The organism is Pseudomonas sp. NPDC090755, assembly GCF_044769005.1.
Lineage (GTDB): Bacteria > Pseudomonadota > Gammaproteobacteria > Pseudomonadales > Pseudomonadaceae > Aquipseudomonas.
This window is the reverse complement of the sequence record NZ_JBIVXC010000001.1, coordinates 1-684,932: the sequence shown is the minus strand read 5'-3', so window position 1 is coordinate 684,932 and position 684,932 is coordinate 1. Positions and strand designations below refer to the sequence as shown.

Sequence of the window (684,932 nt, the reverse complement as noted above, 5' to 3'; positions counted from 1 at the left end):
CCCCACCCCCCCCCCCACGGCCCCACGACTGAACACACCCCGTAGACCACCTACCGCCCAAAGACCCGCCACCCCCACCCCCCCTCCCACAGGGTTCTTGTGGGAGCCGGCATCGCCGGCGATGGGCTGCATGGCAGCCCCCGAAGCGTTTACTTCAAGGTAACAGTGCCTTTCATCATCGAGATGTGGCCCGGGAACGAGCAGAAGAAGCCGTACTTCTCACCGGCAGCCAGCTTGGCCACGTCGAAGGTGACCGAGTCTTTCTCGCCTGCGCCAATCACTTTGGTGTGAGCGATCACACGTGCGTCGCCTTCCTTCAGGTAATCCTTGTCGATGCCAGCGCTCAGGCCATCAGTGGCGATCGGCTGCATGTCCGCTTCCTTGCTGATCACCAGGTTGTGGCCCATGACGTTCTTCGGCAGGCTGCCGGAGTGAGTCAGCTCGACGGTGAAGGTCTTGCAGCTCTTGTCGATTTCAATGGCCTTGGTGTTGAAGGACATCTGGTCGGTGGAATCGACCGTGACCTTGCACTCGGCAGCGAAAACCTGGGTGCTGGCGAGGGTCAGCAAGGATACTGCGACAACTTTGGCAAACATCGTGAATCTCCTTGGCAGGGGTATTATCAGTTCGCATCTTGCCTGAATCCGCCCGGCGCCTCCCTGATATGCATCAAGGGGGATGGCCCGCGGCCAGACAGTTAAATTGTTCTATGGATTGTATACATACAATCAAAGTGCACATCATGCGCTATTCCGGAACGATGAGACAACCTCTCATTTAGGAGCAACGAACATGTCCCTTGGTAGCCTGCTGAACAGTGTACTGGCCGCCTATGCCTGCGGCAGCACCGGTGCCAACTGCGAATTCTTGCGTCCGGAATGAATCCGGCCTTGGAAGTAGCTGGCCTGCACCTTACCCTGTCCGCGCTTGTAACCGGAGAGAAGCAATGCCAGTACGTTCCGTTTGTGTATTCTGTGGCGCCAGCACCGGCGTCAACCCGGCCTACCGCGAAGCGGCCATCGCCCTCGGCCAGGCCCTCGCCCACCGTGGCCTGACCCTGGTTTATGGCGGCGGCGCGGTCGGCCTGATGGGCATCGTCGCCGATGCGGCCATGGCCGCAGGGGGTGAAGTGATCGGCATTATTCCCCAGGCGCTGATGGACGCCGAGGTTGGCCACACAGGCCTGAGCCGCCTGGAGGTGGTCGACGGCATGCACGCCCGCAAGGCGCGCATGGCTGAACTGAGCGATGCGTTCGTCGCCCTGCCTGGCGGCCTGGGCACCCTGGAAGAGTTGTTTGAAGTCTGGACCTGGGGCCAACTGGGCTACCACGCCAAGCCACTGGGCCTGCTCGACGTCAACGGCTTCTACAGCAAGCTGGGCAGCTTTCTTGACCATGTGGTGGAAGAAGGCTTCGTGCGCCCGCAGCACCGCGCCATGCTGAAGCTGGCCGATGCACCTGATGCGCTGCTCGATGCCATGGACAGCTTCCAGGCACCGGTATTGCCCAAGTGGGTCGATAAAAAACCCGACTGAAGCGCCCGCACAATGCAAAACGCCAGCCCGAAGGCTGGCGTTTTTATTTAGCGCGGCAGCACCGGCTGGCGTGCTGGCTTCTTCTTGCCCTTGCCGCCCTTGGCTGCATCCTTGCGCGCCTTGGCCACTTCCTGGTTGCGGGCAAAGGCAGCCGCCTTGGCCTGTTCGCGCTTGTCCCACGGCTTGGCGCCGTCGCTGGCACGTGGTGGCAAACCGGTGTGCTGGGTGAGGATCTTCTGATCCTTGCCCACCTTGTGGCTGCCGGACGGCGTCGAGTTCTTGCGCCGGGCGCTCTGGTAGCTGTCGGTCGCCGGCTGGTGCAGCGGGATCAGCTGGTGCTTGCCCGGACCGATCAGGTCGGCACGGCCCATGCGCTCCAGGGCTTCACGCAGCATCGGCCAGCCCTTCGGATCGTGGTAGCGCAGGAAGGCCTTGTGCAGGCGACGCTGCTGCTCGCTCTTGACGATGGTCACCCCTTCGCTCTTGTAGGTGACCTTGCGCAGCGGGTTCTTGCCCGAATGGTACATGGCCGTGGCCGAAGCCATTGGCGACGGATAGAACGCCTGCACCTGGTCGGCGCGGAAGCCATTGGCCTTGAGCCACAGCGCCAGGTTCATCATGTCTTCGTCGGTGGTGCCCGGGTGGGCGGCGATGAAGTACGGGATCAGGTACTGCTCCTTGCCCGCCTCTTTCGAGAACTTCTCGAACATGCGCTTGAAGCGGTCGTAGGTGCCGATGCCCGGCTTCATCATCTGGTTGAGCGGACCTTCCTCGGTATGTTCCGGGGCGATCTTCAGGTAACCACCGACGTGGTGGGTCACCAGCTCGCGCACATACTCCGGCGACTCGACCGCCAGGTCGTAGCGCAGGCCCGAGGCGATCAGGATCTTCTTCACGCCCGGCAAGGCACGGGCACTGCGGTACAGCTTGATCAGCGAGGAGTGGTCGGTGTTCAGGTTCGGGCAGATGCCCGGGAACACGCACGACGGCTTGCGGCAGTGGGTCTCGATCTCCGGGCTCTTGCAGGCGATGCGGTACATGTTCGCCGTAGGGCCGCCGAGGTCGGAAATAACGCCGGTAAAACCGGGAACCTTGTCGCGAATTTCCTCGATTTCACGAATGATCGAGTCGTGGGAGCGGTTCTGGATGATGCGTCCCTCATGCTCGGTGATCGAGCAGAAGGTGCAGCCGCCGAAACAGCCGCGCATGATGTTCACCGAGAAACGGATCATGTCGTAGGCCGGGATTTTCTCCTTGCCGTACGCCGGGTGCGGAATGCGCGCATAGGGCATGCCGAACACGTAGTCCATTTCTTCGGTGGTCATCGGAATGGGTGGTGGGTTGAACCAGACATCCACCTCACCGTGCTTCTGCACCAGGGCACGGGCGTTACCCGGGTTGGTCTCCAGGTGCAGCACGCGGTTGGCGTGGGCATAGAGCACCGGGTCGTTACGGACCTTCTCGAACGAGGGCAGGCGGATGACCGTCTTGTCCCGGGTCATGCGCGGGCTGTCGAGGATCTGCACCACCTTGGCTTCGTTCGGGTCTTCGACCTCGCCCTTCTCCTGCTCGATGGCGCAGGCCTGGGTGTCCTGGGTGTTGACGTAGGGGTTGATGATCTTGTCGACCTTGCCCGGCCGGTCGATACGGGTGGAATCGACTTCATACCAGCCCTGCGGGGTGTCGCGGCGGATAAAGGCCGAGCCGCGGATATCGGTGATGTCTTCGATCTTCTCGCCGGCGGCCAGGCGCTGGGCGACATCGACGATGGCCCGCTCGGCGTTGCCGTACAGCAGGATATCGGCGCAGGCGTCGATCAGGATCGAATGACGGACCTTGTCCTGCCAGTAGTCATAGTGGGCGATGCGGCGCAGCGACGCCTCGATGCCGCCAAGGACGATCGGTACGTGCTTGTAGGCTTCCTTGCAGCGCTGGCTGTAGACCAGGCTGGCGCGGTCCGGACGCTTGCCGGCCAGGCCGCCCGGCGTGTAGGCGTCGTCCGAGCGGATTTTCTTGTCGGCGGTGTAGCGGTTGATCATCGAGTCCATGTTGCCGGCCGCGACGCCGAAGAACAGGTTCGGCTCGCCGAGCTTCATGAAGTCGTCCTTGGACTGCCAGTTGGGCTGGGCAATGATGCCCACCCGGAAGCCCTGGGCTTCCAGCAGCCGGCCGATGATCGCCATGCCGAACGACGGATGGTCGACGTAGGCATCACCGGTCACGATGATGATGTCGCAGGAGTCCCAGCCGAGCTGATCCATCTCCTCCCTGCTCATCGGCAGGAACGGTGCTGGCCCGAAGCATTCGGCCCAGTACTTGGGATAGTCGAAAAGTGGTTTGGCTGCTTGCATGTCAGTGACCGGTGGCTAATCGATGAAAAATCGCGGGCGCGGAATATAGCACAAATTTTGACCAAGTCCGACGGTAATGGTCGGATTCCCCAGACATATCTATCACCTGCCTGCATCGCTGCTGCGTTCTGATCGGCTCTCACCTTCAATGAGACACCGACACCATGTCAGATATACACAGCAACGACTCCTCCGCCCGTAGCGAAGACTTCATTCAGTCCGGCGAAGCCAGCCAGGACAGCAAGACGCTGCAATGGATAATCGAGCAAACCCAGAATGCCTTGAAAGCCCTGCCCCCGGCCGACAAGAAACGCTTCGCCCAGCTCTGCGTCGAGTTGCCCACGCAAGAAGCCCAGTTGAGCCGGGGTTTACAGGCATTCACCGAGGCCGTCGAGGCCGATGGCAAGCAGCGCCTGACCGATGCGCTCGCGGCTCATTTGGGCCGTCCGGTGGATATCTTGCAGACTCGTTTGACCACCCGTTACTCGTCACGGCCACGACGCGAGGCCCAAGTAACCGAAACCGAAATCACCGACAACCTGTGGAGCGTTGCCCGCACCAACTTCGGTTTCCATCTAGGGCACCGCTGGCGCCTGGCGGCTGGCCAGAAATTTCACGACGCCAGCCGGATCATCGAACCTGGTGCCCCCGAAGACGGCAGGCCGTTGACCAGCGAAGACCTGGTCGAAGTCGCACGCGCCCTGGACCTGGGCAAGCACTTTCAACATTACTTCGACCAGCACTACAACTCCCGGATCAAACCCCTGCTGACCGCCTGCATGACCGTAAAACTTGAGCTGGCGCTACTCGAAGCGCTGCGCCAGGGTGAAATCAACCTGCAGGAAAAAAACACGCTGCAAGCGACCTTGAACGACCGCAGGCACGACTGGACGGTCTACGCCTTGAGCTTTGCCGACACCCGTGCGGCCATGGGGTTGTTCATCCGTCGGTTCGAGACGCTGCCCTCCACACCGACCTTCAGCTATTTTCCCGGGCGTCCGCAAGGGGAGCTGTTGCGTCACGTCTCACTCGAGGGTGCGCTGATCTCGATTCGCCAGGCCTTGCGCCAAGCCGCGCAAAGCAGCACCACGCCCTGGTTCCTGGATCATTTGAGCATCACCGACCAGCTCAAACTGCACCAGCATCTCACCACCCCGCCCACCAACCCCAGCGAGCTGAACTGGCTGGCCAGCCAGCTGTATGCCTGGTTCGGGGAGGATTCCGCGCCGAGCCAGCGCCTGCAACTGGAACCCGCCGGCCAGGGCGATGCACTGCTGACAGGTCTGTGCAATCGCCAGTCGCTCAAATTCCACGGCGACTTGATCAAGGACTACCGGACCGTCACCGATATCGACCATCAAACCTGGCTTGATGGCCTCAAGTTCATCATCAGTGAGACCGTGGAGTTGCTGACCATCGCGGTACCCGGCGGAGTGCTGGGGGTCAACCGGCTGATGTTGCTGGCGTCCTTCGGCACACTGGGCTACCAGAGCATCAGTGCTGTCCAGGCGCTTCGGCAAGGGGAGCGAACCGAGTTCATCCAGGCGATGGCCGATATTATCGACCTGGCAGTCAGTGCCGCCTTGCAGGGCACAGGCGCGCGCTTGTCGGCACGGCGCAAACGCGACCTGATCCGGGGCTTGCGCAACCCCACGCAGTACACCACCCAAAACCAAGGCACAGCGCTGCGCTGGGCAACGGATGGCGCACCACAAAATACCCCGTCAGTGGCCGACCTCAGCGATACGCAATTGCTGAACAAGATGTTGTCGCCCGAGCTCCCGGCGTTCAGCGATGCTGCTTTGGGCCGCGTGCTGCAACACAGCGCAACCCAACGCGGTACCCTGGAGGCCATCTGGGCAGGTGCCCGTGACACGACCTGGGCCCTGCGCGACATACTCGATGGATTCCAGTTGCGCCAACGCCTCGATGGCTTGGCCATTGCCTTGGCGAGCACGGTCGAGAACCTGCCGAGCATCGCCGATCGGGTGCTTCCTCGCCTGTTGGCACACAGGGCCAAAGCCAGGGTGCGACTTTATGATACCGACAAAAAATCGCTACTCGGCCAGTACGAACCGACAACGCCGCTAGCTGAACGTACTCCCGACCTGGTGCTGATCCGAAACAGCACCAATCGCTATGCCCCTTACTTTCACCCCACCGAAGCGGGAGTGTCCCTGGTGTCGGCCGCGTTGAAGGAACATGAACGTCTGAACCCTGGCAGCACGCTGGGAAAACGCAACGACCATGCGCTTGACAGTCATTTCCAGCACCGCCTGGATCATTTGCGCAGCCAACTGCTCGACGACTTCAAGGATCAGCAAGAGGCGATTTATGCGGTGATCCAGGACGACCGTCCACGCACCGAACTGGACATCGGGCAAACCGGCTACTCCCTGGCCCGTACCGCCCCACCCACCAGTGCAGCCAGGGAGCCCCTGAATGAACTGCTGCAACGTTTCCCCGACCTCTCGGAAACCGCGGCAACGCAGCTCCTCCATGAATTCCCGAGGCAACCGGTCCGTCCTGGCATTAGCCTGCCCGCAGCCCAGTCATCGAGAATCAATGACATCCGCACCCAGAGCCGTATGTACCGTGCCTTCGCCGCCCTGGAAGACCCCTCGGGTCGCGACCTGAACAGAGACGCCGAGTCGCTGTTCGGCCATCTGCTCACCTGTTTTCCCGACTGGCCAGAGACACTCGGGATACGCATTTACGAAGGCGTCAGTATCAATAACGAGCTGGGCAAAGGGGATCATCTGCTAGCCCAGTACGGCGACGACACCGCCCCCCAGTTCATTACCCTGGTCCGGCACAACGGACGTTACACGGGCTACAAACCCTCCGATGGCACGCTGTTCACCGCCTTCCCTGGCCAGAACAACCTGGTTTCGGCATTTTTGCGCACCCTCGACGATGACCAGCGCAAGGCGCTGGAATTCGGACTTCACGACAGCTCGGGCCTGGCCAGGAGCATTGTCGACAGCGCACTTGCACACCCCGACACCTGGGTCGATCTGCTGACCGAAGAGCCGACCTACAGCTTGACCAGCACCCGGCTGGCCGCCTTTGCTACCACCGTGGAGCTCAGCCCCAACAGCCTGGCAGTCGACGGTGTCTACAAGCGTGATGGAAAACGCTACATCCGCCATGCCGGACAGACCTACCAGGTGCTCAAGGACGAGGATGCCTCATCACCAACCCGTGCAGTGTGGCGCATCGTGCGCCCACAAGACCCCGTCGCGCAGGACAGCGCCAATCGCTATGTGGCCACCCGGATCGGACGCAGCGAGCCGGTTACCCGCGACAGCCAGGGAACCTGGCGCGGCATCGCCACGGGAGGCCGCGGGGGCGGCAAACTCGCAGAGGCCAAGGCGGCACATAAGGCCGACTCGCTGCTCAAGAAAATGCAGAAAAATGATAAAGCCCTGGAAGACGGCCTGAAAAAGATCGATGTCTTGGCCGAGCAATTGGATAAGAGCCCAGCTGAGCGCCACGACTTCCGCCGATTACTGCACGATCGCTATACCTCCGAGAGTGACCGGGTAATCGCCTTGTTGCATGAGAATCTGAAAAACTTCAATAAACACGAGAAAGCACTGAGTCAGATCCAGGACAAACGGGTCAAGCTGTTCAGCCGCTGGGCAGACGAACTGATCATCCTGGCTGAACTTCATGCCAAGACCATCGGTGTCCACGGCTTTCTCCTGAATGCTCAGGTCAAGCCGCTCGGCCCCATCGACCCCATCGGGAACTCGGAGAACTTCATTGCCCTCAACCATGCCCACCTCAAGACGCTCCAGAAGCAGTTGCCCCACTGCATAAAGGTCGAGCAAGCCATTGCCGAGTTTTCCAAGGTACTGGCAAAACTTGAACAGTACCAGCACGAGGAAGGGGGGCAAACGGCACTGGCGACTACCCGCGGCCTGTACGCGAAACAACAGCGCCATACCCCCCCATCATCGCATAACATAAGAATTGGTCTGATTTACTTCCACTGCAATTTGCTCAGCGTCGGGGACAATCTGGAGGCGCTTGCACCCTTGGAGTTTCGCCCCGCGTTCGCCGAGATGGCCTCCCAAGCCAGGATACTCGTGACTATGCTGGACGACGTTCGACAAGTACCCACCCGACTTCAATTGAGTGTTCTGGAGAACATTCAGATGCGACTCGCAGCCTGTCGGCAACAGGCCCAGGCGCTAAACGAAAGCCTTACCGCTGTGCTCGACATCGAACATGGACAAACGGTCATCGAGCACCTCGACTACTTTCTGCGAACCGTCGACGAACAAGCACATGCGGGCTTTACCGCCTCGACCGCGAACGACCGCCCCGAGCGGGACGGCGACTTTATCGACTTCGATTTCATTCCACCTCAAGCCCCGAGCACCAGCACGGCCCCATCCCCAAAACGCAAGAAGATCATTCGCGCCCACGGCCGTTTCGGTGACACCTTCATTACGGGGGAAGTGGACGCACAAAACGACAACACGGTGCATGTGATTTCTGAGACGACTCAACAAACTATCGCCACTTACGAAAAAGTGAACAATCGCTGGACCCGTAAAAAAACGGCGCTTAAAGCGCAGGCCGACTACGACAAACTGGAAACTGAAGCCCAGGCGCTTCTAGACCATGTTCAGACCAGGCTGGATCAAGCCAACGCACGCGCCGCGAGCAAGGACCATCCGGCTAATATCAGCGAGTTTCTCGAACGCGAGGCCGATACGCTCAAGGAGAGCGCGCAGTACCTGCAGCACGAGCCCAGTGGCCGTTACAAGGATCTCGTCGCCTTGCTTGAGCAGCAGGCGGGGTCATTGCTGGACCACGGCAAAGCCCTGATGATCAAGGCCTACAAAGACAAACAGCACCTGAGCATTCCCCGCCTGAGTTACTTGATCGAGCAGGGCGAAGTCATGGTCAAGCAAACCCAGACACGGGTAAAACTCAAAGACCACTATCTGGATGCCTACCATATCCATGACCGGCACGGTGCAGGGGAGGCGCTCTGGGCTGCGCATTTCCACTACCCTGCCGCCGACACTGCGGCCCTTGGCTTCGAGGTCAAGGCCGGGCACCTCAAGCGTCTGGACCAGGAGATGTTCGGGCAATCCGCCCAGGCCAGCCAGGAGCATACAGGTGAAGCCATCACGCCGATCTGGCGCGTGGCCATTGACTTGAAAACCGCTGCCAAACTGTTCGCGCTTTCCAGCTGACTTCACCCCCCTCAGGTTTCGGCGGCCAGCGCCACTGGCCGTCGCGACTGAGCTACATATCTATCACACGTACGCACCCACTCTGCGCTTTGATCAGGCGCTCACCCCAACAAGGACGCCTGATCCATGAACTCTCCCGAAAACACCCCCAGCGTCGCCAGCAATGGCCAACAGCGCTGGACCGATCGCCTGACCCTGGAGCTGATCGAAGCGCAGTTCGACAGCACCTTCGAACAACTGGACCAAGCCGAACGCGAGCAGTACCTGGCACTGTCACGTCAGGTTCCGCAACACCGGCTCGCCCTGGCCCAGGCCCTGGCGAGCTGGCGCCAGGACTTCGAGCAGCAGGCAATCAGCGACCTGCGTGCACGCCTTGCGCTGCGCACCGGCCAGGCGATAGACCCGCTCACCACCTATTTGCACACCTACTCCCTGGAAGTCGGGCGCGAATGGCCGCACAGGGAAGTGGAGCACCTGCAGACCCGCACCTTGTGGCAGGCCGCCCTGGACAACGTTGGCTTCAACATCAGTTGGCAGACAGGTTCCGGGGAGGACTTCCTCAACGCAAGCAGCATCAACACCCAGGCTGGCGGAGGTCGGCATAACCTCCTGGCGGTGAGCACCTTCGTCGATATCGTGCGCGACCTCGACCTGGGTGCGCGCCTTCAGCAACAACTGCGCGAGACCCTGCCGAAACAATTGAGCGCAGTTTCCCGCGATTACCACCGCTCGCTGTTGCGGCTTGCGCTGCTGGATGCCTATCGACAAACAGACGACCATCAATTCAATCGTGAACAGCTGCAACAACTGGCCCAGACCCTGGAGCATCCAGGTGCAGTGCAATGGAAGTACTTCAACCTGAAGCTACCCGACGGCCTGGTTGAGCGCGCTCTGCGATTGCTCCCTGATTCAGGTGTTCTCAGCCAACTTCATCGACAGCTTGCCAACTTGCCCTTCGACCGCCTGAATCGAACCTTGCTGGACAATCAACTGCCCCTGCCTTTCTATGTGATAAAGCTCAATGAAGCCATTTTCAGCTACTTCCCCGAACGTCCGGGCGGCGCCTGGCGTCCCCATGTATCGGTGAGCGAAGCCAGAACATCGTTGCTCGAACAATTGCATCGAGCCCAAAGCAGCCAGCAACTCGACTGGCTACAACGTTGGCTGGCAGTGGCCCTGCAACAGAAACTTGGCGTATTTCTACAACCCACCGACGTTGATCGCGAACAATTGAACTGGCTGGCCCGCTGGCTCTACGACAGCTTCGCCAGTGCGTCGTCCACCTCGCAGCTGGGGCTAATTGAAAGCCCGGACAGCCCCTGGCGCCAGCTATCGCTATTGGACATTCTGCAGCGTGAGCAGCAACTGACGATTGCTGCGGACCTATCGCTGATGGCCAGCACCAATAACAGCGTCGACTTCGACACCTTCAGCCGCGGCTTTCTTTACGTCGTCAGTGAAGTGTTGCAACTGCTCACCCTGCCCGCCCCGGGCGGTGTAACAGGCCTGTCCCGGGTGATGCTGGCCGCCACCTTGGGTAGCCTGGGCCTGCAGAGTGTTTCGGCGCTCCAGGCGCTATCGACCGGGCACAGCGAGCAAGCCGTGCAAGCGCTGGCGGATATCGCCGACCTGCTGATCGGAGCAAAGATACAAGGCATTGGCGTACGGCTTTCAGCCCAGCGCAGCCGGCAACTGGTCGCCGCGCTGGGCCGGTCGCCCACCCTGCAGCAGCGTGTGGCAGCACAACTGCAAACCGCGACCTGGAGCGATACCAGGTTGCTGGAACACCTGCTGCCCTGGGACCGCGAGATGTCCACCCGGGAAATCGATCAGATCACCCGTCTGGCGGGTGCATCACGCCAGCAATTGGACAGCGCCTGGCGCGAAGGCAGTGAGCTGCCCTGGCAAGTGCAAACGCTGCTGGCCTGGCAACGTGACCAGGCCGAGCCGCCGCTGACCGGCGAGCTGGCCCGGCGCTTCCCCGGCCTCGCACCTGCGCCGGCGCGCCAGCTTGTCGAGCGCTATCCACAGCTGCGCGACCTGCACGCTGACACGCTGATCGATCCGCAACCTGTTGCAGCGTTGCTCGATCACCAGGCACAAAGCCGTGTCCTGCGCACGCTCTGGCTGCTCGATAGCGATAACGACGCGGCAACCCCGGACACCCAGGCCATCATCTGCCACCTGATCACCTGCCTGGACAGCTGGCCAGAAGGCCTGGGCATCCGCATCGAGGAAAACCTGACGGCCCCAGCCGACGATGGGTTTTACCCGGCCAATGCATCAGCGTACTTTGGCCCCCAAGACAATAGCGCGACACTCGTGCTGACCCGCACCGGCCACACCTACCACGGCCCGAATGGTTCGAAACCCACAACCCTGATTGACTGCCTTCGCGACCAGGTGCCGAAGGTCGCCGGGGACTTCACCAACAATGCACAGCTGAGCGAGCACTTGCTGAACATGGCACTGCGCGAGCGGGATATCCTTGATGACCTGCTGGCCTCGCCGCCCTTGCAAGCAGTTTCAGCCCAACGTCTGTCGTTGCCTGCCCGCCCCGTTCCCGCAGCCCAACAGGTTGTCGATGGGCAGTTGCTTATCGACGGCCAGGCTCATGCCCTCATCCAGGGAGCGGCCTATCCCATCAGCCTCGATCCACACGCCTCAACACCTCAGCAAAGCGTGTGGCACCTGATCGACCGGCGGCATCCGCACAGTCCTGGCGCCGCCATACTCTGCTACCGCGACAAGTGGTATTACGCGCCGCTGCCGGGCGCTGCAGGCATGCCCCGTGGGCGGCTGGACGCCCTTCGCCGCAAGAACCAGGAGGCAGCCAGCGCAGCGGCACAACTCGAACACACCCAGCGACAGGAACAACAGCGTCGTCTGGAAGGCATCAATCATCGCATGAACGCGGCAGCAGAGCAGATGGGCGATGCCCAGAATCGGGTCACCGCTGCCGAGGAAGGTAGTGAGCAACAGCAAGTAGCGGTGGAGCAACTGGTGACCCTCTACTGGAAAATCATCTCGCTGACCTCGGAAAAGATCAGTTTGTTCGAAACCCAAAGGGCCGACCAGGTGCGTGAACAACTGATACAAATGCATCTGTATCGCCTGCAATGCCTGGAAAAAATCATCCTCAGCCGGGACTTGGGCATCAATCAGATCCCGGCAGACGTACTGCTCGATCCTTACCAAGGCGAACAGGCGCGTTACCGATCTGAGCACCTGAGGCTGATCAAACAACTCGAAGACAAGCGCCCCTTCCTCGACAGACATGAACGCTTCATCGAGGAGTTTCACAACAAGCTACCCGGCACTGACAGTGAGACCGCCGTCAGCCAACACCGCGAGCAGTTTCCCAACACCCCGGGCCTGCTGAACAGCGCTGTGGTCATGTTCAAACTGGAGCTGTTGGCGATCGGCGATCCGGTCGACGCCACGGCACCGGTAGTTCTCAACACCGACATCGCTGACTGCCAGACTAACCTTCACGATATTTTCGTGGCCCTGAACGAAGCCGATAGCGTTCCGGCTGCCTACCGCATGGCGTTGCTCGCTGACCTGCACCGTCAACTGGAACGCCAACATGGCACCCTGGCACCTTTACTTGAAGACCTTCCACCGCGAGAAAAAGCGCACTTGAAGGATGCGCTGGAGCTGTTGGACAAGTTCGAGCAACAGCTGCAGGAAGACATCGGCAAGCTGTATCAGTCGTTACCCGCCAATGACCAACTTAGCCTTGATCCACACGCACCGGACTACGACTTTCTGCCCCCCCAGCCAGGCGCAAGGCCGCAGCCCCAGTACAAACGCCTGATCAGGGTCAGGCAATCCGGCACATCCGTGCTCAAGCTCGGCGCGACTCGGGTGGACGACAGCGGTCAGGTGCTGGTCGATATCGCCGCCGCCAACGACAGCGCCCGGATACAGACCTATAGCAAAAGCGGCGGCAGCTGGCAGCGCGTCAGCGTACGACCGCGTCCGGTACAAGCCGACGTCGGTGAGCAGGCACGCAGGCTTCTGGCCGGTGTCGACGAACATCTCGACAAGGCCCGGCGCGACACTGAGCGCAAAGACAACCCGACCAGCATCATCGAACGGCTGGAGCGGCGGGCGGAGGAGCTGGATGAGCTGGTCGGGCACCTCGACCGGCGCAATGCCACCCTGCTCGAACAGGTGCGCGAGGCGGTACAGCGCCTGCGCCAGCAGGGCGAAACCCTGCGCATCGAGCAATACAAGGACAAGGACAATCTGGACATCAATCGCCTGCTATACCTGCTGGAACACCATCAGGTGAAGGTCCACAAGACCCTCTCCCGCGCACCGCGGGGCAAGGGCCAGAACAAACACTTTCTCGACGTGTATAAAATCAGGGATGCCCAGGGCCAACACTCACCCTTGTGGGAAGCGCACTTTCATTACGATACCAAGACGACCCAGGACGACCAATTCAAGACCAGAGGGGGACACTTGAAGACCCTGGCGCAAAGCCACCTAGGGGCGCAGAGCCAGGCACAGGCCGAACGTGAAGGCCTTGCGCACAAACCGATCTGGCGGGCCGCCTTCAGCCCGCAAGCCGCCCGCCTGCTCTTCGCGGCGGTGCAGCCAGACTGACGCTACAACGCCGGTCGTTAATGGCCGGCGTTTACTCGTCGTCGTCGAAGTTGTAGCTGCCCGGGGCGAGGTTCTCGAAGCGCGTGTACTTGCCGATGAAAGCCAGGCGGATAAAGCCGATCGGGCCGTTCCGCTGCTTGCCGATGATGATTTCGGCGATGCCCTTGTGCTCGGTCTCCGGGTGATACACCTCGTCGCGGTAGACGAACATGATCACGTCGGCGTCCTGCTCGATCGCACCCGATTCACGCAAGTCGGAGTTCACCGGACGCTTGTTCGGGCGCTGCTCGAGGGAGCGGTTGAGCTGCGACAGGGCCACCACCGGGCAGTTGAACTCTTTGGCCAGGGCCTTGAGCGAGCGGGAGATCTCGGAGATCTCGTTGGTGCGGTTGTCGCCGCTGGAGCCGGGGATCTGCATCAGCTGCAGGTAGTCGATCATGATCAGGCCGATGTCGCCGTGCTCGCGCACCAGGCGCCGGGTACGCGCACGCATCTCCGACGGGCTGATGCCGGCGGTATCGTCGATGAACAGCTTGCGATCATTGAGCAAGTTGACCGCCGAGGTCAGGCGTGGCCAGTCATCGTCTTCCAGTTGGCCGGAACGCACCTTGGTCTGGTCGATACGGCCAAGCGAGGACAGCATACGCATGATCAACGATTCGCCTGGCATCTCCAGGGAGTACACCAGCACCGCCTTGTCGCTGCGCAGTACGGCGTTTTCCACCAGGTTCATGGCAAAGGTGGTCTTACCCATGGACGGACGGCCGGCGACGATGATCAGGTCGGCCGGTTGCAGGCCGCTGGTCTTCTCGTCGAGGTCGGTGTAGCCAGTGGACAGGCCGGTGATCGCGTCGGCGGTGTTGAACAGGGTGTCGATGCGATCGATGGCCTTGGTCAACAGCTCGTTGACGCCCACCGGGCCGCCGGTCTTGGGCCGGGCCTCGGCGATCTGGAAGATCTGCCGTTCGGCCTCGTCGAGGATCTCTTCGGCGTTGCGGCCCTGGGGGTTGAAGGCGCTGTCGGCGATCTCGTTGCTGATGCTGATCAGCTGGCGCAGGGTCGCCCGCTCGCGGATGATCGCGGCGTACGCCTTGATGTTGGCCACCGACGGGGTGTTCTTGGCCAGTTCGCCCAGGTAGCCCAGACCGCCGACCTGGGAACTGAGACCTTCCTTGTCCAGCTGCTCGTGCAGGGTCACCACGTCGAACGGGGCCATCTGGTCGGCAAGCTTGTGGATGGCGCGGAAGATCAGGCGGTGGTCATGGCGGTAGAAGTCGCCGTCGGAGACTTGATCAAGCACCCGCTCCCAGGCGTTGTTGTCCAGCATCAAGCCACCGAGCACGGCCTGTTCGGCCTCGATGGAATGTGGCGGCACCTTCAGGGCAGCGGTTTGCAGATCATATTGCTCGGGGGCGGTTATCTCGTTCATGGCCACGCAGGAATCAGGGTGATGAAAAAGACAAAGGGCACGACCTGCAAAGCAGGATCGTGCCCGATGTTAACCGGCTGGCACTCAAGGTGCCAACCGATCGGTACAGCTTAGGCTGCGACAACAACCACGCGAACGGTGGCTTCAACGTCGCTGTGCAGGTGCACGGCAACGTCGTATTCGCCGACGTTACGGATGGTGCCGTTCGGCAGACGAACTTCAGCTTTAGCCACTTCAACGCCGGAGGCGGTCAGGGCGTCAGCGATGTCGTGGGTGCCGATCGAACCGAACAGCTTGCCTTCGTCACCGGCGGTGGCAGTGATGGTCACTTCCAGCTCAGCCAGTTGGGCAGCGCGAGTTTCAGCCGAAGCTTTTTTCTCTGCGGCGATTTTTTCCAGCTCAGCGCGACGCTCTTCGAACGCAGCCAGGTTGGCAGCGGTAGCAGCGGTGGCTTTGCCGAATGGCAGCAGGAAGTTACGGCCGTAACCAGCCTTAACATTTACCTTGTCGCCCAGGTTGCCCAGGTTGGCGACTTTTTCCAGCAGGATCAGTTCCATTTGGTAATAACCTCTTAACTTTTAACCTTCACCGTTCGCGGAATCGTTATCGGCACCTTTCGGGGGTGCCTTGCGACCGCGAAAATCAATCAGGCTGTCGACAATGGCCAGAACCACGAGCAACGGATAAGTCAGCTGCATGAACAGCAGCAGTGTCACGTACATCCCGACCAGCCAGAATTTGCCCAGTCGTCCTTGCGCCACCAGCCCATGCATCAGGGCAAGCCCTGCGAACATCAGCGGAACGCTGCACAGCGGCGTCAACATCGCCAGTTCAGGACCGAAATTCGGCCCCACCAGCATGAGCACCACCAGTACCAGCGTCGGCACCAGGGGGAGCCTGACCGCTTGAAACTCGCGACCAAAACCTCCCGGGTTATACAACACTGCCTGCCAGTAACGACCCAACATCAGGGCCAGCACACTGACGGCTTGCAACAAGGCCGCTATCAGGCCGTTGAGCACCGGTGCGATCAGGCCGCCCAGGCGGGCCCGCTCCTCTACCGACAACTGCTGGTAGAGACCGTCGAGCATCTGCGGCAGGGCTTTTTCAAGCGCTCCAGCCAGAGCTTCGATCGGTTCGCGGAACACCGAACCCAGGACCACGCCATACACCAGGCCCATGGCGATGCTGAACAACAGCACCCGGTTCCAGGACTGCCCGGCGCGCAACAGCGCAGCCAGCCCCAGCGTACCCAGCAGCACCAACAAGGTGCGCGGCTCGCCGAAGAACCACCAGGCCAACGCCGGCAACAATGCCCAGGCGAGGACTCCGGAGGCGTCCTTGAAACCACGCCGCAGGAACACCAGGCTCCCGGCGGCGGCACTCAACCAGAACAACAGCGGCAACGCCGCACAACCCACCACCACGAGGGTGGCCTGCACGCGACCGCGCATGATGAAATCAGCCAAGGCGCGCATGCATTCTATCCTTTGCTACTTGTCGAGAACCCGGTCTCAGCGGCCGTGGCTGTCGGTGTAGGGCAGCAGGGCCAGGAAGCGGGCGCGCTTGATAGCGGTAGCCAGCTGACGCTGATAACGAGCTTTGGTACCAGTGATACGGCTCGGAACGATCTTGCCGGTTTCGGATACGTAAGCTTTCAGGGTGTTGAGATCTTTGAAATCGATCTCTTTCACGTCTTCAGCAGTGAAGCGGCAGAATTTACGACGACGGAAGAAACGTGCCATGTAATAGGCTCCTCAAAAGGTCCGTGGATTACTCGTCAGCGTTATCGCTGTTGTCGCTGTCATTGCTGTCGTCGCCTTCGGCGCTGTCAGCATGCTCAGGACGGTCGCGACGCTCACGGCGCTCGCTGCGGTTCTCTTCGGCCTTGAGCATCTCGGACTGACCGGTGACGGCTTCGTCGCGACGGATGACCAGGTTACGGATCACGGCATCGTTGTAGCGGAAGTTGTCTTCCAGCTCGGCCAGGGCCTTGCCGGAGCACTCAACGTTCAGCATCACGTAGTGAGCCTTGTGAACATTGTTGATTGCGTAGGCCAGTTGACGACGGCCCCAGTCTTCCAGACGGTGGATCTTGCCGCCGTCTTCTTCGATCAGCTTGGTGTAACGCTCGACCATGCCGCCGACTTGCTCGCTCTGGTCAGGGTGGACCAGAAAAATGATTTCGTAATGACGCATGAATGCTCCTTACGGGTTGTAGTCTGCCACCAGAGTGGTCAGACAAGGAGTGAATGACACTTATAGGTCTTGCCCTGGGAAAAGGCGCGTGAGCGCCTGCCAACACGGCAAGGGGCGCAATTGTAGAGAAGCGCCAGGGGACAAGCAAGGGAATTGGTGAATAATTGAACAACAGCGCATTGAAGCTATCGCCGGCGCTGCCGGCTCCCACACGGTCAGGCTTGAACAACACCCGTGGGAGCCGGCAACGCCGGCGATGGGCCGCAAAGCGGCCCTACAGACCTCAGCCCTTGGCTTTGGCCTGCCGCTGACGAACGGCCTCGAACAGGCAGATACCGGTCGCCACCGACACGTTCAGGCTGCTCACGCTACCGGCCATCGGCAGCTTGACCAGGAAATCGCAGTGCTCGCGAGTCAGACGACGCATGCCCTTGCCTTCGGCACCCATGATCAGGATGGTCGGCCCGGTCAGGTCCTGCTGGTACAGCTCCTGCTCGGCCTCGCCGGCGGTGCCGACAATCCACAGGCCGCGCTGCTGGAGCTTCTCCAGGGTGCGCGCGAGATTAGTCACGGCTACCAGCGGGATCACTTCGGCAGCGCCGCAGGCCACCTTGCGCACGGCAGGGGTCAGGGTCGCCGACTTGTCCTTGGGTACGACCACCGCCAGGGCACCGGCAGCATCGGCGGTGCGCAGGCAAGCGCCAAGGTTGTGCGGGTCGGTGACGCCGTCGAGCACCAGAATCAGCGGCGTGACTTCGGTGCGATCGAGCAGCTCTTCGAGCATTGCCTCGCCCCAGACCTGGCTCGGACTGACCTCGGCCACCACGCCCTGGTGAACGCCTTCGACCCAGGCATCCAGCTCGCGACGCTCGGCTTGGCCGACGGCCACCCGGTTCTGTGCGGCCAGTTCCAGCAGCGCCTGGAGCCGAGGCTCGCTACGCCCCTCGGACAACCAGATCTGCTTGACCCGCTTGGGGTGATGACGCAACAGCGCTTCCACGGCGTGGACACCGTAGATCTTTTCCAACTGACTCATGACTTGGCCTTGGGTTTACGTGATCCGGAGCCCGCTTTCGGCGGCCCCTTGCGATGCTTGCTCGGTTTTTCCGACGACTTGCCGCCCTTGGAGGACGACTTGCCGCTGGCATGCTTGGCATCGGCCATCAGCGCCTTCTTCATCTCCCGGCTTTTACGCACTTCGGCGTTCTTGGCCGCCGCGTGCGAAGGGAAATAAGCTTCGGCGGTTTCGTTCTTCTTGCTCCGGCGCGCAGGCTCTGCCTTGATCGCCTCAGCCTTGTCGAGGATCGGCACAGCCTTGCCGTCTTGCGGACGCACGCCTTCGGAACGCGGCTTGCGGCCAATCGGCGCCTTCAGGGTGTTCTCGGCCATCTCGAAGTCGATCTTGCGCTGCTCGAGGTCGACGCGCATCACCCGCACTTCAACGGTGTCGCCCAGGCGGAAGCTGCGACCGGTACGTTCACCAGCCAGGCGATGGTGCACCGGGTCGAAGTGGTAGTAGTCGCCCGGCAAGGCACTGACGTGAACCATGCCTTCGACGTAGATGTCGGTCAGCTCAACGAACAGGCCAAAGCCGGTCACCGCGGTGATCACACCCGGGAAGCTCTCGCCCACGCGGTCTTTCATGTACTCGCACTTGAGCCAGTTGACCACGTCGCGGGTGGCCTCGTCGGCACGTCGCTCGCTCATCGAGCACTGCTCGCCGAGCTGCTCCAGGGTCGGCTCGTCGTACGGATAGATGCGCGCCTTGGGAATGCTCATGGCGCCGGCACGCTTGACGTGCGGGGTTTCCTGGCGCGAACGGATCACGCTGCGGATAGCCCGGTGGGTCAGCAGGTCCGGATAGCGACGGATCGGCGAGGTGAAATGGGTGTAGGCCTCGTAGTTCAGGCCGAAGTGGCCATTGTTGTCGGCGCTGTACACCGCCTGGCTCAACGAGCGCAGCATCACGGTCTGGATCAGGTGGAAGTCCGGACGATCGGCGATGTTCGCCAGCAACGCCTGGTAATCCTTGGGCGACGGACCGTCCTTGCCCTTGTGCAGGGACAGACCCAGCTCACCGAGGAAGGCACGCAGCTTTTCCAGACGCTCCGGCGGCGGACCGTCGTGCACCCGGTACAGGGCTGGAATCTCATGCTTCTTGAGGAACTCGGCAGTGGCGACGTTGGCCGCCAGCATGCATTCTTCGATCAGCTTGTGCGCGTCGTTGCGCACGGTCGGCCGGATTTCGGCGATCTTGCGCTCGGCACCGAAGATGATCCGGGTTTCCTGGGTCTCGAAGTCGATCGCGCCACGGGTGTGACGGGCCGCCAGCAGCACCTTGTACAGTGCATAGAGCTGCTTGAGGTGCGGCACCACCTCGCTGTATTCCTCACGCAGGGCCTTGCCTTCGCGGGTACGGGCGTGCTCGAGCATGCTGCTGACCTTGTTGTAGGTCAGGCGTGCATGGGAATGGATCACCGCTTCGTAGAACTGGTAATCGACCATCTGCCCGGACTTGTTGATGGTCATTTCACAGACCATCGCCAAGCGGTCGACGTGCGGGTTCAGCGAACACAGGCCATTGGACAGCTCTTCAGGCAGCATCGGCACCACCCGCTCAGGGAAGTAGACCGAGTTACCGCGCACCTGGGCTTCGGTATCCAGGGCCGAGCCCAGGCGCACGTAGCTGGAGACGTCGGCGATGGCCACATACAGGCGCCAGCCGCCGGAGAACAAGCGTAGCTTGCCCAGGCTCTCGCAGTAGACCGCATCGTCGAAGTCGCGCGCATCTTCACCGTCGATGGTGACGAACGGCAGATGCCGCAGGTCGACACGGTGTTCCTTGTCCTTCTCCTCGACCTCCGGCTTGAGCTTGCGCGCTTCCTTGATCACGGCTTCCGGCCAGACATGGGGAATGTCGTAGCTGCGCAGCGCCACGTCGATTTCCATACCCGGCGCCATGTAGTTGCCGATCACCTCAGTGATGTCGCCTTGGGGCTGGAAGCGCGGGGTCGGCCAGTGGGTGATCTTCACCTCGACGAACTGACCGATCCTGGCACCGCCATTGCGCCCCGGGGTGACCAGCACTTCCTGCTGGACCTTGGGGTTGTCCGGGGTGACGAAGCCGATACCGCCTTCTTCGAAATAACGACCAACGATGCTTTCGTGGGCGCGGGAAATCACTTCGACGATCACGCCTTCGCGACGACCGCGGCGGTCGAGGCCGGAGACCCGGGCCAGGGCACGGTCACCGTCGAACACCAGGCGCATCTGCGCCGGGCTCAGGAACAGGTCATCGCTGCCATCGTCAGGCACCAGAAAACCGAAACCGTCACGGTGGCCGGAAATGCGGCCCAGGATCAGGTCCAGCTTGTCTACCGGGGCATAGGTGCCGCGCCGGGTATAGATCAGCTGACCGTCACGCTCCATGGCACGCAGGCGGCGGCGCAGGGCTTCGATCTGGTCTTCGGTGGTCAGGCCGAATTCTTCTACCAACTGCTCGCGCGCCGCTGGCGAGCCACGCTCGTCAAGGCGCTGCAGGATCAGTTCACGGCTAGGAATAGGGTTTTCGTATTTTTCCGCTTCACGAGCGGCCTCGGGATCGAGGGACTGCCAATCGGCCATTAGGAGGGGTTCACCTTGTCTATATAAGGGTTAGTTTGGCATAGGCGTATTGAAACCGGAAATTTCAGGCTTGGACAGCCCCGCCACAGCCTCCGTGAAGCAGCAATTACGCCCACAGAATCAACAAGTTGAATTTTTTGAAATTTTTTTTGATCCGGGGCTTTACAGCCCTCGAGGTCATCCGTATAGTGCGCACCACAACGACGGACAGCCGGCGTTGAGTTGAGACAAATCACGCTACCAAGCATATGTGACCTCAACGAATGTGTGCCCAGGTGGCGGAATTGGTAGACGCGCTGGTTTCAGGTATCAGTGACTTAACGGTCGTGGAAGTTCGAGTCTTCTCCTGGGCACCAAGTATTCTAGAGCGATAGATAGCAAATTTGTCTGTCACTCAGCAACACGATTCATGCTGTAGATGTAAAAGCTTTGCCCAGGTGGCGGAATTGGTAGACGCGCTGGTTTCAGGTATCAGTGACTTAACGGTCGTGGAAGTTCGAGTCTTCTCCTGGGCACCATTCAAGATTAAACCCGCGAAAGCGGGTTTTTTCGTTTCTGGCGTTTGAGTTTTCCACGCCAGCCAATCCAAGAAGCGACTGATCTCGACCAGGTCCGCCTCGCTCAGCGTGCCAACCGCCGCTTTTTTGAAGTGCTGACCGCTCGATAGCCGGAAAAGACCCGACTATTTCAGACCTTCCTTAAATCACAGGCTCAGAACGCCTCCAGCACTTCACTCGCTCGAGGCGACTGGCGTTTTCCTGCTCAAGCAAATCAGCTCATTGGAAAAGCACAGTCCGACGATGATCAGTGCCGCCCCCGCGTACAGGCTTTCTGGCGGCACTTCATTGAGCACCATGAATGCCAGCAACGCGGCGAACAATGGCTCGGTCAGCTCCAACGCCTGCACCTGAGATGGCTTGAGATACTCGATTGCCTTCGTAGTGCAAAAGAAGCCGAGGATGGTCGGCAGCGCTGCCAGTGCCAATAGCGCAGCAATTGCCATCAGCGACAGCTCACCAATCACGAAACCATCGGCCGCTGCCGGCATCAGCAAATATAGGCTTCCGAAGAACAGTAGCTGGCGGGTGAAGTGTAGCCCCCCGGACACCCCCATCCGCTTCATCGCGACTGAAAATGCCCCGTAGCCGCATCCGGCAATGGAAGCGAGCGTAGCGCCTTGCAGGGTGAACCCCTGCTGCAAATCTGCGCCGAAGATCACCGCAATCCCGGCAATGGCCAGTGCCGCACCCACGGTTGCATTCGCGGTGATGGCATCCTTAAGGAATATTCGCCCAAGCAGGATTGACGAGATGGCAGCACTGGCCATCAGCACCACCACTACACCCGCAGCCGCATAATGCCGATAGGCTGAGGTCTCGAAATGGAACAATACAAAAATGCCGAGGAACGCGCAGATCGCCGCCTGGGTCCATTTGGCCGCCGTCGCTTGACGCTTGAGAAACAGCAACAAGACCGAAAGTAGCAGGCAACCCAGGATAGTCTTGATAACGGCAACACTACTGGCTGTAAATCCATTGCTCATGAGTACCTTACTGAGCACACCGATTGTTGCGTTCAGCGCAGCAGCAGAGAGTGCAAAGAGGATTCCTTTCCTGAAGTTAGCTTGCATTTATAACGCCCCCCCGTCGCTGCTTTGTCGTTCGATAAATCCCAGCCCACATCGACGGTACAAAATTCGAGGATACAAAAATTCCGCCAAATCCCGCATTCGCTGCAACATAGGCTGTATCGTTCAACAGGATCCAGTGGGCTTTCTTGAGGTTCCAATACGGAATGGCAGGAAATAGATGGTGAATCAGGTGAAAGTTCTCTCCATGCATGGCTGTGAAGAAGTGCTCAAGCGGATGACTGAAGCGGTTGCGGGTGGCCTGTAGATCGGTCTTGGCCTTCGCGATCATCGGATAATGCTCTGCAAGCTCGATAAACCAAGTTAAAGCTTGGAAGGTGGTGAGGTACGGCAACAGCCAATAGACGAAGTAACCTTTTACCCCTAACACTAGCGTCAAGCACAACGCGAGCAGGCCCTGACAAACCAGCACTGAAAGTAACTCTCCTTTGTTGGGGCTGAGCATCAATCGGTTAACCAACAGATACCTCAGGCTCTCCGGTGCGGTCAAGAAAAACATCGGCTTTATCAGGTATGCGAGCATGAATCTGAGTGTCGAACGCGCCTCGAATACCCCAGACTGTCGATAGTACCGGTAGTCAGGATCGCGATCTTGGTCACCCAACTTGTGGTGGTGATCCACAGTATGTGAGCGCTTGTAGCTAACCCAACTCTGGAAGATAAGGTAGCCGGAGCACCAAGTGCCGAGAAACTTTCCAAATCGTTTATTCCGACACAGAGCCCCATGTGCCGCCTCATGTAGCAACGTGGCCAACGCCCGCTGCCGTGAACCGATCAGCAGGATGGCCAGAGGCATTAGCCAGGGACTGGCCTCTCCAAGATAAATTGCCAGACTGATCCAGAACAAGTTCTGCAGCAAAGCGAGCGGGCCATGGTAGTTATCATACAGGTACAGTTTCTTGATTTGATCCTTGATTTCTTTTGAAAACGGGTGCCTTAGCAACATAGATACTCCTTTTAATGCATCATTCCATGGAAGTTTTGGCCCTACGAATACCTACCCCACAGACTCCGAGCAGACGCAAAAAAATGATGAGTTATAGCGACTACAACAGTTCCCTCCGAAAATTACCAGCACTAGAACACCTGACCCAAGAGACAGACCATCATTACTTGTAAAGTCGACATGGCGCCATCCAGGCTATTTCTACCTTATCGAAAACAAAGAAAATAGAAACAATATAGAAACACTGCCACAGAGACTCTCAGCGCACTATCCAACAAGATGAAATTTTGACAGGACAACTTCGCCTTGCAATTAAATACCCCTCGCCCCGCTCCATCCCGAGACAACTACCAGCGTCGTACCGAAACCACAGAATAAATAGGCTCAGACACCAACACATATAAACGCCGCGCACCTTGATCAATATCCGCCCGCAATAAAACTCCTGACTGCAAAGGCTATTCTGAACACCAAGTAAGGCTGTTACTCGATGGTAGAACTCTGAAGATGGCGCAACAATCCCGATCGCGCTGACAACGTGGTGGGGTAGTTCTGAGGACGCATAAGGACTTTTCGTAAGACCGACTACTTTGCCTCGCCCCACGCCAAATTCTTGATAGGGATACACAGCGTAGTGGATCACCTGCAACGACCTACCGACCAACCTATTTTTGCTCAACAAGCGCAATATTCCTGTCGGTATCGAATAGCACCGTTCGATGTTTTAGCAGCATCTCCTCTCTTTGTACGCTCAGCTCGGAGCGTTCACGATTTAGGCTGTTTCAGCATGTTGAATTAGCCGGTGCTGGCCCTTGATCGAGAGGTGTCCGCTTCAACCTTCTCCAGCCGGGCAATTGAAAGGCTGTCGCCTCTGAAGAGCCAGCCATTAGAACGAGCCTCCTGTAGAGGACAAAAAGATAGCCTGCTCATTAATTTTTGGGCGCAAGCGCATTTGAGAAACGACATCGTTTATCATTGTTTCCAGATATGTAGCCGCAAGCGAGGAAGTACCCGCATGACGTTCCGCAATAACCCCCTGTTGCGCGGCCTGGCCGTCTCTGTTTTTGCCATGCTGCTGGGCACCCCAGCCGCCATGGCCGCCGACGCCGTCGCGCTGACCCTGTACAACGGCCAGCACAAGGAAATCGGCGAAGCCATCGCCAAGGCCTACGAGGCCAAGACCGGCATCCATATCAATATCCGCAAGGGCAGCAGCAACCAGCTGGCCAGCCAGGTCATCGAAGAAGGCGAGCGCTCGCCTGCCGATGTCATCTATACCGAAGAATCGCCGCCGCTGAACAACCTCGGCGAGTTGGGCCTGCTGGCAAAAATCGACGACTCGACCCTGCAAATGCTGCCCAAGGAGTTCGTCGCCAGTAATGGCTCCTGGATGGGCGTAACGGCTCGCACCCGGGTGGTTGCCTTCAATCCCAAGGTGATCGACGAGAAGGAACTGCCACCCTCGGTCATGGACTTCGCCAACCCGGAGTGGGAAGGCAAGGTCGGCTTCGTGCCCACCAGCGGCGCCTTCCAGGAGCAGGCCGTGGCCATCCTCAAACTGCATGGTCGCGAGGCAGCCGAAGAATGGCTGACCGGCCTTAAAGCATTCGGCAAGACCTACACCAATAACATGGTTGCGCTCAAGGCGGTGGAAAACGGCGAAGTCGCCGCTGTGCTGGTAAACAACTACTACTGGTATGCCCTGAAAAAAGAGCGCGGCCAGCTCGACTCCAAGCTCTATTACCTGGCCGATGGCGACGTCGGCGGCCTGATGACCATCTCTGGCGCGGCCGCCGTCAAGGCCAGCAAGCATCCCAAGGAAGCCCAGGCCCTGCTGGCCTGGATGGCCAGCGAAGAAGGCCAGCGGGTGATCACCCAGACCACCGCCGAGTACCCGCTGCACAAAGGCATGGTCTCGGACCAGGGGCTCAAGCCATTCGAGGACCTGCGTCCGCCGAAGATCACCCCGGCCGACCTGGGTAACGCCGAAGAAGCCCTGGAGCTTGAACGCGAAGTCGGCCTGCTCTGATGAGTGCCGCACTGCCTGAACAGGCACTGACCGGTTTCGTGCCACGCCGCAAACGTCCTTCGATCTGGGTGGTATTGCCCGTACTGCTGTTGGTGGGCCTGAGCCTGCTGCCCCTGCTGTATGTCGGCCTCAAGGCCTGGCAGGCCGGCTGGCACGAAGCGTTGCGCCTGCTCTGGCGCCCGTTCGTCTGGGGCCTGATGCGCAACACCCTGATGCTGATGGTCGGGGTGACGGTGGCGTGCGCCGTTCTCGGCCTGGCCCTGGCCTGGCTGCTGGAGCGCAGCGACCTGCCGGGACGGCGCCTGTGGGGCGTGATCCTGTGCCTGCCGTTTGCCGTGCCGGCCTTTGTCAGCGGCTTTACCTGGGTATCGTTGAGCCCGCGCTTCGAAGGCCTGGGCGGGGCGATCCTGGTGATGAGCCTGTCCAAGTACCCGCTGGTGTTCTTGCCAGTGGCCGCCACCTTGCGCAATCTCGACACGTCCCTGGAGGAGTCGGCCCGCACCCTGGGGCAAAACCGCTGGGGCGTGTTCTTCAGGATCACCCTGCCGCTGCTCTGGCCCTCGATCCTCGGCGGCAGCCTGCTGATCGCCCTGCACATGCTGGTGGAGTTCGGCGCCCTGTCGATCCTCGGCCTGCAAACCTTCACCACGGCCATCTACCAGCAGTTCGAACTGGAATTCAGCAACGCCAACGCTGCCATGCTGTCTGCAGTGCTGCTGCTCATGTGCCTGTTGATGCTCTGGCTGGAGCTTCGGGTGCGCGGCAAGGCGCGGCATGTGCGTATCGGCCAGGGCGTAGCCCGGCGTGGCGCCCCCATTCGCCTGCGTGGCTGGATGCCACTGGGCCAGCTGTTCTGCCTGGTACTGGCGCTGCTGGGTAGCGGCATTCCGCTGGGAATGCTCGGCTACTGGTTGAGCGTCGGCTCGTCTGCCGCCTTCCCGGTTGCCGACATCAGCCGCGCGCTGTTCTCGTCGCTGTCGCTGTCACTGGGCGGCGCCGGCCTGAGCCTGCTGCTGGCCTTGCCGGTGAGCTTCCTGGTGGTGCGCTACAAGGGCCGCCTTGCCATCTGGGCCGAGCGCCTGCCGTACCTGCTGCACGCCCTGCCGGGCCTGGTGATTGCCCTGACACTGGTGTATTTCGCCTTGCACTACGTACCAGCGCTCTACCAGACCACGGGGTTGCTGCTGCTGGCCTACGCCCTGCTCTTCCTGCCCCTGGCCCAGGCGCCGGTGCGCACGGCGCTGAACAAGGCCGCCCCGCAGCTCGAAGAGGCCGCACGCACCCTTGGCGCCACACCGTTCAAGGCGTTTTGCCGGGTGACCCTGCCCATTATCTTCCCGGCCCTGGCAGCGGCCTTTGCCCTGGTGTTTCTCGATGCCATGAAGGAGCTGACGGCCACCTTGCTGCTCAGCCCGACCGGCATGACCACGCTGGCCACCGAGGTCTGGGCACACACCGCCAACGTCGAGTTCGCGGCGGCGGCGCCCTATGCGGCGTTGTTGATTGTGGTGTCCGGCTTGCCGGTGTATCTGCTGACGACGCGGATGTACCTCAACCGCGCTTGAGGCGTTGACAGTATCGCGGGGCAAGCCCGCTCCCACAGTGCAGTGTGGGAGCGGGCTTGCCCCGCGATTGTCCTCAGGCCCTGAACTGCCCGAGGCTTGCCTTGAGCTGCGCCGCCAGGTCGTCCAGCACCTTGCTGCTGGCCGTGGTTTGCATCACCACCTCGGCAGCGCGCTCGGCCTGGGCATGGATGGTTTGCACCCGGCCACGCACAGCCTGAGCCCCATGGGCCTGCTGCTCAGCCGCACGGGTAGCCAGGCCGATGGCTGCATGTACCTGCTCCACCGATGCCTGTACCGACTGCTGCACCCGCGCGTTGTCACGCAACACCAGCAAGCCCTCGCTGGCTTGGCGCCCGGCCAGGCTGATCGCCGCCACCGCCTCCTTCGCCCCTTGCTGCAGGGCACCGATATGCGCCTGGATATCGCCGGTCGAGCTTTGGGTCTTGCTGGCCAGCGCCCGCACCTCATCGGCGACCACAGCAAAGCCACGCCCGGTTTCACCTGCCCGCGCCGCTTCGATTGCGGCATTGAGCGCCAGCAGGTTGGTCTGCTCGGCAATGCCGTGGATAACCGTCAGCACCACCTCGATCTGCTCGCTCTGCCGGGCCAGGCGCTCGATGACTTGCGAACCGGTTTCCACCTGGCCGGCCAGTTCCTCGATCAGCTTGGCCACCTGGGTCGAAGTACGGCTGTTCTCGTCGGTGGCCTGGCGAATATCCACCACCTGTTGCAAGGCCGACTGCATGGCCTGGCTTTCCGCCTGAGCCTCGTCGGCCATGGTCGACAGGTCACGCAGGCTTGCCGCCACTTCATCACGCTGCAGTTCGGCGGCGGCATCGGCGCCAGCGTTGCGCTTGGCCATGGCACCGATTTCGATGCCGGTGCGCTGGGCCACCTCGCCGGCTTCACGCACGATGGGCTGGAGCTTGTCGACGAACTGGTTGACGGCGGCGGCCATGTCGCCGATCTCGTCACGACTGTCGATCGCCACGCGCTTGGTCAGGTCCCCCTCACCGGCCGCCAGGTCATTCAAGGCGGCAATCAGCAGGCGCAGCTTGCTGACCACCCGCCGCCCCAGCACCACGGCCACTACCAGCAGCACGCCAAGGCCCACCAGGGCCAGACCCACGCCGATGTTCCAGCGCAAGGTCGCGGCGGCGTCCTGAACGCTGCGAGAAGTATTGGCCTGCATGCCGGCCGCACTGGCCTGCGCCGCCTCAAGACGCGCACGCAAGGCCTTGTTGCTGTCAGCGGCAGCGCCTACCAGACTCTCGCCGACCAGTTGATCACCGCTGGCGATCAACGCCGAGAAGCGCTGGTCGAGGGCCTTGAGCTCTGCATCCACCGCTGCCGTGGAAACCCCCATCAGCACCTTGCCGATTTCCACGCCATTGGGGTTGATCGAGGCTTCGACGAAGTACACCGAAGGGTCGTTGCGCGCAGCATCCAGCACCTTGTCCAGGGCCCGCTCGCCCTGGCCTTTTTCCAGCAGGGTCTGGTTCACCGGGTGCTGGCGGTTCAGGTAACGGGTCAGGTGCTGGCCCTGGGCATCGTCATACACCACAAACAGCACGTTGGGGTTGCGCTGGGCGCGGCGCGAGAACTCGGAGAGGGTCGGCACGTCGTTGTCCCACATGGCCCGTGGCGCCACCGAGGCCAGCAGTTCGGCCATGTCGTTGGCCGAGTCCTTGAGGTTTTTCTCCAGGGTCGCGCGCAACTGGGTCTGCTCACCCTGCAGGCGAGTCGACAGGCCGGCGGTCAACCGCTGGCGGGTGCTGGCAGACAGACTGTCGAGGCCCGAGCTGACTTCCCGCCCGGCTTGCTCAAGCTCTGTGGATAACGTCTGGCTGTCGGCCGACAGCCGCTTGCCCAGGTCCGCCTCAAGGGTGGTGACGGTGCTCCGGGTCAGCGCGACCGCGACCAGCACCTGCACCAGAAGAGCGATACCAAGAGCAACAAAGACAGGCCGCAACAGGCGGCTTCGTAACAGTGAGAGAACGGCTGACACGAAAGAACCCTCTACGACTGGGGCCATTAAAGTGATGGCAACCCTGGAGCGATTCTTACAGCAAAGGTTGTGCCGAACAGCAGGCAGAAACGACAAAGGCCCCTATGAAGGGGCCTTTGTCTTTACATCGATCGCCGATCAGGCAAACGGATGACGCAGCACGATGGTCTCGTTGCGGTCCGGGCCGGTGGAGACGATGTCGATCGGCGCGCCGATCAGCTCTTCAACGCGCTTGATGTAAGCACGCGCATTGGCTGGCAGCTCTTCCAGGGTTTTGGCACCCACAGTCGACTCGGTCCAACCCGGCACTTCTTCGTACACAGGCTGCAGTCCGACGTAGCTGTCAGCGTCAGTCGGGGCAACGTCCTTACCTTCTGCATCTTTGTAGCCGACGCAGATGTTGATGGTTTCCAGACCGTCGAGTACGTCCAGCTTGGTCAGGCAGATGCCCGAGATGCTGTTCACATCGATAGCGCGACGCAGGATAACGGCGTCGAACCAGCCACAACGACGAGCACGACCGGTAGTCGCGCCAAACTCGTGACCTTGTTTAGCCAGGTGCGCACCTACTTCGTCGAACAGTTCAGTCGGGAATGGACCCGAACCTACTCGCGTGGTGTAAGCCTTGGTGATGCCCAGGATGTAGTCCAGGAACATAGGACCAACACCCGAACCGGTAGCAACGCCGCCAGCGGTGGTGTTGGAACTGGTCACGTAGGGGTAGGTACCGTGGTCGATGTCCAGCAGCGAACCTTGGGCGCCTTCGAACATGATGTCCTTGCCAGCGCGACGCAGGTCGTGCAGCTCGGCGGTCACGTCCAGCATGAGCGGCTTGAGCAGCTCAGCGTATTCTTTGCATTCGGCCAGGGTCTTGTCGAAATCGATGGCTGGCTCTTTGTAGTAACCAACCAGCATGAAGTTGTGGTACTCCACCAGTTCACGCAGCTTGTCTTCAAAGCGCGGCATGTTGAGCAGGTCGCCAACACGCAGACCACGACGCGCGACCTTGTCTTCGTAGGCTGGGCCAATGCCGCGGCCGGTGGTGCCGATCTTCAGCTCGCCACGGGCCTTTTCACGGGCCTGGTCCAGCGCAACGTGGAAGGACAGGATCAGCGGGCAGGACGGGCTGATGCGCAGGCGCTCGCGCACCGGTACGCCCTTCTCTTCCAGCTTGGTGATCTCACGCAGCAGGGCGTCCGGTGCAACCACCACGCCGTTGCCGATCAGGCACTGTACGCCTTCGCGCAGCACGCCCGACGGAATCAGGTGCAGCACGGTCTTCTCACCGTCGATCACCAGGGTGTGGCCAGCGTTGTGACCGCCCTGGTAGCGCACTACGGCGGCAGCATGTTCGGTCAGCAGATCGACGATCTTGCCTTTGCCCTCATCACCCCACTGGGTGCCCAGGACTACGACATTCTTACCCATAACACTTGTCCTCATTCGCGCAAACTTGGCGCCGGCTCATACCGGCGGGAAAACTCAAATGGCCAGCGGCAGAACCTGCCAAAGCCCGTTTTGCTGAATCAATTGCCGATCGCAATCCGCCTCGAGGGCGGCAGTCAGTGGCTGCCCAGGCAAGGCCTGGACCACCCGCTGACCGTCACTGCGCAATTGGCAGACCATCTGCCAAAGTGCCGCATCGCTGCTGTCGGGCATCCAGATCCCGCCAGACGGCAACACCACCTCGGCTCGCCCCAGTGTGACCAGGGTCTTCAAATCCGTGGAGAAACCGGTAGCCGGGCGTGCCCGGCCGAAGTCCGCTCCGATGTCGTCGTAACGACCGCCCTGGGCGATCGACTGACCGACACCTGGGACGAAAGCGGCAAACACCACACCGGTGTGGTAGTGGTAGCCGCGCAGCTCGCCCAGGTCGAAATACAGGGGCAGCTGTGGATAACGTGCCGCCAGCCGCTCGGCGATGGCCAGCAGGTCGTCCAGGGCCGCCAGCACCGCGGCCGGCGCACGGCCCAGGCGCACACGCGCCTCGGTCAGCACTTCACGGCCACCGCACAGTTCGGTGAGCGAGCGCAGCATGCCAGCAAGATCCGCCGGCAGGTTGGCGGTCAGCTCGATCACTTCGTCGATCGCCTTGCGCTGCAGGGCATCGAACAGCTGTTGCTCGACCGCGCCCGACAGGCCGGCCGCACGGGCCAGGCCGCGGTAGATACCGACATGACCGAGGTCCATGTGCACATCCGGCACATCGGCCAGTTGCAGCATGGCCAGCATCAGGCTGATCACCTCGACATCGCTGACCGGGCTGGCATCGCCGTACAGCTCGGCGCCGAGCTGGATCGGGCTGCGCGAGTTCGACAGTGCCCGTGGCTGGGCATGCAGCACGCTGCCGGCATAGCACAGGCGGCTCGGCCCTTCACGACGCAGGGTGTGCGCATCGATGCGCGCTACCTGCGGGGTGATGTCGGCACGAAAGCCCATCTGCCGTCCCGATTGTGGATCGATGACCTTGAAGGTGCGCAGATCCAGGTCCTGGCCGGCACCGGTAAGCAGCGATTCCAGGTACTCGATATGCGGGGTCACGACGAACTCGTAACCCCAGCTCTGGAACAGATCCAACACCTGGCGACGCGCGATCTCGATGCGCGTCGCCTCAGGTGGCAGTACTTCTTCGATGCCATCTGGCAGCAGCCAGCGGTCTACCGTTGCCATTACGCCATTTCCCCTATGGTCCGGGCGGCCTGCCCACGGGCGAAGCCTTGAGTGAAGCAGGTATCGACAAACAACGCGCGCAGCACTGATTCCAGCGCGACCGCCGTGCCAATACCCTCGAATACCTTGGGCTGCTCTGTAGACCGGAGCCAGGTTACGGCCGTTCGATCTTGCAGACGCAAAAAAGCCGGGAATTTCCCGGCTGCCGCATCATACACCCGTTTTCTCGCAGGATCACCCCGCCAGGCGTTTTAACCGCCCGGCGGGTGCAACCTTGCTTACGGCTTGGTCTTGTCCATGAAGCGGAAGAACTCGTTGCTCGGGTCGAGCACCAGTACGTCGCTCTTGTTGGCAAAGCTTTCGCGGTAGGCCTTGAGGCTACGGTAGAAGGCGTAGAACTCCTGGTCCTGGCCGTAGGCCTTGGCATAGATTGCCGCCGCCTGGGCATCGCCGTCACCGCGGGTCTCTTCCGATTCGCGATAGGCTTCAGCCAGCAGGACACGGCGCTGACGGTCGGCGTCGGCACGAATACCTTCGGCCAGCTCGTTACCCTTGGCGCGGTGTTCGCGGGCTTCACGCTCACGCTCGGTGCTCATGCGCTCGAACACGCTGCGGTTCACTTCCTTGGGCAGGTCGATGGCCTTGACGCGAACGTCGACCACTTCGATACCCAGTTCCTTGCTGGCCATGCGGTTCAGCGAGGCCGTGATGTCAGCCATCAGCGCGTCGCGCTCACCGGAGACCACTTCGTGCAGGGTACGCTTACCGAACTGGTCACGCAGGCCGCTTTCCAGACGACGCGACAGACGCTCATCGGCAATCTGCTTGAGGCCCGAGGTCGCGGTGTAGAAGCGCTCGGCATCCTTGACCCGCCACTTGGCGTAGGCATCGACCATCACCGCTTTCTTTTCCAGGGTCAGGAAGCGCTGGGTCGGGGCATCCAGGGTCATCAGGCGGGCGTCGAACTTGCGCACCTGGTTGACGTAGGGAACCTTCACATGCAGGCCAGGCTGGACATCGGCCTGGACCACGCGACCGAATTGCAGCAATACCGCGCGTTCGGTCTGGGCCACGATGTAGAAGCTGTTCCAGGCCACGATCGCCAGCACGACGCCAACGATCAGGGCGATCAGCGATTTATTGCTCATCAGCGGCTCTCCCTAGAACGCAACTGCTGTTGCTGCTGTTGCAGGTCCGCCGCCGCGCGATTGGCCGCATCGTTGACCGAGGCCGGCACGCTGCTGACCGGGGCGCTGCTGGTGCGGCTGCCTTCGACCATCTTGTCCAGCGGCAGGTAAAGCAGATTGCTCTGGCCATCCTTGCCGGAAACCAGGACCTTGCTGGTGTTGCTGTAGACTTCCTGCATGGTGTCCAGGTACAGGCGCTGACGGGTAACTTCAGGCGCCTTGCGGTACTCGGCGACCAGCTTGGTGAAGCGGTCGGCCTCACCCTTGGCACGGGAGACGACCTCGTCGCGGTAACCGTTGGCGTCCTCGATGATCCGCTGGGCCTGACCACGGGCTTCCGGCACCACGCCATTGGCGTAGGACTCGGCCTGGTTGCGGGCGCGCTGCTCGTCTTCGCGGGCACGGATCACGTCGTCGAAGGCTTCCTGCACTTCACGCGGGGCTGCCGCGCTCTGTACGTTGACCTGGGTGACGGTGATACCGGTACGGTAGGTATCGAGGAAACGCTGCAGGCGCTCCTTGATTTCCACGGCCATCTGTTCACGGCCTTCGGTCAGCACCTTGTCCATGGCGGTAGAACCCACCACGTGGCGCAGGGCACTGTCGGTCGCGTGCTGCAGGCTGACTTCAGGCTGATCGACGTTCAGCACGAAATCCTGCAGGTTGGTGATCTTGTACTGCACGGTCAGCGGTACCTCGACGATGTTTTCGTCTTCGGTGAGCATCTGCCCCTGCTTGGTGTAGGCACGCTCGCGCGTGACGTTTTCCATGTACTTGCGATCGATCGGCGGGAAGTAGATGTTCAGGCCCGGCCCTACGGTTTCGTAGTATTTGCCAAAGCGCAGCACCACTGCCTGCTCCTGTTCGTCGACCACATACACGGCGCTGTACAGCCAGATAGCTGCCAGCACGGCCAGCCCGACGCCGAGCAGGCCGAAGCCACCGCCCTTGCCGATGCTGTCTCCACCGCGTTTCTTGCCACTACCGAACATGCCGTTCAGGCTGTCCTGCAGCTTGCGGAAGGCCTCGTCGAGATCCGGTGGCCCTTTCTTGTCGCCACCACGGCGCCCGCCCCAGGGATCTTGATTGTTCGAGTTGCCACCCGGCTCATTCCAAGCCATAGCGCTCTCCATCTGATAAAGCAAAGACGCACCCACGGCGCGCCGTCCAATGCTACAGAATGCCTGTCACGGCTGCCCGGCCGCGTCGCCGGGCTTTTATTGCAAAGTGTGTTGCTCGATGAATTCCAGTGGCTTCAGACCTTCGCGACTGACCAGGCGATTGAACTCGACCCGGGACAAGCGCACGGCCAGAAGACTGCCGCCTTCATCGTCATGCTCTTCGCCCTGCACCGCACCTGCGGCAAAGAACTGCGCGCGCAAACGTGCGAAACGCTGTCCAAGGCGCAAGGTTCCAATAAACAGGTCATCCCCCAGCAACTCGGCGATCGCCTGCCCCACCAGCTCCAGGCCACGCCCATCACGCGCCGAGACCCAGACCCGCTGCGGCTTGCCGTCGGCATCGCGCTGGATCTGCGGCTCGACACCTTCGAGCAGGTCGAGTTTGTTATAGACCTCGAGGATCGGCAAGCCTTCTGCACCAATCTCCCCCAGCACCGCCATGACCTGCTCGATCTGCTCCATGCGATCGGGCTCATGGGCATCGATCACGTGCAACAGCAGGTCGGAGTTGCTCGACTCTTCGAGCGTAGCTCGAAACGCCTCCACCAGCTTGTGCGGCAGATGACGAATGAAGCCCACCGTGTCGGCCAGGACGATCGGCCCGACATCGTCGAGCTCGAGCCGGCGCAAGGTCGGGTCGAGGGTGGCGAACAGCTGGTCGGCGGCGTAGACCTCCGATTCGGTCAGGGCGTTGAACAGCGTCGATTTGCCGGCGTTGGTGTAGCCCACCAGGGACACCGACGGGATGTCCGCCCGCTTGCGGCCCCGACGGGCCTGCTCACGCTGGCTGCGTACCTTCTCCAGCCGCGACTTGATCTGGCGCAGGCGTACCCGCAGCAGGCGCCGGTCGGTTTCCAGCTGGGTTTCACCCGGGCCGCGCAGGCCGATACCGCCTTTCTGCCGCTCAAGGTGCGTCCAACCGCGGACCAGCCGCGTGCTCATGTATTCGAGCTGGGCCAGTTCGACCTGCAGCTTGCCTTCATGGGTACGCGCCCGCTGGGCGAAGATGTCGAGGATCAGACCGGTGCGGTCAAGCACGCGACACTCGAAGACTCGCTCGAGGTTACGTTCCTGACTGGGTGTGAGGGTGTGATTGAAAATCACCAAATCAACCTGCTCGGCGTTGACCAGGTCGCGCAATTCCTCGACCTTGCCGCTGCCAATCAGGTATTTGGCGGTGGGCTGATGTCGCGCCACATTGGCGAACGCGACAATATCGGCCCCAGCCGACAGTGCCAGCTCCTGAAACTCCTGCGGATCTTCGCGCGCCTCAGGGTTCTGACCTTCCAAGTGAACGAGGACCGCCCGTTCACCACCACCGTGGCGCTCAAAGAACAAAGCAGACTCCTATCAGGCGTTACCTGGCTCAGCGTCGCCATGCTCGGATTCGGATGCGCTTGGCAGACGGATCGGACGCACTGGAACAACGGTCGAGATGGCGTGCTTGTAAACCATCTGGCTGACGGTGTTTTTCAGCAGGATCACGAACTGGTCGAAAGATTCGATCGTGCCTTGCAGCTTGATGCCGTTGACCAGATAGATCGAAACCCCAACTTTTTCTTTTCTCAAAGTATTCAAGTAAGGGTCTTGTAGCGAATGCCCTTTTGACATATGCCGCACTCCTGTAAGGATCAATAGTAAAAAAAATTCAAAGAAAAACTGATGGCTCAAGCCGCCCCACCCCCAAGGATAGACGGCAATTACAAGGACTCAGCCCAATATGGAGACCGATCCGAGGTATTTCAAGGTGCGAGACAGATTGTCGCAAGCCAGGCTGTCCAACCAGTGCAGGTCAGCCCAACTACGCAACCAGGTGAATTGCCGTTTCGCCAATTGGCGAGTGGCAATAATGCCGCGCTCCTGCATCTCCACCGATGTTAACTTGCCATCAAGGTGATCCCAGACCTGGCGATAACCAACCGCCCGTATAGACGGCAGTCCCGCGTGCAAGTCACTTCTGGCTCGCAGCAATCGGACCTCGTCAACGAAGCCCTGTTCCAGCATTTGCCCAAATCGTAGCGCAATCCGCTCATGCAGTACGTGACGATCGTTTGGCGCTATGGCCAGGCTGGCGACAGTATAGGGCAAATGAGAGGCTCCCGAAGCGCCTGCGGCGCTACTTTCAGCCGATTGACGCTGGCGATGTGCCGTCATGCTCATGCCGCTGACCCGATAAACCTCCAGCGCACGAATCAGGCGCTGGGGGTCATTGGGATGAATACGCGCCGCCGATTCCGGGTCAACCGCCGCCAATTGCTGGTGCAGCGCCTGCAAGCCGAGGCGCGCAGCCTCCTCCTCCAGCTGGGCGCGCACCTGCGCATCAGCGGCGGGCATGTCGGCCAGGCCTTCAAGCAACGCCTTGTAATACAACATGGTGCCACCGACCAGCAGCGGAATATTGCCGCGGGCGGTGATGTCGGCCATCGCTTCCAGGGCATCACGGCGAAATTCGGCGGCCGAATAGCTCTGGGCCGGATCGAGGATGTCGATCAGGCGGTGCGGATGGGTGGCCAGCACTTCTTTCGAAGGCTTGGCGGTGCCGATATCCATGCCCCGGTAGACCAGCGCCGAATCGACGCTGATCAGTTCGCACGGCAGCACCTTGGTCAGTTCGATGGCCAGGTCGGTCTTGCCCGCCGCGGTCGGGCCCATCAGGAATATCGCGGGAGGCTTGCCACTCATCTTATCGACCGCGCAGGAACAGTTTGTCCAGATCGTCCAGACCCAGTTGGGTCCAGGTCGGCCGGCCATGGTTGCATTGACCGCTGCGCTCGGTGTTTTCCATGTCGCGCAGCAGGCCGTTCATTTCTGCCAGCGCCAGGCGCCGGTTGGCGCGAACGGCCCCGTGGCAGGCCATGGTGCCGAGCAGTTCGTTCAGGTGCGCCTGGATGCGGTCGCTGGTGCCGTACTCCATCAGGTCGGCCAGCACGTCCTGGACCAGGCGATTGGCCTCGGCCTGCTTGAGCAATGCCGGGATCTGGCGGATCGCCAGGCTTTCCGGGCCCAGGCGCTGCAATTCGAAGCCCAGGCGCTGGAACCACTCGGCGTGTTCTTCGGCGCAGTCGGCCTCGCGCTGGCTCAGGGCCAGGGACTCGGGCACCAGCAGTGGCTGGCCGCTGAGACCTTCGCTGGCCATGGCCACTTTCAGGCGCTCGTACATGATGCGCTCGTGAGCCGCATGCATGTCTACCAGCACCAGACCCACGGCATTCTCGGCGAGGATATAGATGCCCTTGAGCTGCGCGAGGGCGTAACCCAGCGGCGGGATGTCGCCCTGGCTGTCGGGCAGCGCGGCAGGCGCGGTGTCGTTCAACGGCGCGAAGAACTCGCGATAGACGCTCTGCGCCTCGGCGGCCGGCACCGGCTGCGCCGGGCGCGGGGTGTACTGGTATTGATAGCTGCCACCCCCTCCACCGCCATTGCTGCCGGCCATAGGCCGGCCCCCCGGCTCGGCCACAGGCTGCTCGAGCACGTTGGCGGCCAGGCGCATTTCGCCCTGGGGCCCGAATTCGCCCGCCTGCAGGCCGCTGGGACGGACAATCTCGCTGCTGGCTGCCGGTGCGGCCAGCTGATCTTCAGGACGGACATCGGCCAGCGCCCGGTGCAGGGTGCCATACAGGAAGTCATGGACCATGCGCCCGTCGCGAAAGCGTACTTCATGCTTGGTCGGGTGAACGTTGACGTCGACACCGGTAGGGTCGACCTCGAAGAACAGCACGAAGGTCGGGTGCCGACCATTGAACAGCACGTCGCGATAGGCCTGGCGTACGGCATGGGCGACCAGCTTGTCACGCACCGCCCGGCCATTGACGAAGAAGTACTGCAGGTCGGCCTGGCTGCGCGAGAACGTCGGCAGGCCGACCCAGCCCCACAGGTGCAGGCCGTTGCGCTCGACCTCGATCGGCAGCGCCTGCTCGAGAAATCCGGGGCCGCAAATCGCCGCCACACGGCGGGCGCGGGCGGTATCGTCATGGGCTTCGTGCAGGCTGAGCACGCTCTTGCCGTTGTGGCGCAGGTGAAAGCCCACATCGAAGCGTGCCAGCGCCAGGCGCCGGATGACTTCCTGCAGGTGATCGAATTCGGTTTTCTCGGTCTTGAGGAACTTGCGTCGGGCCGGGGTGTTGAAGAACAGGTCGCGCACTTCCACCGAGGTACCGACCGGATGCGCCGCCGGCTGTACCCGTGGCGCCATGTCGCGTCCTTCGGTTTCCACCTGCCAGGCCTGGTCGGCGTCGCGGGTGCGGGACGTCAGGGTCAGGCGCGCCACCGAGCTGATCGATGCCAGGGCCTCACCGCGGAAACCCAGGCTCATGACCCGTTCCAGATCTTCAAGATCGCGGATCTTGCTAGTGGCGTGACGGGCCAGGGCCAGGGGCAGGTCGTCGGCGGAGATACCACCGCCATCGTCGCGCACCCGCAGCAGCTTGACGCCCCCCTGCTCGACCTCCACGTCGATGCGCCGGGCACCGGAGTCCAGGCTGTTTTCCAACAGTTCCTTGATCACCGATGCCGGGCGCTCGACCACCTCGCCGGCGGCGATCTGGTTCGCCAGCCGCGGGCTGAGCAGCTCGATCCGTGCGCTACCGGTCATTGCTGGGCCGCCAGGGCAGTGCCGGGGATGCTCAGGCTCTGGCCGACCTTCAACTCATCGGTCTTGAGGTTGTTGGCCGAGCGCAGGTTGGCAATGTTGACCTGGTAGCGCACCGCGATCATGGCCAGGGTCTCACCCGGACGCACGCTGTGCTCGCGAGGCCCCTGGGCGATCTTGCCGCTGTCACGCAGGAAGGCGATGTAGGTGCCCGGCGGCGGGTTCTGCTGGAAGAACTGGCGCACGCCACTGTGAATCGAGCGCGCCAGGGACTGCTGGTGGCTCGGGGTGGCCAGCTTGGCCGCCTCGTTGGCATTGGAAATAAAGCCTGTTTCCACCAGGATCGACGGAATATCCGGGGATTTCAGCACCATGAAGCCCGCCTGTTCGACCCGGCGCTTGTGCAGCGGCGTGACCCGGCCCATGTTGCCCAGGACCTTCTGCCCGACGTTCAGGCTCGAACTCAGCGATGCAGTCATCGACAGGTCGAGCAACACCCCTGCGAGCATACGGTCCTTGTCATCGAGGCTGACGTTGCCGGCACCACCGATCAGGTCCGAACGGTTTTCGCTGTCGGCCAGCCAGCGTGCGGTCTCGGACGTTGCGCCGCGATCGGACAGGGCGAACACCGAGGCGCCGAAGGCGGCCTTGGACGGCGCCGCGTCGGCGTGGATCGAGATGAACAGGTCGGCGCCCTTCTTGCGGGCAATCTCGGTACGTTTGCGCAGCGGAATGAAGTAGTCGCCGGTACGCGTCAGCTCGGCGCGGAAACCTTTCTCGCTGTTGATCTGGCGCTGCAGTTCCTTGGCGATCGACAGCACGATGTCTTTCTCATGCTGGCCCTTGGAGCCGGACGCGCCCGGGTCCTCGCCGCCATGGCCGGCGTCGATGGCGATGACGATGTCACGCTTGCCGCTGGGCACCGGGGTCAGTTTGATCGCAGGCTGCGTCGGGGTCACCGGCACGGCTGGTGCGGTGGCGACCGGCGGGGTCGGTGGCGGCGGCGCGGCATCGGCGGCCTGGTCATACAGGTCGACCACCAGGCGGTTGCCGTACTGGGCGTTCGGCGCCAGGGTAAAGCTCTTGGGGGTGACCGACTTGGTCAGGTCAACCACCACGCGCAGGTCGGTAGGCGTGCGCTGGGCCGAGCGCACGCTGGTAATCGGGGTGTTGGAGGTCGATACCGTCAACGGGGCGGCCAGGGTCGCGCCATTGATGTCGATGACCAGGCGATCCGGGGCGCTTAGGGTAAACACGCTGTGCTGCACCGGCCCCGAGAGGTCGAACACCAGCCGTGTGTTATCCGGCGCTCGCCACAAACGCATGCTTTTGACTTGCGTGACGGCGGCCAGAGCATCAACAGTTACCGCCGTAAGCAGCAATCCTACGACCGCAACCACTGCGCGAATGCGCATACCTATCCCCATTTTCTATTTGAATTCCAAGGCCAGAGCGGCACACCAGGCTTCGCCGCGAGCCCCCTGCGGCGACAGGTTCAGCGAACGACCGCTCGCCTGGGGGCTTATGGTAATGGTCAGGTCGGGCTTTGGCAAAACACCCGCCCCTTTTTGGGGCCATTCGAACAGGCACAGGGCGTCGCCCTCGAAATAGTCGCGGATCCCGAGATACTCCAGCTCCTCCGGATCGACCAGACGGTAGAGGTCGAAGTGGAAGGCACGGATGTCGCCGATCTCGTAAGGCTCCACCACGGTGAAGGTCGGGCTCTTGACCGCGCCGGTGTGCCCCAGGCCCCGGATGATGCCGCGTGACAGGGTGGTCTTGCCCGCCCCCAGGTCGCCTTCAAGAAAAATCACGCCGTGGCCGTTGGTCACTTTGGCGATACGCTTGCCGAAGTCGACTGTGGCCTCCTCGTCGGCCAAAAACAGGGTTACACCTGACACGCTGAATGCTCCTCCAATAAATGACGAATGACCGGCACCAGATCACTGGCCGCCAGTCCACGACCCTGCTCACCCAGGCGCTCACCGGCGCAGGCGTGCAGCCAGACACCCAGGCAGGCTGCATCCCAGCTCGACATCCCCTGGGCCAACAAGGCCCCGAGCACGCCACTGAGCACATCCCCAAGGCCGGCCCCGGCCATGGCCGGATGCCCGCGCTCGCACAACGCCAGTTGCCCGCTCGGATCGGCCACCAGGGTACCTGCCCCCTTGAGCACACAGACCACCGCGTACTTGCGCGCCAGTTTACGCGCCGCGCCCGGTCGATCCGCCTGCACCGCCTCGGTGGAAATGCCCAGCAGCCGCGCGGCTTCGCCCGGGTGCGGGGTGATCATGCTGGCAGCGTGCAACGGCAAGGGTGCGCGCGCCAGCAGGTTGAGGGCGTCGGCGTCCCACACCTGGGGTATCTGCACACCGGCCGCCGCCGACAGCAGGCTGCGCCCCCAGGCCGCCTGCCCGAGCCCGGGCCCGACCACCAGCACTGACGCACGCTCCAGCGGCGTTACCAACTGATTGGCCGAGTGCACACCCAGGCTCATCACCTCGGGCAAGCGCGCCAGGGCCGCGGGCACATGTTCGCTACGGGTGGCCAGCGACACCAGGCCGGCACCACAGCGCAACGCCGCCTCTGCACCGAGCAGAACCGCGCCGCCGGTGCCGCGGTCGCCACCGATCACCAGCACATGGCCGAAGTCGCCTTTCTGCGCCGCTTGATGGCGCGGCGCGAGAGGGACCAGGGCAATACGGGTAAGGATCTTCGGCTGATTGGCCGGGTGTTTGGTCTGAGGCATGGGTCAAAGGCTCCGATGTCTGGCAGAATTATACGCACCTGAGTCTGTGTTGCCTTATTTCCCATGCCTGTTGCTCCCGATCTTCCCGCACTTGCCCTCGCCATCAAGCAATGGGGCAAAGAACTCGGCTTTGCCCACGTCGGCATCGCCGGGGTGGACCTGGCCGAGCACGAGCAGCACCTGGAGCGCTGGCTGGCAGCGGGTTATCACGGTGAAATGGACTACATGGGCGCCCACGGCAGCAAGCGTTCGCACCCGGATGAACTGGTGCCGGGCACCCTGCGCGTGGTCTCCCTGCGCATGGACTACCTGCCCGGCGACACCCGCATGGCCCAGCAACTGGCCCATCCGGAGAAAGCCTACATCTCCCGCTACGCCCTGGGTCGCGACTACCACAAGCTGATCCGCAAACGCGTGCAACACCTGGCCGAGCGCATCCAGAAGGAAATCGGCCCGTTCGGCTTTCGCGCCTTCGTCGACAGCGCACCGGTACTGGAAAAAGCCATCGCCGAGCAGGCGGGCCTGGGCTGGATCGGCAAGAATACCCTGCTGCTCAACCGCAAGGCCGGCAGTTACTTCTTTCTTGCCGAACTGTTCGTCGACCTGCCGCTACCGGTCGACCCTCCCCAGGCCAGCGAACATTGCGGCCGCTGCAGCGCCTGCCTGGACATCTGCCCGACCGGCGCCTTTGTCGGCCCGTACGTGCTGGATGCGCGGCGCTGCATCTCCTACCTGACCATCGAGCTGAAAAACGCCATTCCAGAAGAATTGCGCGCCTTGATCGGCAACCGGGTATTCGGCTGCGACGACTGCCAGATCGTCTGCCCGTGGAACCGTTTCGCCAGGCCCACCGGCGAGAGCGACTTTCAACCCCGGCACAACCTGGACAGCGCAGACCTTGCGCAGTTGTTTCTCTGGGATGAGGACACCTTCCTCGGCAACACCGAAGGCTCGCCGTTGCGGCGGGCCGGCTACGAGCGCTGGCTGCGCAACCTGGCGGTGGGGCTGGGCAACGCGCCTTCGACCATCCCGGTGCTGGAGGCGCTCAAAGCGCGGCAGGACTATCCGTCGGAACTGGTGCGCGAGCATGTGGAGTGGGCGCTGAAGCAACATGCCGAGCGTCAGTCTTCGCTGGCTGCGCCAGCTCCCACAGGGTCATCGCAGGCCGGTTGAAATTCTTGTGGGAGCCGGCATAGCCGGCGATGGGGTCAGAGCGCCGGTCAATGCTCGTCGTTGTAATGAAACTTCGGCATTTCCCAGTGAAAACGAATGGCCAACAAGCGCAGCAGGAAGCCGCCGAACAGGGTCAGCAGGATCGCCTGTTCACCGGGCACCTTGAAGTAGACACAGCCCAGGTAGAACCAGGCCGCAGCAAAGGACACGCTGGCATACAGCTCCCGGCGGAAGATCAGTGGAATATCGTTGCAGAAGATATCCCGCAGGATCCCGCCAAAGACCCCGGTGATCACCCCGCTGATGGACGCCACCAGCATCCCCTGGCCCATCTCCAGCGCAGTCATGCAGCCGATCAGGGTAAAGGCCACCAGCCCAAGCGCATCAAGCACCAGGAACAATGAGCGCAAGTGGCGCATCAACGGCGCGATGAAAATGGTCATCAAGGCGGCAAAGCTGGTCAGCACCAGGTATTCCGGGTGCTTGACCCAGGTCAGCGGGTAATGCCCCAGCAACACGTCGCGCACCGAACCGCCCCCCAGGGCAGTGATGCAGGCGATCAGCACCACGCCAAACCAGTCCATGCCGCGGCGCCCGGCAGACAACGCGCCAGTCATGGCTTCGGCGGTGATGGCAATGAGGTAGAGCATCAACAACATGGCGCAGATCCGTGCAAAAGGGCGCGCAGTCTAACCAGTTGCCTCAAGCACCAAAAGAGGGCGCCGCGTGGATTGTGCAGACAACCCCGCGGCGTCTGTATCAAGGCTTGGCGAAAGGCTTGATGAAGTGCTCGCGATAATGGCGAAGCTCGGCGATCGACTCGCGGATGTCATCCAGCGCCAGGTGGGTGTTGCCCTTCTTGAAGCTGTCGCGAACCTCGGGGGCCCAGCGTGCAGCCAGCTCCTTGAGGGTCGACACGTCAAGGTTGCGGTAGTGGAAATAGGTTTCCAGGCCGCGCATGTGACGGTACAGGAAACGGCGGTCCTGGCAGATGCTGTTGCCGCAGATCGGCGACTTGCCCTTGGGCACCCATTGCTCGAGGAAGGCGATGGTCTGCGCTTGCGCTTCGGCCATGCTCACCTTGCTGTCACGCACACGCTGGGTCAGGCCCGAAGCGCCATGGGTGCGGGTGTTCCACTCATCCATGCGCGCCAGCACTTCGTCGCTGTGGTGAATGGCAATCACCGGGCCTTCGGCCAGGGTGTTCAGGTCACTGTCGGTGACAATGGTGGCCATCTCGATGATGACGTCGTGGTCCGGATCCAGACCGGTCATTTCCAGGTCGATCCAGATCAGGTTCTGTGGATTCTGCATGATTCTGCTCCTCGGTAGGAGCGCAGTTTAGCCTAGTGGAGCGTGCTAAACTCTTCGCCGTTTAATAATGCTTGTCGAACACGGAACCTTCATGGCCAAACGCCAGCTCAATCGCCGCCAGAACTGGCGGATCGAAAAAATCCAGGGTGAACGCGCTGCCCGCGCCGCCAAACGCGAACAACAGGCCCTGAAGGAGCTCGAAGGCGGTGACCTCGGGCCGGAACAGCTTGGTCTGGTCATCGCTCACTTTGGCGTGCAGGTCGAGGTCGAAGCCCAGGACGGCGAAGCGGCTGGCCAGGTATTTCGCTGCCACTTGCGCGCCAACCTGCCAGCGCTGGTAACCGGCGACCGGGTGGTCTGGCGCGCCGGCAACCAGGGCATTGGCGTGATCGTCGCGCAAATGCCACGCAGCACCGAACTGTGCCGCCCCGACAGCCGAGGCCAGCTCAAGCCGGTGGCGGCCAACGTCGACCTGATCGTGATCGTCTTCGCCCCGGCGCCGGAGCCCCACGCCAACCTGATCGATCGCTACCTCGTTGCTGCCGAGCATGCCGGCATCCGCCCCTTGCTGCTACTCAACAAGGCCGACCTGATCGACGAACAGAACGCCCCGGCGCTCAACGCGCTGCTGGCGGTGTACCGGCAACTGGGTTATCCCGTGCTGGAGGTCTCCGCCCACCACGGCGATGGCATGCAGCAACTGCAGGCGCAACTGGATGGTCACATCAGCGTGTTCGTCGGCCAGTCCGGCGTCGGCAAGTCATCGTTGGTCAACAGCCTGCTGCCGGACGTGCAGACGCGGGTGGGCGACCTTTCCGAATGGTCCGGCCAGGGCACGCACACCACCACCACCGCCCGTCTTTATCACTTCCCGGGTGGCGGTGAGCTGATCGACTCGCCGGGGATTCGCGAGTTCGGCCTGGTCCACGTCAGCCGCGCCGATGTCGAGGCCGGCTTCATCGAGTTCAGCGACCTGCTCGGCACCTGCCGCTTCCGTGACTGCAAGCACGACCGCGAGCCGGGTTGCGCCCTGCTCAAGGCCCTGGAAGACGGTCGCGTCCAGCAGCAACGGATGAACAGCTACCGCTCGATCATCGCCAGCCTGCCTCAGGACACTTATTGAAGTAATCCCGGGAGGCTCGCAACGAGCCTCTTCGCGCCTGCCTGTAGGACGCATCCGCAGGACAAGTTACCGGCAATGGTAGGACCACTCCTGATTGCGGGTGGTCCCTTGCTGCCATCAATGCTTTCACTGATTGTCGCCTTTCAGGTTCGCCAGCACGAAGCGAACCATCACCCTGCCTTGTGCAAAGGAATCAACAATGACAATCACATCCTTGCCCATCACCCGCCTGGTCTATGCAGCAGGAGGTCACGCCTGATGCCTGTCTTTATCAGTTATCGACACCAGGAACGGCTCGATGCCTTCATCATCAACGAGCGCCTGAAGCTTGAAGGCATCCAGACACACCTGGACCTCTTCGACAGTGACGCCCAGCAGACCAACGACGATATCAGCGGTCAGGTCAGCCGCAACCTGGACAGCAGCACGCATTTGATCGCCGTGCTTTCACGGGACAACGCCGACATCTGGTGGGTGCCCTTTCAACTGGGCGCTGCCACCCAGGTCAATCGCCGGGTCACCCTGTTCCAATCTGCGGAGCACGCCTTGCCCGGCTACCTGGAAAAGTGGCCGATCATGAGCATGCGTGAGCACATCGACCTGTTCGTACGTGCCTATCACGACGAACAGACCTTCAAGCGCGCGATCGCCGAGGACGGCATCGAGGCCCACGCCACCAACCGGGCCAATGCCGACTTCTTCCATGCGGACCTGAAAGCCAAGATCCGCCGCGGCTTCTGACCACCCTGAAAGCACAACGCCCGTGAACATCACTGTTCACGGGCGTTGTCGTCCAGGCGCGGGATTATTCCTTGTTTTCATCCATCTTCAGCACACCATCCTCGAAGATGTTCAGCTTCTGGCGCAGTTCCCGTGGCTGCATCGGCTCAGGCTCGCTCGTTGCCGCGGTTGCCGGGGCTTGCGTGGCGCCCGGTGCCGGCGCACTGGCACCGGGCGGGCTGCCTGCCGGCGCCGCCGGCGGAGTCTGCTCGCCCTCGATACTACGCTGGGCCTTCTTGGTCAGGACGATGATATCGATGCGACGGTTGACCGGATTGAGCGGGTTGGCCCGGTCGAACAACGACGACGAGGCATAACCGACCACCCGGGCGACCTGGGCGTCCGGGTAGCCCCCGGCGACCAGCGCACGCCGTGCAGCATTGGCGCGGTTGGCCGACAGCTCCCAGTTGCCGAATTCACCGGTACCGGCGTACGGCTTGGCATCGGTGTGGCCGCTGATGCTGATCTTGTTCGGCACCGCCTTGATGGTGTCGGCCATGGCCAGCAGGATGTCTTCGAAGTACGGCTGCAAACGGGCGCTGCCCAGGTCGAACATCGGCCGGTTCTCGGCGTCCATGATCTGGATGCGCAGGCCGTCCTGGGTGATTTCAAAGAGGATCTGGTCCTTGAACTTTTGCAGCTGGGGATTTTCTTCCACCTTGTTCTGCAGCTCCTGCAGCAGCAGCTCCAGGCGCTCACGCTCGACCTGCTCGGCCATGGTCTCGACCTTGTCCTTGTCCAGCTGCAGGCTATTGTCGGGGGTCGGCTCGGATTTCACTTCCGGGTTGATGGTCTTTTCCGGCGCAAGCTGGGGTGAGCCGCCCAGGTCGATGACGTAGGGCGTGCCGCTTTCGGAGAAGCCGATCGGATCCTTGAAGTAGCCGGCAATGGCGATCTTCTGTTCCGGCGTGGCCGTGGACAGCAGCCAGAGCACCAGGAAGAACGCCATCATCGCCGTGGCGAAGTCGGCGAAGGCGATCTTCCAGGCACCACCGTGGTGGCCGTCGCCAAAGCGCTTGACGCGTTTGACGATAATGGGCTGATTGTTCTCCATGACTCAGCGTCCGCGGACTGCTTGTTCCAGCTCGGCGAAGCTCGGACGGTGGGCCGGGAACAGCACCTTGCGACCGAATTCCACTGCCAGCGACGGCGGCATGCCGGACGCCGAGGCGACCAGGGAAGCCTTGATGGCTTCATAGACGTTGAGCTCTTCCCGGGCGTCCTGGCGCAGGGCCGTGGCCAGCGGACCGAAGAAACCATAGGCGGCGAGAATACCGAAGAACGTACCTACCAGTGCCGCACCGACGTGCAGGCCGATGGATTTCTGGTCGCCGTCGCCCAGCGACGCCATGGTCACCACGATCCCCAGTACCGCGGCGACGATACCGAAGCCTGGCATGCCGTCGGCGATACCGGTCACGGCATGGGAGGGATGCTCGAGCTCTTCCTTCATGCTCAAAAGCTCCATGTCGAACAGGCCTTCGAGCTCATGAGGCGCCATGTTGCCGGTGGACATGATGCGCAAGTAATCGCAGATATACGCCGTCATGCGTTCATCGCCCAGCACGGCGGGGTATTTGGCAAAAATCGGACTGGCAGCAGCGTCTTCGATATCGGCTTCGATCGCCATCATGCCTTCACGCCGGCTCTTGTTGAGAATCTCGTAGACCAGCCCCAATACCTCGATATAGAAAGTATGGGTAAAGCGCGTACCGAACATCTTCAGCGACTTCTTGATGACATGCATCGTCATGTGACCAGGGTTCGCCTGCAGGAACGCACCGAAGGCCGCGCCGCCGATGATCAGCACTTCGAAAGGCTGGATGAGGGCGGCAATCTTGCCGTGGGAAAGCACATATCCGCCGAGCACACTCGCGAATACGACGATGATGCCGATAATTTTAGCCATAGATAGAAAGCACTTACTGTCGTGGTCAGGGTCGTGAGCGGAAGCTGATAAAACTCTTCTTCTACTTATCGGCAGAACTGCGCCAGACTATAGTCACTCAAGGCGAAAAACCAGTTCGGCCTCCTTCCAGCATGCCTATTGAAACCATCGTGCCACGTCAAACACCAAAAACACTCGATGCCTGGGTCAAGCTGCTCGATAGCGTTCGCCTCCCGGTTCCCCTGGTCAATTACGAGCGGGTCAAGGCGGCGATTGCCGACAGTCGCCGTTCGCTGCGCGACATCGCCGAATTGATGCAGGGCAGCCCGGCCCTGGTGCTCAGCGTGATGCGCGAAGCCAACCAGCACACCCAGGCCAGCATGGGCGAGCCCGCCGAAAGCCTGGAGATCGCCATCAATCGCCTGGGGTTGACCCGCACCGCCCAATTGCTGGAGCGCCTGCCGGCCCTGCCTGAAGGCGAAATCGCACCGACCTTGCGCCAACTGCAACTGATCAGCCAGCACGCCAGCCAGCAGGCCAATGGCCTGTTCGCCAGCCGCCTGGCGCGACTCTGGCAAGAGATCCACTGGGGCAGCCTGCTGTTTCTCTCACCGCTGTGGCCCCTGGCCCTGACCCACCCCAAGTTGCTCGATGACTGGGAGCTGCGGGTGGTGCACAAGGGTGAATCGGCCGCCCGGGTCGAGCTCGAGCTGTTCGGTGTCCGGGTGCTCAGCCTGTGCAAGGCCCTGGCCGAGCACTGGCGCCTGCCGGACTGGGTCACCCGCGGCTATCACTTGCTGCAGGAAGACCGTCGCCTGCTGGCCGAGGCCCTGCTCATCGCTCGCGAAGAGAACACCCTGCGCCAGCAGCAGCGCCTGGACGACCGACCGGCCGTGCGCCGCTGGTTCAATCAACCGGCCAACACCGTATTGCTGGCCAACGGCATGGCACTGGCGGCACAGGTGGGCTGGACCAATGCCCATGTACAGCGCTGGCAACTGCTGAGCAGCCTGTATCTGCAAACCCCGCTGGACGAAGTGCAACAACTGGTGCACCAGCAGGCTGCGATCAGCGCCCGCCATCATGCCGGCGACGATCTCTTCCATCCGGCGCAAGCGCTGATCTGGCCATGGCACCAGGTACGCCAGCATCCGGGCCTGATTGCCCCACCTCCGCCCACCGCGCAGGCCCTGGGCACCTGGCGCAAGCTGTGTGGCGAACTGCTGACCGAACCCAGCCCGTTCACCAACGCCCTGCACCTGAGCGGCCGGGCCCGCGATGCCCTGGTGGCCTGCGGCATGCAGCGGGTGATGCTGCTGATGACCGACAAGAGCCAGGGTCTGCTGCGCGCGCACCAGATCGCCGGACTGCCGACAGAGGCCACCAGCCTGGTGCTACCAGTGGAACAGAGCAAATTGCTGCAACGCCTGTTGAGCAAACCGGCACAGTTGCGCCTGACTCCGGAAAACCATGCCCAGTTCTCGCCCCTGCTGCCGCCCGGCCTGCGCGCCCTGTTTCGCAGTGACCAGCTGTTGCTGCGTTCGCTTGGGTGCAACGAGCGGGTGGTGATGCTGCTGGTCGCCGACCAAGGCGGCAAGCCCCTGGCCGACATCAGCCTGCAAGCCTTTGCCAGGACCGCGCAATGCATTGAACGCGCACTGGCCGCCTTCAGCCACCGCAGCGCCTGAGCCTTGCGCTACAATCGCCCCCTCTGTCCTGATCTGGAGATTCTGGATGACTGACTTTTCTGGCCTGCCCCTGGTGATCGAGCCAGCTGACCTGCTAGCGCGGCTTGATGTGCCGGAGTTGATCCTGGTCGACCTGACCAGCGCCAACCGTTATAGCAGCGGCCATATTCCCGGGGCACGCTTCATTGACCCCAAGCGCACCCAGTTGGGTCAACCACCGGCACCGGGTCTGCTGCCGGCCAAGGCCGACCTGGAAAAACTCTTCGGTGAGCTCGGGCACAATGCCAATGCCGTCTACGTGGTCTATGACGACGAAGGGGGCGGCTGGGCCGGTCGCTTCATCTGGCTGCTCGATGTGATCGGCCATGACAAGTACCACTACCTCAACGGTGGCATCCAGGCCTGGCCCGCCAGCAAGCTCAGCACCGAGGTCCCGGCACAGGTCAGCGGTACGGCCGCCCTGAGGCTGCACGCAGAACCCACCGCAACCCGCGAATACTTGCAAAGCCGTCTGGGCGCCGCTGATCTGGCGATCTGGGATGCCCGCAGCCCGGCCGAATACCGGGGCGAGAAAGTCCTCGCGGCGAAAGGTGGACATATCCCCGGCGCGGTCAACTTCGAGTGGACCGCCGGCATGGACATGAACGACCACCTGCGCATCCGCAAGGATATGCGCGAAATCCTCGAACAGCTGGGCATCAGCAAAGACAAGGAAGTGGTCACCCACTGCCAGACCCATCACCGTTCCGGCTTTACCTACCTGGTGGCCAAGGCCCTGGGGTACCCACGGGTCAAGGCCTACGCCGGCTCCTGGGGCGAATGGGGCAACCATCCGGACACGCCTGTAGAAGTTTGAAGAATCAAGGAAACCCAATGAAATCCCGCTTGTTTATCATCAGCCAGTACCTGCTGCCGCATCACCTGCTGTCGCGCCTGGCCGGCTGCATCGCCGAGTGCCGCGTGCGCTGGTTCAAGAACGCCTTCACCAGCTGGTTCGCCAAGCGCTACCAGGTCGACATGTCCCAGGCGCTGGTTGAAGACGTCACGGCCTACGAGCATTTCAACGCCTTCTTCACCCGCGCCCTCAAGCCGGGCGCACGCCCCCTGGACGAAACCCCGGGTGCCATCCTGTGCCCAGCCGACGGCGCCGTCAGCCAGCTCGGCCCGATCGAGCACGGTCGTATCTTCCAGGCCAAGGGTCACAGCTTCAGCGCCCTGGAGTTGCTCGGTGGCGATCCGGCCAATGCCGCGCCGTTCATGGGCGGCGAGTTCGCCACCATCTACCTGTCGCCCAAGGACTACCACCGCGTGCACATGCCGCTGGCCGGCACCCTGCGCGAGATGATCTACGTGCCGGGCCGGCTGTTCTCGGTCAACCAGACCACCGCCGAAAACGTTCCGGAGCTGTTCGCCCGTAACGAACGCGTGGTCTGCCTGTTCGATACCGAGCGCGGGCCGATGGCGGTTGTGCTGGTCGGTGCCATGATCGTGGCGTCGATCGAAACCGTCTGGGCCGGCCTGGTGACGCCGCCCAAGCGCGAGCTGAAGACTTTCCGCTACGACGAAGCCAGCCGTGCGCCGATCCACCTGGAAAAGGGCGCGGAACTGGGTCGCTTCAAGCTCGGCTCCACCGCCGTGGTGCTGTTCGGACCCGAGCAGGTCAAATGGGCCGAAGAACTCGGTGCAGGCTCTGCAGTGAGCATGGGGCAGCGCCTGGCAGCGCCCGCCCAGGCCTGAACATGAAAAAGCCCGCAGCGATGCGGGCTTTTTTGTGCCTGGCCTTCATGAGCGTGCCAGCCCCCGTGGGAGCTGGCGCAGCCGGCGATGGGCCGCACAGCGGCCCTGGCATTCAGTTGCGACCTTCGCGATCCCGGAAGCCCAGCAAGTACAGCACACCATCCAGCCCCAGGGTCGAAATCGCCTGCTTGGCCGACTGCTTGACCAGAGGCTTGGCGCGGAAAGCCACGCCCAGGCCCGCGATCGCCAGCATCGGCAGGTCATTGGCGCCGTCACCGACAGCAATGGTCTGCTCCATCTGCAAGCCTTCCTTACGCGCCAGCTCACCGAGCAGGTCAGCCTTGCGCTGAGCGTCGACAATCGGCTCGACCGCAACGCCGGTCACCTTGCCATCGACCACTTCCAACTCGTTGGCAAAGACATAGTCGATGCCCAGCTTGGCCTGCAACTGCTTGGCAAAGTAGGTGAAGCCACCGGACAGGATCGCGGTCTTGTAACCCAGGCGCTTGAGCTCGGCAAACAACACTTCGGCCCCTTCGGTCAGGCGCAGCGAAGCACCGATCTCGTCGAGCACGCCAACATCCAGGCCCTTGAGCAAGGCCAGGCGTTCCTTGAAGCTGGCACGGAAATCCAGCTCGCCGCGCATGGCCCGCTCGGTGATTTCCGACACCTGCTCACCGACGCCGGCAGCCTTGGCCAGCTCATCGATCACTTCGGCCTCGATCAGGGTAGAGTCCATGTCGAACACCGCCAGGCGACGATTACGGCGGAACAGCGAATCCTGCTGGAAAGCGATATCGACATTCAGCTCCTGGGCCACGCTGAGGAACTCGGCGCGCAGGGCCTGCGGATCGGCTGGCTCGCCGCGCACGGAAAACTCGATGCAGCCCTTGCCTTGCTCGACCGGGGTATCGAGCGCCACGCGACCGGACAGGCGATCGATGTGGTCGATGTTCAGCCCGTACTTGGCGGTGATCGAACTGACCCGCTGCAACTGCTCGGCGGTGACCTTGCGGGTCAGCAGGGTAACGATATGACGGGCCTTGCCCTGGCCTTCTACCCAGCTCTGGTAATCGGCTTCGGAAACCGGGGTGAAGCGGACCTGCTGATCGAGTTCGTAGCCCGCAAACAGAATATTCTTGAGCACCGAGGAGGCTTTCTCGGTGTCCGGGATTTCCACCAGGATGCCGAAGGACAGGGTGTCATGGATCACCGCCTGACCGATGTCGAGGATGTTCACACCACCCTGGGCCAGAACGCCGGTGATGGCCGCAGTGAGACCCGGGCGGTCTTCACCGGTGATGTTAATCAGAACGATTTCGCGCAAGACGGGCTCCGACTCGTAGAAAAAAAGCGCATTCTACCGATTTTCGCGGACCATCGGGCGCAGTCGATACTTTGCCGGTCCATGAGCGCTCGCTATACTGCGCAGCAACTTCTCCGACATAAAGAGCCGCGCTCTGTGAACCGGCCCACGCCCGTTAAAACCGACAACTTCTTCCTGCTGATTTTCCGTGCCCTGCGCCATCGTCGTGTGCCGCTTGCGCTGCGTATCGCCTGCCATAACGTGTTCCTCGTGGCACTGGCCCTGGTGATCTACGCCGGCGTAATGGGTTTGCAGTTCAAGGAAGCCATGCATGAGCAGGCCGACGCCCTGGGGCAGAGCCTGACCACCCAGACCGCTACCTCGGCCACCGAGCTGCTGGTGTCCAACGACATCCTCAGTCTCAACGTGCTGCTGGGCAACCTGGTGAAGAACCCGCTGGTAGCCCATGCGGCGATCTACAGCGTCGACAACCGGATTCTCGCCGAAGCCGGCCAGCGTCCGAAAAACGGCCTGCTGGGCGAAGCCGAAGGCCTGTACCAGACCAAGATCACCTTCCAGGACGTGACCGCCGGACAGCTGCGCATCAGCCTGGACATGAGCCAGTTCCAGCAGCCGCTGACCATCAGCCTGCAGAGCATGGGCATCCTCGCCGGCATCCTGCTGGCCCTGGCCCTCGCCATGAGCCTGCGTCTGGGACGCTTCATCTCCACCCCCTTGCTGCAATTGCGGGTCTGGCTGCGCGACATCAACGAATTCACCCCGGCCACCGAACGCCAGGATGAGATCGGCGACCTCGCCCGCCAACTGCACACGCGCTTCGCCCCTCCTCCGCGGCCAGTCGAGCCCGAAGCAGAGGTTGAAGAGCCGCTTGAAGAGGACGAGCCGCAGTTCCAGGTCCGCAACCTGCGCGACCCGAGCTTCGACGAAGCCCCGGCAGTCGCCAAACCAGTCAAACCCGCTGTCGACGCTGACGACCATGACGAGGCCTTTGCCGACCTGATCGACGACGAAAGCAACAGCAGCCCGCGCCCTACCCCTCAGCCAGTCAATCGCCAGCCCCAGGCCTGCGCCGTGCTGGCCGTGCAACTGGGCTCCCAGGAGCAACTGCGGCGCCTGCCCCGCACCCGCCTGACCGAACTGCTGGATCGCTACCGCGACTGCCTCGAACAGGCTGCCTCGCTGTATGAAAGCGAAGTGCACACCCTCAACGACGGCAGCACCCTGCTGCTGTTCAACAGCGAAGACAGTGGCGAGGACTACCTCACCAACGCCATCTGCTGTGGCGAGTTGTTGCGCGCCCTGGGGCATGCGCTGCAGATCGAGGTGGCCGACAGTGGCATCACCCTGCAACTGCAGCTGGGCCTGGCCCTGGGCGAAGACTTGCACGGCCTGAGCCAGATCGACCTGCTGTTGACCGAAAAGGCCCAGGACGCCCTGGCCCTGTCTCAGCACAGCCGCAACCTGCTGCTGGTGGAGCGCAAGATCAGCGACGATGCCCTGATCCGCCAGCGCGCCCGCATCCGCCCGATCGCCAGCCCCGAGGGCGCCTGCTGCGTCGAGCGGCTGATGGAGCCCTACCCGTCGATGCTGGAACGCCAGCTGGCGCGGATGCATGAGCGTCGGGTCAAGAACTGATTGGCCCATGAGCTGCGACGGTTTCACGGTCGATCGCAGGCTTCGCCAGCCCCCACAGAAGCAGCATAATGCCAAGGACTGTGGGAGCCGGCGTAGCCGGCGATGAGGCCCGCACCCAAAGACGCCAGCCACAAAAAAGCCCGCATCGCTGCGGGCTTTTTTGTGGATGATCGCTTAGAAGCGGAACACTTCCATATCGGTTCGGATCGGCGTAGCCAGGGGAATCTTGGGTTTCTCCGGCTCTTTGCGCACCTGCACCGGCGCAGCTTTCTTCGGTGTTTCCTCGACAACCGGCGGCTGGTTGGCCAACGGCTTGACTGCCACGCTCAGCTGTTCGGCGAGCTTCTGCAGCAACTGTCCCTGGGCCTGGACCTGGGCCGCTTCGCTACCCAGATGCTGTTGCTCGAGGTGGACGATACGGTTGTCGCGCACCTGGCCGCGGCGATCCAGCAGGCGCCATTGGGCGTCCAGGACCGCTGGCTGGTGGGTACCGGAGTCCAGCCGGGTAATCGACAGCAGGATCTGTACATCCGGCGCGAAACCGGCCGTGGCCGGTGCCAGGACCACACGCTGGCTGTCCAGGCGCCAGGCCAGCTGACGAACCAGCAACTGGTCGATATCGCCCGACAGGCTACCGGCCCAACGACCATCGGTCGCTGCGGTCAGGCTGCCATCGGGTTGGCGCTGCAGCAGGGTCTCACGCTGCAGGTAGTCGGCGACCGACACCGGACCGAGCACCACGGCCATGCCCGTACTTTGCTTGGGTTGGCCAGGCTCGCCGCTGTCGAGCTGATACAGGGAAACCGGCTGCTGCATGCTGCAGCCAGCCAGTCCGAGTACGCCAGTCATCAGCAGAACAAATGGAAGGCGCAGAAATTTCATCATCCCATCCAGGCAGTCGCCACAAGGCAAACCGCAGTGATACTCATGTAGATTCATTCGGGCACACAGCCACGCTGGTACCGCAAGGGGCCTATCATCCGCGAAATAGCGGCACGACTCCAGTGTTTAAGCCTCGAACGGGCGCTAATTTACCCATTCGAGGCTACTGCACGGCTCAGTCGAGGCTTTCCACCATCAAGGCGTCGACCCGTTGGAAGCCACGTGGCAGCTTGTTGCCGCGACGACCACGCTCGCCCTTGTAATGCTCGAGGTCATCGGCCTTCAGAGACAGCGTACGCTTGCCAGCCTGCAATACAAGGGTCGCGCCGTCGGCAATGACCGCAAGATCGGTGACATATTCTTCACGGTTGGCCACCCGATCACCGGGGATACCGATGATCTTGTTGCCCTTGCCTTTGCCCAGCTGTGGCAGGTCGCTGATCTTGAAGATCAGCAGGCGACCTTCTGTCGTGACCGCCGCCAGCCAGTTCTGCTCACGGTCAGCCACCGGGCGCGGGGCCAGGACCTTGGCACCGTTGGGCAGGCTGAGCAAGGCCTTGCCGGCCTTGTTCTTGGCCTGCAGGTCTTCACCCTTGACCACGAAGCCGTAGCCGGCGTCGGACGCAATCACATAGAGCGCCTCGTCTTCGGGCAGCAGCACGCATTCGAAGGCCGCGCCCGGCGGCGGCGTCAGACGCCCGGTCAGCGGCTCGCCCTGGCCACGGGCCGAAGGCAAGGTATGGGCGGCTACCGAGTAGCTGCGTCCGGTGGAGTCGATGAACACCGCAAACTGGTTGGAACGCCCGGCAGCAGCGGTCTTGAAGCCATCACCCGCCTTGTAAGAGAGGCCGGTGGCATCGATGTCATGGCCCTTGGCGCAACGCACCCAGCCCTTTTCCGACAATACGACGGTTACAGGCTCGGTCGGCATCAGCTCGTTTTCCGACAGGGCCTTGGCTTCGGCACGCTCGATGATCGGCGAACGACGGTCGTCGCCGTAGGTTTCGGCATCCTTGATCAGCTCGGCACGTACCAGCTTGCGCAGCTTGCTTTCGCTGCCGAGCAGGGCGATCAGCTTGGCTTGTTCCTTGGCCAGTTCGTCCTGTTCGTTGCGGATCTTCATCTCTTCCAGCCGTGCCAGTTGGCGCAGGCGGGTCTCGAGGATGTACTCGGCCTGGGTTTCGGTCAGGTCGAAGCGGGCAATCAGGGCGGCCTTGGGCTGATCCTCGGTGCGGATGATGTGAATCACTTCATCCAGGTTGAGGAAGGCCACCAGCAAGCCTTCGAGCAGGTGCAGGCGACGCTCGACCTTGTCCAGGCGGAAACGCAGGCGACGGCGTACCGTCTGTACGCGGAACTCCAGCCACTCGACCAGCAGCGCCCGCAGGTTCTTCAACTGCGGGCGGCCATCGAGGCCGATGATGTTGACGTTGACCCGGTAGCTGGACTCAAGGTCGGTGGTGGCGAACAGGTGCTGCATCAGTTCGTCGAGGTCGACCCGGTTGGAACGGGCGATGATCACGATCCGGCACGGGTTCTCGTGGTCGGACTCGTCACGCAGGTCGGCCACCATCGGCAGCTTCTTGGCCTGCATCTGCGCGGCGATCTGCTCCAGCACCTTGGCCCCGGAAACCTGGTGAGGCAATGCGGTGACGATGATATCGCCGTCTTCGATGCGGTACACCGCACGCATGCGCACCGAGCCACGGCCGCTTTCGTAGATCTTCAACAGTTCTGCGCGCGGCGTGATGATCTCCGCCTCGGTCGGGTAGTCCGGGCCCTGGATGTGCTCGCACAGCTGCTCGACCGTGGCCTTGGGCTCGTCCAGCAGGCGCACGCAGGCGCTGGCGACTTCGCGCAGGTTATGCGGCGGCACGTCGGTAGCCATGCCCACGGCGATACCGGTGGTGCCGTTGAGCAGGATGTTCGGCAGGCGCGCCGGCAGCACCGCGGGCTCGTCCAGGGTACCGTCGAAGTTCGGCACCCAGTCGGCGGTGCCCTGGCCCAGCTCGCTGAGCAGCACTTCGGAATAACGCGACAGGCGTGCCTCGGTGTAACGCATGGCCGCGAACGACTTCGGATCGTCCGGCGCACCCCAGTTGCCCTGGCCGTCGACCAGGGTGTAGCGGTAGCTGAACGGCTGGGCCATCAGCACCATGGCTTCATAACAGGCCGAATCGCCATGGGGGTGGAACTTGCCGAGCACGTCACCGACGGTACGCGCCGACTTCTTGTGCTTGGCGTCGGCGTCCAGCCCCAGCTCGCTCATGGCGTAGACGATGCGTCGCTGCACCGGTTTGAGACCATCACCGATGTGCGGCAGGGCACGGTCCATGATCACGTACATGGAGTAGTTGAGGTAGGCCTGTTCGGTGAAGTCAGCCAGTGACCGGCGCTCTACGCCATCGAGGCTGAGATCAAGGGAGTCGCTCATGCGGGCCTCATCATTTCAGGTTCTGGCGCAACAGCAAGGTGCCGCCACGCTGGGTAAATTCGAGTTGTTTGAGGGCGCTCATGCCCAGTAGTACCTGTTCGCCATCCAGCCCTGGCACCACCAGGGCGCGTACATCGCGCAACTGGATGTCGCCCAGTTGCAGCGCATCCAGGCGCGTGCGGTAGCCCTGAGTGCGGCCATTGGCGGTACTGAGCATCACCGGGGCGCCGCGGACAAGGTCGAGCTTGCCGGCCAGCACCTCGGGAATGGCCACGTCGGTGGCACCGGTATCGAGCAGAAAATGTACCGCCTGGCCGTTGATCCGGCCATCGGCGACGAAATGCCCCTGGCCGTTGCCCGCCAGCTGCACCTCGATAAAGCCATCGCCATGCGTCGAGCGGACCTGGGCATTGGGATTGGCCTGGTGCTGCTCCCACTCGCCAAAGAAACGCGTGGCCAGGAACAGCCCGGCCGCCCAGGCCAGGATCAACATGACCCGGCCGGCACGCTTGCCCGGTGGCTGGCTCACGGCTTGGCACTCCAGCCACCCTCAGGGGCGGCAAAACGCCAGATCATCGGACGGATTTCGCCATCCTTGCGGGTGGCACCGTTGTTGTCGACGCCAATCCATGCGCCCTTGGCATCGATCACCAGAGCCTCGGCCAGGCCGAACGGTTGAGTGTACTGGCGCGGCTCGGCCAAGGCGTCGGCGGCGTACGACCAGCAACGCTCGACCTGTGCGCTAGCCGCGTCACGACGGCAGATCCGGTGGGCGTTGCGCTCCAGGGTGAACAGTTTGTTGTTGAACAGCGCCAGATCGGAAAAATCCCGCGGCAGCGCCCGTGCGCCGGGCATCTGTGGCGGTTGCATCTCGACTCCGGCCTCGCGGAGCAACACACAGCCTCCGGCACAGTTCCACACGGTCTGCTGGCGATTGATCAACAACAGGCCACGGCGCTCTCGCTCGGCCGCCAGCCAGATGCGATCACCGGCGGGGTTGACCGCCAGGCCTTCGAACAGGGCGTTGAAATGCAGCAGCATGCCGCTGGCCCGCGCCTGGCGAACCAGGCTCGGGTCAATCTTCAGCCAGTTGGGCTCACCCTTGACCGGCACCTGCAGCACAGCGGCATGGGCTTCGCTGACCAGGTAGCGGTTGCCGGCACCGTCACAGCTCAGGCCCTCGAAGTCCAGGTCGCCACCGCGCACAAGACCTGCCGCCCAGGTACGCGAGCGGATGCCCCAGGGCAAACCGCTCTCCGGCACCTGCGGCACGGCCATGGGCACGGCGACGGCCTGCCAGGTCGCGGCGGCGGTATCGAGTCGGTACAGCAGGTCATCGTCACGGTCGGACAATGCCCACAGCTCGTCCTTGCACAACGCCAGGCCCGACAGGTTGCCACCGCGCATGCCCTCGACCGGGTGCTCGCTGACCATCTTCAGCTCCGGCCAGGGTGCGGCCTGGGAGGACAGGGCAAACAGACCAACGACTGCAGCCAGCAGCAGACGAATCAAGCCAGGACCTCGGCCAGGTTGCCTTTGGACTCCAGCCAGTTCTTGCGATCGCCTGCGCGTTTCTTGGCCAGCAACATGTCCATGATCTCGCGGGTACCGTCCAGGTCGTCCAGGGTCAGTTGCACCAGGCGACGGGTGTTCGGGTCCATGGTGGTTTCACGCAGCTGTGGCGGGTTCATCTCACCCAGGCCCTTGAAGCGGGTGACCTGCGGTTTGCCGCGTTTCTTCTCGGCCACCAGGCGATCGAGAATGCCATCGCGCTCGGCTTCGTCCAGGGCGTAGTAGATTTCCTTGCCCAGGTCGATGCGGTACAGCGGCGGCATGGCCACGTAGACGTGTCCGGCCTCGACCAGCGGGCGGAAATGCTGGACGAACAGGGCGCAGAGCAAGGTGGCGATGTGCAGGCCGTCGGAGTCGGCGTCGGCGAGGATGCAGATCTTGCCGTAGCGCAGCTGGCTCATGTCCGCCGCCCCCGGGTCGACACCGATCGCCACGGCGATGTTGTGCACTTCCTGGCTGGCCAGGACTTCGCCGCCATCGACCTCCCAGGTGTTGAGGATCTTGCCGCGCAGGGGCAGGATCGCCTGGTATTCCTTGTCCCGCGCCTGCTTGGCCGAACCACCGGCCGAGTCACCCTCGACCAGGAACAGCTCGGCGCGCATCGGGTCCTGCCCGGCGCAGTCGGCCAATTTACCTGGCAGCGCCGGCCCTTGGGTCACGCGCTTGCGCTCGACCTTCTTGCTGGCCTTCAGGCGCCGCCCGGCGTTACTGATGGCCAGTTCCGCCAGTTGCATGCCCGTTTCCGGGTGGGCGTTGAGCCACAGGCTGAACGCGTCCTTGACCACACCGGAGACAAAGGCCGCCGCCTCGCGGGACGACAGGCGCTCCTTGGTCTGCCCGGAGAACTGCGGCTCCTGCATTTTCATCGACAGGACGAAGGTAATGCGCTCCCAGACGTCTTCCGGGGCCAGCTTGACCCCGCGCGGCAGCAGGTTGCGGAACTCGCAGAACTCGCGCATGGCATCGAGCAGGCCCTGGCGCAGGCCGTTGACGTGGGTGCCGCCCTGGGCCGTGGGGATCAGGTTGACGTAGCTTTCCTGGACGCTGTCGCCGCCTTCGGGCAGCCACAGCAGGGCCCAGTCGACAGCCTCCTTGTTACCGGCCAGGCTGCCGCAGAACGGTTCGTCCGGCAGACGCTGGAACTCGTTGACCGAGTCGACCAGGTAGGAGCGCAGGCCATCCTCGTAGTGCCACTCGACCTTCTCGCCGCTGGCCTTGTCCTCGAAGCTGACCAGCAGGCCCGGGCACAGTACCGCCTTGGCCTTGAGTACGTGCTTGAGGCGGCTGATGGAGAATTTCGGTGAATCGAAATACTTCGGGTCCGGCGAGAAATAAACGCTGGTACCGGTGTTGCGCTTGCCAACGCTCCCGATCACTTCCAGCTCGCTGGCCTTGTAGCCATCGGCGAAGGTCATCTGGTACTCGTTGCCGTCACGCTTGACCTTGACCCGCACCTGGCTGGACAAGGCGTTGACCACGGAAATACCGACCCCGTGCAGGCCACCGGAGAACTGGTAGTTCTTGTTGGAGAACTTGCCGCCGGCGTGCAGCTTGGTCAGGATCAGCTCGACCCCGGATACGCCCTCTTCAGGGTGGATATCCACAGGCATGCCGCGACCGTCGTCGGACACTTCCAGGGAGTGGTCGGCGTGAAGGATCACCTGCACCGATTTGGCATGCCCGGCCAGGGCTTCGTCGACACTGTTGTCGATCACTTCCTGGGCCAGGTGGTTCGGCCGGCTGGTGTCGGTGTACATGCCCGGGCGCTTGCGCACCGGGTCAAGGCCCGAGAGGACTTCGATGGCGTCTGCGTTATAGGCACTAGCGCTGGGAATGGCCATGGGTTCTCGTCGTCAGTCGTGGGTAAAAATAAGTCATCAAAATACAGAAAAATCGAGCATTTGATACTGCTGGGGGGCAATGCCGGCAAAGCTCAGCAGGGCCGGCAGGCGCTCGGCAAAGCCCTGGAAACTGTGGTCGCCACCGGCCTGGATGCGCAGGGCGCAGGCCCGGTAGAACTGCTCGGCCTGGCGGTAGTCCAGGGTCTCGTCGGCGGTTTGCAGCCAGACCTGGTAGCGCCCGGCATCGCTGGGCGGTGCAACCTCGAGCTCGGCCAGGGCCTGCACGTGATCCAGGGTCAGCTCCCAGGACTCACCGGTGTAGTGGTTCTGCTGGGTACCGAGATAGCCATCGAACAGGCGGTGCGGATTGACCGCCGGGTTGATCAGCAGCGCCTTGAGCCCGTGGCGTTCGGCCAGATGGGTGGCATAGTAGCCGCCGAGCGAGCTGCCGACCAGTAATGGCGATCCGAGCTCGGCGATGGCACTTTCCAGCTGGACCATGGCCTGGCGTGGGTGGTGATGCAGGGCCGGCACCCGCAGGCGCTCGCCCAGGCCAATCTGCTGCATCACCTCGACCAGCTGGCAGGCCTTTTTTGAAGACGGTGCGCTGTTGAACCCGTGAATATAGAGAATCGAACCCGACATGCCACCCTCGCTACACCTGACTCGCCCGGAACCCCAGGCAGGAAAGCGCGCATTTTAGCCTGTTCGGCGGTTCATTGAACGGTTTCAGCAATTTGGCAACACTTAATACCCGTCCGCATAGTCGATTTCGAAAGTAAAGTCGCTCACTCGCGAAACCCCGGTATCAATGCCGCCATCGGGTTGCAGGCGCAGCCAGCGGTAGCCGGGCGCCTGTTCACCGACCTTGAAGTCTGCGCTGCCCGGCTCGAACTGGATGCAGGTGGAAGGCGAAGCCAGCAACCGCACACCGTCGCGTACCTGGTCCCATTCCTGATGAATATGCCCCCAGAGCAAGGCGCGCACCTGTGGATAACCCTTGAGCCGGTCGAACAACTCGTCGGCATTGCGCAGGCCGATCGGCGCCATCCAGGCGCAGTCGATGGCGACGGGCTGGTGGTGGAAGCAGATCAGGTGATGACGCTCGGGCGCCTCGGTCAATGAATGCTCGAGCAGCTCGAACTGCCCCTGGTCGAGCACCCCGGGAACGGCGCCTGGCACCGCCGAATTGAGCATCAGGATACGCCAGTTGCCGATATCCACCTGCGGCGCCAGCAGGTCGGTGCCTTGCGCCGCACGCTCCATCGGTTGCGGCTCATCGTGATTGCCGGCAAGCCACCGGGCCGGCGCCCCGAGGCTGGCAGTCAGTTCACGAAAGCATTCATAGGATTGCTGGGTGCCATCCTGGGACAGGTCACCGGTGGCCAGCAGCAGGTCGATACGCGGCTGTTCTTCACGCACCCGCTCGATGACCCGCTGCAGGCTGTCGCGGGTGTTCATGCCCAGCAGCGTACGGTGCGACTCGGCAAACAGGTGGCTGTCGGTCAGTTGCACCAGGTAAACCGGTGCGTCGGCGGAATGGATCGATGGTTGCGGCAAGGGCCGACTCCTTGAACGGATTCAGCGCGATTATGGCGGCAAGCCTGGTTTGAGCAAATACGCGAAAACGACCGGCGTCACATTTCAGCGAACCACGGCCAACTCATGGCCACAAGCCAGGCAATGGCTCAGCCATTCGCCCAGGAACAGGTTGAGCTGGGCTTTTTCGTCCGGCTGGTGCATGGCCGCGTTCGGGTAGGGGTAGACACTGCGAAAACGCCGGGCATGCTCGGCGCTGACCACCTCGGCCATGCGCGCGTCGTGGTACACCTGCACTTCCAGTTGCGGCACCGGCAGCCAGGGCAGGCTGTGCTCCTGGCGCACGCGCAGGGTGGTGGTGTAGGGGCAGGCGAGCACCACGTCCAGCACCAGCACGCCCAGCATCTGGTCACCCTGGGTCATGCCGATCCGGCGCGAGCTCTTGGCCGTGCGCATGTCCGGCAGCAAGCGCATCAGACGCGCATAGTTGGCCTCGCAGGCAGCCTGCAACCCGACCAGATCGACCCGGTAGCGCTCGCGCAAGAGATTCACGACCATAGCCCCCTGACTTCATCCCGGTTCAAGGCCAGCCACTGCAAGGCAATGATGGTTGCCGCATTGGCGATCAGCCCGTCGCGTACGGCCTGTAGCGCGTCCTCGAACGCCCAGACCTTGACGCGTATATCTTCACCCTCTTCCTCCAGGCCATGCAGACCGCCCGCCCCAGCGCTGTCACAACGTCCCAGATAGAGGTGCACATATTCATCGCTGCCGCCGGGGGACGGGAAATACCGCGTCATGGGCCACAGCGTATGGATCTCCAGACCAGCTTCCTCCTGCGCCTCGCGGTGCGCAACTTCTTCCGGCGCTTCATCCTTGTCGATCAGACCGGCGACCAGCTCGATCATCCAGGGGTTGGCCACCTTGCCCAGGGCACCGACGCGAAACTGCTCGATCAGCACCACCTCGTCGCGCAGGGCATCGTAAGGCAGCACACAGACGGCATCGTGGCGCACGAACAGCTCGCGGCTGATCTCCCGGCCCATGCCACCGGCGAACAGCTCGTGGCGCAGGCGCACCCGGTCGAGCTTGTAAAAGCCCTGGAAACAGTTCAACCGCTCGACAATCTCGACATCCTTGGGCACAGCGTTCAGCACATCCGACATGGCAATCCTCACAACCTCATCTACTGCATCGCGCCATCCTAACCTGCGCATCGGCGCGTTTCACCCCTTTCAAGATACCGGCCGGGCTGCGAGGATAGACAGCCTGCTGTTATTGAGCTTAGTGGCGAACTGAAGGCCCTGCCGACGGTCCAAGCCCGATCAACTCTGCCTGACAAGGATCATCATGACGCTTGTGAAACTGACTTCCGTGGCTGTGCTGGCCCTGGCCCTGGGCGCCTGCCAAAGCCTGTTCCAGCCCAACATGCGCACGCCCCTGGAGGTCCAGCGCGACCGCTGGGAGCACATCAAGCCCGGTTGCACCACGGCCGATTGCCCGCTGGTGAACATCGACACCATTCATTTCCCGGCCAACCCGAAACTGGATGCAATCGTCGAGAAACGCCTGTTGCAGATGACCCAGGACAACGAGCGCAGTGCCCTGCCCGCCTCGCTCAAGGCCTACGAAGACCAGTTCATGGCCTCGGCCGAAAGCCGCCACAGCAGCTACCTGCAAGCCAAGGTACGCGAGCAGCATGACGGACTGGTGATCATCGAACTGTCCAGCTACCTGGACACCGGCGGCGCCCATGGCATGCCCGGACGCGGCTTCATCAACTACTCGCGCCAGCAGGACAAGGTGCTGACCCTGCAGGACATGCTGGTGCCGGGCCAGGAGGCGACCTTCTGGAAGACCGCCGAGGAAGCCCACAAGGGCTGGCTGATCAGCACCGGCATGGACAAGGACGCCGAGTTCGTCAAGACCTGGCCGTTCCGCCAGACCCCACACATCGCCCTGACCTACGGCGCGGTAGTGCTCAAGTACGAAGTGTATGCCATCGCCCCGTATTCCATGGGCCACATCGAACTGAAGATCCCCTACCCGCGCCTGAACGGCGTGATCAAGCCGGAGTTGTTTCCCGGTCGCGGCTGACCGACGGCGCTGCCGCCCAGTACACACACCCTGCCAGCAGCAAGGCCGGCAGGGTCGAGCCGACATCCGCCGCGTAATGGGCCAGCAGGTGATAGGTGGCCACACCGCAGGCCCAGGCCAGCAGCGCACGACCGTGCAGACTGTGGATGGGGCTGGCATCGCTGCGACGGCGACGCACGATGAAGTGATCGACCAGCACCACGCCGAACAGCGGGGCGAACACCGAGCCGATCAGCAGCAGGAAATTCTGGTACTGCGCCAGCGGCGCAAAGCAGGCGATCAGGGTGCACAGCACACCGATGGCCAGGGCCAGGTGCTCGACCTTCAGGCGCACCAGCAGGCCGGTGGATACCGCCGCCGAGTGAATGTCGGCAAAGGCCTTTTCCGACTCGTCGAGCAGGATCAGCAGCAGTGGGATACCCAGGCCGGCACCGGCCAGCGCCAACAGCAGGGTATTGACCTCGCCCGCCGGAGCGAAGGCCAAGGTATAGGCCACGCCCAGGCTCATCATCCACACGTTGCCGACGAAGTAGCCCAGTGCGGTGCCAATGAACACCCGGCTGGCGCGGCGGCTGAAGCGTGAGTAATCGGCGATCAGTGGCAGCCACGACAGCGGCATGGCAATGGCAATGTCGATCCCCACGGCCAGGGACATCGAGCCATCCCCGGCACGGGCCCACAGGGCGGCGAGATCCGCCTTGGCGAACAGGTTCCAGGTCAGCCACAGGCAGGCACCGAGCAACAGCCAGATGCCCCACTTGCGCAGGATCTTGCGCACGAAGGTCAACGGCCCGCTGACTGCCAGCAACGTGGCCAGGGCGCCGAAGCACAAGGTCCACAGCAGCGGATTGGTCAGCGCGCTGCCCTCGCCGAAGGCACGCGCGCCCAGCAGGCTCGCAGCATCGCGCATGACGATGATTTCGAACGAGCCCCAGCCGATCAGTTGCAGCAGGTTGAGCAGCGCCGGCAAACGTGCCCCGTCGCGGCCGAGGCTGCGACGCAGGGCGGCCATGGACGACAGCCCGGTGTCGCTGCCGATGACCCCCACCGCCGCCAGCAGCAGGACGCCCACGCTGGTGCCGACAATGATCGCCAGCACGGCATTGGCCAGGCCCAGGCCGGGGCCGAGCAAGGCGCCGGTCTGTAGCACCATCAGGCCGATGCCGAGGGAAAACCACAGGGAACAGAGGTCGCGGCCACTGAGGACGCGCTGCTGGGCGGTGACGGGGTGATCGGGGGAGAACTGGCTGGGTGTGCTCACAAGGGGTGGTCTCGACAGGGAGAAAATTGTTGTTCTTAAAGGCCCAATCGCGGGGCAAGTCGTCGCACCGACTTGCCCCGCGATATGTTCTTACACCTTTTTGTACAGCTGGCTGCCTTCCTGGCGGAACCGCTCGGCCTGCTCGCGCATGCCGTCCTCGACCGCCACGTCCACCGCGTCGATGCGCTGGTTGGCGGCGTACTCGCGCACTTCCTGGGTGATCTTCATGGAGCAGAACTTCGGCCCGCACATGGAGCAGAAGTGGGCGACCTTGGCCGAATCCTTGGGCAGGGTCTCATCATGGAACGAACGCGCGGTGTCCGGATCCAGGCCGAGGTTGAACTGGTCTTCCCAACGGAACTCGAAGCGCGCCTTGGACAAGGCGTTGTCACGAATCTGCGCGCCCGGGTGGCCCTTGGCAAGGTCCGCGGCATGGGCGGCGATCTTGTAGGTGATGATGCCGGTCTTGACGTCATCCTTGTTCGGCAGGCCCAGGTGCTCCTTGGGAGTCACGTAGCAGAGCATGGCGCAACCGAACCAGCCGATCATCGCCGCACCGATGCCGGAGGTGATGTGGTCGTAACCCGGGGCGATGTCGGTGGTCAGCGGGCCGAGGGTGTAGAACGGCGCTTCGTCGCAGCACTCGAGCTGCTTGTCCATGTTCTCCTTGATAAGCTGCATCGGCACGTGGCCCGGGCCTTCGATCATGCACTGGACATCGTGCTTCCAGGCGATCTTGGTCAGCTCGCCCAGGGTTTCCAGCTCACCGAACTGTGCTTCGTCGTTGGCATCGGCAATCGAGCCCGGACGCAGGCCGTCGCCCAGCGAGAAGCTGACGTCGTAGGCCTTCATGATTTCGCAGATTTCGTCGAAGTGGGTGTAGAGGAAGTTCTCTTTGTGGTGCGCCAGGCACCACTTGGCCATGATCGAACCACCACGGCTGACGATGCCGGTAACGCGCTTGGCGGTCAGCGGCACATAGCGCAGCAAGACGCCTGCGTGGATGGTGAAGTAGTCCACGCCCTGCTCGGCCTGTTCGATCAGGGTGTCGCGGAACAGCTCCCAGGTCAGGTCTTCGGCCACGCCATTGACCTTTTCCAGTGCCTGGTAGATCGGCACGGTACCGATCGGCACCGGCGAGTTGCGGATGATCCACTCGCGGGTTTCGTGGATGTGCTTGCCGGTGGACAGGTCCATGACCGTGTCCGAACCCCAGCGGATACCCCAGGTCAGCTTGGCCACTTCTTCTTCGATGGACGAGCCCAGGGCGCTGTTGCCGATGTTGCCGTTGATCTTCACCAGGAAGTTGCGGCCGATGATCATCGGCTCCAGCTCCACGTGGTTGATGTTGGCCGGGATGATCGCGCGGCCGCGGGCGATTTCCTCACGCACGAATTCGGCGGTGATTTCCTTCGGAATGCTGGCGCCGAAGCTGTGACCGGCGTGCTGCTGATCGAGCAGGCCGGCGGCGCGGGCTTCCTGCAGCTTCATGTTCTCGCGGATGGCGACGTATTCCATCTCGGCGGTGATGATGCCTTGGCGCGCGTAGTGCATCTGGCTGACGTTGGCGCCGGCCTTGGCCCGGCGCGGGTTGCGCACGTGGGCGAAGCGCAGCTTGGTCAGCTCGGCATCAGCCAGGCGCTGCTGGCCGAAGTCCGACGACAGGCCGGCCAGGCGCTCGGTGTCGCCACGGGCGTCGATCCAGGCCGAACGCACATCGCCCAGGCCCTTGCGCACATCGATGACGACATTGGGGTCGGTGTAGGGGCCTGAGGTGTCGTAGACCAGTACCGGTGCATTGGGCTCGCCGCCAAAATCGGTGGGGGTATCGTCCAGGCTGATTTCACGCATCGGCACGCGGATATCGGGGCGCGAGCCTTCGACATAGATTTTGCGCGAGCGGGTGAACGGCTGTACGGACTGTTGATCGACCTGGGCCGACTCACTCAGATTGGTATATTTTTCTTGTTTACTCATCACAGGCTCTCCAGACGGCTTCCGGCAGTGGAATGTCGGGGGAGAACCTGAAAGGCACGGACGCACCATGAGTGGTGCTGTGCCGGATACGCGGTGATGCCTGCAGCTGCAATGGCTGGCTCGACATTCCCGGACCTGGCACAAGAGACTCGCCGGGAAAGCGAGAAATCTTGTTCCCTACGCAGGCGCTAACCTGATCAGGTTCAACGGGATCCGGATTATCCGATCTCAGCCTCAACGCAAGGCACCCCGACAAGAACGTGCCCAGTCTAGACTGGACTTGCTCGCAAAGCCAACAGTACAAACACGGGCACGATAAATGGCGTAAATGGCAGATTGTTGCCAAGGGGCCGTCCATCTACACTCACCCGCTCAGAGACACTCAATTTGTTCAAGGATCGCCCTATGCTGCGCAAACTTTCACTGGCCATTGCCGTGTCTTGTGCTACCAACGGAATGGCCTGGGCAGCGGACGTGCCCATCTCGGCGAAGAACGACCTGGTCAGCGTCTACCAGGAGGCCGTGAACAACAACGCCGACCTGGCCGCGGCCCAAGCCAACTATGGCGCCCAGAAGGAAGTGGTACCCCAGGCCCGTGCCGGCCTGCTGCCGAACCTGTCCGGCGGCGGCACCATGCAGAACACCCGCACCAAGCTCGACAGCCCGTCGATTACCTCCAACCGCAGCGGCAACTCCTGGCAGGCCACCCTGGCCCAGCCGGTGTTCCGTGCCGATCGCTGGTTCCAGTTGCAGGCCGCCGAAGCCTTCAACGAACAGGCCGCCCTGGAACTGTCGGCCACCGAGCAGAACCTGATCCTGCAGTCGGCGGAGAACTACTTCGCGGTCCTGCGCGCCGAGGACACCCTGGCCTCGACCAAGGCCGAGGAAGCGGCTTTCAAGCGCCAGCTCGACCAGTCCGAAGAGCGCTTCGACGTGGGCCTGTCGGACAAGACCGACGTGCTGCAGTCCCAGGCCAGCTACGACACCGCGCGGGCCAACCGGATCGTCGCCCAGCGCCAGGTCGACGACGCCTACGAGGCCTTGATCACCTTCACCAACCGCTACTACAAATCGGTCCAGGGCATCGTCCATACCCTGCCGATCCAGGTGCCGGTGCCCAACGATGCCAAGCTGTGGGTCGAAACTGCCGGCAAACAGAACCTCAACCTGCTAGCGACCAACTTTGCCGTCAGCGCCGCCGAGGAAACCCTGCGCCAGCGCAAGGCCGGCCATGCGCCGACACTGGATGCCGTGGCGCAGTACCAGAAAGGCGACAACGACAACCTGGGCTTCTCCAACCCCAACCTCGGTGGGCCCATCAGCGGCGACGTCGAGCAGACCAGCGTCGGCCTGCAGTTGAACATCCCGATCTACAGTGGCGGCCTGATCAGTTCGCAAGTGCGCGAGGCGTACCAGCGCCTGAACCAGACCGAGCAGCAGCGTGAAAGCCTGCGCCGCCAGGTGGTGGAAAACACTCGCAACCTGCACCGGGCAGTGAACACCGATGTGGAGCAGGTACAGGCGCGCAAGCAGTCGATCATCTCCAACCAGAGTGCACTGGAAGCGACCGAGATCGGCTACCAGGTCGGTACCCGCAACATCGTCGACGTGCTCGATGCCCAGCGCCAGCTGTACACCTCGGTGCGCGACTACAACAACACCCGTTACGACTACATCCTCGACAACCTGCGCCTGAAGCAGGCCGCCGGCACGCTGAGCCCGCAGGACCTGACCGACCTGAGCCGCTACCTGAAACCGGACTACAACCCGGACAAGGACTTCCTGCCGCCAGACCTGGCAGCAGCGGCCAAGGCCAACTTCGACGCCCGCCCCTGAAAAGCATCGCGGGGCAAGCCCGCTCCTACACGCCTCTGTAGGAGCGAGCTTGCCCCGCGATCACGTCAAAACAGCCGCCCCAGCCCGTCGAGCAACCGCTGCAGCGCCCCCTGGTTGGCCTTCATCACTGCCCTGCCCGCCTCCCCCATGCGCCGCGCATCCTGCGGCAACTCGATCAGACGCCGGACCGCAACCGCCAGCCCCTGGGCATCATCCACTTCCTGCAAGGCACCGGCCTCGCGCAACATCGCCGCGATTTCCAGGAAGTTGAACAGGTGGGGGCCACTGAGCACTGGCAATGACAACGCCGCCGGTTCCAGCAGGTTATGCCCGCCGTTGGGCACCAGACTGCCGCCAACAAAGGCTATGTCGGCCAAGGCATAGAGAAACAGCAACTCGCCCATGGTGTCGCCAAGCAGCACCGAGGTCCCGGCAGCCACCGGTTCGGCACTGGAGCGGCGAATGGTCGGGAACTGCTGACAGCACAGGTCGAACACGCTGTTGAACCGTTCCGGATGTCGCGGCACCAGAATCAGCAAGGCATCGGCATGATGTTCGAGCAATTGGCGGTGTGCCGCCAGAATCACTTCATCCTCGCCTTCGTGGGTGCTGGCCGCGATCCACACCGGACGCTGGCCCGCCTGCCACTGCTCGCGCAAGGTGCGGGCCTTCGGCAGAAGCTGCTCGTCGATGCGCAGGTCGAATTTGATCGAGCCGGTCACCTGCACGCACGCCGGGTGCGCACCCAACTGGCGGAAGCGTTCGGCTTCGGTTTCGGTCTGCACCGCGATCAGGCTCATCTCGGCCAGCATCGGCCGGGTCAGGCCGGCGAAACGGGCATAGCCACGGGCCGAGCGCTCGGACAACCGGGCATTGGCCAGGGCCACCGGAATGCCGCGCCGGGCACACTGATGGATGTGGTTGGGCCACAGCTCGGTCTCCATGATCACCGCCAGCCGGGGCTTCACATGATCGAGGAAGCGCCCGGCGGCCCAAGGCAGGTCATAGGGCAGGTAGCAGTGCTGAATGCGCGGCTCGTCTGCAAACATCGCCCGTACCCGCTCGGAACCGGTCGGGGTCATGCAGGTGATGGTGATCGGCAGCTGTGGATAAGTCTTGAGCAAGGCACGGATCATCGGCGCGGCGGCAATGCTCTCGCCCACCGACACGGCATGCACCCAGATGCCGCCCGTGTGCATGGCCGGCAGCTTCATGGCAAAGCGCTCGCCGATGCGTTGGCCGTAGGCCGGGGCCTTGCGCGAGCGCAGGAACAGGCGCAGCGCAACCAGCGGCAGGCCCAGGTGAAACAGCAAGGTATAAAGGGTTCTGTTCATGGCGCCGAAGTGTACTAGCCAATGGCGCGCAAGTGCACTGCGAAGCGCTCGGCCAACCACTGGGCCGCCGGCCCCAGCGGCTCGTCACGCCGCCACACCAGCTCCACCACCAGCGCCGGCGGCGTCCATTCGCTGCTCAGTTCGACCATCTGCGCATGATAGGTCGGGTACTGCACCACGTGCCGGGGCAGCCAGGCCCAGCCCAGGCCGCGCATCAACAGTTCGGCCATGGCGTAGAAGCTGTCAGCTCGCCAGATCTGCGGGCTGATCGGCTCGCCGCCGGGGTAGCCGCTTTCCTGGGGCGCGATAAGCAGTTGTCGATGCCTGGCCAGTTGCTGGCGGTTGACCCGGGTCAACTGCGCCAGCGGGTGATTGACGGCGCAGACGGTGACCATCTCCACCCGCCCCAGGGCGCGACGCTCCAGTGACGCAGGCATGCGCTCGTGGTGGAAGAGGAGGCCAAGATCGGCGCGCCGCTCCACCAGCTTGCGCGCCACATCGCCCTGGGCGCCGCTGGCCAGTTGCACCTCCAGCAAGGGAAACTGCCGGGCCAGCTCATCGAGGCTGTCGATCACCGGCTGATAGGGCATGGCCTCGTCCTGCGCCACCCGCAGTTGCGCCTCCTGGCCGCGCATCAGTGCCAGTGCCCGACCGTCCAGGCGCTCGCACTGGCGCAACAGCTCGCGAGCGTCCTCGAGCAATGCCGTTCCGGCTTCGGTCAGGCGCGGCTGACGACCGCTGCTGCGCTCGAACAGGGTGACGCCAAGGTCGGCCTCAAGCAGTGCAATGGCACTGCTCACCGCCGACTGGGCCTTGCGCTGGGCACGGGCAACCGCAGAGAACGAGCGTTGCTCAGCCACCCGCACAAACAGGCGCAGTTGCTCCAGGTTCCACTGTTCGGCCATTCAACCTATCTCCATTAAAGATAGGTAATGACTTTACCCCATCCAGACATGCTCTAGAATGCCCAGCCAGAACAGAGGACCACCACCATGAACGCCTACACCTATCTGGCCATTGCCATCTGCGCCGAAGTCATTGCCACCGCCTCGATGAAGGCCGTGAAGGGCCTGAGCACGCCCCTGCCCTTGCTGCTGATGGTTTGTGGCTACGCCGTGGCGTTCTGGATGCTGACCCTGGTGGTACGCAGCATTCCGGTGGGTATCGCCTATGCCATCTGGTCGGGCCTGGGTATCGTCCTGATCAGTGTCGCGGCCCTGGTGATCTATGGGCAGAAACTGGATATCCCGGCCATGCTCGGCATGGCCATGATCGTCGGTGGCGTGGTGGTGATTCAGCTCTTCTCGAAAACCGTCGGGCATTGATTCTGCTCACAGGCTGTATACTGGGCGTCTGTCCAAGCTTGTGAGGTGTATGCATGCCATCCGTTATTTCCACCGACGTACTGATCGTCGGCGCAGGGGTCGCAGGCCTCTGGCTCAACGCCCGCCTGCGCCGCCTGGGTTATTCGACGGTGGTGGTGGAACGTGCCAGTCTCGGTGGCGAGCAGACCCTCAAATCCCAGGGCATCATCCACGGCGGTACCAAGTACGCCCTGCACGGCGCCCTGACCGGCGCCTCGGAAGCCATTGCCGACATGCCGCGGCGCTGGCGCGAGGCCCTGGCCGGCAACGGCGAGCTGGACCTGTCTGGCGTGCGCCTGCTGTCCGAAGCCCACTACCTGTGGTCGCCCGGTACCCTGACCGGCAACCTGACCAGCTTTTTCGCCAGCAAGGCGGTGCGAGGCCGGGTCGATCAGGTCAAGGGCGATCAACTGCCGCCCGCCCTGCAAGATCGCGCCTTCAAAGGTAAGGTCTACCGCCTGGCCGAACTGGTCGTCGACGTACCGAGCCTGCTGGGCCGACTCGCAGAACTGGCGGGCGACAGCCTGCTGGCCGGCGAGCGGATCGAGCCGCTGCATGAAGCCGGTGAACTGGCCGGCCTGCGCGTCGATGACCGCGAAATCCGCGCCCGGCGCATCGTTCTCAGCGCCGGTGCCGGCAATGCCGGCCTGCTCGAAACCCTGGGCCTGAGCCAACCGGCCATGCAGCGTCGACCGCTGCACATGGTCATGGCCAAGGGCGCCAGCCTCAAGCCGCTGTACGCCCACTGCCTGGGCGGCGGTCCCAAGCCTCGGATCACCGTCACCAGCCACCCGGCCAGCAACGGCCAGTGGGTCTGGTACCTGGGCGGCGACCTGGCCGAAGCCGACGGCGTGGCCCGCGAACCCGATGCGCAGATTGCCGCGGCGAAGAAAGAAGTCGCCAGCCTGCTACCCTGGATCGACCTGAGCCAGGTGCGCTGGGCCACCGTACGCATCGACCGCGCGGAACCGGCGCAATCGGGCCTGGTGCGCCCGGACAACGCCTTCCTCGCCGAACAGCAGCGCCTGCTGGTGGGCTGGCCGACCAAGCTGGCCCTGGCGCCGGACTTCGCCGACCGCGTGCTGGCCAACCTCGAACGCGATGGCATCCAGCCGAGCGGACAAGCCGCCCTGCCCGACCTGCCCAAACCGCCGCTGGCCGTGCCGGTCTGGGAGCAACTGTTGCCATGAGCCTGCCGAGCCTTCACCACCTGCACCGCCCCCTGGGCAGCACCGGCCTGCGCGTATCGCCCCTGGGCCTGGGCACGGTCAAGCTGGGCCGCGACCAGGGGGTCAAATACCCCAATGGCTTCACCATTCCCGATGACGACCAGGCCCGCGAACTGCTGGCCCAGGCCCGCGAGCTGGGCATCAACCTGATCGACACGGCACCGGCCTACGGTCGCAGCGAAGAACGCCTGGGCCCGCTGCTGCGCGGACAGCGCGAGGACTGGGTGATCGTCAGCAAGGTGGGTGAAGAGTTCGACAATGGCCAGTCACACTTCGACTTCAGCGCCGCACACACTCGCTTTTCCATCGAACGCAGCCTCAAACGCCTGGAAACCGAGCATATCGACCTGGTACTGGTGCATTCCGACGGCAACGACCTGCACATTCTTGAGCATGAGGAGGTCTACCAGACCCTCGAAGCCCTGAAACGCGAAGGCAAGATCGGCGGCTTCGGCTTGTCCGGCAAGACAGTGGCAGGTGGATTGAAGGCACTGGAACGCGGCGATTGCGCCATGGTCACCTACAATCTGAACGAACAGGCTGAACGCCCTGTGCTCGACTATGCCGCCGAGCATGGCAAGGCGATCCTGGTGAAAAAGGCCCTGGCCAGCGGACATGCCTGCCTGAACCCGGACGTTGACCCGGTGCGCGCCAGCTTCGAGCTGCTGTTCGCTCACCCTGGGGTCAGCAGTGCTATTGTCGGTACCATCAACCCCGTACACCTGGCCCAAAACGTGGCCACTGTAGCCGCCGTACTGGGTAGCTGACGCCCATGCCGCCGTTGCGGCCGCCCCCAACGCAAGTAGGAGCCGACATGCCGCGAACGCTGATCCGCAAGAATCCGAGCACCTTCAAGACCCTGCCCCTGCATGTCGAAGCCAGCCCCGAGGGGCTGTGCTACCAGAGCATCGGCATGCCGCAGAACTTCGCCCAGACCCAGCAGCGGCGCAAGCAGATCCACCTGAACGACAGCCAGCGCTTCGCCGTGGAGTTGGCGAACCTGGGCGTCTCGGTGCGCCTGACCCTGCACTGGCAGAATCGCGACTACTGGGTGCTGGTGCGCCAGCGCCGCCAGGACCGTGGCGACGTGGTGCTGAAACTGATTTCCGGTTATGTCCCCGCCCAGGAGCTCAACCTGCCGCTGCACACCGCCATCCAGGAAGTCGCCGAGGAGTGCCTGCTGGAGACGCCGGAAGGCTGGCTTGGGGGACGCTTCAATGACACCTGGCTACCGGCGCCCTACGCCGATGCCCTGCACTACCGCGAAGCCATGCCCTTCGTCCTGACCCCGCAGTCCGGCGCGGCAAGGCCGGTGCGCTGCGCCAACCTGCACCTGCTGGAACGGCCACGGGCCTATGTGCATTTGCCGACCGCCTCGCTGCAACTGATCTACGACCTGCGCCTGCACGTACCACGCGAAGCCAGGTCCCTGAGCCTGTTCCATGTCGATGAGCGACTGGAAGGCAATCAATTGGTGGCCCGCCTCAACCGTAGCCGTCCTGACCTCTACCTGATGCCGCTGGAGGACGGTCAGCCACGGGCTGAACTCTATACCTTGAAGAAAGGCCAGCTGCTGCCCGCCAGCACTCGTGGTCTGTACCTGGCCGAAAGCTTTGCCCGGCAAGAGGGCTGGCTGGTCAGGGATGAGCGGATTCGCTGGAAGGACTGGGTCCGCCAGCAGGGGCTGGCAGCGCCGAGGGCGGATTCGGGGTTGCAGCGGCTGACGGGCAAGGCACGGGAGTTGTTGCAAATGGCGCGGGGTGGGCTACGCAAGTAGGGGCGGCAGTACGATGGCGCGCCTTGCCCCGCGATTGGGATGTATCTGTTGCACCGCAATCGAGGGACAAGCCCGCTCCCACATCAGCGCTTGCGGATCTTCTCGACAATCGCCGTGGTCGAGCTGTTCTCCACCAGCCCCAGCACCTTCACGGTACCGCCGTAGGCCCTGACGATGTCCGCACCCACTACCTGGTCGATGCCATAGTCGCCGCCCTTGACCAGCACGTCCGGCTTGACCTGGCTGAGCAGGTTCTCCGGCGTACCTTCAGGGAAACTGATGACCCAGTCCACCGCACCCAGGCCGGCGAGCACCGCCATGCGCCGGTCGACGCTGTTGATCGGCCGACCCGGGCCTTTAAGGCGGCTGACCGAGGCATCGTCGTTGACCGCGACGATCAGGCGATCGCCCTGGGCCCGCGCCTGCTCCAGGTAGGTCACGTGACCTGCATGAAGGATGTCGAAGCACCCGTTGGTGAAGACGATCTTCTCGTTGTGGGCACGGGCGTCGTCGATCGCCAGCAGCAGCTGTTCCAGGCTCAGTACGCCACGTTCCGACCCTTCCTCGCGCTGGATGGCACGACGCAGTTCCGGCGCACTGATGGCCGCCGTACCGAGCTTGCCGACCACGATGCCGGCCGCGAGGTTGGCCAGGCCCACGGCGTGGGGCAGTTCTTCACCGGCGGCAATGGCCGCGGCCAGGGTCGAAATCACCGTGTCACCGGCACCGGTGACGTCGAAGACTTCGCGGGCCCGGGCCGGCAGGTGCAGGGCCGGGTGATCCGGACGCAGCAAGGTCATGCCGTGCTCGCCACGGGTCACCAGCAAGGCGCCCAGCTCCAGCTCGTTCATCAGCTGGCCGCCCTTGGCCACCAGCTCGGCTTCGTCGGCGCAACGACCGACAATGGTTTCGAACTCGCTGAGGTTCGGCGTGATCAGGCTGGCACCGCGGTAGATCGAGAAGTCCTTGCCCTTGGGGTCGGCAAGCACCGGAATGCCTTTTGCGCGCGCCGCCTGGATCAGGCTCTGGTGATTCTTCAGTGCGCCTTTGCCATAGTCCGACAGCACCAGCACCTTGACCCCTTCGAGCAGGGTGTCGACTTCAGCGCCCAGGGACAGCGGATCGGTGGCGAAGGGTTCTTCGAAATCAATACGCAGCAGTTGCTGGTGACGGCTCATGACCCGCAGCTTGACGATGGTCGGCTGATGGGCGATACGCTGGAAGATCGAGCGCACACCGGCGGCCTGCAGGCTGTTGGCCAGGCTGTCGGCGGCCTCGTCCTGGCCGGTGACCCCGACCAGTGCAGCCGAGGCCCCCAGGGCAGCGATGTTCAAGGCGACGTTGGCCGCACCGCCGGGACGGTCCTCGATCTGGTCGACCTTGACCACCGGCACCGGGGCTTCAGGCGAGATCCGTGAGGTACCGCCATGCCAGTAGCGGTCGAGCATGACATCGCCCACCACCAGTACCGGGGCTTGATCGAAACGCGGCATGGACAACTTCATGGGCAACCCATTTATACAAAATTAACAGGGGCAGGATATTAGCACAGGCCAGGCGAAGGCTTGGTTACCGCCTTGCCGGCAAGCGATTCAGAATGCAACCGGAGCCCTGGACGGGCCCCGGTGACAGGCTCAGGTGATGTCGGCCTTGGCCGGCTCGTCCAGGCCCATGGCGTGCAACCTGGCGTAGTAGCCATTGGCGGCCAGCAGCTCGGCATGGGTGCCGCGCTCGACCAGCTTGCCCTGGTCCATGACCAGGATCATGTCGGCCTTCTCGATGGTCGACAGGCGATGCGCGATCACCAGCGTGGTCCGACCCTTCATGACATGGTCGAGGGCCGCCTGGATATGCCGTTCGGACTCGGTGTCCAGGGCCGAGGTGGCCTCGTCGAGAATCAGCAGCGGCGCATTCTTGAGCAGGGCCCGGGCAATCGCCAGGCGCTGGCGCTGGCCGCCAGACAACAGCACGCCGTTTTCACCGACCTGGGTGTCGAAGCCCTGGGGCAACTGCTCGACGAAGTCCTTGGCATAGGCATCGGCAGCGGCGGCCTCGATTTCGGCACGCGGCGCGCCGGCCAGATCGCCATAGGCGATGTTGTTGGCCACGGTGTCATTGAACAAGGTGACGTGCTGAGTCACCTGGGACACATGGCGACGCAGGTTGCGCAGGCGATAGTTCTCGATCTCCACGCCATCGAGCAGGATTTGCCCCTGGTCATGGTGATAGAAACGCGGAATCAGGGCAGCCAGGGTCGACTTGCCACTGCCCGAACGGCCTACCAGGGCAATCATCTGCCCAGGCTCGGCGGTGAAGGAGATATCCGACAGCACCTGGCGCTCGGTTCCGGGGTAGGTGAAGCTCAGGTTGCGCACTTCCAGGCGCCCTTCCACACGGTCCAGCTCCACGGTGCCGGCGTCCACTTCCGGCGCTTCGTCCAGTTGATCGAAGATGCTCTCGGCACCGGCCAGGCCTTTCTGGATGGTCGAGCTGACTTCCGACAGCTGGCGGATGGGCTTGGGCAGCAAGCCTGCAGCGGTGATATAGGCCACCAGGTCACCGGCGGTGGCATCGCCGCGCAGGAACAGCACCAGGAACATCAGTGCCGCCATGGCGGTGTAGATCACCAATTGCAGCATCGGCGTGTACACCGCGCCGGTCTTGGTCATGCGCAGTTGCTTGTCAGTGTTGCTCTGGCTGGCGTTGGCGAAACGCTGCTGCTCGTAGTTTTCGCCACCGAAGCTGCGCACCACCCGGTAGCCCTGGATGGTTTCCGAGGCCACGTGGGTCACATCGCCCATCGCCACCTGGATCTTCTTGCTCTGCTTGCGGAATTTCTTGCTGGCACTGCCGACCATCACGGCGATGATCGGCAGGATCGCCAGCATGACCAGGGTCAGCTTCCAGTTCATCCACAGCAGGTAGACGAACAGGAACACCACCGTCAGGCCTTCACGGATCACCACCTTGATGGCATCGGTGGCGGCACCGGTGACCATGGTGACGTTGAAGGTGATCCGCGAGATCAGGTGACCGGAGTTGTGGTTGTCGAAGTAGCGGTTGGGCAGCACCAGCAGCTTGTTGAACAACTCAACGCGCAGGTCATGGACCAGCCCGAGGGAAACCTTGGCCAGGAAATAGTTACCCAGGAACGACCCCAGGCCTTGCCATGCCGCGATCAGCACGATCAGCAATGGCACCGCCTGCAACAGTTGCAGGTCGCGCAGGTAAGGGACATTGGGGAACAACACCGCCTGGGGATTGCTCAGGCCATCGACGAAATACTTGAGGATTCCGGCCAGCATGGGCTGGGTCGAGGCAAAGATCACGAAACCGACGATACTCAGCACGAAAATGCCGATGTACGGTTTCACATAGCTCAGTAGCCGGAAGTAGATTTTCAGGCTGGAGCTGCTCTGCTGCTCCGCCTTTAGCGGTGTTTCGGCCATGTCGAGCTCGCTGTTCAGATTGAACCGGAAATTTTATCACAGCCCGGTCGACGGGCATGCACACAGACCAACGCCAGGGCCAGGCCGATCGGCAACCAGCTGATGAACCACTCCGCCCGCGGGGTGCCGGTCAGGCTCGCGGCATCGAACTGCATGGCCAGGGTGGAAAACAGCCACAACCCCATCAGGCCTTGGCCCAGGGCCGTTGAACGGACGCGCCAGATTTCACGCAACACGCACAGCCAGACACTCAGCCAGAGCAACATGCCGGGGATGCCCAGCTCGATGGCGATGTGGGTGAACATGTTGTGGGTGTGGTCGAACAACTGCCCGGCCGCCGATATCTGGTAGAACGAGCCCAGGCCAAGGCCTGTCCAGGGGTGCAGTGCAATCATCTGCACGGCAGACTCGAAAATTTCAGGTCGGTAGGACGAACCACGGGAAATGACCAATGCATACATCGAGAGCATCCCGACCAACGCAGTAATGATTGCAGCGCCGGCGATAAGACGACTTCTGCGATCACGGCACCAGATGGGCATGGCGACCATGGAAATCAGCACGGCCAGGGCCGCCCCGCGGCTTTGGCAAAGCACCAGGAACGCGCCAAGGCATAACAGCGACAACGCCCACAGCAACTGCAACCAACGCTGTTGAGGCGGCCAGTGCAGCATCCAGACCATGGCAGCACCGATCACATAGGCACCCAGGATCGGGTGGGATATCTCGCCAATGCCACTGAGCCTGATCTCCAGTGGCACCCCCAGCACGCCATAGAAGTGAATGATCGAATACAGCGCCGCAACCCCCAGGCCAACGCCTCCGGCCTGCAGGAGCTGGATCAGGCGTTGCCCGCCGGCCCCGGCGAGCACCGGGAAAAACAGCAGGAACACGGTGATATACAACAGCCGCTTGAGCTCGCGCCCGGGCTCCTCGACCGCAGCCCAGACAAGACTCAGGGCCGACCAGGCGAGTAAAAGCAGCAAGGAAACGCACAAGGCCCGCTGGGAGCGCCAGGCATCGGCCAGTGCCGTACGCGCTGACCAGATCAGAACCAGGGTAGGCAACCAGAGAAACGCCACCAGCCCCTGCTGATAGACCTTGTTGCTCGGTGCCAGGGCGATCGCCACCAGAAACCACAAAAAGCCCACTGCCAGCCAGGTCTGCGCCCAACTCCTTGTGTACATCATGCGTATCCCCATCGATTGAACAACTCCGGCATGGTGCATCTGTAAACTTTTCGGCATTATGGCCGGTCCTTTCGCTTGCCCGTTGACAAGGCCCTCATCCATGCAATGTTCCAGGCTTTCCCAGGTCGACCTCAACCAGCTCATCCTTGGCGCCAGAATTCTGGAGGCCGACAGCTATGGCGCTAAAGTGTACCTGCTAAAGGATGGCAACATCCTCAAGCTCTTCAGGCGCAAGCGCTTAATTTCATCTGCGCTGCTGCGACCTTACTCGCAACGCTTCATCGATAACGTGGCGCAGCTGGAAAAAAAAGGAATTCCCACGCTTAAAGTCTTGAAGCACTACAAACTGGAAGCGCCCGGAATGACTGCAGTGTTGTATCGGCCACTGCCCGGCGAAACGTTGAGCCAATTGTCACGCAAGGAAGGCTTCAGCTGGCAGGAGCGACTGCCACAGCTTGTGGCACTGGTGCGCAGGCTGCATGGAGCGGGGATCTACTTTCGCTCGTTACATCTGGGCAACATTGTCGTCACCCCGGAACAGGAGATGGGCCTGATTGACGTGGCCGACATGCGTTTCATGCGCGCACCGCTTTCCCGGCGCATGGTTCGTCGCAACGTGCAGCACTTTGCCCGCTACATTGCTCGTGAGCGGCTCGAAGACCAGTTCCCGCTTGCCGAACTGGAACGCGCCTTGTTGACTTGAAACCCTCAGCGGCCGCTCAACAGGTCGCTCGAGGCCTGGCTGAAGCGCTGCCAGACCCGTTCTGGCGCCAGCGCCTGGTACTGCGCCCTGGCCACTTGGCTGGCGTCGCTGCCGACGCTGTCGACAATCGCCTGCCCCCAGGCCGCGACATCGCCTAAGGCGGCGTAGCGGCCCGCCTCGCCCAACTGCTCCTGAAACACCGACAGGTCACTGCACAAGACCGGCACATCGGCCATGACCGCTTCCTGCAGCACCAGGCCCAGCCCCTCCGACAGTGAAGGGATCAGTACCCAGTCGAATGCCCGGTAGAGTTGGGCCAGGCCATTGCAATGGCCTTGCAGGGAAACGACCTCTTCCAGCCCCAACGCGCTGATGCGGGACTCCAGCACAGTGCGCTGATTGCCTTCTCCCAGTATCACCAGACGCAGGTCCGGTCGTTGCTGACGCGCAACGGCAAAGGCATCGAGCAGGTAGTCGAATCCCTTGCTATCGACAAGGCGCCCCATGGCCCCCAGCACAGGCCCGCCCTGCAACGGCAAGCCGAGCGCTTGCCGAGCCTGGTCACGCTCCAGCAATGTCCGGCGGAAGCTTTCCGGCTCCAACGCCGAACGCAGCACCTGCACCGGCATGCCGAGATCTTGCTCCAGCGCCGCGGCCAGGGTCTGGGAGACCGCCACGAGCGTCACCTGCGAAGACTGGAAACCGCGCAACAGGGCAATGTCACCGCGGTGCAGGCGTGTCTTGCCATGAAAAACGATGGCCGCCCGCACATCCGGCAACTGCCGCAACACCGGCAGCACCAGCCGCGATACCCCCATGCCGTCGAGCAACACCATCTGGGTACCGGACTGCTTCAGCGCCTGCCGAAAGCGACCGCGCATCCACGGATGCAGGAGCTTCCATATATGCCGACCCTTGAGCAGGCGCTGGGACAGTTGCCATTCGCGGGTCGCTCCGTCGCTGCAACAGGAACCCTGACCTTGCAGCAGCCAACTGCTGATCGAGGTGCCAGGTTCAGCCTGGGAAAGGATCTGCTGGTGCACCTTGTGCACCGACACATACGGCGCACCACCCGCCCACATGATGTTGACGATGTTCACGGGGTAGCACCCCCTGTATCGAGCCGAATGAACAGCAAACAGGCCAAATCAATGCGCAAAGAAACCAACACCCGCCCCCAATACGACCCCGATCACCATAATCACAGCCAGCTTGACCCGATCGCGTTGACGGCGTCGAGCTTTGCGTTGTCGCTCTTCGGGCAAGCTTACATGTGAACCGAAGCCGGTGTGCAGCACCGCATCACCCTCGAGGGTGACCGCGGTGAGGTTCAACTCGGCATAGCGTTTTGACAGTGCCTTTTCACCAGCATAGGCGGCAAACGGGGCACATCGCTGATAATCGCTCAGCCGACGCAATCCCGGATTCAACGAAAAGCTCTGCCACTCCGGCTTGGCCGAAAGCAATGGATAACAAGGGACACCTGCGATGACCTGACGTTCCCCCAGATAGATGTAGGGGCTGTGGATCTTCAGGTCATGGGCATAACTGCGCAGCCAGACCTGGAGCAGATGCGGACTGACGTCGAGAATATTTCGGGAGTCCTCGACGAATCCTGGTCGATAGAACTCCCAGTCATCTTCGCAGTGGAAAACATAGGGCGTTTTCACCTGGCCATAGGCAAGGTCGATGGACGCCAGCTGCCCCAGCTTGGGACGATTGACGAACACCGTGCAATGCGGCTTCCAGTGCTCGGGGACGGCCTGATGGACGGCGTCATCCCCGGAATCCTCGGTAATGAACACCTCACGGATCGGCGCAGTATTGAAACGATCGAAACTCTCGAGCGTCAGCTTGAGCAGATCGAAACGTCCGCAACTGGTAACCACCAGGGTTACATCACTGTCATCACTGAATCGCACCGGATTCCCTCCCCATCTTCTGTATTCGGTTGTTCGAGACCACATCCCTTGTGGGACAGCCGGCTCATATGCCCAGTCTCAAACGCAAACGCTGCCAGCCGGTCAAGGCGGGACGGGGACGCAGAGGTGGCTGCATTTTTTCTACGATGCTACGACCTACCTGGGCAAAGCTGAATTGCGAGACCGCCAGGTCCCGTCCATTGCTGCCGATACGCTCAACCAGCGCAGGGTCGGCACGCAGCACCTTCAGCTTCTCTTGCAAGCGGGCAATGCTGTCATACAGCACGACGTTATGCATGTCTTTCAGACCCAGGGCGCGATTCTCCGCCTCGCCCTGGTCAAAAGCCAGCAATACGCAGCCACAGGCCATCGCCTCGAAATTCTTGATCATGTATTCGCCCATACCGACGTCGGCACTGACAAAGAAGCGAATACGGTTGAGCGTGTCACAGTATTCTTCACCGGACTTGGTCCGGGTCACCAGCAGGTTTTCCACCTGCGCCAGCTCATCGAGCAAGGCCTTGCGCCCACTGTAGGCAACGCTGTTGGTGCTGCCGACAAAGGCCAGCTCGATATCCCGCTCCCGGCCCTGGTCAGCCAACAACTGCTGGTCGTAGCCCTTGGGCACGAACTCGGCGTCGAAACCTTCCTGGCGCAACCGCTCGCTGACCATGTAGCCGGAGCTGATCACCCGCGCCCAGGGCAGCTGGCGATAATGCGCACTGAACTTGCCGGTGTACTTGCACGGGATGTAGTTCTGGTAGGCGTCGTGTTCGAGAATGACCAGGTTGGGCACTGTACGAATGAAGCCAACCTGGCGGATCTCTTGTTTGAAGCGCAGGAAAAACACGATCCGGTCGTACTTTTCGACGTCGACCTCGCGGCGGAAATAGCTGCGCAGGTTGCGCTGGTCGGCGCTGCTCAGCCAGCGCAGATCGCACTCGCAATGGGCGGCAACGCCGTCATAGAGACGATCGAGGATGGCCCGTTGTTCTTTCTGCACCAGAAATAGAACTTTCATTGTTTTCCTTGCGGCGCTTGCCTGGCCGCTTACAGTCTCGGCGCGGATCAGAGATCCCGGCGCCAGAACAATTCATGTCGACGCACAGCCTTGCGGAAGAACTCGTTCTCGCCATAGGGCGAAGCGCGCCGTCCGGCCAGCCAGCGTTGCAGCAGGCGGCGCACGCGCCGCTTGAACGGCGCCGGCGGCTGCAGGTCATGCATCATGCCCAGGGCCATGGCCTTGTCGCGCTGAGTCGGCAGGTCCAGCGTCAGGCTGTAGGGCGCCCAGCCCTGCCCGGCTTCCATCTGCGGCGGCAAGGCAACACCGGTGCCGCTATCGCCCATCGGCCAGCGGTCGTTGTCGTGCAGGTGATTGGCATACCCCAGCAAGGTCTGTGGCTGCCACTCCAGCCCCTGCAAGGCCTCGAGCACAGCGGCCTGGGCGCAGATATGGTCCGGGTGCGGATCGAGTGTCGGGTGAGGCATCACCAGCACCTGGGGACGCGCCTTGAGCAGCAATTCACGCAGGTCGGCCAGCAGGTTGCTCCAGGTCGGTGCGCCATCGGCATCGCCCGGCAGGCCGAACGGGTTGAACTGGCGGAACACGCGGGTATCGGCCATGTCGGCCTCCCGGGAGCCGATCGCTTGATCCGGCGCGGCCTGCATGGCCGGCAACTGCAGGCAGAAATAGCCCAGTTGCACACAATGGACTTCTGGAACACCGGCCCAGCGTGGCACGGCAATACTGTCCCAGGCGCGCAGACGCCCCTTGAGACGAGCAGCCTCGGCTTTTTCCAGCCCCATTCGATGGTAGTGCTCGGCCTCGATTTCGCCGGCGGTCAGGGTAACCACCCAGGTTTCCCTGGCCTGGCTGTAGAGCCCGAAGGCGGCCAGCTCGGCATCGTCGGCATGGGGAGCAATCACCATCACCCGCTGCTGGCGCAGGTCGCTGCCAGGCACGACCCAGAGCTGCCCGTCACCGGCCAGGCGGCAGAAACGACCCCGCAGGCGCAGACGCCCGGCAGCGAGCGCTTGCGCCTGGCCTGTCAGGTTCAGATAGCGCACGCCTGCCACACCGCGCTCAAAGGTCTGGCAATCGTCGCCCAGCAGCACCGCTGGGTCGAGAAAGCGCCCCAGCCAGCCGCTTTTCAGGCGAAGTTGCAGGAGCAGGGTTTCGTCGCCGGCAAGCTGCAAGGGCGCCTGCACCTGCACCACACCATCGACCAGCTTTACCGGCTGCGCCTGGCAGTCGGCGGGAAAGCGGTACTGATAGTCTTCGCCAGGCGAATAGAACAGATGGTCGGCAAACCAGGCTTCATGGGCCACCCACAGCAGCGGCACGAGCACCAGCGGCAGCCACCACTGGACGAAAATACCCAGCCCCAGCAGCACGCCCAGGCCGAACAGCAGCCCCAGCCGCTTGTTGCGCCGGTGCCGCTTGAGCAACTGCTGCTTGCGGCTCACACCTGAAACACCGGCACAGGGTTGCACCACCGATCCTTGTACTCGCGATCGGCGCGACCGAAGGAGAAGCGCAGCGGCTTGTCCAGCGCCCGGGCATCCTCCCAGGCCGCCTGGGTATTGAGGAAGCTCAACACGCTACCGGGACTGAATGCCTTGGTTTGCGGATCGACGCCCCCATTGATGTACTCGACGCTGATCCACTGCGGGGCCTCGACCCGATACACCAGTTGAATGGCGATCGGCGCATCCTCGAGAAACAGCACCGAACCGATCAGCAGACTGCGCAGTCGCTCGAGCACTTCACCCATGCGTTCGGCACCAGTAGCCGGAAATTCCCAGCGGCGCTTGAACAGGTCACAGTAGATCGCCGCCAGTTCACCACTGGTGAAATCCGTAACTGGCCGCACCTGACCGCCTGCCTCTTCGAGCAGGCGCAGTTCACGGCGCTGGTTGTAGCGAAACTTCTTCGACAGGTCCTCAGGCGTGCGTGCCATGGCCAACGACTCTGTCTGCAGCTTGAGGTTGGCAAAGCGCCCCTGGTTAAGCTCCGACAGATAGCGACCTGCATGGCGCAACGGGGCCTGGGCATCGGCAGCGGCCGGCAGAATGAACTCGGCATTGCCCAGGTCATACAGGCCCTTCTTGCCCTGGCGCTTGAGCACTTCCTTGGACAGCGCCAGGTAGCGCCCCCAGGTCGGTATCGCGGCCTTGAGCTCACCGTTGTGCTCCCAGCCCAGGTAACGCACCGGGATCTGCGCCAGATCGGCCAGCTGTTCAATCACCAGGGGGTGTGTGGCGACACTGCCACCGAAACGCTGCCAGGCCTGGGCATAGGTAGCGGCATCGATCACAGTCCAGCCGCGCTCGCGCCAGCCTTGAAGATGATTGAGCATCAGGCCTCCGCTGTCAGGGCGCGAACGTGCGGCAGTTGCCAGAAGGCCTCGCGCACCGCGACATCGGAAAAACGCTCGTGCAGGCGCACGAGCATGCGCTCGGCACAGACCTCGCGTTGCCCCAGGTCCAGTGCGGCCAGGTGTTGCAGCCCCTGGCCCAGACGTTCGGCATCGCCCAGCGGGAACAGGATGCCAACACCCTCGACCACCTCGATGGCGCCGCCACAGGCCGTGGCCACCAGCGGTACGCCAGCAACCATGGCTTCGAGCAGGACCATGCCGAACGGCTCGTGATCGGAACTCAAGGCGAAGGCATCGAAGGCGCGAAAGTAGCGGCGGGCATCCGGCACCTGGCCGAGGAAATCCACCTGCCCGGCAATCCCGAGTTCGGTGGCCTGGGCCTTGAGCGTCTGCTCCAGGCGCCCCTTGCCGAGGATCGCCAGGCGGGCACCGGCCGGCAAATGCGGCAGCGCCTTGGCAAAGCCGCGCAGCAGGGTGGCCTGATCCTTGTCCGGGTGCAGGCGACCGACGTTGCCGACGATCCAGGCCTGCGGATCCAGACCCAGGGCTTGGCGCGCCTGGGCGGCGGGCACCTGGATGGCCTGCAGGGCCTCGATGTCGATACGGTTGTAGAGGGTCTGGATGCGCTCGGCCGGCCATTTGACCAGGCACTTGCGCATGTCGTCCCGCACCGCGTCGGACACGCCGAGCAGGCTCAGGCGCTGGCGAAACAGATTGGCGAACAGCTGACGGCTGCCGCGCTGGTAGTCACCGAAGGCATGATGCACACCAATCACCGGCAGGCGACTGCCGAGCAAGGCGATATAGATCGGCTTGAAGCGGTGAGCGATGCAGAAGCTGAAATTGCGCGTGGCGACGATCCGCCGCAACGCACGGATCGCCCCCAGCTTGAGACCACGAATGGCCTTGGAGCTGAATTCCAGGAACAGCACTTCATCAGAGGCGCAGCCCGCTGCCACCTGCGGGTCGGCAGCGCCGGTCAGGAACACCGTGGTGACCTTGTAGCCGCTGCCACTGAACAGGCTGGCGTACTGTCGCGCACAGTCCAGGAACGGACCGTCATAGCCGTGACAGAACTGCAGGACGCGTTTTTCAGCCCTGGACGTCATAGGTGTCCGCGCCATCCTTGACCACCAGGATGTCTTCCATGATCAGGTACTGCAGGTCCGAACCGAAGAACATGTTCAAGGCGTCGGTCGGCGAGCAGATCATCGGCTCACCACGACGGTTGAGCGAGGTGTTGAGCGACACACCGTTGCCGGTCAGCTCTTCCAGCGCCTTCATCATGTCGTAGTAACGCGGGTTGTACTCGCGCTTGAGCACCTGGGCCCGGGACGTACCGTCTTCGTGGACGACTTCCGGCACGCGGGTCTTCCACTCCTCGGCCACTTCGAAGGTGAAGGTCATGAACGGCGCCGGGTGATCGATCTTGATCATCTGCGGGGCGACGGTGTCGAGCATCGACGGGCAGAAAGGCCTCCAGCGCTCGCGGAACTTGATCTGGTGGTTGATGCGGTCGGCAACGCCTTCCACGCTCGGGCAACCGATGATCGAACGACCGCCCAGGGCGCGCGGACCGAACTCCATGCGCCCCTGGAACCAAGCCACCGGGTTGCCGTCGACCATGATCTTGGCGATCTGCTGCGGCATGTTCTCGAGCTTGCGCCATTTCGGCTGGCTCGGGTGACGGGCACAGGCGGCGATCACGTCTTCGTTGGAGTACGAAGGGCCAAGGTAGACATGTTCCATCTTCTCGACCGGCACGCCACGGGCGTGGGAGACATAGGCTGCTGCACCGACCGCGGTACCGGCGTCGCCGGAGGCCGGCTGGACGAACAGCTCCTTGAGGTCAGGGCGAGCGATGATCTTCTGGTTGAGCTTGACGTTCAGCGCACAACCGCCGGCGAAGGCCAGCTTGCCGGTTTCCTTGAGGACGTCGCCCAGATAGTGGTCGATCATCTGCAGGGCGATCTTCTCGAACAGCGCCTGCATGCTGGCGGCGTAGTGGATGTAAGGCTCGTCGGCGATATCGCCTTCGCGCTTGGGACCCAGCCACTCGATCAGCTTCGGCGAGAAGTAGAAACCCTTGCCCTTTTCCTTGTAGCGGCGCAGGCCGATGACGTTGGCGTATTCGGTGTTGATCACCAGCTCGCCGTTTTCGAAACTGGCCAGGCGCGAGAAGTCATATTTGCTGGCATCGCCGTAAGGCGCCATGCCCATGACCTTGAACTCGCCGTCGAGCATCTCGAAGCCGAGGAACTCGGTGATCGCGCCGTACAGGCCACCGAGGGAGTCCGGATCGAAGAATTCCTTGATCTTGTGGATCTTGCCGTTTTCGCCGTAGCCGAAGAAGGTCGTGGCGTACTCGCCCTTGCCATCGATGCCGAGGATCGCGGTTTTTTCCTTGAAGCCCGAGCAGTGATAGGCGCTGGACGCGTGGGCCAGGTGGTGCTCGACCGGTTCGATCTTGACCTTTTTCGGGTCGAAGCCCAGTTGCTCCAGGCACCAGACGATCTTCTTGCGGTAGCGCTTGTAGCGACGGTTGCCCATCAGGATCGCGTCGAGGGCGCGGTCCGGGGCGTACCAGTAGCGCTTGGCGTAGTGCCAGCGCGCCTTGCCGAACAGGCTGATCGGGGCGAACGGAATAGCCACCACGTCTACGTCGGACGGCTTGATGCCAGCCTGTTCCAGGCAGAACTTCGCCGATTCGTAGGGCATGCGGTTCTTTGCATGTTTATCGCGCACGAAACGCTCTTCTTCAGCGGCGGCAATCAGCTTGCCGTCGATGTACAGGGCTGCGGAAGGATCATGGCTAAGGGCGCCGGACAGGCCAAGAATCGTCAATGCCAAGGGTCTAGCCTCTTCAAACTGTAAATATGCGCCCTGGCCCCTTGGGGGCGAGCGATAAAGAAAGAGCGGGATTATAACGTAAAGTGTGGGAGCGGGCTTGCCCTGCGATTGGGCTATCGCGGGGCAAGCCCGCTCTCACTGACAATTGCGCACACCTTGTTACTCGGCGATCAGCCAGTCCATCCGCCAGCTGCCCTGAGTCTGCGCCAGCACCTGGGACAGCCACGGCAACAACTCACGCAGTTCTTCTTCCAATCCCCATGGTGGGTTGGCGATGGCCAGGCCCGAGCCATTGAGACCCTGCGGACTGTCCTGGGGATGCACATACAACTCCACCCGCAGCAATTTCGGCGCGCCGGTGCTGGTCAGGTCCTGGTAGAAACGCACCAGTTGGCGCTGATCCTTGATCGGGTACCAGATCGCCGCGACCGTCTGGCGCATGCGACCGATGGCCTCTTTCATTGCCAGGCTGCAGCGCTTGAGCTCATCGGCCTGTTCGAAGGGCGGGTCGATCAGCATCACCGCACGCTTCTCCTGCACCGGCAGCAGCGCCCGCGGCACGTGCCAGCCTTCGCCCAAGTGCACGGCGACCCGAGGATCCTTCTTCATGTTGTCCTTGAGCAGGCGACCGTCTTCGGGGTGCTTCTCGTTCAACAGCACGCGATCCTGCTGGCGAGCCAGGCGGCGCGCCAGTTCCGGTGAACCCGGGTAGTAGCGCAGCTCGCCATCGGGGTTCATCTTGCGCAGGATGCGCAGGTAGTCAGCGGTAACCTCTGGCAGGTCATCGCGCCCCCAGAGCCGCCCGACCCCTTCAAGCCATTCCCCGGTACGGGTTGCCTGGTCGCCCTGCAAATCGTACAGGCCGAGGCCGGCATGGGTATCGAGGTAGGCGAATGGCTGCTCCTTGCGCGACATCAGCGCAATGAGACGGGTCAACACGAGGTGTTTGAAGACGTCGGCGTGGTTGCCGGCGTGGAAGGCGTGACGATAGTTCATGGCAACTCCTGCAAGACCGTGCAGTTTACCTTGTCACACTCTTGCCGTCAGGAGCAGGCGACTGAAACGACAACGGCCCGACCTCTTGGGGAGGCCGGGCCGCTGTCAGGCGCTACGGAGCAGTCGATCAATGACCGGTTTTGAACGCCAGGTCTGCAGCTTCGAAGCGCGAAACCATTGCGCTCGACGGGCTGCCCGCCTTACTGACGAAGTAGATGGCCAGGGCACCGAGGAGGAAGCCCGGGATGATCTCGTACAGACCCCAGATGGCGAAGTGCTTCCACACCACCACGGTGATAGCACCGACCAGGATACCGGCCAGCGCGCCGTTGCGGGTCATGCCTTTCCACAGCACCGAAATCAGTACCACCGGACCGAAGGCGGCGCCGAAGCCGGCCCAGGCATAGCTGACCAGGCCCAGCACACGGTTTTCCGGATTGGAAGCGATCAGGATCGCGACCACGGCAACCAACAGCACCATGGCACGACCGACCCACACCAGCTCCAACTGCGAAGCACCTTTACGCAGGAAGGTCTTGTAGAAGTCTTCGGTCAGGGCGCTGGAGCACACCAGCAGCTGACAGCTCAGGGTACTCATGACGGCTGCCAGGATGGCGGACAGCAGGACACCGGCGATCCATGGGTTGAACAGGATCTTGGCCAGCTCGATGAACACACGCTCGTGGTTCTCGGTGACAGGGCCTGCGACATCAGGATGCGCCGAGAAGTAGGCGATGCCGAAGAAGCCGACGGCGCAGGTACCGACCAGGCACAGGATCATCCAGGTCATGGAGATGCGACGGGCGTTGGCGATCGACTTGACCGAGTCGGCAGCCATGAAGCGCGCCAGGATGTGCGGCTGGCCGAAGTAGCCCAGGCCCCAGCCCATCAGCGAGATGATGCCGATGAAGGTGGTGCCCTTGAGCATGTCGAAGTTGCCCGCATCCTTCAGCTCGATGGCGGCGAAGGTGGTATCGAAGCCACCCGTGGCGATCAGCACGATCACCGGCGTCAGGATCAGGGCGAAGATCATCAGGGTAGCCTGGACGGTATCGGTCCAGCTGACGGCCAGGAAGCCACCGACGAAGGTGTAGGCGATGGTCGCGGCCGCACCGGCCCACAGCGCCGTCTCATAGGACATGCCGAAGGTGCTTTCGAACAGGCGGGCCCCGGCGACGATGCCGGAGGCGCAATAGATGGTGAAGAACACCAGGATGACCACGGCGGAGATGATTCGCAGCAGACCGCTCTTGTCTTCGAAGCGGCTGGAGAAGTAGTCCGGCAGGGTCAAGGCATCGCCGTTGTGCTCGGTCTGCACGCGCAGACGGCCAGCGACGAACAGCCAGTTCAGGTAGGCACCGACGATCAGGCCGATGGCGATCCAGCTTTCCGACAGACCCGACATATAGATGGCGCCCGGCAGGCCCATCAGCAGCCAGCCGCTCATGTCCGAGGCACCGGCCGACAATGCGGTCACAACGCTGCCCAGGCTGCGGCCACCGAGGATGTAATCGGAAAGGTTGTTGGTGGAGCGATAGGCCATGAAGCCGATCAACACCATTGCCGCGATATAGATCACGAACGTGATCAAGGTTGGATTGCTTACACTCATTGTTGCGCCCTGGCGTTTGTTTTTATGTAGCGACAGCCTCAGAGGAGGTTGCACCCAGGCCGCGAATGCTATGCAACAACGCAAACTAGGTGCAACCTGTTTTTGCATTCAAGTTGCACCTCGTCGGTTTTTTTGCGTAACAGCCGGTTTTTGCTCCCTTTTGGAGCAAGAACCCCTGTTTTCAGAAGAAAACGCACCGTAAACAGCCATTTTTGCTGTGGGGTTCTACCCACCGGACGAGTTGCACTTTTTTCCTACATTTTTTGGGTTGCACTAGGTTGCACCCGAATTCGCGCACGGCTAATCTTGGCGCCAGCTTAAGCCACAGCCTGTGGCAATAATGAGGATAAGAAATGGCGACGACCACCCTTGGGGTCAAACTTGACGACCCGACCCGCGAGCGACTCAAGGCAGCTGCGCAGTCCATCGACCGCACGCCGCACTGGCTGATCAAGCAGGCAATCTTCAATTACCTGGAAAAGCTCGAGGGTGGTGCCACCCTGACCGAACTCAACGGTCAGCCTTTCATCAATGGCGACGAAGCCGGCGAAGTCCTGGGCGACCATGCCCACCAGTGCTTCCTCGAGTTCGCCGAAAGCATCCTGCCCCAGTCGGTCCTGCGCTCGGCGATCACTGCCGCCTACCGCCGTCCTGAGCAGGAAGTGGTGCCGATGCTGCTGGAGCAGGCCCGCCTGCCGGTCGCCATGGCCGAAGCCACCAACAAGCTGGCCGCCGGCATCGCCGAAAAACTGCGTAACCAGAAGAGTGCAGGCGGCCGCGCCGGCATTGTCCAGGGCCTGCTGCAAGAGTTCTCCCTGTCGTCCCAGGAAGGCGTGGCCCTGATGTGCCTGGCCGAAGCCCTGCTGCGTATTCCCGACAAGGGCACCCGCGATGCCCTGATCCGCGACAAGATCAGCACCGGCAATTGGCAGCCACACCTGGGCAACAGCCCGTCGCTGTTCGTCAACGCCGCGACCTGGGGCCTGCTGCTGACCGGCAAGCTGGTCTCGACCCACAACGAATCCGGCCTGACCTCCTCGCTCAGCCGCATCATCGGCAAGAGTGGCGAGCCGATGATCCGCAAGGGCGTCGACATGGCCATGCGCCTGATGGGCGAGCAGTTCGTTACCGGTGAGACCATTGCCGAAGCCCTGGCCAACGCCAGCAAGTTCGAAGCCAAGGGCTTCCGCTACTCCTATGACATGCTCGGCGAAGCCGCACTGACCGAGCACGACGCACAGAAATACCTGGCCTCCTACGAGCAGGCGATCCACTCGATCGGCAAGGCCTCCCACGGCCGCGGCATCTATGAAGGCCCGGGCATCTCGATCAAGCTGTCGGCCCTGCACCCACGCTACAGCCGCGCCCAGTACGAGCGCGTGATGACCGAGCTGTACCCGCGCCTGCTGTCGCTGACCCTGCTGGCCAAGCAATACGACATCGGCCTGAACATCGACGCCGAGGAAGCCGACCGTCTGGAGCTGTCGCTGGACCTGCTCGAGCGCCTGTGCTTCGAGCCACAGCTGACCGGCTGGAACGGCATCGGCTTCGTTATCCAGGCCTACCAGAAGCGCTGCCCGTACGTCATCGACTACGTCATCGACCTGGCCCGCCGCAGCCGCCATCGCCTGATGATCCGCCTGGTAAAAGGCGCCTACTGGGACAGCGAAATCAAGCGCGCCCAGGTCGAAGGCCTGGAAGGCTACCCGGTCTACACCCGCAAGGTGTACACCGACGTGTCCTACATCGCCTGCGCCCGCAAGCTGCTGTCGGTACCGGAAGTCATCTACCCGCAGTTCGCCACCCACAACGCCCACACCCTGTCGGCCATTTACCATATCGCCGGTCAGAACTACTACCCGGGCCAGTACGAGTTCCAGTGCCTGCACGGCATGGGCGAGCCGCTGTACGAGCAAGTGGTAGGCAAGGTTGCCGATGGCAAGCTGAACCGCCCGTGCCGCGTCTACGCCCCGGTCGGCACCCATGAAACCCTGCTGGCCTACCTGGTTCGCCGCCTGCTGGAAAACGGCGCCAACACCTCGTTCGTCAACCGCATCGCCGACCAGTCGATCTCGATCCAGGAACTGGTGGCCGACCCGGTCGCAACCATCGAGCGCATGGCCACCCAGGAAGGTAGCTGCGGCCTGCCGCATCCGCGCATTCCAATGCCACGCGACCTCTACGGTAGCGAACGCGCCAACTCGGCGGGCATCGACATGGCCAACGAACATCGCCTGGCGTCGCTGTCCTGCGCCCTGCTGGCCACCGCGCACAACGACTGGAAAGCCGCACCGATGCTCGGCTGCGCCTCCAGCAACGAAGCGGCCGCGCAGGTTCTGAACCCGGCCGATCACCGTGACGTGGTCGGTCACGTCCAGGAAGCCACCGTTGCCGACGTCGACAACGCCATCCAGTGCGCCCTGAAAGCCGCGCCGATCTGGCAGGCCACCCCGCCCGCCGAACGCGCCGCGATCCTGGAGCGTGCCGCCGACCTGATGGAAGCCGAGATCCAGCCGTTGATGGGCCTGCTGGCCCGCGAAGCCGGCAAGACCTACGCCAACGCCATCGCCGAAGTCCGCGAAGCGGTCGACTTCCTGCGCTACTACGCGGTGCAGGCGCGCAACGACTTCAGCAACGACGCCCACCGCCCACTGGGCCCGGTGGTTTGCATCAGCCCGTGGAACTTCCCGCTGGCGATCTTCAGCGGCCAGGTTGCCGCCGCCCTGGCCGCCGGCAACCCGGTACTGGCCAAGCCTGCCGAACAAACCCCACTGGTCGCGGCCCAGGCCGTACGCCTGCTGCTCGAAGCCGGTATCCCGGAAGGCGTGGTGCAACTGCTGCCAGGCCGCGGTGAAACCGTCGGTGCCCGCCTGGTCGGCGACGACCGGGTCAAAGGCGTGATGTTCACCGGCTCCACCGAAGTGGCGCGCCTGCTGCAACGCAACATCGCCGGTCGCCTGGACGCCCAGGGCCGTCCGATCCCGCTGATCGCCGAAACCGGCGGCCAGAACGCAATGATCGTCGACTCCTCGGCATTGACCGAACAAGTGGTCATCGACGTGGTGTCCTCGGCCTTCGACAGCGCCGGCCAGCGCTGCTCCGCCCTGCGCGTACTGTGCCTGCAGGAAGACTCCGCCGACCGCGTGATCGAAATGCTCAAGGGGGCCATGGCTGAAAGTCGCCTGGGTAACCCGGAGCGCCTGGCCGTGGACATCGGCCCGGTGATCGACGCCGAAGCCAAGGCCGGCATCGACAAGCACATCCAGGGCATGCGCGACAAAGGCCGCACCGTGTACCAGGTGGCTATCGCCGACGGCGAGGAGATCAAGCGTGGCACCTTCGTCATGCCGACCCTGATCGAACTGGAAAGCTTCGACGAGCTGCAACGCGAAATCTTCGGCCCGGTACTGCACGTCGTGCGCTACAACCGCAAGAACCTCGACCAGCTGATCGAGCAGATCAACGCCTCCGGCTATGGCCTGACCCTGGGTGTGCACACCCGGATCGACGAGACCATCGCCAAGGTCATCGACAGCGTCAACGCCGGTAACGTCTACGTCAACCGCAACATCGTCGGTGCTGTGGTCGGCGTCCAGCCGTTCGGTGGCGAAGGCCTGTCCGGCACTGGCCCGAAAGCCGGTGGCCCGCTGTACCTGTACCGCCTGCTGTCGACCCGCCCGGCCGATGCCATCGAGCAATCGTTCCAGCGTACCGACGGCGACAACGCACCGGACACCCGCCTGCGTGACAGCCTGACCAAGCCACTGCAAACCCTCAAGTCCTGGGCGGCGAGCAACCAGCTCAATGAGCTTGGCAGCCTGTGCGACCAGTTCGCCCGTCAGTCGCAGAGTGGTATCAGCCGCCAGCTGGCCGGCCCGACCGGCGAGCGCAACAGCTACACCATCCTGCCGCGCGAGCATGTGCTGTGCCTTGCCGAGGTCGAGTCTGACCTGCTGACCCAACTGGCTGCGGCCCTGGCCGTAGGCAGCACGGCGGTATGGCCGGAAGGCGAACTGACCCGCACCCTGCGCAGCCGCCTGCCAAAGGACGTGCAAGCGCGCATCCAGCTGGTGGCCGACTGGACCAAGGACGAGGTGGTCTTCGATGCAGTGCTGCATCACGGCCACTCCGACCAACTGCGCGCCGTGTGCGAGCAGGTGGCCAAGCGTGCAGGCGCCATCGTTGGCGTGCACGGCCTGTCCTCGGGCGACACCTCCATTGCCCTGGAGCGCCTGGTGATCGAGCGTGCGTTGAGCGTTAACACTGCTGCGGCAGGTGGTAACGCGAGCTTGATGACGATCGGCTAACGTCACTAGCGAATAAAAAAGGAGAGCCTAGGCTCTCCTTTTTTTATCCTGCGATTGATCCACCGACAAATTACCGATCAAGGCCACGAAGCACTTGTTCCACTCCTCTTGCGGCCCTTATCTTGGAATAACCACCACAAGCTCCAGCCTTTCACTATTTCTGAGCCGACTACCAACATGAACCAAGGGATAAGGTCTGCAATCAACTTGGGCAAAATCAATAGCGTGGAAATTGAAGGTATCAAAAATAGAACACGAAATGGAATCTGCACCATCGCCAAGTAGTAGCCCACTCTCCAGCCAGCAGCGAACAAAATACAAGTCACGATGACGGAGAAATGCGCGACCAAGCCCATTAACCCCATGACCATGGCAAAGTCGCTGTGGCTATACCCCAGCAAAACAATATTATCTATATCAGTGAGATACGGCACATTACCTCGCCGAAGGCTACCTTGCAGATAATACAAAATATAAAAACAATCCATGCCGGCCCAGCATAGTTGAAGTTGACGTTGCGGGCTCTTCTCTCTCCACCTCAAGGATGAACTTCCTTGTACTCGTACGCTACATTTGCGACCACAGGCCGCCAGTGCCAGGACTGCCCACTAATCTGCCAATTGTCATCCGCTTCTACGTAGATCTGCCTTATCTTACGTTGTTCACCGTATCCTTTAGTCACCGACTGACGGGCAACACCTCGCTCATGCTCACCTAAAGCTACCCACTGCTGGGGAGATAAGCGTTCCATTCGCAGTCCTTTTGGCTAAAGGAACTTGATTAATCTTTCACCCCGCTGCGAACAAGGCTAACTCTCCTGGATGTCTGCGTGAAATTTCCCAATGGCATGACATCCAAAGCCTCGACCTGTCCCTCGCTATCACCTGCATCAATCTTGCTGGTCACCTCGACATACCGTTCCTACACTCGACCGATCCCAACGACAGGACCGCCGCCATGCCCGAGACCCTGCTCAGCGCCCGCAACCTGGCCTTCGAACTCTACGAAGTGCTCGACGCCGAGGCCCTCACCCAACGCCCGCGCTTTGCCGAACACACTCGCGAGACCTTCGACGCGGCGCTCGGCACTGCCCGGACCATTGCTGAAAAGTACTTCGCGCCCCACAACCGCAAGAACGACGAACACGAGCCGCGTTATGAGAACGGCATGGCGATCCTGATCCCCGAGGTAAAGCCCGCCGTCGATGCCTTCCTCGAAGCCGGTTTTCTCAACGCCACTCGCGACTTCGACGTCGGCGGCATGCAATTGCCTACTCTGCTCTCCCAGGCCTGCTTCGCCCACTTCCAGGCCGCCAACGCCGGCACCACGGCCTATCCGTTCCTGACCATGGGCGCCGCCAACCTGATCGAGAGCTTCGGCAGCGACGAGCAAAAGCGCCTGTTCCTGCAGCCGATGATCGACGGCCGCTACTTCGGCACCATGGCCCTGACCGAGCCGCACGCCGGCTCGTCGCTGGCCGACATCCGCACCCGCGCGGAACCTGCGGGCGACGGCAGCTACCGCCTGCGCGGCAACAAGATTTTCATTTCCGGCGGCGACCACGAACTGTCGGAGAACATCGTGCACATGGTCCTGGCCAAGCTGCCGGACGCACCACCGGGGGTGAAGGGCATTTCGCTGTTCATCGTGCCCAAGTACCTGGTCAACGACGATGGCAGCCTCGGTCCGCGCAACGACGTGCTGTTGGCCGGCCTGTTCCACAAGATGGGCTGGCGTGGCACCACCTCGACCGCGCTGAACTTCGGCGACAACGGCCAGTGCGTCGGTTACCTGGTGGGCAAGCCGCACCAGGGCCTGGCCTGCATGTTCCAGATGATGAACGAGGCGCGTATCGGCGTCGGCATGGGCGCGGTGATGCTTGGCTACGCCGGCTACCTGTACTCGCTGGAGTACGCGCGGCAACGCCCGCAGGGACGCCTGCCGGACAACAAGGACCCGGCCACCGCCGCCGTGCCGATCATCAACCATAGCGATGTGAAGCGCATGCTGCTGGCGCAGAAAGCCTATGTCGAAGGCGCCTTCGACCTGGGCCTGTATGCGGCACGCCTGTTCGACGACACCCAGAGCGGCGAAACCGAGGCCCAGCGCCAGCAGGCCCACGAGCTGCTCGACCTGCTCACCCCGATCGTCAAGTCCTGGCCTTCGGAGTTCTGCCTCAAGGCCAATGAACTGGCGATCCAGATCCTCGGCGGCCACGGCTACACCCGCGAGTACCCGGTCGAGCAGTACTACCGCGACAACCGCCTGAATCCTATCCATGAAGGCACCCACGGCATCCAGTCACTCGACCTGCTCGGTCGCAAGCTGGCGCAGAATGGTGGTGCCGGGCTCAAGCAGCTGGTACGCCTGATCGCCGGCGCCTGCGAGCGCGCCTGCCAGTTCAGCAGCCTGGCCCCCCTGCGCATGCCGCTGGAGCAGTTGCAGGTTCGCCTGCAAAGCGTGACCCTGGAGCTGCTCGGTGACCTGGCCCAGGGCCGGGTCAACAGCGCCCTGGCCAACTCGGCGTTGTACCTCAAGGCCTTCGGTCATTGCGTGATCGGTTGGCGCTGGCTGGAACAGGCGATCCGCGCCGAGCAGGGCCTGGCCCGCGGCAATCCGGCGGACCAGGCCTTCTACCAGGGCAAGCTGCAGGCCGCGCGTTATTTCCTGACCTGGGAAGTGCCGGGCTGCCATAATGAGCTGGCATTGCTCGAGGCCCGCGACGACACCTGCCTGGGCATGCACGACGAGTGGTTCTGAGGGGGAACCACCGTACTCACGGAGGTTCCTGCATGTTCGAGTTGACCGCCTTGCTGCGCCAGCGCTTCGCCGCCCTGCGCAGCAATGCCGAATTCTATTCCCTGCGTCATGTGCAGCAGTCCCAGCAGCACCTGTCGGTACGCAAGAACGTCGCCGAGCCGCCGTTCTTCCAGCGTGACGAAGGTGTGATGCTGACGGTCCGGCTCAAGGGCGTTGAAGCCTATGCGGCCACCGCCGACCTGTCCCAGGCCGGCCTGCAGCGCGCACTGGAACACGCCGAGGCTCTGGCCCGGCAAATTGCCAGCTGCGCCCTGCTCGACCTGCGCGAACAGCCGGTGGCCAGCGGACGCATGGATTACTGCTCACCAAACCTCGAACACCCCGTGGCCTCCCTGGCCGACTGCTTCGACCTGCTGGCCCGCGAATCGGCCAGCGTGCCCACCGACAGCCGCCTGGTGAACTGGCAGGCAAGCCTGGGCATCAGCAATGTCGAGCAGATCTACCTGAACACCGCCGGCGCCGAACTGCGCCAGGCCCAGCGCTTCATCTACCCCGGTTTCACGGCCACGGCCTTCGATGGCCAGGACAGCCAGAGCCGCAGCCTGGGCCGGGAGAACTTCGGCCAGCAAGGCGGCATGGATGTAATCGAGCGCTGCGGCCTGGTGAACGCCGGGGCCAGGGTCGCCGACCAGGCCCTGCAACTGCTGCTGGCGCCCAACACCCCGAGCGGGGTTCGCGACCTGCTGCTGATGCCCGACCAAATGATGCTGCAGATCCACGAGTCCATCGGCCATCCGCTGGAAATGGACCGCATCCTCGGTGACGAGCGCAACTACGCCGGTACCAGCTTCGTCAAGGCCAACGATTTCGGCACCTTGCAGTACGGCTCGAAGCTGCTCAATGTCACCTTCGACCCGACCCTGCGCGAAGAGCTGGCCAGCTACAGCCACGACGACGACGGCACCCAGGCCGACAAGCAGTTTTTGATCCGTGACGGCTTGCTGCTGCGCCCGCTGGGAGGCGCCCTGTCGCAGTTCCGTTCGGGCCTGGACGGCGTCGCCAACAGCCGCGCCTGCGGCTGGAACCGGGCGCCCATCGATCGCATGGCCAACCTCAACATCGAGCCGGGCGACCAGAGCCTGGAGCAACTGATCGGTGGCATCGAGCACGGCATCCTGATGCGCACCAACCGTTCCTGGTCCATCGACGACGCACGCAACAAATTCCAGTTCGGCTGCGAATGGGGCCAACTGATCGAAAACGGCGAACTCAAGGGCGTGGTCAAGAACCCCAACTACCGGGGCATTTCGGCACACTTCTGGGACAAGCTCAGCGCCGTCGGCGACGCCAGCACCTTCCAGGTCCTGGGCACGCCCAACTGCGGCAAGGGCGAACCCAACCAGGTGGTGCGGGTCGGCCATGCCTCGCCTGCCTGCGTATTCAGCCAGATCGACGTATTCGGAGGAGACGCCTGATGGCTGCCACCCCTTTGCACAGCTTCCAGCGCCTGGTCGCCTGCCTGCAGGACCAGGTCCGCGCTCCGGAGCACTTCACCCTGGGCTACAGCGCCGAGGACTCGCACTTCATTCGCTTCAACCATGCCAAGGTGCGCCAGGCCGGCGAGGTGCAACAAGCCAGTTGCGTCCTCAAGCTGGTCAGGGATGGCCGCCAGGCCGAGCTGCAGTTCACCCTGGGCAATGACCCCGAGGTCGATCGGCTGCGCCTGACCCAGGCGCTCGAACAATTGCGCCAGACCCTGCCGCTGCTGGAAGCCGATCCCTACCTGCACCTGAACGACAGCGCCTGGCAGAGCCACAGCGTGCAGGACCAGCCGCTGCCCGCGGTCGATCAGGTGCTGACGCAGATCGAGCAGGGTGCCGGGCAGCTCGACCTGGTCGGCATCTACGCTGCCGGGCCAATCTGCCGTGGCTTTGCCAGCTCGTTCGGCGCCTTCGGCTGGCACCAGGCCAACAGCTTCAACTTCGACTGGAGCCTGTTTCACAGCAACGGCCAGGCGGTGAAGGCCAACTATGCCGGACAGAACTGGGACAGCGACGCCCTGGCCCTGCGTCTGCGCCAGGCACGGGAACAGCTGGAATACCTCGGTCGCCCGCTCAAGACCCTGGCACCAGGCGAGTACCGCGCGTACCTGGCCCCGGCAGCGATGGATGAAATCATGGGCATGCTCTGCTGGGGTGGCTTTTCTGCCCAGGCCCTGGCGACCAAGAACAGCCCGTTGCAACGCCTGTATGCCGGCGATGCGACCCTTCACCCCGGCGTCAGCATCGCCGAACAGGTCAGTGGCTCGCTGAGCCCGGCCTTCTCCGATGAAGGCACCCCACGCAGCGACCTGCGCCTGATCGAACAGGGCCGCGGCCTCGACCGCCTGGTCTGTGCCCGCAGCGCCGCCGAGTTCGAACTTGCCGCCAACGGCGCCGATGCCCATGAGTCGCCTTGCGCCCTGAGCATGGCGGCGGGCGAGTTGCAGCAGGCTGACATCCTCGCGCGCCTGGGCACGGGCCTCTACATCAGCAACCTCTGGTACCTGAACTTCTCCGACCTGCCGGCTGCACGTATGACCGGCCTGACCCGCTTCGCCACCTTCTGGGTCGAGGACGGGCAGATCCAGGCGCCGGTCAGCACCATGCGCTTCGATGACAGCGTCTACAGTCTGCTGGGCTCGCAATTGGAGGCCCTGACCCGGGAACGGGAGCTGATTCTGTCGACCAGCACCTACGGTCAGCGCCAAACCAGTTCGAGTCATTTACCAGGAGCCCTGGTCAAGCGCCTGACCCTGACATTGTGATAACCCTCATCGCGGGGCAAGCCCGCTCCTACAGTGGACTGCGTAGGAGCGGGCTTGCCCCGCGATGAGGCCCTCAAGGATATTTCACAAACCATGCCCATCCGCGCCCCGCTGGACCCCGTCACCGCCCGCTGGATCCCCTGGGTGGTGGCCATTGCCTTCTTCATGCAGTCCCTGGACGGCACCATCCTCAACACCGCCCTGCCCGCCATGGCCCGCGACCTGGCCGAAGACCCGCTGCGCATGCAATCGGTGATCATCGCCTACATGCTCACCGTGGCATTGTTGATCCCGGCCTCCGGGTGGATCGCCGACCGCTTCGGCACCAAGCGGATCTTCTTTGGCGCGATCCTGCTGTTCAGCCTCGGCTCGTTGCTGTGCGCCCTGGCCAGCAGCCTCGGCATGCTGGTGGCGGCGCGGGTGGTCCAGGGCCTGGGCGGTGCGTTGATGCTGCCGGTCGGTCGCCTGGTGGTGCTGCGTGCCTACCCGCGCTCGGAACTGGTCCGGATCATGAGCTTCATCACCATCCCAGGCCTGCTCGGCCCCCTGCTCGGCCCGACCATGGGCGGCTGGCTGGTGGAGATCCTCAGCTGGCACTGGATCTTTCTGCTCAACCTGCCGGTCGGCGTGGTCGGCTGCTATGCGGTGTGGCGCTTCATTCCGGACCTGCGCGGCAGCGAACGCACACGCTTCGACGGGGTGGGCTTTGTCCTGTTCGGTGCGGCGATGGTGTTGATCACCATCGCCATGGAAGGGCTGGGCGAACTGCACTTGCCGCACCTGCGGGTGATGTTGCTGCTGTTCGCCGGCATGGCGTGCCTGGCGGCCTACTGGCTGCGGGCGGGCAGCGTCGACAATCCACTGTTCTCGCCCCGGCTGTTCCGCACCCGGACCTTTTCGGTGGGCATCCTCGGCAACCTGTTCGCCCGCCTGGGTAGCGGCGCCTTGCCGTTCCTGGTGCCCTTGCTGCTGCAGGTAGCACTGGGCTATTCGCCCGCCGAGGCGGGCATGAGCATGATTCCCCTGGCGGCGGCGGCGATGCTCGCCAAGTCCATCGCCCGGCCGCTGATCGAGCGCTTCGGCTACCGCACCATCCTCACCGGCAACACCCTGCTGCTCGGCCTGCTGCTGGCCAGCCTGGGGCTGGTGGACGAGCACACGCCCTACGCCCTGCTGCTGTTCCAGCTCGGCCTGCTGGGCGCCGTAAACTCCATGCAGTTCACGGCAATGAACACCGTCACCCTGATCGACCTCGACGATGCCAATGCCAGCAGCGGCAACAGTCTGCTGTCGGTGGTGGCGCAACTGTCGCTGAGCCTTGGGGTGGCCTGCGCCGGCGCCCTGCTCGGCGGCTTCAGCGCCGCCGGCAGTGCCGAAGGGGTGGAGAGTACCCTGGGCGCCTTCCAGCTGACCTTCCTGACCATCGGCCTGATGGCGATGCTGGCAGCGGCGATCTTCATGCAGCTGTCCAGTACGGACGGAAGGCGTGCCCCTCGTCCGGAACCGGAGATCGAGCCTTAGGGCTAATGGCCACGAGACTGGTACACTGCGCGACATTTTGTTTTGCAGGCCCGTCTCGTGACCACCATTGCCACCGCCTTCGCCACCTTGCCGCTGTCCACCGCCATGCTGGCCAACCTGGAAGCCCTGGGCTACGCCCAGATGACCCCGATCCAGGCCCAGAGCCTGCCGGTCATTCTCAAGGGCATGGACCTGATCGCCCAGGCCAAGACCGGTAGCGGCAAGACGGCCGCCTTCGGCATCGGCCTGCTCAACCCGATCAACCCGCGTTACTTCGGCTGCCAGGCCCTGGTGCTGTGCCCGACCCGCGAGCTGGCCGACCAGGTGGCCAAGGAACTGCGCCGCCTGGCCCGCGCCGAAGACAACATCAAGATCCTGACCCTGTGCGGCGGCGTGTCCCTCGGCCCGCAGATCGCCTCGCTGGAGCACGGCGCGCACATCATCGTCGGCACCCCCGGCCGCGTGCAGCAGCACCTGAGCAAAGGCACCCTGGTGCTCGACGGGCTCAACACCCTGGTGCTCGACGAAGCCGACCGCATGCTCGACATGGGCTTCTACGACGCCATCGCCGACATCATCGGACAAACCCCGAAACGTCGTCAGACCCTGCTGTTCTCGGCCACCTACCCGGCCGGCATCAAGCAACTGGCCGCGGCCTTCATGCGTGACCCGCAGACCGTGAAGGTCGAGACCCTGCACGCCGACAGCCAGATCGAACAGCGCTTCTTCGAAATCGCCCCCGAGCAGCGCATGGACGCCGTGAGCAAGGTGCTTGGCCATTTCCGGCCACAGTCCTGCGTGGCGTTCTGCTTCACCAAGCAACAGTGCCAGGAACTGGTCGATCACCTACAGGCCAAGGGCATCGCCGCCCAGGCGCTGCATGGCGACCTGGAGCAGCGCGACCGTGACCAGGTCCTGACCCTGTTCGCCAATCGCAGCCTCTCGGTGCTGGTGGCCACCGACGTCGCGGCCCGCGGCCTGGATATCGATGCCCTGGACATGGTCATCAACGTCGAACTGGCCCGCGATGCCGAGATTCACGTACACCGCGTCGGCCGCACCGGCCGTGCCGGCGAGAAGGGCCTGGCGGTCAGCCTGGTGGCACCGGCCGAAGGCCACCGCGCCCAGGCTATCGAAGACATTCAGAAAGCCGCGCTGCGTTGGGAACAGCTGGACAGCCTCAAAGCGCAGAACGGTGCGCCCCTGCTGCCGACCATGAGCACCCTGTGCATTGCTGCCGGGCGCAAGGACAAACTGCGCCCGGGCGACATCCTCGGCGCCTTGACCGGCGACGCCGGGTTGCCGGGCACCCAGGTGGGCAAGATCGCCATTTTCGACTTCCAGGCGTTTGTTGCCGTGGAGCGCGCGGTCGCCAAACAGGCGCTGCAGCGGCTCAACAGCGGCAAGATCAAAGGACGCTCGTTGCGCGTGCGGATCGTCTGATTCCCTGTTGTTTTTGCCGGCCTCATCGCCGGCGCTGCCAGCTCCCACACGTACCCTGTGGGAGCTGGCAGCGCCAGCGATAGCCTCACCACCGTTCCAGAGGATTTTGCAGTGCGTTCCACCGAAGTGATCATCATTGGCGCCGGCGCCGCCGGTCTGATGTGTGCCCTGACCGCCGCCGGGCGCGGCCGTCAGGTGCTGCTGCTCGACCACGCCAACAAGCCGGGAAAGAAGATCCTGATGTCCGGCGGTGGCCGCTGCAACTTCACCAACATGTACACCGAGCCTGGCAACTTCCTCTCGCAGAACCCGCACTTCTGCAAATCGGCCCTGGCCCGCTACACCCAGTGGGACTTCATCGAGATGGTCGGCAAGCACGCCGTGCCCTATCACGAGAAGAAACTTGGCCAGCTGTTCTGCGATAACAAGTCCAGCGACATCCTCGGCATGCTGCTGGACGAATGCGACAGCGCCGGCGCCGAGTTGCGCATGGACACCCGCATCGACCAGATCGAAAAGGTCGAAGGCGGCTACCTGCTGGAAACCAGCGCCGGCCAGTTCCAGTGCCAGTCGCTGGTGATCGCTACCGGCGGCCTGTCGATCCCGACCCTGGGCGCCACCGGCTTCGGCTACCAGGTTGCCCGCCAGTTCGGTCACACCCTGCTGCCGACCCGTGCGGGGCTGGTCCCCTTCACCATCACCGACCCGCAGCTCAAAGCCATTTGCACCGAGCTGTCCGGCACCTCGGTGGACTGCATCGCCAGCTGCAACGGCACCAGCTTTCGCGAAAACCTGCTGTTCACCCACCGCGGCCTGAGCGGCCCGGCGATCCTGCAGATTTCTTCGTTCTGGGACGCCGGCGACACGGTCGAGATCAACCTGCTGCCCGAACACGACGCCCTGGGCTGGCTGCAACAGCAGCAAGCCGAGCGCCCCAACAGCGAACTGAAGACCCTGCTCGGCGAGCTGTTCACCAAGAAGATGGCCAACCTGCTGGCCGAACACTGGTTCGTCTCCAAGCCGATGAAGCAGTACACCCCGGCCGAACTGCTCCAGGTCAGCGACAAGCTCGGCGCCTGGCAGGTCGTACCGGCCGGCACCGAGGGCTATCGCACCGCCGAAGTGACCCTGGGCGGCGTCGATACCCGCGAAGTGTCTTCCAAGACCATGGAATCGCTGAAAAGCCCCGGCCTGTACTTCGTCGGTGAGGTGCTCGACGTCAGCGGCCACCTGGGCGGCTTCAACTTCCAGTGGGCCTGGGCCTCGGCGTACGCGGCCGCACAGTTCGTCTAACCTTCGCGGTAGAATCAGCGCATCAAGGAACAAATTTTGCTGGTCAGAGGCTGCAGTAACACTGCTGTCATCTGACTGGCTCAATTTCGATCATCGCCCAAGGTCTGCCGAACCCCCATGTCTTCTTCCTCGTTCAGCCAATCGCTCCGTCGTCTCTGGGCCCTGGACAAGTTCAGCTATGCCATCCGCGTACTCATCGCCCTGACCGGCAGCATGTTGCTGTGCTGGTACCAGGATGAGATGAGCCTGCTGATCCCGCTGTTCCTCGGCATCATCGCCAGCGCCCTGGCCGAGACCGACGACAGCTGGCAAGGGCGCCTCAACGCCCTGGCCGTGACCCTGGTGTGCTTTACCGTCGCCGCGCTGTCGGTGGAGTTGCTGTTCCCCTACCCGGTCATCTTCGTCATCGCCCTGGCCCTGGCCAGCTTCGCCCTGACCATGCTCGGCGCCCTGGGTGAGCGCTATGGCGCCATTGCCTCGGCCACGCTGATTCTCTCGGTCTACACCATGATCGGCGTCGACCAGCGTGGCGGCGAGGTCACCGACTTCTGGCACGAGCCCCTGCTGCTGGTGGCCGGCGCGACCTGGTACGGCCTGCTCTCGGTGCTCTGGCAGGCACTGTTTTCCAACCAGCCGGTGCAGCAGAGCCTGGCGCGGCTGTTCCGCGAACTGGGGCGCTACCTGAAACTCAAGGCCACCTTGTTCGAGCCGGTGCGCCAGCTGGACGTCGAGGCCCGCCGCCTGGAGCTGGCCCAGCAGAACGGCCGGGTGGTGGCCGCCCTCAATGCCGCCAAGGAAATCATCCTGCACCGGGTCGGCAACGGCCGCCCAGGCTCGAAAGTCAGCCGCTACCTCAAACTGTACTTCCTGGCCCAGGACATCCACGAACGCGCCAGTTCCTCGCACTACCCCTACAACGCCCTGACCGAGGCCTTTTTCCATAGCGACGTGCTGTTCCGCTGCCAACGCCTGCTGCGCCAGCAAGGCGTGGCCTGCCAGCAACTGTCCGAGTCGATCCAGCTACGCCAGCCGTTCATCTACGACACCGGTTTCGCCCAGGCCCAGGCAGACCTCAACGCCTCCCTGGAACACCTGCGCCTGCAGAGCAATCCGGCCTGGCGTGGGTTGCTGCGCTCACTGCGCGCCCTGGCGGCCAACCTGGCGACCCTCGACCGCCTGCTCAGCGATGCGAGCAACCCGGACAACCTGGCCGATGCCAGCGACAGCAGCCTGCTCGACCGCTCGCCGCGTAACCTGGCCGATGTCTGGAATCGCCTGCGCCAGCAACTGACGCCCACCTCACTGCTGTTTCGCCACGCCCTGCGCCTGCCCCTGGCGTTGTCGATCGGCTACGGCATGGTGCACCTGATCCACCCGACCCAGGGTTACTGGATCATCCTCACCACCCTGTTCGTCTGCCAGCCCAACTACGGGGCGACGCGGCGCAAACTGGTGCAACGGATCATCGGTACCGGCATTGGCCTGACCGTGGGCTGGGCGTTGTTCGACCTGTTCCCCAGCCCGATCATCCAGTCGCTGTTCGCCGTGGCCGCCGGGGTGGTGTTCTTCGTCAACCGCACCACCCGCTACACCCTGGCCACCGCCGCCATCACCCTGATGGTGCTGTTCTGCTTCAACCAGATCGGCGACGGCTACGGCCTGTTCCTGCCGCGTCTGTTCGATACCCTGGTGGGCAGCCTGATCGCCATTGTTGCGGTGTTCCTGTTCCTGCCGGACTGGCAGGGTCGCCGACTGAACAAGGTGCTGGCCAATACCCTGAGCTGCAACAGCATCTACCTGCGCCAGATCATGCAGCAGTATGCCCAGGGCAAGCGCGACGACCTGGCCTACCGGCTGGCCCGGCGCAATGCCCACAACGCCGATGCAGCGCTGTCGACGACCCTGGCCAACATGCTCATGGAGCCCGGGCATTTTCGTAAGGAGGCGGATGTGGGCTTTCGTTTCCTGGTGCTCTCCCACACCCTGCTCAGCTACCTGTCAGGCCTGGGGGCGCACCGTGAAACCACGCTGCCTGCCGATGTCCACGAGCAATTGATCGACGGCGCCGGGGCGAGCCTGGCCAACAGCCTGGACGAGATTGCCGAGGGCCTGGCCAGCAAGCTGCCGGTGGCCATTCACAGTGATGCCGAGGAAGCCCTGGCCAATGCCCTTGAACAAATGCCCGAGGAGCTGGAGGAAAACCAGCGTCTGGTGCAGACCCAACTGGCCCTGATCTGTCGCCAGCTCGGCCCCTTGCGCACCCTGGCCGCCCACCTGATCAAGGACGCCCCGGCCTGATCAGAGGCCGTGGTGGCGCAGCAGACGGGCATAGCTGCCATCGGCCTTCATTTCGGCGATGGCGCGGTCGAAGCCGGCGACGATCTGCTGGTGCCGCGGGTTTTTCAGGCTTACCAGGATATGCAGAGGGTTCTCGCTGAGCGGCTGGTCGATGAACTCGACCTTTTCGCGCACCGAGCGCGACTCGCGCTGCAGGAAAAAACGCGCGACGTACTCGTCTTCCAGGGTCAGGCCCACCCGGCCGGCGGCCAGCATGCGCACCGCCACCGGAAAGCTGCGCACCGGGATCTTCTGCAACTGCGGGTCGGCATCGAACTCGGGCGAGTAAGCATAGTCACGGACAATGGCGATGGGATACGGGTACAGGTCGCTCAGGGCCTTGAACCTGAGCGCATCGCCCTTGCGCTTGAGCAGGCGGATACGGTTGGTCATGTAGCTGGTGGAGAACTGGCCGATCTGGGCGCGGCTGTCGGTGTACCAGGCATTGATCAGCACATCGTAGCGCCCTTCCCCCACCCCCAGCAGCGCCCGCGCCCAGGGCACCTGCTCGAACTCGCTGTCAAAGCCCGCACGCTGCAGCGCTGTGGTGACGAGGATGGTGGACAGGCCACCTCCGGGCATGTTGGCATCGGCGAACGGCGGCCAGCTGTCGGCGACCAGGCGCAGCTTTTCAGCCTGCGCGGTATTGAGCGCCAGCAACAATCCAAGCAAACCCAAGACTCGAAGCAATGCAGACATGCTCAGATCCTTCAGTAGATGCGCCGTTGCGGGTCATTGGTTTCATTTGCTCGAGTAACACGCAGCGCCATGGCAGAGACAATGATATCAAATAGCCTCTATCCTGAACGCTGTCACATCCTGTACTGACGTGCGGCATATTCGCGCTCGTTCTCGCGTGTAGCTTCTGCCATGATCAAGGTCATCCATTGCCAGAGAGCCTTCCAATGTCCATCGAATGGATCTGCAAACATCACAGTGACCTTGGCAAAGAACAACTCTATGCCATTCTGCAGCTGCGCACCGAAGTCTTCGTGGTCGAACAGAAATGTGCCTACCAGGATGTCGATGGCCAGGACCTGGACAGCGACACCTGTCACCTGATGGCCTGGCAGGACGACACACTGCAGGCCTACCTGCGCCTGCTCGACCCGGAGTCCCAGGGCGGCGATGTGGTGATCGGGCGCGTGGTCACCGCGCCCGCGGCCCGGGGTCAGGGACTGGGGCATGATTTGATGGAAAAGGCCCTGGAGCAGGCAGAAAAACGCTGGCCGGGCGTGCCGGTCTACCTGTCGGCGCAGGCACACCTGCAGGGTTACTACGGGCGCTATGGCTTCGTGGCCGTGGGTGAGCAATACCTGGAGGACGACATTCCACACATCGGGATGCGTCGGGGCTAACAAAAACGCGGGTGTAGGTGCGGGCTTGCCCCGCGATAGACCCTCAGTCCTCAGGGATACCCCAGTACCTCACGAATTCGCCGCAGGTGCTGGATGATCCACTCCTTGTCGATCGCCCCCCAGTCACGAATCCGGTAGTGCCCGGCGTGATTGCGCGCGCCCTCCTGCTGCTCGAACTCACAGACGATATCCAGGTCCGCCAACGCGGCAATGGTGTCCTGGGCCGTGCGCCGGGGCATGCCGGTGGCTTCCATCAGGGCTGGCACGCTGCTGGCGGTCTGGCTGTCGATCAGCCAGGCCACGTACAGGCGGCGGTAGAAACTGGTCTTGGTCTTGCTCACATCCATCGGCAGGTCCTTGTGGCTCACCCGTTGCCAGGCAGCTCGCGGTAGGTCAGGTAAACGCGCAGGTCGAACTCCAGTTGATGGTAGCCCGGCTGCATGTATTCACAGAGTTGGTAGAAGGCCTTGTTGTGCTCGGCTTCCTTCAGGTGCGCCAGCTCATGCACCACGATCATCTTCAAAAACTGCGGCGCCGCCTCCTTGAACAGCGAAGCGATGCGGATTTCCTTCTTGGCCTTGAGCTTGCCACCTTGTACCCGCGACACTGCGGTATGCAGGCCCAACGCCCGATGGGTCAGGTCCAGACGGTTGTCGAACAGCACCTTGTCCAGGTTCGGGGCGTTACGCAGGTACTCCTGCTTCAGGCCCTGGGCATAGCTGTACAGCGCCTTGTCGCTCTGCACCGCATGCCGCTCCGGATAGCGCTGCTGTAGGTAGTCGCCCAGGCGATTGCTGGCAATCAACTGGCGAACCTGGTCTTGCAGGGCGGGCGGATAGGCTTGCAGGTATTTGAGCGTGTTCATGGGGCAAACGCAGGCGGATAAAGCCCAAGTGTACCCAACTACGGCTGCTGCCAGGCAAAAAAGCCCGGAAACTCACTGGCGTCGTCCGCCGTCATGGGATGCGCCACCAGAAAGCCCTGCAGGTGATCGCAACCATTGGCCTGCAGCCAGTGCGCCTGCTCATGGTTTTCCACACCTTCGGCGATGACGCTGATTTCGTACTGCCGGCACAACTCGATCACGCAGCGAACCATGGCAGCATCGGCGGCCGAGCCAGGCAGTCGAGCCACCAGGTGCCGGTCGAGCTTGAGGGTATCGATCGGCAGGTCGCGCAACATGCGCAGCGAACAGTCACCGACACCAAAATCATCCAGGGCGATGCGCACGCCCAGTTCGCGCAACCTGTGCAACTGCTTCAAGGCTTCGTCGCTGTTATACATCAACGAGGCCTCGGTGATCTCGACCTCCAGCTGCGCCGGTTGCAGCCCCTGCCCGGCAATCACCCGGCCCAGTTCCTCGACCAGGTTGGGCATGGCGAACTGCACCCGGCTCAGACTGATGCTCAGCACCAGCCCGGCGTCGTAGCGTTCGTTCCAGGTGCTGCGCTGCGCTGCGCCTTTCTGGTAGATCCAGCTGGCCAGGCGGGTAATCAGCCGGGCTTCTTCGAGCAAGGGCAGGAACAGGCCTGGCGGCACATCCCCGACACTGGGATGACACCAGCGCAGCAGCGCTTCGAAGCCGCGCAGACGCCCATCGGTAAAAGCCACCTGGGGCTGGTAGACCAGACTGAACTCGTTGTGTTCGATTGCCCCCCGCACGCTGTCCTCCAGCATCAACCGCGAGCGCGCCCGACCATTCAGGTCCTGGTCGTAGTATCGGTATTGCTGGCGTCCGGACTGTTTGGCCGCATACATTGCGGCATCTGCGGCGCGCAGTAGGCTATCGAGGCTGGTTCCGCATTCAGGGTAGGTGGCAATGCCGATGCTGACCCCCAGGGTCACTTCCAGGCCATCGATTTCCTGATAGATCGACATCCGCTCGATCAGCCGCTCGGCGAAACGCGCGGCCTGTTCAGGGTATTCGAGAGAATCGAGCAAGGCGGTGAACTCGTCACCCCCCATGCGCGCGAGTATTGCGCAGTTGCCCATGCATTCCTTGAGCTGCTCGGCCACCCAGAACAGCACGCGGTCACCGGCCTCATGGCCGTGGGAGTCGTTGATGCGCTTGAACCCGTCCAGGTCCAGGAACAGCAAGGCCTGGGGCTTGTCCGAGCGCTCGTGGCGCACCAGCGCACTTTCGGCCGCCTGATAGAAGCCGCGCCGGTTGAGCAGGCCGGTCAACGGATCGGTGACAGCCTGGAATTCAAGCTGCTGATGCAGGCTACGCACCACCGACATGTCCAGCAGCGTGACTACCATCGCCGGCGGTTCCCCCGGCAACGGGGCACAGGACAGCGCCACCGGTACCGGATGCCCTCCCGCCGTACGCAGGATGGCGTCATGCACACGGAAAATCTCCCGGTCCAGGTAGGCCTGGTAGAACGCCGACTCGGGCCATGTGGCCGCGCCGGGCGACTGCACGAACTCCAGCAACCCAGTGCCCTGCAAACGTTCAACCGGCGCATCGAGCAATCTGCAGATGGCCGGGTTGGCGAAGCTGATCGTGCCGTCATCAGCCACCACCAGGATGCCTTCGGCGGCATTGTCGAGCACAGAGGCATTGAAGGCCCGTGCGGCTTCAAGGTCGCGAGTCAGGCGCTGTAACGCACGGCGGTTGCGCTGCTGCTCAAGCAAGGCCTGGACCTTGGGCTTGAGGATCTGCGGGTCGAACGGCTTGAACAGGTAATCCACCGCGCCACTGGCATAGCCCTTGAGCACCGCGTCCTGTGACTGTTCGTTGGCAGTGAGGAAAATGATCGGCGTCAGCCGTGTGCGCTGGCTGCCGCGCATCAGGCGGGCGACTTCGAAACCATCCATGCCCGGCATCTGCACATCCAGCAGGACCAGGTCCACGTCGTGTTCGAGCAACGCGCTCAGGGCTTCCACCCCGGAGCTTGCGGTAATCACTTGCCAGTCCTGACGGGCCAGCAGGGCACGCATGCTGATCAGGTTTTCCGGGTAATCATCAACGACCAGGAGTACCGAGCCGCTATCGTGAGACGTAGGTTGCGCGCAATCCATGCTGCTTCTCTTGTGGCACCGACATCGAAATTCGGTTGAGATCCGAGCGTAACTCTAGACCCACCTGCCATAAACCTGAAGTGTACAGATTGCCACTATTGCAATAAATGATCGCTCGCCGACTAACGGTCTATCGCGTCAAAGCTCCTGGCAGTGACCACACTGTCAGCGACGAAAAACGGCTACGCGGTGAACCTCTCGATCAGTTGCGCCCCCTGCCCAGGAGGCACACGAAACACCAGGCGATCGCCCTTGCTTATCTTCAACGTGCTGCCATTGCTCATCCTCAACTGACTGTCGAAGGTTGCGTCACTGCGGATAACCTGGATAGAGGTACTCGTTGAGCTATTTACCGCAAATGAGAGTGTCGCGCTCCAATTGCCATTGGCCATCGCGTATATCCCGTAAGAACGGGTCGGCACTACTGACCCTGACCTGTTTGGGCTGGAGACATTAACATGAGCACCACGCTGCTCGGCACGAACACCATTGCCATAAATAATGTTGTCTATCAGTCGCTGACGCAACGACCAGTCAGTGTTAATGATGTAATGCTTTTGAATCGGATGACTATCGTTTCCTGCCGCAAACCATTTCATCACATCACCGGAAAGATCCTTTGGCACGAAAAAAGGCAGCGAATAGTAAGCAGCCTGAACGGACCTCAACATACCAAATGGCTTCGACTCATTTCCGACTTTCCGGATAAACTCCTCCATCTTATTCTTGCTAGGGGTATTGGAGCCAATCCATCTCTGATTTACACCCGGCCAGTAGGGTTCGCTCGTTCCAGTGTTATAAGAAATTATCGTGTTTCTGCCCAATTCCCAGAATTGACTGACTGCAACCTCCATGCACGACCTGGGTATCAGTGAACGGCCCAGCTTTCGATTGATGAGAGCGGCCAACTCACGATGTGCAGCGGGATTAAAGTCACGAAATTCATGGAAATTCAAGATCACTATTTCTCGACTTGCCCCTGCATCACGACGGTAGCGGAGCAACGCATCGAGCACATCGACCTCCACCGTGCGGCCGTTGGTTGTACTGTGAAAGATTGAGAACCGTCTTGAACCAGAACTATTTGAGTAAAAGTGTACCCTCAGGTCGAGCACCCGGATGCCCGCCATCAGTTGTTTATATATAGAAACATCCTGGCAGGTCTGTGATGAAGGGGTATAACCTGCTTCCTTATCAAAGCCAGAATTATGGCTACCCGGTAAAATAGCCCCACCAATGGGCAGCGAAGAAATCGAACGATTACCTCGATAACTGTACATCCATGTTTTGCGCTCGGCATTATTGAAGGGCATGCATATCCCGCCCGAGAGGCGTCCACCAGGGCACCCGCTGTTGATTCCGGCACTTTCAGCTTCTGGTAGGTGTTCTTCAGGCAGCTGCGTTTCTGCAGCAACAGTAGCCGACAAGTCCTGTTCTACAATTACTTCATCATCCATTGAGCTTTCCTCTGGTAGTGGGTCCTCGATACTGACCCGCTGGCCTTCGCATTGGCACAGAGAAATAGCCCCTCCCTTATTGGTACATGGCTTATAAATTCCAGGCATAAAAAAACCCGCATCGCTGCGGGTTTTTCTGCAGGGAAGGTCTTAGTTGACCTTGGCCGCCAGCTCGCCCTTGGCGTAGCGCTGGAACATGCCTTCCAGGGAGATCGGCTTGATCTTCGAGGCATTGCCGGCAGTGCCGAAGGCTTCGTAACGGGCGATGCACACGTCACGCATGGCCTTGACGGTTTCAGCGAAGAACTTGCGCGGGTCGAACTCGCTCGGATTGGTGGCCATCATGCGACGCATGGCACCGGTGGACGCCAGGCGCAGGTCGGTGTCGATGTTGACCTTGCGCACGCCGTGCTTGATGCCTTCGACGATTTCTTCAACCGGTACGCCGTAGGTTTCCTTGATGTCGCCGCCGTACTGGTTGATGATCGCCAGCCACTCTTGCGGTACCGACGAGGAACCGTGCATCACCAGGTGGGTGTTGGGGATGCGCTTGTGGATTTCCTTGATGCGGTCGATCGCCAGCACGTCGCCGGTAGGCGGCTTGGTGAACTTGTAGGCACCGTGGCTGGTACCGATGGCGATGGCCAGGGCGTCGACCTGGGTCTTCTTGACGAAGTCGGCGGCTTCTTCCGGATCGGTCAGCATCTGGCTGTGATCCAGCACGCCTTCGGCGCCGATGCCGTCTTCTTCACCGGCCATGCCGGTTTCCAGCGAGCCCAGGCAGCCCAGCTCACCTTCAACCGAAACACCGCAGGCGTGCGCCATGGCCACGGTCTGCTGGGTCACGCGAACGTTGTACTCGTAGTCGGTCGGGGTCTTGCCGTCTTCGCCCAGCGAGCCGTCCATCATCACCGAGCTGAAGCCCAGCTGGATCGAACGCTGGCAGACGTCAGGGCTGGTGCCGTGGTCCTGGTGCATGCACACCGGGATGTGCGGGAACTCTTCGATGGCCGCCAGGATCAGGTGGCGCAGGAACGGGGCACCGGCGTATTTGCGAGCACCGGCCGAGGCCTGGACAATCACCGGAGAGTCGGTCTTGTCGGCAGCTTCCATGATGGCGCGCATCTGCTCGAGGTTGTTGACGTTGAAAGCCGGAACGCCGTAGCCGAATTCGGCGGCGTGGTCCAGCATCTGGCGCATGCTAATGAGTGCCATTGTGTATCTCTCTCCCGACAAGCGTCGTTTTTCGTGCAAGCCTGCCGCAGTGGCGGCTGCTATTCAAGTAGTGTGGGCCGCCTTCAAGCGGCCCGGCCAGTCACGGCGCCTTGCAGCTCCGCCCTATCAAATCGTTGGTGGCGGCCCAGTACACCAGGCCTTCATCACCCTTGCTGTGGAAGGCCAGCACGCCATCGCTGTACAGCGTACCTGACGCACCCGGCTCGGCCTTGAGGCGGTAGACCTGGTCACCGCCCCCCAACCGCACATCCACACGGTCCTGATTGTTGTCGACAAAACGCCAGAGCACTTCGACCTGGCTGTCACAGACCCAGCGGGTCCAGTTGTCCGATGGCGCCGGTGCCGACGCAGGCATCATACTTGCGCATCCACCGAGTACGGCCAGGGCCATCAGGGCCACAACAGCTTTCATCCAATATCCTCTAGCAGACCACAAACACACCGGTAGGTTGCCAGCAGCCGATCAAGGGCAGCCCTGAGCCCGGCGCTGGTGTTCGTCGTCGTATTTTTCCAGCCCATCCGGGCCGAGCCTTTTGTTGATCACCGGCACGGTTTCAGCCTGCCACTCGGACTGATAGCAGCCGCCTTTCGGCGCGCCCGGCTTATCGACCTCAGGCTCCGGAGTGCTGGAGCAGGCGCCCAGCATTCCGACCAGGACAAACACAGGCAATCGCTTGACCATCAGGTCACTCCCTTTGCCAGGCGCTGAAAATCAGGCCTTGGCCCGTTGTTCCAGTACTTCGACCGCTGGCAGGACCTTGCCCTCGACGAACTCGAGGAATGCACCGCCACCGGTAGAAATGTAGGAGATCTGCTCGGCAACGCCATATTTGTCGATGGCCGCCAGAGTGTCGCCACCACCGGCGATGGAGAACGCAGCGCTGTCAGCGATGGCCTGGGCCAGCACCTTGGTGCCGTTGCCGAACTGGTCGAATTCGAACACACCGACCGGACCGTTCCACAGGATGGTCTTCGACGACTTCAGCAGCTCGGCGAAGTTGGCCGCGGTTTGCGGGCCGATATCCAGGATCATGTCATCGTCGGCGACATCGGCGACCAGCTTGACGGTGGCCGCAGCGCTTTCAGCGAATTCCTTGGCGACCACGACGTCCACTGGCAGCGGTACGTTGACCTTGGCGGCGATGGCCTTGGCGGTGTCGATCAGGTCGGCTTCGTACAGCGACTTGCCTACCTTGTGCCCGGCCGCAGCCAGGAAGGTGTTGGCGATACCGCCGCCGACGATCAGCAAGTCGCAGATCTGGCTCAGGCTGTTGAGCACGTCCAGCTTGGTCGACACCTTGGAGCCGGCAACGATGGCTGCCATCGGTTTGGCCGGGGCTTTCAGGGCCTTGCCCAGGGCGTCCAGCTCGGCAGCCAGCAGTGGGCCTGCGGCGGCAACCTTGGCAAACTTGGCCACGCCATGGGTGGAGCCTTCGGCGCGGTGGGCAGTACCGAACGCGTCCATCACGAAGACGTCGCACAGGGCGGCGTATTTCTGCGCCAGCTCGTCGGCGTTTTTCTTCTCGCCCTTGTTGAAGCGCACGTTCTCGAACAACACGATGTCGCCGGCCTTGACCTCGACTCCATCCAGGTAGTCGGCAACCAGCGGTACGTCACGGCCCAGGGCCTTGCTCAGGTAGTCGGCAACCGGCTTGAGGCTGTTTTCGGCAGAAAACTCACCTTCGGTCGGGCGTCCCAGGTGCGAGCAGACCATCACGGCCGCGCCCTTTTCCAGGGCCAGCTTGATGGTCGGCAGCGAAGCGAGGATACGCGCATCGCTGGCAACCACACCGTCCTTCACAGGGACGTTGAGGTCTTCGCGGATCAGTACGCGCTTACCTTGCAGATCGAGGTCGGTCATCTTCAACACGGTCATGAATGCAGTCCTTCAGGGCTGTTTACAAGTGGAGCGGGTTTGATTGACGACGTGCAGATAGTGATCGGCAACGTCGAGCATACGGTTGGCAAACCCCCATTCGTTGTCGAACCAGGCCAGCAGGTTGACCAGCCGGGGGCCGGAAACGCGGGTCTGGTTGGCATCGACAATGGCCGAATGCGGGTCATGGTTGAAATCACAACTGGCGTGCGGCAGCTCGGTATAGGCCAGCAGCCCCTTGAGCGGTCCGCTCAGGGCCGCGTCACGCAACACCTGGTTGACCTCGGCCGCCGTGGTGTCACGGGCGGTCTGCAGGGTGATGTCCAGGCACGATACGTTCACCGTCGGCACGCGTACCGCTTTGGCCTGGATTCGCCCGGCAAGTTCCGGCAACAGGCGTTCGATACCACGGGCAAGCCCGGTGGACACCGGAATCACCGACTGGAACGCCGAACGGGTACGGCGCAGGTCTTCGTGATGATAGGCGTCGATGACCGGTTGATCGTTCATCGCCGAGTGGATCGTGGTGATCGACACGTACTCAAGGCCGAACGCCTGGTCCAGCACCCGCAACAACGGCACGCCGCAGTTGGTGGTGCAGGACGCGTTGGAGACCAGGCGCTCGCTACCGTCCAGGCAGTCCTGGTTGATGCCGTAGACGACCGTCGCATCGACGTCCGCCTCGCTGGCCATGGGCTGGGAAAACAGCACACGTGGTGCGCCGGCTTCGAGAAAGCGCTGGCCATCGGCACGGGTGTGGTAGGCGCCGGAGCATTCGAGCACCAGGTCGACATCGAGTGCCGCCCAGTCGATCCCTTCCGGGGTGGCACTGCGCAGTACCTTCACGCAGTCGCCATTAATATGCAGACAGTCGCCATCGACCTTCACCTCACCGGGAAAACGCCCGTGGGTGGAGTCGAAGCGTGTCAGGTATTCGATACTGGCCTGGTCGGCCAGGTCGTTCAGTGCGACGATCTCGAAACCCGCTTTCGCCCCCCGTTCAAAGAGTGCGCGCAAGACGCAACGACCGATACGGCCGTAGCCGTTGAGTGCAACTTTGTAAGGACGCGGTTGGGGCATGGGATGCTCACGGAACAGAATGTTATCTGTGACCTGTGGGAACCGGGTCGCCGCCATCGCTGGCTGCGCCAGCTCCCACAGGGATCACCACCCGACCCTGTGGGAGCTGGCGTAGCCAGCGATGAAGCCGACGCAGCCCCCACAGGACAGCAGGATCAGTCTTCCAGCAGCTCTTCAGCAGTACCCAGGATGTTGTCCAGGGTGAAGCCGAATGCCTCGAACAAGGCAGCCGCAGGGGCCGACTCGCCGTAGGTGGTCATGCCAATGACACGACCTTCCAGACCGACGTACTTGTACCAGAAGTCGGCATGGGCCGCTTCGATGGCGATACGCGCGCCGACTTCCAGTGGCAGTACGGACTGCTTGTAGCCTGCATCCTGGGCATCGAACACGCTGGTCGATGGCATGGATACCACGCGCACCTTGCGACCCTGCTCGGTCAGCTTGTCGAACGCCTGAACGGCCAGGCCCACTTCGGAACCGGTGGCGATCAGGATCAGCTCAGGCTCGCCTGCGCAGTCCTTGAGCACGTAGCCGCCGCGGCTGATGTTGGCGATCTGGCCGGCATCGCGATCCTGGTGCTGCAGGTTCTGGCGCGAGAAGATCAGCGCCGACGGGCCGTCCTTGCGCTCCAGGGCGTACTTCCACGACACCGCCGACTCGACGGCATCGGCCGGACGCCAGGTGTCCAGGTTCGGCGTGCTGCGCAGGGCAGTCAGCTGCTCGATCGGCTGGTGGGTCGGGCCGTCTTCGCCCAGACCGATGGAGTCGTGGGTGTAGACGTGGATGACGCGCTGCTTCATCAGTGCCGACATGCGCACGGCGTTGCGAGCGTATTCCATGAACATCAGGAAGGTAGCGCCGTAAGGCACCAGACCACCGTGCAGGGCGACGCCGTTCATGATGGCGGTCATGCCGAACTCGCGCACGCCGTAGTACATGTAGTTGCCGCTGGCGTCTTCAGCGCTGACACCTTTGCAACCTTTCCAAAGGGTCAGGTTGGAGCCGGCGAGGTCGGCCGAACCGCCGAGGAACTCCGGCAGCAGCGGGCCGAAGGCGTTGAGGGTGTTCTGGCTGGCTTTACGGCTGGCGATGGTTTCGCCCTTGGCCGCGACTTCCGCGATGTAGGCATCGGCCTTGGCGGAGAAGTCAGCTGGCAGCTCGCCGTTCAGGCGACGCTTGAGCTCGCTGGCCAGCTCCGGGAAGGCAGCGGCGTAGGCAGCGAAACGCTGGTCCCACTCGGCTTCGACGGCCTTGCCGGCTTCCTTGGCGTCCCACTCGGCGTAGATGTCGGCCGGGACTTCGAACGGACCGTGGTTCCAGTTCAGTTCCTTGCGCGCCAGGGCGATTTCGTCGTTGCCCAGTGGAGCGCCGTGGCAATCTTCCTTGCCCTGCTTGTTCGGCGAGCCGAAACCGATGATGGTCTTGCAGCAGATCAGGGTCGGACGGTCGCTCTTGCGCGCGGTCTCGATGGCGGTGCGGATCTCGTCGGCGTCATGGCCGTTGACGTTGCGGATCACCAGCCAGTTGTAGGACTCGAAACGCTTCGGCGTGTCGTCGGTGAACCAGCCTTCGACTTCACCGTCGATGGAAATGCCATTGTCGTCGTAGAAGGCGACCAGCTTGTTCAGACCCAGGGTGCCGGCCAGGGAGGCGACTTCGTGGGAAATACCTTCCATCATGCAACCATCGCCGAGGAACACATAGGTGTTGTGGTCGACGATGTTGTGGCCCTCACGGTTGAACTGGGCGGCCAGCACTTTTTCCGCCAAAGCAAAGCCTACGGCGTTGGCCAGGCCCTGGCCCAGGGGACCGGTGGTGGTCTCGACGCCCGGGGTGTAGCCGAACTCGGGGTGACCCGGGGTGCGGCTGTGCAGCTGGCGGAAGGCCTTCAGGTCGTCGATGGTCACATCGTAGCCAGTCAGGTGCAGCAGCGAGTAGATCAACATCGAGCCGTGACCGTTGGACAGCACGAAGCGGTCGCGGTCAGCGAAATTCGGGTTGCTCGGGCTGTGCTTCAGATAGTCGCGCCAAAGAACCTCGGCGATATCCGCCATGCCCATCGGGGCACCGGGGTGACCGCTGTTGGCCTTCTGCACGGCATCCATGCTGAGTGCTCGAATGGCGTTGGCACGTTCACGACGGCTCGGCATCGCTTATCTCCTGGGGGGTTGAATAAATTACGAAACGAAAAAAGGCGGCTATTTTCGCCCAGGCACATGCCCGGGGGCAATGACGGATGGTCGACGCGGCATTATTTTCCCGTGAATGGAGGCAGAATCAGGCGATAGCCCGGTCAAACAGCAGAATCGGTCGACGCTTCAGCGAAGTTCCGCTCCGCTCATCGCGCAATATCAAAACTTTTTGATATTGCTATTGCGATGCAGGGTCACCCTGACTAGACTGCCGACCCATGAATCAACGCGCGTCCTCAATCCGCCCCGAGCAAAGCGACGAGCTGGCTGCCCTGTGCAAGGCCAGTGGCGATCCGCTGCGCCTGAAGGTATTGCGGGCGCTGGCCAGCGACTCGTTCGGCGTGCTGGAACTGGCGCAGATCTTCGCCACCGGCCAGTCGGGCATGAGCCACCACCTCAAGGTGCTGGCCCAGGCTGACCTGGTGGCTACCCGCCGGGAAGGCAACGCGATCTTCTATCGCCGCGCCCTGCCCGATGCTCTGCGCCTGGGCGGAAAGCTGCACGCGGCGCTGCTCGAAGAAGTCGACGAGTTGAGCCTGCCAGACGACGTCCAGACACGCATCGGCCAGGTCCAGCAACGGCGTGCCGCCACCAGCCAGGATTTTTTCCTGCGGGTGGAAGAGAAGTTTCGCGCCCAGCAGGACCTGATTGCCGGCCTACCCCAGTACCGCGAAAGCTTGCTGGCACTGCTCGACAAGCTCAACTTCGAACCGGACGCCGGCGCCCTTGAAGTGGGTCCGGGCGATGGCGAATTTCTTCCGGACCTGGCCCGGCGCTTCACCCGGGTCACCGCCCTGGACAACAGCCCGACCATGCTCGAACTGGCCCGTCAGGTCTGTGAACGAGAAGGCCTGGCCAACGTCAACCTGCAGCTGGCCGACGCACTCCGCGCAACGGATGTGAGCGCCGACTGCGTTGTGCTGAACATGGTCCTGCACCACTTCAGCGCCCCGGCTGAAGCCTTGCGGCAGTTGGCCGACCACGTGAAACCAGGCGGCAGCCTGTTGGTAACTGAGTTGTGCAGCCACGACCAGAGCTGGGCCAGGGAGGCTTGCGGCGACATCTGGCTGGGCTTTGAGCAGGATGATCTGTCCCGTTGGGCCAGCGCTGCGGGACTGGCTCCCGGGGACAGCCTTTATGTGGGCTTACGTAATGGTTTCCAGATCCAGGTCCGCCATTTTCAGCGGCCGGCTGGCGACACTCACCATCGGTAAATTTTAGGAACCCGTCGAGATGAGCGAATACTCCCTTTTCACCTCCGAGTCCGTATCTGAAGGGCATCCGGACAAAATCGCCGACCAGATTTCGGATGCAGTGCTGGACGCAATCATCGCCGAAGACAAGTATGCACGCGTTGCCTGCGAAACCCTGGTGAAAACCGGCGTGGCGATCATTGCTGGCGAAGTCACCACCTCGGCCTGGGTCGACCTGGAAGAAATCGTTCGTAAAGTCATCGTCGACATCGGCTACAACAGCTCCGACGTAGGTTTCGACGGCGCCACCTGCGCCGTGATGAACATCATCGGCAAGCAGTCGGTGGACATCGCCCAGGGCGTTGACCGCAGCAAGCCTGAAGACCAGGGTGCCGGCGACCAGGGCCTGATGTTCGGCTACGCCAGCAACGAAACCGACGTCCTGATGCCTGCCCCGATCTGCTTCTCGCACCGTCTGGTCGAGCGCCAGGCCGAAGCGCGCAAGTCCGGCCTGCTGCCGTGGCTGCGCCCGGACGCCAAGTCCCAGGTCACCTGCCGTTATGAAAATGGCAAGGTCGTGGGTATCGATGCCGTGGTCCTGTCGACCCAGCACAACCCTGAAGTGTCGCAGAAAGACCTCCAGGAAGCGGTCATGGAGCTGATCGTCAAGCACACCCTGCCCAAGGAACTGCTGCACAAGGACACCCAGTTCCACATCAACCCGACCGGCCAGTTCATCATCGGCGGCCCGGTGGGTGACTGCGGCCTGACCGGCCGCAAGATCATCGTCGACAGCTATGGCGGCATGGCCCGTCACGGCGGCGGCGCATTCTCCGGCAAGGATCCGTCCAAGGTCGACCGTTCGGCTGCCTACGCCGGTCGCTACGTGGCCAAGAACATCGTGGCCGCGGGCCTCGCCGAACGCTGCGAGATCCAGGTTTCCTACGCCATCGGCGTCGCGCAGCCTACCTCCATCTCGCTGAACACCTTCGGCACCGGCAAGATCTCCGACGACAAGATCGTCAAGCTGGTGCGTGAGTGCTTCGACCTGCGTCCGTACGCGATCACCACCATGCTCGACCTGCTGCACCCGATGTACCAGGAAACTGCAGCCTACGGTCACTTCGGCCGTACACCTGCGCAGAAGACCGTCGGTGATGACACCTTCACGACCTTCACCTGGGAACGTACCGACCGCGTAGATGCACTGCGCGCGGCTGCCGGGCTGTAAAACCTGAAGCCATAAGCTGCAGGTACAAGCCCCTGTCGAGTGATCGGCAGGGGCTTTTTTGTAGCTGGAGACATATGGGCTGACAACTTTGCCCGGCAACTTTTCCCGGTTTTTTCTAGGCTGGGGATTCTTCATTGCCGAGCAAGGATGCTGGCCATGCCATACCGAGTGTTCACGTTTCTGCTGTCCATCTTCAGCGCCGGTCAGGCGCTGGCCGACACCTGCCCGCCGTGGTCGCCAGCGGTTGCCCGGCAAGAGATCCGGCAGTTGCAAGACACCCTCTCCGACTGGGACGATCGCTACCACCGCCAGGGCGTGTCCGCTGTAGCTGACGAACTCTACGACCAGAGCCGAAGTCGCCTTGCACAGTGGCGCGCCTGCTTTGCAGACACTCCGACAGCCAGCGACAACCCGCTGAAAACCGCTGGCGGCCCCGTGCCCCACCCGTTCGCCCATACCGGTCTGGTCAAGCTGGCAGACGAGCAGGCGGTGCAAGCCTGGATGCACGGCAAGGACGACCTGTGGGTTCAGCCCAAGATCGATGGCGTCGCGGTGTCCCTGGTGTACAAGGCGGGTGAACTGGTCGCACTGACCAGCCGCGGAGATGGTCGCAGCGGGCATGACTGGAGTCGGCACATTCCCGCCCTGAGCGCCATCCGGCGGCAGTTGCCCCGGCCTGTGGACCTGGTGCTCCAGGGCGAGCTGTACTGGCGGCTCGAGGCCCATGTGCAAGCTGACGCCGGCAGCCTCAATGCCCGTGGCAATGTCGCCGGCATGCTCGCACGCAAGCAGCTCGACGCACAGCAAGGGGCCGCGATCGGCCTGTTCGTCTGGGCATGGCCGCAAGGGCCGGCAAGCCAGCAGGAGCGCCTGGCCGGCCTGAGCGCACTGGGCTTTCCCGAGACAGAACGCTACAGCGAGCCGGTCAACAGCTTCACCGAGGTAAGCCAGTGGCGGCAGCACTGGTACCGCTCACCCCTGCCGTTCGCCAGCGACGGCGTGGTCCTGCGCCAGGGCCAGCGTCCGGACGGCGCCCGCTGGCAGGCCCGCGCGCCTTATTGGATCGCCGCCTGGAAATACCCCTTTGCCCAGGCCCTGGCCGAAGTTCGTGACGTGCAATTCTCCATCGGTCGAACCGGCCGCATCACACCTGTGCTTCGGATCGAGCCGGTGCAACTCGATGATCGGTTGATCCGCCAGGTCAGCGTCGGCTCGTTCCAGCGCTGGCAGCAACTGGACATCCGCCCCGGCGACCAGGTAGCCCTGAGCCTGGCCGGCCTGACCATTCCCCGCCTGGACGAGGTCGTGCATCGCCGCGTACAACGCCCGGACCTGGACGTACCAGACCCTGCCCGTCATCACCCGCTCAGTTGCTGGCAGCCCAGCGACGGTTGTCGCGCTCAGTTTCTCGCTCGCCTTGATTGGCTCAGTGGCAAGCAGGGCCTGGCACTGCCCGGGATCGGGCCCGGCATCTGGGCCAGGCTGGTCGACAACGGGCTGGTCACCCGCCTGGCCGACTGGTTGGACTTGCAGGAGCAGGACCTGCAAAGCATTCCCGGATTAGCCGAGGGGCGCCGGCAGCAACTGCTGCTGGCCTTCGAACAAGCCCGGGCTCAACCGTTCACCCGCTGGCTTCGGGGCCTGGGTGTACCGGCCCCGCCCGCCTTGGATCTCAAGGGAAACTGGGCAGACCTGACCCAACGCGATGCCCAGGCATGGCTGGCAGAGCCCGGCGTCGGACGCGGGCGGGCGGCACAATTGCTGGCTTTTTTTCGTTCACCGGATGTCCTGATGGTTGCCGGGCAATTGCGTGAACATGCAATCGAGGGTTTCTAAATCCTCCGGTTCAAGGCAGCATCATGGGTTCTGCTGTCCAGCCCCAAACGGAGCCTCTATGAAACTACTGTCACCTCTCGCCCTGTTCACCGCCTGCGCGCTGCTCGCTTCGCCGCTGCTGGCCGCTGAAGAACAGCCAGGGTTGACCGGTTGCGCAGCCAAGCGACAGACCATCAGCGAACAGATCGAACAAGCGCGTGCCCAGGGCAACAGCGACCAGCAAGCCGGCCTGGAAAAAGCCTTGAGCGAAGTGACCGAGCATTGCACCGACGCCGGCCTGCGCAAGGAGCGCGAGCAGAAAGTGCTCGACGCCCGCCACGAAGTGACTCAGCGCACCAAGGACCTGGACAAGGCCATGAAAAAAGGTGACGCCGAGAAGATCAACAAGCGCAAGGACAAGCTGGCCGAGTCCAAGAAGGAACTGGAACAGGCACTCGATGAGCTGGAAAAGTAACCGGTAGGAGCAGCGGCGTGACGGCCCCTACGCTGGTTGCTGCGACTCAGTGATTGCGAAACTCGGTGTGACAAGCCTTGCACGCTGCCTCGACCTTGTCGGTCGGGGCCTGCAACGCTGCGGCCTTCAACGGCTGAGTACGGGTGACGGCGACCAGTTCGCCCGTCGCCACCTCAAGCTGCCGGGCCAGGTCCTGGAAACGCGCCTGCTTTTCCCACACCTCGGCGCGGGCGCTGGTTTCGTCGTCTTCACGAGCCTGTGGAAAATGCTTCCACGGCTCATGGGACAAGGCATCGAGCTTGAGCGCGCCGTCGGCGAACTTCTGCCCGTCGAAGGCCAGGCGTCCACGCAGCATGCCACCCAGGTCTTCACTGGTTTTGAGCATCTGTTTGAAAATGGTCTTGCGCTGGCCCAGCGGCGAGTTGGGATCGACGCCGCCACAGGCGGTGAGCGTCAGACAGGCCAGCAGTGCAACAGTAAATCGCTTGAGCATGATGATCTCGGCTCACGGAAAAAGGCGGCCAGTATCCTCGCCCCGCCAGCAAAGACCAATACCCTTATTAAAACTACGGCTTGTTCCCCGGAACGAACCGGCAAGGAAAACCTGTTTATGAAACGTCCCCTGCGCCACCTGGCATGGACCCTCCCGGCACTGGCGCTGCTCGCCGGCTGCAACGGCGGCGCTCCGGAAAAGCCCAAGCCGCACGCCGTCGCCACCTATGTCAGCAGCACCTGGAAAGACCTGCCGCAGGTCAGCGACAGCGATCTGCTGGCCGGCTTCGAGGCCTGGCGAAGTGCCTGCGAGCGCCTCAAACGCGATGCCATCTGGGCCACTACCTGCGCCGCCGCTGCCGGTGTCCCGGCCGACGGCGCACAAGTGCGCACCTTCCTCCAGGCCCAGCTGGATGTCTACAGCATGCGTTCAGGCGAAAACAGCGCCAACGGCCTGATCACCGGTTACTACGAGCCGGTCTACCCGGGCAGCCTGACCAGAACCGAGTCGGCCCATGTGCCTGTCTACGGCGTACCCGACGACATGATCGTGGTGGCGCTGGACAGCGTTTACCCCGAACTCAAGGGCAAGCGCCTGCGCGGTCGCCTTGAAGGCCGCACCCTCAAGCCCTACGACACCGCCGAAGTGATCAACCAGAAAGGCGTGCCGGCACCGGTGCTGGCCTGGCTCACCGACCCGATGGACCTGCAGTTCCTGCAGATCCAGGGCTCCGGACGCATCCAGCTCGACAGCGGTCGTCAGCTGCGCATCGGCTATGCCGACCAGAATGGCCACCCTTATCGCCCCATAGGGCGCTGGCTGGTCGAGCAGGGTCAGTTGAAGAAAGAAGACGTGACCATGGGCAGCATTCACACCTGGGCCCAGGCCAACCCGGCACGGGTACCGGAGCTGCTGGCCAGCAACCCCAGCTACGTATTCTTCAGCACCCGCCCGGACAGCAATGAAGGCCCGCGCGGTTCGCTCAACGTACCGCTGACCGCCGGCTACAGCGTGGCCATCGACCGCAAGGTGATCCCCCTGGGCAGCCTGCTCTGGCTCTCCACCACCCGTCCTGACGGCGCGCCAGTGGTTCGCCCGGTCGCCGCCCAGGACACCGGCGGTGCAATCACCGGCGAAGTGCGCGCCGACCTGTTCTGGGGCACCGGCAGCGAAGCCGGCAAACTGGCCGGCGACATGAAGCAACAAGGTCAGATCTGGTTGCTCTGGCCCAAGGGCGCGGCCCTGCCAGATGTGCCCAAGGTGCCTTGAGTGCCGCTCAGAGCGAGATGAAGAAGAACGAGGCGACCAGACCCAGGCCGACGAACCAGACCAGCGAACGCAGGGCTGCCCAGTCGGCCAGGTAACAGATGATGTAGAGCAGGCGGCTGGTGATGTAGAGCACCGCCAGCACGTCCTGGGTCACCTGCTCGGCATTGCCGACGATGTCGGCAATGATCACCGCCGCGGCAAAGGCCGGGAACGCTTCGAAGCTGTTCAATTGGGCCGCGTGGGCACGTCGGGGAAAGCCTTCAAGCGTGTCGAGGAAAGCGCGTGGATCGTGATTATCGCGCAGCTTGAAGCGTCCACTGCCCAGCTTGGCAATGAGGGTGCACAGGACCGGCAGGAACAACGCAATCAATACACACCAGAAGGCAACGGTCATGATAAGTCCTTGTCGTTTGGATGATCAGAGTTTCATGATCAGCATGCCGATCAGCACCAGGGCACAGGCTAAGAGCCTGGGCCCGCCAAAAGGTTCTTTGAGGTAGCGCATGCCGAACAGCACCACCAGTATCACGCTGACTTCCCGCAGCGCCGCGGCTTCAGCCACCGAACCCAGCTGCATGGCCCAGAGCACCAGGGCATAACTGAACAGCACGCAGAAACCCACTGCCAGGCCCAGGCGCCACTGCAAGCGCCAGAACAGCACGAAAGGCGCGCGACGGGCGACGCCGGCCAGCAGCGGAAAGGGCCAGGCACTGAGCAGCGTCAACCAGACAAGATAGTCCAGAGGTTGCGACCAGAGCCGGATGGCCTGGCCGTCGAACCAGGTGTAACAGCCGATGCACAGGCCGATCAGGGCCACCACCGGCAGCATCGACCAGGGCAGCCGGTCGCCGCCTCCGCCCTGCCAGAGCAGGCAGGCCATGCCACAGGGAATCAGCAGGATGCCGATGATCTGCTGGCTGCTCAACGTCTCGCCGGCGAAGGTCAGGGTCAGCGCTAGCACCACCAGCGGTGACAGGCCGCGCATCAAGGGGTAGACCAGCCCCAGGTCACCGACCCGATAGGCCTGGATCAACAGGAAGCGGTACAGCTGTTCGAACAGCGCCGAGGCCAGCAACCAGGGCCACACCTGCGCGGGTGGAAACTCCACGAAACCGACCATTGCCACCGCGAACACCAGCGCCACCAGGTCCATGCTGGCAATCACCAGCAGGCGCTCGCCGCTGAATTTGATCATGGTATTCCAGGTGGCATGCAGCAGGGCGGCAACCAGAACAAGAGAAGTGGCTAACACGCGAAGGTCCTTGGCAGTGCAGTTCAAGTCAGCTGTGGCTGGCGGCTATCTAAGCATTTCCCCAGGCGCCACGTCGCGCACAATCGAGGAACCGGGAAACGAAATCCACACGACGTGGTCAACGCATGCAGCCAAAAAACTGTGCCCCCGAACCCTCGGCCGTTCATCAAAGTCCTGCCCGATGGAATCGGGTGCCCAATCGCAAACTCCTACAGGACCTGGAATGCTTGAGCTCGTTGCCGCGTTTATCTGTCTGACGACACTCCTCACTTACCTGAACTACCGCTTCATCGGCCTGCCGCCCACCATCGGCGTCATGGTCACCGCACTGCTGTTCTCCCTGTTGCTGCAAGGCCTGAGCGTCATTGGCTACCCGGGACTGGAAGAGCGCGTGCAAGGCCTGATGAGCCAGATCGACTTCAATGACCTGCTGATGCACTGGATGCTGTCGTTCCTGCTGTTCGCCGGCGCCCTGCACGTCAACCTCGCTGACCTGCGCAGCTACCGCTGGCCGATCGGCCTGCTGGCCACCGTCGGCGTGCTGATCGCCACCGTGGTCATCGGCTTTCTGGCGCACTGGATCTTCGCCCTGTTCGGCTGGCACATCAGCCTGCTCTACTGCCTGCTGTTCGGCGCCCTGATTTCGCCGACCGATCCCATTGCGGTGCTCGGTGCCCTGCGTACCGCCAATGCCTCCAAGCCGCTGAAAACCACTATCGTCGGCGAGTCGCTGTTCAACGACGGTACGGCGGTGGTGGTGTTCACCGTGCTGCTGGGCATCGCGCAACTGGGCGAGACCCCGAGCGTTGGCGAAACCGTGATCCTGTTCGCCCGCGAAGCCATTGGCGGCGCCCTGTTCGGCGGCCTGATCGGCTACGTCACCTACCGCATGATCAAAAGCATCGAGCAATACCAGGTCGAGGTCATGCTGACCCTGGCTCTGGTCATCGGTGGTTCGGCCATGGCCTACGAGCTGCATGTGTCGGCACCGATCGCCATGGTGGTGGCCGGCCTGATCATCGGCAACCTTGGCCGCAACCTGGCGATGAACGAAATGACCCGGCGCTACCTGGACGGCTTCTGGGAGCTGATCGATGACATGCTCAACGCCCTGCTGTTTGCCCTGATCGGCCTTGAGCTGTTGCTGCTGCCGTTCTCCTGGATGCACCTGGCGGCGGCCGGCGTGTTGGCCGTAGCGATCCTGCTGTCGCGCTTGCTGACCGTGGCCCCGGCCATCGTCCTGCTGCGCCGCTGGCGCACGGTGCCGCGCGGGACCGTGCGGGTCCTGACCTGGGGCGGCTTGCGCGGCGGGGTGTCGGTGGCACTGGCACTGTCGCTGCCCATCGGCACCGAGCGCGACCTGTTGCTGAGCATCACCTACATCGTGGTGCTGTCGTCGATCCTGTTGCAGGGACTGACGATCGGACGGGTGGTTCGCGGGGTGACCGAACAGCCTTGAGGCCCTCATCGCGGGTCAAGCCCGCTCCCACTGTAGGAGCGGGCTTGACCCGCGATGCTTTGGTTACTCCACTGCGGTATCGAACTGATCCTTGATGTACTTGATCTCGGTGCGCCCGTGCGCCGCCGGCAAACCATCTTCACCGAGGTTGACGAAGACCATGCGGTCGACGGTCAGGATGCTCTTGCGGGTGATCTTGTTGCGCACTTCGCACTTGAGGGTGATGGAGGTGCGGCCGAACTCGGTGGCGGTGATGCCCAGTTCGATGATGTCGCCCTGGCGCGAGGCGCTGACGAAGTTGATCTCCGAGATGTACTTGGTGACCACGCGCTGGTTGCCCAGCTGGACGATCGCGTAGATCGCCGCCTCTTCGTCGATCCAGCGCAGCAGGCTGCCGCCGAACAGGGTGCCGTTGGGGTTGAGGTCTTCGGGCTTGACCCATTTGCGGGTGTGGAAATTCATGTCTACTCCTGACCGTCTTGCCAATCGATGCCAGTAATGATGGCAGAGCCCGCCCCGACCCTCCATTGAACATCGACTATGGTCTCGATTAATCGACAGAAAACCTTGGGCAGTTGCACGCACGCGGCTATAATCGCCCTCGCTTCAAAACGGTCATCTGCACCTGAGACCGTTCCCGCCACCTGTCCGAGGGGCGCTGCAGCAGGTTCAACCTGTCAGGCTCGGATGGGGCGTTGTCTGGCCAGGTCTGCCTGGCGACACTAAACGCACAACGGCGCCCATTCGCACACTACGAATGGAGGCTCTTCATGAGCGCTGCAAACACGCCTGCTGGTTTTACCGATTACAAAGTCGCCGACATCTCCCTGGCCGCCTGGGGCCGTCGCGAAACCATCATCGCCGAATCGGAAATGCCTGCACTGATGGGCCTGCGCCGCAAGTACCTGCAAGAGCAACCGCTCAAGGGTGCCAAGATCCTCGGCTGCATCCACATGACCATTCAGACTGCCGTGCTGATCGAAACCCTGGTTGCCCTGGGTGCCGAAGTACGCTGGTCGTCCTGCAACATTTTCTCGACCCAGGACCAGGCCGCTGCCTCTATCGCCGCTGCCGGCATCCCGGTCTTCGCCTGGAAGGGTGAGACCGAAGAAGAGTACGAGTGGTGCCTGGAGCAAACCATCCTCAAGGATGGCCAGCCATGGGACGCCAACATGATCCTCGACGACGGCGGCGACCTGACCGAACTGCTGCACAAGAAATACCCGGCCGTTCTCGACCGCGTTCACGGCGTCACCGAAGAAACCACCACCGGCGTTCACCGCCTGCTGGACATGCTGGCCAAGGGCGAGCTGAAAATCCCGGCGATCAACGTCAACGACTCGGTCACCAAGAGCAAGAACGACAACAAGTACGGCTGCCGTCACAGCCTGAACGATGCCATCAAGCGTGGTACCGACCACCTGCTGTCCGGCAAGCAGGCACTGGTGATTGGCTACGGTGACGTGGGCAAGGGCTCGGCCCAGTCGCTGCGTCAGGAAGGCATGATCGTCAAGGTCTCCGAAGTCGACCCGATCTGCGCCATGCAGGCCTGCATGGACGGCTTCGAGCTGGTTTCGCCGTTCATCGACGGTATCAACAACGGTACCGAAGCGAGCATCGACAAGGCCCTGCTGGGCAAGATCGACCTGATCGTGACCACCACCGGTAACGTCAACGTTTGCGATGCCAACATGCTCAAGGCCCTGAAGAAGCGCGCCGTGGTCTGCAACATCGGTCACTTCGACAACGAAATCGACACCGCTTTCATGCGCAAGAACTGGGCATGGGAAGAGGTGAAGCCACAGGTACACAAGATCCACCGTACCGGTGCCGGCGCGTTCGACCCGCAGAACGACGACTACCTGATCCTGCTGGCCGAAGGCCGCCTGGTGAACCTGGGCAACGCCACCGGCCACCCAAGCCGCATCATGGACGGCTCGTTCGCCAACCAAGTACTGGCGCAGATCTTCCTGTTCGGCCAGAAGTATGCCGACCTGCCAGCCGCTCAGAAAGCCGAGCGCCTGACCGTTGAAGTACTGCCGAAGAAACTCGACGAAGAAGTGGCCCTGGAAATGGTCCGCGGCTTCGGCGGCGTGGTGACCCAACTGACGCCTCAACAGGCCGAGTACATCGGCGTTACCGTCGAAGGGCCATTCAAGCCACACGCCTACCGCTACTGATGGGCCAAAGCCGGTGTCGCTGCAAAGCGTCACCGGCTTTTTTCTGTAAGCCAGCCTTGGAGCTGGCCTGCTCGATCGGTTTACCAGGATTTCGCCATGTCTCAGGAACGCCGTTACAGCTTCGAGTTCTTCCCGACCAAGACCGATGCTGGACATGAAAAACTGATTGCCACTGCCCGTCAGCTGGCCACCTACAACCCGGATTTCTTCTCCTGCACCTACGGTGCCGGTGGCTCGACCCGCGACCGCACGCTCAACACCGTGCTGCAGTTGGAGAGCGAAGTGAAGATCCCTGCCGCCCCGCACCTGTCGTGTGTCGGTGACAGCAAGGACGATCTGCGTACCCTGCTGACCCAGTACAAGGCAGCCGGCATCCAGCGCATCGTCGCCCTGCGCGGCGACCTGCCTTCGGGCATGGGCATGGCCAGCGGCGAGCTGCGCTACGCCAATGAACTGGTCGAGTTCATCCGCCAGGAAAGCGGCGATCACTTCCACATCGAAATCGCCGCCTACCCGGAGATGCACCCCCAGGCGCGCAACTTCGAAGATGACCTGAAGAACTTCGTGCGCAAGGCCAACGCCGGTGCCAACAGCGCCATCACCCAGTACTTCTTCAACGCCGACAGCTACTTCTACTTCGTCGAGCGCGTGCAGCAACTGGGCGTGGACATGCCTGTGGTGCCGGGGATCATGCCGATCACCAACTACAGCAAGCTCGCGCGCTTCTCCGATGCCTGCGGCGCCGAGATCCCTCGCTGGATCCGCAAGCAGCTGGAAGCCTATGGCGACGATACCAGAAGCATCCAGGCCTTCGGCGAAGAGGTCATCACCCGCATGTGCGAACAGCTGCTGCAAGGCGGCGCGCCAGGCCTGCACTTCTACACCCTGAACCAGGCCGACCCGAGCCTGGCGATCTGGAACAACCTCAAGTTGCCCCGCTGATCGGCTTATTACACCCTCAGTAACAATTGCTGCAGAATATTGTAAAGGTCTTGGCTTACGCTAAGACCTTTCTGCATTCTTGAACTGACGGATTTTCCTGCTTCCATGCCTCAAGGCCATACCTCCACCCGCCCGCAACTCGTTTACCTGGTCTTCGGGCCCGACACCTATCATCAGGAAGCACAGTTCAGCATCGTCAGTGCCCTGGCCAACCTGCGCAAGACGCCAGGCGAGACCCTGGACATCCAGGTCTACAGCGACAAGGCAGAACCCTACCGGCACCTCCCGGTCACCGTCCACCTGCTCGATGCTGCCACCCGCGAAGCCTGGAACCAGCCCCACGGCTACCATTTCCGCAGCAAGCATGTGGTCCTGCGCCAGGTACTGGCCAAGGCGCCAATGGCTGTACTCATCGACACCGACACCTTTTTCCACCAGTCGCCCGTGGAGCTGTTCCGCCGGATCGCTGCGGGCACGCTGCTCTGCAATGCCATTGGCGCCACTTATGGCGCTGACAAGCAGTGCCCGCTGTTCCAGAGCCTCTCGCCCCTGCTGGAGGCCCGTGGTTTGGCCGACCGGCAGATGCCCCTGCTCAACTCCGGGGTGATCGGCCTGATGCAGGAGGATGCGGCACTGCTCGACCAGTCCATTGCCCTGATGGACGAGTACTACCCTCATGCCAGGGGTGCCTATACCCTGGAAGAATTCTGCCTGGCCGTGGCCGCCTACCGGCGCATGCACGTCAACCAGTGCACCGACCTGATCCATCACTACTGGAGCCGCAAGCAGCTGTTCCGGGCCAAGGTCCAGGCCTGGCTGGCCAAGCACCAGCACGCCCCGCTGAGCTGCCAGGCGCTGGAAGACGTGGTCCGGGTCAACGCCCAGCTGCCCAAGCCACCCGCCCTGCAGCGCCTGGGTTACAAGGCACTGAGCCTGACCCTGCCTGCCGAACAGCGCCAGTTCCTGCGCGAATTGATGTACGGCTGTTACAACTACCCCAACGAGTTCGACCGCGCCTGTGCTTCGGCCTGGTGGGACAAGGCGCTGGACAATGCCAACGCCCGCCATTCACGTCCGTTGTGCAATGACAAGCTGCAGCAATGGTTCGAGCGGACCGGCATGCGCCTGAGCCTGGGCCGCAAGCACCGGCTGGTACGAGATTCGCTGTTAAAGCGATCACAACACTGAATACCTGGCCAGAGCAATGCGCATGTCTACTAGCCATAGCCGTGCGCACGACGTAATCTCCAGCCATGCCCGACTTCACCCGCCTGATCACCGCGCTGATTCTCACTTGCCTGAGTGCCCTGGCCCATGGCGAGAAGCTGCGTATCGTCACCGAACCCTGGGCACCCTACGTGTACCTGGAAGACGGTCAGGCCAAGGGCATCGACTACGAGGTCACCGCCGAAGTCTTCAAACGCCTGGGTGTCGAGGTGGAGTGGCAGTTCCTGCCCTGGAAGCGCTGCCTGGCCATGATCGACCAGGGCCTGGCCGATGGCGTGCTGGATATCTTCCAGACCGAACAGCGCGACAGCCAGCTCTACTACCCCAGCGAACCCCTGTCGGTCGTCGAATTCGTGCTGTTCTACGCAAACGCCAGGCCCCATGCGGCAAACAGCCTGGAAGACCTGCGCGGCCTTACGGTCGGCACCTCCCCTGGCTACACCTATGGCGCGGCATTCAGCGAGTCGCCCCTGTTCACCCGCGAGCCTGCCCCGACTCACGAAGCCAACTTCGGGAAGCTGCAGCGCGGGCGTATCGACCTGCTGATCACCGACCGCCGCGTCGGCCGCTACATGATCAAGAGCCTGGGCCTTGAGCAGCAGATCAGCGAGTTACCCCTGGTGATCAGCCGCCAGAGCCAGTACCTGGCGGTTCGCCGCAATGTCGGCATGGACCTGCTGTCGCAACGTTTTGCCGCAGAGCTGCGCCGTTTCAAGCGTGAACCCGCTTATGCCGCCCTCAATGCCCGTTACATGGGCAACGACGAGCACTTTCGGACCGCCGTTGAGCAGCAGGAACACAGCACGCCCTGATTGCTCTGTTATACTCGGGCCTTCCCGCCAGGCTTACGCCCGGACGCTCGGCCTTGCAAAAGGCATCCCGACCGGCAGGACAGCGCGGCCAAGCGCCCGCCCGCCACACTCGGATGTGCATTGAAGACCCTGCTGGACCGGACGCGATAGCATCACTCGATGCCCGTCGCGCCAGGCAAGATCATCCCATCGGGCTTAGCCCCCACTAAGAACAGGATTGCTCATGTCCTTTGCTTCCCTCGGTCTCTCCGAGGCTCTAGTCAGCGCCATCGAGGCAGCCGGCTATACCCAGCCCACTCCGGTGCAACAGCGGGCCATTCCCGCCGTGTTGCAAGGTCGCGACCTGATGGTCGCCGCCCAGACAGGTACTGGTAAAACCGGCGGCTTCGCCCTGCCGATCCTCGAACGCCTGTTCCCCGGTGGTCACCCGGACAAATCCCAGCGTCATGGCCCTCGCCAGCCGCGGGTACTGGTGCTGACCCCGACGCGCGAATTGGCCGCCCAGGTGCATGACAGCTTCAAGGTCTATGCCCGCGACCTGAAATTCGTCAGCGCCTGCATCTTCGGCGGCGTCGGCATGAACCCACAGGTCCAGGCCATGGCCCGCGGCGTCGATGTGCTGGTGGCCTGCCCCGGTCGCCTGCTCGACCTGGCCGGCCAGGGCAGCGTCGATCTGGCCCACGTCGAGACCCTGGTACTGGACGAAGCCGACCGCATGCTCGACATGGGCTTCATCCACGATGTGAAGAAGGTCCTCGCCCGCCTGCCGGCCAAGCGTCAGAACCTGCTGTTCTCGGCGACCTTCTCCAAGGACATCACCGACCTTGCCGACAAGTTGCTGCACAACCCCGAGCGCATCGAGGTCACGCCGCCCAACACCACGGTCGAACGCATCGAGCAGCGCGTCTATCGCCTGCCGGCCAGCCACAAGCGCGCGCTGTTGGCCCACTTGATCACCATGGGTGCCTGGGAACAGGTCCTGGTATTCACCCGCACCAAGCACGGCGCCAACCGCCTGGCCGAGTACCTGGAGAAGCATGGCCTGACCGCCGCCGCGATCCACGGCAACAAGAGCCAGAATGCCCGCACCAAGGCCCTGGCCGACTTCAAGGCCGGCACCGTGCGCATCCTCGTCGCCACCGACATTGCCGCCCGCGGCCTGGACATCGACCAGCTGCCCCATGTGGTCAACTTCGAGCTGCCCAACGTCGAGGAAGACTACGTTCACCGTATCGGCCGTACTGGCCGTGCCGGTCGCTCGGGCGAGGCCATCTCGCTGGTTGCCCCGGATGAAGAGAAGCTGCTCAAGAGCATCGAGCGCGTCACCCGCCAGAAGATTCCGGATGGCGACCTGATGGGCTTCGATGCCTCCAAGGTAGAAGCCGAGAAGCCCGAAACCCGCGAACGTCCACAGAACAACCCTCGCGGTGGCCGTGGCCAGCGTGCCGATGGCAGCAATGCCAACAACGGCGGTCGCAAGGACAAGGGCAAGGATCAGGGCAAGGAAAAAGGTCGCGACAAGGACAAGGAAAAAACCGCGGAGAAATCCGCCGGTGGCCGCCAGGAGCGCAAGCCTCGCGACAAGAAGCCACGCCAGCCCCAATCGGCGCAGTCCGGCATCCCGCAAGCTCCAGCCGATCGTGACCCGGAAGAGTTCCTGGACGACGACGTGGATAACTTCGGCAACCGTGCCGACTATGTCAGCCCCTATCAGAACAAGGGCAACCAGGGCCGCAACCGCCGTCCGGGCGCGCCTGCGCAGGCAGGTTCTGGCACGGGCGGCCAGCGCAGCGGCGGTGGCCAGGGTCGCAACAACGGTCAGCGCAACAGCGCCGGCGGTTCGGCCAATGGCGAAAAACGCGGTGGTTCGCGCAGCGGCGGTGGTGGCCAGCAACGTCGTGATGGCGGCGCCCGCAACGGCCGTCCGCCCCGCGATGAGCGCTCCAGCGAGCCGGCCGTACGCAACCCGCGCGAAGGCCAGCCACAGCCGCGGATCATGCACAAGGAATCGAAGATCGACCGTTTCCCGACGGCCGAACAGCTTGAGCAACTGCCAAGCCGCCCACGTGGCGAGAAGCCTGCACTGCTGACCCGCAATCGCTGATCCGCCACTGCATAAACAAGAACGCCGCCCCATGGGGCGGCGTTTTTGTTGGTGCGCCAGCGATTACTTCTGCTTGATACCTTCGATCGAGATATCCAGGTCCAGGGTCTGCGAAGTAGCGCCCGGGCCTTTGATGCCGAAATCGTTCAGGTTCAGGGTGGTGGTCGCGTTGAAACCAGCGCGCTCGCCGCCCCACGGGTCCTTGCCTTCGCCGTTGAAGGTCGCCTTGAAGGTGACAGGCTTGGTCACGCCGTGCATGGTCAGGTCGCCGGTCACGTCGGCAGTTTTCTCACCGGTTGGCTTGACGCTGGTGGAAACGAACTTGGCCGTTGGGTACTTCTTCACATCGAGGAAGTCTTTGCTGGCGATGTGCTTGTCACGCTCGGCGTGGTTGGACCACAGGCTGGCGGTCTTCAGGTCGACAGCAATCTTGCTGGCTTCAGGCTTGGCAGCGTCCCAGCTGAAGTTACCATCGAAATCCTTGAAGGTTCCGTGGATGAAGCTGTAGCCCAGGTGGCTGATTTTCCAGTCAACGAAGGCGTGCTGGCCTTCCTTGTCGATCTTGTAGTCTGCCGCCATGGCCTGGCCAGCCGAGAGCATTGCAGTACCGAGCGCCAGAGCGGCAAGAGTCTTTTTCAACATGCGTCTATATCCCTTTGGAGTTGAGGTTGAACATCAAGCATTGCGGCCCAGCATGCGCTTGAGGGTCGCGTCACGGTCGATAAAGTGGTGTTTCAGGGCTGCCAGGGCGTGAAGACCGGCAAAGATCACCAGGCCCCAGGCCAGATAGAAATGGATTTCACCGGCAACATCCGCCTGGTCGGGCAGGTTGCTCACCAACGCCGGCACTTCGAAAAGACCGAACACCGGGATACCCACGCCATCAGCCGTGGAAATCAGGTAGCCGGCGATCATCACCGCGAAAAGTCCGAGATACAGGGCGCCGTGGCCGGCCTTGGAGGCCATGCGGGTCAGCTTGCCGTGGTTGGGTAGCGCCGGTGGTGGCGGGCTGATGAAGCGCCAGAACACCCGCACCAGCATCACGGCCAGCAGCACCAGGCCAATGCTCTTGTGCAGCTCAGGTGCTTCCTTGCGCCATGGGCTGTAGTAGTCCAGCTCCATCATCCACAAGCCCAACCCGAACAGCCCGAAGACTGCCAGGGCCACGCCCCAGTGCATGACGATACTGACCAGGCCATAACGCGAAGTTGAATTGCGCAGCTGCATTGCCGTGTTTCCCTGTAAGAACTGTGCTCAAGACTAACGACTTAACTATCGAATTAAAGCGGAAAATTTTGCTTTGAAATATCGAGAAAAACGATTGTTAGTGTGGAACGACGCTATTAAGGAAACATTAACTGCGGGGGAAGGTATGGAAATATCGCGGGGCAATCCCGCTCCCGTAAGAGGGGATTGCCCCGCGATAGCGTCAACGCATCACTGCGCCTTGGCTTGAATGTTGGCTACCGGCTTCTTGGCTGGCTCCGCCTTGGCGGCCGTTTTCTTGGTCTGTTCGGTCTTGGCCACCGGTTTCTTCGCCGGTGCAGGCTTGGCCGCAGTGCTCTTGGTTGGCGCGGCCTTGGCCGGAGCAGGCTTGACCGGCTCCTGCTTGGCCACCGGCGCTACAGGCGCAGCGGGGGCTGGTGCAGGTGCTGGCGCAGCAGCGGACTCGACCGGCTTGGCCGCAGGCGCGGCAGCGGGCTTGTCGTCACTGCCGAACAGGCGCTTGAAGAAGCCCGGCTTGTTTTCTTCCTGCTTCACCGGCTCTGCCGCCTTGGCCGGCTTGTCGGACGAGCCGCCAAACAGGTTGGTGAAGAAGTTGCCCTTGCTCGCCACGGCCGCAGTAGCCGCCGCAGCAGCAACCGGCGCCGCCTTGACCGGATCGAAGGACTTGCCCGCTGCCAGGTCCTGAACCTGGCTGGCCGCGCGCTGGCCGCTGCGCAGGGCGCCTTCCAGGGTGCCTGGGTAAAGGGCGTCGGTGTGTTCGCCAGCAAAGGCGATACGTTGCACCGGACGCTCCCACAGGCGCCAGAACTTGCTGATCTGGCCCGGGCCATAGGCCAGGTAGGCGCCGCCCATGCCGGCGTCGGTACTGTAGCGACGCACTTCATAACCGGTGAAGGCACCACGGGCTTGTGGGTAGAACGAATGCAGGCGGATCAGCACCTGATCGACCATCTGCTTGTCGCCGAAGGCCTGCAGCAGGCGAGCGTTGTCACCCGACAGGTTGATCACCACGTTGGCCCCGCCCTTGAGCGCAGGCTCGATCCACAGCATGCCCAGGCCGGTGTTGCTGAAGATTTCGCCGGACATGCGCGCACGCGGCTCCCACACCGGGTTCTTGAACTTCAGCATCAGCTGGTCGCGCCAGCCGTAGTTGGTGCCCTTGAGCGCTGCCAGGTGCTGGTTGTCCAGGCCCGGGATCATCTGGATTTTCGCCAGGGCGCGCAGCGGTACGGCCAGGACCACGTAGTCGGCCTGGTAGCCAACGCTACCGACCTTGACGGTGACGCCGTCCTTGTCCTGGGTGATGGCACTGACCGGCGAGCTGGTCTTGATGGTTTTCAGTTGCTTGACGAAGGCCTGGGCCAGCACCGGGCTACCGCCTGGCAGGCGCGCGGCACGCAGGTCACGATCGCTGACGCCCCGGTAGACGCGGGTCTGCTGGGCGAAATAAAGCAGCGACAGGCGCGAAGGCTCGTCATAACGGGTACGGATCTGCTGGTTGATCAGCTGTCGCGCGGTGGTCGGCAACTGCAGCTTGTCCAGCCAGATGGACACGTTCATCTGGTCGAGGGCGAACAGGGTGCTGTTGGCGTGCGGGTTCAGCGGATCGTCGATCGAGCGCGCCAGGTCGTCGAGGGTCTTCTCGTAACGCTTGAGTGCCTCGGCGGTGGCCGGCTGCTTGGTGGCCAGGTCGGCGGCGCTGTAATACTCGCCATCGATCAGGTAGCCCGGGGTGCGGACGTACTCCGGCGCCGGCTGGGTGCTGATCTTGAAGGTATCCAGATACTGGTTGAGCACCGGCTGGGCCTTGCTGTTGCCGATCCACTCGCTGGTCGCCAGACCCGAGCGCCCGCCCATGCCCGGTTTTGCTTCGAGCAGGGTGACCTGCCAGCCTTTGCCCTGCAATTCATACGCGGCTGTCAGGCCGGCCAGACCGCCACCAACGACGATTACGGTCTTGTCCTTGGCCAGCGCAGTAGCGCTGAACAGTCCTATCATTACCAGCGCACACGCGCGTAGCCACCCAGCAGACATTTTGGCGAACTCCGGATCAAAGCAGATTTTTGGGGGGATCCCCCGGAAAGAATAGCCGAAGGATACGCCACGCCAAGCGCCCCCGCCAGCGACGCCAGCGGTCTGATTGCAAGTCACGGGTTGTCCTTGTCCTGCGCATTGCATAGGCTTGCGCCGCATGTCCGCGCTGTCGTCGCCAGGAGAATCGAAATGGGCCTCAACCAACAGTGGATGCAACGTGACCTGAAGGTCCTGTGGCACCCCTGCACCCAGATGAAAGACCACGAACACCTGCCCCTGATCCCGATCAAGCGCGGCGAAGGCGTATGGCTGGAAGACTTCGAAGGTAAACGCTACCTCGATGCCGTCAGCTCCTGGTGGGTGAATGTCTTCGGTCACGCCAACCCGCGCATCAACCAGCGCATCAAGGACCAGGTCGATCAGCTCGAGCATGTGATCCTCGCCGGTTTCAGCCACCAGCCGGTGATCGAGTTGTCCGAGCGCCTGGTGCAGCTGACCCCGGAAGGCCTGGATCGATGCTTCTACGCCGATAACGGTTCGTCCTGCATCGAAGTGGCGCTGAAAATGAGCTTTCACTACTGGCTCAACAAAGGCCAGCCGGAGAAGAAGCGCTTCATCACCCTGAGCAACAGCTACCACGGCGAGACCATCGCCGCGATGTCGGTGGGCGACGTGCCGCTGTTCACCGAAACCTACAAGGCCCTGTTGCTCGATACCCTCAAGGTGCCAAGTCCGGACTGCTACCTGCGGCCCGAGGGCGTGAGCTGGGAGGAACACTCGCGCACGATGTTCGCCGCCATGGAGCAGGCCCTGGCCGAACACCATGCCAGTGTCGCCGCGGTCATCGTCGAGCCGCTGATCCAGGGTGCCGGCGGCATGCGCATGTACCACCCGGTGTACCTCAAGCTGCTGCGCGAGGCCTGCGACCGCTATGGCGTGCACCTGATCCATGACGAGATCGCCGTGGGCTTCGGCCGTACCGGGACGATGTTCGCCTGCGAACAGGCCGGTATCCGCCCGGACTTCCTCTGCCTGTCCAAGGCCCTGACCGGCGGCTACCTGCCCCTGGCCGCCTGCCTGACCACCAATGAGGTGTACAGCGCGTTCTACGACGACTATCCGACCCTGCGCGCCTTCCTGCACTCGCACAGCTATACCGGCAACCCGCTGGCGTGTGCCGCTGCCCTGGCGACCCTGGATATCTTCGAGCAGGACAACGTCATCGAACAGAACAAGGCCTTGTCGGCGCGCATGGCCGCCGCCACCGCCCACCTGGTCGACCATCCCCACGTCGCCGAAGTCCGCCAGACCGGCATGGCCCTGGCCATCGAGATGGTCCAGGACAAGGCCACCAAAACCGCCTACCCCTGGCAGGAGCGTCGCGGCCTGAAGGTGTTCGAGCACGCCCTGACCCGTGGCGCCCTGCTGCGGCCGCTGGGCAGCGTGGTGTATTTCCTGCCGCCTTATGTCATTACCCCCGAGCAGATCGACTTCCTTGCCGAAGTTGCCAGCGAGGGCATCGACATCGCCACCCGCAGCAGCGTCAGCGTGGCGGTGCCGGCTGACTTCCACCCCGACTTCCGCGATCCGGGCTAACAGAATCGCGGGGCAAGCCCGCGATAGCGCCCGCACAGCCAACACATCTTCAGAGTTAGAGCATGAGACTGTCCCGCTTCTTCATTGACGCCCCCCTGAGCCTCGGCGAGCACGACTTGCCCGAAGCCCAGGCCCACTACATCGGCCGGGTGCTGCGCATGGCCGTCGGCGACGCCGTGCAGCTGTTCGACGGCAGCGGCCAGGAATTCCTCGGCCAATTGCTCGAAGTCGGCAAGAAAACCGTGCGCGTCAGCCTGCACGAGGCCTTCGCCGGCCAGGCCGACGCCAGCCTCAAGGTTCACCTGGGCCAGGGCCTGTCGCGCGGAGAGCGGATGGACTGGGCGATCCAGAAGGCCACCGAACTGGGTGCCAACGTCATCACCCCGATCGTCAGCGAGCGCTGTGAAGTGCGCCTCAAGGACGAGCGCGCCGACAAGCGCCTGGCCCACTGGCGCCAGGTGGCGATCAGCGCCTGCGAGCAATGTGGCCGCTCCAGCGTGCCGCAGATCAACCCGCCAATGCTGCTGGCCGACTGGCTCAAGGCCTGCGACGAACAGCTCAAGCTGGTGCTTCACCCGGTGGCCGAACCCCTGGTCAGCCACCAGAAGCCCGAGAGCCTGGCGTTTCTGATCGGTCCGGAAGGCGGCTTGAGCGATGCGGAGGTCGACCAGGCCAAGGCCGCCGGTTTCCATGCCGCCCGCCTCGGTCCACGGGTATTGCGCACCGAAACCGCCCCCGTGGTGGCCCTGGCCGTTGCCCAGCAGTTGTGGGGCGATTTCTAGAGCACGTAGAAAAACACGGCGATGAAGTGCATCAGGCTGCCGGCAATGACGAACAAGTGCCAGATGCCATGCCAGTGGCGAAAGCGGCTGTCGTAGGCGAAGAAGATGATGCCGATGGTGTAGAACGCACCACCGGCCGCCAGCCAGGCGAAGCCCGCCGCGCCCAGGCTGGCCAGCAGTGGCTTGACCGCCACCAGCACGATCCAGCCCATCACCGCATAGATAATGATCGACAGCACCCGGGCTTCGGAGCGTGGCTTGATCTCCTGGAGCATGCCGATCAGCGCCAGCCCCCAGACCACCCCGAACAGACTCCAGCCCCAGGGGCCACGCAGGCTGACCAGGCAAAACGGGGTGTAGCTACCGGCGATCAGCAGGTAGATCGACAGGTGGTCGAGCTTGCGCATCACCACCTTGGCCTTGCCGCGCACGCTGTGGTAGAGGGTGGAAATGCTGTAGAGCAACAGCAGGGTAAAGCCGTAGATGGCCAGGCTGACGATCTTCCAGGGATCGCCCTGCAAGCCGGCCACCACCAGCAACCAGACGGCGCCGACACAGGCCAGCACCGCGCCGACCAAGTGCGTCCAGGCGTTGAAACGTTCACCGTGATACATGCAGCAGGGTCCTCCTGAAAACGGACTGGCATCCCATCCTACACAGGCAAATGTTTCAAACCAGCCCTGCGTCCTCCAGCAAGCGCTCCAGCGCCGGCAGGTCCGGCACCCGGGCAACCTGCTCACCCACCTGGACCGCCGCCAGCTCCAGCGGCGCCAGCGGCACATCCACATAATTGAGCTGGCTGTCGAGCTTGCAGGAACGTGGAATGCCCTGCACCAGTATGGCCACGAAGCGCAGGCGACTGCCGCCCAGGGCATTGAGCACGACGATCCGTGCCCGTTCACCGACCTTCACCGGGGCCCCGCACGCCGCCTCGAAACTGAGCAGGGGCACGCGCTGGTTGCGCCAGTCGATCCAGCCGAGCAGCCATGGCGGTGAGTGCTCGGCCGGCGCACCCGCCTGATAACCGATCAGCTCGGCCACGGCGACATTGGGCAGCACCAGGCAACGGTCGCCCAGGGCCAGCAACAGGCCGGTCAGGCTGGTGCGCCGGCCGTTACGTACGGATTGTTCAAACATCGCGGGCACTCCAGCGGGCGATACTTTGCAGCAGCACCGACTCCTGATAGGGCTTGCCCAGGTAATCGTTGACGCCGATGGACATGGCCCGGTCGCGGTGCTTCTGCCCGGTTCGCGAGGTGATCATGATGATCGGCAAATCCTTGAGCTGCGGGTCCTGGCGGACCTGGGTGGCCACTTCGAAGCCGTCCATGCGCGGCATCTCGATGTCGAGCAAGAGAATGTCGGGCCGATGCTCCTGCAGCAGCACCATGGCATCCACCCCGTCCTTGGCGGTCAACACGTTCATGCCATGGCGTTCCAGCAGACGCCCGGTGACCTTGCGTACGGTCACCGAGTCATCGACCACCATCACCAGCAATGGCCGCTGCGGTGCACGCTCGATCTGCTGGCGGCGCAGGCTGGCATTACTTCCCGCCTGCTGGGCGTGACGTTGCTGCAAACCGCGCAGCTGTCCCAGCAGGTCCAGGATCAGCACCACCCGGCCATCGCCCAGCAAGGTCGCTCCGGACAAGCCCTGGACCCCGGCGAACTGCGGCCCGAGGCTCTTGACCACGATTTCACGGCTGGCCGCCAGGCTGTCGACCTGTATCGCGAACTGCTGCTCATGGGAGTGCACCAGCAGCACCGGCAGCGGCAGGCTCTGCCCCAGCAGCCGCGGTTGCACGGCGCCCTGCAGCAACTCACCGAGAAAATGCAGTGCATAGCGATGACCGGCGTATTCGTAGCTGGGCGGATCGAGCTGGTAGCAGGCCTCAAGCTCCGCCGGCGGCACCCGTACGATGCCTTCGATTGTGTTGAGTGGGACGGCGTATTGCTCTTCACCGTAGTGCACCATCAGCGCCCGGTTGACCGACACGGTAAACGGCAGGCGAATCAAAAAGCGCGCGCCCTTGCCCGGGTTGGACTCGATGACCATCGAGCCGCCCAGTTGCTTGACCTCTTCATGGACCACGTCCATGCCCAGGCCACGCCCGGAAATCTGGGTGATCTTCTCGGCCGTGGAGAAGCCCGGCTGGAGAATGAACTGCATGATCTCGTGGTCGCTGAGTTCGGCGGCGGGGTCAAGCAGACCGCGCTTGATCGCCTTGCGCCGCACCGCATCCAGAGGCACGCCGGCCCCGTCATCGGACATTTCGATGACGATATCGGCCCCTTCGTGCAACAGGTTCAGGCTGATCAGCCCCTGCTCCGGCTTGCCCGCCGCCAGGCGCACCTCGCGGGGTTCCAGGCCATGGTCGACGGCGTTGCGCAGCATGTGCTCCAGCGGCGCCACCATGCGTTCCAGTACGCTGCGGTCCATCTCGCCTTCGGCATTGCCGACGACCAGTTCGACCTGCTTGCCCAGCTCGCTGGCTACCTGCCGAACGACCCGCTGCAGCCGCGGCACCAGGCGCTCGAACGGCACCATGCGGGTGCGCATCAGGCCTTCCTGCAGTTCGCTGTTGACCCGTGCCTGCTGTTGCAACAGGCTCTGCGCCTCCTGGGCGCGAACGGCCAGGGTTTCCTTGAGGTCGAGCAAGTCGGAGGCCGACTCGAACAAGGCCCGCGACAGCTGTTGCAACTGCGAGTGGCGGTCCATTTCCAGCGGGTCGAAGTCGTCGTAGGCGTGGTTGTCGCCATCGGCCTGCTGGCGACTGAGGATGCGTCCCTGGGTCTCGGTGTCCAGGCGGCGCAACTGATCGCGCATGCGCTCCAGGGTGGTCTCCATCTCGTTCAGGGCCACCTGGGCATCGTTGACCTGCTGCTCGACTCGCCCGCGAATGATCGAGTGCTCACCCGCCAGGTTGCCCAGGTCGTCGAGCAGCTCCGAGGTCACCTTGACCATGTCCGCCGGCCCGCGCTCAGGGGTGGCCGCCGGGGCGTCCACAGGCGCGGTGTCGGGGTGGGACTGGTGGGCGGCGGTATCGGCCAGGGCGGCACTGCTGAAGTTGCGGATGTAGTCGATCAGTGCCGTGGCCGCATGCAGCGGCTGCTGCAGGCGAACGGCATCGAGCATGTGGGCCAGTCGGTCGTGGCAGTTCTGCAACAGACTGAACAGCGCCGTACTCGGTTGCAGTTGCCCGGCCGCCAGCAGCTCGTAGAGGAATTCCAGTTCGTGGGCCAGGTCGCCGATCGGCGCGATCTCGACCATGCGCGCGCCACCTTTGAGGGTGTGCAGGTCACGCAGCAGGTTCTCCACCTCGACGCTGTTGCGCGGCTCGGCCTGCCAGCGCAACAGGGCGGCGCCGGAGCTTTCGACGATATCGGAGCTTTCTTCGAGGAAGATTTCCAGCAACTCCTTGTCGCCGGCCTCCTGCACCGGGTCGGCGGGCTTGTCCGCCGCCACGGCTGGCGGTGCGCCATGGCGCAACTCACGCAGCGCGGCCAGCAACTCGACCCCGGACGCAGGCGCCTGCCCCTGGCGCAACTGCTCGAGCGCCCGGGCCAGCGCGACGTGGCCGCGTTTGAGCAACGTTGCCAGTTCAGTGCTCGGGCTGAAGCGACGATCGACCAGGCCTTCGTACACCAGCTCCAGCTCCCGGGACAGCACCTCGACCGCACCGATGGCCGCCATCTGCGCCCCGCCCTTGAGGGTCTGCAGGTCGCCTTGCAGCGACGACAGTGCCGAGGCGTTGTCCGGATCGGCCAGCCAGCGGGCCAGGGCCTGGTCGGCGCCCTCCAGCACATCGCCGGCCTCTTCCAGGAACAGCTCGACCAGCATCGGCTCGGCCGCCAGGGCTGCTGTCGCCTCGCCCAGCTCGGCAACCTGTGCGCGGCCATCACGCACACTGACCAGGCCCGTGGCTTCCGGGGCCAGGGCCTGATCGAGCAGACCACGCAATGCCGCCAGGCGCTCGGGACGCGGGTCCACTTCCTGGCCGGCGGCGATCTGGTCGAGCATGTCGATCAACGCTTCATGGGCGTGCTGGGCCTCTTCGAAGAAACGCGCACTGACCGCCAGGCTGCTCTCTTCCACGGCGCCATAGAGGTCCAGCAACGCTTCGCAGAGCTCGTCCACCTGCCAGAGGTCGGCCAGGTGAGCACTCTGGCCCAGGGTGGTCAGCTCGTCGAGCAGCGCGGTGAGCTCCTGGCGCTCACCCGGGTGCTCCTGCCAGCGCAGCAACAACGACTCGGCATCGAGCAGGATGTCCATGCCCTGGGCCAGGAAGCTGGCGATCAGTTGCGGATCACGCTTGATCCGCCCGGCCTCGCTGGGTGCCTGCAACAGGGCCTGCAAGCGCGCCTCGACCACCTGGTGGATGTCTTCGATCAGCACTGCGGCGCCGGTGATAGGGGCCAGCGGCGTGCTGGCCAATTGTTCAAGCCCGCGCCGCAGCAGTGGCTCGGCACTTTCCAGCAGGTAGATTTCATCTAGGTCGAAGGCCAGCTGATGGGCCTTGAATTCCCGCGCCAACAGGTCGAGCGCGCCAGCCAGTTCGGCGATCGGGGCAACCCCGGCCATGGCGGCACTGCCCTTGAGGGTATGCAAGGCGCGCTGCAGGCTGTCGCTGACCGGCAGCGGCAATTGCTGATCGCTGGCCTGCAGGAAGCTGTCGAGGCTCGCCAGGTGGCCCTCGGCCTCGTTGCGGAAGATCTCCAGCAACTGTGGGTCAATGGCTTCGCTGGCAGCCGTAGCAGAGCTGGCGTCGTTCATCGCCAGCGCATGCAGGTGCAGCGCCAGCTCCTCGACTGCCTTGCCGCCCTGCACCTGGCCGTCGGCAAAGGACACCAGCAACCCCGGGATCAGCCCAAGGGCCTGCTGCAGGCTTGCAACGTCAAGCGTCACCCGACCTTCAAGCACCCGGTTGAGCAGGTGCTCGGCCGCCCAGGCCAGCTCCGCCAGCCCCTGGGCCCGGACCATCCGCCCGCTGCCCTTGAGGGTATGCAGGCCGCGACGTAATTCAATCAGCGCCTCGCGGTCGTGCCCATCGGCCTGCCAGCGCGACCAGTGCTCGCTCATCTGCGGCAGCAGCTCATTGGCCTCTTCCAGGAACACCTCGCGCAGTTCGTCATCGACTGGCGGCTCTTCGTCCACCGGTGCCGGCACCTCGACCACTGCCGACTCGGGCTCGGGCTCGGGCTCGGGCTCGGGCGCGTAGCCCAACGCGACCAGGCTGCGCTGGGCGGCATCGAGAAAGTGCCAGGGACTGGCCTGTGGATCGGCGATCAGCCACTGCAGGTAACATTCACAGGCTGTCAGGGCATCCGCCAGGTCCGCCAGGGGCTGGGCATCCGGTTGCGCATCGACCAGCAAATGGGCCTGGGCATAATCACCGCAGCGTCCGATCAGGGCGGATGCCCGTGGCAGCATGAGCATCGCCAGGGCCCCACGAATCTGTTGCAGCAAGCCGGGTACCGGTTGCAGGCGCTGGGGCTGCCAGCCGGCATCAAGGCAGTCGCCGATCAGGTCCTTGACCTGCTGCAATACCGAGTGCGCCTCGGCCAGCACCAACTGGCGTATCTCGGCCAGGTCGGTTCCCGGCAATGCACTCTGGCTGGGCAGGTGCTCCAGCGGGCCGACCATGCCAGCCAGGGTCGCCTCGACATAAAGCAGCGCCCCGGCGATATCCATCAGTACCGCATCGTCCGGCGCACGCTGGCCCTGGGCCAGGCTCTGCAACACCAGCACCTGATCGATGATCACCCGCCTCGGCTGGCCAAAGCCCAATACCGCCAGGGTGTCGGCAATCTGGCGCAGCGGCGACAGCAAGGGCTGCAGGTCGTCCAGGCGCTGGCGGTCGCTGCGCACGAACAGGTCCAGGCGTTCCTTGACCCGCATCAGATCTTCGCACAGCGCGGCTACCACCGAACGCAAGGCGTCCCGGTCCGAGCCGGCCTGCAGGCGCTCACGCAGCGAGCCCAGGGACAGATCGAGATTGGCCAGCTCATCGGCTGCCGCAGGTGTCGAACTCAACAGGCTGCCTTGCCCCAGCGACTCGGCACCGCGCTCGGCACGCAGCTGGTTGAGCACGGGCAACACCACCAGCGGCAGGTCGCGCCGCGCACTGCGCAGTCGCTCCAGGTACAAGGGCAGCTGTTCAAGACCGCGGAACAAGGCCCCCAGGGCCTCACCACGCTGGCCGACACGACGTTCGCGCAAGGCCTGGCCCAACAGCTCCAGCTCCTCGGCCAGTAATGCTGCGCCACTGAGCTCCAGCATCACCAGGCAGCCGCGGACCTGATGCAGGTTGTCGACGAAACCGGCCAGTACCGCCTCATCGGTCGGCTCGGCGCTGAACTGCTCCAGCGCCAGGCGTGCCAGAGCCAGGCAATCGCCGATGGCGGCCTTGACCCAGGTCAGGGCCACCGTTTCATGCCGCTCAGCCATATCTGCTCCCATTGCCATGCTCACGTGCCCGCACTCATCGTGGTGGGGTCGGTGGCAAGGTGAATCCGGACACCGAGCGACGCATTTCACTGGCCATCTGCGCCAGGTTGCCGATGCTCTCGGCGGTCGCGCTGGAGCCGGCGGAGGTCTGCGAGGTGATCTGCTGGATCACCGCCATGGTATGCGAGATCTGCCCGGCCGAAGAGGTCTGCAGCTGGGCGGCGTCGGAGATGCTGTGGATCAGCTCGGCGAGGGTCTGCGATACCCCTTCGATCTCCGCCAGGGCCACCCCGGCATCCTGGGCCAGGCGCGCGCCGCGTACCACCTCGGCGGTGGTCTGTTCCATGGAGATCACCGCTTCGTTGGTGTCGGCCTGGATGGTGCGTACCAGCGCTTCGATCTGGCGGGTGGCCGAAGACGAGCGCTCGGCCAGACGCTGCACTTCGTCGGCGACCACGGCAAAGCCTCGCCCGGCCTCACCGGCCAGCGACGCCTGGATCGCCGCGTTGAGGGCGAGAATGTTGGTCTGGTCGGCAATGTCGTCGATCAGGCTGACGATATCGCCGATTTCCTGGGAAGACTCGCCCAGGCGCTTGATCCGCTTGGCGGTGTCCTGGATCTGCTCGCGAATGTTGTCCATGCCATGGATGGTGTTGTGCACCACCTCGTTGCCCTTGTTGGCAATCAGTACCGAGCGCTCGGCCACCTTGGCCGATTCGTAGGCATGGGTGGATACCCGGTCGATGGACTCGGCCATGTCGCCCACCGCCACCGAGGCCTCGCTGATCTGTTCGGCCTGGTGCTCCGAGGCCTTGGCCAGCTGGTGGGCAGTGTTCTGGGTGTCCTGCACGGCACTGGCCACGGACTCGGCACTGAGGTTGATGGTGGCCACCAGGTCGCGCAACTGGTCGATGGAATAGTTGATCGAGTCGGCAATGGCGCCGGTGAAGTCTTCGGTGACCGAAACCGTCACGGTCAGGTCGCCATCGGCCAGGTCTTCGATTTCGTCGAGCAGGCGCATGATCGCCTGCTGGTTGCGCTCGTTCTTCTCGGCCGTTTCACGCAGTTGCCGGTGGGTCTCACGGACCATCACCAGGCCGATCAGGATGATCGAAGCCAGCGCCAGCAGTCCCAGCACGTAGCCGCCGACGGTATCCAGGGTGCGCCCGTTGGCCAGGTTCTCGAAACCGTTGGCCAGGCGCGAGGCCTCGTCGAGCAGGGTTTGCGACTGGTTGAAAATGCTTCCGGCCGCTTCACGCACCCGGAACAGCTCAGGCGAAGTCTCGAGGATTTCATCCACGGAGCCGGCGACGAACTGGAACAGTTCGGAGATTTCCGCCAGCCGCGCCCGGGCATCGGGGTCCTGGACACGGGTGACCTGGATGGTCGGATTGCCCCCCAGCATGGCATCGAGCACCTGGCCGAAACGGCTGGCGTCGCGGCCGAAGGCATCGGCCGCCTGCACCGAGGTATCGTCACCGGCCAGGACGGTGTTGACCGAGCCAAGGATGCGTTCGGCCAGCAACGACTGGCGCTGGGCAACCGCCACCTGGTTGGCGGGCGCACCGCTCTGCAGCAGGATCTCGACGACCTTTTCGTATTCAACCTGCAACTGCGGCACGGTCTCGGCCAGGGTGGCCGCCACCTGATGCAGCGACAGCACGGTCTGTTCGCTGGCCAAAATGGTATCGGTGTTCTTGCGCAGGCCTTCCCAGTCGCGCAGCACCGCATCCATTTCATTGCGCACCGTCACAGGCGCGGCCGGCAGGCCCGTGGCCGCGTCCCCCTTCTTCAGGTAGCCCCAGCGCTGCTCGAAGTCGTTGCGGGCCTCGCTGAGCAGGCGGAACGCCCGCGCCTTGCCCGCCGCCGCCTCGGTGGCGTTCTTGGCAATGCGCTGGGACAGCACCCGCAGCTCCCCGGCGTGGCCGATGTACTGCTTGTCGTAGTTGGCCTGGGTGTTGAGGTAGGCGAAGTTGGCGAACAGCAGGATGATCGACAGGATCAGCACGACGAACAACGCCGCGATCCGGGCGCTGCTGCGCGAGCCTTGGGGCGAAGTAGTCGTCTTGGTCTTGGTCACGAATCCGGCATTCCTTTACAACGCCACGTCGAGAAAACCCGGCGCCTGGGCCAGGGCCAGCGGGCTGAAGATCGCCCAGCAGCGTTGCCGCTGGAAGTGCCCCTGGACGAAGGGCGCCGCACCGCTGAGCAAGGGCGTGGGCGGCGACAGCTCCAGGCTGTGCAACGGGAAATGCTGCAAACCCAGCACTTCGTCCACCAGCAGCCCGGCAAACAGTTCTTCATGGTCGAGCACCAGCACCCGGCGCTGTTTGTGCGGGGCCGACACGCCCAGGCCGAGGAAGCCGCGCAGGTCCATCACCGGCAGCAGCCGGCCCCGCAGGTTGGCCACCCCGCTGACCCAGGGCTTGACCCCGGGAATCCGGCTCAACCGTGGCTCGTGCAGGACTTCGGCGATCTCGCCCATGGGCGCGACGAACCACTGCTCTGCAATGCGAAAGCCGATGCCGCTCCAGCTCTGCAGTCGGGCCTCCTGCAGCGGCAGGTCGGCCGCCAGCAAGCGGCAGCGCTGGTCGATGTCCAGCAGCAGTTCGAAGGCCGTCAGCGACTCGCCCATGGGCCGGGTGGTCAACCTTTGAGGACGCCGTTGAGCACTTTGACCAGTGTTTCTTCATCCACCGGCTTGGTCAGGTAGTCCTTGGCACCCTGGCGCTGCCCCCAGACCTTGTCGGTTTCCTGATCCTTGGTGGTGACGATGATCACCGGGATGTTCGCGGTTTCCGGCTCCTTGCTCAGTTGCCGGGTGGCCTGGAAACCGTTCATGCCGGGCATGACGATGTCCATCAGCACTGCGTCAGGCTTCTCCTGACGCGCCAGGGCCACGCCATCGGCGCCGTTCTCGGCCTTGAGCACCTGGTGCCCGTGCTTCTCGAGCATTCCGGTCAGTTTGTACATTTCGGTCGGCGAATCATCGACGATCAGAACTCGGGCCATGCTGTTCCCCATCAATACAATGGACGCCGCGCCACAGGGGGCGGTGTCAGGGTGCGGGTTGTTCTTCTGCGGCGAACCCGGGCACATGGGCCCTGATCGCATCCAGCAGTTCTTCCTTGCTGAAAGGCTTGGTCAAAAATTGGTCGGAGCCGACGACCCGGCCCCTGGCCTTGTCGAACAGGCCGTCACGGGACGACAGGAGAATCACTGGCGTATCCTTGAAGGCGCTGTTGTGTTTGATCAGGGCGCAGGTCTGGTAGCCGTCCAGACGCGGCATCAACACGTCGACGAAGATGATCTGCGGTCGCAGGTCGATGATCTTGGCCAGGGCATCGAACCCGTCGGTGGCCGTGATGACTTCGCAACCTGCTTCGCTGAGCAACATCTGGGCGGTACGGCGAATCGTCTTGGAGTCATCGATCACCATTACCTTCAGTGCCGCGCCGGGCTGTTCCATAATTGCTCTACCCTTGCTGCTCAAGCGTCGCCTGGAAAGGCCGTGCAGGCCACGTGCCAGGCCTTTTTAGCACACTCTGGGGGTGCATTCCATCGGGCCCGCGCCATGGCCCGGCGTGATGCCACCGCGCATGCGTTTGCCCCTTGACCGCCAGCGCCGCGAGCGCCACCCTGACGCCACTTTTTTTGAGCCAACGCGGCACCGCGCCGCTTCAGAGGATATAGCCCATGAGCGTTCGTCTCGGGATTGTCATGGACCCCATCGCGCGCATTTCCTACAAGAAGGACAGCTCGCTGGCCATGCTGCTCGCCGCCCAGGAGCGCGGCTGGTCGCTGTTCTACATGGAACAGCAAGACCTGTACCAGGGCGCCGGGGTTGCCCGGGCGCGGATGCGCCCGCTGAAGGTGTTCGCCGACCCTGAGCACTGGTTCGAGCTCGACACCGAGCAGGACAACGCCCTGAGCGACCTGGACGTGATCCTGATGCGCAAGGATCCGCCCTTTGACATGGAGTTCGTCTACAGCACTTACCTGCTGGAGCAGGCCGAGGCCGCCGGCGTGCTGGTGGTCAACCGTCCGCAGAGCCTGCGCGACTGCAACGAGAAGCTGTTCGCCACCCTGTTCCCGCAGTGCACGCCAGCGACCCTGGTCAGCCGCCGCGCCGATATCCTGCGTGATTTCGCCGCCCAGCATGGCGATGTGATCCTCAAGCCGCTGGACGGCATGGGCGGCGCTTCGATTTTCCGCCACCGCCCGGGCGACCCGAACCTCTCGGTGATCCTCGAGACCCTGACCGGCCACGGTACCCAGCAGATCATGGCGCAGGCCTACCTGCCGGCGATCAAGGACGGCGACAAGCGCATTCTGATGATCGACGGGGAGCCTGTGCCCTATTGCCTGGCGCGCATCCCGGCCAGCGGCGAGACCCGCGGCAACCTGGCCGCCGGCGGCCGTGGCGAAGCGCGCCCCCTGACCGACCGTGACCGCTGGATCGCCGAACAGGTCGGCCCGACCCTGCGCGAAAAAGGCCTGCTGTTCGTCGGCCTGGACGTGATCGGCGAGCACCTGACCGAAATCAACGTCACCAGCCCGACCTGCATCCGCGAAATCGACAACGCCTTCGGCACCCGCATCGGCGTGCAGTTGATGGATGCCATTGATCGCAAGCTCAAGGCGCGCTGACAGTCGACGCGAAGCAACTGCGCAGAGTGGGGTATCATGCCGGTCGATTTCGACCACAAGCGCCCTGCTCTGCCGGTTTGTTCCGGTCCTGCGGCTGCTGGATACCTGATGACGCTGCCTGCCGACATTCCCGCCGACTTTGTCCCTCCGCGCATCCGCCCGGCGGACAGGCTCGGTTTTACCCTGTTTCTGGCTGCCCTGGTGCACCTGGCGCTGATCCTCGGCGTGGGTTTCACCATCGCCAAGCCGGAAGAAATCCGCCGCACCATGGAAATCACCCTGGCCACCTTCAAGAGCGAGAAAGCCCCGCAGAAGGCTGACTTCCTGGCGCAGGACAACCAGCAGGGCAGCGGTACCCTGGACAAGAAGGCGGTGCCGAAAACCACCGAAGTGGCGCCGTTCCAGGACAGCAAGATCAACAAGGTGACCCCGCCACCGGCCGCCAAGCCGGATGTCCCGCCACCACCGGCCAAGCCCAAGGCCGTGGTCACCACCCAGGCGCCCAAGGCACAAAAAGTCGAAACCCGCCCCAAGGAAGTCAAGCCGCAGCCCAAACCCAAGGCCGCGACCCCGGATTTCGACAGCTCGCAGCTGTCCAGCCAGATCGCCAGCCTCGAGGCCGAGCTGTCCCACGAGCAACAGCTGTACGCCAAGCGCCCGCGCATCCACCGCCTCAACGCCGCCTCGACCATGCGCGACAAAGGCGCCTGGTACAAGGATGAATGGCGCAAGAAGGTCGAACGCATCGGCAACCTCAACTACCCCGACGAAGCCCGGCGCCAGCAGATCTACGGCAGCCTGCGGCTGATGGTGTCGATCAACCGCGATGGTTCGTTGTATGAGGTGCTGGTGCTGGAGTCCTCCGGCCAGCCGTTGCTGGACCAGGCCGCCCAGCGCATCGTGCGCCTGGCAGCGCCCTTTGCGCCGTTCACCGGCGATCTGGCGGACATCGACCGGTTGGAGATCATCCGCACCTGGCGCTTCGCCCGCGGCGACCGCCTGTCGAGCAATTGACCCGTAGGAGCGGGCTTGCCCCGCGACGCGGCGTGTCATTCGAAGCACAATCGCGGGGCAAGCCCGCTCCCACCCATACCAAACAGCTGCAACTGCACAGAAACCAGGCTTGTCAGTACGGCGCCCCAACGCCACACTAACAACCATGAAAAACCTCAGCCCGAGTTACCTCAAGCATCAGTTCCTGATCGCCATGCCGCACATGGCTGACCCGAACTTCGCGCACTCCTTGACCTACATCGTCGAGCACAACGCCAATGGGGCGATGGGGCTGGTGGTCAACCGACCCCAGGACCTGAACCTGGCCGATATCCTCGAACAGTTGCGCCCCAACGTCGTACCGCCGGCCAGTTGCACCCAGGTACCGATCTACATGGGCGGCCCGGTGCAGACCGACCGTGGCTTCGTCCTGCACAGCAACGACAAGAGTTTCCAGGCCACCGTCGAGTTGGAGGGCCTGTCGCTGTCCACCTCGCAGGATGTGCTGTTCGCCATCGCCGACGGCCTGGGGCCCAGGCAGAGCCTGATCACCCTCGGCTACGCCGGCTGGGAAGCCGGGCAACTGGAGGCGGAGTTGGCTGACAACGCCTGGCTGAACTGCCCGTTCGACCCCGAGATCATCTTCGGCATGGACTGCGAGCAGCGCCTTGCCGCCGCCGCGAAGAGCCTGGGCATCAACCTGAGCCTGCTCACCAGCCAGGCGGGGCACGCCTGATGGCCGAACTGCGCCTGCTGCTGGGCTTTGACTACGGCAGCAAACAGATCGGTGTCGCGGTCGGCCAGGTGATTACCGGCCAGGCCCGCGAACTGTGTACCCTCAAGGCCCAGAACGGTGTACCGGACTGGACCCAGGTGGAAAAACTGATCAAGGAATGGCAACCCGATGCCATTGTCGTCGGCCTGCCGTTGAACATGGACGGCACGCCCAGCGAAATGAGCGCGCGCGCCGAGAAGTTCGCCCGGCGCCTGAACGGCCGTTTCAACCTCCCTGTGCATACCCACGACGAACGCCTGACCACCTTCGAAGCCAAGGGCGAGCGCATGGCCCGCGGCGGTCAGCGCGGCAGTTACCGCGACAACCCGGTGGACGCCATTGCCGCTGCCCTGCTGCTGCAGGGCTGGCTGGAGGCCAATACCGGGCAGTCCTGATCCCGATCATCGGATTCAAGCCGGGTCAGCGCCACGCCCCCGGCCTCTTGAGGAGCAAGCATGAGCCTACCCAATCCCGCCGAACTGATCCGGCAGATGGCCGTCGACCTTCGTGCCCATCTGGCCCGGCGCAACATTGCCGAGCCGCGCTTCATCGGCATCCGCACCGGAGGTGTCTGGGTCGCCCAGGCCCTGCTCGAGGAACTGGGCAACGACAGCGCCCTGGGCACCCTCGATGTTTCTTTCTACCGTGACGACTTCAGCCAGAACGGCCTGCACCCGCAGGTACGTCCCTCGGCGCTGCCGTTCGAAATCGAAGGCCAGCACCTGGTACTGGTGGACGACGTGCTGATGAGCGGTCGGACCATCCGCGCCGCCCTCAACGAACTGTTCGATTATGGCCGCCCTGCCAGTGTCACCCTGGTCTGCCTGCTGGACCTGGATGCTGGCGAATTGCCGATCCGCCCGAATGTGGTCGGTGCAACCCTGTCGCTGGCCGCCCATGAACGGGTAAAATTGACCGGACCCGCCCCGCTCGCCCTCGAGCGCCAGGACCTCGCTTCCGCCCTTTAAGAGTCCCTCGCGATGACGCCAATCGACGCCAAGCGCCCGCTGCAGCTCAATGATCAGGGCCAGCTGCGCCATTTTCTCTCGCTCGACGGTTTGCCCCGCGAACTGCTGACCGAAATCCTCGACACCGCCGATTCCTTCCTTGAAGTCGGCGCCCGGGCCGTGAAGAAAGTCCCGTTGCTGCGCGGCAAGACCGTGTGCAACGTGTTCTTCGAGAACTCCACCCGTACTCGTACCACCTTCGAGCTGGCCGCCCAGCGGCTGTCGGCCGACGTGATCACCCTGAACGTGTCGACCTCCTCGACCAGCAAGGGCGAAACCCTGTTCGACACCCTGCGCAACCTCGAAGCCATGGCCGCCGACATGTTCGTCGTGCGTCATGCCGACTCCGGTGCCGCGCACTTCATCGCCGAGCACGTCTGCCCGGAGGTGGCGATCATCAACGGCGGCGACGGCCGTCACGCCCACCCGACCCAGGGCATGCTCGACATGCTCACCATCCGCCGGCACAAGGGCGGCTTCGAAAACCTCTCGGTGGCCATCGTCGGTGACATCCTGCACTCGCGGGTGGCACGCTCGAACATGCTCGCCCTGAAAACCCTGGGTTGCCCGGACATCCGCGTGATCGGCCCGAAAACCCTGCTGCCGATCGGTATCGAGCAGTACGGCGTGAAGGTCTACACCGACCTGGAACAGGGACTGAAGGACGTCGACGTGGTGATCATGCTGCGCCTGCAGCGTGAGCGCATGGCCGGCGGCCTGCTGCCCAGCGAAGGCGAGTTCTACCGCCTGTTCGGCCTGACCACCGCACGCCTGGCCGGGGCCAAGCCCGATGCCATCGTCATGCACCCGGGCCCGATCAACCGCGGCGTGGAGATCGAATCGGCAGTGGCCGACGGCGCCCACTCGGTGATCCTCAACCAGGTCACCTACGGCATCGCGGTGCGCATGGCGGTGCTGTCCATGGCCATGAGCGGCCAGACCGCCCAACGTCAATTCGAGCAGGAGAACGCCCAGTGACCCTCAGTATTCTTGGCGCCCGGGTCATTGATCCTAAGAGCGGCCTGGACCAGACCGCCGACCTGCACATCGATGCCGGTAAAATCGTCGCCATCGGTGCAGCGCCCGCCGGTTTCACCCCGGCGCGCAGCATCGACGCCCAGGGCCTGATCGCCGCCCCCGGCCTGGTCGACCTCAACGTCGCCCTGCGTGAGCCCGGCTACAGCCGCAAGGGCAGCATCGCCAGCGAAACCCGCGCCGCCGCGGCCGGTGGCGTCACCAGCCTGTGCTGCCCACCGCAGACCAAGCCGGTGCTGGACACCTCGGCGGTGGCCGAGCTGATCCTCGACCGCGCCCGCGAGGCCGGGCACAGCAAGGTGTTCCCGATCGGCGCCCTGAGCAAGGGCCTGGAAGGCGAGCAACTGGCCGAGCTGATCGCCCTGCGCGATGCCGGCTGCGTGGCCTTCGGCAACGGCCTGAGCAGCTTCGGCAACAACCGCACCCTGGCCCGCGCCCTGGAGTATGCGGCCACCTTCGACCTGACCGTGGTGTTCCACTCCCAGGACCGCGACCTGGCCCAGGGCGGCCTGGCCCACGAAGGCGCCATGGCCAGCTTCCTCGGCCTGCCGGGCATTCCGGAAACCGCCGAGACCGTGGCCCTGGCGCGCAATTTGCTGCTGGTCGAACAGACCGGCGTGCGTGCGCACTTCAGCCAGCTGACCAGCGCCCGCGGCGCCCGCCTGATCGCCCAGGCCCAGGAACTGGGCCTGCCGGTCACCGCCGACGTGGCCCTGTACCAGCTGATCCTCACCGACGAGGCCCTGCGCGATTTCTCCAGCCTGTACCACGTACAACCGCCACTGCGCACCCGCGCCGACCGTGACGGCCTGCGCGAGGCGGTGAAATCCGGGGTGATCCAGGCGATCTCCAGCCACCACCAGCCTCACGAGCGTGACGCCAAGCTGGCACCGTTCGGCGCCACCGAACCGGGTATCAGCAGTGTCGAACTGCTGCTGCCGCTGGCCATGACCCTGGTCGAGGACGGCCTGCTCGACCTGCCGACTTTGTTGCAACGTTTGTCTGCAGGACCTGCAGCGGCGCTGCGCCTTCCGGCCGGCGAGCTGAAGGTCGGTGGTGCAGCGGACCTGGTGCTGTTCGACGCCAAGGCCTCGACCGTGGCCGGCGAAACCTGGCGCTCCAAGGGCGACAACTGCCCGTTCATCGGCCATTGCCTGCCAGGGGCGGTGCGTTACACCCTGGTAGACGGGCATATCAGCCACGAAGGCTGATGCGTTCGAGGCCCATCGCCGGCTACGCCGGCTCCCACAAGAGCCGGTGTACAGCCTGTGGGAGCCGGCGTAGCCGGCGATGGGGCCATGAACACCTACCACTCATCCTGCAAGGTTGAAATCCTTCCCTCCACCCCCATATGAGTCTGCATCAGGCACTTTCGCCCCGCTGCGTGGAGACTCTCCCCTTGACCACCATCGTTTCAGTTCGCCGCCACGGCAAAGTCGTCATGGGCGGCGACGGCCAGGTTTCCCTGGGCAACACCGTGATGAAAGGCAACGCCAAGAAGGTCCGCCGCCTGTACCACGGCCAGGTCATCGCCGGCTTCGCCGGTGCCACCGCCGACGCATTCACCCTGTTCGAACGCTTTGAAGGCCAGCTGGAAAAACACCAGGGCCATCTGATCCGTGCCGCCGTCGAGCTGGCCAAGGAATGGCGTACCGACCGCTCCCTGAGCCGCCTGGAAGCCATGCTGGCCGTGGCCAACAAGGACGCCTCGCTGATCATCACCGGCAACGGTGACGTGGTCGAACCCGAAGACGGCCTGATCGCCATGGGTTCCGGTGGCGCCTACGCCCAGGCCGCCGCACGCGCCCTGCTGCAGAAGACCGACCTCTCGGCCCGCGAAATCGCCGAGACCGCCCTGAATATCGCCGGTGACATCTGCGTGTTCACCAACCACCACCTGACCATCGAGGAGCAGGACCTGGCCGAGTAATTCAGCTGTTCTGGCGCCCGGCCCCGGTGGCCGGGCTTTTCCACGCTGACTTATCGAGCCCAAGGACCATCATTACCATGCCCATGACCCCCCGCGAGATCGTCCACGAACTCAACCGCCACATCATCGGCCAGGACGACGCCAAGCGCGCCGTCGCCATCGCCCTGCGCAACCGCTGGCGGCGCATGCAGCTGCCTGCCGAGCTGCGCGTTGAGGTCACGCCCAAGAACATCCTGATGATCGGCCCCACCGGCGTCGGCAAGACCGAAATCGCCCGGCGCCTGGCCAAGCTGGCCAACGCCCCGTTCATCAAGGTCGAAGCGACCAAGTTCACCGAAGTCGGCTATGTCGGCCGTGACGTCGAGTCGATCATCCGCGACCTGGCCGATGCCGCGATCAAGATGCTGCGCGAGCAGGAAATCATCCGTGTTCGCCACCGTGCCGAAGACGCCGCCGAAGACCGCATCCTCGATGCCCTGCTGCCGCCAGCGCGTACCGGTTTCAACGAAGACCAGACCAACAGCCAGGACTCCAACACCCGTCAGCTGTTCCGCAAGCGCCTGCGCGAAGGCCAGCTGGACGACAAGGACATCGAGATCGAAGTGGCCGAGACCATGGGCGTGGACATCTCTGCCCCACCGGGCATGGAAGAGATGACCAACCAGCTGCAGAACCTGTTCGCCAACATGGGCAAGGGCAAGCGCAAGAGCCGCAAGCTCAAGGTCAAGGAAGCGCTCAAGCTGGTGCGTGACGAAGAAGCCAGCCGCCTGGTCAACGACGAAGAGCTCAAGGCCAAGGCCCTGGAAGCCGTCGAACAGCACGGCATCGTGTTCATTGACGAAATCGACAAGGTGGCCAAGCGTGGCAACGTCGGCGGCGCCGATGTCTCCCGCGAAGGTGTCCAGCGCGACCTGCTGCCGCTGATCGAAGGCTGCACGGTGAACACCAAGCTGGGCATGGTCAAGACCGACCACATCCTGTTCATCGCCTCCGGTGCATTCCACCTGAGCAAGCCGAGCGACCTGGTGCCCGAGCTGCAAGGACGCCTGCCGATCCGTGTCGAACTCAAGGCCCTGAGCCCGGAAGACTTCGAGCGTATCCTCAGCGAGCCGCACGCCTCGCTCACCGAACAGTACCGCGAGCTGCTCAAGACCGAAGGCCTGAACATCGAGTTCGCCGCCGAAGGTATCAAGCGCCTGGCCGAGATCGCCTGGCAGGTCAACGAGAAGACCGAGAACATCGGTGCACGTCGCCTGCACACCCTGCTCGAGCGCCTGCTCGAAGAGGTGTCGTTCAGCGCAGGCGACCTGGCCAGCGCCCACGACGAAGCGCCGATCCGCATCGATGCCGATTACGTCAACAGCCACCTGGGCGAATTGGCGCAGAACGAAGACCTTTCTCGTTATATTCTGTAAGCCTCACATTCTTACAGGCAGGGCCGCTTGCGGCCCTGAACCACATGGCCAGACTCCCCACCGGCATCAACCTGCACAAAGCCTCCAAGACCCTGACGCTGACCTACGGGCCCGACGAGGTGTATCACTTGCCCGCAGAATTCCTGCGCGTGCACTCCCCCTCCGCCGAGGTCCAGGGCCACGGCAACCCCATCCTGCAGTACGGCAAGCTCGGCGTCGGCCTGAGCGGGCTGGAACCTGCCGGTCAGTACGCACTGAAACTGACCTTCGACGACGGCCACGACAGCGGCCTGTTCACCTGGGAATACCTCGAGCAACTGTGCCTGCGCCAGGAGCAACTCTGGGCCGAGTACCTCGACGATCTGGCCAAGGCCGGAAAATCCCGCGACCCCAACGAATCCGTGGTCAAGCTGATGCTCTAGTCCGGGCCTTCCAGGGTTTAGAGCGCATTTTCTAATTCTATTTGCTTGAATGCCTGCATCACGGCCAATGATTGGCCGTCTTGCGCATCACCCAAAAGTCGGGTAACCAATGGATCTGGCAAGTTCCCTGCATCGAATTACCCGCAGGGTCAGGCCGGTATGTAGAGGTCGCGAGCGAAAGCAGGCTGTCTTCACACGCAGAAAAACCCGCATGGCTCATCGTCGTTTGCATCCGGCCGCAGGACCGCAGTTCGTTATTACTGGTCACCCGAGCAGCAGTACCGTGCACTCGCCTGTGTAACGCCCACGGCAGGCCGGTACTCGTCTCAGGACAACGGAGCGTCGTAGATGAGTAACAAGAACAACGATGACCTGCAGCGCCAAGCCTCGGAACACACCCTGGGTCTGAACCCGGTCATTGGCTTGCGTCGCAAGGATTTGCTGGCTTCTGCTCGAATGGTGCTGGGTCAGGCCATTCGGCAACCGTTACACAGCGTCAAGCATGTCGCCCATTTCGGCATGGAACTCAAGGATGTGATCTTCGGCAAGTCGGGCCTGCAACCGCAAGGCGACGACCGCCGTTTCAACGACCCGGCCTGGAGCCAGAACCCGCTCTATCGCCGCTACCTGCAAACCTACCTGGCCTGGCGCAAGGAACTGCACGACTGGATCGACACCAGCAACCTGTCGGACCAGGACATCAGTCGCGGTCACTTCGTGATCAACCTGATGACCGAGGCCATGGCGCCCACCAACGGCGCGGCCAACCCGGCGGCGGTCAAACGTTTCTTCGAGACTGGCGGCAAGAGCCTGCTCGATGGCCTGTCCAACCTGGCCAAGGACCTGGTCCACAACGGCGGCATGCCCAGCCAGGTGAACATGGACGCTTTCGAGGTCGGCAAGAACCTGGCCACCAGCGAAGGGGCCGTGGTGTTTCGCAACGACGTGCTCGAACTGATCCAGTACCAGCCGATCACCGAACAGGTACTCGCCCGCCCGCTGCTGGTGGTGCCACCGCAGATCAACAAGTTCTATGTCTTCGACCTGAGCCCGGAGAAAAGCCTGGCGCGCTTCTGCCTGCGCTCCAACGTACAGACCTTCATCGTCAGCTGGCGCAACCCGACCAAGGCCCAGCGCGAGTGGGGCCTGTCCACCTACATCGATGCGCTCAAGGAAGCCATCGACGTGATCCTGGCCATCACCGGCAGCAAGGACTTGAACATGCTCGGTGCCTGCTCCGGCGGCATCACCTGCACCGCCCTGCTCGGCCACTACGCCGCCCTGGGCGAGACCAAGGTCAACGCCCTGACCTTGCTGGTCAGCGTGCTCGACACCACCCTCGATACCCAGGTCGCCCTGTTCGTCGACGAGCAGACCCTGGAGTCCGCCAAGCGCCACTCCTACCAAGCCGGCGTGCTCGAAGGCCGCGACATGGCCAAAGTGTTCGCCTGGATGCGGCCCAACGACCTGATCTGGAACTACTGGGTCAACAACTACCTGCTGGGCAACGAGCCGCCGGTGTTCGACATCCTGTTCTGGAACAACGACACCACCCGCCTGCCGGCTGCCTTCCACGGCGACCTGATCGAACTGTTCAAAAGCAACCCGCTGACCCGCGCCGATGCACTGGAAGTGTGCGGCACGCCGATCGACCTGAAGAAAGTCACCAGCGATATCTTCAGCGTCGCCGGCACCACCGACCACATCACACCGTGGCAGGCCTGCTACCGCTCGGCCCAGCTGTTCGGGGGCAACATCGAGTTCGTGCTGTCCAACAGCGGGCATATCCAGAGCATCCTCAACCCACCGGGCAACCCCAAGGCACGCTACATGACCAGCAACGAGCTGGCGCCGGAGGCCACCGAGTGGCAGGAAAACGCCCACAAGCACACCGATTCCTGGTGGCTGCACTGGCAAGCCTGGCTGAGCGAGCGCTCGGGCGAGCTGAAGAAGGCGCCGACGCGCCTGGGCAACAGGGCCTACCCGGCCGCCGAGGCTGCGCCGGGAACCTACGTCCACGAACGTTGATGCTCAGGCTGCCGTGGCTGCTGCCAGGCCACGGCAATTCAATCACCACAGGGCTTCGCGCATGCCGCAACCGTATCTGTTCAGAACTGTCGACCTGGATGGCCAGAGCATCCGTACCGCGGTTCGCCCCGGCAAGCCGCACTTGACGCCCTTGCTGATCTTCAACGGCATCGGCGCCAACCTGGAGCTGGTGTTCCCGTTCATCCAGGCCCTGGACCCGGACCTGGAGGTGATCGCCTTCGATGTGCCCGGTGTCGGCGGCTCCTCCACGCCCCGGCACCCCTACCGTTTTCCCGGGCTGGCCAAGCTCACCGCACGCATGCTCGATTACCTGGACTATGGCCAGGTCAATGCCATCGGCGTGTCCTGGGGCGGCGCATTGGCCCAGCAGTTCGCCCATGACTACCCCGAGCGCTGCAAGAAACTGGTGCTGGCCGCCACGGCCGCCGGCACTGTCATGGTGCCGGGCAAGCCCAAGGTGCTGATGCTGATGGCCAGCCCCCGGCGTTACATCCAACCGTCCCATGTCATTCGCATTGCCCCGCAGATCTATGGCGGGGCCTTTCGCCGCGACCCCGACCTTGCCACCGCCCACGCCGCCAAGGTGCGCTCCTCGGGCAAACTTGGCTATTACTGGCAGCTGTTCGCCGGTTTTGGCTGGACCAGCATCCACTGGCTGCACAAGATCCAGCAGCCGACCCTGGTGCTGGCCGGCGACGATGACCCGCTGATTCCGCTGATCAATATGCGCCTGCTGGCCTGGCGTATTCCCAATGCCCAGCTACACATAATCGACGACGGTCATTTGTTCCTGATCACCCGGGCCGAAGCCGTTGCTCCAATCATCATGAAGTTTCTCCAGCAAGAGCGCCAACGCGCCGTCATGCACCCTCGGCCCGCCCCCAGCTGATGCGAACGCCCAGGCAGGACGCCAGGCGGCCTGGTGTATGGCATGAGGTTGGTGTCGCTTTTGCATTGATCTGTTTGTTGATGGCCTGACGAGGGAGTGTTGCCTGATGAAAGACAAGCCCGGGAAGGGATCGGCTCCGGTCCCCGCCAGCTATATGAATGTGCGCAGTGCGATCACCGGCCTGCGTGGTCGCGACCTGATCTCGACCCTGCGCAATGTCAGCCGCCATGGCCTGCGCCATCCGCTGCATACGGCAAAGCACATGCTCGCCCTGGGCAATCAGCTGGGCCGCGTGCTGCTCGGTGACACCCCGCACCAGCCACACCCGCGCGACAATCGCTTCAACGACCCGGCCTGGAGCCATAACCCCTTCTACAGCCGCGGACTGCAGGCCTACCTGGCCTGGCAGAAGCAGACCTGCCAGTGGATCGACGAGAGCCAGCTGGACACCGACGACCGCGCTCGCGCGCACTTTCTCTTCACCCTGCTCAACGATGCGATGTCGCCGAGCAACTCTCTGCTCAACCCGGCAGCGGTCAAGGAGCTGTTCAACACCGGCGGGCTGAGTCTGGTGCGCGGCCTCAATCACTTGCTCGACGACCTGCGCCACAACGATGGCCTGCCACGCCAGGTCAATCCGCAGGCGTTCGAGGTCGGCAGGAACCTGGCCACTACCGCCGGCGCAGTGGTGTTTCGCAACGAGCTGCTGGAGCTGATCCAGTACAAGCCGATGAGCGAAACACAGTACGCCCGCCCCATGCTGGTGGTGCCGCCGCAGATCAACAAGTTCTACATCTTCGACTTGAGCCCGGCCAACAGCTTCGTCCAGTACATGCTCAAGAACGGCCTGCAGACCTTCATGGTCAGCTGGCGCAACCCCGACCCACGACACCGCGAATGGGGCCTGTCGAGCTATGTCGAGGCGCTGGAAGAGGCGATGAACGTCTGTCGCGCGATCACCGGCAGCCGCGACGTCAACCTCATGGGTGCCTGCGCCGGCGGCCTGACCATGGCCGCCCTGCAGGGTCACCTGCAGGCCAAGCGGCAATTGCGGCGGGTCAACAGCGCCACCTACCTGGTCAGCCTGCTCGACAGTGAAATCGACAGCCCGGCCAGCCTGTTCGCCGACGAGCAGACCCTGGAAGCCGCCAAGCGCCGCTCCTACCAGCAAGGCGTGCTCGATGGCCGCGAGATTGCCAGGGTCTTCGCCTGGATGCGCCCCAACGACCTGATCTGGAACTACTTCGTCAACAACTACCTGCTGGGCAAGGCGCCGCCGGCCTTCGACATCCTCTACTGGAACAACGACAACACCCGCCTGCCGGCCGCCCTGCACGGCGACCTGCTGGATTTCTTCAAGCACAACCCGCTGACCCATGCCGCAGGCCTCGAGGTATGCGGCACGCCGATCGACCTGCAGAAGGTCACCGTCGACAGCTTCAGCGTGGCCGGCAACAACGACCACATCACCCCTTGGGATGCGGTGTACCGCTCGACCTTGCTGCTGGGCGGCAACAAACGCTTCATCCTCGCCAACAGCGGCCATGTGCAGAGCATCCTCAATCCACCCGGCAACCCCAAGGCTCATTTCCTGGACAACCCGCGCCTGAGTAGTGACCCGCGCGCCTGGTTCTACGACGCCAAACAGATCGATGGCAGCTGGTGGCCGCAGTGGCTGGAGTGGATTCAGGCGCGCGCCGGCGTGCAACGCGAAACCCTGATGGCCCTGGGCAACCAGGACTACCCTCCCATGGACCCCGCACCCGGCACCTACGTGCAGGCGCGTTGAACAAGTAGAACGGATGAAAACCCGCGACCGTATCCTCGAGTGTGCCCTGCAGCTGTTCAACCAGCAGGGTGAACCCAATGTCTCGACCCTGGAGATCGCCAATGAAATGGGGATCAGCCCGGGCAACCTGTACTATCACTTCCACGGCAAGGAGCCGCTGGTACTGGGCTTGTTCGAACGCTTCGAGGAAGAACTGACACCGCTGCTCGACCCACCCCTCGAGGTCCGCCTGGAAGCCGAGGACTACTGGCTGTTCCTGCACCTGATCGTCGAACGCATGGCCCAGTACCGCTTCCTGTTCCAGGACCTGTCGAACCTGACCGGGCGCCTGCCCAAGCTGGCCCGTGGCATGCGCACCCTGCTCAATGCCCTCAAGCGCACCCTCGCCGCCCTGCTTGCCAGCCTCAAGGCCCAGGGCCAGGTCATCAGCGATACCCGGGCGCTGGGGCAACTGGTGGAGCAGATCACCCTGACCTTGCTGTTCTCCCTCGATTACCAGCGGGTGCTGGCCCGTGAAGGCGAGGTCGGCGTGGTGGTGTACCAGGTGATGATGCTGGTGGCGCCACACCTGGAAAACGGATCCCGGCATGCAGCCGAGCAGTTGGCCTTGCGCTACCTGGAAGGCTGAAAAACATCGCGGGGCAAGCCCGCTCCTACAAGGCCCGGTAGGAGCGGGCTTGCCCCGCGATAAGGCCTCAATGAAAACGCCCGGCACAAAGGCCGGGCGTTGACTGACAACCGCCTGGAATCAGGACGGATTCAGCGGGCTCACCGAAGCCGACGCCACCGGTGCGGTCGGTGCTGCCGGTGCCGGAGTGGCCACTGGCGCTACGCTTGGCGCAGGTGCGGCGCTGGCAGCGGGTGCTGCCGGTTTGGTCGCTGCCGGCTTGGCCGGAGCCTTCTTCACCGCCGGCTTTTTCGCCGCGGCAGGCTTGGCTGCTGCGGTTTTGGCTACAGGTTTGGCCGCCGCTGGCTTGGCTGCTGCCGGTTTGGCCGCTGTCGTTTTCGCCGCAGGCTTGGCCGCCGCTTTCGGTGCCGCTTTGGCCAGTGGCTTGGCCGCAGCCTTGCTCGCTGCCGGCTTGCTGGAGACCGACTTGACCGAAGCACCGGTCAGTTTCTCGATCTGCTTGGTCAGGGTGTCGACCTGCTGGTGCAGGGCCTTGACTTCATTGCGGCTCGGCACGCCCAGACGCGAGATGGCGCTGTTCAGGCGCTTGTCGAAAGCCTCTTCGAGTTCGCTCCATTTGCCCAGTGCGCGGTCTTTCACGTCACCGACACGAGAGGTAGCCGACTTGGCCGATGCCTTGGCCGAGTCAACAGAGCTCTTGGCTTGCTTTTCAGCTTTCTCACCATCCTTGACCAGGGAGTCGAACAGCTTGCTGCCGTCCTGGTCGATCTTGGAGTAGATACCCAATCCAGCCAGCCAGATCTTGCGGGAATATTTTTCGATCCCCCCGACCCAGGAGCTGCCTTCTTTCTCACTGTTCTTCTTGCCAGCCATCCCGCTCTCCTTATTGTTTACGCGCGACACTTTCGAGCAATTCAGTCAGCTCATCGAGCTTGACCGACAGTGCCTCCACGTCATGTTTAGACGGAATGCCGATGCGATTCAAGGCGCTGGCGACCCGCGTGTCGAAAGCCTTTTCGATTTTGTCGAGTTGAACTTCGACCTTGCCCTTGACGCTGGTGATCTCGCCCTTGACCGAATCGATCTGGTTGTTGGCTGCGTCGAGTTCATGGTCGATGCGCTTCTTGCCGCGCTTTTCCACCGCCTCGCCAGCCTTGACCAGCTCCTTCAGGTAATCGGCGCCTTCCTGGCCGACCCGCGCATACGCGCCCAGGCCCGCCAGCCAGATCTTGCGCGCGTAGCCGCGCACTTCACCCAGGGAGTTCTGGGCGTCGTCTTTTTTCTTCAATGTCACTTTAGCCATGCTCGATACCTCACACTCGAAAGGATAGGGAGGAACTGCCCATGGTTGTTGGGCTTGAGCATAAGGTAGGGAGAAAAATTAGAATCCTCACCCTAAGGCGGGAAATAGCAGCAAACCCATCGCCGGCTATGCCGGCTCCCACAGGGTGGTAATGGCTGTGGGAGCCGGCATAGCCGGCGATGGCCGCGACGCGGACTCAGGCCAGCGCTTTATCCAGCGCCCGCTCGATCTCGCTCTTGATCGTCGCGCTCATCATCGACAGCATCATGCCCAGCTTGAGCTCGACCCGGATGGTGTCGTCACCGATCTGCACGCTGCCATTGGCGCCGCTGCGCTTGACCTCGACCCGGTCGCCGACCCAACGGGCGCTCAGATCGTACTCGCGGGCCAGCTTGTCGACCAATGCCTGGGCCTTTTCCCGCGCAGCTTCGCGGCCAAGGCTGTGTTTGCGTTCAACGCTGATCTGGGTCATTCATTCAATCCTGGATTCAGAGGCATACTTCTATTATGCCCGCACCCCACCTGCGACACACCCCGCCAAGACAAATCCGGTCGTACGCCCTAGAATGGCCGGTAATTTTTTTCGGTGAAGCGATATGAACGATCAGCGCAAAGGCGACCACGCCGAACCCACCACCCATTTCGGCTACCAGAACGTACCGGAAAGCCAGAAGGCCGAGAAAGTGGCCGAGGTGTTCCACTCGGTGGCCGCCAAGTACGACCTGATGAACGATGTGCTCTCCGGTGGCATGCACCGCCTGTGGAAGCGCTTCACCATCGAGCTCTCCGGTGTGCGCAGCGGCAACCGGGTGCTGGATATCGCCGGTGGTACCGGTGACCTGGCAGCCAAGTTCTCGCAACTGGTTGGCCCCACCGGCCAGGTGGTGCTGGCCGACATCAACGCGTCGATGCTCAAGGTCGGTCGCGACCGCCTGCTCGACCGTGGCGTGGCCGGCAACATCGAGTTCGTCCAGGCCGACGCGGAAAAGCTGCCGTTCCCGGACAACCACTTCGACTGCGTGACCATCGCCTTCGGCCTGCGCAACGTCACCCACAAGGAAGACGCCATCCGCTCGATGCTGCGGGTGCTCAAGCCGGGCGGCCGCCTGCTGGTGCTGGAGTTCTCCAAGCCGACCAACAAGCTGATGTCCAAGGTCTACGACGCCTACTCGTTCGCCTTCATGCCCCTGGCCGGCAAGCTGATCACCAACGACTCGGAAAGCTACCGTTACCTGGCCGAGTCGATCCGCATGCACCCTGACCAGGAAACCCTCAAGGCAATGATGGTCGAGGCCGGTTTCGACCGCGTCACCTACCACAACATGACCAGCGGCATCGTCGCCCTGCACCGGGGTATCAAGCCCTGATGCTCCTGGCCGGCCTTCTCGCCAGCGTCGAACACGGCCTGAACCGTGTCCTGCGCCTGGACAGCACGGCGCTGCCGCGCCTGGGTGCGCTCAATGGCAAGGTGATTGCCATCGACTGCCGCCAGCCGGCGTTGCAACTGTTCATCCTGCCCGGTGACGATGGCCTGATGCTCGCCGCCCATTGGGCCGTGGAGGCCGACTGCACCCTGCGTGCCCCGGCCAGCAGCCTGGTGCGCCTGGCCCTGAGCCAGGACAAACCCGCCGTACTGCACAGCCCGCAGGTGGAGCTTGAAGGCGACAGCGCGGTGCTGCTGGACCTGGTCGCGGTACTCCAGGACCTGGAGCTGGACTGGGAGTACGAAGTCTCGCGCTGGCTCGGGCCGGTCGCCACGCAATTGCTCAGCGGCCACCTGCGCAGCCGCGCCAGCTGGACCCGCCAGGGCCTGGCCAGCCTCAACCAGAACCTCTCCGAGTACCTGGCCGAAGAAGCCCGCACCCTGGTCGGCGAGCGTGAAGCCGAAGCCCGCTTCAGCGAGCTCGACACGCTCAAAGTCGACATAGAACGCCTCGAGGCGCGCGTCGAGCGCCTCGCCCGATCCCTTGATACCAGCGATAACGCATGAAGCTGCTTGCCGTCCGCCGTCTGTTGCGCATCCAGAGTGTAGTGATCCGCTACCGCCTCGATGACCTGCTGTTCGACCTGCCGCTGCCCTGGTGGCTGATGGCCTTGCGGCACCTGATGCCCTGGCGCTGGCTGCCGCGCAAGCCCCTGGACCTGAGCCGTGGCGCCCGCCTGCGCCAGGCCCTGCAGGACCTGGGACCGATCTTCATCAAGTTCGGCCAGTTGCTGTCGACCCGCCGCGACCTGTTGCCCGAAGACATCGCCGACGAACTGATGCTGTTGCAGGACCGGGTGCCGCCGTTCGACCCGCAAAAAGCCGTGGCCCTGATCGAAGAGCAGCTCGGCGCGAAGATCAGCGAAGTGTTCAGCCGCTTCGACGTCGAACCCCTGGCCTCGGCCTCGGTGGCCCAGGTGCACTCGGCCAAGCTCAAGAGCGGCGAAGAGGTGGTGGTCAAGGTGGTGCGTCCAGGCCTCAAGCCGGTCATCGCCCAGGACCTGGCCTGGCTGTTCCTGATCGCCCGTGGCGCCGAGCGGGTGTCGGCCGATGCCCGCCTGCTGCACCCGGTGGAAGTAGTCAGCGATTACGAAAAGACCATCTACGACGAGCTCGACCTGCTGCGCGAGGCGGCCAACGCCAGCCAGCTCAAGCGCAACTTCGAAGGCTCGGAGATGATGTACGTGCCCCAGGTCTACTGGGACTGGTGCCGCCCCAAGGTGCTGGTGATGGAGCGCATCTACGGCATCCAGGTCACCGACCTGGCCACCCTGGCCGACCAGCGCACCGACATGAAAATGCTCGCCGAGCGCGGCGTGGAGATCTTCTTCACCCAGGTTTTTCGTGACAGTTTCTTTCACGCCGACATGCACCCGGGCAACATCTTCGTCAGCACGGTCAAGCCGTGGAGCCCGCAGTACATCGCTATCGACTGCGGCATCGTCGGCAGCCTGACCCCCGAAGACCAGGACTACCTGGCGCGCAACCTGTTCGCCTTCTTCAAGCGTGACTACCGCCGCGTCGCCCAGCTGCACATCGATTCGGGCTGGGTGCCGGCGCACACCAAGCTCAACGAGTTCGAAGCGGCGATCCGTACCGTGTGCGAACCGATCTTCGAAAAACCGCTGAAAGACATCTCCTTCGGCCAGGTGCTGATGCGCCTGTTCCAGACCGCCCGACGCTTCAACATGGAAGTCCAGCCGCAGCTGGTGTTGCTGCAGAAAACCCTGCTCAACATCGAGGGCCTGGGCCGCCAGCTGTACCCGGAGCTGGACCTGTGGAGCACCGCCCAGCCGTTCCTCGAACGCTGGATGCGCGACCGGGTCAGCCCCAAGTCCGTGCTGCAGAACCTGCACAACCAGGTCGAGCAGATCCCGCACCTGGCCGGCATGACCCGCGACCTGCTCGAGCGCATGTCACAGCCGCACCTGGCCGAGCCACCCGCTGCCTGGCAACAGAAGGGCGACGGCTGGGCCTTGCGCCTGCTCGGCGCCGGCCTGCTGGGCGGTGGCGCGACACTCGCCGCCGGTGCCGCCAGCCTCAGCGCCCCGGCCGCCTGGCCCGCCTGGCTGATGCTGGCCGCCGGCCTCTACCTGATTGTGCGTCGATAGCCAGCCGGGCCTGCGGCTGGCACACTAACGCCAGGGTTCGGCAGTGAATCGAACCACGAGTTTTGGAGTCGAAGATGAAAGACTGGCTGGACGAGATCAACTGGAACAGCGACGGCCTGGTACCGGCCATCGCCCAGGATCACAAGACCGGGCGCGTGCTGATGATGGCCTGGATGAACCGCGAGGCCCTGAGCCTGACCGCCACCGAGCAGCGCGCCATCTACTGGTCGCGTTCCCGTGGCAAACTGTGGCGCAAGGGCGAAGAATCCGGCCATGTGCAGAAGCTGCACGAAATGCGCCTGGACTGCGACGCCGACGTGATCATCCTGATGGTCGAGCAACTGGGGCATATCGCCTGCCATACCGGTCGCGAAAGCTGCTTCTACCGCGTGTATGAAAACGCCGAGTGGAAAACTGTCGACCCGGTCCTCAAGGATCCCCATGCCATCTACAGCGCAGGACACTGACATGAGCGACACCCTGACCCGCCTGGCCGAAGTGCTCGAATCACGCAAAGGCGCCGAGCCCGACAGTTCCTACGTGGCCAGCCTGTACCACAAGGGCTTGAACAAGATCCTGGAAAAGCTCGGCGAAGAGTCGATCGAAACCATCATCGCTGCCAAGGATGCCGCCCACAGCGCAGATTACAGCGATGTCATCTACGAGACCGCCGATCTGTGGTTCCATAGTCTGGTGATGCTCGCCGCACTGGGCCAGCACCCGCAGGCGGTACTGGATGAACTGGACCGCCGTTTCGGCCTGTCCGGGCACGCCGAGAAAGCCGCGCGCCAGCCATCGGCCTAAACAGAACTATTTCGAGGGATTGCACCATGGGTATTTTTGACTGGAAACACTGGGTTGTCCTGCTGGTCGTGGTGGTACTGGTGTTCGGCACCAAGAAACTGAAGAACTTCGGCAGCGACCTGGGCGAGTCGATCAAGGGCTTTCGCAAGGCCATGAACGAGGAAGAGTCCAAGCCCGCCGAGCCGACCCCGCCGCCGGTACAGCCTGTGCAGCCCCAGGCCACTTCGCCGCTGAACCAGCCGCAGACCATCGACGGCCAGGCGCACAAGGTCGAAGAGCCCATCAGGAAAGATTGATCAATGTTCGGGATCAGCTTCAGCGAACTGTTGCTCGTGGCCCTGGTGGCCCTGCTGGTGCTCGGCCCCGAGCGCTTGCCGGGTGCCGCGCGTACCGCCGGCCTGTGGATCGGCCGCCTCAAGCGCAGCTTCAATGCGATCAAGCACGAAGTGGAGCGCGAGATCGGCGCCGACGAAATCCGTCGCCAACTGCACAATGAGCACATCCTCTCCATGGAGCAGGAAGCGCGCAAGATCCTCAACCCCACCAGCGTGACGCCCGAACCGCCTGCCGCGCCCGTCGCCGGCAGCGAGCCGACGCCACCGGTCGCCAGCCCGACCGCCGAACAGACCCAGCCGCCGCGAGCCCCATGAGCGATATTCCGGAAAACGACCAGCCGATGCCGCTGGTTTCGCACCTCACCGAGCTGCGTACACGCCTGCTGCGCTGCGTCGCGGCCATCTTCCTGATCTTCGCCGGGTTGTTCTCCTTCGCGCAGCAGATCTACACCCTGGTCTCGGCGCCGTTGCGCGCCCACTTGCCGGCCAATGCGACGATGATCGCCACCGACGTGGCCTCGCCGTTCCTGACGCCGTTCAAGCTGACCATGATCGTCTCGCTGTTCCTGGCCATTCCGTTGATCCTCCAGCAGATCTGGGGCTTCATCGCCCCCGGCCTGTATCGCCACGAAAAACGCATCGCCATTCCGCTGCTGGTCTCCAGCATCATCCTGTTCTACGCCGGCATGGCCTTCGCCTATTTCCTGGTGTTCCCGCTGATCTTCGGCTTCTTCGCCAGCGCCACCCCGGAAGGGGTGTCGATGATGACGGACATTTCCAGCTACCTGGACTTCGTCATGACCCTGTTCTTCGCCTTCGGCGTTGCCTTCGAGATCCCGGTAGCCGTGGTGCTGCTGGTGTGGATCGGCGTGGTCGACGTGAAGTACCTGAAGAAGATCCGTCCGTACGTGATCATCGGCTGCTTCGTGGTCGGCATGGTCCTGACCCCACCGGACATCTTCTCCCAGACCCTGCTGGCGGTGCCCATGTGGCTGCTGTTCGAGGTCGGCGTACTGGCCGGCGGGCTGATCCGCAAGCGTAGCGAGCATCACGAAGAAGCCGGCGACGACCACAACGACCAGCCGCCAGCGAACCAACCGTGAACCTGCTGCTCCTTGAAGAAGCCGATTTCATTGCGGCCGATCGCGTAGTGCTGGCTGACCGGCGCTTTACCCACATGCAGGAAATCCACGGGGTCGCCGTAGGCGACACTTTGCGCGTGGGCCGTATCGGCGGCTTGATGGGCGAAGCCCGGGTGCTGCGCCTGGAAGGCCACGAAGCCGAACTGTCGGTCAGCTTCGACCGCCCGCCGCCCGCCAAGCTGCCGCTGACCCTGGTGCTGGCCCTGCCACGGCCGAAGATGCTGCGCCGTGTGTTCCAGACCGTCGCCACCATGGGCGTACCGAAGCTGATTCTGGTCAACAGCTACCGGGTCGAGAAGAGTTTCTGGCAAACCCCGTTCCTCGAGCCTGAAGCAATTCGCGAGCAACTGGTCCTGGGTCTTGAACAGACCCGTGACACTATCCTCCCGGAAGTGATCATCGAAAAGCGCTTCAAGCCCTTCGTCGAAGACCGCCTGCCCGCCATCGCCCAAGGCACCCTCGGCCTGGTCGGCCACCCCGGTCCCTTCCCGCCCTGCCCGCGCGGCCTGGACGAGCCGGTGACCCTGGCCATCGGCCCGGAAGGCGGCTGGATCCCCTACGAGATCGATCTGCTGGGCAAGGCCGGGCTCGCCCCGGTACAGCTGGGCGAACGCATCCTGCGCGTGGAGACGGCGGTCACCGCCCTGCTCGCTCGTCTGTTCTGACTTCAGTTTTGCGGCGCCAGGCCGATGCAGGGGCACGAGAACAAAAATCGCCCCTGCCAATCGCAATGGAGTCCCACCATGTACCGTTGGTTAGCCCTGCACCTGGGCAACGTGAGCGTCAATCGCAAGCTCGGCATCGGCTTCGGCCTGGTCCTGCTGCTGACCCTGAGCATTACCCTGACCGGCTGGCAGGGTATCAGCGGCATCACCAACCGTGGCGATACCCTCGGCGGCATCTCCCAGGTGCTGCAAGCCACCCTCGAACTGCGCGTTGCCCGCCAGGGCTACCAGCTCAGGGGTGACGAAGCCTCGGCGCAGCAGCTCAGCAACGCCCTGGCCAACCTGGAGCGCCAGCTGCAGCAGGTCGACCAACGCATCACCCGCCCCCAGGACCAGCAGCGTGTCGAGCAGCAGAGCCAGGCCGTGCGCCTGTACCGTCAGGCCCTGGACAGTGCCGAAAAGGCCGCCCGCCAGCGTGAGGCCAGCCGCGAAGTGCTTGGCAGCAGCGCCGACCAGGCCGCCTCGCTGATTGCCGAAGTCGAGCAACAGTTGCTCGGTGGCAGCGACCTGAACCTGTTCAACAGTGTCGTGGGCGCCAGCAAGCTGCTGCAGCAGGCGCGCTTCCAGGTGCGGGGCTACACCTACAGCGGCAAGGCTGAGTTCCAGAAGACCGCCCTCGACGCCATCGACCAGGCAACCGCCCAACTGCGGACCCTGGCTGAAGTGCTGCCGGCCAGCTATACCAGCACCTTCCAGCAAGCGGCACGGGCGCTGGAGCATTACCGTGGCGCCGTGGTGGAGTTCGGCAGCGCCCAGGCCGCGACCGAACAAGCGACCCAGCAGATGACCGCCCAAGGCCAGATTCTGATCGACCAGAGCCAGCAATTGACCACGGACCTGACCCAGCTGCGCGACGAGGAGGCAGAACACGCCAGGTTCATGCTCGGCCTGGCCACGGCCCTGGCCCTGCTGTTTGGTGTCCTCGCCGCCTGGGCGATCACCCGCCAGATCATCATCCCCCTGCGCCAGACCCTCAGCGCCGCCGACCGGGTTGCCAGTGGCGACCTGCGTCAGGACCTGCACACCGAGCGGCGCGACGAACTGGGCCAGCTGCAACGCAGCATGCAGCGCATGACCGTCGGCCTGCGCGAGCTGATTGGCGGCATCGGCGATGGCGTGACGCAGATTGCCAGCGCCGCCGAAGAGCTGTCGGCGGTCACTGAACAGACCAGTGCCGGGGTCAACAATCAAAAGGTCGAGACCGACCAGGTGGCCACTGCCATGAACGAGATGGCCGCCACCGTCCAGGAAGTGGCCCGTAACGCCGAAGAAGCCTCGGAAGCGGCGCTGATGGCCGACCAGCAGGCCCGCGAGGGTGACCGGGTGGTGGGCGAAGCCATCGCCCAGATCGAGCGCCTGGCCAGCGGCATGAACCACTCCAGCGAAGCCATGGGCCAACTCAAGAGCGAAAGCGACAAGATCGGCAGCGTGCTCGACGTGATCAAGTCGGTGGCCCAGCAAACCAACCTGCTGGCCCTTAACGCCGCTATCGAAGCGGCCCGTGCCGGTGAGGCCGGGCGTGGGTTCGCCGTGGTTGCCGACGAAGTCCGCAGCCTGGCCCAGCGCACCCAGCATTCGACCGAAGAGATCGAAACCCTGATCGCCGGCCTGCAGAGCGGCACGCAACAGGTCGCCAGCACCCTGGACGCCAGCCGCAGCCTGACCGACAGCAGCGTCGAGCTGACCCGACTTGCCGGCACCTCGCTGAACACCATCACCCGTACCGTGTCGTCGATCCAGGCGATGAACCAGCAGATCGCAGCCGCCGCCGAACAGCAGAGCGCCGTAGCTGAAGAGATCAACCGTAGTGTGATGAATGTGCGGGATGTGTCGGACCAGACCTCGGCGGCCAGCGAAGAAACGGCCGCCTCGAGTGTGGAACTGGCGCGCCTGGGGACGCATTTGCAGACGCTGGTGGGCAGGTTCCAGCTTTAAAAGCATCGCGGGGCAAGCCCGCTCCTACAAGGTTCAGTAGGAGCGGGCTTGCCCCGCGATGAGACCTACAGCACCTGACGCAGGAACGCCTGGGCGCGCAGGTCCTTGGGCGAGGTGAAGAACGCCTCGGGCGGCGAGTCTTCCAGCAGCTTGCCATGATCGAAGAACAGCACCCGGTCCGCCACTTCCCGGGCAAAGCCCATTTCGTGGGTCACGCAGACCATGGTCATGCCTTCCAGGGCCAGGGTCTTCATGACATCCAGCACTTCACCGACCATCTCCGGGTCCAGCGCCGAGGTCGGCTCGTCGAACAGCATCACCTTCGGGTCCATGGCCAGGGCCCGGGCGATAGCCACCCGCTGCTGCTGGCCGCCGGACAACCGCGACGGGTACTCGTTGGCCTTCTGGCCGATGCCGACTTTGTCCAGCAACGCCCGGGCCTTGGCCTCGCGCTCGACCTTGCCGCGCTTGCGCACGACCTTCTGCGCCAGGCACAGGTTCTCCAGCACGGTCATGTGCGGGAACAGGTTGAAGTGCTGGAACACCATGCCGACTTCGCGGCGGTAGGCGTTGATGTCGGTCTTGGGGTCGGACAGTTGCAGGCCGTCGATGGCCACGGTGCCCTCGTCGAAGGACTCCAGGCCGTTGAGGCAGCGCAGGAAGGTCGACTTGCCCGAACCGGACGGCCCGAGCACCACCAGCACCTCGCCCTTGGCGACGTTGGTGCTGACGTGGTCGACCGCACGCACCACCTGGCCGCGGGTATCGAAGACTTTTACCAGGTCACGGACTTCAATCACTTTGCGCAAGCCTCCGCTCAAGCCGGCTGGCCATGTGCGACAGCGGCAGGTTGATCAACAGGTACAGACCGGCGACGCAAAACCAGATCTCGAAAGTCGAGAACGAGGTGGTGATTGCCTCGCGCCCGCTCTTGGTCAGTTCGGTAATGGCGATCACCGAGACCAGCGAGGTGTCCTTGACCAGGCTGATGAACTGCCCGGCCAAAGGTGGCAGCACGCGCTTGAACGCCTGCGGCAAAATCACGTGGCGCATCGACTGGCCGGCGTTCAGGCCCAGGGACCGGGCGGCTTCGCCCTGGCCCTTGGCAATCGACTGCACGCCGGCGCGCACGATCTCGGCCACATAGGCACCGGTGAACAGCGCCAGTGCAGCGACCCCGGCGAACTCGCGGGACAGGTTGAGCACCGTGCCGATGAAGAAGTAGAAAATGAAGATCTGCACCAGCAGCGGCGTACCGCGCACCAGCTCGACATAGACGGTGGACAGGTCGCGCAGGGTCGGGTTGTTCGACAGCCGGCACAGCCCGGCGAACAGGCCGATCACCAGGCCAAGGATACCGGAGGCCACCGAGATCCAGATGGTGGTCCACAGGCCCCAGGCCAGCGGGCCGGCAGCCCAGTGATGGGTCACGCCGATCAGGTCGCCTTCGGCCACGTCATCGCCGCGCGACAACAGCAGGCTGGCCGACTCGACCTCGAACACCTGCTGGCCACCGCTTTCGTCACGCACCGTGACGTTGGCCATGCTGCCTTTGCTGGCGATCGATTCGATGGTGCCATTTTCGCTGGCGCGCTGGGCAACTTCAGCCTGGTAGGCGAAGTATTGTGGCACCCGGTTCCAGCTCCACTCGTAGGAAATCATCGAGGTCGCGTAGTACAGGCTCAGCGCCAGGCCCACCAGGACCAGCGCGGTCAGCCCGTGCCAGGGCCACTGGGCTTTCTTGTGTTTGATCACTTAAGGTACTTCCGTAAAAGCGAACGCGCAGGACCAGCCTGCGCGTCGGGTTTCAAGCCAGGTGTAGGACCCAGGCCTTATTCCATGTCCTTGAGCCAGGCGGTGTCCTTGAACCACTTGTCGTGGATTCGATCGTAGGTACCGTCGTGCTTGATCTGGTGCAGGAAGTTGTTGATGAAGTTCAGGCTATCGTAGTCGCCCTTCTTCAGGCCGAAGGCCAGGGGTTCGAAAGTGAACGGCTTGTCGAGGAACAGCAGCTTGCCGGCGCCGGCCTTGTTCACGGCCACCACGTTGTATGGCGCGTCATAGACGAAGGCATCGGCCTTGCCGTTGACCACGTCCATCACCGCTTCCTGCTCGTTGTCATAGCCGTGGTACTTGGCCTTGCCGATCAGCTTCTTGGCCACCATCTCGCCGGTGGTGCCGAGCTTGGAGGTCAGGCGGTACTTCTCGTTGTTCAAATCCTTGTAGGTCTTGATCTCACCCGCCAACTCCTTGCGGATCAGCAGGGTCTGGCCAACAACAATGAAGGGTTCGCTGAAGTTCAGCTTCAGGTTGCGCTCCTGGGTCAGGGTCATGCCGCTGCTGATGATGTCGAACTTGTCGGTCATCAGGGCCGGGATGATGCCATCGTAGGAAGTGGAGACAATCTCCAGCTTGACGCCCATGGACTTGGCCATGGCCTTGAGGATATCGACTTCGAAGCCGACGATCTCGCCGCGCTTGTTGGTCATCTGAAACGGCATGTAGGTCGGGTCCATGCCCGCACGCAGGGTGCCGCGCTTGACCGCGTCGTCGATGGCACCGGCCGCCTGGGCGGCATTGACCGCGATCAGTGCGGTGACGCCGACCAGCAGCATCGACAGGTATTTCTTCAACATCACCAGATCCCCCAGCAAGAACACTCAAATTTTATTGTTGGCACGAATCGCCCTTCAGGCGGGTGCGAGGTATTCGGGGAGGGATGCTAACGCATGAACGCCACGGTACATATAGGCCGTGATGACTTTGTTACTTATTGATACCAGAAAAAGCATCGCCGGCTATGCCGGCTCCCACAGTGGGAGCTGGCGTAGCCGGCGATGGCTTCAGCGGCCGATGCGATCAGGCACTGGCCAACGAAGGCTGTGCCACGGGCTCAGGATGCAATGGCAGCAACGGCGAGTGCGGATCGTTGGCAATCGATGCGCGCCAGACGCCCAGCCAGGCGTCGTTCTTCTCGTCCCACACACGGTTGTGCAGGCGCGCCAGGGCTACCGGGTCGCTGAGCAGGGCCAGGCGGGTGTTGCCATCCAGACCGGACGGCCCCAGGTCCAGGGCCTTGCCGATGCGCTCGGCACGCAGCGACTCGATCGGTGCGGCAACGCCATGACGGGCCGTGGCCAGGGCACAGGCCAGGGCGTTCTGCTGTGGATCGACCACGGCCCGGACGAAGCCGTCGTGCATGGCATGCCAACGGTTTTCGTGGGTGTACTGGTCGGTCGCCAGCAGCTCTTGGGGCGTTGCGTATTCCTCGGGGATCAGGAACAGGCTCTCGTCCTTGGCCCGCAGGCCCAGGTGCACCCGGCTGGAGATCACCGACACCGGGATCGACAGCATCAGCGAGCCAACGATCGGCACAAGCCACCACAGGAAGCTCGGGTTCAGCCACGCCACCAGCAGCGCCCAGGCCACACCCAGCAGGGTTTGCGGGCCATGGCGACGCACCGCTTCGCTCCACGGGGTGGAGTCGTCGTCACGCTGCGGCGAGTTCCAGGTCGCGGCCCAGCCCAGGAATGCAGCCAGGACGAAACGGGTGTGGAAGATCATCCGCACCGGCGCCAGCAGCATGGAGAACAGCATCTCCAGCAGCATCGACAGGGTCACCTTGAAGCGCCCGCCGAATTCCTTGGCACCCTTGGCCCAGATCAGGATGACGCTGAGCAGCTTGGGCAGGAACAGCAGCACGATGGTGGTGGAGAACAGCGCGATCGCCTTTTCCGGATGCCACTGCGGCCACAGCGGGTACAGCTGCCGTGGCTCGAGGAAGTACTGCGGCTCCATCAGGGTGTTGGTTGCCAGCAGCGCCGTCGACAGCACCAGGAAGAAGAACCACAGCGGCGCCGACAGGTAGGACATCACCCCGGTGAGGAACACCGCACGGTGTACCGGGTGCATGCCCTTGACCAGGAACAGGCGGAAGTTCATCAGGTTGCCGTGGCACCAGCGCCGGTCACGCTTGAGCTCGTCGAGCAGGTTCGGCGGCAGTTCTTCATAGCTGCCCGGCAGGTCGTAGGCAATCCAAACGCCCCAGCCGGCACGGCGCATCAGCGCAGCTTCGACGAAGTCGTGGGAGAGGATCGCACCGGCGAAGGCGCCCTTGCCCGGCAGCGGCGCCAGGGCGCAGTGCTCGATGAAGGGCTTCATGCGGATGATCGCGTTATGGCCCCAGTAGTGCGACTCGCCCAGCTGCCAGAAGTGCAGGCCGGCGGTGAACAGCGGGCCATAGACGCGGGTGGCGAACTGCTGCATGCGTGCATACAGGGTGTCCATGCCTGACGCCTTGGGCGCGGTCTGGATGATACCGGCGTCCGGGTTGGCCTCCATCAGGCGCACCAGGCTGGTCAGGCACTCGCCGCTCATCACGCTGTCGGCATCGAGCACCACCATGTAGCGGTAGTCACTGCCCCAGCGACGGCAGAAGTCGTCGAGGTTGCCGCTCTTGCGTTTGACCCGGCGGCGACGGCGACGGTAGAAGATCCGCCCGAAACCCTTGGCCTCGCGGCAGACCTCCAGCCAGGCCTGTTGCTCGGCCACGGCGATGTCGGTGTCGTTGGTGTCGCTGAGCACGAAGAAATCGAAGCGGTCCAGGTCACCGGTGGCAGCGACCGACTCGAAGGTCGCCCGCAGGCCGGCGAACACCCGGGGTACGTCTTCGTTGCAGATCGGCATGACGATAGCGGTCCGCGCACCGGCCTCGATCGGCTCGTTGCCGGCACTGCTGCCGGAGATGCGGTACTTGTCACGACCGGTCAACAGTTCGAGAAAGCCCATCAGCGCCGTCCAGAAACCGGCCGATACCCAGCAGAACAGGATGCCGAACAGGATCAGGATGCTGGTCTGCAGTGCATAGGGCCAGACTTGCGTGGCCGTCTGCAGCAGCGACTGGTGCATGACCTCGTCGAGGTCGACGAACGACCAGCCCTGGTACGGCAGGATGCCCTTCATGTACCAGCCGGCAACGATGGTCTGGCCGAGCATCAGCGCCAGCAGGATGTAGCGGCGCATGGAGCCGACCCAGCGCCAGCGTGCCTTGGGCAGCTCACGCTTGGCCGGCGCCGGGGCGTTGGTGCGCCCGGTCAGGCGGCGCCAGGCGCGGACCAGGATGTTGGTCCGCCAAGGCTCGGGGATAACCCGGGTGCGCTTGATCGGCGGCGTGGCCTTGAGGCACACGCGCCCACTGGCGTCGAGGCCGAGCATCTCGGCCTCTTCCATGTCGGCAGCACTGGTCAAGGTCAGGCGGCTGCCCACCGAGGCCTGGACGGCTTCGGCATCACGGACGGCCGGCTGCGACGACAGGCGCTGGTGCAGCTCGCTGAATGACTTGCAGCTGGCAAGTTCTGCCCGCTGCTCGTCGCTCAGTGGTAGGTGGGCCAGGTATTCGCCAAGCGATTCTGGCCGAGTTTGAGAGTTACTCATCGGCAGGCAACTGGTAGCTCCAGGTCTCGGTCAGCACCTGTTCGGTGGTGGCCGGTGCCCCGGTGGTGGACGCCGCATCGGCGGCAGGTTGCTCGGCAGGTTTCTCGGCCTTGGCTTGCTTGGCCGCTGCCTTGTCCTGTTTGGCAGGTTTTGCAGGCTTGGCCGGCTCGACCGGGACGTCACGCAGCAGCGCCGCGCGCATTTCCACGGACTTGCTCGGGTCCTTGACCTTCAACCGCAGGGTCAGGCGCCAGCCGTTGATCTCCGGATTGTAACGCAGGTTGTTTTCCACCAGTTCGGCGTTGTCGCCGACGCTGACCTGGCTACGCACCGCGGTGTCTTCCGGCAGGGCCTTGAGCACCGGGCCTTCGAAGTCGACCAGGAAGGCCACGCTGCCGTCTGGCTGGCGGATCAGGTTGGACTGCTTGACGTCACCGGTGGAACGCAGGGTCTGCTTGACCCAACCCAGCTTCGGCGAGTGGAACTCGGACTCGTCGATGGTCCAGTGCAGGCGGTAGGCGTATTCGAACGGGGTGCCAGGCTCCGGCAGCTTTTCAGGGCTCCAGAAGGCAACGATATTGTCGTTGGTTTCGTCGGCAGTCGGGATCTCGACCAGGTCGACAGTACCCTTGCCCCAGTCACCGACCGGCTCGATCCAGGCGCTTGGACGCTTCTGGTAGTTGTCATCGAGGTCTTCGAACTGGCTGAAGTCACGCTGACGCTGGAGCAGGCCGAAACCACGCGGGTTCTCGACGCTGAAGTTGCTCACGGCCAGGTGTTTCGGGTTGTTCAGCGGGCGCCACAGCCACTCGCCGTTGCCGGCGTGGATCGACAGGCCTTCGGAGTCGTGCAGGGCCGGGCGGTAGTTGAGCACCTTGGACGGCTGGTTGCCGCCGAACAGGAACATGCTGGTCAGCGGGGCGATGCCCAGGCGGCTGACGTGATCACGCAGGAACACCTTGGACTTGACGTCGACAATGGTGTCGCTGCCCGGACGCAGGGTCAGCTTGTAGGCGCCGGTGGAGCGTGGCGAATCGAGCAGCGCGTAGATCACCAGGTGCTTGTCGGTCGGCTTCGGATGCTCGACCCAGAACTCGGTGAAGCGCGGGAATTCTTCGCCCGACGGCAGTGCGGTGTCGATGGCCAGGCCACGGGCGGACAGGCCATAGACATGGCCCTTGCCGACCACGCGGAAATAGCTGGCGCCAAGCAGGGTCATGATTTCATCCTGCTTGTCGGCCTTGTTGATCGGGTACAGCACGCGGAAACCGGCATAGCCCAGGTTTTCGGTGGCCTTGGGGTCGAACTGCACAGTGCCGAAATCGAAGCGGCTCGGGTCGTACTTGATTTCCTTGACCGAGCTTGCGGTGATTTCGTTGATTTTCACCGGCGTGTCGAAATGCATGCCCTGATGATAGAAGGACAGCTTGAACGGAGTCTTCTCCTTGGCCCACTCGGCTTTTTCCGGCAGGAAACGGATCTGCTGGTAGTCGCCGTACTTCATGTCACGGAACACGGCCGGCAGATTGCTTTTCGGTGCTTCGTACTTTTGTCCGGCAAGATCCTTCGCCTTGGCCGCGACATCGTCAAGGTTGAACGCCCAGAGCTGGCCAGCGCTGAACAGGCCTACCAGCGTTGCGCCTGCCAACATGGCCTTGCGCAGCCGATTGCCAGGAGTTCTTGGTGCATTACAGGGACTTACAATCACGAGCAACCCTCGCCGAAAACAGATCAAAGAACCAACGGCCAGCGACATATGCCAGGTTGGCGAGCACTGTTCGGACTCCGAAAGGGCGCAATGATTCCCCAAACGGTTCCGGACAGTCTCAAGTCAGAGTGAAACGAACCCACGAACGCAGGTCCACATAGCGCGCGATTATCCAGCAGGGCGCGTTACAACGCATCAGGCCAAGCAAACTATTTATGCTACAAAACCCCTTGTTTTCCTGCAAACAGGGGTTTTTTGCCTTCAGATTTGTAACATAAATGTTACGGGGCCATCATTGACCAGGTGCACCTGCATGTCTGCACCAAATTGGCCACTGGCAACGGTGGCATGCCGGGCCTGCGCCTGCCCCAGCAGATAGTCGAACAGCACCTCGCCAAGCGCCGGCGGTGCCGCTGTGGAAAAGCTCGGGCGCAGGCCGCTTTGGGTGTCGGCGGCCAGGGTGAACTGCGAAACCAGCAGCAAACCGCCGTCAATGTCCTTGAGCGACAGGTTCATCTTGCCCTGGGGGTCGCTGAACACCCGGTAGTTGAGCAGCTTGTGCAGCAGCTTGTCGGCATGGACCTGGGTATCGCCAGGCTCGACCGCCACCAGTACCAGCAAGCCCTGGTCGATGGCGCCGACGGTCTGGCCGTCGACATCCACCCGTGCGCCACGCACCCGTTGCAACAGCCCCTTCATGCTTCTTCCAGGGGCAGGTCGAGCAGGCGGCGGGCCATCTGGTCGGCGGCACGCACCAAGGCATCGGTGATGCCCGGTTCGGACGCGGCATGGCCGGCATCGCGAATCACCTTCAGCTCACTGTTCGGCCAGGCCTGGTGCAGTTCCCAGGCGTTGTCCAGCGGGCAGATCACGTCGTAGCGGCCATGGACGATGACCGCCGGCAGGTGGGCGATCTTGGGCATGTCGCGGATCAACTGGTCCGGCTCGAGGAAGGCGTTGTTGGTGAAGTAGTGGCATTCGATACGGGCGATCGACAACGCGCGCTGTGGCTCGGAGAAACGATCGACCACCAGCGGGTTGGGACGCAGGGTCGCGGTGCGCCCTTCCCAGGTCGACCAGGCCTTGGCCGCATGCATCTGGGCGATCTGGTCGTTGCCGGTCAGGCGTTTGTGGAAGGCCTTGACCAGGTCACCGCGCTCTTCGACAGGAATCGGCGCGATGTAGTCCTGCCAGTAGTCCGGGAACATCCGGCTGGCCCCTTCCTGGTAGAACCATTCGATCTCTTGCGCACGGCACAGGAAGATGCCACGCAGGATCAGGCCATGGACACGCTCGGGGTGGGTCTGGGCGTAGGCCAGGGCCAGGGTCGAGCCCCAGGAGCCGCCGAACAGCAGCCACTTGTCGATGCCCAGGTGCTTGCGGATGCGCTCCAGGTCTTCGACCAGGTGCCAGGTGGTGTTGTTCTCCAGGCTGGCATGGGGGGTCGAACGACCGCAGCCGCGCTGGTCGAAGGTAATGATCCGGTACAGGTTGGGATCGAAGTAGCAGCGGCTCTGGGCATCGCAGCCGGCGCCCGGGCCACCATGGATGAACACCACCGGCAGACCTTCCGGCGAACCGCTCTCGTCGACATACAGCACATGCGGTGCTTCCACGGCCAGATCGTGCCGGGCGTAGGGTTTGATCTGCGGGTACAAGGTCTGCATTACGCACTCCGTGTGGGGAATTATTCTGCCGTTGGGCATCATAAACCTGAATTGCGCTTTGAGCATGTACCTGTGATGGCTTTGGGGCCTCATCGCGGGTCAAGCCCGCTCCTACAGTTCTGTGGGAGCGGGCTTGACCCGCGATGCAGGCACCGCGAAATCAGCGTGAATAGTGCTCCTTGCCCCAGGCCAGCACCGTCTCCAGCAATTGCTTCAACACCACCTGGGTTGGCTCAGCCAGGTCCTCGCGATACGCGAACGGCTCGACCTCCTCCATATAAGTGCTCTGCGCCAGCTCCAGCTGTACCGCATGGATGTGGTTGGCCGGATCACCATAGTGGCGGGTGATATGCCCACCCTTGAAGCGACCATTGAGTACATGGCTGTACTGGTCAGATTCTGCACACACGCCTTGCAGCCGCTCAGCCAGTTGAGGATCACAACTGGCGCCATTGAAGGTGCCGAGGTTGAAGTCCGGCAGCTTGCCCTCGAACAGGTGCGGGATATGCGAGCGGATCGAGTGGGCGTCCCACAGCAAGGCATAACCGAACTGCTCGCGCAGGCGCGCCAGCTCGCGACGGATCGTGTCGTGGTACGGCCGCCAGATCTTTTCCAGGTACTCGGCACGCTCTTCGGGAGAAGGCTCCTTGCCCGCTTCGAACAACGGCTCGCCCTCGAACAGGGTAGCCGGATACAGGCCGGTGGTGGCGCCGGCATACAGGGGCTTGTCGTCGTCCGGGCGGTTCAGGTCGATGACAAAGCGCGAGTACTCGGCCGCGACCACACTGGCCCCCAGCTCGCGGGCAAAATCGTACAGGCGCGGAATGTGCCAGTCGGTATCGGGCAGGCTGCGCGCCTGCTCGACCAGCCCGGCCTTGACCACCGGGCTCAGCTGCAGGCCGGCGTGCGGCATGCTGATCAGCAGCGGCAGGCTGCCCTGGTGAAAACTCAGTACCTTGTCCATAGGCCCTCCCTCAATTGAAAATTTCACGGCCCAGGCGCACCACCCGCTTGGGCAGGTCACCTCCCAGCCAGTAGCACAGGTCGGCAGGGCGCTCGATCTGCCAGGCGACGAAGTCCGCCACCTTGCCCACCTCCAGCGACCCATGACTGTCACCCAGGCCCAGGGCGGTGGCCGCATGCTGGGTCACACCGGCCAGCGCTTCTTCCGGGGTCATGCGGAACAGGGTACAGGCCATGTTCAGCATCAGGCGCAACGACAACGCCGGCGAGGTGCCGGGGTTGAGGTCGGTGGCGATGGCGATCTTCACCCCATGCTTGCGCAGGGCATCCATCGGTGGCAACTGGGTTTCACGCAAAAAGTAGAACGCACCCGGCAACAGCACAGCGACCGTGCCGGAGGCGGCCATGGCGATGGCGTCGTCCTCGGTCATGAACTCCAGGTGATCGGCCGACAACGCGTGATAACGCGCCGCGAGGCTGGAGCCGGCCAGCGACGACAACTGCTCGGCATGCAGTTTCACCGGCAGGCCCAGGGCCTTGGCCTTGATGAACACCCGCTCGACCTGGGCCGGGGAAAAGGCCAGGTATTCGCAGAAGGCGTCGACCGCATCGACCAGTCCCTCGGCCGCCAGGGCAGGCAACATCTCGTCGCAGATGTGGCTGATGTAGTCGTCGGCGCGATCCTTGTATTCAGGCGGCAAGGCGTGCGCCGCCAGGCAGGTGCTGCGCACGGTCAGTGGCAGCTCCTCGCCCAGGCGGCGGATCACCTTGAGCAGCTTGCGCTCGCTGGAAAGGTCCAGGCCGTAGCCGGACTTGATCTCCAGGGTGGTCACGCCGTCGCGCATCAAGGCCTGGACCCGCTGGCGGGCGCTGGCGAACAGCTCGTCCTCGCTGGCCGCGCGGGTGGCCCGCACGGTACTGGCGATACCGCCGCCCTGGGCGGCGATCTCGGCATAGCTGACCCCTTGCAGGCGCTGCTCGAATTCACCGCTGCGATTGCCGCCGAACACCGCGTGGGTGTGGCAGTCGACCAGCCCCGGCGTGACCCAGGCGCCGCCCAGGTCCACCGTTCTGTCAGCGCTGATGGCCGGCAGCGACTGGCGCGGACCAATCCACTCGATATGCCCGGCGCTGGTGACAATCGCCGCGTCTTCGATGATCGAGTAAGTGCCTTGGGCCATGCTCGCCACATGGCAATGCTGCCAGAGGGTTTTCATGCAATGTCTCCGTTGTTAGCGGTGAAGTTGGGAAGGATCCTGGGCCAGCGGCGCTTCGCCCTGCCCTGCCCGCGGCTTGCACCACAGCAGGTAGGAGGCGACCAGGAACAGCACCCAGACCACGCCGACCAGCAGCGCTGCCTGAGTATCAGGGAAATAGCCGAGCACGCCGAACACGAACAGCATGAAGGCAATTGCCGCAGCCGGTCCGTAGGGCCAGAACGGCACCGGGAACTTGAGCTGGGCCACTTCTTCACGGCTCATGCTGCGACGCATGGCGACCTGGGTCACCAGGATCATCAGCCAGACCCAGACGGTGGCAAACGTAGCGATCGAGGCGATCAGCAGGAACACGTTTTCCGGGATCAAGTAGTTGAGCACCACGCCACCGAGCAAGGCGGCGCCCATGACCAACACCGTCATCCACGGCACGCCGTGACGGGAGATCTTGGCAAAGCCCTTGGGCGCATGACCTTGCTGGGCCAGGCCATACATCATGCGTCCGGCACCGAAGATATCGCTGTTGATCGCCGACACTGCCGCCGAGATCACTACGATGTTCAGCACGGTCGCCGCCGAACCGATACCCAGGTTACTGAAGATCTGCACGAACGGGCTGCCCTGGCTGCCGATCTGCGGCCAGGGGTACAGGCACATCAGCACGAACAGGGTCAGCACATAGAACAGCAGGATGCGCATCGGTACGGCGTTGATGGCCTTGGGCAGCACGCGCTGCGGGTCCTTGGCTTCACCGGCGGTGATGCCGATGATCTCGATGCCGCCGAAGGCGAACATCACCACGGCGAACGAGGCGATCAGGCCACCGATGCCGTTGGGCAGGAAGCCGCCATGGGCCACCAGGTTGCTGACGCCCACTGCGTTGTCGGCGCCGGCAGTGCTCAGGCCGAAAATCATGATGCCGAAGCCGGCCAGGATCATCGCCACGATGGCGCCGACCTTGAGCAGCGACAGCCAGAACTCCATCTCGCCGAACACCTTGACGTTGCACAGGTTCAGCCCGCCGATCAGGAAGACGATACCCAGCACCCAGATCCAGCGGGCCACCTCCGGAAACCAGAAGCCCATATAGATGCCGAAGGCGGTCACGTCGGCCAGGCAGACGATGATCATTTCAAAGGCATAGGTCCAGCCCAGGATGAAGCCGGACATCGGCCCCAAGTAGGTGCTGGCGTACTGGCCGAAGGAGCCGGCCACCGGGTTGTGCACGGCCATTTCGCCCAGGGCGCGCATGACCATGAAAACTGCCGCGCCGCCGATCAGGTAGGCCAGCAGCACTGCGGGACCAGCCATCTGGATGGCCGAGGCGGAGCCATAGAACAGACCGGTGCCGATGGCCGAACCGAGGGCCATGAAGCGAATGTGCCGGGCTGTCAGGCCGCGTTTGAGGCCTTGAGCTTCTTGCATGTCACGTCCTTATTTTTGTTCTGGTCGTGAGAAGGATCGGGCTGTTTCGTCAACCATCGCGGGGCAAGCCCGCTCCTACAGTAGGAGCGGGCTTGCCCCGCGATCGGATCACGCAACGGCCCCGGGGGCATTACAGGCTAGGCAGGACCTGAGCCGGCAGCAGGCCGGTCAGTTGGCCTTCGGCCAGCAGAACGATGGCCGCCTCGATGTCCGGTGCGAAGAAGCGGTCCTTCTCGTAAGGCGCGACCTTGCCACGCAGGATCTCACGGGCCTTTTCCAGTTTCGGCGAGGTCTTCAGGCCTTCACGCAGGTCCAGGCCCTGGCAGGCACCCAGCCATTCCACAGCGAGCACGCCACGGGTGTTTTCAGCCATTTCCCACAGGCGCTTGCCGGCGGCCGGCGCCATCGACACGTGGTCTTCCTGGTTGGCCGAGGTCGGCAGGCTGTCGACGCTGTGCGGGTGCGCCAGGGCCTTGTTCTCGCTGGCCAGGGCGGCAGCGGTGACCTGGGCGATCATGAAGCCGGAGTTGACCCCGCCATTGGCCACCAGGAACGGCGGCAGCTGGGACATGTGCTTGTCCATCATCAGCGAGATGCGACGCTCGCTCAGCGAGCCGATCTCGGCAATGGCCAGGGCCATGTTGTCGGCGGCCATGGCCACTGGCTCTGCGTGGAAGTTGCCACCGGAGATCACGTCACCTTCGTTGGCGAATACCAGCGGGTTGTCGGACACGGCGTTGGCTTCGATCGCCAGCACTTCGGCGGCCTGGCGGAACTGGGTCAGGCAGGCGCCCATGACCTGTGGCTGGCAGCGCAGCGAGTACGGGTCCTGGACCTTGCCGCAGTTTTCGTGGGAAGCGGAAATCTCGCTGCCGTCACCGAGCAGGTCACGGTAGCAGGCGGCGACATCGATCTGCCCACGCTGGCCACGGGCGGCATGGATACGGGCATCGAACGGCGAGCGCGAGCCGAGCACGGCTTCAACGGTCAAGGCACCGATCGAGGCGGCAGCGGCGAACAGGTCCTCGCCTTCGAACAGGCCGCGCAAGGCATAGGCGGTGGACGCCTGGGTGCCGTTGAGCAGGGCCAGACCTTCCTTGGCCGCCAGCGTCAGCGGCTCCAGGCCTGCGACCGCCAGGGCTTCGGTGGCCGACAGCCACTGGCCTTTGTGGCGCGCTTTGCCTTCACCCAGCAATACCAGCGACATGTGCGCCAGCGGTGCCAGGTCGCCGGAAGCGCCTACCGAGCCTTTGAGGGGAATGTGCGGGTAGACCTCGGCGTTGACCAGGGCGATCAGCGCGTCGATGACCTTGCGACGGATCCCGGAGAAGCCACGGCTCAGGCTGTTGACCTTGAGCACCATGATCAGGCGCACCATGGCATCGTCGAGCGGCACGCCGACACCGGCGGCGTGGGACAGCACCAGCGAACGCTGCAGGTTTTCCAGGTCGTGGCTGGCGATGCGGGTCGACGCCAGCAGACCGAAGCCGGTGTTGATGCCGTAGGCGGTACGGTTTTCCGCGAGGATCTGCTCGACGCAGGCAACGCTGGCGTCGATCTGTGCGTTGGCGCTGGCGTCCAGGGTCAGGCGTACGGGCTGACGGTAGATGCTGCGCAGTTGGGCCAGGGTCAGTTGCCCGGGAACCAGATTGAATGCGTTCATGCTTTTACTCCTTGTCGTTATTCAGTGCAGCGTCGTCAGTACGCGCTGAAGCAGTTGCGGTTGTTTGAGCAGCTCGGCGGCACGGGCGATGTCCGGTGCCAGCCAGCGGTCTTCCAGATAGGCCGGTACCGCTTCGCGCAGCAGTTGCCACGCCGCATCGGTACCGGCGCCGAAACGCTGGGTCTTGAGGAATTCAAAGGCCTGGGCCGCCAGCAGGTACTCGATGGCCAGTACCTGCGTGCAGTTCTCCAGCACCTGATGCAGCTTCAGGGCGGCATTGGTGCCCAGGCTCAGGTGGTCTTCCTGCAGACCCGAGGTAACGTAGTTGTCCAGCACCGCCGGCTGCGCCAGCTGGCGGTTCTGTGCACACAGCGAGGCGGCGACGTACTGGGCGATCATCATTCCCGAGTTGACCCCGGGGTTGCTGACCAGGAACGCCGGCAGGCCGCTGACGTGCGGGTTGACCAGACGGTCCAGGCGCCGCTCGGCGATCGAACCGATCTCGGCCATGGCAATGGCCAGGAGGTCGGCGGCCATGGCCACCGACTGTCCGTGCGGGTTGGCCTGGGACATTACCCGGAAGTTGTCCGGTGTACCCAGCAGCAACGGGTTGTCGTTGGCGCCGTTGAGCTCGGCCTCGATCTGCCGCGCCGCATGGGCCAGTTGATCACGGGCAGCGCCATGTACCTGAGGGATCGAGCGGATGCTCAGGGCGTCCTGGGTGCGGATACCCTTGCTCGCGGCGATCACTTCACTGCCATCGAGCAGTGCGCGCAGGTTCTCGCCGACCACCTGCATGCCGGGGTGTGGCTTGAGCGCGATGATCTCGGCATCGAACGCCGCGATCTGCCCACGCAGGGCCTCGAAGCTCATGGCACCGATCACGTCGGCCCAGTGCAGCAGACGGGTGGCATCGTCCAGCGCCAGGCTGGCAAGACCGGTCATGCACGGTGTGCCGTTGACCAGGCACAGCCCGTCCTTGGCCCCCAGTTGCACCGGTTCCAGGTCTTCGGCGGCCAGGGCCTGGGCAGCGTCGACGATCTGGCCCCGGTAGCTGACCTTGCCGACGCCCAGCAGGCACACGCCGACATGGGCCATGTGGGTCAGGTAGCCCACCGAACCCTGGGACGGCACTTGCGGGGTGATGCCGCGGTTGAGCAGTGCCAGCAGCGCGGCGACCACACCGCGCTGGATCCCGGACTTGCCATGGCTGTAGTTGGCAATCGCCGCGCAAATGATGGCCCGGGTCTGCTCATCGGGTAGCGCAGGGCCGACTCCGCAGGCGTGGCTGAGCAAGGTGTTGCGCGACAGCGCGGCAAGCTGTTCGCCTTGCAGCGAAACGTTGCACAGCGCACCCAGGCCGGTGTTCACGCCGTAGGCACGCTCACCGCTTTCGACGATATGACGGACGATGGCCTGGGCATTGTCGATGCGCGCCCACACCAGCGGCGCCAGCTCCAGGCGCGCGCCACGGCGGGCGACGGCGGCGATGTCCTGCCAACGCAACGGCGCGTCGGCAATAACGATGGTTTCAACTTGCGACATGGCCAACCTCAGACTGTTGCCGCACGGCGTTGAACGAAACGGTCGACATACTCGTCGGCCGGCGAATGCAGGATCTCTCTCGGCGTACCGACCTGGATCAGGCGACCATCCTTGAGGATGGCGATGCGGTTACCGATGCGCACGGCTTCATCGAGGTCATGGGTGATGAACACGATGGTCTTGTGCAGGGTCTTCTGCAGCTCCAGCAACTGGTCCTGCATCTCGGCGCGGATCAGCGGGTCCAGGGCACTGAAGGCTTCGTCCATGAGGATGATGTCGGTGTCCGCCGCCAGGGCGCGGGCCAGGCCGACACGCTGACGCATGCCGCCGGACAGCTGGTGCGGGTACTTCTTCTCGTAGCCCTTCAGGCCCACGGTGTTGATCCAGTGCTGGGCACGCTCTGCGCACAGCTCCTTGCTCTCGCCGCGCACCTTCAGGCCGTAGGCGACGTTGTCCAGCACATTGCGGTGCGGCAGCAGGCCGAAGCTCTGGAACACCATGCTGATCTTGCGCCGGCGGAAGTTGCGCAGGGCTTCCATGTCGTATTGCAGGATGTCTTCGCCATCGACCAGGATCGCGCCGCTGGTGGGGTCGATCAGGCGGTTGAAGTGACGCACCAGGGTCGACTTGCCAGAGCCGGACAGGCCCATGATCACGAAGATCTCGCCGCTACCGATCGACAGCGACAGGTCGTTGACCCCAACCACGCAGCCGGTCTCGGCCAGTACCTGCTCCTTGCTGCGCTTTTGCTGGATCAGTTGCAGGGCCTCGTCGGCCCGGTTGCCGAAGATCTTGAAGACGTTCTTCACTTCGATCTTGCTGACCTGCGTGTTCATTTGCTCACCTCATGCCGTGGCCGACCGTAGGCCTGGGTAATGCGGTCGATCACTACCGCGAGAATCACGATGGCCAGGCCCGCTTCCAGGCCGCGACCGACGTTCAGGGTCTGAATACCGATCAGCACGTCCTCACCCAGGCCACGGGCACCGATCATCGAGGCGATCACCACCATCGACAGGGCCATCATGGTGGTCTGGTTGATGCCGGCCATGATGCTCGGCAGGGCCAGCGGCAGTTGCACGCCGAACAGTTGCTGCCAGCGGTTGGCGCCGAAGGCGTTGATCGCTTCCATGACTTCGCCGTCCACCTGGCGAATCCCAAGGTCGGTCAGGCGAATCAGCGGCGGTGCGGCATAAATCACGGTGGCGAAGATCGCCGGCACCTTACCCAGGCCGAACAGCATCAGCACCGGAATCAGGTACACGAAGCTGGGCATGGTCTGCATGATGTCGAGCATCGGCATCAGCACCGCACGCAGGCGGTTGCTGCGGGCCGAGAGGATCCCCAGGGGAATGCCCACCAGCACCGAGATCAGCGTTGCCACCAGCATCAGCGCCAGGGTCTGCATCAGCTTGTCCCACAGGCCGACCGCGCCGACCAGGAACAGCAGGCCGACGATGACCACGGTTGGCAGGATCCGCCGGGTAGCGTGCCAGGCAATCACCGCCACCAGGCCCAGCATCAGCCACCAGGGCGTTGCCCGTAGCAGGCCTTCGAGGTTGACGATGGCCCAGAGCAGGGTGTCGGAGATGTGCCGGAACACATCGCCGTAGTTGGTCACCAGCGCATCGACCCAGCCATTGACCCAGTCAGCGATGGAGAAGGTAAAGTTTTCGGGAAACATAGGGTTCACTCGTCAGGTCGAAGTGAGCGCTCAGAGCGCCGCATTGATCTTCTTGGCAGCGTCTTCACTGACCCATGCCTGCCAGACTTCAGGATGTTCCTTGAGGAAGATCTTGGCCAGTGCCGGCGATTCGATGCGATCCTTGGCCATGCGGGCCAGGTTCTGGTTGAGCAGATCGATCGGCATGTTGACCTTCTCCAACACCGCGACCAGCTCTGGCGCCTCGTCGTGGAAGGTCTTGGACAGACCGACCTTGATCGACACGCTGTTGTCCACGCCAGGTTTCTCTTCCAGCTTGACCAGGTCGACCTGGCCCATCAGCGGGGTGGGCGACCAGTAGTAGAACAGGATCGGCTCGCCGCGCTTGTAGCTCGACAATACTGCAGCATCCAGCGCCGGGCCGGTGCCCGGGCGGAAGTTGGTGAATTTGTCTTCCAGGCCGTAGTCCTTGAGCATGCGGCTGTTGTCCAGCTCGCAGGTCCAGCCGGCCGGGCAGTTGTAGAAACGACCTTTGCCGGGCTCTTCCGGATCACGGAAGACTTCGGCGTATTTGCCCAGGTCAGCAATACCCTTGAGCTCAGGCGCCTTGGCCTCGAGCTTGCGCTTGGCATCGCCTTCGATCACGTAACGCGGCACATACCAGCCCTCGGCCGCACCGACCACGGGCGAACCGACGCCAACCACCTTGCCGGCCGCCTCGGCTTTCTTCCAGACCTCACTGCGACCTACCCACTCTTCGGCGAAGACCTGGATATCGTTGGTACCCAGGGCGTTCTCCATGGTGATGGAGTTGCCCGGCAGGCTGTCGGTCTTGCAGCCGTAGCCCTTGTCCAACACAAACTGCATCACGTCGGTCAGCAACATGCCGCTTTCCCAGTTCAACCCGGCGAATTTCACCGGCTTGCCGGATTCACACCAGGTGGCCGCCTGGGCACCGGCGCTGCCGAGCAGGCCGACGGCGAACAGCGACGCGAGCAGGGTCTTGGTCATTTTCATCAGGTGACGCTCCCAAACATGAAAGTGGATATCGGCAGTCCAGTGGCAAACGCGGCCGTGCGTGCGATCGTCCCTTTTCCCTGAAACGATGTCGGTGGCCGGGGGCCGTCTTGCCGCCCCCGGTCCCGACGCAGATCAGCCGGTGATCATCGGCAGGTTCAGGCCCTGCTCTTTGGCACAGTCGATGGCGATCTGGTAACCGGCATCGGCGTGACGCATCACGCCAGTTCCCGGGTCGTTGGTCAGTACGCGGGCGATACGCTCGGCAGCCTCGTCGGTACCGTCACAGACGATAACCATGCCCGAATGTTGGGAGAAGCCCATGCCGACGCCACCGCCGTGGTGCAGGGAAACCCAGGTCGCACCGCTGGCGGTATTGAGCAGGGCGTTGAGCAGTGGCCAGTCGGAAACGGCGTCGGAACCATCACGCATGGCTTCGGTTTCGCGGTTCGGGCTGGACACCGAGCCGGAGTCCAGGTGGTCACGACCAATGACGATCGGCGCCGACAGCTCGCCGCGACGGACCATTTCGTTGAATGCCAGGCCCAGCTTGGCGCGCAGGCCCAGGCCAACCCAGCAGATACGTGCTGGCAGACCCTGGAAGCTGATGCGCTCGCGGGCCATGTCCAGCCAGTTATGCAGGTGGGCGTCGTCCGGGATCAGTTCCTTGACCTTGGCATCGGTCTTGTAGATGTCTTCGGCATTACCCGACAGTGCCGCCCAGCGGAACGGACCGATACCCCGGCAGAACAGCGGACGGATGTAGGCCGGTACGAAGCCCGGGAAGTCGAAAGCGTTGCTCACGCCCTCTTCCTTGGCCATCTGGCGGATGTTGTTGCCGTAGTCGAAGGTCGGGATGCCCTGCTTCTGGAACTCGAGCATGGCCTTGACGTGCACGGCCATCGATTGCTTGGCGGCCTTGACCACCGCAGCCGGTTCGGTCTGGGCGCGGTCGCGGTACTGTTCCCAGGTCCAGCCGGCTGGCAGGTAGCCGTTGAGCGGGTCGTGGGCGCTGGTCTGGTCGGTGACCATGTCCGGGCGCACGCCACGCTTGATCAGCTCAGGCAGGATTTCGGCAGCGTTGCCCAGCAGGGCGACGGAGATGGCTTTGCCTTCGGCGGTGTACTTGGCGATACGCGCCAGGGCGTCGTCCAGGTCCTTGGCCTGCTCGTCGACGTAGCGGCTGCTCAGGCGGAAGTCGATGCGGCTCTGTTGGCACTCGATGTTCAGCGAGCAGGCGCCGGCCAGGGTGGCGGCCAGTGGCTGGGCGCCGCCCATGCCGCCCAGGCCCGCGGTCAGTACCCACTTGCCCTTGAGGTCGCCGTTGTAGTGCTGACGGCCAGCTTCAACGAAGGTTTCGTAGGTGCCCTGGACGATGCCCTGGCTACCGATGTAGATCCAGCTGCCGGCGGTCATCTGGCCGTACATGGCCAGGCCCTTGGCATCCAGTTCGTTGAAGTGCTCCCAGTTGGCCCAGTGCGGCACCAGGTTGGAGTTGGCGATCAGCACGCGCGGGGCGTTGGCGTGGGTCTTGAACACGCCGACCGGCTTGCCCGACTGTACCAGCAGGGTTTCGTCGTCATTCAGGTTGGTCAGGCTTTCGACGATCTTGTCGTAGCAGGCCCAGTTGCGCGCGGCACGGCCGATGCCACCGTAGACCACCAGCTCTTTCGGGTTCTCTGCCACTTCCGGGTCGAGGTTGTTCATCAGCATGCGCAGCGGCGCTTCGGTCAGCCAGCTCTTCGCAGTCAGCTTGTTACCGCGCGGGGCGCGGATTTCGACGTCACGGAATTTGTTCAGGTTGTTGTCAGTCACGAAAAGGGCTCCTCAAGCGATCGATTCAAACCCGACCCGGCAGGGGTCATAGGGCGGCTTCAACAGCGCAGAAGGGATGGCCTGTCCACTTATACGCACACATCTTTACTTGTACATACAAGCATATGCAATTGAGCGGCCAAGTTGCCTATACAACCTGGAAGAAAAACCTGACTGATGAGTCTCGGCCAGGAAAATCAAGGCGTTGAGGGTTTCGAAAAGTGTTCGGAGGGTGTCGCGGGGAAGGGAGACAACCAAGGCGGCATTGCGCCACCTTGGGGCATTCGGTAACAGGGTGTGGCAAAAAGTGCGTTACCGGGAAACGTCTGACAGTTCGATGACGCAGCAACGACCAGTGGTTTCCAGCTCGAGCAGGTCCTGGTTGCCGGTCAGCTGGACACAGTCATAGAGGCCCAACTCCTGTTGTGGATGGCCGCTGACGCCCAGGGTCAACTCACCTTGCGCACTGAACAGCAACACGGTGTCGGCGCAACTGAACAACCGGGTCGGCTCGCTGAACCACTGCAGGCGCGCGCGGTAACGGTGCGGCGCATAGATCAGGTTGAAATCACGAATGTCCCCACCCAGCAAACGGCAGCTGACCTGGCTTTCACCGTTAAAGGCAAAGGCATCGAAAGGCAGCAGCGGTCGGGTCGCTTGGCCATCGACCTGCAACTGCATGCCCTCGCCCTGCAGCACAGTGATGATCCGCTGGTAGCCGGCGAAACTGGAGAATCCGCCCGACTCGGCAATGTCGGCGATCGACAGGCGCCAGCCGAAGCCCTCCAGGCCCTCACCGCCATCGCGGGTGATTTCTTCGGTGCTGCCGCCGCCGTTCTTCCAGGGCATGCGGGGATAGTCTTTGGCGCGTAATACCTGCAACTGGCTCATTTGCTGAAGCGTCCTTCAAGACGATGACGGGAACCGGGATGAATCAGACGAGCGGCGGTTACCGGCTGACGCCCCGACCAGGTGCGGCGGCGGATCAGCAGGCACGGCTCGCCCTCTTCGATTTGCAGCAGGCGGCACTCCTCAGGCTCCGCGAGAATCGCTTCGACCACGTGCTCGCCTTCGGTCAGCGGTGCGACCTGGGACAGATAGGCGTAGGGCGTCTGCCGGGTGAAGTCCTGCTTGAGATAGTCAGGGGCGATCTGCGCGTTGACGAAGCGATCTTCGATCTGCACGGCAATGCCGTTTTCGTAATGCACGATCAACGAATGAAACACCCGCTGGCCTTCGCGCATGTCCAGGGCCAGGGCGCGCTCGGAACCGGCGGCCTCTTCGGCCAGGGTGATCACCTGGCAGGTGTGCTGGTGGCCGCGGGCAGCGATTTCGTCGGCAATGTTGTTGACCTCGAACAGCGCCGAACGGGTCTTGGGCTCGGCGACGAAAGTGCCGACACCCTGCATGCGCACCAGCAACCCCTCGGCGGTCAGTTCACGCAGGGCGCGGTTGATGGTCATACGGCTGAAGCCCAATTGGCTGACCAACTCGCTTTCCGACGGCACGCGATGGTGCGGCGGCCAGCTGCCGTTCTGGATCTGCAGGGCGATCATCTGTTTGACCCGGGCATACAGCGGCGCCGGCCCCTCGCCCATCTGGGCAACCAGCGCGGAGACAGGAGGTGTCGGCACGGTAAATGTCCTTTTCGGTTGAATGAACGGTAGCTTGCCGGAGTTTACCCAGCAGGCAAACGTCTGTATATGTATATACAAATAACCACAATGAGGTGCCGTGTCGATGTCCGTCTTCTTTGCCGAACGTGCGTTGCTCCCTGGCGGCTGGGCCGAAAACGTCCGAATCGAGGTCGGCGCCGATGGCTTGCTGGCCAGCGTCCAGGCTGGCGGCTCGGCCGCAGGCGCCGAGCGCCTGGCCGGCCCGCTGCTGCCGGGCATGCCCAACCTGCACTCGCACGCCTTCCAGCGCGCCATGGCGGGGCTTGCGGAAGTGGCGGGCAATCCCAACGACAGTTTCTGGACCTGGCGTGAACTGATGTACCGCCTGGTCGGCAAGATCAGCCCCGATCAGTTGCAGGTCATCGCCCGGCAGCTGTACATCGAAATGCTCAAGGCCGGCTACACCTCGGTCGCCGAATTCCATTACGTGCACCACGACACCCAGGGCAAGGCCTATGCCGATCCTGCCGAACTGTCGTTGCGCATCAGCCAGGCGGCCCGCGCCAGCGGTATCGGCCTGACCCTGTTGCCAGTGCTGTACAGCCACGCAGGCTTCGGCGGCCAGGCACCGAACGACGGCCAGCGGCGCTTTATCAACAGCACCGAGCAGTACCTCAAGCTTGCGCAGCGGCTGGCGCCAGTGCTGGCCGAGCAGCCTGCCCAGCAACTGGGGCTGTGCTTCCACTCGCTGCGCGCCGTCACGCCAGAGCAGATCGCCCAGGTCATGGCCGCCAGCGACAAGACCTGCCCGGTGCATATCCACATTGCCGAACAGCAAAAGGAAGTCGACGACTGCCTGGCCTGGAGTGGGCGCCGGCCGCTGCAATGGCTGTATGAAAATACCGAAGTCGATCAACGCTGGTGCCTGGTGCACGCCACCCACGCCGAACCCGACGAAGTCACCCTGATGGCCCGCAGCGGTGCGATTGCCGGCCTGTGCCTGACCACCGAAGCCAACCTCGGAGACGGCATCTTCCCGGCCGTGGATTACCTGGCCCAGGGCGGTCGCCTGGGGATCGGCTCGGACAGCCATGTGTCGCTGAGCGTGGTCGAGGAACTGCGCTGGCTGGAGTACGGCCAACGCCTGCGCGACCAGCGGCGCAACCGCCTGTATGGCAGCGACCAGCCGATGGTCGGACGCACGTTGTACGACGCAGCCCTGAGCGGCGGCGCCCAGGCGCTGGGGCAAGCCATTGGCGAACTCAGCGTAGGCAAGCGCGCGGACTGGCTGGTGCTTGACGGCAACGACCCGTACCTGGCCACCGCCAGCGACGATGGCATTCTCAACCGCTGGCTGTTTGCCGGCAGCGATCGCCAGGTGCGCGATGTGATGGTCAACGGCCAGTGGGTGGTGCGCCAGGGGCGCCATGGCGCCGAGGAAGAAAGCGCGCAGGCGTTTGCCGGCGTGCTACGCGAACTGCTGGGCTGAGCTATCGCGGGGCAAGCCCGCTCCCACATAAAGGTGTGGGAGCGGGCTTGCCCCGCGATGGACCCTCAAGGCTTGTGGGCCGCCATGTCCTTGTCCGCCACGCGCCAGATCAGGCGGGTGGTGTCATATCCCTGCTGCCGCGCCTTGGCCAGCAGGCTTTCGCGCTCGAGCGCCGGAATCGCCGGCTTGCGCGACAGAATCCACAGGTACTTGCGATCCGGGTTGCCCACCAGCGCCGTCTGGTAGTCGTCGCCAATGTACAACACCCAGTAGTCACCCTTGACGCCCCCCGGCACGACCTTCGAGAACCAGGAGTCGAACTCCACCCACAGCTTGTCGGTCTTGCCCGGCACCTGCGGTGTCGCGATGCCGCTGACTTCCTGCCACTCGCCCTCGCGGGTCAGGCATCGGTTGAGCACCCCGACCGTGCCATCGGACTTGAGGTTGTAGTGCGCCTCGGACTGGGCGCAATCGCGCTGGAAGTACATCGGCAGGCGCGCCAGTTCGAACCACTTGCCCTGGTAACGCTTGAGGTCGACCTTCTCGACTGTCTTGGGCGGTACCGGCCCCGTGCCCGAGTTGGCACAGCCACCCAGGATCAGGCCGGCACACAGCGCCAGCAACAGGTGCATGCGTTTCATTTGAGTCCCTGCCCGGAATACATCAATACCTTGTCGGCGGCGTATTGCACGCTGATGAAGGCCTTCTCGTCACCCCAGGTGCAGCTGGACATGCCCAGGGCGCCGGAGCATTCCTTGGGGCTGCCGAGCAACTGCTCGACCTCGGCCTTGGTCATGCCGGTCTTGATGTGAGAGTAGTTTTCCTGGTTGATCTTGTTGCACGCAGTCAGAAACACGCACAAGGACAGCAGGGCGAGGGAACGCAACGACATGAAAGGTCACTCCTGGACATGAGGGCGCAGGCGCAGTGGCCTACCGACAGCTTAGAAGGGGAAAACCGCCGCAGGTTCCCCACCCATCGGCCTTTCCTTGCTCCAGATCCCTGCCTTTGGTCGTATAGATCGCTATCGGATTAATCTTTTGCCCACAGCGGACGACACAGGAATGCGCTGCGACCGATTGCCGCGCCCTCCTCCGTAGACCCGCCTTGTGCAGACAGACCCCGCAATGACAAAAAACCTGAAGTTCAGCCACAAGATCCTGCTCGCCGCCGCCCTGGTGGTCGCTGTCGCCTTCACCTGTTTCATCCTGTTCAATGACTATCGCCAGCGCCAGACGCTGCTGGCCAACACCGAATCCTCGATGCAGGAACTCGGCAGCCTGACCAGCAACAACATCCAGACCTGGCTGCAAAGCCGCATCCAGATCCTGCAGTCGCTGTCCCAGCAGGTCGCCGTCGATGGCGCCAGCAAGGACAGCCTGACCCGCAGCCTCAACCTGCCGGTATACGGCGGCAACTTCCTGCTGACCTACTTTGGCGGCCAGGACGGCGCCATGCAGTCGGTACCGCAAGGCAACCGCGCCGCCGACTACGACCCGCGCGTGCGTGGCTGGTACAAGGCGGCCAGCAGCGCCGGCCAGACCATCGTTACCGAACCCTACATCTCGGTCTCGGCGAACAAGCTGGTCATCACCCTGGCGACCCCGGTGCAGCACCAGGGTCGCCTGATCGGCGTCAGCGGTGCCGACACCGACCTGGACAGCATCAGCGCGATCATCAACGCACTGAACTTCGACGGTCACGGCCAGGCCTTCATCGTCAATGGCGACGGCAAGATCCTGGTGCACCCGGATGCCAAGCTGGTGCTCAAGCATCTCAACGAAGCCTATCCACAAGACACCCCGCGAATCGGCAGTGGACTCAAGGAAGCCGAGGTCGATGGCCGCAAGCAGTTCATCACCTTCACCAAGGTCAACGGCGTCCCTTCGGCCGACTGGTACGTCGCCCTGGTGCTCGACCAGGACTTCGCCTTCGCCATGCTCAGCGAACTGCGCACCTCGGCCATTGTTGCCACGGTGATTGCGGTGCTGATCATCATCGCCCTGCTCGGTGTGCTGATCCGCGTGTTGATGGAGCCGCTGCACGTCATGGGCCGGGCCATGCACGATATCGCCGAGGGCGAAGGCGACCTCACCCGCCGCCTGCGCATCCATGCCCAGGATGAGTTCGGCAGTCTCGGCCAGTCGTTCAACCGTTTCGTCGAACGTATCCACGAGTCGATCCGCGAAGTAGCCTCGGCCAGCGGCCAGGTCAACGAAGTGGCCCTGCGCGTGGTGAGCGCCTCCAATGCCTCGATCCACAACGCCGACCAACAGGCGAGTCGCACCAGCAGCGTCGCTGCGGCAATCAACCAGTTGGGCGCCGCCGCCCAGGAAATCGCCCAGAACGCCGCCCTCGCCTCCCAGCACTCCAGCGATGCCCGCAACCTGGCTGCCGATGGCCAGCAGGTGGTCGAACAGACCATCGAGGTGATGAACCATCTGTCGGCAAAGATCAGCGATTCGTGTGGCAACATCGAAACCCTGAACGCCAACACGGTGAACATCGGCCAGATCCTCGAAGTGATCAGTGGCATCTCCCAGCAGACCAACCTGTTGGCGCTCAACGCCGCCATCGAGGCCGCCCGGGCCGGCGAGGCCGGACGCGGGTTTGCGGTGGTTGCCGATGAAGTGCGCAACCTCGCCCACCGCACCCAGGACTCGGCGCAGCAGGTACAGCGCATTATCGAGGAGCTACAGGCAGGTGCCCGCGTGGCGGTCAGCACCATGACCGAAAGCCAGAGCCACAGCCAGCACAGCGTCGGCATTGCCAACCAGGCCGGTGAACGCCTGGGCAGCGTGACCCAGCGCATCGGCGAGATCGACGGCATGAATCAGTCGGTCGCCACCGCCACCGAAGAGCAGACCGCCGTGGTCGAGTCGATCAATGTCGACATCACTGAGATCAATACGCTGAATCAGGAAGGGGTGGAGAACCTGCAGGCAACCTTGCGGGCCTGCAACGACCTGGAGAATCAGGTCGAGCGGTTGAAGCACTTGGTGGGTAGTTTCAGGATTTGATTCGGCCCTGAAGGCCTCATCGCTGGCGATGCCAGCTCCCACAATGTGGGAGCCGGCAAGCCGATCACAGTCTCAGAACCGGGAACCCGGCTCCAGCAGAAAATCCATTTCTTCATCGGTACTCGGCCGATTCAGAACCAGATTGCGGTGCGGGAAGCGGCCAAAGCGGGCGATCACCCGCTGGTGCTGCTCGGCGTAATCAAGAAAGCCTTCGAACAGGCGGCGCGACTGCTCCGGCTGCTCGTCCAGCAATTCCTGGTAGCGCTCGACACTCAGGTTTTGCCAGTCCAACACTTCGGCATGCTCCAGCGCCAGCAGGATGAACACCCGCTGGATTGGCAGCAGCTGGAAGTCCCACTTCTTTTGCAGGCCCTGCATCACCACCACCTGAGCCCGCCGGTCGCCGTCGAAGGCGTGCGGCGTGTCGCGGTGGATCATGCGCGGCAACTGATCAAGCAGCAGCACCAGCCCCAGCCAGCCCTGAGGGCATTGCTGCCACTCATCCAGACCTCCGGCCAGGGCTTGCTCCATCAATTCGCCGAACATCGCCTGCGCCTCGGCATCATGGTGCTTGCCGAACCATAGCGTGCTCTTCTCGTCAGCGACGTCCTGGGGGCTGGTGCCCCATCCGAACCACCACTCCAGTAACGGCTGCCAAGGTGCGAGCATGACTTACTCCTGGTGATAACCGGTAACGCGCTCGACTTCCTGCTTGGAGCCGAGGAACACTGCCACGCGCTGGTGCAGGCTCTCGGGCTGGATGTCGAGGATGCGCTGGGTGCCGTCGGTGGAAGCACCGCCGGCCTGTTCGATGATGAAGGACATCGGGTTGGCTTCGTACATCAGGCGCAGCTTGCCCGGCTTGGAAGGCTCGCGGGCGTCGCGCGGGTACATGAACAGGCCGCCACGGGTCAGGATGCGGTGCACGTCGGCAACCATCGAGGCAATCCAGCGCATGTTGTAGTTCTTTTTCAGCGGGCCGGTCTCGCCTTCCAGCAACTCGCCGACGTAGCGCTTGACCGGGGCTTCCCAGTGACGCTGGTTGGACATGTTGATGGCGAATTCGGCGGTGGTTTCCGGTACCTTGATGTTCTCGTGGGTCAGCACGAAGCTGCCCAGCTCGCGGTCCAGGGTGAAGCCCTTGACGCCGTTGCCCAGGGTCAGGATCAGCATGGTCTGCGGACCGTAGATCGCATAACCGGCGGCGACCTGCTTGGTGCCCGGCTGCAGGAAGGCCTGCTCGTTGAGGCTTTCGTTCTGGCTCAGGTACTCATTGGGGCAACGCAGTACCGAGAAGATGGTGCCGACCGAAACGTTGACGTCGATGTTCGACGAGCCGTCCAGCGGGTCGAAGACCAGCAGGTAGGCACCTTTAGGGTACTTGCCCGGGATCTGGTAGGCATTGTCCATTTCTTCGGAGGCCATGCCGGCCAGGTGACCGCCCCACTCGTTGGCTTCGAGCAGGATGTCGTTGGAAATCACGTCCAGCTTCTTCTGGACTTCGCCCTGCACGTTTTCGGTGCCCATGCTGCCCAGGACGCCGCCCAGGGCGCCTTTGGAAACGTTGTGGCTGATTTCCTTGCACGCACGCGCTACCACTTCGATCAGGAAGCGCAGATCGGCAGGGGTGCTGTTGCTGCGGGTCTGCTCAATCAAATAGCGACTCAGGGTAACGCGGGACATGTAAGGCTCCGAAGAATGGGGTAATAAAAACCCACGCAGTTTACAGGGAGAGTGAAGCGCTAGCGAGTCATCAGACACGCTTGAGCGATAAGACGGCACATTGGCCCGAGAGTTCATCGCCCCCGGGCCATCCTCCACAGCTTAGTCCAGGGCCTTCCAGATCTGTGTCGCGTACTCGCGAATGGTCCGGTCCGAGGAGAACCAGCCCATGCGTGCGGTGTTGAGCACCGCCATGCGCCACCACTGCGCCGGATCGTGCCAGAGCGCCTCGACGCGCTGCTGGGCGTCCCAGTAGGCATCGAAATCGGCGCAGACCAGGAAGCGGTCATGGGCCACCAGCGAGTCGACCAGCCCGGTGTAGCGGGCCGGATCATCCGGCGAAAACACCCCGCCACGAATCGCCTGCAGCACATCGCCGAGCCGGCTTGAAGCGGCAATGTCGGCACCGGCGCCAAAGTCGCCACTGCGTTTTCGCGACTCCACCTGCTGGGCGCTCAGGCCGAAGATGAACATGTTCTCGGCACCGACCTGCTCGCACATTTCCACGTTGGCGCCATCCAGGGTGCCGATGGTCAGCGCGCCGTTGAGGCCGAACTTCATGTTGCTGGTACCCGAAGCCTCGTAGCCGGCGGTGGAGATCTGCTCGGAAAGGTCGGCCGCCGGAATGATGCTCTCGGCCAGGCTGACGTTGTAGTTGGGTAAGAACACCACCTTGAGCAGGCCGCGCACGGTCGGGTCGTTGTTCACCACCCGGGCGATATCGTTGCTCAGTTTGATGATCAGCTTGGCCTGGTGATAACTGGCCGCAGCCTTGCCGGCGAACAGCTTGACCCGCGGCACCCAGTCGACCCCGGGCTCGGCGCGGATCGCCTGGTACAGGGCCACGGTGTGCAGGAGGTTTAGCAACTGGCGCTTGTACTCGTGGATCCGCTTGACCTGTACATCGAACATCGCCTGCGGGTTGACGGTGATGCCCAGGCGCTCCTGGATCAGGTTGGCCAGGGCACGCTTGCTGCGCAGGCGCTGCTCGGCGAACTGTTTGCAAAACGCAGGCTTGTTGGCGAAAGGCTCCAGCCCCTTGAGCAGGCCTTGAGGGTCATCGAGCACTTCTTCACCCAGGGCCTGGACCAGCATGGCCGTCAGCGCCGGATTGGCCTGGTACAGCCAGCGACGGAAGGTGATGCCATTGGTCTTGTTGTTGATCCGCTGCGGATAGAGCTTATGCAGCTCGGCAAATACCGTGCTGCGCATCAGCTTGCTGTGTAGCGCCGACACACCGTTGACGCTGTGCGAGCCAAGAAAGGCCAGGTTGCCCATGCGCACCCGGCGACCGTTGTCCTCCTCGATCAGCGACACCGCGCGCAGCACGTCGAAATCGTGGATGCCCTTGGCCCGCAGCGCGTCGATATGGAAGGCGTTGATCAGGTAGATGATCTGCATGTGCCGCGGCAGCATGCGCTCCATCAGACCGACCGGCCAGGTTTCCAGCGCCTCGGGCAACAAGGTGTGGTTGGTGTAGGCCAGCGTATCGACGGTCAGTTGCCAGGCGGTGTCCCAGGGCACCTCATGCTGGTCGACCAGCAGGCGCATCAGTTCGGCCACGGCAATCGATGGGTGCGTGTCGTTGAGCTGGATCGCCGCCTGCTGCGGCAGGTTGAGCAGATTGTCGTGCATGTTCAGGTGGCGACGCAGCAGGTCCTGCAACGAGGCGCAGACGAAGAAATACTCCTGACGCAGGCGCAACTCCTGGCCGGCCTCGGTGCTGTCGGCCGGGTACAACACCCGCGAGATGCTTTCGGCACGCGCCACTTCAGCCACGGCACCCAGGTGGTCGCCGGCGTTGAAGCGCTCCAGGTGCAGCTCTTCCAGCGCCCGCGCACGCCACAGCCGCAGGGTGTTGACGCTGGCCCCCTTCCAGCCGACCACGGGCGTGTCATAGGCCACCGCACGCACGGTCTCGGCCGGCCACCACACCTGGCGCTGCTGGCCATTGGCGTCATGCACGGTTTCGACGCTGCCCCCGAAACTGATCGGGTAGATCACCTCGGCCCGCTCGAACTCCCAGGGGTTGCCGAAGTCCAGCCAGTTCTCGGTTTGCTCCTGCTGCCAGCCATCGACCACCGCCTGGCGGAACAGACCGTGTTCGTAGCGGATGCCATAACCGTGGGCGGCAATGCCCAGGGTCGACATGCTCTCCATGAAACAGGCCGCCAGCCGACCGAGACCGCCATTGCCCAGGGCCGCATCCGGCTCCAGCAGGCGGATCCGCTCCAGGTCGACATCCAGCCCGCTCAGCGCTTCGCGGGCGATCTCCAGCAGGCCGAGGTTGCTCAGGCTGTCATACAGCAAGCGACCGATAAGAAACTCCAGCGACAGGTAGTACACCCGCTTCTGGCTCTTGCGGTAAATCTGCCGGGTGTGGTCCATCCAGTGATCGACCATGTGATCACGGGCTGCCAGGGCAATGGCTTCGAACCAGTCATGCTCGAAGGCATGCGCCGGGTCCTTGCCGACCGCGTAGGTCAATTTATCCAGTACAGCGGTGCGAAAAGCGGCCACCTCTGCGTCACGAGCGAGTGGTTCCTGAGACATGCGACGTCCTCGATCAAGTTGACGAATGCGGATGGAGATTTCTCAGCCTAGACGGTTCGACACAGAGCGAAAGCTCAGGTTCTCCACTTTTTGCGTGCAAAAGCAGTACCGGTCGAGCGACCGCTGGGTAAATGGTTGTTCACATTTTGATCAACTCATGTATGATCGCGCGCCCGTGATGAACATCAAAAATAGAGCCCGATGAAACCGACCCTGATTGCCGCCGCCGAAGTCGACCGCCTGGAGACCTGGCAGAAGTACCAAAGCCATATGTGCGGAGGCTGCAAGTCGACCTGCTGCACCTTGCCGACGGAAGTGAAGATCAAAGACCTGGTCCGCATGGGCGTGGTGGATGAATTCGAGATCGGTGAGCCGCCGAAAAACATTGCCAAACGCTTGCAGAAGGACGGCATCATCCAGCGCTTCAACCAGAAGTCGGGGATTTTCACCCTGGCGCAGATGAGCAACGACGATTGCCTCTATCTGGATCGCAAGAGCCGCCTGTGCACCATTTATGACGTGCGCCCGGACACCTGCCGCAATCACCCCAGGATCGGGCCGCGTCCGGGGTATTGCGCGTACATTCCCAAGCCTGTGGGTCGTTGATATCGCAGGTCAGTCGGCCAGGGTTGAACAGCTCGCGCCGTCCGTCCAGGGCGGCTGATCAGGAAATTTGTCATCCGGCATGACATGCACCGGGCTGGTCGCGATGAAACCATCATCGAAGGTGGCCTGCAAAAAGGCCGCCTGCCAACCTGACTCGACTCGCCCCAACTCGACAAGCGTCTCCAGGCCAGGTGGTGGCACCAGGGTTGTCGCTTGGTAGCGTATGCCACAGGCATAACGAAAATCCCGATCACGCTCATTGGCTGCCCGCCAAAGCCGCAGCGCACGCGGCGGTTCGGAAAAGCTCACCTTGAGCCGTGCAATGCCCGCGTCCTCTGTCACGGAGGAACGCAAGGTGGGCAAGCCATGACCCTGCTGCAGGCGATTGACCATGGGAATCAGCGACGACCCGGCATAGGCACGAATACCGTAATGATCCGAGTTTGGCGCCACGCGCACGGCGTTGTTACCCGGTAGCTTCGGCACATAGCGGGCCGTATGGTCCGGCGCAAAAAAGTCATCGCCACTGGCGGAAATCAGGTACTTGGGAATGAGCAGGCGATCGGCCAAGGCACTGTCACGGTATTGGAGCGGGTCCATGATCTCCATCAGACGATCGAAGGATGGGGCCTGTAGTTGCGCCAGCACGCCGGCCGCCTGATAGGGAGCCAGAGCGATCGGCCATTGACCGCCATAGTTGCGCCGCAACTGTTCGAGCATGTTTTTCCCGTCGGCAATTTCGATGACAGCCGGCGCCAGGGCCGATACCCGATCATCTGCCAGCGCCGCCAGCCAGGCCGCCCACCCCCGCTTCGAAGCTCCGACCAGGATGAAATGCCGATACTGCGGCAACTTCGCCTGCACCAGATCCATGGCTCGGGCGGCGGCACCTGCCATCGGAACATGCAAAGCGAGCAAACGATGCCGTTGCGGGTCACCGAGGAAGTGCTTCCAGGTGTGGGCGACAGCAACGTCTTCAATGCGCCACTGCTGATCATCGTCGAAGAACAGTGGCTGGTTCGGTACATCACTGAGCGACACAACCAGCGTTCGGGTGGCGCTGGCGATTTGCTGCAGGGTCTGGGCAGGGTAATCAGGCTCCTGCTGTTGCTGATGCAGGCCATTGTTGATGACAAGCAGGGCCTGACCGGGGCGGGCCTGGACAGAGAGGTACAGGTCGACCTGATGTTGCCAGACCTGAGGGGAAGATACCGGATAGGGTGTCCAGCGCTGCGAGTTCAACAGGTAGCGCCTGACTTCCATGGTCGGCGAGGCGTGCTGTCCGACCAGTTGAAAATCAAGCGGTTGCGCCCTGAGCGCATCGATATGGCAGTAGACCACATGCTGGAAGGGCTGATGCGGTTGCTTGCAGTCGATATCCGCTGTCGAGGCGAGGACGGCCATCGGCATGCTGAGTGCGACCATCAGGACAAGCTGACGCAGCATTGGCAAGTTCCTTATGCCGGCATATGAGCTTGCCATCAAAGCATGAATCAGAGGACCGCTGGCTGCTACGAGTGTTTCACCAAATGTAGACCGGCAGCCGCGGTACCCTTCCTGCCACAAACAAAAACGCCCCCGGCCTTGCGACCGGGGGCGTTTTCGTTTCAGCCGGGCTTAGTTAGCCTTGGCTTTCTTGGCAGCGCGGGTACGCTCGCCTTCGTCGAGGATCTTCTTACGCAGACGGATCGACTTAGGGGTGACTTCGCACAGCTCGTCGTCCTGGATGAATTCCAGGGCCTGTTCCAGGGTGTGGCGAACCGGCGGAACCAGGGCGATGGTCTCGTCCTTGCCCGAAGCACGCATGTTGTCGAGCTTCTTGCCTTTGGTCGGGTTCACGCCCAGGTCGTTGTCACGGCTGTTCAGGCCGATGATCTGACCGTTGTAGATCTCCTGGCCGTGCTCGACGAACAGCTTGCCGCGCGCCTGCAGGGTTTCCAGGGAATAGGTCAGAGCCTTGCCGGTCTCGACCGAAACCAGTACGCCGTTCAGACGGCCGGACATCTGGCCCGACTTCATGGTGTCGTAGCGATCGAAGATCGAGGTCAGGATGCCTGCACCGTTGGTCAGGGTCAGGAACTGGTTACGGAAACCGATCAGACCACGGGCTGGAATGTTGTATTCCAGACGTACACGGCCCTTGCCATCCGGCGCCATGTTGGTCAGGTCGCCTTTACGCAGACCCATTTCTTCCATGACCTTGCCCTGGGATTCTTCAGGGATGTCGATGGTGACGTTCTCGAACGGCTCCTGCTTGGTGCCGTTGACTTCGCGGATGATCACTTCAGGACGGCCTACAGCCATCTCGAAGCCTTCACGACGCATGGTTTCGATCAGAACCGACAGGTGCAGCTCACCACGGCCGGAAACCTTGAACTTGTCAGCCGAGTCGCCTTCTTCAACGCGCAGTGCAACGTTGTACAGCAGCTCTTTGTCCAGACGCTCCTTGATGTTGCGGCTGGTGACGAACTTGCCTTCCTTACCGCAGAACGGCGAGTCGTTGACCTGGAAGGTCATCGAAACGGTTGGCTCGTCAACGGTCAGCGGCTTCATCGCTTCAACCGCGTCCGGGTGGCACAGGGTGTCGGAGATGAACAGCTCGTCGAAACCGCTGATGCAGACGATGTCGCCGGCCTGGGCTTCTTCGACGTCAACGCGGTGCAGACCGTGGTGACCCATCAGCTTGAGGATACGGCCGTTGCGCTTCTTGCCGTCGGTGTCGATGGCGACGACCGGGGTGTTCGGCTTGACGCGACCACGGGCGATACGGCCAACACCGATAACACCCAGGAAGCTGTTGTAGTCCAGTGCGGAGATCTGCATCTGGAACGGACCGTCACGGTCAACAGCAGGTGCCGGTACGTTGTCGATGATCGACTGGTACAGCGGGGTCATGTCTTCGGCCATTTCGGTGTGGTCCAGACCGGCGATGCCGTTCAGGGCCGAGGCGTAGACGACTTTGAAGTCCAGCTGTTCGTCGGTGGCACCGAGGTTGTCGAACAGGTCGAAGATCTGGTCCAGAACCCAGTCAGGACGCGCGCCCGGACGGTCGACCTTGTTGATCACGACGATTGGCTTCAGACCGGCTTCGAAAGCCTTCTTGGTCACGAAGCGGGTTTGCGGCATCGGGCCGTCCTGGGCATCGACCAGCAGCAGCACGGAGTCGACCATCGACATTACACGCTCAACCTCGCCACCGAAGTCGGCGTGGCCGGGGGTGTCGACGATGTTGATGTGGTAGCCATTCCAGTTGATGGCGGTGTTTTTCGCCAGAATGGTAATGCCGCGCTCTTTTTCCTGGTCGTTGGAGTCCATGACGCGCTCGTCGTTGAGCTCGTTACGCTCCAGGGTGCCGGACTGGCGCAGGAGTTTGTCGACCAGGGTGGTTTTACCATGGTCAACGTGGGCGATGATGGCGATGTTACGCAGATTTTCGATCACTTGTGTTTCTCGATCAGAGGATTCGGGTTGCCGCTATTTTAAGCGGCGAATATGAATGAACGGCGCTCAAACTGCCCGGCGGTCGGGAGGGCGATGGCGGATGCTTCCGCCATACAACCCCGGCGTCTTATGCCGGACGATAAACACGCACATTGGCATGTCCCTCGCTCAGCAGGTGGTGGGCATGCAGCCGACTCATCACGCCCTTGTCGCAATACAGCAGGTACTGGCGCGCTGGGTCCAGTTCCTTGAAGCGGCTGTTGATCGCATAGAACGGCATGATCTTCACTTCGATGCCATCCAGTTCCAGCGGTTCATCTTCCTGGGCATCCGGATGACGGATGTCGATAACGACCTGACCGGCCAGCGCCTGGCCGACTTCCTCGACCTGGATGTCCTGGCTCAGCTCGTCGATCACGTGGTCGATGGCGATCAGGCGGGCGCGCTCCAGGGCGCGCTCCAGCACGGCCATGTCGAACTGTTTCTCTTCATGTTCGATGCGGTGGCGCTTGGCGTGGGTGGTCGGGTTCACCGAAATCACGCCACAGTATTCAGGCATGTGCTTGGCGAAGTCGGCGGTGCCGATCGCCTCGGCCTGGTCGATGATGTCCTGCTTGTGGGTGGCCAGCAGCGGGCGCAGCACCAGTTTGTCGGTGGCCTGGTCGATGATCGACAGGTTCGGCAGGGTCTGGCTGGAGACCTGGGAAATCGCCTCGCCGGTGACCAGTGCGTCGATCTCCAGGCGGTCGGCCATCTGCGCCGCCGCGCGCAACATCATGCGCTTGAGGGTCACGCCCATATAACTGTTGTCGACCTTGCCGAGGATCTCGCCGACCACTTCCTCGAACGGCACGCTGATAAACAGAACGCGCTGGCTGCTGCCGTATTTCTTCCACAGGTAGTGGGCGACTTCCATCACCCCCAGCTCGTGGGCACGGCCGCCGAGGTTGAAGAAGCAGAAGTGGGTCATCAGGCCGCGACGCATCATCTGGTAGGCCGCCACGGTGGAGTCGAAACCACCGGACATCAGCACCAGGGTCTGCTCCAGGGCGCCCAGCGGGTAGCCGCCGATGCCCTTGTGCTGGCTGTGGATCACGTACAGGCGCTGGTCGCGCACCTCGATGCGCACCTCCACCTCGGGGTTGCGCAGGTCGATACCGGCGGCGCCGCACTGCTGGCGCAGCTGGCTGCCGACATAACGGTCGACGTCCATCGAGGTAAAGTCGTGGTGACCACCACGCTTGCAGCGCACGGAGAAGCGCTTGCCGGCCAGCAGGTGGCCGAAGTGGGTCTTGCACTTGGCAACGATGTCGTCGAAATCGCCCAGCGGGTACTCTTCGACCTGCAGGAAGTGGGCAATGCCCGGCGTGCAGGTCAGGCGCTCGGTCATCTCACGCAGGACTTTCTCGTCCTCGACGCGGGTGATCACCTCGAGGTTGTCCCAGACACCATCGACCGCCAGCTCAGGATCGAGGTCCTTGAGCACGGTGCGAATGTTGCGGCCCAGCTGACGGATGAAACGCTTGCGAACCGGGCGGCTCTTGATGGTGATTTCCGGGAAGACTTTTACGATTAGTTTCATGAAAAACTGTGCGTGCGCTGCCGACTAAAAAAGTGGGGCGCGGATTATAGCGGAAATTGCTCAAGGTTTAACCAATTATCGTACAGAAGGTTTTGCATGCACCCTTATGGTGCAATAGACCAACATTGCGCCTCATCAGGGTGCAAAAATTGTCCGACACTCGGGTCAAAAACCCCTGAAACGCGTGGGAATGGGGCAGAAATTCCAAACCGGGGCACTGGCATGCAATTTGCTCCCTTGTGAGGCAGGTTGCCTTGGCGGACTATTCGCGCCCGGCATCACCCAAATTCAAGGGCTGCACAGGCACGCTCTATCCCCCGGAGGACACTATGTCGAAGTCGGTTCAACTCATCAAAGATCATGACGTTAAATGGATTGATCTGCGCTTCACTGACACCAAAGGCATCCAGCACCACGTCACCATGCCAGCCCGTGACGGCCTGGACGAAGACTTCTTCGAAACCGGCAAGATGTTCGACGGTTCCTCCATCGCCGGCTGGAAAGGCATCGAAGCCTCCGACATGATCCTGATGCCGGACGACTCCACCGCCGTGCTGGACCCGTTCACCGAAGAGCCAACCCTGATCCTGACCTGCGACATCATCGACCCTGCCAGCATGCAGGGCTATGATCGCGACCCACGCGCAATCGCCAAGCGTGCCGAAGAGCACCTGAAAAGCACCCTGATCGGTGACACCGTGTTCGCCGGTCCAGAGCCTGAGTTCTTCATCTTCGACGAAGTGAAGTTCAAGTCCGACATCTCGGGCTCCATGTTCAAGATCTACTCCGAGCAAGGTTCCTGGATGTCCGACCAGGACGTCGAAGGCGGCAACAAAGGCCACCGTCCAGGCGTCAAAGGTGGTTACTTCCCGGTTCCACCGTTCGACCACGACCACGAAATCCGTACCGCCATGTGCAACGCACTGGAAGAAATGGGTCAGACCGTCGAAGTTCACCACCACGAAGTGGCAACTGCCGGCCAGAACGAAATCGGCGTCAAGTTCAACACCCTGGTGAAGAAGGCTGACGAAGTCCAGACCCTGAAGTACGTCGTGCACAACGTTGCCGATGCCTACGGCCGCACCGCTACCTTCATGCCTAAGCCGCTGTACGGCGACAACGGCTCGGGCATGCACGTTCACATGTCGATCTGGAAAGACGGCAAGAACACCTTCGCAGGCGAAGGCTATGCCGGCCTGTCCGACACCGCCCTGTACTTCATCGGCGGTATCATCAAGCACGGCAAGGCCCTGAACGGCTTCACCAACCCGGCCACCAACTCCTACAAGCGCCTGGTGCCAGGTTTCGAAGCACCGGTCATGCTGGCCTACTCGGCCCGTAACCGTTCCGCTTCGATCCGTATTCCTTACGTGTCGAGCCCTAAAGCCCGTCGTATCGAAGCCCGCTTCCCGGATCCGGCTGCCAACCCGTACCTGTGCTTCGCCGCGCTGCTGATGGCCGGCCTGGACGGTATCCAGAACAAGATCCACCCAGGCGATGCCGCCGACAAGAACCTGTACGACCTGCCGCCTGAAGAGGCCAAGGAAATCCCGCAGGTTTGCGGCAGCCTGAAAGAAGCCCTGGAAGAGCTGGACAAAGGCCGTGCGTTCCTGACCAAGGGCGGCGTATTCTCCGACGACTTCATCGATGCCTACATCGCCCTGAAATCCGAAGAAGAAATCAAGGTTCGCACCTTCGTACACCCACTGGAATACGAGCTGTACTACAGCTGCTAATCCAGTAACGGCGTAACGCTATAGCGAGAGGCCTCCCACACGGGAGGCCTTTTCTTTTTCTGACATTGGTATACGAATCAGACGGCAGGTAAAAAGTTTCAGGAACGCCACACTGGCCACTCCTTCTTCTGGAAGCCTCGTCATGCGCTTAACCCTGCTGCTCTTCTCTCTTCTCCTCACGCAAGGCTGTGCACCCTCGCCGAGCGACCCACTACAGCGATTACTGGACTCGGTTGAACAACGTCTGGATCTTGCTGAAACCATTGCCCTGAGCAAATGGCAGTCCGGCCAACTGGTAGAAGACCCGTCTCGTGAACAGCAGGTCATTGCCAACGCTGAAGCCCTGGCGCCAAGTCTCAAGCTCAGCAGCCAACGAGCAGCCGAATTCATGGCTGCCCAGATTCGAGCCAACAAAGTGCTCCAGCTCTACGCGCTGGCAGACTGGCAGGCCACTGGCAACGCACCCAAAAAGCCGCGAGTGGATTTAACAACGCAAGTGCGCCCACAACTGGACCAGTTACAGCAAACCCTGCTCAGTGAGTTGGCCCGCTTCGATCGCAACCCTCCTGAGCCGTGCTATCCCACGGTAACGGAGGCGATCGCCCAGCGCGAGTTGGACGAGACACGGGAGATGGCACTCAAGCTCGCCACCTACACATTGTGCACCGCCCCGTGATTTCACCCTATGCTCTATATTGGTGCATGCAGTTGCATGCACTGGCTCGTATCGGTCCATTTTGGTTCAAGCAAACCGCCGAACCAGGGCTTTGTAGCCGTATTTAGCGCAAATTCAGGTCTTTATCCGGCAGATCCGCTTCTTTTCGGAGCCTTGGTTTGTTTTTTGCATTTTCTTGTTACCAGCAGACAACCAGCGCCCGCGACCCTGACACACACCTGGGGTCGTCATGAGCCAAAAGAGGTCACCGACGCCCCATGACCATCAGCGATGCCCTGCACCGACTGCTACTGGACAACCTGACCACTGCCACCATTCTGCTCAACGCCGACCTGCGCCTCGAGTACATGAACCCGGCAGCGGAAATGCTCCTGGCCATCAGCGGCCAGCGCAGCCATGGGCAATTCATCAGCGAGTTGTTCACTGAATCCCCCGAAGCGCTCAACTCCCTGCGCCTGGCAGTGGAGCACGCGCACCCCTTCACCAAGCGTGAAGCCCAGCTCACCTCGTTGACCGGCCAGACCCAGACCGTCGACTACGCGGTGACGCCGATCCTGAGCAAGGGCCAGACCCTGCTGCTGCTCGAAGTCCACCCCCGCGACCGGCTGCTGCGCATCACCAAGGAAGAGGCACAGCTGTCCAAGCAGGAAACCACCAAGATGCTGGTCCGCGGCCTGGCCCATGAGATCAAGAATCCGCTGGGCGGTATTCGTGGTGCCGCCCAGCTGCTGTCCCGGGAGCTGCCCGAAGACGGCCTCAAGGATTACACCAATGTGATCATCGAGGAGGCCGACCGCCTGCGTAACCTGGTGGATCGCATGCTGGGCTCGAACAAGCTGCCGTCGCTGGCCATGACCAACATCCATGAAGTGCTGGAGCGCGTGTGCAGCCTGGTCGAGGCGGAAAGCCAGGGCGGTATCACCCTGGTGCGCGATTACGACCCGAGCCTGCCGGATGTACTGATCGACCGCGAACAAATGATCCAGGCCGTGCTCAATATCGTGCGCAACGCCATGCAGGCCATCAGTGGCCAGAACGAACTGCGCCTGGGGCGCATCACCCTGCGCAGCCGGGCCATGCGCCAGTTCACCATCGGCCACACCCGCCATCGCCTGGTGGCCAAGGTCGAGATCATCGACAACGGCCCGGGCATCCCGGCCGAGCTGCAGGAAACCATCTTCTACCCCATGGTCAGCGGTCGCCCGGACGGTACCGGGCTGGGCCTGGCCATTACCCAGAACATCATCAGCCAGCACCAGGGCCTGATCGAATGTGACAGCCACCCGGGCCACACCACCTTCTCGATCTTCCTGCCCCTGGAACAAGGAGCCACCGCCTCATGAGCCGTAGTGAAACCGTCTGGATCGTCGACGATGATCGCTCCATCCGCTGGGTCCTGGAAAAAGCCCTGCAACAGGAAGGCATGACCACCCAGAGCTTCGACAGTGCCGACGGCGTCATGAGCCGCCTGGCCCGCCAGCAGCCTGACGTGATCATTTCCGACATCCGTATGCCCGGCGCCAGTGGCCTGGATTTGCTGGCGCAGATACGCGAACAGCACCCGCGCCTGCCGGTCATCATCATGACCGCCCACTCCGACCTCGACAGTGCGGTGGCCTCCTACCAGGGCGGTGCCTTCGAATACCTGCCCAAGCCGTTCGACGTCGACGAAGCCGTTTCGCTGGTCAAGCGCGCCAACCAGCATGCCCAGGAACAACAGGGCCTGGATGTCGCCCCGAGCCTGACCCGCACGCCGGAAATCATCGGCGAGGCGCCGGCGATGCAGGAGGTGTTTCGCGCCATCGGTCGCTTGAGCCACTCCAACATCACCGTGTTGATCAATGGTGAGTCCGGTACCGGCAAAGAGCTGGTCGCTCACGCCCTGCACCGCCACAGCCCGCGTGCGGCGTCGCCGTTCATCGCCCTGAACATGGCAGCCATTCCCAAGGACCTGATGGAGTCCGAACTGTTCGGCCATGAGAAAGGCGCCTTCACCGGTGCGGCCAACCTGCGCCGTGGTCGCTTCGAGCAGGCCGACGGCGGCACCCTGTTCCTCGACGAGATCGGCGACATGCCCGCCGACACCCAGACCCGCCTGCTGCGCGTGCTGGCCGATGGCGAGTTCTACCGGGTGGGTGGTCATGTGCCGGTCAAGGTCGATGTACGCATCATCGCCGCGACCCACCAGAACCTGGAAACCCTGGTGCAGGCCGGCAAGTTTCGTGAAGACCTGTTCCACCGCCTGAACGTGATCCGCATCCATATCCCGCGCCTGGCCGATCGTCGCGAAGACATCCCGACCCTGGCCAGGCACTTCCTCGGCCGTGCGGCCCAGGAACTGGCGGTGGAGCCAAAGCTGCTCAAGCCGGAGACCGAAGAGTTCATTCGCAACCTTCCGTGGCCGGGCAACGTGCGCCAGCTGGAGAACACCTGCCGCTGGATCACAGTGATGGCTTCGGGTCGCGAAGTGCATATCGGCGACCTGCCGCCGGAGCTGCTCAACCTACCCCAGGACGCGGCGCCGGTGACCAACTGGGAACAGGCCCTGCGCCAGTGGGCCGACCAGGCGTTGTCACGCGGTCAGTCGAGCCTGCTCGACAGCGCGGTGCCAAGCTTCGAGCGGATCATGATCGAGACAGCGCTCAAGCACACCGCCGGCCGCCGCCGGGATGCCGCCGTTCTGCTGGGCTGGGGACGCAACACCCTGACGCGCAAGATCAAGGAACTGGGGATGAAGGTCGACGGGGGCGATGAGGAAGGCGACGACGAGGCCTGATTCTGCGCGTTGTAGCTGCTGCGCCAGCTCCCACCAGTGCCAGTGCAGCTCAAAGCATTGTGGGAGCCGGCGTAGCCGGCGATGGCGCCCTAAAGTGCACCGCCATGACCCACGACGCACCGCTACAACGCAAAAAATTTCGGCAAAACCCCAGCCAACCGCTCTAAACCCACCATTTTCCGCACTGCAACAAAACTGGCACACACTCTGCATTAGTATCAGTACTTCCAGTTTTGGGGGCCTTGGTACAGGCAGGCCGGGGATTCCCCTCTTTTATTCGCGCAGTCGCACCTGCACCCGCCAGCGTCCCTCGTCCTCTGCACCGGCCCAGTCGCCGTGCAGGGGGCGAGCCGCGACCAGGGTCACCAGCAGCCCACCGTCACTCTTCTGTACCCGCCAGGTCACAGGCTTGCCCTGCAGCTGCAGCTGCCCCCGGGCAGCCTTGCCCTCGGCGTCGAACACCAGGGCCAGGGTGCCCTCCACTTCCTCGCCATGCAGCTTGGGTTCCTCGTTGAACCACAGGTCCAGGCCACCCTCGACGATCTGCACCTGCTCCAGCACCCGGGGCTCGGGCGCGGTCAGGCGACCGATCATCAGCCCCACCAGCATGCCAAGGATCGCCATCGAGAACAGAACCCGTGGCCATAGCTGCGAACGCGGGTCCGGTTCAGGAGTAGAATGCTCGCCATCTTTATGTTCGGAGCCGTGCATGTTTCACGTCATCCTCTTTCAACCAGAGATTCCGCCGAATACCGGCAACATTATCAGGCTGTGCGCCAACAGCGGCTGCGACCTGCACCTGATCGAGCCCATCGGCTTCGAGCTGGACGACAAGCGCCTGCGCCGCGCCGGGCTGGACTACCATGAGTATGCCACCCTCAAGCGCCATGCCGACCTGCCCAGCTGCCTGGAGAGCCTGGGCCAACCGCGCCTGTTCGCCTTCACCACCAAGGCCTCGCACCCTTACCACGAAACGGCGTACCAGCCGGGCGACGCTTTTCTGTTCGGCCCGGAAAGCCGTGGCCTACCGGCCGAAGTGCTCGACAGCCTGCCCCCCGAGCAGCGCCTGCGCCTGCCGATGCGACCAGGCTGCCGGAGCCTGAACCTGTCCAATACCGTGGCGGTGACTGTCTACGAAGCCTGGCGCCAGCAGGGCTTTGCCTGAACCATGAAAAAAGCGCCCCTCGGGGCGCTTTTTCACTGCATCGCAAGCCTTACTGCAGCGAAGGAGCTTCGCCGGCTTCCTGCATGCGCTGCATTTCCTGGGCGTACAGGGCGTCGAAGTTGACCGGCGACAGCATCAGCGCCGGGAACGAGCCACGGGTCACCAGGCTGTCCAGCGCTTCGCGCGCGTACGGGAACAGGATATTCGGGCAGAAAGCGCCCAGGGTGTGGCTCATCGACGGCGCGTCGAGGTTCTTGATCAGGAAGATACCGGCCTGCTGGACTTCAGCGATGAAGGCCACTTCTTCGCCGTTCTTCACGGTGACCGAAAGGGTCAGCACTACCTCGTGGAAGTCACCTTCCAGGGCTTTCTGCTTGGTGTTCAGGTCCAGGGCGACGCTCGGCTCCCACTGCTGGCGGAAGATCGCCGGGCTTTTTGGCGCTTCGAACGACAGGTCGCGCACGTAGATGCGCTGCATGGAGAATTGAGGAGCGTTGTCGTCGGCTGCGGCTGCGGCGTCGTTGTTCTGTTGATCAGTCATGACAGATCCTTCTTTACAGGGTCTTTTAAGGGTTCTGGTTCACGCCTTGAGCAGGGCGTCGAGCTTGCCGGCGCGCTCAAGGGCATACAGGTCGTCGCAACCGCCGACGTGGGTGCTGCCGATCCAGATCTGCGGCACCGAGGTGCGCCCGGCCTTGTGGGCCATTTCAGCACGAACCTGCGGTTTGCCGTCGACCTTGATCTCTTCGAAGGCCACGCCCTTGTTCTCGAGCAGGTACTTGGCGCGCGAGCAGAACGGGCAGTAATCGCTGGAGTAGACAGTGACCTTGCTCATGTCACTTCACCAGCGGCAGGTTGTCGGCTTTCCAGCTGGAAACACCGCCGGACAGCTTGGCGGCGGTGAAGCCGGCCTTGAGCAGCTCACGGCAGGTGGTGCCGGCGTGCTGGCCCATGTTGTCGACCACGATCAGGGTCTTGGCCTTGTGCTTTTCCAGCTCGCCGATGCGGGCGGCGAACTTGTCCTGGGGAATGTTCACGGCGCCAACGATATGACCGGCGGCGTATTCCTTGGTGGTACGGATGTCGACGACCAGGCCTTTGTCGCCGTTGACCAGCGCGGTCAGCTCGCCAGTGCTCAGGCTGCGGCCGCCCTTGCGGGCTTCGGTGACGATCAGCAGTACCAGCAGAACGATGAAGATACCAACCAGCAGATAGTGGTTTGTTGCGAATTCGATCAGGTGAGCAACCATTGGAGGGTGTTCCGGGCCATTAAAAATGTCGGCCAGTATACACAGCCCCCAAGGTCGGCCAAAGCCCGCCGGACCGGCTTGTTGACAGTAATTCCCATGTACCGGCTGCAGTCCGTCGGCCAGCGCCGGCGCCCGGGCAAGGTTAATTCGTCATTCGTGGCCAATTTGCCCTAAAATGCGTGTCTTTATCATCTGAACAACCGTGAGTTCTATTGATGACGAGCACGCCTAAACCCTTGGTCCTGATCATCCTGGATGGTTTCGGTCACAGCGATAGCCCTGAATACAATGCCATCCATGCCGCCAACACACCGGTCTACGATCGCCTGCGCGCCAGCCTGCCGCATGGCCTGATCTCCGGTTCAGGCATGGATGTCGGCCTGCCTGACGGGCAGATGGGCAACTCCGAGGTCGGCCACATGAACCTCGGTGCCGGCCGCGTGGTGTACCAGGACTTCACCCGGGTGACCAAGGCCATCCAGGACGGCGAGTTCTTCGACAACACCGTGCTCTGCGGCGCGGTCGACAAGGCCGTGGGTGCCGGCAAGGCCGTGCACATCCTCGGCCTGCTGTCCGACGGCGGCGTGCACAGTCACCAGGACCACCTGATCGCCATGGCCGAACTGGCCGCGCAACGTGGCGCCGAGAAGATCTACCTGCACGCCTTCCTCGACGGTCGCGACACCCCGCCGCGCAGCGCGCAATCGTCGATCGAACTGCTCGACGCCACCTTCGCCAAACTGGGCAAGGGCCGCATCGCCAGCCTGATCGGCCGCTACTACGCCATGGACCGCGACAACCGCTGGGACCGTGTGTCGGCAGCCTACAACCTGATCGTCGACAGCACCGCCGAATACACCGCCCTGAGCGCCCTGGCCGGCCTGGAAGCGGCCTACGCCCGTGACGAGAGCGATGAATTCGTCAAAGCCACCCGCATCGGCGAGGCGGTGAAGGTCGAAGACGGCGACGCCGTGATCTTCATGAACTTCCGCGCCGACCGCGCCCGCGAGCTGTCGCGTGTGTTCGTCGAGCCCGACTTCAACGAGTTCCCGCGCGCGCGCCTGCCCAAGCTTGCCGCCTACATCGGCCTGACCCAGTACTCGGCGAAGATCCCGGCGCCGGCAGCCTTCGGCCCGGCCAGCCTGGACAACGTGCTCGGCGAATACCTGGCCAAGAACGGCAAGACCCAACTGCGCATCGCCGAAACCGAGAAGTACGCCCACGTCACTTTCTTCTTCTCCGGCGGTCGTGAAGAGCCGTTCGAAGGCGAAGAGCGCATCCTGATCCCGTCGCCGAAGGTCGCCACCTACGACCTGCAGCCGGAGATGAGCGCACCGGAAGTCACCGACCGCATCGTCGAAGCCATCGAACAGCAGCGCTACGACGTAATCGTGGTCAACTATGCCAACGGTGACATGGTTGGTCACACCGGCGTGTTCGAGGCTGCGGTCAAGGCCGTGGAAGCCCTGGACGGTTGCGTCGGGCGCATTGTCGAGGCGCTGGACAAGGTCGGCGGCGAAGCGCTGATCACCGCCGACCACGGCAACGTCGAGCAGATGGAAGACGAATGCACCGGCCAGGCGCACACTGCGCACACCACTGAGCCCGTGCCGTTCATCTACGTCGGCAAGCGTGCCGTGAAGGTCCGCGAAGGCGGCGTGCTGGCCGATGTGGCACCGACCATGCTCCAGCTGCTGGGCCTTGAAAAACCTGCAGAGATGACCGGGACCTCGATCCTGATCGACGCCTGAAGCCGATAAACCGGCCATATCGGTCGGATTTCCGGACAAACGCCTCGCCGCCGACGCTGCGAGGCGTTTTTTTTGCACGCCTGGGCGGGCATACTAGGCCAGTCTCTATCCCTGGTGTCGCCCACTCCATGTTTCGCGCCCTGATCGTTCTAGCCCTGTCTTGCCTGCTCAGCCCGGCGTTTGCCGACGAGCGCGCGCAAACCCAGCAGCAACTGGACGCCACGCGTCAGGACATTGCCGAGCTGAAAAAAATGCTTGGTCAGTTGCAACAGGAAAAATCCGGTGTGCAGAAAGAACTGCGCAGCACTGAAACCGACATCGGCAAGCTGGAAAAGCAGGTGGAGGCCCTGCAGCAGGAACTAAAAAAGACTGAAGGCGAACTGGAGCGCCTTGATCACGAGAAAAAAAAACTCCAGAGCGCCCGCATTGAACAACAACGCCTGATTGCCATCCAGGCCCGTTCGGCCTACCAGAACGGCCGCGAGGAATACCTCAAGCTGCTGCTCAACCAGCAGAACCCGGAGAAATTCGCCCGCACCCTGACCTATTACGACTACCTGAGCCAGGCGCGCCTGACCCAACTGCGCAACTTCAATGAAACCCTGCGCCAGCTGGCCAGCGTCGAGCAGGACATCAACCTGCAGCAGGCCCAGTTGCTGGCCCAGCAAGGCACCCTCGACAGCCAGCGCCAGGAGCTGGAAAAGGTCCGCGCCGAGCGCCAGGAGGTACTGGCCAAGCTCAACAACGACGTCAAGGCCCGCGACCAGAAGTTGCAGGCCCGCGAGCAGGACCAGGCCGACCTGAGCAAGGTCCTCAAGACCATCGAGGAAACCCTTGCCCGCCAGGCGCGCGAAGCCGAGGAAGCCCGGCAGAAGGCCCTGCTCGCCGCCCAGGAAGCGGAAAAACAACGCCAGCGCGAAGCCGCCCTGGCAGCCAGCAGCGACGCACCGAAGAAGCCCAAGCCCATGCCCGGCCCGCTGGTTTCCAGCAGTGGCGAGACTTTCGGCGGTGCTTTTTCCGCTGCGCGGGGCAAACTTCCATGGCCGGTCAATGGTCGATTGCTGGCACGCTTTGGCGAAACCCGTGGCGATGATTCGCGAGCCAGGTGGGATGGCGTGATGATCAGCGCCTCCCCCGGCAGCCAGGTGCGCGCCGTGCATGGTGGCCGGGTGGTCTTCGCCGACTGGTTGCGTGGCGCTGGACTTCTGGTCATTCTCGACCATGGTAATGGTTACCTGAGCCTGTACGGCCATAACCAGAGCCTGCTCAAGAACGCCGGAGACGTCGTCAAGGCCGGCGAAGCGATTTCCACCGTCGGCAACAGCGGTGGCCAGGACAGCTCGGGACTGTACTTCGCCATCCGCCAGCAGGGTCGCCCCAGCGACCCGGCCCAATGGTGCCGTGCCCAGGGATAGGCACCACCACCCCTATTTGACGGCGTAGCACGACAAGGGCTACGCCGAGGCTCCAGCCGGAGCGCTACCAGGATCAGGAGTTCGTTCGACATGCTGCATTCGCCCCGCCTCACTTCGCTGGCCCTGACCATCGCCATGGTCCTTGGCGCGCCCCTGGCCCGCGCGGCCGAGCCCACCAAGCCGGCAGCGATTCCGGCCACGACGGTATCGGCCTCCACCAAGGCGCCGCTGCCGCTGGATGAACTGCGCACCTTCGCCGAGGTCATGGACCGGATCAAGGCGGCCTATGTCGAACCTGTGGATGACAAGACCCTGCTGGAAAACGCCATCAAGGGCATGCTCAGCAACCTCGACCCGCACTCGGCCTACCTGGGCCCTGAAGACTTCCAGGAACTGCAGGAAAGCACCAGCGGCGAATTCGGCGGCCTGGGCATCGAAGTCGGCATGGAAGACGGCTTCGTCAAGGTCGTCTCGCCCATCGACGACACCCCGGCGTCCCGCGCCGGTATCGAGGCGGGCGACCTGATCGTCAAGATCAACGGCCAGCCGACCCGTGGCCAGACCATGACCGAAGCGGTCGACAAGATGCGCGGCAAGGTCGGTGAGAAGATCACCCTGACCCTGGTACGCGACGGCGGCAACCCCTTCGACGTGACCCTTGCCCGGGCGGTTATCCAGGTCAAGAGCGTCAAGAGCCAGTTACTCGAAGACAACTACGGCTACATCCGCATCACCCAGTTCCAGGTCAAGACCGGTGAAGAAGTCGGCAAGGCCCTGGCCAAACTGCGCAAGGACAACGGCAAGAAACTGCGTGGTCTGGTCCTGGACCTGCGCAACAACCCCGGCGGCGTACTGCAGTCGGCCGTGGAAGTGGCCGACCACTTCCTCACCAAGGGCCTGATCGTCTACACCAAGGGCCGCATCGCCAACTCCGAGCTGCGCTTCTCCGCCGACCCGGCCGACGCCAGCGAAGCAGTGCCATTGGTGGTGCTGATCAACGGCGGCAGCGCCTCGGCCTCGGAAATTGTCGCCGGCGCCCTGCAGGACCAGAAACGCGGCGTGCTGATGGGCACCGACAGCTTCGGCAAGGGCTCGGTGCAAACCGTGCTGCCGCTGAACAACGAGCGTGCCCTGAAGCTCACCACCGCCCTGTACTACACCCCTAACGGCCGCTCCATCCAGGCCCAGGGCATTGTCCCGGACGTTGAAGTACGGCGCGCCCGGATCACCTCCACCGAGCCGGACAGCGACAACTTCAAGGAAGCCGACCTGCAGGGCCACCTGGGTAACGGCAACGGTGGCGCGGACCGCCCATCGGGCAAGGCTGCCAGCAAGAAGGCCCGTCCGCAGGACGATGACTACCAACTGAGCCAGGCCCTGAGCCTGCTCAAGGGCCTGAGCATCACCCAGGGCAAATAAGGTTCACCCATGCGTTACCTGCTGTTCGCCCTGATCTGCCTGTTGAGTGGTGCTGCCCTGGCGGCACCGGCTCAACCGGGCAAGGCCTACCTCAGCCTGATCATCGACGACCTCGGCCAGAGCCCGGCGCGTGATGCGCGTACCCTGGCCCTGCCCGGCCCGGTGACTCTGGCAATCATGCCCGACACGCCCCATGCCACCGAGTTCGCCCGCCAGGCTCATCGTGCCGACAAGACCGTGATCCTGCACATGCCCATGGACCCGGCCACCGGTCCCTACGCCTGGCACCCCGGCACACCGTTGCCGGAGCTTGCGCGACGGCTGGACACGGCCCTGGCAAAAGTGCCTTACGCCGCCGGCATCAACAACCACATGGGCAGTCGCATGACTTCGCAGGCTGAACCCATGGCCTGGCTGATGGGCGAGTTGCAGCGCCGCCAGCTGTTCTTCGTCGACAGCCGCACCAGCGCCGCCACCGTGGCGGCGGCCAAGGCCCAGGCCGTCGACCTGGCACATGTCTCGCGGGATGTGTTCCTGGATGATATACGCACCCCCGAGGCCATCGCCGGGCAACTGCAGCAAGGCATTGCCCTGGCACGCAAACAGGGCTCGGCGGTGCTGATCGGCCATCCTTATCCACAGACCCTGGACGTGCTCGAACGCGAACTGCCCAAGCTCAAGGCCCAGGGCATTGAATGGATCGAGATCCGTCAGATGATCGCCCAGCGCGGCAACCGGGCGATGCAGGGTCATGGCAAGGCGGGGCTGTACAGCCCCCGCTAACACCCTCAAGGCTGGAAGTTGAGAATATCCTCGACGTGCGCCAACTTAAGATCGGCACGATAGACCTTGATCAATGCCTGATTATTGTTCTTCGCCGCTTCCAACTCTGCCTTTCGCCCCTGCCCCCGTTGTGCCCACAGTTTCAAATGGCCCTTGCTGAAATCACGCAGGTTCGTTTTATCGTCCGGGTAATGGAAGTGCGCTTCCCACAGCCCGGGATTTACCGCCTCGCCCTCCTTGCGCAGCCGTCGTATCTGATGTTTTTGCAGGTAGTCCCCCCCAGCCAGCTTAACGAAACCGTCGATCCGGCTAATCTGCAATTGTTTTGCCTCGTATAGATACGCCAGGCTTTCGGCAGTAGGTTCAGGTGTATTCAGGTGATAATCGATCAACAGTTCACGCTTACGTTCCCGCAGCCCCTTGACGGCCTCGCTGGCCTGGCTGATTAGCGCTGAGTCCGTTTGAGCGTCTAGCGCAGCAATAGCCCCATCGAGCTTGTCGACATGCAAATCCACGACAAAGGTGAAGCTTTTCGGTTGCGCTGACTTGAGGTAACGCTTGCCAAGCGCCACCACCTCGGCAACCCCCGCCAGGAACACGGGTGTATCCTTGAGGGCCTTGGCCCGTGCAATTGCCGCGGGTGGTGGGGCCACTCTCAGCGGCTTTTCGTCAACCTGTACCCAGCCTTCTTCATGCTGGTGAACACTGACAAGAACCTCCCGGGTAAAAGGATCACGCAGTTGCGCATACTCACCAGCATGCTCCCCGCCCTCCAGCCCAGGAGGTGTGGGTGCCTCTTCGACGATCAGCGTACGCTCGCCCTTGAGGCGAATGACCTTGCCTTTCCTAGCCGTTTCGGCGGGCGGCAGGCTGGGTCGCCGATCGGCCAATGACTCTTGCTCTCGTATTGCTTCGGCCAGTTCAACTTCGGCGGTTTCAGTAATGGCTGCCAAGCCATTCTTGTACTCGGCAAGATACTGACGATTGATCCCTGGCTCATTGGACAGCGTAATGACATCGACAATGGCCCTGGCGTTGCCATACTCGACCAGGACATTCTCCAGCACCTTGATCCGCTCAGGCACGGAGCAATCGGTCGAGCCCAGCAACGCATGGGTCTCACCGGCGGCCCTCACCTCACCAAACTTCAATCTATGGACCAGGGTAGTCAATTCGGAATCGCTCGACGCCTGGTTGCGATCAACTGACAACTCAGCGAGTATCTTTAAACGAGCAGACTTGTATTGAAGTGCTGTAAAGGCGCGCTCCTCGACGATTTTTTTAAAGCTATCGAAGGTTGGCGTATTTTTTATTTTCACATCATTGAAAACCGAAGGGAGCATGTCCTCCAACCGCTCAGAAGCTGGAATAATTTCTTCTAATATTTTCAGCGAGCTGGTCAACTCATCGGTAAATTTAGTGTAATTTGCCTGCCGCCTGCCTTTTTGTGCAGGGTCGGTAATACCTCGAGCCAGCCTTGCCGCTTCATCCCAGTCGACCGTCTGCAGGAGAACCCGTTCGACATTGTTGCAGCTCAACACCAAGGCACCGCGCGCAAGCATATATTCCTGGCCCTGCTCATTCACATCCGCCCACTTTGCGAAGCGCTGTTCGGCCAGCGCGCTTTCGAACTCAAACCGACGCTTGGCCAAATCGAACAGCGCTAGCAATGGCGCTCGCATTTTTGTGCGCTTTTTTCTGACAACTAATCGTTGTAGGTCGAGCCTCGTCTGACTGCCATTCAACAGTACCTTCGTATTCTGCAGCCTGCTCTCCTGCTCTTCCGTCCGCGGTTCAATAGGTTCAAGAGCAGCCAGCAGCATCTCAAACCGCGAGTGCTGTTCGTACAGTTTGTTCAGCTTTTCAACATCACCTTGTAACTCTTTTGACTCTTGGTCATGCGCTCTGATCTTACTTTCATATTGATCAATGATTTTTTGCTGATCGGCTTTTAAACGTTCGTAATCCGACTTGTTTTGCGCCTGCACCGATTTCATTGACTTCTTCGGCCCGCCCCCGCGCAAGCGCAGACCAAGGTCCCATTGCCACCCCCCCTTTTCCGAGTACATCAGCCAGGGGCCAGGCGCTGCACCCGGCTGAGCAAGGGGGTCGATAACCCGAACGCCTTCATCATCAACCCGCACCCTGTAGGTGAACCCTTGAATATGGGCATACCAGGCATCATGTTGAAAATACAATCCTTTGTTACTTCCACTGCCACTGCGGTTGCTTTCACTCAAAGCAACGGAAGCCCGCAGTATTCTCAAAGCCTGGCGCTGCGGCTCCGACAAAAGGTCGGCCCGGGCCCCGCCGCCCCAGCTGAAATCCAGGGCGAGTTCCTTCTCGCTTTTCAGGCTGCCGCCCAGAACAACCTTGCCTTGGCTGACTTTAGGCGTATGCGGCGGCGCCCACTGAGGTTTTGCAACGGGTGCATAGACACTAATCGCACGCTTGTCAGATACCGGCGGCCGAGGTCCCGCAGGCAGCAATCCATGGAACAGCGCCGCTGCCGCATTCATCAGCAGATCAACCACCGCCGCCGAGCGAGATGTTTCACTTCCCTCCCGCAGCCCCCGCAGGTCGGCCTGCAGGCTAGCAATGCCCTGTACCAACCAGAGCAATCCGGCAACCGGTCCGCGCAGCAGGGGCACGGCAACGTTGAACAGCAGCCAGGCCCCCTCCATCAACGTGGCCCAACGACTTTCCGCATTCGAGACACTCTGCAATTCGGCAAGCCGCACCAGCACTTCGACCCGCGAGCCATAGAGCTGTGCCTCAACCTCGCCATGCAGGCGTTGCAGGTACAATTGAGCCGGGGCGGGAGTGTCGATAGCCGTGAAGGGATCCAGGACGGGGAGTTGCAAAGGAAGGTGGGGCTCCAGAAAGCCGCCATTGTCGTAGACACTGCGGGTATGCGGCTCGATCCAGTCGAGCACCAGCGTTTGCAGAGGTCCGGGTTGGGCGATGGTATCCAGCAAGGCCTGGGGCGAAGCAAACTCACGTAGTGGTCGCTCGCTGTCCAGAGGTGCGTAAAGCACACATACACCCTCCTCAAGGAGGTCATCGGTAATGACAAATACACCGGTCACACTGTCGACTTGACTCGCGTCAGGTCGTCGCTTGAACGCCAGGGCATTCAGGTTGCTACGCTCCGGTCCGGGCTCAAAGAGCCCGGTAACTCTCCGATATCCCGCTTCACTCATCTCCCCGTCGATCCTGGCCTGCAGAGCGATCAGCGGCAACTGGGTACGACACTCCCCGGCAAAGTGCAGGACTCGACGTGGTTTTTCGTCGGTATCGGCCATCTGTGCTTGCACATAGGCCGGATAGTGCCCACCAATGTCTACCACCTGCACCAACGACTCCAGGTACTCAGCCGTCAGCCAGTCCATGATCAATTGGCCCTGGGCGTGTGTAATCGAGGTCAAGCGACCTTTGGGCGCCCCACATAGGTTGCCGATGGCGTACTGGGTCAGTGTGAGGGTGTGCTTTTCACTGATTCCCCAGCCGGCGGGTACCTGGCCAGCCCCGAATCCTGGATTGCCTGCCGCGACTGTGAACGTCAATTGCAAGTCGTCCGAGAAGTAGTTGGCATCCACAGGATGGTCAGCACGCATCTGCGCCCGCAACTGTTGGCGGGCATACTCATGCAGCGGCAGGATCCCCTCCATGGAAGACTTTCCGCCCGATTGCGCCTGGGCCAGGGTAAGCCCCAGCAGGCGAGCCTGATATTCGAAACGTTCAGCACGGGTTGCCCCGCTCAACCAGCCGGGCAGCGCGGGATGGGCAGCCCATGACGCGCCAGTCCACACAGCGGGCTTGTCGATGTAAGCACTGGGATCTGTCAACGCCGCATAGCCCTGCTCCAATTGCTCAATAGAGGGGAAGCGACGTGAATCAACAGGCGTCAACGCCTCGACGATCTGGTTGAGCAGCAGCGCGGCCTGTACGGAAAAAACATCTCCCTGCAACTCATGCCGGTCAAAGACATAGCTATCAATGTAATAGTGGCGAGCCAAACGCTCGCTGCGCGCTTGAGCGAACTCGTCCAGAGTGGCGAACGCCTGTATCTGACCGTCGGCTTCGCACCACAGCACATGGTTGTCATGCTCCAGCAACAAGCTCGCCGGTACTTCGGCATAGTCCTTTCCACGGGAGACAACGTGCTCATCCACCGCATAGACCTTGACTTCTCCCGAGCCGGTTCGCGGCCGCACAGCAAGCACCGCCCATACGCAATCTTTCTGTCGAGGGGTCAGAGCCGAGCTGGACACACCCTGGGCAAGCGCCATTTTCAAGGCTTCGGCCAGCCACTGTGCGCGACTGACGCCGCTACTGGCAGGCTCTCGCCAGTAGCGCACTTGTGACCGTTGAAGATCCTGGTACACAGAGACCAGCAGGTCATTGAAGGGCTCGCTCAGGCTTTCGATGGCAGACGCGGCATCATGGGGCGGCGCCAACCGCACCGGCGCCCCCGAGCCAAGTCGCAATGCGAAAGGCTTGCCCTGCGCGGGGGTGAAGTCGAACGACGTTCCTGCCGCTAGCGCAGCGAGAAAAGCCTCCGGCAAAGACTGTCCAGAGGCCTCATCGTTGTCGGCGGGCGTGCCAAGGATAATCTGGGCAGCTGATCGTACCCCGGGGTTGTCCGCCAGAAGCTGCGGGTTCTTCTCGACAAGAATCTCGAGAATACGTCGTTCAAATACACTCCGGAGTGTCGGGCGACTTGCAAACTCAAGCGCCAATGCTCGCTGAAGATCCAGTCCAGTGTTGGAGACGCTGTCACTCATTTTCGCATTCCTTGCGGTAGTTTTCGCAAGGCTATGCTGGGTCGCCCTCTACATCTGCGTTAACTATGTATTACCCGACGGTCTTGGGCGCCTCGTGGCCGGTCAATGCCGTACCGATAGTTGACGGACGCTAGAGGTAGCGGGCAAACACCGCCTCGACGAAACCTTCGGCACGCATCTGGTCCAACGCCCGCTGCAATTGCGCTACCACCTCGTCCGGCACTTGCCGGTTGAGCGCCAGGTACAGCTCGGCGCCCTGAAAGCGCAGCACCGTCTTGAGCTTGCTCACGCCCACCTGCCGGGCCAGGTAGCGGCCGGCCGGGTCGCCGCTGGCCCACAGATCGATTTCGCCACTCATCAGCTTTTTCGCGTTGTCACGATCACGCAGCACCAGCACCGGGTTCAACCCTTGCTTGGCCAGGTACTCGGCAATCGCATCGCCCTTGTAGGCACCAATGCGGTAGTGCCGGGCGTCCTGCAGGCTGGTCAGGGTAATCGGGCTGTCCTCCGGGGCCAGCAGAATCCAGTCGTCCGGCCCCAACGGCCCGACCCACTTGAACAGTTTCTCCCGCTCAGGCTGGCGCGCCATGACAAAAACACCGTAGCCGGGAGTCTGCAGGGCCTGCTCGTAGATCCGCTGCCACGGAAAGCGCAGGGTCATGCTGTAGGGAACCCCGGCGCGCTTGAACATCTCGCGCACAAGATCGGCGGCAATGCCATTGATGCCATCGTCGCGGGCAAAGCTCTTGCCGTTGATGGCCATGTTGTAGGGTGGGAAGTTTTCGGTCAGCAGCACCACAGGCTCGCTCGCACGGGCGAGGCTGGTGAACAACAGGCAACTGCACAGCAACAGGACAAGACGCTTGAACATGATGGCACCGGGCTCCTTGGCAACGCCAAGAGTGCCGGGGCCTGTGGACGCTGTCCAGGCCTTCCGGGCGACTGATATATGTACCACTCGCCGCACCGCCTCCCGGCCAATAGTACGAGCCACCTAACCCCGGAGGCTCGATATGTTCAAAGCTAACAATTTTTTTCTAGGCGCGGCCCTTGCTGCTGCTGCATTCCAGGCCCTGGCAATGGAGTACGGCCAGGGACTGCCAAGCCCTTCCGCCCCCCTGACGCTACATAACGCGCAGGGTCAGAATGATCACTGGAGTGGCATTGGCCGGCTCTCGGATAACCTGCAGTGCATGGCTTCGCTGATCGATACGCGTGACCCCTGGACCGTTTCGGACGGCCCCGCGTACGTGATCACCAGTGGCCACTGCGTCGACCGGCGCAACGGCGTGATCGGCCATGACTTGCCGGTAACAGGCAGCATCGCGTTCAACTATTTTGTCGACACCCTTGAACAACGCCACGAGTTCCCGCTCAAGCGGCGGGTCTGGAGCAGTATGCAGGGTGTGGACCTGGCCCTGCTGGAGCTGGATGCCAGCTTGAAGGAGGTCATGGCACGAGGTGTCGAACCGCTGAAGCTGGGCAACGTTACCGAGTCCGGCGTCGAGGTATTGGTGCTGGGCGATCCGATCAACCCTGGGCAAGGTCTGCGCCTTGCCACCTGCACACAACACAACGCGACTCAAGTAATCGAGTATCCCTGGGTCTGGCGCAATGTGAAGAGCAATGATTGCAGGGGTATTGACTCTGGATCATCGGGAAGCCCGGTGATCGAGCGTTCGAGCAATCAGATCGTCAGCGTGCTCAACACCACGACCGACACGCGCTTCGGTACTCCCGCCTGCGGTCTCAACAATCCTTGCCAACAAACCGACGGCAAACGTGTCAGCGTGGAAAACCTGAACTACGCCATGCCGGTGCAGCGGCTGGCAGGGTGTTTTCGTGAAGGACTCGCCGACCTGCAATTGAACAGTTGCCACCTACTGCCTGGCTTCCAACTCGAGCAACAGGAGCTCCTTGACTTTAAACCGATCAACAAGATCGCAACGAAAGCCGATGGCAGTGAAGAACTACCCCTATGGAACTTCACCTTCACGCTGGATACGCCCAGATATCGATACAAAGCAGTCCGCGATCCATTGGCTTGCGAGAACCCTGTGGGTTACAGCGGCACCATAGCGGCCACCGATAACCGCATCAATGACCCGATTGGCCCGGAAACCGGCTGGCACTTTCTCTGCCTGGTCGGTGTCGACTCCGCCGCACAGCGCCCTTCGTTGGCACTGATGGGCAACAGCCTGAGCATTGCCGTTGAACTGTTGCCCGCAGCCGCAGTGCCTGAGGCGGACATCTCGATCGAACATCAGGACAATGGCGACATCAGGGTTACCTGGCGTGTCGACCCACCCAACCTGGAAGGCTACCGGGTCAAACGCGGCCCACCCGGCACCACCGACTGCGACGACGACAAGGGCTATGGCATCTTCCACCACGACCGGACCTTCACCTTCAAAGCAGACAAACTCCCCCTCACCTTGTGCAGCCAGGCCCAGGATGTCATCGGCCAACGCTCTACGGTTCGCAACGACCTGCTCCAGGCACCCGCCAGTTCAGGTTGACGACTGCAAGCAAAAAGGGCCCCGTTGTCGCCAACGGAGCCCTTCTTGTTACTCAGACAGGATCAGCTGTAGACCCGGCCAAGCAATTGCCGATGGCTTTCGAACTGATCGAGCACATCACGGGTGATCTGATCCGGCGTGAAGCCCATCAGGTCATACTCCTGGCTGCCGTTGTGCAGGTACACCTCAGCGCGGTAGAAGCGCTGGCGCACTTCGCTTTCGCCTTCGACCGGTGCATCGCTCGGCGCGGCAAGGTAGCCGTCCAGGCTCACTTCGTAGACGAAAGGATTACCCTCTTCCATCATCACCCGCAGGCCCATGGTCGAGCGTGACTGACCGACGCGGGTCTCCACCTCAACGCCCAGGTTGCGCAGTTGACCGGCGGCTTCCTTAAGCGCCGGGCTGACCTGCTTGTCCATGAAGCGCTGGACTATCGCCTGGGTCGGCTGCAGGTCCAGCTGGGTCAGGCGCTCGCTGAAGCCGCGACGCCCGCGGGCAGCCAGTTCGGCTTGCTCCTGCTCGACCTGGCTGTCCTGCTTCATGGCCTTGTACAAGCCGAACATGAACAGCACCAGTACTACCGAGAACGGCAGGCCAGCCAGTACCACCATGGTCTGCATGGCGGCGAAGTTGCCGGCGAACAGCAGACCGACGGTCACCAGAGTGATCACCACCGACCAGAACACCACCATCCAGTGCGGCGCGTCCTCGTCGACCTGACCGCCTTTGCACGACAGGTTGGCCATCATCACCGCGCCCGAGTCGGCCGGGGTGAGGAACAGCACGAAGCCGACGAACACTGCCACGCCAATGACAATCTTGGCCGCCGGGAAGAATTCCAGCAGTTGGTAGATCGACATCGACGGCTGTTCGAGCGCGGTCTTGCCCAACTCCACGGCGCCATGATTCATGACCAGGTCCAGCGCGGTGTTGCCGAAGATCGACAGCCAGGCCAGGGTGAAGCCCAGCGGAATCAGCAGCACGCCGGCAACCAGTTCACGCACGGTGCGGCCTTTGGAGATACGCGCGATGAACATGCCGACGAACGGGCCCCAGGAAATCCACCAGGCCCAGTAGAACACGGTCCACAGGCCCAGCCAGCGCTCGGACTTGCCCGCCTCGCTTTCGTAGACGTAGAGATCGAAGGTCTTGAGCACGATACCGTTGAGGTAGTCGCCGATGTTCTGTACGAAGCCGTTGAGCAGGTGCAGGGTGTCACCTGCCAGCAGGACGAAGATCAACAGGCCGCTGAACAGCATGATGTTCAGGTTCGACAGGCGGCGGATGCCGTTTTCCACGCCGGAAACTGCGGCCACGGTGGCCACTGTGGCCATGACCAGGATCACGATCAGCAGGTTGGTCTTGCTGTGGTCCATGCCGAACAGGTATTCCAGGCCCGAGGCCACCTGCATCGAACCGATGCCCAGGTTGGTCACCAGCCCCAGCAGCGTCACGAACATGCCGAAGATGTCTACCGCGTGACCGGCGCCACCCTTGACCCAGCGCTCACCCATCAGCGGGTACAGCGCCGAGCGCAGTGCCAGCGGCTGGTTGTGACGGTAGGCGAAGTAGCCCACAGCCAGACCGACCAGGGCGTAGATCGCCCAGCCGTGCAGGCCCCAGTGCAGGAAGGTCAGTTGCAGGCCCTGGCGCGCAGCCTCGGCAGTGGCCGAGGCGCCTTCTGGCGGGTTGAAGTAGTGATCCAGCGGCTCGGAAGCGCCGAAGTACAGCAGCGAGATGCCGATACCCGAGGAGAACAGCATGCCGGCCCAAGCGCCGTAGCTGAAGTCGGGTTTGTCGTCCTTGCCGCCAAGCTTGAGCTTGCCGAAGCTGGAGAAGGCCAGGACGACCACGAATACCAGGTAGCCGCCGATCACCAGCATGTAATACCAGCCGAAGCTGCGTGTCAGCCAGGTCTGGGCGAGGTTGAGCACTTCGCCGGCTTTTTCAGGTACAGCGATAAGCAAGGCAGTCAAAACAAGGATCAGCAACGCCGAGGTGATGAACACCACGCGGTTGACCCGGACCCTCTCGGTGGGGGTCTTGGTAAGGGAGGCAGAACTCATTGCACATTTGCTCCGGGCAGTGCGAGAGAAACAAAAACGACCTATCCCTGAGCAAATGGTGCAATAGCCCCACTGCGTCAGGTGTTATAAAAGCACCTTGAAAAAAACCGTGATCCCGAATCGATTGCGTTGAAAAAAACAGACCGAAAACCCCGCTCCTAGGGTTGACCGCGCAGTCCTCGACCGCTCGGCAGATCTGTTCAACGCGCCGTTTACACCCGCCAACACCTTGTATTCCGGGGCTTCCACGTCTTTTTGGGGTGCCAATTTGGGCCAGCTGACGACAGGAAAAACCTGTCAATGGCACAGATTGTCGCAGAGGATATTCTTTGTTGATTGAACGTTCAATCAAAACAAAATAGACTGGCCTTCGCCGAGGCAGCCGCTTGTCGACTGCTCGCAGGCCTGAGGAGATTTGCAAGATGCCCAAGGTCGGTATGCAACCCATTCGCCGCCAGCAGTTGATCGAAGCCACATTGCTGGCCATCGACCAGGTCGGCATGGGTGACGCCAGCATTGCGTTGATCGCTCGTTTGGCCGGAGTGTCGAACGGCATCATCAGTCACTACTTTCAGGACAAGAACGGCCTGATCGCAGCGACCATGCAGTACTTGATGAGCGTGCTGAGCGAGAACGTCGCCGCCAACCGGCAGACGCTCAAGGACAACAGCCCGCGTGCCCACCTGCAGGTCATCATCGAAGGCAACTTCGACGCCAGTCAGGTCAATGGCCCGGCAATGAAAACCTGGTTGGCCTTCTGGGCCTCCAGCATGCACCAGCCGTCTTTGCACAGGTTGCAGCGGATCAACGATCACCGCTTGTATTCCAACCTGTGCTGCCAGTTCCGTCGCGCCCTGCCGTTGCCCGAAGCACGCAGTGCAGCCCGGGGACTTGCAGCGTTGATCGACGGTCTGTGGCTGCGTGGGGCGCTCTCCGGAGACGCCTTCGACACCGACCAGGCGAAGCAAATCGCTTACGAATACATGGATCTACAACTGGCGAAACAGACGAGTCCGGACACACAAACCCGGGCCTCTGAACCACGACGCGCCGCAATTGCCCAACAGGCAGGAGCGCCGATCGGATAGCCAAAAACACTATGCACTTGCGAGGACACTATGGCCCGTTTCGAACTGCAAAAACTGTACATTGATGGTGGTTATGTCGACGCTTCCAGCGACGCTACCTTCGACGCCATCAACCCGGCCAACGGCGAAGTCCTCGCCCAGGTGCAACGCGCCACCCAGGAAGACGTAGAGCGCGCCGTGGAAAGCGCCGAGCGCGGCCAGAAAGTCTGGGCTGCCATGACCGCCATGCAGCGTTCGCGCATCCTGCGCCGCGCCGTCGACATCCTGCGTGAGCGCAATGACGAGCTGGCCGCCCTGGAAACCCTGGACACCGGCAAGTCCTACTCCGAAACCCGTTACGTCGACATCGTCACCGGCGCCGACGTGCTGGAATACTACGCAGGCCTGGTACCGGCCATCGAAGGCGAGCAGATCCCGCTGCGCGACAGCTCGTTCGTCTACACCCGCCGCGAGCCGCTGGGCGTGACCGTCGGTATCGGCGCCTGGAACTACCCGATCCAGATCGCCCTGTGGAAATCCGCTCCAGCCCTGGCCGCCGGCAACGCGATGATCTTCAAGCCATCGGAAGTCACCTCGCTGACCACCCTGAAACTGGCCGAGATCTACACCGAAGCCGGCCTGCCGGACGGCGTGTTCAACGTCCTGACCGGTAGCGGCCGCGAAGTCGGCACCTGGCTGACCGAGCACCCGCGCATCGAGAAAATCTCCTTCACCGGCGGCACCACCACCGGCAAGAAAGTCATGGCCAGCGCCTCGAGCTCGACCCTCAAGGAAGTCACCATGGAACTGGGCGGCAAGTCGCCACTGATCATCTGCGACGACGCCGACCTGGATCGCGCCGCCGACATCGCCATGATGGCCAACTTCTACAGCTCGGGCCAGGTCTGCACCAACGGCACCCGCGTCTTCGTTCCAGCCTCGATGAAAGCGGCCTTCGAAGCCAAGATCGTCGAGCGCGTTGCCCGCATCCGCGTCGGCAACCCTGAAGACGAAAACACCAACTTCGGCCCGCTGGTCAGCTTCGCCCACATGGAAAGCGTGCTGGGCTACATCGCCAAGGGCAAGGAAGAAGGCGCTCGCGTACTGTGCGGTGGCGATCGCATGACCGACGGCGAATTCGCCAAGGGCGCCTTCGTGGCCCCGACCGTATTCACCGACTGCCGCGACGACATGACCATCGTCAAGGAAGAGATCTTCGGCCCGGTGATGAGCATCCTCAGCTACGAGACCGAGGAAGAAGTCATCCGTCGTGCCAACGACACCGAATACGGTCTGGCCGCCGGTGTCTGCACCAACGACATCAGCCGCGCCCACCGCATCATCCACAAGCTGGAAGCCGGCATCTGCTGGATCAACGCCTGGGGCGAGTCGCCAGCCGAAATGCCGGTTGGTGGTTACAAGCAGTCCGGTGTCGGCCGTGAAAACGGCGTGAGCTCGCTGGCTCAGTACACGCGCATCAAGTCGGTACAGGTCGAGCTGGGCAACTACAACTCGGTGTTCTAAGCACCCCGTGTAGCCGCGCCCGGACTGCAAAGGCCCGGGCGCTCCCGCTTTTCCTGCCTACTGCCCAATGAGGGAACAGATCATGTCCCATGAATTCGATTACATCATCGTCGGTGCCGGCTCGGCCGGTAACACCCTGGCGACCCGCCTGACCGAAGACGAAGGCGTTACCGTCCTGCTGCTCGAAGCCGGCGGCCCGGACTACCGCGCCGACTTCCGCACCCAGATGCCAGCCGCCCTGGCCTTCCCGCTGCAGGGTCGCCGCTACAACTGGGCCTACGAGACCGATCCTGAGCCGTACATGGACGGCCGCCGCATGGAATGCGGTCGTGGCAAGGGCCTGGGTGGCTCCTCGCTGATCAACGGCATGTGCTACATCCGTGGCAACGCCATGGACTTCGACGGCTGGGCGCAGTTGCCAGGCCTGGAAGACTGGGCCTACCTGGACTGCCTGCCATACTTCCGCAAGGCAGAGACCCGCGACATCGGTCCGAACGACTACCACGGCGGCGAAGGCCCGGTCAGCGTGACCACGCCTAAAGCCGGCAACAACCCGCTGTTCCACGCCATGGTCGAAGCCGGCGTGCAGGCCGGTTATCCGCGTACCGAAGACCTCAACGGCTACCAGCAGGAAGGTTTCGGCCCGATGGACCGTACCGTGACGCCTAAAGGCCGTCGCTCCAGCACCGCCCGCGGCTACCTGGACACCGCCAAGAAGCGCTCGACCCTGCACATCGTCACCCACGCCCTGACCGATCGCGTACTGTTCGACGGCAAGCGCGCCGTCGGCGTGACCTACCTGGTCGGCTCCAGCGAAGAGCGCGTGGAAGCCCGTGCGCGCAAGGAAGTCATCGTCTGCTCCGGCGCCATCGCCTCGCCGCAGCTGCTGCAGCGTTCGGGCGTCGGCCCGCGCGCCCTGCTCGAAGGCCTGAACGTACCGGTGGTCCACGACCTGCCGGGCGTCGGTGAAAACCTGCAGGACCACCTGGAGCTGTACCTGCAGTACGCCTGCACCCAGCCGGTCTCGCTGTACCCGTCGCTGCTCTGGTACAACCAGCCGGCCATTGGTGCCGAGTGGCTGTTCAACGGCACCGGTATCGGCGCCAGCAACCAGTTCGAAGCCGGTGGTTTCATCCGTACCCGTCCTGAGTTCGAGTGGCCGAACATCCAGTACCACTTCCTGCCTGTTGCCATTAACTACAACGGCAGCAACGGTGTGCAGGAGCACGGCTTCCAGGCTCACATGGGCTCGATGCGCTCGCCAAGCCGTGGCCGTATCCAGCTCAAGTCCAAGGATCCGCGCCAGCACCCGAGCATCCTGTTCAACTACATGGCCACCGAGCAGGACTGGCAGGAATTCCGCGACGGCATCCGCCTGACCCGCGAAATCATGGCCCAGCCTGCCCTGGACGCCTTCCGTGGTCGCGAGATCAGCCCGGGCGCCGAGGTGCAGACCGACGAGGAACTGGACAAGTTCATCCGCGAGCACGCCGAAACCGCGTTCCACCCGTCCTGCTCGTGCAAGATGGGCACCGACGAGATGGCAGTGGTCGACGGCCAGGGCCGCGTGCATGGCATGCAGGGTCTGCGTGTGGTCGATGCCTCGATCATGCCGATCATCATCACCGGCAACCTCAACGCCACCACGATCATGATCGCCGAGAAAATCTCCGACAAGATCCGTGGCCGCCAGTCGCTGCCGCGCAGCACCGCCAAGTACTTCAAGGCCAATGGCGCGCCGGTCAAGGGCAAGGCGATGCGCGAAGTGAAGCAGGCTTGATACCCTGCTGACCTTATCGCCGGCTGCGCCAGCTCCCACAAGCAAGGTTGATCATCACTCCTGTGGGAGCCGGCGTAGCCGGCGATGAGGCCCTCTCCAGCGACACCCGAAAAAGCACCTTTGCGGTGCTTTTTTTGTGCCCGCGATTAACCCTTTACAGCCCGCCAACCCCTCAGGTTAGAATCTTTGGCACGCGCCCTGCTTAGCGAAAGCATGCCGCCCCTTCCTGCTTTTCCCCGGAGTACTGCCTTTGGATGCGTCCACCATCAATAGCCTGTTCTTGATCGGCGCATTGCTGGTAGGTGCAAGTATTCTAGTGAGCTCACTGTCATCACGACTGGGCATCCCGATCCTGGTCATCATCCTCGCCGTCGGCATGCTCGCCGGCGTGGACGGTGGCGGCATCATTTTCAACAATTACCCGACCGCCTACCTGGTAGGCAACCTGGCGTTGGCCGTGATCCTCCTCGACGGTGGCTTGCGCACCCGGGTGGCGAGTTTCCGCGTGGCCTTGTGGCCGGCCTTGTCGCTGGCCACCCTGGGCGTGCTGGTTACCACCGGCTTGACCGGCATGGTCGCCGCCTGGCTGTTCGACCTGAGTCTGATCCAGGGCCTGTTGATCGGCGCCATCGTCGGCTCCACCGACGCCGCCGCGGTGTTCTCCCTGCTCGGCGGCAAAGGCCTCAACGAGCGGGTCACCGCCACCCTGGAAATCGAGTCGGGCAGCAACGATCCGATGGCGGTGTTCCTCACCGTCACCCTGATCGACATGATCGCCAGCGGCCAGACCGGCCTGCACTGGAGCCTGCTCACCCACCTGCTGCGCGAGTTCGGCATCGGTGGCCTGCTGGGCCTGGGCGGAGGCTGGCTGATGCTGCAGCTGGTCAACCGCATCAACCTGGCCGGCGGCCTCTACCCGATCCTGGTGATCGCCGGCGGCCTGGCGGTGTTCTCCCTGACCAACGCCCTGCATGGCAGCGGTTTCCTGGCCGTGTACCTGTGCGGCCTGGTGCTGGGCAACCGGCCGATCCGCAGCCGCCACGGCATCCTGCACATGCTCGACGGCATGGCCTGGCTGGCGCAGATCGGCATGTTCCTGGTCCTGGGCCTGCTGGTCACCCCCCATGACCTGTTGCCGATCGCCCTGCCGGCGCTGGGCCTGGCGCTGTGGATGATCATCGTTGCCCGCCCCTTGTCAGTGGTCGCCAGCCTGTTGCCGTTCAGGGCCTTCCACGGTCGCGAAAAAGCCTTCATTTCCTGGGTCGGCCTGCGCGGCGCGGTGCCGATCATTCTTGCCGTGTTCCCACTGATGGCCGGCTTGCCCGATGCCCAGCTGTTCTTCAACCTGGCGTTCTTTATCGTCCTGGTCTCGCTGCTGGTGCAAGGCACCAGCCTGCCGTGGGTGGCCAAACTGCTCAAGGTGACGGTGCCTCCTGACCCTGCACCGATCTCCCGCTCGGCCCTGGAGGTGCACATTACCAGCGAGTGGGAACTGTTCGTCTATCGCCTGGGTGCGGAAAAATGGTGCATCGGCGCAGCCTTGCGCGAGCTGAAAATGCCCGAAGGCACCCGCATCGCGGCCCTTTTTCGCGGTCAGCAACTGCTCCATCCGTCGGGAAGTACCACCCTGGAAGTCGATGACCTGCTGTGCGTGATCGGTCACGAACACAATCTGCCGGCCCTCGGCAAGCTGTTCAGCCAGGCGCCGCAGCGCGGCCTGGACCTGCGCTTCTTTGGTGACTTCGTGCTCGAAGGTGACGCAGAACTGGGGGCTGTAGCGGCGTTGTACGGATTACAGCTCGACGGCCAGGACCCGCATACGCCACTCAGTCGCTTCATTGCGCAGAAGGTTGGCGGCGCGCCGGTGGTCGGCGACCAGATCGAATGGAACAACACACTCTGGACGGTGGCAGTAATGGAAGGGAACAAGATCCTCAAAGTGGGCGTCAAATTCCCCGAAGGTACTCGACCCGGCCCCGGGTTGTTCCTTTAAACTTCGAACTTCGCCTCTGTCTGCAAAGAACTGTCTGCCTATGTCCTTGCGCGTCTATGTTTGCGCAGCCCTGCTCGGGCTGTGCCTGTCACTCTCCTTCGCTTATGCGGCCGAGCCGCCCACCAGTGCGTCGGTCCAGTCCAGCCTCGACAAGATTGCCGAGCGCAAGCTGCCGGAGGCTGAACAGAAAGCCCTGCAGCAGGTGCTGGAACAGACCCTGAGCTTCCTCGGCAACAAGGAAGACGCGGAGAAAAAGCTCGCTGCGCTCAAGCTGCAGCTCAATGACGCGCCGCGCCAGACCAGCGAAAACCAGCGCGAACTGGCCAAGCTCAACGACAGCAAGGTGATCCCCGTGGCCCAGCGCTATGCCGCGCTGAGCGTGCCACAGCTGGAGCAGATGCTGACCGAGCGCACCACCCAGCAAAGTGATTTGCAAAAAGCGCTGTCCGAAGCCAACAGCCTGACCATTACCTCGCAGACCCGTCCGGAGCGCGCCCAGGCCGAAATCAGCGCCAACCAGACCCGCGTCCAACAGATCAACACCAGCCTCAAGCTGGGCAAGGAAGCCGGCAAACCCTTGAGCGCCGACCAGCGCAACCAGCTCAATGCCGAACTGGCGGCAATCAATGCCGTGACCCTGCTGCGCCGCCAGGAACTGGCCGGCAACAGCCTGCTGCAAGACCTGGGCAACAGCCAGCACGACCTGCTGATCGAACGCGCCGCGCGCCTGGAACAGGAAATCCAGGACCTGCAGACACTGATCAACCAGAAGCGTCTGGCCCAGTCCCAGCAGACCGTCACCGAGCAATCCCTGGAAGCGCAGAAAGCCGGCGGCAGCACCCTGCTGGCCACCGAGAGCGCGGCCAACCTCAAGCTCTCCGACTACCTGCTGCGCAGCACCGACCGCCTCAACGAGCTGACCCAGCAGAACCTCAAGACCAAGCAGCAACTGGACAGCCTGACCCAGGCCGACCAGGCGCTGGACGAGCAGATCAGCGTGCTCAAAGGCAGCCTGCTGCTGTCCAAGATTCTCTACAAGCAGAAACAGGCCTTGCCGCACCTGAGGCTCGACCGCGACCTGGCCGACCAGATCGCCGACATCCGCCTGTACCAGTTCGAGGTCAACCAGCAGCGCGAACAGATCAGCAGCCCGAGCAACTACGTGGACAAACTGCTGACCAACCAACCGCAGGAAAACGTCACCCCGGAGCTGCGCAAGGCCCTGCTGGAAGTGGCCTTCACCCGCAGCGACCTGCTGGAGCGGCTCAACCGTGAGCTGAGCGCCCTGCTCAACGAATCCATCACCCTGCAGCTGAACCAGAAGCAGTTGCTGAGCACCGCCCAGAGCCTGCGCACCACCCTGGACGAGCAGATGTTCTGGATCCCGAGCAACAAGCCGCTGGAGCTGGAGTGGCTGCGCACCGTCCCCGAGCGCCTGCAAAAGCAGGTGGTCAGCCTGCCCTGGGGTTCGGGCATCAAGGAACTGGGCGACGGCCTGGCCCAGCGCCCGCTGCTGTTTTTGCCGTGGCTGCTGCTGATCGGTGCCCTGCTGTGGCGGCGTAAATACCTCTATGCCCGCCTGAGCAAGGTTCACCAGGATGTCGGTCACTTCAAGCGTGACAGCCAGTGGCACACGCCCCAGGCGATCCTGATCAACATTCTCCTGGCCATGCCCCTGAGCATCGGCCTGGCCTTGTGCGGCCTGGCCCTGCAGATCGACGCCCGCGGCCAGAATGCCAACCTCGGCGCTGCCTTGCTGCAGGTCGCCCAGGCCTGGCTGGTGTTCTACACCGCCTACCGGATCCTGGCGCCCGGCGGCGTGGCGGAGCTGCATTTCCGCTGGGAAAAACCCCAGGTCGAGTTCCTCCGCGGCTGGATCCGCCGCCTGGGCACCGTGGTCCTGGCCCTGGTCGGCGTGGTGGCAGTGGCCGAGCATCAGCCGTCGGCGCTGGCCGATGACGTGCTGGGCATCGGCGTGGTTCTGACCTGCTATGCCTTGATGGCCTGGTTGCTCAGCCGCCTGCTGCTGAGCAGCCCGACCCATCGCAACACCTCGCTGTTCCGCAAGGCGGTGGGTGTGGCCTTCACCATCCTGCCGGTGGCGCTGTTCATCGCCGTGTGCTTCGGCTACTACTACACCGCGCTGAAGCTCACCGACCGTCTGATCGACACCCTGTACCTGCTGCTGTTCTGGCTGGTGATCGAGGCCGCGTTCGTTCGTGGCCTGGCCGTGGCCGCCCGGCGCCTGGCCTACCAGCGAGCGCTGAGCAAGCGTCAGGCGGTCAAGGAAGGCCTGGATGGCGAAGTGGTCGAAGAGCCGACCCTGGACATCGAACAGGTCAACCAGCAGTCCCTGCGCCTGATCCGCCTGGCCCTGCTCGGCGGCTTCATCGCTGCGCTGTACTGGGTCTGGTCCGACCTGATCAGCGTGTTCGCCTACCTCGACAACATCACCCTGTACGAATACACCAGCGGTACGGGCGCGGCCATGAGCATGGTGCCGATCAGCCTCGGCGACATGCTCGGCGCCCTGGTGATCATTGGCATCACCATTGCCCTGGCCCGCAACCTGCCCGGCCTGCTCGAAGTGCTGGTGCTGTCGCGCCTGAACCTGGCCCAGGGCAGTGCCTACGCCACCACTACGCTGTTGTCCTACGTGATCGCCGGGGTCGGCTTCGTCTCGACCCTGTCGACCCTCGGGGTCAGCTGGGACAAGCTGCAATGGCTGGTGGCCGCGCTCTCGGTCGGCCTGGGCTTCGGCATGCAGGAAATCTTCGCCAACTTCATCTCCGGCATCATGATCCTGTTCGAGCGCCCGGTGCGGATCGGCGACACCATCACCATCGGCAACCTGTCCGGTACGGTGAGCAAGATCCGCATCCGCGCCACCACCATCACCGACTTCGATCGCAAGGACATCATCGTCCCGAACAAGACCTTCATCACCGGGCAGCTGATCAACTGGTCGCTGACCGACACCATCACCCGGGTCACCCTCAAGCTGGGCGTCGACTACGGTTCGGACCTGGACCTGGTACGCACCCTGCTGCTCAAGGCCGCCAACGACAACCCGCGGGTGCTCAAGGAACCGGCGCCGATCGTCTATTTCCTCAACTTCGGCGAAAGCACCCTGGACCACGAACTGCGCATGCACGTACGTGACCTGGGCGACCGCAACCCGGTGCTCGACGAGATCAACCGCTACATCAACAAAGAGTTCAAGAAGCAGCACATCAACATCTCGTTCCGGCAGATGGAGATCTACCTGAAGAACATGCAGGGCCAGGAGTACAAGATGGTTCCGGTGGAGAGCCTGGACAAGACCGTGCTGCCCGCCCCCGACAACATCAAGCCGGGCAAGCAGGCCTGACTGGACGCCAACGGCCATACCCTTGCAGAATACTCAGGTTTTCTCCAGGAGATGGCCGTTGAAAGCCCTCGACGAACTGACCTTCGACAACCGCTTCGCCCGCCTGGGCGATGCCTTCTCAACCCAGGTACTGCCTGACCCGATCGCCGACCCCCGCCTGGTGGTGGTCAGCGAGGCGGCCATGGCCCTGCTCGACCTGGAACCCACCGAAGCACAGTCGCCGGTGTTCGCCGAATTGTTCGGTGGCCACAAGCTGTGGAGCGAGGCCGACTCGCGGGCAATGGTCTATTCCGGGCATCAGTTCGGCTCCTACAACCCGCGCCTGGGCGATGGCCGTGGCCTGTTGCTGGGCGAAGTGCGCAACGACGCCGGCGAGTACTGGGACCTGCACCTCAAGGGCGCCGGCGAAACACCCTACTCGCGCATGGGCGACGGTCGCGCCGTGCTGCGCTCCTCGATCCGCGAGTTCCTCGCCTCCGAAGCCCTGCAGGCCCTGGGCATCCCCAGCAGCCGCGCGCTCTGCGTGATCGGCTCCAGCACCCCGGTGTGGCGCGAAACCCAGGAGCGCGCCGCCATGCTCCTGCGCCTGGCCCCAAGCCACGTGCGTTTCGGTCACTTCGAGTACTTCTACTACACGCGCCAGCCCGAGCAGCAACGGATCCTCGCCGATCATGTGCTCAACCTGCATTTCCCCGAATGCCTGGACGAGCCCGAGCCGTACCTGGCGATGTTCCGCCGCATCGTCGAGGCCAATGCCGAGCTGATCGCCCTGTGGCAGGCCTACGGTTTCTGTCATGGGGTGATGAACACCGACAACATGTCGATCCTGGGCATCACCTTCGACTTCGGCCCGTTCGCCTTCCTCGACGACTTCGACGCCAACTTCATCTGCAACCATTCCGATGACAGCGGGCGCTACAGCTACAGCAACCAGGTGCCGATCGCCCACTGGAACCTCAGCGCCCTGGCCCAGGCCCTGACGCCCTTCATCAGCGTCGAGGCGCTGAAGGAAAGCCTGGCGCTGTTCCTGCCGTTGTATGAAGTCCATTACCTGCACCTGATGCGCCGCCGCCTGGGCCTGACCCAGGCCGAAGCGGACGACAAGGCCCTGATCGAACGCCTGTTGCAACTGATGCAAGCGGGTGCCGTCGACTACACCCTGTTCTTCCGCAACCTGGGCGACCAACCGGCCGAACAGGCGCTGCGCGTGGTACGCGACGACTTCGTCGACCTGGCCGGCTTCGACCGTTGGTCACAGGATTACCTGGAGCGCCTGGCCCGCGAGCCCGACAACGCCCTGGGGCGGCGCGAGCGCATGCATGCGGTCAACCCGCTGTACATCCTGCGCAACTACCTGGCCCAGCGCGCTATCGAAGCGGCAGAAGGCGGGGACTACGAAGAAGTGCGGCGCCTGCACCAGGTGCTGTGCAAGCCGTTCGAGGAACAGCCCGGGATGCAGGCCTATGCCGAGCGTCCACCGGAGTGGGGCAAGCATCTGGAGATCAGTTGCTCGTCGTAACGATGACTGTGTAGCCCGCTCCCACCGACCGCATGCCCCTTGGAGTAGCAATGACCGACCCGTTAGTAATTCCTTGCCCCCAGTGCAACGGCCTGAACCGCATCCCCGCCGACCGCCTGGGCGACACACCCAAATGCGGTCGCTGCAAGAGCCCGGTACTGCTGAGCAAACCCTTCGAACTCAAGCAAGGCGACTACGCCAGCCAGATCAAGGGCGACCTGCCGTTGCTGATCGATGTGTGGGCCGACTGGTGCGGGCCGTGCAAGTCGTTTGCACCGATCTTCGAGCAAGCCGCCAGCCAGCTCAGCGGACGCTGCCGCCTGGCCAAACTGGACAGCGAGGCCAATCCGCAACTGGCAGGACAATTGGGTATTCGCTCGATTCCCAGCCTGATCCTGTTCAGGAATGGCCGCGAAGTGGCGCGCCAAAGTGGTGCATTCCCACTCCAGCAACTGCTGGAGTGGCTGCGCAGCCAGGGGATCTAGGCGTTCTCTTCAAGCAGCGCGTGCAACTCGACAAACTGCTGGGTCAGCTTGTGACGCGGTTCAAGGTGAATCAGCGGCAAGCTGGCCTGGTGTGATTCGCGCATCTTCACCGAGCTGTTGAGGTACACCGGCAGCACCGGCAAACCTTCGGCCAGCAACTCGTCGAGCATTTGCTGGGGCAGGCTGGCGCGGGCCTGGAACTGGTTGACGACAATGCCTTCGACTTGCAGGTCTTCGTTGTGATCGTCCTTGAGTTCCTCGATCTCGGCCAGCAGGCCGTACAGCGCCTGGCGGGAGAAACTGTCGCAGTCAAAGGGGATCAATACGCGATCAGCAGCGATCAGCGCAGAAACTGCGTAGAAGTTCAATGCAGGCGGTGTATCCAGGTAAATCCTGTCGTAGTCTTCGTCCAGTTCGTCGAGCAGTTTTCGCAGCTTGTTGATCTTGTGCTTGGCCTCAAGCTTGGGCTGAAGGTCGGCAAGCTCGGAGGTGGCCGTCACCACATGCAGGTTGTCGAACGGGGTTTCGTAGATGTCGACCTTGTTCTTTTTGGCGAACGGCCCGGTGGAGAGGGTTTGCTTGAAAAAGTCGGCAATGCCCATGGGAATGTCGTCGCCGGTCAGTCCGGTGAGGTACTGGGTCGAGTTGGCCTGGGCATCCAGGTCGATCAACAAGGTCCGATAGCCTTCACTGGCACTCACTGCCGCCAGGTTGCAGGCAATGCTCGATTTGCCCACACCACCTTTCTGATTGAACACCACGCGCCGCATGGAATGACCTCCGTGTGTCAGGGAATGACCGAGTATGTGGGCCTGGCCCCGGCTTGACCAGCACCGTCTGGCTCAAGTTGACAGAGAAACGACCGACAACCACTTACCGCCGTATGTCGGAAAATTGCAGAGCAGTCTGACAAATCATATTGCTGGAGGTCTTTTACTGGCCGGCACGCCTGCATCCACTATTTGCTACGCACCCACGTCACCGGGATAATGCGCGCCACTCGGCGACTGCGCCAACCCCTGTCAGGCCGTGAAGTCCGAGTCACACCCTCGGCGAGGAAGCCCTTCAGGGCGGGAAACGAGTATTGTGATCACGTTCAATATCAGCCAATGGCGGGCGTGGGCGCCCGGCCTGCAGTCGACCTCCGACTGGCAAGGCTGGAGCCAGGCACGCCAGCCCTTCGAGCCTGGCGATGCGGCGCCGGATGTGTCGTTCTTGCCCGCCATGCAGCGCCGTCGCCTGAGCCACCTGGCGAGAATGGCGTTCGCCGTGGGCTGGCCGCTGGCCGAAGGACTGCAGGACCTGCCGCTGGTGTTCATCTCCCGCCATGGAGAAACCCCGCACACGTTCGCCATCCTCAGTGACCTGGCAAACGCGCAGCCCTTGTCGCCTACCCGGTTCAGCCTGTCGGTGCACAACGCCGTGATCGGCCTGTGGTCGATCATGCGCGGCTCGACCTGCGAGATGACGGCCCTGGCCGCTGCCGGTGACGGCTTCGAACAAGGCATGCTGGAAGCCGCCGGCCTGTTGCACGAGGGCGCTGCGGCCGTGTTGGTGATCATCACCGAAGAACGACCGCCCCAGGCCTACCGCGACTGGGTCAAGGACGTGCCGTTCGACTATGCCCTGGGGCTGATTGTGACACCCGGCGACGACTGGACGCTGAGCCTGAGCGAAGGCTCCGCACCCGTCGCCAATGAACCGCATGCGCTGCACTGGTTGCGCAGCCTGCTCTGCGGCCAATCCACCTGTACCCATCGCTGGAACAACCGTACATGGAACTGGCACCACAAGCCTTGAGCAGACCACGGGACGCCTTCTACTGGCGCCTGCTGGCCACCGCCTTCAGCTTCCTGCTGTTCGGTGTCGGCAGCCTGTGCCTGCGCGTGCTGGTTTTCCCGTTGCTGGCCTGCCTGCCCGGCGACGGCCTGCGCCATCGTCAACGGGCACGGCACACCATCAGCTGGCTGTTCTGGCGTTTCATTCGCTTCATGTACTGCAGCGGCGTGCTGACCTATGAGGTACAAGGTGCTGAACGACTCGGACGCCCCGGGCAGATGATCGTCGCCAACCACCCATCGCTGATCGACGTGGTGTTTCTCATCGGTCTGGTGCGCCAGGCCAACTGTGTGGTCAAGCAGACGCTGTTCCACAACCCCTTCACCCGTGGCCCCGTGCGCTCGGCGCAATACATCAGCAACGATGGCAGCATGGCGATGCTCGACACCGCGGCCCAGGCCCTGCAGGCGGGCCAGACCCTGGTCATCTTTCCCGAAGGCACCCGCACCGTGCCCGGCCAGGCCCTGGCCTTTCATCGTGGCGCCGCCGCCATTGCCTTGCGCGGTGCGAAAATCATTACGCCGGTGACCATCAAGGTCAGCCCCACGACCCTGGCCAAGGCCGACCCCTGGTACCGGATTCCCCGGTGCCGCGTGCATTTCAACCTGCGGATCGGCGAGGATATCGACCCGCAGGCGTTCGCCGCCCAAGGGCCGCCCCCCCAGGCCTCGCGCAAGCTAAACGATTACCTGCACCAGTATTTCACCAAGGAGCTCGCCACAGATGAGCGATCCACAGCAAGATCTTAACCGCGATATCAAGCAGCTGATCATCGACGCCCTGGGCCTGGAGGACATCAGCGTCCAGGACATCGGCGACGAGCAGACCCTGTTCGGCGAAGGCCTGGGCCTGGATTCGGTGGACGCCCTGGAGCTCGGCCTGGCGATCCAGAAGCGCTACGGCATCAAGATCGACGCCGACGCCAAGGACACCCGCAACCACTTCACCAGCGTGGCCAGCCTTGCGGCTTTCGTCACCGCCAAACAGGCAGCCTGAGACAGCACCATGCAAACCCGCGAAGACATCTTCATCACCCTGCGTGATGCGCTGGTCGAACTGTTCGAAGTCGAGCAGAGCCGCATCAACCTGGATTCGAACCTGTACCAGGACCTGGAAATCGACAGCATCGATGCCGTCGACCTGCTCGACCACATCAAACGCCAGACCGGCAAGAAAATCGCCGCCGAGGATTTCAAGGCCGTGCGTACGGTCGGTGACGTGGTAGAGGCAGTGAATCGCCTGGTCAACCCAGCGGCATGAAACGCCTGATCGGCCTCGGCCTGGTCCTGGCCGGTCTGCTCTACCCGTTTGCGGTGTACTTCGGCATGGCCCACTTCGCCCCCTGGCAATTCGCCCTGCTGCTCGGCGGGCTGTGGCTGGGGCGCGCCCTGAGCCAGGCACAGCGCCCCGGCGGGCGCTGGATGGCCGTGGCAGCCCTGGCCTTCTGCGCCTTGCTGGCGATGTTCAACAGTGCGCAGTTGCTGCGCTGGTACCCGGTGCTGATTAACACCTTGATGCTCGGCCTGTTCGGCCTGAGCCTTAGATTCGGACCACCGCTGGTCGAGCGCCTGGCGCGCCTGCGCGAACCCGACCTGCCCGATGCGGCAGTCCGCTACACGCGGCAGGTAACCCAGGTCTGGTGCCTGTTCTTCCTGGCCAATGGCCTGGTCGCCTGCGCCTTGACCCTATGGGCGCCGCTTAGCTGGTGGACCCTGTACAACGGGCTGATCGCCTATGGCCTGATGGGCCTGCTGTTCGCAATTGAATGGCGGGTAAGACAACGCGTGCGAGGACGCTCATGAGCTGGTTGAACCTTGAGCAACTGCTGCATCCCACGGGGGTTCCGCGCCCAGTGGCACTGGCACCGTTGCTGGACCATGGCGAACTGAGTCGGCAAGCCCTGCAACTGGCCGCTGGCTTGCAGCGCCGTGGCGTGCGCCGCCTGGCCCTGTACCTGGAGGACGCCGGGCTGCTGGCTGTGGCCCTGCTCGGCGCCTGGCGTGCCGGTGTGCAGGTGTTGCTGCCTGCGGATCTGCAGGCGCAGACCCGCCAGCGCTGGCTCGGCGAGGTCGACCTGTGGATCAGCGAACAGCCCCAGGACCAGTCGCTGCAGGCGCTGTTCGAAGCGCCGCTGCCCGCCGCTGAGCTGGACCTCGACAAGTGCCAGCTGAGCCTGTGCACCTCCGGCTCCAGCGGCGAACCCAAACGCATCGACAAGCAGCTGCGCCAGCTGGCCAATGAAGTGGTGGCCCTGGAACAACTGTGGGGTGAAGACCTGGGCGACGCCTGCATCATCGGCAGCGTGGCCACCCAACATATCTACGGCCTGCTGTTCCGGGTACTCTGGCCGCTGTGCGCCGGCCGGCCGTTCCTGCGTCACCAGCTCCCCTTTCCCGAAGACCTGCAACGCGCCAGCCGCGAACACCCGGCCTTTGCCTGGGTCGCCAGCCCCGCGCTGCTCAAGCGCATGGGCGACAACCTCGACTGGCCAGCCTTGAGCCGGGTGCGGCGGGTGTTCTCCTCCGGCGGCGAACTGCCGTTGAGCGCCGCACGCGCCTTGCAGCAACGCCTGCAGCAGTGGCCAACGGAAATCCTCGGCAGCTCGGAAACCGGCGGCATTGCCTGGCGCCAGGCCGATCAACCCTGGCAAGCTTTTGCCGGGGTGCACCTGAGCCAGAACGAAGACGGCGCGCTGGGTATCGAATCGCCTTACCTGCCGGCGGGCCATGTCGAACAGAGTGCCGACGCCGTGGCGTTCACCGAGGATGGCCGTTTCCACCTGCTCGGCCGCCTGGACCGCATCGTCAAGCTGGAAGAGAAGCGCATCTCCCTGCCGATGCTGGAAAACGCCCTGCTCGACCACCCCTGGGTCGAAGACACGCGCCTGGCGGTGATCCAGGAAAACCGCGCCTCGCTGGGGGCCTTGCTGGTGCTAACCCGCGCCGGGTTGCATGCCCTGCGCAACCAGGGCCGACGTGCCGTCACCGAGGCGTTGCGCACGCACCTGAGCCAGCACTGCGAAACCCTGGCCTTGCCACGCCGCTGGCGACTACTGCGCCAGCTGCCGTTCAATGCCCAGGGCAAGTTGCCCCAGGCCGAGGTCGAAGCCCTGCTGCTGGCGCCACGCCCAACAGGCCCGGAGGTCATCAGCCGTGAGCTCAAAGAGGCCGAGCTACACCTGCAGTTGGCCGTGTCCGCAGACCTTGCCTACTTCAGCGGCCACTTTCCACAGACGCCAGTGTTGCCCGGGGTGGTCCAGGTCGACTGGGCCATCGAACTGGGCCAGGCGCTGCTCGACCGGCCACGCCGTTTTGCCGGCATGGAAGTGCTGAAGTTCCAGCACCTGGTGCGCCCAGGCGACACCCTGGACCTGGACCTGCGCTTCGACGCCGAGCGCAGCAAGCTCTACTTCACCTACCGCAATGGCGGGGTACCCTGCTCCAGTGGCCGCATCGTGCTGGAGGCCCCCGGTGAATAAGCCCTGCGCGGTGATTCCGGTGTACAACCACGAACAGGCCGTACCGGCCGTGGTCGCCGGGTTGCTCGCCGCCGGGTTGCCGTGCGTGCTGGTGGATGACGCCAGCAGCCCGGCCTGTGCCAGCGTGCTGCAGCGGCTGGCCGAACAGGAGCAGGTGTTCCTGCTGCAACTGGCACACAACCAGGGCAAAGGCGGTGCGGTCATGGCCGGGTTGCGCGAAGCTGCGCGCCTGGGCTTCAGCCATGCCCTGCAGGTGGATGCCGACGGCCAGCACGACCTGGCCGATGTCGAGCGCTTCCTGCAGCAGTCCTGCGAACATCCCCAGGCACTGATCTGCGGTTATCCACAGTACGACGCCAGCGTGCCCAAGGGCCGCCTGTACGCGCGCTACCTGACTCACGTGTGGGTGTGGATCAACAGCCTGTCACTGCAGATTCCCGACTCCATGTGCGGCTTCAGGGTCTATCCCCTGCCGGTGACCCTGGCGCTGATCGATTCGGTCAACCTGGGCCGGCGCATGGACTTCGACCCGGAAATCCTCGTGCGCCTGAGCTGGCGCAACCAGCCGATGCGCTGGCTGCCGACCCGGGTGCACTACCCGGCTGACGGGCTGTCGCACTTTCGACTGGTGCATGACAACGCGCTGATCTCGAAGATGCACGCCAAGCTGTTCTTCGGCATGCTGCTGCGTGCCCCGGCGATCCTCTGGCGACGGTGGCTGGCATGAGCAACGGCGAGCAGCACTGGGCCGGCCACCAGGAGCGCGGCAGCTTCTGGCTGATGAAGCTCACCGCCCTGGGTATCAAGCTGCTCGGCCGGCGGGTGTTGAGCCCGGTCCTGTACGGCATCGTCCTGTACTTCTTCCTGTTCGGTCGCCGTGCCCGGCGCAGCATCTGGCAGTACCAGCAATACCTGGCCGACTGGAGCGGACAAGCCAGCCTCGGCCCAAACCACCGGCGGGTGTTCCGCCAGTTCATGGCCTTCGCCGATGCCCTGCTGGACAAGCTCGACGTGTGGAATGGCAAGCTGGACCTTGCGCAGGTCGAGATGGTCGATCCGGGACTGCTGCGCCCGCAACTGCATGGCGGGCGCGGGCAGATGCTGGTCGGTGCGCACCTGGGCAACCTGGAGGTCTGCCGCGCCCTGGCCGAGCTGGGCGAGCGGGTAACCATGAACGTGCTGGTGCACACCCGCCATGCCGAACGCTTCAACCGCCTGCTCGGCGAATCGGGGGCCAGCCACCTGCGGCTGATCCAGGTCAGCGAGCTGGACCCGGCGACCATGCTGCAACTGAGCCAGCGCCTGGACCGTGGCGAATGGCTGGCGATTGCCGGTGACCGGGTGCCGCTGCAGGGTACGCGGACGGTGGAGGTGGATTTCCTTGGCCACCGGGCCGCCTTCCCCCAGGGGCCCTGGCTGCTGGCCGGGCTGCTCAAGTGCCCGCTCAACCTGTTCTTCTGCCTCAAACAGCACGGCCGCTACCAGGTGATCCTCGAACCGTTCGCCACGGCCATCGAATGGCGCCGCAGCCAGCGCGACCAGGTGATCGCCGACTGGGCCGGGCGCTACGCCGACCGCCTGGGACACTATTGCCTGCAAGCGCCACAGCAATGGTTCAATTTCTACCCTTTCTGGAAGTCCGATGACGATGCATCCGCATGATCCCGTAACCTTCGGCGAATCGCCGCTGGCGATCGAAGACATCCTTGCCCTGGCCCACGGCCAGGCCGAAGCCTGCCTGCAGGACGATGGCGAGTACCGTGCGCGCATCGCCCGTGGCGCGCAGTTCCTCGACACACTGCTGGACAAGGAAGGGGTGATCTATGGGGTCACCACCGGCTACGGCGACTCCTGCGTGGTCGCGGTGCCGCTCGAACATGTCGAGGCACTGCCCCGGCACCTGTATACCTTCCATGGTTGTGGCCTCGGTCAGTTGCTCGATGCACCGGCGACCCGCGCCGTGCTGGCCGCCCGTTTGCAGTCGCTGTGCCATGGCGTCTCCGGGGTACGGTTCGAACTGCTCGAACGCCTGCAGGCTTTCCTCGCCCACGACATCCTCCCGCTGATTCCACAGGAAGGCTCGGTGGGTGCCAGCGGCGACCTGACGCCGTTGTCCTATGTCGCGGCCACCCTGTCCGGTGAACGCGAGGTCATGTACCGCGGCGAGCGGCGCTCTGCCGCCGATGTGCACCGTGAACTGGGCTGGCAACCGCTGGTGCTGCGCCCCAAGGAAGCCCTGGCACTGATGAACGGCACCGCGGTAATGACCGGCCTTGCCTGCCTGGCCTTCGCCCGCGCCGACTACCTGCTCAAGCTGGCCACGCGCATCACTGCGCTCAATGTCATCGCCCTGCAAGGCAACCCTGAGCACTTCGATGAGCGCCTGTTCGCCACCAAGCCGCACCCGGGGCAGATGCAGGTCGCCGCCTGGTTGCGCCAGGACCTGGCTATCGATGCACCGACCGCGCCGCTGCACCGTTTGCAGGACCGTTACTCGCTGCGTTGCGCCCCCCATGTGCTGGGCGTTCTGGCCGACAGCCTGGGCTGGCTGCGCGGCTTCATCGAAACCGAACTGAATAGCGCCAACGACAACCCGATCATCGACGCCGAAGCCGGGCGTGTGCTGCACGGCGGGCACTTCTACGGCGGGCATATCGCCTTCGCCATGGACAGCCTGAAGAACCTGGTGGCCAACGTCGCCGACCTGCTCGACCGCCAGCTCGCGCTGCTGGTGGATGAACGCTACAACCATGGCCTGCCGAGCAACCTGTCCGGCGCCAGTGCCGATCGCGCCATGCTCAACCATGGCTTCAAGGCGGTGCAGATCGGTGCCAGCGCCTGGACCGCCGAGGCCCTGAAAAACACCCTGCCGGCCAGCGTGTTCTCGCGCTCCACCGAATGCCACAACCAGGACAAGGTGAGCATGGGCACCATCGCCGCCCGCGATGCCTTGCGCGTGCTGGAGCTGACCGAACAGGTCGCCGCCGCCACCTTGCTGGCCGCCAACCAGGGCGTCTGGCTGCGCCGCCGCGAGGCCGATGCCCGTGACCTGCCACCGGCGCTGGCCGCCATGCACGACGAACTACTGGAAGACTTTGCCCCGGTCATCGAAGACCGCGCCCTGGAGCACGACCTGCGCCTGTGCCTGGAGCGTATCGCCGAACAACACTGGAGGCTGCATGCGTAGTCAGGGCGTTCTGCACGTCGACAGCGAAGTGCTGGTGCCGTTCTTCGACGTCGACAGCATGCTGGTGGTCTGGCACGGCCACTACGTCAAGTACCTGGAAGTGGCGCGCTGCGCGCTGCTCGACCGGCTCGACCACAACTACCTGCAGATGCAGGCCTCGGGCTTCATGTGGCCTGTGATCGATCTGCAGCTGCGCTACATACGCGGCGCCACCTTCGGCCAGCACCTGAAGGTGCGCGCCAGCCTGGTGGAATGGGAGAACCGCCTGAAGATCAACTACCTGATCAGCGATGCCGTCACCGGCGAGCGCATGACCCGCGCCAGTACCGTGCAGGTGGCGGTGGAGATCGCCAGCGGCGAGATGCAGCTGGCCTCACCGCAGGTGATGATCGATGCCGTGGCCAGGGTGCTGAAATGAACCCTCTGCTGCGCAGCCTGCTGTGTATCACCCTGATGGCCGCCGCCGGCCTGGCCCAGGCTTTTGGCCTGGACGACCTGAGCAAGCAACTGGGTGAGCCGGCGGTGGTCAAGGGCCCGTTCATCCAGGAAAAACACCTGCGCGCCCTGCCACAACCACTGGTCAGCAAGGGCCAGTTTGTCCTGGCCCGCGATCACGGCCTGCTCTGGCTGTTGCAGACGCCACTGAAGCAGGACTACCGCCTCGACGCCCAGGGCATTGCCCGCCGCGATCCGGACGGTTGGCAGACGCTGCCGGGCAACAGCGCCGGCAGCGAGCAGAACCGTCTGTTCTTCGCTGTCCTGCAAGGCGACAGCAGCGGCCTGCAGCGCGATTTCGACCTGAGCCTGCAGGGCGACGCACAGCACTGGCAACTGCGCCTGACCCCGCGCTCGTTGCTGCTCAAGCAGGTGTTCAAACAGATCGATATCGACGGCGGGCGCTTCGTCGAACGCATCCAGTTGCTGGAAACCCAGGGTGACAGCACGGTACTGAGCATGCCATCGAGCAGCAGTGCCGGCAGCCTGAACGACACGGAGCGCCGCGACTTTGCCCGGTGAACGCTGGTGGCCGCGCCTGTTTCTCCTGCTGCTGGTCGCCGTCCTGGCCCTGGCCGGCTGGCAGTGGCACCGCGCCGCGCCCTTGTCGGCCGACCTGATGACGCTGGTGCCCGGGGCCACCCACTACCCCTTGGTGCAGCGCGCCGAACAGCGCATGCAGGAACCCCTGAACCGCGAGATGCTGGTGCTGGTCGGCCATCCCCAACGTGAACAGGCCATTGCCCTGGCCCAACGCCTGGGTGAGCAATGGCAGGCCAGCGGCTTGTTCGAGAAGGTCCAGTGGAGCTTGCAGACCGACCTGCAGGCCGTGCGCGAGCAGTTGCTGCAGGGACGCCTGGCACTGCTGTCGAATGCCGATCGCAACGACGTGGTCCACAACCCTCAAGGCTTTATCAAGCAACGCGTCGAAAGCCTTTACGATCCTTTTTCCGGCGTCAGCCTGGTACCCAGCCAGGACGACTGGCTGGGCCTGACCGGGCGCATCCAGAGCAGCCAGCCACGACCCGCTGCGGTGCAGCTGGATACCGCCAGCGGCGCGCTGGTCGCTGAGGCGGATGGGCAGCACTGGGTCCTGCTGCGCGCCCGCACCCTGGGTAACGCCTTCGACCTGCAACTGCCGCTGCAGGTGGCCGGCCTGCTCACCAGCAGCCGCGTTGAAGCCGACCGGGGCGGTGCCCGCCTGCTGGCCGCCAGCGGCCTGCTGTATGCCGCCAGCGGCCAGCGCCAGGCCAGCCAGGAAATCACCTGGGTCGGCGGTGGCGCCAGCGTCGGTATCCTGCTGCTGTTGCTGCTGGCGTTCCGGCGCCTGCGCGTGCTGCTGGCCTTCGTGCCGGTGCTGGTCGGCATGCTGTTCGGCGCCGTGGCCTGCGTGGCACTGTTCGGCCAGATGCACGTGATGACCCTGGTCCTGGGTTCTAGCCTGATCGGCGTCGCGGTGGACTATCCACTGCACTACCTGTCCAAGAGCTGGAGCCTGCGCCCCTGGCACAGTTGGCCCGCCCTGCGCCTGACCTTGCCGGGGCTGAGCCTGAGCCTGATCACCAGTTGCATCGGGTACCTGGCCCTGGCCTTCACGCCCTTCCCGGCCCTGACCCAGATCGCCGTGTTCTCCGCCGCCGGCCTGCTCGGTGCCTACCTGAGCGCCGTGTGCCTGCTGCCAGCACTGCTCAAGGGCAGCGACCTGCGACCGTCGAACTGGCCCTTGCAGCTTGCGCAATGGCTGGTCGACCTGCGCCTCAAACTGCTGCACAGGGTGCCCGGCCCGCTGCTGCTCGGCCTGCTGATCCTGTTCTGTGCCGCCGGTCTGTGGCGGTTGGACAGCCGCAACGACATTCGCCAGTGGGTTGCCAGCCCAGCGCAATTGCTTGAAGAGGCCCAGGCCGTGGCTCGGATCACCGGCTACCAGCCGACCAGCCAGTTCTACCTGGTCCGTGGCGCCGACCAGACCCAACTGCTGGAGCGCCTGCAGGCCCTGGGCAACCGCCTCGAACCACTGGTCGACGCCGGCAAGCTCAAGGGTTACATGGCCCTCAGCCAGTTTGTCGCCAGCCCAGCTGAACAGCAGCAGACGCGAGAGGCGTTGAAAGCGATGCCCGAGCACTGGCAGCCCCTGCTGGCCCTGGGCGTACCACAGCGCGCGCTACAGGCCGAGCTGGACCGACTGCTGGCGCTACCCACCCTGGATATCGATCAAGCCCTCAGAGGCCCTCTGGGCGAGCCCTGGCGTACCTTGTGGCTGGGAACCGACGGTGAGGGCGTGGCGGCCATCGTCAGCCTGCAGGGCCTGAACGACGCGGCACTGCTGCGCCTACAGGGCGCCGACCTGCAAGGTGTGCAACTGGTGGATCGCCTCGGCGACCTGAACCAGCTGTTCGCCGCCACCCAGGTCAGCGCCGCCGAACTCAAGTTGTTGTCCTGCGCGCTGATCGTGGTGCTGCTGATCCTGCCCTTCGGCATGGGCGGTGCCCTGCGCATCGTTGCCCTGCCGCTGCTGGCCGCCCTGTGCAGCCTGGCAAGCCTTGGCTGGCTGGGACAACCACTGACGCTGTTCAGCCTGTTCGGCCTGCTGCTGGTCACGGCCATCAGTGTCGACTACGCCATCCTCATGCACGAACAGATCGGCGGCGCCGCGGTAAGCCTGCTCGGCACCCTGCTGGCCGCCAGCACCACCTGGTTGTCGTTCGGCCTGCTGGCGGTATCCAGCACGCCCGCCGTAAGCAATTTCGGCCTGGCAGTCAGCCTGGGGCTGGCATTCAGTTTCGTCCTGGCGCCCTGGGCCGCCACCGGGCACAAGGAGACACCCCGTTGAGCACTCGTCCATGGCTCAAGGCGCGCCTGTGGCTGATGGTTGCCCTGGCGCTGCTCAGTGCCTGCGCAGGCCTGCCCCTGCCTGAACGGCAGCCCGCGCTCAGCCTGCCGATGCAGTTGCACATCCAGCGCGAGCAAGCCGGCCAGCGCCAGGACTGGCTGCTGGTGATCCAGCAGGAGCAGGCCAGCCTGCGCTTCTCGCTCCTCGACCCGCTGGGTATTCCCCAGGCTCGCCAGCTACTGGTCGAGGACCGCTGGCAAGCGGATGGCCTGCTGCCGCCCAACCCCGCAGCACGGGAACTGTTCGCCGCCCTGCTGTTCGCCCTGACCCCGGACGATCAAGTGCAACGGCTCTATCCCGGTGCCCGCCGGCAAGGGCAGCAGCGCTGGCTGGGCGAGCGTTGGCGGGTCGATTATCGACACGCCGATGACTTCAGCTTGAACCTTGACCGGGGCCTGCGTTATCTAGTCAGTCCACTGCCCCGCGAGACCACGCCATGACCGCTTTTCTCAACGCCCTGGGCCTGGTCTGCGCCCTGGGACGAGACCAGGCCGACATTGCGCGCAAGCTGTTCGCCGGAGACTGCTCGGGCCTTCGCGAGGAAGCCGGCTGGGTGCCGGAGCGCCGTCTGCCGGTGGCCGCTGTGCCAGGCAAACTGCTCGACCTGCCGAGCGAACTGCAGGCGTCGCACAGCCGCAACAACCAGTTGCTCTACGAGGCCGGCCTGCAGATTGCCCCACAGGTCGCCCAGGCCATTGCCCGGCATGGCCGCCATCGCGTCGGCATCGTCTTGGGCACCAGCACCTCGGGCATCCACGAAGCCAGCGACGCCATTGCCCACTACCTGGGCGAGCAACACTTCCCGCCCGGTTATGACTATGCCCAGCAGGAGCTCAGCGCTGCGGCCAACTTCCTGGCCACCTGGCTGCAACTGAGCGGGCCGGCCTATGTCATCTCCACCGCCTGCACCTCCGGCGCCCGCGCCCTGATGAGCGCTCGCCGCCTGCTGGACCTGGGGGTTTGCGACGCGGTGATCTGCGGCGGTGTCGACAGCCTGTGCAAGCTGACGCTCAACGGCTTCAGCGCCCTGGAAGCAGTCAGCGGCCAGCGCTGCAACCCCTTCTCGGTCAACCGCGATGGCATCAACATCGGTGAAGCCGCGGCGCTGTTCTTGATGACCCGCGAGGCAAACAGCGAGGGCACACGCATCGCCCTGTTGGGCGCGGGCGCCAGTTCCGACGCCCACCATATCTCGGCCCCAGAGCCGAGTGGCAGAGGCGCCTTGCAAGCGATGACCAAGGCGCTGGACAATGCAGGTCTGCAACCGGCGCACATCGACTACCTGAACCTGCACGGCACCGCCACGCGGCACAACGACGCCATGGAAAGCCTGGCTGTGCATGGCCTGTTCGGCAGCGCACTGGCCTGTTCGTCGAGCAAGCCCATGACCGGCCACACCCTGGGTGCGGCGGGGGCGCTGGAAGCCGCGTTCTGCTGGTTGATCCTGGCCGCCGACAATGGCCTGGGAAGCCTGCCGCCCCATGTCTGGGATGGCGAACACGACCCGCAGCTGCCCCGGCTGAACCTGGTCGCCGCCGACCAGCGTCTGGCAGGCCAGGGCCCGCGACGCCTGATGAGCAACTCGTTCGCCTTCGGTGGCAACAATGTCAGCCTGATTCTCGGAGACACCCCATGATCACCTGGCCATTGGCCGAACTGCTGCCCCACGCCGGCGACATGATCCTCATCGATCAGGTCGACGCCTTTGACCAGGAGCAGATCCATACCCGCCTGACCGTCCGCCCCGGCGGCCTGTTCAGCCGTGCCGACGGCAGCCTGCCGGCCTGGGTCGGCATCGAGCTGATGGCCCAGAGCGTGGCCGCCTATGCCGGTTGCCACGCCCGCCAGCAGGGCAAGCCGGTGGAGCTTGGGTTTCTCCTGGGTACGCGCAAGTTCGAATGCAATGTCGAGCACTTCCCCGTCGATGCCCCGTTGCGCATCCATGCCCAGCGCTCGCTGGAAGACGAGGGCGGCATGAGCGTGTTCGAATGTCACCTGCACGGCCCGGGCATCCACGCCATGGCCCGCCTGAACGTTTTTCGCCCGCCGCAGCCAGCCAGCTACCTGGCCGAAGCGGGTCCCGAGGAGTCCCCCCATGACTGACACCATCCTGGTCACCGGTTCCAGCCGCGGCATTGGCCGGGCCATTGCCCTGCGCCTGGCACGGGCCGGCTTCGACCTGGTCCTGCACTGCCGTAGCGGCCGCAACGAGGCCGACGCCGTGGCAGATGAAGTCCGGGCGCTGGGCCAGCAGGCGCGCGTGCTGCAGTTCGATGTCGCCGATCGCGCCGCCTGCGCCAGCCTCCTGGCCGAAGATGTCGAGGCCAATGGCGCCTATTACGGCGTGGTGTGCAATGCCGGACTGACCCGCGACGGCGCCTTTCCCGCACTGAGCGAAGAGGACTGGGACCAGGTGCTGCGCACCAACCTCGACGGTTTCTACAATGTCCTGCACCCGTTGATCATGCCGATGATTCGCCGGCGCGCCCCCGGACGCATCGTCTGCATCACCTCGGTGTCCGGGCTGATCGGCAACCGCGGCCAGGTCAACTACAGCGCTTCCAAGGCCGGCGTGATCGGTGCCGCCAAGGCCCTGGCGATCGAGCTGGGCAAGCGCCGGATCACGGTCAACTGCGTCGCTCCCGGCCTGATCGACACAGCCATGCTCGACGAGCAGGTGCCGGTCGACGAGCTGCTGAAGATGATCCCGGCGCAGCGCCTGGGCACACCGGAAGAGGTCGCCGGTGCGGTGAATTTCCTGATGTCGGCCGAGGCCGCCTACATCACCCGCCAGGTCCTGGCGGTCAACGGGGGGCTGTGCTGATGAAACGCGTGGTCGTTACCGGTATGGCCGGTATCACGTCACTGGGCAGCGACTGGCAGACCATCGCCGGCAACTTCACCCACAATCGCAGCGGCATCCGGCGCATGGACGAGTGGGACCGTTTCGAAGAACTCAACACCCGCCTGGCCGGCCCCATCGATGACTTCAAGGTGCCGAGCGCCTGGACCCGCAAGCAACTGCGCAGCATGGGCCGGGTCTCGCGCCTGGCGGTGGCGGCGTCCGAGATCGCCCTGCGCGATGCCGGCCTGCTGGACGACCCGTCGATTCGCGACGGCCGCATGGGCGTGGCCTGCGGGTCGTCCACCGGCAGCACCGACGAGATGAAGACCTTCGGCAACATGCTGGCCAACTCGGTCTCCGATGGTTTGAACGCCAACTCCTACGTGCGCATGATGCCGCACACCACGGCAGCCAATATCAGCATCTTTTTCGGCCTCACCGGGCGCCTGATTCCCACCTCCAGCGCCTGCACCAGCGGCAGCCAGGGGATCGGCTACGCCTATGAGGCGATCAAGTTCGGTCGCCAGCCACTGATGCTCGCAGGCGGCGCCGAAGAACTGTGCCCGACCGAAGCCATGGTGTTCGACGCGCTGTACGCCACCAGCCTGAAGAACGATACGCCGCACAGCACCCCGAGCCCCTATGACAGCGGCCGCGATGGCCTGGTGATCGGCGAAGGGGCTGGCATGCTGGTGCTTGAGGAGCTCGAGCATGCCCTGGCCCGAGGTGCACGCATCTACGCCGAGATCGTCGGCTTCGGCACCAACGCCGACGGCCAGCACATCACCCGCCCGGAGCAGGCGACCATGCGCCGGGCCATGGAGCTGGCCCTTGAAGACGCCAGCCTGGCACCCGAGGCCATCGGCTATGTGAATGGCCACGGCACGGCCACCGAGCAGGGCGATATCGCCGAAACCCTGGCCACCAGCAGCCTGTTCGGCCCACGCATGCCGATCAGCTCGCAAAAGAGCTTCCTGGGCCACACCCTGGGTGCCTGTGGCGCGCTGGAGTCCTGGTTCAGCATCGAGATGCTCAACAGTGACCGCTACGTGCACACCCTCAACCTGGTAGACATCGACCCACGCTGCGGTGAGCTGGACTACCTGTGCAACACGTGGCGGGCCTTGAGCAACGAGTACGTGATGAACAACAATTTCGCCTTTGGTGGCGTCAACACGTCGCTGATCTTCCGCCGCTGGCACTGACCTACAGCGCAGCGCCCTGGTGTCACTCAGCTGCGCTCCCGGGCCTGGCGGGTCAGCAGCTCGGCAAAGGCCCCGGCCATTGCCGATGGTGTGCCGCGACGCTGCACCAGCCAGACCGCGGTAATGGCATCGTCGTCGAGCAAGGTGCGATAGACCACGCCGTCCAGACGCATGCGCTGGAACGAAGCAGGCAGCACCGACACCCCCAGCCCCGCCGCCACCAGGCCGATAATGGTCATCGCCTCGCCCGCCTCCTGGGCGAAGTGCGGGCTGAACCCGGCCGCTCGCGCCAGACTCTGCAGTTGCGCGTACAGGCCACTGCCATAGCTGCGCGGAAAGAACACAAAGGGCTCATTGGCCAGGTCCGCCATATGCAACCCGGCTTCACTGCCCTGGGCCAAGGGGTGGGCCGCACCGATCACTGCGACCAACGGCTCGCGAAACAGCTCCACCACCTCCAGGCTCTCGGGCAACGCCAGCGGGCGGATCAGGCCGACTTCGATCGACTCGTCGAGCAGGGCATCGGCCACGTCGCGGCTGCTCATTTCCTTGAGATTGAGGTGCACCGCCGGGAAGCGCTGGCGAAACGCATGAATGGCCTTGGGAATGCTGGAGTTGATCGGCGCCGAGGAGGTGAAGCCAATCTTCATCTCACCCAGTTCGCCCAGCTGTGCGCGACGGGCAACATCCGCCGCCTTGTCGACTTGGGCCAGCACCAGGCGCGCCTCTTCAAGGAACAAGCGCCCGGCCTCGCTGAGCTCGACCCGACGGTTGGTACGCTCGAACAGGCGTGCCCCCAACTCCTGTTCCAACGCCTGGATCTGCTGGCTCAAGGGTGGCTGGGAGATCCCCAGTTGCTGGGCGGCGCGGCCGAAATGCAGCTCTTCGGCCACCGCGATGAAATAGCGTAGATGCCGCAGTTCCATGATCGCTCCATTAGGTCGTAAAACCTCTTAAACAGGTCGAACAATATATTGGAAATGATCATTAGCCAGCTATATGCTTTTTTCACTGCCTGCCAGGTTGTAGCGCCCGAGGTCCCCCGTGAAAACTGCTGTAGCTGCACACGCCCACGAATTGCCGCACGCCCCTGTCGACGAACACGTCGCGTCCGTTTCTGAACGCTGGATCGAAAAAGGCACCCCGGCCTTCATGCGCACGGTGCTGGCGCTGTTCTGCGGCGGCTTCGCCACCTTCGCCCTGCTCTACTGCGTGCAGCCGATGATGCCGTTGCTGTCCCAGGAGTTTTCCATCAATGCGGCGCAAAGCAGCCTGATCCTCTCGGTATCGACTGCCACCCTGGCCTTCGGCCTGTTGATCACCGGGCCGATCTCCGACCGCATCGGCCGCAAGCCGGTGATGGTGGCGGCCTTGTTCTGCGCGGCGCTGAGCACCCTCGTCGGTGCAGTGATGCCGAGCTGGCACGCCGTGTTGCTGGCCCGTGCCCTGCTCGGCCTGTCGTTGAGCGGGCTGGCTGCGGTGGCCATGACCTACCTCAGCGAAGAGATCCACCCGCAGCACATCGGCCTGGCCATGGGCCTGTACATCGGCGGCAACGCTATTGGCGGCATGAGCGGACGGTTGATCACAGGGGTCCTGATCGACTTCGTCAGCTGGCACACCGCCTTGCTGGTGATCGGCAGCCTGGCCCTGGTGGCGGCGCTGGTGTTCTGGAAAATCCTCCCCGAATCACGCAACTTCCGCCCACGCTCGCTGCACCCGCGCAGCCTGCTGGACGGCTTCACCCTGCACTTTCGCGATGCCGGGCTGCCCTGGTTGTTCCTCGAGGCCTTCCTGTTGATGGGTGCCTTTGTCACCCTGTTCAACTACATCGGCTATCGCCTGCTGGCCGGGCCTTACCATATGAACCAGGCACTGGTGGGACTGCTGTCGGTGGTCTACCTGTCGGGCATCTACAGCTCGGCACAGATTGGTGCCCTGGCGGACAAACTGGGGCGACGCAAGGTGTTCTGGGGCACCATCGTGCTGATGTTCGCCGGTTTGCTGATGACCTTGTTCACCCCATTGCCGCTGGTGATCGTCGGCATGCTGGTGTTCACCTTCGGCTTCTTCGGCGCCCACTCGGTGGCCAGCAGCTGGATCGGCCGGCGCGCGACCCGGGCCAAGGGCCAGGCCTCGTCGCTGTACCTGTTCAGCTATTACGCGGGGTCGAGTGTGGCCGGGACGGCCGGTGGGGTGTTCTGGCATCACGCCGGGTGGAACGGCATCGGGCTGTTCATTGGCAGCCTGCTGCTGGTGGCCTTGCTGGTGGCACTGCATTTGAGCAGGTTGCCGGCCAAGGCCTGAACGTATCGCGGGGCAAGCCCGCTCCTACAGGTTTTGTAGGAGCGGGCTTGCCCCGCGATTAGCTTCAGTTGACCACTTCAACCAGATCGACATCCACCTCACGGCTCATCAGGTGCTTCTCGACCTCACCGCTCAGCTTGACCCGGGTCTTCTCGTTGAACGCTACCGGCGGCAGGTCTTCATCATCGATCTCGACGTTGATGGTGCCGGTGCTGTCCTTGAACTCGTATTTGTCATCGTTGTTCAGCTTCTTCACCACGAAGCCCTGCAACACCACCGGGGTATCGTCGGCGGCATCGTTGGCGGCACTCACGGTGGTTACCGGCTGGGCGCCAGGGCCGGTGTAGCCGGCTGCCAGGGCGGCGGTGCTGAACAGTGGGGCAAGCAGCAGGGCGAGGTAACGGATTTTCATGGTTCAGGTCCTGTTCGGGTTTCGATGGGATCAGGTTACCCGGGCAGGCTGAATTGAAACTTAATGGCAAAACGCCCGGCATTGGCCGGGCGTTTTGTTATGCAGCAGTGCTTACTGGTGATACTGCGCCGACAACTCGTGCACGGCGTTGATGAAGACACCGGCATGCTCAGGGTCGACTTCCGGAGTGATGCCATGGCCGAGGTTGAACACATGGCCCGTGCCTTGGCCGTAACTGGCCAGGATACGTCCGACTTCGGCACGGATGGCCTCAGGCTTGGCGTAGAGCACGGTCGGGTCCATGTTGCCCTGCAGGGCGACCTTGCTGCCGACCCGCTGGCGGGCTTCGCCGATGTCGCAGGTCCAGTCCAGGCCCAGCGCGTCGGCACCGGCGTCGGCAATGCTTTCCAGCCACAGGCCGCCGTTCTTGGTGAACAGGATCACCGGCACCTTGCGCCCCTCGTGCTCGCGGATCAGGCCGCTGACGATCTTGCGCATGTAGGCCAGGGAGAACTCCTGGTAGGCCGCAGCCGACAGGTTGCCGCCCCACGTGTCGAAGATCTGCACGGCTTGCGCGCCAGCGAGGATCTGGCCGTTGAGGTAGCTGGTGACCGACTGCGCCAGCTTGTCGAGCAGCAGGTGCATGGCCTGCGGGTTGTCGTAGAGCATGGCCTTGGTCTTGCGGAAGTCTTTCGACGAGCCGCCTTCGACCATGTAGGTGGCCAGGGTCCAGGGACTGCCGGAGAAACCGATAAGCGGCACACGGCCATTGAGCTCGCGGCGGATGGTGCTGACCGCATCCATCACGTAGCCCAGGTCCTTCTGTGGATCAGGGATCGGCAGGGCTTCGATATCGGCCAGGGTGCTGATGACTTTCTTGAAGCGCGGACCTTCACCGGTCTCGAAGTACAGGCCCTGGCCCATGGCATCGGGAATGGTAAGGATGTCGGAGAACAGGATCGCGGCGTCCAGCGGGTAGCGGTCCAGCGGCTGCAAGGTGACTTCGCAGGCGAACTGCGGGTTCATGCACAGGCTCATGAAATCACCGGCCTTGGCGCGGCTGGCGCGGTACTCCGGCAAGTAGCGGCCGGCCTGGCGCATCATCCACACCGGGGTGACGTCTACGGGTTGCTTGAGCAGGGCGCGCAGAAAACGATCGTTCTTCAAGGCAGTCATGTCGGCATCCGGAAAAAAAGTGCGGGCATTTTCTCAGACACCAACAGAAAAGGCACGGTGGGAGCCGTGCCTTTTGTCTATCGACTTGTGACAGGTCAATAGATTTTGTTTAAAAGCATCGCCGGCGATGCCGGCTCCCACACCTAATCAGGTTTCCCCGATGTCCTGTGGGAGCCGGCAAAGCCGGCGATAGGGCCCGATCAGACGCCCAGGTAGTCCAGGATTCCCTCGGCGGCATTGCGCCCTTCGAAGATCGCCGTCACCACCAGATCGGAACCGCGGACCATGTCGCCACCGGCGAAGATCTTCGGGTTGCTGGTCTGGTGCTTGAACGCACCCTTCTCCGGCGCCACGACACGGCCCTGGCTGTCGGTCTGGATGCTGAACTGCTCGAACCACGGTGCCGGGCTCGGGCGGAAACCGAAGGCGATGACCACGGCATCGGCCGGGATGATCTCCTCGGAGCCCGGGATCGGCTCGGGGCTGCGGCGGCCACGGGCATCCGGCTCGCCCAGACGGGTCTCGACCACCTTCACACCCTCGACCTTGTCTTCACCGACAATGGCGATCGGCTGGCGGTTGTAGAGGAACTTCACCCCTTCTTCCTTGGCGTTCTTCACCTCTTTGCGCGAGCCCGGCATGTTCGCCTCGTCACGGCGGTAAGCACAGGTCACAGCCTTGGCGCCCTGGCGGATGGAGGTGCGGTTGCAGTCCATCGCCGTGTCGCCACCGCCCAGAACCACGACCTTCTTGCCCTTCATGTCGACGAAATCTTCCGGCGACTTTTCAAAGCCCAGGTTGCGGTTGACGTTGGCCACCAGGAAGTCCAGCGCATCATGCACGCCCGGCAGGTCTTCACCGGGGAAGCCGCCCTTCATGTAGGTGTAGGTGCCCATGCCCATGAATACGGCATCGTATTCGGTGAGCAACTGCTCCATGCTGATGTCCTTGCCCACCTCGGTGTTGAGGCGGAACTCGATGCCCATGCCGGTGAAGACTTCGCGGCGATTGCTCAGCACGGTCTTTTCCAGCTTGAACTCGGGGATACCGAAGGTCAGCAGGCCACCGATCTCCGGGTTGCGGTCGAACACCACCGGGGTCACACCGCCGCGCACCAGCACGTCGGCACAGCCCAGGCCAGCTGGGCCGGCACCGATGATGGCGACACGCTTGCCGGTCGGCTTGACCTTGGACATGTCCGGGCGCCAGCCCATGGCGAAGGCGGTGTCGGTGATGTACTTCTCCACCGAACCGATGGTCACCGCGCCGAAGCCGTCGTTGAGGGTGCAGGCACCCTCGCACAGGCGGTCCTGCGGGCACACCCGGCCGCACACTTCCGGCAGGGTGTTGGTCTGGTGCGACAGCTCCGCGGCGGCGAGGATGTTGCCTTCGGACACCAGCTTCAACCAGTTGGGGATGAAGTTGTGTACCGGGCACTTCCATTCGCAGTACGGGTTGCCACAGCCCAGGCAGCGGTGGGCCTGTTCGGCCGACTGCTGGGGTTTGAAGGGCTCGTAGATTTCCACGAACTCTTTCTTGCGTTGACGCAACAGTTTCTTCTTCGGATCCTTGCGCCCGACCTCGATGAACTGGAAGTCATTACTCAGACGTTCAGCCATGTTCAAAACCTCATCAAACTCTTCAGGCGCATATCACTGCGGGTTGGCACGGGTGCTGGACAGCAGGTTCTTCAGGTTCGCCGCCTTCGGCTTGACCAGCCAGAAGCGACGTACGTAGTCGTCCAGGTTCTCCCAGAGCTCACGCCCCCATTCACTGCCGGTTTCTTCGACGTACTCGGTCAGCACGCGGTGCAGATGGCTGCGATACGCCTCCATCGCTTCACCGGTGATGCGCTGGATCTCCACCAGTTCATGGTTGAGCTTGTCGACGAAGCTGTTGTCCATGTCCAGCACGTAGGCGAAACCGCCGGTCATGCCAGAGCCGAAGTTGTAGCCAGTCTTGCCCAGGACGCAGACAAAACCACCGGTCATGTATTCACAGCAGTGATCGCCCGTGCCCTCGACAACCGCGTGGGCGCCGGAGTTACGCACGGCAAAGCGCTCGCCCGCGGTACCGGCAGCGAACAGCTTGCCGCCGGTTGCGCCGTACAGGCAGGTGTTGCCGACAATGGCGCTGTGCTGGGTCGCGAACGGGCTGCCCGCAGGCGGCACGATCACCAGCTTGCCACCGGTCATGCCTTTACCGACGTAGTCGTTGGCGTCGCCTTCGAGGTACAGGTTCAGGCCACCGGCGTTCCACACACCGAAGCTCTGGCCTGCAGTGCCCTTGAAGCGGAAGGTGATCGGTGCCTTGGCCATGCCCTGGTTGCCATGCAGGCGTGCGATCTCACCGGAGATCCGCGCGCCGATGGAACGGTCGCAGTTGCAGATGTCGAGGCTGAACTCGCCACCGCTCTGGTCGCGAATGGCCGGCAGCGCCATGTCGACCATCTTCTCGGCCAGCACACCCTTGTCGAACGGCGGGTTGCGGTCGACTTCGCAGAACTGCGGCTTGTCGGCCGGCACGTGCGGGCTGCCCAGCAGCGGGCTGAGGTCCAGGTGCTTCTGCTTCTCGGTTTCACCGGGGAGCATTTCCAGCAGGTCGGTGCGCCCGATCAGCTCACCGAGGCTGCGCACGCCCAGCTTGGCCAGCCACTCACGGGTCTCTTCAGCCACGTAGGTGAAGAAGTTCACCACCATGTCGACGGTACCGATGTAGTGGTCCTTGCGCAGCTTGTCGTTCTGGGTGGCGACGCCGGTGGCGCAGTTGTTCAGGTGGCAGATGCGCAGGTATTTGCAGCCCAGGGCGATCATCGGCGCAGTTCCGAAGCCGAAGCTTTCGGCGCCGAGGATCGCGGCCTTGATCACGTCCAGGCCGGTTTTCAGGCCGCCGTCGGTCTGTACCCGGACCTTGCCGCGCAGGTCGTTGCCGCGCAGGGTCTGGTGGGTTTCGGCCAGGCCCAGTTCCCACGGTGCACCGGCGTACTTGATCGAGGTCAGCGGCGAAGCGCCGGTGCCACCGTCGTAGCCGGAGATGGTGATCAGGTCGGCATAGGCCTTGGCCACGCCGGCGGCGATGGTGCCGACGCCCGCTTCGGCTACCAGCTTGACCGAGACCAGCGCCTGCGGGTTGACCTGCTTGAGGTCGAAGATCAGCTGCGACAGGTCTTCGATCGAGTAAATGTCGTGGTGCGGCGGTGGCGAGATCAGCGTCACACCCGGCACTGCATAACGCAGGCGGGCAATCAGGCCGTTGACCTTGCCGCCTGGCAGCTGGCCGCCCTCGCCCGGCTTGGCGCCCTGGGCGACCTTGATCTGCAGGACTTCGGCGTTGACCAGGTACTCGGGGGTGACACCGAAACGACCGGTGGCCACCTGCTTGATCTTCGAGCTCTTGATGGTGCCGTAGCGGGCCGGATCTTCGCCGCCCTCGCCGGAGTTGGAGCGCGCGCCCAGGCGGTTCATGGCCTCGGCCAAGGCTTCGTGAGCCTCAGGCGACAGCGCGCCCAGGGAAATACCGGCGGAGTCGAAGCGCTTGAGGATCGCTTCCAGCGGCTCGACTTCTTCCAGGGCCAGCGCCTGGTCGGCGACCTTGACCTTGAGCAGGTCACGGATCATCGACACCGGACGATTGTCCACCAGCGCGGTGTATTCCTTGAATTTCTCGTAGTCGCCCTGCTGCACAGCGGCCTGCAGGGTGTTGACCACGTCAGGGTTGTAAGCGTGGTATTCGCCACCGTGGACGAACTTCAGCAGACCACCCTGCTGGATCGGCTTGCGCGGACTCCAGGCTTCGGCGGCCAGCAGCTTCTGCTCGCTCTCGATGTCGACGAAGCGCGCGCCCTTGAGGCGGCTGGCAACACCCTTGAAGCTCAGGCCGACCACTTCCTCGGACAGGCCGACAGCCTCGAACAGCTGCGCACCCCGGTACGAACCGACGGTGGAGATGCCCATCTTCGAGAGGATCTTCAGCAGGCCCTTGGAGATGCCCTTGCGGTAGTACTTGAAGACTTCGTCCAGGTCGCCCAGCACTTCACCGGTACGGATCAGGTCGGCCAGCACTTCGTAGGACAGGTACGGGTACACCGCCGAGGCGCCGAAACCGATCAGCACGGCAAAGTGATGCGGGTCGCGGGCAGTTGCGGTTTCCACCAGGATGTTGCTGTCGCAACGCAGGCCCAGTTCGGTCAGGCGGTGATGCACCGCACCGACGGCCAGCGCGGCATGGGCCGGCAACTTGCCCGGGGCGATATGGCGGTCGCTCAGTACCAGCTGGGTCTTGCCGCTGCGCACGGCTTCTTCGGCCTGGTCGGCGATGTTACGCACGGCCGCTTCCAGGCCGATGCTCTCGTCGTAGTTCAGGTCGATCAGCTGACGCTCGAAGCCCGGACGGTCGAGGTTCATCAACGAGCGCCACTTGGCCGGGGAAATGACCGGCGAGCTGAGGATCACCCGCGAAGCGTGCTCCGGGGATTCCTGGAAGATGTTGCGCTCGGCACCCAGGCAGATCTCCAGCGACATGACGATCGCTTCGCGCAGCGGGTCGATCGGCGGGTTGGTGACCTGGGCGAACTGCTGGCGGAAGTAGTCGTACGGCGAACGCACGCGCTGCGACAGGATCGCCATCGGTGTGTCGTCGCCCATCGAGCCGACCGCTTCCTGGCCTTGTTCGCCGAGCGGACGCAGCACCTGGTCACGCTCTTCGAAGGTGACCTGGAACATCTTCATGTATTGCTTGAGCTGGTCAGCGTCGTAGCTGGCCACGCCCTGGTCGTCGCTCAGGTCGGCCTGGATGCGCAGGGCATTCTGGCGCAGCCAGCGCTTGTACGGATGGCGCGACTTGAGGCGGTTGTCGATGGCGTCGGTGTCGAGGATCTGGCCGGTCTCGGTGTCCACGGCAAAGATCTGGCCCGGGCCCACGCGGCCCTTGGCGATGACGTCTTCAGGCTTGTAGTCCCACACGCCGATCTCCGACGCCAGGGTGATGTAGCCGTTCTTGGTGGTGACCCAGCGCGCCGGACGCAGGCCGTTGCGGTCGAGCAGGCAGACCGCGTGACGACCTTCGGTCAGCACGATGCCCGCCGGGCCGTCCCACGCTTCCATGTGCATGGAGTTGTATTCGTAGAAGGCGCGCAGGTCGGCATCCATGGTCTCGACGTTCTGCCAGGCTGGCGGAACCAGCATGCGCACGCCGCGGAACAGGTCGATGCCACCGGTGACCATCAGCTCCAGCATGTTGTCCATGCTCGAGGAGTCGGAACCGACGCGGTTGACCAGCGGGCCGAGTTCTTCCAGGTCCGGGATCAGGTCGTTGGCGAACTTGGTGCGACGGGCCTGGGCCCAGTTGCGGTTGCCGGTGATGGTGTTGATCTCGCCGTTGTGGGCGAGGAAGCGGAATGGCTGGGCCAGCGGCCATTTCGGCAGGGTGTTGGTGGAGAAACGCTGGTGGAACACGCAAATGGCGGTCTGCAGGCGCTCGTCATCCAGATCCGGATAGAAGGCGGCGAGGTCCGCCGGCATCATCAGGCCTTTGTAGATGATGGTCTTGTGCGAAAAGCTGCAGATGTAGTGGTCGGTGTCGGCGGCGTTGGCCACCGAGGAGCGACGACGGGCGCTGAACAGCTTGATGGCAAATTCCTGATCGCTCAGGCCTTCACCGCCGACGAACACCTGCTCGATCTGCGGCAGGCGCTCCAGGGCCAGGCGGCCGAGGACGCTGGTATCGATCGGCACCTTGCGCCAGCCCACCAGTTGCAGGCCGGCCGCGAGGATTTCGCGATTCATGTTCTCGCGTGCGGCTTCGGCGCGGGTGTTGTCCTGATTGAAGAACACCATGCCTACCGCGTACTGCTTGGGCAGCTCGACGCCGAACTGCTCCTGGGCCACTGCGCGCAGGAACTGATCGGGCTTTTGCATCAACAGGCCACAACCGTCGCCGGTCTTGCCGTCAGCGTTGATACCGCCGCGGTGCGTCATGCAGGTCAGTGCCTGCATGGCCGTTTGCAAAAGGTGGTGGCTGGGTTCGCCCGTCATATGGGCGATCAGGCCGAAACCACAGTTATCCTTGAATTCTTCGGGATGGTACAGACCTGTTTTCATAGACACTTTCTCACCAGGTTCGCCTCTCACCAAGGCAAATCTCTTTTTAGTACAACCACTTACCATCCACGCCGAACGAACGCCAGCTTTGCGGGGGCAATAGGGGAGCCATTGTTGCACAGCGACAGGGAAGCCCACAAATTTACGACGAATTGTCGTAAACCCATGTCGCATTTTTGAATGTTTTTAAGCGTGCGCCGTGGTAACGGCATGGCTTGAGTCTGAAGCGTTTCAGCCTGGACTGCAAGATGGGCTTTTGGCCGGCAGTCTGGGACAGAAAAGCCTGCCGCGTAGTACGCAGCAGGCTTGACCGAGTTTCAGGAGTCGCTCAGCAGGTGGCGGGGGTAGTGCCACCAGGCTATATCAGCGGGTCGCGGCCAGCTCTTGTTGGACGCTGGCGACGGTACGTGGCCAAGGTTTACCAGCCTGGACCTTGGCTGGCAAGGCCTTGATTGCAGCGAGCGCTGCATCGCGGCTGGCGAAGTTGCCGTAAGTGATCACGTACAGCGGCTTGCCCTGCAGGGTTTTCTTGAAGTAGCGATAGTCGCCACCCTGGGCTTTCACGTAGGCCTGGGCAGAGGCTTCGGAGCTGGTACCGAGGATTTGCACAACATAATTGCCTGGCTTCTGCCCTGCGTACCAGCCACCCCCTGCAGCGGGCTTGGCGGCAGGCTGGGCGGCGGGTTTAGCCGTCGCAACCTGAACAGGCGCAGGCTTGGCTGCTGGCGCAACCGGCTTGCTGGCAACAGGTGCAACCGGTTTTGGTGCTGGCGCGACAGGTTGCGCCTTGGCAACGGGCTGCGTGACAGGCTGCACCTGGGCTACAGGCTGTGCCGGCGCTGGCGCAGGGCCGGGCTGGACGCCGGCAGGCGGCGCAATGGTGGTGACCGTCGGCGGCTGCAGCGCGGTATCACCGGCCGGGCTACCTTCGTCGCCCTCACCCATGCCAGCCGCTTCGGCCAGGGGGCCACGCATCACCGGTTGCGACTGACCTACCAGCGGCAGTGGCATCGGCTGCGAGTTGCCGGCGAATTCGATGGCCGGGCTGCCATTGTTCGACTGTGCATTACCTGGCTGGCCCTGCCCCAGTGGCAGTTGCGCCTGTTCGGCCGGCGCCGTTGGCGCCTGGTCGCTCTTTTTCGGCATCAGCACGGCCGCACCCACGGCGACCACGACGACAGCAGACAGCGCCAGCACGTGTTTCTTAGGCATATTGAACCCCATTGATGGTCGCTTCGCCGTGGTCCGGCTGGCGATCATGGCTTCGATCAAGGTATCGCGGGCGACCTGGTTGATTGCCCCAGGCCAGCCATCGGAGTGTTGGTGAATATCGACAATCTGTTCACCGGTGAAGACCTCGATGCCCCGCCCGGCACCTTCCAGGCGCTGCTCGAGGTATTCCCGGGTTTCTTCTTCGCTGTAGGGCGCAAGCTCGATGACATGGAAACGCTCCATGTCGGCGCTTTGTGCCTCAAGCCCGGCGATCAGTGACGGCTCGCCGAACAGGAACACGTGCGGACGCCCTTCCGGGGTACCCGCCGCCAACTCCAGCAAGGCTTGGAGTGCCGACTCCTCCAGTTGTTCCGCATCGTCCACCAGCAAATAGACTTCCTGGCCGGTCAAGGCCAACTGCACCACCTGGGCCAGCAGTTCAGGCACTTCAGGCTGGGCAACGCCAAGGGACTGGGCCACTTGGCCGAGTACGCTGGCGGCATCGCTGGCACCGCGCGCGGACACCACCACGCTTTGCACCGACTGCTTGTTGGTGCTGGCGACCAGTGCCTGGCGCAGCAGGGTCTTGCCGCTGCCCTGAGGACCGGTCACCACCAGCAGCAGATGGCTGTAGCGGGCCAGGTGGTGCAACTGGCCAAGCACCGGCTTGCGCTGGGCTGGGAAAAACTTGAAACCTGGCACCCGTGCAGCGAAGGGGTCATGGTTCAACTGGTAATGGCCGAGGAAGGCCTCGTCGGCATGCAGACTAGTCATCGAACTCTCATCAACCTCAAAGCTGGGCCACGATAGCGCGGTAGTCCGCCGCCAGCGTGGCCTGAAGAATCTCTTTCGGGTAGTCGTCGGTGACCACCGCCTCGCCCATTTGGCTCAGCAGGACCAGCCGCAGACGACCGTCGAGTACCTTTTTATCCACTGCCATGTGCTCCATGAACTGGGCAGGGGTCATTTCTTCTGGCGGCACCACCGGCAACCCGGCGCGCTGGAACAGGCGGATACCCCGATCACGCGCCTGCTGGCTGATCCAGCCCAGGCGCATGGACATCTCCAGTGCCATCACCGTGCCAGCCGCGACGGCCTCACCATGCAACCAGACACCATAGCCCATGTGGGTTTCAATCGCATGGCCGAAGGTATGACCGAGGTTGAGGGTGGCGCGCACGCCGGACTCGCGCTCATCGGCACCGACCACGGCGGCCTTGGCCGCACAGGAGCGACGGATGGCTTCGGTCAGGGCGGTCTGGTCCAGGCCGCGCAAGGCGTCCATGTGTTCTTCGAGCCAGCCCAGGAAGGGCTCATCACAGATCAGGCCGTACTTGATCACTTCGGCCAGCCCCGCTGACAACTCGCGCGCAGGCAGGGTGTTGAGGCTGGTGGTATCGATCAGCACTGCATTGGGCTGGTAGAAGGCGCCGACCATGTTCTTGCCCAGCGGATGGTTGATACCGGTCTTTCCGCCGACCGACGAATCGACCTGGGACAGCAAGGTGGTCGGCACCTGGATGAAGTCCACGCCACGCTGGTAGCAGGCAGCGGCAAACCCAGCCATGTCACCGATCACGCCGCCGCCGAGGGCGACCACGGTGGTGCGACGGTCATGCCGCGCGGTCAGCAGGGCATCGAAAATCAGTTGCAGGGTTTCCCAGTTCTTGTGGGCTTCACCATCGGGCAGCACCACCGGCAGCACCGAGTAGGCACCCAGGGTACGGCTCAAACGCTCAAGGTAGAGGGGCGCGACCGTCTCGTTGGAGACAATGGCAACCTGCCGGCCGGCAATGTGCGGCGCCAACAGTTCCGTTTGATCCAGCAAGCCTTCGCCGATGTAGATCGGGTAGCTACGTTCGCCCAGTTCGACCTTTAGTGTCTGCATGTGTCCCCACAATGAACAAGGCGCGGCATCGATGGCTCGAGCCGCGCGATAACGGTGTGCCCTGTCACGGCATGACGGGTGGCCGAGGATAAGCCCGGCTCAACGGGGCGGCAACTTCTGCAAGCGCTCGAGAATATCCTGCACCACCATCCGCGGCGGCCGCTCATCGGTTTCCACCACCAGGTCGGCGATCTCGCGATAGAGCGGATCACGGATTTCCAACAAGGCGCGCAGGGTCGCTTCCGGGTTGGCCGTACGCAGCAACGGGCGGTTGCGATCACGCGCGGTACGCCCGACCTGCTGCTCGACCGAGGCGTGCAGGTACACCACCCGGCCACCGGCATGCAGGGCCTGGCGGTTGGCATCGCGCATCACCGCGCCACCGCCGGTGGCCAGGACCACGCCGTCGAAGGCACAGAGCTCGGCGATCATCGCCTGCTCACGATCACGAAAGCCCGGTTCGCCTTCCTTATCGAAGATCCACGGGATATTGGCGCCCGTGCGCAGTTCAATTTCCTTGTCGGAATCCTTGAACGGCAGGCGCAGCTCTTTGGCCAGCAGGCGGCCGATGGTGCTTTTACCAGCACCCATGGGCCCCACAAGTATCAAATTTCGCACAGAATCAACGACTCACAGCAATCGCCTGGTCACTCATGATACGCGGAGTCAGGAAGACCAGCAGCTCGGATTTTTTCTCTTGTAGAACATCGCGACGAAACAGCCGACCAACATACGGCACATCGCCGAAAAATGGCACCTTATCGACAACTTTACTTTGCACTGTCGAGTACACACCACCGATTACGATGGTCTCGCCATCACTGACATGGACCTTGGCATTGACCTCGTTCTTGCGGATGGGTGGCACCTGGGCCAAGGCATTGAGGTAGTCCGGCTCGTCCTTGGTCACCTTAACGGCCATGATGACCCGGTTATCGGGGGTGATCTGCGGCGTTACCTCCAAAGACAACGATGCTTCGCGAAAGGTCACGGACGTGGCGCCGCTGCCGCTGGTTTCCTGGTAGGGCACCTCGGTGCCCTTGATGATCCTCGCGGTCTCCCGGTCAGCGGTAACGACCTTGGGCTGGGAGATGATTTCGCCGTTGCCGGACTTCTCCATGGCACTGAGCTCAAGGTCGAGCAGCACATTATCGCGCAGCAGGCCCACGCCGATGGCTGAAGTGGCGCGCTCCACACCCAGGTCGACAAAGGCGTCACCGCCACCCAGGCTCAAGCCGTTACCCAACTGCAACTCGCCACCCCAGCGAACGCCCAGGCTTTTCTCGTAATCGACATTGGCCTCGACAATCCGCGCCTCGATCAGGACCTGGCGCACCGGCACATCCAGGCGCGCGATCAGTTGGCGCAGTTCTTCCAGGCGCTGCGGGGCCTCACGCACGATCAAGGTGTTGGTGCGCTCGTCAACGCTCACCATACCGGATGTGGCACCCCGGGGATCAGTCGCCTTCATCGCCTGGAACATGGCCGCGATATCGGCGGCGCGCGCATAGCTCAAGGGTAACAACGCCTGCTGCAGAGGCAATGACGCTGCGATTTGCTGGCGACCCTCCAGCGCTTGACGCTCCTGCTCGGCCAGCGCGCCAACAGGCGCCACCAGAAGGACGTTGCCTTGCTCACGCTTCTCCAGCCCCTTGCTGCGCAGCACCAGGTCCAGCGCCTGCTCCCAGGGCACATCCTTCAGACGCAGCGTCAACTTGCCCTGCACCGCGTCACTGGCAACCAGATTGACCCCGGAAAAATCCGCGAGCACCTGCAATACCGAACGCACCTCGACATCCTGGAAGTTCAGCGACAGCACTTCATTGCGCGATCCACTACCCGCCGACGATGCCCATACCGCCTGCACAACGAATAACGCCGCGAACACAAGCATCCTGCTTACTGCTGCCATTGCGACCTCCCTGGCCTGCACCTTCAACCTGCTTCTGCGGACGCCTTGAGCCTGAGGGTGCGACTTCGCTCAACCCAGCCCTTGCCGACCATGTATACCTCTTCAGCGACTTCAACCGCCCCCTCCTCAATGCTCACCACCCGACCGTTGTCGCGCCCCAGTCCATCGCCCAACTGCAGGCGGTACACAACCCCGGCAGCACGCAGCAAGGCAAAGCGGGTCTGGTGACGAACAAGGCTGCCCACCATTTCGAACTGTTCCAGCGGCAATCCCTGCACATCGCCTCGCTGGCGCTGCACGCGTGACGGCTCGAACGGACTTCGCGAAAAATGGGCTGCCGGTCGCTCGATACCTGCCAGGTCAGGTATCGCTGCACCACTCGCGCGCATCACCCGAGCGCGATAGGCACTGGCTCGCACCTGCATACGCAATTGCGCCGGGGCCTGAGCATCGACCGGGATCAGGGAAAAATCCTCCAGCGTGACGAGTCGAGGCAACCGGGCCAACCCCAGGGCAAAAGCGGCCAGGGCCACGTAGGTTCCTTGTAGTTGAAGCTGCATGGGCAGCTCAATGTGCTGGTCATGCACGACCTCCGGTAGCCGCTCCAACTGCTCGATGAACAGGCCGTGCTCATGACCCAGGTGCGCGATGTCTTCAAGCAGGCCCGCTGGCTCACCGCCCGCTGCCAGACGCCACAAGGCCGCATCGAGGGCCTTGTGGGCCGCAGCCAGCTGCGCCTCACTGCCGGCTAGCACCTGGACGCGCCGCGTCTTGTCAGCGGACTCGCTTGACAGCAGCCGTGACTGTTCGATGCGCTCGCCGACGTCGACGAACAGCGCCCGTAGATGGATGAAATAAGCCAGCCCCAGCAGCATGCCCAGAATGCCCAGTAGCAGTGCCCCTTGCCGGAACCAGGTACCGCCGGCCAACTGCTGCCAGAAAGCGTCCGATACCAGGTTCATGACTCCCCCCTCACGACCAGGCCCAGCTCGAAGGCCTCCCCGGCGTCCACCGCCTTGACCTGTTGCAAATCAGCTTCGCCAATCTCGCCAGACAGGTTGCGCAGCAGCTGAGCCACCAGCGAACCGGAGTCGGCCACCCCCATAACCCACAGCCGCTGACCTTGCGTCCTCAGCGCTGTGAGGTACACCCCCTGGGGCACGGTGCCTGCCAGTCGTTCGAACAGGTCCACCCGGGACAATCGCCTCGTCTGCAAACGCTCCAGTGCCTCAAGCCTGTCGCGGACCTGCGCATGGTCGACCTTTTGCTGCGCCAACCGCTCCAGCTGAGCATCAAGCCCCTCGATGACCTGTCGCGTGGCGACATCCTCGCGCGCCTGGCGCTGCAATGCCTCCCGACCGTAAGCATCCACCCGCCATATGACCAGCAGGGCGATCAGCACCATGCCCAGCATCCACCCTTGCAGGCGCCGGACACGCAGCTGCCGGCGCTGCTCACGCCAGGGCAGCAGGTTCATGTCAGGCATCGGTCGCCCTCCCGCATCGCCAGGCCGCAGGCAACTGCCAGGCTCGGCGCTTGCGCTGCCAGCGCCCGAGGGTCCAACCCCGGCGCCAGGCTCATGGCCTGGAAAGGGTCTGCCTGATGCACAGGCATCCCGAGCCGCTGCTGCAACTGCTCCGGCAAGCGACCCTCCAGCGCGGCGCACCCCAGCAGCACTAACTGGCCCGGCAACTCACGCCCGGGAACGGACAACAGGTAGCTGTCCACCGCCGCAACCAACGCCTGGACGTCACGACCCTGCCCACCCAGCAGCACCTTGCGTCGCAGCGGCACCGGTCCTGAATCCTGCTCGTGAATGACCAGGGCATCGCTTTGCAGCTGAAGCAGCAATGTGCGCTGTGCATTCGTGGCTGGCAATGCACGGTGCAGGGCGTGGTGATCGGCCTCAACCAGGCAGGCGTGCATTCCGGCAGCATCGAGCGCAACTTCCAGCACCTCCAGCAGCGCCAGATGGCAAGCCGCGACCACCACTTGCTGACGCCCTGGATCGTCAGGGTCGAGGCCGATGACCTGGAAATCGAGGGCGGCATCTTCAAGAGAGAAGGGAATGAACTGGGCAGCTTCGGACGATAACTGCCCGGCGATGGCTTCTTCATTGAGCGATACCGGCATCGAGATCAGCTTCTCGATCACCAGGGCGCCAGGCAGCGCCACGGCCACACGCCGGGCGGGCCGCACCATGCGCTGCCGCGCCTTGAGCAAGGCCGCTGCAACCTGCCCGGGGTCGCCGATCCAGCCATCGTGCATGGCCGCTGCAGGCAAGGGTTCGAGCGCCCAGGCACGCACCCGGCAACGACCGCGATAGCGCTGCACTTGCGCCAGTCTGATGAACGGCGGGGCGATTTCTACCCCCAGGAGTGAACCGGCATCCCTGCCAAAGCGTCCAAGCATCGGTTATTTCCTTGCTCGCAGCAGGCCACCGGGCGGACCTCGCCCTGACCTGGCTGACATCTCGAGCGCCGCGCCCATAACGCGGCGGTGCGAAAAATGCTTATAATGCCCAGCGTTTTTCCTTTATCCGCTGGCCCCGCGCGCAACCCACTTTTCAACCTGGACGCCCAAAAGCCTTGATACGCCTGCTGAAGTTCTTCTGGTGGTCTTTCGTCGCAGTCATTTGCGCACTCGTGCTCGGTGTGAGCGGCGCATTTCTGTATCTTAGCCCCAGCTTGCCCTCGGTAGAGGCCCTCAGAAGCATCCAGTTGCAGATCCCTTTGCGGGTCTATAGCAGCGACGGAAAGCTGATTGCAGAGTTCGGCGAAATGCGCCGTTCTCCCATACGTTTCGCCGACATTCCGCCACATTTCATCCAGGCTTTGCTCTCGGCCGAAGACGACAATTTCGCCAATCACTATGGGGTCGACCCCAGCAGCCTGATGCGTGCTGCAACACAATTGCTCAAGTCCGGGCACATCCAGACCGGCGGCAGCACCATCACCATGCAGGTGGCGAAGAACTTCTTCCTCAGCAGCGAACGCAGCTTCTCGCGCAAGACCAACGAAATTCTCCTGGCCCTGCAGATCGAGCGTGAACTGACCAAGGACGAAATCCTCGAGCTGTACGTCAACAAGATCTACCTGGGCAACCGCGCCTATGGCATCGAGGCCGCCGCACAGGTCTATTACGGCAAGTCGATCCGCGATATCAGCCTGGCGCAGATGGCCATGATCGCTGGCCTGCCCAAGGCGCCGTCGCGCTTCAATCCACTGGCCAACCCGGTGCGTGCCAAAGAGCGCCGCGACTGGATCCTGGGGCGCATGTACAAGCTGGGCAAGATCGATGAAGCCAGCTACCAGGCTGCCCTGGCCGAGCCGATCAACGCCAGTTACCACGTACCTACACCCGAGGTCAGCGCCCCCTACATCGCCGAGATGGCTCGCGCCGAAATGGTCGGCCGTTATGGTAGCGACGCCTACACCGAAGGTTTCCGGGTCACCACCACGGTGCCGAGCGACCTGCAGGAAATCGCCAACAAGGCCGTCCTTGACGGGCTGAGCACCTATGACGAGCGCCACGGCTACCGTGGGCCGGAAGCACGCTTCCCAGGCAAGACCCTGGCAGCCTGGCAGCAGGAACTGGGCAAGCAGCGCAGCCTTGGCGGCCTGGAACCAGCCATCGTCACTCAGGTCAGCAAGACCGGCCTGCAGGTACTGACCCGCGCCAACCAGCAGGAAAGCGTGGCCTGGGAAACCATGAAATGGGCTCGCCCGTTCCTCAACACCAACAGCCAGGGGCGCGCACCGCAGCAACCTGCCGACGTTGCCCAGGTGGGCGACCTGATCCGCGTCCAGCGCCTGGACGATGGCAGCCTGAAATTCAGCCAGGTCCCCGGAGCGCAAAGCGCACTGGTCTCGCTGGACCCGAACAGCGGCGCCATCCGCGCTCTGGTCGGCGGCTTCTCCTTCGAGCAGAGCAACTACAACCGTGCCATGCAGGCCAAGCGCCAGCCGGGCTCGAGCTTCAAGCCATTCGTCTACAGCGCCGCGCTCGATAACGGCTACACCGCCGCCAGCCTGGTCAACGATGCCCCGATCGTGTTCGTCGACGAGTACCTGGACAAGGTCTGGCGCCCGAAGAACGACACCAACACCTTCCTCGGCCCTATCCGCATGCGCGAAGCGCTGTACAAGTCGCGCAACCTGGTGTCGATCCGCCTGCTGCAGGCCATGGGCGTCAGCCGCACCATCGACTACATCAGCAAGTTCGGCTTTAACAAGCAGGACTTGCCCCCCAACCTGTCCCTGGCCCTGGGCACCGCGACCCTGACACCGATGGAGATCGCCACCGGCTGGAGCACATTCGCCAATGGCGGCTACAAGATCAGCCCGTACCTGATCGAACGCATCGAAAGCCGCAACGGCGAGACCCTGTTCACCGCCAATCCGCCACGGGTGCCGCAGACGACCCAGGATCAGCTTGGCATCGCCGCGCCTGAAACGCCGATCAGCATCCAGCTGCCGGGCGAGGCTGCCAGCACCGCCTCGTTCGACGCCGCGCAGACCGCGACCCAGGCGCCGGCGGTGGCCGAACGCATCATCGATGGCCGAACCACCTACATCCTCACCAGCATGCTTCAGGACGTTATCAAGCGCGGTACCGGGCGTCGCGCCCTGGCCCTGGGCCGTACCGACCTCGCAGGCAAGACCGGCACCACCAACGAATCGAAGGATGCCTGGTTCTCGGGCTACAACGCCGACATGGTGACCACGGTCTGGACCGGCTTCGACCAGCCGGAAACCCTGGGGCGTCGCGAGTATGGCGGGACCGTGGCGCTGCCGATCTGGATGAACTTCATGGGCCCGGCGCTCAAGGACAAGCCCAACCATGCCCCGGCCGAGCCGGAAGGCATCCTCAGCCTGCGGGTCGACCCGGTCAGCGGCCGGGCGGCATCGCCAGACAACCCCAGCGCCTACTTCGAGCTGTTCAAGGTCGAAGACACCCCGCCTTCGGGCAGCGAGCTGGGCAACGGCTCGGCACCCGGCAGCCCGCTGCCAGCGGACGAGGCAGCGCCGATCGACCTGTTCTGATCACCTGGCCTGGCGCGGCGGCCTGTAGCCGCTGCCGCCAGGCTGCGATCGACCGCAAAGCGGTCGTGAAACCGACCCGGCCGACAGAGGTGCCTGGATTGCGACTGCTGCGCAGTCGTTCGCAGCCTGGCGGCAGCGGCTACGAGAAGCATCAAGCTTGCGCGACACCCACAAAAAAGCCCCGACTCTCGCGAGCCGGGGCTTTTTGTTTCAACGCTACAACGGCTTAGCCGTTGAACACGTCATCCACGCTCTTGAGCGGGTAGTTCTTCGGATACGGCAGGGTCGCCACACCGGTCTCGATCGCAGCCTTGGCCACGGCGTCGGAGACGACGGTGATCAGACGGGCATCCATCGGCTTCGGAATGATGTACTCACGGCCGAACTCCAGGGCCTGCACGCCGTAGGCATCGCAGACTTCCTTAGGCACTGGCAGCTTGGCCAGGTCTTTCAGGGCGTTGGCGGCAGCGATCTTCATTTCTTCGTTGATGCGCTTGGCGCGAACGTCCAGGGCACCGCGGAAGATGAACGGGAAGCCCAGTACGTTGTTGACCTGGTTCGGGTAGTCGGAACGACCAGTGGCCATGATCACGTCGCTACGGGTAGCGTGCGCCAGCTCCGGGGAGATTTCCGGATCCGGGTTGGAGCAGGCGAAGACGATCGGGTTGGCCGCCATCGACTTCAGGCCTTCAGGGCTCAGCAGGTTCGGACCGGACAGGCCGACGAACACGTCAGCGCCTTCCAGGGCGTCAGCCAGGCTGCGCTTGTCGGTGGCGTGGGCGAACACAGCCTTGTACTGGTTCAGGTCGTCACGGCCAGCGTGGATCACGCCAGTACGGTCGACCATGAAGATGTTCTCGATCTTCGCACCCATGCTCACCAGCAACTTCATGCAGGAGATGGCGGCAGCGCCAGCGCCCAGGCAGACGATCTTGGCCTCTTCGAGTTTCTTGCCGGCGATTTCCAGGGCGTTGATCATGCCGGCAGCGGTCACGATCGCGGTACCGTGCTGGTCATCGTGGAATACCGGGATGTCGCACTGCTCGATCAGGGTGCGCTCGATCTCGAAGCACTCCGGTGCCTTGATGTCTTCGAGGTTGATGCCACCGAAGGTGATGGAGATGCGACGGACGGTATCGATGAAGGCCTGCGGGCTCTCCGACTCGACTTCGATGTCGAACACGTCGATGCCGGCGAAGCGCTTGAACAGAACACCCTTGCCTTCCATGACAGGCTTGGACGCCAGCGGGCCGAGGTTACCCAGGCCGAGGATGGCGGTGCCGTCGGAAATGACTGCTACCAGATTGCCCTTGCCGGTGTACTTGTAGGCCAGCTCCGGATCGCGACCAATTTCACGTACCGGCTCAGCCACGCCAGGGCTGTAGGCCAGCGCCAGGTCGCGAGCAGTCGCGGTAGGTTTGGTGAGCTCGACGCTCAGTTTCCCCGGACGAGGCTGAGCATGGTATTCGAGAGCGGCGGTTTTCAAATCTGACATGGTGGGCATTCCGCTATTTACTGTTCTGACGGACCGCCGAGGATACGCAAAGAGCAAAGGGCCGACAAGACTGGTCGGTCACTTGTGTCAAGGCCTTTAACCTACGACTTTCCGCCAAGAGCCGCAGCCTGCAAGGGTTTCAATGTGTACAATCGTACAAAATAATGTTCACAATTTTTTATCCAGAGACCCGCTCCAGCATCGATGGATCGGTCAATGGCAGCAACCAGCGCTTCTGCCCGGCCTTCAGACCGCCTTTGCGGGAACGATCCAGCACCCAGCCGCGAGCTTCGATTGTGCGCCCCTTGAGGTCGTCAAAGAATGAAGCAGGGAAATTGCGTTGCAGTTTTGCAGGCACCTGAAGCACCAGGGCATCGTCGATTTCGATCCAGACTCCGCCGCGATTGCGCTCGATACCCATCACTTTGCCGCTGATGATCGCAAAACCGGATTGCTGCACCCCAGCCGACGGCATCACGGGTGAGCGCCGCCACACCCCCGCGCCTTGCTGACGAGCGGTACGCTCGGCCTGCTGCTGGCAGTCGGCCAGGTCGACGTTCGGGGCAACGGCCACGCGATAACCAAGGCCTTCACTGAGCAGTTGGGCCTCGAAATTGTCGCCAGAGCGACCGTAGATATGTGCCAGGGTACGACCGTACTTGTCCCGGGACTCGACGCCCGGCACCAGCCCCACCTCGCCGCCGCTGGCCCTGACCAGTGCCTGAAGACGCTCACGAGCGGCCTCGGCAAAGGCTTCGCTGCTCCGGCCCTTGCGGCCGATTTCCGGTGCATTGAGACCAATCAGACGAACGCTGCGACCATCTTCAAGGCGCAAGGTATCGCCGTCCACCACCTGGCGCACGCCGACGCGCTGGGGGTCGACGGGTATCGGGCAGAAGGCCAGCACCGGCAACTGCCAAATGACGCCCACAAAAAAGGCGCCCACAAGGGACGCCTTTTTCAGCAGCATTGCCAGACCCACAGGGCCAGCGTTGCGCATTCTTACTTCTTGGCACCGAACATGCCGAAGCGATCTGCGAACTTCTGTACGCGGCCGCCGGTGTCCAGAACCTTTTGCTTACCGGTGTAGAACGGGTGGCATTCGTTGCAAACGTCGGTGCCCAGTGGAGCGCACAGGGTCGAACGGGTTTCGAACGAGTTGCCGCAGCTGCAGGTGACTGCGACTACTTCATAATTCGGGTGAATTTCTGGTTTCATGGTCACTTCCTCGACTGCGTGCCGCCACCCAACACCATTGTTGAATACCGCACGTAATTAGGCGGCGAATAATACCAGAGCATGCTGCCAACGCAAGTTGTCGCTTGCACCGACCGTCGTCTGCTAGGCTCGCCTGGTCTTGGAACCCCCCTTCAGAGAACTCTTCGCGTGTCCGACGTCATTCTGCGCCTTGCCCTGCCCTCGCCCCTGCGGCGACTGTTCGACTACAGGGCGCCGGCAAGCATGGCACGCCAGGCGCTGACCCCGGGCATGCGCATCCGCGTGCCGTTCGGGCGCCGGGAGATGATCGGCATTCTGATCGAGGTCAGCGACAAGAGCGAGGTGCCGGCCGACAAGCTCAAGCCGGCGATCGCCCTGCTCGATCCGCTCTCACCGATTCCCCCGACCCTGTTCAAGTTGTGCCTGTGGACCGCGCAGTACTACCAGCACAGCCTCGGCGACACCCTGAGCTGGGCCTTGCCGGTACTGTTGCGCCAAGGCGAGCCGGCCGAGGCGCGCCAGGAACGCTTCTGGCAGATCGCGCCGGGCGCGCGCCTGGATGATCCGCGCATCGCCCGTGCCCCACGCCAGCGCGAAGCCCTCGCCACCCTGGCGCAGCATCCCCATGGCATCGCCCACGGCCTGTTGAGCAAGTTCATGCTGAGCAAGGACAGCCTCGACCTGCTGCTGGCCAAGGAGTTGGTCCAGGTCGAGGTGCGCCGTCACGCAGTCCAGGAACGCCATGAGCACTGGCTCGCGCAGCCCGAGCTGCCACTGAACGACGAACAACGGGCGGCGTTCAATGCCGTGCGCGCAGGTTTCGACAACTTCCATGCCTTTCTCCTGGCCGGCGTCACCGGCAGTGGCAAGACCGAGGTCTACCTGCAACTGATCCGCGAAACCCTGGAGGCCGGCAAGCAGGCATTGATCCTGATTCCGGAGATCAACCTCGGGCCGCAGACCCTGGCCCGCTTCGAACAGCGTTTCAACGCCCGCATCGCCCTGCTGCACTCGGCGGTCAACGACCGCGAGCGCCTGGATGCCTGGCTGGCCGCCCGCGACGGCGAGGCCGATATCATCATCGGCACCCGCTCGGCGCTGTTCACCCCCATGAAGCACCCGGGGCTGATCATCATCGACGAAGAGCACGACGGCTCCTACAAACAGCAAGAAGGCCTGCGTTACCACGCCCGCGACCTGGCGCTGGTTCGCGCACGCCAGGAAAACATCCCGATCCTCCTGGGCTCGGCCACTCCGTCGCTGGAGAGCCTGCACAACGCTCACAGCGGTCGCTATGGCCTGCTGCGCCTCAACCAGCGCGCCGGTGGCGCCCAGCAGCCGCGTTTCCTGCGCCTGGACGTCAAGAGCCGCCCCCTGGACAGCGGCATCAGCGGCCCCATGCAGCAAGCCATCGGCCAGACCCTGGCAGCCGGCCAGCAAGTGCTGGTGTTCCTGAATCGCCGCGGCTTCGCCCCGACACTGCTGTGCCATGACTGCGGCTGGATGTCCGAATGTCCGCGCTGCGATGCACGCATGACCGTGCACCAGCGCTCCAACGAACTGCGTTGTCACCACTGTGGCTACGACGAACGCTTGCCGCGCCAGTGCCCGCAGTGCAACAAGGTCGACCTGCGCCCGGTCGGCGCCGGCACCGAACGCGCCGAAGAACGCCTGGGCATCCTGTTTCCTGACTACCCGGTGCTACGGGTGGACCGCGACAGCACCTCGCGCAAGGACGCCATGAACCAGCTGTTCGCCACCATCCAGCGCGGCAATCCGTGCATCCTAGTCGGCACCCAGATGCTCGCCAAGGGGCACCACTTTCCACGGGTGACCCTGGTGGCGATCCTCGATGCCGACGGCGGCCTGTTTTCCGGTGACTTTCGTGCCAGCGAGCGCATGGCCCAGTTGATCGTCCAGGTCGCTGGCCGCGCTGGCCGCGCCGAAGAACCGGGCAAGGTGATCATCCAGACCCACCTGGCCGACCATCCGCTGCTGGTGCAACTGACCGAGCAGGGCTATTTCGCCTTTGCCGAGCAGGCCCTGAGCGAGCGTCGCGCCGCCGGCCTGCCGCCTTTTGCCCACTTGGCCCTGCTGCGCGCCGAGGCCCACAAGCCCGGCCAGGCCGAGGCCTTTCTCGATGAAGCCTGTAGCGCTGCCGAGCAATTACTGGCCGAGCACGCCCTCAATGGCATCGAACTGCTTGGTCCGGTACCGGCGCCCATGGAGCGACGGGCGGGACGTTTTCGCGCGCAATTGTTGCTCCAGGCCAATGCCCGGGCGCCTTTGCATCGACTGATCAGCGCCTGGTTGCTACTGTTGGAGCAAATGCCGTCCGGGCGCCAGGTGCGCTGGTCGCTGGATGTGGATCCGGTGGATCTTTATTGATCGCTTCGGCCACATCGCGGGGCAAGCCCGCTCCTACAGGGGCGTAACCACTCCCAAAAGGTTGGCAACCTCGCCCCAGCAACGGATAATGTCCAGTTTTTCCACCTGCGCATCGAAGCGCCGCCGCGCCTGCGGTCGAACGAGAAGCCCATGAAAGACACCATTCGCCAGCTGATCCAGCAAGCCCTCACCCAACTCGTCACCGACGGTGTGTTGCCTGAAGGGCTGACGCCGGCGATCCAGGTGGAGAACGCCCGGGACAAGACCCACGGCGACTTCGCCAGCAACATCGCAATGATGCTGGCCAAGCCTGCGGGCATGAAGCCGCGCGACCTGGCGGAAAAAATCATCGCCGCCCTGCCTGCCGACGAGCAGGTCAGCAAGGTCGAAATCGCAGGCCCGGGCTTCCTCAACTTCTTCCAGAACACCCAGGCCCTGGCCGCTCGCCTGGACGCCGCACTGGCCGATGCCAAGCTCGGCGTCAGCAAGGCCGGCCCGCAACAGAAGGTCGTGGTCGACCTGTCGGCCCCGAACCTTGCCAAGGAGATGCACGTCGGCCACCTGCGCTCGACCATCATCGGCGACGCCGTGTCGCGCGTCCTGGAGTTCCTCGGCGACACCGTGATTCGCCAGAACCACGTGGGCGACTGGGGCACCCAGTTCGGCATGCTGATGGCCTACCTGCAGGAAAACCCGATCACCAGCGATGAGCTGTCTGACCTGGAGAACTTCTACCGCGCCGCGAAAAAGCGTTTCGATGAATCGGAAGAGTTCGCCGACCGCGCACGCGGCCTGGTGGTCAAGCTGCAAGCGGGCGACGAGGAATGCCTGAAGCTGTGGACCCGCTTCAAGGACATCTCGCTGTCGCACTGCCAGAAAACCTACGAACTGCTCAACGTCAAACTGACCATGGCCGACGTCATGGGCGAAAGCGCCTATAACGACGACCTGGCCAATGTCGTCAACGACCTCAAGGCCAAGGGCCTGCTGGTCGAGAGCAAGGGCGCCCAGTGCGTGTTCCTCGAAGAGTTCAAGACCGCCGAGGGCGAGCCCCTGCCGGTGATCGTTCAAAAGGCCGACGGCGGCTACCTGTACGCCACCACCGACCTTGCGGCCGTGCGCTACCGCAGCAACGTGCTCAAGGCCGACCGTGCCCTGTACTTCGTCGACCAGCGCCAGGCCCTGCACTTCAACCAGGTGTTCGAAGTGGCGCGCCGGGCCGGTTTCGTCGGCCACCCAATGCACATGGAACACATGGGCTTCGGCACCATGAACGGCGCCGATGGCCGTCCGTTCAAGACCCGCGATGGCGGCACCGTCAAACTGATCGACCTGCTGACCGAAGCCAAGGAGCGTGCCTACGCCCTGGTCAAGGAGAAGAACCCGGAGCTGGGTGAAGACGAGCTGCGCGCCATCGCCGAAGTCGTCGGCATTGGCGCGGTCAAGTACGCCGACCTGTCCAAGCACCGCACCAGCGACTACAGCTTCAACTTCGAACTGATGCTCAACTTCGAAGGCAATACCGCCCCTTACCTGCTGTACGCCTACACCCGCGTCGCCGGCGTGTTCCGCAAGCTGGGCAAAGGCTTCGATGAAGTGGACGGGCAGATCATCCTGCAAGCCGCCCAGGAACAGGACCTGGCTGCACGCCTGGCCCAGTTCGGTGAAATCCTGAACAACGTCGCCGAAAAAGGCACGCCACATGTACTTTGCGCCTACCTGTACGACGTGGCCGGCCTGTTCTCCAGCTTCTACGAGAACTGCCCGATCCTGGCCGCCGAAACCCCGGAACAGCAACAGAGCCGCCTGCGCCTGGCGGCCTTGACCGGTCGTACCCTCAAGCAAGGTCTGGAACTGCTCGGCCTGGAAACCCTGGAGCGTATGTAAGTTGGCTGCCAAGAAAAAACCCGCACCCAAGCGCGGCGCGAGTCGCAACCAGGCACCCGCCAAACAACCGGTTCCAGGCTGGATGTGGCTGGCCATCGGCCTGACGGTCGGTGCTTTCGTTGTGTTTTTGATGAAGCTCGAGCCTGGCAATGACGAGGTCAAGCGCACCAAGCCCGAACAGGCCAAGGCCGAGAAGGCCGCCGAAGCCAACAAGACCGCGCCTAGCCCGCAGCAGCCGGTGAAGCCCAAGTACGACTTCTATACCTTGCTGCCCGAGTCGGAAGTGATCGTGCCGCCTGAAGCCGTGCCGGAGAAGACACCCCCCGTCCCGGCCCAGCCACCGGTGACCCCGGCCGAAGCGGCCAAGATCGACACCGCACGGGCCCAGGCCGCGCTGATGGGGCAGACGCCACCACCCGCACCGCCGGTGATCAAGCCGGCGGCGACCACTCAGTTCTTCCTCCAGGCCGGCTCGTTCCGCAAGCAGGCCGATGCCGACAAGGTCCGCGCACAGATCATCCTGCTTGGCCAGGCGGTCAAGGTGGAGTCCGGCACCGTCAAGGAAGAAACCTGGTACCGGGTACTGGTCGGCCCGTTCAGCAACCGTGAACAGCTGACCGTGGCCCAGAAGCAACTGGCCGGCAGCGGCTTCAGCAACCTGCTGCTGCAGCAGCGCCAGACCCGCCAGTGACCTCCTGCGCGGCCTTGTCGGGCATGACAAGGCCGCGCAAGGCTTAACGCCGCTGGGCGTTGGCCAGCGACACCTGGGTGTTCAGCGTCCAGAAGTCATACAAGATGCCCACCAGGAACAACCCGCCCGTGAACAGGTAGATGATCCCGGTGATCCATTTGCCCTGGTACATGCGGTGCACACCGAAAATGCCCAGGAACGTCAGCAGGATCCAGGACAGGCTGTAATCCAGGGGACCGGCGTTGAAGCGCAGGTCGGCCTCGCGGTCCATCGATGGAATCAGGAACAGGTCGATCAACCAGCCGATGCCCAACAGGCCCAGGGTGAAGAACCAGATCGTGCCGGTCACCGGCTTGCCGTAATAGAAGCGGTGGGCGCCGGTAAAGCCAAATATCCACAGCAGGTAACCGATCACCTTGCTGTGCGTGTCATGCAGTTGTCCGTCCTGTTGATAACTGTTCATTCATAGCCTCTGCGGGTTATCGGAAAATTTTCTAAAGAAAAATGTGACTTTTTTGTGTCCAGCCGACGCATGGCACATTGCGATCGACAAACGGTCAAAAATTGATCAGCAAGCTGTTATAGAGTTGCGCGCTGACCAACAAGAGCCCTGCCTATGCGCCCTCTTTTCAAGACATGGCTGACCCTTTGCCTATTATTGCCACTGGCCGCCCACGCCACCAACCGTGAGCAACGTCTACCCAACGGCTTTTCCGGGTACACCACAAATTCCTCTGCCGTGCGTTCGACCAAGCACGTCAGCAGCAAGCCCCAGCACCGCACTCGCCCGAGCAAGCAGAGCCTGTCGACCCTGCCGAGCCTGCCGGTTGCCTCGATGTCGCCCAAGCAGAGCAGCGACGTGCTCAGCCGTGCCGTCAATGTCCTGGGCACCCCCTATCGCTGGGGCGGCAGCAGCCCGAGCAAGGGCTTCGACTGCAGCGGCCTGGTCAAGTACGCCTTCAACGACATCGATGAGATCGACCTGCCTCGCACCTCCAACGCCATGGCCCAGGGCCACGGGTTGAAAGTCGATCGCAACGACCTCAAGCCTGGCGACCTGATCTTCTTCAACATCAAGAGCCGTCGGGTCAATCATGTTGCCATCTACCTGGGCAACGACCGCTTCATCCATGCACCGCGCACGGGCAAGCGGGTCAGCATCGATACCCTGAGCAAGCCTTACTGGCGCAGCCGCTATGTCGTCGCCAAGCGGGTCCTGCCCAAGAGCCAGACGCAACAGCTGAGCCTGGCCAAGAACTAGACGCTCCCCGGCGCCCATTCCCGGGCGCATTGCGCACTGACCACCCCGCGTGTCACCAGGCCCTGAAGGCAACTGTCCAGGGTCTGCATCCCCAGCGCTCCCCCCATCTGCATCGTCGAGTACAACTGCGCCACCTTGCCTTCACGCACCAGGTTGCGCACCGCAGGCGTGGCCAGCAGGATTTCATGGGCCGCAACCCGCCCTCCGCCAATCCGCTCGACCAGCACTTGCGACACCACCGCCTGCAGCGATTCAGCCAGCATGGCCCGCACCAGTTGCTTTTCCTGCGGCGCAAACACATCCACCAGGCGATCGATGGATTTCGCCGCCGAGCCGGTATGCAGCGTCGCCAGCACCAGGTGGCCGGTTTCGGCGGCAGTCAGTGCCAGTCGGATGGTCTGCTCATCGCGCAACTCGCCCAGCATGATCACGTCCGGGTCCTGGCGCAGCGCTGCGCGCAGGGCCTGGGGGAAGCCGTGAGTATGCCTGCCGATTTCACGCTGGCTGATCAGGCTGCTTCGAGGGCTGTGGATAAACTCGATGGGATCCTCGAGCGTGAGGATATGCAGGGGTCGCTCATGGTTCAGGTGATCGAGCAGCGCCGCCAGGGTGGTGGACTTGCCTGAGCCGGTGGGCCCGGTGACCAGCACCAGCCCTGCCGGAAGCTCTGCAATCTGTCGAAAGACATCCCCCAGCCCCAGTTCGGCAAGGCTCCTGGCCTGGTCCGGAATGACCCGCAGCACCGCACCCGGGCCCTGGCGCTGATGAAACGCATTGATGCGAAAACGCGCCAGCGCCGGCACCGCCACGGAAAAGTCGATATCCAGATGTGTTTCGAAATCCTTTTTCTGCGCGTCGGTCATCAGTTGCCCGAGCATGTCATACACTTGCCCGGCGTCCAGCGCTGGCAGTTCCAGGCGGCAAATCCGGCCATCCAGGCGCAGGGCCGGCACTTCGCCAGCCCCCAGGTGCAGGTCCGAGGCCCCGCCCCGGGTTGCCAGGGCCAGCAGTTCAGTCACATCCATGAGACTCCCCAAAGGCTGCCAAGCAGGTAGAATGCCGCAGACCCAGGAAGCCGCCGGCATCGATCAATGTCCACCATAGCAGACAACCTTTCCACACTCGCCGCCCGCATCGACGCCGCCGCCCAGGCTGCCGGACGCGCACCATCGGCCATCCGCCTGCTGGCGGTGAGCAAGACCAAACCCGCTGCCGCCGTGCGTGAGGCCTATGCCGCCGGGGTACGTGATGTCGGCGAGAACTACCTGCAGGAAGCGCTGAACAAACAGGGCGAGTTGACCGACCTGCCCTTGACCTGGCACTTCATCGGCCCCATTCAGTCGAACAAGACTCGCGCCATCGCCGAGCATTTTGACTGGGTACACTCCGTGGACCGCCTGAAAATCGCCCAACGCCTGTCCGAGCAACGCCCCGATGGCCTGGCCCCGCTGAACATCTGCCTGCAGGTGAACGTCAGTGGCGAAGCCAGCAAGTCCGGCTGCACCCCGGACGAGCTGCCCGCCCTGGCCCAGGCCATTGTTGCCCTGCCACGCCTGCGCCTGCGCGGTCTGATGGCGATCCCCGAACCCACCGACGATCGCGCTGCCCAGGAGGCCGCCTTCGCTCAAGTTCGCCAGTTGCAGGCCAGTCTTGGCCTGGAACTGGACACCCTGTCCATGGGCATGAGCCACGACCTGGAAGCTGCCATCGCCCAGGGCGCGACCTGGGTGCGTATCGGTACCGCGCTGTTCGGTGCCCGCGACTACGGCCAGCCCTGACCCATGCCTTTTTCCACTTTTCCCCTCAAGGACCTGACATGAGCAAGACTCGTATTGCCTTTATCGGCGCCGGCAACATGGCCGCCAGCCTGATCGGCGGCCTGCGCGCCCAGGGCCTGGACGCTTCGCAGATCCGCGCCAGCGATCCGGGTGCCGAGCAGCGGGCAAAAATCCACGCCGAACACGGCATTGAACTGTTCGCCGACAACGCCCAGGCCATCGAAGGTGCCGACGTGGTGGTACTGGCGGTCAAGCCCCAGGCCATGAAGGCCGTGTGCCTGGCGCTCAAGCCAAGCCTCAAGCCCGGGCAACTGGTGGTCTCGATCGCCGCCGGCATCACCTGCGCCAGCATGAACAACTGGCTCGGCGCACAGCCGATCGTACGCTGCATGCCCAATACCCCGGCACTGCTGCGCCAGGGTGTGAGCGGTCTCTACGCCACCGCCCAGGTCTCCGACGCGCAGCGCCAACAAGCCGAACAATTGCTGTCGGCAGTGGGCATCGCCCTGTGGCTGGACACCGAGCAGCAACTCGACGCCGTTACCGCCGTATCCGGGAGCGGGCCTGCGTACTTCTTCCTGCTGATCGAAGCCATGACCGCGGCCGGTGAAAAGCTCGGCCTACCGCGTGAAACCGCAGCCAAACTGACCCTGCAGACCGCCCTGGGCGCCGCGCACATGGCCGTCAGCAGCGACGTCGACGCCGCCGAACTGCGCCGCCGCGTCACCTCGCCGGCCGGCACCACGGAAGCGGCGATCAAGTCGTTCCAGGCCGATGGATTCGAAGCGCTGGTGGAAAAGGCGCTGGGCGCTGCGGCGCACCGCTCGGCCGAGATGGCCGAACAACTGGGCAACTAAGGAGCTGGACATGGTTGGATTGAACACCGCTGCCATCTACATTCTGCAAACCCTGGGCAGCCTCTACCTGCTGATCATCATGCTGCGTTTCATCCTGCAGCTGGTTCGTGCCGACTTCTACAACCCGCTCAGCCAGTTCGCCGTGCGCGCTACCCAGCCGCTGCTCAAGCCCATGCGCCGGATCATCCCGAGCCTGTTCGGCCTGGACATGTCCTCGCTATTGCTGGCGATCGTCGTGCAAGTGCTGATCATGGGCCTGACCCTGCTGCTGGCCTACGGCACCACCGGCAACCCGCTGCAACTGCTGATCTGGTCGATCATCGGCGTCACCGCGCTGTTCCTGAAGATTTTCTTCTTCGCCCTGATCATCAGCGTGATCCTCTCCTGGGTCGCGCCGGGCAGCCACAACCCCGGTGCCGAGCTGGTCAACCAGATCTGCGATCCATTCCTGGCACCGTTCCGCCGCCTGCTGCCGAACCTGGGCGGCCTGGACATCTCGCCGATCCTGGCGTTCATGGCGCTGCAACTGATCGACATGCTGGTGATCAACAACCTGGCAGCCATGACCGGCATGCCGGAGATGCTACGCCTGTTGGTCTGATGGCCTGAAATCGCGGGACAAGCCCGCTCCTACAATGTCCGTAGGAGCGGGCTTGTCCCGCGATGCTGTCCTTGCCGCACAGATCGGTGGTCTTTAGACTTACGCCTCATTCAAGCGTGAGCAGGGTCGATGTCCACTGTCTTTCCCGAAGATTCGGTCGGTCTGGTAACACCGCAACTGGCACAGTTCAACGAGCCCCTGGCCCTGGCCTGCGGCCGCTCGCTGGCCTCCTACGAGCTGATCTACGAAACCTATGGCACCCTCAACAGCACAGCCAGCAACGCCGTGCTGATCTGCCATGCGCTTTCCGGTCACCACCATGCCGCGGGCTATCACAGCCCCAACGACCGCAAGCCGGGCTGGTGGGACAGTTGCATCGGCCCGGGCAAGCCCGTCGACACCAACCGCTTCTTCGTGGTCAGCTTGAACAACCTCGGCGGTTGCAACGGCAGCACCGGCCCCAGCAGCATCAACCCGGCCACCGGCAAGCCGTACGGCGCCGATTTCCCGGTGCTCACCGTGGAAGACTGGGTGCACAGCCAGGCCCGCCTGGCCGACCGCCTGGGCATCCAGCAATGGGCCGCGGTGATCGGTGGCAGCCTCGGCGGCATGCAGGCCCTGCAGTGGACCATCACCTACCCTGACCGCGTGCGTCACTGCCTGGACATCGCCTCGGCGCCCAAGCTCTCGGCGCAGAACATCGCCTTCAACGAGGTGGCGCGCCAGGCCATCCTCACCGATCCGGAATTCCACGGTGGTTCGTTCCAGGACCAGGGCGTGATCCCCAAGCGCGGCCTGATGCTGGCACGCATGGTCGGTCATATCACCTACCTGTCCGACGACTCCATGGGTGAGAAATTCGGTCGCGAGCTGAAAAGCGACAAGCTCAACTACGACTTCCACAGTGTCGAGTTCCAGGTCGAAAGCTACCTGCGCTACCAGGGCGAGGAGTTTTCCGGACGTTTCGACGCCAACACCTACCTGTTGATGACCAAGGCACTGGACTACTTCGACCCGGCCGCCGCCCATGGCGGTGACCTGGCGGCAACCCTGGCCGGGGTCAAGGCGGACTACTGCGTGATGTCGTTCACCACCGACTGGCGTTTTTCGCCGGCGCGCTCGCGGGAAATCGTCGACGCCCTGATCGCCGCCCGCAAGAACGTCTGCTACCTGGATATCGATTCGCCATATGGCCACGATGCCTTCCTGATCCCGACCCCGCGCTACATCACGGGGTTCAAGAACTACATGAACCGCATCGTCTGCTGAGGAACCCATGAGAGCCGACCTGGAAATCATCCAAGACTGGATCCCCGCCGGTAGCCGGGTACTCGACCTCGGTTGCGGTAACGGCGAGCTGCTGGCTTCGCTGCGTGACCACAAGCAGGTCACCGGCTACGGCCTGGAGATCGACCCGGACAACATCGCCGAATGCGTGGCACGGGGCGTGAACGTCATCGAACAGGACCTGGACAAGGGCCTAGGCAACTTCGCCAGCAACAGCTTCGACGTGGTGGTCATGACCCAGGCCCTGCAAGCCGTGGAGTACCCCGACCGGATCCTCGACGAAATGCTGCGCGTGGGCCGCCAGTGCATCATCACCTTCCCCAACTTCGGCCACTGGCGCTGCCGCTGGTACCTCGCGACCAAGGGTCGCATGCCGGTTTCCGACTTCATGCCGTATACCTGGTACAACACGCCGAACATCCACTTCTGCACCTTCGAAGACTTCGAGGCGCTGTGCGGCGAACGCCGGGCCCAGGTCCTCGACCGCCTGGCGGTCGACCACTTGCACCGCCACGGGTGGGCGAGCAGGCTATGGCCTAATCTTCTAGGGGAGATCGGCATTTATCGTGTCAACAGCCCCGGCCTTCTGGAACACAAGGTCGCTGTTTAACCCACTCGCTGGAGGAGATCGATCATGCGCCGCTTGTTCAGTTTCTTACTGGTCGCCTGCCTGAGCGCAACAGCACTCGCTGCCGACCCCATCAAGGGCGAACGCAAGGAAGTCTTCGGTGATGTGACCGTGCACTACAGCACGTTCATTTCCACCTTCCTGCAACCGGATATCGCCAAGTCCGCCGAGCTGGTCCGCAGCAAGAACCAGGGCGTAATCAACATCTCGGTGATGAACGCCGGCAAGCCGTCCACCGCCCAGGTCAGCGGCACCGTCAAAGACCTGACCAGCCAGTCGGTGCCACTGAAGTTCAAGCAGATCACCGAACAGGGGGCGATCTACTACATCGCCCAGTACCCGGTCGAGCAGGCCGAAACCCGTACGTTCACCATCAACGTTGAAGCCGCTGGCAAGTCCAACAGTTTCAGTTTCAACCAAGAGCTTTTCCCAGGCGAATGATGAATTTTCAGCAAATCGTATTGGCCAGCCACAACGCCGGCAAACTCAAGGAACTCCAGGCCATGCTCGGCGGCACCGTGCAGTTGCGCTCGGTTGGTGAGTTCAGCAGTGTAGAGCCGGAAGAAACCGGCCTGTCGTTCGTCGAGAACGCCATCCTCAAGGCGCGCAATGCCGCCCGCCTCTCCGGCTTGCCGGCGCTGGCCGATGATTCGGGCCTGGCGGTGGACTTCCTCGGCGGCGCGCCGGGCATCTACTCGGCGCGCTATGCCGATGGCCAGGGCGATGCGGCCAACAATGCCAAGCTGCTCGATGTCCTCAAGGATGTTCCCGAGGACCAGCGCGGCGCCCAGTTCGTCTGCGTCCTGGCCCTGGTGCGCCACGCCGACGATCCACTGCCGATCCTCTGCGAAGGCCTCTGGCACGGCCGCATCCTGCACCAGGCCAGCGGTGAGCACGGCTTTGGCTACGACCCACTGTTCTGGGTGCCGGAGCGCGGTTGCTCCAGCGCCGAGCTGACGCCTGCCGACAAGAACCAGATCAGCCACCGTGCCCGTGCCATGAGCCTGTTGCGTCAACGTCTGGGCCTGGCATGACCGATCATTCGCCGGCACAGCCACTGCACCTGGGCGAGGCTGGCTTTACTTCCCAGGCACCCCGGGCGGCCTTGCCACAGCTGCCGCCCCTGGCGCTGTACATCCATATCCCGTGGTGCGTGCGCAAATGCCCGTACTGCGACTTCAACTCCCATGCCGCCACGCCGGAACTGCCGGAAGAGGCCTATGTCGACGCCTTGCTGGCCGACCTCGACCAGGAACTGGGCGCCGTGTATGGCCGCCCGATCAGCTCGATCTTCTTCGGCGGTGGTACGCCCAGCCTGTTCAGCGCCCCTGCCCTGGGCCGCCTGCTGGCAGGTGTGGAACAACGCATCCCGTTCGCCAGCGATATCGAGATCACCCTGGAAGCCAACCCCGGGACCTTCGAGCAGGAGAAGTTCAAGGCCTACCGGCAACTGGGTATCAATCGCCTGTCGATCGGCATCCAGAGCTTCCAGCAGGCCAAACTCGAAGCCCTGGGGCGCATCCACAACGGTGACGAGGCGATTCGCGCCGCCGACATGGCGCGCCAGGCCGGTTTCGACAACTTCAACCTGGACCTGATGCACGGCCTGCCCGACCAGTCCCTGGACGACGCCCTGGACGACTTGCGCCAGGCCATCGCCCTGGCACCGACGCACCTGTCCTGGTACCAACTGACCCTGGAACCGAACACCGTGTTCTGGAACCAGCCGCCGGTGCTGCCGGAGGACGATATCCTCTGGGACATCCAGGAAGCCGGCCAGGCCCTGTTGGCCAGCCACGGCTACAGTCAGTACGAAGTCTCGGCCTATGCCCAGCCCGGCCGCGCCGCCCGGCACAACCTCAACTACTGGAGCTTTGGCGACTTCATCGGCATCGGTGCCGGCGCCCACGGCAAGCTCAGCCATCCGGACGGGCGCATCCTGCGCACCTGGAAGACCCGCCTGCCCAAGGACTACCTGAACCCGGCCAAACCCTTCAAGGCCGGCGAGAAGCTGTTGCCGGTGGACGAGTTGCCGTTCGAGTTCTTGATGAACGCCCTGCGCCTGACCCAGGGCGTGGACGCCGAACTGTTCAGCCAACGCACCGGCCTACCGCTCGAGCACCTCACCGCCGCCCGCCGTGAAGCCGAACAAAAGGGCCTTTTGCAGGTCGAACCGACGCGGCTGGTCGCTACCCCGCGCGGCCAGTTGTTCCTCAACGACCTGTTGCAGTATTTCTTGACCTAAGGATTGCGAATGGACCTGGTACTCGACCTGCTCTCGACCGTTTCCCGCTGGAGTCGTGGCAACCTGTCGGAGATCTCGCTGGCACTTGTAGGCTGTTTGCTGGTGCTCTTTGGCACCGACATCAAAGGCTGGGTGGAACAGCGCCTGGGCGGCCTGGCAGGCGCCTTGCGCGTGCCGTTCATGGCCCTGCTGGTGATGATCGGCAGTGGTGCGGCGCTGATCTATGCCACGCCCTGGGTGGTGAAAGGCCTGGCGCAGTTCAACAACTATGCGTTGGCGCCGGTGCTGCTGATTGTGCTGGTGCTGATTGGCGTGGTCGCGGACCGTCGCTAAAAGCATCGCGGGGCAAGCCCGCTCCTACACTAATCGCCTGTAGGAGCGGGCTTGCCCCGCGATTGGGATTACGCCAGTTTTTCGAACTTCAGATCCCACACCCCATGCCCAAGTCGCTCGCCACGGCGTTCGAACTTGGTGATCGGGCGCTCGGCCGGACGCTCCACGCATTTGCCATCAGCGGCCAGGTTGCGATAACCCGGCGCCACATTCATCACTTCCAGCATGTGCTCGGCATAGGGCTCCCAGTCGGTGGCCATGTGGAACACACCGCCGACCTTGAGCTTGCGACGCACCAGTTCCGCGAACTCAGGCTGGACGATACGGCGCTTGTGGTGACGGCTCTTGTGCCATGGATCGGGGAAGAACAGCATCAGGCGGTCGAGGCTGTTGTCGGCCACGCACTTGTTCAGCACTTCGATTGCATCGCAGTCGTACACCCGCAGGTTCTTCAGGCCCTGGGTCAGCACGCCATTGAGCAGCGCACCGACACCCGGACGGTGCACTTCGACACCGATGAAGTCCTGTTCCGGCGCGGCAGCGGCCATTTCCAGCAGGGAATGGCCCATGCCGAAGCCGATCTCCAGGGTGCGCGGCGCCGAACGGCCGAACACCTGGTCGTAGTCCACGGTGCTCTCGGCCAGCGGCAGGATGAACAGCGGTCCACCCTGCTCCAGGCCACGTTGCTGGCCTTCGGTCATGCGCCCGGCGCGCATCACGAAACTCTTGATGCGGCGGTGTTGGCGCTCTTCGCCTTCGGTGGAGATCGGCGTTTCTTGCGATTCAGTCATCAGGGGCTCTTACTTGATCAGACCAGTCAGCGGCGACGAGGCGCTGGCATAGAGTTTTTTCGGCATGCGCCCGGCCAGGTAGGCCAGGCGGCCAGCGACGATTGCGTGTTTCATGGCTTCGGCCATCATGATCGGCTGCTGGGCATCAGCGATCGCCGAGTTCATCAGCACCGCCTCGCAACCCAGTTCCATGGCGATGGTGGCGTCCGAAGCGGTACCGACTCCGGCATCGACCAGCACAGGCACTTTCGATTCTTCGAGGATGATCTGCAGGTTGTACGGGTTGCAGATCCCAAGACCGGTGCCGATCAGGCCGGCCAGCGGCATGACCGCGATGCAACCGGCTTCGGCCAGTTGACGGGCGATGATCGGATCGTCGCTGGTGTAGACCATCACGTCGAAACCGTCCTTGACCAGCACTTCGGCGGCCTTGAGGGTTTCGATCACGTTGGGGAACAGAGTCTTCTGGTCAGCCAGGACTTCCAGCTTGACCAGGTTGTGACCATCGAGCAGCTCACGGGCCAGGCGGCAGGTGCGCACGGCTTCGACGGCGTCATAGCAGCCGGCGGTGTTCGGCAGGATGGTGTAGCGATCCGGCGGCAGCACATCGAGCAGGTTCGGTTCGCCCGGGTTCTGGCCGATGTTGGTACGGCGCACGGCGACGGTGACGATCTCGGCACCCGAAGCCTCGATGGCCAGGCGGGTTTCTTCCATGTCACGGTACTTGCCGGTGCCGACCAGCAGGCGCGACTGGAAGGTACGGCCGGCCAGGGTGAAGGGCTTGTCACTGCGAAGGTTGCTCATCGGAAATCCTCTGAAAGGTTGAGGGACTTGCAAGGTGATCCTGTGGCTCTAGCCGCCGCCGATGGCATGCACGACTTCGACCTGGTCGCCCTCACGCAGCACCGTGTCTGCATGCTGGCTACGTGGCACGATATCCAGGTTGAGCTCTACCGCGACACGACGCCCGACAAGGTCCAGGCGGGTCAGCAGGGCCTCGACGCTTTCGCCGCCGGGCAACTCGAAGGGTTCACCGTTCAATTGAATGCGCATGCGCACGGCCACCATTGTTTTTAGGGGCCCGCATTCTAGCCCCGATCAGGCGCTGCAACCAAGGCCAAGCGACACCATTCGTCTCGATTCGGACCGCCGAGTCAACCCAGGCGCCAGGCAGCAAGGCCCAGGCACAGCCAGCCACCGAGAAATGCCAGGCCACCGATCGGGGTGATGATGCCCAGCTTGCCGAGGCCGCTGAGGGTCAACAGGTACAGGCTGCCAGAAAACAGCACGATGCCCAGTGCAAACAGACCGCCGGCCCATCCGACCAGGCGCCCGGGCAGCTGGCTGGCCAGTACTGCAACGCCCAGCAGGGCCAGGGTATGGACCAGCTGGTAGGTTACGCCGGTCTGGAAGATCGCCAGGTACTCGCTGCTCAAGCGACCCTTGAGGCCATGGGCGGCAAAGGCGCCCAGAGCAACACCGGTAAAGCCGAAGAAGGCGGCGAGCATCAGGAAGCTGCGAAGCATGGGGACAACTCCTTGTAGGGGGCCTGTATAATGGCCCGCTCATTCGGTTCGGCCAAGCCATCTCTATGCTGTCATCCCTGATCCGCCGCCTCACCCGCGCCCTGCTCTGGTTTGCCGTCGGCAGCGTATTGCTGGTCCTGCTGTTTCGCTGGGTGCCGCCACCCGGCACGGCGCTGATGGTCGAACGCAAGGTCGAATCCTGGTTCAACGGCGAGCCCATCGACCTGCAACGCGACTGGGAACCCTGGGAGCGCATTTCCGATGAGCTCAAGGTGGCGGTGATTGCCGGTGAAGACCAGAAGTTCGCCAATCACTGGGGCTTCGACTTCAATGCCATCCAGGCCGCCCTGGCCCACAACGAGCGCGGCGGCAGGCTGCGCGGCGCCAGCACCCTGAGCCAGCAAGTGGCCAAGAACCAGTTCCTCTGGTCCGGACGCAGCTGGTTGCGCAAGGGGCTGGAAGCCTGGTTTACCGCTTTGATCGAAGTGTTCTGGTCCAAGGAGCGAATTCTTGAGGTCTACCTCAACAGCGCCGAATGGGGCGAAGGGGTGTTCGGTGCCCAGGCGGCGGCGCGGCATCACTTTGGTGTCGATGCCAGCCAGCTGTCGCGCCAGCAGGCCAGCCTGCTTGCAGCAGTGCTGCCCAGCCCGCTGAACTGGAGCGCCAGCCGGCCCAGCAGTTATGTAGCGCGACGCGCCGGCTGGATTCGCCAGCAAATGCGTCAGTTGGGTGGTAGTGATTACCTGGTCCAGCTGGACGGCACGCGCAGTGCGCCCTGGAGCCAATAAATGAAAAAGCCCCGACGAGTCGGGGCTTTTCGATGCTGCTGGTTTCAGATCGCAATCAGGGCCTTGACCTTGTTCATCGCGTTCTTTTCCAACTGGCGGATCCGCTCGGCGGACACGCTGTACTTCTCGGCCAGGTCATGCAGCGTTGCTTTCTCCTCGGCCAGCCAGCGCTGGTAGAGGATGTCACGGCTTCGGTCGTCCAGACCCTGCAAGGCTTCATGCAGGTTGCTGGTGGAGTTGTCGCTCCAGTCGGCATCCTCCAGTTGACGCGCCGGGTCGTAGCGGTGGTCTTCCAAGTAGTTGGCCGGCGACTGGAAGGCGCTGTCGTCGTCGGCTTCGGACGCCGGGTCGAAGGCCATGTCCTGACCGGTCAGGCGACTTTCCATCTCACGCACTTCACGCGGCTCGACACCCAGGCTCTCGGCGACACGATGCACTTCATCGTTGTTCAGCCAGGCCAGCCGCTTCTTCTGGCTGCGCAGGTTGAAGAACAACTTGCGCTGGGCCTTGGTGGTCGCGACCTTGACGATGCGCCAGTTGCGCAGGATGAACTCGTGGATCTCGGCCTTGATCCAGTGCACGGCAAAGGACACCAGGCGCACGCCCATTTCCGGGTTGAAACGCTTGACCGCTTTCATCAGGCCGACATTGCCTTCCTGGATCAGGTCGGCCTGGGCCAGCCCGTAGCCGGAATAGCTGCGGGCGATATGTACGACGAACCGCAGGTGGGCAAGCACCATCTGCCGAGCTGCCTCAAGGTTCTGCTCATAGTAGAGACTCTCGGCCAGTTCACGCTCCTGCTCCGGCGTCAGCAAGGGAATGCTGTTGACCGTGTGCACGTAGGCTTCCAGGTTGGCACCGGGAACCAGGGCATAGGCAGGTTGCAACGAAGTGGTCATACGAAAAAACCTCCGACTCACTAAACTCGTGCCCGTGGGCACTGCCAACATTGACCGGAAACCGAGAAACAAGTTCCCTAAAAATGAAAAGAGTCAATACCGGCAAAAAGACACTATCGCGGTGCAAGCTCGCTCAAATGGCGGGCGACCGCAATCCAAGCACCGATATACCCTAACAGTACCGCCCCAAGCAAGAGTGACAGACCATCGGCAGCCGGCACGCCGGCCAGGGCAAAATCACTGCCATACAAGCCGGAAAGCCCGATTACCGCGTCGTTCAGCCAATCAAGGCCGAACGCTAGCACCCCCCAGGCCAGGAACCCGGCCCCCAGGCCGTACAAGGCGCCCATATAGAGGAAAGGTCGGCGAACGTAGCTGTCTGTGCCGCCAACGAGCTTGATCACCTCGATCTCGGTACGGCGGTTTTCGATGTGCAGGCGAATTGTGTTACCAATTACCAAAAGCAGCGCCGAAACCAGCAGGACGGTCAGACCGAAGACGAAGCGATCACCCAGCTTGAGGATCGCCGCCAGACGCTCGACCCACACCAGGTCCAGCTGTGCCACGTCCACCTTGGGCAGCTCCGAGAGGCGCTGGCGCAAGGCTTCAAGGGCCGGTTTGTCGACTTCCGCCGGCGTCACCACGACCACGCCGGGCAGCGGGTTCTCCGGCAACTCACGCAGCGCATCGCCCAGCCCGGACTGCTGCTGGAACTCCTCCAGCGCCTTCTCGCGACTGACGTACTCGGCCTCGGCCACGCCCGGCAAACCCTTGATCTGCTCGCGCAGGGCTTCGCCGTCTCGGCTGTTGGCATCGAGCTTGAGGTATAGGGAAATTTGCGCCGCGCGCTGCCAGGAACCGCCCAGGCGCTCGACGTTGCTCAGCAGCAGCGACAGCCCCATGGGCAGGCTCAGGGCCACAGCCATCACCAGGCAGGTGAAAAAACTGCCGATCGGTTGCTTGCCCAGGCGCCGCAGGCTGTCGAGCAGGCTCGAACGGTGACTTTCCAGCCAGGCGTGCAACAGGGTACGGAAATCCGGGCCATCGTCGTCATGGCCACCGCGCTTGTTCTTTTCCGGTTGAGGATCGGCAGCCTTGGGCGCGACCCGTTCGGAAACCTTGGGACTACGTGTCGCACTCATTGCCCGGCCTCCCCGTCGCCGATCAAGCGGCCGCGCTGCAGGGTCAGCATGCGATGGCGCATGCGCGCGATCAGCGCCAGGTCGTGGCTGGCGATCAGCACGCTGGTGCCCAGGCGGTTGATGTCTTCGAAAACACCCATGATCTCCGCAGCCAGGCGCGGGTCAAGGTTACCGGTAGGTTCGTCCGCCAGCAGCAAGGCCGGGCGGTGAACGATGGCGCGGGCGATGCCCACGCGCTGTTGCTGGCCGGTGGACAGATCGCCGGGAAACAGCTCGGCCTTGTCCGAAAGGGCCACGCGCTCGAGCGCCGAGTCGACCCGCTTGGCCACTTCGGCCTTGGACAGGCCGAGGATCTGCAGCGGCAGGGCGACGTTGTTGAACACGGTGCGGTCGAACAGCAACTGGTGGTTCTGGAACACCACGCCGATCTGCCGGCGCAGGAACGGGATCTGCGCGTTGCTGATCTGCCCCAGGTCCTGCCCGGCCAGCAGCAGTTTGCCGCTGGTGGGGCGTTCCATGGCCAGCAGCAGGCGCAGCAAGGTGCTCTTGCCGGCGCCGGAGTGGCCGGTGACGAACAGGAATTCACCCCGACGCACCCGAAAACTCAACTCATGCAGGCCTACGTGACCATTGGGATAGCGCTTGGCGACCTGTTCGAATCGAATCATGGATGCTCCCGCTCGGCAAACAGTGCTTTCACGAAGGGTTCGGCTTCGAACGTGCGCAGATCATCGATGCCTTCACCCACGCCAATATAGCGGATCGGCAAACCGAACTGCTTGGCCAGGGCGAAGATCACCCCGCCCTTGGCAGTGCCGTCGAGCTTGGTCAGGGCCAATCCCGTCAGTTCGACGCTCTGGTTGAAGTGCTTGGCCTGGTTGATGGCGTTCTGCCCGGTGCCGGCGTCCAGCACCAGCAGCACCTCGTGCGGTGCATCGGCGTCGAGCTTGCCGATCACCCGGCGCACCTTCTTCAGCTCTTCCATCAGGTTGTCTTTGGTGTGCAGGCGACCGGCGGTGTCGGCGATCAGCACATCGATGCCGCGGGCCTTGGCGGCTTGTACGGCGTCGAAGATCACCGACGCCGAGTCGGCACCGGTGTGCTGGGCGATGACCGGGATCTGGTTGCGCTCGCCCCAGACCTGCAACTGCTCGACCGCCGCGGCGCGGAAAGTGTCACCGGCGGCCAGCATGACTTTCTTGCCTTCAAGCTGCATTTTCTTCGCCAGCTTGCCGATGGTGGTGGTCTTGCCGGCGCCGTTGACGCCAACCACCAGGATCACGAACGGCTTGCCCTGGGACTGGATGCGCAGCGGCTGTTCGACCGGCTTGAGCAGGTCGGCCAGTTCGCCTTGCAGGGATTTGTACAGCGCGTCGCTATCGGCCAACTGCTTGCGCGCGACCTTCTGGGTCAGGCTCTGGACGATCACCGAGGTGGCCTCGACGCCGACGTCGGCGGTCAGCAGGCGGGTTTCGATCTCGTCGAGCAGGTCGTCGTCGATGGCCTTCTTGCCCAGGAACAGGCTGGCCATGCCTTCGCCGATGCTGGCACTGGTCTTGGACAGGCCCTGTTTGAGACGGGCGAAGAAACCGACCTTGCTGTCTTCGACAGGGGCCGGGGCTGGAGCCTCGACAGGCGCGACTGTGGCTACTGGAGCTACTGGAGCTACTGGAGCTACTGGAGCTACTGGAGCTACTGGAGCTACTGGAGCTACTGGAGCTACTGGAGCTACTGGAGCTACTGGAGCAGGTTCGGGGGTGACGACCGGAGCCACAACCGGTTCAGGCTGGGTGGCAATCGGCGCAGGCGCTACCGGAGGCTGGACGACAGGCACCACCACCGGCTCAGGCTGGGCGACAACCGACACAGGTACGACCGGAGGCTGGACGACGGGTGCCACCACCGGCTCAGGCTGCGCGACAACCGGTGCAGGAACGACCGGAGGCTGGGTAACAGGCGCCGGGCGCTCGGGAATCGGCGGCGGGCTATGCGGTTCGAGATCTGCGACCAGGGCGACCGGTTCTTCAGGCACGGGCAGAACCAGGCCGACGGACGGCACCGGCGGCGGTTCGACCGGGGCGACCGGCGGCGCAACATGAACAGGTGCTGGCGCGGCGGCAAGTACGGACGCGCCATCCACCGGAGCAACGGTGGCCGGGGCTTCGCCGGCGGGCGCAGCCGGCTGCTGCGGCTCGATCGGTGCAGGGGCTTGCGGCTGCTCGGCTACCGGTTGCTGGGGCTTTTTGCGCAGCCAGCTGAACAGGCCTTTCTTTTCACCAGCCGCGGCCGGCGTCTTTTTGTCGTCGTTGGAACCAAACATGGAAGACGGCTATCTCAGGGTAGCGATGCGCCACTGCGGCGCCTCGAAAATTCTTTTAACGCAGAACAGACTACTTTTAATCCGGCTCGTTCATGCGCAGCATTTTGTCATGAAGCCTGCGGGTCAGATCCACCACAGGCATGGTCGTCAGGCAACCGGATCAGTATCCTAGCACCTCCTAGCCCGCTGACGCTAAGACCACGCGGGCAGTCCTACAGGTTAAACAACGTATGAATGCTCTAGCCCGCCGCGCCGCTGGCCTGTTGCTCAGCACAGTTTGTCTGCCGTTCGCCGCCTTTGCCGCCGATCAGCAACCCACCCACGAGTTCATTCTCGACAACGGCCTCAAAGTCGTGGTGCGCGAGGACCACCGGGCGCCGGTGGTGGTCTCGCAGATCTGGTACAAGGTGGGCTCCACCTACGAGTCCCCAGGCCAGACCGGCCTGTCCCATGCCCTGGAGCACATGATGTTCAAGGGCAGCGAGAAGCTCGGCCCCGGCGAAGCCTCGCGCATCCTGCGTGACCTGGGGGCCGAAGAGAACGCCTTCACCAGCGACGACTACACCGCCTATTACCAGGTCCTGGCCCGCGACCGCCTGCCGGTCGCCCTGGAGCTCGAAGCCGACCGCATGGCCAGCCTGCGCCTGCCGGCCGACGAATTCAGCCGCGAGATCGAAGTGATCAAGGAAGAGCGCCGCCTGCGCACCGACGATCAGCCCAACGCCAAGGCCTTCGAACTGTTCAGCGCCATGGCCTTCCCGGCCAGCAGTTACCGCACCCCGACCATCGGCTGGATGGCCGACCTCAATCGCATGAAGGTCGAGGAGCTGCGCCATTGGTACGAATCCTGGTACGCGCCCAACAACGCCACCCTGGTGGTGGTCGGCGACGTCACCCCCGACGAGGTCAAGGGCCTGGCCCAGCGCTTCTTCGGCGCCATTCCCAAGCGCGCGATCCCACCGGCCAAGCTGCCGATGGAGCTGGCCACCCCGGGCCTGCGGGAAACCACCCTGCATGTTCGCACCCAGTTGCCGAGCCTGATCTACGGTTTCAACACCCCGGGCCTGGCCACCGCCAAGGACCCGCGCACCGTGCATGCCCTGCGCCTGATCGCGGCCCTGCTCGATGGCGGCTACAGCGCTCGCCTGCCGAGCCGCCTGGAGCGTGGCCAGGAGCTGGTCTCCGCAGCCTCGTCCAACTACAACCCGTTCACCCGCGGCGACAGCCTGTTCGTCATCTCGGCCACGCCGAACCAGCAAAAGCACAAGACCCTGGCCGAAGTCGAAAGCGGCATCTGGAAGCTGCTCGACGAACTCAAGACCACCCCGCCATCGGCTGAAGAGCTCGAGCGGGTGCGAGCCCAGGTGATCGCCGGGCTGGTCTATGACCGCGACTCCATCAGCAGCCAGGCCACCGCCATCGGCATGCTGGAGACCGTCGGCCTGTCGTGGAAGCTGATCGACAGCGAGCTGGACGAACTCAAAAGCGTCATCCCGGCGGATATCCAGAAGGCCGCGCGCACCTATTTCACCCGTGAACGCCTGAGCGTTGCCCACGTACTGCCCGAGGAGACCGCTCATGAGTGAACGCAACGCACCCCGCTACACCCTGATCGGCCTCGGTATCCTGGCGCTGGTCGCCGGGCTGGCATTCGTCCTGCCCAAACCCGCCCAGTCGGACGACGCCGCCAAACCGGCCGCCAGCGCTGCCGCCAGACCGGCCAACACCCTGCAGTCGCTGGCCGAGCTGGACGGCAAGGCTCCGAGCCGCCGGCAACTGAACATCCAGACCTGGAACACCGCCGAAGGCGCCCGGGTGCTGTTCGTCGAAGCCCGCGAACTGCCGATGTTCGACCTGCGCCTGACCTTTGCCGCCGGCAGCAGCCAGGACGGTGACGCGCCGGGCCTGGCGACCCTGACCAACGCCATGCTCAACGAAGGTGTGGCCGGCAAGGACGTCACCGCTATCGCCGAGGGCTTCGAAGGCCTCGGCGCCGACTTCGGCAACGGCGCCTACCGCGACATGGCCGTGGCTACCCTGCGTAGCCTGAGCGCGGCCGACAAGCGCGAGCCGGCACTCAAGCTGTTCGCCGAAGTGGTTGGCAAGCCGACCTTCCCGAAGGACGCCCTGGAGCGCATCAAGAACCAGATGCTGGCCGGTTTCGAGTACCAGAAGCAGAACCCGGGCAAGCTGGCCAGCATTGCCCTGTTCGAACAGTTGTACGGCAAGCACCCCTATGCCCACCCGAGCGATGGCAATGCCAAGAGCATTCCGCCGATCAGCCTGGAACAGCTGCACGCCTTCCATGCCAAGGCCTACGCCGCAGGTAACGCGGTCATCGCCCTGGTCGGCGACCTGAGCCGCAGCGAGGCCGAGGCCATTGCCGCCCAGGTCTCGGCAGCGCTGCCCAAGGGCCCGGCACTGGCCAAGGTGGCCCAGCCCGAGGCACCCAAGCCCGGCACCACGCACATCGACTTCCCGTCCAAGCAGACCCACCTGATGCTGGCGCAACTGGGCATCGACCGTAACGACCCAGACTACGCGGCCCTGGCGCTGGGCAACGTGATTCTCGGCGGTGGCTCCTTCGGCACCCGTCTGATGAGCGAAGTGCGTGAAAAACGTGGCCTGACCTACGGCGTGTACTCGATGTTCAGCCCAATGCAGGTGCGTGGCCCGTTCATGATCAACCTGCAGACCCGTGCCGAACTCAGCGAAGGCACCCTCAAGCTGGTCCAGGACATTCTCGCCGACTACCTCAAGACCGGCCCGAGCCAGCAGGAGCTGGATGATGCCAAGCGTGAGCTGGCCGGCAGCTTCCCGCTGTCCAACGCCAGCAATGCCAGCATCGTCGGCCAGCTGGGCGCCATCGGCTTCTACAATCTGCCGCTGACCTGGCTGGAAGACTACATGCAGCAATCCCAGGCCTTGACCATCGAACAGGTCAAGACCGCCATGAACAAGCACCTGGCCGCGGACAAGATGGTGATCGTCACCGCCGGCCCAACAGTGGCCCAGCAACCGCTGCCACCGCCCACCGACAAACCCGCCGAGCAACCGCTTGGCGTACCGGAGCATTAATGGCCAGTCCCTCTGCAAAATCGGCCCGGCCCCATAACGGCCAGGGCCAGCTGCGCATCATCGCCGGCGAGTGGCGCAGCCGCCGCCTGAGCTTCCCTGACGCCCCCGGCCTGCGCCCGACGCCGGACCGGGTGCGCGAAACCCTGTTCAATTGGCTGGCCCCGCACATCGAAGGCGCCAAGGTGCTCGATGCCTATACCGGCAGCGGCGCGCTGTACCTGGAGGCGCTCTCCCGTGGCGCCGCCGAGGCCGTGGCCCTGGACAGCAACCCTGCGGCCATCGCCAGCCTGCGGCAAAACCTGGAAACCCTGCGCTGCCCTCGCGGCCAGGTGATCCACAGTGATGCCCAGCGCTACCTGCAGGGCGAGCCGAAGCTGGCCTTCGACCTGGTGTTCCTCGATCCGCCGTTCCACCAGGACCTGCTGCCCACCACCTGCAACCTGCTCGAAGAGCGGCAGTGGCTGACCGCCAATGCCTGGATCTACACCGAGAGCGAAACCCCGCCCTCGACCCTGCAGCTGCCGGGCAACTGGCGCCTGCACCGGGAAAAGAAGGCCGGCCAGGTGTATTACGCGCTCTGGCAACGCGGCTGAAGCCCAGCACAAACGCGCAACGGGCATTACACTTGAAGACAACCGTTGCGCACTTTTCAAGAGATACCTCCGATGTCCCGTTTGCCGCCCAGCCCCTTCAAACCCGCCCTGGGGCTGGGCAATCCGCACCTGCAAACGCTATGGGGACCGCTGTGGCGCAAGTTGACCCACCTGGATCGCCAGCGTGAACGCCTGTGGCTGGCCGATGGCGACTTCCTCGACCTGGACTGGCATGGCCCTCACGAAGCCGCTACCCCGCTGGTGCTGGTGCTCCATGGCCTGACCGGGTCGTCCAGCTCCCCCTATGTCCTGGGCTTGCAGCAAGCGCTGGCAAACCGCGGCTGGGCCAGCGTGGCGCTGAACTGGCGCGGCTGCTCGGGCGAGCCGAACCTGCTGCCGCGCAGCTACCACTCCGGCGCCAGCGAAGACCTGGCCGAAGCCATCGCTCACCTGCGCGCCAGCCGCCCGCAGGCACCGCTGTATGCCGTGGGTTACTCATTGGGGGGCAACGTGCTGCTCAAGCACCTGGGGGAAGTCGGTTCGGCAAGCCAGTTGCAGGCTGCAGTGGCGGTATCGGTGCCCTTTCGCCTGGACCAGTGCGCCGACCGCATCGGCCTGGGCTTCTCGCGGGTCTACCAGGCGCACTTCATGCGCGCCATGCTGACCTACGTGAAGGACAAGCAGCGGCATTTCCAGCACCACGGCCACCATGAGGGGCTGGCGGCGCTGGAACGACTCGGGCCGCTGGAGAACTTGCGCACCTTCTGGGACTTCGACGGCCGGGTGACCGCGCCGCTCAATGGCTTTGCCGATGCCAAGGATTACTACCGACGGGCATCGAGCCGCTACTTTCTCGGCGAGAACCGCACACCGACGCTGATCATCCACGCCAGCGACGACCCCTTCGTGTTCAGCCACAGCCTGCCGGTGGCCAGCGAACTGGCCGTGGGCACCACCTTTGAACTGCATGCCCGCGGTGGCCATGTCGGCTTTGTCGATGGCAGCCTGCACAACCCTGGTTATTACCTGGAGCGGCGTATCCCGCAGTGGTTGGCAGGCTCCCTGTAACAACCGCCCGGCACCGCCGCTCCCACACGTTAGTCGCCGGTGGCCACCTGGCGCTGCGGGTTGGTGATCCACTCGCTCCACGAACCCGCATACAGCGTGCCCAGTGGATAGCCTGCCAGTGACAGGGCGAAGAGGTTATGGCAGGCCGTCACGCCGGAACCACAGTAAGCAACCAGCTGTTCAGGCGCGCGCTTGCCCAGTTGCTGTGCGAACCGCTGCTTGAGTTGGTCGGCAGGCAGAAACCGGCCATCAGCCCCCAGGTTGTCGGTAAACGCCGCGCACTGCGCCCCCGGGATATGCCCGGCCACCGGGTCGATGGGTTCCACTTCACCGCGAAAACGCGGCAAGCCGCGCGCATCGATCAGGGTCAGGTCCGGCTCGCCCAGACGCTTGGCCAGTTGTTCGGCGTCGATCACCAGGCCCATGTCCGGCTCACCCTTGAAGCTGCCTTCGCGTTTGGGTGGCGAGTCCAGGCTCAGAGGCAGTCCTGCCGCGTGCCAGGCTTTCAAGCCGCCATCGAGAATGAAGACGCCACTGCGCTTGCCCAGCCAGGCCAGCAGCCACCAGGCTCGAGCGGCAAAAGCGCCGGTGCCATCGTCGTACAACACCACCTCGCTGTCATTGTCGATGCCCCAGGTCCGCAGCTTTTCCACCAGCCGCTGTGCATCCGGCAGCGGATGGCGCCCGGTCACACCCTTGACGATCGGACCGCTGAGGTCACGCTCCAGGTCGGCAAAGTGCGCACCGGCGATATGCCCTCCGGCATAGCTGCGCTGGCCATAATCCAAATCTTCCAGGGCAAAACGACAATCGAGAATCACCAGCGCCGGCGTCTCCAGACGCTCGAACAGCTGCTGGGCGGTGATCAGTTGCGCGACGGGCATGACAGTCTCCTGAACGGTTGAACGGGTCGGGCCTGGGCGTTATTGCTCCAGTGCCTGGTTAAGCGAAACGTAGAATTCCTGGCACAGCGCATCCACCGCCGGGCGGGCCTTGGCAGTGACAAAGCCGAGCTCCAGCACCAGCACCTGGTAGATGCCCCGTTTGATCGCATCCTCACTCAGGTGCGCCGAGTTTTCCCGGGTAGTGCACAAAAAACGCACCCAGGAGGTCAGCACGATCCAGGCATTGAGGGTCAGCGACTCGATCTGCACAGCATCCATCTGCACGATGCCCGCTTCGACGAATCCTCTGTAGATAGCCTGGCCCTGGATCAGGCAGCGCTGGGAAAAGCGCCGGTAGCGGGCGGCCAGTTCCTTGTCGCTGTCGAGCAGGTGTTCGAGATCGCGGTGCAGGAAGCGGTAGTTCCACATCGCCGCCAGCAACGCCTTGAGGTAGAAGCGCTTGTCTTCAACGGTCGACAGCCGCCCCTGGGGCGGGCGCAGGAAGCTTTCCACCAGCTCTTCGTACTGGGTGAAGAGCACGGCGATGATTTCCTGCTTGTTGGCGAAGTGGTAGTAGAGATTGCCCGGGGAAATCTCCATGTGGGCGGCGATGTGGTTGGTACTGACACTGCGCTCGCCCTGTTGATTGAACAGTTCCAGGCTGTTCTGCACGATGCGCTCGCGGGTCTTGATACGCGGGGCCATGATCGGTTCCGGATGTCGAGCTTGAATGAATAGGTCCATCTTACGGTTATCGGAAACCGGATGTACCTGCCCGTCATCAAAAAAGAGTCGCACAAGGACAATATTAGAGTATAAGCTCTAGAAAACCTGCCGTGGAGTTTCGCATGTCCGCCGATGCTGCTCGTCTTTTGCCGCCCACCGCCCTCGATGACCTGACCGGGCAGTTCAATGCCCAGCGCCAGGCCTTTGCCGGCAATCCCATGCCACCGGCCGCACAGCGCCTGCAATGGCTCAAAAACCTGCGCCAGCTGCTGGTCACGCAACAGGATGCCCTGATCGCAGCCATCGGCGAAGACTTCAGCGGCCGCAGCGCCGACGAAACCCGCCTGGCCGAACTGATGCCCAGCGTGCAGGGCCTGCAGCATGCCGAACGCCACCTTAAAAAGTGGATGAAAGCCTCGCCACGCAAGGTCGGCCTGGCGTTCCAGCCGGCCAGTGCCAAGGTGCTCTACCAGCCCCTGGGCGTGGTCGGGGTCATCGTGCCGTGGAACTACCCGCTGTTCCTCGCCATCGGCCCATTGACCTGCGCCCTGGCCGCCGGCAACCGGGTCATGCTCAAGCTCAGTGAGGCGACGCCGGCCACCGGCCTGCTGCTCAAGCGACTGCTGGCCTCGGTGTTTCCCGAAGACCTGGTCAGCGTGGCGCTCGGCGAGGCCGACGTCGGTGAAGCCTTCTCGCGCCTGCCGTTCGATCACCTGCTGTTCACCGGCGCCACCAGCATCGGCCGGCATGTGATGCTGGCCGCGGCACAGAACCTCACACCCGTGACCTTGGAGTTGGGCGGCAAATCGCCGGCCATCGTCTCGACCAGCGTGCCCCTGGCCGACGCCGCCGAACGCATCGCCTTCGGCAAGACCCTCAATGCCGGGCAGACCTGCGTGGCGCCCGACTATGTGCTGGTGCCACGTGAGCGCCTGGACGACTTCGCCGCCGCCTACCAAAGCGCGGTGCATCGCTTCTACCCGACCCTGGCGGACAACCCGGACTACAGCGCGATCATCAATCCGCGCCACCTGGCGCGCCTGGAAGGTTACCTGGCCGATGCCCGCGACAAAGGCGCCAGGATCATCGACCTGTACCCGCAGGAAGCACGTCAGGGCCGCCGCCTGCCGCCTCACCTGCTGTTGCAGGTCAACGACCAGATGCGCGTGATGCAGGACGAAATCTTCGGCCCGCTGTTGCCGCTGGTGCCCTATGACCGTCTCGATGAAGCGCTTGCCTACATCAACCAGCGCCCACGGCCCCTGGCGCTCTATTACTTCGGCTACGACCGCGCCGAGCAGCACAAGGTGCTGGAGCAAACCCACTCCGGCGGCGTCTGCCTCAACGACACCTTGCTGCATGTGGCCCAGGATGACCTGCCATTCGGCGGTGTCGGCCCTTCGGGCATGGGCCACTACCACGGCCACGAAGGTTTCCTGACCTTCAGCAAGGCCAAGGCGGTGTTCGCCAAGCAGCGCTTCAACGCTGCCCGGCTGATCTACCCACCCTACGGCAAGTCGCTGCTCAAGCTGGTGTACAAACTGTTCATTCGCTAGTCCCACAACCAGGCAAAACAACAATGACCACAAGCCTGCCAGCAACACCCGCCCTGAGCCGCCGCGGGCTGCTCAAGTTCAGCCTCGGCGCCAGCGCCTTCCTGGCCACCGCCGGGTTGGGCGCCAGCCTCAGCGGCTGTTCGGCGCAGTCGCCTGCCCATGGTTTCCTGACCCTGCGCGAGGGGGATCTGCCGATCCTCCATGCCCTGATTCCGGTGATCCTCGCCGGCACCGCCGCCGCTGACAGCCGTGAAGCGCTGCTGCAGCGGCTGGACAACAAGCTCGCCAGCCTGTCGCCAGCCATGCTCAAGCTGACCCGACAGCTGTTCGATGTGCTGGCCCTGCCGGTAACCCGTGGCCCCTTGACCGGTATCTGGGGCAGCTGGGAGGGCGCCAGCAGTGAGCAGATCCAGGCCTTTCTACGGCGCTGGGAAAGCAGTTCGCTGAATCTGCTGCGCATGGGCCATGCCTCATTGCTGCAACTGCTGCAGATGGCCTGGTACGAGATGCCCGAATCCTGGGCCCAGTGCGGCTACCCCGGCCCTCCCAAAGTCTGACCCCTGCATAAATACAAGAGGCTGAAGATGCCCGTACCCGACCTGTTTCGCGAAGGCCTTGCCCGCGGCTGGAAAGCCCGCGATGCCTCGCGCCTGGACCAGGACCTGACCCTGGAAACCGATATCGCCATCATCGGCAGCGGCGCCGGCGGCGCCACCAGTGCCGAACTGCTCAGCGCCGCCGGCTTCAAGGTGCTGCTCATCGAAGAAGGCCCACTCAAGACCAGCAGCGACTTCCACCTGCTCGAAGACGAGGCCTACGCCAGCCTGTACCAGGAAGGCATCGGCCGCATGAGCAAGGATGGCGCCATCACCATCCTCCAGGGCCGCGCGGTGGGCGGCACCACCCTGATCAACTGGACCTCGAGCTTTCGCACTCCCGAGCCGACCCTGCAACACTGGGCCAGCGAGCACGGGGTCAAGGGCCTGAGCAGCGCCGAACTGGCGCCCTGGTTCGAGCGCATGGAACAGCGCCTGGGCATCGCGCCCTGGATCATGCCGCCCAACGCCAACAACGAAGCACTCAAGCGCGGCTGCGAAGCCCTCGGCTACAGCTGGAAGGTCATTCCGCGCAACGTGCGCGGCTGCTGGAACCTGGGGTACTGCGGCATGGGTTGCCCGGTCAACGCCAAGCAGTCGATGCTGGTGACCACCATTCCCGCCACCTTGGAAAAAGGCGGCGAGTTACTCTATCTGGCCCGTGCCGAGCGGCTGGTCCACGACGGCGAGCGCATCAGCAGCCTGCAATGCCAGGCCATGGATGCCCGCTGCGTGAACCCCACCGGACGCACCATCCAGGTCAAGGCGCGGCATTACGTGCTCGCCGGCGGCGGCATCAACAGCCCCGCCCTGCTGCTGCGCTCCGACGCCCCGGACCCCCATGAACGCCTGGGCAAGCGGACCTTTCTGCACCTGGTGAACTTCAGCGCCGGCCTGTTCAAGGACAAGGTCAACCCGTTCTACGGCGCCCCGCAGTCGATCTACTCCGACCATTTCCAGTGGCGCGACGGCGTCACCGGGCCGATCGGCTACAAACTCGAAGTGCCGCCGCTGCAACCTGCACTGGCCAGCACCCTGCTCGGAGGTTTCGGTCGCGACAATGCCCTGCGCATGGAGCAACTGCCACAGACCCACATGATGCTCGCCCTGTTGCGTGACGGTTTTCACCCGCAGAGCACCGGCGGCCAGGTCCAACTGCGCGGCGACGGCTCGCCGGTGCTCGATTACCCGGTCTCGGCCTATGCCTGGGACGGCGTGCGCCGCGCCTTCCACAGCATGGCCGAGATCCAGTTCGCCGCCGGCGCCGAAGCAGTGTTGCCGCTGCACAGCGACGGCCGTTACGTTAAGTCCCTGGGCGAAGCGCGGCAGATGATCGACGGCCTGAGCCTGGAGCTATTCCGCACCCGCCTGGGCAGCGCCCATGTCATGGGCGGCTGCGCCATGGGCGAAGACCCGCGCCAGGCGGTCTGCGACAGCCTGGGACGCCATCATCAATTGGAGAACCTGTCGATCCACGACGGCTCATTGTTTCCCACCAGCATCGGTGCCAACCCGCAGTTATCGGTGTACGGCCTTACGGCAAGGCTCACCGATGGCCTGATCGAGCGGCTGGTTTCCGGTAGATGACAACAATTGGGCTCACTGTCTATAGTGCCTTCAGCATGCGCGGGCGACTTGGCCGACCGCCACTGCTGCGATACCATCCGACTCCCCAACGCACTCCTGCCAGGACGACGCGATGAACCGAGTGTTGTACCCAGGTACTTTCGACCCTATTACCAAGGGCCATGGCGATCTGGTCGAGCGTGCCTCGCGGCTGTTCGACCAGGTGATCATTGCGGTTGCCGCCAGCCCGAAGAAAAACCCGCTGTTCCCGCTGGAGCAACGGGTGGAACTGGCTCGCGAGGTCACCAAGCACCTGCCCAATGTCGAGGTCATCGGCTTTTCCTCGTTGCTGGCGCACTTCGCCAAGGAACAACAGGCCAATGTATTCCTGCGCGGCCTGCGGGCGGTCTCCGACTTCGAGTACGAATTCCAGCTGGCGAACATGAACCGTCAGCTCGCGCCCGACGTCGAAAGCCTGTTCCTGACGCCTTCGGAGCGCTATTCGTTCATTTCCTCGACCCTGGTCCGGGAAATCGCGGCACTGGGTGGCGACATCACCAAGTTCGTCCATCCGGTGGTGGCCGACGCCCTGACCGAACGCTTCAAGAAGTGACATCGACGATTTGACGACCGCGCCCGCGTGCACTGCGGGCGCTAATGCGGCACAATTATGCCCATTGGTTTTCAAATGCCAGGGTCATGCCCCTGGCCGGAGTCCCCATGTCCCTGATCATCACCGACGATTGCATCAACTGCGACGTCTGCGAACCCGAGTGCCCGAACGCTGCCATCTCCCAGGGCGAAGAGATCTACGTGATCGACCCGAACCTGTGCACCCAGTGCGTCGGCCACTATGACGAGCCTCAATGCCAGCAGGTCTGCCCGGTCGACTGCATCCCCCTGGATGAAGCGCACCCCGAGACCCACGACGAGTTGATGGAAAAATACCGCCGTATCACCGGCAAGGCTTGATGCGACCTGGCGCCCGCCTGACCCCGCTGCTGCTTGGCGCGCTGCTCGCGTCAGGGGCTGCCTGTGCCCAGGCACAGGGCCCGGGCCAGGCGGCGATCGCCAGCCCGCACGCCCAGGCCACCGCCGCGGCTCGCGAAATCCTCGAACAAGGCGGCAACGCCTTCGACGCGGCCATTGCCGTCAGCGCCGCACTGGCAGTGGTCGAGCCCTATGGCTCGGGCCTGGGGGGCGGAGGTTTCTTCCTGCTGCGTGAAGCGGGCGATTCGCCGCGCTATGCCTTCCTCGACGCCCGCGAGCGAGCGCCCGGCAAGGCCAGCGAAACCATGTACCTCAAGGACGGCAAGGTCCAGCCGGGCCTGTCGATCAACGGTCCCCTCGCGGCGGCGATCCCCGGATTGCCGGCGGCACTGGCCGAGCTCGCGGCGCACTACGGCAAGCTGCCGTTCAGAAGCACCCTGGCCCCGGCCATTCGCCTGGCCAACCAGGGGTTTGCCGTCGACCGCATCTACCGCGACCGGGCACACATGCGCCTGAGCGCCCTGCGCGACGATCCGGAAAGCGCCCGCCTGTTCCTGCGCAACAACGACGTGCCGGCCCTTGGCGCGACGATTCGCCAGCCGGAGCTGGCCGTGACCCTCGAACGCCTGGCCAACCAGGGTCGTGACGGTTTCTACGGCGGCCCGACCGCACAGGCCATGGTCAATGGTGTCCAGGCCGCAGGCGGCCTCTGGAGCCTGGACGACCTCGCCAACTACCGTACCGCCAGGCGCGAGCCACTGCGCTATCAACTGGCCGACCAGCGCGAGCTGATCAGCGCCCCACCGCCCTCGGCCGGTGGCGTGGCCCTGGCCCAGAGCCTGGCCATGCTCCAGCGCCTGCCCTGGCAGAACGCAGAGCCGGTGCAGCGCAGCCACTATGTGCTGGAAGTCCTGCGCCGGGCCTACCGCGACCGTGGCCTGCTGGGCGACCCGGACTACGTGGCCAATCCGGTGGCGCAGCTGCTGGCGCGCCCGTACCTGAACAGCCTGACCGCCAGCATCGACGTCCACCAGGCCACCCCGAGCAGCAGCCTGCCGCCTGCTCCGGCCTGGCGCGAAGGTGACCACACCACCCACTTTGCCGTGATCGATGCCCAGGGCAACGCCGTAGCCGCGACGCTGTCGGTCAACTTGCCGTTCGGCGCGGCCTTCAGCGCGCCGGGCACTGGCGTGGTGCTCAACAATGAAATGGATGACTTTGCCGCCGATCCCCGTGGCAGCAACAGCTACGGCCTGGCCGGTAGCCAGGCCAATGCCGTGGCCGCCGGCAAGCGCCCCTTGTCGAGCATGAGCCCGAGCTTTATCGAGAGCCCCACCCAGTTCGCTGCCTTCGGTACACCGGGCGGCAGCCGCATCCCGAGCATGGTGCTGTTGTCGATGATGGGCTTTCTGGAAGGCAAGCCGGTTGCCAACTGGCCCGCCGTGCCGCGTTACCACCACCAGTACCTGCCGGACGTGGTCGAGCATGAGCCCGGCGCCTTCAGCCCGGCGCAACAACGCCAATTGCAGGCGCGCGGCTATCAGCTCAAGGACCTGGGGCGGACCTACGGCAACCAGCAAGTGCTGTACTGGAACAAGTCGGCCAACTCCCTGGAGGCCGCCAGCGACCCGCGTGGCGTCGGTGAGTCCACCGTGCTCAGCCCACGCTGAGCACCCTCATTTCTGGCATCGCGGACAGTAGACGCTGGCGCGCTGGCCCAGCTTGACCTCACGCAGGATGCTGCCGCAGACCTTGCAGGGTTCTTCTCCCCGCCCGTACACGAACAACTCCTGCTGGAAGTAACCCGGCTGGCCATCGCCGCCGATAAAGTCACGCAGGGTGGTGCCGCCGCGCTCGATGGCGCAGGCCAGGATGCGTTTGATCTCGATCGCCAGCTTCAGGTAACGCGCCCGGGAAATGCCCCCGGCTTCGCGGCGCGGATCGATACCGGCGGCGAACAACGCTTCGGTCGCATAGATGTTGCCGACCCCGACCACTACCGCGTTGTCCATGATGAACGGCTTGACGGCCATGGACTTGCCCCGTGACAGCTGGAACAGGCGCTCACCATCGAACAGGTCGGTCAGCGGCTCCGGGCCGAGCTTGATCAGCAACTCGTGGTTGAGCGGGTCCAGGCTCCAGAGCATCGCGCCAAAGCGACGCGGATCGGTGTAGCGCAGCGCCAGGCCCGACTCCAGTTCGATGTCCACATGTTCGTGCTTGGCCGCCGGCAGACCGATCTCGACCAGGCGCAGGTTGCCGGACATGCCCAGATGACTGATCAGGGTGCCGACCTCGGCGTTGAGCAGCAGGTACTTGGCCCGCCGCTCGACCGAGACGAAACGCTGGCCGGAGAGGCGAATGTCCAGGTCTTCGGGAATCGGCCAGCGCAGGCGCCGGTCACGGACGATCACCCGGCTGACCCGCTGGCCTTCCAGGTAAGGCGCAATACCGCGCCGGGTGGTTTCTACTTCGGGGAGTTCCGGCATGGATCAGTGACCGCCCAGCTCGCGAATGGTCTGTTTGAGGTTCTCGAAGTCGTACTCGGAAAGCCCGACATAGTCGAGCACCAGGTGCCCGACGGTATTCCACTCGTGGTCCACGCCCTGGTTACCCAGCACCCGGTAGGAGGCGCAGATGTGCTCGGCCATCTTCAGGATCGCCAGCAGGTTCTTCAGTGGGCTGTTGCGCGCCGAATCATCGCTGAACACCGCCAGGGCGTTGTGGTGGTTGGCGATGGCGCTGCTCAGGTGCTCCGGCAGGCGCCAGGACTTGGCGGTGTAGTAGCCGACCACCGCGTGGTTGGTATTGAACACCTGGTTCTCGGTGTCCACCACCCGCTGGTTGGCTCCGGCACTGGCATAGGCATCCTCGAGCACGCTCATGTAGTCGGGAAAGCGCTTGAGCATCAGGGGTACGCCGCAATCGTGGAACAGTCCCAGGGCATAGGCTTCATCCACCGCCTGGGAGCCGATGCGCTTGGCCAGGGTCAGGCAGGTCATGGCCACGTCCTGGGCGGTGTCCCAGAAACGGTTGAGAGTGACGATGGTGTCGTCGCTCATCTCACCCTTGATCGACTGGGCGTTGATCAGGTTGATGATCGAACGGCTGCCGAGCAGGTTCACCGCGCGCTGGATCGAGGCAATCTTGTTGGTCAGCCCGTAATAGGGCGAGTTGACCAGCTTGAGCAAGGCGCCGGACAGCCCCGGGTCCTGGGAAATCAGCTTGGCGATCACCTCCAGGTCAGGGTCGGGCATATATTGCTCGAACTGCAGGTCAACCATGATCTGCGGCTGCGGCGGCACACTGATGCCTTGCAAGGCTTGCTGGATCTGTTCGGCGGAGAGTTCCTGGGACATAAGTACACACTCGGGACTGAGGGGCGATTCTAACCTCTTGGACTGTTTGGGATCCAACCGCTGAGACCGGAACCGGCTATTTGTCGTCGACCGAGCCGGGCGCCCGGCCGACGCGCTATAATCCCGCTCTTTTTTCCCGGAGCGACGTCATGTCCCTGCCCAGCCTTCGTCTCAAAGCCAATGCCGACCGCCGCCTGCGCGCCGGCCATCTGTGGGTCTACAGCAACGAAATCGACGTCGCCGCGACCCCGCTGCATGGCTTCAAGGCCGGCGACCAGGCGGTGCTGGAAACCGCGGGCGGCAAGGCCCTGGGCATCGTCGCCATGAGCCCGAACAACCTGATCTGCGCCCGCCTGCTGTCGCGCGACAGCAAGCTGGCCCTGGACAAGTCGCTGCTGGTGCACCGCCTGAACGTCGCCCTGTCGCTGCGCGAGCGCCTGTTCGACAAGCCGTTCTACCGCCTGGTGTACGGCGACTCCGACCTGCTGCCGGGCCTGGTGGTCGACCGTTTCGGCGACATCCTGGTGGTCCAGCTGGCCTCGGCGACCATGGAAGCGCACAAGGACGAGGTGATTGCCGCCCTGGTGCAGGTGCTCAAGCCGACTGGCATCCTGTTCAAGAACGACTCGGCCGCCCGTGATGCCGAAGGCCTGGGCCGCTACGTCGAAACCGTATTCGGCCTGGTGCCGGAGTGGGTCGCCCTGGAAGAGAACGGCGTGAAGTTCGAAGCACCGGTGATGGAAGGCCAGAAGACCGGCTGGTTCTACGACCACCGCATGAACCGCGCGCGCCTGGCCCCCTACGTCAAGGGCAAGCGCGTACTGGACCTGTTCAGCTACATCGGCGGCTGGGGCGTGCAGGCCGGTGCCTTCGGCGCCAGCGAAGTGTTCTGTGTCGACGCCTCGGGCTTTGCCCTGGACGGCGTCGAGCGTAACGCCGGTCTCAACGGCATTGCCGAGAAGGTCACCTGCATCGAAGGCGACGTGTTCGAAGCCCTGCGCGAGCTCAAGGCCGCCGAAGAGCGTTTCGACGTGATCGTTGCCGACCCGCCCGCCTTCATCAAGCGCAAGAAAGACCTGAAGAACGGCGAAGGCGCCTACCGTCGCCTGAACGAGCAGGCCATGCGCCTGTTGAGCAAGGACGGCATCCTGGTCAGCGCGTCGTGCTCGATGCACCTGCCCGAAGACGACCTGCAGAACATCCTGCTGACCAGCGCCCGTCACCTGGACCGCAATATCCAGCTGCTCGAACGCGGCGGCCAGGGCCCGGATCATCCGGTACACCCGGCAATCCCGGAGACGCGCTACATCAAGAGCATTATCTGCCGTCTGCTGCCTAACAGCTGAGTGGTACAAAGCAAAAATCCCGGCACATAGGCCGGGATTTTTTTTGCACAGCGTTTCACCGGCGCGGATTAAAGCGGTCAACCATCCACAACGCCATTCCCTCCAGCCCGCAGCGGTGTAGAATCGGGCTATTCATCGCCAGTCATCCCCGGCGGGTTTATGAGCTCTGGCCGAGCGCGCGGCGATCCCGCGGCGTCATCGGCTTCATCCGTACCAGCGGCCACCTGCCTTCGGTGCAAAGGACAAGAGAAGCTCACGTCCCTTTTTGTTACCTGATTAGCCGCCAGGAGTGCTTCATGCCTGATTACCGCTCTAAAACGTCCACCCACGGCCGCAACATGGCCGGCGCTCGTGCCCTGTGGCGTGCCACCGGGATGAAGGACGACGACTTCAAGAAACCGATCATCGCCATCGCCAACTCCTTCACCCAGTTCGTCCCGGGGCATGTGCACCTGAAGGACCTGGGCCAACTGGTCGCCCGCGAGATCGAACGCGCCGGTGGCGTGGCCAAGGAATTCAACACCATCGCGGTCGACGACGGCATCGCCATGGGCCATGACGGCATGCTCTACTCGCTGCCAAGCCGCGAGATCATCGCCGACTCGGTCGAGTACATGGTCAATGCCCACTGTGCCGACGCCATTGTCTGCATCTCCAACTGCGACAAGATCACCCCCGGCATGCTGATGGCTGCCCTGCGCCTGAACATCCCGGTGATCTTCGTTTCCGGCGGCCCGATGGAAGCCGGCAAGACCAAACTGGCCAACCACGGCCTGGACCTGGTCGACGCCATGGTCATCGCCGCCGACTCCAGCGCCTCCGACGAGAAGGTCGCCGAGTACGAGCGCAGCGCCTGCCCGACCTGCGGATCCTGCTCCGGCATGTTCACCGCCAACTCCATGAACTGCCTGACCGAAGCCCTGGGCCTGGCCCTGCCGGGCAACGGTTCGACCCTGGCGACCCACAGCGATCGCGAACAGCTGTTCCTCACCGCCGGTCGTACCATCGTCGAGCTGTGCAAGCGCTACTACGGCGAGAACGACCCGTCGGTACTGCCGCGCAACATCGCCAGCTTCCAGGCGTTCGAGAACGCCATGACCCTGGACATCGCCATGGGCGGTTCGACCAACACCATCCTGCACCTGCTGGCCGCAGCCCAGGAAGCCGAGGTGGACTTCGACCTGCGCGACATCGATCGCCTGTCGCGCAAGGTGCCGCAGCTGTGCAAGGTGGCGCCGAACATCCAGAAGTACCACATGGAAGACGTGCACCGCGCCGGTGGCATCATCAGCATTCTGGGTGAGCTGGCCCGTGGCGGCCTGCTGCACACCAGCCTGCCGACCGTGCACAGCCGCAGCCTGGAAGAAGCCATCGCCAAGTGGGACATCACCCAGACCGATGACGAAGCCGTGCACACCTTCTTCAAGGCAGGTCCGGCCGGCATCCCGACCCAGACCGCATTCAGCCAGTCGACCCGTTGGGAAACCCTGGACGCCGACCGCGAGAACGGCTGCATCCGCAGTGTCGAGCACGCCTACTCGCAAGAAGGCGGCCTGGCCGTGCTCTACGGCAATATCGCCCTGGACGGCTGCGTGGTGAAAACCGCCGGCGTCGACGAGTCGATCCTGGTGTTCGAAGGCAACGCCAAGATCTTCGAAAGCCAGGACAGCGCCGTGCGCGGCATCCTCGCCGACGAAGTGAAGGAAGGTGACATCGTCATCATCCGCTACGAAGGTCCGAAAGGCGGCCCGGGCATGCAGGAAATGCTCTATCCGACCTCTTACCTGAAGTCCAAGGGCCTGGGCAAAGCCTGTGCCCTGCTCACCGACGGTCGCTTCTCCGGCGGCACCTCGGGCCTGTCCATCGGCCACGCTTCGCCAGAAGCCGCCGCGGGTGGCGCCATCGGCCTGGTGCAGGACGGCGACAAGGTGCTGATCGACATCCCCAACCGCTCGATCAACCTCTTGGTCAGCGACGAAGAACTGGCGGCACGCCGTGTGGAACAGGACAAGAAAGGCTGGAAGCCAGTCGAAGCCCGTCCACGCAAGGTGACCACCGCGCTCAAGGCCTATGCCTTGCTGGCGACCAGCGCCGACAAGGGTGCTGTGCGCAACAAGGCGCTGCTCGACGGGCTGTAAGTCGACGCGGCAAACAAAAAACCGGCGCCTGGTGCGCCGGTTTTTTTATGGCTCCGGTGTTGTGGTATTGCCATCGCAGGCTTCGCCAGCTCCCACAGAGGACCTGCAAACCTGTGGGAGCTGGCGAAGCCTGCGATGTGGCCTCATTGTTCCCTGATCTTGTACCAGGCCACGTACAGCGCCGGCAGGAACAACAGGGTCAGCAAGGTGGCAATGATGATGCCGCCGATCATGGCGTAGGCCATCGGCCCCCAGAACACTTCCCGGGCGATCGGAATCATCCCCAGGCTCGCCGCCGCCGCGGTCAGCAGGATCGGTCGGCGACGGTGATTGGTGGCTTCCAGTACCGCCGCCCAGGCGGAGAGTCCCTGCTCCTCGTACTCGTGGATCTGGGTCACCAGGATCACCGAGTTACGGATGATGATACCGATCAACGCCAGGATCCCGAGGATCGCCACGAAGCCCATGGGCGTGCCCGTCGGCACCAGTGCCAGGACCACGCCGATCAACCCCAGGGGTGCCACACTGGCCACCAGGAACAGCTTCTGCACGCTGTGCAACTGGATCATCAGGAAGGTACCCATCAGGAACAGCATCAGCGGTATAACCTTGGCAATCGGACCCTGTGCCTTGCCGCTCGCCTCCACCGTACCACCGGTCTCGACGGTGTACCCCACTGGCAGCTTGCTGATGAAGTCGTTGATTTGCGGTTCGAGCTCACGCACCAGGTCGGTCGGCTGGATCTCACCCCGAACCGCGGCCTTGATGGTAATGGTCGGCTTGCGGTCGCGACGCCAGACCAGCGGCTGCTCCAGTTCGTAGCGTACGGTGGCGAAAGCCAGCAGCGGGATCGAGGTGCCGTTGGGCGTGACGATCTGCAGGTTCTGCAAGGTCTGCGGCGAGCTGCGTTCACTGTCTTCGGCGCGGGCGATGACGTTGATCAGGTAGATGCTGTCGTTCACCTGGGTGATCGGCGTGCCACTGACAATGCTGTTCATCACATTGGCCACGTCCTCGGACGACAGGCCGAGCTGACGTGCCTTGTCCTGGGCGATCTCGACCCGCAGCACCTTGCCCGGCTCGTTCCAGTCGTAAATCATCTGGCCGATGTGGTCATTGCTGTCGAGCAGGGCCGCCAGGGCGATGGCGTGCTTGCGCACCTGGTCGATATCCGGCCCCATCACCCGGTACTGGATCGGCAGCCCCACCGGGGGACCCATTTCCAGCGACTGGACGTTGGTGCCGATACCGACGAAGTCTTCGCGCAGACGCTGTTTCAGGCGCTTGATCAGCACTTCACGTTCCTTGAAGCCTTTACTGACGATCACCAGCTGGGCGTAGTACGGGTTCTGCAGTTGCTGGTCCAGTGGCAGGTAGAAGCGAATTGCGCCCTGGCCGATGTAGCTGCTCCAGCGCTCGATCAGCTCGTCGCCCTTGAGGGTTGCCTCCAGCCGGTCCACCGCCTTGCGGGTTTCCTCGATCGAAGCGTTCTGCGGCAGGTTGAGGTCGACGAGGATCTCCGGGCGGTCCGAGGAGGGGAAGAACTGGTTCTGCACAAAACGCATGCAGAACAACGCCAGCACGAACAGCAAGATGGTGCCGACGATAGTCAGCCAGCGGTTGCGCATGCACCACAACAGGCTGTGCTCGAACGCCTTGCCGACGCGGCCGGGTTCTTCATTGTGCGGTTTGACCTTGCTACTGAGGATGTGCACGCCCAACACCGGCGCGAACATCACCGCCACCACCCAGGACACCAGCAAGGCGGCGGCAATCACCGCGAACAGCGTGTAGGTGTACTCCCCCGCCGAACTGGCATTGAGACCGATCGGCATGAAGCCGGCCACGGTCACCAGGGTACCGGTGAGCATCGGGAAGGCCGTCGAGGTGTAGGCGAAGGTCGCCGCCTGCTCCTTGGTTTCGCCCATTTCCAGGCGCGTCACCATCACCTCCACGGTGATCATCGCATCGTCCACCAACAGCCCCAGGGCAATGATCAAGGCCCCCAGGGAGATCCGCTGCATGGTGATACCGCTGTACTCCATGAAGATGAACACCATGGCCAGTACCAGCGGAATCGAACAGGCCACCACCAGGCCGGCGCGAATGCCTAAGCTGACGAAGCTCACCACCAGCACGATGACCACCGCTTCGAACAGGGCACTGGTGAAGCCGCCGACAGCTTCTTCCACCACCACGGCCTGGTCGGAGACAGTGTGCACGCCGACGCCAACCGGCAGCTCGCTGATCACCCGGTCCATCATCTTGTGCAGGTCGGCACCGAACACCTGGATGTTGCCACCGGCCTTCATGCCGATGCCCAGGCCGATGGCGGGCTGGCCGTTGTATCGGAACTGCGGCGAAGGTGGGTCGACGTAGCCGCGTTCGATGTCGGCAATGTCCGCCAGGCGGAAGAAGCGGTCATTGATGCGCAGGTTGACCGTCTCCAGGTCTTTCTCCGAGGCGAACTGGCCCGTGGTGCGCACCGACACCCGCTCGGGCCCGGCTTCGATCACCCCGGCCGGGGTGACCGCGTTCTGGCTTTGCAGGGCCTGCAGCACTTGCCGCTGATCGATGCCGAACGAGGCCAGCTTGCGTGTGGAGAAGTTCAGGTACAGCACCTCGTCCTGGGTGCCGATCATTTCGACCTTGCCAAGGCCCGGCACTTCGCGGATCTCGGCTCGCACCTGCTCGACGTAGTCGCGCAGTTGCCGCATGGTCAGGCCGTCGGCGGTAAAGGCGTAGATCGAGCCGTAGACGTCGCCGAACTCATCGTTGAACCCCGGCCCCTGGATGCCCTGGGGAAACTGGCCACGAATGTCCGAGATCTTCTTGCGCACCTGGTACCAGATTTCCGGAATGTCCTTGGCCGGGGTGGTATCGAGCAGGTTGACGTAGACAGTCGACTCACCCGGCCGGGTGTAACTTTTCACGTAGTCGAGCGAGTCCAGTTCCTCGAGCTTCTTTTCGATACGGTCGGTGACCTGGTTGAGGGTTTCATCCTGGGTCGCGCCCGGCCAGCGGGTCTGGATGACCATGGTCTTGATGGTGAACGAAGGGTCTTCCTCGCGTCCCAGGTTCATGTAGGAGAACACGCCCATCAGCAAGCCGACGAACATCAGGTACCAGACAAAGGATTGGTGCTTCAGCGCCCACTCCGACAGGTTGAAGCTTCCTTTCATTGTGGGTCTTCCTCATTGACGATGACCTTCTGGCCCGGTTTCAGGCTGTTCACACCTGCGGTTACTACGCGCTCCCCCGCCTGGACACCTGAGCCCAGCACCACGCTGTCGGAGGTGCGTTCAAGCAGTTTTACCTCGCGGGCGGCAACGGTGTTCTGCTGCGGATCGACCACCCACACCCGGGGCTGACCATCACCTTCGAGCAAGGCTGAAGCCGGCAGCTCGCTGCGGGGCGACACCGTCGAGGTGAGCGTGACGCTGATTGCCGTGCCCAGGTAGAAGGACTCGGGGGTATTGGCCAGCGTCAGGCGCGCACGGCGGGTGCGCGTGGCGGCGTCGGCCTGGGGCTCAAGCTCGCGCAAGGTTGCAGTGGTATTGATCGTCGGATCGAGTTGCGACGCCACAACGAATTTCAAATCAGTGGACAACTGTTCGGCCAGGTAAGTTGGCAGGTCGATCACCGCCTCCTTGATATCAGGGCGGGCCAGGGTGACCACCGGCTGGCCGGCACTGACGGTCTGCCCCGCTTCCGCCTGCCAGTTGGTCACCACCGCAGCGTGATCGGTGTGCAGCTCGCTGTAGCCGAGCTGGTCGCGCGCCTGGCTGACGGCGGCCCTTGCCTGCTCCAGGGCCGCGCTGGTGGTTTTCAGATTGGTCTGGGCGGCATCCAGTTGCGCCTGGGCGCCGACGCCGCGATCGAACAACTGCTGCTGGCGGCGCGCATCGGCCTGGGCATTGATCCACTGCGCCTGGACCTTGGCCAGGTCACCCTGGGCTGCGCGCAGCTGGTTGAGCTGGTCGGCCGGGTCGAGGCTGGCCAATTTATCACCCGATTTCACCTCACTACCGACATCGACCCAGCGCCGGGCAATACGACCGCCCACGCGAAAACCCAGGGTGCTCTCGTAACGCGCCTGGATAGTGCCGGCGAACCGCCCGAGGTTGGCTTGTATCTGCGGCTGGACGATCACCGACAGCACCGGGCGGACCGGCTCCGACTTCGCAGGTTCTTTTCCACAGCCCATCAGCAACAGGGCGCTACATAGCCCAAGGGTGACGGTTTTCATTGGGCAACCCCACTGTCCTTGAGCGGTGCGACTTCCACCTGCATGCCAGGCGTGAGCAACTGCCCCCCCGCCACCACCACGGTTTCCCCGCCTTTGAGGCCTTCAGCAATGACGACTTTGCCGGTGAGGTAGCGACTGACCTGGACCGGCCGCAAGCTGACCTTGTTGCCCTCGCCCACCACCCACACAGCTGGCTCATGCAGGGCCTTGGTCAACGCCGACCAGGGCAGTTCGATACTCGGCTTGCCTCGGGCATGCCCCGTGGCGGAGACCGCCGACCCCAGTTCCATGCCCGCCGGCACCTCACGCAAGGCCACTTTGACCTGCACCGTGCCGCTCTGCGCCGAAACGGTCGGGGTGATTTCACGCACATGGCCCTGAGCCTGGACTTTCGGGTTGTCCACCAGGCTGACGATGATGGTCTCGCTGCTCGGCGGCGCGACCAACAGGGATTCATAGACATTGAATACCGCATCACGCTCGCCATCGTGGGCCAGGGTGAAGATTGGCGCCGTGGCCTGCACCACCTGCCCGACTTCAGCCTGGCGCTCGGTGATGACGCCAGCGGCATCCGCCACCAATGCGGTGTAACTGAGCTGATCGCGGGCATTGGCCAGTTGTGCCTGGGCCGCCTTCAAGGCGCTCTGGCTACTGCGCAGCGCGGCCTGGGCCGAGTCGTATTCACTCTGGCTGGTATAGCCCTTGGGCAGCAGTTTCTGCTGGCGGACAAAGGCGGCGCTGGACTGGGTCACCCGTGCCTGCTCGGCGAACACCTCGGCCTTGGCCGAGTCGACACTGGCCTGCAGGTCCTTGGGGTCGAGCCGGGCCAGGACCTGATTGGCCTTCACGTGATCGCCCACGTCGACACTGCGGGAAATGATCTTGCCGCCCACGCGAAATGATTGATCCGCCTGTACCCGCGCCTGGACATCACCGGTGAGGCTCACGGAGGCAGCAAAGTCACTGGGTTGGACCTGTTGCACGCCCACTCGGCGAAGTTCAAGTTCAGCGGTGTTTTTCTCGCCACAGCCGGTGAGCACGAGCGCCGACCCCAGACTGACGACCAATACCGTACGCAACACCGTCATGCAGGCTCCTTGCATGTGCCAGATCGATATAGAGATGCGAGTGTTAGCGTAGATCAGGGTTTGTGGCGCCGCTTGCGACAAACGCAATTCATTTGCGCTCGGTCAATCGGCGATACTGGAGCGCCACCGCCCGCGCAAGGACGCCGTGATGCTGACCACCCTGGCCGTCGCCAACTACCGCTCGATCAACCACCTGGTGCTGCCCCTGAGCCGCCTCAACGTCATTACCGGGCCCAATGGCAGCGGCAAGTCCAACCTGTACAAGGCCCTGCGTCTGCTGGCCGAAACCGCCCAGGGCGGGGTGATCAACGCACTGGCCGGTGAAGGCGGGCTGGAGTCGACCTTCTGGGCAGGGCCGGAACGCATCAGCCGACGCATGAGCCGCGGCGAGGTCGCGGTCGAGGGTGGCCCGCGCCAGGACGCCAAGCGTCTGCGCCTGGGCTTTGCCGACGAGGATTTCGGCTATGCCATTGGCCTGGGGTTGCCCGCGTCCAGCGGTCACTTCATGCTCCCGGGCAAGTCCACGCCCATTGCCTCGCGCTTCACCCTCGACCCGCAGATCAAACGTGAATGCATCTGGGCAGGCCCGCTCTATCGCCCGGCCAGCCTGCTGGTTGACCGCCAGGGTGGCATGGTCCGCGCCCGCGAAGGCCGGCAATGGGATGTTCTGGCCCAGCACACGCCGGATTTCGACAGCCTCTACGATCAGGTCGGCAACCTGCGCTCCTCCCCGGAGGTGCTGCACCTGCGCGAGCGCATCCGCGGCTGGCGCTTCTACGATCACTTTCGCACCGACCGCGAGGCGCCGGCACGACGCCCCCAACTGGGTACGCGCACACCGGTGCTGCACCACGACGGTCGCGACCTGGCCGCCGCCCTGCAGACCATCATCGAGATCGGCGACGCCCAGGCGTTGTGGAACACCATCAGCGATGCCTTTCCCGGCTCGCACCTGACCATCGACGCCGTGCCCGGTGGCCTGTTCAGCCTGCAGTTTCATCAGGATGGGCTGCTGCGGCCGCTGTCGGCAGCGGAGCTGTCGGACGGCACCTTGCGTTACCTGCTACTGGTCGCGGCGCTGCTGAGCCCCAGGGCGCCGACCATGATGGTGCTCAACGAACCGGAGACCAGCCTGCATCCGGACCTGCTGCCGGCACTGGCACGCCTGATCATCCGTGCCACGGAGCATTGTCAGGTGTGGGTGGTGTCGCACGCACGGCGGCTGGTGGCCGCGCTGGAGCAGGATGCGACCTGCAATTCGATCGTGCTGGAGAAACAGCTGGGACAGACCCGGGTGGCGGGCCAGGGGATGCTGGATGGGCCGGCCTGGCATTGGCCGGAGTGATCGCCCGGTGGGAGTGTCTTGGGTGGGAGCGGGCTTGCCCCGCGAAGCGACATGGCTGACACACCGCAATCGCGGGGCAAGCCCGCTCCTACCGGTGTAGGAGCGGGCTTGCCCCGCGATGGGCTGCAGTCAGATCACGCCGAAACGGCTGCTGGCGCGCGCCCCACGTCCGGTTGCTTCCAGGAATCGGCTGCGCTTTCCTCGATGGCCTGCTGGATCGCCCGACGGCGACGTTCTTCGGCCTGGCGGCTGAAGTACCAGACCATGAAGGTCACCAGCGACACCGACAGCAGGATCAGACTGGCCACGGCGTTGATTTCCGGCTTGACGCCCAGACGCACGGCAGAGAAGACCTCCATCGGCAAGGTGGTCGAACCCGGGCCGGAAACGAAGCTGGCCAGCACCAGGTCATCCAGCGACAGGGCGAAGGACATCATGCCGCCCGCTGCCAGCGAAGGCGCGATCATCGGGATGGTGATCAGGAAGAACACCTTCCATGGCCGCGCACCGAGGTCCATGGCCGCCTCTTCGATGGACAGGTCCAGCTCACGCAGGCGCGCCGACACCACCACGGCCACATAGGCCGAGCAGAACGTGGTGTGGGCGATCCAGATGGTGACGATGCCACGCTCCTGCGGCCAGCCGATCATCTGCGCCATGGCCACGAACAGCAGCAACAGCGACAGACCGGTGATCACTTCGGGCATCACCAGCGGCGCGGTGACCAGGCCACCGAACAGGGTGCGGCCCTTGAAACGGGTGACCCGGGTCAGCACGAAGGCCGCCAGGGTACCCAGCGCCACGGCGGCGATCGCGGTGTAGCAGGCGATCTCCAGCGAGCGCATCACCGAGCCCATCAGCTGGCTGTTGTCGAGCAGGCCGACGTACCACTTCACCGACCAGCCGCCCCACACCGTCACCAGCTTGGAGGCGTTGAACGAATAGATCACCAGGATCAGCATGGGCAGGTAGATGAACAACAAGCCCAGGATCAACATCAGCTTGGAGAAACTGAAACGCTTCATGCCCGACCCTCCATCTCTTTGGCCTGACTACGGTTGAAGAGCAGGATCGGTACGATCAGGATCGCCAGCATCACCACCGCCAGGGCCGAGGCCACCGGCCAGTCACGGTTGTTGAAGAACTCTTGCCAGAGCACTTTACCGATCATCAGGGTTTCCGGACCGCCCAGCAGTTCCGGGATGACGAACTCACCGACCACTGGAATGAACACCAGCATGCACCCGGCGATGATGCCGTTCTTCGACAGCGGCACGGTGATCTTCCAGAAGCTGTTGAAGGTGCTCGAACCCAGGTCCGAAGCAGCTTCCAGCAGGCTCGCGTCGTGCTTCACCAGGTTGGCGTAGAGCGGCAGGATCATGAACGGCAGGTAGGAATAGACCACGCCGATATAGACCGCCAGGTTGGTGTTGAGGATCTGCAACGGCTGATCGATCAGGCCCAGCCACAGCAGGAAGGCGTTGAGCAGGCCGTTGTTGCTGAGGATGCCCATCCAGGCATACACGCGGATCAGGATCGCCGTCCAGGTCGGCATCATGATCAGCAGCAGCAAGACGGTCTGGGTTTCCTTGCGTGCATTGGCGATGCCGTAGGCCATCGGATAGCCGATCAGCAGGCACAGCAGCGTGCTGAAGAAGGCAATCTTCAGCGATCCGAGGTAGGCCGAGATGTACAGCTCGTCCTCGGTCAACAGGCCGTAGTTGGCCAGGTTGAGCACCAGTTGCACCTTGTCTTCAACGTAGCTGTAGATCTCGGTGTACGGCGGAATGGCCACGTCCGCTTCCGCGAAGCTGATCTTCAGGACGATGAAGAACGGCAGCATGAAGAACAGGAACAGCCAGATGAAGGGCACGCCGATCACCAGATGGCGTCCCTCGGGTTTCACCCGTTCGAAGGCTCGCTTGAGCTTGCGCATGTTCATGACCGCAGTACCACGCCGCTGTCGTCTTCCCACCAGACGTACACCTGGTCACCCCAGGTTGGCCGGGTGCCCTGGCGCTCGGCGTTGGCCACGAACGACTGGACGATCTTGCCGCCAGGCAGTTCGACGTAGAACACCGAGTGGCCGCCCAGGTAGGCGATGTCGTGGACCTTGCCGCGTGACCAGTTGTGCTCGCAGGTCGGCGCCGTGGTGGTCACCAGCAGCTTCTCCGGACGCAGGGCGTAGGTGATGCGCTTGTCTTCCACCGAGGTGGTCACACCGTGACCGACGTAGATGTTGCGCTCCAGCTCCTGGCTGGCAATGATCGCGTGACCTTCGGCGTCTTCGACCACTTCACCGTCGAACAGGTTGACGTTGCCGATGAACTCGCAGACCAGGCGGCTGGTCGGGGTCTCGTAGACGTCGATCGGGCTGCCGATCTGGGCGATCCAGCCCAGGTGCATGATGGCGATGCGCTGGGCCATGGTCATGGCCTCTTCCTGGTCGTGGGTCACCATCACGCAGGTCACGCCGACCCGCTCGATGATCTCCACCAGCTCCAGTTGCATCTGTGAGCGCAGCTTTTTGTCCAGCGCACCCATCGGCTCATCGAGCAGCAGCAGCTTCGGACGCTTGGCCAGGGAACGGGCCAGGGCCACACGCTGACGCTGGCCACCGGAGAGCTGGTGCGGCTTGCGCTTGGCGTACTGGGTCATGTGCACCAGCTTGAGCATTTCGCCGACACGCGCGTCGATCTCGGCCTTGGGCATGCGGTCCTGCTGCAGGCCGAAGGCGATGTTCTGCGCCACGGTCATGTGCGGGAACAGGGCGTACGACTGGAACATCATGTTGATCGGCCGCTCGTAGGGCGGCATGTCGGTGATGTCTACGCCATCGAGGAAGATCCGACCTTCGGTCGGACGCTCGAAGCCGGCGAGCATACGCAGCAAGGTGGATTTACCGGAACCGGAACCGCCCAGCAGAGCGAAGATCTCGCCCTTCTTGATTTCCAGGGACACATCGTCCACGGCGACCGTTTCGTCGAACTTTTTTGTAACCCGGTCGATTTTGACCAGCACCTGTTTAGGCTGCTGATCGCCCTCGAGGGCTTTTTTATAGGCACCGGAGGCAACTGCCATGTGTGTAACTCCCAACAAAGTTTTTTGCGTCCGCCCCTGCCGTGACGGACCCTGGATTTTTACTTGCCCGATTTGATCTTGGTCCAGCTACGGGTCATCAAACGTTGCACTTTGGGCGGTAACTCGGAGTTGACGTACAACTTGTCCAGCACTTCTTGCGGTGGGTAAACCGCTGCGTCGGTTCTCACTTTCTGGTCCATCAGGTCGCCAGCCTTGGGGTTCGGGTTGGCATAACCGACGTTATCGCTCACCTGGGCAATCACCGCAGGTTCAAGCAAATAGTTGATGAAGGCGTGGGCCTCTTTGACATGGCTGGAGTCCTTGGGAATCGCCAGCATGTCGAACCAGAGGTTGCCGCCCTCCTTGGGAATCACATAGGCCACTTCCACGCCTTTGCCGGCTTCTTCGGCACGGGACTTGGCCTGGAATATATCGCCGGAGAACCCGGCAGCCACGCAGATGTCGCCGTTGGCCAGGTCCGAGATGTACTTGGAGGAGTGGAAATAGGTCACATAAGGACGCACGGCCAGCAGCTTCTCCTCGGCCTTGGCATAGTCCTTGGGATCGGTACTGTTGGGATTGAGCCCCATGTAGTTCAGTACCGCGGGTAGCATCTCGTCTGCCGAGTCGAGGAAGGCGACGCCGCATTTGGAGAGTTTCTTGATGTTCTCCGGTTCGAACAGCATGGCCCAGGAGTCGATCGTGTCGGTGCCCAGCGCCGCCTTGACCTTCTCGACGTTGTAGCCGATGCCATTGGTGCCCCACAGATAGGGGACGGCGTACTGGTTACCCGGATCGTTCTTTTCCAGGCGCTTCATCAGCGTCGGGTCAAGGTTCGCGTAATTGGGCAACAGCGACTTGTCGAGCTTCTGGAATACGCCCGCCTTGATCTGCTTGCCGAGGAAATGGTTGGACGGCACCACCACGTCGTAACCACTACGACCGGCCAGCAGCTTGCCTTCCAGGGTTTCGTTGGAGTCGAAGACATCCTGTACCGGCTTGATGCCGGTGGCTTTTTCGAAGTCCGCCAGGGTGGTCTGACCGATGTAGTCCGACCAGTTATAAATGTGCACCGTGGGCGCCGCTTGGACGCTGATCGCCAGCGTCATACTCGCTCCAGCCAGCATGGCCTTGCGAAATACAGATGTAGACAAGTGGGTAGTCCTCACAATAGTGCCCGTAGCAAACGGCATAAATACCTGCCGTATCAGCAAACCGGCGCGCAACTTACCTTCGATGCACTCATGTCGCAAAAAAAAATTCATTCTCGGAGCACCCTGGGCGTGATTAACACCGCCCAGGGTTTCAAACCGGCTTACTTGCCCGACTTGATCTTGGTCCAGATGCGAGTGATATCGCGCTGGGCCTTGGCGCCTGGGTCGGCAATGGCGTACAGCTGTTTCTTCACATCAGCCGGTGGGTAGATGCTCGGGTCGCCGGAAATGTCCTTGTCCACCAGCGCAGTCGCCGCCTTGTTGCCGTTCGGGAAGCGCACGGCGTTGGTGATTTCGGCCATGATTTCCGGTTGCATCAGGAAGTCCATGAACTTGTAGGCTGCATCGACGTTGGCCGCATCTTTCGGGATGGCAACCATGTCGTAGAAGGTACCGGCACCTTCTTTCGGAATGATGTAGTCCAGCTTGACCTTGTCGCCGGCTTCATGAGCACGGGCCTTGGACTGCTCCAGGTCACCCGAGTAACCCACGGCCACGCAGATGTTGCCGTTGGCCAGGTCCGAGATGTACTTGGACGAGTGGAAGTAGGCGACCGAAGGACGGATGCTCAGGAACAGGTCCTCGGCAGCCTTCAGGTCTTCCTTCTTGGTGCTGTTGGTGGGCTTGCCCAGGTAGTGCAGCGCAGCCGGGAGCATCTCGGTCGGTGCATCCAGGAAGCTCACCCCGCAGCTTTTCAGCTTCTCGATGTTCTCAGGCTTGAACACCGCATCCCAGGAATCGATCTTGTCGACGCCCAGCGCAGCCTTGACCTTCTCCGGGTTGTAGCCGATGCCGATGGAGCCCCACATGTACGGGAATGCATGCTTGTTGCCCGGGTCGCTGGCATCGCCAACGGCCTTGAGCAGGTCTTCGTCCAGGTTCTTCCAGTTCGGCAGCTTGGAGCGGTCCAGCTCCTGGTAAACGCCAGCCTTGATTTGCTTGGCCAGGAAGTTGTTCGACGGTACGACCACGTCGTAGCCGGACTTGCCTGCCAGCAACTTGGCTTCCAGGGTTTCGTTGCTGTCGAAGACGTCGTAGACAACCTTGATGCCCGATTGCTTCTCAAACTTGGCAACGGTGTCCGGCGCGATGTAATCGGACCAGTTGTAGACGTGCAGCACTTTGTCATCCGCCTGAACAGCACTGGCCATGGCGCCCATCAGGGACACAGCCAACAACGTCTTGCCCATTTTCTTCATGCGTAATGCTCCAGAATTTTTTATTTAGCCATCTGTTCAGCGGCCGGCTCTCTGCGGCGCAAGCACTGGGCGACTGAAACAGTCGCTAGTCTGGCAAGTTCCAAGGCGCTCTTTCAACAAAAGAGCCACCTTGAAACACTGTTATGCCACTACGCTAGCCTAGCACCTGGCTATTTCAGCGCTTCGAGCGTCAGGTCCAGGCATTTGCGTGCCTTTTCCACCAGCTCGTCGATCTCGTCACGGCTGATCACCAGCGGTGGCGCAATGATCATGGTGTCGCCCACGGCGCGCATGATCAGGCCGTTGTCGAAGCAGTGCTGGCGGCAGATCATGCCGGCGCCCTGGCCTTCGTAACGGGCGCGGGTTGCCTTATCCTTGACCAGCTCGATCGCGCCGAGCATGCCCAGCCCGCGCACTTCGCCCACCAACGGGTGATCGCTCAGCTCGCGCAGACGTTTTTGCAAATACGGTGCCGTTTCCTCCTTCACACGCTCGATGATCTTCTCGTCGCGCAGGATCCGCAGGTTTTCCAGGCCCACCGCGGCCGCCACCGGATGGCCGGAGTAAGTAAAACCGTGGTTGAAGTCGCCGCCTTCGCTGAGCACCTTGGCCACTTCGTCACGTACGATCACACCCCCCATGGGGATGTAACCGGAGGTCAGGCCCTTGGCGATGGTCATCAAATCGGGCTTGAGGTCGTAATAATCAGAACCGAACCACTCACCGGTACGACCGAAGCCACAGATCACTTCATCGGCGATGAACAGGATGTCGTACTTGGCGAGGATCTCCTTGATCTTCGGCCAGTAGGTGTCCGGTGGAATGATCACCCCGCCGGCGCCCTGGATCGGCTCGGCGATAAAGGCGGCGACGTTGTCTTCGCCGACTTCGAGGATCTTTTTCTCCAGCTGTTCGGCAGCCCAGACCCCGAACTCGTCCGGGGTCATGTCGCCGCCTTCACCGAACCAGTATGGCTGCGGGATATGCACGATGCCCGGCAGTGTTCCGCCCTGCGCATGCATGCCGCTCATGCCACCCAGGGCGGCACCGGCCACGGTGGAACCGTGGTAACCATTGATGCGGCCGATGATCACCTGCTTCTGCGGCTTGCCCTTGAGCGCCCAGTAGTGGCGGACCATGCGCAGGTTGGTGTCGTTGCCTTCGGAACCGGAGCCAGTGAAGAACACATGGGTCATGCCTTTGGGCGCCACGTCGGTCACCGCCTTGGCCAGCTCCAGCGCTGGCGGGTGGGCAGTCTGGAAGAACAGGTTGTAGTACGGCAACTCACGCATCTGCGCGGCGGCCTTTTCCACCAGTTCTTCACGGCCATAGCCAACCGCCACGCACCACAGGCCCGCCATGCCGTCGAGGATCTTGTTGCCCTCGCTGTCCCACAAGTGCACACCCTGGGCCTTGGTGATGATCCGCGGCCCCTTTTCCTTCAGCTGCTTGTAGTCGCTGAAAGGCGCGAGGTGATGCTCGCTGCTCAAGGCTTGCCACTCACGGGTTTGCGGGTTGTTGACGCTCATGTGCTTCTCCGTTTGTTGACGGCCGCGGTCCTGCGGCTCCGGGTTGATCAGACCGCAAACAGCAGGAACTCACGTTCCCAGGAGCTGATTACGCGTTTGAAGTTCTCATGCTCGGCGCGTTTGGTGGCGACGTAGCCGGCAATGAATTTCTTGCCCAGGTACGGTTCCAGCGCCTGGCAGTTTTCCATGCGCTCCAGGGCATCCTCGATGGTCAGCGGCAGGCGCAGGTTGCGCCGCTCGTAACCACGGCCCTGCACAGGCGCGCTTGGCTTGATGCCTTCGACCATGCCGATGTAACCGCACAGCAGGCTCGCGGCGATGGCCAGGTAAGGGTTGGCGTCGGCACCCGGCAGGCGGTTCTCGACCCGGCGATTCTGTGGACCGGCATCCGGCACACGCAGGCCGACGGTGCGGTTCTCTTCGCCCCACTCGACGTTTACCGGCGCCGAGGTATCGGGCAGGAAACGGCGGAACGAGTTGACGTTCGGTGCGAACAGCGGCAACACCACCGGGATGAACTTCTGCAGGCCGCCGACATGGTTGAGGAACAACTCGCTCATGCGGCCATCTTCGTCGGAGAAGATGTTCTTGCCGGTGTGCACGTCGATGATGCTCTGGTGCAGGTGCATGGCGCTGCCCGGCTCACCGGTCATCGGCTTGGCCATGAAGGTGGCGGCGACGTTGTGCTTGAGCGCCGCTTCACGCATGGTCCGCTTGAACACCAGGATCTGGTCGGCCAGGGCCAGGGCGTTACCGTGACGGAAGTTGATTTCCATCTGCGCAGTGCCGTCTTCGTGGATCAGCGTGTCCAGGTCCAGGTTCTGCAGTTCGCACCAGTCGTAGACGTCCTCGAACAGCGGGTCGAATTCGTTGGCCGCTTCGATGGAGAACGACTGGCGGCCGGTTTCCGGGCGGCCGGAACGACCGATCGGAGGTTGCAGCGGGAAGTCCGGGTCTTCACAGCGCTTGGTCAGGTAGAACTCCATCTCCGGCGCCACGATCGGCTGCCAGCCCTTGTCGGCATAGAGTTTGAGCACTTTCTTGAGCACGTTGCGCGGCGACAGCTCGACCGGGTTGCCCTGCTTGTCGTAGGTATCGTGAATCACCTGGGCGGTTGGCTCGATGGCCCAGGGTACGAGAAACACCGCGTTCTCGTCCGGCCGGCAGACCATGTCGATGTCGGCCGGGTCCAGCAATTCGTAATAAATGTCGTCATCGACGTAGTCGCCGGTCACGGTCTGCAGCAGGACGCTCTCGGGCAAGCGCATGCCTTTTTCGGCGATGAACTTGTTGGTCGGCGAAATCTTGCCACGGGTGATCCCGGTGAGGTCGCTGATCAGGCACTCCACTTCGGTGATCTTGTGCTCTTTCAACCAATCGGTGAGCTGGTCGAGGTTGGTACTCATAAATACCTCAGGAGGCAAATGTCTGGGCAATCGTCAGGACAGCCGCAATGGGCCGTCCCAGACATTCTGTATCCCGCACGGAGGTAAAGCAAAAGCCAGGCGCGGCGATACCACAGGCATTACCCGCAACGCTGGCGAGCCCGCTATAGTGATGGCAGAGGATATTCAGGGAAGCGTCGGCAACGGGCAGGTGGCCCGGGCCGTCAATTATTTCAGCCGGGGCATACAGTGCCGCCGCGGTGCGATAGCCACCCGCGTGGAATGCGTGCAAACCGTTCTGGGAACGGCAGGCAATGATGCCGGTTGTCGGCAGTCGTGACATGTAACCCCCGGTATTATTGGTGTTATGGGTTGCCACCGAGCTTAGCCTTGTTCATTTTTTTACACAACACCCCCGTAAAAAATAGAACACGGCCCGCTCAAAACCGCCGCTACCGTACGAAAGCAGTCCTTGTCGTCGCCCTCAATTGCAGCAAAAATGCCGCTTGAGGGCCATTTTAGGGCATCATGGGGTTGGCTTGACTTCAGCATGGCTTTCCGTTTGACTGGACCTGCAAGCCCCCATTGATTGATATTTTTAACAACAAAGGTGTTGCATCATGTCGGTACCCCCGCGTGCCGTTCAGCTTAACGAAGCGAACGCGTTCCTTAAGGAACATCCTGAGGTTCTCTACGTTGACCTTCTGATTGCAGATATGAATGGTGTGGTGCGTGGCAAGCGCATTGAGCGCACCAGCCTCCACAAGGTTTACGAGAAAGGCATCAACCTGCCGGCCTCACTTTTCGCATTGGATATCAACGGCTCCACGGTCGAAAGCACCGGCCTGGGCCTGGACATCGGCGATGCCGACCGCATCTGCTATCCAATCCCGGACACCCTGTCCAACGAACCCTGGCAGAAGCGCCCTACCGCGCAGCTGCTGATGACCATGCACGAACTCGAAGGCGAGCCGTTCTTCGCCGACCCGCGGGAAGTCCTGCGCCAGGTCGTGAGCAAGTTCGACGAGATGGGCCTGACCATCTGCGCCGCGTTCGAGCTGGAGTTCTACCTGATCGACCAGGAGAACGTGAACGGCCGTCCACAGCCACCACGCTCGCCGATTTCCGGCAAACGTCCGCAATCGACCCAGGTCTACCTGATCGACGACCTCGACGAGTACGTCGACTGCCTGCAGGACATCCTCGAAGGCGCCAAGGAGCAGGGCATTCCTGCCGACGCCATCGTCAAGGAAAGCGCCCCGGCGCAGTTCGAAGTCAACCTGCACCACGTTGCCGACCCGATGAAGGCCTGCGACTACGCGGTACTGCTCAAGCGCCTGATCAAGAACATCGCCTACGACCATGAAATGGATACCACCTTCATGGCCAAGCCGTACCCAGGCCAGGCGGGTAATGGTCTACACGTCCATATCTCGGTGCTGGACAAAGATGGCAAGAACATCTTCACCAGCGAGGATCCCGAGCAGAACGCCGCGCTGCGTCACGCGATCGGCGGTGTGCTCGAGACCCTGCCGGCGTCGATGGCGTTCCTGTGCCCGAACGTCAACTCGTATCGCCGTTTCGGTGCCCAGTTCTATGTACCCAATGCCCCGAGCTGGGGGCTGGACAACCGCACAGTAGCCCTGCGCGTCCCGACCGGCTCGCCGGATGCCGTGCGCATCGAACACCGCGTTGCCGGTGCCGACGCCAACCCGTACCTGCTGATGGCTGCCGTACTGGCGGGTGTGCACCATGGTTTGAGCAACAAGATCGAACCAAGCACCCCGATCGAAGGCAACGCCTACGAGCAAGTGGAGCAAAGCCTGCCGAACAACCTGCGCGACGCCCTGCGCGAGTTGGACGACAGCGAGATCCTCAACAAGTACATCGATCCGAAGTACATCGACATCTTCGTCGCCTGCAAGGAAAGTGAGCTGGAGGAGTTCGAACACTCCATCTCCGACCTCGAGTACAACTGGTACCTGCATACCGTTTAAGACTTGAGGGCCTTATCGCGGGGCAAGCCCGCTCCTACGCACCTGTAGGAGCGGGCTTGCCCCGCGATGCTTTACAAGGCCTTTTCGAAAATCTTCGAATTGCGCTGGTAGTTGTACAGTGAAGCCCTGGCCGCCGGCAGCCGCTCGACGCCGCTGGGCACGAACCCACGTTCGCGGAACCAGTGCGCGGTCCGGGTCGTCAGTACGAACAGGGTGTTGAGCCCCATTTCCCGCGCCCGGGTCTCGATGCGCTCCAGCAGCTCGTCACCCCGGCCACCATGGCGATACTCGGGATTCACCGCAAGGCACGCCAGCTCCCCGGCCTCGGAATCGGCAATCGGGTACAGCGCCGCACAGGCGATGATCATGCCCTCGCGCTCAACCACGCTGAACTGCTCGATCTCACGCTCCAGCACCTCGCGCGAACGACGCACCAGGATCCCCTGCTCTTCCAGCGGGCTGATCAGGTCAAGCAAGCCACCGACGTCCTCGATCGCCGCTTCACGGACCTTCTCGAACTGCTCCTGGGCCACCAGGGTGCCGCCACCGTCACGGGTGAACAGCTCGGTGAGCAAGGCGCCGTCTTCGCTGTAGCTGACGATGTGGCTGCGCGCCACGCCACCACGGCAGGCCTCGGCAGCGGCGTCGAGCAGTTCGGCCTGATAGTCGCTGCCCAGGCGTTGCAGGTGCGCCGGTACCTGCTGCGGGCGAAGTTCGCGCACCAGTCGGCCTTGTTCGTCGATCAGGCCGCGCTCGGCACCGAACAACAACAGCTTGTCGGCGCCCAACTCGATCGCAGCGCGGGTGGCGACGTCTTCGCAGGCCAGGTTGAAGATTTCGCCGGTCGGCGAGTAGCCCAGCGGCGACAGCAGCACGATGGAACGCTCGTCGAGCAGGCGGTTGATACCCTTGCGGTCGACCCGGCGTACTTCGCCGGTGTGGTGATAGTCCACGCCTTCGAGCACGCCGATCGGCCGTGCGGTAACCAGGTTGCCGGAGGCCACGCGCAGGCGCGAGCCCTGCATCGGCGAGGCGGCCATGTCCATCGACAGCCGGGCTTCGATGGCGATGCGCAGGTGTCCCACGGCATCGATCACGCATTCCAGGGTGGCGGCATCGGTGATACGCATGCCGCGGTGGTAGTGCGGGGTCAGGCCACGGCTGGCCAGGCGGCTTTCGATCTGCGGGCGCGAGCCGTGCACCAGTACCAGGCGCACGCCCAGGCTGTGCAGCAGCACCAGGTCGTGGACGATATTGCCGAAATTGGGGTCTTCGACCCCGTCACCGGGCAGCATGACCACAAAGGTGCATTCGCGGTGGGCGTTGATGTAAGGCGAAGCATGACGCAGCCAATTGACGTAATCGGGCATAACCAGGGAGCCTGTAGAGAAAGGGACAAAAACGGGAAAGCACACAGCGCTCGAAGGGTTATCGTCGGAACAGGCTTGGCGTCACGCGCAATCTCCTCTGGAAAACGGCCGAACTCAGCGGGCAATTACCGGGCTGAGGCAATAATGTTCGATCAACTCACGCAATAGACGCACGGTAGGCTGCAAGCGTGACATTTCAAGGTACTCGCCCGGCTGGTGGGCGCAGGCGATATCGCCCGGGCCCAATACCAGGGTCTCGCAACCCAGGCGCTGAAGATAAGGCGCTTCGGTGCCAAAGGCCACCGCTTCGGCCCGATGGCCGGTTAGACGTTCGGCCAGGCGCACCAGTTCCGCATCCGCCGATTGTTCGAATGGCGGCACCTCGGGGAACAGCGGCGCATAGTCGATGCGCACCTGATGCTGCTCGGCCAGGGGGGCGATTCTCTCCCGGATGGCCGCGCGCAGGGCCTGCGGGTCCATGCCCGGCAAGGGCCGCAAGTCGAACTCCAGGGCGCACTGGCCGCAGATCCGGTTGGGGTTGTCGCCACCGTGGATGCACCCGAAGTTCAGGGTCGGTTGCGGCACACTGAACTGGGCATTGTTGAACTGTTGCTGCCATTGCCGGCGTAGCCCCATCAACTCGCTCATGACCTGGTGCATGGCCTCCAGCGCGCTATGTCCGAGGCCAGGATCCGACGAATGGCCACTGCGACCGAGGATATCGATACGCTCCATCATCACGCCCTTGTGCAGGCGGATCGGCTTGAGCCCGGTCGGCTCGCCGATCACCGCCGCTCGCCCCAGCGGCCGGCCGGCTTCAGCCAGGGCTCGGGCGCCGGACATCGAGCTCTCTTCGTCGCAGGTGGCCAGGATCAGCAGCGGCTGCTTGAAATCATGAGCCAGCAAGGGCTGCACCGCCTCGATGACCAGGGCGAAAAAGCCCTTCATGTCGCAACTGCCCAGGCCCACCCAGCGCCCGTCCACCTCTGTCAGCTTGAGCGGATCGGTCTGCCACAGCTGCGGATCGTAGGGCACCGTATCGCTGTGCCCGGCCAGCACCAGCCCGCCCGGGCCACTGCCCCGGCTGGCCAGCAGGTTGAATTTGCCCGGGGTCACCTGCTGGATGTCACAGGCGAAACCCAGGTCTCCCAGCCACCCGGCCAGCAGGTCGATCACCGCGCGGTTGGACTGGTCCAGCGCAGGCTGTGTACAGCTGACCGATGGCGCGGCGATCAGGGCGGCGAACTGCTCTTTGAGCGATGGCAACGGCATGCGCTTTCTCCTTGGACGAACCTCATCATAGGGCCATCCGGCTCTGTGAATAAACCGCCGCGAGCCGAGTCCTGTACACTGCACCCCCAAGACGCTCCCTGTCATTCGAGCCTGGATCTACCAGCAATGCATAAAGAAACCGAAATCAAACTGCGGGTCAGCCGCGAGACCCTCGCCGCCCTGCGCGAACACCCATTGCTGAACAAGCGCAACAAGTCCGGCTGGCAAAGCCGCGAGCTGCTGAACCAGTACTTCGACAGCCCGGAGCGCGACCTGGCGGCGGCCAAGGTCGCCCTGCGCCTGCGCCGCGACGGCGATGTGGTGATCCAGACCCTCAAGACCCGCGGCCAGAGCGTCGCCGGCCTGTCCCAGCGCAACGAGTTCGAGTGGCAGTTGCCCAAGGCCAAGCTCGACCTGAAGAAGCTCGACGACCAGTGCTGGCCTGCCCAACTGGCCGAGCTGGACAAGAAAACCATCAAGCCGCTGTTCACCACCGACTTCACCCGCCAGTACGCGGAAATCGCCTGGGGCCGTGGCAAGGCCAAGGTGGTGATCGAAGCGGCCCTGGACCTGGGCAGCGTGGTCGCCGGCAAGCAGAAGGAAGAGATCTGCGAGCTGGAACTGGAACTACGCGAAGGCGCGCCTGAAGCCCTGCTGGAACTGGCCGCCGAGCTGTCGGCCGCCCTGCCACTGTTCCCGTGCGACATCAGCAAGGCCGAGCGCGGCTACCGCCTGCTCGACCCTGCCAGCTACGCCCTGCGCCTGCCGGCCGCCGAACTGAGCGCAGAAATGCCACTGGACGACGCCGTCGCGGCGCTGGCCTGGCAACTGCTGGGCGCCAGCCAGCGCCTGGCCGAGCAGTACCAGTTCAACGGTCACTGGCGCCTGCTGCAGGACTGGGTCCAGACCCTGGCCGAACTGCGCGCCCTGTTCGGCAGCCTGGGCCAGGCCGCCCCCCGTGCGACCACCCGTGCCTTGCGTGCCAGCCTCGATGCGCTGCTCGAAGACTGGCGTCCGCTGGTATTGGCCGGCAACGACGATGAAGACGTGCGTCGCGCCGCGCCCGAGCAGTTTGCCGACGAGCTGCTGGATACCCGCTGGGGCCAGTTCTCCCTAGAAACCTCGCGCTGGCTGCTGGCCCGTGGCTGGACCGTGGAGCGCAACAAGCGCGGCGACCGCCAGGGTGCCGCCCAGCTGACCAACTGGCTGAACGTGCTGCTGGCCGATGAAGCCAACGCCCTGCAACTGCCGCTGTACCATCGCCAGCCGGAAGACCTGGCCGAGCAGTTGCCACGTATCGAGCGCCTGCTGGCCTGGCTGCACCATGCCCGCCAGGTGCTGGAGAGCCCCGACCTGGACCGTCTGTTCGGCGAGCTGAACAAACTGCACGAACTGGCCAGCCTGCCGATCAGCGACGAAGTGGAAGCAGACGTGCGGACCGAGGTCCTTGCCGCCCGCGAGCAGCAGGCCATGGCCGTGTTCCAGAGCCGTGGCTGGAAGCACCTGCTGCGCAAGTAAGGGCTAGCGCAGCACCGGAAGACTGGTCGTGGACTTGATTTCAGACAAGGCCACGATCGAGTTGACCTCCTGGATCCCCGGCACCATCGACAGCTTTTCGAAGAAGAACCGTTCGTAGGCTTCGATGTCCGGGGTGACGATGCGCAGCAAGAAGTCCACCGCCCCCATCAGCACATAGCACTCCAGCACTTCCGGAAAGCCGCGTATCGCTTCGGTGAATTCGGTGAAATTGGAGCGGCCGTGGGCATTGAGTTTGACCTCGGCGAAAATCTGCGTGTTCAGGCCGATCTTCTTGCGGTCGAGCAGGGTCACCTGACCGCGAATCACCCCCTCCTCCTTCAGGCGCTGTATGCGCCGCCAGCACGGCGACTGGGACAGCCCCACCCGTTCGGCGATCTGCGCACTGGACAGTGAGGCGTCCTCCTGCAACAAGGCCAGGATGCGTCGGTCATAGGCGTCCAATTCGCTATGCATAATTATTTCTCCAAAAAATCATATGGCGAATTGAATAATTCAATAATCAGCCTTATCAATCGATCATAGAGAAAAAATACCCGGTTGCGCATGTAAAAATTCCCCTATCGATTCTGGAGAACTACATGAGCGCACTCGAACGCTTCGACAGCCCCGTTACCCCGTTGCGCGACGATGTCTGGGCTGCCAGCGCCGCCCACAGCCGCGTGCGCTATCACCTGCAGGTGGAAGCCGAGCCCGACAGCCTGTGCCGGGTACTGAACCTGTTCGCCCTGCAGTTCCTCACCCCTCATCAGGTGCAGATGAACCGGCAGGACGACCTGCTCCAGATCGACATCGAGATTGCCGGGTTGAGCTGGCACCGGGCCGAACTCATTGCGCAAAAAATGCGCAATTTGATCTGCGTCGACGAGGTCCGCTTGCAGCCTTGCCACTGATTGAGCCAGGGTGGGAAATACCGGGCAAAATTTTCGGCCTTGCTGGTTCCCAAAGCCAGCTAATCTTGTCAGTGCCACCCCTTCAGGCAGCTTGGCAAGGACGCCTAATGACTGTCACCCCCGAGGACCGCAGGCTGAGCCTGGACGGCCTGCTGGACGACCTTCTCGATGCCCGACTCATCCCTGCGCACACTGCCCGGGCACTGCGCAGCCGGGGCCTTGCTACCGACGACCACCCGCTTGAGCTCATCGCCCGCCAGGGCCTGCCGGACCCACGCCAGCCCGGCCAGCGCCTGGACATGGAAGCCCTGTGCCAATGGTTGGCCGCACAGACTGGTCAGCCCTACCTGTATATCGATCCGCTGCAACTGGACCTGGCGGCCACCACGGGCCTGATGTCTGCAGCCTTTGCCCGACGCCATGGCCTGCTGGCTGTCGCCGCCGATAGCCAAGGCGTCACCGTGGCCAGCGCCGAGCCTTATGTCACCTCCTGGGAAGTGGACCTTGCGCAAGTGTTGCGACGCCCGATCAAGCGCGTGCTGGCAAGTCCGTTGCAAATCCGCCAGTTCAGCCAGGCGTTTTTCCACCTGGCCCGCTCGGTCGATGGCGCCAGCCGCCAACAGGCGTTGCCTGTGCATAACCTCGAGCAACTGCTCGAACTCGGAAGCGATGAACGCCAGCGCGACAGCGATGATGCCCACGTCGTCACCCTCGTCGACTGGCTGTTGCAGTACGCCTTCGACCAACGGGCCAGCGATATTCACCTGGAACCCCGGCGCGACCAGGGCCACCTGCGCTTTCGCATCGACGGCTTGCTGCACCCGATCTACCAGTTTCCGGCCGAGGTCACCCTGGCGGTGATCAGCCGCCTGAAAACCCTCGGTGGTATGAACGTCGCCGAAAAACGCCGGCCCCAGGACGGCCGTATCAAGACCCGCCTGCCAACCGGCAACGAAGTCGAGTTGCGCCTGTCGACCTTGCCCACCACCTTCGGCGAGAAGCTGGTGCTGCGCATCTTCGACCCCCTCCTGATGCAGCAGGACTTCACCCAGCTGGGCCTGGACGGCGAAAACCTGGTGCACTGGCAGGCCATGATCGGGCAGCGCCACGGCCTGATCCTGGTCACCGGGCCCACCGGTTCGGGCAAAACCAGCACCCTGTACGCCACCCTCAAGTACCTGGCCACCCCGCAGGTCAACCTGTGCACGGTCGAAGACCCGATCGAGATGGTCGAGCCGCAGTTCAACCAGCTGCAAGTGCACCCGGCCATCGACCTGGGCTTTGCCGAGGGCGCCCGGGCCCTGCTGCGCCAGGACCCGGACATCATCATGATTGGCGAGATCCGTGATCTGGAAACCGCCCAGGTGGCCTTCCAGGCGGCGCTGACCGGACATCTGGTGCTCTCCACCCTGCACACCAACGATGCCTGCGGCGCCATCAGCCGCCTGCTGGAGCTCGGCATTGCCGCTCACCTGATCAAGGCCGGGCTGGTTGGCGTAATGGCCCAGCGCCTGGTGCGTACGCTGTGCCTGGCCTGCAAGGCGCCCACCGCGACGGGCTACCTGGCCCGGGGGTGCAACGAATGTCGGCAGACCGGCTACCACGGTCGCACCGGCATTCACGAACTGCTGCGCCTGAGCGACAGCCTCAAGGCTGCCATTTGCACCGATATCGACCTGGCAACACTGCGCCGGCAGGCACTCGCCGAGGGCTTGCGTAGCCTGCATGACAACGGCGCGCAGAAAGTCGCGGCAGGTCTTACATCGCAGGCCGAGGTGTTGCGCGTGGCGTCAGGGAACTAGATGCAGGCGGGCAGATCAAAGCGCGCAGATCACCACAGTTGGAGTTACCCCGAATGCGTTTCAAATTTGCAGTCGCAACCCTTGCCCTGCTCTGCGTGCCTGTCGGTTCGGCCATGGCCGACACCTTCTGGCGCAACGTCATCTCCTCCGGCGCAACGACCGCCTCCAGCTACCTGACCTCCAAGGACCACAAGCTGGTCGTCGCCGCCCAGGATGACGCCGGCAGCTTTGTGGCCAGCAATGGCGCCATTCGCGGCCCTTACCTGGAATCGGCAATGCAGAAAGTCCGTGCCGATAACCCAGGGTTGCAGGTCAGCGACATGGAACTGGCAAACGCCATCCTGGCCAAGAACGCCGTAGCCAGCGAGTAATTTCGCGACCTATCGCAGGCTTCGCCAGCTCCCACAAGAATGCTGCAGGCACTGCCTGTGGGAGCCGGCGAAGCCGGCGATTGGCGATAGCGTCCCCCCTTCAGCGATAATCCTCCACCGGCACGCAAGCGCAGAACAGGTTCCGGTCCCCGAACACGTTGTCCACCCGGTTAACCGCCGGCCAGTATTTGTGCAACCGCACATGATCACTGGGCGCTACGCCCTGGACGATGCTGTAGGGCCGCTCCCATACGCCCAGCACATCCGCCAGCGTATGCGGCGCATGCTTGAGCGGGTTGTCTTCGGCTGGCCAGTTGCCGTCCTGCACCTCGCGAATTTCCGCACGAATGCTCAGCATCGCCTCAATGAAGCGATCCAGTTCGGCCTTGGACTCACTTTCGGTCGGTTCCACCATCAAGGTGCCCGGCACCGGGAACGACATGGTCGGGGCATGGAAACCATAGTCCATCAGGCGCTTGGCAACGTCCTCCTCACTGATGCCGGTCAGCGCCTTCAACGGCCGCAGGTCGAAAATGCATTCATGGGCCACCCGCGCGTTGCGCCCCCGGTACAGCACCGGGAAAGCCTCGTTCAGGCGCTCGGCCAGGTAGTTGGCCGAGAGGATCGCCACCTCGCTGGCATCGGCGAGCTGTTGCCCCATCATGGCGATGTACATCCAGCTGATCGGCAAGATGCTCGCGCTGCCCCACGGCGCAGCACTGACCGCGGTGTTCTGCGGATCAGGCCCTGGCACCGGGATCACCGGATGGCTGGCCACGAAAGGCGCCAGGTGCGCACGCACGCCGATCGGCCCCATGCCCGGCCCTCCGCCGCCATGGGGGATGCAGAAGGTCTTGTGCAAGTTCATGTGCGAGACATCGGCGCCAATATCGGCCGGCCGGGTCAGGCCGACCTGGGCATTGAGGTTGGCCCCGTCCATGTACACCTGGCCACCTTGCTGGTGGATCACCGCGCAAATCTCGCTGATGCCCTCCTCATACACGCCATGGGTCGAAGGATAGGTCGCCATCAGGCAGGACAGGTGCTCGCCCGCGGCGTGGGCCTTGGCCTTGAGGTCGGCCAGGTCGACGTTACCGGCTTCGTCGCATTCGACGATGACCACCCGCATGCCGGCCATTTGCGCCGAGGCCGGGTTGGTGCCATGGGCCGACGAGGGAATCAGGCAAATATCACGGTGCGGCTGGTGACGGCTGCGATGATACTTGGCGATCGCCATCAACCCGGCATACTCGCCCTGGGCGCCGGAGTTGGGCTGCATGCAGATGGCGTCGAAACCGGTAATAGCACACAGCCAGCTTTCCAGCTCGTCGATCATCGCCTTGTAGCCCTGCACTTGCCCTGCCGGGGCAAAAGGGTGCAACTCGGCAAAGCCTGGCCAGGTGATAGGGATCATCTCGCTGCTGGCGTTGAGCTTCATGGTGCAGGAACCCAGGGGAATCATCGACTGGTTCAGCGCCAGGTCCTTGTTCTCCAGCTGTTTGAGGTAGCGCAGCATCTCGGTTTCGCTGTGGTGCTGATTGAACACCGGATGGGTCAGGAAGCCCGAACGGCGCACCAGGGCCGCCGGAATGCCTTCCGGCAGGGCCAGGGTATCGAGGGTGGGGATATCCAGGCCGTGGTCGGCACCGAGGAAAATGTCGAACAGACGCAGCACGGTGGACTCGTCACAGGTCTCGTCGAGGCTCACGCCCAGCTTGCCGCGCCCGAGAATCCGCAGGTTGATCCTGGCCGCCTCGGCGCTCTGGATGATCGCCGTCTGGCTGCCGCCGACCTCCAGGGTCAGGGTGTCGAAAAAGTGCTGGTTGAGGCGCTTGATGCCTTTGCTCTCCAGGCCTGCGGCCAGGACGAAGGTCAGCGCATGCACCCGCTGGGCAATGCGCTGCAAGCCTTCGGGGCCGTGATACACCGCGTAGAAGGCGGCAATGTTGGCCAGCAGCACCTGGGCGGTGCAGATGTTCGAGTTGGCCTTCTCGCGGCGGATATGCTGCTCGCGGGTCTGCAGGGCCATGCGCAGGGCCACGTTGCCGCGGGCATCCTTGGACACGCCGATGATGCGCCCCGGCATGGCCCGCTTGAAGTCGTCACGGCAGGCGAAATAGGCCGCGTGGGGCCCGCCGTAGCCCATGGGCACGCCAAAGCGCTGGGACGAGCCCAGCACCACGTCGGCGCCCTGTTCGCCCGGCGGGCACAGCATCAGCAGGCTCAGCAGGTCGGCGGCCACGCAGGCCAGGGCCTGTTGCTTGTGCAGCTGCTCGACCAGCGGGCGCAGGTCGCGGATCTCGCCATGGGTGTCCGGGTACTGCAGCAAGGCCCCGAACACCTTGTAGTTGCCAAGGTTCTCCACCACGTCGACGACCAGCTCGAAGCCAAAGCCTTCGGCGCGGGTCTTGAGCACCGACAGGGTTTGCGGATGGCAGTGTTCATCGGCAAAGAACAGGTTGCTTTTCGACCTGGCCACCCGCTTGGCCAGAGCCATGGCTTCGGCCGCTGCCGTGGCCTCATCGAGCAACGACGCGTTGGCCAGATCCAGACCGGTGAGGTCGATGATCATCTGCTGGAAATTCAACAGCGCTTCCAGGCGACCCTGGGCGATTTCCGGCTGATAAGGCGTGTAGGCGGTGTACCAGCCCGGATTCTCCAGGACGTTGCGCAGGATGACGGTCGGCGTGATCGTGCCGTGGTAGCCCATGCCGATCAGGCTGGTCCATACCTGGTTCTGCTCGGCATAGCCCTTGAGCTTGGCCAGGGCGGCCTGTTCATCCAGGGCGGCAGGCAAATCCAGCGGCCGGTTCAGGCGGATGCCCGGCGGCACGGTCTGTTCGATCAGGTCACTGCGGCTGCCCAGGCCCAGGGCCTCGAGCATGGCCTGCTGCTCCAGGGCATCGGGGCCCAGGTGGCGACGCAGGAAAGGATTGGGGTCGTGCAGTTGGCTCAGGGACGGCGACTGGGACATAGCGGCTCTCTCTTCCTCGACCAAGCCCCGAGCAGTCGAGGCATATTGAGTCTAGGAAGAGATTGCCGGTTTGTGAAAACTATTCGCCGATGGCGGCTTTGTAGCCAGCGGCGTCGAGCAGTTTGTCCAGCTCGGCCGGGTTGCTTGGCTTGAGTTTGAAGATCCAGCTTTCGTACGGCTGCTCGTTCAGCGACTCGGGGCTGTCGGCCAGCTCTTCGTTCACCGCGATCACCTCACCACCCACCGGGGCGTAGATGTCCGAGGCGGCCTTGACCGACTCGACCACACCGGCGGCGTCGCCAGCGGCGAAGACTTTGCCGACTTCAGCCAGCTCGACGAACACCACGTCACCCAGGGCTTCCTGGGCGTGGTCGCTGATACCGACGGTCACAGTGCCGTCGGCTTCCAGACGGGCCCACTCGTGGCTTTCGGCAAAACGCAGGTCGGCGGGGATGTTGCTCATCTTGTTATCCTCGATAGGGTCAGCGGAAAGCCCGCCAGAAAGGGTTCAGATCAGAATCTTGCCATGGCGCACGAAGGTCGGCTTGACCACCCGCACCGGGTACCATTTGCCGCGGATTTCCACCTCGGCCCGGTCGGCGGTTGCCATCGGCACCCGCGCCAGCGCGATGGATTTGCTCAGCGTAGGAGAGAAACTACCACTGGTGATCTCACCTTCGCCAATACCGGCGACACGCACCACCTGATGGGCACGCAGCACGCCGCGTTCTTCGAGCACCAGGCCGACCAGTTTCTGCTCGACGCCGTGTTCGATTTCAGCGAGCAGGCCCTGGCGACCGATGAAGTCACGCTGCGCAGGCTCCCAGGCGATGCTCCAGCCCAGGTTCGAGGTCAGCGGGGTGTGCACCTGGTCGATGTCCTGGCCATACAGGTTCATGCCGGCTTCAAGCCGCAGGGTGTCACGGGCGCCCAGGCCGCTCGGGGCGATGCCGGCACCGACCAGGTCGTTGAAGAAGGCCGGGGCCTGCACGGCGGGCAGGATGATTTCCAGGCCATCTTCGCCGGTGTAGCCGGTGCGGGCAATGAACCAGTCGCCTTCGTCGCGGCCTTCGAACGGCTTGAGCTCACGAATCAGCTCGGCCCGTGGCGCGCTGACCAGTTCGGCAACCTTGTCGCGGGCCTCGGGGCCCTGGATGGCGAGGATGGCCAGTTCCGAGCGTTCGCGCAGTTCGACCTGATAGTCGCCCTTGCAGGCGTTCAGCCAGGCCAGGTCCTTGTCGCGGGTCGCGGCGTTGACCACCAGGCGATAACCTTCGTCACAGCGGTAGACGATCATGTCGTCGATGACCAGGCCCTGCTCGTCGAGCATGGTGCTGTACAAGGCCTTGCCGGTTTCGCCCAGGCGATCGACATCGTTGGCCAGCAGGCGCTGCAGCCAGACCTTGGCCTGAGCGCCGTGTACATCGATCACCGTCATGTGGGAAACATCGAACACCCCGCAGTCACGGCGCACCTGATGGTGCTCCTCGACCTGCGAGCCATAATGCAGAGGCATGTCCCAACCGCCAAAATCGACCATCTTGGCGCCCAGCGCCAGGTGCAGGTCATAAAGAGGCGTGCGCTGTCCCATGGGTTTCTCCTTCCGGGATTGGCGAAGCAGCGGCTGTCGGCAGCGTTCCAGCTACCTGGTCTGTAGGACCGACCGCAGCGAATGCCGCGCATTGTAGCTGCAAGCTCGCAGGCTTACACCCTCAGCGCGATTGACCGGGGTGCCGGGCCGACCGTCGAATCAGGCCGATGACCGGCAAAAGCCCGACCAGGATCAGCGTCAGGGCCGGCAGCGACGCCCGCGCCCATTCGCCTTCGCTGGTCATTTCGAACACCCGCACCGCCAGGGTGTCCCAGCCGAACGGCCGCATCAGCAGGGTCGCCGGCATTTCCTTGAGGACATCGACGAACACCAGCAAGGCGGCGCTCAAGCCCCCCGGCACCAGCAGCGGTAGATACACCTTGAAAAACAATCTTGGGCCACTGACGCCCAGGCTGCGGGAAGCTTCGGGCAACGAGGGACGAATCCGGCCCAGGCTGTTTTCCAGCGGCCCATAGGCTACAGCGATGAAGCGCACCAGGTAGGCGAGCAACAGCGCCGACAGGCTGCCCAGCAGCAAGGGCCGGCCCGCGCCACCCAGCCAGGTGGAGAGCGGTACCACGACCTGGTTGTCCAGGTAACTGAAGGCCAGCATGATCGACACGGCCAGTACCGAGCCCGGCAGGGCATACCCCAGGTTGGCCAGCCCGACCCCGGCACCAATGGCCGTGGTCGGTGCCTGGCGTCGGGCAAAGGCCAGCACCAGGGCGACACAGACGGTGATCAGCGCCGCCATCGCGCCCAGGTAGAGGGTATGCAGGATCAGGCTGCTATAGCGCTCATCGAGATCGAAGCGCCCCCGTTGCCAGAACCACACCAGCAGCTGCAGCACCGGGATGACGAAGGCGCAGGCAAACACCAGCAGGCACCAGCCACTGGCCGCCAGCGCCTTGAAACCGCGCAGGTGATACAACGCCTTGCCCCGCGGCCGCTCGTTGCTGCTGCGCACCGCGCCACGGGCGCGGCGCTCGCCGTACAGCACCAGCATCACGACCAGCAGCAACAGGCTGGCCAGCTGTGCAGCGCTGGACAGGCTGAAGAAGCCGTACCAGGTCTTGTAGATTGCGGTGGTGAAGGTGTCGAAGTTGAACACCGACACCGCCCCGAAATCGGCCAGGGTTTCCATCAGGGCCAGGGCAACGCCGGCACCGATGGCCGGACGGGCCATGGGCAGCCCCACCCGCCAGAACGCCTGCAATGGCGAATGCCCCAGCACCCGGGCCGCTTCCATCAATCCCTTGCCCTGGGCCAGGAAAGCGGTGCGCGCCAACAGGTAGACATAGGGGTAGAACACCAGCACCAGCACGATGATCACCCCGCCGGTGGAGCGCACCCGGGGCAGGCGCATGGGCCCGAACCCTTCACGCAGCAGGCTTTGCACCGGCCCGGCAAAATCCAGCAGGCCGACGAAGACGAACGCCAGCACATAAGCCGGAATCGCGAATGGCAGCATCAGTGCCCAGTCCAGCCAGCGCCGGCCGGGGAACTCGCAGAGGCTGGTCAACCAGGCCAGGCTTACGCCCAGCACGGTAACGCCGATGCCGACACCGACGACCAGGGTCAGGGTATTGCCCAACAGGCGGCCCATCTGGGTATCGAGCAGGTGCGACCAGATCTGCGTGTCGATGGATTGCCAGGACAGCAGCAGCACGCTCAGGGGCAACAGCACCAGGGCGGCAATGGTGTAGACCAGGGGATACCAACGGCGTTGGGCGGGGTGAGCCAAAAGGAAATCTCTGTGGAAATGTTTACGACCGCATTACGGTCGATCGCGGGCGATGCCCGCTCCCACAGGGGTTCTCATGTGGGAGCGGGCATCGCCCGCGATGTGGGCCGTCAAGGCCCCGCAAGGATAAAGCCTTGCGCTTAGTTCCAGCCAGCCCGATCCATGAGTTTGATGGCTTCAGCCTGACGCTTGCCGGCGATTTCAACCGGGATGGTGTCGGCCTTGAACGAACCCCATGCGGCCACTTCCTCGGAAGGGGCGACTTTCGGGTTGGCCGGGAATTCCTGGTTCACGTCCGCGAAAAGCTTCTGTGCTTCTTCACCAGTCATCCACTCGACCAGCTTCTTGGCGGCTTCCGGGTGCGGCGCATATTTGGTCAGGCCGATACCCGAGAGGTTGACGTGCACACCACGGTCAGCCTGGTTAGGCCAGAACAGCTTGACCGCAAGCTTCGGGTTTTCCTTGTGCAGGCGACCGTAGTAATAGGTGTTGACGATGCCCACGTCGCACTGGCCGGCGTTGATGGCCTGCAGCAAGGCGGTGTCATCGGAGAACACGTCAGTGGACAGGTTGTTGACCCAGCCCTTGATGATTTCCTCGGTCTTCTTCTCGCCGTGGGTTTCGATCAGGGTGGCGGTCAGCGACTGGTTGTAAACCTTCTTCGCGGTGCGCAGGCACAGACGACCTTCCCAGTTCTTGTCGGCTAGGGCTTCGTAGGTGCTCAGTTCTTCCGGCTTGACCCGATCGGTGGAGTAGGCAATGGTCCGCGCCCGCAGGCTCAGGCCGGTCCAGTCGTGGGACGAGGCGCGGTACTGCTTGGGAATGTTTGCGTCGATCACGTCGGACTTGATCGGCTGCAGGATGCCCATCTGCTCAGCCTGCCAGAGGTTGCCGGCATCGACGGTCAACAGCAGGTCGGCGGTGGCGTTCTGACCTTCGGCCTTGATGCGCTGCATCAGCGGCGCTTCCTTGTCGGTGATGAACTTGATCTTGACCCCGGTCTTGGCGGTGTAGGCGTCGAACACCGGCTTGATCAGCTCGTCGATGCGCGAGGAATACACCACCACTTCGTCCGCCGCCTGGGCGGTGCCGCCCAACAGGGTCAGAGCCAGGGCGGCCAATACGTGCTTGCGTGGCAACATGGTGCAGTCCTCGGAGTTCAATTGAGGCGCAAATGGTAGTTAATCCCATTTGCCTTCTCAACCGAACTCACCGGCGAGGAGTTACCAGATGTTACGGTACCTTCAGGCGCGCGCCAGTTCCGGCAGGTCACCGCTCAAGCCCAGGGCCTGGCGGACGAACACGGCCTTGGCTTCGGGCAATTGCTCGACCCATTTCAGCCCGCTGTTGCGCAGCCAGCGCAGCGGCAGCGGATCGGCCTGGAACAAGCGCTGGAAGCCTTCCATGGCCGCCATCAGGGCCAGGTTGTGCGGCATGCGCCGACGCTCATAGCGACTCAACACGCGCACATCGGCCAGGCGTTCGCCACGCTCGTAGGCATGCTGCAGTTCTTCGGCCAGCACGGCGGCATCGAGAAAGCCCAGGTTGACGCCCTGCCCGGCCAGCGGGTGAATGGTGTGGGCGGCATCGCCTATCAACGCCAGGCCTTCGGCCACGTAGCGCTTGGCATGACGCTGGCGCAGCGGTACGCAGAGCCGTGGGTCGGCCTGCAGTACGGTGCCCAGGCGGCCTTCGAAAGCGCGTTCGAGTTCGCTGCAAAAGGCCTGGTCGTCCAGCTTCATCACGCGCTCGGCCTGCTCGGGGGTGGTCGACCATACGATCGAGCACCAGTCCTGTCGGCCGTCACGCAGCAGTGGCAGGAAGGCCAAGGGACCGTCATCAGTGAAACGTTGCCAGGCCGTGGCCTGGTGCGGTTCGGCGCAGCGCACGCTGGTGACGATGGCGTGGTGCAGGTAATCCCATTCACGGGTTTCGCAGCCAGTCAGGTGCCGCACGGCCGAGTTTGCGCCGTCGGCAGCGATCACCAGGGGCGCACGCAAGGTGCGGCCGTCGGCCAGGGTCAGCAGCCACTCATCACCGGAGCGGCGCATCTGTTCCAGGCGGGCATTGGCCAGCAAGCCAATCTCGCTGTCGTGCAGGCGCGCCAGCAAGCCGTCCTGGATGACCTTGTTTTCGACGATATGCCCCAGCACCTCGGCATGCACGCTGGCCGCCGAGAAATGGATCTGGCCGGTGCCGCTGCCGTCCCACACACGCATGTCCGAGTAGGGGCTCAGGCGCCGCTCGCTGATCCCCTGCCAGGCGCCCAGGCGTTCGAGAATGCGCTGGCTGGCCATCGACAGGGCGCTGACCCGCGGCTCGAAGGCGGCCTGCTGATCGAACGACTTGACCGACAGCGGGCTGCCGTCGAGCAGGAGAATCTCCAGGCCGCTGTGCTGCAACGCCAGGGCCAGGGCACTGCCGACCATACCGGCACCGACAATCAACAGATCTGCGCGCATTTCCATGCCTTAAGCCTGTCTCGCTTGCGGCTTGAGCCGCACGTAAAGGGTTTTGTCGACCCGCGCCACCAGCTCGCCGGCAGCGTCACGGATATCGACCTGAAGTCGTGGCAGGTATTTCTTGCCGCCTGCGGTGTGCTCGCGAATCTCGTCCAGCAGCCCGTCGTCGATGCGCAGGTCGGCGAACACAGGGCCTTTGCCCGGGGCAATGAAATCGATACTGGCGGCCTTGTCCCAGACGATGTATTCGCGCCCCAGCAGCTCCATCAGCATCAGCATGTAGAACGGGTCGACCATCGAGTACAGGCTGCCGCCGAACTGAGTGCCGACATAGTTGCGATTGAACCAGCGCAGGCCCATGCGCACCTTGATCTGACGCAGGTCCGGGCTGACGCTCTGTACGCGAATGCCGGCGCCCAGGTACGGCGGATAGATATTCAGCAGCCAACGCAGCTTGCGTGCGCGCCACGCCAGTTTTCGCGGATCGCTCATGTCAGCTCCGCAGGTCCGGACGCGTTCCCAGCCCCATGGCCTGACGGGCGAACCAGCGCTTGGCCGGCGGCAGCAGGTCAAGACCGAGCAAGCCCAGGTTGCGCCCGGTGGCGACCAGGGGTTGTGCATTGCCGAACAGGCGGGTGACGCGGTCGGAGAAGCCCACGGTCAGGTCCTGGTCCAGGCGCTGGCGCTCGCGATAGGCCTGCAGGGTGGCGAAGTCGCCCGGCACAGCAGGGCCGGCCAGCAAGCCTTCGGCCAGCGAGTGCACATCGCGCAGGGACAGGTTGAAGCCCTGCCCGGCGATCGGGTGCAGGCTGTGCGCGGCATTACCCAGCACTACCAGGTGCGAACGCACCTGCTCCTGGGCCTCGATCAGCGACAGTGGATACAGATGCCTTGCGCCAACCTGGCGCAAGGCGCCCAGGCGATAGCCGAATGCGTCCTGCAGCTCGCTGAGAAAACTGCGCTCATCCAGCTCGGCCAGGCGTTTGGCGTCCATCCCGGCGCGGGTCCAGACCAGTGCGCAGCGGTTCTCCGGCAGCGGCAGCAACGCCATGGGCCCGTCATCGGTAAAGCGCTCGAAGGCTTGCCCACGATGGGCTTCGCTCGGGGTGATGTTGGCGATCAGCGCGCTCTGGTTGTAGGGCCGCTGGCTGACATGGATGCCCAGCTGCTCACGCAAACCGGAGCGCCCCCCGTCGGCCAGCACCGCCAGGTCGCATTCCAGGATGGTGTCGTCGTTGAGCGACAGGCGATAGCCGTCCTCCAGCGCCTGCATCGCGGTGACTTCCGCCGGGCAGCGCCAGCTCACCACCTCGGCATCCAGGCCCTTCCACAGGCACTGGCCGAGCCAGGCGTTCTCCACTACATAGCCCAGGGCCGGTACTCCCTCCTCCAGCGCATCCAGGCGGGTGGCGCCGAACCGGCCACGGTCGGACACCTGGATCTGCCGGATCGGCTCGGCGCGGCGGCTGATCTGCTGCCACAGGTCCAGGCGCTCATAGATTTGCCGGGTGCCGAAGGACAACGCCGACGAACGCGCGTCATAACTCGGCTGATAGCTGTCACCCGGGGCGAAGGGCTCGATCAGCAGGATCTTCCAGCCACGCGCCTTGGCGCCGGCCTGCAAGGCCAGCGCCAGGCTGGCGCCAACCAGGCCGCCGCCGATGATTGCCAGATTGACCCGGTTCATGCCGCATCACTGCGCGCGGCAGCCATCAAGGCCTCGATTTCGGCGACCGTCTTTGGCACGCCCGACGTCAGGATTTCACAGCCCTGCTTGGTTACCACTACGTCATCCTCGATACGGACACCAATGCCGCGCCATTTCTTCGCGACGCTCTGGTTGTCGGCGCCGATATAGATGCCCGGCTCGACCGTCAGCGCCATGCCCGGCTCGAGCACCCGCCACTGGCCACCGACCTTGTACTCGCCGACATCATGCACATCCATGCCCAGCCAGTGCCCGGCACGGTGCATGTAGAAAGCCCGGTAGGCTTCGCTGTCGATCAGTTCCTGGACATCGCCCTGGAGCAGGCCCAGCTCCACCAGCCCCTCGGTGATCACCCGCACCGTCGCCTCATGGGCGTGGTTCCAGTGCCTGCCCGGTGCGATCGCGGCAAAGGCTGCTTCCTGGGCCTTGAGCACCAGTTCGTAGATGGCTTTCTGTTCCGCCGAAAACCGCCCGCTGACCGGAAAGGTCCGGGTGATGTCGCTGGCGTAGCAGTCGATCTCGCAACCCGCGTCGATCAGCACCAGATCACCGTCCTTGAGCAACGCGTCGTTCTCCTGGTAGTGCAGGATGCAGCTGTTGCGCCCGGCCGCGACGATCGAGCCGTACGCCGGCATCTTCGCCCCGCCCTTGCGGAACTCGTAGTCCAGCTCGGCTTCCAGGCTGTATTCGCGCAGGCCGGCACGGCAGGCCTGCATGGCGCGCACATGGGCACGGGCGGAAATCGCCGCGGCCTCGCGCATCACCTTCACTTCCGCTGCCGATTTATACAGACGCATGTCGTGCAGCAGATGATCCAGGGCAACGAATTCGTTCGGCGGCTGGGCGCCCAGACGTGCCTTGGAGCGGATCACGTTGATCCAGTCCATCAGGTGGCGGTCGAATTCCGGGTTGCTGCCCATGGCCGAATAGACCCGGTCGCGGCCCTCGATCAGGCCAGGCAGGATGTCGTCGATATCGGTGATGGGAAAGGCATCGTCGGCGCCAAAGTCGCGAATCGCCCCTTCCTGGCCGGCGCGCAGGCCATCCCAGAGCTCCCGCTCCGGGTTGCGTTCACGGCAGAACAGCACGTATTCGCCATGCTCGCGCCCGGGGATCAGGGCGATCACCGCTTCAGGTTCCGGGAAGCCGCTCAGGTACTGGAAGTCACTGTCCTGGCGGTACACATGCTCGACGTCGCGGTTGCGGATGGCAACCGCGGCGGCGGGCAGGATGGCGATGCTGTTGGGTTCCATCTGCGCCATCAGCGCCTTGCGTCGACGGGCGTACTCCGACTTGGGGATGTGGCTCATGGGCAGTGGCAGTCCCTGGTTGATCAGTGCAGCGAAGGTTTGGGCGCAGGCTCGGCGGCCGGCTTGGCCAGCTCTGTGTAGAGCAGCAGCGGCGCGACGCGCAGGTATTCCATGACTTCCATGTAGTCGTTTTCACCGTCCTCGGACTCTTCCAGGGCGTCCTGGACCTGGGAAATGGCAACCAGGTCACTCAGTACGTCCTTGGCGTCGGCGCTCAGTTCCAGGCCGCCGGCATTCTGGCCGAAACCGGTGAGGAAGCCCTGGCACCACTGGCCGAGGGCCGCGGCGCGCTCGGTCAGCGGCGCATCGTCGCCCGGCAGCAGCAGAACGATGGTGATGTCTTCACCGGACAGTTCACCCTTGACCATCTCCTGCAGGCCGATCAAGGCGTTACGAACATTGTCCGAAGGCTCGACCTCCAGCGCGTTGGCGGCATCGGCCAGCCAGGCATCGGCATCGAAGCCGGCACCGGCGCAGCTGCGACCAAGCAACAGCCCGTGCAGCTCGGCAGGGGAAACAGGGTGCCCGTTGCTGCTGAGCAAGGTGGCGAAAGCGGTGTACGGCGAATTGGTATTGGACATGGGCAACTAGGCGCCAGGCGGCGCAATGACTAGAATGAAGACCTTGTATCCTAGCACCGGCAGGCGCGCCAAGACCATCGACGCGGCCAACTCGGGGCAGACCTGGGCATAATCCGGGTAACCACACGCCAGACCGAATCGAGTGGCAACCAATGCAAGAGAACGATCTGCAAACGCTGATGGGCCGATTCGAACTGCTGATTGAGCGAGTCGAGCAACTAAAACGGCAAAATGCACTCCTACTGACACAGGAAAAGTCCTGGCGTGAGGAGCGCGCCCACCTCATCGAAAAAAACGAAATCGCCCGGCGAAAGGTCGAATCGATGATTTCGCGGCTCAAGGCCCTGGAGCAAGACTCATGAGTTCAAGCAATAGCGTCACCGTTCAGATCCTCGACAAGGAATATTCGATCATCTGCCCGCCGGAAGAGCGCAGCAACCTGATCAGCGCCGCCCGCTACCTGGACGGCAAGATGCGTGAGATCCGCAGCAGCGGCAAGGTGATCGGCGCCGACCGCATCGCCGTGATGGCCGCGCTGAACATCACCCACGACCTGCTGCACAAGCAGGAACGTCCGGAAGTGCCGGCCGGTGGAGCGACCCGCGAACAGGTGCGCGACCTGCTCGAACGTGTCGATCAGGCCCTGGCCGACGATGCGGATTCAAAAACCAGTTGAGTTTCAGTATACTGGCGCCACTCCCTGGAGTGCTTGCCAGTCGGTCATGTCCCTGAGCCGATACGCACAACCACGGGGGTTGCACGTTGGGGCCGGTGTGCATGTCCGCTTGACGGAAAGCCTTAACGCCTCCTGCAATCTCCACCTTGAACTTTCGGGTTCAAGGGCTACACCGACAGCGGTTCGTCGGGGAGCCTGAATCATCCTTGCCTGCGCCATCCGCGGGCAATCGAGCTGTTGCCATATGCGACAGCCTCTCTGGGAACGCCCGTGCCATGACCGACACCGCGCCGCTCACCCGCCCCCAGCTCCGTCGCCTGTTACGTGATGCCCGCCGTGCACTCAGCCCGGCCCAGCAGCGTCAGGCCGCGCAAGGCCTGTATCGGCAACTGGCCCAGCATCCGCTGTTCCGCCGCGCCCGCCACATCGCCCTGTACCTGCCCAACGACTGCGAGATCGACCCGCGCCTGCTGCTGCGCGAGGCCCAGCGCCGGGGCAAGCGTACCTACCTGCCGGTGCTGCACGCCTGGCCGAAAAGCAAAATGGTCTTCCAGCGTATCGAGCACGGCGAAAAACTGCGCCCCAATCGCTTCCGCATTCCCGAGCCGCACATCCGCCTGGCCCGGCAACGGCCCATCTGGGCGCTGGACCTGATCCTGCTGCCACTGGTGGGGTTTGATGAAGTGGGTGGCCGGCTGGGCATGGGCGGCGGCTTCTATGACCGCAGCCTGGCCTATCAAGCCCGCCGCAAGGCCTGGAAAAAGCCGTTGCTGCTGGGGCTGGCCCATGAATGCCAGAAGGTTGAACGACTGGCCCAGGCCAGTTGGGATGTGCCGCTACAAGGAACGGTCTCGGACCGTGGCTGGTACCTGGCGCCCGCTTGAGGCGCCGGCAAGGCGATCAACGCTGTTGCGGATTGACCGGCATTTCGTAGGGGGCGTCGAGCTTGCGTTCCCAAAGGCTTTGCGCGTAACCGGTGGTGACAACACCCAGACCGAACAAAAATACCAAAATCCAGAGCAGGTCCGGTTTGCGATTCATCGATTGCCCCCCTCAGGCAAACTGATCACGTTGTCAGCAACGTTTTTTAGTGGTTGCAGCAAGCGCCAAGCTTAAAATTGGCGCATTCTCCGACAACGCGCGTCGACACGCAAACCTTGACGCCAACCGACTGTCGGTTTCATGCAACAGGTTATTTCAAACCTCGCCAGGAGCAGCACCCATGGCCTATTGGCTAATGAAATCCGAGCCCGACGAACTCTCGATCAAGGATCTGGCACGCCTGAAGGAAGCGCGCTGGGACGGCGTTCGCAACTACCAGGCGCGCAATTTCCTGCGCAGCATGGCGGTGGGTGACCAGTTCTTTTTCTACCATTCCAGCTGCCCCGAACCCGGCATTGCCGGTATTGCCCGCATCAGCGCCGCCGCCTACCCCGACCCAACGGCCCTGGACCCGCAGAGCCATTATTTCGACGCCAAGGCCAATGACGCGAAGAACCCCTGGAGTGCGGTCGATGTCAGCCATGTCGAGACCTTCGGCAAGGTCCTGCAATTGGGCCACCTGAAGCAGCAGACCGCCCTTGCCGAACTGCCCCTGGTGCAAAAAGGCAGTCGCCTGTCGGTCATGCCGGTGACCGCCGAACAATGGGCCGCTGTACTCGCACTGCGTTAAACCGGGTAGGATTGCCGCACATTTGACGAACATCAACGCACCAGGATCGGTGCCGCGTCAGACTCTGACGTGAATGCAGCAGGATGCAGACCGATGAGCCAACGTACACCCAAACTGTTTGCCGGCGCCCTGATCGCCCTGCTCCTGGCCGCAGGCGGCCTGGGCTACTGGAAGTCCCTGCACGACCGCCTGCCCGAAGGCCTGAGCATGGGCAATGGCCGGCTCGAAGCCACTGAAGTGCAGATCGCCAGCAAGATCCCCGGGCGCCTGGCCCAGGTGCTGGTCGACGAAGGTGACAAGGTCCGCCAGGGCCAGTTGCTCGCCCGCATCGACACCCGCACCCTCGAAGCCCAGCGCAGCCAGGCCGAAGCCGAGGTGCTGCGGGCCCAGGAAAACTATTCTGCAGCCCAGGCCAACGTGCAACTGCGCCAGAGCGAGCTGTTGCTGGCCAGCCAGGAGCTCAAGCGGGTGCGGGAGATCTACCAGCGCAAATACGCCAGCCAGCAGCTGCTCGACCAGCAGCAGGCGCGCTACGACACCGCCAGCTCCGCCGTGGTCGCTGCGCGCGCGCAACTGGCCGCCATCAAGGCGGCCATCGGCGCCGCACAAGCCCAGGTCGCCCAGCTCACCAGCGAAATCGACGACAGTAGCCTGCGCGCCCCTATCGACGGTGTGATCCAGCTGCGCCTGGCCGAGCCGGGCGAGGTGCTTGGTGCCGGTGGCCGGGTGTTGATGCTGATCGACCCGAACGATCAGTACATGAACCTCTACCTGCCCGCCTCCACCACCGGCCGCCTGACCGTCGGTGACCAGGCGCGGGTGGTGCTCGACGCCTTGCCGGAAAAAGCCCTGCCGGCGAAAATCGCCTTTGTCGCCGCCAAGGCCCAGTTCACCCCGAAGCAGGTGGAAACCCGCGATGAGCGGCAGAAGCTGGTATTCCGGGTCAAATTGCGCCTGACCGACCCCGCTGCCGCGCCCCAGGCCAAGCCCGGCATGCCCGGCGCCGGCTACGTGCGCACGGCCGAAGTGGACTGGCCGGCCAACCTGCAATGAACGGGCTGGCACTGCAGGCTGAAGGCATCAGCCATGCCTATGGCAAACTGGCCGCCCTGCAGGACATCGCCTTCAGCTTGCCCGCTGGCACTCGCTGCGGCCTGATCGGTCCGGACGGGGCCGGCAAGTCCAGCCTGCTCGGCCTGATTGCCGGGGTGAAGAAACTGCAGCAGGGCGAGTTGCAAGTGCTCGGCGGTTCCATCCGCCGGCGCCGTCACCGCAATACCCTGTACGCGCGCATCGCCTTCATGCCCCAGGGCCTGGGCAACAACCTGTATCCCGAGCTGTCGATCAGCGAGAACATCCGCTTCTTTGCCACGCTGTTCGGCCTCAGCGCCGCCGAGTGCGAGCAGCGCATGCACAACCTGCTGCTGGCCACCGACCTGGCACGCTTTGCCGAGCGCCCGGCGGGCAAGTTGTCCGGCGGCATGAAGCAGAAGCTCGGCTTGTGCTGCGCATTGATCCACGAGCCGGACCTGCTGATCCTCGACGAACCGACCACCGGTGTCGACCCCTTGTCACGCCGACGCTTCTGGGAGCTGGTCGAGCAGGTGCGCCAGGAGCGGCCACAACTGACCCTGTTGGTGGCCACTGCCTATATGGAAGAGGCCGAGCAGTTCGAGCAATGCCTGATGCTCGATCGCGGAACCCTCATCGCCTCGGGCCCGACCCATACCCTGGCCGCTGTCACACCCAGCGGCAAACTGGACGATGCCTTCACCCACTTTCAGGGTGACCGCGCTCACAACGCACAGCCTTTGCAGATTCCACCGCGACTCGACGCTGATGCGGCCATTGCCATCGAAGCCCATGAACTGACCCTGCGCTTTGGCGATTTCACCGCGGTGAACAAGGTCAGCTTCGCCATCGGCCGTGGTGAGATTTTCGGGTTTCTCGGCTCCAACGGCTGTGGCAAGACCACCACCATGAAGGTCCTTACCGGCCTGATGCCGGCCAGCGAAGGCAGTGCCACGCTGCTGGGTCGCCCGGTGGACGCCAACGACCTGGCCACCCGCAAGCGTGTCGGCTTCATGTCCCAGAGCTTTTCGCTGTATGGCGAGCTCAGCGTGCGCCAGAACCTTGAACTGCATGCCCGCCTGTTCGACCTGCCCAAAGAGCAGAGCACGACACGCATTGCCGAACTGATCGAGCGCTTCACCCTGGGCGATATCGCCGACCAGCAGTCTGCCGCCCTGCCCCTGGGCTTGCGCCAGCGCCTGTCACTGGCCGTGGCGGTGTTGCACCGGCCTGAAGTGCTGATCCTCGACGAACCGACCTCGGGGGTCGACCCGGCCGCCCGCGATGACTTCTGGCGGCTGCTGATCGAATTGTCGCGGGAACAGGGCGTGACCATCTTCCTGTCCACCCACTTCATGAACGAAGCCCTGCGCTGTGACCGCATTTCCCTGATGCACGCTGGCAAGGTGCTGGCCTGCGACACACCGGCGGCGCTGCAACAGCAGTTTGCCGGCGACACCCTCGAAGACGCCTTCGTCACCTGCCTGGAGCAGGCCCAGGGAGCCAGAGAGGCGCCCACGGCCACGACCCGGCCCGACGCAGCCGCCAGCCCCACGCCACCGTTGCGCCGGGGTTTGGGCCTCAAGCGCCTGTTCGCCGTGGCCACCCGCGAAGGCAAGGAATTGCTGCGCGACAAGGTGCGCCTGGCCTTTGCCCTGCTCGGTGCGCTGTTCATGATGGTGATCTTCGGCTACGGCATTTCGCTGGACGTGGAGAACCTCGCCTTTGCCGTCTACGACCAGGACCAGAGCCCACAAAGCCGGGCCTACCTGGAAGCCTTTCGTGGCTCGCGCTACTTTGCCGAGCAACCGCCGATTCGCGATGCGGCACAACTGCACAAGCGCCTGCAACGCTCGGAAATCAAGCTGGCCCTGGAGATTCCCCCCGGTTTCGGCCGCGACCTGCACGCCGGACGCCAGCCGGTGGTGGCGGCCTGGCTCGACGGCGGCATGCCGTTTCGGGCCGAGACCAGCCGCAACTATGTCGAGGCCGTGCACCAGGCCAACCTGGAACAACTGACCGCCCTGAGCAGCAAGGCGTTGCCAGGACAAACACCGGTGCGCCTGGAAACACGCTTTCGCTACAACCAGGATGTGGTCAGCGTCAACGCTATCGGCCCTGGCGTCATGGCCCTGATCCTGGCGTTCATCCCGGCGATGCTTACTGCCCTGGGCATCGTGCGCGAGAAGGAACTGGGCTCGATCACCAACTTCTACGCCACGCCCCTGACCCGCCTGGAGTTCCTGCTGGGCAAGCAGGCGCCTTACCTGGCGATCAGCCTGGTCAACCTGGCCTTGCTGGTGGCCATGAACCGCTGGCTGTTCGGCGTGCCTTTCAAGGGCAGCGCCCTGGCCCTGGCGCTTGGCGGCCTGCTGTACCTGCTGGCGACCACCAGCCTGGGGCTACTGATCTCGGCGTTCACCCGCACCCAGATCGCCGCGATCCTGGGCACCATGATCATTACCAGCCTGCCCACCATCCAGTTCTCCGGCCTGATCGTGCCACGCTCGTCGCTCGATGGCTCGGCGGCGTTGATGGGGCAATTGTTCCCGGCAGGCTACTTTCTCGACATCGCCGTCGGCACCTTTACCAAGGCCCTGGGCTTGCGTGAGCTGTGGCCACAATGCCTGGCATTGGCGGGGTTCTTCCTGGGGTTCACCGGCCTGAGCCTGGCCATGCTGAAGAAGCAGGAGGCCTGATGCATCGCTTGGCACACACCCTGCGCCTTGGCTTGAAGGAGCTCACCAGCCTGCGGCACGACAGCGTCCTGTTGCTGTTCCTGCTCTATGCCTTCAGCGTGGCGATCTACATGCCCGCCGCAGGCTCGATCATCGGCGTGCACAACGCCAGCGTGGCCGTCATCGACGAAGACCACGGCCAGCTCTCGCGCAAGCTGTCCGAAGCCCTGCAGCCACCGGAGTTCCAGGCCGCCGTACCGCTGCCCTACGACCAGCTCGACCAGGCGCTGGACAGCGGCCTGTATACCTTCGTGATCAACGTACCGGTCAACTTCCAGAGCGACCTGCTGGCCGGGCGCTCGCCTGAACTGCAGGTCAACGTCGATGCCACGGCCATGAGCCAGGCGTTCATGGGCGCCGGCTACATCGGCCGGATTTTCGAGCGCGAGCTGCTCGACTACGCCAACCAGGGTTCGGCGGCGGCCGGCAGCCCGGCGCTGATCAGCGCCAAGGCCTTGTTCAACCCGAACCTGGAGGGCGGCTGGTTCCTGGCCGTGATCCAGATCGTCAACAACATCACCATCCTGGCCATCGTTCTGACCGGCACCGCACTGCTGCGCGAGCGCGAACACGGCACCCTCGATCACCTGCTGGTGCTGCCCCTGACCGCAGTGGAAATCATGCTGGCAAAAATCGGCAGCAACGCCCTGGTCGTGGTGCTGTGCACCTGGGTATCGCTGGAGGTGGTGGTCAAAGGGGCGCTCGGCGTGCCGTTGGCCGGCTCGCAGGCGTTGTTCCTAGCGGTGACGGCACTGTACCTGTTCGCCAGTACCGCCCTGGGGATCTTCCTGGCCACCCTGGCACGCTCGACGCCACAGTTCGGCTTGCTGGCGATTCCGGTGATCATCCCCATGCTCTTGCTGTCCGGCGGCAGTACGCCGCTGGACAGCATGCCGCAGTGGCTTCAATGGGTCATGCAGCTCTCGCCTTCGACCCACTTCGTCAGCCTCAGCGCCGCGATCCTGTTTCGCGACGCAGGGCTCGCCGTGGTCTGGCCAGACCTGCTGGCCCTGGCCGCGATCGGCCTGGCGTTCTTCGCCATTGCCCTCGGGCGCTTTCGCCGCAGCCTTACATCCTAGGGCCGGCGGGCATTACTGCACGATCAGGTTATTGAACAGCAGGTCATCGACCGTCGGCTTGCCTTCTTCGTTTTCGAGCACCTGCTGGACCTGCTTCAGGGCTTCCTGGCGCAGCTTCTCCTTGGCCTCGACGTTGCTCATGCTTTCCAGGTTCTGCTGGGTGAACAGGGCCACCAGCTGGTTGCGGATCAATGGCTCGTGGTGGCGTACCACCGCGGCGGCGGCATCGCTGTTCACGCGCAGGGCCACATCGGCCTTGTACACACGCAACCTGGCACCGCCTTCGAGGGCATAGTTGCCGACAAAGGGCGGGCTCAAGGAAATATAGGAAACCTTCGGCTCACCTTCCTTGGCCTCTTCGGCCATGGCTGCCATCGGCAGTGCCAGGGTCAGCAGCATCAAGATCCACGCTTTCACGAATTCGCTCCTCAAACAATTGGCGCCAGCATACCCAGCGCACCAGTCAAACCCAAGCCCGGGCTTATGCCGGCCTATCAGGGCGGGCCATGCTCGTTGACCCGCCACCCGGCCCACCTACACTTATCGGCCACAACGCGCAAAGGAATAGTCCCGATGAAAGCAGTGCTGTGCAAAACCCTGGGGCCGGCAAAGGACCTGGTCCTGGAAGAGGTCGCCAGTCCCGTCCCGAAAAAGAACGAGGTCTTGCTGGACGTGCAGGCAGCCGGGGTCAACTTCCCCGACACCCTGATCATCGAGGGCAAGTACCAGTTCCAGCCGCCGCTGCCGTTCTCTCCCGGTGGCGAGGCGGCAGGCGTGGTCAGCGCGGTGGGCGAAAAGGTCAGCGGCTTCAAGGTCGGCGACCGGGTCATGGCCCTGACCGGCTGGGGCAGCTTCGCCGAACAGGTGGCGGTGCCGGCCTACAACGTGCTGCCGATTCCGGCGCAGATGGACTTCAGCAGCGCAGCCGCCTTCGGCATGACCTACGGCACCTCGATGCATGCCTTGAAGCAGCGCGGCCAGCTCAAGGCCGGCGAAACCCTGCTGGTGCTGGGCGCCTCTGGTGGAGTCGGGCTGGCAGCGGTGGAGATCGGCAAGGCCATGGGCGCACGGGTGATCGCCGCGGCCAGCAGCGCCGAGAAGCTTGCCGTGGCCAAGGCCGCAGGTGCCGATGAGCTGATCAACTACAGCGGACACAGCCTCAAGGACGAGATCAAGCGCCTGACCGGCGGCAACGGCGTCGACGTGATCTACGACCCGGTCGGCGGCGACCTGTTCGACCAGGCCGTGCGCGGCATCGCCTGGAATGGCCGCCTGCTGGTGGTGGGCTTTGCCAGCGGGCGCATCCCGCAATTGCCGGTGAACCTGGCGCTGCTCAAGGGTGCCGCGGTGCTCGGCGTGTTCTGGGGTGCCTTTGCCCAGCGTCAACCGGCCGATAACGCGGCGAACTTCGAGCAACTATTCGCCTGGTATGCCGAGGGCAAGCTCAAGCCGCTGGTGTCACAGACCTTCCCGCTGGCTGAAGCCGGCGTTGCGATCGACCTGCTGGGTCAGCGCAAGGCAGTGGGCAAGGTGGTGGTGACAATGGGCTGATGTCGCCTGTTGGAGCGGACTTGCCCCGCGAGGCGATGTGGCTGACACGCCGCTTTCGCGGGACAAGCCCGCTCCTACAAGCGGCGAAAGCGCGCTTCCAGGTTGCGATCCGGCATGGCGTGGCTGCGCAGGGCATTGAGGGTCTGCTCGACGTAGTCGCGGGTGGCGCCATAACGGCCCTTGGCGCTGGCGAAGATCTTGCTCAGCAGGTCGTCCGGCAAGTTGCCGGCATAGCACGGCAGATGCCGCTCCAGGACGAAGCCCAGGGCCTGGACCTTGCTGCCATCCTCCAGCCGGCATGTCAGCCAGTGCGGTCGATACGCCGGATACGGCATTTCCCGTTGCCACAGGGCCAGCAGGGAGTCTTCCAGGCATTCATCCGGCAAACGATAGGCAAAGCCGCTGCAGGAGCCGCCTCGATCAAGGCCGAAGACCAACCCCGGGCACTCCGGGGTACCCCGATGCTCATGGGACCACAGGTAAAGCCCGCGATGATAACCATGCACCCGGGCACGACGGCGCTCGGCGGCGTTGCACTCCGGTCGCCAGATCAGCGAGCCGTAGGCAAACAACCAGACCGGGCCACCCTGGTGGCGCGACATGGTGTGTTGAACCGAGTGTCGAAGTTGCTCGTGGGACAGTTGTTGTCCGAAGTCGAGCAACGGAGGATAAGCCACATTCAAAGATGCAGATTCAATTGCCGACATAGCTGCCGCCAGATTTCCCCGTGAACTACTGAAGTAAGGCACTGTAAACGAATACTTCGCCCGCGTACTTACCGTACGGCAGATCGTGTATTGAATACAAGCCTCACCCCACACCGGAAGCGCTCTGTGACAAGGCGCAGAGCCAACAACCGGCTGTTGTTTCAAGTGTAGCGAAAGTTATTTACGCCAGTGGCAATAATAATTGCCTTATACCGGTAACCCACAACAGCGGTTATTAAAACAGGCACGCTATTGCAGCGTGCCTGTTTCCATCAATCAACCGCGCGGGGCATAGGCGAATACATCGGCACGCATCTGGTGCGCATCCATACCGGCTTCAACCAGCGCATCGAGGGTGGCGTAGATCATGTTGGGCGAACCGCTGGCATACACATGGACCCCGCTCAGATCGCCAAGGTCCTCGCAGACGGCCTCATGCAGCATCCCGCAGCGCCCTTCCCAGCCACACAGATCGCTGACCACCTTGTGCAGGAACAGGTTCGGCAATTGCTCCCACTCGGCCCAATGCTCGATCTGGTAGAAGTCTTCAGGCAGGCGAACGCCCCAATACAAGTGCACCGGGTGCTTGAAGCCCTGGGCACGGCAGTGTTCGAGCAGACTGTGCATCTGCGCCATGCCGGTGCCGGCGGCAATCAGCACCAGCGGGCCATCGGGCAGTTCCGCCAGGTGGGTATCGCCAAAGGGCATCTCCAGCCGCGCCATCCGGTCACGCTGCAACTGGGCGATCAACTCGACGGCGCTGTTCTCACGGGCCAGCACGTGCAGTTCGAGGTCGCGCCCGCTGTGGGGCGCCGATGCCAGGGAAAAGGCAGCCTTGTCGCCACCTGCACGCTCGATCATCAGGTACTGCCCGGCATGGTAGCGCGGTGGCTTGCCCGCCGGCGCACGCAGGCGCACGCGCCAGACGTCGCCTCCGACCTCTACGCACTCAGTCAGCTGACAGGCCAGTGTCCTTACCGGCAACTCGCCCAGGGCGAGCACGCCATCCCATAACAAGACACAGTCCTCCAGCGGCTCGGCGATGCAGGTAAACAACTCACCGTGATCACGTTCCTGGCCATCCTGACGCACCCGGCCTTCGACCAGCAACGCGGCACAGACGTGGCAGTTGCCATTGCGACAGCTCTGCGGGCAGTCGTAGCCCAGGCGACGCGCCGCATCCAGAATCCTTTCCCCGGGCTTGAGTGCCAACACGGCCCCGGACGGCTGCAAGGTTACCTGCATTTAGTCTATTCCCAACTGGTTCCACAGCTCATCGATCCGCCGGGTGACCGCTTCATCCTTGACGATGACGCGCCCCCATTCACGGGTGGTTTCACCTGGCCACTTGTGGGTCGCATCCAGACCCATCTTCGACCCCAGGCCGGACACCGGCGAGGCGAAGTCCAGGTAATCGATCGGGGTGTTGTCGATCATCACCGTATCGCGCTTGGGGTCCATGCGCGTGGTAATCGCCCAGATCACATCATTCCAGTCGCGGGCATTGATGTCGTCGTCGGTGACAATAACGAACTTGGTGTACATGAACTGTCGCAAAAACGACCAGACACCCAGCATCACGCGCTTGGCATGCCCCGGGTACTGCTTCTTCATGGTCACCACCGCCATACGGTAGGAGCAGCCTTCAGGCGGCAGGTAGAAGTCGGTGATCTCGGGGAACTGCTTCTGCAGGATCGGCACGAACACTTCGTTCAGTGCCACACCGAGAATCGCCGGTTCATCCGGTGGCCGGCCGGTGTAGGTGCTGTGGTAGATCGGCTTGTGCCGATGGGTGATGCGCTCGACGGTGAACACCGGGAAGCTGTCCACCTCGTTGTAATAGCCGGTGTGGTCGCCGTACGGGCCCTCCGGGGCCATCTCGCCCGGGTGGATCACACCCTCGAGGATGATCTCGGCGGTGGCCGGCACCTGCAGGTCATTGCCACGGCACTTGACCAGTTCGGTGCGGTTGCCCCGCAGCAGGCCGGCGAAGGCGTATTCGGACAAGGTGTCCGGCACCGGGGTCACCGCGCCGAGGATGGTCGCAGGGTCTGCACCGAGCGCCACGGACACCGGGAACGGCTGGCCCGGGTGCTTCTCACACCATTCGCGATAGTCCAGCGCACCGCCGCGGTGACTCAACCAGCGCATGATGACCTTGTTGCGACCAATGACCTGCTGGCGATAAATCCCCAGGTTCTGGCGGTCCTTGTTCGGTCCACGGGTCACGGTCAGGCCCCAGGTGATCAGCGGCGCGACGTCGCCCGGCCAGCAATGCTGGACCGGCAACTGGCCGAGGTCGACGTCGTCGCCCTCGATGATCACTTCGTGGCAGGCGGCATCCTTGACCACTTTCGGCGCCATGGACACGACTTTCTTGAAGATCGGCAGCTTCGACCAGGCATCCTTGAGGCCCTTGGGCGGCTCGGGCTCCTTGAGGAACGCCAGCAGCTTGCCGATCTCGCGCAGCTCGCTGACACTTTCCGCGCCCATGCCCATGGCCACCCGCTCCGGGGTGCCGAACAGGTTGCCCAGCACCGGAATGTCGAAGCCAGTAGGCTTTTCGAACAGCAGGGCCGGGCCTTTGGCGCGCAGGGTGCGGTCGCAGACTTCGGTCATTTCCAGGACTGGAGAGATCGGAACCTGGATGCGCTTGAGTTCGCCGCGCTGTTCCAGGCCACGGATAAAGTCGCGCAAATCGCGATACTGCATGCAAAAGCCTCGTATTCGCCGTACCGGTCGGGGTGCAGAGTGTATCGCCTTACCCGGCCGGCCAGAATAGCCAAAGTACAGATAGCAAAAAGCCGGGTTGCCCCGGCTCTTGCTCAGCGCAGTCGTTTACTTGCGCTTCATCGACAGGAAGAACTCGTCGTTGGTCTTGGTCTGCTTGAGCTTGTCGACCAGGAACTCGATGGCCGCGACTTCATCCATCGGGTGCAGCAGCTTGCGCAGGATCCACATGCGCTGCAGCTCGTCGTCGGCGGTCAGCAGCTCTTCGCGACGGGTACCCGAACGGTTGATGTTGATGGCCGGGAAGACGCGCTTTTCGGCGATCTTGCGGTCCAGCGGCAGCTCCATGTTGCCGGTGCCCTTGAACTCTTCGTAGATCACTTCGTCCATCTTCGAGCCGGTTTCGACCAGCGCGGTGGCGATGATGGTCAGCGAGCCGCCTTCTTCGATGTTACGCGCAGCACCGAAGAAACGCTTCGGCTTCTCCAGGGCGTGGGCATCGACACCACCGGTCAGGACCTTGCCGGAGCTCGGGATCACGGTGTTGTAGGCGCGGGCCAGACGGGTGATCGAGTCGAGCAGGATGACCACGTCCTTCTTGTGTTCGACCAGGCGCTTGGCCTTCTCGATGACCATTTCGGCAACCTGCACGTGGCGGGTTGGCGGCTCGTCGAAGGTCGAGGCGACCACTTCGCCGCGCACGGTGCGCTGCATTTCGGTCACTTCTTCCGGGCGCTCGTCGATCAGCAGGACGATCAGGTGGCACTCGGGGTTGTTACGGGTGATGTTGGCCGCGATGTTCTGCAGCATGATGGTCTTGCCCGCTTTCGGCGGGGCGACGATCAGGCCGCGCTGACCTTTGCCGATCGGGGCGCAGAGGTCGATAACCCGGCCGGTGAGGTCTTCGGTGGAACCGTTGCCGGCTTCCATCTTCAGGCGCTCGTTGGGGAACAGCGGCGTCAGGTTTTCGAACAGGATCTTGTTCTTCGCGTTTTCCGGCCGGTCGAAGTTGATGGTGTCGACTTTCAGCAGGGCGAAGTAACGCTCGCCTTCTTTTGGCGGGCGGATCTTGCCGACGATGGTGTCGCCGGTACGCAGGTTGAAGCGGCGAATCTGGCTTGGCGACACATAGATGTCGTCCGGACCTGCCAGGTACGATGCGTCAGCCGAGCGCAAGAAGCCGAAACCGTCCTGGAGAATCTCCAGCACGCCGTCACCGGAGATTTCCTCGCCGCTTTTCGCATGCTTTTTCAACAGGGAGAAAATCACATCTTGCTTGCGCGAACGGGCCATATTTTCTATGCCCATCTGTTCGGCCATTTCGAGCAGATCGGTAATCGGCTTTTGCTTGAGTTCAGTCAGGTTCATAAGGGGAGTGACGTAATCATGTAAGAAGGGGGAATTAAGCTTCCGGCTTGATGAAGCCGCGCCGCAGAGAAGGCGACAGGATCGCGTACTGATTCGAATTAGGGATGTGTCGGCGACGGCGTGCAGAGGGCACCGAAGAAACAGTGCGAGGCCGAATGTAACACCTGCATTTTCTGCCGTCTAGTCACTCGATAAAGAAAAGCCCCGTCGAATGCGGGGCTTTTTTGACTCAGATATTGGCGTCCAGGAAGGCTGCCAGCTGAGACTTGGACAGTGCGCCGACCTTGGTGGCCTCGACGTTGCCGTTCTTGAACAGCATCAGCGTCGGGATGCCACGCACGCCGTGCTTGGCCGGGGTTTCCTGGTTGTCGTCGATGTTCAGTTTGGCGACGGTCAGTTTACCCTTGTAGGATTCAGCGATGTCGTCCAGAACCGGAGCGATCATTTTGCAAGGGCCGCACCATTCAGCCCAGTAGTCGACCAGCACCGGGCCTTCAGCCTTCAGTACGTCGGCTTCGAAGGTGGCGTCGGTGACGTGTTTGATAAGATCGCTGCTCATGGAAGTCTCCAAGGTCGTAAGCAAAAAAACGTGGCCCATCATAGCCGCACCGGCGACGTACAGGAAGTCACGGGCGATTGAGTCTAACTATAGTTGTGCATGACCGCGCATATCGCCGCTGCCACAGGAATGTCATATTTCCCACTGGACCTGCCCTGCATCAAGCCTTGATACGCTGCGCGTTGGCGTCAGCCGTGGATCGTGGCAGGATTGCCGGGTTATCGACCGAGAAACCATGATCATGCCGCAAACCTCAGCGAAGAATCTGTCCTTGATCGCTGCCATCGACCTGGGCTCCAACAGCTTCCATATGGTCGTGGCCAAGGCCCACCATAGTGAGATCCGCATTCTTGAGCGGCTCGGGGAAAAGGTTCAACTGGCCGCCGGCATCAACGAAGAACGTCAGCTCAATGAAGAGTCCATGCAACGCGGCCTGGACTGCCTCAAGCGCTTTGCCCAGCTGATCAACGGCCTGCCCGACGGCGCCGTGCGCATCGTCGGCACCAACGCCCTGCGTGAAGCGCGCAACCGCGGCGAATTCATCCGCCGTGCCGAAGACATTCTCGGTCACCCGGTGGAGGTGATCTCCGGTCGCGAGGAAGCGCGCCTGATCTACCTCGGCGTGTCCCACACCCTGGCTGACACCCCCGGCAAACGCCTGGTCGCCGATATCGGCGGCGGCAGTACCGAATTCATCATCGGCCAGCGCTTCGAACCGCTGCTGCGCGAAAGCCTGCAAATGGGCTGCGTCAGCTATACCCAACGCTATTTCCGTGACGGCAAGATCACCCCGGCACGCTATGCCCAGGCCTACACGGCGGCGCGCCTGGAGCTGATGAGCATCGAGAACGCCCTGCACCGCCTGACCTGGGACGAGGCCATCGGCTCTTCCGGCACCATCCGTGCCATTGGCCTGGCGATCAAGTCCGGTGGCATGGGCAACGGCGAGGTCAACGCCGAAGGCCTGGCCTGGCTCAAGCGCAAGCTGTTCAAGCTGGGTGAAGTCGAGAAGATCGACTTCGACGGGGTCAAGCCTGACCGTCGGGCCATTTTCCCGGCGGGCCTGGCCATCCTAGAAGCCATTTTCGATGCGCTGGAACTGCAGCGCATGGACCACTGCGACGGCGCCCTGCGCGAAGGCGTACTTTACGACCTGCTCGGCCGTCATCAGCACGAAGACGTGCGCGAACGCACCCTGACCTCGCTGATGGAGCGTTATCACGTCGACCAGGGCCAGGCTGCCCGGGTCGAGCGCAAGGCCCTGCATGCCTTCGACCAGGTGGCCAAGGCCTGGGACCTGGAGGACGGAATCTGGCGCGAACTACTCGGCTGGGCCGCCAAGGTGCATGAAGTGGGGCTGGACATCGCCCACTACCACTACCACAAGCACGGCGCCTACCTGATCGAACACTCGGACCTGGCCGGCTTCTCCCGGGAAGACCAGCAGATGCTGGCGCTGCTGGTGCGCGGGCACCGCCGCAACATCCCCAAGGACAAGTTCGCCGAATTCGGTGATGAAGGCGTCAAGCTGATCCGCCTGTGCGTGCTGCTGCGCTTCGCAATCCTGTTCCACCACATCCGTGGCACCCAGCAGATGCCCACCGTTACCCTGCACGCCGCTGGCGACAGCCTCGACGTCGAGTTCCCGGCAGGCTGGCTGGAGGAAAACCAGCTGACCCAGGCCGACTTCGGCCTGGAGGCCGAGTGGCTGACCCGGGTCGGTTTCGTCCTCAGCGTACGCTGAGGACCGGGTTGCTCAGGCGCTCGAGCAGGGCGGACTGGGCACTGCGCGGGTTCTGGTTGCCGGTTGGCGTGCTGCGTACGTAGCGGCCGTCCGGCTGCAGGATCCAGGCGTGGGTGTTGTCGGTCAGATACCCTTCCAGCTCTTTCTTCACCCGCAGCACCAGCTTCTTGCCCTCGACCGGGAAGCAGGTCTCGACCCGCTTGTCGAGGTTGCGCTCCATCCAGTCGGCACTGGAAAGGAACATCTGCTCCTCGCCACCGTTGAGGAAGTAGAACACCCGGGTGTGCTCCAGGAAGCGGCCGATGATCGAACGCACCTGGATGTTGTGCGACACCCCGGCAATCCCCGGACGCAGGCAGCACATGCCACGCACCACCAGGTCGATACGCACGCCGGACTGGCTGGCCTTGTACAAGGCGCGGATGATCTTCGGATCGGTCAGCGAGTTGAACTTGGCGATGATGTGCGCCGGTTTGCCCTCGAGAGCGAACTGGGTTTCCCGGGCAATCATGTCGAGCATGCCCTTCTTCAGGGTGAACGGCGCGTGCAGCAGCTTCTTCATGCGCAAGGTCTTGCCCATGCCGATCAGCTGGCTGAACAGCTTGCCGACGTCTTCGCACAGGGCATCGTCCGAGGTCAGCAGGCTGTAGTCGGTGTACAGACGGGCGTTGCCGGCGTGGTAGTTGCCGGTGCCCAGGTGCGCGTAGCGGACGATCTCGCCCTGCTCACGACGCAGGATCAGCATCATCTTGGCGTGGGTCTTGAAGCCGACCACACCGTAGATCACCACCGCACCGGCGGCCTGCAGGCGGCTGGCCAATTGCAGGTTGGACTCTTCGTCGAAGCGCGCCCGCAACTCGATCACCGCGGTGACTTCCTTGCCGTTACGCGCCGCATCGACCAGCGCGTCGACGATTTCCGAGTTGGCGCCGCTGCGGTACAGGGTCTGGCGCACGGCCAGGACGTGAGGGTCCTTGGCTGCCTGGCGCAGCAGGTCGACCACCGGGGTGAACGACTCGAACGGGTGCATGAGCAGGATGTCCTGCTTGCCGACCACGCTGAAGATGTTCTCGGCGTTCTGCAGCAACTTGGGAATGGCGGGTGTGAACGGGGTGTATTGCAACTCCGGGTGGCTGTCCAGCCCGGTGATACTGAACAGGCGGGTCAGGTTGACCGGACCGTTGACCTGGTACAGCTCGCTTTCGCTCAGGCTGAACTGCTTGAGCAGGTAATCGGCCAGGTGTTTCGGGCAGGTATCGACCACTTCCAGGCGCACCGCATCGCCATACCGCCGCGAAAACAGCTCGCCGCGCAGGGCCCGGGCCAGGTCCTCGACATCCTCGGAATCCAGCGCCAGGTCGGCGTTACGGGTCAGGCGGAACTGATAGCAGCCCTTGACCTTCATGCCTTGGAACAGGTCATCGGCGTGGGCGTGGATCATCGACGACAGGAATACGTAGTTGTCGCCAGGACCACCCACCTCCTCCGGCACCTTGATCACCCGCGGCAGCAGGCGTGGCGCGGGAATGATCGCCAGGCCCGAGTCGCGGCCGAAGGCGTCCACGCCTTCGAGCTCGACGATGAAGTTCAGGCTCTTGTTCACCAGCAACGGGAACGGGTGGGTCGGGTCGAGGCCGATCGGGGTAATGATCGGCGCAATCTCGTCACGGAAGAAACGCCGCACCCAGGTCTTGAGCTTGGTGTTCCAGTGCCGACGGCGGATGAAGCGGATCTGGTGTTTTTCCAGCTCCGGCAGCAGCACGTCATTGAGGATCGCGTACTGGCGGTGCACTTCGCTGTGCACCAGATCGCTGATTCGCGCCAGCGCCTGGTGCGGTTGCAGGCCGTCAGCCCCGGCCTGCTCACGGGCGAAGGTGATCTGTTTCTTCAGGCCCGCCACACGAATTTCGAAGAACTCATCCAGATTGCTGGAGAAGATCAGCAGGAACTTCAGTCGCTCCAGCAAGGGGTAGTTCTCGTCCAGCGCCTGCTCCAGCACGCGGATGTTGAACTGCAGCTGGGACAATTCGCGATGAATGTACAGGCTGCTGTCGTCCAGGCCGGGAACGGCGATGGCCGGCGCCACCGCTACCGGGGCGGGCGCAAGCGCCTCGACCTCGGCCACAGGTTCCGGCACTGCGGCAGGCTCCGGCGGTGTGTCGAGCATCTGCTCGGGCACGGGCTGGGCTTGCTTCACATCGACTTCGCTAAGTACTTCGTTATTCATCTGGCGTTCCTGGAGGGCGTTACTGCCCTCTCATCAATTGAGCAGCGCGAACGGCGAAATAGGTCAGGATGCCATCAGCGCCCGCCCGTTTGAAGGCCGTGAGGGATTCCAGGATCACGCCTTCACTGAGCCAACCGTTCTGGATCGCGGCCATGTGCATGGCGTACTCGCCACTGACTTGATAGACAAAGGTCGGGACCTTGAATTCATCCTTGACCCGATAAAGGATATCCAGGTACGGCATGCCTGGCTTGACCATGACCATGTCGGCGCCTTCGGCCAGGTCCCCGGCCACTTCGTGCAGCGCTTCGTTGCTGTTGGCCGGATCCATCTGGTAGGAGGCCTTGTTCGCCTTGCCCAGGTTCAGGGCCGAGCCTACCGCATCGCGGAACGGGCCGTAGTAGGCACTGGCGTACTTGGCCGAATAAGCCATGATACGCACATTGACGTAACCGGCCAGCTCCAGGGCTTCACGGATGGCCTGGATACGACCGTCCATCATGTCCGAAGGCGCCACGACCTGGGCACCGGCTTCGGCGTGGGACAAGGCCTGGCGCACCAAGGCATCGACGGTGATGTCGTTCTGTACGTAGCCTTCCTCGTCTAGGATGCCGTCCTGACCGTGGGTGGTGAACGGGTCCAGGGCCACGTCGGTGATCACCCCCAGCTCCGGGAAACGCTCGCGCAGGGCGCGGGTGGCGCGCTGGGCAATACCTTCCGGGTTCCAGGCCTCGGCAGCGTCCAGGGACTTTTTCTCGCTCGGTGTCACCGGGAACAGCGCCAGGGCTGGAATGCCCAGGTTCACCCACTCTTGCGCAGCTTCCAGCAACAAATCGATGCTCAGACGCTCGACGCCCGGCATCGAGGCGACTTCCTCGCGGCGATTCTCGCCTTCCAGGACAAACACCGGCAGGATCAGGTCATCGACAGTCAGTACGTTTTCGCGAACCAGGCGACGGGAAAAATCGTCACGGCGGTTGCGGCGCAGACGGGTGGCAGGAAACAAACGGTTAGCGGGGGTAAAGCTCACGGCAGACTCCTGAGCCCGCGCAGGCGGGCGAGCGCGACAGTTATAAGCGGCCATTATGACGCTTGAATGACAGCCAGGGACAACCCTGCGACTTGAGGACGCAGCCATTGTCCTTGTAGGAATTCTTCACGTCGAGACACATTTGGACACTTTCCCCAAAGGCCACGAAGGGTTAGGCTGCGCGTTCATTTCGCCAGCACCCAGAAAATGCTCCAACAATTCCTGCAGGATTTCGGCTACTTTGCCCTTTTTCTCGGTACGTTTTTTGAAGGTGAGACCATCCTGGTTCTCGCAGGCTTCCTTGCGTCCCGCGGATACATGGATATCAACCTGGTGGTCCTGGTGGCCTTCTTCGGCAGCTATGCCGGTGACCAACTCTGGTACTTCATGGGGCGCAAACACGGGCGCAAGCTGCTGGCGCGCAAACCGCGCTGGCAGATGATGGGTGACCGCGCGCTGGAGCATATCCGCCGCCATCCGGATATCTGGGTCCTGAGTTTCCGTTTTGTCTACGGTTTGCGCACGGTGATGCCGGTTGCCATCGGCCTGTCCGGCTACCCGCCGCGCCGCTACCTGCTGCTCAACGGTATTGGCGCGATCGTCTGGGCCTTGGCCCTGGGTGCCGCCGCCTACCACTTCGGCGCCATTCTCGAAGGCATCCTGGGCAACGTGAAGGAATACGAGCTATGGGTGCTCGGCGGCCTGCTGGCCCTCGGCGGCTGCCTGTGGCTGCGCCGTCGCTTCAGGGCGGCGCGCGTCGCTCGCAAGGAAGCGGCTGGCGTAAAGACCGACCAGGCTGAGCAGGCTGTAGCCGACCAGCGCGATCCAGACCAGGGCAGTGACCGGCCATAAGTCGGTGATCCCGGCCAGCACCATGGCCGGGATATTCAGCCCCAGCCGCGCCAGTTCCAGCCTGAAGGCCCAGGGGCGATTCTCCAGGGCCGCGCCGAACACGAACAAGCCGAACGCCATCACCGCCCAACCCAGCACCAGGGCCGCGGTCGACCGTTGCTCGGCATGCTCCATCAGGTAGCTGCCCAACCCGACATACAGCGCAAACTGCAGCGTCACATAGACCTGCTGCGGCCAGCCCAGCGGTACCTCGAACTTGCGAAAGCGGCTCAGGTCCTGTTTGGGCTGGGGAAAGCGCCGCGCCACATCCGCCGGGCGCCAGCCGGTGGGCATGAACCAGATTCGCAGCTTGTCCCACCAGCGCTCGGCGTGCCGGGCGTCATGCCACAACTGGGCGTAGAACTGCAGGTTGGCCCACAACGGATTCCAGCTGGCCAGCGGTGTGGTCACGCCGAAAATCACCGGCTCGTTGTCGTCCTCTTCCTGGAACGTGCCGAACAGACGGTCCCAGACAATGAACACGCCACCGTAGTTACGATCCAAGTACAGAGGATTCTGTGCATGGTGGACGCGATGATTGGATGGCGTGATGAACAGCCACTCGAACCAGCCCAGCTTGGGAATGTGCCGGGTATGCACCCAGAACTGATAGAGCAGATTCAGCGCCGCGACGGTGATGAACACCAGCGGCGGCACACCCAGCACCGCCAGCGGCAGGTAGAAGATCCACGACAACAGGAAGCCGCTGCTGGTCTGGCGCAGGGCCGTCGACAGGTTGTAGTCCTCGCTCTGGTGATGCACCGAATGCGCCGCCCAGAGGATATTGCGCTCATGACCGAAGCGGTGCAGCCAGTAGTAGCACAGGTCGTAGAGGACAAACGCCAGCACCCAGACCCAGAGCGCCTCGCCCGGCAGCCTGAACAGCGCCAGGTGCTCCCAGGCCAGGGCATAGGTGACCAGCCCTACCCCCTTGGTCAACAAGCCCGTGGTGGTCGACAGCACGCCGGTGCTGAGGCTGTTGATGGCGTCTGCCAGCCGGTAGGTGCGCATGCCGCGCAGGCGGTCGGCGAGCAACTCGACCACAATCAGGACAAAGAAGAACGGCACCGCCAGCAAAATCAGGTCCATGGGTCATCCATCTCCAGGCTATTGCACAAGATTAGGCCCGGATGCCCGCAAACCCTATGGCGACATCTGCCAATTTAGAGGACATTTAACGCCTCGACTCGGGAGTAGTGAGCATGACCAAAAAAGTTGCAGTGATTCTTTCCGGCTGTGGTGTCTTTGACGGCGCCGAAATCCACGAGAGCGTGATCACCCTGCTGCGCCTCGACCAGCGCGGCGCCCAGGTGCAGTGCTTTGCGCCGAACATCGCGCAGATGCATGTGATCAACCACTTAACCGGTGAAGAAATGCCCGAATCGCGCAACGTCCTGGTGGAATCGGCGCGTATCGCTCGCGGCGAGATCAAGGACCTGCGTGAAGCGGATGCCAAGGATTTCGATGCCTTGATCGTGCCCGGCGGCTTCGGTTCGGCGAAAAACCTGTCGAATTTTGCCGTTGAAGGCACTGGCTGCACCATCCATCCGGATGTGCTGGCCCTGGCCGAAGCCTTCGCCGAAGCCGGCAAGCCGGTCGGCCTGATCTGCATCTCGCCGGCCCTGGCCGCGAAGATCTATGGCCCGGGCGTGGTCTGCACCATCGGCAACGACGCCGGCACCAGCGCGGCCATCGTCAAGATGGGCGGCACCCACGAGGAATGCGATGTCCACGACATCGTCGAAGACACCCAGCGCAAGCTGGTCAGCACCCCGGCCTACATGCTCGCCAAGAGCATCAGCGAGGCCGCAGGCGGCATCTACAAGCTGGTCGACCGGGTGCTGGAGCTGACCCACGAAGGCGAGTGAGCAGCCATCGCGGGGCAGCCCGCGCCCACAGGCGTTGTAGGAGCGGGCTTGCCCCGCGATCAGCCCGGATACTGGCGCGCCAGGCGCGTCAGGATGCGGTCCAGTGAATTGGCAAAGGCCTGCTTCTCGCGATCGCCATAGGGCGCCTGGCCACCACCGACCTGGCCCTGTTCGCGCAGGTCGGTGAACAGGTTGCGCACCGCCAGGCGCTCGCCCATGTTGCGCTCGTCGAACTCACGCCCGCGTGGATCGAGGCAGGCCACGCCCTTCTTGACCAGGCGATCGGCCAGGGGCACGTCGCTGCAGATCACCAGTTCGCCCGGTTCGGCATGCTCGACCAGGTAATCATCGGCAGCATCCGGCCCGCTGGGCACCACGATCAGCCTGACGCAGGCGAACGCCGGCTTGATCTGGCTCTGCCCGGCCACCAGCACAACCTCGAGCTGGCGCTTGAGGGCAAATTTGACGACCTGATCCTTGGCCGCCTTGGGGCAGGCATCGGCATCGATCCAGACACGCATCACATCAGCTTCCAACGAAAACGGGCGAACAGTATCCCTGCTCGCCCGTGCGGCTTCAAATCAACCCGCCGAGACGCGGCGTTTCTCGGCCAGTCGGCTGCGTCCGTAGAGCACCGCAATGGCCAGCATGGCCGCCACCTGGGCCGCCAGCGAGTAGGCATCGGCGTGGATGCCCAGCCAGTCGAACTCGAAGAAGGACACCGGGCGGGTGCCGAATACGCCGGCCTCCTGCAGGGCCTTGACCCCGTGCCCGGCGAACACCACCGACAGGGCGCAAAGCAAGGCGGCGTTGATGCTGAAGAACAGTGCCAGCGGCAGCTTCGCCGACCCGCGCAGGATCACCCAGGCCAGCCCCACCAGTAGCACCAGGGCCGTCGCGCCGCCAGCCAGCACGGCGTTGTGCCCGGCTTGTCCTGCCTGCAGCCAGAGGGTCTCGTAGAACAGGATCACTTCGAACAGCTCGCGGTACACCGAGAAGAACGCCAGCACGGCAAAACCGAAGCGGCCACCGCCACTGACCAGACTGCTCTTGATGTAGCTTTGCCAGGCCGCCGCGTGCCGACGGTCGTGCATCCATACCCCGAGCCACAAGACGATGACACTGGCGAACAACGCCGTGCAGCCTTCGAGCAGTTCACGCTGGGCGCCACTGACATCGATCACATAGGCCGCCAGGGCCCAGGTCCCCAGCCCGGCCAACAGGGCCAGGCCCCAGCCGACGTTGACGCTGCGCATGGCAGACTGCTGGCCGGTGTTACGCAGGAACGCCAGGATTGCGGCGAGCACCAGGATCGCTTCCAGGCCTTCACGCAACAGGATCAGCAACCCGGAGACAAAACTCAACGACCAGCTCAAGCCACCACCACCCAGCAGGCCACCGGCCTCCTTGAGCTTGGCCTTGGCCACCTGCAGCCGCGCACTGACCTGCTCCGGCGGCAAGCCGTCCTGCACGGCCTGCCGATAGGCCATCAGCGACTTCTCGGTGTCTTTGCGCACGTTGGTGTCGATGTTGTCCAGCGAGCTTTCGACCAGCTCGAAACCTTCCAGGTAAGCCGCCACCGAGAGGTCGTAGGCTTGCTCGCGGTCACCTGCCTGGTAGGCCGCCAGGCTCTTGTCCAGGGTGCTCGCGGTGTAATCCAGAAGCTGCGTCGGGCCACGCTGGGCCTGCGGTGGCTGGGCACGCTGGGCGCGGAACACAGCTGCAGCCTCGGCGCCCTGGGACGCTTCGACTTCCAACGGTGTCTGCCGGGCCAGATCGGCGAGATTGAAGGTGATTTCAGCCTTGGCCTTGGCAGGCTCCGTGGTAAAACCGGCGATGTAGGTGGCCAGGTCCCAGCGCTGACGCTCATCAAGCTGGTCGGCGAAGGACGGCATGTCGGTACCTTCGATGCCCTGCCCCAGGGTGTTGTAGAGGTCATACAGGCTCAGCCGGTCGAGGCGCTCGCTGCTGCGCAGATTTGCCGGTGGCGGAGTCAGGCCCACGCCCGCCAGACCATCACCGGCACCGCTGTCACCATGGCAAACCGAGCAATGCTGGGCGTACAAGGGTGCGCCGCGGCTGGGGTCGGGGGTGATGATCGGTGCCTGGCTGACTTCATACGCTACCGCCAGCTGTGCCCCCAGTTGCCGGGCCTGACGCGCGACGCTGGCACCGTCCTGGTGCTGGTTGATCGCCTGGCGCAGGCTGACCACGCCCTGCTCCAGTGCCTGGCGTTCGGCACGGGCCGGCAAACCGGCAACCAGGCCCTGCAGCACGTCGGTGAACTCCAGCTGCTCACGGTATTCACCTTCGTCCACCACCTTGCCCGCCTCGACCGTGGCGGGGTAGTCGGCGCCAATGTAGTCGAGCAAGTGCAGGGCCTTGGCCGCGTCTTCGACCGTGTCGGCCAGAAGCGTGGTACTGCTCAGCGCCAGCACCGGCCATAGCAACCAGGCGAGCAAGCGGGAACGGGGAATCATGGGGCCAATCTCAAATGACAATGCGAGGTATTGCATTGTTCACTTCCAATGGCCATCACTCAAGGTTTGCAGGGCAATCTCTGCAAAATCTAGTGACAATTTCATCTTCAGCAAAAAAAGGCGACCCTGAGGTCGCCTTTCTCTGTTGCTGCGATCGACTGCCTGTAGGAGCGGCGGTGCGACGACTCGACTTGCCCCGCGATGCGTCGCACCGCCGCTCCCACCCGCGGTAGCGGCTACAGCATTCAGACCGGTGCGCGTCGGATCGTTGCCAGCAAGGTGGCCGCACCGAGGAACAAACCGGCAAAGGTCCGGTTCATCCGCCGCTGCTGCTTGGGCGTGCGCAGCAGGCGCAATACCCGCGCCGCCAGCCCGGTGTAGCCGGCCATGACCAGCAGGTCGACGGTGATCATGGTCGCAGTGATGATCAGGTACTGGGGCAACAGGGCCGCGTGGGGGTTGATGAACTGCGGCAGCACCGCGAGCATGAAGATCAGTGCCTTGGGGTTGCTGACGTTGACCAGGAAGCCACGGAACACCAGGCTCAGCGGCTTGCCGATGGGCCGCACGGCGGAGTCATCAGTGATGTCGGCGGGCAGTGCACGCCACTGCTTGACCGCCAGGTAGACCAGGTAGGCAACGCCAAACCATTTGATCACCTGGAACGCGGTGGCCGATGCCGCGAGGACAGCGCCGACGCCGGCTGCAATAATCGCGATCTGCAGTACCAGGCCCAGCTGCAGGCCCAGGGCGTTCCAGTAACCGCGCCAGAAGCCGTACTGCAAGCCACAGGACATCGAGGCAATGGCCCCGGCGCCCGGCGACAGACTGATCACCCAGCAAGCGGCAAAAAATGCCAACCACGTTTCCAATGACATCGCGCACCTCGGCCCTGACTTGTTACAAAGCTCTAAGCTAGTGCGCTGGCGAAAAAATAACCACGATTTTTTTCAGCAATCGATCAGTTACCGGCCGTCTTGTCTTCGCCCACCAGCGGCACGATCTCGCTTCCGCGCCAGCGCCGCACCGACTTCTGGAAGAACTGGCTGTTGGGTACCTGGACCGTTGCCCCGCCGGTTTCCGGCAGTTCGATCAGGGTGGTGTACAGCAGGTTGATGGCGACCACCCGCCCCTTCACCCCGGGCTTGTCGATGGTTTCGACCAGTTCCACCACGTCGCCGATACGAAACGGCCCGACGGTGAAGATCAACACGGCGCACAACAGGTTCGACAACACGCTCCACATGGCGAAGAACGCCACCGCGGCCACGGCAACGAAACCGGACAAGGCCGTCCACAGCACCGTGGCGGACACCCCCAGGCGTTCGAGCACGAACACCAGTGCGCTGCCCATGATCAGCCAGCGCAGGCCACCGCGCACCGGCATCATCAGCTCCGGTGGCAGCGGGTAGCGCTCGCCCAGACGCTTCAGGCAGCGTCCGACCAGGCGTTGCAGGACAAAGGCGGCGCACAGGATCAGCAGGATCTGCAGGCCCAGCCAGAACGGAGCGATCCACTCCGGTGGCACCGGCAGTTGCAACGACCCAATCAAGACAACGCCTCCAGCTCCGCCTGCATGGTCTCCAGCTGCTCGAGGGCTGCCATCCAGGCTTCTTCCAGTTCGGCCTCGCGAACCTTGAGCTTGGCCTGCTGGGCCAACAGGTCACGCAGCTCGTCCTTGCGCGCCGACTCGTACAAGGCACTGTCACCGAGGCTGGCATCGACCTTCGCCAATTGCTCGTGCAGGGTGCCCAGCTCGCGCTCGAGCTTGTCCGCCTCACGCTTGTGCGGGGCCAACTGCTGGCGCAAGGCAGCGGCGGCCTGGCGCTGGGCTTTCTTGTCGGTCTTGTCGGCGTTGACCGGTGCAGTGCTGACCGGCGCATTGCGCTGGCGATAGTCGACCAACCAACGGGTGTAATCATCCAGATCGCCGTCGAAGGTCTCGACCTTGCCATCGGCCACCAGCAGGAAATCATCCGTGGTGCTCTTGAGCAGGTGACGGTCGTGGGAGACCACCAGTACCGCGCCGCTGAACTCCTGCAGGGCCATGGTCAGCGCCAGGCGCATTTCCAGGTCCAGGTGGTTGGTCGGTTCGTCGAGCAGCAACAGGTTCGGGCGTTCCCAGGCGATCAGTGCCAGGGCCAGCCGGGCCTTTTCGCCACCGGAGAAGTTCACCACCGGCTCGTCGATACGCCCACCGCGGAAGTCGAAGCCACCGAGGAAGTCGCGCAAGGTCTGCTCACGCTCGGTCGGTGCCAGGCGCTGCAGATGCAGCAAGGGGCTGGCCTTGTTGTCCAGGGAGTCGAGCTGGTGCTGGGCGAAGTAGCCCACCGACAGGTTCTCTCCCCGCACCAGGCGACCACTGAGCGGCTCCAGCTCACCGGCGAGGTTCTTGATCAGGGTCGATTTACCCGCACCGTTAGGGCCGAGCAGGCCGATGCGAGCACCCGGGGTGAGCTGCAGCTTGACCTTTTCCAGCACGGTCTTGTCACCGTAGCCCAGGCGGCCCTCGGAGAGGTCGAGCAAGGGGCTGGAGATCTTCTCCGACTCGCGGAAGGTGAAATCGAACGGTGAATCGACATGGGCGGCCGACAGCTCTTCCATGCGCTCCAGGGCCTTGATGCGGCTTTGTGCCTGGCGTGCCTTGGTGGCCTGGGCCTTGAACCGGGCGATGTACTTTTCCATGTGTGCGCGCTGGGCCTGCTGCTTCTCGTAGGCCTGTTGCTGCTGGGCCAGGCGCTCGGCACGGGTGCGCTCGAAGGCGGTGTAGCCGCCGCGATAGAGCGTCAGCTTGCACTGCTCGACGTGGGCGACATGGTCGACCACCGCATCGAGGAAATCGCGGTCGTGGGAAATCAGCAGCAGCGTGCCCGGGTAGCCCTTGAGCCAGTCTTCCAGCCAGAGGATCGCATCGAGGTCGAGGTGGTTGGTCGGCTCATCGAGCAGCAACAAGTCGGACGGGCACATCAGTGCCTGGGCCAGGTTCAGGCGCATCCGCCAGCCACCGGAGAAGTCACCGACCCGACGATCCATCTGCTCGTTGGTAAAGCCCAGGCCCGCCAGCAGCTTGCGCGCACGGGCATCGGCGGTGTAGCCATCGGCGCTGTCCAGCTCGATATGCAGGCGCGCCAATGCCGTGCCGTCATGGGCGGCTTCGGCGGCAGCCAGCTCGGCCTGCACCTTGCGCAGGCGGGCATCACCATCGAGCACATAGTCGACCGCCAGCCGGTCGAGGGTATCGACCTCCTGGCGCATGTGCGCAATACGCCAGTCGGCCGGCAGCTGACAGTCACCGGAGTCGGGCGTCAGCTCACCGCGCAACAGGGCGAACAGGCTGGATTTGCCGGCGCCATTGGCACCGATCAGGCCGGCCTTCTGACCGGCGTGCAGGGTCATCTCGGCGCCTTCTAGCAGGCGCTGGGGACCACGCTGTAAAGTGAGGTTCGATAGTCTGATCATAATGGCCGCGGAGTCTACCAGCTTCGTCGGCAACTGGCGCGAGTGGGACCATGCACACCGACCTGTGGAATTTTGCCTTGAAGCTCTACGCCCGCCCAGGCGTCGAGGCGGCGTGCCTGCACTGGCAGGATCAGGGCGGCGATGTCTGCCTGCTGCTCTGCGCGATGTGGCTGGGCGAACGGGGTGTGACGCCGGACGCGCAACGCCTGCGTACGCTGCATGAGCAGGCTGATGCCTGGCAAACCGAGGTGGTCAGACCGCTACGCAGCGTGCGCCAGCAATGGCGACAGGCAGCCGCGGACGATCCTCAACTGGCGGGTTTGCGTGAGCAGATCAAGGGCTTGGAGCTGGCGGCAGAACGCATTCTGCTGGAGCGCCTGGAGGGTCTCTGCGAGCACTGGGTGCCCACACCCGAACCTGGCGCAGACTGGTTGCAATGGCTGGCAGCAGACGCCGGCGTACATCACGACGCGCTGCACAGGCTGCGCGTCGTGATGCGTACGACTCAGGACGCCGAAGACGGGGGCTGAGGCGTCGTTACCGAAGCAGTCGGTGCAGCCGATGGCGTCGGTGCCGAAGTGCTGGAAGCTGGCGCGGCGGCTGGCGTCACAGGGGCTGCCGGCGCTGCAGGCTTGGCGGCTACCGATGGCGTGGCGGGCTTGGCTGCCGGTTTTGCAGCAGGCTTGGCTGGCGCTTTCGCCGCAACTGGCTTGGCTGCCGGTTTGGCCGCGGGTTTCGCCGCTGCAGGTTTGGCCGCGGGCTTGGCTGCGGGCTTCGCTGCTGCAGGCTTGGCGGCGGGCTTGGCTGCGGGCTTCGCTGCTGCAGGTTTGGCCGCGGGCTTGGCTGCGGGCTTCGCTGCTGCAGGTTTGGCGGCGGGCTTGGCTGCCGGTTTCGCTGCTGCAGGTTTGGCTGGGGCCTTGGCCACTGCCGGCTTGGCTGCGGCAGTCTTGGCGGCGGGTTTGGCAGGCGCTTTAGCAGCAGCGGGTTTGGCCGCGGGCCTGGCTGGTGCTTTCGCTGCCGCAGGCTTGGCTGCAGGTTTAGCGGCCGGTTTGGCGGCAGCCGTCTTGGCGGCGGGTTTGGCAGGTGCTTTAGCAGCAGGTTTAGCAGCTGGCTTGGCAGCAGTGCGTACCGGTGCTTTTGCCGCGGCGGGTTTGGCAGCGGGCTTACTCGCGGCCTTGGCCGGTGCCTTGGCGGCCGGTTTGGCAGCTGCAGGCGCAGGTGCAGGTTTTGCCGTACGCTGGGTCAGCGCCTTGGCGGCGGCCTCTTTGACCTTGCCAACGCCCTGGGCCAGTTTCAGGCTTTCCTGGGCATCACGCTTGAGCTGGGCAATGTAGGTGCGCGTCTGCGACTGACGATCCTTGAGCGAGTCGAGCAGCTCTTCCAGTTCAGCAGCGGCCGACTTGGCCTTGGCTTGTGCCTTGGCTTTACCGGCCTTGGCAGCGTCTTGCAGTTTGAGGCGAGACTTGTGCAGTTTCTCTTGCGCCTTGCCGCGTTGTTTTTCCAACTTGGCGAGGAGTTTTTCAGCATCAGCCAGCGCTTGCGAGCAGGCATTTTCCAAATGATCGAGCAGGCTGCCCGAGAGTTGTTGGAGCAGGTGCAACGGCGTACTTACTGGCTTCTTATTGGCCGACATGGTTTACCTCCTGGCTGACGAGAGTGCGGCTCATACTATGCTTCTGCTGCTACCGCCGCTAGGGCATGTTGACAGTATCGAAGGCGCCGCGTTGCATGCCTGGGCAAAGTTGTTATCGCTGCAGCTGGAATAAAGTGTAGATGCTGTACAAAGTGTTGCTGATATTTACACGATGTATCACCTGAAGGCTGGCATACTTCATTTCCGCTGAAGCAGGAGTGAGCCGGTGTCGCGCTATTTTGTATTAGGTCTTTTGCTATTGCCGGCATCGCTGATGGCGGCGCCTGCCACCCCCACCAACAACGATCACGATCTGGCCTACAGCCTGGGCGCAAGCCTGGGAGAGCGCCTGCGTAGTGAAGTTCCCAACTTGCAACCGGACGCCTTGATCGAAGGATTGCGCCAGGCCTATCAGAACAAGCCGCTGGCCCTGAGCAAAGAGCGCATGGACGCGATACTCGGCGAACATGAAAAACAGGCCAATGAGGCTGCGCTCAACGCACAAACCGAACAGTTGCTGAATGCGGAGAAACGCTTCATGGCCACCGAACGTGCACGCGCGGGTGTACGTGAGCTGGCCAACGGCATTCTGGTCAGTGAACAGGTCAAGGGCAGTGGCGCAAAACCTGCGCCGAAGGGAAAAGTGCAGGTGCGTTACGTTGGCAAGTTGCCAGATGGCACGGTCTTCGATCAGAACCAGCAAGCACAGTGGTTCAGCCTGGAGAGCGTGATCGAAGGCTGGCAGGTGGCATTGCCGGAAATGGCGACAGGTTCGAAGTGGCGCCTGGTCATTCCGTCAGCCCAGGCATATGGCGCCGAAGGCGCGGGCGACCTGATTGCGCCCTATACGCCCCTGGTGTTCGAGATCGAGCTGCTTGGCGTGGCCGACTGAGACGTCGGTACACCCGTCAAGCCTGCTCCGCAGCCTCTTCGCTGTGAGCGGTATGCAGTACTTCGATCAGGCAGTCTTCGAGTTCGAAACGTTCGCGCAGTTGGCCACCGAGCTTTTTCAGCTCTTCGGCGAAACGCTCCGTGTCGCTGCAATCGCCTTTATGGCAATGATCGTTGAAGGACAGAGCCCTTTCGGTGCTCACATCAATCCGCGGATTGATCTGCTCGGCCAACTCCAGCCCACGACCATCACCAAAGGCCTTGGCCTCGCTGGCCAGCTGTTCGCACACCTCGAAGTGCCAGGCAGACACGTAGTCCACGAGGATTTCACAGAAGCGCCCATTCAATGACTTGTCGGCGAAGGCTGGCTTCGCGTCGCGCAATTCACGAAAGGCTGTTACCAACTCCTCACGCTCTTGCAGCAAGCGGTCAATGAGCTTGTGAACCCCACCCCAGCGTTCCTGAGCATTCTGACAACTATCAAGCATGGCGATCTCTTCCCTTCTGGGTCATGCGCCTGCCCCCGCTCGCAAACATGCGGAGCAAAGGTGAAATCAGCAGGACGGCATCGAGCAGCTGTGTTTTCGATATGCGTGCAGGGAGATTATTCCCGTGCGTCCCAGGCTTCAAGGTACGCACGCGACAAAGTTCATACAAGTGTTTAATCCTTTCTGACGATGCCGCCGGTCGAATGCACCGGCAACCGTTTGCAGCGGATTTTCAGCGCAGGTGAAGCGCCGAACGGCTTTGTCCGAACAAGCGAAAAAGCGGAAGGGTCGCCAGCAGGACGAAGGACAGCAGACTCCACTCCGCGATGGTCAGGTCGAGAAAACTCCAGTTGATCGGCACACAGTCCGGGCTTCCGACGACCATGGCCTTGAACACCTGGCCCAGCGGCATGCTTTCGATCACATAGCCCAGCGGTGGCGCGCAGTCGGCGGCGACCCGCGACGGTATGCCCTGCAACCAGACATGCCTGGCTGCCAGGATGGCGCCACCCGTGGCAAAGAACAGCGCCAGTGCGGCATAGACACGCACCCCCAGACGCCCGGGCGCCTGTACCAATGCACACAGGCAGACCAGCGCGAAGGCCCCCAGGAACAATCGCTGGCTGTAGCACAACGGACACGGCGCCAGCCCCATGCCCCATTCGAGATAGAACGCGACGCCCAGCATCAACACTGAGGCCAGGAAGGCCGGAAAGAACAGTGAGCGCAAGCGAGCCATGAGCATGGAGTATCCAGTGTTCGAGGTGGACAGGTCTAAACGGTAGAGGAAAGGCGCGCCTTGTTTCAAGGCACTACAACTACGACAAGTCACTGACTGGAAAAGGAATAATCGGGAGATGACGCAGAAACTGCCTCGTCATTTGGCAGGCTCTGGCGAAGGAGTATGTAGGAAAATACTCCGAGGGCTTGGGCTCGCGATCTGGCGCGAGCCCAAGGGTACGTCAAGCTCGAACGGCCTCCGGCAAAGGCAGTGCCAGCAGCCGCTCATCCAGCAAGCCCAGACCTTCCTGGAACAACTGGTTGCTGCGTTCGGTGTCGCCCAACCCGGCCAGCAGCCGCGCCAGTTCGGCACAGGCCTCGGGGTTGCGTTGCAGGCGCAGGCTGCTTTCAAGATAGTCACGCGCCTTGCCCCACAGCCGATTCTGCAGGCTCAGTCGTCCCAAGGTCAGGAGCAGGCTCGGGTCATCGCCATGCTGCTTCAACCACCCTTCTGCAGTCTGCAGCTGGCGAGCCAGGTCGGACCCGCGCACCAGGCCATAGAGCCGTGCCAGATGGCTTTCATACTGACGCTTGAGCGCCGTGCGCAGCGCCTCCTCGGCCTCGCTCTCGGCGCCCAGCTGACGCAGTTGCTCGGCATAGGCCAGCACCAGTTGCGGCTCCTGGCGCTGGGCGGCAGTGAGCTGCTGCCAGGCCCTTTCCAGTGACTGGCGGGCGCTTTGTTCTTCCCCTTCCCGGCTGGCGGCCAGGCTGAGGTTCTCACCCCAGGCCCGTTGTTCCAGTTCCGCCAGTTCGGCAGCGGGCAAGACCTTGTCCTTACGCAGGTCCGGCATCAGCCGGATCAGTGCCGACCAGTCGCCGCGCTCGCGATACAGGCGCTGCAGCAGGCGCAGCACCTGGGCGTTATGGGGATGACGCTCCTGCATGGCCTGCAGGGTAACCAGGGCCGCTTCGCTTTCACCCTGATCCATCTGCAACTGGGCATGACTCAAGGCAATGGCGAGCTCGGCTTGCGGCTGGCGTTCCAGCGCACGCTCGAGCAGGTTGTCACGGTCTTCGACACGTCCCAGTTCATTGGCGGCCCGCGCCGCACCCAGGTAGTACAACAGCGGTTGGCGTTCGGCTTCGGCAGCGCGCTGCAGGTGGCGCTGGGCGCTGGCCCAGCGACCCTCGGCAAGGTCCAGCTGGCCCTGCTCGATGGCCAGGCGGGTACGCCGGCTGCGGTTACGGCGCGACCAGGGGTTGACCACACCGCTGGAGGTCAGCACCAGGCCAACCAGGTAGCGCACCAGCAAAATCACCAGGATGATGCTCGCCAGGGCTGCCAGTGCGGCCCAAAGCCCGGATTGATAGCGAAAGCCTCCGTAGGAAATCAGCACGTAGCCACTGTGCTTGGCGATCGCGATGCCCAGCGCAGCCGCCGCTGCAATGGCGATGACCGCCAGCAGGTAGACGCGTTTCATGGCTTGGCCTCCTCGGCCGGCAGGTGCCGGCGCTCCAGGTAGGCCTGAACGGCGGCGAGGCTGTCTGCCAGGTCCGGGACCACCACCGAGACCGGCTCATCGGCCAACGCATTGAGGCTGTCGAGCATGGCCTTGCTCTGCGGGTTGTCCGGGTTGAAGTTGGCCAGCAGGACACTGCGTGCATCATCCAGGGCCTGGGTATAGACCTTGGCTTCGCCATTGAGCGCGGCCCACTGGGCCTGCTCGATGGTCAGGCTCAGTGCCAGGCGCAGTTGATTGAGCGATTGTCCGGCCAGCAGCGGACGGATGTTGTCGTCGGCATCGAAGTCGATCTGGAAGTACTTCGACAGCTCTGCCCACCACTGCGACCAGCGACTGGCGCCATCGCCATCGGCGGTCAAGGCGCCGAGGGCATCGGCACCTGAGTTGAATTCCGGGGACAGGGCGCTGAGCTGCTGCACCTGTTCACGCTGGGCCGCCAGTTTCAGGAACAACCCGGTACGGTCCGGCTGCTGGGTGCTGTTGAGGGCAGCCAGGCTCTTGGTCAGTTGCTCGCGGGCAGCGAAGGCGCCTGGATCGCTCTGCTCGCGCAGGATCTGATCGGCGCCCTCGACCAGGGCGCGGGCGCTGGCAATGTCCTGCAGGGCCGACAGGCGCAGGCTGGCCAGGCGCAGCAGGTGCTCGGCCTCGGCCAGGCGCCAGTCCTTGCGGCTCGCACCGAGGATGGTTTCCAGGCGCTGGCTCAGGCGCTGCTGGTCACCTTGCAACTGGGCCACCAGACGGCGGCGGTCTTCAAGCTCGGTGGCAGCGGGCAGGCTCGCCAGCTGCGCCGAGATCTGCTGCTCACGCAGCTGCAATGCCTGGGTCTTCTCGCTCAGGGATTGCAGGTACTGGCCCTGCCCCTGTTCGGCACCCTGGAGCTGACGTACCTGCCATACCCCCCACCCGCCAACCGCAACACCCGCCGCACCGAGCAGCAGGGCCAGGAGCGCCAGGCCATTGCCCGAGCGTTTGCCGGAAGTAGCGACAGTGGGTTCAGACGACTCAGGCGTCGATTGCAGATCATCGTTGGGCAAGACAGTTTCGCTCACGTATCCATCCTTTGCATTGGGCTCGTCGCCAATCAGCTTAGCGCCTCAGGGGCAGGTGCGGTCGTTTGCCGCAACGCTGTCATCAAAGCCGCGGCGCTGGCACCGCGACAGTCCACTACATACTGCGCACCGGCTTCCCGGGCTTGTTGCGCTACCCGCGGGCTGGGCACGAACAAGGGCAACCGGGCCAGCTGCGCCCAGTCACCTGCCGCCAGTTGCCGCAGGTGTTCAAAACCTTGTCCACTGCTGACCACCAGGCCATTCAGGCGTTCCCCGACCACACGCGCAGACAGCGCGCCCGGCGGGTAGGCAGGCAGGTTGCGACGGTAGAGTTCCAGATAATCGACACTAGCACCTAGCTCGGTGAGACGCTCGGCAAGCAGTTCGCGACCCCCTTCGCCGCGCATGATCAACACCCGCGGTGCCGGACCGGCCAGCGCCTGGTGCAAGGCTGGCAGTTGCAGCAACGCCTCACTGTCATCGCCGGCTTGTGGATAACTGACCCGGCACCCCTGGTCCTGCAGCACTTGCGCGGTGGCGGCGCCCACCGTGAACCAGGCCAGCGGCGGCAATTGGGGCCAGTACCGGGTCGCACCGGCAATTGCGAGGCGAGCCGCCGGTTTGCTGACCACGATGATCGCGGCGTACTGCTCCAGCGCGCGCAACATGCCCAGGCTGGGCTCATCCAGGCTCAGCGCCTCGATCTCCAGCAACGGCAGGCTGCTGCTGGATACGCCCTGTTCAGCCAGTGACTGAGCCAGGGCCGCGCATTCTTCCGCCGGCCGGGTCAGGAGCAGGCGCCAGCCGCTCACGGGTGGCCGGCCTCGCCATAGACCGCCTTGAGAATCTCTTCGGCGCCTTGCTTGAGCAGGTCCTCAGCCACCTGGACACCAAGGGCCTCGGCATCGCCGCGGGGTGCCCGGGCCTGGGCGGTCAGCAGTTTGCCGCCGCTGGGCTCGCCCACCAGGCCGCGCAGCCACAGCTGCTCGCCCTCCAGCACGGCGTAACAGGCAATCGGTACCTGGCAACCGCCATTGAGGCGTTTGTTCAACGCGCGTTCGGCAACCACGCGGTCGGCGGTGTCCTGGTGATGCAGCGGGGCCAGCAGCGCGTGGATTTCGCTATCGGCGCTGCGGCACTCGATGCCCACTGCGCCCTGGCCACCGGCAGGCAGGCTGTCGTCGACGCTGATACCGGATGTGATGCGGTCTTCGAAGCCCAGGCGGATCAGGCCGGCGGCGGCCAGGATGATCGCGTCATACTCACCGGCATCGAGCTTGGCCAGGCGGGTATTGACGTTGCCACGCAGGAAGCGGATCTCGAGGTCCGGGCGACGGGCCAGCAGTTGGGCCTGGCGGCGCAGGCTGGAAGTGCCCACCACGCTGCCGGCGGGCAGCTCGTCGAGGCTCTTGAAGGTATTGGACACGAACGCATCGCGCGGGTCTTCACGCTCGCAGATGCAGTACAGGCCCAGGCCCTGGGGGAAGTCCATCGGCACGTCTTTCATCGAGTGCACGGCGATATCGGCCTGGTTTTCCAGCAGGGCGGTTTCCAGCTCCTTGACGAACAGGCCCTTGCCACCGATTTTCGACAGCGGCGAATCCAGAAGCTTGTCGCCACGGCTGACCATCGGCACCAGGGTCACGAGCAACCCGGGGTGCGCCTGCTCCAGGCGAGCTTTGACATATTCGGCCTGCCACAGGGCCAGGGCACTTTTGCGGGTGGCGATGCGGATTTCGCGAGTGGACATGGAACGATCCGTACGAGATAGATTCTCCCGATGATAACAGCTCAGCCCAATCCGCTTGCAGATCTATATCACGTAAGCATGCGACCATCCCTGGTCGCCAGGACGCTACCGACTCGCGCCCTTCAGAGTTGCTGCATCATCTTGCGCACGCCGGCGACATGGCGGCGGCTGACAATCAGGGCATCGCCGTTGAGCCCCTTGAGGAACAGCTGGAAATGCCCCAGCGGCGTTCGCTGCAGTCGCTCGATACGATTGCGGGCGACCAGTGCGTTACGGTGAATACGCACGAAGCGCTCGCCGAACTCGTCCTCCAGGGCCTTGAGTGGCTCGTCGAGCAGCACTTCGCCGTTTTCATGGCGCAGCGTCACGTACTTGTGATCGGCAATGAAGTAGATCACCTGGTCCAGCGGGATCAACTCGATGCCTTTGCGGGTACGGGCACTGATATGGCTGCGTGGTCCGCTCCCGCTCTCGGCGGCCGGCCGGGTCAGTGCGGCCAGTTGCACCCTGCTGGGACGTTCGGCCTTGCGCAAGGCGTCGCGCAGGCTATCGGGCTGCACGGGCTTGAGCACATAACCCAGGGTGCTGTCGGTGAAGGACTGCACGGTGAACTCATCGTCACCCGTACAGAACACAACGGCAGGCGGGGCTTCGCGCTCGCACAGGCGGGCAGCGACCTGTAGACCGTCCAGGCCCGGCATGCGGATGTCGAGCAACACCACCTCGGGTTTGAGGCTGTCGATCAGGGCCAGGGCCTCTTCGCCATTGGTGGCGCTGGGCTCCAGAACTGTATAGCCCTCCAGTTCGCCAAGCAGTCGGCTCAGGCGTTCCCGGGCTTGGGGTTCGTCATCAACGATCAGGACATTCATATGGTGCTGGATTCCTGCGTGAGTCTCGCACAAGGATAGCGTAGACAGGTGAGGTGACGACCGTCACTGCGATCCACGCTCAGACTCGCACGATGGCTAAAGATTCACTGGTCCGGCAGGAAACATGCCGATCCTCTGTCCAACTGTAGACGGTTGCCGCAACACTGCCGTTCATTCGATAAATATCCTGCTCTGAGCAGGGTCTTTATTGGTGTCAGCGCGACATAAACCCGTATTTGCCCCGACCGCCGCCCTGCGGCACGGGCATCAACCCTGTTATCATCGACGCCACTTTTCCGTTCACGCCTTCAACGAGTGAATCCATGAGCACCGACAAGACCAATCAGTCCTGGGGCGGCCGCTTCAGTGAGCCCGTCGACGCCTTCGTCGCCCGTTTCACCGCCTCCGTCAACTTCGACCAGCGCCTGTACCGCCACGACATCATGGGTTCGATCGCCCATGCCACCATGCTGGCGAAGGTCGGCGTGCTCACCGACGCCGAACGCGACAGCATCATCGATGGCCTCAAGACCATCCAGGGTGAAATCGAGGCCGGCAACTTCGACTGGCGCGTCGACCTGGAAGACGTGCACATGAACATCGAAGCACGCCTGACCGACCGCATCGGCATCACCGGCAAGAAGCTGCACACCGGTCGCAGCCGCAACGACCAGGTCGCCACCGACATTCGCCTGTGGCTGCGTGACGAGATCGACCTGATCCTGGCCGAAATCACCCGCCTGCAGCAGGGCCTGCTGGAACAGGCCGAGCGTGAAGCCGAAACCGTCATGCCGGGCTTCACCCACCTGCAGACCGCCCAGCCAGTGACCTTCGGGCACCACCTGCTGGCCTGGTTCGAAATGCTCAGCCGCGATTACGAGCGCCTGGTCGACTGCCGCAAGCGCACCAACCGCATGCCCCTGGGCAGCGCCGCACTGGCCGGCACCACCTACCCGATCGACCGCGAACTGACCTGCCAGCTGCTGGGCTTCGAAGCCGTGGCCGGCAACTCGCTCGACGGCGTGTCCGACCGTGACTTCGCCATCGAATTCTGCGCCGCCGCCAGCGTGGCGATGATGCACCTGTCGCGCTTCTCCGAAGAACTGGTGCTGTGGACCAGCGCCCAGTTCCAGTTCATCGACCTGCCTGACCGTTTCTGCACCGGCAGCTCGATCATGCCGCAGAAGAAGAACCCCGACGTGCCGGAGTTGGTACGCGGCAAGACCGGTCGCGTCTTCGGCGCCCTGACCGGCCTGCTGACCCTGATGAAAGGCCAGCCGCTGGCCTACAACAAGGACAACCAGGAAGACAAGGAACCGCTGTTCGACGCCGCCGACACCCTGCGCGACTCGCTGCGCGCCTTCGCCGACATGATCCCGGCGATCAAGCCGCGTCACGCGATCATGCGTGAAGCCGCCCTGCGCGGGTTCTCCACCGCCACCGACCTGGCCGACTACCTGGTTCGCCGCGGCCTGCCGTTCCGTGACTGTCACGAAATCGTCGGCCATGCGGTGAAATACGGCGTGGATACCGGCAAGGACCTGGCCGAGATGAGCCTGGACGAATTGCGCCAGTTCAGCGACCAGATCGATGAGGATGTGTTTGCCGTGCTGACCCTCGAAGGCTCGGTCAATGCCCGCAACCACATTGGCGGCACCGCACCGGCCCAGGTGCGGGCTGCTGTGGCACGCGGCCAGCAACTGCTGGCCTCGCGCTAACCCCCTCCGCCAGGCAGCTACTCGGTCCGCTGCGACCGGGCCGCTGCCTGCAGCCGGGCCAGAAAGGCCGGAATCTCGGCCTGCTTGTCTGCCGCTACTTTCTGCACGTTGGGATTTTCGGCCAGGCGCTCGAGCAGCCCCCTGGCGGCCGGCAACGCCTGCAGATAGTCCACCCCGAACAGACGTTTGCCGACTTCTTGCGCCAGATCGACGCTGAAGACGAAGTACAGGTCGGCCAGGGTAAGGTGCTTTCCAGCCACGAACGGGGCAAACCGGCCACGCTGGCCCAGGGCCGCAAAGCCCTTGTCCAGATCGCGCCTGGCCTTGGCCTTCAAGGCATCGGGCGTTGCCCTGCCAGCAAAAAACACCTCGGCATAGCAGTAGCGGGCGGGCAGCTCAATGTACAACTCGATTTCCTTGGCCAGTGCTCGGACCTGCGCGCGCGCGAAGGGCGCGGTCGGCAACAGTGGAACCGACGGCCAGACTTCTTCCAGGTAATCAAGGATGGCATCGGTCTCGCTGATGAAGCCCTGGGTGGTTTCCAGCACCGGCACCTTGCCACGCGGACTGATCGCCAGGGTCTCGGGGTTCTGGCAACCGTGCAGGGGCACTTCTTCGAAGGGCAGGCCCTTTTCCAGCAGGGCAAGCTTGACCATGTTGTAGTAGTTGCTTGCAGCAAATCCATGCAATCGAAGCATTACAGCCTCCCAAGCCTACGGATAAAGCTGCATTGTGTGAGCGAAGCAAGACCCGATGAAGCCAGATAGTTCCTAGTGATGCGTAGGATCATTCTTGTCTTGCTTCGCCCCCAATTGCTTAGCGTTTGCCGGAGCGCACCATCTCCAGGAACGCCGGCATCTGCGCTTCCTTGTCGGCTGCAATCTTCTGTACATGCGGATTCTGCTTAAGGTGCTTGAGCAAGGCCTTGGCCTGCGGGAAGTCCTCCAGCACATCCATGTCGAAGACTTCCTTGCCCACGGCGCTGGCCAGGTCGAGGCTGAAGCAGAACAGCATATCGGCGATGGTCATTTCGCTGCCGGCCACATAGGGGTCAAAACTGCCGTTGCGCTTGAGTGTGGCCAGGCCTGCAAGCAACTCGGCCCTGGCCTTGTCCTTGATGGCCGGATCGACCTTGGTGCCAAAGAACGCCTCGGGGTAGCAGGCACGGGCTGGCAGCTCGATGTAGAGCTCGATTTCCTTGGCCAGCTCCCGCACCTTGGCCTGGGCAAAGGCATCCTTCGGTAGCAGCGGCTTGCCGCCCTGGGTTTGCTCGATGTACTCGATGATCAGATTGGTTTCACTGAGAAAGCCGTGTTCGGTTTCAAGTGTCGGCACCTTGCCACGCGGACTTTTCTCCAGCGCTTCGGGGCTCTGGCCACCGAAGAACGGCACTTCTTCGAACGGGACACCCTTTTCCAGCAGCGCCAGTTTGACCATGTTGTAGTAGTTGCTGACTGCAAATCCATGAAGCTTGAGCATGAAACAGCCTCCAGGCCGATAAGGGGTTGGCCGGATTGTTTATAGACTCAAGTACAAGGCACTGACCAGCATCATCGAGATTGTCGATAGCAAGGCATTGGCGCCTGGCTCGTGGCAAACTGGTCCCCCCTACAGAGGACAACGCCCATGAGCGAACCAACCGACATCGACAATGACGAAGAAGAATTCACCGAGTCGACCCTGATCGAAGCGATCGAAAACCAGATCGAAAGCGATAACCCTCCGGCGGCCAAAGCCACCTTCAACAAACTGACCCTGGTGGGTTACGAGCGCGAGGACATCCTCAATCTCATGGCCCATGTACTGGCCTACGAGATTGACGCGATGCTCGATGAAGACCGCGCGTTCGACACCGAATGGTACGAAACCGCCTTGCGCGCCCTGCCCGAGCTGCCGCCGGAAAAGCAGTGAGGCAAAGCAGGATTTCCCTGACTACACTGCAAAGCCAGGCACCGGCAACGGTGCTGCCCTCCTTGTCTGGAAGTCGGAGTCTCTATGTCGTTTACCCCAGAACTGATTGCCGAGCTGGAAGTCCTTGCCTTGTTCAACCTGGATAACAACCAGGAAGGCATCAAGGTCCACGCAACCGCTGCTCCTGACATCATCGCTGCTGCAAAACGCCTGCATGAAAAGCAACTGACCGACCAGCCGGATGGCGGCTACCTGACCAGCCTGGGCCATGACGCTGCCGAGAGTGTTCAGCAATTGCTGACCATCCTCAAGACACCCCAGCCAGCCTGATCCCGTCAGGCCCGCTCCGCGCAGGAGCGGGCTCGACCCGCGATGCGGCCAGCGCTAATAAAATGGCGTCAAAAATTAAATACGCCTTAATCCGAGCACGCCACTCAGGCTAAACTCGCCGATGCTCCCCTGACGGCCGGCCTTGGCACCCAATGAACCACCCTCACGAAATCCGCCCCGACCTTGACCAGGGAATCGACCGCAAGGTGCTCAGCCAGCTGCGCGCACGGTTCCTTACGCTCAACCAGGGCCGTCTGGCGCGAGCCATGGAGGGACTGTCCAGCCGCCAGCAACGGGTCCTGAACCTGCTGCCTCTGTTCTTCCACGTCAATCATCCGCTGCTGCCCGGTTATGTTTCCGGTACCACGCCTGCCGGTGTTTCAGGCTTCGAGCCAGACGCGCAGTTGCTGGCCGAAGCCCAGCGCCTGACCCGGTCCTTCTCCTACAAGGCCCGCCGCGCCAGCCCCCATCAACCCATTCACGGCCTGTTCCTGATGGGCAGCCTGGGCACCCTGGCCCAGGCCGAGCAGAGCGACATGGACCTGTGGGTCTGCCATGCCGCCGACCTGAGCGAGGTCGAACTCGCGGAGCTGCGCAAGAAATGCCTGCTGCTGGAGGCCTGGGCCGCCAGCCAGGGCGCTGAAGCCCACCTGTTCCTGATCGAGCCCGACAGCTTCGTGCAGGGCGAACGCGACAGCCAGTTGAGTTCCGACGACTGCGGCACCACCCAGCACTACCTGTTGCTGGACGAGTTCTATCGCACCGCGATCTGGCTGGCTGGGCGCACACCGCTGTGGTGGCTGGTACCCGTCTATGAAGAGCGCCGCTACCAGGATTACATCCAGACCCTGCTTTCCAAGCGCTTCGTGCGTGCCGAAGACGCGCTGGACCTGGGCCACCTGGCGCATATCCCGCCGGGCGAATTCATCGGTGCCGGACTCTGGCAACTGTTCAAGGGCATCGAATCCCCCTACAAGTCGGTGCTCAAGCTATTGCTCACCGAAGTCTATGCCAGTGAGTTTCCCCGTGTGCAGTGCCTGAGCCTGCAGTTCAAGCAGGCCGTGTTCGCCAATCGCCTGGACCTCGACGAGCTCGACCCTTACATGATGGTCTACCGGCGCATCGAGCAGTACCTGCAGGGTCGCGGTGAAAACGAACGGCTGGAGCTGGTGCGTCGCAGCCTGTACCTGAAGGTCAACAAGAAACTCAGCGGCCCGGCCAGCCAGCGCAGCAATAGCTGGCAACGCAACCTGCTGCAGCGCTTGAGCCAGGAATGGGGTTGGGAGGAACGCCAGCTGACGCTGCTCGACAACCGCAGTCAGTGGAAGGTGCGGCAGGTCGCTGCCGAGCGGCGGGCCCTGGTGAACGAGTTGAACCACAGCTATCGCTTTCTCTGCCAGTTCGCCCGTCACCAGAACGCCGACAACCGTATTGGCCAGCGCGACCTCAACGTGCTCGGCCGACGCCTGTACGCCGCCTTCGAGCGCCGTGCCGGCAAGGTCGAGTTCATCAACCCCGGCATCGCCCAGGATCTGGCCGAAGATACTCTGACCCTGGTCCGCGCCGTCGACCGCAAGGAACCCGGGCACCATCACTGGGGGCTGTACAACGGCAACCTGGGCGTCCATGAGTGGGAACACTTCACCCCGCTCAAGCGCTGCCGCGATCTGCTCGAACTGCTGGCCTGGGCCCACCGCAATGGCGTGATCGACAGCAGCACGCGGCTGGCCCTGCACCCGGGCGACAGCGACTTGAGCGAGCTCGAACTGTTCAACCTTATCGGCAGCCTGCAACAGAGCGTGGCCCTGCCCTTGTCCACCGTCAGCGAGCAACGCCTGCTGCAACCGAGTGTGGTCGATGAGTTGCTGTTGCTGGTCAACGTCGGTATCGACCCCTTGCGGCACCACCGCGAGCTGAACATCCTGATGACCACCGAGCGCACCGACTCGCTCAGCTACGCCGGCGTGCGCGAAAACCTGGTACTGACCCTGGACCAGGTCACGCTCAACAGCTGGAACGAGGTTCAGGTCCGCCGTTATGACGGCGAGCATGCACTGCTGTACTGCCTGCGCGACTACCTCAACAGCCTGGGCAGCGGCGCTCATCGGCCCCGGCTACAGGTCCGCTGCTTCTGCCACAACCGGGCGCAGGCCATCGCCCTGCGGGTCGAGGAGGTGTTCGTCAGCGCCCAGGACCTGCTCGGCCAGAGGCTGGGCCACCGCTACCTGCTACAGGTTGAGCAGCACACGCATGCGCTTGAACTGCAGCCTGGCGCAGTGGAGGTAATCACCCTGGAAGGCAACGAAGCACTGCTGGACTACCTGGGCGAAGAACGCCTCGACTACAGCCCGTTGCACCTGGACGCCAATGCCCTGCAGGACCACGACCTGGCGCAAGTCCTGCCGCTGGGAATGCCCGGGGCCATCCAGGTGTTCTATCGCGTTCAGGATGCCTGGGCAGACATCCACGTGCTGGATGAACACAATGCCCTGTGGCAGCAGCGCCTGCCGTTTCATGACGAAAGCAGCCTGCTGCTGCCACTGCAGCGCTTCTTTGAGTCGATCTTGTTCCGTCGCGATGCCAGCCGGCCGCTGGACCACCTGCATAGCCTGGGTTCGCTTAAGATCCTCTACTACCAGCTGTTGCCATCGGGCCCGGGCAAGGCCCGCATTGCCGAACCACGCCCGGCACCGGCCATGACCCTCGACACGCCGTATTACGACGTGCAGGCGATCGTGCAGCCGGGCGCCGAGAACCAGGTGCAGGTCACGCTCTACTGCAATCAACGGGAGTACTGTGAACTTGAGCATGGCGACCAGCTGTACGCCATGGTCGCCCGGGAGATCGTCGGCCAGCGCCGGCAAGCCGAACGCTACCGCTGCTACATCACTGACCTTGACCTCTGCGACTTGCTGGCAGAGGGTCAAGGTTCAAGTATTCGCTACCTGCGCCACAAGGGCGAGCTGGAGCGGGCGCTCAACGAGGCCCTGGCACAAGCCTGAGGTTCAGAGGTCGAAGTCGCCAGCGGCTTCTGGCTGATATTCGACGGCCAGCAGCTTGAGCTTGAGGGTCTTGCCGCCCGGGGCCGGCCAGTCGATCTGCTCGCCCACCGACAGGCCCAGCAGTGCGCTACCGATCGGGGCAAGGATGGAGATCTTGCCTTCGTCGGCGTTGGCGTCCTTCGGGTACACCAGGGTCAGGTGGTAATCCTTGCCACTGGCTTCTTCGCGGCAGTGAACACGAGAGTTCATGGTCACGACACCGGCTGGCACCTCCTCGTGACCGACCTGCTCGGCGCGGTCCAGCTCGCCCTGCAAGGCGAGCACACCCGGCGAATCCTGCGTCTTTTCGTCGAGGCTGTCGATCAGACGCTCGAGACGCTGGACGTCCAATCGGGTGACGATAATGGAAGGCTTGGTGCTCATGATCCAGTCAGACTCCTTTTTCTGGGCGATTAAAAGCAAAACCCCGCCCAAGGGCGGGGTTTGCAGGTACTCGGCATGGCCGAAGCAAACTCGACACTACCACAGCTCAGTAAATACACAATAGCCGGGATTCATACCGGGTTTGTCTGCTGACGGCGGGCCGCGGCCTCGCGACAGATCTGCCGACGCCGCTCGTCATCAGCCGAACGCCATTGGCGAATATCCTCGACATGGCGGAAACAGCCAATGCAGACTTTGTGCTCGTCCAGCCGGCAGGTGCTGATGCACGGCGATGGCACGGCCGGGCTGACATTGCTGTAGAGCGGCTTGGCCGGCTTTGGCGCGGTGCTCATCTCAGATCTCTTCGAAGTCGAGTTTCTCGCCGGCGCGCTCCCAGACAATGCGCTCGAGCATCTCGCCCAGCAACTCTTCGGTCTTTTCGCAAACCCACTTCTTCGATTCTTCGTCGTAGTCGAAGTGGAAACCACCGGACTTGTCGGCCAGCCACAGTTGGCGCAGCGGCTCCTGGCGGCTGAAGATCAGCTGGCTGCCATTGTCGAACTTGATGGTCAGCACGCCGGCCGAGTTTTCCATGTCCAGATCCAGGTCACTTTCGTCGAACAGGTCTTCCAGGGCCTGTTGGGTCGCATCGACCAGGTCGTGAAAACGCGCTTCGGTCAAACTCATTGCAAGAACCTCAAAAATGTCTGCACACACGCAAGCCGGGCAAGATACGAGCGCAGCGCGCCGAATGCAAAGAATAACGCCAGCTCGCCAGCCGCCAGCCTGCCCCCGCCCGACGGCGGGCCGCCTGCATAGGCAAGGCCGCGGGTGCTCGGTATACTCGGGCGCAATACTGCTTATTTCAAAGGATTACGCCATGAAGCGCCTGATCTCCACCCTCGCGGCGCTCGTCGCGGTTGCCTGCCTTGTTTCTGCCTGTGGGCAGAAAGGCCCGCTGTACCTGCCAGAAGACGGCAAAGACGGTAAAAAATCGCAATCGCACCAGCACAAACAAGGGTAAACCATGGACGCTTTCAACTACCGCGACGGTGAACTGTTCGCGGAAGGCGTGGCCCTGTCGGCCATTGCCGAACGTTTCGGCACGCCAACCTACGTCTACTCGCGCGCCCACATCGAGGCCCAGTACCGCAGCTACGCCGATGCCCTGCAGGGCATTTCGCACCTGGTCTGCTTTGCCGTCAAGGCCAACTCCAACCTCGGCGTGCTGAACCTGCTGGCCCGCCTGGGCGCAGGTTTCGACATCGTTTCCGGCGGTGAGCTGGAGCGGGTCCTGGCCGCGGGCGGACGCGCAGATCGCGTGGTTTTCTCCGGTGTCGGCAAGACCCGTGAAGACATGCGCCGCGCCCTTGAAGTCGGCGTGCACTGCTTCAACGTCGAGTCCACCGACGAGCTGGAGCGCCTGCAGGTCGTGGCGGCGGAAATGGGCGTGCGCGCTCCGGTTTCGCTGCGGGTCAACCCGGATGTCGACGCCGGTACCCACCCGTACATTTCCACCGGCCTTAAAGAAAACAAGTTCGGCATCGCCATCGCCGATGCCGAAGAGGTCTACATCCGCGCCGCCCAGCTGCCCAACCTGGAAGTGGTCGGTGTCGACTGCCACATCGGTTCGCAACTGACCACCCTGGAGCCCTTCCTCGACGCCCTCGACCGCCTGCTGGCGCTGATCGACCGCCTCGGCGACTGTGGCATCCACCTGCGTCACCTGGACCTGGGTGGCGGTGTCGGCGTGCGCTACCGCGACGAGGAGCCGCCACTGGCCGGCGACTATATCAAGGCGGTCCGCGAGCGCGTGGGCGAACGCGACCTGGCCCTGGTCTTCGAACCGGGCCGCTATATCGTCGCCAACGCCGGGGTCCTGCTGACCCGTGTCGAGTACCTCAAGCACACCGAGCACAAGGACTTCGCCATCGTCGATGCAGCGATGAACGACCTGATCCGCCCGGCCCTGTACCAGGCCTGGATGGACGTCACCGCCGTGCAGCCACGGGCCGGTGAAGGCCGTACCTACGACGTGGTCGGACCGATCTGCGAGACCGGCGACTTCCTGGCCAAGGAGCGCACGCTCAACCTGGCCGAAGGCGATCTGCTGGCAGTTCACTCCGCGGGCGCCTATGGTTTTGTCATGAGCTCGAACTACAACACCCGCGGTCGCTGTGCCGAAATCCTGGTCGATGGTGACCAGGCGTTCGAAGTGCGCCGTCGGGAAACCGTGGCCGAGTTGTTCGCCGGCGAAAGCCTGCTGCCGGAGTAAACCCATGCTGCTGCGTTTTACCAAGATGCATGGGCTGGGCAACGACTTCATGGTCCTGGACCTGGTCAGCCAGCATGCGCACATCCTGCCCAAGCACGCCAAGCAATGGGGCGACCGCCACACCGGCATCGGTTTCGACCAGTTGCTGATCGTCGAAGCACCGAGCAATCCGGAAGTCGACTTCCGCTACCGGATCTTCAATGCCGACGGTTCCGAGGTCGAGCAGTGCGGCAATGGTGCGCGCTGCTTCGCCCGCTTCGTGCTGGACAAGCGCCTGACGGCGAAAAAGCGTATCCGTGTTGAAACCAAGGGCGGCATCATCGAGCTCGACGTGCGCAACGACGGGCAGATCTGCGTCGACATGGGGCCGCCACGGCTGGTCCCGGCCGAGATCCCGTTCGAGGCACCGGAACAGGCCCTGAGCTACCCGCTGGAAGTGGCCGGCCGCCAGGTCGAACTGGCCGCCGTGTCGATGGGCAACCCCCATGCCGTGCTGCGTGTCGACGACATCAACAGCGCGCCGGTTCATGAGCTGGGCCCGCAGATCGAGCATCACCCACGCTTCCCGCAACGGGTCAATGTCGGCTTCATCCAGGTCATCGATCGTCACCGCGCCCAGTTGCGCGTCTGGGAGCGCGGCGCCGGGGAAACCCAGGCCTGCGGTACCGGCGCGTGCGCTGCGGCCGTGGCCGCGATCAGCCAGGGCTGGATGGATTCGCCGCTGCTCATCGACCTCCCCGGTGGACGCCTGTCCATCGAATGGGCAGGCCCGGGCAAGCCGGTGCTGATGACCGGCCCTGCCGTACGCGTGTTCGAAGGACAAGTTCGTCTATGAGTGAGTACCGACCATGAGCGATCAGCCCCAGGCTCCCGTTGAACAGTCCACCGACCTTGGCGCCGGGGGCTCGATGCCCGCCCTCGGGGCTGAAGCCGTGGTCGCCTACCTGCGCGACAATCCAACCTTCTTCGCCGAGCGTGATGAACTGCTCAGCGAACTGCACATTCCCCACCAGCGCGGCGACAGCGTCTCGCTGGTGGAGCGTCAGCTCAAGCTGCTGCGCGACCGCAACATCGAGATGCGCCATCGCCTGTCGCAATTGATGGACGTGGCCCGCGACAACGACCGGCTGTTCGACAAGACCCGCCGACTGATCCTCGACCTGCTCGATGCCGACAGCCTGGAGTCCGTGGTCATGGCCGTCGAAGACAGCCTGCGCCAGGAATTCAAGGTGCCCTTCGTCAGCCTGATCCTGTTCGGCGAAATTGCCGCTCCGGTGGGCCGCTGGGTCAACAGCGCCGACGCCCAGCAAGCCATCGGCGGCCTGTTGTGCAGCGGCAAGACAGTCAGCGGCAACCTGCGCGACCATGAGCTGGACTTCCTGTTCGGCGAAGACCAGCGCAAGGAAGTCGGCTCCACTGCCGTCGCCACCCTGAACCATCAGGGCCTGCATGGCGTGCTGGCGATCGGCAGCCGCGACCCGCAACACTACAAGAGCACGGTCGGCACCCTGTTCCTCGGCTACATCGCCGAAGTGCTGGGCCGCGTGGTGCCGCGCTTCACCCAGACCCTGCGCCCGGTGCGCTGATGGAGCGCCAGCTGCAGGCCTTCAGCGCGCACCTGCGCAATGAACGCCAGGTGTCTGAGCACACCCAGCTGGCCTACCGCCGTGACCTCGACAGCGTCCTGGCCTTCTGCAACAAGCATGCGATCGACAGCTGGAATGCCCTGCAAATACAGCACCTGCGCCAGCTGATTGCCCGCCAGCATCAGCAGGGCCAATCTTCGCGCAGCCTGGCACGTCTGCTGTCGGCGGTGCGTGGTTTCTACCGTTTCCTCAACCGCGAAGGCCTGTGCAGCCACGACCCGGCCAATGGCCTGTCGGCGCCCAAGGGCGAACGCCGCCTGCCCAAGACCCTGGACACCGACCGCGCCCTGCAACTGCTCGAAGGCGCGGTGGAAGACGAGTTCCTCGCCCGCCGCGACCAGGCCATGCTCGAACTGTTTTACTCCTCGGGCCTGCGCCTGTCGGAGCTGACCAGCCTGAATCTCGACCAGCTGGACCTGCCCGCCGGCCTGGTCCAGGTGCATGGCAAGGGCAGCAAGACCCGTGTGCTGCCGGTTGGACGCAAGGCCCGGGAGGCGCTTGAACAGTGGCTGCCCCTGCGCGCCAGCACGGGCCCGCAGGACGGTGCGGTCTTCGTCAGCCAGCAAGGACGACGCCTCGGACCGCGGGCCATCCAGCTACGGGTGCAGGCCGCCGGCGCCCGGGAACTGGGCCAGAACCTGCACCCGCACATGTTGCGACACTCCTTTGCCAGCCACCTGCTCGAATCCTCCCAGGACCTGCGCGCGGTACAGGAGATGCTCGGCCACGCCGACATCGCCACCACCCAGATCTACACGCACCTGGACTTCCAGCACCTGGCCGCCGTCTATGACAGCACCCATCCACGGGCCAAACGCAACAAGGGCAGCGACTCATGAGTATCAAGCTGATCACGTTCGACCTCGATGACACCCTGTGGGACACCGCGCCGGTCATCGCCAGCGCCGAGATCGTCCTGCGCGACTGGCTCGAGGCCAATGCCCCCAGCCTGGGCGGCGTACCGGTCGAGCACCTGTATGCCATCCGTGAACGCCTGGTCCAGGCCGAGCCAGGCCTAAAGCACCGCATCAGCGCCCTGCGTCGACGCGTGCTGTTCCATGCCCTGGAAGAAGTCGGCTACAGCGAGAAGCAGGCCCAGGCGCTGGCCAACGAAGGGTTCGAGGTGTTCCTGCATGCACGCCATCAGGTCGAGGTCTTCCCCGAGGTACAGCCGGTGCTGGAGATCCTGCGCCACCACTACATTCTCGGCGTGGTCACCAATGGCAATGCCGACGTAAGCCGCATCGGGCTGGCGGACTACTTCAGGTTCGCCCTGTGCGCCGAGGACCTGGGTATCGGCAAACCCGACCCGACGCCGTTCCTGGAGGCGCTCAAGCGCAGTGAAGTCGACGCCGGTGCTGCGGTGCACATCGGCGATCATCCGGGCGATGACATCGCAGGGGCCCAGCGCGCAGGCCTGCGAGCCATCTGGTTCAACCCGCAAGGCAAGACCTGGGAAGCCGAGCGTCGCCCTGATGCGGAGATCCAGCGCCTGTCGCAATTGCCCGAACTGCTCAACAGCTGGCGCTGATACGCGGATTCCGGCCACAAAAAAGCCCGCAGCGACGGCGGGCTTTCTTGTTGGCGGAACCACTCAGATAGGGCGGCTACCGTACTTGTTGTCCGGCTTCTTGGGCGGATCGGCGACCACATTGGCCTCCACTTCCTGCACCTTGCCGCCGCGGGCGAGGAACTCTTCCATCGCCTTGGCCAGCGCATCACGCTCTTTCTGCTTGGCTTCCATGCTCGGCATCTCGTCTACCGAGACCGCCGCCTTGGACTTGCCCTTGGCTACCGGCGCAGGACTGTCGTCACCGCTATCGTCCGCTACGTCGTCAGCCGCAGCTTCAAGGCCTTCATCGCCTTCGTCTTCGTCGCCTACTTCGAGGTCGTCATTTTCCAGATCGTCGTCGCTCATGTTCTACCTCATGACTTGCGAAAAGCAGATTAGTTATAGACCAGCAGCGCCGGGAATCGACAGCCACCGGAAAAATTCAAAGGGTCGCGGGTTTGCCGCCACCTCAAGCGTGCGCCACAAAAGAGGGCGAACGCCATGCAAGCCCCGCTCTTGGCAGGGCCTGACGAAATTAAAGAGCTACCGACAACGGGGCGTCGGCTTGCCCTGGCGTGATCAGCCTGCTCATTGGCAAGCCTAGCAAAGGGCAGCGAAGTTTGCGGACAGCTTGTCAGCTCCCTTCGGCGCGCATTCTAGCGTGCTCAGAGAAAAAGCAAAGTGCCTAAGTATCGCTGTGGCCTGTAAGTTTTATGCCTACTGGGAGCACACTGGAAAAGCAATGGCAAAAGCGCCGGATGAAACCGTTTGCGCTGACTGAAATGGACAACCTGCAGACAAAAAAATGCCCGGCAAGCCGGGCAAGTTTTTTTTCGAGGGCGCTACAGGTTGTAGCCGCGCTCGTTGTGTTGCGCCAGGTCGAGACCGACCGACTCTTCTTCTTCGTTGACCCGCAGGCCCATGACCAGGTCCAGCACCTTGAGGATCACGTAGGTGACGATCGCGGTGTAGATCACGGTAAAGCCGACACCCTTGGCCTGAACCCAGACTTGCGCGCCGATGTCTTCGACCGTGCCGAAGCCCCCCAGGGCAGGCGCTGCGAACACACCGGTGAGGATTGCACCGACGATGCCACCGATACCGTGCACGCCGAAGGCGTCCAGGGAGTCGTCGTAGCCCATCTTGCGTTTGAGGCTGGTGGCGCAGAAGTAGCAGATCACGCCAGCCACCAGACCGATCACCAGAGCGCCCATCGGGCCGACGGTGCCGGCAGCCGGCGTGATGGCGACCAGACCCGCCACCACGCCCGAAGCGATCCCCAGGGCACTGGGTTTACCGTGGGTCAGCCACTCGGCGAACATCCAGCCCAGGGCGGCGGCGGCGGTGGCGATCTGGGTCACCAGCATGGCCATGCCCGCAGTGCCGTTCGCCGCAGCGGCGGAGCCGGCGTTGAAGCCGAACCAGCCGATCCACAGCATGGCCGCGCCCATCAGGGTGTAGCCCAGGTTGTGCGGCGCCATGGGGGTGGTCGGAAAGCCCTTGCGCTTGCCCAGCACCAGGCAGGCAACCAAGCCGGCGATACCGGCGTTGATGTGCACCACGGTGCCGCCCGCGAAGTCGAGTACGCCCCAATCCCACATCAGGCCGCCGTTGCCGCTCCAGACCATGTGGGCAATCGGGGCATAGACCAGGGTGAACCAGATGGTCATGAAGATCAGCATTGCCGAGAACTTCATGCGCTCGGCGAAGGCACCGACAATCAGCGCCGGGGTGATGATCGCAAAGGTCATCTGGAAGGTGATGAACACCGCTTCAGGGAACAGCGCCGCCGAAGAGGTCAGGCTCGCCGGGGTCACGCCGGCGAGGAACGCCTTGGACAGACCGCCAACGAAGGAATTGAAGTTGACCACGCCTTGTTCCATACCGGTGGTATCGAACGCCAGGCTGTAGCCGTAGACCACCCACAGGACACTGATCAGGCCGGTGATCGCAAAGCACTGCATCATCACCGACAGCACGTTCTTGGAACGCACCATGCCGCCGTAGAACAAGGCCAGACCGGGAATGGTCATGAACAGCACCAGGGCTGTGGCGGTCAACATCCAGGCGGTGTCGCCGGAGTTGAGAACGGGGGCAGCCTCCTCTGCCAGGGCCAGGCCGGGCATTACGAGGGACAAAAGGGCTCCTAGCCCTGCGAACTGACGCAGAGTCATGTTGTTTTCTCCTGGGGCTTTGGGGTTTGGTGAGGCTTTTTTGTTAGATCGCGTCGGTATCGGTTTCGCCGGTACGGATGCGGATCGCCTGCTCCAGATTGACCACGAAAATCTTGCCGTCACCGATCTTGCCGGTGTTGGCCGCCTTGGTGATCGCTTCGATGACCCGGTCCAGATCCTTGTCATCGATGGCGACGTCGATCTTCACCTTGGGCAGGAAATCGACCACATATTCAGCGCCGCGATACAGCTCGGTATGGCCCTTCTGGCGACCGAAGCCTTTGACCTCAGTAACAGTAATGCCCTGCACGCCGATTTCGGACAGCGACTCGCGCACGTCGTCCAGCTTGAACGGCTTGATGATGGCAGTGACTAGCTTCATGTAACTCTCTCCCGAATTGGTGGACTTGCCCCAGGAAAACAAACCCGACTCAAGTCTAAGCGCAGCGCCTGGCTTTGTAACGCATCGTCGACCTGATATCCCCGGCCAACGCCAGAATCCGCTCCTGACGAAACAGCGTGATGCTCCGCCTGCACCCTGCTCCGTCACGGTGACTGCATCAGTGCATGGGTCATGGAGGTCTTTGCAGAAACCTTGCCAGAACCGCTAAATCGTCCAATAACAGGGACTTGCGATTGCACCCGGTGTTTGGCCAGTCGCCAGCACCGTTTCGGCGCACAACAACGGTGCGCGACCTTTCACCGCGATGCGCGAAAAGCGTGCAGAGCAAGGGTGACAACACTGCGTGTTACACTGACCCCCCATTGAATACAGCGGATAGCCGACCATGCTCGCGCCCAAAGCCTTTCTCGATGCCCTGAGCGACCAGGCCTCGCGCCTGTTCAGCGGCGACACGTCGCAACCTCGCGCCGAACTCGAAAGCCAGTTCAAGGCCCTGCTGCAAAGCGGTTTCAGCAAACTGGAACTGGTCAGCCGGGAAGAATTCGACAGCCAGATGGTGGTACTGGCCCGTACCCGCGCCCGACTTGAAGCGCTGGAAGCCAAGGTAGCCGAGATGGAGGCCCGCCTGAATCCACCCGCGGCGCAGTAATCCGCCGCAACCTGGCGCCCCTGTAGGAGCAGGCAAAACCTGTGATCGAGCGCGATGCGTTCGCAGGCCTGGTAACGCAGGATGTGCTGACCACACCGACCCCGTCGCCGGCTATGCCGGCTCCCACAGTAATCAGGCCAGCACCAGCCCCTGTGGGAGCTGGCGAAGCCTGCGATCGAGCACAACGCGCTCGCTGGCCTGGCAACGCAGGATGTGCTGACCGCACCGGCCCCATCGCCGGCACCCACAATCGATCGGCAAACACCGGTAAGTGCCCGCAGAAAAAAACAGACTCACTCTTCTGCGTCACACCCCTCATCGCCCCACTATCCTTGCACTGCCGCAGGACGCGGCCCGCATCGATCATGGAGCGTTCATGTCCCTCGCCCTCGTCCACAGTCGCGCCCAGGTGGGTGTATCGGCACCAGCCGTCAGCGTAGAAGCCCACCTGGCCAACGGCCTGCCCGCCTTGACCCTGGTCGGCCTGCCCGAAGCCACGGTCAAGGAAAGCAAGGACCGGGTGCGCAGCGCGATCCTCAACGCAGGCCTGGAGTTTCCGGCCCGGCGCATCACCCTCAACCTCGCGCCGGCAGACCTGCCCAAGGACGGCGGGCGCTTCGACCTGGCCATTGCCCTGGGCATTCTCGCCGCCAACGGGCAGTTCCCGGCCAAGGCACTGGATGAGGTGGAGTGCCTGGGCGAACTGGCCCTGTCAGGAGCGCTGCGCCCGGTGCAAGGCGTGTTGCCGGCTGCTCTGGCAGCACGGGAAGCCGGTCGAGCGCTGGTGGTGCCACGGGAGAACGCCGAGGAAGCCTGCCTGGCCTCGGGGCTGGTGGTATTCGCGGTGGAACACCTGCTGGAATTGATCGCGCATTTCAGCGGCCAGGCCCCCATCAGCCCCTATGCGGCCAACGGCTTGCTGCTGCAAAGCCGACCTTACCCTGACCTCAATGAAGTCCAGGGCCAGCAAGCGGCCAAGCGCGCCTTGCTGGTGGCCGCGGCCGGCGCGCACAACCTGCTGTTCAGCGGCCCGCCCGGCACCGGCAAGACTCTGCTCGCCAGCCGCCTGCCCGGGCTGTTGCCACCGCTGGATGAACGCGAGGCCCTTGAAGTGGCGGCCATCCAGTCGGTCGCCAGCCATGTACCGCTCAACAGTTGGCCACAGCGCCCCTTCAGGCATCCTCACCATTCCGCTTCCGGTGCGGCGCTGGTGGGCGGTGGCAGCCGGCCTCAGCCTGGAGAAATCACCCTCGCCCACCATGGCGTGTTGTTCCTGGACGAACTGCCGGAATTTGAACGACGGGTACTGGAGGTGCTGCGCGAACCCCTGGAGTCCGGCGAAATTGTCATTGCCAGGGCTCGGGACAAGATCCGTTTCCCGGCCCGCTTCCAGTTGGTCGCTGCCATGAATCCCTGCCCCTGCGGCTACCTGGGCGACCCCACCGGACGCTGCCGTTGCAGCAGCGACCAGATCCAGCGTTACCGCAACAAGCTCTCCGGCCCGTTGCTCGACCGTATCGACCTGCACCTGACTGTCGCCCGCGAAGCCACAGCCTTGTCGCCGACCGCCAGCAACGGTGAATGCAGCGCCAGTATCGCCGCCCGGGTCGCCGTCGCCCGGGACACCCAGCAGCAACGCCAGGGCTGCGCCAATGCCTTCCTCGACCTGCCGGGCCTACGCCAGCACTGCGCGTTATCCACAACTGACCAGCATTGGCTGGAAAGCGCCTGCGAGCGCCTCAGCTTGTCGCTGCGCGCCGCACACCGCTTGTTGAAGGTGGCCCGCACACTGGCCGATCTAGAGCGCGTCGAACAGATTGACCGGGGGCACCTTGCCGAAGCACTGCAATACCGGCCGACAACTACAACCTGAATTGAAAACGCCCTGCAAATATTTCAACTAGCACCGCATATATTTCAACATTGAAATATATTCCGGCAATTATTTTATTAATACCAATGCATAATTACAAGCGCCGCCCATCAACTTGCTTCATTGTCGACGAACACTATAATGGCCGGGCATTCCTCAACGCGCGTAATGTTTAATGCTCTACCAATTCCGACTCAAAGACAGCGCTCTTGTAGAGTTTAATTCCGAGCACTGCAAGATCGTCATCACCGATACACAAGGCTCGCCAGAAGAAATCACCCTGGCGCGCGCAGATTCACGGGCCCTTGAACTTCTGCTGATGGACCCCGGGGCGATCTGTTCCCGCGAGGACATACTGGCATACGCCTGGGAAGGCCGGATCGTCTCGGCAGGCAGCCTGAACCAGTCCATCTTCATGCTCAGGAACCTGCTCGGCGACAGCAAGGATCACGAAATCCTGATCACCGTCCCGCGACGGGGCTATCGCTTCAACAGCGAGTACCTGCTGGTGCGCCCGGAAGGCGTCGAAGCACCTCCGGTCGAAGCGCCTTCGAGCACAGAACCACCCGCGGCCAAGCCTGCCAGCAAGCAAGGCATCGGTACCCTGCTGCGGCTTGGCTACCTGGTGGCGGCGGTATGCACGCTCCTGTCGCTATGGCGGTTGTACGCCTGGTATGCGCCGACCAATGAATTGCAGGTCGCCACGATCCGACAAGGCGAACTGTCGATTTCCGCAGTAGGCAAAAGCGAGCATGACGTAAAGACACTCAAGTCTGATTTATTAACGCTCGGCTTATCCGAACAAAACCTGAAAGGCCAGGTTTTTATCAGCCGAACCGGCACTCGCATCAACTTGTCTTGTATCAGGCAAACAGGCGTCGCTTATAACATTGAGTTCCAGTTTGATGATGAGCGCATCATCAGCATGCTTAAAAAGTGCGTGGGTGGTGAATAATGAACATTGATCGAACCGCCTGGCTCCACGGGGCAACTATCGCGTCGATTTTACTGGTCTGTCTGGTAATTCTCTCCATCACGCTTCCCCGCCCCTATATCAATAGCCACCCCTATCGATCCGAGGCGAATCACTACATGGGCCACGACATCATGGTCGCCAAGGAGGGCCTGACCATCAGCGAGCCCAGTGCTGTCATCAGCCTGCTTGAGCGCATGGGAGACAATGAGCGGCACGCCGCCGTGGGCATCTCACTGGTCGATACCTCGCGCTGGCGAATGAAAGTGAAGGTTGAAGACATTCAGGTCAGCACCCACGAAGAACTCTTCGATGTCAGACACAACTCGGAATTGCTGTTTTCTCGCCAGTACTTCCGGCTGGGCTCGATCCTGACCCTGGACGTCATCCCGACCGATACGGATGCCCTGTGCTACTACCTGCTTGAACTCGATCGCTTGCGTTGCATGAACCCTTGAGGCCTGCCAGCACCACGCGGCAGGCCATAAATGACGATTTTTGATTCCTGTTTTCCTCGCTCACGGCCCAGAGTGGCGACGCGCCGCTGACCAGGTGATGACTTCAGGAATTTTCATGCCTCTTAAAAAGCTTTCCGTTCTTTTGCTCTCGATGAGTCTATTCGGCTGTTCGATGGCACCCAGCATCGACACGGCGATCACGCCCGAAGATCAACCCAGCGCTTCGCTCCACATCATTGAACATGATGACGGCGCTATCGCCTGGAAAAAGTCCACCACGCCATTGTCGAAAAACCATGACAAAGTGGTGATGATCAACTTGCCGAAAACTTTTTCATTCGACAGTAACGACCCCCGGCTTGCCAACTTCTCTGACGATGCAAACAAACTTCGCTTGCACTTCAGGAATGAGTTGAAAAAGCAACTGACCACAGCCGGCTATCGCGTGGTCGACAAGCCCACCAAAGGGGCGCTGTCACTGCAAGTATCGATTACCGATATCGAACGCGCGCCCCGTGATCCTAACGTCACGGAATACATCCCCATCGGCATGTTGGTCGGCCTGTCCCTGCACGCAACCGGCGTGCGCGACGAAACCCCCTACCTGTTCTTCAAGAGCACCATCAGCGACAGCCTGAGCGGTGAAACGCTCGTCCGTGCCGTGGACAGGGCCAGCGGCAAGAACATCGACCAGGACAAGGGCCCGGCCGTCGAGGACATCTATCCCGCTCTGGATACCGTGGCGCGGCTGATTCGTGAACGCCTGGACAGAGAGTTCCAGCCGAAGACATCGGCCTGATCCGGTCATCCCCCCATTCATCAAACGCTATTTGGAAGACAGATGAAATTTGCAAAGCAGTTTGTAGCGGCTCTCGTTGTATTCGGTTCCGTCAACGCCATGGCGGATGATCGTGGCCTGTACCTGGGCGGTGGTTTGACCAAGGTGGAAATCGACGAGCATCAGATCAGCGATGACGACAATGCCTACAAGGCTTTCGTCGGCTACCGCCTGAACCCTTACCTGGCAGTGGAAGGCGCCTGGGTGGACCTGGGCAACTTCGGCGGCAAGTACGGCAGCTTCGAGGGTCACTCGGTGCAGGCCACCGCCCACTTCGGCGTACCGGTCGGCAAGCGTGTGCGCCTGTTCGCCAGCGCCGGTGTTCACGCCTGGGACGCTGACAATGACTACGCCGGCGACAGCAGCGACCTGGACATGACCTACGGCCTCGGGGTCGAGGTGGACGTATTCCGTAATATTGGTGTTCGCCTGGAGCAGGAAGTGCTGGAGGTTGGCGACATCGATCTGGACCAGACCAGCGCCAGCGTCTACGTGATGTTCTGATCCCCCTCGCGGCTCACGCCGTGCCCGTGAGCCGCGCCCCGCTGCAAGCCAGTAGTAATTACCGCCAACCTGCTCTTTACTAGCAACAGCCCACCGTTGCGAGTCCGGCATGTTCGCATTCTTCGAGAATTACCCGCTGCTGATCGGCATCTCGCTGATCATCATCGATATCACCCTCTGGCAACTGATCCCGGTCCATCGACGCCCCTGGCGCATCGTCACCCGGACACTGGCGTTCGCCTTGTTCACCTGGGTGTTGATCAACGCCGGAATCAGCCCGCTGCAACCGCCCCCCTGGGTCGAGGACGTACCGCGCAACCTGCTGGCGACCGCGCTGGGAATTGGCTGGTGGTTATTCGGCGCACGCACCACGACCATCCTCATCGGCGTGATCCTGGGCGCGCGCAACGGCCATACCGGCCGGCTGTTGCAGGATGTGCTGGGGGCGGTGATCTTTCTGGTTGCCATGGTGGCCGCAGCCGCCTATGTCTTGCAGCTACCGGTAAAGGGGCTGCTGGCCACCTCCGGGGTCATGGCCATCGTCATCGGCCTGGCCCTGCAAAGCACCCTGAGCGATGTGTTTTCCGGCATCGTCCTCAACACCACCCGGCCCTATCAGCTCGGCGATTCGATCAGCATCGACGGCACCGAAGGCAAGGTGATCGAGATCGACTGGCGCGCCACCCGGCTGCTGACCAGCAACGGCAGCATGGCGGTGATTCCCAACTCGGTGGCCGCCAAGGCCAAGCTGCTCAATTTCAGTCAACCGAACGATGTGCACGGCGTGTCGATCACCGTAGTGGTGCCCGCCAAGGTGCGTCCACGCCGGGTGTTCGACGCCCTGGAAAAAACCCTGCAAGGCACCCGCGTGCTGCTGGCCAAACCGGCCCCCAAGGTGACCATCAAAAGTTCGACCCTGGAGTCGGTCGAATATGAAGCCAGCGGTTTCGTCAGCTCCATGGGCCAGAAGGCCGAAGTCCGCAACCACATGTTCGACCTCGCCCACCGCCATCTGGAGGCGGCAGGTGTAGTCTGGAACAGCGACACCCTGCCGACCCAGGCCTGGAGTCGCCAACGCGCACTGCTGGAGGATGTACGCATCTTCCGCTCGCTGAGCAACGAAGAGAAAGACAACCTCAGCCAGCGCATGACAGCCGTGGAGTACCTGGTCGACCAGGTGATCCTGGGCGTGGGCGACAGTTCGGACTATTTGCTGGTGATCGGCACCGGCGTGGTGTCAGCCAACATTCGTGACGGCGACAAGCTGATCGAAGCCGGGCGCATGGGCCCGGGCGAGATCCTCGGCCTGGAAGGCCTGCTGGAGGCTGACGACTCCGCCGCCGAGTTCCGCACCCTGACCAGCTGCATCCTCTACCGCATCGACAAGGCCGAAATACGCAGTTGTCTGGAGCAGCGCGGCGAGGTCAAGACGGCGCTGCTCAAGCTGCAACGCATCCGCCAGCAAACCCGGCAGTCGCTTTTGGAACAGAAACCGGCAGCCATCAAGAAAGGCGGCTTTCTCAGCTGGCTGCACAAGTAGCGCTCAGAGCACCACGCGCAAGCATTGTCCGGCGTGATACAGCGAGAACCCGGTTTCGTAGAAGCCGGTGCGCAGCGCCGGGGCCGACACCGGTTTCATCGCCGAGAACGGGATCGGCAAGGTGTCCGGGTTGTCCTGCAGCAGGAACTGGGCAAAGGCCTTGCCGATCACTGTGCCCGTGGTGTTGCCGCGGCCGTTGTAGCCGGTTACCGCGACCAGGCCCGGCGCCGGTTCGAACAGGCGCATCAGGTGATCGGGGGTGAAGTCGATGCAGCCGGTCCAGTGCATCTCCCACTCGACCTTGCCCAGTTGCGGGAAATAGTGGTTCTGGATGCGATCGGCCCAGCTGCGGATGAACCAGCTTGGCTTGTTGTCGACCCGGCCCAGGCTGCCCAGCAGCAAGCGGCCCTCGTCATCGCGGCGAATGCTGCTGAGCACCGTCCGGGTGTCCCAGGAGCCTTGGCCGTGCTTGAGCACGTTGTCGGCGGCCGCGCCGTGCAGTGGTGTCGAGGCGACCTGGTAGTAGTAACCGCGGAAGAAGTGCTTCTGCAGGGTGGTCCAGTCACCTTCGGTGTAGGCACCGGTGGAGATCACCACCTTCTCGGCGCTGACCGAGCCCTTGGCGGTCTTCACTCGCCAGCCACGGCCTTCACGTGCCAGCCCTTCGACAGCCGACTGCTGGAAAATCTGCCCGCCCAGGCGCGCGACCGCAGCAGCCAGTCCTTGGGTGTAGGCCATGGGGTTGATGGTGCCGGCACGGCGGTCGAGCAGTGCGGCGGAAATCTTGTCGGTCCCGCAGTACTCCTCGCAGCGCGCACCGGTGAGCAGTTCGACATCGGCGCCGCGACGGCTCCACTGCTGATGACGGGCTTCGAGGTCGGCCACGCCCGTGGCGTTGTGGGCCATGTGCAGGGTGCCGGAGTTGTGGGCCTGGCACTCGATCCCCAGGCGCTTGATGGTGGCGAACACTTCGGCGGGCGCTTCGCCCAGCACCTTGTTCAGGCGGCTGCCTTGCTGTTGGCCGAGGGTGGCCTCGACGTCGTCGGGGCGAATCCAGGTACCGGCGTTGACCAGGCCGACGTTGCGGCCGGAGCCGCCGTGGCCGATCTTCCAGGCTTCCAGCAGGATGACCGACTTGCCCTGCTCCAGCAGGTGAAGCGCGGCACTAAGGCCGGTGATGCCGCCGCCGATGACGCAGACGTCGGCCTTGAGTTCGGTGGCCAGCGTTTGCACCGGAGTGGCGAGCTTGGTGACGTGTTCCCACAGACATTGTTGACGCAGCTCTGGCATGGCTGGCTTCCTTCATTGTTCTTGTTCGGTGGTGGGCCGATCGCCGGCTACGCCAGCTCCCACAAGGTCACTAAATACCCTGTGGGAGCTGGCAGGGCCAGCGATGGGCTGAAGCGCTGATCAGTCGAACACAATCCCCTGGGCCAGCGGCAGCTCACGGGAATAGTTCACCGTGTTGGTCTGCCGACGCATGTAGGCCTTCCAGGAATCGGAACCCGACTCGCGACCACCGCCGGTCTCTTTCTCGCCACCGAAGGCGCCGCCGATCTCCGCACCGCTGGTGCCGATGTTGACGTTGGCGATGCCACAGTCGCTGCCCGAGGCGCTCTGGAAGCGCTCAGCCTCGCGCAGGTCGGTGGTGAAGATGCACGAGGACAGGCCTTGTGGCACTTCGTTGTTCAGGCGCAGGGCTTCTTCGAAGTCGTCATAGGCCAGCACATAGAGGATCGGGGCGAAGGTCTCGTGACGCACCACCGCGCTCTGGGACGGCATTTCGACGATGGCCGGGGCCACGTAGTAGGCATTCGGGTACTGGTCCTGCAACTGGCGCTCGCCACCGAACACCTGGCCGCCTTCGTCGCGGGCACGGGCCAGGGCATCCTGCATGGCATTGAAGGACAGCTTGTCGATCAGCGGACCGACCAGGTTTTCCTTGCGTGGATCGCCGATGCGCACCTTGGCGTAGGCAGCCTTGACCCGGGCAACCACCTCGTCCTTGATCGAGCGGTGCACGATCAGGCGGCGCAGGGTGGTGCAACGCTGGCCGGCGGTGCCGACGGCGCTGAACAGGATGCCGCGCACGGCCAGGTCCAGGTCGGCGCTTGGCGCCAGGATCATAGCGTTGTTGCCACCCAGTTCGAGGATGCTGCGGCCAAAGCGGGCGGCCACGCGCGGGCCGACTTCACGGCCCATGCGGGTGCTGCCGGTGGCGCTGACCAGCGGTACGCGCGGGTCATCGACCAGGGCTTCGCCGGCGTCGCGATCACCGATGATCAGCTGGCTCAGGCCTTCTGGCGCATCGCCAAAGGCTTTCAGGGCCTTCTCGAACAGGGCCTGGCAGGCCAGGGCGGTGAGCGGCGTCTTCTCCGATGGCTTCCACACCACGGCGTTGCCGCAGACCAGGGCCAGCGAGGTGTTCCAGGCCCAGACCGCAACCGGGAAGTTGAAGGCGCTGATCACCCCGACCACACCCAGCGGATGCCAGGTTTCACGCATGTGGTGACCCGGGCGCTCGGAGGCGATGGTCAGGCCGTAGAGCTGACGCGACAGACCGACGGCGAAGTCGCAGATGTCGATCATTTCCTGCACTTCGCCCAGGCCTTCCTGGGTGATCTTGCCGGCTTCGATGGAAACCAGCTCGCCCAGGTCGGCCTTGTATTCACGCAGTACTTCGCCGAACAGGCGAATCAACTCACCGCGACGGGGAGCCGGCACATTGCGCCAGGCCTGGAATGCCTGCTCGGCCTTGTCGATCTTGGCCACGACCTGGGCTTTGCTTTCCAGGTGCACCGAGGCAATCGCGCTGCCATCGATCGGGGTGTGAACGGGATGGTTGCCCTGGGTGTAGGCGCTGGCCGGGACACCGAGGCGGTCAAGCAGTCCATCAACCATTTTCTTCTCCTGCATGCGATGAGTGGTTGAATTAGTGATCCGGATCAGTATTAATCCGATCACTCTGGCGCAACAAACGACCTTTATTCTGCATATCATTCCGCCAGGTAATGATCTACCTGTTCAGAGACCGCTATGTCCAAACGTCTGGTGCCCTCGATGGCCGCCCTGCAATGTTTCGAGGCCGCCGCCCGGCACCTGAGCTTCACCCGCGCCGCCGAGGAACTGCACCTGACCCAGAGCGCGGTGAGCAAGCAGGTCGCGCAACTGGAGGAGATGCTTCGCCATCACCTGTTCCTGCGCATCCGTCGCCGCCTGCAACTGACACCAGCAGGCGCCCTGTACCTGGCCGAGGTCAACAAGATTCTCACCCAGGTCGACATGTCCAGCCGCTACATCCTTTCCTACGGCCAGCAGACCGAAGTACTCAAGGTCGCCACCCAACCGAGCTTTGGCGTGCGCTGGCTGATTCCGCACCTCAAGGGCTTCGGCAAGCGCCACCCGAACATCCATCTGGACATCCGCAACGAAATGGAGCCCTTCGCCCTGCTGCAGGGCAAGGCCGACGTGGTGTTCTTTTTCGGCCAGGGCACCTGGCCCGGGGCGACCTGCGTCGAACTGTTCGGCGAGGAGGTGCTGCCCGTCTGCGCACCGGAACTGTTGCAGGGCCGCACCCTCAAGGACGCCAGCGAGCTGTCCGACCTGGTGCTGCTGCAAAGCACCTCGCGCCCGGAAGCCTGGCATGAGTGGTTCCTCGAACAGGGCCTGCATTCGGCCCACAGCTACCATGGGCCACGCTTCGATACGTTCTATATGAGCCTGAGCGCCGCCCAGGCCGGTTGCGGTGTGGCCCTGGTGCCGCGCTACCTGGTGGCCCAGGAACTGGCCGAGGGCAAGTTGATCGTGCCCTGGCAGCACAGCATGCGCAGCAACGGCGCGCATTTCCTGGCCTTTGCCGAGCACGCGGCGGAGGTCCCCAAGGTACGTGCCCTGGTCGACTGGATCGCGGCGGAACTGGCGCCCGCAGATCAAGAAATAACGGAATGACTGATCGACTTTTTTTCGCTTGCGGGAGCGCTGCATTCCTCGCTTTCATGTAGGGGTGCCCACTCACCAGGAAGCTTTCGATGCCCGCTCAAGATTTCGTCAGCCCGGACAGCATTCGCGCGCAGTTCTCGGCCGCCATGTCGCTCATGTACAAACAAGAAGTGCCGCTCTACGGCACGCTGTTGTCGCTGGTGAGCGAGGTCAACCAGCAGATCATGGCCGAGCAGCCAGAAGTGGCCCAGGCCCTGCGCTGGACGGGCGAAATCGAGCGCCTGGACCAGGAGCGCCACGGCGCCATCCGCGTCGGCACGGCCGAGGAACTGGCCACCATCGCCCGCCTGTTCGCCGTCATGGGCATGCAGCCGGTGGGCTACTACGACCTCAGCTCGGCCGGCGTACCGGTGCACTCCACCGCCTTTCGTGCCGTGCACGAACAATCGCTGCACATCAGCCCGTTCCGGGTCTTCACTTCGCTGTTGCGCCTGGAACTGATCGACAATCCGGCGTTGCGCGAACTGGCGCGGGAAATCCTCGACAAGCGGCAGATCTTCACCCCGCGCACCCTGGAGCTTATCCAGCAGTTCGAGCGTGATGGTGGCCTGAATGCCGATGATGCTCGCACCTTCGTCGATGAAGCCCTGCACACCTTTCGCTGGCACCAGGACGCGACCGTCACCGCCGAGCAGTACCAGCAACTACACGACCAGCACCGTCTGATTGCCGATGTGGTGGCCTTCAAGGGCCCGCACATCAACCACCTGACACCCCGCACCCTGGACATCGACGCCATCCAGCTGGGCATGCCGGCCAAGGGCATCCCACCCAAGGCCGTGATCGAAGGCCCACCGTCACGTCGCCATCCGATATTGCTGCGTCAGACCAGCTTCAAGGCGTTGCAGGAGAAGGTCACGTTCAGCGATCAGCAAGGTGCCGCAGGCGGTAGCCATACTGCGCGCTTCGGCGAGATCGAACAGCGTGGCGCGGCGCTTACTCCTAAAGGCCGCCAGCTCTACGACCAGCTGCTCGACGCTGCTCGCGATGCGCTGGGTGGCGTGCCCGCCGAAGCCAATGCCGAACGCTACATGAGCCTGCTCAAGGACAGCTTCCAGGCCTTCCCGGATGACCTGGCGCAGATGCGTGAACAGGGCTTGGCGTACTTCCATTACTTCCCGACCGAACGCGGCCTGGCAGCGCGCGGCGATAGCCAACGCCCGACTTCGTTGCAGGGCCTGATCGACGCCGGGCATGTGCATTTCGAAGCACTGGTGTACGAAGACTTCCTGCCGGTCAGTGCCGCAGGGATCTTCCAGTCCAACCTGGGTGATGACGCCCAGAGTGAATACGGCAGCAATGCCAATCGGGACGCGTTCGAGCAGGTGCTGGGCAAGCCGGTCCAGGACGAGCTGGCGTTGTATGCGCAGAGTGAGCGGCGGTCGTTGCAGGCCTGTGCCCAGGCGCTGAATCTGCCGGGCCTGTAAGGGCCCTATCGCGGGGCAAGCCCGCTCCTACAGACCTTGTAGGAGCGGGCTTGCCCCGCGATAGCGATCTCAAGAACACCCAAGAATCTCAACCTTCGGCAACGCCATCGCATCCGCCTCACCCTGCAGAAAATCACTCAACCGCCGCAACCGCTCCCCGCCCGGCCGGGTCTTGGGCCACACCAGGTAGTAATCCAGGCCACTGGCCACCGCTGTCGGCCAGGGTAGACTCAAACGCCCCTGGGCCACGTCTTCGGCCACCATCAGCAAATCACCCATGGACACGCCATAGCCCCGTGCGGCGGCGATCATGCCCAGTTCCAGGGTGTCGAACACCTGCCCACCCTTGAGCGAGACCTTGTCGGTCAGCCCCATGCGCGCCAGCCAGCTGCGCCAGTCACGCTTGTCCGGGGTCGGGTGGAGCAATTCGACACTGGCCAGGCGTCGGGCATCCCAGGGCCCTTCGGCCAGCAATTCCGGCGCGCCCACCGGGATCAGCAATTCGGAAAACAACCGGGCCACTTCCCAGTCCGGCGGAAAGTGCCCGTCACCCAGCAGTACCGCGCAGTCGAAGGGTTCGTGATTGAAGTCGACATGATCGACGTCCATCCAGGCGCTGGTCAGTTGCACCTCATTGCCCGGTTGCAGGTGACGAAAGCGGCTGAGCCGGGCCAACAACCAGCGCATGGTCAGGGTCGAGGGGGCCTTCATGCGCAAAATGTCATCTTCGCTGCGCAGGGTGTTGCAGGCACGCTCCAGCGCAGCAAAGCCCTCGCGCACACCGGGCAACAGCAAACGGGCGGCCTCTGTCAGCTGCAAGCTGCGGCCGTTGCGCACGAACAGGCGACAGGCGAAGTGCTCCTCGAGGGTCCGGATATGCCGGCTGACCGCACTCTGGGTAATCGATAACTCATCCCCGGCACGGGTGAAAGAGCTATGCCTGGCAGCCGCTTCGAAGGCTCTCAACGCATATAACGGCGGTAAACGGCGAGGCATGGGAAGTCCTCCACAAGGGTGCAGGCCATCATACCGGCATGAGTTTTAATCATGCCAATGATCGTTATTATCCTTTTGTGGATAAGCGCGCAAAGGGCGAGAATTCCAGACTTTCACTTATGTCGCGTCAAAAAAGGACGATTCAATGCAGGCCGCACCCACTCACGAACTCAAGGCCCTGCTGCGCCTGGCCGGTCCCCTGATCGCCTCGCAGCTGGCGCACATGCTGATGGTGCTGACCGACACCCTGATGATGGCCCGCATCAGCCCCCAGGCCCTGGCCGGTGGCGGCCTGGGCGCGGCCAGCTACTCGTTCGTCTCGATCTTCTGCCTGGGCGTGATTGCCGCCGTCGGTACCCTGGTGGCGATTCGCAAGGGCGCCGGCGACACCCTGGGCGCCGCCCGCCTGACTCAGGCCGGGCTGTGGCTGGCCTGGGCGATGGCGCTGGTGGCGGCCCTGGTGCTGTGGAACCTGGAGCCGGTGCTGTTGCTGCTCGGCCAAAGCCCGGACAACGTCCAGGCGGCCGGCCAGTTCCTGCTCCTGTTGCCCTTCGCCCTGCCCGGCTACCTGAGTTTCATGGCCCTGCGCGGCTTCACCAGTGCCCTGGGCCGCTCGGCGCCGGTCATGGTGATCAGCCTGGTCGGCACCGTGGCCAACTTCCTGCTCAACTATGCCCTGATCGAAGGCATGTTCGGCCTGCCCAAGCTGGGCCTGGTCGGTATCGGCCTGGTCACCGCGATTGTCGCCAACTGCATGGCGGTGGCCATGGCCCTGTACATCCGCTGGCACCCGGCCTACACCCCCTACCCGATCCGCCAGGGCCTGAGCCGCCCCTCGTGGCCGGCCTTGCGTGAACTGTGGCGCCTGGGCCTGCCGATCGGCGGCACCTACACCGTGGAAGTCGGCCTGTTCGCCTTCGCCGCCCTGTGCATGGGGGTGCTGGGCAGCACCGAACTGGCCGCCCACCAGATCGCCCTGCAGATCGTCTCCACCGCCTTCATGATTCCTGCCGGGTTGTCCTATGCCGTGACCATGCGGGTCGGGCTCTACTACGGTGGTGGTGATCTGCCTGGCGCTCGGCATGCCGGACGGGTCGGAATCGGCTTTGGCGCCTCGATGATGCTGGCCTTCGCGGTACTGTTCTGGTTGCTGCCGGATCCACTGGTGGGACTGTTCCTCGACCACGACGACCCGGCCTTCGCCGATGTCATCCAGCTGGCCGTGAGCCTGCTGATGGTCGCCGCCTGGTTCGAGCTGTTCGACGGTGTGCAAACCATCGCCATGGGCTCGATCCGCGGCCTCAAGGACGCCAAGACCACCTTCCTGGTCGGCCTGTTCTGCTACTGGGTGATCGGCGCCCCGGCGGCCTGGCTGCTGGCTTTCACCTCAGGTCTGGGCGCCGTGGGTGTGTGGTGGGGCCTGGCCCTGGGCCTGGCCTGTGCAGCGATCAGCCTGACCCTGGCGTTCGAGTGGCGGATGAAGCGCCTGATGACACCTAAAGGGCAGCCGATTGCGGCCGGGCCCCGGCCAGCAGGAAATTCATCAGCTCATCGATAGGCAGCGGCCGGCTGATCAGGAAACCCTGGACCTGGTCGCAGTTGAAACTGCGCAGCAGGTCCATCTGCTCCGGGCTTTCCACCCCTTCGGCGACCACCTCGAGGTTGAGGTTATGCGCCAGGTTGATCATGGCGTGCACCAGCTTGCGGTTCTCTTCGCGCTGCTCCATGCCGCCGACAAAGCTGCGATCGACCTTGAGCAAGGTGATCGGCAGGCTGTTGAGGTGGACGAAGGACGAGAAGCCGGTGCCGAAGTCATCCAGGGAAAAACGCACACCCAGGCGACCGAGGGCGTCCATGGTCTGCTTGACCAGGTCGTTGCGGCGCATCACTGCGGTTTCGGTCAGCTCGAACTCCAGCCAGCGTGCATCGACGCCATGTTCGATGATCAAGCGGCTCAGGGTCGCCAGCAACTGGCTGTCCTGGAACTGCCGGAACGACAGGTTCACCGCCATGTGCAACGGCGCCAGGCCCCGCTCGCGCAGGGCCTGCATGTCGCGCAGGGCCCGGGAGATGACCCAGTAGCCCAGTGGCACGATCAACCCGCTTTGCTCGGCCAGGGGCACGAACTCGCTGGGCGGCAACAGGCCACGTTCGGCATGGCGCCAGCGCACCAGCGCCTCCAGGCCGACAATGTGGCCGTCGGCCAGGTCCAGGCGCGGCTGGTAGTGCAGTTCCAGTTCATCGCGACGCAGGGCCCGGCGCAGTTCGCTTTCCAGGTCCGCCAGGCTGCGTGCGTTGCGGTTGATCCTTTCGTTGAAGATATGAAAGGTGCAGCCCTGGGTGCCCTTGGCCTGCTGCATTGCGATATGCGCATGCCACATCAGCGGGTCGGCGCCGCCTTGGGCGCGGGCATGGGCCACACCCAGGCTGCAACCGATCAACAGACTCTCGCCATCGACCCAGTAGGGTTCGGCCAGGGCCTCGGTGATGCGCTCGGCCATCCATTCGGCGCGCTGGGGTTCGCGGCGGGTGTCGATCAGCAAGGCGAATTCGTCGCTGCCCAGGCGCGCCAACTGGTCGCCGGCCTCCAGCTGGCTCTTGAGCCGGCCCACCACCTGCAGGATCAGCCGGTCACCGGCCTGGTGGCCGAGGGCGTCGTTGGCATGGCGGAAGTTGTCCAGATCCAGGTGGCCGAGGGCCACGCCACGGCCGTCGTTGTCGGCCAGGCGCGCGGCTAGCAGGGTCTGGAAGCCCTGGCGGTTGGCGATGCCGGTCAAGGGATCCTGCTCGGCCAGGCGTTGCAGCGTTGCCTCCAGCACACCGCGCTCACGCACGTGGCGCAGGCAGCGGCGCAGGGTATCGGGGTCCAGGCGGTCGAGGATCAGCCAGTCGCTGACGCCCGGAGGCGGCACTTGCGGTTCGTGCGCGAGCAACAGGACCATCGGCAGGATGCAGCGCCCGGGGGCCGGCTGCAATTGCGGGGTGGCCAGCACCAGGGCATTGCGGTCATTGGCAAACAGGCTGTCGACAGCTTCCCAGTTCGGTGCGGTCAACATCACCACACTGCCCGCCAGCGGCGCCAGGCAATCGCGCAAGGCCGCCGCCCACTCGGGCTCGTCAGCCAGCAAGAGCAAACGCAAGGGTTCGACAGGCGTAGACAAGCTGGCTCCTTAGGACATGGACACAGTCAAAATGACAATGGGCAGCGAGAACGGTCATCCTAAACCATTAGTGAAAATGATTTTCACTTAAAGTCGAGCCATTCCTTTGCCGACATCCCGCAGGTTTCAGCCACGCATCCTGCGGGAAAGTAACAAAAGCGGCAAATTTAGATCGCGTGCTACGTCACACTGTCAGACGGTCGCGGCAGAATCTTTCCACCCCTGCTAAAATGCGCGGCTATTTTTCTAGCGACCCCGGTTTTTTTCATGTCCCGACTCAATCCCCGGCAACAAGAAGCCGTGAACTACGTCGGCGGCCCTCTTTTGGTGCTCGCCGGTGCCGGCTCCGGCAAGACCAGCGTGATTACCCGCAAGATCGCGCACCTGATCCAGAACTGCGGGATCCGCGCGCAGTACATCGTGGCCATGACCTTTACCAACAAGGCCGCGCGGGAGATGAAAGAACGGGTCGGCACCCTGCTGCGCAAAGGTGAGGGCCGCGGCCTGACCGTGTCGACCTTCCACAACCTGGGCCTGAACATCATCCGCAAGGAGCATGAACGGCTGGGCTACAAGCCGGGCTTCTCGATCTTCGACGAGACCGACGTCAAGGCCCTGATGACCGACATCATGCAGAAGGAATACTCGGGCGACGACGGCGTCGACGAGATCAAGAACATGATCGGCGCCTGGAAGAACGACCTGATCCTGCCGCCCGAAGCGCTGGAAAAGGCCCGCAACCCCAAGGAGCAGATGGCTGCGATCGTCTACTCGCACTACCAGCGCACCCTGCGGGCGTTCAACGCGGTGGACTTCGACGACCTGATCCTGCAGCCGGTAAAACTGTTCGAAGAACATGCCGACATCCTGGAAAAGTGGCAGAACAAGGTGCGCTACCTGCTGGTGGACGAATACCAGGACACCAACGCCAGCCAGTACCTGCTGGTGAAGATGCTGATCGGTACGCGCAACCAGTTCACCGTGGTGGGCGACGACGACCAGTCGATCTACGCCTGGCGTGGTGCGCGGCCGGAAAACCTGATGCTGCTCAAGGACGACTACCCGTCCCTGAAAGTGGTGATGCTCGAGCAGAACTACCGCTCCACCAGCCGGATCCTGCGCTGCGCCAACGTGCTGATCTCGAACAACCCCCATGCCTTCGAGAAACAGCTATGGAGTGAAATGGGCCACGGCGACGAAATCCGCGTGATCCGTTGCAAGAACGAAGACGCCGAGTGCGAGCGGGTGGCCATGGAGATCCTTAGCCTGCACCTGCGCACCGACCGCCCGTACAGTGACTTCGCGATCCTCTACCGTGGCAACTACCAGGCCAAGCTGATGGAGCTCAAGCTCCAGCACCACCAGGTGCCGTACCGCATGAACGGCGGCAACAGCTTCTTCGGCCGCCAGGAAGTGAAGGACCTGATGGCCTACTTCCGCCTGCTGGTGAACCCGGACGACGACAACGCCTACCTGCGGGTGATCAACGTGCCACGCCGGGAAATCGGCTCGACCACCCTGGAAAAGCTCGGCAACTACGCCACCGAGCGCAAGATCTCGATGTACGCGGCCAGCGAGGAGCTGGGCCTGCGCGAACACCTGGACAGCCGATTCACCGACCGCCTGGAGCGTTTCAAGCGCTGGATGGACAAGGTCCGCGAACAGGTCGCCACCGAAGACCCGATCGCCGCCCTGCGCAGCATGATCATGGACATCGACTACGAGACCTGGATCCGCACCAACAGCTCCAGCGACAAGGCCGCGGACTTTCGCATGAGCAACGTCTGGTTCCTGATCGACGCGTTGAAAAACACGCTGGAGAAGGACGAGGACGGCGACATGACCATCGAGGACGCCATCGGCAAGCTGGTGCTGCGCGACATGCTCGAGCGCCAGCAAGAGGAAGAGGACGGTGCCGAGGGTGTGCAGATGATGACCCTGCATGCCTCCAAGGGCCTGGAATTCCCCTACGTGTTCATCATCGGTATGGAAGAAGAGATTCTTCCCCACCGTTCCAGCATCGAAGCCGACACGATCGAAGAAGAACGCCGCCTGGCCTACGTGGGTATCACCCGCGCGCGCCAGACCCTGGCCTTCACCTTTGCCGCCAAGCGCAAGCAGTACGGCGAGATCATCGACTGCGCGCCGAGCCGCTTTCTCGACGAGCTACCCGACGATGACCTGGCCTGGGAAGGCCTGGACGATGCCCCCGTCGAAGTGAAAGCCGCTCGCGGCAATAATGCACTGGCCGATATCCGCGCCATGCTCAAACGTTAGATAATCAACCTTTGTCGCGGCGTATTGCCGTGGCCACTCTTGCTACATCGAGGAAATACCACAGTGGAAGCACTGCACCAGAAGATTCGCGAAGAAGGCATCGTGCTTTCCGATCAGGTTCTCAAAGTCGATGCGTTTCTCAACCATCAGATCGACCCTGCGCTGATGCAACTGATCGGTGACGAGTTCGCCCGTCTGTTCGCCGATTCCGGCGTCACCAAGATCGTCACCATCGAAGCCTCGGGAATTGCCCCGGCAGTGATGACCGGCCTTAAACTGGGCGTGCCGGTGATTTTCGCGCGCAAGCACCAGTCGCTGACCCTGACCGAAAACCTGCTGACCGCCTCGGTGTACTCCTTCACCAAGCAAACCGAAAACACCGTGGCGATCTCCCCGCGCCACCTCAACAGCAGCGACCGCGTGCTGGTGATCGATGACTTCCTGGCCAACGGCAAAGCCTCCCAGGCGCTGATCTCGATCATCAAGCAGGCCGGTGCCACTGTTGCCGGCCTGGGTATCGTCATCGAGAAGTCGTTCCAGGGCGGTCGCGCCGAGCTGGACAGCCAGGGCTACCGCGTCGAGTCGCTGGCCCGGGTGAAGTCGCTGGAAGGTGGCGTGGTTACTTTCATCGAGTAAGCCACACCGACCTCATCGCCGGCTCCCACAAGGTTCAACCTGTGGGAGCCGGCGTAGCCGGCGATCGGCCCTCAAGCGACCACTGTCGCCTGCAACCCCGCCAGCAACAAACGCTGGTACAGCTCCTCCTTGAGCCCTTCCGGCCGCGCCAGCCCCATGCGCGCCAACTGCGCGGGATAGGCTTCAGGCGCCGGCGCATCCAGCGCCGCCTTGCCCAGCTCCAGCACTTCGCTCAGCTTGAACTTGCTCTTGAGCCAGTTCAGCGCCCGCAATACATCCCGCTCCTCTGCCGTAAAGTCGCTACCCAGCGGATACTCGGCAAACAGCTGCCCATGACGCTTGCGCAAGACCTCCAGCCGTTGCGGCGTGTTGTTACTGAACCGCGCGTCAAGCTGGAACCCCGGCGCCAGCTTGCCGGCCTTTTTCGCCTGCTCCATCAACCCGGCCTGGAAACGTGAATCACTGATCGCCAGCAACCGGGCAATCACCTCGGCGTCGGTCTGCCCGCGCAGGTCGGCGATGCCGTATTCGGTCACCACCAGATCGCGCAGGTGACGCGGGATGGTGCAATGGCCGTAGCTCCAGACCAGGTTGGAGCTGACCTCACCTCCCGACTCGCGCCAGCTGCGCAGCAGCAGGATCGAGCGGCCACCGTCCAGGGCGTGGCCCTGGGCGACGAAGTTGTACTGCCCGCCCACGCCGCTGAGCACCCGGCCGTCCTCCAGCTGGTCGGCCACGCCAGCGCCCATCAGGGTCATGCTGAACACCGTGTTGATAAAGCGCGCATCGCGGCGCTGCTCGCGCTTGAGAGACTCCTGGCCGTACAGCTCGTTGATGTAGCTGATGGCACTCATGGCAAAGCGCTTGCGCGATGCCAGGGGCATTTCCCGCAGGCGCTGGTAGAACGAACGGGGACCGAGGAAGAACCCGCCATGCACCAGCACGCCCGGGTCATCGCACTGCCGTTGCCCGTTGGCGAACACTGGACGCCGGACGATGCCCACCTCGACCAGCGCCAGCAGACCGTTGACGAACATTTCGCTGCAGCCGTACAGCCCCTCGCCGAAAGGTGCGGTGCCGCCTTCGCGCTCGATCAGCTGCTGCCAGGGCTGCACGTCGATATCGGCCATCAGGGCCTGGTACGCCGGGTTATCCACTTCACGGGCCAGCAATGCCGCCGTCACGGCATCGCCCATGGCACCGATGCCGATCTGCAAGGTGCCGCCATCACGCACCAGGGTGCTGGCATGCAGGCCGATGAAGTGGTCCTGGGTGGTGACCGGCATGTTTGGCGTCGAGAACAGGCGCCGCTGCTCGACCGTATCGATCAGCAGGTCGAAGTCCTGCCGGGGCAGCTCGCAGGCGCCCGGCATGTAGGGCAGTTCGGCATGCACCTGGCCCAGCAACAGGATGGTTTCGCCTGCCGCCCGCCGTCGGGCGATCATCGGCAGCAGGTCGAGGGTGATGTCCGGGTTGCAGCTCAGGCTCAGGTGCTCCGGGTGCTGTGCATCCTGCGCCACCAGCTGGGCCACCAGGTTCAGGCCCTTGGCATTGATATCCCTCGCCGCGTGGCTGTAGTTGCTGCTGACATAATCCTGCTGGGCCATGCTGCTGTGCAGCAGGCTGCCGGGCTGCATGAAGAACTGCTCGACGCGGATGTTGGCCGGCAGGCTGTTTGTGCGCAGGTCGCCCAGGTAATCGAGCTCTTCATAATCAGCGAACACCCGCTCGACGAAGGGTTCGAGAAAGCGCCGCTGCAAGCCGCTGCCAAGATCCGGCCGACCCAGACTCAGGGCGGTGTAGATCGTCAGGCGCCGCTCCGGCAACTGGCGGATGCGCGCGTACAGCGCATTGACGAAGGCATTGGGCTTGCCCAGTCCCAAGGGCAGGCCCATGTGGATATGCGCCGGCAAGCGCGCCAGCACCTGATCCACGGCCATTTCGATCGAGCAACTTTGCGTCATCGGTGCCTCCTGGTCGTCCCTGCAGGTTCGACCGAGCATGGCCCGAGTTTGCTCCCCTGGCCAGTGCCAGAAACGACAAAGCCCGCACAAGGCGGGCTTTGCTGGAAAAACGTGGGCTTACAGGCCGGACATTTTCTTGATGGCGCCTTTGAGGTCGTCATCCGAGCAGTCGGCGCAGGTGCCTTTTGGCGGCATGGCATTGATGCCGGTGATCGCCTTGGCCAGGATACCGTCCAGACCACCCTGGTGGTCGGCACGTTGTTTCCAGGCGGCGGTGTCGCCGATTTTCGGCGCGCCCAAGAGACCACTGCCGTGGCAGGCGTTACAGTGCTTGGCGATGATTTCGTCCGGGGTCTTGGCACCGCCGCCACCTGCGGAGGCAGCCACTTCCATGCCCTTGCATTCCTGCCCCTGTACACACACCTGGCCGACCGGTTCCAGTCGCTTGGCGATGTCGTCGTTGGTCGCAGCTTGTGCGCTGACTGCCCAAAGGGCCAATACGGCAGCTGGTACGGCCAGCATTTTCTTGATTAGATTCACGCGTACACCCTCATGGTGGCTAGTCACGCCCGCGGCCACGGTTTCGCAGGCGGCGCAAGTATAACGGGAACCCTGCCTTACCGAAACAACCCTAGAGTCCAAAGGGTCTTAGCCGCGACAATCCGCCGCGCGCGCAACACTTTAGAAGTTGGCCGGGGTTGCCGCACTGATCAGCCGGGCTGGCTCATCGTAGGGATTGCGGAAACGGTGCGGCTTGGTACTTTCAAAATAGTAGCTGTCGCCCGCTTCGAGGATGAAAGTTTCCAGCCCCACCACCAGCTCCAGGCGGCCTTCGAGGAGGATGCCGGTTTCTTCGCCATCATGGGTGAGCATCTCTTCACCGGTGTCGGCGCCCGGCGGATAGACTTCGTTGAGGAAGGCGATGGCCCGGCTCGGGTGCGCCTTGCCGACCAGTTTCATGGTCACCGCACCGTCGGAGATGTCGATCAGCTCGTGGGCCTTGTAGACGATCTGCGTGGGGTTTTCGGGTTGCAGCTCTTCGGAAAAGAACTCGACCATGGACATCGGAATGCCACCCAGCACCTTGCGCAGCGAGCTGATGGAAGGGCTGACGCTGTTCTTCTCGATCATCGAGATGGTGCTGTTGGTGACACCCGCGCGCTTGGCGAGTTCACGTTGAGACAGGCCCTTGAGCTTGCGGATGGCTTGCAGTCGTTCACCGACGTCCAAAGCTTGCGCCTCCTAAACGAACGAGTGGGGTCGAAATTGAACATTATCATCGCAACAGCGTTCAGTATTTACAACACTTCGACCCGCAGCCTGTCCGCTTTGGCGTTTCACTCGTCGATATAGTCCAGTGGCACGCGCTTGAGGTTGCAGAAAATCTGATACGGGATCATCCCGGCCTGCAGCGCCACATCACTGGCCAGCACGTTCTTGCCCCACAATTCCACCGGGCTGCCGACGCCAGCTTCGGGCACGTCGGTCAGGTCGATGCAGAGCATGTCCATGGACACCCGGCCGATCAGTTGGCTGCGCTTGCCGGCCACCAGCACCGGTGTGCCGGTGGGTGCCTGGCGCGGGTAGCCGTCGGCGTAGCCCATGGCAACCACACCCACACGGGTCGGCCGCGGGCTGATGAATTTCGCACCGTAGCCCACCGGCTCGCCGGCGGGCAGTTCGCGCACGCTGATGACCCGTGATTGCAGGGTCATCACCGGCTGCAGGCGCGCCGCCTCGGCCTGTGGCACTTCGAACGGGGTGGCGCCGTAAAGCATGATGCCCGGGCGCACCCAGTCACTGGGGATGTTCGGCCAGCCGAGCACGGCTGGCGAGTTGCGCAGGCTGACCTCGGCGCTCAGGCCCTGGCGCGCAGCCTGGAACACCGCCACCTGGTCGTTGCTGGCGCCGCTGTCGAGTTCGTCGGCACGGGCGAAGTGGCTCATCAGCACGATGCGGGTCACTTTGCCGCTGGCCAGCAGGCGCTGATAGGCCGCCTGGTAATCCTTCGGGTGCAGGCCAACCCGGTGCATGCCGCTGTCGAGCTTGAGCCAGACGGTGATCGGTGCGCTCATCCGGGTCTGCTCGATGGCTTCCAGCTGCCACAGCGAATGCACCACGCACCACAGGTCGTGCTTGACGATCAGCTCCAGCTCGCTGGCTTCGAAAATGCCTTCGAGCAGCAGGATCGGCGCCTTGATGCCGGCGGCCCGCAACTCCAGTGCTTCCTCGATGCAGGCCACGGCAAAACCATCGGCCTGTTGTTCGAGCGCCAGGGCGCAACGCACGGCGCCATGACCGTAGGCATCGGCCTTGATCACGGCCAGGGCTTTGGCACCGGACAGTTCACGGGCCAGTTGATAGTTGTGACGCAGGGCTTGGAGGTCGATCAGGGCACGAGCAGGACGCATGACGGCAGCCTTCTGGGCAGTCTGGTTGGAAGTAAAAAGCCCGGTGCCCGAAGGCAGCTGGTGGGCCGCAGTCGGCACCGGGTGAGGGATTGCGTGTTACGCCAAGGCAGCGACCACCGACAGTTCAACGAGGATTTCCGGCTCGCAGAGCTTGGCCTCGACCGTGGCGCGGGCCGGGGCGACGCCCTTGGGCAGCCACTGGTCCCACACCGCGTTCATGCCCTGGAAATGCGCATCGATGTCCTTGAGGTAGATGGTCACCGACAACAGACGGGTCTTGTCGGTGCCCGCCAGGTCCAGCAGGCGCTCGATGTTGCCCAGGGCTTCACGGGTCTGCTGTTCGATCCCGGCGTTCATGTCGTCACCCACCTGGCCCGCCAGGTAGACGGTGCCGTTGTGGGTAACGATCTGACTCATGCGCTCATTGGTGAGCTGGCGCTGGACTGGCATGCTTTGCAGGCTCCTGCTGTTTGCCGTAACGAGAAATATCAAGGCCTTCGGCACTGATCTGCGGCTTTTTACGCGCCATCAGGTCGGCCAGCAAGCGGCCGGAACCGCAGGCCATGGTCCAGCCCAGTGTACCGTGGCCGGTGTTGAGGAACAGGTTGCGGAACGGCGTGGCACCGACGATCGGCGTGCCGTCCGGGGTGGTCGGACGCAGGCCGGTCCAGAAGCTGGCCTGGCTCAGGTCGCCGCCGCGAGGATAAAGGTCGTTGACGATCATCTCCAGGGTTTCGCGCCGACGCGGGTTCAGCGACAGGTCGAAACCGGCGATCTCGGCCATGCCGCCCACACGGATGCGGTTGTCGAAACGGGTGATCGCGACCTTGTAGGTCTCGTCGAGAATGGTCGAGGTCGGGGCCATGGCCGGATCAGTGATCGGCACGGTCAGCGAGTAGCCCTTGAGCGGGTAGACCGGGGCGCGAATCCCCAGCGGCTTGAGCATCTGCGGCGAGTAGCTGCCCAGGGCCAGCACGTAGCGATCGGCGGTTTCCAGCTTGCCATCGACCCACACGCCATTGATGCGGTCGCCGGCGAAGTCCAGGCGCTGGATGTCCTGGCCGAAGCGGAACTCGACGCCCAGCTTGACCGCCATTTCCGCCAGGCGGGTGGTGAACAGCTGGCAGTCGCCGGTCTGGTCGTTGGGCAGGCGCAGGGCACCGGCGAGGATATCGGTGACATTGGCCAGGGCTGGCTCAACGCGGGCAATGCCTTCGCGGTCGAGCAGTTCGTACGGCACGCCGGACTGTTCGAGCACGGCGATGTCCTTGGCGGCGTTGTCCAGCTGCGCCTGGGTACGGAACAGCTGGGTGGTGCCCAAGCTACGGCCTTCGTAGGCGATACCGGTTTCGGCGCGCAACTCGTCGAGGCAGTCGCGGCTGTACTCGGACAGGCGGACCATGCGCTCCTTGTTCACGGCATAGCGGCTGGCGGTGCAGTTACGCAGCATCTGCGCCATCCACAGGTATTGATCAACGTCGGCGGTGGCCTTGATGGCCAGAGGGGCGTGACGCTCGAGCAGCCACTTGATGGCCTTGAGCGGTACGCCCGGTGCGGCCCAGGGCGAGGCATAACCCGGCGAGACCTGGCCTGCGTTGGCAAAGCTGGTTTCCATGGCGACAGCCGGTTGACGGTCGACCACGACGACTTCAAAACCCTGCCGTGCCAGATAGTAGGCACTGGCGGTCCCGATCACACCGCTACCAAGTACCAGAACTCGCATGTTGATTACCCTCGACGCAGCGCACAGCTGACATTTGTTGTTAATGGCGTAGATGCGCGCAGTATAGGAAGGTATGACCAGTGCTTTTCACTATATAAAAGCCTATATTTGGCGACAATTCTCGGCAAGGTTGGCTTTTACGGAGGGGCATCCACTATGAGAACCCAGCACCAAAGCAAGCGTGAACTGGACAAGATCGACCGCAACATCCTGCGGATCCTGCAAGCAGACGGGCGGATCTCGTTTACCGAACTGGGCGAGAAGGTCGGCTTGTCGACCACGCCCTGCACCGAGCGGGTCCGGCGCCTGGAGCGCGAAGGCATCATCATGGGCTACAACGCCCGGCTCAACCCGCAGCACCTCAAAGGGAGCCTGCTGGTGTTCGTCGAAATCAGCCTGGACTACAAGTCCGGCGACACCTTCGAGGAGTTCCGCCGTGCCGTGCTGAAGCTGCCGCACGTGCTGGAATGCCACCTGGTTTCGGGCGACTTCGATTATCTGGTCAAGGCGCGGATTTCGGAGATGGCCTCCTACCGCAAGCTGCTCGGCGACATCCTGCTCAAGCTGCCGCACGTGCGCGAGTCGAAGAGCTATATCGTCATGGAAGAGGTCAAGGAGAGCCTCAGCCTGCCGATTCCGGACTGAGGCTCAGACCAGCACCTGGCGGGTGCTGGCGATGTACTGGTGCACCAGCTTCTCGGCCTGCGGATCGATCATCTCGACCGGGCCGCGACCATTGGGGCAAGGCAGGCGCGGGGTGGTGCCGAACAGCCGGCAGATCAGCGGCCGCTCCTCATACACCGTGCAGCCATCCGGCCCCAGGTGCACACAGTTGAGCTCAGCCAGGGCGGCTTCCTGCTCGGCAGCGCTCTTGCGCGGCAGGCGGGCCATCTCTTCGGACGAAGTGGTCACCGGGCCGCAGCAATCGTGACAGCCGGGCACGCAGTCGAAGGACGGGATCTGCTCACGCAGGAAGCGGATCTTGTGGCTGTTGCAACTCATGGCGGCCTTGGCTGAAGCAGGGAAAAAAGCAATTTTGCCTCATGGTTGCCCCGCCGTGAAAGCACGGCTTATCCTGCGTCAAATTTTCCAAACACCCGAATCAGGATGACTTCATGACCGTCGGTGCCCCGCTGCCTGCCTCGCACACCGCTTCCTACTACGCCGCCAGCAGCGCACCCCAGCCCGACCATGCACCACTGGCCGACGAACTGCAGTGCGACGTCTGTGTGGTTGGTGGCGGCTATTCCGGGCTCAACACCGCCATCGAACTGGCCGAACGCGGCCTGAGCGTGGTACTGCTGGAGGCCCGGCGGATTGGTTGGGGCGCCAGCGGACGCAACGGCGGCCAGCTGATTCGCGGCGTCGGTCATGGCCTGGAGCAGTTCCGTCCACAGTTGGGTGACAGCGGTGTGCGCGCACTGAAGCTGATGGGGCTCGAAGCGGTGGAGATTGTCCGCCAGCGCATCGAACGCCATGCCATCGACTGCGACCTGACCTGGGGTTACTGCGACCTGGCCAACAAGCCGCGGGACTACCAGGGCTTCATCGAGGACGCCGAAGAACTGCACGCCCTGGGTTACCGCCATGAACTACGCCTGGTGGAGCCTGGACAGATGCACTCGGTGATCGGCTCGGATCGTTATGTTGGCGGCATGATCGACATGGGCTCGGGGCACCTGCACCCGCTGAACCTGGCCATCGGCGAAGCCGCCGTGGCCGAGCGGCTGGGCGTGCGGCTGTTCGAACAGTCGCCGGTCACCCGCATCGACTACGGCCCCCAGGTGCGCGTCCACACGCCGCAAGGCTCGGTGCGCGCCACCACCCTGGTATTGGCCTGCAATGCCTACCTGAACAATCTGAACCCGCAGCTGGGCGGCAAGATCCTGCCCGCCGGCAGCTACATCATCGCCACCGAGCCCTTGAGCGAAGCCCAAGCCCGGCAACTACTGCCGCAGAACATGGCGGTGTGCGACCAGCGCGTGACGGTGGACTACTTCCGCCTCTCGGCCGACCGCCGGCTGTTGTTCGGTGGTGCCTGCCACTACTCCGGCCGCGACCCGAAGGACATCGCCGGCTACATGCGGCCGAAGATGCTCAAGGTGTTTCCACAACTGGCGGAAGCGCGCATCGACTACCAGTGGGGCGGCATGATCGGCATCGGCGCCAACCGCCTGCCGCAGATCGGCCGCCTGCGCGAACAGCCCAATGTCTATTACGCCCAGGCCTATGCCGGCCATGGCCTGAACGCCACCCATCTGGCCGGAAAACTGCTGGGCGAGGCGATCAGCGGCGAACAGGCCGGACGCTTCGACCTGTTCGCCCAGGTGCCCCACCTGACCTTCCCCGGCGGCAAGCACCTGCGCTCGCCGCTGCTGGCCCTAGGCATGCTCTGGCATCGTCTCAAGGAGCTGGTCTAGGAACGCCAGAAAGGTTTGAGTCCCTCCTCACGCGCCTGACTCGGCGTCAGGCCGACATCACGCAGCTGTTCGGGCGTCAGCTCCAGCAGTGCACGGCGACTGTGCCAACGGTGCGCCATCAGCCCCCAGCGGCCGAGCCCGGCCGGGGCACTGAAGAGCTTCGGGCGCTGCTCGCGGCTCAGTTCTTCAGGGTGTAGTTGCAAGCGCACATCGCTCATGCCGCTCATGACGTGATTCCTCCGGGGGTTGGATAACCGTGGAAACAGCATGCGCGCTTGAAGAAAAGCATTACAGATTCAAAATAGCTGTATTATTTCCATACAGAACCGACTGATTTCCTACTGTGATGCTGTATTTTTCCTACATCTGTACCGGTCAGATGCTGTAGTCCTACGCAGGAGTATGCCATGAGCCTCTACGTCAACCTTGCCGAGCTGCTGGGCGCCCGCATCGAGCAGGGCCTGTATCGCCCTGGCGACCGCTTGCCGTCGGTACGCGCCCTGAGCGTGGAACACGGCGTCAGCCTGAGCACGGTGCAGCAGGCCTATCGCCTGCTCGAAGACAACGGCCTGGCCGCACCGCGCCCGAAATCCGGCTATTTCGTGCCCACTGACCGCAACCTCCCGGCCCTGCCCGCCGTCAGCCGACCGGCACAGCGCCCAGTGGAAATTTCCCAGTGGGAGCAGGTCATCGAACTGGTCCGCAGCGTCCCCAACAAGGATGTGGTGCAACTGGGACGCGGCATGCCGGATGTCGACAGCCCGACGCTCAAGCCGCTGCTGCGCAGCCTGGCCCAACTGAGCCGGCGCCAGGACATGCCGGGGCTGTATTACGACACCATTTCCGGCACCCTGGCCCTGCGCGAACAGATCGCCCGGCTGATGCTCGACTCCGGCTGCAGCATTGACCCGGCCGACCTGGTGGTGACCACCGGCTGCCACGAGGCCCTCTCGACCAGCATCCGCGCCGTGTGCCAGCCCGGCGATATCGTCGCGGTGGACTCGCCCAGCTTCCACGGCGCCATGCAGACCCTCAAGGGCCTGGGCATGAAGGCCCTGGAAATTCCCACCGACCCGCTCACCGGCATCAGCCTGGAGGCCCTTGAGCTGGCCCTGGAACAGTGGCCGATCAAGCTCATCCAGATCACCCCGAGCTGCAACAACCCCTTGGGGTACATCATGCCCGAGGCACGCAAGAAAGCCCTGCTGACCCTGGCGCAGCGCTTCGATGTGGCCATTCTCGAAGACGATGTGTATGGCGACCTGGCCTACACCTACCCACGACCACGCACCATCAAGTCGTTCGACGAAGACGGCCGGGTGCTGCTGTGCAGTTCGTTCTCCAAGACCCTGGCCCCGGGCCTGCGTATCGGCTGGGTAGCGCCCGGCCGCTACCTGGAGCGGGTGCTGCACATGAAGTACATCAGTACCGGTTGCACCGCGACCCAGCCGCAGCTGGCGATTGCCGACTTCATCGAAGGCGGCCACTACCAGCCCCATGTGCGGCGCATGCGCAGCCAGTACCAGCGTGGCCGCGACCAGATGAGCGACTGGGTCACCCGCTACTTCCCGGCGGGCACCCGCGCCAGCCGGCCGCAAGGCGGCTTCATGCTGTGGGTGGAGCTGCCGGAAAGTTTCGACACGCTGCGCCTGAACCGGGCTTTACTTGGGCAGGGTGTACAGATTGCCGTGGGCAGCATCTTTTCTGCCTCGGGCAAGTACCGTAACTGCCTGCGGATGAATTTCGCCGCGCGCCCTAGCGCTGCGATCGAAGCGGCGGTGCGCAAGGTGGGTGAAACCGCCATTCGTCTACTGGCCGAAGCGGACAGCGGCGGGTAACTTTCCGCCGCCGCTCGCGGTCAACATCCATAAGCCCCCGTTGTGAAGGATTCATCGCCTTGAGATACCCGCGCGCGCTGCCATTGTTGCTGTCGCTGATGCTCGCCCTGAGTGGATGCGCCAGCGTCGGCCAACCGCGCCAGACCAGTCAGGCCCTGCCAGCCAGCGATTCGTCCTTCGGTCGCTCGGTACAGCGCCAGGCCTCTGCCTATGACGGTCGTTCGGGCTTTCGCCTGCTGCCCAACAGCAACGAAGCCTTTCGTGCCCGCGCCGAACTGATCCGCAACGCCCAGTCGAGTATCGACCTGCAGTACTACATCGTGCGCGACGGCCTCAGTACCCGGGCGCTGGTCCACGAGCTGCTGCAGGCCGCCGATCGTGGCGTACGTGTGCGTATCCTGCTCGACGACACCACCAGCGACGGCCTCGACGTGAAGATGGCCACCCTCGCCGCCCACCCCAACATCCATATCCGCGTGTTCAATCCGCTGCACCTGGGCCGCAGCACCGGGGTCACCCGGGCCGTCGGGCGATTGTTCAACCTGAACCTGCAACACCGGCGCATGCACAACAAGCTGTGGCTGGTGGACAACAGCATGGCCATCGTCGGCGGGCGCAACCTGGGCGACGAGTACTTCGATGCCGAACCCAACCTGAACTTCACCGACATCGACCTGCTCGGTGTCGGCCCGGTGGCCGAACAGCTGGGGCACAGCTTCGACCAGTACTGGAACAGCGCGCTGAGCCGTCCGATCGGCGATTTCCTCATGACCCAGCCGACTGCTGACGACTTGCGTGCCAGCCGCCAGCGCCTGGAAGACTCGCTGGCCAAGGCCGAGGTCGAGCACAAGGCCCTGTATGACCGCCTGATGGGCTACAAGACCCGCCCTCGCCTGGATATCTGGCGCAACGAACTGATCTGGGCCCACAACCAGGCGCTGTGGGATGCGCCAAGCAAGGTCCTGGCCCGTGACGAGCCGGATCCGCAGTTACTGATGACCCAGCAACTGGCCCCCGAGATGAATGGCGTGCGCCACGAGTTGATCCTGGTCTCGGCCTATTTCGTTCCGGGCGCACCGGGCCTGCTGTACCTGACCAGCCGCGCCGACGCCGGTGTCTCGGTCAAGCTGCTGACCAACTCCCTGGAGGCGACCGACGTGCCGGCCGTGCACGGTGGCTACGCGCCCTACCGCCGGGCGCTGCTGGAACATGGCGTGCACCTGTATGAATTACGGCGCCAACCGGGTGACCCGAGCGCCAAGCGTATGCTGCACCTGCACGGCAGCTCGGACTCAAGCCTGCACAGCAAGGCGATCATTTTCGATCGGCGCAAAACCTTTATTGGCTCGTTCAACTTCGACCCGCGCTCGGTACTGTGGAACACCGAGGTCGGCGTGCTGGTCGACAGCACCGAGCTTGCTGAATACGCCCGAGACCTGGCCGTGCAAGGCATGGCGCCAACCCTGAGCTACCAACCCCGACTGGTCGATGGCCAGCTGGTCTGGGTCACTGAAGACAATCACCAGCTGCACACCCTGACCACTGAGCCCGGCGGCCTGTGGCGGCGCTTCAATGCCTGGATCAGCAAGGCCGTGGGCCTGGAACGGATGCTCTAGGCCGGCGCCGGCTCGAAGGCGCCTGGCCGCCGCGCCAGCAGCACAAGGCCCGCGGCACCGACTGCCATCAACAACGGCAAGGCATGCCCGCTGACCCATTGACTGCCCGCCCCTGCCGCCAGCGGCCCGAGCAGGCAGCCGATGCCCCAGAGCTGCGCCACGTGGGCATTGGCACGCACCAGTGCATCATCCCGGTAACGCTCGCCGATCAGCACCAGCGACAAGGTGAACAGGCCACCGGCACTGGCGCCGAACAGCACCCACAGCGGCCAGATCAGCCAGGTCTGCAACAGCAGCGGAATAGCCAGGCTCGACAGCAGCAGGGTCACCGCGCAACCGCCGAACAAGGCGCGCCGCGACATGCGATCGGCCAGGGCGCCGATGGGCAGCTGCAACAAGGCATCGCCGACCACCACGGTACTGACCATGAACAGCGCGACCTCAGTGCTGAAGCCCTGCTGCAGGCAATACACCGGCAACAGGGTCAGGATCATCGCCTCGAATGCGGCGAACAAGGCAATGGCCCAGGCAATGACCGGCAAACGCCGGCAGAAGCCCAGCAAATCGTAGAACGTGACGCTGCAGGCCTCGGCACTCGGCGCCCCGCCACGCCCGAGCAATACCAGCGGCGCCACCAGCAGCAGGCCGGCACCGATCCAGAAGCCGAAATCATCTTCCGAGCCCAGCACGCCGAGCAGCAGCGGCCCTGCCAGCTGGCTCAGGGCATAACTGCTGCCATACAGGGCCACCAGCCGACCACGCCATTGTTCGACCACCAACTGGTTGATCCAGCTCTCGCCGAGGATAAACACAATGGTCAGGATCATGCCGATCAGCAGGCGCAGCACCAGCCACAGCGGGTAACTGGGCAACAGCGCCAGTAGGCCGATGGACAGCGCCCCGCCCCACAGGCACAGGCGCATCAGCCCTGGCGTGCCGAAACGGGCGGCGAGGCGGCTGGACAGGCTGGCGCCGAACAGGACGCCGATGGCCGGCATTGCCGCCATCACGCCAATGGCAAAGCTGCCGTAGCCCCAGCCCTCCAGGCGCAAGGACACCAGCGGCATGCTCACCCCCAGCGCCAGGCCGACACTGAGCACCGCCGTCAGCACGGCGAAATAGGTTCCCCAACGCATTGCAGCCTCCCAGGCTGTCGTGGATCTGCAGAAACAACACAGCCGGACCCGCATCGAGCAGGGTCCGGCTGTGGTCAGGATCGCGCGGTAGCGGTTACAGCTTGATCCAGGTCGCCTTCAGCTCGGTGTACTTGTCCAGCGCATGCAGCGACTTGTCACGGCCGTTGCCCGACTGCTTGAAGCCACCAAACGGTGCGGTCATGTCGCCGCCGTCGTACTGGTTGACCCAGACGCTACCGGCACGCAGGGCCTTGGCGGTCAGGTGCGCCTTGGAGATGTCGGCGGTCCACACGCCGGCGGCCAGGCCGTATGGCGTGTCGTTGGCGATGTTGATGGCTTCTTCGGCGGTGTCGAAGGTCAGTACCGCCAGGACCGGCCCGAAAATCTCTTCCTGGGCAATCTTCATGGCGTTGGTGACGCCGTCGAAGATGGTCGGCTCGACGTAGGTGCCGCCGGTTTCTTCCAGGATCCGCTTGCCGCCTACCAGCAGCTTGGCGCCATCGCTGTGGCCAGCGTCGATGTAGGACAGGACGGTATTCAGTTGCTGGCTATCGACCAGCGCACCCACGGTGGTGGCCGGGTCCAGCGGGTTGCCAGGCTTCCAGGCCTTGAGGGCTTCGAGTACCAGCGGCAGGAACTTGTCCTTGATCGAGCGCTCGACCAGCAGGCGCGAACCTGCGGTGCAGACTTCGCCCTGGTTGAAGGCGATGGCGCTGGCAGCGGCTTGGGCAGCGGCGTTCAGGTCCGGTGCGTCGGCGAAGACGATGTTCGGGCTCTTGCCGCCGGCTTCCAGCCAGACACGCTTCATGTTCGATTCGCCAGCGTAGACCATCAGTTGCTTGGCGATCTTGGTCGAACCGGTGAACACCAGGGTGTCCACGTCCATGTGCAGGGCCAGGGCCTTGCCCACGGTATGGCCATAGCCAGGCAGCACGTTCAGTACACCGGCTGGGATACCGGCGTCGATTGCCAGCTGGGCAATGCGAATTGCGGTCAGCGGCGATTTTTCCGAAGGCTTGAGCACTACCGAGTTACCGGTGGCCAGGGCCGGGCCGAGTTTCCAGCACGCCATCAGCAGCGGGAAGTTCCAGGGCACGATGGCGGCAACCACGCCGACCGGCTCGCGGGTCACCAGGCCCAGTTGGTCGTGTGGGGTGGCGGCGACTTCGTCGTAGACCTTGTCGATCGCTTCACCGTTCCAGCGCAGCGCCTGGGCGGCACCCGGTACGTCGATGCTCAGCGAGTCACTGATCGGCTTGCCCATGTCCAGGGTTTCCAGCAACGCCAACTCCTCGACATGTTCGTTGAGCAGGGCGGCAAAGCGGATCAGGGTGGCTTTACGTTTGGCCGGGGCCAGGCGCGACCAGACGCCGGAGGCGAAGGTGGCGCGGGCGTTTTCCACGGCGCGCTGGGCGTCGGCGAGATCGCAGCTGGCGATGTGCGCCAGCAGACGGCCGTCGACCGGGCTGAGGCATTCGAACGTCGCGCCGGAAACGGCGGCGGTGTATTCACCATTGATGAAAGCGCGGCCTTCGATCTTCAATTGTTGGGCACGCTGTTCCCAATCCGCACGAGTCAGGGTGGTCATACGAAACTCCTCCTCTTGTTAAGGTGCAGTGCCGTACGAGGTCCCACGGGCACTGTCAAAAATTCTGGCTGGGCGTGCGATACGCACAGGCACCTGCCACCCTAAACCACAGGGGACCCAATTATCAATATATTTGACATAATCAGGCCAAACGCCTACTGATGTTCATTTTATTAAACAAACAAGAGAAAACGCCATGCTCATTGATCAGATTGTCGACTTCGCCCAGGTCCTGACCGAAGCTGAACGCTATCGCCCTGCCGCTGAAAAGATCCTCAAGGGTGAACCGGACCAGGCCGTCTACAACCACTACGCAAGCCCCTGCGGGCAGTTCGCCGCCGGCGTCTGGGAAGGCGAAGTAGGCCAGTGGACCGTCAATTACACTGAACACGAATACTGCGAGATCGTGCAGGGCGTTTCGGTGCTGCGCGATGAAAACGGTGGCGCGAAGACCCTGCGCGCAGGCGATCGCTTCGTGATCCCGGCGGGCTTCAAAGGCACCTGGGAAGTGCTGGATCCATGCCGCAAGATCTACGTGATGTTCGAACAGAAATAAGTAAATACCACTTGAGCAGGACCCGCTCAGCGGAGCATGGCGTTGCCCATCCGGGCATTCAATCAATCGAAGGAAGCAACGTCATGACTAACGAAGAAACCCTGCAACAGATCAATCACCTTGTCGGCACCCGCTATGTGCCTAGCGCCAAGGCCTACATCAGTGAGCTGACCGGCCGCGCTCGTGTGGTCGGTGCCGGTGAGTTCTCCACCCGCGAATACGACCCAAGCCGTATCCATGTCATCGCCAATGATGACGGCATCATCCAGTCGTTTCACTTCAGCTGATTACAGCGCGCCATAAAAAAAGGCCCGTATCCTGAGATACGGGCCCTTTTTTCGTCAGCCGGATCAATTACTTGATCTTGGCTTCCTTGTAGATCACGTGCTTGCGAACAACCGGATCGAATTTTTTGATTTCGATTTTGTCCGGAGTGGTGCGCTTGTTCTTGTCGGTGGTGTAGAAGTGGCCGGTATTAGCGGTCGACACCAGACGGATCAATTCACGCATGATTCTCTCCCTTAGACCTTGGCGCCGTTACGGCGAATGTCGACCAGAACGGCATCGATGCCGCGCTTGTCGATGATGCGCATGCCTTTGGCAGATACGCGCAGACGCACGAAACGCTTCTCGGACTCGACCCAGAAGCGATGATGCTGCAGGTTCGGCAGGAAACGACGACGGGTTTTGTTGTTTGCGTGGGAAATGTTGTTCCCGGTTACCGGACCCTTACCGGTAACTTGACAGACTCTCGACATGCCTCAGCCCTCTAAAACCACATGCCCAACCCGGCATGGGTTGGCCGCTTAATCTCTCAGTCTTTGGCGCCAGGCGCCGTGTTTCTTCAGGGTCTTATCGGTCAGATCGCCAACGCGATAAACCGAGCCCCTAGAAAAGAGCGCTGCTTTATACCAGAAAGACCAGAGCACAACAACAGAAGATGTACGTTGTCGTGCTGCCTGGCGCGCCGGAGCAGCATACCGACAGGGCTGGCCTGCCGTCGACCGCTCGTCGCACAATTGCTAAAAAAGGAGTTGGCCATTTAAGGCCCGGCACACTAGGGTAGGACATTTCCAGACTGCACTGGCAGATGGGCCATCGATCAGCCAAGGAATTCCCATGCGCGCTGCCGCTCTACCCCTGTTGTTCGCCACCCTGCTCAGCCCGGTGTTCGCCCAGGCTGACGCATTGAGTGTGTGCACCGAGGCCAGCCCCGAAGGCTTCGACGTGGTTCAGTACAACTCGCTGACCACCACCAACGCCTCGGCAGACGTGCTGATGAATCGCCTGGTCGAGTTCGACGCCAGCCAGGGCAAAGTGGTGCCGAGCCTGGCCGAAAGCTGGACCGTTTCGCCCGATGGCCTGATCTATGAATTCAAGCTGCGCCCCGGGGTGAAGTTCCACAGCACCGGCTATTTCAAGCCCGGGCGCACCCTGGACGCCGACGACGTGCTGTTCAGCTTCCAGCGCATGCTTTATCCCGCCCATTCCTGGCACAAGATCGCCCAGAGCGGCTATCCCCACGCCCAGTCCCTGCAGTTACCGAGCCTGATCAAGCAGATCGAGGCCGTGGATCCGCTGACCGTGCGCTTCACCCTCGACCATGCCGATGCCACCTTCCTGCCGACCCTGAGCATGGGCTTCGCGTCGATCTATTCGGCCGAGTACGCCGACCAGTTGCTCAAGGCCGGCACCCCGGAAAAGCTCAACAGCCAGCCGATCGGCACCGGTCCGTTCGTCTTCAACCGTTTCCAGAAGGATGCAGTGATCCGCTATCGGGCCAACCCGGATTACTTCGCCGGCAAGCCGGCGGTCGACCCGCTGGTCTTTGCCATCACCCCCGATGCCAACGTGCGCCTGCAGAAGCTCAAGCGCAATGAATGCCAGATCGCCCTGTCGCCCAAGCCGCTGGATATCGCCGCGGCCAGCAAGGACCCGGCCCTGAAGGTGGAAAAGACCGAAGCCTTCATGACCGCGTTCCTGGCCATCAACAGCCAGCACCCACCCCTGGACAAGGCTGAAGTCCGTCAGGCCATCAATCTGGCCTTCGACAAGGACAGTTACCTCAAGGCCGTGTTCGAAGGCACCGCGATTGCCGCCAACGGCCCCTACCCGCCCAATACCTGGAGCTATGCCAAGGACCTGCCCGGCTACCCGGCCAACCTCGACAAGGCCCGCGCCCTGCTGGACAAGGCCGGCCTCAAGGACGGCTTCAGCACCACTATCTGGACCCGCCCGCAAGGCAGCTTGCTCAACCCCAACCCGAGCCTGGGCGCGCAGTTGCTGCAGGCCGACCTCGCCAAGGTCGGGATCAAGGCCGAAATCCGTGTGATCGAATGGGGCGAGCTGATTCGCCGGGCCAAGGCCGGCGAGCATGACCTGCTGTTCATGGGCTGGGCCGGCGACAACGGCGACCCGGATAACTTCCTCAGCCCACAGTTCGCCTGTGCGGCGGTAAAATCCGGGACCAACTTCGCCCGTTATTGCGACCAGCGCCTGGACCAGCTGATCAGCGCCGGCAAGACCACAACCGACCAGAGCGTGCGCAGCCGCCTGTACCAGCAGGCCCAGGGGCTGATCCAGCAACAGGCGCTGTGGTTGCCGCTGGCTCACCCGACGGCTGCGGCGCTGACGCGCACAACTGTTGAGGGGTATAAGGTGAGCCCGTTTGGACGGCAGGACTTCGCTACGGTGAAGGTCCCGCGCTGATGCCATCTATCGCGGGGCAAGCCCGCTCCCACAGACCTGCACTGTATCTGTAGGAGCGGGCTTGCCCCGCGATAGGCCGGATCACGACGCGAACCAGCCCCACTCGGCCATTGACAGCGGCTCGCCGTCACCGACGATGAAGTGGTCAAGCACCCTGACATCGACCAGCCCCAACGCAGTCTTGAGGCGCTGAGTCAGCACCACGTCGGCATTGCTGGGCTCACTTACACCTGATGGGTGGTTATGACAGAGGATCAAAGCGGCAGCGTTGTGCGCCAGGGCACGCTTGATGACTTCCCGGGGAAATACACTGGCACTGTCGATCGAGCCACGAAACAGCACCTCAAAACCCAATGGACGGTGTTTGGTATCGAGAAACAGACATCCGAATACTTCGCTACGCTCATGTCGCAGCTTGGCTTTGAGGTAGCTGCGTACCGCGTCAGGGCTTTGGAGCACCGAGTCGCGAGCGATGGTTTGCTCCAAGTGCCTCCTGCCAATTTCCATCACGGCCTGCAACTGGGTGTATTTCGCAGGCCCCAGCCCGACCTCACGCTGAAACGTGGCCTGATCGGCCTCCAGCAAATGGCGCAATCCGCCAAACTGCTTCAGCAGATGCCTCGCCAGATCGACAGCACTCATACCCGCCACACCCGTGCGTAGAAAAACCGCCAGCAACTCTGCATCAGACAGGCTACCCGCTCCACGCTCCAGCAGTTTTTCCCGCGGCCGTTCCGCCGCAGGCCAGTCCCTGATACTCATGACCCATCCCTCTGTCTATCGGCTACTGCTCCTGGGTTTCAGCCCTGTGCTACATTACCCGCTCTTTTTTACGCGACGATCCGGCCTGGGGAGGCGTCGTCGCCGCGTACAATCACTGAGCAAAAGGCAAGCCTATGCAGCGGCTGTATCGTAAACGCATCGTTCTCGGCGTCGGCGGCGGCATCGCCGCCTACAAAAGTGCCGAACTGGTTCGCCGACTCCTGGAACACGGTGCGCAAGTGCGTGTCGTCATGACCCGCGGCGGCGCCGAATTCATCACGCCGCTGACCCTGCAGGCCCTGTCCGGCCACCCGGTGCACATGGACCTATTGGACCCTGCTGCCGAAGCGGCGATGGGCCATATCGAACTGGCGAAATGGGCCGACCTGGTACTGATCGCCCCGGCCACTGCCGACCTGCTGGCGCGCATGGCCCAGGGTGTGGCCGATGACCTGCTGACCACCCTGGTACTGGCCACCGACGCCACCGTTGCCGTCGCCCCGGCCATGAACCAGGCCATGTGGCGCGACCCGGCCACCCAGGCCAACCTCGAACTGCTGCAAAGCCGCAATATCCAGGTCTTCGGCCCGGCCTCCGGCAGCCAGGCTTGTGGCGATGTCGGCCTGGGCCGCATGCTCGAAGCCAACGACCTGGCCTGGTGCGCCGCCGAGTGCTTCAAGCGCGAATCGCTGACCGGCAAGCACATCGTGATCACCGCAGGGCCGACTCAGGAAAACATCGACCCGGTGCGCTACATCACCAATCACAGCTCCGGGAAAATGGGCTTTGCCCTGGCCGAGGCGGCAGTCGAAGCCGGTGCCAAAGTCACCCTGATCACCGGTCCCGTGCATTTGCCGACGCCCGATCGGGTCTCGCGCATCGACGTGGTCAGCGCCCGCGACATGCTGGCCGCCTGCGAAGCTGCAATGCCCTGCGACATTTTCATCGCCTCGGCCGCGGTCGCAGACTACCGCCCTGAAGTGATCGCCCCACAAAAACTCAAGAAAGACCCTACGACAGGTGACGGCCTACTGCTGCAGATGGTCCGCAACCCGGACATTCTCGCCACCATCGCCACCCGTCCAGACCGCCCGTTCAGCGTCGGCTTCGCCGCCGAGACCGAACACCTGCTCGACTACGCCGCGCGCAAGCTCAAGGACAAGAACCTCGACCTGATTGTCGCCAACGATGTGGCCAACCCCAGCATCGGCTTCAACAGCGAGGAGAACGCCTGCAGCGTGATCGATCGCCAGCTCCACGAAACACTCTTCGCACAGACCAGCAAGGGCAAGATCGCCCGCCAGCTGGTTGCTTTCATCGCCGAACGTCTCAACCAGGTTTAACTCTGCATGCACGCTCTACAAGCCAAGATTCTCGATCCACGCATCGGCAGCGAATTCCCGCTGCCGCAATACGCCACCCCGGGTTCGGCCGGCCTCGACCTGCGCGCCATGCTCAAGCAGGACACAATCCTTGAGCCGGGCCAGACCCTGCTGATCCCTACCGGCCTGTCGGTCTACATCGGTGATCCGGGCCTGGCGGCGCTGATCCTGCCGCGCTCGGGCCTGGGCCACAAGCACGGCATCGTGCTGGGCAACCTGGTCGGCCTGATCGACTCCGACTACCAGGGCGAACTGATGGTTTCCTGCTGGAACCGCGGCCAGACCCCATTCACCATCGCCGTTGGCGAGCGCATTGCACAACTGGTCCTGGTGCCCGTGGTGCAGGCTCATTTCGACGTCGTCGAAGCCTTCGACGAAAGCCAGCGTGGCGCTGGCGGCTTCGGTCACTCCGGCAGCCACTGACCCACCCATTGCCCACAGCGCGCCAAGGATGGCGAACTCTCTGGCGATATGACCGTCAAAGCGTTCAGTTTGAGCCTGCCCTGCACGCCCTCGATATTGGAGTTTCCCAGAGATGAACGACATGGCACACCTGGTACCCGCACTTCCCGACAGCATCTTCCGCGCCTACGACATTCGTGGCGTAGTCGGTAAAACCCTGACCGCCGAGACGGCTTACTGGATCGGTCGCGCCATCGGCGCCCAGACCCTCGCCCAGGGCGAACCGAACATTTCGGTCGGTCGCGACGGTCGCCTGTCCGGCCCGATGCTGGTCGAGCAACTGATCAAAGGCCTGGTCGACGCCGGTTGCCGGGTCAGTGATGTCGGCCTGGTGCCGACCCCTGCCCTGTACTACGCCGCCAACGTCCTTGCCGGCAAGTCCGGCGTCATGCTCACCGGCAGCCACAACCCGCCGGACTACAACGGTTTCAAGATCGTCATCGCTGGCGATACCCTGGCCAACGAACAGATCCAGGCCCTGTTGACCCGCCTGAAAACCAACGACTTGAGCCACGGCGAAGGCAGCGTCGAAACAGTCGAAATCCTGGATCGCTATTTCCAGCAGATCACCCGCGACATCAAGCTGGCGAAAAAACTCAAGGTGGTCGTGGACTGTGGTAACGGCGCGGCCGGCGTGATTGCCCCGCAACTGATCGAAGCCCTGGGCTGCGAGATGATCCCGCTGTTCTGCGAAGTCGATGGCAACTTCCCCAACCACCATCCGGACCCGGGCAAGCCCGAAAACCTGGTCGACCTGATCGCCAAGGTCAAGGAAACCGGTGCCGACCTGGGCCTGGCCTTCGATGGCGATGGCGACCGCGTCGGTGTGGTCACCAACACCGGTAGCATCGTCTACCCCGACCGCCTGTTGATGCTGTTCGCCCAGGACGTGCTGGAGCGCAATCCCGGTGCCGAGATCATCTTCGACGTCAAATGCACCCGCCGCCTGACCCCGCTGATCGAACAACAGGGTGGCCGCGCGCTAATGTGGAAGACCGGTCATTCGTTGATCAAGAAAAAGATGAAGCAAACCGGCGCCCTGCTGGCCGGCGAGATGAGCGGACACATCTTCATCAAGGAACGCTGGTATGGTTTCGACGACGGCATCTACAGCGCCGCGCGCCTGCTGGAGATCCTCAGCAAGGCCCAGGTCGATGCCGAGCAGCTGTTTGCCGCGTTCCCGAACGATATTTCCACGCCGGAAATCAACATTGATGTGACCGACGAGGGTAAATTCAGCATCATTGATGCACTGCAACGCGACGCCGACTGGGGCCAAGCGGCCAACCTGACCACCATTGACGGTGTGCGGGTCGACTATCCCCACGGCTGGGGTCTGGTTCGCGCCTCCAACACCACGCCGGTGCTGGTACTGCGCTTCGAGGCCGACACCGACGCCGAACTGCAGCGAATCAAAGAAGTTTTCCGCGCACAACTGTCGCGCGTTGCCCCTGACCTGCAACCAACGTTCTGACCGACTATTTGTTCCAACTGGAGCCCTGCATGACCCTCGATCGCGATGCCGCCACCCATGTCGCCCAGGTTTTGTCCGAAGCGCTGCCTTACATCCGCCGCTTTGTCGGCAAGACCCTGGTGATCAAATACGGCGGCAACGCGATGGAGAGCGAAGAGCTCAAAACCGGTTTTGCCCGTGACGTGGTGCTGATGAAAGCGGTCGGCATCAACCCGGTGGTCGTGCACGGTGGCGGCCCGCAGATCGGTGACCTGCTCAAGCGCCTGTCGATCGAAAGCCACTTCATCGATGGCATGCGCGTGACCGACGCGCAGACCATGGACGTGGTCGAGATGGTCCTCGGCGGCCAGGTGAACAAGGACATCGTCAACCTGATCAACCGTCATGGTGGCAGCGCCATCGGCCTGACCGGCAAGGACGCCGAGCTGATTCGCGCGAAGAAGCTCACCGTCACCCGCCAGACCCCGGAGATGACCACTCCGGAGATCATCGATATCGGCCATGTCGGCGAAGTCACCAGCGTCAACACCGACCTGCTGAACATGCTGGTCAAGGGCGACTTCATTCCGGTGATCGCGCCGATCGGCGTCGGTGCCAACGGTGAGTCGTACAACATCAACGCCGACCTGGTGGCCGGCAAGGTGGCCGAAGCACTGAAAGCTGAAAAGCTGATGCTGCTGACCAACATCGCCGGCCTGATGGACAAGCAAGGCACCGTACTCACCGGCCTGACCACCGAGCAGGTCAACGAACTGATCGCCGACGGCACCATCTATGGCGGCATGCTGCCGAAGATCCGCTGCGCCCTGGAAGCAGTGCAAGGCGGCGTCAACAGCTCGCACATCATCGATGGCCGCGTACCTAACGCGGTGCTGCTGGAAATCTTCACCGACAGCGGTGTGGGTACCTTGATCACCAACAGCAAGCAGCGTTAAACCTTTCGCGGGGCAAGCCCGCTCCCACACTGTGGGAGCGGGCTTGCCCCGCGATCAGGCACAAAAAAGGCGACCCCAGGGTCGCCTTTTTTTATTTGCCTCAGATCCCGTACTGGGCCCGATAGGCCTCGACGGCCGGCAGGTGTTGCTTGAGCGCCGGGTCGTCGGCGAGGAACTCCAGCACCTGGGTCAGCGAGACGATGCTCACCACCGGGATACCGAAGTCACGCTCCACTTCCTGGATCGCCGACAGTTCGCCGTTGCCGCGCTCCTGGCGGTTCAGCGCGATCAGCACGCCCGCAGCCTTGGCCTGCTGGCCCTGGATGATCTGCATGACTTCGCGGATCGCGGTACCGGCGGTGATCACGTCGTCGATGATCAGTACGTCACCGGTCAGCGGCGCGCCAACCAGGCTGCCACCTTCGCCGTGGGCCTTGGCTTCCTTGCGGTTGAAGCACCAGGGCAGGTCGAGCTGGTGGTGCTCGGCCAGGGCCACCGCCGTGGCGGCTGCCAGGGGGATGCCCTTGTAGGCCGGGCCGAACAGCACGTCGAACGGAATCTTGCTGTCGACGATCGCCGCCGCATAGAAACGTCCGAGCTGGGCCAGGGCCGAACCGCTGTTGAACAGGCCAGCATTGAAGAAATACGGGCTGGTGCGGCCCGACTTGAGGGTGAATTCACCGAAGCGCAGAACCCCGCGGTCGATGGCAAAACGAATGAAGTCGCGCTGATACGGCTGCATGAAGAGTCCCGGATACCACGGATTTAGCTAATTGAGTACAGCTCGGGTATCATACACGCACGAGATTTTTGGGGCCATTTATGCGGATCATCAGTGTGAACGTAAATGGCATTCAGGCTGCAGTCGAGCGTGGTTTGCTCAGCTGGCTGCAAGCCCAGAATGCCGACGTCATCTGCCTTCAGGATACCCGCGCCTCGGCCTTTGAACTCGACGACCCAGCTTTCCAGCTCGATGGCTACTTCCTTTATGCCTGCGACGCAGAAGTTCCCGCCCAAGGCGGCGTGGCACTTTATTCGCGGTTGCAGCCCAAGGCAGTCATCAGCGGCCTGGGCTTCGAGACAGCCGACCGCTACGGACGTTACCTGCAGGCCGATTTCGACAAGGTAAGCATCGCCACCCTGCTGCTGCCTTCGGGAATGAACGGCGACGAAGACTTGAACCAGAAGTTCAAGTTGATGGACGACTTCGCCAAGTACCTGGACAAGCAGCGGCGCAAGCGTCGCGAATACATCTATTGCGGCTCGTTGTACGTGGCGCAGCAGAAGCTCGACGTCAAGAACTGGCGCGACGGCCAGCAGTCGCCGGGCTTCCTGGCGCCTGAGCGGGCTTGGATGGACACCGTCGTCGGCGACATGGGTTATGTCGATGCCCTGCGCGAAGTCAGCCGTGAAGGCGACCAGTACAGCTGGTGGCCAGACAACGAACAGGCCGAGATGCTCAACCTGGGCTGGCGCTTCGACTACCAGCTGCTGACCCCGGGCCTGCGCCGCTTCGTGCGCAGCGCGCGCCTGCCGCGTCAGCCACGCTTCTCCCAGCATGCGCCACTGATCGTGGACTATGACTGGACGCTGACGATCTGAGTCGATCAGCTGCAAAAAAACCGACATCGTGTCGGTTTTTTTGTGGCTGCAATCTCACCTTGTTGGGGAGAGCTTGATCAGGGCGACGCCTATCGCAAGCCAGAGACTCCCGATATTGACCAACCATGCGGTCACCAACAACCGACACCGCAGCCTCGGTGGCCAGGTGTTGATATCAATCACTTTGCACCTCGTAGAGTACGTCTCCCAGCCACTCCCCAAATGATCCGCCACCGACACGTCCCGCAAGCGCCCCACCTCCGACCAGCATGTCCGGCTTACGTTGCTCTGACTGCGCGTCATAGGCCAGAGCGCTCAGTGAAAAACCCGCGTTTTAAGGGGCCGGCTTCGTTTCTGAATCGTGGCTCAGGCTTCCAAAAGCGTGATCAGGCCAACGCCCAGAAACAGCCAGGCCGAACCTATGATGACCAACCAGGCGGAGATGACCATCCGACGTTTCAAGCCAGGAGGAAAATTACGCACTTCGTCGGCATTCAGTAGCCCTCTCCTGATACCAAATGGCGGATAGAGCATTGCAGCGCAGATCGTGTTGACCAGGTAGTAACGTGATTTCAGGCTCGTAACGCCCCAGATGGGTATCTGTTGCAAGAGCCAGGGACAGTTGGGAAGCGCCGCAAGCATGATACTGAAGTTGCGGCTGCAGGCTATGTGACAGGAAATAGCGACCCCTGACATTCCAATCACGAAAGGTGTGAATAAAAAGGCGAAGCTCAGCCCTGGATGCCAGGAATGAAAGAAGTCAGATGTCATTGCTCAGTCCAGTTGTAAAGTTTCTCCCCCATGAGCTCCCCCCCTTTGCCCCCTACGACACCACCGGCCAGCGAACCACCTCCAACCAAGACAATGCCACAGACTGCCCCACCCAAACCTCCGGTGGCGGCGGCTACAATCCCACAGGTTAAATATGCGGCATAACCTCCAAGACCAGCACCAAACGTCCCGCCACCTAGCCCACCAGAAAAGCTCCCCGCCTCAGTAAACCGAATCCTCTTGCATTCCTCCGTCTCCCCGGCACGGCACACCTCCTGCACCTTGAGCATCGATGCACCGCCACCGAGCGCTACTCCGACGTAGCCCCCGTACTTGAGGTACTGCGCCGTCTTCGCCACCTGGTCCAGGTGCGTGGCATAACCGGGAATCTGCCCGGGCGCACCGGCTCGACTCCAGTGATGCACCAGACTCTTGGTCGAGATACCCAGGTCACGACGCAACACCTCGTAACTGCCAAGGTTCAGCGCTTTATTGAGGAAGGAGCCTCTCAACTGCCCATGCAGTTGCCGGAGCAACTGCTGGCGTTCGGCGAAAAACTCCGGGCTTTTCAAATGGCCATGGGTAATGAACGAGCGTTGATGCAACTGCTCAATTGCGTGCAAGGTGCCTTTGACCTGGTGCAGCCCTTGCGTGAGCATCGCCTGGCCGACACCCATCGACACGCTCGCCCCGCCGAGCAACCCGGCGATCTCGCCCTGGTAGCGGACCATGAAGCTGGCCTCTTCCTCGGTGAGCGGCGCCAGGACTTCACGAACCTGGGCAGCAGCGGCCATCAGGTCGGCTTCCTCCCGCGTGCAGGCCGTACCGTTATTCGGATCGCCAATAACGAACAGCTCGCCGGCCTTGTAGCCCTGGGCAAAAGTCGGATTGAGCCGGTGCAGCCGGGCCGACAGGTAACGGGTTTCGCCGCCGAGTTGGGCCAGCACCTGCTGGCCGGACATGCTGCGCGGCACCACATGGAAGCCAGGCTCCAGCGTGCCCGACGTGGCGGCCATGACCGGCATGGGCGGAGCCGTGGAAGAAACGCCGGACGCAGGTGATTTGAACGCCTGAGGTGCCGGCTCGGAAACGCTGCTGGCGGTTCGCGCAGCGCTAGCCCCGCCGCCCACGGGCGCTATCAACCGGTTGCGACCAGGTGGACAACCGCAACTGACCTGCGCACCGTCAACGGCAATCGGTACCCCGTCAATGCGCCAGGCCGCGAAGCCTTCAACAATTTTCCCGGCCTGCCCGCACTGCGGACAAGGCGTGGTGGCGTCGCCCAGGCGCAAGTGGCCGACCCCGTTCTGGGTGTGAGCACTCTGGCTGCTGAGGCAGGTAGCGCCGGTGGTGGTCTGGTCGCCATGCAGCCCGGCGCCGCGGCCATTCATGTTCATACGCAAGGCCATGCACTGATTCCCTGAGCAAGTGAAGCCCGGAACCTAGCATGTGAAAAACCGCTTTTTACCCGGAAAAATCGAAACGGAAATGCCCTACGCAACTCTCAGAATGTAATGTCATCTGTAGGAGCGGGCTTGCCCCGCGAAGCGGTGTAACAGACAAATCGCAATCGCGGGACAAGCCCGCTCCTACAGGTCGGTAGAAGCCGGACAGCAAAAAGGCGAGCCCATGGGCTCGCCTTTTCCGGGACTACTCAACCGATCACTATTTGATCGGCCGCCAGGTCAACGGATACCGATACGGCTGCCCGTCATTGGCCTTGACCCCGGCAATGATGGTCAGCACCAGCACCGCAACCATCAGCATGCCGAACAGCACGATGCCCACCAGCACGAACATCAGCGCGAAGCAGATCATCGAGGCCAGGAACACGGTGAGCTGGAAGTTCAGCGCTTCCTTGCCCTGGGCATCGATGAACGGGTCCAGGTCCTTCTTCCAGACCCACATCACCAGCGGGCCCAGCAGGTTGCCAAAAGGCACCACCAGGCCGAGCAAGGCCGACAGGTGACAGAACATCGCCCACTGACGAATCTCGGCATTGGGGGTAGGCAACTGCAACGGCTGTTCGCTCATGCTCTGCTCCTTGCGGTGTCGAAATCAGTCGGCCAGCGAGGCCTTCTGCAGTTCGAACAGGTCGACCATGCCTTTTTGCGCCAGCGCCAGCATGGCGTTGAGCTCTTCCGGCTGGAACGGCGCGCCTTCGGCAGTGCCCTGGACTTCGATGAAGCCGCCCTGGCTGGTCATGACCACGTTCAGGTCGGTCTCGGCCGCGGAGTCTTCCAGGTAGTCGAGGTCCAGGACCGCTTCGCCCTGGTACATGCCCACCGACACGGCGGCGATCATGTGCTTGAGCGGATCGCCCCCCTTGAGGCCGCCACGCTTCTTGACCACGCGCAGGGCGTCGACCAGGGCAACCATGGCGCCGGTGATCGAGGCAGTGCGGGTACCGCCGTCGGCCTGGATCACGTCGCAGTCGACGTACAGGGTGATATCGCCGAGCTTGCTCATGTCCAGGGCGGCGCGCAGCGAACGGCCGATCAGGCGCTGGATCTCGAGGGTACGGCCACCCTGCTTGCCGCGGGCGGCTTCACGCTGGTTACGCTCGCCGGTGGAGCGCGGCAGCATGCCGTATTCGGCAGTCAGCCAGCCCTGGCCCTGGCCCTTGAGGAAGCGCGGCACGCCATTCTCGACGCTGACAGTGCAGACGACCTTGGTGTCACCGAACTCGACCAGTACTGATCCCTCGGCGTGTTTGGTGTAGTTGCGGGTGATGCGGATCGAGCGAAGCTGATCGGCAGCGCGACCACTTGGACGTTTCATTTGGGATACCTGTACCGGGTTCGAATCTGCCCAGCATTATAAGCGCACCGGGCGATGAGGACACACCTATTGTCGCCGCGGCCGAAACCGACGGCCCAGAGGCGCTGGTCGGTTTTTTACGGCAGATGCCTGACTGTTTGTAACATCAGTGGATTGGGAGCCAGCGCCGCTCTGCGCTACAATCTTGCGCCTTTGCAGCCGGTTGGCTTTCCTTGACCCATTTTTGCGAGGTACTTCCCATGGTGCACAGCATGACCGCTTTTGCTCGTGTCGAGCGCGCCGGTAGCCAGGGCACCCTGATCTGGGAACTACGCTCGGTCAACCATCGCTACCTGGAGCCCCACCTGCGCCTGCCCGAGGCCCTGCGCGACCTCGAAGGCGCGGTGCGCGAAGCCCTGCGCCAGGGCTTGTCGCGGGGCAAGGTCGAATGCACCCTGCGCTTCAATGAAGAGAACGCCGGCAAACCCCTGCAGGTCGACCGCGAGCGTGCTGCGCAACTGGTCGCCGCCGCCGAGACCATCGCCAGCCTGATCAAGCAGCCGGCGCCGCTGAATCCGCTGGAAGTGCTGGCCTGGCCAGGCGTGCTGGTCGCCGACGCCAGCGACCCGCAGGCCCTGAACAACGAAGCGATGAGCCTGTTCGAGGAAGCCCTCAAGGAGCTCAAGAACGGTCGCAATCGCGAGGGCGCCGAACTGGCCCGCCTGATCAACGAACGCCTCGACGGCATGGCCAGCGAGGTCACCACCTTGCGCGCCCTGGTGCCACAGATGCTTGCGGCCCAGCGTCAGAAGATCCTCGACCGCTTCACCGACATGCAGGCCGAGCTCGACCCACAGCGCCTGGAACAGGAAATGGTCCTGCTGGCGCAAAAGAGCGACGTCGCCGAAGAGCTCGACCGCCTGAGCACCCACATCACCGAAGTGCGCCGGGTGCTCAAGTCCGGTGGCGCCGCCGGCCGGCGCCTGGACTTCCTGATGCAGGAGCTCAACCGCGAAGCCAACACCCTGGGCTCCAAAGCCTTCGATCCACGCAGCACCCAGTCCGCGGTCAACCTCAAGGTACTGATCGAACAGATGCGTGAACAAGTACAGAACATTGAGTAAGGCCACCCCGACCATGAATCACAGCAGCGGTACCCTCTACATCGTTTCGGCCCCCTCCGGCGCCGGCAAGACCAGCCTGGTCAAGGCCCTGATCGATGCTGACAGCAGCATCCAGGTCTCGGTTTCACACACCACCCGGGCCATGCGCCCGGGTGAAGTGCATGGTGTGAACTATCACTTCGTCGAGCACGCCGAATTCAAACTGATGATCGAGCAAGGCGACTTCCTCGAGCAGGCCGAAGTGTTCGGTAATTTCTACGGGACCTCGCGCAGCGCACTGCAACAGACCCTGGACCAGGGCCACGACCTGATCCTGGAGATCGACTGGCAAGGCGCCCAGCAGGTGCGCAAGCTGATGCCTGAGGCACGCTCGATCTTCATTCTGCCGCCGACCCAGGAAGCCCTGCGCCAGCGCCTGACCAACCGTGGCCAGGACAGCGACGAGATCATCGAAGGACGGATGCGTGAAGCGGTCAGCGAGATGAGTCACTACGACGAGTATGACTTCGTCATCATCAACGATGACTTCGCCACGGCGCTGGAAGACCTCAAGGCGGTGTTCCGCGCCAACCGCCTGCTGCGGGCGAACCAGCAGCAGCGGCACGGCCAGTTGCTCAAGCAATTGCTGGCCTGAGCAACCAGCAGTTCCAGCCGCTTAGCGGCGGCTGGAGACCGTGGCGTGACGTTGCAGGGTCATGCCCAGGAAGAACGCCGGCGCCCGCAGGCGTGACAGCATCATCAGCCCCAACCCCAGCAGGGTGATGATCACTGCGATCACGAACACCAACCCCAGGCCACCGACATGCGAACCGCTGCCAAACGACGGTGAAGCGCTGTCGTAGGCCGTCTGCAGGAAGATCACCGAGAGAATGCCGCCACCGAGCAGCGGGCACAGGCCACGCATCAGGAAGTGACGCACGCTGTCGAACAGGCTGTGGCGGAAGTACCAGACACAGGCATAGGCGGTCAGCGAGTAGTAGAAGCAGATCATCATGCCCAGGGCGGTGATGGTGTCGGCCAGCACGTTCTCGCTCAGGGTGCGCATGGTAACGTAGAACACGCCCGCCGCCACGCCGGCACAGATCGTCGCGTAACGCGGGGTTTTCGAGCGCGGGCAGATGTTGGCGAAGCGCTCAGGCACCGCACCGTAGTAACCCATCGCCAGCAAGGTACGCGCAGGCGAAACGAAGGTGGACTGCAGGGACGCTGCAGTACTGGCCAGCACGGCGATCGACATCAGGATCGCCAGCGGACCCATGACCGGGCCGGCCAGGTGAGCGAAGACGTTTTCCTGGATGCGCGGGTTGTTCAGGCCCAGGCCAATGTCACTGATACCGGCAAATTGCAGGGTGGCAATCGCCGTCACCAGGTACAGGCCCAGGATCAGCAGCACCGTCAGGGTTGCCGCACGGCCCGGGGTGTCGCCGCTGCCCACCGACTCTTCGCTGATGCTCAGGCAGACATCCCAGCCCCAGAAAATGAAGATCGACAGCGACAGGCCGGCGGTAAAGGCCGAGAACGACTCGACGCCGAAGGGGTTGAACCAGTCGAGGTCAAATTCCAGCGGCGGCGTGGTCGACGACTCGCCGAACGCGGCCATGGCAAAGCCCACCAGCACCACCAGCTGCAGCGCCACCAGACCGTACTGCACGGTCATGGTGGTGGCAATCCCCCGGCAGCAGATCCACACCGCCATGGCGATGAACACGCAACAGGTCACAACGTTGACCAGCAGGTTATCCGCCAGCGCTGCCACCTCGTGACTGCCGCTGATCTGCCCCAGGAATAGATAGAAGAAGTCGACGGCCACCCCCGCGAGGTTGGACAACACGATGGTGGTGGCCGTGACCAACCCCCAGCCGCCGATCCAACCGATCATCGGGCCGAAGGCCCGCGCCGACCAGGTGAAAGAGGTGCCGCTGTCCGGCTCTGCCGAGTTCAGCTCGCGATAGCCCAGCGCGACCAGCAGCATCGGCAGGAAGCCGACGATGAACACTGCCGGCAGATGGGCACCGACCTCGCGTACGGTGGGTCCGAGTGCGCCCGTGAGGGTGTAGACCGGTGCAATGGTGGAGATACCCAGGACAATGCTCGCCAACAGACCGAGCCGGCCCTTGGCCAGCCCTTTGGTTGCTTTCGATGCACCGCCTTCCTGGGTGCGAGCCTGCCCCATACCCGGGGACAGGCCAGCTTCGTATTCGCTCATGAGTAGTTGCCGCCGCTATTACTATTGTTCTCAGGACGCCCCGCAGCGCGTCCGCTTGCACTCAATGAAACCTGTTGCCTGTTGCTTTAACTCCGGATCGACCGGATCACTTCAAGCTGCTGTCTCCCGGTAGCGCTCACCCCTTGCACGGGCCAGGCATGCTTCACGAAACGCCTGGAACAGGCGCAACGAAACCGGGTTGTCGGCAAAGCGGTATTCGGGGTGCCATTGCACACCGACCACAAAGCCTGGGGCATCCTCCATGGACACCGCTTCGATCAAGCCATCCGGCGCCAGGGCCTCGGCACGCAGGCCGTCGGCCAGGCGATCGATGCCCTGACTGTGAAGGGAATTGACCATGAAGCTGTGCTCCAGCCCTAGCCGCTCGAACAGCCCACCGGGCTGCACCGTGACGCTATGGCGGGGGCTGTACTGCACTTCCAGTGGCGCGTCCTGCGGCTCGCGGTGATCGAGGAAACCTGGCAACTCCTGCACCCGCTGGTGCAGGCTGCCGCCCAGGGCGACGTTCAGTTCCTGGAATCCACGGCAGATGCAGAACACCGGTACACCGGTGGCAATGGCGGCCTGCAGCAACGGCAGGGTCAAGCGGTCGCGAAACACATCGTGCTTCGTCCCCTCCACGCTGGGGGCGCCATTGTAATGATGCGGCTCGACATTTGAAGGCGAACCGGTAAAAAGAATGCCATCCAGGCGCTCTAGCACACGCTCGGGATCGCCGGGCTCGGCCCGCGCCGGGAGGATCAGCGGAATCCCGGCGAAGCCTGCCGCCTCGACGTACTTGTCGCCGGCGGTGTGCGACGAATTGTTGCCCAACTGCTGACGGCAGGCGGAGACGCCAATCAAAGGCGACAGGCCAGTGGTAGTTTGCATGGGTTCACCCTCCCTTACAGCTTGATCCAGGTCGCCTTGAGTTCGGTGTATTTGTCAAAAGCGTGCAGCGACTTGTCACGACCATTGCCCGACTGCTTGAAGCCGCCGAACGGCGCGGTCATGTCGCCGCCATCGTACTGATTGACCCAGACGCTGCCGGCACGCAGGGCGCGGGCCGTGTTGTGGGCACGGGAAATGTCCTTGGTCCAGACTGCTGCGGCCAGGCCGAACGGCGAATCGTTGGCAATGGCCACGGCCTCTTCGGCGGTGTCGAACGTGATCACCGACAGTACCGGGCCGAAGATTTCTTCACGGGCAATGCGCATGGCGTTGGTGACGCCGTCGAAGATCGCCGGCTGCACGTACACGCCGCAGGTGTCTTCCAGCACACGCTCACCACCGGTCAGCAAGGTGGCGCCATCGGCCTTGCCGGCTTCGATATAGCCGAGCACGGTGTCCAGCTGGGTGGTGTCCACCAGCGCGCCGACGCGGGTTTGCGGGTCGAGGGCATGACCCGGCTTCCAGGCCTTGAGGGCCTCGACCACCATGGGCAGGAAGCGCTCCTTGACGCTGCGCTCGATCAGCAGGCGCGAACCTGCGATACACACTTCGCCCTGGTTGAAGGCGATCGCCGCCGCTGCCGCTTCGGCGGCCGCCTGCAGGTCGGGGGCGTCGGCGAAGACGATGTTCGGGCTCTTTCCACCGGCCTCCAGCCAGACCCGCTTCATGTTCGACTCACCGGCGTACACCATCAGTTGCTTGGCGATACGGGTAGAGCCGGTGAACACCAGCGTGTCGACATCCATGTGCAGGGCCAGGGCCTTGCCCACCGTGTGGCCATAGCCTGGCAGCACGTTCAGTACACCAGCAGGCAGGCCAGCATCGAGCGCCAGCTGGGCGATACGAATGGCGGTCAGTGGCGATTTTTCGGACGGTTTGAGGATCACCGAGTTACCGGTGGCCAGGGCCGGGCCGAGTTTCCAGCAGGCCATCATCAGTGGAAAGTTCCACGGAACAATGGCCGCGACCACGCCGACCGGCGAGCGGGTGACCAAACCCAGCTGGTCGGACGGGGTCGCAGCAACTTCGTCGTAAATCTTGTCGATGGCTTCGGCGTTCCAGCGGATGGCATTGGCCGCCGCGGGAATGTCGATGCTCATGGAATCGGCAATCGGCTTGCCCATGTCCAGGGTTTCCAGCAGCGCCAGCTCCTGGGCATTGGCCAGCAGCAGGTCGGCGAAGGCGATCAGTACGCGCTTGCGCTCGGCCGGGGCCTGGTTGGCCCACACGCCACTGTCGAAGCTGCGCCGGGCGGCGGCCACGGCGCGCTCGGCGTCGGCGCTGTCGCAACTGGCGATCTGCGCCAGCTGACGGCCGTCGACGGGGCTCGAACAATCGAAAGTGTCACCAGAGACACTGGTGCAATACTGCCCGTCGACAAAGGCACGGCCTTCGATCTTCAGGGTCTGGAACAGCTGTTCCCAGTGTTCACGTGGCGCAATTGTCATTGTTGTTCTCTCCGGGCATCACACGGTATGCAGGTACCAGTTATATTCGAGGTCGGAAATCGACACCTCGAACTCGGCCATTTCGCTTTCCTTGCAGGCGACAAAGACGTCGATGTAGTCCGGGCTGATGTACTGGTTCAGCACTTCGCTGTCATCGAGTTCGCGCAATGCATCGCGCAGGTTGTTCGGCAGGCTCTGTTCCAGTTGCTCGTAGGAGTTGCCTTCGATAGGCGCGCCCGGCTCGATCTGGTTGGTCAGGCCGTGGTGGATGCCGGCCAGGATCGCCGCCATCATCAGGTACGGGTTGGCGTCGGCGCCGGCCACACGATGCTCGATACGCACCGCATCGCTGCTGCCGGTCGGCACGCGGACCGCCACGGTGCGGTTGTCCAGGCCCCAGCTCGGTGCATTGGGCACGTAGAACTGGGCGCCGAAGCGGCGATACGAGTTGATGTTCGGGCACAGGAACGCCATCGACGCCGGCATGGTTTCCAGTACACCGCCGATGGCATGGCGCAGGGGCAGGCTCTGCTCGGGGTCGTCGCTGGTGAAGATGTTCTTGCCGGTTTTCTTGTCCAGCAACGAAATATGCACGTGCAGGCCGTTGCCCGCCTGGCCCGGGTAGGGCTTGGCCATGAAGGTGGAGTCCATCTCATGGTCGTAGGCGATGTTCTTGATCAGGCGCTTGAGCAGTACCGCGTAGTCGCAGGCCTTCATCGGGTCGGCAACGTGATGCATGTTCACTTCGAACTGCGCCGGGGCGCTTTCCTTGACGATGGCGTCAGCCGGGATACCCTGCTCTTTCGCCGCTTCCAACATGTCCTGCAGGCAGTCCACGTACTCGTCGAGGTCGTCGATCAGGTACACCTGGGTCGACTGCGGACGCTTGCCGGAAATCGGCGAGCGTGGTGGCTGCGGACGGCCGTTGAGGTTGTCCTGGTCGATCAGGTAGAACTCGAGTTCGAACGCCGCGCAGATGTCCAGGCCCAGCGCGTCGAACTTCTCCACCACACTGCGCAGCACTTCCCGCGGGTCGGCGAAGAACGGCTGGCCGTCCAGTTCATGCATGGTCATCAGCAGTTGCGCGGTAGGACGCTTCTGCCAGGGTTCGTAGCTCAGGGTACCGGGGATCGGGTAGCAGATACGGTCGGCATCGCCGATATCCAGGCCCAGGCCGGTGCTTTCGACCGTGGAGCCGTTGATGTCCAGGGCGAACAACGAAGCCGGCAGGTTGATGCCTTTTTCGTAGACCTTGACCAGGCTTGCACGCTCGATGCGCTTGCCGCGTACCACGCCGTTCATGTCGGCAATCAGCAGATCGACGAATTGCACTTCAGGGTGGGCCTTGAGAAATTCACCGACCTCGTCGAGAGGTGTGGCGCACGGGGAGACCGACGTCATGGCTAGGCATCCTTTGTTTTTTTCGAACGGCTGTGGAAGAGGTACTGCGGCGCTATCGGGAGCGGCGATGGTTTCGTTTTTTGTTCTAAGGAGTCCCATCGTGGGGAACTGCCGAACGTCGCCTGCAAGGACGAACGTTCCAGATTCTGACAGCGTTGTGAGTTGATTCACCGCTGCCGCTTCACTATAGAATGGCCCCAGCGCAACAGACATTGGCATTTAGGCAAGCAAAGAGTGCACCCATGCAATATCAGATCAGTCACGCCGACCTTTCGCTGGTCCTCGCCCTGGTGCGTGGACGCTCCCTGGCCAAGGCCGCGGAGCTGCTGCGGGTAGACGTTTCGACGGTGTTCCGTTCGATCCGGCGCATGGAAGCCGCCCTCGGTACCGCATTGTTCGTCAAAAGCCGCAAAGGCTATATCCCCACCGGCACAGCCCAGGCCCTGGCCGAACAGGCCGAGCGCGCCGAACAGGCCCTGGATGCCGCCCGGGTGGCCCTGGAACACGGTGAACAAGTGGTCAGCGGCACGGTGCGCCTGACCTGCACCGATGCTGTGCTGCACAGCCTGCTGCTGCCGGCGCTGGCCGAATTCATGCCGGCCTATCCCGCCCTGTCGCTGGAGCTGGCCACCTCAAACACCTTTGCCAACCTGAGCCGCCGCGATGCCGACCTCGCCTTGCGCCTGACCAACTCGCCGCCGGAGCATCTGGTCGGCCGCTGCCTGGGATCGGCGTCCTATGTGGTGTGCGGTCGCGAGGAGTTTCGCGACAAACTCAAGGAGGCACCGACCAGCCTGCCCTGGATTGCCCCGGATGACACCATGCAGGATCACTCCACCGTGGTCTGGCGCAGCGAGCACATGCCCGGCGTGGTGCCGCGCTACCGCTGCAGCAGCATCTCGGCCATCGCCCAACTGGTGACTGCCGGGCTGGGCGTGGCCGCGCTGCCTGACTACATGGCGCACACCCTGCCCGGCGTCGAGTCGTTGAGCAGCGCCCTGCCCGGCTGCGATACCGAGGTGTGGCTGCTGACCCGACCGGACTGCCGCGCACTGCGTTCGGTGCAGACGCTGTTCGATGAACTGACCCCGCGCCTGCGCGATGCCCTGAGCCGGCAATAGGCCTGAAAGCCGACCTCACGGGCGCAGGAGCGGGCTTGCCCCGCGATGCCCTCGAAATCACCGACCGCACAAGACCATTGCACTAGAGCCACCGAAGTGGATATTGTCGAACCTATCAAGGACCCGAAATGAAAACAGCGCTTCCCTAAAGGCTGGTGATTTTTTAAACTATCGAGTCCGCTCGCCCATTCGGGCTGAACACCGCATTTGCTACTTGAGGAAGACCATGGCCCGCGTAACCGTTGAAGACTGCCTAGAACACGTGGATAACCGTTTTGAGCTGGTCATGCTCTCTACCAAACGTGCCCGTCAGCTGGCCACCGGCGGCAAAGAGCCGAAAGTGGCATGGGAAAACGACAAGCCTACCGTCGTAGCCCTGCGTGAAATCGCTGAAGGCATCGTCACCCCTGAGTTCATCGCCGCCGAAGAAATCGTCACCGAAGACCCGGTCTTCGCTGCGTTCGAGGACGAGAACAACGAGGCCGTCTAAGCCTATGCCTGGTCGACGTAGTACGGCGCAGGACCCAGCCCCTCGGCAGGAGGTCGTACCTTGCCGAGCATAGACGCCCTCGCCGATCGCCTGTCGACCTACCTCGGCGCCGACCAGGTCAACCTGGTGCGCCGGGCGTACTTCTACGCCGAACAAGCCCACGACGGCCAGCGCCGTCGTAGCGGCGAAGCCTACGTCACGCATCCGCTGGCGGTGGCCAGCATCCTCGCCGACATGCACATGGACCATCAGAGCCTGATGGCCGCCATGCTTCATGACGTGATCGAAGACACCGGTATCGCCAAGGAAGCCCTCAGCTCGCAATTTGGCGAGACCGTGGCCGAACTGGTCGACGGGGTCAGCAAGCTGACCCAGATGAACTTCGAGACCAAGGCCGAAGCCCAGGCAGAGAACTTCCAGAAAATGGCCATGGCCATGGCCCGGGACATCCGCGTGATCCTGGTCAAGCTGGCCGACCGCCTGCACAACATGCGCACCCTTGAAGTGCTGTCCGGCGAAAAGCGCCGGCGCATCGCCAAGGAAACCCTGGAAATCTACGCCCCCATCGCCAACCGCCTGGGGATGCACAGCGTGCGCGTGGAGTTCGAGGACCTGGGCTTCAAGGCCATGCACCCGATGCGCTCGGCCCTGATCCATCGCGCGGTCAAGAGCGCCCGCGGCAACCGCAAAGAGATCGTCGCCAAGATCGAGACCTCGCTGGCCAACTGCCTGGCCGTCGACGGTATCGAAGGCGAAGTCAGCGGCCGGCAGAAGCATCTCTATGGCATCTACAAGAAGATGCGCGGCAAGCGCCGGGCCTTCAACGAGATCATGGATGTCTATGCGTTTCGCATCATCGTCGACAAGGTAGACACTTGCTACCGCGTGCTCGGCGCCGTGCATAACCTGTACAAGCCGCTGCCCGGACGCTTCAAGGACTACATCGCGATCCCCAAGGCCAACGGCTACCAGTCGCTGCACACCACCTTGTTCGGCATGCACGGGGTACCCATCGAGATCCAGATCCGCACCCGCGAAATGGAAGAGATGGCCAACAACGGCATTGCCGCGCACTGGCTGTACAAGTCCAGCGACGACGAGCAGCCCAAGGGCACCCATGCCCGCGCCCGCCAGTGGGTCAAGGGCGTGCTGGAAATGCAGCAACGCGCGGGCAACTCCCTGGAATTCATCGAGAGCGTGAAGATCGACCTGTTCCCGGACGAGGTCTACGTGTTCACGCCCAAAGGCCGGATCATGGAGCTGCCCAAAGGCTCCACGGCGGTCGACTTCGCCTACGCGGTGCATACCGATGTCGGCAACAGCTGCATCGCCTGCCGGATCAACCGGCGCCTGGCACCGCTGTCCGAGCCGTTGCAGAGCGGCTCCACCGTCGAGATCGTCAGTGCCCCGGGCGCCCGGCCGAACCCGGCCTGGCTCAACTTCGTAGTCACCGGCAAGGCCCGCACGCACATTCGCCACGCCCTCAAGCTGCAGCGCCGTTCCGAGTCCATCAGCCTGGGCGAACGCCTGCTGAACAAGGTGCTCAACGGCTTCGACAGCGCCCTGGAAAGGATTCCCCAGGAGCGCATCCAGGCCATGCTCAACGAGTACCGCCTGGAGCTGCTCGAAGACATGCTCGAGGACATCGGCCTGGGTAACCGCATGGCCTATGTGGTCGCCCGCCGCCTGCTCTCCACCGAAGGCGAGCAACTGCCGACCCCGGAAGGCCCGCTGGCGATCCGTGGCACCGAAGGCCTGGTCCTGAGCTACGCCAAGTGCTGCACGCCGATCCCGGGCGACCCGATCGTCGGCCACCTGTCTGCCGGCAAGGGCATGGTCGTGCACCTGGAAAACTGCCGCAACATCAGTGAAATCCGCCACAACCCGGAAAAATGCGTGCAGCTGTCCTGGGCCAAGGATGTCACCGGCGAATTCAATGTCGAACTGCGCGTCGAGCTGGAGCACCAGCGCGGCCTGATCGCCCTGCTGGCCAGCAGCGTCAACGCCGCCGACGGCAACATCGAGAAAATCAGCATGGACGAACGCGATGGTCGCATCAGCGTGGTCCAACTGGTGGTCAGCGTGCACGACCGCGTGCACCTGGCCCGCGTGATCAAGAAACTGCGCGCCCTGACCGGGGTGATCCGCATCACCCGCATGCGCACGTAGCCCAATAACAGCAAGGAGTCATCATGACCAAGACCGTCATCACCAGTGACAAGGCCCCGGCCGCCATCGGCACCTACTCCCAGGCGATCAAGGCCGGCAACACGGTGTACATGTCCGGGCAGATCCCGCTGGACCCGAAAACCATGGAACTGGTCGAAGGCTTCGAAGCCCAGACCGTCCAGGTCTTCGAAAACCTCAAGGCCGTTGCCGAGGCGGCTGGCGGTTCGTTCAAGGACATCGTCAAGCTGAACATCTTCCTGACCGACCTGAGCCACTTCGCCAAGGTCAACGAGATCATGGGCAAGTACTTCGAACAGCCGTACCCAGCCCGTGCCGCCATCGGCGTTGCCGCTCTGCCACGCGGCTCGCAAGTCGAAATGGACGCTATCCTGGTCCTCGAGTAATACCCAGGGGGCAGGCCGGACGGCCTGCCCTCCCCGCCCTGCAAGGACCCCCGCCATGCGCCACGCGCTAGCCCTGTCGCTGCTCGCCGCCCTGCTGAGCGGCTGCGCCAGTCACAGCCCGGAAGACCTCAACGGCACCTGGATCAACCAGAATGCCATCGACGCCGCCGTCAAAGGCGACAACTTGCGTCAGGCCCTGCTCAGCAACGGACCGAACCTGGAATGGAAGGTCAACATCGCTGCCTCCCAGGCCACCTTCAGCAACGGCTTCGAAGCCGGAGACGGTACCCTCAAGGCCGTGAAAGACGATCAGTGGGAAGTGGATTTCTACGGTAACTACGTGGAAAAACTCAGCCTCGATGGTGACGAGCTGATCCAGGCCGCCAGCGACTCGAATCCGCAGCCAAGCACCTTCGAGCGCGCCGAAAAGCCCGCACCCGCGGATGCACCTGTCGGCACCACCTTCGAAACCGCCCTCTACAGCGCCTATCTGGGCGGAGACTGGAAGGTCGTCGAAGGCCCGGGCACCGGCGCCGTGGTGCACTTTCGCGCCAACGGCCTGCTCGACGGCATGCCCGGCTTGGACCGCTACGCGCTGTGCCTGGCTGGCGATTGCGCGGCCATGAGCGGCGAGTTCGACAGCCTCTGGCTGGAGCGCAACAAGCAAGGCAATCCCTGGATCTTCAAGCGCGACGGTAAAAAGCTGGAAATCTTCCAGGCCGTCAACCAGGCCAAGGGCGACGAGATGCCCGACCTGCATCCCGGCACCCGACGCTGGCTGCTTGAGCGTCAGTAAGGGTCAGACGCTGTCGTTACCGGCAAGGATCGCCGCATAGCCTTCCTTGTAGCTTGGGTACTGTGGCGCCCAGCCCAGTGCCCGGGCACGGGCGTTACTGCAACGCTTGCTGCCGGTACGGCGCACCCGCTCCTGCTCCGACCACTGGGTAACGCCCATGTACTCGCGCAGCCAGGCCACCACCTCGGCCAACGCCGCAGGCGCGTCATCCACACCGATGTAGCAATCCTCCAGCGCACGCCCCTGGGCGTCGGCCTTGAGCAGGAAAGCCAGCAAGCCGGCGGCGTCATCGGCATGAATGCGGTTAGCGTACAGCGGCGGCTCCTGCGTGACCCGGTAGCCCTGGCGCACCTGACTGAGCAACCACTCGCGACCCGGCCCATAGATACCGGTCAGGCGCACAATGCTGGCAGGAATGCCGCTGGCCAGGGCCAGTCGCTCGGCTTCGAGCATGACAGTGCCCGAATAGCCTTGCGGTTCGGTGACCGAGGTCTCGTCGATCCACTCGCCCTGCTGCTGGGCGTAGACGCTGCTGCTGGAGACGAACAGCAGGCGCTTGGGCTTCTGCCCCCGCTCGGCCAACCAGCCGAGCACATGCTTGAGCCCCTCGACATAAGCCGCCTGATAACCCGCCTCGTCATGCTGGCTGGCGGCCGCGCTGTACACCAGGTAATCCGGTGCCTGCGCCGGCCAACCGTCCGGACAGCGCGCATCGAACAGGTCGGCGGCAATCCCGGCGACCCCTGCTGGCAACTTGCCAATATTGCGTCGCAGGCCGCTCACCTGCCAGTTGCAGGCCAGCAATTGCTCGGCCAGACGGCCACCGACATCGCCGCATCCGACGATCAGAACAGAAGGCGCAGACATCCCGATACTCCGCAATTCAAAGGGTCAGCCTATCCAAGTAAATCGATAGGCGGCTAGCAATCATGAAAAAAAAGAAACTTTATTACTTCTGCTAACAAGAATTACTTGCAATAATGGCCGCCCAAATTTTGTTCTCGGCCCGTCTCGAGGCCTAGAAGGACATCCACTGCTTTCTTCTTCATCAGGTCCGGCCAGCATGACACGTATTCAACCCTCCGCTTCGCCAACCACGCCACGCGCATGGCGCGCCATTGCCGCGCTGATGTTCAGCCTGGCGGTGGCCCCTGCAGCCCTGGCCGATGAGCCGACCACGCCGGCCGCAGCCACCGCCACTGCCGCCGCAGTAGCACCTGCCGCACCTGCTGCCGCTGCACCAGCCGCTGCACCAGCCGCTGCACCAGCCGCAGCCCCTGCTGCTGCACCGGTCGATGGCCAGGTGGTGAGCGACGTCGAGGAAGTCGAAGCACTGGTTGAAGACACCAGCCTGGGCATGGCCCACGACCTGTCCCCATGGGGCATGTACAAGAACGCCGACGTGGTGGTCAAAGCGGTCATGATCGGCCTGGCCATCGCCTCGATCATCACCTGGACCATCTGGATCGCCAAGGGCTTCGAGCTGATGGGCGCCAAGCGCCGTCTTCGCGGCGAAATCGCCCAGCTGAAAAAGTCCGCCACCCTCAAGGAAGCCAGCGAAGGCGCCAACAAGGAAGGCACCCTGGCCCACCTGCTGGTGCACGATGCCATGGATGAAATGCGCCTGTCGGCCAACGCCCGCGAGAAAGAAGGCATCAAGGAACGCGTCAGCTTCCGTCTCGAGCGCCTGGTAGCAGCCAGCGGTCGCAACATGAGCAGCGGCACCGGCGTGCTGGCCACTATCGGTTCCACCGCACCGTTCGTCGGTCTGTTCGGTACCGTATGGGGCATCATGAACAGCTTCATCGGCATCGCCAAAACCCAGACCACCAACCTCGCCGTTGTGGCCCCAGGTATCGCCGAAGCCCTGCTGGCCACCGCCCTGGGCCTGGTTGCAGCGATCCCGGCCGTGGTCATCTACAACGTCTTCGCCCGCTCCATCGCCGGTTACAAGGCACAGGTCGCCGACGCCTCGGCCGAAGTCCTGCTGCTGGTCAGCCGCGACCTGGACCACCAGCCAGAGCGCGCTGCCGCCCCTCACATGGTGAAAGTGGGGTAAGCCATGGGCCTGCATCTTAACGAGGGTGGCGACGATCTCGCCGAGAACCACGAAATCAACGTCACGCCGTTCATCGACGTGATGTTGGTCCTGCTGATCATCTTCATGGTGGCAGCCCCCCTGGCAACCGTCGACATCAAGGTCGACCTGCCGGCCTCGACCGCCAAACCGGCGCCAAGGCCTGAGAAACCCGTGTTCCTCAGCGTCAAGGCCGACCAGAACCTCTACGTCGGTGAAGAGCAGGTCCAGCGCGACCAGCTCGGTGCTGTACTGGATGCCAAGACCAAGGGCGACAAGGACACCACGATCTTCTTCCAGGCCGACAAGGGCGTGGATTACGGCGACCTGATGGACGTCATGAACACACTGCGGGCGGCCGGTTACCTGAAAGTCGGTCTGGTCGGTCTTGAGACGGCAGCCAAGAAATGATCAAGACGCGGCATAAGCTGGCGCGTTACAGCAGTAGTCTGGCGATTGTGCTGGGTATCCATGCCGTTGCCGTGTTGCTGACGCTCAATTGGTCGGTTCCCCAGGCTATCGAATTGCCGCCTGCGGCGATGATGGTGCAGATGGCACCGATGCCTGAACCGGCCCCTCCACCGCCACCGAAGGTGGTGACCCCGCCACAGCCGCCAGCGCCGGTCGAAGAACCGCCGCTGCCGAAACTGGCCGAGGCACCGAAGCCGAAGATCGCAATCGCCAAGCCGGCCAAGCCCAAGGCCAAGCCGCAGCCGCCCAAGCCTGAGAAAAAGCCTGAGCCGCCGCAGGAAAAGCCTGCCGATGAGGAAGTGGTCGATACCCCGCCAAACACTGCCCCTGCGCAGAAGTCGGCGGCACCGGCACCGAGCATCGCCAGCAACAGCAATGCCCTGCCGACCTGGCAGAGCGACCTGCTGCGCCACTTGGCCAAGTACAAACGCTACCCGGAAAACGCCCGGCGCATGCGCATGGAAGGCATCAACCGGCTGCGTTTCGTGGTCGACGCCGAGGGCAAGATCCTGTCCTACGCTCTGGCGGGAGGCTCTGGCAGCGCGGCTCTGGATCGGGCGACCCTGGAGATGATCCGTCGGGCCCAACCGGTTCCACCACCGCCCAAGGAATTGCTCAACAACGGCAGCATCGAGGTGATCGCGCCTTTCGTCTATTCCCTGGACAAACGTTGATCCATTGTTTCTGTCACACGTGAGCAACTTTGATAACGTGCGTCTATCGATTGCAGCCGCTATGCTGGGGGCGCAACTTCATGGACGCACGTTATGACCCTCACAGAATTGCGCTACATCGTCACCCTCGCCCAGGAGCAGCACTTCGGCCACGCCGCCGAACGCTGCCATGTCAGCCAGCCGACCCTGTCAGTGGGCGTGAAAAAGCTCGAGGACGAGCTGGGTGTGCTGATTTTCGAGCGTAGCAAAAGCGCGGTACGCCTGACCCCGGTCGGTGAAGGCATCGTCGCCCAGGCCCAGAAGGTCCTCGAACAGGCCCAGGGCATCCGCGAGCTGGCCCAGGCGGGCAAGAACCAGCTGACCGCCCCGCTGAAGGTCGGTGCCATCTACACCGTCGGCCCGTACCTGTTCCCGCACCTGATTCCGCAACTGCACCGGGTCGCCCCGCAGATGCCGTTGTACATCGAAGAGAACTTCACCCACGTCCTGCGCGACAAGCTGCGCAACGGCGAGCTGGATGCCGTGATCATCGCCCTGCCGTTCAACGAGGCCGATGTCCTGACCTTGCCGCTGTACGACGAGCCCTTCTATGTGCTGATGCCCAGCGAGCACCCCTGGACGCAGAAGGACACCATCGACGCCAGCCTGCTCAACGACAAGAGCCTGCTGCTGCTCGGTGAAGGCCACTGCTTCCGCGACCAGGTGCTCGAGGCCTGCCCGACCCTGACCAAAGGCAGCGACGGCGCCAAGCACACCACGGTCGAGTCCAGCTCGCTGGAAACCATCCGCCATATGGTCGCCTCCGGCCTTGGCGTATCGATCCTGCCCTTGTCGGCGGTGCACAGCCATCACTATGCCCCCGGGGTCATCGAAGTACGCCCGCTGAGCCCACCGGCACCGTTTCGCACCGTGGCGATCGCCTGGCGCGCCAGCTTCCCGCGGCCAAAGGCCATCGAGATCCTCGCCGACTCGATCCGCCTGTGCTCGGTCGCCAAGCCACCTGTGAGCCAGTAGGAAGCTGTCATGCCGGAGTTGTCCCAGGTTTCGGTGACGGCCTTGAAGGGCGTGGGCGAGGCCATGGCCGAGAAGCTCGCCAAGGTTGGCCTGGAGAACCTCCAGGACGTGCTCTTCCACCTGCCCCTGCGTTATCAGGACCGCACCCGTGTGGTCCCGATCGGTGCCCTGCGCCCCGGCCAGGACGCGGTGATCGAAGGCGTGGTCAGCGGCACCGACGTGGTCATGGGCAAGCGCCGCAGCCTGCTGGTACGCCTGGGCGACGGCACGGGCGTGCTGAGCCTGCGCTTCTACCACTTCAGCAATGCGCAGAAGGAAGGCCTCAAGCGTGGCACCCACCTGCGCTGCTACGGTGAAGCGCGCCCCGGCGCCTCGGGCCTGGAGATCTACCATCCCGAGTACCGCGCGCTGACCGGTGACGAGCCGGCCCCGGTGGAACAGACCCTGACGCCGATCTACCCGACCACCGAAGGCCTGACCCAGCAACGCCTGCGCCAGTTGTGCCAGCAGAGCCTGGCCATGCTCGGGCCACGCAGCCTGCCCGACTGGTTGCCTGAAGAACTGGCCCGGGACTACCGCCTGGCGCCGCTGGATGATGCCATCCGCTACCTGCACCACCCGCCGGCCGATGCCGACGTGGACGAACTTGCCGAAGGCCAGCACTGGGCCCAGCACCGCCTGGCCTTCGAAGAACTGCTCACTCACCAGCTGTCCCAGCAGCGCCTGCGCGAGAGCCTGCGCGCCCAGCGGGCGCCGGTGCTGCCCAAGGCGACCCGCCTGCCGCAACAGTACCTGGCCAACCTGGGCTTCACCCCCACCGGCGCCCAGCAGCGGGTCGGCAACGAGATCGCCTACGACCTCAGCCAGCCTGAGCCGATGCTGCGCCTGGTCCAGGGTGACGTTGGCGCCGGCAAGACCGTGGTCGCCGCCCTGGCCGCCCTGCAGGCCCTGGAGGCCGGCTACCAGGTCGCGCTGATGGCACCCACCGAGATCCTCGCCGAGCAACACTACGCCACCTTCAAGCGCTGGCTGGAGCCGCTGGGCATCGAAGTCGCCTGGCTGGCCGGCAAGCTCAAGGGCAAGGCCCGCGCCAGCGCCCTGGAACAGATCGCCGGCGGCGCACCCATGGTGGTCGGCACCCATGCCTTGTTCCAGGACGAAGTCAAATTCAGCAACCTGGCCCTGGCGATCATCGACGAACAGCACCGCTTCGGCGTGCAGCAGCGCCTGGCGCTACGGCAGAAAGGCGTGGGCGGGCAACTCTGCCCGCATCAGTTGATCATGACCGCCACGCCCATCCCGCGCACCCTGGCGATGAGCGCCTATGCCGACCTGGACACCTCGATCCTCGACGAGCTGCCGCCCGGGCGCACGCCGGTCAACACCGTGCTGGTGGCCGACAGCCGGCGCTTCGAAGTGGTCGAGCGAGTACGCGCCGCCTGCGCCGAAGGCCGTCAGGCCTACTGGGTCTGCACGCTGATCGAGGAATCCGAAGAACTGACCTGCCAGGCCGCCGAAACCACCTTCGAAGAGCTCGGCAGCGCCTTGGGCGAGCTGCGCGTCGGACTGATCCACGGACGCATGAAACCGGCCGAAAAAGCGGCGGTGATGGCCGAGTTCAAACAAGGCCACCTGCAGTTGCTGGTGGCGACCACAGTGATCGAGGTCGGTGTCGACGTGCCCAACGCCAGCTTGATGATCATCGAGAACCCCGAACGCCTGGGCTTGGCCCAGTTGCACCAGCTGCGCGGCCGGGTCGGCCGGGGCAGCGCGGTGAGCCATTGCGTGCTGTTGTACCATCCACCGCTGTCGCAGATCGGCCGTGAGCGCCTGGGCATCATGCGCGAAACCAACGACGGCTTCATCATCGCCGAGAAAGACCTGGAACTGCGGGGCCCCGGTGAAATGCTCGGCACCCGGCAGACCGGCCTGTTGCAGTTCAAGGTCGCCGACCTGATGCGCGACGCCGACCTGCTGCCCGCCGTGCGCGATGCCGCCCAGGCCCTGCTGGCGCGCTGGCCGGAACACGTCAGTCCACTGCTTGATCGCTGGTTGCGCCACGGCCAGCAATATGGACAGGTGTGACGCCCGTCCCAGAATGGATCCAGCTTCAGCTGCAAGCTGGTTATACTCTTGCGATTGAATTTCTGGATTCAGACCATGACTGAAGTTGCCCTGGATACCGCAATCCCCCACGCCCCGTCGGTTATCCGGCTGCTGCTGGAAAAAATCGGCATCAGCTGGCGCGAAGTACTGGATCAGCCGCACCTGCTACCCGAACGCAAGGTCCAGGCCGTGTTGCTCGACGACGCGGTCGGTGCCCTGATGGTGCTGTTTCCACAAAATCAGTTGCTCGACCTCAATCGCCTGACCGAGCTGACCGGCCGCAAGCTGGCCGCCGTGCCCCTGGAACGCCTCAAGCACATGCTCGACAAGCATGGCCTGAAGATCCTCCCCGGCATCCCGGCGCTGACCAGCTCGCCGTGCCTCTACGAAGAGAGCCTGCTGCTGCCGGAAAGGCTGCTGGTGCATTCCGGTGAAGCCGGTGTGCTGCTGGAAATCGACCGCGACGACTTCAAGAAAATGCTCAGCAAGGCCAGCGCCGGCAATTTCGGCGAGCGCCTGAGCAGCATCCGGCCGAACCTCGATCGCCCTGCCGACGACCGTAACGAAATCACCAAGGCGGTCCAGGCCTTTACGGCCCGGCGCATCCAGCAGCGCCTGGAAAGCACGATCGAGATTCCACCGCTGGCGGAAACCGCGCAAAAGATCATCAAGCTGCGCGTCGACCCCAACGCCACCATCGACGACATCACCGGCGTGGTCGAGACCGACCCTGCCCTGGCCGCCCAGGTGGTCAGCTGGGCGGCATCGCCCTACTACGCCTCACCCGGCAAGATCCGCTCGGTAGAAGATGCCATCGTGCGCGTGCTGGGCTTCGACCTGGTGATCAACCTGGCGCTGGGCCTGGCCCTGGGCAAGACCCTGAGCCTGCCCAAGGACCATCCACAGCACACCACGCCCTACTGGCAGCAGTCGATCTACACCGCGGCGGTCATTGAAGGCCTGACCCGTGCCATGCCGCGCGCCGAGCGCCCGGAAGCCGGCCTGACCTACCTCGCCGGCTTGCTGCACAACTTTGGCTACCTGTTGCTGGCGCATGTCTTCCCGCCGCACTTCTCGCTGATCTGCCGGCACCTGGAGGTCAACCCGCACCTGTGCCACAGCTATGTCGAGCAACACCTGCTGGGCATCAGCCGCGAGCAGATCGGTGCCTGGCTGATGCGTTTCTGGGACATGCCGGATGAACTGGCGACCGCCCTGCGCTTCCAGCACGACCCACAGTATGACGGCGACTATGCCGCTTTTCCGAACCTGGTGTGCCTGGCGGTGCGGCTGCTGCGCGCCCGCGGCATCGGCTCAGGGCCGGACGAGCCGATCCCCGACGAACTGCTCGAGCGCCTGAGCATCAGCCGTGAAAAGGCCGAAGACGTGGTGAACAAGGTGCTGGAGGCCGAAGTGCTGCTGCGTGAGCTGGCTTCACAGTTCAACCAGCACTGAGCCAGCGGCCTGGCCCTGCGGGTCAGGCCTTCTTCTTGGGCATCAGGTACTTCATCAGGCCCTGGAACCAGATCACCAGCGCCGGATTGCCCTTGATCTGGATGCTCTTGTCCTGAATGCCCTGCATGAACGCCAATTGCTTGTTCTTTGCCTGCAAGGTGGTAAAGCCGAAGGCCGGATCCTTGAAGGCAATGGCGAAGGCCGGTGCAGCATGGGTACCGGACTGGCTGCTGATGCGCATGTCCTTGACGATGAAGTGACGCGCGACCTTGCCGTCGAGGGTCTGCAGCTGGAACACCAGGTCCTTGTCGGTCAATTGCTGCTGGAAGGCCGGGTTCTTGCGGCTGGCCTTGGCCATCAGCAGGCCCATGGCCCAAAGGAGAAAGCGAAACTTCATGTGCACGCCTCGGCTAAAAAGTGACTGGCGGAGCAGTTTATAGTCTCGCTACGAAAACACCATAGTTACCGGGTCAGAAGTCATATGCCGCAATAAAAAACGGGCACCTGATCGGGTGCCCGTTTTTCAATGTAATCGTACAGGGCAGAGCATCAAGGATTGACGCTATCCTTGAGGGATTTGCCTGGTTTGAACGCGACGGTGTTGCTGGCCTTGATCTTGACCGGCTCGCCGGTTTGCGGGTTCTTGCCGGTGCGGGCACCGCGATGGCGTTGCAGGAAGGTGCCGAAGCCGACCAGCGTAACGCTGTCCTTGCGATGCAGGGCGCCGGTGATTTCTTCGAGCACGGCGTTGAGTACGCGATTGGCTTGCTCTTTGGTGAGGTCGGCCTTTTCAGCGATAGCTGCGGCGAGTTCTGGTTTACGCATAGTGAAGCCCCTTTGACGGATTTTTTGTTGTTATGCCGTGCTGCCCTTCAAGAACAGCGCCCAAGGCACCGCAGGCTCTAAACTGCGGCAGACGGGAGTGAGAATGGCATGCCGACAGGGGCCGCGCCAGTGTCCGCGCGGCCATTGTTGAGGCAACAACAGGGGAAACCCGACAGAACGCCGGCCATTTACGCCATCAGTGCCGGAAGCTGGCGATTTAGAGCCAGCTTCTCCATCACGGCCGTGCCGGTCAGTGCATAGCCCAGCAGATTGCCCTCGGTGTCGTGGCAGAGCACCTTGAGGTCAAGGCCCTGGCCTTCGACCTGCCAACTGCCTTCACGGCCATGGGGCGGTGGCGAGACCACCAGCGGGCAGGCCGGTGTCTTGACCGTCACCGGCATGGGGCCATAGGCAACCGCTGTCGGGTTGCCGGCCAGGGTCTGGGCCAAGGCTCGGGCGCAACTCATCAGTGGCATGACGTACAGCAGGTTCAGCCCGTCGACTTCGGCGCAGTCACCCAGGGCATAGATATTGGCGTGGGAGGTACGCAGTTGGCGGTCGACCACCACACCGCGGTTGACCTGCAACCCGGCAGCCGCCGCCAGGTCGATGCGCGGTCGCAGGCCGACGGCAGAGACCACCAGGTCGCAGGCAATGACCGCGCCATCGGACAGGTGCGCTTCCAGCCCCCCGGCAACGCGCTGCAGGCGCGTCAGCACCGGCCCCAGGTGGAAACGCACGCCCAGCCCTTCAAGACCCGCCTGAACGGCCGTAGCGGCTGCCGGGTGAAGCAGCGTCGGCATCACCTGCTCGCACGGCGCCACCAGTTCGACCTGGAACCCGCCCAGGCTCATGTCATTGGCGAACTCGCAACCGATCAGGCCGGCGCCGAGGATCAGCACCCGCTGCTTGCCGGCAGCGGCGGCACGGAAACGCGCGTAGTCCTCAAGGTCGTTGATCGGGAAGATCGCCTCTCCGGCATCGCCCTCCACTGGCACCTGCACGGTCTGCGCGCCCCAGGCCAGGATCAGGTCACGGTAGGCCACTTGCTCTTCACCGATCCACAGGCGCTTGTGGCCCGGGTCGATGCCGCTGATGCGGGTGTGGGTACGCACTTCGGCCTTGAGCTGCTCGGCCATGGCCCCAGGCTCGGCCATGCTCAGGCCGTCGGCGTCCTTGTTCTTGGCAAAGCCGGTGGAAAGCATCGGCTTGGAGTAGGAGCGGCCGTCGTCAGCGGTAATCAGCAGCAGTGGGGTATCGCTATCGAGCTTGCGAAACTCACGGGCCAGGTTGTAGCCCGCCAACCCTGTACCGACAATTACCACTGGAGCCGTCATGCCGTGCTTTCCTTGAAGTCTGGTTAAATGTTGATCAGCCGATGGCGATCATTTCGAAGTCCGATTTGCCGACACCACAATCAGGGCACAGCCAGTCTTCCGGCACGTCTTCCCAGCGGGTGCCTGGCGCGATGCCATCGTCCGGCCAGCCCTCGGCCTCGTCATAGATCAGGCCGCAGACAATACACTGCCACTTCTTCATCACACACTTCCTCAACGAACACAGGCTTTGGAGTGGCCGCTCTCGGGAACATTACAGTGGCGACCATCAACGAGGGGGCTTTGTACTGGAGCCAGGTGCCAGCATGCAAGCCGGATCGGCCATTCATGCTAAGCTCGCGGTCTCTTTGGCCTGTTAATCCATACCATCGTGCCGTACGAAACATCGCAAGCGCCCGCTGCAGAATGGTTGCAGTACTCGCAGGTAGCGGACAGCTCGACACCTGCCCTACTGGACTGGTTGTTCGATGAAGGTTCCCTGACCCGACGCCTGACTCGATTATCCGCCGATCACTTTTCCGTTACACCCCTTTACGAAGGCTGGCAGCCCCTGCGTGACGACGAATGCCAGGCCCTGGACCTGCCGCCCGGCAGCGAAGGCTGGGTCCGCGAGGTGTACCTGCGCGGTCATGGCCAGGCCTGGGTCTTCGCCCGCAGCGTCGCTGCGCGCAGCGCTCTTGAGAGCGGCGGGCTGGACATGGAAGCGCTGGGCAGTCGCTCCCTGGGCGAGCTGCTGTTCTGCGACCAGGCCTTCGTCCGTCGCGCCATCGAGGTCTGTCATTACCCCAAGGCCTGGCTGCCGGTTGCCGATGCCAGCGACACGCTGTGGGGACGCCGCTCACGCTTCGATCGGGCCGAGCTGAGCGTGCTGGTTGCCGAAGTCTTCCTGCCGTCGCTGTGGCAGGCCGCCGACCTTGCCGGGGAGAACCTTTGATGTACCTGCAGTTGCTCAAGTCGCTCAACCGCCTGCACCCACGGGCCTGGGACTTCATCCAGCTCAGCCGCATGGATCGCCCGATCGGTATCTATCTGCTGCTGTGGCCGACGCTTTCTGCCGTGTGGATCGCCGCCAAAGGCGCGCCGACCCTGGCCAACGTGGTGATTTTCACCCTCGGCGTGGTGCTGATGCGTGCGGCCGGCTGCGCCATCAACGATTTTGCCGACCGCAAGGTCGACGGCCATGTCAAACGCACCGCCGACCGTCCGCTGGCGGCCGGCAGGATCAACGCCCGCGAAGCCCTGGTGCTGTTTGCCCTGCTGGTTGGCGTGAGTTTCCTGCTGGTGCTGTGCACCAACGCCTCGACCGTGTGGCTGTCGTTTGGCGCGGTGGCGCTGGCGGCCTGCTACCCATTCATGAAGCGCTACACCTACTACCCGCAGGTGGTACTGGGGGCGGCCTATTCCTGGGGTATCCCCATGGCCTTCACTGCCGCCACGGGCGAGCTGCCGGCCATTGCCTGGCTGCTGTACATCGCCAACCTGATGTGGACGGTGGGCTACGACACCTACTACGCCATGGTCGACCGTGACGATGACCTGAAGATCGGGGTCAAGTCCACGGCGATCCTGTTTGGCGAGGCCGACCGGATCATCATCCTGACCCTGCAGGTGCTGTCGCTGGGCTGCCTGTTGCTGGCGGGCAACCGCTTCGAGCTGGGGGGGTGGTTCCACCTGGGGCTGTTCGCGGCCCTGCTGTGCTTTGCCTGGGAATTCTGGTCCACCCGCAAGCTGGACCGCGAGTCCTGCTTCAAGGCCTTCCTGCACAACCACTGGGCGGGGTTGCTGATCTTTATCAGCATCATTCTGGATTACAGTTTGTGATCGATCGCGGGACAAGCCCGCTCCTACTGGAGCGGGCTTGTCCCGCGATTCAGGCATCCTTATTTGATAACGTGCCAGACGTCCTTCATGCCATCACCGGTCATGTCACCGGCCTTCTTGTCCTTGATGAAGGTGTACACCGGTTTACCTTTGTACGCCCATTGCATTGAACCGTCGTCGCGCTTGATCTGCGTCCAGCCCTCTTCGGCCATGTCGCCTGACTTGACCATCAGTGGCGGCCAGTTCTTGGCGCACTCACCGTTGCACATGGACTTACCGTTCGCGTCCTTGTCGAAGGTGTACAGTGTCATGCCAGCATGGTCGACCATCACACCGTCCTTCATCATGGCATGATGAGCTGAGGCCATCCCCGGCAAGGCCAGTGCCACAGCAGTAAAAAGCGCCATCCAGTTCAGCGTATGTCGTGTCATTGGATCCACCGTGTTTCTCGGGAGAGGGAATTTAAGCCTAGCCCAGTAACCGAATGTTGCTGCAACAGCCCCGTACCTGTCACACGACTGCAATAATTCCGTTATCTAATGCGGGCCACGACACCTGAATGGGAAGAGGTTTGAACATGGTTGGCAGAAACATTCTGATCGTCGACGACGAAGCACCGATCCGCGAGATGATCGCCGTTGCATTGGAAATGGCCGGCTATGACTGCCTGGAAGCCGAGAACTCCCAGCAGGCCCACGCCATCATCGTCGACCGCAAGCCGGACCTGATCCTGCTCGACTGGATGCTGCCGGGCACCTCCGGTATCGAACTGGCCCGGCGCCTCAAGCGTGACGAGCTGACCGGTGACATCCCGATCATCATGCTCACCGCCAAGGGCGAGGAAGACAACAAGATCCAGGGCCTTGAGGTCGGTGCCGATGACTACATCACCAAGCCGTTCTCGCCCCGCGAGTTGGTGGCACGCCTGAAGGCCGTGCTGCGCCGCGCAGGCCCCAGCGATGGCGAAGCACCGATCGAAGTCGGCGGCCTGCTGCTCGACCCGATCAGCCACCGTGTGACCATCGATGGCAAGCCCGCCGAAATGGGCCCGACCGAATACCGCCTGCTGCAGTTCTTCATGACCCACCAGGAACGTGCCTATACCCGTGGCCAGTTGCTCGACCAGGTCTGGGGCGGCAATGTGTATGTCGAGGAGCGCACCGTGGATGTGCACATCCGCCGCCTGCGCAAGGCACTGGGTGATGCCTACGAGAATCTGGTACAAACCGTCCGTGGCACCGGTTACCGCTTCTCCACCAAGAGCTGAACCGGTCTTCACGCATTGCAAAGGACGCGTCGTTAATTGAACCAGAACTGGCATGGCACCCTGATTCGCCACATGCTGTTGCTGATCACTGGCTGCCTTGTGGTTGGCCTGATCAGCGGCTACTACGGCTGGAGCCTGGCCCTGGGCCTGGCGCTCTACCTGGGCTGGACCCTCAAGCAACTGCTGCGCCTGCATGAATGGCTGCGCCTGCACAAACCCGACGAAGCACCACCCGACGGCTACGGCCTGTGGGGCGAGGTGTTCGACAGCATCTACCACCTGCAACGCCGCGACCAGCGTGTGCGCGGCCGCCTGCAGGCGGTGATCGACCGGGTGCAGGAGTCCACCGCTGCCCTCAAGGACGCGGTGATCATGCTCGACAGCGACGGCAACCTGGAGTGGTGGAACCGTGCCGCCGAAACCCTGCTCGGCCTGAAAACCCCGCAGGACAGCGGCCAGCCGGTGACCAACCTGGTCCGCCACCCACGCTTCAAGGAGTACTTCGAACAGGAGAACTACCTCGAACCGCTGGAGATCCCTTCACCGATCAACGATCGCCTGCGGGTGCAACTGCACATCACCCGCTACGGCAATAACGAACACCTGATGCTGGTACGCGATGTCACCCGCATCCACCAACTCGAACAGATGCGCAAGGACTTCGTCGCCAACGTCTCGCATGAGCTGCGCACACCGCTGACGGTGATCGCCGGTTACCTGGAAACCCTGCTCGACAATGTCGAAGACGTGAACCCGCGCTGGGTCCGTGCCCTGCAGCAGATGCAGCAGCAAGGCGGACGCATGCAGACCCTGCTCAACGACCTGTTGCTGCTGGCCAAGCTGGAAGCCACCGACTACCCCTCGGACAACCAGCCGGTGGCCATCGATGCCCTGCTGCAATCGATCAAGAGCGATGCCCAGGCCCTGTCCGGCCAGCGCAACCAGCGCATCAGCCTGGAGGCTGCCCCCGGCATTCGCCTCAAGGGCAGCGAGGCCGAACTGCGCAGTGCGTTCTCCAACCTGGTGTTCAATGCGGTCAAGTACACCCAGGACGAAGGGCAGATCCGTATTCGCTGGTGGGCCGACGAACAGGGCGCGCACCTGAGCGTGCAGGATTCCGGGATCGGCATCGACGCCAAGCACCTGCCGCGCCTGACCGAGCGCTTCTACCGGGTCGACTCCAGCCGCGCTTCCAACACCGGTGGCACGGGCCTGGGCCTGGCGATCGTCAAGCACGTGCTATTGCGCCATCGCGGCCGCCTGGAGATCAGCAGCGTACCGGGCCATGGCAGCACCTTCACTTGCCATTTTTCCCCCGCCCAGATCGCCCAGCGCCTGGCCTCCTGACACCGCGCCCCTAGGCAATCGCGCCCCCAGCCGCTACATTGGCGGACTTGTGCCAGCGAATGCTGGCACCGCCTTTCTTAATTTTTTCAGATGACGGACCCCGTTAAACTCCATCATGGACCCTTCCCCTGGTTTTAGCCTCGCTTCACTTTTCGCCGATTTCGGCATGATCATTTTTGCTTTGCTGCTGGTGCTGCTCAACGGCTTTTTCGTTGCCGCCGAGTTCGCCATGGTCAAATTGCGCTCGACCCGGGTCGAGTCGATTGCCGAGCAGCATGGCTGGCGCGGGCAGATCCTGCGCACCGTGCACAACCAACTCGATGCCTACCTTTCCGCCTGCCAGCTGGGTATCACCCTCGCCTCCCTGGGCCTGGGCTGGGTCGGTGAACCGGCCTTCGCGCACCTGCTCGAACCTGTGCTGGCCGCCGTCGGCGTCGAGTCGCCGGAAGTCATCAAGGCCATTTCGTTCTTCAGCGCCTTCTTCGTGATTTCCTACCTGCACATCGTGGTCGGCGAGCTGGCGCCCAAGTCCTGGGCCATCCGCAAACCCGAACTGCTGTCGCTGTGGACCGCGGTACCGCTGTACCTGTTCTACTGGCTGATGTACCCGGCCATCTACCTGCTCAACGCCAGCGCCAACACCATCCTGCGCATTGCCGGCCAAGGTGAGCCCGGCCCCCATCACGAGCACCATTACAGCCGTGACGAACTGAAGCTGATCCTGCACTCCAGTCGTGGCCAGGACCCCAGCGACCAGGGCATGCGCGTACTGGCCTCGGCGGTGGAGATGGGCGAACTGGAGGTGGTCGACTGGGCCAACTCACGCGAGGACATGGTCTGCCTGGACGCCAACGCGCCGCTCAAGGAAATCCTGGCGATGTTCCGCCGCCACAAGTTCAGCCGCTACCCGGTACTGGATGCCGAGCGTGGCGAGTTCATCGGCCTGTTGCACATCAAGGACCTGTTGCTGGAGCTGGCCGACCTGGACCATATCCCCGAGTCCTTCAACCTCGCCGAGCTGACCCGGCCACTGGAACGGGTATCCCGGCACATGCCGCTTTCCCACCTGCTGGAGCAGTTCCGCAAGGGCAGCGCACACTTCGCCCTGGTCGAAGAAGCCGACGGCAAGGTCATCGGCTACCTGACCATGGAAGACGTGCTGGAAGTGCTGGTTGGCGACATCCAGGACGAACACCGCAAGGCCGAGCGCGGCATCCTCGCCTATCAGCCGGGCAAGCTGCTGGTGCGCGGCGATACGCCGCTGTTCAAGGTCGAGCGCCTGCTGGGCGTCGACCTGGACCACATCGAGGCGGAAACCCTCGCCGGCCTGGTCTACGAGACCCTCAAGCGGGTGCCGGAAGAGGAAGAAGTGCTGGAGGTCGAAGGCCTGCGCATCATCATCAAGAAGATGAAAGGCCCGAAAATCGTCCTGGCCAAGGTGCTCAAGCTCGATTGAGCCACCTCAGGGGTTGCCGGCGGTAAAGTCCGGCAATCCACCCACGGGCTGGTTGAACTGGTAGGGGATCGACTCCAGGGCCAGCCCGACATTGCGCTGCACGACAAAATGCAGGTGCGGGCCGGTGCTGTTGCCGGTATTGCCGGACCTTGCCAATGACGTGCCGTAGACCACCCGCTGCCCTTCCCTGACCACCACCGAACCTTGCATCAGGTGCAGGTAGACGCCCATGGTGCCGTCATCGTGCAGGATGCGCACGAAGTTGCCCGACGGATGCGTACCACGGCCGCTCTGGCTGTTCTCGGTCTTGATCACCACCCCGGCGCGGGCCGCAATGATCGGTGTGCCCTCGGGCATGGCGATATCCATGGCGTAGCGCCCCTTGGGCCCGAAGTGGCTGTAGCGGCCGTTCGGCCCCTGGCTCAGGCGAAAGGGCCCGCCCCGCCACGGCACGGGATAACGAAATGCCTGCTGGCGCTGGGCCGGATTGCCCAGGGCATATTTGAACCTTTCCTTGTAGGTGACCGGCTTGCCCGGCTGGCGTGCTGTGAGCACCGTCAGCGGCACCGTGGCGCGCGCCGGCAGCACCCGCCGCACGATCCGCGAAGCGCCGCCCTGGACGTTGCCCAGACGCTCCAGGCGCAACTCCACCTCCACCGGTGCATAGGTATCGTTGCGGGCACTCAAGCGCACGCCTTGTGCGAACGTACTGGCCTGCAGACGAACCTGGCCGTCCAGTTGCTCGACCATCGGCTCGCGGAAGACAAAGGGTCTACCGCCGGGAATGGGACGCTCGGAGTAGGAGACCACACCGTAGGCGTCGGTGCTTTTGTAGAGCGTCATGGCCAGTGCCGGCCCGCAAGCCGCGAGCAAGGCGCAGAACAGCAACGTGCGTGCGGGCATGGTAGTGGCTTTTTGACAGTTGAAGGTCTGTCAAAGGTTAGCAGCTCATCGCGGGGCAAGCCCGCTCCTACAGGTGGGAGCGGGCTTGCCCCGCGATAAGTCCTTTATCAGGCCCCCGGCACGAAATGCTTCTGCGCCGTACCACGGGCAATCAGCCGCGACAGGTAGTCGAGCTTCTGCGCATCCTGGTCGACGAACTTGAAGGTCAACTGCAGCCAGTCGCTGTCCGGTTTCGGTTCAAGGGCCGCAACCGCGTGCAGGTAGCCATTCAGGCGTGCGATCTCGGCATTCTCACCCTGCTCCAGGTCGAGCACGGCGCCTTCGAGCACCTGCGGCAGGGTCTCACCCCGGCGCACCACCAGGAGCGCCTCCTTGAGGCTCAGGGCCTTGATCACGCAAGGCTGGGTACCACCCGGCAAGCGCAGCTGGCCCTGGCCGCGGCTGGTCGCTGCAGCCGCAGGGGGCTGGGGTGCGTTGATCACCGGCCTGGCCGCTGCCGGTGCTGGCGGCGGCGCCACTTTGACCGTTTCAGCACGTCCGCCAGTCAGGGCACTGAGCGAGTCGTTGGCGAAAGCCGAGTTGACCCGCGCCGGTGCGCTGGACATCAGGGCATCGAGCTTGCCTGTCTTGCTCAGGGCCTTTTTCACCTTGGTCAGCAGCTGTTCATTGGTGAAGGGCTTGCCGACGAAGTCCGAGACGCCGGCCTGGATCGCCTGGACCACGTTCTCCTTGTCGCCACGGCTGGTCACCATGATGAACGGCATGGCCTTCATGGCGTCTTGCTGGCGGCACCAGGTCAGTAGCTCCAGGCCCGACATTTCCGGCATTTCCCAGTCGCACAGGACCAGGTCGAAGGCTTCGCGGGCCAGCAGGGCCTGGGCCTTGCGGCCATTGACCGCGTCTTCGATGACCATCCCGGGGAAATGGTTGCGCAGGCACTTCTTCACCAGGTCGCGAATGAACGGCGCATCATCCACCACCAGCACACTGACTTTACTCATCACCGCTCCTATTGCATCCCGACTCGCATATCGCCGAACGCAAACGAAAACGCCCGGCCAAAGCCGGGCGTTCGTTTTCGCAGGCAGTCTTATTTATCGTCAGATCTGCCCGGAACATTAGCCTTTTCGCCGCCGCCCTCGACCTCTTCCTTCATCCGCGCCAGCCCCAGGTGACGCACATCGGTACCCCGTACCAGATAGATCACAAGCTCGGAGATGTTGCGCGCGTGGTCACCGATCCGCTCCAGCGAACGCAGGGCCCAGATCACGCTGAGCACCCGCGAGATCGAACGCGGGTCTTCCATCATGTAGGTGACCAGCTCGCGCAGGGCGGTCTTGTACTCGCGGTCGATGGTCTTGTCGTACTGGGCCACCGACAGGGCCAGGTCGGCGTCGAAACGGGCGAAGGCATCCAGGGCATCGCGGACCATGTTGCGCACCTGGTCGCCGATATGGCGCACTTCGACATAACCCCGGGGCGACTCGCCCTCCTCGCACAGCTGGATGGCGCGGCGGGCGATCTTGGTCGACTCGTCGCCGATGCGCTCCAGGTCGATCACCGACTTGGAGATGCTGATGATCAGCCGCAGGTCGGAGGCCGCCGGCTGGCGGCGAGCAAGGATGCGCACGCACTCCTCGTCGATATTGCGCTCCATCTGGTTGATCTGCTCGTCGACTTCACGCACCTGCTGGGCCAGGCCCGAATCGGCCTCGATCAGCGCGGTGACCGCGTCGTTGACCTGCTTCTCGACCAGGCCGCCCATCGCCAGGAGGTGGCTGCGGACCTCTTCGAGTTCGGCGTTGAACTGCTGGGAGATGTGGTGGGTAAGGCTGTCTTTATCGATCATGGGAAATCCTTGGAGCGTCCGGTAAGTGCGGTCAGGCGGCGTTCAGTCGTCGAATCCTAGCCATACCGACCGGTAATGTAATCTTCGGTCTGCTTCTTCGCCGGGTTGGTGAACAGGGTGTCGGTGTCACCGAACTCGATCAGCTTGCCCATGTACATGAACGCGGTGTAGTCGGAAACCCGCGCCGCCTGTTGCATGTTGTGGGTCACGATGACGATGGTGTACTTGGATTTCAGTTCGTAGATCAGCTCTTCGACCTTCAGCGTCGAGATCGGGTCGAGTGCCGAACACGGCTCGTCGAGCAGCAGTACTTCCGGCTCAACGGCGATGGTGCGGGCAATCACCAGACGCTGCTGCTGACCACCGGACAGGCCCAGTGCCGACTCGTGCAGGCGGTCCTTGACCTCGTCCCACAGGGCCGCGCCCTTGAGTGCCCACTCCACGGCCTCATCGAGCACCCGCTTCTTGTTGATGCCCTGGATGCGCAGGCCGTAGACCACGTTTTCATAGATGGTCTTGGGGAACGGGTTGGGCTTCTGGAACACCATGCCGACCCGGCGACGCAGCTCGGCCACGTCTTCGCCCTTGCGGTAGATGTTGTTGCCGTACAGGTTGATCGCACCCTCGACACGGCAGCCGTCAACCAGGTCGTTCATGCGGTTGAAGGTCCGCAGCAGGGTCGACTTGCCGCAGCCGGACGGGCCGATGAAGGCGGTCACGCGCTGCTTGGGGATATTCATGCTGACGTCGAACAGGGCTTGTTTCTCGCCGTAGTACAGGCTCAGGCCCGGCACTTCGATGGCCACGGTTTCTTCAGCCAGACGCAGGCTCTGCTTGTCGCGACCCAGGGCCGACATATCGATGCCGTGGGCGTGGGATTCATGCTGCATGGTCAGACTCCATACGCTATCTATTTCGTTTCATCGAACCGCCCGGCACAACACACGGGCGGCACTTGCAATAAGGGGTGTATCGATCAGCTATCCAGCGCCTTGTACTTCTCGCGCAGGTGGTTACGAATCCATACCGCCGAGAGGTTGAGGGTGGCGATCACCAGCACCAGCAGCAGCGCGGTGGCGTACACCAAAGGCCGCGCGGCCTCGACGTTGGGGCTCTGGAAGCCGACGTCGTAGATGTGGAAGCCCAGGTGCATGATCTTCTGGTCCAGGTGCAGGTACGGGTAGTTGCCATCCACCGGCAGCGACGGCGCCAGTTTCACCACACCCACCAGCATCAGCGGCGCCACTTCACCGGCGGCGCGGGCCACCGCGAGAATCATGCCGGTCATCATCGCCGGGCTGGCCATGGGCAGGACGATCTTCCACAGGGTCTCGGCCTTGGTCGCACCCAGGGCCAGGGAGCCTTCGCGGACAGTACGCGGGATACGCGCCAGGCCTTCTTCGGTGGCCACGATCACCACCGGTACCGCCAGCAGCGCCAGGGTCAGCGAGGCCCAGAGCAGGCCCGGGGTACCCAGGGTCGGCGCCGGCAAGGCTTCGGGGAAGAACAGGCGGTCGAGCGAGCCACCCAGCACATAGACGAAGAAGCCCAGGCCGAACACGCCGTAGACGATCGCCGGTACACCGGCCAGGTTGTTCACGGCGATACGGATCAGCCGGGTGACCGGGCCCTGGCGTGCATACTCACGCAGGTACACCGCCGCCAGCACACCGAACGGGGTGACGATCACGGCCATGATCAGGGTCATCATCACGGTACCGAAGATGGCCGGGAAGATCCCGCCTTCGGTGTTGGCTTCACGCGGGTCGTCGCTGAGGAACTCCCAGACCTTGGCGAAGTACACACCCAGTTTGGTGAAGGTGCCCATGGCATTCGGCTGGTAGGCGTGGACCACCTTTTCCAGGTTGATCTCGACCTCACGGCCGTTGCCATCCTTGGCCACCAGGCTATCGCGGCTGAACTCCTGGTGCAGGTTGCCCAGACGCTCTTCGATAGCCTTGTAGCGGTTGTTCAGCTCGGCGCGCTCGGCTTCGATGTCAGCCTGGGCCGCAGCGTCCAGCTTGCCTTGCAGTTCCAGCTTGCGGCCTTGCAGGCGCAGGCGCTCGAGGCCATGGTTGATGGCACCGATCTCTTTCTTCTCCAGGGCCTGCAGTTCGCCCGCCAGCTTCTCGGTACGCTTCAGGCGGGTCTGCAGCTCGGCCCAGGCAGCCTGGCCTTCGGCGACCACCTTGCCGTTTTCCTTGACGCTGACCAGGTAGCCGTAGAAGTTGCCCCACTCACGACGCTCCAGGGCGATCAGGTCGACCGGTGTCTGCTGGTCGGTCAGCCATTCGCCAACCACCCAGGTGAAGTCGCTGCCGTTGAGGTCGCGGTTACCGACCTTGATCAGCTCGCGGGTCATGAACTCCGGGCCTTCGTCAGGCACCGGCAGACCGGCACCTTTCAGACGCGCACGGGGCACCTCTTCCTTCTGCACCAGCTCACCGACCACGATGTGGCTGGGCTGACCAGGCACGTTGTAGTTGGCCTGGATCAGGTCGGCCGGCCAGAAGTGGCCCAGGCCGCGCACGGCAATCACAGCGAGCAGGCCAACGGTCATGATAACCGCGATGGCGACCGCGCCACCGCTGATCCAGACACCGGGGGCGCCGCTCTTGAACCAGCTTTTGAGGGAATCCTTTTTCACGGATCGCTACCTTTCTATCAAAGCGACGAGTATTTCTTGCGCAGACGCTGGCGAATCAGCTCGGCCAAGGTGTTCATCACGAAGGTGAACATCAGCAGCACCAGCGCGGCGAGGAACAGCACGCGGTAGTGGCTGCCACCGACTTCCGACTCAGGCATCTCCACTGCAACGTTGGCAGCCAGGGTGCGCATGCCTTCGAACAGGTTCAGCTCCATCACCGGGGTGTTGCCGGTGGCCATCAGCACGATCATGGTTTCACCCACCGCACGGCCCATACCGATCATCAGCGCCGAGAAAATGCCCGGGCTGGCGGTCAGGATGACCACGCGGGTCAGGGTCTGCCACGGGGTCGCGCCCAGGGCCAGGGAGCCCAGGGTCAGGCTGCGCGGCACGCTGAACACGGCATCTTCGGCAATCGAGTAGATGTTCGGGATCACCGCGAAGCCCATGGCGATACCCACTACCAGGGCGTTGCGCTGGTCGTAGGTGATACCCAGGTCATTGGTGATCCACAGGCGCATGTCACCGCCGAAGAACCAGGCCTCCAGCAACGGGCTCATGTACAGGGCGAACCAGCCGGTCAGCAGGATCACCGGGATCAGGATCGCTGCTTCCCAGCCATCCGGAACCCGCAGGCGGATCGACTCGGGCAGGCGGCTCCAGGTGAAGCCGGCGACCAGAATGCCGATCGGCATCAGCAGGAAGAGGCTGAACACACCCGGCAGGTGGCCTTCAAGGTACGGTGCCAGGAACAGGCCGGCGAAGAAGCCGAGGATCACCGTCGGCATCGCTTCCATCAGCTCGATCACCGGCTTGACCTTGCGGCGCATGCCGGGGGCCATGAAGTAGGCGGTGTAGATGGCCGCGGCAATGGCCAGCGGCGCCGCCAGGATCATGGCGTAGAACGCCGCCTTCAAGGTACCGAAGGTCAGTGGCGACAGACTCAGCTTGGGTTCGAAGTCGGTGTTGGAGGCGGTCGACTGCCAGACGTACTTCGGCTCGTCGTAGTTCTCGTACCAGACCTTGCTCCACAGCGCGCTCCAGGACACTTCCGGGTGCGGGTTCTTCAGGCTCAGCGGCACCAGCTTGCCGCCTTGTTCGATGATGATGCGGTTGGCACGCGGCGACAGCGCCAGTACACCAGCGCCTTCGGCGACCGGCTCTACCAGCAGGGTACGGTGTGCGGTGCTGTGGAACACGCCGAGCTCACCGCTGGCGTCCAGGGCGACAAAGCCCTTGCGACGCTCTTCGGCGTCGATCTGCACGATCGGCGTCTTGCCCATCTGGAATTCGCGGATGCGCTTGAAGCGCTGCTCGCCATCCGGGTCGCGGGCCATGAACCATTGGGCCAGGCCACCCTTGGAGTCACCGATGATCAGCGAGATACCACCCACCAGCTGGGTGCTGGCAGTGATTTCGGCATTGCCGTCGTCGAGCAGTTTGTAGCGACCGTTGAGGCTCTTGTCACGCAGGCTGAAGACATCCGCCTGGGCCCGGCCATTGATGACATACAGCCACTGCTGGCGCGGATCGATGAAGATCGCCTTCACCGGCTCGGTCATCTGCGGCAGGTCGATACGGTTCTGCTCGCTGGTGACCTCGCCGGTCATCATGTTTTCTTCGCGGCTCAGCGACAGCACCTGCAGGTGCGCGCCGGTGGAGCCCGCCACCACCAGGGTTTCGCCATTCACGTTGAGGCTGACATGCTCCAGCGCACGGCCCTGGTCATCCAGGCTGAACGGCTCCTGGCCATAGGGGAAGTCGATGGCCGGGGTGATGGTTTTCTTGTTGTCCGGGTAGGTGATCTTGTAGCTGTGGCTGAACGCCAGCGCCTGGCCGTTGGACAGGCCCAGCACCACCAGCGGGTTGCCTGGCTGGTCGGCGCCAATGGAGGTCACCTGGGTGCCCGCCGGCAACGGCAGGTCGACACGCTTGAGCTCGGCACCGGTCTTGGTGTCGAAGAACAGGGCCTGGCCCTTGTCGGACACACGCATACCGACCAGGTTCTGCTCTTCCAGGGCGATCATCAGTGGCTTGCCGGCATCCTGGGACAGCCAGGTCGGCTCCAGCGCCTTCTTGCTGGTCAGCGTGGCGCCCTGGAACAGGGGCACGACCACGTAGGCCAGGTAGAAGAAGATCAGGGTGATCGCCGCCAGCACGGCAAGCCCGCCCACCAGTACATACCAGCGGGTCAGGCGATCCTTGAGCGCACGCATGCGCCGCTTGCGTTGCAGTTCGGGCGTATTGAAGTCAATCCGCACGGGGGGAGAATTTTGGGTCATTGTGGAGTTGGCCAGATCATTCATGCGCACACCCTAGCGGTCCCGTATGACAAAAACATGACAATGCAGTGACGCAAAAAAGCCCGCCGCTCAGAGGTCCTGGCAGCGGACTCGCAATTTGTGGTGGAACCGGGTCATTGACCAGGCCCCACCGAACGTTCAATTACTTCTTTGCAACGTTGCCGTTGTGCTCCAGGCCCAGGTCAGCCAAGGCTTTGGCAGCTACTTTGGCCGGCAGCGGGATGTAACCATCCTTCACGACAACCTGCTGGCCTGCTTGCGACAGAACCAGTTTGACGAACTCGGCTTCCAGCGGGGCCAGGGGCTTGTTCGGCGCCTTGTTGACGTAGACGTACAGGAAGCGCGACAGCGGGTAGGTGCCGTTCAGGGCGTTGGCTTCGTTGTCTTCAACGAAAGCACCGCCATCTTTCTTGGCCAGAGGCACGGTCTTGACGCTGGCGGTCTTGTAGCCGATGCCCGAGTAACCGATGCCGTTCAGCGAGCTGCTGATCGACTGCACGACCGATGCCGAGCCAGGTTGTTCGTTGACGTTAGGCTTGAAGTCGCCTTTGCACAGGGCTTCTTCCTTGAAGTAGCCGTAGGTGCCGGATACCGAGTTGCGGCCGAACAGCTGAACCGGCTTGTTGGCCAGGTCGCCGGTTACACCCAGGTCGCCCCAGGTTTTCACGTCGGCTTTGCCACCGCACAGGCGGGTGGAGGAGAAAATCGCATCGACCTGAGCCATGGTCAGGCCCTTGATCGGGTTGTCCTTGTGGACGAAGACGGCCAGGGCGTCGACGGCAACCGGGATAGCGGTTGGCTTGTAGCCGTACTTCTGCTCGAACGCCTGCAGCTCGACGTCCTTCATCTTGCGGCTCATCGGGCCGAGGTTGGCGGTGCCTTCGGTCAGCGCGGGTGGCGCGGTGGAGGAGCCGGCAGCCTGGATCTGGATGTTTACGTTCGGGTATTCCTTCTTGTAGGCCTCGGCCCACAGAGTCATCAGGTTCGCCAGGGTATCGGAACCGACGCTGGAGAGGTTGCCCGACACACCGGTGGTCTTGGCGTAGGTCGGAATAGCAGGGTCAACAGCGGCAACCGCATTGGCGGTGGCAACGCCAGCGGCGACGAACGTCAGGGCCGCCATCAAACGCTTCAGTTTCATGCCTTACTCCTAGCAGGAATTGGGGTGAGATGGATCGGGCCCAAGTATCTGCAGGCCGTATGAACACTCTATGAATCGAATGTGACAATTAGATGAAAGGCCATCACCGAATAACGGTGATGGCCTTTTCAAAATGTTGCGAGGGCGTGAAGCAGAGGGCTTTCAGCGCTTTTTAGCCAACAGGTAGCAGCCGACCAGCAGACCAATGGTGCAGATCCCGGCAACGTAGTAGGCCGGTGCCATGGGGCTGAACTTGAGCAATGCAGTCACCACCATCGGGGTCAGACCACCGAAGATGGCGTAGGCCAGGTTGTAGGAGAACGACAGGCCGCTGAAACGGACTACAGGCGGGAAAGCCTTGACCATGACGTAAGGCACGGCACCGACGATGCCGACACACAGGCCAGTCAGGGCATACAGCGGGAACAGCCACTCGGGGTGGGTCGGCAGGGTGTGGTAGAAGGTCCAGGACGAGGCCAGCAGCAACAGGCTGCCAACGATGAACACCCGCCCGGCGCCCAGGCGATCAGCCAGCGTACCGGTGGCGATGCAGCCCAGGCTAAGCAGTACGATCGCCAGGCTGTTGGCCTTGAGCGAGTCGGTCGGGCTGACCTGGTAAAGACTCTGCAGCAATGCCGGAGTCATCAGGATCACCACCACGATGCCGGCCGACAGCAGCCAGGTCAGCAGCATTGAAATGACGATGGCGCCGCGGTGATCGCGCAGCACCGCGCGAAGTGGCACTTCCTCGGCCAGGGCCTTGCGCGCCTGCATTTCGGCGAATACCGGGGTCTCGTGCAACCAGCGACGCAGGTACACCGCGAACAGGCCGAACACCCCGCCCAGCAGGAAGGGAACGCGCCAGGCGTAGTCGGCGACCTCTTGCGGGGTGTAGACGGTGTTGATCAGGGTCGCCACCAGCGAACCGAGCAGGATCCCGGAGGTCAGCCCTGCCGTCAGGGTGCCACAGGCGTAACCGGTATTGCGCGCCGGCACATGCTCGGACACGAACACCCAGGCACCCGGCACTTCACCGCCAATGGCGGCGCCCTGGATCACTCGCATCAGCAACAGCAGGATCGGCGCCCACAGGCCGATCTGCGCATAGGTCGGCAGCAAGCCCATGATCAGGGTGGGCACGGCCATCATGAAGATGCTCAGGGTGAACATCTTCTTGCGTCCCAGCAGGTCGCCGAAGTGGGCCATGATGATCCCGCCCAGGGGCCGCGCCAGGTAGCCGGCGGCAAAAATGCCAAACGTTTGCATCAAACGTAGCCATTCCGGCATGTCGACGGGGAAGAACAACTTGCCGACCACGGTGGCGAAAAACACGAAAATGATGAAATCGTAGAACTCCAGCGCGCCGCCCAGGGCGGAAAGCGACAGGGTCTTGTAATCACTGCGGGTCAACGGCCTTGAAGATTGCGCGATACTGCCGGGCACGGAGGTCATAGGTATCTCTTATTGGAATTGCTTTATTGAGACTACAGGCCGCTTGCGACGGGGCTTTGGGCCTGGGAAGCCTCGAACGATAGCAAATTGCTGGAAAAAGCACATGGCGTACAGATTCAATACAAGTATTCATGACTGCATGGTCGTCGCTACGCCTTCGGCTCTATATACTGGCCGCCTGTAGGAAGGGCTTGGGCCTTTTGAAGGATGTTGTGCGAAAACGCCGCTAGGTATGCTTAGTCGGTTTCGCAGAGTTTCCCTTCGCCGCCTGGCAAAGCGAAAGCAGCGTAGAATAGTTGTGCTGAATCGTTTTTCGAGGCGTCTGTCTTAGCGCCAACCAACGAAGCGTCACGGGTCAGAGGCACCCCCGGCATGATTGAACTCGAACAAGAAGATCCTATCCCGCAAGGCGACCTGGCCTTGCAGATCACCGCATTGCCGCGTGAAACCAACGGTTTCGGCGATATCTTCGGCGGCTGGCTGGTCGCCCAGATGGACTTGGCCGGCACCGCCATGGCCAGCCGTGTCGCCGGTGGCCGAGTGGCCACGGTGGCCATTGATCGCATGGCGTTCCTGGTCCCGGTGGCCGTTGGCGCCCAGTTGTCCTTCTATACCCAGACCCTGGAAATCGGCCGCAGCTCGATCCAGATGATGGTCGAGGTGTGGAGCGACGATCCGCTGTCCAGCGAATGGCGCAAGGTCACCGAAGCGGTGTTTGTCTTCGTTGCCATCGATGGCAGTGGCCGCACGCGCTCGGTTCCTCCTCGTCGCTGAGACACCGGCGCGGTAAACTCGTGGGTCTGCAAGCGGTCAAAGATCGTATGGCAAATCAACGAGATAATGCGCATGTCCACACCCCAGGTCGTAACCGAACTGCACGGCGAACTCAACTGCTGGCGCATCACCACTGACAGCGCCGAGCTGCTGGTCGCCCAGCAGGGCGCGCAAGTGTTGAGCTATCAGCGCGTGGGTGAACCGCCGCTGCTGTGGCTCAGCGAGCAGGCCATCTTCAAGCAGGGTAAATCCGTGCGCGCCGGTGTTCCGGTGTGTTGGCCCTGGTTCGGCCAGCTGGCACGCAACCCCGAGCCTGTCCAAACGATGTATCGCGGTGGCGAAGCACCGGCCCATGGGCTGGTGCGAGGCCGCGACTGGCAACTGTCGGAAATTTCCAGCGAAGGCGGCGCAGTGCGGGTCGACTTCACCCTGCCGGACACCCAGGGCGACCTGCCGGGCTGGCCGCACAATGTCGAGCTCAAGCTCTGCATCGTCATGGCCGAGCAGTTGAGCATCACCCTCACCAGCTACAACCTCGACAATGTCCCTGTCACCCTCAGCCAGGCACTGCATAGCTACTTTGCGGTCAGTGATGTGCGCCAGGTGCGCGTGGAGGGTGTCGCAGGCCTTGGCTATATCGAGACCCTGGCCAACTGGGAACAGCGTACACAGGCGGGTAGCCTGGGATTTGCCGGGGAAACCGACCGGATCTACCTGCAGGCCCCTGAACAGCTGAGCATTGTCGACCCGGCCTGGAACCGGCGCATCCAGCTGACGGCCAGTGGTTCACGCTCGGCAGTGATCTGGAACCCCTGGACCGATCGCGCCGCCGAGCTGCCGGACATGGCCGACGATGGCTGGCAACGCATGCTGTGTATCGAAACCGCGAACGTCTGGGACGATGTGGTGACGCTGGCGCCAGGTGCAACGCACAAGCTTGAGGTTCAGATCGGCAGCCTGAGCCTCTAGGCACTGTGGGAGCAACTGTCTTTGTGGGAGCTGGCGGAGCCTGCGATCGACTGCGCAGCAGTCGCAATCCGGCCACCTCGTTGGCGCAGGTGTACTGAAGCGGTCGCCGCACGGACCTCATCGCCGGCGATGCCGGCTCCCACAGGCTACAAGTCGCCTTCCTCCACCACCTTCACCTTCGCCGCATCCAGGGCGTAGGCGGCATCGGCCAGGTCGTTGCTGACCTTCTCGATCTTCAGGGTGCCGGTGACCCACAGCGGCGTGTAGATATCGTCCAGCTTCAGGCCATGGGGATAACGCACCAGCACCAGCTGGTTCGGCGGTGGCGGTGGCACGTGGATGCAGGCGCCCGGATAAGGTACGAGGAAGAACAGCGTGCTGTTGCCCTTGGCATCGCTTTCCAGCGGCACCGGGTAGCCACCCAGGCGAATGTGCTTGCCGTTCATGGCCGCCACGGTCTTGCTCGAATACATCACCGCCGGCAGGCCCTTGCTCTGCTTCAGGCCACCCTTTTCGGTAAAGGTGCCCGTGGCTTCCGGGGAGTTGTGGTCGATTTCAGGCATCAGCTCCAGGGCTTTCTGGTCCGACTTGGGCATCAACTCCAACCAGTCGGTTTCCGCCAGCTCGGCGCGAGCCAGGCTGCTGATCAACAACAGGGAAAGCAGTAATACACGGCGCATGAAAATGCTCGGCAACGAAAATTGCCGAGCATTTTAGCCTGCTGTCAGTTCTTTTTGACCAGACCGTAGATCACCAGAAGGACGACCGCGCCCACCAGCGCGCCAAGGAATCCCGCGCCCTGCCCGGCCTGGTAGATGCCCAGCGCCTGGCCGCCGTAGGTCGCGGCGAGCGAGCCGGCAATGCCCAGCAGAATGGTCATGATCCAGCCCATACTGTCGTCGCCGGGCTTGATGAAGCGTGCCAGCAGACCGACGATCAGGCCGATGAAGATGGTTCCAATGATGCCCATGGCAATCCCTCTGAATGGAATGACGCATGCCAAAGCCTAGTCAGCGCTTTGGCATCCCGCCATTCAGAGGGACAGCAAGGATCAGCCCTCGATCAGGGCTTCGACCTGCTGGATCTTCTGTTCCAGGGCCGCCATGTCGGCGCAGCGCAGGGTGGCGTGGCCGACCTTGCGTCCGGCCTTGAACGCCTTGCCGTAGTGGTGCAGGTGGCATTCGTCGATAGCCACGACCTTTTCCACCGCCGGTACGCTGCCGATGAAGTTGAGCATGGCGCTTTCACCGACCTTGGCGGTCGAGCCCAGCGGCAGGCCGGCAACGGCGCGCAGGTGGTTCTCGAACTGGCTGCATTCGGCGCCTTCGATGGTCCAGTGCCCGGAGTTGTGTACACGCGGTGCGATTTCGTTGGCTTTCAGGCCGCCATCGACTTCGAAGAACTCGAACGCCAGCACGCCGACATAATCCAGTTGCTTGAGCACACGGCCTGCATAGTCTTCGGCCAAGCCCTGGAGCATGTGGTCTTCGCTGGCCACCGACAGGCGCAGGATGCCGCTCTCATGGGTGTTGTGCACCAGCGGGTAGAAGCGGGTCTCGCCATCACGGGCACGCACAGCGATCAGCGACACTTCGCCGGTGAACGGCACGAAGCCTTCCAGCAAGCATGGCACGCTGCCCAGTTCAGCGAAGGTACCTACAACATCCTCGGCAGTTCGCAGCACTTTCTGCCCTTTTCCGTCATAACCCAGGGTGCGGGTCTTGAGCACGGCTGGCAGGCCGATGCTGGCCACGGCAGCGTCCAGGTCGGCTTGCGACTGAATGTCGGCGAAGGATGGCGTCGGAATGCCCAGGTCCTTGAACATGCTCTTCTCGAACCAGCGGTCACGCGCGATGCGCAGGGACTCGGCACTCGGGTAGACCGGCACGAACTGGGACAGGAAGGCGACGGTTTCAGCCGGCACGCTTTCGAACTCGAAGGTCACCAGGTCGACTTCGTCGGCCAGCTGGCGCAGGTGGTCCTGGTCGCCGTAGTCGGCCCGCAGGTGCTCGCCCAGAGGCGCCGCGCACGCGTCCGGCGCCGGGTCCAGGAAAGCGAAGTTCATGCCCAGCGGGGTTCCTGCCAGGGCCAACATGCGACCCAGCTGGCCGCCACCGATTACACCGATTTTCATGCTTTTGACCTCAGGCCTGGCGCGGATCTGGATTGTCCAGAACGTTGTCTGTCTGCTCGGTGCGGAACTGCTTGAGCACCGCATGGAACTGCGGGTGCTTGGCGCCCAGGATGCTCGCCGAGAGCAGCGCGGCGTTGATCGCGCCGGCCTTGCCGATGGCCAGGGTGGCAACCGGAATACCGGCCGGCATCTGCACGATCGACAGCAGCGAGTCGACACCGGAGAGCATCGACGACTGCACTGGTACGCCGAGCACCGGCAGGTGGGTCTTGGCGGCGCACATGCCTGGCAGGTGGGCAGCGCCACCAGCACCGGCGATGATCACCTCGATGCCACGGCCTTCGGCCTCTTCGGCATACTGGAACAGCAGGTCCGGGGTGCGATGGGCGGAAACCACCTTGACCTCGTAGGGAATGCCGAGTTTTTCCAGCATATCGGCGGTGTGGCTAAGGGTGGACCAATCGGACTTGGAGCCCATGATCACGCCAACCAGTGCACTCATCGTCGAGCCTCTTCTCTTGGGCGCCCGCAGGCGCGTCAAAAAACAACAAGCCACGCGGGACGACCGGCGTGGCTTGTTATGCGAATTAGGGTCGGGAAAACCGACCGAAGGCCGCGCAGTATACCGCAAAGCGGTGCGTTTAATGCACCCCGACGACCAACTGTCGCCCTTATTTTTCGGGGCTTTGGCTGACTTTCGGGTCAAGCCGGTGCGGCAGGCCCACCTTCCAGCTTGCGCCAGAGCAATCGCACGTTGGCCTTGCGCACCAACGCACAGCGATACAGGCGGATTTCCAGCGGCACGTGCCACTGGCTGCCGCCACAGATCACCAGCTCGCCACGCTCCAGCTCCGCCCGTGCCGACAGGCGCGGCACCCAGGCAATGCCCAGGCCTTCCAGGGCCATGCTCTTGAGGCTGTCGGCCATGGCCGTCTCGTAGACCGTGGTGTAGCGCAGGTTGCGCTGGCGCACCAGAAGGTTGACCGAGCGACCGAGGAAGGCACCGGCGCTATAGGCCAGCAACGGCACGCTGCCCTCGCCTTCAAGATCGAACAAGGGCTTGCCATCGGCATCGGCCGCGCACACCGGCAGCATCTCGGTATGGCCCATGTGCAGCGAAGGGAAGATCTCTGCGTCCATCTGCAAGGCCGCATCCGGATCGTAGAAGGCCAGCATCAGGTCGCAGCCACCTTCACGCAGGGCATGCACCGCATCGCCGACGTTGGTCGCCACCAGCCGGGTGGCGATGTTCAGGCCATCGTTGCGTAGCTGGGCAATCCAGCGCGGGAAGAACCCCAGGGCCAGGGAGTGCGCCGCCGCCACCTGGATCACCTCGCCCTGCCCGCCTTCCAGGTGATGCAAATGACGCAACACCTCGCCCAGTTGATCGACCACCGTACGCGCCGTGACCAGGAACAACTGGCCGGCCGCCGTCAGTTCGATCGGAGTGCGCGAGCGGTTGACCAGGGTCAGCCCCAACGCCGCCTCAAGGCTGCGGATGCGGCGGCTGAAGGCCGGCTGGGTCACGAAGCGGCGTTCGGCGGCCTGGGAAAAGCTGCGGGTCGCGGCCAGGGCACTGAAGTCTTCCAGCCACTTGCTTTCGAGGTTCATCACTCATCTCCCGGCATGCACCAAAATGGTACACGCTCGAATGTCAATCGGCGTCACATCAATCATTATGCCGTTTGTGCATAGGTTAGCGTGCAACAGCATTGGCCGCAAAATCGGCGCAGGCCTAGGATTGGCGCCATTCCGGCATGTGCCGGGCCAAACTCGAGATGATATTTATCATGTCCGCTGCTGCATCGTTCCGCGTCGAAAAAGACCTGCTTGGCACCCTTGAAGTCCCGGCTGATGCCTACTACGGCATCCAGACCCTGCGCGCTGCCAACAACTTCCACCTCTCCGGTGTTCCGCTGTCGCACTACCCGAAGCTGGTCGTGGCCCTGGCCATGGTCAAGCAGGCCGCTGCCGACGCCAACCGTGAGCTGGGTCACCTGAGCGATGCCAAGCACGCTGCAATCAGCGAGGCCTGTGCCCGCCTGATCCGCGGCGACTTCCACGAGCAGTTCGTGGTCGACATGATTCAAGGCGGTGCTGGTACTTCTACCAACATGAACGCCAACGAAGTTATCGCCAACATCGCACTGGAGGCCATGGGCCACCAGAAAGGCGAGTACAAATACCTGCACCCGAACAACGACGTGAACATGGCGCAGTCGACCAACGACGCCTACCCGACCGCGATCCGCCTGGGTCTGCTGCTCGGTCACGACGCCCTGCTGGCCAGCCTCGACAGCCTGATCCAGGCCTTCGCTGCCAAAGGCAAGGAATTCGACCACGTACTGAAGATGGGTCGTACCCAGCTGCAGGACGCCGTGCCGATGACCCTGGGCCAGGAATTCCGCGCCTTCGCCACCACCATGACCGAAGACCTGCAGCGCCTGCGCTCGCTGGCTCCGGAACTGCTGACCGAAATCAACCTGGGCGGTACCGCCATCGGCACCGGCATCAACGCCGACCCGGGCTACCAGGCCCTGGCCGTACAGCGCCTGGCAACCATCAGCGGCCAGCCGCTGGTACCGGCTGCCGACCTGATCGAAGCTACCTCCGACATGGGCGCCTTCGTGCTGTTCTCCGGCATGCTCAAGCGTACCGCGGTCAAGCTGTCGAAGATCTGCAACGACCTGCGCCTGCTGTCCAGCGGTCCACGCACCGGCATCAACGAAATCAACCTGCCAGCGCGTCAGCCAGGCAGCTCGATCATGCCAGGCAAGGTCAACCCGGTAATCCCGGAAGCCGTCAACCAGGTGGCCTTCGCCATCATGGGCAACGACCTGGCCCTGACCGTCGCCGCCGAAGGTGGCCAGCTGCAGCTGAACGTGATGGAACCGCTGATCGCCTACAAGATCTTCGACTCGATCCGCCTGCTGCAACGCGCCATGGACATGCTGCGCGAGCACTGCATCGTCGGCATCACCGCCAACGAACAGCGCTGCCGTGAACTGGTCGAACACTCGATCGGCCTGGTCACCGCCCTGAACCCGTACATCGGCTACGAAAACGCTACCCGTATCGCTGCCATCGCCCTGGAAAGTGGCCGTGGCGTGCTGGAACTGGTCCGCGAGGAAGGCCTGCTGGACGAAGCGATGCTCAACGACATCCTGCGTCCGGAAAACATGATTGCTCCGCGTCTGGTGCCGCTGAAGGCGTAACCGATGCTGTAACACCGCTCACCAGGTCGAGGGACTAGACACCTCTCACCTTTTGAGGGCCCAGGGATCAGATCCCCGGGCCCTTTTTTTATGCGTGAGAGCGGGCTTGCCCCGCGATGCGGCATGACTGACCGACCGCAATCGCGGGGCAAGCCCGCTCCTACCCACGCGCCAAGGCATGCTTATTGCTCGATATTGGTCAGCCCAACAGCCGGAAACCGAGCATGCTCCACTCACACCTCACCACGCTGAACGCCGTATCCCTGGTGTTGCAGGCCTTCCAGGACCAAGGCATCGATGCCGGCGAACTGCTCGAAGGCAGCGGCATCAGCCCGGCCGACCTGGGCCGCGCCGACTCGCGCATCACCACCCGCCAGGAACTGCAGGTGTGCGCCAACGCGGTAGCCCGGCGCCGTGAGGTGGGCCTGGAACTGGGCCGGCGCATGCATGTTTCCTGCTACGGCATGCTCGGTTACGCCCTGCTCTCCAGTGCCACCTTAGGTGACGCTTTGCGCCTGGCCATGCAGTATCCGGCGCTACTGGGAACGCTTTTCCAACTGCGCCTGATCGACGATGGCGAGCGCGTCTGGTTCAGCGCTGGCGACTACGACGAGGACCCAAAACTTGCGGCATTCAACGCCGAGTTCTGCCTGACCTCGTTGAAGGTCATCTGCGACGACCTGCTGGGCCAGTCGCTACCGCTGTTGGCCGCCCGCTTCGCCCACGGCGCGCCAGACTATCACCCGCTCTACGCCCAGACCTTCGACTGCCCGCTGGCGTTCGGCGCGCTCGACAATGCCTTTGCCTTCGATCGCCGCTGGCTGAACACTCCGCTGCCGCTGGCCGACCGGATCACCCACAGGGCCATGAGCGAACGCTGTCGTCGGCAGAACCTGGAGTTCACCGGTCGCCAGGCGTGGCTGGGAAGGATTCGCCAGCTGCTGCTCGATCAGCTGGACGCCGCACCCGGGCTGGAGGGCCTGGCCCGGCAGATGAACTGCTCATCGCGCACCCTGCGCCGACACCTGCAGGAACTGGGCAGCAGCTACCAGCAATTGCTCGACGAATTGCGCTTCGAGCGGGCCAAGCAGTTGCTGGCCGAAGACCAGTTGCCGATCTACCGCATCGCCGAGCAACTGGGCTTCAGTGAAACCGCCAGCTTCCGCCATGCCTTTTTGCGCTGGAGCGGCGTGGCCCCGAGTCATTTCCGCGCCTGAGCCGGGCGGGGCGAAATCCGGACAGCCAGGTTGGCCATATCGATCCCCTTTTGGCCGCATCCACCGTTCTGCCCCGGGGCGTGCCCATCAACAATGGAGGCACGCCAGTTACCCGGAGAACAATAAATGCTGACGATCTATTCCGATGACCACCGCCTGCACCACGGCCGCTGCGAGCTGATCGACGGGCAACTGATGCCCTGCTTTGAAATGCCCTCGCGCGCCGACCATGTGCTGGAGCGGGTCAAAAGCGTTGGCCTGGGCCCGGTGCAGGCGCCTGTGGACCACGGTCGCGCGCCTATCCTGCGGGTGCACAGCGCGGACTACCTGGACTTCTTCGAAGGTGCCTGGCGTCGTTGGGCCGAACTTGGCCACGAGGGCGACCTGCTGCCCTTCACCTGGCCCGCGCGCACCCTGCGCAGCGTCAAACCCAGCGGCCTGCATGGCGAACTGGGCTACTACAGCTTCGATGCCGGGGCGCCCATTACGGCCGGCACCTGGAAAGCCGCCTACAGCGCCGCCCAGGTCGCCCTCACCGCCCAGTCCGCCATGCAGGCCGGCGCCTACAGCGCCTTCGCCCTGTGCCGTCCACCTGGACACCATGCCGCCAGCGACGTCATGGGTGGCTACTGCTACCTGAACAATGCCGCCATCGCCGCCCAGGCCTTCCTCGACCAGGGCCGCAGCAAGGTCGCGATCCTCGATGTCGACTACCACCACGGCAACGGCACCCAGGAGATCTTCTACCAGCGCAGCGACGTGTTCTTCGCCTCGATCCATGGCGACCCACAGGCCGAATTCCCGTTCTTCCTCGGTTATGCCGACGAAGCAGGCGAAGGCCCGGGCCTGGGCTTCAACGCCAACTACCCGTTGCCCGCCGGCAGCGACTGGCCGACCTGGAACAATGCCCTGAACGATGCCTGCGAGCGCATCGCCGACTATGCACCGGATGTGCTGGTGGTGTCCCTGGGGGTCGATACCTTCAAGGATGACCCGATCTCGCAGTTCAAGCTGGACAGCCCCGACTATCTTCAGATGGGTGAACGTATCGCCCGTATCGGCAAGCCGACGCTGTTCGTCATGGAGGGCGGGTACGCCGTCGAGGAAATCGGCATCAACGCGGTGAACGTACTTGAAGGTTTCGAACGCGCCCAACAGGAAGCCCAAGCATGACCCGACTCAAGCGCCTGCTCGCCCCCCTGCTCTGCAGCACCCTGCTCGCCGGTAGCCTCGAGGCTGCCGAGCAACGCACCCTGCGTGTCTACAACTGGTTCGACTACATCACCCCACAGACCCTGGTGGATTTCCAGAAAGACAGCCAGGTCAAGCTGATCTACGACATCTTCGACACCAATGAGGCACTGGAAGCCAAGCTGCTGACCGGCAACTCCGGCTATGACGTGGTGGTGCCCTCCAACGTGTTCCTGGCCAAGCAGATCGAAGCCGGGGTGTTCCAGCCGCTGGATCGCAGCAAACTGCCGAACTGGCAGCACCTGGACCCCAAGCTGATGAAGCTGATCGAAGCCAACGACCCCGGCAACAAGTTCGCCGTGCCCTATATGTACGGCACCGTGCTGATCGGCTTCAACCCGGCCAAGGTCAAGGCGGTGCTGGGTGACAATGCCCCCGTCGACAGCTGGGACCTGATCTTCAAGGAAGAAAACATCGCCAAGCTCAAGCAGTGCGGCGTGGCCCTGCTCGACTCGCCGTCGGAGATCCTGCCGCTGGCCCTGCAGTACCTGGGCCTGCCACCCAACAGCGACAAGCCGGCCGACTACAAGAAAGCCGAAGAGCTGATGCTCAAGATCCGCCCCCATGTCACCTACTTCCACTCCTCCAAATACATGGCCGACATCGCCAACGGCGAAATCTGCGTCGCCGTCGGCTACTCGGGCAGCTTCTCCCAGGCTGCCAACCGGGCAATCGAGGCGAAGAACGGTGTGGTGGTGGACATGCGCTTGCCCAAGGAAGGCGCGCCGATCTGGTTCGACATGCTGGCGATCCCCAAAGGTGCCGCCAACCCGGAAGATGCCTACACCTTTATCAACTACCTGCTACAGCCCAAGGTCATCGCTCCCATCAGCGACTTTGTCGGCTATCCGAACCCGAACAAGGACGCCACGGAGATGGTTGCCCCGGCGATTCGCAACAACCCCAACCTGTACCCCACCGAAGCGGCCATGGCCAAGCTGTACACCTTGCAGCCACTGGCCCGTGACGCCGAACGTGCGCGGACCCGGGCCTGGACCAAGATCAAGGCCGGGACCTGACCCTCAGTCACGCCAGGCACGCCGCAGGCGTGCCAGGGCGTCGGCTATCCGGGCTTCGTCCACCGCGGCGAAGCCCAGCACCAGCCCGGCCCGCTTATCCACAGGGGTGGGTGAATCCGGCAACCAGTAATCGCTCAGGGCATTGAGTTCGACACCGACGGCCTCGGCGCGAACGATCAACTCCTGCTCGCGGGCATAACTGTCCACATCGACCTTCACATGCAGCCCCGCCGCCACCTCTGGCAAAGAGCCGAGGCCGGGGATATCCACAGGCCAGCCTGCCTGCAGGGCATTGCGCCGGTTCAGGGCCGCGCGCCGCACGCGACGGATATGACGCTGGAAATGCCCTTTGGCCATGAATTCGGCCATCACCGCCTGGGTACCGACCTCCGAGTGCCTGACCGCCAGCGCCCGGCAGCGGGAGAATGCCTGCACCAGGGGCTGCGGCAGCACCAGGTAACCCAGGCGCAAGGCCGGGAAGGCGATCTTGCCGAAGGTCCCGATGTACAACACCCGTCCGCTGCGATCCAGGGCCGCCAGCGGCGCCAGCGGCGCACCGCTGTAGCGGTACTCGCCGTCGTAGTCATCCTCGATGATCCAGCCGTCCTTGTGCTGCGCCCATGCCAGCAGCTCCAGGCGCCGGGCCAGGCTCATGGTGACGCCGGTGGGATACTGGTGCGAAGGGGTCACGTAACAGAGGCGGCAGTCGGGCAACCCATTGAGCGCCGAGCAGTCCAGGCCCTCGTTATCCACAGCCACGGGATGAACCTGGGCACCGGTCAGGGCGAAGGCATTGCCGGCGGCGCGGTAACCCGGGTTTTCCACAGCCACGCCTTCACCCGGCTCCAGCAGCAACTGTGCACAAAGGCTTATCGCCTGCTGCGCTCCACTGGTGATCACTATTTGTTCAGCCGTGCAGGAAAGCCCACGTGATCGGCGCAGATAAGTGGCGATCAATTCACGAAGTTGCGGTTCGCCCGCAGGATCGCCGTAACCCAGGGTGGCAGGATCGGGATTGCGCCAGAAACCCGCCTGCAGCTTGGCCCAGACATCGAAAGGGAACAGATCGAGCGCCGGTAAACCGACGCGAAACGCACGCGGAGGGCCGCTTTTGGGGGCGGGCAAATGGTGCTTTTCCAAGCGCTCCAGAGGGCCGCTGTGGATAACTTTACTGGATATAACCTCAGCACTATCGACTGATTTTGTGGATAACCCTGTGGGTAAACCCAGGGATAACCCTGTGGACACTTTTGTGGATAGTTTAGGCAGCTGGCTGACGTAGGTCCCGTCCCCTACCCGGCTTTCGATGAAGCCTTCGGCATAGAGCTGGTCATAGGCCCGCACCACACTGTTGCGCGATACGGCCAGCGCGGCGGCCATGTCACGACTGGCCGGCAACCGTGTACCACTGTCCAGGCGCCCGTCCAGCACCCGCATACGCAGGGCCTGGTAGAGCTGCCGGCTCAGGCCCTGACGGCGGTCGAGGACAATACCCGTAGGATCGAATGACCAGGTCAAAGGACGCTCGCTCATCACCAATGGACCTCTCAAATTAGCCACAAATGGCTCTTACCATGAACCAATAGCCTGCCTAGGATTGAACCATTCGCCAAGGACAATCCTCATGTTCACACCTTCGAGCTACAAGGAAACCGACCTCGAACGCCTGCAGGGGCAGATCGAGCAAACCCGCCTGGCCGTGCTGGTGACTCACGGTGAGTCGGGCCTGCAGGCCAGTCACCTGCCCCTGCTGCTGGATCGCAGCCAAGGCAGCAACGGCACCCTCTACGGCCACTTCGCCCGCGCCAACCGCCAATGGCAGGACCTGGCCAACGGCGCCGAAGCCCTGGTGGTGTTCTCAGGTCCCGATGCCTACGTCAGCGCGGGCTACTATCCAAGCAAGGCCGACGACCCGCGCACCGTGCCCACCTGGAACTACGTGGCCGTGCATGCCTGGGGCAAGGCCGAGGTCTATCACGATGCCGAGCGCCTGCTGGAGATCGTCCGGCGCCTGAGCGATCGCCATGAGCAAGGCCAGGCCAAACCCTGGTCGGTGGATGAGGCACCCGCCGACTACATGGCCGGCATGCTCAAGGCCATTGTCGGTTTTGCCCTGCCCATCGAGCGCTTGCAAGGCACCCGCAAACTCAGCCAGAACCGTTCGGCCATCGATATCGAAGGCGTGCGCACCCGCCTGAGCGACAGCCCCGATCCCCTGGATAACCAACTGGCCGCATTGATGCGCCAACCCTGAAAGGAAACTGCCATGCCGACCGTAACGATCCGCCCTGTCACCGCCGACGACCACAGCGATTGGCTGCCGTTGTGGCAGGCCTATCAACGTTTCTACGAAACCCGTATTGCCGATGAGGTCACTGCCGAGGCCTGGCGGCGCATGCTCGATCACAGCGAGCCGACCAATGCCGCGCTGGCCTGGGTCGATGGCAAGGCGGTGGGTATGGTCCACTGGATCTACCACCGCTCCAACTGGAGCATCGAAGACTCCTGCTACCTGCAGGACCTCTACGTGAACAGCGAGCAACGCGGTCTGGGCGTGGGCCGCCAGCTGATCGAACATGTCTACGATACCGCGCGCAAGGCCGGCTGCGCCAAAGTGCACTGGTTGACCCATGAAACCAATGCCACCGCGATCAGCCTCTATGAGCAGGTCGCCGAACGGCCTGGCTTCATCCAGTTCCGCAAACCGCTTTGAGCCCAGGAGCCTTTACATGAGTGCAACCTTGAACTGGCGTGCGGCCAAACGCCCGCAACCGACCACCTTGACCGGGCGTTTCATCCGCCTGGAAAAACTCGATCCCCGGCGTGACCGCGAAGACCTCTGGGAGGTGTTCCAGGGCGTCGGGGCCGACACGAAACTCTGGGACTACCTGGCATACGGACCTTTCACCGAACGGGAAGATTTCGACCACTGGCTCGATAGCAACGCGGCCAGCAGCGACCCGCTGTTCTACAGCGTCATCGATCTGGCCAGCGGCCAGGCCCAGGGTATTCTCAGCCTGATGTCCATCGTCCCGGACCAGGGCCGCATCGAAATCGGCCACATCGCTTTCGGCGCCGCCATGCAGCGCACGCCCAAGGGCACCGAAGCGGTCTATCTGCTAGGCAAGCTGGCGTTCGAACTGGGCAATCGGCGCCTGGAGTGGAAATGCAACGATGCCAATGCCCGCTCCAAGCGTGCCGCGTTGCGCTTCGGTTTCACCTTTGAAGGGGTGTTTCGCAAGCATATGGTGATCAAGGACAGGAACCGCGACACAGCCTGGTTCTCGATTACCGATGAGGAGTGGCCGGCGATTGCGGCGGGGTTCGAGCACTGGTTGTCGGCAGAGAACCAGCAGCCACAGGGGCAAGTACATACGCTCGAGGCTTGTCGAGCGCGATAGTCCTGGTCCGTTTCTGTAGCCGCTGCCGCCAGGCTGCGATCGGCCGTGAAACGGCCGCAAAACCGGCTTGCGCCTGCTGCGCAGGCGATCGCAGCCTCGTTCCTCGGCAGCGGCTACACAGGCAGTGCAGGCCCCTTAAAAAAAAGGGGAGCATACGCTCCCCAGAGGTTAACCGCTTGTAGATGAGGGCCTGAAAATCAGCCCTCGATCTCGATCAGGATTTCACCCGGGTTGACCCGGTCGCCCTTGGCCACGTGGATGGCAGTGACCTTGCCGGCGATGGCCGCCTGCACTTCGGTCTCCATCTTCATGGCTTCGGTGATCAGCACCGGCTGGCCGGCCTTGACCTGGTCGCCTTCCTTGACCAGCACATCGACGATGTTGCCCGGCATGGTGGTGCTGATATGGCCTGGTGCACTGGCCTGCTTGCGCTTGCTGCCGCCACCGCCGACGAATTCGTTGAGCGGCTCGAACACCACTTCTTCCGGCATGCCGTCGATGGACAGGTAGAAGTGACGCTTGCCTTCGGTCTTGACGCCAACACCGGTGATGTCGACGCGGTAGGTTTCGCCGTGGACGTCGATGACGAACTCGGTCGGCACGCCTTCGCCACTCGCCGAGGCCACCTTGCCCGCTTCCGGGATCGGCAGCAGCACTTCAGGGGTCAGGGTGCCCGCTTCGCGCTCCTCGAGGAACTTGCGCCCGATGTCCGGGAACATGGCGAAGGTCAGCACGTCTTCTTCCGACTTGGCCAGGTTGCCGATATCGGCACGCAGCTTGGCCATTTCCGGCTTCAGCAGGTCGGCCGGACGCACGTCGATGACCTCCTCACTGCCGATGGCCTGGCGACGCAGTTGCTCGTCGACCACACCCGGAGCCTTGCCGTAGCCACCTTGCAGGTACAGCTTCACCTCGTTGGTGATGGTCTTGTAGCGCTCGCCGGCCAGGACGTTGAAGAAGGCCTGGGTACCGACGATCTGCGAGGTCGGGGTGACCAGCGGCGGGAAGCCGAGGTCTTCACGCACGCGAGGAATCTCGGCCAGCACTTCGCTCATGCGATTGAGCGCGCCCTGCTCCTTGAGCTGGTTGGCCAGGTTGGAAATCATTCCGCCAGGCACCTGGTTCACTTGAACGCGGGTGTCGACGGAGGTGAATTCGCTTTCGAACTGGTGGTACTTCTTGCGCACGGCGTAGAAGTACAGGCCGATTTCCTGCAGCAGCTCCAGGTCCAGGCCGGTGTCGAACTCGCTGCCCTTGAGGGCGGCGACCATCGACTCGGTACCCGGATGGCTGGTACCCCAGGCGAAGCTGGAGATGGCGGTGTCGATGTGGTCGGCACCGTTCTCGACCGCCTTGAGCTGGCACATGGCAGCCAGGCCTGCGGTGTCGTGGGAGTGGATGAACACCGGCAGCGACTGCTCGGCCTTCAGCGCCTTGACCAGTTCACCGGTGGCATACGGGGTCAGCAGGCCGGCCATGTCCTTGATCGCCACCGAGTCGCATCCCATGGCTTCCATCTGCTTGGCCTGGGCCACGAAGGCGTCGATGGTGTGCACCGGGCTGGTGGTGTAGGCGATGGTACCCTGGGCGTGCTTGCCGGCGGCCTTCACCGCCTCGATGGCCACGCGCAGGTTACGCACATCGTTCATAGCGTCGAAGATACGGAACACATCGATGCCGTTGACCGCAGCCTTGGCGACGAAGGCTTTGACCACGTCGTCGCTGTAGTGGCGGTAGCCGAGCAGGTTCTGGCCGCGCAGGAGCATCTGCAGGCGAGTGTTGGGCAGGGCCGCACGCAGTTTGCGCAGGCGCTCCCACGGGTCTTCCTTGAGGAAGCGCACGCAGGCGTCGAAGGTGGCGCCGCCCCAGACTTCCAGCGACCAGTAGCCGACCTTGTCGAGCTTGTCGCAGATCGGCAGCATGTCTTCGGTACGCATGCGGGTGGCCAGCAGGGACTGGTGGGCGTCGCGCAGGATTGTGTCGGTTACAAAGATTTTCTTGGACATTATCGGGTTCCTCACAGGCCTGCGTGGGCGGCGATGGCGGCGGCGATGGCCAGAGCCAGCTCTTCGGGTTTGCGCTTGATCGAGTAGTTGGTCAGTTCCGGGTGGCTTTCAACGAAGCTGGTGTTGAACTGACCGCTGCGGAATTCCGGATTGCGCAGGATTTCCTGGTAATAAGCGGCGGTGGTCTTGACCCCTTGCACGCGCATGTCGTCCAGGGCCCGCAGGCCGCGGTCCATGGCTTCTTCCCAGGTCAGCGCCCAGACCACCAGTTTCAGGCACATGGAGTCGTAGAACGGTGGAATGGTGTAGCCGGTGTAGATCGCCGTGTCGGTCCGCACGCCGGGGCCGCCGGGTGCGTAGTAACGGGTGATCTTGCCGAAGCTGGGCAGGAAGTTGTTCTTCGGGTCTTCCGCGTTGATACGGAACTGCAGGGCGAATCCACGGTGCTGGATGTCTTCCTGCTTGACCGACAGCGGCAGGCCCGAGGCGATGCGGATCTGCTCGCGAACGATATCGATGCCGGTGATTTCCTCGGTGATGGTGTGTTCCACCTGCACCCGGGTGTTCATTTCCATGAAGTACACCTCGCCATCGGCGAGCAGGAACTCCACGGTACCGGCGTTCTCGTAACCCACGGCCTTGGCCGCGCGCACCGACAGGTCGCCGATGTAGGCGCGCTGTTCCGGGGTCAGTTGCGGGCTCGGGGCGATTTCGATGAGCTTCTGGTTGCGGCGCTGGATCGAACAGTCGCGCTCGAACAGGTGCACGACGTTGCCGAAGCTGTCACCGAGGATCTGTGCCTCGATGTGTTTCGGGTTTACGATGCATTTTTCCAGGAAGACTTCCGCCGAACCGAAGGCCTTGGTCGCTTCGGAGATCACCCGCGGGAAGGCCTGCTCCAGCTCCTCGCGGCTGTTGCAGCGACGAATACCGCGACCACCGCCACCGGAAGTGGCCTTGAGCATCACCGGGTAGCCGATGCGGTCGCCTTCTTCGAGGGCTTCATGAATGTCGGCAACGTTGCCCTCGGTGCCCGGGGTCACCGGTACGCCGGCCTTGATCATGCTGCGACGGGCTTCAGTCTTGTCGCCCATGCGGCGGATCACCTCGGCCGCCGGGCCGATGAACTTGATACCGCGCTCGGCGCAGATATCCGCAAGTTCAGCGTTCTCCGACAGGAAGCCATAGCCGGGATGCAGGGCATCACAACCGGTTTCCACCGCCAGGTTGACCAGCTTGCGCGGGTTCAGGTAACCGGCCAGGGGCTCGGCACCGATGCTGTGGGCTTCGTCGGCACGCTTGACGTGCAAGGCATGGCGATCGGCGTCAGAGTAGATCGCCACGGAACGAATGCCCATCTCGGCGCAGGCACGCACGATTCGGACAGCAATTTCACCGCGGTTGGCGATCAGGATCTTTTTTATCACTGGAGTATTCCCAAGGCCGCTAGAACAAACGAGCCGGCAACGCCGGTCGGCGCGTGACCAATCGTCGCTGGCCAGTCGCATCTTTACCCTAGCGCCGTCTCTGGATAAACAAAAATCAATATTTATTAGGGTGTGCATTAGCAAAAGCTTATAGTGCTGTTACAAGGTTTTGCCGAGGTGGGAATAAAATGCGTAAGTCATTGATGCGTATGACATTGCGTCAACTTCAGATCTTCAACGAGGTCTGCGATTTGCGTTCCTACAGCCGGGCGGCCGAGGAGATGTCGCTCACGCAACCCGCCGTTAGTCTACAGATCCGTCAACTCGAAGAACTGGTGGGCCAGCCGCTGTTCGAGTACGTCGGCAAGAAGCTCTACCTGACCGAGGCTGCCGAGGCCTTGCAACGCGCCAGCCGTGACATCTTCGGACGCCTGGAGAGCCTGGACATGCAGCTCTCGGACATGCAGGGTTCGCTGCAAGGGCATTTGAAGCTGGCGGTGGAATCCAGCGCCAAGTACTTCGTGCCGCACTTGTTCGCCGCCTTCAAACGCCTGCACCCCGAGGTCAACCTGACCCTGACGGTGGTCAACCGCGCCCAGGCGATCCGCCGGCTTTCCGACAACCGCGACGACCTGATCATCATGTCGATGGTACCCCAGGACATGGGCCTGGAGTTCCTGCCGTTCCTCAACAACCCGATTGTTGCGGTGGCGCCACCGGACCACCCGCTGTGCAAGCTGGAGAAGCTGCGCCTGCAGGACCTGGAGCCCCACACCCTGCTGATCCGCGAGCAAGGTTCGGGCACCCGCAAGGCCTGCGAGGAGTACTTCAAGGACAAGCGCGTGCACTTTACCCAGACCCTGGAAGTGGCCTCCACCGATGCCCAGAGAGAGTGCGTGGTGGCCGGCCTGGGTATTGCCCTGCTGACCCGCCACGCGCTGAACCTGGAACTGGCCACCGGTGTGCTGCGCGAGCTACCAGTGGAGGAATTGCCGCTGTACCGCAGCTGGTGCGTGGTGCAGTCCAAGGCCAAGCGGCAGTCGCCGGTGGCCTTGGCCTTTCTTGCGTTCATCCGTAGCGAACGGACGCAAATCAGCGCACTTGTTGAACGTTTTTCGGGGAATTTGCCGCCGATACCTGCCACACATTGATGGCCTGCAATTCGGGGTAATCGGCGATTTCCTGCAGCAGGCGGCGCTGCTCGGAGTAGCTTTCGATCGCGCGACGGAACTCCATGCGGCGCTGATCTTTCTCCTGCTGCTTGCGGGACTTGGCGCTGGGCTGATACGAGCCATCGAATTCACGAGCCATTGCATATCTCCCTGATCGAGTGCGGGAGTTTCAGCCTGACTACGCGGCGTTACGATTTGGCGGCGCGCCAATGACAAATCGATGAAATGACAGACATCCCTGTGGGAGCGGGCTTGCCCCGCGAAGGGGTGCAACTGAAAAACCGCAATCGCGGGGCAAGCCCGCTCCTACAGGGCGGTATCAGTCGTCCATCGCCTTCACGGACTTGGGCGACAGACGCAGGCTGCGCAAGCTGCGTTTAACGCTCTTGAGGTGGTTGACCAGGCTCGGGCCGCGAGCCATGGCCACGCCCATGGCGAGCACATCGATCACCACCAGATGGGCGATACGCGACGTCAGCGGGGTGTAGATCTCGGTGTCTTCGTGCACGTCGATGGCCAGGTTGACCGTCGACAGCTCAGCCAGTGGCGTCTGGCTCGGGCACAGGGTGATCAGCGTGGCACCGCTTTCACGCACCAGGTTGGCGGTGATCAGCAGGTCCTTGGAACGCCCCGACTGGGAAATGCAGATGGCCACGTCGCCCGGCTTGAGGGTTACCGCCGACATCGCCTGCATGTGCGGGTCGGAATAGGCCGCGGCAGTGAGCAGCAAGCGGAAGAACTTGTGCTGGGCATCGGCCGCCACTGCCCCGGAGGCGCCGAAGCCGTAGAACTCCACGCGCTGGGCCTGGGCCATGGCGCTCACCGCGCGCTGCAGGGCCTGGGGGTCGAGATGCTCGCGCACCTCCATCAGGGTATGCAGGGTAGTGTCGAAGATCTTCAGGCTGTAGTCGGCAACCGAGTCGTCTTCATGAATGGCGAACTGGCCGAAACTGGCACCGGCCGCCAGGCTCTGGGCAAGCTTGAGCTTGAGGTCCTGGAACCCGGAGCAACCGATGGCACGGCAAAAGCGCACGATGGTCGGCTCGCTGATACCAACGCTATGGGCAAGATCGGCCATGGAGCTGTGCATGACGGCTGCGGGATCGAGCAGCACGTGATCGGCAACCTTCAGTTCCGATTTGCGTAGCAGATGGCGCGACTGGGCGATGTGTTGCAACAGATTCAAGGGCAGGACTCGGTTATGATCGACTGACCGGGTTGTAGCTTTCTTGTAGTTATACTACATGACCGGCGACCCGCCCAGCTAAACGAACAGGAGAGTGGTGGTATTGACTATCCCTTGCGACATCATGGTATTTGGCGGCACGGGTGATCTGGCCCTGAACAAACTGCTTCCGGCGCTCTACCACCTGTATCGCGAGGGGCGCCTGCACAATGCCGTACGCATCATTGCCCTGGCGCGGCGCAATCTGCCACGCAGCGAATTTCTCAAGCTCATCGAACGCCGCTGCCGGGCCCAGATCGCCCGCATCGACTTCGACGAGGATGTCTGGGCGCGTTTTTCCGCCCGCCTGGACTACTTCGCCATGGATGCCTCGCAGAGTGCCGACTTCGGCCGCCTGGCGCGTTTTCTCGGCGAACCCGGCGGTTTGACCCGGGTCTACTACCTGGCCACCGCGCCCAACCTGTTCGTGCCCATCGCCAACCACATGAAAATCGCCGGGCTGGCCGACAGCGAAGCGCGCATCGTCCTGGAGAAGCCCATCGGCCACTCCCTGGAATCGGCCACCGCGATCAACCAGGCGATCAGCGACGTATTCGACGAATCGCAGGTGTTTCGCATCGACCACTACCTGGGCAAGGAAACCGTGCAGAACCTCATGGCCCTGCGCTTTGCCAACGCCCTGCTGGAGCCGGTGTGGCGCAACAACCAGGTCGACCACGTACAGATCAGCGTCTGCGAAACCCTGGGCGTGGAAAACCGCGGCGCCTACTACGACCGTGCCGGGGCTACCCGTGACATGGTGCAGAACCACCTCTTGCAACTGCTCTGCCTGGTGGCCATGGAGCCGCCGGCGCAGTTCGAAGCCGAAGCGGTACGCGATGAAAAGGTCAAGATCCTCAAGGCCCTCAAGCCCATTCGCGGCCAGGACGTGCAGGACAAGACCGTGCGCGGCCAGTACAGCGCCGGCAAGATCGGCGGCCAGGAAGTACCGGCCTACTACTTCGAGAAAGATGTCGACAACGACAGCGATACCGAGACCTTCGTCGCCGTAGAAGCGTATATCGACAACTGGCGCTGGGCCGGCGTGCCCTTCTACCTGCGCACCGGCAAACGCCTGGCCAAGCGCTCCTCGCAGATCGTCATCCAGTTCAAGCCGGTGCCCCATCGCCTGTTCGAGGGCGACCAGGCCAACCAGTTGCTGATCCAGCTACAGCCCGATGAACGCATCAGCCTGCAGATGATGACCAAGACCCCGGGCAAGGGCATGCGCCTGGAGCCGGTGGAGTTGAACCTCAACCTGGCCCAGGTGTTCGGCCAGACCCGCCGTTGGGACGCCTACGAGCGCCTGCTGCTGGATGTGCTGGAAGGCGACTCGACGCTGTTCATGCGCCGTGACGAGGTTGAGGCCGCCTGGGCCTGGATCGATCCGATCCTCACCGGCTGGCAGGAACATTTCCAGGCCCCACGGCCCTACCACGCCGGCTCCAATGGGCCGGACCAGGCCCACAGCCTGCTGGCGCACCAGGGGCGCGCCTGGCACCTCTAAAAGCTGTAGTGAGCGGACATCAGCCCAACCAGTTCTATGGCCGGCACCGGTCGACTGATCAGATAGCCCTGCACTTCGTTGCAGCCCTGCTCACGCAGGAAATGCAGTTGCTCGGGGGTTTCCACACCCTCGGCAACCACCTTCAGGTTCAGGCTCTTGGCCATGACGATGATTGCCCGGGTGATGGCGGCATCTTCACTGCCCTCGGCCAGGCCACGGATGAAAGCCTGGTCGATCTTTACGTAGTCCACCGGAAAGCGCTTGAGGTAACTGAGCGATGAATAACCGGTGCCGAAATCGTCGATGGCCAGCTTCACCCCCAGTTCATGCAACTGGCGGAAGGTGGCGATGATGTGTTCGACACTGTCGAGCAACTGACTTTCGGTCAGTTCCAGTTCCAGCAAATGAGGCGCCAGGCCGCTTTCATCGAGGACCTGGCGCACCAGGCTGACCAGCTTGCCCTGGCGTAGCTGGTAGACCGACAGGTTGACGGAAACACGGATCGGCTCAAGCCCCTGGCGCTGCCATTCACAGGCCTGCCAGCAGGCCTGGCGCAGCACGAACTCGCCCATGGGCGCGATCAGCCCGGTTTCTTCGGCCAGGCCAATGAAATCAGCCGGCGGCACCATGCCCCACTGCGGATGCTGCCAGCGCACCAGCGCCTCGGCGGCGTGCAGGCGCCCGGTGGCCAGGCAGAGCTTGGGCTGGTAGTAGACCTGCAACTGACGCGCTTCGATGGCCTTGCGCAGCTGGTTTTCCAGCTGCAGGCGCTGCAGGGTGCTGGCCTGCAGGCTTTCGGTGTAGAACTGGAAATTGTCGCCACCCAGGTGCTTGGCGTGCTGCATGGCCATGTTGGCCTGGCTGACCAGTGCCGTGACGTCACGGCTTGTATCGGACAGCAGACTGATACCCACCGAGGCACTGATCACCAGCTCATGGCCATCGACACGCAACGGCACCCGCAGCTTGTCGAGCAAACGGGCGGCCACCCGTACCAGGCTCGACAGGTTGGTATAGCCATCGAACAGCACCGAGAACTCATCACCAGACAGACGCGCCACCGTGTCTGCCTCAGGCATGGCGTTGCCGATGCGCTGGGCCACGCGCTTGAGCAACTGGTCGGCCATTTCATGGCCCAGGCTGTCGTTGAGCAGCTTGAAGCGGTCCAGATCGATATGCAGCAAGGCCAGGCCCCGGCCACTCAGGCGCACACGCTGGTTGGCCTCGTGCAGGCGCAGGCGGAACAGCGCGCGATTGGCGAGCCCGGTCAGTTCGTCGTAATGGGCCAGGTAGCGCAGGCGCTCTTCCGACTCGCGCCGGGCCGACAGGTCGGTGAAGAAACCGACAATGCTGCTGATATTGCCGTGCGTGTCGCGTACGCCGTTGAGCTGCAGCCATTGAGGGTACAACTCGCCGTTCTTGCGCGCCTCGACCAGTTCGCCTTCCCAGCTGCCGTACTGCTCCAGCGCCTGCTCGATCGCCTGGTAATGTCGCCAGGCATCGCGACTGCAGGGCAGCTCCAGCAGCCTGCCACCCAACAACTCTTCGCGAACATAGCCGGTGACCCGGCAGAACGCCTGGTTGACCGCCAGCAGACTGAAATCCGGGTCGAGGATAACGATGCCTTCGCGAGCGGCCTCAAATACCGTGGCCGCCAGCCGCTGTTGTTCCTCCTGCGCCTTGCGTGCGCTGATATCGCGGCGCGTGCCGAGCATGCGCACCACGCGCCCGCTGGCATCGTGCTCGATCGCCCGGCCACGGTCCTCGATCCAGCACCAGTGGCCCTGGCCGTGGCGAATGCGGTATTCGATGCGATAGTCCTCGGTGCGCCCCTTCAGGTGCTCGACCAAGGTCCGCTTGAGCAGCGGCAAGTCCTGCGGATGCAGACGAGGCTTGAGGTGCACTTCCATTTCCTGGACCAACCCGGGGTCCAGGCCGAACAACTCATGCAGCTGGGTATGGTGGATTTCGTCGGTCTCCAGGTTCCAGTCCCACAGCCCCAATTCGCTCGCCTCAAGGGCCTGGGCCAAGCGTTGCTCGCTCTTGCGCAGGGCCCGGTTGGCCTGGTCAAGTTCCTGGCTGCGCTGGGCGACCCGCGACTCCAGACCGGCCTGGGCCTCGCGCAGTTGTTCTTCGATCAGCCGCCGCTGCTGCACTTCGCCGGCCAGCGCCTGGTTGAGCCGCTCGCTGCGCGCCTGGGCCGATTGCAGGTGGTCGATCAGTGCCTGGTTCTGGAATCGCCTGAGCAATCCGCCTTCGATCAGCCGATTGACCTGCCAGGCCACCACCAGCAAGGCGCCCAGCAGAATCAGGCCAAGCCAGCCCCAGCCTTGTTGGCGTGGGTCGCCCTGCCAGAACAGGAAAGCGATGGGCGGTAGCAGGCAGGGCAAGGTAAAGCTGAGAAAGGCCGGCAGGCTGACGGCGTAGGCGATACTGGCCGACAGGGCCGCCGCCCCCAGCAAGCCGAACACCCAGGCCTGCTGCACGAAGTTATCCACAGGGACCAGGGCAATCGCCGCGCTGGCCAGGGTCAGGCCGCTGAACGCCGAACCGAACAGGAACATGCGCCGCCAGACCGGCTGGGCCTGACGCTCGGGCATGGCGGAGTCGAAAGCGGCGACCTGAATGACCCGCAGTGCCACCAGGGCGCTCAACCAGACCACCCAGACGCTGACCAGCAGGTAGCGCGCCGGGCTCCAGAGCAACCAGGCACAGACCAGACCGTTGAGCAGCATCAACAGGGTGGGCAGCAACGAACCTTGGTAGAGCAAGCGGGTGCGCTCTACCGCCAGTTGTGTGGCGAACTGTTTGCGGATGCTTCCACGAGACTGCAGAGGCACGCCGACGGCGTCGCAAGCGGATGTCATAGGCAGTGTTCTTGTAATGGTTAGCCCTAAACGTGGACGGAGCATACACAAGCGAAGGCCTGCGCCAAACTGCTCTGGATCATTATTCATCCGCGTAATTTTCCGACGACAAGCCCTCAAGCGCACAGGCTCTGGGCTACAGCCGATGACCGGCCGGTCGTCAGGGGCAAGTTTTTCTACTGTATATTTGCCCAAGGGTTGTCCGCGCCCCTAAAATGGTCGGATGCGCGATGATCTCTCTCTCCTGTTGAACTCCCTCAACGATGCCCAACGCCAGGCGGTAGCCGCCTCCGTGGGTCGTCAGTTGGTCCTGGCCGGTGCCGGCTCCGGCAAGACCCGTGTGCTGGTGCACCGCATCGCCTGGTTGATCCAGGTCGAGCAGGCCTCGCCGCATTCGATCCTGTCGGTGACCTTTACCAACAAGGCCGCGGCCGAGATGCGCCAGCGTATCGAACAGCTGATGGGCATCAACCCGGCCGGCATGTGGGTGGGCACCTTCCACGGCCTGGCGCACCGCTTGCTGCGAGCGCACTGGCAGGAAGCCGGGCTGAACCAGAACTTCCAGATCCTCGACAGCGACGACCAGCAACGCCTGGTCAAGCGGGTGATCCGCGAGCTGGGCCTGGATGAGCAGCGCTGGCCGGCACGCCAGGCCCAGTGGTTCATCAACGGCCAGAAAGACGAGGGCCTGCGCCCGCAACACATCCAGGCCAGTGGCGACCTGTACCTGGGCACCATGCGCAGCATCTATGAAGCCTACGAGGCAGCCTGCCAGCGAGCCGGCGTCATCGACTTCTCCGAGCTGCTGCTGCGCGCCCTGGACCTGTGGCGTGACCACCCGGGCCTGCTCGAACACTACCAACGGCGTTTCCGCCATGTCCTGGTGGACGAATTCCAGGATACCAACGCCGTGCAGTACGCCTGGTTGCGCCTGCTCTGCAAAGGTGGCGACAGCCTGATGGTGGTCGGCGACGACGACCAGTCGATTTACGGCTGGCGTGGCGCCAAGATCGAGAACATCCACCAGTACAGCGCTGACTTCCCCGACGCCGAGATGATCCGTCTGGAGCAGAACTACCGCTCCACGGCCGGCATCCTCAAGGCCGCCAACGCCCTGATCGCCAACAACAGCGATCGTCTGGGCAAGGAACTGTGGACTGACGGCGGCGATGGCGAGCCCTTGAGCCTGTACGCGGCCTTCAACGAACACGATGAAGCGCGCTACGTGGTCGAAACCATCGAGAGCGTGCTCAAGACCGGCCTGGCGCGCAGCGACATTGCCATTCTGTATCGCTCCAACGCCCAATCGCGGGTACTTGAAGAAGCCTTGTTGCGTGAACGCATCCCCTACCGCATCTACGGTGGTCAGCGCTTCTTCGAGCGCGCCGAGATCAAGAACGCCATGGCCTACCTGCGCCTGCTCGAAGGACGCGGTAACGACGCCGCACTAGAGCGGGTGATCAACGTTCCGCCGCGCGGCATCGGCGAGAAAACCGTCGAAGCGATTCGCGACCACGCCCGGCACAGCGAAGTATCGATGTGGGAATCGATGAACCTGCTGATCGCCAACAAGGCGCTCAAGGGCCGCGCCGCCAGCGCCCTGGCCGCGTTCATCGAGCTGATCGAAAACCTTGCCGCCAAGGTCATGGACATGCCACTGCACCTGATGACCCAGACGGTCATCGAGCAGTCTGGATTGATCATCTATCACCAGGAAGAAAAAGGTGAAAAGGGCCAGGCACGGGTAGAAAACCTTGAGGAACTGGTCAGCGCCGCGCGCAACTTCGAAACCAGCGAAGAAGATGCCGAACTCTCACCCCTGGCCGCGTTCCTCGGTCATGCTTCGCTGGAAGCCGGCGATGCCCAGGCCGACGAACACGAAGACAGCATCCAGCTGATGACCCTGCACAGCGCCAAAGGCCTGGAATTCCCGCATGTGTTCCTGGTCGGCATGGAAGAAGGCCTGTTCCCACACAAGATGAGCCTGGAGGAGCCCGGCCGTCTGGCGGAGGAACGTCGCCTGGCTTACGTTGGCATCACCCGGGCGATGCAACAGCTGGTGATGACTTACGCTGAAACCCGACGCCTTTATGGCAGTGAAACCTACAACAAGGTTTCCCGTTTCGTACGCGAGATTCCGGCGGGGCTGATCCAGGAAGTGCGCCTGTCCAACAGCGTCAGCCGACCGTTCGGCGCGGCGCAAAAGACCAGCGCCAGCAGCCTGTTCGCCAATGCCAACATTCCGCAAACCGCCTTCAACCTGGGCCAACGTGTGCAGCACGCGGTGTTCGGCGAGGGCGTGATCCTCAATTTCGAGGGCTCCGGCGCCCAGGCGCGGGTGCAGGTCAACTTCGCCGAAGGCAGCAAGTGGCTGATGCTTGGCTACGCCAAGCTGGAAGCCTTGTAGGAGCGGGCTTGCCCCGCGATCGCGTGCGGTCGGCCGCATCCCATCGCGGGGCAAGCCCGCTCCTACAAGCAAAAGCTGGAAACATTATGGCGCTGGTCATGTGTCCTGGAACCTGTGCACCATGACGCGCGTGCAATCCACAAAACGGGAATACCCTTCTATGCAACGTTTTCTCAGCATCGCCCTGGCGTTGTGCATCGGCCTGACGATGAGTCTCGACGCCAACGCCAAACGCCTCGGCGGCGGCAAGAGCTCGGGCGCCGCGCCTATTCACCAGACCCGCCAGGCAGCCCCGACCACTCCGGCTGCCGCGCCAACCGTTCCAGGTCGCGCACCTGCAGCCAGCGGCGCTTCGCGCTGGCTCGGCCCGCTGGCCGGCATCGCCGCCGGTGGCCTGCTGGCCTCCATGTTCATGGGTGACGGTTTCGAAGGCATGCAGATCTTCGACATCCTGATCATGGCGCTGATCGCCTTCCTGGTCTTCCGCTTCATTGCCGCTCGTCGCCGCCAGCAGCAGCCGCAAGTTGCCGCCGCCGGCCACGCGCCTTTCCAGCGTGAAGTGCACCAGCAGCCTGCCCAGCCGTCGGTCTTCGGTGGTTCGGCCGCCCCTGCCGCCGCCCGTCCGGTGATCAATGCTCCGGCCTGGTTCAACGAGCAGAACTTCCTGGCTGCCGCCCGTAATCACTTCCAGACGCTGCAGCAGCACTGGGACGCCAACGAAATGGACAAGATCGCCGAATTCGTTACCCCGCAAATGCTGCAGTTCCTCAAGCAGGAGCGTGCCGCGCTGGGTGATGGCTTCCAGTCCACCTACATCGACGACCTGAATGTACAACTGGAAGGCGTCGACGACCGCGCCGACAAGACCATCGCCACCCTGACCTTCAGCGGCGTGTCGAAAACCTCGCGTTTCGACCAGGGCGAAGTGTTCAGCGAAAGCTGGAACATGGAACGCGTGCAGGGCGAAAACCAGCCATGGCTGGTTGCCGGTATCCGCCAGAACGGCTGATCCTGCGGCATTGCACAAAAAAACCCCGGGCTTGTCCCGGGGTTTTGCTTTTAGCGCAGCGGGCTACTAGGGTATAACGCGCAGCCGTCGTAAAGGTTAGAGGATAGAACCGTGGAAGAAGTCATCGAGCAACTCCGAGAAGCCAACGAACCGGTACCGGTGCCCCTGGAGTTGCCGGACGAAGACCAGCTGGTCGAAATCGAAGAAGAGTTGTTCATCAACATTCCATTCGTCTTCAAGGAATTCCTGCTGACGGTCAGCGATGTGGTGTACGGCAGCCTCGAGCCGGTCACCGTGACCGACCCGCAATCGCACACCTACCTGCCGGATGTGGCGGCCAACGCCTGGGATGCCGGGGTGCCCCGCGACCTGATCCCGATCTGCCAGGATGGCGACGATTACTACTGCGTGGAAGAAGACGGCACCGTGGTGCTGTGGTCCGGCGAAGAAGAGGCCGTCACCGAGGACAGCTGGGAGTCGGTCTGGCACTGGGCGCGGGATGTCTGGCTGGAAAGCTGAATGAGAAATATCCTCACAAAATAATGGCTCTTCGCCATTAATGTTCGTAGAATCGCCTCGCATTCCTGTGCGTGGCGATTCGCTACCGCTCCATCCCCTCGGACATTCGACTCGTCCCGCGCAGGAAGCCCTCTCCCGCCTTCATCACCTCAGTGGTGATGCTCCTGATGGTTTTCCAGCGTTTCCAGCAAGGCGATCTGCATGCGCGTGTGCACGCGGATGAACCAGCGCCAGAGCAACGCTGCCACGCCCGCCGCCACCACCACGATCAGCACCAGCAACTCGCTGGTGGGCAGGATGCTGGCCGACAGCGCCGACAGCAGTAGGAAGATCACCAGCAAGGACAACAACGGAATGACTTCGGCAATCACCCGCCGTACGCGTTGGGTATGCCGCCCGGCCATTTCCGGTTTGACCCCAAGCTCGGCCAGGAGCATCGACAGGGCCTTGAGCTTGCGATAGGCGGCAATCAGGAATGGTAGCGACAGCAGCAATGCTGCGCCCCAGATCAGCGCCTTCTGCTGGCCCACATCGCTGATCCACTCGCCCAGGTAGCTACCGATACGCTCGGCGAAATACCCGCCGCTGAAGAAAATCGCCACCACCAGGGCCAGGTTCACCCCCACCTGCAGCAGGATGCGCCGCACCATGGACGCCACCAGGGCACCTTCGCCTTGTGGCTGGATACTGCGCAGCCACTCGCCATATAACGACAACACCCGCGCCAAGCGCCGCGGCACGATCTTGGCCAGCTTCAGCGACAGCGGGTCGGCGCCGCGGATCAGGTAGGGCGTGAGCAGCGTGGTAATGGCCGAGACCGCCACTGCCACCGGGTAGAGAAAGTCGCTGGTGACCTGCAAGGTCATGCCCAAGGCGGCGATGATGAACGAGAACTCGCCGATCTGTGACAGGCCCATGCCCACCCGCAGCGAGGTACGCCCGTCATTGCCGGCGATAAAGGCCCCCATACCGCACGACAGCATCTTGCCCAGCACCACCGCCACAGTAATCACCACGATCGGCCAGGCGTAATCGAGCAGCACCTGCGGGTCGATCATCATGCCGATGGCGACAAAGAAAATAGCACTGAAAAGATCACGAACCGGCTCGATCAGGCGTTCAATTTTCAGCAATTGCCGCGACTCGGCCATGATCGCGCCGATCAGGAAGGCGCCCAGCACCATGCTGTACTCCAGCTTGACCACCAGCAGGCAGAAGCCGAAACACAACCCCAGCACGGTAATCAGCAGCATTTCGTTGCTTTCGAAGCGCGCCACATAGGCCAGCAAGCGTGGTACCAGCAGAATGCCGATCACCAAGGCGACGATCATGAACAGCGACAGTTTGCCGACCGTGGAAAACACCTCGCCGGAACTGACCGAACCACTCACAGCGATCCCCGACAACAGGGCAATGATGCCGATACCAAGGATATCCTCGACGATCAGCACGCCGAATATCAGTTGGGCGAAGCGCTCGTTCTTCATCTTCAGGTCGTTGAGCGCCTTGACGATGATGGTGGTCGAGGAGATGGCCAGGATGGCGCCGAGGAACAGCGAGTCCATGGTGCTCCAGCCAAACCAGCGGCCGATCTCGAAGCCGATCCAGATCATCAGCACGATTTCCAGGAACGCCGCGATAAAGGCGGTGGCGCCCACCTTGAACAGCTTGCGCAGGCTGAACTCCAGACCCAGGCAGAACATCAGGAAGATCACCCCGAGTTCGGCCAGGGTCTTGATGGTGTCTTCGTCGTGGATCAGGCCGAAGGGGGGGGTGTGCGGGCCGATGATGAAGCCGGCGACGATATAGCCCAGCACCACCGGCTGCTTGAATCGGTGAAACAGGATGGTGACCACACCGGCGACCAGCATGATCACAGCCAGATCCTGGATAAAGCTAATGGCATGCATGGCGCGGTACTCCTTACCCCGTGACGAAGCCGCTACTCACCCAGGAATTGACTGATTGAGTCGCGGGCACATAGTGTTTTTAATGTAGGAAACCCACCTTGCATGGGCTTTCTCAGGTTAACACCGCGACCTGCCGCGAAAAGCCGATGCAATAAGTGGAAACAGATAGGCAAGATCAACGCCGCAAATGGCAAAAACAGCGTGACGGCAAGGCCGCTGTCAGCGTCCCGTCTCTAGATGGGAATCGTAATAGGGGAAAGAAGCGTGAATACCAGTCGCCACCCCGTCTCAGCGCAACCTAACCGTGAGCACACTATGGAACCTGGAAACGCCCAGCTGTCGATGACCGTCCTGATGACCCCGGACATGGCCAACTTTTCTGGCAATGTGCACGGCGGCACCCTGCTCAAGTACCTGGATGAAGTCGCCTATGCCTGCGCCAGCCGCTACGCCGGCCGCTACGTGGTTACCCTGTCGGTGGACCAGGTGGTCTTTCGCGAACCGGTGCATGTCGGTGAACTGGTGACCTTCCTCGCCTCGGTCAACTACACCGGAAACACCTCGATGGAGGTGGGCATCAAGGTCGTCACCGAAAACATTCGCGAACGCTCGGTGCGCCACAGCAACAGCTGCTTCTTCACCATGGTCGCCGTCGATGACGACCGAAAGCCCGTGGCCGTGCCGCCGCGCCAGCCGGAAACCAGCGAGGAAAAACGCCGCTACCTGCAAGGCAAGCAGCGCCGGCAGATTCGCCAGGAACTGGAAAAGCGCTACCAGGAGCTCAAGGGCGACGTGCTTTAACCGGCAAGACGCTTGGCTTCAAAACGCACCCGAGGGTGTACGATGCGGTCCTGGGCCCGCACCAGCTCAAGCTCATAGCTGGCGCAGGCCTGGGTTTCCAGCAGCACCTCATGCACGGCAGCGGCGGTGAACTCGAACGCCGTCAGCCAGTCGTCGCCCAGCAGCACCCGGGCCAGGAACAGCCCCGAAGTCAGGTCGCCGACACCCACCGGGTGACGCGGGAAAGCCAGCAGCGGCCTGCGCAAGTGCCAGCTGCCTTCGGCAGTCACCAGCAGCATCTCGAAATCTTCCGGTCCACGCTCCGGGTATGCCAGGTGCTTGACCAGAATAGCTTTCGGCCCCCGCGCCAGCAGGCTGCGCGCCATGGCCACGCAGTCTTCCAGGGACTCTGGCTGGCGATCACAGAAGCTGTTGAGCTCCAGCTGGTTTGGGCACAACACATCCGCAGCCGCCAGGGCTTCTTCGAGCAAGAAGACACTGACCTCGGCCGGTACGATGCAGCCTTTCTCCGGATGACCCATGACCGGGTCGCACAGATACAGGGCCTTGGGGTTGGCCGCCTTGATGCGCGCCACGCCACTGAGAATCGCCCGTCCCTGTTCAGCACTGCCCAGGTAACCGGACAGCACCGCATCGCAGTTGCCCAGCTCACCGATCGTCGCAATACCTTCCACCAGCGCGGGGATTTGCGCTGGCGCAAGCACTTCCCCCGTCCACTGGCCATACTGAGTGTGATTGGAGAACTGCACCGTGTTGAGCGGCCAGACATTCAGCCCGACCCGCTGCATAGGGAACACCGCCGCCGCATTACCGGCGTGGCCGAAAACCACATGGGACTGGATGGCGAGCAAATGCGGCGTACGTTTCATTCAGGACTTCCAGGCAAGAAAATGAAAAACACGGCGCGCAGTATGGCGCTAAATGCCACCTGTACGACAGACCGGAGAGGCAGTTAAGCTGGACGTACTTCGTTGGAGCCAATGTAAATGCTGACCCTGGGTAATCTCTTCGTGCTGATGTTGCTGGCCTCTGCCGGCGCCTGGCTATGGCACAACCACGGATTGCGTGAAAAGGCCCTTGAACGGGTCAAGCAGCACTGTGCAAAACTCGATCTGGAACTGCTCGACGGCAATGTGGCGCTCAAGCGCATCGGCTTTGTCCGCGACGCCGAGGGCCGCAAGCGCCTGGCCCGTGTGTATAACTTCGAATTCACCGTCACTGGTGAACAGCGCCATCCGGGCACCGTCACCCAGTTCGGTGCCCACAGCATGCAGATCGAACTGGCGCCCTACCCCTTCGAAATCAAACCCGCCCCGCACACTGACAACGTCATCGAAATGAAGCAGTGGCGCCAGGACCACAACCGCTGGCGCAACTAGAGACGACAGGCCACCATGGCCTGTTGCAGCGCTTGGCGATCCTGGGCGGCGGTAAAGATCAATTCGATGCGCGAGTCGCGTCGCCATTCGCTGGGCAGCCAGTGCAACTCGTCCTGCTGCGCCAATACATTGAGCGACTGCCAGCCGTGGGGGCTGTGGATAACCAGTTTGGCCCGGCACCAGTTGAAATCAGCCAAAAACTTTTCCACACGCGCGTGATCGATCAGCTGCTGTGGATGCCAGCGCCAGCCGATGCTCCAACCGTCATCGCTGTCCTGAACACTGCACAGGGGTTCACGTGGATTTATCCACAGGGCCGCCAGAGGCTCGATTTTGCTGGGCAAAATCAGCTTATCCACAACCCCTTCTGCAGTCGTTCCAGGCATTCGAACGGGCAGTGCCGACAACGCCAACCGACCCAGCTCGGTCCAACACAGCGGCTGATCCGGCAACCGGGAAGTTATCCACAGCCGCCGTTCATCATCCACAGCCTCTGATTTGTTCAACACCAGCAGGCCTGCACTGGCCAGGGTTTCCTGCTGCGCTGCCGGCAACGGGATGCCGGCGGCCAGTTGAGCGGCGTCCAGCACCATCACGGCCGGTTGCACGGCCAGGACGCCTCTCCATGGCGCCTGCTGCAGCTGCTTGAGCAGTTGCAGCGGATGCCCCAAGCCCGAGGGTTCAATGAACAACCGGTGCGGCCTGACCTTGCGCAACAGGCGACCCAGCCCGACCTGGAACGGCGCGCCATTGACGCAGCACACGCAGCCGCCCGCCACTTCCGCCATGCCGATGCCCTGGTCGTCAGTGCTCAGCAAGGCAGCATCCAGGCCAATCTGGCCGAACTCGTTGATCAGCACCGCCCAGCGCTCGTCGGGCGGGCGCTGGGTCAGCAAGTGGCGAATCAGGCTGGTCTTGCCGGCCCCCAGCGGGCCGGCAATGACGTGAGTTGGAATGTTCTGAAGCATGTGGCGGTACGCACCCGGAGTTTGTGCCACTATGCCTTGATTGCAGGCCACCCCGTCAAGGTCAGGCGGCATCCTCCTCGTACCAGGGGCCAAACGGGTCCGGTAACTGACGCCAGCTTTCAGCACCTTCGGCCATTTCCGCATCACTTAACAGGCAAGCCTCAAGCTGCGCATCGAGGCGGGCAAAGTCGATGTCCTGGCCAATGAACACCAACTCCTGGCGGCAATCACCGCATTCGCTCGTCCAGTTCTTGAGAATGGCGGCGGTGCTCTGTTCGTCCTGCGGCCAGTGCTCGCGTGGAACAAAGCGCCACCAACGCCCGGCAAAGCCATAGCGCATCATGCCCCCGGCCTGGGACCAGCTGCCGGCGTCCTGGTGTTTGTTGGCCAGCCAGAAGAAACCTTTGGAGCGCAGTAGCCGGCCATTGCTCCAGGGGCCGTTGATAAAGTCGAAGAAGCGCTGCGGATGAAGCGGTCGACGCGCCTGCCAGGTGCTGGCGGCGATGCCGTATTCCTCGGTTTCCGGCACATGCTCCCCGCGCATCTCCTGCAACCAGCCGGGTGCCTGCGCGGCGCGCTCGAAGTCGAACAGGCCGGTGTTGAGGATCGACGCCAAGGGCACCTGGCCCATGTTCATCGGGATAATCCGCGCCTGGGCATTGAGCCGGCGCAAGATGGCGCAGAGCTCGTCACGCTCATGGCTGCTGATCAGGTCGATCTTGCTGAGCAGGATGACATCGGCGAATTCCACTTGCTCGATCAGCAGGTCGGTGATTGAGCGCTGGTCCTCTTCCCCCAGGGTCTCGCCACGACTGGCCAGGCTGTCGGCGGCCTGGTAGTCACGCAGGAAATTAAGGCCATCGACCACCGTCACCATGGTGTCCAGACGCGCCTGGTCAGCCAGGCTGCGGCCCTGGTCATCACGGAAGGTAAAGGTCTCGGCTACCGGAAGCGGCTCGGAAATGCCGGTGGACTCGATCAGCAGGTAGTCGAAACGTCCCTCCCGGGCCAGCCGGCCCACTTCTTCAAGCAGGTCCTCGCGCAGGGTGCAGCAGATGCAACCGTTGCTCATCTCCACCAGTTTTTCTTCGGCGCGGTTGAGGCTGACATTGCGCTGCACCTCGCTGGCATCGATGTTGATTTCACTCATGTCGTTGACGATCACCGCGACCCGCAGGTTCTCGCGGTTACGCAGCACGTGGTTGAGCAAGGTGCTTTTGCCGGCACCGAGGAAGCCGGAAAGCACGGTAACGGGAAGGCGGTCGGGCATGGTCTGGTCCTCATCTGGGCAGGTGCATTCGAACGATGCATTGCGCAATGTTATATTATAACAATACAATTTTGCCAACCTGCTCCAACACGCCACCCGGAACATGAGCTGACCATGACTGCCTTTACGCTTCCCGATATCGCCGCTCAAGACATCCGTACTGCTTTGCCACTGGACTGGGTCGGCATGTGCAACATTGCCTTACCGCTGCTGTTTCAGGACAACAGGCTACGCGCCAGTGCCGACGCTGGGGTCAGCCTGGACGATGGCAACGCTCGCGGAATCCATATGTCGCGCCTGTACCTGGCACTGGAAATGTTCGAACAACAGCCGTTGAGCCCGCTGTTGACGCGCCAGGTTCTGGAGAGTTTTCTAACCAGTCACGCCGGTTTATCCACTGCAGCCTATTTGAATCTGCGCTTCGATTTGCTGCTCAAACGTCCAGCACTGGTCAGCCCATTGGCGGGTTGGAAGGCCTATCCGATTACACTTTCCGCTCAGCTAAACGATGAAATGTTCCACGTGGAACTATTTGTGACGCTGGACTACTCCTCGACCTGCCCCTGTTCGGCGGCCCTGGCCAGGCAGTTGATCCAACAGCAGTTTCTGTCTGACTTCGGCAATCGCCCCCTGAGCCACGACGCCGTGCTCGCTTGGTTAGGCAGCACCCAGGGTGTGGTTGCTACGCCCCATAGCCAGCGCAGCGTGGCGAAACTACAGGTTCGCTTGCGGGAAGGTCGAAATGAGTTGCCGATTGTCGACCTGATCGATCAGGCTGAAGCCGCTTTGGGCACCGCTGTGCAAACAGCGGTGAAACGTGCGGATGAACAGGCCTTCGCCTTGGCCAACGGTCAGAACTTGATGTTCTGTGAAGATGCCGCGCGGCGCCTGCATGTGGCCCTGCGCAGCCTGGAAGGGTGCAGCGGCTTCAAGCTGCGCGTGGAACATGCGGAAAGTCTGCATGCCCACGACGCGGTTGCCGAAAGCCGGTGGGGCTGGATCGACTAGGTCCGTGGCTTGACCGTTCCACAGTCAGCACCCAGCCACACGGCACGGGTGTTCATGCTGCCCTGCTGCTGGACGCCCGACGCATTGAAGGTGCCGGCGACCTCAGTGAGAAACTCGCGGTCACTAAGAAAGGTAGCTTGTCCCGCGCCCTGGGCCTTCGGACAGGTGAAGGTGAATTTCCACACATTGCCACTGCGTTCGGTGATCTTCTGGGTGCAGCCAGACTTCGGGTCCTGCAGCGGGATGTCGTTGGTCTTGACCTGTTCAGGGGTGAGGCACGAGCGCACGCCCTGACCGGCGATATTGATGCCCTGATTGGCCAGCCCCCCTTCGATCATTGCCCGTTGCTCGGGCGGCAGGTTCTTCAGCTGGCCGAGCATGAAGCCCATGTCCGGCAGCTGCTTGCCATCGACCTGCATATTGCTGGTGGTCAGCTCCCACAGCCCGGGTTGCAACATCTGTGCATGCACCAACGGGCTCGCCAGCCCCAGGACCAGTGCCAGCATCGGCAGACGACTCTTCATGTAATGGACTCCTCGAAACTCCAGCCCCAAGCTGGAACACAGCTTAGACGTCATTTTGTGCTTTCGGTTGCAAGGTCGGCCTCGAACATGCTCTGTTAGAGACAGTGCCCTTGGATAGCAGGATGCGTATGGATTACCACAGCCCCTTATTCTTCGGTTACCTCATCGTTGTGATACACCTGCTGGGCAGTATCGCCGCCGTGCATGCGGTACTCACCGTGCGCACCGCCCAAGGGGCGATTGCCTGGGCCCTGTCGCTGGTGTTCATTCCCTACTTCACCCTGATCCCCTACCTGGTGTTCGGCAGTCGTACCTTCGATGCCTACATCCATGCCCGCCGCCAGGCCAACCGTGAAATGCATGTAGCCATGGCCGACCTGAACTGGCGGCCCTGGGTTGAAGAGGCGCTGGCCGCGCGAAGCTCCGAGTCCTACAACTCGCTCCGGGCCATGCCCGGATTGGGACGCATGCCTTGCCTGGCGAACAATCAGGTGCGCCTGCTGATCGATGGCAAGGCCACGTTCGATGCCATCTTCGCCGCCATCGAGCACGCGCGGGATACGGTGCTGGTGCAGTTCTTCATCATCCATGACGACAACCTGGGCCGGGCATTGCAGGCCCTGCTGCTGAAAAAAGCCGCCGAGGGAGTACAGGTCTATGTGCTCTACGACCGGGTCGGCAGTCACGCCCTGCCTGCCGCCTATAGCCAGGCCCTGCGCGATGGCGGCGTTAACATCCACGCCTTCGCCACCCGCCGCGGCTGGTTCAACCGCTTCCAGGTCAACTTCCGCAACCACCGCAAGATTGTCGTAGTCGATGGCATGCAGGGTTTCGTGGGTGGGCACAACGTCGGCGACGAGTACCTGGGCAACAAGCCGAAACTCTCACCCTGGCGCGACACCCATGTGCAGGTCAGCGGTCCGGTGCTGGCCTGCCTGCAGGAGTCCTTCGCCGAAGACTGGTTCTGGGCTGCACGCCAACTGCCGCCCCTGCTTCTGCCCGACACCTACCCGGAGAACGGCGTGCTCTGCCAGGTGCTGGCCAGTGGTCCGGCCGACCCTCAGGAAACCTGTTCGCTGTTCTTCGTCGAAGCCATTCATTCGGCCAAGGAGCGGGTGTGGATCACCAGCCCTTACTTCATCCCCGATGAAGCGGTATTCGCCGCCCTGCGCCTGGCGGTTTTGCGTGGCGTGGATGTGCGCATCCTCCTACCCTCGCGCGCCGACCATCGCATCGTCTATGCCGCCTCCAGCCTGTACGCGTTCGAGGCCGTGCGCGCCGGGGTGCGGATGTTCCGCTATGGCCCGGGGTTCCTGCACCAGAAAGTGGTGCTGATCGATAACGAGATCAGCGCCATCGGCAGCGCCAACCTCGACAACCGTTCCTTCCGCCTGAACTTCGAAGTAATGCTGCTGACCGTCGACCGCGATTTCGCCGACCAGGTCGAAGCCATGCTGATCCGCGACTTCGACCTGGCCCGGGAGATATCCGCCGAAGACAGCCAGGACACCCATCGCCTGCAACAACTGGGGATGCGTATTGCCCGGCTGATTTCACCGATTCTCTAGCGCTGCTCAGCGGTACAGATCGTCCCGGGTAAGCGGCAGGTCGTGATGCCCGTCGGCGAACGGCTTCACCGCGAGAATCTGGTGCAGGTTGATCCAGCCCTTGGCAAAGGCATAGGAGCAACCGGCCAGGTACAGGCGCCAGATGCGCAAGGCTTTCTCCGGTACCAGGGTCGAGGCTTTTTGCAGCTGGCTCTCCAGACGCTCGCTCCACAGATGCAGCGTGCGCGCATAGTGCAGGCGCAGGCTCTCGACATCGACGATCTCAAGCCCCGCCTGGCTGATGCTGGCGGAGATCATCGACAGATGCGGCAACTCGCCGTGAGGGAAGACATAACGGCCGATGAAACTACCCGCACCACGACCGACCGGACGCCCGTCCACATGCTTGGCCGTGATGCCATGGTTCATCACCAGGCCGCCCTCTCGCACCGCGCCAAACAGGCGCTGGCAATACAACGCCAGGTTGGCATGGCCGACGTGCTCGAACATGCCGACACTGACCACTTTGTCGAAACGACCATCCTGGGGCAGGTCGCGGTAGTCGAGGATCTTCAGCTCCACCTGATCCTGCAGTCCCTCGGCCTTTACCCGTTCACGACCCAGCTTGAGCTGCTCCTTGCTCAGGGTGATGCCCATCACCCTGGCACCGAACTCGCGGGCGGCGAAGCGTGACAGGCCACCCCAACCGCATCCGACGTCCAGCAGGTAGTCACCCTTCTGCAGGCGCAGCTTGCGACACAGGTGCTCGAACTTGTTCAGTTGGGCCTGCTCCAGGCTGTCCTGATCGGTCTTGAAGTAGGCGCAGGAGTAGGCCATCTCCTTGTCCAGCCACAGCTTGTAGAAGTTGTTGGACAGGTCGTAGTGGTAGGAAATGGCCGCCGCATCGGTTGCCTTGTCATGCTCGCGGCGCTCCGGCTGGTCATCGACTTCATCCTTGAGCAACGCCTCACTGAGCTCATCGCAAACCCGGATCACCTCACTGATGGCGCCCTCAAGCTCCAGCTTGCCTTCGACGAAGGCAGCGCCCAGGTCGTCCAGGCTCGGGTGGGTCAGTTGGGTGATCAGCTGCGGATCCTTGACCAGGATGGTGACCTGGGGCTTGGGGCCCAGATCGAACTCATGACCATCCCACAGTCGCAGACGCAGCGGCAGTCGCAGGCTTTGCAGAACAAGTGGAAGTTGCGCAAGCATGAATGAGCCTCCCTTTATCTTCGGACGTCACCGCCAAAGGGTAGTTCAGTTATTGAAAGTTATAGCCCATTGCGACCATGGTCTGAGCCTGGCGCCCGCATTCCAGACCCTGCGGGCGCATCCGGGGGCACTCGATAATTTGTATACAATCAGCCATCCCGCAGACTAATCTTGGCGCCATTGTCGATTCTTCATCCTGGAGTACAACAATGAAAACCTATGATGTGGTGATCATCGGCGGCGGCCCCGGCGGCTACAACGCAGCCATCCGCGCCGGCCAGCTGGGCCTGAGCGTGGCCTGCGTGGAAGGACGTTCGACCCTCGGCGGCACCTGCCTCAACGTTGGCTGCATGCCGTCCAAGGCGCTGCTGCATGCCTCCGAACTGTACGAGGCGGCTGTGGGCAGTGAGTTCGCCAACCTGGGTATCGAGGTCACCCCGACCCTGAACCTCGCCCAGATGATGAAGCAGAAAGACGAAAGCGTGACCGGCCTGACCAAGGGCATCGAGTTCCTGTTCCGCAAGAACAAGGTCGACTGGCTCAAGGGCTGGGGTCAGTTGGCCGGGCCTGGCCGGGTCAACGTCAGCGCCGCCGACGGCAGCGTCACCGAGCTGCAAGCCAAGGACATCGTCATCGCCACCGGCTCCGAGCCCACCCCGCTGCCGGGCGTGACCATCGACAACCAGCGCATCATCGACTCCACCGGTGCCCTGTCGCTGCCCACCGTGCCCAAGCACCTGGTGGTGATCGGCGCTGGCGTGATCGGCCTGGAGCTGGGCTCGGTCTGGCGCCGCCTGGGCAGCCAGGTCACCGTGATCGAGTACCTGGACCGCATCTGCCCGGGCACCGACGAAGAAACCGCCAAGACCTTGCAACGCGCACTGGCCAAGCAAGGCATTAAATTCAAGCTGGGCAGCAAGGTGACCCAGGCCACGGCCTCGGCCGATGCCGTCAGCCTGAGCCTGGAACCTGCCGCAGGCGGCGCCAGCGAAAACCTGGAAGCCGACTACGTACTGGTCGCCATTGGCCGCCGCCCTTACACCAAGGGCCTGGGCCTGGAGAGCGTCGGCCTTGAAACCGACAAGCGCGGCATGCTCGGCAACGAGCATCACCGTACCACCGTGCCGGGCGTCTGGGTCATCGGTGACGTCACCTCCGGCCCGATGCTCGCGCACAAGGCCGAAGACGAAGCGGTGGCCTGTATCGAGCGGATCGCCGGCAAGGCCCATGAGGTCAACTACAACCTGATTCCCGGGGTGATCTACACCCGCCCGGAACTGGCCAGCGTCGGCAAGACCGAAGAACAGCTCAAGGCCGAAGGCCGCGCCTACAAGGTCGGCAAGTTCCCCTTCACCGCCAACAGCCGGGCCAAGATCAATCACGAGACCGAAGGTTTCGCCAAGGTCCTGGCCGACGCCAACACCGATGAAGTGCTGGGCGTGCACCTGGTCGGCCCGAGCGTCAGCGAGATGATCGGCGAGTTCTGCGTGGCCATGGAGTTCTCCGCGTCGGCCGAAGACATCGCCCTGACCTGCCACCCGCACCCGACCCGTTCCGAAGCCTTGCGCCAGGCGGCCATGAACGTCGAAGGCATGGCCATGCAGATCTGACCTCAGTCAGCCTGCACCCCTGCCCTGCTCACCTGTGGCGCCGGTCGCCGCAGGTGCAGCAGCAGGTGCGCGAACAGGCCGAAGATGAGGCCCCAGAAGGCTGCCGACAAGCCCAGGAATGACATCCCCGAGGCCGTCACCAGAAAGGTGATCAACGCCGCCTCGCGGTCAGCGGGCATGCTCATCGCGCCGGCCAGCGCCCCCCCGATGGCGCCGAACAGCGCCAGCCCCGCCAGCGCCGCGATCAAGGCTGCCGGAAAGGCGGTAAACAGCGACACCAGGGTCGCACCGAAGATCCCCAGCAGCAGATACACCACCCCACCGCACACACCCGCCCAATAGCGTTTGCCTGGATCGTCATGGGCTTCGCGACCGGTGCAGATCGCCGCCGTGATCGCCGCCAGGTTCAGGCCATGACACCCGAAGGGCGCCAGCAACAAACTGGTCAGGGCGTTGCTGGCAATGATCGGACTGGCAGGCGTGGCATAGCCGTCGTTGCGCAGCACCGCGATACCCGGCACGAACTGCCCGGTCAGGGCCACCATCACCAATGGCAGGCTGATACTCAGCACGGCATTCCAGCTGAACTCAGGTGTGGTCCACACCGGGGTGGCCAGTCCCACCACCAGCGCCGAACTGTTCATTGCGCCACTGGCCACGGCAATGCTCACGCCGCAAACCAACACAGCCAGTACCGCGTAGCGTGGCGCCATGCGCTTGAACAGCAGGTAGCAGACGAACATCGCCAGCACCATCAGCGGTTGCGCTTTGAGCGAGGTGAACAATCCGGTGCCGAAGCTGAACAGGATGCCCGCCAGCATGGCGGCGGAAATGGCCGGCGGTAGCTTGCCGACGATCCGGTCGAAGGCACCGGACAGGCCCACCAGCAGAATCACCAGGTTGGCGACGATATAGGCACCGACCGCCTCGGCAAAGGCGATGTCCGGCAACAGCGCCACCAGGAGGGCCGAGCCCGGTGCCGACCAGGCGATCACCAGCGGCACCTTGAAGCGCAGGCTGAGGACCACACCCAGCACGCCACTGCCGATGGAAATGGCCCACACCCATGAAGACAGTTCGGCCGCCGACAGCTGTGCACTGTGGGCGGCCTGAAAGATGATCACCAAGGGGCCGGCGTAGGAGATCAGGGTGGCGATGAAGCCGGCGACCAAGGCCGACAGGGAGAAGTCCTGGAGTATTGTTTTCATTGGATTATCCAGTGGGTGGCTTCTGAAAAGCATCGCGGGGCAAGCCCGCTCCCACCTCTGTAGGAGCGGGCTTGCCCCGCGATGGATTCAACCCGGACTCAAGCGTCCTGCAACGCCCGCGGCCGCTTGCTGCGCTTCTCGCAAGCAGGCTTCGGTGCACTCTGCAGCTGGAAGTCGAAGTCCATTTCAGCAAAGCGCCCTTGCACACCACGGGCATCAGCCGCTTTCGCATCCTCGACGAATCGCAGTTCGCCGATCAGCCCATCGCGGGTGGCATAGGCAAAGTCATCCCACAGGTACTGGTCACCGGCCAGGTTGATCTGGGTGGTCAGGTGGCGGAAGCCCGGCGCCGAGATGAAGAAGTGAATGTGCGCCGGGCGGTTACCGTGACGGCCCAGTTGATCGAGCCATGCCTGGGTCGGACCATCGGCCGGGCAACCGTAGCCCGACGGCACGATGCTGCGGGCGCGGTAGCGGCCTTCGGCATCGGTGACGATGCGGCGGCGCAGGTTGTACTCGGACTGGGTGCTGTCGAAATACGAGTAGGTGCCCTGGGTATTGGCATGCCACAGGTCGACCACCGCACCGGCCACCGGCTGGCCGTTGTCGTCCAGCACCCGGCCCTGGAGGAACATCACGGTACCCGGATCGCGGCCATCGTCCATCCGCACTTCACCTTCGGCCATCGGCGCACCGGCCACATACAGCGGGCCTTCGATGGTCCGTGGAGTACCACCGGTGATGCCGGCTTCGGCATCCTGGGCATCCAGCTGCAGGTCCAGGTAGTGCTCGACACCCAGGCCGGCCACCAGCAGGCCGGCTTCCTGGCGGGCACCCAGGCGGTTGACGTAATCCACGGCTTTCCAGAATTCGTCGGGGGTCACTTGCAGGTCTTCGATGATGCGTGCCACATCGTTGACGATGCGGTTGGTCAGCAGTTTCAGGCGTGGGCTGCCCAGGTCGTTGTTCAGGCCACTGACTTCTTCGAAGAATTTCTGGATATCGGCAGTGTGAGCAATCTTCACGGTCATGACAGGTACCTCGAATTGTTGTTATCGGCGTTCGGGTTTCAGCGATCGTCGCTGTGGATCGAAGAAGGGTGGCGACACAGGCCGTCGATCTCGATGTCCATGTAGGGGAACAGCGGCAGCTGCATCAGGGTGTCGTGCAGGGCCTCGACGCTGGGCAGGTCGAACACGCTGTAGTTGGCGTAGTGCCCGGCGATGCGCCACAGGTGGCGCCACAGGCCTTCGCGCTGCAGGCGCTGGGCCAGTTCCTTCTCGTCCGCCTTGAGCCGGGCGGCCAGGGCCGGGTCCATGTCGAGGGGCAACTTCACGGTCATCTTCACGTGGAACAACATGGCGTCTCTCCTTACTTGCGGCTGAAGAACGCCAGGCGCTCTTCGTCCAGGGTCAGGCCCAGGCCAGGGGTGCGTGGCACCTGCAGGGCAAAATCGCGGTACACCGGCGCCTGGACGACGATCTCTTCGGTCAGCAGCAGCGGGCCGAACAGCTCGGTGTGCCAGGTCAGCTGGTTGAGGGTGACGAAGGCATGGGCAGCGGCCAGGGTGCCGATCGAGCCTTCGAGCATGGTGCCGCCGTACAGGGCGATGCCGGCGGCTTCGGCGATCTGTGCGGTGCGCAGTACCGCCCGTGGGCCACCGTTCTTGGCGATCTTCAGGGCGAAAATGCTGGCGGCACCGTCGGCGGCCAGGCTGAAGGCGTCCTCGACGCTTTCGATCGACTCGTCGGCCATGATCGGCGCCGGGCTGCGCTGGTTCAGGCGCACCTGGCCGGCGCGGTTGATGCGCGAGATCGGCTGCTCGATCAGGTCGATGCCGTTATCGCCCAGCACCTGGCAGGCGCGAATCGCCTGGGATTCGTCCCAGTACTGATTGACGTCGACGCGCACGCTGGCGCGGTCGCCCAGGGCCTGCTTGATCGCGATGACGTGGCGCAGATCGTGAGCCACTTCATTGGCACCGATCTTCAGCTTGAAGATGCGGTGGCGGCGCAGGTCGAGCATCTGCTCGGCTTCGGCGATGTCGCGTTCGGTGTCGCCACTGGCCAGGGTCCAGGCCACTTCCAGGCTGTCACGTACACGCCCGCCGAGCAGCTCGCTGACCGCCAGGCCCTGGCGCTTGCCCTGGGCATCGAGCAAGGCACTCTCGATACCGGAACGGGCGAAGGTGTTGCCTTTGATCACCTTGTCCAGGCGCTGCATGGCGGCGTTGATGTTGCTGGCGTCCTGGCCGATCAGCAGCGGCGCGAAGTAGCTGTCGATGTTCTGCTTGATGCTTTCCGGGCTTTCGTTGCCATAGGCCAGGCCACCAATGGTGGTGGCCTCGCCCAGGCCTTCGATGCCGTCGGAGCAGTGCAGGCGGATGATCACCAGGGTCTGCTTCTGCATGGTGTGCATCGCCAGCTTATGCGGGCGGATGGTGGGCAAGTCGACGATCAGGGTCGAGATGCGTTCAATCAAGGGATGACTCATCGAGGTTCTCCAGGGGCGCTCAACCGAGGTCGCCGCCGCCGACCGGCAGGACCGTGCCGGTGATGTAGGAAGCCTCGTCGGAGGCCAGGAAAAGGATGGCGCCAACCTGCTCGTCGAGGTTGCCGTAGCGCTTCATCAAGCTGCTGTCGAGGGTCTGGTCGACGATCTGCTGGTACCAGATTTTTTCCTCGGCGCTCTGCTCGGCGCTGTTACGCGGCACCCGCCGTGCTGGTGCCTCGGTGCCACCGGGCGCCGTGGCATTGACCCGCACACCGCGACCGGCGGTTTCAAAGGCCAGGCAGGCGGTCAGCGCATTCACGCCGCCCTTGGCCGCGCCGTAGGGCACGCGGTTGACGCTGCGGGTGGCAATCGAGGAAACGTTGACGATGGCCCCGCTGCCCTGCTCGAGCATGTACGGCAGCGCCGCGTGACAGCACCACAGGGTCGGGAACAGCGAGCGACGGACTTCGGCCTCGATCTGCGCCGCCTCGTAGTGCTCGAAGGGCTTGGCCCAAATGGTGCCGCCGACGTTGTTGACCAGCACATCGAGCCGGCCGAAACGCTCCACCGCCGCCGCCATCACCCGGCTGCAATCACTGTGTTGCTCAAGGTCGGCGGTCAGGGTCAGCACGCCCTCGCCTTGCAGTTCGTGAACCAGCTCCGAGCGGTCCACCGCCACCAGGGTCGCGCCTTCTTCGAGCAGACGCTCGCACAGACGGCGGCCGATGCCCTGCGCCGCGCCGGTAACCAGCGCGACCTTGTTATCGAATCTGTTGTGCATGACAACCTCGAATAAAAAAGGGGCCGACCGTACCCGCACGATGCGCCCGGCCCCATAAAACGGGTTCAGGCCGCGGCGGCGAATTTTTCGTAGTAGAAGTTCGCCGGGGTGATGCCCTGTTCACGGATGTACTGGCTGACCGCCTCGACCATCGGCGGTGGACCGCACAGGTACACATCGACATCGCCTTCGTTGAGGTGGCGCGGCTCGATGTGCTGGGTGACGTAGCCCTTGAGCGGATGCTGGCTCTCGGGGTTGGCGACACAGGCGCTGAAGCTGAAGTTGGGGATGCGATCGACGAAGCCCTGCAGACGATCCAGTTCGACCAGGTCGAAGTCGTTGGTCACGCCGTAGATCAGGTGCAGCGGATGCTCGCTGCCCTCTTCGGCGATCTTTTCCAGCATCGCGGTGAAGGGCGCCAGCCCCGTGCCACCGGCCAGCAACAACAGCGGACGGCGGATATCACGCAGGTAGAAGCTGCCCAGCGGGCCGGCCAGGGTCATGCTGTCGCCCGCCTTGGCCAGGCCGGTGAGGAAGCTGCTCATCAGCCCGCCCGGTACGTTGCGGATCAGGAAGCTGACCTCGCCATCCTTCTGCAGCGAGCTGAAGGAGTAGGCACGGGTCTGCTCGCTGCCGGGCACGCCGAGGTTGACGTACTGCCCCGGCAGGAACGCCAGGCGGCTCAGGGCCTCGCCCTTGATCGACAGGGCGATGGTGCTGTCGGACAGCTGGCGCACGGCGCTGATGCTGGCCTGGTAGCTGGACTGTTCGGTCTTGCACACCTGGGATGAAGCCGGCACCCGCACCACACAATCGCTCTCGGCGCGCATCTGGCAGGTCAGCACGTAACCCTGGGCGGCTTCTTCCTCGCTCAAGGCGTCTTCGATGTATTCCTGGCCCAGGTCGTAGCGACCGGCCTCGGCAAAGCACTTGCAGGTACCGCAGGCACCGTCACGGCAGTCCAGCGGAATGTTGATGCCCTGGCGGTAGGCGGCATCGGCCACGGTCTCGTCAGCGGTGGCGTCAATGAAACGGGTAACCCCGTCCTCGAAATTCAAGGCGATCTTGTGCATGGCACACCTCGCAGGAAAGCTGGATTCAGATGTGGTAAACGTCGATGACCTGACGTACGTAGTCGTTCTTGAGCACGACCTTCTTGGCCTTGATCAGCGGCCGCTCGCCGCGCACATCCAGGGTGTAGAAGCTGGTGCCGAAGTGACTGTCCACTGTCTTGTAGCGAAAGCTCAGGGTGTGCCAGTTGAAGCGCACCTTGCAGACGCCATCGTTCTGTTCCAGCAGTTCGATGTTGCTGATGTTGTGCGAGGTCCGGGTGTCGGGCATGGTCGCACTGGAGCGTTCGGTCTTGATCCGGAACACGCGGTCTTCCAGACCACCACGGTTGCCGTACCAGATCAGCGAGATTTCCCGTTGCGGGTCTTCGGTGAGCTGGTCGTTGTCGTCCCAGGCCGGCATCCAGAAGGTGGCGTCGGCGGCGTAGCACTCCAGCCAGTTGTCCCACTGGCTGTCGTCCAGGTAGCGCGCTTCTTCATAGAGAAAGTCGCGTACTTGCTCGAAGGAGATGCTCATTGCACGGCCTCCACTGGGATCAACTGTTGCTCGTCGGCGAGGGCCTTGAGCATGGTTTCCTGCCAGTACTTGTGTTGCAGCACGAACAGGCCTTCGTCTTCGGTACGCACGCCGCTCATTTGCGGGTGCAGGTCGATTTCCTGGGCAGCGGCATCGGCGCCGTCGACCCAGTGGGTGGCGCCACGGGACATGTCGTTCCACCCACGCCCGCCCTGGTAACCCATCTGGCAGGAGCGGAATTCTTCCAGGTCGTCCGGAGTGGCCATGCCACTGACGTTGAAGAAGTCCTCGTACTGGCGGATACGCTGGGCCCGGGCCTCGTCGCTCTCGCCCTTGGGCGCAATGCAGTAGATGGTGATCTCGGTCTTGTCCACGGCGATGGGTCGGGCAATGCGGATCTGCGAGCTGAACTGGTCCATCAGGTACACGTTCGGGTACAGGCACAGGTTGCGCGAGTTCTCGATCATCCAGTTGGCGCGGGCCTGGCCGAAATCGGCGGCCAGCTCGTCGCGGCGCTCGAACAGCGGACGGTCCTCGGGGTTGGCCCAACGGGTCCAGAGCAACAGGTGGCCTTTGTCGAAGGAGTAGAAACCACCACCGCTCTTGGCCCAGCCGCCAGCGCTCATGGTCTTCACTTCACTGCCCGCCTCGCGCTGCTTGCGCTGGTTCTGGGTGGCGGCGTAGTTCCAGTGCACGGCGCTGACGTGGTAGCCATCGGCACCGTTCTCGGCGGTCAGCTTCCAGTTGCCTTCGTAGATGTAGGACGAAGAACCGCGCAGCACTTCCAGACCTTGCGGCGACTGGTCGACGATCATGTCGATGATCTTGGCCGACTCGCCCAGGTGCTCAACCAGCGGCACGACGTCGGGGTTCAGGCTGCCGAACAGGAAACCGCGATAGGACTCGAAACGGGCGACCTTGGTCAGGTCGTGGGAGCCTTCGCAGTTGAAGCTGGCCGGGTAGCCGGCATCGACCGGATCCTTGACCTTGAGCAGCTTGCCGGAGTTGTTGAAGGTCCAGCCGTGGAACGGGCAGGTGTAGGACGAGCGGTTACCGCTCTTGTGACGGCACAGCATCGCGCCGCGGTGGCTGCAGGCATTGAGGAAAGCATTGAGCACCCCCTCCTTGTTGCGCGCGATAAAGATCGGCTGGCGCCCCATGGTGGTGGTGAGGTAGTCGTTCTTTTCAGGAATCTGGCTTTCGTGGGCAAGGTACAGCCAGTTGCCTTCGAAGATGTGTTTCATTTCCAGATCGAACAGACGGGGGTCGGTGAACATCTCGCGCTTGCAGCGAAAGACGCCCTTCTCCTGATCTTCTTCAAGCAGGGAATTAAGGTAATCGAATCCCAGGGACATGGCCGGGGCCTCCGTTGTTATTGTGGTCAGGCCATGTCAGGTTAGGGAGCGAGGGGCACGGCAAATATCCGCTTTGTGCAGACCTTTATCCGTTTTCTGCAAAGTGTCAGGAACGACGCTTGAGGGTATCGGAGGGAAGTTCGCCGAACAGCGACTTGTAGTGTTCCGAGAAACGGCCCAGGTGGACGAAGCCGTAGTCCATGGCCAGTTCGGTGATGTTGCGCACCGTGCAGTGCGGGTCGCTGAGGCTGGCGCGGATGCGCTCGAGTTTTTTCTGGCGGATGTACATCTTCGGCGTGGTGCCGGCGTTGCGTTCGAACAAGGCGTAGAGCGAGCGCAGGCTCATACTGGCCTGGCGGGCCAGTTGTTCGCTGGCGATGTCCTGCTTGAGGTGGGTGTCGATGAATTCGGCGATCCGCTCGAACGATGCCGCCTGCCCACCCAGCGCCTCGCGGCTGATGTTGGTTGGCATCAGGGTCAGCAACTTGCTGGCAACAATCTGGCTGTAGTGTTCCTGTACCCGCAGCAGCGGCTCGCTGGCTTCGGCTTCATGGCAGACCATGGCCAGCAGCCCTGCAAAACCTTCCAGCGCCAGCAACTGGTAGTGGTTCTGGACGAAGCGCACGCCCTCGCCCGGCCGCTGCCAGCGTTGTTCGTCGCAGACGCTTTCGAGCAGGCGGTTGGGCAGCTTGAGAATGAATTTTTCGCAGTCGGCCGAATAGGCCAAGTCGACCGGTTCGTCCGGGTTGATCAGCAGCAACTCGCCAGGGCCAAGCAAGCGCTCGGCGCGGCCGCGGCGCCACAGGCAGTGGCCGCGCAGCAGGATCTGCAGGTGAAAGACGTTTTCCAGGGCGGCCGACATCACCCGCACTTCGCCACCGTAGCTGATCCGGCACAGATCGAGGCTGGCGAACTTGCGGTGATCGAGGCACGCCTGCGGATGCCCGTTGCGCGGCAGGCGGATGTGGTGCACGCCCACATGCTGATTGACGTAGGTCGACACGGCATAAGGATCGGCACGATCGAAAACCCGGCTGCGCTCGCTGAGCAGGGGACTCTCCATACCAGGACACTCGTTGTAGTTATCCTGGCAGTCTAAGCGATCGCAGCGCTTGCCGACCAATCGGGGGATGGGCGGTGTGTTTCCAAAAGCATCGCGGGGCAAGCCCGCTCCCACCAGGATTGTGGATAACTCTGTGGGAGCGGGCTTGCCCCGCGATAGCGCCGCCAATCCTTACAACAACGTCCAGGTGTAAGTCAGGATCACCCGGTTCTCATCGATGTCCGAGCGGTAGTTCGAGCGTGCCATCGCATTGCGAACCCTTACCCCCAGCCCCTTGAACAACCCGCTCTGCACCGCATAGCCCAGGTCCAGGTCGCGCTCGTGCTCCTTGCCCTCGAAGCCCTGCCCGGTGTCGACGTTGTTGCCCGTAAGGTAGCGAACGGTCGCCGTCAGCCCTGGAATGCCCATGGCGACGAAGTCGTAGTCGTAACGTACCTGCCAGGAGCGTTCGTCGGCAAAAGCGAACTCATAGGTCGGCACTTCGTTGCCCAGAGGCGAAATGTTCGGAAACACACGGGGAAAGGCGTCGTCGCCATAGATCCCCTGATAGCCGACGCTGAAGGTGTGGCCGCCGCGCTTGGCCGAGAACAGTGAGTAGAACGCCTGGTTGTCGATGTCACCGATGCGGCTATCGCCCTCCTCGCTGGCGCTGAAGTAACCCAGGTTGGCGCCCAGCACCCAGTCGCCCACCGGCTGGCTGTGCTTGAGGCCGACAAAGCCCTGCTGGTAGATATCCTCCAGGCGACCGTACCAGAGGCTCAGGGTGCTGCGGTTGGCGTTGAAGCTGTAGTCGCCGCCGGCGAAATTGAAGGCATCGCTATCGGCCTGGCGCTGGGGCAGGTGGCCGAGCATGGCGATCAGTTTTTCATCGCCCGCTTCGTTGCGCAGACTGGTGGAACTCAGATGGCCGGCCTGCAGGGTCAGGCCGTTGATCTCGCTCGAACTGATGCTGGCCCCCTGGTAGGTGGGCGGCAGCAGGCGCGAGTCGTTGTACTGAAGGATCGGCAGGTTGGTCTGCAGCTCGCCGACCTTCAGCTCGGTTTTCGAATAGCGCAGCTTCAGGGTCGCGCCAGCCCGGCTGTATTCATCCGCTGCGCGGCCATCATCCTGAACCGGCAGCAGGCCGGTGCCGGTACGGTCCGGGCTGCTGTCGAGCTTGAGGCCAAGCACACCGATGGCATCGACCCCGACACCGATGACGCCCGGGGTGTAGCCGGATTTGACGTTGAGGATGAAACCCTGGCCCCACTCCTCGGCCTTGGACTGCGGGTTGGCGCCAACGATGCCGGAGAAATCGCGGCTGAAGTAGTAGTTGCGCGCTTGCAGGGTGGCGGTGGCGTCCTTGAAGAAATCAGGTTCAGCGGCCTGGGTGGTGAAACTCAGGGCGAGCAAAGACAGCAACCCGGTTGGACGGAGGTTGTTCATGGTTCGTGCACTCTTTTTATTGTTGTTTTGACGTTGGTTAGGCGGCGCCTGTATCGCAGGCTTCGCCAGCTCCTACAGTGGGAGCTGGCGGCGCCTGCGATGAAGGCAGATCAGGCTGCCGACTGCACCCCGGCCCCGGCCTTCAGCGTGCCCCGGCTGGCAAACACCATCATCGCCACCGCCGCCACCGCACCCGGTACCGCAAAGGCCATGAAGTTCAGTGCCAGCGGCAACTGGATTCCCAGCAGCATCCCACCCAGCAGCGGCCCGACGATCGCCCCGCTGCGTCCGATCCCCGAGGCCCATCCAAGCCCGGTGGAACGAATGCCCATCGGGTAGAACTGGGCGACGCAGGCATAGGCCAGAATCTGCGTGCCGATCGTGGTCGCCCCGGCAATGGCGATCAGCAGATACAGCACCGGCGTCGGGCTCTTGAAGCCCAGCAGGCTGATCGACAGCGCGGCGATGGCGAAGAACACCACCAGCACCCGGTCGAGCTTGAAGCGGTCACCGATCCAGCCACCGCCCACCGCACCAAAGATCGCCCCGAAGTTGAGCACCAGCAGGAACGCCAGGCTCGAACCCAGGCCGTAACCGGCGTTGTTCATCAGTTTCGGCAACCAGGAGTTGAGCGCGTAGACCATCAGCAGGCAGCAGAAGAACGCCACCCAGAGCATCAGGGTGCTCAGCGCCCGGCCTTCGCGAAACAGCTGCGGCACCGAGCCACCGTGCGCAACGCCCGTCACCACGTCCAGGCGATCGTCGGCCTGTGGCTGATAGCTGGGCTCGACCCGCTGCAGCAACTGAGCGGCCTGCCCGGTACGACCCTGGCGCACCAGAAAGCCCAGCGACTCCGGCAGGAAACGCAGGATCAACGGCAGTACCAACAAGGGGATGACCGCCACATAGAACACCGACTGCCAACCGAATGCCGGCAACAGCACCATGCCCAGGCCCGCCGAGAGCATGCCGCCCACCGAGTAGCCGCTGAACATGATCGCCACCAGGGTACTGCGCATGCGCTTGGGCGCGTATTCGTTCATCAGCGCCACGACGTTGGGCATCACCCCGCCGATGCCGAGCCCGGCCAGGAAGCGACAAACTCCGAACTCCGTGGGGTTGCGGGCAAAGCCATTGAGCACAGTGAAACCGCTGAACAGGATCACGCAGATCATGATGGCTTTCTTGCGTCCGATCCGGTCCGACAGCGGGCCGAACACCAGGGCCCCGAACATCATGCCGAACAGGGCATAGCTGCCCAGGGCACCGGCCTGCAACGGGGTCATGCCCCACTCCTGCATCAATGCCGGCAGCACCACGCCATAGATGACCAGGTCGTAGCCGTCGAAGATGATGATCAGCGCGCACCAGAACAGCACACGCCAGTGAAAGGAATTGAACTTCGCCTGATCGACCAGGCTATTGATATCGATCGTTCGCATGAGGCGTGTCTCTTTTGTTGTTGTTATCCGGACCTGGTTGGTGAACCTGCCGTGCAGGGTTCGCAGCCTCAGGTTAGGAGCAGCGCAAAAGAGCCAATAGCCGTTTCCTGCGAATCGCTATCCAGTTTGCGCAACGCAGGACAGAGGGTCAGCGGTGCCGTTTGAAGGTGGCCGAAGGCAGCTCGCCAAAGTGCTGGCGATAGCTTTCGGCAAAGCGCCCCAGGTGCAGGAAGCCGTAGTCCAGGGCGATTTCAGTGACGTTGCGCACCGGGCTTGCCGGGTCCTGCAGCGCCGCGTGGATACGCTCCAGCTTGCGCTGGCGCACATAGCCTTTGGGCGACAGCCCGGCATGGCGCTCGAACAGTGAATACAGCGTGCGTTCACTGACCCGCGCCACCTCCATCAACTGAGCGACGCTGATGTCCTGCTGCAGGTGGCTGTCGATGTATTCCGCCAGTTGCTCGAAGGAATGTGCCTGCAAGGCCGGCTCGCCGCGCTGGACATTGTTGCCGAGCAGGCTCAACAACTTGCTGGCGACAATGCGTCCGTAGTGCTCTTGCACCTGCAGCAACGAGTTGGCGGATTCGGCTTCCTCGCAGATCAACCCGAGCAAGCCGATAAAGCCTTCCAGCTCACCCGTGACATGGCGCGCGCTGGTAAAGCGAATACCGCCATCGGGTACCTGCCAGCGCTGCTCCAGGCAGGCCTGTTCGAGCAGCCCCACCGGCAGCTTGAGAATGAACTTCTCGCAGTCGGCCGAATAGGTCAGGTCGACCGGATCATCCGGGTTGATCAGCAGCAGCTCGCCGGGCACATAGTGATGCTCGTTGCCACGGCAGCTGGACTGGCAATGGCCCTTGAGCAGGATCTGCAAGTGATACAGGGTCCCCAATGCCGGCGAGGTGATCCGCGCCTTGCCGCCATAGCTCAGGCGGCACAGGTCGAGGCTGGCGAACTTGCGGTGGTTGATGCTGGCTTGCAGGTCGCCAGTCCTGGGCAGGCGCAGGCTATGGCCACCGACGTGCTGGTTAACGTATTCGGACACGGCATAAGGGTCGGCGCGCTCAAACACACAGCTGCGCTCGCTCAACAGGTGGCTGCTCATGGGCTGCCCTCTTCTTGTTCTTGCTGGACGATATCCACAGGGTCTGGTTATCCACAGGCTATGAGCTTGCGTCAGCGATGACAGGCAGTCCAATATCTGTTGGGTAGGCAACAATACCCAGGAGGTATCATGGAACTGCGCCATCTTCGTTATTTCCGGGTACTCGCGCAGACCCTGAACTTCACCCGCGCCGCCGAGCAACTGCACATCGCCCAGCCGCCCCTGAGCCGGCAGATCCGCCAGCTGGAAGAACTCCTCGGCGTCGAGTTGCTGGAACGCAGCCGCCCGCTGCGCCTGACCGAAGCCGGGCGCTACTTCCACGAACAAAGTGCGATGCTGCTCGATCAGCTCGAGCAGATCGCCGAAGGCGCCCGGCGCATCGCCAACAGTGAGCGCCAATGGCTGCGCATCGGCTTCGCCCCCTCGACCCTGTACGACCTGCTGCCCGAACTGATCCGCCAATTGCGGCGCAACCCGGCGCTGGAGCTGGGCCTGCAGGAAATGATCACCCTCGAACAGGCACAAGCCCTCAAGGCCGGGCGCATCGATATCGGCTTCGGCCGCATCCACCTCAACGATCCGGCCATCGACCAGCAGGTGCTGCGCGAGGACCCGCTGGTGGTCGCCCTGCCCTGTGGCCATCCGCTGATCGGTCAGCCCATTGACCTGGTGCGCCTGGCCTTTGAACCCTTCGTGCTCTACCCCGCCACCCCACGCCCGAGCTACGCCGACCACATCATGGCATTGTTCTCCAGCCAGGGCCTGAGCGTGCAGGTGATTCAGTGGACCAACGAACTGCAGACCGCACTCGGACTGGTGGCTGCCGGCCTGGGGATAACCTTGGTACCGGCTTCGGTGCAGCGCCAGCACCGTGACGATATCGTTTATGCACCCCTGAGCGAGCCGAGCGCTGTATCGCCGATCATCCTCAGTCGCCGGGCTGGGGATAACTCGCCACAGGTCAAGCAGTGCCTGGCGTTGATTGAAACATTGAGCGACCACTCGTGATGCTCGCAGGCCGTTCGGGTCAAGGACGGATACTTATCCACAGCCCCCTATGTGCCGTCGTGGGAACCGTCTGGAAATAAAAAACCCCCTGAAATCAGGGGGTTTTCCAATATGGCACCTGTTGTTTGCAACCGGTGCCGGATCAAAGCACCACGCAGTTACTCAACGGTAACCGACTTGGCCAGGTTACGCGGCTGGTCGACGTCGGTGCCCTTGAGTACGGCCACGTAGTACGACAGCAGCTGCAGCGGAACGGTGTAGAGGATCGGTGCTAAGGCATCGATGATGTGCGGCACGGCGATCACATGGGTGCCTTCGCCGTTGCTCATGCCGGCGGCCTGGTCAGCGAAGACGATCAGCTGGCCGCCACGGGCACGCACTTCCTGCAGGTTGGACTTGAGCTTCTCCAGCAGTTCGTTGTTCGGCGCCACGGTAACCACCGGCATGTCGTTGTCGACCAGGGCCAGCGGGCCATGCTTGAGCTCACCGGCCGGGTAGGCTTCGGCGTGGATGTAGGAAATCTCCTTGAGCTTGAGCGCGCCTTCCATCGCCACCGGGAACTGTGCGCCACGGCCGAGGAACAGGGTGTGATGCTTGTCGGCGAACAGCTCGGCGGTCTTCTCGACAGTCGCGTCCATGGCCAGGGCTTCGCCCAGGCGGGTCGGCAGGCGACGCAGTTCTTCGACCAGTTCGGCTTCGACGCCGGCTTCCAGGGTGCCGCGCACCTGGCCCAGGGACAGGGTCAGCAGCATCAGCGAAACCAGCTGGGTGGTGAAGGCCTTGGTCGAGGCCACGCCGATTTCCGGGCCGGCCTGGGTCAGCAGGGTCAGGTCCGACTCGCGTACCAGCGAGCTGATGCCGACGTTGCAGATCGCCAGGCTGCCGAGGAAGCCCAGCTCCTTGGCGTTGCGCAGGGCGGCCAGGGTGTCGGCGGTTTCACCGGACTGGGAGATGGAGACGAACAAGGTGTCCGGCTGCACCACCACCTTGCGGTAGCGGAACTCGCTGGCCACTTCAACCTGGCATGGAATGCCGGCCAGGCCTTCGAGCCAGTAACGGGCAACCATACCGGCGTGGTAGCTGGTGCCGCAGGCGACGATCTGCACATTACGCACTTTGGCGAACAGCTCGGCGGCTTGCGGGCCGAAGGCCTGGACCATGACGTGGTCCTTGCCCAGGCGGCCTTCCAGGGTGCGCTGCACCACGGTTGGCTGCTCGTGGATTTCCTTGAGCATGAAGTGGCGGTACTCGCCCTTGTCGGCGGCTTCAGCACCTTCGTGGTACTGCACGGTCTCGCGCTGAACCTTGGCGCCGGCGACGTCCCAGATGGTCACCTGGTCGCGACGGATCTCGGCGATGTCGCCTTCTTCCAGGTACATAAAACGGTCAGTGACCTGGCGCAGGGCCAGTTGGTCCGAAGCCAGGAAGTTTTCCCCCAGGCCCAGGCCGATCACCAGCGGGCTGCCGCTGCGGGCAGCCAGCAGACGATCCGGCTGCTTGGCGCTGATCACGGCCAGGCCATAGGCACCGTGCAGTTGCTTGACCGCTGCCTTGAGGGCGTCGGCCAGGTCCGGCAGGGTCTTGAGGGTGTGGTGCAGCAAGTGAACGATGACTTCGGTGTCGGTCTCGGAGCTGAAGACGTAGCCCAGGCCCTTGAGTTGCTCACGCAGCTCTTCATGGTTTTCGATGATGCCGTTGTGCACCACCGCCAGGTCATTGGCGGAGAAGTGCGGGTGGGCATTGCGCTCGCTCGGCGCACCGTGGGTGGCCCAGCGGGTGTGGGCGATACCCAGGAAGCCGGTCAGTGGCTCGGCGGCGACGGCAGCTTCGAGTTCGCTGACCTTGCCAATGCGACGGCGGCGTTCCAGTTGACCCTGCTGGGTGTAGACCGCCAGACCGGCGCTGTCATAGCCGCGGTACTCGAGGCGCTTGAGGCCTTCGATCAGGATGGCAGTGATATTACGTTCGGCGACGGCACCAACGATTCCACACATTTAGACATGCTCCTTGGAGAGAGCGGCGCAAATCACATGGACGCCGCGGGCTTCAATCTGTTCGCGCGCCTCAACGGGCAAGCGCTCATCGGTAATCAGGGTGTTGACGCTGCCCCAGGGCAGCTCAAGGTTGGGAATCTTGCGTCCGACCTTGTCGGACTCGACCATCACGATCACTTCACGGGCCACTTCGGCCATGACCCGGCTAAGACCGAGCAACTCGTTAAAAGTCGTGGTACCGCGCTCCAGGTCGATGCCATCGGCACCGATGAACAACTGGTCGAAATCGTAGGAGCGCAGGACCTGCTCGGCAACCTGCCCCTGGAAAGACTCGGAATGTGGATCCCAGGTTCCACCGGTCATCAACAGCACCGGCTCATGCTCCAGTTCGCTCAAGGCGCGGGCGACATTCAACGAGTTGGTCATCACCACCAGGCCCGGTTGATGGCCCAGTTCGGGGATCATGGCCGCAGTGGTGCTGCCACTGTCGATGATGATACGGGCATGCTCACGGATACGACCCACGGCGGCTCTGGCGATCGCCTGCTTATAGAGAGAGACCGGCTGGCCCTGGTCGGCGATCAATTCATGGGGCATGGTCACCGCACCGCCATAGCGCCGTAGCAGCAAGCCATTGGCTTCCAGGGCGGCAAGATCCTTGCGGATGGTCACTTCCGAGGTTTCGAAACGCTTGGCCAGGGCATCGACGCTCACCTCGCCCTGCTCATTGAGCAAAGCGAGGATATTGTGGCGGCGCTGAGGGGTGTTACGTTTCGACATTTGGCGTTTAAGTTTCGTTTCGAAAGTTAATGATGCCAATCAAAACCTAAAGCGTTGGATGCGTCAAGCTGATCCGATGAAATTCAGGTGTGGATAACTTGATCCACAGGCCAGGTTTATCCACAAAACGAAAAAGGGCCGACTTATACACTGTACAGTCGGCCCTTGCTCACGGCTGTGGGTAACTTCAGCCCTTCTTGATCTTCTCCGGCCGCTTCCAGCCGTCGATGTTGCGTTGACGTCCTCGACCCACGGCCAGCTGGCCGGCTTCGACATTCTGGGTAATGGTCGAACCGGCTGCGGTGGTGGCACCATCGAGGATATCCACAGGGGCAACCAGCGAGTTGTTCGATCCGATGAACACATCCTCACCCAGAACGGTCTTGAATTTGTTCGCGCCGTCGTAGTTGCAGGTGATGGTACCGGCACCGATGTTGGTACGCGCACCGACCTCGGCATCGCCCAGGTAGGTCAGGTGACCGGCCTTGGCGCCTTCACCGAGGTGGGCGTTCTTCAGTTCGACAAAGTTACCCACATGGGCACGGGCTTCCAGCACGCTGCCAGGACGCAGGCGGGCAAACGGACCGGCATCACTACCTTCACCCATGATCGCGCCTTCCAGGTGGCTGTTGGCCTTAACCACCACACCTTTACGCAAGGTGCTGTTCTTGATCACGCAGTTCGGGCCGATCACCACGTCGTCTTCGATGACCACGCGGCCTTCGAGGATCACGTTGATGTCGATGAGCACATCGCGACCAACGGTCACTTCGCCGCGGACATCGAAACGCGCCGGGTCACGCAGGGTCACACCCTGGGCCATCAGACGGCGGCCTTCACGCAGCTGATAGTGACGCTCCAGTTCAGCCAGTTGCCGACGGTCGTTGGCACCCTGCACTTCCATCGGGTCGTGCGGCTGCTCGGTGGCAACCACCAGGCCATCGGCAACGGCCATGGCGATCACGTCGGTCAGGTAGTACTCGCCCTGGGCGTTGTTGTTCGACAAACGGCCCAGCCACTCGGCCAGGCGGGCACCCGGTACTGCGAGGATGCCGGTGTTGCCTTCCTTGATGGCTTTTTGCGCGTCGCTGGCATCCTTGTGCTCGACGATCGCCGCCACCTGGCCCTGGGCATCACGCACAATGCGGCCATAGCCGGTCGGGTCATCGAGGGTAACGGTCAGCAGCCCCAGTTGCTCCGGGGTGACCTTGGCCAGCAGGCGCTTGAGGGTGTCGACTTCGATCAGCGGCACATCGCCGTAGAGGATCAGCACAGTATCGGCGCTCAGTGCCGGCAGAGCCTGGGCTACTGCATGGCCGGTACCCAGTTGCTTGTCCTGCAGGACGAAGTTCAGGTCGTCGGCCGCCAGGCGCTCGCGAACCAGCTCGGCGCCGTGCCCGATCACCACATGAATGCCTTGTGGCTCAAGCGCACGGGCGCTGTGGATAACATGGCCAAGCATGGAGTCGCCGGCGACCGGGTGCAGAACCTTGGGCAGCGCCGAACGCATGCGGGTGCCTTGGCCTGCGGCGAGAATTACGATATCGAGAGACATTGACGGGCTACCAATCCTGGGTGGTCAGCGCTGTGACCAAATGAGGAAATTCAGAAAAAGAAAAAGGGTAGCCGAGGCTACCCTTTAACTCAATCACGCCAGAAGCAATCGGCTCGAAGGCCAAATTACTTCCTGCGCATTTGCTGGACGGTGCGCAGCTGGGCTGCGGCTTCGGCCAGACGTGCAGCGGCGGCACTGTAGTCGAAATCCGCGCTTTTTTCGTGCAGGGCTTGTTCAGCTGCCTTGACGGCATCCTGAGCCTGAGCTTCGTCCAGGTCGGCAGCACGTTGCACAGTATCGGCAAGCACCTTGACCATGTTCGGCTGGACCTCGAGGAAACCACCGGAGATGTAGAACACCTCCTGGGCGCCACCCTGCTTGGTCAGCGTGATTGGACCTGGCTTGAGATTAGTGATCAGCGGCGCATGGCCTGGAGCGATACCAAGATCACCCAGGTTACCGTGCGCAACCACCATCTCGACCAGGCCGGAGAAGATTTCTCCTTCCGCGCTGACGATATCGCAATGGACTGTCATAGCCATCTGCTTGCCTCAACCTGATTAGCGCCCCTTTCGGGGCGCCGGGATTACAGTTTCTTGGCTTTCTCGATCGCTTCCTCGATGCCGCCGACCATGTAGAACGCTTGTTCTGGCAGGTGGTCGTAGTCACCTTTGAGGATGCCGCTGAAGCCAGCAATGGTGTCTTTCAGGGAAACGTATTTGCCTGGAGAACCAGTGAAGACTTCTGCCACGAAGAACGGCTGGGACAGGAAGCGCTGGATCTTACGAGCACGGGCTACCAGTTGCTTGTCGGTCTCGGACAGTTCGTCCATACCCAGAATAGCAATGATGTCCTTCAGCTCTTTGTAGCGCTGCAGTACGTACTGAACGCCACGAGCGGTCTCGTAGTGCTCGTTGCCGATGACCAGTGGGTCCAGCTGGCGCGAAGTCGAGTCCAGTGGGTCGACCGCTGGGTAGATACCCAGGGAGGCGATGTCACGGGACAGTACGACGGTGGCGTCCAAGTGGGCGAAGGTGGTCGCTGGCGACGGGTCGGTCAGGTCGTCCGCAGGTACGTATACGGCCTGGATCGAGGTGATCGAACCTTCCTTGGTCGAAGTGATACGTTCTTGCAGAACGCCCATCTCTTCAGCCAGGGTCGGCTGGTAACCTACTGCCGAAGGCATACGGCCCAGCAGTGCGGATACTTCGGTACCGGCCAGGGTGTAACGGTAGATGTTGTCGACGAACAGCAGAACGTCGTTACCTTCGTCACGGAACTTCTCGGCCATGGTCAGGCCGGTCAGCGCTACGCGCAGACGGTTTCCTGGCGGCTCGTTCATCTGGCCGTATACCAGGGCAACCTTGTCCAGTACGTTGGAATCCTTCATCTCGTGGTAGAAGTCGTTACCCTCACGAGTACGCTCACCCACACCGGCGAACACGGAATAACCGCTGTGCTCGATGGCGATGTTACGGATCAGTTCCATCATGTTTACGGTCTTGCCTACACCGGCACCACCGAACAGACCAACCTTACCACCCTTGGCGAACGGGCAAACCAGGTCGATAACCTTGATGCCGGTTTCCAGCAGGTCGTTGCCGCCTGCCTGGTCAGCGAACGAAGGCGCGTCACGGTGGATGCCCCAACGCTCTTCTTCACCGATAGGACCGGCTTCGTCGATTGGGTTACCCAGAACGTCCATGATACGGCCCAGGGTCGCTTTACCGACCGGTACCGAGATGGCTGCGTTGGTGTCAGTGACGTCCAGACCGCGTTTCAGGCCTTCGGTGGAACCCATCGCAATGGTACGAACCACGCCGTCGCCCAGCTGCTGCTGAACTTCCAGGGTGGTTTCCGCGCCAACTACTTTCAGCGCGTTATAGACACTCGGTACGCTGTCACGTGGAAATTCCACGTCGATGACGGCGCCGATGATTTGAACGATACGTCCGCTACTCATAGCTGGATCCTCTGAATATTTGAACCGTTAAACCGCGGCAGCGCCGCCGACGATTTCCGAGATCTCTTGGGTGATCGCAGCCTGACGCGCCTTGTTGTAGATCAGCTGCAATTCGCTGATCAAATCACCGGCGTTGTCGGTGGCGTTCTTCATTGCGATCATCCGGGCAGCTTGTTCAGCTGCGTTGTTCTCGACCACCGCCTGGTAGACCTGCGACTCCACGTAACGCACCATCAGGCCGTCCAGCAGCTCTTTGGCGTCAGGTTCGTAGAGGTAGTCCCAGTGGTGCTTGAGTTCTTGATCCGGGGTTGCAACCAACGGAATCAACTGCTCGACCGTTGGCGTTTGCGTCATGGTATTGATGAACTTGTTCGATACCACGGACAGGCGATCGATGCGGCCGTCCAGGTAAGCGTCCAGCATCACCTTGACGCTGCCGATCAGATCGTTGATCGACGGCTCTTCGCCCAGGTGGCTGATTGCAGCGACGACGTTACCGCCGAAGTTACGGAAGAATGCCGCACCTTTGCTGCCGATCACGCACAGGTCGATCTCGACGCCTTGCTCGCGGTTTACCGCCATGTCCTTGACCAGGGCCTTGAACAGGTTGGTGTTCAAGCCACCGCACAGACCACGGTCACTGCTCACCACGATATAACCGGCGCGCTTTACAGGGCGGTCGATCATGAACGGGTGGCGGTATTCCGGGTTGGCGTTGGCCAGATGACCAATCACCTGGCGGATGCGCTCCGCGTAAGGACGGCTAGCAGCCATGCGCATTTGTGCCTTGCGCATCTTGCTGACCGCCACTTTTTCCATGGCGCTGGTAATTTTTTGCGTGCTTTTGATGCTCGCAATCTTACTGCGAATCTCTTTTGCGCCTGCCATGTAACACCTATCAGGTTAGCAAGCGGGGGCTGCAAAGCCCCCGCTGCGGCTTACCAGGTTTGGGTGGCCTTGAACTTCTCGATACCGGCTTTGATGCCAGCGTCGATTTCGTCGTTGAAGTCACCCTTCACGTTGATCTTCGCCATCAGTTCGGCGTGATCACGGTTGAAGTAAGCAATCAGCGCTTGCTCGAAGCTGCCGATCTTGGCGATTTCAACGTCGGTCAGGAACCCACGCTCAGCGGCATACAGCGACAGCGCCATGTCAGCGATGGACATTGGAGCGTATTGCTTCTGCTTCATCAGCTCGGTAACACGTTGGCCGTGTTCGAGTTGCTTACGGGTGGCTTCGTCCAGGTCAGAAGCGAACTGGGCGAATGCAGCCAGTTCACGGTACTGAGCCAGAGCGGTACGGATACCACCGGAGAGCTTCTTGATGATCTTGGTCTGAGCGGCACCACCCACACGGGTTACCGTAACAGCGGCGTTACCTGCAGTGCTGATGCCCGAGTTGAACTTGGCGGATTCCAGGAAGATCTGACCGTCGGTGATGGAAATCACGTTGGTCGGAACGAACGCGGAAACGTCGCCAGCCTGGGTTTCGATGATCGGCAGTGCGGTCAGGGAACCGGTCTTGCCAGTTACAGCACCGTTGGTGAACTTCTCGACGTACTCTTCGGAAACGCGCGATGCACGCTCCAGCAGACGGGAGTGGAGATAGAACACGTCACCTGGGTACGCTTCACGTCCTGGTGGACGGCGCAGCAGCAGGGAGATCTGACGGTAGGCAACGGCCTGCTTGGACAGGTCATCGTATACGATCAGCGCGTCTTCACCGCGGTCACGGAAGAACTCGCCCATGGTGCAACCGGCGTATGGCGCCAGGAATTGCAGTGCGGCGGATTCCGAAGCACTGGCAACGACCACGATGGTGTTGGCCAGGGCGCCGTTTTCTTCCAGCTTGCGAACGATGTTGGCAACGGTGGAACGCTTCTGGCCGACAGCAACATAAACGCAGAAAATACCGGAGTCTTTCTGGTTGATGATGGCGTCGATCGCCATGGCGGTCTTACCGATCTGACGGTCACCGATGATCAGCTCACGCTGGCCACGGCCAACCGGGATCATGGCGTCGACGGATTTGTAGCCAGTCTGTACAGGCTGGTCTACCGACTTACGCCAGATCACGCCTGGAGCAACTTTCTCGACAGCGTCAAACTCGGTGTTGCCCAGTGGGCCTTTGCCGTCGATTGGGTTACCCAGTGCATCGACAACGCGACCCAGCAGTTCCTTACCAACAGGAACTTGCAGGATGCGGCCGGTGCACTTGGCGCTCATGCCTTCAGCGAGGGTCTGGTATTCGCCCAGCGCTACCACACCAACGGAGTCACGCTCCAGGTTGAGGGCCATGCCGTAGACGCCGCCTGGGAACTCGATCATTTCGCCGTACATGACGTCGGCCAGACCGTGAACCCGCACGATGCCGTCAGAAACGCTGACGACAGTACCTTCGTTGCGAGCTTGGGAGGCCACATCGAGTTTCTCGATGCGACCCTTGATGATTTCACTAATTTCGGAAGGATTGAGTTGCTGCATTGCTCTGCTGCCCCTTCAAACTCAAGATTTCAATGCTTCGGCCAGTTTCGCGATTTTGCCGCGAACTGAACCATCGATAACCAGGTCGCCGGCGCGGATTACGACGCCACCAATCAGGCTGGCATCCTCCGACACTTGCAGGCGCACTTCCCGGTTGAGCCGTGCACTGAGAACCTTGGCGAGTTTGTCTTGCTGTTCTTGGTTCAATGCAAAAGCACTGGTGACGTCCACATCCACGGATTTCTCTTGCTCGGCCTTGTACAGGTCGAACAAAGCCGAAATCTCCGGCAACAGCTGGAGACGTTCGTTTTCCGCGGCAACTTGGATGAAACTCTGTGCCTGTGCATCAAACTTGTCACCGCACACTTCAATAAAAGTGGCGGCCTTTTGTGCGCTCGTCAGTCGCGGGGCCTTGAGCAGGCGCTGCATGGTGTCGTCTTGCGACACCGCAGCAGCCAGGCCGAGCATGGCTGACCAATTGGCCAGTTGCTGATGGGCCTGGGCATGCTCAAAGGCAGCCTTAGCGTAAGGTCGGGCCAACGTGGTCAGTTCTGCCATGATCGCCCTCGCTTAAATTTCAGCGGCCAGTTTGTTAACCAGCTCCGCATGCGCGTTTTGATCGATTGTGGCGCCAAGGATCTTTTCAGCACCGTTAACGGCCAGGCTACCCACTTGGGCGCGCAGCGCGTCTTTGACGCCGTTAATTTCCTGTTCGATCTCGGCCTGAGCCTGAGCCTTCACACGGTCAGCTTCGACGCGGGCCTGATCACGGGCTTCCTCGACGATCTGAGCACCGCGCTTCTTGGCTTGCTCAATGATTTCGGCTGCCTGAGCTTTCGCTTCGCGCAGTTGCTGACCCGCTTTATCTTGGGCCAACTCCAGGTCGCGAGCTGCTCGGTTGGCAGCGTCCAGTCCATCCGCGATCTTCTTCTGACGTTCTTGCAATGCCGCGATGACCGGAGGCCACACGAACTTCATGCAGAACAGCACAAAAATGAAGAACGCAACGGACTGACCAATCAGGGTTGCATTAATGTTCACGCCAACACCTCGCTCGTTCTTTGTCCATCACACCAAACCACTCGAAAATTCGAGTGATTAGCCGGCGATTTGACCAACGAAGGGATTAGCGAAGGTGAAGAACAGAGCGATACCAACACCGATCATGGTTACGGCGTCGAGCAGACCGGCAACGATGAACATTTTAACTTGCAGCATTGGAACCATCTCTGGCTGGCGAGCAGCGCCTTCCAGGAACTTGCCGCCCAGCAGGCCGAAACCAATGGCGGTACCCAGAGCACCCAGGCCGATCAGCAGAGCAACAGCGATAGCGGTAAGACCAACTACAGTTTCCATCTTTCCTCCCGACTTTTACGTCGTATTGGTTAGGTTTTTTAGTTTGAAGCGGTAAAACAAAATCGTTTGGTACAGCTGCCCTTGCGGACTTTTTCGACCCTCCCCGGTACGGGCGGAAGGGTCTCAGACACGCCAGGCGGTCTTAATGGTTATCTTCGTGAGCCATCGACAGGTAGACGATGGTAAGCATCATGAAGATGAACGCTTGCAGGGTGATGATCAGGATGTGGAACACAGCCCACGCCCATTGCAGCACCACACCCAGGCCACTCAGCCACAGCAGGCCGGAACCGAACATCACGGCGATCAGGATGAACACCAGCTCGCCGGCATACATGTTGCCGAACAGACGCAGGGCCAGCGAGATCGGCTTGGCGATCAGGGTGACGAATTCGAGCAGGAAGTTGACCGGAATCAGCAGGATCTGAACGAAGATGTTCTTGCTGCCGAACGGGTGCAGGGTCAGCTCGCCGAGGAAGCCGCCGATACCCTTGACCTTGATGCTGTAGAAAATGATCAGGGCGAACACGCTGAAGGCCATGGCCAGGGTGGCGTTCGGGTCGGTGGTCGATACGGCACGGAACGGAATGTGCGGATCACCAGAGATCAGAATGGCCAGCTGAGGAATCCAGTCGACCGGGATCAGGTCGATGGCGTTCATCAGGAACACCCAGACGAAAATGGTCAGCGCCAGTGGGGCGATCACCGGGCTGCGACCGTGGAAGCTGTCCTTGACGCTGCCGTCGACGAACTCTACCAGCACTTCAACGAAGTTCTGCAGGCCGCCAGGCTGGCCGGAAGTCGCCTTCTTGGCTGCCATGCGGAACAGGAATACGAAAAGCAGACCCAGCGCGACCGACCAACCCAGGGTATCCAGGTGGAAAGCCCAGAAGCCCATTGCCTTGGCTTCTGCTGCGGAATGGGCAAAGCCCCAACCGCCGTCTGGTAGTTGACCGAAGGTCAGGTTCTGCAAGTGGTGCTGGATATAGCCCGAAGCGGTTTCTGCTGCCATGGTTGCCTCAAACGCCCTAAGGTCTCGAAAGTCTTATATTCATCAGCAGGGGCGCGAACCAGCTGACCAACTGGGTCAGCAGAAAGACGCCGAACACTGCTAACGGCGCCAATGGCTTCACTCCTGCAAACGTCAGTGCAAAAAGCACTGCCGTCAAAATCAATTTGCCTGCCTCGCCCGCGTAAAACGACTTGACGATGGCCTGCGCTGCCCTGGCCCCCGTATAACGGAATGCCTTCCAGGCGAAATACACATTTGGCAGCCAAGCGATCAACCCTCCGCAGAGCGCTGAATATCCACTGACCACCCCGTGCCACTGCCACAACGCCAAAGTTGCCAGCAGAAACACGACACATTGAGCCAGCAGTACCGGAAAAACCGCCCAGCGATGGAAAGGCAAGCGGTTTGGCGTGCGGGTTTCCATCACAACTGCTCCTCGAAAGTCGACCAACCAGTCAGCTATGACTTGGCATAATTTGTGCCGACAAAATGCGCGCAGAGTATAGGGGCGGTTTAACCCCTATTCAACTGCCGGGTAGTGATTTCCGACTGCGCGCTACAAATGGAATTGTTTCAGCGGATGTGAGCTAGCACACCTTGCAACTCATCTAACGAGTTGTAACGGATAACTAACTGGCCTTTGCCCTTGTTACCGTGGCGTATCTGCACTGCCGAGCCCAAACGCTCTGCCAGACGCTGTTCAAGGCGGGTAATGTCCGGGTCCGGCTTGGCCGGTTCCACCGGTTCCGGCTTGCCATTGAGCCACTGGCGAACCAGTGCTTCGGTCTGGCGCACCGTGAGGCCACGTGCGACAACATGACGCGCCCCCTCGACCTGCTGCTCATCCGGCAAGCCGAGCAATGCTCGGGCATGACCCATTTCCAGGTCGCCATGGGACAACATGGTCTTGATCACTTCCGGCAGCGAGATCAGGCGCAGCAGGTTGGCCACGGTCACCCGCGACTTGCCCACGGCATCGGCGACCTGCTGCTGGGTCAGCTGGAACTCCAGCTGCAGGCGCTGCAGGGCGATGGCCTCTTCCACCGGGTTGAGGTCTTCGCGCTGGATGTTCTCGATCAGGGCCATGGCGATGGCCGCCTCGTCGGGCACCTCGCGGACCATCGCCGGGATGGTCTCCAGGCCAGCCTGCTGGCTGGCGCGCCAGCGGCGCTCACCGGCGATGATCTCGTAGCGGTTCTCGGCAATAGGGCGCACCACGATCGGCTGCATCACGCCCTGGTTGCGGATCGACTGGGCCAGTTCCTCCAGCGCTTGCGGGTCCATGTCCCGACGTGGCTGGTATTTGCCGCGCTCGATCAGGTCGAGGGGCAGATGTTGCAGTTCTTTCTGGTCGACCTTCACAGCCTGCTCTTCGAGCGCGCTGACGGTAGGACCACTGAGCAGTGCATCCAACCCACGTCCGAGACCCCGTTTCTTAACGGCCATACGGATTCCTTAAGTTGTTTGTGCAGTGCGGGATTGACGCCGCTGACGGCGTACGAGTTCCCCGGCCAGGGCCAGATAGGCCAGTGCGCCACGCGATTGCTTGTCGTAGGCCAAGGCCGGCATGCCGAAACTCGGCGCTTCGGCCAAGCGCACGTTGCGCGGGATCACCGTATCGTAGAGCTGATCACCGAAGTGTTCCTTGAGCTGTGCCGAAACATCGTTGATCAGGCTCAGGCGTGGGTCGTACATGGTCCGCAGCAGGCCTTCGACCTTCAGGTTCGGGTTCAGCCGCTCGGCGATGCGCTTGATGTTATCCACAAGGTCGCTCAAGCCTTCCAGGGCAAAGTATTCACATTGCATCGGAATGATCACGCCATCGGCGGCGACCAGGGCGTTGAGGGTCAGCATCGACAGCGACGGTGGGCAGTCGATCAGGATGTAGTCGTAGTTCTCGCGGATCGGCGCCAGCGCGGTGCGCAGACGGCTTTCCTTCATCTGCATTTCCAGCAGCACCACTTCCGCGGCGGTCAGGTCGCGGTTGGCCGGCAGCAGCTGATAACCGCCGTGCTCGGAGAAATGCATGGCCTGGGCCAGGTCGCATTCACCGATCAACAGGTCATAGACCGAATGTTCCAGGACGTGTTTATCCACACCACTGCCCATGGTGGCGTTGCCCTGTGGATCGAGATCGATCAGCAGCACGCGGCGCTTGGTCGCCACCAGCGATGCTGCGAGATTGATACAGGTGGTGGTCTTACCCACACCACCCTTCTGGTTCGCGATTGCGAATACCTTAGCCATTCTTGCTTGTGTTCCCAGTCATGCCGTGCGGCGCAGTATCAGCAGATGGCGCTGGCCTTGGCAACCCGGAACGGTCAAGGCCTGCTCGCTATCCACTTTGAAATCTGCCGGCAATGCTACCAGTTCATCGGCAGGATGCAGCCCTTTCATTGCCAGCCACTGCGTCTTCTCGTCGCCGAGGTGGCGGGTCCAGTTGGTAAAGTTCTCCATGCTGCTGAAAGCCCGGGAAACAATTCCAGTGAACGGCTGGGCCGGTTGGTACTCTTCGACCCGCTTGTGGATAACTTGCAGGTTATCCAGCTTCAGCTCCATCTTCACCTGAGTCAGGAAGCGGGTCTTCTTGCCATTGCTGTCGAGCACCGTGACTTGCTTGTCCGGATGCAGGATAGCCAAGGGAATGCCGGGCATGCCGCCGCCGCTGCCGACATCGAGCCAGCGCTCGCTGTGGATAAACGGCATGACGCTCAGGCTGTCGAGCAGATGGCGGGAGACCATTTCGTCCGGATCGCGCACGGCGGTCAGGTTGTAGGCCTTGTTCCACTTGATCAGCAAAGCCAGGTAGGCCAGCAACTGGGCGTGCTGGCCTTCGCTCAGCTCGACACCGAGCTGGCGGGCGCCTGTGGACAACTCTTCGGCATGTTGCGGGGTGACCAGGGAACTCAAGCGCTTTGCTCCAACTCGCGGCCTGCGCCACGTTTTTTCAAATGAATCAGCAACAGGGAAATCGCCGCCGGGGTCACGCCGGGGATACGCGATGCCTGGCCCAGGGTTTCCGGCCGGGTCTGGCCGAGCTTGCCCTGGATCTCCTTGGACAGACCGGAAATACCACTGTAGTCGATGTCGTCGGGCAGGCGGGTGTCTTCGCTGGCACGCAGCCGGGCGATTTCTTCCTGTTGCCGGTCGATGTAACCGGCGTATTTGGTCTTGATCTCGACCTGTTCAGCCACCTGTGGATCAATTTCTGCACCGCCGGTCACTTCCATCAGGCCGGCATAGTCGATTTCCGGGCGGGACAACAGGTTGAGCAGGTTGTACTCATGGCTCAACGGTGTGCCGAACTTCTCGGCAATGGCCTCGCCTTGTGCTGTACCCGGACGTACCCAGGTGGATTTCAGGCGCTGTTCTTCCTGGACGATGCCCTCGCGCTTGGCGCTGAAGGCGGCCCAGCGCTCGTCATCGACCAGACCCAGTTCGCGACCTTTTTCGGTCAGGCGCAGGTCGGCGTTGTCTTCGCGCAGGATCAGCCGGTATTCGGCGCGCGAGGTGAACATGCGGTACGGCTCCTGGGTGCCGAGGGTGATCAGGTCGTCGACCAGCACTCCGATGTACGCCTCGTCCCGGCGCGGGCACCAGCTTTCACGGCCCTGGGCACGCAGTGCGGCGTTGGTACCGGCGAGCAGGCCCTGGGCGCCGGCTTCTTCGTAGCCGGTGGTGCCGTTGATCTGGCCGGCGAAGAACAGGCCGCCGATCACCTTGGTTTCCAGGCTGTACTTCAGATCGCGTGGATCGAAGTAGTCGTACTCGATGGCGTAGCCCGGACGCACGATGTGGGCGTTTTCCATGCCGCGGATCGAGCGGACGATCTCCAGCTGCACATCGAACGGCAAGGATGTGGATATCCCGTTCGGGTACAGCTCGTGGGTGTTCAGGCCCTCAGGCTCGATGAACACCTGGTGGCTTTCCTTGTCGGCAAAGCGGTGGATCTTGTCTTCGATCGATGGGCAGTAACGCGGACCGATGCCTTCGATCACCCCCGAGTACATCGGCGAACGATCGAGGTTCGAGGCGATGATCTCGTGGGTACGGGCATTGGTGTGGGTAATCCAGCAACTGACCTGGCGCGGATGCATGGCCTTGTCGCCCATGAACGACATGACCGGGATCGGCGTATCGCCAGGTTGTTCGGTCATCACCGAGAAATCCACTGAGCGACCATCGATACGCGGCGGTGTACCGGTTTTCAGGCGACCGACACGCAAAGGCAGCTCGCGCAGGCGGTGAGCCAGGGCGATGGCGGGCGGATCGCCGGCGCGGCCGCCGGAATAGTTCTGCAGACCAATGTGGATAAGTCCACCGAGGAAGGTGCCTGTGGTCAGTACCACGGAGTCGGCGAAAAAGCGCAGACCCATCTGGGTCACCACACCGCGTACCTGGTCCTGCTCGACGATCAGGTCATCGCAGGACTGCTGGAATATCCACAGGTTGGGCTGGTTCTCGAGAATCTCGCGCACTACAGCCTTGTAGATAGCGCGGTCGGCCTGGGCGCGAGTGGCTCGCACCGCCGGGCCTTTGCGGTTGTTCAATACACGGAACTGGATACCGCTCTTGTCAGTGGCCAGCGCCATGGCGCCGCCGAGCGCATCGATTTCCTTGACCAGGTGGCTCTTGCCGATGCCACCGATGGCCGGGTTGCAACTCATATGACCGAGGGTTTCCACGTTGTGGGTCAGCAGCAGGGTTTTTACGCCCATGCGTGCAGACGCAAGCGCAGCCTCGGTACCGGCATGGCCGCCGCCGATGACGATCACTTCAAAACGGGAAGGGAAATCCACCACGCACCTCGTGCCTGTTTCGGGAATAGATAGGGATAACGCACAAGTATAGGGACTTACCCCCCTCTAAAGGAACCGCTTGGACAAAATTTAACCAGGCTGTGGATGAGTGGCGAGCAATAGAAATTAAGAGAGAGAAATTTATTAAAGCTTTGTTTTTATGTTTATTCTTATGCACCATCCTATCTGTGGATAAGGTTCTACAGGCTTTGAATCACGTGATGTACAGAGATTTATAACCCTGTGGCCTACCGGCCATGAGCGTTCTGGATAAGCGCGTTAAGCCTGTGGATGAAAGTGCCAGTTACCCACAGGCGGGGTTATCTCCAGTCTTGAAGGCCACTTATCAACGGAGCTGAAGGCGAGTTTTCCACAGGGCTTATTTCGTCAGAATGTGGACACGCGCGCAGGAAAAAGCGCAGGAGCACGCAATGTGCTCCTGTGAGGATGGGAAAAATCAGAGGATCAGGATCAGCACCCAGGCCTTTGGCCGGCCCGGGTGTGGATAAGAACGCTTACTTGCCGATGCAGAAGCTGGAGAAGATGCGACCCAGCAGGTCGTCGGAGCTGAAGGCGCCGGTGATCTCACCCAGGGCTTGTTGGGCCTGGCGCAGGTCTTCCGCCAGCAACTCCCCTGCCCCAGCCAGGGTCAGTTGGGCACGGCCATGCTCAAGATGCGCGCTGGCCTGGCGCAGCGCCTCCAGGTGCCTTCTGCGCGCACTGAAGCTGCTTTCGGCGGTCTGTTCATAACCCATGCAGGCTTTGAGGTGCTCGCGCAGCAACTCCAGGCCCATGTCTGTGTCCTTGGCGCTGAGGGTGATGGTGACGTGGCCATCTTCGCTCTGCTCCATGGCGATGGCTTCACCGCTGAGGTCAGCCTTGTTGCGAATCAGCGTGACCTTGGCAGGATCCGGACGCAGGTCGAGGAATTCCGGCCACAGGGCGAAGGGATCACTGGCTTCAGGGGCGGTTGAATCCACCACCAGCAACACCCGATCGGCTTCGGTGATGGCCTTGAGCGCACGCTCTACGCCAATCTTTTCCACATGGTCATCCGTATCACGCAGCCCCGCGGTATCCACCACATGCAGCGGCATACCGTCGATGTGGATATGTTCGCGCAGGATGTCACGGGTGGTGCCGGCGATGTCGGTGACGATGGCCGCCTCACGTCCGGCCAGGACATTGAGCAGGCTGGATTTGCCGGCATTCGGACGACCGGCGATGACCACCGTCATCCCGTCCCGCAGCAAAGCACCCTGCCCGGCCTCGCGCTGCACTGTGGACAGATTGCTGCGCACGTCATCGAGCATGCTCAACACATGGCCATCGGCGAGGAAGTCGATTTCTTCCTCGGGGAAGTCGATGGCGGCTTCCACGTAGATACGCAGGCTGATCAGTTTCTCGGTGAGGTTATCCACACGTCGGGAAAACTCCCCCTGCAACGAGCGCAAGGCATTGCGGGCGGCCTGTGCAGAACTGGCCTCGATCAGGTCGGCAATCGCTTCGGCCTGGGCCAGGTCGAGCTTGTCGTTGAGGAAGGCGCGCTCGCTGAATTCACCGGGCCGAGCCAGTCGGCACCCCAGTTGTACACAGCGCTGCAGGAGCATATCCAGCACCACCGGGCCGCCATGGCCCTGGAGTTCCAGCACGTCTTCACCGGTGAACGAGTTGGGTCCCGGGAAAAACAGCGCGATGCCTTCATCCAGGACCAGCCCGTCTTCGGCGCGGAATGGACCGTAGTGGGCGTGGCGCGGGGTCAAGGTACGACCGCAGATGGCCAGGCCCGCTTGCTGCGCCAGGGGGCCGGAAAGCCGCACGATCCCCACCCCCCCACGTCCCTGGGCGGTAGCGATGGCGGCGATGGTTTCACGCACAGTGTTCATGCTCGAAGGCCTCACGACAAAAACGACAGATAGCAAAACGCCCCACGAGGGGGCGTTTTTCCACAGGTTAGCTGGCTAACCCGTCAAGCGGCAGCTTTCTTGGTAGCCGCTTCAATGCTGCGGGTGATGTACCACTGCTGTGCGATCGACAGCACGTTGTTCACAACCCAGTACAGCACCAGACCTGCTGGGAACCACAGGAAGAAGAAGGTGAAGATGATCGGCATCATTTTCATCACCTTGGCCTGCATCGGATCCGGCGGGGTCGGGTTCAGACGCTGCTGGATGAACATGGTCGCGCCCATGATGATCGGCAGGATGAAGAACGGATCCTTGATCGACAGGTCGGTGATCCAGAACATCCACGGCGCCTGACGCATCTCGACGCTTTCCAGCAACACCCAGTACAGCGAGAGGAAGACCGGCATCTGCACCAGGATCGGCAAGCAACCGCCCAGCGGGTTGATCTTCTCTTTCTTGTACAGCTCCATCATGGCTTGCGACATTTTCTGCCGGTCATCGCCATGTTGCTCTTTCAGGGCAGCCAGTTTCGGCGCCACGGCACGCATGCGCGCCATCGAACGGTAGCTGGCGGCGGACAGCGGGAAGAACAGGCCCTTGATCAGCATGGTCAGGACGATGATCGACCAGCCCCAGTTGCCGAGCAGGCTGTGGATATGTTGCAGCAGCCAGAAGATCGGCTGGGCAATGAACCACAGGATGCCGTAGTCGACAGTCAGCTCCAGACCTGGGGACAACTCCTTCAGGCGATCCTGGATCTTGGGACCGGCATACAGCATGGTGCTGGTTTCGGCTTTGGCGCCAGGGGCTACGTTGAGCGCCGGGCCGGTGAAACCGATGATGTAGTTACCCTGGCTGTCCTTGCGGGTCTGAACGATGTTGTTGTCAGACTTGTTTGGAATCCAGGCAGTGACGAAGTAGTGCTGCAGCCAGGCTACCCAACCACCGGTAACATTTTCTTTCAGATTTCCCTTGTCGATGTCTTTCATCGACACCTTCTTGTAGGGCTCCGAACTTGTCCACAGGGCCGCACCCAGGTAGGTCGCGGTACCGGTGGCGGTGCTCGAGGACGGATCCGAGCTGGCGTCACGCTTCAACTGAGCGAACAGGTTACCGCTCCAGGGCTGGGCGCTCTGGTTGTCGATCAGGTAGGTGACGGTCAGGTCGTATTCACCGCGCTTGAAGCTGAAGCGCTTGATGTAGTTGACACCGTTATCGCTGAACTTCAGGTCGACAACCATCTGGTCCTGGCCATCGGCCAGTTGATAACTTTTCTGATCGGCGGCGTACAGCGGACGGCCGGTTGGGCGTGCATCCGGACCGTTGACGCCGGTCAGGCCGCTCTGGGCCAGGTAAGTACGCTCGCTACCGTTGTCGAACAACTGGAACGGAATGTCCGGATGGTCCTGGCGGCGTGGGTACTTGGGCAGCATCAGCTGGGCGATATCACCGCCGTTTGGATCGATAGCCAGGTCCAGGACATCAGTCTTGACCCGGATCAGGTCCTTGCTGATGGCAACCGGAGCCAGTTCGGCTGGGCTGGATTCAGCGTTGGCGCTCGGCACATCGGCGCTGGCGCCAGTGTTGCCGGCCTGCGCGGTGTCCGGCAGGGCCGGGGCAGCGTTGCTGGCAGCAGTATTCTGAGTCGGCAGGGCAGCTTGGCCGTAGTCCTGGTTCCAGTTAAGGACCATGACATAGGACACGATTGCCAGGGCGACGATCAGGATCGTGCGTTTAATATCCATGATTACTCGGCTATCGAAGAAGAACGGGAAGAGGGAGCAGGCGGAACCGGGTCAAAACCGCCGGCATTCCACGGATGACAACGCCCCAGACGACGAACGGTAAGCCACCCACCGCGCAGAACGCCATGGGTTTCGATGGCTTCCAGCGCATAGCAGGAGCAACTGGGGTAGAAACGACAGTGACTGGCCATCAGAGGACTAATGGCATAACGGTAAAACTGGATCGGGACGAGTGCCAGTTTACGCATCTTGACTGTCTACCCCCACAGAGTCGGTGTTCACCACTGGAGCGGGCCGACTGCGTGCGAGGCGCTTCCAGAGCTTGCCAAAATGTTGGTGCAATTCTGGGTTTTCAATCTCGCCCAACCCTTTGCGCGCGACGATCACGATATCCCAGCCAGCAAGCAAGTGCTGGTTCAGGCGAAACGAATCGCGCATCAGGCGTTTCAGGCGATTGCGTTGAACGGAGAGCTTGACGCTCTTTTTCCCGATTACCAACCCCAGGCGGGGATGATCCAGGCCGTTCTCGCGGGCAAGGAGCAGCAGGTTTTTCCCTGGAACCTTGCCGGTTGGGGAGTCGAAGACCGCTTTGAAGTGTCGGGGAACAAGCAGGCGCTTTTCCCGACTGAAGTCCTGACTCACCACCAGTGCCGAAAAATCAAACTGCCAGGCGCTTACGGCCTTTGGCACGGCGACGCGACAGAACGGCACGACCGTTCTTGGTGGCCATACGGGCACGGAAACCGTGAGTGCGAGCGCGCTTGATGGTGCTTGGTTGGAAAGTACGTTTCATGGCGTGTTACCTGGTTCGTCGACAACGGGCCGGAATGGCCCCCGTTTTAAGAGATCGGCGATTCTAGAGAAAGCAAGGCCATAGGTCAATTTCCAACCAGCTTTTCCTTATAGACGGAAAATCACCCGGGTCGACGAGCGAAGCCTGCGCGAGCGATCGATTCACGCTTAGACATAGAAAAAGAGAGAGGAATTATTTAAAGCTTTTCTGTAAAACTTATAAAGCTTAGGAACGGGATATCTGTGGATAAAGTTCTACAGGCCTTTATTTTCGCCATGTACAGAGAATTGAAAGCTTGTCGGGAAGCGGTGTTTTGACTGTGCCGAACCCCCGGAAAAGCTGTGGATCAAATCGAGCGTTATCCACAGGCCGGTTATCCACCGATTTCAGCCCCCAGTTGTGCAAAGACCTCAATGGCGGTTATCCACAGGGCTTATTCACAGTGCGGCAAGGTCATTTTGGTCACTAAGCTGCTGATTTATCGCCATCCTTGGCGCAGCTGCATGTGGATAACTGGGCTGGCGCTCGGTACAATGGGCGCTTGTTTTTGCCTCACCGGCCTCACCGGCTTTCAACTCAGGGGATATCCGTGTCAGTGGAACTTTGGCAGCAGTGCGTGGAGCTTCTGCGCGATGAACTGCCTGCCCAGCAATTCAACACCTGGATCCGTCCGCTACAGGTCGAAGCCGAAGGCGACGAGTTGCGCGTCTATGCGCCTAACCGCTTCGTGCTCGACTGGGTCAATGAAAAGTACCTGGGCCGCCTGCTCGAACTGTTGGGTGAACACGGCAACGGCATCGCGCCTGCGCTTTCCTTATTAATAGGCAGCCGACGCAGCTCGGCGCCTCGTGCAGCACCCAACGCACCGCTGGCCGCTGCAGTGGCCGCGTCCCAGGCGCATGCACAGGCACAGGCCGCACAAGCCTCCGTGGTTACCGAACCTAGCGCTGCCCCTGTGGCTACCGCCCCCGCCGTAGCCGTGGCCGAAGTCGAACAAGCGCCTTCGCGTGACAGCTTCGATTCCATGGGCGAGTCCAGCAGTGCCCCGGCGCCCAGCGGCCGCACCGTCCAGGTAGAAGGTGCGCTCAAGCACACCAGTTACCTGAACCGCACCTTCACCTTCGAGAACTTCGTCGAAGGTAAGTCCAACCAGCTGGCCCGCGCGGCGGCCTGGCAGGTCGCCGACAACCCCAAGCACGGCTATAACCCGCTGTTCCTGTACGGCGGCGTTGGCCTGGGTAAGACGCACTTGATGCATGCTGTGGGTAACCACCTGCTCAAGAAGAATCCGAATGCCAAGGTGGTCTACCTGCATTCCGAGCGTTTCGTCGCCGACATGGTCAAGGCCCTGCAACTCAATGCCATCAACGAGTTCAAGCGTTTCTACCGTTCGGTGGACGCCCTGCTCATCGATGACATCCAGTTCTTTGCCCGCAAAGAGCGTTCCCAGGAAGAGTTTTTCCACACCTTCAACGCCTTGCTCGAAGGTGGTCAACAGGTCATTCTGACCAGCGACCGCTATCCGAAAGAGATCGAAGGCCTGGAAGAACGCCTGAAGTCGCGTTTCGGCTGGGGCCTGACCGTTGCGGTCGAGCCACCGGAGCTGGAAACCCGCGTCGCGATCCTGATGAAGAAAGCCGACCAGGCAAAGGTCGAACTGCCCCATGATGCGGCCTTCTTCATCGCCCAACGCATTCGCTCCAACGTCCGTGAACTTGAAGGTGCCCTGAAGCGGGTCATCGCCCACTCGCACTTCATGGGACGCGACATCACGATCGAGCTGATTCGCGAATCGCTCAAGGATCTTCTGGCCCTGCAGGACAAGCTGGTGAGTGTGGATAACATCCAGCGCACCGTGGCCGAGTACTACAAGATCAAGATCTCCGATCTGCTGTCCAAGCGTCGTTCCCGTTCGGTAGCCCGGCCGCGTCAGGTGGCCATGGCCCTGTCCAAGGAGCTGACCAACCACAGCTTGCCGGAAATCGGTGACGTCTTCGGCGGCCGCGACCACACCACAGTGTTGCATGCGTGCCGCAAGATCAACGAACTCAAGGAATCCGACGCGGATATCCGCGAGGACTACAAGAACCTGCTGCGGACCCTGACGACGTGATTGGCGTCAGCGCAGCTTATTAAGGCAAGGGACTAGACCATGCATTTCACCATTCAACGCGAAGCCCTGTTGAAACCCCTGCAACTGGTCGCAGGTGTCGTCGAGCGCCGCCAGACCTTGCCGGTACTGTCCAATGTGCTGCTGGTCGTTCAAGGCCAGCAACTGTCGCTTACCGGTACCGACCTGGAAGTGGAACTGGTTGGCCGGGTGCAGCTCGAAGAACCTGCCGAGCCAGGTGAGATCACCGTACCTGCGCGCAAGCTGATGGACATCTGCAAAAGCTTGCCCAACGATGCCCTGATCGATATCAAGCTCGACGAGCAGAAGATCGTGGTCAAGGCCGGTCGCAGCCGTTTCACCCTGTCGACCCTGCCAGCCAATGACTTCCCGACCGTCGAGGAAGGCCCGGGCTCGTTGACCTGCAACCTGGAGCAAAGCCGTCTGCGCCGTCTGATTGAGCGCACCAGCTTCGCCATGGCCCAGCAGGATGTGCGTTACTACCTCAACGGTATGCTGCTGGAAGTGTCCACCGACACCCTGCGTGCCGTGGCGACCGATGGTCACCGTCTGGCCATGTGCTCGATGCGTGCGGACATCGGACAGGCCGATCGTCACCAGGTAATCGTGCCGCGCAAGGGTATCCTTGAACTGGCACGCCTGTTGACCGAGCCGGATGGCATGGTCAGCATCGTGCTGGGCCAGCATCACATTCGCGCCACCACCGGTGAGTTCACCTTCACCTCCAAGCTGGTCGATGGCAAGTTCCCGGACTATGAGCGCGTATTGCCGAAAGGCGGTGACAAGCTGGTGGTTGGTGATCGTCAGGCGCTGCGCGAAGCGTTCAGCCGTACCGCCATTCTGTCCAACGAGAAGTATCGCGGTATCCGCCTGCAACTGGCCAACGGCCAGCTCAAGATCCAGGCGAACAACCCCGAGCAGGAAGAAGCGGAAGAAGAGATCAGCGTCGACTACAACGGTAGCTCGCTGGAAATCGGCTTCAACGTCAGCTACTTGCTGGACGTATTGGGCGTCATGACCACCGAGCAGGTTCGTCTGATCCTGTCGGACTCCAACAGCAGTGCTCTGCTGCAGGAAGCTGACAACGACGACTCCGCTTACGTTGTCATGCCAATGCGCCTGTAATTTGTCCAGCAGACGCTAGATGTCCCTCAGTCGCGTTTCGGTCACCGCGGTGCGTAACCTGCACCCGGTGACCTTCTCCCCCTCACCCCGCATCAATATCCTGTACGGCGCCAACGGCAGCGGAAAAACCAGCGTGCTGGAAGCCGTTCATCTACTGGGCCTGGCCCGCTCCTTTCGCAGCACGCGCCTGACGCCCGTTATTCAGTACGAGCAGTTGGCCTGCACAGTATTCGGTCAGGTCGAACTGAGCGAAGGTGGCACCAGCAACCTGGGGATTTCACGGGATCGCCAGGGTGAATTCACCATTCGAATCGACGGGCAGAACGCTCGCAGTGCTGCGCAGCTGGCGGAAATTCTGCCGCTGCAATTGATCAACCCGGACAGTTTTCGCTTGCTCGAAGGGGCACCGAAAATCCGTCGGCAGTTCCTCGATTGGGGCGTGTTCCACGTGGAACCACGCTTCATGGCAACCTGGCAGCGCCTGCAGAAGGCACTGCGGCAGCGGAACTCATGGTTGCGGCATGGTACACTTGACGCTGCTTCGCAAGCGGCCTGGGACCGGGAACTGTGCCTGGCCAGTGCTGAAATAGATGAATATCGCCGAAATTACATCAAGGCCTTGAAGCCAGTCTTTGAGCGAACCCTGAGCGATTTGGTCGAGCTCGAAGGGCTGACCCTGAGCTATTACCGTGGCTGGGATAAGGATCGAGAACTCAGTGAAGTGCTCGCGTCTTCCCTGCAACGAGATCAGCAGATGGGCCATACCCAGGCCGGGCCACAACGAGCTGATTTGCGCCTGAGACTCGGCGCTCATAACGCCGCCGATATCTTGTCCCGCGGCCAGCAGAAACTTGTGGTCTGTGCGTTGCGTATCGCCCAGGGACATTTGGTCAGCCAGGCTCGGCGCGGCCAATGTATTTATCTGGTGGATGACTTGCCGTCCGAATTGGACGAGCAGCATCGCCGCGCACTTTGTCGCTTGCTGGAAGACTTACGCTGCCAGGTGTTTATCACTTGTGTAGATCACGAATTATTGAGGGAAGGCTGGCAGACGGAAACGCCAGTTGCTTTGTTCCACGTGGAACAGGGCCGTATCACCCAGACCCACGACCATCGGGAGTGAAGGCATGAGCGAAAATCAAACGTACGACTCCTCCAGCATCAAGGTGCTGAAAGGGCTAGATGCCGTGCGCAAGCGTCCCGGTATGTACATTGGCGACACCGATGATGGTAGCGGCCTGCACCACATGGTGTTCGAGGTGGTCGATAACTCGATCGACGAGGCACTCGCCGGCCACTGTGATGACATCACCGTAATCATTCATCCGGATGAATCCATCAGTGTTCGCGACAACGGTCGCGGCATTCCAGTCGACGTGCATAAAGAGGAAGGCGTCTCCGCCGCCGAGGTCATCATGACCGTCCTGCACGCTGGCGGTAAATTCGACGACAACTCCTATAAGGTTTCCGGCGGCCTGCACGGTGTAGGTGTGTCGGTGGTGAACGCCCTCTCCGAGCAGTTGATCCTCACTGTTCGTCGTAGCGGCAAGATCTGGGAACAGACCTACGTTCACGGTGTTCCCCAAGCCCCGATGAAAATCGTCGGCGACAGCGAAACCACCGGTACCCATATCCACTTCAAACCGTCGGCCGAAACCTTCAAGAACATCCACTTCAGCTGGGACATCCTGGCCAAGCGGATTCGTGAACTGTCGTTCCTCAACTCTGGCGTCGGCATCCTGCTGAAGGATGAGCGCTCGGGCAAGGAAGAGTACTTCAAGTACGAAGGCGGTCTGCGTGCGTTCGTTGAATACCTGAACACCAACAAGACCCCGGTCAACCAGGTGTTCCACTTCAATGTCCAGCGTGAAGACGGCGTGGGTGTGGAAATCGCCCTGCAGTGGAACGACAGCTTCAACGAGAACCTGTTGTGCTTCACCAACAACATTCCGCAGCGTGACGGTGGTACTCACCTGGTCGGCTTCCGTTCGGCCTTGACCCGTAACCTGAACAACTACATCGAGCAGGAAGGTCTGGCCAAGAAGAACAAGGTCGCGACCACCGGTGACGATGCCCGTGAAGGTCTGACCGCGATCATTTCGGTGAAAGTACCGGATCCGAAGTTCAGCTCGCAGACCAAGGACAAGCTGGTTTCCTCGGAAGTGAAAACCGCCGTGGAACAGGAGATGGGCAAGTATTTCTCCGACTTCCTGCTGGAGAACCCGAACGAAGCCAAGGCGGTTGTCGGCAAGATGATCGACGCGGCGCGTGCTCGTGAAGCAGCGCGCAAGGCACGGGAAATGACTCGCCGCAAAGGTGCGCTGGATATCGCCGGCCTGCCGGGCAAACTGGCGGACTGCCAGGAGAAGGACCCTGCCCTCTCTGAACTCTACCTGGTGGAGGGTGACTCCGCAGGTGGTTCGGCCAAGCAAGGTCGTAACCGCAAGACCCAGGCGATCCTGCCGCTCAAGGGCAAGATCCTCAACGTCGAGAAAGCCCGTTTCGACAAGATGATCTCGTCCCAGGAAGTGGGCACGCTGATCACCGCGTTGGGCTGTGGTATCGGTCGCGAAGAGTACAACATCGACAAGCTGCGTTATCACAACATCATCATCATGACTGATGCTGACGTCGACGGTTCGCACATCCGTACCCTGCTGCTGACATTCTTCTTCCGTCAGCTGCCGGAACTGGTCGAGCGTGGCTACATCTACATTGCCCAGCCGCCGCTGTACAAGGTCAAGAAAGGCAAGCAAGAGCAGTACATCAAAGACGACGACGCCATGGAAGAGTACATGACGCAGTCGGCCCTGGAAGATGCCAGCCTGCACCTGGACGAGTCGGCGCCACCGGTTTCCGGTGTGGAGCTGGAGCGTCTGGTGAACGAGTTCCGTACTGTGATGAAGACGCTCAAGCGTCTGTCGCGCCTGTACCCGCAGGAGCTGACCGAGCACTTCGTCTACCTGCCGCCAGTGTCCCTGGATCAGTTGGCAGATCATGCTGCGATGCAGGCATGGTTGGGCAAGTTCGAAGAGCGTCTGCGTATCAGCGAGAAGTCGGGCCTGTTGTACAAGGCCAGCCTGCGTGAAGACAAGGAGCGCAATGTCTGGCTGCCGGAAGTGGAAATCACCTCCCATGGCCTGGCGAGCTACGTTACCTTCAACCGCGACTTCTTCGGCAGCAACGACTACCGTACCGTCACCGCATTGGGCGCGCAGCTGAGCACCCTGCTCGGTGAAGGTGCCTACGTGCAACGTGGCGAGCGCAAGAAAGCGGTCAGCGAGTTCAAGGAAGCCCTTGACTGGCTGATGACCGAAAGCACCAAGCGACACACCATCCAGCGCTATAAAGGTCTGGGTGAGATGAACCCTGACCAGCTGTGGGAAACCACCATGGACCCGACTGTGCGCCGCATGCTCAAGGTGACCATCGAAGACGCGATCGCTGCCGATCAGATCTTCAACACCCTGATGGGCGACGCCGTTGAGCCACGTCGTGAGTTCATCGAAAGCAATGCCCTGGCGGTCTCCAACCTGGACTTCTGATCAGGTTCGCATCCCCAGAAACGACAAACCCCGGCACTCGCCGGGGTTTGTCGTTTCTGGGGGCTCACAATCCGAGTTCGCGTAAGCGCCGGTACAGGGTCCGCTCACTCAGGCCAAGCTGGCGAGCCAGTTCACTGCGCGAGCCATCGAAGCTTTCCAGGGCTTGGGCCAACTGCCCAAGGTTGTCCCGGTTGCGACGCCGTGGCGACGTGGTTGGCTTCACCTCCCCGCTTCCCAGTTCCGCCGGCAGATGCTCGGCCCGGATCACTCCGTCATCGGCAAACAGCCGCGCCCGTTCAAGGATGTTGCGCAGCTCACGGATGTTTCCAGGAAAGGTGTGCAGGCTGAGCAACGCCATCGCTGCGCTGTCCACTGTGGGAGCCGCGTTGCCTGCCATGCGTTTGAGCAGGCTTTCAACCAACAGCGGCAAGTCGCCGACCCGCTCGCGCAAGGCAGGCAGGCGGATGGGAAAGCCGCTGATACGGTAATAGAGGTCTTCGCGGAAGGTACCGGCGGCCACCATCTCTTTCAACGGCTTGTGGGTTGCCGAGATCAGACGGAAGTTCGAGTGGACCGTACGCAGGCTGCCCACCGGACGAAAGCTGCCGGACTCGATCAGGCGCAGCAGTTTGACCTGCATGGCAAGGGGCACTTCGCCGATCTCGTCGAGAAAAAGCGTACCGCCATGGGCGGCTTCGGCCAGGCCGATCTTGCGCTGCAAGGCGCCGGTGAAAGCCCCCTTCTCATAGCCGAACAGCTCGCTTTCGAACAACGACTCGGTCAGGCCCGTACAGTCGACCACCACCAGGGGCGCATTGGCTCGCGGACTGCCCAGGTGCAACGCGCGGGCAAACAGTTCCTTGCCGGTACCGGACTCGCCTTGCAACAACACCGGAATTTGCGCGGGCGCTGCTCGCTGCAGGCTGGACAAGGACTCCTTGAAGGCGGGTGAGCGCCCGACCAGACCTTGCTGCTGTGGCTGGGCCGATGCCACTGCAATGCTGCTCAGGCGTTCGACAAAGGCAACCACCTCCCCTCTTTGATCGAGGATAGGTCGCAACTCGACATCTACATGTTCAGGTCCACGAGGGGTGTGATGCACGTGCAGTACACGCTCGGGGCTACGACTGTCCCAGGCCTTGCGCATCGGGCACTGCTCGCCAGCCTGATCACAGGGCACGGCATAGTGGTGGGAAACCCGGTGGCATTTGCCGCCAATAGGCGGCTGGCTGTCGGTGCCGAACTGGCGCTGATAGGCACCGTTTGCCGCCAGGATGTTGTAGTCGGTGTCCAGCACGATGGTCGGCTGCGCGTCGTGTTCGAGATAGGACACCAGCGCCTGGACTGCAGGATCGGGAATTTCTCGGGGAGAATAAGACATAAGGCACCAGGGGAAGCTCCCGAGCAGCTTAACTGAAGGCGAAGAGGACTGCCAAAAACTGCCAGGCACTGCCAAGGCCTGACAGCAAAAGCGGCAGTCTGCCATGTGCCGGATTGCTGACACCCAATGAAATCGGCACTGCAGCTCAGAAACGGCTTACCTATTGGCTGGCACATATCTTGATGACGGTTTGGCCCATGTCAGTAAGGCTTCAAGCCAAGGCATCTGGAATTTCTGGAGAATGCGGTAATGATGATCGGCGGCAATTTGTATGTGGAAGCGCTATTCGACAGCGCGACCTCGACCATCAGCTATCTGGTGATGGACCACGACAGCGGCCAGTGTGCACTGATCGACAGTGTGCTCGACTATGATCCCAAGTCCGGCCGGACCAGCAGTGCGTCGGCCGACAGGCTGATTGACCGGGTCAAGGCACTGGGCGCCCAGGTGCAGTGGATCCTGGAAACCCATGTGCACGCCGATCATTTGTCGGCGGCGGCTTACCTCAAGCAAATGCTGGGGGGCCAGATCGCTATCGGCAGTCAGATTACCCAGGTGCAGAAAGTCTTCGGCGCCCTGTTCAATGCCGAGCCCGGATTCGCCCGGGATGGCAGCCAGTTCGACGTCTTGTTCGATGACGAGCAGGGCTTTGCCATCGGCAACCTGCAGGCCCGGGCCCTGCATACGCCGGGACACACGCCGGCCTGCATGACCTATGTGGTGGAGATCGCCGGACAGGCCGTCGCCTTCGTCGGTGACACCCTGTTCATGCCCGACTACGGTACTGCCCGTTGCGACTTCCCTGGCGCCAGCGCGCGCACCCTGTACCGCTCGATCCAGCGCATCCTCGCCTTCCCCGCCGACACGCGGCTGTTCATGTGCCACGACTACCTGCCGGGTGGCCGCGAGCTGCGCTACATGACGACCGTGGCCGAGCAGCGCGCCAGCAACATCCATGTGCGTGAAGGCATCAGCGAAGACAGTTTCGTGGCCATGCGCGAAGCCCGTGACGCCACCCTGGACATGCCGGTACTGATCATCCCCTCAGTGCAGGTCAATATGCGCAGCGGCCAGTTGCCCGAGCCGGAAGAAAACGGTGTGCGCTATCTGAAGATCCCGCTCAACACCCTCTGAGCACTACCCAGAATTATTATTAAAGGACTACCTTGCCATGCCTGCCCATACCACCTCGCCCAAAGGCGAGCACCACAAGGTCCTGATCGTTGGCGCGGGGGCTGCCGGTATTGCTGCCGCTTCCAGCCTGATTCGCCGTGATCCGTCGCTGGACATTGCAATCGTCGATCCGGCCGGCACCCACTACTATCAGCCAGGCTGGACCATGGTCGGCGCCGGGGTGTTCAATGCACCCAGCACCGCGCGGGACATGGCATCGACCATCCCGTCCGGGGTTCACTGGATCAAGGCCAGGGTCGAAAGCTTTGATCCCTTCGGGCAGACCGTAAGCCTGCATGACGGTCGCCTGGTGAGTTACGAGCAACTGGTGGTCTGCCCTGGTCTGAAGCTCGATTGGGATGCCATAGAAGGCTTGAGCGAGACCCTTGGCCGCAATGGCGTGACCTCCAACTACCGCTATGACCTGGCGCCCTACACCTGGCAATTGGTGCAGAGCCTGCGCGAGGGTCGTGCGCTGTTCAGCCAGCCGCCCATGCCGATCAAATGTGCGGGGGCGCCGCAGAAAGCCTTGTACCTGTCGTGCGACCACTGGTTGCGTAATGGCCGACTGGGGAAGATCCAGGCCCAGTTCTTCAATGCCGGCGCCGTGCTGTTCGGCGTCGCGGACTACGTGCCGGCGCTGATGGAGTACATCGACAAGTACGGGGTGGACCTGCAGTATTCCCACCGCCTGGTCGCCGTGGACGGTCCGGGCAAACAGGCGACCTTTGTCCGCACCCTGCCCGATGGCAGCAGTGAAACCCGGGTCCAGCCCTTCGACATGCTGCATGTGGTACCGCCACAAGTGGCCGCCGATTTCATTCGCAACAGCCCCCTGGCCGATGCCGCAGGCTGGATCGATGTCGATCCGGCCACCCTGCGCCATCGGACATTCGCCAACATCCATGGTCTGGGTGACGGGATCAACACCAGCAACGCCAAGACCGCCGCAGCGGCACGCAAGCAGGCACCGGTGGTGGCCAACAACGTGCTGGTCGCCCTGGGGCGCTTGCCCAACCTCGCCCATTACGATGGTTATGGCTCCTGCCCGTTGACGGTGGAGCGCGGCAAGATCGTGCTGGCCGAGTTCACCTATGGCGGCAAGGTCGCACCGAGCTTTCCACGCTGGTTGCTCGATGGCCGTCGTCCGACGCGCCTGGCCTGGTTGCTCAAGGCACAGGTGCTACCGCCGCTGTACTGGCGCTGCATGCTCAAGGGGCGGGAATGGCTGGCTAAACCGCAAGCGGCAGCGGTCGAGGGTCGGCAGTGATCGAACAGCCCTTTCTTGCTGCGGGCCTTGGCGCAATCATTGGTGCGGTGCTGGCGCTCACGGGCGCCGGGGGTGGCATTCTTGCCGTGCCGCTGCTGGTCTTCGGCCTTGGCTTGTCGATGGTCGAGGCCGCGCCGGTCGGACTGCTGGCAGTCGGTATGGCGGCGGCGGTCGGCGCCTTGCTGGGGTTGCGCCAGGGCGTGGTGCGTTATCGCGCGGCGGCTTTCGTGGCGCTGATCGGTATCGCCGCAGCCCCCGTTGGCTTGATGCTCGCGCATCAGCTACCGGATGGGCCGCTGGCCCTGGCGTTCGCGGTGTTGCTGGTTTACGCCTGTGCCCGCATGCTGCTCAAGGCCAGTCGCGAACTGCGTGGCCAGCCACCTCTGGGGCAGCGCAGCCTCATGCCCTGTGTGCTCAATCCGGCGCAAGGCCGACTGCGCTGGACCCTGCCCTGCGCCCGGGCGCTGGCGTTCACCGGGTTGTTGTCCGGCCTGTTGTCCGGCCTGCTGGGTGTGGGTGGCGGCTTTGTGATCATTCCGGCACTGAGTCGCTACACCAACCTGCCGATGAAGAGCATCGTCGCCACCTCGCTGGCGGTGATCGCCCTGGTCTCCACCGGGAGCGTCATCAGCGCCAGCATCGGCGGTGTGATGCATTGGGCGGTGGGCGGACCCTTTGCCGGCGGTGCGGTGGTGGGGTTGCTGGCCGCCCGGCAACTGGCCAGTCGCCTGGCCGGACCGCGCCTGCAGCAGCTGTTCGCCACGGTCGGCATCTGCGCGGCATTGCTGCTGGTGATGAAAACCCTGGGCGGCTGAGCCTACTCTGCGAGCAACTCGCCCTGCGCTTCGGCACACAACGCCAGGAGAAAATCCCAGACCACCCGCAAGCGCACTGACTTGTGCAGTTCGCGGCGGGTGCAGATCCAGTAGCTGCGCTGGATGGTTTCACCGGGCAGCACGCGTACCAGCGCCGGGTCGTGCCGGGCCATGTAGTTGGGGAGCACGGCAATCCCCAATCCGGCGCGGGCGGCCTGTTGCTGGGCGATGACACTGGTGCTGCGGAACACCACGTTGGGTGCCCGGCAGAAGCTGTTGAGAAACAGCAGTTCCTGACTGAACAACAGATCGTCGACGTAGCCGATCCAGCTGTGCCTGGCGAGGTCTTCGCGGTGGTTCAGTGCCGGTGCCCGGGCCAGGTAATCGGGGCTGGCATACAGCGCCAGGCGATAGTCCGTGAGCTTGCGAGTGATCAACAAGTCGGCATTGGGCCGCTCCAGGTGAATGCTGATTTCCGCCTCGCGGTTGAGGATGCTGACAAAACGCGGCACTGCGACCAGTTCCACTTCAAGCCCCGGATAACGTTCGAACAGGCTGCCCATGCGTGGGGTGAAGAACATGATACCGATGCCTTCGGTCACCCCCAGGCGGATCTTGCCCAGCGGCGTGATGGCCTGGGTGATTTCTTCTTGGGCCAGCAGCGCGACGTTTTCCATGGCTTCGGCATGCTTGAGCAGCGCCTGGCCCGAGGGAGTCAACTCGTAGCCCTGGGCGTGCTGGACGAACAACGGAGTGCCCAGGCTCTGCTCGATATTTTCGATATGCCGGGCCACGGTACTGTGGGTGGTGTTGAGGCGCTTGGCCGCGGTCAACAGGCGACCGCTACGCTGCAACTCGAGAAAAAACCGCAGATCATTCCAGTCGAACATGCTTTTCCTTGTGAATCAGGTGTTCACGGACGTTGTTCTAAAACGCACAGCAGTTGAGTGAAATCTAACGTTTTCATCCCGAAAATAATCAATAACATGGACTGGGACAAGAATAATAATCAGGCGCGAGGTTGCCCATGCCATCAGCCGATCCTGTCTACGATTACGTGGTTGTCGGCGCCGGCCCTGCCGGGTGCCTGCTGGCCAATCGTCTGTCCGCCGATCCGGGATGCCGGGTGCTGCTGCTCGAAGCCGGTGGTCGCGACAACTATCCCTGGATTCATATTCCGGTGGGCTACCTGTATTGCATCGGTAACCCCCGCACCGACTGGTGCTTCAAGACCGAAGCCCAGCCCGGTCTCAACGGGCGCGCCTTGGGTTATCCACGGGGCAAGGTGCTCGGTGGCTGTTCCTCGATCAACGGCATGATCTACATGCGCGGCCAGGCCGGTGACTACGACCGCTGGGCCGAGCAAGGCAATGCCGGTTGGGCCTGGAAAGACGTTCTGCCCCTGTTCAAGGCCAGCGAAAACCACTTCGGCGGTGCCTCGGATGTGCACGGCGATCAAGGCGAGTGGCGCGTCGAGCAACAGCGTTATTCCTGGTCGATCCTGGACGCCTTCCGCGATGCCGCTGCACAAAGTGGCATCGCCCGCGTTGCCGACTTCAACGGTGGCGACAACGAGGGCTGTGGATATTTTCAGGTCAACCAGCGTTCCGGCATTCGCTGGAACTCGGCCAAGGCCTTCCTGCGTCCTGTACTCAAGCGCCCCAACCTGACGGTACTGACCGATGTACTGGTTGACCGGGTCATCCTCAATGACGGTCGAGCCTCACAGGTACGGGCTCGCTGGCAGGGTAGCTGGCAGCACTTCAGCGCCCGCCGGGAGATCGTCCTGTGTGCAGGTTCCGTGGGTTCTCCCGGCATCCTGCAGCGTTCAGGCATCGGTCCCCGTGGATTGCTGGAAAGCCTGGGGATCGCCGTGCGCCATGAACTGCCGGGGGTGGGCGGCAACCTGCAGGATCACTTGCAACTGCGGCTGATCTACCAGGTCAGCCAGGCACGCACCCTCAACCAGGTGGCCAACAGCGCCTGGGGCAAGCTCGGCATGGGCTTGCGTTACCTGTACGACCGCAGCGGCCCCTTGGCCATGGCGCCGAGCCAGCTGGGCGCGTTCGTGCGCTCGGGGCCGGAGCAGGCCTCGGCCAACCTGCAGTACCACGTGCAGCCCCTGTCGCTGGAGCGCTTCGGCGAGCCGCTGCACCGCTTCCCGGCCTTTACCGCCTCGGTGTGCAACCTGCGCCCGGCCAGCCGCGGACGCATCGATATCCGCTCGGCCAACCCGGACGATGCACCGCTGATCGACCCCAATTACCTCAGCGACCCCGAAGACCTGCGCGTAGCCGCCCAGGCCATTCGCCTGACCCGCAAGATCGTCCAGGCCCCTGCCCTGGCGCCGTTCAATCCACGCGAATACCTGCCCGGCCCGGACTTGCAAAGCGAGGAACAACTGCACGAGGCCGCCGGCCAGATCGGCACCACCATTTTCCACCCAGTGGGCACCTGCCGCATGGGCAACGGGCCGCTGGACGTCGTCGATGACCAGCTGCGTGTGCATGGCGTGCCGGGCCTGCGCATCGCCGACGCCTCGATCATGCCGCAGATTGTCTCCGGCAATACCTGTTCACCCACCTTGATGATTGCCGAAAAGGCGGCGCAATTGATAACGCGGGGGCTGTTATCCACAACCCGGATCGACGAAGAAAAGGCAGTACCGACGCCCTGACCAGGCGCGTGGCAGTAACGGTGCCGGACGCGGTCTGCCGGCATCGACAGTGGAACAACAAGAATAATCACTGGGGCCTTGGGGCCGAGGACAGCAACGATGGCGGACTACATTCAGGAGCAGGGTGCGGCGACGGTCAGCAACAGTCGCCGGGAAGAACGCAAGATCATTTTCGCGTCATCCCTCGGGACCGTGTTCGAGTGGTATGACTTTTTTCTCTACGGGGCGCTGGCCGCGGTCATCAGCAAGCAGTTCTTTGCCGGGGTGAACGACACCACTGCCTTCATCTTCGCCTTGATGGCCTTCGCGGCGGGCTTCCTGGTGCGCCCTTTCGGCGCCCTGGTATTCGGCCGCCTGGGCGACATGATCGGGCGCAAGTACACCTTCCTGGTGACCATCGTACTGATGGGGCTGTCGACCTTCGCCGTCGGCCTGCTGCCCACCTACGCCAGCATAGGCATTGCCGCCCCGATCATCCTGGTGATACTGCGCATGCTCCAGGGCCTGGCGCTGGGGGGCGAGTATGGCGGCGCGGCGACCTATGTGGCCGAGCACGCGCCACCGGGCAAGCGTGGCTTTCACACCGGTTTCATCCAGTCCACCGCCACCCTCGGCCTGCTGTTGTCGCTGGTGGTGGTGCTCGGTAGCCGCTACATCAGTGGCGACCAGTTCGAAGTCTGGGGCTGGCGCCTGCCGTTCCTGCTGTCGATCGTGCTGCTGGCGATTTCCACCTGGATTCGCATGAGCATGCACGAGTCGCCCGCCTTCGTGAAAATGAAGGCCCAGGGCAAGGCCAGCAAGGCGCCGATCCGTGAATCCTTCGGTTCCTGGGCCAACCTCAAGGTGGTGTTGACCGCTCTGTTCAGCATCAACGCCGGCCAGGCCGTCACCTTCTACACCGCGCAGTTCTATGTGCTGTTCTTCCTCACCCAGATGCTCAAGATGGACCCGGCACAGGCCAATACACTGCTGATCATCAGCGTGGTCATCGGCGCGCCGTTCTTCGTGTTCTTCGGCTGGCTGTCGGACCGCGTGGGCCGAAAACCGATCCTGATGCTGGGCCTGCTGTTGGCCACCCTGCTCTACTTCCCGCTGTTCAAGGCCCTGAGTCATTACGCCAACCCGCAGATCGACGCCGCCAGTCGCCAGGCACCGATCGTGGTCATGGCCGACCCGCAAAGCTGCACCTTCCAGTTCGACCCGGTGGGCAAGGCGCGCTTCGACAGCCCTTGTGACAAGGTCAAGACCTTCCTGGTCAAACAGGGCCTGCCCTACAGCTCCGAATCGGTAGCCGCTGGCAGCAGCGTGGTGGTGACCGTGGGTGACCAGCGCATCGACGGTTTCGACGAAGTGGCGCTGCGGGCAGCAATCGACAAGGCGGGCTACCCGGCCAAGGCCGATCCTTCGGCTGTCAACGAAACCATGGTGGTGGTGCTGATCGTGGCGATGATCCTGATCGCGACCATGACCTACGGGCCCTTGGCGGCGGTGATGGTCGAACTGTTCCCGACCCGGATCCGCTACACCTCGATGTCGCTGCCCTACCACATCGGCAACGGTTGGTTCGGTGGTTTCCTGCCCACTGTGTCCTTTGCCTTGGTGGTGTACACCGGCGACATCTTCTACGGGCTCTGGTACCCGGTGCTGATCACCGGTGTCAGCCTGGTAGTCGGGCTGTTCTGCCTGAAAGAAACCCGCGATGTGGATATCGACAAGGTCTGAGTCGATAAACGGGTACAAAAAAACCGGCTAAGCGCCGGTTTTTTTATGCCGCGGAAAAACTTATGCACGATTATCACAGAACAGTCATACAGAGAAATAAGTAAGTAAATGAATGACTTAGCTTAATTTTAAGAATGTGATCCAAATACTATGCACAAGTTATCCACAGATCGTCAGGCAACGCCTTCAGCCGGATTGGAGGCCGCAGCCGGCAAGGAGCCCATGTCGCGCTGGGTCTGCTCGTTCCAGGCCGCTGCCCGGTCATTGAGCTCGGCAATGGCGCGTGGACCGCTGCCTTCGGCATACATGGGCGCACCGATTACCACCTCGATGGTACCGGCACGTTTGCTCCAGCCTTGCTTGGGCCAGAACTTGCCGGCGTTGTGGGCGATCGGCAGCACGGGCAGGCCGGCATTCACCGCCAGGGCGGTACCGCCGCGGGAGAACTTGCCGATCTGGCCGAAAGGTACACGGGTGCCTTCCGGGAAGATCAGCACCCAGACGCCATCCTTGAGCAGCTTGTCGCCTTCGCTGGCGACCTGCTTGAGGGCAGCCTTGGGGTTGTCGCGGTCAATGGCGATCGGGCGCAGCATGGCCATCGCCCAGCCGAAGAACGGCACGTACAGCAGTTCACGCTTGAGCACCTGGCTCAAGGGCGAGAAATAGGCAGAGAGGAAGAAGGTCTCCCAGGTGCTCTGGTGGTTGGAGAGGATCACGCAAGGTTGCTTGGGGATGTTTTCAGCCCCGGTGACCTTGACCTTGATGTTGAGGAACACCCGCACCAGCACCAGTGCAAAGCGGCACCAGTAGACATTGATGAAGCGATAGCGGGCGCTGAAAGGCAGAAACGGCGCGATAAAAAAGCTCAGGGTGCACCACAGCAAAGCGCTGGTACCCAGTAGCAGGTAAAAAAGAAAAATTCTGATCGCCTGCAGGATCGACATAGCGGCATGTACCGTTGCGGGCTCGCCCGCCTAGTAAAAGTGCGCCTGTGCGGCAGGCGCCCTATTTGTGGATAAGTTCTCTGGCGATGGCTGCCAGATCATCGAAAATCAGTGTCCCTTGCGCAATGCCCTTGCTCAGGGTGATCTCGCCTTTCCCGGTTTTTACCAGAATCGGTTGAGCATCGACGGCTTTTGCGGCTTCCAGGTCACCCTTGCTGTCACCGACAAACCATACCCCGGCCAGTTCGGCCTGGTAATGCGCGGCGATCTTGCGCAGCATGCCCGGCTTGGGCTTGCGGCAATCGCAGCCCTCATCGGGCCCGTGCGGGCAATAGACGATCAGCCCGACCTCGCCCCCCTGTTCGGCCACCAGCTGGCGCAGACGCGCATGCATGGCCTCCAGGGTTGCCAGGTCGTAGTAGCCGCGAGCGATGCCGGACTGGTTGGTGGCGACCGCCACCGTCCAGCCGGCCTTGCTCAACTGCGCGATGGCCTCGATCGATCCGGGAATCGGTATCCACTCGTCCAGCGACTTGATGTAGGCGTCGGAGTCCTGGTTGATCACTCCGTCCCGATCGAGAATCAGCAGCTTCAAGACTTACCCCAGCAGCGAAATGTCGGCCACGCCCAGGAACAGACCGCGCAGGCGGCTGAGCAAGGCATAACGGTTGGCGCGCACCTTGGCGTCCTCGGCGTTGACCATCACCGCCTCGAAGAAGGCGTCGACCGGTTCGCGCAGGGCGGCCAGGCGTGCCAGCGATTCGCTGTACTGACGTGCAGCGGCCATCGGTTGCACGGCCTGGTCGGCCTGCTGGATGGCCGAGTACAGGGAGAACTCGTTGGCATTGTCGAAGTACTTCGGCTCGACGGACGTCGCGATGGTACCTTCGGCCTTGCCCAGCAGGTTCGACACGCGCTTGTTCACCGCGGCCAGGGCGGCGGCTTCAGGCAGCTGGCGGAAGGCCTGGACGGCTTGTACACGCTGGTCGAAGTCCAGTGCCGAACCCGGCTTGAGGGCGCGGACCGACAGGTAGGTGGCAACGTCGATGCCTTCGTCTTCGTAACGGGCACGCAGGCGATCGAAGATGAACTCCAGCACCTGGTCGGCAAGGCCGGCAGCCTTGACCTTGCTGCCGAACTGGGTGACAGCGAAGCTCACCGCTTCGGTCAGGTCCAGGTCCAGCTGCTTCTCGATCAGGATACGCAGCACACCCAGTGCGGCACGGCGCAGGGCGTAGGGGTCCTTGCTGCCGGTTGGCAGCATGCCGATACCGAAGATACCGACCAGGGTATCGAGCTTGTCGGCGATGGCCACGGCCGCACCGGTCAGGGTCGAAGGCAGCTCGGCGCCAGCACCACGCGGCATGTACTGCTCGTTCAGGGCCAGGGCAACATCTTCCGGCTCGCCGTCGTTGAGGGCGTAGTAGTAGCCGGCAACACCCTGCATTTCCGGGAATTCGCCGACCATCTCGGTGGCCAGGTCACACTTGGACAGCAGACCGGCACGCGCGGCGCGTTGGGCGTCGCCGCCGATGCGCGGGGCGATGAAGGCGGCCAGTTTGGCAACCCGCTCGGCCTTGTCGAAGACGCTGCCCAGCTGGGCCTGGAACACGACGTTCTGCAGGCGCTCGTTGAAGCTTTCCAGTGGCTGCTTCTTGTCTTGCTTGAAGAAGAACTCGGCGTCGGTCAGGCGTGGGCGCACGACCTTCTCGTTGCCTTCGACGATCTGCTTGGGATCGCGGCTCTCGACGTTGGCCACGGTAATGAAGCGTGGCAGCAGCTTGCCGTCGGTATCCAGCAGGCAGAAGTACTTCTGGTTGTCCTGCATGGTGGTGATCAGGGCTTCCTGAGGTACTTCCAGGAAACGCTCCTCGAAGGAGCAGACCAGCGGCACCGGCCATTCGACCAGCGCCGTCACCTCATCGAGCAGCGCAGGCGGCACGATGGCGCTGCCTTCCTGCTGCATGGCGAGCTCGGCGGTGCGCTTGCTGATCAGTTCGCGACGCTCGGCGAAGTCGGCCAGCACGTAGGCCTTGCGCAGGTCTTCCTGGTAGTTGGCCGGGGCGCTGATGCGCACGTTTTCCGGGTGATGGAAGCGGTGGCCGCGCGATTCGCGACCGGCTTTCTGCGCCAGCAGGGTGCAGTCGACCACCTCGTCACCGAGCAGCATCACCAGCCACTGGGTCGGACGCACGAACTCGTCCTTGCGCGCGCCCCAGCGCATGCGCTTCGGGATAGGCAGGTCGTTGAGCGAGTCTTCGATGATGGTTGGCAGCAGGCTGGCGGTAGCCTTGCCCGGGATGTGCTGGGAGAAGCGCAGCTTGGCGCCGCTCTGGTCGATATCCGACAGCTCTACACCGCACTTCTTGGCGAAGCCCAGGGCTGCCTGGGTCGGGTTGCCTTCAGCGTCGAACGCCGCCTGGCGTGGCGGGCCGTCGAGGTTGATGCTGCGGTCCGGCTGCTGGGTGTCCAGCTGGCGGATCAGCACGGCCAGGCGGCGCGGCGCGGCGAACACCTGCTTGTCGGTGTAGTTCAGGCCAGCGGCCTGCAGGCCTTTCTCGATACCGGCGAGGAAAGCGTCACCCAGGCTGCTCAGGGCCTTGGGTGGCAGTTCTTCGGTGCCCAGTTCAACCAGGAAATCTTGAGCACTCATTGTGCAGCCTCCAGCTTAGCCAACACTTCATCACGCAATTCAGGGGACGCCATCGGGAAGCCCAGCTTGGCGCGGGCCTGCAGGTAGCTCTGGGCCACGGCGCGGGCCAGGGTGCGTACGCGCAGGATGTAACGCTGACGCTCGGTTACCGAGATGGCGCGGCGGGCGTCGAGCAGGTTGAAGGTGTGCGAGGCCTTGAGCACCATTTCATAGGTCGGCAGCGGCAGCTCGAGTTCGATCAGGCGATTGGCTTCGCTCTCGTAGAAATCGAACAGTTCGAACAGCTTCTCGACGTTGGCGTGCTCGAAGTTGTAGGTCGACTGCTCCACTTCGTTCTGGTGGAACACATCGCCATAGGTCACCTTGCCGAACCGACCGTCGGTCCAGATCAGGTCATAGACCGAGTCGACGCCCTGCAGGTACATGGCCAGGCGCTCCAGGCCATAGGTGATTTCACCGGTGACCGGGTAGCACTCGATGCCGCCTACTTGCTGGAAGTAGGTGAACTGGGTGACTTCCATGCCGTTGAGCCAGATTTCCCAGCCCAGGCCCCAGGCGCCGAGGGTCGGCGATTCCCAGTTGTCTTCGACGAAACGGATGTCGTGCACCAGCGGGTCGAGGCCGATGGCCTTGAGCGAGCCCAGGTACAGTTCCTGGAAGTTCGCCGGGTTCGGCTTGAGCACCACCTGGAACTGGTAGTAGTGCTGCAGACGGTTGGGGTTTTCTCCATAGCGGCCATCGGCCGGACGGCGGCTGGGCTGCACATAGGCGGCGTTCCAGTTTTCCGGGCCGACGGCGCGCAGGAAGGTGGCGGTATGGAAAGTGCCGGCGCCTACTTCCATATCGTAGGGCTGAAGTACCACACAACCTTGCTCGGCCCAGTACTGCTGCAGGGCGAGGATCAGGTCTTGGAAGGTACGCACGGCTGGCGTAGGCTGGCTCACGAAATTCACCTGTTTCTAGGGCTGCGAATATAAAGAGCGGGAGTATAACCCGATTCGCGCAGGCCTCTACCCTTGGAGCCTTATGCCACGCTGCTTTTGGTGTACCGACGATCCGCTTTATGAGGCTTACCACGACCAGGAGTGGGGTAACCCCCAGCGCGATCCGGGCCAGCTGTTCGAAATGTTGCTGCTCGAAGGCTTCCAGGCCGGCCTGTCGTGGATCACGGTGCTGAAGAAACGTGAACGCTACCGTCAGGTGCTGTTCGGCTTCGATCCGCAGCGCCTGGCGCAGATGAGCGACGAGCACATCGAAACGCTGATGCTCGACCCCGGCATCATTCGCAACCGCCTCAAGCTCAACGCCGCGCGGCGCAATGCCCGCGCCTGGCTGGCGCTGGAGAACCCGGGCGAGTGGCTCTGGTCGTTCGTCGGCGGCGCGCCGAAAATCAACCATTTCACCCAGCGCGGCGACGTCCCGGCGGTGACCGATGAGGCCACGGCCATGAGCAAGGCCTTGCGCAAGGCTGGCTTCACCTTTGTCGGCCCGACCATCTGCTACGCCTTCATGCAGGCCACCGGCATGGTCATGGACCACACCACCGATTGTGATCGCTACGCCGCTTTTGCGCAGAGGGGTACAATGGCCGGCTTGCAGAAAGAGGAACCAGCCTGTGGATAAATTCAAGGGCGCCTTGATGGTCGGGGCGTTGCGGTTGTTTGCCAAGCTTCCCTGGGGCGCGGTACAGCGGGTCGGCGCGGCGATCGGCTGGCTCATGTGGAAGGTGCCGAACAGTTCGCGTGAAGTCGTGCGCATCAACCTGGCCAAGTGTTTCCCGGAGATGGACCCGGCGGCTCGCGAGCAACTGGTGGGCCGTACCCTGATGGATATCGGCAAGTCCTTTACCGAAAGCGCCTGTGCCTGGATCTGGCCGGCCCAGCGCTCGCTTGCGCTGGTACGCGAGGTCGAGGGCCTTGAGGTGCTGCAGGCGGCACTGGCCTCGGGCAAGGGCGTGGTCGGCATCACCAGCCACCTGGGCAACTGGGAAGTGCTCAATCACTTCTATTGCAACCAGTGCAAACCGATCATTTTCTACCGTCCGCCCAAGCTCAAGGCGGTCGATGACCTGCTGCGCGAGCAGCGCGTGCAGCTGGGCAACCGCGTGGCGGCCTCGACCAAGGAAGGCATCCTGAGCATCATCAAGGAAGTTCGCAAAGGCGGTCAGGTCGGCATCCCGGCAGACCCGGAACCGGCCGAGTCGGCGGGAATCTTCGTGCCGTTCTTCGCCACCAAGGCGCTGACCAGCAAGTTCGTGCCGAACATGCTCGCCGGCGGCAAGGCGGTCGGGGTGTTCCTGCATGCCCTGCGCCTGCCCGATGGTTCCGGCTTCAAGGTGATCCTGGAAGCGGCGCCTGAAGCGATGTACAGCGAAGACACCGAAACCTCGGCGGCGGCCATGAGCCAGGTGGTCGAGCGCTATGTGCGGGCTTATCCGAGCCAGTACATGTGGAGCATGAAGCGCTTCAAGAAGCGTCCGCCTGGAGAGGCGCGCTGGTATTGAGGGCCCTATCGCTGGCTACGCCAGCTCCCACAAGAGCCGGCGATGGTCGCCTTCATTCTGTGTAGCCGCTGCCGCCAGGTTTTACGGTCGCTTCGCGACCGATCGCAGCCTGGCGGCAGCGGCTACACCATCAGGCAATCAAGACAGTTGCTCCCACAGGGTTGAGCCTGGGGAAAACCATTGTGGGAGCCGGCATCGCCGGCGATGGACTCAAGGCGGCCTTAAACCGTCTTGTCGAGTTTTTTGAGAAACACCGTCATCTCTTTTTCGGCCTGCTTGTCCCCATGGGCCTTCGCCGCTGCCAGCCCCAGCTCCCACGCCAGGCGCGCCGCCGCTTTATCGCCCTGCAGCTGATGCGCCTTGCCCAGCAGCTTCCAGGCTGCCGAATACTTCGGATCGAACTCGACGCAGCGCTGCAAATGCACCGCCGCCTCGGCGCCGTTGCCTTCATCCAGCCAGGCCTTGCCCAGGCCGAAGCGCAACAGGGCGTTATCCACACCCTTGGCCAACATCTTTTCCAGTGATTCGCGCATGTCGCCGTCCTCTTAGAAGAAGCTCAAGCCCACGTGGAACAGCTTCTCGACGTCACGGATGTACTTTTTATCCACAACGAAGAGGATCACATGGTCGCCCGCCTCGATCACGGTGTCGTCGTGGGCAATCAGCACTTCTTCATCGCGAATGATGGCGCCGATGGTGGTACCTGGCGGCAGGGCGATGTCTTCGATGGCCTTGCCGATCACCTTGCTCGACTTCGAGTCGCCATGGGCAATGGCCTCGATCGCCTCTGCCGCGCCACGGCGCAGCGAGTGCACGCTGACGATGTCGCCACGGCGCACGTGGGCGAGCAAGGTGCCGATGGTGGCCAGCTGCGGGCTGATGGCGATATCGATATCGCCGCCCTGGACCAGGTCGACATAGGCCGGGTTGTTGATGATGGTCATCACCTTGCGCGCGCCCAGGCGCTTGGCCAGCAACGAGGACATGATGTTGGCCTCGTCATCGTTGGTCAGGGCCAGGAAGATATCGGCTTCGGCGATGTTCTCTTCGAGCATCAGGTCGCGGTCCGAGGCGCTGCCTTGCAGCACCACGGTGCTGTCCAGGGTGTCGGACAGGTAGCGGCAGCGGGCCGGGTTCATCTCGATGATCTTGACCTGGTAGCGGCTTTCGATGGCCTCGGCCAGGCGCTCGCCGATCTGCCCGCCACCGGCGATGACCACGCGCTTGTTGGTCTCGTCCAGGCGCCGCAGCTCGCCCATCACCGCACGGATGTTGGCCTTGGCGGCGATGAAGAAGACTTCGTCGTCGGCCTCGATCACGGTATCGCCCTGGGGCAGGATCGGCCGGTCACGGCGGAAGATGGCCGCCACGCGGGTGTCGACGTTGGGCATGTGCTCGCGGATCTGGCGCAGTTGCTGGCCGACCAGCGGACCGCCGTAGTAGGCCTTGACCGCCACCAACTGCGCCTTGCCTTCGGCGAAGTCGATCACCTGCAGGGCCCCCGGGTGCTCGATCAGTCGCTTGATGTAGTGGGTAACCACCTGCTCGGGGCTGATCAGTACGTCGACCGGTATGGCGTCGTTGTCGAACAGGCCGGCGCGGGTCAGGTAGGCCGATTCACGCACCCGGGCGATCTTGGTCGGGGTGTGGAAAAAGGTGTAGGCGACCTGGCAGGCGACCATGTTGGTTTCGTCGCTGTTGGTCACCGCCACCAGCATGTCGGCGTCATCGGCACCGGCCTGGCGCAGCACGGTAGGGAACGAGGCGCGGCCCTGGACGGTGCGGATGTCCAGGCGGTCGCCGAGGTCGCGCAGGCGGTCGCCATCGGTGTCGACCACGGTAATGTCGTTGGCTTCGCTGGCCAGGTGTTCAGCCAGCGTGCCGCCGACCTGCCCTGCGCCGAGGATGATGATCTTCATCCGCTGTTCCCTTCTCTTGTTATCCGCGCGCGGCGGCGATTTTGATCAGCTTGGCATAATAGAAGCCATCGTGGCCGCCTTCCTGGGCCAGCAACTGGCGGCCATGGGGCTGGCGCACGCCGGCCTGGGTCGCCAGGTCCAGCTCGCGGGCACCTGGGGTACGGGCCAGGAAGGCCTCGATGACTTCGGTGTTTTCCGTCGGCAGGCTCGAGCAGGTGGCATAGAGCAGGATGCCGCCGACCTCGAGGGTCGGCCACAGGGCGTCGAGCAGTTCGCCCTGCAAGGTGGCCAGGGCCGGGATGTCGTCGGCCTGGCGGGTCATCTTGATGTCCGGGTGACGGCGGATCACCCCGGTGGCCGAGCACGGTGCGTCGAGCAGGATGCGCTGGAAGCGCTTGCCGTCCCACCAACTGGCAGTGTCACGGGCATCGCAGGCAATCAGCTGGGCATCCAGGCCAAGGCGGTCGAGGTTTTCCCGGACCCGGGTCAGGCGCTTGGCTTCCAGGTCGATGGCCACCACGCCGTCGAGTTGCGCCTGGGCTTCGAGCAGGTGGCAGGTCTTGCCCCCGGGGGCGCAGCAGGCGTCGAGCACACGCTGGCCGGGCGCCAGGTCGAGCAGGTCGGCGGCCAGTTGCGCTGCTTCGTCCTGGACGCTGATCCAGCCCTGTTCGAAGCCAGGCAGGTCGCGTACGTCACTGGCTTGCGCAAGCATGATGCCGTCGGTGCTGTACTGGCAGGCACTGGCTTCGATCCCCGCCTCACGCAGCAGGCCCAGATAGGCCTCTCGGCTGTGATGCCGGCGATTGACCCGCAGGATCATCGGCGGGTGCGCATTGTTGGCCGCGCAAATGGTCTCCCACTGCTCGGGCCAGAAGGCTTTGAGCGATTTCTGCAGCCAGCGCGGGTGGGCCGTGCGTACCACCGGGTCGCGTTCCAGCTCGGCGAGGATATCGTTGCTCTCGCGCTGTGCCCGACGCAGCACGGCGTTGAGCAGCCCCTTGGCCCAGGGCTTCTTCAGCTTGTCGGCGCAACCTACGGTTTCGCCGATGGCGGCGTGGGCCGGAATACGGGTGTAGAGCAGTTGATACAGGCCGACCAGCAACAAGGCTTCGACATCGCGGTCAGCACTCTTGAACGGCTTCTGCAGCAGGCGCTCGGCCAGGGCCGACAGCCGTGGCTGCCAGCGCGCGGTGCCGAATGCCAGGTCCTGGGTCAGGCCACGGTCACGGGCTTCGACCTTGTCCAGTTGCGCAGGCAGCGAACTGTTCAGCGAAGCCTTGCCGCTGAGTACTGCCGCCAGGGCGCGGGCGGCTGCCAGACGTGGATTCATTGACCGAGCACCGTACCGCTGGCGAATTTCTCGCGGCGGCTGTTGAACAGGTCGCTGAAGTTCAGCGCCTTGCCACCAGGCAGTTGCAGGCGAGTCAGGCACAAGGCCTGTTCGCCGCAGGCAACGATCAGGCCGTCTTTGCTGGCACTGAGGATTTCACCGGGGGTGCCTTTGCCTGTGGATAAGCTGGCGGCGAGCACTTTCACTGCTTCACCGTTCAGGGTGCTGTGGCAGATCGGCCAGGGATTGAAGGCGCGAATCAGGCGTTCCAGCTCAACGGCTGGACGGCTCCAGTCCAGGCGCGCTTCATCTTTGTTCAGCTTGTGGGCATAGGTGGCCAGGCTGTCGTCCTGGACTTCACCTTGCAGCGTGCCGGCGGCGAGGCCTGCCACGGCTTCAAGCACGGCTGGCGGGCCCATCTCGGCAAGACGGTCGTGCAGCGTGCCGCCGGTGTCAGTGGCGCTGATCGGGGTGGTGACTTTGAGCAGCATCGGGCCAGTATCCAGGCCGGCTTCCATGCGCATCACCGTCACACCGCTTTCATTGTCGCCGGCTTCGACCGCGCGCTGGATCGGCGCGGCACCGCGCCAGCGTGGCAGCAGCGAGGCATGGCTGTTGATGCAGCCCAGGCGCGGGATATCCAGCACCGCCTGCGGCAGGATCAGGCCGTAGGCGACCACTACCATCAGGTCCGGCGCGAAGGCGGCCAGTTCGGCTTGGGCCTCGGCATTGCGCAGGGTCGGCGGTTGCAGGACAGGGATGTCGTTATCCACAGCCAGTTGTTTGACGGCGCTGGGCATCAGTTTCTGACCACGCCCGGCCGGGCGGTCCGGTTGGGTGTAGACGGCGACGACGTCGTAGGGGCTGTCGATCAGGGCCTTGAGGTGTTCGGCGGCAAACTCTGGGGTGCCTGCGAAGACAATGCGCATGGAGTTCTCGCTAAAAAAGAAAAAGGCTTGCCGGAGCAAGCCTTCTGGATGAGGAGATCAAGCTTGCTGGCGGTGCTGCTTTTCCAGTTTCTTCTTGATCCGGTCGCGTTTGAGCGTCGACAGGTAGTCAACGAACAGCTTGCCGTTGAGGTGATCGCATTCGTGCTGGATGCACACTGCCAGCAGGCCTTCGGCGATTTCTTCGAAGGGCTTGCCGTCGCGGTCCAGCGCCTTGATCTTGACCCGGGTCGGGCGATCGACGTTCTCGTAGAAGCCAGGCACCGACAGGCAGCCTTCCTGGTACTGGTCCATGTCGTCGGTGAGCTTTTCGAGCTCGGGGTTGATGAACACCCGTGGCTCGCTGCGATCTTCGCTCAGGTCCATGACCACGACGCGCTTGTGTACGTTGACCTGGGTGGCGGCCAGGCCGATGCCAGGGGCTTCGTACATGGTTTCAAACATGTCATCGACCAGCTGGCGGATGCTGTCGTCGACTTCCGTCACCGGTTTGGCGAGGGTGCGAAGGCGCGGGTCCGGGAATTCGAGAATGTTCAGAATGGCCATAAGCGTATGAGCTGCACTGTGCGATGAAATACAAACATGAATACACATAATAAAGGGATTCGCCGGATTCGGCACCTGGCAAAGGTCAGCTAAGGTTTCAGGCAGGCCCGAAGGGCTGCCGACCGGGCGCTTTTTTCAACCGGTTGTCAAAGTATTATCAACAGAGTTATCCACAGCTTGTGCAGGTTGTGGGGGCTCTGCCCGATCAAGGATGATCGTCATGCCGAAGTCAGCTTCCGGGCGCTGTTCGCCCGCCGAACTCGAGGCGCGCCTGCGCCTGCACCGCTTGCCGGCACTTGGCCCGCAACGCTTTCATAGACTTCTCCAGGCCTTCGGCAGTGCCTCGGCGGCCCTCAGTGCCCCGGCCAATGCCTGGCGTGCGCTGGATATCCCGTTTGCCAGTACCGAGGCCCGTCGCAGCGTTGATGTACGTGAAGGCGCTGCGGCTACATTGGCCTGGCTAGAGCGGCCCGATCAGCATGTGCTGATGTGGGACGACCCCGCCTACCCCGCTTTGCTGGCGCAAGTGGACGCCGCCCCGCCCCTGCTGTTCGTCGCCGGTAACCCGGCCTTGCTGGAAAAACCGCAGTTGGCAATCGTCGGCAGTCGCCGGGCTTCACGGCCATCGCTGGACACTGCTGCCGCGTTTTCCAGAAGCCTTGCCCGCGGCGGTTTCGTGATTACCAGTGGCCTGGCCCTGGGGGTCGACGGCGCTGCCCATCAGGCGGCGCTGGACGTCGAAGGGTGCACCATCGGGGTGCTGGGCACGGGCCTGCAGAAATTTTATCCACAACGCCACCGGGCACTGGCCGCTGCCATGATCGAGCGAGGCAGTGCCGTGGTGTCCGAGTTCGCGCTGGATGCCGGGCCGGTGGCGGGCAACTTCCCGCGGCGCAATCGCATCATCAGCGGGCTGTCACTGGGCGTGCTGGTGGTGGAGGCGAGCCTTGCCAGTGGCTCGCTGATCACCGCGCGCCTGGCGGCCGAGCAAGGGCGAGAGGTCTACGCCATTCCCGGCTCGATACACCATCCGGGCTCCAAGGGCTGCCACCAGCTGATTCGCGATGGGGCGTTGCTGGTGGAAAACGTCGAGCAGATCGTCGAAACCCTGCAGGGCTGGCAGCGTTTGCCGCCGTTGGCGGACGAGGAGCCTGCGCGAGGCCTGCATATACTTGAGACATTGCTGTTGGCTGCCCCCCAGACCACCGAGGGACTGGCCGCCAACAGCGGCTGGTCATTGCCCAGGGTGCTGGCGGCATTGACCGAGCTGGAGGTGGCGGGACGGGTCTGTAATGAAGCCGGGCGTTGGTTTGCCCGGCCAGGCTAAGTACACTGCGGGTCAGCCTTAGAATGCGGAGTGAAAGCAATGGTGAGCAGTTGGCGTGTGCAACAAGCCGCGCGTGAAATCCGGGCCGGTGCGGTGATTGCCTACCCAACCGAGGCCGTCTGGGGCCTGGGCTGTGACCCATGGAACGAGGAAGCGGTGGATCGCCTGCTGGCGATCAAATCGCGCTCGGTGGACAAGGGACTGATCCTGATCGCCGACAATATCCGCCAGTTCGACTTCCTGTTCGATGATTTCCCCGAAACCTGGATAGATCGCATGAGCAGCACCTGGCCCGGCCCGAACACCTGGCTGGTGCCACACCAGAACATGCTGCCGCAGTGGATCACCGGGGTGCACGACACGGTTGCGCTGCGGGTCAGCGACCACCCGGTGGTGCGTGAACTGTGCGCGCTGGTCGGGCCACTGGTATCTACCTCGGCCAACCCCCAGGGACGCCCTGCGGCCAAGTCGCGTTTGCGCGTCGAGCAGTATTTCCGTGGCCAGCTGGACCTGGTCCTGGGTGGCGCCCTGGGCGGGCGGCGTAATCCCAGCGTGATTCGTGACCTGGCGACCGGGGAAGTGGTGCGGGCGGGATAAGCCTTATCGCGGGGCAAGCCCGCTCCCGTAGGAGCGGGCTTGCCCCGCGATCGAATTCACCACCGATTCAAGGCAGCAAAACAGTAGACCCCACCGTCCGCCGCGCCGACAGCTCGGTCTGCGCTTTGGCCGCTTCACTCAGCGGATAACGCTGCTGGATATCCACCGTCAGTTTGCCGCTGGTAATCATCGCGAACAGGTCGTCGGCCATGGCCTGGGTGTTGGCCGCCGAGTTGGCGTAGCTGGCCAGGGTCGGGCGGGTGACATACAGCGAGCCCTTCTGCGCCAGGATGCCCAGGTTAACCCCGCTCACCGCGCCCGAGGCATTGCCGAAGCTGACCATCAGGCCACGTGGCGCCAGGCAGTCCAGGGAGGTCAGCCAGGTGTCCTGGCCCACGCCGTCGTAGACCACCGGGCATTTCTTGCCGTCGGTCAGCTCCAGCACCCGCTGCACCACATCTTCACGGCTGTAGTCGATGGTGGCCCAGGCCCCCAGTGCTTTGGCGCGTTCGGCTTTTTCCGCCGAACTGACCGTACCGATCAGCCTGGCGCCCAGGGCCTTGGCCCACTGGCAGGCCAGCGAGCCCACACCGCCCGCGGCGGCATGGAACAGAATGGTGTCGCCCGGCTGCACGACGTAGCTCTGCTTGAGCAGGTACTGCACGGTGAGGCCCTTGAGCATCACCGCCGCCGCCTGTTCGAAGCTGATGCTGTCGGGGAGCTTCACCAGGTTGGCCTCCGGCAGCACGTGCACTTCGCTGTAGGCACCCAGCGGACCACCGGCGTAGGCGACGCGGTCACCGACCTTGAGCCGGGTCACCTGCGCGCCCACCGCCTCGACCACCCCTGCCCCTTCGGTGCCCAGGCCCGAGGGCAAGGCCGGTGGCTGATACAGGCCGCTGCGAAAGTAGGTGTCGATGAAGTTCAGGCCGATGGCGTGGTTGCGTACACGCACCTGCTCCGGGCCGGGGGCGGCGGGTTCGAAATCGACCAGTTGCAGGACCTCGGGGCCCCCATGCTGGCTGAACTGGATACGCTTGGCCATCTGCACACTCCTGTCGCGTTCGGAAAACCCCTATCGGACGCCTTTGCTTGATCGCCGTCAACTGCGGCCAGCCGGTTGCCGGTGGTATGCTACGCGCCGAATTTGCTCATGCCCGCTTCCAGGTGACCTGATGACTAGCCGCACCGAGGCCGTGAAAGCCTACCTGCTCGACTTGCAAGACCGTATTTGTGCCGCCCTCGAGAACGAAGACGGCGGCGCCCGCTTCGTCGAGGACGCCTGGACGCGTGAAGCCGGCGGTGGCGGACGGACCCGGGTGATTGGCGACGGCAAGGTCATCGAAAAAGGCGGGGTGAACTTCTCCCACGTCTTCGGTAGCGGCCTGCCGCCGTCAGCCAGTGCCCACCGGCCGGAACTGGCCGGCCGGGGTTTCGAGGCCCTGGGCGTGTCGCTGGTGATCCACCCGCACAACCCGCACGTGCCGACATCCCACGCCAACGTTCGCTTTTTCATCGCCGAGAAGGAAGGTGAAGAGGCGGTCTGGTGGTTCGGCGGCGGCTTCGACCTGACCCCCTACTACGGCAACGAAGAAGACTGCCTGCACTGGCACCAGGTGGCCGAGCGCGCCTGTGCGCCGTTCGGTGCCGATGTCTACCCGCGCTACAAGGCCTGGTGCGACCGCTACTTCCACCTCAAGCACCGCGGCGAGCCGCGCGGCATCGGTGGCCTGTTCTTCGACGACTTGAACGAGTGGGACTTCGACACCTGCTTCGCCTTCATGCGCGCCATCGGCGATGCCTACATCGAGGCCTACCTGCCGATCGTCCAGCGCCGCAAGGCCATGGCCTATACCGCCGAGCAGCGTGAGTTCCAGGAATTCCGCCGTGGTCGCTACGTCGAGTTCAACCTGGTCTATGACCGTGGCACCCTGTTTGGCCTGCAATCGGGTGGTCGTACCGAATCGATCCTGATGTCGCTGCCACCGCAGGTTCGTTGGGGGTACGATTGGAAACCGGCACCGGGTAGTGACGAAGCCCGCCTGACCGAGTATTTCCTGCAGGATCGCGACTGGATTGGCGAGGCCAAGCCTGGTCGTTGACCGCTCTGTGGATAACTTTGCCGGATAGCCCGGCCCCGACCCAGGAACCGCGTGAATGGACCAGTACGTTGTATTCGGCAACCCGATCGGCCACAGCAAATCGCCGCTGATCCACCGCCTGTTCGCCGACCAGACCGGCCAGCAGCTGGAGTACAACACCCTGCTGGCACCGCTGGATGACTTTACCGATTGCGCCCTGGGGTTCTTCAAGCAGGGCCAGGGCGCCAACGTCACCGTGCCGTTCAAGGAAGAAGCCTACCGCTTGGTCGACAGCCTGACGCCACGGGCCGAACGGGCCGGTGCGGTGAATACCTTGATCAAGCTGGCCGATGGCAGCCTGCAGGGTGACAACACCGACGGTGCCGGCCTGGTGCGCGACCTGACCGTCAACGCCGGGGTGCAGCTCAGTGGCAAGCGCATCCTGCTGCTGGGTGCCGGCGGTGCGGTGCGTGGCGTGCTGGAGCCTCTGCTGGCCCACAACCCGAGATCGCTGGTGATCGCCAACCGTACGGTGGAAAAGGCCGAACGACTGGCCCATGAGTTCGCCGACCTGGGCCCTGTGGCGGCCAGTGGTTTCACCTGGCTGAAAGAGCCTGTCGACCTGATCATCAATGCCACCTCTGCCAGCCTGGCAGGTGAATTGCCGCCGATTTCCCCCAGCCTGATCGAGCCGGGCAAGACAGTCTGCTACGACATGATGTACGGCAAGGAGCCGACGCCGTTCTGCCAATGGGCGACTGAACACGGGGCTGCCCAGGTGCTGGACGGCCTGGGCATGCTCGCCGAGCAGGCCGCCGAGGCCTTCTTCGTCTGGCGCGGCGTGCGCCCGGACACCGGACCGGTGCTGGACGAGCTGCGTCGTCAGCTGGCCCGCGGCTAACCTTCGAAGCGGATCGGGCAGTGCGCTGCCCCTTCCAGCTTGTGCAATTCCTCGATCACCTGCGGGCGCGCCCGGTGCAGCGTCAGGCTGCCCCCTGCCCGGCCCAGGCGGCGGGCCTCACGGTGGAGCATGTCGACCCCGGAATAGTCGATGAAGTTGATCTGCCGGGCATCGATCACCACGTCCGGACCCTGGCAGCGCTGCAGGCGCACCTGCAGGTAATGGCTGGCGCCAAAGAAGATCGAGCCCCCTACCCGCAGCACATCGGCATTGCCCTCGCGTGAATGCTGTACCCGTGGCCGCGAGGTGCGTTTGAGGTAGAAGAACAGCGAGGCCAGAACTCCGGCGTAGATGGCGGTCTGCAGCTCCAGCAGCAGGGTCGCCGTTGCGGTCAGGGCCATGACCAGGAATTCCGAACGGCTGACCCGGAACAACGCGCGCATGGCCCGATGATCCACCAGGCCCCAGCAGATCAGCAGGATGCTGCCCGCCATGGCCGGGATGGGCAGATGCGCGATCAATCCGGCACCCGTCACGGCGAACAATGCCACCCACAGGGCCGAGAACACGCCGGCCAATGGCGAGCGGGCGCCGGCGTCATAGCTCAGGCCCGAACGGGTGAACGAGCCCGAGGACAGGTAGCCGGAGAAGAAGCTGCCAACCATGTTCGACAGGCCTTGGGCGCGGATCTCCTGGTTGGCATCGATCAGTTGTTCCGAGCGCGATGACAGCGAGCGGGCAATCGACAGACTGGTCACCAGGCCCAGCATGCCCACCGCCACGGCGCTGGGCAGCAGGCGCAGGATCAGCTCCAGGTCCAGCAACGGCAAGGGGCTCAAGGGCGGAAGCTGGCCGACGAAGCCGGGTACCAACTGCACATGACCGAACACCCCGGGCAGCGCCCACACCAGCAAGCTGGCCAAGGCCAGGGTTATCAACAGGCCGGGCCAGCGAGGGCGCAGCAGTTTCAGCAGGATCCCCAGCAGCAAGGTTCCAAGGCCCAGCACCAGCGAAGGTCCATCCACTTCACCGGCGTGCTCCAGCAGGCTTTCCAGGGTTTTCAGCGCCGTGGCCTGGCTGGGCAGGTCGAGCCCCAGCAGGCTCGGCAGTTGCCCCAGGGCGATGACAACGGCCGCGCCGAGGGTAAAGCCCAGCACCACCGAGTGGGAAACGAAGTTGACCAGTGCACCGAATCGCAGAAGCCCCAGCAGCCACTGGAAGACACCGGCCAGGAAGGTCAGCAACAGCACCAGGGTGATGTAATCGTCACTGCCGCTGATGGCCAGGGGGCTGATGCTGGCGTAGAGCACGATGGAGATGGCCGCCGTCGGTCCGCAGATCAGATGCCAGGAAGATCCCCACAAACAGGCGATCAATACCGGCACGATCGCCGCATACAGGCCATATTCGGCGGGCAGGCCGGCAATCAGGGCGTAGGCGATTGACTGTGGCAGGGCCAGGATGGCACCGCTCAGGCCCACCAGCAGGTCGCGGCGCACGCTGCCCCGGGTTTGCCGGGGCAGCCAGCTGAGGAACGGCAACAAGGGGTAGCGGTCAGGCCGGGCCATGGGCACTCTCTGGAGCAGGCGGAAGCTGCTCAGGGTGCGATTTCTGGCGCGTCAAGGCAAGCCCAGGCGGCGTTACAGAGGTGTCAGAAGACGAAGTTCACATGCTCGCCCTGGTGCAGTTTCAGCTCCAGGGTATCGACCATGGCTGCCGCCACCCGGGCCAGGCGCTGCAAGGGTTCGGCAAGGCCCGGTTCGAGGTTGCCGTGGGTATGGTGGAAGTGCTCGATACCCAGCCCGGCAACGTCCTGCGGGCTGTTGATCAGGGTCCAGTGCAGCGGGCTGCGTTGCAGCAGGTCGACGATCTGGTCGGCGCAGGCCTTTTGCTGTTCGGTGTGCCCTTCGCTGTGATCGAGCACGCTGAAATCCCCCACCAGCAACAGGCGGCGTATAGTCGTTCTGGAAAGACCACCGATCAGGGCTTGGGACATCTGCAGCTGGGTGGTGAAGTCGTCGGGCGCCAATGCCGCCAGCAGGCAGATCACCGCCGATCCCCCGGCCACGCTTTGTTCAGCCTGGTCTGCCGTGCCCAGGCCGCCGATCTTGAAGTGCAGTCCGGGGCGAGGTGCCTGGCTGTTGAGGTCGTTGACCACGGCGATCACTTCATGCTGGCGCTTGAGCAACTCTGCCATCAGGGCACTGCCCAGGCTGCTCGAACCACCGAGGATGACCAGCTTGAACACTGGAGTTTCGGCATTTTTCATCCGTTCACTCCCACAGGTTGCGGGTGATCATTGAACCTCAGGTTATGATCGAGGTTCGTGGCAATCAAGGAGTTTTTCGTGCAGAGGATCAAGGGCTATCACGCCCACGTCTATTACGACGCCAGCACACTGGAGCAGGCCCGGCAGTTGTGTGAAGAGGCTGCAAAGCTGTTTCCGGTGACCATGGGGCGCATGCACCAGAAGCCGGTCGGACCGCATCCGGACTGGAGCTGCCAGCTGGCATTCGGGCCGGAGGTGGTGGGCGTGGTGTTGCCGTGGCTGGCGCTGTACCGCCGGGGGTTGGTGGTGTTCCTGCATCCGCTGACCGGGGATGAGCTGGCGGATCACCGCGATCATGCGATCTGGATGGGGGCGATCAGGCCGCTGGACCTGTCGATTTTCGAGCACAACTGAGTGCTGTGCTGCGCCCATCGCCGGCGATGCCGGCTCCCACAGGTCGGTGCAAACACCTGGCTCTTGTGGGAGCTGGCATCGCCAGCGATGGGGGCTACGCCGGCCTCAAACCTTGCGCGCACCCCGTACACCCTGGGCCAGTGCCGAGCACAGCTCGAGCACATCACCCACGGCCTGCTCTGCGTTCGCTGCCTGGGCGATCTTGTCGACCAGCGCAGACCCCACCACCACGCCATCGGACAGCCTGGCGATGGCCGCAGCCTGCTCGGGTGTGCGGATACCGAAGCCGACGCTGATCGGCAGGTCGGTATGCCGACGCAGGCGCTCGATGGCGCTGCTGACATGTTCGGTGGTGGCCGAACCTGCACCGGTCACGCCAGCCACCGAGACGTAATAGACAAACCCGGAGCTGCGCTCCAGCACACGCGGCAGGCGCACGTCGTCGGTGGTCGGGGTGGTCAGGCGAATGAAGTCGATGCCGGCATCCTGGGCAGGGGCCGCCAGTTCGGCGTCGTGCTCAGGCGGCAGGTCGACGATGATCAGGCCGTCCACACCCACTTCCCTGGCCTGGGCGACGAAAGCCTCGGCACCAAAGCGGTGGATCGGGTTGTAGTAGCCCATCAGCACGATTGGCGTGGTCTGGTTGTCGACGCGGAACTCGCGAACCATCTGCAGGGTTTTCGCCAGGGTCTGGCCGGCGTCCAGGGCGCGCAGGGTCGCCAGCTGGATGGCCACGCCGTCGGCCATGGGGTCGGTGAACGGCATGCCCAGTTCGATCACATCGGCACCGGCGGCCGGCAGGCCCTTGAGGATCGCCAGCGAGGCGTCGTAGCCAGGGTCGCCGGCGGTGATGAAGGTGACCAGTGCGGAGCGGCCTTCGGCTTTCAGCTCGGCGAAGCGTTGTTCAAGACGGCTCATGCCTGTTTCTCCTGGGCGGCCATATGGCTCATCACGGTTTGCATGTCTTTGTCGCCACGTCCGGACAGGCACACCACCATCAGGTGATCCTTGGGCAGGGTCGGGGCGCGTTTGATCGCTTCGGCCAGCGCGTGGGAGGATTCCAGGGCCGGAATGATGCCTTCCAGGCGGCAGGTGGTGTGGAACGCCGCCAGGGCTTCGTCGTCGGTGATGCTGACGTACTCGACGCGCTTCACTTCGTGCAGGTAGGCGTGCTCCGGGCCGATGCCGGGGTAGTCCAGGCCGGCGGAAATCGAGTGGGCGTCGGTGATCTGGCCGTCGGCGTCCTGCAGCAGGTAGGTGCGGTTGCCGTGCAGCACGCCCGGCACGCCACCGTTGAGGCTGGCGGCATGCTTGTCGGTGTCGACACCATGGCCACCGGCTTCGACGCCGATGATCTGCACGCTGGCGTCGTCGAGGAAGTCATGGAACAGGCCCATGGCGTTGGAGCCGCCGCCGACGCAGGCGATCAGGCTGTCGGGCAGGCGCCCTTCCTTCTCCTGCAACTGGGCGCGGGTTTCCTTGCCGATGATCGACTGGAAGTCACGGACCATCGCCGGGTACGGGTGTGGGCCGGCCACGGTGCCGATCAGGTAGAAGGTGTCCTCGACATTGGTGACCCAGTCGCGCAGGGCCTCGTTCATGGCGTCCTTGAGGGTGCCGGTACCGGCGGTCACCGGCACGATCTCGGCGCCCAGCAGCTTCATGCGGAACACGTTGGCCTGTTGGCGCTCGATGTCGGTGGCGCCCATGTAGATTACGCACGGCAGGCCGAAGCGGGCAGCGACGGTGGCGGTGGCCACGCCGTGCATGCCGGCGCCGGTTTCGGCGATCAGGCGTTTCTTGCCCATGCGCTTGGCCAGCAACACCTGGCCGATGCAGTTGTTCACCTTGTGCGCGCCGGTGTGGTTGAGCTCTTCACGCTTGAAGAAGATCTTCGCGCCGCCGCAGTGTTCGGTCAGGCGCTCGGCGAAGTACAGCGGGTTGGGACGGCCGATGTAGTCGCGCTGGAAGTAGGCCAGCTGTTCGAGGAATTCCGGGTCGGCCTTGGCTGCCTCGTATTCGCGGGCAAGGTCGAGCACCAGCGGCATCAGGGTTTCAGCCACGTAGCGGCCGCCGAATGCGCCAAACAGGCCATTGGCATCGGGGCCGGCGCGGAAGTTGGTCTGGGTCATGGGTCGCTCCAGGGCGTAGTGAAGACGGGAATGGCTTTACTCTACCCACGACAGGCGCGGCTGAAAACCGATAAGATTGCTTCAACATGTCAGGAAAACTCACACATCATGCGCCAGGACCTACCACCGCTCAATGCCCTTCGAGCCTTCGAAGCCACTGCCCGGCTCAACAGCGTCAGTCAGGCGGCCGAACAGCTGCATGTCACCCATGGCGCGGTGAGTCGGCAATTGAAGGTGCTGGAAGAACACCTGGGCGTGAGCTTGTTCGTCAAGGAAGGTCGCGGCATTAAACTCACAGATGCAGGGCTTCGCCTGCGCGATGCAAGCTTTGACGCCTTCGATCGCTTGCGTAGCGTTTGTGCCGAGTTGAGCCAGAGCAGTGCGGACGCGCCTTTCGTGCTCGGCTGTTCGGGCAGCCTGCTGGCGCGCTGGTTCATCCCGCGTCTGGGCAGGCTCAAGGCGGACCTGCCGGAGTTGCGCCTGCACCTGTCCGCCGGTGAAGGTGACCTGGACCCGCGGCGCCCGGGGCTGGATGCCCTGCTGGTGTTCGCCGAGCCGCCCTGGCCGGCCGACATGCAGGTGCATGTGCTGGCCCAGGAGCGCATCGGTCCGGTGCTCAGCCCGCACTTTGCCGGATTCGCCCGATTGCAACAGGCGCCGGCTGAAGCCTTGCTGGAAGAAACCCTGCTGCAGACCTCATCGCGTCCGCAAGCCTGGCCAAGCTGGGCGCGGCAACAGGGCATCGACCCTGAAGCGCTACGCTACGGCCAGGATTTCGAGCACCTGTACTACTTGCTGGAAGCGGCGGTGGCCGGTCTTGGCGTGGCCATCGCGCCGCAACCGCTGGTTGCCGACGACCTGCGCGCCGGGCGCCTGGCGGCGCCCTGGGGTTTTTGCCAGACCCAGGCAGCGTTGGCGCTATGGGTGCCGCGCCGCGCCGCGGACGGGCGTGCCGAGCAACTGGCCGGTTGGCTGCGCGCGGAGCTGGTGCGCCAGGCCGATTAACGGTCGCGTCGACACATCAGGTAAGCGGCCAGCAGCCCGAGGGCGCCAATGGCCACCCCGGCGGTGGTCCAGGGGTGCTGCTGGGCGTAGTCGCGGGTGGCAAGGCCGGTCTCACGTGTCCTGGTCCTCACTTCCTCGTAAGCATCGCCCAGCAGGCTGCGTGAGTGACGCAAGGCGTTCTCGGCATTGGTCTTGAGCGTCTTGAGGGTCTTGCGGGACTCGTCCGAGGCATCGTCCTTGAGGCTTTCCAGCGACTTGAGCAGGCTTTCGATCTCCGCTTCCATGCTTTGCAACGATGCTTTACGCAGCGAGTGGTTGGCCATGGTGACTCTCCTTCGTGCTGTGGGTGAGCTGTTCTGGTTCCGACTGCAACAGGGGCGCAAAGTGCAGTCGAACTTTAGCCGGGATTTGCTACTCGCAGGTAAAACAGCCCGGCACTGCTAGTCTCAAAGTTCCCCCCCGAGAATGGAGACGGTTCATGTCGGATCATCACACCTACAAGAAAATCGAACTGGTCGGCTCCTCGCCCAACAGTATCGAAGAGGCGGTCAACAATGCCCTGGCCGAGGCCGGCAAGAGCATCAAGCACCTTGAGTGGTTCGAGGTGATCGACACCCGTGGCCATATCAAGGACAACAAGGCGGCGCATTTCCAGGTCACCCTCAAGGTGGGTTTCCGCATCGCCAATAGCTGATCCGTGCCGCTGGCTTGCGCGGATCAATTGGGGTACACAGTCCAGAGGCGACCGGACGCGTTCCGGCGCCCCTCTCTACTTTGATCTGAACAAGGAAAGCGATCGATGAAGAAGTTGGCAGTAGCATTGGGTTTGATGGCACTGGCCGGTACCGCCCTGGCGGCCGGCAAGCCTTGTGAAGAATTGAAGAGCGAAATAGCCGCCAAACTGGATGCCAAGGGCATCACCGGCTACTCGCTGGAAATCGTCGACAAGGGTGCGGCCGCAGGTGGCAAGGTCGTAGGCACCTGTGAAGGCGGCACCAAGGAAATCGTCTACAAGCGCGGCTGATCGCGAGAGCCCGCTCCCGAGGGAGCGGGCTTGACCCGCGAATGGCCCTTAATCCCCGTGCATGACCTGCGCCAGCAGCTCGTACGAGCGAATCCGGTCCGCATGCTCATACAGGTCACAGGTGAAGATCAGTTCATCGGCCTGGGTCTGCTCCAGCAGCACCTCCAGTTTGGCGCGGATTTTCTGCGGCCCACCGACCATCGCCAACCCGAGGAAGCTGCCCACCGCTTCGCGTTCATGGGGCAGCCACAGGCCGTCCATGCTTTGCACCGGAGGGCGCTGCATCAGGCTCTGGCCGCGCATCAAGGCGAGGATGCGCTGGTATACCGAGGTCGCCAGGTAGTCGGCTCGTTCATCGCTGTCGGCGGCGACCAACGGTACGCCCAGCATGACGTAGGGTTTGTCGAGCACCGCCGAAGGCTGGAAATGGTCACGGTAGATACGGATCGCCTCGTGCATGTAGCGCGGGGCGAAGTGTGACGCGAAGGCATAGGGCAGACCGCGCATGCCGGCCAGTTGAGCGCTGAACAGGCTGGAACCGAGCAACCAGATCGGTACTTCGGTGCCATGGCCCGGTACGGCGATGACTTTCTGCTCCGGCGTACGCGGGCCCAGGTAGCGGGTCAACTCTTCCACATCGTCCGGGAAATCGTCGGCACTGCCCGAGCGTTCGCGGCGCAGGGCGCGGGCCGTCAACTGGTCGGAACCCGGTGCGCGCCCCAGGCCCAGGTCGATACGCCCGGGATAGAGGCTGGCCAGGGTGCCGAACTGCTCGGCGATCACCAGGGGTGCATGGTTGGGCAGCATGACGCCGCCGGCGCCAACCCGGATGGTCGAGGTGCCGCCGGCCAGGTAGCTGAGCAACACGGCGGTCGCCGAGCTGGCGATCCCGTCCATGTTGTGATGTTCGGCGACCCAGAAGCGGTTGTAGCCGAATTTTTCCACATGCTGTGCCAGGTCCAGCGAATTGCGCAGCGACTGTGCCGGGCTGCCGTCTGCACGCACCGGTACCAGGTCGAGGGTGGAAAATTTGATGTCCGCAAGTCGCTTCATGGGCTATCGAGCCTCCAGGCAGTCGTTGGCCGGCATCGCGCCGAAACCTTTTCAACTCTGTATGGGCAGATCCTGTGGAATCAATCCCCGGGTTGCAATCGGTCTGAACTTGCCCGTCCAGGTGTCCTCTGAACAGTAGGTAGCGCAAGAGCGCGCCGCGTATGACGCAGAGGAGGCAGCATGAAAAAGACAGCATCAGCCATTTGGCAAGGTGGCCTGAAGGACGGCAAAGGCCTGCTTTCCACTGAAAGTGGCGCGCTCAAGCAGAATCCCTACGGTTTCAATACACGCTTCGAAGGCATGCCCGGCACCAACCCCGAGGAGTTGATTGCGGCGGCGCACGCCGGTTGCTTCTCCATGGCGTTGTCGATGATGCTGGGTGAGGCGGGCCTTACCGCCGAACGCATCGACACCGTTGCGCAAGTCACCCTCGACAAACAGCCTGACGGCTTTGCCATCACCGATGTGCACCTGATCCTGCAGGCCAGGGTCCCTGGTGCGAGCCAGGAGCAGTTCCTGGCGCTGGCGAACAAGGCCAAGGCAGGCTGCCCGGTCTCGAAAGTGTTGAATGCAACCATCACGCTGAATGCCACGTTGGCAGGTTGAGGCAGAACCGGGACGCGCTTCTTGTGGTCAAATGAGCGTCGGCAGAACGTCTGCCGTCACAAGGAGCTGTCCCATGATTCGTGTCGCAATCGCTGTAATGGCATCCGTGCTGGCGACTACTGCGCTGGCTGCGCCCAAACCCTGCGAAGAACTCAAGGCCGAGATCGAGGCGAAGATCCAGGCACGCGGGGTGACGTCCTACACCCTGGAAATCGTGCGCAACGAAGATGTCCACGACCAGAACATGGTGGTGGGCAGTTGCGAGGGTGGCACCAAGAAAATCATCTACCAGAAGAATGATCGCTAGGCGTCAGGGCACGCAGAAGATGTCGTTTTGCTCTTCGGCCACGACCTTGCGTTGTGCGTCGTAGAGGTAGGCCGAGGGTTGCATGGCCGGTGCCCGGGCTTCCAGGCGATAGCGCTGGCCGGCTTCGAAGTGGTCGTAGCGCACTTTCAGGTAGCAGGTGCGTTCCACCGGATCGACCGAGAAACCACCGGAATACACTTCGAAATCGAAGCGCACGGTCAGCTCGTGCTTGCCGGGGGTGACCTGGAAGAAGCGCCCGTCGTTGAGGCGCTCGCCATCCAGGCGGTCGGCCATCAGCGTTTTGCCGGGCGTCATGGTGTACAGGTCGACCCAGGCCTGCTTGTTATCGACTGGAGGCAAGGGGCTGGCGCAAGCCCCCAGGGTACTGAGGGCAATCAGCATCATTGGCTGGCGCATGGCAAACTCCCGCTTGCAAGCTTCAAATAACAAGCATAGCGCCATTCGCCCGGATCAGGTGCTTTGACAGCCTGCCGGCAGCCCTTTGCTGACCAGTTTGCCCTGCTCGTCGTAGAGCTTGGCCCAGGGTCGGAAACCGATGCTGCCGGCTTCCAGTTGGTACCGCCCACCGGCAGCGAAATCCTTGTATTTCACATTCAACTGGCAGTCGCGCCACAGCGGTTCGCTGACCGGGCCGATATTGCTCGGTATCACCGGGAACAGGTAGCGCACGGTCAGCTCGTGGCTACCGGGCGGTACTTCGAAATAGCGCTTGTCGGTCCAGTCACGGTCGTCCACCTGCAGGGCGTGCAGGGTTTCATCCGGGCTCGGCGCAAGGTCGACCCAGGCCTGGTTGGGATCGGGGGTTGGCATTAGCAGGCCGGCGCAACCGGACAACAACACAGTGGCGCTGACGACAAGCAGTGTACGCATGGCAAAACTCCAGCCGGGCAGGATAGTCTTGAAGCGGATGAGTTCTTGAGCGGGATGACGGGACGCGGATGCTTCGACTATTTCTTCTGTTGCGCTCAAGTTCTGGGGCACTCGACCTTTTTTTACGCCGTTTGGTTCCCCTGTTGCTTGGCGTTCTGCTGAACGGTTGTGTCAGCGTCAGTTACTACGGTCAGTTGGCCACGGGCCAATTGCAGCTTTTGCAGGCACGCAAGCCGGTGCCCGAGGTGCTGGCCGATCCTGCCACCCCGCCGGCGTTGCGCGCGCACCTGGAGCAGGCGGAGCAGGCGCGGGCCTTCGCCAGCGAGCACTTGAAGCTGCCGGACAACCGCAGTTATCGGGTATATGCCGACATCGGCCGGCCCTTTGTGGTCTGGAACGTGTTCGCCACCCCGGAATTTTCCCTCGAGGCGCAAACCCACTGCTTTCCCATTGCCGGCTGCGTGGCCTATCGCGGCTACTACAGCCAGGGCGCCGCCCGGGGCGCGGCAGCGCTGCAGAAGCAGCAGGGCCTGGATGTCTACATCGGCGGCGTGGAGGCCTACTCGACTCTGGGCTGGTTCGACGACCCGATCCTCAACACCATGCTGCGCTGGGGCGACGAGCGCCTGGCCACGGTGATCTTCCATGAACTGGCGCATCAGCGGGTGTATGTGCAGGACGACACCGCCTTCAACGAATCCTTTGCCACCTTCGTCGAGCAGGAAGGCACGCGCCAGTGGCGTGCGGCCCGCGGCCTGGCAGCGAATACCGGGGACGACAGCCGGCAACGAGACCAGTTCGTCGGCCTGGTCCTGGCCAGCCGGGAACGGCTGAAGACCTTGTACGCAGCGCCCCTCACCGAGCCAGCCAAGCGCGCGGGCAAGCAGGCCGAATTCGAGCGCCTGCGTCGCGACTATCGGGTCCTGCGTGATACCCAGTGGAAAGGTGTCGGGCCTTATGACGCCTGGATCAATGCGCCGATGAACAACGCCAAGCTGCTGCCCTTTGGCCTGTACGACCAGTGGGTGCCGGCATTTGCGGCGTTGTTCGCCCAAGTGGGCGGCGATTGGCAGGCGTTCTACCAGCGGGTCGAGACCCTGGGGCGCTTGCCGCTTGATCAGCGGCATCAGGCCTTGCGGAGCATCCCACCTGTAGGAGCGGGCTCGCCCCGCGATTGAGGCCATCAGGCCCGCAAGAACGCCCGATGCAGCTCATCCAGGGTGGCAAAGTGATAAGCCGGCTGCTCCGCCATCAATTCTTCCTGGCTGCCGAAGCCGTACCCCACCGCCACCGCTTCCAGGCCGTTGCTGCGGGCGCCGATCAGGTCGTGCTTGCGGTCGCCGATCATCAGCGTCTGCGAAGGGTCCAGGGACTCTTCGGCCAACAGGTGGGCGATCAGCTCGACCTTGTTGGTACGGGTGCCGTCCAGCTCGCTGCCGTAGATCACCTTGAAGTGGTGGTCGAACTCGAAATGCCGGGCGATCTCGCGGGCGAACTCCCAAGGCTTGGAGGTCGCGATGTACAGCGTCCTGCCCTGCCCGTTCAGGGCCGTCAGCAGTTCATGGACACCGTCGAACACCTGGTTTTCGTACAGGCCGGTGACCTTGAAGCGCTCGCGATAGAAGTTCACCGCGTCCCAGGCCTTGGCCTCGTCGAAGCCGTAGAACTGCATGAAGGCCTGCAGCAAGGGCGGGCCGATGAAGTGTTCCAGGCGAGCCAGGTCCGGCTCATCGATGCCCAGCTTGGCCAGGGCGTACTGGATCGAGCGGGTGATGCCCAGGCGTGGGTCGGTCAGGGTGCCGTCCAGGTCGAAGAGGATCGTTTGTTGATGCATGGTGGTCTCGATTAAGGCTGCGGGCTGGTTCACTCAGGCAGGTGGTAGCCTTCGGCCAGGTGCTGGTCCTTGAGTTTGACGTAGTTGCTGGCGCTGTAGGGAAAGAAGGCGCGCTCCTTTTCGGTCAGGGCACGGGCCTGCTTGACCGGGCTGCCGACGTAGAGAAAGCCGCTTTCCAGGCGTTTGCCCGGTGGCACGAGGCTGCCGGCGCCAATGATCACTTCGTCCTCGACCACCGCGCCGTCCATGATGGTGCTGCCCATGCCCACCAGGATCCGGTTGCCCAGCGTGCAGCCATGGAGCATGACTTTGTGACCAATGGTTACATCATCGCCGATCAGCAACGGAAAACCGTCCGGGTTGAAAGGGCCGGCATGGGTGATGTGCAGCACGCTGCCGTCCTGCACGCTGGTACGGGCGCCGATACGGATACGGTGCATGTCGCCGCGCACCACCGTCAACGGCCATACCGAGCTGTCGTCACCGATTTCGACATCGCCCAGTACCACGGCGCTGCGGTCGACAAAGGCGCGCTCGCCCAGGCGGGGCATCTGGTTCTGGAAGCTGCGGATGGCCATGATAGGGGTTCTCTTTAGTGGTGATAGGGCTGCGGTCGGCGTCGATTGTAATTAAGATGGTCCCGTGTTTCTTCTGCCAAGGTGTTTAACCGTGAGTGCGACCAACCCGCTACTGCAGTCTTATGACTTGCCGCCCTTCTCGGCAATCCGTGCCGAGCATGTGCAGCCGGCGATTGAACAGATCCTTGCCGACAACCGTACCGCCATTGCCGAGATCCTCAAGACCCAGGGCCAGAACCCGACCTGGGCTGGCCTGATCCTGGCCATGGACGAACTCAACGACCGCCTGGGCGCCGCCTGGAGCCCGGTCAGTCACCTCAATGCCGTGTGCAACAGCGCCGAGCTGCGCGAAGCCTATGAGGCCTGCCTGCCGGCATTGAGCGCGTATTCCACTGAACTGGGCCAGAACCGTGAGCTGTTCCAGGCCTATGAAGCGCTGATCGCTAGCCCCGAGGCCGCCGGCTTCGACGTGGCGCAAAAGACTATTCTCGAACACGCCCTGCGTGATTTCCGCCTGTCGGGTATCGACCTGCCGGCCGACAAGCAGCAGCGTTACGCCGAAGTACAGAGCAAGCTGAGCGAGCTGGGCAGCCGCTTCTCCAACCAGTTGCTCGATGCCACCCAGGCCTGGACCAAGCATGTCGTGGACGAGGCCGCGCTGGCCGGCCTGACCGACTCGGCCAAGGCGCAGATGGCTGCCGCCGCCCAGGCCAAGGGCCTCGACGGCTGGCTGATCAGCCTGGAGTTCCCCAGCTACTATGCCGTGATGACCTACGCCCAGGACCGTGCCCTGCGCGAAGAGATCTACGCGGCCTACTGCACCCGCGCCTCCGACCAGGGCCCCAATGCCGGTCAGTTCGACAACGGCCCGGTGATGCGCGAAATCCTCGACCTGCGCCAGGAGCTGGCCGAGCTGCTCGGTTACCCCAACTATGCCGAGCTGAGCCTGGCGACCAAGATGGCTGAGTCCAGCGATCAGGTGCTGAGCTTCCTGCGCGACCTGGCCCAACGCAGCAAGCCGTTTGCCACCCAGGACCTGGCCCAGCTCAAGGCCTATGCCGCCGAGCAGGGTTGCCCTGACCTGCAGAGCTGGGACAGCGGTTACTTCGGCGAAAAATTGCGCGAGCAGCGCTACAGCGTTTCCCAGGAAACCCTGCGTGCCTACTTCCCGATCGACAAGGTGCTGTCCGGCCTGTTCAGCATTGTCCAGCGTCTCTACGGTATCGAAATCACCGAGCTCAAGGGCTTCGATACCTGGCACCCGGACGTGCGCCTGTTCGAAATCAAGGAGCACGGCCATCACGTCGGGCGCTTCTTCTTCGACCTCTATGCCCGCGCCAACAAGCGCGGCGGCGCCTGGATGGATGGTGCCCGCGATCGCCGCCGCGCCGCGGACGGCGAGCTGCAGAGCCCGGTGGCCAACCTTGTGTGCAACTTCACCCCGGCAGCCCCCGGCAAGCCGGCACTATTGACCCACGATGAAGTCACCACCCTGTTCCACGAGTTCGGTCACGGCCTGCATCACCTGCTGACCCGCATCGAGCATGCCGGTGTTTCCGGCATCAACGGCGTGGCCTGGGATGCCGTGGAGCTGCCAAGCCAGTTCATGGAAAACTGGTGCTGGGAGCCCGAGGGCCTGGCATTGATTTCCGGTCACTACGAAACCGGCGCAGCCCTGCCCCAGGACCTGCTGGAGAAAATGCTGGCGGCGAAGAACTTCCAGTCTGGCCTGATGATGGTCCGCCAGCTGGAGTTCTCGCTGTTCGACTTCGAGCTGCATGCCCACCACGGCGATGGCCGCAGCGTGCTGCAAGTGCTCGAAGGCATCCGCGACGAGGTCTCGGTGATGCGTCCGCCGGCGTACAACCGCTTCCCCAACAGCTTTGCGCATATTTTCGCCGGTGGTTACGCGGCGGGTTACTACAGCTACAAGTGGGCTGAAGTGCTCTCGGCCGACGCCTTCTCGCGCTTCGAGGAAGAAGGTGTGCTCAACGCTGAAACCGGTCGCGCCTTCCGCGAAGCCATCCTGGCCCGCGGTGGATCCCAAGAGCCGATGCTGCTGTTCGTCGACTTCCGTGGCCGTGAGCCGTCGATCGATGCACTCTTGCGCCATAGTGGCCTGAGTGAGGATGCGGCGGCATGAGTGATGCGCCTGTGAACAAGACGAAAAAACGCTTTATCGCCGGGGCGGTCTGCCCGGCGTGCAGCGAGCCGGACAAGCTGATGATGTGGAGCGAAGACAGCGTTCCGCATCGTGAGTGTGTGGCCTGCGGGTTTTCCGACACCCTTAACGAACAAGGGCTGTCGGTGCCCAAGGAGCTCGGTACCCGGGTCAACAAGGTCGAGGTGAAACCCGCCGAGGCCAAGGTGCAAACTGTGCAGTTCTTTCCAAATCCGAAGTTGAAGAAGCCGGCTGAAAAAGACTGACGTGGTGCCTCTTCATAGCTGTTTCGGGAGGCAATTTGCGGTAGTTATCTAGATCAGCAAGCGTTCGTCCTGGCGGTAGGTTGGCGGTCATGTCCAACCACCCCCAGGAACGACGCATGTCCCGTCCTAACCCCCTGCTGCAACCTTTCGATCTGTTCCCCTATGCCAGTGTGCGTGTAGAGGACCTGCAACCTGCGATACAGCAAATCGCCGAGGATAATAGCTCGGCACTGGCGCAGATCATCGAGCGCGAAGCCGATTCTCCAACCTGGAATGGCCTGGTACTGGCTGTTGAGGCACTCGACAAGCGCCTGGAAGATGTCTTCCATGCCTTGGTGCCATTGCTATTCACTGATGAAGAGTGGGGCGCTGCATTCGGTGCTTGTGAGGCAGTGCAAAAGGCTTACCGCGCAGCAAAACATCAGAACGCTGCACTCCATGATGCTTATCAGCGGCTGGATACAAGGGGCTTCACCGATGAACAGCAAGCGGTACTGGCTCGTATCCTTCGCGACTTTCAACTTGAAGGAGCGAACATTGCTGTTTCTGATAGGCCGCAATTTGCCGAACAGGTCGCGACTATTGCAAACCTTGAAGCAGAGTTTCGGAATAATTTAGAGGTTGCTTCCCAGCAATGGACCAGGCACATCACCGATATGTCCGAGTTGGCCGGTGTGCCCGCTGCGGACCTGCAGGTCATGCACAACGCAGCTCAAGCGACGCATCTCGACGGCTGGTTGTTAACGCTTGGTTTTGAGCCTGTCGATGACATGGTCCTGCGCTATGCGCAGAACCGTGAACTGCGCAAAGAGGTCTACCTGGCCTATGTGACGCGAGCATCCGATCAGGTTGCTGGGCAACACCTGATCGACAACCAGCCGGTACTGCAGGCATTACTGCGTCTGCGTCACGAAAAGGCCCAGCTGTTGGGTTTTACCGATTTTATCGAGCTGAGCCTGCAAACCAAGGCTGCGCAGTCGAGCGCAGAGGTTGAAGCGTTCCTGAACACGCAGATCGATCGCAGCCTACCAAGACTCCAGCGTGAGGCCCGTGAACTCAGGGCATTCGCCAACAGCCAGGGTTGTGATGATCTACAGCCGTGGGATTACTCGTTTTATGCGCAAAAGATGCGCGAGGCTGATGGCGCCGATCTCGACCAGGCCCTGAGTGAATACTTTTCCTTCGACTCGGTTGTGAGTGGGCTGACGGGTTTGGCCGAGCAGCTGTATGGTCTTACGATCAGCAGCGTTGATGGGCAAACCTGGGATTCGCAAGTACAACTGCTGCAAGTCGCTGAAGCTGGCGTCGTGCTCGGCCATATCTACCTGGATGTCTACGCCCGTCCCGGCAAGCCGAACTATCCCTGGGCGCTTGCCATTCGTAATCGCCATGTAGATGCCGAGGGAAATCTGTCGCTACCGGTCGCGGTGTTGTTTGGCGCCTATGAGCCGGATAAATCACAAATGGGACATCGGGACCTGTGCAAGCTGTTCCATGAGTTCCATCATTGCCTTCAGCAGGTGCTCATGACCAACAGCAACAGGCGCTTGAACAGCATTAGCGAATTGGGCCACGACCTGTCTGAGTTTGTCGCCAAACTGCTGGAACAGTGGTGTTGGTCGGCAGAGTGCCTGCAGTCTGTTTCGAAGCATCGAGTGAGTGGGGCGCCTGCTGCGCTTGCCGATATTCAGCAATGGTTGGCGGCGCGAGAAACCCAGCGGGGGCTGGAGATTGCCGAGGAGTTGAAGCGGTCTCTGCTCGATTTCGAATTGCACCGAAGTTACGCTGAGGGGCGCAGTATCCAGCAAGTGGTTGAGCGTGTTTATTCGCGAACCCAGGTATTGCCACTGGCCAGCAATGACCGCTTCGTCAATGGTTTTGATTACATAGTCACCGGGTACGATGTGGGGTACTACTGCTATCTGTGGGCAGAGGCGAATGCCATTGAAGTATTCGCCCAGTTCAGGGCGAACGGCGTTTTCAACCCTCGCCTGGGGCAGGCAATGCGCCAGGAGCTGCTGGCTCCAGGAGCGTCGCGATCAATGTCTGTGTCCATGCAGGCTTTTCTCGACCGCGCAGCGAACGTTTGAACAGTCGTAGCCCGGCGGCTGCCAAGCGGTACTGGCACAATGAGAACACCCCGTGTACTGTACATAAAAACAGTATATGGGGTTGTTTGCATGTTTACTCCTCAAGCGCCATTGCGCGGGCGTGGAACCACCAGCAACCCCCACAACCGCTTCGCCCCCAATCGCTCGGTAGCCGAGGATGACGGCTGGTACCAGGAAGTGCCCCTTACCCAGGGCACCGAAGTGCGCATCGAAACCGCCAAGAGCATCATCACCCGCAACAACTCGCCTGACCTGCCCTTTGACCGCTCGATCAATCCGTATCGCGGTTGTGAACACGGCTGTATCTACTGCTATGCCCGCCCCAGCCACGCCTATTGGGATCTGTCGCCCGGGCTGGACTTCGAAACCAAGCTGATCGCCAAGACCAACGCGGCCGCCGTGCTCGAACAGCAATTGAGCAAGCCCGGCTACGTCTGTGCGCCGATCAACCTGGGTTCCAACACCGACCCTTACCAGCCCATCGAGCGCGAACAGCAACTGACCCGGCGCCTGCTGGAAGTGCTGCTGCGTTACCGTCACCCGGTCACCATCGTCACCAAGGGTTCGCTGATCCTGCGTGATCTGGATCTGCTCAGTGAGTTGGCCCGGCAACGCCTGGTGACGGTGATGATCAGCCTGACCACGCTCGACGACGAGCTAAAGCGCACCCTCGAACCCCGGGCGGCAGCGCCCAAGGCACGGTTGCGGGCAATCCGGGTGCTGAGTGAGGCTGGCATTGCGGTCGGGGTGTTGTGCTCGCCGATGATCCCGATGATCAACGACAGTGAGCTTGAACACCTGCTGGAGGCGGCCAAGGCCAATGGCGCCCTGAGTGCGGCATACATGATGTTGCGCCTGCCGTTGGAAGTCGCCCCGCTGTTCGAGCAATGGCTGCAGGATCATTACCCGCAACGTGCCAGTCATGTCCTGAGCCTGATCCGCCAGAGCCGTGGTGGTGAGCTGTACGACAGTCGTTTTGGCGCACGCATGCGCGGTGAGGGTGTATTTGCCGAGCTGTTGGCGCAGCGATTCAGCAAGGCTATTCGCCGTTTGGGGCTGAATCGTCGTGAGGGCTACTCGCTGGATTGCAGCGCCTTTTGCCCCCCGGGAAGGCAGATGTCACTGCTCTGATTCCAGTAATGGGTATTGGCCACTGATGTTTTTTTGATACTATTTTGGTACCTCTTAAAAACTCTGGAACGCCCGTTCTAGAGCCGCGCAATTCAGTTTGAGTTAAGTTTTTCCGAGTAGTGTAGGAATTCAGTCAACAAATGATGTGATTGTTGGCGCGCGTACGTCATCCAAATGTCATGCGCTGTTTGAATCATCAACCCGGTAAAATGGACTTAACCTAAAAACCGTCAAAGAGGATGAATCATGCCCGTCAAGGACCCATCCAAGGCCGTCCCGGCTGCCCCTGCCGAGAGCGCCGATGCCGCCCTGAAGCACATCGTCGACGGCTTCCTGCGGTTTCACCATGAAGTCTTTCCTGAGCAGCAGGAGCTGTTCAAGAAGCTCGCCACCGCTCAAGCGCCTCGTGCGATGTTCATCACCTGTGCCGACTCGCGCATCGTGCCCGAACTGATCACCCAGAGCTCCCCTGGCGACCTGTTCGTTACCCGTAACGTGGGTAACGTCGTGCCTCCTTACGGGCAGATGAACGGCGGCGTGTCCACCGCCATCGAATATGCCGTGCTGGCCCTGGGTGTGCACCACATCATCATTTGCGGTCACTCCGATTGCGGTGCCATGCGTGCGGTGCTCAACCCCAACAGCCTCGAGAAGATGCCGACGGTCAAAGCCTGGCTGCGTCATGCCGAGGTCGCCCGTACGGTGGTCGAGGACAACTGCTCCTGCGGCAGCGAGCATGAAAGCATGCAGGTGCTGACCAAGGAAAACGTCATCGCCCAGTTGCACCACCTGCGCACCCACCCCTCGGTGGCATCGCGCCTGGCGGCCGGCCAGTTGCATATCCATGGCTGGATCTACGACATCGAAACCAGCCAGATCGAAGCCTACGACGCTGCAAGCGACCGTTTCCTGCCTTTGGCTGCTGGCCAGCCAATCCCTAGCGCCACCCCGAAAGGCCGCTACTAAGCGTCCCCGCTTCCTGCAACACGCTGATTGACGGCTGCACCCCATGGGTGCGGCCTGGTTATCGGCTGCCTTGAATTTCCCTGACTGCCTTTGCCAGCCCGCTGGCGGCCTGCGCCTGCCTGTGCGTCAGGGAACGTGCTGTCGGCCATTGGAGTGGCCGTAAACCTTGAGAGAAGGAGTGACAGGGTGAACAAGACACAGATCAAAGCGGCATTGCCGCGCGAATTACTGGCTTCAGTGGTGGTATTCCTGGTCGCCCTGCCCTTGTGCATGGGCATCGCAATCGCCTCGGGCATGCCCCCGGCCAAGGGCCTGATTACCGGGATCATCGGTGGCATCGTGGTCGGTTGGCTGGCGGGTTCGCCTCTGCAGGTCAGTGGCCCGGCGGCGGGCCTGGCGGTGCTGGTGTTCGAGCTGGTACGCCAGCATGGCGTGGCGATGCTCGGCCCGATCCTGTTGCTGGCAGGGTTGCTGCAACTGCTGGCGGGACGCTTGCGGCTGGGCTGCTGGTTCCGGGTCACGGCGCCTGCGGTGGTATACGGCATGCTCGCCGGTATCGGTGTGCTGATTGTGTTGTCCCAGCTGCACGTGATGTTCGACAGTGCGCCGCAGCCGTCGGGGTTGGCCAACTTGCTGGGTTTTCCGGCGACCCTGGCCCAGGCCTTGCCGCTGGAAAGCCAGGGCAACGGCTGGCAGGCCGGAGCATTGGGGCTCGGTACCATCGCCGTGATGTGGGGATGGGAGCGGCTACGACCACAGTCGCTGCGCTTTGTACCCGGAGCATTGCTCGGTGTCGCCCTGATGACCGCCATCAGCATCGGGTTGGCATTGCCGGTGAACCGGGTCCAGGTGCCGGCGGACCTCAGCCAGGCCATCGACTGGCTGCGCCCGGCTGACCTGCTCAACCTCGCTGATCCGAACCTGCTGGTCGCCGCCTTTGCCCTGGCCTTCATCGCCAGTGCCGAAACCTTGCTTTCCGCTGCTGCGGTCGACCGCATGCACGACGGCCAACGCTCGGATTTCGATCGAGAACTGTCAGCCCAGGGGCTGGGGAACATGCTCTGCGGTGTGCTGGGCGCGTTGCCGATGACCGGGGTGATCGTGCGCAGTTCGGCCAATGTCCAGGCCGGTGCCCGGACAAGGCTGTCGACGATCCTGCACGGGGTCTGGCTGCTGGCCTTTGTCGTGATCTTGAGCCGTGTGCTGCAACAGATCCCGGTTGCAAGCCTGGCGGGTGTGCTGGTCTTCACCGGCTTCAAACTGGTCGATTTCAAGGCGTTCCGTGGCCTGGGCCGATACGGTCGGATGCCGATGTACACCTATGCCGCGACGGCGCTGGCGATCATCTTCACCGACCTGTTGACCGGCGTGCTGCTTGGTTTTGCCCTGACACTGCTCAAGCTGGCGCTCAAAGCCGCACGCTTGAAGATCAGTGTGGCCAGCCTCGATGCGCCCGGGCATATGGAACTGCGGTTGAGCGGTGCGGCGACGTTCCTCAAGGTACCGGCGCTGGCCCAGGTGCTCGAAGGGATTCCGGCGGGCACCACGCTGCATGTGCCGCTGGCCAACCTCAGTTATATCGACCACTCATGCCTCGAACTGCTCGAGGACTGGGGACGGGCCAATGCGGGCAAGGGGGCGCGCTTGCTGATCGAACAGCGTCGCCTCAAGCGGCGGGTCGAGGGGCGAGTGCGCACAACAGTCGGCTTGGGGGCTTGAGCTTAAGGGGCGGTGTTGCCATCGCGGGGCAAGCCCGCTCCTACATCCTGTGGGAGCCGGCATCGCCGCCGACTCGGCATCACGCCGACTGATCCAGCTCCAGCCCCACACCCAGTTGCCGCGACAGGCAAGGCCAGCGCTTCCATGCCGCGCCGGTATCCGGGCTGCTGAGTTTCTCGCGGTAAGCTTCGACCGACTCCAGGGCGAAGCTCTGGTCATCGAGCATCTCGTCCACTGAGTGGTGCACCACTTCATCCAGCTGGTTGGCAAACTCTTCGCCGATCAGCTGGTGGGCGATCAGGTTGGCCACGGTGGTATCCAGCGGGATCAACGGCTGCTGGAAGTGCTTGATGTACAGGTCGTTCACCTCTTCCACCAGGCGATGCGCCAGGTAGGCTTCATCCAGCAGGCAACCGAGGCCGACATGGCCGTTCATGATTTTCGGTGGTTGCAGAAAATACTCTTCGGCGATTTTCAGCACCGGTTTGATCTGCGACTCGATGCCAGCCTCGCGGGCCACTTCGTTGGCGGCCTCGAGCATTTCCGGCACCTGGTCGATGTAGGCGCTGACGAAGCGGGTCAATGCGTCCTGGGCATTGGTTTCCGGCAGCTGGATCGAAGGGTGCAGGTGCGGCAGTTGTTTGATGAGTTGGTCTTTCAGTTGGCCGGTTTTGGTCTCATGTTGATGGGCACGGGTAATCTGCTCGCGCAAAGCGGCGATGTTCATGACAACTCCAGGAAAAAGGCGTGACAAACGGAAGACATAAGGTAGCTCGGTTCTGTCCAGCGTTAAGACGCATTTTGCATAACTGGCGGTTTCTTATAGTGATGAATTATATCTAAATGCCATCATTGTGCTTCATCCCGCGTGTTTCGCGGGCTGGCGCGCAAACGTTCAACCTGGCCGGTTTGATTTTTTCGATCGCATTGCGTGGTCGAGGTCGCTGTCTATACTCCGGTTGAAAGTGATTCGCTGATGAGGCCCGACTGTAGTTCGCAGGGGGCTCGGTCGTCGAAGTTCGCAGTCTTGGCCGCCGTACCCTTAGCCGTAGGTCCACGCCTCCGGGATAACAAGAACGATAAGGGGAACCCGCAATGATGCGACATCCACACGTCTGGATGGGCCTCCTGTTGTGGTCGGTATTCGGTCAGGCCAACGCCGCCTGGACCGTGAACATGGCGCCAGGGGCGACTGAAGTCAGCAACGCAGTGTTCGACCTGCACATGACCATCTTCTGGATCTGCGTGATCATCGGCCTGGTGGTCTTCGGCGCGATGTTCTGGTCGATGATCATCCACCGTCGTTCCACCGGCCAGCAGCCTGCGCATTTCCACGAGCACACCTGGGTCGAGATCATGTGGACGGTAGTGCCGTTCCTGATCCTGGTGGCCATGGCCATTCCGGCCACCAAGACCCTGATCGATATCTACGATGCCAGCGAATCGGACGTCGACATCCAGGTCACCGGCTACCAGTGGAAGTGGCACTACAAGTACCTGGGCCAGGACGTCGAGTTCTTCAGCAACCTGGCCACCCCCGCCGACCAGATCCACAACAAGGCGCCCAAGGACGAGCACTACCTGCTCGAAGTCGACCAGCCGCTGGTGCTGCCGGTGGGGGCCAAGGTGCGCTTTCTGGTCACCGCCGCCGACGTGATCCACTCCTGGTGGGTACCGGCCTTCGCGGTCAAGCGCGACGCCATTCCCGGCTTCGTCAACGAAGCCTGGACCCGCATCGAGAAGCCCGGCATCTACCGCGGCCAGTGCACCGAACTGTGCGGCAAGGATCACGGTTTCATGCCGGTGGTGGTCGAGGTCAAGTCCAAGGCCGACTACGAAACCTGGCTGGGTGAGCGCAAGGCCGAAGCCGCCAAGCTCAAGGAGCTGACCAGCAAGGACTGGACCCTGCAAGAGCTGGTCGAGCGTGGCGACAAGGTCTACCACACCACCTGCGTGGCCTGTCACCAGGCCGAAGGCCAGGGCCTGCCGCCGATGTTCCCGGCGCTCAAGGGCTCGAAGATCGCCACAGGACCCAAGGAAGAACACCTGGGCATCGTCTTCCACGGCAAGCCGGGCACCGCCATGGCCGCCTTCGGCAAGCAACTGTCGGAAGTGGATATCGCCGCCGTAGTGACCTACGAGCGCAACGCCTGGGGCAACAACAAGGGCGACATGGTCACGCCGAAGGACGTGCTGGCACTTAAACAGGCCGAAAGCAAATGACCGACTTCAGGAGACAGGACATGAGTGCAGTGATCGACGAGCACGGTCATGCCGGCCATGACCACGCCCACGGGCCGGCCAAAGGGTTGATGCGTTGGGTGCTGACCACCAACCACAAGGACATCGGCACCATGTACCTGTGGTTCAGCTTCAGCATGTTCCTGCTGGGCGGCTCCTTTGCCATGGTGATCCGTGCCGAGCTGTTCCAGCCCGGCTTGCAGATTGTCCAGCCGGAATTCTTCAACCAGATGACCACCATGCACGGTCTGGTGATGGTCTTCGGTGCGGTGATGCCGGCCTTCGTCGGCCTGGCCAACTGGATGATACCGCTGATGGTCGGCGCGCCGGACATGGCCCTGCCGCGGATGAACAACTTCAGTTTCTGGCTGTTGCCGGCGGCCTTCCTGCTGCTGGTTTCGACCCTGTTCATGCCGGGGGGCGGGCCGAACTTCGGCTGGACCTTCTACGCGCCGTTGTCCACCACCTACGCACCGGAAAGCGTGACCTTCTTCATCTTCGCCATCCACCTGATGGGTATCAGTTCGATCATGGGCGCGATCAACGTCATCGCCACCATCCTCAACCTGCGTGCCCCGGGCATGACGCTGATGAAAATGCCGCTGTTCGTCTGGACCTGGCTGATCACAGCGTTCCTGCTGATCGCGGTGATGCCGGTGCTGGCGGGGGTGGTAACCATGATGCTGATGGACATCCACTTCGGCACCAGCTTCTTCAGTGCCGCCGGTGGCGGTGACCCGGTGCTGTTCCAGCACGTGTTCTGGTTCTTCGGGCACCCGGAGGTGTACATCATGATCCTGCCGGCGTTCGGCGCGGTCAGCTCGATCATCCCGGCGTTCTCGCGCAAGCCGCTGTTCGGCTACACCTCGATGGTCTACGCCACCGGGGCGATCGCCTTCCTGTCCTTTATCGTCTGGGCCCACCACATGTTCGTGGTCGGCATCCCGGTGGTCGGCGAGCTGTTCTTCATGTACGCCACCATGCTGATCGCCGTGCCCACCGGGGTGAAAGTGTTCAACTGGGTCAGCACCATGTGGGAAGGCTCGCTGACCTTCGAGACGCCGATGCTGTTCGCCATCGCCTTCGTTATCCTGTTCACCATCGGCGGATTTTCCGGGCTGATGCTGGCCATCGCCCCGGCGGACTTCCAGTACCACGACACCTACTTCGTGGTCGCCCACTTCCATTACGTGCTGGTGCCCGGGGCGATCTTCGGCATCTTTGCCTCGGCTTACTACTGGCTGCCCAAATGGACCGGGCACATGTACGACGAAACCCTGGGCAAGCTGCACTTCTGGTTGTCGTTCATCGGCATGAACATGGCCTTCTTCCCCATGCACTTCGTTGGCCTGGCCGGCATGCCGCGGCGGATTCCGGACTACAACCTGCAGTTCGCCGACTTCAACATGGTCTCGTCGATCGGTGCCTTTACCTTCGGCGCCACGCAGATCTTCTTCCTGTTCATCGTCATCAAGTGCATTCGCGGCGGTGAGCCTGCGCCGGCCAAGCCTTGGGACGGCGCCGATGGGCTGGAATGGACGGTGCCTTCACCGGCGCCCTACCACACCTTCCAGACCCCGCCGGATGTGAAATGAACGGCGACCTTCGGAGGATGCAGTCATGAGTGAAGGGATTTCGCTCAAGCGCCTGGTCGTGCGGTTGCTGCTGCTGACCGTGGTGATGTTCGCCTTCGGTTTTGCCCTGGTGCCGATCTATGACGTGATGTGCAAGGCCTTTGGCATCAACGGCAAGACCGGCGGGCAGTACCAGGCAACCCAGGAGGCCGACCCGGAGCGCACGGTGAAGGTGCAGTTCATGTCGACCAACGCCAGCGACATGGTCTGGGAGTTCCACTCCACCGCCGACCAGATCGACGTCAACCCGGGAGCGGTCAACGAGATGGTGTTCATTGCCCGCAACCCGACGGACAAGCCCATGACGGCCCAGGCGATCCCCAGCGTCACCCCGGCCGAGGCGGCGGCGTATTTCCACAAGACCGAATGTTTCTGCTTCACCCAGCAGGTGCTGCAGCCGGGGCAACGCATCGAGATGCCGGTGCGCTTTATCGTCGACCGCGACCTGCCCAGGGATGTGAAACACCTGACACTGGCTTACACGTTGTTCGATATCACCGCCCGCCACCCGCCCGTTGCCCAACTGGCAGGCCAGGACTCACAGGGCGCCCGATAAGGAGAACCGTCAATGGCTTCCCATGAGCACTACTACGTACCGGCGCAAAGCAAGTGGCCGATCATCGCCACGGTCGGCATGTTCATCACGGTGTTCGGCCTGGGCACCTGGTTCAACGACCTCAAGGCCGGCCGTCCCGAGTCTCATGGACCGTGGATCTTCTTCTTCGGTGCCTTGTGCCTGGCCTACATGCTGTTCGGCTGGTTCGGCGCAGTGGTCAAGGAAAGTCGTGCCGGGCTCTACAGCTCGCAGCTGGACCGCTCCTTCCGCTGGGGCATGTCCTGGTTCATTTTTTCCGAGGTGATGTTCTTCATCGCCTTCTTCGGTGCGCTGTTCTATGTGCGCAACCTGGCCGGACCCTGGCTGGGAGGCGAAGGCGCCAAGGGCGTGACACACATGCTCTGGCCGAACTTCGAGTTTTCCTGGCCATTGCTCAACACCCCGGATCCGAAGCTGTTTCCACCGCCCAGGGAAATCATCGATCCCTGGCACCTGCCGCTGATCAACACCATCCTGCTGGTCAGCTCCAGCGTCACCGTGACGATCGCCCACCATGCCTTGCGCAAGGATCACCGCGGCGCGCTGAAATTCTGGCTGGCGCTGACCATTGCCCTGGGCATCGGCTTCCTGGTGCTGCAAGCCTACGAGTACCACGAGGCGTACACCAAGCTTGGCCTGACCCTGGGCTCGGGCATCTACGGTGCGACCTTCTTCATGCTCACAGGCTTCCATGGTGCCCACGTGACCATGGGGACCTTGATTCTGTTCGTGATGTTGATGCGCATCCTGCGCGGGCATTTCGATCCCGACAAGCATTTCGGTTTCGAGGCGGCCAGCTGGTACTGGCACTTTGTGGATGTGGTCTGGGTGGGGCTGTTTATCTTTGTTTATGTGCTGTAGCCGTCGTCAGAACGGTGCGTGGGATACCAGTTGGCCGCTGTAGAAGCCCCAGGTGATCAATACCAGGGTCAGCGCGGCAAGGCTGACCCGCACGGTCAGGGCTTTGAGCAAGCGGGTGGAATGTCCATCGTCCTTGACCAGAAAGAACAGGCCACTGAACAGGCTGGCGATGGTGGCCAACAGCATCAGGACAATCGCGGCTTTGAGCATGGCGAAACTCCGGGGGGGATGCACCGATGACTTTAAGTATAGCGACTGACCATGGGGTGACCGGGTGAAGCCATTTCGCCCCGGTTGGGTGCCGACCCTGGTGGTGCTGATGCTGTTGCCCGGGCTGATTGGCCTGGGCTGCTGGCAGCTGGGGCGTGCCGAACAGAAACGTGCCCTGCTCGCCAGCTATGCCGAACGCCAGGCCAGTGAGCCCTTGGGCGCGGCACAGCTGCCGCTGTTGCAGGACCCGGCCTACCGCCGGGTGCACCTGTTTGGCCAGTTCGATGCCCGGCACAGCCTGTTGCTGGATAACCGCATGCGTGATGGCCAGGTCGGCGTCGAGCTGCTGCAACCCTTTTTCGACCAGGCCAGCGGGCTCTGGCTGCTGGTCAATCGCGGCTGGCTGCCCTGGCCGGACCGGCGCCTGCCGGTGCAGTTCACTACCCCGCCGCAGGCGCTGAGCCTGGAGGCCTGGGTCTATGTCGCCCCCGGCGCCACCTTCCAGCTGCATGCCGATCCTGAAGACGGCAGCTGGCCAAGGCTGCTGACGGCGGTCGATGCCGGCCATATCTGGCAACAGCTGGCGCGCGAAGGCTTTGCCCATGAGCTGCGCCTGGAAGCGGGCCCGGCCAGTTACCGGCTGGACTGGCCGGTGGTCGCCCTGGGCCCGGAGAAACACCTCGGCTACGCCGTGCAATGGTTTGCTCTGGCCGTGGCGCTGGTACTGCTTTACCTCTACTTCGGCTGGCATAACAACAAGGAGAAACAGCATGGGAGCGGTCAGCAATCCACTCAACATGTCTGAAGGCAAGACGCCTTCCGGACGGGCGCGGGGGCGCCTGCAACTGATCCTGATCCTGCTGGTGGTGATCGGGCCGATGCTGCTGGCGACCGGCATGTACAAGTTCCAGTTCTGGGTGCCTGAGAGTCGCAGTTATCACGGCGAGATGATCGGCAATGGCCAGAGCCGTGCCGACCTTGGCGTGAACAGCGCTGAGCAGCGCTGGCAGTTGCTGGTCAGTGCCCCGGGGGCCTGTGCCCTGGACTGCCAGCAACTGGTGTACCTGGCCCGGCAGGTCCAGATCGGACTGGGCCGTGACGCCAGTCGCGCCAGTCACGCCCTGGCCACCGCCCAACCCCTGGGCAGCGATTATCAGGCCCGGCTCGATCGCGAGTATCCGCAACTGCAGCACTATCCACTGGACCTGGGCAAGTACGGTGCAGCCAGTCAGGGCAAGCAGGATGCACAGCTGTGGATTGTCGATCCCCACGGCAACCTGGTGCTGCGCTACGACGCCAAGGTCAAGGGCAAGGACCTGCTCAACGACCTGCGCCATCTACTGAAGCTGTCCAATATCGGGTAGGACATCACCATGGCCAGACCTGGATACCGCCTCGCTGTATTCGCCACCCTGCTGGCACTGGTTGTTGTCCTGCTCGGTGCCTACACCCGCCTCACCCACGCCGGGCTGGGCTGTCCGGACTGGCCGGGGTGCTACGGCTTCATCAGCGTGCCCAAGACCGAAGCGCAACTGGCCCATGCCGAACTGCACTTCCCCGACACCCCGGTGGAAGCGCACAAGGGCCGCAACGAGATGGTCCATCGTTACTTCGCCGGTACCCTGGCGCTGGTGATCACCCTGCTCGCCCTGCAGGCCTGGCGTCGCCATGGCCGTGACGGTCAACCCTATCGCCTGCCCTTGTTGCTGCTCGGCGTGGTGTTCGCCCAGGCGGCCTTTGGCATGTGGACCGTGACCCTCAAGCTGTGGCCGCAGGTGGTGACCGCCCATTTGCTAGGCGGTTTTGCCACCCTGAGTCTGTTGTTCCTGTTGAGCCTGCGCTTGTCCCGGGCGTTTGCGCCCCTGCCCAAACTGCCACTGAGTGTGCGGCGCGTGGCGGCGCTGGCGTTGCTGGTGGTGATCGGCCAGATCGCCCTGGGCGGCTGGGTCAGCGCCAACTATGCCGCGGTGGCCTGCATCGATCTGCCGACCTGCCATGGCCAGTGGTGGCCACAGGCGGATTTTGCCAACGGCTTTCACCTGACCCAGCACATCGGGCCGAACTACCTGGGCGGGCAGCTGGACAGCGATGCGCGCACGGCCATCCATCTCAGCCACCGAATGGGCGCCCTGCTGGTGACCTGCGTACTGTTGTTGCTGAGCTGGAAACTGCACCGTCATGGCCTGGGCAACCTGGCCCGACTGGTGCTGCTGGCGCTGGCGCTGCAGGTTGGCCTGGGCATCAGCAATGTGTTGTTCCACTTGCCGTTGGCAGTGGCCGTGGCACACAACGCCGGTGGCGCCCTGCTGTTGCTGTGCATGGTGCTGGTCAATTACCGCATTCGCCTGGTGGCCAAGGCGAAGGTTCGTCGAGTCAGCCAGGGCTGGCGCCTGACACCGGTCGGCAGTGGCGGTGTCATTCACTATCTGGGAGATAACTCATGGCGACGCTTCTGACCGGGAGCAGACTCCGGGCGGGCTGGCGTGACTACCTGGAGCTGACCAAGCCCAAGGTGGTGGTGCTGATGCTGATCACCTCGCTGGTGGGCATGTTTCTCGCCACCCGCGCGGGGGTGCCCTGGGCCGTGCTGCTGTTCGGTAACCTGGGCATCGCGTGTTGCGCGGCCGGGGCCGCCGTGGTCAATCATGTGGTGGACCGGCGGATCGACGCCCTGATGGCGCGCACCCACAAACGCCCGCTGGCCGAAGGCCGGGTGGCGCCCGCCGCAGCCCTGACCTTTGCCCTGCTGCTGGCGCTGCTGGGGATGACCCTGTTGCTGTGCTTCACCAATGCCCTCACCGCCTGGCTGACCCTGGCATCGTTGCTCGGTTATGCGGTGATCTACACCGGCTTTCTCAAACGCGCGACACCGCAGAACATCGTGATTGGCGGCCTGGCCGGTGCGGCGCCGCCGCTGCTGGGCTGGGTGGCGGTCAGCGGGCACATCAGCGCCGAGCCCTTGCTGCTGGTGCTGATCATCTTTGCCTGGACCCCGCCGCACTTCTGGGCGCTGGCCATTCACCGCAAGGAGGAGTACGCGAAGGCGGATATCCCGATGCTGCCGGTGACCCACGGCGAGCATTACACCAAGGTGCACATCCTGCTTTATACCCTGGTTCTGTTGGCGGTCAGCCTGCTGCCCTTTGCCATCCACATGAGCGGGCCGCTCTACCTGGCCTGTGCGCTGCTGCTGGGCGTGCGCTTCCTGCAATGGGCCTGGGTGTTGTACCGTGGCAGCAGACCGCACGCGGCGATCAAGACGTTCAAGTACTCGATCTGGTACCTGTTGCTGTTGTTCATCGCGCTGCTTGTAGACCACTACCTACTGTTGAACCTATGACTCGAACCCAGAAAACCGTCTTCATCCTCGTTGCCCTGGTCGCTGTGATCCTGGGGCTTACCGTCAACAAGGTGCTCAATGGTCGTAGCGAGGGCAACCCGACCGAGCTGATCGACGCCGGCATCATCCTGCTGCCGCAGAGCCGCAGTGTGCCGAGTCTGGAGATGACCGACGAGAAGGGTCAGGTCGTCGCGGTGGACGAGCTCAAGGGCAAGTGGTCGCTGCTGTTCTTTGGCTACACCTTCTGCCCGGACATCTGCCCAACCACCCTGGCCCAGCTGCGTCAGGTCAAGAGCGAACTGCCCAAGGAGGCAGTCGAGCGCTTGCAGGTGGTGCTGGTGAGTGTCGACCCGAACCGCGATACCCCGGCGCAGCTGCAGCAGTACCTGGGCTATTTCGACAAAGATTTCCGTGGCCTGACCGGCTCGCTGGAGAACATCCAGAAACTGGCCAACGCGGTGAGCATCCCGTTCATTCCGGCCGATACCAGCAAGCCGAACTACACGGTCGATCACAGTGGCAACCTGGCCGTGATTGGCCCGGATGGCAAGCAGCGCGGCTTTATTCGCGCGCCGTTCAACAATCAGAAGCTGGTGGCCCAGCTGCCTGTGTTGCTTAAGCGCGATTGAATGCATCGCGGGGCAAGCCCGCTCCTACGCAGATCCGTGTGGGAGCGGGCTTGCCCCGCGATCGATTTGACTCAGAACGCCGGCTTGACCGCGCCCTTGTACTTCTCTTCGATGAACGTCTTCACTTCCGGGGTGTGCAGGGCTGCAACCAGCTTCTTCACCGCCGCGGCATCCTTGTTGTCTTCACGGGTGACCAGGATGTTCACGTAAGGCGAGTCGCTGCCTTCGATGACCAGGGCGTCCTTGCTCGGGTCCAGTTTGGCTTCCAGCGCGTAGTTGGTGTTGATCAGCGCCAGGTCGACCTGGGTCAGCACACGCGGGATGGTCGCCGCTTCCAGCTCGCGGAACTTGAGGTTCTTGCCGTTCTGGGCGATGTCCTTGACGCTGGACAGGATGTTCGTGTTGTCCTTGAGCTTGATCACACCGGCCTTGTCCAGCAGCAGCAAGGCGCGACCGCCGTTGGTGGCATCGTTGGGGATGACCACGGTGGCGGTCGATGGCAGCTCATCAAGTTCCTTGAACTTGTTGGAGTAGGCGCCCAGGGGCTCCAGGTGCACGCCGGCAACGCTGACCAGGTGAGTGCCCTTGGCCTTGTTGAATTCATCCAGGTACGGCTGGTGCTGGAAGAAGTTGGCGTCCAGGCGCTTCTCGGCCACCTGCACGTTCGGCTGGATGTAGTCGGTGAACACCTTCACCTTCAACTCCACACCTTCTTTGGCCAGGATCGGTTTGACGAATTCGAGGATCTCGGCGTGTGGCACTGGGGTGGCGGCCACGGTCAGGGTCTCGGCCTGAACCGAGAAGGCCGCGACGGCGGCGACAACAGCAAGCAGCTTTTTCATCAAATCACTCCTTGTGAGGGCCGATCCGGCCCCCGGCCCACGGGGTTACTTACGGGAAAAATGCACAACCAGTTTGTCGCCCACGCTCTGCAGCACTTGAACCAGTATCAGCAGCAGGACCACGGTGACCACCATGACGTCGGTCTGGAAACGCTGGTAGCCGAAGCGGATCGCCAGGTCGCCCAGGCCGCCGGCCCCCACCACACCGGCCATGGCGGTGTAGGACACCAGGGTAATGGCGGTGACGGTGATGGCGGCGAAGATGCCCGGACGGGCTTCAGGCAGCAAGGCGTTGGTGATGATCTGCCGGGTCGTGGCGCCCATCGACTGGGTGGCTTCGATAATGCCGCGATCGACTTCGCGCAGGGCGGTTTCCACCAGGCGCGCAAAGAACGGTGTGGCCCCTACCACCAGCGGCGGAATGGCCCCGGCGACGCCCAGCGAGGTGCCGGTGATCAGCACGGTGAACGGAATCATCACGATCAGCAGGATGATGAACGGCAGCGAGCGCAGCACGTTGACCACCAGTGACAGCAGCGCATACACGCCTTTCTGCTCGAACAGCTGGCGCGGGCCACAGAGAAACAGCAGCACGCCCAGTGGCAGGCCGAGCAGCACGGTGAAGAACAGCGAGCCGAACAGCATGATCATGGTGTCGATGGTAGCCAGCCAGATTTCGGCCCAGTCGACGTTGGCAAAGAAACTCAAGGCGTCCATCAACGCAGTACCTCCATATGAACATCAGCCGCCGTGAAGCGGGCGAAGGCCGCTTCCATGTCGCCGCCAGTGACGGCCAGAGTCAGCTGCCCATACGGGGTGTCTTTGATGCGGTCGATGCGACCGGCAAGGATGCTGTAGTCCACGCCGGTTTCGCGGGCAACGGTGCCCAGCAGCGGCGCGTAGGTGGAGTCGCCCTGGAAGGTCAGGCGCAGGATGCGGCCTGGTACATGAGCGAAGTCGTCGCGCTGTTCGTCTTCGTCGATCTGCTCGTCTTCCTGGACGAAGCGTTTGGTGGTCGGGTGCTGCGGATGCAGGAACACATCGGCTACCGGGCCCTGTTCGACGATCTGCCCGGCGTCCATCACCGCCACGCGGTCACAGACCCGACGGATCACGTCCATTTCATGGGTGATCAGTACGATGGTCAGCTTCAGCTCGCGGTTGATCTCGGCCAGCAGCTGCAACACCTGCGCCGTGGTCTGTGGATCGAGGGCGCTGGTGGCTTCGTCGCAGAGCAGGATCTTCGGCTTGGTGGCCAGGGCGCGGGCGATGCCGACGCGCTGCTTCTGGCCGCCGGACAGCTGTGCCGGGTACTTCTTGGCGTGGTCGGACAGGCCGACCCGGGCCAGCAGTTCACTGACGCGGGTGTCGACTTCCTTGCGCGACAGCTCGCCGGCCAGCATCAGCGGCAAGGCGACGTTGTCGGCCACGGTCTTGGAGGCCAGCAGGTTGAAGTGCTGGAAGATCATCCCGACCTGTTGGCGGAAGCGCCGCAGGTCGTTGGCGTTGAAGGCGGTGACATCTTCACCGTCGACGATGATCTTGCCGCCGCTCGGGGCTTCCAGGCGGTTGATCAGACGCAGCAGGGTACTTTTGCCGGCACCGGAGTGGCCGATCAGTCCGAACACCTGGCCGTTTTCGACACTCAGGTTGGTCGGGTGCAGCGCGGGGATGTCCCTACCGGCGACGCGGTAGGTTTTATGCACATTTTGAAACTCGATCACGTAGCGAACCTTGTGGGGCGCATGGAATTTGGGTCAGCGGTTAGCCGGGGCGCGCATTTTAGCCTGTTCGTATAGAGGTTCTTAGCATTTATTTCGCAATTGACCAATGCTGCGGGAATAACGCGATCAGTGGTCGGTATCGGACATAAAGGCTGGTACAGGCGCGACGGGTGCCCGGCGGGCACCCGGTGACTCAGGGCTGGCGTGGCACCAGGACCACCTGGGCAGGCTGGTTGCGCTGGATTTCGTGGGTTTGCTGCAAGGCGAATTCGCTGTCGAGCTTGTTCACCCGCTTGCCCAGCAAGGTCTTGAGCCAAGGGGCATCATCCTTGCGCGGCACCCGGAACAGCACTTCGCACTGAAAATTCACCACATCGCTGGCGATGGCGTCGAGTTGCTTGCGCAGATCGGCGATATTGCGGGTTTTCAGCGCAACGATTGTGCTTGGCGCAGCAGGGTCGATCACCTTGGCGCGCGGCTTGGCTTCGGCGGCCTTCAGGGCGGCTTCGGCCTTTTCCAGTTCGGCCTTGCGGGCCTGGGCAATGGCGCCGTTGACCCCGCCGGTCAAGGCCGGGGCCTTGGGCATCAGGGCGCGGGCGCGGCTCAGGGCGGTGGCGGCGGCGTTGACATCACCCTGTTGCAGAACGATCTGGCTGCGTTGCAGGTAGGCCTCAGCCAACTGCCGCTGGTGCTGCTCGACCCGGCTGTCATCGGGGTACTGGGCTTGCAGTGCGGCGAGCTGGTCTTCGGCGGTGGCCAGCTCGCTGCTGGCGATGCTTTGCTCCAGCTGCTGCCAGGCATCGGCCTGGGCAGGTGTGGCGGCGTTGTCGACCGGAGCGCTGGAACAGGCGGCCAGGATCAGGGAAAACGCGGCAAGGAGCAGATAACGGGAGGCGAACGGCTTCATTCCTGCGGCTCTCTAATTGCGCAAAAAAGCGGCCAAGTCTACACCCAGTCCGCAGACTCGAGAATAACTCTTCCAGGCCCTGCATGATTTAAATGTCGCAGGGTGCAACCGCCGGGGTCGCACCCTGGGCGTCAGCGCCGGGGCAAGGCCAGGCTCAGCAAGAATAGCACCGCTGCACAGACCACGATCGACGGGCCGGCCGGGGTGTCCTTGAACCACGACAGCGCCAGGCCGCCGCACACTGCGGTCACCCCTAGCAGGCTGGCGCCCAGGGCCATCTGTTCGGGGGAGCGGGCATGGCGTTGCGCTGCGGCGGCTGGAATGATCAGCAGCGAGGTGATCAGCAACACGCCGACGATCTTCATGGCCACGGCGATCACCACGGCGATCAACAGCATCAGCGCCAGACGCAACGCCGTTACCGGCAGGCCTTCGACCATGGCCAATTCTTCGTGCACGGTCACCGCCAGCAGCGGGCGCCAGAGCACCACCACCAACAACAGTACCGCGGCGCTGCCACCGAGTATCCAGGCCAGGTCACCCGGGCTGATCGCCAACAGGTCGCCAAACAGGTAGGCCATCAGGTCGATGCGTACATCGTGCATGAAGCTCAGCACCACCAGCCCGAGTGACAGGGTGCTGGGGGCGAGTATTCCCAGCAGGGTGTCCGACGCCAGTGGCTGGCGCTGTTGCAGGGTGACCAGCAGGATCGCCAGCAGCAGGCAGCCGACTGTCACCGCCAGTGCCGGGCTGACATCCAGTACGAAGCCCAGGGCCACGCCCAGCAAGGCGGCATGGGACAGGGTGTCGCCGAAATAAGCCATGCGCCGCCAGACCACGAAAGACCCCAGGGGGCCGGCGACCAGGGCCAGGGCCAAGCCTGCGAGCAGGGCGTAAAGCAGGAAATCAGCCATGCTTGCAGTGTTCTCCGTGTACATGTCCGCCTTGGGCGGGTGCAACCACGGACCCATGCAGGTCATGGGCGTGATCGTGATGGTGGTGGTAGATCGCCAGGCTCGGCGCATTGCTGCCGAACAGCTCGACGAAGGCAGGGTCGCCGCTGACCTGTTCCGGGTGGCCGGAGCAGCAGACATGACGGTTCAGGCAGACCACCTGGTCGGTGGTGCTCATCACCAGGTGCAGGTCGTGGGACACCATCAGCACACCGCAGCCGTGGCGGTCGCGCAAGCGGGTGATCAGGCTGTAGAGCTCGGCCTGGCCGGCCACGTCGACACCCTGCACCGGCTCGTCGAGCACCAGCAACTCAGGTTCGCGCAGCAGCGCCCGGGCCAGCAGCACCCGTTGCATCTCGCCACCGGAAATCCCCTGGATCGGGCTGTCGATCACCTGCTCGGCGCCGACTTCGCCCAGCGCCGCCAGGGCAGCGGCGCGATCGACGCCGGGTACCAGGCGCAGGAAACGCAGGACCGAGAGCGGCAAGGTGGCATCCACCTGCAGTTTCTGCGGCATGTAGCCAATGCGCAGGCGTGGCTTGCGCCAGACCTTGCCGGTGTGTGGCTTGAGCAGGCCGAGTACAGCGCGCACCAGGGTCGTCTTGCCGGCGCCGTTGGGGCCGATCAGGGTGACGATCTGCCCAGGCTCGACCGCCAGGTCGATGCTGTCGAGCACCGCCTGCCCGGCGAACGCTACGCCGACCTGTTCGAGGCGAATCAATGCATTGCTCATCAGGCGCTCCGGCAGTTGCCGCACAGGCCGACCACTTCGACGGTCTGCGCCTCGACGCTGAAATCGACTTCCTTGGCGCTGGCGACAATGGCGTTGCTGATGCTGGTCTGCTCCAGTTCGATCGCCACGTGGCACGCCCGGCAGATCAGGAACTGCCCCTGGTGGGCGTGCTCCGGGTGGCTGCAGCCGATGAAGGCGTTGAGCGAGGCGATGCGGTGCACCAGGCTGTTCTCCAGGAGAAAGTCCAGGGCCCGATAAACGGTCGGCGGCGCTGCCCGGCGGCCGTCCTGTTCGCTCAGCACGGCGAGGATGTCATAGGCGCCCAGCGGTTTATGGCTCTGCCAGACCAGCTCCAGCACGCGACGGCGCAAAGCGGTCAGGCGCAGGCCTTGGCGTGCGCACAGGGCGTCGGCCTCGGCCAGGGCGCTGTGCACGCAATGGGAGTGGTCGTGGGGGCGATTGGCCAGCGGGGTTTTAGGCATGGGCGGCGACGGTTCTGATTAGAGACGTTATTATGTTACCTGTTCCTGCCCCTTTGAGTGGTCATCGTGTCCCGATTTTTTGCCCTTTTTGTCGCTTTTATCGCCACCCTGGTGATGGCCCAGGCACAGGCCGAGGTCCGTGTACTCACCAGCATCAAGCCCCTGCAGCAGATCGCGGCGGCGGTCCAGGACGGTGTCGGCAGTCCTGAAGTGTTATTGCCACCGGGCGCTTCGCCGCATCACTACGCCCTGCGTCCGTCCGATGTGCGGCGGGTGAGCGACGCACAGCTGCTGTACTGGATCGGCCCGGACATGGAAGGCTTCCTGCCGCGGGTGCTCAAGGGGCGCGACAAGCCCAGTGTTGCCGTACAGGACCTGCCCGGCCTTTCGCTGCGTCATTTCGGCGAGGACAGCCACTCCCATGATCATGACCATGATGAGGACGCCGGCGAGCATGACCACGACCATCGCCCCGGCAGCCTGGATGCCCACCTGTGGCTGTCGACGTTCAATGCTCGGGTGATTGCGGCAAAGATGGCCGGCGACCTGAGTGCAGCGGATCCGGCCAATGCCGCCCGTTACCAGACTAACCTCAAGGCATTCACCGAGCGCCTGGACGCCCTGGACCTGCGGCTGAAGAAACGCATGGCCGGTATCAGCGCCAAGCCCTACTTCGTCTTCCATGAAGCCTTCGACTACTTTGAGTCGGCCTATGGCCTCAAGCACACCGGTGTGTTCAGCGTGGCCGCCGAAGTGCAGCCGGGCGCCCAGCACGTGGCGGCCATGCGCAAGCGCCTGCAGGAAGTGGGCAAGACCTGCGTGTTCAGTGAGCCGCCGTTGCGTCCTCGACTGGCCGAGACCCTGACGGCAGGCTTGCCGGTGACCCTGGCGGAGCTGGATGCATTGGGGGGAACGGCATCGGCCAGTGCCCGGGGCTATGAGCAGTTGCTGGAGAAGCTGGGCAATGATCTGGCGGGCTGCCTGGAACAGCTCTAAGGTGCTGATCGCGGGGCAAGCCCGCACCCCCGTAGCCGCTGCCGAGGAACGAGGCTGCGATCGACTGCGCAGCAGTCGCAACCCGGTCACCTCGTTGTACCAGTCAGACTGAAGGCGCCAGGTTCTACGGTCGCTTCGCGACCGATCGCAGCCTGGCGGCAGCGGCTACACCACCAGGCAATCAAGACAGTTGCTACCACAAGGCTCTGTGGGAGCGGGCTTGCCCTGCGATGCTTTAAAGCGCAAACGGCAGGGCGATTTCCACCTGCTGACGCGCCGCCAGGCGCACTTCGAAATCCGCCGGGTCGTGAATCAACACGTCCATCCCGGCAAAGGATTCAGCCGCAATCAACCGCGACAGCCAGAACCGCACGCAGGCAATGCGCAGCATCACCGGCCACAGGTGGGCTTCGGCCGAAGTGAATGGCCGCAGTGCTGCATAGGCCCCCAGTAGCGCTCGCGCCCGTGGGCCGTCGATGCGCCCTTCTTTATCGCAGCACCAGTCGTTGAGGGTGATGGCCAGGTCATAGAGCATCGGCCCGGAACAGGCGTTGTAGAAGTCGATCAGGCCGGTCAGGTGGGTGCCTTCGAACAGCACGTTGTCGCGGAACAGGTCGGCATGCAGGTTGGAGCGCGGCAGGGCCATGATCTGCGCCTTGTGCCCGGCGATCTCGTCCAGGCAGCCCTGCAGCAACTGTTGCTGTTGCTGGCCCAGGCGCGGCATCAGTTCGGCGCCGGTCTCCAGCATCCAGTCCAGGCCCCGGTCGGTCTTGCGTTCCAGGACCTTGTCGCGGGTCGCCAGGTGCAGGTGGCCGAGCAGCTCGCCGATCTGCACACAGTGCTGGTTGTTGACGTCCTTGATGTGCTTGCCGGGCAGGCGCGGTTGCAGCAGCGCCGGCTTGCCGGCCAGCTCGCGCAGGGCCACGCCGTCGGTGCCGCGCAGGGCATAGGGCACCGGCAGGTCGGCTTCGTGCAACACATCCAGCAGTTCGATGAAGAACGGCAGGTCCTGGACCGGTCCGCGTTCGACCAGTGTCAGCACATACTCCCCCTGTTCCAGGCTGACAAAGAAGTTGCTGTTCTCGGTACCGGCGGCAATGCCCTGGAAGTCCCGCAGGCGACCCAGGCCGTACGGCGCCAGAAAGGTTTCCAGCTCAGGCCGGGTCAGGGGGGTGAAGACTGACATGATCAAAAATTGCCCATACGGGCACTTCTGCTGGGAAGTGCCAGGTTGATATTAAGGGTACGCCTTACCACTCGAAGATTTTCCACGAGGGGATCAGCATGTCCGGCTGGTCGGAGCGGATGAAATTGCCCTCCGAGCCATCGGCGCGTACCAGGAAATAAGGTTTGCCGCCTTTCGGGGTGACCTTGATTGCATACAGGAAGCCATTTTGCCGGTATTCCTGGATGGTTTTGTCGCCTTCCGTGCGAATGGTTACTTCCGGATCAGCCGATGGCGCATCATCCGCAGCCAGGGTGACGACCGGAGTGACTGCCAACAGGCCCAGCAGCAACAGGCGATTTAGTGTGCGCATGATAACCTTGTCCCTTTGTCGTCAATGTTCCGGACATTCTAGCGCCGGGCCCGTCGAAAAGGTTGATTCTGCTCATGAGCCAAGCTCCCCTCGTCCTGGTGGACGGTTCCTCATACCTCTACCGCGCCTTTCACGCGTTGCCGCCGCTGACCACTTCCAAAGGCATGCCGACCGGTGCGGTCAAAGGCGTGCTGAACATGCTCAAGAGTTTGCGCAAGCAGTACCCGGACAGCCTGTTCGCCGTGGTGTTCGACGCCAAGGGCGGCACCTTCCGCGATGAAATGTTTGCCGAATACAAGGCCAACCGGCCGAGCATGCCCGACGACCTGCGCGTACAGATCGAGCCGCTGCACGCCAGCGTCCGTGCCCTGGGCTACCCGCTGCTGTGCGTCGAAGGGGTGGAAGCCGACGACGTGATCGGCACCCTGGCCCGCAGCAGTGCCGCCGCCGGTCGCCCAGTGATCATCTCCACCGGCGACAAGGACATGGCGCAACTGGTCGACGGCCACATTACGCTGGTCAACACCATGACCGGTAGCGTGCTCGATGTGCCTGGCGTGCACGAGAAATTTGGCGTCGGTCCTGAACACATCATCGATTTCCTCGCCCTCATGGGCGACAAGGTCGACAACATTCCAGGCGTGCCGGGCGTCGGCGAGAAAACCGCCGTTGGCCTGCTGACCGGCATCGGCGGCGGCCTGCGCGAGCTGTACGAGAACCTCGACAAGGTGCCGGCCCTGGCCATTCGCGGTGCCAAGACCTTGCCGGCCAAGCTCGAAGAACACCGTGACGCGGCGTTCCTGTCCTATGAACTGGCGACCATCAAGATCGATGTGCCGCTGGAGGTGGAGGTCGACGCGCTGGTCTGCGGCGAACCGGACCGTGATGCCCTGCTGGCGCTGTACACGGAGATGGAGTTCAAGAGCTGGATCGACGAAGTGCAGCGCGATGCCAAGCGTGCCGGCCAGGAAATCGTTGCCGACGAGCCGCAGGCGGTCGTCGAGGCGAAGTACGAAACCATCCTCGACCAGGCCCGCTTCGACGCCTGGCTGGAAAAGCTGCGCGCCGCCCCGCTGTTCGCCTTCGACACCGAAACCACCGGTCTGGATGCACAGCAGGCGCAACTGGTCGGCCTGTCGTTCGCCGTGCAGGCCCATGAGGCCGCCTACGTGCCGCTGACCCACAGCTACATGGGTGTGCCCGAGCAGCTGGACCGCGACAGCGTGCTGCTGGCGCTCAAGCCGCTGCTGGAAGACCCGGACAAGTTCAAGGTCGGGCAGAACGCCAAGTACGACATGAACATCCTGGCCAACTGTGCCATCGGTGGCGACATCGCCAACGGTATCCAGATGCGGGGCGTGGCCTACGACACCATGCTCGAGTCCTACGTGCTCGACTCCACGGCCACCCGCCACGACATGGACAGCCTGGCGCTCAAGTACCTGAACCACACCACCATCGGCTTCCAGGACATCGCGGGCAAGGGCGCCAAGCAGCTGACCTTCGACCAGATCACCCTGGAACAGGCCGGCCCCTATGCGGCCGAAGACGCCGACGTGACCCTGCGCCTGCACCAGGTGTTGCAGCAGAAGCTGGCCAAGGTCCCGAGCGTGCTGCCGGTGCTCAACGACATCGAAATACCGCTGGTGCCTGTGCTGGCCAAGATCGAGCGCCAGGGCGCGCTGGTCGATGCCAAGCTGCTTGGCATCCAGAGCGTCGAACTGGGTGACAAGCTGGTTGAGCTGGAGCGTGAAGCCTTCGAGATCGCCGGCGAGGAGTTCAACCTCGGCTCGCCCAAGCAACTGGGCGTGATCCTCTACGAAAAGCTCGGCATGCCGGTGCTCAACAAGACCGCCAAGGGCCAGGCTTCCACGGCCGAAGCGGTGTTGGCGGAGCTGGCGGAGATGGACTTCCCGCTGCCCAAGGTGCTGATGCAGTACCGCTCGCTGAGCAAGCTCAAGAGCACCTACACCGACCGCCTGCCGGAGCAGATCAACCCGCGCACCGGGCGTATCCACACCTCCTACCAGCAGGCGGTGGCGGCCACTGGCCGCCTGTCGTCCAGCGACCCGAACCTGCAGAACATCCCGATCCGTACCGCCGAAGGCCGTCGGATCCGCCAGGCCTTCATCGCTGCCCCCGGTTACAAGCTGCTGGCGGCGGACTACTCGCAGATCGAACTGCGCATCATGGCCCACCTGGCCAAGGACGAGGGCTTGTTGCACGCCTTCCGCAACAACCTGGACGTGCACCGGGCAACGGCGGCCGAGGTATTCGGCGTCGAACTGGCCGATGTCACCACCGACCAGCGGCGCAGCGCCAAGGCGATCAACTTCGGTCTGATCTATGGCATGAGCGCCTTCGGCCTGGCCAAGCAGATCGGCGTGGACCGCAAGCAGTCCCAGGCCTATATCGACCGCTACTTCGCCCGTTATCCGGGCGTGCTAGCCTACATGGAGCGCACCCGCGCGCAGGCCGCCGAGCAAGGCTTCGTCGAAACCCTGTTCGGTCGCCGGCTGTACTTGCCGGACATCAATGCGAAGAACCCGGCCTTGCGCAAAGGCGCCGAGCGCACGGCGATCAACGCGCCAATGCAGGGCACCGCGGCCGATATCATCAAGCGTGCCATGGTGGCTGTGGACAACTGGCTGACTGAATCGGGCCTGGATGCCCGGGTGATCCTGCAGGTGCATGACGAATTGGTGCTGGAGGTGCGTGAAGACCTGGTCGAGCAGGTGCGTGAACAGATTCGTCCGCACATGAGCAATGCGGCACAACTCGATGTTCCCCTGCTGGTAGAAGTGGGTGTGGGGGCGAACTGGGACGAAGCGCATTAAAAATGCAGCTAACTGCCGGGAAAAGCTGCGGCATATCGTCGCGGCTTTCTGGCCCTTATGGTACGTCGGCGCGAAAAATTCCCCGTCTATCGCAAATAGTTTCTAAACGCCAGGAACTAAACGCCGAACCACGACTCAGAGTAACTGAATGGCTGGTGAAGCCCTTCGATGCTCCTATGTTGTGTTAAGTGTTGGCAGATATCTGGACCCCGCCCTAGCGGTCCGGAACTTGAACCCCGAACTTCCCCCTCCCCATACGAAGTCCGGGGTTTTTTTTGCCCGGTGTTTGCCGGGCAGCCCTTATTCGGCGGGCTTGTCAGGCAGTTCCATCCAGTTGGCCAGCACGCCGTAGGCTTCTTCAACGCCCTGACGCTTTGGCGCCGAGAACAGCTGGATGGTCACGGCATCGCCCCAGCCCTTGCGGATTTCCGACTGCACCTTGAGCAGGGTGTTCTTGGCTGCGCCGAAGGTCAGTTTGTCGGCCTTGGTCAGCAAGATATGCATGGGCATGCCGGCCGCCTGGGACCAGTCGAGCATCATTTTGTCGAAGTCGGTCATCGGATGGCGCACGTCCATCATCAGGATCAGGCCCTTGAGGCACTCGCGGCTGCCCAGATAGGCCTCCAGGTGCTTTTGCCAGTGCTGCTTGAGCGGGATCGGAACTTTTGCATAACCGTAGCCCGGCAAGTCGACCAAACGCCGTTCATCGTCCAGACTGAAGAAATTCAACAGCTGGGTGCGCCCCGGGGTTTTCGAGGTGCGCGCCAGGCTGGCGTGGGTCAAGGTATTCAGTGCGCTGGACTTGCCGGCGTTGGAGCGGCCGGCGAAGGCTACTTCATAACCCTGGTCTTGCGGGCACTGGTCGACCTTGGCAGCGCTGAGAGCGAATTTGGCCTGTTGGCAGAGACCGAGGATGGGGTTTTTGACTTGCATGGTTTATCCGGTTGGGCGTTGCGCGAGAGGGTCTCGGCGGGTGGTGTCGTTTCCGTTTCAGCAACGGGAGTATATAATGCCCCAGTTTTTGTGTGCGCATTATCCCAGCGTAGGAGGATGTGCACGGGGGCATCGGATTCAAGCTTGCGCAGTAGAACGCAGTGCAGCCCCCAACCCTGAAAGGTCGTTCGCATGACGAAATGGCTGCTTGTTGTCGGTGTCTTGATACCGTTTTTCAGCGCTCAGGCTACACAGGATCCCGAGGTGTTGTACAACCGCAGTTGCGCGGCTTGTCACGCCGGGCAGCTGCCACAGGCCCCGCAAGCGGGTGACCGTGCGGCCTGGGAGCCAAGGCTGGCGCAGGGTATAGAGGTACTGGTGGTGCGTGTCACCCAGGGTTTCAAGGCTATGCCGCCGCGTGGATTGTGCATGGACTGCAGTGCCGAGGACTACCAGGCGATCATCCACTGGATGAGCCAGAGTCCCGATACATAACTCTTTCACCCTTAGCCGTAGTTGGATTAGCTGATGAACAAACTACTCGTGAGTCTGCTGTTGACCTTGGGTGTCACTGGTGTCGCCAGTGCCGCAGACAGTATCAAGGGCGATGCCGCTGCTGGTCAGGCCAAAACTGCTGTATGTGGCGCTTGCCACAACCCGGATGGCAATAGCCTGGCGCCGAACTTCCCGAAACTTGCAGGCCAGGGTCAGCGGTACCTGGAGAAACAGCTTCACGATATCAAGTCGGGCAAGCGCACCGTGCTGGAAATGACCGGCATGCTAGCAGCTTTCAGCGACCAGGACCTGGCGGACATCGCCGCCTACTTCTCCAGCCAGAAAGGCAGCGTGGGCGCGGCCGATCCGAAGTTGGTCGAGCGTGGCAGGGCCCTGTTCAACGGCGGCGACCTGGAAAAAGGCATGCCCGCCTGCACGGGCTGCCACTCGCCGAACGGCGCAGGCCTGGCCCTGGCCGGCTTCCCGCACCTGGGCGGCCAGCACTCGCAATATGTGACCAAGCAGCTGACCGACTTCCGCGAAGGCAACCGTACCAACGACGGCGACGCCATGACCATGCGTTCGATTGCGGCCAAGCTCAGCAACAAGGACATCGAAGCGCTGTCCAGCTATATCCAGGGCCTGCACTGATCCCGGGGTGATACGTTAACGCTGGGTTAATACTGCGGCGTAATGATGAAAAGGGCGACTTCGGTCGCCCTTTTTTATGCCCGCTGCCGTTACACTAACGAACTCGGGCCCGCTTCGACCTGTCTTAATCCAGGTCGTGTCGAGGCGACCCAATAGACTGCTCAGGAGTGAAGCATGCGTAATCTGATTCTCAGCGCCACGCTGGTTGCCGCCAGCGTGTTCGGTATGACCGCCCAGGCCGCCGAGCCTATCGAAGCCGGCAAGCAGTATACCGAGCTGAGCAACCCGGTACCGGTCTCGGTGCCTGGCAAGATCGAAGTGGTCGAGCTGTTCTGGTATGGCTGCCCGCATTGCTATCACTTCGAGCCGACCATCAACCCATGGGCTGAAAAGCTGCCCAAGGATGTGAACTTCAGACGCGTACCTGCCATGTTCGGCGGCCCATGGGATGCCCACGGCCGGATGTTCCTGACCCTGGAAGCCATGGGTGTGGAGCACAAGGTCCATGCAGCCGTGTTCGATGCCATCCAGAACCAGCGCAAGCAGCTCACCAAGCCGGAAGACATGGCTGAATTCCTGGCCACCCAAGGTGTGGACAAGGACAAGTTCCTGACCACCTTCAAGTCGTTCGCTATCGACGGACAGGTCAAGCAAGCACGGGACCTGGCCAAGAAGTACGATGTCAAAGGCGTTCCCGCCATGGTCGTCAACGGCAAGTACCTGTTCGACCTGGGCACTGCCGGCGGTCCGGAAGGCGTGCTGAACGTCGCCGACCAGCTGATCGCCAAGGAGCGCGCCGCCAAGTAAGCGGCGCCCATCATGCGCCGCTGGAGAACCGAGCGTAGCGTTGGCCTGCACCATCCGCAGGTCAACGAACATCACCTGCAGGCTAACGGCCTGCCAGAGGATGGCCGACTGCGCCTGCTCAGTTTCAACATCCAGGTGGGCATCAGTACCGAGCGTTACCGGCACTACCTGACCAAAAGCTGGCAGCACCTGCTGCCGCACACTGGACGTGCCGGCAACCTGCAGAAGATCGGTAGCCTGTTGGGAGATTTCGACCTGGTGGCGCTGCAGGAGGTCGATGGCGGCAGCCTTCGCTCCGGCTTCGTCAATCAGGTCGAACACCTGGCCCAGCTCGGTGCCTTCCCCTACTGGTACCAGCAGCTCAACCGCAACCTCGGTCGGTTTGCCCAGCACAGCAATGGCGTACTCAGTCGGCTCAAGCCGCAATTGCTCGAAGATCACCCCCTGCCAGGTCCTGCTGGGCGCGGGGCAATCCTGGTGCGGTTTGGCGAGGGCAAAGATGCCCTGGTCGTCGTCATGATGCACTTGGCGCTGGGTTCCAAGACGCGCGCCCTGCAACTGGCCTACATCCGCGAACTGATCGGCGGCTACCGTCATCAGGTGCTGATGGGCGACATGAACACCCACGCCAACGACCTGCTCGAGCGCTCGCCCCTGCGCGACCTGGGCCTGGTCGCCCCTCAGGTGCAAGCCACCTTCCCCAGCTGGCGGCCGCAGCGCTGCCTCGACCATATCCTGCTCAGCCCGAGCCTCACCCTGGAGCGGGTCGAGGTCCTGGCCCAGCCCATTTCCGATCATCTACCGGTCGCGGTTGAGATTCGTTTGCCTGATGCACTGACTGTGGATACGCTGCCCGCTTTGAGCTAATTGCCATCACCCGTTTGCGGACCCAGGCATGACCGACGAAGCCCAGCGCTGGAAAGAAAAGTACCTCAAGAGTATCGAACAGCAGGAAAAGCTGGAGCGCCGTTGGGAAGCCCGCCTCGACTTGTTGCGCCGTGGCCTGGTGCGCAGCACCCTGGCTGCCGAGGGTAGTGACCGGGCGGTCGACCAGTGCATGAAGGAAATGCGCGAAGTCATCCGCACCGACAACATGGATGCCGCCCTGGCCGGCCTGATTCCGCGCCTGGAAAAAGCCGTGCTCGACTCCGAGCAGCGCCGCGCAACCCGTATTGCCCAGGTGGGCACTGCGCTGAACTCGCTGGTCACCCAGCTGCAAGGCCTGCCCCTGCCCAGCGAAGTCAGCCGGCCATTGAAGAAGTTCGCCAAGCAACTGGAGGCCCGTGCCAGCCAGTCTCGCGAGATGCCGCTGCTGCTGGGTGAGCTCAGTGGCCTGCAGGGTCAGGCACTGGCGGCGCTGGAGCGACCTGAAGAGGCGCAGCGTCCCGGTCTGCTGCAGCGCCTGTTCGGTGGGCGCGAGGAGGCGCCGGAGCTCATGTTGCAGCCGGTGTTGGCAGGCGAGGCCCAGGCCTCGGCGCCAGTCGTTGTCCAGCCTGTGATGTTGCCAGCTGTCGAACCTGTGCCCACGGACATTGAGCCTGCGGACGTCGACGAGTTGCAGCCCCTGGAGGTGGCACAGGCTGTCCAACCGGACGTGCCGGTCGATGCAGCGCAGGTGGACGAAGCAGCGCAAATGCCGCTGGTACCGGAAGAAGACGATCCTGTCGTGACAACGACCGCTGAGGACGCACAGCCCCAGGCCAGTGAAACACCTGACGAAGCTGCGCACTATGCCCTGCCCGACGGCACCGAACCGTCCTATAGCTCGGTGGCCGAGCATATCGAGGATACCCTGCTGGGCCTGCTCAATGACCTGAGCTTGCCGGAACGGCACAAAGCCCAGGCACAATCGGTACGCGAACGTCTGGAACATGGCCTGAACTGGTACGAACTGCTGCCTGTACTGGATGATCTGGCCGTGCTCATGCTGGCCATCAACGACAGCGGCCAGCATGAGTTCGAAGCTTACCTGCAACAACTGAACGAGCGCCTGGAGTCCTTCCAGAGCCACCTGCAGGAAGCCAGTGCCGGTCATGCCGACAACAGCACGGCTGCCCGGGACCTGGACAGTCAGTTGCGCGAACAGGTCGACGGCCTGCAGAGCAGTGTCCAGGGCGCAGCCGACCTGGACAGCCTCAAGCACATTCTGGAAAACCGTCTCGAAGGCCTGCTGGGCACCATGGACCAGCACCAGCGCCAGCGCGATCAGCGTGAGCAGGAGATGGCCGGCCGCCTGCAGGGACTGGCCGAGCGTGTAGCCAGCATGGAGCAGGAAGCCATGGGCTATCGCGAGCACCTGGAGGAGCAGCGGCAGAAGGCCCTGATCGACCCGCTCACTGGCCTGCCCAACCGCGCCGCCTGGTCGGAGCGGGTAGACCAGGAGGTCCTGCATTGGCAGGAACAGGGCGGGCACCTGCTGATGGCCATCCTCGACCTCGATCATTTCAAGCGGATCAACGACAGCTATGGCCACCTGGCCGGTGACAAAGTGCTCAAGATTGTCGCCAACGAACTGCGCAAGCGCTTGCGTGCACGGGACTTCATCGCCCGGTTCGGCGGTGAGGAGTTCGTCTTGCTGGTTCCGCAGACCTCCCTGGTCAACGGCTATCAGCTGGCGCAGAACCTGCGTCAGGTGGTCGAGGCTTGCCCGTTCCACTTCAAGGGCGAGCGCGTCACCATCACCCTGTCGATCGGCATCAGTGCGTTTCGCCCTGGCGAGCGTAGCGAGGTGGTGCTCCAGCGTGCGGACGAAGCGCTGTACCGGGCGAAACATCTGGGTAGAAATCGGGTCGAACAGGGATAAGTGGCCGACCCGTAGATACGTTATGCTATTGCATTGCAAATCATCACATGTGCCCATCCCATGAAAGCGTTTTTCACCGCGCTCCTGCTGTTGACCCTGGCAGGCTGCAGCAGCGGCTTGCGGATCGACCGCAGCCACCCGTCGGTCAACCAGGACAACCGTATCCAGTTCGTTGTCCTGCACTACACCAATGCCCCGCTGGACCGCTCCCTGTCCTTGCTGACCCATGGTGAGGTCAGCAGCCATTACCTGGTCGGCGACTCACCGGCCACTATCTATCAGCTGGTCGATGAAAGCCGTCGCGCCTGGCATGCCGGCGACAGCCAGTGGGACGGCCGGACCTGGCTCAATTCCAGCTCCATTGGCATCGAGATCGTCAACCCCGGCTTCACCGATACGCCGACAGGGCGGGTCTGGCAGCCTTACACCGAAGCGCAGATCGAGGCGCTGATCGCGTTGCTCAAGGATATTGTCAAACGCAACAACATCCAGCCCCGTTACATCATTGGCCACAGTGATATTGCGCCGGCGCGCAAACTGGACCCGGGTCCGCTGTTTCCCTGGAAGCGCCTGGCCGATGCTGGCCTGGGTGTCTGGCCTGATGCGCGCGCGGTAGCTCAGCAGCAGGCCCGGTTCAACATCAACCCACCGAGCATCACCTGGTATCAGCAGCAACTGGCACGTTTCGGCTATGCAATTGAGCAGACCGGCGTGTACGACGTCAGCACCAAACATGTGCTGGCAGCGTTCCAGATGCGCTTCCGTCCGCAGCGTTTCGACGGTGTGCCAGACGCCCAGACAGCCGCGATGTTGCAGGTGCTCAACAGCCGTTGATTGAACGGCGCCGCCCAACGGGCAGGCTGACTTCTCTGCCAGTTGCTATACCTCTTGGTATTCAACTGGGTGTTTCTTGATGTCAGCTGCCTTGTCCTTGTTGCGCCACGTGCTTTACCGCCCCTGGTTACTGGCCTCTCTCGCGGCTTCGGCCAGCGCGATCCTGTTGCTGTTAGCCAGCGTCGGCGTGGCCATGCACCAGGTGCAACAGAGCGAAAGCGAGCAGATGAACGCCAAGGGCGAGCGCTTCCTCGCCCGACTGGAGCAGATTTTCGGGCAGTTGCGCGAAGGCGTCGATGAGCTGCAGCTACAGCCCTTGCGCGGCTGCGACGCCAATATGCTGCGGGCCCTGCAGCAGATCGGCTTCAACTATCGCTTCGTTTATGAGGCCGCCTATGTCGATGGCACCATGGCCTGTTCCAACCGGATTGGCGAACGTACGATCAAACCCTTGCGGCCGCCAGACATCAAGGGGCCGACCTACAGCTACTGGCTGAACACCACGACCGAACCGGACGATAATATCGCTGCGCTGATGCTCGGGCGCGGCAAGTTTCTCGTAGCCACGTCCCGTGGCCACCTGACCGATGTGGTCGACCTGCCGCCGAAGGGGAGTTTGCTGGTGGTGCTGGATAACGGTACCCGCGCAGTGCCGGTACTGGGCCCGCCACAGACCTGGCCGCCGTCGGTCGACTGGCCACCGAAGTCCCGGGATGCACTGCTGGAGCTGCCTGACCGGTTGATCTACCGAATGCCGACCAAGTCACCCGATTACCAATTGGTCCTGATCGCCCCCCGGGCCAGCCTGCCATTGAAGATGAACGGTGTGCTCTGGCTGTTATTTCCCGGCAGCCTGGTCCTGGCCTGGTGCATTGGCTGGTTGGTGCTGCAACTGGTGCGCCAGCGTCGCTCGATGAGTTCCGAGTTGCAGGGGGCCTTGCGCCGCGGCGAGCTGCAGGTGTTGTATCAACCGATTTTCGAACTCAACAGCCGCCGTTGTGTCGGCGCCGAAGCCCTGGTGCGCTGGCGTCGACCCGATGGCACCCTCACAAGTCCCGAGCTGTTCATTCCCCTGGCGGAAAATACCGGGCAGATTCGCCAGATCACCGATTTTGTCCTGCAGCGGGTGCTTGAGCAGCTCGGGCAGGTGCTGCGGGCCAACCGGCAACTCTATATCTCGGTCAACCTGGCGGCCTGCGATGTGATGGTGCCCAGGATCGGGCGGGTCGCGGCGCGGCTGCTGGCCTTGCATCATGTGTCGGCCAGCCAGATTGCGTTCGAGGTTACCGAGCGAGGCCTGATCGATGTGGTGGTCGCCCGTGACAACCTGCAAGCCTTGCGCGCGGTCGGCCATCAGGTGCTGATCGACGACTTCGGTACCGGCTATTGCAGCCTCGCCTACCTGCAGACCCTGCCGGTGGATTGCCTGAAAATCGACAAGGCCTTTATCGATGCCCTCGGCCATGATGCCGCCAGCAGCGGCGTGGCGCCCCATATCATCCGTATGGCCCATGCGCTGCAACTGCGGGTGATTGCCGAAGGTATCGAATATGAAGACCAGGCCATGTTGCTCAACAGCGAGGGGGTGAATTACGGCCAGGGCTGGCTGTTCGCCCATCCGCTCAGTGCCCGTCAGTTCGTCGAACTGATCACCCGCGGTCGCCGGGTGATGTCCCGGCGAATCGATGATGAGGCCTGAACCCGAACCGCGTCAGACCGGCAGGGCCATGTAGAACTGGGATCCCTGCCCTGGACGTGAGTAAACCCCCATGCGTCCGCCATGCAGCAGGACAATCTCCTTGCACAAAGCCAGGCCCAGACCTGCCCCGCCTGTCTTGCGCCCGACCTGGACGAACGGTTCGAAGATCCGTGCCTGTTGGCCGTAGGCAATACCCTCGCCATTGTCTTCGATGCTGATGATCACCCGCTCGGCATGCCGCCTGGCGTGCAGGCGAATGCTACCGGCTACCGGGGTATGGCGCACGGCGTTGTCCAGCAGGTTATCCATCACCCGGTCCATCTGCGCCGGATCGATCAGCAGGTGTGGCAGCGGCGTCGCCAGTTCCACTTTCAGTTCAATCTTTTTGTCTCCTGCCGCCCCGGCAAAGCGCTCACACGCGCGGGCCAACAGTTCGTCGACCGCGCAAGGGATCAGTTCGAGCTTCTGCTGGCCGCTCTGGTAGCGGGAGAAATTCAGCAGGTCGTTGACCAATTGGGTCAGGCGCTGCATCTCTTCGGTAATGGTTGCCAGCAGGTCGGTTTCTCGGGAACCCTCTGCAAAGTTCAGGCGTTCACGCAGCAGGCCGAAAGCCATGTGCATGCTGGTGACGGGCGTGCGTAACTCGTGGGAGGCACGCAGGACAAATTCACTGCGCACCCGCTCGAACGCGCGCAACTCGGTGACGTCATGGAGCACCATGACTGCGCCGAGAATCTGCCCTTCAGGATGGCAGACCGGGGTCAGGCTGTAGGTCAGCAGACGTGGCTCTTCATCTATTTCCAGGCTCAGGTCTTCCGGCGCCCGCTCCAGGCTGCCGCCACGCAGCACCAGGCGCAGTTGCTCATCGAGTTCCGGGCGCTGCAAGGCTTCACCCAGGCCACTGCCCAGGCGACTGGCGTCCCAACCCAGTTGCCGCTGGGCCACCGGGTTGATGTGTTCCAGGCGGCCTTTGCGATCGATGATCAGCAAACCGTCATCGATACTGTCGAGCACCGCTTGCAGCCGTTGCTGACCGGCGAGCAGTTCGTCGATGTTGGTTGCCTGGTGCTTGCGCAAGGCTTCGGCCATCAAGCCAAAGCGTCGGGTCAGCTGGTTCAGCTCCAGGGTCTGGGACACCGGCAGGGTCACCTTGAAGTCGCCCTGGCCGATCTGGTCGGCGGCCTTGGCCAGGGCCTCGACAGGCTGGCCGATACGTTGGGCAATGCCATGGGCGGTGACGAAACCAAGGATCAGTACCGCCAGCCCTACCAGCCCCAACAGGCCTGAAATCAATAGCGCGCGTACATGGGACTGCTGTTGGCTCTGATTGAGTTGCTCCAGGGCGTGCTTGTGCGCATTGACCAGGTCACTGCGCAAGGTATTGAACGCCTTGCCCAGCGGCTGGTCGGCGTCGAGGCTGCGTGGCGAAGCAGCGTTGTTGCGCAAGGCCTGCAGGTAGTGTTGATAGCTGCGCCTGGCGTTGGCGAATCCTTGCGGGCTGCCGCTTGCGCTTTCATGGCTGGCGCCTTCGTCGAGCAATTGCTGGAATTGCCGTTGCAGGGGCTCAAGGGCCCGTGCGTTGCTCGAGTCGTCGAGGATCCGGGTCAATTGTTCGCCGAGGTTCTGCCGCAGTTTCAGGCCCAGTTCCAGGGTGATGGAGTTTTCCCGGATCATGGCCTGCTGCGAGCTGGCCATCTGCAGCACGCCGACCAGGCCCAGCAGCAACCCCAGCAGGGCGACGGTCATCAGCGCCGAGATGCTGAGGAAAAGCCGTGTGCGCAGTTTCATTGCCCATTTCATAGGTTGTATTGCTTGCGCTTGCGGTACAGGGTCGAGGCATCGATCCCCAGGGTCTTGGCCGCCTGGTCGAGGGTTTCACTGGTGGCTAGCACCGCTTCGATGTGCGCCCGTTCCAATTCATCCAGGCTCAAGGCGGCGCCGATGCGGGGTGCATTGCCCGCTGGTTGCTCGGCCATGCCCAGGTAGTTGACCTCGACCCGCTCCTGGGGGCAGATGATGCTGGCGCGCTCGATCACGTTGCGCAGTTCACGAATGTTGCCTGGCCAACGGTAATTGAGCAGCGCCGCCTGTGCTTCATCGCTGAAGCCACGTGCAGGGCGTGAGTATTCTTTGACGAAACGGGCCAGGAAACGGTCGGCCAGGGCCAGGATGTCCTCGCTGCGTTCGCGCAGCGGCGGCAAGTGCAGGGTGATCACATTCAGCCTGTACAGCAGGTCTTCGCGGAAGCGCCCTTCGCGCACCATGTCCTCCAGATTGAGGTTGGTCGCGGCCAGAATGCGCACGTCGGCGCGGCGGGTCACCGGGTCGCCGATCCGCTCGTATTCCTTGTCCTGGATGAAACGCAGCAGTTTGGGCTGGAGGGTAAGGGGAAAATCGCCGATTTCATCAAGAAACAGGGTTCCGCCATCCGCCTGGCTGACCCGGCCCAGGGTGCTTTCGCTGGCCCCGGTGAACGAACCCCGGCTATGGCCGAACAGCTCGCTTTCCATCAACTCGCCTGTCAGCGACGGGCAGTTGATGGTCACACAGGCTTTGCGTGCCCGTTTGCTCCAGCCATGGATGGCGCTGGCCAGTTCGCCCTTGCCGGTGCCCGATTCACCAAGAATGAGGATATTGGCATCCGTGCTGGCGACCTGGCGGGCAGTCTCCAGCACCGCCATCATGGCCGGGCTGTGGGAGTCCAGGCCGTCCTTGGGCTTGCGCAATTCACCTTCCAGCGCTTCCAGCCTTGCCGACAGCTGGCGAACTTCCAGTTGCTTGGCGGTGGCCAGGCGCAGTTGGTCGGGGCTGCAAGGTTTGACCAGGTAGTCGGCGGCGCCGGCCTGGATCGCATCGACTGCGGTATCGACCGCCGAATGGGCTGTGACGATGACCACCCGCATCCAGGGCGCCTGGATGCGCATCTGGGCCAGGACATCCAGGCCATTGTCTTCGCCCAGGCGCAGGTCGAGGAAACACAGGTCGAAGACCTGGCGTTGCAGCAGAGTTTCGGCCTGGGCCGCGCTGGTGGCGGTGGCCACGCTGTAGCCTTCATCCTCCAGGCAGTAGCGGAAAGTGCGCAGGATGGCGGACTCATCATCGACCAACAGAATGCGGCCTTGGTGCTCCTGAGCTGACTCCATTTCCTACGCTCCTTTTAAGAATGTACTAGGTTAGTGTCGGAAATATCGGGCAAGTTGCATGATTTATTCTGATTCCCCCCTGTCTTTGCATACTAGCTTGTGGCCGAGAGGGCTTGAGTTGCTGTCTCTGGTGCCGGGCCGATCATGCAAATCGCACGGTGCCACCGGAGGGATCGTGCAGGATACGGGCTCATACGCGCGCGCCAGCTTTTTAACTCATTGATTTATATGGACGCTTAATCAAGGAAAGGCTGGCATGCACGCTGCAATGACTGTTGTAAGACAACAATCAGACTGCAGCAGGAGGAGCACGGCATGAGCCACCATACCGCCACTTTCGTGCAGATTTCCGAGCTTCGGCTGTGCCAGGGGCTGTTCTTCAGTCTGCCTGTGCTGCTGACCCTGGTTGCCGGTCAGCTTCATCACGCCTGGCAGGATGCCCAAGATACCCGCGTCGTCCCTGCCCGTTCAGCCCTGGTGGTCAGGGCGCCAACGCCTGGCGCCACGGTATTGATGCGAACCCGGCCGACGGCGGCTATCACCGTCACCATCGAGGCTCCGCTGCCACGTGAACGCTGGGTGTTCTGACGCTGCACAGAAAATTGCTTTCCCAACGGTAAGGAGAATCACCATGTTGAGCTGGGCCATCACCTTCCTGATTATCGCCATTGTCGCTGCCGTGCTGGGCTTCGGTGGTATCGCCGGCGCCGCTACCGGTATCGCGAAGATTCTCTTCATTGTCTTCCTGGTGCTGTTCGTGGCTTCCTTCATCTTCGGTCGTCGCGGTAGAGGTTGACCATGCAAGGGACGCTGTACAGAGCCCTGGCTGCCACCCTTATCAATAGGTGGCAGTACAGCGGCAATGGCGGCCAATGACGGCCAGGTCCGGGCCGACCCGTGGTTGGCCCAGGACCCCGAATTCATCGAAAGATGGAGCGACTCAAGCGTGAATCGAATGCGTACGGAATGCGTCCGGGCATTCATGTACAGAGATAGAGGCTGAACCTTTTGCTGTTTCAAGCTTCTATGATGCGCCCGCCCGAGGAGGGCTGGCGCATGATCAAGGGGCCGGGCTGCTCTGATTGTTTCAGGATCGGAGGGGCCTAGGGGTACAAGGAGTGCCTCCGATGAGGGCCGGGTCAGGTAAAGCGGCAGCGGGAGTTACAGGTTGGATGTCCTGATTCGCAGGGTTATTTCTGATCTGGCTTCCGCGTCGCCTATAGCAATCTGCCATCAATCCCCGCCTACTGAACTATTTCTCCTACAGTCCCAAGGCATATTTCCGCGCAACCGTACATCGATATTTTTTCACCCCCAATCGATGTGGGCACCGAGCCAGTTTCACGCATTCGGATTGTCGAACAACGACGGTTTGCACTCAGGTGGATACGTCCAATTCTGCCGAAATATGGCGCTTTGACCATAGTCGGAATTCCGAACGCTCTACAATCAACCCTCTGGGACGCCCGTTTTGCGGCAGAAATATCATGCCGATTCGGCATAGGGTAGTCGTTTACGGCATTAGACGGGGCACCCCCGCGTCGGAATAGTTGCGCCTTTTTTCGCTGGCCTGAGCGTTCTCACGCTCGCTTGCGGTGACCTTTTACGGTGTGCCAGTTGATGACAAAAATCGATCACAGTCGCTGGGAACAGCTCTGGATCGCGGTTATCAGCCAGGTGCCCGTTTCCACTTGAAGAAAAGGTAACGACATGAAGAAGGCAAAGCTAAGCCTCGCCTGGCAGATCCTCATCGGTCTGGTACTCGGGATTGCCATCGGCGCAGTGCTGAATCATTTCAGTGCAGAAAAGGCATGGTGGATCAGTAACGTCCTACAACCTGCCGGTGACATCTTCATTCGCCTGATCAAGATGATCGTCATCCCGATCGTGATTTCGTCGCTGGTCGTGGGTATCGCCGGGGTTGGCGATGCGAAAAAACTCGGCAGTATCGGCCTGAAGACCATCATCTACTTCGAAGTGGTCACCACCATCGCGATCGTAGTCGGCCTGGTCCTGGCCAACCTCTTCCACCCGGGCGCCGGCATCGACATGAGCACCCTGGGTACCGTCGACATCTCCAAGTACCAGGCCACGGCGGCCGAGGTTCAGCATGAGCATGCGTTCATCGAGACCATCCTCAACCTGATCCCGTCGAACATCTTCGCAGCGCTGATGCGCGGTGAAATGCTGCCGATCATCTTCTTCTCGGTGCTGTTCGGCCTGGGTCTGTCGAGCCTGCAGGCGGACATCCGCGACCCGCTGGTGAAAACCTTCCAGGGCGTGTCGGAAACCATGTTCAAGGTCACTCACATGATCATGAACTACGCGCCGATCGGTGTATTCGCCCTGATCGCCGTGACCGTCGCCAACTTCGGTTTCGCCTCGCTGCTGCCACTGGCCAAGCTGGTGCTGCTGGTGTACTTCGCCATCGCCTTCTTCGGCTTCATGGTGCTGGGCCTGATCGCACGCCTGTTCGGCTTCTCGATCCTCAAGCTGATGCGCATCTTCAAGGACGAACTGGTCCTGGCCTACTCCACCGCCAGCTCCGAGACCGTGCTGCCGCGCGTGATCGAGAAGATGGAAGCCTATGGTGCGCCGAAGGCCATCTGCAGCTTCGTGGTACCGACCGGCTACTCGTTCAACCTTGATGGTTCGACCCTGTACCAGAGCATCGCGGCCATCTTCATCGCCCAGCTGTACGGCATCGACCTGTCGCTGAGCCAGCAGCTGCTGCTGGTCCTGACCCTGATGGTCACCTCCAAGGGTATCGCCGGCGTGCCGGGCGTGTCCTTCGTGGTCCTGCTGGCCACCCTGGGCAGCGTCGGTATTCCGCTGGAAGGCCTGGCCTTCATCGCCGGTGTCGACCGCATCATGGACATGGCGCGTACCGCTCTGAACGTGATCGGCAACGCCCTGGCGGTACTGGTTATCGCTCGCTGGGAAGGCATGTACGACGATGCCAAGGGCCAGCGCTACTGGAACTCCCTGCCGCACTGGCGCAGCAAGGAAGCCATGCCTGCCGGCAAGACTGCCAACCACTAAGGTGCAGAGCAGTTGAATGGAAAGCCCCGACCTGGTCGGGGCTTTTTCGTTTCTGAATGGGTGTGGGAGCGGGCTTGCCCCGCGATTGCGACCTATCCGCCTGACCGCATCGCGGGACAAGCCCGCTCCCACAAGGTGGCGCGCACCCAACCCGCGCCGTTATCATGCGACGCAACTTTGTGGGGGAACAACGGATGCTCAACGGCCTTTGGCTTGGCTTTTTCCTGGTCGCGGCCATCTCCGCGCTGGCGCAATGGTTGGTGGGTGGCAATGCCGGGATCTTTGCCGCCATGGTCGAGAGTATCTTCGCCATGGCCAAGCTGTCGGTCGAGGTGATGGTCCTGCTGTTCGGCACCCTGACCCTGTGGCTGGGCTTTCTGAAGATCGCCGAAAAGGCAGGTGTCGTCGAATGGTTGGCCAAGGTGCTCGGCCCCCTGTTCGCCCGCCTGATGCCGGAGGTCCCCCCCGGCCACCCGGCCCTGGGGCTGATCACCCTGAACTTCGCCGCCAATGGCCTGGGCCTGGACAACGCTGCCACCCCTATCGGCCTGAAGGCAATGCGCGCCCTGCAGGAGCTCAACCCCAGCTCGAACACCGCCAGCAACGCGCAGATTCTGTTCCTGGTGCTCAATGCCTCGTCGCTGACCCTGCTGCCGGTAACCATCTTCATGTACCGCGCCCAGCAAGGCGCCCTGGACCCGACCCTGGTGTTCCTGCCCATCCTGCTGGCCACCAGTGCTTCGACCCTGGTCGGCCTGCTGTCGGTGGCGGTCATGCAGCGCCTGCGCCTGTGGGATCCGGTGGTGCTGGCCTACCTGGTGCCAGGGGCCCTGCTGCTGGGCGGCTTCATGGCGTTTCTCGGCACCCTGTCGGCCACGGCGCTGGCCAGCCTGTCGTCGATCATGGGCAACCTGACGCTGTTCGGCCTGATCATCCTGTTCCTGGTGATCGGCGCCTTCAAGCGGGTGAAGGTCTATGAAACCTTTGTGGAAGGCGCCAAGGAGGGCTTTGACGTCGCCAAGAGCCTGTTGCCCTACCTGGTCGCCATGCTCTGCGCGGTCGGCGTGCTGCGCGCCTCAGGCGCCCTGGAGCTGACCCTGGATGGCATCCGCCATGTGGTCGAGTGGCTGGGCTGGGATACCCGTTTTGTCGAAGGCTTGCCGACCGCCCTGGTCAAGCCGTTCTCTGGCAGTGCGGCGCGGGCCATGCTGATCGAGACCATGCAGACCCACGGTGTCGACAGCTTCCCGGCCCTGGTCGCCGCCACCATCCAGGGCAGCACCGAGACCACCTTCTACGTGCTGGCGGTCTACTTCGGCGCCGTGGGTATCCAGCGCGCTCGCCATGCGGTGGGGTGTGCCCTGCTCGCCGAACTGGCCGGGGTGATCGCGGCGATTTTCGTCTGCTACTGGTTCTTTGCCTGAGCCTGGTTGGCCTGGGCCAGGGTCCAGGTCACCAGTTGCGCCATCAGGCGGTCGCTGGCCGCACCGAATCCGCTGACCACGGCAGGCACCTGCCTGTCGCCTAGCGGCTGACGCACTTCGAAGCGCTGGCTGGCGAGAATGCGCTGGGTGCGCCCCTGCACCAGTCGCGCGTCATAACGAATCAACACCACCAGCCCCGCGGCGCTGTACTCGCTCTGGAAAGCCTGCAACTCGCCAGCCAGCTCGTAGTCGGCCTGCAGGTTGCTGTCATCGGCACTCAGGCGCGGTACCCGGCCATCGCGCTGAAAGGCATCGAGCATGCGGTTGCGCAGCAGCAATGGCGCCGGATCGCTCCAGCGCACGCCCTTGTAGGTGCTGATCAGGTCACCCTGGGGCACCACGGCGATTCTCGGGCTATTGAGGATATCGCTGGCCAATGGCTTGTTCACCCGCAGCGACCAGCTGGCTTCGGCACCCTGGGGCGCTACCCGGCTGGCCTGGTTCGAAGGCAGGCGGTAGACGTCGGCAGGTTCGGCCTTGGGCAGGATCGAGCAGGCGCTGGCAAGGCTCAGGGCCATGGCCAGGGTCACAACGCGGTAAAGACGGCTCATGGCTCGAACTCCTTGTGCGTATCACGGCCGAGCAGGTAGCCGCTGGGGTTGGCTTCCAGGCGCTGGGAAATCGCCTTGAGCGAGGTCAGGGTCTGGCGCAGTTCACGAATGGCCGGCGCCAGCTGGTTCAGGCCCTGGGCACCGCCATCGAGGGCGTCGCGGTTGTCGTTGAGCAGGCTGTTGAGGGTGGCGGTGCTCTGGGCCAGCGACTGCATGGCTTGCTCGGCGCTGCTGAAGGTCTGCTTGCCCTGGCTGTTGAGCAGGCCGTTGGCGTTGCGCATCAGTTCGCTGGTCTGTTCGAGCATGACGCTGGCCTGGTCGCCGACCTTGGCCAGTTGCTGGATCGCCGTACGGATATCCCCGCGCTCGTCGCTGAACGCCGCAGTGGTCTGCTCCAGGTTGGTCAGGGTCTTGGTCAGCTGTGTGGCATTGTCTTCGGAAAACAGCAGGTTGGCGTTGTGTACCAGCATGTTGATATTGCTCAGCAGGTCACTGCCGTCATCCAGCAGGCGGGCGATGGGCGACGGTGAGGCGATGATCACCGGCAGTTTGCCGTCCTTGCCCTTGAGCTCGGGGCTTTGCGGCGTGCCGCCGCTGAGCTGGATGAACGAGGTGCCGGTGATGCCGGTCAGGGTCAGTTTGGCCCGGGTGTCCTCCTTGATCGGAGTGTCGGCGCTCAGCCGTACTTTCGCCAGGACCCGGCGCGGGTCCTTGGGATCGAGGCGCAGGCTGGTGACATCACCCACCTTGATGCCGTTGTACTGCACCGAGCTGCCCCGGGACAAGCCGGAGACCGCTTCGTTGAACACCACCTGGTAATCCTTGAAGGTGCTGTCGACGCTGGATTTGGTCAGCCACAGGCCGAACAGCATGGCGCCGGTGACCACGATCACTGTCACCAGGCCGATCAGCACATGATGCGCACGGGTTTCCATCTCAGTGCTCCTTGGTCGCTAGGGCGGCCTGATACGCCGCGCGGCCCCGTGGGCCATGAAAATAGTCGTGGATCCAGGCGTCGTCGGTGTCTTCGACCTGGGCGATCGGGCCGGCCACCAGCACCTTCTTCTGCGACAGCACCGCCACCCGGTCGGTGATGGTGTAGAGCGTGTCCAGGTCATGGGTGATCAGGAACACGCTCAGGCCCAGGGCATCGCGCAGGGTCAGGATCAACTGGTCGAAGGCGGCGGCGCCGATCGGGTCGAGGCCGGCGGTGGGCTCGTCGAGAAACAGGATGTCCGGGTCAAGGGCCAGGGCCCGGGCCAGCGCGGCGCGCTTGATCATGCCGCCAGAGAGTGACGCGGGGTATTTGTCGGCCGCGGAGATCGGCAGGCCGGCCAGGGCCAGTTTGACCCCGGCCAGGTGCTCGGCGTCGGCCCGGGACAGGCCGGCATGCTCGATCAGCGGCAAGGCGACGTTCTCGGTGACGGTCAGGGAGGAGAACAGCGCGCCTTTCTGGAATAGCACGCCAAAGCGCCGCTCGACCTGCGAGCGCTGTTCGTCGTTCAAGGCGCCGAGGTCCTGGCCAAATACCTTCACCAGGCCCTCATTGGGACGGCGCAGGCCGACGATGCTGCGCAGCAGCACCGACTTGCCGCTGCCCGAGCCACCGACCACGGCGAGGATCTCGCCGCGGTACAGGTCCAGGTCCAGCTGTTCGTGCACGCTCTGGGTGCCGAAGCGGTTACAGATGCCGCGCGCTTCGATCACGGCCTCATGCTGGGTACTTGTCTGCTTCACCAGCCCATCTCCATGAAGAACAGCGCGGCCACCGCATCGAGGACGATCACCACGAAAATCGACTGGACCACGCTGGAGGTGGTGTGGGCCCCCACCGATTCGGCGCTGCCACTGACCTTGAAACCTTCCAGGCAGCCAATGGCGGCGATCAGGAAGGCAAAGAACGGCGCCTTGGCCAGGCCGACGAGGAAATGCTGCACACCAATGTCGCTTTGCAACAAGGACAGGAACATCGCCGGTGAGATATCCAGTGACAAGGCGCAGACCACCGCACCCCCGATGATGCCGCAGAGCATGGCGATGAAGGTCAGCAGCGGCAGCGCGATCAGCAGCGCCAACACCCGCGGGACCACCAGCAGCTCCACCGGGTCCAGGCCCAGGGTACGGATGGCGTCGATTTCTTCGTTGGCCTTCATCGAGCCGATCTGCGCGGTAAAGGCACTGGCGGTGCGGCCGGCCATGAGGATGGCGGTCAGTAGCACGGCAAATTCGCGCAGGAAGGAGAACGCGACCAGATCCACCGTGAAGATACTGGCACCAAAGCCGGCCAGCACCGTGGCGCCGAGAAAGGCCACGACGGCGCCGACCAGGAAGGTCAGCAAGGCAACGATCGGGGCGGCGTCCAGGCCGGTCTGCTCAATGTGCGCGACCACCGCCGTCACCCGCCAGCGCCGTGGCTGGAACAGGCGCAGCACCAGGGTCTGCAGGATCAGGCCGATAAAACCCAGGATTTGCAGGGTGTCCTGCCAGAGGGTATCCACCGCGCAGCCGATGCGGCTGAGCAACTGGATCAGCACGGACTTCTCCGCCTGCTTTTCCGGGATGCAGTAGTCTTGCACCGAACAGTACACCGTCTGCAGCAGCGCGCGGCTGGCATCGGGCAGTTGCGCGGTCTCGGTCAGGCGCGACAGGCGTTCGGGGCCGAGCAGCTCGACCAGCAATGCGGCGCCGGCGGTGTCCAGGCGGCCGAGCTGGCTGAGGTCGATTTCGGTGTTCGGGTCATACTGCCCCTGGAGGCGTTCACTGTGCTGCTTGAGGTCGGCGTAATGGGCCAGGGTCCAGTCACCCACAATCCGAAGCTGCGCCGGGGTGCTTGAGGTGTCCAGTAATGCGCCAGGCGAGTTGATCATAGGCTCCATGCGATCTGGCGGCGCGGTACTGCGCCGCCACAGAGCATAGCGTTACTGGCCGGCAGGCGCTTGACCATCGTCAATCACGCGAAAACGCAGGACGCCGATGACCTGGCCATCTTCGGTCAGCACCTGGACCTGCCAGCGGCCCACAGGGTTACCGGGGAAGTTCTGCTTGTGGGTCCAGGCCCGGTAGCCTTCCTTGCGCCCGCCATGGATGTCCAGGGCAATGCGGTCGACCTCTTTGCCGTTGAAGCGCCAGACATGATAGATCCGCTCATTCAGGCCACGCGGCGCATTGATCGCGGTGAATGCATAGAGCCCAGCACGTATTTCGCTGGCCTTGATCTGCTCCAGGCTCTTGCCGGGCGTGCGGTTTTCAACCTGGGTGCTGACCGCCACTTCCGTCATCCACAAGGTGGCAGGCGGTACCCAGGAGCGCAGCATCCAGCCGCTGGCGCCCACGGCGAGGGTCATCACCACCAGCATCACCCCGCGTCGCCAGTGGCTGATCGGGAAGCTGCTGGCAAGGCTGGGGAACGACAGCAGCATGGCGATGCCCAGGGCCAGCTTGAAGCTCTGCGAAGTGGTCAGGTGCAGGATGATCGGCAGTGCGGTGAGCAGCGCGGCGAACAGGGTCAGGGTGTGCAGCGCCAGGAACAGCCAGCGACGCGGGGCCAGCCATTTGTAATACAGCGGGTCGATGATCGAGATCAGCCCAGCCGCGCCAAGCAGGCCGGTAAAGATCAGCTGGCCGCTGTTCCAGGTGGTGGTGACGAAGAAGAACGGCAGGACGAAGAACAGGCTTTCCTGATGGATCATCTGCGTGGCATAGCGCAACAGCGGCTGCGGGATCTCGCGCTTGAACACTTTGGCGAACAGCTGGGTGAAGGTGTTTTCCAGCATCAGCCAGATCCAGCTGATCAGCATCAGGATGGCAATCCAGCTGGCCAGGCCTTCCTGGCGATCGACCAGAATGAAGCTGGCAATACCGGAGATGAAACCGCCGAGGGCGATGATTCCGGGGTAACGCTTGATCAGTTCGAGCAAGCGCTGGAGGAAATGAGGCATCAAGGTGTTCGCAGAGTGAAGAAAAACCGCTACAGGATACCGTCTTTATGCCAGTAGGAGCGGGCTTGCCCCGCGATGGGGCCGGTGCAATCCGAATCGATCGCGGGGCAAGCCCGCTCCTACGAGGCGCGGCGTCGGCGCAAGATCACGCCACAAGCCAGAATCAGCCCGAGCAGCAAGGCGACCAGCCCATAGAGTGCGTCAAAGCTGATCAATGGCTGCTCGATACGCACATACCCGGGCTTGGCCAGCAACTGGCGCAAGGCCTGGTTGGCTTCCTCCAGGCTGACCCGGCGCAGGGTGCGCACCGGATCGGCAAAGCGACCATCGAGGTAGTCGTTCAATGCACCCCAGTAGTAATCCGCCAATGCCGCATTGCCCTGGGTGCTCCAGGCTTCGCGATCGATCGCCGCTTGCTTGACCCGCGTGAAGGTCGCCGGATCCAGGCCGTTCTTGCGCAGTCGGTCGAGCATGTCGGCCAGCACCTGCTCGGCCTGCTTGACGTCGGCGCGGTCCAGGTCGGCATTGAGGCTCATCATGCCCGTGTCACCAAAGCTTTCCCGCTGGCTCGACGGTCCGTAGGACAGGCCGTGCTTGAGGCGCAGCTCCTCATACAGTGCCCAGTCCAGGTAATGTTGCAACAGGTCGTAGGTCTGGCCATGTTCGTTGTCCAGTACCGGTTCGAGGAACAGCCAGTGCAGCTTCGCGCTGTCACCGACCCAGCCGCGGACCAACTCGCGCCGGGCTTCGGCCTTGTGGGTAACGCCGTCCAGGGTCCGGCGCTCGCCAGGTTCTGCCGGCTGCAGTTGGGCGTAGGAGCGCTCCAGGTAGGCCGGCAGCAGCTTGTCCAGGCCACCGACCACGATCAGGCTCATGTTGTTGGCGGCATACCAGTGCTGGCGCAGGTTATTGACCTGCTCCAGGGTCATGTCGGCGACTGCCGAGCGCTCGGCACACTTGAGCCCCAGTTCTACGGCCAACTGGTCACTGGCGCGGTGGCCCAGATCCTGGCGATCCAGCCAGCGCTGCAGGTGCGAATAGTGGCCGCCGTCCTCGCGCTCGACGATCTTCTTCGACAGCGCCAGGGCCTTTTCGTCGATCTTGGTGTCCTTGATCACCGCCAGCAGCAGATCGAGCACCTTGCGCTGGTTGCGCGCGGGGGCTTCGATGACGAAGGTGGTGTCGGCGCTGCTGGTGTAGGCGTTCCACTCCCCGCCCAGGGCTTGCATGCGTCTTTCCAGTCCGCCTTCGCCGGTGTCGTCGATGCCACTGAACAGCAGGTGCTCCAGCAGGTGCGGCAGTTCTTGCTGCTCACACGGAAAATCGTCGAAGCCCACGCCGACCACTAGGCGGATCGACACATGGTTGCGTTCATAACCTGACTTGAGCAGCACCTGTAGACCGTTGGGCAGCAGGTAGCCTTCGACCTGCGAACGGTCGAGGGCAAAGCCGGGCATGGCGCCCAGCAGCAGGCACAGGAACATCAGGCAACGCATGGCGAGCTTCCTTGCGGGAGTTCGTTGAGAGTAGCGATCAAGGTGAAGCGGCATCGTCCGGCACACTGTCGAGCAGTAGGCCACCGGTATCGGAACTGCCCAATACAACGTAGGCACTGCTGCAGAACAAGGAGTTCAAACGCTTCATATCGGCAATCAGCTCCAGGTGCAAGGCACTGGTTTCGATACTTTGCACCACTTTACGTTGCAGCCGGCTGACATGGGCGTGGGTCAGGCGCCTTTCCTGGGCGCGAAAGCGACGTTTTTCCCGCAGCAACTGGCGCGCACTCTCCGGGTCGGCACTGAGAAACACCGACAGGCCCAGGCGCAGGTTGGCGAGCAACTGGCTGTGCAGCCCGGTCAGCTCTTCGAGGCCGACATCGGAGAATTCCCGGCGTTGCGAGGTTTTCTGCTGCTGGACCTTGCGCAGCATGCGCTCGATCAGGTCGCTGGCAAGCTTGAGGTTGATCACCAGTTCAATGATTTCGGCCCAGCGCTTGCTGTCCTGGTCACTGAGGTCTTCGCGGGGCATCTGCGCCAGGTACAGTTTGATGGCGTTGTTCAACGCCTCGACGTCCTCGCCCAGGTTGCGTACTTGCTGGGTCATGGCTGTGTGGGTGCCCTTGAGCGCACCGTTCATGGCATCGAGCATGTTGTCGATCAGGTCGCCTACGCGCAGGGTTTCGCGCACGGCGTTGGCCAGGGCCAGGCTAGGCGTACCAAGGGCTGCCGGGTCCAGGTGACGGGGGCGGGCGCGGCCATTGGTTTCGGCGCGCTCCGGCAGCAGCCAGCTGCAGACACGTGCCATGGGCGTCACGGTGGGCAGCATCAGCAGGCAGCGCAAAGTGTTGTAGAGCAGATGGAAGCCGATCACCAGCTCCTGGGGGCTGAAGCTCAAGCTGTCCATCCAGCGCACCAGCGGGTCGAGCACCGGGATGATCAGCACCAGACCGATCAGTTTGTACAGCAGGCTGCCCAGGGCCACCTGGCGCCCGGCCGCGTTCTGCATGCTGGTGCTGAGAAAGGCCAGCAGGCCACTGCCGATGTTTGCGCCAATGACCAGGCCGATGGCCACCGGCAGGCTGATCAGCTCGGCACCGGCCAGGGTGGCGGTCAGCAGCACGGCCGCCAGGCTGGAATAGGAAACCAGGGCGAACAGCGCGCCGACCAGGGCATCGAGCAGGATATCGCCGGTCAAGGAGGCGAACAGCACCTTCACGCCCTGGGCCTGGGTAATGGGGGCTGCGGCTTCGACGATCAGTTGCAGGGCAAGGATGATCAGACCCAGGCCGATGCCGACGCGGCCCAGTTGGCCGGCGCGGGTCTGCTTGCGGGAAAGAAAGAAGATCACCCCGAGAAAAATCAGTAGCGGTGACAGCCATGACAGGTCGAAGGTCAGCACCCGCGCCATCAGCGCGGTACCGACATCGGCGCCGAGCATGATCGCCAGGGCCGGCGTCAGGGACATCAGGCCCTGGCCGACGAAGGACGTCACCAGCATCGCCGTGGCATTGCTGCTCTGGACCATGGCGGTCACGGTGATACCGGCGACGAAGGCCAGCGGCCGTTTGGACATGTTCTGGCTCAGTACGCGCCGCAGGTTGGAACCAAAGACCCGCAGAATGCCGGTGCGCACGATGTGCGTGCCCCAGATCAGCAGCGCCACCGCGGAGAGCAGGTTGAGCAGGGTCAGCATTGAACAGGCCCCCTGTTATGCGTGCCCCAACCGGGGCCAATGGATGGTGCCGTGAGCCTGGCCTGATCGCAGGCGGTTTTTCCCAGTACTCACTAAAGCTGTAGTCGGCTGCAAGCCAAGGCGCCAGCATCGCATAGGCGGCGCGGCCTTTGAAACTAAACCGTCATGAAAGAAAAGCAAAAAGGGCCCCGCAGGGCCCTTTTTGAAGGTGCATGGTGCTTACTGACCAGGAATGTCCTTGCGAAGTTTCACAGGCTCGCCTTGCTCCTGGTTTTTCTTGCGGGCGATGGCCGAGCGCATCTTGATGTTGATGGCCTCGACCGCCAGGGAGAAGGCCATGGCGAAGTAGACGTAGCCTTTTGGCACGTGCACGTCGAAGGCCTCGGCGATCAGCACGGTACCGACCACGATCAGGAACGACAGGGCCAGCATCTTCAGCGACGGGTGTTTGTCGATGAAATTGCTGATGGCGCCGGCGCAGAGCATCATCACCAGTACGGCAACGACGATCGCAGCGATCATCACCGGTACGTGGGAGACCATGCCCACTGCGGTGATCACCGAGTCGAGGGAGAACACGATGTCGATGATGGCGATCTGGATGATGGTGTAGATGAACTTGCCACCCTTGCCGGCAGGCTCTTCATGGCTTTCATCTTCGCCTTCCAGGCCGTGGTAGATCTCCTGGGAGCTTTTCCACAGCAGGAACAGGCCGCCGAAGAACAGGATCAGGTCGCGACCGGAAATACCTTGCTCGAAGATCACGAACAGGTCGGCCGTCAGGCGCATGACCCAGGTGATCGACAGCAGCAGGAGGATGCGGGTGACCATGGCCAGGGCCAGGCCGAAAATCCGGGTGCGCTGCTGCATGTGCTTGGGCATGCGGCTGACCAGGATCGAGATCATGATGATGTTGTCGATGCCGAGAACGATCTCAAGGGCCGTCAGGGTAAAAAAGGCAACCCAGATTTCTGGGCTGGTCAGCCATTCCATGTGTATTCCTTCGCGCGATAAGTGCAGCGCGCCCGGGCAAGGGGCGCGCTGCGGTTGGATGAATCTGTTGTCTTATAGGCTGCTGAACAGCGGGAAAATTCCCATGAGCAGCGCGGCGAGCATTATGCACAGGCAGACCAGCACTGCCCACTTCAGGGTGAAGCGCTGGTGATCGCCGAACTCGATGCCGGCCAGGGCCACCAACAGGTAGGTAGAGGGTACCAGCGGGCTGAGCAGGTGTACCGGCTGGCCGACGATCGACGCACGGGCCATTTCCACCGGCGAGATACCGTAGTGGCTGGCTGCTTCCGCGAGCACTGGCAGAACGCCATAGTAGAAGGCGTCGTTGGACATGAAGAAGGTGAACGGCATGCTGACGATCGCAGTGATCACCGCCAGGTACGGCCCCAGGGCATCCGGGATCACGGCCAGCAGGCTCTTGGACATGGCTTCGACCATGCCAGTGCCCGACAGGATGCCGGTGAAGATACCGGCGGCGAAGATCAGCCCGACCACCGCCAGCACGCTACCGGCGTGAGCAGCAACGCGGTCCTTCTGCTGCTGCAGGCAAGGGTAGTTGACGATCATGGCGATACTGAAGGCGACCATGAACAGCACCGGCAGTGGCAGCAGGCCGGCGATCAGGGCGACCATCAGGGCAGCGGTCAGGGCACCGTTGAACCAGAGCATTTTCGGCCGGCGTGCTTCAGGGAACTGCGACACGCTGATTTCGCTGTGGTCGATTTCGTCACCCGGCAGGTGCAGCTCACCCAGGCGAGCACGCTCGCGCTTGCCGTACATGTAGGCAATGCCCAGGATCGCCACCACGCCGAAGAGCATGGCCGGGATCATCGGCACGAAGATGTCCGAAGGATCGACATGCAGGGCGCTGGCCGCGCGGGCAGTCGGGCCGCCCCAGGGGGTCATGTTCATCACCCCGCCGGCAAGAATGATCAGGCCGGCCATGATCCGCGGGCTCATGCCCAGTCGGCTGTACAGCGGCAGCATGGCGGCCACGCAGATCATGTAGGTGGTGGCACCGTCGCCGTCCAGCGAGACGATCAAGGCCAGTGCGGCGGTGCCGACCGAGACTTTCAGCGGGTCACCCTTGACCAGCTTGAGGATCTTGCGCACGGCCGGGTCGAACAGACCGGAGTCGATCATCAGGCCGAAATACAGGATGGCGAACATCAGCATCACCCCGGTCGGGGCCAGCTTGGTGATGCCTTGCAGCATCATCGGGCCGATTTCGCCCGAGAAGCCGCCGAACAGGGCGAACAGGATGGGTACCAGGATCAGGGCGATCAAGGCCGACAGGCGCTTGGTCATGATCAGGTACATGAAGGTGATGACCATGGCAAAGCCGAGGAAGGTCAGCATGGGCGTACTCCAGGCGTATCGCGTCGAAAGAGGGAACGAGTCGGGCGGATCAGCGTGCGAGGCGCGGCGCAGGAAGTCGCGGAGGGTGTGCAGCGAAGAGGCGGTTGTAAGCGGACATCGGAATCACCATTGTTGTTGTTAATTGGGCCGGGCGCTGTAGGGAAAAACAGTTGCCCTGGCTGACCGGTCTGTGCCGGTAGTGGAGGCAATCCTAAGTCGGCAAGCTTTCAGCCAGCTTTCGCTGGCTGAAAGGCGACGAGAGGTGCATTGTTGGCTATCGGCCTGTGGCCTGGAGGTGGAAGCGATGCGCGATACGCATGAAGGGGGCTGCCATTGCGGTGCCCTGCGCTACCGTATTCGAGGGCCGTTGACGGATGTTGCCCACTGCCACTGCTCGGTTTGCCGTCGGGTCAGCGGCGGTCTGCTGATCACCTGGTTGACCCTGCCCTGCGCGAATTTCCAGTGGCTCAGCGGTACACCGCAACGTTATGACTCCTCACCCAGTTGTGTGAGGTATTTCTGTAGCCGTTGTGGGGCGCATCTAGCGCTGACCACGGACCTGAGCCCGGAGACCATCGACATTACCGTCACGACCCTGGACCGGCCGGAGCTGGCCGCACCGAGCCGGCACATCTGGACCGACAGCCGCCTGCCCTGGCTGCACCTGGACGAGGACCTGCCCGGCGAGCCGGGCGAGACCCTCTAGCTTCAGGGCAGCTGCAGGCCGCCGGCAGCCTTGTGCAGGGCGCGCAGGTGCTCGCCGACCTGCTTGATGTTGGCTTCGACCGCAGTAATTTCCGCCGCCCGGTCCGGGCCGAGCAGTGCTCGTACCTCTTTGTCCAGGTCGGCACTTAGGGTCTGCAACTGCTTTTGCCGCTGGCTGGACTCGCTGATCAGCAGCTTGCGCTCGCTGGCTTGCGGCAAACCGTAGCCCGTGCTGCCGAGCAGTTCTGCCGGGCGGCTGAGGAAACCGCTGTTGGCCAGAATTTGCTGCAGGGTGCTGTTGGCCTTGGCCACGCTGGCGTCATTGGCTTCCCGCCCGGTCAGGTAGCGTTGCTTGACCTCGTCCTGGGCCAGCAGCAGTTGCCGGCGCAGGCTGGCCTGCTCCAGGAGGAGCAAGGCGGCGCTGGTGCGCAGGTCGGCCTGTGGGAACCATTGCTGGCGCTGCTGGGCAGATTGCTCCAGCCAGGCTTCGACAGTGTCCTGGGGGATCGGCAGCTGCTGCTTGAGTACCAGGAACATCGCCTGGTAGCGGTCACGGTAGGAGTCGAAGCGATAACCAAGGCGCAGCGCCTCGCGTGGGTCGTCGAGCACGCTGACATCAGCCAGCCCGCGTCCTTGCAGCACCTCCAGCAAGCCATTGGGCATGATGCTGTCCAGGTCCGCCAGGCGCGGATTGGCCGTGCCGCTGCGCAGCAGCTTGAGGGTCTCCACCGCGCAGTTGTTGGACAGGAAGTAGTAGTTGCCGTCGTAGCTCCAGTGCATCTCGGCCGCCTGACGAACCAGGCTTTCCAGCTCGTTGCGGTCAAACTTGAGCGGAATCGAGGCGAGGCTGCGCAGCTCGGTCTTGGTGTATTCGTCGATCACCTGGGCCAGCGGCAGGACAAACAGGCGAGACGGATAGGCCCCCGTCAGCCCGTCCCAACTTGATAGCTGTACATCGTTGACGAAGGCTCGGTACGACAGCACCAGGTGCTGGTCGAGGTCGAGGCGGCAGTCCGGCCCACGCGGGCGCCCCGGGGCGCAGATCACCAGGCGAAGCATGCTGTGGCCCCAGCGGCTGACCCAGTTCTGGTTGGCCTCGGCCAGCAGGTAATCCACCGCGTAGACCCGCTCCGGGTCGATTTCCCCTAGCGGTGTCTTGGCAAAGTCGTTGCCGGCATTGAGGAACGGCAGTGCCTGCGAGCAGGCCGGATGCTCCGGTGCCCAGTCAAAATGCTCCTTTAGGTAGGCCTGCAGCGCAGGTCGCCGGCAGGCGAAGCTGGGGTCAAGGAGGAAGTACTCCATATTGATCGCAATGAATTCCTTGGGGCTGCTCAGCTCGTAGCTGTCGGGGCTGCGCGCCACCTGACGGTTGTGCTGTTCGCGCTCCCCTCGCCTGCCCACGTACTGTGGCCAGCCGGCCAGGTCGAGCAGGCGCGGGTCGTCACTGAGGGTAAAGCGCCGTTCAGTCTGACCACGGCACTGCTCCGGCAGGCCGACCTTGCCCAGGCTGTTCAGTTGCCGGGCACACTGGTTGATCAGGCGGCGCTCGCTACCCTGCCAGAGACGAGCGCGGTCATAGATATGGGTCAGCTCGTGCAGCACGGTGGCCAGTAGTTCCTGGCGCACGGTGCCATGGGGGCGCCCGGTCTTGCTGGTGGCGGCGCTGCCATCGGTGAGTGCGGGCAGCAGCCGGCGGTTGAGCTCGAGGGTGGATACCAGCGAGGCCTGGCCATAAGCGTCTTCGGGCATTTTCGTGCCCCAACTGACGGTGATACGCCGGTCCAGGCGGGTCTTGAAACTGGGCGGCAGCGCTCGCAGCGCCTCATCCAGCAGCGCCTGGCTGGCATCCTGCTGGACGGGTGTCAGCCCGTCGGTTTCAAGGTGCAGTTGCAGGTCGGCCAGTGCAGGGCCGGCCAACAGGATCAGCAGGCCGCCCAGCAGCCAGGCGCGCAGGCTCTTCACAGGGCGAGAATGGCTTCAGCCAGGACCTGGTCGCTGGCCTCGCGTGCTTCAGGCACACGCTGGCGCAGGGTGTCGAACGCGGCTTCCAGCTGGGCGCCACGGATTTCGCCGTGGCTGGCGACATAACTGGCAGCATCGTCGCGGGCTTCGCGCACAACCTTGGAGTCACGGATCGAGGTGGTGGTATCGGAGGTGAAGTCGATCGAGCGACCGAAAGCGCGCACGATAATGTTGCTGGTGGCCACCAGGGTTTGCGCCTGGGCTACATCGGCCAGCAACAGAAGGCCTAGGGTGGCGGCAATCAGCGGGTTACGCATGGAACATCTCCGGAAGAAACAGGGTAATCATTGGACGAGAATTGCTTGCGCCAGTTCAAGGTCGCCACCATGAAGTTGGGGGTGGTCCTGGCGCAACCGGTTCAAGGCGGCTTGCAGCATTGCACCGCGCAGCTGTCCGTCGCTGGCGACGAACACGGCAGCATCATCATGGGCATCGAGCAACAGTTTGCGATCGAAGGGCGCCGAGGTCACCTTGCTGGTGACATAACCGCTAACGACGAGATTCTGGGTGGAAAGATCCAGGGCCTGGGCGGAACTGGTCCAGCAGAACACCAACAACAGCAGTGACAGATAACGCATGACGCTCGCAAGACAGGTTGATCAAGCGGCAAAGGCTATCCCAATGCGCTGGTCGGGACCAGCGCAGGGAGCCCGGTTTCATTGCATGTTGTTACACGCCGAAACCGGGGACTGGCACCTTCAGAGCGCCAGGATGGCCTGGGCCAGTTGCGTGTCGCTGGCTTGCAGGGCTGGGGCCTGCTGGCGGATGTGGGCGAAAGCGCTTTCGAGCTTGACGCCGCGGATATCGCCCTGGCTGGCAACGAAGCTGGCGGCATCGTCACGGGCCGCACGCACGATCTTGTCGTCACGGAACGACGAAGACACATCGGAGGTGGCGTCGGTGGAGGCGGCAACAGCGCCTACCACGGCGTCGGTGGTGACGACGAAGCTGGTGGCGTTGGCGGTGGAAGCCAGGGCCAGCAACACGGCGGCGCCAAACAAGCGTGAACGGAACATGGTCGATCTCCTGATTAAGCTATTTCTGTGTGTCGGTCACACACTCAGCTGGTTACGTTACTTGTTTACCAAACTGGGTGCGTTAAGGGTATCACGCGATTCGTGTCTGTGACTTGGACAGGATAACAACGGAATTTATCAACTGTACCTATAAAAAATAACTCTCTGTAAACTGTACCTGTTGAGCTGGCAGCCGCTCTATTCCGAGGCTCCAGAATGAAAAAACCCGTCAGCAGTCACCTGCGACGGGTTTTTGGGAATTCGGGGTGCCGGCCATGGCCGGCGAGCCCTGCATCAACGCCAGAACGGCTTGCTCAGCTCTTCGTAACGCTGTGCTTCGCTGATGCCAGCGTCGGCCAGCAGGCGCGAATCAAGGCGAGCCAGTTGATGGCGGCTGGCGATGCGGCGTTGCCACAGCATCAGGTTGGCCAGCAGGCGCAGTGGCAGTGCAGCTTTGGATTGTTCGGTGGTGCTTTCGAAAACGAGGCCGGAACTGAGGGTACGTTCCATGGTGTGTCATCCTTCCGCTTATGGCGGCATTAGGTAGTGATTTAACTGATGCCAATGATCCTCCTCTGTCGTCCATAACAGTAGATACAGTTCACCTACATTGTGATGGTCCAGTTAACTGTTTTAAGGCACTGTTGCACTCGAAACAGGCGAAACTGTACTGGTCTGCACCTGTATGGTGCATTTTTGCTTGGCGGCGGAAGGTGAGAGCAGAAAACCGGGGTGAAAACACCGGTACAGTAGAACAGTTTTTGAAAGTTTATCTGTGTCAGTTACTCAGCCGACGCGCATTGCACGTCGCCGGCTGAGTACTGTGTGGCTTAGCTGGCGAGCATGCGCCCGGTTTCTTCCAGGTTTTCGTGCCAGGTCAGGGCTTCGCGCAGGATGTGCGGGGTATGCCCGCCCTTCTCGCAGGCGCGGGTGAAGTAGTCGTTCAGCGCCTCGCGGTAGTCCGGGTGCACGCAGTTGTCGATGATCACCCGCGCACGCTCCCGCGGTGCCAGGCCACGCAGGTCGGCCAGGCCTTGCTCGGTGACGAGGATGTCGACGTCGTGCTCGGTGTGGTCGACGTGGCTGACCATCGGCACCACGCTGGAGATCGCGCCGCCCTTGGCGATGGACTTGGTGACGAAGATCGCCAGGTGGGCATTGCGGGCGAAGTCGCCGGAGCCACCGATACCGTTCATCATCCGCGTGCCGCAGACGTGGGTGGAGTTGACGTTGCCGTACAGGTCGAACTCAAGGGCGGTGTTGATGCCGATGATGCCAAGGCGGCGAACCACTTCCGGGTGGTTGGAGATTTCCTGCGGGCGCAGGACCAGTTTGTCCTTGTAGCGCTCCAGGTTACCGAACACATCGGCGTTGCGACGGGTCGACAGGGTGATCGAGCTGCCCGAGGCGAAGCTCAGTTTGCCGGCGTCGATCAGGTCGAAGGTCGAGTCCTGCAGTACTTCGGAGTACATGGTCAGGTCTTCGAACGGTGAGTCGATCAGGCCGCACATCACCGCGTTGGCGATGCTGCCGATGCCGGCCTGCAGCGGGCCGAGCTTGTTGGTCATGCGCCCTGCCGCCACTTCCTGCTTGAGGAAGTTGATCAGGTGGTTGGCGATGCCCTGGGTTTCATCATCCGGCGGCAGCACAGTGGACGGCGAGTCCGGTTGTTCGGTGATGACGATGCCGACGATCTTGGCCGGGTCGATCGGGATCGCGGTGCTGCCGATGCGGTCATCGGCTTTTACCAGCGGGATCGGCGTGCGGGTCGGACGGTAGGTCGGGATATAGATGTCGTGCAGGCCTTCGAGGTTGGCGTTGTGCGCCATGTTGATCTCGACGATCACCTGTTTGGCGAAGATCGCGAAGCTGGCCGAGTTGCCTACCGAGGTGGTCGGCACGATGTGGCCTTGCTCGGTGATGGCGACCGCTTCGATGACCGCGATGTCCGGCAGCTTCAGTTGCTGGTTGCGCAGCTGCTCAACGGTTTCCGACAGGTGCTGGTCGATGAACATGACCTTGCCGTCGTTGATGGCCTTGCGCAGGGTGCTGTCGACCTGGAACGGCATGCGGCGGGCCAGCACACCGGCTTCAGTCAGTTGTTTGTCGAGGTCGTTGCCCAGGCTGGCACCGGTCATCAGGCTGATTTGCAGGGGCGACTGCTTGGCGCGCTCGGCCAGTGCATGGGGCACGGCCTTGGCTTCGCCGGCGCGGGTAAAGCCGCTCATGCCGACGGTCATGCCGTCCTGGATCAGGCCAGCGGCATCAGCCGCACTCATTACCTTGCTGTGCAGGGAGGACAAGCGGATACGATCACGGTACATGGATTGTTATCTCGGGCTACTAAAGCTAGATGCGCAGTCTAGTGATTTAGCAACGCCGCGTCCCGCGACCAAGGTCGAATGCGAAGCCCTGAAATAGAGCCTTCCGTCGGCTGGCCGGGGACGAAAAAGCCCCAGCCGGTACCGCGCTGGGGCTTATTGTCACAGGCTGGAATCGTCTTAATCGACAGCCTTGACCATGTCTTCGATGACCTTCTTGGCGTCGCCGAAAACCATCATGGTCTTGTCCAGGTAGAACAGTTCGTTATCAAGGCCGGCATAGCCGCTGGCCATGGAGCGCTTGTTGACGATGATGGTCTTGGCCTTGAAGGCTTCGAGGATCGGCATGCCGGCGATCGGCGACTTCGGATCGTTCTTGGCGGCCGGGTTGACCACGTCGTTGGCGCCGAGCACCAGCACTACGTCGGCCTGGCCGAACTCGGAGTTGATGTCCTCCATCTCGAACACTTGGTCGTACGGCACTTCGGCTTCGGCCAGCAGTACGTTCATGTGTCCGGGCATGCGCCCTGCCACCGGGTGGATCGCGTACTTCACGGTCACGCCGTTGTGGGTCAGTTTTTCGGTCAGTTCCTTGAGCGCGTGCTGGGCGCGGGCCACCGCCAGGCCGTAGCCAGGGACGATGATCACCGTGTCGGCGTTGCTCAGCAGGAAGGTTGCGTCGTCGGCCGAGCCGGATTTCACCGGGCGGGCTTCCTGGGCGCCTGCCGGGCCGCCGGCATCTGCCGCGCCACCGAAACCGCCGAGGATCACGTTGAAGAACGAACGGTTCATCGCCTTGCACATGATGTACGAGAGGATGGCACCGGACGAACCGACCAGGGAGCCGGCAATGATCAGCATCGAGTTGTTCAGCGAGAAACCGATGCCGGCTGCGGCCCAGCCCGAGTAGCTGTTGAGCATCGACACCACCACCGGCATGTCGGCACCACCGATCGGGATGATGATCAGCACGCCCATGATGAACGCCAGGATCAGCATCAGGGCAAAGGCGCTGTAGCTACCGGTGAAGGTGAAGACCAGGCCCAGGCCGATGGTTGCCAGGCCCAGAATCAGGTTCAGCTTGTGCTGGCCGGTGAACTGTACCGGTGCGCCCTGGAACAGGCGGAACTTGTACTTGCCAGAGAGCTTGCCGAAGGCAATCACCGAACCGGAGAAGGTGATCGCACCAATGGCGGCACCGAGGAACAGCTCGAGACGGTTACCGCTCGGGATCGGATCGCTGATGCTGGAGACAATACCCAGCGACTGCGGCTCGACCACGGCGGCGATGGCAATGAACACCGCTGCCAGACCGATCATGCTGTGCATGAAGGCGACCAGTTCCGGCATCTTGGTCATTTCCACGCGCTTGGCCATGATCGAGCCGGCGGTACCACCGACCAGCAGGCCGACGATCACATAACCGATACCATCAGTGGCCAGCTCCGCACCCAGCTTGTAGATGAGGCCGACGGTGGTGATCACCGCCAGGCCCATGCCGAGCATGCCGAACAGGTTGCCGCGACGCGACGTGGTTGGGTGGGACAAGCCCTTGAGCGCCTGGATGAAGCACACCGAGGCGATCAAATACAGGGAGGTAACCAGATTCATGCTCATGCTTTCTGCACCTCAGCCTTGACTACGGGTGCTTTGGCAGCCGGGGCTTTTGCCGGGGCTGCCTTCTTTTTGAACATTTCCAGCATCCGCCGGGTGACCAGGAAGCCACCAAAGACGTTGACCGCAGCCAGTGCTACGGCAAGGGTGCCCATGATCTTGCCCATTGGCGTAACGGTCAGGGCGGCGGCGAGCATGGCGCCGACGATAACGATCGCGGAAATGGCGTTGGTCACGGCCATCAATGGGGTGTGCAGGGCCGGAGTCACGTTCCAGACCACGTGGTAACCGACGTAGATCGCCAGTACGAAAATGATCAGGTTGTAGATGCCGTGAGAGATCATCATGTCTTCCATCGTCTGGCTCCTTATGCGTTCTTGCGCACGATCTGGCCGTCGCGGCACATCAGGCATGCGGCGACGATATCGTCTTCGAGGTTGATTGACAGCTGGCCGTCCTTGTCGAACAGCAGCTTCATGAAGTCGAGCAGGTTGCGTGCATAGAGGGCCGAAGCATCTGCACCCACCTGTGCTGGCAGGTTGGTCGGGCCGACAATGATCACGCCGTTTTCCACCACCAATTGATCCGCTACGGTCAGCGGGCAGTTGCCGCCTTGCGCTGCTGCAAGGTCGATGACCACCGAGCCCGGCTTCATCTGTGCCACGGTCTCGGCGCTGAGCAAGGTGGGTGCCTTGCGTCCGGGGATCAGGGCGGTGGTGATGACGATATCGGCTTGCTTGGCGCGCTCATGCACAGCCTGCGCCTGGCGCTGCATCCAGCTGGCCGGCATCGGGCGGGCATAGCCACCGACACCTTCAGCGCATTCGCGTTCTTCGTCGGTCTCGTAAGGCACGTCGATGAACTTGGCACCCAGAGATTCGATCTGTTCTTTTACCGCAGGACGTACATCCGAGGCTTCGATCACCGCACCCAGGCGCTTGGCTGTGGCAATGGCCTGCAACCCGGCGACACCGGCGCCCAGAATCAGTACGCGCGCCGCTTTTACCGTGCCGGCGGCAGTCATCAGCATGGGCATGAAGCGCGGGTAGTGATGAGCGGCCAGGAGCACAGCCTTGTAGCCGGCAATGTTGGCTTGCGAGGACAGCACGTCAAGGCTCTGCGCGCGCGAGGTGCGAGGCGCGGCTTCGAGAGCGAAGGCGGTAATGCCGCACTCGGCCATCTTGGCAATGATGTCGTTGTTGAACGGATTGAGCATACCCACCAGAACGGTACCGTTCTTGATCAGCGCCAGTTCGCTATCGTCAGGAGCTACAACCTTCAGGACAAGCTGAGCTCCAAACGCATCGGCAGCGCTGCCAATAGTGGCGCCTGCTGCTTCATAGGCGCTGTCCGGAACGCTGGCCTTGATGCCTGCGCCGCTCTGGACAATAACCTGATGCCCCTGGCCAATCAGTTTCTTGATGGTTTCCGGGGTTGCAGCAACCCGTGTTTCGCCCGTCTGCGTTTCGAGAGGAACACCAATGTGCACGTCTATATCTCCTGCGCGATCTTTTGTTGGTAAACCAGTGCACTGCGGATGGTGCGCTGGGGCGGCCGATCAGCACGACCCCACCGGAATCAGGCGGGGCGAGGCATTTTGCAGGCGATTACAGAATCGCTTCAACCGATTTTGAAGGGTGACGGTAAACAAACTACAAGTCACCCTGTGACCGAATGTCGCAACGACGACTTCTTAGCCCGTCTAATCTGGGCGTTCAGGGACATTACGTTAAATTTCTAATTTATTCCGCTGAATTTTCTGAATCCTCCAAAACAAACACGATTTATGCGCTGAAAGCCGCATAAACAGCAGGGTTAAGGGGTGTTCGGAGGGGTGATCAAACAGTTGTATTAAATGCGACATTTGCGTACATCTGTAGGGTTTCAACTTATTTGACTACGGGGTCAGGTTGTAACTGTCATCCTTGTGTGCGGCGGTATAGCGCACGGCTTCTGCCACCAGCCAGTCGCGAAATGCCCGTAATGATGCCGACTCGACCTTGCGCTCGGGGATCATCAGGTAATAGGCCTTGATGCTCGACAGCGCATGGCGGTTAGCGACAACCAGGCGCCCTTCCGCCAGTTCTCGCTGGATCAGGAAAGGCGGAATCAATGCCACGCCCATCTCGTGCATGGCCGCTTGTGCCAGCATTGAGAATAGCTCATAGCGCGGTCCGGTCATGTCCCGTGGCACGTTCATGTCCAGGCCGTTGAACCACTGGCGCCAGGCGTATGGCCGGGTGGTCTGTTGCAACAAGGGCAGTTGGGCAATCTGTTCGGCGCTGAGCTGCGCGGCCTCACCCAGCAACGCCGGGCTGCACACTGGCACCGGGTTCTCCCCCATCAGGCGGTGGGACTGGGTGCCGGGCCAGTCGGCATCGCCAAAGTAGATCGCGGCGTCGAAGCTGGTGTCGGCGAACAGGAAGGGCCGGGTCCGGTTGGTAAGGTTGACCGTGACCTCAGGGTGGCGCTGCTGGAAGTCCTTGAGCCTGGGTAGCAGCCACTGGGTGCCGAACGTCGGCACCACTGCCAGTTCGATCACGTTGGCGCCCTGCTGGCCCATCACCGACAAGGTGTCGCGCTCAACGGCGTCCAGCTGGGTCGCAACGCGACGACTATAGGAGAGCCCGGCCTCGGTGAGCTTCACCCCGCGCCGCGAACGGCGAAACAACTCGACATTGAGAAACTCCTCCAGCCCGGCGATTTGCCGACATACGGCGCCCTGGGTCAGTGACAGTTCCTGGGAGGCCTTGGTAAAGCTCTCGTGGCGGGCCGCCGCCTCGAAACAGACTAGGGCTGCGGTGCTGGGGATCTTGCGGCGCATGTACGTCAACCTCACTAATCAGGCGTAAAGATGGCCTTTGCGGTCATTACGAAGTGAGAAATTATCACAAGACTATGCGCATTCCTCGTTTGTCTCGTCACCGGAACAGGCCTAGGATCAATGCACAACAACTCTGGTCCCATTTTTCGAGGATTCGCTCATGGCCGGTAAAGCAAGCTTCAACTGGATCGACCCGCTGTTGCTGGACCAACAGCTCACTGAAGAAGAGCGCATGGTGCGTGACAGCGCTTATCAGTTCGCCCAGGACAAGCTGGCCCCGCGCGTGCTGGAGGCCTTCCGTCATGAGCAGACCGATCCTGCGATCTTCCGCGAAATGGGCGAAGTCGGCCTGCTGGGCGCGACCATCCCCGAGCAATACGGTGGCAGCGGCCTGAACTATGTGTGCTACGGCCTGATCGCCCGCGAAGTGGAGCGTATCGATTCTGGCTACCGCTCGATGATGAGCGTGCAGTCCTCCCTGGTCATGGTGCCAATCAACGAGTTCGGCTCTGAAGCCACCAAGCAGAAGTACCTGCCCAAGCTTGCCAGTGGCGAGTGGATCGGTTGCTTCGGCCTGACCGAGCCTGACCACGGTTCCGATCCGGGCTCGATGATCACCCGGGCAAAGAAAGTCGACGGTGGCTACCGCCTGACCGGCAACAAGATGTGGATCACCAACAGCCCGATCGCCGATGTGTTCGTGGTCTGGGCCAAGGATGATGCCGGCGATATCCGCGGCTTCGTGCTTGAGAAAGGCTGGCAGGGTCTGAGTGCCCCGGCGATTCACGGCAAGGTCGGCCTGCGCGCTTCGATCACCGGTGAAATCGTCATGGACAACGTTTTCGTGCCGGAAGAAAACATGTTCCCGGATGTGCGCGGCCTGAAGGGTCCGTTCACCTGCCTGAACTCGGCCCGCTATGGCATCTCCTGGGGTGCGCTGGGCGCCGCCGAGGCCTGCTGGCACACCGCTCGCCAGTACACCCTGGACCGTAAGCAGTTCGGTCGTCCACTGGCGGCCAACCAGCTGATCCAGAAGAAGCTGGCCGACATGCAGACCGAAATCACCCTGGCCCTGCAAGGCTGCCTGCGCCTGGGGCGGATGAAGGACGAAGGCACCGCTGCCGTCGAGATTACCTCGATCATGAAGCGCAACTCTTGCGGCAAGGCCCTGGATATCGCCCGCCTGGCCCGCGACATGCTCGGTGGCAACGGCATCTCCGACGAGTTCGGTGTAGCCCGCCATCTGGTCAACCTGGAAGTGGTCAATACCTATGAAGGTACCCACGACGTGCATGCGCTGATCCTCGGTCGTGCGCAAACCGGCATCCAGGCCTTCTACTGATCAAGGAGCCAGCCCATGGGCGCGCTATCTCATCTGCGGGTACTGGATCTGTCGCGAGTGCTGGCCGGGCCGTGGTCCGGGCAGATCCTCGCTGACCTCGGGGCCGAAGTCATCAAGGTGGAGCGCCCGGGGACTGGCGATGACACGCGGGCCTGGGGCCCGCCCTTCCTCAAGGACGCCTACGGCGAGAACACCAGCGAGGCGGCCTATTACCTCTCGGCCAACCGTAACAAGCGCTCGGTGACCATCGACTTCACCCAGCCCGAAGGCCAGCGCCTGGTGCGTGAGCTGGCGGCCAAGTCCGATGTGGTCATCGAGAACTTCAAGGTCGGTGGCCTGGCCGCCTACGGGCTGGACTATGAAAGCCTGAAGGCGATCAATCCGCAGCTTGTCTATTGCTCGATCACCGGCTTCGGCCAGACCGGGCCCTATGCCAAGCGTGCGGGCTACGATTTCATGATCCAGGGGCTGGGTGGGCTGATGAGCCTGACCGGGCGCCCTGAAGGCGACGAAGGTGCCGGGCCGGTCAAGGTCGGTGTGGCGTTGACGGACATCCTTACCGGTCTGTATTCGACGGTAGCGATCCTGGCCGCCCTCGCCCACCGTGACCACGACGGCGGTGGCCAGCACATCGACATGGCGCTGCTCGACGTGCAGGTAGCTTGCCTGGCCAACCAGGCCATGAACTACCTCACCACCGGCACGCCACCCAAGCGCCTGGGTAATGCGCACCCTAACATCGTGCCGTACCAGGACTTCCCTACGGCCGATGGCGACTTCATCCTTACCGTGGGCAACGACGGACAGTTCCGCAAGTTCGCCGAGGTGGCCGGTCAGCCGCAGTGGGCGGATGATCCGCGTTTTGCCACCAACAAGCTGCGGGTAGCCAACCGGGCCGAGTTGATCCCCCTGATCCGCCAGGCAACGGTGTTCAAGACCACCGCCGAGTGGGTTGCCCAGCTGGAGCAGGCCGGTGTGCCGTGTGGGCCGATCAACGATCTGGCGCAGATGTTCGCCGACCCGCAGGTGAAGGCGCGGGGGCTGGCGATCGACATACCGCATCCGCTGGCCGGGCATGTACCGCAGGTGGCCAGTCCGATTCGCCTGTCCGAGACGCCGGTGGAGTACCGCAATGCGCCACCGCTGTTGGGTGAGCATACCGAGCAGGTCCTGGGTGAGGTGCTGGGGTTGGCAGGTGCGGATATCGAGCGCTTGCGTGGTGCGGGAGTGTTGTAACGGTATTCCCTTCTATATAGGAACGGCGCGTCAGCGGCTTGTTGTCATAAGTTTGAAATAAACCCTTGACGCCCCGTCTTATCTCTCTATAATTCGCCCCACTTCCGGCGTAGTCGAAACGGAAAACTCCTTGAGAATCAACGAGTTGAATGTTTCAGGTGGTGCCGGAAGGG

General features: G+C 62.9%; 615 protein-coding genes, 2 tRNA genes, 1 other RNA gene, 7 pseudogenes and 2 riboswitches. Of the genes and pseudogenes, 279 read left to right on the top strand and 346 right to left on the bottom strand.

The window, feature by feature from the left end:
* Positions 1–149: 149 nt before the first annotated feature.
* Entirely contained in the window at positions 150–596 is a 447-nt protein-coding gene (gene azu / locus ACIQUS_RS03125) for an azurin (protein WP_403042710.1), read from the bottom strand.
* A 350-nt stretch (positions 597–946) separates the two neighbouring features.
* On the opposite strand from azu, the gene ACIQUS_RS03120 reads away from it, so the two are divergent.
* Positions 947–1,534, top strand: a complete 588-nt coding sequence (locus ACIQUS_RS03120) for a TIGR00730 family Rossman fold protein (RefSeq protein ID WP_403042707.1) — start codon at positions 947–949, stop codon at positions 1,532–1,534.
* A 47-nt stretch (positions 1,535–1,581) separates the two neighbouring features.
* Here the strand turns inward: ACIQUS_RS03120 and ACIQUS_RS03115 are convergent, their stop codons facing one another.
* Positions 1,582–3,885: a YgiQ family radical SAM protein gene (locus tag ACIQUS_RS03115; RefSeq protein ID WP_403042705.1), complete on the bottom strand. Its 2,304-nt coding sequence runs from the start codon at positions 3,883–3,885 to the stop codon at positions 1,582–1,584.
* Positions 3,886–4,664: 779 nt separating this feature from the next.
* Between ACIQUS_RS03115 and ACIQUS_RS03110 the strand changes: the two genes are divergently transcribed.
* Together ACIQUS_RS03110 and ACIQUS_RS03105 are read left to right on the top strand one after the other, a co-directional pair.
* Positions 4,665–9,101 (top strand): hypothetical protein, encoded by a 4,437-nt coding sequence (locus tag ACIQUS_RS03110; RefSeq protein ID WP_403042703.1) that lies wholly within the window; start codon positions 4,665–4,667, stop codon positions 9,099–9,101.
* Positions 9,102–9,227: 126 nt separating this feature from the next.
* Entirely contained in the window at positions 9,228–13,718 is a 4,491-nt protein-coding gene (locus ACIQUS_RS03105) for a dermonecrotic toxin domain-containing protein (protein ID WP_403042700.1), read from the top strand.
* Positions 13,719–13,749: 31 nt separating this feature from the next.
* On the opposite strand, the gene dnaB is transcribed toward ACIQUS_RS03105, so the two are convergent.
* From dnaB to rnr, 7 genes are all read right to left on the bottom strand, one after another.
* Positions 13,750–15,147, bottom strand: a complete 1,398-nt coding sequence (gene dnaB, locus ACIQUS_RS03100; protein ID WP_403042698.1) for a replicative DNA helicase — start codon at positions 15,145–15,147, stop codon at positions 13,750–13,752.
* 110 nt (positions 15,148–15,257) lie between these two features.
* Positions 15,258–15,704 carry a 50S ribosomal protein L9 gene (gene rplI / locus ACIQUS_RS03095; RefSeq protein WP_010221607.1) on the bottom strand — a complete coding sequence of 149 codons (447 nt, stop codon included), beginning with the start codon at positions 15,702–15,704 and terminating at the stop codon, positions 15,258–15,260.
* A gap of 21 nt (positions 15,705–15,725) precedes the next feature.
* Complete coding sequence (locus ACIQUS_RS03090; protein WP_403042695.1) at positions 15,726–16,625, bottom strand: hypothetical protein; 900 nt, start codon at positions 16,623–16,625, stop codon at positions 15,726–15,728.
* A 36-nt stretch (positions 16,626–16,661) separates the two neighbouring features.
* A complete protein-coding gene (gene rpsR / locus ACIQUS_RS03085; protein WP_003249563.1) occupies positions 16,662–16,892 on the bottom strand; it encodes a 30S ribosomal protein S18 in 231 nt (76 codons plus the stop codon).
* A gap of 28 nt (positions 16,893–16,920) precedes the next feature.
* Complete coding sequence (gene rpsF / locus ACIQUS_RS03080) at positions 16,921–17,346, bottom strand: 30S ribosomal protein S6 (RefSeq protein ID WP_285863364.1); 426 nt, start codon at positions 17,344–17,346, stop codon at positions 16,921–16,923.
* A 283-nt stretch (positions 17,347–17,629) separates the two neighbouring features.
* Positions 17,630–18,382 (bottom strand): 23S rRNA (guanosine(2251)-2'-O)-methyltransferase RlmB, encoded by a 753-nt coding sequence (gene rlmB / locus ACIQUS_RS03075; protein WP_403042692.1) that lies wholly within the window; start codon positions 18,380–18,382, stop codon positions 17,630–17,632.
* Positions 18,379–20,970: a ribonuclease R gene (gene rnr / locus ACIQUS_RS03070; protein WP_403042690.1), complete on the bottom strand. Its 2,592-nt coding sequence runs from the start codon at positions 20,968–20,970 to the stop codon at positions 18,379–18,381. Before rnr ends, rlmB begins: the two co-directional genes overlap by 4 nt.
* A 269-nt stretch (positions 20,971–21,239) precedes the next feature.
* Between rnr and ACIQUS_RS03065 the strand changes: the two genes are divergently transcribed.
* A tRNA-Leu gene (locus ACIQUS_RS03065) sits at positions 21,240–21,326 on the top strand.
* A 75-nt stretch (positions 21,327–21,401) separates the two neighbouring features.
* A tRNA-Leu gene (locus ACIQUS_RS03060) sits at positions 21,402–21,488 on the top strand.
* A gap of 212 nt (positions 21,489–21,700) precedes the next feature.
* Here the strand turns inward: ACIQUS_RS03060 and ACIQUS_RS03055 are convergent.
* Positions 21,701–22,600 carry a DMT family transporter gene (locus ACIQUS_RS03055; RefSeq protein ID WP_403042687.1) on the bottom strand — a complete coding sequence of 300 codons (900 nt, stop codon included), beginning with the start codon at positions 22,598–22,600 and terminating at the stop codon, positions 21,701–21,703.
* The gene (gene gntB / locus ACIQUS_RS03050; RefSeq protein ID WP_403042684.1) at positions 22,590–23,564 is read right to left on the bottom strand and encodes a guanitoxin biosynthesis L-arginine gamma (S) hydroxylase; all 975 of its coding nucleotides are present in this window, start codon (positions 23,562–23,564) and stop codon (positions 22,590–22,592) included. The genes ACIQUS_RS03055 and gntB overlap by 11 nt, the downstream gene beginning before the upstream one ends.
* Positions 23,565–24,579: 1,015 nt before the next feature.
* Between gntB and ACIQUS_RS03045 the strand changes: the two genes are divergently transcribed.
* Both ACIQUS_RS03045 and ACIQUS_RS03040 read left to right on the top strand, forming a co-directional pair.
* Positions 24,580–25,593: an extracellular solute-binding protein gene (locus tag ACIQUS_RS03045; protein WP_403042682.1), complete on the top strand. Its 1,014-nt coding sequence runs from the start codon at positions 24,580–24,582 to the stop codon at positions 25,591–25,593.
* Positions 25,593–27,158 carry an ABC transporter permease gene (locus ACIQUS_RS03040; protein ID WP_403042679.1) on the top strand — a complete coding sequence of 522 codons (1,566 nt, stop codon included), beginning with the start codon at positions 25,593–25,595 and terminating at the stop codon, positions 27,156–27,158. The genes ACIQUS_RS03045 and ACIQUS_RS03040 overlap by 1 nt, the downstream gene beginning before the upstream one ends.
* Positions 27,159–27,231: 73 nt before the next feature.
* Here ACIQUS_RS03040 and ACIQUS_RS03035 read toward each other — a convergent pair.
* The 13 genes and pseudogenes from ACIQUS_RS03035 to ACIQUS_RS02975 all read right to left on the bottom strand — a co-directional run.
* A pseudogene (locus tag ACIQUS_RS03035) lies at positions 27,232–27,726 on the bottom strand (methyl-accepting chemotaxis protein); the annotation flags it as partial.
* Between the two features lie 411 nt (positions 27,727–28,137).
* Positions 28,138–28,350 (bottom strand): annotated as a pseudogene (locus ACIQUS_RS03030) (methyl-accepting chemotaxis protein); the annotation flags it as partial.
* 954 nt (positions 28,351–29,304) lie between these two features.
* Entirely contained in the window at positions 29,305–30,594 is a 1,290-nt protein-coding gene (locus ACIQUS_RS03025; RefSeq protein ID WP_403042676.1) for an adenylosuccinate synthase, read from the bottom strand.
* A gap of 54 nt (positions 30,595–30,648) precedes the next feature.
* Positions 30,649–31,836 (bottom strand): ATP phosphoribosyltransferase regulatory subunit, encoded by a 1,188-nt coding sequence (locus ACIQUS_RS03020; RefSeq protein ID WP_403042674.1) that lies wholly within the window; start codon positions 31,834–31,836, stop codon positions 30,649–30,651.
* 278 nt (positions 31,837–32,114) lie between these two features.
* A complete protein-coding gene (gene hflC, locus ACIQUS_RS03015; protein WP_285863356.1) occupies positions 32,115–32,984 on the bottom strand; it encodes a protease modulator HflC in 870 nt (289 codons plus the stop codon).
* Complete coding sequence (hflK, locus tag ACIQUS_RS03010; protein ID WP_403042671.1) at positions 32,984–34,144, bottom strand: FtsH protease activity modulator HflK; 1,161 nt, start codon at positions 34,142–34,144, stop codon at positions 32,984–32,986. Before hflK ends, hflC begins: the two co-directional genes overlap by 1 nt.
* A 96-nt stretch (positions 34,145–34,240) precedes the next feature.
* Complete coding sequence (hflX, locus tag ACIQUS_RS03005; protein WP_403042669.1) at positions 34,241–35,542, bottom strand: ribosome rescue GTPase HflX; 1,302 nt, start codon at positions 35,540–35,542, stop codon at positions 34,241–34,243.
* A gap of 12 nt (positions 35,543–35,554) precedes the next feature.
* On the bottom strand, positions 35,555–35,815 hold the full coding sequence (gene hfq / locus ACIQUS_RS03000; protein WP_028945676.1) for an RNA chaperone Hfq: 261 nt from the start codon (positions 35,813–35,815) through the stop codon (positions 35,555–35,557).
* Positions 35,816–35,914: 99 nt separating this feature from the next.
* A complete protein-coding gene (miaA, locus tag ACIQUS_RS02995) occupies positions 35,915–36,886 on the bottom strand; it encodes a tRNA (adenosine(37)-N6)-dimethylallyltransferase MiaA (RefSeq protein ID WP_403042667.1) in 972 nt (323 codons plus the stop codon).
* Between the two features lies 1 nt (position 36,887).
* Entirely contained in the window at positions 36,888–38,795 is a 1,908-nt protein-coding gene (gene mutL, locus ACIQUS_RS02990; RefSeq protein WP_403042665.1) for a DNA mismatch repair endonuclease MutL, read from the bottom strand.
* On the bottom strand, positions 38,792–40,219 hold the full coding sequence (locus ACIQUS_RS02985; protein ID WP_403042662.1) for an N-acetylmuramoyl-L-alanine amidase: 1,428 nt from the start codon (positions 40,217–40,219) through the stop codon (positions 38,792–38,794). Before ACIQUS_RS02985 ends, mutL begins: the two co-directional genes overlap by 4 nt.
* Positions 40,220–40,222: 3 nt before the next feature.
* Positions 40,223–40,693, bottom strand: a complete 471-nt coding sequence (gene tsaE / locus ACIQUS_RS02980) for a tRNA (adenosine(37)-N6)-threonylcarbamoyltransferase complex ATPase subunit type 1 TsaE (protein WP_403042659.1) — start codon at positions 40,691–40,693, stop codon at positions 40,223–40,225.
* Positions 40,681–41,541: an NAD(P)H-hydrate dehydratase gene (locus ACIQUS_RS02975; protein WP_403042657.1), complete on the bottom strand. Its 861-nt coding sequence runs from the start codon at positions 41,539–41,541 to the stop codon at positions 40,681–40,683. Before ACIQUS_RS02975 ends, tsaE begins: the two co-directional genes overlap by 13 nt.
* A 63-nt stretch (positions 41,542–41,604) precedes the next feature.
* On the opposite strand from ACIQUS_RS02975, the gene queG reads away from it, so the two are divergent.
* Positions 41,605–42,714: a tRNA epoxyqueuosine(34) reductase QueG gene (gene queG, locus ACIQUS_RS02970; protein ID WP_403042655.1), complete on the top strand. Its 1,110-nt coding sequence runs from the start codon at positions 41,605–41,607 to the stop codon at positions 42,712–42,714.
* 47 nt (positions 42,715–42,761) lie between these two features.
* On the opposite strand, the gene ACIQUS_RS02965 is transcribed toward queG, so the two are convergent.
* Together ACIQUS_RS02965 and orn are read right to left on the bottom strand one after the other, a co-directional pair.
* Positions 42,762–43,373 (bottom strand): trimeric intracellular cation channel family protein, encoded by a 612-nt coding sequence (locus ACIQUS_RS02965; RefSeq protein WP_028945669.1) that lies wholly within the window; start codon positions 43,371–43,373, stop codon positions 42,762–42,764.
* A 100-nt stretch (positions 43,374–43,473) separates the two neighbouring features.
* Positions 43,474–44,028: an oligoribonuclease gene (gene orn / locus ACIQUS_RS02960; RefSeq protein ID WP_403042651.1), complete on the bottom strand. Its 555-nt coding sequence runs from the start codon at positions 44,026–44,028 to the stop codon at positions 43,474–43,476.
* A gap of 91 nt (positions 44,029–44,119) precedes the next feature.
* On the opposite strand from orn, the gene rsgA reads away from it, so the two are divergent.
* Both rsgA and ACIQUS_RS02950 read left to right on the top strand, forming a co-directional pair.
* Positions 44,120–45,151, top strand: a complete 1,032-nt coding sequence (rsgA, locus tag ACIQUS_RS02955) for a small ribosomal subunit biogenesis GTPase RsgA (RefSeq protein ID WP_403042648.1) — start codon at positions 44,120–44,122, stop codon at positions 45,149–45,151.
* A 258-nt stretch (positions 45,152–45,409) separates the two neighbouring features.
* Positions 45,410–45,892: a TIR domain-containing protein gene (locus ACIQUS_RS02950; RefSeq protein WP_403042646.1), complete on the top strand. Its 483-nt coding sequence runs from the start codon at positions 45,410–45,412 to the stop codon at positions 45,890–45,892.
* A 64-nt stretch (positions 45,893–45,956) separates the two neighbouring features.
* Here ACIQUS_RS02950 and motB read toward each other — a convergent pair whose 3' ends face one another.
* Positions 45,957–46,985, bottom strand: coding sequence for a flagellar motor protein MotB (gene motB / locus ACIQUS_RS02945; protein WP_403042644.1), 1,029 nt, complete (start codon positions 46,983–46,985; stop codon positions 45,957–45,959).
* Positions 46,986–46,988: 3 nt separating this feature from the next.
* The gene (gene motA / locus ACIQUS_RS02940; protein ID WP_403042641.1) at positions 46,989–47,840 is read right to left on the bottom strand and encodes a flagellar motor stator protein MotA; all 852 of its coding nucleotides are present in this window, start codon (positions 47,838–47,840) and stop codon (positions 46,989–46,991) included.
* Positions 47,841–47,971: 131 nt separating this feature from the next.
* On the opposite strand from motA, the gene ACIQUS_RS02935 reads away from it, so the two are divergent.
* Genes ACIQUS_RS02935 through asd form a run of 3 tightly spaced genes read left to right on the top strand, consistent with a single transcriptional unit; the run spans position 47,972 to position 51,244 of the window.
* The gene (locus tag ACIQUS_RS02935) at positions 47,972–49,507 is read left to right on the top strand and encodes an HDOD domain-containing protein (protein ID WP_403042639.1); all 1,536 of its coding nucleotides are present in this window, start codon (positions 47,972–47,974) and stop codon (positions 49,505–49,507) included.
* A gap of 46 nt (positions 49,508–49,553) precedes the next feature.
* Positions 49,554–50,363 carry a rhodanese-like domain-containing protein gene (locus ACIQUS_RS02930; RefSeq protein ID WP_403042637.1) on the top strand — a complete coding sequence of 270 codons (810 nt, stop codon included), beginning with the start codon at positions 49,554–49,556 and terminating at the stop codon, positions 50,361–50,363.
* Positions 50,364–50,380: 17 nt separating this feature from the next.
* Positions 50,381–51,244, top strand: coding sequence for an archaetidylserine decarboxylase (asd, locus tag ACIQUS_RS02925; protein ID WP_403042634.1), 864 nt, complete (start codon positions 50,381–50,383; stop codon positions 51,242–51,244).
* A gap of 112 nt (positions 51,245–51,356) precedes the next feature.
* Here asd and serB read toward each other — a convergent pair whose 3' ends face one another.
* Positions 51,357–52,571 carry a phosphoserine phosphatase SerB gene (serB, locus tag ACIQUS_RS02920; protein WP_403042632.1) on the bottom strand — a complete coding sequence of 405 codons (1,215 nt, stop codon included), beginning with the start codon at positions 52,569–52,571 and terminating at the stop codon, positions 51,357–51,359.
* A gap of 135 nt (positions 52,572–52,706) precedes the next feature.
* Here serB and ACIQUS_RS02915 point away from each other — a divergent pair, with 135 nt between their 5' ends.
* The gene (locus ACIQUS_RS02915) at positions 52,707–54,206 is read left to right on the top strand and encodes a histidine kinase (protein WP_403042629.1); all 1,500 of its coding nucleotides are present in this window, start codon (positions 52,707–52,709) and stop codon (positions 54,204–54,206) included.
* A gap of 174 nt (positions 54,207–54,380) precedes the next feature.
* Here the strand turns inward: ACIQUS_RS02915 and ACIQUS_RS02910 are convergent, their stop codons facing one another.
* The 9 genes from ACIQUS_RS02910 to ACIQUS_RS02870 all read right to left on the bottom strand — a co-directional run bounded on the left by ACIQUS_RS02910 (position 54,381) and on the right by ACIQUS_RS02870 (position 63,640).
* Positions 54,381–55,088 (bottom strand): membrane integrity-associated transporter subunit PqiC, encoded by a 708-nt coding sequence (locus tag ACIQUS_RS02910; protein WP_403042627.1) that lies wholly within the window; start codon positions 55,086–55,088, stop codon positions 54,381–54,383.
* Between the two features lie 175 nt (positions 55,089–55,263).
* Positions 55,264–57,522, bottom strand: a complete 2,259-nt coding sequence (parC, locus tag ACIQUS_RS02905) for a DNA topoisomerase IV subunit A (RefSeq protein ID WP_403042624.1) — start codon at positions 57,520–57,522, stop codon at positions 55,264–55,266.
* A 10-nt stretch (positions 57,523–57,532) separates the two neighbouring features.
* Positions 57,533–58,051: a TIGR02281 family clan AA aspartic protease gene (locus ACIQUS_RS02900; RefSeq protein ID WP_403042622.1), complete on the bottom strand. Its 519-nt coding sequence runs from the start codon at positions 58,049–58,051 to the stop codon at positions 57,533–57,535.
* Complete coding sequence (locus ACIQUS_RS02895; RefSeq protein WP_403042620.1) at positions 58,048–59,034, bottom strand: esterase-like activity of phytase family protein; 987 nt, start codon at positions 59,032–59,034, stop codon at positions 58,048–58,050. Before ACIQUS_RS02895 ends, ACIQUS_RS02900 begins: the two co-directional genes overlap by 4 nt.
* Positions 59,031–60,935 (bottom strand): DNA topoisomerase IV subunit B, encoded by a 1,905-nt coding sequence (parE, locus tag ACIQUS_RS02890; protein WP_403042616.1) that lies wholly within the window; start codon positions 60,933–60,935, stop codon positions 59,031–59,033. Before parE ends, ACIQUS_RS02895 begins: the two co-directional genes overlap by 4 nt.
* 36 nt (positions 60,936–60,971) lie before the next feature.
* Positions 60,972–61,580 carry a YqiA/YcfP family alpha/beta fold hydrolase gene (locus ACIQUS_RS02885; RefSeq protein WP_403042614.1) on the bottom strand — a complete coding sequence of 203 codons (609 nt, stop codon included), beginning with the start codon at positions 61,578–61,580 and terminating at the stop codon, positions 60,972–60,974.
* Between the two features lie 102 nt (positions 61,581–61,682).
* Entirely contained in the window at positions 61,683–62,495 is an 813-nt protein-coding gene (gene cpdA / locus ACIQUS_RS02880) for a 3',5'-cyclic-AMP phosphodiesterase (RefSeq protein WP_403042611.1), read from the bottom strand.
* 84 nt (positions 62,496–62,579) lie between these two features.
* Positions 62,580–63,032 (bottom strand): DUF1249 domain-containing protein, encoded by a 453-nt coding sequence (locus ACIQUS_RS02875; RefSeq protein WP_285863330.1) that lies wholly within the window; start codon positions 63,030–63,032, stop codon positions 62,580–62,582.
* The gene (locus ACIQUS_RS02870) at positions 63,023–63,640 is read right to left on the bottom strand and encodes an NUDIX domain-containing protein (protein ID WP_403042608.1); all 618 of its coding nucleotides are present in this window, start codon (positions 63,638–63,640) and stop codon (positions 63,023–63,025) included. The genes ACIQUS_RS02875 and ACIQUS_RS02870 overlap by 10 nt, the downstream gene beginning before the upstream one ends.
* Positions 63,641–63,824: 184 nt before the next feature.
* Between ACIQUS_RS02870 and ACIQUS_RS02865 the strand changes: the two genes are divergently transcribed.
* Positions 63,825–64,571, top strand: coding sequence for an RsiV family protein (locus ACIQUS_RS02865; protein ID WP_403042605.1), 747 nt, complete (start codon positions 63,825–63,827; stop codon positions 64,569–64,571).
* Here the strand turns inward: ACIQUS_RS02865 and cytX are convergent.
* Entirely contained in the window at positions 64,540–65,832 is a 1,293-nt protein-coding gene (cytX, locus tag ACIQUS_RS02860; RefSeq protein ID WP_403042602.1) for a putative hydroxymethylpyrimidine transporter CytX, read from the bottom strand. The genes ACIQUS_RS02865 and cytX overlap by 32 nt on opposite strands.
* Before the next feature lie 90 nt (positions 65,833–65,922).
* Complete coding sequence (gene thiC / locus ACIQUS_RS02855; protein ID WP_403042599.1) at positions 65,923–67,809, bottom strand: phosphomethylpyrimidine synthase ThiC; 1,887 nt, start codon at positions 67,807–67,809, stop codon at positions 65,923–65,925.
* A 157-nt stretch (positions 67,810–67,966) separates the two neighbouring features.
* Positions 67,967–68,071, bottom strand: a riboswitch (TPP riboswitch).
* Between the two features lie 143 nt (positions 68,072–68,214).
* On the opposite strand from thiC, the gene ACIQUS_RS02850 reads away from it, so the two are divergent.
* Positions 68,215–69,645, top strand: coding sequence for a TolC family outer membrane protein (locus ACIQUS_RS02850; protein ID WP_403042596.1), 1,431 nt, complete (start codon positions 68,215–68,217; stop codon positions 69,643–69,645).
* A 65-nt stretch (positions 69,646–69,710) separates the two neighbouring features.
* On the opposite strand, the gene waaA is transcribed toward ACIQUS_RS02850, so the two are convergent.
* Complete coding sequence (gene waaA, locus ACIQUS_RS02845) at positions 69,711–70,979, bottom strand: lipid IV(A) 3-deoxy-D-manno-octulosonic acid transferase (RefSeq protein WP_403042593.1); 1,269 nt, start codon at positions 70,977–70,979, stop codon at positions 69,711–69,713.
* Positions 70,980–70,993: 14 nt separating this feature from the next.
* Complete coding sequence (locus tag ACIQUS_RS02840; RefSeq protein WP_403042591.1) at positions 70,994–71,884, bottom strand: LysR family transcriptional regulator; 891 nt, start codon at positions 71,882–71,884, stop codon at positions 70,994–70,996.
* A gap of 87 nt (positions 71,885–71,971) precedes the next feature.
* On the opposite strand from ACIQUS_RS02840, the gene ACIQUS_RS02835 reads away from it, so the two are divergent.
* Genes ACIQUS_RS02835 through ACIQUS_RS02820 form a run of 4 tightly spaced genes read left to right on the top strand, consistent with a single transcriptional unit; the run spans position 71,972 to position 75,349 of the window.
* A complete protein-coding gene (locus ACIQUS_RS02835; RefSeq protein WP_403042589.1) occupies positions 71,972–72,304 on the top strand; it encodes a DMT family transporter in 333 nt (110 codons plus the stop codon).
* Positions 72,305–72,357: 53 nt separating this feature from the next.
* The gene (locus tag ACIQUS_RS02830; protein WP_403042587.1) at positions 72,358–73,533 is read left to right on the top strand and encodes an NAD(P)/FAD-dependent oxidoreductase; all 1,176 of its coding nucleotides are present in this window, start codon (positions 72,358–72,360) and stop codon (positions 73,531–73,533) included.
* Entirely contained in the window at positions 73,530–74,339 is an 810-nt protein-coding gene (locus ACIQUS_RS02825; protein WP_403042585.1) for an aldo/keto reductase, read from the top strand. Before ACIQUS_RS02830 ends, ACIQUS_RS02825 begins: the two co-directional genes overlap by 4 nt.
* A 47-nt stretch (positions 74,340–74,386) precedes the next feature.
* Positions 74,387–75,349, top strand: a complete 963-nt coding sequence (locus tag ACIQUS_RS02820; protein WP_403042582.1) for a metal ABC transporter ATPase — start codon at positions 74,387–74,389, stop codon at positions 75,347–75,349.
* A gap of 83 nt (positions 75,350–75,432) precedes the next feature.
* Here ACIQUS_RS02820 and hldE read toward each other — a convergent pair whose 3' ends face one another.
* The 3 genes from hldE to ACIQUS_RS02805 form a co-directional block, all read right to left on the bottom strand.
* Complete coding sequence (hldE, locus tag ACIQUS_RS02815; protein WP_403042580.1) at positions 75,433–76,854, bottom strand: bifunctional D-glycero-beta-D-manno-heptose-7-phosphate kinase/D-glycero-beta-D-manno-heptose 1-phosphate adenylyltransferase HldE; 1,422 nt, start codon at positions 76,852–76,854, stop codon at positions 75,433–75,435.
* 129 nt (positions 76,855–76,983) lie between these two features.
* Positions 76,984–78,798 carry a lipid A export permease/ATP-binding protein MsbA gene (gene msbA, locus ACIQUS_RS02810; RefSeq protein ID WP_403042576.1) on the bottom strand — a complete coding sequence of 605 codons (1,815 nt, stop codon included), beginning with the start codon at positions 78,796–78,798 and terminating at the stop codon, positions 76,984–76,986.
* Positions 78,799–78,812: 14 nt separating this feature from the next.
* Positions 78,813–79,988, bottom strand: coding sequence for an O-antigen ligase family protein (locus tag ACIQUS_RS02805; RefSeq protein WP_403042572.1), 1,176 nt, complete (start codon positions 79,986–79,988; stop codon positions 78,813–78,815).
* Positions 79,989–80,088: 100 nt separating this feature from the next.
* Here ACIQUS_RS02805 and ACIQUS_RS02800 point away from each other — a divergent pair, with 100 nt between their 5' ends.
* Positions 80,089–80,691 (top strand): toluene tolerance protein, encoded by a 603-nt coding sequence (locus ACIQUS_RS02800; RefSeq protein ID WP_403042569.1) that lies wholly within the window; start codon positions 80,089–80,091, stop codon positions 80,689–80,691.
* 5 nt (positions 80,692–80,696) lie between these two features.
* On the opposite strand, the gene ACIQUS_RS02795 is transcribed toward ACIQUS_RS02800, so the two are convergent.
* From ACIQUS_RS02795 to putP, 9 genes are all read right to left on the bottom strand, one after another.
* On the bottom strand, positions 80,697–81,791 hold the full coding sequence (locus ACIQUS_RS02795; RefSeq protein WP_403042567.1) for a glycosyltransferase family 4 protein: 1,095 nt from the start codon (positions 81,789–81,791) through the stop codon (positions 80,697–80,699).
* A 48-nt stretch (positions 81,792–81,839) separates the two neighbouring features.
* Positions 81,840–82,613, bottom strand: coding sequence for a glycosyltransferase family 2 protein (locus ACIQUS_RS02790; protein WP_403042565.1), 774 nt, complete (start codon positions 82,611–82,613; stop codon positions 81,840–81,842).
* Between the two features lie 64 nt (positions 82,614–82,677).
* Positions 82,678–83,634: a glycosyltransferase gene (locus tag ACIQUS_RS02785; protein ID WP_403042563.1), complete on the bottom strand. Its 957-nt coding sequence runs from the start codon at positions 83,632–83,634 to the stop codon at positions 82,678–82,680.
* A 47-nt stretch (positions 83,635–83,681) separates the two neighbouring features.
* A complete protein-coding gene (locus tag ACIQUS_RS02780) occupies positions 83,682–85,079 on the bottom strand; it encodes a PIG-L deacetylase family protein (protein WP_403042561.1) in 1,398 nt (465 codons plus the stop codon).
* Complete coding sequence (locus ACIQUS_RS02775) at positions 85,076–85,972, bottom strand: antimicrobial resistance protein Mig-14 (RefSeq protein ID WP_403042558.1); 897 nt, start codon at positions 85,970–85,972, stop codon at positions 85,076–85,078. The genes ACIQUS_RS02780 and ACIQUS_RS02775 overlap by 4 nt, the downstream gene beginning before the upstream one ends.
* Positions 85,972–87,102 carry a glycosyltransferase gene (locus tag ACIQUS_RS02770; protein WP_403042555.1) on the bottom strand — a complete coding sequence of 377 codons (1,131 nt, stop codon included), beginning with the start codon at positions 87,100–87,102 and terminating at the stop codon, positions 85,972–85,974. The genes ACIQUS_RS02775 and ACIQUS_RS02770 overlap by 1 nt, the downstream gene beginning before the upstream one ends.
* Entirely contained in the window at positions 87,086–88,843 is a 1,758-nt protein-coding gene (locus ACIQUS_RS02765; protein WP_403042553.1) for a carbamoyltransferase, read from the bottom strand. Before ACIQUS_RS02765 ends, ACIQUS_RS02770 begins: the two co-directional genes overlap by 17 nt.
* A gap of 159 nt (positions 88,844–89,002) precedes the next feature.
* A complete protein-coding gene (locus ACIQUS_RS02760) occupies positions 89,003–89,839 on the bottom strand; it encodes a 23S rRNA (adenine(2030)-N(6))-methyltransferase RlmJ (RefSeq protein ID WP_403042550.1) in 837 nt (278 codons plus the stop codon).
* A 127-nt stretch (positions 89,840–89,966) separates the two neighbouring features.
* Positions 89,967–91,451: a sodium/proline symporter PutP gene (gene putP / locus ACIQUS_RS02755; RefSeq protein ID WP_403042547.1), complete on the bottom strand. Its 1,485-nt coding sequence runs from the start codon at positions 91,449–91,451 to the stop codon at positions 89,967–89,969.
* A 353-nt stretch (positions 91,452–91,804) separates the two neighbouring features.
* Here putP and putA point away from each other — a divergent pair, with 353 nt between their 5' ends.
* Entirely contained in the window at positions 91,805–95,758 is a 3,954-nt protein-coding gene (gene putA, locus ACIQUS_RS02750) for a trifunctional transcriptional regulator/proline dehydrogenase/L-glutamate gamma-semialdehyde dehydrogenase (RefSeq protein WP_403042545.1), read from the top strand.
* Between the two features lie 77 nt (positions 95,759–95,835).
* Here putA and ACIQUS_RS02745 read toward each other — a convergent pair whose 3' ends face one another.
* On the bottom strand, positions 95,836–96,246 hold the full coding sequence (locus ACIQUS_RS02745) for a hypothetical protein (protein WP_403042543.1): 411 nt from the start codon (positions 96,244–96,246) through the stop codon (positions 95,836–95,838).
* A gap of 469 nt (positions 96,247–96,715) precedes the next feature.
* Here ACIQUS_RS02745 and ACIQUS_RS02740 point away from each other — a divergent pair, with 469 nt between their 5' ends.
* From ACIQUS_RS02740 to yccS, 7 genes are all read left to right on the top strand, one after another.
* Positions 96,716–98,518, top strand: a complete 1,803-nt coding sequence (locus tag ACIQUS_RS02740) for an acyl-CoA dehydrogenase (RefSeq protein WP_403042540.1) — start codon at positions 96,716–96,718, stop codon at positions 98,516–98,518.
* Between the two features lie 32 nt (positions 98,519–98,550).
* The gene (locus ACIQUS_RS02735; protein ID WP_403042537.1) at positions 98,551–99,993 is read left to right on the top strand and encodes a TldD/PmbA family protein; all 1,443 of its coding nucleotides are present in this window, start codon (positions 98,551–98,553) and stop codon (positions 99,991–99,993) included.
* Positions 99,993–101,324, top strand: coding sequence for a TldD/PmbA family protein (locus ACIQUS_RS02730; protein ID WP_403042535.1), 1,332 nt, complete (start codon positions 99,993–99,995; stop codon positions 101,322–101,324). Before ACIQUS_RS02735 ends, ACIQUS_RS02730 begins: the two co-directional genes overlap by 1 nt.
* Before the next feature lie 93 nt (positions 101,325–101,417).
* Complete coding sequence (gene mdtD / locus ACIQUS_RS02725) at positions 101,418–102,845, top strand: multidrug transporter subunit MdtD (RefSeq protein WP_403042532.1); 1,428 nt, start codon at positions 101,418–101,420, stop codon at positions 102,843–102,845.
* A gap of 105 nt (positions 102,846–102,950) precedes the next feature.
* The gene (gene dbpA, locus ACIQUS_RS02720; RefSeq protein ID WP_403043044.1) at positions 102,951–104,288 is read left to right on the top strand and encodes an ATP-dependent RNA helicase DbpA; all 1,338 of its coding nucleotides are present in this window, start codon (positions 102,951–102,953) and stop codon (positions 104,286–104,288) included.
* 111 nt (positions 104,289–104,399) lie between these two features.
* Entirely contained in the window at positions 104,400–105,581 is a 1,182-nt protein-coding gene (locus ACIQUS_RS02715; protein WP_403042529.1) for an NAD(P)/FAD-dependent oxidoreductase, read from the top strand.
* 117 nt (positions 105,582–105,698) lie between these two features.
* A complete protein-coding gene (yccS, locus tag ACIQUS_RS02710) occupies positions 105,699–107,879 on the top strand; it encodes a YccS family putative transporter (RefSeq protein WP_403042527.1) in 2,181 nt (726 codons plus the stop codon).
* On the opposite strand, the gene ACIQUS_RS02705 is transcribed toward yccS, so the two are convergent.
* Positions 107,880–108,617: a substrate-binding periplasmic protein gene (locus tag ACIQUS_RS02705; protein ID WP_403042525.1), complete on the bottom strand. Its 738-nt coding sequence runs from the start codon at positions 108,615–108,617 to the stop codon at positions 107,880–107,882.
* Between the two features lie 206 nt (positions 108,618–108,823).
* Here ACIQUS_RS02705 and ACIQUS_RS02700 point away from each other — a divergent pair, with 206 nt between their 5' ends.
* A complete protein-coding gene (locus tag ACIQUS_RS02700; protein ID WP_403042523.1) occupies positions 108,824–109,276 on the top strand; it encodes a GNAT family N-acetyltransferase in 453 nt (150 codons plus the stop codon).
* A 50-nt stretch (positions 109,277–109,326) separates the two neighbouring features.
* Here ACIQUS_RS02700 and ACIQUS_RS02695 read toward each other — a convergent pair whose 3' ends face one another.
* The 10 genes from ACIQUS_RS02695 to tkt all read right to left on the bottom strand — a co-directional run bounded on the left by ACIQUS_RS02695 (position 109,327) and on the right by tkt (position 120,102).
* Positions 109,327–109,623, bottom strand: a complete 297-nt coding sequence (locus ACIQUS_RS02695) for a winged helix-turn-helix domain-containing protein (RefSeq protein ID WP_285864571.1) — start codon at positions 109,621–109,623, stop codon at positions 109,327–109,329.
* A 17-nt stretch (positions 109,624–109,640) separates the two neighbouring features.
* The gene (locus ACIQUS_RS02690; protein ID WP_403042520.1) at positions 109,641–110,141 is read right to left on the bottom strand and encodes a YgjP-like metallopeptidase domain-containing protein; all 501 of its coding nucleotides are present in this window, start codon (positions 110,139–110,141) and stop codon (positions 109,641–109,643) included.
* Between the two features lie 38 nt (positions 110,142–110,179).
* Positions 110,180–112,300: a putative bifunctional diguanylate cyclase/phosphodiesterase gene (locus tag ACIQUS_RS02685; protein ID WP_403042518.1), complete on the bottom strand. Its 2,121-nt coding sequence runs from the start codon at positions 112,298–112,300 to the stop codon at positions 110,180–110,182.
* A gap of 182 nt (positions 112,301–112,482) precedes the next feature.
* Complete coding sequence (locus tag ACIQUS_RS02680) at positions 112,483–113,757, bottom strand: hypothetical protein (RefSeq protein WP_403042515.1); 1,275 nt, start codon at positions 113,755–113,757, stop codon at positions 112,483–112,485.
* Positions 113,758–113,907: 150 nt separating this feature from the next.
* Positions 113,908–114,972: a class II fructose-bisphosphate aldolase gene (gene fba, locus ACIQUS_RS02675; RefSeq protein ID WP_285864574.1), complete on the bottom strand. Its 1,065-nt coding sequence runs from the start codon at positions 114,970–114,972 to the stop codon at positions 113,908–113,910.
* A gap of 100 nt (positions 114,973–115,072) precedes the next feature.
* Positions 115,073–115,405 (bottom strand): MliC family protein, encoded by a 333-nt coding sequence (locus ACIQUS_RS02670; protein WP_403042512.1) that lies wholly within the window; start codon positions 115,403–115,405, stop codon positions 115,073–115,075.
* A gap of 51 nt (positions 115,406–115,456) precedes the next feature.
* Positions 115,457–115,675, bottom strand: a complete 219-nt coding sequence (locus ACIQUS_RS02665) for a hypothetical protein (protein ID WP_403042510.1) — start codon at positions 115,673–115,675, stop codon at positions 115,457–115,459.
* A gap of 30 nt (positions 115,676–115,705) precedes the next feature.
* Positions 115,706–116,869 carry a phosphoglycerate kinase gene (locus tag ACIQUS_RS02660; RefSeq protein ID WP_403042508.1) on the bottom strand — a complete coding sequence of 388 codons (1,164 nt, stop codon included), beginning with the start codon at positions 116,867–116,869 and terminating at the stop codon, positions 115,706–115,708.
* 12 nt (positions 116,870–116,881) lie between these two features.
* Positions 116,882–117,949, bottom strand: coding sequence for an erythrose-4-phosphate dehydrogenase (gene epd, locus ACIQUS_RS02655; RefSeq protein ID WP_403042506.1), 1,068 nt, complete (start codon positions 117,947–117,949; stop codon positions 116,882–116,884).
* A 155-nt stretch (positions 117,950–118,104) separates the two neighbouring features.
* On the bottom strand, positions 118,105–120,102 hold the full coding sequence (gene tkt / locus ACIQUS_RS02650) for a transketolase (RefSeq protein WP_403042504.1): 1,998 nt from the start codon (positions 120,100–120,102) through the stop codon (positions 118,105–118,107).
* A 260-nt stretch (positions 120,103–120,362) separates the two neighbouring features.
* Between tkt and ACIQUS_RS02645 the strand changes: the two genes are divergently transcribed.
* The 4 genes from ACIQUS_RS02645 (at position 120,363) to ACIQUS_RS02630 (ending at position 124,858) form a co-directional block, all read left to right on the top strand.
* Entirely contained in the window at positions 120,363–121,358 is a 996-nt protein-coding gene (locus ACIQUS_RS02645; protein WP_403042502.1) for an ArsR/SmtB family transcription factor, read from the top strand.
* A gap of 19 nt (positions 121,359–121,377) precedes the next feature.
* Positions 121,378–122,568, top strand: coding sequence for a methionine adenosyltransferase (gene metK / locus ACIQUS_RS02640; RefSeq protein ID WP_403042499.1), 1,191 nt, complete (start codon positions 121,378–121,380; stop codon positions 122,566–122,568).
* Positions 122,569–122,724: 156 nt separating this feature from the next.
* Entirely contained in the window at positions 122,725–124,404 is a 1,680-nt protein-coding gene (gene ligB / locus ACIQUS_RS02635) for an NAD-dependent DNA ligase LigB (protein ID WP_403042497.1), read from the top strand.
* A 58-nt stretch (positions 124,405–124,462) separates the two neighbouring features.
* The gene (locus ACIQUS_RS02630; RefSeq protein WP_403042495.1) at positions 124,463–124,858 is read left to right on the top strand and encodes a DUF1090 domain-containing protein; all 396 of its coding nucleotides are present in this window, start codon (positions 124,463–124,465) and stop codon (positions 124,856–124,858) included.
* A gap of 46 nt (positions 124,859–124,904) precedes the next feature.
* On the opposite strand, the gene ACIQUS_RS02625 is transcribed toward ACIQUS_RS02630, so the two are convergent.
* The gene (locus tag ACIQUS_RS02625; protein ID WP_403042492.1) at positions 124,905–125,351 is read right to left on the bottom strand and encodes a c-type cytochrome; all 447 of its coding nucleotides are present in this window, start codon (positions 125,349–125,351) and stop codon (positions 124,905–124,907) included.
* Between the two features lie 117 nt (positions 125,352–125,468).
* On the opposite strand from ACIQUS_RS02625, the gene ACIQUS_RS02620 reads away from it, so the two are divergent.
* Positions 125,469–126,620 carry a murein transglycosylase A gene (locus ACIQUS_RS02620; protein ID WP_403042490.1) on the top strand — a complete coding sequence of 384 codons (1,152 nt, stop codon included), beginning with the start codon at positions 125,469–125,471 and terminating at the stop codon, positions 126,618–126,620.
* A gap of 7 nt (positions 126,621–126,627) precedes the next feature.
* Here ACIQUS_RS02620 and ACIQUS_RS02615 read toward each other — a convergent pair whose 3' ends face one another.
* Together ACIQUS_RS02615 and ACIQUS_RS02610 are read right to left on the bottom strand one after the other, a co-directional pair.
* Positions 126,628–127,014: an MAPEG family protein gene (locus tag ACIQUS_RS02615; RefSeq protein ID WP_403042488.1), complete on the bottom strand. Its 387-nt coding sequence runs from the start codon at positions 127,012–127,014 to the stop codon at positions 126,628–126,630.
* A gap of 24 nt (positions 127,015–127,038) precedes the next feature.
* Positions 127,039–127,872 (bottom strand): EamA family transporter, encoded by an 834-nt coding sequence (locus ACIQUS_RS02610; RefSeq protein ID WP_403042486.1) that lies wholly within the window; start codon positions 127,870–127,872, stop codon positions 127,039–127,041.
* Positions 127,873–128,095: 223 nt separating this feature from the next.
* Here ACIQUS_RS02610 and ACIQUS_RS02605 point away from each other — a divergent pair, with 223 nt between their 5' ends.
* Entirely contained in the window at positions 128,096–129,331 is a 1,236-nt protein-coding gene (locus ACIQUS_RS02605; RefSeq protein WP_403042483.1) for a cation:proton antiporter, read from the top strand.
* A gap of 63 nt (positions 129,332–129,394) precedes the next feature.
* On the opposite strand, the gene ACIQUS_RS02600 is transcribed toward ACIQUS_RS02605, so the two are convergent.
* Positions 129,395–129,793 (bottom strand): acyl-CoA thioesterase, encoded by a 399-nt coding sequence (locus ACIQUS_RS02600; protein WP_195885514.1) that lies wholly within the window; start codon positions 129,791–129,793, stop codon positions 129,395–129,397.
* Positions 129,794–129,975: 182 nt separating this feature from the next.
* A riboswitch (S-adenosyl-L-homocysteine riboswitch) is annotated at positions 129,976–130,080 on the top strand.
* Between the two features lie 21 nt (positions 130,081–130,101).
* On the opposite strand from ACIQUS_RS02600, the gene ahcY reads away from it, so the two are divergent.
* The 5 genes from ahcY to ACIQUS_RS02575 all read left to right on the top strand — a co-directional run bounded on the left by ahcY (position 130,102) and on the right by ACIQUS_RS02575 (position 136,596).
* Positions 130,102–131,511 carry an adenosylhomocysteinase gene (gene ahcY, locus ACIQUS_RS02595; RefSeq protein ID WP_285864589.1) on the top strand — a complete coding sequence of 470 codons (1,410 nt, stop codon included), beginning with the start codon at positions 130,102–130,104 and terminating at the stop codon, positions 131,509–131,511.
* A 96-nt stretch (positions 131,512–131,607) separates the two neighbouring features.
* The gene (metF, locus tag ACIQUS_RS02590; RefSeq protein WP_403042479.1) at positions 131,608–132,453 is read left to right on the top strand and encodes a methylenetetrahydrofolate reductase [NAD(P)H]; all 846 of its coding nucleotides are present in this window, start codon (positions 131,608–131,610) and stop codon (positions 132,451–132,453) included.
* A gap of 105 nt (positions 132,454–132,558) precedes the next feature.
* Positions 132,559–133,641, top strand: a complete 1,083-nt coding sequence (locus ACIQUS_RS02585; RefSeq protein WP_403042477.1) for a hypothetical protein — start codon at positions 132,559–132,561, stop codon at positions 133,639–133,641.
* Positions 133,642–133,706: 65 nt separating this feature from the next.
* Complete coding sequence (locus ACIQUS_RS02580; protein WP_403042473.1) at positions 133,707–134,492, top strand: substrate-binding periplasmic protein; 786 nt, start codon at positions 133,707–133,709, stop codon at positions 134,490–134,492.
* A gap of 223 nt (positions 134,493–134,715) precedes the next feature.
* Positions 134,716–136,596 carry a DEAD/DEAH box helicase gene (locus ACIQUS_RS02575; protein WP_403042469.1) on the top strand — a complete coding sequence of 627 codons (1,881 nt, stop codon included), beginning with the start codon at positions 134,716–134,718 and terminating at the stop codon, positions 136,594–136,596.
* Between the two features lie 63 nt (positions 136,597–136,659).
* Here the strand turns inward: ACIQUS_RS02575 and ACIQUS_RS02570 are convergent, their stop codons facing one another.
* From ACIQUS_RS02570 to ACIQUS_RS02560, 3 genes are all read right to left on the bottom strand, one after another.
* Positions 136,660–137,238: a YceI family protein gene (locus tag ACIQUS_RS02570; RefSeq protein ID WP_403042467.1), complete on the bottom strand. Its 579-nt coding sequence runs from the start codon at positions 137,236–137,238 to the stop codon at positions 136,660–136,662.
* 33 nt (positions 137,239–137,271) lie between these two features.
* On the bottom strand, positions 137,272–137,823 hold the full coding sequence (locus ACIQUS_RS02565; RefSeq protein ID WP_403042465.1) for a cytochrome b: 552 nt from the start codon (positions 137,821–137,823) through the stop codon (positions 137,272–137,274).
* Positions 137,824–138,033: 210 nt separating this feature from the next.
* Positions 138,034–139,857, bottom strand: a complete 1,824-nt coding sequence (locus ACIQUS_RS02560; protein WP_403042462.1) for a flavin monoamine oxidase family protein — start codon at positions 139,855–139,857, stop codon at positions 138,034–138,036.
* Positions 139,858–140,046: 189 nt separating this feature from the next.
* Between ACIQUS_RS02560 and ACIQUS_RS02555 the strand changes: the two genes are divergently transcribed.
* Together ACIQUS_RS02555 and ACIQUS_RS02550 are read left to right on the top strand one after the other, a co-directional pair.
* Positions 140,047–141,453, top strand: a complete 1,407-nt coding sequence (locus tag ACIQUS_RS02555; RefSeq protein ID WP_403042460.1) for an adenosylmethionine--8-amino-7-oxononanoate transaminase — start codon at positions 140,047–140,049, stop codon at positions 141,451–141,453.
* A 62-nt stretch (positions 141,454–141,515) separates the two neighbouring features.
* On the top strand, positions 141,516–142,235 hold the full coding sequence (locus ACIQUS_RS02550) for a 16S rRNA (uracil(1498)-N(3))-methyltransferase (protein ID WP_403042458.1): 720 nt from the start codon (positions 141,516–141,518) through the stop codon (positions 142,233–142,235).
* On the opposite strand, the gene ACIQUS_RS02545 is transcribed toward ACIQUS_RS02550, so the two are convergent.
* From ACIQUS_RS02545 to pilG, 7 genes are read right to left on the bottom strand one after another with little or no spacing between them, the layout of a single operon-like run.
* Entirely contained in the window at positions 142,232–142,849 is a 618-nt protein-coding gene (locus ACIQUS_RS02545; protein WP_403042455.1) for a hemolysin III family protein, read from the bottom strand. The two genes, ACIQUS_RS02550 and ACIQUS_RS02545, sit on opposite strands and share 4 nt — an antisense overlap.
* Before the next feature lie 55 nt (positions 142,850–142,904).
* Positions 142,905–143,372, bottom strand: a complete 468-nt coding sequence (locus ACIQUS_RS02540; RefSeq protein ID WP_403042453.1) for a chemotaxis protein CheW — start codon at positions 143,370–143,372, stop codon at positions 142,905–142,907.
* The gene (locus ACIQUS_RS02535) at positions 143,365–148,683 is read right to left on the bottom strand and encodes an Hpt domain-containing protein (protein WP_403042450.1); all 5,319 of its coding nucleotides are present in this window, start codon (positions 148,681–148,683) and stop codon (positions 143,365–143,367) included. Before ACIQUS_RS02535 ends, ACIQUS_RS02540 begins: the two co-directional genes overlap by 8 nt.
* Before the next feature lie 34 nt (positions 148,684–148,717).
* Positions 148,718–150,763, bottom strand: a complete 2,046-nt coding sequence (locus ACIQUS_RS02530) for a methyl-accepting chemotaxis protein (RefSeq protein ID WP_403042448.1) — start codon at positions 150,761–150,763, stop codon at positions 148,718–148,720.
* A 15-nt stretch (positions 150,764–150,778) separates the two neighbouring features.
* Entirely contained in the window at positions 150,779–151,333 is a 555-nt protein-coding gene (locus ACIQUS_RS02525; protein WP_403042445.1) for a chemotaxis protein CheW, read from the bottom strand.
* Positions 151,330–151,695 (bottom strand): twitching motility response regulator PilH, encoded by a 366-nt coding sequence (gene pilH, locus ACIQUS_RS02520; protein WP_403042442.1) that lies wholly within the window; start codon positions 151,693–151,695, stop codon positions 151,330–151,332. The genes ACIQUS_RS02525 and pilH overlap by 4 nt, the downstream gene beginning before the upstream one ends.
* A 46-nt stretch (positions 151,696–151,741) precedes the next feature.
* Entirely contained in the window at positions 151,742–152,152 is a 411-nt protein-coding gene (gene pilG / locus ACIQUS_RS02515; protein ID WP_403042439.1) for a twitching motility response regulator PilG, read from the bottom strand.
* Positions 152,153–152,379: 227 nt separating this feature from the next.
* Here pilG and gshB point away from each other — a divergent pair, with 227 nt between their 5' ends.
* The 14 genes from gshB (at position 152,380) to ACIQUS_RS02445 (ending at position 166,265) form a co-directional block, all read left to right on the top strand.
* Complete coding sequence (gshB, locus tag ACIQUS_RS02510; protein WP_403042436.1) at positions 152,380–153,333, top strand: glutathione synthase; 954 nt, start codon at positions 152,380–152,382, stop codon at positions 153,331–153,333.
* Between the two features lie 108 nt (positions 153,334–153,441).
* Positions 153,442–154,347, top strand: coding sequence for an energy transducer TonB (locus ACIQUS_RS02505; protein ID WP_403042434.1), 906 nt, complete (start codon positions 153,442–153,444; stop codon positions 154,345–154,347).
* A 145-nt stretch (positions 154,348–154,492) separates the two neighbouring features.
* Entirely contained in the window at positions 154,493–155,062 is a 570-nt protein-coding gene (locus tag ACIQUS_RS02500; protein WP_403042432.1) for a YqgE/AlgH family protein, read from the top strand.
* Positions 155,062–155,496 carry a Holliday junction resolvase RuvX gene (gene ruvX, locus ACIQUS_RS02495; RefSeq protein WP_285864609.1) on the top strand — a complete coding sequence of 145 codons (435 nt, stop codon included), beginning with the start codon at positions 155,062–155,064 and terminating at the stop codon, positions 155,494–155,496. The genes ACIQUS_RS02500 and ruvX overlap by 1 nt, the downstream gene beginning before the upstream one ends.
* A 60-nt stretch (positions 155,497–155,556) precedes the next feature.
* Complete coding sequence (gene pyrR, locus ACIQUS_RS02490; protein ID WP_403042425.1) at positions 155,557–156,069, top strand: bifunctional pyr operon transcriptional regulator/uracil phosphoribosyltransferase PyrR; 513 nt, start codon at positions 155,557–155,559, stop codon at positions 156,067–156,069.
* A gap of 12 nt (positions 156,070–156,081) precedes the next feature.
* Positions 156,082–157,086 carry an aspartate carbamoyltransferase catalytic subunit gene (locus ACIQUS_RS02485; RefSeq protein WP_010221491.1) on the top strand — a complete coding sequence of 335 codons (1,005 nt, stop codon included), beginning with the start codon at positions 156,082–156,084 and terminating at the stop codon, positions 157,084–157,086.
* On the top strand, positions 157,083–158,354 hold the full coding sequence (locus ACIQUS_RS02480; RefSeq protein ID WP_403042421.1) for a dihydroorotase: 1,272 nt from the start codon (positions 157,083–157,085) through the stop codon (positions 158,352–158,354). The genes ACIQUS_RS02485 and ACIQUS_RS02480 overlap by 4 nt, the downstream gene beginning before the upstream one ends.
* Positions 158,355–158,542: 188 nt before the next feature.
* Positions 158,543–159,073, top strand: coding sequence for an ATP-dependent protease subunit HslV (hslV, locus tag ACIQUS_RS02475; protein WP_038615396.1), 531 nt, complete (start codon positions 158,543–158,545; stop codon positions 159,071–159,073).
* A gap of 77 nt (positions 159,074–159,150) precedes the next feature.
* Positions 159,151–160,488 (top strand): ATP-dependent protease ATPase subunit HslU, encoded by a 1,338-nt coding sequence (gene hslU, locus ACIQUS_RS02470; protein ID WP_403042418.1) that lies wholly within the window; start codon positions 159,151–159,153, stop codon positions 160,486–160,488.
* 44 nt (positions 160,489–160,532) lie between these two features.
* The gene (locus ACIQUS_RS02465) at positions 160,533–160,910 is read left to right on the top strand and encodes a gamma-butyrobetaine hydroxylase-like domain-containing protein (protein WP_403042416.1); all 378 of its coding nucleotides are present in this window, start codon (positions 160,533–160,535) and stop codon (positions 160,908–160,910) included.
* A 348-nt stretch (positions 160,911–161,258) separates the two neighbouring features.
* Positions 161,259–162,938, top strand: a complete 1,680-nt coding sequence (phaC, locus tag ACIQUS_RS02460; RefSeq protein ID WP_403042413.1) for a class II poly(R)-hydroxyalkanoic acid synthase — start codon at positions 161,259–161,261, stop codon at positions 162,936–162,938.
* A 61-nt stretch (positions 162,939–162,999) separates the two neighbouring features.
* The gene (gene phaZ, locus ACIQUS_RS02455; RefSeq protein WP_403042410.1) at positions 163,000–163,848 is read left to right on the top strand and encodes a poly(3-hydroxyalkanoate) depolymerase; all 849 of its coding nucleotides are present in this window, start codon (positions 163,000–163,002) and stop codon (positions 163,846–163,848) included.
* A 106-nt stretch (positions 163,849–163,954) separates the two neighbouring features.
* On the top strand, positions 163,955–165,637 hold the full coding sequence (gene phaC / locus ACIQUS_RS02450) for a class II poly(R)-hydroxyalkanoic acid synthase (protein ID WP_403042408.1): 1,683 nt from the start codon (positions 163,955–163,957) through the stop codon (positions 165,635–165,637).
* A 13-nt stretch (positions 165,638–165,650) separates the two neighbouring features.
* The gene (locus ACIQUS_RS02445) at positions 165,651–166,265 is read left to right on the top strand and encodes a TetR/AcrR family transcriptional regulator (protein WP_403042406.1); all 615 of its coding nucleotides are present in this window, start codon (positions 165,651–165,653) and stop codon (positions 166,263–166,265) included.
* A gap of 120 nt (positions 166,266–166,385) precedes the next feature.
* Here the strand turns inward: ACIQUS_RS02445 and ACIQUS_RS02440 are convergent, their stop codons facing one another.
* The 3 genes from ACIQUS_RS02440 to ACIQUS_RS02430 form a co-directional block, all read right to left on the bottom strand.
* Positions 166,386–167,138: a phasin family protein gene (locus ACIQUS_RS02440; protein ID WP_403042403.1), complete on the bottom strand. Its 753-nt coding sequence runs from the start codon at positions 167,136–167,138 to the stop codon at positions 166,386–166,388.
* Positions 167,139–167,148: 10 nt separating this feature from the next.
* Positions 167,149–167,568 carry a phasin family protein gene (locus ACIQUS_RS02435; RefSeq protein WP_403042400.1) on the bottom strand — a complete coding sequence of 140 codons (420 nt, stop codon included), beginning with the start codon at positions 167,566–167,568 and terminating at the stop codon, positions 167,149–167,151.
* Positions 167,569–167,764: 196 nt separating this feature from the next.
* Positions 167,765–168,040, bottom strand: coding sequence for a polyhydroxyalkanoic acid system family protein (locus tag ACIQUS_RS02430; protein ID WP_403042398.1), 276 nt, complete (start codon positions 168,038–168,040; stop codon positions 167,765–167,767).
* A 124-nt stretch (positions 168,041–168,164) separates the two neighbouring features.
* On the opposite strand from ACIQUS_RS02430, the gene ubiE reads away from it, so the two are divergent.
* The 11 genes and pseudogenes from ubiE to ACIQUS_RS02375 all read left to right on the top strand — a co-directional run bounded on the left by ubiE (position 168,165) and on the right by ACIQUS_RS02375 (position 176,103).
* Positions 168,165–168,935: a bifunctional demethylmenaquinone methyltransferase/2-methoxy-6-polyprenyl-1,4-benzoquinol methylase UbiE gene (gene ubiE / locus ACIQUS_RS02425; RefSeq protein WP_403042395.1), complete on the top strand. Its 771-nt coding sequence runs from the start codon at positions 168,165–168,167 to the stop codon at positions 168,933–168,935.
* Positions 168,935–169,558 (top strand): SCP2 domain-containing protein, encoded by a 624-nt coding sequence (locus ACIQUS_RS02420; protein WP_403042392.1) that lies wholly within the window; start codon positions 168,935–168,937, stop codon positions 169,556–169,558. Before ubiE ends, ACIQUS_RS02420 begins: the two co-directional genes overlap by 1 nt.
* On the top strand, positions 169,555–171,162 hold the full coding sequence (gene ubiB / locus ACIQUS_RS02415) for a ubiquinone biosynthesis regulatory protein kinase UbiB (RefSeq protein ID WP_403042389.1): 1,608 nt from the start codon (positions 169,555–169,557) through the stop codon (positions 171,160–171,162). Before ACIQUS_RS02420 ends, ubiB begins: the two co-directional genes overlap by 4 nt.
* A gap of 74 nt (positions 171,163–171,236) precedes the next feature.
* Complete coding sequence (hisI, locus tag ACIQUS_RS02410) at positions 171,237–171,629, top strand: phosphoribosyl-AMP cyclohydrolase (RefSeq protein WP_403042387.1); 393 nt, start codon at positions 171,237–171,239, stop codon at positions 171,627–171,629.
* A gap of 1 nt (position 171,630) precedes the next feature.
* Positions 171,631–171,966, top strand: a complete 336-nt coding sequence (locus tag ACIQUS_RS02405) for a phosphoribosyl-ATP diphosphatase (protein ID WP_403042385.1) — start codon at positions 171,631–171,633, stop codon at positions 171,964–171,966.
* A gap of 26 nt (positions 171,967–171,992) precedes the next feature.
* A complete protein-coding gene (locus ACIQUS_RS02400; protein ID WP_285864627.1) occupies positions 171,993–172,262 on the top strand; it encodes a twin-arginine translocase TatA/TatE family subunit in 270 nt (89 codons plus the stop codon).
* A gap of 3 nt (positions 172,263–172,265) precedes the next feature.
* Entirely contained in the window at positions 172,266–172,616 is a 351-nt protein-coding gene (gene tatB / locus ACIQUS_RS02395) for a Sec-independent protein translocase protein TatB (RefSeq protein WP_403042381.1), read from the top strand.
* Complete coding sequence (gene tatC, locus ACIQUS_RS02390; protein WP_403042378.1) at positions 172,613–173,404, top strand: twin-arginine translocase subunit TatC; 792 nt, start codon at positions 172,613–172,615, stop codon at positions 173,402–173,404. Before tatB ends, tatC begins: the two co-directional genes overlap by 4 nt.
* Positions 173,401–174,108: a 16S rRNA (uracil(1498)-N(3))-methyltransferase gene (locus tag ACIQUS_RS02385; RefSeq protein WP_403042375.1), complete on the top strand. Its 708-nt coding sequence runs from the start codon at positions 173,401–173,403 to the stop codon at positions 174,106–174,108. The genes tatC and ACIQUS_RS02385 overlap by 4 nt, the downstream gene beginning before the upstream one ends.
* Before the next feature lie 24 nt (positions 174,109–174,132).
* Positions 174,133–175,245 (top strand): annotated as a pseudogene (locus ACIQUS_RS02380) (methyl-accepting chemotaxis protein); the annotation flags it as partial.
* The gene (locus tag ACIQUS_RS02375; RefSeq protein ID WP_403043041.1) at positions 175,231–176,103 is read left to right on the top strand and encodes a methyl-accepting chemotaxis protein; all 873 of its coding nucleotides are present in this window, start codon (positions 175,231–175,233) and stop codon (positions 176,101–176,103) included. The pseudogene ACIQUS_RS02380 and the gene ACIQUS_RS02375, both read left to right, overlap by 15 nt.
* 65 nt (positions 176,104–176,168) lie before the next feature.
* Here ACIQUS_RS02375 and ACIQUS_RS02370 read toward each other — a convergent pair whose 3' ends face one another.
* The 18 genes from ACIQUS_RS02370 to hutC all read right to left on the bottom strand — a co-directional run bounded on the left by ACIQUS_RS02370 (position 176,169) and on the right by hutC (position 197,817).
* Positions 176,169–176,903 carry an amino acid ABC transporter ATP-binding protein gene (locus tag ACIQUS_RS02370; RefSeq protein WP_403043038.1) on the bottom strand — a complete coding sequence of 245 codons (735 nt, stop codon included), beginning with the start codon at positions 176,901–176,903 and terminating at the stop codon, positions 176,169–176,171.
* Positions 176,896–177,858, bottom strand: a complete 963-nt coding sequence (locus tag ACIQUS_RS02365) for an amino acid ABC transporter permease (protein WP_403042373.1) — start codon at positions 177,856–177,858, stop codon at positions 176,896–176,898. Before ACIQUS_RS02365 ends, ACIQUS_RS02370 begins: the two co-directional genes overlap by 8 nt.
* Positions 177,859–177,935: 77 nt before the next feature.
* Complete coding sequence (locus tag ACIQUS_RS02360; protein ID WP_403043036.1) at positions 177,936–178,736, bottom strand: transporter substrate-binding domain-containing protein; 801 nt, start codon at positions 178,734–178,736, stop codon at positions 177,936–177,938.
* A 226-nt stretch (positions 178,737–178,962) separates the two neighbouring features.
* A complete protein-coding gene (mdoH, locus tag ACIQUS_RS02355) occupies positions 178,963–181,536 on the bottom strand; it encodes a glucans biosynthesis glucosyltransferase MdoH (protein ID WP_403042370.1) in 2,574 nt (857 codons plus the stop codon).
* On the bottom strand, positions 181,529–183,244 hold the full coding sequence (locus tag ACIQUS_RS02350) for a glucan biosynthesis protein G (protein WP_403042367.1): 1,716 nt from the start codon (positions 183,242–183,244) through the stop codon (positions 181,529–181,531). The genes mdoH and ACIQUS_RS02350 overlap by 8 nt, the downstream gene beginning before the upstream one ends.
* Before the next feature lie 261 nt (positions 183,245–183,505).
* Positions 183,506–183,943: a D-aminoacyl-tRNA deacylase gene (gene dtd / locus ACIQUS_RS02345; RefSeq protein WP_403042364.1), complete on the bottom strand. Its 438-nt coding sequence runs from the start codon at positions 183,941–183,943 to the stop codon at positions 183,506–183,508.
* Positions 183,940–184,911, bottom strand: coding sequence for a prolyl aminopeptidase (gene pip / locus ACIQUS_RS02340; protein ID WP_403042361.1), 972 nt, complete (start codon positions 184,909–184,911; stop codon positions 183,940–183,942). Before pip ends, dtd begins: the two co-directional genes overlap by 4 nt.
* A gap of 160 nt (positions 184,912–185,071) precedes the next feature.
* On the bottom strand, positions 185,072–185,875 hold the full coding sequence (gene hutG, locus ACIQUS_RS02335; RefSeq protein ID WP_403042358.1) for an N-formylglutamate deformylase: 804 nt from the start codon (positions 185,873–185,875) through the stop codon (positions 185,072–185,074).
* Between the two features lie 10 nt (positions 185,876–185,885).
* Positions 185,886–187,091: an imidazolonepropionase gene (gene hutI, locus ACIQUS_RS02330; RefSeq protein ID WP_403042355.1), complete on the bottom strand. Its 1,206-nt coding sequence runs from the start codon at positions 187,089–187,091 to the stop codon at positions 185,886–185,888.
* A 15-nt stretch (positions 187,092–187,106) separates the two neighbouring features.
* Positions 187,107–188,516, bottom strand: a complete 1,410-nt coding sequence (locus ACIQUS_RS02325) for an amino acid permease (protein ID WP_403042352.1) — start codon at positions 188,514–188,516, stop codon at positions 187,107–187,109.
* Positions 188,517–188,646: 130 nt separating this feature from the next.
* The gene (gene hutH, locus ACIQUS_RS02320; RefSeq protein WP_403042350.1) at positions 188,647–190,179 is read right to left on the bottom strand and encodes a histidine ammonia-lyase; all 1,533 of its coding nucleotides are present in this window, start codon (positions 190,177–190,179) and stop codon (positions 188,647–188,649) included.
* 21 nt (positions 190,180–190,200) lie between these two features.
* Positions 190,201–191,724: a histidine ammonia-lyase gene (gene hutH / locus ACIQUS_RS02315; protein ID WP_403042347.1), complete on the bottom strand. Its 1,524-nt coding sequence runs from the start codon at positions 191,722–191,724 to the stop codon at positions 190,201–190,203.
* Positions 191,725–191,732: 8 nt separating this feature from the next.
* Positions 191,733–192,560, bottom strand: coding sequence for a glycine betaine/L-proline ABC transporter ATP-binding protein (locus ACIQUS_RS02310; RefSeq protein WP_403042345.1), 828 nt, complete (start codon positions 192,558–192,560; stop codon positions 191,733–191,735).
* A complete protein-coding gene (locus ACIQUS_RS02305; protein ID WP_403042343.1) occupies positions 192,557–193,408 on the bottom strand; it encodes an ABC transporter permease in 852 nt (283 codons plus the stop codon). Before ACIQUS_RS02305 ends, ACIQUS_RS02310 begins: the two co-directional genes overlap by 4 nt.
* Positions 193,409–193,438: 30 nt before the next feature.
* Positions 193,439–194,404 carry an ABC transporter substrate-binding protein gene (locus ACIQUS_RS02300; RefSeq protein ID WP_403042341.1) on the bottom strand — a complete coding sequence of 322 codons (966 nt, stop codon included), beginning with the start codon at positions 194,402–194,404 and terminating at the stop codon, positions 193,439–193,441.
* 135 nt (positions 194,405–194,539) lie between these two features.
* Positions 194,540–196,219 (bottom strand): urocanate hydratase, encoded by a 1,680-nt coding sequence (gene hutU, locus ACIQUS_RS02295; protein ID WP_403042338.1) that lies wholly within the window; start codon positions 196,217–196,219, stop codon positions 194,540–194,542.
* 312 nt (positions 196,220–196,531) lie between these two features.
* A complete protein-coding gene (locus tag ACIQUS_RS02290; protein WP_403042336.1) occupies positions 196,532–197,110 on the bottom strand; it encodes a HutD family protein in 579 nt (192 codons plus the stop codon).
* Entirely contained in the window at positions 197,107–197,817 is a 711-nt protein-coding gene (hutC, locus tag ACIQUS_RS02285) for a histidine utilization repressor (protein WP_285863116.1), read from the bottom strand. Before hutC ends, ACIQUS_RS02290 begins: the two co-directional genes overlap by 4 nt.
* A gap of 142 nt (positions 197,818–197,959) precedes the next feature.
* Between hutC and ACIQUS_RS02280 the strand changes: the two genes are divergently transcribed.
* On the top strand, positions 197,960–199,324 hold the full coding sequence (locus ACIQUS_RS02280; RefSeq protein WP_403042333.1) for a formimidoylglutamate deiminase: 1,365 nt from the start codon (positions 197,960–197,962) through the stop codon (positions 199,322–199,324).
* Positions 199,325–199,389: 65 nt separating this feature from the next.
* Here ACIQUS_RS02280 and ACIQUS_RS02275 read toward each other — a convergent pair whose 3' ends face one another.
* The gene (locus ACIQUS_RS02275) at positions 199,390–199,965 is read right to left on the bottom strand and encodes a lipocalin family protein (RefSeq protein WP_403042330.1); all 576 of its coding nucleotides are present in this window, start codon (positions 199,963–199,965) and stop codon (positions 199,390–199,392) included.
* Complete coding sequence (gene bamE / locus ACIQUS_RS02270) at positions 199,962–200,216, bottom strand: outer membrane protein assembly factor BamE (RefSeq protein WP_403042328.1); 255 nt, start codon at positions 200,214–200,216, stop codon at positions 199,962–199,964. The genes ACIQUS_RS02275 and bamE overlap by 4 nt, the downstream gene beginning before the upstream one ends.
* 235 nt (positions 200,217–200,451) lie before the next feature.
* Here bamE and ACIQUS_RS02265 point away from each other — a divergent pair.
* A pseudogene (locus tag ACIQUS_RS02265) lies at positions 200,452–201,489 on the top strand (cache domain-containing protein); the annotation flags it as partial.
* Between the two features lie 54 nt (positions 201,490–201,543).
* Positions 201,544–202,344 (top strand): methyl-accepting chemotaxis protein, encoded by an 801-nt coding sequence (locus ACIQUS_RS02260; RefSeq protein WP_403043033.1) that lies wholly within the window; start codon positions 201,544–201,546, stop codon positions 202,342–202,344.
* Positions 202,345–202,416: 72 nt separating this feature from the next.
* Here ACIQUS_RS02260 and ACIQUS_RS02255 read toward each other — a convergent pair whose 3' ends face one another.
* The 3 genes from ACIQUS_RS02255 to ACIQUS_RS02245 form a co-directional block, all read right to left on the bottom strand.
* Positions 202,417–203,013, bottom strand: coding sequence for a DUF924 family protein (locus ACIQUS_RS02255; protein WP_403042324.1), 597 nt, complete (start codon positions 203,011–203,013; stop codon positions 202,417–202,419).
* Between the two features lie 3 nt (positions 203,014–203,016).
* Positions 203,017–204,027, bottom strand: a complete 1,011-nt coding sequence (locus ACIQUS_RS02250; RefSeq protein WP_403042320.1) for a class 1 fructose-bisphosphatase — start codon at positions 204,025–204,027, stop codon at positions 203,017–203,019.
* A 141-nt stretch (positions 204,028–204,168) separates the two neighbouring features.
* Positions 204,169–206,619: a glycogen/starch/alpha-glucan phosphorylase gene (locus tag ACIQUS_RS02245; protein WP_403042317.1), complete on the bottom strand. Its 2,451-nt coding sequence runs from the start codon at positions 206,617–206,619 to the stop codon at positions 204,169–204,171.
* A 201-nt stretch (positions 206,620–206,820) separates the two neighbouring features.
* Here ACIQUS_RS02245 and ACIQUS_RS02240 point away from each other — a divergent pair, with 201 nt between their 5' ends.
* Positions 206,821–207,225, top strand: coding sequence for a YkgJ family cysteine cluster protein (locus ACIQUS_RS02240; RefSeq protein WP_403042314.1), 405 nt, complete (start codon positions 206,821–206,823; stop codon positions 207,223–207,225).
* A 9-nt stretch (positions 207,226–207,234) separates the two neighbouring features.
* Here the strand turns inward: ACIQUS_RS02240 and ACIQUS_RS02235 are convergent, their stop codons facing one another.
* The 3 genes from ACIQUS_RS02235 to thiI all read right to left on the bottom strand — a co-directional run bounded on the left by ACIQUS_RS02235 (position 207,235) and on the right by thiI (position 212,248).
* Positions 207,235–208,671: a PhoPQ-activated protein PqaA family protein gene (locus tag ACIQUS_RS02235; RefSeq protein ID WP_403042312.1), complete on the bottom strand. Its 1,437-nt coding sequence runs from the start codon at positions 208,669–208,671 to the stop codon at positions 207,235–207,237.
* 171 nt (positions 208,672–208,842) lie between these two features.
* The gene (gene typA / locus ACIQUS_RS02230) at positions 208,843–210,666 is read right to left on the bottom strand and encodes a translational GTPase TypA (RefSeq protein WP_403042309.1); all 1,824 of its coding nucleotides are present in this window, start codon (positions 210,664–210,666) and stop codon (positions 208,843–208,845) included.
* 127 nt (positions 210,667–210,793) lie between these two features.
* Entirely contained in the window at positions 210,794–212,248 is a 1,455-nt protein-coding gene (gene thiI, locus ACIQUS_RS02225) for a tRNA uracil 4-sulfurtransferase ThiI (RefSeq protein ID WP_403042306.1), read from the bottom strand.
* A 329-nt stretch (positions 212,249–212,577) separates the two neighbouring features.
* Here thiI and glnA point away from each other — a divergent pair, with 329 nt between their 5' ends.
* From glnA to ntrC, 4 genes are all read left to right on the top strand, one after another.
* On the top strand, positions 212,578–213,984 hold the full coding sequence (glnA, locus tag ACIQUS_RS02220) for a type I glutamate--ammonia ligase (protein WP_403042303.1): 1,407 nt from the start codon (positions 212,578–212,580) through the stop codon (positions 213,982–213,984).
* A 142-nt stretch (positions 213,985–214,126) separates the two neighbouring features.
* On the top strand, positions 214,127–214,660 hold the full coding sequence (gene aroQ / locus ACIQUS_RS02215; protein ID WP_403042301.1) for a gamma subclass chorismate mutase AroQ: 534 nt from the start codon (positions 214,127–214,129) through the stop codon (positions 214,658–214,660).
* A 257-nt stretch (positions 214,661–214,917) separates the two neighbouring features.
* Positions 214,918–216,003 (top strand): nitrogen regulation protein NR(II), encoded by a 1,086-nt coding sequence (gene glnL, locus ACIQUS_RS02210; protein ID WP_285863033.1) that lies wholly within the window; start codon positions 214,918–214,920, stop codon positions 216,001–216,003.
* The gene (ntrC, locus tag ACIQUS_RS02205; protein WP_403042298.1) at positions 216,000–217,436 is read left to right on the top strand and encodes a nitrogen regulation protein NR(I); all 1,437 of its coding nucleotides are present in this window, start codon (positions 216,000–216,002) and stop codon (positions 217,434–217,436) included. The genes glnL and ntrC overlap by 4 nt, the downstream gene beginning before the upstream one ends.
* Positions 217,437–217,709: 273 nt before the next feature.
* On the opposite strand, the gene ACIQUS_RS02200 is transcribed toward ntrC, so the two are convergent.
* The gene (locus tag ACIQUS_RS02200; RefSeq protein ID WP_403042295.1) at positions 217,710–218,147 is read right to left on the bottom strand and encodes a hypothetical protein; all 438 of its coding nucleotides are present in this window, start codon (positions 218,145–218,147) and stop codon (positions 217,710–217,712) included.
* On the opposite strand from ACIQUS_RS02200, the gene ACIQUS_RS02195 reads away from it, so the two are divergent.
* Positions 218,146–218,601 carry a tRNA (cytidine(34)-2'-O)-methyltransferase gene (locus ACIQUS_RS02195; RefSeq protein WP_403042293.1) on the top strand — a complete coding sequence of 152 codons (456 nt, stop codon included), beginning with the start codon at positions 218,146–218,148 and terminating at the stop codon, positions 218,599–218,601. The two genes, ACIQUS_RS02200 and ACIQUS_RS02195, sit on opposite strands and share 2 nt — an antisense overlap.
* A gap of 49 nt (positions 218,602–218,650) precedes the next feature.
* Here the strand turns inward: ACIQUS_RS02195 and secB are convergent, their stop codons facing one another.
* From secB to ACIQUS_RS02180, 3 genes are read right to left on the bottom strand one after another with little or no spacing between them, the layout of a single operon-like run.
* Entirely contained in the window at positions 218,651–219,142 is a 492-nt protein-coding gene (gene secB / locus ACIQUS_RS02190; RefSeq protein WP_403042291.1) for a protein-export chaperone SecB, read from the bottom strand.
* Between the two features lie 39 nt (positions 219,143–219,181).
* Complete coding sequence (gene grxC, locus ACIQUS_RS02185) at positions 219,182–219,436, bottom strand: glutaredoxin 3 (protein ID WP_403042289.1); 255 nt, start codon at positions 219,434–219,436, stop codon at positions 219,182–219,184.
* Between the two features lies 1 nt (position 219,437).
* Positions 219,438–219,851: a rhodanese-like domain-containing protein gene (locus tag ACIQUS_RS02180; protein ID WP_285863040.1), complete on the bottom strand. Its 414-nt coding sequence runs from the start codon at positions 219,849–219,851 to the stop codon at positions 219,438–219,440.
* Between the two features lie 215 nt (positions 219,852–220,066).
* Here ACIQUS_RS02180 and gpmI point away from each other — a divergent pair, with 215 nt between their 5' ends.
* The 4 genes from gpmI to ACIQUS_RS02160 all read left to right on the top strand — a co-directional run bounded on the left by gpmI (position 220,067) and on the right by ACIQUS_RS02160 (position 225,219).
* The gene (gene gpmI / locus ACIQUS_RS02175; protein WP_403042285.1) at positions 220,067–221,602 is read left to right on the top strand and encodes a 2,3-bisphosphoglycerate-independent phosphoglycerate mutase; all 1,536 of its coding nucleotides are present in this window, start codon (positions 220,067–220,069) and stop codon (positions 221,600–221,602) included.
* 128 nt (positions 221,603–221,730) lie between these two features.
* Entirely contained in the window at positions 221,731–223,017 is a 1,287-nt protein-coding gene (locus ACIQUS_RS02170) for a murein hydrolase activator EnvC family protein (RefSeq protein ID WP_403042282.1), read from the top strand.
* A gap of 90 nt (positions 223,018–223,107) precedes the next feature.
* Positions 223,108–224,436 (top strand): S41 family peptidase, encoded by a 1,329-nt coding sequence (locus tag ACIQUS_RS02165; RefSeq protein WP_403042280.1) that lies wholly within the window; start codon positions 223,108–223,110, stop codon positions 224,434–224,436.
* A 9-nt stretch (positions 224,437–224,445) separates the two neighbouring features.
* Positions 224,446–225,219 carry a divergent polysaccharide deacetylase family protein gene (locus ACIQUS_RS02160; protein WP_403042278.1) on the top strand — a complete coding sequence of 258 codons (774 nt, stop codon included), beginning with the start codon at positions 224,446–224,448 and terminating at the stop codon, positions 225,217–225,219.
* 5 nt (positions 225,220–225,224) lie between these two features.
* Here the strand turns inward: ACIQUS_RS02160 and ACIQUS_RS02155 are convergent, their stop codons facing one another.
* Complete coding sequence (locus ACIQUS_RS02155) at positions 225,225–230,006, bottom strand: dermonecrotic toxin domain-containing protein (RefSeq protein ID WP_403042275.1); 4,782 nt, start codon at positions 230,004–230,006, stop codon at positions 225,225–225,227.
* Positions 230,007–230,136: 130 nt separating this feature from the next.
* A complete protein-coding gene (locus ACIQUS_RS02150) occupies positions 230,137–230,877 on the bottom strand; it encodes a substrate-binding periplasmic protein (RefSeq protein WP_403042272.1) in 741 nt (246 codons plus the stop codon).
* A 142-nt stretch (positions 230,878–231,019) separates the two neighbouring features.
* On the opposite strand from ACIQUS_RS02150, the gene ACIQUS_RS02145 reads away from it, so the two are divergent.
* Positions 231,020–232,525, top strand: a complete 1,506-nt coding sequence (locus ACIQUS_RS02145; RefSeq protein ID WP_403042270.1) for a trypsin-like peptidase domain-containing protein — start codon at positions 231,020–231,022, stop codon at positions 232,523–232,525.
* A 62-nt stretch (positions 232,526–232,587) separates the two neighbouring features.
* Here the strand turns inward: ACIQUS_RS02145 and ACIQUS_RS02140 are convergent, their stop codons facing one another.
* On the bottom strand, positions 232,588–234,591 hold the full coding sequence (locus ACIQUS_RS02140) for a BCCT family transporter (RefSeq protein ID WP_403042267.1): 2,004 nt from the start codon (positions 234,589–234,591) through the stop codon (positions 232,588–232,590).
* A 422-nt stretch (positions 234,592–235,013) separates the two neighbouring features.
* Between ACIQUS_RS02140 and betI the strand changes: the two genes are divergently transcribed.
* The 7 genes from betI (at position 235,014) to trxC (ending at position 246,329) form a co-directional block, all read left to right on the top strand.
* Positions 235,014–235,679 carry a transcriptional regulator BetI gene (gene betI, locus ACIQUS_RS02135; RefSeq protein WP_403042265.1) on the top strand — a complete coding sequence of 222 codons (666 nt, stop codon included), beginning with the start codon at positions 235,014–235,016 and terminating at the stop codon, positions 235,677–235,679.
* Positions 235,680–235,709: 30 nt separating this feature from the next.
* The gene (gene betB, locus ACIQUS_RS02130) at positions 235,710–237,182 is read left to right on the top strand and encodes a betaine-aldehyde dehydrogenase (RefSeq protein WP_403042262.1); all 1,473 of its coding nucleotides are present in this window, start codon (positions 235,710–235,712) and stop codon (positions 237,180–237,182) included.
* An 82-nt stretch (positions 237,183–237,264) separates the two neighbouring features.
* Positions 237,265–238,962, top strand: a complete 1,698-nt coding sequence (gene betA / locus ACIQUS_RS02125) for a choline dehydrogenase (RefSeq protein ID WP_403042260.1) — start codon at positions 237,265–237,267, stop codon at positions 238,960–238,962.
* A 250-nt stretch (positions 238,963–239,212) separates the two neighbouring features.
* Positions 239,213–240,955: a potassium/proton antiporter gene (locus tag ACIQUS_RS02120; RefSeq protein WP_403042257.1), complete on the top strand. Its 1,743-nt coding sequence runs from the start codon at positions 239,213–239,215 to the stop codon at positions 240,953–240,955.
* 40 nt (positions 240,956–240,995) lie between these two features.
* Positions 240,996–244,325: a mechanosensitive channel MscK gene (mscK, locus tag ACIQUS_RS02115; RefSeq protein WP_403042255.1), complete on the top strand. Its 3,330-nt coding sequence runs from the start codon at positions 240,996–240,998 to the stop codon at positions 244,323–244,325.
* Positions 244,326–244,383: 58 nt separating this feature from the next.
* On the top strand, positions 244,384–245,844 hold the full coding sequence (gene selO / locus ACIQUS_RS02110) for a protein adenylyltransferase SelO (protein WP_403042253.1): 1,461 nt from the start codon (positions 244,384–244,386) through the stop codon (positions 245,842–245,844).
* Between the two features lie 50 nt (positions 245,845–245,894).
* The gene (gene trxC, locus ACIQUS_RS02105) at positions 245,895–246,329 is read left to right on the top strand and encodes a thioredoxin TrxC (RefSeq protein WP_403042250.1); all 435 of its coding nucleotides are present in this window, start codon (positions 245,895–245,897) and stop codon (positions 246,327–246,329) included.
* Here the strand turns inward: trxC and ACIQUS_RS02100 are convergent.
* Positions 246,326–247,099, bottom strand: coding sequence for a ParA family protein (locus ACIQUS_RS02100; RefSeq protein WP_403042247.1), 774 nt, complete (start codon positions 247,097–247,099; stop codon positions 246,326–246,328). The genes trxC and ACIQUS_RS02100 overlap by 4 nt on opposite strands.
* A 316-nt stretch (positions 247,100–247,415) precedes the next feature.
* On the opposite strand from ACIQUS_RS02100, the gene ACIQUS_RS02095 reads away from it, so the two are divergent.
* From ACIQUS_RS02095 to ACIQUS_RS02015, 17 genes are read left to right on the top strand one after another with little or no spacing between them, the layout of a single operon-like run.
* Positions 247,416–248,129, top strand: coding sequence for a beta-ketoacyl synthase chain length factor (locus ACIQUS_RS02095; RefSeq protein WP_403042244.1), 714 nt, complete (start codon positions 247,416–247,418; stop codon positions 248,127–248,129).
* Positions 248,105–248,917 (top strand): lysophospholipid acyltransferase family protein, encoded by an 813-nt coding sequence (locus tag ACIQUS_RS02090; RefSeq protein WP_403042241.1) that lies wholly within the window; start codon positions 248,105–248,107, stop codon positions 248,915–248,917. The genes ACIQUS_RS02095 and ACIQUS_RS02090 overlap by 25 nt, the downstream gene beginning before the upstream one ends.
* Positions 248,892–249,164, top strand: a complete 273-nt coding sequence (locus ACIQUS_RS02085; RefSeq protein ID WP_403042239.1) for a phosphopantetheine-binding protein — start codon at positions 248,892–248,894, stop codon at positions 249,162–249,164. The genes ACIQUS_RS02090 and ACIQUS_RS02085 overlap by 26 nt, the downstream gene beginning before the upstream one ends.
* Before the next feature lie 9 nt (positions 249,165–249,173).
* Positions 249,174–249,428, top strand: coding sequence for an acyl carrier protein (locus tag ACIQUS_RS02080; RefSeq protein WP_403042237.1), 255 nt, complete (start codon positions 249,174–249,176; stop codon positions 249,426–249,428).
* Positions 249,425–249,970 carry a hypothetical protein gene (locus ACIQUS_RS02075; RefSeq protein ID WP_403042234.1) on the top strand — a complete coding sequence of 182 codons (546 nt, stop codon included), beginning with the start codon at positions 249,425–249,427 and terminating at the stop codon, positions 249,968–249,970. Before ACIQUS_RS02080 ends, ACIQUS_RS02075 begins: the two co-directional genes overlap by 4 nt.
* Positions 249,967–251,646, top strand: coding sequence for an AMP-binding protein (locus ACIQUS_RS02070; protein ID WP_403042232.1), 1,680 nt, complete (start codon positions 249,967–249,969; stop codon positions 251,644–251,646). The genes ACIQUS_RS02075 and ACIQUS_RS02070 overlap by 4 nt, the downstream gene beginning before the upstream one ends.
* A complete protein-coding gene (locus tag ACIQUS_RS02065) occupies positions 251,639–252,373 on the top strand; it encodes a glycosyltransferase family 2 protein (protein WP_403042230.1) in 735 nt (244 codons plus the stop codon). Before ACIQUS_RS02070 ends, ACIQUS_RS02065 begins: the two co-directional genes overlap by 8 nt.
* Positions 252,370–253,308, top strand: coding sequence for a glycosyl transferase (locus ACIQUS_RS02060; protein WP_403042227.1), 939 nt, complete (start codon positions 252,370–252,372; stop codon positions 253,306–253,308). Before ACIQUS_RS02065 ends, ACIQUS_RS02060 begins: the two co-directional genes overlap by 4 nt.
* The gene (gene hutH / locus ACIQUS_RS02055) at positions 253,289–254,833 is read left to right on the top strand and encodes a histidine ammonia-lyase (RefSeq protein WP_403042225.1); all 1,545 of its coding nucleotides are present in this window, start codon (positions 253,289–253,291) and stop codon (positions 254,831–254,833) included. Before ACIQUS_RS02060 ends, hutH (ACIQUS_RS02055) begins: the two co-directional genes overlap by 20 nt.
* The gene (locus ACIQUS_RS02050; protein WP_403042222.1) at positions 254,826–255,251 is read left to right on the top strand and encodes an acyl-CoA thioesterase; all 426 of its coding nucleotides are present in this window, start codon (positions 254,826–254,828) and stop codon (positions 255,249–255,251) included. The genes hutH (ACIQUS_RS02055) and ACIQUS_RS02050 overlap by 8 nt, the downstream gene beginning before the upstream one ends.
* The gene (locus ACIQUS_RS02045) at positions 255,248–255,850 is read left to right on the top strand and encodes an outer membrane lipoprotein carrier protein LolA (protein ID WP_403042220.1); all 603 of its coding nucleotides are present in this window, start codon (positions 255,248–255,250) and stop codon (positions 255,848–255,850) included. Before ACIQUS_RS02050 ends, ACIQUS_RS02045 begins: the two co-directional genes overlap by 4 nt.
* A complete protein-coding gene (locus ACIQUS_RS02040) occupies positions 255,840–258,158 on the top strand; it encodes an MMPL family transporter (RefSeq protein ID WP_403042218.1) in 2,319 nt (772 codons plus the stop codon). Before ACIQUS_RS02045 ends, ACIQUS_RS02040 begins: the two co-directional genes overlap by 11 nt.
* A gap of 35 nt (positions 258,159–258,193) precedes the next feature.
* The gene (locus ACIQUS_RS02035) at positions 258,194–258,658 is read left to right on the top strand and encodes a hypothetical protein (RefSeq protein WP_403043031.1); all 465 of its coding nucleotides are present in this window, start codon (positions 258,194–258,196) and stop codon (positions 258,656–258,658) included.
* The gene (locus ACIQUS_RS02030; protein WP_403042216.1) at positions 258,655–259,854 is read left to right on the top strand and encodes a beta-ketoacyl-[acyl-carrier-protein] synthase family protein; all 1,200 of its coding nucleotides are present in this window, start codon (positions 258,655–258,657) and stop codon (positions 259,852–259,854) included. The genes ACIQUS_RS02035 and ACIQUS_RS02030 overlap by 4 nt, the downstream gene beginning before the upstream one ends.
* Positions 259,851–260,321: a hotdog family protein gene (locus ACIQUS_RS02025; protein ID WP_403042213.1), complete on the top strand. Its 471-nt coding sequence runs from the start codon at positions 259,851–259,853 to the stop codon at positions 260,319–260,321. Before ACIQUS_RS02030 ends, ACIQUS_RS02025 begins: the two co-directional genes overlap by 4 nt.
* Positions 260,314–261,042 carry a 3-oxoacyl-ACP reductase FabG gene (gene fabG, locus ACIQUS_RS02020; RefSeq protein WP_403042211.1) on the top strand — a complete coding sequence of 243 codons (729 nt, stop codon included), beginning with the start codon at positions 260,314–260,316 and terminating at the stop codon, positions 261,040–261,042. The genes ACIQUS_RS02025 and fabG overlap by 8 nt, the downstream gene beginning before the upstream one ends.
* Positions 261,042–262,268 carry a beta-ketoacyl-ACP synthase gene (locus tag ACIQUS_RS02015; protein WP_403042209.1) on the top strand — a complete coding sequence of 409 codons (1,227 nt, stop codon included), beginning with the start codon at positions 261,042–261,044 and terminating at the stop codon, positions 262,266–262,268. Before fabG ends, ACIQUS_RS02015 begins: the two co-directional genes overlap by 1 nt.
* A gap of 26 nt (positions 262,269–262,294) precedes the next feature.
* On the opposite strand, the gene ACIQUS_RS02010 is transcribed toward ACIQUS_RS02015, so the two are convergent.
* Positions 262,295–263,194 carry a LysR substrate-binding domain-containing protein gene (locus tag ACIQUS_RS02010; RefSeq protein ID WP_403042207.1) on the bottom strand — a complete coding sequence of 300 codons (900 nt, stop codon included), beginning with the start codon at positions 263,192–263,194 and terminating at the stop codon, positions 262,295–262,297.
* A 151-nt stretch (positions 263,195–263,345) separates the two neighbouring features.
* Here ACIQUS_RS02010 and ACIQUS_RS02005 point away from each other — a divergent pair, with 151 nt between their 5' ends.
* Complete coding sequence (locus tag ACIQUS_RS02005; protein ID WP_403043029.1) at positions 263,346–264,575, top strand: MFS transporter; 1,230 nt, start codon at positions 263,346–263,348, stop codon at positions 264,573–264,575.
* Between the two features lie 64 nt (positions 264,576–264,639).
* Here ACIQUS_RS02005 and ACIQUS_RS02000 read toward each other — a convergent pair whose 3' ends face one another.
* The 11 genes from ACIQUS_RS02000 to pilM all read right to left on the bottom strand — a co-directional run bounded on the left by ACIQUS_RS02000 (position 264,640) and on the right by pilM (position 279,685).
* Positions 264,640–264,987 (bottom strand): YgiW/YdeI family stress tolerance OB fold protein, encoded by a 348-nt coding sequence (locus tag ACIQUS_RS02000; RefSeq protein WP_403042204.1) that lies wholly within the window; start codon positions 264,985–264,987, stop codon positions 264,640–264,642.
* Positions 264,988–265,098: 111 nt separating this feature from the next.
* Positions 265,099–266,163, bottom strand: a complete 1,065-nt coding sequence (gene hemE, locus ACIQUS_RS01995; RefSeq protein ID WP_403042202.1) for a uroporphyrinogen decarboxylase — start codon at positions 266,161–266,163, stop codon at positions 265,099–265,101.
* 200 nt (positions 266,164–266,363) lie between these two features.
* Positions 266,364–267,782: an FAD-dependent oxidoreductase gene (locus tag ACIQUS_RS01990; protein ID WP_403042199.1), complete on the bottom strand. Its 1,419-nt coding sequence runs from the start codon at positions 267,780–267,782 to the stop codon at positions 266,364–266,366.
* 33 nt (positions 267,783–267,815) lie between these two features.
* Positions 267,816–272,261, bottom strand: coding sequence for a glutamate synthase large subunit (gene gltB, locus ACIQUS_RS01985; RefSeq protein WP_403042196.1), 4,446 nt, complete (start codon positions 272,259–272,261; stop codon positions 267,816–267,818).
* Between the two features lie 363 nt (positions 272,262–272,624).
* Positions 272,625–274,247 carry an AAA family ATPase gene (locus ACIQUS_RS01980; protein ID WP_403042193.1) on the bottom strand — a complete coding sequence of 541 codons (1,623 nt, stop codon included), beginning with the start codon at positions 274,245–274,247 and terminating at the stop codon, positions 272,625–272,627.
* A gap of 16 nt (positions 274,248–274,263) precedes the next feature.
* A complete protein-coding gene (gene aroB / locus ACIQUS_RS01975; RefSeq protein ID WP_403042191.1) occupies positions 274,264–275,361 on the bottom strand; it encodes a 3-dehydroquinate synthase in 1,098 nt (365 codons plus the stop codon).
* Positions 275,362–275,460: 99 nt separating this feature from the next.
* Positions 275,461–275,979, bottom strand: coding sequence for a shikimate kinase AroK (aroK, locus tag ACIQUS_RS01970; protein WP_274294971.1), 519 nt, complete (start codon positions 275,977–275,979; stop codon positions 275,461–275,463).
* Positions 275,980–275,983: 4 nt separating this feature from the next.
* On the bottom strand, positions 275,984–277,273 hold the full coding sequence (locus ACIQUS_RS01965; RefSeq protein ID WP_403042186.1) for a type IV pilus secretin PilQ: 1,290 nt from the start codon (positions 277,271–277,273) through the stop codon (positions 275,984–275,986).
* 23 nt (positions 277,274–277,296) lie between these two features.
* Positions 277,297–278,235, bottom strand: coding sequence for a pilus assembly protein PilP (locus ACIQUS_RS01960; protein ID WP_403042182.1), 939 nt, complete (start codon positions 278,233–278,235; stop codon positions 277,297–277,299).
* Positions 278,232–278,750, bottom strand: a complete 519-nt coding sequence (locus ACIQUS_RS01955; protein ID WP_403042179.1) for a PilN domain-containing protein — start codon at positions 278,748–278,750, stop codon at positions 278,232–278,234. Before ACIQUS_RS01955 ends, ACIQUS_RS01960 begins: the two co-directional genes overlap by 4 nt.
* On the bottom strand, positions 278,747–279,685 hold the full coding sequence (pilM, locus tag ACIQUS_RS01950) for a type IV pilus biogenesis protein PilM (RefSeq protein WP_403042176.1): 939 nt from the start codon (positions 279,683–279,685) through the stop codon (positions 278,747–278,749). The genes ACIQUS_RS01955 and pilM overlap by 4 nt, the downstream gene beginning before the upstream one ends.
* Positions 279,686–279,864: 179 nt before the next feature.
* On the opposite strand from pilM, the gene ACIQUS_RS01945 reads away from it, so the two are divergent.
* Positions 279,865–282,318 (top strand): penicillin-binding protein 1A, encoded by a 2,454-nt coding sequence (locus ACIQUS_RS01945; RefSeq protein WP_403043026.1) that lies wholly within the window; start codon positions 279,865–279,867, stop codon positions 282,316–282,318.
* Positions 282,319–282,544: 226 nt separating this feature from the next.
* Here ACIQUS_RS01945 and ACIQUS_RS01940 read toward each other — a convergent pair whose 3' ends face one another.
* From ACIQUS_RS01940 to rpmE, 3 genes are all read right to left on the bottom strand, one after another.
* Complete coding sequence (locus tag ACIQUS_RS01940) at positions 282,545–283,813, bottom strand: malic enzyme-like NAD(P)-binding protein (RefSeq protein WP_403042173.1); 1,269 nt, start codon at positions 283,811–283,813, stop codon at positions 282,545–282,547.
* 178 nt (positions 283,814–283,991) lie between these two features.
* Positions 283,992–284,813 carry a thermonuclease family protein gene (locus ACIQUS_RS01935; RefSeq protein WP_403042171.1) on the bottom strand — a complete coding sequence of 274 codons (822 nt, stop codon included), beginning with the start codon at positions 284,811–284,813 and terminating at the stop codon, positions 283,992–283,994.
* A gap of 2 nt (positions 284,814–284,815) precedes the next feature.
* On the bottom strand, positions 284,816–285,031 hold the full coding sequence (rpmE, locus tag ACIQUS_RS01930) for a 50S ribosomal protein L31 (RefSeq protein ID WP_128321752.1): 216 nt from the start codon (positions 285,029–285,031) through the stop codon (positions 284,816–284,818).
* Between the two features lie 168 nt (positions 285,032–285,199).
* On the opposite strand from rpmE, the gene ACIQUS_RS01925 reads away from it, so the two are divergent.
* The 3 genes from ACIQUS_RS01925 to ACIQUS_RS01915 all read left to right on the top strand — a co-directional run bounded on the left by ACIQUS_RS01925 (position 285,200) and on the right by ACIQUS_RS01915 (position 289,997).
* Positions 285,200–287,419, top strand: coding sequence for a primosomal protein N' (locus tag ACIQUS_RS01925; RefSeq protein WP_403042167.1), 2,220 nt, complete (start codon positions 285,200–285,202; stop codon positions 287,417–287,419).
* Between the two features lie 150 nt (positions 287,420–287,569).
* Positions 287,570–289,306 (top strand): arginine--tRNA ligase, encoded by a 1,737-nt coding sequence (argS, locus tag ACIQUS_RS01920; RefSeq protein WP_403042165.1) that lies wholly within the window; start codon positions 287,570–287,572, stop codon positions 289,304–289,306.
* A gap of 1 nt (position 289,307) precedes the next feature.
* Positions 289,308–289,997 carry an SPOR domain-containing protein gene (locus ACIQUS_RS01915; RefSeq protein WP_403042163.1) on the top strand — a complete coding sequence of 230 codons (690 nt, stop codon included), beginning with the start codon at positions 289,308–289,310 and terminating at the stop codon, positions 289,995–289,997.
* 43 nt (positions 289,998–290,040) lie between these two features.
* Here ACIQUS_RS01915 and ACIQUS_RS01910 read toward each other — a convergent pair whose 3' ends face one another.
* On the bottom strand, positions 290,041–290,460 hold the full coding sequence (locus ACIQUS_RS01910; RefSeq protein WP_403042161.1) for a TM2 domain-containing protein: 420 nt from the start codon (positions 290,458–290,460) through the stop codon (positions 290,041–290,043).
* 153 nt (positions 290,461–290,613) lie between these two features.
* Here ACIQUS_RS01910 and ACIQUS_RS01905 point away from each other — a divergent pair, with 153 nt between their 5' ends.
* Complete coding sequence (locus ACIQUS_RS01905) at positions 290,614–291,258, top strand: C40 family peptidase (protein WP_403042159.1); 645 nt, start codon at positions 290,614–290,616, stop codon at positions 291,256–291,258.
* Here the strand turns inward: ACIQUS_RS01905 and ACIQUS_RS01900 are convergent.
* Positions 291,255–292,283 carry a type IV pilus twitching motility protein PilT gene (locus tag ACIQUS_RS01900; RefSeq protein WP_403042157.1) on the bottom strand — a complete coding sequence of 343 codons (1,029 nt, stop codon included), beginning with the start codon at positions 292,281–292,283 and terminating at the stop codon, positions 291,255–291,257. The genes ACIQUS_RS01905 and ACIQUS_RS01900 overlap by 4 nt on opposite strands.
* A gap of 66 nt (positions 292,284–292,349) precedes the next feature.
* On the opposite strand from ACIQUS_RS01900, the gene ACIQUS_RS01895 reads away from it, so the two are divergent.
* From ACIQUS_RS01895 to ACIQUS_RS01855, 9 genes are all read left to right on the top strand, one after another.
* Positions 292,350–293,036, top strand: coding sequence for a YggS family pyridoxal phosphate-dependent enzyme (locus tag ACIQUS_RS01895; RefSeq protein WP_403042154.1), 687 nt, complete (start codon positions 292,350–292,352; stop codon positions 293,034–293,036).
* 38 nt (positions 293,037–293,074) lie between these two features.
* Positions 293,075–293,893: a pyrroline-5-carboxylate reductase gene (gene proC, locus ACIQUS_RS01890; protein ID WP_403042151.1), complete on the top strand. Its 819-nt coding sequence runs from the start codon at positions 293,075–293,077 to the stop codon at positions 293,891–293,893.
* A 10-nt stretch (positions 293,894–293,903) separates the two neighbouring features.
* The gene (locus ACIQUS_RS01885) at positions 293,904–294,494 is read left to right on the top strand and encodes a YggT family protein (RefSeq protein WP_403042147.1); all 591 of its coding nucleotides are present in this window, start codon (positions 293,904–293,906) and stop codon (positions 294,492–294,494) included.
* Positions 294,495–294,623: 129 nt separating this feature from the next.
* Entirely contained in the window at positions 294,624–295,763 is a 1,140-nt protein-coding gene (locus ACIQUS_RS01880) for a homoserine O-acetyltransferase (protein ID WP_403042145.1), read from the top strand.
* A gap of 7 nt (positions 295,764–295,770) precedes the next feature.
* Positions 295,771–296,391 carry a methionine biosynthesis protein MetW gene (gene metW, locus ACIQUS_RS01875; RefSeq protein WP_403042142.1) on the top strand — a complete coding sequence of 207 codons (621 nt, stop codon included), beginning with the start codon at positions 295,771–295,773 and terminating at the stop codon, positions 296,389–296,391.
* Between the two features lie 24 nt (positions 296,392–296,415).
* Positions 296,416–296,850: a DUF4426 domain-containing protein gene (locus ACIQUS_RS01870; protein WP_403042140.1), complete on the top strand. Its 435-nt coding sequence runs from the start codon at positions 296,416–296,418 to the stop codon at positions 296,848–296,850.
* On the top strand, positions 296,847–297,443 hold the full coding sequence (rdgB, locus tag ACIQUS_RS01865; protein ID WP_403042138.1) for an RdgB/HAM1 family non-canonical purine NTP pyrophosphatase: 597 nt from the start codon (positions 296,847–296,849) through the stop codon (positions 297,441–297,443). The genes ACIQUS_RS01870 and rdgB overlap by 4 nt, the downstream gene beginning before the upstream one ends.
* The gene (gene hemW, locus ACIQUS_RS01860) at positions 297,440–298,654 is read left to right on the top strand and encodes a radical SAM family heme chaperone HemW (RefSeq protein ID WP_403042136.1); all 1,215 of its coding nucleotides are present in this window, start codon (positions 297,440–297,442) and stop codon (positions 298,652–298,654) included. Before rdgB ends, hemW begins: the two co-directional genes overlap by 4 nt.
* A 9-nt stretch (positions 298,655–298,663) precedes the next feature.
* Positions 298,664–298,987 carry a DUF3392 domain-containing protein gene (locus ACIQUS_RS01855; protein WP_285863107.1) on the top strand — a complete coding sequence of 108 codons (324 nt, stop codon included), beginning with the start codon at positions 298,664–298,666 and terminating at the stop codon, positions 298,985–298,987.
* Between the two features lie 68 nt (positions 298,988–299,055).
* Here the strand turns inward: ACIQUS_RS01855 and trmB are convergent, their stop codons facing one another.
* The 4 genes from trmB to ACIQUS_RS01835 all read right to left on the bottom strand — a co-directional run bounded on the left by trmB (position 299,056) and on the right by ACIQUS_RS01835 (position 301,304).
* Entirely contained in the window at positions 299,056–299,778 is a 723-nt protein-coding gene (trmB, locus tag ACIQUS_RS01850) for a tRNA (guanosine(46)-N7)-methyltransferase TrmB (RefSeq protein ID WP_285863108.1), read from the bottom strand.
* Positions 299,779–299,787: 9 nt separating this feature from the next.
* Positions 299,788–300,582, bottom strand: a complete 795-nt coding sequence (locus tag ACIQUS_RS01845; RefSeq protein ID WP_403042133.1) for a thiazole synthase — start codon at positions 300,580–300,582, stop codon at positions 299,788–299,790.
* 48 nt (positions 300,583–300,630) lie between these two features.
* Positions 300,631–300,831 carry a sulfur carrier protein ThiS gene (thiS, locus tag ACIQUS_RS01840; RefSeq protein ID WP_403042131.1) on the bottom strand — a complete coding sequence of 67 codons (201 nt, stop codon included), beginning with the start codon at positions 300,829–300,831 and terminating at the stop codon, positions 300,631–300,633.
* 101 nt (positions 300,832–300,932) lie between these two features.
* Entirely contained in the window at positions 300,933–301,304 is a 372-nt protein-coding gene (locus ACIQUS_RS01835) for a DUF423 domain-containing protein (RefSeq protein ID WP_403042128.1), read from the bottom strand.
* 65 nt (positions 301,305–301,369) lie between these two features.
* On the opposite strand from ACIQUS_RS01835, the gene mtgA reads away from it, so the two are divergent.
* The gene (gene mtgA / locus ACIQUS_RS01830) at positions 301,370–302,092 is read left to right on the top strand and encodes a monofunctional biosynthetic peptidoglycan transglycosylase (RefSeq protein ID WP_403042125.1); all 723 of its coding nucleotides are present in this window, start codon (positions 301,370–301,372) and stop codon (positions 302,090–302,092) included.
* A gap of 44 nt (positions 302,093–302,136) precedes the next feature.
* Here the strand turns inward: mtgA and rpoH are convergent, their stop codons facing one another.
* The 4 genes from rpoH to ftsY all read right to left on the bottom strand — a co-directional run bounded on the left by rpoH (position 302,137) and on the right by ftsY (position 306,453).
* Entirely contained in the window at positions 302,137–302,991 is an 855-nt protein-coding gene (rpoH, locus tag ACIQUS_RS01825) for an RNA polymerase sigma factor RpoH (protein WP_400173707.1), read from the bottom strand.
* A 113-nt stretch (positions 302,992–303,104) separates the two neighbouring features.
* Positions 303,105–304,133 carry a permease-like cell division protein FtsX gene (gene ftsX / locus ACIQUS_RS01820; protein ID WP_403042123.1) on the bottom strand — a complete coding sequence of 343 codons (1,029 nt, stop codon included), beginning with the start codon at positions 304,131–304,133 and terminating at the stop codon, positions 303,105–303,107.
* The gene (ftsE, locus tag ACIQUS_RS01815; RefSeq protein ID WP_038615591.1) at positions 304,130–304,801 is read right to left on the bottom strand and encodes a cell division ATP-binding protein FtsE; all 672 of its coding nucleotides are present in this window, start codon (positions 304,799–304,801) and stop codon (positions 304,130–304,132) included. Before ftsE ends, ftsX begins: the two co-directional genes overlap by 4 nt.
* Positions 304,798–306,453, bottom strand: a complete 1,656-nt coding sequence (gene ftsY, locus ACIQUS_RS01810; protein ID WP_403042117.1) for a signal recognition particle-docking protein FtsY — start codon at positions 306,451–306,453, stop codon at positions 304,798–304,800. Before ftsY ends, ftsE begins: the two co-directional genes overlap by 4 nt.
* 230 nt (positions 306,454–306,683) lie before the next feature.
* Here ftsY and ACIQUS_RS01805 point away from each other — a divergent pair, with 230 nt between their 5' ends.
* The 4 genes from ACIQUS_RS01805 (at position 306,684) to ACIQUS_RS01790 (ending at position 311,192) form a co-directional block, all read left to right on the top strand.
* Entirely contained in the window at positions 306,684–308,039 is a 1,356-nt protein-coding gene (locus tag ACIQUS_RS01805; protein ID WP_403042113.1) for a M16 family metallopeptidase, read from the top strand.
* Positions 308,032–309,531, top strand: a complete 1,500-nt coding sequence (locus tag ACIQUS_RS01800) for a M16 family metallopeptidase (RefSeq protein WP_403042110.1) — start codon at positions 308,032–308,034, stop codon at positions 309,529–309,531. Before ACIQUS_RS01805 ends, ACIQUS_RS01800 begins: the two co-directional genes overlap by 8 nt.
* A complete protein-coding gene (rsmD, locus tag ACIQUS_RS01795) occupies positions 309,531–310,124 on the top strand; it encodes a 16S rRNA (guanine(966)-N(2))-methyltransferase RsmD (RefSeq protein WP_403042108.1) in 594 nt (197 codons plus the stop codon). Before ACIQUS_RS01800 ends, rsmD begins: the two co-directional genes overlap by 1 nt.
* A gap of 81 nt (positions 310,125–310,205) precedes the next feature.
* Positions 310,206–311,192 carry a hydrolase gene (locus ACIQUS_RS01790; protein WP_403043024.1) on the top strand — a complete coding sequence of 329 codons (987 nt, stop codon included), beginning with the start codon at positions 310,206–310,208 and terminating at the stop codon, positions 311,190–311,192.
* Between the two features lie 29 nt (positions 311,193–311,221).
* Here the strand turns inward: ACIQUS_RS01790 and ACIQUS_RS01785 are convergent, their stop codons facing one another.
* Positions 311,222–312,076, bottom strand: coding sequence for a sulfurtransferase (locus ACIQUS_RS01785; RefSeq protein ID WP_403042105.1), 855 nt, complete (start codon positions 312,074–312,076; stop codon positions 311,222–311,224).
* Positions 312,077–312,115: 39 nt separating this feature from the next.
* Positions 312,116–312,781 carry a TetR/AcrR family transcriptional regulator gene (locus ACIQUS_RS01780; RefSeq protein WP_403042102.1) on the bottom strand — a complete coding sequence of 222 codons (666 nt, stop codon included), beginning with the start codon at positions 312,779–312,781 and terminating at the stop codon, positions 312,116–312,118.
* Positions 312,782–312,924: 143 nt separating this feature from the next.
* Between ACIQUS_RS01780 and ACIQUS_RS01775 the strand changes: the two genes are divergently transcribed.
* The 6 genes from ACIQUS_RS01775 to ggt all read left to right on the top strand — a co-directional run bounded on the left by ACIQUS_RS01775 (position 312,925) and on the right by ggt (position 319,180).
* The gene (locus ACIQUS_RS01775) at positions 312,925–314,358 is read left to right on the top strand and encodes a coniferyl aldehyde dehydrogenase (protein ID WP_403042099.1); all 1,434 of its coding nucleotides are present in this window, start codon (positions 312,925–312,927) and stop codon (positions 314,356–314,358) included.
* Between the two features lie 23 nt (positions 314,359–314,381).
* Positions 314,382–314,915 (top strand): twin-arginine translocation pathway signal protein, encoded by a 534-nt coding sequence (locus ACIQUS_RS01770; protein WP_403042096.1) that lies wholly within the window; start codon positions 314,382–314,384, stop codon positions 314,913–314,915.
* A 27-nt stretch (positions 314,916–314,942) separates the two neighbouring features.
* Positions 314,943–316,541 carry a GMC family oxidoreductase N-terminal domain-containing protein gene (locus ACIQUS_RS01765; protein WP_403042093.1) on the top strand — a complete coding sequence of 533 codons (1,599 nt, stop codon included), beginning with the start codon at positions 314,943–314,945 and terminating at the stop codon, positions 316,539–316,541.
* A 112-nt stretch (positions 316,542–316,653) separates the two neighbouring features.
* Entirely contained in the window at positions 316,654–317,133 is a 480-nt protein-coding gene (gene coaD, locus ACIQUS_RS01760; protein ID WP_285861335.1) for a pantetheine-phosphate adenylyltransferase, read from the top strand.
* Between the two features lie 107 nt (positions 317,134–317,240).
* A complete protein-coding gene (locus ACIQUS_RS01755; RefSeq protein WP_285861336.1) occupies positions 317,241–317,492 on the top strand; it encodes a YfhL family 4Fe-4S dicluster ferredoxin in 252 nt (83 codons plus the stop codon).
* Positions 317,492–319,180 (top strand): gamma-glutamyltransferase, encoded by a 1,689-nt coding sequence (gene ggt, locus ACIQUS_RS01750; protein ID WP_403042089.1) that lies wholly within the window; start codon positions 317,492–317,494, stop codon positions 319,178–319,180. The genes ACIQUS_RS01755 and ggt overlap by 1 nt, the downstream gene beginning before the upstream one ends.
* 6 nt (positions 319,181–319,186) lie before the next feature.
* On the opposite strand, the gene mutM is transcribed toward ggt, so the two are convergent.
* Both mutM and ACIQUS_RS01740 read right to left on the bottom strand, forming a co-directional pair.
* Positions 319,187–319,999 (bottom strand): bifunctional DNA-formamidopyrimidine glycosylase/DNA-(apurinic or apyrimidinic site) lyase, encoded by an 813-nt coding sequence (gene mutM, locus ACIQUS_RS01745; RefSeq protein ID WP_403042087.1) that lies wholly within the window; start codon positions 319,997–319,999, stop codon positions 319,187–319,189.
* A 3-nt stretch (positions 320,000–320,002) separates the two neighbouring features.
* Positions 320,003–320,815 (bottom strand): HDOD domain-containing protein, encoded by an 813-nt coding sequence (locus tag ACIQUS_RS01740; RefSeq protein WP_403043021.1) that lies wholly within the window; start codon positions 320,813–320,815, stop codon positions 320,003–320,005.
* 203 nt (positions 320,816–321,018) lie between these two features.
* Here ACIQUS_RS01740 and ACIQUS_RS01735 point away from each other — a divergent pair, with 203 nt between their 5' ends.
* Entirely contained in the window at positions 321,019–322,215 is a 1,197-nt protein-coding gene (locus ACIQUS_RS01735; RefSeq protein ID WP_403042084.1) for a class I SAM-dependent rRNA methyltransferase, read from the top strand.
* 296 nt (positions 322,216–322,511) lie between these two features.
* Positions 322,512–324,353: a dihydroxy-acid dehydratase gene (ilvD, locus tag ACIQUS_RS01730; RefSeq protein WP_403042081.1), complete on the top strand. Its 1,842-nt coding sequence runs from the start codon at positions 322,512–322,514 to the stop codon at positions 324,351–324,353.
* Between the two features lie 143 nt (positions 324,354–324,496).
* Here the strand turns inward: ilvD and ACIQUS_RS01725 are convergent, their stop codons facing one another.
* From ACIQUS_RS01725 to ACIQUS_RS01715, 3 genes are read right to left on the bottom strand one after another with little or no spacing between them, the layout of a single operon-like run.
* The gene (locus tag ACIQUS_RS01725) at positions 324,497–327,535 is read right to left on the bottom strand and encodes an efflux RND transporter permease subunit (RefSeq protein ID WP_403042078.1); all 3,039 of its coding nucleotides are present in this window, start codon (positions 327,533–327,535) and stop codon (positions 324,497–324,499) included.
* Positions 327,532–328,602, bottom strand: coding sequence for an efflux RND transporter periplasmic adaptor subunit (locus ACIQUS_RS01720; protein WP_403042075.1), 1,071 nt, complete (start codon positions 328,600–328,602; stop codon positions 327,532–327,534). The genes ACIQUS_RS01725 and ACIQUS_RS01720 overlap by 4 nt, the downstream gene beginning before the upstream one ends.
* On the bottom strand, positions 328,599–329,690 hold the full coding sequence (locus ACIQUS_RS01715) for an efflux RND transporter periplasmic adaptor subunit (protein ID WP_403042072.1): 1,092 nt from the start codon (positions 329,688–329,690) through the stop codon (positions 328,599–328,601). The genes ACIQUS_RS01720 and ACIQUS_RS01715 overlap by 4 nt, the downstream gene beginning before the upstream one ends.
* A gap of 148 nt (positions 329,691–329,838) precedes the next feature.
* Between ACIQUS_RS01715 and ACIQUS_RS01710 the strand changes: the two genes are divergently transcribed.
* On the top strand, positions 329,839–331,035 hold the full coding sequence (locus tag ACIQUS_RS01710) for an AAA family ATPase (protein ID WP_403042070.1): 1,197 nt from the start codon (positions 329,839–329,841) through the stop codon (positions 331,033–331,035).
* A gap of 134 nt (positions 331,036–331,169) precedes the next feature.
* On the opposite strand, the gene ACIQUS_RS01705 is transcribed toward ACIQUS_RS01710, so the two are convergent.
* The 7 genes from ACIQUS_RS01705 to ACIQUS_RS01675 all read right to left on the bottom strand — a co-directional run bounded on the left by ACIQUS_RS01705 (position 331,170) and on the right by ACIQUS_RS01675 (position 339,464).
* On the bottom strand, positions 331,170–332,060 hold the full coding sequence (locus tag ACIQUS_RS01705) for an ABC transporter permease subunit (RefSeq protein ID WP_403042067.1): 891 nt from the start codon (positions 332,058–332,060) through the stop codon (positions 331,170–331,172).
* Positions 332,057–332,977 (bottom strand): ABC transporter permease subunit, encoded by a 921-nt coding sequence (locus ACIQUS_RS01700; RefSeq protein ID WP_403042064.1) that lies wholly within the window; start codon positions 332,975–332,977, stop codon positions 332,057–332,059. The genes ACIQUS_RS01705 and ACIQUS_RS01700 overlap by 4 nt, the downstream gene beginning before the upstream one ends.
* On the bottom strand, positions 332,974–334,116 hold the full coding sequence (locus ACIQUS_RS01695; protein ID WP_403042062.1) for an ABC transporter ATP-binding protein: 1,143 nt from the start codon (positions 334,114–334,116) through the stop codon (positions 332,974–332,976). The genes ACIQUS_RS01700 and ACIQUS_RS01695 overlap by 4 nt, the downstream gene beginning before the upstream one ends.
* A 59-nt stretch (positions 334,117–334,175) precedes the next feature.
* Positions 334,176–335,270, bottom strand: coding sequence for a polyamine ABC transporter substrate-binding protein (locus ACIQUS_RS01690; protein WP_403042059.1), 1,095 nt, complete (start codon positions 335,268–335,270; stop codon positions 334,176–334,178).
* Between the two features lie 161 nt (positions 335,271–335,431).
* Entirely contained in the window at positions 335,432–336,529 is a 1,098-nt protein-coding gene (locus ACIQUS_RS01685) for a polyamine ABC transporter substrate-binding protein (RefSeq protein ID WP_403042057.1), read from the bottom strand.
* Between the two features lie 170 nt (positions 336,530–336,699).
* Positions 336,700–338,058: an aspartate aminotransferase family protein gene (locus ACIQUS_RS01680; protein ID WP_403042055.1), complete on the bottom strand. Its 1,359-nt coding sequence runs from the start codon at positions 338,056–338,058 to the stop codon at positions 336,700–336,702.
* A 47-nt stretch (positions 338,059–338,105) separates the two neighbouring features.
* A complete protein-coding gene (locus ACIQUS_RS01675) occupies positions 338,106–339,464 on the bottom strand; it encodes a glutamine synthetase family protein (protein WP_403042050.1) in 1,359 nt (452 codons plus the stop codon).
* A 599-nt stretch (positions 339,465–340,063) separates the two neighbouring features.
* On the opposite strand from ACIQUS_RS01675, the gene ACIQUS_RS01670 reads away from it, so the two are divergent.
* Positions 340,064–341,440 carry a glutamine synthetase family protein gene (locus ACIQUS_RS01670; RefSeq protein WP_285861352.1) on the top strand — a complete coding sequence of 459 codons (1,377 nt, stop codon included), beginning with the start codon at positions 340,064–340,066 and terminating at the stop codon, positions 341,438–341,440.
* Between the two features lie 71 nt (positions 341,441–341,511).
* On the opposite strand, the gene argA is transcribed toward ACIQUS_RS01670, so the two are convergent.
* Positions 341,512–342,810, bottom strand: a complete 1,299-nt coding sequence (gene argA / locus ACIQUS_RS01665) for an amino-acid N-acetyltransferase (protein ID WP_285861353.1) — start codon at positions 342,808–342,810, stop codon at positions 341,512–341,514.
* A 114-nt stretch (positions 342,811–342,924) separates the two neighbouring features.
* Positions 342,925–344,082 (bottom strand): acetylornithine deacetylase, encoded by a 1,158-nt coding sequence (gene argE / locus ACIQUS_RS01660; protein ID WP_403042045.1) that lies wholly within the window; start codon positions 344,080–344,082, stop codon positions 342,925–342,927.
* 126 nt (positions 344,083–344,208) lie between these two features.
* On the opposite strand from argE, the gene ACIQUS_RS01655 reads away from it, so the two are divergent.
* Positions 344,209–345,600 carry an inorganic triphosphatase gene (locus ACIQUS_RS01655; protein WP_403042041.1) on the top strand — a complete coding sequence of 464 codons (1,392 nt, stop codon included), beginning with the start codon at positions 344,209–344,211 and terminating at the stop codon, positions 345,598–345,600.
* Positions 345,601–345,603: 3 nt separating this feature from the next.
* Here the strand turns inward: ACIQUS_RS01655 and ACIQUS_RS01650 are convergent, their stop codons facing one another.
* The gene (locus tag ACIQUS_RS01650; RefSeq protein WP_403042039.1) at positions 345,604–346,074 is read right to left on the bottom strand and encodes an Lrp/AsnC family transcriptional regulator; all 471 of its coding nucleotides are present in this window, start codon (positions 346,072–346,074) and stop codon (positions 345,604–345,606) included.
* Positions 346,075–346,199: 125 nt separating this feature from the next.
* On the opposite strand from ACIQUS_RS01650, the gene ACIQUS_RS01645 reads away from it, so the two are divergent.
* The 3 genes from ACIQUS_RS01645 (at position 346,200) to ACIQUS_RS01635 (ending at position 348,684) form a co-directional block, all read left to right on the top strand.
* Positions 346,200–346,511 carry a hypothetical protein gene (locus ACIQUS_RS01645; RefSeq protein WP_403042037.1) on the top strand — a complete coding sequence of 104 codons (312 nt, stop codon included), beginning with the start codon at positions 346,200–346,202 and terminating at the stop codon, positions 346,509–346,511.
* A 107-nt stretch (positions 346,512–346,618) separates the two neighbouring features.
* Positions 346,619–348,313, top strand: coding sequence for a GspE/PulE family protein (locus ACIQUS_RS01640; RefSeq protein WP_403042034.1), 1,695 nt, complete (start codon positions 346,619–346,621; stop codon positions 348,311–348,313).
* 53 nt (positions 348,314–348,366) lie between these two features.
* The gene (locus ACIQUS_RS01635; RefSeq protein WP_403042032.1) at positions 348,367–348,684 is read left to right on the top strand and encodes a DUF2388 domain-containing protein; all 318 of its coding nucleotides are present in this window, start codon (positions 348,367–348,369) and stop codon (positions 348,682–348,684) included.
* A gap of 100 nt (positions 348,685–348,784) precedes the next feature.
* Here ACIQUS_RS01635 and gcvP read toward each other — a convergent pair whose 3' ends face one another.
* The 10 genes from gcvP to ACIQUS_RS01585 form a co-directional block, all read right to left on the bottom strand.
* Complete coding sequence (gcvP, locus tag ACIQUS_RS01630) at positions 348,785–351,658, bottom strand: aminomethyl-transferring glycine dehydrogenase (RefSeq protein WP_403042029.1); 2,874 nt, start codon at positions 351,656–351,658, stop codon at positions 348,785–348,787.
* 79 nt (positions 351,659–351,737) lie between these two features.
* Positions 351,738–352,121 carry a glycine cleavage system protein GcvH gene (gene gcvH, locus ACIQUS_RS01625; RefSeq protein ID WP_403042026.1) on the bottom strand — a complete coding sequence of 128 codons (384 nt, stop codon included), beginning with the start codon at positions 352,119–352,121 and terminating at the stop codon, positions 351,738–351,740.
* A gap of 45 nt (positions 352,122–352,166) precedes the next feature.
* On the bottom strand, positions 352,167–353,249 hold the full coding sequence (gene gcvT, locus ACIQUS_RS01620) for a glycine cleavage system aminomethyltransferase GcvT (protein WP_403042023.1): 1,083 nt from the start codon (positions 353,247–353,249) through the stop codon (positions 352,167–352,169).
* Positions 353,250–353,370: 121 nt separating this feature from the next.
* The gene (locus ACIQUS_RS01615) at positions 353,371–354,993 is read right to left on the bottom strand and encodes an ABC transporter permease (RefSeq protein WP_403042021.1); all 1,623 of its coding nucleotides are present in this window, start codon (positions 354,991–354,993) and stop codon (positions 353,371–353,373) included.
* A 140-nt stretch (positions 354,994–355,133) separates the two neighbouring features.
* The gene (locus ACIQUS_RS01610) at positions 355,134–356,135 is read right to left on the bottom strand and encodes an extracellular solute-binding protein (RefSeq protein WP_403042019.1); all 1,002 of its coding nucleotides are present in this window, start codon (positions 356,133–356,135) and stop codon (positions 355,134–355,136) included.
* Between the two features lie 102 nt (positions 356,136–356,237).
* Positions 356,238–357,455: a 2-octaprenyl-3-methyl-6-methoxy-1,4-benzoquinol hydroxylase gene (locus tag ACIQUS_RS01605; protein ID WP_403043018.1), complete on the bottom strand. Its 1,218-nt coding sequence runs from the start codon at positions 357,453–357,455 to the stop codon at positions 356,238–356,240.
* A gap of 9 nt (positions 357,456–357,464) precedes the next feature.
* Positions 357,465–357,947: a DUF4442 domain-containing protein gene (locus tag ACIQUS_RS01600; RefSeq protein WP_403042017.1), complete on the bottom strand. Its 483-nt coding sequence runs from the start codon at positions 357,945–357,947 to the stop codon at positions 357,465–357,467.
* A gap of 1 nt (position 357,948) precedes the next feature.
* A complete protein-coding gene (gene ubiH, locus ACIQUS_RS01595) occupies positions 357,949–359,142 on the bottom strand; it encodes a 2-octaprenyl-6-methoxyphenyl hydroxylase (protein WP_403042015.1) in 1,194 nt (397 codons plus the stop codon).
* The gene (pepP, locus tag ACIQUS_RS01590; protein ID WP_403042012.1) at positions 359,139–360,473 is read right to left on the bottom strand and encodes a Xaa-Pro aminopeptidase; all 1,335 of its coding nucleotides are present in this window, start codon (positions 360,471–360,473) and stop codon (positions 359,139–359,141) included. The genes ubiH and pepP overlap by 4 nt, the downstream gene beginning before the upstream one ends.
* 23 nt (positions 360,474–360,496) lie before the next feature.
* A complete protein-coding gene (locus ACIQUS_RS01585; RefSeq protein WP_403042010.1) occupies positions 360,497–361,054 on the bottom strand; it encodes a YecA family protein in 558 nt (185 codons plus the stop codon).
* Positions 361,055–361,206: 152 nt separating this feature from the next.
* Here ACIQUS_RS01585 and ACIQUS_RS01580 point away from each other — a divergent pair, with 152 nt between their 5' ends.
* The 4 genes from ACIQUS_RS01580 (at position 361,207) to ACIQUS_RS01565 (ending at position 362,614) form a co-directional block, all read left to right on the top strand.
* Positions 361,207–361,416 (top strand): TIGR02449 family protein, encoded by a 210-nt coding sequence (locus ACIQUS_RS01580; protein WP_403042008.1) that lies wholly within the window; start codon positions 361,207–361,209, stop codon positions 361,414–361,416.
* Positions 361,413–361,730: a cell division protein ZapA gene (locus ACIQUS_RS01575; RefSeq protein ID WP_403042005.1), complete on the top strand. Its 318-nt coding sequence runs from the start codon at positions 361,413–361,415 to the stop codon at positions 361,728–361,730. Before ACIQUS_RS01580 ends, ACIQUS_RS01575 begins: the two co-directional genes overlap by 4 nt.
* 18 nt (positions 361,731–361,748) lie before the next feature.
* Positions 361,749–361,927: non-coding RNA, 6S RNA (gene ssrS, locus ACIQUS_RS01570), on the top strand.
* 78 nt (positions 361,928–362,005) lie between these two features.
* Positions 362,006–362,614, top strand: a complete 609-nt coding sequence (locus ACIQUS_RS01565; RefSeq protein ID WP_403042002.1) for a 5-formyltetrahydrofolate cyclo-ligase — start codon at positions 362,006–362,008, stop codon at positions 362,612–362,614.
* Positions 362,615–362,630: 16 nt separating this feature from the next.
* Here the strand turns inward: ACIQUS_RS01565 and ACIQUS_RS01560 are convergent, their stop codons facing one another.
* Entirely contained in the window at positions 362,631–362,771 is a 141-nt protein-coding gene (locus ACIQUS_RS01560; RefSeq protein ID WP_165392175.1) for a hypothetical protein, read from the bottom strand.
* A gap of 181 nt (positions 362,772–362,952) precedes the next feature.
* Here ACIQUS_RS01560 and ACIQUS_RS01555 point away from each other — a divergent pair, with 181 nt between their 5' ends.
* From ACIQUS_RS01555 to ACIQUS_RS01540, 4 genes are all read left to right on the top strand, one after another.
* Positions 362,953–363,402: an EVE domain-containing protein gene (locus tag ACIQUS_RS01555; protein ID WP_403042000.1), complete on the top strand. Its 450-nt coding sequence runs from the start codon at positions 362,953–362,955 to the stop codon at positions 363,400–363,402.
* A gap of 93 nt (positions 363,403–363,495) precedes the next feature.
* A complete protein-coding gene (locus ACIQUS_RS01550) occupies positions 363,496–364,455 on the top strand; it encodes an HlyD family secretion protein (protein ID WP_403041998.1) in 960 nt (319 codons plus the stop codon).
* Positions 364,452–367,172, top strand: coding sequence for a ribosome-associated ATPase/putative transporter RbbA (gene rbbA, locus ACIQUS_RS01545; protein ID WP_403041996.1), 2,721 nt, complete (start codon positions 364,452–364,454; stop codon positions 367,170–367,172). Before ACIQUS_RS01550 ends, rbbA begins: the two co-directional genes overlap by 4 nt.
* Positions 367,172–368,290, top strand: a complete 1,119-nt coding sequence (locus ACIQUS_RS01540) for an ABC transporter permease (RefSeq protein WP_403041994.1) — start codon at positions 367,172–367,174, stop codon at positions 368,288–368,290. The genes rbbA and ACIQUS_RS01540 overlap by 1 nt, the downstream gene beginning before the upstream one ends.
* Before the next feature lie 12 nt (positions 368,291–368,302).
* On the opposite strand, the gene ACIQUS_RS01535 is transcribed toward ACIQUS_RS01540, so the two are convergent.
* Positions 368,303–368,707, bottom strand: a complete 405-nt coding sequence (locus tag ACIQUS_RS01535) for a flagellar basal body-associated protein FliL (protein ID WP_403041992.1) — start codon at positions 368,705–368,707, stop codon at positions 368,303–368,305.
* Between the two features lie 156 nt (positions 368,708–368,863).
* Between ACIQUS_RS01535 and ACIQUS_RS01530 the strand changes: the two genes are divergently transcribed.
* Positions 368,864–369,841 (top strand): NADPH:quinone oxidoreductase family protein, encoded by a 978-nt coding sequence (locus tag ACIQUS_RS01530; RefSeq protein WP_403041989.1) that lies wholly within the window; start codon positions 368,864–368,866, stop codon positions 369,839–369,841.
* A gap of 74 nt (positions 369,842–369,915) precedes the next feature.
* On the opposite strand, the gene ACIQUS_RS01525 is transcribed toward ACIQUS_RS01530, so the two are convergent.
* From ACIQUS_RS01525 to trxA, 5 genes are all read right to left on the bottom strand, one after another.
* Entirely contained in the window at positions 369,916–370,548 is a 633-nt protein-coding gene (locus ACIQUS_RS01525) for a gamma-glutamylcyclotransferase (RefSeq protein WP_403041986.1), read from the bottom strand.
* Between the two features lie 276 nt (positions 370,549–370,824).
* Positions 370,825–371,793 (bottom strand): CDP-6-deoxy-delta-3,4-glucoseen reductase, encoded by a 969-nt coding sequence (locus ACIQUS_RS01520; RefSeq protein WP_403041984.1) that lies wholly within the window; start codon positions 371,791–371,793, stop codon positions 370,825–370,827.
* Positions 371,794–373,260, bottom strand: coding sequence for a 4-hydroxy-3-polyprenylbenzoate decarboxylase (gene ubiD, locus ACIQUS_RS01515; protein ID WP_285861389.1), 1,467 nt, complete (start codon positions 373,258–373,260; stop codon positions 371,794–371,796). It abuts the gene before it with no gap.
* Positions 373,261–373,386: 126 nt separating this feature from the next.
* Positions 373,387–374,646, bottom strand: a complete 1,260-nt coding sequence (gene rho / locus ACIQUS_RS01510; RefSeq protein WP_010221159.1) for a transcription termination factor Rho — start codon at positions 374,644–374,646, stop codon at positions 373,387–373,389.
* Between the two features lie 229 nt (positions 374,647–374,875).
* Positions 374,876–375,205: a thioredoxin TrxA gene (gene trxA, locus ACIQUS_RS01505; RefSeq protein WP_403041980.1), complete on the bottom strand. Its 330-nt coding sequence runs from the start codon at positions 375,203–375,205 to the stop codon at positions 374,876–374,878.
* Between the two features lie 241 nt (positions 375,206–375,446).
* Here trxA and ppx point away from each other — a divergent pair, with 241 nt between their 5' ends.
* Positions 375,447–376,949, top strand: a complete 1,503-nt coding sequence (gene ppx / locus ACIQUS_RS01500) for an exopolyphosphatase (protein WP_403043016.1) — start codon at positions 375,447–375,449, stop codon at positions 376,947–376,949.
* Here the strand turns inward: ppx and ppk1 are convergent.
* Entirely contained in the window at positions 376,936–379,116 is a 2,181-nt protein-coding gene (ppk1, locus tag ACIQUS_RS01495) for a polyphosphate kinase 1 (RefSeq protein WP_403043013.1), read from the bottom strand. The two genes, ppx and ppk1, sit on opposite strands and share 14 nt — an antisense overlap.
* 79 nt (positions 379,117–379,195) lie before the next feature.
* The gene (gene hemB / locus ACIQUS_RS01490) at positions 379,196–380,206 is read right to left on the bottom strand and encodes a porphobilinogen synthase (protein WP_403041978.1); all 1,011 of its coding nucleotides are present in this window, start codon (positions 380,204–380,206) and stop codon (positions 379,196–379,198) included.
* 207 nt (positions 380,207–380,413) lie between these two features.
* Here hemB and ACIQUS_RS01485 point away from each other — a divergent pair, with 207 nt between their 5' ends.
* Positions 380,414–381,058, top strand: coding sequence for a DedA family protein (locus tag ACIQUS_RS01485; protein WP_403041975.1), 645 nt, complete (start codon positions 380,414–380,416; stop codon positions 381,056–381,058).
* 501 nt (positions 381,059–381,559) lie between these two features.
* On the opposite strand, the pseudogene ACIQUS_RS01480 reads toward ACIQUS_RS01485, so the two are convergent.
* Positions 381,560–382,108: pseudogene (locus ACIQUS_RS01480) on the bottom strand (sterol desaturase family protein); the annotation flags it as partial.
* 191 nt (positions 382,109–382,299) lie between these two features.
* Between ACIQUS_RS01480 and elbB the strand changes: the two are divergent.
* Positions 382,300–382,965: an isoprenoid biosynthesis glyoxalase ElbB gene (gene elbB / locus ACIQUS_RS01475; protein ID WP_403041972.1), complete on the top strand. Its 666-nt coding sequence runs from the start codon at positions 382,300–382,302 to the stop codon at positions 382,963–382,965.
* A 59-nt stretch (positions 382,966–383,024) separates the two neighbouring features.
* Here the strand turns inward: elbB and ACIQUS_RS01470 are convergent, their stop codons facing one another.
* The 5 genes from ACIQUS_RS01470 to ACIQUS_RS01450 form a co-directional block, all read right to left on the bottom strand.
* Positions 383,025–383,486, bottom strand: coding sequence for a YaiI/YqxD family protein (locus ACIQUS_RS01470; RefSeq protein ID WP_403041970.1), 462 nt, complete (start codon positions 383,484–383,486; stop codon positions 383,025–383,027).
* A gap of 60 nt (positions 383,487–383,546) precedes the next feature.
* On the bottom strand, positions 383,547–385,445 hold the full coding sequence (locus ACIQUS_RS01465; RefSeq protein WP_403041967.1) for an FTR1 family protein: 1,899 nt from the start codon (positions 385,443–385,445) through the stop codon (positions 383,547–383,549).
* 245 nt (positions 385,446–385,690) lie between these two features.
* Positions 385,691–386,323 carry a LysE family transporter gene (locus tag ACIQUS_RS01460; RefSeq protein ID WP_403041965.1) on the bottom strand — a complete coding sequence of 211 codons (633 nt, stop codon included), beginning with the start codon at positions 386,321–386,323 and terminating at the stop codon, positions 385,691–385,693.
* A gap of 83 nt (positions 386,324–386,406) precedes the next feature.
* Positions 386,407–386,985, bottom strand: a complete 579-nt coding sequence (locus ACIQUS_RS01455) for a mechanosensitive ion channel domain-containing protein (protein WP_403043010.1) — start codon at positions 386,983–386,985, stop codon at positions 386,407–386,409.
* An 8-nt stretch (positions 386,986–386,993) separates the two neighbouring features.
* Entirely contained in the window at positions 386,994–388,904 is a 1,911-nt protein-coding gene (locus ACIQUS_RS01450; RefSeq protein ID WP_403041940.1) for an ATP-binding cassette domain-containing protein, read from the bottom strand.
* A gap of 50 nt (positions 388,905–388,954) precedes the next feature.
* Here ACIQUS_RS01450 and ACIQUS_RS01445 point away from each other — a divergent pair, with 50 nt between their 5' ends.
* Entirely contained in the window at positions 388,955–389,434 is a 480-nt protein-coding gene (locus ACIQUS_RS01445) for a TIGR02444 family protein (protein ID WP_403041937.1), read from the top strand.
* Here ACIQUS_RS01445 and ACIQUS_RS01440 read toward each other — a convergent pair.
* Complete coding sequence (locus ACIQUS_RS01440; protein ID WP_403041934.1) at positions 389,410–390,537, bottom strand: AlgP family protein; 1,128 nt, start codon at positions 390,535–390,537, stop codon at positions 389,410–389,412. The genes ACIQUS_RS01445 and ACIQUS_RS01440 overlap by 25 nt on opposite strands.
* Before the next feature lie 226 nt (positions 390,538–390,763).
* On the opposite strand from ACIQUS_RS01440, the gene ACIQUS_RS01435 reads away from it, so the two are divergent.
* Complete coding sequence (locus ACIQUS_RS01435; protein WP_403041931.1) at positions 390,764–391,429, top strand: FKBP-type peptidyl-prolyl cis-trans isomerase; 666 nt, start codon at positions 390,764–390,766, stop codon at positions 391,427–391,429.
* 16 nt (positions 391,430–391,445) lie between these two features.
* On the opposite strand, the gene rsd is transcribed toward ACIQUS_RS01435, so the two are convergent.
* From rsd to ACIQUS_RS01395, 8 genes and pseudogenes are all read right to left on the bottom strand, one after another.
* Complete coding sequence (gene rsd, locus ACIQUS_RS01430; RefSeq protein ID WP_403041928.1) at positions 391,446–391,916, bottom strand: sigma D regulator; 471 nt, start codon at positions 391,914–391,916, stop codon at positions 391,446–391,448.
* A 232-nt stretch (positions 391,917–392,148) separates the two neighbouring features.
* The gene (locus ACIQUS_RS01425) at positions 392,149–392,661 is read right to left on the bottom strand and encodes a disulfide bond formation protein B (protein ID WP_403041925.1); all 513 of its coding nucleotides are present in this window, start codon (positions 392,659–392,661) and stop codon (positions 392,149–392,151) included.
* A gap of 217 nt (positions 392,662–392,878) precedes the next feature.
* Complete coding sequence (locus ACIQUS_RS01420) at positions 392,879–394,117, bottom strand: heme biosynthesis protein HemY (RefSeq protein WP_403041923.1); 1,239 nt, start codon at positions 394,115–394,117, stop codon at positions 392,879–392,881.
* The gene (locus tag ACIQUS_RS01415; RefSeq protein ID WP_403041920.1) at positions 394,114–395,208 is read right to left on the bottom strand and encodes a uroporphyrinogen-III C-methyltransferase; all 1,095 of its coding nucleotides are present in this window, start codon (positions 395,206–395,208) and stop codon (positions 394,114–394,116) included. Before ACIQUS_RS01415 ends, ACIQUS_RS01420 begins: the two co-directional genes overlap by 4 nt.
* Before the next feature lie 32 nt (positions 395,209–395,240).
* Complete coding sequence (locus ACIQUS_RS01410) at positions 395,241–396,020, bottom strand: uroporphyrinogen-III synthase (protein WP_403041917.1); 780 nt, start codon at positions 396,018–396,020, stop codon at positions 395,241–395,243.
* Entirely contained in the window at positions 396,017–396,958 is a 942-nt protein-coding gene (gene hemC / locus ACIQUS_RS01405; RefSeq protein WP_403041915.1) for a hydroxymethylbilane synthase, read from the bottom strand. Before hemC ends, ACIQUS_RS01410 begins: the two co-directional genes overlap by 4 nt.
* Positions 396,959–397,080: 122 nt before the next feature.
* Positions 397,081–397,827, bottom strand: coding sequence for a LytR/AlgR family response regulator transcription factor (locus ACIQUS_RS01400; RefSeq protein ID WP_403041882.1), 747 nt, complete (start codon positions 397,825–397,827; stop codon positions 397,081–397,083).
* Positions 397,824–397,931, bottom strand: a pseudogene (locus ACIQUS_RS01395) (sensor histidine kinase); the annotation flags it as partial. The pseudogene ACIQUS_RS01395 and the gene ACIQUS_RS01400, both read right to left, overlap by 4 nt.
* A gap of 219 nt (positions 397,932–398,150) precedes the next feature.
* Here ACIQUS_RS01395 and argH point away from each other — a divergent pair.
* Positions 398,151–399,545 (top strand): argininosuccinate lyase, encoded by a 1,395-nt coding sequence (argH, locus tag ACIQUS_RS01390; protein WP_403041879.1) that lies wholly within the window; start codon positions 398,151–398,153, stop codon positions 399,543–399,545.
* Between the two features lie 17 nt (positions 399,546–399,562).
* On the opposite strand, the gene ACIQUS_RS01385 is transcribed toward argH, so the two are convergent.
* Complete coding sequence (locus ACIQUS_RS01385; RefSeq protein WP_403041876.1) at positions 399,563–400,243, bottom strand: glutathione S-transferase family protein; 681 nt, start codon at positions 400,241–400,243, stop codon at positions 399,563–399,565.
* 118 nt (positions 400,244–400,361) lie between these two features.
* A complete protein-coding gene (locus ACIQUS_RS01380; RefSeq protein WP_403041873.1) occupies positions 400,362–401,024 on the bottom strand; it encodes a glutathione S-transferase family protein in 663 nt (220 codons plus the stop codon).
* Between the two features lie 147 nt (positions 401,025–401,171).
* On the opposite strand from ACIQUS_RS01380, the gene ACIQUS_RS01375 reads away from it, so the two are divergent.
* The 3 genes from ACIQUS_RS01375 (at position 401,172) to ACIQUS_RS01365 (ending at position 404,788) form a co-directional block, all read left to right on the top strand.
* The gene (locus ACIQUS_RS01375; protein ID WP_011336519.1) at positions 401,172–401,456 is read left to right on the top strand and encodes a hypothetical protein; all 285 of its coding nucleotides are present in this window, start codon (positions 401,172–401,174) and stop codon (positions 401,454–401,456) included.
* Between the two features lie 84 nt (positions 401,457–401,540).
* Positions 401,541–401,786, top strand: a complete 246-nt coding sequence (locus ACIQUS_RS01370; RefSeq protein ID WP_403041869.1) for a TIGR02647 family protein — start codon at positions 401,541–401,543, stop codon at positions 401,784–401,786.
* 152 nt (positions 401,787–401,938) lie between these two features.
* Positions 401,939–404,788, top strand: a complete 2,850-nt coding sequence (locus ACIQUS_RS01365) for a class I adenylate cyclase (protein WP_403041866.1) — start codon at positions 401,939–401,941, stop codon at positions 404,786–404,788.
* A gap of 3 nt (positions 404,789–404,791) precedes the next feature.
* Here the strand turns inward: ACIQUS_RS01365 and rnk are convergent, their stop codons facing one another.
* From rnk to cyaY, 3 genes are all read right to left on the bottom strand, one after another.
* Positions 404,792–405,211 carry a nucleoside diphosphate kinase regulator gene (gene rnk, locus ACIQUS_RS01360; protein ID WP_403041864.1) on the bottom strand — a complete coding sequence of 140 codons (420 nt, stop codon included), beginning with the start codon at positions 405,209–405,211 and terminating at the stop codon, positions 404,792–404,794.
* 131 nt (positions 405,212–405,342) lie between these two features.
* On the bottom strand, positions 405,343–405,564 hold the full coding sequence (locus ACIQUS_RS01355) for a DUF1289 domain-containing protein (protein ID WP_285861421.1): 222 nt from the start codon (positions 405,562–405,564) through the stop codon (positions 405,343–405,345).
* A gap of 1 nt (position 405,565) precedes the next feature.
* Complete coding sequence (gene cyaY, locus ACIQUS_RS01350; RefSeq protein WP_403041861.1) at positions 405,566–405,898, bottom strand: iron donor protein CyaY; 333 nt, start codon at positions 405,896–405,898, stop codon at positions 405,566–405,568.
* A 193-nt stretch (positions 405,899–406,091) separates the two neighbouring features.
* On the opposite strand from cyaY, the gene ACIQUS_RS01345 reads away from it, so the two are divergent.
* Genes ACIQUS_RS01345 through ACIQUS_RS01320 form a run of 6 tightly spaced genes read left to right on the top strand, consistent with a single transcriptional unit; the run spans position 406,092 to position 410,663 of the window.
* Positions 406,092–406,235: a lipoprotein gene (locus tag ACIQUS_RS01345; RefSeq protein WP_403041859.1), complete on the top strand. Its 144-nt coding sequence runs from the start codon at positions 406,092–406,094 to the stop codon at positions 406,233–406,235.
* Positions 406,236–406,238: 3 nt separating this feature from the next.
* On the top strand, positions 406,239–407,486 hold the full coding sequence (gene lysA, locus ACIQUS_RS01340) for a diaminopimelate decarboxylase (RefSeq protein WP_403041856.1): 1,248 nt from the start codon (positions 406,239–406,241) through the stop codon (positions 407,484–407,486).
* A gap of 4 nt (positions 407,487–407,490) precedes the next feature.
* Entirely contained in the window at positions 407,491–408,321 is an 831-nt protein-coding gene (gene dapF, locus ACIQUS_RS01335) for a diaminopimelate epimerase (protein WP_403041853.1), read from the top strand.
* Positions 408,322–408,334: 13 nt separating this feature from the next.
* The gene (locus ACIQUS_RS01330) at positions 408,335–409,072 is read left to right on the top strand and encodes a DUF484 family protein (RefSeq protein WP_403041850.1); all 738 of its coding nucleotides are present in this window, start codon (positions 408,335–408,337) and stop codon (positions 409,070–409,072) included.
* Positions 409,072–409,971: a tyrosine recombinase XerC gene (xerC, locus tag ACIQUS_RS01325; protein WP_403041848.1), complete on the top strand. Its 900-nt coding sequence runs from the start codon at positions 409,072–409,074 to the stop codon at positions 409,969–409,971. Before ACIQUS_RS01330 ends, xerC begins: the two co-directional genes overlap by 1 nt.
* Positions 409,968–410,663 carry an HAD family hydrolase gene (locus tag ACIQUS_RS01320; protein WP_403041846.1) on the top strand — a complete coding sequence of 232 codons (696 nt, stop codon included), beginning with the start codon at positions 409,968–409,970 and terminating at the stop codon, positions 410,661–410,663. Before xerC ends, ACIQUS_RS01320 begins: the two co-directional genes overlap by 4 nt.
* A 63-nt stretch (positions 410,664–410,726) precedes the next feature.
* Here ACIQUS_RS01320 and sutA read toward each other — a convergent pair whose 3' ends face one another.
* From sutA to glnK, 3 genes are all read right to left on the bottom strand, one after another.
* The gene (gene sutA / locus ACIQUS_RS01315; RefSeq protein WP_285861430.1) at positions 410,727–411,050 is read right to left on the bottom strand and encodes a transcriptional regulator SutA; all 324 of its coding nucleotides are present in this window, start codon (positions 411,048–411,050) and stop codon (positions 410,727–410,729) included.
* Positions 411,051–411,526: 476 nt separating this feature from the next.
* A complete protein-coding gene (locus tag ACIQUS_RS01310) occupies positions 411,527–412,858 on the bottom strand; it encodes an ammonium transporter (protein WP_403041844.1) in 1,332 nt (443 codons plus the stop codon).
* 43 nt (positions 412,859–412,901) lie between these two features.
* On the bottom strand, positions 412,902–413,240 hold the full coding sequence (glnK, locus tag ACIQUS_RS01305; RefSeq protein WP_002555808.1) for a P-II family nitrogen regulator: 339 nt from the start codon (positions 413,238–413,240) through the stop codon (positions 412,902–412,904).
* 406 nt (positions 413,241–413,646) lie between these two features.
* On the opposite strand from glnK, the gene ACIQUS_RS01300 reads away from it, so the two are divergent.
* From ACIQUS_RS01300 to ACIQUS_RS01270, 7 genes are all read left to right on the top strand, one after another.
* Positions 413,647–413,910 carry an accessory factor UbiK family protein gene (locus ACIQUS_RS01300; protein ID WP_403041842.1) on the top strand — a complete coding sequence of 88 codons (264 nt, stop codon included), beginning with the start codon at positions 413,647–413,649 and terminating at the stop codon, positions 413,908–413,910.
* Between the two features lie 376 nt (positions 413,911–414,286).
* Positions 414,287–415,783 (top strand): YifB family Mg chelatase-like AAA ATPase, encoded by a 1,497-nt coding sequence (locus tag ACIQUS_RS01295; RefSeq protein WP_403041840.1) that lies wholly within the window; start codon positions 414,287–414,289, stop codon positions 415,781–415,783.
* Between the two features lie 175 nt (positions 415,784–415,958).
* Positions 415,959–416,738, top strand: a complete 780-nt coding sequence (locus ACIQUS_RS01290; protein ID WP_403041837.1) for a transcriptional regulator — start codon at positions 415,959–415,961, stop codon at positions 416,736–416,738.
* Positions 416,738–417,214, top strand: a complete 477-nt coding sequence (locus tag ACIQUS_RS01285; RefSeq protein ID WP_403041835.1) for a hypothetical protein — start codon at positions 416,738–416,740, stop codon at positions 417,212–417,214. The genes ACIQUS_RS01290 and ACIQUS_RS01285 overlap by 1 nt, the downstream gene beginning before the upstream one ends.
* A gap of 115 nt (positions 417,215–417,329) precedes the next feature.
* Positions 417,330–418,013 carry a DUF3313 family protein gene (locus ACIQUS_RS01280; protein WP_403041833.1) on the top strand — a complete coding sequence of 228 codons (684 nt, stop codon included), beginning with the start codon at positions 417,330–417,332 and terminating at the stop codon, positions 418,011–418,013.
* Positions 418,014–418,055: 42 nt separating this feature from the next.
* The gene (locus tag ACIQUS_RS01275) at positions 418,056–418,556 is read left to right on the top strand and encodes an outer membrane beta-barrel protein (protein WP_403041831.1); all 501 of its coding nucleotides are present in this window, start codon (positions 418,056–418,058) and stop codon (positions 418,554–418,556) included.
* A gap of 109 nt (positions 418,557–418,665) precedes the next feature.
* On the top strand, positions 418,666–420,096 hold the full coding sequence (locus ACIQUS_RS01270) for a mechanosensitive ion channel family protein (protein WP_403041828.1): 1,431 nt from the start codon (positions 418,666–418,668) through the stop codon (positions 420,094–420,096).
* A gap of 3 nt (positions 420,097–420,099) precedes the next feature.
* Here the strand turns inward: ACIQUS_RS01270 and ACIQUS_RS01265 are convergent, their stop codons facing one another.
* Positions 420,100–421,386, bottom strand: a complete 1,287-nt coding sequence (locus ACIQUS_RS01265; RefSeq protein ID WP_403041826.1) for an NAD(P)/FAD-dependent oxidoreductase — start codon at positions 421,384–421,386, stop codon at positions 420,100–420,102.
* Positions 421,387–421,506: 120 nt separating this feature from the next.
* The gene (locus ACIQUS_RS01260; protein WP_403041823.1) at positions 421,507–422,997 is read right to left on the bottom strand and encodes an aldehyde dehydrogenase family protein; all 1,491 of its coding nucleotides are present in this window, start codon (positions 422,995–422,997) and stop codon (positions 421,507–421,509) included.
* Between the two features lie 135 nt (positions 422,998–423,132).
* Here ACIQUS_RS01260 and ACIQUS_RS01255 point away from each other — a divergent pair, with 135 nt between their 5' ends.
* Positions 423,133–424,044, top strand: coding sequence for a LysR family transcriptional regulator (locus tag ACIQUS_RS01255; RefSeq protein WP_403041820.1), 912 nt, complete (start codon positions 423,133–423,135; stop codon positions 424,042–424,044).
* Positions 424,045–424,124: 80 nt separating this feature from the next.
* Positions 424,125–425,522: a VOC family protein gene (locus ACIQUS_RS01250; RefSeq protein WP_403041818.1), complete on the top strand. Its 1,398-nt coding sequence runs from the start codon at positions 424,125–424,127 to the stop codon at positions 425,520–425,522.
* Positions 425,523–425,591: 69 nt separating this feature from the next.
* On the opposite strand, the gene ACIQUS_RS01245 is transcribed toward ACIQUS_RS01250, so the two are convergent.
* Positions 425,592–426,518, bottom strand: a complete 927-nt coding sequence (locus tag ACIQUS_RS01245) for a LysR substrate-binding domain-containing protein (RefSeq protein ID WP_403041815.1) — start codon at positions 426,516–426,518, stop codon at positions 425,592–425,594.
* A 145-nt stretch (positions 426,519–426,663) separates the two neighbouring features.
* On the opposite strand from ACIQUS_RS01245, the gene ACIQUS_RS01240 reads away from it, so the two are divergent.
* Positions 426,664–428,076 carry a NorM family multidrug efflux MATE transporter gene (locus ACIQUS_RS01240; protein ID WP_403041811.1) on the top strand — a complete coding sequence of 471 codons (1,413 nt, stop codon included), beginning with the start codon at positions 426,664–426,666 and terminating at the stop codon, positions 428,074–428,076.
* Here ACIQUS_RS01240 and ACIQUS_RS01235 read toward each other — a convergent pair.
* Entirely contained in the window at positions 428,015–429,679 is a 1,665-nt protein-coding gene (locus ACIQUS_RS01235) for a putative bifunctional diguanylate cyclase/phosphodiesterase (RefSeq protein WP_403041807.1), read from the bottom strand. The two genes, ACIQUS_RS01240 and ACIQUS_RS01235, sit on opposite strands and share 62 nt — an antisense overlap.
* A gap of 267 nt (positions 429,680–429,946) precedes the next feature.
* On the opposite strand from ACIQUS_RS01235, the gene rep reads away from it, so the two are divergent.
* Entirely contained in the window at positions 429,947–431,956 is a 2,010-nt protein-coding gene (rep, locus tag ACIQUS_RS01230; RefSeq protein WP_403041804.1) for a DNA helicase Rep, read from the top strand.
* A gap of 63 nt (positions 431,957–432,019) precedes the next feature.
* On the top strand, positions 432,020–432,592 hold the full coding sequence (gene xpt / locus ACIQUS_RS01225; RefSeq protein WP_028689919.1) for a xanthine phosphoribosyltransferase: 573 nt from the start codon (positions 432,020–432,022) through the stop codon (positions 432,590–432,592).
* Positions 432,593–432,663: 71 nt separating this feature from the next.
* Here xpt and ACIQUS_RS01220 read toward each other — a convergent pair whose 3' ends face one another.
* The 6 genes from ACIQUS_RS01220 to dadA all read right to left on the bottom strand — a co-directional run bounded on the left by ACIQUS_RS01220 (position 432,664) and on the right by dadA (position 438,690).
* The gene (locus ACIQUS_RS01220; RefSeq protein ID WP_403041801.1) at positions 432,664–434,556 is read right to left on the bottom strand and encodes an acetyl-CoA hydrolase/transferase C-terminal domain-containing protein; all 1,893 of its coding nucleotides are present in this window, start codon (positions 434,554–434,556) and stop codon (positions 432,664–432,666) included.
* A 117-nt stretch (positions 434,557–434,673) separates the two neighbouring features.
* Entirely contained in the window at positions 434,674–435,096 is a 423-nt protein-coding gene (locus tag ACIQUS_RS01215) for a c-type cytochrome (RefSeq protein ID WP_403041799.1), read from the bottom strand.
* 141 nt (positions 435,097–435,237) lie between these two features.
* Complete coding sequence (locus ACIQUS_RS01210; RefSeq protein WP_028942437.1) at positions 435,238–435,786, bottom strand: cupin domain-containing protein; 549 nt, start codon at positions 435,784–435,786, stop codon at positions 435,238–435,240.
* Positions 435,787–435,893: 107 nt separating this feature from the next.
* The gene (gene alr / locus ACIQUS_RS01205; RefSeq protein ID WP_285861449.1) at positions 435,894–436,967 is read right to left on the bottom strand and encodes an alanine racemase; all 1,074 of its coding nucleotides are present in this window, start codon (positions 436,965–436,967) and stop codon (positions 435,894–435,896) included.
* A 96-nt stretch (positions 436,968–437,063) separates the two neighbouring features.
* Positions 437,064–437,417, bottom strand: a complete 354-nt coding sequence (locus ACIQUS_RS01200; RefSeq protein ID WP_403041794.1) for a RidA family protein — start codon at positions 437,415–437,417, stop codon at positions 437,064–437,066.
* Positions 437,389–438,690 (bottom strand): D-amino acid dehydrogenase, encoded by a 1,302-nt coding sequence (gene dadA / locus ACIQUS_RS01195; RefSeq protein WP_403041791.1) that lies wholly within the window; start codon positions 438,688–438,690, stop codon positions 437,389–437,391. The genes ACIQUS_RS01200 and dadA overlap by 29 nt, the downstream gene beginning before the upstream one ends.
* 156 nt (positions 438,691–438,846) lie before the next feature.
* On the opposite strand from dadA, the gene dadR reads away from it, so the two are divergent.
* Positions 438,847–439,335, top strand: a complete 489-nt coding sequence (gene dadR / locus ACIQUS_RS01190) for a transcriptional regulator DadR (protein ID WP_027980766.1) — start codon at positions 438,847–438,849, stop codon at positions 439,333–439,335.
* Between the two features lie 3 nt (positions 439,336–439,338).
* Here dadR and ACIQUS_RS01185 read toward each other — a convergent pair whose 3' ends face one another.
* The gene (locus tag ACIQUS_RS01185; protein ID WP_403041787.1) at positions 439,339–439,692 is read right to left on the bottom strand and encodes a YkgJ family cysteine cluster protein; all 354 of its coding nucleotides are present in this window, start codon (positions 439,690–439,692) and stop codon (positions 439,339–439,341) included.
* A 113-nt stretch (positions 439,693–439,805) separates the two neighbouring features.
* On the opposite strand from ACIQUS_RS01185, the gene ACIQUS_RS01180 reads away from it, so the two are divergent.
* Positions 439,806–441,110, top strand: coding sequence for an NAD(P)/FAD-dependent oxidoreductase (locus ACIQUS_RS01180; protein WP_403041784.1), 1,305 nt, complete (start codon positions 439,806–439,808; stop codon positions 441,108–441,110).
* Here the strand turns inward: ACIQUS_RS01180 and ACIQUS_RS01175 are convergent.
* Positions 441,107–441,337, bottom strand: coding sequence for a DUF1127 domain-containing protein (locus ACIQUS_RS01175; protein WP_403041782.1), 231 nt, complete (start codon positions 441,335–441,337; stop codon positions 441,107–441,109). The genes ACIQUS_RS01180 and ACIQUS_RS01175 overlap by 4 nt on opposite strands.
* Positions 441,338–441,517: 180 nt before the next feature.
* On the opposite strand from ACIQUS_RS01175, the gene ACIQUS_RS01170 reads away from it, so the two are divergent.
* Positions 441,518–442,948 carry a PLP-dependent aminotransferase family protein gene (locus ACIQUS_RS01170; RefSeq protein ID WP_403041780.1) on the top strand — a complete coding sequence of 477 codons (1,431 nt, stop codon included), beginning with the start codon at positions 441,518–441,520 and terminating at the stop codon, positions 442,946–442,948.
* Positions 442,949–443,007: 59 nt separating this feature from the next.
* Positions 443,008–444,564 carry a phospholipase D family protein gene (locus ACIQUS_RS01165; RefSeq protein ID WP_403041777.1) on the top strand — a complete coding sequence of 519 codons (1,557 nt, stop codon included), beginning with the start codon at positions 443,008–443,010 and terminating at the stop codon, positions 444,562–444,564.
* Here the strand turns inward: ACIQUS_RS01165 and ACIQUS_RS01160 are convergent.
* Both ACIQUS_RS01160 and ACIQUS_RS01155 read right to left on the bottom strand, forming a co-directional pair.
* Positions 444,561–445,700: an MFS transporter gene (locus ACIQUS_RS01160; protein WP_403041775.1), complete on the bottom strand. Its 1,140-nt coding sequence runs from the start codon at positions 445,698–445,700 to the stop codon at positions 444,561–444,563. The genes ACIQUS_RS01165 and ACIQUS_RS01160 overlap by 4 nt on opposite strands.
* A gap of 94 nt (positions 445,701–445,794) precedes the next feature.
* Positions 445,795–447,288: an aldehyde dehydrogenase gene (locus ACIQUS_RS01155; protein WP_403041772.1), complete on the bottom strand. Its 1,494-nt coding sequence runs from the start codon at positions 447,286–447,288 to the stop codon at positions 445,795–445,797.
* A 196-nt stretch (positions 447,289–447,484) separates the two neighbouring features.
* On the opposite strand from ACIQUS_RS01155, the gene ACIQUS_RS01150 reads away from it, so the two are divergent.
* Entirely contained in the window at positions 447,485–447,844 is a 360-nt protein-coding gene (locus tag ACIQUS_RS01150) for a cupin domain-containing protein (protein ID WP_403041770.1), read from the top strand.
* Positions 447,845–447,927: 83 nt separating this feature from the next.
* The gene (locus tag ACIQUS_RS01145; RefSeq protein ID WP_403041768.1) at positions 447,928–448,131 is read left to right on the top strand and encodes an I78 family peptidase inhibitor; all 204 of its coding nucleotides are present in this window, start codon (positions 447,928–447,930) and stop codon (positions 448,129–448,131) included.
* A gap of 67 nt (positions 448,132–448,198) precedes the next feature.
* Here ACIQUS_RS01145 and rpmG read toward each other — a convergent pair whose 3' ends face one another.
* Together rpmG and rpmB are read right to left on the bottom strand one after the other, a co-directional pair.
* Positions 448,199–448,354: a 50S ribosomal protein L33 gene (rpmG, locus tag ACIQUS_RS01140; protein ID WP_010225867.1), complete on the bottom strand. Its 156-nt coding sequence runs from the start codon at positions 448,352–448,354 to the stop codon at positions 448,199–448,201.
* 11 nt (positions 448,355–448,365) lie between these two features.
* Positions 448,366–448,602 carry a 50S ribosomal protein L28 gene (gene rpmB, locus ACIQUS_RS01135; RefSeq protein WP_010225868.1) on the bottom strand — a complete coding sequence of 79 codons (237 nt, stop codon included), beginning with the start codon at positions 448,600–448,602 and terminating at the stop codon, positions 448,366–448,368.
* A 361-nt stretch (positions 448,603–448,963) separates the two neighbouring features.
* On the opposite strand from rpmB, the gene ACIQUS_RS01130 reads away from it, so the two are divergent.
* Positions 448,964–450,553, top strand: coding sequence for an ABC transporter substrate-binding protein (locus tag ACIQUS_RS01130; RefSeq protein WP_403041765.1), 1,590 nt, complete (start codon positions 448,964–448,966; stop codon positions 450,551–450,553).
* Between the two features lie 81 nt (positions 450,554–450,634).
* Here ACIQUS_RS01130 and radC read toward each other — a convergent pair whose 3' ends face one another.
* Entirely contained in the window at positions 450,635–451,315 is a 681-nt protein-coding gene (radC, locus tag ACIQUS_RS01125) for a DNA repair protein RadC (RefSeq protein ID WP_403041762.1), read from the bottom strand.
* A gap of 134 nt (positions 451,316–451,449) precedes the next feature.
* On the opposite strand from radC, the gene coaBC reads away from it, so the two are divergent.
* From coaBC to argB, 4 genes and pseudogenes are all read left to right on the top strand, one after another.
* Positions 451,450–452,658, top strand: a complete 1,209-nt coding sequence (gene coaBC / locus ACIQUS_RS01120; RefSeq protein ID WP_403041759.1) for a bifunctional phosphopantothenoylcysteine decarboxylase/phosphopantothenate--cysteine ligase CoaBC — start codon at positions 451,450–451,452, stop codon at positions 452,656–452,658.
* Between the two features lie 6 nt (positions 452,659–452,664).
* Entirely contained in the window at positions 452,665–453,120 is a 456-nt protein-coding gene (gene dut, locus ACIQUS_RS01115) for a dUTP diphosphatase (RefSeq protein ID WP_403041754.1), read from the top strand.
* Between the two features lie 136 nt (positions 453,121–453,256).
* Positions 453,257–454,633: pseudogene (locus ACIQUS_RS01110) on the top strand (phosphomannomutase/phosphoglucomutase); the annotation flags it as partial.
* 29 nt (positions 454,634–454,662) lie between these two features.
* Positions 454,663–455,568, top strand: a complete 906-nt coding sequence (gene argB, locus ACIQUS_RS01105; RefSeq protein WP_285861465.1) for an acetylglutamate kinase — start codon at positions 454,663–454,665, stop codon at positions 455,566–455,568.
* 100 nt (positions 455,569–455,668) lie between these two features.
* On the opposite strand, the gene pyrE is transcribed toward argB, so the two are convergent.
* The gene (gene pyrE / locus ACIQUS_RS01100) at positions 455,669–456,310 is read right to left on the bottom strand and encodes an orotate phosphoribosyltransferase (RefSeq protein WP_285861466.1); all 642 of its coding nucleotides are present in this window, start codon (positions 456,308–456,310) and stop codon (positions 455,669–455,671) included.
* Between the two features lie 80 nt (positions 456,311–456,390).
* On the opposite strand from pyrE, the gene ACIQUS_RS01095 reads away from it, so the two are divergent.
* Positions 456,391–457,170, top strand: coding sequence for an exodeoxyribonuclease III (locus tag ACIQUS_RS01095; RefSeq protein ID WP_028942456.1), 780 nt, complete (start codon positions 456,391–456,393; stop codon positions 457,168–457,170).
* 366 nt (positions 457,171–457,536) lie between these two features.
* Here the strand turns inward: ACIQUS_RS01095 and ACIQUS_RS01090 are convergent, their stop codons facing one another.
* From ACIQUS_RS01090 to rph, 4 genes are all read right to left on the bottom strand, one after another.
* Complete coding sequence (locus ACIQUS_RS01090; protein ID WP_403041749.1) at positions 457,537–457,941, bottom strand: hypothetical protein; 405 nt, start codon at positions 457,939–457,941, stop codon at positions 457,537–457,539.
* Positions 457,938–459,350 carry a PAAR domain-containing protein gene (locus ACIQUS_RS01085; protein ID WP_403041748.1) on the bottom strand — a complete coding sequence of 471 codons (1,413 nt, stop codon included), beginning with the start codon at positions 459,348–459,350 and terminating at the stop codon, positions 457,938–457,940. Before ACIQUS_RS01085 ends, ACIQUS_RS01090 begins: the two co-directional genes overlap by 4 nt.
* 256 nt (positions 459,351–459,606) lie before the next feature.
* Positions 459,607–459,975, bottom strand: coding sequence for a DUF4870 domain-containing protein (locus ACIQUS_RS01080; protein WP_403041747.1), 369 nt, complete (start codon positions 459,973–459,975; stop codon positions 459,607–459,609).
* A gap of 24 nt (positions 459,976–459,999) precedes the next feature.
* Positions 460,000–460,722 (bottom strand): ribonuclease PH, encoded by a 723-nt coding sequence (rph, locus tag ACIQUS_RS01075; RefSeq protein ID WP_028942458.1) that lies wholly within the window; start codon positions 460,720–460,722, stop codon positions 460,000–460,002.
* Between the two features lie 239 nt (positions 460,723–460,961).
* Here rph and ACIQUS_RS01070 point away from each other — a divergent pair, with 239 nt between their 5' ends.
* Positions 460,962–461,825 (top strand): YicC/YloC family endoribonuclease, encoded by an 864-nt coding sequence (locus ACIQUS_RS01070; RefSeq protein ID WP_403041743.1) that lies wholly within the window; start codon positions 460,962–460,964, stop codon positions 461,823–461,825.
* A gap of 13 nt (positions 461,826–461,838) precedes the next feature.
* Positions 461,839–462,459, top strand: coding sequence for a guanylate kinase (gene gmk, locus ACIQUS_RS01065; protein WP_403041741.1), 621 nt, complete (start codon positions 461,839–461,841; stop codon positions 462,457–462,459).
* A gap of 21 nt (positions 462,460–462,480) precedes the next feature.
* Here the strand turns inward: gmk and ACIQUS_RS01060 are convergent, their stop codons facing one another.
* The 4 genes from ACIQUS_RS01060 to ACIQUS_RS01045 all read right to left on the bottom strand — a co-directional run bounded on the left by ACIQUS_RS01060 (position 462,481) and on the right by ACIQUS_RS01045 (position 467,831).
* Positions 462,481–464,031, bottom strand: a complete 1,551-nt coding sequence (locus ACIQUS_RS01060; protein WP_403041738.1) for an APC family permease — start codon at positions 464,029–464,031, stop codon at positions 462,481–462,483.
* Positions 464,032–464,142: 111 nt separating this feature from the next.
* On the bottom strand, positions 464,143–464,922 hold the full coding sequence (locus tag ACIQUS_RS01055; protein ID WP_403041736.1) for a gamma-glutamyl-gamma-aminobutyrate hydrolase family protein: 780 nt from the start codon (positions 464,920–464,922) through the stop codon (positions 464,143–464,145).
* Between the two features lie 14 nt (positions 464,923–464,936).
* Positions 464,937–466,430: an aldehyde dehydrogenase gene (locus ACIQUS_RS01050; RefSeq protein WP_403041734.1), complete on the bottom strand. Its 1,494-nt coding sequence runs from the start codon at positions 466,428–466,430 to the stop codon at positions 464,937–464,939.
* An 18-nt stretch (positions 466,431–466,448) separates the two neighbouring features.
* Entirely contained in the window at positions 466,449–467,831 is a 1,383-nt protein-coding gene (locus ACIQUS_RS01045) for a glutamine synthetase family protein (RefSeq protein WP_403041731.1), read from the bottom strand.
* Positions 467,832–468,073: 242 nt separating this feature from the next.
* On the opposite strand from ACIQUS_RS01045, the gene ACIQUS_RS01040 reads away from it, so the two are divergent.
* From ACIQUS_RS01040 to ACIQUS_RS01020, 5 genes are all read left to right on the top strand, one after another.
* Positions 468,074–468,952, top strand: a complete 879-nt coding sequence (locus tag ACIQUS_RS01040) for a LysR family transcriptional regulator (RefSeq protein ID WP_403041729.1) — start codon at positions 468,074–468,076, stop codon at positions 468,950–468,952.
* A 226-nt stretch (positions 468,953–469,178) separates the two neighbouring features.
* Positions 469,179–469,442 (top strand): DNA-directed RNA polymerase subunit omega, encoded by a 264-nt coding sequence (rpoZ, locus tag ACIQUS_RS01035; RefSeq protein ID WP_225786768.1) that lies wholly within the window; start codon positions 469,179–469,181, stop codon positions 469,440–469,442.
* 60 nt (positions 469,443–469,502) lie between these two features.
* Positions 469,503–471,611 carry a bifunctional GTP diphosphokinase/guanosine-3',5'-bis pyrophosphate 3'-pyrophosphohydrolase gene (spoT, locus tag ACIQUS_RS01030; RefSeq protein ID WP_403041725.1) on the top strand — a complete coding sequence of 703 codons (2,109 nt, stop codon included), beginning with the start codon at positions 469,503–469,505 and terminating at the stop codon, positions 471,609–471,611.
* Positions 471,612–471,634: 23 nt separating this feature from the next.
* Positions 471,635–472,015, top strand: a complete 381-nt coding sequence (locus ACIQUS_RS01025) for a RidA family protein (protein ID WP_038615925.1) — start codon at positions 471,635–471,637, stop codon at positions 472,013–472,015.
* A gap of 55 nt (positions 472,016–472,070) precedes the next feature.
* On the top strand, positions 472,071–472,811 hold the full coding sequence (locus ACIQUS_RS01020) for a hypothetical protein (protein WP_403041721.1): 741 nt from the start codon (positions 472,071–472,073) through the stop codon (positions 472,809–472,811).
* A gap of 3 nt (positions 472,812–472,814) precedes the next feature.
* Here the strand turns inward: ACIQUS_RS01020 and ACIQUS_RS01015 are convergent, their stop codons facing one another.
* Positions 472,815–473,678, bottom strand: a complete 864-nt coding sequence (locus tag ACIQUS_RS01015; protein ID WP_403041718.1) for an SDR family oxidoreductase — start codon at positions 473,676–473,678, stop codon at positions 472,815–472,817.
* A gap of 196 nt (positions 473,679–473,874) precedes the next feature.
* Here ACIQUS_RS01015 and exbB point away from each other — a divergent pair, with 196 nt between their 5' ends.
* The 6 genes from exbB to ACIQUS_RS00985 all read left to right on the top strand — a co-directional run bounded on the left by exbB (position 473,875) and on the right by ACIQUS_RS00985 (position 480,608).
* Positions 473,875–474,870, top strand: a complete 996-nt coding sequence (gene exbB / locus ACIQUS_RS01010) for a tonB-system energizer ExbB (RefSeq protein WP_403041716.1) — start codon at positions 473,875–473,877, stop codon at positions 474,868–474,870.
* A gap of 3 nt (positions 474,871–474,873) precedes the next feature.
* On the top strand, positions 474,874–475,299 hold the full coding sequence (gene exbD, locus ACIQUS_RS01005) for a TonB system transport protein ExbD (protein WP_403041713.1): 426 nt from the start codon (positions 474,874–474,876) through the stop codon (positions 475,297–475,299).
* Complete coding sequence (locus ACIQUS_RS01000) at positions 475,296–476,033, top strand: energy transducer TonB (protein WP_403041711.1); 738 nt, start codon at positions 475,296–475,298, stop codon at positions 476,031–476,033. The genes exbD and ACIQUS_RS01000 overlap by 4 nt, the downstream gene beginning before the upstream one ends.
* 93 nt (positions 476,034–476,126) lie before the next feature.
* On the top strand, positions 476,127–477,047 hold the full coding sequence (locus tag ACIQUS_RS00995; protein ID WP_285861481.1) for a hydrogen peroxide-inducible genes activator: 921 nt from the start codon (positions 476,127–476,129) through the stop codon (positions 477,045–477,047).
* A gap of 9 nt (positions 477,048–477,056) precedes the next feature.
* Complete coding sequence (gene recG / locus ACIQUS_RS00990; RefSeq protein WP_403041707.1) at positions 477,057–479,132, top strand: ATP-dependent DNA helicase RecG; 2,076 nt, start codon at positions 477,057–477,059, stop codon at positions 479,130–479,132.
* Between the two features lie 75 nt (positions 479,133–479,207).
* Entirely contained in the window at positions 479,208–480,608 is a 1,401-nt protein-coding gene (locus tag ACIQUS_RS00985; RefSeq protein WP_403041704.1) for an aminoacyl-tRNA deacylase and HDOD domain-containing protein, read from the top strand.
* Between the two features lie 22 nt (positions 480,609–480,630).
* Here ACIQUS_RS00985 and ACIQUS_RS00980 read toward each other — a convergent pair whose 3' ends face one another.
* The 4 genes from ACIQUS_RS00980 to ACIQUS_RS00965 all read right to left on the bottom strand — a co-directional run bounded on the left by ACIQUS_RS00980 (position 480,631) and on the right by ACIQUS_RS00965 (position 482,972).
* Positions 480,631–481,005, bottom strand: coding sequence for a helicase (locus ACIQUS_RS00980; RefSeq protein ID WP_403041702.1), 375 nt, complete (start codon positions 481,003–481,005; stop codon positions 480,631–480,633).
* 152 nt (positions 481,006–481,157) lie between these two features.
* Positions 481,158–481,433, bottom strand: a complete 276-nt coding sequence (locus ACIQUS_RS00975) for an HU family DNA-binding protein (RefSeq protein WP_003213368.1) — start codon at positions 481,431–481,433, stop codon at positions 481,158–481,160.
* A 188-nt stretch (positions 481,434–481,621) separates the two neighbouring features.
* The gene (locus ACIQUS_RS00970) at positions 481,622–482,770 is read right to left on the bottom strand and encodes an NAD(P)/FAD-dependent oxidoreductase (protein ID WP_403041700.1); all 1,149 of its coding nucleotides are present in this window, start codon (positions 482,768–482,770) and stop codon (positions 481,622–481,624) included.
* 34 nt (positions 482,771–482,804) lie between these two features.
* Entirely contained in the window at positions 482,805–482,972 is a 168-nt protein-coding gene (locus ACIQUS_RS00965) for a rubredoxin (RefSeq protein WP_011536423.1), read from the bottom strand.
* Between the two features lie 168 nt (positions 482,973–483,140).
* Between ACIQUS_RS00965 and ACIQUS_RS00960 the strand changes: the two genes are divergently transcribed.
* Together ACIQUS_RS00960 and ubiA are read left to right on the top strand one after the other, a co-directional pair.
* A complete protein-coding gene (locus ACIQUS_RS00960) occupies positions 483,141–483,704 on the top strand; it encodes a chorismate--pyruvate lyase family protein (RefSeq protein WP_403041697.1) in 564 nt (187 codons plus the stop codon).
* Positions 483,704–484,591, top strand: coding sequence for a 4-hydroxybenzoate octaprenyltransferase (gene ubiA / locus ACIQUS_RS00955; protein ID WP_403041694.1), 888 nt, complete (start codon positions 483,704–483,706; stop codon positions 484,589–484,591). Before ACIQUS_RS00960 ends, ubiA begins: the two co-directional genes overlap by 1 nt.
* Positions 484,592–484,650: 59 nt before the next feature.
* Here ubiA and ACIQUS_RS00950 read toward each other — a convergent pair whose 3' ends face one another.
* Complete coding sequence (locus ACIQUS_RS00950) at positions 484,651–485,022, bottom strand: hypothetical protein (protein ID WP_403041691.1); 372 nt, start codon at positions 485,020–485,022, stop codon at positions 484,651–484,653.
* Between the two features lie 146 nt (positions 485,023–485,168).
* Here ACIQUS_RS00950 and phoB point away from each other — a divergent pair, with 146 nt between their 5' ends.
* The 3 genes from phoB to ACIQUS_RS00935 all read left to right on the top strand — a co-directional run bounded on the left by phoB (position 485,169) and on the right by ACIQUS_RS00935 (position 488,661).
* The gene (gene phoB / locus ACIQUS_RS00945) at positions 485,169–485,858 is read left to right on the top strand and encodes a phosphate regulon transcriptional regulator PhoB (protein ID WP_010225936.1); all 690 of its coding nucleotides are present in this window, start codon (positions 485,169–485,171) and stop codon (positions 485,856–485,858) included.
* Positions 485,859–485,930: 72 nt separating this feature from the next.
* Positions 485,931–487,205, top strand: a complete 1,275-nt coding sequence (phoR, locus tag ACIQUS_RS00940; RefSeq protein ID WP_403043007.1) for a phosphate regulon sensor histidine kinase PhoR — start codon at positions 485,931–485,933, stop codon at positions 487,203–487,205.
* Between the two features lie 115 nt (positions 487,206–487,320).
* Positions 487,321–488,661 (top strand): hemolysin family protein, encoded by a 1,341-nt coding sequence (locus ACIQUS_RS00935; RefSeq protein WP_403041688.1) that lies wholly within the window; start codon positions 487,321–487,323, stop codon positions 488,659–488,661.
* Positions 488,662–488,667: 6 nt separating this feature from the next.
* On the opposite strand, the gene ACIQUS_RS00930 is transcribed toward ACIQUS_RS00935, so the two are convergent.
* The 8 genes from ACIQUS_RS00930 to ACIQUS_RS00895 all read right to left on the bottom strand — a co-directional run bounded on the left by ACIQUS_RS00930 (position 488,668) and on the right by ACIQUS_RS00895 (position 498,956).
* Positions 488,668–489,564 (bottom strand): peptidoglycan DD-metalloendopeptidase family protein, encoded by an 897-nt coding sequence (locus ACIQUS_RS00930; RefSeq protein ID WP_403041685.1) that lies wholly within the window; start codon positions 489,562–489,564, stop codon positions 488,668–488,670.
* A gap of 107 nt (positions 489,565–489,671) precedes the next feature.
* A complete protein-coding gene (locus ACIQUS_RS00925; RefSeq protein ID WP_403041683.1) occupies positions 489,672–490,565 on the bottom strand; it encodes a response regulator in 894 nt (297 codons plus the stop codon).
* 89 nt (positions 490,566–490,654) lie between these two features.
* Positions 490,655–491,413 (bottom strand): phosphate signaling complex protein PhoU, encoded by a 759-nt coding sequence (gene phoU / locus ACIQUS_RS00920; protein ID WP_285865054.1) that lies wholly within the window; start codon positions 491,411–491,413, stop codon positions 490,655–490,657.
* 56 nt (positions 491,414–491,469) lie between these two features.
* The gene (gene pstB / locus ACIQUS_RS00915) at positions 491,470–492,303 is read right to left on the bottom strand and encodes a phosphate ABC transporter ATP-binding protein PstB (RefSeq protein WP_403041681.1); all 834 of its coding nucleotides are present in this window, start codon (positions 492,301–492,303) and stop codon (positions 491,470–491,472) included.
* Positions 492,304–492,389: 86 nt separating this feature from the next.
* Positions 492,390–494,060: a phosphate ABC transporter permease PstA gene (pstA, locus tag ACIQUS_RS00910; protein ID WP_403041677.1), complete on the bottom strand. Its 1,671-nt coding sequence runs from the start codon at positions 494,058–494,060 to the stop codon at positions 492,390–492,392.
* A gap of 17 nt (positions 494,061–494,077) precedes the next feature.
* A complete protein-coding gene (locus tag ACIQUS_RS00905) occupies positions 494,078–496,366 on the bottom strand; it encodes an ABC transporter permease subunit (protein ID WP_403041675.1) in 2,289 nt (762 codons plus the stop codon).
* A gap of 139 nt (positions 496,367–496,505) precedes the next feature.
* Positions 496,506–497,504 carry a phosphate ABC transporter substrate-binding protein PstS gene (locus tag ACIQUS_RS00900; RefSeq protein WP_403041673.1) on the bottom strand — a complete coding sequence of 333 codons (999 nt, stop codon included), beginning with the start codon at positions 497,502–497,504 and terminating at the stop codon, positions 496,506–496,508.
* A gap of 162 nt (positions 497,505–497,666) precedes the next feature.
* Positions 497,667–498,956 carry an MFS transporter gene (locus ACIQUS_RS00895; protein ID WP_403041670.1) on the bottom strand — a complete coding sequence of 430 codons (1,290 nt, stop codon included), beginning with the start codon at positions 498,954–498,956 and terminating at the stop codon, positions 497,667–497,669.
* 372 nt (positions 498,957–499,328) lie between these two features.
* Between ACIQUS_RS00895 and ACIQUS_RS00890 the strand changes: the two genes are divergently transcribed.
* Together ACIQUS_RS00890 and ACIQUS_RS00885 are read left to right on the top strand one after the other, a co-directional pair.
* Positions 499,329–499,730 (top strand): acyl-CoA thioesterase, encoded by a 402-nt coding sequence (locus tag ACIQUS_RS00890; protein ID WP_009402429.1) that lies wholly within the window; start codon positions 499,329–499,331, stop codon positions 499,728–499,730.
* 72 nt (positions 499,731–499,802) lie between these two features.
* The gene (locus ACIQUS_RS00885; protein WP_403041668.1) at positions 499,803–500,699 is read left to right on the top strand and encodes a D-hexose-6-phosphate mutarotase; all 897 of its coding nucleotides are present in this window, start codon (positions 499,803–499,805) and stop codon (positions 500,697–500,699) included.
* 146 nt (positions 500,700–500,845) lie between these two features.
* Here the strand turns inward: ACIQUS_RS00885 and ACIQUS_RS00880 are convergent, their stop codons facing one another.
* The 5 genes from ACIQUS_RS00880 to ACIQUS_RS00860 form a co-directional block, all read right to left on the bottom strand.
* The gene (locus ACIQUS_RS00880; protein WP_403041665.1) at positions 500,846–501,379 is read right to left on the bottom strand and encodes a DUF3299 domain-containing protein; all 534 of its coding nucleotides are present in this window, start codon (positions 501,377–501,379) and stop codon (positions 500,846–500,848) included.
* A gap of 44 nt (positions 501,380–501,423) precedes the next feature.
* Entirely contained in the window at positions 501,424–501,669 is a 246-nt protein-coding gene (locus ACIQUS_RS00875) for a GlsB/YeaQ/YmgE family stress response membrane protein (RefSeq protein WP_403041662.1), read from the bottom strand.
* An 81-nt stretch (positions 501,670–501,750) separates the two neighbouring features.
* The gene (locus tag ACIQUS_RS00870) at positions 501,751–502,833 is read right to left on the bottom strand and encodes a 5-(carboxyamino)imidazole ribonucleotide synthase (protein ID WP_403041659.1); all 1,083 of its coding nucleotides are present in this window, start codon (positions 502,831–502,833) and stop codon (positions 501,751–501,753) included.
* Positions 502,834–502,843: 10 nt separating this feature from the next.
* Complete coding sequence (gene purE, locus ACIQUS_RS00865) at positions 502,844–503,335, bottom strand: 5-(carboxyamino)imidazole ribonucleotide mutase (RefSeq protein ID WP_285865065.1); 492 nt, start codon at positions 503,333–503,335, stop codon at positions 502,844–502,846.
* A gap of 200 nt (positions 503,336–503,535) precedes the next feature.
* Positions 503,536–504,444, bottom strand: a complete 909-nt coding sequence (locus tag ACIQUS_RS00860) for a LysR substrate-binding domain-containing protein (RefSeq protein ID WP_403041656.1) — start codon at positions 504,442–504,444, stop codon at positions 503,536–503,538.
* 179 nt (positions 504,445–504,623) lie between these two features.
* On the opposite strand from ACIQUS_RS00860, the gene aspA reads away from it, so the two are divergent.
* The 4 genes from aspA to ACIQUS_RS00840 all read left to right on the top strand — a co-directional run bounded on the left by aspA (position 504,624) and on the right by ACIQUS_RS00840 (position 509,535).
* On the top strand, positions 504,624–506,048 hold the full coding sequence (gene aspA / locus ACIQUS_RS00855; protein WP_403041653.1) for an aspartate ammonia-lyase: 1,425 nt from the start codon (positions 504,624–504,626) through the stop codon (positions 506,046–506,048).
* A 224-nt stretch (positions 506,049–506,272) separates the two neighbouring features.
* Complete coding sequence (locus ACIQUS_RS00850; protein WP_403041649.1) at positions 506,273–507,265, top strand: AraC family transcriptional regulator; 993 nt, start codon at positions 506,273–506,275, stop codon at positions 507,263–507,265.
* A 126-nt stretch (positions 507,266–507,391) separates the two neighbouring features.
* The gene (locus ACIQUS_RS00845; protein ID WP_403041646.1) at positions 507,392–508,438 is read left to right on the top strand and encodes a histone deacetylase family protein; all 1,047 of its coding nucleotides are present in this window, start codon (positions 507,392–507,394) and stop codon (positions 508,436–508,438) included.
* A complete protein-coding gene (locus ACIQUS_RS00840; RefSeq protein ID WP_403041644.1) occupies positions 508,435–509,535 on the top strand; it encodes a polyamine ABC transporter substrate-binding protein in 1,101 nt (366 codons plus the stop codon). Before ACIQUS_RS00845 ends, ACIQUS_RS00840 begins: the two co-directional genes overlap by 4 nt.
* 3 nt (positions 509,536–509,538) lie before the next feature.
* On the opposite strand, the gene ACIQUS_RS00835 is transcribed toward ACIQUS_RS00840, so the two are convergent.
* Positions 509,539–511,068: a PLP-dependent aminotransferase family protein gene (locus ACIQUS_RS00835; RefSeq protein ID WP_403041642.1), complete on the bottom strand. Its 1,530-nt coding sequence runs from the start codon at positions 511,066–511,068 to the stop codon at positions 509,539–509,541.
* A gap of 91 nt (positions 511,069–511,159) precedes the next feature.
* On the opposite strand from ACIQUS_RS00835, the gene ACIQUS_RS00830 reads away from it, so the two are divergent.
* Genes ACIQUS_RS00830 through ACIQUS_RS00820 form a run of 3 tightly spaced genes read left to right on the top strand, consistent with a single transcriptional unit; the run spans position 511,160 to position 512,936 of the window.
* The gene (locus tag ACIQUS_RS00830; RefSeq protein ID WP_403041639.1) at positions 511,160–511,789 is read left to right on the top strand and encodes an FMN-binding negative transcriptional regulator; all 630 of its coding nucleotides are present in this window, start codon (positions 511,160–511,162) and stop codon (positions 511,787–511,789) included.
* Positions 511,790–511,801: 12 nt separating this feature from the next.
* On the top strand, positions 511,802–512,248 hold the full coding sequence (locus tag ACIQUS_RS00825) for a GNAT family N-acetyltransferase (RefSeq protein WP_403041636.1): 447 nt from the start codon (positions 511,802–511,804) through the stop codon (positions 512,246–512,248).
* Positions 512,249–512,264: 16 nt separating this feature from the next.
* Positions 512,265–512,936 (top strand): GNAT family N-acetyltransferase, encoded by a 672-nt coding sequence (locus ACIQUS_RS00820; RefSeq protein ID WP_403041633.1) that lies wholly within the window; start codon positions 512,265–512,267, stop codon positions 512,934–512,936.
* Between the two features lie 197 nt (positions 512,937–513,133).
* On the opposite strand, the gene oadA is transcribed toward ACIQUS_RS00820, so the two are convergent.
* Positions 513,134–514,942 (bottom strand): sodium-extruding oxaloacetate decarboxylase subunit alpha, encoded by a 1,809-nt coding sequence (gene oadA, locus ACIQUS_RS00815; RefSeq protein ID WP_403041630.1) that lies wholly within the window; start codon positions 514,940–514,942, stop codon positions 513,134–513,136.
* An 11-nt stretch (positions 514,943–514,953) separates the two neighbouring features.
* Complete coding sequence (locus tag ACIQUS_RS00810) at positions 514,954–516,369, bottom strand: acetyl-CoA carboxylase biotin carboxylase subunit (RefSeq protein WP_045186243.1); 1,416 nt, start codon at positions 516,367–516,369, stop codon at positions 514,954–514,956.
* Positions 516,370–516,557: 188 nt separating this feature from the next.
* On the opposite strand from ACIQUS_RS00810, the gene ACIQUS_RS00805 reads away from it, so the two are divergent.
* Entirely contained in the window at positions 516,558–517,520 is a 963-nt protein-coding gene (locus tag ACIQUS_RS00805) for a LysR family transcriptional regulator (RefSeq protein WP_285865076.1), read from the top strand.
* On the opposite strand, the gene ACIQUS_RS00800 is transcribed toward ACIQUS_RS00805, so the two are convergent.
* Together ACIQUS_RS00800 and hexR are read right to left on the bottom strand one after the other, a co-directional pair.
* Entirely contained in the window at positions 517,462–517,680 is a 219-nt protein-coding gene (locus ACIQUS_RS00800; RefSeq protein ID WP_403041625.1) for a PA3496 family putative envelope integrity protein, read from the bottom strand. The two genes, ACIQUS_RS00805 and ACIQUS_RS00800, sit on opposite strands and share 59 nt — an antisense overlap.
* Positions 517,681–517,860: 180 nt before the next feature.
* The gene (gene hexR / locus ACIQUS_RS00795; RefSeq protein WP_045186245.1) at positions 517,861–518,727 is read right to left on the bottom strand and encodes a transcriptional regulator HexR; all 867 of its coding nucleotides are present in this window, start codon (positions 518,725–518,727) and stop codon (positions 517,861–517,863) included.
* A gap of 103 nt (positions 518,728–518,830) precedes the next feature.
* On the opposite strand from hexR, the gene zwf reads away from it, so the two are divergent.
* Complete coding sequence (gene zwf, locus ACIQUS_RS00790; protein ID WP_403041621.1) at positions 518,831–520,273, top strand: glucose-6-phosphate dehydrogenase; 1,443 nt, start codon at positions 518,831–518,833, stop codon at positions 520,271–520,273.
* On the opposite strand, the gene ACIQUS_RS00785 is transcribed toward zwf, so the two are convergent.
* On the bottom strand, positions 520,270–523,140 hold the full coding sequence (locus ACIQUS_RS00785) for an EAL domain-containing protein (protein ID WP_403041618.1): 2,871 nt from the start codon (positions 523,138–523,140) through the stop codon (positions 520,270–520,272). The genes zwf and ACIQUS_RS00785 overlap by 4 nt on opposite strands.
* 223 nt (positions 523,141–523,363) lie before the next feature.
* Here ACIQUS_RS00785 and uvrD point away from each other — a divergent pair, with 223 nt between their 5' ends.
* From uvrD to ACIQUS_RS00770, 3 genes are all read left to right on the top strand, one after another.
* Positions 523,364–525,547 carry a DNA helicase II gene (uvrD, locus tag ACIQUS_RS00780; protein WP_403041615.1) on the top strand — a complete coding sequence of 728 codons (2,184 nt, stop codon included), beginning with the start codon at positions 523,364–523,366 and terminating at the stop codon, positions 525,545–525,547.
* A gap of 160 nt (positions 525,548–525,707) precedes the next feature.
* Entirely contained in the window at positions 525,708–526,556 is an 849-nt protein-coding gene (locus ACIQUS_RS00775; protein ID WP_403041613.1) for a Tim44 domain-containing protein, read from the top strand.
* A 111-nt stretch (positions 526,557–526,667) separates the two neighbouring features.
* A complete protein-coding gene (locus ACIQUS_RS00770) occupies positions 526,668–527,075 on the top strand; it encodes an SMI1/KNR4 family protein (RefSeq protein WP_403041611.1) in 408 nt (135 codons plus the stop codon).
* Between the two features lie 149 nt (positions 527,076–527,224).
* On the opposite strand, the gene ACIQUS_RS00765 is transcribed toward ACIQUS_RS00770, so the two are convergent.
* Positions 527,225–528,985 carry a cation:proton antiporter gene (locus ACIQUS_RS00765; protein ID WP_403041607.1) on the bottom strand — a complete coding sequence of 587 codons (1,761 nt, stop codon included), beginning with the start codon at positions 528,983–528,985 and terminating at the stop codon, positions 527,225–527,227.
* Between the two features lie 315 nt (positions 528,986–529,300).
* Between ACIQUS_RS00765 and ACIQUS_RS00760 the strand changes: the two genes are divergently transcribed.
* Complete coding sequence (locus tag ACIQUS_RS00760) at positions 529,301–529,786, top strand: acyl-CoA thioesterase (RefSeq protein WP_403041603.1); 486 nt, start codon at positions 529,301–529,303, stop codon at positions 529,784–529,786.
* On the opposite strand, the gene pdxY is transcribed toward ACIQUS_RS00760, so the two are convergent.
* The gene (gene pdxY / locus ACIQUS_RS00755) at positions 529,783–530,655 is read right to left on the bottom strand and encodes a pyridoxal kinase PdxY (protein ID WP_403041601.1); all 873 of its coding nucleotides are present in this window, start codon (positions 530,653–530,655) and stop codon (positions 529,783–529,785) included. The genes ACIQUS_RS00760 and pdxY overlap by 4 nt on opposite strands.
* 117 nt (positions 530,656–530,772) lie before the next feature.
* On the opposite strand from pdxY, the gene ACIQUS_RS00750 reads away from it, so the two are divergent.
* Positions 530,773–531,165, top strand: coding sequence for a DUF3301 domain-containing protein (locus ACIQUS_RS00750; RefSeq protein ID WP_403041598.1), 393 nt, complete (start codon positions 530,773–530,775; stop codon positions 531,163–531,165).
* Here ACIQUS_RS00750 and ACIQUS_RS00745 read toward each other — a convergent pair.
* Positions 531,162–532,133 (bottom strand): CobW family GTP-binding protein, encoded by a 972-nt coding sequence (locus tag ACIQUS_RS00745; RefSeq protein WP_403041595.1) that lies wholly within the window; start codon positions 532,131–532,133, stop codon positions 531,162–531,164. The two genes, ACIQUS_RS00750 and ACIQUS_RS00745, sit on opposite strands and share 4 nt — an antisense overlap.
* A gap of 61 nt (positions 532,134–532,194) precedes the next feature.
* Positions 532,195–533,403, bottom strand: coding sequence for a zinc metallochaperone GTPase ZigA (gene zigA / locus ACIQUS_RS00740; RefSeq protein ID WP_403041592.1), 1,209 nt, complete (start codon positions 533,401–533,403; stop codon positions 532,195–532,197).
* A 114-nt stretch (positions 533,404–533,517) separates the two neighbouring features.
* Between zigA and folE2 the strand changes: the two genes are divergently transcribed.
* Positions 533,518–534,411, top strand: coding sequence for a GTP cyclohydrolase FolE2 (folE2, locus tag ACIQUS_RS00735; protein WP_403041589.1), 894 nt, complete (start codon positions 533,518–533,520; stop codon positions 534,409–534,411).
* Here folE2 and ACIQUS_RS00730 read toward each other — a convergent pair.
* On the bottom strand, positions 534,408–534,935 hold the full coding sequence (locus ACIQUS_RS00730) for a DUF3617 domain-containing protein (protein WP_403041587.1): 528 nt from the start codon (positions 534,933–534,935) through the stop codon (positions 534,408–534,410). The two genes, folE2 and ACIQUS_RS00730, sit on opposite strands and share 4 nt — an antisense overlap.
* Before the next feature lie 128 nt (positions 534,936–535,063).
* On the opposite strand from ACIQUS_RS00730, the gene cls reads away from it, so the two are divergent.
* On the top strand, positions 535,064–536,503 hold the full coding sequence (gene cls, locus ACIQUS_RS00725) for a cardiolipin synthase (RefSeq protein ID WP_403041584.1): 1,440 nt from the start codon (positions 535,064–535,066) through the stop codon (positions 536,501–536,503).
* Positions 536,504–536,509: 6 nt separating this feature from the next.
* On the opposite strand, the gene cfaB is transcribed toward cls, so the two are convergent.
* Entirely contained in the window at positions 536,510–537,694 is a 1,185-nt protein-coding gene (gene cfaB, locus ACIQUS_RS00720) for a C17 cyclopropane fatty acid synthase CfaB (RefSeq protein ID WP_403041582.1), read from the bottom strand.
* Between the two features lie 209 nt (positions 537,695–537,903).
* Here cfaB and lpdA point away from each other — a divergent pair, with 209 nt between their 5' ends.
* On the top strand, positions 537,904–539,304 hold the full coding sequence (gene lpdA, locus ACIQUS_RS00715; protein ID WP_403041580.1) for a dihydrolipoyl dehydrogenase: 1,401 nt from the start codon (positions 537,904–537,906) through the stop codon (positions 539,302–539,304).
* Positions 539,305–539,306: 2 nt separating this feature from the next.
* On the opposite strand, the gene ACIQUS_RS00710 is transcribed toward lpdA, so the two are convergent.
* The 12 genes from ACIQUS_RS00710 to ACIQUS_RS00655 form a co-directional block, all read right to left on the bottom strand.
* Entirely contained in the window at positions 539,307–540,512 is a 1,206-nt protein-coding gene (locus tag ACIQUS_RS00710; protein WP_403041578.1) for a benzoate/H(+) symporter BenE family transporter, read from the bottom strand.
* Between the two features lie 98 nt (positions 540,513–540,610).
* Entirely contained in the window at positions 540,611–541,543 is a 933-nt protein-coding gene (gene catA, locus ACIQUS_RS00705) for a catechol 1,2-dioxygenase (RefSeq protein ID WP_403041576.1), read from the bottom strand.
* Positions 541,544–541,581: 38 nt separating this feature from the next.
* Entirely contained in the window at positions 541,582–541,872 is a 291-nt protein-coding gene (gene catC / locus ACIQUS_RS00700; RefSeq protein WP_403041574.1) for a muconolactone Delta-isomerase, read from the bottom strand.
* A gap of 11 nt (positions 541,873–541,883) precedes the next feature.
* On the bottom strand, positions 541,884–543,005 hold the full coding sequence (locus tag ACIQUS_RS00695; RefSeq protein WP_403041572.1) for a muconate cycloisomerase family protein: 1,122 nt from the start codon (positions 543,003–543,005) through the stop codon (positions 541,884–541,886).
* Between the two features lie 19 nt (positions 543,006–543,024).
* On the bottom strand, positions 543,025–543,786 hold the full coding sequence (locus ACIQUS_RS00690) for a 1,6-dihydroxycyclohexa-2,4-diene-1-carboxylate dehydrogenase (protein ID WP_403041569.1): 762 nt from the start codon (positions 543,784–543,786) through the stop codon (positions 543,025–543,027).
* 65 nt (positions 543,787–543,851) lie between these two features.
* Complete coding sequence (benC, locus tag ACIQUS_RS00685) at positions 543,852–544,859, bottom strand: benzoate 1,2-dioxygenase electron transfer component BenC (protein WP_403041567.1); 1,008 nt, start codon at positions 544,857–544,859, stop codon at positions 543,852–543,854.
* Between the two features lie 25 nt (positions 544,860–544,884).
* The gene (gene benB / locus ACIQUS_RS00680) at positions 544,885–545,373 is read right to left on the bottom strand and encodes a benzoate 1,2-dioxygenase small subunit (RefSeq protein ID WP_038616069.1); all 489 of its coding nucleotides are present in this window, start codon (positions 545,371–545,373) and stop codon (positions 544,885–544,887) included.
* Positions 545,370–546,728, bottom strand: coding sequence for a benzoate 1,2-dioxygenase large subunit (benA, locus tag ACIQUS_RS00675; protein WP_403041563.1), 1,359 nt, complete (start codon positions 546,726–546,728; stop codon positions 545,370–545,372). The genes benB and benA overlap by 4 nt, the downstream gene beginning before the upstream one ends.
* A gap of 106 nt (positions 546,729–546,834) precedes the next feature.
* On the bottom strand, positions 546,835–547,791 hold the full coding sequence (locus tag ACIQUS_RS00670; protein ID WP_403041560.1) for an AraC family transcriptional regulator: 957 nt from the start codon (positions 547,789–547,791) through the stop codon (positions 546,835–546,837).
* 171 nt (positions 547,792–547,962) lie between these two features.
* A complete protein-coding gene (locus ACIQUS_RS00665; protein WP_403041556.1) occupies positions 547,963–549,216 on the bottom strand; it encodes an OprD family porin in 1,254 nt (417 codons plus the stop codon).
* A gap of 110 nt (positions 549,217–549,326) precedes the next feature.
* The gene (locus tag ACIQUS_RS00660) at positions 549,327–550,658 is read right to left on the bottom strand and encodes an aromatic acid/H+ symport family MFS transporter (RefSeq protein ID WP_403041553.1); all 1,332 of its coding nucleotides are present in this window, start codon (positions 550,656–550,658) and stop codon (positions 549,327–549,329) included.
* Between the two features lie 148 nt (positions 550,659–550,806).
* On the bottom strand, positions 550,807–551,763 hold the full coding sequence (locus ACIQUS_RS00655; RefSeq protein ID WP_403041551.1) for an AraC family transcriptional regulator: 957 nt from the start codon (positions 551,761–551,763) through the stop codon (positions 550,807–550,809).
* A 129-nt stretch (positions 551,764–551,892) separates the two neighbouring features.
* On the opposite strand from ACIQUS_RS00655, the gene ACIQUS_RS00650 reads away from it, so the two are divergent.
* A complete protein-coding gene (locus ACIQUS_RS00650; protein ID WP_403041549.1) occupies positions 551,893–552,771 on the top strand; it encodes a LysR family transcriptional regulator in 879 nt (292 codons plus the stop codon).
* A 158-nt stretch (positions 552,772–552,929) separates the two neighbouring features.
* Here the strand turns inward: ACIQUS_RS00650 and glmS are convergent, their stop codons facing one another.
* The 21 genes from glmS to rpmH all read right to left on the bottom strand — a co-directional run bounded on the left by glmS (position 552,930) and on the right by rpmH (position 573,158).
* Entirely contained in the window at positions 552,930–554,765 is a 1,836-nt protein-coding gene (glmS, locus tag ACIQUS_RS00645; protein WP_403041547.1) for a glutamine--fructose-6-phosphate transaminase (isomerizing), read from the bottom strand.
* Complete coding sequence (locus tag ACIQUS_RS00640) at positions 554,766–555,545, bottom strand: DeoR/GlpR family DNA-binding transcription regulator (RefSeq protein WP_403041545.1); 780 nt, start codon at positions 555,543–555,545, stop codon at positions 554,766–554,768. It abuts the gene before it with no gap.
* Positions 555,546–555,732: 187 nt separating this feature from the next.
* The gene (gene glmU / locus ACIQUS_RS00635) at positions 555,733–557,100 is read right to left on the bottom strand and encodes a bifunctional UDP-N-acetylglucosamine diphosphorylase/glucosamine-1-phosphate N-acetyltransferase GlmU (protein ID WP_403041543.1); all 1,368 of its coding nucleotides are present in this window, start codon (positions 557,098–557,100) and stop codon (positions 555,733–555,735) included.
* 125 nt (positions 557,101–557,225) lie between these two features.
* Positions 557,226–557,642 (bottom strand): F0F1 ATP synthase subunit epsilon, encoded by a 417-nt coding sequence (locus tag ACIQUS_RS00630; RefSeq protein WP_403041541.1) that lies wholly within the window; start codon positions 557,640–557,642, stop codon positions 557,226–557,228.
* 44 nt (positions 557,643–557,686) lie between these two features.
* Entirely contained in the window at positions 557,687–559,063 is a 1,377-nt protein-coding gene (gene atpD / locus ACIQUS_RS00625) for a F0F1 ATP synthase subunit beta (protein WP_403041539.1), read from the bottom strand.
* A gap of 27 nt (positions 559,064–559,090) precedes the next feature.
* Entirely contained in the window at positions 559,091–559,951 is an 861-nt protein-coding gene (atpG, locus tag ACIQUS_RS00620; RefSeq protein ID WP_403041537.1) for a F0F1 ATP synthase subunit gamma, read from the bottom strand.
* A gap of 50 nt (positions 559,952–560,001) precedes the next feature.
* Complete coding sequence (gene atpA / locus ACIQUS_RS00615) at positions 560,002–561,546, bottom strand: F0F1 ATP synthase subunit alpha (RefSeq protein ID WP_403041535.1); 1,545 nt, start codon at positions 561,544–561,546, stop codon at positions 560,002–560,004.
* A 21-nt stretch (positions 561,547–561,567) separates the two neighbouring features.
* Positions 561,568–562,104: a F0F1 ATP synthase subunit delta gene (locus ACIQUS_RS00610; protein WP_403041533.1), complete on the bottom strand. Its 537-nt coding sequence runs from the start codon at positions 562,102–562,104 to the stop codon at positions 561,568–561,570.
* 12 nt (positions 562,105–562,116) lie between these two features.
* Entirely contained in the window at positions 562,117–562,587 is a 471-nt protein-coding gene (locus tag ACIQUS_RS00605) for a F0F1 ATP synthase subunit B (protein ID WP_403041531.1), read from the bottom strand.
* 57 nt (positions 562,588–562,644) lie between these two features.
* Positions 562,645–562,902, bottom strand: coding sequence for a F0F1 ATP synthase subunit C (gene atpE, locus ACIQUS_RS00600; RefSeq protein WP_003097235.1), 258 nt, complete (start codon positions 562,900–562,902; stop codon positions 562,645–562,647).
* A gap of 142 nt (positions 562,903–563,044) precedes the next feature.
* Positions 563,045–563,914, bottom strand: coding sequence for a F0F1 ATP synthase subunit A (atpB, locus tag ACIQUS_RS00595; RefSeq protein ID WP_010222723.1), 870 nt, complete (start codon positions 563,912–563,914; stop codon positions 563,045–563,047).
* 16 nt (positions 563,915–563,930) lie between these two features.
* Positions 563,931–564,338: a F0F1 ATP synthase subunit I gene (locus ACIQUS_RS00590; protein ID WP_403041528.1), complete on the bottom strand. Its 408-nt coding sequence runs from the start codon at positions 564,336–564,338 to the stop codon at positions 563,931–563,933.
* Positions 564,339–564,487: 149 nt separating this feature from the next.
* Positions 564,488–565,360 carry a ParB/RepB/Spo0J family partition protein gene (locus ACIQUS_RS00585; protein ID WP_403041525.1) on the bottom strand — a complete coding sequence of 291 codons (873 nt, stop codon included), beginning with the start codon at positions 565,358–565,360 and terminating at the stop codon, positions 564,488–564,490.
* Positions 565,361–565,369: 9 nt separating this feature from the next.
* Positions 565,370–566,161, bottom strand: coding sequence for a ParA family protein (locus ACIQUS_RS00580; RefSeq protein WP_285863647.1), 792 nt, complete (start codon positions 566,159–566,161; stop codon positions 565,370–565,372).
* An 18-nt stretch (positions 566,162–566,179) separates the two neighbouring features.
* Complete coding sequence (rsmG, locus tag ACIQUS_RS00575) at positions 566,180–566,824, bottom strand: 16S rRNA (guanine(527)-N(7))-methyltransferase RsmG (protein WP_403041522.1); 645 nt, start codon at positions 566,822–566,824, stop codon at positions 566,180–566,182.
* The gene (gene mnmG, locus ACIQUS_RS00570; RefSeq protein WP_403041520.1) at positions 566,821–568,713 is read right to left on the bottom strand and encodes a tRNA uridine-5-carboxymethylaminomethyl(34) synthesis enzyme MnmG; all 1,893 of its coding nucleotides are present in this window, start codon (positions 568,711–568,713) and stop codon (positions 566,821–566,823) included. The genes rsmG and mnmG overlap by 4 nt, the downstream gene beginning before the upstream one ends.
* A 515-nt stretch (positions 568,714–569,228) precedes the next feature.
* Entirely contained in the window at positions 569,229–570,599 is a 1,371-nt protein-coding gene (gene mnmE, locus ACIQUS_RS00565; RefSeq protein WP_403041518.1) for a tRNA uridine-5-carboxymethylaminomethyl(34) synthesis GTPase MnmE, read from the bottom strand.
* 83 nt (positions 570,600–570,682) lie between these two features.
* Positions 570,683–572,365: a membrane protein insertase YidC gene (gene yidC / locus ACIQUS_RS00560; protein ID WP_403041515.1), complete on the bottom strand. Its 1,683-nt coding sequence runs from the start codon at positions 572,363–572,365 to the stop codon at positions 570,683–570,685.
* Positions 572,366–572,367: 2 nt separating this feature from the next.
* Positions 572,368–572,613, bottom strand: a complete 246-nt coding sequence (yidD, locus tag ACIQUS_RS00555) for a membrane protein insertion efficiency factor YidD (RefSeq protein ID WP_285863652.1) — start codon at positions 572,611–572,613, stop codon at positions 572,368–572,370.
* Entirely contained in the window at positions 572,606–573,010 is a 405-nt protein-coding gene (gene rnpA / locus ACIQUS_RS00550) for a ribonuclease P protein component (RefSeq protein WP_164897205.1), read from the bottom strand. Before rnpA ends, yidD begins: the two co-directional genes overlap by 8 nt.
* A 13-nt stretch (positions 573,011–573,023) precedes the next feature.
* Complete coding sequence (gene rpmH, locus ACIQUS_RS00545; protein ID WP_002551315.1) at positions 573,024–573,158, bottom strand: 50S ribosomal protein L34; 135 nt, start codon at positions 573,156–573,158, stop codon at positions 573,024–573,026.
* 589 nt (positions 573,159–573,747) lie between these two features.
* Between rpmH and dnaA the strand changes: the two genes are divergently transcribed.
* From dnaA to gyrB, 4 genes are read left to right on the top strand one after another with little or no spacing between them, the layout of a single operon-like run.
* Entirely contained in the window at positions 573,748–575,271 is a 1,524-nt protein-coding gene (gene dnaA, locus ACIQUS_RS00540; protein ID WP_403041510.1) for a chromosomal replication initiator protein DnaA, read from the top strand.
* A 39-nt stretch (positions 575,272–575,310) separates the two neighbouring features.
* Positions 575,311–576,414, top strand: coding sequence for a DNA polymerase III subunit beta (dnaN, locus tag ACIQUS_RS00535; RefSeq protein ID WP_285863654.1), 1,104 nt, complete (start codon positions 575,311–575,313; stop codon positions 576,412–576,414).
* Positions 576,415–576,433: 19 nt separating this feature from the next.
* Positions 576,434–577,537 (top strand): DNA replication/repair protein RecF, encoded by a 1,104-nt coding sequence (recF, locus tag ACIQUS_RS00530; RefSeq protein ID WP_403041505.1) that lies wholly within the window; start codon positions 576,434–576,436, stop codon positions 577,535–577,537.
* A 4-nt stretch (positions 577,538–577,541) separates the two neighbouring features.
* Positions 577,542–579,959: a DNA topoisomerase (ATP-hydrolyzing) subunit B gene (gyrB, locus tag ACIQUS_RS00525; RefSeq protein WP_403041501.1), complete on the top strand. Its 2,418-nt coding sequence runs from the start codon at positions 577,542–577,544 to the stop codon at positions 579,957–579,959.
* A 64-nt stretch (positions 579,960–580,023) separates the two neighbouring features.
* Here gyrB and ACIQUS_RS00520 read toward each other — a convergent pair whose 3' ends face one another.
* A complete protein-coding gene (locus tag ACIQUS_RS00520) occupies positions 580,024–581,340 on the bottom strand; it encodes a sigma-54 interaction domain-containing protein (protein WP_403041497.1) in 1,317 nt (438 codons plus the stop codon).
* Between the two features lie 249 nt (positions 581,341–581,589).
* Between ACIQUS_RS00520 and ACIQUS_RS00515 the strand changes: the two genes are divergently transcribed.
* The 3 genes from ACIQUS_RS00515 to ACIQUS_RS00505 are packed head-to-tail and all read left to right on the top strand — an operon-like array spanning position 581,590 to position 584,598.
* Positions 581,590–582,474, top strand: coding sequence for an MBL fold metallo-hydrolase (locus tag ACIQUS_RS00515; protein ID WP_403041494.1), 885 nt, complete (start codon positions 581,590–581,592; stop codon positions 582,472–582,474).
* A 37-nt stretch (positions 582,475–582,511) separates the two neighbouring features.
* Complete coding sequence (locus ACIQUS_RS00510; protein ID WP_403041492.1) at positions 582,512–583,783, top strand: FAD/NAD(P)-binding oxidoreductase; 1,272 nt, start codon at positions 582,512–582,514, stop codon at positions 583,781–583,783.
* Positions 583,780–584,598 (top strand): sulfite exporter TauE/SafE family protein, encoded by an 819-nt coding sequence (locus ACIQUS_RS00505; protein WP_403041489.1) that lies wholly within the window; start codon positions 583,780–583,782, stop codon positions 584,596–584,598. Before ACIQUS_RS00510 ends, ACIQUS_RS00505 begins: the two co-directional genes overlap by 4 nt.
* A 2-nt stretch (positions 584,599–584,600) precedes the next feature.
* On the opposite strand, the gene ACIQUS_RS00500 is transcribed toward ACIQUS_RS00505, so the two are convergent.
* Positions 584,601–585,488, bottom strand: a complete 888-nt coding sequence (locus tag ACIQUS_RS00500; RefSeq protein WP_403041487.1) for a LysR family transcriptional regulator — start codon at positions 585,486–585,488, stop codon at positions 584,601–584,603.
* A 137-nt stretch (positions 585,489–585,625) separates the two neighbouring features.
* Between ACIQUS_RS00500 and ACIQUS_RS00495 the strand changes: the two genes are divergently transcribed.
* Both ACIQUS_RS00495 and ACIQUS_RS00490 read left to right on the top strand, forming a co-directional pair.
* Positions 585,626–587,275 carry a GMC family oxidoreductase gene (locus ACIQUS_RS00495; RefSeq protein WP_403041485.1) on the top strand — a complete coding sequence of 550 codons (1,650 nt, stop codon included), beginning with the start codon at positions 585,626–585,628 and terminating at the stop codon, positions 587,273–587,275.
* A gap of 99 nt (positions 587,276–587,374) precedes the next feature.
* Positions 587,375–588,997 carry an MFS transporter gene (locus ACIQUS_RS00490; RefSeq protein ID WP_403041483.1) on the top strand — a complete coding sequence of 541 codons (1,623 nt, stop codon included), beginning with the start codon at positions 587,375–587,377 and terminating at the stop codon, positions 588,995–588,997.
* Positions 588,998–589,170: 173 nt separating this feature from the next.
* Here ACIQUS_RS00490 and ACIQUS_RS00485 read toward each other — a convergent pair whose 3' ends face one another.
* The 4 genes from ACIQUS_RS00485 to glyQ all read right to left on the bottom strand — a co-directional run bounded on the left by ACIQUS_RS00485 (position 589,171) and on the right by glyQ (position 593,538).
* Positions 589,171–589,941, bottom strand: a complete 771-nt coding sequence (locus tag ACIQUS_RS00485) for a lysophospholipid acyltransferase family protein (protein ID WP_403041480.1) — start codon at positions 589,939–589,941, stop codon at positions 589,171–589,173.
* Between the two features lie 61 nt (positions 589,942–590,002).
* Positions 590,003–590,536 (bottom strand): D-glycero-beta-D-manno-heptose 1,7-bisphosphate 7-phosphatase, encoded by a 534-nt coding sequence (gmhB, locus tag ACIQUS_RS00480; protein WP_403041477.1) that lies wholly within the window; start codon positions 590,534–590,536, stop codon positions 590,003–590,005.
* A gap of 3 nt (positions 590,537–590,539) precedes the next feature.
* Positions 590,540–592,594, bottom strand: coding sequence for a glycine--tRNA ligase subunit beta (gene glyS, locus ACIQUS_RS00475; protein ID WP_403041475.1), 2,055 nt, complete (start codon positions 592,592–592,594; stop codon positions 590,540–590,542).
* Positions 592,591–593,538 carry a glycine--tRNA ligase subunit alpha gene (gene glyQ, locus ACIQUS_RS00470; protein ID WP_403041472.1) on the bottom strand — a complete coding sequence of 316 codons (948 nt, stop codon included), beginning with the start codon at positions 593,536–593,538 and terminating at the stop codon, positions 592,591–592,593. The genes glyS and glyQ overlap by 4 nt, the downstream gene beginning before the upstream one ends.
* Before the next feature lie 82 nt (positions 593,539–593,620).
* On the opposite strand from glyQ, the gene ACIQUS_RS00465 reads away from it, so the two are divergent.
* Together ACIQUS_RS00465 and ACIQUS_RS00460 are read left to right on the top strand one after the other, a co-directional pair.
* The gene (locus ACIQUS_RS00465; protein WP_403041470.1) at positions 593,621–594,217 is read left to right on the top strand and encodes a DNA-3-methyladenine glycosylase I; all 597 of its coding nucleotides are present in this window, start codon (positions 593,621–593,623) and stop codon (positions 594,215–594,217) included.
* A complete protein-coding gene (locus ACIQUS_RS00460) occupies positions 594,210–595,097 on the top strand; it encodes a lysophospholipid acyltransferase (protein ID WP_403041468.1) in 888 nt (295 codons plus the stop codon). Before ACIQUS_RS00465 ends, ACIQUS_RS00460 begins: the two co-directional genes overlap by 8 nt.
* Positions 595,098–595,318: 221 nt before the next feature.
* Here the strand turns inward: ACIQUS_RS00460 and ACIQUS_RS00455 are convergent, their stop codons facing one another.
* From ACIQUS_RS00455 to def, 5 genes are read right to left on the bottom strand one after another with little or no spacing between them, the layout of a single operon-like run.
* Complete coding sequence (locus ACIQUS_RS00455) at positions 595,319–595,630, bottom strand: hypothetical protein (protein ID WP_403041465.1); 312 nt, start codon at positions 595,628–595,630, stop codon at positions 595,319–595,321.
* Between the two features lie 12 nt (positions 595,631–595,642).
* Positions 595,643–597,016, bottom strand: coding sequence for a Trk system potassium transporter TrkA (gene trkA / locus ACIQUS_RS00450; protein ID WP_403041461.1), 1,374 nt, complete (start codon positions 597,014–597,016; stop codon positions 595,643–595,645).
* A gap of 19 nt (positions 597,017–597,035) precedes the next feature.
* Positions 597,036–598,346, bottom strand: a complete 1,311-nt coding sequence (rsmB, locus tag ACIQUS_RS00445; RefSeq protein ID WP_403041457.1) for a 16S rRNA (cytosine(967)-C(5))-methyltransferase RsmB — start codon at positions 598,344–598,346, stop codon at positions 597,036–597,038.
* The gene (fmt, locus tag ACIQUS_RS00440) at positions 598,343–599,275 is read right to left on the bottom strand and encodes a methionyl-tRNA formyltransferase (RefSeq protein WP_403041455.1); all 933 of its coding nucleotides are present in this window, start codon (positions 599,273–599,275) and stop codon (positions 598,343–598,345) included. The genes rsmB and fmt overlap by 4 nt, the downstream gene beginning before the upstream one ends.
* Positions 599,276–599,332: 57 nt before the next feature.
* Positions 599,333–599,839, bottom strand: a complete 507-nt coding sequence (gene def, locus ACIQUS_RS00435; RefSeq protein WP_403041453.1) for a peptide deformylase — start codon at positions 599,837–599,839, stop codon at positions 599,333–599,335.
* A 220-nt stretch (positions 599,840–600,059) separates the two neighbouring features.
* Here def and dprA point away from each other — a divergent pair, with 220 nt between their 5' ends.
* Both dprA and ACIQUS_RS00425 read left to right on the top strand, forming a co-directional pair.
* The gene (gene dprA, locus ACIQUS_RS00430; protein WP_403041450.1) at positions 600,060–601,166 is read left to right on the top strand and encodes a DNA-processing protein DprA; all 1,107 of its coding nucleotides are present in this window, start codon (positions 600,060–600,062) and stop codon (positions 601,164–601,166) included.
* Positions 601,167–601,205: 39 nt separating this feature from the next.
* Entirely contained in the window at positions 601,206–601,763 is a 558-nt protein-coding gene (locus ACIQUS_RS00425; RefSeq protein WP_403041448.1) for an L-threonylcarbamoyladenylate synthase, read from the top strand.
* 67 nt (positions 601,764–601,830) lie between these two features.
* Here the strand turns inward: ACIQUS_RS00425 and ACIQUS_RS00420 are convergent, their stop codons facing one another.
* Entirely contained in the window at positions 601,831–602,808 is a 978-nt protein-coding gene (locus tag ACIQUS_RS00420) for an NADPH:quinone reductase (protein WP_403041446.1), read from the bottom strand.
* 130 nt (positions 602,809–602,938) lie between these two features.
* Here ACIQUS_RS00420 and hemF point away from each other — a divergent pair, with 130 nt between their 5' ends.
* A complete protein-coding gene (gene hemF / locus ACIQUS_RS00415; RefSeq protein ID WP_403041443.1) occupies positions 602,939–603,865 on the top strand; it encodes an oxygen-dependent coproporphyrinogen oxidase in 927 nt (308 codons plus the stop codon).
* A gap of 55 nt (positions 603,866–603,920) precedes the next feature.
* On the top strand, positions 603,921–604,745 hold the full coding sequence (gene aroE, locus ACIQUS_RS00410; protein WP_403041441.1) for a shikimate dehydrogenase: 825 nt from the start codon (positions 603,921–603,923) through the stop codon (positions 604,743–604,745).
* Here aroE and ACIQUS_RS00405 read toward each other — a convergent pair.
* Positions 604,742–606,313, bottom strand: a complete 1,572-nt coding sequence (locus ACIQUS_RS00405) for a SulP family inorganic anion transporter (protein WP_403041438.1) — start codon at positions 606,311–606,313, stop codon at positions 604,742–604,744. The two genes, aroE and ACIQUS_RS00405, sit on opposite strands and share 4 nt — an antisense overlap.
* Before the next feature lie 83 nt (positions 606,314–606,396).
* A complete protein-coding gene (locus tag ACIQUS_RS00400; protein ID WP_403041436.1) occupies positions 606,397–607,014 on the bottom strand; it encodes an NAD(P)-dependent oxidoreductase in 618 nt (205 codons plus the stop codon).
* A gap of 78 nt (positions 607,015–607,092) precedes the next feature.
* Here ACIQUS_RS00400 and ACIQUS_RS00395 point away from each other — a divergent pair, with 78 nt between their 5' ends.
* A complete protein-coding gene (locus ACIQUS_RS00395) occupies positions 607,093–607,428 on the top strand; it encodes a DOPA 4,5-dioxygenase family protein (protein ID WP_403041434.1) in 336 nt (111 codons plus the stop codon).
* A 105-nt stretch (positions 607,429–607,533) separates the two neighbouring features.
* Here the strand turns inward: ACIQUS_RS00395 and trpA are convergent, their stop codons facing one another.
* On the bottom strand, positions 607,534–608,346 hold the full coding sequence (gene trpA / locus ACIQUS_RS00390; RefSeq protein ID WP_403041431.1) for a tryptophan synthase subunit alpha: 813 nt from the start codon (positions 608,344–608,346) through the stop codon (positions 607,534–607,536).
* Complete coding sequence (trpB, locus tag ACIQUS_RS00385; protein ID WP_403041428.1) at positions 608,343–609,560, bottom strand: tryptophan synthase subunit beta; 1,218 nt, start codon at positions 609,558–609,560, stop codon at positions 608,343–608,345. The genes trpA and trpB overlap by 4 nt, the downstream gene beginning before the upstream one ends.
* Before the next feature lie 108 nt (positions 609,561–609,668).
* Here trpB and ACIQUS_RS00380 point away from each other — a divergent pair, with 108 nt between their 5' ends.
* A complete protein-coding gene (locus ACIQUS_RS00380; RefSeq protein ID WP_403041426.1) occupies positions 609,669–610,565 on the top strand; it encodes a LysR family transcriptional regulator in 897 nt (298 codons plus the stop codon).
* On the opposite strand, the gene ACIQUS_RS00375 is transcribed toward ACIQUS_RS00380, so the two are convergent.
* A complete protein-coding gene (locus tag ACIQUS_RS00375) occupies positions 610,562–610,888 on the bottom strand; it encodes a YqjD family protein (protein ID WP_403041424.1) in 327 nt (108 codons plus the stop codon). The genes ACIQUS_RS00380 and ACIQUS_RS00375 overlap by 4 nt on opposite strands.
* 155 nt (positions 610,889–611,043) lie before the next feature.
* On the opposite strand from ACIQUS_RS00375, the gene ACIQUS_RS00370 reads away from it, so the two are divergent.
* Together ACIQUS_RS00370 and ACIQUS_RS00365 are read left to right on the top strand one after the other, a co-directional pair.
* Complete coding sequence (locus ACIQUS_RS00370; protein ID WP_403041421.1) at positions 611,044–611,259, top strand: dodecin; 216 nt, start codon at positions 611,044–611,046, stop codon at positions 611,257–611,259.
* A gap of 105 nt (positions 611,260–611,364) precedes the next feature.
* A complete protein-coding gene (locus ACIQUS_RS00365) occupies positions 611,365–611,589 on the top strand; it encodes a DUF1161 domain-containing protein (RefSeq protein WP_403041419.1) in 225 nt (74 codons plus the stop codon).
* Between the two features lie 48 nt (positions 611,590–611,637).
* On the opposite strand, the gene ACIQUS_RS00360 is transcribed toward ACIQUS_RS00365, so the two are convergent.
* Positions 611,638–612,642, bottom strand: a complete 1,005-nt coding sequence (locus tag ACIQUS_RS00360; protein ID WP_403041417.1) for an LLM class flavin-dependent oxidoreductase — start codon at positions 612,640–612,642, stop codon at positions 611,638–611,640.
* 180 nt (positions 612,643–612,822) lie between these two features.
* Between ACIQUS_RS00360 and ACIQUS_RS00355 the strand changes: the two genes are divergently transcribed.
* Together ACIQUS_RS00355 and ACIQUS_RS00350 are read left to right on the top strand one after the other, a co-directional pair.
* Positions 612,823–613,248, top strand: a complete 426-nt coding sequence (locus ACIQUS_RS00355) for an OsmC family protein (RefSeq protein WP_403041414.1) — start codon at positions 612,823–612,825, stop codon at positions 613,246–613,248.
* Between the two features lie 73 nt (positions 613,249–613,321).
* On the top strand, positions 613,322–613,555 hold the full coding sequence (locus ACIQUS_RS00350) for a DUF1161 domain-containing protein (RefSeq protein ID WP_403041412.1): 234 nt from the start codon (positions 613,322–613,324) through the stop codon (positions 613,553–613,555).
* Between the two features lie 3 nt (positions 613,556–613,558).
* Here ACIQUS_RS00350 and ACIQUS_RS00345 read toward each other — a convergent pair whose 3' ends face one another.
* Both ACIQUS_RS00345 and ACIQUS_RS00340 read right to left on the bottom strand, forming a co-directional pair.
* The gene (locus tag ACIQUS_RS00345) at positions 613,559–613,972 is read right to left on the bottom strand and encodes a hypothetical protein (RefSeq protein ID WP_403041409.1); all 414 of its coding nucleotides are present in this window, start codon (positions 613,970–613,972) and stop codon (positions 613,559–613,561) included.
* A gap of 54 nt (positions 613,973–614,026) precedes the next feature.
* Complete coding sequence (locus ACIQUS_RS00340; RefSeq protein WP_403041406.1) at positions 614,027–614,446, bottom strand: hypothetical protein; 420 nt, start codon at positions 614,444–614,446, stop codon at positions 614,027–614,029.
* 86 nt (positions 614,447–614,532) lie between these two features.
* Between ACIQUS_RS00340 and ACIQUS_RS00335 the strand changes: the two genes are divergently transcribed.
* The gene (locus ACIQUS_RS00335; RefSeq protein WP_403043003.1) at positions 614,533–615,624 is read left to right on the top strand and encodes an aminopeptidase; all 1,092 of its coding nucleotides are present in this window, start codon (positions 614,533–614,535) and stop codon (positions 615,622–615,624) included.
* Positions 615,625–615,629: 5 nt separating this feature from the next.
* Here the strand turns inward: ACIQUS_RS00335 and ACIQUS_RS00330 are convergent, their stop codons facing one another.
* Positions 615,630–616,280 carry an HAD family hydrolase gene (locus ACIQUS_RS00330; protein WP_403041404.1) on the bottom strand — a complete coding sequence of 217 codons (651 nt, stop codon included), beginning with the start codon at positions 616,278–616,280 and terminating at the stop codon, positions 615,630–615,632.
* Positions 616,281–616,309: 29 nt separating this feature from the next.
* Positions 616,310–616,858: a gamma carbonic anhydrase family protein gene (locus tag ACIQUS_RS00325; RefSeq protein ID WP_403041401.1), complete on the bottom strand. Its 549-nt coding sequence runs from the start codon at positions 616,856–616,858 to the stop codon at positions 616,310–616,312.
* Between the two features lie 91 nt (positions 616,859–616,949).
* On the opposite strand from ACIQUS_RS00325, the gene prlC reads away from it, so the two are divergent.
* The 6 genes from prlC to ACIQUS_RS00295 all read left to right on the top strand — a co-directional run bounded on the left by prlC (position 616,950) and on the right by ACIQUS_RS00295 (position 625,212).
* Positions 616,950–619,001, top strand: a complete 2,052-nt coding sequence (prlC, locus tag ACIQUS_RS00320) for an oligopeptidase A (protein ID WP_403041399.1) — start codon at positions 616,950–616,952, stop codon at positions 618,999–619,001.
* Positions 618,998–619,285: a YheV family putative zinc ribbon protein gene (locus ACIQUS_RS00315; RefSeq protein WP_403041397.1), complete on the top strand. Its 288-nt coding sequence runs from the start codon at positions 618,998–619,000 to the stop codon at positions 619,283–619,285. The genes prlC and ACIQUS_RS00315 overlap by 4 nt, the downstream gene beginning before the upstream one ends.
* 116 nt (positions 619,286–619,401) lie before the next feature.
* Entirely contained in the window at positions 619,402–621,375 is a 1,974-nt protein-coding gene (locus ACIQUS_RS00310) for a M3 family metallopeptidase (RefSeq protein ID WP_403041395.1), read from the top strand.
* 90 nt (positions 621,376–621,465) lie between these two features.
* Positions 621,466–622,527, top strand: a complete 1,062-nt coding sequence (locus ACIQUS_RS00305) for a PA0069 family radical SAM protein (RefSeq protein ID WP_403041393.1) — start codon at positions 621,466–621,468, stop codon at positions 622,525–622,527.
* A 246-nt stretch (positions 622,528–622,773) separates the two neighbouring features.
* Entirely contained in the window at positions 622,774–623,493 is a 720-nt protein-coding gene (locus tag ACIQUS_RS00300) for a carbonic anhydrase (protein WP_403041391.1), read from the top strand.
* 186 nt (positions 623,494–623,679) lie between these two features.
* Positions 623,680–625,212, top strand: a complete 1,533-nt coding sequence (locus ACIQUS_RS00295) for a SulP family inorganic anion transporter (protein WP_403041389.1) — start codon at positions 623,680–623,682, stop codon at positions 625,210–625,212.
* Between the two features lie 79 nt (positions 625,213–625,291).
* Here ACIQUS_RS00295 and ACIQUS_RS00290 read toward each other — a convergent pair whose 3' ends face one another.
* A complete protein-coding gene (locus ACIQUS_RS00290) occupies positions 625,292–625,939 on the bottom strand; it encodes a hypothetical protein (protein WP_403041387.1) in 648 nt (215 codons plus the stop codon).
* Between the two features lie 368 nt (positions 625,940–626,307).
* Between ACIQUS_RS00290 and coxB the strand changes: the two genes are divergently transcribed.
* Genes coxB through ACIQUS_RS00270 form a run of 4 tightly spaced genes read left to right on the top strand, consistent with a single transcriptional unit; the run spans position 626,308 to position 630,543 of the window.
* The gene (gene coxB / locus ACIQUS_RS00285; RefSeq protein WP_403041385.1) at positions 626,308–627,435 is read left to right on the top strand and encodes a cytochrome c oxidase subunit II; all 1,128 of its coding nucleotides are present in this window, start codon (positions 626,308–626,310) and stop codon (positions 627,433–627,435) included.
* Positions 627,436–627,455: 20 nt separating this feature from the next.
* Positions 627,456–629,048 carry a cytochrome c oxidase subunit I gene (gene ctaD / locus ACIQUS_RS00280; protein WP_403041383.1) on the top strand — a complete coding sequence of 531 codons (1,593 nt, stop codon included), beginning with the start codon at positions 627,456–627,458 and terminating at the stop codon, positions 629,046–629,048.
* A gap of 25 nt (positions 629,049–629,073) precedes the next feature.
* Positions 629,074–629,643, top strand: a complete 570-nt coding sequence (locus tag ACIQUS_RS00275) for a cytochrome c oxidase assembly protein (RefSeq protein ID WP_403041381.1) — start codon at positions 629,074–629,076, stop codon at positions 629,641–629,643.
* A 12-nt stretch (positions 629,644–629,655) separates the two neighbouring features.
* The gene (locus ACIQUS_RS00270; protein WP_403041379.1) at positions 629,656–630,543 is read left to right on the top strand and encodes a cytochrome c oxidase subunit 3; all 888 of its coding nucleotides are present in this window, start codon (positions 629,656–629,658) and stop codon (positions 630,541–630,543) included.
* 6 nt (positions 630,544–630,549) lie between these two features.
* On the opposite strand, the gene ACIQUS_RS00265 is transcribed toward ACIQUS_RS00270, so the two are convergent.
* Entirely contained in the window at positions 630,550–630,753 is a 204-nt protein-coding gene (locus tag ACIQUS_RS00265) for a twin transmembrane helix small protein (protein WP_403041377.1), read from the bottom strand.
* Positions 630,754–630,817: 64 nt separating this feature from the next.
* Between ACIQUS_RS00265 and ACIQUS_RS00260 the strand changes: the two genes are divergently transcribed.
* Genes ACIQUS_RS00260 through ACIQUS_RS00240 form a run of 5 tightly spaced genes read left to right on the top strand, consistent with a single transcriptional unit; the run spans position 630,818 to position 634,722 of the window.
* Positions 630,818–631,558: an SURF1 family protein gene (locus ACIQUS_RS00260; protein WP_403041375.1), complete on the top strand. Its 741-nt coding sequence runs from the start codon at positions 630,818–630,820 to the stop codon at positions 631,556–631,558.
* Positions 631,524–632,117 carry a hypothetical protein gene (locus ACIQUS_RS00255; RefSeq protein WP_403041373.1) on the top strand — a complete coding sequence of 198 codons (594 nt, stop codon included), beginning with the start codon at positions 631,524–631,526 and terminating at the stop codon, positions 632,115–632,117. Before ACIQUS_RS00260 ends, ACIQUS_RS00255 begins: the two co-directional genes overlap by 35 nt.
* Before the next feature lie 9 nt (positions 632,118–632,126).
* Positions 632,127–633,209, top strand: a complete 1,083-nt coding sequence (locus ACIQUS_RS00250) for a heme A synthase (protein ID WP_403041371.1) — start codon at positions 632,127–632,129, stop codon at positions 633,207–633,209.
* Complete coding sequence (gene cyoE / locus ACIQUS_RS00245) at positions 633,194–634,093, top strand: heme o synthase (RefSeq protein ID WP_403041369.1); 900 nt, start codon at positions 633,194–633,196, stop codon at positions 634,091–634,093. Before ACIQUS_RS00250 ends, cyoE begins: the two co-directional genes overlap by 16 nt.
* Positions 634,090–634,722 (top strand): SCO family protein, encoded by a 633-nt coding sequence (locus ACIQUS_RS00240; protein ID WP_403041367.1) that lies wholly within the window; start codon positions 634,090–634,092, stop codon positions 634,720–634,722. Before cyoE ends, ACIQUS_RS00240 begins: the two co-directional genes overlap by 4 nt.
* Before the next feature lie 71 nt (positions 634,723–634,793).
* On the opposite strand, the gene ACIQUS_RS00235 is transcribed toward ACIQUS_RS00240, so the two are convergent.
* The 7 genes from ACIQUS_RS00235 to zur all read right to left on the bottom strand — a co-directional run bounded on the left by ACIQUS_RS00235 (position 634,794) and on the right by zur (position 640,363).
* Positions 634,794–635,564 (bottom strand): MetQ/NlpA family ABC transporter substrate-binding protein, encoded by a 771-nt coding sequence (locus ACIQUS_RS00235; protein ID WP_403041365.1) that lies wholly within the window; start codon positions 635,562–635,564, stop codon positions 634,794–634,796.
* A gap of 45 nt (positions 635,565–635,609) precedes the next feature.
* Positions 635,610–636,281: a methionine ABC transporter permease gene (locus ACIQUS_RS00230; protein WP_038605236.1), complete on the bottom strand. Its 672-nt coding sequence runs from the start codon at positions 636,279–636,281 to the stop codon at positions 635,610–635,612.
* A complete protein-coding gene (locus ACIQUS_RS00225) occupies positions 636,281–637,288 on the bottom strand; it encodes a methionine ABC transporter ATP-binding protein (RefSeq protein WP_403041362.1) in 1,008 nt (335 codons plus the stop codon). The genes ACIQUS_RS00230 and ACIQUS_RS00225 overlap by 1 nt, the downstream gene beginning before the upstream one ends.
* Positions 637,289–637,481: 193 nt before the next feature.
* Positions 637,482–638,195 carry a PA5502 family lipoprotein gene (locus ACIQUS_RS00220; RefSeq protein ID WP_403041360.1) on the bottom strand — a complete coding sequence of 238 codons (714 nt, stop codon included), beginning with the start codon at positions 638,193–638,195 and terminating at the stop codon, positions 637,482–637,484.
* Positions 638,196–638,326: 131 nt separating this feature from the next.
* A complete protein-coding gene (gene znuB, locus ACIQUS_RS00215; RefSeq protein ID WP_403041358.1) occupies positions 638,327–639,109 on the bottom strand; it encodes a zinc ABC transporter permease subunit ZnuB in 783 nt (260 codons plus the stop codon).
* Entirely contained in the window at positions 639,102–639,881 is a 780-nt protein-coding gene (gene znuC / locus ACIQUS_RS00210) for a zinc ABC transporter ATP-binding protein ZnuC (RefSeq protein ID WP_403041356.1), read from the bottom strand. The genes znuB and znuC overlap by 8 nt, the downstream gene beginning before the upstream one ends.
* A complete protein-coding gene (zur, locus tag ACIQUS_RS00205; RefSeq protein WP_403041354.1) occupies positions 639,881–640,363 on the bottom strand; it encodes a zinc uptake transcriptional repressor Zur in 483 nt (160 codons plus the stop codon). The genes znuC and zur overlap by 1 nt, the downstream gene beginning before the upstream one ends.
* Before the next feature lie 66 nt (positions 640,364–640,429).
* Here zur and znuA point away from each other — a divergent pair, with 66 nt between their 5' ends.
* Complete coding sequence (gene znuA / locus ACIQUS_RS00200) at positions 640,430–641,359, top strand: zinc ABC transporter substrate-binding protein ZnuA (protein ID WP_403041352.1); 930 nt, start codon at positions 640,430–640,432, stop codon at positions 641,357–641,359.
* A 235-nt stretch (positions 641,360–641,594) separates the two neighbouring features.
* On the opposite strand, the gene ACIQUS_RS00195 is transcribed toward znuA, so the two are convergent.
* On the bottom strand, positions 641,595–642,545 hold the full coding sequence (locus ACIQUS_RS00195; RefSeq protein WP_403041350.1) for a homoserine kinase: 951 nt from the start codon (positions 642,543–642,545) through the stop codon (positions 641,595–641,597).
* Positions 642,546–642,609: 64 nt separating this feature from the next.
* Entirely contained in the window at positions 642,610–642,897 is a 288-nt protein-coding gene (locus tag ACIQUS_RS00190) for a DUF2782 domain-containing protein (protein ID WP_285864451.1), read from the bottom strand.
* 74 nt (positions 642,898–642,971) lie between these two features.
* Between ACIQUS_RS00190 and polA the strand changes: the two genes are divergently transcribed.
* On the top strand, positions 642,972–645,734 hold the full coding sequence (gene polA / locus ACIQUS_RS00185; RefSeq protein WP_403041347.1) for a DNA polymerase I: 2,763 nt from the start codon (positions 642,972–642,974) through the stop codon (positions 645,732–645,734).
* 300 nt (positions 645,735–646,034) lie between these two features.
* On the opposite strand, the gene yihA is transcribed toward polA, so the two are convergent.
* Complete coding sequence (gene yihA / locus ACIQUS_RS00180; RefSeq protein ID WP_285864449.1) at positions 646,035–646,667, bottom strand: ribosome biogenesis GTP-binding protein YihA/YsxC; 633 nt, start codon at positions 646,665–646,667, stop codon at positions 646,035–646,037.
* Positions 646,668–646,859: 192 nt separating this feature from the next.
* Between yihA and ACIQUS_RS00175 the strand changes: the two genes are divergently transcribed.
* From ACIQUS_RS00175 to ACIQUS_RS00145, 7 genes are all read left to right on the top strand, one after another.
* Positions 646,860–647,162, top strand: coding sequence for a c-type cytochrome (locus tag ACIQUS_RS00175; protein WP_403041343.1), 303 nt, complete (start codon positions 646,860–646,862; stop codon positions 647,160–647,162).
* Between the two features lie 33 nt (positions 647,163–647,195).
* Positions 647,196–647,813 carry a c-type cytochrome gene (locus ACIQUS_RS00170; protein WP_403041340.1) on the top strand — a complete coding sequence of 206 codons (618 nt, stop codon included), beginning with the start codon at positions 647,196–647,198 and terminating at the stop codon, positions 647,811–647,813.
* A 174-nt stretch (positions 647,814–647,987) separates the two neighbouring features.
* Positions 647,988–648,620, top strand: coding sequence for a thiol:disulfide interchange protein DsbA (gene dsbA, locus ACIQUS_RS00165; protein WP_403041338.1), 633 nt, complete (start codon positions 647,988–647,990; stop codon positions 648,618–648,620).
* Positions 648,621–648,629: 9 nt separating this feature from the next.
* Complete coding sequence (locus ACIQUS_RS00160) at positions 648,630–649,487, top strand: endonuclease/exonuclease/phosphatase family protein (RefSeq protein ID WP_403043000.1); 858 nt, start codon at positions 648,630–648,632, stop codon at positions 649,485–649,487.
* Positions 649,488–649,515: 28 nt separating this feature from the next.
* A complete protein-coding gene (locus ACIQUS_RS00155; RefSeq protein WP_403041336.1) occupies positions 649,516–651,423 on the top strand; it encodes a diguanylate cyclase in 1,908 nt (635 codons plus the stop codon).
* 60 nt (positions 651,424–651,483) lie between these two features.
* Entirely contained in the window at positions 651,484–652,257 is a 774-nt protein-coding gene (locus tag ACIQUS_RS00150) for an N-acetylmuramoyl-L-alanine amidase (protein WP_403041334.1), read from the top strand.
* Positions 652,258–652,336: 79 nt separating this feature from the next.
* Positions 652,337–653,956 carry an EAL domain-containing protein gene (locus ACIQUS_RS00145; RefSeq protein ID WP_403041332.1) on the top strand — a complete coding sequence of 540 codons (1,620 nt, stop codon included), beginning with the start codon at positions 652,337–652,339 and terminating at the stop codon, positions 653,954–653,956.
* 12 nt (positions 653,957–653,968) lie between these two features.
* Here ACIQUS_RS00145 and ACIQUS_RS00140 read toward each other — a convergent pair whose 3' ends face one another.
* Together ACIQUS_RS00140 and algB are read right to left on the bottom strand one after the other, a co-directional pair.
* Positions 653,969–655,756 (bottom strand): KinB sensor domain-containing domain, encoded by a 1,788-nt coding sequence (locus tag ACIQUS_RS00140; protein ID WP_403041330.1) that lies wholly within the window; start codon positions 655,754–655,756, stop codon positions 653,969–653,971.
* Entirely contained in the window at positions 655,753–657,099 is a 1,347-nt protein-coding gene (gene algB / locus ACIQUS_RS00135) for a sigma-54-dependent response regulator transcription factor AlgB (protein WP_403041327.1), read from the bottom strand. The genes ACIQUS_RS00140 and algB overlap by 4 nt, the downstream gene beginning before the upstream one ends.
* 315 nt (positions 657,100–657,414) lie before the next feature.
* On the opposite strand from algB, the gene ACIQUS_RS00130 reads away from it, so the two are divergent.
* From ACIQUS_RS00130 to ACIQUS_RS00115, 4 genes are all read left to right on the top strand, one after another.
* Positions 657,415–657,687 carry a hypothetical protein gene (locus ACIQUS_RS00130; protein ID WP_403041324.1) on the top strand — a complete coding sequence of 91 codons (273 nt, stop codon included), beginning with the start codon at positions 657,415–657,417 and terminating at the stop codon, positions 657,685–657,687.
* 43 nt (positions 657,688–657,730) lie between these two features.
* Positions 657,731–657,895, top strand: coding sequence for a DUF1328 domain-containing protein (locus tag ACIQUS_RS00125; protein ID WP_285864437.1), 165 nt, complete (start codon positions 657,731–657,733; stop codon positions 657,893–657,895).
* Positions 657,896–658,809: 914 nt separating this feature from the next.
* Positions 658,810–660,141, top strand: a complete 1,332-nt coding sequence (gltP, locus tag ACIQUS_RS00120; RefSeq protein WP_403041321.1) for a glutamate/aspartate:proton symporter GltP — start codon at positions 658,810–658,812, stop codon at positions 660,139–660,141.
* A 194-nt stretch (positions 660,142–660,335) separates the two neighbouring features.
* Positions 660,336–661,565, top strand: coding sequence for a nucleoside recognition domain-containing protein (locus tag ACIQUS_RS00115; RefSeq protein ID WP_403041319.1), 1,230 nt, complete (start codon positions 660,336–660,338; stop codon positions 661,563–661,565).
* Here the strand turns inward: ACIQUS_RS00115 and ACIQUS_RS00110 are convergent.
* The 9 genes from ACIQUS_RS00110 to ACIQUS_RS00070 form a co-directional block, all read right to left on the bottom strand.
* Positions 661,547–662,176 carry an ABC-type transport auxiliary lipoprotein family protein gene (locus ACIQUS_RS00110; protein ID WP_403041317.1) on the bottom strand — a complete coding sequence of 210 codons (630 nt, stop codon included), beginning with the start codon at positions 662,174–662,176 and terminating at the stop codon, positions 661,547–661,549. The two genes, ACIQUS_RS00115 and ACIQUS_RS00110, sit on opposite strands and share 19 nt — an antisense overlap.
* Positions 662,173–663,111, bottom strand: coding sequence for an MlaD family protein (locus tag ACIQUS_RS00105; protein ID WP_403041315.1), 939 nt, complete (start codon positions 663,109–663,111; stop codon positions 662,173–662,175). Before ACIQUS_RS00105 ends, ACIQUS_RS00110 begins: the two co-directional genes overlap by 4 nt.
* A 1-nt stretch (position 663,112) precedes the next feature.
* Positions 663,113–663,883: an ABC transporter ATP-binding protein gene (locus ACIQUS_RS00100; RefSeq protein ID WP_403042998.1), complete on the bottom strand. Its 771-nt coding sequence runs from the start codon at positions 663,881–663,883 to the stop codon at positions 663,113–663,115.
* Positions 663,884–663,909: 26 nt separating this feature from the next.
* Positions 663,910–665,052, bottom strand: a complete 1,143-nt coding sequence (locus ACIQUS_RS00095; RefSeq protein ID WP_403041313.1) for an ABC transporter permease — start codon at positions 665,050–665,052, stop codon at positions 663,910–663,912.
* Positions 665,053–665,094: 42 nt separating this feature from the next.
* Entirely contained in the window at positions 665,095–666,114 is a 1,020-nt protein-coding gene (locus tag ACIQUS_RS00090; protein WP_403041311.1) for a DUF5924 family protein, read from the bottom strand.
* Positions 666,115–666,233: 119 nt separating this feature from the next.
* Positions 666,234–667,610 (bottom strand): M16 family metallopeptidase, encoded by a 1,377-nt coding sequence (locus ACIQUS_RS00085; protein ID WP_403041309.1) that lies wholly within the window; start codon positions 667,608–667,610, stop codon positions 666,234–666,236.
* Positions 667,611–667,647: 37 nt separating this feature from the next.
* Positions 667,648–669,306 carry a Na/Pi cotransporter family protein gene (locus ACIQUS_RS00080; protein ID WP_403041307.1) on the bottom strand — a complete coding sequence of 553 codons (1,659 nt, stop codon included), beginning with the start codon at positions 669,304–669,306 and terminating at the stop codon, positions 667,648–667,650.
* 219 nt (positions 669,307–669,525) lie between these two features.
* Positions 669,526–670,299, bottom strand: coding sequence for a TerC family protein (locus ACIQUS_RS00075; RefSeq protein ID WP_403041305.1), 774 nt, complete (start codon positions 670,297–670,299; stop codon positions 669,526–669,528).
* A 72-nt stretch (positions 670,300–670,371) separates the two neighbouring features.
* Positions 670,372–671,679: a CitMHS family transporter gene (locus tag ACIQUS_RS00070; RefSeq protein WP_285864426.1), complete on the bottom strand. Its 1,308-nt coding sequence runs from the start codon at positions 671,677–671,679 to the stop codon at positions 670,372–670,374.
* A gap of 304 nt (positions 671,680–671,983) precedes the next feature.
* On the opposite strand from ACIQUS_RS00070, the gene ACIQUS_RS00065 reads away from it, so the two are divergent.
* Positions 671,984–672,385, top strand: coding sequence for a GFA family protein (locus tag ACIQUS_RS00065; RefSeq protein WP_403041302.1), 402 nt, complete (start codon positions 671,984–671,986; stop codon positions 672,383–672,385).
* A 2-nt stretch (positions 672,386–672,387) separates the two neighbouring features.
* Here the strand turns inward: ACIQUS_RS00065 and ACIQUS_RS00060 are convergent, their stop codons facing one another.
* The 10 genes from ACIQUS_RS00060 to ACIQUS_RS00015 form a co-directional block, all read right to left on the bottom strand.
* Entirely contained in the window at positions 672,388–674,346 is a 1,959-nt protein-coding gene (locus tag ACIQUS_RS00060; protein WP_403041300.1) for a DUF4105 domain-containing protein, read from the bottom strand.
* Entirely contained in the window at positions 674,343–674,663 is a 321-nt protein-coding gene (locus tag ACIQUS_RS00055; protein WP_403041298.1) for a DUF2388 domain-containing protein, read from the bottom strand. The genes ACIQUS_RS00060 and ACIQUS_RS00055 overlap by 4 nt, the downstream gene beginning before the upstream one ends.
* 27 nt (positions 674,664–674,690) lie before the next feature.
* Positions 674,691–674,984 carry a DUF2388 domain-containing protein gene (locus tag ACIQUS_RS00050; RefSeq protein WP_403041296.1) on the bottom strand — a complete coding sequence of 98 codons (294 nt, stop codon included), beginning with the start codon at positions 674,982–674,984 and terminating at the stop codon, positions 674,691–674,693.
* A 120-nt stretch (positions 674,985–675,104) separates the two neighbouring features.
* A complete protein-coding gene (locus tag ACIQUS_RS00045) occupies positions 675,105–675,422 on the bottom strand; it encodes a DUF2388 domain-containing protein (protein WP_403041295.1) in 318 nt (105 codons plus the stop codon).
* Positions 675,423–675,716: 294 nt separating this feature from the next.
* Positions 675,717–675,932, bottom strand: coding sequence for a DUF1127 domain-containing protein (locus ACIQUS_RS00040; protein ID WP_403041293.1), 216 nt, complete (start codon positions 675,930–675,932; stop codon positions 675,717–675,719).
* A 320-nt stretch (positions 675,933–676,252) separates the two neighbouring features.
* Entirely contained in the window at positions 676,253–677,746 is a 1,494-nt protein-coding gene (locus ACIQUS_RS00035) for an acetyl-CoA hydrolase/transferase family protein (RefSeq protein ID WP_403041291.1), read from the bottom strand.
* Between the two features lie 177 nt (positions 677,747–677,923).
* Complete coding sequence (locus tag ACIQUS_RS00030; protein WP_403041289.1) at positions 677,924–679,360, bottom strand: NAD(P)(+) transhydrogenase (Re/Si-specific) subunit beta; 1,437 nt, start codon at positions 679,358–679,360, stop codon at positions 677,924–677,926.
* Complete coding sequence (locus ACIQUS_RS00025; RefSeq protein WP_403041287.1) at positions 679,357–679,713, bottom strand: NAD(P) transhydrogenase subunit alpha; 357 nt, start codon at positions 679,711–679,713, stop codon at positions 679,357–679,359. The genes ACIQUS_RS00030 and ACIQUS_RS00025 overlap by 4 nt, the downstream gene beginning before the upstream one ends.
* A gap of 11 nt (positions 679,714–679,724) precedes the next feature.
* Positions 679,725–680,846 (bottom strand): Re/Si-specific NAD(P)(+) transhydrogenase subunit alpha, encoded by a 1,122-nt coding sequence (locus tag ACIQUS_RS00020; RefSeq protein WP_403041285.1) that lies wholly within the window; start codon positions 680,844–680,846, stop codon positions 679,725–679,727.
* A gap of 408 nt (positions 680,847–681,254) precedes the next feature.
* Entirely contained in the window at positions 681,255–682,181 is a 927-nt protein-coding gene (locus ACIQUS_RS00015; RefSeq protein WP_403041283.1) for a LysR family transcriptional regulator, read from the bottom strand.
* A 160-nt stretch (positions 682,182–682,341) separates the two neighbouring features.
* On the opposite strand from ACIQUS_RS00015, the gene ACIQUS_RS00010 reads away from it, so the two are divergent.
* Both ACIQUS_RS00010 and ACIQUS_RS00005 read left to right on the top strand, forming a co-directional pair.
* Positions 682,342–683,523 carry an acyl-CoA dehydrogenase gene (locus ACIQUS_RS00010; RefSeq protein ID WP_403041281.1) on the top strand — a complete coding sequence of 394 codons (1,182 nt, stop codon included), beginning with the start codon at positions 682,342–682,344 and terminating at the stop codon, positions 683,521–683,523.
* Between the two features lie 15 nt (positions 683,524–683,538).
* Entirely contained in the window at positions 683,539–684,759 is a 1,221-nt protein-coding gene (locus ACIQUS_RS00005; protein WP_403041279.1) for a CaiB/BaiF CoA transferase family protein, read from the top strand.
* Positions 684,760–684,932: the final 173 nt, after the last annotated feature.

Excerpts from the sequence above, each read along its gene's own strand:
- azu (WP_403042710.1), bottom strand. The coding sequence starts at position 596 with ATGTTTGCCAAAGTTGTCGCAGTATCCTTGCTGACCCTCGCCAGCACC.
- ACIQUS_RS03120 (WP_403042707.1), top strand. The coding sequence starts at position 947 with ATGCCAGTACGTTCCGTTTGTGTATTCTGTGGCGCCAGCACCGGCGTC.
- ACIQUS_RS03115 (WP_403042705.1), bottom strand. The coding sequence starts at position 3,885 with ATGCAAGCAGCCAAACCACTTTTCGACTATCCCAAGTACTGGGCCGAA.
- ACIQUS_RS03110 (WP_403042703.1), top strand. The coding sequence starts at position 4,665 with ATGACCGTAAAACTTGAGCTGGCGCTACTCGAAGCGCTGCGCCAGGGT.
- ACIQUS_RS03105 (WP_403042700.1), top strand. The coding sequence starts at position 9,228 with ATGAACTCTCCCGAAAACACCCCCAGCGTCGCCAGCAATGGCCAACAG.
- dnaB (WP_403042698.1), bottom strand. The coding sequence starts at position 15,147 with ATGAACGAGATAACCGCCCCCGAGCAATATGATCTGCAAACCGCTGCC.
- rplI (WP_010221607.1), bottom strand. The coding sequence starts at position 15,704 with ATGGAACTGATCCTGCTGGAAAAAGTCGCCAACCTGGGCAACCTGGGC.
- ACIQUS_RS03090 (WP_403042695.1), bottom strand. The coding sequence starts at position 16,625 with ATGCGCGCCTTGGCTGATTTCATCATGCGCGGTCGCGTGCAGGCCACC.
- rpsR (WP_003249563.1), bottom strand. The coding sequence starts at position 16,892 with ATGGCACGTTTCTTCCGTCGTCGTAAATTCTGCCGCTTCACTGCTGAA.
- rpsF (WP_285863364.1), bottom strand. The coding sequence starts at position 17,346 with ATGCGTCATTACGAAATCATTTTTCTGGTCCACCCTGACCAGAGCGAG.
- rlmB (WP_403042692.1), bottom strand. The coding sequence starts at position 18,382 with ATGAGTCAGTTGGAAAAGATCTACGGTGTCCACGCCGTGGAAGCGCTG.
- rnr (WP_403042690.1), bottom strand. The coding sequence starts at position 20,970 with ATGGCCGATTGGCAGTCCCTCGATCCCGAGGCCGCTCGTGAAGCGGAA.
- ACIQUS_RS03055 (WP_403042687.1), bottom strand. The coding sequence starts at position 22,600 with ATGCAAGCTAACTTCAGGAAAGGAATCCTCTTTGCACTCTCTGCTGCT.
- gntB (WP_403042684.1), bottom strand. The coding sequence starts at position 23,564 with ATGTTGCTAAGGCACCCGTTTTCAAAAGAAATCAAGGATCAAATCAAG.
- ACIQUS_RS03045 (WP_403042682.1), top strand. The coding sequence starts at position 24,580 with ATGACGTTCCGCAATAACCCCCTGTTGCGCGGCCTGGCCGTCTCTGTT.
- ACIQUS_RS03040 (WP_403042679.1), top strand. The coding sequence starts at position 25,593 with ATGAGTGCCGCACTGCCTGAACAGGCACTGACCGGTTTCGTGCCACGC.
- ACIQUS_RS03025 (WP_403042676.1), bottom strand. The coding sequence starts at position 30,594 with ATGGGTAAGAATGTCGTAGTCCTGGGCACCCAGTGGGGTGATGAGGGC.
- ACIQUS_RS03020 (WP_403042674.1), bottom strand. The coding sequence starts at position 31,836 with ATGGCAACGGTAGACCGCTGGCTGCTGCCAGATGGCATCGAAGAAGTA.
- hflC (WP_285863356.1), bottom strand. The coding sequence starts at position 32,984 with ATGAGCAATAAATCGCTGATCGCCCTGATCGTTGGCGTCGTGCTGGCG.
- hflK (WP_403042671.1), bottom strand. The coding sequence starts at position 34,144 with ATGGCTTGGAATGAGCCGGGTGGCAACTCGAACAATCAAGATCCCTGG.
- hfq (WP_028945676.1), bottom strand. The coding sequence starts at position 35,815 with ATGTCAAAAGGGCATTCGCTACAAGACCCTTACTTGAATACTTTGAGA.
- miaA (WP_403042667.1), bottom strand. The coding sequence starts at position 36,886 with ATGAGTGGCAAGCCTCCCGCGATATTCCTGATGGGCCCGACCGCGGCG.
- mutL (WP_403042665.1), bottom strand. The coding sequence starts at position 38,795 with ATGACCGGTAGCGCACGGATCGAGCTGCTCAGCCCGCGGCTGGCGAAC.
- ACIQUS_RS02985 (WP_403042662.1), bottom strand. The coding sequence starts at position 40,219 with ATGGGGATAGGTATGCGCATTCGCGCAGTGGTTGCGGTCGTAGGATTG.
- ACIQUS_RS02975 (WP_403042657.1), bottom strand. The coding sequence starts at position 41,541 with ATGCCTCAGACCAAACACCCGGCCAATCAGCCGAAGATCCTTACCCGT.
- queG (WP_403042655.1), top strand. The coding sequence starts at position 41,605 with ATGCCTGTTGCTCCCGATCTTCCCGCACTTGCCCTCGCCATCAAGCAA.
- ACIQUS_RS02965 (WP_028945669.1), bottom strand. The coding sequence starts at position 43,373 with ATGTTGTTGATGCTCTACCTCATTGCCATCACCGCCGAAGCCATGACT.
- orn (WP_403042651.1), bottom strand. The coding sequence starts at position 44,028 with ATGCAGAATCCACAGAACCTGATCTGGATCGACCTGGAAATGACCGGT.
- rsgA (WP_403042648.1), top strand. The coding sequence starts at position 44,120 with ATGGCCAAACGCCAGCTCAATCGCCGCCAGAACTGGCGGATCGAAAAA.
- ACIQUS_RS02950 (WP_403042646.1), top strand. The coding sequence starts at position 45,410 with ATGCCTGTCTTTATCAGTTATCGACACCAGGAACGGCTCGATGCCTTC.
- motB (WP_403042644.1), bottom strand. The coding sequence starts at position 46,985 with ATGGAGAACAATCAGCCCATTATCGTCAAACGCGTCAAGCGCTTTGGC.
- motA (WP_403042641.1), bottom strand. The coding sequence starts at position 47,840 with ATGGCTAAAATTATCGGCATCATCGTCGTATTCGCGAGTGTGCTCGGC.
- ACIQUS_RS02935 (WP_403042639.1), top strand. The coding sequence starts at position 47,972 with ATGCCTATTGAAACCATCGTGCCACGTCAAACACCAAAAACACTCGAT.
- ACIQUS_RS02930 (WP_403042637.1), top strand. The coding sequence starts at position 49,554 with ATGACTGACTTTTCTGGCCTGCCCCTGGTGATCGAGCCAGCTGACCTG.
- asd (WP_403042634.1), top strand. The coding sequence starts at position 50,381 with ATGAAATCCCGCTTGTTTATCATCAGCCAGTACCTGCTGCCGCATCAC.
- ACIQUS_RS02910 (WP_403042627.1), bottom strand. The coding sequence starts at position 55,088 with ATGAAATTTCTGCGCCTTCCATTTGTTCTGCTGATGACTGGCGTACTC.
- parC (WP_403042624.1), bottom strand. The coding sequence starts at position 57,522 with ATGAGCGACTCCCTTGATCTCAGCCTCGATGGCGTAGAGCGCCGGTCA.
- parE (WP_403042616.1), bottom strand. The coding sequence starts at position 60,935 with ATGGCCATTCCCAGCGCTAGTGCCTATAACGCAGACGCCATCGAAGTC.
- ACIQUS_RS02885 (WP_403042614.1), bottom strand. The coding sequence starts at position 61,580 with ATGTCGGGTTCGATTCTCTATATTCACGGGTTCAACAGCGCACCGTCT.
- ACIQUS_RS02875 (WP_285863330.1), bottom strand. The coding sequence starts at position 63,032 with ATGGTCGTGAATCTCTTGCGCGAGCGCTACCGGGTCGATCTGGTCGGG.
- ACIQUS_RS02870 (WP_403042608.1), bottom strand. The coding sequence starts at position 63,640 with ATGTCGGATGTGCTGAACGCTGTGCCCAAGGATGTCGAGATTGTCGAG.
- ACIQUS_RS02865 (WP_403042605.1), top strand. The coding sequence starts at position 63,825 with ATGACGCTTGTGAAACTGACTTCCGTGGCTGTGCTGGCCCTGGCCCTG.
- thiC (WP_403042599.1), bottom strand. The coding sequence starts at position 67,809 with ATGAGTAAACAAGAAAAATATACCAATCTGAGTGAGTCGGCCCAGGTC.
- ACIQUS_RS02850 (WP_403042596.1), top strand. The coding sequence starts at position 68,215 with ATGCTGCGCAAACTTTCACTGGCCATTGCCGTGTCTTGTGCTACCAAC.
- waaA (WP_403042593.1), bottom strand. The coding sequence starts at position 70,979 with ATGAACAGAACCCTTTATACCTTGCTGTTTCACCTGGGCCTGCCGCTG.
- ACIQUS_RS02840 (WP_403042591.1), bottom strand. The coding sequence starts at position 71,884 with ATGGCCGAACAGTGGAACCTGGAGCAACTGCGCCTGTTTGTGCGGGTG.
- ACIQUS_RS02835 (WP_403042589.1), top strand. The coding sequence starts at position 71,972 with ATGAACGCCTACACCTATCTGGCCATTGCCATCTGCGCCGAAGTCATT.
- ACIQUS_RS02830 (WP_403042587.1), top strand. The coding sequence starts at position 72,358 with ATGCCATCCGTTATTTCCACCGACGTACTGATCGTCGGCGCAGGGGTC.
- ACIQUS_RS02825 (WP_403042585.1), top strand. The coding sequence starts at position 73,530 with ATGAGCCTGCCGAGCCTTCACCACCTGCACCGCCCCCTGGGCAGCACC.
- ACIQUS_RS02820 (WP_403042582.1), top strand. The coding sequence starts at position 74,387 with ATGCCGCGAACGCTGATCCGCAAGAATCCGAGCACCTTCAAGACCCTG.
- hldE (WP_403042580.1), bottom strand. The coding sequence starts at position 76,854 with ATGAAGTTGTCCATGCCGCGTTTCGATCAAGCCCCGGTACTGGTGGTG.
- msbA (WP_403042576.1), bottom strand. The coding sequence starts at position 78,798 with ATGGCCGAAACACCGCTAAAGGCGGAGCAGCAGAGCAGCTCCAGCCTG.
- ACIQUS_RS02805 (WP_403042572.1), bottom strand. The coding sequence starts at position 79,988 with ATGATGTACACAAGGAGTTGGGCGCAGACCTGGCTGGCAGTGGGCTTT.
- ACIQUS_RS02800 (WP_403042569.1), top strand. The coding sequence starts at position 80,089 with ATGCAATGTTCCAGGCTTTCCCAGGTCGACCTCAACCAGCTCATCCTT.
- ACIQUS_RS02785 (WP_403042563.1), bottom strand. The coding sequence starts at position 83,634 with ATGAAAGTTCTATTTCTGGTGCAGAAAGAACAACGGGCCATCCTCGAT.
- ACIQUS_RS02775 (WP_403042558.1), bottom strand. The coding sequence starts at position 85,972 with ATGCTCAATCATCTTCAAGGCTGGCGCGAGCGCGGCTGGACTGTGATC.
- ACIQUS_RS02770 (WP_403042555.1), bottom strand. The coding sequence starts at position 87,102 with ATGACGTCCAGGGCTGAAAAACGCGTCCTGCAGTTCTGTCACGGCTAT.
- ACIQUS_RS02760 (WP_403042550.1), bottom strand. The coding sequence starts at position 89,839 with ATGAACTATCGTCACGCCTTCCACGCCGGCAACCACGCCGACGTCTTC.
- putP (WP_403042547.1), bottom strand. The coding sequence starts at position 91,451 with ATGAGTGTAAGCAATCCAACCTTGATCACGTTCGTGATCTATATCGCG.
- putA (WP_403042545.1), top strand. The coding sequence starts at position 91,805 with ATGGCGACGACCACCCTTGGGGTCAAACTTGACGACCCGACCCGCGAG.
- ACIQUS_RS02745 (WP_403042543.1), bottom strand. The coding sequence starts at position 96,246 with ATGGATTGTTTTTATATTTTGTATTATCTGCAAGGTAGCCTTCGGCGA.
- ACIQUS_RS02740 (WP_403042540.1), top strand. The coding sequence starts at position 96,716 with ATGCCCGAGACCCTGCTCAGCGCCCGCAACCTGGCCTTCGAACTCTAC.
- ACIQUS_RS02735 (WP_403042537.1), top strand. The coding sequence starts at position 98,551 with ATGTTCGAGTTGACCGCCTTGCTGCGCCAGCGCTTCGCCGCCCTGCGC.
- ACIQUS_RS02730 (WP_403042535.1), top strand. The coding sequence starts at position 99,993 with ATGGCTGCCACCCCTTTGCACAGCTTCCAGCGCCTGGTCGCCTGCCTG.
- mdtD (WP_403042532.1), top strand. The coding sequence starts at position 101,418 with ATGCCCATCCGCGCCCCGCTGGACCCCGTCACCGCCCGCTGGATCCCC.
- dbpA (WP_403043044.1), top strand. The coding sequence starts at position 102,951 with ATGCTGGCCAACCTGGAAGCCCTGGGCTACGCCCAGATGACCCCGATC.
- yccS (WP_403042527.1), top strand. The coding sequence starts at position 105,699 with ATGTCTTCTTCCTCGTTCAGCCAATCGCTCCGTCGTCTCTGGGCCCTG.
- ACIQUS_RS02705 (WP_403042525.1), bottom strand. The coding sequence starts at position 108,617 with ATGTCTGCATTGCTTCGAGTCTTGGGTTTGCTTGGATTGTTGCTGGCG.
- ACIQUS_RS02700 (WP_403042523.1), top strand. The coding sequence starts at position 108,824 with ATGTCCATCGAATGGATCTGCAAACATCACAGTGACCTTGGCAAAGAA.
- ACIQUS_RS02695 (WP_285864571.1), bottom strand. The coding sequence starts at position 109,623 with ATGGATGTGAGCAAGACCAAGACCAGTTTCTACCGCCGCCTGTACGTG.
- ACIQUS_RS02690 (WP_403042520.1), bottom strand. The coding sequence starts at position 110,141 with ATGAACACGCTCAAATACCTGCAAGCCTATCCGCCCGCCCTGCAAGAC.
- ACIQUS_RS02685 (WP_403042518.1), bottom strand. The coding sequence starts at position 112,300 with ATGGATTGCGCGCAACCTACGTCTCACGATAGCGGCTCGGTACTCCTG.
- ACIQUS_RS02680 (WP_403042515.1), bottom strand. The coding sequence starts at position 113,757 with ATGGATGATGAAGTAATTGTAGAACAGGACTTGTCGGCTACTGTTGCT.
- fba (WP_285864574.1), bottom strand. The coding sequence starts at position 114,972 with ATGGCACTCATTAGCATGCGCCAGATGCTGGACCACGCCGCCGAATTC.
- ACIQUS_RS02670 (WP_403042512.1), bottom strand. The coding sequence starts at position 115,405 with ATGAAAGCTGTTGTGGCCCTGATGGCCCTGGCCGTACTCGGTGGATGC.
- ACIQUS_RS02665 (WP_403042510.1), bottom strand. The coding sequence starts at position 115,675 with ATGGTCAAGCGATTGCCTGTGTTTGTCCTGGTCGGAATGCTGGGCGCC.
- ACIQUS_RS02660 (WP_403042508.1), bottom strand. The coding sequence starts at position 116,869 with ATGACCGTGTTGAAGATGACCGACCTCGATCTGCAAGGTAAGCGCGTA.
- epd (WP_403042506.1), bottom strand. The coding sequence starts at position 117,949 with ATGCCCCAACCGCGTCCTTACAAAGTTGCACTCAACGGCTACGGCCGT.
- tkt (WP_403042504.1), bottom strand. The coding sequence starts at position 120,102 with ATGCCGAGCCGTCGTGAACGTGCCAACGCCATTCGAGCACTCAGCATG.
- ACIQUS_RS02645 (WP_403042502.1), top strand. The coding sequence starts at position 120,363 with ATGAATCAACGCGCGTCCTCAATCCGCCCCGAGCAAAGCGACGAGCTG.
- metK (WP_403042499.1), top strand. The coding sequence starts at position 121,378 with ATGAGCGAATACTCCCTTTTCACCTCCGAGTCCGTATCTGAAGGGCAT.
- ligB (WP_403042497.1), top strand. The coding sequence starts at position 122,725 with ATGCCATACCGAGTGTTCACGTTTCTGCTGTCCATCTTCAGCGCCGGT.
- ACIQUS_RS02630 (WP_403042495.1), top strand. The coding sequence starts at position 124,463 with ATGAAACTACTGTCACCTCTCGCCCTGTTCACCGCCTGCGCGCTGCTC.
- ACIQUS_RS02625 (WP_403042492.1), bottom strand. The coding sequence starts at position 125,351 with ATGCTCAAGCGATTTACTGTTGCACTGCTGGCCTGTCTGACGCTCACC.
- ACIQUS_RS02620 (WP_403042490.1), top strand. The coding sequence starts at position 125,469 with ATGAAACGTCCCCTGCGCCACCTGGCATGGACCCTCCCGGCACTGGCG.
- ACIQUS_RS02615 (WP_403042488.1), bottom strand. The coding sequence starts at position 127,014 with ATGACCGTTGCCTTCTGGTGTGTATTGATTGCGTTGTTCCTGCCGGTC.
- ACIQUS_RS02605 (WP_403042483.1), top strand. The coding sequence starts at position 128,096 with ATGCTTGAGCTCGTTGCCGCGTTTATCTGTCTGACGACACTCCTCACT.
- ACIQUS_RS02600 (WP_195885514.1), bottom strand. The coding sequence starts at position 129,793 with ATGAATTTCCACACCCGCAAATGGGTCAAGCCCGAAGACCTCAACCCC.
- ahcY (WP_285864589.1), top strand. The coding sequence starts at position 130,102 with ATGAGCGCTGCAAACACGCCTGCTGGTTTTACCGATTACAAAGTCGCC.
- metF (WP_403042479.1), top strand. The coding sequence starts at position 131,608 with ATGTCTCAGGAACGCCGTTACAGCTTCGAGTTCTTCCCGACCAAGACC.
- ACIQUS_RS02585 (WP_403042477.1), top strand. The coding sequence starts at position 132,559 with ATGCCTCAAGGCCATACCTCCACCCGCCCGCAACTCGTTTACCTGGTC.
- ACIQUS_RS02580 (WP_403042473.1), top strand. The coding sequence starts at position 133,707 with ATGCCCGACTTCACCCGCCTGATCACCGCGCTGATTCTCACTTGCCTG.
- ACIQUS_RS02575 (WP_403042469.1), top strand. The coding sequence starts at position 134,716 with ATGTCCTTTGCTTCCCTCGGTCTCTCCGAGGCTCTAGTCAGCGCCATC.
- ACIQUS_RS02570 (WP_403042467.1), bottom strand. The coding sequence starts at position 137,238 with ATGTTGAAAAAGACTCTTGCCGCTCTGGCGCTCGGTACTGCAATGCTC.
- ACIQUS_RS02565 (WP_403042465.1), bottom strand. The coding sequence starts at position 137,823 with ATGCAGCTGCGCAATTCAACTTCGCGTTATGGCCTGGTCAGTATCGTC.
- ACIQUS_RS02560 (WP_403042462.1), bottom strand. The coding sequence starts at position 139,857 with ATGTCTGCTGGGTGGCTACGCGCGTGTGCGCTGGTAATGATAGGACTG.
- ACIQUS_RS02555 (WP_403042460.1), top strand. The coding sequence starts at position 140,047 with ATGGGCCTCAACCAACAGTGGATGCAACGTGACCTGAAGGTCCTGTGG.
- ACIQUS_RS02550 (WP_403042458.1), top strand. The coding sequence starts at position 141,516 with ATGAGACTGTCCCGCTTCTTCATTGACGCCCCCCTGAGCCTCGGCGAG.
- ACIQUS_RS02545 (WP_403042455.1), bottom strand. The coding sequence starts at position 142,849 with ATGTATCACGGTGAACGTTTCAACGCCTGGACGCACTTGGTCGGCGCG.
- ACIQUS_RS02540 (WP_403042453.1), bottom strand. The coding sequence starts at position 143,372 with ATGTTTGAACAATCCGTACGTAACGGCCGGCGCACCAGCCTGACCGGC.
- ACIQUS_RS02535 (WP_403042450.1), bottom strand. The coding sequence starts at position 148,683 with ATGGCTGAGCGGCATGAAACGGTGGCCCTGACCTGGGTCAAGGCCGCC.
- pilH (WP_403042442.1), bottom strand. The coding sequence starts at position 151,695 with ATGGCCCGAGTTCTGATCGTCGATGATTCGCCGACCGAAATGTACAAA.
- pilG (WP_403042439.1), bottom strand. The coding sequence starts at position 152,152 with ATGGAACAGCCCGGCGCGGCACTGAAGGTAATGGTGATCGATGACTCC.
- gshB (WP_403042436.1), top strand. The coding sequence starts at position 152,380 with ATGAGCGTTCGTCTCGGGATTGTCATGGACCCCATCGCGCGCATTTCC.
- ACIQUS_RS02505 (WP_403042434.1), top strand. The coding sequence starts at position 153,442 with ATGACGCTGCCTGCCGACATTCCCGCCGACTTTGTCCCTCCGCGCATC.
- ACIQUS_RS02500 (WP_403042432.1), top strand. The coding sequence starts at position 154,493 with ATGAAAAACCTCAGCCCGAGTTACCTCAAGCATCAGTTCCTGATCGCC.
- ruvX (WP_285864609.1), top strand. The coding sequence starts at position 155,062 with ATGGCCGAACTGCGCCTGCTGCTGGGCTTTGACTACGGCAGCAAACAG.
- pyrR (WP_403042425.1), top strand. The coding sequence starts at position 155,557 with ATGAGCCTACCCAATCCCGCCGAACTGATCCGGCAGATGGCCGTCGAC.
- ACIQUS_RS02485 (WP_010221491.1), top strand. The coding sequence starts at position 156,082 with ATGACGCCAATCGACGCCAAGCGCCCGCTGCAGCTCAATGATCAGGGC.
- hslU (WP_403042418.1), top strand. The coding sequence starts at position 159,151 with ATGCCCATGACCCCCCGCGAGATCGTCCACGAACTCAACCGCCACATC.
- ACIQUS_RS02465 (WP_403042416.1), top strand. The coding sequence starts at position 160,533 with ATGGCCAGACTCCCCACCGGCATCAACCTGCACAAAGCCTCCAAGACC.
- phaC (WP_403042413.1), top strand. The coding sequence starts at position 161,259 with ATGAGTAACAAGAACAACGATGACCTGCAGCGCCAAGCCTCGGAACAC.
- phaZ (WP_403042410.1), top strand. The coding sequence starts at position 163,000 with ATGCCGCAACCGTATCTGTTCAGAACTGTCGACCTGGATGGCCAGAGC.
- phaC (WP_403042408.1), top strand. The coding sequence starts at position 163,955 with ATGAAAGACAAGCCCGGGAAGGGATCGGCTCCGGTCCCCGCCAGCTAT.
- ACIQUS_RS02445 (WP_403042406.1), top strand. The coding sequence starts at position 165,651 with ATGAAAACCCGCGACCGTATCCTCGAGTGTGCCCTGCAGCTGTTCAAC.
- ACIQUS_RS02440 (WP_403042403.1), bottom strand. The coding sequence starts at position 167,138 with ATGGCTGGCAAGAAGAACAGTGAGAAAGAAGGCAGCTCCTGGGTCGGG.
- ACIQUS_RS02435 (WP_403042400.1), bottom strand. The coding sequence starts at position 167,568 with ATGGCTAAAGTGACATTGAAGAAAAAAGACGACGCCCAGAACTCCCTG.
- ACIQUS_RS02430 (WP_403042398.1), bottom strand. The coding sequence starts at position 168,040 with ATGACCCAGATCAGCGTTGAACGCAAACACAGCCTTGGCCGCGAAGCT.
- ubiE (WP_403042395.1), top strand. The coding sequence starts at position 168,165 with ATGAACGATCAGCGCAAAGGCGACCACGCCGAACCCACCACCCATTTC.
- ACIQUS_RS02420 (WP_403042392.1), top strand. The coding sequence starts at position 168,935 with ATGCTCCTGGCCGGCCTTCTCGCCAGCGTCGAACACGGCCTGAACCGT.
- ubiB (WP_403042389.1), top strand. The coding sequence starts at position 169,555 with ATGAAGCTGCTTGCCGTCCGCCGTCTGTTGCGCATCCAGAGTGTAGTG.
- hisI (WP_403042387.1), top strand. The coding sequence starts at position 171,237 with ATGAAAGACTGGCTGGACGAGATCAACTGGAACAGCGACGGCCTGGTA.
- ACIQUS_RS02405 (WP_403042385.1), top strand. The coding sequence starts at position 171,631 with ATGAGCGACACCCTGACCCGCCTGGCCGAAGTGCTCGAATCACGCAAA.
- ACIQUS_RS02400 (WP_285864627.1), top strand. The coding sequence starts at position 171,993 with ATGGGTATTTTTGACTGGAAACACTGGGTTGTCCTGCTGGTCGTGGTG.
- tatB (WP_403042381.1), top strand. The coding sequence starts at position 172,266 with ATGTTCGGGATCAGCTTCAGCGAACTGTTGCTCGTGGCCCTGGTGGCC.
- tatC (WP_403042378.1), top strand. The coding sequence starts at position 172,613 with ATGAGCGATATTCCGGAAAACGACCAGCCGATGCCGCTGGTTTCGCAC.
- ACIQUS_RS02375 (WP_403043041.1), top strand. The coding sequence starts at position 175,231 with ATGCAGCGCATGACCGTCGGCCTGCGCGAGCTGATTGGCGGCATCGGC.
- mdoH (WP_403042370.1), bottom strand. The coding sequence starts at position 181,536 with ATGAGTAACTCTCAAACTCGGCCAGAATCGCTTGGCGAATACCTGGCC.
- dtd (WP_403042364.1), bottom strand. The coding sequence starts at position 183,943 with ATGAAGGGGCTGTTGCAACGGGTGCGTGGCGCACGGGTGGATGTCGAC.
- pip (WP_403042361.1), bottom strand. The coding sequence starts at position 184,911 with ATGCAGACCTTGTACCCGCAGATCAAACCCTACGCCCGGCACGATCTG.
- hutG (WP_403042358.1), bottom strand. The coding sequence starts at position 185,875 with ATGGACAAGGTACTGAGTTTTCACCAGGGCAGCCTGCCGCTGCTGATC.
- hutI (WP_403042355.1), bottom strand. The coding sequence starts at position 187,091 with ATGAAAACCCTCTGGCAGCATTGCCATGTGGCGAGCATGGCCCAAGGC.
- ACIQUS_RS02325 (WP_403042352.1), bottom strand. The coding sequence starts at position 188,516 with ATGCAAGAAGCTCAAGGCCTCAAACGCGGCCTGACAGCCCGGCACATT.
- hutH (WP_403042350.1), bottom strand. The coding sequence starts at position 190,179 with ATGAACGCATTCAATCTGGTTCCCGGGCAACTGACCCTGGCCCAACTG.
- hutH (WP_403042347.1), bottom strand. The coding sequence starts at position 191,724 with ATGTCGCAAGTTGAAACCATCGTTATTGCCGACGCGCCGTTGCGTTGG.
- ACIQUS_RS02310 (WP_403042345.1), bottom strand. The coding sequence starts at position 192,560 with ATGAACACGCAGGTCAGCAAGATCGAAGTGAAGAACGTCTTCAAGATC.
- ACIQUS_RS02305 (WP_403042343.1), bottom strand. The coding sequence starts at position 193,408 with ATGTTTCCCGAAAACTTTACCTTCTCCATCGCTGACTGGGTCAATGGC.
- ACIQUS_RS02300 (WP_403042341.1), bottom strand. The coding sequence starts at position 194,404 with ATGAAAATGACCAAGACCCTGCTCGCGTCGCTGTTCGCCGTCGGCCTG.
- ACIQUS_RS02290 (WP_403042336.1), bottom strand. The coding sequence starts at position 197,110 with ATGAGCCAGTTGCAGGTATTACGCGCCAAAGACTATCCCCGCATGCCC.
- hutC (WP_285863116.1), bottom strand. The coding sequence starts at position 197,817 with ATGGGCGAGGGGCCGGCGCCGCTGTATGCCCGGGTCAAACAGATGATC.
- ACIQUS_RS02280 (WP_403042333.1), top strand. The coding sequence starts at position 197,960 with ATGTCCGTCTTCTTTGCCGAACGTGCGTTGCTCCCTGGCGGCTGGGCC.
- ACIQUS_RS02275 (WP_403042330.1), bottom strand. The coding sequence starts at position 199,965 with ATGAAACGCATGCACCTGTTGCTGGCGCTGTGTGCCGGCCTGATCCTG.
- bamE (WP_403042328.1), bottom strand. The coding sequence starts at position 200,216 with ATGTCGTTGCGTTCCCTCGCCCTGCTGTCCTTGTGCGTGTTTCTGACT.
- ACIQUS_RS02255 (WP_403042324.1), bottom strand. The coding sequence starts at position 203,013 with ATGCTCGCACCTTGGCAGCCGTTACTGGAGTGGTGGTTCGGATGGGGC.
- ACIQUS_RS02250 (WP_403042320.1), bottom strand. The coding sequence starts at position 204,027 with ATGTCCCGCGTTACCCTGAGTCGCTATTTGATTGAGCAGACCCGCAGC.
- ACIQUS_RS02245 (WP_403042317.1), bottom strand. The coding sequence starts at position 206,619 with ATGTCTCAGGAACCACTCGCTCGTGACGCAGAGGTGGCCGCTTTTCGC.
- ACIQUS_RS02240 (WP_403042314.1), top strand. The coding sequence starts at position 206,821 with ATGAAACCGACCCTGATTGCCGCCGCCGAAGTCGACCGCCTGGAGACC.
- ACIQUS_RS02235 (WP_403042312.1), bottom strand. The coding sequence starts at position 208,671 with ATGCTGCGTCAGCTTGTCCTGATGGTCGCACTCAGCATGCCGATGGCC.
- thiI (WP_403042306.1), bottom strand. The coding sequence starts at position 212,248 with ATGAAACTAATCGTAAAAGTCTTCCCGGAAATCACCATCAAGAGCCGC.
- glnA (WP_403042303.1), top strand. The coding sequence starts at position 212,578 with ATGTCGAAGTCGGTTCAACTCATCAAAGATCATGACGTTAAATGGATT.
- aroQ (WP_403042301.1), top strand. The coding sequence starts at position 214,127 with ATGCGCTTAACCCTGCTGCTCTTCTCTCTTCTCCTCACGCAAGGCTGT.
- glnL (WP_285863033.1), top strand. The coding sequence starts at position 214,918 with ATGACCATCAGCGATGCCCTGCACCGACTGCTACTGGACAACCTGACC.
- ntrC (WP_403042298.1), top strand. The coding sequence starts at position 216,000 with ATGAGCCGTAGTGAAACCGTCTGGATCGTCGACGATGATCGCTCCATC.
- ACIQUS_RS02195 (WP_403042293.1), top strand. The coding sequence starts at position 218,146 with ATGTTTCACGTCATCCTCTTTCAACCAGAGATTCCGCCGAATACCGGC.
- ACIQUS_RS02200 (WP_403042295.1), bottom strand. The coding sequence starts at position 218,147 with ATGCACGGCTCCGAACATAAAGATGGCGAGCATTCTACTCCTGAACCG.
- secB (WP_403042291.1), bottom strand. The coding sequence starts at position 219,142 with ATGACTGATCAACAGAACAACGACGCCGCAGCCGCAGCCGACGACAAC.
- grxC (WP_403042289.1), bottom strand. The coding sequence starts at position 219,436 with ATGAGCAAGGTCACTGTCTACTCCAGCGATTACTGCCCGTTCTGCTCG.
- ACIQUS_RS02180 (WP_285863040.1), bottom strand. The coding sequence starts at position 219,851 with ATGGTTGCTCACCTGATCGAATTCGCAACAAACCACTATCTGCTGGTT.
- gpmI (WP_403042285.1), top strand. The coding sequence starts at position 220,067 with ATGACGAGCACGCCTAAACCCTTGGTCCTGATCATCCTGGATGGTTTC.
- ACIQUS_RS02170 (WP_403042282.1), top strand. The coding sequence starts at position 221,731 with ATGTTTCGCGCCCTGATCGTTCTAGCCCTGTCTTGCCTGCTCAGCCCG.
- ACIQUS_RS02165 (WP_403042280.1), top strand. The coding sequence starts at position 223,108 with ATGCTGCATTCGCCCCGCCTCACTTCGCTGGCCCTGACCATCGCCATG.
- ACIQUS_RS02160 (WP_403042278.1), top strand. The coding sequence starts at position 224,446 with ATGCGTTACCTGCTGTTCGCCCTGATCTGCCTGTTGAGTGGTGCTGCC.
- ACIQUS_RS02155 (WP_403042275.1), bottom strand. The coding sequence starts at position 230,006 with ATGAGTGACAGCGTCTCCAACACTGGACTGGATCTTCAGCGAGCATTG.
- ACIQUS_RS02150 (WP_403042272.1), bottom strand. The coding sequence starts at position 230,877 with ATGTTCAAGCGTCTTGTCCTGTTGCTGTGCAGTTGCCTGTTGTTCACC.
- ACIQUS_RS02145 (WP_403042270.1), top strand. The coding sequence starts at position 231,020 with ATGTTCAAAGCTAACAATTTTTTTCTAGGCGCGGCCCTTGCTGCTGCT.
- ACIQUS_RS02140 (WP_403042267.1), bottom strand. The coding sequence starts at position 234,591 with ATGAGTTCTGCCTCCCTTACCAAGACCCCCACCGAGAGGGTCCGGGTC.
- betI (WP_403042265.1), top strand. The coding sequence starts at position 235,014 with ATGCCCAAGGTCGGTATGCAACCCATTCGCCGCCAGCAGTTGATCGAA.
- betB (WP_403042262.1), top strand. The coding sequence starts at position 235,710 with ATGGCCCGTTTCGAACTGCAAAAACTGTACATTGATGGTGGTTATGTC.
- betA (WP_403042260.1), top strand. The coding sequence starts at position 237,265 with ATGTCCCATGAATTCGATTACATCATCGTCGGTGCCGGCTCGGCCGGT.
- mscK (WP_403042255.1), top strand. The coding sequence starts at position 240,996 with ATGTCCTTGCGCGTCTATGTTTGCGCAGCCCTGCTCGGGCTGTGCCTG.
- trxC (WP_403042250.1), top strand. The coding sequence starts at position 245,895 with ATGACCGACCCGTTAGTAATTCCTTGCCCCCAGTGCAACGGCCTGAAC.
- ACIQUS_RS02100 (WP_403042247.1), bottom strand. The coding sequence starts at position 247,099 with ATGCGGCGCGTGGTGTTCAATCAGAAAGGTGGTGTGGGCAAATCGAGC.
- ACIQUS_RS02090 (WP_403042241.1), top strand. The coding sequence starts at position 248,105 with ATGGAACTGGCACCACAAGCCTTGAGCAGACCACGGGACGCCTTCTAC.
- ACIQUS_RS02085 (WP_403042239.1), top strand. The coding sequence starts at position 248,892 with ATGAGCGATCCACAGCAAGATCTTAACCGCGATATCAAGCAGCTGATC.
- ACIQUS_RS02080 (WP_403042237.1), top strand. The coding sequence starts at position 249,174 with ATGCAAACCCGCGAAGACATCTTCATCACCCTGCGTGATGCGCTGGTC.
- ACIQUS_RS02075 (WP_403042234.1), top strand. The coding sequence starts at position 249,425 with ATGAAACGCCTGATCGGCCTCGGCCTGGTCCTGGCCGGTCTGCTCTAC.
- ACIQUS_RS02070 (WP_403042232.1), top strand. The coding sequence starts at position 249,967 with ATGAGCTGGTTGAACCTTGAGCAACTGCTGCATCCCACGGGGGTTCCG.
- ACIQUS_RS02060 (WP_403042227.1), top strand. The coding sequence starts at position 252,370 with ATGAGCAACGGCGAGCAGCACTGGGCCGGCCACCAGGAGCGCGGCAGC.
- hutH (WP_403042225.1), top strand. The coding sequence starts at position 253,289 with ATGACGATGCATCCGCATGATCCCGTAACCTTCGGCGAATCGCCGCTG.
- ACIQUS_RS02050 (WP_403042222.1), top strand. The coding sequence starts at position 254,826 with ATGCGTAGTCAGGGCGTTCTGCACGTCGACAGCGAAGTGCTGGTGCCG.
- ACIQUS_RS02045 (WP_403042220.1), top strand. The coding sequence starts at position 255,248 with ATGAACCCTCTGCTGCGCAGCCTGCTGTGTATCACCCTGATGGCCGCC.
- ACIQUS_RS02035 (WP_403043031.1), top strand. The coding sequence starts at position 258,194 with ATGGTTGCCCTGGCGCTGCTCAGTGCCTGCGCAGGCCTGCCCCTGCCT.
- ACIQUS_RS02030 (WP_403042216.1), top strand. The coding sequence starts at position 258,655 with ATGACCGCTTTTCTCAACGCCCTGGGCCTGGTCTGCGCCCTGGGACGA.
- ACIQUS_RS02025 (WP_403042213.1), top strand. The coding sequence starts at position 259,851 with ATGATCACCTGGCCATTGGCCGAACTGCTGCCCCACGCCGGCGACATG.
- fabG (WP_403042211.1), top strand. The coding sequence starts at position 260,314 with ATGACTGACACCATCCTGGTCACCGGTTCCAGCCGCGGCATTGGCCGG.
- ACIQUS_RS02015 (WP_403042209.1), top strand. The coding sequence starts at position 261,042 with ATGAAACGCGTGGTCGTTACCGGTATGGCCGGTATCACGTCACTGGGC.
- ACIQUS_RS02010 (WP_403042207.1), bottom strand. The coding sequence starts at position 263,194 with ATGGAACTGCGGCATCTACGCTATTTCATCGCGGTGGCCGAAGAGCTG.
- ACIQUS_RS02000 (WP_403042204.1), bottom strand. The coding sequence starts at position 264,987 with ATGAAAATCCGTTACCTCGCCCTGCTGCTTGCCCCACTGTTCAGCACC.
- hemE (WP_403042202.1), bottom strand. The coding sequence starts at position 266,163 with ATGACTGCCTTGAAGAACGATCGTTTTCTGCGCGCCCTGCTCAAGCAA.
- ACIQUS_RS01990 (WP_403042199.1), bottom strand. The coding sequence starts at position 267,782 with ATGGCTGAACGTCTGAGTAATGACTTCCAGTTCATCGAGGTCGGGCGC.
- gltB (WP_403042196.1), bottom strand. The coding sequence starts at position 272,261 with ATGAAAACAGGTCTGTACCATCCCGAAGAATTCAAGGATAACTGTGGT.
- ACIQUS_RS01980 (WP_403042193.1), bottom strand. The coding sequence starts at position 274,247 with ATGACTAGTCTGCATGCCGACGAGGCCTTCCTCGGCCATTACCAGTTG.
- aroB (WP_403042191.1), bottom strand. The coding sequence starts at position 275,361 with ATGCAGACACTAAAGGTCGAACTGGGCGAACGTAGCTACCCGATCTAC.
- ACIQUS_RS01965 (WP_403042186.1), bottom strand. The coding sequence starts at position 277,273 with ATGGCAGCAGTAAGCAGGATGCTTGTGTTCGCGGCGTTATTCGTTGTG.
- ACIQUS_RS01960 (WP_403042182.1), bottom strand. The coding sequence starts at position 278,235 with ATGAACCTGGTATCGGACGCTTTCTGGCAGCAGTTGGCCGGCGGTACC.
- ACIQUS_RS01955 (WP_403042179.1), bottom strand. The coding sequence starts at position 278,750 with ATGAACCTGCTGCCCTGGCGTGAGCAGCGCCGGCAGCTGCGTGTCCGG.
- pilM (WP_403042176.1), bottom strand. The coding sequence starts at position 279,685 with ATGCTTGGACGCTTTGGCAGGGATGCCGGTTCACTCCTGGGGGTAGAA.
- ACIQUS_RS01940 (WP_403042173.1), bottom strand. The coding sequence starts at position 283,813 with ATGTCAGATTTGAAAACCGCCGCTCTCGAATACCATGCTCAGCCTCGT.
- ACIQUS_RS01935 (WP_403042171.1), bottom strand. The coding sequence starts at position 284,813 with ATGCGCAACGCTGGCCCTGTGGGTCTGGCAATGCTGCTGAAAAAGGCG.
- rpmE (WP_128321752.1), bottom strand. The coding sequence starts at position 285,031 with ATGAAACCAGAAATTCACCCGAATTATGAAGTAGTCGCAGTCACCTGC.
- argS (WP_403042165.1), top strand. The coding sequence starts at position 287,570 with ATGAAAGACACCATTCGCCAGCTGATCCAGCAAGCCCTCACCCAACTC.
- ACIQUS_RS01910 (WP_403042161.1), bottom strand. The coding sequence starts at position 290,460 with ATGAACAGTTATCAACAGGACGGACAACTGCATGACACGCACAGCAAG.
- ACIQUS_RS01905 (WP_403042159.1), top strand. The coding sequence starts at position 290,614 with ATGCGCCCTCTTTTCAAGACATGGCTGACCCTTTGCCTATTATTGCCA.
- ACIQUS_RS01900 (WP_403042157.1), bottom strand. The coding sequence starts at position 292,283 with ATGGATGTGACTGAACTGCTGGCCCTGGCAACCCGGGGCGGGGCCTCG.
- ACIQUS_RS01895 (WP_403042154.1), top strand. The coding sequence starts at position 292,350 with ATGTCCACCATAGCAGACAACCTTTCCACACTCGCCGCCCGCATCGAC.
- proC (WP_403042151.1), top strand. The coding sequence starts at position 293,075 with ATGAGCAAGACTCGTATTGCCTTTATCGGCGCCGGCAACATGGCCGCC.
- ACIQUS_RS01885 (WP_403042147.1), top strand. The coding sequence starts at position 293,904 with ATGGTTGGATTGAACACCGCTGCCATCTACATTCTGCAAACCCTGGGC.
- ACIQUS_RS01880 (WP_403042145.1), top strand. The coding sequence starts at position 294,624 with ATGTCCACTGTCTTTCCCGAAGATTCGGTCGGTCTGGTAACACCGCAA.
- metW (WP_403042142.1), top strand. The coding sequence starts at position 295,771 with ATGAGAGCCGACCTGGAAATCATCCAAGACTGGATCCCCGCCGGTAGC.
- ACIQUS_RS01870 (WP_403042140.1), top strand. The coding sequence starts at position 296,416 with ATGCGCCGCTTGTTCAGTTTCTTACTGGTCGCCTGCCTGAGCGCAACA.
- rdgB (WP_403042138.1), top strand. The coding sequence starts at position 296,847 with ATGATGAATTTTCAGCAAATCGTATTGGCCAGCCACAACGCCGGCAAA.
- hemW (WP_403042136.1), top strand. The coding sequence starts at position 297,440 with ATGACCGATCATTCGCCGGCACAGCCACTGCACCTGGGCGAGGCTGGC.
- ACIQUS_RS01855 (WP_285863107.1), top strand. The coding sequence starts at position 298,664 with ATGGACCTGGTACTCGACCTGCTCTCGACCGTTTCCCGCTGGAGTCGT.
- trmB (WP_285863108.1), bottom strand. The coding sequence starts at position 299,778 with ATGACTGAATCGCAAGAAACGCCGATCTCCACCGAAGGCGAAGAGCGC.
- ACIQUS_RS01845 (WP_403042133.1), bottom strand. The coding sequence starts at position 300,582 with ATGAGCAACCTTCGCAGTGACAAGCCCTTCACCCTGGCCGGCCGTACC.
- thiS (WP_403042131.1), bottom strand. The coding sequence starts at position 300,831 with ATGCGCATTCAATTGAACGGTGAACCCTTCGAGTTGCCCGGCGGCGAA.
- ACIQUS_RS01835 (WP_403042128.1), bottom strand. The coding sequence starts at position 301,304 with ATGCTTCGCAGCTTCCTGATGCTCGCCGCCTTCTTCGGCTTTACCGGT.
- mtgA (WP_403042125.1), top strand. The coding sequence starts at position 301,370 with ATGCTGTCATCCCTGATCCGCCGCCTCACCCGCGCCCTGCTCTGGTTT.
- rpoH (WP_400173707.1), bottom strand. The coding sequence starts at position 302,991 with ATGACCACTTCGTTGCAACCTGCCTATGCCCTGGTTCCCGGTGCCAAC.
- ftsX (WP_403042123.1), bottom strand. The coding sequence starts at position 304,133 with ATGAGTGCGACACGTAGTCCCAAGGTTTCCGAACGGGTCGCGCCCAAG.
- ftsE (WP_038615591.1), bottom strand. The coding sequence starts at position 304,801 with ATGATTCGATTCGAACAGGTCGCCAAGCGCTATCCCAATGGTCACGTA.
- ftsY (WP_403042117.1), bottom strand. The coding sequence starts at position 306,453 with ATGTTTGGTTCCAACGACGACAAAAAGACGCCGGCCGCGGCTGGTGAA.
- ACIQUS_RS01805 (WP_403042113.1), top strand. The coding sequence starts at position 306,684 with ATGAATGCTCTAGCCCGCCGCGCCGCTGGCCTGTTGCTCAGCACAGTT.
- ACIQUS_RS01800 (WP_403042110.1), top strand. The coding sequence starts at position 308,032 with ATGAGTGAACGCAACGCACCCCGCTACACCCTGATCGGCCTCGGTATC.
- rsmD (WP_403042108.1), top strand. The coding sequence starts at position 309,531 with ATGGCCAGTCCCTCTGCAAAATCGGCCCGGCCCCATAACGGCCAGGGC.
- ACIQUS_RS01785 (WP_403042105.1), bottom strand. The coding sequence starts at position 312,076 with ATGCCCGTCGCGCAACTGATCACCGCCCAGCAGCTGTTCGAGCGTCTG.
- ACIQUS_RS01780 (WP_403042102.1), bottom strand. The coding sequence starts at position 312,781 with ATGGCCCCGCGTATCAAGACCCGCGAGCGCATCGTGCAGAACAGCCTG.
- ACIQUS_RS01775 (WP_403042099.1), top strand. The coding sequence starts at position 312,925 with ATGTCCGCCGATGCTGCTCGTCTTTTGCCGCCCACCGCCCTCGATGAC.
- ACIQUS_RS01770 (WP_403042096.1), top strand. The coding sequence starts at position 314,382 with ATGACCACAAGCCTGCCAGCAACACCCGCCCTGAGCCGCCGCGGGCTG.
- ACIQUS_RS01765 (WP_403042093.1), top strand. The coding sequence starts at position 314,943 with ATGCCCGTACCCGACCTGTTTCGCGAAGGCCTTGCCCGCGGCTGGAAA.
- coaD (WP_285861335.1), top strand. The coding sequence starts at position 316,654 with ATGAACCGAGTGTTGTACCCAGGTACTTTCGACCCTATTACCAAGGGC.
- ACIQUS_RS01755 (WP_285861336.1), top strand. The coding sequence starts at position 317,241 with ATGTCCCTGATCATCACCGACGATTGCATCAACTGCGACGTCTGCGAA.
- ggt (WP_403042089.1), top strand. The coding sequence starts at position 317,492 with ATGCGACCTGGCGCCCGCCTGACCCCGCTGCTGCTTGGCGCGCTGCTC.
- mutM (WP_403042087.1), bottom strand. The coding sequence starts at position 319,999 with ATGCCGGAACTCCCCGAAGTAGAAACCACCCGGCGCGGTATTGCGCCT.
- ACIQUS_RS01735 (WP_403042084.1), top strand. The coding sequence starts at position 321,019 with ATGTCCCTGCCCAGCCTTCGTCTCAAAGCCAATGCCGACCGCCGCCTG.
- ilvD (WP_403042081.1), top strand. The coding sequence starts at position 322,512 with ATGCCTGATTACCGCTCTAAAACGTCCACCCACGGCCGCAACATGGCC.
- ACIQUS_RS01725 (WP_403042078.1), bottom strand. The coding sequence starts at position 327,535 with ATGAAAGGAAGCTTCAACCTGTCGGAGTGGGCGCTGAAGCACCAATCC.
- ACIQUS_RS01720 (WP_403042075.1), bottom strand. The coding sequence starts at position 328,602 with ATGAAAACCGTCACCCTTGGGCTATGTAGCGCCCTGTTGCTGATGGGC.
- ACIQUS_RS01715 (WP_403042072.1), bottom strand. The coding sequence starts at position 329,690 with ATGACGGTGTTGCGTACGGTATTGGTCGTCAGTCTGGGGTCGGCGCTC.
- ACIQUS_RS01710 (WP_403042070.1), top strand. The coding sequence starts at position 329,839 with ATGCTGACCACCCTGGCCGTCGCCAACTACCGCTCGATCAACCACCTG.
- ACIQUS_RS01705 (WP_403042067.1), bottom strand. The coding sequence starts at position 332,060 with ATGAAGCGTTTCAGTTTCTCCAAGCTGATGTTGATCCTGGGCTTGTTG.
- ACIQUS_RS01700 (WP_403042064.1), bottom strand. The coding sequence starts at position 332,977 with ATGAACATGCGCAAGCTCAAGCGAGCCTTCGAACGGGTGAAACCCGAG.
- ACIQUS_RS01695 (WP_403042062.1), bottom strand. The coding sequence starts at position 334,116 with ATGGCAGTTGCCTCCGGTGCCTATAAAAAAGCCCTCGAGGGCGATCAG.
- ACIQUS_RS01685 (WP_403042057.1), bottom strand. The coding sequence starts at position 336,529 with ATGAAGAAAATGGGCAAGACGTTGTTGGCTGTGTCCCTGATGGGCGCC.
- ACIQUS_RS01680 (WP_403042055.1), bottom strand. The coding sequence starts at position 338,058 with ATGAGCGTCAACAACCCGCAAACCCGTGAGTGGCAAGCCTTGAGCAGC.
- ACIQUS_RS01675 (WP_403042050.1), bottom strand. The coding sequence starts at position 339,464 with ATGAGTACCAACCTCGACCAGCTCACCGATTGGTTGAAAGAGCACAAG.
- ACIQUS_RS01670 (WP_285861352.1), top strand. The coding sequence starts at position 340,064 with ATGTCGGTACCCCCGCGTGCCGTTCAGCTTAACGAAGCGAACGCGTTC.
- argA (WP_285861353.1), bottom strand. The coding sequence starts at position 342,810 with ATGCCCGATTACGTCAATTGGCTGCGTCATGCTTCGCCTTACATCAAC.
- argE (WP_403042045.1), bottom strand. The coding sequence starts at position 344,082 with ATGCCGTTGCCATCGCTCAAAGAGCAGTTCGCCGCCCTGATCGCCGCG.
- ACIQUS_RS01655 (WP_403042041.1), top strand. The coding sequence starts at position 344,209 with ATGCATAAAGAAACCGAAATCAAACTGCGGGTCAGCCGCGAGACCCTC.
- ACIQUS_RS01650 (WP_403042039.1), bottom strand. The coding sequence starts at position 346,074 with ATGCATAGCGAATTGGACGCCTATGACCGACGCATCCTGGCCTTGTTG.
- ACIQUS_RS01645 (WP_403042037.1), top strand. The coding sequence starts at position 346,200 with ATGAGCGCACTCGAACGCTTCGACAGCCCCGTTACCCCGTTGCGCGAC.
- ACIQUS_RS01640 (WP_403042034.1), top strand. The coding sequence starts at position 346,619 with ATGACTGTCACCCCCGAGGACCGCAGGCTGAGCCTGGACGGCCTGCTG.
- ACIQUS_RS01635 (WP_403042032.1), top strand. The coding sequence starts at position 348,367 with ATGCGTTTCAAATTTGCAGTCGCAACCCTTGCCCTGCTCTGCGTGCCT.
- gcvP (WP_403042029.1), bottom strand. The coding sequence starts at position 351,658 with ATGTCCCAGTCGCCGTCCCTGAGCCAACTGCACGACCCCAATCCTTTC.
- gcvH (WP_403042026.1), bottom strand. The coding sequence starts at position 352,121 with ATGAGCAACATCCCCGCCGACCTGCGTTTTGCCGAAAGCCACGAGTGG.
- gcvT (WP_403042023.1), bottom strand. The coding sequence starts at position 353,249 with ATGGGACAGCGCACGCCTCTTTATGACCTGCACCTGGCGCTGGGCGCC.
- ACIQUS_RS01610 (WP_403042019.1), bottom strand. The coding sequence starts at position 356,135 with ATGTTGCCACGCAAGCACGTATTGGCCGCCCTGGCTCTGACCCTGTTG.
- ACIQUS_RS01605 (WP_403043018.1), bottom strand. The coding sequence starts at position 357,455 with ATGCGCGCAGATCTGTTGATTGTCGGTGCCGGTATGGTCGGCAGTGCC.
- ACIQUS_RS01600 (WP_403042017.1), bottom strand. The coding sequence starts at position 357,947 with ATGAGCGATCCGCGAAAACTGGCGTGGCGCGCACGCAAGCTGCGTTGG.
- ubiH (WP_403042015.1), bottom strand. The coding sequence starts at position 359,142 with ATGAACCGGGTCAATCTGGCAATCATCGGCGGCGGCCTGGTTGGCGCC.
- pepP (WP_403042012.1), bottom strand. The coding sequence starts at position 360,473 with ATGAGCCACATCCCCAAGTCGGAGTACGCCCGTCGACGCAAGGCGCTG.
- ACIQUS_RS01585 (WP_403042010.1), bottom strand. The coding sequence starts at position 361,054 with ATGTCCAATACCAATTCGCCGTACACCGCTTTCGCCACCTTGCTCAGC.
- ACIQUS_RS01580 (WP_403042008.1), top strand. The coding sequence starts at position 361,207 with ATGCAAGAGAACGATCTGCAAACGCTGATGGGCCGATTCGAACTGCTG.
- ACIQUS_RS01575 (WP_403042005.1), top strand. The coding sequence starts at position 361,413 with ATGAGTTCAAGCAATAGCGTCACCGTTCAGATCCTCGACAAGGAATAT.
- ACIQUS_RS01565 (WP_403042002.1), top strand. The coding sequence starts at position 362,006 with ATGACCGACACCGCGCCGCTCACCCGCCCCCAGCTCCGTCGCCTGTTA.
- ACIQUS_RS01560 (WP_165392175.1), bottom strand. The coding sequence starts at position 362,771 with ATGAATCGCAAACCGGACCTGCTCTGGATTTTGGTATTTTTGTTCGGT.
- ACIQUS_RS01555 (WP_403042000.1), top strand. The coding sequence starts at position 362,953 with ATGGCCTATTGGCTAATGAAATCCGAGCCCGACGAACTCTCGATCAAG.
- ACIQUS_RS01550 (WP_403041998.1), top strand. The coding sequence starts at position 363,496 with ATGAGCCAACGTACACCCAAACTGTTTGCCGGCGCCCTGATCGCCCTG.
- rbbA (WP_403041996.1), top strand. The coding sequence starts at position 364,452 with ATGAACGGGCTGGCACTGCAGGCTGAAGGCATCAGCCATGCCTATGGC.
- ACIQUS_RS01540 (WP_403041994.1), top strand. The coding sequence starts at position 367,172 with ATGCATCGCTTGGCACACACCCTGCGCCTTGGCTTGAAGGAGCTCACC.
- ACIQUS_RS01530 (WP_403041989.1), top strand. The coding sequence starts at position 368,864 with ATGAAAGCAGTGCTGTGCAAAACCCTGGGGCCGGCAAAGGACCTGGTC.
- ACIQUS_RS01525 (WP_403041986.1), bottom strand. The coding sequence starts at position 370,548 with ATGTCGGCAATTGAATCTGCATCTTTGAATGTGGCTTATCCTCCGTTG.
- ACIQUS_RS01520 (WP_403041984.1), bottom strand. The coding sequence starts at position 371,793 with ATGCAGGTAACCTTGCAGCCGTCCGGGGCCGTGTTGGCACTCAAGCCC.
- ubiD (WP_285861389.1), bottom strand. The coding sequence starts at position 373,260 with ATGCAGTATCGCGATTTGCGCGACTTTATCCGTGGCCTGGAACAGCGC.
- rho (WP_010221159.1), bottom strand. The coding sequence starts at position 374,646 with ATGAACCTGACTGAACTCAAGCAAAAGCCGATTACCGATCTGCTCGAA.
- trxA (WP_403041980.1), bottom strand. The coding sequence starts at position 375,205 with ATGAGCAGCGATCTTATCAAACACGTCACCGACGCCACCTTCGAAGCC.
- ppx (WP_403043016.1), top strand. The coding sequence starts at position 375,447 with ATGCCGCAAACCTCAGCGAAGAATCTGTCCTTGATCGCTGCCATCGAC.
- ppk1 (WP_403043013.1), bottom strand. The coding sequence starts at position 379,116 with ATGCTCGACACACCGCCGGAGCCTGCCGCAGTGCCGGAACCTGTGGCC.
- ACIQUS_RS01485 (WP_403041975.1), top strand. The coding sequence starts at position 380,414 with ATGCTCCAACAATTCCTGCAGGATTTCGGCTACTTTGCCCTTTTTCTC.
- elbB (WP_403041972.1), top strand. The coding sequence starts at position 382,300 with ATGACCAAAAAAGTTGCAGTGATTCTTTCCGGCTGTGGTGTCTTTGAC.
- ACIQUS_RS01470 (WP_403041970.1), bottom strand. The coding sequence starts at position 383,486 with ATGCGTGTCTGGATCGATGCCGATGCCTGCCCCAAGGCGGCCAAGGAT.
- ACIQUS_RS01465 (WP_403041967.1), bottom strand. The coding sequence starts at position 385,445 with ATGATTCCCCGTTCCCGCTTGCTCGCCTGGTTGCTATGGCCGGTGCTG.
- ACIQUS_RS01460 (WP_403041965.1), bottom strand. The coding sequence starts at position 386,323 with ATGTCATTGGAAACGTGGTTGGCATTTTTTGCCGCTTGCTGGGTGATC.
- ACIQUS_RS01450 (WP_403041940.1), bottom strand. The coding sequence starts at position 388,904 with ATGATCAGACTATCGAACCTCACTTTACAGCGTGGTCCCCAGCGCCTG.
- ACIQUS_RS01445 (WP_403041937.1), top strand. The coding sequence starts at position 388,955 with ATGCACACCGACCTGTGGAATTTTGCCTTGAAGCTCTACGCCCGCCCA.
- ACIQUS_RS01440 (WP_403041934.1), bottom strand. The coding sequence starts at position 390,537 with ATGTCGGCCAATAAGAAGCCAGTAAGTACGCCGTTGCACCTGCTCCAA.
- rsd (WP_403041928.1), bottom strand. The coding sequence starts at position 391,916 with ATGCTTGATAGTTGTCAGAATGCTCAGGAACGCTGGGGTGGGGTTCAC.
- ACIQUS_RS01425 (WP_403041925.1), bottom strand. The coding sequence starts at position 392,661 with ATGCTCATGGCTCGCTTGCGCTCACTGTTCTTTCCGGCCTTCCTGGCC.
- ACIQUS_RS01420 (WP_403041923.1), bottom strand. The coding sequence starts at position 394,117 with ATGAAACGCGTCTACCTGCTGGCGGTCATCGCCATTGCAGCGGCGGCT.
- hemC (WP_403041915.1), bottom strand. The coding sequence starts at position 396,958 with ATGTCCACTCGCGAAATCCGCATCGCCACCCGCAAAAGTGCCCTGGCC.
- ACIQUS_RS01400 (WP_403041882.1), bottom strand. The coding sequence starts at position 397,827 with ATGAATGTCCTGATCGTTGATGACGAACCCCAAGCCCGGGAACGCCTG.
- argH (WP_403041879.1), top strand. The coding sequence starts at position 398,151 with ATGAGCACCGACAAGACCAATCAGTCCTGGGGCGGCCGCTTCAGTGAG.
- ACIQUS_RS01385 (WP_403041876.1), bottom strand. The coding sequence starts at position 400,243 with ATGCTTCGATTGCATGGATTTGCTGCAAGCAACTACTACAACATGGTC.
- ACIQUS_RS01380 (WP_403041873.1), bottom strand. The coding sequence starts at position 401,024 with ATGCTCAAGCTTCATGGATTTGCAGTCAGCAACTACTACAACATGGTC.
- ACIQUS_RS01375 (WP_011336519.1), top strand. The coding sequence starts at position 401,172 with ATGAGCGAACCAACCGACATCGACAATGACGAAGAAGAATTCACCGAG.
- ACIQUS_RS01370 (WP_403041869.1), top strand. The coding sequence starts at position 401,541 with ATGTCGTTTACCCCAGAACTGATTGCCGAGCTGGAAGTCCTTGCCTTG.
- ACIQUS_RS01365 (WP_403041866.1), top strand. The coding sequence starts at position 401,939 with ATGAACCACCCTCACGAAATCCGCCCCGACCTTGACCAGGGAATCGAC.
- rnk (WP_403041864.1), bottom strand. The coding sequence starts at position 405,211 with ATGAGCACCAAGCCTTCCATTATCGTCACCCGATTGGACGTCCAGCGT.
- ACIQUS_RS01355 (WP_285861421.1), bottom strand. The coding sequence starts at position 405,564 with ATGAGCACCGCGCCAAAGCCGGCCAAGCCGCTCTACAGCAATGTCAGC.
- cyaY (WP_403041861.1), bottom strand. The coding sequence starts at position 405,898 with ATGAGTTTGACCGAAGCGCGTTTTCACGACCTGGTCGATGCGACCCAA.
- ACIQUS_RS01345 (WP_403041859.1), top strand. The coding sequence starts at position 406,092 with ATGAAGCGCCTGATCTCCACCCTCGCGGCGCTCGTCGCGGTTGCCTGC.
- lysA (WP_403041856.1), top strand. The coding sequence starts at position 406,239 with ATGGACGCTTTCAACTACCGCGACGGTGAACTGTTCGCGGAAGGCGTG.
- dapF (WP_403041853.1), top strand. The coding sequence starts at position 407,491 with ATGCTGCTGCGTTTTACCAAGATGCATGGGCTGGGCAACGACTTCATG.
- ACIQUS_RS01330 (WP_403041850.1), top strand. The coding sequence starts at position 408,335 with ATGAGCGATCAGCCCCAGGCTCCCGTTGAACAGTCCACCGACCTTGGC.
- xerC (WP_403041848.1), top strand. The coding sequence starts at position 409,072 with ATGGAGCGCCAGCTGCAGGCCTTCAGCGCGCACCTGCGCAATGAACGC.
- ACIQUS_RS01320 (WP_403041846.1), top strand. The coding sequence starts at position 409,968 with ATGAGTATCAAGCTGATCACGTTCGACCTCGATGACACCCTGTGGGAC.
- sutA (WP_285861430.1), bottom strand. The coding sequence starts at position 411,050 with ATGAGCGACGACGATCTGGAAAATGACGACCTCGAAGTAGGCGACGAA.
- ACIQUS_RS01310 (WP_403041844.1), bottom strand. The coding sequence starts at position 412,858 with ATGACTCTGCGTCAGTTCGCAGGGCTAGGAGCCCTTTTGTCCCTCGTA.
- glnK (WP_002555808.1), bottom strand. The coding sequence starts at position 413,240 with ATGAAGCTAGTCACTGCCATCATCAAGCCGTTCAAGCTGGACGACGTG.
- ACIQUS_RS01300 (WP_403041842.1), top strand. The coding sequence starts at position 413,647 with ATGCTCGCGCCCAAAGCCTTTCTCGATGCCCTGAGCGACCAGGCCTCG.
- ACIQUS_RS01295 (WP_403041840.1), top strand. The coding sequence starts at position 414,287 with ATGTCCCTCGCCCTCGTCCACAGTCGCGCCCAGGTGGGTGTATCGGCA.
- ACIQUS_RS01290 (WP_403041837.1), top strand. The coding sequence starts at position 415,959 with ATGCTCTACCAATTCCGACTCAAAGACAGCGCTCTTGTAGAGTTTAAT.
- ACIQUS_RS01285 (WP_403041835.1), top strand. The coding sequence starts at position 416,738 with ATGAACATTGATCGAACCGCCTGGCTCCACGGGGCAACTATCGCGTCG.
- ACIQUS_RS01280 (WP_403041833.1), top strand. The coding sequence starts at position 417,330 with ATGCCTCTTAAAAAGCTTTCCGTTCTTTTGCTCTCGATGAGTCTATTC.
- ACIQUS_RS01275 (WP_403041831.1), top strand. The coding sequence starts at position 418,056 with ATGAAATTTGCAAAGCAGTTTGTAGCGGCTCTCGTTGTATTCGGTTCC.
- ACIQUS_RS01270 (WP_403041828.1), top strand. The coding sequence starts at position 418,666 with ATGTTCGCATTCTTCGAGAATTACCCGCTGCTGATCGGCATCTCGCTG.
- ACIQUS_RS01265 (WP_403041826.1), bottom strand. The coding sequence starts at position 421,386 with ATGCCAGAGCTGCGTCAACAATGTCTGTGGGAACACGTCACCAAGCTC.
- ACIQUS_RS01260 (WP_403041823.1), bottom strand. The coding sequence starts at position 422,997 with ATGGTTGATGGACTGCTTGACCGCCTCGGTGTCCCGGCCAGCGCCTAC.
- ACIQUS_RS01255 (WP_403041820.1), top strand. The coding sequence starts at position 423,133 with ATGTCCAAACGTCTGGTGCCCTCGATGGCCGCCCTGCAATGTTTCGAG.
- ACIQUS_RS01250 (WP_403041818.1), top strand. The coding sequence starts at position 424,125 with ATGCCCGCTCAAGATTTCGTCAGCCCGGACAGCATTCGCGCGCAGTTC.
- ACIQUS_RS01245 (WP_403041815.1), bottom strand. The coding sequence starts at position 426,518 with ATGCCTCGCCGTTTACCGCCGTTATATGCGTTGAGAGCCTTCGAAGCG.
- ACIQUS_RS01240 (WP_403041811.1), top strand. The coding sequence starts at position 426,664 with ATGCAGGCCGCACCCACTCACGAACTCAAGGCCCTGCTGCGCCTGGCC.
- rep (WP_403041804.1), top strand. The coding sequence starts at position 429,947 with ATGTCCCGACTCAATCCCCGGCAACAAGAAGCCGTGAACTACGTCGGC.
- ACIQUS_RS01220 (WP_403041801.1), bottom strand. The coding sequence starts at position 434,556 with ATGACGCAAAGTTGCTCGATCGAAATGGCCGTGGATCAGGTGCTGGCG.
- alr (WP_285861449.1), bottom strand. The coding sequence starts at position 436,967 with ATGCGTCCTGCTCGTGCCCTGATCGACCTCCAAGCCCTGCGTCACAAC.
- ACIQUS_RS01200 (WP_403041794.1), bottom strand. The coding sequence starts at position 437,417 with ATGCCAGTCCAGCGCCAGCTCACCAATGAGCGCATGAGTCAGATCGTT.
- dadA (WP_403041791.1), bottom strand. The coding sequence starts at position 438,690 with ATGCGAGTTCTGGTACTTGGTAGCGGTGTGATCGGGACCGCCAGTGCC.
- dadR (WP_027980766.1), top strand. The coding sequence starts at position 438,847 with ATGAGAACCCAGCACCAAAGCAAGCGTGAACTGGACAAGATCGACCGC.
- ACIQUS_RS01185 (WP_403041787.1), bottom strand. The coding sequence starts at position 439,692 with ATGAGTTGCAACAGCCACAAGATCCGCTTCCTGCGTGAGCAGATCCCG.
- ACIQUS_RS01180 (WP_403041784.1), top strand. The coding sequence starts at position 439,806 with ATGACCGTCGGTGCCCCGCTGCCTGCCTCGCACACCGCTTCCTACTAC.
- ACIQUS_RS01175 (WP_403041782.1), bottom strand. The coding sequence starts at position 441,337 with ATGAGCGGCATGAGCGATGTGCGCTTGCAACTACACCCTGAAGAACTG.
- ACIQUS_RS01170 (WP_403041780.1), top strand. The coding sequence starts at position 441,518 with ATGAGCCTCTACGTCAACCTTGCCGAGCTGCTGGGCGCCCGCATCGAG.
- ACIQUS_RS01160 (WP_403041775.1), bottom strand. The coding sequence starts at position 445,700 with ATGCGTTGGGGAACCTATTTCGCCGTGCTGACGGCGGTGCTCAGTGTC.
- ACIQUS_RS01155 (WP_403041772.1), bottom strand. The coding sequence starts at position 447,288 with ATGACCACCCTGACTCGTGCGGATTGGGAACAGCGTGCCCAACAATTG.
- ACIQUS_RS01150 (WP_403041770.1), top strand. The coding sequence starts at position 447,485 with ATGCTCATTGATCAGATTGTCGACTTCGCCCAGGTCCTGACCGAAGCT.
- ACIQUS_RS01145 (WP_403041768.1), top strand. The coding sequence starts at position 447,928 with ATGACTAACGAAGAAACCCTGCAACAGATCAATCACCTTGTCGGCACC.
- rpmG (WP_010225867.1), bottom strand. The coding sequence starts at position 448,354 with ATGCGTGAATTGATCCGTCTGGTGTCGACCGCTAATACCGGCCACTTC.
- rpmB (WP_010225868.1), bottom strand. The coding sequence starts at position 448,602 with ATGTCGAGAGTCTGTCAAGTTACCGGTAAGGGTCCGGTAACCGGGAAC.
- ACIQUS_RS01130 (WP_403041765.1), top strand. The coding sequence starts at position 448,964 with ATGCGCGCTGCCGCTCTACCCCTGTTGTTCGCCACCCTGCTCAGCCCG.
- radC (WP_403041762.1), bottom strand. The coding sequence starts at position 451,315 with ATGAGTATCAGGGACTGGCCTGCGGCGGAACGGCCGCGGGAAAAACTG.
- coaBC (WP_403041759.1), top strand. The coding sequence starts at position 451,450 with ATGCAGCGGCTGTATCGTAAACGCATCGTTCTCGGCGTCGGCGGCGGC.
- dut (WP_403041754.1), top strand. The coding sequence starts at position 452,665 with ATGCACGCTCTACAAGCCAAGATTCTCGATCCACGCATCGGCAGCGAA.
- argB (WP_285861465.1), top strand. The coding sequence starts at position 454,663 with ATGACCCTCGATCGCGATGCCGCCACCCATGTCGCCCAGGTTTTGTCC.
- pyrE (WP_285861466.1), bottom strand. The coding sequence starts at position 456,310 with ATGCAGCCGTATCAGCGCGACTTCATTCGTTTTGCCATCGACCGCGGG.
- ACIQUS_RS01095 (WP_028942456.1), top strand. The coding sequence starts at position 456,391 with ATGCGGATCATCAGTGTGAACGTAAATGGCATTCAGGCTGCAGTCGAG.
- ACIQUS_RS01090 (WP_403041749.1), bottom strand. The coding sequence starts at position 457,941 with ATGACATCTGACTTCTTTCATTCCTGGCATCCAGGGCTGAGCTTCGCC.
- ACIQUS_RS01085 (WP_403041748.1), bottom strand. The coding sequence starts at position 459,350 with ATGGCCTTGCGTATGAACATGAATGGCCGCGGCGCCGGGCTGCATGGC.
- ACIQUS_RS01080 (WP_403041747.1), bottom strand. The coding sequence starts at position 459,975 with ATGAGCGAACAGCCGTTGCAGTTGCCTACCCCCAATGCCGAGATTCGT.
- rph (WP_028942458.1), bottom strand. The coding sequence starts at position 460,722 with ATGAAACGTCCAAGTGGTCGCGCTGCCGATCAGCTTCGCTCGATCCGC.
- ACIQUS_RS01070 (WP_403041743.1), top strand. The coding sequence starts at position 460,962 with ATGGTGCACAGCATGACCGCTTTTGCTCGTGTCGAGCGCGCCGGTAGC.
- gmk (WP_403041741.1), top strand. The coding sequence starts at position 461,839 with ATGAATCACAGCAGCGGTACCCTCTACATCGTTTCGGCCCCCTCCGGC.
- ACIQUS_RS01060 (WP_403041738.1), bottom strand. The coding sequence starts at position 464,031 with ATGAGCGAATACGAAGCTGGCCTGTCCCCGGGTATGGGGCAGGCTCGC.
- ACIQUS_RS01055 (WP_403041736.1), bottom strand. The coding sequence starts at position 464,922 with ATGCAAACTACCACTGGCCTGTCGCCTTTGATTGGCGTCTCCGCCTGC.
- ACIQUS_RS01050 (WP_403041734.1), bottom strand. The coding sequence starts at position 466,430 with ATGACAATTGCGCCACGTGAACACTGGGAACAGCTGTTCCAGACCCTG.
- ACIQUS_RS01045 (WP_403041731.1), bottom strand. The coding sequence starts at position 467,831 with ATGACGTCGGTCTCCCCGTGCGCCACACCTCTCGACGAGGTCGGTGAA.
- ACIQUS_RS01040 (WP_403041729.1), top strand. The coding sequence starts at position 468,074 with ATGCAATATCAGATCAGTCACGCCGACCTTTCGCTGGTCCTCGCCCTG.
- rpoZ (WP_225786768.1), top strand. The coding sequence starts at position 469,179 with ATGGCCCGCGTAACCGTTGAAGACTGCCTAGAACACGTGGATAACCGT.
- ACIQUS_RS01025 (WP_038615925.1), top strand. The coding sequence starts at position 471,635 with ATGACCAAGACCGTCATCACCAGTGACAAGGCCCCGGCCGCCATCGGC.
- ACIQUS_RS01020 (WP_403041721.1), top strand. The coding sequence starts at position 472,071 with ATGCGCCACGCGCTAGCCCTGTCGCTGCTCGCCGCCCTGCTGAGCGGC.
- ACIQUS_RS01015 (WP_403041718.1), bottom strand. The coding sequence starts at position 473,678 with ATGTCTGCGCCTTCTGTTCTGATCGTCGGATGCGGCGATGTCGGTGGC.
- exbB (WP_403041716.1), top strand. The coding sequence starts at position 473,875 with ATGACACGTATTCAACCCTCCGCTTCGCCAACCACGCCACGCGCATGG.
- exbD (WP_403041713.1), top strand. The coding sequence starts at position 474,874 with ATGGGCCTGCATCTTAACGAGGGTGGCGACGATCTCGCCGAGAACCAC.
- ACIQUS_RS01000 (WP_403041711.1), top strand. The coding sequence starts at position 475,296 with ATGATCAAGACGCGGCATAAGCTGGCGCGTTACAGCAGTAGTCTGGCG.
- ACIQUS_RS00995 (WP_285861481.1), top strand. The coding sequence starts at position 476,127 with ATGACCCTCACAGAATTGCGCTACATCGTCACCCTCGCCCAGGAGCAG.
- recG (WP_403041707.1), top strand. The coding sequence starts at position 477,057 with ATGCCGGAGTTGTCCCAGGTTTCGGTGACGGCCTTGAAGGGCGTGGGC.
- ACIQUS_RS00985 (WP_403041704.1), top strand. The coding sequence starts at position 479,208 with ATGACTGAAGTTGCCCTGGATACCGCAATCCCCCACGCCCCGTCGGTT.
- ACIQUS_RS00980 (WP_403041702.1), bottom strand. The coding sequence starts at position 481,005 with ATGAAGTTTCGCTTTCTCCTTTGGGCCATGGGCCTGCTGATGGCCAAG.
- ACIQUS_RS00975 (WP_003213368.1), bottom strand. The coding sequence starts at position 481,433 with ATGCGTAAACCAGAACTCGCCGCAGCTATCGCTGAAAAGGCCGACCTC.
- ACIQUS_RS00970 (WP_403041700.1), bottom strand. The coding sequence starts at position 482,770 with ATGACGGCTCCAGTGGTAATTGTCGGTACAGGGTTGGCGGGCTACAAC.
- ACIQUS_RS00965 (WP_011536423.1), bottom strand. The coding sequence starts at position 482,972 with ATGAAGAAGTGGCAGTGTATTGTCTGCGGCCTGATCTATGACGAGGCC.
- ubiA (WP_403041694.1), top strand. The coding sequence starts at position 483,704 with ATGTACCTGCAGTTGCTCAAGTCGCTCAACCGCCTGCACCCACGGGCC.
- ACIQUS_RS00950 (WP_403041691.1), bottom strand. The coding sequence starts at position 485,022 with ATGACACGACATACGCTGAACTGGATGGCGCTTTTTACTGCTGTGGCA.
- phoB (WP_010225936.1), top strand. The coding sequence starts at position 485,169 with ATGGTTGGCAGAAACATTCTGATCGTCGACGACGAAGCACCGATCCGC.
- phoR (WP_403043007.1), top strand. The coding sequence starts at position 485,931 with ATGCTGTTGCTGATCACTGGCTGCCTTGTGGTTGGCCTGATCAGCGGC.
- ACIQUS_RS00935 (WP_403041688.1), top strand. The coding sequence starts at position 487,321 with ATGGACCCTTCCCCTGGTTTTAGCCTCGCTTCACTTTTCGCCGATTTC.
- ACIQUS_RS00930 (WP_403041685.1), bottom strand. The coding sequence starts at position 489,564 with ATGCCCGCACGCACGTTGCTGTTCTGCGCCTTGCTCGCGGCTTGCGGG.
- ACIQUS_RS00925 (WP_403041683.1), bottom strand. The coding sequence starts at position 490,565 with ATGAGTAAAGTCAGTGTGCTGGTGGTGGATGATGCGCCGTTCATTCGC.
- phoU (WP_285865054.1), bottom strand. The coding sequence starts at position 491,413 with ATGATCGATAAAGACAGCCTTACCCACCACATCTCCCAGCAGTTCAAC.
- pstB (WP_403041681.1), bottom strand. The coding sequence starts at position 492,303 with ATGCAGCATGAATCCCACGCCCACGGCATCGATATGTCGGCCCTGGGT.
- ACIQUS_RS00905 (WP_403041675.1), bottom strand. The coding sequence starts at position 496,366 with ATGAATGATCTGGCCAACTCCACAATGACCCAAAATTCTCCCCCCGTG.
- ACIQUS_RS00900 (WP_403041673.1), bottom strand. The coding sequence starts at position 497,504 with ATGAAACTGAAGCGTTTGATGGCGGCCCTGACGTTCGTCGCCGCTGGC.
- ACIQUS_RS00895 (WP_403041670.1), bottom strand. The coding sequence starts at position 498,956 with ATGACCTCCGTGCCCGGCAGTATCGCGCAATCTTCAAGGCCGTTGACC.
- ACIQUS_RS00890 (WP_009402429.1), top strand. The coding sequence starts at position 499,329 with ATGATTGAACTCGAACAAGAAGATCCTATCCCGCAAGGCGACCTGGCC.
- ACIQUS_RS00885 (WP_403041668.1), top strand. The coding sequence starts at position 499,803 with ATGTCCACACCCCAGGTCGTAACCGAACTGCACGGCGAACTCAACTGC.
- ACIQUS_RS00880 (WP_403041665.1), bottom strand. The coding sequence starts at position 501,379 with ATGCGCCGTGTATTACTGCTTTCCCTGTTGTTGATCAGCAGCCTGGCT.
- ACIQUS_RS00875 (WP_403041662.1), bottom strand. The coding sequence starts at position 501,669 with ATGGGCATCATTGGAACCATCTTCATCGGCCTGATCGTCGGTCTGCTG.
- ACIQUS_RS00870 (WP_403041659.1), bottom strand. The coding sequence starts at position 502,833 with ATGAAAATCGGTGTAATCGGTGGCGGCCAGCTGGGTCGCATGTTGGCC.
- purE (WP_285865065.1), bottom strand. The coding sequence starts at position 503,335 with ATGAGTGCACTGGTTGGCGTGATCATGGGCTCCAAGTCCGATTGGTCC.
- ACIQUS_RS00860 (WP_403041656.1), bottom strand. The coding sequence starts at position 504,444 with ATGAACCTCGAAAGCAAGTGGCTGGAAGACTTCAGTGCCCTGGCCGCG.
- aspA (WP_403041653.1), top strand. The coding sequence starts at position 504,624 with ATGTCCGCTGCTGCATCGTTCCGCGTCGAAAAAGACCTGCTTGGCACC.
- ACIQUS_RS00850 (WP_403041649.1), top strand. The coding sequence starts at position 506,273 with ATGCTCCACTCACACCTCACCACGCTGAACGCCGTATCCCTGGTGTTG.
- ACIQUS_RS00845 (WP_403041646.1), top strand. The coding sequence starts at position 507,392 with ATGCTGACGATCTATTCCGATGACCACCGCCTGCACCACGGCCGCTGC.
- ACIQUS_RS00840 (WP_403041644.1), top strand. The coding sequence starts at position 508,435 with ATGACCCGACTCAAGCGCCTGCTCGCCCCCCTGCTCTGCAGCACCCTG.
- ACIQUS_RS00835 (WP_403041642.1), bottom strand. The coding sequence starts at position 511,068 with ATGAGCGAGCGTCCTTTGACCTGGTCATTCGATCCTACGGGTATTGTC.
- ACIQUS_RS00830 (WP_403041639.1), top strand. The coding sequence starts at position 511,160 with ATGTTCACACCTTCGAGCTACAAGGAAACCGACCTCGAACGCCTGCAG.
- ACIQUS_RS00825 (WP_403041636.1), top strand. The coding sequence starts at position 511,802 with ATGCCGACCGTAACGATCCGCCCTGTCACCGCCGACGACCACAGCGAT.
- ACIQUS_RS00820 (WP_403041633.1), top strand. The coding sequence starts at position 512,265 with ATGAGTGCAACCTTGAACTGGCGTGCGGCCAAACGCCCGCAACCGACC.
- oadA (WP_403041630.1), bottom strand. The coding sequence starts at position 514,942 with ATGTCCAAGAAAATCTTTGTAACCGACACAATCCTGCGCGACGCCCAC.
- ACIQUS_RS00805 (WP_285865076.1), top strand. The coding sequence starts at position 516,558 with ATGCGTAAGTCATTGATGCGTATGACATTGCGTCAACTTCAGATCTTC.
- ACIQUS_RS00800 (WP_403041625.1), bottom strand. The coding sequence starts at position 517,680 with ATGGCTCGTGAATTCGATGGCTCGTATCAGCCCAGCGCCAAGTCCCGC.
- ACIQUS_RS00785 (WP_403041618.1), bottom strand. The coding sequence starts at position 523,140 with ATGACATCCGCTTGCGACGCCGTCGGCGTGCCTCTGCAGTCTCGTGGA.
- uvrD (WP_403041615.1), top strand. The coding sequence starts at position 523,364 with ATGCGCGATGATCTCTCTCTCCTGTTGAACTCCCTCAACGATGCCCAA.
- ACIQUS_RS00775 (WP_403041613.1), top strand. The coding sequence starts at position 525,708 with ATGCAACGTTTTCTCAGCATCGCCCTGGCGTTGTGCATCGGCCTGACG.
- ACIQUS_RS00765 (WP_403041607.1), bottom strand. The coding sequence starts at position 528,985 with ATGCATGCCATTAGCTTTATCCAGGATCTGGCTGTGATCATGCTGGTC.
- ACIQUS_RS00760 (WP_403041603.1), top strand. The coding sequence starts at position 529,301 with ATGGAACCTGGAAACGCCCAGCTGTCGATGACCGTCCTGATGACCCCG.
- pdxY (WP_403041601.1), bottom strand. The coding sequence starts at position 530,655 with ATGAAACGTACGCCGCATTTGCTCGCCATCCAGTCCCATGTGGTTTTC.
- ACIQUS_RS00750 (WP_403041598.1), top strand. The coding sequence starts at position 530,773 with ATGCTGACCCTGGGTAATCTCTTCGTGCTGATGTTGCTGGCCTCTGCC.
- ACIQUS_RS00745 (WP_403041595.1), bottom strand. The coding sequence starts at position 532,133 with ATGCTTCAGAACATTCCAACTCACGTCATTGCCGGCCCGCTGGGGGCC.
- zigA (WP_403041592.1), bottom strand. The coding sequence starts at position 533,403 with ATGCCCGACCGCCTTCCCGTTACCGTGCTTTCCGGCTTCCTCGGTGCC.
- folE2 (WP_403041589.1), top strand. The coding sequence starts at position 533,518 with ATGACTGCCTTTACGCTTCCCGATATCGCCGCTCAAGACATCCGTACT.
- ACIQUS_RS00730 (WP_403041587.1), bottom strand. The coding sequence starts at position 534,935 with ATGAAGAGTCGTCTGCCGATGCTGGCACTGGTCCTGGGGCTGGCGAGC.
- cls (WP_403041584.1), top strand. The coding sequence starts at position 535,064 with ATGGATTACCACAGCCCCTTATTCTTCGGTTACCTCATCGTTGTGATA.
- cfaB (WP_403041582.1), bottom strand. The coding sequence starts at position 537,694 with ATGCTTGCGCAACTTCCACTTGTTCTGCAAAGCCTGCGACTGCCGCTG.
- lpdA (WP_403041580.1), top strand. The coding sequence starts at position 537,904 with ATGAAAACCTATGATGTGGTGATCATCGGCGGCGGCCCCGGCGGCTAC.
- ACIQUS_RS00710 (WP_403041578.1), bottom strand. The coding sequence starts at position 540,512 with ATGAAAACAATACTCCAGGACTTCTCCCTGTCGGCCTTGGTCGCCGGC.
- catA (WP_403041576.1), bottom strand. The coding sequence starts at position 541,543 with ATGACCGTGAAGATTGCTCACACTGCCGATATCCAGAAATTCTTCGAA.
- catC (WP_403041574.1), bottom strand. The coding sequence starts at position 541,872 with ATGTTGTTCCACGTGAAGATGACCGTGAAGTTGCCCCTCGACATGGAC.
- ACIQUS_RS00695 (WP_403041572.1), bottom strand. The coding sequence starts at position 543,005 with ATGAGTCATCCCTTGATTGAACGCATCTCGACCCTGATCGTCGACTTG.
- ACIQUS_RS00690 (WP_403041569.1), bottom strand. The coding sequence starts at position 543,786 with ATGCACAACAGATTCGATAACAAGGTCGCGCTGGTTACCGGCGCGGCG.
- benC (WP_403041567.1), bottom strand. The coding sequence starts at position 544,859 with ATGCACAAGATCGCCTTGAATTTCGAGGACGGGGTTACCCGTTTCATT.
- benB (WP_038616069.1), bottom strand. The coding sequence starts at position 545,373 with ATGAGCATCTCCTTCGAGCAAGTACGCGACTTTCTCTATGAAGAAGCG.
- benA (WP_403041563.1), bottom strand. The coding sequence starts at position 546,728 with ATGTCCCTGGGATTCGATTACCTTAATTCCCTGCTTGAAGAAGATCAG.
- ACIQUS_RS00670 (WP_403041560.1), bottom strand. The coding sequence starts at position 547,791 with ATGGAGAGTCCCCTGCTCAGCGAGCGCAGCCGGGTTTTCGATCGTGCC.
- ACIQUS_RS00665 (WP_403041556.1), bottom strand. The coding sequence starts at position 549,216 with ATGAACAACCTCCGTCCAACCGGGTTGCTGTCTTTGCTCGCCCTGAGT.
- ACIQUS_RS00660 (WP_403041553.1), bottom strand. The coding sequence starts at position 550,658 with ATGCGAACGATCGATATCAATAGCCTGGTCGATCAGGCGAAGTTCAAT.
- ACIQUS_RS00655 (WP_403041551.1), bottom strand. The coding sequence starts at position 551,763 with ATGAGCAGCCACCTGTTGAGCGAGCGCAGCTGTGTGTTTGAGCGCGCC.
- ACIQUS_RS00650 (WP_403041549.1), top strand. The coding sequence starts at position 551,893 with ATGGAACTGCGCCATCTTCGTTATTTCCGGGTACTCGCGCAGACCCTG.
- glmS (WP_403041547.1), bottom strand. The coding sequence starts at position 554,765 with ATGTGTGGAATCGTTGGTGCCGTCGCCGAACGTAATATCACTGCCATC.
- ACIQUS_RS00640 (WP_403041545.1), bottom strand. The coding sequence starts at position 555,545 with ATGTCGAAACGTAACACCCCTCAGCGCCGCCACAATATCCTCGCTTTG.
- glmU (WP_403041543.1), bottom strand. The coding sequence starts at position 557,100 with ATGTCTCTCGATATCGTAATTCTCGCCGCAGGCCAAGGCACCCGCATG.
- ACIQUS_RS00630 (WP_403041541.1), bottom strand. The coding sequence starts at position 557,642 with ATGGCTATGACAGTCCATTGCGATATCGTCAGCGCGGAAGGAGAAATC.
- atpD (WP_403041539.1), bottom strand. The coding sequence starts at position 559,063 with ATGAGTAGCGGACGTATCGTTCAAATCATCGGCGCCGTCATCGACGTG.
- atpG (WP_403041537.1), bottom strand. The coding sequence starts at position 559,951 with ATGGCAGGCGCAAAAGAGATTCGCAGTAAGATTGCGAGCATCAAAAGC.
- atpA (WP_403041535.1), bottom strand. The coding sequence starts at position 561,546 with ATGCAGCAACTCAATCCTTCCGAAATTAGTGAAATCATCAAGGGTCGC.
- ACIQUS_RS00610 (WP_403041533.1), bottom strand. The coding sequence starts at position 562,104 with ATGGCAGAACTGACCACGTTGGCCCGACCTTACGCTAAGGCTGCCTTT.
- atpE (WP_003097235.1), bottom strand. The coding sequence starts at position 562,902 with ATGGAAACTGTAGTTGGTCTTACCGCTATCGCTGTTGCTCTGCTGATC.
- atpB (WP_010222723.1), bottom strand. The coding sequence starts at position 563,914 with ATGGCAGCAGAAACCGCTTCGGGCTATATCCAGCACCACTTGCAGAAC.
- ACIQUS_RS00590 (WP_403041528.1), bottom strand. The coding sequence starts at position 564,338 with ATGGAAACCCGCACGCCAAACCGCTTGCCTTTCCATCGCTGGGCGGTT.
- ACIQUS_RS00585 (WP_403041525.1), bottom strand. The coding sequence starts at position 565,360 with ATGGCCGTTAAGAAACGGGGTCTCGGACGTGGGTTGGATGCACTGCTC.
- ACIQUS_RS00580 (WP_285863647.1), bottom strand. The coding sequence starts at position 566,161 with ATGGCTAAGGTATTCGCAATCGCGAACCAGAAGGGTGGTGTGGGTAAG.
- mnmE (WP_403041518.1), bottom strand. The coding sequence starts at position 570,599 with ATGAACACTGTGCGTGAAACCATCGCCGCCATCGCTACCGCCCAGGGA.
- yidC (WP_403041515.1), bottom strand. The coding sequence starts at position 572,365 with ATGGATATTAAACGCACGATCCTGATCGTCGCCCTGGCAATCGTGTCC.
- yidD (WP_285863652.1), bottom strand. The coding sequence starts at position 572,613 with ATGCGTAAACTGGCACTCGTCCCGATCCAGTTTTACCGTTATGCCATT.
- rpmH (WP_002551315.1), bottom strand. The coding sequence starts at position 573,158 with ATGAAACGTACTTTCCAACCAAGCACCATCAAGCGCGCTCGCACTCAC.
- dnaN (WP_285863654.1), top strand. The coding sequence starts at position 575,311 with ATGCATTTCACCATTCAACGCGAAGCCCTGTTGAAACCCCTGCAACTG.
- recF (WP_403041505.1), top strand. The coding sequence starts at position 576,434 with ATGTCCCTCAGTCGCGTTTCGGTCACCGCGGTGCGTAACCTGCACCCG.
- gyrB (WP_403041501.1), top strand. The coding sequence starts at position 577,542 with ATGAGCGAAAATCAAACGTACGACTCCTCCAGCATCAAGGTGCTGAAA.
- ACIQUS_RS00520 (WP_403041497.1), bottom strand. The coding sequence starts at position 581,340 with ATGTCTTATTCTCCCCGAGAAATTCCCGATCCTGCAGTCCAGGCGCTG.
- ACIQUS_RS00515 (WP_403041494.1), top strand. The coding sequence starts at position 581,590 with ATGATGATCGGCGGCAATTTGTATGTGGAAGCGCTATTCGACAGCGCG.
- ACIQUS_RS00510 (WP_403041492.1), top strand. The coding sequence starts at position 582,512 with ATGCCTGCCCATACCACCTCGCCCAAAGGCGAGCACCACAAGGTCCTG.
- ACIQUS_RS00500 (WP_403041487.1), bottom strand. The coding sequence starts at position 585,488 with ATGTTCGACTGGAATGATCTGCGGTTTTTTCTCGAGTTGCAGCGTAGC.
- ACIQUS_RS00495 (WP_403041485.1), top strand. The coding sequence starts at position 585,626 with ATGCCATCAGCCGATCCTGTCTACGATTACGTGGTTGTCGGCGCCGGC.
- ACIQUS_RS00490 (WP_403041483.1), top strand. The coding sequence starts at position 587,375 with ATGGCGGACTACATTCAGGAGCAGGGTGCGGCGACGGTCAGCAACAGT.
- ACIQUS_RS00485 (WP_403041480.1), bottom strand. The coding sequence starts at position 589,941 with ATGTCGATCCTGCAGGCGATCAGAATTTTTCTTTTTTACCTGCTACTG.
- glyS (WP_403041475.1), bottom strand. The coding sequence starts at position 592,594 with ATGAGTGCTCAAGATTTCCTGGTTGAACTGGGCACCGAAGAACTGCCA.
- ACIQUS_RS00465 (WP_403041470.1), top strand. The coding sequence starts at position 593,621 with ATGCCACGCTGCTTTTGGTGTACCGACGATCCGCTTTATGAGGCTTAC.
- ACIQUS_RS00455 (WP_403041465.1), bottom strand. The coding sequence starts at position 595,630 with ATGCGCGAATCACTGGAAAAGATGTTGGCCAAGGGTGTGGATAACGCC.
- trkA (WP_403041461.1), bottom strand. The coding sequence starts at position 597,016 with ATGAAGATCATCATCCTCGGCGCAGGGCAGGTCGGCGGCACGCTGGCT.
- rsmB (WP_403041457.1), bottom strand. The coding sequence starts at position 598,346 with ATGAATCCACGTCTGGCAGCCGCCCGCGCCCTGGCGGCAGTACTCAGC.
- fmt (WP_403041455.1), bottom strand. The coding sequence starts at position 599,275 with ATGCGCATTGTCTTCGCAGGCACCCCAGAGTTTGCCGCCGAACACCTC.
- def (WP_403041453.1), bottom strand. The coding sequence starts at position 599,839 with ATGGCCATTCTGAACATTCTCGAATTCCCGGACCCGCGCCTTCGCACC.
- dprA (WP_403041450.1), top strand. The coding sequence starts at position 600,060 with ATGCCGAAGTCAGCTTCCGGGCGCTGTTCGCCCGCCGAACTCGAGGCG.
- ACIQUS_RS00425 (WP_403041448.1), top strand. The coding sequence starts at position 601,206 with ATGGTGAGCAGTTGGCGTGTGCAACAAGCCGCGCGTGAAATCCGGGCC.
- ACIQUS_RS00420 (WP_403041446.1), bottom strand. The coding sequence starts at position 602,808 with ATGGCCAAGCGTATCCAGTTCAGCCAGCATGGGGGCCCCGAGGTCCTG.
- hemF (WP_403041443.1), top strand. The coding sequence starts at position 602,939 with ATGACTAGCCGCACCGAGGCCGTGAAAGCCTACCTGCTCGACTTGCAA.
- aroE (WP_403041441.1), top strand. The coding sequence starts at position 603,921 with ATGGACCAGTACGTTGTATTCGGCAACCCGATCGGCCACAGCAAATCG.
- ACIQUS_RS00405 (WP_403041438.1), bottom strand. The coding sequence starts at position 606,313 with ATGGCCCGGCCTGACCGCTACCCCTTGTTGCCGTTCCTCAGCTGGCTG.
- ACIQUS_RS00400 (WP_403041436.1), bottom strand. The coding sequence starts at position 607,014 with ATGAAAAATGCCGAAACTCCAGTGTTCAAGCTGGTCATCCTCGGTGGT.
- trpA (WP_403041431.1), bottom strand. The coding sequence starts at position 608,346 with ATGAGCCGTCTTGAACAACGCTTCGCCGAGCTGAAAGCCGAAGGCCGC.
- trpB (WP_403041428.1), bottom strand. The coding sequence starts at position 609,560 with ATGACCCAGACCAACTTCCGCGCCGGCCCCGATGCCAATGGCCTGTTT.
- ACIQUS_RS00380 (WP_403041426.1), top strand. The coding sequence starts at position 609,669 with ATGCGCCAGGACCTACCACCGCTCAATGCCCTTCGAGCCTTCGAAGCC.
- ACIQUS_RS00375 (WP_403041424.1), bottom strand. The coding sequence starts at position 610,888 with ATGGCCAACCACTCGCTGCGTAAAGCATCGTTGCAAAGCATGGAAGCG.
- ACIQUS_RS00370 (WP_403041421.1), top strand. The coding sequence starts at position 611,044 with ATGTCGGATCATCACACCTACAAGAAAATCGAACTGGTCGGCTCCTCG.
- ACIQUS_RS00365 (WP_403041419.1), top strand. The coding sequence starts at position 611,365 with ATGAAGAAGTTGGCAGTAGCATTGGGTTTGATGGCACTGGCCGGTACC.
- ACIQUS_RS00360 (WP_403041417.1), bottom strand. The coding sequence starts at position 612,642 with ATGAAGCGACTTGCGGACATCAAATTTTCCACCCTCGACCTGGTACCG.
- ACIQUS_RS00355 (WP_403041414.1), top strand. The coding sequence starts at position 612,823 with ATGAAAAAGACAGCATCAGCCATTTGGCAAGGTGGCCTGAAGGACGGC.
- ACIQUS_RS00350 (WP_403041412.1), top strand. The coding sequence starts at position 613,322 with ATGATTCGTGTCGCAATCGCTGTAATGGCATCCGTGCTGGCGACTACT.
- ACIQUS_RS00345 (WP_403041409.1), bottom strand. The coding sequence starts at position 613,972 with ATGCGCCAGCCAATGATGCTGATTGCCCTCAGTACCCTGGGGGCTTGC.
- ACIQUS_RS00340 (WP_403041406.1), bottom strand. The coding sequence starts at position 614,446 with ATGCGTACACTGCTTGTCGTCAGCGCCACTGTGTTGTTGTCCGGTTGC.
- ACIQUS_RS00330 (WP_403041404.1), bottom strand. The coding sequence starts at position 616,280 with ATGCATCAACAAACGATCCTCTTCGACCTGGACGGCACCCTGACCGAC.
- ACIQUS_RS00325 (WP_403041401.1), bottom strand. The coding sequence starts at position 616,858 with ATGGCCATCCGCAGCTTCCAGAACCAGATGCCCCGCCTGGGCGAGCGC.
- ACIQUS_RS00315 (WP_403041397.1), top strand. The coding sequence starts at position 618,998 with ATGAGTGATGCGCCTGTGAACAAGACGAAAAAACGCTTTATCGCCGGG.
- ACIQUS_RS00310 (WP_403041395.1), top strand. The coding sequence starts at position 619,402 with ATGTCCCGTCCTAACCCCCTGCTGCAACCTTTCGATCTGTTCCCCTAT.
- ACIQUS_RS00305 (WP_403041393.1), top strand. The coding sequence starts at position 621,466 with ATGTTTACTCCTCAAGCGCCATTGCGCGGGCGTGGAACCACCAGCAAC.
- ACIQUS_RS00300 (WP_403041391.1), top strand. The coding sequence starts at position 622,774 with ATGCCCGTCAAGGACCCATCCAAGGCCGTCCCGGCTGCCCCTGCCGAG.
- ACIQUS_RS00290 (WP_403041387.1), bottom strand. The coding sequence starts at position 625,939 with ATGAACATCGCCGCTTTGCGCGAGCAGATTACCCGTGCCCATCAACAT.
- coxB (WP_403041385.1), top strand. The coding sequence starts at position 626,308 with ATGATGCGACATCCACACGTCTGGATGGGCCTCCTGTTGTGGTCGGTA.
- ctaD (WP_403041383.1), top strand. The coding sequence starts at position 627,456 with ATGAGTGCAGTGATCGACGAGCACGGTCATGCCGGCCATGACCACGCC.
- ACIQUS_RS00275 (WP_403041381.1), top strand. The coding sequence starts at position 629,074 with ATGAGTGAAGGGATTTCGCTCAAGCGCCTGGTCGTGCGGTTGCTGCTG.
- ACIQUS_RS00270 (WP_403041379.1), top strand. The coding sequence starts at position 629,656 with ATGGCTTCCCATGAGCACTACTACGTACCGGCGCAAAGCAAGTGGCCG.
- ACIQUS_RS00265 (WP_403041377.1), bottom strand. The coding sequence starts at position 630,753 with ATGCTCAAAGCCGCGATTGTCCTGATGCTGTTGGCCACCATCGCCAGC.
- ACIQUS_RS00255 (WP_403041373.1), top strand. The coding sequence starts at position 631,524 with ATGGGAGCGGTCAGCAATCCACTCAACATGTCTGAAGGCAAGACGCCT.
- ACIQUS_RS00250 (WP_403041371.1), top strand. The coding sequence starts at position 632,127 with ATGGCCAGACCTGGATACCGCCTCGCTGTATTCGCCACCCTGCTGGCA.
- cyoE (WP_403041369.1), top strand. The coding sequence starts at position 633,194 with ATGGCGACGCTTCTGACCGGGAGCAGACTCCGGGCGGGCTGGCGTGAC.
- ACIQUS_RS00240 (WP_403041367.1), top strand. The coding sequence starts at position 634,090 with ATGACTCGAACCCAGAAAACCGTCTTCATCCTCGTTGCCCTGGTCGCT.
- ACIQUS_RS00235 (WP_403041365.1), bottom strand. The coding sequence starts at position 635,564 with ATGAAAAAGCTGCTTGCTGTTGTCGCCGCCGTCGCGGCCTTCTCGGTT.
- ACIQUS_RS00230 (WP_038605236.1), bottom strand. The coding sequence starts at position 636,281 with ATGGACGCCTTGAGTTTCTTTGCCAACGTCGACTGGGCCGAAATCTGG.
- ACIQUS_RS00220 (WP_403041360.1), bottom strand. The coding sequence starts at position 638,195 with ATGAAGCCGTTCGCCTCCCGTTATCTGCTCCTTGCCGCGTTTTCCCTG.
- znuB (WP_403041358.1), bottom strand. The coding sequence starts at position 639,109 with ATGGCTGATTTCCTGCTTTACGCCCTGCTCGCAGGCTTGGCCCTGGCC.
- znuC (WP_403041356.1), bottom strand. The coding sequence starts at position 639,881 with ATGAGCAATGCATTGATTCGCCTCGAACAGGTCGGCGTAGCGTTCGCC.
- zur (WP_403041354.1), bottom strand. The coding sequence starts at position 640,363 with ATGCCTAAAACCCCGCTGGCCAATCGCCCCCACGACCACTCCCATTGC.
- ACIQUS_RS00195 (WP_403041350.1), bottom strand. The coding sequence starts at position 642,545 with ATGTCAGTCTTCACCCCCCTGACCCGGCCTGAGCTGGAAACCTTTCTG.
- ACIQUS_RS00190 (WP_285864451.1), bottom strand. The coding sequence starts at position 642,897 with ATGCGCACACTAAATCGCCTGTTGCTGCTGGGCCTGTTGGCAGTCACT.
- polA (WP_403041347.1), top strand. The coding sequence starts at position 642,972 with ATGAGCCAAGCTCCCCTCGTCCTGGTGGACGGTTCCTCATACCTCTAC.
- yihA (WP_285864449.1), bottom strand. The coding sequence starts at position 646,667 with ATGCAAGTCAAAAACCCCATCCTCGGTCTCTGCCAACAGGCCAAATTC.
- ACIQUS_RS00175 (WP_403041343.1), top strand. The coding sequence starts at position 646,860 with ATGACGAAATGGCTGCTTGTTGTCGGTGTCTTGATACCGTTTTTCAGC.
- ACIQUS_RS00170 (WP_403041340.1), top strand. The coding sequence starts at position 647,196 with ATGAACAAACTACTCGTGAGTCTGCTGTTGACCTTGGGTGTCACTGGT.
- dsbA (WP_403041338.1), top strand. The coding sequence starts at position 647,988 with ATGCGTAATCTGATTCTCAGCGCCACGCTGGTTGCCGCCAGCGTGTTC.
- ACIQUS_RS00155 (WP_403041336.1), top strand. The coding sequence starts at position 649,516 with ATGACCGACGAAGCCCAGCGCTGGAAAGAAAAGTACCTCAAGAGTATC.
- ACIQUS_RS00150 (WP_403041334.1), top strand. The coding sequence starts at position 651,484 with ATGAAAGCGTTTTTCACCGCGCTCCTGCTGTTGACCCTGGCAGGCTGC.
- ACIQUS_RS00145 (WP_403041332.1), top strand. The coding sequence starts at position 652,337 with ATGTCAGCTGCCTTGTCCTTGTTGCGCCACGTGCTTTACCGCCCCTGG.
- ACIQUS_RS00140 (WP_403041330.1), bottom strand. The coding sequence starts at position 655,756 with ATGAAATGGGCAATGAAACTGCGCACACGGCTTTTCCTCAGCATCTCG.
- algB (WP_403041327.1), bottom strand. The coding sequence starts at position 657,099 with ATGGAGTCAGCTCAGGAGCACCAAGGCCGCATTCTGTTGGTCGATGAT.
- ACIQUS_RS00130 (WP_403041324.1), top strand. The coding sequence starts at position 657,415 with ATGAGCCACCATACCGCCACTTTCGTGCAGATTTCCGAGCTTCGGCTG.
- ACIQUS_RS00125 (WP_285864437.1), top strand. The coding sequence starts at position 657,731 with ATGTTGAGCTGGGCCATCACCTTCCTGATTATCGCCATTGTCGCTGCC.
- gltP (WP_403041321.1), top strand. The coding sequence starts at position 658,810 with ATGAAGAAGGCAAAGCTAAGCCTCGCCTGGCAGATCCTCATCGGTCTG.
- ACIQUS_RS00115 (WP_403041319.1), top strand. The coding sequence starts at position 660,336 with ATGCTCAACGGCCTTTGGCTTGGCTTTTTCCTGGTCGCGGCCATCTCC.
- ACIQUS_RS00110 (WP_403041317.1), bottom strand. The coding sequence starts at position 662,176 with ATGAGCCGTCTTTACCGCGTTGTGACCCTGGCCATGGCCCTGAGCCTT.
- ACIQUS_RS00105 (WP_403041315.1), bottom strand. The coding sequence starts at position 663,111 with ATGGAAACCCGTGCGCATCATGTGCTGATCGGCCTGGTGACAGTGATC.
- ACIQUS_RS00095 (WP_403041313.1), bottom strand. The coding sequence starts at position 665,052 with ATGGAGCCTATGATCAACTCGCCTGGCGCATTACTGGACACCTCAAGC.
- ACIQUS_RS00090 (WP_403041311.1), bottom strand. The coding sequence starts at position 666,114 with ATGCCTCATTTCCTCCAGCGCTTGCTCGAACTGATCAAGCGTTACCCC.
- ACIQUS_RS00085 (WP_403041309.1), bottom strand. The coding sequence starts at position 667,610 with ATGCGTTGCCTGATGTTCCTGTGCCTGCTGCTGGGCGCCATGCCCGGC.
- ACIQUS_RS00080 (WP_403041307.1), bottom strand. The coding sequence starts at position 669,306 with ATGCTGACCCTGCTCAACCTGCTCTCCGCGGTGGCGCTGCTGATCTGG.
- ACIQUS_RS00075 (WP_403041305.1), bottom strand. The coding sequence starts at position 670,299 with ATGGAATGGCTGACCAGCCCAGAAATCTGGGTTGCCTTTTTTACCCTG.
- ACIQUS_RS00070 (WP_285864426.1), bottom strand. The coding sequence starts at position 671,679 with ATGCTGACCTTCCTCGGCTTTGCCATGGTCATCACCTTCATGTACCTG.
- ACIQUS_RS00065 (WP_403041302.1), top strand. The coding sequence starts at position 671,984 with ATGCGCGATACGCATGAAGGGGGCTGCCATTGCGGTGCCCTGCGCTAC.
- ACIQUS_RS00055 (WP_403041298.1), bottom strand. The coding sequence starts at position 674,663 with ATGCGTAACCCGCTGATTGCCGCCACCCTAGGCCTTCTGTTGCTGGCC.
- ACIQUS_RS00050 (WP_403041296.1), bottom strand. The coding sequence starts at position 674,984 with ATGCGTTATCTGTCACTGCTGTTGTTGGTGTTCTGCTGGACCAGTTCC.
- ACIQUS_RS00045 (WP_403041295.1), bottom strand. The coding sequence starts at position 675,422 with ATGTTCCGTTCACGCTTGTTTGGCGCCGCCGTGTTGCTGGCCCTGGCT.
- ACIQUS_RS00040 (WP_403041293.1), bottom strand. The coding sequence starts at position 675,932 with ATGGAACGTACCCTCAGTTCCGGCCTCGTTTTCGAAAGCACCACCGAA.
- ACIQUS_RS00035 (WP_403041291.1), bottom strand. The coding sequence starts at position 677,746 with ATGTACCGTGATCGTATCCGCTTGTCCTCCCTGCACAGCAAGGTAATG.
- ACIQUS_RS00030 (WP_403041289.1), bottom strand. The coding sequence starts at position 679,360 with ATGAGCATGAATCTGGTTACCTCCCTGTATTTGATCGCCTCGGTGTGC.
- ACIQUS_RS00025 (WP_403041287.1), bottom strand. The coding sequence starts at position 679,713 with ATGGAAGACATGATGATCTCTCACGGCATCTACAACCTGATCATTTTC.
- ACIQUS_RS00015 (WP_403041283.1), bottom strand. The coding sequence starts at position 682,181 with ATGCGCCGCAAGATCCCCAGCACCGCAGCCCTAGTCTGTTTCGAGGCG.
- ACIQUS_RS00010 (WP_403041281.1), top strand. The coding sequence starts at position 682,342 with ATGGCCGGTAAAGCAAGCTTCAACTGGATCGACCCGCTGTTGCTGGAC.
- ACIQUS_RS00005 (WP_403041279.1), top strand. The coding sequence starts at position 683,539 with ATGGGCGCGCTATCTCATCTGCGGGTACTGGATCTGTCGCGAGTGCTG.